Raw genomic sequence first — 922,746 nt, 5'->3', positions numbered from 1 at the left:
TGCTGTCTGCTGCGTGTGGCCCCGGAGCGGGGAGAGTTCTTCGTGGCCAGGGCCGGGCACGTGCCGCTCGTGTGGGGCACCGACTCGGGCGACCGCGGCATCTGCCTGGACGCGGGCGGGATGCCGTTGGGGATACTGCGCGACCAGCCGTACCCGGTGACCCGGCGGGGGCTGACGGAGCCCGGGTACCTGGTCCTGCTGACCGACGGGGTCGTGGAGGGGCCGTCCTGCCCGATCGACGAGGGGCTCGCCGCGGTGGCGGAGCTGGTCGGTGCCGCGGACGGGGCCGACCCCGACGAGCTGGCCGCACGGGTGATCCGGGTGGCGGACCTGACCGGTCACGAGGACGATGCCGCCGTGCTCGTCGTCCGTCACGAGGGCCCGGCGGAGACCGCCGGCTGACGGAACGGGCGGGGTCGGGGCGGACCCGGCGGGCGGACCCGGCGGGCGGGCACGACGAGCGAGCAGGGCGGGCGGACACGGCGGACCGGACCGGGGCACGGCACAGGCGGCGAGGCACGGCGGATGCGGCGCAGGCAGCGGGGCGCGGCGGGTGGTCCAGGGGTGCGCCGGAGGCGCCCCTTCGTCCGTGGCATCGGCGGGACCTCGGCGTGCCCGCCCCTGCGGGATGCCTCGGTGTGGTGTCTGATGCTGCTGTGGTGGACAGAGCGCGGCTCCGGCGGCGGGCGGTCACGGTCCTGACGGTTCTGGGGGTGGCCGCCTGCTACTGCGCGACGGCCTGGCTGGGGCTGCTCCAGCAGCTGGTGCGGGGCCAGGTCACCCCGCTGTGGCCGGCGACCGGGATCGCGATGGCGGCGCTGCTCGTGTTCGGTGTGCGGGTCTGGCCCGGAATCGCGCTCGGGGCGTTCGTCGTCAACGGCGCCATCGATCCCTCGCCGGTGTCCGTGCCGCTGATCACCGCCGGAAACACCCTCGCCCCGGTCTGCTCGTTCCTGATGCTGAGGCGCGCGGGTTTCCACAAGGACCTCGACCGGCTGCGGGATGCGCTGGCGCTGGTCTTCCTCGGCGCCCTGGCCGGTACGCTGATCAGCGCGTCCGCGGGTTCCGGAGCCCTCGTGCTGTCGGGGGCGCTCCCGGCCGCCGAGTTCTGGCCGACCTGGCTGGTCTGGTGGACGGGCGACGCCATGGGCATCATGGTCGTGACGCCGTTGCTGCTGGCCGCCCGCAGGGCCCGGTGGCCGCGCGACATCGGCCCGGCACGATGGATCGAGGCCGCCGCCCTGGTGGCCGCCACCCTGGGCGCCACCCTCCTGGCGACCGTCACGATCCCCTCGCTGCTGTTCCTCGTGTTCCCCTTCCTCATCTGGGCCGCCTTCCGCTTCGAGCGGGCCGGCGCCGCCTGCTGCGCGCTGGGCGTGTCCACGCTCGCGATCCTGGCCGCCGGACGGATGACCGGCCCCTTCGCCGATTACGGTCTGGTCGCCTCCATGATCGTCCTCCAGGCGTTCAACGGGGTCACCGCGCTCACCGCGCTGCTGCTCGGCGCGGCCGTCACCGAACGCAACCGGACCCACCACGAGATCCGACGGCTCTGCGCGCGACTCTCCGAGAAGCTGGCCCGGCAGGACCCGTGATTCACTCCATCGGGCGCGCGACGGGTGCGCGAACCGGTGAACCGGAGCAGGCTGAGGGGCGACGGCACCGCGACAAGGGCAACCGGACGCCGATACCCGGGCGGCCGGGCGCCGTAAGAGGTGGAGCCATGCCCCATGTGTCTGCGAATGTCCATGTGTCCCGCCCCGCCGACGAGGTCTTCTCGTTCCTCCGGGATCCGCGGAATCTGGCCGAGTGGTCGTCGAGCATCGACCGGGTGATCGACGGTCCCCTCGCCGCCGAACTCGGCGACGAGTACATCTGCAAGTTTCCGGGCAGACGACGGACGCACCGCCTCCGGTGCACCGCGAGCGCCCCCGTCGAGTACCTGGTCTTCCGGGGTGCGGGCATGTGGACCCCGCTGGGCCGGCATTCCCCGGAGCTGGAGTTCCGGCTCAGTCCGGGCCTCCGGGGCACGACGGTCACCGTTTCGGTCAGGCCCCATCTGGACGGCGGCATGATCGTGCTCGCGCCGTTCGTGACGATGGCCTGGCGGCGTGACCTGCCGTCGGAGCTCCAGTGCCTGGCCGACCTGCTGGCCGGCGGGAACGGCTCCGGCCCGCGCCCTGACGAAGGCGTGGTCCCGGGCCTCCCCGGAGCGGGGGCCGGCGGGGACGGCACCGGGGAAGCCGTCGACGGAAGCGGTCTGGGAACCGCACCGTCCGTCGGATGACGTGCGGGCGGTGTCCCGGCCGGGGCGCGGGGCGGGCCGGCCCGGATGCCGCCCCGCCCGTCCCGGAGCGCCATGGGCCGGGCGGTCCCGGCGGCCCGGGCCCGTCCGGCGGGGGCGGTCACCGGGCCGTCCGGCCGGCCGGGGGCGGCTACCGGGGCCGCGTCAGGAAGTCGTGCGCGATCGCCTCGGCGGCGCGTTCCAGCAGGGGCCCCGCCTGGGCCATCGAGACCGCCGGGTCCGGTTCCAGGTCCGCCAGGGCGTACGCGCGGCTGATGCCCGCCCCGGTCAGGGCCTCCTGCGACAGCGCCAGCCGGCCGCAGACCGCGACGACCTCGATGCCCGCGGCGCGGGCCGCGGCGGCCACTCCCGCCGGCGCCTTGCCGTGCAGGGTCTGCGCGTCGAGCGAGCCCTCCCCGGTGATCACCAGGTCGGCGCGGGCCAGTGCGGGGGCGAAGCCCAGGACGTCGAGCATGACCTCGATGCCGGGGCGGAACCGGGCACCGAGGGCGACCAGCGCCCCGTAGCCGATACCGCCCGCCGCCCCCGCTCCGGGCAGCCGCGCGTGGTCCGGGCCGAGGACGGAGGCGTAGTGGGCGAGCGCGGCGTCGAGGACCGCGATGTCGTCCTCGGTCGCGCCCTTCTGCCTGCCGTAGACCTCGGGGGCGCCCTTCGGCCCCGTCAGCGGGTTGTCGACGTCGCTGGCGAGGATCAGGTCCACCCCGGCCAGTCGTGGATCGAGGCCGGACAGGTCCGCCTCGGCCAGGGCGGCGAGGCCGCCGCCCCCGGGGCCGACGGGCTTGCCGTCCGCGTCCAGGAACCGGGCGCCGAGCGCGGCCAGCATGCCCGCGCCGCCGTCCGTGGTCGCGCTGCCGCCGACCCCGAACACGATCGTCCGGGCCCCCGCGTCGAGCGCGGCGGCCAGCAGTTCGCCGGACCCGTACGTGGTGGCCGTGAGCGGGGCGAACACCCCCGCGGGCAGGTGCTGGAGCCCCGACGCCTCGGCCATCTCCACCACCGCCGTGGTGTCGCGCAGCGCGTACGCCGCGGTCACCGGGTCGCCGAGGGGGCCGGTCACCCTGGCCTCGCGGCGCTCGAATCCGGCGGCCACCGCCGCCGCCACCGTGCCGTCGCCGCCGTCGGCCACGGGCAGGGTCTCGACCCGTGCGCCGGGGGCGATCCGCCGCAGCCCGGCCGTCACCCGCTCCGCGACCTGCACGGCCGTGAGCGAGCCCTTGAACTTGTCCGCCGCGACGAGCACGCGTGCGGTCTCCATCACTGCTCCGTCCGCCACCTTGCATCCCTTGCTCTCGAACAGGCAGTCGCGCCGCCCCGACCTTATCCGCAGCGGATACCCGCTGCCCAGGGCCACCGTCGCACCGGTCGGGCGGCCTTCGCCCGGGCCGGTGCGCGCCCGGGCTCCGCTACGCTGCCCGCGTGACCACCACCGACTACGCCGCCTACATCACGGGCCTCCCCCGGGTACTGGCCGCCGCGGCCATGCTGTTCCGGGACGACCGGGGGCGGGTGCTGCTCGTCGAGCCGAATTACCGGGAGGGCTGGACCCTGCCCGGCGGAACGATCGAGTCCGACGAGGGCGAGAGCCCGCGCCAGGCCGCACGGCGCGAGACGGCCGAGGAGATCGGACTCGACATCGAGCCGGGGCGGTTGCTCGCCGTCGACTGGTCGCGCAGTCCGCGACGGCCGCCGATCGCCGCGTACCTGTACGACGGCGGAGTGCTCGGCGAGGCCGAGCTGAAGGCGATCCGGCTGCAGGAGGAGGAGCTCCTGTCCTGGAAGCTGGTGGAGCGCGACGCGCTGGACCGGCATCTCCTCGGCACCCTCGGGCCGCGCCTGCGGGCGGCCCTGGACGTCCTCGACTCCGGTGGCGGCACGGTGGAGCTGGTGGACGGCCGCCCGGTGGCCGACTGAGCCGCGGACCGCCCCACCCCCTCTCCGTCCCGTTCGCCCCGTATTCCCCCTGTGTCCCGTTGTCCTGACGGCCTGTCACCGGTATTCCGGACGACGGCTGCCGGGCGCGCGAGTTCAGATGCCATTCGTCCGCAGTCCACGCTCGACCGGCATCATCCGGACTCCACGGATGCGGAGGGATCATGCGTACGCACACAGGGCACCTCGGCGGACCACTGGCCGCGATCGTCGCGGCCGTATTCGCCTGCACGGCAGTCGTCACCACGGCCTCGACGGCGCTCGCGGAGCCGGTGCCGTCCCCGGCCCGCCCCGCGCACGGCGGGCTGCCCTCGTCGGTGGACGGGGGCGCCTGGCGGTCCGGCCACGTCCAGGGCATGGCCATCGACCGCCGCAAGGGCTTCATGTACTTCTCGATGACCAACCTGCTGGTGAAGACCGACCTCGGGGGCAATCCGGTCGGCTCGGTCACCGGCTTCACCGGCCACCTCGGCGACCTGGACTTCGACGAGCGGGACGGCCGGGTCTACGGCTCGCTGGAGTACAAGGAGGCGAAGTCCTTCTACATCGCGATCCTCGACGTGGACCGGATCACCCGGATGGACATGGATGCCCAGACCACGGGGGTCGTCTCGACCGTCCACCTCAAGGAGGTGGTGGAGGACTTCACCGCCGACATGAACGGCGACGGCGTCTTCGACGGCGACACGGGCAGGACGCCCGACCACCGGTACGGCTGCAGCGGCATCGACGGCGTCGCGTTCGGCCCGGCGTTCGGCGACCGGCGCGGCAAGCACGCCCGGAAGAGGCTGACGGTCGCCTACGGCGTGTACGCCAACGCCGACCGCACGGACAACGACCACCAGGTGCTGCTCCAGTACGACGTCACCCGGTGGAAGAAGTACGAGCGCCCGCTGACCGAGTCGGCCCCGCACACCAGCGGCCCCGCCCGGCCCGACGGCAAGTTCTTCGCGTACACCGGGAACACCACGTACGGCGTGCAGAACCTGGAGTACGACGGGCACAGCGGCAACTGGCTGATGGCCGCCTACAAGGGCACCAAGCCGGGCTTCCCCAACTACTCGGTCTTCGCGCTGGACGGGGCGCGGAAGCCGGTGCGCGGTCCGGTCCGCGGCCAGCAGGAACCGGAGCGCGGTCTGCTGCTCCCCCTGCTGCGGGAGGGCGCGCACGACGCGGCGAGCGGCACGTACGGGTGGCCCGCGCCGGGTCAGTACGGGCAGTACGGGCTGGTCTCGCTCGACGACGGGCGGTTCTACGTCGCGCGCAGCGGCACGCTCCAGGACGGCGAGGTCACCAAGCAGACCGCCCGCGCCGAGCTGAACACCTGGACGGGGCTGACCCCCTCGCCGTTCAGTCCCGTGGCCCCCACGGCCTGACCGCGGCGCCGGACCGCCGCCCGTGACGCCCGGCACCGGGCGAAATCGTCTCGCGGGCGGCGCCCGGTGCTGCGTACGCTCGGGGCCATGGCTCTCGTCGCGATCCTCAGCGGCGCCGGTGTGTCCACGGACTCCGGCATTCCCGACTACCGCGGCCCCAACGGCCTCTGGCGCAAGGACCCGGAGGCCGAGAAGCTCGTCACGTACGACTTCTACATGGCCGACCCGGAGATCCGCCGCCGCTCCTGGCAGATGCGCCGCGCCAGTGCGGCCTGGAACGCCGAGCCGAACGCGGCCCACCGCGCGGTGGCGGAGCTGGAGCGGTCCGGCACGCCGGTGCGGGTGATCACGCAGAACGTGGACGGTCTGCACCAGCTCGCCGGGCTCCCCGCCCGCAAGGTCCTGGAGCTGCACGGGACCGCGCGCGAGGTGGTCTGCACCCGCTGCCACGCCCGCTCCGCCATGGCCGACGCACTGGCCCGGGTCGAGGCGGGCGAGGCCGATCCGCCGTGCGAGGTCTGCGGCGGCATCCTGAAGTCGGCGACGGTCATGTTCGGCGAGCGGCTCGATCCGATGGTGCTGGGGCAGGCCATGGCGATCGCCAAGGCCTGCGAGGTGTTCATCGCGGTCGGTACGACGCTCCAGGTGCAGCCCGCCGCCTCGCTGGCCGGTGTCGCGACGGACCACGGCGCCCGGCTGATCGTGGTGAACGCGGAGCCGACGCCGTACGACGAACTGGCCGAGGAAATCGTGCGCGAGCCCATCGGCACGGCTCTTCCCGCGCTGCTGAGGCGGCTGGCGGCGGAAACCGGGACGGCTCAGGGGAGTTGAGGCGGGGGCCGTCAGTCCCCCAGTTCCCGTTGCACCCGGCGCGAGGGGCGGAACACGTACAGGTCGAGGATCTCGGGCGGGTCCGCCAGCCCCGGTCCGCCCGCCCCGGCCCAGGCGGCCACGTCCGTCACGGCGTCCGGGTCGTTGACGAGCCCGAGCCAGACCGGCCGGCCGCCCGCCCTGCGGCCCTCCGCCGACGGCTGCACGACGATCACGTTGGCCTGCTCGCAGGCGTCGAGGCAGTCCACCACGCGCACCGTGGCGGAATCGCCGAGCGAGCTCCGCAGCCCGGCGAGCTGGGCGGCGTGGTCCACGCCCGGGATCTTCGGCGTCCCGCAGCAGCAGCCGCGGCAGACGCTGACGGTGGGCCGGGGCGTGCCCCCGGTGGGTGCGGTCCTGCGTGTGCGGCTCATGCGGGGGCGCTTCCGGTACCGGCTCGGGTGATCACCCCGGGACTGTACCGGCCCGCCGCCGGGTCGAACATCCGCGCTACCCCGGGGGCGGGGTGGGGTAGAGTTGGCGGCTGCGAAGGGGAGTAGCCCCGCAAACCGGTCGTCGACACACTGGAGCCCTCGGGTTCCCGGTGGCCGGGCCCGTGAATCATGGCGGGCGGGCGAGACCTTCGGTCAGGTATGACACGCCCGCGCCCGTGGGCGGTGACGTCATGCCGGGCCGAGTGGTCCTCCGAGAGCCGTCCGGCGCTTCGCGAAGGCCCGGGGCCCGGCTCTCACAGAAAGCCACCCGGAATGCACCTCGACCCCCTGGCGATCCTCACCGCCTTCGGGCTGATCTTCCTCGCGGAACTCCCCGACAAGACGATGTTCGCGTCGCTTGCCATGGGCACCCGCATGCGGCCGCTGTACGTCTGGTTCGGCACCTCGTCCGCGTTCATCGTGCACGTCGCCATCGCGGTGGGGGCGGGCAGTCTGCTCGGGCTGCTGCCCGACTGGATCGTGAAGCTGGTGTCGGCCTCCCTCTTCGCCTTCGGTGCGTTCATGCTGCTGCGCTCCGGTGGCGACGATGACGACGACGAGGCCGGCCCCAGGACGGTGACCGGTTTCTGGCCGGTCTACTCGACCGCGTTCATGGCCGTCTTCATCAGTGAGTGGGGCGACCTCACCCAGATCACCACGGCCAACCTGGCCGCGAGCAACGGCACCTGGTCCACGGCGATCGGGTCGGCGGCGGCCTTGATGTCCGTCTCGGCGCTGGCGCTGCTGGCGGGGCAGTTCATCGCGAAGCGGGTGCCGCTCAAGACGGTCCAGCGGATCGGCGGGCTCTGCATGCTGGGGCTGGCGATCTGGACCCTGGTGGAGATCTTCACCGGCTGACCCCGGTCGGCCCAGTACTTCCCGGTTGCCCGGAGGGCGGTCCCGGACGTTCCCGTCCGGGACCGCCCCCGTGTTTTCTCCGCACGGGGCGGTGTCAGAAGAGCGCCGGGATGGCGTCCTGCGTGCCGCTCTCGAAGGCCAGCAGCCGCTGCTTGCGGTCGAGCCCGCCGCCGTAGCCGGTGAGCCCGCCCGAGGCGCCGATGACGCGGTGGCAGGGGACGATGATGCCCACCGGGTTCTTGCCGTTGGCGAGCCCCACCGCGCGCGAGGCGCCCGGTTTGCCGAGGATCTCGGCCAGTTCGCCGTACGAGCGGGTCTCGCCGTACGGGATCTGCTGGAGCTGCTCCCAGACGCTGCGCTGGAACGGGGTGCCGTCCAGGTGCAGCGGCAGGTCGAACTCGTGCAGTTCACCGGCGAAGTAGGCGTCGAGCTGGCGGACGGTCTCCGTGAAGGGGCGCGGGTCCGGTTCCCCGAAGGTCTCCTCGGGCGGGCGGTGGCGCTGTCCGGTCATGTAGAGGCCGGAGAGGATCCCGTCGGTGGCGACGAGGGTCAGCGGGCCGTACGGACTGTCGACGACCGTGTGCCGCCGGGGCGCCGTGCTCGTGGGTTTCGTGGTCATGACTGGACTTCCCGGCTTTCTGGGGTGGGCAGGTGGTTGATGGGGTGGTCGTCGACGGTCCACAGGTACTGGACCGCGTACGCCCGCCAGGGCCGCCAGGCCGCCGCCCGGGCGGTGAGTGCCGCGGGGGTGGACGGGAGGCCGAGCTTCCCGGCCGCGCGGCGGATGCCGAGGTCGGTGGGGAGGAAGGCGTCGGGGTCGCCGAGCGCCCGCATCGCGATCACTTCCACGGTCCAGGGTCCGAAGCCGGGCAGGGCGGCCAGTTCGGCCCGGGCCCGTTCCCAGTCGGTGCCGGTGCCGAGGCCGAGCGATCCGTCGGCCAGCGCCCCGACGAGCGTGGTGAGGGTGGTGCGGCGGCTGCGCGGCAGGGCGAGCCGTTCGGGGTCGAGCCCGGCGAGCGCCCCGGGGGTCGGGAAGAGATGGGTGAGGCCGCCCTCCGGGTCGTCGACGGGGGTGCCGTGCGCGGTGACCAGACGGGCGGCGTGGGTGCGGGCGGCGGCGGTCGAGACCTGCTGGCCGAGCACCGCCCGGACGGCGAACTCCGCCTCGTCGACGGTGCGCGGGACCCGCCGGCCGGGGGCCTCCTCGACCAGGGGCGCGAGCAGCGGGTCGGCGCGCAGCTGTTCGTCGACGGCCACCGGGTCGGCGTCCAGGTCGAGCAGCCAGCGGCAGCGGCTGATGGCGAGGGTGAGGTCCCGCGGATCGGTGAGGGAGAGGCGGCAGGCGATGTGGCCGGGCTGCGGGGAGAGGGCGACGGTGCCGTGTCCGTACCGCAGGGTGAGCGTGCGACGGTAGGCGCCGTCCCGCCACTCCTCGACGCCGGGGACCGCGGTCGCGGCGAGGTGGCCGAAGAGGTTGCTGGGGTTGAGCGGGGCCCGGTACGGCAACCGCAGCGCTGTCGTACCCGGGGTGGCGGGAGGGCTCGGGGAGCGGGCGGCGCGGCTGCGCAGTTCGCCCGGGGCGAGCGCGAAGACCTCGCGGACGGTCTCGTTGAAGGTGCGGATCGAGGAGAACCCGGCGGCGAACGCGACCTCGGCCATGGGCAGCGCGGTCGTCTCGATGAGGAGCCTCGCGGTCTGGGCGCGCTGGGCGCGGGCCAGGGCGAGCGGGCCCGCACCGAGTTCGGCGAGCAGTTGGCGTTCGATCTGCCGGGCGGAGTAGCCGAGCCGGGCCGCGAGCCCGGGGACGCCCTCGCGGTCGACGACGCCGTCCCGGATGAGGCGCATCGCGCGGGCCACGGAGTCGGCCCGGGCGTTCCACTCCGGGGAGCCGGGGCTGGTGTCGGGCCGGCATCGCTTGCAGGCCCGGAACCCGGCCTGCTGGCAGGCGGCGGCGCTGGGGTAGAAGGTCATGTTCTCGACCTTGGGCGGCACGACGGGGCAGCTGGGGCGGCAGTAGATCCGGGTGGTCAGGACCGCCGTGAAGAACCAGCCGTCGAAGCGGGCGTCCTTGGACCGGACGGCCCGTACGCAGCGCTCGGTGTCGGTGTACATGCCTCAAGCATCCGGTACGGACACCCGGGAGGCTGGCGGAATTCCGACATCGACGCGGCACTGCCAGGCTCCTTCGGATTCGCCTCCCCGCCCGTCGGCGGCGTTTCGCCGCCCGCCCCGTGACACGGTTGATGGCGGGGCTCCGGGCGGTCATGATCCCGGGATGGAGAGGATCGTCGATCTCGATCGGGCCGCCGCCGTGCTCGCCGGTGAGGCAGCGCTCTGGCGCGATCGCGGAGTGGTGTTCGGCCCGGTGACGTGGCGGGACGCGGAGGCGTCCTGGCCCCAGCCGCTGGAAACCGACCGGGCGCGGGTGGGCGACCCCGACTCGCTGGGCGTCGTCGCCCGCGGCCCGGACGACGCCGAGCTGGTCGTGGTGCTGTTCCGGGGCGGCTGGGCCGACGTCGAATTCGCCGCCTCCCTCGACGACTTCGGGATGCTCCCGGCCTCGGACATCGTCTCCGCCGAGGACTTCGGGGCCCGGCTCGCGCAGTGGCTGCGGCGCGCCTTCGACCCGCACCCCGGCGGACTCGCGCGGGCGCCGTCGTGCACACTCGACAGGACGCACGGGAAATGGCCGGAAGTGGGTGGGGAACAGTGAGCGATCCGTACGAACGTTCCGGCTCCGTGGCCGGGGCCGTATGACCTCCTTCCACCACTCCGTCGTCGTCCGCCCCCTGGAGCCCGGCCGAGTCCGCGAACTCATCGGGATACTCTGCGACTTCGCCGAATCCAGCCGGGCCGACGGCGAGCAGGTCCTGTTGGAGAACGGGCAGCCGGTCGTGGGCGTGCGTCTGTTGAAGGGGCGCCATCTGCGGGCCGGCGCCCGGTACGAGATCACGGAGGCCGACTCCACGGAGCGGACCGTCGTCCTCGTGCACGAGTGGCGGCGCACCAAGGCGATCGCCGTGGAGCAGCTGTCGGCCCAGGACGACCTCACGGCGCGCCTGGTTCTCCGGCTGAGCAGCCCGGACCGGCCCCGGTTGCTGGAGGCCGAGGGGGAGCTGCGGGGGCCGGAGGGCTCGGGGACGCTGTACCGGGGCACGGGGAGGGCCAGGCTCGACCTGGCCGCGTAGTGGGCGGCGGCCGGCCTCCTGCCCGGGGCCCCGCCGGTGGCGCGGGCCCCGATGACGGCCCGGCTGAGGCACCGGCTGGGCGAGGCGCGGCTGCGGCCGAGCCGGGCGGACGGCGGGCTGTGGCGGGTGGACGTGTCGGTCACGGTGCGCGGCCGGTGGCTGCTGCGGCCGGTCGTCGCGGTCGCCCTGGCCGTGGCCGGGGGCCGGGTGCGGCAGGGGTTCCGGTCCGCGGGGGAGCGGGCCGCCGAGGGGTGGGACGGGCAGATCGGCGAGCTGCTGGCCCTGGACCCGGAGGAGCTCCGGGCCGAGCTGGTGAAACAGTCCGCCGAACGCCCTCCGCGGTGACCCCGGGCGGCCCGGCTGTTTTCGGGCCGCCCGGCTGTTTTCGGGCCGCCCGGCTGTTTTCGGGCCGCCCGGCTCCCGGGGCGTTCTCAGGACGCCCGGAGCCGTCGCCAGACCGCCTTCGCCGCGTGGTGGCCGGACATCCCGTGCACACCGGGGCCGGGCGGGGTGGCCGAGGAGCACAGGAACACCGCCGGGTGCGCCGTCGCGTACGGGACGCGGGCGAGCTTGGGGCGGAGCACCGTCTGCAGCCCGGCGAACGCACCGCACGCGATGTCGCCGTCGACGTAGTTGGCGTTGCGCGCGGCGAGTTGCGGCGGCCCGGCGACCGCGCGGGCGAGCACCAGGTCGCGGAAGCCGGGGGCGAAGCGCTCCAGCTGGCGTTCGATGACGTCGGTGGCGTCGCCCTCCCAGCCCGCCGGGACGTGCCCGTACGCCCAGAAGACGTGCCGGCCCTCGGGGGCGCGGGACGGGTCGATCAGGCTGGGCTGCGCGGTGATCAGGAACGGCACGCTCGGGTCGTGCCCCTTCACCGCGGCCGTCAGCGCGGAGTCGATCTCACCGGCGGTGGGGCCGATGTGGACCGTTCCGGCACGCCGGGCCTCCTCGGCCGTCCAGGGGGCGGGGCCCGACAGGGCGTAATCGATCTTGAAGCAGGAGGCGCCGTACCGGTAGCCGCGGTAGGCCCGGCCGAGCCCCGCGATGCGGGCGACGGCGGTCGGCGAGGTGTCGAAGACGTAGGCGCGGGCGGGCGGGAGTTCGTCGAGCCGCTTGACCTCCGTACCGGTGTGGATCGTGCCGCCCTGTTCGCGCAGGTACGAGGCGAGGGCGTCGGAGATGGCCTGCGATCCGCCGCGCGGCACGGGCCAGCCCTTCTCGTGCGCCGCCAGGGCGAAGAGCAGGGCGATCCCGCCGGTGGCCAGACCGCTGGTGGGGGCTATGGCGTGGGCGGCGAGCCCGGCGAACAGTCCGCGCGCCTTCTCCCCGCGGAAGCGGCGGGAGAGCAGCGAGGCGGGCTGGAGCGCGTCGAGCCCGAACCGCGCCCAGCGGTACGGGTCACGGGGCAGCCCGTCCCACGGGGTGCGCAGGAAGTCCTCGGCGAGGGTGTCCCAGTGGCCGAGGTACGGGGCGACGAGCCTGCGGTACGCGCCCGCGTCCCGTGCGCCCAGCGACATGGCGCTCTCCCCCACCGAGCCGGTGAGCACGGCGGCCGTGCCGTCCGGGAACGGGTGGGCGAGCGCCAGCTCGGGCTGGATCCACTCCAGGCCGTGCCGGGCGAGCGGCATCGCGTCGAACGCGGGCGAGCCGATGCCCAGCGGGTGGACGGCGGAACAGGGGTCGTGGCGGAAGCCGGGGAGGGTCAGCTCCTCGGTGCGGGCACCGCCCCCGACGGTCCCCTCCGCTTCGAAGACCTCCACGGCGAAGCCGCGGCGGGCCAGTTCGACCGCGGCGGTCAGTCCGTTGGGGCCCGCCCCCACCACGACTGCATCGAGCATCGACGGCACCTTCGGACTCCTTCGTCAGCCGACGGCCAGGACACCCAGGATATTCCGAGGCGTCGGCGCCCCGGCCGGGGGTAGGGTCGCGCGCGATGAAACCGCCGAACTCCCCCGCCGCGTCCGTGCCCGCCCACATCCTCGACATGGCCTCCCGCCTGGCCGGTCTGCCCGGAATCCGGGCCGTCGCCCTGGGCGGCAGCCGGGCCCGCGGCGCCCACCGCCCGGACTCCGACTGGGATCTGGGCCTGTACTACCGCGGCACGCCCGACGTGGCCGCGCTGACCGCGCTGGCGTCCGAGGTGCAGGGCGCCCCGGCCGAGGTCGCCGGTCCCGGCGGCTGGGGCCGCTGGGTCGACGGCGGGGCGTGGCTGCGGGTGGACGGCGTCGCGGTGGACTGGATCCTGCGCGACCTGGACCGGGTGGAGGCGGTCTGGGAGGACTGCCGCGAGGGCCGCTTCGAAGTGGGGGTGCAGCCGGGGCACCCATTGGGTTTCTGGTCCCCCGCGTATCCGGGCGAGGTCGCGGCGGGCCGCGTACTGGCCGACCCCTGGGGCGAGTTGACGGCGCTTCAGGAGCGTACGAGGCACTATCCGGAGCCCTTGCGCACCGCGCTCGTCGAAGCCGCGTGGGAGGCGGACTTCTCGGTGGCGGCCGCCCGCAAGTCGGCGCCCGCCGGCGACACGCTCCATGTCGCCCTGTGCCTGTCGCGGGCGTTCGGTGTCCTGGCCCAGTCCCTGCACGCCCACCATCGTGTCTGGTGCCTCAACGAGAAGGGCGCCACGGCCGCCGCGGCGGCCCTGCCGGACACTCCGGCGGACTACGCCGACCGGGTCGGCGCGGTGCTGCGGGGGCTGGACGGGGCGGCGGTGGAGCAGGCGGCGGAACTGGTGCGCGAGGTGCGGTCGGCGCTCGCCCCGGGCGCCTGATCCCGGGGCCTGCCGTACGCGCCGGGCGTCCGGCATCGGGGCCGGCCGTACCCCGCGGGGGCGCCGCCCCACGCGCTCCTCGGCCGGCCCGGGACGGTACGGCGGCGGTTCCCGGCGGCCGTGGCCGCCGGGAACGGCCGGTCAGGCTCCGGTGCGCAGCGCTTCGAGGACGCGTGCGGCAGTCGCCCCGTCGCGGGCCGCGGTGAACGGCAGGTCGTTGCCGCCCGCTATGCGGAACGGGGCGCCGGAGAGGGTGGCCTGGGCGCCGCCCGCCTCGGTGACCAGCAGCAGGCCCGCCGCGTGGTCCCAGGCGTACTCCCAGCTGAAGGCGATGGCGTCCTTGTCGCCGCGGGCGATGTCGAGGTATTCGAGCCCCGCCGAGCCGCAGGGGCGGGCGTCGATGCCCTCGGTGCGCAGGCCGAGCAGGGCGCGCTTCTGGGCGTCGGTGGTGTAGTCGGGGTGCGACATCGCCACGCGCAGGACGGCGCCGGGGGCGGGTGCCCCCGACCGTATCGGCCTGCCGTTGAGCGTGGCGCCGCGGCCGCGGACCGCGATCGCCATCTCGTCCAGGGCCGGCGCGTACGTCCAGGAGGCGAGGAGCTCGCCGCGGTGGGCGAGGGCCACCAGGGTGCAGAAGCCCTGCTCGCCGCGGACGAACTGGCGGGTGCCGTCGACCGGGTCGACGATCCACACCGGGGCGTCGCCGCCCAGGGCGTCGTACACCCCCGGGTCGGCGTGCACCGCCTCCTCGCCGACGACGACGGAGCCGGGCAGGAGCTTGGTGAGGGCGGCGGTGAGGTGTTCCTCGGCGAGGCGGTCGGCGACGGTGACGAGGTCGTGCGGGCCGTTCTTCTCGACGATCTCGTGCGCGGCCAGCTGCCGGTGGCGGGGCAGGATCTCGGCAGCGGCGGCGGCGCGCACCGCCGCCTCGACCTCGGTCAGGTGTCCGGCGTCCCCGGCGGTCTCGGCGAGAAAGTCATCGATCATGCCCCCAGCCAATCATGTCCCTCCCGGACGCCGACGACCCGGTGGTGACGGGGACGTGACCGGCCGGCGTCAGTACCAGGCGTCGTTCCCCGGCGGGTCGCAGAGTTCGAAGACCACCTCTCCCGTGTCCGGGCCCTCGACGACGGCCGGGCGCACCCGGGCGCCGACCGCCACCCGGTCCGGCGCGGCGCCCACGACCCGGCAGCGGAACACGAAGCCCTCGGGGAACCGGACGAGGGACTCGTTGCGGGCCGCCTCGGTGTAGCGGTGCACCACGCCCGACCTCACCACGACGCCCGGACCGGCGCTGTGTTCGGACTCCAGGTCGCTCGACGCGCACACCGGGCACAGCAGTCTCCGGAAGGAGGCCGTGCCGCACCAGCGGCATCGGTGGTAGGTCAGGCCGGCTTCCTCATGCACCGTCCGCACGGTGCCACTTGACGACTGGGACACGTTCGACCCCCTGCGCTCGGCTCGGAGCGCGCCGCGTCTGCGCGTCGGCACGCGTCCGCACCATAGGGCACTGAGTGTCGAAACGTAAAGACACTCAGTGCCAGATCACGCCGTTCCGGGGCCTCCGTCCTGCCCGATGACCGATTCGATCCGCTGGACGACGCGCCACATCGGGGCACCCTTCGCCGCGACCATCACCACCACGTCGCCGTCGGCGGAGGGCGGCGCGGCGTTTTCGTCCGTCCCGCTCCCCCACACCCGGCGCACCAGTGCGAGCGCGTGGTCGACGGCGGCCTCCGCGTCGCCCTCGCCGCCCGAGCGCAGCCAGCTCCGCAGCCCGTTGTTGTGCGCGGCGACCACGGACGCGGCGATCACCTCCGCCCGCAGCGCGCCGTCGGCCGAGTCGCCGTACCGGCCCCGGAGGTAGCCGGCCAGCGTCTGTTCGTACCGGCGGACCACGGACAGTTCGTAGGTGCGCAGTCCGGGCACCTCCCGGGTGAGCCGGTAGCGCTGGACGGAGAACTCCGGGTTGGCGGCGTACATGCGCAGCACCAGCCGGGCCGCGTCGCTCACCACGTCGACCGGCTCGGCGTCGCCGGCCTCCGCCAGGAAGGCGGTCATGTCGGCGAGGCAGCGCTCGTGGTCCGGGAAGACCGCGTCCTCCTTGGAGGGGAAGTACCGGAAGAACGACCGGCGCCCGACCCCGGCCCGCGCCACGATGTCGTCCACCGTCGTCCGCTCGAAGCCCCGCTCCAGGAAGAGCTGGAAGGCCGCCTGGGCGAGCACCTCCCGCATGGGGGCCTTCTTCGCCGGTCTGCGTGCGTCAGTCATGCCGGGAACGTAGCACCGAAAAGAGCTTTCTGACACCGAGTTCCTTTACAGAGGGTACTGAGTGCCATAATGTCGTTCCTACGAACCACACCCAGGTAGGAGAGCCGGCGTGAGCTTGAGGATCGTTGTCTGTGTGAAGTACGTGCCCGATGCCACGGGTGAGCGGCGTTTTGCCGATGATCTGACGGTGGACCGGGAGGATGTGGACGGTCTGCTGTCGGAGCTCGACGAGTACGCGGTGGAGCAGGCGTTGCAGATCGCGGACGGGGTGGAGGGTGCGGAGGTCACCGTGGTGACGGTGGGTCCGGAGGATGCGCGGGACGCGTTGCGCAAGGCGTTGTCGATGGGTGCGGACAAGGCGGTGCATGTCGAGGACGAGGATCTGCACGGTACGGATGTGATGGGGACGTCGCTGGTGCTGGCGCGGGCGGTGGAGAAGGCCGGGTTCGATCTGGTGGTGTCGGGGATGGCGTCGACGGACGGGGCGATGGGGGTGGTGCCGGCGTTGCTGGCGGAGCGGCTGGGGGTGCCGCAGGTGACGCTGTTGTCGGAGGTGTCGGTCGGGGGCGGTGTGGTGTCGGGGCGCCGGGACGGGGATGTGGCCTCGGAGCGGCTGGAGGCGTCGTTGCCGGCGGTGGTGTCGGTGACCGACCAGTCGGGCGAGGCGCGGTATCCGTCGTTCAAGGGGATCATGGCGGCGAAGAAGAAGCCGGTGCAGTCGTGGGATCTGTCCGATCTGGGGATCGGGGCGGAGGAGGTCGGCCTTCAGGGTGCGTGCACCGTGGTGGAGTCGGTGGCGGAGCGTCCGGCGCGCACGGCGGGCACGGTCGTGAAGGACGAGGGCGAGGGCGGGCGGCAGCTGGCCGGGTTCCTGGCGGGCCAGAAGTTCATCTGACCGGGGTCGTCGGTGACCGCCGCCGCTGGTGGGGTGGTGGGCCGGTGTGGCCGGTGGCTGCTGGTGCGGTGGCCGGTGTGGGTGTTGTCGTTCCGTCTTTGATTCGCAGGAGGTTGGGGTTCCATGGCTGAGGTTCTGGTTTTTGTCGATCACGTGGACGGTGCCGTCCGCAAGCCCACGCTGGAGCTGCTGACGCTGGCGCGGCGTCTGGGTGATCCGGTGGCGGTGGCGGTGGGTGCGGGGGCCGCGGACACGGCTGCGGTGCTGGCCGGGCACGGTGCGGTGCGGGTGCTGGTGTCGCAGGCCGCGGAGTTCGGTGAGTATCTGGTGGTGCCGAAGGTGGAGGCGCTGCAGGCGGCGTGCGAGGTGGTTGCGCCGGTGGCGGTTTTGGTGGTGTCGTCGGCGGAGGGCAAGGAGGTCGCGGCGCGGCTGGCGCTGCGGCTGGGGTCGGGTGTGATCACCGACGCGGTGGACCTGGAGGCGGGTGCGGAGGGCCCGGTGGCGACGCAGTCGGTGTTCGCGGCGTCGTTCACGACGCGTTCGCGGGTGGTGCGGGGGACGCCGGTGATCACGGTGAAGCCGAACAGTGCGGCGGTGGAGGCGGCCGCGGCGGCGGGTGCGGTCGAGGAGCTGGCGGTGGAGTTCTCGGCGGCGGCGACGGGCACGCGGGTGACGGGGCGCACGGCGCGGGAGTCGACGGGGCGTCCGGAGCTGACCGAGGCGGCGATCGTGGTCTCGGGCGGGCGCGGGGTCAACGGGGCGGAGAACTTCGCGGTGATCGAGGCGCTGGCCGACTCGCTGGGGGCGGCGGTGGGCGCCTCGCGCGCCGCGGTGGACGCGGGCTGGTACCCGCACTCCGCGCAGGTCGGGCAGACCGGCAAGAGCGTGTCCCCGCAGCTGTACATCGCCTCGGGCATCTCCGGCGCGATCCAGCACCGGGCCGGGATGCAGACGTCCAAGACGATCGTCGCGGTCAACAAGGACGCCGAGGCCCCGATCTTCGACCTCGTCGACTACGGCGTCGTCGGCGACCTCTTCCAGGTCCTCCCCCAGCTCACCGAGGAAATCAACACCCGCAAGGGCTGACACCCGGCCCGTGGCGCCCCGGTTTCGGGGCCGCGCGGAGATCCACCGACCGGCCCCGCCGACGCTCCCCCGCGTCGGCGGGGCCGGTCGCGTACCGCACGGGCCGGGCTCCGCCCCGACGCGTGCGTGCGTGCGTGCGTGCCACGGTGCGGCGCCGGACAGTACGCTCACCGGGACATGGCAAAAGCACGGCAAAACGCGCTCGTCAAGCAGCTGTCCGGACCTCATGGGCGATCCTTTTCGGACTTTCCCGCCCACCGGGCCCCAGGATTCCTGCACCCCCTCCCAGCAGCCCTATGCTTCTACACACCTGTAGAGTTCGGGCGCTTCCTCCGAATGTGCCCGTGCTCCCCGCACCCCTCGTACGCACATAAGGGAGTGAACGCCGCCATGGTGTTCAAACGACTGCTCGGCTCGCTCGGCGTGGGCGGCCCCACCGTCGACACGGTTCTCGATCCCGGGGCGGTCGCCCCGGGCGGGCCGCTGTCCGGCCAGGTCCATCTCAAGGGCGGCAACGCCGACTTCGACATCGAGCACATCACGCTGGAGCTCATCGCGCGGGTGGAGTCCGAGCACGAGGAGGGCGAGAGCGAGGGCGTCGTGGCCTTCGAGCGCCTCACCGTCGGCGGCGGCTTCCGGCTGGCCGAGGGCGAGCAGCGCAGCGTGCCGTTCACGGTCGCCCTGCCGTGGGAGACCCCGATCACCGAGCTGTACGGGCAGGCCCTGGGCATCGTCCTCGGCGTGCGCACCGAGCTGGCGGTGGCCGGGGCCAAGGACAAGGGCGACCTGGACCAACTCACCGTCCGCCCGCTGCCGGTGCAGGAGGCCGTCCTGGAGGCGTTCGGCCGGCTCGGTTTCGGCTTCAAGTCCGCCGACCTGGAGTACGGGCACATCGGCGGCACCGGGCAGCAGCTCCCCTTCTACCAGGAGATCGAGCTGTCCCCGGCGCCGCAGTACGCGCACGCGGTCAACGAGATCGAGGTCACCTTCCTCGCCTCGCCGGGCGGCATGGAGGTGGTCCTGGAGGCCGACAAGCGCGGCGGTCCCTTCTCCGACGGGCACGACGCGCTCAGCCGGTTCACGGTCCCGCACGACGGCGTGGAGCACCAGGACTGGACGGCCCTCGTGGACGGCTGGCTGCGGCAGCTGGTCGAGCACCGGTCGGCGTACGCGGCGGAGTCCGCGTACGGGCACGACGGCCCGTACCCCGCGCAGCACGGGGACCATTCCCACGGTGGCGGTCACCGTTCGGGACCGGGCATCGGCACGGCCGTCGCGGTGGGTGCCGCCGGGCTCGCGGTCGGGGTCGTCGGCGGCATGGTCGCGGCCGAAGTCGTCGACGAGGTCGGGGACTTCCTCGAAGGCGACGACGAGGACGAGGACGACGACTGATGTTCGGGATCAGCGAACTCGCGATCATCCTGATCGTGGTCATACTCCTCCTGGGCGCCAAGCGGCTCCCCGACCTCGCCCGTTCCGCGGGCAAGTCGGCCCGCATCCTCAAGGCCGAGGCCAAAGCCATGAAGGACGCCCCGAACGGTGACGGGGGGAGCTCGCAGCCCCAGGTCATCCGCGGCGAGGCCGTCGACCGCCGGGACACCGGGGGTCCGGCGCCGGACCCGGGCCGGGCACCGGGGCACGGCTGATCCACCGGGCCACAGGGCCGTCGAACCGCCAAGCCGTCGGGCCGCTCGTGCGAGCGGCCCGACGGCTGTCCGGGGACGTGGTGCTTCCCGGGCGGGGAGGGCGGGTCAGGCGGTGGCCTTCAGGAGTTCGGCCCAAACCTCCACGGCCGGGCGTTCGGCGAGGTCCGCGACGGCGATGTCGATGCCGTGCGCCTCGCGCCAGCGGCCGACCAGGGCCATCAGACGGATGGAGTCGAGTCCGTAGTCGACGAGGTTCTCGTCGTCGGGGATGTCGTCGACGGGTTCGCCGAGGATGTCGGCGATGTCCTCGCGCATCTGCTGCAGGGTGAGTGCCACGGGGTCAGATCCCTTCCAGGACGGTGTCGGCGGTGGTGACGACGGCGCACCGGCCGGCGGCCCAGCGCAGGGCCATGGCGTGTTCCTCGGCCGAGAAGTCCGCCACGGCGTCGGCGACCACGAAGGCCTGGATGTCGCGCATCCAGGCGTCGCAGGCGGTCATCAGCACGCCGATGTGGGCGTAGACGCCGGTGACGACGAGCTGGTCACGGCCGAGGGCGGCCAGCCGGTCCGCCAGGTCGGTGCGGACGAAGCCGCTGTACTTCCACTTGGTCACGACCTCGTCGTCCGGGCCGGGCGCGACGGCTTCGACGATCGCCGCGGCCGTGGGGTCGTCCGGCAGGCCGGAGCCCCAGAAGTCCTGTTGCAGCCCGCGTTCCTCCCGGGTCTGCCCGCCCGGCTGGGCGGTGTAGAGGACGGGGATGCCGAGTTGTCCCGCGCGCTTCTTCAGGGCTGCCACGCCCGCCAGGAGTTCCGGGACGGGGGACGCGCCGACGTCGTAGGCGGAGAGGAAGTGGTTCTGCAGATCGTGCACGAGCAGGACCGCGCGGGCCGGGTCGACCTTCCAGTCGACCCGGTTCGCCGGCAGATCCGCGGCGGCGGGCATGGGGTACGGGGTGATCCTGGGCAGGGCCATGGGGGTGTCTCGTTCAGTCCTGTGCGGGGGTGGACAGCCGGGGAGCGGCCGGTTCGGGGGTGGTGGCGGAGGGCTCGGGGGCGGTGGCGTCCGTGCCCGCCGGGCGGGCGGCGGCCCGGAGGTCCTTCTTGGAGATCTTGCCGACCCCGGTCTGCGGGAACGCGGTCACGAACTCGACGCGGTCGGGCACCTTGTAGGCGGCCAGGCCCCGTTCGCGGACGAAGCGTTTGACGGCCACCGGCTTCAGCGGCTCGGCGCCGGCCCGCAGGATGACGTAGGCGCAGGTGCGTTCGCCGAGGTAGGGGTCCGGTTCCCCGACCACGTTGGCGTCGTGGACGGCGGGGTGGGCGAGGATGTGGTTCTCGACCTCCTCCGCGGCGATCTTCTCGCCGCCCCGGTTGATCTGGTCCTTGGCCCGGCCCTCCACGACCAGGTGGCCGGTTTCGGTGCGGCGGACGATGTCGCCGGTGCGGTAGAAGCCGTCCGGGGTGAAGGCGCGGGCGTTGTGCCGGGGGGCGTTCCAGTAGCCGCGGATGGTGTAGGGCCCGCGGGTCAGCAGGTGGCCGGAGCTGCCCGGGGGCAGGTCCTCGTCCGCGTCGTCGACGATGCGGATCTCGTCGTCCGGGGAGATGGGACGGCCCTGGGTGGTGACGACGGTCTCCTCGGGGTCGTCGAGGCGGGTGTAGTTGACCAGCCCCTCCGCCATGCCGAACACCTGCTGGAGCGTGCAGCCGAGGGCCGGGCGGACCCGCCGCGCGGCCTGCTCGCTGAACTTGGCGCCGCCGACCAGCAGGACGTCCAGGCTGCTCAGGTCGTACGGGGTGGTGGGCGCCGCCTCGGTCCAGATCAGGGCGAGCGGCGGGACGAGGCCGGTGATGGTGACGCGTTCCCGTTCGATCAGCGGGAAGGCGGTCTCGGGGCTGGGGCGCGGGCAGAGCACCACCCGGGCTCCCGCGTACAGCGCGCCGAGCGTGCCCGGCGAGGACAGCGGGAAGTTGTGGGCCGCGGGCAGGGCGCACAGGTAGACGCTGTGCTCGTCCACCGCGCAGATCTCGTTGGAGCCGCGCAGCGAGTAGATGTAGTCGTCGTGGGTGCGCGGGATCAGTTTGGGGATGCCGGTGCTGCCGCCGGAGAGCTGGAGGAAGGCCAGGTCCCCGGGTTCGGGCCCGTCGAGCGGCACGGGGTCGGTGTGCACCGCGTCCAGCGGCTCGAAGGGGCCCGCGTCCGGCCCGGCGACGAACACGTGGCGCAGGGTGGGGACTTCGGCCCGGACCTTCGCCGCCAGCTTCCGGTAGTCGTAGCCGTCGTGCTCCCCGGCGATCACATAGGCGGCGGCCCCGGTGAACTCGCAGAAGTAGCCGATCTCCGACTCGCGGTGCGCGGGCAGCGCGAAGACCGGCAGTGCGCCGATCCGGAAGAGGGCGAAGACCACCTCGAAGAACTCGGCAATGTTGGGGAGTTGCACGACCACCCGGTCGCCCCTGCCGATGCCCCGGGCGAGCAGTCCGGCGGCGAGCCGGTCGGCCCGGACATCGAGTTCGCCGTAGGTCCGGCGCGTGCCGGCGGCCGGGTCGACGATCGCGACGCGGTCGGGGTGGGCGGCGGCGCGTTCGCGCAGCATGGCGCCGAAGGTCTCGCCGCGCCAGTAACCCGCGGCGCGGTAGCGCTCGGCGTACTCGGCGGGCCAGGTCGGGGTGGGGTGGAGGGTCACAGCCGGGCCCCCACGGCGCCGAGGAAGGTGCGGAACTTCGCGGCGGTCTCGGCGGTCTCCGCCTCGGGCTCGGAGGCGGCCACCACTCCGGCGCCGGCGTACAGGCGCAGCGAGGTGGGTTCCGCCTCGGCGCAGCGGAGGGTGACGACCCATTCGCCGTCGCCGTCGGCGTCCCCCCAGCCGACCATGCCGGTGAAGAAGCCCCGGTCGAAGCCCTCGCTCTCCCGGATCACCCGGCGGGCGGTGTCGGTGGGGGTGCCGCAGACGGCGGGGGTCGGGTGCAGCGCGCAGGCCAGTTCGAGGGCGGCGGTGTCCGGGGAGCGGAGCCGGCCCGTGACGGTGGTGGACAGGTGCCACATGGTGGCGGTGCGCACCAGGGTGGGCCGGGCGGGGACCGTCAGGTCGGTGCAGTACCGGGCGAGGCTCTCCTCCACCGCGTTGACCACGACGGCGTGTTCGTGCAGGTCCTTGGCGGATTCCAGGAGGGCCGCGGCGCGTCGTACGTCCTCGGCGAGGTCGTCGCTGCGCGGTACGGAGCCGGCCAGCGGGTTGGCGACCACGCGGGAGCCGCGCCGGGACACCAGCAGTTCGGGGCTGGCGCCGAGCAGGGTGCGGTCGGGTCCGGTGGGCAGGGCGAAGGTGTAGCCGGAGGGGTCGCGGCGGGCCAGTCGCTGGAGCATGGCGGCGACGTCGAACGGGGCGGTGGCGTCGATCCGCAGGGTGCGGGCGAGCACGACCTTGCTGAACTCGCCCTTCCACATGCGTTCGACGGCGGCGGCGACGGATGCCGCGTACTGCTCGGGCGCCGGTTCCTGGTGGACCGTCATGTCGGTCCGGGAGGGCGGGTCCACGGGCAGGGCGACCAGCGGGTCGGCGGTCAGCGGCGGCGCGGTGTGCAGGACGGCCGGCACGGCGAGCGCGGCGGGGGCGTCCTGGTCGAAGGGTATGGCGCCCATGACGAGGGGGGCGGGGTGCCCGGCGGAGCGGGCCGCGGCGAGGGCGGCGGCCACCCGCAGGGCCGGTGGGCGCTCGTCGTGCGGCACCTCGCTGTGCACTCCTTCGCCGAGCAGGGTGCGTGTCGGGGTGCCGAGGAAACGGGCGCCCGGGGCATAGGAGTTGAGCAGGCCGGTGGCCGCGCCCACGGCGGGGTGGTCCGGCTCGGCGAGGGTGTGGGGCGCGGCGACTTGTGGTGCCGTCGGCACGATGGCTCCGTTTCTCGCACGTCCGGCTGCGGGCGCGGGCGCGCGGTGCGGGGGGTTCGGGGGTGTGTTTCGGTGCGCGGGATGGGCGCGGGGAGGACGGTCAGCGAAGGGTCGCGCCGCCGTCGACGTAGAGCTCCTGCATGGTGATGTGCCGGGCCGCGTCCGAGACCAGGAACAGGACCGCCCCGGCGATGTCGGCCGGATCGGCGATGCGGCCGAGCGGGATGCCCGTGCGGTACGCGGCCGGGTCGCCGTCGATGACCCGGCGGGGCGCCTCGGGGTCCTGCCACAGCGCGCGTTGCATTGCGGTGTCGGTGGAGCCGGGGGCGACCACGTTGCAGCGGACGCCGGTGCGGGCGAGTTCCAGGCCGAGGCATTTGGTGTACATCGCCGCGGCGGCCTTGGACGCGGCGTAGGCGCCCATGTGCACTCGGGGCACGCCGGCGGCGTTGGAGCCGACGGTGACGATGCTGCCGCGGCCGCGGGCCGCCATGCCCGGGGCGACGGCCCGGGCGGTGTGGAAGACCCCGGTGGTGTTCACGGCGAAGGTGGCCGTCCAGTCCTCGTCGGACAGTTCGGCCGCCGGGCCGGGGCGCAGGATGCCCGCCACGTTGACCAGGATGTCCAGCGGGCCGTGCCGGGTGGTGACCGTGTCGACCACGGTGTGCACGGCCGCGGCGTCGGTGACGTCCATGGCGTACGGGGTGATGCCGCCGGGTTTCGACGCGCCGTCGGCCACGGCGTGTTCGGCCGCGAGCGCCTCGACGCCCTCGGCGCGGCGGTCGGTCGCCGCCACGTGGGCGCCCTGGGCGGCGAGTGCACGGGCGACGGCCGCGCCGATGCCCTGGCCCGCTCCGGTGACCAGGGCACGGCGGCCGGCGAGAGTTCCGCTCCCGCCCGGGACGCCGTGGTGGCTCCCGGTGTTTCGTTCCGCCATGGACGCGGAAGCGTCGGATATGACTTCGGACACGACTGACCCCCACTTCGTAAGGCAAGCCTAACCTTATTCGAGCAAAGTTGACAGCCGCCCGTCATTCGACCGGCGACCTCGGCTTTCTATGGTTAGGCTAACCTCACTTCATGCACATACGGCATTCCGAGGTCCCCTGCCCCGACGGACAAAAGGGCGGAAACACAGGGACGTTGACGGTGGGGGCCGACCGGCCCTCCCCCACCGCCCCCGTGGCCGGCCCGGAGCGCCGTCCCGCAGCCGAGCCCTCCCGGCGCCGCACCGGACTGGTGATCGCCGGTTTCGCGGCCGTCCTCGTCCTGTTGTGCGGCGTCTCGCTGTGCGTGGGCGCGGGCGAGGTCGGTCCGGGCGGGGCACTGGACTATCTGCTGAACCGTCACGGCGCCCGCTCGGACAGCCGTCTGGCCCTGGTCATCGGCGATCTGCGGCTGCCCCGCACGCTCACCGCCGTCCTGGTCGGGGCGTCCCTGGGCGTGGCGGGCTGCCTGCTCCAGTCCGTGACCCGCAACCCGCTCGCCGAGACCGGGCTGCTGGGCGTCAACGCGGGCGCCTCGCTCGGTGTCGTGGCCGGCATCGCCCTGCTGGGACTGAGTTCCGGTTACGCCTACCTGGTGTGCGCCTTCGTCGGCGCGGTGGTCGCCAGCGGTCTGGTGCTGCTGATAGCGGGCCGGGGCAACGGCAGTTCCCCCATGCGGCTGGTGCTCGCCGGTTCCGCGCTGGGCGCCACCTTCGGCGGGCTGACCAGTGTGATCCTGGTCAACTCCGCCGAGACCTACGACCGGTTCCGGTTCTGGGTGCTGGGCTCCCTGGCCGGGGTCGACGGATACGGGGAGCTCGGCCGGCTGCTGCCCGTGCTCGTGGTCGGCTTCGTGGTGGCGCTGCTGGTGACCCGGCCGCTGTCGGCCCTCGCCCTCGGCGACGACCTCGCCCGCGGCCTCGGCCACCGCCCCTCGGTGATCCGTACGACGGTCGCGGTGGCCGTGACCCTGCTCACCGCCGGTGCGGTCGCGCTGGCCGGGCCCATCTCCTTCCTCGGCCTCCTCGCCGGGTTCCTGGCCCGGGCGCTGGCCGCCACCCGCCCCGCCGCCCGGGTCGTGCTGGCCGGGCTGATCGGCGCCGGGGTGCTGACGGTGGCGGACGTGGCGGCCCGGGTGGTGTCCCGGCCGTTCGAGGCGCCGGTGTCGGTGATCGTGGCGCTGATCGGCGCGCCGGTCCTCATCGGCATCGTGCGCTCGCGGCAGTTGGCCGCGATGGGCATGACCGAACCGGCCGCCGACGGCGCCCCGTCGAAGCCGGGCCGGGCCCTGGTGCCGGCCGGACTCGCCGGCGCCCTGCGGAAGCTGCGGCCCGCCCGGACCGCCCGGACCCCGGGGAAGAACGGGGCGGCCGGGGCGCTCGCCCCGGGCACGGCGGTCCTGCGGCGCGGCCCGCTCTCCCTGCTGGTGCACCGGCGGCCCGCGCTCGCCGTGCTCGTCCTCGCCGCGCTGGCGGTGGTGGCCGTCGTGCTGTCCGCGTACGCGGGCCAGAGCGACATGGGCGTGGGCCGCACCTTCCGCGCGGTGTTCGGGCAGGGCGACCGCTTCGACGTCCTGCTGGTGCAGAAGTTCCGGCTCGGGCGGATCGTCGCCGGGCTGGCCGCCGGCGCGGCCCTGGGGCTCGCCGGCTGCCTGACCCAGACCCTGGCCCGCAACCGGCTCGCCACCCCCGAACTGCTCGGCGTGAACGACGGTGCCACCGCCGCCGTGCTGCTGTCGGTGACGCTCAGCGCCACCGGCACCTTCGGCGACTGGTGGGCCGGTCCGCTCGGGGCGCTGGCCGCCGTGCTCGTCGTCACCGCCGTCTCCGGCGGCCTCGGCACCCGCGGCTACCGGGTGCTCGTGGTCGGCCTCGCGATGTCGGCCCTGGCCTCCGCCGTCACCCAGGTGGTGCTGTCCCGCCGCTCCCTCAACTCGGCCGGTTCGCTGTACATCTGGACCTCCGGCAGCCTCAACGGGCGCGGCTACTCGGTGGCGGTGCCCGTGCTGATCGGGCTCGTCGTCCTCGTCCCGGCGGCCCTCGCGGTGGCGCGGCACCTGGCCGTGCTGCGCTTCGACGACGTGACCGCGACCTCGGTGGGCGTCCACCCGAACCGGGTGCGGCTGGTGTGCATGCTGCTGGCCGTGGCCCTCGCCGGTCTGGCGGTCGGGGTGTGCGGCCCGGTGGCGTTCGTCGCGCTGGCCTCCCCCGTCATCGCCACCCGGCTGGCCGGCCCGCTCCGGGTGCCGCTGGTCGCCTCGATGCTGACCGGGGCGGTGCTGACGGTGGCCGCCGACACCCTGGGGCGGATCGTCTTCTCCGGTTCCGAACTGCCGGTGGGCGTGGTGACCACGGTGCTCGGCGGGCCCTTCCTGCTGTGGGTGCTGCTGGGCCGGTCCGCCGCCACCCGGGTGTGAACCACCGCCACCACCCGGGGATGAACCGCCGTCACCGCCGCCCCCGTCCACGACCTTCGCACCACCCGCACGAAAGGCAGACGAACGTGACCGCTCTCCCCAGCCCCGCCCTGCGGGCCCTGCGCGACGGGGTCCGGGCCCGGGTGCCGGGCGCCGAGGAGGAGTTCTGGCTCCGCGCCGGCCGGACGGGCACCCCGCTGGTCGAGCCCGACCCCGAGGGCGACCCGGCCCACCGCCTGGTCACCTTCGTCTGGCGGGACGACCCGGACCGGCCCGCCACGGACGTCCTGCTCCTGGTGCACACCGTCACCGACCGGGACCGGCACGCCGGTGACCTGACCCGGCACCTGATGCGGCGCGTCGAGGGCACCTCCGTATGGGCGCTCTCCCACCGGCTGCGCGCCGACCACCGCGCCTCGTACCAGTTCCTGCCCGGTCACCGCACCCGCGAGGAACTGCTGCGCACCGACCGGGTGTCCTGGCGGGCCGCGCTGGACCGGGCCCTGCCCGACCCGCTCGGCCCGGCACCCCTCCTGCCGTCCCACGGCGGGCGCCGGCCGGCCTCGGTGCTGTCGCTGCCCGATGCCCCGCCGCAGCCGTACGTCGCCGATGACGGCCCCGTGCCGCGCGGGACGTCGGCGGAGCACGAGGTCGACGGCCGCCGGGTGACCGTGCGCCTCCCGGCGGGGCACGGGGCCCCGCGGGCGGTCGTCGTGCTGCTCGACGGCGAGATGTGGGGACCGGTCCTGGACGCCGGCGGCATGCTGGACCGGATGCACGCCGCCGGATCGCTGCCGCCGACCGCGGCGCTGATGGTGGACACGATGGATGCCCGGATGGACGACCTGAGCTGCAACGGGGCGTTCGTGGACTGGCTGGCGGACACCCTGCTGCCGTGGGCGGAGGCGGAGTTCGGCACTCCGGTGCGCCCGGGGCGGACCGTGCTGGCCGGACAGAGCGCGGGCGGGCTGACCGCCGCGTTCGCCGCGTTCCGGCGCCCCGACCGGTTCGGCCTCGCGGTGTCGCAGTCGGGGTCCTTCTGGTGGCCGGACGACGACCCCGACAAGGGCGCGGAGTGGCTCACCCGGCAGTACGCGTCCGGCCACCGGCGGCCGGTCCGGCTGTGGCTGGAGGTGGGCGTCCAGGAGTGGATGCTCCTCGCGGAGAACCGCCGGCTGCGCAACGTCCTGCGCGCCCGCGGCTACGACGTGACCTACCGGGAGTTCAACGGCGGCCACGACTACGCCTGTTGGCGCGGCGGCCTGGCCGACGCCCTGGTGGACCTGCTGGGGGACGACGCGGAGGCGCCCGCCGGACGGTGAGCCGCGCCGTGTCCGTCGTACGGACGTGCGGAAGGTGCCCCGCGGGAGTCCCGCGGGGCACCTTCCGTGTGTACGGGCCGCTCAGGCCGCCCGGAGACCCTCCGGCGCGTCCTCGCCCGGCAGGTCCTCGTCCGGCGGCGGGGGCTGCGGTGCCGTGCACGGCAGCCGCAGGGCGAACAGGGCCGCCAGGGCCACCAGGGCGGCCGTGGCCCACACCGCCGTACGGAACGGCCCGGCGTCCATCGTGGTCCCCGCGCCGTGGGCGCCGCCGCCGACCAGGGCCGCGCACAGGGCGATGCCGAGGGCGCCGCCCAGGGTGCGGACGATCTGGAAGAGGCCCATCGCCTGGCCCATGTCGGGCGGCGCGATGGTCTCGAACCCGGCGATCTGCACGGTGAGGACGGCCGTTCCGAGCACCAGCCCGATCAGGAACATCAACGCCCGCACGGCCCAGCTGTTCTCCGCCGTGCCCGGCACCGCGAGCGCGCCGAACACCGCGGCGGCCAGCAGCAGCGCGGCCACCGCCAGGCGGCGGGGGCCGAGCCGGGGCAGCAGCCGGTCCACCGCCTGCGAGGCCAGCATCAGGCCGATCGCCTCGGGGAACACGCTCAGCCCGGCGTCCAGCGCGGAGCCGCCCAGGGCGGCCTGGAACAGCAGCGGGACGACGAACAGCACGCCCATCAGCCCGGCCGCGGTCAGGGCAGCCAGTGCGGCGGCCGTCCCGTAGTACCGGTCGCCGAGCAGCCGCAGCCCCAACAGGGGGGCCGGGGCCCGGCGTTGCTGGATGACGGTCGCCACCAGCAGCGCCGTGCCCAGCACCGCGCCCAGCACGACCGGGGGGTCGGACCAGCCGTGCGCCGGGCCGAAGCCGAGCGCGTAGGTGAGCAGGCCGAGGGCAGGCGTGGCGAGCCAGAAGCCCGCCCGGTCGAACGGGCCGGCGGTGCCCTCGACGTGCTCGCGCAGCCCGATCGCCCCGAGCAGTACGGCGGCCACGCCGACCGGCACGTTGACGAAGAACAGCCAGTGCCAGGAGAGGTGTTCGGTGAGCAGGCCGCCGAGCGGCGGGCCGAGGGCGGGCATCAGGGCCGTCGGCACGATCAGCACCTTCGACAGCCCGGCCCGCTCCGACGGGGCGAACGCCCGGAACAACAGCGTCATGCCCACCGGGGTCAGCAGTCCGCCCGCCAGGCCCTGCAACGCGCGCGCCACGACCAGTACCGGCAGGTTCCAGGCCAGCCCGCACAGTGCGGAGGCCGCGGTGAAGACGGCCAGCGAGCCGAGGAAGACCCGTTTGGTGCCGTACCGGTCGCCGAGCCAGCCGGCCACCGGCAGGGCGAGCGCCAGGGCGACCAGGAACGCCGTCTCGACGGTGTTGGCCGCCGAGACGGGCCGGCCGAAGTCCTCGGCGATGGTGTAGAGGGCCGGGTTGACGATGGTCGAGTCCAGGCCGTTCATGCACATCGCGGCCACGTAGACCAGGACCACGGCGAGCCGGGGGCGGATGCGCGGCGTCGGCAGCCGTCCGCCCCGCCCGGTACGGGATTCGGGTGCGGTCACCGGGCCGGCAGCCCGGTGTCGAGCGCGGTGATCCGGTCCAGTGCCTCCTGGCGCGGGCACGGCCCGTGGACCGCCGTCCAGCCGGCCGGTACGTCGGCGAACTCGGGCCACAGCGAGTACTGGCGCTGTTCGTTGACGAGGACGAGGAAGGCCTCGGCCCCGCCGTCGGCGTCGAAGGGATTGACGGGTGCGTCGCTGTTCACGGCCATCGGGGTGTCACTTCTCCAGGTCGGTCAGGCGGTCTGCGACCACGCGGGCGATGTGCGCGATCGGTTCGGGCAGGGTCATGTCCTTGTGCGAGCAGGCGACGTCCGTGTTGTCGATGCGCCCGTTCACGTACGGCGTCCAGGTGTCCGGGGTGAGGGTGTCGTCGATGGTGTCGACGGTCGCGCGGAAGAACAGCACGTCGGCGTCGAGGCGCCGGTGGTCGAAGCCCCGGACGAGGTGGTTGGTGTTGAGGTAGGTCTCGGCCAGCGACTCCAGCGTGCCGGTGGTCAGCGCGGCCAGCGGGCTGCCCTCGCGCTGGAGCACCTCGATCACGTGCTCGGTGGTGAGCGGCTTGCCCTCCAGCGTTTCGGGGCCGTGGCCGCCCATCGCCAGCAGGGACTCCATGGCCTCGGCGTGGTCGGGCACGGGCAGGTCGCGGAAGCCCTCGGCCGGGTAGGCGTCGAGGATCGCGAGCAGTTCGACCTCCTCGCCCAGGTCCTGGAGCCGGGTGGCCATGGCGTGCGCGATGATGCCGCCGGTGGACCAGCCGAGCAGGCGGTACGGCCCCGCGGGCTGCACCTCCCGCATCCGGGTCACGTAGTGCGCGGCCAGTTCCTCCAGGGAGGCGGGCAGCGGCTCGTCGGCGGTGGCGGGGCCGACGCCCTGCGCCTGGAGGCCGTAGATCGGCACGTCGGCGGGCAGGTGCCGGATGAGTCCGGCGTAGCACCAGCTCAGCCCGCCCGCCGGGTGGACGCAGTACAGGGGGGCGCGGTCGCCGTCGCGGGCGGGCCTGAGCGGCAGCAGGACGTCCAGCGGGTCGTCGTGGCTCGCCCCGTCCGGGGCCGCGTCCAGGGCGGCGCCCAGGGCTGCGACCGTGGGCGACCGGAAGACGGTGCCGATGGAGACCTCGGTGCCGAGGGCCGCCGTGACGCGGGCGGCGAGCCGGACGGCGAGCAGCGAATGGCCGCCCAGGTCGAAGAAGTTGTCGTCGACGCCGACCCGGTCCGCGCCGAGCACCTCGGCGAACAGCGCGCACAGCTGCTCCTCGCGCGGGCTGCGCGGGGCGCGGCCGCGGGCGTCGCCAGCCGGGCGGCCGGGCGCGGGCAGCGCCGTGCGGTCCAGCTTGCCGTTGCTGGTCAACGGCAGCCGGGCCAGCTCGATCACGGCGGACGGGACCATGTGCGCGGGCAGTTCGCGGGCCGCGTGCTCGCGCAGCCGCGCCGTCAGCTCCGGGTCGGCCCCGGGGCCGGCGGCGGGTACGGCGTAGGCGACGAGCCGTTTGTCGCCGGGGACGTCCTCGCGGACGACCACGGCCACGTCGGCGACCTCCGGGCGGGCGGCCAGGACGGCCTCGATCTCGCCGAGTTCGATGCGGAAGCCGCGGATCTTGACCTGGTGGTCGGCGCGGCCGAAGTACTCCAGGGTGCCATCGGCGCGCCGGCGGGCCAGGTCCCCGGAGCGGTACATGCGGGTGCCGCTCCCGCCGAACAGGTGGGCGTGCGGGTCGGCGACGAAACGGGTCGCGGTGAGGTCGGGCCGGCCGAGGTAGCCGGCCGCCACGCCCTGTCCGGCGACGTACATCTCCCCCGTGACGCCGGGCGGTACCGGCTGGAGCCGTTCGTCGAGGACGTAGACGCGCAGGTCGGGGATGTTGACGCCGATGGTGGAGGAGGTGGCGGCGGCAGCGGTGGCCCGGTCGAGGGGGAAGTGGGTGACGTGCACGGTGGTCTCGGTGATGCCGTACATGTTCACCAGGACCGGTGCGTCGTCGGCGTGCCGGGCGTACCAGTCGTCGAGGCGGCCCAGTTCCAGCGCCTCCCCGCCGAACACCACGTAGCGCAGGGCGAGTTCGTGTCCGGGGTGTTCCCGGTCGGCGGCGGCGAGCTGGTAGAAGGCGGAGGGCGTCTGGTTGAGGACGGTCACCCGCTGCGCGGCGAGCAGCCGCAGGAAGGCGTGCGGGTCGCGGCTGGTCAGGTGCGGCACGACGACGACCTTGCCGCCGTGCAGCAGGGCGCCCCACAGTTCCCAGACGGAGAAGTCGAAGGCGTAGGAGTGGAACAGCGTCCACACGTCGTCGGGGCCGAAGCCGAACCAGTGGTCGGTGGCGGTGAACAGCCGGGTGACGTTGTGGTGGGTGACCACGACGCCCTTGGGGCGGCCGGTGGACCCGGAGGTGTAGATGATGTACGCCGGGTCGTGGGGGGTGAGCGGGCGGACCCGTTCCGCCTGGGTGAGCGGGCCGGTGGCGTGTGCGGTGGTGTCGCCGTCGACGGTGAGGACCGGCAGGTCGTGGCCGGGCAGCCGGGGCGCGGTGGCGGTGTCGGTGACGACGGCCGCGGGGCGGGCGTCGGCCAGCATGTACGCCAGTCGGTCGGCCGGGTAGTCGGGGTCGAGCGGCAGGTAGGCGGCGCCGGCGAGGGAGACCGCGAGCAGGCCGGTGACCAGTTCGGCGGAGCGCGGCAGGGCGAGGGCGACGACGGAGCCGGGGCCGATGGAGCGGGCGGCGAGCAGCCGGGCCAGGCGGTGGGCGCGGGCGGAGAGTTCGGCGTAGGTGAGGGTGGTGTCCTCGTGGCTGACGGCGATCCGGTCGGGGTGGCGGCGGGCGGCCTCCTCGTAGCGGTCGGCGAGGGTGGCCGGGGCGGTGGGGGCGGTGGGCAGCGGCTGGGCGTTGCCGTCGACCAGGGCGCGGCGGTGCTCGTCCCCGCTCAGCAGCGGCAGCAGGCCGAGGGGGGTGTCGGGGGCCTCGGCGGCGGCGGTGAGCAGCCGGGCGAGGCGGTCGGCGAGGGCCTGGGCGGTGGGGCGGTCGAACAGGTCGGTGCGGAATTCCAGGAAGCCGCCGATGCCGCCGTCGGCCAGTTCGCCGGCGTTGAGGGTGAGGTCGAACTTGGCGGTGCCGGAGGTCATGGTGGACAGCCGGGCGGTGGTGCCGGGGCCCAGCGGGAAGGCCGTGTCCGGGACCGACTGCCAGGCCAGCATGGTCTGGAAGAGGGGGTGGCGGGCGAGGGAGCGGGCCGGGTTGAGCGCCTCGACGAGGTGGTCGAAGGGCAGCGCGTCGTGCTCGAACGCGGCCAGGGTGCCGGTCCGCACCCGCTCCAGCAGTTCCCGGAAGGTGGGGTCGCCGGAGGTGTCGGTGCGGAGCACGACGGTGTTGGTGAAGAAGCCGACGAGGGCGGCGGTGGCGTCGTCGTCGCGTCCGGCGACGGGGGTGCCGAGCGGGATGTCGGTGCCGCAGCCGTGCCGGGTGAGCAGGGCGGCCAGCCCCGCCTGGACGGTCATGAAGACGCTGGCGCCGGTGGTGCGGGCGAGGGCGGCGAGGGCCGTGTGCGCGGCGGTGTCCAGGGCGAACGGGACGGTGTCGCCGTCGGTGGAGGAGACGGGCGGGCGGGGCCGGTCGGTGGGCAGGTCGAGCTGGTCGGGCAGGCCGGCCAGGGCCTGCTTCCAGTGGTCGAGCTGGGCGGTGGCGAGCGGGGTGGGCCGGTCGGGGGTGCCGAGCCGGCGCCGCTGCCATGCGGCGTGGTCGGTGTACTGCACGGTCAGGGGGGCGAACTCCGGTGCGTGTCCGGCGAGTCGGGCCCGGTAGGCGGTGGCGAGGTCGTCGGCCAGCGGGGTGGTGGAGGCGCCGTCGCCGGCGATGTGGTGCAGCACCAGCATCAGGGTGTGCCGGTCGGCGGCCTCGGTGAACAGGGTGGCGCGCAGCGGGATCTCGTGGGCCAGGTCGAAGGCGCGGCGGGCGGCGGCCGTCAGGTCCTCGCCGTCGGCGGCCCGGTGGGGGCGGGGCCGGGCCGCCGGGTCGTCGGGGGCCAGGATGTGCTGCCGGGGCAGGCTGTCCGGGCCGTCCTCGGGGACCGGGTAGACCGTCCGCAGGGTTTCGTGCCGTGCCGTCAGGTCGGCGAGGGCGGCGGTGAGCGCGTCCTCGTCGAGTGCTCCCTCGACGGTGAGGACGAGCGGGATGTTGTACGTCGGGGAGGGCCCCTCCAGCCGGTGCAGGAACCACAGCCGCTGCTGGGCCGGGGACAGCGGCAGTTCGCCGGTGCGGGGCACCGGGGTCAGCGGTACGTCGTCGGCGGGGGCGCCGGTGTGGCGGGCGCGGACCAGGGCGGCGAGGGCGGCCGGGGTGGGCTCGCGGAACACGTCGGCGACGGAGACGGGCACGTCGAAGGTCTCCCGCAGCCGGGCGGCGAGCCGGGCCGCGAGCAGCGAGTGGCCGCCCAGGTCGAAGAAGGAGGCGTCGGGCGCGGCCAGTTCCTCCTGGCCGAGCAGGTCGGCGAAGAGGCCGCGGACGACGTCGGTGTGCGGGGTGGCGGGGTGGGCGCCGGTGGCCGGGGCGGCGGGGACGGCGAGCGGTGCGGGGTCGGGCAGCGCACGGTGGTCGAGCTTGTCGTTGGCGGTGCGCGGCAGCGCGTCGAGCAGGGTGACCGCGGCCGGGACCATGTGGGCGGGCAGTTCGGCGGCGAGGTGGTCGCGCAGGGCGGCCGGGTCGGCAGCGGTGCCGGGGCGCGGGACGGCGTAGGCGAGCAGCCGCTTGCCGCCGGCCGCCTCGCGGGCGATGACGGCGGCCGCGGCGACGGACGGGTGGGCGGCCAGGACGGCCTGGATCTCGCCGAGTTCGATGCGGAAGCCGCGGATCTTGACCTGGTCGTCGGTGCGGCCGAGGAATTCGACGGTGCCGTCGGGGCGGCGGCGCACCAGGTCCCCGGTGCGGTACATCCGGCCGCCGGCGTCGCCGTGCAGGGCGCCGTAGGGGTCGGCGACGAAGCGTTCGGCCGTCAGGTCGGGGCGGCCGAGGTAACCGCGTGCCAGGCAGGCGCCGGCCACGTACAGCTCGCCGGGCACGTCGTCGGGGGCGGGGCGCAGGGCGGTGTCGAGCACGTAGAGGCGGGTCGCGCGCACCGGGCTGCCGTCGGATCCGGGGCCGGTCCAGTGGCAGGCGTCGACGGTGGTCTCGGTGGGGCCGTACAGGTTGAGCGGGTGGACGCCGTCGGTGGTGGCGAGGCGGTGCCACAGCGGGGCGGGGACGGGTTCGCCGCCGACGACGAGGACGGCGGGCCGGTGGTGGCCGTCGCCGAGCAGCCCCTCGGCGAGGAGCGCCTCGGCGTACGAGGGGGTGATGTCCAGGTAGTCGACGAGGTGGGTGTCGACGTGGGCGGTGAGGGCGGCCGGGTCGCGATAGGTGGCGTCGTCGAGCAGGTGCAGTTCGTGGCCGTGGACCATCCACAGCACCGGGTCCCAGGAGGCGTCGAAGGCGAAGGAGGCGCTGTGGGCGACCTTGAGCCGGTTGCGGCCGGTGCGGGCGACGGCGGGGGCGATGTGGTCGGTGCCGTGTCCGGCGTACAGGTTGGCGAGGGAGGCGTGGGTGACGACCACGCCCTTGGGGCGGCCGGTGGAGCCGGAGGTGTGGATGATGTAGGCCGCGTCGTCGGGGGCGGGGGTGGCGGCGGGGCGGTCGGCGGGTGCGTCGCGGAGGGCCCGGACGGTCCCGGGGGCGTCGAGGTCGATGACGGGCAGGCCGTGTTCGGGGAGCCGGGCCAGTGCCTCGGTGGTGCCCAGGACGCAGGCCGGGCGGGCGTCCTCCAGCACGGCGAGGGTGCGGGCGGGCGGGTGGCCGAGGTCGAGCGGCTGGCAGACGCCGCCCGCCTTGAGGACCGCGAGCAGGGCGGTGATCATGCCGGTGGAGCGGGGCAGGGCGAGCGCGACGGGGGTTTCGGGGCCGACGCCGTGCGCGGCGAGGTGGTGGGAGAGCCGGTCGGCGGCGGCGTCCAGTTCGGCGAAGGTGAGGGCGTCCGGGCCGCAGCGGACGGCGGTCTCGTCGGGGGTTCGGGCGGCCTGTGCGGCGAACTCCTCGGGGACAGTGGTGGTGCGGGGCTCCTCGGAGCGGCCCGCGGTCACCCGGCGTATCCCGTCCTCGTCGAGCAGGTCGAGGGTGGCGACGGGCCGGTGCGGGTCGGTGAGCAGCAGCGCGGTCAGGTGGTCGAGGCAGCGCAGGAGCGTGGCGCCGTACCGTTCGGTGTCGGCGGCGGTGTAGCGGTCGGGGGCGGCCTCCAGCACCAGGGTGAGGGTGTCGTCCGGGCCGGGCCAGGCGCCGACGGCGAGGTCCTCGACCGGGCCCGCGGCGAGGTTGCGGACGGTGCCGGACGGCCCGCCGAGGTCGAGCGGGGCGCCGTCGTGCGGCTTGATGTTGACCATCGGCCCGGTCAGCGGCGCGGTGGGGGCGGTCAGGTCCAGGTCGCGGCGCAGGTCGGCCTGCGGGTAGCGCTGGTGGCGGCGGACCTGGCGGATCTCCAGCACCACGCGGCGCAGCAGTTCGGCCGCGGTGTCCTCGGGGCGGACGGCGAGGCGCAGCGGGAGGACGTTCACGGTCATCGCCGGGGTGCGCAGCGCGGCGGGGGTGCGGCGGTTGGTCACGGGCAGGCCGAGGACGACGTCGCGGGTGCCGGTGAGCCGGTGCAGGTGGACGGCGGTGGCGGCGACGACCAGTTCGGCCCAGGTGGCCCGGACGGCCTCGGCGGCGCGGGTGACCGTTGCGGCGGACAGCCGGGTGGCGTACCGGCGCGGCCGGGGGTCCGGGGCGGTGGCCCGGCCGGGTCCGACGGGCGAGGCGGGGCCCCGGTCGGGCTCGGCGGGCGGGGCGAGCGTGACGGGGACGGCGCCGGCCATCCGCCCGGTCCAGAACTCCCGGTCGGCGGCGTACTGTTCACCGCTCAGGTACGCCTGCTCCTCCGCGACGAGTTCGCGCAGCGGGGCGAACCGGCACTCCGGGGCCTCCTGTTCGCCGGCCGCGTACAGTTCGGCGACCCGGTTGCCGAGGAGCGTCAGGGCGTAGGCGTCGACGGCTATGTGGTGGATGCGCTGGTACCAGCGGTACGAGGTGTCGCCGACGCGCAGCAGGGCCTGGGTCATCAGGCCGTCCGGTGCGTCGAGGTCGGCGGGCCGGGACAGGTCGGCGTCGATCCAGCGCCCGGCCTCCTCCTCGGGCGCCCCGTGGCCGCGCAGGTCGATCCGGTGCAGCCGGAGGGCGTGGGCCGGGTCGGGGTACTGGGCGGGGGTGCCGTCCGTCTCGGTGATCCGCAGCCGCAGGGTGTCGGCCTCGGCGACGGTGCGGCGCAGCGCGCGTTCGAAGCGTTCCTCGTCGAGGGCTCCGTCGATCTCCACGACGTCCGCGGTGTGGAACTCGGTGCCGCCCGGGGCGAGCTGTTGGGCGTAGTGGATGCCGCTCTGCGCGGTGAGCAGGGGGAACGGCTCCGGACGCTCGTTCATCTGGGGACAACTCCTCGGTTGTGAAAGCCTTGCCGCGCAGTGGGCCGCCAATGACTTAGGCAAGCCTAAGCTAAATACTTGCACGGCATGCCCGCGGGTGAACTTCGCGACGCGGGACAGTGCGACCGCACCCACCGGAAGAGGAGCCGATGACCGACCCGTACGACGACGCCGCACCCGCCCTCCGGGACGTCAAGTCCCGCATACGCAAGGGGATCGAGCAGGAGGGCGACGCCCTGCTCGACCTCAGCCGCCGCATCCACGGCCACCCGGAGACGGCGTTCGACGAGCACCGGGCGGCCGCCTGGTGCGCCGAACTGCTGGGCGCCCGGGGCTTCGCGGTGACCGCCCCGGCGTACGGGCTGGACACCGCGTTCGAGGCCACCGCGGGCAGCGGCCCGCTCACGGTCGCGGTGGTCTGCGAGTACGACGCCCTGCCGGGCCTCGGGCACGCCTGCGGCCACAACCTCATCGCCGCCGCCGGGGTCGGCGCCGCACTGGGCCTGGCCCCGCTGGCGGACGAACTCGGCCTGCGCGTACGGGTGCTGGGCACCCCGGCGGAGGAACGCGGCGCGGGCAAGGCGCTGATGCTCCGCGAGGGCGCGTTCGACGGCGTCGACGCCGCCATGATGGTGCACCCGTGCCCGTTCGAGGTCGCCGACTTCCGGTCCTTCGCGCTGGGCACCCTGTCGGTGACGTACACCGGCCGGTCCGCACACCCGAGCCTGAATCCGCACGAGGGCCGCAACGCCGCCGACGCGCTGACCGTGGCCCAGGTGGCCATCGGTCTGCTGCGCCAGCAACTGCCGCCGCAGTGGCGGGTGCACGGCATCACCACGGAGGCGGGCAGCTCCCCCAACGCGATCCCGGACCGGACGCGCGCCGAGTACGAACTGCGCGCGCTGGCGGCCGAGGACCTGACGGAGCTGCGCGACCGGGTGGAGGCGTGCTTCCGGGCGGGCGCACTGGCGACCGGGTGCGAGGTGACCCTGGAGCGCCCCGAGCCCGACTACCTGGACTTCCGGGGCGATCCGGAGCTGATCCGGCTGTGGACGGCCAACGCCCGCGCGCTCGGCCGTCCGGAGCCCGTGGAGCGGGCCCCGTTCGCCTGCACGGACATGGGCAACGTCTCGCACGCGGTGCCCGCCATCCATCCGGTGCTCGACATCAGCGGCGGGTCCTGCGGCCCGCACGAGGCCGCCTTCGCCGAGGCCGCGCTCTCGCCCGCGGCCGAACGGGCGCTGCTGGACGGGGCGACGGCGATGGCGTGGACGGCCGCGGACCTCGCCGGGGCGCGCCGGGCCGGCGACCGCACCGCCTGAGGCACGCCGGGTGCGGGCCGGCCGTACGGCGAGTACGGCCGGCCCGCACCGATATGACACGACGTCAGGAGGCGGTCAGGGCCTTGGTGATGTCCTTGATGACCTCGTCGGCGGCGAGCGGGCCGCCTCGGGTCGACCAGACGGAGCCGTTCACCGTCACCACGTGGCCCTCCTTGACCGCGTTCAGCTCCTTGTACGCGGCCTTGGACTGCACCTCCTCGAGCGCCTGCTCGCCGTCGGAGGTGAGGGTCGACAGGAACAGCCAGTCGCCGTCGATCTCGTTGATCTTCTCCAGGCTCAGCGACGGCGTGTGCGCGTTGCCGTCCTTGTTCTGCGACTTGGGCCGCTTCAGGCCCATCTCCAGCGCGATGCCGCTGGCGAACTGCTTGTTCTCCATCCAGCTGGGCCCGTCCGGGTTCCAGCGGACGATGGAGACCTCGGCCCCCTTGTTCCCGCCGAGCTTCTCGCCCGCGGCCTTGGCGGCGCTCTCGTGCTCGGAGATGACCTTGTTGGCCACGTCGAGCTTGTTCAGGGCGTTGCCGATGCCGCGCAGCGACAGCTTCCAGTCGTCGGTCGGCGCCATGGTGACGAGGGTGGCGGGGGTGATCTCGCGCAGCTGCTCGAGGACCTGCTCGTCCTGCATGTCACCGGCGAGGATCAGGTCGGGCTTGGCGGCGACGACCTTGTCCATGACCGGCTGGAGCAGGTTGCCGACGACTTCGATGCCCTCGACCTTGTCGGCGAGGTAGGCCGGCGGCTTGTTCAGACCCTGTCCGTTGGTGATGCCGACCGGCTTCACGCCGAGCGCGAGCACCGCGTCGAGCTCCTCCTGAGTGAGGGTCACGATCCGCTTGGGGTGGGCCGGGACCTCGACGGCGCGGCCGGTGGCGTCCTTCACGGTCCGGGTGGCCGATGCCGCGGAGTCCTTGCCCGAGGACCCCTTGGAGTCCTTGTCGCCGGAGTCCGCACCACAACCGGTCACGAGGAGCGCGGCCGCACCGACCGCGGCGGCGACCCGGGCCGCGCGACGCGGCAGGATCAGGGAGGGACGGCTGGACAGGGTCATGGGAACTCCACGGTTCACGGAAATGTACGAACTGCGCGGAGGGCAGGCCGATGGCTCACAGCCGCCTCAACACCCCCGCCGCAATGACTAAGGTTAGCCTTACCTCAGGCTCATCGAGCAAGGGGTCTCGTCATTCCGAAAGGGCGGTCCAGATGGAACTGCGCACCGAGCAGCTCATTGCCGGATATTCCGGACGTACGGTCGTCGACCGCGTCGACGTGACGGCGCCTTCGGGCCATGTGGTCGCGATCGTCGGGCCGAACGGCTGCGGGAAGTCGACGCTGTTGCGCTCGATGGCCCGGCTGCACGCCCCGGAGTCGGGCCGGGTGCTGGTCGACGGCGAGGACGTGTGGCGGATGCGGCAGCGGGAGGCCGCGCACCGCATCGCCCTGCTCCCCCAGGCCCCGCAGGCGCCGGAGGCGGTCACGGTGGCGGGCCTGGTCCGTTACGGACGCCACCCGCACCAGGGCCTGTTCCGCCAGTGGTCCCGCGACGACGAACGGGCGGTCGAGCGCGCCCTGACCGCCACCGGGACCGCCGCACTGGCCGACTGCCGGGTCGAGGAACTCTCCGGCGGTCAGCGGCAGCGGTGCTGGCTGGCCATGGCGCTGGCCCAGGAGACCCCGGTCCTGCTGCTCGACGAGCCGACCAGCGCGCTCGACATCGGGCACGCCGTCGAGGTCCTGGACCTGGTGCGGCAGATCGCCGCCGACGGCCGCACCGTCGTCATGGTCGTCCACGACCTCGCCGCCGCCGCCCGTTACGCCGACACGCTGATCGCCATGCGGGACGGCCGGGTCGTCGCCTGCGGCACCCCGCGCGAAACCATCGACCCCGCGCTGGTGAGGGAGTTGTACGGCGTGGAGGCCGAGATCCTGACGGCCTCGTCGGACGGATCGCCGGTGGTGGTGCCGGTGGCGACCCCGGCCGCCGTCCCCGCCTGACGGGGCGGCACCGCGGGCCCGCGCCGGCGTCCGCGGCTGCGTGCGCGACCGGCGGCGACCGGCGGCGGGCGGACCGGGTGTGCGGGGCCCCAAAGGCTCCGGGCACACTCTGTGTGTCGCATTACCGCCAGCAAAGGGATGATCCACGCATGATTACGCTCAAGAAGGAAGACGGCCCGGCGGACCTGGACGGAGTGACCCATCTGTCCATAGGGGTGTCCTGGGACCCCACCGCCGGAAGCAGCGGCGGGATGATGGGGATGCTGCGCCGCAAGTCCGGGACGGACCTCGACCTGATCGCCGTCGCGATGCAGGGCGCGGACCCGGTGCGCCTGGCGGGCCTCGACTCCCTCGATCCGATGGGCAACGGCTCGCTGCTCCACAGCGGCGACAACCAGACCGGTCGCGGGGACGGCGACGACGAGACGGTGACGGTCGAGTTCGCGCGCCTGCCGGAGAACATCACGTCGATCGTGTTCATCGCCGCCGCGTACAAGAAGGGCAGCTCCTTCCAGAAGGCGCGCAACATCAGCTTCAAGGTGTACGACGCGACCGGCGGCAGCTCCCAGCAGGTGGCCGACATCTGGCCGAGCCTGCTCACCACCGACAACGGCTGCGCCGTGGCCAAGGCCATGCGGGTCGGCAACGCCTGGAAGCTCGAAGTGATCAACACGACGGGGAAGATCAAGCAGGGCAACGAGCACGCGCTGATGCGCTTCGCCATCAGCAAGTAGCCCCGGCCCGGCTCACGCGACCGGCGGCCGGGGCCGCGTGTCGCGGTTCCCCTGGCGGCGGACGGCAATCGCGAGGGCCGCCGCGTACAGCCCGAGCACCGCCACGAGCAGCGGGTAGTAGAGGGCGGGCAGCGCCGTCATGCCCAGGGGCGGGCCGAGCGGGGAGAGCGGCAGCAGCAGCCCGGTGACGGCGAGTCCGGCCGCCGCCCTGCCGACCGGGCTGCCGCCGCGGGCCCCGGCCGTGCGGCGGCCGGTCCGCAGGAGCACCATCACCAGGGCCTGGGTGAGCAGGTTCTCGGTGAACCAGCCCGAGTGGAACACCGCCTCGTCGTCCGCGCCGCCGGGCCCGTACAGGGCGAGGGCGAGCACCCCGAAGGTGGCCAGGTCGGCGACGGCGTTGAGCGCCCCGAAACCGGTGATGAAGCGGAGCAGGTCCCGCGGGCGCAGCGCCGTCGGGCCCTTGAGCGCGGCGGGCGCGGGCCGGTCGTAGGAGAAGGTGAGCTGGGCGGCGTCGAAGCACAGGTTCTGGACGAGGGCCTGGGCCGGGAGCATCGGCAGGAAGGGCAGCAGGAGCCCGGCGAAGAGCATGGCGATGACGTTGCCGAGGTTCGAGGACAGCGTGATGCGCAGGTACGTGGCGATGGTGACGCCGCTGTGCCGGCCCGCCGTGATCGCGTGGTCGATCGGGGTCAGGTCCTTGCCCCGGCCGGCGAGGATCACGTCGGCGCTCTCGCGGACCATGTCGACGGCGTCGCGCGGGCAGATCCCGACGTCGGCCGCGTGCAGGGCGGGCAGGTCGTTGACGCCGTCCCCGAGGAACCCCGCGGTGCGGCCCGCGGCCCGCAGCGTGGTGACGATGCGGGCCTTGTGCTCGGGGGTGCAGCGGGCGAAGACGGTGGTGCGGTCGGCGAGTTCGGCCAGTTCCGGGCCGGTGAGTCCGTCGATGCGGTCGGCCGTGCACACCTCCCCCGGGTCCAGCCCCAGGTCCCGGCAGGCACGGGCCGCGGTGCCCGGGTGGTCGCCGGTGAGCACCTTGACGGTGACGCCGCGGTCGGCGAGGACGCGCAGGGCGCCGGCCGCGGAGGGGACGAGTTCCTCGCGCAGGGCGACGAAGCCCACGAAGGTCAGGCCGCGTTCGTCGGCGGGGGTGTACGGGCGGTGCCGGGCGGGGCGTTCGGCGGTGGCGACCGCCAGGAGCCGCAGCCCGTCGTCCGCCCGGCCCGCCGCGAGCCGGAGCAGCCGTCGGCGCCGGTCCTCGTCGAGGGCGCACCGTTCCAGCACGCTCTCGACGGCGCCCTTGACGACGAGCGTGTCCGTGCCGAGCCGGCCCGGCACGCGCACCACGGCGATGGAGAGGCGGCGGGCCGGGTCGAAGGGCACGGCCGCGACCCCGTCGTGGGCCTGCGCGTCCTGCGCGTCGGCCGCGTCGAGGATCGCCTCGTCCAGGGCGTCGGGGACGGGCAGGTCGGCGAGTTGGAGCGTCCACCAGGCGTTCACGGCGGCCCAGCGCAGGACCTCGGGGTCGTCCCGCCCCTCGGCGTCCAGGCCGCGCACCACGACGGGGCGGTCCCGGGTGAGCGTGCCCGTCTTGTCCAGGCACAGCACGTCGACCGCGCCCAGGTCGTGCAGCGCGGGCAGCCGTCGGACGATCACGCCGTGGGCGCGGGCGAGGAGCGAGGCGCCGCGGGCCAGGCAGGTGGTGACGACGACCGGCAGCATCTCCGGGGTGAGTCCCACCGCCACCGCCACCGCGAAGGGCAGCGTCTCCAGGCCCCGGCCGCGCAGGGCGGCGTTCGCCATCAGCACCAGCGGCGGCGTCACCAGCATGAACCGGATGAGGGTCCAGGAGATCCCGTGCACGGAACGGTCGAAGGCGCTCGGGCCGCGCGGGTGCACGAAGTCGTGCGCGGCGGCGAACCGGGTGCGCGCCCCGGTCGCCACGACCACCGCGGTGCCGCTGCCCGACATGACGCTGCTGCCCTGGAAGCACGACTGCGGCTCGCCGAACGGCCCCTGCTCCGGCGCCCCGCTCCCGGACCCGCCCGGCGCGTCCGGCCTCCCGCTCCCCGGCCGGCCCGGCGCGTCGACGGGGTACTTGGCGACCGGGGCCGACTCGCCGGTCAGCGCCGCCTGGTTCACGCTCAGGCTGTTCGCGCGCAACAGCCGTACGTCGGCGGGGACGAGGTCCCCGGGCCCGAGCCGGACCACGTCCCCGGGCACCAGTTGGTCGACCGGGATCTCGCGCGGCACCGGGTCCGCGTCCCGCCCCGTGCGGCGCACCACCGTGGCGGTGGTCGCCACCAGTTCCCGCAGTCCCGCCATCGACCGGTCGGCCCGGTACTCCCCGGCCGACCGCAGCGCGCAGCTGACCGCCACGAGCACCGTGATCACACAGGCCGGGCCCCAGGACGCGACGGCCACGGACACCAGTCCGAGGCAGAGCAGCACCGCGGTGAACGGGTCGCGGAGGCTGCGCAGGAACCGGCCGGGCCACGAGACCGTCCGCCGGGCGGGCAGGGTGTTCTCGCCGTACCCGGCCAGGCGTTCCTCGGCCTCCTCGTCCGTCAGACCGTGGGGGCCGCTGTCCAGGGTGCGCAGCACCTGGAGCGAGGTGGGGCCCGCCGGGGTGCCGCCGGTCGCGGGGGCGCCGGCCGGCGCCGGAAGGGTCCGCGACGGGAACGGCACCACCAGGCCCCGCCCCTCGGTCGCGGAGGTCTCAGGCACCGGTCCGGCGGAGGGTGCGCGAGGGGGTGGAGGCGGCACGTGCGGCCAGCCGGGCGACCATCATCCGCACCACGGCCACCACGTCGGGGTCGTCCACGAAGTACACCATCCGCCGGCCGTCGCGGCAGGAGCGGACGAGCCCCGCGAGCTTCAGCTTCGTCAGGTGCTGGCTGACGGCGGGCAGCGCACCGCCCACCCGCTCCGCGAGTCCGGTCACGTCGCTCTCGCCCTGGGCCAGCGCCCACACGATGTGCAGCCGGGCCGGGGACGCCAGCAGTCCGAAGGACGCGGCAGCCTCCGTGAGCACCTCGGCGGGCGGGTCCTCGAAGCCGTCGACGTCCGTCACCACCGTCGTCCCTTCCTCTTCCCGGCTCGCTTGCGGACCCAAGTCTAGGCAGTGCCCGACGGCTGCCGTCCGGCCGCACGGGGACGCGGGGCGGGCGCGGAGCAACCACCCCCGCCCGCCCCGCGTCCTCACCATCGTCCGTACAGTTGCGCAACCATGCAATGCACTCGCCGGCCGGGGCCGTTCCCGCCCCGGTGCGGCCCGATGAGGGGAATGACGAACGTGGGCATCATCAGCTGGATCATCCTCGGCCTCGTCGCCGGAGTCATCGCCAAGATCCTGCTTCCCGGCCGCGATCCCGGCGGCCTGATCGGCACCACCCTCATCGGCGTCGCCGGTGCCTTCGTCGGCGGCTGGCTCTCGGCCCACTTCTTCGACCGGCCGGTGGAGAAGGAGTTCTTCGACCTGACCACCTGGGGAGCGGCGATAGGCGGCTCCCTCGTCCTGCTCATCGGTTACCGCCTCCTCTTCGGCAACTCGCGGAACTGACCGGGAGCACCCTCCCCCGGGCCGGTTCCCCGGCCGGCCCCGCACCCCGTGGACACACCGCCGCCCGGCCCGGCGCGGCGCCCCGGGTGCCGGGTCCTCGAACATCCGATCACGCACTCCGGTGCCGTGACCGACCGCTCGGCCGCCGTCGTTACCTCTGCGGAGTTCCCGCGACGGGCGGCTCCGCCGACGCGACGACGGGTGGTGCGGACGGATGGGTGCAGCAGGTGCGGAGGTCCGGCCGGCGTGCCGGGCCGGGACGCGGCGCGAGGCGGCGTACGCGCCGTGCCACCCGGACGCGCCCGGCGGCCCGGAGCCGGAACGCGCCTGCGACGGGCCCGGCAGGAGCCTCCTCGTCCGGTTCGCGCCGCTCGGCGCGATCGCATGAGCCGGGGCCCGGCCCCGACCGGGTTCCCGCTGTGACCGGCCGGGTCAACAGGGGAGGGGCCGTCCCGCGCGCATGACGCACGGTACGGCCCCGGCCCCGGCCGGATGCGGCCCCCTCCGGCCCCACCGGAAGGAGCCGCGCTTCCCCACAGCCTGCCCACCCGCCGCCTTCCGGTCCTCCCCGCGGGTCCCCGGAGAACGTGACCGCGCCCTCCCCAAGCATCATCGACAACGAGCAATGTGGGCCAGGAGGAGAAGTTCACGGGGCCGGGTTTCCGTTCTCCACCGTCCAGCCGATGTCGGCTCGGCCGTGCCGGCGGCAGTGGTGGGGTTTGGCTCGGTCGTGGCACTGATAGCCGAAGCCGTGCTGGAGGGTAATAGCGCGGCGGTTCGTCCAGTCCTTCAACGACGATGGCACGGTCATTGACCTCGACCTCACCGATCGCGCCGAGCCCGCGCGCCTCCTGCGTGACGGTTTTCAGGTCCGGCCGGTTCCAGGCGGCCTGGCACTTCGCGAGCTGTGCGGGCGGGCAGATGTCACATAGCTCGCGGATGCCGTAGTGCCCGTTGCAGTCGGCCTCCCCGTGCGCGTACGCGACACCGCACGATGTATTGCGGAACAACGCTCCCCAGGGGGGTCCCCCACCTGGGCCTGGCCACCACCGAGGTGCATCCCGCCTCCTGGCCCGCTGCCTCGGACGACTGGCCGCGCCTAGTCCGTGACCGTCCATGAGGTAATCGGCCTGTGCGCCGCCCTCGCGTTCGCAACCGACGCCCTCGACCTCTCGAATCACCTCTCCGGGGTCTGACCGGGAAACCACAGAAGGCCGCCTCGCGCCGATCAGGCAGGGGCGGCCTTGCCGTGCGCCCACCCACGTGTTGCGCCCGCTCGTCTCCGACAACGAGGAGGACACGATGGCCGACGACCAGCAGCTCTGGGGCTACACCGAGGTCGCCGCGCACCTGCGCATCAGCATCGGCGCGGCCCGCAGCTGAAAGAGCCGGGGCAGCCTGCCCGCGCCCGACGACGACAGCGTGCCGGACCGGCCCCGCTGGAGGCCGGCCACGTTCCAGGGGTGGAAGCCGGTCGGCCGAGGGTTCCGCAGCGACCTGCATGGCTCCTCCCAACAGGCGACCACTCCGTCCGGCTGACCGGCACCCGCACGTAAGCCGCGGCCATGACGTCCGATTCGCCGATGCCGTCCCCGCTGTTCCCCTCACCCGACAACGCTGCGCTCAGGGTAGTGGCCGCCAAACCATCGCTTCGGTCCGCAACTGCGAAGCCTTGGCGGAGAAGACGATCTCGCACACGGCGGTCCATGGCTGGTACGAGGCCCATATCCAGGGTGAGGACGAGTGCTCCGGGTGCGACTTCCAGGGAGAGCCGCCCAAGCACAGCAATCGCTGCTGAGCAGGAGCAATGCGCCTGAGGAACTCACGACCGCACGAGCAGTGGTGGTCCGCCTTCTGGACAGACCTCGAAGGCGCCGTACGGCTCGTCTTTGGACGCCGTCTCCCTTCACGTACGCCAAGGCGCGCCCAGCCCCGGATGGAGACGTGGGTGCCCTGGCGTACGGGCTGAGTCAGGCGGCGCCGGGCTCCTCCAGCGCCACCACGACCATCACCGGAAGATCGGCGTCCTGCTGGATCACACCAGCGGTCAGGATCCGGCCGTCGAGGGTCCACTTCTTCAGCGCGATGAACTCGTCCCTGTCCGCCTCCGTCTGCTCGGCCTCGACGAGGTGACCGGCGAGAGAGGACTCCTCGATCTCGGGCAGGAAGCGGGCCAGCGCCTGCTCCCCCTCCTCGTAGACGGCCTCCACGTCGTCGAAGTAGCCCGACTCGTCGACGTCGCGGATCCAGACGTAGAACTTGACACTGACCGCCCCACTGCTGAACACCTGGATCCAGCCCCCGACGTCGCCCTTGTCCCAGGACGTCTCCACGCCGTTGCGAAGCTTGCCCCCGGGCGTCCACTCCTGGGCCGAGAACCGCGCCGCTGCGCCCTCCGCGGTCAGCGGCACGATCCCCCTGAGCTCTTCCAGCATTGCGATCACTTCAGCCATGAACCCATTCCACTCATGCCGTTGCCGGGCACGTGATACGCCTTCAACTGCCCGCGGGCATAGGCCTCGGGGAAGGCCTTGGACAGCACTTCGTTCACATGCATGGCACCCATTCATTGGGCACCATGGAGCGGACGCCCTTGCCTCCGAGATCCTCGTTGAGGGCGAGCAGCTTGTCGGCCTGGGCGATGATCCGGCCCTCGTTGTAATGCTTGAAGTTGGGGTTGTATGGAGACTTCTCCCATTCGGAAAGGTTGTCACCTCCGGTCCACTTGGCCTCTGTGATCCAGCCGTCCCGCGGCCCGCCGTCGAGGTGGACTTCCCTGCCGTCCGGCAGGATCCACTGCTGCTCGTAGCTCTGGTCGGTGACGAGCCGCTGGTACCGGTACGACGGGCGGCCGAGCAGCTTGTCCGTCAGCCAGCCCAGACCTTTGAACTGCGAGTACGGCGACAGGCCGAGGGGGTCGCAGACGGTGAACGGGTTGTGCACATAGGCAACCGGGTTCGGCGCGGGGCCGAGGCCGAGGGGGTCCGGGGAGGTGTAGCGACCGGTCTCCGGGTTGTAGTGGCGGAAGAGGTTGTAGTGGAGCCCGGTCTCCGGGTCGTAGTACTGGCCGGGGAAACGCAGCGGAGTGTAGGCCGTGCTGGAACGGGCCCAGGCGGTGGTGCCCCAGAGGGTGCTCCTGGCGCGCCAGGCGATATCGCCGGACTCGTCGACCAGTTCGGTGGGCGTTCCCACGAGGTCGGTGGCCATGGCGAAGAACCGGCGGTCGATCTCCTCCTGACGGCTGTCCGGGGTGAGGAGGCGTTCCGTCTGGGACAGCGGCACCAGGCCGCGGTGGTCCCAGGTGAGGGCGACCCCATGTGAGAGATCCGGTGTGTGGACCGTCTGTTCGCACAGGGTCGTGCCGTCCCAGGAGAAGCGGACCTCTTCTGCGACCTTCTCGCCGTCGTCGGAGAGGCGCTGCTTTGCGGTGCGGCGGCCCAGGGGGTCGTAGAGATAGCGCCAGCGGGTGCCGTCGGGGGTGACCACGGCGGCGAGGCGGTCCTCCGCGTCCCACTCATAGCGCCAGGTGTCGGGCTTGCGTGACAGGCGGGTTTTCTGGCGTAGGGTCACGCGGCCGAGGGCGTCGTGTTCGAAGCGGACGTTGCCGGCCCTGGTGGGGGAGGTTCCGGTGTAGGAGCGGGGGCCGGTGGCGTCGTGGTCGGGGTGGGAGTCTGGCCAGGAGGCCACCGTCTGGTTGCCGGCGGCGTCGTAGGCGTAGTGCTCGGTCCACCCTTCTGCGTGGACGGCGGTGACCCGGCCGGCGGCGTCCAGATCGAGGGTGCGGGAGCCTGAAAGGTCGCCGGTTATGGAGGTGAGGTGGCCGTCGGCGCGGTGCGCGTAGTGACGGTGGTTGAGGGAACGGCCCCCGATCATCAGGTGCTGGGCGCAGATCCTTCCGGCCTCGTCCCAGGCAGAGGCTGGGGTGAGGGTTCCGCCGAAGACGCGCTCGAGTTCCCGGCCGGCCGCGTCGTGGGTGAAGGCGATCTCGCGGCCTCCGCTGGTCATCCGGGCGGCACGGCCGGCGGCGTCGTAGCCGTACTCGGTGATCGCGCCGGTGGGGGTGATGCGGCGGGCCCGGCGGCCCAGGGTGTCGTAGGCGTAGTTCATGGCGCGGCCGTCGACGATTTCGGTCTTGGTCCGGCCACGCCGGTCGTAGGCGTAGAGGATCTCGCTGTCCGGTCCGGCCGCGTGCAGCAGACGTCCGGCCCGGTCGTACGCGTAGGTGGTCACCTTGCCCGCTACGTCCTTGCGGACGGCTTGGCCGAGTTGGTCGTAGGTGTAGGACACGGTCTGGCCGAGTGCGTCGGACCGGGCGGTGAGCTGCCCGGCGGGGTCGTAGTGGTAGGTGAGGGTGCGGCCGTCGAAGTCCGTCTCGGAGGTGAGTCGGCCGGCGGCGTCGTACGTGTAGGACCAGGTGCCGTGCGGGCCGGTGACCCGGGTCAGCCGCAGGTCCGCGTCGTGTTCGAACGTGTGGCGGGTGCCGTCGGGCTCGGTGCGGGTGGTGAGCAGGTCGAAGTGCGTGTAGTCGAAGCGGGATATGCCGTCGGCCAGGCCGGTATGGGTGAGGGGGTTCCCTTCGCCGTCGTACGTCCACGACTCGGTGGCGCCGTCCGGGGCGACACGGCGGGCGAGGTTGCCGTCCTCGTCCAGGGTGAACCGGGTGACGTTGCCCACCGGGTCGGTGGTACGCCCGATCCGGCCCAGGGCGTCGCGTTCCAGGCGGGTGGTGCCGCCGGCCGGGTCGGTCACTGCCACCGGCAACCCTGCGGCGTCGCAGTGCACGGTGGTGGTGGCGCCGAGGGCGTCGGTGACGGTGGTCAGCCTGCCCCGGTCGTCATAGGCGTACCGGGTGGTGGCCCCGGCCGGGTCGGTGACCGCGGTGCGGTTTCCGTGTTCGTCGAATTCCTGGAGCCAGCGGGCGCCGTCCGGGCCGTGGAACTCCGTGGACAATCCCAACGGGTTGCGCACGGTACGCAGTTCGCTCCCGTCGGGGCGGGTGACGCCGAGCAGGCGGCCGTCCTCGTCGTGGGTGAAGGAGGTGGTGCGCCCCAGAGGATCGGTGTGGGTCAGGGTGTTGCCGCGGGCGTCGTGGGTGAGGCGGGTGGTGTGGCCGAGCGGATCGATGGTGGACACCACCCGGCAGTGACGATCGATCCGGTGCTGGGTCGTGTGTCCGCCGGCCGTGGTGAGGCTGGTGGTGCGAAGACCGGTCTCCGGGTCGGGTTCGGTGTAGGCGAGGATGATCTGGATGTGGCCGGCCTGACCGCCTTCGGCGATGACGCGGTCGCGGTCGTCGTAGACGAAGGTGGTGGTGGCACCGGACGGTTTGACGACGGCGATGAGGTTTCCATCCTCGTAGCCGTAGCGCATCAGATGCAGGTCCGCCCCGTTCTTCCCCGCTCCCACCAGGGACAGAGCCGTGACTCGGCCGTCGTTCACCGCGACGGTCACCCGGCGGCCCGCAGAGCAGTCAGGGCGAGCGGGGTGCCGTTTTCGGTACGCTCCACGCCCCACCAGTTGCCGTGGCGGTCTTCGATCCGGTCCAGCCAGGCTTCGCCGTTGCCGCCCGGTTCGCTGTCTGCCCGGGCTGCCCCGCGTGGCAGTGGCGTCAGTGTGAAGCAGACGAGCTGACGTAGCCGACCATTCCAGGTATGAGACCTGATGCGCCGGAGCTCACTCCGCCTTGGCTCTACCTTCTCACCTGAATCAGCGCGTGAGTTCCGCTTGTACGCCAGGCAGCCCCGGACCGTTCGAGGGCGTCCAGCGTTCCCTGCTCCAGGCCGACGATGACGTCGGACTTCAGGGTCCGGAGCGCCGCGACGGCTCCCGGGAAGTAGGCAGTGAGATCGGCGAAGGGCACCGTGGCATCCCACAGCTGGTCACCCACCAGGCGACGGTAGTTGAGGTCGCCCTTCAGGATGGTGAGCGTGGCGCTCTGGAACTCGCCGCGAAGGTCCTCGGGCATCCCCTCGTACGGCAGCGGAGCGCAGAAGAACGGGTGGGTGCGGACCTCCAGGCTTCCTGCCGCCATGGCCTTCCAGAGTCGGCCGCCGATCCGGCCGGCTTCGCCGGGCGCCTCGGTGAGGCGACGGAGGCAGTCGACGACGTCAGCCGTCATCGCGTCGGAGACGTAGTAGGGGTAAGGCTTGACGTGGAGCACGACCCGTTCGGCGTGCCGATGTTCGAGGAGGTGGTCGATGAGGATCAGATCCGGGATGAGCTCTCGTCCCGCGTTGTCCGCCACCACGGCGACGGTGGAGGACGCTCCGGCGGGCAGGAGCTGCCACAGCACCGCGCTGTCATCGGCCACCAGCGTGGAGGCAGCGGCGTCACCGACCGCCGGCTCCCCCGCCGCAACGCGGAAGCCGAGATCCGCGCGGTTGCCCCAGAGCGAGGCGTGGAGCAGGGCCGTGGCCCGCTCCTCGGTCGGCGCGTCCGCAAGCGCGTCGAGAGCTCGCAGCTCCTCTTCCACCGCGTCACCGCGCAGTTCGGCCTGCTTGAACGGCGCGAACGGATCAACTCCCTGCCATGGGCCGGTGCCGAAGTACTCGATGGCAGCGAGGAGCCTGCGGTAGAAGTAGCTCTCCGCCCACAGGAACGGGGCGTCGTACCACAAGCGTCCGAAGTGCTCCTGCCCCCAGTCCGCCCAGCGCTCGTGGTCGTGTTCCGCAGGGGCGAGCGGCTCGACCACACTGTTGGTGATCTCCTCCAGCAGGGCGTCGAGGGCCTCGTGCTGTCGGCGGCCGTACGGGAAGGCATCTCGTACCTGCTGAATGAGGGCAGGGTGGCGCTTGGCCAGCACACCCCAGGCGAACGAGCCGGACTCGTTGCTCAGGATGACCGGGGCACCGATGGGGCCGGCGTCGCGAACGGCCTCTTCGCCCGAGGCGCGGGAGGTCTTCTCTGTCATGGTCTCCAAGCCCTTCACTTCTCGCTCATGTGTCAATGATCCCCAGGGCTACGACGCCGGCCGCACTCCCCACCAGCACCTCGCCCGTCGTGGGTTCGAAGGCCGCGCAGTGCAGTGAGGCGTCCACCCGGACCTTGGCGATCTGCCGCTGCTCGCCGAGCGACCACACGCGCACCGTCCCGTCCGCCGCAGCGGACACAAGGCGGTCCTCGTCGCTCATGAAGCCCAGCATGAGGATGCGGCCCGTGTGGCCGGAGAGGTGGGAGGTGAACCGGTCCGCCCCCAGGCGACGTACCGCGATGTCGCCGGTTCCCGCCCCGACCGCCACCCGGTTGCCCGGACCGTCCACGGCGACAGCGCGGGCCCAGCCGCTGGGGCTGCTGAACCGGCTCCTGAACTCCCCTGTGGGGGCGTGCCACACGCGTACCGAGCCGTCACCACCGCAGGCTGCCAAGAGGTCCCCGCTGTCGTCGAAGGAGAGCGACCGCAGCCGACCAGCGTGCACGTCCTGGCTCCACAGCAGCGTCCCGGTGGGCAGATCCCAGCACCGGATGTGTCCATCGCCCGTGCTCGCGGCGACACGAGGTGTCGAACGGGCCATCGCCACGGCCCACGTACGCGGGGTGTCCTGGTTCAGGGTGAGCGACCAAGCGGTGTCGAGCAGCGACCAGACCCTGACCGCCCCGTCGCCGCATGCTGCGGCAACGTGTTTCTCGCCGCAGGCCAGGGACCAGACGCGTCCGTGGGCCGCCGGGAGTCTCCGGCTGACTGTCGCGGTCGTGGTGTCGATGACGCCGACGCCGCCGGCCCCGTCGCCGACCACGGCGATGCGTCCACCGGCCGCGAACTGTGTGGACCATACGGTGTTCGAGCCGCTGGCCAGGGTCCTGAGCCTGCTCTTCCCCATGGTCCAGATGCGGACAGCGCCGTCCTCGCATCCGGCGATCACGGTGCCGTCGCCCGTTCTGGCGAGTGAGCGCACCCAGTCCACGCCTGGTGGGAGCTGGGTCTCGCCCACGGGGCTCTCCGCCGAGAACGCCTGGATCCTCGGTTCCTCGGTGGCGGAGACGAGGACATTGTCGTGCGGGGACAGAGCGACGGCGCGCACGCGCGCCTTGAGGTCGGTGATCCGGCGGGTGAGCGTGAGTTTTCCGTCGGTCGCGTCCCACACGGCTACGGAACGGTCGCCGGATCCGGAGGCCAGGAGGGAGGAGCCTGGGGCGAAGGCCACGGAGCGGACCCAGTCCTTGTGTGCCGCGCGTTCGTCCAGGAGGCGACCGGTGCGCAGGTCGAAGAGGCGGACGAACTCGTCCTCGCCGGCCACGGCGACGAGCGAGTCGGAGTCGCCGCCGATCGTCACGGACCAGACGGGGGTGCCGGCCGCCCGCATCGTACGCAGGAGCACAAGGCGCTCCAGGTCCCACACGCATACTGCGCCGTCCTCGGCACCGGAGACCAGGACGCGGTCGACCGAGGAGAAGGCGAGACTGCGGATACGACGATTGTGCCCCGGTAGCACCCCTACAGGTTCGCCGGTGTCCGTGCGCCACAGCCGGATCGCTCCGTCGTCGCCCGCCGAGGCGAGGACCGTCCCGTCCGCGGAGAGCGCGGTGGCGAACACCCACCCGGTATGGGCCTCGTGGGCTCGGAGGAGTCGGCCCGTGCCCAGGTCCCACAGTCTGACCACCCCGTCCTCGCCGCCCGACGCCACGAGGTCGCGGACGGCGGCCACACTGACTACCGCGCCGATGTGACCACGCTCCGCCGCCGCGGGGTTCTCCTCCGGGGGCAACAGCCACTTCGGGGCGAGCACTGTCCCCTCCCCCACGACGTTTCCCAGGAACCGGGTGGCCTCGGGCAAGGGTGCGCGGCGCAGCACGACCGAGAGCGTCGAGGCGATATCGGCGGGGCTCTCCAGCCCGCTCAGCAGATACCCGGCGCCGGTCAGGGCACGGGCGGTCGCCCACACCTGGTGCTGCGGATGGCCCACCTCATGCCGCCCTGGCAGGGCGTCGAGCACGGCGGCGTCCGCGGCCAGCGACTGGTGTCCGACGAGCGCGACCTTACGCATGATGTACGTCGGCGAGGCCAGCAGGCTGACAAGCTCGGCGTCGAGGCCGGCCTCACACAGGTGGTAGGGAAGGTGGCGCCACAGATACCCTTCGGTCTCCTCCAGGGTCTCCCAGGCGCCGTCCGTGCTCTGCCAGTACGCCTCAATCAGGGACCGATGAAGAGTCGCCCATTGATCGCCGATCAGATGGCGCAGGTAGGACCGGAACACGTCGTGCAGCACGATGGCGTTCCGGTCGGCGAGGTAGGCGCTGATCAGGGACCGGTCGGACAGCACCCGGCAGAACTGGCGCACCACGTGGGGAGCCCATCCGTTCGCGGTGCCCCACCAGTGGGTGAGTACCGACATGGGGATCGGCACCGACGGAGGGAACACGGCCAGGGAGAGGTATCGGTCTCGCAGGTCCGTACGCCCGGCGATCGAGACGCTCTCCGCGAGGCTGCGGAGGCTGGACTCGAGCGCCTGCCCGATGGCGTTCTTGCGCTGGTCGGAGTCCCAGACGTCGAAAGCCTGGGGACCGTACGCGCGGATCGTCGCGCTCGTCTCCGTAACGGCGCGTCCGGCCGGGGCGCCGGAGCCGACCTCCTGCGATACGTTCGCCCCGACGATCGAGGCGAGCAGCGGCCATCCCCCGCACACGCCTGCGAGGCGTGCGGCCTCGGCGTCGTCCAGGGCTCCGACGTTGCGGACGAGCAGTTCCCGGATCTCGCCCGGGGCCATGGGCCCGAGGCGAACGACTCGGGCGGAGCTGGGGCTCACGCGCACGTTCCTCGTGGTCACGAGCCGTACACAGTCCTCGCCGCCGAGCAGGAAGGGGCCGAGGTCGGTGGCGGACCAGACGTTGTCGACGACGAGGAGCGCGCGTCGTCCTTGGAGCAGACGCGCGAGGTGGAACCCGGCCTGCTCGGGGTCCGCGAGGGACGGGCGATTGCCGTCGAGGTGGACGCACAGGTCGGAGATCAGCTCGACGACCCTGGCGGCCGTGCAACCCTCGCCGGTCTCCACCCAGAGGATCTCCGAGAAGGAGTCCCGGACGCGGGTGTCGTGACACACCTGGGTGGCCAGCGTCGTCTTACCGAACCCACCAGGGCCGCACAGGGCGACCGTGGCGACGCTGTCGTCCTGCGACGCCTCCCGGAGTACGGAGACGAGCCCTTCGAGATCTTCTGACCTGTGCACCAAGCCGGGCTCCGGAACGGGTATCGGAAGGTAGTGGTCCGGCGCCGGCGAGACCGAGGGCGTTGGAACGCCGACGGAGTCCCAGAAGCGCTGCCGCACCTCCGCGTCGCTCCGTTCCAACGCCGTGTCGAGTAGCGCCTGGGAGTCCGGTGCGACGACGATCTCCTCGCCCCGGGCCTCCCAGTTGGACACCGTCCGGTCGCTGACGCCGAGGTAGGACGCGAAGCCACGCACGCTCCGACGCGTCGCGAGCCGCAGAGCGCGCGCCTCCCGTCCGGTCCAGCGCTGCACTGTGGCCACCTGAGCTCCTTCGACCGACACCGACGACGATAACAGGGTAGGGCGGTCTGACCAGCGGCGTAGAGCCTTCGCTGCGACGGGAGTTCAGCACGGATGCAGCACCCGGCCATTCCGGCCAGGTCTGAGCGAGGTGCACCCGCCGCCTTGGACAGCGGCGGTGCTGCACCGCGAGTGCGACACCACGGCAGCCCGCTGTCCGACGCAGCTCGGCAGTCTGCTCAGCACGGAGCTCCACCGCTCCGCAGGCAGACGAGAGGGGTGGTCACACGATGACCGAAGCGAAGGCACAACAGCACGGTTCGGACGACTGGTCCGAACGGCAAATCGCCTACTACCGCGATCGAGCCGACGAGTACGACGGCACGTACAGCGACCGCATGAGCATGCCGCGGCTCGCGAAGGCCCTTGACGCGCTACCGGTCAGCGGTGACGTCCTGGAGCTCGCCTGCGGCACGGGCCAGTGGACCAAGTTGCTCCTCCCCCAGGCCCACAGCCTGACCGCGCTGGACGCGGCACCGGAGATGCTCCGCCGAGCCCGCGACCGCGTGCGGGGCACCGCGACCCGTTTTATCGAAGCGGACATCTTCGGCTGGGAACCGGACCGCCAGTACGACACGGTGTTCTTCGCCTTCTGGCTCAGCCATGTCCCGCCGGTCGAGATGGAGCCGTTCTGGGACCTGCTTCGGCGGGCGCTGGCGCCGGGCGGCCACGTGGTGTTCCTCGATGACTCGTCGGCGAAGGCGGAGATCGAGGAACAGGTGGACGAGGCGCCGGTACCGACCGTGCGACGCACCCTCTCCGACGGTTCCCGCCACGTCGCCGTGAAGGTGCTCCGAGACCCCGCAGACCTCACCTCCCAGCTGGATGGTCTGGGTTGGGACGCCCGCGTCGAGACGATCGACGCGTTCCACCTGTCCGGTGTGGCCCGCCCCAGGGAGGGCGCGTGATCCCGGTCAACGGATACGCGGCCCGGCCCAGCGTCCGCGCCGGCGAGGTGGTGCGCCTGCACATCGCCACCACCGCTCCCCACGTACACGTTGACTTCTATCGCTGGGGAGCCACACCGCAGCATGCGGGACACAGCGAGTGGCCCGGCCGTGCCGCGTCCTCCGGACGTTTCGACGCCGACTGGCGGTGGCCCGCGTACGAGTTTCTCGTACCCCCGGAGTGGCGGTCCGGCGTCTACATCGCGGTCTTGGGCACGGAGCACGCGTCCGGTACTCCGCCGCTGGATGCCAGGGAGGGGCGCATCCTCTTGGTCGTCACTCCCTCCGCGCCCTCCGGCCGCAGGATCCTGTACAAGATCCCGACGTTCACCTACCAGGCGTACAACACAGCGGGCGGCGGCAGCCTCTACAGCGCCTCCCAGATCACGACGCGCCGTCCCGGGGGCGGTGTCGGCGGACCGGTGAAGGGCCTGCCGGACGCGTACGACCCGTCGTCCCCCCGGCAGACGTTCGCTCATTGGGACGCCCACTTCATCGCCTGGATGGAACGGAACTGGATCGAGGCCGACTACTGCACCGACCTGGATCTCCACGAGGGCCTGTTCCTGCGTGACGGCTACCGTCTCCTGGTCTCCGCCGGTCACGACGAATACTGGAGCACCGACATCCGACGCCACGTGACCGCCTTCCGTGACGCCGGCGGCCACATCGCCAACTTCGGCGCCAACACCTGCTGGTGGCGCGTCGGCGTCACTCCGGACGGGGCAGGGTTGTCCTGTGACAAGTTCCCGCCCGGCGCCCCCGCCGGTACTGATCCGGACAGCTCGTACGGCTGCCCGGACCACTGGTGGGAGTCAGAGCCGGAGAACACGCTCCTGGGCGTGAGCTACCGCAACGGCGGCGGTCACTGGGACGGCACCCGAGCTTGCCGGGGCTTCATCGTCACGGACGCCGGCCACTGGGTGTACTGCGGCACGGGGCTGAATACCGGCGACACTCTCGGACACGACGGGGCCCTGATCGGCTACGAATGCGATGGCGCGGCCTACGAGTACGACGCCGCCGGCCGGCCGCGTCCCACCGGGCAGGACGGAACGCCGAAGGACTTCGAGATCCTCGGCATCGCCGAGCTCCCCCCGGACTGGAACTTCGCCGCCCGTGAGCCGATGTCCAGCCCTCGGGCCGCCACCCTCGGCGTCTTCACAGCTGGCGGCACGGTCTTCACCGCCGCCACCACCGACTGGGCCCGACTCCTGGCCACAGACCCCCAGGTCTCCGCTGTCACCCGCAACGTCATCACCCGGCTCTCCTGACCGAAGAAAAGGAATCCTCATGTCCGGAAACGGCAACGAACAGCCGCTCAACGTGATCATCGGCGTGAACGGCATCGGCATGGGACACACGGTCCGGCAGAGCGCGATCGCCCAGTACCTCCGCGACCGCGGGCACCAGGTTCGGATCATCACCAACGGCTCCGGTCGGATCGCGTACTTCCAGGACCTCGGCTTCCCCGCCTGGGACGGATGGATGCCGACGCTCCTCGCACGCGACGACCGGATCCACGCTCGCGACGCCGTGCGCGCGAACATCCGCCAGGTACCCGGAGGTCTCCGCCGACACCTCCAGCTGCGTCGGCTCGTCCGAAGCAGCGGTGCTCCGGATGTGTTCATCACCGACTACGAGCCCAACACCCCGCGCCTCGCCTACCACTTCGGCCGACCGCTCATCTCCATCGACCAACAGAGCAAGTACCGACACCTGGACCTTCCCGTCGTCGACCGGTACGCCCGTACGGCCGAAGAGCAGCGACTGCGGTACTTCGCCCCCCGCGTCGACCGGTCCTTCATCTGCTCCTACATCCCACTGGACGCCGAGGACCGAAGAGTCGAGTTCATCGCCCCGGTCATTCCCGATCTCATCAGATCGGCACCGGTCACCACCGAGCCCCTCGTCACGGCCTACTTCTCCCGCTACTTCGACCACGGCCCGGAGGAATCCGTCCGCGAACTGGCCTCGATCTTCCGCCAGTCCGTACCGGACCGAACGCTGCGGATCTACACGCAGCCGACGGAGTTGAGGTCCCTGCTCGGGTACGCCGACGCCCGTGTAGAGATCCGCGCCTTCGACCGCGAGGCGTTCATCGCGGACATGGCTCGCTCCGAGGCCGTGGTCTCCAACGCCGGCTTCAACCTGATCAGCGAGGCACTCGTCCTCGGCAAACCGGTCCACCTCATCCCGTTACCCACCTACGACCAGCACTGGTGCGCGAAGGTCACCGAGGAGGCCGGACTGGGAACTGCGGCCCCGCGCATCGAACGGCGGGCTGTCCTCGAATTCCTCGCGCGCGGTCGGGCACTCAGCGACAACGTCGTACGCCACCGGGACCTGTACCTCTCGGCTGACCCCCGGGAGCGGATCGCCTCGTACCTGGAGAGCCTGCCAACGGTCGACCGGCTGATACCCGCTCCGGTCGCGGGGTAGCTGGACATGTCGGCTCCCCTGGCTCCCTCGTACGTGGCGACCGCAACGGTCGTAGCCGCCGTCGTGGCGTGCTACCGCCTCAGGGTCTCCCCGGCTGTACGGGCCCTCGCCCGTCACCCCACGCCCCTGGCCGTGAGCGCGGCCGTCGCGGTCATCGCCCCTCTGACGCTCCGGACGTCGCCCCTTCCCGGGCCGCTGCGTTGGTTCGTCGTCTTCGTGATCGCCTTACTGACCTGGCGCGGCGTGACAAGCGACTACGACGTCACGCTGCCCATCGGTCCCCAGCGTCGGGACAAGCTGCTCCTCTTGTTCCTCGCCGTCGCCTCGGTCGTCTGGGCTGCCGCCCTGTCGGCGTGGATCGCCGTGTTCTGCGGCAGGCTGCGCGGGTGGCAGCACCACGCGATGATGCCGGTGCGCCTGCTGAAGACGTACCTCGCCTGGTTCGTCGTGACCGCGGTCCTCGCCCCTCCTCCCTCCGACTCCACGGCCGGTCTGGTGCTGGTACTCGGCTGCGTCTCGCTGTCGCACTACGTCAAGCCGGCCTGGAGCAAGGCCCGTCTGGGACCGCATCCCTGGTCGTGGGCCCGGGACAACCGCACGCACTACCTCATGGCCTCGGCGCACTCCTGGGGCTGGGCACGCTTCCTCCCGTCCGGGAAGGTGTCTCAGCTCCTGCGCCGGGCGAGGGTCGTGGACCGCCCCGTCAACATCCTCACGATGGTCGTGGAGGCCGCCGGGCTGGTTGCCTTCCTCGACCGCCGGCTGCTGATCGCGATCCTGGTGGCGACCGCACTCTTCAACCTCGCCGTCGCCCTCGCCTCCGGCATCCTCTTCTGGGAGAACATCGCCGCCAACATCGGACTCGCGACGGTCGTCGGGCTGCTCCCCGACACGGGGTACGACACGGCCTTCGGGTGGCCCGCCGCGCTGGTGGCGCTCACCGTGATCCTGCTCAGCACCGCCGACCTGCTGTGGCAGCCCTGGCATCTGGGGTGGTGGGACGCGCCCTTCACCGCCCGCATCCACTGGCAGGTGGAGACCGTCTCCGGCGCGACGAGGGGTCTCTACAACGACTACATGTGCCCGTACGAGCGCGAGTTCGGCCGCGTAGAGGGCTACTTCCTGACGGACGAGCCCATACTCCACGGCCACCTCGGAATCGTCTGGGACCGGCGCATTCGCGATCTGCTCGTCCAGGCCGGCCGAGACCGGGACCAGCTGCACACGCTCAAGCAGACGTACGGCCGAACGCACAGGGACGAGGAACGCTCGGCCGAGCACGTCGCCTTCCTGACCGCCATGTTCACCCGGCTCAACGCCGGTACTCGAAAGAGCCCCCTGCCCCGGTGGCTACGTCGACTCAAGGCGCCCGGGGGCCAGCTCTACCGATGGGGCGATCTGCCCGCCTACCGCGGCAAGGAACCCGTCCGCCGCATCACCATCCGCTACGAGGAGCGCTGCTACCTCCCCGAGACCGGCGACTTCGTCCTGCTCGCCGATCGCGTCGTACGGGAGATCGACCTCAGCGCTCCGATGACCGACCTGGAGGACTGACTCTCATGCGCAAGATCTTCGTCGACTGCGGCGCCAACCTCGGAATCGTGCTGAAGCGCTTTATGCACGAGCTCCCGGACCACGACTTCTACGCCTTCGAGCCCAATGCGACCCTGCTCCCCTCCATCACGGCGAACGTGGAGCAGGCCCAGCACGCCGGCCTGGTCGAGGTCTCCCCCAGTGCGGTGTGGACCGAGGACGGCACAATCGACCTCTTCCTCGGCCACCACGAGAGCTCCACCGTGATGTCCGGCAAGCGGGTACCGCCCGTGTACGACCAGCAGATCGACTACAGCTCCCCCGTCGCCGTCCCGGCGGTGGACTTCAGCGCCTGGCTCCGCCGGACCGCCACGCCGGAGGACCACGTCGTCGTAAAGATGGACATCGAGGGCGCCGAGTACCCCGTGCTCAGGAAGCTGCTCGCCGACGAGACGATCGGCCTCGTCTCCGTCCTCTACGTCGAGTGGCACCACGACCGCTTCCCCGCCATGAGCCAGGCCGAGCACGACGAGGTCGCCACCACCGTCTCCGCACGCGTCGACGTCCGCCACTGGGACTAAGCGGAGTGAGGGGACACGACGCCATGAACACCCAGCACATCTACCTGATCAAGCACGGCGAGACCGAGGAGAACCTCCAGGGCATCCACCAGGGCCGCGCGGTCGGCGGCCGGCTCAGCGAGCGCGGACGCGCCGACATGCGGCTGGTCGGTGCCTGCCTCACGACGGCCGGGGTCGCCATGGACCAGATGCTCGTCAGCCCGATGTCCCGTTGCCGGGAGTCGGCCGAGCTTCTCACCGCCACGCTCGCCCCAGCCCATGTCCGCGTCGACGAGCGTCTGGCCGCCAAGGACAGCGGTCACCTCGGGGGCCGGCCCAGAGAGCTCGCCGCCGCTGAGGCCGCTCGCCACGGTGTGCCGATCCACCGGCTCCGCACGCCGGGCGGCGAGTCGTCGGAGGATGTCCAGGCTCGTTACGTGGATCTGTGGGCCGAGGTCTGCTCCGGGGGGCGGCGAACCACCGTCCTCGTCGGGCACGGCGGGGGCATCGCCTGCCTGCTGCTGTGGCTCACCGGGAACGGCTTCGACCGGTACCTCCAGCACGTGCCCGGGTCCGCCGGGCTCACGTGGGTGGAGATCGGCGGCCCAGCTCCGCGCGTGCGGCTCATGAACGTCTCGCCTGCGGACCTGCCCGTCCTCCTCAACGCCCGCACCGTCCGATGAGAGTCGGGACGGTGCGGGCGCGGGGACGCCCGTCAGGCTTCCGGGGCGCCGCCAAAGCGCTCGCGGTAGGACTCCAGGTCCTCCTCCGTGATCTTCGCGAAGAGCACGGGCGGCACGGTGAACGCGGTGCCAGCCGGGACGGTGTCCAGGGACTTGGCCTGGTCGGCGGTCACCCAGGTCGCGGTGTCGTTCTCCAGGGCGAAGGCCCCGCGCATGGCGGCGGCCGTGGCCGGGATGAACGGCTCGGAGACGACCGCGTACAGGTGGATCAGGTTCATCGCGGTACGGAGCGTCAGCGCGGCGCCGTCGGCGTCGGTCTTGATCTCCAGCCAGGGGGCCTTCTCCTCCAGGTAGGAGTTGCCCGCGGACCACAGCGCGCGCAGGGCAGCGGCGGCCTTGCGGAACTGGAGGGCCTCCATCTGCTCCTCGTACTCGCCGAGCAGCCGTGCGATCTCCTCGCCCAGCTTCGCCTCCGCCTCGCCGACGGCGTGCCCGGCCGGGACCTCGTCGCCGAAACGCTTGCGGGAGAACGACAGCACGCGGTTGACGAAGTTGCCGAGGGTGTCCGCCAGGTCCTTGTTGACCGTGGCTGTGAAGTGCTCCCAGGTGAACGACGAGTCGTCCGACTCGGGGGCGTTAGCGATCAGGAAGTAGCGCCAGTAATCCCCGGGCAGGATCTCCAGGGCCGCATCGGTGAAGACGCCGCGCTTCTGGGAGGTGGAGAACTTGCCGCCGTAGAACGTCAGCCAGTTGAAGCCCTTGACGACATCGACCTTCTTCCAGGGCTCCCGCACACCGAGCTCGGTGGCGGGGAACATCACCGTGTGGAAGGGGACGTTGTCCTTGGCCATGAACTGCGTGTAGCGGACGGTGTCATCGGCCTCGTACCACCACGACTTCCAGTCACGGGACTCGCCATCGCCGACGGCGTTTGCCCACTCCTTGGTCGCGCCGATGTACTCGATCGGGGCGTCGAACCAGACGTAGAAGACCTTGCCCTCAGCCGCGAGTTCCGGCCAGGTGTCGGCCGGCACCGGGACGCCCCAGTCGAGGTCGCGGGTGATGGCGCGGTCGTTCAGGCCCTCGGTCAGCCACTTGCGGGCGATGGACGTGGACAGGTGCGGCCACTCCGCGCTGACGGTGGCGATCCACTCCTCGACGTCGTGCTGGAGCTTGGACTGCAGCAGGAAGAGGTGCTTGGTCTCGCGGACCTCCAGGTCCGTGGAACCGCTGATCGCCGATCGCGGGTCGATCAGGTCGGTCGGGTCGAGGACGCGAGTGCAGTTCTCGCACTGGTCGCCACGGGCCTTGTCGTAGCCGCAGTGCGGGCAGGTGCCCTCGACGTACCGGTCCGGCAGGAAGCGTCCGTCGACCGGCGAGTACACCTGCCGGATCGCACGCTCCTCGATGAAGCCGTTCTCGTTCAGCTTCCGCGCGAAGTGCTGGGTGATCTCGACGTTCTGCTGCGAGGAACTGCGCCCGAAGTAGTCGAAGGCCAGCTCGAACCCGTCGTACACGGCCTTCTGCGCGTCGTGCGCCTGCGCACAGAACTCGGCGACCGAGAGCCCGGCCTCCTTGGCTGCCAGCTCGGCGGGGGTGCCGTGCTCGTCGGTGGCGCAGATGTAAAGGACATCGTGACCACGCTGGCGGAGGTACCGGGAGTACACATCCGCCGGAAGCATCGACCCGACCATGTTGCCCAGGTGCTTGATCCCGTTGATGTAGGGAAGCGCGCTGGTTACCAGGTGTCGAGCCATCCTTGGATGCTCCATTTCATACGTATGGCGCCGGTGGCACTGCCACGGCGGGCCCAGGTCGGGAGGCCGCAGCCGACGCGATCACTCCGATCGCACGCCAGCATCACACACGGTGACAGAACAGGGCTGCAAGCCACCGTCATCGTATCGAACCGGGGGTTTGGCCAGCCCACGGGTTTTCCGGCCTCCCCGCGCTGCCCACGAACAGCACTCGGCCGTCCGAGACAGGCGGCCAAGCGAGTCTCGGACGGCCGAGGCGCTCCCCATCTTACGGCCACCGCCGACCGCGAATCCCGCACCACAAGTGCGTCCCCGCTCCCCCCGAGCCCAGACTTCAGCAAGGTGGACCACATGCTCCGGAATCACGAACCCCATCGACTCCGCGTGGTCGTCGTGGGGCAGGGATACGTCGGCCTCCCGCTGGCCGTGCGAGCCGCCGAGGTAGGGCACCACGTCGTCGGCCTCGACGTGGACGCCGGGCGGATCAAGAGACTCATGCTCGGCGAGTCGTACGTCGAGGACATCTCGGACAGGCGGCTGGCGCCCCTCCTCGCCGCCGGCGTCTACACGCCGACCGTCGACCCGGCCGACTGCGCCGGGTTCGACGTGGCGGTCGTCACCGTCCCGACGCCACTACGCGACGGCGCGCCGGACCTGTCGCACGTTGAGGACGCGGCGCGGACGCTGGGCCTCCACCTGACCCGCGGAGCGACAGTCGTCCTGGAATCGACCACGTACCCCGGGACGACCGAGGAGGTGTTCCGCCCGCTGCTCGAGCGCGGCTCCGGGCTGGCCGCCGGCCGGGACTTCCGCCTCGGCTACAGCCCCGAGCGCATCGACCCCGGGAACCCCAGCTGGAGGCTGGAGAACACGCCCAAGGTCGTCTCGGGCATCACCCCGTCTTCCTTGAAGTCGGTCCGTGACTTCTACGCATCCCTGGTAGACACCGTCGTCCCCGTGGCCAGCTGCAAGGTGGCGGAGCTGACCAAGCTCCTTGAGAACACCTTCCGGCACGTGAACATCGCCCTCGCCAACGAGCTGGCGATCTTCGCCCACGACCTGGGCATCGACGTCTGGGCGGCCATCGACGCAGCGTCCACCAAGCCGTTCGGCTTCATGCGCTTCACCCCCGGCCCCGGGGTCGGAGGCCACTGCCTGCCCGTCGACCCCTCGTACCTGTCGTGGCGGGTTGAGCGAACCCTGGGGCAGAACTTCCGCTTCGTCGAGCTGGCGAACGACGTCAACAACCACATGCCCGACTACGTGGTGCGGCGTCTCGTGGCGGGCCTCAACGAACGTGGGAAGCCACTCAAGGGCTCCCGGATCCTGCTGCTCGGTGTGGCGTACAAGGCCAACACCGGGGACGCCCGTGAGACGCCGGCGGCCCGCATCGCCGAACTCCTCACCGGTATGGGCGCCGAGGTCCAGGCCGCCGACCCCCACGTCCTGGACGACGCCCACCCCCGCGCCGCCGGCCTGGAAGGCCTCCAGCGGGTCGAGGTGACCCCCGGCCTGCTCGCGACAGCCGACGCCGTAGTCCTGCTCGCGGACCACGACGCCTTCGACTACCCCCTGATCAGCGCCCACTCCCCGTACATACTCGACTGCCGCCGCCGGCTCTCCGGTGCCCACGTCGACTCTCTCTGAAGGGAAGCAACGTGAAGATAGTGATCACTGGCGGCGCCGGATTCATCGGCGGCAACCTTGCCCGTGCTCTGACCGAGCTGCCTCAGGTCACCCAGCTCCGGGTCGTCGACAACCTCTCCACCGGAGACAAGGCGAACCTCGTCGGCCTCGATGTGGACTTCTTCGAAGGAGACGTCCAGAACGCCGCTCTCCTCGACCAGGCGTTCCGCGGTGCCGACGCCGTCGTCCACCTAGCCGCCCTCCCCTCTGTGCCACGCTCCCTGCGTGACCCCCTGGCCAGCCATCACGCCAACGCGACCGGCACCCTGCAAGTTCTGGAGGCCGCCCGCCGCGCCGGAGGTCCGCACGTGATCGCCGGGTCCTCGTCCTCCGTCTACGGTGCCAACCCCCAGCTGCCGAAGCACGAGAACCTCGTCTCCGCCCCCATGAGCCCGTACGCGGTCACCAAGCTCACGACGGAGGCGTACCTGGGCGCCTACCACCACAGCTTCGACCTGCCGGTCCTCCCCTTCCGCTTCTTCAACGTCTACGGCCCCGGCCAGCGCGCCGACCACGCCTACGCCGCCGTCATCCCGAAGTGGATCAGCGCCACCCTCGCAGGCAAGCCGGTGACCATCCACGGCGACGGCACCCAGACGCGCGACTTCACGTACGTGAGCACGGTCTGCAACGTCCTCACCGACGCCCTCTTCCGCCGGGTCGTTAGCCCAAGCCCTGTGAACCTGGCCTACGGGACGCGTACCTCGCTGCTGGCCCTGGTCCAGGAGATCGAGACGGCGACGGGCCTCCGCGTGCAACGGGAACACGTGCCGGGCCGCGTCGGCGATGTCCCCCACTCACAGGCTGACGGCACACGCCTGCGAGCTCTGTTCCCGACAGTCGCTCCCGTAGCCCTTCAGGAAGGGGTCCCCGCTGCTGTGGACTGGTTCCGTCAGCGGCTCACCACGTCACGGCTATGAGCCCATTCAGGGAAGATCACGCTGCCGCTCATCATCGACGTGCAGCTGCCTGCCCCCCGTTTCATCCCACGTCCGCCGTGCGGACCGCTTCAAAAATCGCCTCGTCGCCATCGAGCTGTCCGGCGACGACCACAGCTTCAACCCTCGCCTGCATCCCAGGCACTTTTCAGGGACTTTCAGCGCTGTCCGAGGGACTTTTCGCTGCCTGACGCAGCAAGCTCCTGAAGGACCGGAAAGGGCCTCCGATGCAGGTCGGAGGCCCTTTCCAAGGCAGAGCCGCAGGTGGCGGCAGACGGGTCGGGCTGTGCGCCGAGTTCTGTTCAGCCCGCCGACGTATGACAGGCCTGACGGTCGCCCCATACATGCCGCTCCAGCGGTATCGAGGCCGCGTAGTCGCTCGTCACGAGCCAGCACTAAAGTGCGAGGCGAAGCACGTGCGTGTCTATCCATGTCGGAGCAACGGGCTCAGGGGCCACGCCGCGCATTGGAAGGGAACAAAGCCGTGCACGGTGAGTACAAGGTCCCCGGCGGCAAGCTCGTCGTGGTGGATCTGGATGTCGAGGGCGGGGCGCTGCGCAACGTACGGGTGGCCGGGGACTTCTTCCTGGAACCGGACGAGGCGATCCTCGCGATCGACGCGGCGCTGGAGGGCGCCCCGGCCAACACCGACACCGCGGGCCTCGCCGCCCGTATTGACGCGGCGCTCCCCGCCTCGACCGTGATGCTCGGCCTCACCTCCGAGGGCGTCGCCGTCGCCGTGCGCCGGGCCCTCGCGCACGCCACCGAGTGGAGCGACTACGACTGGCAGCTCATCCACGAGGCCCCGCAGTCCCCCGCGCTCCACATGGCGCTCGACGAGGTCATCACCGCCGAGGTCGCCGCGGGCCGCCGCCCGCCCACGCTCCGGGTCTGGGAGTGGGCCTCCCCCGCCGTGATCATCGGCAGCTTCCAGTCCCTGCGCAACGAGGTCGACCCGGAGGGTGCCGAGCGCCACGGCGTCACGGTCGTGCGCCGGGTGTCCGGCGGCGGGGCCATGTTCGTGGAACCCGGCAACACCATCACGTACTCGCTCTCCGTCCCGGAGGCCCTGGTATCCGGGCTCTCGTTCGCCGACAGTTACGCCTACCTCGACGACTGGGTGCTCGGCGCCCTGGCCGACATGGGCATCAAGGCCTGGTACCAGCCGCTCAACGACATCGCCACGGAGGCCGGGAAGATCGCGGGCGCGGCGCAGAAGCGGGTGGTCGGCGGGGAGGGCGCCGTGCTGCACCACGTGACCATGTCGTACGACATCGACGCCGACAAGATGCTCGAAGTCCTGCGCATCGGCAAGGAGAAGCTGTCCGACAAGGGCACCAAGAGCGCCAAGAAGCGGGTGGACCCGCTGCGCCGCCAGACGGGGCTGGCGCGCGAGGCCGTCATCGAGCGGATGATCGACTCCTTCCGAACCCGGCACGGACTCACGCGGGGCAAGGTGACGGACGAGGAGATGGCGCGGGCCGAGGAGCTCGTACGGACGAAGTTCGGCACCGAGGAATGGACCGCCCGGGTGCCGTGACGGAGCGGGCCGGGAGACGGGACGGGTCCGGGGCGGTTCGCCGGCCCGGACCCGTTTGCCGCGTGAGGGGTCCGTCCGTCACATGACTCGTCCGGGTACCGCCGGCGGCCGGGGGGCTCAGTTCTCCGGTCGGGGCGGAGGGAACTCCCGCTCGTCGGCGGGGAGTTGCTCCCCGGCCGGGCCCGGTTCGCCTTCGCCCTCCCCCGGTTCCCCTTCGTCGGGCCGGAGTTCCCCTCCGGGGGGCGGGATCTCCTGCTCGGTCCAGATGACCTTGCCCTCGGGCGTGTAGCGGGTGCCCCAGCGGTGGGTGAGCTGGGCGACGAGGAAGAGGCCGCGACCGCCCTCGTCCGTGGTCCGGGCGTGCCTGAGGCGGGGCGAGGTGCTGCTGGTGTCGGAGACCTCGCAGATCAGGACGGACTGGCGCAGCAGCCGGAGCCGGATGGGGCCGGTGGCGTAGCGCACCGCGTTGGTGACGAGCTCGCTGACGATCAGCTCGGTCGTCATCTGGAGTTCCTCCAGGCCCCAGCCGCTCAGCAGGCGGGCGGTCCGGGCCCGGACACCGGCGACGGCGGCCGGGTCGGCGGGCACCTCCCAGGAGGCGACGTGGTCGGCGCCCAGTTCGTGCGTACGGGCGAGCAGCAGGGCGACGTCGTCCGGCTGGGGCACGGCGACCAGCTGTTCCACGACCATCGCGCACAGCGCGTCGAGGGACAGTCCGCGCTGGGCCAGGGCCCCGCCGAGGCGGGACATGCCGAGTTCGGCGTCCTGGTCCCGGCCCTCGATGAGCCCGTCGGTGTAGAGGCCGATCAGGCTTCCCTCGGGCAGTTCGACCTCCGCCGTCTCGAAGGGCATCCCGCCCAGGCCCAGCGGGGGTCCGGCGGGCAGTTCGAGGAAGGCGACGCGCCCGTCCGGGGAGACGACGACGGGCGGCGGGTGACCGGCGCGTGCCATGGTGCAGAGCTGGGTGACCGGGTCGTAGACGGCGTACAGGCAGGTGGCGCCGAGCACCTGGGTGCCGCGCATTCCGTTCCCGGGTTCCTCCTCGCTGAGGCGGAGCACGAGGTCGTCGAGGTGGGCCAGCAGTTCGTCGGGGGGCAGGTCCATGTCGGCGAGGGTGTGCACCGCGGTGCGCAGCCGGCCCATGGTCGCGGCCGCGGCGATGCCGTGTCCGACGACGTCGCCGACGACCAGGGCGACCCGGGCGCCGGACAGCGGGATGACGTCGAACCAGTCTCCCCCGACACCGTCCTTGGCGTCCGCCGGGAGGTAGGACGAGGCCACGTCCAGTGCCATGCCACCGGGCAGGGTGTGCGGGAGCAGGCTGCGCTGGAGGGTCAGTGCCGCGGCGTGCTCGCGGGTGTAGCGGCGGGCGTTGTCCACGCACACCGCGGCCCGCGCCACCATCTCGCGGGCCGGGAGCACGTCGTCCGGTTCGAAGGAGGCGAGGTTCACCGACCGTACGAAGGTGACCAGGCCGAGCACCGTGTCCCGGGCCCGCATCGGTACGCAGATGAAGGAGTGGAGCCCGAACTCCCGGATGCTCGCCGCCCTCGCGGGCTGTTCGGCCACCCAGATGTGGCTGTCCGGATCGAGGACCGGGACGAGGACGGGCTCACCGTCCATGAGGAACCGGATGTCGTGGGGCGGGGGCATGAAGTCGACCTGGTCCCCGATCCGGCCCACCGCCTCCGGGCAGCCCTCGCGCACCGAACTCATCCCGGCCCGGCGCATCTTCGGCCGGAGCGAGGGGTCGGCGGTGCGGGACCGGGCGAGGTCCGCGCGGGACAGTCCCGGGCCCAGCGGCCACGGGGCCGGCTCCTCGGGGCTGGCGACCGGTTCCAGCAGGTCGACGAGGGCGAAGTCGGCGAAGCGCGGCACCGCGAAGTCGGCCAGTTCCTGGGCCGTGCGCATCACGTCCAGGGTGGAGCCGATCGCGGCCCCGGCGTCGTTGACCAGGGCCAGGCGCTGCTGGGCCTTCCACCGGTCGGTGACGTCCAGGACCATGTAGCACATGCCGGTGACGTTGTCGTCGCCGTCGGTCAGCGGGAAGAACGACGTGGAGTAGGCGCGCTTGCGGTGCGGATCGGCCCAGCTCCAGCCCAGGTACTCGTAGTCGACGACGGGCACGCCGGTGTCCAGCACCCCGCGCATCAGCGTCTCGATGGCGTCGGTCTCCAGTCCCGGCAGCACCTCGCTCAGCCGGCGGCCCAGGCGTTGTTCGCGCGGCACACCGCCGAAGCGTTCCAGGGTGTCGTTCATCCAGAGGTAGCGCAGGCTCGGGTTCAGCACGGCCATGCCGATCGGGGAGCTGGTCAGGAAGGCGTCCAGCACGGACTGGCCGACCGTCCACTCCGGGCGCCGTTCGCGTCCCGAGACCAGGAAGCACTCCCGCCCGTCCAGGTGGAAGGCGGCCGAGACCCGCAGGTCCACCGCGATCCGGCGGCCGTCGCTCCGTCGCACCTGGGCGACGCCGCTCCATCCCACGCCGGCCCGGCACCGCTCGGCGATGCCCGCCACCCGGACCGGGTCCTCGGGCATGGCGAGCAGGAAGCCGGCGGACCGCCCGACCACGTCCACGGCGCGGTATCCCAGCAGTTCCTGCGCGCTGTGCGTCCAGCCGACGATCGTGCCGGTGCCGGCGACCACCGCGGTCGCGTCGTTCGCCGCGTCGTGGGTGTCCCGGGGGGCTCTGGGCGGCAACGGTTCGGGGCAGGGCTCCGGCTGCGGGCCTGCGCGCGCCATACGGTTCACCACCCATCCATTCCACATCCATGGTCCCGGTTTTCACGCTCCGGTGCGAGCGACCGCGACCGGGCGAGCGCCCCGGCCCGGCCCGCGCGGGGCCGGAGCGGGGCCGGGTGGGGCAGGGGGCGCGGCCGGTGCGGAGTGGAGGTGAGGGGGTGCGTGGTCAGCCGGCCGCGGGGGCGGCCGCGGCGGGTGGCCGGAGCTCGTACCACCGCCGGTCCGCCTCCAGCTGCGCGGCGAGGGAGATCAGCCGTTCCTCGCTGCGGGACGGGCCGAGCAGCTGGGCGCCGACCGGCAGCCCGGCACCGGTGAAGCCCGCCGGTACGTTGATGCCGGGCCAGCCCAGCACGTTCCAGGGCCAGGCGTACGGGCACGCCTCGGTCATCGCCAGGTCGGTGCGCCAGGCGCTGAGCCCGTCGAACCGGCCGATCGGGGGCGGCGGCAGCGCGGTCGTCGGGGTGAGCAGCACGTCGTAGCCGGTGCCGGTGCGGGAGGTGCGGAAGAACGCGCCGATCCGGTGGTGCTGGCGCACCTCGCGTTGCCTGGCCGCCCGCACCACCCGGCCGCCGAGCCGGGTGCCGGTGCGCAGCGCGCTGCGGGTGCGCGGGTCGAGGAGCGCGGGGTCGGGGTGGCGGGCGGCGAGTTCGGCGATCCCGACGGTGGCCCGGGGGACGAAGCCGAGGCCGATCAGTCCGTAGCGGGGCCTGGCCTCCTCGACGTCGTGACCGAGCCGGGCGAGGGTTTCGGCCAGTGCGGTGACGGCGCGGCGCACGTCGGGGTGGGGTTCGGAGCCGGTGAAGGTGAACGGGGGGCGCCAGGCGATCGCCACCCGCAGCCTGCCGGGGTCGCGGCGGGCGGCGGCCGAGGCGTCGACGGGCGGCGGCCGGTGCGGGTCGTCGGGGTGGGGCCCGGCGACCGCGTCGAGCAGTAGCGCGGCGTCGGCGACGGTCCTGGCGAGCGGTCCGTTGACGGTCAGGCCCTGGAAGGCGTCGCTGTGCGGGTGGCCGGAGATCCGGCCGCGCTGGGGCTTGATGCCGACGAGATGGGTCCAGGCCGCCGGGATGCGGACGGAGCCGGCGCCGTCCGAGCCGAGCGCGGCGGGCACGAGACCGGCCGCGACGGCCGCCGCCGAGCCGCCGGACGATCCGCCGGGGGTGTGGCCGGTGTGCCAGGGGTTGCGGGTGGCACCGAAGGCGGGCCCCTCGGTGAACGGCCACTGGCCGAGTTCGCAGGAGTTGGTCTTCCCGACGATCACGGCTCCGGCGGCGCGCAGTCTGCGCACGGCCTCGCTGTCGGTGGTGGCGACGGGCAGGTCGCCGTCGCAGCCGAAGTGGGTCGGCATCCCGGCGACGTCGGTGTCGTCCTTGACCGCGACCGGTACGCCGAGCAGGGGCAGCCGCTCCCCCGCCGCGAGCCGGCGGTCGGCCTCGGCGGCCTCGGCGAGCGCGGCTTCGGCGCGCAGGTGCCGGAAGGCGTTGAGGACGGGCTGGCTCGCCCCGATGCGGCGCAGCGCGGCGGACACCTGCTCGGTCGAGGTGGTGGTTCCCTCGGCCAGCTCCCGTGCGCTGTCGGCCAGTCCGGCCGGATAAGCCGGTTCGGCCGGTCCGGTGGTTTCCACGGCTTCCGTTGAGGACATGGGCTGACCGCCTTCCTCGTCTCGGCAGAGGCGCGCGACGCGTCTGTGGTCCCGCTGGGGACGCAATCGAACTTACCGGAGGGTAACGAGTAGTGAGCGGTCCGCTCAACCGTTCGGTGGAAAGTGGCCGGGCGGTGCGCCGGACGGGGGGCCGGGCAATGCGCCGGGTGGTGGGCCCGGCAGCTCCTCGGGGAGGGACCGGGGAGTGTCGGTGCTGCTTGTTACGTTCTGCCGGTGGGAACGGGCCGGGCGCGAGTCGTGGACGGGTCGGGCGCGGATCGTGGAGACGGTCGGGCGCGGATCGTGGGAACGGGCCGGGCGCGAGTGGCGAAGGCACTGCTGGAGGGCGTGTGGAAGCGGAGTTCGAGGGCGAGTTCGAGACGCATCTGACGGTGCGGTTCGATCCCCGTGCCGACGGTGCGGAGGAGGACGCCCGGCTGGCGCGCTGGGCCCGGCGGCACGGTCTGAAGCTCACCCGCATCGTCCTGGACCGCGGCGCGGTGCCGGACCAGCCCATGCTGACCGAGCGGGGCCGGGGCTCGCTCTCCGGGCAGCGGGCCGCCGCGGAGCTCCGCGCGCAGGCGCTGCGCGCGGCGGGGTTCCCGGTCATCAGGGTGAAGATCGAGGCCGCGCCGTGGAACGAGGACGTGCCCCGGACGGCCGACGAGGCCGCCGCGCTGTCCCCCGACTGCCACTTCGAGCACCACGTCAAGCTGCTGCTCTCCGGCGGGTCCGACCTCCTCGCCGCACGGGCCGCGGCCGAGCGCCACGGCGCGCACCTGTCGCGCAACGCCCGCCGCACCGACGGCCCGGGGCGTCACGAGCGGTTCGTCACGCAGCGCTGCCGCGCGGTGGGCCGGCCCGGGGCCCGGGCCCGGCTCGACGCGCTCCTGCGCGCGCTGGACGACGCCGGGCTCGAAGTGCTGGAGACCGAGGAGGAGTTCGTGGTGCACGACGACCATCCGGCGGTGGACGCGGGCTGGATCGACGAGCGGGTCGAGGTGGCGCCGTGAACACGGTCGACCGCCCCGTCCCCGGGGAACCGGCGTTCGACGACCCGGAGCTCCCCCCGCGCTGGCGGGCCGCCCGGCGCGCCGCACAGGACCACCTGCTGCGCGTGATCGCCCGGTCGCCGTGGGGCGGCCAGCTGGTACTGCGCGGCAGTTTCCCGCTCCGGGCGTGGGTGGGCGCGGCGGCGCGGGAGCCGGGCGACCTGGACTGGATCGTGTTCGGGCCGTCGGCGGAGGACTTCGTCGACCCCCTCGATCCCTACCCGTACGTCTCCGGGATCGAGACGGTCCAGCACTGGCCGGAAGCCGCACACGGCGCGGCCGCTCCCGAGCTGTGGACGGACGAGGAGTCCCACGAGACCGCCGGTGCCCGGCCCCGGCTCGCGCCCGAGGGGCTGCGCTGGATCGAGTCCGAGGACCTCGACGACTCCGAGGACTTCGACGGTTCCGGGGAGTGCGCGGACTTCGGGGGCATGTACACGCCTCGTTCCGTCCTCGCCGAGGTCGTCGCCGCCCTGACGGCCGGGCCGCCGCCGCCCGAGGGGATACGCATCGATCCGGCCCGGGTGCGGGCGGACGAGACGTGGATGTACCGGGAGTACGAGACGCCCGGGGTGCGGCTCCTCGTGCCCTGGCAGGCCGACGGGCTGCCGCCGGGCGAGCTGGGGATGGACTTCGCCCGGGACGAGCGGCTGCCCCGGGCCCCGGTGTGGACGGCCTGTCCGCGCGGTGACGGCGGCCCGCCGACGCCGGTGCGCACCGCGGACCCGGGGCTCTCGCTGGCCTGGAAGCTGTTGTGGCTGGCCGAGGACCAGGAGGCGGAGGGCCGGTCGGCCACCAAGGACCTGTACGACGCGGTGCTGCTGGCGGAGCATCCCGGCACCCGGCTCCCGCTGCGCCTGCTGCGCACCGTGCTCGGCCCGCACGCGGAGGGGTTCACGCCCCAAACGGTGCTGGACTGGCCGGTGGACTGGGCCGCGTTCCACGCCGCCCACCCGTGGGTGGACGGCGGGCCCGGCCGGCTGCGGGAGCGGCTCGCGAACGCGCTGCCGCGCCTGCTGGGGGACGACACCGCTTCCGGAACGCGTCCTACGGCTGGACGGTGATCTCCCCGATCCCGGTGCCCAGGCTGCCGCAGTGCGCGGTGGACTGACCGGACTGGCCGGGGTTGAGCGTGACGTGTTCACCGTCCACGTCCGGGGACCAGCCGCAGACCAGGTGCACCCAGAAGACCTGCGTCGTGTTGCCGTTGTTCCGGCACAGCGCGAAGCCGGTGTAGTCGTCGATCTCGTGCTTTCCGGTCTGGCAGGACAGGCCCGGCGGGGTGGCCGGGGGCGCCAGGGCGGTGGCGGCGGTCACGGGCACCGCCAGCGCGGCGGCCGCTCCCACCACGACGGCGCCCCGCAGCATCGCCCTGGACGCGCTTCCCATCGACAGCTTCATGTCTTCCCGTCCCTCCTCGTGGGTGGCGGTCCGGCGTCGCCGGGCCCGCTCCTGGCGGCCCCGGCGACGGCGGGCCGGTACGCCGACAACCGTCCCCGCCCTCCGCGACGCAAAACCGGGCAGAACATCACGCAGCGTGCATGTCCGCGGCGTTCCTCCGCCGCGCGGCCGGTCCGCCCCCGGCGTACTCTCGGAACCGTCGGGTCGCACACCTGAACAGGCCCGACGGGCCCTACGAGGGAGGCGACGTGAGCGGTCGACGCATCCGCACGCGGCGGGCCGTCGGGGCGGCCGTCATCGCGCTGGGGATCACCGGCGGCGTCCTGGGCGGGGGTGTGGCGGGGGCCGACGACGGCATCGACGACCTCTCCGCGCAGCAGATCGCGGACCGCTCCCGCGACGCCCTGCTGAGCGCCCGTTCCCTGCACCTCAGCACGCGCGGCGACCTCGGCGACGGCGGCCCGCCGATGAGGCTGGAACTCACCCTGGACCGGGACGGCAACTGCAACGGCTCGGTGGACCTCGGCCGGGACCGGGGCTCGGTCCGGATCGTGAAGCGCGGCGACGATGTCTGGGTCAAGCCGGACGCGAACTTCTGGAAGAACCAGGTCCCGGGCGGCGGTCCGGCCTTCGCCGCGATCCTCGACGGGCGTTACATGAAGGGCTCGGCCGACGATCCGCGGCTGCGCGGCCTGGCGGACGGCTGCGACCTGGACACGTTCCGGAAGCTGGTCGCCGACAACGCGGACAACGACCGGGGCACGCTGAACAAGGGCCGGAAGACCACCCTCGCCGGAACTCCGGTGATCCCGCTGACCCGGATGCGGGACGACCGGACCCTGACGTTGTACGTCGCGGCCACGGGCAAGCCGTACCCGCTGAGGATCACGGTGCGCGGCGCCGGGGCCGACGCGGTCGTGGGCTTCTCGGCCTTCGACAAGCCGGTGCCCACGACCACGCCGTCCCCGGACGAGACCTACGACATCGGCGCCCTGCTGGGCCGCACGCCCGCGCCGGTGTGACCGGGCCGCACCCGGCCCGCCCGGAGCCCGTGCGACAGGAGTGACAAGAGCGACGGGAGGGGCCGGCCGGTCGGCGCCGTCGGACGCGGTGTCCGTGCTCTCAGCCGCCGTCGGCCGTCCGCCGCCCCGCTCCCGCCGTCAGCGCCACGTACACGACCAGTGAGGCACCGAGGCCGACGGCCCAGCCGTAGTCCGCGAGGGGCTTGAGGAACGGGACGAGGCCGTCGGTGGGGAACGGTCCGGCCTTCTTCCCCTGCGCGTCGAGGGTCGAGTAGGACCCGCCGACGGCGAGCACGCCACCGACCACGAAGGCGACGACGGCCCGCCAGTTCCAGCCGCGCGTGTACCAGTACCGTCCTCCGGCCACGTACAGGTCGGCGAGGTGCAGCACGGTCCGGCGGATGATCCAGTAGTCCGCGATCAGGATGCCGGCCACCGTGCCGAGCAGTCCGCCGACCACGCCCAGCCAGGTGAAGATGTACAGCTCGGGCGTCGACGTCAGTTTCCACGGCATGATCAGCACGCCCACGACACCCGTGATGAGCGCGCCCGTACGGAAGTCGATGAGTTTCGGCGCCAGGTTGGCGAGGTCGTACGCGGGAGAGACCACATTGGCCGCGAGGTTCACGGAGATCGTCGCGACGAGCACGGTGACGAGGGCGAACAGCAGCCCGAAGACGTTGTCCGTCTTGGCCGCGAGCTCGACCGGGTCCCAGACCGCCGCCCCGTACACCTTCTCCGAACCTGCCGTCACCAGCACCGACATGAGCGCGAACGCCGTCATCGTGGTCGGCAGGCCGAGGGTCTGGCCCCACACCTGGGCGCGTTGTCCCTTGCCGAAGCGGGTGAAGTCCGGGATGTTCAGCGACAGCGTCGACCAGAAGCCGATCATGCCCATCAGGCCCGGGAAGAAGACCTTCCAGAAGTCCGCGCCCCAGCCGACCTTCGACGGCTCGTGCAGCAGCGGGCCGAAGCCGCCCGCCTTGTTCGCGATCCAGACCAGCAGCGCCGCCGCGCCGACGAGCACGAACGGCGCCGCCCAGTTCTCGAAGCGGCGCAGGGTCTCCATCCCCCGGTAAATGATGGCGAGTTCGAGTGCCCAGAACAGGAGGAAGCAGAGCCACAGCGTCCACGGGTAGCCGCCGACCTTCCCCGCGTCGGCCCATCCGCCGAAGATCTTCCCCAGCAGCAGGAAGATGCCCTGTCCGCCGATCCAGGTCTGGATGCCGAACCAGCAGCAGGCCACCGCGGCGCGCACCATGGCGGGCAGGTTCGCACCGCGTATCCCGAAGGAGGCGCGGGCCAGGACCGGGAAGGGGATGCCGTACTTCGGCCCGGCGTGCCCGGTCAGCAGCATCGGCAGCAGCACGATCACGTTCGCCAGCGCGATCGTGAGGACCGCCTGTTTCCAGTCCATGCCGAGCGCGACCAGGCCGGAGGCCAGGGTCCAGGACGGGATGCAGTGGGCCATGCCGATCCACAGGGCCACGAAGTTGTACGTGGTCCAGCGCCGCTCGGCGACCGGGACGGGGCGCAGGTCCTCGTTGGCGTAGCGGCTGCCGGAGGGGTAGGCGTCGGCGGGGAGTTCGACGCCCGCCCCTCCGGCCGGTATCGGGGAGGACGGGGGCGGGGGCGGGACGGTGTTGGTCATGGGCAGTCCGTTCGAGGGGATGCCGCGGGCCCGAGGGGCTCACGGGGGACGGGGGTGCATGGCCGTGCGGAGGCCGTGAACTGCCGTGCCCGGTCGGGATGTGACCGGTGAGGGGAACGTGACCGGTGGTCGGGACACCACCGGTGCTCGGAGGGCGAACGGTGGGCGGAGTACGAGGAGTACGAGCGGTGGGCGGGGTAAGCCGCCCGTCATGCGCCGAGTACGGGAATGACGTGCCGGCCGTACTCGTCGATCACCGACTCCTTCGCGTCGTGCATCGCGTACAGCGCGAACTGGTCGACGCCCAGGTCCCGCAGCGCGCGCAGCCTTTCGAGATGGGTCCCGACCGGGCCGATCAGGCAGAAGCGGTCCACGATCTCGTCCGGCACGAACTTCGTGTCGGGGTTCCCGGAGCGGCCGTGGTGGGCGTAGTCGTACCCGTCGCGCGCCTTGATGTAGTCGGTCAGTTCCTGCGGCACCAGGCCCGAGTCCGAGCCGTACTTCGCGACCAGGTCCGCGACGTGGTTGCCGACCATGCCGCCGAACCAGCGGCACTGCTCCCGGGCGTGGGCGAGCGCCTCGGGCGAGTCGTCCGCCGTGACGTACGCGGGCGCGGCGACGCAGATCTTCACCTCCGACGGGTCGCGCCCGACGGCGACGGCCGCGTCGCGCACCGCCTTCACCATGTACTCGGTGAGGAACGGGTCGGCGAGCTGGAGGATGAAGCCGTCGGCCTCCTCGCCGGTCATCTTCAGCGCCTTGGGCCCGTACGCCGCCATCCACACGGGGACCTCGGCGCCCTCCCGCACCCACGGGAACTTGATGACCGTGCCGCCGAGGTCGGCCTCGTCGCCGCGGCCCAGGGCCCGGATCGTCTTCATCGCCCCGCTGATCCGGGCGAGCGTGTTCGGCTTGCGCCCGGCGACGCGCATCGCGGAGTCGCCCCGCCCGATGCCGCAGACGGTGCGGTTGCCGTACATGTCGTTGAGGGTGGCGAAGGTGGAGGCGGTCACCTCCCAGGTGCGGGTGCCCGGGTTGGTGACCATCGGGCCGACGACGAGGTTCTCGGTGTGTTCGAGGATCTGGCTGTAGATGACGAACGGCTCCTGCCACAGCACGGCGGAGTCGAAGGTCCAGCCGTGGCTGAAGCCGTTGCGTTCGGCGCGGCGCATCAGGCCGACGACGGCCGAGGCGGGCGGGTCGGTCTGCAGGACGAGTCCGAAGTCCATGGGAAGCCCCTCACTGGTCGAGTCCGGACCGGCGGTCCGCGGTCGCGCCGCGGGCCGCCGGACGATCCACACGTACTGCTTGTCCGCCGGGGCCGGGTGCCGCGGGCGGCGCACCGCCCGCCGCGGCACCCGGAGTGCCGGACCGGTCAGTCCAGGTACTGGCAGAGACCGCGCGGGGTGTACACGCCGTGCCCGGCACGGCCCGTGAACTCCCGCTCGGTGATGACGGGTTCGCCGCGCGACAGGACCGTTTCCACCCGTCCCGTCAGCCGCTTGCCCTCGTACGCCGAGTAGTCGACGTTCATGTGATGGGTCTCGGCGGAGAGGGTCTGCTCGGCGGCCGGGTCGTAGATGACGATGTCGGCGTCCGCGCCCGGCGCGATGGTGCCCTTCCTCGGGTACAGGCCGAACATCCGGGCCGGTGCCGCGCAGGCGATCTCGATCCAGCGGCGCCGCGAGATGTGCCCGTCCACCACCGCCTGGTGCAGCAGGTCCATCCGGTGCTCCACGCCCGGCATCCCGTTGGGAATCCTGGAGAAGTCGCCGCGGCCCATCTCCTTCTGGCCGGAGAAGCAGAACGGGCAGTGGTCGGTCGACACCACCTGGAGGTCGTCGGTGCGCAGGCCCCGCCAGAGCGCCGCCTGGTGCTCCTTGGGCCGCAGCGGTGTGCTGCACACGTACTTCGCGCCCTCGAAGTCGGGCTCGGCGAGGTTGTCCGTCGACAGGAACAGGTACTGCGGGCACGTCTCCCCGAAGACCGGCAGGCCCTCGTCCCGGGCGCGTGCCAGCTCGGCCACCGCCTCCTGCGCCGACACGTGCACCACGTACAGCGGCGAGCCGGCGACCTGCGCCAGTTTGATCGCGCGGTGCGTCGCCTCCGACTCCAGCAGCGCCCTGCGGACCTCTCCGTGGTAGCGCGGATCGGTCTCGCCGCGGGCCAGCGCCTGTTCCACCAGCACGTCGATCGCGATGCCGTTCTCCGCGTGCATCATGATCAGCCCGCCGTTCCCGCCGGCCCGCTGCATCGCCCGCAGGATCTGCCCGTCGTCCGAGTAGAAGACCCCCGGGTACGCCATGAACAGCTTGAACGAGCTCACGCCCTCCTCGACGAGCCCGTCCATCTCCTTCAGCGTCGACTCGTTCACGTCCGCCACGATCATGTGGAACCCGTAGTCGATCGCGCAGTTGCCGTCGGCCTTCGCGTGCCAGGCGTCCAGCCCCGCCCGCAGCGCCGCTCCCTTGGACTGCACCGCGAAGTCGATGACGGTGGTCGTGCCGCCCCACGCCGCGGCCCGCGTGCCCGTCTCGAACGTGTCCGACGCGAAGGTTCCGCCGAACGGCATCTCCATGTGCGTGTGCGCGTCGATCCCGCCCGGGATCACGTACTTGTGCGACGCGTCGACGACCCGGTCGGCAGTCCACTGCTGGCTGCCCGGGGTCGCCAGCGCCACCACCCGGCCGTGCTCGATCAGCACGTCCGCGCGCAGCTCCTCGGCGGCCGTGATCACAAGGCCACCGGTAATCAGAGTCCGAGTCATACCTCACAAGTCCCTTCACATCGCGTCCGCCGGGGAACACGGCTGCCCCCGGCCGTGCTGCGGCGGACGGCCCGTCCGGTCGGAACACCCGGGCGTCCGAGCGGCGGCCGGTCGGCGGTCCCGCCCGCCCGCGCGCTCACCCGGCCGCCCGGGGGCCGGTGCCGAGGGCGTCGGCGGCGCGGATGCCGTGTGCCGCGGGGGCCACGGCGCGGGCACCCCCGGTGCGTACGCCGGCCCGGCTCCCGTCGGACGCGACGCCGGCGGGACCGCCGTGGAAAACGGCGCGGCTCATGTACCCCTCCTCACTGTGGCGGAATGGGTCTACGCACGTAGATGAGGTGCGTGGTGAAGAACGTAGAAGTGGGTTACCCACTGTGGCAATACCGCTGCCGCCAACCGCTGAAGACGTTTCTGTTTCATCCGCCCGACACTCCACCGGCCCACAGCGCGTCGCGGACCGGCGCCGTTGGCGGGGCGGCGCGGGGGCGGGCGCGGAACAGCCGCGGGCTCGCGGACCCGTCCGTGGGTAACGAATTGATGACGGGTCTGGTCCAGATGTCGAGTACGGTTCATGCGCCCGTCCCGTACCCGGCGTGATCCGCTCACCACCGATGGCCAGCCTCGAACCCACCACCGGACGCCCCCCGTTGTCCGGTGCCCCTCGACCGATCCCGGAGGATCACGTGTCCCTGTCGCGCTCCGTGCGTACGGTGCTGGCCGCCGCAACCGTCGCCGCCGTCGCCCTGCCGCTGGCCACCACCACCGCCCACGCCCAGAGCCCCGCCTCGCCGTCCGCCGCCCCGTACGCGGGTCTGCCGTCCGGCACCAAGCAGGCGAAGACCCTGGTCATCGGCATCGACGGCGCCACCTTCGACGCCTTCTCGCGTGCCGACGTACCGCGCATCGAGCGGTTGATGGCCGAGGGGCTGACCGCCCGGAGCAACCTGTACGCCAACCCGATGGCCCCGACCGTCTCCGGCGCCGGCTGGTCGTCCATCGCCACCGGGGTCTGGCCCGACAAGCACAACGTGAAGGACAACAACTTCACGAATCCGGACTACGAGCGCTACCCGGACTACGCGACCCGGCTGGAGACCGCGGACCCGGCCACGTCCACCCTGGTCGTCGGCACCTGGAACCCGATCCCCCAAACCGTGTTCGGCGCGAGGACCGATCTGCGGACAGCGGGCGGCAACGACGAGGGCACCACCGCCAAGGCCACCGACTACCTCGCGCACGGCAACCCCGACTCCACCTTCGTCCACCTCGACGAGGTCGACGGCGCCGGCCACGGCACCGGCTCCTCCAGCGCCGCCTACCTCAAGGCCCTGAAGACCGCCGACGCCCAGGTCGGCCGGCTGCTCGACGCCGTGACGTCGCGGCCGACGTACGCGCAGGAGGACTGGCTGGTCGTCGTCACCTCCGACCACGGCCACACCCCCACCGGCGGGCACGGCGGCAACACCCCGCTGGAGCGCGGCACGTTCGTGATCGCCAAGGGCAAGGACATCCGGCCCGGCTCGGTCCGCGACGACGTCAAAATCACCGACATCGCGCCCACGGTCCTGCGCCACGAGGGCGTCGCCACCGACCCCGCCTGGGACCTGGACGGCACCTCGCTCGCCGAGCCGGAGGCGGACGCCTTCGACGCGCTGCGCCCCTCGCTGCGCGGGCCCGTCGACGAGACGAAGCTCCCGGCCGACGCCAGGGGGTGGACGAACTCCGCGCCCGGGGGCTGGTCCATCGACAACTCCAGGATGCCGGCCGGCGGCGTCACCGAGTGGCGCGGCTGGGCCTTCGCCACCGACGAGTTCTGGACCAACGCCGAGCGCGGCCAGGGCCGCGAGACGAACGTCCGCGCCCGCGACGTGTTCGCGGTCGCCGACTCCGACGAGTGGGACGACAAGGCGCACGGCGCCGGCCAGTTCGACTCCATCCTGGTCAGCCCCGCGTACGAGCTGAACGGCGCGGCGACGGCGACCGTCTCGTACGCGACGAACTACCGGGTCGACGGCCCGCAGACCGGCGACGTGTACGTCTCGTACGACGGCGGCGCCCCGCAGCCGGTGAAGTCGTACCGGGCGAACAGCAACACCGTGGAGCGCCTGGAGCTGGCCGTTCCGGCGGGTGCGCGGACGGCCCGGCTGAGCTTCCGCTACACCGGCACGAACAGCGCCTTCTGGACGGTGGACCGGGTCGCCCTCGACCAGCCCGCCCCGCCGTCGCAGCTCGCCGTGGCCTCGCTGACGGCCGGCAGCAAGCTGCTCGGCCGGCCCGGCTCCGACGCGCCCTGGAAGGTCACCGCGCACGGCGTCGTGACGACCGCGCAGGGCACGCCGGTGAAGGGGGCGGAGGTCACCGCCGAGCTGACGTCCGGCGGCACGGTGCGGAGGCTGACCGGCACCACGAAGAAGGACGGCTCGGTGCGCTTCAAGGCCACGGTGGACCGGGGCGTCGCCAAGGCGTCGCTGCGGATCACCGAGGTGCGTTACCGGGACCTCGCGTACCACGGCGAGCTCGACCCGGTCCGCAGCCTGGACCTCACCCGTCCCACCGGCAACCGCGGCTGACCGGCCGGGCGGGCCCCGGAGCCACCGGCCGGGGCCCGCCCACCGACCGGCCCGTCCCGCCGCAGTCGGCGGGCCGGTCGGGTGCGCCCCGGCCCGCCCGCGTCGGCCGGCCGGGCCGGGGCGCACCGGCCCGCCCTCACCGGACCGTCCGGACCTGGTCTCAGGCCACCGACCGAAGGGCCTCGGCCAGGATCTCGGCACCCTCCTCCGCTTCCGGGATGGTCAGCGAGAGGGGCGGCGCGATCCGCAGCACGCTGGTGTTGTGGCCGCCGCCCTTGCCGATGAGCAGGCCGCCCTCCCGGGCCGCCTCCAGCACGGCCGCGGCCGCCTGCGGGTCCGCCTCGTCGGTGCCGGGCCGCACCAGCTCGATGCCGATCATCAGGCCCCGGCCGCGCACCTCCCGCACGTGCTCCGAACCCGCACCGATCGCCCGCAGCCGCTCGATCAGCAGCCCGCCGACCCGCCGGGCGTTGCCCTGGAGGTCGTGCTCCAGCAGGTACGAGAGGTTGGCCAGGCCCGCCGCCATGGTGACCGGGGAACCGCCGAAGGTCGAGATGGAGTTGGCGTCCAGGCAATTCATGACGTCGGCGCGGGCCACGACACCGCCGATCGACATGCCGTTCCCGATGCCCTTGGCGAAGGTGAGGATGTCCGGCGGCCCGTTCCGGCCGTGCGCCTGCCAGCCCCAGAAGTGCTCGCCGGAACGGCCCCAGCCGGTCTGCACCTCGTCGGAGATCCACAGGACGCCGTGCCGGTCGAGGACCCGGCGGAACTCCGCGTACAGCCCGTCGGGCGGCGAGGTGAACCCGCCGACGCCCTGGATGGGTTCGGCGATCAGCGCGGCCGGGGTCCGGGTGTGGCCGAGCAGGTCCTCCAGGTCCGCGACACAGGCGGCGACGAACTCCGCGTCACCGAGGTGCGCGTACGGCCCCCGGGTGCGGACGCCACCGTGCACGTACAGCGTCTGCAACGGCGACAGGCTGGTGGGCGACCAGGCGTTGTTGCCGGTGACGGAGACCGCGGAGAAGGACCTGCCGTGGTAGCTGTTGCGCATCGCGAGGATCTGGTTCGACTTGCGGTACGCGGTGGCGAGCAGCAGGGCCGTGTCGTTGGCCTCGGTGCCGGAGGTGGTGAAGAAGACCCGGGCGTCCGGGATGCCGGAGAGCGCGGCGATGCGCTCGGCCAGCTCGACCATCGGCCGGTTGAGGTAGAGCGTGGAGGAGTGGATGATCCGCCCCGCCTGCTCGGCGACCGCCTTGGTCACCTCGGGCAGGGCGTGGGCGGTCATGGTGGTGAGGATGCCGCCGAAGAAGTCGAGGTAGCGCCTGCCGTCGGCGTCCCAGACGTGCCGGCCCTCGCCGTGGGTGATCTCCAGGGGCTTCTTGTAATAGAGCGCCAGCCAGTCGGGACAGACGGCGAGATGGCGGTCGTGCAGGCTGCTCACGGCTCCACCAGTCCCTCGTACGCGTCGGGGCGGCGGTCCCGGTAGAACGCCCACTGCTGCCTGACCTCGTCGATGAGGCCGAAGTCGAGGTCGCGGACGACGAGCTCCTCCTCCTTGTCGCTGGCGACCTCGCCGACGAACTGGCCGCGCGGGTCGACGAAGTAGCTGGTCCCGTAGAAGTCGTTGTCGCCGTACTCCTCCTGGCCCACGCGGTTGATCGCGGCGATGAAGTATTCGTTGGCGACGGCGGAGGCGGGCTGTTCCAGCTGCCAGAGATAACCGGAGAGGCCGCGCGAGGTGGCCGACGGGTTGTACACCAACTGGGCTCCGTTGAGACCGAGTTGACGCCAGCCCTCCGGGAAGTGGCGGTCGTAGCAGATGTAGACGCCGACCTTGCCGACGGCGGTGTCGAAGACCGGCCAGCCGACGTTCCCGGGCTTGAAGTAGTACTTCTCCCAGAAGCCCTTGACCTGCGGGATGTGGTGCTTGCGGTACTTGCCGAGATAGGAGCCGTCGGCATCGATCACGGCGGCGGTGTTGTAGTAGAAGCCCGACTGCTCGACCTCGTAGACCGGCACGACGATCACCATGCCGGTCTCCCGGGCGAGGTCCTGCATCCGGCGGACGGTCGGCCCGTCCGGCACGGCCTCGGCCCAGCGGTAGTGCTCGGGTTCCTGCACCTGGCAGAAGTAGGGGGCGTTGAACACCTCCTGGAAGCCGATGATCTGCGCACCCTGACGGGCGGCCTCGCGTGCGTGTTCCTCATGCTTGGCGATCATGGATTCGGTGTCGCCGGTCCAGGTCGCCTGGACGAGGGCGGCGCGTACGACTTGGGACATGAGCTGCTCCTTCGACGCGGCGTCAGAGAGCCTCAACGCGTTTTCTACGCCCGTAGACACGGACGTAGAGGAGAACGTAAGCCCCGCCACACAGCGGGGCAAGACCATCGCCGTGAACCGACGGAGTCGATCTTGTTTCACACCCGTGCGGTCCACACGCTCCCCCGGCCTCACCCTTGGAAAGCAGATGCTGTTCCGGGGCCGCGGAGGCGGGGCCGGGGCGTACGTGCGGAGCCGGGTGCCGATCCGGTTCCGGGCGGCGGGGGACGCGGTTTGTATTCTCGGCGGGAGCCCTGCCCGTGCGGCACCTGCGAGAGGAAACCCCATGACCACCGAGCTGAGTCCCGAAGCCCTCACCGAGTTCCTCGACCGGGCCCGCCAGGACTACCGGGAGCTGGTGGCACTCGGGCTCTCGCTCGACCTCACCCGGGGCAAGCCGGCTCCCGAGCAGCTCGACCTCTCCGATGACCTGCTGAGCCTGCCCGGTGGACGGCACACCTCCGCCGACGGCACGGACGTGCGCAACTACGGCGGTCTGCAGGGACTGCCCGAGCTGCGGGAGATCTTCGCCGACGTGCTCCAGGTCCCGGTGGGGCAGCTGATCGCGGCCGGCAACTCCAGCCTGGAGCTGATGCACGACTGCCTGGTGCACGCCCTGCTGAGCGTGCTGCCGGGCGCCGAGTCGCGCTGGGTGGAGCAGGAGCGGATCGCGTTCCTGTGTCCGGTGCCCGGTTACGACCGGCACTTCGCGCTCTGCGAGCGGTTCGGGATCGACATGATCCCGGTGCCGATGACCGCCGAGGGGCCGGACATGGAGGCCGTGGAACGGCTCGTCGCCGAGGATCCGACGGTCAAGGGCATCTGGTGCGTGCCGAAGTACAGCAACCCGGACGGCGTCTGCTACAGCGACGCGACCGTGGCCCGGCTCGCCTCGATGGACACCGCCGCCCCCGACTTCCGGATCTTCTGGGACAACGCCTACGCCGCCCACCACCTCACCGACGAGCCCGTCGAGATCGCCGATCTGCTCGCCGCCTGCGCCGGAGCGGGCAACCCCGACCGGGCGTTCGTGTTCGGCTCCACCTCGAAGATCACCGCGGCGGGCGCGGGCGTGGCGTTCTTCGGCTCCTCGCCCGCGAACGTGCAGTGGCTGCTCGGCAACAACTCCAAGCGGTCGATCGGCCCCGACAAGGTGAACCAGCTGCGGCACGTGCTGTTCCTGCGGGACGCCGACGGCGTGCGCCGCCACATGGCGCACCAGCGCGCCCTGCTGCAGCCGAAGTTCGAGGCGGTGGCCCGGATCCTGGACGCCGAGCTCGGCGGCAGCGGACTGGCGTCCTGGACCTCGCCCAAGGGCGGGTACTTCGTCACGCTGGAGGTCCCGGACGGCTGCGCCAAGGAGGTCGTGCGCCGCGCCGCCGAGGCGGGCATCGTGCTGACCCCGGCCGGCGCCACCCACCCGTACGGCGACGACCCGCGCGACGCGGTCATCCGCATCGCCCCCAGCTACCCGGGCCTCCCGGAGCTGGAGCAGGCGATCACGGGGCTCGCCGTCTGCGTCAGGCTCGTGGGCTATGAGCAGCGGGCGGGCCGGGAGTAGTCCCCCACCGTGCGCCCGCGCCGGGAACGGCGCGGGCATGGGCGCACCCCGGGCCGTGACCGTTCCGGCCGGGGCGGCGGAGCACGGTCCGAACCCGTCGTGAGCAGTGCCCGGTCGGAACCGTTCGGCCCGGCACGGGCCCCGGACGTCAACTCTCGCCACTTTTTTTCCCCTTCAGGTGATGTGTGGCATGCCGAGGGGATTTCCGGGTGAGCTGGGCAGGGTCCAGGCGACCGATCCTGGAAGGGGAAGTCGTGGGACTGTCACGCGAGTACGGACGCGCCATCACCGAGGGGCCGACCCCGGCCGATGCCGCGGGCGCCACCGCCCTGCCCTACCCGAGCGGCTGGGCGGCACTGGCCTTCTCGGACGAACTACGGCCGGGCACCGTGCTCACCCGGCCGCTGGCGGGGCAGGACGTGGTGCTGTACCGGCTCGGCACGGGGGCCCTCCGCGCCATCCGCCCGTACTGTCCGCACCTCGGCGCCCATCTCGGCCTGGCGAAGGTCGACGGGGACGATCTCGTGTGCCCGTTCCACTTCTTCGCGTTCGGCCCCGACGGGGCGTGCGTACGGACGGGGTACGACACGTCGCCGCCGAGATCGCCGTTGACCCAACTGCCGGTGCAGGAGGTCAACGGCGCCGTCTTCGTCTGGCGGCACCACGACGGCCGGGCCCCGGACTGGTTCATTCCCCGCTGGCACGAGATCGGCCACCGGCCGGCCCGCACCGCCGCGTGGGAGCTGGCCGGCAACGTCCAGGAGGTGATCGAGAACTCGGTGGACCTCGGACACTTCGCCACCCTGCACGGCTGGGAGAGGGCGGAGATCGGCGGGCCCGTCGCCTACGAGGACGCCACGTTCCACGTGTCCATGCGGGCCCATGAATCGGCCCCCCTGCTGGGCGGTTTCGTCGTCGACGTGGAGGTGGACGGCTACGGACTCGGCTGCCTGCACGCCGACGTGCACACGCCCCGGCTCGGGCTGCGGATGTGCACGATGGTGATGCCGACCGCCATCGCGCCCAACCGGATGCAGTTCCGCCAGCTCAACCGGATCTCCTTCGCGGAGCCCTCCCGGCTGCCGGCACCGCTCGCGCGGGCGGTGAGCCGGACCGCGGCCCGGCTGCTGGACCGCGCGGTCTTCCGTTCCAGCTGCGAGTTCACCGCCGCCGACTTCCCGATCTGGCACCACAAGCAGTACCAGCAACCGCCCCGGCTGGCCCCCGGCGACGGCCCGATCGGACCGTTCCGGCGGTGGGCCCGCAGGTTCTACCCGCCGCTGGAAACCGACCGGAGGACACTGCCCGGCCCCCACGAGCGCGGCGTGCCCGGGAAACTCGGCGATTCCGACGAGCGCGGCGCGGGGGCGGAAGTGATCTGAGAGCCGCCGCTATCCGGCCAGCGGCACCGCGTCCGGTTCCGGGGCGCAGCGTACGAGGATCTCGTCCATCGAGAGCCCGAGCGCCCCGGCCAGTGCCGCGACGGTGAAGAAGGCGGGGGTGGGCGCGCGGCCCGTCTCGATCTTGCGCAGCGTCTCGGCGGAGATTCCGGCGCTCGCCGCGATCTCGACCATGCTGCGCCCGCCGCGCGCCTCGCGCAGCAGCTCTCCGAGGCGTTCGCCGCGGCGGCGCTCTTCCGGGGTCAGGGGAGTTCGAACCATGCCGTCATTCTAATACCGCTCCGACCGGTATATTAATTGGCATGGTGCAACTCAAGACGGACACATCCATGGCAGCGATGCGCGAGACCGGGCGGGTCGTGGCGCGCCTGCTCGACGCCGTACGGAAGGCGGCCACGATCGGCGTCTCCCTGCGCGAACTCGACGAGGTGGCCCGCGGCGTCCTGCGCGGGGCCGGGGCCACGTCGCCGTTCCTGAACTACCGGCCGCGCTTCGCGCCCACCCCGTTCCCCGCCGTGATCTGTGCGTCGGTCAACGACGCGATCGTGCACGGCATCCCGACCGACCAGCGACTGCGCGACGGCGACCTGGTGAGCATCGACGCGGGCGCGATGCTCGACGGCTGGGCGGGCGACTCGGCGATCAGCTTCACCGTCGGAAGCGCCAGGCCCGCGGACACCAGGCTCGTCGAGACGGCCTTCGAGGCACTGGAGGCGGGCATCGCGGCGGCCGTCGTCGGCAATCGGATCGGCGACATCGCACACGCGATCGGCACGGTCTGCCGCACGGCCGGATACGGCATTCCGGAGGGGTTCGGCGGCCACGGCATCGGCCGGTCGATGCACGAGGACCCGGGCGTCCCCAACGAGGGGCGCCCCGGTCGCGGCATGCCGCTGCGGCACGGAATGGTGCTGGCGATCGAACCGATGCTGATCGGCGGCGGCAAGGACGCCTTCCACGCGGACCGGGACGGCTGGACGCTGCGCACGTCCGACGGCAGCCGGGCGGCGCACGCCGAGCACACGGTGGCGATCACGAACGACGGCCCGCGGATCCTGACCGCCCCGTGACCGGCGCCGCCGCCTTCCGCACGCACCCGGCACCGGCCGGACGCACCCGGGCGACGGCCGGGCCGGGCGGGGGTCAGTGCGGGGCACGCAGTCCCGCGACGAGGAGTTCGACCAGCCGACGCGCGTCGTAGCGGGGATCGCTCCGGGGCCCCGGCCCCTCGCCGCGCACGAGAAGAACGACACCCCGCCCCCGCTGCTCGACCCGTCGCTGCGACGCCGCCGACCGCCCGGCCGACGGGACTCGCTCAATAGGCTCCTGCCCCATCCCCTCAAGGCCGCGGGGCTGCTTCCTCGCGAGGTTCCACGAGGAAGCAGCTCCTGCCGTACGGACATCGACGTGACATCAACGTCAGGCATCCGCCTCACGCCCGCCCGGCGGCGGACGGCGGCATCCCGACGGTCACGGGCGTCCGGCCGGTTTCACGACCATCGCCGAGCCGCCGCCCCGGCGCTCCTTCTCGGCGGCGGCCAGCCATCGCCCGTCCGGCAGCCGCTGCACCCCGGTCGCCGCCCCGAGTTCCGAGGACGGCTTGAAGGCGTGCCCCAGGGACTCCAGCTCGGCCCGCACCGGGCTGTCCCACAGCCCCGGTTCGAGCTCCGTCGTCGCCGAGTTGCGCTGGCTGGCGCGCGGCGCCGCGATGGCGTCGACCAGCGGGAGCCCCCGGTCGACGGTGCCGATGAGCGACTGCAGCACGGTCGTGATGATCGTGGCGCCACCGGGCGACCCCAGGGCCAGCACCGGCTCGCCGTGCTTCAGCACGATCGTCGGCGAGATGGACGAGCGCGGACGCTTGCCCGGACCGGGCAGGTTCGGGTCGTGGACCGCGGGGTTGGCGGGCGCGAACGAGAAGTCCGTCAGCTCGTTGTTGAGCAGGAAGCCGCGGCCCGGCACGGTGATGCCGCTGCCGCCGGTCTGCTCGATGGTCAGGGTGTACGCGACGACGTTGCCCCACTTGTCGGCCGTCGTCAGGTGCGTGGTGTTCTCCCCCTCGTACGTCGTCGGGGCGGCCGTACCGGCGGCCGTGCAGTCGGTCGGGTGGCGCGGGTCGGCCGGTGCGAGCGGGCTGGTCAGCACCGCGTCGTCCTTGATCAGGCACGCGCGCGAGTCGGCGAACCGCTGGCTGAGCAGTTCCCGCGTCGGCACGTCCTCGAACGCCGGGTCGCCCACCCAGCGTCCCCGGTCGGCGAAGGCGATCCGGCTCGCCTCGATGTAGCGGTGCAGGTATTCCGCCTCGCTCGCCCTCGAGAGGTCCGTGGACTCCAGGATGTTGAGCGCCTCGCCGACGCTGGTGCCACCGGACGAGGACGGCGCCATGCCGTACACGTCGAGGCCGCGGTAGTCGACCTTCGTCGGGGCCTGTCGCAGCACCCGGTAGGACCTCAGGTCCTTCGCGGTGAGGTCGCCGGGCCGCACCACACGGTCGGCCGCCGGGTCGACGGGCGGCTTGCGGACGGTGCGCACGATGTCCTCGGCCACCTCGCCCCGGTACAGCTCGTCGACGCCCTTGCGGCCCACCCGCTCGTAGGTGCGCGCCAGGTCCGGGTTCCTGAACACGGAACCGACCACCGGGAGTCGACCGCCCGGCAGGAAGAGTTCCCGGGTCGCCGGGAAGTCGGCGAACCTGGCCTGGTTGCTCCTGGTCTGCGCCCGGAACGTCTCGTCGACGACGAAGCCGTCCCGGGCGAGCCGCTCGGCCGGCTCGAGCACCTGCCGCAGCGACTTGCTGCCCCAGGCGTCGAGCGCGGCGTCCCAGGTGGCCGGGGTGCCCGGGGTGCCCACGCCCAGTCCGCTGGTGACGGCGTCCTCGAAGGGGATCGGCTCGCCGTTCTCCAGGAACAGCGAGGCGTCCGCGCTGCGCGGCGCGGTCTCCCGGCCGTCGATCGTCCGGACCGTTTGCTTCCGGGCGTCGTAGTAGACGAAGTAGCCGCCCCCGCCGATGCCCGCCGAGTAGGGCTCGGTCACACCGAGCGCCGCCGCGGTCGCCACGGCGGCGTCCACCGCGTTGCCGCCCTTGCGGAGCACCTCGATGCCCGCGGCCGACGCGTCCGGGTCGACGCTGGACACCGCGCCTCCGTACCCCACCGCGACGGGCGATTTGGGCGGTGGCTCGAGGGCCGGTGCGGACGAGGAAGGACCGGCCGCCCCGACCGTGACCACAGCGGCCAGAACAGCTGATAACGACACATTCCGCGCGACGGAACGTCTCATGCGTGCCTCCAGTACGTGAACGTCCGCGCAGGGTAGCGCCGCTCCGCCCGCCCCGTCAGGACCACCGTGAAACCGGGGCCGAATGCCCGCTACCATGCCCGCCCATGACGGACGACGTACGCAACATCCTGCTGGGCGTGATAGCCGCCGGCATCAGCGCCTCGCTGGGCTGGCTCACCCGCACCTACCTCTGGCGCCGCAAACTCCGCCGCAAGCAGGCCTTCTTCGGGCTCCCGGGCAATTCCGAGTGCCTGCTCGTCGTCAACCGCGACGCGGGCGGTGACGGCTCCGTCCACCGCCACGACGTCTTCGCCCTGCTCGAACTCTCCGCGCTCATCAAGGACTGCTCCGCCCACGCGCAGATCGTGTCCCACGACGTCGCGCAGCAGGGCTTCGGCGAGCGCACCGAATTCTGCGTGGGCGGGCCGGTCTCGAACCGACGGATGGCCGCGCACCTCCATTCCCTGCTGCCCGGCGTGAAGGTGAACACCAGCGCCGAGCCCGGCCCCGACCGGGGTGCCTTCCAGATCGGCACGGAGCGCTACCGGGCCGAGAAGGGGGTAGCCGAGCACGTGCTGCTGGCCCGGCTGACGGTCGGTCAGGACGCGCGCCCCGTCTTCCTGTTCTGCGGTCAGCAGGCGATCACCAACCAGGCGGCCTCCCGCTACCTGGCCCGCAACCACGAGAAGCTGTTCCGCAAGTACGGCGACCACACCTTCTGCCTGTTGCTGAAGGTCGTCAACTCGCAGGCGTACGGCCCCGACGTGGTGGAACTCGTCGCGGACGTGACCCGTGCCGCGCAGGCGCCCGTCCCGGTACCGCGCAACTCCCACCGGGCCACGGGCTGAACGGCATGGGCGGGCGGCGACTCGGTTGGTAGCCTCGGGACGAACGACGCGCAGGGGAGGTTCACTTGGTGCCGCGGTTGGTTTTCGTGCACGGAATAGGCGGGCCCCGGGATGCCGAACGCGAACTGGCCGAATGGGCGGGCGCGCTGGCGGACGGGATGCGGGCAGCCGGGCACACGGCACTCGCCGAGCGGCTGACCACCACGGACGCGGACCGTTGTGTCTTCGCCTCCTACGCCGATCTCTTCTCGCCCCCCGAGGCCCAGGGCGGCGGCGGGACGACGGCCGAGGGCGACGCGGGCGAGATCCTCGAAGACCTCCTCGTCGAGCTGGTGACCACCCTCGCGGCCGAGCACTCCGCCACCGGGGCGCCCCATGACGGTGCCTGGCGCAACCGGGAACGGATCCTGGCCCACGCCCGTGCCGAGGCCGGCACGTCCGGCCAGGCCCAGGGAAGCCTGTCGGCACTGCGCAGGGCACTGAACGTGGCGACCACCCTGATGGCGCTCAAGCCGTGGAGCGGTGTCGCGCGCTGGGCGACTCCCAAGCTGATGGTCAGGGACCTCGCCCAGGTGTCGCGCTATCTGGCGCGCGGGGAGAAGGACGCGTCCGGGCTGACCCTCGACCGCCGCGTACGCAACCGTCTGCACGAGGCGCTCGGGGACGCCCCGGCGGTGGTGGTGGCGCACTCCCTGGGGACCGTCGTCGCACTGGAGGCACTGCACGAGCACCGGGCGGCCACTCCCCTCCTCGTCACGCTCGGGTCACCGCTCTCGACGCGTACGGTCGTCCGGCCCAGGCTCCTGCCGCAGCCGCCGCGCACACCCGAGCGCGTCGAACGATGGCTGAACTTCTGGGACAAGGACGACATCATCGCCATCCGCCCCCTGCTCGAACGCGATGTGGCGGCCAACGCGGCCGGGGTGCTTCCCCGCAGCAGCCGGATCGACTCGGACGGGATCTGGGTCCATTCCGCCGGGAAGTACCTGGCCCAGGCCGCCGTCGCGGGCCCCGTCGCGGAAGCCCTCTTGTCCGCGCCCCATGAGTGAGGAGCCCCCGCGTCACCTTCTCGTCGTGGCACCCCAGTGCGCGTCGATGCGGCATCTCACCCGCCTCGGGGAGGCGGCCTCGGCGTTGCATGCCGCGCTGGCCGACCCGGACATGGGGGACTGTGCTCCGGGGCTCCCCGACGGACGTTCCCTGGTCGTCGACGAGCGGCTGACGAGCAACTGGATCCGGACGCTGATCGGTGCGGCGATCAGCCATGCCGAGGACCGGGGTGCCTCACTCGTCCTCGTCCTGCTGGGGCACGGATTCGTGCCCGGAAGCACGCACACGCTGTACCTGATGGGCGCCGACTCCGTCGAGGACGCGCCCGAACGGGCGGTCAACGTGGGCGAACTCCTCGCCGCTGCCGCGAACAGGCCCGGCATCCCCAGCGTGCTCGGCATCGTCGACACCTGCCACGCCGCCGGTGCGACACCCCCGGGCCAGGACCTCACGGGCGGTGCCGGCAACGGGCGCAGCCGACTCGCCGTGCTGATGTCCGCGTCGCTCACCCAGCAGGCGGTCGACCTCTCGTTCTCCCGGGCGCTCACTGAGCTGATCAGGAAGGGCGTGCCCGGGGCGGGCCCTTTGCTGGGGGTGGACGACGTGCAGCGGGCGCTGCGCGAATCGGTCGTCGGGCAGGATGTGACGGTCTTCCAGCACGACGGCGACCCCTTCGCGACGGGGCGCGTCTGGGTCACCCGCAACACGCAGGACCGCGACGCCGACCCCGGTGGGCTCCTCGGGCGGCTGGCGCACGAGGACCTCACCGAGGCGTTCGGCGCACTGCCCGCCACCGTGTCCGTCCCGCACGTGCCGCACGACGTGCAGTCCGCGCTCGACCTCCTGAAGGCGCTCAGCGCTCTTCCCCCCTCCCCGGCCCGTGACCGGGCCAGGGAGGTTGTGCTCTTCGCCCTCACCGCACTGCGGACCGTCGGGTTCCTCCGCGGCTGGATCGGTGGCGAGCTGACGACGGCCCGGCTGCGTCAGGCCCTGCGGGCCCTGCTGGTATCGGAACACCGCGCGCTGTCCTCCCCGTTGCCCGAGTTCACCGACATCGCGATCCTGGACCGGCTGGTCTTCGACCACGCGGTGACCCGGAGCAACGGCAAACCTTCGGTCGCCGAGTTCGTGGTGCGCCTCGCCCTCGCCTCGGGCAAGGACCTGACCTCTTCGGAACTGCACGCGTGGGCGCGGTCCGTGGACGCCCAGCAGGAACTCAACGACGCCGTGGCGAAGGTCCTCGACGACCGGGAGGACCAGCAGCTGAGGCTCGCCGTCAGCCTCGACTCCTCGCTGACGGGTGGCTGGCCGGAAGCCGTGAGCGCGTGGCTGCTCCGGGACGGGGAACTGCTCGAACGGCAGGACTTCGACTGCCCCACGGTGGACCGGGCGGGTGCGGAGGCCGCGGTCGAGGAGGCGGCCGTCTGGGCGGAGGATCATGCGGAGGCGCTTGGGCTGCGGCTGAGGTGGCTCGATGTCGCGGTGCCGAGCGGTGTACTGCTGGAGTGGCGCCCGGAGGAGGCCGGCCGGGGCCTGCGTTTCGGGGTGCAGTACGACGTCGTGCTGCACTGGAGCCGTCGGCTCGCCCCCGATCCCCTGCTGCGACGGATCCAGGGCGCGGTGAACGAGCGGTGGGAGGAGATCGCCGCCTGCACCGGAGTGCCCGTCGACTGGCTAGACGTCTCCGACACGGCCGAACGGCCGCCGTTGCAGGGCAAGTTGCGGGACGGCCTGTACCGGCGGGCCATCGGCCTGACGCACCACACCGGACTGGACGACCAGTTGATGGAAATCCTCCTCTCCTACACCCCGGTACTGCTGTGGCCCCAGGGAACGGAGGGGTTCCCCGTCGACCGGCACCACTGCCTGGAGCCGCAGTGGCTGACCATGCCGGAAGGGCTCGGCCACGCCTACCAGCGGCGATGGCGCGGCGAGTGCGCCGACCACCTCGCCGATCTGCGCGCGGTCTGGGACGACCGGGCATGGCTGAGGTTCTGCCGGCTCGTGCGAACCACCGTTCCCCCCGTCCAGAACACGATCGAGGAAACCTCATGACGTGGAACCCGTACTACCGAGGCGACGGAGAGGTGCGGCACGACACCCGGCTGCCCGACCCGCCGCCGTGGCGGACCTTCCCCCGGGTGCCGTCCCCAGGGCTGTTCGAACCGCCGGAGGGGCTCGTCCCCGCGGTCAACGCGGCCCTCGCCCTGCGCCGGCCCCTGCTGATCACGGGCAGTCCGGGCACGGGCAAGTCCACCGTGATCGAACAGGTCGCGGCGGAGCTCGCGCTGGGCCCCGTACTGCGCTGGCACGTGACCTCGCGCAGCACGCTCGGGGACGCGCTGTACCACTACGACGCCCTCGGGCGCATCCACGCCCACCGGCTGCAGCAGGAGCGGGCGCGCGCCGGTGAGCGGGACGTCGGCACCGACGACATCGCGGCGTTCATGACCCTGGGGCCGCTGGGAACGGCGCTGCTGCCGTCGGACCGGCCGCGAGCCCTGCTCATCGACGAGATCGACAAGGCCGATCTGGATCTTCCCGGGGACCTGCTCGACGTGCTGGAACGCGGCGAGTTCCGCATCGAGGAACTGCGCCGCGAGGGACAGGACCTCGCCCATCTGCGCATGTTCGGCGGGGACGCCGCGTACCCCGTGCGCAACGGCCATGTGCAGTGCACCGAGTTTCCCTTCATCGTGATGACGAGCAACGGGGAGCAGGAGCTGCCCGCGCCGTTCCTGCGGCGGTGCCTGCGCTACACGATGCCCCGCCCCACACCGGAGCTCGTCCGGGAGATCGTGCGCAGGCACCTGCGGCTCGACGTGCCCGGGTCGGGTCCGCTCGCCGATCTCGTCGACGACTTCGTGCGCCGGGTGGGCGACGGCGAGCGAGTCGCGATCGACCAGTTGCTCAGTACCCTCCATCTGCTGGACGGGCCGGCGAAGGTGGCGGCGTCGGAGCGCGGCGCGCTCATCGGGCTGCTGATGAAGAACCTGTCCGGTGCCTGACCGGACCGACGGGCTGGGTGCCGTCGTCGACTCGCTGCTCGGTCTGGGCAGGGACCTCGACGCGGTGTCGATCGCCGAGCTGCTCTGGCTCGCCGCCCGGGGCGACAGCGACGGTCCGCGGACCCGCGACACCGAGAGCCGGGAGGAGCCGGACGCCCGGACGGCGGACGCCGGGCAGTCGGCGGAGACGGACGGGGCCGCGCGGCGGAGCCCGCTGCACACGCCCTGGAAGGACGGTGCGCCGGGCCCGGGAGCGGTCGGGGTGTCACTGCCCCGCGACAGCACACTGCCGCACGGCCGGGAACTGGCCCGGGCCCTGAAACCATTGAAGCGGCCATGGCCGCGGGGGCGCAGGCAGCGACTGGACATCCCGGCGACGGTGGCCGACTACGCGCGCGCCGGCGAACTCACCCCGGTGTTCTCCGGCGAACCGGAGCGCTGGTTCGACGCGACCGTGGTCATCGACCGTTCCCCCACCATGGCGGTGTGGGCGGGCACGGCCGACGAACTGGTGCGTCTGCTGGCCCGCACCGGTGTGTTCCGCACCCTGCGGGTCCGTGAGCTCCACTTGGACGGGGCGCCGGGGAGCACACCGGCCCTGCACGGCCCGCTGGGGCAGCGCGTCGTGGAGGGTGGCGGAAGGTCCGTCGCGTCGCGGCGGCTGATGCTCGTCCTCTCCGACTGGGCGTCGGCCGCGTGGCGCGACGGCTCCCAGTGGAACCAGCTCCGCACATGGGCCGCCGCCATGCCCACCGTCCTGCTCAACCCGTTGCCGTCGAAGATCTGGCGGCAGACGGGCATGAGCCTGCCGGCCGTCCGCGTGGTCCCGCCCGGGACGCCCGGCGCGCACAACGCCCGGCTGCGGTTCGTCACCACGCTCCTGATGAACCAGGCGTTTCCCGGCACCACCGACCGGGACTGGCTGCCGGTCCCCGTGAGCTCCCTGTCGCCCCACTCGATCGGCGGCTGGGCCCGCTCCCTCATGCTCTCGGACCCCGCCGGCTGCGAAGCCCTGCTCCTGCCCGCGCCGGGTCTCGTCGACCAGCTGGTGGAACAGGACGAGGAGGGACCGCGCAGCGGCCGGTCCCTGACGGACGCCTATCTGCACCGCGCGTCCGCGGCCGCGGTCCGGCTGGCCGTGCTGTGCTCGCTGTACCCGCAGGTGAGCGTCGATGTGCTCCGGGTCGTCCAGCAGAACCTGGTCCCGGAGGCGACGCCCTCCGACCTGGCCGAGTTCGTCGTCGGCGGTCTCGTCACCATCACCGAGGCCGCCCGGGCGGGCGGCCATCCCGTACTGCGCTTCCGGGACGGCACGCGTGAGCAGCTCATGCCCAGGCTCGGCGCCCGGGACGCCCGGCTCCTGCACAGCGCCGTGGTCCGTTTCGTCAGGAGTGAATCCGCCTCTCCCACGCGTTTCCGGGCCGCCGTGTCCGGAGCCGGGGCGGACGGGATCGCGATGGATCCCGAGCCCTTCGGCGAGGTGTCGACCGGTGTCCTGCTGGCGCTGGGCATCCCGGCCCGAACACCGGAGCCGGCCGACCTCACGATGGCCGCCTCCGCCGAACTCCCGCCTGCCGAGCCCCCCTCGGAACCAGTGGGGCCCCCTGTCCGGACGTCGGTGGCCGGTGGGTCGGGGCGCCTCGTCTCCTCCGCCCCGACCGTGCTCGAAGGAAGCACCGCCCGCGCGACGGCCCCGTACTTCTTCCTGAGCTATGCCCACACCCCGGGGTACGGCGGTGGAACGGACCCCGACATGTGGGTCGAACGCCTCTTCAGGGATCTCTGTGACCACGTGGCGGCCATGACGGATCTGCCCGCGGGCGCGCCCGCGGGGTTCATGGACCGGGAAGTACGCTCCGGCGAGGGCTGGTCGGAGCGGCTCGGCGAGGTGCTCGCCACCTGCCGGGTGTTCGTTCCGCTGTTCTCGCCGCGTTACTTCGCCAGTGAGATGTGCGGCAAGGAGTGGTACGCCTTCGCGCAGCGCGCCATCCACCACCGGGCCCGCTCCAACCAGCCGGCCGAGGCGATCGTCCCGGCGCTCTGGGTGCCCGTGCCGCCGAGCCAGCTCCCCGGTCCGGCCGAGCGGTTGCAGTTCGACCACCGCGACTTCGGGGACCGTTACGCCAGCGACGGGCTCTACGGCCTCATCAAGCTCAGGCTCTTCGCCGAGGAGTACGAGCGCGCGGTGTACAAGCTCGCCAGGCGCATCGTCAACGTCGCCGATACGACCAGAATCGGCACCGGGCGCCCGGTCGACTACCGACAGGCCCCCAGTGCCTTCGGCCCGCGCAACAGCGCGTCCGGGCCCCGCCCCATTCGGATCACCGTGGTCGCCCCCACTCGCCGCGACCTGCCCGAGGGGCGCCTGGCCGACTACTACGGCGACAGTGCGCAGGACTGGAACCCCTACCACCCCGCCACCACCCGCCCCCTGGCCTATGTCGCCGAGGACCTGGTGCGCTCCCTCAACTACCAGGCCACCATCACCTCCTTCGACGAGGAGACGGAGCACGGAAACAGCAAGCAGCCGCCCGGCAGCCCCGAGATCCTGCTCGTCGACCGCTGGGCCCTCCAGGACGAGGACCGGCGCAGGAGGCTCGCCGCCTTCGACGCCGAGAACCGCCCCTGGATCGCTCCGGCCGTGCCGTGGAGCCGCGAGGACCGGCAGAGCATGGCGGCCGAGGCCGAACTGACCGGGAAGCTCGAACGGACCATGCCGTCCTTGATGCGCCAGGGGCGCGCCCACTGCCGCCCCGCGGCCAGGGGCGTGCCCAGCATGGAGGCGTTCGGCCAGATCCTGCCGCAGGTGGTCGAGGTGGCGGCCCAGCAGTACCTGAGACACGCGACGGTGTACCCGTCCCCCACCGGTGGTGGCCCCGGCGAACGGCCGAGGTTGCGGGGGCCGGTAACGGACCGCGATGCTCCATGACCGTTCCGGGAGCGCCCCGCGGGGCGTCGCGGGCCGGCGTCACCCGGACCGCCGCAGCCGCCTCCGCCCCGCCGCGAGCGCGGCCTCGACCTCCCGCAGCCGCAGCGGCCGGGCCAGCAGTGCCACCGTGAGCAGCAGGACGCAGGTCCCCGCGCCCAGGGCGGCGAAGTCCCCGTACGACGCGCAGGCGCGGGCCGCCGCGTACCCCAGCAGTCCGGCGGGCACGGCCGCCACCACCAGCCGCGCCTGTGCCGCCGGCGCGGTGGAGCGCACCGGCGGCGCACCGGGTGCGGCGCGGTCCGGGACCCTGCGGCGCAGCACGTACGCGGTGATCCCGAAGCCCACGAACAGGGCCACCGAGTAGGCCCCGGCCATCCCCGTCACGGCCCAGCGGATCGGCAACAACAGGTAGGCGGCGGCCGAGAGACCGGCGTTGAGCGCGGCGATCACCAGGTTGAGGAGGAAGGGGGTCCGGGTGTCGCCCATCGCGTAGAACGCGCGGGAGAGCACGTACTGGCCCGAGTAGGCGATCAGTCCGGGCGCGAACGCCATCAGCATGCCCGCCATCACGGTGATGTCCGCGTCGTCCGTGCGCCCGTACCCGTACACGGCGCCCATCACCCACGGCGCCAGCGCGAACAGCAGGGCCGCCGCGGGCACCACGACCGCCGCCGAGGTGCGCAGGGCGTACGAGACGTCGCGCCGCACCCCCGCCAGGTCGTGGTCGGCCGCGGCGCGGCTCATCCGGGGCATCAGCGCGGTGACGAGCGAGACGGTCACGATGCCGTGCGGCACCACCCACAGCTGATAGGCGTAGCTGTACGCGGTGTAGCCGGGGCCGCCCGCCATGTCCTGGTCCGCGGCGCTCTGCCCGACGGTGGTGGAGAGCCGGGTGACCACCCAGTACGCGATCTGGTTGGTCAGCACGAGCATGACGAGCCAGCCGGCCGCGCGCAGCGGCCGGGTGAGGCCGCTGCCCCGCCAGTCGAACCGGGGCCGCCAGCGGAACTTCGCGGCGCGCAGGGCGGGCACCAGGGCGAGGGTCTGGACGGCGATGCCCGCGGTCGTGCCCCAGCCGAGCCATTGGGCCTGGGCCGGGGTCAGTGTGCCGTCGGAACCGGTGGCGACGCCCAGGAAGATCCCGAACACCGCGATGATCACCAGGTTGTTGAGGACCGGGGTCCACATCATCGCGCCGAACCGGTCGCGGGCGTTGAGCACTTGGCCGAGCAGGGTGAACAGTCCGTAGAAGAGGATCTGCGGCAGGCAGTAGCGGGCCAGGGCCACGGTCAGCTCCGCCTGGGCGCCGTGGTAGCCGGGGGCGTAGACCTCGACGATCCACGGGGCGCCGACGACCGTGAGGCCGGTGAGGGCGAGCAGGGCGACGGTGCAGACGGTGAGCAGCCGGTCGGTGTACGCGGCCCCGCCGTCGGGGTGGTTCCGTGCGGCGCGCACCAGCTCGGGGACGAAGACGGCGTTGAGCGCGCCGCCGATGAGCAGGGTGTAGAGGATGTTGGGCACGGTGTTGGCGACGTTGTACCCGTCGGCCTGGAGCCCGGTGCCGAGTGCGGCGACGACGACCGCCGAGCGTATGAAGCCGGTGGCGCGGGAGACGACGGAGCCGGCGGCCATGACGGCGCCGCTGCGCAGCACCGAGCCGGACCGGCGCTCCGCGGTCCGTTCGGCGGGGGCCTGCGGGGCGGTCGTCACCGGCGCCCCCGTACCGCCGAGGAGGCTCGGGGCCTCCGGGGCTTCCGGTCCGAGGTGTGGTCCATGGCTCCGCCCACCGCGGTCTCCCGTTCCCCCGAGCGTCTTGACGGCCCGATCGCCGTCACTGCTCCGTCCGGCGGAGCGACCGGGCGGGCGTCCGGATCAGGGATGGAGGGTACCCCGTGCGTGGGTGCCCGTCCGAATGGCGGTGGGGCGGCCGGGGGCGGCCTGTGGCACTGCGGTCCATCTCACACCGCGATTTCCCGATTTCCGTCCATTTCGTGGAACCTGTCCCCTCCGGGATCGCCTCTCTCTCGGCGAGAAGCACTGCTTTGGAGGTTTTTCCGTTGTTCGCTGCACGTCGGCCCGTACGCCGTACCGCCGCTCCCGCCCGCCCGGTCCGCTTCGCCCTGACCGCCGGGACCGCGGTGCTCGGTCTCACGCTCACCGCTTGTTCCGGGGCCGCCGCGTCGGACTCGGCCGGGGGTGGTTCGGCCGGGGCGGCGCGCGGGGCCGAGATCTCGGTGAACCTCCGGGGCGACGCCGCCGCCCCGGGGAAGCCGGTGAAGGTGACGCTCGGCAGCGGAAAGCTGAAGTCGGTCGCGGTGAGCGCGGACGGAGGGGACGCGCTCACCGGCCGGATATCCGCCGACGGCCGGACCTGGACGTCGGACCGGGTGGCCGCGCCCGGCACCGCGTACCGCGTCGAGGCGAAGAACACCGAGGGCGGCAGCGGCACGGCCGCCTTCACCACCGCGGCCGCCGACAAGGTCAACAAGCTGACGCTGGCCCCGGGCAAGAACACCACGGTCGGCATCGCCCAGCCGCTGTCGATCGTCTTCGACAACCCGGTGAAGGACCGGGCCGCGGTCGAGAGGGCCCTGAAGGTCTCCACCTCGAACAACACCGAGGGTTCCTGGGGCTGGCTGCAGGACTACTCCGGCAAGGACCGGGTCGACTGGCGGCCCAAGGAGTACTGGAAGTCCGGCACGAAGGTCACGCTCGACGCCGATCTCAACGGTGTCGACTCGGGCCCGTCGGGCGGCTGGTTCGTCCGCGACTACCGGACCACCTTCACGATCGGCGACGAGCAGGTGGTGAAGGTCGACCTGGACCGCCACCGGCTCGCGTTGCAGCGGGGCGGGAAGACCGTGATGGACGTGCCCATGTCGGCCGGCACCCCCGGCGGCGAGAAGGCGTCCTGGCGCGGCACGGCCGTGCTGATGTCCAAGGAGGGCACGATCAACATGCGTTCCGAGACGGTCGGCCTCGGCGACGCCTACGACAAGATGGTCGACTCGTCGATGCGGCTGACCTGGTCGGGGATGTACGCCCACGCGGCGCCGTGGAACGCCGCCTACTTCGGGGCAGCGAACCGCAGCTCGGGCTGCATCGGGATGAGCGACGCCGATGCCGGTGCGCTGTACGGGCAGGTGCGGGTCGGCGACCCGTTCGAGATCACCGGTGCGGACGCCAAGGGCACGGTCGCGGAGGGCAACGGCTACGGGGCGTGGAACGTGTCGTGGGCCGACTGGCAGGCGAAGAGCGCGCTGTAGCAGGAAGAACGGGCCCCTTGCGGGCCCCACGGGTTCGGCGGGAGCGATCCCGGCGGCCCACGGGCACGGCGGGGGTGCGGAGCGCCGGGGCGGGCGCCCGTCGTCGCCCGCCCCGGGGGGACCGCCCCGGGGCGGGCGACGCCGTGGCCGCCCTGCGTCGAGCACGGCCCGGCCGGCACGCAGCTGACCTTCTTCTCGCCCGGAAAGGGCCCGTGGCACGGATCCGTCGTCCCGCGCGAGAAGTGATCACCGGCTGCTGCCGACGGGGCACCGCTCCTCGGGGACCGCCTCGCGGCGGGCCCCCGCTACTGCACTCCCGGCAGCAGCGTTCCTGGTTCGGCCGGGGCGACCTCCACGGCCTTCATCTTCGGATTGCGCCTCTCCCGCTCGGCCACCCAGGTCGCGAACCAGGAGAGCAGCATGCACATCCCGATGTAGATCGGTGAGATCACCATCACCACGGGGATGAAGGGAAGATCGTAGTCGAGGTTGGAGGCGATGAGCTTGCCCGCGTGGAGGAACTCCTCGTAGGTGATCAGGAAGCCGAGCGAGGTGTCCTTCAGCGCCACGACCAGCTGGCTGATGATGGTGGGCAGCATGGCCCGCACCGCCTGCGGGGCCAGGACGTAGGTCATGACGTGCGTCTTGCGCATCCCCAGGGCGTACGCGGCCTCGCGCTGGCCGCGCTCCACCGAGTTGATCCCGGTGCGGAACACCTCGGCGAGCACCGAGCCGTTGTACAGGGTCAGCCCGGTGACCAGGGCGGGCAGCGGCTGCACCTTCAGCGCCACGAAGACGAAGAAGATCATCACCAGTACGGGCATGGCCCGGAAGAACTCGACGAGCAGCGTCGCGATCCACCGCACGACCCGGTGCTCGGAGAGCCGGCCGAGGGCGAGCACCGCGCCGAGCAGCAGGGAGAGCACCGCGGCGTACGCGAACGCCTTGAGGGTGTTGCCCAGTCCGCGCAGCAGCAGTTCCTGGATGCCCTGGTACGTGAAGGGGGTCCACTTGGCGCCGGTGAACTGCCCGGTGTCGATGAGCAGGTGGACGATCCAGCCGAGCAGGGCGAGGATCAGCGCCGTCGAGACGATCCCGTACACCAGGTGACGTCTGCGGGCGGCGGGACCCGGGATGTCGTAGAGCGCGGTGGCGGACGGTGCGGTGCGGGTGGTCATCGGGCGACTCCCCAGCGCTTCTCCATCACGTTGAAGAGCGCACTGATGGACAGGGTGATGATCAGGTAGCCGACGGCGATCCAGATGAAGGTCCAGATGATGCTGTAGCCCAGCTCGTTGAGGGTCTTGTAGGTGCCGAGCAGTTCGGTGACGCTGAACGCGCCGGCGATCGCGGAGTTCTTGGCGAGGGCGATCAGCGTCGAGCCGATCGGCGGGATCACCGACCGGAACGCCTGCGGCAGCACCACCGTGTTCAGTGTCTGGCCGAACGTCATGCCGAGGCTGCGGGCCGCCTCGCCCTGTCCCGTCGGCACGGTGTTGATGCCCGAGCGCAGCACCTCGCAGATGAACGCGGAGGTGTAGCAGCCGAGTGCGAGGACCGCGAAGACCTGGAAGGGGAGCACCAGGCCGAAGCGGGGCAGTCCGAGCAGGACCGCGAAGAAGAGCAGGGTCAGCGGGGTGTTGCGCAGCACCGTCACCCAGACCGTGCCGAGCACCCGGAGCGAGCCGACGGGGGCCACCCGGCAGGAGGCCATGAAGAAGCCGAGGAACAGGGCCAGGATCGAGGAGTAGACGGTCAGTTCGACCGTGCCCAGGAAGCCCTTGCCGTAGAGCGAGAAGTTCTCGGTGAGTACGTCCATAATCGTGGTCCGCCCTCTCAGGTCGCCGGGTAGCGGTCGATGGGCGGCGGTGTGGGCGCGGGGACGCCGGACAGGCCGAGCGTGGCCTCGAACGCCTTCTTCCAGTTGCCGTTCTTCTGGTTGGCCTCCAGGGCGTCGTCGAGCGCGAACCGCAACGCGTTGTCGCTGCGCGGGACCCCGATGCCGTACGGCTCCTCGGAGAACGGCTTGCCGACCACCTTCATCTCGTCGGGGGCCTTGGCCGCGAAGCCCAGCAGGATGGCGTCGTCGGTGGTGACGGCGTCGACCTGGTAGGTCAGCAGGTTGTCCACGCAGATCGAGTACGTGTCGTAGGAAACCAGGACCGCCTTCGGGAAGTCGGCGGCGATGCGCTGGTACGGGGTCGATCCCGCGGCCGAGCAGACCGTCTTCCCGGCCAGGTCCTGCGGTCCGTCGATGTCGTTCTCGTCGGTGCGGACGAGGAGGCCCTGCCCGGCCATGAAGTACGGCCCGGCGAAGCCGACGAGCTTCTTGCGCATGTCGTTGATGGTGTAGGTGCCCACGTAGTAGTCGATCTGTCCGTTCTGCAGCGCCGTCTCGCGGTTGGCGGAGGCGATGGTCCGGAAGCGGATCGTCTTCGGGTCGAAGCCGAGGGAGGCCGCCATCATCTTGGCGATCTCGATGTCGAAGCCCGAGTAGATGCCGGTGGCGGGGTCCTTCTCGCCCAGGTAGGGCTGGTCCTCCTTGGCCCCGACCCGGAGGTATCCGCGCTTCTTCGCCTTCGTCCAGGTCGGCGAGCCGGGGAGCCGGAAGCCGGTGTCGACCTTGTACACCGGCAGTTGTTCGGGCTTGGGCCCCTTCACCGGCGGGCTGCCCTCCCTGCCGCAGCCGGCGGCGGCGAGGGCGGCCAGCAGGAGGCCGGTCAGGGCGCCCAGAACTCTTCTCGTACGCAACACGGAGCCCCCGTCAGTGCTTGAGGATCTTGGACAGGAAGTCCTTGGCGCGGTCGCTCTTCGGAGCGGTGAAGAACTCCTCGGGGGTGCGGTCCTCGACGATGCGCCCGTCGGCCATGAAGACCACGCGGTTGGCCGCGGAGCGGGCGAAGCCCATCTCGTGCGTGACGACGACCATCGTCATGCCGTCCCGGGCGAGCTGCTGCATGACCTCCAGCACCTCGTTGATCATCTCCGGGTCGAGTGCGGAGGTCGGCTCGTCGAAGAGCAGTGCCTTGGGGTCCATGGCGAGGGCGCGGGCGATGGCCACCCGCTGCTGCTGGCCGCCGGAGAGCTGGGCGGGGTACTTGTCGGCGTGCGCGGCCAGCCCGACCCGCTCCAGCAGTTCGCGGGAGCGCCGGTCCGCCTCGTCCTTCTTCCGCTTGCGGACCTTGAGCTGGGCGAGCGAGACGTTGGCCAGCACGGTCTTGTGCGCGAAGAGGTTGAACGACTGGAAGACCATGCCCACTTCGGCCCGGAGCTCGGCCAGCCCCTTGCCCTCCTCGGGGAGGGGTCTGCCGTCGATCGTGATGCTCCCCGACTCGATCGTCTCGAGCCTGTTGATGGTCCTGCAGAGCGTCGATTTCCCGGAGCCGGAGGGGCCGATGACCACCACCACCTCCCCGCGGCCGACGGTGAGACTGATGTCCTGCAGTACGTGCAACTGTCCGTAGAACTTGTTGACGTCCCGCAGCTCGATCAACGGATCGACGGCCATACGCTGCCCTACCCACTTTTCGCTGTGCCGAGGTCAGCGCAAACTAACCAGCCCATAAAGGGACTTCACCACCGACACGCACAAATGGTGCATAAGGCTTCTTATTCGGTTGTAGGGAAAATCCCTATCCCTCGGCCGACTCCGAGTACACCTGCGAAAGCTCGGGGCTGCCGGAGATCGCCCAGTCCAGACCCGCCTCGACCACGTCGATCTCCCGCCCCGAGGCGAGCCGCACGACGGGCTGCCCGCCGGGCCTGATGCTCCAGACCGCGCCGGAGACGTTCCGCACCAGCACCGTCCCCAGGTACAGGCCCGCGTCGTTGCCCAGCCAGGGCAGCTCCTCGGGGTCGTCGCGCCAGCGCGGCGGCAACTGGTCGAGGGCCGCCAACGAGGCCGGGGTGTCGTCGAGCCGGAGCCCGCGCTGCCCCACCCGGACACGCAGCAGCTCGCACTCGGCGAGGAGCTCGGCCACGCCCTCGGCATCGACGGCGGCCGCGGAGGCGAGCCCCGCCCCCCGTGTGCCGTCGTGACGCTTACGCCAGTTGTCCAAGAAAGGGATGTTCATACCGCTCAGGGTCGCATCCCTGGCGTGGCGCGCACCACAGGGCGCGCGGCGCGGCGCCCGAGCACCCGACCGGCCCCGGTGTCCGTCCCTCGCGCAGGCGCTCCGGGCCCCGGCCCGAAAAAGGTGGAGCCCGGTCGTCAGGGCTGGTAGTTTCGCACCCATGTCCAGCCCCGAGTCCGACAGAGGCTAGCCACCGGTCCGCCGGTGGCCGATCCGTCGTCGAATCGATCCCGCGGGGCCGGAGACCGGCCCCGGATCGTCTCCGCCCGGCTGCCGCCGCAGGACCGCCACGGTGTGGGCTGCGCTCTCCCGACGCGCTCGTCATCGCTTCGGTACGCGATACGTCCGTACGGCGTCGTCCCCGTACGCGATACGACGAGGCGCCCGTTCCCCGGCCCCGGCTTCCGCCGTCCCGCCGGTTCACGTCCCGGGTGCTCCCGGACGTTCTTCCGCGTCGCCGCCCGTCATGACGGGCGGGCGCGGCCCGCACCCCCTCTGCCCGGTCCATCCATCAGCCGTCCATGGGGTTCCTTCATGCCATTTGCCGTCTACGCGCTCGGGCTCGCCGTCTTCGCCCAGGGCACATCCGAGTTCATGTTGTCCGGTCTGGTCTCGGACATCGCTTCCGATCTGCAGGTGTCCATCCCGGCCGCGGGCCTGCTCACCTCGGCCTTCGCGATCGGGATGATCGTCGGGGCGCCGTTGATGGCGCTCTTCAGCCGTTCCTGGCCGCGGCGTCGGGCGCTGCTGTTCTTCCTCTGCGTCTTCGGCGCCGCCCATGTGGTCGGTGCGCTCACCCCCGGCTACGGGGTGCTCCTGGCGACCCGGGTCGTCGGGGCGCTGGCCAACGCGGGCTTCTGGGCCGTGGCCCTGGTGACCGCGGTGTCCATGGTCGGGCCCGAGGCCCGCGCCCGCGCCACCTCGGTGGTGGTCGGGGGCGTCACCCTCGCCTGCGTGGCCGGGGTGCCGGCCGGTGCGGCGCTGGGCGGGCACTGGGGGTGGCGGTCCGCGTTCTGGGCCGTGGCCCTGGTCTGCGTACCGGCCGCCGTCGTCATCGCCGGGGCGATCCCGGCGAAGCGGCTGGAGCCGGTCCCCGTCCGGGCGAGTGCCGAGCTGCGGGTCCTGACCGGGCGGCCCCTGCTGCTGACCCTGCTGACGAGCGCCCTGGTGCAGGGGGCGACGTTCTGCGCGTTCTCCTACCTCGAACCGCTGGCCACCCGGGTCACCGGGCTCGGGGACGCCTGGGTGCCGGTGCTGCTGGCGCTGTTCGGGGTGGGTTCGTTCCTCGGCGTCACCGCCACCGGCCGGTACGTCGACGCGCGACCGGTCGTCTGGACCGCCGCCGGGCTGGTGGCGCTGACCGTCGGCTGGGCCGGGTTCGCGCTGACCGCGGGCAGTCCGCTCGCCACGGTCGTGCTCGTACTGGTCCAGGGGACGCTCGCGTTCGGCACCGGGACGGCGCTGATGTCGTGGGTGTTCCGGCTGGCGGCCGACGCGCCGACCCTGTCCGGTTCGTTCGCGACGGCCGCGTTCAATGTGGGCGCTGCGCTCGGGCCGTGGTTCGGCGGGCTGGCAATCGACGCGGGGCTCGGCTTCCGGGCCCCGCTGTGGGTCAGCGCGCTGCTGATGGTCCTGGCGCTGGGCACCGCCGCGGCGCCGGGCATCCGGCGGGTCGCCGGGCCCGGCCGGGACGAGGTCGCCGCGCTCTGACGAGCGGGTCGTGGGCCCCGCCCGGCGCTGAACGGGCGGGGCCGTCCTGTTCTCTGCAAGCAGCCAGCAAGCGGGATAAGGACGGGAACCACGCTAGCGGCGACCACTGACAACGCCGCCCGGGAGCCGCGCCCCGCCCGCCGGACGGGGCGCCACCGGGGCGGCGGGCGGCGTCAGAGGCCGAGGTCCACCACCACCGGCGCGTGGTCGGACGCGCCCTTGCCCTTGCGCTCCTCGCGGTCCACGTAGCTGTCCTCGACGGCCGCGACGAAGGGCGCGTTGCCGTAGACCAGGTCGATCCGCATGCCCTTGTTCTTCGGGAAGCGCAGCTCCCGGTAGTCCCAGAAGGTGTACGGGCGGTCGTACTTGAGCGGGCGCGGCACGACGTCCGACAGCCCCTCCTGGCGCAGGGCCGCGAGGGCGGCGCGCTCGGCGGGGGTGACATGGGTGGCGCCCTCGAACAGCTTCGGGTCCCAGACGTCCTCGTCGGTCGGGGCCACGTTGAAGTCGCCCAGCACGGCGAACGGCTGCGAGCCCGCCGCGTCCGCGGCGACGGCCTTCTGCAGCGCCTCGAACCAGCGCAGCTTGTACGCGTAGTGCGCGTGCTCGACCTCGCGGCCGTTGGGCACGTACACCGACCAGAGGCGGACCGGGCCGCAGGTCGCCGAGACGGCCCGCGGCTCCTGCACGCCCTCGTAGTCGGGTCCGTCCGGCAGGCCCGTGACGACGTCGGACAGGCCGACGCGGGAGACCAGCGCCACGCCGTTCCACCGCCCGGTGGCGTTGACCGCGGACTCGTAGCCGAGTTCGCGGAGCTGGTCCGCCGGGAACTGTTCGGCGGCGCACTTGGTCTCCTGGATGCACAGCACGTCCGTGCCGGTGCTCTCCAGCCAGGCCAGCAGCCTCGGGAGCCGGGCGGTGATCGAATTGACGTTCCAGGTGGCGATGCGCATGGGGGTAAACCTAGCGGCTGCCACCGACAGCCGCCGGTCCGGCGGCGGTCCGGCGGCGGTCACAGGCCGGTCGAGTCCCCCGGGGCCAGCCGCCCGTGGTCGGCGCCGCCGAGGCCACCGATCTGGTTGTCGTAGATCGGGCGGGCGAGATCGGTGAGCAGCGCGTCGTGGATGTCGATGGCGCGCCGCGGTCCGACCTCGCGCACGTAGTCGATGACCTCGGAGATCTTGTTCCAGGGGGCCATCACCGGGAGCATCAGGGTGTCGACCGGCCGGTCGGGGACGGTGAGCGCGTCGCCCGGGTGGAACACCGAACCGTCCACCAGGAAGCCGATGTTGGTGATCCGGGGGATGTCCGGGTGGATCACCGCGTGCAGTTCGCCGTGCACCTGGACGTCGAAGCCCGCGACGGTGAAGGCGTCGCCGTGGCCGACGGTGTGGACGCGGCCGGGGAAGGCGGCGGAGAGCCGCTCGGCGACGCTGCGCAGGGTCCAGACCTCGACGGCCGGATCGGCCTCCAGGCCGGCCCGCAGCCGCCCCTCGTCGAAGTGGTCGGGGTGCTCGTGCGTCACCAGGATCGCGTCGGCACCGACGGCGGCGTCCTGCTCCGAGAAGCCGCCCGGGTCGATGACGAGCGTCCGCCCGTCCTTCTCCAGGCGGATGCAGGAGTGCGTCTTCTTGGTCAGGGTCAGGTGGGTGGGGTTCTCCGCGTTCATGGGCCCCATCCTGCTACGGGCGGGGCGTCGTTTCTTCCCGGATGACGCCCTGGGCGATGGTGAAGGCGGCGTTCGCGGCGGGCACCCCGCAGTAGACGGCGGTCTGCATCAGCACTTCCTTGATCTCGGGCGGGGTGAGGCCGTTGCGCAGGGCGGCCCTGACGTGGGCGGCCAGGCTCTCCATGCGACCGGAGGCGATCAGCGCGGTGAGCGTGACACAGCTGCGGGTTCGGCGGTCCAGCCCCTCCCGGGTCCACACCTCCCCCCAGGCGTAGCGCGTGACCAGTTCCTGGAAGTCGCCGGTGAAGTCGTCGGCGGCGGCCGCGGTCGCGTCCACGTGGGCGTCGCCCAGCACCTCGCGGCGCGTCTTCATGCCGGCGTCGTACGGGTCGGGGCGGCCGGCCGTTCCGGGCTGCGGCTGCGGCTGCGGGGCGGCCGCGGTGATCTCCGCGACGGGCAGCACGGGGGCGGAGAGCCGGGGGACGTCCGGCGGGACGGGGATGGCCGCGAGGGTGTCCTGCCAGGCCGTGGAGAAGTGGGTGAGGAGGAGGTCGGTGACGGCTCCGGGCTGCTCGACCGGCGCGAGGTGGGAGGCGCCGGGGACGAGGGCGAGCCGGGCGTCGGGTATGCCCGCGACCAGGGTGCGGGCGTCGCCCGGTCCGGTGACCCGGTCCTCGGAGCCGACCAGGGCGAGGGTCGGGACGGTGATGCGGCCGAGCTCGCCGCGGATGTCGAAGGCGGCGAGGGCCTCGCAGGCGGCGATGTAGCAGCCGGGGTCGGTGGTGCGGACCATCTGGACGGCCCAGTCGACGATGGCCGCCTGGGCGGCGGCGAACCCGGGGGTGAACCAGCGCTCCGGCGCGCTGCGCGCCATCGGCTCCAGACCGTTGGTGCGGACGACCACCCCGCGCTGACGGAACTCGTCGGCGCTGCCGAACCTGGCCGAGGCGGCGACCAGGGCCAGCGAGGCGATCCGGTTCGGGTGGCGCAGCGCGAGGTCGGCGCCGATCGCGCCGCCGATGGAGCAGCCCGCGTACCCGAAGCGCCGGACGCCGAGGCCGTCGAGGGTGGCGATCAGCCGGTCGGAGAGTTCACCGATGGCGGTGGCGGGGTGCGCGGGGGCGCCGCCGTGGCCCGGGAGGTCGTAGCGGAAGACCCTCCAGTGCCGGGTGAGCTCCGGCACCTGGCGGTCCCACATGTGCCACGAGGTGCCGAGGGAGGGCCCCAGGACCAGGATCGGCGCGTCCTCGGGCCCGTCGAAGCGGTACTGCAGGGTTTCAGTCGTCGTCTCACTCACCCGCCCACGCTCCCATATCTCACGTTTTCCGGTGGGAGAGGGGTCGGGACGCGCGCCGGACCTCCGCATGCGTGTGTTACCGGACGAAAATCCGCCCCATCCGGTTCCGCTCCGCCGTTACTCGGTCGCCCGCCTCCCGGCCGCCCCTGCCGGGAAGAGGGCGGACCAGCACGCTTCCTCCTCGCGCCGTTCCCGGGCCCGCAGCAGCCGGGACCGGACGGCCAGGCACGCCACGGCGGCGGCACCGGCCACCGCCGGGAGCACGGCCAGCCCCGGGGCCACGGGCAGGAGCAGCAGGAACAGGGTGAGGGTGACCGTCGCCCACCCGGTCAGCACGGCGGCCGCGGCGGGCCGTCGGGAGCGCGGCCGGTCCTGGCCCGCCCGCAGGTCGACGTAGGCGGGCAGGTACCAGACGTTGCCGGCGGCGAGGAGCGCGAGGACTCCTGCTGCCAGTACTCCGTGGGACATCGGCGACACTCCTCGGGGAACGGCTCGCGGGGGCGGGCGGGTCAGTGCGACGCGGTGGTTTCGAGTGCGGTGATCTCCGGGTGGTGCAGGTCGAAGGCCGGGGATTCGCTGCGGATGCGGGGCAGGGAGGTGAAGTTGTGCCGGGGCGGCGGGCAGGAGGTGGCCCATTCCAGGGAGCGGCCGTAGCCCCAGGGGTCGTCGACGGTGACCTTCGTGCCGTACTGGCTGGTCTTCCAGACGTTGTAGAAGAAGGGCAGGAAGGACAGTCCGAGCAGGAACGATCCGATGCTGGAGATCGTGTTGAGGGCGGTGAAGCCGTCGGCGGCGAGGTAGTCGGCGTACCGGCGCGGCATTCCCTCGGCCCCCAGCCAGTGCTGGACGAGGAAGGTGAGGTGGAATCCGGCCGTCAGGGTCCAGAACGTGATCTTCCCGAGCCGCTCGTCGAGCATTTTCCCGGTGAACTTCGGCCACCAGAAGTGGAATCCGGCGAACATCGCGTACACGACCGTGCCGAAGAGCGTGTAGTGGAAGTGCGCGACGACGAAGTACGAGTCCGAGACGTGGAAGTCGAGCGGCGGCGACGCCAGGATGACCCCGGTCAGTCCGCCGAAGACGAAGGTGATCAGGAATCCGGTGGTCCACAGCATCGGAGTCTCGAAGGACAGCGAGCCCTTCCACATCGTGCCGATCCAGTTGAAGAACTTCACCCCGGTCGGTACGGCGATCAGGAAGGTCATGAAGGAGAAGAAGGGCAGCAGCACACCGCCGGTCACGTACATGTGGTGGGCCCAGACGGTGACGGAGAGGCCTGCGATGGCGATCGTCGCGCTGATCAGGCCGATGTAGCCGAACATCGGCTTGCGGGAGAAGACCGGGACGATCTCGGAGACGATCCCGAAGAACGGCAGGGCCAGGACGTAGACCTCGGGGTGGCCGAAGAACCAGAAGAGGTGCTGCCACAGCAGCGCACCGCCGTTGGCCGGGTCGAAGATGTGCGAGCCGAATTTCCGGTCCATCTCCAGGGCGAAGAGCGCCGCGGCCAGGACCGGGAAGACCAGGAGGATGAGCAGGGCGGTCAGCAGCACGTTCCAGGTGAAGATCGACATCCGGAACATGGTCATGCCCGGGGCGCGCATGCAGATGATGGTGGTGATGAAGTTGACCGCGCCGAGGATGGACCCGAAGCCGGAGAGCGCCACGCCCATGATCCACATGTCGGCGCCGATGCCCGGTGAGTGCGTGGCGTCGGACAGCGGGGCGTAGGCGAACCAGCCGAAGTCGGCGGCGCCCTGCGGGGTGAGGAATCCCCCGGCGGCGATCAGCGAGCCGAAGAGGAACAGCCAGTACGCCAGCATGTTCAGCCGCGGGAACGCCACGTCGGGCGCGCCGATCTGGAGCGGCATGAGCCAGTTGGCGAATCCGGTGAACAGCGGCATCGCGAACAACAGCAGCATCACCGAGCCGTGCATGGTGAACGCCTGGTTGAACTGCTCGTTGGACATGATCTGCGTGCCGGGGCGGGCGAGTTCGGCACGCATCACGAGCGCCATCGCGCCGCCGACGAGGAAGAACACGAACGCGGTGACGAGGTACAGCGTGCCGATCTGCTTGTGGTCGGTCGTGGTGAGCCACGAGACGACGATCCGCCCGCGGGAGGCACGGCCCGGCAGGCCGGGGCCGGGGGGCAGGGGCCCCTGTGCGGGGGCGGCTCGATTGCCCTGCTTTTCCATTGCGTCCACCGGACCGTGTCCTCCAGCTCTTGCGGTTCCACGAGCGCTCCCCGCCGCGGGGAGGGCGGCGGGGAGCGGCCGGGAAGGTCCGGGGGAGCACGAGGGGGACGGGCCGGACCTTCCCGACCGCACCATGCTGGCCGCGCCTTCCGGGGCCCTCCAGGGACCGACGGGCACCGTCGGCCGGGACGACCGGCCCCACTCGGCGGCCCCGCGGGTGGCCGACCGGCCCCACCGTCCGCCCGCCGGGGCCGGCGGCTGCCGTAGGCTGACGGGCCGTGGACCGGTCCCAGCCCCGCGTTGATCCGGTGAACGACCTACCGGCATACGGCACACGGAACCTGAGAGCGGCACCCCGATGACAGAGACAGCACCCACGGTGCCCGGCCTCCCCTGCGAGACCCCTTCCCCCGGCTCCCCCGCCCCTCACGGGGCGCACTGCCCCGTTCCGGCGGCCTGGCCGCAGCCGAGCCGGCCGGACCGGATGCGCAGCCTGCTGGACGCCGTGATGAGTCTGGGGCGGGGCCTGGAGCTGCCCGAGGTGCTGCGCGGCATCGTGGAGGCCGCGGTGGCCCTGACCGACGCGGAGTACGGGGCGCTCGGCATCGTCGGGGACGGGCAGAAGCTGCTGGAGTTCCTGCCGGTCGGCATATCGGAGCAGCTGGCCGCCGAGATCGGTCAGACGCCGTGCGGGCGCGGCATCCTCGGTGAGCTGATCCACCGGCCGCAACCGCTGCGGCTCACCGATCTCAGCAGCCATCCGCGCAGCTTCGGGTTCCCGCCCCACCACCCGCCGATGCGCACCTTCCTCGGGGTGCCGGTGCGGGTCCGGGACGAGGTCTTCGGCAATCTCTACCTCACCGAGAAGCGGGGCGGGGCGGGCTTCGACGCCGACGACGAGGCGGTGCTGACCACCTTGTCGATCGCGGCCGGGGTGGCCATCGACAACGCCCGCATGTACGACGAGAGCCGCCGCCGGGAGCGGCGTCTGGAGGCGCTCGGCGAGATCACCCGCGCCCTGCTCTCGGGGACGGACACCGACGAGGTGCTGCATCTGATCGCCGAGCGGGCGATGGAGGTGGCGGGGGCCGACCGGGCCGCGATCCTGCTGCCGACACCGTCCGCCACCGGGGCCGCGGACGCGGCCGACGCGCGGCTGACCGTCGCGGTCGCCCACGGCAAGGACGCCGGGCGCGTCACGGGGCTGTCCGTCCCGGCCCGGGGGTCACTGGCCGGGCTCGCGGCCCGTACCGGGACGCCGATGCACTGCGCCGACGTACGGACCGATCCCCGGGCCCATCCGTTCGGCGGCGGCGTCGAGGAGGGGCTGGGGCCGGTGGTGACGGTGCCGCTGCGGGTCGACACGGGGGCGAGCGGCGCGCTGCGGCTGGGGCGGCCGGTGGACCGTCCGCCGTTCGACGACACCGAGATCGCGCTCGTCTCGGGCTTCGCCGACCAGGCTGCCATCGCCCTGGAACTGGCCCGCAGGCGGGCCGAGTCCGAGGAGCTCGCCGTCATGCACGACCGGGACCGGATCGCCCGCGATCTGCACGACCTGGCGATCCAGCGGCTCTTCGCGACCGGGATGACGCTGCAGAGCACCACCCGTGCCATCGCGGACCGGCCGGACGCGGCCGAGCGGGTCAGCCGGGCGGTGGACGATCTGGACACCACGATCCGGATCATCCGGTCCACCATCTTCGACCTGCGGACCGCGGAGCGGGCGGGGCGCGGCGGGCTGCGGCACCGGATGGCGGAGACCGCGCGTACGGCGGCGCACGCCCTGGGGTTCCAGCCCTCGCTGCGGATCGACGGGCCGGTGGACACCACGGTGCCGGACGAACTGGCCGAGCACCTGGTGGCGGTGGCCGCCGAGGCGGTGTCCAACGCCTCCCGCCACGCCCGCGCCACCCGCATCGACATCGAGCTGTCGGCCGACGAGGTGGTGACCCTGACCGTCACCGACAACGGCGTCGGGATCCGGGACGGGGTGGTGGCCGCCGCCGGGGCGGGCCCGGCGGCCGGCGAACCGGCGGCCGGGCGCCCCGGCGGACTGGCCAACATGCGTACGCGGGCACAGCTGTGCGGCGGTTCGCTGGCCGTGGAGCGGCCGGCGGACGGCGGCACCCGGATCGTCTGGCGCGCGCCGCTCCACGACTGAGGGCCCGTCCGGCCCAGGGCCGCGGCGGGCCCTGGGGCGCGGGGGCCCTGGGACGCAGGACCGTCCGGCCGGAGGGCACGGCGGGCCCCTGGAGTTCGCCGGCGCGGGGCCGTCAGCCCTGGCGGTCCTTGACCCGGCCGACGAGCATCGCGGCCTGGATGCGGCGGCCCACGCCCAGTTTGGCGAGGATCGACGAGATGCGGTTCTTGACGGTCTTCTCGGCCAGGAAGAGGCGTTCGGCGATCTCCCGGTTGGTGAGTCCCTCGCCGATGAGGTCCAGGATCTGCCTCTCCCGGGGCGTGAGCCCGTCCAGTTCCGAGGCCTCGGACGGTTCGGCCGGGGGCTGTTCGGCGCCCCGCAGCCGTTCCATCACCCGGGCGGTCGTCCGGGGGTCGAGCATCGAGCTGCCCGAGGCGACCCGGCGCACGGCGGTGATCAGGTCGGCGCCGTTGATCTGCTTGAGCACATAGCCCGCGGCCCCCGCCATGATGGCGTCGAACAGCGCCTCGTCGTCGTCGAACGACGTCAGCATCAGGCAGGCGAGTTCGGGCATCAGGGCGCGCAGTTCCCGGCACACCTCGATCCCGGCGTGGTCGCCGCCCCGGTCGTCGCCGAGGCGTACGTCCAGCACGGCGACCTGCGGCCTGGCGGCCGGTACGCGCACCAGCGCCTCCCGGGCGGTGGAGGCCTCGCCGACCACCTCGATGTCGCCCTCGGCCTCCAGCAGGTCGCGCACTCCGCGCCGTACGACCTCGTGGTCGTCGAGGATGAACACGCGTACGGGGGCCGCCGGCCGTGACGGGTCCGCGTCCGGCGGGGTCATGCCCGAGGGGGCCGTGCCCGAGGGGGAGGCGCTCGGTGGGGTCGTGCTCGGTGGGGTGTTCGCGAACTCACTCACATCAGGCTCTATCGGTTCGGGGAGAGGGCCGGGAACAGTATGTGCCCGGCTCCGAAGGCGCTTCCGGCGGGGTGTCACGGCATGGTGAACGGCATATGAACAGGGCCGAAAGTCCCTGTGCACGGGGGCCGGTCAGCGGGCGGGGCCCGGTGCCATACTGACGCCGCCAAGATCGTCCGGGCGCCACGGACATCTCCCTTCCGGCCACCCCCACTGCGCTGCATCAAGGAGCCCCCGGCCCATGAACACCTCCAGCGAGGACTACCACGCACTGCTCGCCCGGCACGACGCCATGCGGCTGCGACGACGCATCCTGGCCCCGGCCGACAGCCGTACGGACCGGTGGAGCGCCGAGGTCCCCCGGGGCTACGACGGCACGGCCGACCAGTTGCTGATCAGCGACTCGCTGGCGCTGGTGGCCCCGATGGAGGAGCTGATCGCCGAGCTGTACCGGGTCCTGTTCGAGCGGCACCCGTACCTCCGGGCGCTGTTCCCCGAGTCGATGGCGTTCCAGCAGGACCATCTCGCCTCGATCTTCCACTACTTGATCGGCAATCTGCACCGCACGGACGAACTGATCCGCGTCTTCGGCCAGTTGGGGCGCGATCATCGCAAACTCGGGGTCCGTCGAGCACAGTTCGAGGCCTTCGAGGCGGCGCTCATCGAGGCGCTGCGACTGCGTGCCGGGGCCCGGTGGACCGGTGCGCTGGAGGACGCCTGGCTGCGGATGCTGAACCTGGCGGTCTCGGCAATGGTCAGGGGCGCGGACGAGGCGATCGCCGAACCGCCCAGCTGGGAGGCGACGGTGACCTCGCACGAGCTCCGTGCCCCCGGCCTGGCGGTACTGCGGGTCCGCCCGCACCAGCCCTACGCCTTCGAGGCCGGCCAGTACGCGTCCCTGGAGTCGCCGCTGCTGGAGCAGGCCTGGCGCCCGTACTACCTGGCCCGCGCCCCGCACCCGGACGGCGAGCTGGAGTTCCACGTACGGGCCCGGGGCGCCGGCGGGGTGAGCGACGCGCTGGTGCACGGCACGCGGGAGGGCGGCACCGTCCGGCTCAGTGCGCCGCGCGGCGCCCTGGCCCTGCCGGACCACCTGCTCTCCGCGGACCTGCTGCTGCTCGCCTCGGGCACGGGCTGGGCGCCGATGAAGGCGCTGCTCCAGCGGATCGAGGCGGACCGCTCCGGTGTGCACCGGGTGCGGCTGCTGCTGGGGCGCACCGGTCCGGGGGAAGCGGCGAACGAGGAGATGTACGACGCGGCGTGCCTGGAGGTGTTCCGGCGCACCCGGCCCTGGCTGACCGTCGTCGCGGCGGACGCCGCGGGCGCCCGCCTCGGGGACCTCGGGGCACGGGCCCTCGCCCGGCAGCACGCCTTCGTGGCCCTCTCCCCCGAGACCGCCGCGGCCGGGGCGGAGCAGGACATCGTCGCCCGGCTGTCCGCCGCCGGGATACCGGACACGCACATTCACCTCGACACCACCGGCATGGGAACGGTCACAGGAATGTCCGCCAGTACGGCCAGAACCGGACTGCTATCAGCATGACCACGGCCAGGCACCAGGCCACCGGCACCACCAGCGGGAACTCCAGCGCCGCCGCCACCAGCGCGCGCGGTGCGGGCAGCACCCCGTGGCGCAGGTTGTGCACCGTGACGTGCCAGAACATGAAGATCGTGACCGCCCAGACCAGCATGCACCACAGGCACAGGGCGCCGATCTCGTACAGGGCCTGCGTCATCAGCCACATGCAGAAGCCGACGCCGAGCAGTGTGCCGAGGTTCAGTCCCAGCCAGTACCAGCGCCGGTAGCGCGCACCGGCGAGCAGGCCCGCGCCGGTGCACAGCACCACCGCGAAGCCGATCAGCCCGAGGAGCGGGTTGGGGAAGCCGAACACCGACGCCTGGTCGCTGGTCATCACGCTCGTGCAGGACATCACGGGGTTGAGCGAGCAGGCGGGCACGAAGCCGGGGTCGACGAGCAGTTCGATCTTGTCGACCGTGATGACGAACGAGCCGAGCAGCCCGAGCGCGGCGGTGACGATCAGCAGCCAGGCCGTTCCCCGCCCCGCTCCGGCGCGCTCCGGGGCGTGGCCGGTTCCGCTCCCGCCGTCGTCGCCTTCCTCGGTGCCGTCGGCGTCCTCGTGGTCCGCCGCGAGGCGTTCCGACAGCTTCATGCCCGTCCCCGCCCCCGCACCGAACCGTCCGGCCAGACGACCTCCACCCGGATGCCCCGCGCACGTGCGAAGGCGACCAGGTGCGCGGTGGCGTCCCGGCCGTCCGACGGTGATCCGTCCCACACCGCGAGCACGGTCCGGCAGGTCTCCACCAGCCGTTCGTCGGCCCCGACGCACGCGTCCCGGTCGGCCGGGTCGAAGGCCAGCAGCCGTACGTGTTCGGCCAGGACCAGCAGTTCGCCCGCGGCCGACCGGTCCGGCTCGGGCAGGGGGGCGGGAACCGCGCCCTGGGCCGGCAGCAGCACCGTCAGTTTCCGGCCCGCCTCCCGGGCGGCCCGCCCGAAGACCAGCGGCAGCCCCGACCCGGCCCGCACCAGCGCGGCGGCCCCCTCCGCCAACCGGTCCAGCCTCGCCCTCAGTTCGGCCTCCACCAGCTCCAGGGTCGGTTTGCCGAGGTCCCTGTGCCCGACGACTGCGATCACCATGATTCCCTCCCGCGCGCACCAGCGGCGTGCGATGCATCGCAGTGAACCCATCGGCGCCCCGTCGCCACTAGGGCCGATCGGCCCTGGGGCGGCCGAGGGGCGGCGGCCGACGGTCGGCGGTCACGTCCGCGCGGTGCCGCGGTCATGTCCGCGCGGTCACGTCCGCGCGGTCACGTCCGTGCGGTTCTCACGCGGTCGCGGGGAACGGGAAGCGCACTCCGGTCAGCCGTTCCGACAGCTCCCACAGGCGGCGCCCGGTGGCGTCGTCCTTCGCGCGGGGCGCGAGGGGCACCCGGGTGGGCGCGCCGCGCAGCTCGCCCGCGCCGTCGGGGCCGATGAACTCGCCGCCGCGCACGCCCGGTTCGGTCGCCGCGTACAGCGGGGAGAGCGCGCCCTCGGCGGGCTTCCCGGCGAGCGGGGACAGCAGGCGGCCGTACAGCAGCCGCACCGCCCTGACCGGTGTGCCCCTCTGGAGTCCGGTGGCGACGTAGCCGGGGTGGGCGAGCACGCTCCGCACCGGGCTCCCGGCCCCGGTCAGGCGCAGGTGCAGCTGGTGTCCGAAGACGGCGTTGGCCAGCTTGGACTGGTTGTAGTGGCCCATCGGGGAGTACGTCCGCTCCCCGTCCACGTCATCGAAGGCGATCCGGCCCCGGCGGTGGTTGGGCGAGCTCACGGTGACCACCCGGGGATCGACGCCCTCGGCCAGCAGGTCGAGCAGCAGGCCGGTGAGCGCGAAGTGACCGAGATGGTTGGTGGCGAACTGCAGCTCATGGCCCTGCGGGCTCAGGGCACGGGTCGGCGCCATGATGCCGGCGTTGTTGACCAGCACGTCGATGCGCGGATGGTCCGCGCGCAGCGCGTCGGCGAAGCCGCGCACCGACCCGAGGTCGGCCAGGTCGAGGTGGCGCACCTCCAGCCGGGCGCCGGGGGTGTCGGCGGTGATCGCGGCTGCGGCCCGTCGCCCCTTCTCCGTGTCCCGCACCGCGAGGACCACCCGCGCTCCCCGCCGGGCGAGTGCGTGGCCGGTCGCGAGGCCCAGGCCGCTTCCGGCCCCGGTGACGACGAACACCCGGTCGGTCTGGTCCACGATCCGCCCGGCATTCCAGCGTTCCTGTCTCATGCGGCACAGACTGACCCCAATGGCACTTGGTGTCAAGGAGATACCAAGTGCCATTCACGGCACGACATGTACCATGCGGGGGTGAGTACGCGACCCGATCTGAGCCTGGCCGAACGCAAACGTCGGCTCGTCTCGGACGAACTGACCGAGGCGGCCCTGCAGTTGCTGGCGCTCAAGGGCTTCGACGCCGTCACCGTCGATGAGATCGTGGCGGCTGCGGGCGTCTCCAAGCGGACGTTCTTCCGCTACTTCGCGTCCAAGGAGGACGTCGTCGTCCAGTTCCTGGCCGACATGGGGGCGGACATGCGGGCGGCGCTGGCGGAGCGGCCCGCCGAGGAGTCGCCGGCCGAGGCGCTGCGGCACGCCGTGCGGGTGCCCGTGACCACGTGTGCCGCCCACTCGGAGCGGGCCCTGCGCGTGGTGCGGCTGATCCTGCGCACCCCCGCGCTGCTCGCCCGGTTCCTGGAGCGGCAGGACCGGTGGCGCGACGAACTCGCCGAGGAACTCGCCCGCCGCGTCGGCCGGGACGCCGGGAGCGACCTCTACCCGCGACTGGCCGCCGGGACGGCCCTGGCCGCCTTCCACGTGGTCCTGCGGCGCTGGAGCGAGAGCGACACGGCCCCGGACCCGGTGGCCCTCCTGGACGAGGCCTTCGACCTCGTCTCCCCGGCACTCGCTCCGGCCCCGGACGCCTCCTGAGGGCCGCCGGGCCGGGGCGGCGCGGCTTCCCGGTCCTCCGTCAGGGGGCGCCGGGCCGTCAGGGGGCCGGAGTGGCACGGCTTCCCGGTCCTCCGTCAGGGGGTCGCCGCGGACACCACGTAGACGACCGGGTTCATCGGGTCGGTCATGTTCACCATGATGTCCTGGGTGGGCCGGGGGTCCTTGTTGGTGTGCGTGGTGCCCGCCCAGTCGGTCCCGGGGTCGAAGGACCAGCCCGAGACCTGCCGGTCGCGGGCGCCGATGGTCACCTCGCCGGGCCGCAGGTCGCCCCGCCCGCTGCCGAGCCGGCTGAGGAACCGGTCCAGTCCGGCGGACGTGGTGCGGAACTCCACGTACAGCCGGCTGGCCTTCCAGTTGTTGGTCTCGTAGTACTGCACGTCCAGGGAGTTGCCGGGCATCGGGAGCTCGAAGATCCGGCGCTGCATCCGGGACGGCCAGCCCTCCCGGAGCCCCTGGGCGGCCGCCTCGGCCTCCTTGTTCTGGCCGGCCCGGCGGCTCTGGCCGGCGGAGATCAGCAGGTAGCCGGCGGGGATGCCGATGAGCAGCACGATGATGGTCGCCGTGATCAGACGGCGGCGGATCATCCGGCGCCGGTCCTGCGGCGGCCGTTCGTCGTCGGGCGGCGGGGACTGGCGCGGCAGGACGGGGTGCTCGGCTGCGGTCATGTGTCTGCTGGTCCCTAGGAGGTGCGGGTGTTTCGCGTGTTGCGGAGGGTGCTCGCGGCCTGGTCGTAGATCTGGGCGTACCGCTCGTACCGTTCGACGCGGCGGCGGTTGGTGCGGCGGAACCTGCGGGCCACCAGCCGGGCCAGGTCCGCGGCGCCGACCATACCCGCCTCCGGGCCGAGCTGGGCCTTCGCGATCCGGGCCTCGGGGCGGTAGCCGCGGCCGGTGAGGTGGCGCTTGAAGGCGTCCCGGGCGGGGCCGATGAGCAGGTCGTCGGCGGCGCTGACGCCCCCGCCGATGACGAAGCAGGAGGGGTCGAGCGCGGCGGCCAGGTTGGCGATGCCCACGCCGAGCCACTGGCCGATGTCCTGGAGGAGTTCGACGCACATCGCGTCGCCCTCGCGGGCCAGTTCGGTGATGAGGGGGCCGGTGATGTCGGGGATGTTGCCCTTGACCCGCTCGATGATGCCGTGCGCCACCGGGGAGTCGGCCGCGGCCAGCTCCTTGGCCTCGCGGACCAGGGCGTTGCCGGAGCTGTACTGCTCCCAGCAGCCGCGGTTCCCGCAGGGGCAGCGGTGTCCGCCGGGCACCACCTGCATGTGGCCGAACTCACCGGCGACCCCGTACTTGCCGCGCTTGACCTGGCCGTCCTCCAGGATCGCGCCGCCGATGCCGGTGCCGAGCGTGATCATGACGAGGTGGTCCTCGCCGCGGCCCGCGCCGAAGCGCCATTCCGCCCAGGCGGCGGTGTTGGCGTCGTTGTCGACCATGACGGGGACGACGAGCCGGGAGGCGAGGGCGTCGCGCAGCGGTTCGTCCCGCCAGGCGAGGTGCGGGGCGAACAGCACCCGGGAGCGGTCCGCGTCGACCCAGCCGGCCGCCCCGATGCCGACGGCGTGCACGTCGTGCCGGTCGGAGAGGTCCAGGACCAGTTCGACGATGGTGTCCTCGACGACCTTGGGGCTCTTGGACTTGTCCGGCGTCTCGGTGCGCAACTGTTCCAGGATGTTGCCGTCGGCGTCGACGACGCCCGCCATCACCTTCGTGCCGCCGATGTCGATGCCGACGGTGGGGACCCGGGGCGCCGTGAGGTGGGAGCGCCGCTCCCTGGTGCCCACGGTCCGCAGGACGGTGGCGCGGGCGGAGCCGCGGTGTGTGAAGTCGCGGTACGTGCTCATCGTCCCTGCGGGGTCGGGGAGCCGGGAGTGGTGCCCCCGGCGGCGGACTGCGCCCGTCGGGCTCGATTCTGCCACTGCCGGAGGGCCGGGGCGGGCGGACCGGGGCGGGCGGGGCCGGGCACCCGCCGGGGCTACGCGGGCTCGTCGGTGTCCGGGCGGGCCGGGCCGGTGGCCCGTTCCAGCTCGTGGCTGAGCTCCTCCAGCTCGCTGCCGCCCGCCATCTGGCGGGTCAGTTCGTCCAGCGTGACGCTCTCCTTGGTGTGGCTGCCGGCCATGGCGCCCCGCTTGAGCAGGACGAACCGGTCACCGACCAGATACGCGTGGTGAGGGTTGTGCGTGATGAGGACCACGCCGAGACCCGCGTCGCGGGCGGCCGCGACGTACTTGAGCACGACCCCGGACTGCTTGACGCCGAGTGCGGCGGTGGGCTCGTCCAGCACGAGCACCTTGGCGCCGAAGTGGACGGCCCGCGCGATGGCGACGCACTGGCGCTCGCCGCCGGACAGGGTGCCGATCGGCTGGTCGACGTCGCGCAGGTCGATGCCCATGCGCAGCAGTTCGGAGCGGGTCGTCTCGCGCATCAGGCGCACGTCGAGGCGTTTGAAGGGGCCCACGCCCGTGGTCGGCTCCGAGCCGAGGAAGAAGTTGCGCCAGACCGGCATGAGGGGGACGACGGCGAGGTCCTGGTAGACCGTGGCGATGCCCCGGTCCAGGGCGTCGCGCGGATTGACGAGGGTGGTCTCCTCGCCGTCGACGAGGAAGGTGCCGGCGTCGTGCCGGTGCAGCCCCGCGATGATCTTGATCAGGGTGGACTTGCCGGCCCCGTTGTCGCCGAGCACGCAGGAGATCTCCCCCGCGTGGACCTCCAGCGAGACGTCGTCGAGCGCCCGGATGTTGCCGTAGTACTTGCTGACGTGGTCCAGCTCGACGAGCGCCCGGCGGGGCGTCTCCGGGGCGGCCGGTGCCTGGGGGGCCGTCATTTCGTCGCCTCCGCGCGCTTGCGTACCCATGCGTTGAGCAGGGTGGCCAGGAGCAGCATGGCTCCGAGGAAGAACTTGAACCAGTCCGGGTTCCACTCCGCGTACACGATGCCCTTGCTGGTCATGCCGAAGATGAAGGCACCGACCGCGGAGCCGATCGCGGAGCCGTAGCCGCCGGTGATCAGGCAGCCGCCGATGACGGCCGCGATGATGTAGATCAGTTCGTTGCCGACGCCCTCGCCGGACTGGACGACGTCGTACGAGAACAGCAGGTGCTGGCCGGAGACCCAGGCGGCGAAGGCGACGCCGAGGTAGAGCCCGATCCTGGTGCGGATCACCGGGACGCCGACCGCGCGGGCCGCGTCGGCCTCGCCGCCGACCGCGAAGATCCAGTTGCCGAAGCGGGTGCGGAGCAGGATCCAGGTGGCGATCGCGACGAGGGCGGCCCACCACAGGATGGTGACCTTGAGCTCGACGCCGCCGATGGTCCACTGCGAGGCGAACACCTTGCGGGCCGAGTCGAAGCCCTCCATGTCGCCGATGGCCTTCGTCGAGACGGTACCGCTGATCAGCTTGGTGAACCCCAGGTTGAGGCCGGTCAGCATGAGGAACGTGCCGAGCGTGATGATGAAGCTCGGCAGTTTCGTACGGGTCAGCATGAAGCCGTTGAACGCGCCGAAGGCCAGGGTGACCAGCAGCGACACGAGGACGCCGACCCAGACGTTGGCCGTCATCTGGTAGCTGAACATCGACGAGACCAGCGCGGAGCTGGTGACCATCACCCCGGCGGAGAGGTCGAACTCGCCGCCGATCATCAGCAGCGCCACCGGGGCGGCCATGATCCCGATCGTCGAGGCCGCGTAGAGCACCGTGCCGAGGCTGGAGGCGCGCAGGAAGCTGTCGGCGACGATCGAGAAGAAGACGAAGACGGCCGCGGCGCCGACCACCGAGCCGAGCTCGGGGCGGCCGAGGAGCCTGCGCAGCGGTGAGGTGTGCAGCAGCCGCTCGTCCTTCCCCACCGGGGCGGAAGGTCCGGCGATCGTGTTCATCGGGTCCCCCGCTTCGTGTACTGGGCCAGTTCCGCGGCGTCCTTCGAGGTGATGATCTGCGGTCCGGTGAGGACCGGGCGGCCGCCGCCGAGCACGTTGCCGTTGGAGCGGTTGAGCCAGAGCAGATCGACCGCCTCGTAGCCCTGGAGGTAGGGCTGCTGGTCGACGGCGAAGCCGAGGGTTCCGTCCTGGAGGGCCGTGGCGACCTTGGCGTTCAGGTCGAAGGTGTCGATCTCGGCCCTGCTGCCCGCGGTCTTCTTCGCCTTGACGGCGGCGTCCGCGAAGGGCGCGCCGAGGGTGACGACCGCGTCGATGCTCTTGTCGGCCTGGAGCTTCGCCTCGATGGACGCCTGGACGTCGGGCATGTTGGTGCCCTCCACGTACAGGTTCTGCAGCTGTCCGTCGAAGGACTTCTTCGCTCCGGCGCAGCGCTGCTCGTGGCCGACGTTGCCCTGCTCGTGCAGGATGCACAGGGCCTTCTTGCGGCCACGCGCGGTGAGCTCCTCGCCGACCGCCTCGCCCGCGACGGACTCGTCCTGGCCGATGTGGGTGAGAGCGCCGAACCGCTTGGACTCCGCGGAGCCCGAGTTCACCGTGACCACCGGGATTCCGGCCTTCACCGCCTTGGTGACGACGTCCTTCATCGCGTCGGGCTTGGCGAGGGTGACGATCAGCCCGTCGACCTTCTGGTCGATGGCGGCCTGCACGAGCTGGGCCTGCTGCTGCGCCTCGTCGTGGTGCGAGTACAGGAACTTGATGTTGTCCTTGACGGCTGCCTGCTCGGCGCCGCGCTGGACGATGTCCCAGAAGGTGTCGCCATCGCCCGAGTGGGTGACCATGGCGAAGGTCCAGCGGGGTGTGTCCACCGCGGCCCGGCCCTCGGCGGCGGCCCGGGCCGCGCGCTCCTCCGCCCGCTTGCCGCCGGTGCTGCTGCATCCCACGAGGGAGGCCCCGAGCACCGCCGCAAGCACGGCGCCCATCGCACGTACCCCTGTCCGAACCCTTGCCACGACGCCGTGCCCTTCTTGTGCTGCTCGCTGTACTGCTTGGAGCGGCCGGGGGCGGTTCGCGCCCCGACCGGCTGGCCAAGTATCCCCGAGTCGTCCGGGGCGCGGCCCGGCAGGGGCGGGGCGCGGGGGTCGGGGCCGGGTGCCCGCGGCGGGGCGCGGAGGCTTCACCGGGTACCGCGCGCGGTGTACTTCTCCAGCTGCGGCACGTCGTCGGCGGTGACGATCGCCGGGCCGGTGAGCACTGGTTTTCCGCCGCCGACGACGTTGCCGTTGGTCCGGTTCAGCCACAGGGCGTCGATGGCGAGGTAGCCCTGGAGGTAGGGCTGCTGGTCGACGGCGAAGCCGACCTCCCCGGCCTTCAGCCGTCCGACAACCTCGGCGTTCAGGTCGAAGGTGTCGATCTCGGCCCTGCTGCCGGAGCCGTCCTTGGCCTTGACGGAGGCGGCGGCGAAGGGGGCGCCGAGGGTGACGACGGCGTCGATGCCCCGGTCGGCCTGGAGCTTCGCCTCGATCGAGGAGGTGGCGGCCGGCATGTTGGTGCCCTCGACGTTCAGGTTCTCGACGTGGCCCCCGAAGGTCTTCCGCACCCCGGCGCAACGTTCCTCCAGCGATACGTTGCCCTGCTCGTGGATGACGCAGAGGACCCTCTTGCGTCCGCGCGCGGTGAGCTCCTCGCCGACCGCCTCGCCGGCGACGGCCTCGTCCTGGCCGATGTGGGTGAGCGCGCCGAACTCCGCGGAGAACCGTGCGCCCGCGTTGATCGTCACCACGGGTATGCCGGCCTTCACCGCCTTGGTGACGACGGTCCTGAGCGCTTCCGGTTTGGCGAGGGTGACGACGATGCCGTCGGCCTTCTGGTCGATGGCGGCCTGCACGAGCTGGGCCTGTTCCCTGCCCTCCTTGTGCGCCGAGTAGAGGAACTCGACGTCGTCCTTGGCCGCCGCCTGCTTCGCACCGTTCTGCACGATGTCCCAGAAGGTGTCGCCCTCCCCCGAGTGCGTGACCATCGCGATCTTCATCCGGGGGGTGCCGGCCGCCTTCCCGCCGCCGCTTCCCGCGGGCCTCTCCTCGGCGTCCTTGCCGCCGGAGCCGCTGCATCCGGAGACGGCGAGGGCGAGGCCGAGGGCCGTGACGGTGATCAGGGCTGCTGCTCTGCGGGAGGTGCGCATGGGGGTCCGCCTTCTCTCCACGGCCGCCGGAGTGCGGCTGGACGTTTTCTAGCGGCGGTCGTACCGGACGTCAACGGCGCCTAGCAGTAAAGGAGTTGTGATGCCCGGATGTCGTGACAATTGAACAAGTCACACCTTGTAAGGACATATGGTTGACAGGGCAGCCGGTGGGCGGCACGTTGGGTCCATGCGCATCGGACTCATCGGCACCGGCCGGATCGGTTCCTTCCACGCGGGTGTACTGGCCCGCCACCCCGAGGTGGACGCCCTGGTGGTGACGGACACCGACGGGGACCGGGCGGCCGGCGTCGCGCGGCACGTCGGCGCGTCGGCCGTGGGGAGCGCGGCCGAGGTGTTCGGCGCCGGGGTGGACGCCGTGGTGATCGCCTCGGCCACCGCGGCCCACGCGGAGCTGATCGGCCGGGCCGCGCGGGCGGGGCTCCCGGCGTTCTGCGAGAAGCCGATCGCGCTGGACCTGCCGGGGACACTGGGCGCGCTGCGCGAGGTCGACGAGGCAGGCAGCTTGCTCCAGCTGGGCTTCATGCGCAGGTTCGACGCCGGTTACGGGGCGGCCCGCGCCGCCGTGCGGGCCGGGACGCTCGGCAGGCTGCACAGCGTGCGGGCGACGACGATGGATCCGGCACCGCCGCCCGCCGCGTACCTGCCGCTCTCCGGGGGGCTGTTCCGGGACTGCCTGGTCCACGACTTCGACATGCTGCGGTGGGTGACGGGCCGTGAGGTGACCGAGGTGTACGCCACCGGGTCGGACGCCGGGCCCGCGATGTTCCGGGCGGCGGGTGACGTCGACACGGCGGCGGCGCTGCTGACCCTCGACGACGGCACCTTGGCCACGGCGACGGCCACCCGTTGCAACGGCGCGGGTTACGACGTGCGGATGGAGCTGGCGGGCGAGCTGGACCAGATCACGGTCGGCCTGGACGACCGTACGCCGGTCACCTCCGCCGAGCCGCTGGGCCCCGCCGCCCCCGCCCGGCCCTGGCCCGGTTTCCTGGAGCGGTTCGCCCCGGCGTACGAGGCCGAGCTGGACGCGTTCGTACGGGTGGTGCGGGGCGAGCTGGCCAATCCGTGCGACGGCCGGGAGGCGTGGTACGCGCTGCTGGTCGCGGAGGCGTGCGAGGTGTCCCGCCGGGAGCGGCGCCCCGTGACGGTCGCGGAGGTCGCGAAGGCCGCCGAGGGGGGCGGCCGGGTGACGAAGGGCCGGTGACGGAGGACGGGTGATCGGCGGGCCCGTGCCGCCCCGGCGAGAGGGGCGGCGCGGGCCCGGTGGTGTCCGGGCCGTCGGTGTCCGGCCGTCAATGGACCAGCCGTCGGTGGACCGGGGCGTGGTCAGGAGGACGGGGCGCCGGCCGACAGCACGGTTCCCTGCGCGACCGCGCAGAGCGTCTCCGTCCCGCCCTCCCCCGCGGCGAACAGTTCGCAGCGGACCACGGCCTGGCGGCGGCCGGTGTGCACGACCTCGGCCCTGGCCACGAGCGTGCGTCCGGTGGCGGGCCGGACGTACTGGATGGAGAAGCCGCCGGTCAGCACGGCCGGGCCGAGCGTCGTACCGGCGGCGAAGGTGATCGAGTTGTCGGCGGCGTAGGCCAGTACCCCGCCGTGCAGAAAGCCGTTCTGTTGTTGGAGCTCCTGGCGTATGTCCACTTCGAGGGTGGCCGCACCACCCCCGAAGGCGGTGATCCGGGCCCCGACGAGGCCGCTGAACGGCTGGCTGTCGAGAACCTTCTGGGCCATGGGCAGATCGAGTCCGGTCATGACAGAGTTCCTACCTCACCGGGGTCCGTCCCTCATCGGGTTTCCCGCACGGCCGGGTTCCCCGTCTCCGGTCTTCCCGCACCGCGGGGTTCTCCGCCCCCCGGCTTCCCGCACCGTCGGGTTCCCGTCTCACCAGCGGACCGGCAGTCCCCGCCGACCGCGGATCAGCAGCCCGGGAAGCCAGTCGAACTCCGCCGCCTCCGCGTCCGCTTCGAGGCCGGGACACCACTCCAGCAGCGTACGGATCGCGATCCGGCCCTCCATCCTGGCCAGCGGCGCGCCCACGCAGAAGTGCACCCCGTGTCCGAAGGCCAGGTGTCCCTGGGTGTCACGGCGGATGTCGAAGGCGTCCGGTGCCGGGTAGCGGGTGGGGTCGCGGTCGGCGCCGGCCAGCGACACCAGCACCGGATCGCCCGCCGGGACGACCCGCGACCCGATCTCGACCTGCTCGCGGGGGTAGCGGAACGTGGCGGTCTCCACCGGTCCGTCGTAGCGCAGCATCTCCTCGACCGCGCCGTCGAGCAGCTCGGGATCGGCGCGCAGGGCGGCGAGTTGGTCGGGGTGGTCGAGCAGCGCCCGTACCCCGTTGGCGATCAGGTTGACCGTGGTCTCGTGCCCGGCGACGAGCAACAGGAAGGCCATGCCCACCAGTTCGTCGGGCGACAGCCCGTCCCCCTCCTCGTCGCGCGCCCTGACCAGCGCACTCATCAGGTCGTCGCCGGGTGAGCGCCGCTTCTGCTCGATGAGTTCGCCGAGGTACGCGTTCATGGCGCGCACCGCTTCCTGCTCCTGCTCCGGCGAGACGGGGGTGACGATGCCGTTCGACAGCCGGCGGAAGGCTTTGCGGTCCAGGTCGGGGACGCCGATCAGCTCGCAGATGACGGTCATCGGCAGCGGGAAGGCCAGCGCGTCGACGAGGTCGGCGCGCCCGGCGGGCACCATCGCGTCGAGGAGTTCGTCGGTGATCTGCTGGACCCGCGGACGCAGCGCCTCGACCCGGCGGGCGGTGAACTCCCGGGCGACGAGCTTGCGCAGCCGGGTGTGGTGGGGCGCGTCCAGCTCCAGCATGTTGAGGAAGATCGGGTCGCTCTCGGCGGGCGCGCCCGGCATGCCCCGCCAGTCCTTGCCGAACCGCTGGTCGGCCAGGACCGCGCGGGCCTCGTCGTACCCCACCACGAGCCAGATCCGCTCGAACTCGTCGGTACGGACGGTGTGCACGGGACCTGCGGCGCGCAGTTTCTCGTAGTACGGATACGGGTTCGCCGTGAAGTCCTTCACCCCGCGCAGGTCGACGTCGACCTCGACGTCGGCATGGGCACCGGTGTCGGTGTCGGCGGGGCCACTGGCTTCGGACATGGGACCGTCCCTCCCGGTCTGATCGGTTCGATCGTTCGGCCCGATCGTCCCTGATCGCTTCGGATCGACTGGTTCAGCCTACGTCGCCGTTTTCCGCTGCCTCGTCGTCGAGCAGGCCCGAGTCGTGCACCAACAGCGCAATCTGGACACGGTTGTTGAAGTCGAACCTGGTCAGGATCCGGGACACCTGGGTCTTCACGGTCGCCACGCTGAGGTAGAGCGCCGCGGCGATCTCGGCGTTGGAACGGCCGCGGGCGACGGCGATCGCGACCTCGCGTTCCCGCTCGCCGAGGGCGGCGATCCGCCGGCGCGCCCGGTCGGTGCGGTCCATGCGGTCGTCCCGGCCGCCCCGGGGTCCGGTCCCGGCGGCGCGGGCCATCAACTGGCGCGTCACCGCGGGCGACAGCACCGGATCACCGGCCGCCACCCGCCGCACCGAATCGACGATCTGCGCCGGAGGGGTGTCCTTCAGGACGAATCCTGCGGCCCCGGCGCGGATCGCGCGCAGCACCTGTTCGTCGGCGTGGAACGTCGTCAGGACGATGACCTCCGGCGCGTCGGGGCGGGCGCGCAGGGCCTCGGTCGCGGTCAGCCCGTCCACGACCGGCATCCGGATGTCCATCAGCACCACGTCGGGGCGGACCCGGTCGACGAGTTCCGCGACCTCGGCGCCGTCGGCCGCCTCCCCCACGATGTCGATGTCGTCCGCGCCGCCGAGCATGAGGGCGAGCCCGGCCCGTACGAGCGGGTCGTCGTCGACGACGGCGAGCCGGACGGGCGGTGCCGGGTGTTTCTCCGGAGGTGGGGTGGTCATGCCGACCACCGTAGCCAGGCCCGGACACCGGCCGCACCGGGGGCCGTTGCACCCGGCGCCACGAGTACGCAGGAGGCGGCGGGAACGCCCCGCTCCGTACTCGCCGGGACGACTGCGGGAACGATCCACCCTGCGCGTACGGGGGCGACGACGGGAACGATCCGCCCCGTACTCACCCGGGCGACGGCGGAAGGGAAGCACCTCGCCCCGTGCTCACGCGGGCCACGGCAGCGCGGCCCGGAGGCGGAAGCCGCCGTCCGGTCCGGGGCCGTGGTCGAGGTGGCCCCCGGCCAGTGTGGCGCGTTCCGTGAGGCCGATGAGCCCCTGCCCGGAGCCGGGCACCTGCGCGAAGGGTCCGGTGGGGGCCGGGTTGCGCACCTCGATGGCGAGCCCTTCCCCCGGACCGCCGGTGACCGTGACGGTGACCTCGGCGCCGGGTGCGTGCTTGCGGGCGTTGGTCAGGGCCTCCTGGGCGATGCGGTAGACGGTGCGGCCGGTGGCGGCGGGGGCCGCGGCGGGGTCGGCGACCCGGTTGTCGAGGGTGACCTTCATGCCGGCCGACCGGGACTCGGCGATCAACGAGTCCAGGGTGGCGAGGGTGGGCTGCGGCCGGTCGCCGTCGCTCTCGCCGGGACTGCGCAGCACCCCGATGATCTCGCGGAGGTCCTGGAGCGCCTCGTGCGCGCTGTCCCGGATGACGCTGGCGGCCCGCGCCACTTCGGCCGTCGGGGCGTCGGGGCGGAATTCGAGGGCGCCGGCGTGGACGCTGAGGAGGGTCAGCCGGTGGGCCAGGACGTCGTGCATCTCCCGGGCGATGACCTCACGGGCCAGCCGTTGCGCCTGTTCGGCGCGGAGCTCCGCCTCCGCCTCGGCCCGGTGGGCCCGTTCGCGCAGGCTGAGGACGAGCTGGCGCCTGGACCGTACGACCATGCCCAGGCTGAGCACCAGCAGGGACAGCAGGGTGCCGATGGCCACGGACTCGGCGAACGAGGCGTCCGGCTCCGGACGCAGGTACGGCTGCACCGGGCCGACGATCACGGCGAGCGCCCCGACGGCCGCCACCGGCCGGAACGGGCGGTGCACCGCCACGCCGAACAGGGCGACGAGCGTGGCCCCCGCGGCGACCGGTTCGACGGTGGAGACCAGGACCAGGGCCACCGCGACGCCGACCGGCCACCTCCGCCGCACCCACAGGGCACAGCAGGCGGCCGCCCCGACCACGCAGTCGATGAGGACGACGATGTCGGGGGTGGTGCGGTCGGCTTCGACCGTCGCCACCGCGAGTACGCCGATCAGGGCCGCGCAGAGGAAGGCGGTCAGATCGACGGCCCAGTCCCGCACGGTGCGTCGCGAACGGCCGTCCCAGTCTCCCGGCAGCTCGGGACCGGCCATCGCCGAGGGCAGCAGCCAGCGGTACTCCGTACGTGTCATGCGGCAAAACTACCCAGGTCGGGCGGGTGTTCCGGGGGTACGGGACCGGCGGGCGACCAAAGTCGTGGAAGCCGAGACTTTCGGCGGCACCGCCCAGCCCGTCGGCCGACGCGGGGGCCGGGCCGCGCCCGCGAGGCTCTCCGGCATGAAGAAACTCTGCGAGACGGTCGGCTTCCTCGTCTGTGCCCAGGGGATCGCCGGGCTCCTGAACGAATGGATTGGCTGGTTCCGGTTCTGGACGGTGGTGCGGCGGCTGGACTTCATCGGCCCGTACGCGACCTTCGTCAACCTCGTGATGGTCGTGGCGGGGTTCGCGGTGATGGTGGCGGCCGACCGGATCAAGGAGCAGAAGAAGTAGCCGGAGGGGCCGGGGCCCTTCGGGGACAGCCGGGGTCGCCGCCCCTGAACGGCCCGGTGCGGAGGGCGCCGGGCCTCACTCCTCGAGGTCGAAGGAACCGAACCGCGCCGGGCCGGTGGGCCGGTAGGTGCGGATCGAGATGCCGCTCGGGGTCTCCCGCGCCCCGGTCCGCTCGAAGGCGGTCGGCCGCCCGTCCTCGGGGAAGAGCCGACGGCCCCGGCCCAGCACGACCGGGTAGGTGAGGACGTTGTACTCGTCGATCAGCCCGTGCGCCATCAGGAACCGGGCCAGTCCGCCGCTGCCGTGGACCTGGAGCTCGCCGCCCCCGGTGCGCTCCTTGATGCGGGCGACCTCTGCGGCGACGTCCGTGGACACGACGGTCGTGTTCTGCCATCCGGGGTTGCTCAGGGTGGTCGAGACGACGTACTTGGGACGCCTGTTGAGCGGGCCCGCGATCGGGTCCTCGGGGTCGGTCACCTTGGGCCAGTACCCGGCGAAGATGTCGTAGGTGCGGCGGCCCAGCAGGAAGGCCGCGGACCGCCCCATCACCCCGTTCATGAAGTCGATCATGTCCTCGTCCGCGAACGGCACCGTCCAGCCGCCGTACTCGAACCCGCCGTCGGTGTCCTCGTCGGGGCCGCCCGGCGCCTGCATGACGCCGTCGAGCGACAGGAACGTGGTGAGGGTCAGCTTCGCCATGGTTCTTCTCCCGGTGCTTCGGTCGTCCGTCCTCCACTCTTCCGACTCCGGCACCGGCCGCAACTCATCGGTCCGGCCGCACGGGCGGCGTCGGGCGGGCGCCGCGCGGCCCCACCCCGGCGTCCGATTCCCGCCGGTGGCCGCAGGGCAAAAGGACTTTCCTTGTCCTTGTCGAAGCCGCGGCGGGAGCCGTGGCGAAGCCCGCGGCGAAGCAACCGGCGCATCCGGCCGGACTCCGCCCCGACCTGCGAGGAACCACCATGACCAGCACCATCGCCGGCGCGCCCCGGACCGCACTCGTCACCGGCGGCAGCCGCGGCATCGGCGCCGCGACCGCCCTGCGGCTCGCCCGGGACGGCGCCGACGTGGCACTGACCTATGTGTCGGACGAGGCCGGCGCCCGGGCGGTCGTCGAGAAGATCCGGTCGTACGGCCGGCGCGGCACGGCCCTGCGCGTGGACGCCGCCGACCCCGAAGCGGTCCCGGCGGCGGTGACCGGGGCCGCGGACGCGCTCGGCCGGCTCGACGTCCTGGTCAACAACGCGGGCATCGGCGTCCTCGGACCGATCGGCACCCTGAGCACCGCCGACGTGGACCGGGTGCTGGCCGTCAACGTACGGGCGGTGTTCCTGGCCTGCCGTACGGCGGCGGAGCTGATGGAAGCGGGCGGCCGGATCATCTGCGTCGGCACGGCCCTGAGCCGGTACGCGGGCGGACCCGGCTCCACCCTCTACACGATGAGCAAGTCGGCGCTGGCCGGGCTCACCGGACCGCTCGCCCGCGAGCTCGGCCCGCGCGGCATCACCGTCAACCTGGTCCAGCCGGGCCCGGTCGACACGGATCTCAATCCGGCCGACGGCCCGTTCGCCGAGGGCCAGCGCGCCGCGACCGCCCTGGGCCGGTTCGGCACGGCGGACGAGGTGGCGTCCCTGATCGCCTACCTGGCCGGTGAGGAGGCCGGGTACATCACCGGTACGGAGGTGGCGGTGGACGGGGGCCACGCGGCCTGACCGGACCGCGCACCCGGGCCACCGGACCGGACCGCGCGGCCGGGACCCTCCGTCGGAATCCATCGCCGGAATCCGACATCAGGGCCCGTTGGTCGCGCGGCCGGCCGGAATCCGCGACCGGGGACCGGCGGGTGGCCCCGGCCGGGGTCACCCGCCGGTCCCTCAGCCGCCCAGTTCGCGGTGGCGGGCGGCCAGCCGTGCGGCGCCCTCCTCGGTCGGGGTGCCGAACAGGCGCAGCCGGGATATCCCGCCGTCCGGGAAGATGTCGATGCGGACGTGCGTGGCCCGGACCGCCTCCGGCAGCACGAAGCGGTGGTTGGTGTCGGGCTGCAGCCGGGTCCTGGGCAGCACCTCGGTCCAGTCGCCGCTCCCGCCGTCCCGGACGGAGAGGCTCGCCCAGCCCGCCGAGTTGCCCTTCAGATACGCGGTGTCGATCTCGACCGCGCCGATCAGGGCCTGCTCGACGAGCCGGTAGCGGATCCAGTCGTTGCCCCGGTCGCGTCGGCGGCGGGTCTCCCAGCCGTCGTCCATCTTGCGGGACCTGCCCGGCTGGATGGTGTTGGTCGCCGGGGAGTAGAAGCGGTCGGAGGCGTCCTCCACCGTGCCGCCGTTCTCCAGGGCGACCAGGTCGAAGGTGCCGAGGGCGGCCAGCCACTCCGGGTCGGGGACGACCTCGCCGTACACCCGCAGGCGGGCTGTCCCGCCGTCGGGGTGCTGGTTGAGCCGCAGGTGGGTGAAGCGCCGCTCGGCGTCGACGGCGAAGCCGTTGGCCGCGTGTCCGCCGACGGCCGTGCGGGGCACGAGCGTCGTCCACTTCACGTCGGGCGCGAGGAGCTCCTCCGGCGACGGGGAGCCGGGGACGCAGGTCGCCTCGACGGAGACGGCCTGCGGGTAGTTGCCCCGGAAGTGGGCGGTGTCGACGACGATGCCGCGCACGACCCCGGGCGCGCCGAGCCGTACCAGCGCCCAGTCGTGGTCCTCGTCGGCCGGGTGCGGCGCGTCCGCGCCCGGGCCTCGGCGGCGGCGGGTCTCCCAGCCGTCCATGACCTTGCCCTTGTGGCCGAAGCGCTCGGGGTCGAACTCGGCGGGTTCCGGCTTCAGCAGGTTCTCCCGCTCGGCGAAGAACTCGTCGTTGGCCGCGATCACCCCGGCGCCGAGCCGCCGGTCGGCGAGGTCGACGAGGCCGGTGAAGGGGAAGTCGTCGGTGCGGTAGTCGGCGTACGGGTCGCCGCCGCCGTACGGGTTCGCGTCACCGGTGAAGCGGGCTGTCGCCGTCATGGTCAGTGGTTCCTTTCGAGGAGGTGGCCGGTGGGTCCGGCGACGGCGCCGTCGGCCGCGATCCGTACCCCGCGCAGCCAGGTGGACCGCACCACGCCGTACAGGGTCCGGCCCGCGTACGCGGTGACCCGGTTGCGGTGGAGGAGTTCGGCGGGGTCGACGGTGAACGTGTCGTCGGGGGCGAGCACCGCGAAGTCGGCGTCGCGGCCCGCCTCGATGGCGCCCTTGCGGGTCAGCCCGGCGAGTTCGGCGGGGGCGGCCGACATCCAGCGGGCGACGTCGTCGAGCGAGTGGCCGCGCCTGCGGGCCTCGGTCCAGATGGCGGGCAGTCCCAGCTGGAGGGAGGAGATGCCGCCCCAGGCGGAGGCGAAGTCCGGCGTCTTCAGGTCGGTGGTGCAGGGCGAGTGGTCGGAGACGATGCAGTCGATCGTCCCGTCGGCGAGTCCCGCCCACAGCACGTCCTGGTTGGCGGCCTCCCGGATCGGCGGGCAGCACTTGAACTCCGTCGCGCCGTCGGGGACCTCCTCGGCGGTGAGGGTGAGGAAGTGCGGGCAGGACTCCACCGTGATCCGTACGCCCTCGCGCCTGGCGGCGGCGATCATCGGCAGCGCGTCGCCGGAGGAGAGGTGCAGGACGTGGACGCGGGTGTTCAGCCGCCTGGCGTGCGCGATCAGGCCCTCGATCGCGGTGTTCTCGGCGTCGCGGGGCCGGGAGGCGAGGAAGTCCGCGTACGCGGGGCCGCTGCGCTGCGGGGCTGAGGCCAGGTGGCGCGGGTCCTCGGCGTGCACGATCAGCAGCCCGCCGAAGCCGGCGATCTCGGCCATGGAGCGGGCCAGCTGCTCCTGGTCGAGTTCCGGGAACTCGTCGACGCCGGAGGGCGAGAGGAAGCACTTGAAGCCGAACACCCCGGCCTCGTGCAGCGGGCGCAGGTCCTTGAGGTTGGACGGGACCGCGCCGCCCCAGAAACCGGTGTCGACGTGCGCCTTGGCGGCGGCCACCCGCTGCTTGGTGCGCAGGTGCTCGACGGTGGTGGTCGGCGGGAGGGAGTTGAGCGGCATGTCGAGCAGGGTGGTGATGCCGCCCGCCGCCGCGGCGCGGGTGGCGGTGTGGAAGCCCTCCCACTCGGTGCGGCCGGGGTCGTTCACATGGACGTGCGTGTCGACGAGGCCGGGCAGCAGGACGTCCTCGCCGAAGTCCTCCAGCCGGGCGCCGGCCGGCACCTCGGCGTCGTACGGCAGGACGGCGTCGATCCGCCCGTCGGCGACGGCGACCGTCGCGGGCCGCGTCCCGTCCGGGGTGACGACCCGTGTAGAGCGCAGCACCAGATTCACGTCAGCACCGGACACCCGTGCTCCTCACTTCGACTCTCCGCCGCGGCCTCCGCCACCGGAAGATTCAACGAACTGTTGAAGGAGTCTTCACTCGGGACCGGGGCCCGTCAAGACCCCGCCGCCCCTCCCCCGAGCCCCGGCGGGCCGCCCGCGTCCGGACGTGGAGATTTCCACAAAGTAAAAGGACATTTTCGGAGAGCGGAACGTAACATGGGATCGACGTGACCCCGAAGAACTGCTCCGCCGCGCGCCGACACCCGGACAAACGGGCTCTGACCGGCCAGGACGCCCCGCCGGGGCGGTGGGCCGATCGGGCACCGCCCGGTAGGCTGCTGGGTGCCTCGCCGGGCGGGGCGCCCCGCCCTTCCGCCTCGAAAGGACCGTTGACGTGCCGCCGTCCCACGCCAGCACATCCGACTCCAAGCCCGCCGCTTCCGGCGGTGGTGTGCAGTCCCTTGAGCGTGCCTTCGATCTGCTGGAGCGGATGGCCGACGCCGGGGGCGAGGTCGGTCTGAGCGAACTCTCCGCGAGCAGCGGCCTCCCGCTGCCGACCATCCACCGCCTGATGCGGACGCTGGTGCTCTGCGGATACGTGCGCCAGCAGCCCAACCGTCGCTACGCGCTCGGCCCGCGCCTGATCCGGCTCGGCGAGTCCGCATCCCGGCTGCTGGGCACCTGGGCCCGCCCGTACCTCGCGCGGCTGGTCGAGGAGACCGGCGAGACCGCGAACATGGCGCTGCTCGACGGCGACGAGATCGTCTACGTGGCGCAGGTGCCCTCCAAGCACTCGATGCGCATGTTCACCGAGGTGGGCCGTCGCGTCCTGCCCCACTCCACCGGGGTCGGCAAGGCGCTGCTGGCGAACACGCCGCCGGACGAGGTGCGGGCCCTGCTCGCCCGTACCGGGATGCCCGCCGCCACCGAGAAGACGATCACCACCCCGGACGGCTTCCTCGAAGCACTGGAGCAGGTCCGCAGGCTCGGCTACGCGGTGGACGACAACGAGCAGGAGGTCGGGGTCCGCTGCCTGGCGGTCTCCGTCCCCGACTCCCCCACCTCGGCCGCGATCTCGATCTCCGGCCCGGCGGGCCGGGTGACGGAGGCGGCGACGGAGCGGATCGTGCCGATCCTCCAGCAGGCCGCGAAGGAACTCTCCGACGCACTGGCGAGCAGCGGCTCCGCCGGCTGACGCACGGGGAAACCGGCCGACGGAGGCGGGTGAGGGCGGCCCCCGGCCCGCCCCTCACCCGCCTCCGCTCCCCGCCTCAGACCCGTTCGGGCACCGTGAGACGGCCGTCGTCCATCGTGACCGTGCGGTCCGTCCGGTGCAGATGGGCCCGGTCGTGCGTGACCATCACCGTCGCCGTCGACCGCTCCCGGGTCAGGGTGACCAGCAGGTCCAGCACCGCCGCGCCCCGTTCGTGGTCGAGCGCGCTGGTCGGCTCGTCGACGAGCAGCACCGCCGGGTCGTTCATCAGGGCCCGCGCGATGTTGATCCGCTGGCGCTGACCGCCCGACAGCTGGTGCGGCCTGCGGCCCGCCCGGTCCGCGAGGCCGACCGCGTCCAGCAGCTCCAGCGCCCGGCCCCGGGCCCCGCGGGCCGCTCCGCCCGACAGATGGGTCATGACCTGGAGCTGCTCGACCGCGGTGAGGGAGGGCAGCAGATTGGGCTGCTGGAAGACGATGCCGATGCGCTCGCGGCGCAGTGCCGCCTTCTGCGCCCGGTCCAGGCCCCCGGTGTCGGCCCCGTCGACGACGACCCGGCCGGAGCCCGGCGTGACCAGGGTCGCGGCCACCGCGAGCAGGCTGGACTTGCCGGAGCCGGACGGTCCGACGACCGCGGTGAGCGTGCCCGCGGGCACCTCCAGCGAGACCCGGTCCAGGGCGGTGAGCCGGCCGTCGCCGTCGGGGTAGGTGAGGGTGACGTCGGCGAGGGTGAGGGTCATCGGGCACTCCCGAGTGCGGTGAGCGGGTCGACGGCGGTGATCCGCCGGATGGACAGGGCCGCCCCGAGCGCGCCGAGGACGATCATGACGGCGGACGGGACCAGCACGGTCGTCACGTCGAGGACGAACGGCACCGTCCCGCCGCTGATCAGCGCGCCGATGCCGGAGGCGAGCGCGGCGCCCGCGCCCGTACCGATGACGAGCATCACGACGGCCTGCCCGAGCGCGTCGCGCAGCAGGTACGGGGTGGAGGCGCCGAGCGCCTTGAGCACGGCGACGTCACCGCTGCGCTGAATGGTCCAGACGGTGAAGAAGGCGCCGATGACGAGGGCGGAGATGACGAAGAGGAAACCGCGCATGAGCTGGAGCGAGCCGTTCTCCGCCTGGTAGGAGCCGATCGCGGTGAGGGAGTCCGCCAGGGCGAGGGTGCTGGTGCGGGCGGCCCGGTCGCCCGCGGCGAGGTCGGCGCCGTCGTCGGTGGTCAGCGCGATCACCGTGGCGTGCCGCTCCCCGCCCGCGCCGTCCGCCCCGAGGCGCTGCCAGTCGTCGAGCGAGGTCCACACGACGGGGGTGTGGCTGTACGAGGCGTCCCCCGCGACCGACGCGACGGTGACCTCGGTGCCGCCGAGCCGCAGCCGGTCGCCGGGCGCGGCGTCCAGCTCGGCGGCGGCCGACCCGGACAGCGCCACCTCGCCCGCGCCGACCCGCGCGCCCTCGGGCGCGAGGCCGCCGTCCGGTTCCACGCCGAACGCCGACACCGCCGCCGTGCGCCGCCCCTCGTCGGCGGCGGCGTTCAGGGTGCGGATGCCGAGCGGCTGCGCGTCGCGCACCCCGGGCCGGGCCGCCCAGCTCCGCCAGGCGTCCTCCGCGACGACGGAGTCGGTGAAGGACACCGACCGGCCGTCGGGCGGGGCGGCGAACGCCAGGTGGTCGGCGTCCAGCCCCGTGACGGCCGAGGTGTTCTCCCGGGCGAGGCCGGCCGTGAGCCCGGACAACAGACCCACGAGCAGCGTGATCAGCACCACGACCGTGCCCATGAGCGCGAACCGGCCCTTGGCGAACCGAAGATCTCTCCATGCGACGAACATGCTCCCAGCCTCGGCCTCCGAAGCCCCCGGGAACATCGCCCGCCGGTGGGGCCCGACATCAAACTTTCGATTGACCGGCCTCGGACGTTCCTTGTCTACGCTGGACGAATCATGGATTCCCGCGCCCATCCCCCGGTCGCCGCCGCACTGCGGCTGTGTCTGCATGCGCTGCTGGTCGGGCTGCTCGCCCTCGCGGCGCTGCGGGCCGTCGGTACCGGCACCCCGTACTCCGCCGCCGCCGTCGTGGTCTGCGTCCTGACGGTCGCGGTGTACGCGGCGGGCGCGCTCGCCCCCGCCGTGCAGCCGCGCACCCGGGCGGCCGCCCTGTGGCTGGCGGTGCTGGGCGCCGGGTGGCTGGTGCTGCTCGCCCTGTCGCCCGACGCGCTGTGGGTGGCCTTCCCGCTGTACTTCCTCCAGCTGCACCTGTTGCCGACGCGCTGGTCCCTGCCCGCCGTCGCGGTCACCGCGCTCGCCGCCATCGCCGGTTTCACCCTGCACGGCCAGGCCGTCACGCCGGGCGCCTTCATCGGCCCGCTGCTCGGCGCGGCGGTCGCGGTCGCGACGGTCCTGGGGTACGAGGCGCTGTTCCGGGAGAGCGAACGGCGCCGGGAACTCATCGAGGAGCTGGTGTCCACCCGGGCGGAGCTGGCCGAGGCCGAACACACCGCGGGCACCCTCGCCGAACGCGAACGGCTGGCGCGGGAGATCCACGACACCCTGGCGCAGGGCCTGTCCAGCATCCAGCTGCTGCTGCGTGCCGCCGAACGCACCCTGCCCGAGGACGCCCCCGCCACCGCGCACGTCCGCCGGGCCCGCGAGGCCGCCCAGGACAATCTCGCCGAGGCCCGCCGTTTCGTGCGCGCCCTCTCCCCGCCCGACCTGGAGAACGGTTCGCTGGCGGCGGCCCTGGAGCGGCTCTCGTCGCGGACGACGGCTCCCGGTCTCACGGTGCAGTTCGCGGTGAGCGGCGCCCCGGTGGAGCTGCCGACCCCGTACGAGGTGGCGTTGCTGCGCACCGCGCAGTCGGCGCTCGCCAACACGGTGCGGCACGCCGCGGCCCGGCGGGCGGAGATCACCCTCAGCTTCATGGACACCTCGGTGTCGCTGGACGTCGTCGACGACGGCCGCGGCTTCACCCCCGGGGACGCGCCGGCCGCCGCGGACACCGGAACCGGGGGTTTCGGACTGCCCGCGATGCGTTCGCGGGCCCGTTCGCTGGGCGGCACGCTCAGCGTCGAGTCGGCGCCCGGTCAGGGCACCGCCGTCGCCCTCACCCTTCCCCTTCCGCTGCCCGACGGCCGGCCAGGACAGGACGCCGCATGACCTCGCCCACGCCCGATCCCATCAGGCTGCTGCTCGCCGACGACCACCCGGTGGTACGGGCGGGGCTGCGCGCCGTCCTGGACTCCGAGCCCGGCTTCCGGGTGGTGGCCGAGGCGGCCACCGCCGAGCGGGCCGTCGCGCTCGCGGCGGCCAGCGGGATCGACGTCGTCCTCATGGACCTGCAGTTCGGCGCGGGCATGCACGGTTCGCAGGCCACCGCGGCCATCACGGCGGAGCCGGACGCCCCCCGGGTCCTGATCCTGACCACGTACGACTCGGACGCCGACATCCTGGCCGCGGTCGAGGCGGGGGCAGCGGGCTATCTGCTGAAGGACGCCCCGCCGGAGGAGCTGGCGGCGGCGGTGCGCACGGCGGCGGCCGGCCGGTCGGCGCTCGCGCCCTCCGTCGCCCACCGACTCATGGACCGGATGCGGACCCCCGCCCAGGCGCTGACCAAGCGCGAGCTGGAGGTCCTCCAGCTGGTCGGCGAGGGTCTGTCGAACCACCAGATCAGCAAGAAGCTGTTCCTCAGCCAGGCGACGGTGAAGTCCCACCTGGTGCACATCTACGCCAAGCTGGGCGTGGACTCCCGCACCTCGGCGGTCGCGGCGGCCACGGCGCGCCGGCTGATCCGCCGCTGACCCACCGCCTGCCGACAGTCTTCTCCCCGGTCAGCCGCGCGGCGGTTCCCCGAAGAGGTCGACGGCGACCCGTACGTCCCTGAGCGCGGAGGCCAGGGCGCTGACCGAGCCGATCGCACCCGCGATCAGCAGCAGCGAACGGCGCAGGCGCGGGATCTCCGGCACACCGCTGAGCGCCATCGCGTCGAGCGCGGCCAGTTCGTCCTCGGCGATGCCCCGGTCCGGGAATTCCGCGGGGTGCCCGGCCAGTTCGCGGCGGAGCCGGGAGACCGCCGTGCGCAGTTCCGTCACCCTCGGGTCCTCGCCGCTGCCGGCCACCCGCGTCTGCCCCACGCTTCGCAACAAAACACTCCCCCTCGCACAACCTTGTGCCAGTGTTCCGCCTGGTCCGCGCACCGCGGTCAAGTATCCGGGCGTGCGCGCAAGTTAACGCCATGAAAGGTGTCGGGCGCCACTCCGCGGACAGAATTCGGGGGGTCCCGTAAGGGTGATCTCCATGGCGTCCGGTGGACGGCGTTCCCCTTCGCATTCCCTGTCGCTTGCTTCAGCGAAGAGTGCACGCCGGGGAGGCGGTGGGGTATCCAGTCCGCATGACTCGAACGACACGGGCCACCGATCGGACCCCCGCGGTCGCCGGACTGCTGCTCGCCGCGGGCGGCGGGCGGCGGCTCGGCGGACGGCCCAAGGCACTGCTCGAACACCGCGGCCGGCCCCTGGTCGAGCACGCGGTGCGGGTGCTGCGGGACGGCGGCTGCGACCCCGTCCACGTGGTGCTGGGCGCCGCCGCCGACGAGGTGCGGGCCCGCGCCGACCTCTCCGGCTGCGTCGTGACCGTCAACCCCGAATGGGCGCGGGGCATGGGCTCGTCGCTGCGGGCGGGGCTCGGGGCGCTCAGCGACGCGGGGGCCGACGCGGCGCTGGTCCTGCTGGTGGACCAGCCGGGCATCGGCGCCCGGGCGGTGGACCGGGTGCGTTCGGCGTACCGCTCCCGGAAAAGCCTGGCGGCGGCCGCGTACGACGGGGAGCGCGGCCATCCGGTGCTGTTCGGGGCCGACCTGTGGGCGGAGGTGGCGGCGGGCGCGGTGGGCGACCGGGGGGCCCGCGGCTATCTGCGGGAGCGCCGCGATGCGATCACGCTCGTCGAGTGTTCCGATGTGGCCCAGGCGTACGACATCGACACGGTGGAGGATCTCGGGCACCTGGAGTGACCGGGACGGCACGCCGCGCCGACGCCGCCCCGCTTCTGTCGATCCGGAGAATCTCGACATCAACAAACCATTGAACTTCCACCATGAGGAAACTATTATCCACTGACCAGAAGCCCTCTGCACCTCAGACGGCGCCCCACCCGTATGCCGGAGCCCCGGCACGCCGTGCCGTCCCCGGCGGCCCGGCGGCCGCGGGGCGCCGCCCGCACCGCCCGCTGAAGGAGTGACCGCTCATGTCCGCACCAGCGCCGTCCCCGCTGGCCATCGTCGATGCCGAGCCCCTGCCCAGGCAGGACGAGGTCCTGACCGAAGCGGCCCTCGCGTTCGTGGCCGAGCTGCACCGGCGGTTCACGCCCCGCCGTGACGAACTGCTCGCCCGCCGGGGCGAACGCCGCGCCGAGATCGCCCGCACCTCCACGCTGGACTTCCTGCCCGAGACGGCGGCGATCCGCGCGGACGACTCCTGGCGCGTCGCACCGGCCCCGGCCGCGCTGAACGACCGCCGGGTGGAGATCACCGGTCCGACCGACCGCAAGATGACCATCAACGCCCTGAACTCGGGCGCCCGGGTCTGGCTCGCCGACTTCGAGGACGCGTCCGCCCCCACGTGGGAGAACGTCGTCCTCGGCCAGCTCAATCTGATCGACGCCTACACCCGCGCCATCGACTTCACGGACCCCAGGTCCGGCAAGTCGTACGCCCTGAAGCCCGCCGAGGAGCTCGCCACGGTCGTCACCCGCCCGCGCGGCTGGCACCTGAACGAGCGCCACCTCCAGCTGGACGGCGTCCCGGTGCCGGGCGCGCTGGTCGACTTCGGCCTCTACTTCTTCCACAACGCCCAGCGCCTCATCGACCTCGGCAAGGGCCCGTACTTCTACCTCCCGAAGACGGAGTCCCACCTGGAGGCCCGCCTCTGGAACGACATCTTCATCTTCGCCCAGGACTACGTCGGCATCCCGCAGGGCACGGTCCGCGCGACCGTCCTCATCGAGACGATCACCGCCGCGTACGAGATGGAGGAGATCCTCTACGAACTCCGCGACCACGCCTCCGGGCTGAACGCGGGCCGTTGGGACTACCTCTTCTCCATCGTCAAGAACTTCCGCGACGGCGGCGCCAAGTTCGTCCTCCCGGACCGCAACGCGGTGACGATGACCGCCCCGTTCATGCGCGCGTACACCGAACTCCTCGTCCGCACCTGCCACAAGCGCGGCGCGCACGCCATCGGCGGCATGGCGGCCTTCATCCCGTCCCGCCGCGACGCCGAGGTCAACAAGGTCGCCTTCGAGAAGGTCAAGGCCGACAAGGACCGCGAGGCCCGCGACGGCTTCGACGGCTCCTGGGTCGCCCACCCGGACCTGGTGCCGATCGCCATGGCCTCCTTCGACGCGGTCCTCGGCGAGAAGCCGAACCAGAAGGAGCGCCTGCGCGAGGACGTCTCGGTGGCCGCCGGTGACCTGATCGCCATCGACAGCCTGGACGCCCGTCCCACGTACGAGGGCCTGCGCAACGCCGTCGCAGTCGGCATCCGCTACATCGAGGCCTGGCTGCGCGGCCTGGGCGCGGTCGCCATCTTCAACCTGATGGAGGACGCCGCCACCGCGGAGATCTCCCGTTCGCAGATCTGGCAGTGGATCAACGCGGACGTGGTCTTCGAGAACGGCGAGCACGCCACCGCGGACCTGGCCCGCCGGGTCGCGGCCGAGGAACTCGCCGCGATCCGCGCCGAGATCGGCGAGGAGGCCTTCGCTGCCGGCAAGTGGCAGCAGGCCCACGACCTGCTGCTGACGGTCTCCCTGGACCAGGACTACGCGGACTTCCTGACCTTGCCCGCGTACGAGCAGCTGGGCTGACCCGCCGCTTGCGTACCCGACTGCCCCAGGTGCCACCGGCACCTGGGGCAGTCCCGTATCGCGATGAACTCGAAGCCGGAAAACCGTCAGGAAGGTGTCGGGGCGACAAATGCCTACCGGCAGCGGCACCCTTCGGCGAGCGCCGTCGGGGCGAGTGCCCGCATGGCCGCCTGCTCGGCTTCCGAGATGCACGGCAGCCGGCGTGCGAGTACGTCGAAGTGCTGGTGCCGGCGCCATGCGTCGTGGTCACCCACGACGAACAACCGCCGACGAGCGCGACTCACCGCGACGTTCAGCAGGTTCGGGGCGGAGGCCGCCCAGGCTCGCGGTCCTGCCTTGTCCCCGCCCGCGCCGAGGACCAGCAGCACCACGTCGGCTTCCTTCCCCTGGGTCGTATGCACGGTGCCCACCCGGTCGCGGGGGACGACCCGGCACAGGCTGCGACGGAGTCCTGCCACGACGTCCCGGAACGGGCTGATGACGAAGAGCTCGCGCTCCGGGTCCAGGCCCTGGTCGACCAGCCGGTGCACGATGACGTTCGCGCAGTCCCCCTCGTCCGGCGACCACTTGCCCTGCGGTGCGCGCCCGCCGCTCACCGGCCACCACACGCCGCGCCGGGCCACCGCGTAATCGTCGTCCCGGTGCACCCCGTGCACCATGAGCCCGTCGTAGGCGATCTCGTTGCTGATCGTGAACATCGGGTCGTCGCAACGCCGGTGGACGCGCAGGGGCGACCCCACCCACACCCGGTCGTCCTCGGAACCCTGGGGTGCCGGGAGCCAGGTGCCGTAGCTGTTCAGCCGGTCCGCGACGCGCTGTGCCGAGGTGCGGGACGGTTCCCACTCCTCAGCCACACCGAACGTACGGCGAAGGGCCTGCTGACCCGTGTGCGGCAGCGTGACCACCGGCTCCAACTGCAGCGGATCGCCCACGACGACGCCCCGACGCGCCCGCCACAGCGCACCCACCGGCATCTGCGCGGTCGCCTGGCCGGCCTCGTCGATCAGCATCCAACCGAGGGCCCGGGGCCCCAGCCCCGCGAACATCCGGTCCAGTGAGGCGAAGGTCGTGGAGACGACCGGCAGAGCGAGAAAGAGGCTCTGCCAGGCCGCCAGCACCACTTCCGGCTTCAGGGTTCTGGGTGCGTCACCGCAGAGGACGTCCATCGCGGCGTCGAGATTCTTGCGCATCCGGTCGGCCGCGCCTTCGATGAACGCGCGGTGCAGATCCATCGCGGCGAGAAACAGCCGGGTGCGGGCCCGGGTGAACTCCGGGTCGGACCAGGGCGAGGAGAGCTCTCTCGCCTCCTCCTCGGCCCGATTGCCCCGCGTCCCGATGAGCGGCAGATACGCCTCCCAGCGTTCGGCCGCCGTCTCCACGGTGCGCCGGAGTTGTGAGAGGTGCCGCTCCGCCGCGTGAAGGGCCCGCTCGGCCTCGCTCAGAGCCGCCCTGCCCACGCCCTCGGCCCGGTCGTACGCGGCAGCCGTCTGCGCGTGTGCCTCGTACACGGCTCGGGCTGCCTGCTCCGCTTCGGCCAGCAGCTGGTCCTCCGCCTGCCAGTCGCGCTGCGCCGCGCCGAGGGTGAAGATGCCCGCGGTGAGGCCCGGCCGGTGCCGGCGGTGCTCCGCCCTGCGGCCGGCCGGACCCGCGAGGTCCGTCTGCGCTGCGCCACGGGCCGCACGGGCCGCGACAGCCGGTTCTCGAAGCGCCTCCAGGTCCTGTCGGGCCGTCCGAACCGACTGCTGGGCGGTGGCGACGGCCGCCTCGGCACGGCTGAAGCCCATGAGCGCGTCGTCCACGCGTTGTCGCTCGTCCCGCAGGGTGAGCACGGTCTGGCGCGCCTCCCGGAAGCGGGCCACCGCCTCCCGCCATGCTGCCGGGTCGCCGCCGCGAGACGCAGCGGCCCTCAGGACGTCCCGCATGCCTTCGCCACGCTCGGCCCGCTCCTCGCGCGGAGGGCCGAACCAGTAGGTGCTGCGGAAGTTCGAACGGTTGCCCTTGTTGCCGAGCCTCGCGGCAAGGGTTCCCCACGCCGGAACGCCATCGAGCACGAGCCGTCCCTGTTCCGGGAAGAAGGACGCTTCCTCCCGCCATTCCTCGGCAACGGATTCGAGCGCGGGAATCTCGTTGGAAACGTTCTCGACGGCACCGTTGTTCGCCGACGCGATCACCATCTCGAAACCCGCAAGTTCCGGTTTGAGCGACGCCACGGACCGCTGGTACGTGCCGGTGCTCCAGCGGTGCGCCTGCCCGATGAACGCGTCCTCGGGCCGCCGCAGCTCGGACAGCCGCTCCGCCCTCATGACCAGGACGGCTGCGATGAGGTCCCGCAACTGTGTGGTCTTGCCCGTACCCGGCGGGCCGTTGACCGCGTACAACCCGTCGGCGTCGGCCAGTTGCTCCACGATTCGGTTGACCGCGAACTGCTGGCTCAGCACCAGCGGATGCCCTGTCTTCGACGGCCATCGTCCGAGCGGGAAGAGGGCCGGCCGCACCCCGTTGATCACTGCTGCCGGTTCAGCCCTGACGTCGGTGCGCGCACGGCCGTGCAGCGCGGTGGTGGCGGTCAGGTAGTCCCGTAGCGCGGGCCCCGGCTCGTCCTTGCCGAGACCGTCGGCGACGAGGCCGAGGTCCGCCGCGATGAAGCTGTTCAGGAAGTCCGATCCGCCCGACCGGCCGGCCTTCCGCCGGGACACGGACCTGCACTGGACCCGAATCGTCTCCGGCCGCAGGTCGTCGGTGACACCGAACTGTTCCGCGACCCAGCGGGTAACGGCTGACAGGTCCCGCACGGTCAACGGCTTTTCCCCGAGCCGGGGCGGAGCCTCGCCGCCGTCCGCCGCATCGGCCACGTCGCCCTCGTCCAGCGGGCCCTCGTCCAGCGCCCCGTCGTCCCCGCGCCCGGCGGAGCGCCCGGCATCGTCGTCGGCCACCGCACTGACGGCGCCGGACAGGGCGCCGGCCGCCAGATCGCCGAGCACCGGTCCGAGTACGGCATTCAAGGCGCCGCCGACCGCACCGGCCGTGATCTCGCACAGCAACCCCGCGAAGGGACGCCGGCGCCGCCCCGACGCCGTGTCCGCGATCGTCACCTTGCCGTCGCCGACACCCAGCACCACGCCTTCGCACGCGTCGGCTTCCGCCTCGAAACCGTCGAGCCATCCCTGGGCCCCGGGGCCGGGCTTACGGCTGCGCCCCGTCGCCCAGGCACACGCGGAGAAGGTGATGGAGTCCTGGACCAGCAACCCCTCGTCCGTGACCTCGAAGGCCAGCAGGGCACTGTCGCCGTCCACCCGGCCGTCGTGGTCCTCCTCGCTGTCGCCGAAGACATCGAGCAGGACATCACGGACGGACGCCACCGGGTACACCCCGCAGTAGACGGTGTGCTGCCTCACCATGTTCCGGCCCGGGTTCCGCCGCCGTACGGGATGCCCCTCTTCCCACGGCAGCGGGCTCCCGGCTTCCACGAGGTACATGCCCTTCGGCGGCGAGGTCTTCTCCACCTTCTGTGGGCTGAACATCTCCACCGCGCGCCAGTAGCGCACGATGTCCGCCCTGCGCCGCCGCTCACTGCTCGCCGCCATACGGCCCGCCCCCCTCGTTCCGGTCCGCCAGGAACGATCACCTTAGCCAGCTCAGTGAGCGGTGCGGAGCGGGTGGTGGCGCATATGCGACCTCAGGTCCGTGGCCGCTGTGCCGTCGGCGGCGAGCCGTGCCGTGCGCGGCCGGGGCGGTCCGGCCCCGGCGGAGGGCTCGTTCGGGGCGGCTGGTCCCGGTTCGCCGCACGACCGGTCCGCGGGGCCGGTGGGGCTCCGCGGACCGGCGGGCCGGCTACTGCCGCCGCTTCTGCGGGGAGCGGCCCTGCTTCAGGCCGGTGTCCAGGGCGTTCATCAGGGTGCCCTGGGACGTGTCACCCGACATCTCCCAGATCATCACCCCCAGCAGCCCCTCGGACTTCACGTAGTCGGTCTTCTTGCCGAGGGACCAGGTGTCGTCGAAGGACCACCACTGGTTGCCGGTGTAGCCGTACGTGGAGACCGACTGTTCGTCGTGGTGCACCGTCATCGTCGGGTACGCGCCGATGAGGTTGGAGTAGCCGCGGTTGCCGGCCTCCTCGGCGAACTGTCCGGGGGCGGCGCCGCCCGCCCCCTGCCATTCGCCCGCGACCCCGCCGTCGGTGACGTTCTGCCAGCCCCGGCCGTAGAACGGGATGCCGAGGGTCAGTTTGCGGGGTTCGACGCCCGCTTCGGTGTACGCCTTGATGGCGGTGTCGGCGCTGAAGCGGGACTCGTAGGGGTCCTGGTCGTCCGGGTAGAGGTTGGCCTGGTGGCCGGTGCGGTCGGGTTCCCAGGAGTTGTCGCTGCCCGAGCCGTGGAAGTCGTAGCCCTGGACGTTGGCCACGTCGAGCGAGTCGAAGACCTTGGCCAGGTCCCAGCCTTCGCCGATCTTCTGCGGGTCGGCGGGGGTGAAGGCGGTGAGGAGCCGGTGCTCGCCGCCGAGGGCGTCCAGCTGCCTGCGGAACTCGGCGAGCAGCAGGGTCAGGTTGTCCTTGTCGTCGGGCGAGTAGTGGTTGCCGGGGTGTCCGGTGCCGGTACCCGGCCACTCCCAGTCGACGTCGAAGCCGTCGAAGATGCCCGCGGCGACCCCCGGGCCGCCCGCGCCGTTGTATTCGGGCAGGTTGCCCTTGATGTACATGTCGATGCAGGAGGAGACGAACTTCTTGCGGGCGGCGTCGGTGGCCGCCACGTCGGAGAAGTACTTCGAGTACGTCCAGCCGCCGAGCGAGACCACGATCTTGAGGTTCGGGTTGAGCTTCTTCAGCTTCTTCAACTGGTTGAAGTTTCCGCGCAGTTTGGCCCATCCGTCGTCCGCGACGCCGTCGACGGACTGGGCCGCGGCGAACGGGCGGGCGTAGTCGGCGTCGGCGTCCCCGGCACCGGTGCCCTGGTCGGGGTCCTGGGGGTCGGCGGTGGTGCCCTTCGTGACGCCGTTCAGGCAGGTGAGGTTGTTGGGATCGATGTTGGCGAAGGCGTAGTTGATGATGTCGAGCTTGCCGGCGGCCCCGGAGTCCTGGAGGTTCTTGACGAAGTACTGGCGGCCGTAGATGCCCCACTGGACGAAGTAGCCGACCTTGGCGTAGTTGCCCGCGCCGACGATGTCGTCGGTCTTCACCGTGAGCGCGGTGCTGGCCGGGGAGGCGTTGTCCGCCGCGTCCCGCGCCTTGACGGTGAAGGTGTACGAGGTCACGGGCGAGAGTCCGCCGATGGTGGCGGTGGTCGTGGTGCCGGAGACGGTGGTGGCGAGCAGGCCGCCCCGGTAGATGTCGTACGCGGCGACCCGCTGGTCGTCCGTCGCCGGGTTCCAGGCCAGGGTGATGGACGAGGAGTCGGCGGCCGTGGAGCGCAGCGAGCCGGGCGCGGTGGGCGGGGAGGTGTCGGTGGCCGGGTCGACGGTGGTGACGGTCAGCGGGGCGCTCTCGGCCGAGGTGTTGCCGCGGGTGTCCTTGGCGCGGACGGTGAACGAGTAGGCGGTGGCCGGGGTCAGACCGGTGACCGTGGTGGAGGTGGTCGCGGTGGCGGACCCCACCACCTCGCCGTCGGCCAGGACGTCGTACGACGCCACGGGGAAGTCGCCCGCCGTGGCCGCCGTCCAGGACAGGGACGCGGTGCGGGCGGTGACGTCGGTCTGCTTCAGCCCGCCGGGCGCGCCCGGCGGCACGTCGGCGGAGCCGTCGCACTTGTCGCCGTTGATCCGGCAGCCGGTGGGCGCGGTGACGGGCCCCTTGGCGACGAACCAGAAGCTGTACGGCTCGCTGGTGCCGTGGGCGGCGATCGTGCCGTTGTAGTGGGCGTTGACCGCGGTGACGTGGCTGCCCCGGGTGGTGACGGTGCCGTTGTAGGAGGTGTCGATCGTGACCCCGGCAGGCAGGTCGAATTCGAGTTCCCAGCCGGTGACGGCGGTGTCCGTGTCGTTGTGCAGGACGTAAGTGCCCTTCCACCAGGAGCCGTTGTCGGCCGAGGTGAAGGTCGCCGTCAGCTTGCCCGCCGCGTGCGCGGGGGCGGCCTGGAGCGAGAGCAGCGCGAGGAGCAGCCCGAGGACGGCGACGAGCGCGGTCGCCGTCCTCCGTCTGAGGGTCATGAGGTGCTCGAACATGGTGTTCTCCCATGAGGCAGGGACCGGTGAGGCGGTCCTGAGGGGGGAGCCGGATTCCTTGGTGCCATGGAGCACAGGGGAAACTAAAAGGTCTGGACCAACTCGTCAATAGGTACAGACCAATCACGGGTAAAGCATCCGCTCACGCCTACGCCTCCGGCGTCGGCGGCTCCCGCTCCGGGCGCCCCGATCGCCCCGTGGAGCCCTCCCGCCCCACGGAGCCCCATGGCCCCGTACGCCCTGCGTCCCTCGTGCGCCTCACTCGTCTCTCTCGCCCCACTTGCCCCTCTCGCCTCTTTCGCCCCACTCGCCTTACTCGCCGAGGACGACCGTGCGCTGGGCGGAGAAGTCACCCCACTTCCCGTCGGGCAGCTTCGCGCGGATCTTCAGCGAGTAGCGGGTGCCGCGCGGGTCGCTCACGGTGAGCCGGTAGCTCGCCCGCCCCTCGGGCGGGGCCCCGCCCCACACGATCGTGGTGGTCAGCCGGCCGTTCATGAACAGCTGGTACGCGGGGATCTCCCCGCCGGTCTCCGGCTGTTCCCAGTCCAGGTCGATGGCGTACTCCTTGCCCTGGGCACGGTTGTCGACCCGCAGGTCGGTGGGGGCGGTGGCAGGCGGGGCGCCCGGGGCGGACCCGGTCGTGAGGTCGATGGCGTTGCTGTCCGGCGAGGAGGTGTCGGCGGCGTCGCGGGCCCGGACGGTGAAGGTGTAGACGGTGCCCGGACGCAGTCCGGTCAGATGCGCGGTGGTTTGGTCGCCGGGCACGCTGTGGATCCGGGAGTCCTCCTGGTAGATGTCGTACGAAGTGACGCCGACGTCGTCCGTCGAGCCGCCCCAGGAGAGGTTCACCGCCCGGCTGCCGTCCACCGTGCCGCGCAGCTTCACCGGGCGGGTCGGCGGCTCCCGGTCGGCGCGGGTGGCGGCGGGCGTGGTGACGCGCGCGGCGGCGCCGGGTGCGGAGAGGTTGCCGGCGGCGTCGCGGGCCCGGACGGTGAAGGCGTGGGCGGTCGAGGCGGTCAGCCCGTCGACGTCGATCATCAGCTTGGTCGCCGGGACCGACTTCACCCGCTTCCCCTCCCGGTAGACCTCGTAGCCGGTGACCGCCCTGTTGTCCGAGGCCCGTTCCCACATGACGTGCACGGAGGTGGCGCTGCCGGCCTGCGCCGTCACGTGGCCCGGCACCGTCGGCTTCTCGGTGTCGGCCTCGGGGGCGGATTCGCAGGCGGTCAGCGCGGCGAGCAGGACGACGGAGCAGGCCAACGCGGCGGCTGCGTGATGGCGTTGCACAGTTGCGCCTTCCATCCGGGAGCAATGGTCCAGACCTGTATCGCACGGCGCGGGGGGCTCCGACAAGAGGACGGATCGGAACGTTCCGCAATGTGCCGGTGTGACCGTGCGTTCCGCGGGGCGGGACGGTGGCGCTCCGCCGACGGGGCGCCCTCGTGCCGTACGGTCGTCCGATGCTGTGCATACGAGGAGTCGTGCTGCCGGAGCGCGAGGAGCGTGTCTTCCTGATCGACGGCGAGGTGCTCCGCGCGGGCGGCCCGCCGGGCGGCCTCTCGGGCCGGGACGTGGAGAGGGTCGTGGACGGCGGCTGGCTGCTGCCCGGCCTCGTCGACGTGCACACGCACCCCGGCACGACGGACCCCCGCGTGCCCTTCGACGAGGGGTTGCTGCGGCGGCAGTTGGTGGAGCACCGGGATGCCGGGGTGCTCGCGGTGCGCACCCCGGGCACGGCGCGGCGGATGCCCGGCTGGGTGGCGCAGGACCCGGAGCTGCCGCGAGTGACGTCGGCGGGGCGGTGGCTGGCCACGCCCGGCCGGTTCATCCCCGGCTTCGGACGGGACGTGAGCGAGGCGGAGTTGGTGCGGGCCGCCGTGGAGGAGGCGACCGCCTCGTCCGGGTGGTGCAAGGTCGTCGGGGACTGGGCCGCCGACGAACCCGCCGTGCCGCTGCCGCTGTTGACCTCGGTGGTGGAGGCGGTGCACGCGGCCGGCGGCAAGGTGGCGGTGCACTGCCAGACCGCGGAGGGCACCCGCAACGCCGTACTGGCGGGCGCCGACAGCCTGGAGCACGGCATGCATCTCGATCCGGCGCTGCTGGACCGGATGGCCGCGCGAGGCACGGCGTTCGTGCCGACGCTGAGCGTCTTCGCCGCCGGGGTGGACCGGATGCGGGCCCGCGAGCCGAGCGTGCGCCGCGATCTGTGGCTGGCCGGGTGGGACGGCATGCTCGACAATGTGCGCGCGGCCCACGAGGCCGGGGTGACGGTGCTGGCGGGGACGGACTCCTTCCCTTGCGGGACGGTCGCGGGCGAGATGGAATGGCTGGTACGGGCCGGTCTGCCGGCCCGCGCGGCACTCGGTGCCGCGTCCTGGACGGCACGGGCCTGGCTCGGACTGCCGGGCCTCGTGGACGGCGCGCCCGCCGACCTCGTCGCATACGCCACCGATCCGACCGAGGACCCTGCCGTACTGAACCACCCGAGCCGGATCGTGCTCCGTGGACGCGTCGTGCGATGAGCGACGGGTCCGGGGCGCGGGAGAGGTCTGCACCGTATGGACACGCACACCGGGACGATCCCCACCATCGATCTGGAGCCCGCCGCACGCCGGATCGCCGCCCTGCTCGACGGCATCGACGAACAGCGGCTGACCGGCCCGACGCCCTGTCCCGACTACACGGTGCGCGAACTGCTCGCCCATGTGGTCGGACTGGGCAAGGCCTTCCGCGACGCGGCGCGCAAGAAGTTCGGGCCGACGACCGACACCCCACCGGCCGATGCCCCGCCGGTGCTCCCCGACGACTGGCGCGAGACGCTGCCGCAGCTGCTGGACGAGCTGGTGGCGGCCTGGCGCGCCCCCGAGGCCCGGCAGGGGATGACCAGGGCGGGCGGTGTGGACCTGCCGGCCGAGGTGGCGGTGGTGGTCGCGCTGGACGAGCTGGTGATCCACGGCTGGGACCTGGCCCGGGCGACCGGTCAGGAGTACGAGCCGGACGAGGCGAGCCTGCGCGTCTCGCTGGCCCTGCTGACCCCTGACGACGACGCTCCCCGCCCGACGGACGCCTTCGGTCCCCCGGTCCCGGTCCCGGCCGACGCGTCCCTGCTCGACCAGACCGTCGCCATGAGCGGCCGACGCCCGGACTGGCGGCCGGGCGCCTGAACCACACCGCCTCCTCCCGTGCCGGGCCCGGTACGAACCCCGCCCGGCACGGAACGGGAGCGGGACGGGGCAGGACGGAAGGGGAGCGGGACGGGCGGGACGCGGTCCGGCCCGGTCGCGGGCCGGTGCCGACGACGGCGTACCGCTCGGCTCGGTCAGCCCAGACTGCGCGCCGCCTCGCGGGCCTGTTCCCGCAGCTGTTCGTCGGCCGGGCATATCGTCGGCTCCACGCCCGAGGACCGCACCCGGAGGTCCTGCTCGGCCAGGGCCGTCAGCCGGCGCCGGTGGTCCTCGGTGAGGGCGGCGGGGCCGAGGAGGACCAGGGCCTCCAGCGCGAGTTCCGCGTCGGCGTCCGCCTCCGCGGAGTCCAGGAGCAGACCGGCCGTGCGGGGTCCGTCGAGGGTTTCGGGGGTGATCGCGTGCAGGGCGAGCACCGCCGCCGGGGCGTGCAGCCGGTCGGTCAGCAGCTCCTCCAGCGGGGGCACCAGCGGCCGGGCCGCCCCGCCCATCGCGGCGGCCGCCCGCGCCGCCCGGCGGAGCGTCCAGCGCATCCACATCCGCCCGGTCTCCGCCAGCACACCGGCCAGCACCGGCACCGTCTGCGCGGCGTCGCCCGTGATCCGCCACAGGGCCGACGCGACCGCGATGTCGCAGTCCATCCGCGGGGTGACGCGGTCGCTCCCGGGGTCGCTGAGCGCGGCCCGCAGGGCCGGTACCAGCTCCGGCGCCTCCGTGCCCAGCCCGGCGGCGAGCTCCGCGGCCTCCTGCACGTCGTCGCCGTCGAGGAGCCGGGCGGCGACGACTTCCTTCAGCGGGCCGGTCTCCCCCGTCAGTTCGCGCACCGCCCGCGCGGCGGCGAGCCGGCCGTTCTCCGGCCCGGAAACGGCGGCGGCAGTCAGCAGCCGCGCGGTCTCCGCGCGGTGTTCCGGCGGGCAGACCGCGACCAGCGTCCTCGGCACGGCCGCCGGGAAACGCGGCAGCGCGGACCGCAGCTCGGGCAGGGCGGCCGCCGCCCCGGTCCCCCAGGACGCGAGCAGGTACAGCAGAGGAATGGGCTCGTGGTCCTCGATGTCCTCGGCGACCAGCCGGGCGCGGATCGCGGCCAGCAGCGCCTCGTCGCACGGCAGGGACCGGGTACCGACCACCACCCCGAACAGGGGGCCGCCCGCCGCGCGGAGTGCTCGCGGGCGTCGTCCCAGGTCACGGGCGAGGAGCGGCGCCGCGAGATCGGGGGCCACCAGGACGAGCGTCTCCAGGGCGCGGTCCGCCGGATCGCCCTCCCCACCGGCGATCCGGGCCAGCTCCGGGCCGGCCGCGGCGGCGTGCGGGCCCAGCTTCTGGAGCAGCGAGTACGCCGCGGGCAGGGCGTCCGGATCGGCGGCCAGCGCGGGCACGACGCCCGCCAGCCGTTCCGGGGCGCTGCGCGACAGCAGGCAGGCCTGTTCGGCCGCCCACAGCGCCTCCGTACGCGCCTCGGGATCCGTGCTGCGCAGGGCGGCGTCCAGCAGCGCGTGCGCCGCGTCCCGGTCGGCGTCGGTGTCGCGGCGCAGCAGCGCCTCGACGACGTACTGCAGGGGCTCGTTCCGCTCCTGGTCGAGGTGGTCCACGACCAGCCCGTCCGCGGGGAGGAGGGACAGCATCGCCCCGTGGTGCTCGGGGCCCCAGGGCAGGCCGCCGTCCACGCAGGCCAGCAGGGCCACGACGCGCACCTCGTCCGGCTCCGGCCCGCCGATGGCCGCGCCCGCCACGGCGGCGGTGCCCGCCGGGTCCAGACGCGCCACGGCCCCGATCAGCTCGGCCCGCACCCGCGGGTGCTCCTCCGTCTCCCGGAGCCGCCGCAGCACCGGCAGCACCCGATCGGCCGCACCGGTCATCGCGGCGGCCCACACCGCGGCGCACCGGAGCCCCGGCTCCTCGGCGTCGGCCGATGACAGGATCAGCGGCAACTGGTCCACGACGGCCGCCCGGCAGGCGGCCTCGTCCGTGTCCCCGTCGTCCGCGCCGCCCTCCGCTATCCCGCCGATGAGCACCAGCAGGTCCTCCGTGCGGTACCCGGCCCCGGCGAGCCGCGCGAGGTACGGGACGGCGTGGGCCGTCGCCCCGTAGACCGAACCCTGGTGCAGGATGGCGGAGTACAGCTCGGAGACCGCCTCGCTCGCGGCCTCCTCGTCCTCGCCCGCGAGCGCCCGCAGGTGCCCGGGAACGTCGGTGGCGGCACCGTAGGCGTGCCGCAACTCCGCCCAGGGCTGCGCGTCGACGTCGGCGAAGAACAGTTCGAGATCCATGCGACGGATCATGGCACCCGGCACTGACACCGATGCCGGTACCCGGGTTCCGGCGAGGAGTTCGAGCCGGCTCGCCAACTCCTGCGCCACGGGATCAGCCGGTGTCGAGGCCGTCGATCAGGCGGTTGAGGAACCGGGTGAAGGTGGCGTCGGGGGTGAGGGGGCGACCGGGGGCGGAGAGGGCTTCGGCGAGTTCCGGATGGTGGCCGTCGGCGGCGACGGCGGCGAGGTAGCGGGCTTCGGCCGCGGCCCGGCCGGGGGACTGCGAGACCGCGGCCTGCGCGATCTCGTGGGCGACGTGCCCGGCCACGAACGCGGTGAGCTGGGCGAAGACCTCCAGCTTCGCCGTACCGTCCAGCGCGGTGGGCCGCAGGGCGGCGAGCACGTGTTCCAGGAAGGCCAGGGCGTTGGGGCCGGGGACGCGTCGGGTGGACAGCACGGCGGGCAGCCAGCGGTGGCGCAGCATGAGGGCGCGCTGGAGGTGCGCGACGGCCTTCAGGTCGGCGCGCCAGTCGCCGGTGGGCGGATCCGTGGCCGCCAGTTCGCCGCTGACGTGGTCGACCATCAGCTCCAGCAGCGTCTCCTTGTCGGGGGCGTAGCTGTAGAGCGACATGACGCCGGCTCCGGCCCGTGCGGCGACCTTCCGCATGGTGACCGCTTCGAGCCCCTCGGCGTCCGCCAGTTCAACGGCCGCCGCGGTGATCGCCTCCCGGCTGTAGGCGGGCCTGCGGCCCCTGCGCGGCCGGTCGGAGGCCAGCCAGAGCTGTTCGGGACCGACACCCGGGGCGCCCGCTCCTCCGTCCCGGGACATGGTCCACGCTCCTTCCTCGATCGGCGGCAACGGCGGGGACCAGTCAAGCATCCTCTATTCTCGTACATCGTACGTAAATCAATGGAGGGGAACGATGACGTCACGCACGCACGGTTCGGTGCCGAGGTCGGCCTGGGCGCCACCCGCCGGAAAGCCTCCGCTTTCCTCACGGATGATGAGGGCGATGTGGCGCCGCCTCCCGGCGAAACTGCACGAGGTCGGGTGGGAGCCGGGGCTGGCGGTACCGGCCGCCGACGGCAGCCCGCTGATCACGGACCACTACTTCCCGCGCGCCGAGGGCGACTTCCCCACCCTCCTGGTGCGCTCGCCCTACGGCAGGGGCGTGCCGTGGTCCCCCATGTACGGCCTGCTCTTCGCCGAACAGGGCTTCCACGTGGTCCTGCAGAGCTGCCGCGGCACCGGGGGTTCGGGCGGCACGTTCGACCTGTGGCGCAACGAGACCCCGGACGGCCTGGCCACGGTGGCCTGGCTGCGCGAACAGCCCTGGTTCAACGGCACACTGGGCACCATCGGCCCCAGCTATCTGGGCTACGTGCAATGGGCCCTGGCCGTGGAACCGCCCCCGGAACTGAAGGCGATGGTGGTGCAGGTGGGCCTGCACGATCCCTACGCCCTCTTCCACGCGCACGGTGCGCTGCAGCTGGAGACCGCACTCGTCGTCGGCGTGGGCATGACCTACCAGCACCGGGGCATGGCACCGTTCCTCAAGGCGACGCTACGCCTGCAGCGGGGGCTGCGTGAGGCCACCACCGCGCAGCCTCTGCGCGGTGCGTACGCACCGGCCCTCGGGGGCGAAGTGCCCTGGCTGGACGGTGTGATGGCCCACCCGGACGCCGAGGACCCCCACTGGCACGGCGCGTCCCTGGCCGGGGTGGCGGACCGGCTCACCGTACCCACGAGCCTGATCACCGGCTGGCACGACGTGCTGGCCGACCAGACCTTCGAGCAGTACGACCGGCTGCGCCGGGCCGGATGCGAGACCGCCCTGCTCGTCGGCCCCTGGACCCACACCTCCGCCCTGCAGCAGGGCTGGCCCGAGGTGTTCGCCGAGAGCCTCGCCTGGCTGCGCGCCCACCTGGAGGCCGACCCCTCCGGTCTGCGTCCCACGAAGGTGCGGGTGCACAACGGCGGCGAGGACGCCTGGCGGGACCTCGACGACTGGCCGCCGGCCACGGCCGCCGCCCCGTGGTTCCCCGCCCCCGGCGGGCATCTCACCCGGCAGGCGCCCACGGACTCCGCGCCGCTGACGTCCTTCCGTTACGATCCGGCCGACCCCACCCCGTCCGTCGGCGGCCCCGTGCTCTCCCGTGCCGCCGGTCCTCGCGACAACAGCGACCTGGAGGCCCGGGAAGACGTACTGACGTTCACCGGCCCTCCGCTGACCGAGCCCGTGGACGTCCTGGGCCCCGTCTCCGCACGGTTGAGCATCTCCACGGACACCGGGCACGCCGACGTCTTCACCCGCCTGTGCGACGTGGACCCCCAGGGCCGCTCCGTCAACGTCTGCGACGGGCTGGGCCGGCTGCGGACGGACGGGCAGGAGCCGTCGCGGATCACCGTGCCGATGAGCTCGACCGCCCACGGATTCGCCGTGGGTCACCGCATGCGCTGGCAGATCAGCGGAGGCGCCCATCCGCGCTACGCCCGCAGCCCCGGCACCGGGGAGTCGCCGGTGGACGCCACCGCCTTCACACCGGTGCGCATCACGGTCCACACGGACTCGGCGCTGATGCTCCCGACGCAGGCCGAAGGTTCCGGGTCCGGGTCCGGCCCCGCAGTGAACGGCTGACCGGCCGACGGGCGGATTCACGGCGACGGCACCGGCGCGAGCGCGGGACCGGCCTGCCACCCGCGCACGCCGGTGCGCACATCGTGTGAGCTGCGCTTTCACTGCTGCTCGAACGGAGTCCTCGGCCCGTGACCGGACGGTCCGCGCGCGCGTTGGGGTCGACGGACGGCCCGCTCCGACGCGAGCCGGAACACGGAGGAGAGAACCGCATGGTGAAGAAGATGATGCTGGCCGCGACGGTCCTGGCGGCCGGCCTCGGGTTCGTCCTGAGCCCCGCCGCCCAGGCCGCGCAGAGCCCCGTCGCGGCCCGGGCCGCGAAGGCCGCCGCAGCGGTCTGCACCGTCAACGACAACGGGGTGAACTTCCGCGGCGGCCCCGGCAGCAACTTCCCCGTCCTGGGCCAGGTGAACCGGGGGCAGAAGCTCAATGCCCACGGTCAGGAAGGCAGTTGGATCATGGGCGACCTGTGGGGCGGCCGCACCGGCGTCTGGATCCACACCGCCTACCTGGACTGCTGAGACCGGCACACCCCGGTCCGCGCACCGGCCTCGTACCCCGGCCCGGATTCCGGCCCGCCCGGCCCCGCATCGCGCCCTTCGCGCGGTGCGGGGCCGTTCCGCGTTCCGGTGAAAGTTCTCCAACTTCCCCCTGCCGAGGGGTGTACGGCCCTCGCTCCACCCTGATAGGAAAGCTTCCTAACAGACCGACGGAACGAAGAACTCCCTCTGGAGGACTCTGGTGCACGCTCCCCATAAGCGCGCCGCACGTCGTAACGCCCGTCCCGTGCGCATCGCGGTCGTCGCGCTCGGGCTTTCCCTCACGGCGATCCCCGTCGCAGCCCACGCCGGTGCCCCCACGCACCAGGCGGCACAGCAGCCCTCGGCGGCGGTCCGACCGGCCGCCACCGTCGCCGCGGCGACCGGTCTGGACGACCCGGCGAAGAAGGAGATCGCCATGCAACTGGTCTCCAGCGCCGAGAACTCCTCCCTCGACTGGAAGGCCCAGTACAAGTACATCGAGGACATCGACGACGACCGCGGCTACACCGCGGGCATCATCGGTTTCTGCTCCGGCACCGGGGACATGCTCGACCTCGTCGAGCTGTACACCGAGCGCAAGCCCGACAACATCCTCGCGAAGTACCTCCCCGCGCTGCGGAAGGTCGACGGCACCCCCTCGCACGAGGGACTCGACCCGAACTTCACCAAGGACTGGGTGAAGGCCGCGTCCGACTCGGCGTTCAGGAAGGCGCAGGACGACGAGCGCGACCGGGTGTACTTCAACCCGGCCGTGAAGCGGGGCAAGGCCGACGGGGTCGGCACGCTCGGCCAGTTCGCGTACTACGACGCCATCGTCATGCACGGCGACGGCGGCGACAGCACCAGCTTCAGCTCCATCCGCAAGCGCGCCCTCTCGAAGGCGAAGCCGCCGTCCCAGGGCGGCGACGAGGTCACGTACCTCAACGCCTTCCTGGACGCCCGGGTCTGGGCGATGAAGCAGGAGGAGGCCCACGAGGACACCAGCCGGGTGGACACCGCCCAGCGGGTCTTCCTGAAGAAGCGCAACCTGAACCTCGACCCGCCGCTCGACTGGAAGGTGTACGGCGACAGCTTCCACATCGGCTGACGCGTCCGGACCCCGTGACCGCGGCGCGTACGGCGGCACCCGCGGGTGTCGCCGTACGCGCCGCTGCGTCGTACCGGCTCGTGCCGATCGCTCCGGCCCGTACCTGACCGGACCGGAGCGAACCTGATCGGACCGGGCCGGAGCAGACCCGACCGGGCCGGAGCGGACCCGACCAAACCGTCCTGTACCGGATCGGTCAGTGCGCGCCCACCGGGGCCGCCACCGGCCGCTCCCCGTCCTGCTCCGACGGTTCCGGGTCAGGCTTCCGGCCGAGGTGGTTGAAGGCCAGGTTGAGCACGATCGCCACCACGCAGCCGGTCGAGATCCCGGAGTCGAGCACGACGAGCAGGTCCTCGGGGAACGCGTGGTAGAACTCCGGCGCGGCGATCGGGACGAGGCCGACGCCCACGGCCGCGGCCACGATCAGCGCGTTCTCGCCCTTCTCCAGCGCGGCGGCCGCCAGGGTCTGGATGCCGCTCGCGGCGACCGAGCCGAACAGCACGATGCCCGCGCCGCCGAGGACCGGCAGCGGGACGAGCGCGATGACCGAAGCGGCGACCGGGACCAGCCCGAGGACGATCAGGATGCCGCCGCCGGCGGCCACCACGAAGCGGCTGCGCACCTTGGTCATCGCGACGAGGCCGATGTTCTGGGCGAAGGCGCTGCACATGAAGCCGTTGAAGAGCGGGCTGATGGCGCTGCCGAGCGTGTCGGCGCGCAGACCGCCCTCGATGGTCCGCTCGTCCGCCGGCCGGTCGACGATCTTGCCGAGCGCGAGCATGTCGGCGGTGGACTCGGTCATGCAGACCAGCATCACGATGCTCATGGAGACGATCGCGGCGATCTCGAACTGCGGCGCCCCGAAGTGGAACGGGGTGGGGAAGCCGATCGGGTCGGCGTCCCCGAGGGCACCGAAGTCGGTGATGCCGACCGGGATCGCTATCAGTGTGCCGATGACCAGGCCCAGCAGGATGGAGATCTGCTGGAGGAAGCCGCGCAGCAGTTTCCGCAGCGCCAGGACGATCACCAGGGTGACGGCGGCCATGGTGATGTTGGTCGTGGAGCCGTGGTCCGCGGCACTGGCGTTGCCGCCCTGGGACCAGTTGAAGGCGACCGGCAGCAGCGACACGCCGATCAGGGTGATCACGGTGCCGGTGACGACGGGCGGGAAGAAGCGGACCAGTTTGGAGAAGTACGGGGCCAGCAGGAAGCCGAGCAGACTGGCGACGATGATCGCGCCGAAGATGACGGCGATGCCGTCGTGCCCCCGGTCCTTCCCGATCGCCACCATCGGGGTGACCCCGGCGAACGAGACGCCGTTGACGAACGGCAGCCGGGCGCCGATGCGCCAGAAGCCGAGGGTCTGGAGCAGGGTGGCGATGCCCGCGGTGAACAGGCTCGCCCCCATCAGGAAGGCGGTCTCCTTGGCCGTGAGGCCGACGGCGGGCCCCACGATCATCGGCGGGGCGACCACGCCCGCATACATCGCGGCCACGTGCTGGAGGCCGCTGGTGAACATCTTCAGCGGGGGGAGGGTCTCGTCGACCGGGTGTTTCCGGTCCGTCGGGGCCGGCCCGGGGGCGGGGCCGGTGTCGGGTGCTGCGACTGCGTCGTTGTGAAACCTGGGCGTAGCTGCCACGGCGGTTCCTCCGGTCGGTTACACGCCTGGGGCGGCGTGGGTGTCAGGGAGGTGGTGCAAGTGGGGCGTTGATGCAGGTGGAACATGACGTGCAGCTGGTGCGGGCAGCTCGGGTCGACGGTGCGGCGGGCGTGCGCGGGGGCGCGCTCCGCCGCACCGGGTCTGCCGTGGACCCTTCGGGGTCCGCGGAGGCCGGTCGAGGGCCGTCCCCCTCGACCGGCCGGTACGGGGGGTTCCCGGGGCGTCAGGCCCCGGCGGCGACCTGCGCGAGGCGACGGGCCTCGTCGCGGGTGGCGCGGGCGATGGCTTCCTCGTCCGCGGTGATCAGGTGGTTGTCCTCGACGACTGGCCTGCCGTCGACGAGGGAGAGGGTGACGGGGGCCGCGGCGCCGAACACGAGCGCGGTGACCGGGTCGGCGATGGAGGCGTGGGCGAGGGTGTCCAGCTTCCAGAGCACCAGGTCGGCGAGCTTGCCCGGCTCCAGGGAGCCGATCTGGTCGGCGCGGCCGAGGACCTGTGCGCCGCCGTACGTTCCCAGGCGCAGGGCCTGGCGGGCGTTCAGGGCCTTCTCCCGGTGGGCGCCGAGGCGGTTGATGAGGAGGGCGTTGCGCAGTTCGGTGTGGAGTTCGCCGGACTCGTTGGAGGCGGTGCCGTCGACGCCGAGGCCGACCGGGACGCCGGCCGCGAGCATGTCGGGGACCCGGGCGATGCCCGCGGCCAGCCGGGCGTTGGACGAGGGGCAGTGCGCGACACCGGTTCCGGTGCGGGCGAACGCGGCGATGTCGGAGTCGTTCATGTGGACGCAGTGCGCCATCCACACGTCGTCGCCGAGCCAGCCGGTCGACTCGAAGTAGTCGGTCGGGCCCATCCCGAACAGCTCGTGGCAGAACTTCTCCTCCTCCACGGTCTCCGAGCCGTGGGTGTGCATGCGCACCCCCTTGCGCCGGGCCAGTTCGGCGCCCTGGCGCAGCAGTTCGGTGGAGATGGAGAACGGGGAGCAGGGTGCGGCGGCGACCTGGGTCATCGCGTCGAAGGAGGGGTCGTGGTGGGCGTCGATGGTGGCCTCGGTGGCGGCGAGCGCGCCGTCGAGCGTCTCGACGGCGAAGTCCGGCGGCAGTCCGCCGTCCTTCGCGCCGCGGTCCATGGAGCCCCGGGCGAGGGTGAACCGTACGCCCATGTCGCGGGCGGCCCCGATGATGGCGCCGGACAGGTCGCCGGAGCCGCGCGGGTGGACGTAGTGGTGGTCCATGGCGGTGGTGACGCCGCCGCGGGCCATCATGGCGAGCGAGCCCTGTGCGGCGGCGCGGACCATCGGTTCGTCGATGCGCGCCCACGTCGGGTACAGCGCGACCAGCCAGTCGAACAGGTTGTGGTCGGTGGCCAGGCCGCGGGTGATCCACTGGTAGAAGTGGTGGTGCGTGTTGACCAGGCCGGGGGTGGCCAGGTGTCCGGTGCCGTCGACGCGGCGTACGACGTTCTCCAGGCCCTCGGGTGCCCGTCCCGCGCCGACGGATTCGATGCGGTTGCCGGCGACGACGACGTGGCCCGAGGCGTACTCGGTGTCGTCGGCGTCGACGGTCGCGATCGAACAGTTCTCGATGACGACGCGTTCCACGTGCTCGGGGGCCGGCGTTGCTGCCATGGCGCTGCTTCCTTCTCTTTCCGGGGGTGCGGGCACGGCAGGACCCTAGGAGGATTTGAGTGCCACGGCCGGGCGGCCGTGGGTGCCGAGATGGTGGAAGAACAGGTTGAGCAGGACCGCGACGAGCGCTCCGGCGCTGATTCCGGAGCCCAGGACGGTCTGTGCCCAGGAGGGGAATCCCGCGTAGAAGCCGGGTGCGGCGAGCGGGATGATGCCCGCGCCGAGGGCCACGGCGACCAGGATGATGTTGGAGCTGTCGTCGAGGCCGGCCTCGGCGAGGGTCCGGATGCCGCTCACCGCGATCGAGCCGAACAGGACGACGCCGGCGCCGCCGAGCACGGGCATCGGGACGAGGGAGACGACCGCGCCCAGCACCGGGAAGGCGCCCAGGACCAGCAGGGTGCCGCCCGCGGCCGCGACGACGTAGCGGCTGCGCACCTTCGTCAGGGAGACCACGCCGACGTTCTGGGCGAAGGCGCTCGTCGGGAAGCCGCCGAAGACCGGGCCGAGCAGGGTGGCGATGCCGTCGGTGCGCAGTCCGCGGGTGATGGTCCGGCCGTCGGCGGGCCGGTCGCAGATCTCGCCGAGGGCCAGCATTCCGGCGCTGGACTCGGTCATCAGGACGAGCATGACGATGCAGAGCGAGAGGATCGCGGCGGGGTGGAACTCGGGGGTTCCGAAGGCGAAGGGGGTGGGCAGCGCGGCGACCGGCGCGGACCTCAGCGCGGTGAAGTCGGCGAGTCCGAACGGGATCGCGGCCAGCGTGCCGATCAACAGTCCCATCAGCAGGGCGATCTGCCTGAGGAAGCCGCGTCCGAACCGCTGGACGAGCAGGATGACGACGAGGGTGAAGGCGGCCAGCGCCAGGTACTTCATGTCGCCGAAGTCGGCGGCCTCCTTGTCGCCGCCCTGGGCCCAGGAGACCGGTACGGGCATCAGGGTGACGCCGATCAGGGTGATGACGGCGCCGGTGACCAGGGGCGGGAAGAAGCGCAGCAGCCGGCCGAAGAACGGTCCGACGGCCAGGCAGAAGACCCCGGCGACGATCACCGCCCCGTAGATCGCGGGGAGTTGGTGTCCGGGCGCGGTGGTCTCGGCGATGGCGAGCATCGGGGCGATGCCCGCGGAGGAGGCCGCGTTGACGAACGGCAGCCGGTTCCCGGCGAGGCCGCGGATGCCGAGGGTCTGCAGGAGGGTGGCGCAGCCGGCGATCAGCAGACTGGCCGCGATCAGCCGGGTCGTGCCCGCCGGGTCGAGGCCGACGGCCCGGCCGATGATGAGCGGAGGGGTGACGACGCCCGCGTACATGGCGGCGATGTGCTGGAGCGCGGCGGGGACGAGCCGGGCGGGGCGGAGCTTTTCGTCCACCGGGTGGACCGAGGTCGCCGGTGGGGTGGGGTACGGGCCGTCTGCTTCCACCGGTCCGTGTGCGGGCTGTGCCATGAGTGTTCCCTCCGGTCCGGCCGGGCCCCGTCCGGCGGTGCGCTCGGGACGGGGACCGGCTCGGCGCCGCGTCAGAGGTTGGTCATGTCGACCGGGATCTGCGGCTCGGTGCCGTCCCGCAGCACGGTGGCCTCGATCAGGCCGTACGGGCGGTCCGCCGCGAAGTAGACCTCGTTGTCGTTCTTGAGCCCGAACGGCTCCAGGTCCACCAGGAAGTGGTGCTTGTTCGGCAGCGAGAAGCGGATCTCGTCGACTTCGCTGCGGCTGTTGATGATGCGCGAACCCATCTGGTACAGGGTCTGCTGGAGGGAGAGGGAGTACGTCTCGGCGAAGGCCTGGAGCATGTGCTTGCGCACCTGCTCGTAGGACTTCTCCCAGTTCGGCATCCGCGCGTCGTCGCTGGTCCAGTTGTACCGCCACTTGGCGGACACCTCGGTCGCGAGGATGCGGTCGTACGCCTCCTTGAGCGTCGTGTACTTGTCCTTGACGTAGCCCCAGAACTCGGAGTGGGTGGAGTTCATCACCACGAGGTCCTTGAGCCCCGAGACGACCTGCCACTTCTCGCCGTCGAAGGTGATCTGGGTGGTGCGCGTCTCCTGGCCCCTGCGGACGAAGGAGTGCTTGACCTCGTCGGCGCCGATGAACTGCGCGTTGGCGTCGGAGGTGGCGATGCGCTCCCAGGCGTACTCCTCGATCCGGATCCGGGCCGTCCTGATCGGCTCCTGCGAGGTCACGAAGTGGCGGGCGAGGTGGATGCCGAACTGCTCGGCCGACTCGATGCCGTGTTCCTTGGCGAAGGCGTACACCGTGTTCTTGGTGGTGTCGGTCGGCAGGACGTGGGCGTTGGAGCCGGAGTAGTGGACGTCCTCCATGTCGCCGGAGAGCGCGACGGAGACGTTCAGGTCCTTGATGTGGTGGGTGTCGCCGTCCCGCGTGATCCTGACGACGCGGTTCTCGGCCTTGCCGTACTGGTTCTGGCCGAGGACCACCGGGCGGGGCTGGTGGGGATTGGCTGTCATGTCGGTGCTAGCTCCCTCGGTAAACGGAGTAGCCGAACGGGTTGAGCAGCAGCGGTACGTGATAGTGCTCGCCCGGAGTGACGGCGAAGGTGATCGCCACCTCCGGGAAGAACACACCGCTGTCCCTTACGCGGGGGGCGTCCTGCTGCGCCTCGGCTTGCTTCTTGCTGGCGAAGTACGTCCCGGTCTCGAAGTCGAGCCGTACGTGGGTGGTGCCCTCCGGCAGTGCCGGCAGGTCCTTGCAGCGTCCGTCCGCGTCGGTCGCGGAGCCGCCGAGTGCCCTCCACGGTGCGTCGGCGCCGCCGCGGGCGGCGAGCGTGACGGTGACGGCCGCGGCGGGGCGGCCGATGCTGGTGTCCAGGATGTGGGTGGACACCGATGCGGTGGCGGAGGTGCTCAAGACCTTCACTCTCCTTCTGATGCGCGTGCTGCGGTACGTGTCCGGGGTGTTTCCGGGACGCGTCCCGTGTTACGTGTCTTCCGTGACGAGACGGGTGAGGCGGATGCGGTTGATCTTGCCCAGTTCGGTGCGCACCTGCTCGCGCTCCTGCTCGGGCGAGTTCCCGATCCGGGCCTTCACCGCGTCGCGCATCTGCTCCCCGGTGGCCCCGGTGGCGCAGATCAGGAAGACGTGTCCGAACCGCTCCTGGTAGGCCAGGTTCAGTTCGAGCATCTCGGCCTTGAGTTCCTCGGAGGCTCCGGCCATCCCCCGCTGTTCGCGGGAGGAGGTCGGGTCACCGGGCTTCGGGCGGCCTATCGGGGGGTGTCCGGCCATCGCTTCGGCCAGGTCCTCCGGGGTCAGTCCGGCCGTGGCGGCGTCACTGGCGAGAAGCATGTCCGGCAAGGCGGTGTATGGGCGTCGGGAGAGGATCGCTCTTCCCCATGCCGCACTGGCGCACACCTCGTGCAACGTGGTGAGGGCCTCGTCGTCCGCCAGGGTGTTGAACCGGGCGAGGCCCGGCGTGGAGCTCGAAGTCACGGGAGCCTCCGTGGCTGTTTCGCTGTGCGTTTTTTCGCGCCGCGTCGGTCGGGCTGCGGATAGCTAACGCCTTCCACAACACCACGTCAACACTTTGTTGAAATTACTCGAACGCAAAAGGCCGCCGTCCGTTCCTCCGGACGACGGCCCCACGCGATCCCGCACCGTCTTTGTGCGCCCACGGCCTCAACTACTCGGCTTTGGCGGCATTTTCCCTGTTCAGGTAGTTGTAGATGGTGAAGCGGCTGACGCCCAGCGCACTCGCCACGGTCTCCACCCCGTGCCGCACCGAGAAGGCACCGCGTGCCTCCAGGCTCCGCACCGCCTCCTGTTTGGCCCTGCGGTCCAGCTCGGCGAGCGGCTTGCCGTGCCGGCGCTCCATGGCGGCCAGGATGTGGCCGAGCGACTCCGAGAGCTGGGGCAGCCGCACGGCTATGACGTCCTCGCCCTCCCAGGCCAGTACGACGTCGTCGGCCCGGGCCTGCTCCGGTACGAGCAGCTCCGCGCCCATGGCGTCGACGAGCGGTTTGACCGCGGCGACGAGCGGGTGATCGGCCGGTTCGGTCACTTCGCGTCCTCCCCGATCACGTTGACCTGGAGCGACACCCGGGTGGCACCCGATGCCAGGGTTCTGCGCAGCAGGGTGTCCACCGCGGTGAGCACCTCGTCGGCGCCGCCCTCGGCAGTGTTGCCGAAGGGTCCGACGTCCACCGCGTCCAGGTCGGCCGTCCGGAGGACCTCGCGGGCCACGACCGCGTGGGCGGGTGCCTCGTCGAGATCGAAGGGCTCGGTGGTGAACTCCACTCTCAAGCGCACTGTGCCTCCCTCATGCGCGCTCCGCGTCGCTGCGGAGCCCGCGGCTCGGGCCCGACCCTAACGGACCCGCGCCGGGGCCGGGCGACGCCGGTCCGGCCCGGTCAGCCCCGGCCCGGGGCGCCGCCCCCGTACGGCAGGACGCACACGGCGACCGGGGCCGGGAAGGCGCCTCCGGTGCGGGTCAGGCCGCCGGTGCGGGCGTCGACCCGGAAGACCGTGACGGTGCTCGACCTCTGGTTGGCCGCGAAGAGCAGCCGCCCGTCGGGCGAGAGGGCGGTGTGCCGGGGGAAGTCGCCGCCGACCGGCACCGTGTCGAGCAGCCGCAGCACGGCTCCGTCGTCCTCGACCGCGTAGCGCGTCAGGCTGTTGTGCCCCCGGTTGGCGAGGTAGGCGAACCGGCCGTCGGCGGTGACCAGGAACTGCGCGGGGTAACTGGTGCCGGCGCCGGTCCCGGTGGACTGCGGGGCGCCCGGGGACAGGGCGCCGGTGGCCGGGTCGTAGCCGCAGACGACGGCGGTGTCGTCGAGTTCGCAGGCCAGGTAGGCGAAGCGGCCCCCGGGGTGGAAAGCGAGGTGCCGGGGCCCGGCCCCGGGGCGCAGCGAGGCGTGGGAGACCCGGGCGAGCGTGCCGCGTTCCTCGTCCAGCCGGTAGGTGTACACGGTGTCGTTGCCGAGGTCCACGGCGAGGACGTGGCCGCCGTCGGGGGTGGTGATGATCTGGTGGGCGTGCGGCCCGTTCTGGCCGGGGCCGGGCGGCGGCGTGTCGTGGGCGACCAGGTCCGTGCGCTCCCCCAGCGAGCCGTCGGCCCGGACGGGGTGGACCGCGACGCTGCCCGAGGTGTAGTTCGCGGTGAGCAGCCACCTGCCGGTGGGAGGGACGGAGAGGTGGGTGGGCCCCGCCCCGCCCGTGTCGCGCGCGCCCAGCACCCGGTGGGCGCCGTCGGGCGAGAGGGCCACGGCCGTCACCCGACCCCGGTCCTGCTCGTCGACCGCGTAGACGGTGCCGCCCGAGGGGTGCAGGGCCAGGTAGGAGGGGTCGGCCACGCCGGTGATCGCGGGGCCGGCGGTGATCGCCCCGGTGCGGGGGTCGTAGCTCGCGGTCCCGATGCCCGTGCCGCCGCCCTGGGCGGAGGTGTACGTGCCGAGCAGCAGGCGCGGGGTGGTGCGCGGGCGGGCGGCGGCGCGCGCCGGGTCGGGTGCGGGCGCCGGGGGGCCGGCCGGGGCGGGGGCCATCGAGAGGGCGGCGCCGCCGATCAGCGCTCCGAGGACGGTGCGGCGGCTGGTGGCGTGGTTCATGCGGGACACCTCGCGTGGGGGGTCGGTCGGGTCGGACGCACCGGCCACCCTGGCCCGCCCCGCGCCCCCTCGGCAACCGGCCCGATTCCGCCACGCCCGCGCAACCCGCGCGCAGGCGGCCGGCCCGAATTCCGGGCACCCCCTTGACAGCCTCCCCACTGCCGGGCAATCTTCCATCACGTAGAAAGTAACTTCCGCAATACGGAAGGAGCGCCGAACCCTCATGGGCTACCCGGACCAGCGCTTCGATGTGAACCTTTCGATCCTCTTCACCGAGCTCCCCCTCCTGGAGCGCCCTGCGGCCGCCGCCGCGGCCGGCTTCACCGCGGTGGAGCTGTGGTGGCCCTGGGCCGAGACCCCCACTCCGCCGCAGGCCGAGCTCGACGCCCTCAAGAAGGCGCTCGACGACGCCGGCACGCAGCTGGTGGGGCTGAACTTCTACGCCGGCCGGCTGCCCGGCCCCGACCGCGGGGCGCTCTCCGTGCCCGGCACCGAGTCGGAGCGCTTCCGCGCCAACATCGAGGTGGCGGCCGGCTTCGCCGCCTCGGTCGGCTGCAGGGCGCTCAACGCGCTCTACGGCAACCGGGTGGACGGCATGGACCCGGCCGCGCAGGACGAACTCGCCCTGGAGAACCTGGTACTCGCCGCCCGCGCGGCCGACCGGATCGGGGCGGTGCTCCTGATCGAGACCCTCAACGCACCGGAGTCCCCGCACTACCCCCTGGTGAGCGCACCGGCCGGGATCGAGGTCGTCGACCGGGTCAACGCGGCGACCGGCCTCGGCAACGCGAAGTTCCTCCTCGACCTGTACCACCTGTCGATGAACGGCGAGGACCTCGGCCGGGCCATCGCGCGGTACGCCGGGAAGACCGGTCACGTCCAGATCGCCGACAACCCGGGGCGCGGCGCGCCCGGCACCGGCTCCCTCCCGCTGGAGCAGCTCCTCGATCAGCTGACGAAGGCCGGTTACGACGGCTGGGTCGGCCTGGAGTACAAGCCGGGCGACCGGAGGGGCGCCGAGGCCTTCGAGTGGCTCCCGGCCACCGCGCGGGCCGCCCGCTGAGGGCGGCCGCCCCCTCAGGGCTGTCCCGTAATCCCCGGCGGGACAGCCCTTCGTACACACGCTTATTCGGAAGGCACCCTCATGAGCAGCAATCTCCCCAAGGTCGCGTGGATCGGGCTCGGCATCATGGGCTCCCCCATGTCCGAGAACCTGATCAGGGCCGGGTACGACGTCACCGGGTACACCCTGGAGCGGGCGAAGGTCGACCGGCTGGTCGCGGCCGGCGGCACCGGCGCGGGTTCCATCGCCGAGGCGGTCCGGGATGCCGATGTCGTCATCACGATGGTGCCCGCCTCCCCGCAGGTCGAGGCCGTCGCCTACGGCCCCGACGGCATCCTGGAGAACGCGCGGCCCGGCACCCTGCTGATCGACATGTCGTCGATCACGCCGCAGACCTCCGTGGACCTCGCGAAGAACGCGAAGGACAAGGGCATCCGGGTCCTCGACGCCCCGGTCTCCGGCGGCGAGGCCGGCGCGGTCGAGGCGGTGCTGTCGATCATGGTCGGCGGCGAACAGGCCGACTTCGACCGGGCCGGACCGATCCTCCGGGCGCTCGGCAGAACCATCGTGCTGTGCGGTCCGCACGGCTCGGGCCAGACGGTGAAGGCCGCCAACCAGCTGATCGTCGCGGTCAACATCCAGGCGTGCGCCGAGGCCGTGGTCTTCCTGGAGAAGTCCGGGGTGGACCTCACCGCCGCGCTGGACGTCCTCAACGGCGGCCTGGCCGGATCGACCGTCCTGACCCGAAAGAAGGACAACTTCCTCAAGCGGGACTTCGCGCCGGGCTTCCGGATCGACCTGCACCACAAGGACATGGGCATCGTCACGGACGCCGCCCGCAACGTCGGCGCCGCACTGCCCGTCGGCGCCGTGGTCGCCCAGCTCGTCGCCTCGCTGCGCGCGCAGGGCGACGGCGGCCTGGACCACTCGGCGCTGCTGCGCGCGGTCGAGCGCCTGTCGGGGCAGCCCGTCGAGGCCTGACCGGACGGGGCCGCGGGCCGGACACCCCCTCGCGGAACGCCCCGTACCCCTTGACTTCCGGGCGGCGTCGGCGCTGACACCTGTCCTGTCGCGCCCAGGCGCCGGCGCCGTCCGGAACACCTCGCAGCCAGATTCAACAAACTGTTGACGCCGGGTTCGGGGCGTACTTACGCTCCTGGAGCCCCGAGCCGTCGCAGTCCAGCAACTCAGCAGCTCCCGTACGGAAGGTCGCCCCGACACCATGACGCAGCGTGTGCTTACGACCGAGTCAGGCGCCCCGGTCGCCGACAACCAGAACTCCGCCACCGCAGGCGTCGGTGGCCCGATCCTCCTCCAGGACCAGCACCTGCTGGAGAAGCTGGCCCGCTTCAACCGGGAGCGCATCCCGGAGCGCGTGGTCCACGCCCGCGGCTCCGGCGCGTACGGCTACTTCGAGGTGACCGACGACGTCACCGCCTTCACCCGGGCCGACTTCCTCTCCGAGGTCGGCAGGCGCACCGAGACGTTCATCCGCTTCTCGACCGTGGCCGACTCGCTGGGCGGCGCGGACGCGGTGCGCGACCCGCGCGGCTTCGCCCTCAAGTTCTACACGGACGAGGGCAATTACGACCTGGTCGGCAACAACACCCCGGTGTTCTTCATCAAGGACCCGATCAAGTTCCCCGACTTCATCCACTCGCAGAAGCGCGATCCGTTCACGGGTCGTCAGGAGCCGGACAACGTCTGGGACTTCTGGGCCCACGCCCCCGAGGCGACGCACCAGGTCACCTGGCTGATGGGCGACCGCGGCATCCCCGCCTCGTACCGCCACATGAACGGTTACGGCTCGCACACCTACCAGTGGACGAACACCGAGGGCGAGGCCTTCTTCGTCAAGTACCACTTCAAGACGAACCAGGGTGTGCGCTCCCTCTCCAGCGAGCAGGCCGCCGAACTGGTGGGCAAGGACGCCAACTCGCACCAGACCGACCTGCTGCAGGCCATCGAGCGCGGGGTGCACCCGTCCTGGACGCTGTACGTGCAGGTCATGCCGGCCGCCGAGGCCGCGGGCTACCGCTTCAACCCGTTCGACCTGACCAAGGTGTGGCCGCACGCCGACTACCCGCTCCAGCGGGTGGGCCGGCTGGTGCTGGACCGCAACCCGGACAACGTCTTCGCCGAGGTCGAGCAGGCCGCGTTCTCCCCCAACAACTTCGTGCCCGGCATCGGCCCCTCCCCGGACAAGATGCTCCAGGGCCGGCTGTTCGCCTACGCGGACGCGCACCGCTACCGGCTCGGCGTCAACCACACCCAGCTCCCGGTGAACGCGCCGCGCACCGCCGTCGTCGACAACTACGGCCGCGACGGCCTGCACGCCACCCGCAACGGCTCGCGCCACGACAAGAACTACGAGCCCAACTCGTACGCGGGCCCCGTCCAGACCGACGCGGCGCTCTCCGCCCCGCTCGCGATCCACGGCTGGACCGGCACCCACGCGGCGCCCGCCCACACCAAGGACGACGACTTCTTCCAGGCGGGCGAGCTGTACCGGCTCATGTCCGAGGACGAGAAGGGCCGCCTGGTCGCCAACATCGCGGGCGGGCTCTCCCGGGTGACCCGCGACGACGTGATCGAGAAGAACCTCGCCCACTTCCACGCCGCCGACGCCGACTACGGCAGGCGCGTGGAGGAGGCGGTCCGCGCCCTGCGCGAGGACTGACCCCCGAGACCCTGCCCGTGCGCCGTGCACCCGGATGAGGGGTGGCACACAGCACGGGCAGGACGAGGCCGCGGCGGCGCGCGACGTCAGTGCGGTGGCGGAGGCCGGAGCGTCCCCTCGCCCCCTGACCTGAAGGGGGCGCAGACGCCCGGCCCGCTCGCCGCCGCCGCGGTCCCCGAGACTTCCCCGGCCGGGGCGTGCGGCACGGAAACGGTTTCCGTGCCGCAGGCCCCGGCCGTTTTCGCGCGCCCTCCTCTCCCTCTCTCCTTGCGTACGGCCCGGAGCGGCCGACCCGCTCCGGGCCGACCGTGTTCCCGGGCCGCGTACGGACCGTGGTCGGCCGAAGGGGCCGGAGCCCGGTCCGTGCGCGGCCTCGGCCCGGAGCCCCGGCGCCTCCGCGGGACGGATGCGCCGCGGCCCCGTCCCGGGGTTCGGGACGGGGCCGCGGCCGGCCTGAGGGGTGCTCAGGACACCGTGAGCGGGCGGATCGCGGTCGGTGCGTGGGACGGCTCCGTGGCGAGCTCCTCGAACTCGTTGACCGACGCGATGTCCGTACCGCTCATCGCGATGTTCGTCACGCGTTCCAGGATCGCCTCGACCACCACCGGGACCCGGAACTCGGCGGCCAGCTTCTTCGCCTCCTCGAAGGCGGGCAGCAGCCGGTCCGGCTCGGTGACGCGGATCGCCTTGCAGCCCAGCCCCTCGACGACCTTGACGTGGTCGACGCCGTACACGCCGAGCTCCGGCGAGTTGAGGTTCTCGAACTCCAGGTTGACCTGGAAGTCGATGTCGAAGGTGCGCTGCGCCTGGCGGATCAGCCCCAGGTAGGAGTTGTTCACCAGGACGTGGACGTACGGGATGCGGTGCTGCGCGCCGACGGCCAGCTCCTCCAGCATGAACTGGAAGTCGTAGTCGCCCGAGAGCGCGACGACGGAGCCCTCCGGGTCGGCCGTGGCGACGCCGAGCGCGGCCGGGATGGTCCAGCCGAGCGGCCCGGCCTGGCCGCAGTTGATCCAGTGGCGCGGCCGGTGGACGTGCAGCATCTGGGCGCCGGCGATCTGGGAGAGGCCGATCGTGGTGACGTACCGGGTCTCGGGTCCGAACGCCCGGTTCATCTCCTCGTACACCCGCTGCGGTTTCAGCGGCACGTCGTCGAAGTGCGTGCGGCGCTGCAGCGTGGCCCGGCGCTCCTGGGTGGCGGCGGCCCACTGCGAGCGGTCCTTGAGCCGTCCGGCCGCCTTCAGCTCGCGCGCCACCTCGATGAACAGCCTCAGCGCCGCCCCGGCGTCGGAGACGATGCCGAGTTCGGGGGCGAAGATCCTGCCGATCTGGGTGGGCTCGATGTCCACGTGGACGAAGGTGCGGCCCCGGGTGTAGACGTCCAGCCTGCCGGTGTGGCGGTTGGCCCAGCGGTTGCCGATGCCGAGGACGAAGTCGGACTCCAGGAAGTTGGCGTTGCCGTAGCGGTGCGAGGTCTGCAGGCCGACCATGCCCGCGTTCAGCTCGTGGTCGTCGGGGACGGCGCCCCAGCCCATCAGGGTGGGGACGACCGGAACGCCCGTCAGCTCGGCGAATTCCACCAGGAGTCCGGACGCGTCGGCGTTGATGACGCCGCCGCCCGCGACGATCAGCGGGCGCTCGGAGGCGTCGAGCAGCTCCAGCGCGCGTTCGATCTGCTTGCGGGTCGCGGCGGGGGCGTGCACCGGCAGCGGCTCGTACAGCTCGGGATCGAACTCGATCTCGGTGAGCTGGACGTCGATGGGCAGGTCGATGAGGACGGGGCCGGGCCGGCCGGTGCGCATGAGGTGGAAGGCCCGCTGGAAGACGCCGGGCACCTGGGCGGCCTCCAGGACGGTGGTCGCGGCCTTGGTGACGGGCGCCGCGATCGAGGCGATGTCGACCGCCTGGAAGTCCTCCTTGTGGAGCACGGCGGTGGGGGCCTGGCCGGTGATGCAGAGGATCGGGATCGAGTCGGCGACGGCCGAGTAGAGGCCGGTGATCATGTCGGTGCCGGCCGGCCCCGACGTGCCGATGCAGACGCCGATGTTGCCCGGCCGGGCCCGGGTGTACCCCTCCGCCATGTGGGAGGCGCCCTCGACGTGCCGGGCGAGCGTGTGGTGAACCCCGCCGGAGGCCTTGAGGGCCGCGTAGAAGGGGTTGATCGCCGCGCCCGGCACGCCGAACGCATTGCTGACGCCTTCACGCTTGAGGATCTCAACTGCCGCTCGGGCAGCGGTCATTCGAGGCATTGAGTGCTCCTGCTGGGACCTGGCGGATTCGGGCTCTGTCGCGCCACCTGAGAGCACCAATTCCGTATTACGGAAAATTGATTCTGGTATGCGGAAGTAAATTTAAGGTGCGGCCCGACGGCCGTCAAGGGACGGCGCCCACAGGGGCCCGGGCGCCGGGACCGGCACACGAAATGCGCCAAGTCCCTCCCCGGCGCCCCGCTCCTGGTGAACCATGGGTGGGAAACGGAATGGGCCCGCCGCCCGGCACCGGTGCGTCCCGGTGCGCCGGCGCGGCGCCCGTCGCGGGACGGGCCCCGGGCCCGGAGGGAGACCATCGTGGAATCGGTGCCGGTACGCTGCCCGGCCTGTGGCCGCGACCACGCGTACAGCGCCCCGTCCTACCCCTGCCCGTGCGGCACCCCGACCGCCCCGTCCCTGCTGCCCGGAGCCCCGGCCGTACCGGTCACCCACCGCACCTGGAGCGACGACTGGGTGACGGTGCGCTGCCCCGGCTGCGGGCGCCACGACCAGTGGCCGCGACCGGAGCTGTACTGCCTCTGCGGGGCGGTGCTGCGCATCCCGGTCCGGCCGTCGGCGCCCCCCGGCGAAGCGGCCCCGCCGTCCCACATCCCGCTGCCGCGCACGGCGCCGGCGCCCCGGCCGGTGTTCCGGCCCGCGGCCGTCCACGGCGCGGACGACGCGATCGCCACCGCGGCCCGGTACCTGCGGTGGCTGGGCTACCGGGACGTCGCCCGGCCGTCGCACCCCTTCCCCTCACGGATCGCCCTACGGGCCCCCGGGCTGCTCGCCCAGGTCGACGCGTCGGCCCGTACGACCGCACTGCGCGACGTCGAGTGCCTCTGGCTGCACGCCCTCGACGCGTCGGCCACCGGCGTGTTCTTCTCGGTCGCGGGCTACGCGCCGGACGCCCGGACGCGCGCGGACGACCTGGGCGTGCCGCTGTTCACGATGGACGCGGCGGGTACGCCCCGGCCGGTCAACGGCCCCGCCGACGAGCTGCTCGGCACCGGGGCCCGGGCGTTCCCGTCCGAGCGGGACGACCAGGGACGACATACTGGACGCATGCGCATCCGTACCGCCCGCCGCTCCGATCTCCCGCTGCTCCAGGACATCGAGCGCGCCGCCGGCGAGCCGTTCCGCACGCTCGGCATGACCTCCGTCGCGGACGACGACCCGCCACCCCTCGACCTGCTGGACGAATACCGCCGGGCCGGCCGGGCCTGGGTGGCGGTGGACCCCGACGACCACCCGGTCGGCTATCTGATCGCCGACCCGGTCGACGGGGCGGCCCACATCGAGCAGGTCTCCGTGCATCCGTCCGCCGCGCGGCGCGGCCTGGGCGCCGCCCTCATCGCCCATCTCGACGGGTGGGCGGCCGACCGGCGGCTGGACGCGCTCACCCTGACGACCTTCTCGCACGTGCCGTGGAATGCGCCGTATTACGCCCGGCTCGGATTCCGCACGCTCGGCGAAGCGGAACTCACCGACGGGCTGCGGAAGATCAGGGCGGAGGAGGCCGAACACGGCCTGGACCGCTGGCCACGGGTCTGCATGCGGCGCGAAATCCCGCGCACCGCACAGCCGTAGCACCCCACCGGAACCGGACGACGACAGAGAGTGCAATCGGTCACGTTCGGGCCAGGGCACCACAAATGTTCGGCCCGTGTCAGTGGCGGGCCCTAAAGTAGTGCCCATGGTTTTAACTGCACGGCACACCCCATCCACCGACAGACCGCGCGCGACCCGTTCGAGGCCCCGCTCCGCCGCCCAGGCGAACGAGGCGATTCGGGCCTTCGTGGACGCCCGGGCCGGCCAGGACTGGTCCTCCGTGGAGTCCGCCGCCTACGAGGTACTGCTGATCGAATGGGCGGCCGCGACCCGGGGCGGTACCGGCGACATCATCGAGGCCGCCTGACCGCACCCGGGCCGGGCCGGTCCTACCGGCCGTAGCCCTCCCGCAGTTCGATCTTCCGGACCTTCCCGCTGACCGTCATCGGGAAGGTCTCCAGGATCTGCAGCCGCCGCGGGATCTTGTAGTGGGCCAGCTGCTCGCGGCAGTAGTCCGTCACCTCGTCCAGCGTCGGCGGGTCCGCCGGGTCCTTCGGGATGACGCAGGCCAGGACCTCCTCGCCGTAGGTTTCGTCGGGAATCCCCACCACCTGCACGTCCGCGATCTTCGGGTGGCGGTGCAGGAATTCCTCGATCTCCCGCGGATAGATGTTCTCGCCGCCCCGGATGATCATGTCCTTGATCCGGCCGACGATCTGTACGTAGCCGTCCTCCCGCATCACCGCGAGGTCGCCGGTGTGCATCCAGCGGCCCGCGTCGATCGCCTCGGCGGTGCGTTCGGGCTGTTCCCAGTAACCGAGCATCACGCTGTAGCCGCGGGTGCAGAGTTCGCCCGCCCGCCCGCGCTCCAGGGTCACCCCGGTCACCGGGTCGACGACCTTGACCTCGATGTGCGGCATGACACGGCCGGTGGTCCCGGTGCGGCGTTCCAGGTCGTCGTCGCGGCGGGTCTGGGTGGAGACCGGCGAGGTCTCCGTCATGCCGTAGCAGATGGACACCTCCTCCATGTGCATCTCGGCGACGACCCGCTTCATCACCTCGACCGGGCAGGTCGATCCGGCCATGATGCCGGTGCGCAGCGAGGAGAGGTCGTACGAGCCGAAGTCGGGGAGGTTCAGCTCCGCGATGAACATGGTGGGGACGCCGTAGAGCGAGGTGCAGCGCTCCTGCTGCACGGCGGCGAGGACGGCGGCGGCCTCGAAGGCGGGGGCCGGGATCACGATGCAGGCGCCGTGCGAGGTGGCGCCGAGGTTGCCCATGACCATGCCGAAGCAGTGGTAGAAGGGCACCGGCAGGCAGATCCGGTCCTGCTCGGTGTAGGCAATCAACTCCCCGACGAAATAACCGTTGTTGAGGATGTTGTGGTGGGAGAGCGTGGCCCCCTTGGGGAAGCCGGTCGTGCCCGAGGTGTACTGGATGTTGATCGGGTCGTCGCAGGACAGTTCGGCCTCGCGCGCGGCGAGCTGTCCCGGTGTCACGGCCCCGGCGCCGGCCAGCAGTTCGTCCCAGCTCGGGTCGCCGATGTAGTGCACGGCGCGCAGCGCGGGGCAGTCGACGCGGACCTGGCCGACCAGGGCCCGGTAGTCGCTGGTGCGGTGCGAGAGCGAGGCGACCAGGAGCGAGATCCCGGCCTGGTTCAGTACGTACTCCAGCTCGTGCGCCCGGTACGCGGGGTTGATGTTGACCATGACGGCGCCGATGCGGGCGGTGGCGTACTGCACGAGCACCCACTCCGGGCAGTTGACCGCCCAGATCCCGACCCGGTCCCCCTTGGCCACGCCCGACGCCATGAGCGCGCGGGCCAGTTCGTCGACCGCGGCGCCGAACTCGGCGTACGTCCAGCGCCGTCCCGAGGGGACGTCCACCAGCGCCTCGCGCTCGCCGAACGCCTCGACCGCCCGGTCGAGGTTGCGTCCTATGGTGTCGCCGAGCAGCGGTGTGGTGGCGGCGCCGTGCGCGTAGGAGAGCTCACTCATCGCAGGTTCCCCTCGTCGTACTCGGTTCCGGTGCCGGTGCCGCGGGCCGTGCGCTCGCGCAGTTCGATGCGGCGGATCTTGCCGGAGACGGTCTTGGGCAGCTCGGCGAACTCCAGCCTGCGGATCCGCTTGTACGGGGCGAGGACCGACCGGGAGTGCTCGAACAGCAGCTTCGCGGTGTCGGGGCCGGGCTCCCAGCCCTCGGCCAGGACGACGTACGCCTTCGGGACGGCGAGCCGGACCGGGTCGGGGGCGGGGACCACCGCGGCCTCGGCGACCGCCTCGTGCTCCAGCAGCGCGCTCTCCAGCTCGAACGGCGAGATCTTGTAGTCGGAGGCCTTGAAGACGTCGTCGGCGCGGCCGACGTAGGTGATGTAGCCGTCCTCGTCGCGGGAGCCGATGTCGCCGGTGCGGTAGTAGCCGCCGGCCATGGCCTCGGCGGTCCGGTCCGGGTCGCCGTGGTAGCCGGTCATCAGGCCCACCGGGCGGTCCGACAGGTCGAGGGAGATCTCGCCCTCCAGTGCGCCGGGCTCACCGGTGACCGGGTCCAGGAGCTCGACCCTGAAGCCGGGGCTGGGCCGTCCCATCGAGCCGGCCTTGAGGAGCTGGCCGGGGGTGTTGGCGACCTGCACGGCGGTCTCGGTCTGGCCGAAGCCGTCCCGGATGGTGACGCCCCAGACCCGCCGGACCGTCTCGATGACCTCCGGGTTCAGCGGTTCGCCGGCCGCGACGACCTCCCGCGGCGGGGTCTTCAGCTGGGAGAGGTCGGCCTGGATCAGCATCCGCCAGACGGTGGGCGGGGCGCAGAAGCTGGTGACGCCCGAGCGGTCCATCTCGGCCATCAGCCGGCCGGCGTCGAAGCGGGTGTAGTTGAAGATGAAGACGGTCGCCTCGGCGCTCCAGGGCGCGAAGAGGTTGGACCAGGCGTGCTTGGCCCAGCCCGGTGAGGAGATGTTGAGGTGGACGTCCCCGGGCTTGAGGCCGATCCAGTACATCGTCGCCAGGTGGCCCACGGGGTAGGAGACGTGGGTGTGCTCGACGAGCTTGGGGCTGGCGGTCGTGCCGGAGGTGAAGTAGAGCATCAGCGGTTCGTCGGCGTCGGTCTCCCGGTCCGCCTCGAAGGTCTCCGGCTGCTCGTCGGCGCCGGTGTACGACAGCCAGCCGGGCACCTCCGCGCCGACGGAGATCCGGGTGTAGTCGCCGGGCACCTCGTCGAACTTGGCGGTGTCGGCGTCCCGCACCAGGACGTGCCGGACCCGGCCGCGCTCCACCCGGTCGCGCAGGTCGACCGGGCCCAGCAGCGGGGTGGCGGGGATGACGACGGCGCGCAGCTTCATCGCGGCGAGGGCGGTCTCCCACAGTTCGACCTGGTTGCCGAGCATCACGAGGATGCGGTCCCCGGCCCGTACGCCCCGGGCGCGCAGCCAGTTCGCGGCCCGGTTGGAGCGGGCGGACATCCGGGCGAAGGACACCTCGGTGCGGCCGCCGTCCTCCTCCACGATGTGCAGGGCGGTGCGGTCGTTGTTCTCGGCGATGACGTCGAACCAGTCGAGCGCCCAGTTGAAGTGATCGCTGCGGGGCCAGCTGAAGCCCTCGTAGGCGGCGAGGTAGTCCTCGCGATGCCGCAGCAGAAAGTCCCGGGCGGCCCGGAACGTCTCCGTCGCACTGGTTGCCGACATGTGCCCTCCTCATTGCGGACCGGACCGGTCTCTTAACATGATGTAAACAGTGACCCAGGTCTCACCACCCCCGAACGGGGGTGCAGCGAGGGGTGGCCGATCCCCCGGACCGGGCAGGGAGGCGTCAGCGTGCCGGAATCCGTCGATGCGGTCGAGATGCAAGCCGCGCTGCTGCGGCTGCGCCGGACCAGCGGACTGCCCGTGGCCTTCGGCGGACTGCTCGCCGATGCCCGCCATGCCCGCATCGCCGAGCTGAACGGGGCGCAGACCGCCGCCCTGCGCGGTCTCGTCATCTCGGCGGGCAGCGGGCTGGGCGGCAAGGCGATCGCCCTGTCCCGGCCGTGCGCGGTGACCGACTACCCCTCCTCGCGCCACATCAGCCATGAGTACGACCTGGCCGTCGCGGCGGAGGGCCTGCGCTCGGTGGTCGCGGTGCCCGTCGTCGTGCGGCGCAGGGTGCGCGGGGTGCTGTACGGGGCGCTGCGCGAGCCGATCACGCTCGGGGACCGCACGTTCGACGCGGCGGTGGCCGCCGCCCGGGACGTGGAGCAGGCCCTGGTCGTGCGGGACGAGGTGCAGCAGCTGCTGGCCACGACCCGGGAGCAGGTGACGGACCCGAGGGCGGCCCCGGAGGCGTGGGAGGACGTCCGCGAGGCGCACCGCGAGCTGCGTTCCCTGGTCCCGAAGGTCGTCGACCCGGCCCTGCGCGACGAGCTGCTGGCGGTGTGCGGGCGGCTCGCGTCGGCGGCGGGTTCCCGCAGGACGGAGCCCGGCGGGGTGCGGCTGGCGCCGCGCGAGGTGGACGTGCTGGCCTGCGTGGCGTCGGGGGCGACGAACGCGGCGGCGGCGAAGCGGCTCGGGCTGCGGCCGGAGACGGTCAAGGGGTACCTGCGTGCGGCGATGCGCAAGCTGGGGGCGCACACCCGGCTGGAGGCGGTGGTGGCGGCCCGGCGCGCGGGACTGCTGCCGTAGGCGTCTGTTGTGTCGGGCCGCCGTGGCCGGTGGCGGCGGGGCCGCCTCCCGTGACGGCCCCGCCGCTCTCGCCGTCCTCATCCGAAGTCGACGAATGTCGCGAACCTGATGTCGTACGCGTCGGCGTCCGGTGCGGTCAGGGTGGTGAGCATCCGCACGGCCTCCTCGGTGACGGCGTCGCGGTCGGCGTGGCCGAGATCGCCGAGCGGCTGCACGGTGAGGGCCGCGGTTCCGGAGCCGGATTCCGGACCGGTACCGGCGCCCAGTCGCCAGATCGCCGCGAGGAAGCCGTCGACCAGTACCGTGCCGTACGCCTGGTTGCCGTTCCCGTTGCGTCCCCGGTACTGGGGCGGGATCACCCGCGTGCGGTCCGCGTGGCCGAGCAGCACGTTGTCGAACTCGGGCAGGAAGCGGGGCGGGGCGGGGGTGTCCTCGTCCGGGCGCGGGGCGTCCGGCAGGTCGAAGAGTTCGGTCCCGTTCCCGTCCCGGAAGGTGATCAGCCGCGGGCGCAGCCGTTCGAAGACCTCGCGCAGCCGGGTCAGCCCGGCCCAGCTCTGCATGTCCCGGACGGAGGCGGGCCCGAAGGCCCCCAGGTAGCGCAGGACCAGGTCGTCCGGGGAGGGGACCCGTTCCGGGGCGCCGTCGAGCCAGTGCCCGAGGGTGGTGAGCATGACCTGGCCGCTCCTCCCCCGCACTCCGCGCGGGGTGACCTGGACCAGCGGCAGCAGGCAGCGGGCGGCCGTCCCCAGCGCCTTCGGGTCGGCGTCGGGCCACTGCGCCGCCAGCGCCTCGCGGATCTCCTTGGGCGTACGGGGCCGCTCCTCGACGAGTTCCCGGGCGGCCGTCCGGAGCCGGTCCCGGTCCACTCCGACGAGCCCCTTGCGGAACAGCTCGACCTCCCGGTCGCGCGCCGGCTGGACGAACGGGCGCAGGGTGAGCGCGTCGGCGGCGGTGTGCAGATGGATGGTGGACCGCAGGGTGACCATGCGGACCGCCTCGCGGGACTCCAGCAGCGCGGCGAGCTCGGCCGGATCGAAGCCGTCGAGGCGGGCGAGGAGCTGGTGGTAGGGCGGTTTGACGTTCTGCGCCTGGAGGCCGACCAGGTGCTCCACGGCGTCCTTCGCCGGCATCACGGTGCGGCGCAGCAGCAGCTGGCGCTCCAGCGTGGCGCGGTTCAGCGCGCGGGTGGACAGCACGGCGGGTGCGGCGGGGTTCCTCTGGGCGGCCATGAACGGCACGCTACGCACCCTTGCGGACAGCTTCGGTCCTCATCGGGCAACGGGCGGCGATCCGCGCGCCCCGTCGGGCGCTCCGCCGGCGCGGACCGGAGCCGATTGTTGCGATCGGGTCGCGCGACCCGATCGACCAGGGCTATTCTCCGGTCGAGCCATGTGTGGCGAACGGGCAAGGGGCCCGGTTCTTTCTTGGGGGTTGGTGTGGTTTCTGGTCGCGTCGTGCGGTTCGACGGAGCTCGGGGATACGGGTTCATCGCGCCCGATCACGGTGGTGAGGATGTCTTTCTCCATGTGAACGACATGTTGATCCCCGAGTCCTATGTGCATACGGGTACGGCTGTCGAGTTCGAGATCGAGGACGGTGACCGCGGGCTGAAGGCCTCGTCGGTCCGGCTCGCCGAGGGGGCGGACGGGAAGCCCGTGACGCCGCCGAGGCCTGCGGCGGTCTCCGGGGCGTCGGACGACGACGCCCTGTGCGACGTGCTCAGCTCGGCCGAGTTCACGCGGGACGTCACCGATGTCCTGCTGGAGTCGGCACCGACGCTGACGGGGTCTCAGATCCTGCAGATCCGGCGCGGGTTGCTGCAGTTCGCGAAGAACCGCGGCTGGACCGAGGGCTGACCCGGACAGCACACAGCAGGGCCGACGCCCCGCGACCGGACCCCTCGGGTCGTCCCGGTCCGCGGGGCGTCGCGCCGTCCGCGCCGGTTCCGTCCGCGCCGGCCCGCCTACACCGGTCCGTCGCCACCCGGGGGCGCGCCCTGTTGTTCACCCTCCACCTCCCGCACCACGGTCGGGGTGCCGAGCATCTGGTGGCCGCCACTGGCCAGCATGCGGACCTCGCCCCGGTCGTTGATCTCCGCACGCACGATCCCGGTCTCGTCCTCGTAGACCGGGTGTCCGCCCGCCCCCGACTGGGCGGTGCGCCAGACGGTCACCGTGTCGTCCTCCACGGCGGACGCCTGAAACACCAGCTGGTAGCTCTCCGGGTAATCCATGGCGGCCTCCCGTGACAGGTGGGGCAGGGCACTTCCGCCTGTACCTTCCATGGTCTCTCCGTCCGGCCCGTCACGCCCGAGCAGCGGCCTCGCGCCCGGGCCACTTATCCTGAACCCGTACGGGCGGTTCGACGACATTCGGGCACACACCGCACGAAGGCCCCCTTTGTCCCGAGTCGTATGCGTCGCGTGCACGGCATGCACGGCATGTGCGACCGGGATCCCCGAGGATCGGGAAGGGACACACCATGAATGATGCCGACCGGGGAGATGACGTCTACCAGCCCCAGCAGCCGGAGGCCTCGGACCCCATGGAACAACTCGACGTCGAGGACACCCTGGACGACCGGGGTCTGACCGACGCCCTCGACGAGGGCTACTCCCCGCCCGAGCGCCCGTGGGCGGTGGAGGATCTGGGCACCACCGCCGCCGAGCAGCACACCGGCGAGTCGCTGGAGAGCCGGCTGGCCAGGGAACTGCCCGACACCACCGCGATCGACGGCGACGGGGACGGCGTGGGGGATCTCTCCGACGGCGACGGCGAGCCGTGGGACGGCGAGGTGGGCACGGTGCGCGCCGGCCGGCTCACCCGGCAGCTGGACATCGACGAGCCGGACACCCTGGCGGCCGAGGACGTCGGCATCGACGGGGCCGGGGCCTCCGCCGAGGAAGCGGCCATGCACGTGGTGTCGGAAGGTTAGAACCGTCCCGTACCGGTCCGGTTGGCACCCCTCCCCCGTACCGCCCCTCCCCGCCCCCGTACCGACCCGCTGGCCGCCGTGCGCGGCCACGACGGGCTCGCGGCCACCAGCAGCGGTGCCCACCAGCGGTTCCCCGGCTTCGCGTTCCGGCCGACCGGCACCCACCACCGACGGGCCCCACGGCCTCGTGTGCTTCGGCCGGGAACCGGTCTCCGCCGCCCGGTCACCGCGTCACCGCCTCGCCCCGGGCCGCCCGGCCGCCCGCGACGACGCCGCGCGGGTCTGGGCCGGGAGCGTGGCGAGGCCGGGGGCCTGCTCCAGCGGGCGGTCGGTGAAGAAGCGGGCCGCGAGGTCAGCGACGTCGTCCGGCCGCTCCAGGACGACCCAGTGGTCGGACTCCCCGATCGTGACGAAGCGGCTGCCCTCGATCGTGGCCGCGAAGGCGCGCTGCCGTTCGGGCGAGGTCACCGTGTCGTGCTCGCCGGCGAAGACGAGGGTCGGCACGCCCGTCAGTCCGCCGGAGAAGTCCGGCCGGTGCTCCAGCGCCCGGTGCAGGGACCGCACGGCGTGCGGGGAATGGTTCAGGGCGTGCAGGAACGAGCGCCGCACATAGCGTCGCGCCAGTTCGCCCCGGTGGACCCGGCGCTCGGGGTCCTGGCACATCAGCACCCCGGCGGCCAGGTCGGCGAGCCCTTCCAGGTCGCCGGTGTCCAGCCGGCCGACGGCGCGGCTCCACCGGTCGCGCTGGTCGTCGGTGATGTGGGACGGCACCCCGCCGAGGACCAGCCGGGCGACGCGGCCGGGGTCGCGCCGGGCGCAGCCGAAGGCGATCGCCGTGCCGTAGGAGAACCCGAAGAGGTTGACCTTCGGCACCCCGAGGTCGTCGATGATCCCGGCGACGGCGGCGCACAGCACCTCGTTGCCGGTGCCGGCCGGCATGGGGTCGGCGTCCCCCATGCCGGGCAGGTCGGCGGTGACGACGGAGGCGAGCGGCCCCAGGTGCTCGTCCATCTGCGGCCAGCCGTGCATCCCCTGGAGCGCGCCGCCGAGCACGATGACCGGCTCGGTGCGCGGTGTGGGCTGCCGCAGGACCCGGTAGCCGTAGCGCAGTCCGTCCACCGACAGGGTCCGGATGATCTCGTCGGCCATGGTGGCTCCGTGTCTCTGGGGTTTCCGGTCAGGGCCTGGTGAGGACGAGCGCGGCATTGTGTCCGCCGAAGCCGAGCGAGGTCTTGACGGCCGCGTCGAACGTTCCCCGCCGGGCCTCCTTGCTCACCACGTCGACGGGGACGGCGGGGTCGGGGGCGTCGAGGTTCACGGTGGGCGGGACGAGTTGGTGCTGGAGCGCCAGCACGGTCAGTGCGGTCTCGATGCCGCCGGCCGCCCCGAGCGTGTGCCCGGTCATCGCCTTCGTCGAGGTGACCAGGGGGTGTTCGCCGAGGACCCGGTGCAGCATCGTCGCCTCGATGAGGTCGTTGGAGACGGTCGAGGTGCCGTGGGCGTTGACGTGTCCGATGTCCCGGGCGTCGATCCCGGCGTCCGCGAGCGCGGCGCGCAGCGCCCGTTCGACGCCCCGGCCCCCGGGGTCGGGGGCGACGGCGGAGTAGGCGTCGCAGGCGGCCCCGTAACCGGCGATGTGCGCGCGGACGGTGGCGCCGCGGGCCCGGGCGTGCTCCGGCCGCTCCATCACGAGGAGCCCCGCGCCCTCGCCGACGACGAAGCCGTCGCGGTGGAGGTCGAAGGGGCGGCAGGCGGCCCCGGGGTCCTCGCGCCGGGTGGAGACGGCCTTCAGCTGGCAGGCGCTGGCGATCAGCAGCCGGGAGCAGACCGATTCGGCGCCGCCCGCGACGACGACGTCGCAGGCCCCGGTGCGGAGCATCTGGTGGGCGGTGCCGATGGCGACGGTGCCGGAAGAGCACGCGGTGGAGACGGCCTGGCTCGGGCCGAGGGCGCCGAGGTCGGTGGCGACGCTGCTGGCCGCGCCGTTGACGACGGTGAGCGGGGCGAGTTTCGGGGAGACCCGGCGGGCGCCGCGTTCGGCGAGGACCGCGTGCTGTTCGTCGTAGAAGGGCAGTCCGCCGTGGGCGGAGCCGATGACGACGGCGACCCGTCCGCCGTCCCAGAGCAGGGGGTCGAGTCCGGCGTCGGCGACGGCCTCGCGGGCCGCGATGACGGCCAGTTGCGAGAAGCGGTCCATCAGCCGCGCGGTGGCCACCCCGAGCACGGTCCGGGGGTCGAGACCGGTGATGGTGTACATGAAGTCGCAGGGCAGGCCGTCGAGTTCGGGCCGGTGCAGGACCGAGGGCGGGTCCGCCGCCCCGGTGACGGCGCTCCAGGTGGCCCCGGTGCCGGTGCCCGCCGCGGTGACCAGGCCGATTCCGGTGACGGCGGCGGCGAACGGCTCGGGACGGTACGGGCGGCCCGTCACGCGGCGATCCTGCGGTGCACCGCGTCGACGAGCCGTCCGACGGTGTCCCGGGAGGTCAGGTGTACATCGTCCAGGTCGACGCCCAACCGGTCCTCGATGAGCAGCCGGAGCTCCTCCAGCGCGAGGGAGTCGAGCCTGAGGTGACGCAGCGACACCTCGGGGTGGATGGCGAGGGGGTCGGTCCCGAAGTTCGCCACCAGCAAGTCGTTGATCTCTTCTGCCGTGCTCATGCGGCGCTCCTGCGCTCTCGTACGCGGTGACGCCCTGCCGCGTGAGGGGTGAGTGCCATCGAGGGACGCCGGCCGGTCCGGAGGAACCCTTTATACGCCTTCGCGAAGAAGAAACCGGTCCGCGTTCCCCCGTACGACGTTGGGGCGACCGGGTGTACGAATCCGGCGGCCCGCGCCGACCGGCGCGTCGGCACCCGTACCGCCCGGTGTTCCGGTGTCCGCGGCCGCGGACCGGAGGGGCGGGCACCCCCGGGGAAGCGCGGGTCCACACCGTCGGTCCGGTCGCCGGGCAGGTCACCGGGCATCCCTGAACATTGCTCAACTCCGTTGGGGTGAAAGGGAGTTCGACACACCGTCAGATGATTGTCATGCCCTTAACAGATAGATAGTCTGGGCGGGCTTCGCGGCCCCTCGGCCCCACCCCACTCGGGCCCGGGGGCCATTCTTCTCCCCCCACCCACCGAGCAGGAGCAGGTATGCCCAGACGTCCCGCCGCCCTCACCACGGGCCGCGCATCCGTCCTCGCGGCCCTCACCGCCACCGTCCTGACCGTGACCGGTACCCCGGCCCTCGCCGCCCCGGGCGACGAGCACCCGATGAACCGGGCGTTCGCACGGGCCGCCGCGGAGTTCGACGTCCCCCGTGATCTGCTCGCGGCCGTCGGCTACGGCGAGACCCGGCTCGACGGCCACTCGGGACGTCCCAGCCAGGCCAACGGCTACGGCGTGATGCACCTGGTGAGCAACCCCACCAACCGGTCGCTGGAACGGGCCGCCGACCTCACCGGCGAACCCCTCTCCGAGCTGCGCACCGACACCGGGGCCAACATCATGGGCGGCGCGGCGGTGCTGCGCGCCCACGCGGACAAGCTCGGTCTCGACGCCCGGGAGCGCGACGACATCGACGCCTGGTACCCGGTCGTCGCCCGGTACAGCGGCTCGCAGGGGGCCCTCGCCGCCCTGTACGCCGACACCGTCTACACCTTCCTGGCCGACGGGCTCGACGCCGTCGCGCCCGGGGGCGAGCGGATCTCGGTGACAGGCCGTCCGGTCGCCCCGCAGAAGGGCTCGGTCCCCGCCGCCGACCTGAGCACCCGGAGCACCGACTACCCGTCGGCGCTGTGGGCCGCGGCCCACACGAACAACTACACCGAGGGCCGCACGGAGAAGATCGACAAGGTCATCGTCCACGTCACGCAGGGCTCGTACGCGGGCTCGATCAGCTGGTTCCAGAACCCGACGGCGGAGGTGAGCGCCCACTACGTGGTGCGGTCCTCCGACGGCCAGATCACCCAGACCGTGCGCGACGGCGACACCGCGTACCACGCCCGGAGCGCCAACGCCTCGTCGCTCGGCATCGAGCACGAGGGCTTCGTCGACGACCCGTCCTGGTTCACGGACACGATGTACCGCTCGTCGGCGGCCCTGACCAAGTACCTGTGCGACCGGTACGGCATCCCGAAGGACCGGGCGCACATCCTGGGGCACAAGGAGGTGCCGGGCAACGACCACACCGACCCCGGCCCGTACTGGGACTGGAACCGCTACATGGAGCTGGTCGGCGGGGACACCGGCGGCGAGACCGGCGACGGGCTGAGCTTCACCTCGTACGCGACCCAGCAGAGCGGCTCGACGGGCGCCCAGGTCAAGGCCGTCCAGCGGCTGCTGAACGAGCAGGGGCAGAACGCCGGCGCGGTGGACGGCAGCTTCGGGCCCACCACCAAAAGTGCGGTGATCGCCTACCAGAAGGCGCACGGCCTGGTGGCCGACGGTGTGGTGGGGGCCAGGACCTGGACCGCGCTGCTGTCGGCGGGTGCGGCGACCTCCCTCCAGGAGGGCTCGTCGGGCGACGCGGTCAAGCGGCTCCAGCGTTCGCTGACCGCGGCGCTCGGCTCGACGGTCGCCGTCGACGGCAGCTTCGGACCGGCGACGACGACCGCGGTGCGCAGCTACCAGACGAGCCGGGGCCTGGTGGCCGACGGTCTCGTGGGGGCCAAGACCTGGGCGGCGCTGCAGGCCGGGCGCTGACGGACGTCTTCCGGACCTTCCCGGACGCCCCTTGGACACCCCGCGGGCGGGGCGGCGCGGCACGGCCCCGCGGCGCCCCGCCCGTCCCCGTTCGCCCGTCGGCCCGTCACTCGGACGGCGGGCCGGCGGGGCACCGCCCGCCGGGCGTCGGGCGCACGCAATGTCCCGGCAACCTTCCGGAAACCCTTGACGTTTCTCCCGACTCGTTCTTAACCTCACTGCGTAGTTCGTACTTCTTGCAGTTCACGTGCTGCGGCGCTTTCCGCAGTGTTTTGACAGGCACAGACACAGACCACCTGTCGGTGGTTTCGTCATGCCTGTTTTTTTCATGCTCCCCGTGCCGCCGATGGGTCTTCCTCGGAGGCGGATTCATGGCACAACGTCCGAGCGTCAAAGGCGTCGGCGACGTCGTTGCGCTCATCGATGGGCTGGGAAAGATCACCGGCCGGGCGCAGGTCATCTGGTTCCTCGTGTTCGGCGGGCTGTTCCTCGACGCCTACTCGAACGCCGCGCTGAGCGCCGGTCTGGGACCGATGACGACCCAGATGGAGCTGACCAGCACCCAGGTGTCGATCCTCACGGCCACCGCTCCGGCCCTGGCGATCGTCTTCAACCCGGTGGGCGGCTGGCTCGCCACCCGGATCGGCCGCGTCCCCCCGCTGCTCCTCGCCAAGGTGTTCGCCATCGCGGGGGCCCTGCTGGCCGCCTTCGCCGGTGACTTCACCGTCGTCTGGCTCGGCCGGGTCCTGGTGGGCGTCGCGTACGGCATCGACTTCGCCGTCGCCATGGCGCTGCTCGCCGAGTACACCCCCGCGAAGCTGGGCGGCCGGCTGAACCTGTGGCAGGCCGTCTGGTACGTCGCCACCACCAGCAACCTCGCGCTGGCCCTGCTCTTCTTCAACCTGGACGTCGGCGCGGACATCTGGCGCTGGTCGGTCGGCTCGGCCGCGGCCGTCGCCGGTGTCCTGCTGGTGGGCCAGTGGCTGATGCTCAAGGAGAGCCCCACCTGGCTGGCGAGCAAGGGCCGGCTGGACGAGGCCGTCGCCAACCTGGACCGGATCTACGGCATCGAGGCCGTCGCCGGCCGGCCGGACGAGGTGACCCGGGCCGCGGCCGAGGCGCCCGCCATCGGCTTCCGCCAGGCCGGGCTGCTCTTCAAGGGCGACTACCTGCCCCGGACGATCCTCTCCTCGGTCATCTCGCTCGGTCAGTCGATGCAGTACTTCGCGGTCGGCTGGTACCTCCCGCTGATCAGCCTGACGATCTTCGGCGAGAGCTTCGAGAAGGCGACGATCGGCTCGATGGTCTTCAACGCCTTCGGCATCGCGGGCGGCCTCCTCTCCGCGTACTTCGGCCGCCGGCTCGGGCTGCGGCTCAGTTCCGCCGCCGGGTTCGCCGGGGTCTTCGTGGCGCTGCTCGCGATGGGGCTGACCTTCGAGAAGGTGCCCACGGCCGTGGCGTTCCTGCTGCCGGTGCTGTTCATCCTCTGCCACTCCGCGGGCCCCGGCGCCAACGGCAAGTCCATCGCCGCGCTCTCGTACAGCAGTGACGTCCGTGCGCTCGGCACCGGGGTCACCGGGATGGTCGGCAGTTTCGGCAGCGTCGTCGGGCTGTACGTCTTCCCGCAGATCAAGGACTCCCTCGGGCTGGCCGACACCTTCCTGGTGCTCTCCGTGGTGCCGCTGCTCGGCCTGATCACCTGCCTGGCGATCAAGTGGGACCCCACGAAGGCCGCCTCCCCCGACGAGGTCGCCGCACGGGCCGGATCGACGGAATCCGCGGCGCCCGCCACCGCGCGCTGACCGGCCGCCGGACCCGTCGCACCCCACGATGGTCCCCTCCCCTCCGTACCCCTCCGCACGGCTCGCTCGCGATGCCCGCAACGAAAGGGCTGCCATGACGCAGACGTTCCCCGCCGCCCCACGGCGCGGTGTGCTGTCCATCGACGAGGGCACCACGGGCACCCGGGCCGGAGTCGTCCTCGACTCCGGGGCCGCCCACGAGGTGTTCTACCGGTCGATCGAGGTCGGCCATCCGGACGACCTCTCGGTCGAGCAGGACCCGATGGAGATCTGGACCGCCACCGTCGAGGTGGCGCGCCGGGCCGTCGGCCGGGCCCGTGCGGAGGGCATCGGGATCACCTCGGTGGCCCTCTCCACCCAGCGGGCCACCGCGATGCTGTGGGACCGGGTCACCGGCCGGCCGCTGCTGCCCGCGGTGGTGTGGCAGGACCGGCGCCACGCGGCCGAGCTGACCGCGTACGGGACCGAGTGGGACGCCCCCCTGCTGGCCCGCCAGGGCCGGCCGGTCGGCGCCCGTTCCCCCTTCCTCTGGGCCGCCCGGCAGATCGCCGGGCACCCCGAGGTGGCCGCCGCGCACCGCGCGGGCCGGCTGCTCTTCGGCACCGTCGACACCTGGCTGATCTGGCGCCTCACCGGCGGCGCCGTGCACGCCACCACGCCGACGAACGCCGCCTCCACCGGTGGTTACCTGCTGGAACGGCACGCCTGGGACGAGGAGTGGATCGGCCACCTCGGCTTCCCCCTCGACCTGCTGCCGGAGCTCCGCTCCGACGACGCCGGATTCGGCACCACCGACCCGGCCGCCCTCGGCATCGCCGTCCCGCTGGCCGCCTCCATGGGCGACCAGCACGCCGCACTCGTCGCGCTCGGCGGTCTCGCCGCCGGGCAGGGCATGTGCGTGTACGGGACCGGCGCCTTCGTCGACGCGGCGACCGGCACCACGCCCGCCCTGCCCCGGCCGGACATCTCCGGGGTGCTCGCCCAGCCCGGCCGGCGGCAGGGCGGCACCAGCCACTACAGCCTGGAGGCGTACACCTCCACGGCGGGTTCGGCGCTGCGCTGGCTCTGCGACGACCTGGGGCTGTTCGCCTCGCCGAAGGAGCTCGGTGAGGAAGCGGGCCGGGTCCCCACCCGGCCGGGCCGCACCCCGCGTTTCGTCCCGGCGCTCGCCGGGATCCGTACGCCGGTCTGGCACCCGGAGGCCACCGCTTCCCTCACCGGGCTCACCCTCGCCACCACCCGCGCCGACCTCGCGCGCGCCGTCCTCGACGGGATCGCGCACTCGGTGTGCGACCTGATCGACGGCGTCGCCGACACCATGGGCACCCCGTTCACCCGGCTCCGGGTCGGCGGCGGCGTCTCCGGCAGCGACCCGCTCATGCGCATCCAGGCCGACCTGACCGGCCTGCCGCTGGAGCGGGTCTCCGACTCCGCGACCGCGAGCCTGCGCGGCACCGCCTATCTGGCCGGGGTCGCCCAGGGCCTGTGGTCCTCGCTCGAGGAGGTCGTCGAGGCGCAGCCGCAGGGCCGGATCTTCGAACCCTCGATCACCGCGGCCGAACGCGCCGAGCAGCGGCGCGCCTGGCGCGACGTGCTGATCGCCCACCTGGGCGATCCCGCGCTGCTCCCGCTGAAGGCCCCCGAACCCCACACCCCTCGCTGACGGCCCCGGCCGTCGCACCGGCGGCCGACCCGACCACACGGCCGCCGCACCGGAACACCAGGAGTTGATGTTGTGATCACCATGCCCGCCAGGAAACCGCGGCGCTCCGCCGCGGCGACCCGCCGTACGCCCCTGCTGCTCGACCGGGCGGCCCTCAAGCGCCGGCTGGCCGACGACACGTACGACGTGCTCGTCATCGGCGGCGGCATCACCGGGGCGTACGCGGTGCTCGACGCGGTCTCGCGCGGTCTGCGCGCGGCCCTGGTCGAGAAGGACGACTTCGCGTCCGGCACCTCGTCGAAGTCCTCGAAGATGGTGCACGGCGGCCTGCGCTACATCGAGCAGGGCAACGTCAACCTGGTCCGCCACTCGCTCCTGGAGCGGCACCGCTTCCGGAAGAACGCCCCTCATCTGGTGCACCGGCTGCCGTTCCTCTTCCCGATCCTGGAGAAGGAGGGGGTGTTCGACGCCCGGCTGGCCAAGGGCTTCGAGGGTCTGCTGTGGACGTACGACCTGGTCGGGGGGTGGCGGATCGGCAAGCTCCACCAGCGGCTCACCGTGCCCGAGGTCCTCGCCCAGGCGCCGACGCTGCGCTCGGAGAACCTCAAGGGCGGGCTGATGTACTTCGACGCCCGCACCGACGACGCCCGGCTCGTCCTCACCATCGTCCGCACCGCCGCCGCACTCGGCGCGACGGTCCTCAACGGGGCGAAGGCCGAGGGACTGCTGACGCGGGCGGGCAAGGTGTCCGGGGCCCGGGTCTCGGCGGACGGCGACAGCATCGACATCCGCGCCCGCGCGGTCGTCAACGCCACCGGGGTGTGGACCGACGAACTGGACGCGAAGGCGGACGACGGGCACAAGCCGCAGGTGCGGCCCGCCAAGGGCGTCCACATCGTGGTGCCGTGGGACAAGGTGCGGATCAACTGCACGGTCACCGTGCCGATCCCCGGCCGGGCCCGCCGCGCGACCTGCACCCGCTGGGGCAACAGCGTCGTGCTGGGCACCACCGACGAGGACTACCAGGGGTCCCCCGACGACGTGCACTGCACCCGCGAGGAGATGGACTTCCTGCTGGAGGGCGCCAACACCGCCTTCGAGGGGAAGCTCACCCCGGACGACGTGGTCGGATCGATCGGCGGTCTGCGCCCACTGGTCGGCGGCAAGGAGGGCGCGACGCTCGACATGCGCCGCGACCACCACATCACCATCGGCCGCACCGGCATGGTGACGGTGACCGGCGGCAAGCTCACCACCAGCCGGCACATGGGCGAGCTCGTCATCGACAAGGTGATGACGGTCCTCGGCCGCAAGGGCCGCAGCCGCACCACCGACCTCCCGCTGCTCGGCGGCGCCGGGTACGACTCCGAGGCCGTCGCCGCGTCCGGCGGCATCGCCGCGCACCTGGGCGAGCGCTTCGGCACCGAGGCCCGGTTCGTCGGCGACCTGATCCAGGACGACCCGGCGCTGGCCGAGCCGGTCGTCGCGGGACTCCCGTACACGAAGGCGGAGGTCGTGTACGCGGCCCGCGCCGAACTGGCCCGCTCGGTCGACGACGTGCTCTCGCGCCGGCTGCGCGCCCGGCTGTTCGCCCGGGACGCGTCCGTGGACGCCGCCGGGGCCGTCGGCGCGATCCTCGGCCGGGAACTGAACCTCACGGAGGCGGAGGTCGAGCGCTCGGTCGCCGAGTACCTCGCAGCCGTCCGTCACGAAAAGTCCGTACTCCTCGAAGGGGCAGCAGCATGATCAGCCGTCAGACCATCACCCATCCGTTCAACCGGGGCGACTACACCGTCGGCGCCCCCAGCTTCGCGAAGTGGGCGCGCAACACCCCGGTCGGGGACGGGGAGGCCGCCCTCCAGGTGGACCCGGTCGAGGTTCCCGAGGCCGTGGTCGAGGCGCTGCGCGGGGCCGCGCACGCGGTGCACACCGCGCGCGAGGAGGTCGTCACCCGGACCCGTGACTGGTGGGCCGGGTCGATGATCGGCGAGACCGAGGGCCGGCCCGCGACGCCGGACGCCGTGGTCGTCGAGGCGGCCGACGCCGACCAGGTCGCGGCCGTGCTGCGGATCTGCCACGAGGCGGGCGTCCCGGTCACCCCGTCCGCGGGCCGCTCCAACGTCACGGGCGCGGCGCTGCCGGTGTTCGGCGGCGTCGTCCTGGACGTCTGCGGGCTGAACGCGATCACCGGCTTCGACGCCGAGTCGAACATCGTGGACGTCCAGGCCGGCATGTTCGGCGACCTCTTCGAGAAGCAGCTCCAGGAGGAGTACGGCGTCACCACCGGCCACTGGCCGTCCGCCTTCGCCGTCTCCACGGTCGGCGGCTGGATCGCCTGCCGCGGCGCCGGCCAGCTCTCCACCCGGTACGGCAAGATCGAGGACATGGTCGTCGGCGTGGACGTGGTGCACGCCGACGGCACCCGGGCCACGTACGGCGACTACGCCCGCGCCGCGGTCGGCCCGGACCTGCGCCAGCTGTTCGTCGGCTCCGAGGGCACCCTCGGGGTGATCGTGTCGGCCCGGCTGCGGGTGCACCCGCTGCCGGAGTACGCGAACGCCGTCGCGTACGGCTTCGAGACCTTCGCCCAGGGCCTGGACGCCTGCCGCCGGATCATGCAGCGCGGCGCCACCCCGGCCGTCCTGCGGCTGTACGACGCCCTGGAGTCGGGCACCCACTTCGGTCACCCGGAGACCAACCTCCTGCTCGTCGCGGACGAGGGCGACCCGGCGATCGTGGACGCCTCGATCCGGGTGGCGAAGGAGGTCTGCGCGGAGTACGGCCCCGAGCTGGACAGCAGGGCGGTCTTCGAGCGCTGGCTGGACGAGCGGATGCTGGTCGGCAAGTCCGCCGACGGCTTCAAGCCCGGTCCCGGCTTCGTCGCCGACACCCTGGAGATGGCCGCGTCCTGGACCGACCTGCCGGTGATCTACGACGAGGTGGTCGCCGCGATCCAGTCGGTGGACGGCACCCTGGCCGCCTCGGCCCACCAGTCCCACGCGTACACCGACGGCGCCTGCGTCTACTTCTCGCTGCGCGGCGACGTGGCTCCCGAGTCGCGCCGCGACTGGTACCGCTCGGTGTGGGACGCCGCCAACGCCGTGCTGATCAGGCACGCGGCGGCGCTCAGCCACCACCACGGCTGCGGTCTGCTGCGCGGCCCCTACCTGGAGGAATCCCTCGGGGCGGGCTTCGCGACCTTCGTCGCGGTGAAGAAGGCGCTGGACCCGGCCGGCATCCTCAACCCTGGCAAACTGGGCCTTCCCAGCCGATTCGGTACGTCCCCGCTGCACTGACGGCGGCCACGAACCCTCCTCCTCCAGGCAGGCCCTCGCCATGACCCCTTCCCCCTCCCGGTCCGGTGCCGCGCTCGACCCCCGGCTCGTCTCGGCGTTCGCCGAGGTGCCGCTCGTCGCGTCGGTCGTCGGCACCCAGCCGCTGCGGCAGTTCCTGACCGCACCGGTCAGGGTGTGCATCCTCGCCTCGTTCGCGGTGGGGCAGTTGCCCCAGGTCGTGCCGGCGCTGGGCCGGGCGGGGAAGACCGTGTTCGTGAACGTGGACAGCAGCCCCGGTCTGGCACAGGACCGGGGCGCGCTGGAGTTCATCAAGAACATGGGCGCGCACGGCGTGGTCAGCACCCGGCTGTCCCTGATAGAGAAGGGCCGCCCGCTCGGTCTGCTCACGATGATGAAGGTGTTCGTCACCGACCGGTCCAACCTGCGCCGTTCCACGGACGCGATCTCGCGCGGGGCGCCGGACCTGGTCGAGATCATGCCCGCCCCGATCATCGGCCGGATGAGCGCGCAGGCACAGCGCGCGATGTCCCCCTCGATCGCCGCGGGCTTCGTGGAGTCCCCCGCGGACGTGGCGCTGGCGCTGGCCCTCGGTTCGGCCGCCGCCGCCACGTCCGACCCCCGCCTCTGGCACCTGCGCCGGGACCAGCTGCCGCCGGTCCCGCCCACCGCCCTGAAGAGGCCCGCCGCACCACCCCAGGAGTAAGTCCCCATGTCCTACGTCGTCGTCGCCCGCTACCGCACCAAGGAGGGCGAGGAGAACACCGTCCTCCCCCTGCTCGACGCGATGGCCGCCGCCTCCCGGCAGGAGCCGGGCAACCTCGCCTACCGGGTCCACCAGGGCACCGAGGATCCGCGGGCGGTCGTGCTGTACGAGGAGTACGCCTCCGAGGCCGACTTCACCGCGCACTGCGCCACCGAGCACTTCCGGGAGATCGTGCTCGGCCGGGTCGTCCCGCTGCTGGAGAGCCGTGACGTGCTGCGCTGCGCCCCGCGTCCGGAGGTGGCGGCGTGAGGACCCGTGCGGTGGTGCTGCGCGGCGTGTCCACCGCCCGCCCCTACTCCGAAACCCATCCGGTCGAGGTGGAGGAGCTGGAGCTGGGCGCCCCGCGCGAGGGCGAGGTGCTGGTCCGCGTCGCGGCCGCCTCGCTCTGCCACTCCGACCTCTCGGTGGTCAACGGCGACCGGGTCCGTCCGCTGCCGATGGCCCTGGGCCACGAGGCGGTGGGGGTCGTCGAGGACACCGGGCCGGGCGTCGGCCGGGTCTCCCCCGGTGACCACGTGGCCCTGGTCTTCGTACCGAGCTGCGGTTCCTGCGCCGACTGCGCGGCGGGCCGGCCGGCGCTGTGCGCGCGGGCCGCCGCGGCGAACGGTTCGGGCGCGCTGCTGCACGGCCCGTCGCTGCTGACCGACGCGTCCGGCGAAACGGTCCACCACCAGCTGGGCGTCTCCGCGTTCGCCGAGCACGCGGTGCTGGCCCAGGAGTCGGTGGTGCCGATCCCGAAGGACGTCCCGTTCGCCGTGGCGTCGCTGTTCGGCTGCGCGGTGCTGACCGGTGCCGGGGCCGTCATCAACACGGCGGCGCTGCGGCCGGGGCAGTCGGCGGTGGTGTACGGCCTGGGCGGGGTGGGCCTGTCCGCGGTGCTGGGCGCCCGCGCGGCCGGCGCGTACCCGGTCGTCGCGGTCGACCCGGTCCCGGAGAAGCGCGAACTGGCCCTCCGGCTGGGCGCGAGCCACGCGTTCGCCCCCGACGACGCCGTGCGGCAGATCCGTGAACTCACCTCCGGCGGCGCCGAGGTGGCGGTCGAGGCGGTGGGCAGCCCGAAGGTGATGGCCGAGTGCCTGACGGCGGTGGCCCGGGGCGGCAAGGTCGTCTCGGTGGGCCTGCCCGCCCCCGACCGGGTGCTGGAGGTCCCGGCGCTGGCGTTCGCGGGCGAGGGCAAGTCCCTGCTGGGTTCGTACATGGGCGACGCGGTGCCGCGCCGTGACCTGCCGAGGTTCCTGGACCTGTGGCGGGCGGGCCTGATGCCGGTGGAGCTGATGCACACGGGCACGCTGCCGCTGGCCGACATCAACACCGCTCTGGAGGAGCTGGCCTCGGGCCGGGCGATCCGTCAGGTCATCGACACCTCGGGCCTGCTGGACGGCTGACGCCGGAGCCGTGGCCGGCCGACGGCGCCCCTTGCCGGTCCGGGGGCGCCGTCGGCCGGTCAGCCGTCGGCCTTCTCGGTCCGCGCCGCGGCCGCGGGCGTGAAGTGCAGGAAGATCTTGCGCCGGCTGATGCGCCATCCCCGCTCGCCGCGCACGATCACGTCCTCGTAGGTCACGCTTCCGCACTCACCGTCCGGGCCCGCGCCGATCCCCTTGGACCGGGCGTGGACCCGGCCGTCCCCGGCCTCGGTGAGCACGATGTTGGTGACGTGGTGGCCGACGGGCGCGCCCGGCTTGCCCGCCCGCGCCCGCGCCATGTCCCGGAAGGCCGCCAGCCCGCGCACCTCCCCGTGCCCGAGGTTCGAGGTCTCGTAGACGATGTCGTCGGTGAACAGCTCGTCCAGCCGGTCCATTTCGTCGTTGTCGACCAAGTGCCCGTGCAGGGCGAGCAGTTCGGAGATGTCCAGACGGTCCTCGACACTGAGCGTCATCGCCGGTCCTTTCATGAGATCTCGCGATGTGCGGCAGTTATACGAGGAGGGCTCCCCGTGCGACCCGGCACAGCACCGGTCACACACCGTCGTGGCCCGGGGAGTTCATTCCGCTGGAGCAACCTGACGGCGCTCGTGACGGAGCAGCACGACCCCGTTGCCGAATGCCCTGGTCTCGACCAGACGGAGGCCGGTCCGGACCGCCGAGGCGGGGAACAGGGGCTTGCCCCGGCCGATGAGGACCGGATGGACGTAGACGCGGTACTCGTCGACCAGGTCGAGCCGCATGAAGGCCGCGCCGAGGTCGGCGCCCCCGAGACACAGGTCCCCGCCGGGCTGCGCCTTCAGCGCCCTGATCTCCTCCGCATCGACCTCCCGCCTGATCGTGGCGTTCCGGCCGACGTGTTCCAGGGTCCGGGAGAACACGATCTTGGGCGTCTCCCGCCAGATGCCGGCGAACTCCACCGTGGTTTCGGTGGCGGAGGGATCGGAGTCGGCGGTCGGCCAGAAGTCCTCCATGAGCTGATAGGTCACCCGCCCTTCGAGGAAGCCGCCCATGGTCCCGAGCAGCTCGTTGAAGTGCCGGTGCAGTTCGTCGTCGACCACGTGCCAGTCGATCTCGCGGTCCGGCCCCTCCATGAAGCCGTCGAGGGACATCGAGGCCATCAGGACGATCTTCCTCATCACGATCCTCTCCCGCCGGAGGCGTTGTGCCACACGGTTGCCCGGCGTCCCAACAGTTGACGCCTCCGCCGCGCGCCCGGCAACGAGTGACACGCTCCGGCGGGCGCGGTCCGTGCCGGGTACGGCGTACGGTGATGCCCCGGAGGAATCCGGAGGAATGAGGTTCCCGGTGAGAGCAGGTACGGCCCGGTCGGCCGCGGTCCGGTGGGTCGCCGAGCACGCCCGGCCCGCTCCCGGTTTCCGCGGTGCCTGTTTCAGCGGTTCCACGGTGGGCCTGCCGGACGACGCCGAGCTGTCCCCGTTCTCGGACGTGGACGTGATGGTCGTCACCGCCGCACCGGGCCCGCCGGCCGGGCCCGGAAAGTTCCGCTTCCGGGGTGCACTGCTGGAGGTCAGCCATCTGCCGTGGGACGAACTCGCCTCGGCGGACGGGGTGCTCTCCTCGTACCACCTGGCGGGAAGCTTCCGCCGGGACACGGTCATCGACGACCCGACGGGCCGGCTGCGCGAGCTGCGGGCGGACGTGTCGCGCCGGTTCGCCGAGCCGTCGTGGGTGCGCCGCCGGTGTCTGGACGCCGAGCGCCGGATCGAGAGCCGGCTCGCCGCCTTCGACTCCTCGGCGCCGTTCCACGAACAGGTGACGTCCTGGCTGTTCCCCACCGGGGTGACCACCCACGTCCTGCTGGTCGCGGCGCTGCGCAACCCCACGGTCCGGCTGCGGTACCCGGCGGCCAGGGAGGTCCTCGACGCGTACGGGCAGGGGCACCTGTACCCGGAGCTGCTGGAACTCCTGGGCTGTGCGCGGCTGTCGGCCCGCCGGGCGGGGCACCATCTGGACGAGCTCGCCCGGACCTTCGACGCCGCCGCCGCGGTCGCCCGCACCCCGTTCTTCTTCAGCGGCGACATCACCGCCGGGGCGCGGCCGGTCGCCATCGACGGCAGTCGGCACCTCGTCGAGCGGGGCGACCACCGCGAAGCGGTGTTCTGGATCGTCGCGACCTTCGCGCGGTGCCACACCGTGCTGGCCGCGGACGCTCCTGAACTGCACCGTGCGCGTCTCCCGGCCTTCCGGGAGGCGGTCGCCGACCTCGGCATCGTCTCCACCGAGAACATGCTCCGCCGGGGCGAGGAGGTTCTCGCCTTCCTGCCCCGGCTTCGGCGGACCGCCGAGCGGATCCTGGCGGCCGGCCCCGGCGGTATCCCCCGGCCCGGGTGAGGTCCGGCCTTCCCTCCCGCCGGGCCCGTCGCACTGCTACCTTGTCGGCATGTTCCTCCCCCGTGCGTAGGACCCCGTGACTGACCGCACCCCCTCGTTCCACCGGGTGCGGCCCCTCGGTGTCCCCCGCATGCCCGCAGCGCCGTGCGTCGCGCTGCCCTTCACGAGGAACGTCCTCATGCCTTCGTCCTCGGCCGCGCCGTCGCGCGCGCCTTCGTACGCCGCCGTCCTGCGTACCCCGCACGCCGCCCGCACCTTCGGTTCCGCCCTGCTGGGGCGGCTCTCGTACGGGGTGGTCCCGCTCTCCCTGATGCTGGCGGTGAACGACGCCACCGGCTCGTACTCCGTCGCCGGTACCGTCATGGCCCTGTTCGGGGCCACCAGTGTCTTCCTCTCCCCCGCCCGTGCCGCGCTGATCGACCGGCACGGGCCGCGCCGGGCCCTGCCGCCGATGGCCGGGAGCCACGCGGTGCTGCTCGCCGCCCTGGCGTACGTCACCTGGCGGCCGGGGGCCCCGCCGGTCCTGCTGGGGGTGCTCGCCGTGGCGGCGGGTGCCTGTACTCCGCCGCTGGGGCCGGTGATGCGGACCCTGTGGAGCCGCCTCGTCCCGGAACGGGAGCTGCTGCGGCGGGCGTACGGCCTGGACGGTGTCGCCGAGGAACTGCTGTTCGTCACCGGGCCGTTGCTGGTGGGCGTGGTCATCGGGTTCACCGTTCCCGCAGCGGGCGTCGCGATCGGCTCGGCGCTCGTGCTGGGGGGCACCCTGGCCATGGTGTCCTCGCCCGCGCTGCGCGGCGGGGGCGCGGAGGAGACGGCGAAGGAGGCCGGGACCGGGCCGGATGCTCCCCGCCGGCAGCGGCTGCTCGGTGTCGTCGGGGTGCGGCACGCCGCGCTCGTGGCGGCGGCCGTGGGGCTGTGCCTGGGCGGTCTGGATCTACTGGTGGTGGCCTTCGCCGAGCAGCACGGCCGGGGTGCGGCCGTGGCGTGGGTGCTGGCCGCGCTCTCGGCGGGCAGCGCGGTCGGCGGGCTGGCCCACGGCGCCGTTCCCTGGCGTGCGTCGAACCGGGCGCGGCTGCCGTGGCCGACCGTCGGCCTGGGGGTGGCGCTGGCCGGGGCCGGGCTGTCGCCCGATGTGTACGTGCTGGCCGGGGTGGTCGCGGCCGCCGGGGTGTTCGTCGCCCCGGCGCTGACGACCGCCTATCTCGTCGCGGACGAGTCCGTGGCGGAGGGCGCCCGCACCCGGGCGGGGGCGTGGGTCAACACGGCGGTCAACGCCGGGTCGTCGGTGGGCGCCGCCGCCGTGGGGCTGCTGGTGGACCGGTTGCCGCCGGCCGTCTGCTTCGCGGTCGCGGCGGTTCCCGCGCTGCTGTGCGCGGCGGTGGTGTTCCGTGCCCAGGTGGCGCGGGGTGCGGTGGACCGTGCCGGAACGGCCCGGGGCGCGGTCAGCCGTCCGTGACCGGGAGGTCCGGGGCGCGCCAGTCCTCCCAGACCGCGGCGAGCTCCGCCTCGACGGCCGGGGCCACCGTGTCCAGCAGCCGTACCTGTGCTCCCGGCCCCGCCAGTACCGTGCGGTACGGGTGGGGCCGGCCGTCCGGCACCGTGCCGAGGACGGTGACCGAGCCGATGATCCGGTGGGGGCCCAGGATGCCGGGGAGTTCGCGCAGTTCCGGATCGGTGAGGTCCAGGTCCTCGACCAGCAGCTCGTGGCCGTCGTACGTGGCCCGGGTGGTCGCCCGCACGGCGCCGCCGCGTTCGCCGGAGCGGCCCAGGACCAGGGTCTCGCGCCACAGCATCCGGGCCCCGGCCGCCAGCTCGATCTCCATCGAGCGTTCGACCGCGGCTCCGGCCGAGACCACGAACGGCCGGGCGTCCCAGTGCAGTTCGCCGCCCTCCGCGACGTCGACCCGGGCCCGCCACCTGGACGTGCCGCCGCGGTGGTCGTACGCGACCAGGCCGGACGGTTCGACCAGTTCGAGCCGGGCGCCGGGGCCGACCGAGACGTGCAGCAGCAGGTCGTCACCGGCGAGCAGGCCCGCCCGGGTGCCGACCAGGGCGATCCGCAGCCGGTCGGGGGACGGCAGCAGGGGGCGGGGCGCGAGGAACGCCCCGGGGCGCAGTTCGCGGGCGGTGTGGCGGCCCGTGCCGTCGCGTTCGACGCGGACGACGGTGGGGTCGGCGGACTCCGTGGTCATGAGTGGTCGTGGCTGTGCGGGGCCATCGGGCCCGGGTCGGTGGGGACCAGGGTGCCGTCGCGGTGGCGTGCGAGCACCGACCGTACCCAGTCGGCGAGTTCGGCCACGGACACCGGGTCGTGCTTGGAGAGCGCGAGGACCGGCAGGCCGTCGCGGGCGTCCGACGCGTCGGCGACCATCGCGGCCACGTCGACCTCCACATGGGGGGCGAGGTCGGTCTTGTTGATGATCAGGAGGTCGGCCCCGGTGATGCCGGGACCGCCCTTGCGGGCGACGTCGCCGCCGCCCGCGACGTCGATGCAGAAGAGCTGGGCGTCGGCGAGGGCCGGGCTGAAGGTGGCGGTGAGGTTGTCGCCGCCGCTCTCGACGAGCACCAGGTCGAGCGGCCCGTAGGCCTCCTCCAGGTCCTCGACGGCGTCGAGGTTGGCGGTGATGTCGTCGCGGATCGCGGTGTGCGGGCAGGCGCCGGTCTCGACGGCGCGGATGCGTTCGGTGGGCAGGACGCCCGCCGAGCGGAGGAAGCGGGCGTCCTCGTCGGTGTAGATGTCGTTGGTGACGACGGCCATGGCGAGTTCGCCGGCCAGTTCGCGGCACAGGGTGGCGAGGATCGAGCTCTTGCCGGTGCCGACCGGGCCCGCGACGCCGAGGCGCAGGGCGCGCGGCCGGTGCCCGTGCGGGTGGTCCGGGGTGTGGGCGTGCTGGTCGTGGTGCTGGTCAGGCAAGGAAGAGTCTCCGTTCTCGTCGTGCGTGTTCGAGGGCCCACTGTTCGGTGAGCGGGGGTGTACGGGCCGGCAGTCCGGCCGGGGTCCGTACCGCGAGGGCCTCGGCGACCGCCGCCTCGGTGTGCGGTGCGGCGTCGAGGATCCAGGCGACCGTGTCGAGCGGGTCGCCGGGCAGGAGCTTGAGCGCCGCGGAGGCGATGGTCTGGAGTTCGTCGTGGACGACGGCATGCGCCAGTTCCTCGGGGGTCACCTTCATGACCGCCCCGAGGGCGCCGAGCGCGACCGGCCGCAGCGGGCGGGGCCGGAGCGCGGCCAGGGCGGTGACCGCCGGGTGGTCCGGGGCCAGCCGCCGGGCCAGCCGGTGCACCCCGCGGCCGAGCGTCGCCGACGCCTCGCGCAGGGGCGCGGCGGGGGTGCGGGCCGCGAGGGCGTGCTGGACGGGGCCGTAGTCCACCGGGTCCCGCCCCGCGGCCCGCAGGGCGAGCACGGCGGCGGCGGCCTCGGTGACGGCGGCGGTGTGCAGCCGGGCCCGCAGCAGGGCGGGGATGTCGTCGCGGGTGAGTCCGGCCGCGACGGCCGGTTCGAGTCCCGCGCTGTAGGTGTACGCGCCGACCGGGAGCCGTCCGTCGCCGAGCAGGAGGAGTGCCGGGTTCGCCATCAGAACATGGAGTACCGCTGGGCCAGCGGCAGTTCGGTGGCGGGGGCGGGCTCGACGGGCTCTCCGTCGATCCGGATGGCGAAGGTCTCCGGGTCGACGTCGATGTCCGGGAGCGCCGTGTTGTTCGGCAGGTCCGCCTTGGTGAGGTGGCGGGTGGGTTTCACGGCCACCAGTTCCCGTACGATCCCGAGCCGTTCGGCCAGTCCGTCGGCCAGGGCGGCCGGGGCGACGAAGCCGACCGAGAGGTGCGGGGCGGCGTCGGCGGCCGCGGTGGGGCGCAGCAGGACGGGCTGGGTGGTGGGGATCGCGGCGTTGGCGTCGCCGAGCGGGGCGTACACCACCATGCCGCCCTTGACGACGGCGGCGGGGCGGATGCCGAAGAAGGCGGGGTCCCACAGCACCAGGTCGGCCAGTTTGCCCGGTTCGACGGAGCCGACGACGTGGTCGATGCCGTGGGCCACGGCGGGGCAGATCGTGTACTTGGCGACGTAGCGGCGGGCGCGTTCGTTGTCGGCGGGCAGTTCGCTGCCGCGGTCGCCGAAGCGCTGCTTCATGGTGTGGGCGACCTGCCAGGTGCGGCAGACGACCTCGCCGATGCGGCCCATGGCCTGGGCGTCGGAGGAGGTGATGGAGAGGGCGCCGATGTCGTGCAGGACGTCCTCGGCGGCGATGGTGGTGGCGCGGATGCGGGACTCCGCGAAGGCGAGGTCCTCGGGGACGCGCGGGTTGAGGTGGTGGCAGACCATCAGCATGTCGAGGTGTTCGGCGACGGTGTTGACGGTGTGCGGGAGCGTCGGGTTGGTGGAGGCGGGGAGGATGTGGGGGTGGGAGGCGACGGTGATGATGTCGGGCGCGTGGCCGCCGCCCGCGCCCTCGGCGTGGAAGACGTGGATGGAGCGTCCGGCGATGGCGTCGAGGGTGCCTTCGACGTAGCCCGCCTCGTTGAGGCTGTCGGCGTGCAGGGCGACCTGGAGGCCGTAGGTGTCGGCGGCCCTCAGCGCGGCGTCGATGGCGGCGGGGGTGGCGCCCCAGTCCTCGTGGACCTTGTAGCCGCCGGCCCCGGCGAGCGCCGCCTCGCGCAGGGCCTCCTCGCCGACGGTGGAGCCCTTGGCGAAGAGCATGACGTTGAGCGGGACGCGGTCCAGCGACCGGTACATCATCGCCAGGTGCCGGGCGCCGGGGGTGACGGTGGTGGCCTTGGAGCCCTCGGTGGCGCCGGTGCCGCCGCCGATGACGGTGGTGGTGCCGGTGGCGAGGGCCTCGTGCAGGGTCTCCGGCATGAGGAAGTGGACGTGGGTGTCGACGGCCCCGGCGGTGAGGATGCGGCCCTCGCCGGAGATCACGTCGGTGCCGGGGCCGATCACCAGGTCGGGGTGGACGCCGTCGCTGATGTCGGGGTTGCCGGAGCGGCCGAGGGCGACGATCCGCCCGTCCCGTACGCCGACGTCGGTCTTGACGACGCCCCAGTGGTCGAGGACGACGACGTTGGTGATGACGAGGTCGAGGGCGCCGTCGGCGCGCGAGGCGGTGGACTGGGCCATGGATTCGCGGATGGACTTGCCGCCGCCGAACACGGCCTCGTCGCCGCCGAAGCAGCGGTCCTCCTCGATCTCGATCCAGAGGTCGGTGTCGGCGAGGCGGACGCGGTCGCCGGTGGTGGGGCCGTACAGCGCCGCGTAGGCGGCGCGGGTCATGCGTGCCATGTCAGCGCTCCTCCGTTTCCGCGGTCCCCGGGTCGTCCGTTTCCGCGGTCTGGGGGTCGTCCGTTTCTGCGGTCCCCGGGTCGTCCGTGCATGCGGTCCGCGGGGCGTCCGTCCGCGCGGCCCGGTCGCCGGGCACGAGGATGCCGGGCACCTTCCGGAGTCCGCCCAGTTCGACGAGGGCGACCTCGGCGCCGACTCCGGGCTCGAAACGCAGCGAAGTTCCGGACGGAATGTCGAGCCGAAATCCCTGGGCCAGGGAGCGGTCGAAGGAAAGCGCGGGATTCGCGTCGGGGAAATGCAGATGCGAGCCGATCTGAATGGGCCGGTCGCCGTCGTTCACCACGGTCAGGAAAATCTGGGTTCGTGTGTCATTTATTTTCAGTTCACCGGGACCGGTCCGGATCTCGCCGGGGATCATGGGATCGGCGAGGTGATCGTGACGAGCTTGCGCCCGTCCGGGAAGGTCGCTTCGACCTGAACGTCATGCAGCATCTCGGGAACACCTTCGAGCACGTCACCGCGGGTGAGAACGTTTCTTCCCGCGCTCATGAGATCACTGACGCGGGCCCCTTCGCGGGCGCGTTCCATCGCCCAGCAGGAGAGCAGGGCGACCGCCTCGGGGTAATTGAGCCGTACGCCCCGGCCCAGTCGGTCACGGGCGACCATTCCGGCAACACTCAGCAGCAATTTCTCCGTGTCGGACGGAGTGAGAAACATGGGAAACCTCCATGGCGGCATTCCCCGGAATTCCCGGAATCGCCTGGACCACGCTCCTCTTATAAGCCTCCCGGCAGCGTTGTGGCAACTCGCACCGCACCGCGATAAGTCCCTTTCTATCCTTATCGACCACCATATACGGGCAAAGTGGACAAATTTTGATCATCAAGGGAGTGTAAAAAGTGCGGCCGCGCACCCCCGGGCGAGGGGGTGCGCGGCCGCTTCGGGTGCGGTGCTCAGTGGTGCCCAGCGGTGCTCAGCAGGTCACTTCAGACCGAACGCCCGGATGATCTCCTGGTCGACGGCCAGCCCGTCGGCCGCCTCGGCGTGCGCCCTGAGCGAGACGAACCCACCGGCCTTCTTCGGGGTCTTGAACCGGGCGGTCCAGGAACCGGCCGCGTCCTTGCGCAGCTGCGCCGCCTCCCAGGTCCTCCCGTCGTCGTAGCTGACCGACAGCGAGGCCTTCGTGGCCTTCACCGCGCCGTCCAGCCACTCCTGCGTGCCCGAGGAGAGCCCGACCTCGGTCCACCGGCCCGCCTTCACGTCACCGGCGAGGTCGGTGTCGACGGCGTAGTCCAGCTGGAGCATCGGGATGTCGGCCTGGAAGGGGCCGTTCTCGTCCAGGGCGCCCGAGACGAAGTTCCACTCGGTGTGGGTACGGGTGGACGTCTTCCACACCTCGCCGTCCCGGGTGGAGTCGAGCACGAGCCGGTACGGCAGCCGCTCCGGCGCGACGTCCCAGGCGAACCCGGCCCGGCCCGCGACCTTCTTGATCAGGGTGTCGCCCTGGTAGAAGGCGGTGGAGGTGGTGTCGTACTCGTCCTCCGGCATGGCGCCCGAGTGACCGGCGCCCGAGTCCGTCCACGGCGTGAGGTTGAACTGGATGTCGTTGTACACGGACCGGAACGGACCCCAGTAGCCGGTGCCCAGCCGCGGGCGGACGACCGGGGCGAACCACTGGGCGGGGTAGGTGCGGCCCGCCGTGTAGTCCAGCTCGCCGCTGCGCATCTCCTGCGCGAAGCCGTTCTGTTCGGCGTTGAGCACCGAGTGGTTCTCGTACCAGAAGGAGGCGCCGGGCAGCGGGGTGACCCACTCCTCGCGGGTGCCGGGGAACTTCTCGTACTCCTCGAAGCCGATCCCCGGGCCGTAGTCCGGGATGTCGTAGCGGTAGCCGCCGCCGAGCACGTCCTTGTGGCCGTAGAAGGTGTTCTCCACCTTCGCCAGCCGGCGGGCGGCCGGGGCGAACTCCAGCGAGCGGTCCGGGACGACGCCGTCGTGCCGGTCGACCAGGTCGTACACGTAGCGGGCGAACTTCCGCTGCTCGATCGTCAGCTTCGCGCCGTGCCGGGCGGTCTCGATCAGCCTCTCCCCGTCCAGCCGCCGGACCGAGGCGACCGGGATGGCGGCCTCGGTGCCGTAGGGGGTGTAGCTCTCCATCAGGACGCCGTCGCCGTCGTTGACGACGAACAGCGCACCGGCGCCCGCCTCGACGGCGGCCGCGAGCCGGTCGGCGGGGGCGACCGCGTCGCTGCGGCGGACGACGACCGCCCGGCCCCTGACGTCCAGCTCCCGGTAGTCGGCCGCGGCGCCGTTGCCCGCGAAGACCGCCCGCAGCTTCTGCACACCGCTCTCCGCGACGGGCGAACCGCCCTGCACGGCGACCGGCACGTCACGGCCGCCGACCGTCAGGTCGATCAGCTTCTCGCCCTGCCGCCAGCGGGTCAGGAAGGAGAAGCTGCCCTGGGTGACCTTCTTCGTGGGGCTCGCCCACAGCTGGTCGTACGTCAGCGGGATCTGGTACGCGTCGCGCTGGACGGTGCCGTCCGGGGCGGTGCGTGCCATGTCGTACCGCAGCTGCCGGGTCTCGGTCTCCTTGGGCGTGCGCACGCTCACCTTGCGGGCCTTCGAGGCGTCGAGGGTGACGGTGTCCGGCCCGTCGAGGATGATCTCGGGGGCCGCGAGGAAGGCCAGCGCCTTCGAGTCGGCGCGGTCACCGGCGACGTCCGCGGCGGTCCAGGCGGTGTAGTTGCCCGGCGGCAGCCGCAGCGTGGTCTCGCCGGACACCGCGACGGGCTGGATCTGCGGGTCGCCCAGCGCGCCCAGGACGACGGTGCCGTCCATCGGCTTTCCGGCCCGGTCGCGGAGCCTGAGCGTCAGGTCGTACCGCTCCTCCTCCTTGGTCAGGGCGAAGCCGGTGTGGGCGACGACGGTGCCCGCCTCGTCCCTGGCGAGGACCTGGCCGGAGAACTGCGTGTCGTTCGCGACCTTCGACGGGTCCAGCGAGAGCACCGCATCGGCGGTGGAGCCGGCCGGCACGGTCAGCTTCTTCGTGGACAGGGTGTAGGCCTCGGCATCGGTGTCCGTCGCCAGGTCGAGCGTGACGTCCTTCGTACCGGTGTTGCGGTAGGTGATGGTCCGCTCGGCGGCCGGGTCGGACGGGGAGTGCGGCCAGTCGTAGGTGGCGACCGCGACGGAACCGGTGGCCTCGATCGTGGTGTCGATCGCCGCCTTCACGTCGAGCCGTCCGGTGCCCTGCTCGTACGGGCTGTACGCGTCGAGCCGCTTCGACGAGCTCATCAGCGCGTCCTTGATCCGCTGGCCGGACCAGTCGGGGTGACGCTGCTTCAGGATGGCCGCCGCGCCCGCGACATGGGGCGTGGCCATCGACGTGCCGGACATCGACCGGTACATCCCCTCGGCGCCCGGGACCGCCTGCGAGGCCGCGGCCCCGATGTCCACGCCCGGCGCGGAGAGGTCCGGCTTCAGGCCGTGGGAGCGCACCAGGGGGCCCATCGAGGAGAAGTCCGCGCGGTTGTCCCGCTTGTCGACGGCCGCGACGGTGAGCGCCTTCTCCGCCGAGCCGGGCGCGCCGATCGTGCCCGCGCCGTAGGCGTTGCCCGCGGCGATCACGAACAGCGGGCCGCCGTCGGCGGAGAGCGCGTCGACGGCCCGCGACATCGGGTCGGAGCCGTCGTCCGGGACGGGGGAGCCCAGGCTCATGGAGACCACGTCGGCGCCTTCGGCCTTCGCCCACTCCATGGCCTCGATGATGCCGGAGTCCGCGCCGGAGCCCTCGTCGCCCAGCACCTTGCCGACGAGCAGGCCGGCACCCGGGGCCACCCCCTTGTTGGCACCGCCGGAGGCCGCGCCGGAGCCCGCGATCGTGGAGGCGACGTGCGTGCCGTGGCCGTGCTTGTCGACGACCTCCTCGCCCGGGACGAAGCTCCTGGCCTCCAGGACGCGGTCCTTGACGTCCGGGTGGGTGGCGTCGATGCCGGTGTCCAGGACGGCGACCTTGGTGCCCTTGCCGTCGTAGCCGGCGGCCCAGGCCTGCGGGGCGTTCACCTGCGGGACGGAGTCCTTGAGGACGGCCTCCGCCCGGCCGTCGAGCCAGAGTTCGGCGATGCCGTTGTCGAGCGAACGGGCCTTCGGGGTACGGGATATGTCGTTCCAGAAGGACCGGGCGGTGTCCTTGTCCGCCTTCAGCGCGGCGCCGTGGATGCTGGCCAGGGTGCGGGTCCGCTCGGCGCCGCGCGGGGCGGCGGGCAGCGAACGGCTCCGGCTCGCCGGGTAGGTGGCGATGAGCGGGATGCCGTCCGAGCGCCGGTCGTCGTACCCCATCTCGGCGAGGACCCGGACGTTGAACAGCCGGCGGTCCAGCTTGCCCGCCGCGAGCAGCGCCCCGGCCTCGTCGGGCAGGACGTAGAGGTCGTCGCCCGCCTGCTGGACGCGCACGCCGCCGACCGCGCCGTCGGGGCGGTCGACGGTGACGGTGTCCTGGTTGCCGACGCCGTCCGTGTAGTGCACGACGTCGCCCGTGAGCAGGGTGATGTCGTACTCCTTGACGGGGGCGGCGGCCTGGCGGCCGGTCGCCCCGGGCCGGTCCGCGGCGGAGGCGGAGCCCGTCACGGGGAGCAGCGCGCCGCTCACCAGGGCGACCGAGGTCGCCACCAGGAGGGCCCGGCGCCCGGCGCGGACGGGTCTCGCCCGGCCGGATGCGGAGGAGGAAGTGGAAGTCATGCGCAGATCAAATAGCCAAAAGCCCGGCTACTGCGCGGTTCGCTCCTGGCGTGAAGCCGCCTTGGCGGGAACCCGCCCCCAACGATCATGGTTTCGGGGCGGGTTCAGGCCACGGACGTGATCACCGCGGTCGGCGGTTCGCCCGTCTCGTGGTGGATCGGGGTGTGCGCGCCCCTGAGCGGCAGGCCGCTGCCGCCGCGCCGTTCGGCGACGATCTCCGCGACGATCGAGAGCGCCGTCTCCTCCGGGGTGCGGGCGCCCAGGTCGAGGCCGATCGGCGAGTGCAGCCCGGCCAGTTCCAGTTCGGTGACGCCGGCCTCGCGCAGCCGCTCGTTGCGTTCCAGGTGGGTGCGGCGCGACCCCATCGCCCCGACGTAGCCGACCGGCAGCCGCAGGGCCAGTTCCAGCAGGGGGACGTCGAACTTGGCGTCGTGGGTGAGGACGCACAGGACGGTGCGCGCGTCGACGTCGGCCGTGGCGAGGTAGCGGTGCGGCCAGTCGACGACCACCTCGTCGGCCTCGGGGAAGCGGGCCCGCGTGGCGAACACCGGGCGGGCGTCGCACAGGGTGACGTGGTAACCGAGGAACTTCCCGGCCCGCACCAGGGCCGAGGCGAAGTCGATGGCCCCGAAGACGATCATCCGGGGCGGCGGGGCGCTCGACTCGACGAACAGGGTGAGCGGCCGTCCGCAGCGCGAGCCGTCCGCGCCGACGGTGACGGAGCCGGTGCGGCCCGCGTCCAGCATCGCGCGGGCGTCGGCGGCCGCCGTGCGGTCCAGTTCCGGATGGCCGCCGAGCCCGCCCTCGTACGAGCCGTCGGGGCGGACCAGCAGCGGACGGCCGAGGAGTTCCGCGGGCCCGTCGGTGATCCGGGCGACCGCCGCCGCCTCCCCCCGTGCGGCGGCGGCGAACGCGGCGGCGAACACCGGCCGGGCGGGGTCGTCCGCCCGGACCGGCACCACCAGGATGTCGATGACGCCGCCGCAGGTCAGTCCGGCCGCGAAGGCGTCCTCGTCGCTGTAGCCGAACCGTTCGCGCACCGCGACGCCGTCCTCCAGCGCCTGCCCGCACAGCTCGTACACCGCGCCCTCCACGCACCCGCCGGAGACCGACCCGATCGCGGTGCCGTCGCGGTCGACGGCGAGCGCCGCCCCCGGCTGCCGGGGCGCGCTGCCGCCGACCGCCACGACGGTGGCCACGGCGAAGTCGCGTCCCTGCCCGACCCACCGGCCGAGCTCTTCGGCGATGTCCAGCATGGTGCTGCTCCTTCCACGGGTGCGCGGGGACGACGGGGACGACGGGTGCGCGGGGGACGGAGGGGCCCGCGGCCCCTCAGGTTCCGGTGAGGTGCTCGGGGCGTACCGGCGTCCTGTTCAGCTCCAGTCCCGTCGCGTCCCGGATCGCCGCGAGGACGGCCGGGGTCGACGACAGGGTGGGGGCCTCGCCGACGCCGCGCAGCCCGTACGGGGCGTGGTCGTCGGCGAGTTCGAGCACGTCGACCGGGATGCTCGGGGTGTCGAGGATGGTGGGGATCAGGTAGTCCGTGAAGGAGGGGTTGCGCACCTTCGCGGTCCTCGGGTCGACGAGGATCTCCTCCATGACGGCGACGCCCAGGCCCTGGGTGGTGCCGCCCTGGATCTGGCCCTCGACGGAGAGCGGGTTGAGCGCCTTGCCGACGTCCTGGGCACAGGCCAGTTCGACGACCTTGACCAGGCCCAGTTCGGTGTCGACCTCGACGACCGCGCGGTGAGCGGCGAAGGAGTACTGGACGTGGCCGTTGCCCTGTCCGGTGCGCAGGTCGAACGCCTCGGTGGGCCGGTGGCGCCACTCCAGCTCGATGTCGACCGCCTCGTCCTCCAGCACGTCCACCAGGTCGGCCAGGACCTCGCCGCCGTCGGTGACGACCTTGCCGCCCTCCAGGAGCAGTTCGGCGGTGGCCCACGCGGGGTGGTACGTGCCGAACTTGCGGCGGCCCATCTCCAGGACCTTCTCGCGGACGGCCTCGCAGGAGTGCTTCACCGCGCCGCCGGTGACGTAGGTCTGCCGGGAGGCGGAGGTGGAGCCGGCCGAGCCGACCGCGGTGTCGGCCGGGTGGATGGTGACCCGGGCGACGCCGAGTTCGGTGCGGGCGATCTGGGCGTGCACGGTGACGCCGCCCTGCCCGACCTCGGCCATGGCGGTGTGGACGGTCGCGACGGGTTCCCCGTTGATGACCTCCATCCGCACCCGGGCGGTGGAGTAGTCGTCGAAGCCCTCGGAGAAGCCGACGTTCTTCAGGCCGACCGCGTAGCCGACGCCGCGCACGACGCCCTCGCCGTGGGTGGTGTTGGACAGCCCGCCGGGCAGGGCCCGTACGTCGGGCTGCTCGCCGGCCACCTCCCACTGCCGTTCGGGCGGCAGCGGCCTGGCCTTGACCCGGCGCAGCAGTTCGGCGACCGGGGCGGGCGAGTCGACGACCTGTCCGGTCGGCAGGACGGAGCCCTGTTCCATGGCGTTGAGCTGCCTGAACTCGACCGGGTCCATGCCCAGTTCGGCGGCGAGCCGGTCCATCTGGGCCTCGTAGGCGAAGCACGCCTGGACCGCGCCGAAGCCGCGCATGGCGCCGCACGGCGGGTTGTTGGTGTAGAGCGCGATGGCCTCGATGTCCACGTCGTCGACGACGTACGGACCGACGCCGAGCGAGGAGGCGTTGCCGACCACGGCCGGGGACGCGGAGGCGTAGGCCCCGCCGTCCAGCACGATGCGGCACTTCATGTGGGTCAGCTTGCCGTCGCGGGTGGCGCCGTGCTCGTACCAGAGCTTCGCCGGGTGGCGGTGGACGTGTCCGAAGAAGGACTCGAAGCGGTTGTAGACCATCTTGACGGGCTTGCCGGTGCGCAGGGCGAGCAGGCAGGCGTGGATCTGCATCGACAGGTCCTCGCGTCCGCCGAAGGCGCCGCCGACGCCGGAGAGCGTCATGCGGACCTTCTCCTCGGGCAGGCCGAGGACGGGGGCGATCTGGCGCCGGTCGGAGTGCAGCCACTGGGTGGCGATGTACAGGTCGACGCCGCCGTCCTCGGCGGGCACGGCCAGGCCGGACTCGGGGCCGAGGAACGCCTGGTCCTGCATGCCGAAGACGTACTCGCCGCTCACCACGACATCGGCGCGGGCCGCTGCCGCGTCCGCGTCGCCGCGGACGATGGGCTGGCGGTGGACGATGTTGGGGTGGGGCACGTGCCCGATGTGGTGGTCGGTGCGGTTCTCGTGGACGAGGGGGGCGCCGGGGGCGGTCGCCGACGCCTCGTCGGTGACGACGGGCAGCTCGCGGTAGTCGATCCTGATCTTCGCGGCGGCGCGGCGGGCCGTCTCCGGGTGGTCGGCGGCCACGAGCGCCACGGGTTCGCCGTGGTGGCGGACCTTGCCGTGGGCCAGGACGGGGGTGTCCCGGATCTCCAGGCCGTAGTGCTTCACCGACGCCGGCAGGTCGTCGTAGGTGAGGACGGCGTACACGCCGGGCGTGGCGAGCGCCTCCGCGGTGTCGATGGAGACGATCTCGGCGTGCGCGAGCGTGGAGCGCAGCGTGTGGCCCCAGAGCATGTCCTCGTGCCACATGTCGGAGGAGTACGCGAACTCCCCGGTGACCTTCAGGGTGCCGTCGGGGCGGAGGGTGGACTCGCCGATGCCGCCCTTGGCGCGGGTGCCCTGGTTGATGCTGGTGGGGTTTCCGGTGAGGCCCATCGTCAGACCGTTTCTTCCGCGCGGGCGGCCGCGAGGCGGACCGCGTCGAGGATCTTCTCGTAGCCGGTGCAGCGGCAGAGGTTGCCGGAGAGCGCCTCGCGGATGTCCGCGTCGGACGGCTCGGGGTTGCGTTCGAGCAGTTCGTCGGCGGCGACCAGGAGGCCGGGGGTGCAGAAGCCGCACTGGACCGCCCCGGCGTCGATGAACGCCTGCTGGATCGGGGAGAGTTCGTCCGCCGTCCGGCCCTCCTCGCCGGTCGGCCGGGCCTCCCATCGCCGGGCCCGGTCGGGGTCGGTGCCGCAGGCGCCGGAGGCGCAGCCGCTGCCCGGGTGGGCCCGGGAGCGGTGGGCGGCGAAGTCGGCGAGGCCCTCCACCGTGACGACCTCCCGGCCCTCCACCTGTCCCGCGGCGACCAGGCAGGAGCAGACCGGCACCCCGTCCAGGCGGACCGTGCAGGAGCCGCACTCGCCCTGCTCGCAGGCGTTCTTCGAACCGGGCAGGCCCAGCCGTTCGCGCAGCACGTAGAGGAGGGACTCGCCCTCCCAGACGTCGTCCGCCTCGTGCCTGCGGCCGTTGACCGTGAAATTGACGCGCATGATCAGGCGGCTCCTTCGGTGCTGCGGCCCTTGCCGCGGTACGTCTCCCAGGCCCAGCCGAGGGTGCGGCGGGCCATGATCCCGACGGCGTGCCGGCGGTAGCTCGCGGTGCCGCGCACGTCGTCGATCGGGTTGCAGGCCCCGGCGGCGAGTGCGGCGAACTGCGAGGCGATGGACGGGGTGATGATCGTGCGGCTGTCCCAGAAGCCGCCTTCCTCGAGCGCGGCGTTCAGGAATTCCTCCGCCTCCTTGGCCCGTACGGGTGTGGGGGCGGCCGAGCCGATGCCGGTGCGGACGGTGCGGGTCCCGGGGTGCAGGGCCAGGCCGAAGGCGCAGACGGCGATGACCATCGCGTTGCGGGTGCCGACCTTGGAGTACTGCTGCGGCCCGTCGGCCTTCCTGATGTGCACGGCCCGGATCAGCTCGTCCGGTTCGAGGGCGTTGCGCTTGACGCCGGTGTAGAAGGCGTCGATCGGGATCATCCGCGTGCCGCGGACGGATTCCGCCTCGACCTCGGCGCCCGCGGCGAGCAGCGCCGGGTGGGCGTCCCCGGCCGGCGAGGCGGTGCCCAGGTTGCCGCCGACGCCGCCGCGGTTGCGGATCTGCGGCGAGGCGACGGTGTGCGAGGCGAGCGCCAGTCCGGGCAGTTCGGCCCGCAGGTGTTCCATGATGCTGCTGTACGGGACGGAGGCGCCGAGCCGCACGTTCTCCTGGCCCACCTCCCATTCGGACAGCTCCCCGATGCGGTTCAGGTCCAGGAGGTACTCGGGCCGGCGGTGGTCGAAGTTGATCTCGACCATCACGTCGGTGCCCCCCGCGATGGGGACGGCCGTGGGGTGCTCGGCCTTGGCGGCGAGCGCCTCCTCCCAGCTGGCGGGGCGAAGGAAGTCCATGAGTGGCTCTCTTCTTCTCAATCGGGTCGTTCGCTGGGGCTGGGGTACGGCCGGCCCTCGACTGGTCATTCATGTTGTTGACGCAATGTGTGACCCAGTACACAAGTCGTGCTCCACCCGGTGCAGTCACCGAAACCATGAAGGAGTTGGCCGGTCGAACGCCTCGTCTTGTAGATTCGAACGAATGACGGGGGTCGGTGACCTCACCGCAATACCCAGTCTTCACCCGCACCAACGAAAGAGATCGGCGGCGACGAGATGCGGCTGCGCGCACTGCTGGAGACCGACGCGCTGGGCCTGCGGCTGCTCGGCGGCGAGGACGAGCTGGACCGGTCCGTCCGCGGTGTGATGACCACCGACCTGCGGGATCCCAGCCGCTACCTGTCGGGCGGCGAGCTGGTGCTCACGGGCCTGGCCTGGCGCCGGGACGCCTCGGACTCGGAGCCGTTCGTACGGATTCTGGCGGGAGCCGGCGTCACCGGGCTGGCGGCGGGCGAGGCGGAGCTGGGCGACGTCCCCGACGACCTGGTGGAGGCGTGCGCGCGGCACCGGCTGCCGCTCTTCGCCGTCCACGAGACCGTCGCGTTCGCAACGATCACCGAGCACGTGGTGCGCCAGGTGTCCGGCGAGCGGGCGGGCGATCTGGCCGCGGTCGTGGAGCGGCACCGCAGGCTGATGACCTCGGGCCCGGCGGGCGGCGGTCCCGAGGTGGTCCTCGATCTGCTCGGTTCCGACCTCGACCTGCGTGCCTGGGTGCTCTCCCCCACCGGCCGGCAGATCGCGGGCGCCGGTGGGACACCGCTGCCCGGCCCGGTCGGCGCGGCGCTCGCCGGGCATCACCTGGCCGCCGTCCGCACCGGTCGCCGCGCCCCGCACCGGGCCGTGGCCGGGGGCACCACGTATTCGCTCTTCCCGATCCGGAACACCGGCCGGGGCGCCCTGCCCGCCTCCCGGGACGTGCGCGAGTCGGTGCTCTCGGACTGGCTGCTCGCGGTGGAGGCGGACGCGGGCGACTGGCCGGCCGCCCGGCTGGACCTGCTCCAGGGCGTCACCCAGCTGATCGCCGTCGAGCGGGACCGGCGCGACGCGGCCCGCACGGTGCGCCGCAGGCTCGCCCAGGAGGTCCTGGAACTGGTCCAGACGGGGGCCCCGCCGGCCGAGATCGCCGCCCGGCTGCGGGTCGCGGCCCCGGTGCTGCTGCCGGGGCTCGGCACCGCCCCGCACTGGCAGGTCGTGGTGGCGCGGGTCGAGTGGGGCGGGGCGGACGATCCGGCCCCCGGCGCCGCGGACGCCGTCGCGGGCGGCCCGGTCGCCCAGGCGCTGCTGGAGGAGATCCTCGTCGATCCGGCGGTCGCCGGGCCCGACTCGGCGGACCGGATCGCGGTCGCCCACACGGGTGAGGAGGCCGTCGCCCTCGTACCGCTGCCCGCCGGGGCCGCGCCCGGCCGGGACGAGGGCCCTGAGGCCGGGGCCCCGGCGGACGGGCTGGTGGCGCTGCACGCCGACGCGCTGCTCGAAGCCGTCCGCGAGCCGCTCTCGGCCGGCCTCGCCGACGACGGCCGGCTGACCCTGGGGGTCAGCGCGCCCGTGCACTCCCCCGAGGGGCTGCGCGGTGCGCTGGAGGAGGCCCGGCACGCCCGCCGGGTGGCGGCGGCCCGCGAGGGCCGGGTCTGCGCGGCCGGGCACCACGAGCTGGCCTCCCACGTGCTGCTGCTGCCGTTCGTGCCCGACGACGTGCGTCGCGCGTTCACCGCACGGCTGCTCGATCCGCTGCGCGACTACGACCGGCGGCACCGGGCGGAGCTGATCCCGACGCTGGAGGCGTTCTTGGACTGCGACGGTTCGTGGACCCGCTGCGCGGCCCGGCTCCACCTCCACGTCAACACGCTGCGCTACCGCGTCGGGCGAATCGAGCAGTTGACGGGACGTGACCTTTCGCGCCTGGAGGACAAGCTCGATTTCTTCCTGGCCCTGCGTATGAGCTGAATTCCCGGGCCCGCCAAGGGTCCTGGGCGGTGCAAGGGTTTGTGAAATTTTTCACCTGACATTGACCCGACCCCTTGGCCGGGCGTGCCGATCCGTGCTGAGATTCCGCCCAGACCCAACAGCTCGATGGCGCGCTCGGGGAGGGCAATGTGGCGCATACCGTCATGTCTGGTTCCGGAACGACAGCCGATGACGATCCGCCGCTCCAGACCGCGGTATGGCGGCTGCGGTCGCGCGCCTGCTGGACGGACGCCGCAGCACTGCTCGAGCACGACGCCGCCACCGACCCCGGGGCGGCGCTCCAGCGGACCGCGCTGCTGATCGAGCGGTGCCTGTACACCGGCCAGGGCTGGACCGACGCCGAGGACGCCCTGCGCACCGCCGAGGCCCTGGCGCACGACGACGAGGAACGCGGCGCGGCGGCCTGCGAACGCGGCCATCTGGCCTACGCGTCGACGCTGCTGGGGGTACGGGACCGGGCCGACGAGGCCAGTGTCGCCCTGAGCCGCGCCGCGGCCCTGCTCGCCCCGTCCGCGCCGGGCCGCCCGGTGCTGGACTACCGCCGGGGCCTGATCGCGCAGAACATCGCCGACTCCCCGCAGGCCGCGCGCGCCGCGTACCGCCGGGCCCACGCCGGGGCCGCCGCCCGGGGCGACGCGCTGCTGCTCTCCTCGACCTGGCGTCAGCTCGCCCTGCTCGCCCTGCGCGAGGGCGAGCTGGCGGAGGCCCGGCACGGTTTCGCGGAGTGCCTGCGGATAAGGGAGGAGCTGGGCTACCTGGTCGGTACGGCCCCGGCCCTCATCGCGCTGGCGGACGCGGAGCCGGAGCCGGAGGCCGCGACCCGGTTGCGCGCCGAGGCGGGCCGGCTCTTCCGGCTGCTCGGCGGCGTACCGACCTGGCTGGCCCCGTACCTGGACCCGCCCGCGCCGCGGACGGCCGACGCGAACTGAGCCGGAGGGACCGGACCCGGGACCGCACCGCCCGGGGCCGCCCCGGCACCGGGCGCCGGGCCCCGCTCTCCGCTCCGGTCCGTATCCCCGGTCCGTGCCCCCGCGCCGGTTCAGGTCTCCGCGCCGGCGAAGTGCTCGCGGACGAGCGACTGCACGACGGTCAGGTCCTGGGCGATCAGCGCGTCGAGCAGGGCGGTGTGCTCGGCGGCGTCGGCGAGCAGGTCGGCGCGGCGGGTGACGGGATTGCTCACCAGGGGCCACTGGGAACGGCGGTGCAGGTCGTCGGCGACCATCACCAGCTGCTCGTTGCCGCACAGGCCGAGGACCGCACCGTGGAAGGCCCGGTCGGACTCGGCGTAGCCGGCCCGGTCGCCCACCGCCGCGGCGGCCACCGTGGCGTCGGCCAGCGGGCGCAGGGCGCACCAGCTGCCGGGCGGGACGGTGCGGGCCAGCCGCAGCATCACGGGCACCTCGATCAGGGCCCGCACCTCGGCCAGCTCGGCCAGTTCGCGCGGGCCGCGCTCGGACACCCGGAAGCCGCGGTTCGGCACGACCTCGACGGCGCCCTCGATGACCAGTTGCTGCATCGCCTCGCGCACCGGGGTCGCGGAGACCCCGAAGCGGGCGCCGAGGGCCGGGGCCGAGTAGACCTGCCCGGGGGCCAGCCGGCCGTCGACCAGGGCGGTGCGCAACGCGTCCAGGACCTGGCCGCGCACCGAGTGCCGGCGCACCTGGGCCCGCGGGGCGGGCGGTTCGCCGTGGGTGTGCTCGCCCCGGACCTGTTCGGGCACCCGCGCGACCGCCGGCGCGGGCCCGACGGCTCCGCCCGGTGGCCTCACCCGGTCACGCGCTCCGCCCTGCTCCACTGGACCTCCTCGACCTGCCACGGGCACGAGTCGCGTGCACCATGCCCCTCGTGCACGATAGGCGCAGGACCTCGCAGTTCAAACATCGATCCGTTCGGGTAAGGTAAGGCTTACCTGCAAACGGTCGTGATTCGGTGGTCCTGCATGACACTCCCAGCCCTGCTCCCCCACGCCACCGGGTCCGCCGTGACCGGCGCGTACGCGCGTCTGGCCGAGGTCTTCCCCGGGCTGCGCGCACAGGTGCTGACGGACGACGAGCCGACGCCCGACGGTGCGGGCTGGGTCGGCGCGCAGGAGCTCGCGGCGGGGGGCGCGGCGCTCGACGCCTTCCTCGCCTGGGACCACGCGCAGGTGCTGCGGGACTACGGGCAGCAGCCCCGCCCCGACGTGGTCGCCAGCTTCGGGCTGCACCGCTACGCCTGGCCGGCCTGTCTGCTGGTGACGGTGCCGTGGTTCCTGCACCGGCGGGTGCCCCGGATTCCCGTCGAGGACGTGGCGTTCCAGCGGGCGCTGGGTCATCTGACCGTGCGGGTGCGGGAGTTCGCCTGCCTGCCGGACGATCCGGCCGCCGTGCTGCCGGGTGCCCGCGTGGTGCCCGACGAGGCCGCGCTGCGCGCCGAGGTGCTGACGGCCGTGGCCGACCACATCGGTCCGGTGCTCGACGGCTTCGGGCCCCGGATGCGGCGCGGCAGGCGGGCGCTGTGGGGGATGGCGACGGACGAGATCGTCGAGGGCCTCTGGTACATCGCCCATCTGCTCGGCGAGGAGCGCCGGGCGATGGCCGAGCTGGAGGCGCTGCTGCCGGGCACCACGAAGCCGTACGTCGGCTCGGCCGGGTTCCGCGAACTGACCGGGCCGGACGGCGAACCGCTGCCCACCCGCGACCGGGCGAGCTGCTGCCTCTTCTACACCCTGCGCCCCGAGGACACCTGCGTCACCTGCCCGCGCACCTGCGACACCGACCGGGTCCGCAAGCTCGCGGCCACCCGCTGAGTGACACCGCCCGTACGGGTCACCTGATTCGAACGCAACTCGACTGCCGCATACGGGCATTCGAGCAGATCCCGGTCATCCGCGCGTCCCGCCGACCCATTGGCGTTCTCTTGCCCCGAAACCCTCCTGTGCGCGAGGGGGTTTCGGCAATCATGTCGCCCGAAATGCCCTACGCGACACGAGGGACCGCGCATGAGACTGACCGACATATCGCTGAATTGGCTGCTTCCGGGCGCCGTGCTGCTCGTGGGAGTGCTGGCGGCGGTGGCGGTGGTCGCACGCGGCAGGCGCACCGCTGACACGTCCGCGGCCGACGACAGCTGGGAACGCAGCGAGGAGCGCCGCAGACGCAAGGAGGCCCTGTACGCCACCGCCTCGTACGTCCTGCTGTTCTGCTGTGCGGCGGTGGCCGCCGCACTCTCCTTCCACGGGCTCGTCGGCTTCGGCGAGCAGAACCTCGGCCTCTCCGGGGGCTGGGAGTACCTCGTCCCGTTCGGCCTGGACGGGGCCGCCATGTTCTGTTCCGTACTCGCGGTGCGCGAGGCCAGTCACGGTGACGCGGCTCTCGGCTCGCGCCTGCTCGTGTGGACGTTCGCCGGTGCGGCCGCCTGGTTCAACTGGGTGCACGCGCCCCGCGGGATCGACCACGCGGGCGCGCCGCACTTCTTCGCCGGGATGTCGCTCTCGGCGGCCGTGCTCTTCGACCGGGCGCTGAAGCAGACCCGCCGGGCCGCGCTGCGCGAGCAGGGCCTGGTGCCCCGCCCGTTGCCGCAGATCCGGATCGTGCGGTGGCTGCGCGCGCCCCGGGAGACCTTCTGCGCCTGGTCGCTGATGCTCCTGGAAGGCGTGCGCACCCTGGACGAGGCCGTCGAGGAGGTGCGTGAGGACCGGCGGGAGAAGGAGCAGAACCGGCTCCGCCGGAAGGACCAGGAGAAACTGGACCGGGCCCACATCAAGGCGCTGAACCGGCAGAACCGGGCCTGGCACCGGGTGGGCCGGGCCGCTCCCGTGGACGTCCAGGCCATCGCCCCCGCGACGGGCACCGCACAGGCCGTCGTGGAGCCCGCCATATCCGAGCCGGGACAACTGCCCCTGCGCCCCCGGCCGTCCCTGCAAGCCGTGACGGGTCCGAGCCCCGGTACTCCGGACCGGGAGCCGGTTGATCCGGCCACCGTCGACCTCACCACCGAGGACGACACCCAGGCCCTGCCCCGGCTCGACTCGCTGGAACGGAAACTGAAGGACCTGGAGCAGCAGTTCGGCTGATGCCCCGCGGTTCTCCCGGGGTGCCGCCCGGACGGCCGGGCGGCGCTCCTCCTTCGATCGGCGGACGGCCGTCACGGGCCCTGGCACATCGTCACCAACGGTGCGTCAGGGCCCTCAGCCGTCCAGTTCGAACCAGACCACCTTGCCCAGTGCCCGCGTGCTCACCCCCCAGGCGTCCGCCAGGCTCCGTACCAGGATCAGTCCCCGTCCGTGCGTGTCGTCGTCGGCGTCCGGCACGTACGACAGGGGCAGTCCGGAGACGAAGTCCCTCACTTCCACCCGCAGTTTCGCGGGGGCCACGCTCGCCGTGACGACCGCCCCGTGTCCGGTGTGGATCAGTGCGTTGGTCACCAGCTCGCTCAGCAGCAGCTCCGCCACCTCGGCCGGCTCGCCCGGCCACCGGTAGCGCAGGAACTCCCGTAACGCGCAGCGCACTTCGCCCACGGCCGCCAGATCGGCGCGGGCCACCCTGCGACACAGCCGGACCGGCTGCGGCCCCTGCGTCCCCGGCCCGCGCAAGGCCTCGTCCTCCATGGAATCGGTGTCTCCCTGATGGTTCATCATGTCCCCCGCCCACACAGTGGATAGCCCCCTGGTCGTCGTTCCGGTCCCTCGTCCCGTCCGTCCGCTTCCCCGTTTCCGGATGGCCGTCGAACTCCCGCGGAAGACGTTCACGGGATGCATGCCCCACCGGCGGGCCGCCACTCTTGTCGATTCATCAATAAGTGCACAGCGGGAGGAAATACGCCCGCGACCCGTAGGACATACGGAAGTCACGTGTACGCCCATCGGGTTAACTTCCAAAAAATTCACATCGATCGGCGTTGACGCGACCGCATCTACGCGCGTCATCATGGGGGTCATGCGAATCCCCCCACGGATCACCATGCTGGGTGGCGCAGCCGCCCTCCTGTCCGCTCTCCTGATAGGCGGCCCGGTCACCGCGACCGCGACCGCCGCCACCGAATCGGTCGGCAGCATCTGCTACTCGGACCTGCCCTCCCAGGCCCACGACACCCTCGATCTGATCGAGGCGGGCGGCCCGTTCCCCTACTCCCAGGACGGCACCGTCTTCCAGAACCGGGAAGGCGTCCTGCCCAGCCACAGCACCGGCTACTACCACGAGTACACGGTCATCACCCCCGGCTCCCCGACCCGCGGCGCGCGGCGCATCGTCACGGGCGAGCGGGCGCAGGAGGACTACTACACCAGCGACCACTACGCCACCTTCGACCTGATCGACCCGGGCTGCTGAGGCCCGGCCCCTCGGACCGGTCCGCGCCGTAGTCCCCCACCTGCGGCGCGGATCGAGGACCCGGCACCGCGGCCCGCCCGAGCACGGGCCGCGGTCGGTGTCCGCCATCCGGTTCGCACTTGTACGCTCCCTCCCATGACCGTGACCTATGTGATCGAGGGTTCCCGGGTCACCGGCCTGGAACGCTTCTGGGAAGTGATCGGCGAGGCCGTGAACGGCCCCGGCGGGTACTTCGGCCGCAACCTGGACGCCCTCGCGGACTGCCTGGGCGGCGGGATGGGCACCCCGGACGACGGCGACTTCGTCTTCGAATGGCGGGACCACATGCTCTCCGCGCGGGCCCTGGGCCACGAGGAGACGGCCCGTCAGCTGCGGCGGAGCCTGGAGCGGGCGCATCCCACCAACCGGCCCGCGATGCGGAAGCGGCTCGACGAGGCCCTGGCCGGGCGGGGGCCGACGCTCTTCGACCTGATCGTGGAGATCCTGGCGGACGACGCGACGCCCGGCACGCTGCGGTTGTCGTGAGCCCCGGGCCGGAGCCTGCGGGCCCGGCCCGGGGACGGCACCGGCCGGCCGAGCGGACATCACTCGGCCGGCCGATGCCATGGGGGTCGTGAGGATCAGAACTCGGTGGTGACCTTGGCGCCCTCGAACGCCTCGTTGCCGTAGAGGCTGATGAAGTGGTAGCCGGGGGTGGGGTTGTTGATGGTCAGGGTGTGCTCGTTGCCCGCCCCGACGGACTTGTCGGTGTTGACCTGGGTGGTCGCCCACTCCTTGTCGCTGTAGTAGAGGTCGGCGTCACCCGTGCCACCGGTCGAGGTGATCTTCAGCTGGGTGGTGCCGGCCGGGATGACGACGGCCAGGTAGGCGTAGTCGCCCTTGACGGCCTTCAGGTTGCTGCGCATGCAGTTCTTGCCCAGCAGCCGGGTGTCGGCGTCCTTGCACTCGGTGATCTCGCCGGGCGGGTTGGTGGAACCGCCGCCGCAGGCACCGGCCGCGCAGGCCTCCAGCCAGGTGTTCCAGTCGGCGTCGTAGCGGTTGCCGATGGTCGAGGTGAGCAGGGTGCGGGCGCCGTTCCAGTCGCCCTTGCGGTAGAGGCCGAGCAGGGTGTCGACGTCCGAGCGGTGGGATTCGAGCATGTAACGGACGGCCAGATAGCCCCAGTTGTACACGCGGGTCTGGTCGGCGTTGTCGTAGGTGGTGTCGAACAGGGTGCTCAGGGGGTAGGTGCGGTTCGCGGCCTGGGCGATGGCGTCCTCGTAGGCGAGCTTGCGGTACGAGTAGGAGACGAACTCCGCGAAGCCCTCGACCCACCAGACGGTCGGCGTGGTCATGCCGGCGGCGAAGTCGCCGTACATGTTGTAGCGACCGTCGAGGTAGTGCGTGTACTCGTGGTTGAGGTTCCAGATCTGGAAGTCGGGGCGGGCCCACTCGGCCTCGTAGGCGATGAAGCGGGGCTGGTTGCCCTCGGCCTTGGGGTCGCCCTCCAGGTACATGCCACCGTTGTTGGTGTCGATGCCGAAGATCACGCCGGCGTAGGTCTGGTAGTCGGTGCTGGAATCGAAGGCGATGACCTCGATGGTTTTGTTGTTGTCATCGGCGACCGCGCCGTTGTCCCGGGCCACCTCGTGGAAGTAGGCGTCCTGGTTGAGCAGGCTGGTGCAGCTGGCCTCGAGCTCCTTCGTGGCCATCTCCTGCGCCCGAATGGTGATGCTGTCGCTACAGGTGTGCTTCACCGGCAGGACGGTCTTCTCGAGGCGCTCCGCGAGGTTGCAGGCGTCGTACTTCGCGCAGTTGGCCTGGTCGTAGGCGTCGACCATCTTGGCCAGGTTGATCCAGAGCGGAGCGGTGGGGCCGTCGATGGAGCTCTTGCCCATCAGTTCGAGCACCAGCGGGCTCGCCTTGTCGCGCAGCGAGTCCTCCTTGAGGAAGCGGCCGAGTTCGAGTCCCGCGTTGGCGGCCAGGAACGAGTTCTCGGTGCCGAGCAGGTCGAGGTGGTTCGCGGCGAAGTCGCGCAGCGAGGCCAGCACGCTGGGGTCGGCCTCGATGGCGGTGATGAACTCCGGCACCTGGTGGCCGCGGAACATCACCGTGTACACGCTGTTCACGGCGTTGCGCATGTGCCACAAGTCGTTGTACGACTCGTCGTAGTCGGCCAGCATCTTCTTGACGATGTTCAGGTAACGGGCGTTCTGCTCCGAGCTGTCGACCAGGATGATCGCCTCGGACAGGCTCTCGCCGTTGGCGTCGGTGACGTCGAAGGCGTGCGAGGAGCCGAAGAAGCCGTCGAGCGCTCCCTGAATGGCCGTCACCAGCCGCGGTCCGTACTCCCCGACGGTCTCGGGGTCGTAGTACTGGACGTAGTAGCCGGCCCGGAGGAAGAGGATCAGCTGCGGCATGCCGGTGCTGGCGTCACCCGGGTAGGAGGCCGATGCGTCGCGCATCGCGTTGGCGATGGTGACCATCTGGTCCTCGCGGAAGGCGTGGTAGCCGTCCTGGCCCTGGATGCGGAACAGCGAGTTGACGCAGTCGGTGGTGGCCGCTTTGACCTTCTCGACCAGGGCGCTCCCGGTGTTGTTGGTGAAATCGGTGAGGTTGCACTCGGCAGCGGCCGTGCCCGGCTTCTCGGTGCGGCGCTTCTCGGCCTTCATGGAAGGCGCCCGGTGGCTCGGGAGCGCGGCGGCCTGGTCGTCGTAGTCCCGCTCGAGCGCGTCCTTGGAGGCGGACAGCGGAGGCTGGTCGGCGGCCTCGAGCTTTTCGCGCCGGACGTGACCGGCATCGGCGGCGGGCGCCGTCAGCGACTCGGCGGTGGGGCCGCCGGAATCCTCGGCCGGGGCTTCCGCCTTCTTCCGGGCGATGTCCGAGGAGTGAGCCGGAGTCACGGTCGATACGGCGGAGCGCTGTTCGACGGCCTGGCTCGGTGTCGTGAACAGGCTCACGCCCAGGCAGGCCGCCAGGACCGCGGTGGACAATCCGGTTATTTTTTGCCGAACCCTCAGGTTCTTCACGTGCTGCCTCCAAGCGGAGTGATGACCGCGCACCAGGGCGCGGCTGTGGGGGAATGCAAGGGCCCGGGGCCGGACAGGGTCTGAACCGTCCTCACGCGTGACATGAGCACGACTTCCGTTCCCTTGCGCGCTGTACAATGGCACATGTCACATGTTCTTTGGAACCCCTCGCGCACACATTCATCTGCGCGCCAACTTCTCGTCGCAGCGCGGGATGTGGCATCCGGCCCGCACACCCCGGCCGCCACCACCGGTTTCGACCACCGCGTGACCACACCACCGCGCCCCCGGAGAGCCGCAACCCCGGCTCCACCCCCGGTCCCTCAGAGCCCCAGACGGTCCCTCAGAACCCCCGAGCCCCTGAGTCCCCGAGCCCCTGAGCCCAGGAGTCCCCGAGTCCCCCGAGTCCCCCGAGTCCCCCGAGTCCCCCGAGGAGCAACGCCCGTGTCCCGTACCCCCGTCACTCCCCGCACCGGCAGCCACGATCTGCCGGTCTCCCCCGCACTGAACGCCTTCATGGCCACCGGGTGGGCCGAGTCACCGCTGCCGGCGGACCTCCGCGTCCCCTCCTTCGACGCCACCCCCGCCCGCCGCGCCCGGCTGGCCGCCCGTTTCCCCGGCGAGCGCCTGATCATCCCGGCGGGCGCGCCCGCGGTCCGCTCCCACGACACCGACCACCGCTTCCGGCCCCACACCGGCTACGCCTGGCTCACCGGCCTCACCGGCGAGGACCAGGCCGGCCACGTCCTCGTCCTGGAACCCGATGGCGACGAGCGGCACGAAGCGGTGCTGTACCTGCGACCCCGGTCCCCGCGCACCGGTCACGAGTTCTACCGCGACCGCAGGTACGGGGAGTTCTGGGTCGGCCGCAGGCCCGACCTGGAGGAGGCGGCCCGGATCACCGGCATCCGCTGCGCGGACCTGGCCGCCTGGGAGAAGCTGCTCACCGGCCCGCAGCCCCCGGTGCGGGTGCTGGGCGGGGTGGACCCGTCCGTCGACGAACTCCTGCGCTCCCGCCGCGTCCTGCACTCGACGCGTCCGTTGCCCGCCGGTCTCGAAGCGGTGCTCAGCGAGCTGCGGCTCGTCAAGGACCCCTGGGAGACCGGGCAGTTGCAGCACGCCGTGGACGCGACGGTGACGGGGTTCGAGGACGTGGTGCGGAGCCTGCCGCAGGCGCTGCGGCACCCGCGCGGGGAACGCTGGATCGAGGGCGTCTTCGATCTGCGGGCCCGGCTGGAGGGGAACGGGCCGGGCCGCTCCACGATCGCCGCCGCCGGGGCACACGCCTGCGTCCTGCACTGGAGCCGCAACGACGGCCCGCTGGAGCGCGACCGGTTGCTGCTGCTGGACGCGGGCGTGGAGACCGACACCCTCTACACCGCCGACATCACCCGTACCCTGCCGCTGTCCGGCCGGTTCTCCCCCGTGCAGCGCAGCGTGTACGAACTGGTGCTGGCCGCGCAGGAGGCGGGCATCGCCGCCCTGCGCCCGGGGGCCCGCTTCCGCGACTTCCACCTGGCGGCCATGCGGGTCATCGCCGAGGGGCTGCACGAATGGGGCGTGCTGCCGGTGTCCGCCGAGGAGGCGCTCCACCCGGACAACGGCCTCCACCGCCGGTACACGCTCTGCAGCAGCGGCCACATGCTCGGCATGGACGTGCACGACTGCGCGGGGGCGCGTGCCACCGCGTATCCGGACGGGCGGCTGGAGGCCGGTCAGGTGCTGACCGTGGAGCCGGGGCTGTACCTCCAGCCGGACGACGAGACGCTGCCCCGGGCGCTGCGCGGCATCGGGGTGCGGATCGAGGACGACCTCGTGATCACGGACGACGGCGCCCGTCTCATGTCGTCGGCGCTGCCGCGGACCGCCGACGGGATCGAGGAGTGGATGGGCGCCCTGCTGGAGGGGTGAGCGCGGCGGGCCCGTCGGCGGGGGCCCGTGCGGGGCGTCCGCCGGCGGGCCGGGGGGTCAGTCCTGCTCGGCGGTGCCGTCCGGGGCCGCGCCGTCGGCCCGCTCCTCGGCCCACAGCGACCTGACGTGCGACATGTGGGCCAGCATGCAGCTCTCGGCGCCCTGCACGTCACCGGCGACCATGAGGTCGAGCAACTGCACGTGCTCCTCGGCCGACTGGACCAGCTTCCCCGTCTCGGCGAGCCGGTTCAGCCCGAAGAGCCGCGAGCGCTTGCGCAGGTTGCCGATCTCCTCCACCAGCCGGCGGTTGCCCGCCAGGCCGAGCAGTTCGAGGTGGAAGCGGCGGTCGGCCTCCAGGTAGCCGATGATGTCCTGCTCGGCGGCGGCGTCGACGATCGCCCGCGCCAGCGGCCGGAGCGCCTCGAGCTCCTCGACGAGGCCCATCGCGGCGATGCGGCCGATGGTGGGCACCTCGATCATGGCCCGGATCTCGGTGAAGTCGTCGAGGTCCTGCTCGGTCAACTCGGTGACCCGGAAACCCTTGTTGCGGACGGCCTCGACCAGGCCCTCGCGCGCCAGGTCGAGCATGGCCTCGCGGACCGGGGTGGCGGACACCCCGAATTCGGCGGCGAGGGCGGGGGCGGAGTAGACCACGCCCGGACGGAGCTCCCCGGCTATCAGCGCCGCCCTGAGGGCGTTCGCCACCTGGTCGCGCAGGTGCTCCTGCGCGGAGATGGCGTTGAGCGTCGTCAGGCGGGCCATAGTCTGTTCCTCCAGCACCGTGCGGGGCCCCAGAATACAATGTCACGTTCCATGGGAGCCGCCCTCCAAAGCCGCGGGAGGCGTTGTCAGGGCGTCGAGGCGCGGTGCACCGCCTCGGCGACGGCGAGGTCCTCCCATCCAGCCCCGACGCTCTTGAAGAGCCGGGGCCGTCCGGTGCCGTCGGACACCTCGCCGTCGACCCGGCCGGTCACCAGCTCGGCGAGGTTGCCCGCGATGTCCTGGGCCCGGAAGGCCCCTTCGGCGACCGGGATCAGCAGATCGCCCGGTTCCGCCAGGGCCGCCGCCCTCGATTCGACGATCACCCGGGAGCGGGACACCAGAGCGGTGTCGACCTCGCGGGCGTCGGGGGTGTGCGAGCCGACCGCGACGACCGTCGCCCCGTCGGGCACGAGGGTGCCGTCGAACAGCGGGGTGGCGGAGGTGGTGCAGCAGAGCACCAGGTCGGCCGTGGCGACCTCGGCCCCGTCCGCCTTCCCCGCGTGGGCGTCCGGGCCGAGCCGGCGGGCGTGCTGGACGAGTTCGTCGGTCCGGTGCGGGGTGCGGCCGACCACGGTGACCCGTTCCACCCGGCGTTCCGCGAGCACCGCGGCGAGGTGCCCGTATGCCTGGGGCCCCGTGCCGAAGAGCACCAGATGGCGCACGACCGGTCCGGTGAGGTGCCGGATCGCGAGCGCGGAGACCGCCGGGGTGCGCAGCGCGGTGAGCGCGGCCCCGTCCAGCAGGGCGAGCGGCAGCAGGGTGGGGGCGTCGAGCAGCAGGTAGCTTCCGGTGATCCGGGGCAGGCCGGCCGCCGGATTGTCCGGGGCGACCCCGGCGATCTTCACTCCGGTCACCCGGCGGGTGGTGGCCGGCATGATCAGCAACTCCCCGCCGGGTACGGCGAGATGGTGCCGGGCCGGGGCCGTCTCCGGGTCCAGGCCCCCGCGCAGCGCCGCTTCCAGGGCGTCCGCGGCTCCGGTCGGTCCCAGGGCCTCGATGGCGTCGGCGCCGAGCAGGGGGAGGGTCACAGCAGGAATCCTTCGGGGAAGGGGTCGGACGGGTTCAGGAAGTATTGTGCGGTCCCGGTGATCCAGGCGCGCCCGGTGACGGTGGGGACGACGGCCGGCAGCCCGCCGACGGTGGTCTCCTGGACGAGCCGGCCGGTGAACGAGGTGCCGATGAACGACTCGTTCACGAAGTCGGTGTCCAGGGCGAGTTCGCCGCGTGCGTGCAGCTGGGCCATGCGTGCGGAGGTGCCGGTGCCGCAGGGCGAGCGGTCGAACCAGCCGGGGTGGATGGCCATCGCGTGCCGGGAGTGGCGCGCGTCGGATCCGGGGGCGATGAACTGCACGTGCTTGAGCCCGTGGATGTGCGGGGCCTCGGGGTGGACGGGCGGCTCGGTGGCTTCGACCGTCTTCATCAGGGCGAGTCCGGCGGCCAGGATGTCGTCCTTGTGCGCCCGGTCGAAGGGCAGCCCGAGGTCGGCCAGGTCCACCATCGCGTAGAAGTTGCCGCCGTAGGCGAGGTCGTAGCGCACGGTCCCGTGGCCGGGCACGTCCGCCGTCCGGTCGAGCGCGACGCTGAACGCGGGCACGTTGGTGAGCGTCACGGCGGTGGCCTCGCCGTCCTCCACCCGTACGGCGGCCTCGACGAGTCCGGCGGGGGTGTCCAGCCGCACGGTGGTGACGGGTTCGGTGACCTCCACCATCCCGGTCTCCACCAGCACGGTCGCCACCCCGATGGTGCCGTGTCCGCACATCGGCAGGAAGCCGGAGACCTCGATGTAGAGGACCCCGTAGTCCGCGTCCGGCCGGGTGGGCGGCTGGAGGATCGCGCCGCTCATGGCTGCGTGGCCGCGCGGTTCGTACATGAGCAGGGTGCGCACGGCGTCCCGGTGCTTCTCGAAGTGGCTGCGCCGTTCGGCCATCGTGTCGCCGGGGATGGTGCCGATGCCGCCGGTGATCACCCGGGTCGGCATGCCCTCGGTGTGCGAGTCGACGGCGTGGAAGATGTGGCGTGTCCTCAAGGCTTCTCCTGGTTCGTCACGAGGGGGACGGGGCGGCGGCCGGCGGAACGGGGCCGGCCGCCTCCTCCCTGCGACTGCCGGGCGGCCGCCCGGCAGGTTCTCAGCGCAGGCCCCCGGCGAGGACCTTCTCCGTGACGGCGCGCACGGCGGCCGCGTCGTCGGCGGACAGCGGGTTGCGCGGCGGGCGGGTGGGGCCGCCGTGGCGTCCGGCGACGTCCATGGACAGCTTGATGGCCTGGACGAACTCCGGCTTGGAGTCCCACCTCAGCAGCGGGTGCAGCTCCCGGTAGAGCGGCAGGGCGGTCTCCAGGTCGCCGCTCACCGCGGCCCGGTACAGGTCCACGCAACAGGACGGCAGCATGTTCGGGCTGCCGGCGATCCATCCGACGGCCCCGGCGACGCCGAGTTCCAGCAGTACGTCGTCGGCGCCCACCAGGATGTCGAGGCCGGGGGCCCGCTCGGCGATCTCGTACGCCCTGCGGACGTCGCCGGTGAACTCCTTGACGGCCACGATGCTGCCCTCGTTGTGGAGCTCGGCGAGCAGGGCGGGGCTCAGGTCCACCTTGGTGTCGTACGGGTTGTTGTACGCGACGACCGGGACGCCGACCTCGGCCACCTCGGCGTAGTGGGCGCGCACGGCCGCCTCGTCGCAGCGGTATCCGTTGGGCGGCAGGAGCAGCACGGACCCGGCCCCCGCCTCGGCGGCCCGTTCCGCCCAGCGGCGCGACTCGGCGCTGCCGTAGGCGGCGACGCCCGGCATGACGCGGTCGCCGTCCCCGGCCGCCTCGACGGCGACCTGGACCATCCGGGTGCGTTCCTCGTCGGTGAGGGTCTGGTACTCGCCCAGCGACCCGTTGGGCACCACGCCGTCGCAGCCCGCCTCGATGAGGTCCCGCACGTGGGTGGCGTAGGCGTCGTAGTCGATGGTGCGGTCGTCGCGCAGGGGGAGGGGGGTGGCGACCATGATGCCCTGCCAGGGGCGGGTGCGCGCATGGCTGTCGGTCTGCATGTTGGCTCCTTGGGTGTGTGGCCCGTCGTGGGGCGGCATGGCGTGGGGCGGAGGGAACGCGGTGATGCGGGCGGCAGGGCGGGCCCGGTCGCCGGACATTGGGGAGGGAACGGGGGCGGTTTCGCGCCCTACCGGGGGTCGGCCGGGTCGGCGAGGGCGGACAGCTTCACGGGGCAGGCCAGTGGGCGCCGGTCGGGTCCGGCCTGTGCCGGTGCGCCGCCGTGCGCGGCGGCGAGTTCCCGGACGGCGAATCCGCACGTCCGGCCCTGGCACCAGCCCATCCCGGCGCGGGTGAAGAGTTTGACGGTCCTGGGGTCGCGGGCGCCGAGTTCCTCGCACGCCGCACGGATCCGGCCCGCGGGGACCTCCTCGCAGCGGCAGACCTCCGTGTCGTCGGCCGTCCACTCGTGCCAGCCGTCCCCCGGCCGGTGCACGGCGCCCATCAGGTCGGCGAAGGCCCGCAGGCGGCGCCGGGTGCGGCGCAGCGCGGCCACGCCGCGCCCCGTCCCCTCCGGCGAGCCGCCCCGCACCTCGCGGACGATCGAAAGCGCCGCCAACTCTCCTTCACACAGGGCGAGTTCGACCCCGCCCACGCCGCCGGTCTCGCCGGCCGCCCAGATGCCCGGGACCGTCGTCCTGAGCTGTTCGTCGAGGACGACCGCGTGCGTGCCGTCGGTGCCCGGACGCGTTTCGCAGCCGGCCGCCACGGCGAGTTCGAGCTGGGGCACGAGGCCGTGCCCCACGGCGAGCGCGTCGCAGGCGATCCGGCGGCCGGTCCCCGCGACGGGGCGCCAGCGGCGGTCCACCCGGCTGACGGTCACGGCCTCGACCCGTTCGTCGCCGTGCACCTCGGTGACCGCGCGGTGGCTCAGCACCCTGACCCCGGCGCGCATCAGGGCGGTACCGAACCCGACCGCCTCCACCGCCTTGGCGGGGTTGACGGCCAGCACCCGGGGGGAACGCGCGTACGCCCCGTAGCCGGCGGCCTCGACCAGGGCCGGGACGCGTGCGCCGGCCCGGGTCAGCGAGGCGGCGACCGCCTGGAGGAGCGGGCCGCTCCCGGCGACCACGATCCGGCGCCCCGGCAGTACCAGGCCGGACTTGAGCATGGCCTGGGCCCCCGCCGCGCCCACGACGCCCGGGAGCGTCCAGCCGGGGAAGGGGAGTTGGCGTTCGTGGGCGCCGGTCGCCAGCAGCAGTCGGCGGGCCCGCACGGCGGTGCGGGCCGCCTCGTCGGTCCCGGCGACCGCGTGCAGGGTCCAGTCGTCGTCGGCGGTCCGCTCGACCGTCCACACCTGATGACTGGCCAGGTGCCGGATCGTGCCGGTGTCCCGGTGCGCGGCCAGCCGGGCGGACAGGCCGGTGAAGGCGGACCAGCGGTGGTGCAGGACCTGGGGCCGGGCGGCGCCGAGGCCGTCGGCCGGGTTGCGGTAGTACTGCCCGCCGGGCGCGGCGGCGGCGTCCAGCAGGACGACGTCGAGTCCGTGGTCGGCCGCGGTGACGGCCGCGGCCAGACCGGCGGGTCCCGCGCCCACCACGGCGAGTTCGGCGCGGCCGGTGTCGCGCGGGCTGTCCTCAGCCGTCGAGTGCGGCATGCCCGTCCCCCTCCTGCGTGGTGATGGTGTCGTCCGGCCGGGCGGGGACCAGGCAGGCCCGCCGGTTGGGCCGGCCGTTGATGGTGGCCAGGCAGTCGTAGCAGGCGCCGATGCCGCAGAAGGCTCCCCTGGGGCGGCCGTCGACCCGGGTGGTGCGCCAGGTCATGATGCCCGCCGCCCAGAGTGCGGCGGCGACGCTCTGGCCCGGCAGTGCGCGGATCGGGCGGCCGTCGAAGGTGATCCGGAACTCCGGGCCGGGTTCGGCTCCGACGAGTTCGGCCGGCGTGCGTGCGCGGGTGCGTCTCACGGGGTCCTCTCCTGGGGTCCTCTCCCGGGCGGGCGGGTTCCGCTCCGCGCCGTCATGCGGCACGGTCCGGGGCGTCGAACCGGGCGGGCGCGAACGGTTCGAGGTCGAGTGCGGGACGTTCGCCCCGGATCGCGTCGGCGATCAGCCGTCCGGTCACCGGCGCCAGTCCGATGCCCGCCCCTTCGTGCCCGCAGGCGTGGAAGAGGCCGGGCACCCGGGGGTCGGGGCCGATCGCGGGCAGGTGGTCGGGCAGGTAGGGGCGGAACCCGTGGTAGGCGCGCAGCACCCGCACGTCCGCCAGCAGGGGGAAGAGTGCGGTGGCCCCGGCCGCCAGCCGGGCGACCACCGGCACCGACAGCGTCCGGTCGAAGCCGACCCGTTCGCGGCTCGCCCCGATGAGCACCGGGCCCGCCGGGGTGCCCTCCACCACCGGCGAGATCTGCAGGGCCGCGGACCCGCTCGACACGTCGGCCACGTACTCCGCCGCGTAGACCTTGTGGCGGATCAGCCGGGGCAGCGGTTCGGTGACGAGGACGAATCCCCGGCGCGGGAGGACCGGGAGGCTCACCCCGGCCAGCGCGGCCAGCTCGCCGCCCCAGGTCCCGGCGGCGTTGACCACGACGGGGGCGTGCAGTTCGCCCTGCGGGGTACGCACACCGCGCACCGCCCCCGAGCGGTCCCGCAGGATCTCCACCACCTCCTCCCCCGGGTGGAGGCGCGCCCCGGCCCGGACCGCCGACCGCATCAACTCGGCTGCGGCCAGCGCCGGTTGGACCTGTGCGTCCTGCGGGTAGTGGCAGCCGCCCGCCAGGTCCGGCGCGAGGTGGGGCTCCAGGTCGCGGAGCCGGTCGGCCGGGACGTGGTGCGCCTGGACACCGGCCGTCCGCTGCCCGGCGGCCGTCTCGGACAGGGCGGCCAGGGAGCCCTCGGAGGCCGCCACGACCACGCCGCCCTTGCTTTCGTACTCGATGTCCGGGGGCAGCTCGGCGGCCAGCTCCTGCCACAGGGAGGCGGAGAGCAGCGCCAGTTCCAGCTCGGGTCCGGGCACCTTGTCGGAGACCAGCAGGTTCCCCTCGCCGGCTCCGGTGGTGCCGCCGGCCACGGGTCCGCGGTCGACGACGGCCACGGAGAGTCCGGACCGGGAGATGTAGTGGGCACAGGCGGCGCCGACGACTCCGGCGCCGACGATGACGACATCCAGGGAGTGTCTCGTGAGCACGTCAGTAATATGTCACATTGCTTTGTGGTCGCCAAGGGTGCGCACGAGGTCGGCCGATCGACATCGGTCGGTCAACGACCTTGGGGGGCGAGGCGGTTCGGGGCGGGGCGGGGCGGTTCCGCCCCGCGTCCGCGGGCCCTTTCAGGGGCGGGGCACGTTCCGCAGGTTGGAGCGGGCCATCTGGACCATGCGGCCCACCCCGCCGTCCAGCACGATCTTGCTGGCGGAGAGCGCGAAGCCGGTCACCATCTCCGCGCTGATCTTCGGCGGGATGGAGAGGGCGTTGGGGTCGGTGACGACATCGACGAGCGCCGGGCCCTTGTGCCGGAAGGCCTCCTTGAGGGCCCCTTCGAGCTGTTTCGGCTTCTCCACCCGCACCCCGTACGCCCCGGCGGCCCGCGCGACCGCCGCGAAGTCCGGGTTCCGGTTGGTCGTGCCGAACGACGGCAGGCCCGCGACCAGCATCTCCAGCTCGACCATGCCGAGGGAGGAGTTGTTGAACAGCACGACCTTCACCGGCAGGTCGTACTGCACCAGGGTCAGGAAGTCACCCATCAGCATGGTGAATCCGCCGTCGCCGGACATGGACACGACCTGCCGGTTCCGGTCGGTGAACTGGGCGCCGATGGCCTGTGGCAGCGCGTTGGCCATCGACCCGTGGCTGAACGAACCGATCACGCGGCGCCTGCCGTTGGGCGAGAGGTAGCGGGCCGCCCACACGTTGCACATGCCGGTGTCCACGGTGAACACGGCGTCGTCGTCGGCCAGTTCGTCCAGCACCGAGGCGACGTACTCCGGGTGGATCGGGACGTGCTTCTCGACCTTGCGGGTGTACGCCTTGACCACGCCCTCCAGCGCCTCGGCGTGCTTCTTCAGCATCCGGTCGAGGAACTTGCGGTCGGACTTGACCTTCACCTGCGGGGTCAGACAGCGCAGCGTCTCCCGGACGTCGCCCCAGACCGCCAGGTCCAGCTTGGAACGACGGCCGAGGTGCTCGGGCCGCACGTCCACCTGGACGATCTTCACGTCGGACGGGAGGAAGGCGTTGTACGGGAAGTCGGTGCCGAGCAGGATGAGGAGGTCGCACTCGTGGGTCGCCTCGTACGCCGCGCCGTAGCCGAGCAGTCCGCTCATGCCGACGTCGTACGGGTTGTCGTACTGGATCCATTCCTTGCCGCGCAGCGCGTGCCCGACCGGGGCCTTCACCCGTTCGGCGAACTCCATCACCTCGGCGTGGGCGCCGGCCGTGCCGCTGCCGCAGAACAGGGTCACGCGTTTCGCCCCGTCGACCATGCGGCGCAGCTTCTCGATCTCCTCGTCCCCGGGCCGCACCGTGGGCCTGGAGGTGACCAGGGCGTGCTCGATCGTCTTCTCCGGGGCGGGGCGGGCCGCGATGTCGCCCGGCATCGTGACGACGCTGACCCCGCCCCGGCCGATCGCGTGCTGGATGGCCGTCTGGAGCAGCCGCGGCATCTGCTCCGGGTTGGAGATCATCTCGTTGTAGTGGCTGCACTCCTGGAAGAGCAGCTCCGGATGGGTTTCCTGGAAGTAGCCGAGGCCGATCTCGCTCGACGGGATGTGCGAGGCGAGGGCGAGCACGGGGGCCATGGAGCGGTGGGCGTCGTAGAGGCCGTTGATCAGGTGCAGGTTGCCCGGGCCGCACGATCCGGCGCAGGCCGCCAGCGCGCCGGTGACCTGGGCCTCCGCACCGGCGGCGAAGGCGGCCGTCTCCTCGTGCCGCACCTGGATCCAGTCGATGCCGCGATGGCGCCGGACGGCGTCGACGACCGGGTTGAGGCTGTCGCCGACGACGCCGTACATGCGCTTGACGCCCGCCCGGACGAGGATGTCGACGAACTGCTCCGACACGTTCTGCTTGGCCATGGATGCGTACCTTTCCGCGCTTCGGCTTCCGGACTCCGCATCCATCAACCCATGGCACGGGTGGTTACGCCTCCCAGACGCCGACCGCCGTGCGGTCGTCGGAGTACCCCTTCACCCGGAGTTGGGTATCGGCGAGGAAGGGGACGAGCCCGGGTGCCCCGCCGCGGCCCCAGCGCCCGGCCAGCTCCCCGGCCAGGGCCGGTTCGCCGCGCATCGGTTCGGCCAGACCGGCGCTGCACAGCAGCAGCGTGTCCCCCGGCCGGGCCACCGAGGCCCGGAAGCGAAACGGTTCGGCGGCCGGGGCGTCACCGGCCGCGGCCGCCTGCGGTTCGAGGTCCTGCCAGGCGTCGTCGCGCAGCCGGAAGAGTCCGCCGTCTCCGGCGCCGAAGAAGATCCTGGTGCGGCAGTCGGGGTCCGCGGGCAGCAGGAGACAGCGCAGACCCGCCGTGTACTCCGGCGGTTCCAGCCCCTGTTCCGCGGCGCGGGCGCGCAGCCTGCCGTAGGCGCGGCCGGTGAGGCGGTTCAGGCCGGACTTGAGGTCCCCGCGCCTGCCCGCCCTCATGTCCTCGGCGAGCCGGACGTGGCTGCGGCCCACGGCCTCGCCGATCCAGCGGCAGGCATCGGCCGCCGCCAGGTGCGCCGACCGGGTGGCGCGGGCCCCGGTGGCCACGGCGACCAGGAGCAGCGCGCCCTCGTCCTCGCCGAAGCGCGCGGTGAGCAGCGCGTCGCGGCGGGGCTCGCCCCGGAACCGCGCGGAGTCCCCGCGCACGGAGGCGGCGCGCAGGGTGTACGTGCCGTAGCGGGCGCCGTCGAGCACGGTGTCGGCGACGAGGCCGTCCAGCTCCTCCGCGGTGGCGGCGGGCAGGGCCGTGGGCTCGGGATCGTAGGCGGGCGGCCGGTCACCCACATGGCCGATCGCGGGACGGTGGGCGGGCGTGGACCCCGGCTCCGGGACCGGTGCCTCGGCCGGGTCCGGTGCCTCGGCCGGGTCCGGTGCCTCGGCCGGGTCCGGTTTCGTGGCGGGCGGCGGGTAAGGGGCCCGCGGGTCCACGGGCACGCGCGGCGGCGGTGCGGCGAAGGTGCGCGGTCGCGACGGACCGGCCGGGGGATCCGCCGCGGGGGCGTCCGGGGCGCGTACGACCGTGGCCGGCGGCTCCCACGGGGCCCGCTCCGGCCGGAACGTCGGCGGACCGGACGGCACGGGAGGCGCCGGTGGGACGGAAGGTGCGGGCAGTACGGGTGGCGCCAGTGGGACGGGTGGTTCGGACGGCGCGGGTGGTGCGGATGACGCGGGCGGTACCGACGGCGCGGAAGACACGACCGGTTCAGGAACTGCGGCCGCTCCCGAAGACGCCTCCCCCGCGTCCCCCGCCTCCCCCGACTCCTCCGCGTCTGCGCGCCCCGCGCGCCCGGCCTGTCCCACCGCGTCCGACGCCGAGTCGAAACGGTCGTCGAGCGTGTCGGCCGCGTCGCCCGTTCCGGTGTCCCGGGCGTCCTCGTCGTACAGCCTGTGCCACCAGTCGTCCTCACGGGCGGCGGGTCTCTCCCCCTGCTGACTCATTCCCTTATTGTCGGCCGCACGGGCCGTACGAAAACGGGGCAGCCGGAAAACGGCCGCGGACACGGGTCCGCCGGGCGCCCCCACCCCCCACGGGAAGGACGCCCGGCGGACCGGCTCGGTGTGATCAGCGCACGGCGTATGCGTCGGTCACGGTCTGGACGACGGAGTTGCCGTTGGCGTCCGTCAGTTCGGTCTTCAGCGTGACCGGCTTGCCGGGCGCGTCCGCGTGGTTCACGGTCGCGGTCCACCGGCCGTCCTGCTGGGCGGTGGTCGCGGCGGTCCAGGTCTCGCCGCCGTCGTACGAGTACGAGACCTTGGCCCCGGTCAGCTTGCCGGGCGTGTAGCCGGCGTGGCCGGTGACGCTCAGGCCGATCTTCTGGCCGTCCTGCGCCGCGAGGGTCTTGAGCCCGTCCGTGTCCAGGTCGTAGCTCGGGAAGAGCAGCGGGATGCCCTGCGAGTACACGTTCTCGTCCCGCTTCGAACGGAACTTCCAGGTGGTCTCGGTGTGGGTGGACCGCTTCCACACGGCGGCGGGCTGGCCGAACTTGGAGGTCTGCATGGTGAGTTCGTACGCGGCTTCCTCGGCCGGGACGGTGAACGCCCCGAACGCCCAGCCGGTCTCACCGATCACCTTGCCACCGCTGGACAGGCTCAGGTTGCCTATGTCGCCGAAGGAACCCTGGAGACCGACGTGCTCGCTGTCGCTCCAGAAGCCGGGGGCGACACCGATCAGGTTGTCCTGGCGCTCGGCGGCGAGCTGGAGCTTGCCGTCGGCGTCGCGCGGGGCGGCCGGGACCGGGATGCCCCGGTACCAGTTCTCCGTGCGCTTCGAACCGGCCGTGTAGGTGCGCGGCTGGTCGGCCATCAGCTCGCCCCAGGGGAAGCTGGAGGAGAGGTACCGCACCCAGGCGGTGTCGCCCGCCGAGTAGTACTCGGTGCGCTTGCTCGGGGCGGCGACGACGTCACTGGCCGCGGAGAAGACACCGCCGTACGGCCGGTTGATGATCATCGTGTCGACGTAGTCCGCCGCGACGCCCATCGCCTCGTAGGTGGCGGTGACCTTGCCGAGCTTCGTGTCGCGGACCTTGTAGGTGCGGTCCGAGGTGATCGGGCCGGTCTCCGGGAAGGCCAGGTTGTAGACGAACGGGCTGACGGCCGTGCCCTTCCAGCTCAGCTCGACCGGGCCGTCGGCCAGGGCGGCCTTCAGCGCGGCGGCCTCGTCCGCCTCGATGCCGAGCGAGGGCAGCGGCGCCTGGGCGTAGCCGACGGACGGCCTCCAGGGGCCCGCGGCGGGACGGTGGACGATGACGGCCTTTGCGCCCGCGGCCTTGGCGTCACGGGCCTGGACGTACACGTTGTCGCCGTCGTCACCGACCTCGACCAGGGCGATCTTCCCGCTGACGCCCGCGGCCAGCAGCTCCTCGGGGGTGCCCTTTCCGGCGTCGACCAGGGCGGCGCGGCCCGTGCCGTCGAGGTTGGCGGAGCCGGTGCTCGCCACCGTCGGGTGCAGTTCGGCGCCGCCGACGACCGACAGCTTCTCGATCTGCGGGGCGTACGCGCGCCAGAAGCTGGCGAACTCGAAGTCGCCGTCGCTCGCCCGGCCCTGCACGTCGGCCAGGTAGTTCTTGACCGCGGAGTTGCCGATGATGGAGCCCGAGTGCAGCCAGACGTCGTCCCAGCTGCGGCCGAACGCGAGCGTGGTGGACCGGTTCTCGGACGCCCGGTCCGTGGTCTTCACCTGGACCCGGTGGGCCTTGCGGGCGTCCAGGACCACGGTGGTGTCCTTGGTGACGTTCAGCTGCGGCCGCGCGAGGTAGGCGACGGAGTCGGTGGTGCGTCCGGTGGTGTCCTGCGGGTCGCCCGTGGTGACGAAGCCGGACAGGAAGTACGCGCCGGGGCGCACCTGGTAGACCTGGTCGGTGGCGCCGTCGTTGAAGCGGCGCTCACCGCTGGAGGTGTCGGTGCCGATGACGTCCAGCGAGGAGGAGCCGGCGGCGGGCTTGCCCGTGCGGTCGACGAGCTTGACCCGCAGGGTGACGGTCTCGGCCTCCACGTACAGCGAGAACGGGGTGGAGACCTTGACGCCGCCGGGGCCGGTGGCCAGCACGCGTCCGGTGACGTCGCCGTACTGCGCGGCCTTCAGCTTCGCCGTCGGGTCGATCTCCAGCGGGACCTCGACGGTGGCTCCGGCGGGCACGGTGACGGTGCGGGTGCCGAGCTCGGCGACCGCGGAGCGGACGGCCGAGCCGTCGTTGCCGGTGACGTCCTGGACGCTCAGCGAGAGCTTCACCGGCTTGGTGCCGGAGTTGGTGTACGGGACGTCGACCGTGGTGCGGTCGCTCCGGTCCTGCGGCCAGTTGAAGGTGCCGCCCTGGACGGCGGGGGCGCCGACGAGGGTGGTGCCGATGGCGGCCTCGACGTCGAGCCGGCCGGCGCCGGTCTCGCGCACGTCGCCGGGGATGTCGCTCTTCGCGGAGGACACCAGGGCCGCCTTGATCTGCTGGGCGGTCCAGTCCGGGTGACGCTGCTTCACGATGGCCGCGGCGCCCGCCACGTGCGGGGTGGCCATCGACGTACCGGACATCGACTGGTACGCGTAGAGGCCCCGGCCACCGGCCGCGGCGGCCGAGATGGCGACGCCGGGGGCGGCGATCTCGGGCTTGAGGGTGTGCGAGACGATCGCGGGTCCGCGGCTGGAGAACTGGGCCGTGGAGTCGTCGCGGTCGACGGCGCCGACGGTCAGCACGCTCGGGGCGCAGCCGGGCGAGGAGACGGTGTTCGAGGCCGGGCCCGAGTTGCCGGCCGCGATCACGAACAGGGTGCCCTTGCTCTGTGCCAGTTCCTCGGCGGCGACGCTCATCGGGTCGGTGCAGTCGGTCGGTTCCGGACTGCCGAGGCTCATGGAGACGACGTCGGCCTTCTGGTCGACGGCCCACTGCATGCCGGCGATGATCCAGGACTCGGCGCCGGAGCCGGTGTCGTTGAGGACCTTGCCCGAGAGCAGGTCGGCGCCGGGGGCGACGCCCTTCTTCTTCCCGTCGCTGGCGGCTCCGGAGCCGCCGACGGTGGAGATGGTGTGGGTGCCGTGGCCCTGGCGGTCGTCGGCGCTGTTGGAGTCGGTGAAGTTCTCCGAGGCGGCGATCCGGCCCTTGAGGTCGGGGTGTTCGGCGTCGACACCGGTGTCGAGGACGGCGACCTTGGTGCCCTTGCCGTCGTACCCGGCGGCCCAGGCGAGGTCGGCGCCGATCTGCTTGGTCGACTTGTCGAGGGTGGCGTGGACCTTGCGGTCGAGCCAGAGCTTCTTCGGGCCTGCGGCCGAGAAGGACCGGGCACCGCTGGTGATGTCCGCCCAGAAGTCGGCGGCCTTCTTCTTGTCCGCCTTGAGCGCGACGCCGTCGATGGCGTCGAGCGCGAGTCCGCGCTCGGCGCCGCGCGGGATGGCGGACGCGGAGCGGGCCCGGCCCTTGTCGTAGACGGCGATCAACGGCAGCGACTTGCTGTGGGCGTCGTCGTAGCCCTGCCGGATGAGTCCGGTGACGTTGAAGAGTTCCTCGTCGACCCGGCCCGCGGCCAGCGCTTCGGTGGCGGTGTCGGGGTAGACGTAGAGGTCCTTGCCGGACTGCCTGGTCTGGACGAGGGGGACGGAACCGTCCTCGCGGGGCAGCGCGGTGACCGAGGCGGCTCCCGAACCGTCCGTGCTCACCAGGACCTTGTCACCGGTGACCAGGGTCACCGTGACCGGCTCGCCCTTCTTGGCCTCGGCGGCGGCGCTGCCGGTCAGTGCTCTCTTACCCGTCGCGTCGTCCTGCGGCGCTGCCGCGGACGGGGCGATCGCGGTGACGGCCAGGACGGCGGCGGTGGCCGCTCCCAGTGCCGTACGCGATATCGGACGCATCGCTCTCCCCAAGTGAATCCGGAACCAACCTGCGCAAAACCGCAGCTTTCCGGAGGTTGTTGGTACTGCGGTGGCGCCACATTGGCAGAGCGAAGAGCGTTGAAGGGATGATGTGCGCGGCGGGTTTACGCCGTGGCCGCTTTCCGCCACGGCTGGACGCCCGACGGCAACGACATCATGCGGAATCAGCGCGTCCATGAGGGGGCCGGGATGCTGGGAGCCATAGGTCTGGACGAGATACAGGAGTCCGCCTATCGCGCGCTCGTGACGGTGGGAGCTGCGGAGATAGCCGATCTCGCGCACCGGCTGGGGCTTCCCGAGGCGGACACCGAACGGGCCCTGCGCAGGCTGGAGCAGCACGGGCTCGCCGCCCAGTCCTCCGCGTGCGCGGGGCGTTGGGTGGCGGCCCCGCCGGGCGTGGCGCTCGGCGCGCTGCTGACCCAGCAGCGTCATGAGCTGGAGCAGGCGGAGCTGGCGGCCGCACTGCTCGCCGAGGAGTACCGGGCGGAGGCCGCCGAGCCGGCCGTGCACGATCTGGTCGAGGTGGTGACGGGGGCGCGTGCGGTGTCGCACCGCTTCCACCAGTTGCAGCTGGGGGCGACGAGCGAGGTGTGCGCCCTGGTCACCGGGAAGCCGATCGCGGTCAGCGGCATGGAGAACGAGGCCGAGGAGCGGGCCGCCACGCGCGGGGTGTCGTACCGGGTGGTGGTCGAGCGCGAGATCCTCTCGCAGCCGTTCGGGATCATGGAGCTGTCGGCCGCGCTGAGCCGTGACGAGCAGTGCCGGGTCATCGACCGGGTGCCGACCAAGCTGGTCGTCGCCGACGGCGCCCTGGCGATGGTCCCGCTGACCGGGCGCAGCGCCGAGCCCGCGGCCCTGGTGGTCCACGCCTCCGGGCTGCTGGAGTCGCTGATGGGGCTCTTCGAGGCGGTGTGGCGCCAGGCCATGCCGCTCAGGCTGGGCGAGAGCGGCCTGCCGCAGGGGGAATCCGTCGAACCCGACCCGACGGACCTGGAGATCCTGTCGCTGCTGCTGGCCGGGCTGACGGACGCGAGCGTGGCGAAGCAGCTGGACCTGGGGCTGCGGACCGTGCAGCGCCGGGTGAAGGGCCTGATGGAGCTGACCGGGGTGTCGACCCGGTTGCAGCTGGGCTGGCACGCGTACGAACGGGGCTGGGTGGCCCGTACCCCGGGGGCCTGACCGGGGCCGGGTTCCTGACCGGGTCCGGCGGGCAGGGCCCGACCGCGTCCGGTGCCGGGCCGGTGACGGTGTGCCACCGGCCCGGCGCGGTCGCCGACAGGGCTTCGGTACGGTCCTGAGCTGCACGTACGGCCCCGTCCGGGGAGCGCTGACGGGCGGGACCGGCCGGACTCCGGCAGGCTGGTCGAATGAGCGTGTGGCAACTCGTCGCCGTCGGCCTGGTCATGCTCCTCGGCCTGCTCGGTGTGCTGGCGCCGGGGGCGCCGGGGCAGGCGATCGTCTGGGCCGCCGTGCTGTGGTGGGCGCTGACCGACATGACCCCGGTCGCCTGGGGCGTGCTGATCGGCGCCACCGCGCTGCTGCTGTTGAACCAGGCGCTGAAGCCGCTGCTGCCCCCGCGCCGCCCCCGCGAGTCGGGAGCACCGCGCAGGACACTGACGCTCGGCGGGGTCGGCGCGATCGTGGGTTTCTTCGTGCTGCCGGTGATCGGTGCGGTGGTCGGCTACGTGGGAGCCGTCTACGGGGCGGAACGGCTGCGGCTGGGCGGCCACGCGGCGGGCTGGGCGTCGGTCCGCTCGGTGATGCGGGCGACGGGCTACTCGGTGCTCGTGGAGCTCTTCGCGTGCCTGCTGGTGGCGGGAGCCTGGCTGGGCGCGGTGCTCTGGGGCCGGGGAATGCCGGGCACGTGAGCGACAACCCCCTTCAGTTCAAAGCATTCTGACTGGATGTCACTCCGATTCCCCCCGGCTCTCCGGCGCCGGGTCCAGCAGGGCCGTGACGGCCAGGAAGTCCGCCTGGGCCTCGCCGTACCGCTTGGCGGCGAGGAGGAACATGGAACGGTCGGTCAGGGCCCCGGCCAGGGCGGTCCGCCCCTCCACCCCGCCCAGGTCCGCCAGCCTGCGGGCGAGTGCCACGCCCCGGTCGAAGACCGGCCGGAGCGGCTCCAGGATGATGTGGCTGCGCTTCTCCCGGAGCAGCGCCGTGCGGATGGTCACTCTGCGGTGCACGGCGATCAGCTCGGGCAGGTGGGTACGGGGGTCGGCGTCGGCCGCCCCGGCCAGCCGGGCGGCCCGCTCCTCCAGGGCCGGGAGGGCGTCGAAGTAGGCCCGTGCGGTGTCGCCCGACCAGTGGGTCGAACCGAAGGACGGTGCCGGTGAGCCGGGGGACGCCGGAGGCTCCAGTTCCCGGCCCGACAGGGCGAGCAGCATGGTCCACTGGGAAAGGGTGCTGCTCCAGCTCCGGCGCTCCCCGGTCCCGTCCAGCTCGGTGAGGAGGCCGTGTGCCTCCTTCCGGGCCGCCGCGGCCTGGGCCCGGCGCCCGGCGGCGTCCAGCATCTGGGAGTGGCGGACGAGTTCCCAGACCAGGGTGGTCAGCGGCCCGTCCCCGGACGCGCACTTCTCCCGGGCGGTGGCCACGAGGTCCGCGAAGGCGTTCAGGGCCGCCTCGCGGTCCCCGGCGGCGTCCAGTTCGGCGGCCCACTCGACCACGTCCCAGAAGGAATCCCCGCCCGGCTGCTCCGCGGCCCCGGCCTCGACGAACCTCCCGCAGAGCTCCGCGGCCTCCCGGTGGCGCCCCTCCTCGGCCAGGACGACGGCCAGTCGGCCGTGCCCGTGCACGGGGCTTCGCACCTGTCCCGCCTCGAAGCCCTGCCGGCCGGCCCGCGCCATCTCCTCGCACAGTGCGAAGCCCTCCGCCCGCCGCCCGGCCTCGTACAGCTGTCGCTGGTGGGCGTGGAGGGCTTGGACGAGGATTTCCGTACGGTTCGGATCGTCCGCCTCGATCCGCCGGGCGACGGCCACCGCCTCGGCGTACAGGGCCAGTCGTGCGTCCGGCCGCTCCCGCAGCTCCCGCCCGTATCCGGCCGAGATCAGCGCCCGGCCGAGCTTCGGCAGGTAGGCCCGCGGGCTCACCCCGGCCAGTACCCGGTACGCCTCCAGCTCCTGCCGGGCGTTCGGCCTGCCCGAGCCGAGCAGCACCGTCCGCGCCCGCAGCACCGCATCCTGATCGACGTTCTCGGTGGGATTCATGACGGTGATTCTGGGACCCGGGAACGGGCCGGAACAAGGCCGGCCGGGTGTGCTTCCCGTCCTACGAAAAAGGCCGCTGACCTGTCATGATGGATACGTCTTCAGCACTTTCGGGGATGCCCCGGCCGCGTCGCGCGGGCGGAGCGGGCACTCGGCGGGGCTCCAGCAGCTCCAGGTGCCGCACCCCGTACGAGCGCCAGGGCCGCCACCGTTGCGCCCCCGGCCTCCCGTGCGGGTCCACGTCGGGATCGCCGAGCGCACGCGTCCTGATGAGCGCCGCGGTCACCGGGCCGATCCCGGACAGTCGCAGCAGGGCCTGTTCGGCCTCGTCGCGGTCGGCCCCGGCGTCCAGCCGCAGCTCCCCGCCGGCGAGGGCGGACGCCAGGGCCCGCAGGTCCGGGTCGTCGGTCGTCCCGGCCAGCACGGTGGGTTCGGGGAACACCCGGGTCAGCCCGCCGCAGGGCACGTCCAGCGCCGTCCCGTGCCGCTCGACGAGCCGCGCCGCGGCCTCCCGGCCCACCAGGGCCCGGACGGCGAACTCCTCCGGGTCCGCGGCGCCGGGCGACCGCAGCCCCGGCCGGGCGGCGACCCCCGGGGCGAGCCGCGGGTCGGCGCCCAGCCGCTCGTCGACGGCGTACGGGTCGGCGTCCAGGTCGAACAGGCGCCGCAGCCGCTGGACGGCCGTCGTCAGGTCCCTCAGGTCCGTGAGGTGGATACGGGCGTCCAGCCAGGGCCCGGCGGACCGCTCGTCGACGGCCACGACGCCCGTTCCGTACGGGAGCCGCAGGGTGCGCCGGTAGGTGCGGGCGCCCGGCCCGCCGCCGACCTCCTCGATCCCGGCGACCGCCTCAGCGGCCAGCAGGTCGAAGACCTCGCGCGCCGCGTACGGCCCGCGGTGGGCGAGCCGCAACGGGATGCCGGTGGTCCGCCCCACCCGTGCCGTCCCGCCCCGCCCCGTACCGGCCTCGGTCCGCAGCGCGGTCGGGGTGCGGGCGTAGATCTGCCGGATCGTGTCGTTGAACTGGCGCACGCTGGCGAAGCCGGCCGCGAAGGCGATCTCGGTCACGGGCAGCCCGGTCGTCTGGAGCAGCACCCGTGCGGTGTGGGCCCGCTGGGCGCGGGCCAGCGCGACGGGGCCGGCGCCCAGCTCCGCGTTGAGCTGCCGCTGCACCTGGCGCGAGCTGTAGCCGAGCCGGTGGGCGAGACCGGGCACGCCCTCCCGGTCGACCACGCCGTCGCCGATCATCCGCATGGCGCGGCCCACGACGTCGGCCCGGACGTTCCACTCCGCCGAGCCGGGCACCGCGTCCGGACGGCAGCGCCGGCAGGCCCGGAAGCCGTTGCCCTGCGCGGCGGCCGCCGTCGGGTAGAAGCGGACGTTCTTCCGCTTGGGGGTCACGGCGGGGCAGCTCGGCCGGCAGTAGATGCCGGTCGTCTCGACGGCGAAGAAGAACTCCCCGTCGAAACGGGCGTCGCGGCTGCTCACCGCCTCGTACCTGGTCCGTTCGTCCATCACGGAATCCAGTGTGCGGCACCCCCCGGCGCCGCACTGGCGGGTTTCGGACACGACCCTGCGCACGGTCGGCCGATGCGCGGGGCCGTGGGGCCCGGCCGCGACTACCGCAGCCGGCCCCGCTTCGCGTCCATGGCGGCGCGCCCCTCGGCCCCCTTGCGCTTCCAGTCGCGCCGGAGCTCCGACCGCACCCGGGCGTCGGTCTTGGCGACGATGCGCTGGTTCTCGCGCAGCAGCTTGCGGAAGCTGTCGAGGCGCCGTTCGTGCAGCGAACCGTCCTCGATCGCCGCGAGCACCGCGCAGCCCGGCTCGGACTCGTGGGCGCAGTCGTGGAACCGGCACTGCTCGGCCAGTTCCTCGATCTCGGAGAAGACCTGGCCGACGCCCTCCTCCGCGTCCCAGAGACCGACCCCGCGCAGCCCGGGGGTGTCGATCAGCACTCCCCCGCCGGGCAGGACCAGCAGGTTGCGGGTGGTGGTGGTGTGCCGGCCCTTGCCGTCGACGTCACGCGCGGCCTGAACCTCCATCACGTCCTGGCCGAGCAGGGTGTTGGCGAGGGTCGACTTGCCCGCGCCGGACACCCCGAGCAGCACGCTCGTACTGCCCGAGACAAGGGCGGAGAAGACATCGATGCCCTCTCCCGTGGCGGAGCTGACGGGCAGCACCTGCACGCCGGGGGCGACGCCCTCGACGTCCTGGACCAGGTAGGACAGGGTGGCGGTGTCCGGCACGAGGTCGGCCTTGGTCAGCACCACGAGCGGCTGGGCGGCACCGTCCCCGGGGGACCCGTCCTCCCGCAGCAGCGCGTCACCGGAGGAGCTGGACATGGCGAGCGCGAGGAAGCGCTCCACCCGTCCCAGGTCGAGTTCCACGGCGAGCGAGACACAGATGACGATGTGGTCGACGTTGGTGGCGAGCACCTGCCCCTCGGAGCGCTGCGAGGACGTCGAGCGGACGAAGGCGGTGCGCCGCGGCAGCAGCGTGCGGACGAACTGCGGGTCACCGTCGGGATCGACGGCGACCCAGTCGCCCGTGCAGACGATCCGCATCGGATCGCGCGGGACGACGAAGGCGGTGTCGGCCCTGAGCGTGCCGTCCGGGGTGACGACATCGCACTGGCCGCGGTCGACCCGCACCACACGCCCGGGGAGCAGGCCCTGTTCGGCGTACGGCGCGAACTCGGCCTCCCATGCGGCGTCCCAGCCGTACGGGGACAGCGGGTGCGCGGCGGACGATCCCTGGAGGGAGGAGAGGGCGGACGAGAAGGACTGGAGGGACAAGGGAAACCCTTCGAAGGGTGGCCCCGGCAACGCGCTTGCTGGCGCGGAGAGTTACGAAGAGGTCAGCCGGTGACCACGGGGGTGGGAACGGTGTTCTTCCGGTTGTGGGCAACGCCCATCGCAACGACAGTCATCACGGTCCTCACCTCCTGGTTCACACACGAACCCGACACCGGCGGCTCAGCACGCCGTCCGGAACTCCGCACACGATAGCCCGCGCCCGTCGGACGGCTCAACACATTTACCGGTATGCGTACCGTGTCCGCCGCCCCTGCCGGATCGGGGACCATGCGCCGGGCCGTATCCGTCGGAGTTATCCGGTTATCTCGCCCGATCAGGTGATACACATGCACAATCACCGGTCCGGGGCGGTTATGGTGCCGAGCATGACCTCACCCCAGACCGCCAACGGCACGTTCACCCAGGCCCAGTTGGGCACGATCACACTGATCGGGTGGAGTGGCGAACACCCTGACGGCGGCCCCGACGTCGCCTTCCTCCTCGTCTACTCGCTGGGCGACGGCACGGACGGCCCCGCCGCCGGTGAGGCCGCCATGCGCGTGGCCCTGGAGCGCTGCGGGCTGCCGGTCGGCGGCGGACCGGTGTACGCGGCGGATCGCCCCGGCCTCCAGGTGAAGCTGCTCGTCCAGGCGGGCCAGGCCGTTCTGACGCTGCCCCACTTCACCGCGCAGTACCCCGCCCCTCCCGAGTGGCTCGCCGCCGCGAACCAGCGGGGCGAGGTGCACGTGATGTTCGCGACCCGGCCGTGGCCCCAGGGCGTTCCGGGCCGCCCGGTCGGCGAGGAGCTGCTGCGGTCCTTCGCCGGCGACCCGGAGGTCATCGTGTCCTCCGCCCACTGCGTTCTTCCGGTGCGCAGCCTGGGCTGACCCGACCCGGCACAGGACGATGCCCACCGCCCCCGTGGCGCGGTGGGCATCGTCCTGTGCGAAGCCCGGGACGGTTGCCGCCCCCGGCCCTGCCCGGCGACCGGCCGTGCCCCGCTCATCGGTGGGGCACAGCCGTGCGGGCGACCGCGGGAACGCGCCCGGGCCGCCCGCACGTCGGACGCGTCAGTTGTTGGCGATCCCGTTGCCCGACAGCACCGGGATGCCGTTGACCAGGTGCGACAGTGCCTCGTCGCCCTTGGCCTGGGTGGAGTTCTCGGCGCACTGCTGGTTCTGCGGCGAGGCCAGGACATTGACGTCCTGGACCGCGACCGCCGCCAGCAGGCCGACGAGAGAACCGGCGTTGGCCTTGAGCGGCAGACCGACACAGGGCTTGTTCAGCGAGCCCTGGACGAGCTGGGCCTGCGGGCTGCCGTCGCCCGTGGTCACGCTGTTGCCGAACGAGTCCACGGCGCCGTTGCCGTTGACCGACGTCGTGCCACCGTCGTTGCCGATCGCCATGGCCGCCGGGGCCATCGCGGCGGACAGGCCGACCAGGGACACGGCCACTGCTGCGCCGGTCATCATCTTCTTCATCACGCTTCACCTTTCGGAGCGTCCCGTTGTGGAACGTACTGATCAACCCGCTACGGAAGCGTGGGTTCCGCAGCACCACCCGAATGGGTCCGATCCGGCATGAGTTCGACCGCTCCGTTCACTCCTCGACGGCTTCGCCGGAGGTTCGGGCCGCCGGAATCCGGCTTTCCGCGCGGGGCCGGGCGGGTGCCGGGGGCGGGGTCCGTTCCGGGTCGCCGTGGGCGGCGCGCCACTCGGCGAGCAACCGGTCGTAGATGGGGGTGTCGCCCTGTCCGTGCCCCGGTCGGCCGTGGGGGCTCTGACTGTCGTACTGGTCCATGGGGTTGGCCCTACCCGGTGCGGCGGACGGTGTCCGCGGCCACTACGGCAACCGGCCCAGTGCGCCCGCTCCTTCGAGGGGCCCGCGGCCCCGGACGCACGAGGGGCCGGCACGTCCGGGCGGCCGACGAACGGCTGCCGTGCGGATGTGCCGGCCCCACGGGTACGTCATGTGCTGCTGGCAGGCGGGCCCGAAGCGGCCCTCGGTGCGCTTCCCCCGCGTGTACGAGGAGTCGGGAGGAGCGCCCGGGGCGGTACGGCCTTAGTTGTTGCCGGCGCCGTTGCCGGACAGGATCGGGATGTCGTCCAGGATGTGCGAGAGGGCCTCGTCGCCCTTGGCCTGGGTGGAGTTCTCGGTGCACTGCTGGTTCTGCGGCGAGGACAGGACGTTGAGGTCCTGGACGGAGATCGGGACGAGGCCGAGCACCGAACCGACGTTGGCCTTGGCCGGCAGCGCGACGCAGGGCTTGTTGAGCGAGCCCTGGATGAGTGCGAACTGCGGGCTCCAGTTGCCGTGGGTGGCGGAGTTGCCGTACGACTGGACGGCCCCGTTGCCGTTGACCGAGGTCGTGCCGCTGTCGTTGCCGATGGCCATGGCCGTGGGGGCGGCCGCGGCGGAGACGCCGACGATCGAAGCAGCGACGGCTGCCGAGGCCATAATCTTCTTGATCATGAAATAGCCCTTCTGGGGTTTCTCTGTTGTCCGCCTGTCCGGAGCGTGCTGATCAACTCTCGGCGACGGGGATGGTTGTGCCCGTTCACTCGAACGGCGCTCTCGCGTTCAGTTGTTCACCGGCGGCGTGGCACCGGAGAGATGCGAAAGGCTTCGCCGGGCGGGAATCGTCGCGGGGCGACGGATCAACCGCTGACCGGCAGACCGCCCAGGAGCGGGGCCGCGCCCTTGGCCGCGCCGGTGGCCTTGCCCGCCAGGTCGACGACGGTGCCGTTCTTCACCGCGCCCGCGGCGTCGCCGACCGCGCCGACGACCGGGTCGACGGCCTGCGGGGCGCTCTCCACCACCTGGTTGACGCCCCCGTTGAGGCTGAAGTTGGGGGCCGTGGCGGTGGTGACGGCGAAGGCGGGGGCAGCCGTTCCGAGCGCAGCCACGGAACCGGCGATGATTGCGGCGGTCTTCGCGTACTTCACTTTCGGGTTCCCTTCTGCAGCGGCAGCTTCATCGGTCGCGTTGAACCGCGCCGCACGAGCCCTCTGTGGCCGTGCCCTCCTGCCGCTTTCGCAGTGGGTAACGATGCGATTGCGGCCCGGCAACTGGATGGGGGCACTTTTTTCCCGGGGCCACTCGTTCGATTTTCGGAAACCGGAAAAAGGCAGGGAAAGACCCCGGAACGCGGTGAATGCGTTCCGGGGCCTTTCGGTCACGGGCTTTCGGCCCTGTCGACCGGAGGTCAGACGTTGACGCAGGTGTTGCCGAAGGCCGGGTTCAGCACGCCGATCACGTCGATCGTGTTGCCGCAGAGGTTGATCGGAATGTGGATCGGAACCTGGATGTTGTTTCCGGACACCAGACCGGGCGAGTACGCGGCGCCGCCCTCGGCGCCGGAGTCGGCGAAGGCGGGGGCGGCGGCGCCCATCGCCATGAGGGTTCCTGCGGCGATGGCGGCAACCTTGGTGTACTTCACGTTTTTCCCTTTCTTTGACGGAGTCCGAAGCAGCCACGTCTTTCGTGCCACACGAGCGCATCCCGATCACTCGTAACTCCGCCGCTCTCATTCGTAACGATTCGGGGCCACAGGCGAAACCTGAGAGACCAAAAATCCTCAAGAATCGCCCGAAAGATGCAATATCGATCACTTGACGTCGCGGATGGGCCCGTTCGGTCACGCGACGCACCCCGCCCCTCCCAGGCCCGGGTACGGGCCCGGGAGGGCAGCAACAGGCCCGGAACCGTCGGGGGAGGAACGCCGACGGCCCGGGCCTGTCGTCACGGCTGGGTCAGGTGTCGATCAGCCACCGGTCAGCTGTTACCGGCACCGTTGCCGGACAGGATCGGGATGCCGGACAGGATGTGCGACAGCGGCTCGTCGCCCTTGGCCTGGGTGGAGTTCTCGGTGCACTGCTGGTTCTGCGGCGAGGACAGAACGTTGACGTCCTGGACGGCGATCGGGATGGCGCCGAGCACCGAACCGACGTTGGCCTTGGCCGGCAGACCGATGCACAGCTTGTTCAGGCTGCCCTGGACCGCGGAGAACTGCGGGCTGCCGTCACCACGGGTCACCGCGTTGCCGAACGACTGCGAGGCCCCGTTGCCGTTGACCGAGGTCGTGCCGCCGTCGTCACCGATGGCCATGGCCTGCGTCGCGCCCATCCCCAGGATGGAGGCGGCGACGGCGCCCGTAGCCAGAACCTTCTTGATCACGCTTTAACCCTTCTCGTACCGGATGCCCCGTACCGGAGCCCCCTGCCCAACTCGCGACCGGGCTTTTGGTTCTCGTGCTTCCCGCCTTTCACCCGAATGCCCGGAGCGCACGCACAACCGTGCGAAACAATGCCCGAGGGTCGGCCGGGGAAAAACACGCAGCCGGTCGCCACACCGCCATCCCTACCGTATGGGCGCGCCGGTACGGGGCACCCCCGTCATCGTGGGCGGGGTCAACCCGAGACCACTTGCACTACTCCATTCGTGTGGTTACGAAATTTCCACGGCTGTGTGAGTCTCCTGACCAAAATCTTCTCGTTATGAGTGTCACAAGCGTGCGCGCCCGGGCGCTCGACCGGCAGAAGCAGTACTCAGCACATGAAGAACGCGTCTTCGTGGTCTCCGTTTTTTTCCGCGACCGCCGCTTTCCGGTCTCGCGCACGGAGGCCACCGGAGGTGGCGTCCCGACGGTGTCCGCATCGCCTGATGTACGAACAAGCGAGCGTTCCGCTCGCACGGAATGTCCTAGGAAAGGGCACCAATGCGAAAAGCCTTGAGTAAGAGCGTGCTGGTGATGGCCGCGGCGTCAGGCATCCTGGCCGCGTCCGGAGGGTACGCGCTCGCGGACACCTCCGCCGAGGGCGCGGCCGTCGGTTCGCCGGGCGTCGGCTCGGGCAACACCGTGCAGGTGCCGGTGCACGTACCGGTCAACGTGTGTGGCAACACCGTCAATGTGATCGGCCTGCTGAACCCCGCGTTCGGCAACAAGTGCAAGAACGAGAGCGTCGGCAGCGGCAGCGGCACGGGACAGGGTGCGAGCGCCGAGGGCGTCGCGGCCAACTCCCCCGGTGTGCTCTCCGGCAACGTCGTCCAGGCGCCCGTCGACGTCCCGGTCAACGTGTGTGGCAACACCGTCAATGTGATCGGCCTGCTGAACCCCGCGTTCGGCAACAACTGCGAGAACCAGTCGGGCGGCACCAGCACTCCGCCTCCCGTCCACCCGCCGCACAAGCCGCCCGTCCACCCGCCGCACAAGCCGCCCGTCCACCCCCCGCACAAGCCCCCGGTGCACCCGCCGCACAAGCCGCCCGTCCACCCCCCGCACAAGCCCCCGGTGCACCCGCCGCACAAGCCGCCGGTCCACCCGCCGCACAAGCCCCCGCACAAGCCCACCCCGGAGTGCCCTCCGACCACCCCGCCCACCACTCCCCCCACCACACCTCCGACCACCCCGCCCACCACGCCTCCGAACCACCCGGAGCCGGCGCACCACAAGCCGCCGCACCACAAGCCGCCGCAGCTGGCGCACACCGGCTCGGACGCGAAGCTCGGTCTGGCCGGCGGGGCCGCTGCGGTCATGGCGCTCGGTGGGACCCTGCTGGTCCGCCGCGCCCGCGCCGCGCGGGACTGACCGGAGCGGCCCTCGGGCAGCGGTGACGGGCAGGAAGTCACCAGGTAGCAGATAGAGAGAAGGGCGGGGTCCGTCGTCGCAGCCCGAGCTGTGACGACGGACCCCGCCTCTTCGCCGTCGGAGGGGTGCGGCGCCCGAGACCGGCGGGTCTCCGCTCGGGCACGGGACCTCCAGGGACATCGCGGGTGGGCCATGGCCGCGTCGAATGGATCAGTCGAATGGCCAAGGGCTCGTCGGGGCGGGGATCGCGAAGGGGACGAGCTACCGGCAAGACGTCTGATGTCTGATGCCTTGATAGCGTGGGAACGTAGCTTGACGATCGAGAGGGGTCAAGAGGTGGGGAGTTCACGCATGTCCGGTACGAAGCCCGGCCGACCGTTGCTCCGGCAGGAAGTCGTCGAGGGCATCAAGCGCCACATCCTTGAGGAACGGCTCCGTCCCGGGGACCCGCTGCCCCCCGAGCCGGCCCTGTGCGAGGCGCTCGGCGCCAGCCGTTCCAGCGTGCGCGAGGCGGTCAAGATCCTCGACGCGCTGGACATCGTCGAGGTGCGCCACGGGCACGGCACCTACGTGGGGCGGCTTAGTCTGTCCGCCCTGGTGGAGAGCCTGGCCTTCCGCGGACTGCTCTCCCCCGACGACGACTTCCAGGTGCTGGCCGACCTGGTCGACGTGCGCGAGCTGTTCGAGCGCGGAATGGCCGACCGGATCGTCTCGCTGCTCCACGAGGATCAGCTCGACCAGCTGGACGCCCTGGTCACCACCATGCGCGAGACCGGCGCCCGGGACGGCCACGGCTTCGTGGAGGCCGACCGGGCGTTCCACGAGCTGCTGGTGGCCCCGCTCGGCAACGAACTGATCGGCCAGCTCTCGATGGCCTTCTGGGACGTGTACACGATCGTCGCGCCGCATCTCGACGGGTTCACGCAGGCCGACGAGATGGAGACGATCGCGGCGCACCAGAACATCGTGGACGCCGCGCGGGCCGACGACATCGCCGGTTTCATGAAGGCGTTGGGCGAGCACTACGCCCCGGTCAGGCGCCGGATCTCCGAGGCGCGGGCCCGCGACGCCGCCCGGGGCTGACCCCGCGTGTCCCCCGTCCCGTTCCCGGGCAGGTGTGACGATGAGGACGGTCAGCACCTCGCGGGCGTCGGGACGGGCGGTGGATCGGTGGCGGTGACGGGTTTACGCATCGGGGTGGTCGGCGGCAGCATCGCCGGCTGTGCCATGGCGATCGCGGCGGGGCGGGCCGGGGCGGAGGTCACCGTCCACGAGCGCAGCGACGGCGCGTTGCAGGAGCGAGGCTTCGGCATCGTCATGCCGCCCCCGCTCCACCGGGAGCTGGTGGCCGGCGGTTATCTGGGCGCGGACATGCCGACGGTTCCGGTCGCCGACCGCGTCTGGCTCACCCGGACCCCGGGCGGGCGGTCCTCGCGCGAGCTGGCCCGCCAGCGGTCCCCGGTGGCCGCGTGCAACTGGGGCCTGTTGTGGCGGGCGTTGCGCGGGCGGGTCGGAAAGGACGTGTACCGCCGCGGGACGCCCGTCGAGTCCGTCGGCCGGGCGTCCTCGGGCCGTGCCCTGATCCGTACCGGGGACGGGGAGCGGGAGTACGACATCGTGGTGGGGGCGGACGGGCACCGGTCCGTCACCCGCGCCCTGGTGGCCCCGGACGTCCGGCCGGTGCCCGCCGGGTACCTGGCATGGCGGGGCACGATCCCGCTGGACGTGCTCCGCGACCACCCGGGGCCGCTGGAACTGCTGCGGACCTCCTGGGTCACCCTGGGGTTCTCCGGCGGGCACGCCGTCTTCTATCTGATTCCGGGCCCGGTGCCCGGCTCGCGGCTGCTGGCCCATGTGGTCTACGGGTCCGCCCCGCGGCCGGCCGGGGCGCGGGAGCCGGTGCCCGTCGAGTACGTGCGCGACCTGGCCGAGGAGCACTTCCCGGCGGAGTGGGCCGACATCGTCGCGCGCGGTGAGTACGGGACGCGGGCCCTCCATCCGGTCGCCGACTTCGTGACGCCGCGCGTCGCCGAGCCGCCGTTCCTGCTGGCGGGCGACGCGGCGAGCGTCACCAGGCCGCACACGGCCAGCGGCGCGGTCAAGGCGCTGCAGGACGCGCTGTGCCTGGAACGGGCCCTGCGCGCCGGGGGTCCGGTGGCCGAGGCGCTGCGCCGGTACGCCGACGAGCGCACCGCCGAGGGGGCCCGGTTGGTGGAGCTGGGCCGCCGGCTGGGGCGCGCCCTGGTGGAGCGCACGCCCGACTGGCCGACGATGGGGCCCGCCGAGGTGGAGGCGTGGAGCCGGGCCTCGCTGAACGGCGACCGGAGTTACCTGTACGGCAGCGTGCACCGGCCGTGACCGCCCGGCCTCCGGGGCCGATGCCCTGGGCCGCGAGAGGTCGGTGCCTCCACGTCCTCCTGCGCTTCGACTGCCTCTTGACCGCTCGCAGGAGCATCTGTTTAAGGTGAGCCAGACATAGGACATCTTACGTCTCACGTCATGTTCCACGGACTCTCGGTACCGCGGAACGGCGCCCCGACCGAGCTGGAGAACCCTCACCATGTCCCTGACCACACCGTTGCGCGGCGTCGTCCCGCCGGTCTGCACCCCGCTCGACTCCCGAGGGGAGGTCGACACCACTTCCCTCACCCGGCTCGTCGAGCACCTCCTGGACGGCGGGGTGCACGGCCTGTTCGCGCTCGGCTCCACCAGCGAGGTCGCGTACCTCACCGACGAGCAGCGCGCCACGGCACTGCGGACGGTGGTCGAGGCGGCCGCCGGCCGGGTTCCGGTGCTGGCCGGGGTCATCGACACCACCACCGCGCGCGTGATCCACCACGCCGGAGCCGCCGCCGCGCTCGGCGCGGACGCCCTGGTCGCCACCGCGCCGTTCTACACTCGCACCCATCCCGAGGAGATCGCCGGGCACTTCCGGAAGCTGCGCGCGACGGTGGACCTGCCGCTGTTCGCGTACGACATCCCGGTCGCGGTGCACAGCAAGCTGTCCGCCGCGCTGGTGCGCGAACTCGCCGAGGACGGCACCCTGGCCGGTCTCAAGGACAGCAGCGGGGACGAGGGCGGGCTGCGCAGGCTGCTCGTCGAACTGGGCGGCCGGGGTGGCCGCGGCGTGGGCCCGGCGCCGGGGTTCAGTGTGCTCACCGGCTCCGAACTCACGGTGGACGCCGCCCTGTTGGCCGGGGCCGACGGAGTCGTGCCGGGCATCGGCAACGTGGATCCGGCCGGGTACGTCCGGCTGTACGAGGCCACTCTGGCCGGGGACTGGACGCTCGCCGCGCAGGAGCAGGAGCGGCTCGTGGAGCTGTTCGGCATGGTCGACGTCGGGCCGGAGGCGGACATGGGCCGCAGTTCCTCGGCGCTCGGCTCGTTCAAGGCGGCGCTCCATCTGCTCGGCGTCATCGAGTGCGGCGCCACGGCCTTCCCGCAGATCCCGCTGAGCGCCGAGTCGGTCGCCGGGGTCGGCCGGCACCTGCGCGCCGCCGGGCTGTCCCCGGTCCGATGAGCGCCTCCTCCCGGGCCCGGCGCCCGAGGGAGCAGCGCCGGGCTCCGGGGGGGGCGGGAAACGGAGAACGGGACACGGTACGGGCCGGGGCCGGCGCGGTGGGACGCGTCCCGCCGCGCTCGCGGTCGTACGGTCAGTGCGGGATGCGTTCGAAGATCGCGGCGAGGCCCTGCCCGCCGCCGATGCACATCGTCTCCAGGCCGTACCGGGCCTCGCGGCGGTGCAGTTCACGGGTGAGCGTGGCGAGGATGCGGGCGCCGGTGGCGCCGACCGGGTGGCCGAGGGAGACCCCGGAGCCGTTGACGTTGACACGCTGTTCGTGGTCCTTCTCACCGAGGCCCAACTCGCGTGTGCAGGCGAGCACTTGGGCGGCGAAGGCTTCGTTGAGCTCGATCAGGTCGAGGTCGGCGAGGGTGAGCCCGGCGCGTTCGAGCGCGGCCCGGGTCGCGGGGACGGGGCCGAGGCCCATGGTCGCGGCGGGCACCCCGGCGCGGGCGAACGAGACGAGCCGGACCAGGGGGGTGAGGCCGAGGCGTTCGGCGGTGGCCGCGCCGGTCACCAGGCAGGCGGCGGCCGCGTCGTTCTGACCGCTGGCGTTGCCCGCGGTGACGGTCGCCTCCGGGTCGGACTTCGCCATGATCGGGCGCAGCGCGGCAAGTTGTTCCGCGGTGGTGTCGGGGCGGGGGTGCTCGTCGGTGGTGACGACGGTCTCGCCCTTGCGGGTCCGTACGGTGACCGGCACGATCTCCGCGTCGTAGCGGCCCTCCGCCGCCGCCCGCCCGGCGCGCCGCTGCGAGCGCAGGGCGAGGGCGTCCTGCTCGGCGCGGCCGATGCCGTACGCGCGCCGCAGGTTCTCCGCCGTCTCGATCATGCCGCCGGGCACCGGGTGGTTGACACCGCCGGCCGTGACCCGGCCCCGGGCCAGTGCGTCGTGGAGCTGGAGGCCGGGGCCCTTGATGCCCCAGCGACCCTCGTGCGTGTAGTACGGGGCGGCGCTCATCACGTCCACGCCGCCCGCGACGACGACCTCGCTGAAACCGGCCCGGATCTGCATCGCCGCGTCCAGCACGGCCTGGAGGCCGGAGCCGCAGCGGCGGTCCACCTGGGTGCCGGTGACGGTCTGGGGCAGTCCGGCGTCGAGGGCGGCGACCCGGCCGATGGCGGGCGCCTCGGCGGACGGGTAGGAGTGTCCGAGGATCACCTCGTCGACCACGTCGGGATCGATCCCGGTACGGGCGACGACCTCGGCGATGACGCGTGCGGCGAGTGCGGCCGGCGTCTGCTGCGCGAACACTCCGCCGAAACGGCCGATGGGAGTGCGCAGCGGTTCACAGATGACGACATCGAGCTGCTGGTCGGGCACGGCGTGACCTTTCGGTGACGGGGGACGAGTGACGGGCTTCGGCGATGGGTGATGGTGACGGGTGACGGGTGGTGCGGCGGACGGCGCGGGGCGCGGGGTGGGGCGCGTCTCAGTCGTGGGGCGCGGCGGTCCCTTCCCCGGCCGGGCCGGCCGGGGTGGGCAGTGCCTCCTCGGCCACCGCGAGCACCGCCCGCAGGGCGGCGGAGGGGTTGTCGGGCCGCCAGGCCAGCGCGGCCCGGAGCCGGACGGGCGGGCCGGACAGCGGCCGGTGGACGAGGCCGTTCTGCTGGATGTGCTGGACGGAGGTGACGGTGAGCGTGACGCCGACGCCCGCGGCGACCAGGGCGAGGATGGTGTACGAGTCGGGCGCCTCCTGCACCACCCGGGGGTTGAAACCGGCGGCCTCGCAGGCTCCGACCATCGCGTCGCGCACGGTGGAGCCGGTGTTGGCGGGGAAGGCGACGAAGGGCTCGTCGGCGAGCACCTCGACGGGGACGCTCCCCAGCCGGGCGAGCGGGTGGTCGAAGGGCAGCGCGCACACCAGCTCCTCCTCGGCGATCACCCGGTGGGCCACCCCGGGCCGGGTCACCGGCAGCCGGACGAACCCCAGGTCGAGCGAGCCGTCGGCGACCCGGTCGAGGGCGACGTTGGCGTACGTCTGCCCCTTCATGGCCAGTTCGACGGCGGGGTGGGCGGCGCGCACGGCCCGGGTGAGCAGCGGCAGCGTCTCGTGGCTGGAGGCGCCCGCGAAGCCGATCGTGACCCGCCCGTACTCGCCGCGGCCCGCCGCCTTCGCGGCCCGCACCGCGGTGTCGAGGTCGGCGAGGACGGTCCGTACCGGCCGGAGGAAGGACTCCCCCGCCGCAGTGAGCCGCACCGACCGGGTGTTGCGTTCGAAGAGCTGGACGCCCAGTTCCTTCTCCAGTCGGCGGATCTGCTGGCTCAGCGGCGGCTGGGCCATCTGCAGCCGCTTCGCGGCCCGCCCGAAGTGCAACTCCTCGGCCACGGCGACGAACGCGGACAGATGGCGCAGTTCCATGCCGTTCCTCCGGTCCCCGGCCGCACCGGCCGGCCCCATCGCCCCGAGCCCGTCGGCCCGGCCGCCCATTTATTGCCCGGCCGTCTCGATGCGACCTTAATTCGGTATTGGACAGCGATCAATGGCCGCTGACACGGTGGGGCGAAGCGCGGACCGGGAAGCGTACGGAGGGCCGGAGGAGCATCGCTGCCGACCGCCACCAACCGCGGCCGGACTCCGGCTGCTGCGCGAGGACGTGGACCCGGGCCGCGTCTATCTTCGCTGAGACGGATCACATGCCATCCCCGAGAGGACCGCAACCACCATGCGCATCAGGATCGTCGGCGCCGGGGCCATGGGCCGCGGCATCGCCCAGTGGGCGGCGACCGCCGGACACACCGTCGAGCTGTGCGACGTACGTCCCCAGGCGGTGACGGAAGCCCTGGACTTCGTACGGTCCATGCTCGAACGGGCCGTGCAGAAGGGCCGGTTGTCCGCCGAGGACCGGGACGCCACCGTGGCGCGTCTGGTCCCGCTCGACGACCCGTGGGCGGACGGGCCGGACGTCGAGCTGGTCGTCGAGGCCGTGCGGGAGGACCTCGACACCAAGACGGAGGTCTTCGGCAGGCTGGAGGAGGCACTGCCCGCGACGGCCGTCTTCGCGACCAACACCTCGTCCCTGTCGGTCACCCGGATCGCTGCCGGGCTGAAGGACCCGGGCCGCCTGGCCGGGCTGCACTTCTTCAACCCGGTGCCGCTGATGAGGATCGTCGAGATCGTGCCGGGCGCGGCCACCCGCGCGGACATCCCGCCGGCCCTCACCGCGTTCGTCGAGGGCTGCGGCCACCGCGCGGTCACCGTCGCCGACACCCCCGGCTTCCTCGTCAACCACGCCGGGCGCGGGCTGGTGACCGAGGCGCTCGCGCTGCTGGAGGAAGGGGTCGGCACACCGGCGGACATCGACCGGATCGCCCGTGACGTGCTCGGGCTGCGGATGGGCCCGTTCGAGCTGATGGACCTCACCGGGCTGGACGTGACGGCCGCGGTGATCGACTCGATCTGGCAGGGCTTCCGCCACGCGGACCGGCTCCGCCCCTCCTACCTCACCCCGAACCGGGTGGCGGCGGGGCTGCACGGCCGCAAGACCGGGCGCGGCTGGTACGCGTACGGTCCCGGGGCGCCCGCACCCGCCCCGGAGCCGCCGGTCACCGGTGACCCGGACCGCCCGGTGTTCGTGTGGGCCACCGAGGGCCGGGACCGGGACGCGGATGCGTTGCGGGCGGCGCTGACCGCCGCGGGCGCCGCCGTCGAGACCGGCGACGGGCCGTCGGCCGACGCCCTCGTGCTGGTCCCGGTCTGGGGCACCGCGGTGGCCGGGGCGGTGGCCGGGCACGGGCTGCCCGCGGCGCGCACCTTCGGGGTGGACCCGCTGCCCGCGGCGGGCCGGCGCCGGGTGCTGGCCGTGACCCCGGCGGCGGATCCGGCCGCCGCGCGTGACGCCCGCGCGGTGCTGGCCCGGTCGGCGGACGGCGAGGAGCCCCACGCGGTCTCGGTGGTGCGGGACACGGCGGGTTCGGTCGCCCAGCGGCTGCTCGCCTCGATCGTGTCGGTGGCGGCCGGGATCGCGGAGCGTTCCATCGCCTCCCCCGGCGACATCGACCTGGCCGTCACCGCCGGGCTCGGCTACCCCGTCGGCCCGCTGGCCTGGGGCGACCGGGTCGGCGCCGGACGGATGCTGGAGCTGCACCGGGCGCTGCACCGCACGACGGACGACCCGCGCCACCGGCCGAGCCGCTGGGTCACCGAACGCGCCCTGCTCGGCCTGTCGCTGACCGACCCGGGCACGTCGCCCGCCGACTGCGTGGACGGTCCCGCGGCCTCGTGACGCGCGGGGCGGGCCCGGGCCGGAGCATGGCCGGGTCCGCCCCGCCCCGTTCGAGCAGGTGTCCGTTTCTTACAAGACCCGGTCCCGGCCCCTGCCTAGGGTTCGGGGCATGACTCCACGCATGGATGCGATCGGCATCATCACCAAGGACCTGGCCGCCTCGCTCGCCTTCTACCGTCGGCTCGGAATCGACCTCCCCGCCGACGCCCACTCCGCGCCCCATGTCGAGGCGACGCTCCCGGGCGGCATGCGCCTGATGTGGGACACCGAGGACGTCATCCGCTCGTTCGACCCGGAGTGGAGCGAGCCCGCCGACGGGCAACGCCTCGGGCTCGCCTTCCGCTGCGACGACCCGGCGGAGGTGGACGCGGTGTACGACGACCTGACCGGCGCCGGGTACGAGGGGCGGCTGAAGCCGTGGGACGCGGTCTGGGGGCAGCGTTACGCGACGGTCCTCGACCCGGACGGCTGCGAGGTGTCGCTGTTCGCCGCGAACGGCTGAGACCGGGCCGGGCGGGGCGGGACGGGACGGATTCCGGGAAGGGCGCCGTCCGGGCGGACGTCGGAGGCACGGCACCCGCCCGGGCGGGACGGGTCGCGAAAGGAGCGGCATCCCGGCCGGGCGGGGCCCTCACGACGTGCCCCGCGCCAGGTGGGCGGTCAGGGTGGTGCCGGCCAGGGCGCGCATCTCACGGGCGAGGTGGGCCTGGTCGGTGCAGCCCGCCGCGACCGCCGCCTCGGCGTAGGGCGTCCCCGCCCGGGCGAGGGCCAGGGCCCGCTGCAACCGCAGGATCCGGGCAAGCGTCTTGGGCCCGTAGCCGAAGGCCGCGAGCGAGCGCCGGTGCAGCCGGCGGACGCCGAGACCGGTCGTGCGCGCGGTGTCCGCGACGGACCCTCCGGCGCCGAGCCGGGCGGCCACGGCCCGCATCAGCGGGTCCGGCGGCGCGGTGCCGGCCGCCCGGCGCAGGGCGAGGGCCTCCAGCGCGGCGGCGGGGTCGGGGGCCTCGGCGACGCGTTCGGTGAGTTCGCGGACCAGGGCGCCGGGCCACAGGTCCGCGAGAGCGGTCCGCAGATCGCGCAGTTCGTGCGCCGGTACGCCGAGGAGGGCGGGGGCGACGCCGGGCTCGAAGCGGATTCCGGCGTACCGTCCACCGGGCTCCACGTCCGGGACCATGGCCCGGGTGTCGGGGCCCGCGACGAGCAGCCGCCCGCCGATCCAGAGCAGGTCCATGCATCCGTCGGGCAGCACCGGACCGACCCGGCCGCCCGGCGCCTCCAGCGTCCACACGGTCGCCCCGCCGAACCGCGACGCCCGTTCCTCGTACCGGTTGCCCATGCCCACACGCTAGTCTCGTCGGCGGACCGAATCGGCTTCCCGGGGGGCGCTCATGACGGCACTGATGGAGTTCACCACCGACAGCGGTGCGACGGTGACCGTCGAGGTCGACCGTCAGGCGCAGGGCGCGAACCTGGTCGCCCTGGGCGATGACAACACCCTGACCAGAGCGGGTCGTACGTTCGACAGCGCACTCACGGGCATGCGGTCCGCGGCCGAGTCCGCGCTCGCGGTGTTCCGGGACGGCGCCCTGAAACCCGACGGGGTGGAGCTCGAGTTCGGGGTGAAGATCACGGCGGAGGCCGGGGCCGTGATCGCCAAGAGCGCGGTGGAGGGCCACCTCCTGGTCAAGCTGTCCTGGTCCCCCGGGGCCGAGCGGGAGGACGCGGCGCCGCCCGCTCCCGGGGCCACGAACGCCCCGCCGGTGCCCCCGCAGGCCGCATCCGCGCCCCCGGCACCGACCACGCCCCCGGCACCGGCCGCACCTCCCGCGCCACCCGCCGAATGACGTCGGCCGGGCCGGGTGCTCACGCGCCGGGCGGCCGGTCCGTACCGTCGTCCGGCTCCTCGCCCCCGTTTCCGGCCTCGTCCTTCTCGTCGGCCTTGTCCTTGTCCTTCTCCGGTTCCTTGTCGCGGCTCGGCTGCAGCCTGGACTTCACGTCGTCCGGGGGCAGGAACTTCGACCAGCGCTCGGGGAACTCGGAGGGCATGTAGGGGCTGTCATCATCCCCCTCGTCATCGTCCTCGTCATCCTCGTCGTCGTCCTCGTCCCAGTACGCCGACCGGCACTCCGCCTCCGCCCTGGCGACCAGTTCCGCCGCCTGGGCCGCGCGCAGCCGGTCGTTGGCCGCGCGGGCGGCGGCCGTGGCCAGCGAGGGCCACACCCGGTCGATGGCCGCGTTCACCGCGGCTCCCACCAGCACCGCGAACGCGGAGATGCCGATCCACAGCAGCACGGCGATCGGGGCCGCCAACGAGCCGTAGATCGTGGGCCCCTCGACGGTGCTGGTGAGGTAGATCCGCAGCAGGAAGCTGCCCAGCACCCACATGACGAACGCCACCAGCGCGCCCGGCACGTCCTCGATCCACGGCGAACGCACCGGCACGGACACGTGGTAGAGCGTCGTCAGGAACGCGATCGACAGCAGGACCACCAGCGGCCAGTACAGGATGCTTATGAGTTCGGTGCCCCAGGGGACGAACTCCACGACCCGGTCGGGGCCGACGACCAGCAGCGGCAGCACGACGGCCCCGAGCAGCAGCGCGACGACGTACAGCAGGAAGGCGAGCAGGCGCGTCTTGACGATGCCCCGGTGGCCGTCGAGCCCGTACATCACCGTGATCGTGTCGATGAAGACGTTGACCGCGCGGGAGCCGGACCAGAGCGCGATCGCGAAACCGATCGAGATGATGTCGGGCCGGGCGCCGGTGGTGATGTCGGCCAGCAGCGGCTTGGCGAAGTCGTTGACGCCGCGCTCGCTGAGCACGGTGTGCGCGGCGTTGAGGATGTTGCGCTCGATGGAGGCGACCGTGGTGGTGTTGGTCCATTCGTCGACGTAGCCGAGCAGGCCGATCAGGCCGAGGAGCAGGGGCGGCAGGGACAGCAGGGTGAAGAACGCCGCCTCGGCCGCGAGCCCCAGGATGCGGTACTCCATGCACGAGTTGACGGTGTCCTTGAGCAGCTGCCAGACCATCTGCCGCTTGGAGACGTTGCGGTAGAGGACTCGGGCCCGGTGGAGCCGCCCCGATGGCCGCTCGGGTGTTTCGTTTGCTGCCTGCACGTCCTTACCGTATCCGCATGGCAGCCACCACCCACACAGTGTCCAACCAGGCCCCGCCGCTGGTCGGCTACGACGTCTTCGCCGCCGACCGGGTGCTCACCGAGGCCGTACGAAGGCATGTCCCGCCCGCTCTGCTGGCCGAGGTCCGGGGCGAGCTCGGCGAGCTCGGCAGGTCCGCCGGCTCCGCGCAGGCGCAGGAGTGGGGCGAGCAGGCGAACGCGAATCCGCCGGTGCTGCGCACCCATGACCGGTACGGCCACCGCATCGACGAGGTGGACTTCCACCCGGCCTGGCACCGGCTGCTGGGCCACGCCGTCTCGGCGGGCCTCACCGGCGCCTGGAACCGGCCCGCCGGGCACGTGCGGCGGGCGGCCGGATTCCTCGTGTGGACGCAGGCCGAGGCGGGGCACGGCTGTCCGCTGTCGATGACGCACGCGGCGGTGCCCGCGCTGCGGACCGATCCGGCGCTGGCCGCCGAGTGGGAGCCGCTACTGACCTCGCCCGTGTACGAGCAGGAACTGCGGCCCGTCGCGCAGAAGGCCGGGGCGCTCCTCGGGATGGGCATGACGGAGAAGCAGGGCGGCACCGACGTACGGTCGAACACCACCCGGGCCCGGCCGCTGGCCGCGGCGGGCGAGTACCTGCTCACCGGGCACAAGTGGTTCTGCTCGGCGCCGATGTCCGACGGTTTCCTGGTGCTGGCGCAGGCGCCCGGGGGCCTGACGTGCTTCCTCCTGCCCCGGGTGCTGCCCGACGGCACCCGCAACGTCTTCGCCCTCCAGCGGCTCAAGGACAAGCTGGGCAACCGGTCGAACGCCTCGGCCGAGGTCGAGTTCGACGGCACGTGGGCGCGCCGGGTGGGCGAGGAGGGGCGCGGGGTGCGCACCATCATCGAGATGGTCGCGGCGACCCGGCTGGACTGTGTGCTCGGTTCGGCGGCGCTGATGCGGCAGGCGGTCGCGCAGGCGGTCCACCACTGCGCGTACCGCAGCGCGTTCGGCGGGGTGCTGATCGAGAAGCCGCTGATGCGCAACGTGCTGGCCGACCTGGCGCTGGAGTCGGAGGCCGCGACGGTGCTGGCGATGCGGCTGGCGGCGGCGTACGACGCCGGTACGGACAGCGAGCGGGCGTTCCTGCGGATCGCGGTGCCCGCGGCGAAGTACTGGGTGACCAAGCGGTGCACGCCCGTGGTGGGCGAGGCGCTGGAGTGTCTGGGCGGCAACGGCTACGTCGAGGAGTCCGGAATGCCGCGGCTGCTGCGCGAGGCGCCGCTCAACTCGATCTGGGAGGGCTCGGGGAATGTGCAGGCGCTGGACGTGCTGCGGGCCCTGCAGCGCGAGCCGATGGCGCTGAACGCGTTCCTCCAGGAGGTCGGCGGGGCGCGCGGTGCCGACCACCGGCTGGACGGGGCGATCAAAGGCCTGCTGACGGAGCTCGCCGACCTGAACGGGATCGAGGCGCGGGCCCGCAGGCTTGCCGAGCGGATGGCGCTGGTGCTCCAGGGTTCGCTGCTGGTGCGCTGGGCCCCGCCGGAGGTGGCCGACGCGTTCTGCGCGTCCCGGCTGGGCGGGGACCGGGGAGCGGCCTTCGGGACGCTGCCGCACACTCTGGACCTGGCTTCGGTGGTGGAACGGGCCCGGCCCGACCGGTCCGGCGAGGAGGGCTGAGGGGCCGTCCGGGAGAACACGCAGCGACGGAGGGTGGTGCTGCGCCGACACGGCACCACCCTCCTTGCTGTGCACACCGGGCGGGGGGCACAGGCTCCGCCGCGCGGTGTTCCACCACTCTCGTACGAACCCGCGTGTCCTCGCCAGAGTTGCAAAGGGTTGCAACCATTGTGCGGAGAGTGCCGTATCGGGCCCCGCGCGGCGGCAGGATGGGACCGTGGAGTGTCGAGCAGTCCCTGTCGGGCGGGGGGAGTCACGCGTGGAGACCAGTGCTGCCGGGACGAAGCGGTCGGCCGTCCCCCGGTCCGCCCAGGACGTCCGCCTGGTCCACCGGGCCAGGGAGGCCAGGCTCTCCGGTGACCGCCCGGCGGTCGCGCCGCGGGCCGAGATCGGTGCCTCGTGGGACCGGATGGTGCGCGAGGGCGTCGATCCCGACCAGTCGACCGAGAGCGTGCTGCTCGGGGTGGAGGAGATCGAGCACCGGCGCCGGACCTCGACGCTGAACGAGGTGATGCCGCTGCTGAACGACGGTCTGGTCTCCCTGGCCGACACCGCCCAGCAGATCGTGGTGGTCACCGACGTGGAGGGCCGGGTGCTGTGGCGCCAGGGCAACACCCGGGTGCTGCGCCGGGCGGACGGCATCTGTCTGGCGGAGGGCGCCACGTGGGCGGAGACCAGCGCGGGGACGAACGCGATCGGCACGGCGCTGATCTCGCGCACCCCGATCCAGGTGCACTCCACGGAGCACTTCGTGCGGACGCTGCACAACTGGACGTGCGCGGCGGCCCCGATCCGTGACCCGCGGGACGGCAAGATGATGGGCATCGTCGACATGAGCGGCCCCGCGTCCACGTTCCATCCGACGACACTGGGCCTGGTCGGTTCGGTCGCCAGGCTGGCCGAGAGCGAGATCAGGAACCGGCATCTGCAGGCGCTCGACCGGCTGCGTTCGGTGGCGGCGCCGCTGCTGTGCCGGCTGGGCGGGCGGGCTCTGGCGGTGGACACCAACGGCTGGCTCGCGGCGGTGACCGGGATGCCGCCGATGGACCGGCTGCCGCTGCCCAAGTCGTTGCGGCCGGGACGGGTGTGGCTGCCGTCGCTCGGCATGTGCCGGGTCGAGCCGTTGTCCGGCGGCTGGCTGGTGCAGGTCGCGGACGGGCCGGCGGACGGGGCGCCGCAGCGGGTGGTGCTGGACCTGAGCAGGCCGCGCGGGCTCGCGGTCAACGTGGTGGGCGCGGTGGGCACCTGGACGCAGCGGCTCTCGCCCCGCCACGCGGAGCTGCTGTACGCCCTGGCGCTGCACCGCGAGGGGCGTACGGCGTCCGAGCTCGCCCAGGACATATTCGGCGACGCGACCCGGACGGTGACGGTGCGGGCGGAGATCTCACGAATACGCCGCCATCTCGCGGAGGTGCTCGCGCACCGCCCGTACCGGTTCGGCGACGACGTCGAGGTGGAGGTGATCCTTCCGGACCATCCGGCCGATCTGCTGCCGCACTCGACGGCCCCGGTGGTGGTCGGGGCGCGCGCGATCGATTGAGGCCGGGGCGCCGGGTCCGGGGCGCCGGAGCCTGGCGCGTCGGGGTCCGGGCGGCCGGGGCGGTACGGGCCGGGGCCGGCGCCCACCGGCCGGGAGGCCGGGACTCGGGGCCGGCTTGGGGGCGGGCGGCGCGGCGTGGTTCCCTGGCAGCCATGAACAGCCCCGCACGTACCGCACCGCCAGCCACCACCGAGGTGACCGTCTGGTCCCTGGAACAGACCTCCCCCGACGACCTGCGCCCCGCCGCCGTCCCGGAGGGGGACGTACGGATCGTGCGCTCGGAGGTGCCGCTGCCCGAGTTCAGCCGGTTCCTCTACACGGCGGTCGGCGGCGACGTCCGGTGGACGGACCGGCTCGGCATGACGTACGCGCAGTGGGAGGAGGTCCTGGGCAGGCCGGGCGCCGAGACCTGGGTGGCGTACGAGAACGGCACCCCGGCCGGGTACATCGAGCTGGACCCGCAGGACGAGGGGGTGGTCGAGGTCATGTACTTCGGGCTGATCCCCGCCTTCCGGGGCCGCCGGATTGGCGGGCACCTGCTCTCCCAGGGGGTCGCCCGTGCCTGGGACCTGGCGGAGCGCTGGCCGGAGCGGACACCGACGAAGCGGGTGTGGCTGCACACCTGCTCCAAGGACGGGCCGCACGCCATGGACAACTATCTGCGGCGCGGCTTCCGGCTCTTCGACACGAAGGTGGAGCTGGAGCCGGACGTGGCGACCCCCGGGCCCTGGCCGGGCGCCGAGCGATAGCGCCGGCTCGTAGTCGAGCGCCGAGCGACAGCCCCGGGCCGTAGTCGAGCGCCGGGAGGTGGCCCCGGGCCGTAGTCGAGCGCCGGGAGGTGGCCCCGGGCCGTGGCCGGGTACCAGAACGGCAGCCCCGGCCCGGCGCCCCGCCCGTCCCGCACATGGTCCCGGCCCCGGACTTCCACCGGGACCGGGACCGGGCCCTCCGCTTCCGGTGCCATGTGGGGAGATTGCCGCCATTACGGATGGTCCGGGCCGGACACGGCACGTGACGCGCGCCACACCGTCTCGCATTTCAGGACACTCGCGTCCAGATATTGGATAGTGGTGGACTGGTCCAAGACGCGCGTGCCACGCTTCCGTCATGCCCGGAACTGGAATCGCCTTGGTGAGTCGACGTCACGTCGACCTCGGCCGCATGTCCAGCGCCATCTGTCCGGCGGGCTGAGAGTCCCAGCACCGCCGCGTTCCGCTTTTTTCCCCGCTCCTCCCGCACGACCTGCGCACCGCCGCGCCTCCATGCGAGTGTGCAGTTCAGAGCCGCCCTCCTGCAGTCCCGAAGGACGTACCGTCATGGCCGCTACCCCGAAACAGCCTGCGCCCGCGGCGCCCCGCCGCAAGGCCGGACGCCACCGCGGCGAAGGCCAGTGGGCCCTGGGGCACTACACCCCGCTGAACGGCAATGAGCAGTTCAAGAAGGACGACGACAGTCTCAATGTGCGGACACGCATTGAGACGATCTACTCCAAGCGCGGTTTCGACTCCATCGACCCCACCGACCTTCGCGGACGCATGCGCTGGTGGGGCCTGTACACCCAGCGTCGGGCCGGCATCGACGGCGGCAAGACCGCGGTCCTGGAGCCCGAGGAGCTGGAGGACAAGTACTTCATGATGCGGGTCCGCATCGACGGCGGGAAGCTGACCACCGAGCAGCTGCGCGTCATCGGTGAGATCTCGCAGGAGTACGCCCGCGGCAGCGCCGACATCACCGACCGGCAGAACGTCCAGATGCACTGGATCCGCATCGAGGACGTCCCGGCGATCTGGGAGAAGCTGGAGGCCGTCGGGCTCTCCACCACCGAGGCGTGCGGCGACTGCCCCCGCACGATGATCGGCTCCCCCGTGGCGGGCATCGCGGCCGACGAGATCATCGACGGCACCCCGGCACTGGAGGAGATCCACGCCCGCTACATCGGCAGCCCGGAGTTCTCCAACCTGCCGCGCAAGTTCAAGACCGCGATCTCCGGCTCCCCGGTGCAGGACGTGGTGCACGAGATCAACGACATCGCCTTCGTCGGCGTCGAGCACCCCGAGCACGGGCCCGGCTTCGACCTCTGGGTCGGCGGCGGCCTCTCCACCAACCCCCGGCTGGCCGAACGGCTGGGCGCCTGGGTGCCGTTGGACGAGGTCGCGGACGTCTGGGCCGGGGTCGTCGGGATCTTCCGCGACTACGGGTACCGCCGGCTGCGCAACCGCGCCCGGCTGAAGTTCCTGGTCGCCGACTGGGGCGTCGAGAAGTTCCGCCGGGTGCTGGAGGACGAGTACCTGAAGCGCCCGCTGGTGGACGGCCCCGCGCCCGCGGAGCCCAGCAGCCGGTGGCGCGACCACATCGGCGTCCACCCGCAGCAGGACGGCCGGTTCTACATCGGTTTCGCCCCCCGGGTCGGACGCGTCGACGGTTCCACCCTCGCCAAGATCGCCGATCTGGCCGAGGCGCACGGCTCCGGCCGGGTGCGCACCACCGTCGAGCAGAAGATGATCATCCTCGACGTGGCGCAGGACCGGGTCGAGTCGCTGTCCGCGGGGTTGGAGGCGCTCGGTTTCCAGGTGAAGCCCTCGCCGTTCCGCCGCGGCACGATGGCCTGCACCGGCATCGAGTACTGCAAGCTGGCGATCGTCGAGACGAAGGCGCGCGGTGCCTCGCTCATCGACGAACTGGAGCGCCGCCTGCCGGACTTCGACGAGCCGCTCACCATCAACATCAACGGCTGCCCCAACGCCTGCGCCCGCATCCAGACCGCCGACATCGGTCTCAAGGGCCAGCTCGTGCTGGACGACGAGGGCAACCAGGTCGAGGGCTACCAGGTGCACCTGGGCGGCGCCCTCGGGCTGGAGGCCGGCTTCGGCCGCAAGGTCCGCGGCCTGAAGGTCACCTCGGCCGAACTGCCCGACTACGTCGAGCGGGTCCTGGGCCGCTTCCAGGAGGAGCGCGAGGACGGCGAGCGGTTCGCGACCTGGGCGGCGCGCGCCAGTGCGGAGTCGCTGTCATGAGCGGACGCGCCGCACCGTTCTACTGCCCGTACTGCGGGGACGAGGACCTGCGCCCGCACGAGGCCGGTCACGGCGCCTGGGAGTGTGCCTCCTGCAATCGCGCGTTCAAGCTCGGGTTCCTGGGGCTGCTGGCCCGGGGTCTGCGGGGCAACGACGGAGAAGGGGACGGGATATGACGAGCGTTCAGCCGGTCGCCGAGCTCGACGCCGGGGAACTGGGGGAACTGGCCGTCCGGACGGGCCGGGAGCTGGAGGACGCCTCCGCGACCGAGATCCTGCAATGGGCCGTCGACACCTTCGGCCGGAAGTTCTGCGTCACCTCGTCCATGGAGGACGCGGTCGTCGCCCACCTCGCGTCGCGCGTCCTGCCCGGCGTGGACGTGGTCTTCCTCGACACCGGCTACCACTTCCCGGAGACGATCGGCACCCGCGACGCGGTCGAGGCGGTGATGGACGTCAACGTCATCACGCTCACGCCCCGGCAGACCGTGGCCGAGCAGGACGCCGAGTACGGGCCGGCGCTGCACGACCGCGACCCCGACCTGTGCTGCGCGCTGCGGAAGGTCGGGCCGCTCCGGGAGGGCCTGGCCGGGTACACGGCCTGGGCGACCGGGCTGCGCCGCGACGAGTCCCCCACCCGGGCGAACACCCCGGTTGTCGGCTGGGACGCCAAGCGGCAGAAGGTCAAGATCTCGCCGATCGCCCGGTGGACGCAGGACGACGTGGAAGCGTATGTGGCGGAGCACGGCGTGCTCACCAACCCGCTGCTGATGGACGGTTACGCCTCCGTGGGCTGCGCGCCCTGCACCCGCCGGGTGCTGGCGGGCGAGGACGCCCGCGCCGGGCGCTGGGCGGGCCGGGGCAAGACCGAGTGCGGGCTGCACGACTGATGACGACTGATCAGGAGACTTCGATGAGCGTGACGGAGACGGGAGCCACCATCTGGCTGACCGGTCTGCCGAGCGCGGGCAAGACCACCATCGCGTACGAACTCGCCGGGCGGCTGCGCGGCGAGGGCCACCGGGTGGAGGTGCTCGACGGCGACGAGATCCGGGAGTTCCTCTCCGCGGGGCTCGGTTTCTCCCGCGAGGACCGCCACACCAACGTCCAGCGGATCGGCTTCGTCGCCGAGCTGCTGGCGGCCAACGGCGTGAAGGTTCTGGTCCCCGTCATCGCCCCGTACGCGGACAGCCGGGACGCGGTGCGGGGGCGGCACCAGACCGAGGGCACCCCGTACCTGGAGGTGCATGTCGCGACCCCGGTCGAGGTGTGCTCCGAACGCGATGTGAAGGGCCTGTACGCCAAGCAGGCGGCGGGCGAGATCAGCGGGCTGACCGGGGTCGACGACCCGTACGAGGAGCCCGAGTCGCCCGATCTGCGGATCGAGTCGCACCGGCAGACCGTGCAGGAGTCCGCGGCGGAGCTGTACGCGCTGCTGAGCGAGAGGGGTGCGGTATGACGACCGCCGCGACCGTGTCGGAGGGCACCGGCAGTCCGTACGCACTCAGCCACCTGGACTCGCTGGAGTCCGAGGCCGTGCACATCTTCCGCGAGGTGGCGGGCGAGTTCGAGCGGCCGGTGATCCTCTTCTCCGGCGGCAAGGACTCGATCGTGATGCTGCACCTGGCGCTCAAGGCGTTCGCGCCCGCGCCGGTGCCGTTCGCGCTGCTGCACGTGGACACCGGGCACAACTTCCCCGAGGTGCTGGAGTACCGCGACCGCACGGTGGCCCGGCACGGGCTGCGGCTGCACGTCGCCTCCGTGCAGGAGTACATCGACGCCGGGAAGCTGCGCGAACGCCCGGACGGCACCCGCAACCCGCTGCAGACCGTGCCGCTGACCGAGGCGATCCAGCAGCACCGCTTCGACGCCGTGTTCGGCGGCGGACGCCGCGACGAGGAGAAGGCGCGGGCCAAGGAGCGGGTCTTCTCGCTGCGCGACGAGTTCTCCCAGTGGGACCCGCGCCGTCAGCGCCCCGAGCTGTGGCAGCTCTACAACGGCCGGCACGCCCCCGGCGAGCACGTCCGGGTCTTCCCGATCTCCAACTGGACCGAGCTGGACGTCTGGCAGTACATCGCCCGGGAGGGCATCGAACTGCCGGAGATCTACTTCGCCCACGACCGCGAGGTCTTCAACCGCAACGGCATGTGGCTGACCGCCGGCGACTGGGGCGGCCCCAAGGAGCACGAGGACGTCGAGACCCGGCAGGTGCGCTACCGCACCGTCGGCGACATGTCGTGCACCGGCGCGGTCGACTCGGACGCGACGACGCTGGGCGCCGTGATAGCCGAGATCGCCGCCTCCCGGCTCACCGAGCGGGGCGCGACGCGCGCCGACGACAAGATGTCCGAGGCCGCGATGGAGGACCGCAAGCGCGAGGGGTACTTCTAGATGACCACCACAGCCGAGCAGTTGTCGGCCACCACCCTGCTGCGGTTCGCCACTGCGGGGTCCGTCGACGACGGCAAGTCCACCCTCGTGGGGCGTCTGCTGCACGACTCCAAGTCGGTCCTCACCGACCAGCTGGAGGCCGTCGAGCACGCCTCGCGCAGCCGGGGCCAGGAGGCGCCCGACCTGGCGCTGCTGACCGACGGCCTGCGGGCCGAGCGCGAGCAGGGCATCACCATCGACGTCGCCTACCGCTACTTCGCGACGGCGCGCCGCCGCTTCATCCTGGCCGACACGCCGGGCCACGTGCAGTACACCCGGAACATGGTGACCGGTGCATCGACGGCCGAGCTGGCCGTCGTCCTGGTCGACGCCCGCAACGGGGTCGTCGAGCAGACCCGCCGGCACGCCGCCGTCGCCGCGCTGCTGCGGGTGCCGCACGTGGTGCTGGCCGTCAACAAGATGGACCTGGTCGACTACGCGGAGCCGGTGTTCGCCGCCATCGCCGAGGAGTTCACCGCGTACGCCGCCTCGCTCGGCGTCCCGGGCTGGGGGTCTGGGGGGGACCCCCAGGAAAACTGGTGTACCGCGATCCCGATCTCCGCGCTGGCCGGGGACAACGTCGTGGAGCCGTCCGCGCACATGGACTGGTACGGCGGCCCCACCGTCCTGGAGCACCTGGAGACGGTGCCGGTCAGCCACGACCTCACCGCCTGCCACGCCCGTTTCCCCGTCCAGTACGTGATCCGGCCGCAGACCGCCGAGCACCCCGACTACCGCGGCTACGCGGGCCAGATCGCGGCCGGCGCGTTCCGGGTCGGCGAGGCCGTCACCGTACTGCCCTCGGGCCGTACGTCGACCATCGCCGCGATCGACGCGCTCGGCGAGAGCGTGGACATCGCCTGGGCGCCGCAGTCCGTGACGCTCCGGCTGGCCGACGACATCGACATCTCGCGCGGCGACCTGATCGCCCCGTCCGCCGACGCGCCGGCAATCACCCAGGACGTGGAGGCGACCGTCTGCCACGTCGCCGACCAGCCGCTCGAAGTCGGCCGGCGGGTGCTGATCAAGCACACCACCCGCACGGTCAAGGCGATCGTCAAGGACATCCCCTCGCGGCTCACGCTGGACGACCTCTCCCAGCACCCGGCACCCGGGCGGCTCGTCGCCAACGACATCGGCCGGGTCGTCCTGCGGACCGCGGAACCGCTCGCCCTGGACGCGTACGCGGACTCCCGGCGCACCGGCTCGTTCCTCCTGATCGACCCGGCGGACGGCACCACGCTGACGGCCGGCATGGCGGGCGCCTCGTTCGCCGCCGCGGCCGCGGCCGGGGACGACGCGTCCGACGACGCCGAGTGGGACTTCTGATGGACACCGACGTCTACTCCACGTTCGCGAAGGAGGGCGGCCGCGTCGGCAGCGGCGCCCTCGGCAGCGGCCAGGGCGGAGTCGCGCGATGTGCGCGATGACGTACGCGCACCGCCTGCGCGCCCGGTCGTACCACCCATACCGCCAGTTCGGACGAAGACCTGCCGACCGCCCGGCCGCGTCCCCGTAGTTCCGGGGGACCCGAGCACCGGGCCGACGAGAGGAAGACCTCCCGTGCCTGCCCCCCGTACCACGCTGCGCCGAAGCCTCGCCGCCGTCGCCGCACTGCCGCTGCTCGCCGTCGCGCTCACCGCCTGCGGATACGGCTCCGAGGCGAAGAAGGACGACGCGGGGGTGGCGGCCGACGGCAAGAAGCTCTCCGTGGACACCGTGCGGATCGGCTACTTCCCCAACCTCACCCACGCCACCGCCCTGGTCGGCGACCAGGAGGGGATCTTCCAGAAGGAGCTGGGCGGCACCCGGCTGAAGACCGCCCAGTTCAACGCGGGCCCCTCCGAGATCGAGGCGCTCAACGCCGACTCGATCGACATCGGCTTCATCGGCCCGTCGCCCTCCATCAACGGCTTCACCAAGTCCGGCGGCAAGAGCCTGCGGATCATCGGCGGTTCGGCGTCCGGCGGGGTGAAGCTGGTCGTGAACCCGAAGAAGATCAAGACCCTGGACGACCTCAGGGGCAAGCGGATCGCCACCCCGCAGCTCGGCAACACCCAGGACGTGGCCTTCCTCAACTGGATCTCCGAGAAGGGCTGGAAGGTCGACGCCCAGAGCGGCAAGGGCGACGTCTCCGTGGTCCGCACGGACAACAAGGTGACCCCGGGCGCCTACGCGTCCGGTTCCATCGACGGCGCCTGGGTGCCCGAGCCCACCGCGTCCAAGCTGGTCGCCGAGGGCGCGAAGGAGCTGCTCGACGAGTCGAGCCTGTGGCCGGACAACAAGTTCGTGATCACGAACATCATCGTGTCGCAGAAGTTCCTGGACGAGCACCCGGATGTCGTCGAGGCGGTGCTGCGCGGCTCGGTGAGGACCAACGCGTGGATCAACGCCAACCCCGGTAAGGCGAAGGAGTCCGCCAACTCCGCGCTGGAGAAGCTGACCGGCAAGGCGCTGCCCGCCGAGATCGTCGACCCCGCGTGGAAGTCGATCCAGCTCACCGACGACCCGCTGGCCGCCACGCTCGACGCCCAGGCGCAGCACGCGGTGAAGGCCGGGCTGCTGGAGAAGCCGGACCTCGACGGGATCTACGACCTGCGGCTGCTGAACAAGGTCCTCGAGGCCGAGGGCAGGCCCGAGGTCGCCGACGCCGGTCTCGGCGTCAAGTGAGCCGACCGGCAGGCGGGAGGCGGCCGGGGCCGTCCGGACCCGAATCCAGGATTTCCAGGAGGTGACGACCATGGCGACCACTCTCACCGAGGCCGAGGACCGCACGGCGGTCGGGCACGCAGCCCGCATCACGCACGTGTCCAAGTCCTTCGGCGGACCGCAGGGGCAGCAGCTCGTGCTCGACGACATCACGCTCGATGTCGCACCGGGCGAGTTCGTCACCCTCCTGGGGGCCTCCGGGTGCGGGAAGTCGACCCTGCTCAATCTGGTGGCCGGGCTCGACCGCCCGACCTCGGGGTCCATCGAGACCCCGGGCGGGCGGCCGGCCCTGATGTTCCAGGAGCACGCTCTGTTCCCGTGGCTGACCGCGGGCAAGAACATCGAGCTCGCGCTGCGGCTGCGCGGCGTGGCCAGGCCGGAGCGCCGTGCGGAGGCGGAGCGGCTGCTCGAACTCGTACGGCTCGGCGGGGCGTACAGGAAGCGCGTGCACGAACTCTCGGGCGGCATGCGGCAGCGGGTGGCGATGGCCCGCGCCCTCGCCCAGGACAGTCAACTGCTGCTGATGGACGAGCCGTTCGCCGCGCTCGACGCCATCACCCGGGACGTGCTGCACGACGAGCTGACCCGGATCTGGCGCGAGACGAACCTCTCGGTCCTCTTCGTCACCCACAACGTGCGCGAGGCCGTGCGGCTCGCCGAGCGGGTCGTCCTGCTGTCGTCCCGCCCCGGCCGGATCGCCCGCGAGTGGACGGTCGGCATCGAGCAGCCGCGCCGCATCGAGGACAACGCGGTCGCGGAGCTGTCCGTCGAGATCACCGAACAACTGCGTGGGGAGATCCGCCGTCATGGCCGGCACTGACACGAAGCCCGACGACCTGGCCGGTCTGGAGGCGGGGCTCGACGCGCTGGACACCGTGCAGGTGCGCCGCACCCCGGTGCGCGAGGTACTGGTGCGCAAGGTGCTGCCGCCGGTGCTGGCGGTGGCGCTGGTGATCGTCGTCTGGCAGTTGCTCGTCCGGGCCCAGGTCACCGACGACTACAAGCTGCCGTCACCGGCCGCGGTCTGGGACAGCGCGTCGCAGATGTGGCTGCAGGGGACGCTCCTGGACGTCGTCTGGACCAGCGTCTCGCGCGGTCTGCTCGGCTTCCTGCTGGCCGTGGCCATCGGTACGCCGCTGGGTCTGCTGGTCGCCCGGGTGCGGTTCGTGCGGGCCGCGATCGGCCCGATCCTGTCCGGGCTCCAGTCCCTGCCGTCGGTGGCCTGGGTCGCGCCGGCCGTGATCTGGCTCGGGCTGAACGACGGGATGATGTACGCGGTGATCCTGCTGGGCGCCGTCCCCTCGGTCGCCAACGGGCTGGTCTCCGGCGTGGACCAGGTGCCGCCGCTGTTCCTGCGGGCGGGCCGCACGCTCGGCGCGACCGGGCTGCGCGGGACCCGGCACATCGTGCTGCCGGCCGCACTGCCCGGTTACCTGGCGGGGCTCAAGCAGGGCTGGGCGTTCTCCTGGCGTTCGCTGATGGCCGCCGAGATCATCGCGTCCTCCCCCGATCTCGGTCTGGGGCTCGGCCAGTTGCTGGAGAACGGCCGCAACAACGCGGACATGCCCGGCATCTTCCTCGCCATCATCCTGATCCTGTTCGTCGGCATCGCGATCGACCTGCTCGTCTTCAGTCCGCTGGAGCGGTGGGTGCTGCGCAGCCGCGGCCTCCTCGTCAAGAACTGAGCCCGGTCATGACCGCCCCGGTACTTCTCGTCATCGCCCACGGCAGCCGCGATCCGCGGCACGCGGCGACCGTGCACGCGCTCACCGCGCGGGTCCGGTCGTTGCGGCCGGGGCTGCGGGTGGAGACCGGTTTCCTGGACTTCAACGCGCCGTCGGTGCCGCGGGTCCTGGAACGGCTGGCGGCGCAGGGCGCGCGGGAGGTCGTCGCGCTCCCCCTGCTCCTGACCCGGGCCTTCCACGCCAAGTCCGACATCCCCGCGGTGCTGCGCGAAGCCCGGACGAGGCTGCCCCGGCTGCGCGTCCGGCAGGCCGGGGTGCTCGGCCCGTCGCCGCTGCTGGGCGCGGCCCTGGAACGGCGGCTGCGCGAGGCCGGGATCCGTCCCGGCGACCGGGGCTCGACCGGGCTCGTTCTGGCCTCGGCGGGCTCCACGGACCCGGAGGCGATCGCAGTGATCGCTGAAATCGCGCGGGAGCTGCGGCACACCGGTTGGTGTTCCGTGCGGCCTGCGTTCGCCTCCGCCACATCTCCCGCGGGTTTCCCCCGCACCGAGGACGCGGTGCGCGCCCTGCGGGACGAGGGGGTGCGGCGGGTGGCGGTGGCCCCTTACGTCATCGCGCCCGGCCGGCTCCCCGACCGGATCGTCGCGGGCGCGGCCGGCGCGGACGTGCTGGCCGATGTCCTGGGCCCGGCCCCGGAGTTGGCGCGGCTGCTGCTGGCCCGGTACGACGCGGCCCGTCTCCCGGCGGCCCGGACCGCCGCGCTCAGCGCGTGACGCGGTGCCCGGTCACCCCACGTCCAGGCTGCCCGTCCGGGTCCGCTTGAGCTCGAAGAAGTCCGGATTCCCGGCGAGCGTGCGGAAGCTGTCGAAGAACCGTCCCGCCTCCTCGCCGCGCGGCGCGGCCCGCAGGACCGGCCCGAACCAGACCGCGCCGTCGACGTGGAGGGTGGGCGTGCCGACGTAGGCGTCCGCCTCCGGGTCCTTGCCGGCGTCGTGACTGCGCCGCAGCGCCTCGTCGTACGCCTCCGAGTGCGCGGCGTCCGCCAGCGCGGCGGGCAGGCCCAGCTCCGCGAGGGACTCGGCGATCACCTGGTCGAAGTCCTCGTTCTTCTCCTGGTGGATGCGGGTGCCCATCGCGGTGTAGAGGCCGCGCAGGACCCCGTCGCCGTGCCCGGCCGCCGCGGCGACCGCGACCCGCACCGGCCCGATCGACCGGTCGACCAGGTCCCGGTACCAGTCGGGCAGTTCGTTGCCGATGTTGTGCAGGTAAAGGCTCATGACGCGGAAACGGAGCTCGATGTCCCGGTGCCGCTCCACCTCCAGCAGCCAGCGGGAGGTGATCCAGGCGAACGGGCAGGCCGGGTCGAAGTAGAGGTCGACGGCCGTCCGGCCCGGTCCGGAGGTGTGCGGTGTGCTGTTCATGGGCCGAGCGTAGGCATCAAGTGGCAGGTGATCCCGGGCCATTCGCCGTCGATTCCCCTGGGCCAATCGATCCACCGGCGGAAGGCCGGCCGTGGGCGGTGGCATCCGCCGATGCCCACCGTGGAAACCCTGATCCCGCAGGCCGGACAGGCCGACGCCGAGAGCCTGCGCGCGTTCGACGCGGACGGGCCGGCGGACCGGGACTCAGACCGGGGTTCCGGCGGACCGGGACTCAGGCCGGGGTTCCGGCGGACCGGGACTCAGGCCGGGGTCCAGTGCGGGTCCCGGCCGCTGTGGGCCAGCGCGCGTTCGAAGAGCGACGCCGATCCGGGCACGGTGACCTCGTCGGCGAAGCCGTCGTACTGCCGGTAGAGCGCGGCGGTGCTGTCGACGACGCCGAGGACGTACGCGGCCGCCCCGTCGGAGAGCCGGAACTCCTCCCCGACGACCCGGGCCACGTCCCAGCCGTGCAGGGCCGTCTCCTCGATGAGCATCGCGGCGATGTCGGCGGCCGGCGAGGTCGAACCGCCGAGGTCCACCTCCCCCTCCCAGACGGCCGGGTCCGCCCAGGCCGCGACGGCCCGGTCCAGCTGCTCGGCGTACTGCTGCGCCCAGTCGGCGTCGGCGGTGAAGTCCCGGGCGGTGAGCTCGTCGGGGAGGTCCTTGCGCAGGGCCCGGTGCTCCAGGCCGTGGGAGGTGTAGAGCACCCAGTGGTTGATGAGTCCCCGCAGGTCCCAGTCGCCGCAGGGGGTCTTCTCCGCGTCGAGCTGTGCGGCGTCGATGGAGCGGGCGACACGGGCCGCCTCGGCGGCGACTTCGGTCATGTGGGCGTGCTCGTTCTTCATGTCCGCAGCCTATGACCGGCCCGGGAAGGGGGATTGAAGAAAAGCGACAGGACCCGTACGGGCTTCGCCCCGGCCGGTGCGGCTCCCCCGGGCGCCCCGGACGCAGCGGCCGGGGCGTCGCTGAACCGGCTCAGCGGCCGGTGCCTGAGCCGGGACCGGGGTCCTCGGCGGTGAAGGGCGTGGCCTGGTGGAAGTACAGCACCCAGCCGTCACCGGCCGGCCGCCAGAGCGAACTGCGGTGGGACAGGTGGCCCTTCGTCTCGGTGTCGTAGGTGAGGTGGACGAGTTCGTCGCCGAACTGGACCCCGCTCATCCGGGACGCGGTGAGCGGGCCGGGGCGCGGGGCGTCCGCGCCGGTGAGTTCGGCGATGATCGTGTCGCGGTCCCAGATCCGGCCCTCGTGGTCGATCTCGCGGTACTCCGGGTGCAGCACCCGGGAGAGGAGTTCGGCGGAGGCGCGTACGGCCGGGTCCAGGAGGCGCAGCTCGCCCTCGACCGCCGCGGCCACGCCGGGGGACGGTTCGCTCATGCGCGGGCTCCGTCCTGCGCGGCCCCGGTCGCCGATGTCATCTCCACCAGCTTGACCACGGTGTTCCAGTTGCGCGAGGTGGCGACGAGGTCCTTGGTGACGGAGGTGCGGGACAGCGCGGCGCCGAGCTTCGAGGTGCCCAGTCCGCCGGGGGCGTAGAGGTAGAGCGCGCGGTCCCCGAGGCGGAATTCCTCGGGGCGGAAGGCCGCCGGGTCGATCCGGGCGAAGCGGTCGGCGTCGACCGGCCGGTCGTAGTACGTGATGTGCAACTGTTTGCCTTCGAGTCCGGCGGCCGGGAACGGACAGGCCGCCGCGGTCCCCGCCAGGTAGGCGCCGTCCCTGACCAGGCAGGGGACCGGGAAGCCGAACCGTTCCCCGACGGCCTGCTCCAGCTCGGCGGCGAGGGCGTTCTCGTCGTCGGCCGCGCTGCTGAAGACGGCGTTGCCGCTCTGCAGATGGGTACGGACGTCTCCGTGGCCCAGTTCGGTGAGCAGTGTGCGGAGTTCGGCCATCGGAACCCGCTTGTGGCCGCCCACGTTGATCCCGCGCAACAGCGCCGCGTACATCGTCATGGCCACACCATAGGGCGAGCTCTTCGCACCGTGTGGCCGCCGCGCCCCGTGGGGGAGGGCGCGGCGGCCTCCGGTTCCGTCGTGCCGGGCGGCGTTCACCCGCTCACGGCTGCGGTGGGGCGTCGGTTACTCGACGACCTTCAGCAGCTTGTTCGGCGTGCCCTCGGTCGCGTTGGAGATCGCGTCGGGGGTGGCGCCCTCGGTCAGCGCCGTGGCGACCTCCTCCGGGGTGGCGTCCGGGTGACCGGCCAGGTAGACGGCGGCGGCACCGACCACGTGCGGGGTCGCCATGGACGTGCCGGAGATGGTGTTGGACGCGTCGTCGCTGTCGTTCCACGACGAGGTGATGTCCGAGCCCGGCGCGTAGATGTCCACGATCGAGCCGTAGTTGGAGAAGTCCGACTGCTCGTCGTCCACCGTGGACGAGGCGACCGTGATGGCCTCCGGGACGCGGGCCGGGGAGCTGCCGCTCGCGTCGGTGGACTCGTTGCCCGCGGCCACCGCGAAGGTGACGCCGGAGGCGATGGCCCGCTGGACCGCGGCATCGAGCGCCTCGTCCGCGCCGCCGCCGAGGCTCATGTTGGCGACGGAGGGGCCCTCGTGGTTCTCGGTGACCCAGTCGATGCCCGCGACGACCTGCTCGGTGGTGCCCGAGCCGGAGTCGTCGAGCACGCGGACGGCGACGATGTCGGCCTTCTTGGCGACACCGTAGGTGGCACCGGCGATGGTGCCCGCCACGTGGGTGCCGTGGCCGTTGCCGTCGTCGGCGCTGTCGTCGTCGTCCACGGCGTCGTAGCCCGAGGTGGCCCGGCCCTCGAACTCCTCGTGGGTGATGCGAACACCGGTGTCGATGACGTACGCGGTGACGCCCTCGCCGGCGCTGTCCGGGTAGGTGTACGCGTCGTCGCCGGTCGTCTCGGTCTGGTCGATCCGGTCCAGGCCCCAGGACGGCGGGTTCTGCTGGGTCTCGCTGATGTGGAACTTCTTGTTCTGGACGACCTTGGAGACGGCCGGGTCGGCCGCCAGGCGCTTGGCCTCGGCGAGCGAGAGGCCGCTGGCGGAAAAGCCGTTGATGGCGGAGCTGTAGTTGCGCTTCAGCTTGCCGCCGTACTCCTTGGCGAGCTCCGCCTTGTCGGCCTTCCCGTCCAGCATGACGATGTAGCTGCCGGCGACGGCGTCCGCCGCGTTTGCGCCGTAGACGACACCCGTCCTGGGAGCGGGGGCGGCCCCGGCGAGCGAGGTGTTGAGCAGGGTGACACCGGCCGCTGCGGCGACCGCAGTTATCGCCGCGGTCAGCTTGATCCGGCCTGAGCGCTTGTGAGTTGCCATGAAGAGGGGTCTCCTCGTCATTCTTTGTGGGGGGATTGACCCCCGGCCGGAAGATCTCCGGGGGGCTGGCTCGAAACCCTGACCGATTGACGCGCCCAGATCAAGAGCTTCCTGCGGCTGTGACTTACTCAACAAAGTTTCGTAATAAGAAACCGGCCAGTCGCCCCCGAGCCGGGCGACGCCACCGCAACGCCCGCCGCGCGCACCGGACTTGCCGCCCACGTCAGGCACTATCGGCCCGCTTCGCGAGCGGGAAGAAGGGGCCTGACGGAGGGCATCCGTGAAGGCGGGGGCGGCTTGAATCCGCCCCCCATGTTCACAGAGCCCTCACGACGTGATGAAACGGGTTCAGGCCCTCACGACCCGCACCTCGGAGACCCCCATCAGCCCGGCGAGGGGCACCTTCGCGGTGGTCTGCTCCGGACTCGCCGTCAGGCCGTCGGCGCGCAGCCGGTCGAGCAGCATCTCGGCGAGCGGCATCACCATGTGCCGGCCCCAGCAGCGCTCCGAGGCGTGCCCGAAGGGGAGGTAGCCGGGGTGGTCCTCGGGGTCGAGCCCGTCCCAGCGTTCGGGGCGGAACTCGTCGGGGTCCTCCCAGAGCGCGGGGTCGCGGTGGCTCAGCAGCGGCAGGATCAGGACGTCGTCGCCCGCGCCGATCCGGGAGTCGAGGGCGGGGTACTCCGGCGACGCCCTCCGCAGGATGTTCCAGGACGGCGGCAGCAGGCGCATGGCCTCGTACAGGATGTTCCGGTTCGAGGTGTCGTCGTCGAAGGGCGAGCCGAGCCAGAGCGCACTGGCGACGAGCGTCGAGACGGTGAAGCAGACCGGGGCCGCCGCCCGCCGGTACAGCCCCATCGCATAGCGGCGGTCGCCGTACCCCTCAGCCTCGGCGGTCAGGCCCGCGATGGCGGAGACGGGCGCGCCGGGGCGGAGCCGGCCGGGCAGGGCCGCCCCTGCGGCGATGACCGTCCAGGTGAGCTTGGGCGTCAGCTCCAGGGCGCGGTCCATGAGGATGCGCAGCCGGTAGGGGTCGCCCTCCAGGACGAGGTCGCGCAGGAACACGTGGCCGACGTGCGGCCACTCGCCGGAGAGGTCGACCGCCCCGACGGGCTTCTTCAGCGCCGTCCGCACGTCCCGGCCGATGGCCCGCATGACCGTCGACGCCTCGGCGCGCGGAATGGACCGCCCGTGCAGGGGCTTGAACGTGGGGCGTTCGTCCTCGGTGGCCGGTCTGGCGGCGAGGATCCGGTCGGACAGGGCGGCTCCGGCCACGCCGACGGTGCCGGGGTCCAGGCGGAAGACGTCCTCGCCCCGGTGGTCTCGCAGGAGCGCCTGGAGCCTCGGCGCGAAGACGACTTCCCGGGCGCGGCTGCCGGTACCGGACATGTGCATCGATGGTCTCCAAGAAGCGGGAAGGGCCCGCGCCCGGCGGGCCGATGAGGCCTGGCCGGACACGGGCCCGAATCGACTGACCGTGTCCCTCGCGACGAAGGACCGCCCTGCCGGTTTAGTACCAGTGGTACCAGGCGTACGCCTTCAGGCTCTTCTCCGGCGTCATCTTGTCCTTGAGCAAGAAAAGGAACTTCATAACAGCACCTCCACCTTTTACTCTGAATTTGCATTCACAGGGCATGACTCGGCCTGTTCGCGACATCAGCCCCCGCCTCGGGCAGGGAATTCCCTTGCCGCTCACCGCCGAAAAGAGTGAAGCCCAGCGAGAAAGCGCTTGTCAATGACTTCTTTTGCGTCGCGTGCGACTTGCGGCAAATATGGAGAACATGACGGAATGACCGACCGGGGAGGAGGGCCGGAGGGACCGACCCGGAAAAGCGTCCAGGCGTCCAGTTTCTGCACCCCACCCCCGTCACACCGACGGCGCTGAGCAGGGAAGACGAGGGAAGCCACGATCGATTCCCATACCCTTGCGAGCGCGTGCACACAAGGGCCTGAAGAGTCGAATTCACCCACCGAATGTCTGAATCTCTGACAATGCACGATGTTTAGAACCGGGTTTTCGCTTTCCGCGCGACCACGGAAACCGCGAGGCGGAGGAACCAAATAAACGTACCGGTCGGTAATCCCGGATCCATTTGGATAAAAAATTGATTCGCCGATGAAACCGAAACGCCCCGGCATCCGTCCGGGGAACTGCGGGGACCGCCCGGTACACGGTGGCGGGACCGCCGGGAGGGCGGCCTCCCGCCGCCGCGCACCGGGCGGTGGGGCAGTGAGCGGAGAGCGGTGGACGGTGGGGCGGAGAGCGGTGGGCGGTGGCTCAGCGCTGATAACGGGCCAGGACCCGGTTCCCGTCGTCGACCAGACGTTTCCTCAGCTCCTCGGCCCCGATCGCACCGCTGTAGTACTCCTGGAGGGCGGGGGTCGCGACCTTGTCCTTCCATTCCGGGTAGCCGCGCACCGACTGGGCGGGCGCCGGACGCAGTTCCTCCGCGACGGCGACGCCGGTCGCCCAGCCGTTCTCGGCGGTGTGCAGGGACGGGTCCGCGAGCGCCGCGGTGCCGGTCGGGAGCATCCAGTCGCCCTTGGCCAGGCGCACCATGTTCGGCGGCCGGAGCAGGAAGTCGATGAACTGCGCGGCCGCCTTCTTGTGCGGGCTGGCCGCCGAGACGGAGAGGGTCTGCGGACTCACCCCCTGGGCGAGTCCTCCGCTGCCCGCCGGGGCCGGCAGGACCATCCACTCGAAGCCCTCGGGGGCCTGCTCGACGACCTGCTGACGGTACGAGAACCCCAGCGGGACCATCGCGTACTTGCCGCCGAAGAAGCCGGGAAGGGTGTCGGAGCCGCCCATGCCGAGCGCGGTGCGCGAGGCGCTGCGGTCGGTGTTGACCTGGTCGTGGATGACGCCGGGGACGACCCGGTCGCCCTCGTCCGCGCGGATGGTCACCTTGCCGTCGGCGCCCCGGTGGAAGAGCTTGCCCCCGCCGGAGAGGCCGAGGTTCAGCGTGACGGAGACCGGCTCCTTGAGCGGCCAGGCGACGCCGTACCTGCCCTCCTTCGTCAGTTCCCCGGTGATCTGCCGGAACTCGGCCCAGCTCCAGGGGTTCCGGGGCGTCGGGATGCGGACCCCCGATTCCTTCAGGATCCTGGCATTGGCGATCAGGACCCGGGGTTCCTGGAGGAACGGCACCCCGTAGACGCCGTCGCCGAAGGTGGTGGTCTCCCAGCTCTCCCGCGGGATGTCGGCGGTCAGCCGGGCGGGGAGGAGTCCGCGCAGGTCGGCGAGGTGGCCGCCGTACGCGAAGTCGGCCAGGTCGTCGGAGGCATCGTGGATGACGTCCGGCGCCTCGTCGCCCTCGAAGGAGGTGAGCAGCTGGTCGTGGACGGTGTCCCAGCTGCCCTGGACGTAGCTGACATGGATGTCCGGGTGGGTCTCGTTCCACTCCTTCACCAGTTGCTTGTTGGCGTCGACGGACTCCTTCTGCCAGGCGAGCGACTGGAAGGTGAGCTCGATCCTCCCGTCGTCGCCCCCGTTGTCCGGTCCCGCGCAGCCGGTGAGCAGCAGGGCCAGCACCGCGGTCGCGGCGGCGGCCGTCCTCGTCAGGGACGCGCGCATCAGCTCTTCACCGCCCCGGCCGTCATGCCGCCGGTGATCCGCCGCTGGATGACCGCGAAGATGACCAGCGAGGGCAGGGTGGCGAGGAACGCGGCGGCGGCCAGCGGTCCGAGGTCGGCCGCCCCCTCCGCCCCGATGAAGTGGGTCAGCACGACCGGCAGGGTCTGTTTCTCCGGCGTCTTGAGCAGGACGAGCGCGAAGAAGAGCTCGTTCCACGCGGTGATGAAGGCGAAGAGCGCGGTGGCGACGATGCCGGGGGCCAGCAGCGGGGCGGTGACCGAGACGAGCGTGCGCAGCCGACCCGCGCCGTCCACCGAGGCGGCCTCCTCCAGTTCGACGGGCACGGCCCGGACGTATCCGGTCAGCATCCAGAGCGCGAACGGCAGCGCCCAGACGACGTACACCATGATCAGCCCCCACCGGGTGTTGATCAGATGCAGGTGCTTCAGGATCAGGAAGAGCGGAATGATCATCAGGACGATCGGGAACGCCTGGCTGACCACGACCCATCCGGTGGCGGCCGTCGAGAGCCTGGAGCGGTGACGGGCCATCACATAGGCCATGGGGGTGGCGACGAGGACCGCGAGGAACGCGGCGCAGGCCGCGGCGAGCAGGGAGTTGGCGGCGGCCTGGAGCAGCGGCTGTTCGTCGAAGGCCGTGCGGAAGTTGTCGAGCGTCGGGTTCTCGGGGATCCAGGTGGGGTGCAGGGACCCCAGTTCGCGTGCCGGTTTGAAGGCGGTGGAGATCAGCCACAGGAACGGAAACGCCAGGAAGACGAGGTACCCGAGGAGCACGAGGTACTGCGCGGCGCGTGCCGGTCCGCCGGTGCGCGGGTTCATCGGTCCTCGCCCCCTCCGAGCCGGCCGGCCAGGTACACCGCGAGGATCACGGAGATCACCGCGACCATCACGCAGCCCATGGCGGCGGCGTAGCCGAACTGTCCGTAGTGGAACGCCTCTTCGTAGGCGAAGAGCATGGGCAGCCGGGTGCGGCCGCCGGGTTCGCCGTTGGTCAGTACGTAGACCAGGGCGAAGGAGTTGAAGTTCCAGATGAAGTTGAGGGCGGTGATGGCGAGCGCGACCGGTTTGAGCGCCGGCCAGGTGACGGTCCGGAAGCGGCGCCAGGCACCGGCCCCGTCCAGGGCCGCCGCCTCGTGGAGTTCGTGCGGGGTGTTCTGCAGTCCGGCGAGCAGGGCGACGGTGGTCTGGGGCATGCCGGCCCAGACGCCCACGACGATCACGGCGGGCAGGGCGGTGGCCAGTCCGGTGAGCCAGTCCCGGCCGTCGCCCAGGCCGAGGTCGCGGATGGTCTCGTTGAGGACACCCGCGTCGGGGTGGTAGACGAGGCGCCACATGATGCCGACGACCACCTCGGGCATCGCCCACGGGATGATCGCCAGGGCCCGCGCCAGCCAGCGCAGCCGCAGCTTCTGGTTGAGCAGCAGGGCGAGGCCGAGGGCCAGTACGAACTGCGGGACCGTGACGCCGACCGCCCACAGCAGCCCGATCCGGAAAGAGTCCCAGAAGAGGGTGTCGTGGAGCAGGTCCTGGAAGTTGAGCCCGCCCACCCACTGGGTGGCGCGGGTGCGGCCGGACTGGGCGTCGGTGAAGGCCAGCGCGATGCCGTAGAGGAGGGGGCCGACGCTGAGGACCAGGATCGGGATCAGCGCGGGCAGGACCAGGAACCAGGCGCCGACGTTCCGATGGACCGGCCGGGACTGTCCGCCGGGCGGGCCACCGGGTGGGCCCTTCTTCCCGGAATCCACGGCTGCATCCGCCAATACCATTGATTCGCCCCCTTGCGTCATTCGATCGGTTTCATACCGTTCTGGCCGCTCAGGTGGCCCCCGTCATCGTGCTGAGGGCCCGTGGGTTCGTCAAGGCGACCTGCACGGATGCGAAAATCGGATCCATGAACGAGATGCGTGCGCGCGAGGTGCTGGCCGCTGCCGGACTGTCCGGTGGTGCGGAGCTGCTCGCGCTCGGCGAGAACGCGGTGTTCGCCGTCGGCGACCTGGTGGTCAAGGTCGGCCGGGACGCCGTGCGCCACCCGGAACTGCGGGAGCGGGCCGAACGCGAGGTGGCCGTCGCCCGCTGGCTGGCCGACTCGGGGGTCCCCGCCGTGCGCGCCGCCGAGGCGGGGGCGCGCCTGGTCGAGGGCCACCCGGTGACGCTCTGGCACCGGCTTCCCGAGGCCGTGCGCCCCGCCGAGCCGCGGGATCTGGCCGGGCTGCTCGCCCTGGTGCACGCGCTGCCCGCCCCGGAGGGAATCTCCCTGCCGCGCCGTGAGCTGCTGGGCGGGGTTGAGCGCTGGCTGCGGCTCGCCGGTGACGCCATCGACCCGGCCGACGCCGACTACCTGCGCAAGCGGCGCGACGGCTTCGCGGCGGCCTCGGCGGCGCTGGTGCCCCATCTGCCGCCGGGGCCGATCCACGGGGACGCCCTTACCCGTAATGTCCACGTCGGCCCGGACGGGCCGGTACTGGTCGACCTGGAGACCTTCTCCGCGGATCTGCGCGAGCACGACCTGGTCGTCCTGGCGCTGTCCCGGGACCGGTACGGCCTGGCGCCCGAGGCGTACGACGCCTTCACCGCCGGCTACGGCTGGGACGTCCGCGAGTGGGACGGCTGCGCGGTGCTGCGCGGGGCGCGGGAGACGGCCAGCTGCGCGTGGGTCTCCCAGCACGCCCCGGCCAATCCGCGGGCGCTCGCGGAGTTCCGCCGCCGGGTGGCGTCGTTGCGGGACGGCGACCCGGCGGTGCGGTGGTACCCGTTCTGAGCACCGGTCACGGGGCGCCTCCGGCCGCCCGGAGCGCGTCCCGGAGCGGGCGGCGTCTTCGGGCGGGCCCGCACCGTCCGGCATCCCTGCCCGTGCCCGGTCCTCGGACCGGGCGGGCCCGGGAGGCTCAGCCCGGGACGCCGGCCGGCTCCCGCAGGGGCCAGTGGCCGTCGATCACCGCGTCCGCCGTGCCCTTGCGGCGCAGGAACTGCTGGAAGTCCGCCGCCCACTGCGCGTACCACTCCACCTGGCGCTCGTGCAGCTCGGCGGCGGTCAGTGCGGCCACCGAGCCGTGCCGCTCGGCTATCGCGTACGCCACCCGGACCGCGGCCAGCGCGTCCGCCCCCGCGTCGTGGGCGCCGCCGTGCACCACGCCGTACTCGACGCAGACCGCTTCGAGGTTGCGCTTGCCCTTGCGGTAGCGGTCGACGGCCCGGTCGATGGTGTACGGGTCGATGACCGGGCCGATCCCCGCCCCGTCGAGCCGGTCGCTCAGCGAGGGCAGCCCGTGGCGCCGCAGCTCCGCCGTGAGCAGGGTCAGGTCGAAGGCCGCGTTGTACGCCACGACCGGCACTCCGCGGCGCCAGTACTCCGTGAGCGTCCCGGCGACCTCGTCGGCGACCTCGCGCGCCGGCCGGCCCTCCGCCGCCGCCCGCTCGTTGCTGATGCCGTGGATCGCGGAGGCCGGCTCGGGGATCGGAACGCCCGGATCCGCCAGCCAGGTGCGCTGGCGCACCGGCTCCCCGTCCCGGCCGTCGACGCCGATGACCGCCGCCGTGACGATCCGGGCCTCCAGCGGTTCCGTACCCGTCGTCTCCAGGTCGAAGCCGACCAGCGCCTCCCGGTGCCAGCTCATCCCGTAACCTCCTTCGTGGTGCTCTCCCCCATGTGCGTCCACCCTCGCACGCACCACTGACAACGCCGCCGCGGCCCCTCAGGAGACGGGTCGCCCTCAGGAAACGGGGCGGGAGTCCGTCCACACGGATTCGAACTCCTCGCGGTACGTCTCGAACAGTCCGTGCTCGTTGTCCTGCCCGGCCCGGACCACGGCGCGCCCGCCGCCGCGCAGCACCAGCACGGGCGCCTCCATGCCGCGTGCGCGCCTCAGATAGGGCTGGACGACCCCGACCGCGTCCGTTCCGTCGCCGTCCACCAGATAGGCCGTGAAGCGCGGCGTCTCGTCGAAGACGTGGATCTCGAAGGCGCCCGGGTCGCGGAGCTTGGAGCGGACCCGGCGCATGTGGAGGATGTTCATCTCCACCGACCGGCTCAGCTCGCCCTTCTTGATCCCCAGCTCCCGCTCGCGGCGCTTGACCGCGCTGCTGGCCGGGTTGATGAAGAGCAGCCGCACCCGGCAGCCCGACTCGGCGAGCCGGATCAGCCTGCGGCCGGAGAAGTTCTGCACCAGCAGGTTGAGCCCGATGCCGATCGCGTCCAGCCGGCGCGCCCCGCCGAAGAGGTCCTCGGCGGGCAACTGGCGCTGGAGCCGCACCCGGTCGGCGTGGACGGAGACCACGTCCGCGTACCGGTCGCCGACCAGTTCCTCGACGGCGTCGACCGGGAGCCGGTCGGCCGACGGGACGGCGGCGCCGCTGCCCAGGATCTCCAGCAGCCGGGCGGAGGCCCGCTCGGCCTGGGCGAGGACCGCCTTGTTCAGGGCCCGGTTGCGGGAGACCACGTTGCGGGCGACCTCCAGCTCGTCGAGCGCCAGCTCCACCTCGCGCCGGTCGTCGAAGTACGGCTCGAAGCACGGCCAGTGCTGGACCATCAGCTCGCGCAGCTGCGGGAGCGTGAGGAAACTGAGGACGTTGTCGTCGGCGGGGTCCAGCAGGTAGCCCTTGCGGCGGGAGACCTCGCGCACGGCGACGGCGCGCTGCACCCACTCCTGCCCGGCGGGGCCGGCGGCGGCCACCACCCAGTCCTCGCCGTGGACCGGTTCGTAGATGGGCCGGAGCACGGCGGCGACCACCGCGCGCAGCCGCTGTTCCACCAGGTTGAGCCAGATGTAGGCGCGTCCGGCCCGCTGGGCGCGCGTGCGCACCTCGCTCCAGGCCTCCGCCCCCCAGTCCAGTTCCGCGCCGATCTCCATGGGCCGCGCAAGTGACACCGCCCCTGGTGGGACGTCGCTGGAATCCCCCTCGTGACCCGTGTCACCCGGGGGTAGCTCGATCCCTCCCGAGCTCACCCGCGCACCGCCTTCCACTCCCCCACCAACGATCAAGGAAGGGTACTCCGCGAGCGGGAGCCGGTGCAGCCCGATCCGCATGCTGCTTCACCAACTCCCCATCGGAGCGGGCCGGTTCCCGACGGTGAGATCTGCCGTAGTGAGGGGATTCATAGTGATTGGGGCCCCTTCCCGGTCCGGGCGCCGGATGTGCGATCCGGCCGGGTGCGCTTCGCGGTTCCGGGCGACACGGAGGGGTTCGATGTTGACCGGACCGCGTGACGTCCTAGGCAGCCGCACGTCTTTCGGGGAAGATTTCGGGAGAGATACGGAACAAACGCCCCCAAAGCCCCAGAGCCCCGAATCACCCGGATCCGAAGGGGAAGAGTCGATTCCATGCAGGTCTGGCCGGGACAGGCATACCCCCTCGGCGCCACGTACGACGGCGCCGGGACCAACTTCGCGGTCTTCTCGGAGGCCGCCCACCGAATCGAGTTGTGCCTGCTGCACGACGACGGTTCCGAGACGGCGGTGGAACTCAGGGAGACCGACGCCTTCGTCCGCCACGCCTACCTGCCCGGGGTGATGCCGGGACAGCGGTACGGATTCCGGGTCCACGGGCCCTACGAACCGCAGCGCGGCGTCCGGTGCAATTCGGCGAAGCTGCTGCTCGACCCGTACGCCCGTGCGGTCGCCGGGCAGATCCGGTGGGGCGAGGAGGTGTACGGCTACCCCTTCGGCCGGCCCGACGCGCGCAACGACCTCGACTCCGCGCCGCACACCATGACCTCGGTGGTGGTCAACCCGTACTTCGACTGGGGGGACGACCGGCGGCCCCGTACGGACTACCACCGCACGGTGATCTACGAGGCCCATGTGAAGGGTCTGACGATGCTCCATCCGGGGCTGCCGAAGGAGCTGCGCGGCACCTACGCGGGGCTGGCCCACCCGGAGGTGATCGCCCATCTGACGGAACTGGGGGTCACGGCCATCGAACTGATGCCGGTGCACCAGTTCGTCCAGGACCACCGGCTGGCCGACGCCGGGCTGGCCAACTACTGGGGCTACAACACCATCGGCTTCTTCGCCCCGCACAACGCGTACGCCTCCTGGGGCGACCGGGGCGAGCAGGTGCTGGAGTTCAAGCAGGCCGTGCGGGCACTGCACCAGGCGGGCATCGAGGTGATCCTCGACGTGGTCTACAACCACACCGCCGAGGGCAACCACCTGGGCCCGACGCTCTCCTTCCGGGGCCTGGACAACGCCTCGTACTACCGGCTGGCGGACGACCAGCGGTACTACATGGACACCACGGGCACCGGGAACTCCCTGCTGATGCGGTCGCCGCACGTGCTCCAGCTGATCATGGACTCGCTGCGGTACTGGGTCACGGACATGCACGTGGACGGGTTCCGCTTCGATCTGGCGGCGACCCTGGCCCGGCAGTTCCACGAGGTGGACCGGCTGTCGTCGTTCTTCGACCTGGTGCAGCAGGACCCGGTGGTCAGCCAGGTGAAGCTGATCGCCGAGCCGTGGGACGTGGGCGAGGGCGGCTACCAGGTGGGGAACTTCCCGCCGCTGTGGACCGAGTGGAACGGCAAGTACCGGGACACGGTGCGGGACCTGTGGCGGGGTGAGCCGAGGACCCTCGCCGAGTTCGCCGGCCGGCTGACCGGGTCGTCGGACCTGTACCAGGACGACGGGCGGCGTCCGCTCGCCTCCATCAACTTCACCACCTGCCACGACGGGTTCACCCTGCACGACCTGGTCTCGTACAACGACAAGCACAACGAGGCGAACGGGGAGGGCAACCGGGACGGCGAGAGCCACAACCGGTCCTGGAACTGCGGTGTCGAGGGCGAGACCGACCGGCCCGAGGTGCTGGACCTGCGGATGCGGCAGATGCGGAACTTCATCGCCACGCTGATGCTGTCGCAGGGCGTGCCGATGCTGAGCCACGGCGACGAGTTCGCGCGGACGCAGCGGGGCAACAACAACGCCTACTGCCAGGACAACGAGCTGTCCTGGGTGCACTGGCCCGACCCCGTGGACGCCGCGCGGGCCGGCGCCGACGGGGCGGAGGGGGACGGCGGGGGCACGGGGGCCGGCAGTCTGCTGGAGTTCACCCGGGCGATGGTGTGGCTGCGCCGCGACCATCCGGTCTTCCGGCGCCGCCGGTTCTTCCACGGCCGCCCGGTGGAGGGCACCCACGACGAGCTCTCGGACATCGCGTGGTTCACGCCGGAGGGCCACGAGATGACGCAGCGGGACTGGCAGGCCGCGCACGCCAAGGCGTTGACGGTGTTCCTGAACGGGCACGCGATCTCGGAGCCGGGACCGCGCGGCGAGCGGATCTCCGACGACTCGTTCCTGCTGATGTTCAACGCGAGCGCCGAGACGCTGGAGTTCTCCGTCCCGGTCAACCACGGCCGGCAGTGGCTGGTGGTCGTCGACACGGCCCGCCCGGCCGGGGTGCTGCCCGGTGCGGGGCCGAAGGTGGCGGCGGGCGATCGGGTGACGCTGGTCGGGCGGAGCATGGTGGTGCTGCAACGGCCCGCGTGACGCCGCGCGCCGGGCCGGGGGCGATGGTCCCGGTGGCGGGCCGGGCCGCCACCGGGACACCGCCGGTCGAGCCCTTTGCGGCGTCCGGTGACACGGAAGCCGTCCGGCCGGGTACGAACGTCCGCATGACGCCCACCGCCACCTACCGCCTCCAGCTCCAGCCCGGCTTCCCGTTCTCGGCGGCGGGACGCGCCGTGCCGTACCTCGCCGGGCTCGGTGTCTCCCACCTCCATCTGTCCCCCGTCCTGGAGGCCGTGCCGGGCTCCCGGCACGGCTACGACGTCGTCGACCACGGCCGGGTGCGGGCCGAACTCGGCGGCGAGGAAGGGCTGCGGGAGCTGGCCCGCACGGCGCGGGCGCACGGTCTCGGGCTGGTCCTGGACATCGTGCCGAACCACATGGCCGCCCACCCCCGGCACAACCACGCCCTGCGGGAGGTGCTGCGCGAGGGCCCCGGATCCCCGTACGCCCGCTGGTTCGACATCGACTGGGCGGCGGGCGGCGGCAAGGTGCTGCTGCCGGTGCTCGGCGGCCGGCTCGGCGAGGAGATCGGCCGGTTGCGGGTGGACGGGGACGTGCTGCGCCACGGCGAGCAGGAGTTCCCGCTGCGGGCCGGCACCGCGGGGCTGCCGCTGCCCGAGCTGCTGGACGCCCAGCACTACCGGCTCGCCTGGTGGCGGCTGGCCCGTACCGAGCTGAACTACCGGCGGTTCTTCACGGTCTCGGACCTCATCGGGGTGCGGGTGGAGGACCCCGAGGTCTTCGCCGCCACCCACGGCAAGATCCTCGAACTGGTCCGGGACGGCGTCGTCGACGGGCTGCGCGTCGACCACCCCGACGGGCTCGCCGATCCGGCGGCCTACCTGGACCGGCTCGCGGCGGCGACCGGCGGGCGGTGGACGGTGGTGGAGAAGATCCTCGGCCCCGCCGAGCGGCTGCCCGCGGGCTGGGCCGTCGCCGGGACGACGGGGTACGAGGCGCTGCACCGGGTCGACGGGCTGTTCGTCGACCCGATGGGCGCGGCGGAGCTGGTCGGCCGCTACCGGGAGTACGCCGGGCCGGCGGACGGGCTCGGCGGCGACTGGACCTCGACCGTCCGCCGGGCCGCGTACCGGGTCGTGACGCACGAGCTGGCCGCGGAGACCGGGGTGCTGACCCGGCTCGCCGTACGGATCTGTGCCGCCGACCCGGCGCTGCGCGACCACGCCCCGTGGGCCCTGCGCGCCGCCGTGCGCGAACTGCTCGTGCGGGTGCCCGTCTACCGCCCGTACGTGACGGCCGGCGGGCCCTGTTCGCAGGAGGCCGCGGCGACGCTCCCGGAATCGGCCGTGCGGGACGCGCGGGCGACGTTCGCCGTCCCGGAGGAGGCCTCGGCGGTCGACGTGGTGCGGGAGCTGGCTCTGGGGCGGCTGGGGGCGGGGCCGGAGCGGGAGGCGTTCTGCGTCCGGTTCGCCCAGACCGCGTCCGCGCTGCGCGCCAAGTCGGTCGAGGACGCCGCGTTCTACCGGTACCTGCCGCTGATCGCGGCGAACGAGGTGGGCGGGAACCCCGGGCGGCCCGCGGTGATGCCGGAGGAGTTCCACGCCTTCTGCGCCCGGTCGGCCGCCGACCGGTCGGCCGGCGGCACGGTGCTGACCACCCACGACACCAAGCGGAGCGCCGATGTCCGGGCCCGGATCGCGGTGCTGACGGAGTGTCCGGAGAAGTGGTCCGGGCTGCTCACGGAACTGGGGCGGGCGGTGCCGGTCGCCGCTCCCGACGCGCAGTTCGCCTGGCAGGCCTGGCAGACCGCGGTGGGCTGCGCGGGGCTGCCGGCCGGCGAGGTGGCGGGCCGGCTGGAGCCGGCGCTGCTGAAGGCGGTCCGCGAGGCGGGGCTGCGCACCGGCTGGACCGAGCCCGATCCGGCGTACGAGCGGGCGGTGGTCGACTTCGTGGCGGCCGGTCCGGCCGCCGGCACCGGGCCGGTGCGCGAGACGCTGGACCGGTTCACGGCCGCGCTCGCCCCGTACGCGCGGGCCAATGTGCTGGGGGCGGCCCTGGTGCACCTCACGATGCCGGGCGTGCCGGACCTGTACCAGGGCACGGAACGGGAGTACGTGGCGCTGGTCGACCCGGACAACCGCCGCCCCTTCCGCGCCCCGTCCGCCGACGCCCCGGCCTGCGAGAAGAGCCGGCTGACCGCGACGGTGCTGCGGCTGCGGCGCGAGCGGCCGGAGGTGTTCGGCGCGGCGGGCGCGTACACCCCGCTGGGCGCGCGGGGTCCGGCGGCCGCGCACTGCCTGGCGTTCTGCCGCGGGGGCCAGGTGGTCACCGCGGTGACCAGGCTGTCGCTGCGGCTGGCCGAGTCGGGGGGCTGGCACGATACGGAGCTGGTGCTGCCGGACGACGGGCCGTGGGCCGATCTGCTGGCGCCCGGCCGGGAGTTCGGCGGGGCGTCGGTCGCGCTCGCCGAGCTCTTCGCCGACCGGCCGGTGGCGCTGCTCGGCCGGGTCTGACGACGGGGCTCCGCCGGTCACGGGCGGCCCCGGCGGCGCGGCTCGGCCGGGTCTGGGGCCGAGGCTCCGCGGGCCGTGCGGCCGGGAGCCGTACGGGGTCCGCGCGCCGTGCGGGCGCGGGCCGCCGGTCCGGCGTGCCGGTGCTCAGGCGGGCGGGCCGGGGACGGGTACGGAGAGGCGGAAGCTCATCTGCCCGAAGCTCACCTGGTCCCCCTCGCGGACCGGGACCGTGCCGATGACCCGCTGCCCGTTGACGCAGGTGCCGTTGGTCGAGCCGAGGTCGCGCAGCAGCCACCGGCCGTCCCGCACGGTGAGTTCCGCGTGGAACCGGGAGACGGTCTCGTGGCTGAGCCGCAGGCCGTTGCCCGGGTCGCGGCCGATGAGCAGGGGGCTCGGGCTCGGGCCGGGCAGCAGGAGCTTCGGGAGCCGTTCGGTCTGCCAGACCCGGCGCACCCGGCCGGGGAAGCCGGACACCCCGCCCACCACCCGGAGTATCCGTCGCGACCAGCGGCCCCCGCCCTCCAGGTCGGCGGTGAGCGGCTCCAGGTCCTCGGGGCGCCGGGCGGTGAGGGCCAGTTCCATGCGCCGCATGAAGGTGTCGTGGGACAGCTTGCCCTGTGCGGCGCCGTCTCTGAGTACGCCGAGGACACGGTCGCGCTGGGCGTCGGACAGCCGCACGGGATACGTGTGGGACTCGAAGGGGGACGTCACGGGCCAATTGTCGGCCCGACCGCCCCGGAGTGTCCAGAACGGTCCCGGCTTCCCCGCCTTGGCCCACGTGTCACGCACGCGCACCGGGGCGGGAGGAGCCGCGCCGGAATTCCCGCGCGGAACCCGGGGCGATTGGCTAATGTCTGCCGCCGCAAGCCGTCGGCGCCCGCCGGACGGCCTTTCGCCCTTCGAGGAGACCGTGTGCCCCATGCCCCGCGGGAACTGACCGTCCGCCCGCTCGCCGGTCCGCAGGAGCTCGGACTCTTCCGGCAGCAGCTCTCCTACGTGCTCGACCACGAGCTCGCCGACGACCTGGCGAGCGGGCGCCGTCGCCCCGGGTGGATGTGGGTGGCGCTGCGCGGCGACCGCGTGGTGGCGCGGCTCGCGTGGTGGGGCCGGGCCGGGGGCCCTCCGCTGCTGCTCGACTACTTCGACCTCGACGACACCCTGCCCGGGCCCGAGCGCGACGAGGTGGGCCTGCGGCTGCTGGAGACGGCGACGGCGGTGGTCGTCCCGGCCGGGACGAAGCGGCCCGAGTACGGGCGGTTCGTCCCGCCGGACTGGCGCGAGGACCCGGCGGTGCGCGAGGCCGTCGAGGCACGGATACGGGTGATGGAACGTTCCGGCGCACGGCTGCTGGTCGAGCGGCTGCGCCTGGAGTGGCGGGCCGGTACGCCGGTCCCGGCCGACGGCGGCCGGCTGCGGTTCCGCCCGGTGGAGGGGCGCGAGGACCTCCTCGCGCTGATGGCCCCGGTCATGGAGGGCACCCTCGACGCCCATGGACAGGCCGACCTGGCGTCCGGGCTCAGCGCCCGCGAGGCGGCCGAGAAGCACTACGACGAGGAGCTGGCGGGGTACTCGACACCGCGGGAGTGGTGGCGCGTCGCCGAACTCCCGGACGGTGAACCGGTCGGGTTCGTGATTCCGGCGCGCAACGACTACAACCCGATCATCGCCTATATCGGTGTGCTGCCCGCCCGGCGCGGCCACGGCTACATCGACGACATCCTCGCCGAGGGCACCAGGGTGCTGGCCGCGCAGGACGGCGTGGCACGCATCCGGGCCGCCACCGACCTCGGCAACGTCCCGATGGCGAGGTCCTTCGCCCGTCTGGGGTACGTGAACTTCGAGCGCTCCTTCGACATGGTCTGGGACTGAGGACCGGCCGGGGCGAGGCGTCCCGGCTCACTTCCCCGGCGTCCCGGCTCACTCCCCCGTCGTCGCGGCGGCCCCGGAGCGCCCGGCGCGCTCCGCCAGCCAATCCAGGCGGAGCCGCTGTTCGGCGGGGATCGTCGCGTCCTCGCCGCGCGGGCCCACGGTGAGCAGCAGGTTGCCGCCGGTGGCGGCGGTGTCGCGGACCAGCGTCTCCAGTTCCGCCCGGCGGAGGAACGCCCCGGGCGGCGCGGCCCGGTTGTAGCCGGCGCCGGGGCCGAGGTCGCGGGTGACCTCGTACGGGCCGGTGCCGGGCCGGAAGCCGCGGTTCCCGGGCCCGTGCGCGGTGCGTCCCCCGTCCCCGGCTCCGGCGCGGCGCGCCCACCGCTCGTACAGCGTCCCGGCACCGGGCAGCCGCAGTGCGTGCCGGACCGGCGGGGCCGGTACCGGGTGGTCGGCGACGCCGTGGGGGACGGTGAACCGGTGGTAGTCGACGAGGCGCCGGGCGTCGATGCGGGTGCCGGGCCAGAAGAGGTCGGTGCGCAGCACGTCGGGACGGTAACGGCGGGTCAGTTCGCGCAGCTGGGCACTCGCGTAGTCGGGGTAGCCGCCGCGCGGAACCGCCCGGACGAGGTCGGCCGGGCCTGCCACGGGGCGGCCGTCGAAGGTCCGGTCGAGCCCGCCGGAGTAGTGGACGCCGAAGCGCATCCCCTCGGCCCGTACCGCTTCGGCGAACTCCCCGGCCACGTCGCGCCGGGTGTGCCAGCCGGCCCGGTGCGGGTTGCGGATCGCGGAGGGCCAGAGGCAGAAGCCGTCGTGGTGCTTGACGACGAGGACCGCGTAACGGGCCCCCGCCGCCCGGAAGGCGCGGGCCCAGCCGGTGGGGTCCCAGGCGTGCAGCGCGTCGTTGAAGTCGCCCCCGAACGCGGCGTAGGGGCGGGTGCCGTAGGTCGCGCGGTGGTGGGCCGAGACGGGGCTGCCGGGGAAGCGGAGCGCGTTCTCGTACCACTCGGCGCGCGACGTCCAGCCGAGCGGCGCGCGGCGTCCAGCCAGGGGGAGTTCGTCCGCCGGTACGTGCTGCGGGGCCCAGCCCGGCACGGAGGCGGGCGTCCAGTGCACGAGGATGCCCAGTCCGGCCCGGGACCACCAGGAAGCGACCATGGCGCGAAGTATTGATCATTCCGGGGCCGTTCGTAAGCCCCCGGTCCGGCCCCGGGACGGGTGGGCCGGACCGGGTCGGGTCAGCGTGCCGGGCCGGCCGCCTTCTGCGCGTGGATCAGGTCGCGGTACCAGGCGTACGAGTCCTTGGGGGTCCGGCGCAGCGTCTCGTAGTCGATGTGGACCAGGCCGAACCGCTTGCTGGCGCCCTCGATCCACTCGACGTTGTCGGTGAGCGACCAGGTGAAGTAGCCGCGCACGTCCACGCCGGCGTCGATGGCCGTGCGCAGGGCCCGCAGGTGCCCCTCCAGGTAGGCGATGCGGCGGGTGTCCGCGGCGGGCTCGTCGACGGCGCAGCCGTTCTCGGTGATGTAGAGCGGCGGGAGCCGGTCACCGAAGCGGTCGTGGAGCTGGACGAGGGTCTCGCGCAGTCCGTCGGGCACGACGGGCCAGCCGAAGTCGGTCTTCTCGTAACCCTCTATCTCCCGGATGCCGAAGGGGAGTTCGGCGGGCATCCGGAAGCCGGAGAATTCCTCCGGGGCGTCCGCGACGGGGGCGCCGACGAGCGTGGGGTTGTAGTAGTTGACGCCGTACCAGTCGAGCCGGGTGGAGATGGTGGACAGGTCGTCCTCGACCGGGCCCGGCATCAGCGCGGCGATGTTCTCGTCGGGGTAGCGGCCGGTGAGGATCGGGTCGGCGAACGTCCAGTTGGTGAGCGTGTCGTACAGCTCCGCGCCCAGCCTGTCCTCGTCGGAGTCCCCCGCGGTCCAGACGGGGGTGTGCGAGACGGCGACGCCGATGTTGTCCGCGCCCTCGCCGCGCAGGGCGCGCACGGCCAGGCCGTGGGCGAGGAGCTGGTGGTGGGCGGCGGGCAGGGCGTCGAAGAGGAGGGTGCGGCCCGGTGCGTGCTCGCCGAGGGCGTAGCCGAGCAGCGTCACCTCGGCCGGTTCGTTGATGGTGATCCACATCGGTACGCGGTCGGCGAGGCGTTCGGCGACGATTCCGGCGTACTCGGCGAAGCGGTAGGCGGTGTCCCGGTTGAGCCAGCCGCCCTCCTCGTCCAGCGGGAGCGGGGTGTCCCAGTGGTAGAGGGTGGGGACCGGGGCGACGCCCTGGGCGCAGAGCTCGTCGACGAGGCGGTCGTAGAAGTCGAGCCCCTGCGGGTTGACCGCGCCGCTGCCGCCGGGCACCACGCGCGGCCAGCTGACGGAGAACCGGAAGGCGTCGGCGCCCAGGCCCGCCAGCAGGGCGACGTCCTCGCGGTAGTGCTGGTGGAAGCCGGTGCCGCGGGCGGTGTCGGTGCCGTCCTTGATCCGTCCGGGCTGGGCGGCGAAGGCGTCCCAGCCGGAGGGGCCCTTCCCGTCGGTGTCGGCCGCGCCCTCGGTCTGGAACGCGGACGCGGAGGCTCCCCAGAGGAAACCGGGCGGGAACGGCGGCACATTCATCTCGGCCTCCACAGCCGTAAGAGCGAGTGCGTATTGAGCGGAATCCGACGGGGCAATGATCAGAACCAGACCTTAACCGCCGGTAACGGGCTCGATCCAGTGTCATGGGCCGGTGATCGCGACCGCGCGCCCCGGGCCGGGGCGCGGAACGCGAGGACGGCGACGAGACGAGGAGCGTTGCATGCTGTTCGAGGTGTGGGCACCGGATGCGGGCTCGGTCGGGCTGCGGCTGGCGGGCCGGCTGCGGGCGATGGAGCGGGACGCCGCGCGGGCCGGCTGGTGGACGGTCGAGGCACCGGCGGCGGACGGGGACCGCTACGGCTTCGTCCTGGACGGGAACGGGGGCGGGGACGGGGACGCGAGCAGGGACGGGGACGGGGGCGCCGTACGGGTGCTTCCCGATCCGCGTTCGCGCCGTCAGCCGGACGGGCCGGACGGCGAGAGCGCCGTCGTCGACCACTCCCTGTTCGAGTGGCGCGACGGCTGGACGGGCCGGGGCCTGCCGGGCGCCGTGCTGTACGAGTTGCACATCGGCACGTACACCCCCGAGGGCACCTTCGACGCCGCGGCCGAACGGCTCGGGCACCTGGCCGAGCTGGGCGTCACCCATGTGTCGCTGATGCCGGTCTGTCCGTTCCCCGGCACCCACGGATGGGGGTACGAGGGCGTGTCGCTCTGGGCGGTGCACGAGCCGTACGGCGGGCCGGAGGGGCTCAAGCGCTTCGTCGACACCGCGCACGGTCTCGGGCTCGCGGTCGTGCTGGACGTGGTCCACAACCACCTCGGCCCGTCCGGCAACCACCTCCCCGCCTTCGGCCCGTACTTCACCGAGACCCATCACACGCCGTGGGGCGCGGCGGTCAACCTCGACGCCCCCGGCTCGGACGAGGTGCGGGCGTACCTGCTGGGCAGCGCCCTCGCCTGGCTGCGGGACTACCGGCTCGACGGGCTGCGGCTGGACGCGGTCCACGCCCTGGCCGACGACCGGGCGCTGACCTTCCTGGAGGAGCTGTCCGCGGCGACGGACGCGCTGGCGGCCGAGCTCGGCCGACCGCTCTCGCTGATCGCCGAGTCCGACCGCTGCGACCCGCGCACCACGACCCCGCGCGAGGCCGGCGGCCTCGGCCTGCACGCCCAGTGGAACGACGACTTCCACCACGCGCTGCACACCGCGCTCACCGGCGAGTCCCAGGGCTACTACGCGGACTTCGCCGCCGCCCCGCTGGCCGCCGTCGCCAAGACCGTGACCCGCGTGTTCTTCCACGACGGGACGTACTCCGGTTTCCGCGGCCGGACCCACGGCCGCCCCGTCGACGTCGTCAGCACCCCGGCCCACCGCTTCGTCGGCTACGCCCAGACCCACGACCAGATCGGCAACCGGGCCCTGGGCGACCGGCTCTCCGCCACGCTCTCCCCCGGGCTGCTGGCCTGCGCCGCGGCGCTCGTGCTGACCGGGCCCTTCACACCGATGCTGTTCATGGGCGAGGAGTGGGGCGCCCGCACCCCCTGGCAGTTCTTCACCGACCACACCGACCCGGCCCTAGCCGAGGCCGTCCGCGCCGGCAGGCGGCGGGAGTTCGCGGCGCACGGCTGGGCGACGGACGAGGTGCCGGACCCGCAGGACCCGGCCACCCGGAACCGCTCCTGCCTGGACTGGGACGAGCCGGCGGAGGAACCGCACGCCCGGCTGCACGCCTGGTACCGGGAACTGATCACCCTGCGCCGCGCCCTGCCCGACCTCTCCGATCCGGACCTGGCCGCGGTGCGCACCGCCCACGACGAGCGGGCGCGCTGGCTGGCGTACCGGCGGGGCGATCTGCGCGTCGTGGTCAACCTCGCCGGGGAGCCGGCCACGATCCCGCTGGGCGGGGGCCGGCGGTGGAGCGGGGCGGGCCGGGTGGTGGCGGCCTGGGACCCGGTGGCGGCCCCGGGCCACGACGGGCTGCTGCACCTGCCGCCGGAGTCGTGCGTCGTCCTGGCGGACGGCTGAACCGCCCCGTGCCCCGGCCGATCGGGTGGTCGGCCGGGCGGGTGGTCGGCCGGGCGGGTGGTCGGCCGGGCGGGGGGTCGGCTACTCGACGATCGCCATGTCGCGCGCGGTGGTGTTGAGGCGGCGGCCGCCGTCCTCGGTCACGGTGACGATGTCCTCGATCCGGACCCCGAACCGGCCCGGCAGATAGATGCCGGGCTCCACGGAGAAGCACATCCCGGGCACCAGCGGCCGTTCCTCGCCCTCGATCATGTACGGCGGTTCGTGGGTGGTGACCCCGATGCCGTGGCCGGTGCGGTGGATGAAGCGCTCGCCGTAGCCGAACTCGGTGATGACGGCGCGGGCCGCCCGGTCGATCTCCTGGCAGGCGACGCCCGGCCGGACCGCCCCGCAGCCCGCCTCCTGCGCCTCCCGCACGATGTCGTGGACCCGCTGCTCCTCGGCGGTGGGTTCGCCGACGTGGACGGTGCGGGAGGTGTCCGAGCCGTAGCCGTGCTTGAGGCCGCCGAAGTCGAGCACGACCATGTCGCCCGGCTCGATGGTGCGGTCGCCCGCCTCGTGGTGCGGGTTGGCGCCGTTCGGCCCCGAGCCGACGACGGTGAAGTCGACCTGGGAGTGCCCGAACCGCTTGAGCAGATCGGCCAGATCGGCGGCGATGTCGGTCTCCTTGCGGCCCGAGAACCGCACCTTGAGGATCTCCTCGTACGTGGCGTCGGCGGCGGCCCCGGCGGCGGCGAGCCGCTCCAGCTCGGGGGCGTCCTTCACCGCGCGCAGCATCGGCAGGGCCTCGGTGAGGGAGACGTACGAGGTGTCCGGCAGCGCCCGCTGCAGCCCGAGCAGGTGCATGGCCCAGGTGTTGTCGCTGACCCCGAACCGGCCCCGGCCGTCGAGCAGCGGGGCGGTGACGGCGTACGGGTCCTTGCCGTCGGTCCAGTCCCGCAGGGTGAGGGCCGGGGCGCCGACGGCGCCCTCGGCGTCCGGGGCCTCCAGCGTCGGGACGACGAGGACCGGGTCCTGACCGGGGGTGAGGACGAGGACGGTGAGGCGTTCGGTGTTCACCGGCTGGTAGCCGGTGAGGTGCACGAGGTCGGGGCCGGGTGCGACCAGCACGCCCGCGAGCCCGGCCTCGGCGGCGGCGTCGGCCGCCCGTGTCATACGGGCCCGGTAGTCGTCGGCGGTGAACGGCGCGGGCTGGTTCGGACTGGACATGCGGGGGCCTCCTGACGGCGCGACACTGCGTACAGCATCCTGCCCGTCCGCACCGGTCGACGCGAGTGGGCCCCGGGACGCCCGGCGGGGTGCTGCGGGGGTTCGTCCGCGGGGGCCGTCGTGTCCGGCGAGTGGGGCGTCAGCGGGCTCCCTTGCCCTCCAGGTAGGCGAGCACCGCCAGCACCCGCCGGTGCACCGTGCCGTCGTCGGGTTCCAGGCCGAGCTTGAGGAAGATCGATCCGATGTGCTTGCTCACCGCCCGCTCCGTCACCACCAGTTCGGCGGCGATGGTGCCGTTCGCCTTGCCCTGCGCCATCAGTTCCAGGACCTGGCGCTCGCGCGGGGTGAGGCTCTGCAGGGGTTCGGCGGACGCCTTGCGGGTCAGCAGCTGGGTCACGACCTCCGGGTCGAGCGCCGTGCCGCCGGCCGCCACCCGGTCGAGCGCCTGGAGGAACTGGTCGACCCGGCCCACCCGGTCCTTCAGCAGGTAGCCGATGCCCTGGGCGCCCCCGGCGAGCAGCTCGGCGGCGTACGTCTCCTCGACGTACTGCGACAGGACCAGGATGGGCAGCTCGGGCAGCTGCTCCCGGGCGGCGATCGCGGCGCGCAGCCCCTCGTCGCGGAAGGTGGGCGGGAGCCGCACGTCGAGCACGGCCGCGTCCGGCCGGTGCTCCAGCAGGGCGGGCAGCACCTCGGGCCCGGTCGCCGCGTCGGCCACCACCTCGTGGCCCGAGCTGGTGAGCAGCAGGATCAGCCCCTCCCGCAGCAACGCGTTGTCCTCCGCGATCACGATCCGCACGGCAACTCCACCTCGATCTCCGTCGGCCCCCCGGCGGGGCTGTCGATGCGGGTGGTGCCGTCCAGCGCCGCGACGCGCCGCCTGATCCCGACCAGTCCGCTGCCGGCGCGTTCGTCCGCGCCGCCGTGGCCATCGTCGCCGATGGCCACGCGCAGCGTCCCGGCGGGTCGGTCGATGCGCACGGTCGCGGCCGTGGCGCCGCTGTGCTTGCTGATGTTGGTGAGGGCCTCGGCGATCACGAAGTAGGCGGCGGCCTCGATCGCGGCCGGGAGCCGGCGCCCGTCCTCGACGCCGTCGAGTTCGACGGTCACGGGCACGGCGACGTCGCCGGCCAACGCACGCACGGCGCCCGCCAGTCCGCGGTCGGTCAGCACGGGCGGGTGGATGCCGCGCACCACGTGCCGCAGCTCCGCGAGGGCCGCGTCCGCGCCGTCCTGCGCCTCGTCGAGCCGGACCCGTGCGGCGGCCGGGTCGCGGTCGAGGAGCTGCTTGGCGAGGCCGATGCGCATCGACAGGGCGACGATCCTGGCCTGGGCCCCGTCGTGCAGGTCCCGTTCGATGCGGCGCAGTTCGGCGCCGTGCGCCTCCACCGCCCCGGCCCGGCTCTCGGTCAGCTGGGCGATCCGCTCGGTGAGCTCGGCGGACGGTGCCGGGGTGAGCAGCGCCCTGGACCAGCTCGCCGACAGATCGGCGAGCACCCCGTGCAGGGGCAGCACCCAGCCCCGCCGCACCGGCAGCTCCGTGCCGTACTCGTCGGCCCTCCGGCGGTCCAGCAGATGGAGGACGGACAGCCCCGCCCCGTCCACCAGGAGTCCCACCGGCCACAGCACCATCGTGAAGTAGCCGAGCACGTTCCCGGCGAGGGCCTGGGCCGGCAGCCAGAGCGCGTCGCGCCGGGCCGTCGGATCGGCGAGCACCCGTCGCACCCGCTCGGTGACCTCACCGCTGTCCAGCGGCGGGTACGGGGTGGGCGTGAACGGCACGCCGAGCCGGGCCGCCGCCCTGCGGCGTTCGAACTCCGCGACCCTGCGCAGCGCTTTGGCGGCCTCGGGCAGCGCGGGCAGCCCGATGACGACCGCGGCGAACAGCAGGACCGCCACCACCAGGAACGTGCCCACGTAGGTGGCCAGCCCGATCCCGAGCCCGATGAACAGATAGCGCGAGGCATCCCACGAACGTCGGACGGCGACGGCCAGCGGGGCGGGACCAGTACTCATGGCACCCCACGTTACGGCGGTCCGCCCGCGGTCGGAGTGGAGCCCTCCCCCACGCCCGTGGTGGAGCCCGCTGTACCCCCTTCCGGGCCCGTCCCCCCTCGTCCGGCCCTCGCCCGGCTCATAGCGTTTTCGCAGGTCAAGAGGTACGAACAAGGAGAGAACGGTGGAGTCCACGGTGGGCACGATCACGACGGGGCGGGCGACCGCGCTGAGTCTGGAGTCGGTGAGCCGCCGCCACGGGCGGCGCGGCGGCGGGGAGGTCGTCGCGCTCGACGACGTGAGCTGTACGGTCCCGGCCGGGAGCTTCACGGCGGTGGTGGGCCCCTCGGGGTCGGGGAAGAGCACCTTCCTCCAGTGCGCGGCGGGCCTGGACCGTCCGACGTCGGGGACGGTACGGGTGGCGGGCACCGACCTCGGGTCGTTGTCCGAGGCGGCGCTGACCAGGCTGCGCCGGGACCGGATCGGTTTCGTCTTCCAGTCGCACGCCCTGAATCTGGTGCCGTCGCTGACCATCGAGGAGAACGTGGTGCTGCCGCTGGTGCTGGGCGGCGCCGATCCTGCGGACGGGCGGGTGCTGGGCCGGGGCCGGGGGCTGCTGGACCGGGTCGGTCTGGCGGGCCAGGGCGGCCGGGGGCCCGCGACGCTCTCCGGCGGCCAGCAGCAACGGGTCGCGGTGGCACGGGCGTTGGTCACCGAACCCGATGTGATCTTCGCGGACGAGGCGACCGCTTCCCTGGACCCGGAGTCGGTGGTGCTGGTGCTGGATCTGCTGCGGGACGCGGTACGGACCGAGGGCCGCACGGTCGTCATGGTCACCCACGACCCGGTCGCGGCGGGCCGGGCGGACACCGTGCTGACGATGGACGGCGGTCGGCTGCGATGAACAGGGGAACGAAGAGATCCCGCACGGAAACGAGCAGGTCCCGCACGGGTGGGCGGAGGGACCGGGCCGACGCGCGCGGGTCCCGTGCGAAGACCCGGAGGCCCGGAGCCGGGGAGCAGAGGCCCGGCGCGGAGGTGCGGCACGGGATGCGGCGGGCCTCGGCGTTCCTGGCCCGCCGCTCGCTGCGGGCCCACCGCCGGGCCTGGACCGCGGTGTTCGTCGCGACGGCCGCTGCGGCGGCGCTGATCGGCGCGTTCGCCCTCGTGCTCGGTTCGCTGCTGCTGGCCCGGCCGCCGGTGGAACGGTACGCCGGGGCCGACGCCGTGGTGGCGGCCGACCAGCGGGTGACGTACACGGCGAAGCCGTGGGGCAGCGAGCCGCGGACCGTGAGCGCGTACCTGTCCGAACGGGTGCGCCTGGATCGCTCCGTGGTGGCGAAGGTCGCCGCGGCCGACGGGGTCGCGAAGGCCGTCGCGGACGACTCGGTCCCCCTGGCCGTGGCCGGCGGCGGCACCGGCGGGATCCCGGCCGTCGGCCGGTCCTGGGCGTCCGCCGCGCTCACCCCGTACCGGCTGACGGCCGGGCGCGCGCCGAGGACCGGGGGCGAGGTGGTGGTCGACCGGGCCGTGGCCGCCGCCACCGGGAGCGGTCCCGGCAGCCGGGTGACCCTGCGGGCGGACGGGGCTTCCCGGCCGTACACCGTCAGCGGGGTCGCCGACCCCGGTCGCCGGGGCGGCGCCCCCGCCGTCTTCCTCACCGAACGGCGGCTCACCGGCCTGGCCGGCCACCCCGGCACGGTCGACGCCGTCGGGGTCGTCGCCGAGAAGGGCGTGCCGGCCGCGGCGCTGCGGTCGTCCCTGGCCCGGGTGCTGCCCGACCGCGCCCGCGACGACCGCGGGATCCTGGTCCTCACCGGCCCGGAGCGCGGCCGGGCCGAGCACCTCGACGCGCTCGGCGCACGCGCCGCGCTGCTCCCCCTGCTCGCCTCCGTCGCGGGCACCGTCCTCATGGTGGCGCTCCTGGTGATCGCCACCACCATCGCCCAGGCCGTGCACCAGCGGTCCGGCGAACTGGCGCTGCTGCGCGCGGTCGGGGCGACCCCCCGGCAGCTCAGGTCGGCGGTCGGCCGGGAGGCGGGCCGGGTGGCCGGTGCCGCCGCGCTGTTGGGCGGCGCCGGTGCCCTGCCGCTGGGGCTGGTGATGCGGTCGCTGCTGACCACGGACGCGCTGCCGCTGCCCGTGCCGGTGTGGCTGCCGGTCGCGGCGGCCGCCACGGGCGCGGCGCTCATCGCCCTGGCCGCCCGGCCGGTGGCGCTGCTCGCGGCCGGGTCCGTCACCCGGGCGCGGCCCGCCGATGCGCTGGGCGCGGCCCGGGCGCCCGAGCCGGGCGAGCCGGGCCGGTTCCGCACGATCGCGGGGGCGGTGCTGGCGGTCGCCGGGGTCGGTTCGGCCGGTGCGGCGACGGCGCAGGGCGGTCAGGCGGCTGCGGTGGCCGCCTCGGGCGCGGCGACCTCGCTGATCATCGCGGTGGCCCTGCTCGGGCCGTGGATCGCCCGGGGTGCGACGCGGGTGCTCGGCGCGCCGCTGCGGCGGACGGGCGGGGCGTCCGGTTTCCTCGCCGCCAGGTCTGCCGCCGCGCACCACCGGCGTCTCGGGGCGGCGATCACCCCGGTGGTGCTGGTCGTCGCCTTCGTCTGCGTGCAGTTGGCGGCGGGTTCGACGCTGGAGCGGGCCGCCGGCCGGGAGGCCGCCGCCGCGCTCCGGGCCGACCTGGTGGCGACCGGGCCGGGCGGGCTGCCCGCCGACGCGGTACGCACGGTGCGCGGTGTGCCCGGGGTGGCCGCGGCGACCGGGGTGCTGCGGTCCACCGTCGTCCTCGCCCGTCGCGAGCTGGGCGAGCCGGTGCTGGACCGGCTGCCCGTGCTGGGCGTGACGGCGGACCGGCTGTCCGGCGCCCTGGACCCGGGCGTCACGGCGGGCGATCTGGCGGAGCTGCGGGGCCGTGGCACGGTCGCGGTCGGCGAGGACCGGGCCGCCGATCTGGACATCGGCACCGGCGACACGGTGGAGCTCCGCCTCGGCGACGGCACACCGGTCCGGCTGCGGGTGGTGGCGCTCTACGAACGGGCCCTGGGGCTCGGTGAGTTCATGCTGCCGCGCGAGGTCCTGGCCGGGCACGTCCGGGCCCCGTACGACCAGCAGGTCCTGATCCGCTCGGCGGACGGCGACGCGGCCGCGGCCCCGGCGGTGCGGCGGGCGCTCGCCCCGTACGGGGAAGTGCGGGTCCGGGCCGCGACGGCGGACGACGTACGGATCGCCCCGCCGACGTCGGACGGGGACGACGCCCTGGTCGTCATCGGTGTCGGGGTGATCGGCGGCTTCGCGCTGCTCTCCGTGGTCAGCACCCTGTCCCTGATCTCGGTGGGCCGCCGTCCGGAGCTGCGCCTGCTGCGCGTGATCGGCGCGGGCCGTCGCCAGGTGCGGCGGATGCTGGTCCTGGAGACCGGTCTGGTGGCGGTGGTGGGCCTGGCCGTCGGCACGCTGGTCGCGGCGGTCCCGCTGATGGCGTTCGCGGTGTCGACGACCGGTTCGGTGCCGTATCTGCCGCCGGCGCACTACGGGGTGCTGGCCCTGGCCGTGACGGTGGCGGCGGGGCTGGGCACGATGTGGCCGGGCACCGCCGGGGGCCGGTCCGCCCTGCGCCGCCGGGGGTGAGCGCCTGCCGCCCGGCCGCCCGTGGGGGCCCGCCGGGCGGTGGTGGCCCGATGCCCGCCCGCGGCATCGGGCCACCACCGCTCAGGTGTTCCGCCTCGGGGCGGCGGGGCCGATGGCCCGGGGGGTCAGCTCTGCTCGCCCTGGTCCTGCTCGGATCCCTCGACCTCGAGGGTGAAGGGGCTCTCGTTCAGCAGCCCCTTCACCCAGGTGCTGATGTCACCCGTGGTGACGCTCTTGTCGTTCGTGTTCTGCAGGACGTGGTGCGAGTCCTTCACCTGGCTGACCCCGGCATCGCCCGGCCCGCTCTCCTTGACGATGATGATGTCCGATGCCGTCGCCGCAGGCGCGGCAAGCGTGCACAGGCCTGCGGCCAGGCCGAATACGGTCGCTGCGCAGGCAAGAATCCTCTTCATGAATCAGTCTCCCATGGGTGGGGCAGCGGGTGCCGCGGATGCGGCAGCGGTTGCTGCGGGTACGGACGTCGATGTACCCGCACCGTGACCGGACCGATCACTCTTCGCAGTCATTCACCTCACCAGTGGGCCGCCGATGAGCCGAAGGACGGTCCGGGCCGGGGGCCGGAGTCCAGCCGCGAGGGCCCCGGCCGCCGACAGGTGGTCCCGGGCCGGTCCCGGTCAGGAGGACGCCGGCCGCGGCAGCGCGGCCTCCCGGCCCGCTGCCGCGGCCAGCGCGTCGAGCACCGGGGCGATCAGCGGATGCCCCTCCGCCCCGTGCCGCACCGCGGCGAAGACCCGGCGGGTCGGCGCACTGCCCTGCACCGGCCGCACCACCACCCCCGTCAGCTCCATCCCCCGCAGCGCCGACCGCGGTACCAGCGCCACCCCGGCCCCCGCCCCGGCCAGCGCGACCACCGCCCGGAAGTCGTCCGAGGAGTGCTCCATCCTCGGCTGGAACCCGGCGAACTCGCAGGACAGCACCACCACGTCATGGCAGGGGTTGCCCGGGTACGGGCCGATCCACGGGTCCTTCTCCAGGTCGGCGATCGCCACCTGCTCCCGGCCGGCCAGCCGGTGCCCCACCGGCAGCACCGCGTCGAACGGCTCGGAGTACAGCGGCACCCGGGTCAGCCGCAGGTCGTCCTCGCCCGGTGCGCCCCGGTACTCCACGGCGACCGCCACGTCGACCTGCCGGTCGAGCACCATCGGCACGCTCGCGTCGCCCTCCGCGTCCTGGACCCGGACCCGGATGCCGGGTGCGGTGAGCGCCAGTTCGGCGATCGCGGGGGCGAGGACCAGGCCGATGCCGGTGGCGAACGCGGCGACGGTGACCGTGCCGGCGTCCCCCGAGCCGTACGCGGCGAGTTCCGCCTCGGCCCGCTCCAGCTGGGCCAGCACCGCGTTGGTGTGGGTCAGCAGGATGTCCCCGGCGGGGGTGAGCCGGGCACCGCGCGCGCCGCGCTCGACCAGCCGGTGCCCGGTCTCCTGTTCCAGCGCGGCGAGCTGCTGGGAGACCGCGGAGGGGGTGAGGTACAGCGCGGCGGCTGCGGCCGTCACCGTGCGATGGTCCGCCACCGCACGCAGGACGCGCAGCCGCCGTGAATCGATCATGCCCCCATTGTCCCAGGTCACGGAGGTGACCCGGCCGCCCGGCCAAGGCCCCGGGCGGATGGGCGGACGGGGCGCCCGGACAGCGTCCCCGTCCGCCCCGTCACTGTTCCCCGAGTGCCGCGCGCGCGTCGACGAACGCGTCCACGGCCCGGTTCACGTCCTCGGTGGAGTGGGCGGCGGAGAGCTGGACGCGGATGCGGGCCGCGCCCTGCGGGACGACCGGGTACGAGAACCCGATCACGTACACCCCGCGCTCCAGGAGCAGTTCCGCCATCCGGCCCGCCTTCGCCGCGTCCCCGATCATGACGGGGGCGATGGCGTGGTCGCCGGGCAGGATGTCGAAGCCCTCCGCGGTCATCCGGGTGCGGAAGAGCTCGGTGTTGGCGTTGAGCCGCTCGCGCAGGTCGCCGGCCGCCTCCAGCAGGTCGAGGACCTTGAGCGAGGCCGCCGCGATGACCGGGGCGAGGGAGTTGGAGAAGAGGTACGGGCGGGAGCGCTGGCGCAACAGCGCGACGATCTCGGCGCGGGCCGCGACGTAGCCGCCGGACGCGCCGCCGAGCGCCTTGCCGAGGGTGCCGGTGATGATGTCGACGCGGTCCATCACGTCGTGCAGTTCCGGGGTGCCGCGCCCGCCGGGGCCGACGAAGCCGACCGCGTGCGAGTCGTCGACCATGACCATGGCGTCGTGGCGCTCGGCGAGGTCGCAGATCTCGCGCAGCGGGGCGACGTAGCCGTCCATGGAGAAGACGCCGTCGGTGACGACGAGCCGGCGCCGGGCGCCGGACGCCTCCTTGAGCTGCTTCTCCAGGTCCGCCATGTCGCGGTTGGCGTAGCGGAAGCGCTGGGCCTTGGACAGGCGGATGCCGTCGATGATGGAGGCGTGGTTGAGGGCGTCGGAGATCACCGCGTCCTCCGGGCCGAGAAGGGTCTCGAAGACCCCGCCGTTGGCGTCGAAGCAGGAGGAGTAGAGGATCGTGTCCTCCTGGCCGAGGAACGTGGAGAGCCGCTGCTCCAGCTCCTTGTGGACCTCCTGGGTGCCGCAGATGAAGCGGACCGAGGCCATGCCGTAGCCCCAGCGGTCCAGCGCCTCGTGGGCGGCGGCGATCACCTCGGGGTGGTCGGCCAGGCCCAGGTAGTTGTTGGCGCAGAAGTTGAGCACCTCACCGGGGCGTCCGCCCGCGGTGACGGCGACGGACGCGGACTGCGGGGTGCCGATCACCCGCTCGGGCTTGTGCAGTCCGGCGGCCTCGATCTCCTCGAGGGTGGTGCGCAGGTCGTCGCGTACGGAGTCGAACATGAGGGGTGTCTCCCAGCTGTCTACGGTGGCGGCGTCCGTCTGCGGTGGCGTCGCCCGAGGGGGTCGGTCAGGAGGTCCAGTCGAGGATGATCTTGCCGCCGCGGCCGCTCGCCGCGTCGTCGAAGGCCGCGTCGAAGTCGCGGTAGTCGTAGCGGCCGGTGATCACGGGGGCGAGGTCGAGGCCGCCCTCCAGGAGCACGGACATGGCGTACCAGGTCTCGTACATCTCGCGGCCGTAGATGCCCTTGATGGTGATCATCGAGGTCACGATCCTGGACCAGTCCACCGCGAACTCCTCGGACGGCAGTCCGAGCATGGCGATGCGTCCGCCGTGCGTCATGTTGGCGATCATGTCGCGCATCGCCTCGGGCCGGCCGGACATCTCCAGGCCGACGTCGAAGCCCTCGCGCAGGCCGAGGCGCCGCTGTCCCTCGGCGATGGTCTCCTCGGCGACGTTCAGGGCGAGGTTGGCCCCGACCTTCCGGGCCAGTTCCAGCCGGGCCTCGCTGACGTCGGTGATGACGACGTTGCGGGCGCCCGCGTGCCGGGCGACGGCGGCGGCCATGATGCCGATCGGCCCGGCGCCGGTGATCAGCACGTCCTCGCCGACCAGCGGGAACGACAGGGCGGTGTGGACGGCGTTGCCGAACGGGTCGAAGATCGCGGCGACGTCGAGGTCGACGGGGGTGCGGTGCACCCAGACGTTGGACGCGGGCAGCGCGACGTACTCGGCGAACGCCCCGTCCCGGCCGACGCCGAGGCCGAGCGTGGCGCGGCACAGGTGGCGCCGGCCGGCCAGGCAGTTGCGGCACTTCCCGCACACCAGGTGACCCTCGCCGCTGACCAGGTCGCCGACGTTGATGTCGACGACGTCGGCGCCGGTCGCCGCGACCTCGCCGACGAACTCGTGTCCGAGGACGAGCGGGGTGCGCACGGTCTGCTGCGCCCAGCCGTCGTAGTTGCGGATGTGCAGGTCGGTGCCGCAGATGCCGGTGCGGAGCACCTTGATCAGCACGTCCGAGGGGCCGATCTCCGGCTCGGGCACGTCCATGAGCCAGAGTCCCGGCTCGGCCTTCTGCTTCACGAGTGCCTTCACGGCGGTGGCTCCCTGCGCTGGTACGGCATTGAGTGCCCCGGGCCGGAGGCGGCCTTGCGCGAGCCCGCGGCCCGGGGAGGAATGAGAGGGACGGGTTCCATGGCGGCGCGCGTCGATCGGCTGCCGCGCACCATCCTCTGCCGTCACGGAGAAATCTGCCGCACCCCGCGCCACAGGTCCATCGAGGTTTTCTTAAACGCGCCCGCAGCTCCACTTCATGCCGCTGCCGCACGTCCACTGGGGGATGGCGGCTCACACCTTCAGGTAGGGCCCCAGGAAACGGGCCCGGCCGTCCTCGACCCGGTAGAGGAATATCCCCTCCTCGAACCGCAGCTGGCGGCTGGAGCGGAAGGAAATGGTCCGGGTGATGCCCTTGTGGGTGGTCAGGAAGAGGCGTTGCGTAATGCCTTCGCGTTCCGCCCCGGTGGCGCTGGTGGCACTGGTGGCGCGGGCGATCAGGCCGACCGCGTCGTACGCCTCGGCGGCCCAGCGGGCGGGCGGTCCCCCGAACCTTTTCCGGTGCGCGGCGGTGAACGCCTTCGCGGCCGGGAGCACCGTCGGGTCGCTGTACGCCTGGGCGAACACCCATCCCTCGGCGGCCTTTCCCGCGCCGTCGAGGAAGGCGGGGGCCAGGACGGGCCCGGTGGAGACCCGGCTGCCGGTGAACCCGGCGGCGGCCAGGGCCACCGCGCAGCGGGCGCCCCGGGTCGGGGACGTCGAGGCGAGGACGACGGCGTCCGCGCCCTCGGCGACCACCGCGCGGGCCACCGTGCCGAAGTCGTCGGTGCCCGCGGCGACCTGGTGCACGGTCATCCTCGTGGCCTTGGGCAGGGCGCCCCGGAACATGTCCGTGATGGCCCAGGCGCCCTCGGGGTCGGCGCCGTCCTCGACGATCGCCAGACGGTCGGCCGGGCGGACCCGGATCAGGTAGTGGTGGATGCCGAAGGAGAGTTTGTCGTCGAAGGGGCGGAGCACGCAGAGGGTCTTGACCGCCCCCAGCTTGGCGGTGGTGGACCGGGCCGAGACGACGGCCTGGGCGAGGTCGGTCCGCTCGTAGCGTTCGACGACGTCTTCGGCGACGACGTTCCCGGTGGGGCCGACGACGGCCAGCACCTTCGGGTCGGCGGCCAGCCGGTCGGCGACGCGCAGGGCGCGGGCGGGGTCCCCGGCGTCGTCCTCGGCGCGCAGGGCGAGCCGGAAGGTGATGCCGGCGCGGGCGTTGTGGTCGTCGACGGCGAGCTGCATGCCGCGCCGGTGCGCCAGGCCGACCGCCCGGCCGGGGCCGGTCAGGTCGGCGTGCAGGCCGATGGTGTGGACGGGGAGGGCGCGATGGGGTTCCGTCTTCCCCCCGGTCCCTCGCCCCGCCAGCCAGACCGCCGTTCCGCCGCCCGCCAGCAGGACCGCGCCGGCGGCCGACGCGGTGAGCAGGCGGCGCCGTGAGGGGCGGGGCTGTTCGGGGTCCTCGACGACCATCGGGGGTTCGGGGACGGGGAGCGCGAGGGCGGTGGCGGAGCGTTCGGCGATCAGGGCGGACAGCCCCGGCAGCGCCCAGGAGGGGGCGGGCCCGGTGCCGCCGAGCCGTTCCTCGACCTGGCGTGCGGTGGGCCGGTCCGCCGGGTCCTTGGCGAGGCAGGCCTCGACGAGCGGGAGCAGTTCGGGCGGCAGGCCGCGCAGGTCCGGTGGTTCGTTCACGGTGCGGAACAGCACGGCCGCGGCCCCGTCGTCGCCGAAGGGGCGCCGCCCGGTCGCCGCGTACACGAGCACGCAGCCCAGCGAGAAGATGTCGCAGGCCGGTCCGAGCGGTCCCGCCGACGCCTGCTCGGGGGCGAGGTAGCCGGGGGTGCCGATCACGGCGTCGGTGGCGGTGAGGGCGGTGGCGCCCTCGTGGCGCGCGATGCCGAAGTCGATGAGCCGGGGCCCGTCGAGCGCGAGGAGGATGTTGCCGGGCTTGACGTCGCGGTGGACGAGACCGGCCCCGTGCACGGCGACGAGGGCGCCGGCCAGCCGGGCGCCGAGGGCCCGGACGGTCGTGACCGGCAACGGCCCCTCGGCGGCGACGACCTCGGCCAGCGAGGGGCCGGGGACGAACCCGGTGGCGAGCCAGGGTTCGCGGGCCTCGGCGTCGGCGCCCGTCACCGGGACCACCCACGGCCCGGTGACCCGGCGGGCGGCCTCGGCCTCGCGCCGGAACCTGGCCCGGAAGCCGGGGTCGGTGGCGTGCTCGGCCCGGATCACCTTCACGGCGGCCAGCGCCCCGCCGGGGGAACGGGCCAGGTAGACCACGCCCATGCCGCCCGCGCCGAGCCGTACCAGGGTCCGGTACTCGCCGACGGTCCGGGGGTCGTCCGGGGTGAGTGGTCGCATGCCCGGTCAGTTCTCGGTCTGGGGGGCCGGGCCGAGGTAGCGGAACGCGCCGTCGCGCACTCCGTAGAGGTGGGCGGTCAGCCCCTTGAGCCGGTAGCCCTCGCCGAAGGCGTAGTCGCGGGAGACGCCCTGGTACGAGGAGGCGGCGATCTTTTTGACGAGGGCGGACCGAGCGGGGGGCCGGTTCTTCCGGGCGAGGGCGGTGACGGCGGCGAGGACCAGCCCGGCCGCGTCGTAGGCCTCGGCGGCCCAGGGGGCGGGGGTACCGCCGTACTTCTTGCGGTGCGCTGCGGTGAACTCCTTCGCGGCGGGAGCCGTCGCGCCGACGCAGGGCGAGACGAACTCCCAGCCCTCGGCGGCGGCCCCGGCGTCCTCCAGGAAGCGGGCGCCCATGGTCGTGTGCATGGCCATGCGGGGGCCCTTGTAGGGGGTGGCGGCGAGCGCCCGCGCGGCGCGGGCGGCCCCGGCCTGGTCCCCGGCGTGGAAGAAGGCGTCGCTGCGGTGCGCGAGCAGGTCGGCGACGACCGGGGCGAGCTCGCGGGTGCCGGCGGGCACCACGCGCGGGTAGGTGGTCCCGTCGGTGGTGGTGACGACGATCTGGTTGAGGAAGTAGCCCGCCTGGTACGCCTGCTGGCCCCCGGCCCGGTCGAGGAGCACCCCGAGCCGTTGCACGTCGGGCCGGAGGACCAGCCGGTTGCGGATCGGGTACGCCAGCACGGCGTCGGAGGGGACCGCCTGGAAGAAGGACCTCATGGACCGTGCGGCAAAGGCGAGTTGCTGGGACGACACGGTGACGAGCGGCAGCATCGCCTCGTCGTAGGTTCCGAGCACCGCGGTGGTGACGGGGTCGTCGGTGGGGCCGACGACGGCGAGCACGTCGCGGTCCCGGGCGAACCGTTCGGCGGCGCGCTTGCCCCCGGCGGTCGCGCCCCGGTCGTCGATCGCCTTCACCCGCAGCGTGAACGGCTTGTCCGTACGGGAGTTGAACCGGTCGACCGCGAGCCGCACCCCGCGTTCCTGGGCCCGTCCGACAGCCGCCCGGGGCCCGGACAGGTCGGCCTGTACGCCGATGGTCCAGGTCCGGGGGCCGGTCCCGCCGGAGCCGGCGGCGTCGTCGTCGCGCAGCCATTCGCGTACGGCGAAGGCGCCGCCGCCCGCGACGGCCACCGCGCCGGCGCCCGCGAGGAGGAGCAGCCTGCGCCGGGCCGGGGCGGGGGCGCGGGTCCCGGGGTCGTCGGCAACCGTGGCGTCGATGCCGGGCAGGGCCAGGGGCGCGGCGGACCGCTCGGCGATCAGCCGTACGACGTCCTCGGGCAGCCAGTCGACCGAGCCGTCCGGGGCGTCCTCGGCGATCCGTTCGTCGAGTGCGGCGGCGGTGGGGCGGGCGGCCGGTTCCTTGTCGAGCATGGCGCCGATCAGGGCGCGCAGTTCGGGGTCGTCGATGCCGCCGAGATCCGGTGCCTCGTGGACGGTGCGGTAGAGCAGGGCGTCCACGGCGCCGCTGCCGAAGGGCAGCCGCCCGGTCGCGGCGTACGCGAGGAGGCAGCCCAGCGAGAAGACGTCACCGGCCGGTCCGACGGCGGCGGCGCCCTCGGTGGCCTGTTCGGGGGCGAGGAAGCCGGGGGTTCCCACCACCAGGTCCGTCGCGGTCAGCGCGGTGGCGTCGGTGACCCGTGCGACGCCGAAGTCGATCAGCCGCGGCCCGTCGGCGCCGAGCAGGACGTTGCCGGGCTTGACGTCGCGGTGGACGAGCCCGGCCGCGTGCACCGCCGCCAGGGCGCGGGCCAGCAGCCGGCCGAGGACCCGGATGCTCCGGGCGGGCAGCGGGCCGCATCGGGCGACCGCCTCGGACAGTGCGGGGCCGGGCACGAACTCGGTGGCCAGCCAGGGGCGTTCGTCCTCCGTGCCGGAGCCGGTCACCCGCACCGCCCAGGGGCTGTCCACCCGGCGGGCGGCCTCGGCCTCGCGGCGGAAGCGGACCCGGAAGTCGGCGTCCCCGGCGTGTTCGGGCAGGATCACCTTGACGGCGGCCAGTGCGCCTTCGGCGGTCCGGCCGAGGTAGACGGCGCCCATGCCCCCGGCACCGAGGCGTCCCAGCAGCCGGTGTCCGCCGATCCAGGACGGATCCGAGGGCCGCAGCTCTTCCATGCGTCTCAGCCCTTCTTCCTGATGTTCTCGCTCAGCCGGACGAGCATGGCGCTCTGGGCCTGGAAGGCGACGGAGTCGATCTCACCGCTCGCCCATCCCTTGGCACCCTTGGCGGTCACGGCGAAGGTGAACCGGAGAATCCGGTCCTGGGACCAGAAGTACGGGTGGGGGCCACCGAGTTCGTCACTGCGGTACTCGCCGGACTCCATCAGTGAGTCGTCCGAGTTGGTCTGGTTGGCCTCGCCCCGGTCCAAGGCTCCCGCGCCGAGTCCGCCGATGAACTCGCCCCGGCGCAACTGCTGGGTCGGGCAGCGCATCGACTCCTCCAGCGATCCGGCCATCTCCCACCGCGCGCCGTCGTCCGTGCGGTGGACGGTCACGATCGCGGCCAGCCGCAGCGGTCCCTTGCCCTTGGCGGCGGGCACCTCGAAGGAGCGGGTGAGGGTGGCGAGGATCCCGCGGCCCGGATCGCCCTGCTGCCACACACAGTTGCTGTCGAGCACCGGCCAGGTGTCCGGGCCGCTCTCGTACGGGGTGCGCGCGACGACCCCGGGGCCGAAGTCCTCGGGGTTCGCGATGACCTGCCCGATGAGGCCGAGGGCGGCTTTCCGCGTGGTGGGCAGCCGCGCCGGGTCGGCGTCGACGACGGGCCCGGCCGTGGCGTCGGGGTTCTCTCCTCCGGTGGCGGTGGCCTTCGGGGCGCTCGGCCGTTTCTTCGCCGCGTCCCCGTCCCCTCCGTGGCCCCCGCCGCACGCGGTCGCCAGCAGCAGCGGTACCGCCACCAGGGCTCCGTACCCGCGCCACCCGCGTATCGGCCCGCCGCGCACCACGATCGACCACCTCCGTATCCCCGAAGTCGCGTCGATCCTATGAGTACGGAAGAGGGGCTGCCGGTTCCCGGGAAAACTGTTGCGCCGGCAAGACGTCCGGGACTCCCGGACGAACGCCGCCATCGGTGATGCATCGACAAGTCAGTTGACTCCCAACCGAGTTGTCTTCACCGATAGCGGCGTACGGAGGTGTTGTCCGGGCTACTTCCCCTCGGCCCCGTCGGGTTCCGGGTCGGTGGACAGCCGGGCGTGCAGGTGCTCGTCGTGGTACTTGCCGTCGCCGAAGCGGTGGGAGTCGCGCAGGGTGCCCTCGGGGAGGTAGCCGCAGCGGTCGGCCACCCGGCAGGAGGCCTCGTTGCCGACGGCGTGGGCGATCTCGATGCGGCGGGCGTCGGCCGTCGCGAAGCCCCAGCTCGTCACCGCCCTGGTCCCCCGGGTCGCCAGGCCCCGCCCGCGGGCGGCCGGCAGCAGCCAGTAGCCGATCATCGCCAGCCCGTCCTCGCGGTCGACCCAGCGCAGGTTGACCCCGCCCAGCAGGGTGCCGTCGGTGGCGTCCAGGGCGGCGAAGGGGGCGGCCGCGCCGCGGTCCCACACTCCGTCGCGCGCCTCCACCCATGCGCGGGCCGCGTCACGGTCGGCGATCGCGATGGGGTTCCAGAGGGCGATGTCCGGGTCCGTCCCGGCGGCCACCAGGCCGTCCAGCACGGCTGCTGACTCGGCGTCCTCCCGGGCCCAGGGGCGCAGCACCACGTCTCCCAGATCGAGGGTGGTGCGGACAAAGGTCTTGCGGTCGACGGGGCCGGGGTTCTGGGCGGCCTGCGGAGAGGAGGAAGTGCTCATGGCCCCCTTTATAAGGGGGACAGTAAAGCTCTGGCCAGCGATTTTCTCCGGACCGGCGGTGCGACCCGGGCGGCACCGCGCCGCACACCGGAGTCGGCACCGGGGCGCGGCGCGGCGGGCCTCCCGGGTCACATGCCGGACGGCGGGGTCAGGAAAGCGCCAACTCCGTTACGTTGACCGCCTCCAGGACCCAGGCCGCACTGAGACCGCCCTCCTTCACCCGGGCGTTGCCGTTGCCCTTGAGGACGCCGATGCGCTTGCCGGACAGCGCGATCTGGACGGCCTGGTCGTCCTCGTGCACCCAGGTCGCGCCGAGGCCGCCCTCCTTGACGTGAACCTTGCCGTCGTCCTTCAGGATGCCGATGCGGTCGCCGGACAGTTCGAGCTGGATGACATCGTCGGCCTCCCGCACCCAGGAGGCGCTGAGGCCGCCCTCCTTCACCCAGGCGACGCCGTTTCCGGCGAGGACGCCGATGCGCTTCCCGGCCAGGTCGATGCCGATGGCGTTGTCGGACTCCCTGATCCAGGAGGCACCGAGACCGCCCTCCTTCACCCACGCCACCCCGTCACCGGTGATGACACCGATGCGGTTGCCGGACAGCTCCAGATCCTTGACCTTGACGGACTCCTTGACCCAGGCGGCGCCGAGGCCGCCCTCCTTCACATAGGCGTCGCCGTTGTCCTTGAGGACGCCGATGCGGTCGCCCGACAGCGCGATCTGCTTGACGTCCGTGGCCTCCTTGACCCAGGCCGCGTTGAGACCGCCCTCCTTCACCCAGGCCACTCCGTCACCGGTGATGACCCCGATGCGCTTGCCGGACAGGGCGATCTGCTTGACGTTCCCGGACTCCTCGACCCAGGGCGCGTCGAGACCGCCCTCCTTCACATGGGCGTCACCGTTGGCGCGCAGGGTGCCGATGCGGTTGCCGCCGTCGCCGGAGACCGTGCCGGGCGCCGCGCCGGCCGTGGCCGCGCCGGTGAGACCGGCCAGGACCAGGACGGCTGTCGCCGCGGAGAGAGTCTTGAGGTTCAACGGAGTAACTCCTCTGCTCGGATGACCCCTTGGGCCCGTCGAGCGGCGCCCTCGGGGGGAATCGATCGATCCGCAGACGACCAACGACCGATGGGGCGGCCGGTGCCTGAGCCATTGAGGTGAGCCCGGCGCACTGAACAAACGTGCCGCGCCCCCGAAGTGCGCTGTCAGGACACGTCGTTGAGGAGGTGATGACCTGCGGGAGTGATGGTGTGGAGGGCCGTGCTGTGATGCCGGGTGGTACGGGTGAGGCCGACCGGCGAAGTCCGCCCGCGATGCGTGGCGTACTGGTGAGCCCGACTGATCACCGAATCGACCGAGACGGCCCGGTCGACTGTGACAGTCCAGTTGACCGAGACGGTCCAGTCGATCTCGTCGATCGAATCCGCCTGAACCGTCAGTTGCCCACCATCGTCATACCGTCGTGACCTGCACATCCGAGAGATCGCCACGACTTGGCAATCGCCCTGGCAACAACCCCACCCCAAGCGGAACGTCGAGCGTGTGCAAGCACGAAACAGACGAAGCCCCCGACCGTCGGTGTGTTGAGTGAGATCTCTACCGAACCCGGGGCGGTTCATTCCCGGCTTCGAGGAGCGCTCCGCTGACCTTTTCGATCTTGCCTGCGCGGGTGCCGGCCACAAGGCCTTGACACTGACTCCGGCTTCCTCAAGGGCCTTGAGGAAGCCGATGGGGACGTCGCCGCATCTCCGGCGACGTCCCCACATGACGCTCTTCCCTGCCCCTGCTCGCGCCCGAGAGCGCGCAGGGAGGTCTACAAGGAGTGATACTGGGCGTACATGGAGGCGAGCGCTCGGGGATCGTCACGCACGTCCAGGAACTCAAGAACGAGCGAGAACAGACGGTCCACAGCCTGTCGCTCCTGTTTCTGCTCCAGACGTAGATTCTCAAAGCCTCGGAATCTGAGATCTGGCAGCGCCTCGGCAAGAACCCTTCCCAGCCAGTGCTGACTGGAGAGTTCCCCATTGCGTACGGCCAGCCACTCATGGAACCCGCGGAGCAGGCCTCCAGCACGCGCCTGGTCGAATCCCATGATGAACATGGCAGTTGGGTGGTAGGTGCCGCTCAACCCGTACATTTCCTGCCTGTCGCGGACGTGCTCAATGAACTCCTTGTCATTCATTGACCCTCCTAGAATCCGAAGTCGATTTCGTTGGCCCGTGCCCATCTGGCCTTATACTCGGGAATGGTTTCTCCTCCTCGCGCTGTCCAGGCATCGTAGACCCTTCCGTTGAGTACCACGACAACGTGGTTGTACCAACCCGAATCCCTGCCGCGGTAATTGGGAAGAAGCAGCGAGGTGTTCGGCCGGGGCTTGATGGTTCTCAGCTCGCCCTCCCCAAGGCTGTCACGGATCCGCCGGGCGCAAGCCTCGCAGCCAAAGGAGTCGGGTATATCCTCTACGTCCTGGGGAAGTCCTCGGACGTCGTGCTCGAAGCACGGAATATCACCGGACGATGCTAGTGCGACCCGAGTTACACCTGCGGTCCTGCTGGCAATCTTGCAGCCGCGCTTCAGCAATTTCAGGGCATCGAATGCCTTTTCCAGCGCCTTGAGTTTGGCACCGACTAGGACGTCTGCTGCGAGTGGCCAGCAGTTTTCGAAGTCTTTGTTTTGCATGCATGCTTCGAACTCGCCGAGGCCGGCGAATTCCTTGGCGACCTCCAGCGAATGCTCCAGGGCGTCGCCGATTTCTTTGCCATGTTCGAGGATTTGGCAATCGATCGGGCTTTGCGTGCACCAGCGGATGTAGTCCTGCGGATCGCAGGGAACGATCGCCTGCCCGCAGCGGTACAGCTCTGCGGCCCGTTGGCCGGCTTCGTTCTTCTCCTTGTTTTCGACGGCGGCCTTGCGCCGTGCTTCTTCCTCCTCCCGCTTCTTCGTGACTGCGATGGTGAACGCTTCGGTGGCTGCAGTGAGTGCGTCCTCCGCGTCCTTGCCGGCGGCGATCGCCGAGTTCCGGGCCTGGTCGGCGGAGTACCAGGCGCTGGACGCGTGGACCTGGGCCATCTCCGAGGAGAGCGTGGCGTCGGCTGCCGAATTCGCTGCGTCGGACGCGGCAATGTTGGCGCTGTTCGCGGCGTCGCGGGCTGTCTTGGCGGATGAGGCCGCACTGGCTGCGGAGGCTTCGGCGTCCTTGGCGTGCTGTGCTGCCTCGTCGGCGTAGCCCTGGGCCTGGGTCGCGAACGCGTTGGCTTTCGCTGCCCAGTCGTTGGCTTCGGAGGCCGCCTTGCGGGCGAGGGCGGCGACCTTCTGGGCGGTCGCGGCGTTCTGCTGCGCGGTGGCCGCGATCTTCGCCGCGTCCGCGATCAGCTTCTGGACCTGCGCCTTGTGGGTGGCGTTGAGGAGGTCCTGGCGCTGGGCCTTGTACTGGCCGGTGGCGATGAAGGCATGGAGGGTCTGCGGGGAGCCCTCCAGCGCGATCCGGGCCGCGGACTTCACCTCCGGGCCGCCGGAGGAGACCAGCTGCGCAGCCCGGACTCGCTCGTCCTGGGTCCGGGCGGTGTGCTGCGTGTCGGTCAGGAAGGCGCTGTACTTCTTCGGGTCGCCTGTGGCGAGAGCCTTCTGACCGGCTTCGGTAAGAATCGGTCCGGCACCGTCGACGGTCTGGGCGATGGCAACGCGCATGCCCTGGGCGGCAGCCTGGTACTGACCGTTGTCGATGAACTCGGTGATGGCGGCGGCGTCGCCGTCCAGTGCGGTCTCGGCCGCCTCCCGTACTTCCCTGGCCGAGCTCTCCTCGGCGAGCCGCTCGACGTAGGAGCGGTCGTCCTGCTCCTTGGCCGTGGTCCAGCCGTTGCGCAGGTAGTCGATGACCACGTCGTCGGGGCCGGCGAGTGCGGCCTCGGCGGCGGCCCGGCCCCACGCCGTGCCGTTCTTCATCACGAGCACGGCCAGCTTGCGCCCTTGGCCGGCGACAGCCTTCAAGTCGGCCCCGGGCTCGGCTGCCACAGCGACCAGCCGGTCCCGCTCGGTATCCCGGTCCTTCACCGCCTGCTGGAACTCCGCCAGTTTGGCGATCCGGGCGTCGTCGGCCGCTTTGTGGTCCCTGGCAAGCTCAATGCCCTCGTTGGTACGGCCGAGCAGTTCCTCGGTCTCCACCTCACGCGCAATCGCGTATATCTCCTGCGCCTTGAGCACGGCGCTACTTGCGGCGTTCGCGGCCTCCGTGGCCGCGTTGGCGTGTGTTGTGGACTTCGTGGCTGCCTGTGCCGCGTCGCCGGCGTGATCGGCGGCGTCATCAGCTGCCGCGGCCGCGTTGTTCGCGTGTGTGGCCGCCGATTTAGCCGCGTCGCGGGCTTCGCGTGCGGCGGTGGCGGCCTTGCGGGCCAGATCCCTGGCGGCAGCCGCGGCACGGTTGGCCTCAGCGGCGTGGCGCTTGGTGGCCGCGGCCGCGGCGCGCGCCTCGGCGGCAGCCGCGCTGGACTGGCCGGCGTAACTGCTCGCCTCGATCGCGGCATCGGCCGCAAGGTTGGCATTGGCGCCCGCGCCGATGGCCGAGTCTGCGGCATCACCGGCCGCGTCGGCGGCGATCGCTGCCTGATCCGCGGCATCGGCGGCCAAGGCGGCGCCCTTGCCTGCATTACGGGCGTTCTCCGCGGCCGTACGGGCGGCAGCAGCGTTGCCCGCGTCCACCGCGGCGTCAGCGGCCGCGTTCCGCGCACGCGATGCTGCCTGCGACGCGCCTGCCGCCGCAGCCGCAGCCTGAGACGCGGCGTTCGCCGCGACACGTGCGGAATTGTTCGCAGCCCGAGACGCGTTGATCGCCGTCTGCGCGGCACTGGCGGCCTGGGAGGCGGCCTTGGCGGCGCGGCTCGCGGCACGGGCCGCCTTGTCCGTGTCGTCCTTCGCGGCCTCCGCCTCGGACGCCGCCCTCAGCGCAGCTTCCTTCGCCAGCTTTGCGGCCTCCACCGCCTTGGCCGACTCAGCCTTGGAAGCCGCGGTCTCCACAGCGGCCTGCCTGCCCGCTTCCTTCGCCTGCGCAGCCAACTGCGCGACAGTGGCCTGCTCCTGGTCCTTGTCCCGGGCGACGAACTGCCCGACCGTCAAGAACTCCCTGATGTCCTCGGCCCCACCGTCCAACGCCAGCCGGCCGGCGGCCCGCACATTTGTGCCGCCCACACTGATGACCTGGACGAGCTGCACCCGCTCGTCCTGCTCACGCTGAACGAACTGTCCCTCCTTCAGGAACGCGGCAACATCCTCCGGCGAACCGTTCAGAGCAGCCCGACCCGCGTCCTGCACGTTCGGCCCGCCCGCATCGATGACCTGCGCCACCTGAACCCGCTGATCCTGCTGCATCGGAGCTTCCCAGCCCCAGCTGAGGAAGATCTCGAGGTCCTCTTGCGACCCTGCGAGGGCCGTCCGTGCGGCAGTCAACAGCTCGGGGCCGCCTACTGATGCGATCTGGGCGGCGCTGACACGCTCGTCCTGAAAGGACAGCTCGTCCACGGCCGTCAGGAATGCCTCAAGTTCGGCATCACTTCCGGTCAAGGCAGCTTCGGCGGCCGCTCTGACCCCGGGGCCTCCTTCCCGCCAGTAGTCGACCACACGACCACGGTCGGTCGGCGTCGCCTCCGCCAGGGCCGCGACCCCTTCTGTGCCGGACGCGAGGGCGGGTGGGGAGCTGAGGAGGCCGAATGTGAGGGCCAGGGGCAGCAGGCCCAGGACCAGGGCCCGTATCGCGCGACGTATGCCCCTTTTGTGGCCAGGTTTGGTGAATCTTCGTTTCACGGATTCTCCGCCTCTGATTTCGGCAACTCCCGTTGCCGGTTTTCGAATATCGGCCCGGTGATCATAGGGGAAACCCGTGCACGTCACGCCCTGACTGCCCTTTTTCTAAACCGTGAGAGCGCACAAGAAGTATCACTTTTCGGCCTGTTTCTTGGCTTGCCGCGTTCACAGACCTTCACCCAGGACTCCCCCGCCGGACGGCTGTGCACCAGCCGCAGGCAGGCAGGAACGGCAGAACGAAATACACCATTGCACGCAATCGTGCGCACTTGACCAAACGGACATAAGCGAAGACAGTTACCCGAAACGGCAACATTGCGTGCAGCGCGACCGTTTGACGCCCCGTCACCGAGCAGCTAAGTTACCCGTACATCTTTACTTTTCCTACACACGACCAGGGCGGGGGCCTCCGAATTTGCAGGCGTCACGCCTGAAAGGAATACCGGTGGCTTTCCGTAAACGTACGTTGTTTATTTCAGGGGCAATAGGCGCCTTGGCGGCACTGGTCGGAGTGCCTTTCGCCTTCGCCTCCGAGACCACCGCGTCCGCAGTAAGTGAAGAGGCTCCGCCGTCAGCGGTCGAGGACTTCTCCTATCCCGGTGCCGCCGACATCCTGGCGACCAAGGGCATCGAGCTGAAGAAGGGCGACGGCCACGTCCTTCTCGCTGACTGCGACCCGGCAGCCGAGCAGATCAGGGTCCTGACCGTCAAGGACGACACTGTCGGCCGCGCCGGTACCTACTGCTTCCGGGCCACCGGCAAGACGGGGTACGTCACCCTCTCGCTCCCCCGGGTCTTCGCACTGGAAGCCGCCGACCACCCCTTCAGCGCCGACCTCACCGCCAATGGCGAGACGACAACGGTCGATGTCGCCCAGAACGGCTTCGAGTCCGTCGGCGAAGGCACCGTCGGCGGCGCCCGCTCCGTGCTGGTCGAGATCCGCGTCACCGGATAACCCGGCGTCAGCCCTCCCCGTCCTCCGACATCTCCCGGTGCGCAACACCTGAAGGACCTTCGCATGCCTGTCAGACCTACTCGCAAAGTGCGAGCCATATCGCTACTGGCCGCTGCAGCCGCAGCCGGCGCCCTCACCCTCACCACACCTGCCCAAGCCGTCATCGGTGACGCGGTCGCCGACAACACCTATACCTTCACTGCGAGGATCGATGTCGGCGGGGTGCGGGCCTGCTCGGGCACGCTCCTGAACAACCAGTGGATGGTCACTGCGGCAAGTTGCTTCACCGAGGACCCGGCTCAGTTCGCCACGCTGCCCTCCGGGGCGCCCGCACTGAAGTCGACCGCGACGATCGGTCGTACCGACCTGACCGGCACCACGGGCGAGGTCCGGCAGATCACTCAGCTGATCCCGCGTACGGACCGGGACCTGGTCCTGGCCAAGCTCGACTCCCCCGTCTACGGGGTGAGTTTCCTGCACCCCGCAACCACCGCCCCTACCGCAGGCGAGGCGCTCAGGGGCACGGGTTACGGGCGCACCAAGGACATCTGGGTGCCCGACCGGTTGCACATGGGGTCGTTCACGGCCGGCGTGGTGGAAGCCACTGCTCTGGGTATCGATGGCGCCCCCGTCTGCAAGGGGGATACCGGCGCGCCGGTCTTCCGGGAGAAGGATGGCCGCCCCGAGCTTGCCGCTGTCGCTTCCAGGTCCTGGCAGGGCGGTTGCCTGGGCTCCGTTGAGACCAGGACCGGCGCTGTAGCGAGTCGTGTTGATGACATCCGTGCCTGGCTCACGGAGAACACTGCCTCTACTCTGAACAACTGGAACTTGCAGATGCTTGCCAGGACGAGCACGGGGCTGTACCACGCCATGCGTAACAGCAATGGCGACTGGACCGGGTTCGGCGACGTCCAGAAGGTCGCCGGCAGTATCGAGGATCTCGCCTACGCCGCCGACGCCGCGATCAAGGGCAAGAACTACGTCTTCGCCGTCAGCGGCGACGGACACCTCTACGAAACCAACCGCCGCCCCACCGGAGGCTGGGAAGCCTTCCGCGACATCACCGACGAAGTCGGCTCCAAGCCCGGACTGACCAGCGTCGCGGTCACCTCCACCGGGTCCGGCCTGGCACTCATCGGCCTCGCATCCGGCCGCATCTACCACGCCACACAGGACGCGGACGAGAACTGGTCCAAGTGGGGTGACGTCAGCGCCAAACTCGGTGTGCTCGGCAACGCCACCCAGGTGACCACCGCTCAGACCTCTGGCGGAGACACGCAGATCGGTGTCGTCGCGGACAAGAAGGCCTACCACGCCACCCGTCGCTCCGACGGCACCTGGAGCGCATGGGGGCACATCAGCAATCTGCCCACAGGCCTGGCCGTGATCAACGGGATGGCCTTCGCCGGCACCGGCAGCGACCTCCAGATCATCCTCACCAGCCCCACCGGCGGCAAGAAGCACGCGATCCGGGCCGACGCCACCGGCAGCTGGAGTTCCTTCGGCGACCTCGGCAGCAGGCTCGGCACAGAGGCGACCATCAGCGTCGATGCCGCTAGTGTCACCCGCGAATTCCAGGCCGCTGTCGTCACCGCCGATGGGAAGATCAAGCACATCCTGCGCCACGACAACGGCAAGTGGGACGCCGTGGACCAGGTCGCCGGCTACCCCGGCACACCTGCCGGCGTCGCCCTGACCGGCAGCGCCGACTGACCACACGCTCCCACAGCGCCCGCACGAGCCTCTGGGAAATCCCTCCGGCCTTGGCAACGAGGCCGGAGGACAGAGCCCACTGCTCACAACATCATCCGCACCCTGTCGAATGCGCTCCGATCACCTCCGGCACATTCTCCGGACAAAGCCTCTTCGGTACACCACCCGAGCAAAGGAACGCCACGTGCCCATCAGACCACCCCGTCGTGTGCAGGCCACCGCACTACTGGCCGCAACTGCCGCGGTCGGTGCGTTGACCATCGTTACGCCGGCGCAGGCCGTCGTCGGTGACACCGTCGCTGACAACATCTATACGTTCGCCGCGAAAATCGATGTCGGCGGTGAGCGTGCCTGCACCGGCTCCCTTGTCGACGCCCAGTGGGTCCTCACCGCCAGCAGTTGCTTCGCCGCCGCCGGACAGCCGGCCTTCCCTGTACCCGCCGGCGCACCGGCCGAGAAGACCATGGCGACCATTGGCCGCACCGACCTGACGGGCACAGCCGGCAAGGTCGTCGAGATCACCGAGCTGGTGTCCCGGACGGACCGCGATCTGGTGATGGCCAAGCTCGCCGAACCTGTCACCGACATCGCCCCCGTGGTACTGGCCACCAACGGGCCGGTGGCAGGTGAGACATTGCAGGCCGTGGGTTACGGTCGCACCGCGAACTCCTGGGTTCCCGACCGCCTGCATGCCGGGGCCTTCGCCGTGACCCAGACCGACGCCACCACCGTCGCCGTCACCAGGGACGGCGGCAGCATCTGCAAGGGTGACGCAGGCGGTCCCGCGCTGCGAGAGAAGGACGGCAGGGCCGAGCTCGTCGCCGTCCACAGCATGTCCTGGCAGGCCGGCTGCCTGGGATCGAACGAAACCCGCAATGGCGCCGTGGAGACCCGCCTGGACGACCTCGGCGAATGGATCCAGCAGATCCGCGCCTTGCCTCAGGAGAGCCAGGTCACTTCCGGGGACTTCAACGCCGACGGCAAGGAGGACGTAGCCGCCTTCTACGACAACGGCACGTCGCCTGAGGGCAAGAACAGGTCATCGCTCTTCGCCTTCTACAGCACAGGCACCGGCTTCGGCGCACCCAAGAAGGTCTGGAGCACTCCCGGCGGCTTCACCTACGCCTTCAGCAAGCTGGCTTCGGGCGATTTCAACGGAGACGGCAAGGACGACATCGCCGTCCTCTACGACGGAGGTACCTCGGACACCGGCCGGGTGTCCTCGCTCTACACCTTCACCAGCACCGGCACCGGATTCAGCAGCCCGCGCAAGACGTGGACCAGCTCGGGCTCGTTCAACTGGGACGCCTCGAAGGTCACCTCCGGCGACTACAACGGAGACGGCAAGGACGACATCGCCGTCCTCTACAACACCGGGAAGTCGGCCGACGACAAGTTCATCACCTCGCTCTACACCTTCAACGGCAACAGCACAGGCTTCGACGACCCGCGCAAGACGTGGACCAGCTCGGGCTCGTTCAACTGGGATGCCTCGAAGGTCACCTCCGGCGACTACAACGGAGACGGCAAGGACGACATCGCCGTCCTCTACAACACCGGGAAGTCGGCCGACGACAAGTTCATCACGTCGCTCTACACCTTCGCGAGCAACGGCACCGGCTTCAACTCGCCCAACAAGACCTGGACCAGCAGCGGGTCCTTCAACTGGAACGCGTCGAAGGCGACCTCCGGCGACTACAGCGGGGACGGCAAGGACGACATCGCCATCCTCTACAACCGAGGCACGGCAGCTGACGGCAAAGCCGCCACGTCACTCTTCACCCTCACCAGCAACGGCACCGACCTCGCCGCCCCCCGCGAAGTCTGGGCCAGCACCGGCGCGTTCAACTGGAACAACAGCGGACTGACATCCGGCGACTACGACAAGGACGGCAAGGACGACATCGGCGTCCTCTACCGCGCCGGAACCACTGCCGACGGCCGCCGGATCGACTCCCTGTTCACCTTCACCAGTACCGGCACCGACATCAAGGCACCGGCCAAGCACTGGACCGGCAGCGTCATCTAACCGACAGAGCCTGCCGCCAGACATCAAGCCCACGCCCGTGCCGGCAGCGCGAGCACCCCGTTCGTCCACCTGTAGGGGCAAGGACTTCTGTCCGCCCACATCTGCTGCGGCCCCCAACCCCGGGCGCTGCTCAACGATGTGGGCATCCCCATTCTTGTGCTACATGCCCGTCCGGAATCCACGGAGCGACAACCTCGTCACCGAACCGCCGGATATCGGCCGCATCCATCGGCGGTCCTGGCGACACTGTTGGGCTGCACCGCAAAGCAACTCGCCCAGATCCTTGTCCGACACGGCTACGACCTCGCCCCGCTCACGGGGCCGCGGAAACGTAGCGTCAGTGCGACACGTCCAGCACCACACGGCGTCAGTACGACACGTCCAACTCGGCCCGGACCGTCTTGCCCGGGGGATTCCGGTCCAGCACCGCCCATCGGTCGGCCAGCGCGTCGACCAGGACGAGTCCGCGCCCACCGTCCGAGCCGGGCGGCGGCACCACCAGCTCTCCCGGACCCGGGGGCCGCCGCTCGCCCCGGGTGTCGCTGACCTCGATCCGCAGTACGCCCCGGGCGCCTCCGACGCCCGGCGAGTGGCCGAGCCGCAGCTCGAAGTCCCGCCCCGGCACCAGGCCGTGCGTCGCCGCGTTGGTGACCAGCTCGGCGACAATCAGCTCCGCCGTCTCCGAAGCGTCACTGCCGTACGGGATGCCCCAGTCGTGCAGCACGTGCAGGGCGAGATGGCGGGCGAGCCTGGCGCCGCGCGGTGTGGAGCTGAAGCGCTGCACGAACACACGTACGGTGACCGGCGGTTGAGGGGTAGCGGGTGCTTCCATGCCCTCACCATGACGACCGGAGCCCCCCTGGACCAGCAGCAGAACCCGTACGCTCGGTCAGCGTACGGGTACGGACGGTGGACAGTAGGGGTAACGGTCCGTGACGATGGACGCGTTGTCTGCCGGTAGAGGCACGGAGCGCGGCGAGTACGGAGGTGGCCGGACATGACGGACGGCGTGGGCACGACGGGCGGGGCGGTGAGGTCGGGCGGGGAGCCCGAACCCACGGAGAGCCTGAGGACGTTCGGGGAGATCGTCAAGGTCTTCCGCAAACGGGCGCTGCTGACGCAGGAGCAGTTCGCGCCGCTGGTGCAGTACTCGGTGCCGACCGTCGCCTCGATCGAACAGGGCCGCAGGTTCCCGCCGTTGCCCTTCGTCGAGCGCTCCGAGACCGTGCTGGACGCGTTCGGGGCCATCAGGGCGGCGGCGAAGCACCTGTCCCGGCGGCCGGGCATCGCGAGCTGGTTCCAGCAGTGGGCGAAGCTGGAAACCGAGGCGATCAGCCTGTTCACGTACGAGTGCCGGTTGGTCCCGGGGCTGTTGCAGTCGGAGGCGTACGCGCGGACGCTGTTCCTCAACCAGCTCCCGATGCTCGAGGACGAGCAGATCGAGAAGCAGCTCACGGCCCGGATGGACCGCCAGCAACTGCTGCGGGAGCGGACCCACACCAACTACAGCTTCATCCTCGAAGAACATCTCTTTCTGCGGCGCACCGGCGGCACCCGGATCACCCGGGAGGCCATCGACCGCGTTCTCGAACTCGCCGAGCTCCGCAACGTCGAGCTTCAAATCATGCCGCAGGTCCGCGAGAACCACGCCGGGCTGGACGGCCCGATCCAGTTGTTGGAGACACCGGAGCACAAATGGCTCGGCTACAGCGAGGGGCAGAAGTCCGGCCAGCTCCAAGTCGACCCGGCTGTGGTCAGTGTGCTCCAGATGCGGTATGCCAGGATGCGTTCGCAGGCTCACACCCCCGAGGACTCCGTGGGCCTGTTGCAGCGGATGCGAGGAGCGCTATGAACACCACAACAGACCTGACCTGGTTCAAGAGCAGCTACAGCGGCGGCGACGGCGACTCCTGCGTCGAAGTCGCCCTCTCCTGGCACAAATCCAGCTACAGCAGTGGGTCCGGCGACGACTGCGTGGAGGTCGCCACCTGCCCCACCACCGTCCACGTCCGGGACTCCAAGGTCGAGCAGGGCCCGCAGCTCGCCCTCTCCCCCACCGCCTGGACCGGCTTCGTCACGTACGCGGTGGGCACCGCGCACGTCTGACGCACCGTGCCGCGTACCGGAGCGATTCCGGTACGCGGTACGGCCGTTCGGCAGGGCGCGCGGGGAGGCGCGCGCCTTGATAGCGTCGCTCCCGCGATCGCGGTTCCCGCCTCCCGCCGGGGTCGTCGCCGTGCGTCGTGCGGCCCGCCCCGAGGGGCACGGGGAGTTCCGCGGCAAGGACGAAGAGGGCCCGACGCATGAGTTTCGCGCAGTTGCACTACACCTCTGCCGCTGCCACCTCCGCGGACGACGACGGGGGCGGCAGCGGCGCGCGTTTCACCGCGGTCAGTGCCGGGCTGCCCACGCAGGTGCTGGCCGAGGCCGAGCAGCTCCTTCGCTACGAGCCGCCCGCCGACGCCCCGCACCGGCCGACGCCCGACCAACTCCGTTCGCTGCCCGAGGCGTTCAGCTTCGGGGACCTGCCGGACGGCGGGCACCTGTTGTCCCGCGCGGTGGCGTTCGCCGGGCACGGCGCCCTCGGGTTCCACGCGCACGCGGTGCACCTGCCGGCCGGTGCGCGGCTGCCGGGCGGCGTTCTGCCGATCACCGCCTGGCGGTCGCCGAGCTGGGCCTCCACCCCGCCGGAGGGCGGCACCCCCGACCGGATATCCGCGCTGCCCGCCTCCGCCGCCTCCGGTCCCGAGGCGCTGAACGACTTCGCGGTCTCCCGGAGCCCCTGGCTGGCGGCGGTCTTCGCCGATCTGCGCCGGGTGTGCGAGGACCCGGCGGCGGGACGCCTGGTGCTGGTGGAGCGGCACAGCGCCGATGTGGCCAGGTGGATCGCCCTCGCCTCGGCGGTGCTCCCGCCGGACGACGCGCACCGGCTGACGTTCACGACGTACACCCGCCGTCCGGCGCGTTCCCCGTACCGGATCGTCGGTGTGCTCCCGCAGGACGCCCCGCCGGCGGACGGCCCCGACGCGCTGCGGGTGCACGACTGCACGGGCGCCCGGCCCGGGGAGCCGGTGGACGACGCCTGGGCCGAGACCTGCGCCCGGATCTGGCGGAACCGGTCCCCCGAGCTGTTCCGGGCGGCGGCCGAACTGCCCGGCGGGCCGTTCGCCGCCGGTCCGCTCGCCGTGACGGCGCTCTGCGCGGACGTTCCGCTCGGGCCCGGGGAGCGGGCCGCGGCGGCCGAGTGGGCCGCCGAGCGGCCGTACGCCCTGGACGAGGAGCACACGCACCGGCTCACCGACGCGCTGAGCGACCCGGACATCGACCGCACGCCCCGCGAACTCGCCGCCGTGGCACGCCTGTTGACCGCGCTCGACGGACGGGCCCCGGCCGCCGTGACGGGTTCCCTCGGTGCCCTGCTGGTGACGGAGGCGGTCTACGGGGGCGACGTCCTCGTGACTCCCCCGGGGCGCTCGGTCTTCGCCGGTCCGGGCGGGGAACGCGTCGCCGCGGCGCTGGTCGGGGCCGTCGGCGGCGATCTGCGCACCGAACTGGCCACCGGCGGGCCGGCGGCCGTCCCGGACGCCGCCCCCGGCCGGAGCGTGGGGCGCACCGTTCAGCTGCTGCGCATCGCGCGGCTGCTCGACGTGGACTGCGCGGACCTGCTACCCGCCGTCGTGGGCCGGATGGCCCGGTCCCTGCTGGAGGAGGGGGCGGGCGACTTCGGTCCGGTGCTGCTCGACCTCCTGGACGAGCAGTTCGACGTGCGGACGGCACTGCTCGGCGAGCTGGACCGGCTCGCCCCGTACGACCCGTCGGGGACGGAGCGGCTGCTGTCCGGGGTGGCGCTGCCGTTCACCGGGGCGCAGGCGCTGCCGCACCTGCGGATGTGCGCGGCGGCCCCGGACGCCAAGGCGGGCGGCGGTGACGACCGGGTGGGGGCGCTGCACGCGGTGCTGCGGGCCGGCGGGATGTCGCCCTTCACCGAGCCGCTGGTGCTGCGTACGGCGATGGGGCTGGTCTGGGGCGACGGCACGCCCACGGCGGGCGAGGCCCGGCAACTGCTGGCCGCGAGCACCTCCGACGCGCACCGGGCGGCCGGTACGTGGTCCGTGCTCGTCGCGGCGGCGCTCGGTGCGCCCGGTGACGACGTGGAGGCCGCCGAGCTGGCCCATGACCTGTTGCGCGGTTTCCCCGGGGAGATCGACGCTCGGGGGCGCGGCGCCCTGTTGCTCCTGGAGTTCGCGCGGGAGCTGCGGTCGGGCGCGGCGGAGCCGGACTGGGCACAACGGGCCCGGCGGCTGTGCGCGGCGGCCGAGCCGGTGGAGCCGGGCGTCCGCGAGCAGGCGCTGGGGGCGCTGGCGCAGCGGCTGCTGTCCCCGGACCGCCCGGAGGCGGAGCTGTACGCGTTCGTCCACAGCGACGACGCGGATCTCCTCGCGGCCTACGGCAGGGCCGCCCGGCAGGACGCGGTGCTCGCCCGGCTGCGTTCGGAGCCTGCCTACGTCGCCGACTGCTTCGCGGTCTGGAGCGCCCATCCGCACGCGGGCCCCGCCTGGGGCGAGGTCCGGACGGCGCTGCTGGAGGAGGTGCTGCGCCCGGTGGTCCGCGCGCTGCCCGCCGACGGGGCCGCGGCGGCCGAGGAGGCGGCCGGGCGCATCGGCAGCAGCCGTACGGCGGAGGCGTTCCGGGCGTGGAGCCGGCCGGGGGGTTTCGGCAGGCGGCTCGGCAGCCGGCTGACGGCCCGGGTGCGGCGTTCGTAGCGTCGTTCGTAGCGGTATGCGCGGCGGGCCGGGGCCGTTCCCGCCGGGTGCGGCATTCGTAGCGGCTCCTGGAGCAGTGCGCGGCCACGCTCCGGGGCCGTTCCCCGGCGGGTCCCCGGGGCTCCCCCGGGAGTCCGCCGGATGCCCGGGAGGGGTGGTCCGGAGTTGCCGGTACCGTGGGGCGTACCGATCTCGTGTGCTCCTGGCGGGCTGCGTGACATGCCTCAGGAGGAGCAGATGACGACGAACCGCGGACGCAAGGACGTCATCCGCGACCGGATGGCCGCGACCGGCGAGTCGTACAACGTCGCCGCACGGCATCTGAAGGCGATGAAGGACATGGGCGCCACCCGTGAGGCCGTCCTCACCCAGCGCTGGCACCCCGCCGAATCGCCGGACCTGCCGTGCCCCTGCGGCAGCACCTGCGAGCCCGGGGAGCGGTGCGGGCGCTGCCACGCCCTGCACCGGCACGTCGCGCGGTATCCCGGCAGCGTCACCGACGTGGAGACCTGGGCGGACCGTTACGACTGCACGGGCTGCGCGTCCTCGTACGTCCTGACCGTGGTGCTGCCGGGCCGCCCGTGGGGCATTCCCGGGGCGGCCCCGGCCGGGCCCGGGGAGCGGGCCGCGCGGGCCGTGGTCTTCCCCGGCGTCGCCCATCCGCTGCTGCGGCCGGTGGCCACCGGGGACGAGGACCCGAACGGGGGCGAGGGCTGACCGCCCGGCCCCGCCCGGGGCGTGGCGGCCGTCAGTCCCCGGTGGGCGTCAGGCGCAGCGAGATCGAGTTGATGCAGTACCGCTGGTCCGTCGGGGTGGGGTAGCCCTCACCCTCGAAGACGTGACCGAGGTGCGATCCGCAGCGGGCGCAGCGGACCTCGGTGCGGACCATGCCGTGACTGCGGTCCTGGACCAGCTCGACCGCGTCCGTGTCCTTCGGGTCGTAGAAGGACGGCCAGCCGCAGTGCGACTCGAACTTGGTGTCCGAGCGGAACAGCTCGGCGCCACAGGCGCGGCAGGAGTAGACGCCCTCGGTCCTGGTGTCGGTGTATTCACCGACGAAGGCGGGCTCGGTGCCGGCCTGGCGCAGGACCGCGTACTCGGCCGGGGTCAGCTCCTCGCGCCATTGCTCGTCCGGCTTCTCGATGTCGTACGACACGTCGCTCCCTCAGCTCGACAGGTGGTCCAGGATCTGCGGGCCGAGGTCCGTGACGTCGCCCGCCCCCATGGTGAGAACGAGGTCGCCGGGCTTCGCCATTCCCGCGATGACGCCGGGGACGGCCGTCTTGTCGCTGAGGGGGGTGACGTCGGCGCCCGCGGCCCGTGCGGCGTCGATGATCAGCTCGCTGGTGACGCCGGGGACCGGGTCCTCGCGGGCCGGGTAGATGTCCAGGACCACGGAGGCGTCGGCCAGCGCGAGGGCCTGCCCCATCTCGGTGCCGAGTTCCTGGGTGCGGGAGAAGAGGTGGGGCTGGAAGACGACCAGGATCCGGGCGTCGGCCGCGGCTCCGCGCATCGCCTCCAGGTCGGCGGTCATCTCGGTGGGGTGGTGCGCGTAGGAGTCGATGACCTGGACGCCCGCCGCCTCGCCCTTGAGCTGGAGGCGGCGCTTGACCCCGGTGTACTTGCCGAGGGCGGAGGCCAGGTTGTGGGCCGGGATGCCGAGGGCGACGCCGGCGGCGAGGGCCGCGACCGCGTTGAGCGCGTAGTGCCGGCCGGGCACGGAGACGGTGAAGGTGAGGTACTTCCCGCCCAGGAGGACCGTGACCTCGCTGGTCAGGCCGCGCGGGGTGATCCGGTGGACGCGCACGTCGGCGGAGTCGGCCTCGCCGTAGGTGACCACGTTCGCCCCCGCGCGCTCGCGCACGCGGGCGGTCAGCTCGACGGCACCCGCCTGGTCGGCGGAGATCACCAGCGTGCCGCCGGGGACGATCTTGTCCGTGAAGGCCTCGAAGGACTCGTGGATCTCGTCCATCGAGGCGTAGTTCGCGTGGTGGTCGAGTTCGACGTTGAGGACGATCGCGACCTCGGGGTCGTACTTCTGGAAGCTGCGGTCGCTCTCGTCCGCCTCGGCGACGAAGATCTCGCCCTCGCCGTGCGTGGCGTTGGTGCCGGGACCGGCGAGGTCGCCGCCGATGGCGTACGAGGGGTCGAGGTTCAGCTCGGTCAGGGCGACGGCCAGCATCGAGGTGGTGGTCGTCTTGCCGTGCGTACCGGCCACCGCGATGGCGCGCAGGCCGCCCATGAGGGAGGCCAGGGCGTCGGAGCGGTGCACCACGGGGACCGACAGTTCGGCGGCGCGCACCAGCTCCGGGTTGTCGGGGCGGATGGCGCTGGAGACGACCACGCACGAGGCGTCGTCCGCCAGGTTCCCGGCGGCGTGCCCGATGTGGACGGTCGCCCCCAGCGCCCGCAGCGCCTCGGCGGTGTCCGACTCCTTGGCGTCACTGCCCGCGACCTTGGCACCGCGCTGGGCGAGGATCTTCGCGATGCCCGACATTCCGGCGCCGCCGATGCCGATGAAGTGCGGCCGTTCCATGGCGGCAGGAATACCGGGTGTCATGTGGGGTCCTCCGGGGGCTGGGCGTGCTTTCGGTCGCGGACGGGTGCCACGCCCGGCCGCCCGCCCAGCCTATTCGCTGTGCGCGAAGAGTTTGAGCACCGGTACGCCGACCTTGTGACGGGCCCGGGACGCCCAGTCCCGGTGGAAGAACTCCTCCACGTAGTGCGGTGCGGTCAGCACGATGACCTCGTCCGCCCCCGCCTCGTCGACCACGGACTTCAACTTGTCCAGGGGGTGGTCCTCGATCACCTGTCCCACCGCTTCGGAACCTGCCTGGCGCAACGCCTCCAGCGACACCTCGAGCGCGAGTTCGGCGGACTGTCTGGCGTTCTTGCCCTCGGGCTCCCCGGCCTCGCGGATGGCTTCCTTCAGTTCGCCCATCGCCAGGTCGTCGATCGCCCGCAGCAGCACATCGGCCTGGTCACCGCGGGGCTGCATGAGCACGACGAAGGAGGTCCGCTCCTCGCCGTGCAGGGTGGTGACGAAATCGACGTCCTCGGAAGTGAGGGGCTTCTCGATCATCAAAACGCTGGTGAACACCACAGGTGCCCTTCTGCTTCAGTAACCTCACCGGTCTCTGCTGAAACCATCCTTCCCCGTGCTCGCACGGGGTCTGCGAGAGTCATTGTGCCCACCCGAAGCTAACCGGAACGGGGAATTCCGCTCTTTTCAGCCCTGACGGTACCGAGTGAAGAGAAACCCTGCCTCCTCCAGCAGGGAAGCCAGGACGAATCGTTCCGGCACGGCCACCGAGGGGCCCCCGGCGATCCGCTGGGCGTCCCCGGCGGTCAGCATCGGCGAGAGGGTCAGGCAGATCTCGTCCAGCACCCCGGCCGCCACGAACTGGCCCAGCAGCCTCGGACCGCCCTCGGTCAGCAGTCGCCGGAACCCGCGGGCCGCCAGTTCCCGCACGGCCCTGGGCGGGTCCACCCGGGACCCCTCCCCCGCGATCACCACCTGGGCGCCGACCGCGCACGCCTCCGTGATCCGGCCGGGCGGGGCCCCGGCGCCGGTCAGCACGAGGGTCGGCACGAGCGGTGCGGTGAACAGCGGGAGCGAGAAGTCGAGATCCAGGCTGCCGCTCACCACGGCGATCGCCGGTGCGGGCGCCTGCCCGGCCGCGGCCCGGCGGGCGGCGAACGCCTCACGCGCCCGGGCGGGCCGGTAGCCCTCCATCCGCACCGTCTCCGCCCCCACCACGATCACATCGGCCAGTGCGCGCAGGGTGCCGAAGATCCGCATGTCGTTCTCGCAGGAGATCGGCTGCGAACGGCCGTCGTGCTGGGCGGCCCCGTCGAGGGTCGAGACCATGTTGGCGCGGAGCCAGGGGCCGTCCTGTTCGGGGTAGGCGTAGGCGTCGGCCAGGGCGTCCAGGGACCACTCCCCCTCGTCGTCGGCCGGTGTCAGGTCGGTCACAGGGAAGAGGCGTCGCATGTCCTGCAGTCTGGCACGGCGCTTAAGGTGGAGAGTTGTGTCGTCCTCCACAGCCCCCTCGGGGCAGAGCCCCATAGCCGAAACGGCTCCCCTGTCCCTGTGCGCACGCGAGCCCCACGTACCGGCCGAGCGGCTGGTCGCCGAGATGGTGCCGCCGCCGCGCTTCGACTCCGTACGCTTCGATACCTATGTGCCGGACCCCCATCAGCGCAGCCAGATGGAGGCGGTCAAGGTCCTGGGCGACTTCGCGGCCGGGCTCGGCGGGGCGCACGCCAGCGGTTCGGGCAGGCGCAAGTGGTTCGGAAGGAAGCCGTCGGCGCCCTCGGCCCCGCTGGGGGTCTACCTGGACGGCGGTTACGGGGTCGGCAAGACCCACCTGCTGGCTTCCCTCTGGCACGCCACGCCCGCCGAGCCCTCGCTGAAGGCGTTCGGCACCTTCGTCGAGCTGACGAACCTGGTGGGCGCGCTGGGCTTCCAGCAGACCGTGAAGACGCTGAGCGGGCACCGGCTCCTGTGCATCGACGAGTTCGAACTGGACGACCCGGGCGACACCGTGCTGGTGTCGTCGCTGCTCAGCAGGCTGGTGGAGGCGGGGGTCGCGCTCGCCGCCACCTCCAACACGCTGCCCGGCAAGCTCGGCGAGGGCCGGTTCGCCGCCGCCGACTTCCTGCGGGAGATCCAGGGGCTGTCCTCGCACTTCCGCCCACTGCGGATCGACGGCGAGGACTACCGCCACCGGGGGCTGCCCGAGGCGCCTCCCCCGTACTCCGACGAGCAGGTCACCCGGGCCGCGTACGCCACCGAGGGGGCCAGCCTGGACGACTTCTCCTCGCTGCTCGACCATCTGGCCCGCGTCCATCCGAGCCGTTACGGCGCGCTGACGGACGGCCTGCGGGCGGTCTGCCTCACCGAGGTCCGGCCGGTGCCCGACCAGTCGACCGCGCTGCGGCTCGTCGTCCTCGCGGACCGGCTGTACGACCGGGAGGTCCCGGTGCTCGCCTCGGGGCTGCCGTTCGACCGGCTGTTCAGTGAGGAGATGCTGAACGGCGGGTACCGGAAGAAGTACTTCCGGGCGATCTCACGGCTGACCGCGCTGGCGCGCGACGCGAAGGGACTGGTGGCGAAGTAGGTTCGGGGCGTACCACCCGGGGCGTTCGAGTGCGCCCCGGTTCTCCCGTATCAACCGCGCACACCGCTCGAAGGGATTCGGCATGGCAACCACGCGTCAGGCGCACACGGTCTGGGACGGCAACCTGATCGAGGGCAAGGGGGTCGTCACCTTCGACTCCTCCGGCATCGGCGATTTCGACGTCTCCTGGCCGTCGCGCGCCGAGAAGGCGAACGGCAAGACCTCTCCCGAGGAGCTCATCGCGGCGGCCCACTCCAGCTGCTTCTCGATGGCGCTGGCGCACGGTCTGGCCTCGGCGGGCACCCCGTCGACCCAGCTGACCACCACGGCCGACGTCACCTTCCAGCCCGGCACCGGCATCACCGGCATCCACCTCACCGTCCAGGGCACGGTCCCCGGGCTCGACGAGGCGGGCTTCGTCGCCGCCGCCGAGAACGCCAAGACGAACTGCCCGGTCAGCCAGGCACTGACCGGGACGACGATCACCCTCTCCGCCTCGCTGGTCTGAGGCACGTCTTCCGAGGCACGTCCTCCGAGGCAGATCCTCTGATGTGCATCTGATGCACAGGGGCCGCTCCCGGCCCGAGAGGCCACGGGACACGCACGGGGCTCAGTGGCCCGCATGGTTCCCGCGCGGCGATGCGCGTGGTACACACATGCGGGTCACTTCTCCTGTCCGCCAGCAGGGAGTTGCCTCATGTCATCAGAAACCTCACGTCCGACCGACGAGACGTCGCGTCCGACCGCCACCCGTCGCCAGGTCCTGGCCGGCAGCGGCGCGGCCGTCGCCTCCATCGCCTTCACGGGGGCCTTCTCCGAACTCTTCGCGGGCACCGCCGCCGCCCGGGGACACAGCGGCTACGGCCCGCTCGTGCCCGACCCCGACGGCCTGCTCGACCTGCCGAGGGGCTTCCGCTACCGGGTCCTGTCCCGGGAGGGCGAGCAGCTCCGTTCCGGCGAGGGCCGGGTGCCCAGCAACCACGACGGCATGGCCGCCTTCGCGGGCCGCCGCGGCCGCGTCCACCTGGTGCGCAACCACGAGAACCGGGCCACGGGGAGAATCCCGGTGCCGGTCGTCGAGGGCCTCACCTACGACCCGACGGGCAAGGGCGGCTGTACCGCCCTGGAACTGGACGGCCGCAACAACGTCCTCGGCGAGCGTGTCGCCATCGCCGGTACCGCGGTGAACTGCGCGGGTGGCCGCACCCCCTGGAACACCTGGCTGACCTGCGAGGAGACCGAGGACAAGGCCGGCACCAACGGCTACACCAAGGACCACGGCTTCATCTTCGAGGTGGACGGCGCCGACCCGCGCCGCACCGGGGCCGTGCCGCTCACCGCGATGGGCCGCTTCCAGCACGAGGCCATCGCGATCGATCCGAGGAACGGGATCGTCTACGAGACCGAGGACGCGTTCGAGAAGCCGTTCGGGCTCTTCTACCGCTTCCTGCCGGAAAGGCCGCTCGGCGGTACCGGCTCGCTGCGGGCAGGCGGCCGGCTGGAGGCCATGCGCGTGCCGGGCGTCCCCGACCTCTCGGCGATCCAGGAGACCGGCGCGCGCTTCGAGGGCGTGGAGTGGGTGCCCGTACCGGACCCGCTGGCGGCCGAAACGCCGATCCGGTTCCAGGACTTCGGCCCGAAGGGCATCACGCACGCGCAGAAGCTGGAGGGCTGCTACTGGGGCGGGTCCTCGGTCTACTTCGTCTCCAGTTTCGCGCGCAGCGCGGAGGGGGCGGCCGCCGACCACCACGGCCAGGTGTGGCGGTACGAGCCGAAGCGGCGCCGCCTCACGCTGGTGATCGTCTTCGGCCCCGGCAAGGACGTCCAGCTGCCCGGCGAGTCCCCCGACAACATCTGTCTCGCCGCCGACGGCGGTCTGATGGTGTGCGAGGACGGCGACGGCGCCCAGCACGTGTTCGGACTGACCCGGCGCGGCGAGGTGTACGCCATGGCGCGGGGCCGGCAGAACATCGGGACGCCGGAGGAGCCCGAGTGGGGCGAGTTCGCCGGGGTCACGTTCTCCCCGGACGGCGGGACGATGTTCGTGAACTGCTACACGCCGGGGACGACGTTCGCGGTGACGGGGCCCTGGCGCTGAGGGGCCCCGCGGACTGACGGACCGGGCGGGCCGCCGGGCCCGCCCGGAGCGCGGCCCGGCAGGCACTGGGCCGGTCGGGGGTAGCGGTACGTCCGTCCGCCCCCGGCCGGAGCGCCGTCCGCGATCACGCCCCGGGTGATCGTCTACGTTCCGCGAGTGACCAACTCTGCACGAAGACTTACGGTGACGGCGGTTCTGGGGGCCGTACTGGGCACTGTTCTGACCGGTTGTGGAATGAACGGTGCCGCGCCGGGAAGCGGTGCGGCGGAGGCCGGAGCCCATGCCCCGCAGCGCGCCTCTCTCCCGGTCACGCCGTCACCGTCCCCGCCCGTGAAGGCGGCCCCGACCCCGGCCCCGCCGAAGCCGCCCGTCCCGGCCCCGGGGCCGGCCGGTCCGATGCCGGTCTTCGAACGGGGCCCGAGGACTGCGGACAAGGTGGTGGCCCTCACCTTCGACGCCGACATGACGGCCGACGAGGGCCCCCGCGCGGAGGCGGGCGAGCACTTCGACAATCCCGGGCTGATCGCGCTGCTGCGCAGGCTGAAGGTGCCCTCGACCGTGTTCATGACGGGGCGATGGGCCGACCAGTACCCGGAGCAGGCCAGGTCGATCGGCACCGATCCGCTGTTCGAGGTCGCCAACCACTCGTACAGTCACTACGCCTTCGCGTCCCCCTGCTACGGGCTGCCGACCGTGGCGGAGGACGACATGCGCGCCGACGTGGAGCGGGCCTTCGCCGCGTTCCGGCGGGCCGGGGTGCGCAACACGGTGCCGTACTTCCGCTTCCCCGGCGGCTGCCACGACGACGTGTCGCTGCGCGCCCTCGCCCCCGCGGGGGTGACGGCGGTGCAGTGGGACGTGGTCAGCGGCGACGCCTTCGCGACGGACGCGGACGCGGTGGCCGAGCAGGTGCTGGCCGGGGTGGAGCCGGGGTCGCTGGTCGTCATGCACTGCACCCGCAGCGCGGCGCCGGTCACGGCCGAGGCGGTGCGCCGGGTGATCCCCGAACTCCGCGAGCGCGGCTACCGCTTCGTCAAGGTCTCCGACCTGATGCGGGCCCGGCCCTCCTGACGGCCCGGCCCTTCTGACGGCCCGGCCCGCCCCTTCCGACGGAGGCTCAGCCCGAGCACGCCGTGCGCTGGGCCTCCTGCCACTCGCAGACCGGGCAGAGCGTGATGCCCTTGACGGACTCCGGGTACTCGGTCGGCTTCCGGCAGAGCACGCACGCGGCGTACGGGGGTCCGGCGGGCTCCGTACCGTCGGACACGGGAGGCGTGGGCGGCGCACCGCAATACGCCCCGTCCGGAATCCCGCCGACGCCCTCTTCCACACGCTCGTCCATGCGTACGAGCCTACTCAGCCGCGCAGCGGGACGAGCCGGCACGTGAGCGCCGCCGTCGCGGCGGCGAGGGCGAGGGCGAGGACGACCGCCAGGACCGGCATCTGCACCGTGCCCGTCCGCGAGCCGGTGACCAGGCCCGCCACTGCGGAGTTCGCGGGCGAGCCGTCGACCACCAGGGCCGGCAGCACGGCCGAGACGGTGGCGGCGAGGGACCAGCCGCGCCGGTGCAGCAGCGGCCGGGTGCACAGCGCGCCGACGGCCGCGCCCAGCAGTACGCAGCAGGCGGCGGCGAGCAGTCCGGCGATCCCGGCGGGCAGCAGCGGCACCCGGACGGCGTGGTCGGCACCGGTCGGCCTGCTGATCACCAGCACGATCACGGTGCCGGCCGTGCCGAGCAGTCCGGCGCAGCCGAGCGCGGCGAGCAGCGCCGCCAGATGGGCCCGCGCCGGTCCGGCCGCGGCGGCGGTGACGGTCCGGGCGGCGGGCGGTTCCTGGTTGACGCAGAGCCGCACGAGCCAGGCGGTGACGGGCAGGAGCCCGGCGGCGGCGTAGCCGAGCGAGTCCAGGACGGGCTGCCCCCACTGCACGCCGACGGCGAGGAAGGCCGCGTACAGCAGCACGGGGGCGAGCCAGTGCTGGGAACGGACCAGCAGCGCGGTCTGGTAGCGCAGGAGCGCGGTCATGATGCCTCGGAGGTCGAACGGTCCCGGGTGCGCGGTCCGGTGCCGGAGGCCGGTGCAATGCCGGGCGCCGGGGCGGTGCCGGAGGTGTCCGGGCCGGGGGCTGTGTCGTCGGGCCCGGCGGGGGTGGGGGCGGTGGCCACCCGGCGGATGTGCCAGGGCGGGCGGGCCGTGAGCAGGGCACGCAGCAGCGCGTCGGAGTGGGCCGCCGCGACGGTGAGCCGTACGCCGTCGGCCAGGGGGTCCTGTTCCGGTGCGCCCGGCAGCCCGGCGGGCAGTGCGGCCCCCGCCGGGCCCGAGGCCTCGATCCGTACCCGTGGCCCCGTCCGCGCCGCTCCCGCCACGGGTACGGGGAAGAGGCCCCGCCCCTCCACCCGGTAGCCGGCGTCGACCGATCCGGCGAGCCTGAGCGGGTCGTGGTCGACGTGGACAACGGTGGCACCCGCCGCGACCCGCTCGGCCACGGCCCGGTCCAGCTCCTCGCGGGCCGCCGCGTCCAGTCCGGTCCACGCCTCGTCCAGGACCAGCAGCTCCGGATCGGCCAGGAACGCCTGGGCGACGGCAATCTTCTGACTGGTGCCCTTGGAGAGTTCCGGAAGCGGGGTACGGGCGTGGCCGGCGGCCCCGAAGCGGTCGAGCCACGCCCCTGCCCGGTCCGCGGCCTCGGCCGACCGCAGGCCGTGGACGCGGCCGAGGTGGACGAGGTATCCGGCCGCGGTGAACGGCAGCGCCACCGAGAAGCGCTCGGGCACGTATGCCGTACGGGGCCGGCGGCCGGTGATCCGGCCCTCCGTCGGGGTGTCGATCCCGGCGACCAGCCGTAACAGGGTCGACTTGCCGGTGCCGTTGGCCCCCTCGATCCGGATCAGGGTGTGTGGTGGCAGATCGAGTTCGATCCCGCGCAGTACCCAGGAACCGCGAAGGCCGTAGCGACGACCGACCGCGTTCAGCCTCAGTTGGCCGTCGCCTTCTCGGGCTTGGCCTCGCTGGGCCGCACGATCACGAATCCCTCGCCGTCCAGCCGCAGCTGGACGGCCTCGCCGGAACCGCCGCGGATCATCGAGCCGAAGCTCTGCGACCGGTTCAGCGAGGTGGTCAGGTTGGCGCTCCAGCCGACCACCGCGTCCGTGTCGACGAACACCGGCTGATGCGGCGTCACGGGGATCACGATGGGGTGGCCCTCACACATCAGGCCGAGCTTGCCGTAGCCGGTGAAGACGCTGTTGAAGAGGCCGCCGCCGGTCATCCCGGCGCCCTTCACGGTCTTTATCTCGTAGGAGATCGTGGGGTCGAAGCAGAGCACGTTGCGGCCGTTGATCGTGAGGACGTCGCCGTGCTCCAGCTCCACGATGAAGCAGTTGGCGGCCTCGTGCGCGAACCACGCCTCGCCCTGGCCGCGGACCGCCATCAGCGGCAGCCCCTCGCCGGTGACGGCGCGCTTCAGCATGCCTCCTATGCCCTGGCCCTTGCGCTCGAACTGCAGCTCGCCGCGGAAGGCGATCATCGCTCCCTGCCGGGCGTGCATCTCGCCGTTGACGGCGTACTTGATGGATTTGGCGTTCTGCAGGGTCATTCCGGGGACCGTCGCCTGCTGCGCCAGGTGCTCGCTGGAAAAGAGATCGCTCTTCATGGGGTGCATCCTCACCCGGAGTATCCCGTTCTGCCAAGAAACGCGGCCCCGGCGGCTGGCAGACTGGGCGGGTGAGCAGCGAAGACATCTCCGAGTCCCCGGCCGTTTCCCGGCCGTCCGCGGCGGACGGCCCGTTCGGGTCGCGGCGGACGGACCGCGACGAGGCCCCGCAGTACGTCCTGCCGCTGGTCGTGCGCATCGAGAAGGCGGCTCCCCCGGCCCGTACCGACGCGCTGCGGACCGCCGCCCGCGCGGTGCTCGTGATGCTCTCCGACGAGCGTTCGACCGGCGAGGGCGAGTGGGCGCGGGCGATGCGGGACTGGCAGGACGCCCGGATCCGCAAGGTGGTGCGGCGGGCGCGCGGTGCGGAGTGGCGCAGGGCGTCCGGGCTGCCGGGCATCACGGTGACCGGCGAGAGCGCCGAGGTGCGGGTCTTCCCGCCGGTGCCCCTGGACGGCTGGCCGAAGGAGCTGGCGAAGCTCCAGGTGTCGGGCACGGAGCTGGACGACCCCGGACCGCCGCCCGCGCCCGTCCCCGGGGAGCCGGTGCTGTGGCTGAACCCGGAGCTGGACATGTCGGCGGGCAAGGCGATGGCGCAGGCCGGGCACGGCGCACAGCTCGCCTGGTGGGAGCTCTCGGAGACGGACCGCAAGGCGTGGCGCGAGGCGGGCTTCCCGCTCTCCGTGGCCGCCGCGGACCGGGACCGCTGGCGCGAACTGACGGCGGGCGGGCTGCCGGTGGTGCGCGACGCCGGGTTCACCGAGATCGCCCCGGGGTCGTGCACGGTGGTCGCCGAGCACCCCGCCCTGCGCGGCTGAGCGCCGCCCGTTGTCACAGGCGGCGCCTATGGTTCCGCGCATGACCGTTCCCGGGATCATTCCGATCAAGCACGAGGCCGACTACCGCACGGACACCATCGGGCGGTGGCGGGACGGCCAGTTCTTCGCCTCCGTCACCGGGGCCTTCCCCGAGGGCTGGAGCGGCGGCGACGACTGGCAGGCGCAGAAGCGCTGGTGTGCCGTGCTCCATCGGTTCGACGCGGCCGGCCGGCACCTGGATTCGCGGATCCGGGTCACCGGCACCGCGGCGGGCGGCGAGCGGGAGGCGATCGCCGCCGCCCGGCTCCTGCTCGACGAGTGGCTGGAGGAGCTGCCGGAGCGACGCCACGAGGACATCGCGATCGCCCCCTTCGCCGTCCGGTCCGAGGGCATCCTGTTCGGCCTGGTCGTCGAGGAGGGCGACGGGACGGAGGCCGCACGGGCGGAGTTCCTCCCCGACTCCCTGGGATTCTTCGCCCCCTGGGACGGTTACTACGACACCTGAGCCCGGCCGGGCCGGGCGGCCGGTAGCGTCCGGCCGCATGCCCGAACTGATCGCGCCCACCGTCCTCCTGCGCTCCGCCTGGATCGAGGCACATGAGGAATGGGGTCCGGGTTCCCACGAGGACGGGTTCGGGCTGGCGCCGTCCGACGAGGTCGGCTCACCGGCCGGGTTCGCGGCCTGGGTGGCGCGGCTGACCGGGGAATCGGACCCGGCGGGGACGGGCCGGGCGGGGTGCACGTACCGGTGGATCGTCGAGGACGGCCGGGTGCTCGGCGGGATCGCGCTGCGGCACGGACACGACGGCCTCGTACCGCGGTTCGGGCACATCGGGTACGGCATCCGGCCGTCCGCGCGGCGGCGCGGGCTGGCGACCTGGGCGCTGGGGCGGATGCTCGACGAGGCGCGGGCGCTGGGCCGGGACCGGCTGCTGATCGTCTGCGCGGCCGACAACCTGGCGTCGGCGAGGACCATCGAGCGCCACGGCGGCGTCCTCGAAGGCGTGCGGGACACCGGGTACGGCCCCGCACGGCACTACTGGATCACCCTCCGGCCGGCCCCCGAAGTCCGGTAGGCGGTCCGGGGTGTACGCGGCGGGCTTCGGCCGTCCCGCACCGCACGGCCGCAGCAGCGCCCCGGCGGTGGTCCCGGGCCCGCCGGTCCGGAACCTCAAATCATCCTCTGAACGTCCTCCTTTCCGGATTCACCACCGCCCGCGAGGGCCATCAGCCCTGCACGGAGCGGAGGAGGGGGACGACATGAGGCTGGGGATCGGCATCGGATGGCGGCCGGAGATCGCGGACGCCGTCGAGGCCCTGCCCGGGATCGACTGGGTGGAGGCGGTCGCGGAGAACATCTGCGTCGGCCACCTGCCCGATTCGCTGGTACGGCTCCGGGAACGCGGCGTCACCGTCGTCCCGCACGGCGTCTCGCTGGGGCTCGGCGGGGCCGACCGCCCCGCCCCGGACCGGCTCGCCGCTCTCGCCGCCAGGGCCGAACTGCTCGCCGCCCCGCTGGTGACCGAGCACATCGCGTTCGTACGGGCCGGGGGGCCGCGCACCGCTTCAACCGCCCTGGAGGCCGGCCACCTGCTGCCCGTGCCGCGCACCCGGGACGCCCTGGACGTGCTGTGCGAGAACGTGCGCATCGCGCAGGACTCGCTGCCGGTGCCGCTGGCCCTGGAGAACATCGCGGCGCTGATCTCCTGGCCCGACGAGGAGCTGACCGAGGGGCAGTTCCTCGCCGAGCTGGTCGAACGCACCGGGGTCCGGCTGCTGATCGACGTCGCCAATCTGCACACCAACCACGTCAACCGGGGCGAGGACCCGGCCACCGCGCTCGACGAGCTGCCGGTGGAGGCGATCGCGTACGTCCATGTGGCGGGCGGGATCGAGAAGGACGGCGTCTGGCACGACACCCACGCCCACCCGGTCACCCCGCCGGTCCTCGACGTCCTCGCCGAACTCCGCTCCCGGGTCGACCCGCCGGGCGTCCTGCTGGAGCGCGACGACGACTTCCCGCCGGCCGGCGAGCTGGCGGCCGAACTGGCCACGATCCGCACCACGCTGGACCGGGCGGCGCCCGGGGCGACACCCCCGGCAGCGGCCACCGGCACCGTGCACCGGCCGCCCTCCGGCACCACCGCCGTCGCGGACGGCGTGCGGGACCGGATCGCGGGCGCCCAGGCCGCGTTGCTCCGCGCGCTCGTCGCCGGGGCCCCCGCCCCGCCCGGCTTCGACGCGCACCGGCTCGGCGTCCAGAGCCGCGCCCTGGCCGCCAAACGGGCCGGGGTCGTCGCCAAGGTGGCACCCGAGCTGCCGGAGATCCTGGGCGCCGGTTACCGGCCCGCCTTCCTCGCGTACGCCGGGAACCGTCCCATGTCCGCCGGTTACCGGCGCGACGCGCTGGACTTCGCCGAGTCGCTGCTGATCGCGGGGCGACCCGCCGACGACGCGGCCCGGCGCGAACTGACCCACTGGTGGCAGGACCGGGCCGCCGCGCGACCGCCGCGCCGCGCCACCCGGCTGATACGAGCGGCCCGCGCGGCCCTGATCGGAAGGTGACCGGCATGAACGTCGTCGCGGGTCTGATCGACCTCTCGGTCGTGGTCTCCTCGGTCCTCTTGATCGTGGGGCTCACGCGCGCCCGCCGCGGCCCCGGCGGCCCCGTCCACGACCTCCACGAGGTCGCCTTCCTGAACGGCGGCCCCGGCAGGGTGGTGGACACCGCGCTCACCGCGATGCACGCGGACGGACGGATCGCCGTCGGCGGCCCCGGGATCGTCGCCGTCCACCGGGCCGAGGCCCATGACCCGGTGGAACGCGCGGTGCTCCAGGAACACGCCGCCGCCTCCAGCGGCGCGCTGCACACCCTGCGCGAGGCGGTGATGCGGCACCCCGTCGTGCAGGAGATCGGCGACGGACTCGCCGCCCGCGGCCTGCTGACCCCACCCGCCGCCGGCCGGACGTGGCGCCGCTGGGGCATCGCCCAGGGGCTGGTCTGCGTGCTGGCCGTCCCGGTCTCCATCGCGGTGACGGTCTCCCAGTACGTGTCCGCCGATCCGGCCGTCGAGTCCCCCGAGCCCTTCGTCCTGAAGGTGCTCCTGGTCCTGCTCGTCGGCGTCCTCGTCGGTTTCGTCTGCGCCCGCGTCGCCCGGCGACGCGTCACCGGGGCCGGGCGGCTGGCCGCCGCGGCGTACGGACCCGACCGGTCCCAGGAAACGCACCCGGCTCATCTGGTGGCCACGCGCGGGCTGCGGTACCTGCCCGACGCCGACTTCCACGCGCAGCTGGTCGCGGCGGCGCGGGTGCGCCCGGCCGGGCGGTCGGCGAGCCCGGTGCCGTCGTCGTCCCGGGACTCCTCCGCGCCGTCCCTCACGCTGGTGGTGTGGTGCGCCGGTACGGATCCGGGGCACGGCAGTTGCGGAAGCGCCGGGGACGGGAGCGGCGGGGGCGGCGGTTGCGGTTCGGCGTCCGGGTCGAGCTGTGGCGGGTCGAGCGGCTCCAGTTGCTCCGGCGGGGGTTCCAGCTGCGGGGGCGGGTCCAGTTGCGGGGGCGGGTCCAGTTGCGGCGGCGGTTCCTGAGCCCGGGCGGCGCCCCGCCGGCGCCGCCGAATCGTCCGCATGGTGAACAGGCCATGGTCATCCACGTCCGCCTCGCATAGGAATCTGCCATGTTCTGGGTACTGTTCCTGCTGGTCGCCTGGGGGGCGGCAGCCTTCTCGTGCATCCGGCTCTGTCTTGTCGCGGCCCGTACGGGACTGTTGCCGGACTCCGACGAGGCCGCGCGGGACCTCGGTACCGGTCATGAACTGACCCTGTACGAGACCGCGTTCCTGGCCGGTGGCCCGCACCGGGTGATAGATCTGGCGCTGGTCACCATGCATCTGCGCCGACGGCTGCTGCTCGCCCACACCGGCTGGGCGACGGTGGTCGATCCGGAGGGCCGGGACGAGGTGGAACGCACGGTGATCCGTGCCATAGGGCCGCACGGCCAGTCGCCGATACCGCCGGTGCGGGCCGCGGCGGCTGCCGCCGACAGTGTGCGCGCCCTGGCCGACCGGCTCGTCGCCGCCGGGCTGGCGCGCCCGGTCGGCGCCGGGAGCGACGTGGCCGCCGCGGTGCGCGGGGTGCGCGGCGCGGCGCTGCTGGTGGTCGCGATGGCGGCCGTCGTGCTACTGGTTCCCGGCCAGGATCACGGCCCCGGTGGTCCGGTGGTGGCGCTGCTCGCCTGGTTCGGGCTGCCGCTCGCGCTGACGCTGGGCTGCCTGGCGATCGCCCGGCTGGAGGTCCACCCGTACAGTTCCTGGGCCTCGCCCGCCGGTCAGCGGCTGCTGGCCGCGAACGGGGTGCCGTCCGGGGCGGCGGCGGACCACGACGTCCTGTCGGCGCTCGCGGTACGGGGGGTGAGCGCCGTGGACGATCCGGCGCTGCGGTCCGCGCTCGGCGGCGGCAGCGGTGGTGGCGGTCCGGCGGGGCACGACCGGTAGCGCGGCGGGGGCCGTCGGCACGGGGTAAAAAAAACACCGGTGCGGCGCGCGGGACGCGCGCCGCACCGGAAGCCGAACCCGGTGTCGCTGGAACGACGGGCGGCGCAGAACGCGCCGTTGCCCGCCCTCTGATCTTCCGGGCTGGGGTGGTCGGAACCCGCTCGCTACGCGAGCCCGGCCACCAGGTCTGCGACGGACTTCCTGCGCCCGGTGAAGAACGGGATCTCCTCACGGACGTGCAGTCGCGCCTCGGAGCCCCGCAGGTGACGCATCAGGTCGACGATGCGGTGCAGCTCGTCGGCCTCGAAGGCGAGGATCCACTCGTAGTCGCCGAGCGAGAACGAGGCGACGGTGTTGGCGCGGACGTCGGGGTAGCCGCGGGCCATCTTGCCGTGGTCCGCGAGCATGCGGCGACGGTCCTCGTCGGGCAGCAGGTACCAGTCGTAGGAGCGCACGAAGGGGTAGACGCTGATGTAGTTGCGCGGCGTCTCGTCGGCCAGGAAGGCCGGGATGTGCGACTTGTTGAACTCGGCGGGGCGGTGCAGCGCCATGTTCGACCAGACCGGTTCGAGCGCCAGGCCCAGCTTGGTGCGCCGGAAGAGGTTGTACGCCTCCTGCAGCTCGTCCGCGGTCTCGGCGTGCCACCAGATCATGATGTCGGCGTCGGCACGCAGACCGGAGAGGTCGTAGGTGCCGCGGATGGTGATGTCCTTGGCTTCGAGCTGGTCGAACAGCTCCTGGACCTCGTCGGCGTAACCGGCCCGGTCGGCGGGCAGGACGTCGCGCAGCTTGAAGACGGACCACAGCGTGTAGCGGATGACCTCGTTGAGGTCCTTGGCCTTCTTGCCCGCGTTGGGACCCTTGCTTGATTTCACAGTCTCAGGCGCACTCATACGGCTATTGTCCCGCCTCGCTCCGAGTGCCCTGAACCAGGGTCGGCGTGGCGATGATCTCTTCCGCCGGGCGGCCCGTGAGGTCGTGGACGATCTCGTCCGCCGCGCGGTGGGCGCTCGCGACGCAGGCGGGGATGCCGACGCCGTCGTAGACCGCCCCGCAGACCCGCAGCGCGGGCAGTTTGGCGACCTCGGCCCGGATCCGCTCGACCCGCGGGAGGTGGCCCACGGGGTACTGGGGCAGCCCGCCGAGCCACCGGGTGACCTCGGTGTCCACGGGCTTCGCGGTCAGCCCCGTGGCCTCGGCGAGGTCGCGCAGCGACACGTCGACGAGTTCGGTGTCCTCGCGGTGGATGTGGTCCTCCTCGCCGTAGCGGCCGACGGAGGTGCGCAGGACGAAGAGGTCGGGGGCGGATCCGGCGACCCAGTCCCACTTGTGGGTGGAGAAGGTGGACGCCTTGATGGTGCGGCCGTCGACCGGGGGGACGAGGAAGCCGGAGCGTCCGGCGAGCGCGGTCGTGGCGTCCGTGTCGGAGCGGCGGAACGCCATCGTGACCAGGGCCATCGACGCGTACTCGACCCCGGCCAGCTCGGCGGAGGCCGCCGGGGACTCGGCGGCGAGCAGGGTGGAGGCGGACCAGGCGGGTGCGGCCAGCACGATGCCGTCGGCGGGGATCACCCGGGCGTCGGTGCGGACGTCCCAGCCGGTGGTGGTGCGGGTCAGGCCGAGGACGGGGGTGCCGGTCAGGATCTCCCCGCCGGCCGCGCGCACCGCGTCGGCGACCGCTCCGGGCAGGGTGCCGATGCCTCCGTCGATGCCCTGGAAGACGGGGCCGGTCCGCTGCAGGGTCGCGGCGCGGTCCTGGACGCGGCGGACGGCGTCGAGGAGCGGGCCGCCCTCCCGCACCGCCTCGAAGAGCTGGGGCACGGCGGCGCGCATCGAGATCCGGTACGCGTCGCCCGCGTACACGCCGCCGAGCAGCGGTTCCACGAGCCGGTCGACGACCTCCCGGCCCAGCCGGTCGGCGACGTACGCGCCGACGGCGACGTCGTCGCCGACGGTGGTCGGGGTGAGGTCGCGCTCCTGCGCGATGCGGGCGAGGCCCTCCGGGGAGAGGACCTCGGCGAGCGCCGCCGGATCGCCCGGCACGCCCATCACGTGGCCCTTGGGCATGGGCCGCAGGGCGTCGCGGGTCCAGACGGACGCGGCGGTGGTGGCGGGCGGCTGCAGGCGGTCGCCGAGCCCGACGGCGCGGGCCAGGTCGACGGCCTCCGGCCGACGGGCGAGCATCGACTCGGCGCCCAGGTCGACCCGGGTGCCGGCGATCTCGCCGGTCATGAGCTTGCCGCCGAGCCGCTCGGTGGCCTCCAGCAGGGTGACCCGGAGGCCGGCGCCGAGGAGCCGGTGTGCGGCGGTGAGCCCGGCGATGCCGCCGCCGATGACGACGACGTGTCCCGGGCCGGTGTCCGCGCTGTTGCTTGAACGCTGCATGCCCCTACTCTCTCAAACCCGTCCGGGCGCCCGTCCGCTTCCCCCACGTCGTAGCGTGGGCCCCTCGGACCAGGATTTTCCGTCGGGGTCGTGCCGGATCCGGACGGGTGTCCCGGGCGTCGGAAGGACGGGCATGGCGGCGGAGCGACTGGTGGTCATCGGCGGTGACGCGGCGGGCATGTCCGCCGCGTCCCGGGCCCGTCGGCTGAGGGGCCCCGGCGAACTGGAGATCGTCGCCTTCGAGCGGGGCCGCTTCACCTCCTACTCCGCGTGCGGGATCCCGTACTGGGTCGGCGGTGACGTGGCGGAGCGGGACGACCTCGTGGCCCGTACGCCCGAGGAGCACCGGGCCCGCGACATCGACCTCAGGACGCGCACCGAGGTCACGGAGATCGATGTGGCCGGGCGGCGGGTGCGGGCCCAGGACCTGGGGACCGGCGAGTCGTACTGGACGGGCTTCGACAAGCTGGTGATCGCGACGGGGGCCCGTCCGGTGCGTCCGGCGCTGCCCGGCATGGACGCGCCCGGGGTGCACGGGGTGCAGACGCTGGACGACGGGCAGGCGCTGCTGGACTCGCTGGACCGGGCGCCGGGGCGGCGGGCGGTGGTCGTCGGGGCGGGCTACATCGGCGTGGAGATGGCGGAGGCGCTGCTGAAGCGCGGCTTCGAGGTGACCGTCCTCAACCGCGGCGAGCAGCCGATGGCGACGCTCGACCCCGACATGGGCCGGCTGGTGCACGAGGCGATGGACGGCCTGGGCATCACCACGGTCGGCCGGGCCGAGGTCACCGCGATCCTCACCGGCCCGGACGGCCGGGTCCGGGCGGTCGCGGCGGGCGACACCTCCTACCCGGCGGACGTGGTGGTGCTCGGCATCGGGGTGGAGCCGGAGACGACGCTGGCGCGCGCCGCGGGCCTGCCGCTGGGCCCGCACGGCGGTCTGCTGACCGATCTGTCGATGCGGGTCGTCGGGCACGACAACATCTGGGCGGGCGGCGACTGCGTGGAGGTGCTCGACCTGGTGGCGGGCCGGACCCGGCACGTCGCGCTGGGCACCCACGCCAACAAGCACGGCCAGGTCATCGGGTCCAACGTCGGCGGGGGCTACGGGACGTTCCCGGGGGTGGTGGGGACGGCGGTGAGCAAGGTGTGCGACCTGGAGATCGCCCGCACCGGCCTGCGCGAGAAGGACGCCCGTGCGGCGGGCCTGCGGTTCGTCACGGCGACGATCGAGTCGACGGGGCGGGCGGGCTACTACCCGGGGGCGCTGCCCATGACGGTGAAGATGCTGGCGGAGTACCGCACGGGCCGGCTGCTGGGGGTGCAGATCGTGGGCCGGGACGGGGCCGCCAAGCGGGTGGACGTCGCGGCCGTGGCGCTCACGGCGGGGATGACGGTGGAGCAGATGACCGCCCTGGACCTCGGGTACGCCCCGCCGTTCTCACCGGTCTGGGACCCGGTCCTGGTGGCGGCCCGCAAGGCGGTGGCGGCGGTGCTGCGGGCGGGTACCGCCTGAGGGCCTGCCGGGGGCCGGGGGCCGCCCGGCAGGCTCCGCGCGTGGTGCCCGCCCGCGCCGTGCTCAGCGCTCGGTGCTGGTGTGCACGTACTCGACGAGCCGGGTCAGCGCGTCCGGGTCCATCGACGGCATCACGCCGTGGCCCAGGTTGAAGACGTGGCCCTCCAGGCCGGCGGCGGCGTCCAGCACTTCCTGGGCCTTCTCCTCGACCGTGGCCGTCGGCGCGAACAGCACCGCGGGGTCGAGGTTGCCCTGGAGCGCCTTGCCGGGGCCGACCCGGCGGGCGGCCTCGTCCAGCGGGACGCGCCAGTCGACGCCGACGACGTCCGCGCCGGCCTCGCCCATCAGGCCGAGGAGTTCGCCGGTGCCGACGCCGAAGTGGATGCGCGGGACGCCGTAGGGGGCGACGGCCTCGAAGACCTTCGACGACGCGGGGAGCACCGAACGCCGGTAGTCGGCGGGGGCGAGGGCGCCCACCCAGGAGTCGAAGAGCTGGACGGCCGAGGCCCCGGCCTCGATCTGCACCTTGAGGAAGGCGCCGGTGATCTCGGCGAGCCGGTCGAGCAGGTCCGCCCAGAGCTCCGGGTCGCCGTGCATCAGGGCCTTGGTGTGTTCGTGGTTGCGGGACGGGCCGCCCTCCACGAGGTAGCTGGCGAGGGTGAAGGGCGCCCCGGCGAAGCCGATGAGCGGGGTGGCGCCCAGCTCGGCGGTGAGCAGGCCGATCGCCTCGGTGACGTAGGAGACGTCCTCGGGCGTGAGGTCGCGCAGCCGGGCCAGGTCGGCGCGGGTGCGGACGGGCTCGGCGATGACCGGGCCCACGCCGGGCTTGATGTCGAGGTCGATCCCGATGGCCTTGAGCGGTACGACGATGTCGCTGAAGTAGATCGCGGCGTCGACCTCGTGGCGGCGGACGGGCTGCATCGTGATCTCCGCGACCAGCTCCGGCATCATGCAGGAGTCGAGCATCGGGATGCCCTCGCGGACCTTCAGGTACTCGGGCAGCGAACGTCCGGCCTGGCGCATGAACCAGACCGGGGTGTGCGGCACGGGCTCCCGGCGGCACGCCTTCAGGAACGCCGACTCATGGGTGGCGGAGGTCTTCGTCTGCTGGCCCATGGGGCGATCGTTGGCACTCACACCAGGAATCTTCGCACGAAGCCGCAAGCAGCCGGGCCCGCCCGGGTGTCCCTCCCTGCGCGAAGCCCCGGTTCCGCCTACTCTTCCCCGCATGGCTCCGGCTCAGGGACAGTTCTCCGATCAGACCGATGGCGCCGACACCAGTGACGGCGAGGAGGGCGGTTTCGTCCCGCCCGCGTTCCGTTCGGCGGTGGACGCGTTGCGCTCGGCGCGGCTCCGACCCGAGCTGGAGGTGGAGCCGACACGGCCGCCCAGGCGGCTCGCCCCGCACGCGTACGCCCTGGAGGCCGCGGTCGTCGACGGCGAGGAGGATCTCGCCGACGGCCGTCTCGTGCTGCTCCACGACCCGGCCGGGCAGGACGCCTGGCGGGGCACCTTCCGCCTGGTGACGCTGGTGCGGGCCGAGCTGGAGCCGGAGATGGCGTCCGATCCGCTGCTGCCGGAGGTGTGCTGGTCCTGGCTGACCGGCGCGCTGGAGGCGCGCGGCCTGTCGTACGGGGAGGCGGGCGGCACGGTGACCCGGGCGGGGTCGCACTACTTCGGGGCGCTGGGCGCGAGACGGCCGGCGACCCAGATCGAGATCCGGGCGTCCTGGACGCCGCGCGAGGGGCGCGGCGGGGTCCCGGACGCCTCGGCGCATCTCATGGCGTGGGGCGACCTGCTGTGCCAGGTCGCCGGTCTGCCGCCGTCGGACCCGGTGGACGCGACGGTGGTGACGCTTCCTCAGCGCCGCGGCCCCCAGCCCCACTGAGGCGCGGGACCCGCCGAGCTCCCAGCCCCACTGAGGCACCGGACCCGCTGGGTTCCCAGCCCCGCTGAGCCGTCGGGCCCGCTGCGGCGTCGCGGCGTCCGCCGGGGCTTCGCGGCCGGGGTCACTGAATCCATTTCTGGCCGAAAACCATTCTCATGCCGGTAACCGTGCGTCACATAAGATGCCCCGTTACCGGCATTCTTTTCGTACAATCAATCGAATGTCCGGTTTGCCAGGAATTGTTACCCACTAAATCGCGATCTTCCCCTAAAGGAGGACGGGCCCCCTGCCGAAGAGGTCAATGACCCTTCAAGCACGGTTCGCCCCGGCTTCATCCCCGAGCCGGCCCGTCCCGCCACTCCCCCAGGAGGCCTGGTGTCCGTTCTCCTAGAGCAGCCCGCAAGCCTGGTCGCCTACCGCCCGAACAAGCCGACGGCCATGGTCGTCGTGGCCGACCCGCGCGTCCGTTCCACCGTTACCCGCCATCTGTGGGCTCTCGGAGTACGTGACGTCATCGAGGCGTCGTCCATCGCGGAGGCTCGTCCCCGCGTCGGCAACCCGCGCGACATCTGCGTTGCCGACGTCCACCTGCCCGACGGTTCCGGGCTGACCCTGTTGTCCGAGACCCGGGCGGCCGGCTGGCCGAACGGTCTCGCCCTCTCCGCCGCCGACGACATCGGCGCCGTGCGCAACGCCCTCGCGGGCGGTGTGAAGGGCTATGTCGTCACCGGCACCCGAACCAATATCGGCCATCCCGCCCGCCCCGGCGTCGCCCCCATCGGCGCCAACGCCGCCCGTATGCACCGCCGGCCCCCCGGCACCCCGAGCCATCCGGGCGGCTACCGCGAACTGTCCGGCCGCGAGGTCGAGGTCCTCCGGCTGGTCGCCGAGGGCCAGTCCAACAAGGCCATCGGCGTCTCCATGGGCCTGTCCGCCCTGACCGTCAAGAGCCACCTCGCCCGCATCGCCCGCAAGCTCGGCACCGGGGACCGCGCCGGAATGGTCGCCGTCGCCCTGCGCACGGGAATCATCCACTGACGCCCCCGACCCGGCAGGTCCGCGCGGCCCCGCCCCGGGGACCGGCCGGTTTGCATGCATCGGCGCCCGTCGACGGAACGTTCCGTCGACGGGCGCCGCACATACACGGATACCCTTGACACGTGACCGACGCCCAAGAGACCGCAGCAGACACATCACTGCGAACCACCGGGGGCGCTCCCCCGGACGACGTCGCCCCGGCGCCGATCCCCTTGCTCGAACCTCGCGAGGGCATCCCCCCGGTGGTGGCATCCGACGACGCCCTCGCCCGGGTGATCTCCGCCTTCGCCGCCGGCTCCGGCCCGGTGGCCGTGGACGCCGAGCGCGCCTCCGGCTACCGCTACGGCCAGCGCGCCTACCTCGTGCAGCTGCGCCGGGACGGCGCGGGCAGCGCGCTGATCGACCCGGTCGGCTGCCCCGACCTGTCGGGGCTCGGGAGCGCCCTGAGCGGCAGCGAGTGGATTCTGCACGCCGCCACCCAGGACCTGCCCTGCCTGCGCGAGATAGGGATGACCCCCACCGGCCTCTTCGACACGGAGCTGGCCGGACGGCTCGCGGGCTTCCCGCGCGTCGGCCTCGGCGCCATGGTCGAGAACGTGCTCGGGTACTCCCTGGAGAAGGGCCACTCCGCCGTCGACTGGTCCACCCGCCCGCTGCCCGACCCCTGGCTGCGCTACGCGGCGCTCGACGTCGAGCTGCTGATCGACCTGCGCAACGCCCTGGAGGAGGAGCTCGACCGGCAGGGCAAGCTGGAGTGGGCCCGCGAGGAGTTCGACGCGATCGCCTCCGCGCCGCCCGCCCCGCCGCGCAAGGACCCCTGGCGCCGCACGTCCGGCATGCACAAGGTCCGCCGCCGCCGGCAGATGGCCGTGGTCCGGGAGCTGTGGACCACCCGCGACCAGGTCGCCCGGCGCCGCGACATCTCGCCGGGCAAGGTGCTGAGCGACGCCGCGATCGTCGAGGCGGCGCTCGCGCTCCCGCCGAACACGCAGGCCCTGACCGCGCTGCCCGGCTTCGGCCACCGCATGGGACGGCGTCAGCTGGAGCAGTGGCAGGCCGCCGTCGACCGCGCCAAGGCGCTGCCCGACTCCGAGCTCCCCCAGCCCGGCCAGGCCCTCGCCGGTCCGCCGCCGCCCCGCGCCTGGGCGGACAAGGACCCGGCCGCGGCGGCCCGGCTCTCGGCCGCGCGCGCCGCGGTGTCGGAGCTCGCCGCGCGGCTGAACATGCCGCAGGAGAACCTGATCACCCCCGACACGGTGCGCCGGGTCTGCTGGGAGCCGCCCCAGCACCCGACGCCGGACACGGTCGGGACCGCGCTCGCCGAGTACGGGGCGCGGCACTGGCAGATCGAGCAGGTGGCCCCGCTGTTGGTCCGCGCGCTGGCCGCCACGGCCTGACGAGCCGTCACCGGGGCCCCGCCGGACGCGTACCGGGGTCGTATTCGCGCCAGGTTCCACGGCGGCGCATCCGCCGTGCCACGAGCGCCGGACGGGCTGATTCCGCCCCGTTCGGCGCTTGTCGTCGTATCCGCGCCTCCTCCGCCTCCGCGACCCGTTCCGCGCGCACGGCCGTACGGGGTCGCGCGGCCACTGGCCGGAACGGGCCGGACGGGCGCCTTTCCCGCATGTGACCTTCACCGCTCCCGGTGTCAGGGGTGGGCAGTCTGGTTACCCGCAAGTAGCATGAGGGTGCGGCGCGCTCGGGCGCGCCCGCAGCAGTGCCATCCCGCACCCTGGAGGAGAGCCACCGTGCCTCGTACCATCCGGGACGTCGTCTTCGTCGACGGCGTCCGCACCCCGTTCGGCAAAGCGGGCCCGAAGGGCATCTACCACGAGACCCGCGCCGACGATCTCGTCGTGAAGGCCATCCGGGAGCTGCTGCGCCGCAACCCGGCCCTGGACCCCGCGAAGATCGACGAGGTCGCCATCGCCGCGACGACCCAGATCGGCGACCAGGGGCTGACGCTGGGCCGCACCGCCGGAATCCTGGCCGGTCTGCCGCAGTCCGTCCCCGGTTACTCCATCGACCGCATGTGCGCGGGCGCCCTGACCGCCGTCACCTCGACGGCCGGTTCCATCGCCTTCGGCGCGTACGACGCCGTCATCGCCGGTGGCGTCGAGCACATGGGCCGTCACCCGATGGGCGAGGGCGTGGACCCGAACCCGCGCTTCGTCTCGGAGAAGCTGGTCGACGAGTCCGCCCTGTTCATGGGCATGACCGCGGAGAACCTGCACGACCGGTACCCGCAGATCACCAAGGTCCGCGCCGACGAGTACGCGGTCCGCTCGCAGGAGAAGGCCGCCAAGGCGTACGCCGACGGCAAGATCCAGCAGGACCTGGTGCCGATCTCCGTGCGCCGCACCAACCCGGAGGGCGGCGAGACCGGCTGGGGCCTGGTCACCGCCGACGAGCCGATGCGGCCGGGCACGACCCTGGAGTCGCTGGCGGGTCTGAAGACCCCGTTCCGCGCGCACGGCCGGGTCACCGCCGGCAACGCCGCCGGTCTCAACGACGGCGCGACGGCCTCGATCATCGCCTCCGAGGACTTCGCCCGCGAGAACGGCCTCCCGGTCAGGATGCGCCTGGTCTCCTACGCCTTCGCGGGCGTGGAGCCGGAGGTCATGGGCTACGGTCCGATCCCGGCGACCGAGAAGGCCCTGGCCAAGGCCGGGCTGACGATCGGCGACATCGGCCTGTTCGAGATCAACGAGGCCTTCGCCGTCCAGGTACTGGCCTTCCTCGACCACTACGGCATCGCCGACGACGACGCCCGGGTCAACCAGTACGGCGGCGCCATCGCCTACGGCCACCCGCTGGCCTCCTCCGGCGTGCGTCTGATGACGCAGCTGGCCCGCCAGTTCGAGGAGCAGCCGCAGGTCCGCTACGGCCTCACCACCATGTGCGTCGGCTTCGGCATGGGCGCCACGGTCATCTGGGAGAACCCGCACCACAAGGACGCCGGAGGCAACAAGTGAGCACCACCACCGAGCTTCTGAAGGGTGCGGCCGAGCTGTTCCCCGACGAGGTCGTCACCCAGGCGCACGTACGCCACCTCGACCTCCCGGCCGGTGCGGGCCGCTTCGCCCTCATCACCCTGGACAACGGCCTGGACCACACCAAGCCGACCACCTTCGGACCGCAGTCGCTGGCGAATCTGAACGCCGCGATCGACCAGGTCGAGAAGGAGGCCGCCGAGGGGGCGATCACCGGCGTCGGCATCACCGGCAAGCCGTTCATCTTCGCGGTCGGCGCCGACCTCAAGGGCGTCGAGCTGCTGAAGAGCCACGACGACGCGCTGGCCATCGGCAAGGGCGGCCACGACGTCTTCCGCCGGCTGTCCGGCCTCGCGGTCCCGACGTTCGCGTACTACAACGGCGCGGCGATGGGCGGCGGCGTCGAGGTCGGTCTGCACTGCTCGTACCGCACCGTCTCCAAGGCGGTGCCCGCGTTCTCGCTGCCCGAGGTCTTCCTCGGTCTGGTCCCGGGCTGGGGCGGCTGCGCGCTGCTGCCCAACCTGATCGGTGCCGACCGCGCGGTCTCCGTCATCATCGAGAACTCGCTGAACCAGAACCGCCAGCTCAAGGGCGAGCAGGTCTTCGAGCTCGGCATCGCCGACGCGATCTTCGAGGGCGCCGACTTCCTGGAGCAGTCGCTGGTCTGGACGGCGAACGTGCTGAACGGCACGGTCGCGGTGGAGCGTCCCGAGGTCGACCGCGGGGAGGCCTGGGACCAGGCCGTCGCGCGCGGCCGGGCCGTCGCCGACTCCAAGGTGCACGGGGCGGCCCCGGCCGCGTACCGCGCGCTGGAGATCATCGCCGCGGCGAAGGACGGCGACCTGGGTGCCGGCTTCGACGCCGAGGACCAGGCCCTCGCGGACCTGATCATGGGTGGCGAGCTGCGCTCGGGCATCTACTCCTTCAACCTGGTCCAGAAGCGCGCCAAGCGCCCGGCCGGTGCCCCGGACAAGAACCTGGCCCGTCCGGTCACCAAGGTCGGTGTGGTGGGCGCCGGTCTGATGGCCTCGCAGCTGGCGCTGCTGTTCCTGCGCCGCCTGGAGGTGCCGGTCGTGCTGACCGACATCGACCAGGAGCGGGTCGACAAGGGTGTGGGCTACGTCCACGCCGAGATCGAGAAGCTGCTCGGCAAGGGCCGGATCAACCAGGACAAGGCCAACCGCCTCAAGGCCCTGGTCTCCGGTGTGCTGGACAAGGCCGAGGGCTTCTCCGACGCCGACTTCGTCATCGAGGCCGTCTTCGAGGAGATCGGCGTCAAGCAGCAGGTGTTCGCGGAGGTCGAGGCGGTCGCCCCGGCGCACGCGATCCTCGCCACCAACACCTCGTCCCTCTCGGTCACCGAGATGGCGTCGAAGCTGAAGCACCCCGAACGGGTCGTCGGCTTCCACTTCTTCAACCCGGTCGCGATCCTGCCGCTGCTGGAGATCGTCCGCGGCGAGCGGACCGACGACGCCTCGCTGGCCACGGCGTTCGGTGTGGCGCGGAAGCTGAAGAAGACCGCGGTGCTGGTGAAGGACGCCCCGGCGTTCGTCGTCAACCGCATCCTCACCCGCTTCATGGGCGAGATCCAGAACGTCATCGACGAGGGCACCCCGGTCGACGTCGCCGAGCGGGCCGTCGAGCCGCTCGGTCTGCCGATGTCGCCGCTGGTGCTGCTGGAGCTGGTCGGCCCGGCGATCGGTCTGCACGTCTCCGAGACCCTGAACCGCGCCTTCCCGGACCGGTTCACCGTCTCGGAGAACCTGGCCGCGGTCGTGAAGGCCGGCAAGCGCGGCTTCTATGTTTACGACTCCGGCAAGCCGGAGCTGGACCCGGAGGTCGCCGCGCTCCTGAAGCAGGGCGACGTCGTCCTGACCGAGGAGCAGGTCCGCGACCGGGTCCTGGACGCGGTGGCGCAGGAGATCGGTCTGATGCTGGACGAGGGCGTCGTCGCCGAGGCCCAGGACATCGACCTCTGCCTGATCACCGGCGCGGGCTGGCCCTTCCACCTGGGCGGCATCACGCCGTACCTGGACCGTGAGGGCGTCTCGGAGCGGGTGAACGGCAAGAGGTTCCTCGCGCAGGGCGTGGCGAGCGTTCCGGCGTAACGCCCCTTCGCCGACGCGACGGCGGGCCGTACGGAGACCACTCCGTACGGCCCGTTCCGCGTTCCGGGGGCGGCGGCGCCCGGTCCTCACGGACGGCCGGGGACGGGTCCGTTCCGCGTTCCGGGGCGGTGCGGCGGGGCGGGTGCCCCGCCGTGCCGTCACCAGGCGGGCAGTGCCGGGTAGTGTTCGCAGCCCGGGCCGCAGGGCACCCGTGCGGACATCGACGTGTGCAGCCAGCTGTCCTCGGGAACCCCGTGCACCTTCAGCTCCAGCCGGGTCGGGGGCGAGTGGATGGCGCTGAACACCGCGACGAACTCCACCGTGCAGGTGCCCGGCCGCCAGTCGTGGGGGTGGGTGACCCGCCAGCTCCCGTCGTCCTGGACCGGGGCCTCGGCGATCAGCCGGCCCTGCTCCAGCACCATGACCTTCCGGACGCCGCGCCCGGCGGTGCCCGAGAACCGGGGGCGGGGGCCGCTCCACGCCCCCTTGCGCGGCCCGATCACCTCGGGCGCCTCCAGCCGGTCGAGTACCTCGAACTCCGTCTCCGTCGCCGTGGACACCGTGTTGCCCGCGAGGGCGACCGCGGTCACCTTGTGCCGGCCCCCGGGCCACTGCACGGCGCGCCGCCACTGCCACGTCCCGTCCTCGGCGGTGCGGGTCCCGCCGAGGTACTCCCCCTCCTCGAAGAAGATCACGTAATCGGCGCCCGCCGGCGCCGTTCCCGTCAGTTTGCGTCCGGCGCCGACCGGTTCGGCGAAGGCGGGCGACGTCACGGTCGGGGCGACGGCCACCTCGGGCGGCGTGGTCAGCGCGAGCTGCGGCTGCTGCACGGTGAACTCGGTCTGCACCGGCGGCGCCTGTCCCGGCACCAGCCGCTGGACGTCCACCAGCCCGGGCGGCAGTCCCGGTACGCCGGCCAGGCCGCTCGCCACCAGCCGCGCCGCTTCCCGGGCCCCGGCGTGGTTGAAGTGGGAGGCGTCGACGATGCCCTGCGGGTGCGCCGGGTGCTCGCCCGGATCCAGCCACCGGAAGAGGCCGCGGGCGCGCATGGGGCCCAGCTCGGCGAGGAGCCGGGTGGTGGAGGCGTTCATGTCGACGACCGGGCAGCCGAGTTCCGCGGCGGCCTCCAGGGTCAGCCGCGGGTATTCGTCATGGGTGTTCACCGGGTTTCCCGAGGTGTCGAAGACGCAGCGGGCCGCCGGGGTCACGAGGACCGGCACGGCGCCCTCGGCCCGGAGCGCCTCGACGTACAGCCGCAGGTACTCCTTGTACTCCCGCGGGCCGTGGTACCGGTTGAGCTGGTTGATGCGCTGCTCGACGTGGCCGAAGGCGATGAGCACGAGGTCGCCGGGACCGACGAGGGTGAGCAGCGCCGCGAACCGCCCCGTGTAGTAGTCCCGCAGCGTCATGGCGTCGCGCGCGTAGTTGCGCACGTCGCAGTCGGGCCCCAGGAACTCCTCCAGGTACTGGCCCCAGCCCGCGAGCGGCGCCTCCGCCTCGGTGCGGGAGGCGGCCACCGAGTTGCCGATGACGCAGATCTTTCGCATGTCTTCTTCTCGTCTCCGTTGTCGCGTGGCCCCGGCTCGGGGGTCAGCACGCCTGCCAGGGGCCGAGGGCGGCGCCCGGCCGGGCTTCTTCCTGCCGTGCCCAGTGCAGCCGGCCGTCCGTGCCGAGGGCGGCGACGACCGCCCGGCCGCGGGCGTCGGCGGCGATGGCCGGGGCCCCGGCCATCTGGATCTCGTGGCGTGCCCAGTCGGGCCGCGCCGCGTCGTGGCCGTCCGCGGACAGCACGGTCACCGCGGGCCTGCTCCGCTCGTCCCTGCGGGCGAGGACCAGGAGGTCGTGGTCGGGTGCGAGCAGCCGGAGCGCGGCGACCGCCCCGGTGCCGCCGTCGTCGCTGAGCCGTTCCACCCGCTGTTCCCACGTTCCGTTGGGGCGCTGCCGGTGGCACATCACCGCCCCGGAGTCCTCCTCCCGGTAGAACAGCGCCATGCGGTTGCGGCCCACCTGCACGGGGGTGAGGCCGGAGGCCGGCCGCCAGCTCTCCGGGACGCCGGTGACCAGCTGGTCCTCCAGCTTGAACGGCCCGTACACGGCTTCCTGCCGCCACCGCACCCCGCCGGTGCGGTTCGTGGCGTACATGTCGATGCGGCCCGTGGAGCGCAGCACGGTGGTCAGGGAGTCCTGCATCCAGCGCCCGCCGAGCGCCTCCCAGGCGGTGAACCCCTCCGGCGTCTCGCGCCGCGTGCTGACGCCCACCGAGAAGTTCCGCACGAAGACGTGGAGGTGGCCGGCCGGGTCCACCACCGCCGCGGGCACCCCGACCTCGCGGCAGCGCCGCCAGTCGCGGGTGGCCTCGTCGGGGTTGCCGAGGGACTCCCAGGGCAGCACGGAGCCGGTGTGCGCCTGGCGCCACATGCGCACCACTTCGACGTCGGCCCGGCCCTCGGCGCCCTGGAGACGGCGCAGCCCGACCAGGTGGACGCCGCCGGTGCGGTCGGGGGCGACGTCGAGGTACGGCAGGAGGTCGCCGCCGGGCAGCAGGAGCGGTCCCTCGAAGCGTCCGGCGCCGGCTTCGGTCTCCGTCCACACCGCGGCCTGGTCGCCGAGGACCGCGTAGGCGGCGAGCCGGCCGTCGGCCTGCCGGTGCAGCCACCGGGTGCCCTGCGGGTAGCGGCTGCGGGTGCTCCAGCCGTAGCGGCGGATGTCGGCGCCGTCGCCGAGCTGGAGGTCGCCGCAGTGGCGGTGGGCGCAGGCGTGGCCGTCGGCCCCCGCGTACACGTCGACCAGGGACTTCTTCAGCGCGTGGGAGCGTTCGCTCAGATTGCTCGGCCAGCTCTTGTTGCCGTAGCCGGTGAAGTGCTCGACCAGCGGCGGGCGGCCTCCGGCGCGCAGGTGGCGGCGGAGCGCCTCGCGGGCGAACTGGGCGGTGGCGGTGTGGTCGGCGTGGTCGCTGGAGGTGATGCCGCGTGCCTCGTCGTACGACTCGTGCAGCGGATCGGGGTCCATGGTCCACAGCGCCGTGGGCTGCGCGTAGGAGAGCAGTTGCACGAGGGCGGTGATGACGTCCTCGCGGCCCAGGGCCTGCGGCCGGTGCAGCTCGGACCCGGCGGCCAGCAGGGTGGGCTGGCGGGCGGCGCGGCCGTCCCACAGGCTGGTCAGCCGGGCCTGCGGCTGATCCGCGGGGAAGCCGTGCGCGGCGTCCGCCATCCGCAGGCCCAGGAAGAAGAGCTGCACGTGCGGTGCCTGTTCCAGGTAGAACCGCTCCGCGGCCACGCCGGGGACGAGTTCGACCGGCTCCCGGGTCCAGGGGGCCTCCCGGTCGCCGAGGACCATGGTGGCGTAGGCGGCGCACAGGCCGTTCTGGCGTGCCTCCATGTATCCGGCGAAGTCGACCGGGGCCTGGTCCCGCAGCGGGTCGCGGGTGTCCACGTTGCGCCCGTCGGCCTCACCGGCGGTGAGGTAGACGCTGGTGACGCGGTGGCCCGCGGTCAGCAGCCGGTACAGGTCGGGGTTGACGAAGTAGAGGTCGTCGTCGGCGTGGGCGAACACCTGGAACAGCGAGGTGGTGTTCGCCCCGGCGGGCTGGGTCATGGGCGGTGGATGCTCCGATCGGGCACGGCGGGCGAACGGCGGACGGCGCGGGAGGTGCTCACAGCGGCCACTGCGGCAGTTGTCCGGCGTGGAAGCGCTGGTTGCGCGGGGAACCCGCCTCGAACTGGCTGGCCACCGGGAAGTACGAGGGCAGGAAGGCCGCCAGGACGGCGTCCTGCTCGTCCTCGGTGACATCGCCGTCGTGGTAGTCGTTCAGGCAGAAGACGTCGTGCGGGCGGTTGAGCTGGAGGCGGGAGAGCCGCTGCTTGTGCTCGCTCAGTCCCACGTTGACGAAACCGCAGTTGATGCTGCCCGGGGCCGAGCGCTGGGTGTGGAAGCCGAAGTAGTGGTGCAGCGACGAGGCGATCGCGAGGTCGGAGTGGCTGCGGAAGCGGCTGGCGGCGGTCGCCGCGACCGCGTCCGGGTAGTGGCGTTCGATGTCCGCGAGGACGCTGCGCCGCAGCGGGTGCGGTGCGTGCAGGAACGAGTGGGCGAGAACCTGTCCGAAGGTGTCGGCTATCAGGGCGCGGTTGTTCTTGGCCGCGCTGACGTTGAACTCGTCGCCGGTGGTGGCCGGTCCCATGGGCACGGTCGTCGGGGACATGAAGTGCTTGGCGACGCCGTTGCTGTGGAAGAACATGCCCGGCTGGAGCACCCGGCCGATGAACACGTCGTCGTTGAAGTACAGGAAGTGCTCGGACAGCCCGTCTATCCGGTGCAGCTGGCTCTCGATGGCGTGCGAGTTGTACGTCGGCAGCACCGACGGGTCGGCGAAGATCTCCCGGTGGTCGACCACCCTGACCCGGGGGTGGCTCAGATCGAGCCATTCCGGCACCTGTTGGTCGGTGACCAGGTAGATGGTGCGGATCCACGGGGTGTACATGTCGATGGAGCGCAGCGAGTAGCGCAGCTCGTCCCGGTTGCGGAAGCGGGCGGCGCTGCTCGCGGAGTCCTCGGTCTGCATGCCGAGGGCGTGCATCACCGCGTTCTTCCGCTCCAGCCAGGAGATGTCACCGCCGTTGACCCAGGTGTACACGGCGTCGACGGGGAAGCCGATGTCCCCGTGGACGGGGTGGGCGTACGGCTCGATGGTGGGGTAGGCGCGTCCGCCGAGCACGGTCTCGTGCATCTGCATGGTCCGGGTGGGGACCCGGTCGCCCACCACGGTGCGGACCGGGGAGACCATCATGTACGGGTCCTCCGCGTCCTCCTCCCAGAAGTTGATGGTGCAGCCGTAGACGCCGGCGAGGCGGAGGGTGCGGGCGGGTGTGACGGCGTTCTGGTAGACGCGCACGGCCGGGCAGGCGGTCCGGGCGTACTTCTCGGCGAAGGCGGCGAGGACGGTGGCGGTGGGGCTCTGGCGTTCGTTGAGCAGCGCCACGTAGACCGCGCTGCCGCCGTGCGCGGCGGTGAGCGCCTTGAGCACGGCCTCCCGGTTGGAGGTGTGGACGGCGACCGCGTGCCGGACGTTGGTGTCCCGGGTGACGAAGTACGGGATCTGTGCGTGCTCCAGGGCCGTGGCGACCAGGGCCAGGTTGTTCTGGACCACGTCCCAGGGGGATTCGCTCCCCAGCCGGCGGCACAGTTGTCCGCCGTCGCGCACGAGACCGCGGTCGGAGCGGAGCAGCCGTTCCTCCAGGGCCCGCTGTTCCTTGGTGTCGACGGAGGTGGCGGGGGCGGGGGCGGCCGGGCGGAGGATTCCCTCCTGGCCGCTCATCAGGGAGTGCAGGGCCTGCCGCTCCGCCTTGCGAGCCTCGCGCTGCCCCGACGCCCGCTCGTTTGCCAGCTCGGCGAAGACGTTCTCCCACATCGCGGTCACCACGGGCGGGGCGAGCCGGGAGACCGACTCGGCGGCCGCGCGGCCCATGTCGTGGCGCAGGGGGGCGTCCTCGATGAGCCGGATGAGTGCCCGGGCCGCGGCGTCGGTGTCGTTCGCCGGGACGAGGATGCCGGTCCGCCCGTCCAGGATGACCTCGCGCGGGCCGTTGGGGCAGTCGTAGGAGACCACGGGCACGCCGGCGGCCTGGGCCTCGGTCAGTACCAGGGGGAAGGCCTCGTTGCGGGAGGTCATGAGGGCGATGCTGGCCTTGGCCCATTCCTCGGCCAGGTGGGGGGAGTTGCCGTTGAGCTGGACGCTGTCGTGCAGGCCGAGCACGTCGATCTGCCGCCGCAGGGCGCCGGAGAGCGGTCCGTCGCCGAAGACGCGCAGGGTCCACGTGGGGTGTCGGCGGACCACGGTGTCCCAGATCGTGATGGCGTGGTCGATCTGCTTCTCGCCGACCAGGCGGCCGGCGATGACGACGGTGCGGGTCTCCAGGGTGGAGCGGGGCCGGAATCCGCGCGGCAGGGCGTTGGGGACGACGTCGATGCGCGGTGCGCTGTGGCCGAGGGTCTCGGCGAACCAGTCGCGCGTGCGGTTGCTGAGCACGGCGAGCGCGTCCAGGCGGGAGGCGTAGCGCAGCAGCGGTTCGGCGCTGGGGCCGCGCAGTTCGGAGACGCGGTGCTCCTGGTGGAGCGTCATCACGTGCGGGGGCGCCAGCTGGACCGCCAGGGCCATGAGCGCCGGTGTGGTGGTGATCAGCAGGTCCGTGTCGGTGTGCTGGAGGGCGTACTCCAGTTCCAGGTCGGTCAGCCGGTTGAACGCCGCTTCCCAGGAAGGGTCCACCAGGGCGCTCGGCCGGTCGGCCACCTGGGCCCATGCCTCGGCGGCCAGGCCGGTGCGGCGGATCGGGACGGGGGCGGGGCCGGTCCGGTCGATCAGGTAGTCGACGCGGATGCGCTCGTCGATCGGGAAGAACAGCTGCGGCTGGGTCTTGAGGATGCTCAGCACGCGGACGTCGTGGTTGCCCACGAGTTCGGCGGCCTGGTTGAACACCGCTCGTTCGGTGCCTCCGACGGCGTCCGCGGTGAGCAGGAGAAAGGTGATCTTCATGGTGTGCGGTTACGCGGCTTCCGTCATCGGGCTGCACTGGATGCGGAAGTTACCCGCGGGCGTGTAGCGGGGCAGTACGAGCATGGGGGATCCGCCGACCGGTGTCACGGTGGTCTGCCGGACGGCGAAGACCCGGCCGGGGTTGCGGACGTCGTGCAGGCGCCGTCCCAGGCGCATGTCGCGCAGGTTGTCCGAGCACAGGACCAGGTCCCACTGCTCGGCGCGGTCGCGGCGCGGCGCCATGAGGTGCAGGGGTGCGGACACCTGCCACAGCCCCTCGTCCAGCCGGGCGGCCTCGGCCTTCAGGCGGCGTCCGGAGGCGACGAACTCGACCCGGGGGGCCTCGGGCTCCTCGCCCCCGACCACGCGGAAGGCGACCTCGGCCTGGCTGTGGGTCACGTGCACCCGTACGACCTCCACCGAGGGCTGGGACGGGCTGAACGTCACCCGGGCGTTTCCGGTGACGCTGCGGCCCAGCCGGTAGCGGGCCCCGGTCGCCGCGGACGCCTCCATGGGCCGCGTGGGGCCGCCGTACGGCACGGGGAGGTCCACGAGGAGCAGGGGCAGCGTGCGGCGGCGCAGTCCCCGGGACAGGCGCAGCCGGATCTTCCAGCGGCCGGGGGTCAGGGGCAGGCCGTTCACGTCCTGCCCGAGGAGGATCGCGGCGTCCATCGCGACGCTTCCGTCGTGGTCGGTGTAGACCCTGGCGGCCGTGGCGAGCCGGCGGCCCCGGCGCCTCAGCTCGATCCGGGCGTCCTCGTCCGGCCGGACCCAGTGCGGCATCCGGGCGTGCAGGTTGACGGTCTGCCCGTCGAGCACGGCGGCGTAGCGGAGTACGGCCGCCCGGCCCTTGCGCCGGGGCAGGAAGAACCGGCGCAGCAGGACGGATCGGACGCGGGTGGTCTGACGGCGCGTCCTGCGGCGCAGGGCGCGCAGAGGTCGTCGGCGTTTCATCGGGGGGCTCCGTCGGCGGGACCGTGGTGGGTGGGAACCGCGTCCAGGCCCAGGGGCAGGACGCGGCGATCGTTGAGCCGGGTGGGGCCGGTGATCCCGTCGGGCAGCTCGTACCGGCTGGGGACGGGGAAGTAGCTCTCCAGGAACGACCGGACCATGCGGTCCTGCGCCTCGGGGTCGGGGTGCACGACCGTGTCGTTGAGGCAGAACGTGTCGAAGTCGCGGCGGGCGAGCAGCGAGTTCAGGCGGTGCTGGGCCTGTTCGGCGGCGAGGTCCACGTAGACGTAGCGCAGGTTGCCGACGGTCGCGCGGCCGGTGTGGAAGCCGTAGTAGTGGTGCAGGGACGAGGTGATCGGTACGTCGTCGGGTGAGCGGAAGCGCGAGTGCTGGGTGCGGTGGTGCTCCTCGTCGTACACCGACTCGATGTCGGCGAGGACGCTGCGGCGCAGGGCGTGCGGGGTGTGCTTCATCTTCTGCGCGATCCGGGTGCCGAAGGAGCGCTCGATCAGGGCCCTGCTGTTCTTGCCCGCGGCGTTCACCGGCAGGTCGTCCCGGAGCGAGGAGCCGGTCGGCACGAGCGCCTTGGACTGGAAGAACTTGCTCAGCCCGTTGGCGTGGAAGAAGTGTCCGGGGGTGAGCGGGCGGCCGAGGAACACGTCGTCGTTGAGGTACAGGAAGTGCTCGGACAGCCCGTCTATCCGGTGCAGCTGGCTCTCGATGGCGTGCGAGTTGAAGGTCGGCAGGGCCGTGGGGTCGGAGAAGATCTCGTGGTGGTCGACGACCTGCAGGCCCGGTACGTCGGTGTCGAGCCAGGCGGGCACCTGGCCGGCGGTGACCAGGTAGATGTTGCGCACCCAGGGCGCGTACTGGTGCAGGGAGCGCAGCGAGTAGCGCAGTTCGTCGCGGCTGGTGAACCGGGCGTCGTTGGCGGCCTGGGCGTGCAGGGCCGGGGCGGGCGAGCCGGGGCGCCCGGAGCGGGCGGCGTCCCGTTCCGCGGCCCATACCGGATCCGAGTCGTCGACCCAGGTGTAGACGACGTCGATGGGGAAGAGGTGGTCGTCCGGCAGGGGCTGGGTGAACTCCGGCAGGGTGCGGGTGACGCCGGTGGCGTAGGCGCCGGGCACCAGGGCGAACAGGGCCTGCGGGGCGGTCGGCCGGGGGGTGTCGGCGGGGACCAGGTCGACCACGCGGTTGGGGCGGGGGGCCTCGTACTGGCCGTCCCGTTCCGTCCAGAACTCCAGGTCGCATCCCTGGTCGGCGCCGAAGACGAGGCTCTGCGTGGGGTCGGTGACGTACCAGGCGACCCGGAGGGCGTCGTGCTTGCGCAGCTGGCGCCAGGACCTGCCGTCCTCGCCCGGTCGCATGTCCGACTCCGCGGCGGTGGCCGTGCCGATGTAGCCGGGGGTCTGTTCGAAGGCGATCTGGAGCATCTCCTCCGCCGCTTCGCGCAGCGCGGCGGGCACCGCGACCGTGGGTACGTCCTTCGTGGTGCCGCGGACGCAGAAGTACTCGATGCCCCCGGCCTCCAGTGCGGAGACGAGGATGTGCAGGTTGCGGGCGCGGGCCGCCCACGCCGTGGCGCCGTCCACGAGCAGGGCGCGCATGTGCCGGCCCTTGACCCGGACCACCCGGTGCGTGGCGGCGGCGCTGTGCCGGGGCACCTTGCGGCGGCCGCCCATCGCCCAGACGACGGTCGCCGACCGCACGGCCTCGACGGAGGTGAGCGAGGACTTGACGGCGGAACGCAGCGGCAGCGGCACCTTGCGGACGATGCCCCGTCGCGCACCCGCGGGCACCACGGACCGGTAGGCCGAGACCAGCGATCCCGCCTCCGGATTGTCGGAACCGACCACGAGGCATCCACCACCCACGCCACTGCGGTCCAGCGCCTATCCCGTCCGGACACCACTTCGTGCCCGGACATCGAGCGGTATGAGACCGAAACCTGTCATTCGCCATGCGGACCGCCCCGCCGGGGGTCCGCCCTGCTCACCGACGAGCAAGTCACAGAACTTTCACATAAAGAACCGATCAACGTCCAACCAAAAAGGTGGACATATACGACATATGGTCGTGAGGAATCCCACCAAACACTCGTACAACCTTTTACAACTTCACGGGAAGGTCACATGGAATCGAGGTGACGCACCGGTAACGCACAGGTGGCGCACCGGTGTTGCCGCACGCCGGTGCCGCCCGCGCCCCGGAAGCCGTCCGGGGCGCCTCCTCATCGGGTCACAGCCGGTTCCAGTGCGGCGAGAGCGTGAGCCCGGGCCCCGTCTCCTGGCGGACGACGGACACGCCCCCGTCCCGCCCGCAGACCGCGACGACGACGCGGCCGTGCCCGTCGAGGGCGAGGGCGGGGTCGCCGACGCACTGCTCGGCGGTGTCCGACCACCAGACGCCGTGCTGCTCCCCCTCGGTGCCGCAGACCCCGATCAGCAGGGTGCCGCCCGCCCCGCGCTGCGCGAGGACCGTGCAGTCGTAGCCGTCCAGCGGGGCGCGCAGCGCCACGACGGCACCGTCCCCCGGCTCCCCGCCCACCGGCACCGGCCAGGCGCCCGCCCGATGGGCGACGACCCCCGCCGTGTTCGCGTCGACCCAGTAGTGGGTGAGGCGGTCCGGCGCCGTCTCCAGCGCCGTGACGGTTCCCGCCGTCGCGTGGAACTGGAGGGGCGGCAGGCTCCGCAACGGGCCGTCCGGACGCTCCTGGCCCCACTGCTGCACCCCGCGGTCACTGGGCGCGAAGACCTCCACGAGCCCGCCCGACGTCGCCGACGCCACGAGTTCGGCGGCGAGCCCGGCCCCTTCGAGATCCCGCCAGGCCTCCCACCTGCCCCCCTTGCCCTCGCGGCGGAGCTGCAGTCCGTGGCCCGCGTTGCGCACGAAGACGAAGACGGTCCCCTGCGCGTCGACGGCCCCGGCCGGCGCACCGATCCTCCGGCCCGTTTCCGGGTCGCGGTAGAAGTTGCCGAGGGAGCGCCACGCGGTGAGGGGACGACCGGTCTGGTACTGGACGGCGTGCACGATGTCCACGCGCGGCCCGTCGGCACCAGGGCGCTCGCGCCGCCCGAGGAAGTGCACGTACGCGTCGGCCCCCTGCACGACGGTCAGGTCCGTCAGGTTCGCGACCGGCATGAACTCCGGCCCGTCCCACCGGTCCCCGCCCGCACCGCGCTGCGTCCAGCGCAGCAGACCGCCGTCCGTGCGGGTGTAGAGCGTGAGCCTGCCGTCCTTGCCGAGCGTCATCCAGCGACCGCGCGGCGTCCCGGAGACCCGGTGGCGCCCGGACGGCGGGGCGGAGGCGCGGGCGCTGCTCGCGGAGTCCGGTCCTCTTCTCCGCATGACCCGCAACACCCTCTCCGTTTCACCGGTTCTTCATCCCGCCCACACGGGGCCGACACATCATATGCTCGGCACCCATCCGCCCTGCGGACCGGCCGCACCCGGTTCAGCGACGCGCTCCGGGATTCCTCAGACACCATCCCTCCCACGCCGAGACGACCATCGCGCGGGCGTCGTGCCGGGCGGACCAGCCCAGCTCGGAGCGGATCCGGTCCGCCGAGGCGACGACCCTGGCCGGGTCGCCCGCCCGGCGCGGGGCGCTCACCGGCTCGGCGGCGGCCCCGTACCCCGTCACGTCGCCGATCAGCCCGATCATCTCGCGCACCGAGACGCCCTCGCCGCGGCCGATGTTGAGAGTCAGGTCCGTGCCCGGGCCGCGGTCGAGCAGCGCGCGGGCCGCGGCGAGGTGCGCCGAGGCGATGTCGTCGACGTGGATGAAGTCACGGACGCAGGTGCCGTCGTCGGTGTCGTAGTCGTCGCCGAAGACCACCGGGGCCTCCCCCCGCGTCAGCCGCTCGAAGACCATGGGCACCAGGTTGGACACACCGGTGTCGGCGAGGTCCGGGGCGGCGGCGCCGGCAACGTTGAAGTACCGCAGCGAGGCGGTGGCGATGCCGTGCGCCCTCCCGGCGGCGCGCACCATCCACTCGCCGGCCAGCTTCGTCTCGCCGTAGGGGTTGATCGGGGCGCACGGGGTGTTCTCCGTCACCAGCCGCACGTCCGGCATGCCGTAGACGGCCGCCGAGGACGAGAAGAGGAACGCCCGCACCTCTCCCCCGGCCGCCGCCTCCAGCAGCGTCTGCAGGCCCTGCACGTTCTCCCGGTAGTAGTGCAGCGGGCGCTCGACGGACTCCCCCACCTGCTTCTTCGCCGCGAGGTGGACCACCCCGCGCACCGACAGCTCGGCCAGGGTGCGCCGCAGCAGCTCCGCGTCGAGCGTCGATCCCCGGACGAACGGCACGTCCCGGGGCACGCGCGCGGGGTCACCGGTGGAGAGGTCGTCGTACACCGCGACCCGCTCGCCGGCCGCCCGCATGGCGCGGACGACGTGCGCCCCGATGAAACCCGCTCCGCCCGTGATCAACCAAGTCATGGGCGAATAGTAGTTCGAGGTGCACACATCACGATTCCGGGGACCAAAACACCTATTCGCACGATCCTCTGTTCTATAGTGCACGGTCAGTCATGCACGCACGGACCGGCCACACCCCCCACCCGAGTCCCACGCACTTCACCGTCCGCTCCGGGCACTGAGATTTGAGGACTCGACCACGATGAGCCACGACGCCACGCCCCCGGGCCGCTCGGCCCCCCAGGACGGCGGCCGGAAGCGCAGGGGCGCCCCCCGCAAACGCCGCCGCGGCCTGCGGATCGCGCTCGTCTCGGTGCTCGTCCTGCTGCTCGCCGCCGGCGGCACCCTGTACTGGCTGTACAGCCGTCTGGACGGGAACATCAAGGGCGTCGACATCGACAAGGCCCTCGGCGAGGACCGCCCCGAGAAGCTGCCCACCAGCGGCCAGAACCTGCTGGTCCTGGGCTCCGACTCACGGGCCGGCGCGGAGAACAAAGAGCTGGGCGGGGGCGGCGACGTCGGCGGCGCCCGCTCGGACACCGCGCTGGTGGTGCACATACCCGAGGGCCGGGCGAAGGCCGTCGCGGTCTCCATACCGCGCGACACCCTGGTCACCCGGCCCGAGTGCACCAAAACCGACGGCACGTCGGTGCCCTCGGCGGACCGTGTGATGTTCAACTCCGTCTACTCGCAGGTCGGACCGGCCTGCGTGGTCAAGACCGTCGAGAAGATGTCCGGGGTCCGCATGGACCACTACCTCGAGATCAACTTCGCCGGGTTCAAGGACCTGGTGGACGCCATCGGCGGCGTCACGATCGACGTCCCGAAGGACATCCACGACAAGTCCTCCGGCCTCGACCTCACGGCGGGCCGGCACAAGCTCGACGGTACCCAGTCCCTGGCGTACGTCCGCACCCGGCACGGCATCGGCGACGGCAGCGACCTCGGCCGGATCGGGCTCCAGCAGCAGTTCCTGCTCGCGCTGCTGAGCGAGGTGAAGTCGCAGGACCTGCTGGGCAGCCCGGCCAAGTCGTACAAGATCGCCAGTTCGGCCACCCGCTCGCTGACCACCGACTCGGGGCTCGCCTCGCTGAAGTCCCTCGCCGAGTTCGCCCGGTCGATGAACGGCGTGGACCCGGACACCATGGAGACGATCATGCTTCCGGTGGCGTACGACAAACAGGACCCCAACCGGGTGGTGGCGGCCCGGCCGCAGGCCGACCAGCTCTGGAAGGCCGTCCGGGAGGACGGCGCGATCCCCGAGTCCGCCAAGAAGTCCCCCGCGACCGGCGGCTGACGCGACGCGGGGCGCGGCCCCGTGACACCCTTTCGGCATGCCGAGCGAACGGACCCTGGTGATCGTGGACGCGGCCAACGTGGTCGGCTCCGTGCCCGACGGGTGGTGGCGGGACCGTCGCGCCGCCACCGAGCGGCTCCGGGACGCCCTGGTCCCGCTGGCCTCGGCGGGGCTGCCGGGACACCCCGGCCCCGTCGAGCTGGTGCTGGTCGTCGAGGGCCGGGCCCGCGGCGTCGCGTCGGTGCCCGGCGTCCTGGTGGACCCGGCGCCGGCCGGCGGCGACGACCGGATCGCCGAACTCGCCGGGGCGGCGGCGGACCGGGTCTGCGTGGTGGTCACCGCCGACCGGGAGCTGAGGCGGCGGGTCGAGGAACACGGGGCCCGGTGCGTGGGGCCGCGCACGGTACGGCCGGCCCCGCCCGCCGGTACGCCCTGACGACACGTCACCTCTCGGCGGTCGGCCGGGCGTTGAGGCGGCTGCGCCCGCGCCCGTACGCGAAGTAGATGATCACGCCGAGGGCCATCCAGACCGCGAACCGCAGCCAGGTCTCCGCCGGCAGATTGAGCATCAGCCACACCGAGGCGGCCACCGAGAGCAGCGGGACCAGCGGCACCCACGGGGTGCGGAAGGCGCGGTGCAGATCGGGGCGGGTGCGGCGCAGCACCAGGACGCCCAGCGCGACGACGACGAACGCGAAGAGCGTGCCGATGTTCACCAGGGTCGCCAGCTCGTTGATGCTGGTGAAACCGGCGACGATCGCGATGACCACACCGAGCAGGACGGTCGGGCGGTACGGGGTGCCGAACTTGGGGTGCGTCTTGGAGAAGAACCGCGGAAGCAGCCCGTCGCGGCTCATCGCGAAGAACACCCGGGTCTGCCCCAGCAGCAGGATCAGACAGACCGTGGTGAGACCGATCGCGGCGCCGAAGCTGATGAGTCCGGCGTAGACGGGATGGCCGACGGACTTGAAGGCGTCGGCCAGCGGCGCCTCGACCGACAGTTCGCTGTAGTGCTCCATGCCGGTGACCACCAGGGACACGGCGACGTAGAGCACGGTGCAGATGAAGAGCGAGGCGAGGATGCCGCGCGGCATGTCCCGCTGCGGGAGCTTCGTCTCCTCGGCCGCGGTGGCCACCACGTCGAATCCGATGAAGGCGAAGAAGACGATGGAGGCGGCGGTGAAGATGCCCATGACGCCGAAGTTGGTGGGGGCGTAACCGAACATCAGCTGGACCAGCGGCGCGGTCAGCCCGGTGCCCGATTCCTGCGGCTCCGCCTCCGGGATGAAGGGCGAGTAGTTGGCGGCCTTCACGAAGAACAGCCCCGCGACGATCACGATCAGGACCACCGCGAGCTTGATGGCGACCACCACGCTCGTGACCCGGGCCGAGAGCTTCATCCCGAGCACCAGCACCACGGTCAGGACGAGCACCAGCGCGAAGGCCAGGATGTCGAAGCCGAAACCTTCCGCCACGTCCGGTCCCGAGAGCACTTCGGGCATGTGCCAGCCGAAGTTGTCCATCAGCGAGCGCACATAGCCGGACCAGCCGACCGCCACCACCGCCGTGCCCAGCGCGAACTCCAGCACCAGGTCCCAGCCGATGATCCAGGCGACCAGCTCGCCGAGGGAGGCGTAGGCGAACGTGTACGCGGACCCGGCGACCGGCACGGTGGAGGCGAACTCGGCGTAGCAGAGCGCCGCCAGGGCGCAGACGATGCCCGCGGCCACGAAGGCGAGGGCGGTGGCGGGGCCGGCCGTCTCCTTGGCCACCTTGCCGGTGAGCACGAAGATGCCGGTGCCGATGATGACCCCCACGCCGAAAACCGTGAGGTCCAGGGCGGAGAGGGACTTCCTGAGCGCGTGCTCCGGCTCCTCGGTGTCGCGGATGGACTGCTCGACCGTCTTGGTCCGGAACAGTCCGTCGCTGCTGGGTGGTGTGTCCTGCTGGGCCGTCACCGGCGTACCTCCACGCACTCGTCGTGTACGCCATGTTCAGGACCGCCCCGGCCCCGAAGGGTTCCACGGGGTTCCACCGCAGGTGATTTCACGCGAATGGGCCGGGCCGACCACTCGTGCGGAGTGGCCCGCCCGGCCCATTCGCCGTAGGGCCTCTCGTCCGGATCGGGCCGGATCCGAACGAGAGGCCCAGGTGGTGCGAACTGCCGGCCGCGGGGTGTCAGTCGCGGACGGGCTCGATCACGGAGCGGGGGTCGGCGTCCCCGAAGCGGCCGTCCAGCCTGGCGACCAGGCCGGTGACCTGGCGGGCGATGTCCGGCGCGGTCAGCCCGATCTCGGCCAGGACCTCCTTGCGGGAGGCGTGGTCGAGGAAGCGCGGCGGGATGCCGAAGTCGCGCAGCGGTACGTCGACCCCGGCGTCGCGCAGCGCCTGGGAGACGGCCGAGCCGACACCGCCGGCCCTGCTGTTGTCCTCGACGGTGACGACGACCCGGTGCCGCTCGGCGAGCGGGGCCATCGCCTCGTCGACCGGCTTGACCCAGCGCGGGTCGACCACGGTCGTCGAAATGCCCTGGGCCTCCAGCAGGTCCGCGATCTCCAGGCACATCGGGGCCAGCGCGCCGACCGAGACCAGCAGGACGTCCGGCCGGTCGGTGCCGGGCTCGCGCAGCACGTCCATGCCGCCGGCCTTCCCGACGGCCTTGACCGCCGGGCCGACCGCGCCCTTGGAGAAGCGGACCACGGTCGGGGCGTCGTCGACCTCGACGGCCTCGCGCAGCTGGGCGCGGACCTGGTCGGCGTCGCGCGGGGCGGCGATCCGCAGCGTGGGCACGCACTGCAGGATCGACATGTCCCACATGCCGTTGTGCGAGGCGCCGTCCGTGCCGGTGATCCCGGCCCGGTCCAGGACGAAGGTCACACCGCACTTGTGCAGTGCGACGTCCATCAGGACCTGGTCGAAGGCACGGTTGAGGAAGGTGGCGTACACCGCGAAGACCGGGTGCAGTCCGCCGGTGGCGAGCCCGGCCGCGGAGACCGCGCCGTGCTGCTCGGCGATGCCGACGTCGTAGATCCGGTCCGGGAACTCCTTCTCGAACCCGGCCAGGCCGACCGGCTGGAGCATGGCCGCGGTGATCGCGACGATGTCCTCGCGCTCCTTGCCGAGCTTGACCATCTCCTCGCCGAAGACCGAGGTCCAGTCCAGGCCGGAGGTGGCGATGGGCAGCCCGGTGTCCGGGTGGATCTTGCCGACGGCGTGGAAGCGGTCCGCCTCGTCCTGGAGGGCCGGGGTGTAGCCGCGGCCCTTCTCCGTGATGCAGTGCACGATGACGGGGCCGCCGAAGCGCTTGGCGCGCTGGAGCGCCGACTCCAGGGCCTCGATGTCGTGGCCGTCGATCGGTCCGACGTACTTCAGGCCGAGGTCCTCGAACATGCCCTGCGGGGCGATGAAGTCCTTCAGCCCCTTCTTGGCGCCGTGCAGCGTCTCGTACAGCGGCCGGCCGACGACGGGGGTGCGCTCCAGGATGTCCTTGCCGCGGGCCAGGAAGCGCTCGTAGCCGTCGGTGGTGCGCAGCGTGGCGAGGTGGTTGGCGAGACCGCCGATGGTCGGCGCGTAGGAGCGCTCGTTGTCGTTGACGACGATGACGAGCGGGCGGTCCTTGGCGGCGGCGATGTTGTTCAGCGCTTCCCAGGCCATGCCGCCGGTGAGAGCTCCGTCACCGATGACCGCGACGACGTGGTCGTCCTTGCCCAGCACCTCGTTGGCCTTGGCGAGGCCGTCGGCCCAGCCGAGCACCGTGGAGGCGTGCGAATTCTCGATGACGTCGTGCTCGGACTCCGCGCGGGAGGGGTAGCCGGAGAGGCCGCCCTTGCTCTTGAGCTTCGAGAAGTCCTGCCGGCCGGTGAGCAGCTTGTGCACGTAGCTCTGGTGGCCGGTGTCGAACAGCACCTTGTCCTTCGGCGAGTCGAAGACCCGGTGCAGGGCGATGGTCAGCTCGACCACGCCCAGGTTGGGGCCGAGGTGGCCACCGGTCTTCGACACGGCCTCGACGAGGAAGGTCCGGATCTCCCCGGCGAGCCGGTCCAGCTGCTCGGGTGTGAGCCGGTCCAGGTCACGCGGTCCACCGATGCGGGTCAGCAGGGCCACCCGTGCCTCCTTGCGTTTTGAGCTGGTCGAGCATGCCGATCCGACGAGTCTAATGTTCCGGTCGCGCGCGGGGTCATCGGGCGGTGTGTTCGGGACGTATTCCGTACACGTGGTCGCGCCCCGTGCACATGACCGTGTCCTGTCGGTCACATCCCGCACCGCCGGGGCGGGGACACGGCTGTGCCCGGCGTCCGTGCGGGGACGCCGGGCACCGGGCCGGGCGGGCCTCGTCATGGCGTTACGCGCCGCCCGCTGTCCTCATCGTTGCGTTACGCGCGGCCCGCCGTCTTCTGGGTGCGGCGCGAGACCGAGTCGATGACCACGGCGGCCAGCAGGACGGCGCCCGTGATCATGTACTGGATGGCGTTGGCCATACCGATCATGTTCAGGCCCTGCTGGATCGACTGGATCACGATCATGCCGAGCAGCGCGGACCAGACCTTGCCCCGGCCGCCGAAGAGGCTGGTGCCGCCGATGACGGTCGCCGCGATGACCAGCATCAGCGTGTTGCCGCCGCCGAGGCCCTTGGTGGCGCCGCCGGAGAGGCTGGCGATGAAGAGGCCGCCGAAGGCGCCCAGCATGCCGGAGAGCGCGAAGACGGTGATCCGGATGCGGTCGACGCCGATGCCGGCGCGGCGGGCCGCCTCCGGGTTGCCGCCCACCGCGAAGACCTGGCGGCCGAAGGCGGTCCGGCGGGCCACGAAGTCCGCGAGGACCAGCACGGCGAGGAAGAGCACCAGGGCCAGCGGCATTCCGCGGGCGCCGGAGGGCTCGTTCAGCACGTACGCGACGGCGAAGCACAGGACGGCGATGACGCCCGTACGGAGCAGGATCTCGCTGGTCGGACGGGCCGGCAGGCCCGCGGCCCCGCGGCGCCGGCTGTCCACCAGGAGCGAGAAGGCGTACGCGAGGACGGCGACCAGGGCAACACCGTACGCGACAGCCTTGTCCTCGAAGAAGTAGTTGGTGAGGTTCTCGACGATGCCACCGGACGGCGTGTTGATCGAGCCCTCACCACCGATCACCCACTCCTGCAGACCGCTCCAGCCGAGGAAGCCGGCCAGGGTGACGACGAAGGCCGGCATCCCGATCTTGGCGAAAAAGAAGCCGTGCAGTGCGCCGATCACCATGCCGCAGAACACCGCGGCGAGCACCGCCGCCCAGTCGTTCCAGCCGTGGCGCACGTTGAGCACGACGCAGACGGCCGCGCCGACGCCGGCGAGCGAGCCGACGGACAGGTCGATCTCGCCGAGCAGCAGCACGAAGACGATGCCGACCGCCATGATGCCGAGGCCGGAGCTGTAGACGGCGATGTTGGCGACGGAACTGGCGGAGAGGAAGTTGCTGTTCTGGAGCTGGAAGACGATCGCGATGACGATCAGTCCGACGAGGACCGGCAGGGAGCCGAGTTCGCCGCCGCGCACCTTGCGGGTGAACTCGGACCAGTAGCCCTTGAGTCCCTCCTCGCGGACCAGCAGGCGCGGGTCCACCGCGGGAAGGGGGGCCGCCGGGGCCTCGGCGGTCTTCCCGGTGGAGACTTGGGGAGTTTCGGCAGAGGCCCCGGGGGTCTTGGCAGAAGTCCCGGAGGTCTCGGGAGTCCCGGCAGAGGTCCCGGGGGTCTTGGCGAGGTCGCTCACTTCGCTCCCTCCTTCGTGGCGGTGCGTGCCTGGCGGCGCGTGACGGCGTTGTCCGTGGCGCCGGTGATCGCGGAGATGATCTCCTCGTGGGACGTGGTCGCCACGTCGAAGACTCCGTTGTTGCGGCCCAGCCGCAGCACCGCCACCTTGTCGGCGACCGCGCGCACGTCGGCCATGTTGTGGCTGATGAGGATGACGCCGTGACCGCGCTCGCGCAGTCGCTCGACGAGGTCGAGGACCTGGGCGGTCTGCTCGACGCCGAGGGCGGCGGTCGGCTCGTCGAGGATGACGACCTCGGGATCACCGATCAGGGCGCGGGCAATGGCCACGACCTGGCGCTGACCGCCGGAGAGCGAGGCGACCGGGATACGGACGCTGGGGATCCGGATGGACAGGGTGTCCAGCAGTTCCTTGGCGCGCTTCTCCATCGCGATCTCGTCGAGGACCGAGGCCCTGCGCAGTTCGCGGCCGAGGAAGAGGTTGGCGACCACGTCGAGGTTGTCGCAGAGGGCCAAGTCCTGGTAGACGGTGGCGACTCCGAGCTCCTGGGCGTCGTGGGGCCGGTTGATCCGGACCGTCCCGCCCTTCCACTCGATGGCGCCTTCGTCGATCGGGTGGACCCCCGAAATGGTCTTGACGAGGGTCGACTTGCCGGCGCCGTTGTCGCCGACCAGGGCGACCACTTCGCCGGCACGAATCTCCAGGTCCACATCGGTGAGCGCCTGGACGGCGCCGAACCGCTTGGAGATTCCGCGCAACGCCAGCACGGGCGCAGCGGACACGTGAATCATCTCCTTCACCGCCTGACCGGCGGGAACGGTGCTGAGTTCGAGGGGACGGTGCCGGTCACCGGACCGCGGGGGCGGCCGGGAGGTCTTCGGGCACGGGGCCGGAAGGACTCCGGACGGGCTCCGGAAGGGTCCGCCTCGGAACGTCGTCGCCGGGGGACGACCACGCGCCGAGGGCCGGACCCGGTGGGGAGGCCCCGCCCGGCCGGGCCCGTGGTGCGCCCCGGAGGAGGGCCGCACGCGGGTGACCGGAACCGGTGGGAAGTCCGGCGCCCGCCCCTGCTGCGGGGCATGTGACGGGGCGGGTGCCGGACCGGACCGGGGAACGCTTGCCGGCGGGTGTTACTTGATGCCGGCGGCGTCGCAGGCCGCCTTGTACTGGGCGGTGCAGATCTCCTCGACCTTGTACACCTTGTCCGCGATGATCGTGGAGGCGATGTTCTCCTTGGTCACCACCGAGGCGTCGTACAGCTTCGAGGGGATGCCCTTGAACTCGCCGGAGAGGCTGTCGACCTCGACCGGGGCCAGGTCGTCGATCTTCTCGCCCTTGAGGAGCCTGACGGCGATCTCGGCGGTGGTCTCGGCCTCCGGCTTGATCTGCTTGTAGATCGAGAAGGCCTGCTCGCCCGCGATGATGCGCTGCAGACCGGCGAGTTCGGAGTCCTGGCCGCCGACCGGGACCTTCACGGCCTGCTTCTTCAGGGCGGTGATGATGCCGCCGGCCATGCCGTCGTTGGCCGAGTAGACGGCCTGGAAGCCGTCCTTGCCCAGGGAGTCGATGGCCGCGCCCATCTTCTTGTTGGCCTCGTCCGCCGACCAGTCCGGGATGTCCTGCTCGTAGACGACCTTCTTGACCTGCTTGTCGAGGACGCTGTGCGCGCCCTTCTTGAAGAAGGGGGCGTTGGGGTCGGTCGGCGAACCGTTGATCATGACGACATTGCTGTCCTCGGCCTTGGCGCCCAGCGCCTTCACCAGCGCCTCGCCCTGGAGTTGACCGATCTTCTCGTTGTCGTACGACACGTAGGCGGAGATCGGGCCCTCGGCGAGACGGTCGTACGCGACGACCTTGACGTCCTTCTTCGCGGCCTGCTGGACCCAGGACTTGGCGGCCTTGTAGTCGACGGTGTCCAGGATGATGACCTTCACACCCTGCGTGACGAGCGCGTCGAACTGCTTCTTCTGGGTCTCGGTGTCCTGCGCGGCGTTGTTGTACTTGATCTCGCAGTCGCCGCACAGCGACTTGATCTTGTCCTCGATGATCGGGCGGTCGAACGTCTCGTAACGCGTGGTCTTGTTCTCCGGCAGGAGCAGACCGATGGTCCTGCCGTCGCCACCGCTGCCGGAGTCCTTGTCGTCACCCGCCTTGCCGCAGGCGGTGAGGGAGAGGGCCATCGAGATCGCAGCCGTTCCCATGACCAGGCGTCGCGTCGTTGCGTTCATTACGGGTTGCCTCCCTGACGAGGCCGCAACGTTGCGGCCGAGGTGGCTGGCAGTCAACTCGGCTGTCACGTCAGCGTCAAGGAGTAAATCCTTAACGAGATGACAACGGTGCCATTCATTATCTAAGTGAAGGCAGGAGCGCCCGCCGACAGGGCGCTCTCCAAAAGGGGTGAATCCCCCATCTCGCTGAGCACCAGGGCCAGTGCGCCCAGCACCTCGGCCCGGCCGCCCAACGCGCCCGGCAGCACCGACAGTTGACGGGCCGCGCTGGGAATGGCGTACCGGGAGACCGAGTCGCGGATCGGCGCGAGCACCAGCTCGCCCGCCTCGGCGAGCGAGCCCCCGAGGACCACCCGGCTGGGGTTGAGCAGGTTGCAGAGGCTGGCCACCCCGCTGCCGATGTGCCGCCCGACGTCCCCGATCACCCGGCGGCAGCCCGGGTCGCCCCCGCGGGCCAGCTGGACCACCCGCTCCATGGTGAGATCGGGGCCGTGGCCGGGCGTGAGCAGCGGCAGGACGTACCGGGCCGCCGCGAAGGTCTCCAGGCACCCCCGGTTCCCGCAGCGGCACACCGGCCCCGACTCGTCGAGCGTGATGTGCCCGATCTCGCCGGCCGTGCCGCCCGGTCCCCGGTAGATCCGTCCGTCGATCACCAGGCCGGCGCCGACGCCGTCGGCGACCTTGATGTAGGCGAGGTCCTTGACGCCGCGGCCGCTCCCCCAGACCAGCTCGCCGAGCGCCCCGAGGTTGGCGTCGTTGTCGACGTGCACCGGCACGCCGAGCCGGCCCGCGAGCTCCTTGCCGGGGTTGATGCCCGTCCAGCCCGGCAGGATCGACGTGGAGCCCAGCGTGCCGGACTCCACGTCGATCGGGCCGGGAACGCCGAGGCCCACCCCGATCACCTTGTCCCGGCTGATCCCGGTCGTTTCGATCAGCCGCTTCACGAGTCGTTCCGCCCGCCCGAACCCCTGCGCGGACGAGGCGTCCACGTCCAGCGGCTCGGCCTCCTCTGCCAGTACCTGGTGGGCGAGGTTGCCGACCGCCACCCGCAGGTGCGTGTGCCCGAAGTCGACGCCGATCACGACGCCCGCATCGCCGCTGAGCGAGACGCTGCGGGCCCGGCGGCCGCCCGCCGAGGTGGGGGTCACCTCGACCGTGCCGCCTTCCTTCAGTTCACGAACGATGTTGGAGACGGTGGCCGCCGACAAGCCGGTGCTCCGGGCGATCTCGGCCTGGGTGAGCGAACCCGCCATGCGCACCGCCCGCACGACCCGCTCCAGGTTGGCGCGATGCAGCGACGTCTGCGACCCCGGAGTCTCCATTGACTCTCACTCCTAGCGTTCTCTCCAACATGTGAACTCCAAGCTGAGCGTTTTGAGGCGGTCCCCGTCAAGACCTTGAGCGATCGAAGCCCCGGATGAGCGCCCCGTCCGCCCCCGGGCGGCCACCCGCCGCCCGCGCACGCGAACGCGAACCGCCCGCCGGCGGGAAGCCGGCGGGCGGTTCGTACGGGTGGTGCGTATGGAGGGTGCGTACGGGCGAGGGAGCGGGGGCCGAGGGGCGGACCGTTACTTCACGGCGCCCGCGGTGAGTCCCGCGACGACCTGGCGCTGGAAGACGATGTAGGCCCCGAGGACCGGCAGCATCGCCATCACCAGACCGGCGAACAGACCCGACCAGTCACCCTTGTACCCCTGGCTGTTGGCCAGTTCGACCAGCCCCTGGGAGAGCACCCGCTGGTTCGGGTCGGTGTTGAGCACCGTCGGCAGCATGTACTGGTTCCACTGCCCGAGGAAGTTGAAGATGCCGACGCTGATCAGGCCGGGCTTCGCCATGGGCAGCATCACCTGGAAGAACGTCCGGGTGTGCGAGGCCCCGTCGAGCATCGCCGCCTCCGCCACCGAGGTCGGCAGCGTCCGGAAGAACGAGGTGAGGAAGAAGACGGTGAACGGCAACGAGTACGCGATGTACACCAGGATCAGTCCGTGCTGCGTGTTCAGCAGGGACATGTTGTTCATCACGAAGAACAGCGGGACCAGCGCCAGAATGATCGGGAAGCTCATCCCGCCGATGAACAGGAAGTACAGGAAGCGGTTGCCCGGGAAGTCGAACCGCGCCAGCACGTAGGCCGCCATCGACCCCAGCAGCAGCGTACCGACGAGCGAGCCGCCCACCACCACGATCGTGTTGAAGAAGTAGTCGCTCATGTGCGCCTGGTTCCAGGCGCGCGACCAGTTCTCGAAGTGCAGCTTGTCGGGCAGCTCCCACGGCGTCGACAGGATCGAGTCGTCCGTCTTGAACGACGACATCACCGCCCAGAGCAGCGGCATGACGACCAGGATCGCCCAGATGATCAGCACACCGTGCGAGAAGACGTTGAGGACCTTGCCCTCGCTGCTCTTCTCCTCGACGGCCGGGGCGGGGCGCTTGGCCGCGGGGGCCGGGCCCGCCGCCGGGGGCGCGGGCGGGGTGTCAGTCGTCTTCACGTGTACTCACCTCGTACTGTCGAGCCGGAGACGGAGGCCGACCTGTGGTACCTGCTGGGGGTCCGGGGGCCGTCGCCCCTCATTCGCGGCATCAGAACTCCAGCCGTTCGCGCCGGCCCAGTCGCATCACGACGGCGGCGAAGAGCATGGTGACGATCAGCAGTCCGACACCGATCGTCGTCGCGTAGCCGGCCTGCCCGTCGCGGAAGGCCGTCTGGTAGACGTACAGCGGCAGGACCGTGGTCGAGTAGTCGGGGCCGCCGGGGCCCACGGTCATGACCTGTACGGCGGTGAACGCCTCCACGCCGAGGGCCAGGATGCCCATGTACACCCAGCCCGACTGCACCGTGTCCCAGAGCAGCGGCAGCGTGATCTTGAAGAACGTGGTGAACCGGTTGGCCCCGTCGAGGAGCGCCGCCTCGTAGAAGTCCTTGGGGATGGACGCCATTCCGGCCGAGAAGAGGACGACGAAGAATCCGACCGTCGACCAGACCAGTACCGTCATGACGCAGATGAGCGCCAGGTTCGGATCGCCGAGCCATTCGGGCTGGAAGGAATCCAGACCGATTCCCTCCAGCGTCGAGTTGATCATCCCGCCGCGCGGATTGAACGCGAACTGGAAGAGCAGGGCGACGATGACGATCGAGAGCACCTGCGGGAAGAAGTAGGCGATCTTGTAGAAACCCGACCCGCGCACACCGGAGACCGTGGCGTTCTTCCGCCGTCGGCCCCCGACATTGAGCATGAAGGCGAAGAACAGCGCCAGACCCAACGTCACCAGCGGCAGCAGCAGCACGAGCAGCACACTGTGCTGCAGCGACTTCCAGAAGATGTCGTCCTTGAACATCCTCGTGTAGTTGTCGAACCCGACCATCTTGAAGTCCGGACTCAGACCCGTCCAGTCCGTGAACGAGTAGTAGATGGACTGGATGAACGGCCAGATGACGAAGACCGCGTACAACGCCAGTGGGGCCACCAAGAACCCCACGATGAAACGGTACCTGCCGTGCTGCATCGTTTACCGACCCCGATCTTTCCGCGGGTGCCGCCGCTGGTGACGGTTGCTCACTGGTGCTTGTAGTGCTTGATGGACTGGTCCTTGGCCGCCGCGTCGGCGAAGGCCTGGATCTTCTTGATGGCCTCGGCGGGGGTCAGGCGGCCGGCCATCATCTCGCCGATGCCCGCGGTGCCGATCTGCTCCTTCTGGAGCTTCACGTACCAGTCCTGCATGCGCGGGTTCACCACGTTGTCGCCGGCCTTCTTCAGCGCGTCGACGCCGGACTGCAGCGCGGTCGACAGGGTCAGGCCGTCGGTGCCGCCGTTGAAGGCACTGAGCGACTTGACCTGCTTGGTGAAGTTCTTCGAGGACTCCTCGGAGAGCATGATGCGCAGCTGCTCCATGCCGCCCTCGGGGTTGTTCGCCTTGGCCGGGACGATGAAGGGCTCACCGCCGGATGCCCAGATGGTGCCGAACGGCATCTTGTCGGACGAGTCCAGGCCGGACGGGGCCGCGACCATCATTTTGAAGTCGTCGGGCGTGGTCGCCGCGGCCTCGTTCTCCACCCACGAGCCGTTGGGGATGAAGAGCGCCTTGCCCTTGGTCCACTCGGTCTGCGACTGGATGTGGGTGAGGGCGGGCGTGCCGTCGAGGATGTACCCCTTCTTGTACAGCTCGTAGTACGCCTCGAACGCCGTCTTGACCGCGGGGTCCTTCCAGGCGTTCGGCTCCAGGTTGTCGATCTTGTCGAGAACCTCCCGGCCGCCGATCTTGGCGATGAACGGGTAGAGCGAGAACGGCAGGTAGTAGGGGTACTTGCCGGGGTACGTCCAGCCGGCGATGCCCTGCTTCTTCGCCTTCTTGCAGAGGGCGAGCATGTCGTCCCAGGTCTCCGGGTACTCCGCGTCGAGCTTCTCGAGCGCGGTCTGCGAGTACCAGACGCCGTAGACCGTGTACGCGTAGTACATGATCCAGACCGGGTCGCCGTCGAACTGGCCCATCTCCAGGACGCCGGGGCGCAGCGTGTCGCGGACCTTCTTGCTCGGGTCGTCGATGGAGGGGGCGTCCATCAGCGGCGTCAGGTCCATCAGCTGCTTCTTGCCGACCAGGACACCCATGTCCATCTGCTCGGCACCGGAGTTGTCGATCAGGTCCGGCGGGGTGCCCCCGTTGAAGCGCGGCTGCAGCTGCGACTGGATCTTCTGGGTCGCGGCGTGCTTGACCTTCGGGGCCTTCGGGAACGCCTCGTTGTACTTCTTCTCCGCGTCGATCGCGTACTGCTCGCCGAAGCCGCCGTTGAAGATGACGACTTCGAGCGGGGCCGTCTCGTTGACGCCGAGCGGGTTGTCCTTGGTGACCTTGCCCTTCTCGACCTTCTTGTCGCTGCCGCCGTCGCTGCTCGCGCACGCCGACAGGAAGCCCATCGCCGGAACGCTGATCAGGCCGAGTGCGGCAGATCGCTTGATCACATCGCGACGGCCGGGGCCCTCATTCTTGTGGGCGGAGGTGGATCCCATGCTCAAGTCCTCGCCTTCTCCAGGACTCAGGCGGTGTGTACCGGTCGCCCGTCGAAATTCGCCTCAGGCGAAGGGCCCCGCCACCGCGGTCAGTTGCGCTTGGGTAGTGCTGAGTTCAAAGCTATCCACGTGCATCAGGGGTGGAGAAAGCCGGACATCGGGTGCATTTTTCGCACCACTCCCGTCCGTTCCCCCCGCGTCCCCCTCGTCCGCACCGATGAAACATCGGTGCGGACGCCGACAGGTATAGTCCACTCACGGTCAACTGAGCAAGATCGAACACAAGGTTGAACAGCAGTCTTTCCCGAGTTGAGACCTCGCGGATATCCGGAACCCCCACCTCCTGATCCGGCTGTAACGTTTTCCGCATTACGGTCGATACTGTCAGCCATTACCTCCCAACTCCCTTGACACACCATGGCACTTGACTCCCTACTGAACCTTGCGTACCTATTGACAACGTTTTCCCTGTATGTGCCCCGGGGAGGCAGGGCGCGGCATGCGGCCCGTTCACAGAACGCCCGCCGTCGGCCCGTTCACAGCACGTCGACCGCCGGCCCACTCACAGGGCCCGGTGCCGCTCCGTCCACCGGGCCCGGGCGCCGGTACGCTCATAGGGCCCGGTCCTGCTCCGGGCTCTCCGGGACGGCCCGGGAGAACAGGCTCTCGGGCAGGGTCACGTTCCACGCCGTGATCACCGGCTGGCCGTGTTCGGTGCCCAGCCGCGAGACGGCTCCCGTGGCGAGCTGGAACAACGTGCCATCGGCCGGGGTCAGTCCGAGGTAGCGGGCGGTGAGCACCCGCAGGAAGTGGGAGTGGGCGACGAGCGCGACGTCCTCGCTCTCGTCCCGGGCCGCGGCCCTCATGACCTCGGCCAGCACCCGGTCGGCGCGGGCCCCGACCTCGGCGGGCGTCTCCCCGGGGTGCGCCTCGGGGCCGGGGGCGACCCCGTCGGTCCACAGGTTCCAGCCGGGGCGGGTGCGGTGGATCTCGTCGGTGGTGAGCCCCTCGTAGCCGCCGTAGTCCCACTCGCGCAGTTCCGGCGTGATGCGGGGAGCGGCGAGCCCGGCGAGTTCCGCGGTGCGCCGGGCGCGTACCGCGGGGCTGACCAGGGTGAGTGTGATCGGCCGGTCGGCGAGCAGGGGTGCCAGGGCGTGGGCCTGGCGTTCGCCGAGGGGGGTCAGGGGCAGATCGGTGTGACTCGTGTGCTGTCCGGACCGCGACCACTCCGTCTCGCCGTGCCGGATCAGGATCAGCTCGCCCATGATGTTTCCGCTCTTTCCTTCTGTTGCCGTACCGCTGTTTCCGTACCGCTGTCGCTGTCGCTGTCTTTGGTCTTTGTCGCTGTCGCTGTCGCTGTCGCTGTCGCTGTCGCTGTCGCTGTCGCTGTCGCTGTCGCTGCGAGAACCCGCAGGCCCACGATCGCATTCCCGCCGGGCCGAAGGCGGGTGCGGCTCGCCCTCGGGCGTACGAGCGGTGACGGGCCGTCCGGGTCCGGGGGGCAGGCACGGGAAAGGGCCGCCCCCCTTCGTCCTGCGAAGGGGGGCGGCCCGTTGTCTCCTGCCGGATCGGCTACTTGCGGATCAGGCTGCGGAGCACGTACTGCAGGATGCCGCCGTTGCGGTAGTAGTCCGCCTCACCGGGGGTGTCGATGCGGACGACGCCGTCGAACTCCACACCGGTGTCGGTGGTGACCTTGACGGTGCGCGGCGTGGTGCCGTCGTTCAGCTCGGTCACACCGGTGATGGAGAAGGTCTCCTCACCGGTCAGGCCGAGGGACTCGGCCGTCTGCCCCTCCGGGAACTGGAGCGGGAGGACGCCCATGCCGATGAGGTTCGAGCGGTGGATGCGCTCGTAGGACTCGGCGATGACGGCCTTGACGCCGAGGAGCGCGGTGCCCTTGGCGGCCCAGTCGCGGGACGAGCCGGAGCCGTACTCCTTGCCCGCCAGGATCACCAGCGGGGTGCCCGCGGCCTGGTAGTTCTGCGAGGCGTCGTAGATGAACGACACCGGCCCGCCGTCCTGGGTGAAGTCGCGGGTGAAGCCGCCCTCGGTGCCCGGCGCGATCTGGTTGCGCAGGCGGATGTTGGCGAAGGTGCCGCGGATCATGACCTCGTGGTTGCCACGGCGTGAGCCGTAGGAGTTGAAGTCACGACGCTCGATGCCGTGCTCCGTGAGGTACTTGCCGGCCGGGGTGTCGGCCTTGATGGCACCGGCCGGGGAGATGTGGTCGGTGGTGACCGAGTCGCCGAGCTTGGCCAGGACACGGGCGCCGGCGATGTCCTCGACCGGGGTCGTCTCCATGGTCATGCCCTCGAAGTACGGGGGCTTGCGCACGTAGGTGGACTCGGAGTCCCACTCGAAGGTGTTGCCGGTCGGGATCGGCAGCGCCTGCCACTGGGCGTCGCCCGCGAAGACGTCCTGGTAGGACTTGTTGAACATGTCCTCGCCGATGGCGTTCGCCACGACGTCGTTGACCTCGGCCTCGGTCGGCCAGATGTCCGCGAGGTGGACGGGCTTGCCGTCCTGGTCGACGCCGAGGGCGTCCTTGGTGATGTCGACCTTCATCGAACCGGCGATGGCGTACGCGACGACCAGCGGCGGGGACGCCAGGTAGTTCATCTTGACGTCGGGGTTGATCCGGCCCTCGAAGTTGCGGTTGCCGGAGAGCACCGAGGTCACGGCCAGGTCGTGCTCGTTGACCGCCTTGGAGACCTCCTCCGGCAGCGGGCCGGAGTTGCCGATGCAGGTGGTGCAGCCGTAGCCGACGAGGTTGAAGCCGACCTTGTCGAGGTACGGGGTCAGGCCCGCCTTGTCGAAGTAGTCGGTGACGACCTTGGAGCCCGGGGCGAGGGTGGTCTTGACCCACGGCTTGCGGGTCAGGCCCTTCTCGACCGCCTTCTTCGCCACGAGCGCCGCGGCGACCATGACGTACGGGTTCGAGGTGTTGGTGCAGGAGGTGATCGCGGCGACGGTGACGGCGCCGTGGTCCAGCTCGTACGTCGAACCGTCGGGGGCGGTCACGGTGACCGGGTTGGACGGGCCGCCGTTGGGGGAGACCGCCGGGGCGTCGGAGGCCGGGAAGGACTCCTTGCCCGCCTCGTCGACCTCGTCCACGTAGTTGCGCACGTCCTGCGCGAACTGCTGGGCGGCGTTGGCCAGGACGATGCGGTCCTGCGGGCGCTTCGGGCCGGCGATGGAGGGGACGACCGTGGCGAGGTCCAGCTCCAGCTTCTCGGAGAAGTCCGGCTCGGCGGCCGGGTCCAGCCAGAGGCCCTGCTCCTTGGCGTACGCCTCGACGAGCGCGACCTGCTGCTCGTCACGGCCGGTCAGGCGCAGGTACTTCAGCGTCTCGTCGTCGATCGGGAAGATCGCGGCGGTGGAGCCGAACTCCGGCGACATGTTGCCGATGGTGGCGCGGTTCGCGAGGGAGGTGGCGGCGACGCCCTCGCCGTAGAACTCGACGAACTTGCCGACGACACCGTGCTTGCGGAGCATCTCGGTGATGGTCAGCACGAGGTCGGTGGCGGTGGTGCCGGTCGGGAGCTCACCGGTCAGCTTGAAGCCGACGACGCGCGGGATGAGCATCGAGACCGGCTGGCCGAGCATCGCGGCCTCGGCCTCGATGCCGCCGACGCCCCAGCCCAGGACACCGAGGCCGTTGACCATGGTGGTGTGCGAGTCGGTGCCGACGAGGGTGTCGGGGTAGGCCTGGCCGCCCCGGACCATGACCGTGCGGGCCAGGTGCTCGATGTTGACCTGGTGGACGATGCCGGTGCCCGGGGGGACGACCTTGAACTCGTCGAAGGCGGTCTGGCCCCAGCGCAGGAACTGGTAGCGCTCCTTGTTGCGGCCGTACTCCAGCTCGACGTTCTGCGAGAACGCGTCGTTGGTGCCGAACTTGTCGGCGATGACGGAGTGGTCGATGACCAGCTCGGCCGGGGCGAGGGGGTTGATCTTCGCCGGGTCGCCGCCCAGCTCCTTGACGGCCTCGCGCATGGTGGCGAGGTCCACGACGCACGGCACACCGGTGAAGTCCTGCATGATCACGCGGGCCGGCGTGAACTGGATCTCCTGGCTGGGCTGGGCCTGGGAGTCCCAGCCGCCGAGGGCCCGGATGTGGTCGGCGGTGATGTTCGCGCCGTCCTCGGTGCGGAGCAGGTTCTCCAGCAGCACCTTCAGGCTGTAGGGGAGGCGCGCGGAGCCCTCGACCTTGTCCAGCCTGAAGATCTCGTACGACTCGTCGCCCACGCGCAGCGTGCTGCGGGCGTCGAAGCTGTTCGCCGACACGACAGTCTCCTTCATCAATGTGCGCGTACTCCGCGCCGCGCCTCCCTTACGGCGGGCGCCGCGTGGTGCCGCCTATGGCCCCGGCCATCCGCTAAGGTAAGGCTTGGTTAGGTAACCCTTACCAACTGGCTGACGCGTGCGCCTTCGGCATATATCTCGATGTCGAGATAACTCTAGTACATCACCGTGGCGCGGTCATGCCCGGCCGGGCCCCCCGGCGCCCGCCTGCGGCCATGTGGGTCACGGACCGGGTCCGGTCCTCGTCACCCGGTGGCCCCGGCGCGGGAGCCGGCGGGAGATAATCGCCGGTGCGCCGGGCCGGCGGGGGCTAGCCTCCGTGCGATGGGAGTATGCATCGAGGTCCTGATCGTGGACTGGGAACGGCTCGGAACCGTCCCGGCGGACAAGCAGTCCGCCCTCCTCTGGGACATCTTCGACGACGACGATCTCGCCCGGGACTCCCCCCTTCCGGTGGGATGGGCCCGGCCGAGGGAGGAGGACGCCGACTGGTGCCGCCGATACGACTTCCACGGCACGCTCGGCTCCTACAAGCCCCACTTCTGGGCGGGCGAGCGGTGGGAGGACGTCCGCGACCACGCCGCTCCCGGTCTGCGCACCGCCCTGGACCACTACCTGTCGGCGCTGTTCTGGGGCGGCCTCCCGTTCATGGACGGCGGCGACGGCGAGGAGGGACCCGAGCCGGAATGCCCCTGGAACGTACGGACGTTGATGTGGTCCGCGCCGGACGAGGTGCCGGGGATCAAGCGGCTCTGGGAACGGGCCGCGCCCGAACTCGACACGCTGCGAGAGCCGTTCGCGGAGCACGCCGCGTCCCCGGGGAGCTGGATCGCGGACTTCGACGCGTTCGTCCTGCTGTTGGAGGACTGGGGCGAGGTGATGGCCGAGGCCGACCGGCGCGGCTGGGGCGTCCTCGGGCTCCACTGCTGAACGTCCGCCAGCCCAAAGCCCGTTACCCACGGGAACGCGCCTCCGCGCAGGCACGAACCCCCGAACCACCGAACCACCGATCGACGAAGGAGAAACCGGAAACGTGAACGACATCAGTGGGTTCAAGGACATCTCGCCGACCACCCTCGCCGACCTCCTGGGACGCGCACAGGTCATGGACATCGGCATCCGTCCGTTGTGGTCCCCGATGCCGCGCATAGCCGGACCGGCGTTCACCGTGCGGTGCCCCCCGGGCGACAACCTCATGCTCCACGCGGCCATCCATCGCGCGGAGCCCGGCTCCGTCATCGTCGTCGAGTCGGGCGACGTGGACCACGCCCTCGCCGGCGGGAACGTCTGCGCCGTCGCCCGGCGCCGGGGCATCGCGGCGTTCGTGGCCGACGGGGTGATCCGCGACCTCGCCGAGGTGCGCGAGATGGACTTCCCCGTCTTCGCCAGGGGCGTCATCCCCATCCCGGGCACGAAGAAGGCCGTCGAGCCGCTGGGCGGGCCCGTGCGGTGCGGCGGCGTACTGGTGAACGCCGGTGACATCGTGGTGGCCGACGAGGAGGGCATCGTGGTCACGCCCCGGGACCGGCAGGAGCAGGTGCTCACCGATGCCCGGAAGAAGGCGGCCAAGGAGGCCGGCGAGTCCCTCGACGCGTGGGAGGCGGCACATCGCGCCCGCATCGACGACATCCTGCGCGCGAACGGCTTCGAGGGCTGACAACAAGAAGTCCCACCCTCCCCCGCCCTGCCCCGGACGGACGCACAGGGGGTGCCGTCGCGACGGCCCGGGGGAACCATGGAACCCGCGGTGAGCGCCGGGCCCGTACCACCCGTACGGGCCCGGAAGCGCGACCGCCACGCGGTCATGCGCACCCGTTCACCCGAACGGCATACCCCGACGCAGGTCTCATCTCATATCTGAGATAACCTTTCGCCATGTCAGACGATTACCTCGTACGCATCGGCAAGCTCATACGTGACGCCCGTCAGCACCGGGGCTGGACACAGAGTCAGCTCGCCGAGGCGCTCGCCACCAGCCAGAGCGCCGTGAACCGCATCGAGCGCGGCAACCAGAACATCAGCCTTGAGATGATCGCGCGCATCGGTGAGGCGCTCGACAGCGAGATCGTGTCGCTCGGCTACGCCGGGCCCATGCACCTGCGGGTGGTCGGCGGGCGCCGGCTCTCGGGCTCCATCGACGTCAAGACGAGCAAGAACGCGTGCGTGGCACTGCTCTGCGCCTCGCTGCTCAACAAGGGCCGCACGGTGCTGCGCCGGGTGGCCCGGATCGAGGAGGTCTACCGCCTCCTGGAGGTGCTCAACTCCATCGGCGTGCGCACCCGGTGGATCAACGAGGGAACCGATCTGGAGATCGTCCCGCCGGCCCGGCTCGACATGGACGCCATCGACGCGGACGCCGCGCGCCGGACCCGTTCCATCATCATGTTCCTCGGCCCGCTGCTGCACCGCATGGACCGGTTCAAGCTCCCGTACGCGGGCGGCTGCGACCTCGGTACGCGGACCATCGAACCGCACATGATCGCGCTGCGCCGTTTCGGCCTGGAGATCGCCGCGACCGAGGGCATCTACCACGCCCAGGTCGACCACACGGTCACCCCCGGCCGCCCCATCGTCCTGACCGAGCGCGGCGACACCGTGACCGAGAACGCGCTGCTGGCCGCCGCCCGGCACGACGGCACCACCGTCATCCGCAACGCGTCCTCCAACTACATGGTCCAGGACCTCTGCTTCTTCCTGGAGGCGCTCGGCATACGCGTGGACGGCATCGGCACGACCACACTGACCGTGCACGGCGTCCCGCACATAGACGTGGACGTCGACTACTCCCCCTCCGAGGACCCGGTCGAGGCGATGAGCCTCCTCGCCGCCGCCGTGGTGACGGAGTCCGAGCTGACGATCCGCCGGGTGCCGATCGAGTTCCTGGAGATCGAGCTCGCGGTGCTGGAGGAGATGGGCGTCGACTGCGGCCGCACGACGGAGTACACCGCCGACAACGGACGCACCCGCCTGGTCGACCTCACGGTCCGGCCCTCCAAGCTGGAGGCGCCGATCGACAAGATCCACCCCATGCCGTTCCCCGGGCTCAACATCGACAACGTGCCCTTCTTCGCGGCGATCGCCGCCTCGGCCCACGGCCAGACCCTCATCCACGACTGGGTCTACGACAACCGGGCCATCTACCTCACCGACCTGAACCGCCTCGGCGGCAGGCTCCAACTCCTCGACCCGCACCGTGTGTTGGTCGAGGGCCCGACCCGCTGGCGCGCCGCCGAGATGATGTGCCCGCCCGCCCTGCGCCCCGCGGTGGTGGTGCTGCTCGCCATGATGGCGGCGGAGGGCACGTCCGTCCTGCGCAACGTGTACGTCATCAACCGGGGTTACGAAGAGCTGGCGGAACGGCTCAACTCGGTGGGCGCGCAGATCGAGATCTTCCGCGACATCTGAGCCGCGAACACCGCCCCCCTCCACCCCTTCTTCACCGCGAACGCCGCCGCGCCCTTCCCGCCCCGCATCGCTGCCGGGCCGGGGAGGGCGCGGCGGCATTTCCGTTGCGCGTCCGGGGAGTTGGGCCGGGAGGATCAGGTTTTCCGGCCGCTCGGGGCCATCACGCATTACCGCATCGCCGGAGCCGAATCGGCCACCTGACAGGCGCATCGCCGATTGCGGCTGAATCACGCCGGTCCCCGGGCAAACATCGTGCGGACATGATCAGCGTATCGAGTTAACGTCGGCGGCTTTCCTTGTTCCGGAGAGCGAAACGGCTACTAGGGTTCCCCTGGATCTGGACGGATTCCCGTCACATCCCCCTTTCCCCCCTGTTGCCCGATGACGTCCGCATACGCGTGTCGCCGCCCTGCCCAAGGAGCGCTTGTCCGATGACTGTTGACTCGAGCCCGGAAGTACGACCGGAGCTGCCCCGGCAATCCAGCCTGGGCACGGCGGCTGCCCGCAACCTGGCCACCACGACCAAATCGGCCCCGCAGATGCAGGAGATCACCTCCCGCTGGCTGCTGCGGATGCTTCCCTGGGTGGAGGCCCGGGGCGGGGCCTACCGGGTGAACCGCCGCCTGTCCTACACCATCGGCGACGGGACCGTGGAGTTCGTCCAGGACGGCGCCAACGTCAAGGTGATCCCCCGGGAACTCGGCGAACTGGCCATGCTGCGCGGCTTCGACGACCTGGAGGTGCTGACCGCGCTCGCCGGCCGCTGCGTCCAGCAGGACTTCCGGGCGGGCGAGACGCTGGTCGAGCGCGGGACGCCCGCGGACAAGCTCCACCTCATCGCCCACGGCCGCGTCAACCAGACCTCCGTCGGCAACTACGGTGACGAGGTCGCCCTGGACGTACTCGCTGACGGCGACCAGTTCGGGGAGCACGCCCTCCTGGACGGGGACGGCCGGTGGGAGCACACCGTCACCGCCGAGACCTCGGGCACGCTGCTCACGTTGTCACGCGCCGACTTCGCGGCCGTGCTGTCCACGGCGCCGGGTCTCCGGACCCACCTCGAAGAGTTCTCGTCGTTCACCAACCGGCGGCAGAACCACCGCGGCGAGGCGGAGATCGCGATGTCGGCCGGCCACGTCGGGGAGCACGAGCTGCCCGGCGCGTTCGTCGACTACGAACTGCATCCGCGCGAGTACGAACTCTCGGTGGCCCAGACCGTTCTGCGGGTCCACACGAGGGTCGCCGACCTCTACAACGAGCCGATGAACCAGACCAAGGAGCAACTCCGGCTCACCATCGAGGCGTTGCGCGAACGCCAGGAGCACGAGCTGATCAACAACCGGGAGTTCGGGCTGCTCCACAACTCCGACTTCAAGCAGCGCATCCAGACGCACTCCGGCCCGCCGACCCCGGACGACCTGGACGAGCTGCTCTGCCGGCGCCGCGGTTCCAAGTTCTTCCTCGCGCACCCCCGGACGATCGCGGCGATCGGGCGCGAATTCAACGCGCGCGGGCTCTACCCCGACCACACCGATCTCGGGGGCCAGCAGGTCCCGGCCTGGCGCGGGGTGCCGATCCTCCCCTGCAACAAGATCCCCATCACGCCGGAGAAGACCAGCTCGATCCTGGTCATGCGTACCGGCGAGGACGACCAGGGCGTCATCGGCCTGCACCAGACCGGGCTGCCGGACGAGTACGAACCGGGTCTGTCGGTCCGCTTCATGGGCATCGACGAGAAGGCGATCATCTCCTACCTCGTCAGCACCTACTACTCCGCCGCGATCCTCGTGCCGGACGCGGTCGGCGTGCTGGAGAACGTGCAGATCGCCCGCCGCCCCGCGTAACGGACCCGGCCCGGAGGGCAGACGCGCGACGCCCCGGCCCCGCCGGGGAGGTCGCGCGTGCCCGAGGGCCCCCGGGACAGCCGCCCACCACCGAGGAGCCATGGATGCCCGTGCCCGAGCTGCCACCGCCGCAGTCGAGCCTGCCCGAGGCCGCTTCCCGCTTCGGGACACACGTACTGGCTGCCGCCGCGGCCCGCGCCCACGACGTCGGGGCCGCCTTCGGCGGCCCGCCCGCCACGCCTTCCCTGCCCGCCGCGCCCTTCCCCGGCCCCCCTGCGGCCGGGACACCCGCACCGGCCCCCGCCGCCGCACCCGCACCGGCACCGGCCGCCGACCTTGACCGGCTCCTGCGCGGCCCCAACGGGCTGGGCACGGCGGACCTGCGCCTGGTCCCGCGGGAGGAGCCGCCGACGCCTCCGGTCCCCTCCGCCGCAACGACGGAAGGCGTACCGGTCCCGGGCCTCTACCACCACCCGGTGCCCGAGCCCGACCCGGTGCGGGTCGAGGAGGTCAGCCGGAGGATCAAGGCCTGGGCGCTGGACGAGGTCTCCCTGTACCCCGAGGAGTGGGAGGAGCAGTTCGACGGCTTCTCCGTGGGCCGCTACATGGTCGGCTGCCATCCGGACGCGCCCACCGTCGACCACCTGATGCTCGCCACGCGCCTGATGGTGGCCGAGAACGCGGTGGACGACTGCTACTGCGAGGACCACGGGGGCTCGCCCGTCGGCCTCGGCGAACGCCTTCTGCTGGCGCACACCGCCCTCGACCCCCTGTACACGACGGAGGAGTACCAGCCGCAGTGGGCAAAGTCGCTCCACTCGGACGCGCCCCGGCGTGCCTACCGCTCCGCCATGGAGTACTTCGTCCGTGCGGCCAGCCCCTCCCAGGCGGACCGGTTCCGGCACGACATGGCCCGGTTGCACATGGGGTACCTCGCCGAGGCGGCCTGGGCCCAGCTGGGGCGCGTCCCGGAGGTGTGGGAGTACCTGGCGATGCGTCAGTTCAACAACTTCCGCCCCTGCCCGACCATCACCGACACCGTCGGCGGCTACGAACTGCCGGCGGACCTGCACGCCCAGGCCGCCATGCAGAAGGTCATCGCCCTCGCGGGAAACGCGACGACCATCGTGAACGACCTGTACTCGTACACCAAGGAACTCGACGCTCCCGGGCAGCACCTGAACCTGCCCGTCGTGATCGCCGAGCGCGAGGGCCTCTCCGAGCGGGACGCCTATCTGAAGTCGATCGAGGTCCACAACGACCTGATGCACGACTTCGAGACCGAGGCCGCGGCCCTGGCCGCCGCCTGCCCCGTACCGAACGTGCAGCGCTTCCTGCGGGGAGTGGCCGCGTGGGTCGACGGCAACCACCACTGGCACCAGTCCAACACCTATCGCTACAGCCTGCCCGATTTCTGGTAAGAGAATGGATTCATCCGTGCCCAACACCGAACTCACCGCCACCACCGCAGCCCCGCTCATCCCTCGCCCGGCGACGCCCTACCAGGGGGACATCGCCCGCTACTGGGACGGGGAGGCCAGGCCCGTGAACCTGCGTCTCGGCGCTGTCGACGGCCTCTACCACCACCACTACGGCATCGGTGAGGTCGACCACGCCGCGCTCGGCGACCCCGAGGACAGCGAGCGCGAGAAGAAGCTGATCACCGAGCTCCACCGACTGGAGTCGGCGCAGGCCGAGTTCCTCCTGGGGCAGCTCGGCGACATCGGGCGCGACGACACCCTGGTGGACGCCGGTTGCGGCCGCGGCGGCACGATGATGATGGCGCACCAGCGCTTCGGGTGCAAGGTCGAAGGCGTCACGCTGTCGGCCAAGCAGGCCGACTTCGCCAACGGGCGGGCCCGTGAGCTCGGTCTCGAGGACCACGTCCGCGCCCGCGTCTGCAACATGCTCGCCACTCCCTTCGAGACCGGGTCGGCCGCGGCCTCGTGGAACAACGAGTCGAGCATGTACGTCGACCTGCACGACCTCTTCGCCGAGCACTCCCGCGTCCTCTCGGTCGGCGGCCGCTACGTGACCATCACCGGCTGCTGGAACCCGCGGTACGGCCAGCCCTCGAAGTGGGTCTCGCAGATCAACGCGCACTTCGAGTGCAACATCCACTCGCGCCGGGAGTACCTGCGCGCCATGGCCGACAACCGCCTCGTGCCGCAGGCCGTCATCGACCTCACCCCCGACACCCTGCCCTACTGGGAGCTGCGGGCCACGTCCTCGCTGGTCACGGGGATCGAGGACGCGTTCATCAACTCCTACAAGGACGGCTCCTTCCAGTACCTCCTGATCGCGGCCGACCGCGTCTGACCGCGTCCGGCCTCCCGCCGACCGGGCACAGGGGGCCGGCGCCCCGACACCGGAATCCATGAGGGCTCCCCTCCGCAGGCCGAACTCCTGCGGAGGGGAGCCCTCGGCGCAGTTGCCCGCTCGCGACCGGAGCCGCAAGCCGCCGTATCGCCGCACGCGTTCACCGACCGCCTCTCACAGCACCGCCCGTCCGATCCGCCATACCGCCGAAGCCACCTTCGCGAACCACGACACCGAGCGTGTTGACGATGTCAACACATCAATCCGACTTGGGTCAACAGAGCGTTGGTGTACACTCCCCACGGGATGTACGCGACAAGTGGAACGGGGAGGGGCATGAGCCCGGAGACGGTCGGCGCACGGTTCCGGATCAAGGGAATCGTGGGGCGCGGAAACATGGGCGAAGTCCACCGGGCCGAAGACCTCCAGGCCGCCCCGGACTCCCCGCACAGGGAGGTCGCGGTCAAGACCGTGCTGCGCGGCCGGACCGGGATCGCCGTCGACACCTCGGGGTCCAACCAGGAGGTCGACCGCTTCCGCCGCGAAGTGCGGATCATGCGCATGCTCTCCCAGGGCCACCCGAACCTCACCCGGCTGATCGACGGCGGCATCGACGGGGCGCCGGGCGGCAGTGGCCTGCCCTACCTCGCCATGGAGCTGCTGGACGGTCATCCGCTCGCGGACCTCATTGACGAAGAGCCTCAGCTCCCGGTCTCCTGGGCCGCCGCCGCCGGTGCGCAGATCGCCTCCGGTCTCGCCGCCGCGCACACGGCCGGGGTCGTCCACCGCGACCTGAAGCCCGCCAACGTGATGCTGACCGGGGACGGCACGGTCAAGATCCTCGACTTCGGCATGGGCACGATCGTCGACGATCCCGACCAGACCCGCCTGACCAGCACGGGCGTCAGCGTCGGCACGGCCCGCTACATGGCCCCCGAGCAGTTCCGCGCCGAACGCGTCTCCGCACTCGCCGACCTCTACGCACTCGGCTGCATCCTGTACGAACTGCTGGTCGGGCAGCCGCCGTTCTCCGCCAGAACCCCGTTCGAGCTCTCCGAGCAGCACCAGCACGAGCAGCCGCCGTCGCTGACCCTGGTCCGCCCGGACCTGCCCGCCGGACTGGTCCGGCTCGTGGACCGGCTCCTGGAGAAGGACGCCGAGCTCCGGCCCGAGAACGCCGCGCTGGTCCATGACGCGTTGGTCCCGCTCGCACTCGCCCCGGACGACACCGCCGCCCTGCTGGCTCCGCACTGGCAGGTGATGGACCCGGTGGCGCGGCTGCGGGCCCTGCTGCCGGAGCGTACCCCCGCCGTGCCCGCACCCGTGCCGCGCCGGCAGCCGCGCCTGCCCGAGACGATGGACGTCTTCGGCATCCATGCCGACCTGATCCGCGAGTACGAGGACTTCACCCGGAGCGCGACCGTGTTCCGGGACGCCCGGATCGACGGCTTCGTCAAGGACGACCTGGCGGCAAAGTCGCAGTGGCCCGACCCGTGGCTGTCGCTGAACCCGTTCTTCGCCGATGGCGGCAAGGTCACCGAGCTCGTGCGCGACGGCGTGCTGCACCCCCGGTGCGCGGAGATCTTCCAGGCGGACAAGAAGGAGGCCTCGCCGCGCCCGGACGGCCGTCCGCTCACCTTCCACCTCCACCAGCGGCAGGCGATCGAGGCCGCGCAGGCGGGCGACTCCTACGTGCTGACCACCGGCACCGGTTCCGGGAAGTCCCTGTCGTACATCGTCCCGATCGTGGACCACGTCCTGAAGGAACGCGAGGCGGCCGGTCCGGGCGCGGGGGGCCGGGTCCGCGCGATCGTCGTGTACCCGATGAACGCCCTGGCCAACTCCCAGCTGAAGGAGCTGGAGAAGTACCTGCACCACGGTTTCGGGGCCGGGCGCGAGCCGGTCACCTTCGCCCGTTACACCGGCCAGGAGTCCGAGGAGCAGCGTCGGGAGCTGCGCAAGAACCCGCCGGACATCCTGCTGACGAACTACGTGATGCTGGAGCTGATGCTGACCCGGCCGGACGACCGGTCCAGCCTGATCCGGATGGCCGACGGTCTGCAGTTCCTCGTCTTCGACGAGTTGCACACCTACCGGGGCAGGCAGGGCGCGGACGTGGCGTTCCTGATCCGCCGGGTCCGTGAGGCCTGCCGGGCCTCGACGACCCTGCAGTGCATCGGCACCTCGGCGACCATGTCCACCGAGGGCTCCTGGGAGGACCAGCAGCGCGAGGTCGCCAGGGTGGCCGGCCGGCTGTTCGGTACGACGGTGCTGCCGAAGCGGGTCATCGGCGAGACCCTCGTCCGGGCGACCGGGGAGGCCCCGGCGACCGTGCCCGCCGAGCGGCTGCGGTCGTCCGCGGCGCCCCGTTCGTACGAGGCGCTGACGAAGGACTCGCTGGCCCGCTGGGTGGAGTCCCGGTTCGGTCTGGAGCACGAGGAGGGCACGGGACGGCTCCGCCGCTGCGCACCGGGCACCGTCGAGAGTGCGGCGGCCGAGCTGGCCGCGGAGTCCGGGGTGTCCGACGAGAGGGTGCGCGAGGCGATCCGCGCCACTCTGGAGGCGGGCTCGCAGGCGAAGCACCCGGTGACGGAGCGGCCGTTGTTCGCCTTCCGGCTGCACCAGTTCCTCTCCAAGGGCGACACCGTCTACACCACGCTGGAGGACCCGCTCACCCGGCCGCTCACCCGCACCTACCAGCTGGAGCAGCCGGACAGTGACGGCAAGCCGCTGTTCCCGCTGGCGTTCTGCCGTGAGTGCGGCCAGGAGTACCTGACCGTCTGGCGCTCCGAGGAGAACGGCGCGTACCAGTACGAGCCGCGCCGCAACACCTCCGCCTCGGGCGGCCGCGACGGCGAGGGCTACCTGTACCTGGGCATGCCCGGGGAGGATTACGAGTGGCCGGCCGATCCGCAGAGCGCCGTGGACGACAGGCGGCTGCCGGAGTCGTGGCTGGAGCCGGACGCGCAGGGCGTGACAGTCGTCAAGAAGTCCTACCGGCCCCGGGTGCCCAGGCGCGTCGTCGTGGACGCGTTCGGGAACGAGTCGGGCGAGGGGCTGGTGGCGGCGTTCGTCCCGGCGCCGTTCCTGTTCTGCGTGCACTGCCAGGTCTCCTACGAGCAGACCCGCGGCCGGGACTTCGCCAAGCTGGCCACCCTGGACCAGGAGGGGCGTTCGTCGGCCACCTCCCTGATCTCCGCGTCGATCGTGAAGTCCCTGCGCGCGGTGCCCGAGGAGAGCCTGGGCAAGGAGGCGCGCAAGCTCCTCACCTTCGTCGACAACCGGCAGGACGCCTCGCTCCAGGCCGGCCACTTCAACGACTTCGCGCAGGTGACCCAGTTGCGCGGTGCGCTGTACCGGGCCGCGGCGCAGGCGGGCGAGGAGGGGCTGCGCCACGACGACCTCGCCGAGGCGGTGACCGGGGTGATGGGGTTGTCGCCCCGTGAGTACGCCGGAGCCGCCTCCCTCGCTCCCTCCATGGAACGCCGTGCGGCGAAGGCCTTCCGCGATGTGGTGGGGTACCGGCTCTACCGGGACCTGGAGCGCGGCTGGCGCATCACGATGCCCAACCTCGAACAGACGGGACTGCTGCGGATCGACTACGAGGACCTGGACTGGATCGCGGCCCGGCCGGAGCGCTGGCAGTCCGCGCACGCCGTGCTGCGCGACGCCGACCCCGCCCTGCGCGAGGAGGTCGCCCGCACGCTGCTCGACCACATGCGGCGGGCCCTCGCCATCGACGTCCAGTACTTCCGCGACGACTTCGACACCTTGCAGCGGGCGAGCGAGGAACGCCTCGTCGGGCCGTGGGTCCTGAGCGAGAGCGACAAGCCCACCGTCGGCACCGCGTACCCGTACGGTTCGCGGCCGGGCATGGAGCGCTCCGCGCTGTTCCTGTCGGCCCGCGGCAAGTTCGGCAAGTACCTCCGGCGGAACGTGCCCGAGCTGCGCGCCCTGTCACTGGACGATGTCCAGAGCGTCATCGGCGACCTGCTGAAGGTGCTGCTCCAGGCGGAGTTGGTGCGCGAGGTGGAGGCGGCCCCCGAGTACTCCGGCCCCGCCTTCCGCCGCCGGGCGGCCGAGAAGCGCACCGGTTACCGGGTGTCGGCCGCCGCCCTGGTCTGGCGGGCCGGGGACGGCGAGCGGGGTGCGGTCGATCCGCTGGCACGCACGTACAGCAGCGGTGAGGGCCCGCGCGTCAACCCGTTCTTCCGCGACCTGTACCGGACGGCGGCGGCCGAACTGGCCGGGCTGTTCGCCCGGGAACACACCGCGCAGGTTCCCCCGGAGGACCGGCTGGAGCGCGAGGAGGAGTTCCGGAAGGCCGAACTGCCGCTGCTGTACTGCTCCCCGACGATGGAGCTGGGCGTGGACATCTCCTCGCTCAACGCCGTGCTGATGCGCAATGTGCCGCCGACCCCGGCGAACTACGCGCAGCGCTCGGGCCGGGCCGGCCGTTCCGGTCAGCCCGCGCTGGTTACCACGTACTGCGCCACGGGCAACAGCCACGACCAGTACTACTTCCGGCGTTCCCAGGACATGGTGTCCGGGCAGGTGGCGCCCCCGCGTCTGGATCTCGCCAACGAGGATCTGGTCCGCTCCCACCTCCAGGGCATCTGGCTGGCGGAGACCGGGATGAGGCTGGGCACCGCGATCCCGGACGTCATCGACGTGGCCTACGACCCCGAGGGCAGCGACCGACCCGATCCGCAGATGCCGCTGCCGCTCCTCCCCCACATCCGCGACCTGTCCCTGGACGAGGGCGCGCGGCGGCGCGCGGTCGCCGCCGCCCGTACCGTCCTCGCCCCGCTGATCGCCGACTTCGCGGCCACCACCTGGTGGTACGACGAGTGGATCGAGGACCGGATCGACCGGGCGCCGCACTGGTTCGACGAGTCCTTCGAGCGGTGGCGCGAGCTGTTCCGGGCGGCCGTCGTCGATCAGTACGAGCAGAACAAGCGGGTCGTCGACCACACGCTCTCGCAGGGCGAGCAGAGCCGGGCCCGCAGCCGGCGCCGCGAGGCCGAGACCCAGACGAACCTGCTGCTGAACCGCTCGTCCGACAGCAAGTCGGTGATGAGCGACTTCAACCCGTACCGCTATCTGGCGTCCGAGGGGTTCCTGCCCGGCTACAGCTTCCCGCGGCTCCCGCTGGCCGCGTACATCCCGCGTTCCGGCAACCGCCGCAACGCCGACGGGGACTACCTCCAGCGTCCCCGGTTCCTCGCGATCCGGGAGTTCGGCCCCGGCGCGCTCATCTACCACGAGGGCGCCCGCTACCAGGTCACCCGCGTGCAACTGCCGCCGGACGCCTCGGGCGACCTGCCGACGGCGGAGACGCAGCGCTGCGACAACTGCGGTTACCACCACGTCGTCAAGCCCGGCGTGGACCTGTGCACGATGTGCGGGGAGAACCTGCGGAACAAGCGCACCGGCCTGCTCCACCTGCACACCGTGTACACCACCCCGCGCGAGCGGATCTCCTCCGACGAGGAGGAGCGCCGCCGGGCCGGTTTCCGTCTGGAGACCTCGTACGCGTTCCAGGGCCACGGCGCCCGCAAGGGACGCCTCACCTCGCACGTCACCGACACCGACGGTGCGCCGGTCCTCGATCTGGACTACGGCGACTCGGCGACCGTCCGCATCACCAACCTCGGCCGGGTCCACGACAAGGAGAACGAGCCGGACGGTTACTGGCTCGATCTCGGCGACGGCCGCTGGCTCAACGACCGGGCCGCGGCGGACGCCATCGAGGGCACCGGCATGCCGGTGGTCGACCAGGACGGCAACGAGAAGCGCCGCAAGAAGCGTGTCCTGCCCTATGTGGAGGACCGCCGCAATATCCTCGTGCTCACCCTGGACGAGCCGCAGCCCGAGCCGGTGGCCCTGTCGTTCCTGTACGCGCTGGAGCGGGGCATCGAGGCCGCGTTCGAGCTGGAGGACTCCGAGCTGACCGCCGAACTGCTGCCTCCGGACGACGGCCCGCGGCATCGCGTCCTGTTCACGGAGGCGGCCGAGGGCGGCGCCGGTGTGCTGCGGCGCATCCAGCACGAGAAGGACGCCCTCGCCAGGGCCGCCCGGACAGCCCTGGAGATCTGCCACTTCGACCCGGAGACGGGCGAGGACGAGGGCGGCCCGGGAGAGGGCGAGAAGTGCGCCCGCGGCTGCTACGCCTGCCTGTTGACCTACGCCAACCAGACGCACCACCGCGAGCTGAGCCGGTACAGCGCGCAACCGCTGCTCGCCCGGCTGGCCACCGCCCGTACCGAACGGGAGGACCGCGGCGAGTCCCGCAGCGAACGCTTCCGCAGGCTGGCCCCGGCGGCGAACGGCACCTCCGGCACGCCCTCCGGGGCCCCGGAGCCCTCGGCGCCCGCGCCGACCCCGCTGGAGACGGATCTGGGCGCCCTCGTCGCGAGCGGCGACCTGCTCGGCTGGCTCAGGGCGAAGGGTTTCCGGCTGCCGGACAAGGCCAAGGTCCTCGTCCCGGAGGCGGGGGCCTGCCCGGATCTGGTCTTCCTCCTGGACGGTGCCAACCTCGCCGTGTTCGTCGACGTTCCCGGCCGGGCGGCCGACTCGACCCGCGACGTCGAGGCCGGTTACCGCCTGGAGGACGCCGGCTGGGACGTCCTGCGCTTCCCGACGGACGCGGACTGGGACGCCATCGCCGAGCACAACGCCGCCTACTTCCACCTGCGTTGACCGCACCGCCTCTTCTCGATCCAAGGAACTGGGACATCTCATGAGCCTCACGTACACAGCCGGCTCCCTGGTCGCCGCCCGTGGCCGGGAATGGGTGGTGCTGCCCGAGAGCGCCCCCGACATGCTGGTGCTGCGCCCCCTGGGCGGGAGCGAGGACGACATCGCGGCCGTCTTCCCCTCCTTCGAGGAGGTGCGTCCGGCCGAATTCGCGGCACCGGGCCCGGACGACCTGGGTGACCAGCGGTCCGCCGGTCTGCTGCGCACGGCGCTCCGCATCGGCTTCCGTTCGGGGGCGGGCCCGTTCCGTTCGCTGGCCTCGATCGCCGTGGAGCCGAGGGCCTATCAGCTGGTCCCGCTGCTGATGGCGCTGCGGCAGCGCACCGTGCGGCTGCTGATCTCGGACGACGTCGGCATCGGCAAGACGGTCGAGGCCGGTCTGATCGCCAAGGAGCTGCTCGCGCAGGGCGAGGCGGCCCGGCTGGCGGTGCTGTGCTCCCCGGCGCTGGCCGAGCAGTGGCAGTCCGAGCTGCGGGAGAAGTTCGCCATCGACGCCGAACTGGTCCTGGCCTCCACGGTGTCGCGCCTGGAGCGCGGCCTGGAGCTGGGCCAGTCCCTGTTCGACAAGCACCCGTACACGATCATCTCGACGGACTTCATCAAGTCGACCCGGCACCGCGAGGACTTCGTACGGCACTGTCCCGACCTGGTGATCGTCGACGAGGCCCACTCCTGCGTGGCCGCCGACGACGCCGCGCAGGGCTCCGCGTCCACGTCGAACCAGCTCCGTCACGAGTTGCTGCGCAAGATCTCCGCCGACCCGGGCCGGCATCTGCTGCTGCTGACCGCGACCCCGCACTCCGGCAAGGAGTCCGCGTTCCGCAACCTGCTCGGCCTGGTGCGCCCCGAACTCTCGACCCTGGACCTGGAGTCGCCCGCGGGACGGGCGAAGCTCGCCGAGCACTTCGTGGCCCGCAAGCGTGCCGACGTCCGCGACTACCTCACCAAGGAGGACGGGCTCGCCGACGACTCCCTGGCCGAGCGGACCGCCTTCCCGTCCGACCGCTGGACGAAGGACGAGCCGTACAAGCTGACGCCCGCCTACCGGGCGCTGCTCGACGACGCCATCGCGTACGCCCGCGACCGGGTCGCGACCGCGGGCGAGCAGGGCAAGCGGGAGGCGCGGATCGCCTGGTGGTCGGTGATCGCGCTGCTGCGCTCGATGGTGTCCTCGCCCGCGGCCGCCGCGCAGACCCTGAGGACCCGCTCCGAGTCCGCCGCCGCCCGCACCGCGCAGGAGGCGGACGCGCTGGGCTTCCCGGTGGCCGCCGATTCCGCCGACAACGACCGGCTCGAAGGCATGGACGTCGCACCCGGCGCGGCCGAGTCGGAGGAGGCCGGTGCCCGGCTGCTCGAACTGTCGCAGCGGGCCGCCGAACTCGTCGGCCCGGCCGGGGACGCGAAGCTGAAGGCGCTCACCCGGCATCTGAAGAGCCTGATCGCCGACGGCTACCACCCGATCGTCTTCTGCCGCTACATCCCCACCGCCGAGTACCTCGCCACCCAGCTGGAGGGCAAGCTCGGCAAGAAGACGAAGATCGCCGCGGTGACCGGCACCCTGTCCCCGCAGCAGCGCCTGGAGCGCATCGAGCAGCTCGCCGCCGAAACCGCCGAGGAGGCCGGCGACCCGGCCGTCCGCCGCGTCCTGATCGCCACCGACTGCCTCTCCGAGGGCGTCAACCTCCAGCACCACTTCGACGCCGTCGTCCACTACGACCTGGCCTGGAACCCCACCCGGCACGACCAGCGCGAGGGCCGGGTCGACCGCTACGGGCAGAAGCGCGACCAGGTCCGTGTCATCACCATGTTCGGCGAGGACAACGGCATCGACGGCAAGGTCCTGGAGGTGCTGTTCATGAAGCACCGTCAGATCATGAAGGACCTGGGCATCTCCGTCTCCGTCCCCGACGAGACCGCCTCCGGCGTCACCGACGCGGTGGTGGAGTGGCTGCTGCTGCACGGGCGGCAGGGCAGCCAGGAGAGCCTGTTCGAACTGGACGGCCACCAGGAGTCGTTCGACCGCATCGAGCGCGAGTGGAACTCGGCCGCCGAACGCGAGAAGACGTCCCGCTCCAAGTACGCCCAGCGCGCGATCCACCCGGAGGAGGTGGCGCGCGAGGTCGCCGCCGTACGAGCGGCGCTCGGCGGCGCGGAGGAGGTCCGCGATTTCGCCCTGGAGGCGCTGGGCGGCCTGGACACGCTGGTACGCGACCCGCGTGACGGCAGCGGCGACTTCACGGCCCAGCCCGGCGGCGCCCCGGCCGGACTGCGCGACGCGCTCGCCGCCACGCTCGGCGGACGGATCGTCGAGGAGGACCGGGAGATCCCCTTCCGCTCCACGCCCGCGGTCGCGCGCGGCGAGGCCGCCCTGGTCCGCACCGACCCGGTGATCGGTGCCATCGCCTCGTACGTCCTGGACTCGGCCCTCGACGCGAACACCCCCGGCCCCCGGCCGGCCCGCCGCTGCGGCGTCGTCACCACGGACGCGGTCACCGTCCGCACCACGCTCCTGCTGGTCCGTTACCGCTTCCACCTCACGCTCCCGTCCCGCAACGGCGAACGGCAGCTGGTCGCCGAGGACGCCCGTCTGCTCGCCTACCAGGGGATGCCGTCGCGCGCCCGCTGGCTGGACGACGACGCGTCCGCCGCCCTCCTCGCGGCCCGCGCCACCGCCAACACCCACGAGCAGCTGGTCCGCAACCAGATCGCCAAGGACCTGAACGGCCTGCCGGACCTCGCCGCGCACCTCACCGAGTACGGCACCCGCCTGGCCGCCGAACTCGACGCCTCGCACCGCCGGGTCCGCAAGGCCAACGAGGAGATCGTCCGCGGCCTGAAGGTCGTCCCGCAGGAGCCCGCCGACGTCCTCGGCGTCTACGTCTACCTGCCCCAGCAGCCCGCCCCCGTCGCGTCCGCCGCCTCTACCGTGTCCGGAGCCGAAGCCTGATGTCCGCCGCCACCCGCACCGCCCTGGCCTTCACCGCCGTCACCCCGGTCGGCGGCCTGCTCCCCTCCGACATGCTGCTGCGCATCGCGGAGTCCCGGAACCTGCCGGGCACCAAGCCCGCCGACTACGGCCTGCCCGCCTCGGTGCCCGTACGCAACGAGGCCGAGCGCGCCTGGGAGTACCTCAAGCCCCTCTGGCGCGACCTGCGCGCCGCGCTCCCCTCCGACCCGGCGACCGGCGCTCCCGCCGCCGACCCCACGGGCCGCGCGGGCACCGACTGGCTGGCCCAGCTCTTCCGCAAGCTGGACTTCGGCGCGCTGACGGAGGTCGGCGCGGCGGGGATTCCGGCGGACTCCGACCCGGAGAAGCGCTTCCCGGTCTCCCACCGCCACGGCCCGGCCCTCATCCACCAGGTCCCGTGGAACCAGGACCTCGACAAACGCCCGGCCGCCGGCCAGGTCCCGCCCCAGTCGATGGTGCAGGACTGCCTCAACCGCACCGAGGCCCACCTATGGGCGATCGTCACCAACGGCCGTCGGCTGCGCCTGCTGCGCGACTCGTCGTCCTTCTCCACGGCGGCCTACGTCGACTTCGACCTGGAAGCCCTCTTCGACGGCGAGCTGTTCAGCGAGTTCGTGCTGCTGTACAGCCTGTTGCACGCGTCGCGGTTCGCGGTGGCGGAGAGCGCGGCTGCTTCGGGGTGCTGGCTGGAGAAGTGGCGTGCCGAGGCCGTCACCTCCGGCACCCGCGCCCTGGACCAGCTCCGCCTGGGTGTGCAGAACGCCCTGACCGTCCTCGGCACCGGCTTCCTGCGCCACCCGGACAACGGCGCGCTGCGGGAGAACACCGACCCCAAGGTCCTCCGCGACGCCCTGCTGCGCCTGGTCTACCGGCTGCTGTTCGTCTTCGTCGCCGAGGACCGCAACGCCCTGCTCGACCCGGAGGCCGACGACTCCCGGCGGGAGGCGTACGAGCGGTACTTCTCCTCCGCCCGGCTGCGCGAACGGGCCCGCCGCCGCCAGGGCACGGCCCACGGCGACCAGTACGAGGCCCTGCGCATCGTCCTCGAAGCCCTCGGGAAGGAAGGTGGCCGCCCCGAACTGGCCCTGCCCGGCCTCGGCGGCCTGTTCTCCCCCACCGAGACCGATGCCCCGCTCGACGGCCTGAAGCTGTCCAACGAGTCGCTGCTCTCCGCCGTCCGCCACCTCGCCCAGGTCCGCGACCCGGGCGCCCGCCGCTGGCGGCCCGTCGACTACCGCCACCTGGACGCGGAGGAGCTCGGCTCGGTCTACGAGTCCCTGCTTGAGCTTGAACCCAAGCACTCCGCGGCGGACCGCTCCTTCGAGCTGGTGGAAGTGGCGGGCAACAGCCGTAAGACGACCGGCAGTTACTACACCCCGTCCTCGCTCATCGAGTGCCTGCTCGACACGACCCTGGACCCGGTGCTGGACGAAGCCTTCAAGCGGGGTGACCAGCGGGCCACCGCCGCCGGCCGCCCCGACCCGGCCGACGACATCGTCGCCGAGCTCCTGTCCCTGACGGTCTGCGACCCGGCGTGCGGCTCCGGCCACTTCCTCGTCGCGTCGGCACGACGTATCGCCAAGCGGGTGGCCTCGGTCCGCGAGCACAACCCGGAACCGACGGACGACGCCGTGCGCCACGCCCTGCGCGAGGTCGTCGCCCGCTGCATCTACGGCGTCGACCTCAACCCGATGGCCGTGGAACTGGCCAAGGTCTCCCTGTGGCTGGAGGCCATGGAACCGGGCAAGGCGCTCGGCTTCCTCGACGCCCACGTCAAGCACGGCAACGGCCTCATCGGCGCAACACCGAAGCTGCTGGCGGACGGCGTCCCCGACGACGCCTTCAAGCCCATCGAGGGCGACGACAAGAAGCACGCCTCCGGCCTCGTCAAGCGCAACAAGGCCCAGCGGGGCGGCCAGGACGAACTCCTCTTCGACACGGAGCCACTGCCGGGCAACGAGCGGTACGCCGTCGAGCTCGCCGCGATCACCACCGCCCCCGCCGATTCTCTGGAGGACGTGCACGCCCAGGAGGCTGCGTACCGGGTGTACGTGGAGTCGTCGGCGTACGTCCAGGACCTCCACGCCGCCGACGCCTGGTGCGCGGCGTTCGTGTGGCCCAAGCACGCGGGTGCGCCGGAGGCCCCGACGGACCAGGTGTTCCGGGCACTGCGGGGCCGGGACCAGTCCTCGGTGTCGGACGCGACGCACGAGCAGATCCTGGAGCTGCGGGACCAGTACCGGTTCTTCCACTGGCACCTGGAGTTCCCGGAGGTGTTCGCCGTCCCGGAGTCGGGTGCGGGGGTCCAGCCGGGGACGGGGTGGGCGGGTGGGTTCGACGCGGTGGTGGGGAATCCGCCGTGGGACAGCGTGAACTTCCCCGAGACAGAGTTCTTCGCCGTGCGCGCACCCGAAATCGCGGCGACCAACAATACAGCCGCCCGCAAGAAGAAAATTCAAGCACTCAAGGGAGACCCCGACACCGACCAGCTGTACAGCGAGTATGAGGCCGCGAAGCGCAAGGTTTATGGAGAGAGCCACTTCTGGCGCGCTTCCAACCGCTTCCCCTTGACCGGGCAAGGAAATCTTAATCTCTATGCGCTCTTCGCCGAGGGCGACCGCACCCTCACCTCTAATCACGGGCGCACAGGCATCATCGTCCCAACTGGCATTGCGACGGACTCCCGCACACAGTATTTCTTCAAGGACCTCATCGCTCAAAATTCATTGGCAGCGCTCCTGGACTTCGAGAACCGCAATGGTCTATTCCCAGCCGTAGACTCCCGAATGAAGTTCTGCGTCCTTTCCCTGACAGGGAGTTCACTCCCCACGCGAGCAGCCCAGTTCGGCTTCTTCCTTCTGGACCCCGCCGAGTTCTACAACCCCAACAAAACGTTCCCGCTCACCCCCGAAGCGATCACCCTCCTCAACCCGAACACCGGCACGTGCCCAATCTTCCGCAGCCGCCGGGACGCCGAGATCACGCTGGGGATCTACCGTCGCATGCCGGTGCTGATCAACGAGACGAAGAAGGCGAGCGGGAACCCCTGGGATATCTCGTTCATGACCACGTTCCACACGTCACACGAATCGCACCTGTTCCGCCCCGAAATCCAGAACGGCGAGACCTTCGACGACCTCCTCGCTGCAGGATGGAGTCTTGACGGCAACGTCCTAGTGCGAGGAAAGGAGCGCCTGCTTCCTCTGTACGAGGCCAAGATGCTCCACCATTATGACCATCGCTGGGCTACTTACACCCAGGACGGATCCGTACGCGACTTCACCCTCTCAGAAAAACAGGACCCCGAGGAGGTACCCCTTCCACACTACTGGGTACAAGAACGCGATATCTCCATCGGAAAGTTCAACAAGGACGGTCAAGAAGTTAAAGCTTCCGGCGTTCGGAGCCGCCTGGCAGCCAAGGGATGGCACCGGGAGTGGTTGCTGGGCTGGCGCGACATTTGCCGGGCGAACGACGAACGCACGCTGATTGCGGCACCTGCCCCTGCCTACGGCTTTGGTCACAAGTACCTGCTGGCCCTCGCCCCGCAGGCGGCACTGCTTACGGCAGTCTGGTCTTCGTTCGTCGTTGACTATGTGGCCCGGCAGGCCATCGGAGGCACTTCGATGAGCTACTTCATCGTGCGGCAGCTGGCTATCCCCACCCCCGACCAGCTCGCACCCCACGCGGCGTTCATCACCCCTCGCGTCCTCGAACTCACCTACACCGCAACCGACATGACCCCCTTCGCCCGCGACCTCGGCGACACCGGCGCCCCCTTCATCTGGGACACCGACCGCCGAGCCGTCATCCGGGCCGAGCTGGACGCTCTCTTCTTCCACCTCTACGGCATCACCCGCGACGACACCGCCTACGTCCTGGACACCTTCAACGTCACACGCGACAACGACATCAAGGCCCACGGCGAGTACCGCACCAAAAACCTGATCCTCGCCGAGTACGACCGGATGGCCACCGCCGGCCTCACCCTGGAGACCCCGCTCGTCGAGGGCGAGTCCGGCACCTACCGCTCCACCCTCACCCCGCCCCCTGGCCACGGCCCTCGCCACACCTGACCACGCCAAGGAGCCGAGCACCCCGTGGTATGCCGAAGCCAGACCAGTAACCCACGCACGTCCGTCGTTCTGACCTCGGGCGCGGGCTGGGGAACGCGTGCTGCCGGGCAGCGACGGGACGGAGTCCCCGATACCCTGGCGACAGGCGGGGAAGACCAAGGGCATTACAGCAGTGCCTCGATGCGATTCGTACGGCGATCAGCGTCAAGCGTTGGGCCCTGTACCGGATATGGCTGGTCAGGGGGATCGAGGCGTCTGATTCATCCAGCACCGCACCCACATCCCTGACCCCGCGCGGGTTCGCTCTGTCCTGCGCTTCGTCGATCACACGATCAGCCACGTTCCCAACGGCGGCATCACCGCGCAGATCTTCTGCGTGACATACGAGTGCGGGGCCGACTCCGGCCCCCAGTGCGTCTCGGACGACGCCCAGGGCTGGGCGCTGAAGCACGCTGGCAGGACCGGGCACGACCTACATCGACGTGAGTACACCGACCACGCCCGAGTGACCAGGAGAGAATAGGGCCTGACCTGCGAAGATGAGGCTCGAGACGGAGACGCTGGAGGGATTCCGCGCCGATGTCCTCGGCGCCAAGGGCGTCGACGTGAGCTCGAAAAGCGTCTTCGGCTTCATCGCAACGTTCTGGGGTCGTCCATCGACCGCGACCACGCGAGTAGTTCCGGGTGATCATCGGCCCACTGCTCGAGTGGTGCGACGTCGAGCTGCAGGTAGGCAACGACGTGATGAGCGGCTCTGTACACGCTGCCGCTGGCCACTGCGATCTGCCACCGGATCACGTCGGGGTGCGCGGTGAATGCGTAGTGGACCTGGTCCTCCAACTGCGTGACGGTCGTCTGGGCGTGGAGCCGGTACAACGAGGGGTGGGTGAAAGTCGACAGCATGTCGTACAGGCCACGCGTGTTCAGGTGGTCCCGGCCCAAGCCGTTGACCGCCTTGCCAAGGCCCGCGTATGTCTCCCCGCCGACCGCCCAGTCGTTGAGCTTCTCGACCTTGAACAGCTTGATGTCGGGGAAGACCTGTCTGGCCTGGCTCAGCAGCGCCTCTCGGTCCCGCTTCAGCTTCTTTGCTCGCTTCCGGTTGCCGACTTGCTCTGCGGCCAACCTGGCCATGTGCAGGCTAACGATTCGCTCCATGTAGAACCGGGCGACGCGACCAGTCGGTGTCACGTCGAGCCCCAGCAGCCAGGTCGCCCGGCTGCAGTGCTCCACCAGGGCCCGAGTGAGCGACCAACCCGTGAGGACGGCCTCAGGGCCGAGCAGACCAGCGAGCGCGCGGACGTGCTGCGATGCTGCGGTGACGTAGGTAGCTGCGTCCTGTGCGATCGTCCGGGTCAGCTTCTCCGGAGCCTCGACTCCGGAGGGGAGCACCGCGGCTTCCTGCGCGCACCGGCTCAACGGCGGCGTCTCGCCCCCGAGGCGATACGCCACGCCGTCCCAGGTCGATGCGAGATCAAGCGCGCCGGCCTTCAGCACCTCGTAGGAGGTGCGCTGGCTCTCATTCACTCCCGCCTCCTTTGTCCTCCCACACGGGCACGTCACTGCCGAAGACCGGCTCCTCGTCGAAGATCAGCGGCACCCAAAAAGGCGGCGCCGAGGCCGGACCCCGACCTCGGCGACCGCTTCATCAACCGTGCCGCGCTCGGTTACACCTCCGAGGCACCCGACACGAACCTCACGAAGGGCGCCCACTCCGCGCGCCCCACGGCGAAGGCCGGGCGGGCCAGGTCCTTCGAGTCCCGTACGTGAACAGCCTCTTCGGCGACCGCAATCTCCACGCAGCTGTCGCCCTGGCTGCCGCTGTAGCTGGACTTGAACCAGGCGAGTTCCGTCATACCGCTGCTCATAGCTCTCCTCGCAGTCGCTTCAGCAGGGCCCGGGTTTCCTTGGGGCTCAGGGCCTGCGAGCGCAGTCTTTCATAGCGTTGGCAGAGCAGGCTCACCTCTTTCCAGTCCGAGATGAGCCGACCGTTCTGCTGCCCCTCCGAGTAGCCGAGCCGCTTGCCGTCTGGAGTTTCCAGCAACTGAACCGGGCCATCCAGACACGGATGCAACTCTGCCTCCAGCGGCACCACCTGGAGCGTCACATTGCGCGGTGCGGTGAGCTCCAGCACGTGGTCCACCAACCCGCGCATCGCCTCCGCATCCCCGAATCGCCGCCGGAACACGTGCTCCTCGATGATGAAGCTGAACGGCACCGTGGGCCGTTCCCGCATCATCCGCTGCCGTTCCATCCGCGCGGCGAGCTGGTCCTCCAACTCACCGTCGGTCCGCAGCGGAATCGTGCCCTCGAACACCGCCCGCGCGTACGCCTCCGACTGCAACAGCCCCGGCACCAGTCGGCACTCGTACGTGTGCAGGCTCACCGCCTTCCGCTCCAGCCGGGCCCAGCGCCTGAACCACGCCGCGAGGCCGACCTCGCCCCGGCTGAGGTGGCCGGCCGCTTTCCGCAGCGCACCCGTGTTGCCGAGCGCCCCCTCCGCGCGCTCGACGAACTCCTCGTCCGGCATGCGGCGGCCCAACTCGACGGACTCCACGGTGTGTTTGGAGTACTGGACGAGGTCGCCGAGCTCGGTCCGGCTGAGCCCCGCGTGTTCGCGCAGGGCCTGGACGACCGCGCCGAACGTACGCAGACTGTCCGACGGATGGGGCTCCCGCTCCCCCTCCCCCGCCGTAACCACCCGGGCCTCGGCGCCCCCGGCCGCCCCCGTCTCCTCTTCAACCATTTCCATCCGCCGCTCCTCTTCTCCGTACCGCACCCGCGGCGGCTCCTCGCCACCGTTCGCGTTCACCACCCAGCGTGACAGCTGACCTCGCGTACCGCCTACTCCATGTGCCCGTACGCTGACTCCGCGTACGTGGTGTGGCGCTCGCATCCGGCCATATCCGGCCGCCACGATGGCGCCATGAACCAACCTCTCCCCCAACTGGTCGTTTCGCAGCACGTCTTCACCCAGTTGCTGTCGTCCACGCGGCGCGGCGCCCGGCTCGCCCGGCTTCTCGGCGTGACTCAACTGCGGACCTGGGGCGCTCCGCAGGACCTCACGGAGCGTGCCGAAATCGTGATCGCCGAGCTTGCCGCCAATGCCGTCCTCCACGGCCTCGTGCCCGGTCGCTGCTTCCGGCTCACGCTCGTCCTCGCCCCGGAGGCCGGCCGCCTCCGCGTCGAAGTCACCGACGCCCGCGGGGAGGTGTTCCCTCAGCCCCCTCCGGCAGACACCGAACCTGAGGCGCTGCACTCCGGCGGCCGCGGCCTGCTGCTCGTCGCCGTCCTCGCCGACCACTGGGACTACGTTCCCCACCCACCCGGCGGCAAGACCGTCCGGGCCGAGCTGTCGACTCCTTGACCAGCAGGTGTTCGTCACCGTACGCGCCGCCGCCCTCGACGTTCAAGACATTCACGAGCAGGTCGACGCCGCGGCTCTCATCATGCTGCCGGACGCTGTGAGGAGCACCGTGATTCGGTGCGTCATCAGGTGACCCCGCATGGTGAGTTCGACTCATGGGGAGGCTACGATCCGACTCAACGCGAACCGCACACTTAGTGGTCACGCGGATAGGCGCGGTTGGGGAAACTGGCAGCAGGAACGGGCGCAGGCCCGGTGATCATGGAGTTGCGACGCTCTGTGATTTCTGAGGAGACCTGTGCGCGTTCTGCCGTCGTGGCTCGCTGAACCGCTCTGGGATCAGTTCGCGGCCCTGTTGCCTGTGCGGCCGGGGTATCACCCGGACCATCCGCTCGGCTGCCACCGCAGGCGTATCAGCGGCCGGGTCGTCTTCGGCACGGTGCTGCAACTGCTGCGTTTCGGCTGTTCCTACGAGGCGACAGCGGATACGACGTGCTCGGCCACCACGATCCGCAGCCGCCGCTATGAGTGGGTACGGCTGGACGTTTTCGCCGAGTTCAAGAGGATCGCGCTGGAGTCGTACGACCGGATCGTCGGCCTCGTCCTGGACCGGATCGCTGTCGACGGCGCTATCACCAAGGCTCCCGGATGCGGCGAAGCAGCCGGGCGTTCGCCGGTCGACCGAGGCAAACAGGGCCTGAAACGCTCCGGCATGACGGGCGGTTACGGTATTCCACTGGGCCGCGTCCTGGCCGGAGCCAATCGCCACGACTCCCGGCTGCTCGCCCCGACCCTGGACCTGCTGGACGACCTCGGCCCCCTGCCTGACGACATCACCGTGCACCTGGACGTCGGCTACGACTCCGACAGGACCCGCGCCCTGCTCGCCGAACGCGGCCTTCACGGCCGACTCGCTCACAAGGGCGAGAAGGCGCCGATCCAGGCAGGTCAGAGGTGGCACGTGGAGCGTACCCATGCCTGGCAGAACGCCTTCCAGCGCCTCGCCCGCTGCCACGAACGCCGGACCACCGTGATCAACGTGTTCTTCGATCTCGCCGACACCGTCATCACCGTACGCAGCCTGATCCGCCGGGCATGGACAACCCACCGCTGGGACGAACGCCCGCACCGCCGCTTATGAGATCACTGTGTGGGACACCCCCGGGGTGCACCGCGCGGGACCGCCTGGTCAGCGGCGGGCCAGCACCGCCACCTCATGACCGAACCCCACTACCAGCCGGCCATCCGAAGTGACGGCCACCGCGAACACCTCCGCGGGGAACACCAACTCCGGCCCAGAAGGCCGGCCGGTGGTCAGGTCCCACACCCGCACCGTCCCGTCCCCACTGCCGGTGACGGCGACCGGACGGCCCTCCACCACCCCCGTCGCCACCCCATACACCCAGCCGGTATGACCGGTCAGGGGCTCGCCGACCGGCTTGCCGGTGGTCAGGTCCCACACCCGCACCGTCTCATCCATGCTGCCGGTGACGGCGAACAGGCGGCCCTCCACCACCCCCGTCGCCACCCCATACACCCCGTCGGTGTGACCGGTCAGGGGTTCGCCGACCGGCTTGCCGGTGGTCAGGTCCCACACCCGCACCCTCCTGTCCTGGCCACTGGAGACGGCGACCGGGCGGCCGTCCAGCACCCCCGTCGCCACCGCATCCACCGTGCTGCGGACGTGGTCCTGCAGGGGTTCGCAGAACTGCTGGCGGGTGGTCAAGTCCCACACCTGCACCGATCCGTCACGGCTGCCAATAACGGCGACCGGGCAGCCGTCCACCACCCCCATCGCTACTCCAGACACCATGTGGGTGTCACCGATGAGGGGCCGGCCAACCTGCCGACCGGCGGCCAGATCCCACACCCGCACCGTCTCATCGTCGCCGCTGACCGCGACGGGGCAGCCGTCCACCACCCCCATCGCCACCCCAGACACCATGTGGGTGTCACCGATGAGGGGCCGGCCAACCTGCCGACCGGCGGCCAGATCCCACACCCGCACCGTCCCGTCCCTGCTGCTGGTGACGGCGACCGGACGGCCCTCCACCACCCCCGTCGCCACTCCACTCACCGTGCTGGTGTGACCGGCGAGGGTCTGCCAGAGGCTGCGATCGACCATGCTGCCAGTCGCCCACTCCACCCCCCACGGCGCGGCGGGTTCGCCCTCCACCAGTACGGCGGTGATCCGCGCCGCCAGTCCCCGATCCCCGAACCGGACGGCATCCAACGCCAGCAACTGCCTCCGTACCCCCGCACCAGCCTCACGGTGCAGGTGCGCCGACGCCCGGTACACCGCCCCCGCCAGCCGCCCAGCAGGCCCCGAAGCCGCATCCACCAGCCCCAGCACCTCCGTTGGGTCGGCATTCACCAGAAACCCCGGATCCGCCAACCGCCCATCCGCGCCCGCAAGCACGGCCTCAACCCCGTCAACGTTCAGATCATCGGACATACCCGCACCCAACCAGCCCACCACGCGACTGCGTAGCCAATTACGCAACGTTACTGACGAACCGTCCAGCAGCCTCAGCAAACAAGACCCGCCCCAGACCCGCAGTCCGCCCCTGCCTCACCAATTCGCGCGGGTTCTCAGAGCTTGTCTCACGTGGCGTGAGGTTGATGCGGCATGATGCAGTGCCATGGGTGTTGGCCTGTCGCAGCGGTTGGTTCCTGACGAACTCTGGTCGCTGGTTGCTCCGTTGCTGCCGTCGTTTGCATCTCGTCCACAAGGCGGTGGGACGGCTCCGGTGGATGAACGGGCCGTATTCACGACCGTGGTGTATGTGCTGACCAGTGGCTGCGCCTGGCGGCATCTGCCGGAGACGTTCGGAGTCTCGCCGGCGACCGCGCATCGCAGGTTCTCCGCGTGGACCGGGGCAGGGCTGTGGCGGCGGCTGCATCACAGGGTCCTGGATGAGCCCGGGGCCCGCGGTGAGCTGGACTGGACTTCGGTCATCGTGGACGCGGCCTCGGTCCGTGCGAAAAAAAGGGGGGCCGCTGACCGGGCGCAATCCGGTCGACCGGGGCAAGAAGGGCAGCAAGCTCCACACCCTCTCCGATGCACAGGGCCTGCCTCTCGCCCCCGGTGTCTCCGGTGCGAACGTCCACGACAGCCAGGCCCTCGTGCCGCTGATCCTGGGCATACCCGCCATCCGCTCCCGCCGTGGACCCCGACGCCGCCGTCCCGGCAGGTTCCCGCGCCGACAAGGCGTACTACTCCACCGACCGGCCGGCCTGGCTGCGCAGCCGCGGCATCGTCCCCCGCATCGCCCGCCCCGGCGTCGAGTCCGGCGAGCGTCTCGGCCGTCACCGCTGGAGGATCGAGCGGTCGATCTCCTGGCTTTTCGGCTACCGCAGACTGACCGTCCGATACGAGCGAAAGGGCAGCCACTTCCTGGCCCTCCTCGGACTCGCGGCGGCACCGACCTGCTACAAGAAGCTCGCGAAACTCGCCACATGAGACAAGCTCTTAGGTAAGGATGGTCATGTGTCGGACGCTGCCGTCGCCCGAAGACCCGGAGGCGTTGAGCCGGTCCTCCCCCCGTCGAAGGACCGGCTCAACCCCACGTGAGGCAGAGGGCTCACACAAAGCCCCGGAGGCGCCCTACGAATCCAGGTTCACCCAGAGGTGCCAGTTGCTGGTGGTGCTGCTCTTCTTGCAGTACCAGTCGGAGTAGGTGCCGGCCGACCCGAACGACAGGCATGCGCTCTGGGACGAGAAGGTACCGATGTCGACGTACGTCCGCGCCTCGGAGGGGGCAGATGCCGCCTGCGCGGTGGCGACCGTACCCCCCGTCAGCAGGGCGGCTCCCAGCGCAGCGCCGGTGAGCAGGACTCGTGCACGCATACTTTCTCCTTCTCTGCGGACCTTTTCACCCAATGCGGGCGCGGTCACGCATTGGACAATGCCTCGCGCGAGGCTTACTTTCTCCTGCCACGAAGCAGATGAATTTCTCGGTGGCCGTCTCCCGACCGAGCGCTTACTCGATGCTCGGCCTTGAATCGGGCCTGAACACATCGTCTTTGGCCGGGCGTGTTCTCGACAAAAACCGTCGGCTGTAGCCGAATGTTCCTGGTCAGCACGTACCAGGAACAGAAATTCGGACATGGGGGCCTTATGTTGCGAATCCACTTCACTTCGGAAGATCTGGCGCGGGTGACGATCGGCTACAACAGCTCGCTACCGGTGAGTGAGGCCGTGATGAGTCTGCAAGCACTCCGCCGCAGCTCGGGCCCACGGTTCTCGGCGTGGCGGCACCTCGTCGGAAAGCAGCTGCCCGCTCGGGCGTCGCTGCTCGGTTCCCTGGTACCGGCCTCCGGCTGGGCTCCGGACTTCCTCACCCCGGGCCCCGACCACGCAACCCCCACCGCAGGGGCGTTCGACGCGATACGAGGCACGCCGCGACGACGTCTCAAGGCAGAACTGCACCGTCTGTCGAGCCACCACCGCCTGCCCGCCTGGGCACAGCTTCTGGCCCATGGTGACCGTGAGGCACTGGATGCGGTGACCGACACCCTGTCCGCCTACTACGACGTCGCGGTAACCCCGTTCGTCGACCACATGCGGGCCGTACTCGACGCGGACCGCGCCTGGCGGGTACACACCACGGCGCGCCTCGGTGTCGGTGCGTTACTGGCCGGCCTGCACCCGCAGGTGCGCTGGGAGGAACCCGTCCTGGAGCTTCCCGGTCCACCTGGACAAGGACAGGTCGACTTCCACCTGGAGGGGCGAGGACTTCTCCTGTCCGCCCACATCTTCTGCGGCTCCCGCCCCCGGGCCCTGCTCAACGAGGTGGGCACCCCCATCCTCGTATACGCACCCGTCTGGAACCTCCAGAGCGACAGCCTCGTCGCCGCACCACCGAATGCCCGGCCAGGCGCATCGAAAGCCCTGGCGATCCTGCTGGGCCGCACCCGCGCAGCCGTCCTGGAGGCCCTGGCCTCCCCCGCCGGCTGCAGCACCAAACAACTCGCCCAGAGCCTCGCCATCTCACCGGCCTCAGCCTCGGAACACGTCACCGCACTACGAGACGCCGGCCTGGTCACCAGCCTCCGGCAAGCCAACACGGTCCGACACACCACCACCGCCCTGGGCACCCAACTCATCTCGACCGCTACCAGAACCACGGGGATCCGCCTGCCCTGAGTGGGCGGTTTGTGAAGCGATGTCAACCTTCGAAGGATTTCCGAAGCCACCCCCTAAGCGGGCAGCGCGGGAAACACGACCACCGAGCCGTCCCTGTTGCGGGCGATCTCAATCGCCACGTCCGTAGGGCGTCTGTTGACCGTGACGCCGTTGCCCAGCTGGTGAATCCGGTGTGTCGCGCGCATCAGGCGATCGACTTCACCAGGCGTGAAGACGGGCCGCAAACCGTTCGGGCGTGCCAGCTCCAGCGCCGACAGGCGTAGCAGGACACCGGCGATGCCCGACTCCAGTTCATCGAGGCGCTGGTGGTCGCGCTTGAGTGCGCGGGTGAAGTTCCCGAACAGGTTGCCAGGGTCGTTCTGGGCATGCTCGACGGCTTGCAGGACGATGACCCGCTGCTTCAGCGCAATGGCCAGGGCGGCGAGTTCGAGGTGGGCGCGGAACCTGCCGCCTTGGTCGTCGACGCCGGGGAACAACTTGGTCAGCGTGCCGATCTCGACGGCCTCGCCGTCGGGCAGCTTGTCGAGTGCGCTCTGCCACCGGGCAAGGCGACGGTCAGCGGCGCCCAGCGCCGTGTTGATGGCATGCACCGCCGAGTCCAGTCCCAGCGAGACACCGAGCTTGCCCTGGTCGAGCAGAATGGCGGTGGCTTTGTCGATGGCATCGCGGCAGCCGTCGAGTTCGCTGTGCTCGTCATCGAGCTTCTCTTCGTGCAGTTGCTCCAGCAGTTCCGTGATGTGCTCGATGGCCTGCCGGCGCTTGTGGTCGGCATGCGCACTCACCCCCACCGCTACGGCCATGAGCACGAGCGGCGCGGCCAAGGTGAGCGCCGCGCTGCCGGTGGCCGCGACGCCGGCCGTTGCACCGGCCCCACCGGCTGCGCCTGCTGCTGCCGCTTTACCGACCGGCATGAACGTCGCGCCGGCAACGATGCGGCCCATTGGGTCCACGAGTGGGCCGCGGATGCCACCGGCCACCGCCTTCGACGCCATCGGGCGAACGATCCCCTGACCGAACTGGGCGGCAACCTTCGCCGGAACGACCATGCGATACAGGTTTTCGCCGGCGGCGGTCGCCCTGGCCGCCGTGGAGGAAGTCCGCGCTGATTGCGTGACGAGCTGCGACAAGTGCTGTGCCAGGGGACTCACGGCATCGAGCGGGATGCCTCGGCTGCGGTCGAGCCCGTCGGGCAGCGGATGCACCTCAAGCGTGGCGATCGGCTCGTCGGCAAGGATGGCCAGCACGCTGCGCAGTTCCCCAGGCGCTCAGCCGTCATCGGCCCGTCTCCGGCCAATGCAGGCACCCGGACGTCACCGGTCACAAGCGTCCACACCGGAACGGTTGCCTTGCGGTAGTCAATCATCGTCTCCCCTTGTTTTCCCACAGCAGCCTACGGCTGACCGGAATGATCCGTTTACCTGAAGAATTTGAATCAATTGACAGTGTCAACAGGTAGGCTGTTCGAAATTCGCGCAGGCCTCACCCCGCACGGAAGGTCACCCATGTCACAGCCCGACCGTCTCCCCGGTGCGCCCGACTTCCGGCTCAAGCTCCCCAATGACGGTGGAGAGGCGCACGGGCACCTGCTCACCGAGTTCGGCGGGAACGGCACGAACAAGTTCCTCCTGCACGAGGGATCGTTCGTGGTGGCGGAGGCATCGCCCAGTCTCCACGCACACCGACGCCAAATCCGTGCGGAACTGCGGGCGAGCGGCGCGCTGGTCGACGTCCCGGTGGACCCCGACCGGGCCGGGACGCCGCCGCGCTGGGTGGCGACGCGTGACATCCCGTGCAACTCCTCCTCCTCCGCGGCCGCGCTGGTGTACGGCTACCACGCCTCCGGGCCGGAGTCCTGGCGGACCGCCGAGGGCCATCCGCTCGCCGACTACCTGTCCACCGCCTGGCGTGCTCCGCGCAAGGCATGGCTTGTGCGCGGCAACAACGTCTCGGGGCACAACCTGGTGCGGCAGCTGTGGCTGAAGGAGGGGATCGTCTCGCTCGCCGGTGCGCATCTGCCGCCCCTGGAGGAGAGCGATCCGACCAAGAGCACGCTTCGTCGCTTCGTCGAGGACGGGTACGAAGGTGCGGCCTCGTACAACCAGAAGCGCGGGCTCGTCGACGAGTTGCACGGTTTCCTGACGCAGATGCGTGTCGGCGACACGGTGGTCACCATAGGCGACGGCCGGCTCCATCTCGGACGGATCACCGGGGAGGCCGTGCAGACCGGCTCCCCCGGCGGCCTGTCCAACCTGCGGCGGGCGGTCGCCTGGGAGTCCGGCAGCCACCCGTACGAGGAACTGCCGGAGGCCGTGCAGCAGAAGCTGTCCGTGCAGCATGACGTCGTCGACCTGACCGGTGTCCTGGAGGCGCTGGACGGACTCGCCGGGCCTGTTGGCCCCGCCGCGTCCGCCGACCCCGCCGTGGACCCCGTCATCGAGCGGCCCGTGTCCCGGGAGCTGGTCCTGCCGGAGGTGACCGACGCGCTCGCCGCCGACCTCCTCGTGCACAAGAAGGAATGGCTCGACGACGTGCGTGAACTGATCGTCGACGAGCGGCAGTTGGTCTTCTACGGCCCGCCCGGCACGGGCAAGACCTATCTGGCGATGAAGCTGGCCGAGCACTTCGGCGGCGGTCCCGAGCAGGTCAAGATCGTGCAGTTCCACCCGTCGTACGCCTACGAGGACTTCTTCGAGGGTTTTCGTCCCGTGGAGGACGACGAGACCCGGGAGGTCGCCTTCCGGCTGACGGCGGGGCCGCTGCGGGAACTCGCCGATCTCGCCTCCCGCGAGGGCAACCGGCACGTCCCGCACTTCCTGATCATCGACGAGATCAACCGGGCCAATCTCGCGAAGGTCTTCGGTGAGCTGTACTTCCTGCTGGAGTACCGGACGCGGTCCGTCCGGCTCACCTACTCCGGGGACGATTTCGCGCTGCCTCCCAACCTGTTCGTGATCGGCACCATGAACACCGCCGACCGCTCGATCGCGTTGGTGGACGCGGCGATGCGGCGCCGTTTCGCGTTCGTGGAGCTGTCGCCCCGTACCGAGCCGACCGCCGGGCTGCTCGCGCGGTGGCTGGAGAGCGAGGGCCGGGACGGGGAACCCGCTCGTCTTCTCGACGCCCTCAACTCCCGTATCGACGACCCGGACTTCGCCATCGGGCCCTCCTACTTGATGAAGCCGGGCGTGTACCGCGAGGGCGGTCTCGACCGCACCTGGCGCACGAAGATCCTCCCGCTGCTGGCGGAACACCACTACGGCGAGGGGCTCGACGTCGCCGCCCGCTACGGACTCGACTCGCTGCGCGAGCAGCACCCGTGACCGCGTCCGCAACCGCGACCGCCGTGCCGGATGTGACGCTGCGCGAGTACGGGCCCGCGCTCTCCGTCCCCCTGACTTCTGAGGCCGGGCGGGCCCTCGCCGCCGCCGGAATCCTGCAGAGCGCGACCCCGGACCCCCGCCGGGAGGGGCACTGGCTGCTGCGGGCGGGCAGCCGGGTCGGTGCCGTGCGCACTCCCGGCGGTCCGGTCCTGCGGATCATGCCCAAGACGCCGGTGAGCCGGCTGTTCTTCCTCCTCGGCTTCAGCCTCGACCCGGCACGTGCCTGGCGCGACAGCCGGGAGGGCACCATCGACACCGGTGCCCACGACGACGTCGTCCCCGCGCTCGCGCACGCCGTGGAGCGGCAGATCGACGCGGCTCTGCGGCAGGGGGTGCTCCAGGGCTACCGCGAGGTGGAGGAGTCCGCGCTGGTCGTGCGCGGGCGGCTGCGCGAGGCCGAGCAGATCCGGCGGCACTTCGGCCGGACGCCGCCCGTGGAGATCGCGTATGACGCGTTCACGACCGACACCGCCGAGAACCGCATACTGCGCGCCGCCGTCGAGCAGTTGCTGCGGCTGCCCGGAGTGCCCGGCCCGGTCCGTCGGCGACTGGCCCATCAGCGCCTGCGCCTCGCCGACGTCCGGCCGCTGGTGCGGGGGCAGGAGCTGCCGCCCTGGCAGCCGTCGCGTCTCAACTCCCGCTATCAGCCCGCGCTGCGGCTCGCCGAGGCCGTCCTGCGCGGCGCCTCGCCCGAGCACCGGCCGGCCACCGGGGTCGAACCACTTGTCATGGACGGCTTCCTGTTCGACATGAACAAGCTGTTCGAGGACTTCGTCACGGTCGCGCTGCGCGAGGCTCTTCGTGAGCACGGTCTGACCGCGCGGCTCCAGGACCCCCACCACCTCGATGTCGCGGGTCTGGTGGGAATGCGTCCCGATCTCGTCGTCCGCACCGGGGACGGTCGCACTCCGGTCGCCGTGGCCGACGCCAAGTACAAGGTCGAGAAGGCCGACGGGCTGCTCAACGCCGACCTGTACCAGGCCCTCGCGTACGCCACGGTGCTCGGTCTGCGCGAGGCCCACCTCGTGTACGCGGCCGGGCGACAACCGGAGCGCTTCCACGAGGTGCGCGGCACGGCCGCCGGGGGCCGGGCCGGGGTGCGCCTGTACCAGCACAGCCTCGACCTCTCCCGTACGCCCGAACAGCTCCTGTCGACGATCCGGGAACTCGCCGGAAAGCTGGCCCCGGCGGCGTCACGCCCTCGTTCGTCGGCCGCCATCACCCGGTAAGGAAGGGACTCATGCCCCGGCTCGCCTTCGCCCAGAGCTTCTGGGACGGCTACGACACTCTGGAGAAGCCGGTGCGAGCCGGCGTGCGCAAGGCCATGGGCAAGTTCCACGCCCTGACCGCCGCCGAGCTCAACGCGGACAAGGGCCTGCACCTGGAGTCGGTGCACAACGCCCGCGACCCGCGGATGCGGACCATCCGCATCACCGACTTCTGGCGGGGTGTCGTTCTCGCGCCCGATGACGGCAGTGATGTGTTCCTGCTGGTCAACGTCCTGCCGCATGACGCCGCCTATACGTGGGCCGCGAAGCGGCTGTACAGCGCGAACACGGCGACCAGGGCCCTGGAGGTGCGCGACGCCGTCGCCCTGGACGAGCTGACCCCGCTGTACGAGACGGCTGCCGCGGGTGCGCCCAGGCTGCTGTTCGCGGAGGTCTCCGACGGTGTCCTGCGCGAACTGGGTCTCGACGACCAGGTGTTGCGCGCCGCGCGTTCCCTGGTCGACAAGGCCCAGTTGGAGGCGTTCTCCACTCTTCTGCCGGAGGACCAGCTGGAGGTGCTCCAGTACCTCGCCGAGGGCTTCGGTCCGGAGGAGGTCCACCGGGACGTCGTGGCCGTCCGCCGGCCCGCCGACGCACCCGCCGAACCGGTCGAGGACCTGGCCACGGTGATCGCCAACACCTCGGCGCGCATCCGGCTGGTCACCGGGCCCCAGGAACTGGAGGAGGTGTTGCAGAAGCCGTTCGAAGCCTGGCGGGTCTTTCTCCACCCCTCACAGCGGCGCGCCGCCTACCGCACCTCGTACGGGGGTCCGGTCCAGGTCACGGGCGGGCCGGGAACCGGCAAGACGGTCGCCGCCCTGCACCGGGTCAAACATCTGCTGGGGCGCGGCGAGGACGGCCGGATTCTCCTGACCACGTACACGAACGCGCTCGCCGCCGGATTGCGCGAGATGCTCGGCCTCCTCCTCGACGAGGACGAGGGGCTGCTGGCCCGGGTCGATGTGACGACGGTCGACGCCTGCGCCAACGGGGTCGTGCGCGCGAGGTCCGGGGCGGCGCCGCAGCCGATCGGGGACAGGGAACAGCGGCAGCTGTGGGAGAAGACCGTCAAGCAGCTCGATCTGCCGTTCACCGCCCAGTTCCTCGCCCAGGAGTACCGGCACGTCGTGCTCGGCCAGGATCTCCGCGATCTCGACTCCTACCTCGGTGCGAGCCGCCGGGGCCGCGGCACCGGCATGGGGGCCGCGCGCCGCCGGGAGGTGTGGAGCGGCGTCGAACGGTTCGAGCAGCTCCTGCGCGAGCGCGGTGGGACCACCCACCTGCGGGTCTGCATCCGGGCGGCGGACTTCCTGGCCGACGGGCCGGCCCCCTACGCCCATGTCGTCGTGGACGAGGCGCAGGACCTGCACCCCGCGCAGTGGCGGGTACTGCGTGCCGCCGTGGCTCCCGGTCCCGATGACCTGTTCATCACCGGCGACCCGCACCAGCGGATCTACGACTCCCGGGTGTCGCTCGGTTCCCTGGGCATGGCCACCGCCGGCCGCAGCTTCCGGTTGCGCGTCAACTACCGGTCCACCGAGGAGATCCTCGCCTGGTCGGCGCGGCTTCTCGCGCCGGTCACCGTCGATGCGCTGGAGGGCGAGGGGACGGACTCGTTGACCGGCTACCGTTCTCTTCTCCATGGGCGCCGCCCCCAGGTCCAGGGGTACGGAACCCGGCAGGAGGAGACCGAGGCCCTGGTGGAGCGCGTCCGGGCACTGCTCGCCGACGGTCTCGCACCGCACGAGATCGGCGTGTGTGCGCGTTTCAACCTCGCCCTGGACGCGGCCGAGGACAAGCTCAGGGCCTCCGGCATTCCGGTGCTCCGGGTCAAGGGGCAGTCCGCCCCGGGGGCGCAGGGCGTACGGCTGGCGACCATGCACGCGATGAAGGGGCTGGAGTTCCGGGCGGTGTCCGTCCTCGCCGTCAACGAGGGCTCCGTGCCGTTCAGCCGCGCGGTGACCCCGCGCGAGGCGGACCCGCTCCAGCACGACGCCGACCTGCTCCGGGAACGCTGCCTGCTCTTCGTCGCGTGCACGCGTGCACGCGAGTGGCTGAGCGTGACGTGGAGCGGGGCCCCGAGCCCGTTCCTGCCACGCCCGGCCTGACCGGGGCGGGCCCGGGCCGGTCCGGGCACGGGTCGGTGCGGGGCACCCGCTGCGGAGTGCCCCGCGCCGTGCTTCATTCCTCCGGGGTCAGGGCGCCCGTGGTGAGGCCGTCACGGGCGACTTCGGCAAGCCGTCTGCTCAGCTCGTCGGCCTTGCGCATGCCTTCCTCGAACTCGGACACGGCCCGGAAGACCGCCCCGTAGCGACGCTGCTCGTCGATGCCCATCCGGGGGATGCGCGAGCCCCGGCCGTCGAGACGGTACGTCCCGCTGGCGCTCGTGGACCGGCGGGTGTTGGCGGAGCTCCGCAGGAACCCCCGGAGGTAGTCGGTGTCGAGCTGGTCGCCGGCCGAGACCGGCTCCGAGCCCTCGTACGCGACGAGTCCGGCAGCGGCGAGATCCGCGACGCCGGTGGTCGCACCGCCCACCGGTCCCGGTCCTTCCCCGGCCGCCAGGTCGGGAAGGAGGGCGGCGAGTCGGCGGATCTGCTCCTCCAGCTCCCGGCGCAGGGCCGTGTACTCGCCGGAGTGGTCGCGGTGCCGGGAACGGAGGTGATGGGCGGGGGTGAGATCGACGGTGTCGTCGAGGAGTTCGATCGGCGACACGTCGGCGACCTGGTCGGGGCGCGGCTCCAGATCGCCGTCGGGGCCGTTGCCGGTCAGGTCGATCATGCGCACGGTGCGGTTCGGGTCCGCGCCCTCCGTGCGGCGGGGGCGCCGCAGGCACCACAGGTGAACGGGCAGGGCGTGGGAGGTCGCCGTTCCCGGCGGCAGCGCGATCACCTGGCGCAGGATGCCCCGGCGTACGAGTTCCGCCCGGATGCGGCGGCCCGCCTTGCGGTAGGCGACCGAGGCCGGCATGACCATGAGGACCTGACCGCCCGGTCCGGTGTGCGCGTACGCGTGCTGGAGCCAGGCGAGCTCGCCCTCGGCCTTGGAGGGGGTGCCGAGCTCCCAGCGCGAGTCGAGCAGCAGTTCCTCCCGTCCCCACTCGGTCACCCCGGCCGGGGGGTCGCAGACGACGAGATCCGCCCGGAGATCCGTCCAGGCGTCCGCGCGCAGGGAATCCCCCGCCACGATGCGGGCTTCCGACCGGCCCAGCAGGTCGGCGCGGAGCTGCGCGAAGCGGGCGCTGTCGGCGTCCGCCTCCTGACCGCGGCAGCGCGTGCCCGGCCGGGAGCCGACGGACAGGAGCAGCACCCCGATTCCGCAGGCGGGGTCGAAGACCGTGGCGCCGGGAGGGAGTTCGGGGGCGAAATGGCGGACGGCACGCACCACGCGCTCGGGAGTCACCTGCTCCGACCCCGCGCGCCGGGCCGAGTCCACGAACCGTTCGGCCAGTCCGTTCACGAGGTCGGCAGGGGCGGCGGTCCGGGCGAGTTTCCGTACCCGGGGGGCGATGTCGTCCGGCAGCCCCGGCGCGGGTCTCCCGGCCAGTGCCGCGGCCACCTCCGCCAGGCCCGTGACCATCTGTTCCCCGTACGCGGCCCGCAGGGCCTGCCACAACTCGACCTCGGGTGAGATCTCCTGGCCCTTGCGCTGCCGGTCCAGCCATTCCTGGACCTCGGCGAGCGCGAAGAGCGGACTGTTCGCGGCGCCCCCCGCCGGCGCCGGGAAGTCGTCGTGGCGCCGACGCCAGTTGGAGACGGCAGCCCGGGTGACGCCGGCCAGTCGAGCGATCTCGGCACCGGTGACCAGGGGGCCGCCCGGTGAAGCTGCGTTGTCCGTCATGCACCCAGCGTACACGGAGCGCCATTCCACCTCCAGAGTGAAGTCTGTTGACAGTGCGCACAGACTGGTGTCAATGTCACCGTGTACTCGATCCGTCCCGGATGGGTATGCCGTGCGGTGCGCCCTTGTCGCAGCCGCCTCGTCCCGTCGTTCCCCACGGCGCGGGGCTTGCCCGCCCGGCCCCGCCCGTGACGCCCCTGCCCTCACCCCCGTGGCCCTCGTACGGCCACTACGGCGAAGGGCACCGGCGCGTCTCCCCCGCCCACCTCTCAGACCTTTCGCCCACAGCTCCACGGAGGCTCGCCATGGCGTCGAACACCGCAGTACGCACCGTCTACCGGCTGACCGGTGTCGCACCCACCCCGGAGGCCATGCTGGACGCCCTCGACCCGGGGCTTCTGGACAGGCTCGATGCCGATCTGCACTTCCCCGACGCGCTCGGCGTTCCGGCTGTGTACCTCACCTGCGCAATGGAGCAGGTCGAGGCCCCGTGGTGCGAATCCATGGCGCGCACCACCGGCATCGCCGTTGCCGAGGGCGTCCGTCGCACCGCCGCCGTCCTGCTGCTCGCCGTCGACGGCACGGTGTACGCCATCGGCTGCGACCAGGGATACCGGCTGATCCCCGACCACCTCAAGGACAAGCGCTTCGGGCTCTCCTTCGCCGTCCGGCAGATGGATCCGAACCTGATCCGCGGGGCGGTCTCGAGGTCGCTCGGGCAGGCACGCACGGACATCTCCCTGGTTCCGGGCGGTGCCCCGGCCCCGCTGCTCGGCCTCCGTGACCACTCGCGTGTCATTCGCAGCCTGGGTGGTTACCTCGACGACCTGCCGCTCACCCGCTCGCGGTACACACGCGGAAAGGCGGTCAGCGCCCAGGGCGGATGCGGGTTGAAGATCGCGCTGGGGATCGAACCCGAGGCTCTGCTCTCCGATTTACGGACCATCGCCAGGATCTGCCGCGAGGACATCCCGCACCAGGAGCTGGAGTTCGTCGACCACATCGTCCCGGTCACCGATCCGGCGGTTCTCGAGGCCCTCGAGCAGCGGCTGGACGACTGCCTCGGCCGGCCCGCCGACGGGCGGATCTCGTCCGCCGTCCCCTCCGACCACCACCTGGCCCACGCGGAGGCCACCGTGTACATGACGCGGATCAACAGCACCGAGGCCCGGCGCTCCGACGACTTCGACCTCGACTACGTGCTCACGCGGGCCCGGCTCGCACCGCCCGGACGACGCCTCGAAGTGCTGCGCGAAGGGACGGTGATCCTTGCCAAGGACCGCCGGGCACGTACCGTCGACACCCTCGCCGAGACCCGCGCGCTGGCCTGGCTGGAGGTCGAATCCTCCCTGGGCTCCAGGCGGTTCTTCCTCCTGGAGGGCGAGTGGTACGAGGGCGGGGCCGCCTACGTCGCGGAGAGCCGGGCCACCGTGGCGGCCCTGTTCCCTCCCACCCCCTCCGTCTCGATGCCCGCCTGGCTCAAGGGTGAGTCCGAGAACGCCTACAACAACAGGGTGGCCGACGAGGAACGGCCGGGCTGGCTCTGCCTCGACACCAAGAACGTCACCAATCCCCTCCGGCCCCGGGACCAGGTCGAGATCTGCGACCTGCTCACGCCCGACGGCGCCCTGGTCCTCGTCAAGCGCGCAGGCGGTTCCGGTCCGCTGAGCCACCTGTTCAACCAGGCCAGGGTGGCCGTGGAGCTGCTCCAGGAGTCCGCTCGGGTCCGTGCGGAATTCGTCGCGAAGGTCGCCCGGCTCAGTGGGGGCGGCCGGGTGCTTCCCGACGACTTCACCCCCAGGCGGATCGTCCTCGCCATGCTGCTCAAGAACCGCGAGAGCCTGACTCCGGATTCCGTCTTCGGCTTCTCCCAGATCACCATCGCCCAGACCGCGAAGGCCCTGGCAGCGCGTGGGGTGGCCGTCGAGGTCGTCGGCATCCCGGAAGGCAATGCCGGCGCGCTGTCCCTGCCTCCGAGCCGTGTGGAGGTCGGTGCGGGGGTTCCCGGCTGATTCGGCCCCGGGAAACATCGGTACAGCGGTCATCGGCGAGACACGGTCATGGTCCGGGTGGCGCGAGTGCGCCGGCCCGGTCGACGACGCGGCCACGGCCCGTCACCTCAGACGCCATTTCGGCGAGCCGTCGCGTGCTGCCCCTCCGGCCCCCTCACAGTGTCCGCTGCGCCCCTGGTCACCCGTGTCTCCCGTCATATATCCAGGAAGCCCGCACCGTCGCACGTGAAGGAGCCGACCTTGCGCGACCACGAGAGCGCCCGGAAGACCAGGGCCGCCGCGGGCAGGGCCGCGTTCGTCGTGGCTCCGGCCCCGGCCCTCCAGCAGGAGGGTCTCCTCGGCCTGCAGGCCGGGGTCGGAAACGCGGTCGTCGTCCAGATGCTCCGCCAGGCGGGCTTGCTCCGGGACCAGGACGAGCACCGCCACGGTCCCGGGTGCGGCCAGGAGGAGACCGGGCAGGCACCCCGTCCGGTGCAGCGGTCCACGGTCCACGACGTGCTCCGCGGCCCCGGGCAGCCCCTGGACGAGGTGACCCGCACCGACATGGAGGCCCGCCTCGGCGCCGACTTCTCCGATGTGCGCATCCACAGCGGCGCAGCCGCCAGGGCCTCCGCGGACGAGGTCGGGGCCCGCGCGTACACCTCGGGCTCCCATGTGGTCGTCGGCGCGGGCGGGATCGACCGCCACACCCTCGCGCACGAACTGACCCATGTCATCCAGCAGCGCCAGGGCCCGGTGGCGGGCACCGACAACGGTGGCGGCCTGCGGATCTCCGACCCCTCCGACCGCTTCGAACGCGAGGCGGAGGCGAACGCGCGGCGCGTGCTCAAGGGCTCCGCGCCCCCTCGAAACGCGGAAGCGTCCGGTGCCGCGCCCGCCCCGGGCAGCCACATCCAACGCATGCTTTCCAACACGAAGGGGCAGGACCTCCACGACGCCGAGACCCCTCCGGGTTACAGCCGCACGCCGGCAGCGGCCAAGAAGGTCGCCGATTCCTCCGGGCGCGAGGACGGGAAATGGCGCTACGCCGAGCACGACATCCCCGGACTGGGCTCAAAGACCACGGCGACCACCAATATCTCGCTCGTGTCGGAGCAGCAAAAAGCGGGGAACTGGCAGCAGATACTGAATTCCTTCTACCAGGTGTGCCCGGGGTGCGGAGACGCGGCGAACGTCGAATCCTTCGAGGTCGACCATCAGGAGGCATTCAATGAAATCCGGGACAACCTGCGCAAACTCGCCGCCGATTACACGGATGCGGGGGTCGACCCGAACAGGATCCCTTCTCAGTACCAGTCGTTCTTCGTGGTCTCCCAGGACGCCAGTGCTCCTGGAGGATTCCGCTTCGAGGCCAGCAGGGCAGCCGTCAACGAGTACTCCAACGACTTGGGCAACCTCATGCGCATCTGCAGGAACTGCAACGGTGCGACGGGGAAGAGCGACATGGACTTCCTCAAGTGGTTCGAGCAGAACAAATTCTTCGGAAGGTCCTTCCTCGCCCAGCACCTCAGTCTCCAAGGCGGCAAGAACCCCGACTACATCCTCGCCAGGACCAGTTCCGGCGGCGGCTGGGGGAAAGCCGCCCGCGACTGGTTCACGCAGCACCACCTGAGCACGCTCAGGAAGCAACTTCCCGCTGTCAAACTGAACAAAATCATCACGAGTGGTCTGGCGAACGAGACCACCGCCCGTACCGACGGCCTCTACGCCCGGGACCCGCAGATGCTGCAGTACGCGGACGTCATGAACCGCCGCAATGATGCCCACGTCGGGGTCACCCACACCCTCGCCGATTACGCCGAGGGCGCCACCGACTACGCGCCGGGCTCGCCCGCCCGGCTCACCGCCCAGGTCGCGAACGTGTTCAACACCCGGGAGGCGAGGAAGGCGCAGGAGGCCGCGGGCCTGCTACAGGCCGGAGTCACCGCCGATTCCGGCGCGGCCCACGACCTGGGCCGGCAGGCCGGGCTCGCCGGCCAGATGCCGGACCACCGCGTGATCGCCGTGGGCCGGCCCGATTCCGAAGCGGCCCTGCGCGCCTACATGGAGGGGTACGCGGCGGGAATGCAGCAGAGGTTCATGCAGCAGCAAGGCTTCGGGGGACATTGACCCCGCCCTCCTCCGTCGTCCTCGTGCGGCTCCGGCGCGTCCGTATCACGCAGAGGGTCCAGGGCCCCGTCGGCCGGGGCAGCAGAACCCGATGACGGCGCAGCCGGCCCACCGCATGGTCGAACAGCGGCTTCGGGCCGACGATTACTCGCGCTAATCGTCGCTTTCGCAGAACGTCATTGTTCGCCCGGCGCACGGCGAAGTTCCATGAGCGGCATGGAAACATTCACGCCCGCTTCGAGCGGCGACAAGGCCAGAACCCGTTCCCTCCTCCCGGTCGTCGCGATCGCGCTGTGCACCTTCCTCGTGGTGAGCTCCGAGATGATGCCGGTGGGAGTGCTGACCCCCATGGCCGGCTCGCTCGGCATCAGCGAGGGCGTCGCCGGGCTGTCCCTGACCATCACCGGGCTGGTCGCGGCCGTGGTCGCCACCGTGGCGCCCGCGCTGGTCGGGCGTGCCGACCGGCGCGGTGTGCTGGTCCTGTTCATGTGCGTGCTCACGGCCGCGAACGCGCTGACGGCGCTGGCTCCGGATTTCCTCGTCCTGGCCGGGGCCCGGGTGCTGTTGGGGGTGTCGATGGGGATGGTGTGGGGTCTGGCGGCCGGTCTGGGGTCGCGGTTGGCCGAGCCGGGGCGTGCCGCCCTCGCGACGACGCTGATCTTCTCCGGGGTGTCGATCGCCTCCGTGCTGGGAGTGCCGCTGGGGACCTTCGTCGCGGATTCGTTCGGGTGGCGATCGGCGTTCTGGGCGCTGAGCGCGGCCGGGGCCTTCGCGAGCGTTCTGCTGTTGGTCGTGCTGCCGCCCGTGCCGGTGGCCGGGCGGGTGCGTTTGGGGGCCGGGTTCGGGGTCCTGAGGAACCCCGGTGTGTCGGCGGGGATCGCGATCTCGGTGCTCGTCGTGCTCGGGCATTTCGCCGGCTACACCTACGTCCGGCCCTTCCTGGAGTCGGAGGCGGGGCTGAGCCCGGCGCTGGTCGCGGCGGCGCTGCTCGCCTACGGAGTGGCGGGGGTCCTCGGCAACTTCGTCGTCGGGTCGCTCGCCGGGAAGTCGGCCCGTGCCGCCGTCATGGTGGCGGTCGGCGGTGTCGTGGCCGCGACGTCCGCCCTGGCGTTCGGCGGGGGTGCCGCGGCGCTGTCGGCGTCGGTGCTGCTCGTCGTGTGGGGGCTCGGGTACGGCGGTGTCTCCGTCTCGACGCAGACCTGGACGGCCGCCGCCGACCCGGAACGTGTCGAGGCCTCCTCGGCGTTGTGGGCGGGGGCGTTCAACGCGAGCATCGCGGTCGGCTCGGTCGCCGGAGGGGCGGTGATCGACGGTGCCGGGGAAACGGCGGTCATGCGGGTCGCGGCGTTCGGCGCCCTCTGCGCGTTCGTCGTCGCTGTCGTGGCGCGTCCTCGCAGGTGAACGCGGCGCTTCCGGGGGCCCGTGGTCAGGCCGCGCGTGTCCTGAGGTCCAGTTCCTCGGCGAACCGCGCGATCAGCGGGTGCTTCGCGTCGTGGCGGGCCAGCGCGATCAGCGAGGTGTCGGGCAGCGACGGGGCGGGGACGAAGCGCACGTCCGGGCGCGAGAAATAGGCCGCCCCCGCCCGGCACAACAGCACCCCGTGCCGGTTGCCCGCGACGAGCGACAGCGCTTCCTGGAGCGTGGTCGCGGTGGCGGTGTAGTGCAGTTCGTACCCGTCCTCCGTGCGGCGCGGGGCGTTCGCCTCGCGCCAGTACGCCGGTGCCCGCGGTACGGGGGCCACCATGCCCACACCCGCGAGATCGGCCGAGGTGACACGCTCCTTCGCGGCGAGCGGGTGCGCGCGGGAGACCGCGAGGTACTGCGGCTGGCGCGAGAACTCGACCAGGTGCCGGAAGTCGTGTTCCGTACTGGGGGCGAGGACGACGGCCACGTCGACGGTGCCGTTGCCCAACCCCGTGAACGGGTCCGCCCACGGCAGTTCGACCAGGCGCGTGAGTTCCGCGGGGAGCGCCGCGACCGTCCGGCCCAGCGACTCGTACACCGCGCCCTGGAAGCCGATCCGCAGGGGACGGTCCGGGGAGAGGGCCCTGGCCTGGGCGTCGGCGAACCCCTGTCGCAGGCGGTCGATCGCGGGCGTCGTCCCGGCGGCCAGCGCCGCGCCCACGGCGGTCAGCGCGACGCGCCTGCTCGTGCGCTCGAACAGCGCCCCGCCGACCCGCCCCTCCAGCCGTTTGATCATCTGCGAGACGCGCCCCTGGGAGACCCCGAGGCGCTCGGCGGTGCGGCCGAAATGGAGCTCCCCGGCCAGTACCGAGAAACATTCGAGCTCCCGCAGGGGCAGGTCCGGCAGCGGTGGGGAGGTCGTCACGGGCCGCGGGGACGTGCGGGGACCGGACGTGCCGCGGCGATCGTTCCCGGCTGCCCGGCCCGGGGCTCCGGGCGCCGCGGCGTCCGGAGTCTGCGCACGGGTCCTGTGCTCCACGGCCCCTCCTTCTCCCGGTGTCCCCCAACGTATTCGGCGTACGTGGCACACACCAAACGGTGTGCTGGACATGGCCGGTGCACGGGGCGGTCGCTCGGCGCGGGACGCGGTTCAGTGGCCGATGTCGCGGGCGAGGTCCAGGCCGAGGACGCGGTCGAGGTGGGCGAAGGTCTCGAACTTGGCGCCCGGGGGGACGTCGGAGCGGTCGGCGAGGGCGGTGAGCAGGTCGAGGACGGCGGCGGCGTCGATGTTCTCGGCGAGCGCCGCGTACGACCGGCGCAGCAGGTCGGCGGGGATCGGCCTGGAGGGGTGCCGTGCCCAGTCGGCCACCCGGGTCCGCCACTGCCGCAGGGTCCGGCGGGCCGCGGCGAGGGCGGGGCCGGTGATCGTGAGGGGTTCGGTGTGGGGGTGGCCGAGGAGCAGCAGGCGTACGGCCAGGGGGTCGGCGGTGTCCGAGGGGTCGGGGGCGCCCAGGAGTTCCCGGGTGGAGGCGTTCTGCTCCGGCGGGGCCGTGTCGACCCGGCCCACTTCGATCCGGAGCCCGGTCGTGTCGCCGTCGTCGCCCGGGGCGAGTACGTGCACGTCGGCGGGGCCGCCGAGCGCCGCGTCCGGGCGGTGCGGGGTGAGGGCGGTCGGGGGGTGGATGCCGAGCACCGCCATGATCCGGTCCAGGGCGCCGGTCCGGTCGGGCGTCAGTTCCCCGGTGGTGAGGACCGTGACGACCTGGAGGCCGTTCAGCTCCGCGGTGCGCGCCAGGACGTCGCCGACCAGGAGCACGCGCAGGTGCCACGGGCCGATTCCGGTGCCGGTGTCCTCCGTCGTGCCGGTGCCGGTGCCCGTGCCCGTGTCGGTGCCGAGGGGCGGCAGGTGGACGCTGCTGCGCAGCAGGCGGCGCGGTGCGGCGGGGACGTCCACGAGGTGGCCGGTGCGGGGGTCGGTGATACGCAGCATGGTGCGGAGGCTAGTCGCGGGGGCCTCCCGGGTGGGGGAACCCGTGCGGGGGTGGTCAGAAGTAATGGCCGGTTCCGGGGTCACTCCTCCTCGGTCAACTGCTCGTCCAGTTCGTCGAAGAGCAGCTCGGCGTGGTCGATCTGGCCGGTCCGGTAGGCGGAGCGGGCCACCAGGTGGGCGGCCACGGGGCTGGTCATCAGCTGGAAGAAGCCGATCAGGGCGAGGGTCGCCAGGTCCATGCCGCTGCGCAGGCGCAGGGCGACCCCGGCGAGGGTCAGGAGCATGCCGAGGGTCTGCGGTTTGGTGGCGGCGTGGCTGCGGGAGAGGACGTCGGGGAGGCGGAGCATGCCGATCACGCCGAGCAGGCAGACGGCCGCGCCGACGAGGACGAGTACGGCGCCGGCCATGTCGAGGACCTGGAGCCAGGCGTTCATCGGGATTCCTCCTCGCCGCCGTCGTCCGGGGTCCGGCGCGGCGGCCGGTCGCGGACGGCGATGAAGCGGGCGATGCCGACCGATCCCGTGAACCCGAGGACGGCCAGCACCAGCATGATCGGGAAGTAGAACGAGTCGCGCGCGAAGGCCGACTTGGCGGCCAGGCCCGCGATGATGAGGGCGGCGCACACGTCCAGTGAGAGCGCCCGGTCCAGCATGGACGGGCCCCACCAGATCCGGGCGAGCAGTCCCGCCCCGGCGACGACGATCAGTACGACGGCCGCGACGAGCAGCGCCCGTTCGACGGTCTCCGGTGTGCTCATGCCCCGACTCCCTTGCCGGACGCGACCGGTGGCGGCGGGCCGGCGACCCGGGCGATCTCGTCGGGGGTGCCGAAGGCCCGTACCGTCAGTGCCTCCAGGCGCCACACCGAGCGCCGTGCCGCGTCGAGCGCGGCGGGCCGGTCCGCGTCGAGGACGTGCAGGAAGACGGTGGCCGTGGCGCGGCGCACCTCGACGACCGATCCGCCGGGGACGTTCGACACGGCGACGGCGGTGGCCGCGAGCATCAGGTCGGAGCGGCAGCGCAGCGGTACGGCGATGACGGCGGCCCGGTGCGGGTGGTCGACGAAGATCTGCCGGGTGACGCGTACGCCCGAGGTGTACATGTCGTAGAGCAGACAGCCGACGAGCACCAGGATGCCCCAGGGGTGCAGGCGGAGTCCGAGGTCGACCCGGGGCAGCGGGAAGGCCAGGCAGACGACCACCGCGACGACCGCGCCGGTCAGCAGGTTGATCCAGTGGAGGCCGGACCAGAGGAACACCCAGATGAAGGTGAGCCAGGCGATCAGCGGGAGGTCGAGCACGCGTCGTCGGCGCCCGATGAACTCGCAGCTGAAGGGCGGCAGGTCCTTGTTCCGGAAGGACAGTTTGATCAGGCGTTTCACGGGCCGAGTACCGCCTGTGTGTAGGGCGTGCGCGCGATGAGTTCGGCGGCGGCGCGGTCGGTGTAGGAGGTCAGCGGTCCGGCGAACACGGTGAAGGCGAGGCCGAGTGCGACGGCCGCCGCGGTCGCCCCGGTCATCGGGTGCGGCAGTTTCGTCGTGGTGGTGACGGCGTGGCCGTGCAGGGTGGCCGCGACCGCCCGTCCGGCGGGCTGGTGGCGGGGGCGCACCGGTTCGTCGCCGCTGCCGGGGATGCGGTCGGGGCCCTCGTCGGTGTCGGTGTCGTCCTCGTCGGAGCCGGACTCCAGGACGGTGCCGTACGCGGCCTGTCCGGGCGGCGCGGCCCGCCAGAAGGCCAGGTTCCAGACCTTGGCCGTCACGTAGAGGGTGAGGAGGCTGGTCACCGCCGACCCGGCGACGAGGATCCACGCCCAGACGCCGCCGTCGGCGACCCCGGCCCGCATCAGCACGAGCTTGCCGATGAAGCCGGACAGCGGTGGGGTGCCGGCCAGGTTCATGGCGGGGACGAAGAACAGCGTGGCGAGCAGCGGGGCCGCCTTGGCGAGGCCGCCGATCCGGGTGAGTTCGGTGGTGCCGCCCCGGCGTTCGATCAGCCCCGCCACCAGGAAGAGGGTGGTCTGGACGGTGATGTGGTGGACGACGTAGACGATCGCGCCGCCGTACGCGTCCCGGGTGGCGAGGCCGATGCCGAAGACCATGTAGCCGATGTGGCTGACGAGGGTGAAGGAGAGCAGCCGTTTCAGGTCGGTCTGGGCCACGGCTCCGAGGATGCCGACGACCATCGAGGCGAGCGCGGCGGCCATCAGCAGGTCGCCGAGCCGGTTGCCGGGGAAGAGCAGGGTCTCGGTGCGGAGCATGCAGTAGACGCCGACCTTGGTGAGCAGGCCCGCGAAGACCGCGGTGACCGGGGCGGGTGCGGTCGGGTAGGAGTCGGGGAGCCAGGCGGCGAGCGGGAAGACGGCGGCCTTGACGGCGAAGACGGTGAGCAGCATCCCCTGGATCAGGGTCTGCACCCCGAGCGGCAGTTCGCCGATCCGTCCGGCCAGTTGCGCGAAGTTGGCGGTGCCGGTCGCCGCGTACGTCATGGCGATGGCGGTGAGGAACAGCATCGACGAGAACAGCGAGATGATCACGTAGGTGGAGCCGGCCCGGACCCGGGGGCCGGTGCCGCCGAGGGTGAGCAGGACGAAGCTGGCGACCAGCATGATCTCGAAGCCGACGTAGAGGTTGACCAGGTCACCGGCGAGGAAGGTGCAGGAGACCCCGGCGACCAGGATCAGGTACGCGGGGTGGAAGACCGCGACGGGGGTCTCCTCGTCGCGGTCGGCCATGCCCTGGCCGAGGGAGTAGACCAGCACGCAGAGCGTGACGGCGGAGGACACCGTCAGCATCAGCCCGGAGAGCCGGTCGGCGACCAGGGTGATGCCGAGCGGCGGGGCGAAGTCGCCGAGGTCGACGGTGAGCGGGCCGCGGAGGTCGGCGACGATCATCAGGGTGACGGAGAGTCCGAGCACGGTGCCGAGCACGACGACGCTGACGAGGCGCTGGACCTGTTTGAGTCTGGTGCCGAAGGCGAGGCTGAGGCCGGTCGCGCAGAGCGGCAGCAGCACCGGCAGGGGGACGAGGGCGTTCATCCGGTGGCTCCTGGATCGGCGTCGTGGGGGTGGGGGGCTTCCGGAGGGCGCTCCCGCGGGGTGTCCTCGGAGTGGGGGGCGTCCTCGGGGCGGGGACCGTTCCTGGGGCGTGGGGCGTCCTCGGGGCGCGGGGCGTTCCCGGAGTGGAGGTCGTTCCCGGGGCGCGGGGCGTTCCCGGAGCGGGGGTCCTCCGGCGGGTCGGTCCCGGTGCGTCGGGGCCCCGGGCCGGTGTCCGCTGTGGACGGCTGTGGGTAGTCCTCGGGGTCGGCGCCCAGGACGTCGTGCCAGAGGTTGCCGGTGGCGTACCGGCCGCGTGCCTGCAGGGCCCGGTCGGCGCGCAGCCGGGCCCGGAGCCGGCGGCGTTCCTCGCGGTAGCGGGCGCGCTGCTCGTCCGTGACGTCGTCGGCGGCGCGGTACCGCTCGCGCAGTTCGTCGCGCTCCCCCAGCACTTCGGCGCGCAGCGCGATGCGCCGGTCCTCCAGGTCGTCGTGGACCTCGTCCGTGCCGGTCAGCTGGTGGCCGCGGTACGCCATGGCGAGGAGGAACGCCGTGGTGGCGAGGGTGATGACGATCGCGGTGAGGGCGATGGCCTGCGGCAGCGGGTCGGTGACCCGCCCCAGCTGGACGCCGTAGAGGAGCGGTTCCTCGCCGGCCGAGCCGGTGGCGGCGAGGATGAGCAGGTTGATGCCGTTGCTCGCGATCACCGCACCGAGCAGGATGCGGGTGAGCGGTCGGGTGAGCATGAGGATGCCGCCGACCGCGCAGAGCACCACGGCGGTGGCCAGGAGCGAGACGCTGACCGTCATTCGGCGACGCCTTCCGTCCCGGAGGCCGTTCCCGGGGGTGTCCCGGGGGCCGTTCCCGGGGCTGTGCCGGAGGCAGGTCCCGGCGGTGCGCCGGGGTCGGCCGCCGCGGCCCTCGCGGCCGCCTTCTCGATCACCGCCCGCTCGATCTGCCGGTCGATCTTGGCGCCGAGCGCCCGCACGATGTCCAGCACCACGCCCAGGACCAGCAGGTAGACCCCGAAGTCGAAGAGGACCGGCGTGCCGATGTGGTACTCGCCGATCAGGGGCAGCCGGCCGTGGTGGGTCCAGGCGTGCAGGACCGTTCCGTCGGCGAGGCCGAGCAGGGCGACCCCGGTGGAGACGAACAGTCCGAGGCCGGTGAAGAGTCCGGGCTGGAGCGGTGCGGCCTCGGCGAGTTCGAAGCGTCCGCCCGCCAGGTAACGGGTGATCAGCGCGAGTCCGGCGACGAGTCCGGCGACGAAGCCTCCGCCCGGCATGTTCTCGGCGCAGAACAGCAGGTACACCGAGAGCACCAGGACCGGGTGGAACAGCAGCCGGGCCACGACCTCGAAGACGATGGAGCGGTGTTCGGGCGCCAGCGTCGAACCGGCCGCGAGCCAGCCGCGTTCCGGTGCCCCCTCGTCGCCGCGCGGAAGCCCCGTCAGGCCGGTGGACGTCACCGACCAGGCGGTCCGTCCCCGGGTCTCCTCGCGCGGCGGTTCCTCGGTGCGCCGGTGCAGGTAGAGCAGGCTCGTCACCCCGATCGCCGCCGCGGCGAGGACGGCGGACTCCCCCATCGTGTCCCAGGCGCGCAGGTCGACCAGGATGGTGGCCACGACGTCCTTGAGCCCGTGCCGGGAGACCTCCTCGACCATGGCCGCGCCCGCCGGGTCCGCCGTACGGGCCGCCGCCGCGACCCACACCACCACGCCGAGCGTCGCCGCCGCGGCCAGGGCCACCGGGATGCGCACCGCGCGCCGCCAGCTGCTGACCGACTCCTGGAAGTGCACCGGCAGCCGCCGCAGCACCAGCACGAACACGATCATCGCCACGGTCTCGACGCAGAACTGGGTGAGCGCCAGGTCGGGGCCGCCCTGGACGACGAAGAGCAGCGCCGCGCCGTATCCGGTCAGTCCGGCCAGTACCACCGCCTTCATCCGGCGCCTGACGGCGAGGCACAGGAGGGCGGCCGCGCAGGTCAGTGCGGCGACGGCGCCCTGCAGGGGGACGTCCCAGAGCCGCGGGGGCGCGGCCCCGTGCCACGGCCGGTCCACACCGAGGACGGTGAGCTGGCCGACCAGCATCACGAGCAGGGTGGTGGCGAGGTAGCCGGAGAGCGAGCCGCGCTGGACGAAGCCGGTGAGCTGGAGCGAGAGCCGTTCCAGGCCGAGCAGCAGGTGCCCGAAGACGCTGTCGGCGGTCGGCCAGGCGATCCGGCGGGAGATCCGGGTCACGGTGGTGCGGCCCAGGAAGAGCACCGCGCCGGCCGCCGTGGCGACGGCGGAGAGCAGCAGGGCGGTCCCGAAGCCGTGCCAGAGCGCGAGGTGGTACGGGTACGGGGTCGGCGGGAACGCGTCCGCGTACGCGCCCAGCAGTCGATCGGTCCATCCGACTCCCGGCCCCAGCACCAGCCCGCAGAGCGCGAGCAGCGCGGGCGGTGCGAGGAAGGCCGGGCCCACCCGGTGCACCGGGGTGTCCTCGACGCCGGGCTTGCGGGCGAAGGCCCCCCAGACGAACCGCGCGGTGTACGCGACGGTCAGGGCCGAGCCGGCGACGGTGAGGCCCAGCGCCCAGTGGTCGGCGGTGGAGCCGTGCAGCAGTGCCTCGAACGCGGCTTCCTTGGCGGCGAATCCGAGCAGCGGCGGCAGGGCCGCCATGGACGCGGCGGCGAGCACCGCGACCGCGCCGACGTGCGGCAGCGCCCGGCCGACGCCGGAGAGTCTGCGCAGGTCACGGGTGCCGGCCGCGTGGTCGACGATGCCGGTGACGAGGAACAGCGGGGCCTTGAAGCAGGCGTGGCCCAGGATCATGACGACCGCGGCCAGTGCCGTGTCCCGGGTGCCGGCCCCGGCGAGCAGGGTGAGGAAGCCGAGCTGGCCGACGGTGCCGTAGGCGAGGACCAGTTTGAGGTCGTTCAGGCGCAGGGCCCGCCAGCCGCCGAGCAGCATGGTCGCGGCTCCGAGGACGATCACGACGGGGCGCCAGACCGGCACGTCGGCGAAGGCGGGCGCGAGCCGGGCGACCAGGTACACCCCGGCCTTCACCATCGCGGCGGCGTGCAGATAGGCGCTGACGGGCGTCGGTGCGGCCATGGCGTTGGGCAGCCAGAGGCTGAACGGCCAGATCGCCGACTTCGACAGGGCCCCGCACAGGATCAGCAGCACCGCGATCGAGACGGCGGGGCCCGTCGGGGGCGGGTCGGCGAGGAGGGTGGAGATGCGGTACGTGCCCGCCGTGCGGCCGAGGAGCAGGAAGCCGACGAACATCGCGAGGCCGCCGAGCGTGGTGACGGTGAGCGCCTGGAGTGCGGAGCGGCGGCTGTGCTTCTGCTCGCTGTCGTATCCGATCAGCAGGTAGGAGAAGACCGTGGTCAGCTCCCAGAACACGTAGAGCGAGATCAGGTCGTCGGCGAGGACGAGGGCGAGCATGGCCCCCGCGAACGCGAGCAGGTTCCCGGCGAATCCGGCCAGTTGCGGGGTGCGGCCGGTGAAGTACGAGGCGCAGTAGAGCAGGACGAGCGTGCCGATCCCGGCCGCGAGCAGCACCATCAGTTCGGCGAGCGCGTCGAGCCTGAGGTCGACGGTGACGCCGTAGGCGGGCATCCACGGCCACGACCAGGTGACGGAGCCGCCGGACGCGGTGGTGTTCCACTGCGTGGCCGCCCACACCGTGGTGGCGGCCGGGGGCAGTGCGAGGAGGACGAAGGCGCGGCTGCCCAGCGCCCGCACCAGCGGGCGCGCGCAGGCGGCCAGGACGAAGTGGCAGACGACGAGCGCGGTCATGCGGTGCCGGTGGACGTCCCGCGCCCGCGCTCGCCGGAGATCCGGGAACCGGACAAAGCATCAGGGATAAAAGCCACTCAATACAGATATATCTCCGACCGCATCTCACTCCCACGGCGCGCCGCGCCCCTCCCTGCGCACCGCGTCCGCCACCGATGGGCGCGAGCGCCCGGAGGTCCCGCCCGGCCCGTCCGTATCCTTGGCGCACCCCGCCGCGAGGGGGCGGCACGGCGCGCGGGCGCCTCGCGTGTCCGTGTGCCCATCGCCCCCTGCTCGAACTGGCATGGAACGGGCGCTTCCGGGCGTCGTGGCGGCACCGGTCATGATCAGTGATGCATTCGTGACCCCTTTCTTTTCATTTTTAACGGTGTGCCTACTATCTTCCTGTCGAAGTTCTCAACGAATTTGCCCAGTCCTGAAACTGGCACCATCGTCTAGGAGCACGTCCTGCGCACGCGCGTCTCACGGCGGACCAAATCGACCACTATGTCGCTGCGGACAGCCCTTCTCGTACTGGCCATCGTTCCGGGAGTCGCACTTGCCTCTCTCTGGGCCGTCACCAGTGTTCAGACCCTGACGGGCTACCAGCGGCAGGCCGCCCAGGGCGAGTCGGCCACGAACGCCGGTCAGCCGTCCGTCATCATGTACTACAGCCTCCAGGAGGAGCGTCGGCTCAGCGCCGACGTACTGGGCGGGAACAAGGACGCCGAGGAACCGCTGCGGCGGCAGCGCGCGCTGACCGACGACGCCATCGAGAGCTTCCAGACGTTCTCCGACGTGGTGGCCGACGACGACCGGTCCGAGGTCCGGGAAGCCGTTCGTACGGCACACGCCGCGATCGCCCAACTTCCCTCCCAGCGCGCCCTGGTGGACAAGAGCGGGGCCGGGCAGCAGCAGGCCGTGTACACCTACTACTCGGACCTGATCGGGGCGGACCTCGGGCTCTTCGGGGCGCTCAGCCACGTCGACGACGGCCCGACCACCTCCCTCTCCCAGACGCTCGTGGACCTCTTCTACGCCAAGGAGATGGTTTCCCGCTCGGACGCCCTGCTGACGCGCGGCTGGGCCGCCGGGAAGCTTGGCGTCGAGGAGTTCGCCGGAGTCGAAGAGGCCATCATGGGCCAGCCGCTCCTGTACACCACCCAGGTCGTCCCGTACCTGTCGCCGGACGAGAAGGCCACGTGGGACAAGCTCGTCGGCAGCTCGGACTGGAAGACCAAGACCCGGCTGGAGAACCGGATACTGCGTTCCACGCAGGCCGAGGGCTCCGACTTCTTCGTCCTCGACCCCGACGACGAGAAGGCCTGGCGCGGCGCGATCGACGGCGTGGACGCCCAGCTCGAGGAGCTGCTGGAGCTGCGCCTCACCTCCACGGTCGAGAAGGGCAACAGCAGTGTGCGGTCCCTGCTGCTCACGGTGACGCTGACCACGGCGGTCGGGCTGCTCGCCGTGATCGCGGTCATCTGGACCACCTGGCGCCTGACCCGCAACCTCCGACGCCGGATCAGCAGCCTCCAGGAACGGGCCGAGGAGCTGGAGAAGGCACTGCCCGACGTGGTCGACCGGCTGGCCCTGGGCGAGCGCATCGACGTCGAGACCGAGGCCCGCGCCATCGAGCACGACGCCGGGAACGGTGGCGACGAGCTGACCCGGCTCGGCGACGCGCTCAACCTGGCGCGCACCAGTGCGCTGAGCGCGGCCGTCAAGCAGGCCGACCAGCACCGCGGGTTCGAGCGGCTCCTCCAGCGGATCGCCCGCCGCACCCAGCAGTTGATCGGCCAGCAGCTGAGGAAGCTGGACGACCTGGAGCGCAAGCACGAGGACCCCGAGATCCTGGAGGATCTCTTCGACCTCGACCACCTCACCGCGCGTCTGCGCCGGTACGAGGAGAATCTCGTCATCCTCGCCGGCGGCACCCCGCACCGGCGCTGGCGCAAGCCGGTCCCGCTGCTGGACGTGATGCGTTCCGCCCAGGGCGAGGTGCAGGACTACCGGCGGGTGGCGCTGGACCTGAACGACAGCCCCTGGCTGGCGGAACGGGCCGTCGGCCCGGTCACGCACGTGCTGGCCGAGCTGATCGAGAACGCGCTCAGCTTCTCCCGGCCGCCGAACCCGGTCGAGGTCCGTGCGGCCAAGGTGAGCCGCGGTCTGGCCATCGAGGTCGAGGACCGGGGCCTGGGGATGGACGACGAGCAGCTGGCCGCGGCCAACGAACTGATGGCCCGGCCGCCCCGGATGGACGTGCTGGCCCACTCGGAGGACATCCGGCTCGGCCTGTACGTGATCGCACGGCTCGCGAACCAGCACGGGCTGCGGGTGGAGTTCCGCTCCTCGGCGTACGGCGGCACCCGGGTGGTCCTGCTCGTCCCCGACGAACTCATCGTCCCCGGACCGAACTCCGGCCCGGTGGTCATGGAGCCCCCGGCCGCCGCACCCGCCCCCGCCCCCGCGTCGGCCCCGGCGCCGGCCCCGGAGACGGCCGACGGGCAGCCGCTGCCCACCCGTGTCCAGGGCCGCGCCCTGGCCGACGTCACCGCGATCAAGGCGGCGGGCACCCCCTACGCCGAGCAGCCGCACCAGTCCGCCGAACAGCCCCGGCAGCCGGGCCCGACCCCCTACCCCGCCGCTCAGGATCAGCCCTACGCCGCCCCGGAGAACGTCGCTCCCGCAGCACCGCACGACCCGGCGCCGCAGGAGCGGTACGGGGCACCCGCGCCCGGCGGCGACCCGTACGCCGCCCCGCCCGTCGAGCCGTTCGCCCCGCAGCCGCACCCGTCCCCGTACGGCACGGACGAACAGCCCTACATGACGGCCGCCGGGCAGTACCCGGTGGACCCGCCGCCGTCCTGCTCCACCCCCGCCGGGACGTACCAGGGGCCGGAGCAGCCCTACCCCGCCCCGTACTCCGCCGGGGCCGAGCACGGACGCCCGGCGCGGCTGCCGGTCTCCGAGCCGGACCACCCGGCACCGCCGGACCCGGAAGCCGTCCGCACGGGGAACGGCTCCGGCCGGCCCGCCCCGGGCACCCCGCCCACGCCCGGCACGGAACCGCCGCTGCCGCGCCGCGTCCGGCAGGCCAGCCTGGTGGACGAACTGCGGGTCGGCCCGGCCGCCCGGAACACCGTGCCCCGCCCGCCGGGCCCGGAAGAGAACCCGCAGGCGCGACCGGCCCCGCACCGGGCCGGAGCGGCGATCGGCGCCTTCCAGCGCCGGTCGCGCGCGGCCCGCGCGACCTCCGAGACGACACCGCGGCCCGCGCCGCCCGCCACCCCGCATCCCACGAGAGAAGAACCGTCATGACACGCACAACCGCCACCCACCAGGACCTCGACTGGCTGCTCGACGGCCTGGTGGATTCGGTGGCCGAAACCCGCAACGCCGTCCTGCTCTCCGACGACGGTCTCGTGGTGAGCCATTCGCGCAGCATCGAGCGCGCCGACGCCGAACGGCTGGCCGCCATCTGCACCGGCCAGCAGAGCCTGGCCCGCGGCGTCGGGCAGCTCTTCGACGGCGGCAGCGTCCACCAGGTGATCGTGGAACTCGCGGACCTGTGGCTGTTCATCATCTCGGCCGGGCAGGGCACCCACCTGGCCGTGATCGCCTCCCAGGAGGTGGACGCCGAGATCATGTCCCTCGCCATGCACAACCTCGTCCAGCAGGTCGGCCAGAAGCTCTCCACCCCGACCCGCGGCGAGTTCGACGCCTTCGGTCCCGGGGACGGGCCGCGCGCGTGACCGAGTACTGGGATGAGGATGCCGGGGAGGACGGGGCGGGCACGATGGTGCGCCCGTACACGATCACCCGGGGCCGGACCGCTCCCGAGCGGGACGACTTCAGCCTCATCACCGTGCTGACGACCGCGCTGGACCCGCGGGACGAGCACGGTGCGCCGATCCTGCCGGGGCGGCTCCAGCCGGAGCACCGGCTGATCCTCGAGCGCTGCCGTCGGCCGTCCGCGGTGGCCGAGGTCTCGTCCGACCTCGGCCTCCCGGTTTCGGTGACCAAGATCCTGCTGGCCGACCTCGTCGCCCAGGGCCTGCTGACGGCTCGCGCGCCGCTCTCGGTGGCGCGGGCGGCCGGTGGCGCCGACATGGGCCTGCTGGCCGCCGTTCGTGACGGACTCCGGAGACTCTGAACCAACATGACAAGCAGTCAGGCGGCTCCCGCCGCCGTCAAGATCCTCATCGCCGGAGGCTTCGGCGTCGGCAAGACCACCATGGTCGGTGCCGTCAGCGAGGTCACCCCGCTGAGCACGGAGGAGTATCTGACCCAGGCCAGTGTCGGCGTCGACGACCTGGCCGGAGTCGACCAGAAGGACACCACCACCGTGGCCCTGGACTTCGGCCGGATCACGGTCAGTGACGAGCTGGTGGTCTACCTCTTCGGCACCCCCGGCCAGGAACGCTTCTGGTTCATGTGGAACGACCTGGTCAACGGGGCGCTGGGCGGGGTGGTGATCGCCGACACCCGCAGGCTGGACACAAGTTTCGCCTCGATCGACTTCTACGAGAGCCGGAACATCCCGTTCGTCGTGGCGATCAACTGCTTCCACGGCCACAACACCCGTACGCCGGACGAGATCAGGGCCGCGCTCGACCTCGATCCGCAGGTGCCGCTGATGATCGGTGACGTCCGCGAGCGGCCGTTCTCCCGGGACGTGCTGCTGGCGCTGGTGGACCATCTGATGGGGCTGCCCGCGGCGGTCGGCTGACGCCCGGCACGGGCCGCACTCCCCCAAGTCCCGTCCCACCCTCCGTACTTCACGCCGCCGTGTGTCGTACGGGCCCGGATCCCGGGCCCGTACGACCTTCCTCCGCAACGTTCCTGACGAAGGATCAGGGAAGTACCGCGATCCCGTCGAGCTCGACGAGGGCCTGCTCGTCCCAGAGCCTGGCCACCCCGACGACCGCCATCGCCGGATAGTCGCGGCCCGCCAGCCGCCGCCAGACGGCGCCCAGTTCGGCGACCCTCTTGCGGTAGTCGGCCACATCGGTGGCGTACACGGTGACCCTGGCCAGGTCCGCCGGGACGCCGCCCGCCGCGCGCAGGGCGGTGAGCAGGTTGGTGAGCGCCGTCGCGAACTGCTCGGTCAGGTCGTCGCCGACCACCTTGCCGTCCTGGTCGAGCGCCGTCTGCCCGGCCAGGAAAACCAGTTGGCCGCCGGTGGCCGTGACGGCGTGCGAGAAGCCCGTGGGCGGGGACAGTTCGACGGGGTTGATCCGGTGGACCGGACTCATGCGGACGCCTCCCGGTTCGCGTACAGCTCCTTGGCGATGATGGTGCGCTGGACCTCGCTTGCGCCCTCGTAGATCCGTGGCGCGCGGACCTCCCGGTAGAGGTGCTCGAGGAGGTGGCCGCGGCGCAGGGCGCGGGCGCCGTGCAGTTGGACGGCGGTGTCGACGACGTACTGGGCGGTCTCGGTGGCGTACAGCTTGGCCATGGCTGCGCGGCGCGGCACGCCGGGTTCCCCCGCGTCGTACGCGGCGGCGGCCGCGTGCACCAGGAGCCGGGCGGCCTCGATGCGGGTGGCCATCTCGGCGACCTGGTGGGAGACGGCCTGGAGGTCCTTCAGCGGGCCGCCGAACGCCGTGCGGTGCGCGGTGTGTGCCACGGTGGCGTCGAGGGCGGCGCGGGCCATGCCGACGGCGAAGGCGCCGACGCTGGGCCGGAACAGGTTGAGGGTGTCCATGGCGACGCGGAAGCCCCGGTCCGGTTCGCCGAGCACGTCGTCGGGGGTGACCGGGACCCCGTCGAAGGCCAGGGCCCCGATGGGGTGCGGCGAGAGCATGTCGAGGGCGGTGCCGGTGAGCCCGGGGCGGTCGGCGGGGACCAGGAACGCAGTAATGCCGCGCGATCCGGCGCCGGGGGTCGTGCGCGCGAACACGGTGTAGAAGTCGGCCTCGGGCGCGTTGGAGATCCAGCACTTCTCGCCGGTCAGCCGCCAGCCGTCGCCGTCGCGTCCGGCCGCCAGGGCGAGGGCCGCCGCGTCGGAACCGGCTCCCGGCTCGCTGAGCGCGAAGGCGGCCACGGTGCGCCCGGCCCGTACGCCGGGGAGCCAGCGGTCGTGGTGGGCGGGGGTGCCCGCCCGGACCACGGGGTGGGTGCCGAGCCCCTGGAGGGCCAGCGCGGTCTCGGCCTCCGTGCAGCCCCGGGCCAGGGACTCGCGGAGCAGGCAGAGGTCGAGGGCGCCGGAGTCCAGCAGCCGGTCGATGAGGCCCGCCGCGCCGAGTGCGGCGATCAGGGGGCGGTTGACGTGGCCCGGTTCGCCCTTCTCGGCGAGGGGGCGCAGTTGTCGTTCGGCGAGGGTTTCGAGCTCCTCGCACCAGGCGGTCTGTTCCGGATCGAGTGAGAATGCCGTCATACGGCCGCCTCTCCTGTCGCGTCTCGTCTGCTTGCTTCCCGTTCCCGTCCGCTCGTTCTCCCGTACCCGTCCGCGCCCGTCCTTCCCACCTTTCGCTCTCCCGGCCTTCCGTCCTCCCGGCCTTCCGGTCTTCCGTCACCCGATCGGTCGTTCCCCGTCGGTTCGGGCCCGTCGGTTCAGGCCCCGTCGGCTCGCTCTATCGCGGACCGTTGACTACCGTCACACAAACGATACGCTCCAAGGGCGACAAGGGGGCGATCCGTCATGGACCCGAAGACCTCAGCGCACCTCGACACCTTCGCCAGGGACCACCTGCCACCTCCGGACCAGTGGCCGCACCTGCTCTTCGACCTTCCCGAACTGCGTTATCCCGACCGCCTCAACTGCGCGACGGAGCTGCTGGACCGCACGATCGACCGCCTCGGCCCCGACCGGCCCGCCTTCCGCACCGCCGACGGCGCGGTCTGGAGCTACGGGGAGCTGCGGGAGCGGGTGGACCGGATCGCCCACGTCCTCACCTCCCGGCTCGGAGTCGTCCCCGGCAACCGCGTCCTGCTGCGCGGCCCCACCACCCCCCGGCTGGCCGCCTGTTGGCTGGCGGTGCTGAAGGCGGGGGCGATCGCCGTCACCGTGCTGGACCGGCAGCGGCCCGCGGAGCTGTCCGCCCTCTGCTCGATCGCCCGGGTGAGCCATGCGCTGTGCGCCGCCGGGGCGGTCGACGACCTGGTGCGGGCCGAGGTGCCGGGGCTGCGGATCACGGTGTACGGGGGCGGGGGCGAGGACGATCTGCTGCGCCTGGCCGAGACCGTGACGGGTCCGTACCGGGCCGTGGACACGGCCGCGGACGACGTCGCGCTGATCGCGTTCACCTCGGGGACCACCGGACGCCCCAAGGGCTGCGTGCACTTCCACCGGGACGTGCTGGCGATCGCGGACACCTTCTCGCGCCATGTGCTGCGGCCCACGCCCGACGACGTGTTCGCGGGCAGCCCGCCGCTCGGCTTCACCTTCGGGCTCGGCGGCCTGGTGGTCTTCCCGCTGCGGGCCGGTGCCAGTGCCCTGCTGCTCGAACAGTCCGGCCCGGACCGGCTGCTGCCCGCGCTCGCCGCCCACCGGGTCTCGGTGCTGTTCACCGCGCCGACCGCCTACCGTCTGATGCTCGACCACGTCGACGCGCACGACCTGGGCGCGCTGCGGCGCTGTGTGTCGGCCGGGGAGAACCTCCCGGTGTCCACCTGGCGCTCCTGGTACGAGCGGACGGGGCTGCGCATCATCAACGGCATCGGCGCCACCGAGCTGCTGCACATCTTCATCTCGGCCGCCGACGACGCGATCCGCCCCGGCACCACCGGGATTCCCGTGCCGGGCTGGCAGGCCCGCGTCCTGGACCGCGACGGCGGACAGGTGCCGGACGGCGAGCCGGGACTCCTCGCGGTACGCGGCCCGGTGGGCTGCCGCTATCTCGCCGACGGGCGCCAGCGGGAGTACGTGGCGCACGGCTGGAACTTCACCGGGGACACCTATGTGCGCGAGCCGGACGGCTACTTCCGGTACGTCGCCCGCGCCGACGACATGATCATCTCCTCCGGGTACAACATCGCGGGCCCCGAGGTCGAGGAGGCCCTGCTGCGCCATCCCGCGGTGGCCGAGGCCGCGGTGGTGGGCCGGGCGGACGAGCTGCGCGGCCAGATCGTGGTGGCGTACGTGGTGCTGCGCGAGGGCGCGGACGTCCCGGCCGACGCGTTGCGCGCCCACGTGAAGAACGAGCTGGCCCCGCACAAGTGCCCGCGCGTCGTCGAGTTCCTGCCCGCGCTCCCCCGTACCGCCACCGGGAAGCTGCAACGCTTCCGGCTGCGGGACGGCTGAGCCGGAAATACGTGTGCCTCGCGCCACGCACACCCGGCAGGATGAGGCATGACCTGGACCTTCACCGATGACGTCGACACTTTTCTCGACGCGGCCGGCGTCTCGCTGGCCGCCCGGCCCGCCGAGAACACCCTGATCCTGACGGTCACCGACACCCTGCGGCGGCGCGGCCCGCACGCCTACGGGGACGCTGCCCCGTTGCTCGGCTGGTGGCGCGGGGCGGACGGCGAGGTCGCGGGGACGCTGGTGCAGACCCCGCCGTTTCCGCCGGTGCTGGGATCCGTCGCCCCGGAGGCGGTCGGGCCGCTGGCCGCGGCGCTCCCCCTGACCCGGATCAACGCCGACCGGGCCACCGCCGAGGTGCTCGCCGCCCGCTGGCCCGGCCACCGGGTCGACCAGGAGCAGCGGCTCTACCGGCTGGCGACGCTGATCCCGCCCTCCCCGTCCCCCTCGGGCCGGCCCAGGACCGCCACCACCACCGACCGGCAACTGCTGGTGCGCTGGCATCTCGCCTTCGCCGATCAGGTCGGCCAGTCCGGCTCCCTCGCCGAGCGGCAGGTGGACGAGCGCACGGCGTCCGGCGCACTGACGCTCTGGGAGGACGACGGTGTCCCGGTGTCGATGGCGGGGATCTTGCCACGGATCGCGGGCACGGTCCGGGTCACGGCGGTCTACACCCCGCCCGAGCACCGCCGCCGGGGCTACGCGGCCGCGGTGACGGCGGAGGCCGCCCGGTCGGCGCGGGAGGCGGGCGCGCGGGAGGTGCTGCTCTTCACCGACCTGGCGAACCCGACCAGCAACGGCGTGTACCGGCGCATCGGCTTCCGGGCGGTCTCGGACCGGCTGCTGATCAGCGCGGAGGAGCGGTGAGCGGCCCGCCGGAACCCGCCTGGCTGGTCGTGGCGAACGTGGTGCTGTGGCGGCGGTACGGGGACCTCGGGCAGGAGCTGCGTCCCGGCACGAAGGCGTACCGGGGCGGGGCGAAGGTGTACGTCGTCGACACCTACGCCGGGATGGGGCACCAGCAGCTGACCACCGTCGGGCACGGGCGGCACAACGGCCGCTGGATCACCATCGACACGGGGACCCGTCATCTCCACACCTTCCGGGCCCGGCTGGTGTACACCCCGGCCGTGCTGAAGCGGTGCCCCGGCCCGCTCACGGCCGGCCGGGAGGAGGCCGAGGCGCTGGCCGCGCTGCTGGAGCGGGTCGCCCGGGAGGAGCGGCACGCCCACCACGGGGGCCCGCACCCCGACCCGTGCCTCTGCCACGAGTGCCTGCCGGTCACCCCAGGGTGAGCCGTGGTTTCGGCGCGTCCGTGCGGCCCGTCGGCGGGCGGCGGCTGCCCGCACGGTACGGGGCAGGCCAGGGCGCGCCGGGGCCGGCGTAGCCCTGCTCGGCCGCCGCGTGCAGGGTCCAGTGCGGGTCGTAGAGGTGGGGGCGGGCCAGGGCGCAGAGGTCGGCCCGGCCCGCGAGGAGCAGCGAGTTGACGTCGTCCCAGGAGGAGATCGCGCCGACCGCGACGACGGGCACACACAGGGCGTTGCGGATCCGGTCGGCGTACGGGGTCTGGTAGGAGCGGCCGTACTCGGGGTGTTCGTCGGAGACGACCTGGCCGGTGGAGACGTCGATGGCGTCGGCCCCGTGGGCGACGAAGGCGCGGGCGATCTCGACGGCGTCGTCGGCCGTCGTGCCGCCCCCGGCCCAGTCGGTCGCCGAGATCCGGACGGTCATGGGCCGGGCGTCCGGCCACTGTTCGCGGATGGTGTCGAAGACTTCGAGGGGGAACCGGAGCCGGTTGGCCAGGCAGCCGCCGTACTCGTCGGTGCGGTGGTTGGTGAGCGGCGAGAGAAACCCGGACAGCAGGTAGCCGTGGGCGCAGTGGAGTTCGAGCAGGTCGAAGCCGCAGCGGTCGGCGCGGCGGGCGGCTGCCACGAACTGCTCGCGCACGGCGTCGAGTCCGGCCCGGTCCAGGACGTGCGGGACCTGGCTGACGCCGTCCCGGTAAGGGATCGGGGAGGCGGCGACGAGCGGCCAGTTGCCGTGGTCGAGCGGCTGGTCGATGCCCTCCCACATCCGGCGGGTGGAGCCCTTGCGGCCCGAGTGGCCGAGCTGGACGCCGATGGCGGTGCCGGGGGCGTTCGCGTGGACGAAGTCCGTGACGCGGCTCCAGGCGGCGACCTGCTCGTCGGTGTAGAGGCCGGCGCAGCCGGGCGTGATGCGGCCCTCGGCGCTGACGCACACCATTTCCGTCATGACGAGTCCGGCGCCACCGAGCGCGCGGGCGCCCAGATGGACGAGGTGGAAGTCGCCGGGGACGCCGTCGACGGCCGAGTACATGTCCATGGGTGACACGACCACGCGGTTGCGGAGTTCGAGGCCGCGCAGCCGCAGCGGGGCGAACATCGGCGGGGTGCCGGGGAGGCCGCCGAACTCCTCCTCGACGGCGGCGGTGAAGGAGGGGTCGCGCAGGCGCAGGTTGTCGTGGGTGACGCGGCGGCTGCGGGTGAGGAGGTTGAAGGCGAACTGGCGGGGCGGCTGGTCGACGTAGGTGCCCAGTTCCTCGAACCAGCGCAGGCTGGCCGCCGCGGCCCGCTGGGTGGATTCGACGACCGGCCGGCGCTCGGCCTCGTACGCGGACAGCGCGCCGGGCAGGTCGGGCCGTTCCTCGATGCAGGCGGCGAGGGCGAGGGCGTCCTCGACGGCGAGTTTGGTGCCGGAGCCGATGGAGAAGTGCGCCGTGTGGGCGGCGTCACCGATGAGGACGGTGTTGCCGTGCGACCAGCGGGCGTTGACGACGGTGCGGAAGGCGGTCCAGGCGGACTTGTTGGAACGCAGCGGCCGGCCGCCGAGCGCCTCGGTGAAGATCTTGGCGCAGCGCAGGGTCGAGTGCTCGACGGAGCAGGTGTCGAATCCGGCGGCCCGCCAGACCTCCTCGCGCATCTCGACGATGACGGTGGAGGCGTCGGACGAGAAGGGGTAGCCGTGCAGCTGCATCACCCCGTACGCGGTCTCGGCGGTCTCGAAGCGGAAGGCGTCGAGGGCGAAGTCGGCGGCGAGCCAGATGTAGCGGCAGCGGTGGGTGGTGAGGTGGGGGCCGAAGACGTCGGCGTGGGCGGTGCGGGTGGGGCTGTGCACGCCGTCGGCGGCGATCACCAGGTCGTGCGCGGCGGCCAGCTCGGCGGCCGGCGGTGCGGCGGTGCGGAAGTGGAGGCGTACGCCGAGGGACGCGCAGCGCTCGCGCAGGATCTCCAGGAGTCTGCGCCTGCCCAGGGCCGCGAAGCCGTGGCCGCCGGAGGTCTGGGTGACGCCCCGGTGGACGATGTCGATGTCGTCCCACCGGACGAATTCGTCCTTGAGTGCCCGGTACACGACGGGGTCGGCGTGTTCGATGCCGCCGAGGGTCTCGTCGGAGAGGACGACGCCGAAGCCGAAGGTGTCGTCGGGGGCGTTGCGCTCCCAGACGGTGATGTCGCGGGCCGGGTCGAGCCGTTTGAGCAGGGCCGCGGCGTAGAGCCCGCCGGGGCCGCCGCCGATGACCGCGATCCGCCGCGCGCCGGTCCGGGGCGCGGTCGCGGGGGCCCGGGCGGGGGCCTGGACCCGGACGGGAGCCTGGGCCGGGGCGGGAGCCTGGGCCGGGGCGGGAGCCTGGGCCTGTGCCGAGGCCTGGGCCTGTGCCAGGGTCGGTCGGGAGGGCATCGTTACCGGCCCCGCCACTTCGGGGGCCGCTTCTCGGTGAAGGCGGCGTGGAATTCCGCGTAGTCCTCGCCGTGCATCAGCAGGGCCTGGGTGGCGGCGTCCATCTCGACGGCGGCGGCGAGCGGCATGTCGAGTTCGGCGGTGAGCAGCGCCTTGGTCTGGGCGAGGGCGAGGGCCGGTCCGTCGGCGAGACGGCGGGCGAGCGCCGCCGCCCGTTCGTCCGCCCGGCCCTCCTCGGCCAGCTCGCTGATCAGCCCGATCCGTTCCGCCTCGGGTGCGCGGACCGGGTCACCGAGCATCAGCAGCCGGGTGGCGTGGCCGAGGCCGACGACGCGCGGCAGCAGGTAGGCGGCGCCCATGTCGCCGCCGGAGAGGCCGACCCGGGTGAACAGGAAGGCGAACCGGGCGGACGGATCGGCGACCCGGAAATCGGCGGCCAGCGCGAGAACGGCGCCCGCGCCCGCGGCCACGCCGTGTACGGCGGCCACAACGGGGAAGGGGGTCTCACGCAGGGCCCGCACGACTTGTCCGGTCATCCGGTTGAAGTCGAGGAGCTGGGCGGTGTCCATGGCGAGCGTCGCGCCGATGATGTCGTCGACGTCCCCGCCGGAGCAGAAGCCGCGGCCCTCGCCCGCGAGCACCAGGGCCCGCACGGCGCGTTCGCGGGACAGTTCGGCGAGCAGGTCGCGCAGGTCGGCGTAGGCGCCGAAGGTGAGCGCGTTGAGTTTCTCGGGCCGGGCGAGGGTGACGGTGGCGACCCCGTCGTCCACGGTCAGCCGCAGATGGCGCCACTCGTCCGTGCGGGGGGCGGAGCTGGGAAACGGGCTCATGGAGGGGGCTCCCCTTCAGCCGTCGGCTGCTACCTGCGATCGAACTTATCACCCGTGCGTGACTTCCGTCACGAGAACGCAATACAGGGAGGACGGGAAAAGTGTCCAACGTCCCTTGCATGCCTGCCGGTGGTCCCTTGTCCGGTTTCTTTCGGTTCGTAAGGTTGAAGAGGAGAAGTCTTGATCCGCAGAGAACACTCTCGTCGCGGAGAACCCTCTCGTCCCGGAAGGGAAGCCATGCTGTGTCGCCCGAGACCCCCTTTCCCGCCTCGTGGCGGATCGACCTGCCGCACTCGACGGCGGCCGTGCCCCTCGCCCGCGCCCTGATCCGCACCGCGCTCGCGGCCACCGACGTGTCGGCCTACGCCGACACCGCCGAGCTGCTCACCGCGGAACTGGTCGCCAACGCGGTCGAGCACACCGGGAGCGACGAGCCCATCGAGCTGGTGGTGGAGCTCCTGCCGACCGGCTGCCAGGTGGAGGTGCGCGACCGCGCCCCCGCCCCGCCCGCCGGCCTCGTCTTTCCGCGGCCGGGCGAGGAGCCGGACCCCTGGCAGGAGCACGGCCGGGGGCTGCTGCTGATCCGCGCGCTCAGCTCGTCCTGCGGCCACCGTGCGACGGAGCACGGCAAGGCGGTGTGGTTCACCCTGCCCGCCCTCCTCCCCGAGAACTGACCCGGCCCCGCCCCGGCGACCCGCCCCGACAGCGGGCCGGACGCCCTCGGCGGCCCGGCAGCCCGGTCATACGCCCTCGGCGGCCCGTCAGCCGGCCGCACACCCTCGGCGCCCGGCAGCCGACCGGACGCTCAGCACGCCGGGAACCGGCCGTACGCCCTCAGCGGCCCGGGTCCGCGACGGCCAGCCGGGAGCGGCTGCGGCCGTAGCAGGCGTACACCACCGCGCCGACGACCAGGAACACCGCGAACTGCAGCCAGGTCGCCCATCCCGTCCCGTACATCAGATAGAGGCAGAAGCCGACGCCCAGGAGCGGGCTCAGCGGATAGAGCGGCACCCGGAACGATCCCCGCACCTCCGGGTTGCGGCGGCGCAGCACGATCACCGCGAGGTTCACCACGACCATGGTGGCCAGCGTGCCGATGGTGGTCAGGTTCACCACCACGTCGAGCGAGGAGAAGGCCGCCGGGACCGCGAAGACCACCGCCACGATCCAGGTGTTGGCGACCGGGGTGGCGGTGCGCGGCGAGACCCGTTCGAAGACCCGCGGGATCAGGCCGTCCCGGGACATCGACATCAGGATGCGGGTCTGCCCGTACATCACCGCGAGCACGACGGACGCGATCGCGACGACCGCCCCGAAGGCGATGATCCCGCCGCCGATCGTCGATCCGGTGACCTGGTCGACGACGATGGAGAGCGCCGCGGGTTTGTCGGCGACGGCGTCCGGGCCCAGGGCGCCGATCGCGGCGAGCCCCACCGCGCAGTAGAGCAGGGTGACCAGGCCGATGCAGATCATGATCGCGACCGGGATGTTCCGCCGCGGGTTCCTGACCTCCTCGCCGGCCGTGGTGATGGCGTCGAAGCCGATGTACGAGAAGAACGCCAGCGAGGCCCCGGCGGTGACCCCGGCCGGGCCGTGGGCGAAGAAGGGGGTGAGGTTGCCGCGCTCGAAGGCCGTGAAGGCGATGGCGCAGAACAGGAGCAGGATGGTGATCTTGAGGATCGCCATGGCGGCGGTGGCCCCGGCGCTCTCCCGGACGCCGCGCACCAGCAGGGTGGCGGCCATCATGACCACCAGGACGGCGGGCAGGTTGACCACTCCGCCGTCGCCGGGCCCCGCCGAGAGCGCGGCGGGCAGTTGCGCGCCGAAGAGGCTGTCCAGCAGTTCGTTGACGTACTGGCTCCAGCCGACGGCGACCGCGGAGACCGAGACGCCGTACTCCAGCAGCAGGCACCAGCCGACGAGGAAGGCGACGCGCTCGCCGAGGGTCGCGTAGGCGAAGGAGTACGAGCTGCCGGAGACCGGGATGGCGCTGCCCAGCTCGGCGAAGGAGAAGGCGGTGAAGACGCAGGTGATCGCGGCGAGCACGAAGGACAGCACGACCGCCGGACCCGCCTCGGCGACGCTGTCGGAGAGGCCCACGAAGATGCCGGTGCCGACGACGGCGCCGATGCCGAAGCACACGAGCTGGAAGAGGCCCATGGTGCGCTTGAGTCCGTGCCCCTCCAGGTCGGCGCCGGACTCGGCGATCAGCTGGTGGGGGCTCTTGACGCGCGCCCCGGACGGGCGCGCGGGGCTCGATGGGCGCAGCGGACTCACGGGGATGATCTCTTCTCTGGTGGAACGCGTGGGGGGACGCGCGCGCCGGAGCCGTGGGGACTCCGGGCTCCGTCACCGGTCCCGGCGTCGGCACCGGCCCTGGGGGCCGTGCCGGTTCCGGAACCGGTGGCGCGCACGGAAATGGGGTTCGAGCGTGCGAGCCCGAACCCCACCAAGAGGCAACATATTAGTCACCTGTCCGCATGTTCACCCAATCAGACGCATTTCCATGCATACGTCAGCCGCGGTCGGCGGCCAGGGTCGCCACCAGGACGGCCTTGATCGTGTGCATCCGGTTCTCGGCCTCGTCGAAGACGATCGAGTGCGCGGACTCGAAGACCTCGTCGGTGACCTCCAGCTCCGCCAGCCCGTGCACGGCCTCGATCTGCCGCCCCGTCTCGGTGCCGAGGTCGTGGAAGGCCGGGAGGCAGTGCATGAACTTCACGTCGGCGTTGCCGGTGGCGCGCAGCACGTCCATGGTCACGGCGTACGGCGCGAGGGCGGCGATGCGCTCGGCCCAGACCTCCTTGGGCTCCCCCATCGAGACCCAGACGTCCGTGACGACGAAGTCGGCTCCCCGGACGCCCGTGGCGATGTCCTCGGTGAGCGTGATGGTCGCACCGCTCCCCGCGGCCAGCCGGCGGGCCTGGGCGACGACCGCCTCCGCGGGCCAGTACGCCTCGGGGGCGACGATCCGGACGTCCATGCCCAGCAGGGCTCCGGTGATCAGGTACGAGTTGCCCATGTTGAAGCGGGCGTCCCCGAGGTAGGCGAAGGCGATCCGCTCCAGCGGCTTGTCGCTGTGCTCGGTCATGGTGAGGACGTCGGCGAGCATCTGGGTCGGGTGCCAGTCGTCGGTGAGCCCGTTGAAGACGGGTACGCCGCCGTATGCCGCCAGCTCCTCGACGGCGGCCTGGCTGTCCCCGCGGTACTCGATGCCGTCGAACATCCGGCCGAGTACCCGGGCGGTGTCCTTCACCGACTCCTTGTGCCCCAGCTGCGAGCCGGAGGGGTCCAGATACGTGGTGGACGCGCCCTGGTCGGCGGCGGCCACCTCGAAGGCGCAGCGGGTGCGGGTCGAGGTCTTCTCGAAGATCAGCGCGATGTTCCTGCCGCGCAGTCGCTGCACCTCGGTTCCCGACTTCTTGGCGGCCTTGAGCTCGGCCGCGAGGTCGACCAGGCCGCGGAACTCCTCGGCCGTGAAGTCCAGCTCCTTGAGGAAGTGGCGGCCTGCGAGGTCTATGGCCATGGGGCGGCTCCTGGGTCGGGCGGGATGCGCACATGCATTGACACTGGAAGTCTATACGACACCATGCATCGCTATACGGGCTGGTGTGTCCGTGCTCCCCTCCATCGCTCCCGCGTCGGCCCGCCTACACCGGGTCGCGCACCACCGGACAGCTCATGCAGCGCGGGCCGCCCCGCCCCCGGCCGAGTTCGCTGCCCCGGATCTCGATGACCTCGATGCCCTCCTTGCGCAGGTGGGTGTTGGTGGTGGCGTTGCGCTCGTACGCGACGACCACGCCCGGTTCGACGGCCAGGACGTTGCAGCCGTCGTCCCACTGCTCGCGCTCGGCGGCGTGCACGTCCTGGGTGGCCGTGAGGACCCGGATCGAGTCCAGCCCCAGGGCGTGCGCGATCGCCCGGTGCATGTGCTCGGGCGGGTGGTCGGTGACCTTCAGGTCCCTGGGCCCGTCCCCCGGCTCGATGGTGTACGAGCGGAGCATGCCCAGCCCCGCGTACTTGGTGAAGGTGTCGCCGTCGACCATCGTCATCACCGTGTCGAGGTGCATGAACGCACGGCGCTTGGGCATGTCGAGCGCCACGATCGTGCGCGCCGAACCGGCGTCGAACAGTCCGCGGGCCAACATCTCCACCGCCTGCGGCGTGGTGCGTTCGCTCATCCCGATGAGGACCGCGCCGTGGCCGATGACCAGCACGTCGCCGCCCTCGATGGTGGAGGGGTAGTCGTCCTGCCCCTCCGACCAGTGGTGGAAGGCACCGGCCTCGGACCCGGTGAACAGGGGGTGGTGACGGTAGATCGCCTCGAAGTGGACGGTCTCGCGCTGCCGGGCCGGCCAGCGCATCGCGTTGATCGACACCCCGTCGTATATCCAGGCCGAGGTGTCCCGGGTGAAGAGGTGGTTCGGCAGCGGGTCCAGCAGGAAGTCGTCCTGGTCCATGACGTGGAAGCGGACGGACGTCGGCTCGCCGTTCCGTTCCAGGAACTCCCGCTTGGTCATCCCGCCGACGAGCGCCTCGGCCAGTTCGGTACTGGACAACTCCTCGAAGGCGGTGCGCAGATGCTCGGTGGCGAGCGGGCCGTACTCCTTCTCGTCGAAGACCCGGTCCAGGACGAGCCGCCTGGCCACCGGGATGTCCAGCGACTCACGGAGCAGATCGCCGAAGAGGTGCACCTCCACCCCGCGGTCGCGCAGCACGTCCGCGAAGCCGTCGTGCTCCTCCCGGGCACGGCGCACCCAGAGCACGTCGTCGAACAGGAGCGTGTCCTTGTTGCTCGGGGTGAGCCGTTTCAGTTCCAGATCCGGGCGGTGCAGGATGACGCGGCGCAGCCGCCCGGTCTCGGAGTCGACGTGGAATCCCATGTCTTCATCCTCACCGTGCGGAGCGCCGTTCACCCGATGAATCGCCAGCGGGTTTCCGTCGGTCCCACCGACGCACCCGCCGACGGTCCGCGCCGACCACCTCCGCAGAGCCCGCCGGATCGACCTCCGTAGAGCCCGCGGGTCGACTGGCTCAGAGCCCGCAGGCCACCTCCGCAGAGCCCGCGGCCGACCGGTTCAGAACCTGCCGACCACCTCCGCAGAACCTGCCGACCACCTCCGCAGAGCCTGCCGACCACCTCCGCAGAGCCTGCCGGATCGACCTCCTCAGAGCCCGCGGACCAACCGGCTCAGAGCCGCGGGTCGACCGGTTCCGATTCCAGGGCCAGCACCGCGAACACCGCCTCGTGGACCCGCCACAGCGGCTCCCCCTCGGCCAGCCGGTCCAGCGCTTCGAGCCCCAGCGCGTACTCCCGCAACGCCAGCGACCGCTTGTGCCCGAGGAACCGGCCGCGCAGCCGTTCCAGGTTCTCCGGGCGGGTGTACTCGGGCCCGTAGATGATCCGCAGGTACTCCCGGCCGCGCACCTTGATGCCCGGCTGGACCAGTCTGCCCTTGCCGTCCCGGACCAGGGCGGCGAGCGGCTTGACGACCATTCCCTCGCCGCCGCCGCCGGTCATCTCCAGCCACCAGTCGACACCGGCGCGCACCGATGCCTCGTCCCCGGTGTCGACGACGAGCCGACGGGTGACCTGGAGCAGCCCGGTCGGGTCGTGCTCGACCAGCCGGTCGAGCCAAGCCAGTTGCTCGTCGTGCGGCACGGAGGCCAGCGAGCGTCCCTGGACGGCGAGGATCTGGAACGGCGCGAGCCGCACCCCGTCCAGGCCCTGGGTGCTCCAGCAGTAACGCCGGTACGCCTCGGTGAACGCGGCGGCGTCCTCGGCCCGCCCCTGCTGGCGCCCGGCGAGCTCGCCCACGTCCACCCCGCGCGCCGCCGCTGCCGCGAGGGCCGCGTCGGCCACCGGGAGGACGGCGCCGGACGAGGCGCCGACCGCGGCGTACTGCGAGCGCAGCAACCCGCCGGCCTTGAGGGACCACGGCATCAGCTCGGCGTCGAGCAGCACCCAGTCGGTGCCCCACTCCTCCCAGAGCCCGGCGGCGGTGACGGCCGCGCGCAGCCGGCCGAGGATCACCTCGGTGAGCGCGGCGTCGTCGAGGAACGGCCGCCCGGTGCGGGTGTACAGCGCCCCGGTCGGACCGCCCGCGGCGCCGGCGTCCTCGGATTCGGCCCCGACGCCGAACCGTTCGCGGGCGGCAACCGCGTCCCGGCAGACGAGCGCCACCGCGCGCGAGCCCATGTGCTTCTCCTCGCACACGACCCGGGCGACCCCGTCCGCCCGGTACTGGGCGAAGGCTTCGGCCGGGTGCTCCAGGTAGCCCTCCTCGTGCGAGGTCGCGGTGGGCGCCATGGTCGGCGGGAGGTAGCCGAGCAGCCGGGGGTCGACGGCGAACCGGCTCATGACCTCGAGCGCGGCGGCGGCGTTCTCCTCCCGGACCGCGATGCGGCCCATGTGCCGGGTCTCGACGATCCGGCGGCCCTGCACGTCGTCGAGGTCCAGCGGCCGTCCTTCCCGGCCGCCGGGCGCCTCCGTGGCCAGCGGCTTGACCGGCTCGTACCAGACCTTCTCGGCCGGTACGTCCACGAGTTCGCGCTCCGGCCAGCGCAGCGCGGTCATCTTCCCGCCGAAGACCGCGCCGGTGTCCAGGCAGATGGTGTTGTTCACCCAGGAGGTGTTGGGCACCGGGGTGTGGCCGTAGACCACGGTGGCCCGGCCCCGGTACTCCTCCGCCCACGGGTAGCGCACGGGCAGGCCGAACTCGTCGGTCTCGCCGGTGGTGTCCCCGTAGAGCGCGTGCGAGCGGACCCGCCCGGAGGTGCGTCCGTGGTACTTCTCCGGCAGACCGGCGTGGCAGACGACGAGCTTGCCCCCGTCGAGCACGTAGTGGCTGACGAGCCCCTCGATGAACTCCCGCACCTGTCCGCGGAAGGCCGGGTCCTTCTCGTCCTCCCGGTCCAGCTGCTCGATGGTCTCGGCGAGGCCGTGGGTGTGCTGGACCTTGCGGCCCTTGAGGTAACGGCCGAGCTTGTTCTCGTGGTTGCCCGGTACGCACAGGGCGTTGCCCGCCGCGACCATGGCCATGACGCGGCGCAGCACTCCGGGGCTGTCGGGGCCGCGGTCCACGAGGTCGCCGACGAAGACCGCCGTACGCCCTTCGGGATGCGCGCCGTCGACGTATCCGAGCTTGCCGAGCAGGGTCTCCAGCTCGGAACTGCAGCCGTGGATGTCGCCGATGATGTCGAAGGGGCCCGTGAGGTGGCGCAGGTCGTTGTAGCGGCGCTCCAGCACCACTTCGGCGTTCTCCGTCTCCTCCTCGGTGCGCAGGACGTGCACCTTGCGGAAGCCCTCGCGCTCCAGGCCGCGCAGCGAACGACGCAGTTCGCGACGGTGGCGCTGGACGACGTGGCGCGGCATGTCGGCACGGTCGGGGCGGGAGGCGTTGCGCGCGACGCAGACCTCCTCGGGCAGGTCGAGGACGATCGCGATGGGCAGCACGTCGTGGCTGCGGGCCAGCTGGACCAGCTGCTTGCGGCTCTCGGACTGCACGCTGGTCGCATCCACGACGGTCAGCCGTCCGGCGGCGAGGCGCTTGCCCACGATGTAGTGCAGGACGTCGAAGGCGTCACCGCTGGCGCTCTGGTCGTTCTCGTCGTCGGCGACCAGCCCGCGGCAGAAGTCCGAGGAAACGATCTCCGTGGGCTTGAAGTGCTTGCGGGCGAAGGTGGACTTGCCGGAGCCACTGGCCCCGATGAGGACCACGAGGGAGAGGTCGGTCACCGGCAGTGTGCGCGAGGTACTGGTCATGCGGCTTCCGCCTCCTTCTCGTTCTCGTTCTTGCTGTCGTTCTTGCTGTCGTTCTTGCTGTCGTTCTTGCTGTCGTTCTTGCTGTCGTTCTTGCTGTCGGCCATCGTGAACACGGCCATCTGGGTGGGCGGTCCCACCTCCGGCTCGTCGTGCCCCACGGGGACGAAGACAACCTCGTACCCGTGTCGCCGCGCCACCTTCCCGGCCCAGTCGCGGAATTCGGCCCTGGTCCACTCGAACCGGTGGTCGCCGTGGCGCACGTGCCCGGCGGGCAGCGTCTCCCAGCGGACGTTGTACTCGACGTTCGGCGTCGTCACCAGCACCGTGCGGGGGCGGGCCGACCCGAACACGGCGTACTCCAGCGCGGGCAGTCTCGGCAGGTCGAGGTGTTCGACGACCTCGCTGAGCACCGCGGCGTCATATCCCTTGAGCCGCTTGTCGGTGTAGGTGAGCGAGCCCTGCCGAAGCGTGACCCGGCCGGCCTGCCGCTCCCCCATCCGCTCCAGCTTCAGCCGCCGCGAGGCGATGGCCAGGGCGCGCATGGAGACGTCGACTCCGACGATCTCCGTGAAGCCCACGTCCTTCAGGAGCGCCTGCACCAACTGGCCCTGACCGCAGCCCAGGTCGAGCACCCGGCTCGCACCGGCGGTGCGCAGCGCCCCGAGGATCGCGGCGCGCCGCTGCTCGGCGAGCGGCACCGGCTTCTCCTCGGTGTCGGTCGTCTCGTCCACGGCGTTGTCGATGCTCTCGACGTCGAGGTCGTCCGATTCCGCGAGCCGTACCATTTCGAGCTGCTGCATCGCCTGCCGGGTCAGACCCCAGCGCCGGGACAGGTAGCGGCTGGTGATCAGCTTCTGCTCGGGGTGGCCGGCGAGCCATCCCTCGCCCGCCCGCAGCAGCTTGTCCACCTCGTCCGGCGCGACCCAGTAGTGCTTGGCGTCGTCGAGCACCGGGAGCAGGACGTACAGCTGCCGCAACGCGTCCGCCAGCCGCAGCTCGCCCTCCAGCACCAGCCGTACGTACCGGGAGTCCCCCCATTCCGGGAACCGCTCGTCCAGCGGTACGGCCACCGCGTCCACGCTCGTCCAGCCGAGCGGCCCGAAGAGCTTGCGCACCAGCTCCGCGCCGCCCCGGGCGGGCAGTGCGGGGACTTCGATCCGCAACGGCATCGGCGCCGCCGCGCGCTCCGGCAGGGCCCGGCACACCCCTCGCAGCGCGGACTTGAAGACCGTGCTCATCGCGACGGAGAGCAGCGAGGAGGCCGCGTACGGGCGGTCGTTGACGTACTGCGCGAGCGCCGCGTCGGGGGCGCCGCCCCGGCCCTTGCCCTTGCCGCGCCGCACCAGCGCCACGGCGTCCACCTCCAGCAGCAGCGCCGCGGTGCAGCGCTCGACGGACGCCTCCGGGTAGAAGACATGCGCGGTGCCGTGGGAGGTGGAGAACGCCTGCGCCTTGTCGGGATGCTTGTGCAGCAGGAAACCGAGGTCGGTCGCGGGACGTTCCGGGATGCCGGTCGTACTGATCGTCAGGAACACACGTCCGATTATGGTCCGGTTCACTTCTCCCCCACCAGGTAATTTCACTCGTCCGGGCGCGTCTTCGCCCCTTCTTCCGCCGGGCCCGCCACCGGCCGGCCGAGCATCCCGGCCAGCTCCGCGACGAGGTCCGGGCCGACCCGGCAGCAGCCGCCGATCAGCCGGGCGCCGGCGCTTCGCCACGCGCTCGTCCGCCCCGGATCGAAGGTGGGGGCACCGGCCCAGGCCCGTCTCCCGGCATCCCAGCGCTCACCGCTGTTGGGGTAGACGACGACCGGCTTGTCCGCCACCTCGGCGGCCACCCGCACCGCCCGGTCCGCGTCCTGCGGGTCGCAGCAGTTCACCCCCACGGCCATCACCTGGTCCCGGCCCGCGGCCAGGGCGAAGGCCGCCTCCAGCGGCTGCCCGGCCCTGGTCCGGTCGCCCGCCACGCTGTACGAGAGCCAGACGGGCAGCCCGCACCCCTCCACCGCCCGCAGCAACGCCTCGGCCTCGTCGATGTCCGGCACCGTCTCCAGCGCCAGCACATCGGGCCCGGCGGCGGTCAGCGCCTCGATCCGGGGCCGGTGGAACCGCTCCAGCTCCCGCACGGAGAGCCCGTAGCGGCCGCGGTACTCGCTGCCGTCCGCCAGCATCGCCCCGTACGGGCCGACCGAGGCGGCGACCCAGACGTCCCGCTCCACCGCGCCGGCGGCCCGCCGCGCCAGCCGCACACTGCGGGCGAACAGCTCCTCGGCCTCCGCCCGTCCGATGCCGCGCCGCGCGAACCCCTCGAAGGTCGCCTGGTACCCGGAGGTGATGAGCACCTGCGCGCCCGCCCGCACATAGGCCGCGTGCGCCGCCTCGATCTGTTCGGGCCCGTCTGCCAGCAACCGGGCCGACCACAGGGCGTCGGACAGATCGCAGCCCTGCGCCTCCAGCTGGTTGGAGAGTCCTCCGTCCAGCAGGACCGGCCCCTGCGCAAGGGCACGTTCGAGCGTGCGGCCGGACGGGCGCCCGGCCCGCGCCCCGGCCCCGGGGGCAGAACCGGAGGCGGAACCGGACAGGGGCCCGGGGACTTCGGGGACGGTCGGGCCATCGGCTGCACGGGCGGGTCGCACGGTGACTCCCTCGGTCCTTCACACATCGGAACAAACGGGGCGGGGAAACGGGACAGGGAAACGGGACGGGGACTCGGCGGGGCCGAGCGAGCCGTGGGCCGGGAGCCGGGGCCGAGCGGACCGGGTGCCGGGGCCGAGCGGACCGGGTGCCGGGGCCGAGCGGGCGGGGGAGCCGGAGCCGAGCGGACCGGGGCCGGGTGCCGGGTGCCGAGCGGACCGGGCGGGGCAGTCGGGGCGGAGGCCGCTCCGGCCGGCCTCGCCTTGTCTCCCGGTCGGCAGGCCCCGGCCCGCCCGGTCCCAGCTTCCCGGCCCGCCCGGCTCCCCGACCCACCCAGCTCCCCGGCTTCAGACGAACCGGGGCCGCACCCCGGCTCAGCCGAGCTGGGGCTGCACCTGGGAGGCGATCAGCTCCAGGTGGTCCAGATCGTCCAGGTCCAGGACCTGGAGGTAGATCCGGGACGAGCCGATCGCGCCGTACCGGCCGATCTTGTCGACCACCTCGGCGGGCGAGCCCGCGAGCCCGTTCGCCTTCAGCTCCGCCACCTCACGACCGATGACGGCGGCACGGCGCGCCACCTCGGCGTCGTCCTTCCCGACACAGACCACCAGGGCGTTGGAGTACACCAGGGCGTCGGGATCGCGGCCGATCGCCCCGGCCGCATCCCGGACCCGACCGAACTGCTTCTCGCTGTCCTCCAGGGAGGCGAAGGGGATGTTGAACTCGTCCGCGTACCGGGCTGCGAGCCGCGGCGTGCGCGTCGCGCCGTGGCCGCCGATCAGGACCGGCACCTTGGCCTGCGCCGGTTTGGGCAGCGCGGGCGAATCGGTGAGCTGGTAGTAGGTGCCGTCGAAGCTGAACGTCTTGCCGACCTCGGTGGCCCACAGCCCGGTGACGATCTCCAGCTGCTCCTCCAGCCGGCCGAACTTCTCCTTGGGGAACGGGATGCCGTACGCCTTGTGCTCCTCCTCGAACCAGCCCGCTCCGAGGCCGAGCTCCACGCGCCCGCCGGACATCTGGTCGACCTGCGCGACCTGGATGGCGAGGACGCCGGGCAGCCGGAACGTGCCCGCGGTCATCAGGGTGCCGAGCCGGATCCGCTCGGTCTCGCGCGCCAGCCCGGCCAGCGTGATCCATGCGTCGGTCGGACCGGGCAGTCCGTCCCCCGGGCCCATGCGGAGATAGTGGTCGGAGCGGTAGAAGGCGTCGAAGCCGAGGTCCTCGGCCGCCTTGGCGACGGTGAGCAGGGTGTCGTAGCTCGCCCCTTGCTGGGGCTCGGTGAAGATTCGAAGATCCATGCATCCATCCTGCACCTCCGGGCGCCGGGCCTCCCTCCTCGCCTCCCTCCCCCGCGCCGTTGCCGCCGAAGTCCGGTAGGGTCGCCGCCCCGCATCCCCGTCGCTGGAATCCGGCACCCCCGCCCCCGCTGTCCGGGCTCCGGCGGCCCGGCGCGCTCACGGCCGGCCACGACCGGCCGCCGCCGGGCCCGCCGGGCCGCGCGCCGCACCGTACGGGCCGTCCCGCTCCCTGCCGCGCTCCAGATCCTGTTGTCGTTCCCGGTCCTGCTCATCGAGGCGGCGGAGCATCCCGTGCACCCGGTCCATGGACTCGTCGGCCGCGTCGATCGCCTCCATGCACTGCCAGTAGAGGCTCTGTTCGTCGGTCTCGCAGGCCACCCCCACCAAGGCCATCCCCACCTCGCCCAGCAGCGCGCCCAGGCCCGTCAGCGTCGCTCTCGGCTCGGCCAGCTCCGAGAGCTGTGCGGCCCGCGCCACCCCCGCCCGCGCCGCCGGGTGGTCCAGCGTCCCGCCGCTGCGGCCGCCGATCTCGCTGAGGCCGCGCGCCTCGGCCCGTAACACCTTGGGGCCGTCGGCCGCCAGCCGGCTGCCGATCGCCTGGGCCAGCGCCTGGGCCTGCCATGCCTCCGCGATGATGTCCGGCGTCCCCCTGCTCTGAGCCAGCGCACGACGACTGACCCCGACAAGCCGCTCCGCTTCCATGCGTTCCCCCGTCCGTACGAAAGGCCGTCCCCTCGTCCATTACCCACAGTGAGGTCATCAGCACCGAAAAGCCAGAGGAATTCGGAAATCTGTGGACACAAAATCGATTGTGGGCAAGTCGATCACTCCGAAGAGTGACGGTCGGGTGTTTCGGAGGCGGCCGGGAGCCCCGGCACCGGGAATCGGGCCTCGTTCCGGTCGATCTTCTCGGCCAGCGCCTCCAGCGGATCGATCCCCAGCACCTCGCAGAACTGCAGCAGGTACGCGAGGACGTCCGCCACCTCGTCCGCGACCCGGTGCGCCGTCCCGGGGCTCTCCATCACCCGCGCCGACTCCTCCGGCGTCAGCCACTGGAAGATCTCGACCAGTTCGGACGCCTCGACGCTCAGCGCCGCCGCCAGGTTCTTCGGGGTGTGGTACCGACCCCAGTCCCGCGCGGCCGCGAACGCGGCGAGCCGTCGCTGAAGGGTCCGTACATCGAGTTCTGTCACGGCCCCAGGTCTACCACCGACACCCCGGGGACCTCCCGGGCCCGTACCGCCCCGGACTCCGTGACCGTGCCCAGCAGCCGGAGGTGTCCGGCCCCGCCGATCGACACCGCCAGGGACAGGAGTTCGCGCAACTGCCGCCCGTCCAGGTCCCGGTCGAACCCGTCGGTCAGCACGGTGAGGGTCTGCACGGCCGACGGCACCTCGCCCGCGGGGTCCACCGCCTGCACGCCGGGGCCGGTGAGCAGCACCAGGGCCAGCGCGAGATACCTCAGCTCGCCGTCGCCGAGCCGCCCGATCGGCGTGGCACGCCCCTCGCCGCGGGCGACTGTCGCGCTCAGCGATCCGTCCCCGAGCCGTTCGACGTCCAGTCCGGTCACCGGCCCCGCGCAGCCGGCGCGCACCGCCGCGACCAGCCGGGTGCGGCGCCGGGCGGACCGCGCGTGCACCCGTTCCAGCACCGCCGCGATGTTCTCGCAGCTCCGGCGCAGCCCGTCGGCGCCGGGCGGCGCGGGGGCCCGCATCCGCCGCGGCTGCGGCTCGCACCGGAAGACCGACCGCAGGGCCACGACCATCTGCTCGGCCGCGGCCAGGACCTGTAACTGGCCCGCGGTCCGGCCCGCGACCCGCAGCGGCAGCAGGGCCGTCCCGAGCCGGTCGCCCGGCAGCGGAGCCCGGGTCACCGGGACCACGTCGGCGGTGTGCCAGGCCGCCTGGACCGTCGAGCGCCCCGGGTCGCGCAGCGCGGTGGTGAGCAGGGTCTCGCCGCCGCCGGTGAGCCGTTCGCCGACGATCCGGAGGGTGGGCTCCGCCTGGACCGCGACGTCGAGCCGCACCTGGCCCGCCGGGCCGTCCGCCGTGCAGCCGATCCGGAACCCGCGCCGTCCCTGGTCGTCGGGCACGGCGCCCTCCGGCACGCAGCCGCCCGGGTCCGGGAACGCCGCCTCCAGCGGTTCCCCGTCGGCCAGCCGCGCCAGCGCGCCGTACGCCCGCAGCACGTTCGTCTTGCCGCTGCCGCCGGGCCCGCCGAAGAGCGTGACCGGGCGGATGGGGAAGGTCGCGCCCCGGTGCGAGGCGAAGGCGGACAGCCGCAGTTCGGTGACGACCGGGCCGGTCGGGCGGACCGTACGCACGGCACGGCCCCGCCCGCCGGACGGTCCCGTGTCGGCAACCGCCGGTACGGGACCGGGCTCGGGCAGGTCGGCGGGGGACGGCGGGATGGCATCCGGGCGGAGAGCAGTCATGGGCGGACCGTACGCACGGCACGAACTGCCGAACCGTTCCGCCTGAACGACCTTCCTACGATCGGGCTACCCGGTGAACCGCCGTGCCCCGCCGGGCCGGGAGGTACGACCCGCACGGGCCGTGCGGGTCGTACCTCCCGGCCCGGCGGCCCCGCCGCCCGACGGCGCCCGTGCTCCGGCGGGGCCCGCGGGGCCCGCTACGAACCGGGGATTCCCGCCGCTGCCGCGACCCCCTCGACCTCCATGCCGAGCGGCGACAGCAGGAAGACGTTCCGGTCCACCCGGTGCATGCCGCTCTCCAGGCCGAAGACGACCCCGCTGGTGAAGTCCAGGATCCGCTTGGCCACGTCCGTCTCGGCGCTGGTCAGGTCGAGGAGCACCGGAATCTGCGCGACCAGGTACTCGGCCACCTCCCGGGCGTCCGCGAAGACCTGGACCCGCAGGACGACAAGTCGTCGCTGTTCGCTCGCCGTGCTCTCCTCGGGGACCGCGCGATGGTCCACTCTGGACGGCCACTCGTTGCGGCTGCGCAGAGGCACGACCTGGGCAAGCCCCTCCCACTGCTCGTCCGTGACGTCGTACCTGTCGTACCTGCTCACCGGACCACCCCGTCTGTGCTTCGGTCCGCGTTGCGCCCGCTGCGCTCGCTGTTCATCGTGCAATTCTCTCGCCACTCACCCGTTCGGCGTACCACCGACACGGTTCACCGGCCGATCGACACCGCCGGGGGCTCCTCGGGCCCGTGCCCGGAAGGCCGCTGCCGGTCGGTTTCCGCCATCATGTCGACGGGGGTGAACCGTACCGGAAGCCGGACCAGCGCACGGTGGAAGGGTCCCGGACGCCATTTCAGCGCACTGACCGGAACCGCGAGTTCCGCGTCGCACAGCTGGCTGGTGAGCTGTTCGATCGCGGTCATGGCGATGAGCAGCGCCGGTTGTTTCGCCGGGCAGCGGTGCGGGCCCGCGGACCAGGCCAGGTGGGCGCTGGAGCCGGAACGGGGCACGGGGTTCTTGAGGTCGGGCGCGGACTGGGCGTTGGCCGCGGCGTAGGAGACCAGGATCAGCTGCCCCGCGCGCAGCCGCACGCCGTGGAACTCCGTGTCGTGCCGGGGGTAGTGGGCCGACAGGTTGGCCAGGGGCGGGTCCTGCCAGAGGACCTCGTCGATCGCCTCGTGCGCCGTCTTCGCACCGCCGTGCAGCGAGCCCGCGTAGCGGGTGTCGGTGAGCATGTGCAGCAGCGCGTTGCCGATCAGATTGGTCGTCGGATCGTGGCCCGCGCTCATGATCAGGGTGATCTGACGCACGGTCTCGTCGTTGTCGAGACCGGCCGGATGGCCGAGGAGGTACGAGGTGAGGTCGCGGCGCGGGCGGGCGCGCCGGTCGGCGACCAGGGCGGTGACGACCTCGACCAGGTCGGCGTAGGCGGTGGCGGCGTCCTCGGCGGAGTTGAACATTCTGGTGGCGGCCTCGACGACGCGTTCGCTGTCCTTCGGCGCCGTGCCGAACCAGGTGACGAAGACGTGCACGGGGAGCCGCCGGGCGTACTGGGCGATGAGGTCGGCGCTCCCGGTGGCGGCGAATTCGCCGATGAGCCGCTTCGCGACCCGGGTGACCTCGGCCCGCAGGACGTGCGGTTCGATCAGGGCGAGGCCGTCGTTGATGGCGGCGCGGTAGCGGGCGTGCGCCTCGCCGTCGCTGAAGAGCGCGGTGGGGCGGTGGCCGAGCATGGGCAGGATCGGCGAGTCCTCGGGGACGGTGGCCTGCCAGGCGCGCGGGTCCTTGGTGAAGGTGTGGGTGTCGCGCAGCAGGTCGACGGCGGCCTGGTAGTCGGTGACCAGCAGGGCGTCGATGCCGGGGGCGAGCCGGACCGGGGCGAGGGGCCCGTGCTCGCGCAGGCGCCGGTAGTGGCTCCGCGGGTCGGCGGCGAAGTCCGGGCCGTACAGGGCGAGGGGCTGCGGCGGCTGTGCGTACGGTGTCATGACGGGTCCTCGGGCCGGGGCATCCGGGTCAGCACGTGTTCGGCCAGGGCGATCAGGGCGTCGATGCCGCCGCGGCGCTCGCGGGCGTCGCACTGCACCAGCGGGGTCTCGGGCGCGAGGTCGAGGTGTCCCCGCAGGACCTCGTCGGGGTGGACGGGGGCGTCCGGGAAGCGGTTGACGGCGACCGCGTACGGCAGCCCCTGCTCCTCGACCATGTCCATGACCGCGAAGGAGTCGGCGAGCCTGCGGGTGTCGACCAGGACGAGGGCGCCGAGCGCACCGCGCGCGATGTCCTCCCAGAGCGGGAGGAACCGCTGCTGACCCGGGGTGCCGAACATGTAGAGCACCAGGTCGTCCAGGACGGTGAGCCGGCCGAAGTCGATCGCGACCGTGGTCGTGGTCTTGTCCGGCAGTCCCGCGGTGTCGTCGAGCCGGGTGCTGGACTGGGTCATCGCCTCTTCGGTGTGCAGCGTGGCGATCTCCGACAGCGTACGGATCAAGGTGGTCTTGCCCACGCCGAACGGCCCCGTGACGACGAGCTTCATCAGGGTCCTGGCGGCGGGCGGCAGATAGCCGACGCCGGTGTGTTCAGTGGAGGGAGCGGAGTCCAACGAGCAGCCTCTCGACGAGCGACCGGTCGATCTCCCCGGCGCTGGGGATGGGCGGTCGGGTGTGCAGGTGTCCGGCGGCGGCGAGGTCCGTGGCCAGGAAGACGGTGGCGCTGACCGGCAGGTCCAGGTGGGCCGCGCATTCGACGACGGTGAGCGCGCCCGGTTCGAGCAGCTCGCACAGCCTGCGCTGTTCCGAGCCGAGGTCCGGGGGCAGGCCGGTGCCGGTGCGCACGAGTACGTCGAGCCGGTCCAGCGCGGGACCGGCGGGCCTGGTCCGGCCGCCGGTGACCAGATAGGCGGGGATCAGGCGGCGACCCGGTCCGGCGGTCATGGCCGGGCGGTGGTGTCCGGCTTGCGGGCGGGTGCGTTCATCGCCCGGGTGAGGGCGGTGACCTGCACCTGCATCTGGTAGGCGATGTCGCCGAGCTTGGCCCCCGGTTCCGCGAACAGGGCGAGCGTGGTGTTGTTCCCGGCCGGTACGACGATGGCGAAGCCCAGATCGGACTCGACGACCGTCTGGGCCAGGCGCGGTGCCTCGGCGTCGGTGAAGGCCGTGGTGAACGCGCGGGCCGCGGCGTGCAGGGTGGCGGTCATGGCGGCGACCCGCTCGCCGGAGGCACGGTCCAGGCCGGGCGAGGCGCCCTCGACGAGTCCGTCGCCGGTGGCGACCACCGCGTGCTGGACACCGGGCAGTTCCAGCAGCGGGGTCAGCACCCATGCGAGGTCACCGGTGGTGGGGGTGGGAGCGCTCACGGCTTGTCGTCTCCTTGGTCGTTCTGGTGGTCGTGGTCGTCCTGGCGGTCGCGGTCCGGAGCCGGTGCGGATGACCGGTCCGCGAGGCTCCTGCCGTTGAGGGTGCCCTGCTGGAGCGCCGCCCAGGAGGCCCCGGCCTGCTCGGGCGTACGGGGCGCCTGTTCGCGGCCCTGTTCGGCGGGCGCGGGCCGGGCCGGGGCCGGGCGCGGGGCGCGACGGCGGCGGCTGGGCAGTCCGGTGGCGGGCCCGGCGGCGGGTTGCGACACGGGTACGGGCTCCTGCTCGGCCGGGACGGGAACGGCGGGGGTGACCGCGGGGGCGGCGGGCACGGCGGGCGCCGGTGCGCGCACCGGTTCGGGGGCGAGGATGGAGAGGGTGCGGTCGTTCTCCAGCACGGTCAGCAGGTGGGCGGGGACGCGCAGCATCGTGCGCATCCCGCCGAACGGCGACGCCTCGATGTGGCAGTCGAAGCCGTACTGCGCCACCAGTCGGCCGACGACGGCGAAGCCGGTCTGCGGCGGGTCGCCCAGCTCGGTCAGGAGGACCTCGTCCGGCCCCGCCAGCAGGGTGCGGGCCCGGTCGAGCGCGTCGTCGTCCATGCCGATGCCCGCATCGTCGACCATCAGGAAGGCGCCGCGGCCGCCGCTCTGCTGGAGGGTGACCTGGACGTCGGTGTCGGGGTGCGAGTAGGCGGTGGCGTTGGCCAGGAGTTCCGCGAGCGCGATGGCGAGGGGTTCGGCGGCGCGGGCGACCAGGGCGAGCCGTTCGTCGCGCAGGTGGTTGGCGACCTTCACGCGTTCGTAGCCGGCGACCCGTGACTGGGCTCCGAGGACGATCTCGACGAGCGGCGAGTTCTGGCGGGCGAGGCCCGGCCAGGCGTCGCAGAGCACGGCGGTGGCCTGGGTGCGCCGCAGGGCCAGTTCGTTGCGGAAGTCCAGTTGCAGGATGCGCGGGTCGTCGTACTCGTGCTGGAGCTCGTGCAGCAGTTGCTGGGACTGGTTGAGCAGGGACTGGATCTTGGCGGAGGTGCCGCGCATCGCCGCGCGGGCGGCGGCGTCGACGCGTCCGCGCTCCTCCAGGACGGCCGCGCGGGCCGCCTGCACCGACTCGGCGAGCAGCCGGGCCGCCTCGCCGTCGATCTCGGCCGCCTCCCGCAGTCCGGGGACCTGGGCGGTGGGGTGGGAGAGGGAGAGCGCGACGGCGGGTATCCGCTTGCGGGCCAGTTGGCGGATCTCCTCGGTGAGGGCCGCGGTGCGGGCCTCGGCCGCCTTCGCCTGGCGCTCGGCCACCTCGACCCGGCCCAGGGCCGTGTACTCGGCGCGGGCCGCGTTCTGCGCCCGCGCCATCGCCGCCACGGCAGCGGCGACGGCGATCACCGCCACTATCCATCCCATGCCGTCACCGCATTCCTGTCGTCGGATCGGTCGTCCGGCCCGAGCGACGGCCGAAGCTCCGCCTGCTGCCTACTGTTGCGCCGGGGCCGCCCGCCGCGGGGTCCGCTCCGTCTCCCGGGCCACCACGGCGACATCGGTCATCACTTCGAGCACGCCGGGCAGTCCGGAGCCGTCCAGGTGCCGGTACTCGCTGCCGACGGTCACCACCAGCCGCTCGGGAAGGCCGAGTTCCGGGTGGCGGCCCTCGCCGATGATCCGGCGGGCCGCCTCGACGGAGGGGACACCGGCTGCGTGGAAGGCGTGGGCGCGCTCGCGCACGTACTCCAGGTACACGATGTGGTCGCGCACCCCGGGCCGGTCGAGGACCGGGCCGTGGCCGGGAACGATGGTTCCGGCGCCGGTGGCCAGCACCTGCTCGCAGGCCGAGATCACGTTGTCGATCGGGCCCGCCCAGTGCACCGGGTGGTCGCCGGGCCGCTCCGGGGTGGACGAGAAGATGACGTCGCCGCTGAACACGGTGTCCTGCACCGGCAGATGGACGATCAGGTCACCGGCGGTGTGCGCGGGCGGCAGCGAGGAGATCCGGACGGGGTAGTCGCCCAGGGTCAGTTCGAGTTCCCCGGTGAAGTACGTGGTCGGCACGACCGGTTCGGTGTCCGACCAGTCGAAGACGCCGAAGTGGCGGGCGAGGTAGTCCCCGAGCGGCGTGTTCCGGTCGCCCGCGGTGACGAGGGCGTGCTGCTGCTTCGGCGTGGGGTCGTAGTGGATGTGCTCCCGGGCCTCGCGGGTCACGATGATCTCCGCGTCCGGGAGCACCCCCGCGCCCCAGAAGTGGTCGCCGTTCGCATGGGTGACGATCACCCGGTCGACGTGGACACCCTCGGGCAGCCGCTTCGTGGACTCGGCCAGGAACTGCCCGGCCAGCGCGGGGTCGTACGGGGTGTCGATCCAGAGCGCGCCGCAGGGCGAGACGAGGAGGCCGCAGTTCGCCAGCCCCCAGCCCCGTTTCGGCGGTAGCCATGCGTACAGGCCCTGCCCCAGGTCAACGACGTCCCCGCCCGTGATCGACATGCACGCGATTATGCCCACCCCGATCCGGCCACGCGTTCGAACTCGGCCACTGACCTATTCCGTTGGCCTGAAATCACCCTTCATTTCGCCCATCGGTACGGCGGTGGTAACCCTGCGGAATCGACACCCCGCATCCCTGCATGCCACATTTCAGTCAATTCATGTCATTTAACCCGACGATGTCACGCGCTGAGACGGACATCCCTCACGGAGCCACCAAACCGGAACAAGCCGATTACCCACCGAGCATGGCCGAAAACGACTGTCCGAAGATCTTCGTGGCGGCAGATTCTCGCGGTGGCGCCGGAAGGCTCCGGGCCGGAGGCACCGGCCCGGAGGCGCCGGCCCGGAGGCGCCGCTCCAAAACGTCCCCGCACGGAGCGGCGCACGGACCGGCGCGCCATCGGACCGGTGCACGGCCGGACCGGCGCACCAGCGGACCGGCGCGGGTGCTACGCCGTCCGGCGGACCTGGCCGCCCTCGAAGTAGGCAATCAGCTCCGGGTCGAGGGCGGGCACCTCGTACGGCACACCGCCCTCGCGCAGGGAGCGGGTCGCGAGCACACCGGCCGCGACGCTCATCCGGGCGGCGACCGGCGAGGTGTCGGTGACGCCGCCCTCGCGCACGAACCGGCAGAACTCCCGCATGATCCGGGTGTCCCCGCCGCCGTGCGAACCGCCCGCGTCCGGCACCCGGTAGGTGATGTCGGCGTCGCGGCGGTATCCGCTGGGGCCGGAGTTCCAGACCCTGACCTCGTCGCCGGGGCCGTCGCCGAAGTTCTCCAGCCGGCCCTCGGTGCCGATGACCGTGTAGTTGCGCCAGTAGTCGGGGGTGAAGTGGCACTGCTGGTAGGCGGCCACGACGCCGTTGTCGAGCTGCATGTTCATCACCGAGACGTCCTCGACGTCCACGACGTGGTGCAGGTCCTTGCGGGCCGTCGGCGGCCAGTCGAACTCGCGCAGCCAGTTCTCCGGGCGCGGGGTGTCCGGCTCGCGGCGCGGCAGGTCGCCGTAGACGAGGAGGTCGCCGAGCGCGTTGACGCGACGGGTGTAGCCGCCGGCCAGCCAGTGCAGGACGTCGATGTCGTGGGCGGCCTTCTGGAGCAGCAGGCCGGTGGTGCGGGTCCGGTCGGCGTGCCAGTCCTTGAAGTAGTAGTCGCCGCCGTAGCCGACGAAGTGGCGCACCCAGACCGTCCGGGGCTCGCCGATGTCGCCGCGGGCGATGATGTCGCGCATCAGCCGCACCACGCCCATGTGGCGCATGTTGTGTCCGACGTACAGCCTGGTCCCGGTCTCGTACGCGGCGCGCAGGATGTTGTCGCAGCTCTCGACGGTGATGCCGAGCGGCTTCTCGACGAAGACCGGCTTGCCGGCCCGCAACGCGTCGACGGCGATGGTCTCGTGGGTGTCGTCGGGGGTGGCGACAATGATCGCGTCGAGGTCGTCCCGGTCGAGGAGCAGCCTGTAGTCCTCGACCGCGACGTCGGTGCCGAACTGCTCGGCCTCGCGCCGCCGCACCTCGGGGTCGAGGTCGCAGACGGCGGTGATCGCCGACCCCTGTCCGGGGTGGTGGGCGGAGGTCGCGATGGAACGGCGCAGGCCGAGCCCGATGACGCCGAGTCGCAGGTCTGACACGGTGGTCCCTTCTCTGTCTGTACTGGTGGTGCGAGGTCCGCGCCGTGGGGCGGGCGGGTCCGTACGGGACGGGTTCATAGTTCACGACGGCGCACACCGATGGCAAGAGTTGCTCATTTCTCGGTCTTATCAAACACGAATGGGCAACGATGTGCTGTTCAATGCGCACAGCACGCGCAGCACGGACCATGCGGCGCAGACCGTGCGGCACGGGCCCGTACGGCGCAGACCGTGCGGCACGGGCCCGTACGGCGCAGACCCTGCAGCACGGGCCGTGCGCGCGAAAAAACGGTGGGCGGGCACCCCGGGCCCCGGGATGTCCGCCCACCGCCGGACGGCCGTCGTTTCAGACCGCGACGACCGTGACCCCGGCCTCCGTGAAGCGGGCGGCCGCCTCGGGCGCGATCCCCTTGTCGGTGACCAGGAAATCGACCTGCCCCAGGTCGCAGACCCGGGCGAAGGCCCGCTTGCCGATCTTCGAGGAGTCGGCGGCCACGACCACCCGTTGCGCCTGCTGGGCGAGCAGCCGGTTGATGCTGGCCTCGCCCTCGTGGTGCACGTACGCGCCGCGCTCGGTGTCGATCGCGTTGACGCCCAGCACGGCGACGTCCAGGGTGATCTCGCCCAGCACCCCGCTGGCCAGCGGGCCCGTCAGTTCGTACGACTGCGGCCTGGCCACCCCGCCGGTCACCACGATCTTGATCTGCGGGCGGATCACCAGCTCGTTGGCGATGTTGAGTGCGTTGGTGACGACGGTCAGCGTCGGCTGGCCGCCCGCCCCCATGGCGCCCTCGCCCACGATGTCGGAGCGCATCGCCAGCGAACGGGCCACCTCGGTCAGCGTCGTGCCGCCGGTCAGCCCCACCACTTCGCCGACCGCCACCAGTTCGGAGACCGCGCGGCCGATGGCCTGCTTCTCCGGGGCGTGGCGGCCGGTCTTGTAGCGCAGGGCGAGCTCGTAGCTGACGCCGTGCGCCACCGCGCCGCCGCGGGTACGGGTGAGCAGTTGCTGCTCGGCGAGCTGGTCCAGGTCGCGGCGGATGGTCGCGGCCGAGACGTCCAGGGTGGCGGCCGCGTCCTCGACCTCCACCCGGCCGTTCTTGCCGACGAGTTCCAGCAGCGCGTTCCACCGGGCATCCCTGGACAAGAGAACTCTCCTCACCGGCCCGGCCTTCAGGCACCCATCCCCTTGGATACGGTCGCCGGACACGCGCAAGCGTCGCACAAGGCCCCGTCCAGTCAAGCATCCTGCACACTGTTTGCTTGAAGATGTTCGTACAGCGCGTGTAACGTGCGCAAACGAGCATCCACTACAAGTACGGAGTGCAGACGTGTCTTTTGTCGAGACCGAGACCGCCAGTCAGCCGGAGTGCTGGCGCCGTGCCGCCGAGCTGGCCCGGACCGACGCGGGCGCGCTGCCCGCCACCGGCGAGCGCATCGCGGTCGTCGGCTGCGGCACCTCGTTCTACATGGCCCAGGCGTACGCCGCGCTCCGCGAGGGGTCCGGGCAGGGCGAGTCCGACGCCTTCGCCGCCTCGGAGTTCCCGTTCGGCCGCGGCTACGACCGGGTCGTCGCCCTCACCCGTTCGGGGACCACGACCGAGGTGCTGGAACTGCTCGGCCGGCTCCGGGGCGCCACCCGCACGGTGGCCATCACCGCCGACCCGGACACCCCGGTCATGACGGCCGCCGACGACGTCGTCGTGCTCGACTTCGCCGACGAGCGGTCCGTCGTGCAGACCCGGTTCGCCACCACGCTGCTGACCCTGCTCCGCGCCCACCTCGGCCTGCACACCGACGACGTGGTCCGGGACGCGGAGACCGCCCTGGCCGAGCCGCTGCCCGAGGGCCTGCTGGAGTGCACCCAGTTCACCTTCCTCGGCCGCGGCTGGACGGCGGGGCTCGCCAACGAGGCGGCGCTCAAGATGAAGGAGGCGTCGCTGTCCTGGACGGAGTCGTACCCCGCGATGGAGTACCGCCACGGCCCGATCAGCATCGCCACCACCGGCACCGCGACCTGGATGTTCGGCACCGCCCCCGAGGGGCTCGCGGAGCAGGTGCGGGCGACCGGCGCCCTGTGGGTGGAGAGCGGCCTGGACCCGCTGGCCGAGCTGGTGCGCGTCCAGCGCCTGGCGATCGCCCGCGCCGCCGCCCGCGGCCTGGACCCGGACAGCCCGCGTCACCTGACCCGCTCGGTGGTGCTCGCCGAGTCCTGACCCGCACGGCTCTCCTGCTCCCGGAGGGGCCGGGCCACCGGCCCCTCCGGACGCGCGTCGGGCTCAGGACTCCTCGAAGTAGGCGTCCAGGACCTCGTCGAGTTCCTCCGCCCACTTCTTGAGGTGGCTCCTGGCCGGTGCCTCGACCTCGGCGTTGAACCACCGCCGGGTCGACATGTGGACCGTGACGGTGAACCGGCGGCCGAACCGGGAGGTCTTCACCTCGACGGCCCCGATCTCGTCCCACCGGAAGTCGGCCTCCTGGTCGTCCAGGCGGAACCGGACGCCGGTGCGGTCCACGGTGATCGACCCGCGCCGGTCGCTCACCTCGAACGCCGGGCCGTCCGCCTTCTCCCCTTCCTCCGCCGCCGGTTCGGTGGCGGCCCCGGAGCCGGCCTCCGCGACGGGACCGGCCTCGTCCTGCGGATCCGTCCGTTCCGGGTCCGTCCTTTCCGGCTCCGCCACCGGTTCCTTCCCCGGGGCCGTTTCCTGGCTCGTGTCCGGCTTCACGGCGGTGGCGGGGGCCGTGAGGCCAGGGATGTACGCCGGGTCTGTCCCTGCGGCGTACCCGGGCTGAGTCTTCGGATCTATGCGCTGCTCCACGGCGGGCAGTATGGCCGACGAACCTGTACGGAGCCAGCGCCCCTGCCGTGCGGGGGCCGCAGCACCCCCCGCCGGGCCCGTGCCACCGGGTCAGCGGCCGTGAGCCGCCAGGATTTCGGCGGTCCGGTCCAGCGGGAGCGCCGGAACGTGGTGACCGGCCCGGCCGGTCATCGCCCGGGCCCCGGTGAGCACGTTGAGCACCGCCTCCTCCACCGACTCGACCACCGCCTCGTAGAAGGGGTCCATCCGGCCCCAGGGCACGAAGCGCATCGACTCGTACGGCGCGCTGCCGTCGTTCTCGGGGAACGTACTGGTCAACGCGGACGGGTTGGCCGTGGAGAAGGCCAGGAAGAGGTCGCCGGAGAAATGGCTGCCGGTGGTGCCGGTGCGGGCGAGGCCCAGCGTCACCCGGCGGGCCAGCGCCTTGCACTGTCCGGGCAGCAGCGGGGCGTCGGTGGCCACCACGACGATCACCGAGCCCGCGCCGGGCGGCACCGGGCGTTCCCCGCCGGGCTCCGCGAGGGGCGGCTCCGCCACCGGTGGGGACAGTTCGCGCCCCACCGGCACGCCGGCCACGACCAGTTCGCGCCGCGCGCCGAAGTTGGCCTGGACGAAGGCGCCGACGGTGTACCGGTCCTCCCCGTACCGCACCACCCGCGAGGCGGTGCCCGAGCCGCCCTTGTAGCCGTAGCAGCGCATGCCCGTGCCGCCGCCGACGCACCCCTCCTCGACCGGGCCGGAGGCCGCCGCCCCGATCGCCGCCGCCGCGTGGTCGGGCCGCACGGCCGCGCCGTGGATGTCGTTGAGGTGGCCGTCCCAGGTCTCCGTGACCACCGGCAGCAGCCATTCCGGCGCCATGCCGCCGCAGTTGGCGCGCACCCACTCCACGACGCCCCGGTGCACGGGGCCGACCGCGTACGTGTTGGTGATGACCACCGGCACGGCGAGCGAGCCGCTCTCCTCGATCCAGGCGGTGCCGGTCATCTCGCCGTTGCCGTTGAACGAGTGCCAGCCGGCCGCGCAGGGCGTGCCCACGCCGTCCCGGCCGCGCGGCAGGAGCGCGGTCACCCCCGTCCGCACGTCGTCCCCCTCGACGAGGGTGACGTACCCGACCTCGACGCCCGGCACGTCCGTGATCGCGTTCCACGGACCGGGCTCGCCCGGCAGCGGGATGCCCGCCTCGCGTGCGCGCATGCGGCCCTCGCCGCGGTGATCTGCGTTCATGCGGGGAGAGGTTACGGGACCGGGGCGCGCCCGACGAGAGGGCCCGAGGTTCCTCCCGGGCCTCTCCCGCGGGCGTCCGACGGCGGTTCTCAGGCGGCCGGCTCCGCCACGACGATCGCGGTCACCAGAAGGCCGTCCGCGGCCAGCCACCGGCCGCGGAACTCCGAGGGGTCCTCCGCCGGTCCGGCCGACGGCTCCGGGACCTCGCCGAAGGGCGCCCGGGGGTTCGTACCGCTCCTCGCCGCCGTCCGGGAGGCCAGGATCTCGGCGGTGAAGCCGCCGTCCGGGTGGAGCACGATGTCGGCCTCCTCGAAACCCAGCCAACGGCGGGTCAGCGGGAACCACGCCTTGTAGACGCTCTCCTTCGCGCTGAACAGCAACCGGTCCCAGTGGATGCCCGGGTTCCGTCGGCGCAGCTCGTGCTCGCGCTCCTGTTCCGTCGTCAGCGCGATGTTGTCGTGCACGTCGTCGGGGAGCGGCGCGTTGTGCTCGGCGTCGATGCCGATGGTGAGCACGTCCGCGTCGCGCGCCACGACGGCGGCACGGTAGCCCACGCAGTGGGTCATGCTGCCGACCACGCCCTGCGGCCAGACCGGGGCGCCGCGTTCGCCCTTGAGGATGGGGACGGGCGCGATGCCCAGCTCCCCGAGCGCGCGGCGCGCGCAGTGGCGCGTCGTGGTGAACTCCAGCCTCCGCTTCTCCACGTAGCGGTGGACCAGTTCCTCCTCGGCGGGCATCAGCACGGCGTCGGGCAGATCGGAGAACACCTCTGCCACTGCCACCCCCGACGGCAGAATCTTCTCGATCACGGTCTCCCCTTGCCTGCTGACTGCCCACACCCCGCACCGGTCCCGGAGCCGGTCCGTCCGGGCATCGGACGGCCGACGCGCGGGACGCCCCGCCGAGGCTCCCCGGCCGCGCCCGGCGCGGTCGGGTGCCGTCGGACCCGGCGTGCACGACGGTATCTCGTGTTCCGTGCCGTCACGCACGAAGGGGGCCGCGCGAAGAGGGCCGCGCGGGCAGTCACCGGCCTGCGCGGCCGGTCTACCGGTCTTGTGCGGGGCGGTCTCACCGGTCCCGCGCGGGCGGTTCGGCGCCCGGGGAACGGACCAGGGGCAAGGGGCTGTTCCCGGCGCCCGGGGAACGGACCAGGGGCAAGGGGCTGTTCCCGGCGCCCGGGGAACGGACCAGGGGCAAGGGGCTGTTCCCGGCGCCCGGGGAACGGCCCCGGGCGCAGGGCGGTGTCAGGACTCGGCGGGCTGCGGCCAGCGGATCCGGGTGGCGCACAGGGAGACCAGGATCGCCGAGGCGGCCACCGCCCCCATGCCCCAGACGAGGCTGCCGGCTTCCGCTATGAAGCCGATCAGCGCGGGCCCGGCCAGCAGACCGGTCGTCCCCATGGCGGCGACCAGGGCCAGCGCGTCCGTGCCCTGCCCCGCCGCCGCCACGTAGATGCACGGGGTGACGGCCGCGACGCCCAGTCCGACGCAGGCGAACCCGATCAGCGTCGGCACGACGCCACCGGCCAGCAGGGCGAGCGCCAGCCCGGTACCGGCCACCGCGCTGCCGACGCGGACGATCCGTCCGTCGCCCCAGCGGCTGCGCCAGCCGTCGGCGAAGAGGCGGGCCAGCACCATCATCCCCGAGACGACCGCGATGCCCAGGGGCGCCAGTTCCGACGCCGCTCCGACCACGTCCTCCATGTAGAGCGCCGACCAGTCGTTCATGGCGCCCTCGGTCACGGTGCCGAAGACCATCGCGCAGCCCATCCAGATCGTCACGCGGGACGGCACGGTGAGCCTGCGGCGGCTCTTCTTCGGGGCCTGCTGCTCCGGGGCCGGCGGGTCCTCCACCAGCAGGCCCTTCCAGGTCAGTCCGACCAGCAGCAGAAGAAGGACGGCGGCCACCGCGAAGTGCACCGCGACCTTTGGGGTCAGCGCGTTCACCCCGGAGGCGAGCAGGGCCGCGAGCAGGGAACCGGCGCTGAACACGGCGTGCAGCCTGGCCATGGCGGTGCGCTCGTGGGCGGCTTCGAGCGCCGCCCCCTGAGCGTTCATCGCGACGTTCAGACTCCCGACGGCGACGCCGTCGCAGCAGATGACCAGGAGTGCGACCGGGTAGTTGGGCGCCACGGCGAGCGCCGGCAGGAGCAGGCTCAGGAAGCCGACCGACACGAGTGCGAGCCGGCGCGATCCCATCCGCCTCATCAGGACCGCGACGAGGGGGAACGAGGCCGCCGCACCCGCCCCGCAAGCCATCAGCAGCAGGCCCAGTTCCGCTTCGGTCAGGTCGAGTTCCGCCTTGATCGCGGGGAGCCGGGAGGCCCAGGTCGCGTACTGGAACCCGAGGAAGCAGAACAGCGCCCCGATCGCCAGTTGCGCGCGGTGGAATTCGTCACGAACGCCAGACATGTGCAATCAGCCCACTTCGTCTTTCGGAGGTACCCCGTGTGCCGGCAGGTCGGCGAGGTTCGTTCTTCCGGCCCGGACTCCCGGTACCGCCCTGGACATGTACACCGCGCCCGGTCCGTAGCTCGCCGGCGGCTCGACCTCCCGGTGGGCCCGGTATCCGTGGGCCGCCCAGAAGGTGTCGCTGCCGCGGACGGCGACCAGGGACACCTCCTCGTACCCCTTCGCTCCCGCCGTCGCCGTGAAGTGGCGCAGGAGGTTCTTCGCGAGTCCCCCGCCGCGGAACTCCGGGGCCACGACGAGGTCGTGCAGGTGCAGGTTGCGCGAGTGGAAGACGAGGCCCTCCTTCCGGTCCAGGTCGGGGTACTCGAACTTCGGGTAGGGCAGGGCCAGCAGGTATCCCGCGACCCGGCCGGCGTGGTCCAGGACGAAGCAGGTGGCCGGTGAGGCGTGGGCCCGGGACCGCAGCGCGGCCCGGCCCTCCGACAGTCCGTCGGCGGTGTACTCCTCGGCCTCCAGTGCGGTGATGCCGTCCCAGTCGTCATTGGATATGTGCCGTATGCGCACGTGGTGGTCCCTCTAGTCGCCGCGCGTCCACGCGTACGGAAGCGGATCGAAGCCGTTGAATCCCCGCGTCATGTATCCGGTCGCGTAGGCGCCGCTGGAGAGGATCCATACCGGGTCCCCCGAGGCGACTTCCCGGGGCACCGGAACGCGGTTGTGCTCGTGGGCGAAGGCGTCGTCGCTGTCGCAGGTGGGGCCCGCGACAACGGCCGGTACGTGGTCGCCGTCGTCGTGCGAGGGGAACAGCAGCCGGTACTGCAACTGGTCCATCTCGTAGAGGCCGTTGAACTTCCCGCAGCTCAGGTACAGCCAGTTCTCGCGTGCGCCGTCGATCTGCTGCCGGGACGACAGCCGGGCCACGTGCGCCCTGATCGCGCCGTGATCGGCCACCAGGTGGCGGCCCGGTTCCATGAGGAAGTCCAGCGGCGCCTCCGACACCGCCGCGAGGTGTTGTGTTCCCTCGCGGATCACGGCGAAGATCTTGTCCACCGGCGGGTCCAGGGGCCGGCCCCTGCTGTCCAGGTAGCCCAGTGCGGGCAGTCCGCCGCCGAGGTTGAGGTGGTCCGGGAGGATGCCCCGCCGGTTCAGCACCGCGAGCAGGTCGGCGAGGGACTCGAAGACCTCCTGCCACGCCTGCGAGGTCATCTGCTGGGAGCCGACGTGGACGGACAGGCCGGCCGGGGTCAGACCGGCCGCCCGCGCCGCCTCCATCACCAGCACCGCGTCGGCGGCCGAGCAGCCGAACTTCCGGCTGAGGCCCCAGAGTGCCCCGGCCCCGCTGGTGGCCAGTCTGCAGAAGACCCGGGCGCCGGGGGCGTGGGCCGCGATCGCCGCCACGTCCTCCAGGCTGTCGGTCGCGAAGGTCGTGATCCCCATGCGGTGGGCGTCGGCGATGTTCCGGTCGGACTTGATGGTGTTGCCGTAGTGGATCCGGTCGGCCGGCACCCCGGTGCGCAGGGCCTGTGCCACCTCGTTGGGGCTCGCCGCGTCGAAGCCGGAGCCCCGCGCCGCCAGACAGGCCAGGACCTCGTCCACCGGGCAGGCCTTCATGGCGAAGCGGACGGAGACTCCCGGCAGTTCGCGCAGCAGTGCTTCGTACTGCGCCGCTATGCCGGTGAGGTCGAAGATGATCCGGTCGTCGTCGGCCGCCGTCAGCGCGGCGCGCATGTGTGCGTTCAGGTGCATGATGGTCCGGTTCCGCCTACCGGTCCGACGGGTGGGGGTCGGTGGACCCGTCCGACGGATGGGGGTCGGTGGACCCGTCCGAGGGGTGGAGGCCGGTGGCTCCGTCCGAGGGGTGGAGGCCGGTGGAGCCGCTCGCCCGTACCAGGGATGACCAGGACTCGGTCAGCAGCGCGAAGTCCTCGATGTCCGCACGGGCCTCTTCGAGCAGCTGTCGGCCGCCTGCCGCCAGGACCTCGGCGAACTCGGCGTACCTGCCGCCCAGTTTCCGGTAGGAGCGGTCGAGGACGTCCAGTCGGTGCACGTTCTCCGCCCGGTCCACCAGGGCGCTCCGTCTGGCCAGCTCGGCCACCGCCGCCGGCCGGACGCGGTGCCGGTCGTTGAGCAGTGCGGGACCGGCCTCCGCCATCTTCTCGTAGATGAAGTTGAAGTAGAGCATGGAGAGGAAGAACTTCGCGAACCGCAGCTGGTAGGCCATGAACCCGGCGTCGGTCCGGCGTTCCGCGGTGTAGAAGTTCACGATGTTGCGGTTGTGCAGGACCCCGGGCAGCGTGCTGTCGTGCACCAGGTGCATGAGGAAGTAGTCGCTGCCGATGGTGTCGGTCGCGGGCGGCAGCGGCACCCGTTCGTACACCTCGTCCAGGAAGCTGATGTTGCACATGTCGACCCGCATCGGATCGACATGGGTGAGGACCGAGTGGTCGCGGACGAACGGGTCGGTGCCGGCGCCCTTGAAGGACTCCTCGACGAGTTCCCTCTTCTGCTCGTCCGACCAGTGTCCGGGGGCCCACAGACCGACGACGTCGTGGTAGACGTCCTGGTCCAGCTCGGCGATCTCGCCGATGTCCACCGACAGCTCGCCGACGAAGGAACTGCCCACCATCACCACCGGTTTGTGCGCGTGCCCGGGGTCGAGCACGGTCTCGGACACCCCGGCCGCCGCGTCGGCCGCGGCCTTGCCGAGCGAGGCGAGTTCGTGGTGGATGGGGAAGACGGTCTCGCCGTCCAGGACCTGGTAGGTGCTGTCGGAGTCCCGGCGGTGCACCGACCGGCAGCCGAGCGCGGCGGCGATCAGGAACGCCCGGTTGGTGCAGGCGCCGTAGGAGACGCCGTCCGGGAGCATGAGGCCGAGCATCAGGTCGGGCTTGGCGACGCCGGAGCGCCGGATCACCCGCCGCAGGAAGTCACGCTGCTCCGCCTCGCCGAGGTGGTGCACGACCACGTGCGGGGCCCGGCGCGCCCCGGCGACGACCCGGGCGTGCTCCGCGAATTCCTGTTCGTTCGAGGAGTCCAGGATCAGCAGGTGCACCTCGACGCCGAAGTGTTCGGCCGCGTGGTCCGCCTCCTCGCCGACGGCCGAGATCGTCGCGGCGCAGGCCCTGTTCGTCGGAAGGGTCAGACAGATTCGGCGCATGCCAGCTCTCCGGTCGACCGCTCGTCGTCCTGCCCGTGCCAGGACTTCAGTCCCAGCAGCTTCTCGCCGAGGTCGTTCAGCGTGGCAGTGCCGTACCTGAGGGATTCGTGCTTCGTGATGTCGCCGACGAGCGTCCTGTTCCATTCCGGGGTGGCGAGGTTGCGCCACGAATCGATCCGGGAGCGCCGCAGTTCGTCGTGCGACTCCAGCGCGGGCATCATCGAGAGGTACTGGACGGCGCGGACCTCGTCCCGCGAGGTGTTGCGGGCCACCCCGTGCGCGAGCAGGCCGTTCCAGATCAGCAGGTCCCCGGCCCGCAGCTCCGGGCGGATGACCGGGAACTCCGCGCGGTCGGTGTCCGGCCTGATCGGGTCCCGGTCCGCGGGCTGCCCGGTCTTCCACTCCTCGAACCGGCGGAAGAGTTCCGGCGAGCACTGGAAGCCGCCCGCCTCCGGCCGGGTGTCGTTCAGCGCGATGATGCCCTGGACCCGCTGGGGCAGGACGCCGAGCGTGGTGTCGACGTCCCAGTGGAGCTCGATGTCGAAGCCCTTGTCGGTGGGCGCGATGAGCGCCCGGTCCCGGTTCTTGACGTTGGGCGGGTTGAGGTTGAGCCGGTCCAGGGTCACCCACAGCTCTTCGCAGTCCCACACGTCGACGAAGGCGTCGTAGACGCGCTGCGCCTGCCGGCTGTCCCAGATGAGCTGGTGGTGGTACGCCTCGACGAATCCGTAGACGTGCAGTTCCCGGTCCAGGTCGTCCCGGAAGGGGCGGTCCTCGTACCAGGTCTCGGGCCGGGCCGGGTCGAGACCCTGGAAGTCCCAGGTGAAGTCGAGCAGGCGGCGCGCCGCGGCGGCCGGGATCGCCTCCCGCACGATGACGTAGCCGTAGGTCTGCCAGAACTCGAAGTCCGCCTCGGAGAGCACCCGCAGTTCCCGCGACTTCCGGATGTCCCTCAGCGGTGTCTGTGCCAGGTAGGACTCGCCGTCCGAGCTGAAGTACGGGCGTTGCGAGGGGGATCGGTACAGGTAGGAGTCGGGCGTCGTCATGCGTTCACTCCAGGGCTCGGTTCTTCGTGGCTGGGCGGACCGACCGCTCCCCCTGCGGTACGGGTCCGGGCGCTCCACCTCGGTGGGTGCCGGTGACGGCCTCGGCGCCGTCGTCGTCGAACGGCGCCGGTACGGCGCTTCGGGCCGCGGGACGGGTGTGGTGCGGGTTGTCCGGGCGACGGGCCGGCCCGGTCACCGGCCTCGTGCGTCCGGTGCGGCGGACGGGTCGTGAGGCGGTGGAGCGGGTGGCGTCGCGTTGTGCTTCAAGGGCGGTGGCCGACGGTCCTGCCAGTCCGATGGGTCGGGGCGGTGCCGTCGGTTCTGTCGGTGTGGTGGTTCGCGCTCGGTCCTGCGGGCGGGTCGGATTCCAGGAAACGAACGTTTCCCAGTGCCTTGCTCACGTCTTCGCGGCCCTCCGGTCGAGCAGTTCCCGCCTCGACTCTTGTCGAGTCCCGGGCACCCGACAAGCCTTTCGGCGTACGCCGAATCGCCTCGGCGGCATGCCGGACCGGTTCCTCGTTTTCCGGCGTAATCGCTGGTGGGAGAGGTGACATCACACTTCTGGGCACCAGGCGGCGCAGTGTTTCGGTCATGCTCGTCCCCGGGTCGGCGGGCGTCGCGAAAAACACAACACCGGGCGCGGCGCCAAGCGCCGGCCCGGTGTGCGGTCGTGATGGACCCGTCGGCCCGTCGGCCCGGTGTGCGGTTGTGGTGTTGCGGGGGCCGGTCGGCCCCGGCGGTCAGCCCTGTGATGCCTGGTGGCTCATCAGACACTGTGTCAGCGTCACGCCCGAACGGTTCAGCTCGTACAGGACGCGCGTACCGGCCCGGTGGCGTTGCACCACACCGGCCGAGACGAGTGCCGAGAGGTGCTGGGAGACCGTGCTCGCGGCGAGCCCCAGGTGGTCGGCGAGCGCGGAGGTGGTGATCGGTTCGGCCAGTTCCCGTACGACCGAGGCGCGCCCCCGGCCCAGCAGGATCGCCAGGCGGTCCTCGCGCCGGTCCTGCGCGGCACCCTCCCGCTTCGGACCGGTGTGCAGGAGCCCCGCTCCCCGCGCCGCGAAGGAGACCACGGTCCGGCCGCCGGCGACCGACCACCAGTGGGTGCCGTCCGCGAACATCATCGGTACGGCGGTCAAGCGGCCCGTGCCGTCGGTGCGTTCGAGCGGCAGCCCCAGTTCGCGGAGGAGCGCCGCTCCCCCGCTCATCGCCAGGGTGCGCGAGCGGAAGAGGATCTCCTCCTCCAGACAGCGCGCCAGGCCTGCCTCGCGCGGCTCGACCGCGACCCGCCAGAAGTTCGCTAAATCGGCTGCCAGGTAACGGAGTTGACTCTCCGGGTCACGGATCAGCGCGGCGATCGGGGGATCCTCGACGGCCGCCGGGTACTCCCGGGCGATCTCGTCGCGGACCGGGGCGGCCGGGGTGCGCGCCAGGTCGTCCAGCCCCTCGGTGATCCCCGCCCGCCGCGAGGCGATGCCCGTCCCCAGGAACGAGGGGACACGCCCCCGCCGCCGGGCCAGGGCGACCACGGACCTCAGGCGCGGCGTCAGCATCCCGTGCGCCTCGCGGGCCCAGGAGCGATGGGGCCAGGGGGCGTCGGGGCCATAGCGGGTCAACAGCGCGACGGCGCCGAATGCCTGCCACAGATCGCACAACGCCAGTCTTACGTCGGGCTGCTGTCGGTCCATCAGCCCTCCAGGCCCGCACGCCGACGCACCGGGACACACACTTCGGCAAAGAATTGATGATGTGTCAATTCCCATGCTCTGAAGCTGAGTTCACTCCTGATGAGTGAAGTTTCAGCACCAGAAGCCCATGGCGAATCGAACATGAACCCCGCCCACCCATCGTGGTCCAGACCAATGATGCATGAGCTTTCGACACCCGCCCGACGACTGTCAAGAACGTTGTGACCCAGGCCACACGATCATCGCTCGGAGCGAGTGCGCAGGCACGGAAGGTAGCTCCCTCCGGTCCGGTTATATTGCCTGAAAGTGTGTTGACTTCATGTCGGAAGGCACCCTCGAAAGGGCCCTCACCAGGTCAACCGTCCTCCGGAAGACACCTGTCGGCCACTCTCCCGTCACTCCACCGCAACCCTCGTCCGATCCGCGAGGCGCCCTCGTCGGCACAGTCGCGACGGAACCGAAACCGGAACCGGAATCGGGACCAGGGCCGGAACCAGGACCGGGACCCGGTTCACCCCGTCCGGGTACCGGCGGGCGCCTCGCCCAGGGCCGCGGCGACGGCTTCCAGGACCTCGACCGGACGCAGCAGGTCCTCGTGCCCGATGGGCTGCCTGCCCGTACGGACCATCTCCAGGAACACTTCGAGGCCCGGGACGCAGTAGTCCGCGCCGGGGACGATCGTCCGCTGGACCATGGCCTCGCGGGTGAAGGCCATCGCGTGGAACGGGATCTGCTCCGTACTGCCCGGCCGGACGAGGTTCACGACGACCCGGGTGCCGCCCGCCGTGAACGAGGCGGTGACGGTGGTGTCGGTGAGGTCCGTGCGGATGCCGGAGACCGCTCCGGGTGCGAGCCGGAGGGCGAGGTCCGCCGCGTGGATCCCGTAGAAGAAGATCCCGTCGTACTCGCTGTCGGGGTCGGCCGGCCCGGACACGACGACCAGGTGCGGTGCGCCGTTCGCCGCCGCCCGGGCCGCCAGCTCCTCGGTGTCGGGGATCCAGCGGAGCGCCGAGGACGAGGTGAGCGGCGCGCCGTGGGCGAGCGCGGTGTCGATCATCGCCCGGGCGTCCTCGACGGTGCGGGCGAGCGGCTTGTCGACGAACACCGCGAGGCCCTCGGACAGGAAGGGAATCGCCAGGTCGCGGTGGCGCGTGCCGTACCGGTCCGCGACGACGACGGCGTCGACCAGTCCGAGCAGCCCGGCGGGCTCGTCGACGATCCTCGTGATCCCGCCGGTGGCCGCCAGGGCGTCGTTGCGCGGGCCGTGCCCGCCGCTGAGCGCCACGACGCGGGCGTCGCCGCCCGCCCCGTCGATGTTGAGGTGGCGGACGATCTGGTCGACGTGGCTGCTGTCGGTGCCGACGATCCCGATGCGCATCCGGAGACGTTCCCTTCATCGGTGGCGGCGACCCGCCCGCCCGTGGTGCGGCATCGAGTCTCGCACAGGGGGTGGACGGCCCCGCCGCCCGGTACCGCGCTCCGCCCACCGGGACGGCGACGTGCCGGAACCGGGCACCCCGGGCCCGCCCGAATCGGGCGTCCAGGGGCCCATCGGAGCCGGGCCTTCAAGCAGTGCCGGGCATTCAGGCGGTGCCGGGCATTCAGGCGGTGTCGGCCGTCGCCTTCGTCGCTGCGGCCAGATACGCCAGTACCAGAGGGCGTTCGTCGTCCCGGCGGGCGGCCACCGCCAGCCGGGACGGGGAGATGCCGCGGACCGGTACGGCGGTCACCTCGTCCCGGACGACCAGCGGGGCGTTCCCGGCGGCCAGCAGGACCACCCCCTGACCGTTGACGACCGCCGCGTGGGTCTCCTCGGCGCTGCTCACCACCCCGCCCACCCGCCCCGGGCGTCCAGGGCCAGCCAGTAGTCCCGCAGCGGACCGGCCTCCGGTGGAAGGGCGAGGAACGGCTCGTCGAGGAGGTCCGCGAAATCGACCGCCCCCTCGTGGTCGGCCGCGGCCCGCACCGCCAGGGGGTGCCCCTGCGGCAGCGCCACCAGGCGGACGGTGCAAGGCGGCGACGGCACCCAGCCCGGGGACCCGGCGAAGGCCGCGGCGGCGATCCGGCTGGCCCTGGACGCCGAGCGGACCCCGCTGCGACTCGTCCTCGGCGGCGACGCGGTGGACGCCGTCGTCAGGCACCTGGACTCGGTGCGGGCCGAGCTCGCCGAGTGGGAGAAGGTCTCCCGGGGAACGGACTTCGACCCGCGGTGACGGCAGGCACGGTACGGGGGTGACGGCAGGGGCCGCCCGCGGTGACGGCAGGGGCGGTACGGGGCGTACGGGGCCGTCCGCGCAGGTGGCCGGCACCGCGCGCCGGCCCCTGCACGCGCGGGCGCGCGGGCGGGCGCGCGGGCGCGCGGTGCGTCCCGCCCCCTCCGGGCGTGCTTGTCACCACCCCGGGTCGGGCATTACTGTCGCCACGCCTTGGTGAACGGGAAATCCGGTGTGATACCGGTGCGGCCCTCGCCACTGTGATCGGGAAGTCCGGCTCCAGCCCCCTGCGGGCAGCCACTGGGTCCTCGGACCCGGGAAGGCGGAGCACGGGCGGTGGTACCCGTCAGCCAGGAGACCGGCCAAGGCGCGTCAACCATCCACGAGGTGCTGGAGAGGGTCTACTGAGCCATGCACATAGCCGAGGGCTTTCTGCCTCCGGCGCACGCGATCGCCTGGGGCGTCGCGTCCGCGCCGTTCGTCGTACACGGAGTACGGTCACTCACCCGTGAGGTCAAGGAGCACCCGGAGAGCACCCTGCTCCTCGGCGCCTCCGGGGCCTTCACCTTCGTCCTGTCGGCCCTGAAACTCCCTTCGGTGACCGGGAGTTGCTCGCACCCCACGGGCACCGGGCTGGGCGCCATCCTCTTCCGGCCGCCGATCATGGCGGTGCTCGGCACCATCACCCTGCTCTTCCAGGCGCTGCTGCTGGCCCACGGCGGCCTGACCACGCTCGGCGCCAACGTCTTCTCGATGGCGGTCGTCGGCCCCTGGGCCGGGTACGGGCTGTACCGGCTGCTGCGGCGGTTCGACGTGCCGCTGATGGTGGCGGTGTTCTTCGCCGCGTTCGTCGCCGACCTCTCCACCTACTGCGTCACCAGTGTGCAGCTGGCGCTGGCCTTCCCCGACCCGAGCAGCGGTTTCCTGGGCGCGCTCGGCAAGTTCGGCTCCATCTTCGCCGTCACCCAGATCCCGCTCGCGGTGAGCGAGGGGCTGCTGACGGTGGTCGTGATGCGGCTGCTGGCGCAGTCCAGCAAGGGGGAACTGACCCGGCTGGGCGTGTTCCCGGCCGTCCGGGCGGACCGGACCGGCACGCCCGAGGGAGTGGCCCGATGAGCCGTAACGCGAAGATCAACGCCCTGTTGCTGCTCGTCGTGGCCGCGCTCGCGGTCCTGCCGCTGGCGCTCGGCCTCGGCGACCACAAGGAGGAGCCGTTCGCGGGCGCCGACGCCGAGGCGGAGACGGCGATCACCGAGCTCGAACCGGACTACGAACCCTGGTTCTCGCCCCTGTACGAACCGCCGTCCGGCGAGATCGAGTCGGCGCTCTTCGCCCTCCAGGCGGCGCTCGGCGCGGGTGTCCTCGCCTACTACTTCGGGCTGCGCCGGGGCCGCCGCCAGGGCTCGGAACTCGCAGGGGCGCAGGGGCAGGCACGGCGGGATCCCGAAAGCGCGCCCGTCGGTACCGGGGACTCCCCCGCCGAGGGAGCCTGAACCCGCGGTGCTGCCGATCGACGAGGCGGCGCACGGCAACCGCTGGCGCCGCCGTCACCCCGTGGACAAGGCCGTGCTCGGACTCGGGCTCACCGTGCTCGCGATCTCGCTGCCGCCCTGGCCCGGCGCGGCGCTCGTCCTGGTGACGGCGCTCGTGCTGCTGACCGGTCCGGCGGGCGTGCCGGGCCGGCGGCTGTGGCGGGCGTACCGGGTGCCGTTGGGTTTCTGCGTGACCGGGGCGGCCACCCTGCTGGTGCGGGTCGGCGGCCCCGACGGGTTCGTGGCCCTCGCCGACGACGGGCCGGTCCGGGCGGGGGAACTCCTGCTGCGCACCTCGGCCGCCTCCCTGGGGGTGCTGCTGTTCGCCTTCACCACGCCCATGTCCGACCTGTTGCCGCGCCTGGTGCGGGCCGGGGTGCCCGCGCCGGTCGTGGACGTCGCCCTGGTGACGTACCGCATGAGTTTCCTGCTGCTCGACTCCGTGCGCCTGATCCGTCAGGCGCAGGCGGCCCGGCTCGGGCACACCACGCGGGCCGCCGCCTGGCGTTCCCTCGGCGGGCTCGGCGCCACCGCGTTCGTCCGGGCCTTCGACCGGGCGGCGCGGCTCCAGGCCGGGCTCGCCGGCCGGGGCTACGACGGCACCCTGCGCGTCCTGGTGCCCGAGGCCCGGGTCTCCGTCCCCTTCACCGCGGCGAGCCTCGCGCTGCTCGCGGCACTGACCGTCCTCACCTTCGTACTGGAAAGGCCGCTGTCATGAGCGAGCCCGCCGCCCTGGTCGCCCTGCGGGGCGCGTCCTTCTCGTACGAGGACGGGCCGACCGTGCTCGACGGGCTCGACTTCGAGGTGCGCGAGGGGCGCGCGCTCGCGCTGCTGGGCCGCAACGGCAGCGGCAAGACCACCCTGATGCGGCTGCTCAGCGGCGGGCTGCGGCCGCGCACCGGGCGACTGACCGTCGAGGGGAGCCCCGTCTCGTACGACCGCAAGGGGCTGACCCGGCTGCGCACGACCGTGCAGTTGGTGGTGCAGGACCCCGACGACCAGCTCTTCGCCGCGTCCGTCCTCCAGGACGTGTCCTTCGGCCCGCTCAACCTGGGCCTGTCCGACGCCGAGGTGCGGGCGCGCGTCGACGAGGCGCTCACCGCCCTGGACATCGGCGCGCTGGCCGACCGGCCCACCCATCTGCTGTCCTACGGGCAGCGCAAGCGGGCCGCGATCGCCGGTGCCGTCGCCATGCGGCCCCGGGTGCTGATCCTCGACGAGCCGACCGCCGGGCTCGACCCGGACGGCCAGGAGCGGCTGCTCGCCACCCTCGACCGGCTCCGTGCGAACGGCACCACCGTCGTCATGGCCACCCATGACGTCGATCTCGCCCTGCGCTGGGCCGACGACGCCGCACTCCTCACCCCGTCCGGCGCACACCTCGCCCCGGCACCCGCCGCCCTCGCCCGCACCGACCTGCTCCAGCAGGCGGGGCTGCGCCTGCCGTGGGGCATCGCGGCGGCCGAACTGCTGCGCACGCACGGGCTGTTGGCCGAAGGCACCACCGGTCCGCGCACCCCGGAGGAACTGGCCGCCCTGGTGCCCGAGGCCCCGGCCGACCGCTGATCCGGCGCGGCACGAGCCCCCGGCTCATCCGCCGCGGCGGGCCTGTTCCCCCAGGTCCGAGAGCAGATCGTCGAGCACGGCCTCCTCCTCGACCCGGATTCCGTGCTCGGCGAGGGCGCCGGCCAGGTCCGGGTCCCACGGGGTGGCGACGGGTGCGCCGGTCAGCCGCTGCGGCTCCGTCACCCGGGCCAGGGCGGCCAGGTAGTCGGCCGCCCCGAAGCGCCAGGGCCGCCACGCGACACCGCGCCCCAGCGTCGCGGCGATGCGCATCCCGCCCCAGTCGAAGTCGCCGTGGTGGAGGAACCCGGCTCCCCTCCCGGACAGGCCGCGCAGCAGGGCGAGCGCGGCGGCCGAGGGCTGCCCCTGGAGGCACACCATGGGCGGGCACGCCGGGCCGAAGGCGTCGGCGGCGGCGGACAGGACGGCCGGGTTCTCGCAGACGTACACGGTCCCCGTTCCCGGGAGGGCGCCGCTCGGGGCGTGCCGGGCGAGCGAACGCAGCGTCAGGACGGCGGGCTCCCCCTCGTCGGCCGCCCAGTCGAGGGCCGGTGTCCCCCGCAGGTTGAGGGTCAGGACGGTCGACGACACGTCGTCCCTGAGCAGCCCCGCCGACGCCCAGGCCTCCCGCTGCCACTCGGCGCCGGAGCCGTCCGGGAAACCCGTGAGGGCCCGCAGCCCCGACAGGACCAGGGCGGCGAGCGGGGTTCCCTCGTCCAGGGCGTGCGCGCCGGAGAGGTGGCGGGCCGCGAACGTCGCCCGTGACACCGGCGGAACCGCGGGCAGTGCGCGCAGCGCCCGTACGGCGGCGCCCACCAGCGGGCCGGCGGCTTCCGGGGTACGTGCGAGCCGCCGTACGAGACCGTCCCCGCGGGCCCGTTCCGCCCAGTCGGCCAGCCCGAAGGCCAGGGTGTCGAACGGTGCGTACGCGTCCTCCCAGGCCCGTTCCTCCCGGTCGCGCACCTCCGTGCGCACGGCGACGGGCCCGGTCAGGGCCACCACCGCGGCCTCCAGCCCGTCGGGGCCGGCCCCGGACCGGCGCAGCACCGCGTCCACCGCGTCGAGGCGTACCGTCAGGGAGCGACCCGCGCCGGGCGCCCGCCCCAGCAGGCGTTCGGCGGCCTCCCGTTGGAGTTCGTCGGGGCGGGCCAGGGTGACCGTGCCGGTGAGGGGCCGGCCGGCGGCCATCCGGCGGCGGGCACGTTCCAGGAGCCAGGCGAGGCCGGGGTCGCCGAGCAGCCGGCCGAGACGGTCGGCGTCGGGCTGACCGGGGTGGTCGGCGTCGGAGCGGCCGGGGTGGTCGGCGTCGGAGCGATCCGTGTCGGTCCGGCCGGGAGGGTTCACCCCCACAGGGACTCCTGCTCTCCCTCGTCCTGCGCGGCGGTGGTTCCGCCCGGTTCCTGCGTGCCGGTGGCTCCCGTGCCCCGCGCGGCGCCGGACTCGCTCGGCCCCTGCGTGCCACCAGTCCGCGCCGTCCCGGGGGCCGTTCCCTCGGCGTCCCGGCCCCTCCGGTCGCGGCCGTCGGACTGGAGGGGCACCGTCGTCGTGCGCGATGCGGTTCCCGGCTCGGGGCCGCGCCGCCGGTCGAAGCCGTCCCATTCCCAACGGGTCACCAGGACGGCGTCGATGTCGTCGACGCGGGAGAGCTGCGCGATGGCGATGCCGGGCACCTGCGGGTAGCAGGCCCATTCCCGTTCGCTGGTCATGACGACGTCGAGGTCGAAGGCGCGCAGCAGGCCGAGGCACTTGGCGCGGGAGTCGTCGTCCACCCCCGCGAACGCCTCGTCCAGGGTGACCAGTCGCGGGGCGTGCGCGCCGCCCGCGCTCGCGTAGTGGGAGGACGCGGCGGCGAAGAGCGGTACGGACGCCGCCAGGACGCGTTCGCCGCCGGAGGCGGGCCCGGTGGCGGGCACCCACTTGCCGTGCTGGTGCCGTTCGACGCCGAACTCGTGCCACGCCCGGTAGTCGAGGGCGGCGGTGAGGTCCTCCTGCCAGCTGCCCGTGCTGTCGTCGGCCTGGCGGCGGGCGATCTGCTCCTGGAGGAACACCCCGACCGCCGCCCGGTCCTGCGGCGACCAGGCGTCGGCCGACTGACGCAGCCGTTCCCGGGCCTGGGCCAGCCCCTGCGGGGCCCGGCGGGAGGCCCGCCACACCAGGCGCAGCTTCATGCCCGTCGAGGTCGGGCGTTCCTCCAGCTCCCGGTTCATGGCGCGCACCCGGCGTTCGGCGGCCCCGATCAGTTCCTGGAGCGTCCCGGCGACCTCGGTGATCAGATGGGTCTCCAGGATCTCGCGTTCGTGCGCCGACAGGAGGCGGGTCAGTTCGGTGACCTCGGCGGCCAGGGCCTCGGCGAGTTCGGGCACGGCGCGCCGCCGGCCCTGGTAGACGATGTCGACCCGCATGCCGTCCTCGCCCGGACGGGCCGTCGCGGTGTGTCCGTGCCGGGAGAGTGCGTCCTGGAGCCGGCCCAACTCCTCGCTCAGCCGCTTCTGGACGCGTTCCCAGGCCGCGTCCGAATCGTCGACGGAGGAAAGCCGGGACTCGACGGCACGGGCGAGGTTCACCGCGGGGGTCGCCGCCCACGTGCCGCCGTCGTCGTCCGGTACGGCGACGTCGGGGAGGGCGACGGCGAGCAGCCCGGTCGAGACGAACCGCTGGAGCGCCTCGACGGCGCGTCCGCGCGCGGCGGTGGCGTCCGTGACGTCCTCCTCGAGCCGTTCGATGCGTCCCTCGGCGTGCCCGGCCCGCCGGTCCGCGTCGCGGATGTCCGCCTGGGCCCGCTGCTGTTCGGCCGCGCAGGCGCGGGCGGCGGTCGCGGTCTCCTCCAGCCGCCGCTGGAGTTCGGCGACGGCGGCGCCGACGGTGGAGCGGAGCGTGCGCAGGTGTTCGTCCGCGGAGGCGGCCAGGCGGGCCGCCTCCGCCGCGCGTTCCGCGAGTTCGAGGGCGCGGAGTTCGGCCCGCTCGGTCTCGGCCCGGTCGCCGGTGACCGCGTGCTCGGCGTCCGTGCGCTCGCGCAGGGCCGGCCACAGCTCCGCGAGGTGGGCGGTGTGATCGGCGAGTGCCTGGCGCACGACGGCCAGTGCCTCCCGGTCGGCGGGGAGGTGCAGGGCGGTGGCCGTCTCGTCGAGTTCGGCCGCTCTGCGCTCGGCTTCCCCGGCCGCCCCGTCGAGTTCGGCGGCCCGCTCCCGCTGCCGGGCACGGGCCCGCCGGACCGCGTCGGTCGCGGCGGTGACCCGGGCGTGCGCGTGGCGCAGCTCGTCGTCGCCGGGTACGGCCGCGAGTTCGGCGTCGAGCACCTCGCGGCGCCCCGCCACCGCGCGCAGCTCCCCGGCCAGCCGCTCCCGCTCCGCCTCCAACTTCTCCCGTTCGACGTGCAGTTCGGCGATCCGGGTGCGGCGCGCCTGTTCCCGCGCGCCCTCCCCCACGTACTGGGCGCTGTCCTTGGCCCAGCTCCCGGTCAGCGCGCCGACGCGGAAGCTCCCGTCCGTGGCGACCCAGGTGCCGTGGGCCCCGGCCCACCGGGCGTCCTCCGCCGGCCCGACCCCGTTCCCGCCCGCCGACCCGATGCCCGCCGGCCCGACCCCGTTCCCGCCCGCCGACCCGATGCCCGCCAGCCCGATCGAGGCCAGCAGGTGCTGGACCGTCCGTTCCCCCACGGCTGCGGCCCCCGCGTCGGCGTGGTCGACCGCCGGGCACAGCACCTGGTCGAGGCCGTTCCCGCCGGGCGCGTCCACGGGCGAGAGGAGCACGTCGTGCCCGTTCGCCGCGACCGCGGAACCGTCCGGCCGCACCCAGGCGTCGAGGAGCCCCGACGCCTCCAGGGCGGCCTCCAGTCCGGCGCGTTCGGCCCCGGTGACGTGCGGGCGGAAGTCGACCAGTCGCCACAGCGGGGCCCCGGCGCCTTGGGTCCGGACATCGGGGGTGCGGGTGTACGGGGCGGAGGGGCCCCGCTGTCCGCCCGCTTCGAGCGCGGTCAGTTCCTGGGCCACCAGCCGCTGCCGTTCCGCCGTCGCCGTTTCGCGGTGGGTCAGGGCGGCGGCCCGGTCGGCCAGGCCGGCGGCGAGGGAACGGTGGGTTCCGGCCGCGGCGACGAGCGCCGGATGGGGGCCGTTCAGATGGCCCGCCCACTCCTGCACCGCGTCGAGCACTCCCGGCAGCCCGGCCGGCCGCAGCTCCGCGCACCCGGACAGGTGCTCCCGGACGGCGGCGACGAGCGCCCGCCCGGCCTGGGCGGTTTCCTCCTCGGCCCGGGCCAGCAGTTCTCCGGCGTGCACCACCTCCTCGTCGGCCTCGTCGGCGCGCAGCCGGGCGGCGTTGTGCGCCTCCCCGGCCCGTTCGGCGCGCTCGGCGAGGGCCTCCACATGGGCGACGGCACGCCGTCGGCTCGCCGTCGCCTCGTCCGCCGCGCGGCGCAGCGCGGTGACGGGGGCGCCCTCGGTGCGCGGGGCGTCGAGCCGGGCCGCCGCGGCGCTCCCGGTCACCCGGCCCAGGACGTCGTCCAGGGCCTCCTGCGCGGCGGTCAGCCGGTTCGTCGCGGTGTCGAGCCGGCCCAGGGCCCGGGTGTGCGCCTGGTCGGCCGTCCGCCGGTCCGCCTCGGCGCGCGTCAGGTCGGCCGCCGTGCGGGAGGCGTCGACCGCCGCCTGGTCGAGCGCGCGGGCGTCGCGCATCCCGGGCCCGGTCCGCAGGGCCGCGTCCTGCGCGCCCAGCCGCGCCGCGTGCTCGTCGAGGGACGCCGCCCGTTCCTGCGCCTTCGCCCGGTCCGCCACGGCCTGTTCGCGGGCGTCCTGCGCCTTGAGGAGTTCCCGCTGGATGTGCTCGTAGCGGGCGTGTTCGGTGCGGGGCAGCCGGGCCCGGCGCCGGGAGGCGATGCGGGCGTAGCGCCGGTAGTGGTCGAGGAACCCCGACGACGCCTCCTCCGCCTCGCGCGCCGCCCGCAGCTGCTCCTTCTCCTCGTCCAGCGACCGGAACGCCTCCGCCGCGTCGGCGACGACCGCCTGGTCCATCGGCGGCAGCGCCTCCGTCAGCGCCCGGGACAGAGCCGCCTCGTTGGGGCGCTTGGACAACTGGGGCTGGCGCAGCTGGATGAGGAGGTCGACGAGTGCGCCGTAGCGCTGCTCCCCCAGTCCGAAAAGGGCCTCGTCGACCGCCCGGCGGTACGTCTTCGCGGTGTCGTACACCATGCCGTGGCTGCCGACGGCCTCCGCGAGCCGGTCCCGGGACAGAGCCGTGCCGGTCGCGTCGAGCAGGTCGAGTCCGGCGCCGATCCGCTGGTCGGTCACCGCGAACCAGTGGCGGGCGATCCCGCGTCCGGTGACGGCCTTCAGCCCGCAGAGCAGGGTGCGGAAATGGGGTTCGCCGGTGGTCCCGTCGAGCCGTCCGAACTCGATCCAGGTGTAGCCGAGCCGTTCGGGATGCGGGTGCTCACCGCCCAGCAGGAGGTTCCACTCCATCCGCTTGCCCGGGTCGCCGTCGGGCTCGACCCGGCGGGCGGAGAGGTCCCCGTCCAGCAGGAACGGCAGGGTGAGGGCGAGCACCTTGGACTTCCCGGTGCCGTTGTTGCCGCGCAGCAGCAGCCGGCCGTCGCGGAACCAGAACTCCTCGACGTCGTAGTGGAACAGGTCGACGAGCCCGATGCGCAGGGGCCGCCACCGGCCGGGGGCGGGGCTGGGGAGGGCGGGGGCCGGGAGCCCGGTCGAGGCGCGGTTCACCTTTCGTCCTTCACGTTCGTGTGCGGTGCGGTGGGAGGGTGCGGACGGTTCGGTGGTGCGGCCGGTTCCCTGACGACTGCTTCGCCGACCGCGTACCGCGCGAGGGCCGGCCGCGGCACGACGCCCTGCTCGGTGTGCTCGGCGAGCCCCAGGGCCACCAGTTTCTCCAGGGCCTGTGCCACCAGTACGGGTTCGGCGCCCGGCTCCCTGGCCGACTTCGCCCAGAACCCGCCGTGTTCGGCGGCGAGTTCGCGCACCCGCCGCGCCAGCTCCGCCGGTGCGACGGGCCGCCCGGCTGCCGCCAGGTACTGGGCGAGCAGGAGGGTGACGTGCCCGTGCGTGCCCTGTTCCGGCATGCGTACGTCGGTGAGGTCGTCCAGGGGGTCCACCATGGCGACGCCCTCGGCGCGCACCTCGGGTACCAGCCCGGTCAGTTCGCCGATCCGCGCGGTGATGAAGCCGCGCTGCCGGGTGAGGTAGGCCAGTTCGTCGTCGGTGAGGTCGTCGTAGTAGAGCACCGGGTCGTCGAGGAGGAGGCGGGTCAGCTTCCACCGGATCGCACGGAACCTCAGCTCGTCGCTGTCGAGGGCGGTCCGCGCCGTCATCTCCACCAGCCGTTCCTCGAACTCCTCGGCCTCGACGAGGGAGGGGCCGCGCAGGGACGCCGGCATCCCGGCCAGCACCCGCCGCCGTACGTCGTACAGCGCGTCCCCGGACCCGCTGATGTACGCCTCCTCGTCGCCCGCCACCCGCCGCAGCACCCCGGCCCGCAGCAGCAGTCGTACGACGGCCGCGAGGTCGAGGCGTTCGTCGCGCCGCTCCAGGGTGAACACGATCCCGGCGGCGACGAGTTCGGGATCGGCGGCGGCCAGCACGATCTGTTCGGCGAGCCGGCCGAGCGCCACCTGGGCCTCGCCCCGTTCCAGCGCGGCCAGCGCCAGGCAGAGCAGGACGTAACGGCGCCTGGTGAAGGGCAGGGCGGTCCGGGTGGCCTCCCGGGCCGGATGCGTGGGATCGGTGAGGGTGCCCGGCGCCTTGCGCAGCCGCGCCGCGTCGGCGTCCGTGCGCAGCGTCCAGCCGACGTTGCGCTCGAACCACTCGCGCAGTTCGGCCTGGTGCCGTCGCACCAGCCGGAACTCGTCGGCGTACGGCCCGTCGGCGGTGAGCAGCGGCTCCTTCAGCAGGGCACGCGCGGCGCGTTGCAGGTCGGCCCGGCGCTGGCCGTCGAGGACCTCGGCGAGCGGCCCGGTCACCGCCCCTCCCCCGGCCCCGCGACCGTCCCGGCTCCGACGGAGGCGGATGCGGGTTCGGCTTCGGCTTCGGCTTCGGCCGACGCGGACGCGACGGGTGCGGCCGACTCGGCTTCGGTGGATGTGGCTTCGGCCGACGCCGGTGTGAGCCCGGCGGGCGGCCCGAACCGGATCTCCTCCGTGAGGTCGATGATGTCGATCAGGTGGTCGGGCCCGCTGAACACCCCGTCGGGGGTGCGCACCTCGGCCGTCGAACCGTCGTCGAGCGCGGTCAGCCGGATCTCCATGGAGCCGTCCCCACTGGTGGCCGCGGTGGCCGTCGTCTCCGGCCGCCAGGTGGCGAGGGCGTCGCCGAGCAGCCGCAGGAACAGCTGGAAGGCGACCGGATCGAGTTCCCCCAGCCGGGACAGCCGCACCGGCCCGCCCGTCGCGAGCCGCTCCCGGGCCGCCCTGACCTCCTCGGCCTGTTGGGCGGCGATCTCGGCGAGCCTGCGCTTCGCCTCTCCCCGGTCGGCCACCCGGCGCGGTTTGCCACGCCGCTCGTAGCTGCCGGTGCGGCGCAGCTGGGGGCTGACCCGCAGCGGTCGCGCCCCGGCCCACGGCGTCGAGGGCGGCTCGGGCGCGGCCGTCCGCTCGGCGAGGGTGTCGCCGTCGACGGTGAGGTGCCGGGACGGATACAGCCCGAACGCCACCCGCCACAGCCGGTGCCGCGCCGCGTCGTCCGGCGCCTGGGCGAACCACCGGGCCAGCGTGCGGAAGTCGGCCGAACGGTCGGACCGCCCGGCCCGTCGCTCGTTCAACTGCCGTACGACGGCGAGGAGTTGTGGAATCGATCCGAGTGCGCGCCCCCGCAGCAGCCGGGCCTGCGACTCCCGCCCCTCCCCCGAGACGAACCACTGCGCGAGCCCGGACCACCGGTCCGCCCACCGCTCGTACGCCACCGCCTCCGCGTGCTCGGCGTCGTCGGGAGAGGCGTCGACGGCCTCCCGGGCGGCGGCGATCCGCAGCAGCGGCCCCACCCGCCCCTGGTCCTCCAGCTCCCCGATCAGCAGGGCGATCCGTCCGCCGAGGGTGATCAGGTCCTGGATGAACCGCTCCAGGTACTGGATCAGCCGGTCCTTGTACGCGAGGAACGCCTCGACCTCGATGTCGTGCAGATCGATGGTGCGCTGGAGCGATCCCATGAAGGCACGGGCGTTGTCGGCGAGGTCGGTGAAACGCGTGGTCAGCACGGACAGGGCGAGGTACGCCTTCGCCGGGTCCGGTTCGTCCTGCGCCGCGATCACCAGCAGCGCCCGCAGCTGCGTGACAATGTCGTGCAGCGCGACCGCCTGGAGCTCCCCGCGCCGCCCCAGCACCTCGTCGTACGCCCCCAGCGCCGCCTCGGCCGCCTCACCGGCCCGTGTGAGCTGGTAGATGAACCGCCGGCGGTAGAAGTCCTCGACCGCCGTCACCCGCGCGTGGTCCGGATCGGCCCGCAGGTTCCCCCAGCCGACGAGACTGTCCAGCGCCTTCGTCACCGCCTCGACATCGGCGGGCCGGCTCTCCGCCTCCAGGGCGGCGTGCACGTCCTCCGGCCGCAGGTGCACGGCGAACCGTTCCTTGGCGGCGAGGAAGGTGCGCATCACCTGCCGGTAGAGGGGAGCGTTGGGGGCGGTGAGGTGGGCGAAGGGGCTGTAGCCGACGGAGGACGAAGCGGGGGCCCGGCCGGCCGCCTCCCGGTTCCGCTCGTGGACCGGCTGCCGGTCCCGTGCGCTCCCCCGGTCGCCGTCCTCCAGCATGACCATGCGATTCGTCGCCCCCACCCTCGCGCTTGCGTCGTTCCGGATCGTTCCGAGTCGTTCCGGATCGTTTCGGCCTTCCCGACCTCCTCACCCTACCGACCGTGATTCCGCCGTGACGATCGCGTGACGCTCAGGGCAGGGCGACCTCGCACCAGACGGTTTTGGTGCACGGGTCGCCGCCGGTGGTCCCCCAGCGGGTGGACAGGGCTTCGACGAGGAGGAGGTGGAACGGCTTGTCGCCGCACGGCCGGCACGTCAGGGGATCTTCGACCGGCAGCCCGCTCCGTCTTCGCTTTCATTCAGGTTCATTCAGGGAGAGGGGACGTTGCGGCGCCCTATCGGGGGCACCATGGCGATGCGGAAGCAGCTCGAACACCTGTTGGAGGTCGGCCATCGGCGGAACGTGGCGATCCAAGGGATGCCCACGGACCGCGAGGACCACGCCGGTCTCGCAGGGTCGCTCCAGCTGCTCCGGCTCAAGGGCGGGGACACCGTGGGACACAACGAGGTTCAGCTCGCCGGTCGGCTGATCTCCTATCCCGAGGAAGTCCAGATCCACGAGATCCGCTCGCCCCTCGCACTTCCCAGCCGCATGGCCGTCGGAAGCTCCGATCCCTGCCCGTCCGGCGGCACCGGCGCCATCAGTCAGTGGCCCGGTGCCCGCAGCGGAACAGCGGTTCGGCAGTGTCGAAAGGCACGTCTTCGCGGGAGTTCTCGATGGCCTGCATCGAGGAGGGGAGGTCGAAGGGGAGGGAGCCCCGGGCCACCGAGCGGCCGAGGGCGAGATCGAGGACGAGGTCGTCGTCGGCGCCGAAGCTGCCCACGAGCAGGGCCGCTGCCGTGTCGAGCCCGGTGAGAACGGCCGGCCGGTCGAGGTGGACGTCGAGAACGGTGGGAACGGTCTCGCACAGCGCCTGCAACCGGGACAGCTCTGCGGCCGGGAACTCCAGGGAACCGGCGTGGAAGTGCTGCTCCAGGAACCCTTCCCTGGCCTCGTACGGTGCGGTCAGCCGCAGCACCGCGAGGTCGGCCTCTTCCGGTCGCGCGACGGGGCGGCCGTACCGGGCGGCGACCTCGGGGACGACGTTCTCGACGTAGAGGGCGGGCTGCGAAGGCAGTTCCGCCAGGACCTGTGCGCGTTCGGTGAGCTGGACGAGGGAGCGTTGCTGTGCGTGGCGGCCCAGTCGGCGGGTCTCGGGTGCGCCGACCAGGGCGCGTGCGGCATCGACGTCGACGTAGGGGTCGTCGAAGAGACCGAGACGGAACTTGTCCCGCAGGATGCGGCGCACGGAGGTGTCGATGCGGGCTTCGTCGACGGCGCCGGAGCGGACGGCTTCGACGATCCAGTCGGGGCGGGTCTCGCCACCGAGCTGGTCGACACCGGCGTCGAGCTGCAGGAGGACCTGGTCGGCGAGGGAGAGGTGCTCGACGCCCCAGTTGCGCGGCGGGAGCTGGACGATGCCGGGGATCTCCATTCCGCTGAGGGAGTTGAAGTCGGTGCACACCACGCCGTCGAATCCATAGCGGCCGCGGAGGAGCCCGGTGATGACCTCACGGTTGAAGTTCGCGGCGACTTCCGGGAGGCCGCTGCCGGCGGGGATGGAGTAGCAGGGCATGACCTGGGCGGTGCCGGCGGCGAAGGCGGCTTCCCAGGGCTTGAGGTGGTATTCGAGGTTGTCGCCGGGGAAGGCCTGGTACTTGCCGTAGGCGAAGTGCGAGTCCTCGCCGCCGGCCTGGGGGCCGTGGCCGGGGAAGTGCTTGGTCATGCAGGCCACGCTGTCCGGCCCCAGGGTGTCGCCCTGCATGCCCCGGATGTAGGCGGAGAGCATCCGCGCGGCGCGGTCGGCGTCCTCGCCGAAGGTGCCGCTGATGCGGGCCCAGCGGGGTTCGGTGGCGAGGTCGGCCATCGGGTGGAGGGCCACGCGGATTCCCACGGCGCGCAGTTCCCGGGCGATGGCCCCGGCGAATTCCTCGACGAGGGCGGGGTCGTCGGTGGCGGCCAGGCCGATCGGTTCGGGGCCGGGGCTGAAGCCGCCGTCGGTGTGGGCGGTCATGGGGTTGGCGGTGAAGCCGTGGCGGGGGTCCGAGGAGAGGGTTACGGGGATGCCGAGGCGGGTGGCGGCGGCGAGGTCCTGGACGTGGTTGTTCCACGTGGCCATGGCGTCGGCGGAAGGCACCTGGACCATGGCGAAGTGGGTGATGTGGCGGTCGGCGATGAGGTCGGCGCCGGACGGCATGAAGCCGTTGTCGCCGGCCGCCATCCGGCCGTGGCACATCTGGCCGGCCTTCTCATCGAGGGTCATCCTGGCCAGGAGATCCTCGACGCGTTCGTCGACGGGCAGACGGGGGTCCTCGTAGGGCTCCATGGTGCCGTTGTGGTTGAGGTCGCGGAACGGTGTGCCGTCGTGGTGGCGGAGGCGGGAGGTCATCAGGGGGCCTTTCTTGGAGGTGCGGGGGTGGAAGCCGGGTGTCAGTCGCGGGCGAGGCCGGGGTGCCGGATGAGCGGGGTGAGGGCCACGGCCGCGAGTGCGGCGAGGGTTCCGCCGAGGTAGAGGGCGAAGTAGTTCTTGTCGCCGGCCGCCGGTCCGATGGGATCCGTGCCCAGGGCGAGGAGGACGGGAGCGAGCAGGGGGGCGATGGACTGGGGCAGGGCTTTGGCGATGTTGAACACCCCCAGCCAGCGGGCGGCGTCGGCGCTGGTGGGCATGACGCGCAGGACGAGGGCCATGTCGACGGCGTAGAAGGCTCCGAGCCCGATGGCCGCGATGGCGGTGGAGAAGTAGATCGGCCATACGGACGCGGACAGCATCTTGATGGCCATCGAGAGAGCCATCAGCAGGCCGGAGGCGACGACGAAGGCCCGGTAGGCACCGGTGCGTGAGGCCAGTTTCCCGAACACCGCCGCGGAGACGACGTTGCCGACGACGGCGAGCATGCCGGTGGCCGAGACGAGGGCAGCGGCCTCGGCGGTCGACATCTGCAGCCGGGACATCAGGTAGTAGAGGCCGAAGGTGCCGATCAGGGCGTTGGCGCCCTGGAGCAGGAAGCGCTGCAGCCACACCGCCGTGAACGCCGGGGAGGTACGGGGGTCGAACAGCAGGCTGGTGAAGACCGAGCGCAGGCTCACCGGGCGCCGTTCGCTCGCGGGGACGGCCTCGTCGCCCCGCAGAAGTGCCCATGAGACGAAGGCGCCCGCGGCACCGGCCACGCCGGGGATGATCAGCAGGAGGGTGGTGTTGTGGGGGATGAGGCCGATGAGGAGGAAGGCGGGGAAGACGGAGGCGAACTGTGCGGCTCCGAACAGGCCGGACACCGTGGCCTGTTGTGATGCCGGTATGCGGTCGGCGATCACGGCCGCGAGCGCGGCCAGTGCCGCGTTGTAGGCGGCCTGGGCGAGGACCCAGCCCAGCCCCAGCTGGACGGCGGAGGTCGCCGTGGCCATCACCGCGGCGGCGGGAAGCCCGGCGACGAGACCGCCGAGAATCCATGGCCGGCGCCTGCCGAAGCGCCCGGTCGTGCGGTCGGACAGGTGGCCGAAGACCGGGTTGAGGATGAAGGAGGCGACGGCCCCGGCGGCGATGACGGAGGCCAGCACACTCTCTCTGGCGTGCGGGGCGACCTCGTTGACCTTCAGGCTGAGGGAGGCCACCAGGGGCATGGCGAACCCGATTCCGATCAGCAGCTCGGTGAAGACCAGCCCGGCCACGACCCGCCGCGGAGCGTGCTGCTCGTCCGCGGCAGGACGGACGGGGGCAGCGGATCCGGTGGCTGGTGCGGGAGGAGGAGTCTTGCGCAGTGTGCCGGTCATGGGGGAAGTGCTCCTGTCGGGAGAGACAGCGGCGAGGAGGGCGCGGTGGAGCGTCAGCCGACGGTGACGGACGAGGACAGGGCGGCCTTGGCCCGGAAGGCGTCGATGACCGCGGACTCCACTCCGCAGCTCAGCAGGAAGCCTTCGGCGTTGCCGTGGCGCGAGCGCACGGTCTGCAGGAAGACCTCGATCGCCTCGCGCGGGGCCTGGAGCAGCGGAGCGGGGACGACACCCCTGGCCGCGGCCCGTCGCGCATCCCGACTGCCGTCGGCGACGGCGGTGTCGGCGTCATCGGCGGTGTTCAGGGCGATGGGATGCCGGGCGGCGAGAGCCGCGAAGATCTCGGGAAGCGCCTCGGAGGTACGGACGTAGTCGTCGGCGATCTTGTCGTCGGGCGCCCCCACGAGTTCCAGGAGCAGCGCCGTCAGCAGACCGGTGCGGTCCTTGCCGGCGGCGCAGTGGATGAGTGCCGCGCCCGGCCCCGCTGCCGCCCGTACCGCGGCGGCGACGGCGTCGGGGGCGGATGCGGCGAGGTCGGCATAGAACCTTCCGAGGTCCGCGGAGGTGCGCAGAGCGGAGATGCCGGGCCCGGCGATCGCGTCGTCGTCATCGGGGGCGATGGGGGCGGCGACGACGGTGATGCCGGCGGCTTCCACGGCCGCCCATTCCTCCTGGCACTCCTCGGGGCTGCGCAGGTCGATGACGACACGGATACCGTGGGACTGGAGTTCCCGGACGGTCCGGGCGTCCGCCGCGGGATGGGGCTGCGCGGAACGGTAGAGGACCCCGCGGCGCATCAGGACGCCCTCGGGGTCGGCGATGCGGGCAGGGTCACGGAAGTTGAGCAGGGGCATGGAGGGTTCCTCGGGAATCGCTTCACACAACGAGCTGGACATCTAGATGTCTACCTGTCGCACTCCGGCGCCGAGGTCTCCCGCAGTGGACGGCCCGCTGAACCTTGGGTGAACAGACACTCCCCGGCCCCGGTCTTCGGCCGGGGCCGGGGAGCCGGTCCGTGGCGACCTCGTAGGATCCCGGTGTGTCGAACCGCAGAAGAGCCGCCCCGATCTACCTGCAGCTCGCCCGGCGGATCCAGGACCGGATCGACTGCGGCGACCTCCCCGCCGGTTCCAGACTGCCCAGCGAACCTGAGCTGTGCGCCCAGTTCGGCGTCAACCGGCTGACCGTCCGCCAGGCCATGGCCGAACTCGAGCGCGCCGCCTCCGTCGAGATCCGCCGGGGAGTGGGAACGTTCGTCCGCGGGCCCGTGGTACGCATGTCGATCACTGTCGATCCGCGGAGCCAGCGCTTCGACCTGGGCAGCCTGACCACTGCCGTACCCCACCGGACGGCCGCCACCGACGACACCGGTGCCGCGAGCACCAACGCCACCGTGGAGGGAAGCGAGCGGATCGTCGCGGTCACTCCTGCCCCGGAAGCACCGGTCGACCTGGACGCCGCGGTCCAGCTGCGACGCGAGGCGGGCGAACTCACCCGCCTGGACAGTCTGATCGCCCTCGGGAGCGAGCCCTGGGGCGTCAGCAGCTACTGGATCGACTCACGTCTTCTGCCCCAGGAGCTGTCCGCCCCGGGGTATGTCGAGAACGTCGTCCGCGTCCTGGCCTCCAGCACAGGAATCGTCCTGGAATACGACTGGCGGGCGTTCAGCGCCGTCGGAGCCGACATCGGGGACGCGGACCTTCTGGGCGTCCCCGCAGGCAGCCCGCTGCTCGTCCGCGAAGGCGTCAGCTGCACCCCTGAGGGAGAGCCCGTGCTCTACGTACGACGCCGGATCAACGGCGAGCGCGCCCGTTTCGTGCTCAACTTCCGTGGAACGGATACGAGCTGATGCGCAGGCGGCAACCCGTTGCCACGGTCACGCCGCAGCCACTTCGTCCCAGCAGGCGGAGGCCGCCGCCAGCGGATACCCCTCCGAAGAAAGCGGCCTCCCCGGCCCCAAAGAGCCATCGGCACGGCCTCGGCGCCGACAAGACAGCCCGCCCGCTCCGGGGGCAAGGGCCGGGCTTTCCTCATTCCCGCGCCGGGAGTCCGTCCTCGTACCGGGCAAGCATTTCGGTCAGTGTGCGCCGCATCTTCTCCCGCAATGCCGACGGCCCCACCACCTCCGCCCCCGCGCCCAGTGACAGCAGTGCGGGGAGCGCCCGTTCGGCGGACTCGATGGGGACGACCACCTGTGTCCAACCGTCCGCACCGAGTTCCGCCGACTCCGTGGCGGCACGGGCCGCCGCCGGTTCGAGTACCTGCCCGATGCCCGCGAACGCCTCGGCCGACAGGCGCAGCACCGCCTCGTCCAGGAAGCGGCGCGCGTCGAAGGTCGCCAGGTACTCGTGCCAGTGGGCCGCCAGGTCGAATCCGGCAGGCCGGGTGAACGTCTCGGTCAGGGGCTCCAGTTCGTTGATCCGGGACACCCGGTAGGTTCGCACGCCGCGTGCGGACCCGGCCACCAGGTACCAGCGGCCGGCCTTGAGGACCACTCCGTAGGGGTCGATGGTCCTGATCGCCTCGTGCGGGGTGGCCCAACGTTCGTACCGGATCCGCACGCGCCGCCGGCCCCACACCGCACTCACCACCGCGGCCAGCCGAGGGGTCTCCTCGGCGTCCTGGTACCAGCCGGGGATGTCGACATGGATCCGTTGCCGGGACTGTTCGGCACGCTCGCGCAGCTCGGGCGACAGTGCCGCGGACAGCTTCAGCCGCGCCTCCGCCGCCACGGCACCGAGGCCGAGATCGGCCGCCGCGTCGGGCAGACCGGTCAGAAACAGGGCCCCGGCCTCGTCCGTGGTGAGTCCGGTGAGCCGGGTCCGGTACCCCTCCAGCAGCCGGTATCCGCCGTCCGGCCCGGATTCGCCGTACAGCGGGATGCCGGAGGCGCCGAGTGCCTCCATGTCCCGGTAGACGGTGCGTACCGACACCTCCAGGGCGTCCGCCAGTTCCCGCGCGGTCATCCGGCCGCGCGTCTGCAGGAGCAACAGGGCACTCACCAACCGGCTCGCTCGCACGGAAAAACAGTACTCGGATCCCTGACAGCAGATGTCAGTGATCCGGTCCTAGCCTCCCCTCGTTCACCTGACGAAGGACGAAAGGCCACCTCATGACCAGTGCGCAGACTGCCGCACGCACAGCCGATCGCCCGTCCTGGGCGCCCTTGGCCATCGTTCTGATCGGCGGGTTCATCGCGTTCCTGGACTTCTTCATCGCCAATGTGGCCATCCCATCGATCCAGCGCGACCTGGGCGCCGGCGCGCCCGAGACGCAACTCGTCATGGTGGGCTACGGCGCGGCCCTGTGCGTGGGGCTCATCACCGGTGGGCGGATGGGCGACATCTTCGGACCCCGCCGGATGTTCCTGGTCGGCCTCGCGCTCTTCACCGTCTCGTCGGCGGCGTGCGGCCTCGCGCCCAACATCTGGTTCCTGATCGTCGCCCGCATCGTCCAGGGGCTCTCCTCGGCGATGCTGGCCCCGCAGGTGCTCGCCATCGTGAGCCACGTCTACACCGATGAGGCGCGGGGCCATGCCTTCAGTGCCTATGGGCTGATGCTGGGGCTGTCCGGACTGTGCGGGCAGCTCATCGGCGGCGTGCTGATCGCTCTCGATGTCGCCGGGCTCGGCTGGCGGAGCGTCTTCCTGGTCAACATCCCGATCGGTCTGGTGATCCTGGTCCTGACGCCGCGGTCCGTGCCCGACATCCGCACCGGGGCCGGTGCCGAACTGGACTTGGTGGGCGCCGCCCTGGCCACGGTGGGCCTCACCGCGGTGGTGCTGCCGCTGCTGGAGGGCAGGGAGCAGGGCTGGCCGCTGTGGGCGTGGCTGTCGCTGGTCGTGGCCGTGCCGCTGATCGCCCTGTTCGTCACCCACCAGCGGCGACTGGCCGCACGGGGCGGGGCGCCGCTGATCGACCCGGGGCTGTTCCGTTCGCGGGGATTCACCATCGGTGTCACCGCCTACTTCGTGTACTTCATGTCAATGGGTTCCTTCTTCCTGCTGTTCGCGATCTACCTGCAGGAAGGCCGTGGTTGGGCTCCCCTGGCGTCCGGTCTGCTCTTCACCACGATGAGTGCCGGCTTCTTCGGCTCGTCCTTCCTCGCGGGAAGGATCGCCGCGCGCATCGGGAACCAGGTCATCGCCCTGGGCGCCGGGCTGGTGGCCGTCGGCTACGGGACGGTCGGCGTGATCGTCTCGCAGCTCGGCACGGACGGCACGGCCGGCTGGGTGGCACCCGGACTGCTGGTGGCCGGTTTCGGCATGGGCCTGGTCGCCGCGCCGCTACCCGCCGCGGCCATGGCGGGCGTCGACCCGAAGCACGCCTCCTCGGCCTCCGGCGTGCTGTCCACCGCGATGGAGGGCGGCGCGGCGCTCGGTGTCTCGCTCGTCGGCCTGGTCTTCTTCGGCACGCTCGGCAACCCGCCGGCACCGGAGAGCTACCCCAAGGCCTTCTACCTCGGCATCGCAGTCATCGTGGCGTTCCCCCTCGTCGTCACGCTCCTCGTCCAGGCACTGCCCGAGCCGGCTCCGGCCACGGCGGGCACGGGCCGGGAAGAGGACGAAGAGACCGGCGCGGCGGAACAGCCGGTGCGCTGAGGACACTGGATCTCCTCCGCGATCCCGGACACCCAATGCCCCGTGTCAAGGGGCTGAGTTGGCGCCGATGTCCGATCTCCGTTCCGGGCCGGGGCAGGACGAGCCAGTAGCCGGCGACCTCACGGGGAGTGGCTCCCACGCACTCGGAACTTCATTCGGGCATCGCAGCCGATAACGGGGACCGCTCGGCCGGTCAGGCAGCCAAGGACTTCGGCCTGACCCGTACCCGAAAAACCGCAGATCAGGCGCCCTACTTCACCGGCTCCAAAATAGCCACGCACTCCACATGATGCGTCATCGGAAACAGGTCGAACGCCCGCAGCGTCCGCACCCGGTAGCCGCCGTCCCGGAAGTACGCCAGGTCGCGGGCCAGGGCGGCCGGGTCGCAGGCGACGTAGGCGATGCGGCGGGCGCCCAGGGAGGCCAGGTGCTTGACCGTCGCCTTGCCGGCGCCCGCGCGGGGCGGGTCGAGGACGATCAGGTCGCATTCGGTGATGCCCGTGCGCGGGAGGACCTGGTCGACCTTGCCGTGTTCGATGCGGACCCGGTCCAGGTCCTTCAGGTTGTGCCGGGCGTCCTCGACGGCGCGCTTGCTGGATTCGATGCCGAGGACGGCGCCCTTCTCGCCGATGCGCTGGCCGATGGCGCCGGCGAACAGGCCGACGCCGCAGTACAGGTCGAGGGCGGTGTCGTTCTTGCGGGGCAGCAGGCCCTGCATGACGGCGCGGACGAGGGTGTTGGCGGCCTGCGGGTGGACCTGCCAGAAGCCGCCTGAGCCGACCCGGTAGGTGCGGTCGTCGGCGCGTTCGCGGACGAAGGCGCGGCCGTGCACCCGGTGGACGCCGCCGTCGCGTTCGTCGACGCGCATCACGGAGACCGGCTTGTCCAGTTCGACGAGCGGGAGCCGGGCGCCCGGGCGCGGGGTGAGGATGACCTGGCGGTCATGGGAGCCGGTGGCGGCGATGGCCTCCACCGAGGCCATCCCCGGCCAGTCCCGCTTCTCGACGCCGAGCTCCGTGACGCCGGGGGCCGCGATCAGGCAGCGGTCGACGGGCTCCACGTCGTGGGAGCGGTGCTTGCGCAGGCCGGCCCGGCCGTTCTCGTCGACGGCGTACTGGACACGGGTGCGCCAGGCCGGTACCTCGCCCGCCGGGAGCTTGTCGCCCTCGGCCGGCATGACGGTGCCGTCCCAGCCCGCCTCCTCGGGGCTGAGGCCCGCGAGGCGCTGGAGCTGTTCGGCGATGACCTCGCCCTTGAGGCGGCGCTGGGCGCCCGGCTTGGCGTGCTGCCAGTCGCAGCCGCCGCACTTGCCGGGACCGGCGTACGGGCAGGGCGCCTCGACCCGGTCCTTGGACGCCTCGATGATCCGGACCGCGTCGGCGCGCAGGAAGCGGGAGTCGCTCCCGCCCTCGGTGACCCTGGCGACGACCTTCTCGCCGGGGAGCGTGTGCCGTACGAACAGGACCCGGCCCTCGGAGGTACGGGCGATGCAGTGCCCGCCGTGCGCGACGGGCCCGACCTCGACCTCGTACTCCTCCCCGACCAGCGACGACGTGGGTTCGTTCTGCATGAGGGGGTGGCTCCAGAGCTCAAGAGGAAACGGCGGGAGAAACGGCAGGGGAAACGGTGGGACGGGACGCGAAGGGGAACGGCCGGACAACAACCTACGATTCTACGTGGGTGTCGTCCGGCCGTTTACCACGCGCGGAACAGGGGCGGAACACGCGCGGAGGCGGGAAGGGGCGGTCAGACCTTGCTGCCGGGTTCCTTGGGCCTGCGTTCCACGGGGCCGCGGCGCACCGAGCCCGGCGCGTTCCACTCGGCGCGCTTCCTGGCACGCCTCTTGGCGGCCTCGGAGGACTCCAGCTGGTACGGCACGGAGGTCACCATCACGCCCGGGGTGAACAGCAGCCGCCCCTTGAGGCGCAGGGCGCTCTGGTTGTGCAGGAGGTGCTCGTACCAGTGGCCGACCACGTACTCCGGGATGTACACGCTCACGACGTCGCGCGGGCTCTCCCGGCGCAGGCCCTTCACGTAGTCGATGACCGGGCGGGTCACCTCGCGGTACGGGGAGTCGAGGATCTTCAGCGGGATGTCGATGCCGCGCCGCTCCCAGTCGTCCTTGAGCGCCTTGGTCTCGGACGGGTCGACGCTGATGGAGAGGGCCTCCAGCCGGTCGGAGCGGATCAGCTTGGCGTAGGCGAGGGCGCGCAGCGTGGGCCGGTGGAGCTTGGACACCAGGACGATCGAGTGGACCCGGGAGGGCCGGATCGTCTCGTCGGACGGGGTCTCGTCGGCGGCGATCTCCTCGGCTACCCGGTCGTAGTGCCGACGGATCGCGGTCATCGTCCCGTAGAAGATCACCATGCCGAGCAGGGCGACCCAGGCGCCGTGGGTGAACTTGGTGGCGAGCACGACGACGAGGACCAGGCCGGTGAAGAACGCCCCGAAGGCATTGATCGCGCGGGACCGGACCATGTGGCGGCGCTTGGCCGGGGCCTTCTCCGTCGCCAGGTGGCGGTTCCAGTGCCGGACCATGCCGGTCTGGCTGAGGGTGAAGGAGACGAACACGCCGACGATGTAGAGCTGGATGAGGCGGGTGGAGTCCGCTTCGTAGATCCAGGTCAGCAGGATCGCCGCGCCGGCCAGCAGCACGATGCCGTTGGAGAAGGCGAGCCGGTCGCCGCGGGTGTGGAGCTGCCGGGGCAGGTAGCGGTCCTGCGCGAGGATCGAGCCGAGCAGCGGGAAGCCGTTGTACGCGGTGTTGGCGGCCAGGAAGAGGACGAGTGCGGTGGCGGCCGCGAGGATGACGAAGAGGAACGTTCCCTCGCCGAAGACGGCGGCCGCGACCTGGGAGATCACCGGGTCCTGGACGAAGCCGGAACCGACCGGGACACCGTGGTCGATCAGGTCCTCGGCCGGGTTCTCCGCCATCTTCACATCGGTGGCCATGGCCAGGCCGATGATGCCGCAGAACATGGTGACGGCCAGCAGGCCCATCATCGCGAGGGTGGTCGCGGCGTTCTTGCTCTTCGGCTTGCGGAAGGCGGGCACGCCGTTGCTGATCGCCTCGACGCCGGTGAGGGCGGCACAGCCGGAGGAGAAGGCCCGCAGCAGCAGGAAGACCAGCGCGAAGCCGGCCAGCCCCTGATGCTCCGGCTTGATCTCGTAGGCCGAGGTCGGGGCGTGCATGGTCTCGTCGAGGACCAGGCCCCGGAACGCTCCCCAGGCGATCATGATGAAGACGCCGGCCACGAAGAGGTACGTGGGAACGGCGAAGAGCTTGCCGGACTCCTTGACGCCGCGCAGGTTCATCAGCGTCAGCAGCACGATGGCCGCGATCGCGCACATCGTCTTGTGTTCGACGACGAACGGGATCGCCGATCCGAGGTTCTCCACTCCGGAGGAGATCGACACGGCGACGGTCAGCACGTAGTCGACCAGCAGCGCGCTGGCCACGGTCAGCCCGGCCCTGGGGCCGAGGTTGGTGGTGGCGACCTCGTAGTCGCCACCACCGCTCGGGTAGGCGTGCACGTTCTGCCGGTACGAGGCCACGACCGTGAACATCAGCACCACGACGGCGAGCGCGATCCAGGGGCTGAAGCTGTAGGCCGACACGCCCGCGATGGAGAGCACCAGGAGGACTTCTCCGGGCGCGTACGCCACCGAGGACAGCGGGTCGGATGCGAAGACGGGCAGTGCGATGCGCTTGGGAAGGAGCGTTTCTCCCAGCTTGTCGCTGCGCAGCGCCCGCCCGATCAGGATCCGTTTGGGCACGTCGGTCAGTTTGGACACGCTGAGGATCGTAAGCGTTCCGTATGGGCCTCACGGGGCCTGTCGGGCGCGTGGCCTCGCAATCTCCTGCGCTCGGCGGAAGAAGCCGCGCAATCCTTAACGAAATCCTTGCGCCGGGGGCAAGCCCTCACTGACGGGATCCTTGCACCCGGAATGCGCCCGGGACGTGCCCTGGACGGCCCCTCTCAGGCGTCCGCGAACAGGGCGCTGTAGCCGTTGAGCGCGGGCTGACCGCCGAGGTGGGCGTAGAGGACGGTGGAATCGCGGGCGATCTCGCCGCGCGCCACCAGGTCGACGGTCCCGGCCATCGACTTCCCCTCGTACACGGGGTCGGTGACCATGCCCTCGGTGCGGGCGGCGAGGCGCATCGCGTCGAGGGTGGTGTCGTCGGGGATGCCGTACGTGCCCGCGTGGTAGCGCTCGTCCAGTTCGACGTCGTCGAGGGTGATCTCCCGGCGCACCCCGATGAGCCGGGCGGTGCCGGCCGCGATCCGGGCGATCTGCTCGCGGGTACGAGCGGGTTCGGCGGAGGCGTCGATGCCCAGGACGCGCCGCGGACGGCCGCCCTCCTCCTCGATCGCGGCGAAGCCCGCGACCATGCCGGCCTGGGTGGAGCCGGTCACCGAGCAGACCACCACCGTGTCGAAGAACACGCCGAGCGCACGCTCCTGCTCGGCGACCTCGTACGCCCAGTTGGCGAAGCCGAGCCCGCCCAGGGGGTGGTCGGAGGCGCCCGCAGGGATGGCGTACGGCCGGCCGCCGCCCTCCTCGACCTCGCGCAGTGCCTGTTCCCAGCTCTCCTTGACGCCGATGCCGAACCCGGCACGCACCAGACGGACGTCGGCGCCGGCGAGACGGCTGATGAGGATGTTGCCGACCTTGTCGTAGACGGCGTCGGGCCACTCGACCCAGCTCTCCTGGATCAGTACGCACTTGAGGCCTGCGCGGGCGGCCACCGCCGCGACCTGGCGCGTGTGGTTGGACTGGACCCCGCCGATGGAGACGAGGGTGTCGCAGCCCTTGGCCAGGGCGTCGGCGACGAGGTATTCGAGCTTGCGGGTCTTGTTGCCGCCGTAGGCGATGCCGGAGTTGCAGTCCTCCCGCTTGGCCCAGACCGCGGCACCGCCGAGGTGGTCGGTGAGCCGGTCGAGGCGGTGCACCGGCGAGGGGCCGAAGAGCAGGGGGTAGCGGTCGTACGAGGAGAGGGAGGCGGGCGCGGGCGTGGACGTGGGTGTGGACGTGGGCGAGGCGGCGTTCACGGGGCTCCTTCGGTCGGGAGGGGAAGGGGGTGGGGGGCCGGCTGCGGGGACGGGGATGGGGCGCGGAGGTACGGGGGCGACGTCGGGACGGCCGGCTGGGGCCGGTCGAATCACTCGGGCAGTCAGGCCGGTTCGGGCAGTCAGCCCTGTTCGGATGGTTCAGCCGGCTCGGTCGGTTCAACCGACTCGGACAGTTCAGTCAGCTCGACGGCTCGTCGGCGAGTTCTTCCAGCGCCCGCCAGATCTCGGCCGTGATCCGGGCCGCGCCCTCGGCGTCCCGCTCCGCGCACGCCTCGATCAGCCGGTCGTGCAGTTCGGCCGAGCCGTGCGCCGCGCTCGCCGTGCCGAACTGTCGCCACTCCAGGCGCCGGATCAAAGGGGTGTACCGCTCGACGGTGGCGGCCACGGCACGGTTGTCGCAGGCGGTGACCAGGACGTCGTGGAGCCGGTCGTCGGCGCGCAGCGCCTCCACGACGTCACCGCGCCCGGCCGCGTCCCGGAAGCGGTCGTTGGCCTCGCGCATCGCGGTGACGTCCGCGTCCGTGAGGCGGGGCACCGCGGTCCTGGCGGCCAGTTCCTGCATGGCCCGTACGACCGCCGCCGCGTCCCGGACGTCACGCGGCACCAGTCGGGTCACCCGGGTGTAGCTCTGCGGCTTGGACTCGACGAGGCCCTCGCCGGAGAGCCGGGACAGCGCGTCGCGGACCGGGGCCCGGGAGAGACCGAGGCGTTCGGCAAGATCCGCGTCGCGGACGGGGGCGCCGGGCGGGAGGTCGCCCCGGACGATGGCGTCGCGGATCGCCTCGTACGCGGTGTCCCGCAGCAGGGTCCGTCGGACGGGTCGCAGAGTCTCCATGAACTGACATGTTAGATGTCTGTGCTCGCCGCGCTCAAGACCTCCGCATGGACGGAAGTCCATCGCGCCCCCCTGGACTGCCGCTGCACTGCCCCTGGACTGCCGCGCGGCGAAAGCGCACTCGGATAAGGCCTCGCACTCCGGGCCGCATAAGCTCATCCTGGGCAACGGGACAGACCGTTGCCCCGTTGTTTGCCCGGCAAACTGAGAAAGAAGTGTGAGCAGGGTGTTTTCGCAGGTCAGCCGGACGACCAGGAGTGCGAGGTAGGCGCAAGGTGCACATCGTCATCATGGGCTGCGGGCGAGTGGGAGCCGCTCTCGCGCAGACCCTGGAGCAGCAGGGGCACACGGTCGCCGTCGTCGATCGGGACCCCACGGCCTTCCGTCGCCTCGGCTCCGGGTTCGGCGGACGACGCGTCACGGGTGTCGGCTTCGACCAGGACACCCTCCGCGAGGCGGGTATCGAGGAGGCCGGTGCGTTCGCCGCGGTGAGCAGCGGCGACAACTCGAACATCATCGCCGCCCGGGTGGCCCGCGAGATGTTCGGCATCGAGAACGTCGCGGCGCGGATCTACGACCCCCGGCGCGCCGAGGTCTACCAGCGGCTGGGCATCCCCACGGTCGCCACCGTGCGCTGGACCGCCGACCAGATGCTGCGCAGGCTGCTGCCGTCGGGCGCCGAGCCGCTGTGGCGGGACCCGAGCGGCGGCGTGCAGCTCGCGGAGGTGCACACCACGCCCTCCTGGATCGGCCACAAGATCAGCACGCTGCAGGAGGAGACGGGCGTCCGCGTCGCGTTCCTCACCCGGCTGGGCGAGGCCATCCTGCCCACCTCGCAGACGGTTCTGCAGGAGGGCGACCTGGTCCACGTGATGATGCGTACGGACGAGATCGCGAAGGTCGAGGAGGCCTTCGCCGAGGGGCCTGAGGAGGGCGGTCACTGATGCGTGTCGCGATTGCCGGGGCCGGTGCGGTGGGTCGTTCCATCGCGGGCGAGCTGCTGGAGAACGGGCACGAGGTGCTGCTCGTCGACAAGGCGCCGACCGCCATCTCGGTGGAGCGGGTGCCGATGGCCGAGTGGCTGCTGGCCGACGCCTGTGAGATCACCTCGCTCGACGAGGCGGCGTTGCAGCGCTGCAACGTCGTGATCGCCGCGACCGGCGACGACAAGGTGAACCTGGTCGTCTCGCTGCTCGCCAAGACCGAGTACGGCGTGCCGAGGGTGGTCGCCCGGGTCAACAACCCGAAGAACGAGTGGCTGTTCAACGAGGCCTGGGGCGTCGACGTGGCGGTCTCCACGCCGCGTCTGATGTCGGCACTGGTCGAGGAGGCGGTGAGCGTCGGCGACCTGGTCCGGCTGCTGCGCTTCAGCCACGGCGACGCCAACCTGGTCGAGCTGACGCTGCCACCGGAGTCGGCGCTGGCCGGCACCCGGGTCGGGCAGGTGGCCTGGCCGGAAGACACCTCGCTGGTCACCATCATCCGCGGGCAGCGCGTGCTGACGCCGAACACCGAGGAAGCCCTGGAGGCCGGTGACGAGCTGCTGTTCGTGGCCGCGCAGGCGCGCGAGGAGCAGTTGGAGGACCTGCTGTCGGTGCGCCGGGGCGAGGGTTCGGACGACTGACCGCGTACGAAGGATGAACGGGAGGGCCCGGACCGTGTGACACGGTCCGGGCCCTCCCGTCAGTCGTACGGCACGCGCGGCGTCCCGGTGTGTCTCAGTACTCCCGGTACTCCCTGTCGCGCACCGCGGCGGTCTCCTGCTCGCGGGCCGCGGCGGCCTCACGTTCCCTCTCGGCCTTGCGCTCCTTCTCGGCCTGCTCCGCTGCCTCCATTTCGGCGAAGACGTCGATGGGCGGCGGCGCCTTGGCGAGGAAGACCCAGGTCAGATAGACCGCGAGAAGGAACGGCGGGATCTTCAGGGCGACCAGGACCCAGCCGAACTGGGTCGTGTCGGCCCACCAGTACAGCGGGAAGAGGATCGCGCACTTGGCGAGCAGGATCAGTCCCCAGGCGTAGCTGGCCTTGGCGTACGCCTTCTTGCGCCCGGGGTTCCTGGTGCGCCAGGAGAGGTTCTCCTTGAAGACCGGGCCCAGGATCAGGCCGATCAGCGGCACCCCGGCAAGGGTGGTGATCAAGTAGGCGAGCGCCAGGCCGAGCGTGTAGAGCATGCCCGGCAGGTAGAAGTCCTTGGCGTTGCCGGTCATCATCGCGAAGACCACGCCGAAGGCCACCCCGAAGACACCGCTGAAGGCGTGCTTGACGGTGTCCCGGCGGACCAGCCGCACGACGACGAGGACCAGGGACACGACCAGGGCCGCGATGGCCGAGACGTGCAGGTCCTTGTTGATCGTGAAGATGGTGACGAACAGCAGTCCGGGAACGACCGTCTCCACCATGCCCCGGACGCCGCCGAACGCCTCGAAGAGCGCGGCCTCCGTGACCGCCTGCGTATCGGCGACCGGCTTCGTCCCGGTGTCCTGCGGGTCGGGGCGGGTGGTGGGGTCCGTGTCGGACGACGGCTTGTCGGAAGACGTCACCGGCTACTCCTTGCCGAGCGGTCGGAGTTCGTATTTGGGGTTGAACAGCACCCGGCGCCCGTGGCTCATGGCGATCCGGCCCGAGGCGATGAGCCTGCGGCCCGGTTCTATGCCCACGATGGAGCGCCGGCCCAGCCAGACGACGTCCAGCGGTGCGGTGCCGTCGAAGAGCTCCGCCTCCAGGGCGGGCACTCCGGCGCGCGGCCGCAGGGTGACGGTCCGCAAGGTACCGGTCACCTTCACGATCTGCCGGTCGGTGCATTCGGAGATCCGCGTGCAGCCCGAGGCCTGCGCGTCCTCCTGGAGCTCCTCGGACTCCAGGTCCTCCTGGGAGCTGGACAACCGGTCGAGCATCCGACGGAAGCGGCTCGACGGCTTGTCCGCCTTGCCCTGCTTCTCGGATCGGGGAACAGCACTCATACCCGAAGGGTACCGGTCCGGGCTGCTCCGAGCGGGTATCCCGGATCTCACCCGACCGGGTGAAACGCCCTGGTGCACCGAACCGCCGCGGAAGGGACACCGACCGGGCACGGAACGAACACCGACCGGGTACGGAACGGGCACGGAACGACCCCGGAACGGGCCCGGCCCCCGGTCAGCCGCGCTCGAAGCGGTAGCCCATGCCCGGCTCGGTGACGAAGTGCCGGGGGTGCGAGGGGTCGGCCTCCAGCTTGCGCCTCAGCTGGGCCATGTAGACCCGCAGGTAGTTGGTCTCGGTGCCGTACGAGGGCCCCCAGACTTCCTGGAGCAGTTGCTTCTGGCTGACCAGCCGGCCGCTGTTGCGGACCAGGACCTCCAGCAGGTGCCACTCGGTGGGGGTGAGCCGCACGTCGCGTCCCTCGCGGTGGACCTTCTTCGCCGCGAGGTCGACGGTGAACCCCTCGGTCTCGACGAGCACCACGTCGTCGGAGTCGTGCTGCCCGACGGGTTCGGCCCGGCGGACGGAGGCGCGCAGCCGGGCGAGCAGCTCGTCCATCCCGAACGGCTTGGTGACGTAGTCGTCGGCGCCCGCGTCCAGGGCCTCGACCTTCTCGTCGGAGGTGTGGCGGGCGGAGAGCACCAGGATCGGGACCCGGGTCCAGCCGCGCAGCCCCTTGATCACCTCGACGCCGTCCATGTCGGGCAGTCCGAGATCGAGGACGACCACGTCGGGGTGGCGGGTGGCGGCGAGCTGGAGGGCGGTCGCGCCGTCGGGCGCCGCGTCCACCTCGTACTTGCGCGCCTTCAGGTTGATCACGAGGGCGCGTACGATCTGCGGCTCGTCGTCGACCACGAGCACCCTGGTCATGGGGGCCCTGCCTTTCTGCTGTACGGCGGTCTCCCCGGGCCTCGTGGGGGCCGGGGACTTCGTCGCGGGGATCATGGGGTCGGGGATCATGGGGCGGAGTGCGCGGGCGCGGCGCGGGGTGTGCGGCACGGAGTGGGGCCGTGCGGTCACGGAACGGCCCGCGCGGGCAGGCCGGGGCCGGCCGGGGCGTGTCCCGGTGCCGCCTTCAGGGTCAGCACCATCGTGAGGCCGCCGCCGGGAGTGTCCTCGGCGTCCAGGGTGCCGCCCATGGACTCGACGAAGCCGCGGGCCACGGCGAGGCCCAGTCCGACGCCGACGCCGCGCGGGGCGTCGCCGTAGCGCTGGAACGCCTCGAAGATACGCTCCTTGGCCTCGTCGGGGACGCCGGATCCGCGGTCCACCACCCGCAGCTCGACGCGTTCGCCGAGCGCGCTGGCGGCCACCGTGACGCGCTGCCCGGGAGGGCTGTACTTGACGGCGTTCTCCACGATGTTGGCGACGGCCCGCTCCAGCAGGCCGGGGTCCACCGCGACCATGGGCAGGCTCTCGGGGACGTCCAGGTCGGCGCTGTCCTCCGGTACGCCGCCGAGCGCCATCGGGACCACCTCGTCGAGGTCGATCTCGCGGATCAGCGGGGTGACGGTGCCGGTCTGGAGCCGGGACATGTCCAGGAGGTTGCCGACCAGGTGGTCGAGGCGGTCGGCGCCGTTCTCGATGCCCTCCAGCAGCTCGGCCTCGTCCTCGTCGGACCAGGCGACGTCGTCGGAGCGCAGCGAGCTGACGGCGGCCTTGATGGCGGCGAGCGGGGTGCGCAGGTCGTGGCTGACGGCGGCCAGGAGCGCGGTCCTGATCCGGTTGCCCTCGGCGAGCCGCCGGGCCTCCTCCGCCTCGTCGACCAGCCGCTGCCGGTCCAGTACGACGGCGGCCTGGGCGGCGAACGCGCCGAGCACCCTGCGGTCCTCGGCGGGCAGCACCCGCCCGGAGAGTGCGAGTGCCATGTGGTCGCCGACGGGCATGTCCGCGTCGGCGTCCTCCGGCCGGGCCACCGGGCCCGGTCCGACGCTCCCGGCGCACGTCCAGGGATCGACGTCGCTCGTGCGCTCCAGCAGGGCGACGGACTCCATGCCGAAGGTCTCGCGGACCCGTTCCAGCAGCGCGTCCAGCGTCGTCTCGCCGCGCAGCACGCTGCCGGCCAGGAAGGAGAGGATCTCCGACTCTGCGCGCAGCCGGGCCGCCTGGTGCGTGCGGCGCGCCGCCAGGTCGACGACCGAGGCGACCGCGACCGCCACCGCGAAGAAGATCACGATGGCGACGAAGTTCTCCGGGTCCTGGACGGTCAGGGTGTGGGTGGGCGGGGTGAACCAGTAGTTCAGCAGCATCGAGCCCACGGCGGCCGACGCGAGGGCGGGCAGCAGTCCGCCGATCAGCGCGGCGCCCACGGTCAGGAAGAGGAAGAGCAGGACGTCGTTGGCGAGTCCGGGTCCGCTGTCCAGACTGGCCAGGAGCAGCGTGAGGAGGGCCGGGCCACCCACGCCGACCAGCCAGCCCCAGATGATCCGGGCCCGGCCCAGCCGGGCCCCGCGGGCGATGGGCAGGCCGCGCCCCTTGGCGGCCTCCTCGTGGGTGACGATGTGGACGTCGAGGTCGGGTCCGGACTCGCGGGCCACGGTGGCGCCCACGCCCGGTCCGAAGACGTACTGCCACGCCTTGCGGCGGCTGGAGCCGAGGACGATCTGCGTGGCGTTCACCCCGCGTGCGAATTCCAGGAGCGCCGACGGTATGTCGTCGCCGATGACGTGGTGGAAGGTGCCGCCGAGGTCCTCCACGAGGGTTCGCTGGACGGTGAGCTCCTTGGGCGAGGCCGAGGTCAGTCCGTCGCTGCGGGCGATGTAGACGGCGAGGATCTCGCTGCCCGATCCCTTGGCCGCCATCCGGGAGGCGCGACGGATGAGGGTGCGGCCCTCGGGTCCGCCGGTCAGGCCGACGACTATGCGTTCGCGGGCCTGCCAGGTGGTGCGGATGTTGTGCTCGCCGCGGTACTGCTGGAGGTACTCGTCGACCCGGTCGGCGACCCAGAGCAGGGCCAGCTCGCGCAGGGCGGTGAGGTTGCCGGGGCGGAAGTAGTTGGACAGGGAGGCGTCGATCCGGTCCGGCTTGTAGATGTTGCCGTGGGCCATGCGGCGGCGCAGCGCCTGGGGCGACATGTCGACGAGTTCCAGCTGGTCGGCCCTGCGGACGACCTCGTCGGGGACGGTCTCGCGCTGCCGTACGCCGGTTATCGACTCGACGACGTCACCGAGCGACTCCAGGTGCTGGATGTTGACCGTGGAGATCACGTCGATGCCGGCCTGGAGGAGCTCCTCGACGTCCTGCCAGCGTTTGGCGTTGCGGGAGCCCGGCACATTGGTGTGCGCCAGTTCGTCCACCAGGGCGACGGCCGGGGCGCGTTCCAGGACGGCGTCGACGTCCATCTCGGTGAAGACGGCGGAGCGGTACTCGATCTCGCGCCGCCGGATCTGCTCCAGGCCGTGCAGCATGACCTCGGTGCGCGGCCGGTCGTGGTGCTCCACGAAGGCGACGACGCAGTCGGTGCCCCGTTCCACCCGTCGATGGGCCTCGGAGAGCATCGCGTACGTCTTGCCGACGCCGGGTGCCGCACCCAGGTAGATCCGAAGCTTGCCGCGTCCCATGGCCCCATTGTCTTCTGCGCGAGCGACTGCGTCCGGTCAGGCAGTCGCTTCGACGCTACCCCGAGGATTCCCGGCGAAGGGGACGCGGGGGCGGGGCGGGGGACCGAATTGACAGGATTCTGACGCCCTGGCCCGGCCGACGGGGTCGTCCCGCCGTGCCGGGAACGCCCCGTCCCTGCCGTACCGTCCTCGTCCCTCCGTACCCACCCCGTCGGGCGCACTCGATGACGGGCCCGTCGCTCAGTTCTCGACGATGTGCCCGTCGCTCAGCTCCAGCACCCGGTCCGCCAGCCCCAGCAGCTGGGTGTCGTGGGTCGCCACCAGGGCGCTGACGCCCTCGCTCCGCACCACCGCACGCAGCAGCTCCATCACCGCGAGTCCGGTCTCCGCGTCGAGCTGGCCGGTCGGCTCGTCCGCGATCAGCAGCGCGGGCCGGTTGGCGAGTGCCCGCGCGATCGCGACGCGCTGGCGCTGGCCGCCGGAGAGCTCGCCGGGGCGCTGGGCCGTGTGGTCGGCGAGGCCGACCAGGGAGAGGAGCAGCGCCACCCGCTCCTCGCGCTCGCGCGGGTCCGCCTTGCGCAGCCGCAGGGGCACGCCGACGTTCTCCGCCGCGGTCAGGATCGGGATCAGGCCGAACGACTGGAAGACGAAGCCGATCCGGTCCCGGCGCAGTTCCAGCAGCCCGTCCTCGCCGAGTTCGGCGAGGTCCGTGCCGTCGATGGTGATCCGGCCGCTGTCCGGGCGGTCGAGCCCGCCGAGCAGGTTGAGCAGGGTGGTCTTGCCGGAGCCCGAGCGTCCCTTGAGCGCGACGAGTTCCCCGCGCGGCACCTCGAAGGAGACTCCGCGCAACGCATGGACGGCCGCGGCGCCGGAGCCGTACGAGCGGTGCAGGTCCTCGACCCGGATCATGGGCCCGCCGGCCGGCCCCTCGGCGAGGGCGGTGCCGCCCTGTCCGTCCGTACCCGTCCGGCCGTTGGTCTCGGTCATGTCTCTCCCGGTGCGTGCGAGATCCCGTGGGCCGCCAGTATGTGCAATGGGCGCGGGCCGGACAATCGCCGGGGCGGTGAACGGCACGGTCCGCCGCCGGTTTCCCGGCCGGCCGGCCCGGTACGGGCGGGTACCGCGTGGGTCGGTGAACGGGCGGACAGGGCGCGGGCGTTCGTCTCCGCGCCCCGCTGCGTACGCGTCCTCAGCCCCCGTTCACCAGCTGTTCGAGGGCGATGTTGAGCCGGAGGACATTGACCCTCGGCTCCCCGACGAAGCCGAGAATCCGGCCGTCGGTGTGCTGCTCGACGAGCTTCTCCACCCGTTCGACGGGCAGATGGTTGCGCTCGGCCACCCGGCGCACCTGGAGCCGTGCGTACTGCGGGGAGATGTCCGGGTCGAGGCCGGAGCCCGAGGAGGTGACGGCGTCGGCCGGCACATCGGCGGGGTCGACCGGGTGGCCGGGTACGGAGTTGTCCTTCACGACGGCGGCCTTGGCGGCGGTGACCTGGTCGACGAGCTCCTCGCTGTCGCCGGAACGGTTGGTCGCGCCGGAGAGGATCAGCTCGTACCGGGTGTTGACGCTGTTGGTGCCCAGGCCGTTGGAGGGGCGCGGCTGGAACCACCTGAGGTCGGGGGCCGCGGTCTCCTGTCCCTTCTTCAGCGGCAGGTCGTAACGCTGGCCGATGAGCTCGGAGCCGACGACCTTGCCGTTCGCGGTGATCTCGGAGCCGTTGGCCCTCTCGGGGAAGACGCCCTGGGCGACGCCCGTCACGACGAGCGGGTAGAGCACGCCGCAGACGACGGTGAGGACGAGCAGGGCGCGCAGCCCGGCCCACAGCAACCGGGCGGTGTTCGCTACGGAGTTGTTCATGGCGGTCAGCCGATTCCTCAGTTCAGTTCAGCCCGGGTACGAGCGAGATGACCATGTCGATGATCTTGATCCCGATGAACGGGGCGACCAGGCCGCCGAGTCCGTAGATCCCCAGGTTGCGCCGGAGCATCGAGTCGGCACCGCTGGGCCGGTAGCGCACGCCCTTCAGGGCGAGCGGCACCAGGGCGACGATGATCAGCGCGTTGAAGATCACCGCCGAGAGGATCGCGGACTGGGGCGAGGACAGCTGCATGATGTTGAGCTTGTCCAGGCCCGGGTACACCACGGCGAACATCGCGGGGATGATCGCGAAGTACTTCGCGACGTCGTTGGCGATGGAGAAGGTCGTCAGCGCGCCCCGGGTGATGAGCAGTTGCTTGCCGATCTCGACGATCTCGATCAGCTTGGTGGGGTTGGAGTCCAGGTCCACCATGTTCCCGGCCTCCTTGGCGGCCGAGGTGCCGGTGTTCATGGCCACCCCGACGTCCGCCTGGGCGAGCGCGGGGGCGTCGTTGGTGCCGTCGCCGGTCATGGCGACGAGCTTGCCGCCCGCCTGTTCACGCTTGATGAGGGCCATCTTGTCCTCGGGCGTGGCCTCGGCGAGGAAGTCGTCGACGCCGGCCTCCTCGGCGATGGCCTTGGCGGTCAGCGGGTTGTCACCCGTGATCATGACCGTCCTGATGCCCATCCGGCGCAGCTCGGCGAATCGTTCCCGCATGCCCTCCTTGACGACGTCCTTGAGGTGGATGACGCCGAGGACCCGGGCGCCGTGCTCGTCCTCCACGGCCACCAGCAGCGGTGTGCCGCCCGCTGCGGAGATCGTGTCGGTGAGCGCCTGCGCCTCCCGCGTGACGGTGCCGCCGCGTTCCCCGACCCAGGCGACGACCGAGCCGGTCGCTCCCTTGCGGACCCTGCGTCCGTCCACGTCGACGCCGGACATCCGGGTCTGGGCGGTGAAGGCCACCCATTCGGCGCCGGACAGTTCGCCCTGGTGACGTTCGCGCAGTCCGTACTTCTCCTTGGCGAGCACGACGATCGAGCGGCCCTCCGGCGTCTCGTCGGCGAGCGACGACAGTTGGGCGGCGTCGGCCAGTTCGGCCGCGGTCGTGCCCTTCACGGGTACGAACTCGGCGGCCTGCCGGTTGCCGAGCGTGATGGTGCCGGTCTTGTCGAGCAGCAGCGTCGACACGTCCCCGGCGGCCTCGACGGCACGCCCCGACATGGCGAGGACGTTGCGCTGCACGAGGCGGTCCATGCCGGCGATGCCGATGGCGGAGAGCAGCGCGCCGATGGTGGTCGGGATCAGGCAGACCAGCAGCGCGGTCAGCACGATCATCGACTGTTCCTGCCCGGCGTACACCGCGAAGGGCTGGAGGGTGACGACGGCGAGCAGGAAGACGACGGTGAGGGACGCGAGAAGGATGTTCAGCGCGATCTCGTTGGGCGTCTTCTGCCGGGCGGCGCCCTCGACCAGGGCGATCATCCGGTCGATGAAGGTCTCGCCGGGCCTGGTGGTGATCCTGACGACGATGCGGTCGGAGAGCACCTTCGTGCCCCCGGTGACGGCGCTGCGGTCGCCGCCGGACTCCCGGATGACCGGGGCGGACTCGCCGGTGATCGCCGACTCGTCCACGCTCGCGACGCCCTCGACGACGTCTCCGTCGCCCGGGATGATGTCACCGGCCTCGCAGACCACCAGGTCACCGATGCGCAGCTCGGTGCCGGGCACCCGCTCCTCGTTCCCGCCGGTCAGCCGCCGTGCGACGGTGTCGGTCCTGGCCCTGCGCAGCGTGTCGGCCTGCGCCTTGCCGCGTCCCTCGGCGACCGCCTCCGCCAGGTTGGCGAAGATCGTGGTCAGCCACAGCCAGACCGCGATCGCCCAGCCGAACCACTCCCCCGGCTCCAGGCACGCCAGTACGGTCGTGAACACCGAACCGACCAGCACCACGAACATCACCGGGGACTTGGCCATCACCCGGGGGTCGAGCTTGCGCACGGCGTCGGGCAGGGACCGGACCAGCTGCGCGGGGTCGAACAGGCCCCCGCCGACGCGTCCTTCGCCCCGCTGCTCCGCGGGCGCTTCCCGGTGCGGTGCCCGGGTGGGGGTGACGGTGGACACCGGGTCCTCCTGTTCCGTACGAGTGGTCATGACGCCAGCCCTTCGGCGAGCGGTCCCAGTGCGAGCGCCGGGAAGTAGGTGAGACCGGTGATGATCAGGATCGTTCCGGCCAGCAGGCCGCTGAACAGCGGCCGGTGCGTGCCCAGGGTTCCCGGGGTGACCGGCACGGGCTTCTGCTCGGCGAGCGAGCCGGCCAGCGCGAGGACGAACACCATCGGCAGGAACCGGCCGAGCAGCATCGCGAGGCCGATCGAGGTGTTGAACCACTGCGTGTCCGCGTTCAGCCCGGCGAACGCGGAACCGTTGTTGTTCGCGCCCGAGGTGTAGGCGTAGAGCACCTCGGAGAACCCGTGCGCGCCGGAGTTCAGCATCGAGTGGGGCGGGGTGGGCAGCGCCATCGCCGCGGCGGTGAAGCAGAGCACCAGTGCCGGGGTGATCAGGAGGTAGCAGGCGGCGAGCTTGATCTCGCGGGTGCCGATCTTCTTGCCGAGGTACTCGGGCGTGCGGCCGACCATCAGTCCGGCGATGAACACGGCGATGACCGCCATGACCAGCATTCCGTAGAGGCCGGAGCCGACCCCGCCGGGCGCGATCTCGCCCAGCTGCATCCCGAGCATGGTGATGCCGCCGCCGAGGCCGGTGTACGAGGAGTGGAAGGAGTTCACCGCGCCGGTGGAGGTGAGTGTGGTGGTCACGGCGAAGATCGACGAGCCGGCGATCCCGAACCGGGTCTCCTTGCCCTCCATCGCCCCGCCGGCGATATCGAACGCGGGCCCGTTGTGGGAGAACTCCGTCCACATCATCAGCGCCGTGAAACCGACCCAGATGGTGGCCATGGTGCCGAGGATCGCGTAGCCCTGCTTGAGCGAGCCGACCATCCGGCCGAAGGTGCGGGTCAGCGCGAAGGGGATGACCAGGATCAGGAAGATCTCGAAGAGGTTGGACAGGCCGTTGGGGTTCTCGAACGGGTGGGACGAGTTGGCGTTGAAGTAGCCGCCACCGTTCGTGCCCAGCTCCTTGATGACCTCCTGGGAGGCCACCGCGCCGCCGTTCCACTGCTGCGAACCGCCGGTGAACTGCCCGACCTCGTGGATGCCGGAGAAGTTCTGGATCACGCCGCAGGCGACGAGCACCAGGGCGCCGACCACGGCGATCGGCAGCAGGATCCGCACGGTGCCGCGCACCAGGTCGGCCCAGAAGTTGCCGAGTTCACCGGTGCGGGACCCGGCGAAGCCCCGTACCAGGGACACCGCGACGGCTGTGCCGACAGCGGCCGAGACGAAGTTCTGCACGGCCAGGCCGCCGGTCTGCACGACGTGGCCCATGGCCTGTTCGCCGGAGTACGACTGCCAGTTGGTGTTCGCGACGAACGAAGCCGCCGTGTTGAACGCCTGGTCCGGGTCGATCGAGACGAAGCCGAGCGAGCCGGGCAGGCTGCCCTGGAGCCGCTGGAGCAGGTACAGGAAGAGGACGCTCACCACGGAGAAGGCGAGCACACCCCGCAGATACGCGGGCCAGCGCATCCGGGTGTTCGGGTCGACGCCGACGGTCCGGTAGATCCACTTCTCGACGCGGAGGTGCTTCTCCGAGGAGTAGACGCGGGCCATGTGGTCGCCGAGCGGGCGGTACGCCAGTCCCAGCGCCACGACGAGCGCGAGGACCTGGAGCACACCGGCGAGGACGGGGCTCATATCGTGCTCAGAACCTCTCCGGGTACAGAAGGGCGAGGACGAGGTAGCCCAGCAGGGCGGCGGCCACGACGAGGCCGACGACGTTTTCGACGGTCACAGCCTGGCCACCCCCTTGGCGACCAGAGCCACCAGCGCGAACACCGCGATCGTGGTGACGACGAAGGCCACATCGGCCATCGTGTGCTCCTAGATGAGGTACGGATTTCTCGGACCTCTTGAGCAAACCTCCCGCCACAGCCGTCCTGGCCTGCGTTGATGGCTTCCTTACGGGGAACGGCGGGCCTTTGACGGCGCGCATACGTGGCCGATACGCGCCCCATACGCGCGCCTCCCGTACGCCTTCCGTCCGTACGCCTTCCGTGCGCCGCCGGACTCCGCTCCCGGACGCAGAACGGCCGGTGGGCCGCACCCCTCGGAAGGGGTGCGGCCCACCGGCCGAAGCCGTGCCGGGCGGTTGCCCGGCCCTGCTCAGCGCACCTCGGTGATCTCGGGGCCGCGCTGGAGCCGGCCCATGTCACCGGAGAACCTGGAGCCCTCCTGGTTCTCCTGCTGGACGCCCTCGGGCACCATCTGGGCGTCGTTGGGCAGCTTGAGGACGATCGGGTCGCGCGGCGCCATGGGGCCCTCGCCACGGACGACCACGGTGTCCCGGAAGATCGTCTCCAGCAGCCCGGCGGCCTCCGGCTGGACGGCGCCCTGGCCGGAGATCACCCCGCGCAGGAACCAGCGGGGTCCGTCGACACCGACGAACCGCACCAGCTGCACGCCGTTCGTGCCGTCCGGGAGCTGCACGGGCACCTGGGCACGCAGCTCCCAGCCCAGCGGACCCTCGACCTCGTCGATGATCCCGCCCTGCTGGGTGATGCCGGTGGCGATCTCCTCACGGACCTCGCCCCAGATGCCCTCCTTCTTGGGGGCGGCGAAGGCCTGCAGCTGAATGGCGCTGTCGCGCAGCACCACGGTCGCGGCGACGATCGCGTCACCGGCCACCTCGACGCGCAGCTCCATGCCCTCGACGCCGGGCACGAAGATGCCGCCCAGGTCCACCCGGCCCTCGCCGGGCTGGGAGACCTCGGAGACGTCCCACGGCCCGTCCGGCCGCGGTGCCGGCGGGAGATTCACCCGCCGCGGGCCGCTGTCGGCCCCGTCCGCGTCATCGAGCTCGTCGACGACCTGCTCGGCCCCGCGCGCTTCGTCCGCCACGTCCTCGGCGGAACCACTCTTCTTGCGACGTCCGAACACGTCACTGTCCTTCCCGGTCGGGTACGACCGAAGCGTAGCTGTTCCCGCCCTGGGTGATCCCGTCCCTGACACCACCGACATCACCGGAAGCATGTCCTCCGGTGGATCCGAAGCCCCCGTCGCCGCGAGCCGAGCCGGGCAGCTCCGCCACCTCGTGGAAGCGCACCTTCTCGACCTGCTGGACAACCAGTTGGGCAATCCGGTCGAACCGGTCGAACCGCACGGGCTCACGCGGGTCGAGATTGATGACGATCACCCTGATCTCTCCACGGTACCCGGCGTCAACCGTCCCCGGGGCATTCACCAGGGCGACTCCGCAGCGGGCGGCGAGGCCGGAGCGCGGGTGCACGAACGCGGCGTACCCGTCGGGCAGCGCGATCGCCACACCGGTGGGCAGCACCGCCCGCTCGCCCGGAGCGAGCTCGACGGCCTCGGTGGTCACCAGATCGACCCCGGCGTCGCCCGGGTGGCCGTAGGCCGGAATCGGCACCTCCGGGTCGATCCGGCGGATCAGTACGTCCACGGGGTGGCGCATCAGGGGTTCACCTCGAACGCACGGGCGCGCTTGACCTGGTCGGGGTCGGCCATCGCGGCCCGGATCTCCTCCGGGCGGCCGTTCTCGATGAAGTGGTCGACCTTGACCTCGATGAAGAGGGCCTGGGCCCGGACCGCCACGGGCCCGTCCGGGCCGCCGATCCGGCCGGTCGCCCGCGAGTAGATCTTCCGGCCGTGCACCGCGACGACCTCGGCGTCGAGGTGCAGCACGGTGTCCACCGGCACCGGGCTCACGAAGTCGGTCTCCAGCCGGCCGGTCACGGCGATCACCCGGAGCAGCCAGTTCAGCGAGCCGAGCGTCTCGTCCAGCGCGGTGGCCAGGATGCCGCCGTGCGCCAGGCCCGGGGCGCCCTGGTGGGCGGCCCGGACGGTGAACTCGGCGGTGACGCGGACGCCGTCACCGGCCCGCGTCTGGAGGTGCAGCCCGTGCGGCTGCCCTTCCCCGCAGCCGAAACAGTGTTCGTAGTGCGCGCCGAGAAGCTCGCCCGGGGCCGGGGCTTCGGGGTGCCGGACCGGTTTCACCGCGTCGGCCGGGGGCTTCAGGGCCTCAGATGTTCCACTCACAGGCGCAGACCTTACCCGCGCGGCTACCCGCGGGTCGCACCGTGCCAAGCTTGGGTCCATGCAGCCTTCCACGCCGCCTTTCGACGAACGACTGACCGCGCCCCGCTCCTGGTGGCTCATCGCCTTCCTGGTCGGCATCGCCTGCGCCCTGATGCTGCTGCCGCTGGGCACGGTGCCGCTGCTGGCCGGTCTGGTGGGCGGCACGGCCCTGACGGCGGTCGCGGTCAGCTCCTACGGCTCGGCCAGGGTCCGGGTGGTGGGGGGCGCCCTGGTGGCGGGCGACGCGCGGATCCCGGTGACGGCGCTCGGCGAGGCCGAGGTGCTGGAGGGGGAGGAGGCGCGCGCGTGGCGCTCGTACAAGGCGGACACCCGCGCGTTCATGCTGCTGCGCAGCTACATCCCGACGGCGGTCCGGATCGAGGTCACCGACCCGCAGGACCCGACTCCGTACGTCTATCTGTCCACCCGTGAGCCGCAGGCCCTGGTGGCGGCGCTCACGGCCGTACGGGCGTAGCCGCCGGGCGTAACCCGCCGGGCCCTTCCGGGGCCCGGTCTCGGCCCTCGCACGCCCTTCCCGGCGCGCCCGGGCCGGCCCCGTGGGGCCCTCAGCCCTCCAGTTCGCCCCGGATCACCTCGTGCGGGTTCTCCGGCTGTTCCAGTGGGGGCAGTGCCGGCAGCCGGTCCCAGGGGACCTGGCGCTCGCGCAGGTCCTTCCTGACCCGTTCGGCGAGCTTTCTGGTGTCACGCCGGTTCATCATCGCGCCGACGGCGGCGCCGATCATGAAGGGCATCAGGTTGGGCAGGTCGCGCACCATGCGTTTCATGATCTGCTGGCGCAGCTCGCGCTTCATCTGGCCGCCCAGCGCCGCGTTCACCGTCGTGGGGCGGCTGACGTCGATGCCGCGCTCCTCCGTCCAGGAGGTGAGGTAGGCGCCGGAACGCTGGACGAGTCCGCCCGGCGGGCGCAGCCCGTAGACCTCGTGCAGCTCGGCGACGAGTTTCATCTCCACCGCAGCCACCCCGGTGATCTCCGCCGTCAGCTCGGCGAGCATGGCGGGGGGTACGGGCATCATGGCCGCCGCGCCGATACCGGCGCCGACGGCGGCGGTGCCCTTGCACGCGCCCGCGATGAGCCGGTCCGCGAGCTCCTCCGGCCCCAGGCCGGGGAACTGCTTGCGCAGGGTGGCGAGGTCGCGCACGGGGACGCGGGGGGCGGTCTCGATGATCAGGTCGGCGATACGGCCGATCGCCGCCCTGGCGCTCCCTCCGATCGCCGCCTTGGCGCTCTTCCCGCTCCTGCTCACACCCCGTTTCACCGCATCCAGACGGCCTGGCCCGGTCACGGGCTCCGGCCCGCCGATCCGTTCGACTCCTTCGGTCCGGCCGGTCCCTTCGACCGCCGTGACCGCCGGGGCCGCTTCGAGCGAGGCCGGCCGGCCTCGCCCGTCGTCCCACCCGTCCGGGGAGTGCGGCAGGGCGGACCGCTCGGCGGGCGCTGTCGCGCCCCGTGCCGGGCCTGTGCCGCCCTGATGCGTCTCCGACGACCTCTTGCGCCGCAAGTGTCGTTTCCGGAAGGGTGTGTCGCCTGCCACGGTCGGCTCGACCTAGTCGCAGTCGCGGCAGATCGGCTGGCCGTTCTTCTCGCGCGCGAGCTGGCTCCTGTGGTGCACGAGGAAGCAGCTCATGCAGGTGAACTCGTCGGCCTGCTTGGGCAGGACCCGGACGGCGAGCTCCTCGTTGGACAGGTCCGCGCCGGGCAGCTCCAGTCCTTCGGCCGCGTCGAACTCGTCGACGTCGACGGCGGAGGCGGTCTTGTCGCTCCGGCGTGCCTTGAGCTCCTCCAGGCTGTCCTGATCGACGTCGTCGTCGGTCTTGCGTGGGGTGTCGTAATCCGTTGCCATGTCGCTCTCCCCCTCTGGGTGTCTGCGGTGTCTCAGCGCTCGTAACGCGTGAGAGGCCGGACTTGTGCCCGACCCGAGGCGGAGATTTTGCCTCACATCAAGGTCTGTTACTCAATCGACACCCAAAAGGACCGCTCGGGAGCGATCGGCTTGGGTGGCGAAGGGGACCGTACACGGTCCCCGTGTGGTGCTCCACGGGCGCCACCCCGTGTACTTCCCGTGACCTCAAGCCTCGAAAACCCCGACTTTTACGGGTTTTCGGGCAAGGTTCCTGATCACGGAGCGTTGACGCAAAGAAATTCGTTTCTGTGATCGATCACACACGGCACTCCCGGGGACAGGTCCCGAAAATTCCGCTCAAAGCGAACAAACTGCTTCGCCCACGGATCGGCCCGACTGACCGGTCAGACCGGCAGTGAGACACGCATCACAAGGCCGCCGCCCTCGCGGGGCTCCGCGATGATACGGCCGCCGTGGGCGCGCGCCACGGATCTCGCGATCGACAGGCCGAGCCCCACCCCCTTGTCGCTGCCCGTGCGCTCCGTACGCAGCCGTCTGAAGGGCTCGAAGAGGTTGTCGATCTCGTACGCGGGCACCACCGGGCCCGTGTTCGAGACCGTGAGCAGGGCCTGTCCGTTCCGCAGCTCGGTGGTGACCTCCACCCAGCCGTCCTCGGGGACGTTGTAGCGCACGGCGTTCTGCACGAGGTTCAGCGCGATCCGCTCCAGCAGGACGCCGTTGCCCTGGACGACGGCGGGGGCCCGCTCGCCGCGGATCTCCACCCGCCGCTCCTCGGCCTCGCCCCGCGTCTGGTCGATCGCGCGCGAGGCCACCTCGGCGAGGTCGACCGGCTTGCGCTCGACGATCTGGTTGTCGCTGCGGGCCAGCAGCAGCAACCCCTCCACGAGCTGCTCGCTGCGCTCGTTGGTGGCCAGCAGCGTCTTGCCCAGCTGTTTCAGCTCCGGTGGGGCCTGGGGGTCGGAGAGATGGACCTCCAGCAGCGTGCGATTGATCGCGAGCGGGGTGCGCAGCTCGTGCGAGGCGTTCCCGACGAACCGCTGCTGGGCCGTGAAGGCCCGCTCCAGCCGGTCGAGCATCTCGTCGAAGGTGTCGGCGAGCTCCTTCAGCTCGTCGTCCGGGCCGTCCAGCTCGATCCGGCGGGACAGGTCGGTCCCGGCCACCTGGCGGGCGGTCCGGGTGATCCGGCCCAGCGGCGAGAGCACCCGGCCCGCCATGGCGTAGCCGAAGGCGAAGGCGATGACGCTGAGGCCGACCAGGGCCAGCAGCGAGCGGTTCAGGAGGGTGTCCAGCGCCTGCTGGCGCTGGTGGTTGACGCACGAGTTCATCGCCGCGTTGAAGGTCTCCGGGGACGCCTTCTCGGGCAGGTTGCAGACCTCGCTGGTGACCTGACCGTTGACGATCCTGAACGGCAGCTCGCTGCCCACGTGCAGGGCCTGCGCGGCCAGCATGTAGATGATCGAGAGCAGCAGGATGCCCGCGATCAGGAACATGCCGCCGTAGAGCAGCGTGAGCCGTATCCGGATGGTCGGGCGCAGCCAGTAGGGCGGCTCCTGGGGTTTGGGCTCCCAGGTGGGCTTCGGGGGCGCCGTCGGCGGTGCGGGGACGGAGGGCACGGGCGATCAGATCCGATAACCGGAACCGGGCACGGTGACGATCACCGGTGGCTCGCCGAGCTTGCGGCGCAGCGTCATGACCGTCACCCGGACGACATTGGTGAACGGGTCGGTGTTCTCGTCCCAGGCCTTCTCCAGCAGCTGCTCGGCCGAGACGACGGCGCCCTCGCTGCGCATCAGGACCTCCAGCACGGCGAACTCCTTCGGCGCGAGCTGGATCTCCACGTCGTTGCGGAAGACCTCGCGCCGGTTGGGGTCGAGCTTGATGCCGGCGCGCTCCAGGACGGGCGGCAGCGCCACCGTCGTACGCCTGCCCAGGGCCCGGACCCGGGCGGTGAGCTCGGTGAAGGCGAACGGCTTGGGCAGGTAGTCGTCGGCCCCCAGCTCCAGGCCCTCGACCCGGTCGCTGACGTCCCCGGAGGCCGTGAGCATCAGCACCCGGGTGGGGATGCCGAGCTCGACCACCCGGCGGCAGACGTCGTCGCCGTGCACCAGGGGGAGGTCCCGGTCCAGCACCACGACGTCGTAGTCGTTGACCTCGATGCGCTCCAGGGCCGCGGCACCGTCGTACACGACATCGACGGCCATGGCCTCCCGGCGCAGTCCGGTGGCCACCGCATCGGCGAGCAGCTGCTCGTCCTCCACGACGAGTACGCGCACGGCGCTGTCCTTCCTAGGAAAACTCAGTGAGTATCGAAGCGAACACGGTCCGCGACATGGACGGTGATCGGCACGGGTCCGTGCGGCTCCATCCTGCCCGCAACGTGCATAAACCGGCGGTAAGGCAACTCCGGCCCGACCGGGCCCCAGGGGAATTCACCGGATTTTCGGGCCAGTTGAGGTTTCCCTGAGCTTTGGCCCGGGGAGGACGCATTCACACCCGCGATCGCGCCTTGAATGTGGCGTGCCACAGGCCACTCCGTCCCCGGAGAGCGCGTGATCACCCGCCCTACCGCCTGCGCGCGGAGGGAAACCCGGGCACACCCCCGTGCCACCGACCCACGATGAGGGGGCGCACTATGGACGCTTTCACCGCAGGTCTGCTGCAACGCATCAGGACCACCGAGTCCGACCTCACGAAAGCCCGCGAGACGGGCGACGACTTCCTCGCGGACGTCGAGCAGAGCGAGCTGGACGACCTGCACCGCCTCGCCGCCGAACACGGCGTGGAGATCGGCGCCACGCGCGCCTGAGCAGCGCGTGAGAAAGGGCCCCCGACGGCCGTCGGGGGCCCTTTCTCACGTCCTAGTCGTGCCAGGCCCCGTACTCCTCCAGAAGGGCCTGCAGCGGCTCGAAGACGCCGGGGGACGCGGCGATCGCCAGGTCGCCGTCGGCGGGCAGCCCGGGGCGGCCCCCGGTGAGCGCCCCGGCCTCCCGGGCGATGAGGTCGCCCGCGGCCAGGTCCCAGGGGTGCAGGCCGCGCTCGTAGTAGCCGTCGAGCCGGCCCGCCGCCACGTCGCAGAGGTCCACGGCGGCCGAGCCGCCGCGCCGGATGTCGCGCAGCCGCGGGATCAGCCTCCGGGCCACGTCCGCCTGGTGGGCGCGGACGTGGCCGACGTAGTTGAACCCGGTCGAGACGAGGGCCTGGTCGAGCGGCGGCGCGGGGCGGTGGCGCAGCGCGATGTCCTCGCCGTGCGCGTCGCCGCGTACGTACGCCCCGCCGCCGAGGACCGCGTGGTAGGTCTCGCGGCGCATCGGGACCTCCACCACGCCCACGATCCGCTCGCCGTCGTGTTCGGCGGCGATGGAGACGGCCCAGGTCGGCAGCCCGTACAGGTAGTTCACGGTGCCGTCGAGCGGGTCGACGACCCAGCGGATCCCGCTGCTGCCCTCCGTGCCGCCCCCTTCCTCGCCGAGGAGGCCGTCCTGCGGGCGGTGCCCGGTGAGGAAGTCGACGATCAGCTTCTCGGCGGCGAGGTCCATCTCGGTGACGACATCGATCGGGCTGGACTTGGTCGCGGCCACTCCCAGGTCGGCCGGGCGGCCGTCGCGGAGCAGCGCCCCCGCGCGGCGGGCGGCCTCCAGGGCGAGGTCGAGCAGTTCGGTCGGGTTCGGGTCGGTCACGGCGCTCCCGGGGTCGTGGGCGTACGGCGGTCTCTCGGCGCGGCGGGCGGTGGGGCGGCGTCCCGGGCCCCACCGCCGGCCGGACTCACGCGTAGGGGCTGTCCGCGCCCGCCGCGGCGGGCTTGGGGGCCCTGGCCGGGCAGCAGCCGACCGGGCACAGGTCGTGGCCGGGGCCGAGCGTGCCCAGGGCGCAGCGCTCCCGCGCCCGCCCCCGCTCGGTGGCGGCCCGTTCCAGCACCAGGTCGCGCACCGCCGCGGCGAACCGCGGGTCGGCGCCCACGGTCGCCGACCGGCGCACCGGCAGGCCCAGCTCGGCGGCCTTGGCGGTGGCCTCCGTGTCGAGGTCGTAGAGCACTTCCATGTGGTCGGAGACGAAGCCGATGGGGGCCATCACCGCGGCGGGCACGCCGTCCGCGTGCAGCGCCTCCAGGTGGTCGCAGATGTCGGGTTCCAGCCACGGGATGTGCGGGGCGCCGCTGCGCGACTGGTAGACGAGCTTCCAGGAGTACTCGACGCCGGTCTCCTCGCGCACCGCGTCGACGATCAGCCGGGCCACGTCGAGGTGCTCGGCCACGTAGGCGCCGCCGTCGCCGTGCGCGTCCGCGGGGCCGGAGGTGTCGGCGGCGGAGACGGGGATGGAGTGCGTGGTGAAGGCGAGGTGCGCCCCGGCCCGCACGTCCTCGGGCAGGTCGGCCAGGGCGGCGAGGACACCGTCCACCATGGGGGCCACGAACCCGGGGTGGTTGAAGTAGTGCCGGAGCTTGTCGACCCGCGGCACGGGCAGTCCCTCGGCCTCCAGGGCGGCCAGTGACTCGGCGAGGTTCTCCCGGTACTGCCGGCAGCCGGAGTAGGAGGCGTAGGCGCTGGTGGCGAGGACGGCGACGCGGCGGTGCCCGTCCCGGACCAGCTCGCGCAGGGTGTCGGTGAGGTACGGCGCCCAGTTGCGGTTGCCCCAGTACACCGGCAGGTCCAGGCCGTGCCCGGCGAAGTCCTCGCGCAGGGCGTCCAGCAGGGCCCGGTTCTGGCCGTTGATCGGGCTGACGCCGCCGAACAGGAAGTAGTGCTTGCCGACTTCCTTCAGCCGCTCCTCGGGGATACCGCGGCCACGGGTCACGTTCGCCAGGAACGGGACCACGTCGTCCGGGCCTTCGGGGCCGCCGAAGGAGAGCAGCAGCAGGGCGTCGTAGGGAGCGGGATCGCGCAGATCGGACATGACATCGATCCTGCCACCCGCCCCGGACGGCGCTCTCACCGACATCGCTCCCGGGTGTCCGTCCCCGCCCCGGAGCGGAAGGTTCCGGTGGCCCCCCTCGCCCCGCTGTCCGCTTCGGGCGAGCCGTAGGCTGTACCGGCCACATACCTGCATGACGGGCGCGGACGGCCGCGCTGTTCCGGAGCTCCCCTTGCCCAGTCCCTATCGCGCGATATTCGCCGCCCCCGGCACCAAGGCGTTCTCGGCGGCCGGATTCCTCGGCCGGATGCCGCTGTCCATGATGGGCATCGGTGTGGTCACCATGATTTCCCAGCTCACCGGCCGTTACGGACTCGCCGGCGCGCTCTCCGCGACGCTGGCGATGTCCGCGGCGGTGCTCGGGCCGCAGATCTCCCGGCTCGTCGACCGGCACGGCCAGCGGCGCGTCCTGCGCCCCGCCACCCTCGTCGCGCTGGCGGCGGTGGCCGGGCTCCTGGTCTGCGCACAGCAGCGCCTGCCGGACTGGACGCTCTTCGTCTTCGCGGCGGGCGCGGGCTGCGTGCCCAGTGTGGGCTCGATGGTCCGGGCCCGCTGGGCGGAGATCCACCGGGGGTCGTCGCAGCTGCACACCGCGTACGCGTGGGAGTCGATCGTCGACGAGGTGTGCTTCATCTTCGGGCCGATCATCTCGATCGGTCTGTCCACCGCCTGGTTCCCGGAGGCGGGACCGCTCCTGGCGGCCGGGTTCCTGCTGGTGGGCGTCTTCTGGCTGACCGCCCAGCACGCCACCGAACCGGCCCCGCATCCGCGTGCCGCGCACACCGGCGGCTCCGCGATGCGCTCCCGGGGCCTCCAGGTCCTCGTGGTGACGTTCGTGGCCACCGGCGCGATCTTCGGGGCGATCGACGTGGTCACGGTGGCCTTCGCCGAGGAGCGGGGCCACAAGGCCGCGGCGAGCCTCGTGCTGGCCGTGTACGCCCTGGGGTCCTGCCTGGCCGGGGCGGTCTTCGGGCTGCTCCGGCTGAAGGGGAGGGCGCCCACCAGGTGGCTGGTGGGGGTGTGTGCGATGGCCGTGAGTATGATCCCCCTCCAACTGGCCGGGAACCTGCCGTTCCTGGCCGTGGCGCTCTTTGTCGCGGGCCTCGCCATCGCACCGACGATGGTCACCACCATGGCCCTCGTCGAGCAGCACGTACCGCGCACCGAACTGACCGAGGGCATGACCTGGACCAGCACCGGGCTCGCCGTCGGTGTGGCGCTCGGCTCCTCGGCCGCCGGCTGGGTGGTCGACGCGTCGGGTGCCGAGGCGGGGTACGTGGTACCCGTCGTGTCGGGAGCGCTCGCGGCCGCGGTGGCGTTCCTGGGGTATCGCCGGCTCAGCGGGCCGGTCCTCACGGAAGGTCACGCGGAACATGATCGAGACCGACAAAGCACGGACGACGACGAACGCGTGGCGTAACTGGGCGGGGAACGTCAGTGCCCGGCCGTCCCGGACCGTGTCCCCCGCCTCCGTCCCCGAGCTCGCCGAGGTGCTGCGCCGGGCGTCCGAGGACGGGCTGCGGGTGAAGCCGGTCGGCACCGGGCACTCCTTCACCGCGACGGCGGCCACCGACGGCGTGCTGATCCGCCCGGACCTGCTCGGCGGCATCCGGGAGATCGACCGCGAGGCGATGACGGTGACCGTCGCGGCCGGCACCCCGCTGAAGCGGCTCAACGCCGCCCTGGCCCGCGAGGGCCTCTCGCTCACCAACATGGGCGACATCATGGAGCAGACGGTCGCCGGCGCCACCTCGACCGGCACCCACGGCACCGGCCGCGACTCGGCGTCCATATCCGCGCAGATCCGCGCCCTCGAACTGGTCACGGCCGACGGCACCGTGCTGACCTGCTCGGAGACGGAGAACGCCGATGTCTTCGCCGTGGCCCGGATCGGGCTCGGCGCCCTGGGGGTCGTCACGGCGATCACCTTCGCCGTGGAGCCGATCTTCCTGCTGACCGCCCGCGAGGAGCCGATGGGCTTCGACCGGATCATGAGCGACTTCGACGAGCTGGTCGCCGAGAACGAGCACTTCGAGTTCTACTGGTTCCCGCACACCGGCAACTGCAACACCAAGCGCAACAACCGCAGCGCGGGCCCCGCCGCCCCGCCCGGAAAGGTCAGCGGCTGGATCGAGGACGAGCTGCTCTCCAACGGGATCTTCCAGGTGGCCTGTTCGCTCGGCCGGGCGGTACCCGCCACCATCCCGTCGATCGCCAAGCTCTCCAGCCGTGCCCTGTCGGCCCGTACGTACACCGACATCCCGTACAAGGTCTTCACCAGCCCGCGCCGGGTTCGCTTCGTGGAGATGGAGTACGCGGTGCCCCGCGAGGCCGCCGTGGAGGCGCTGCGCGAGGTCAGGGCGATGATCGAGCGGTCGCCGCTGCGGATCAGCTTCCCGGTGGAGGTCCGCACCGCCCCCGCGGACGACATCGCGCTCTCCACGGCCTCGGGCCGCGAGAGCGCGTACATCGCCGTCCACCTCTACAAGGGCACGCCCTACCAGGCGTACTTCACGGCGGTCGAGCGGATCATGACCGCTCATGAGGGCCGTCCGCACTGGGGCAAGGTCAGCACCCGGGACGCCGAGTACCTGGCCGGGGTGTATCCCCGGTTCGGTGAGTTCACCGCCGTGCGCGACCGGCTGGACCCGGACCGCCTCTTCGGCAACGACTACCTGCGCCGGGTGCTGGGCGACTGAGCGCCCGTCGGGTGGTCTCCGGGGCCGGTCACTGACCGGTCTCCGCGCCGGTGACGCCCCGGTCGCCCTGCGCCGGGGCGTCGTCCGTGCCCGCGGGCGCCGGGTCGGTGGGCGCCCCGCCGTCGCCGGACGCCGCCGGGGAGGGCGTGGTCTCCGGGGCCTGGCTCGTGCGGTCGCCGGTGTCGCCGGACGGTGTGGGACCGGTCGTCGGAGCGGTGGACGGGCCGCCGCCCCGGCCGGTCTCCGGGGCTCCGCTCCGGCCGTCCTGCGGGGTCGTGCCGGGCGTCGCCGTGCCATCGCCCTGTTCCGGCGTCCGTTCCCGGCCAGGGCCGGTGTCCGTCTGCGGTGCCGGGTCGTCCGTGCCGGAGTTCCGCTCCCCGCCGCGCACCACGGAGCCCACGGTCGTGCCCTTGCCGCCGCTCAGGTCGGAGCCGGAGATCAGCTCGTAGGTGGTGATCCCGGCCATGGTCAGGGCGAAGACCACGGCCGCCCCGAGCGCGGACCGCTTCCAGCCCCGGACCCGGGTGCCGTGGGTGGTGGCCTCGGAGAACTCCTCGTCCACCGCCGGGCGGCCGGTGGCGGGCGCCCCGGAACCGTCGTACGCCGGCAGCATCCGGGTGCGTTCCGCGTCCCCGGCGACGTTGCGGTCCCCGGCGACGTGGCGCAGGAGCATCGTGCCGTCCGGGTCGCGGGGGACCGGCGCACCGTCCGCACCGCGCAGCAGCATCGTTTCGTCCGCTTCGCGCGGCCCCGCCGCGGCGTCCACGGCGCGCATCACCGCGGTGGCGTCCAGGGTGCCGGGCGGGGTCCCGTCCGGCGACCTGCGCGCCCCCTTCGGGGCCCGCCCGGCGACCGACTCGGCCGCGTGCACGGACACTTCGCGGTCCGGATGCTTCACCTGGACGGTGACCTCGCGGATCTGCTCCCCCGTACGGCGGAAGAAGTGCTGGAAGACCGAGCCGCCGCAGGTGGCCACGACGCTCATCACACCGGCGCCGAGAACCGTTCCGTACACGCCCAGCTGAGAGGCCGCCACCGCTGCCGCGACCGCCGCCACGGCACTGCCCGCCACCTGCGGCACGCTCAGATCTATGCGCCTTTCCTTGGGTTCCGTGTCGCTTTCCGGCTTCTGCACCATTCCCAGCCCTTGATTGACATCTCTCCCACCATGCAACAGGAAGGGACAAATGAGCGAAGTGGATAGTTCCGCTTCCGGGGATTGTGTGAAGGAGGACACGGTCGAGGAGTAGCCCGCGCACGACGGGCTGACCCGAGTCCCCCTCCGGCGAGAACTCGGGCGGCGCGGCGCTCCACCCTCGTGGCCCGAATGGAGTACTGTTGCGAGCCCTGGGGCAGGATTCCCTCACGGGTGTCCGGGATCTTCGGGAGGGGGCCGAAGGAGGCACTCGATCCGGCGGCGCCACGGCATCGCACGGGGACTGGCCACACGAAGTGACCGACGGTCACTTTCTGTTGCAGAATGGGTCACCGTGTCATACCGGCGATCAAGGGCTCACGCCCGACACGCCGGGTACCACGGCAATGTTGTGGCAGGCTGCAGCCGGGCAGGCCACACTCGACTAGCGGAAGCAGCGACGCACGTGACGTCGGCAGGCACCACCCGGGAGGTCCCCATGCCCGAACTGCGTGTCGTGGCCGTCTCCAACGACGGCACACGACTGGTGCTCAAGGCTGCGGACAGCACGGAGTACACGCTTCCGATCGACGAGCGGCTGCGGGCCGCCGTGCGCAACGACCGCGCGCGCCTCGGCCAGATCGAGATCGAGGTGGAGAGCCACCTCCGTCCCCGCGACATCCAGGCCCGGATACGAGCCGGCGCCTCCGCGGAGGAGGTCGCCCAGTTCGCCGGCATTCCGGTCGATCGTGTCCGCCGATTCGAGGGCCCCGTGCTCGCGGAGCGCGCCTTCATGGCCGAGCGGGCCCGGAAGACCCCCGTGCGCCGTCCCGGCGAGAACACCGGCCCCCAGCTCGGCGAGGCGGTGCAGGAGCGGCTGCTGCTGCGCGGCGCCGACAAGGAGACCGTCCAGTGGGACTCCTGGCGCCGGGACGACGGCACCTGGGAGGTCCTCCTGGTCTACCGGGTCGCGAGCGAGCCGCACTCGGCGAGCTGGACGTACGACCCGCCCCGCCGTCTGGTCCAGGCCGTGGACGACGAGGCGCGTTCGCTGATCGGCGAGACCGACGACGTCGCCGCGCCCGAGCCGAGCTTCCCGTTCGTGCCCCGGATCGCCCGGCTGCCGCGCGACCGGCCGCTGGACCGCGCCCTGGACCGCCAGATGGAACGCCCCACGGCCCCGGTGCCCGCACCCGAGCCCGAGGAACACGTCGCGGGCATCTCCGCCAGTGAGCGCGATTCGCTGACCAGCCTGCTGGAAGCGGTGCCGAGCTTCCGCGGCGACATGGTGGTGCCGGAACGGCCCGCGCCGCCCGAGCCGCCCGCGATCGAGCCCGCCGTGCAGGAGCCGGAGGCCGGCGAACCGCCGGCCGCCGCGGCCTCCGCGGGTGCCGGTTCCGCCTATGCCGACGTGCTGATGCCGCGGGCGGTGGCCGGTCACCGCGACCGGCTGACCGGGACGACGGACCGCCAGGCCGAGGCGGACGGGGTCCGTCCGGGCCGCCGGGCCGCCGTGCCGAGCTGGGACGAGATCGTCTTCGGCACCCGCCGGAAGAAGCAGGACTGAGCCGGGGTGACCACAGCGTGACGGGGGCCCGTACGCCGCTGCGTACGGGCCCCCGTGCCGTGTGCGCCTTCCGCGCCGCGCGATTACCGGGCCAGGGCTTCCGGCGGCCCGGGCCGGCGCACGTTCCGTTACCGGGGTTCGGGTCCCGTGGCGACCGGGCGGGACTCGTCGGCGGACCACTCGGACCAGGAGCCCGCGTACAGCGCCGCGGGGATCCCGGCGACGGCCAGGGCCAGCACCTCATGGGCGCCCGACACACCGGAGCCGCAGTAGACACCGACCGCCTCCGCCCGGTCCGCGCCGAGTTCCCCGAACCGGGCGGCGAGTGCCTCCGGGGCCAGGAACCGGCCGTCGTCGCCGGTGTTCTCCGAGGTCGGGGCCGATACGGCGCCCGGGATGTGGCCGCCCACCCGGTCGATCGGCTCCACATCGCCCCGGTAGCGCTCGACGGCCCGGGCGTCGAGCAGCAGCCCCGAGTCGGCCAGCGCCGCCGCCCCGTCCGCGTCCAGCAGCGGCAGTCCGCCGGGGACGGGCCGGAAGTCGCCCTCGGCCGGGGCGGGGATCTCCTTCTGGAGTTCGCCCGGCCACGCGGCGAGCCCGCCGTCCAGGACCCGGACGTCCTGGTGTCCGGTCCAGCGCAGCAGCCACCAGGCCCGCGCCGCCGCCCAGCCCTGGCCGCCGTCGTACACCACGACAGGGGTGTCCCCGGAAACCCCGGCCCGGCGCATCACCGCACCGAATTCCTCCGGGTCGGGCAGTGGATGGCGGCCCCCGGTGCCCGCCGGACCGGCCAGTTCCGCGTCCAGGTCGACGAAGACCGCGCCGGGGATGTGCCCGGCCTCGTAGTCGGGCCGGCCGTGCGGCCCGCCCAGCTGCCAACGTACGTCCAGGAGCACCGGCGGACGTGGCCCCGCCGACTCGCTCGCGTATTCGGATGCGGTGATGATGGGCTTCATGAAAGCCATCCTCGCTCAGGAGCCACCCCGCCCGTAGCACCTTCGAGGTGGCCGTACCACGGCGAATCGATCCTCCCGGGCCGGGATTCCTGGAATCCCGGGGTGTGCGGCGCGGCCGGACGCATCGCGCGCCGGGTGGTGCAACCATCTCCACGGGGCGTACACATGCCGTGCCGCATGACGGCACGCGGGCCCCGTTCCCCCGTACGGCCACACAATGGTCCGAGGAGAGAATGACGATGACCGAGGCTGCCACCGCTCGTACCCCCGGAACGCCCTGCTGGGTGAGCCTGATCGTGCACGGGCTGAGCACGACCCGGAGCTTCTACGCCGATCTGTTCGGCTGGGAGTTCGTGCCGGGTCCGGATCAGCTGGGTCCGTACGTCCGTGCGCTGGTCGACGGGAAAGTGGTGGCGGGGCTCGGGCAGCTGCCGCCGGATCGGCACCTGCCCGTCGCCTGGACGACCTATCTGGCCACCGACGACGCGGACGCCACCGCGGAGACCATCCGGTCCTGCGGCGGGACCGTCGCCGTCGGACCGCTCGACGCGGGCGAGGCGGGCCGGATGGCCATCGCCTCCGACCCCGGCGGCGCGGTCTTCGGGATCTGGCAGGCGGCCGCGCACATCGGCACGGCACTCGCCGGGGCGCCCGGCACACCCGTCTGGAACGAGCTGGTGACCCGCGAGACCTCGACGGTCTGCAAGTTCTACCAGACGGTCTTCGGTTACGAGGCCGAGGCGGTCGTCTCGGCCGACTTCGACTACCAGACCCTGTACCTGGAAGGCCGCCCGGTGGCCTCGCTGCACGGCGTCGGCCACGCCCTGCCGCGCGACCGGGGGCCGCACTGGATGACGTACTTCGAGGTCCTCGACACCGACGAGGCCGCCCGGCGCGTGGTGGAGCTCGGCGGATCCGTCCTGCAACCGCCCCGGGAGGGGTCGGGCGGACGGGTGGCGACCGTGGCGGACCCGGAGGGCGCGGCGTTCACGATCATCCGGTCCGCCAAGAGCTGAGAACCCACCGGGCGGCCTCCGGGCGGGCGGCGGACCGGGTCCGCCGCCCGCCCGGGCTCGGCCTCAGCCGGTCCTGACCCGTTCGACGTGCCGGCGGGCGGGGCCGGCCAGCCGGGCGTGCAACTCGCCGAAGAGCTCGACCGCCTCCGTCCCGCTCCATTCGGCCGGCAGCAGCTCGCGCGCGACACCGGGATCGAGGTAGACGAGCCGGCGCCAGTCGGTGAGCACCCTGATGTACGTCGTGAACGCCTCGCGGTCCGTCACCGTCGCGCCGTTCGCGATCCGTTCGGCGAACGGGCGGTGCGCGTCGAGGAATTCGACGTACAGCCGCTGCAGCCGGGCGGTGTCCCACCAGGAACCGACCTTCTCCGCGAGCTCCTCGCCCCCGCCGGCCGGGAGGTGGTCGGCCCGGAAGAGGTCGGCGTACGCACGCAGTCCGTGCCTGGCCAGCACGGCCTCGACCTCGTCGTGCACATGTCCCGGTGCGATCCACACCCCGGCGGAGACGGAGCCGAAACCGAGCCGGGTCAGCTGGGTGCGCAGGGTGTGCCGCCGGGCGCGCTCCGATTCGGGCACCGAGAAGACCACGAGCACCCAGCCCTCGTCCAGGGTGGCCCGCCGGGTCGCGAAGATGCGCGGATCGCCGTCACTCAGCATCCGCTCGGTCCCGGACGAGATCCGGTATCCGGCCGCCCCGGAGACCGTCCGGGCCTCCAGCAGTCCGACGCGCTTCAGCCGGGAGACGGAGGAGCGCACGGTCGGTGCCTCGACGCCGAGGTCGGCGAGCAGCCGGATCAGCGAGGCCACCGACATCCAGCCCCCGGTGTCGCGTGCGTACAGCCCGTAGACCGTCACGATCAGTTGTCTCGGCTGCACCTTGCCCGACGGGCCCGGCCCGGACTCGACCTCTTTCCCGCTCACCGTGTTCACGGCGTCATCCTAAGCATCCCCGCCGGACCACGGCGGGGACGGTTCAGACGGAGGTGACGGGCAGTACGTCCGGCGAGAGGGCGGCGGCGCGGGCGGTCGCGCTGGTGGTCCTGCGCTGGTGGTGGCGTCGGCACAGCACCTCGTAACCGACCTCGCCCGCCTGCTGGTTGACGTCCCCCACGACCACCTGGGCGCCTTCGACGACCATCTCGCCGCCGACCGTCCGCGCGTTGTGCGTGGCCCGCGCGCCGCACCAGCAGAGCGCTTCGACCTGGAGCGTCTCGACCCGGTCGGCCAGCTCGATCAGCCGCTGGGAGCCGGGGAACAGCTTGGTCCGGAAGTCGGTGGTGATGCCGAACGCGAAGACGTCCAGGTCGAGGTCGTCGACGATACGGGCGAGCTGGTCGATCTGTGCGGGGGCCAGGAACTGCGCCTCGTCCACGATCACGTAGTCCGCCCGGCCGCCGCGGCTTATCCGGTCGACGAGATGGGCGAACAGGTTCATGCCCTCGTCGGCCTCGACGGCCTCGGTGACCAGCCCCAGGCGCGAGGAGAGCTTGCCCTCCCCCGCCCGGTCGTCGCGGGTGAAGATCACGCCTTGCAGGCCGCGTGCCGAACGGTTGTGGCCGATCTGGAGCGCCAGCGTGCTCTTTCCGCAGTCCATCGTTCCGGAGAAGAACACAAGCTCGGGCATGAGGAACTGAGCACCTTTCGGGCGGGCCGGGGCGGGGTCGGAACGGCGGTGACGACGACGGTGGAGGAAAAACGCGGTTACGAGCGTACTTCGAGGAGAGGTACGAGCTGCTCGACGGGGGTCATCGAGCCGTGCATGCCCACCATCACGGACTCGTGCGGCTCGTTGACGGACGCGGTGATCACCACGTCGTCACGGGCCGCCGCGACGACGTCCCCGATCCTGCCGTGGACCCGTTCGTCGACCCTCGGGCCGAACCAGCCGGCCGCGATCGCCTCGTCCCGGCTCGCCACCCAGAACTGCTCGCCCAGCACTTCCCGCCAGACGGTCAGGACGTCCGCCTCGGCGCCCGGGACCGCGTAGACGTGCCGGGCCCGGCCCTCGCCGCCGAGCAGGGCCACGCCCGCGCGCAGCTCCCAGTCCTCGTCGAAGTCGATCCGGGACTGCTCGTCGAAGGGGACGTCGATCATGCCGTGGTCGGCGGTGATGTACAGCGCCGAGCGAGCCGGGAGCTGTTCGGCCAGGCGCCGGGCGAGGCCGTCCACGTACATCAGCTGGCCGCGCCAGGCGTCGGAGTCGATGCCGAAGCGGTGCCCCATGCCGTCGACCTCGCTGTAATACGTGTAGACCAGCGACCGGTCGCCCGCGGCGAGCCGTTCGGCCGCCGTGTCCATCCGTTCCTCGCCGGACAGCCGGCCCAGGAACGATCCCCCGCTCAGCGCGACCTTGGTGAGCGGGGTCTGCTCGAAGGCCGGGGCGGAGACCTGGGCGGTGCGCACGCCCGCGGCGTCGGCGAGCCCGAAGACGGTGGGGTGGGGCTGCCACGCCTTCGGCGGGGTCCAGGGCTTCCAGCGAAGCTGGTTCATCAGCTCGCCGGTCCCGGGGTTGCGCACGGTGTAGCCGGGCAGGCCGTGCTCGCCGGGCGGGAGGCCGGTGCCGACCGAGGCGAGCGAGGTCGCGGTGGTGGCCGGGAAGCCCGCGGTGATCGGGCGGCCGGTGCCGCCGCGCGAGGTGGGGAGCAGGGAGTGCAGGAACGGCGCCTCGTCGGGGTGGGCCCCGATCTGCTCCCAGCCGAGGCCGTCGATCAGGAACACGCAGTTCCGGTCGGCGGGGGTGAGTTCGGGGATCCTCGCGGTGAAGCCGGGCACCTCCTGTCCGGCGACGAGCGTGGGCAGCAGGTCGCAGAGCGATCCGCTGCCGTACTCCGGGACGGGGGCGGTGTCGACAGGGAGCAGCACGGGCTCCTGCCAGGCCGGCTGCGCCATCAGCGGCCGGTCGCGGCGGTCGCGGCCGTGGCCTCGGAGAGCGACTGGGCGAAGGCGAGGGTCTGGCGCACGGTGTCCGGGCCGTCGCCGGCCTCGCTGACCCGCAGGCTCAGGTCGTCGGCGGTGGAGCTGCCGGTGTAGCCGTGGTCGGCCTCGCAGTTGGGGTCGCCGCAGGCGGCGGGCTCCAGGTCGATCCGGGAGACCGCGCCCCAGCCGATGGTGAGGACGACCTCGCGGGGCAGGGTGCCCGGTACGTACTTCTCGGGGTTGGCCACCACCCGGCTGACCACGACCGACGAGATCCGGTCGAGCTTGACCGACTCGGTGGAGGTGGTGGCGTACGGCGTCGGGGAGCTGGTGTCGGCGTTCTGCTCGTCGGTGTGGCTGACGATGAAACGGTTGTCCGTCAGGACCAGGACCGTGACGTGGCGGCGCACCTCGTTGGAGTCGAAGGTGGTCTCCTGGTGCACCAGGTACGAAACGACCGGCTCACCGCCCACGGCGGCCTCCACCGCCTCGGCCACGAGGGCCGGGTAGTAGCCGCTGCGCTCGATCGCCGCGCGCAGCCCCTGGGTCGTCGTACCGGTCTTAGCCATGGGCACCATCCTACGGGGGGCGGATGGCTGCCGGGGACGTCGTACCGGGGCGGGGCCTGAACCTGCAGCGCACGGCCTCCGCCCCGCGGCCGGAGCCGCCCGGCGCGTGGCGGAGGCGGGGCGGCGCGTGGCGGAGGCGGGGCGGCGCCGCGGGGGTCAGTAGTTGGGGAGGCGGCGGGGGCCGAGGTCGGTGCGGGGCGGGGGCGGCGAGAGGCGGACGCTCGCGCCGAGCACGGTCAGCCCCTGCGGGGCGACCACGACGGGTTCCAGGGCGACGGAGACCACCTCGGGGTGGTCGTCGACCAGTCGGGAGACCCGCAGCAGCAGTTCCTCCAGCGACGCGGTGTCCACGGGCGCCGCGCCCCGCCAGCCGAAGAGCACCGGGGCCGCCCGGATGGACCGGATCAGCTCGGCGGCGTCGCGGTCGGTGGCCGGGACGAGGCGGTGGGCGGTGTCGCCGAGGAGCTCGGAGGGCGCGCCCGCGAGGCCGAAGGAGAGGACGGCTCCCGCCGCCGGGTCGATCGTGGCCCGCACCACGGTGTCGACGCCGCGCGGCGCCATGGCCTGGACGACGGGCTGGAGCTCGACCGGCTTGCCGAGCAGCTCGGTCAGCTCGCCGTACGCCCGGCGCAGCGCGGCCTCGTTGGCGAGGTCCAGCCGGACGCCGCCGAGGTCGGCGCGGTGGCGCAGATGGGGCGCGGTCGTCTTGAGCGCCACGGGGTAGCCGAGCCGGGCCGCCGCGGCGACGGCGGCGTCCGGGTCGGGCGCGGGGAGCGTCGGCCGTACGGTGATGCCGTAGTGGCCCAGGAGTTCGCGGGCCTCGGCGTGCGTGAGCGATCTGCCCCGGGGGTCGGGGTCGGGGCCGAGGAAGGTGTCGATGAGGCCGGCCGCGCCCGGCCCGTCGATGGTCTCGTCGAGGAACTCGGGCACCTTGCCGGGCAGGGCCGCCTGCCGCCGCCACTGCGCGTACCGCACCGCTTCGGCCAGGGCCCGGACGGCCCGTTCGGCGGCGGGGTAGGCGGGGATCCGGCCGGGCCCGGTGCCGGGGGCGGAGCCGTCCTCGCGGTCCGCGCCCGCGGGGGCGGCGGGGTCCGGGGCCGGGGCCGGTGTGGCGGTGGGGCCGGGGGGCATGGCCGAGGGGGGTCCGGCCGCGGTGCCCGGCTGGGTGACGGTGCTGGTGGCCGCTGCGAGGGCCTCCGCCAGCCCGCCGATCTCCACGTGCACCACGGCCACGGGCTTGGCCGGGCCCGCGGCGGCGGCCGTGTGCAGCGCAGCGGCGAGCACCTCGCCGTCGCCCGCCTCCGCCTCGCCGTCCTCGCCCACCCACGGAATCGCCGTCACGATCACCGAGTCGCAGCCCTCGTCGGCCAGCGCCCGGCCCAGGGCCTCCCGGAAGTCCTGCGGGGTGGCCGCGGTGGTCAGGTCGAGGGGCGGGCGCGGGCGCAGCCCCTCCGCGAGACAGGCGTCGTACGTGAGGAGACCGAGCGATTCCGAGTTGCCGAGGATCGCGACCCGGGGGCCGGCCGGGAGCGGCTGGTCGGCGAGGAGGAGGCCGGCGTCGACCATCTCCGTCACGGTGTCGACCCGGATCACGCCCGCCTGCCGCATGAGCGCCGAGACCGTCGCGTCCGGGATCCGGCTGACCGGCACCGCGTGTCCGGGCGGGGTGGAGCCGCTGTGCCTGGCGCCCTTCACCACGACCACCGGCTTCACGGCCGCGGTGCGCCGCGCGAGGCGGGTGAACTTGCGGGGGTTGCCGATCGATTCGAGGTACAGCAGGGCGACGTCGGTGTTCGGGTCCTCGTACCAGTACTGCAGGAAGTCGTTGCCCGAGATGTCGGCGCGGTTGCCCGCGGAGATGAAGGTGGACAGGCCCGCGCCGCGCCGGTACAGCCCGGAGAGCAGGGCGATGCCGATCGCTCCGGACTGGGTGAAGAGCCCGATGCGTCCGGGGGCGGGCGGCTCGGGGGCCAAGGAGGCGTTCAGCCGGACGGTTTCGGCGTTGTTGATGATGCCGAAGGCGTTCGGGCCGATGATCCGCATGCCGTACGAGCGGGCCTGGCGGACCAGTTCCCGTTGCCGTTCCCTGCCCTCGGCGCCCCATTCGGCGTATCCGGCGGAGAGGACGACCAGGCCCTGGACGCCGTGCTCGCCGCAGTCCTCGACGGCTTCGGGTACCCGGTCGGCGGGCACGGCCACGACCGCGAGGTCGACCGGTTCCCCGATCTCGCCGATCGAACGGTGGGCCGGGACGCCGTCGACCGTGTCCCGGTCGTCGGCGAAGGCGTGGTTCACGGCGTACGTGCGGCCGGTGAAGCCGGCCCCGAGGAGGTTGCGCAGCACCGTGCGGCCGACGCCGCCGGGGGTGCGGCCGACGCCGATGACGGCGACGGAGCCCGGGGCCAGCAGGCGCTGCACGGACCGTGCCTCGGCGCGCTGCTCGCGGCCGCGCTGGACGGCGAGGGACTCGGCGGTCGGTTCGAGGTCCAGGGTCAGGTGGACGGAGCCGTCCTCGAAGCTGCGCTGCTGGGTGTACCCGGCGTCCCGGAACACCTTGATCATCTTGGTGTTGGCGGGCAGCACCTCGGCGGCGAAGCGCCGGATGCCGCGCTCGCGGGCGACGGCCGCGATGTGTTCGAGGAGGGCCGAGGCCACTCCCCGGCCCTGGTGCGCGTCCTGGACGAGGAAGGCGACCTCGGCCTCGTCGGCGGGGGCGGAGGCGGGCCTGCCCCGCTCGTCGATCCGGTCGTAGCGGACGGTCGCGATGAACTCGCCGCCGACCGTGACGGCGAGGCCCACCCGGTCGACGTAGTCGTGATGGGTGAAGCGGTGCACGTCCCGGTCGGAGAGCCGGGGGTACGGGGCGAAGAACCGGTAGTACTTCGACTCGTCGGAGACGTGCTCGTAGAAGCTGACCAGCCGTTCGGCGTCGTCCGTGGTGATGGGCCTGATCCGTGCGGTTCCCCCGTCGCGGAGCACCACGTCGGCCTCCCAGTGGTCGGGATAGGCGTGGGGCGGACTCTGCTCCGGCGCGGGCTGCATGGGCAAAGACTACGGCGCCGCCACCGGTCGCGTGGGGGTCGGGGCCGGGGCAGGCTGGGGGGGCGATCGGCACCGCCGCGGGCGTCGTGGGCACGTTCCGGGCCGATCGGAGCACCGCGCACCGCGTGAGAGAATGGTCTAGACAACTGTTGATCCATGAAGGGCAGAACCATGGCTGAGCGCCGCGTCAACGTCGGTTGGGCCGAGGGCCTGCACGCCCGCCCCGCTTCCATCTTCGTCCGTGCCGCCACGGCTTCCGGCATCCCCATGACGATCGCCAAGGTCGACGGCACCCCGGTGAACGCCGCCTCCATGCTCGCGGTGCTCGGTCTCGGCGCGCAGGGGGGCGAGGAGATCGTGCTCGCGTCCGAGGCCGACGACGCCGAGGTCGCCCTGGACCGCCTGGCGAAGCTGGTCGCCGAGGGGCTCGAGGAGCTTCCGGAGACCGTCTGAAACATTTTCTGCGAGAGAGTCGCGGCACCCTGAACCGGAGCCGCGGCTCTTTTGTTTCCCGCCCCTCGGGCTTCCCCCTGCTTCTTGGGCTTCCTCTGCTTCTCGGAGCTTCCCCTCGTCTTCCCCGGCGTTTCCCCTGTGCCCCCGCCGAAATATTACGGAGCAGCCCGAGCAGATCCGGACCGTGGAATCCTCGAGCGGATCCGGACCGGGGAATCAAAGCCCACAGGATCAGGACGGAATGAATTCAGGCCGGTGAAATCAATGCGGGAAGGGCCCGCCTTCACGGAATCACGCTTCACCCCTTTGTATACGGCGTGATCGTTAATGCCGCGCACCCGCGGTGTGCACGGAATGTTTCGAAGTCCTCACCCGGCCGGTGCGCGGAGCGGGCCGGCGGGCCGTGCGGTCCCCCGGCCGGTCGGTCCGGCGCAGCCGGTGCGCGGCCGCGGCCCGTTCGACGTGCTGGGCGGCCAGCGCCCTGGCCCGGTCCGCGTCGCGGCGCGCCACCGCGTCCACGATGGCCCCGCGCTCGGCCCAGGAGTCCATCGGCCGGGCGGGCGGCTCGACCGTGTACATCCAGGCGATCTTGTACCTGAGCTGAGTGAGCAGGGCGGTCAGGCCGGGGCTGCCCGATGCCTGCACCAGCGTCTCGTGGAACCAGCCGTCCAGCGGGCGCAGCTCCTCCACTTCGCCCCGCCCGGCCCGGTCCCGGCCGAGTCCGACCAGGCCGCGCAGCACCTTGAGGTGCGCCTCGGTGCGGCGCCGGGCGGCCCGCGCGGCGCCCAGTGGCTCCAGCAGCATCCGGACCTCCAGGAGGTCGGCCGCCTCCAGCTCGGTGGGCTCGGCGACCCAGGCGCCCGCGTGGCGGCGGGTGACCACGAACCCCTCCGCCTCCAGGGTCCGCAGCGCCTCTCTCACCGGGACCCGGGAAACCCCGTACCGGCGCGCCAGCAAATCCTCGGTGAGCCGGCTGCCCCGCTCGAAGACGCCCGAGACGATGTCGTCACGAATTGCCTTGCATGCCGAATGCGCCGGAATGTGCATGCCCGAACCTCCGCCTCAATACCCGCACACCGCGGCCGACCGGTGTCTGCCCCGTGACTCTATTGCAATGCGGCCGAATTTCCGATGCCGGACGGAAATTCATGAATATCTTTTGGCCACGGGGCGGTTCGGCGAACGGGTGCCCGCGCCGGAGTGCCGGGCGGACACGCCGATGGCCCCGGCGAACTGCCGGGGCCATCGGAAGGGCGGGGAGGGGTGCCGCGGAGTGCGCGGGTCAGACGTTGACGCCGTGCGCGCGCAGGTACGCGACGGGGTCCACGTCGGAGCCGTACGCCGGGCTCGTGCGGGCCTCGAAGTGGAGGTGGGGGCCGGTGGAGTTGCCGGTCGAGCCGGAGAGGCCGATCTGCTGGCCCGCGCCGACGCTCTGGCCGACGGAGACGCCGATCGAGGAGAGGTGGCCGTACTGCGTGTACGTCCCGTCCGTCATCCGGAGCACGATGTTGTTGCCGTACGCGCCGCCCCAGCCGGCCTCGACGACCGTACCGGCGCCGACGGCGACGACGGAGCTGCCGGAGGCAGCGTGGAAGTCGATGCCCGAGTGGCTGCCGGAGGACCAGAGCGAACCGTTGGACTTGTAGCCGGTGCTGACGTACGAACCGGCGACCGGCAGCCGGAAGGCGCCCAGCCGGGCACGCTCGGCGGACCGGGCGGCGCGCACCTCCTCGGCACGCGCCTCGGCCGCCCGCTTCGCCTCGGCCTTCTTCCTGGCTTCGGCCTTCCTCTTGGCCTCCGCCTCCGCCTTCGCCGCGGCCGCGGCCTCGGCCTGGTGCTGCTGTGCGTCGGCCTGGGCCTCGATCTGGCCGGCGAGGGTCGCGTCGATGGCGATGATTTGGTTCAGGCCGGCCCCGCTCGTGGCGGGGGCGTCGGAGCCCGCCGCGAGGGCCGGGGAGGCCAGGCCGCCGATGGCTCCGGTGGTGGCCAGGGTCGCGACGCCGACGGCCTTCACGCTCCCGCGCGTCAGGCGGCTCGGGGCACGGTGCTTCCCGGTGGCACGGGTGAACGCCATGAAGTGGCTGGTCCTTTCCTTCCTTCTCGCCTACCGGGTTAGCTGACGGGTTCGGAGCAGGAAGGTCTCCTACGGACCCCCGGCCGTCGCGGCTCGGGCGTCCGATTCACCCCAGGGACTTCATGGGTCCCCGGCTCCCCTGGCTCGCGCCGGACGGGGACTCGGCGATGACTGCCCGGTACGTCGCGGTTGCGGCATACGAGTGGCGGACAGCCGAGCCGACGCTAGGCGGGGCCGCTTTCATTCGCCAAACGGGCAGGCCTTTTTGTAGCGCATCCCACAGGGCAGACAGGCAACCTCCCCCACAAGAGCGGACAAAAGGGAGAATCGCGGCGAAATCCCTCTCGCTGCGATCCTCCCTTTGTCCGGGTGTGCGCATGTCCGGCCTTCCGCCTTCCGGCGGGGCCGTTCGTCAGCCGGAGACCACCGAGACCTCTCCGATGCCCAGTGCGCGGACCGGCTCCGCGATCCGGGCCGCGTCACCGACGAGGATCGTGACCAGCCGGTCCTCGGGGAACGCGTTGACGACCGCCGCGGTCGCCTCGACCGTGCCGGTCTCCGCGAGCCTGGCGTACAGCTGTGCCTGGTAGTCGTCGGGGAGGTGCTGCTCCACCTGGTCGGCGAGGGTGCCCGCGACGGAGGCCGCGGTCTCGAACTTCAGGGGCGCCACGCCCACGAGGTTCTGCACGGCCGTCTCGCGCTCCTCGTCGGTCAGGCCCTCCGCCGCCAGGGTCCGCAGGACCGTCCACAGGTCCCTGAGCGCCGGCTCGGTGGACTCCGTGTCCACGGACCCGCTGATGGCGATCATCGAGGCGCCGGTCGCGCCCGATTCGGAGTCCGGGGCCGAGGACCGCAGTACCTGGGCGAAGGCCCGGACACCGTAGGTGTAGCCCTTCTCCTCGCGCAGCACCCGGTCCAGCCGGGAGGTGAGCGTGCCGCCCAGGCAGTACGTGCCGAGCATCTGGGCCGGCCACACGCTGTCGTGCCGGTCGGCGCCGATCCGGCCGATCAGCAGCTGCGTCTGCACCGCGCCCGGACGGTCGACGATCACCACCCGCCCGGTGTCGTCGGCGGTGATCGGCGGGGCGGGCCGGGGTGCGGCGGGCTCGCCCGACCAGTCGCCGAGCGTGTCGGCGAGCAGGGCGTCCAGGTCGATACCGGTGAGGTCGCCGACGACCACGGCGGTCGCGGTGGACGGCCTGACGTGGGCGTCGAAGAACGCGCGCACCGCCGCCGAGTCGATCCGCTCCACCGTCTCCTCGGTGCCCTGACGCGGGCGCGACATCCGCGCCTCGGCCGGGAACAGTTCCTTGGAGAGCTGCTTGGCGGCGCGCCTGGCCGGGTTGGCCTGCTCGTGCGGGATCTCGTCGAGCCGGTTGCGCACCAGCCGCTCGATCTCGCCGTCCGGGAAGGCGGGCGCCCGGAGGGCCTCGGCGACCAGGGCCAGGGCCTTGGCGAGCCGGGAGGCCGGGACCTCCAGGGAAACCCGGACGCCGGGGTGGTCGGCATGGGTGTCGAGCGTGGCGCCGCAGCGCTCCAGCTCGGCGGCGAACTCCTCCGCGGTGTGCTTGTCGGTGCCCTCGGAGAGCGCCCGCGACATGATCGTGGCCACGCCGTCGAAACCCTCGGGCTCGGCGTCCAGCGGGGCGTCGAGGAAGACCTCCACCGCGACGACCTGCTGGCCGGGGCGGTGGCAACGCAGCACCGTCAGGCCGTTGGGCAGGGACCCCCGCTCCGGGGCGGGAAAGGCCCAGGGCCGGGCCACGCCGGGGGCCGGCTGGGGGTGGTACTGCATCGAAACTCCAGTCGCGGCGTCGGTCACTTGCCCGCTCCTTCGTGCGCGTCGGTGTCGTCGGCGTCGGTCTCGTCGGCGGTCTCGGCCGACTCGACCGGCTCGTAGACCAGCACCGCCCGGTTGTCGGGGCGCAGCTGGGCCCTGGCCGCGGCCTGGACCTCCTCCGCGGTCACGTCGAGCACCCGCTGCACGGCGGTCAGGGCCAGCTGCGGGTCACCGAACAGGACGGCGAAGCGGCACAGTTCGTCCGCGCGGCCCGCGACCGTGCCGAGCCGGTCCAGCCACTCGCGCTCCAACTGGGCCTGCGCCCGCTCCATTTCCTCGGGCGTGGGGCCCTCGGCGGCGAACCGGGCGAGCTCCTCGTCGACCGCGGTCTCGACCTCCGGCACCTCGACCCCGCCGGACATTTTGACGTCCAGCCAGCCGAGCGAGGGTGCTCCGGCCAGGCGCAGCAGCCCGAACCCGGCCGCCACGGCCGTACGGTCGCGGCGGACGAGCCGGTTGTACAGCCGTGACGACTCGCCGCCGCCGAGCACGGTCAGCGCGAGGTCCGCCGCATCGCACTCCCGGGTGCCGTCGTGCGGCAGGCGGTAGGCGGCCATCAGGGCGCGCGCCGGAACCTCCTCGCGCACCTCCTCGCGCAGCTGCTCACCGATGATCTCGGGGAGCGTGCCGTCGCGCGGCGGCTGCTTGCCGTCGTGGGACGGGATGGAGCCGAAGTACTTCTCGATCCAGGCCAGGGTCTGCTCGGGGTCGATGTCGCCGACGACCGAGAGCACCGCGTTGTTGGGGGCGTAGTACGTACGGAAGAAGGTGCGCGCGTCCTCCAGGGTCGCGGCGTCCAGGTCGGCCATCGAGCCGATCGGCGTGTGGTGGTACGGGTGGCCCTCGGGGTAGGCCAGGGCTGTCAGCCTCTCGAACGCCGTGCCGTAGGGGACGTTGTCGTAGCGCTGGCGGCGCTCGTTCTTGACGACGTCCCGCTGGTTCTCCATGGACTCCTCGTCGAGCGCGGCGAGCAGCGAGCCCATGCGGTCGGCTTCGAGCCAGAGGGCCAGCTCCAGCTGGTGGGCGGGCATGGTCTCGAAGTAGTTGGTGCGCTCGAAGCTGGTGGTCCCGTTGAGCGAGCCGCCGGCCCCCTGCACCAGCTCGAAGTGGCCGTTCCCCTTGACCTGGCCGGAGCCCTGGAACATCAGGTGCTCGAAAAGGTGAGCCAGGCCGGTGCGTCCCTTGACCTCGTGGCGCGAGCCGACGTCGTACCAGAGGCAGACTGCGGCGACCGGGGTCAGATGGTCCTCGGAGAGCACCACGCGCAGGCCGTTGGCCAGGCGGTGCTCGGTCGCTGTCAAGCCGCCGGAGCCGGCCTGAGCTGTGGCCGTGTGACCCATGGGCATGTACGTCCCTTCGATCGCGATACTGGATTTCCTGCGAGACCTGCCACTGTAAGCAAGCGCACACGTGCCTGGCGAAGTTCCCGTACCGCGGAAGTTCGCATGAAAGGGGGGCGCACCCCCGCGCGAAGGGGCGGGAAACCCCGTCGGCGGGCGCCCCGAACGTCCTTTGGGCCGGGTCGAGGTCGGGGATGTCAGTGCGGCGGTCCACAATGGTCCGCGTCAGAACCTGAGGTTGCCCGAACAGAATCCGTGAAGGAGTCGCAGCAGCGATGGCCCGCCGCAGCACGAAGACCCCGCCGCCGGACGACTTCGAGGAGAAGATCCTCGACATCGACGTCGTCGACGAAATGCAGGGCTCCTTCCTCGAGTACGCGTACTCGGTGATCTACTCCCGGGCCCTGCCCGACGCCCGGGACGGCATGAAGCCGGTGCACCGCCGCATCGTCTACCAGATGAACGAGATGGGCCTGCGCCCCGACCGCGGCTTCGTGAAGTGCGCCCGGGTGGTCGGCGAGGTCATGGGCAAGCTGCACCCGCACGGCGACGCGTCGATCTACGACGCGCTGGTCCGTCTGGCGCAGCCGTTCTCCATGCGGCTCCCCCTGGTCGACGGTCACGGAAACTTCGGCTCGCTCGGGAACGACGACCCGCCGGCCGCCATGCGGTACACCGAGTGCCGGATGGCCGACGCGACGTCGCTGATGACGGAGTCGATCGACGAGGACACCGTCGCGTTCCAGTCGAACTACGACGGTCAGGAGATGGAGCCGACCGTCCTCCCCGCCGCGTACCCGAACCTGCTGGTCAACGGCTCGTCCGGGATCGCGGTCGGTATGGCGACCAACATGCCGCCGCACAACCTGGGCGAGGTCGTGGCCGCCGCCCGGCATCTGATCAAGCACCCGGGCGCGGACCTGGAGACCCTGATGCGGTTCGTGCCCGGTCCCGATCTGCCCACGGGCGGCCGGATCGTGGGCCTGAGCGGCATCAAGGACGCGTATGCCCGGGGGCGCGGCACGTTCAAGATCCGCGCGACCGCTTCCGTGGAGAACGTGACCGCCCGTCGCAAGGGTCTGGTCGTCACGGAACTCCCCTTCACCGTCGGGCCGGAGAAGGTGATCGCCAAGATCAAGGACCTGGTCTCGGCGAAGAAGCTCCAGGGCATCGCGGACGTGAAGGACCTGACGGACCGCGAGCACGGCCTGCGCCTGGTCATCGAGGTGAAGAACGGCTTCGTGCCGGAGGCCGTGCTGGAGCAGCTCTACAAGCTGACGCCGATGGAGGACTCCTTCGGCATCAACAACGTGGCACTGGTCGACGGGCAGCCGCTCACGCTGGGGCTCAAGGAGCTGCTGGAGGTCTACCTCGACCACCGTTTCGACGTGGTGCGCCGGCGCAGCGAGTTCCGCCGGGGCAAGCGCCGCGACCGGCTGCACCTGGTCGAGGGCCTGCTGGTCGCGCTGGTCGACATCGACGAGGTCATCCGGCTCATCCGTTCCAGCGACAACTCGGCGCAGGCGAAGGAGCGGCTCATCGAGCGGTTCTCGCTGAGCGAGGTCCAGACGCAGTACATCCTGGACACCCCGCTGCGCCGGCTGACCCGGTTCGACCGGATCGAGCTGGAGAGCGAGCGGGACCGGCTCAACGACGAGATCGCCAAGCTGACGGCCATCCTCGAATCGGACACCGAGCTGCGCAAGCTCGTCTCCACGGAGCTGGCCGCGGTCGCCAAGAAGTTCGGCACCGCCCGGCGCACGGTGCTGCTGGAGTCGGCCGGTACGCAGGTCGCCGCGGTGCCGCTGGAGGTCGCGGACGACCCGTGCCGGGTGCTGCTCTCCTCGACCGGTCTGCTGGCCCGTACCGCCAATGACGAGCCGATCGTCCTCACCGAGGACGCCAAGCGCGCCAAGCACGACGTGATCGTGTCGGCCGTGCCCGCGACGGCACGGGGCGATGTGGGCGTGGTGACGTCGACGGGCCGGCTGCTGCGGCTCCCGGTGATCGATCTGCCCCAGCTGCCGGACACCCACGCGGCGCCCAACCTGTCGGGCGGGGCGATGGTCTCCGAGTTCCTCACGCTGGAGAACGACGAGACGGTCGTCTGTCTGACGACGCTCGACGAGGCCTCCCCCGGTCTGGCGATCGGCACCCTCCAGGGCGTCGTCAAGCGGGTGGTGCCGGACTATCCGGCCAACAAGGACGAGCTGGAGGTCATCACCCTCAAGTCCGGTGACCGGATCGTCGGTGCCGCCGAGCTGCGGACCGGCGAGGAGGACCTGGTGTTCATCACCTCCGACGCGCAGCTGCTGCGTTACCCGGCGGCGCAGGTGCGGCCGCAGGGCCGGCCCGCCGGGGGCATGGCGGGGGTCAAGCTGGCGGCGGACGCCGAGGTGATCTCCTTCACCGCGGTGGATCCGGCGGCGGACGCGATGGTGTTCACCGTCGCGGGCTCGCACGGCACGCTGGACGACTCGGCGCAGACGTGCAAGCTCACCCCGTTCGACCAGTACCCGCGCAAGGGCCGGGCCACCGGCGGGGTGCGCTGTCAGCGGTTCCTCAAGGGCGAGGACGTCCTGGTGTTCGCCTGGGCGGGTGCGGTGCCCGCCCGGGCCGCGCAGTCCAACGGCACGCCGGTCGAGCTGCCGGAGCCGGACCCGCGGCGCGACGGTTCGGGGACACCGCTGGTCAAGCCGGTCGCGGTGGTCGCGGGCCCGGTGTAGCCGACCGGTCCGACGGCGCGGGGCCGGGCACGGCCTACGCGTCGTCGGGTCGCCGCACGTACCGCAGGACGCCCCACATGCTCCGTTCGTGTGCGGCGTCCTGCGTCGTGTCCGGGCCCGGCGCGGCGCTCTCGCGGCAGGCGTCCAGCTCCTTGCCCAGGGCCCCCGGGTCGATGCCGGAACCGATCAGCACCAGCTGGGTGAGGCGCGGCTCGTCGCGCGTCCACGGCCGCGGGTCGAACCGCAGGAACCTGCCGACCGTGTGCAGGGCGTACTTGTTGGCCCGGTCGCCCACGCCGAAGTCGACGAATCCCTTGATCCGGTAGAGGCCCTGCGGCCGGGAGTCGAGGAAGTCCATCAGGCGGCGGGGGTTCATGGGCACGTCCGCGGTGAAGGACACGCTCTCGTAGGCGGCGTGGAGGTGGTGCCCGTGCCCGTCGTGGCCCTCCTGCTCGGCCCGCTCCGCCAGGAGCAGGTCCTCGAAGGTGAGCTGGCGGGCCTTCTCCGCGCCGTCCGGTCGCAGCGCCGGGTCGAAGAGGAGTTCCGGATCGATGCGTCCGTAGGTGGCCCGGATGACCGCGGGCCCGCCGACGGCCGGCTGGCCGTCGGCTGCCGGGGCACCGGCCCCGGCGACGGCCTTCCCGACCCGGTCCAGCTCTTCGCTCCCGACCAGGTCGGTCTTGTTCAGCACGACGAGATCGGCGACGGCGAGGTGGCGGTCGATCTCCGGGTGGCGCTCCCGGGTGGCGTCGAACCCGGCGGCGTCGACGACCTCCACCAGTCCCCCGTAGACGATGTCCGGGTTGTCGCTGGCCAGGAGCATCCGTACGAGTTCCTGCGGCTCGGCCAGTCCGCTGGCCTCGATGACGATCACGTCGAGGCGGGCGGAGGGCCGGGTCAGCATGTCGAGGAAGGTGTCGAGTTCGCTCGCGTCGACCGCGCAGCACAGGCACCCGTTGCCCAGCGAGACAGTGGATCCGACCTGTCCCGAGACGGTCATGGCGTCGATCTCGATGGAGCCGAAATCGTTGACGATCACGCCGATCCGGTTTCCCGCGCGGTTGGCGAGGAGGTGGTTGAGCAGTGTCGTCTTGCCCGATCCCAGGAACCCCGCGAGAACGATGACCGGAATCTGCTGTTTGCGGGGCGGGGACGACGGGTTCAACGGAAACCTTCCTCGATGGCCTCAGGGCGCCGGGACCGGCTGCGGCGGGGGCGTGCCCACGTAACGGGCCGCCGGACGGATGATCTTCGAGTCCTCCGCCTGTTCCAGGATATTGGCGCTCCAGCCGACCACCCTCGCCGCGCAGAAGGTCGGTGTGAACATCTCGCGCGGCAGTCCGCACAGCTCCATGACGACCCCGGCGTAGAACTCCACGTTGGTGTGCAGTTCGCGGCCCGGCTTGAGTTCGGCGAGGATCGCCTCGACCTGTCGCTCCACCTCGACGGCGAAGTCGACGAGCGGGCCGCCGAAGCCCTGGGCGATGCCTCGCAGCATGCGTGAACGGGGGTCCTCGGTGCGGTAGACGGGGTGTCCGAAGCCCATGATCCGCCCGCCCGCGAGCACCTGCTCGCGGATCCAGCCGTCGATGCGGTCGGGGGTGCCGATGGCGTCCAGGGTGTCGAGGGCGCGGCTGGGCGCCCCGCCGTGCAGCGGTCCGGAGAGCGCGCCGACGGCGGCCACCAGACAGGCCGCGACATCGGCGCCGGTGGAGGCGACCACGCGGCCGGTGAAGGTCGAGGCGTTGAAGCCGTGGTCGATGGTGGAGATCAGGTACTGCTCGACGGCCCTGACCCTTGCGGCGTCCGGTACGGAGCCGGTGAGCATGTAGAGGTAGTTGGCGGCATGGGGCAGGTCGTCGCGCGGCTCGACCGGTTCGAGACCCCGGCCGAGCCGGTGCAGGGCGGTGAGCACGGTGGGGACGGCCGCACAGACGGCCAGGGCGTCGTCGCGGCGCCGGCCTGCGTCGATGTCGTACACCGGCCGGAATCCGGCCGCCGCGCCGAGGAGCGAGAGGGCGGTGCGCAGCCCGGCCAGGGGGTTGGAGGCGGCTCCCGCGCGCGCTATGGCGGGCAGTGCCTCGCGCACCTGGGAGGGGAGCCGGCGCAGGGCGGCGGTACGGGCGGCGAACTCGGCGCGGGCCCCGGCATCGGGCAGCGAGCCCTCGAGCATCAGGTACCAGACGTCCTCGAAGCTGCGGGTTCCCGCCAGCTCGATCGCCGAGTACTGCCGGTAGTGGTAGAAGCCCTCGCGTCCGCGGACGTCGCCGAGGGCCGTGCCGGTGACGACGACGCCCGCCAGTCCTCGGGGTACGTCGAGCGGGGTGCCGCTGGTCGTGGTCGGCATCGTTTCCTCCGTGGAGTTCGGGTTCATCAATATTGATTCGACCATCCAAGATTGACTCGATCTCTGTCAATATTGATTGAATCAATGTGTATACGGTTGGCGACATGACGGATCGAGCAGCACCCGACGACGCTTCCGGGGCGACGGCCCCACGACGGCTCAGCACCCGGGAGACGGCCGAGCGTCTCGGGGTGAAGCCGGAGACGGTGTACGCCTACGTCAGCCGGGGCCAGCTGAGCAGCACCCGCGCCCCCGGCGGGCGCGGCAGCACGTTCGACGCGGCGGAGGTCGACGCGCTGGCCCGGCGCACGGGCCGTCGGGAGCCCCCACCCGCCCCCGGCGACCTTGTCTTCCGCACCGGCATCACCCTGATCGAGAACGACCGCTACTACTTCCGCGGCGTCGACGCGACCGAACTGGCCCGGGAGTACGCCTACGAGGAGGTCGCCGAGTGGCTCTGGAGCGGTGAGCTGCGCCCCGGCGTCCGCTTCACGGCACCCGATGAGGCGTTGGCCGCGGCGCGCGGGGCGGTCGACGCGCTGCCCGCGCACAGCAGTCCGACGGACCGGCTGCGGGTCGCGGTGATCGCCGCGGCGAGCGCCGATCCGTTCCGCTTCGACCTCTCGCGCGAGTCCGTGCTCGCCGGTGCGCGAAGTCTCGTGCCGACCCTGGTCGGGGCGCTGCCCCCGGCGGCCGGAGGGGCCGTGGAGGGGGCACGGGAGCGGCCGGAGGAGAGGGAGGTCGGGCTGGCCCGGCAGCTGTGGTCGAAGCTCACCGCCCGGCCCGCCGACGCGCCGTTCGTCACCGCGCTGGACGGCGCCCTCGCCCTGCTGATCGACCATGACCTCGCGGCCTCGACCTTGGCCGCCAGGGTCGCCGCGTCCGCCCACGCCCATCCGTACGCGGTGGTCTCCGCGGGTCTCGGGGTGCTGGAGGGCCCGCTGCACGGGGCGGCGAGCGGGCTGGCCCACCGGATGCTGGCCGAGGTCCTGGAGCGGGGCAGTGCGGTCCCGGTGGTCGCCGACCACCTCCGGGCCGGGCGCAGGGTTCCGGGACTCGGCCACCGGCTCTACAAGTCCGAGGATCCCCGGGCGCAGGCGCTGTTCGCCCTGCTCGCGAGGGTGCCGCAGGCCGCCGGGGCGCTCGCCGCGGCGCGCGACGTGGTCGCCACGACCGCACGGCACACGCCCCTGCCCGCCAATGTGGACCTGGCACTCGCCGTGCTCTCGGTCTCCTCCGGCATGGCCGCGGAGGCCGGCGAGACGGTGTTCGCGGTGTCCCGCACGGCCGGATGGATCGCGCACGCGCTGGAGGAGTACGGGGAACGGCCCCTGCGCATGCGCCCCAGTGGCCAGTACTGCGGTCCCCGCCCTCCTCAGCCACTGCCCGCCGCCGCGGACGACCTGTCACGCCGGTCCGCGCCGTGAACGCGGTGGCCGCCGCAGGACAGCAGCACGGGAAGAATTGAAGCGGGAAAGATTTCGGAAAGGGTCATAACGCCGCTTACCGCTCATACGAGTAGCACCCCACCGCTCGTTTCCGGAAGAGCACGCCGTTTCGGCTGGCCTCAGCGGGTCTTCTCCCAGGTCCTGCTGATGCAGTTGGCCATCGTCACCGGTGTGACCACGCCGGCCACCGGCCTCTTCCCGGCACCGCTCAGCGCCCAGCTCGACGACCAGGCGATGCGCCGGGCCCCGGTCATCGCGCAGGGCACGGCGGCCCATCCGCAGACCGACGTGATCATGGTGACGGCCGCACGCGATGTCGCCACCGTGCAGGACGCCATGCGGCACGGCGCGCTGCAGTACCTGGTGAAGCCGTTCACGTACGCGGGGCTGCGCACCAAGCTGGAGGGTTACGCAGCGCTGCGCCACACCCTCGAACGCGGCGGCGAGGCCGAGCAGGGCGAGGTGGACCGGCTCTTCGGCGCGCTGTGGGCCGCGAGCGAGACCGACCTGCCCAAGGGGCACTCGCCGACCACGACGGAGCTGGCCAGGCAGGCACTCCGCAACGCCGACGGGCCGCTCTCCGCGCAGGAGCTCGCGGAGAGCTCCGGCATGAGCCGTCAGACCGCCCAGCGCTCTCTGAAGCTGCTGGAGAAGTCCGGCAGAGTGCGGCTGACCCTGCGGTACGGCGAAACGGGCCGCCCGGAGCACCGCTACACCTGGTCCCCCGGCGGACGGGCCTGACCGCCCCGGTCCCGGTGTGCGCCCCCGACGGCCCGTGCGGTGCCTATACCGCTCCCGCTCCGGTCAGTGCGCGGACCTCGGTCTCCGCATGCTTGGCCTCGTCGGGCGGCTCGGAGGACGTGACCGTCCCGATCCAGCCGGCCAGAAAGCCCAGCGGGATGGAGACCAGTCCGGGGTTCTCCAACGGGAAGAGCTGGAAGTCCACGCCGGGGAACAACGAGGTGGGACTGCCGGAGACGACCGGTGAAAGCAGTACGAGCAGCACGGCGGGAATCAGTCCGCCGTAGACGGACCAGACCGCTCCCCGGGTAGTGAAGTTCCGCCAGAACAGGGAGTACAGGAGCACGGGGAGGTTGGCCGAGGCGGCGACGGCGAAGGCGAGCCCCACCAGAAACGCCACGTTCAGGTTCTGGGCGATCAGGCCGAGCCCGATGGCGGCGACCCCGATCCCGGTCGCCGCCACCCTGGCGACGGCGACCTCGCTGTACTGCTTGGCGCCCGGCCGTCTGAGCGAGGCGTAGAGGTCGTGGGCCACGGAGGCGGACGAGGCGAGGGTGATGCCCGCGACGACCGCGAGAATGGTCGCGAAGGCGACGGCGCCGACCACGGCGAACAGGATCGCGCCCCCGGTGGATCCTTCACCACCGCCGAGTTCCATGGCCAGCAGCGGGATCGCCGTGTTGCCCGCGGCGTTGGATGCCCGCACCTCGGCCGAGCCGACCAGGGCGGCCGCCCCGAATCCGAGCACGATCGTCATCAGGTAGAAGCCGCCGATGAGCCCGATCGACCAGACGACGGAGCGACGGGCCGCACGGGCGGTGGGCACGGTGTAGAACCGCGACAGGATGTGCGGCAGCCCCGCCGTGCCGAGCACCAGGGCCAGGCCCAGGCTGATGAAGTCGATGCGCGCGGTCCAGCTCCCGCCGTACCGGAGGCCGGGCAGGAGGAACCTGCTGCCGTGCCCGCTCCGTTCGGCGGCGGAGTTGAGCAGGGCGTTGAAGTTGCCGTGGAAGTGGATCAGGACGAGCACGGTCAGCGCGATCGCCCCCACCATCAGCAGTACGGCCTTGACGATCTGGATCCAGGTGGTGGCGCGCATCCCGCCGAGCGACACGTAGACGATCATGAGCGCGCCGACGCCGATGACGGTCCAGGAGCGGGCCGCACCACTCGTACCGCCGAGCAGCAGGGCGACCAGGCTGCCCGCACCCACCATCTGCGCCACGAGGTAGAGGACGGACACGGTGACGGAGGAGGTGCCCGCCGCGATCCGGACCGGTCGTTCCGCCATCCGCGCGGCCACCACGTCGGCGAGCGTGAACCGGCCGCAGTTGCGGACCAGTTCGGCGACCAGGAACAGGACGACGAGCCAGGCGACGAGGAAGCCGACCGAGTAGAGCATGCCGTCGTAACCGAAGAGTGCGATGAGGCCGGAGATGCCGAGGAAGGACGCGGCCGACATGTAGTCGCCCGCGATGGCGAACCCGTTCTCCATCGGGGAGAACAGCCTGCCGCCCGCGTAGAACTCCTCGGCCGAGCCGTGGCGGTTGCGGCTCACCCAGGCGGTGATGGCGAGCGTCACCGCGATGAAGGTGCTGAACAGCAGAAGCGCCAGCGTCTGATGGTTCCCGTTCAACGCTCGACTCCCCGTGTCATCTCCTGGGTCTCCCACCGCAGTTCGAGCGCGGCCCGGTCCCGGCGCAGGCGCGCGTGCCGCGCATACACCCCGGTGAGCAGGAAGGTCGTGAGGAACTGCCCGATCCCCGCGACCATCGCGACGTTGACCGCTCCGGCCACCGGTCTGGCCATCAGCCCGGGAGCGGTGATCGCGGCGACGACATAGACCAAGTACCAGACGAGGAAGGCGAGGGTGGCGGGGATGACGAAACGCCGGTACCTGCGGCGCACCTCCTGGAAGGCCCCGCTGCGCTGCACCTCCAGGTAGATGTCGGCCGCGCGGTAACCGCGCTGCGGCTCCGCGGGCGCGGACCGCCCGGCGGGGACGAAGCTCCCCGTGTCTCCCGGCCCGCCCGACCCGGAGGCCGACTCGTCGTGCCACGGGTCGTCGAGGCGCATCGCTGCGGCCTCACGCCCTGCTTCCTTCTCCACGGAACAACTCCCCTTGTCCACGGACCACTTCGGCCGTGTACCCAAGAATGGGCAGATCAGGAAGACCCCGGGTGGGCCATTCGCCGGTCTTCACCTCTTCAGGTGAAGACCGATCCGGGCGGCTGTGCGAGGCCCCGAACGTACGCGTAGCGAACGGCCTGGGCCCGGTCGCGTACCCCGGCCTTGGCGAAGAGGTTGTTGATGTGGCTTTTCACGGTGGCCTGCGAAATGTGCAGCTGCCGGGCGATCTCCGTATTGGACAGCCCCTCCGCGATCAGGATCAGCACCTCCAGCTCACGCGGCGTCAGGCCGTCGGGCAACTCCGGCTCGGATGACAGGGCCGGCAACAGGGGACTCGTGGTGACCCGCTCCAGCAGACGGCGCTGCACTCTCGGGGAGAGCCCGGCCTCGCCCGACAGCACGGCCTGGACGGCCCGCACGATCTCGTCGCCCCCGGCGTCCTTGGTGAGGTAGCCGCGGGCCCCCGCCCGCAGCGCGGGGAAGAGCGAGTCGTCGTCCGCGAACGTCGTGAGCACCACCACCTGGGTACCGGGATGGTCCTTGCGGATCCGTCTCGTCGCCTCGACCCCGTCGCACCGGGGCATCCGCAGGTCCATCAGGACCACGTCGGGGGCCAGTTCGGCCACGAGCGCGACGGCCTCGTCGCCGTCCTTCGCCGATCCGACCACCTCGATGCCGGGCAGCAGCCCCAGCAGCATCACGATTCCTTCGCGCACCACCGACTGGTCGTCGGCGACCACGACCCGCGCGTTCACACGGGCACCCGCAGACTCACCACGAATCCCTCCTCGGCGGGGCCCGCCTCCAGCGTCCCGCCCATCAGCTCGGCCCGCTCCCTCATCCCCAGCAGACCGTATCCGGAGCCGCTGCCCGCGAGTTCGTTCCCGGGAACGCTCCCGCCCGAGTCCCTGACCTCCAGGGAGACTTCGTCCGGCAGGTACTCCAGCCGGACGAGCACCCTGGCCCCCGGTGCGTGTTTGCGCACATTGGTCAGGGCCTCCTGCGCCACTCGCCGGACCGTCTGCGACGCCTCGGCCGTCAGCACCCGATGCTCCCCTTCCACGCTGACCTCCGCGGGCTCGGCGGCCACCAGTTGTCTCAGGAAGTCCTCCACCGGAGACACCTCTCCCCTGAGCGCGGAGAGCGCCTGCCGGGTCTCCGCGAGTCCCTCACGTGCCATGGAACGCGCCGCCACCACCCGCTCCAGCACCCCGTCCCGGAACTCCCCCCCGGGTTCCCGCTCGATCAGCAGCCGCGCCGCCTCCAGGTGTACCAGCTGCGCCGAGAGGCTGTGGGCGAGCACGTCGTGGATCTCCCTGGCGATCCTGGCCCGCTCCCCCAGGGCCGCCGTCTCGGCTTCCGCCGCGCGGGCCGCCCGCTCCTGCATGAGCAGTCTCTGGGCGTTGCCGCGGGCCTCGGCGTCCAGCCTGAGCACATAACCGGCCAGCGAAAGGCCGACGGTGGTCGTGGCCGTGGAGAACCAGCCGTCGGTGTTGACGACGGCGTACACGCCGAGGGTGAGGGCCGTCACGGGAAGGGCCGCCGCGAGAGGCAGCCGCTCCAGCGCGGTGACCGCACAACCGCACCACAGGAGCGTCGCCAGCAGAACAGCGTCGGCCTCACGCGCGCCGAAGGCCGCCAACAGCAGCAATGTCATCAGACCGAGTGACGGCCAGAGCCGGTGTTTCAGGCTGGTCCGGAAGAAGGCCCACGCGACGACCGCGCAGCCCAGCACTCCCACCATTCCGGCCGCGATCGCCCAGGGGCCGAAGCGCCCGCCGCCGAACGTCCCCCACAGCATGGCGGCGATCAGCACCCCCCGGACCGACCAGGTGATCACCTTCCGCGGACGGGTGCGGTTCGCCTCCGAGAGCGCCTCGCGGGAGGGCCAGCTCGTCCAGGTAGCGCGCATCACCCTCGGTCCTTCCCTGCCGGCTGCGATGTCGCCCCGACGGCGAGGACTGCGTATGCCGGACCCATCCGCCCGCCCCGCCGCGACAGCACATCCCCGCGCGCCCCAGGCACCACCGCGAGGAGGACTCTCGGCAGGCTCCACCGACGCCGGTCGCCCGTGATCTTCTGCGCCCGGGGCTGACGGGCCACTACGGCGACGGCGACCGCACCGATCACCAGGACATCGACGATCTCCGACATGGCTGCCTCCGATTCGCGGAAAGGTTGAACGCCTTCGACGCTACGGAAACGGCCGGGCCGGGGAATCGGCTCAGGGGTGGATCGTGGGTGGAGTTGCCGTCTCCACCCACGGGTGGAGACGGCGACGCTCAGACATCGATGCGTGAAGCGCTCAGACGTCGATGCGTGAGCGGTCCAGGGTGGCGGCAGAGCTGGTGATGAACTCCTTGCGCGGAGCCACCTCGTTGCCCATCAGCAGGTCGAAGACCTGCTCGGCCGACTCCAGATCGCCGATGTTGATCCGCCGCAGGGTACGGTGACGCGGGTCCATCGTGGTCTCCGCCAGCTGATCCGCGTCCATCTCGCCCAGGCCCTTGTACCGCTGGATCGAGTCCTTGTACCGGATGTTCTTCCGCTGGAGCTCCAGCAGCCGCTGACGCAGCTCGTTGTCGGAGTACGTGTAGATGTACTTGTCCTGGCCCTTCTTCGGCTGGACCAGCTCGATGCGGTGGAGCGGGGGCACGGCGGCGAAGACCCGGCCGGCCTCGACCATCGGCCGCATGTACCGCTGGAAGAGCGTCAGCAGCAGGATGCGGATGTGCGCGCCATCGACATCGGCGTCCACCAGCAGGACGATCTTCCCGTAGCGCGCGGCGTCGATGTCGAAGGTCCGGCCGGACCCTGCTCCTATGACCTGGATGATCGCACCGCACTCGGCGTTCTTCAGCATGTCCGAGACGGATGCCTTCTGGACATTGAGGATCTTGCCCCGGATCGGCAGCAGCGCCTGGAACTCACTGTTCCGGGCGAGCTTGGCCGTGCCGAGCGCGGAGTCCCCCTCGACGATGAACAGCTCGCTGCGGTCGACGTCGTCGCTGCGGCAGTCGGCGAGCTTCGCCGGCAGCGAGGAGGACTCCAGCGCCGTCTTACGACGCTGCGCGTCCTTGTGCTGACGGGCCGCAATGCGGGTCCGGGCAGCAGCCACGGCCTTGTCCAGGACCGCCCTGGCCTGGGCCTTCGCATCGCGTTTCGTCGAGGTCAGGAACGCCTTGAGTTCCTTCGCCACGACGTTGGCGACGATCCGGTTCGCTGCCGAGGTGCCGAGCACCTCCTTGGTCTGGCCCTCGAACTGCGGCTCCGCCAGGCGCACGGTGACGACCGCGGTCAGCCCCTCCAGTGCGTCGTCCTTGACGATGTCGTCCTCGGCCACGCGGAGCAGCTTGGCGGAGCGAAGCACCTCGTTGACCGTCTTGGTCACGGAGCGTTCGAATCCGGTCACGTGCGTGCCGCCCTTGGGGGTGGCAATGATGTTGACGAAGGACTTGAGGGTGGTGTCGTAGCCGGTGCCCCAACGCAGGGCGATGTCCACCGCGAGTTCCCGGGTGACCTCGGTCGCCGTCATGTGGCCGCGCTCGTCCAGCACCGGCACGGTCTCCTTGAACGTGCCCTGCCCGCTCAGGCGCAGGACGTCGCAGACGGCCTTGTCCTGTGCGAGGTACTCGCAGAATTCGCTGATGCCGCCGTCGAAATGGAAGGTCTCCTCGGTCTTGCCCGCCCCGTCGAGACCCCGTTCGTCGCGGACGACGATCGTGAGGCCGGGGACGAGGAAGGCCGTCTGCCGCGCCCGCTGGTGGAGCGTCTCCAGGCTGAGCTTGGCGTCCTTGAGGAAGATCTGCCGGTCCGCCCAGTAGCGAACCCGGGTGCCGGTGCGCGTCTTCGGCACCCGCTTGCCCTTGCGCAGGCCGTTGGCCGGATCGAACGGGCTGTCCGGCCCCTGCTCGGTGAAGATTCCCGGAACCCCGCGACGGAAGCTGATCGAGTGGGTCGCGCTGTTGCGGTCGACCTCCACGTCGAGCCGGGCGGAGAGTGCGTTCACCACGGAGGCGCCGACGCCGTGCAGACCGCCCGACGCGGCGTACGAGCCGCCGCCGAACTTTCCGCCGGCGTGGAGCTTGGTCATCACGACCTCGACACCGGACAGACCGGTCTTGGGCTCGACATCGACGGGGATGCCCCGCCCGTTGTCCCGGACCTCTACGGAGTTGTCGTCGTGGAGGATGACCTCGATGTGGTCGCAGAAGCCACCCAGGGCCTCGTCGACGGAGTTGTCGATGATCTCCCAGAGGCAGTGCATGAGACCGCGGCTGTCGGTGGACCCGATGTACATGCCGGGGCGCTTGCGAACCGCTTCGAGCCCCTCGAGTACGAGCAGATGCCGCGCGGTGTAGTTGGAACCGTCTCGGTCTGCTCCGGTCAGCAGCGCAGTGGACGGCACGGACGTATCGGCGGTCACGCGGTTCGCTCCTCGCTGAATTTCATTTGGGGCCCAGTGGGTATCGGGCTCGGCTTCGGTAGCCGCTGAGAGCGTACCGAGGCCTGGTAGAGCGGTTGTAACGCCACCCTCCGACAACCCTCACATCAATCCATCCTCGCACATACGTTCGGTCACCCGTGGGAGTGACGCGCACGTCACGTTCCCTTCCAGGCATGAACCATTTAGGCTCCGGGCACGTCCTCATGAACGAACCGGCAAGCCAGCCGGGAGGATCCACCAAGACAAGCAACGCGAAACCGTAGCGCTACGCAATACGGCACATTCGCCGCCAATCGTCAATAGACAGCCATCTCGAGAAGAAGTTTCGAAGAAAAGCCACGAGCGGGAACGTTTTCGGCCTGGTTGGATGTTGACCCTGGTACGACAGCTCGTCGAGCTAGAGAAGAGGCGACGTGACTACTGTTCTGACCCCCGCGAGCCCGCTGACCGCAGCAGACCGCTGTGACCGTTGCGGCGCCCAGGCATATCTGCGCGTCGTCCTGATCAGCGGCGGTGAACTGCTCTTCTGCGCCCACCACGGTCGCAAGTTCGAGCCGGAACTCAAGAAGATCGCCGCGGAAATACAGGATGAGACGGACCGGCTCACGGCCGTACAGGCCCAAGCCACCGAAGAGGAACACTGACACCTCGCATTCACGACGAGCTCGGGCCAGGTCCCGGACCTGCCGACGGGCGGCTCCCCATGTGGGGAGCCGCCCGTTCTCGTACGCCCGTACCCCGACCGCTCAGCCCCCTTCCGGCATCCAGCCGATCGCTGCGGAGATCCGCGTGTACACGCCGGGATTTCCTGCCCTCGCGCAGCCGTTCCCCCAGGACACCAGTCCGATAAGCCTTCCACGGGCCACCAGAGGCCCTCCGCTGTCTCCCTGGCACGCGTCATACCCGCCCAGCAGTTCGCCCGCACAGAGCATCGCTGAGGGGTCGTACGTGCCGTTCCTGCCGCCCTGGTACACCTGCGCGCACGCGCTGTCCGGCAGGACGCTCACTTTCGCAGAGCGGAGCGACGAGGCGTAGTCGCCGTTGCCGCTCATGTCACCCCACCCGTAGACGACGGCCCCGGTGCCCGGCGCGTACGCCGCGTCCCCCGACCCGGCCATCTGGATCGCGCTCTTCTCCGGCAGCGCGTCGGCCAGTGCGAGTACCGCCAGGTCCCCCGCGTTCGTGGCGGGGTCGAACGCGGGATTGATCCACGTCGACCGCACCGGGATCTCCTGCCCCCCGGCCTCGCGCAGGGTGTCGCGGCCCGCGATGACCCGCAGGTCCCGCACCGCGCCAACCTCGACGCCGAGCGCCTCACGGCTCAAGCAGTGCGCGGCGGTCAGCACCTTCTTCGGGGCCACCACGACACCGCCGCAGAACTGTCCGGCACGAGCCTCTCCGAACCGGTCGCGGCTGGACAGCGCCACCACCCAGGGACTGTCCTTGACGTGCGCGGGCTGACCACCGACGACTATGCCGTCCTCGGCCGCCCGGGCAGGGGACGCGAGAGGTATCGCGGCTGCGGCGGCAACCAGGGCGAACGCCCCGGTCAGGGCACGGAAGGCGATACGGGACATGCGTACTCCTGACTCTGTGTCGAACCGTTCCCACCCAGAGTCGTCCCACCACTCGTCCGACGCACCCATTGATAGGCCGAGGGCCCGGAACCCAGGGGGTTCCGGGCCCTCGCACGCTCCTGCTACTAGTCGAGGTAGTCCCGCAGCACCTGCGAACGCGACGGGTGACGCAACTTCGACATGGTCTTCGACTCGATCTGACGGATGCGCTCACGCGTCACGCCGTAGACCTTGCCGATCTCGTCCAGCGTCTTCGGCTGGCCGTCGGTGAGGCCGAAACGCATCGAGACCACGCCCGCCTCGCGCTCGGAGAGCGTGTCGAGCACCGAGTGCAGCTGCTCCTGGAGGAGCGTGAAGCTGACCGCGTCGGCCGGCACGACCGCCTCGGAATCCTCGATGAGGTCACCGAACTCGCTGTCCCCGTCCTCACCCAGCGGGGTGTGGAGGGAGATCGGCTCACGACCGTACTTCTGGACCTCGATGACCTTCTCGGGGGTCATGTCGAGTTCCTTGGCCAGCTCCTCCGGCGTGGGCTCGCGGCCCAGGTCCTGGAGCATCTGGCGCTGCACACGGGCGAGCTTGTTGATGACCTCGACCATGTGCACCGGGATGCGGATGGTGCGGGCCTGGTCGGCCATGGCGCGGGTGATCGCCTGGCGGATCCACCAGGTGGCGTACGTGGAGAACTTGTAGCCCTTGGTGTAGTCGAACTTCTCGACCGCGCGGATCAGACCGAGGTTGCCTTCCTGGATGAGGTCCAGGAAGAGCATGCCGCGGCCGGTGTAACGCTTGGCCAGCGACACCACGAGACGGAGGTTGGCCTCCAGCAGGTGATTCTTGGCGCGGCGGCCGTCCTCGGCGATGATCTCCAGCTCGCGCTTGAGCTTCGGGGCGAGCTTGTCGGAGTTCGCCAGCTTGTCCTCGGCGAACAGGCCGGCCTCGATGCGCTTGGCGAGCTCGACCTCCTGCTCGGCGTTGAGGAGGGGAACCTTGCCGATCTGCTTCAGGTAGTCCTTGACCGGGTCGGCGGTGGCACCGGCGACGGCGACCTGCTGCGCGGGCGCGTCGTCCTCGTCGTCGTCGGAGAGGACGAAGCCCTTGTTCTCGCCCTCGCCCTCCTCTTCCTCGCCGCCCTTGCCGACCTTTACTTCCTCGATCGCCTCGTCGCCATCGAGAAGCTCGTCGTCCTGCTTTCCGGACTTCTTCGCTGTTGTCTTCTTGGCCGCCGTCTTCTTCGCAGCGGTCTTCTTGGCAGCCGTCTTCTTGGCTGCCGCCTTCTTCGCAGGAGCGGCCGCGACGGCGTCGCCGGCCGCCGTGTCCACGGTCTCTGCCGACGGAGCGGCGGTGGCCGCGACAGTCCTCGTCACGGTCGTCTTGGCCGCGACGGTCTTGGTGGCGGTGCGCTTGACCGGGCTCTTCGCTGCGACGCTCTTGCGGGCACGTTTGGACGGCTCCGCGGCACTGACCATCAGCGTCACACCCTCTTCCTCGAGGATCTGATTGAGGCTGCGCAGAACATTCTTCCACTGGGTTGGCGGAATCTGGTCAGCCTCGAAGGCCCGACGCACGTCATCGCCGGCGATCTGCCCATCAGCCTTTCCCCGCTCGATGAGCGCCATCACAGACTCGGACTCGGCGATCTCCGGCGGGAGCGTACGGGATGTGCTGGCCGACACGAACAACCTCTCGGAACGATGGAAACGGCTTCCGGCCCGGCCCCCGTGAGGGCTGGAGCCGACGACCGCCGGGCTGGGAAGTACCGACGGCGCGGGGTTTGGCCTCAGAACTGCACAGCGCACTCAATGGCTGCTGTATTCCTTCCGTGGCGCTCACCTCTTAAGTCATCGCACTGCTTCGAGGAGTGTTACGCCCAATCCACGTGGCCCGAGTCACACCTCATTTGCGACGAACGAGACCAAGAGTGCATTCCTCACCACAATTGTGCCGCCGGACCATGACGGACCCGGCGACACATGGTTCGCACCCCGGTCGTACCGCGCTCAGTGCTCGCGGGGCGCGGGCACCACCCGCTCCACCTCGGGGTGGATGACGAGCAGTTGGCGCATGGCCGTTTCGGCACCTGCCGCGTCGCCGGACGCGAGGGCATCGACGATCCGGGTGTGATGACCGAGAGAGGCGTCGGTGGGGCGGTCACAGCCCGTGACCGGGCCGCCCGAGACCTGCAGCGCCGCAGCGACGATGCCGGAGAGGTGCTCGAGCATCCGGTTGCCCGCCGCCTGGATGAGCAGGGAGTGGAACTCCGCATCCGCCCGGGAACAGGTGATCGCGTCGCCCTGCCCGACCGCGTGCCTCATGATCTCGACCATGTCACCGAGACGCTGCTGAATGTCCTCACGGCCATGGCCCGCGGCGAGGCGAGCGGCGAGCGGCTCGATCGTCCAGCGGAGTTCCCCCAGCTCGCGGCGCTGGTCCTCGCGCTGGGGGCCGAAGGCGCGCCATTCGATGATGTCGGGGTCCAGCAGGTTCCAGTCGCTGACAGGACGGACCCTGGTACCCACATTGGGCCGGGCACTGACCAGCCCCTTGGCCTCGAGGACACGCAGCGATTCGCGCACGACGGTACGGGAGACCTCGAAGCGCTGACCGATCTCCTCCGGAACGAGGGGGCGGTCGGCGCCCAGGTCACCGGAAACGATCATCTGACCCAGCTGCTGAACGAGTTGGCCATGGAGGCCGCGGCCCCGGCTGGCCGAACCCCGCCGGCCCACCCGACCGAGCTCGGCGTCGGGACCGTCCCAGGTACGAAGGGCGGCACGCTCGCCGGCCGGCGCCTCCGCATACGGGTAGCGATCGAGTTCACCCGGGCCGGCGAGGCCGGAATCGGCGGAGCGGGCGGCGGTCATCATGGTGTGCGCAAGGGTACTCACGCATCCTTTGTCGGCGCAGCTCACTCAGCTCTTGAGGTCTTTGGTGAAAAGCACACGAAAGGGTGATCGGCACCCACCCCCCAATTGACGTCTAACCTGCATAAACCGGTCATCCTCTTGGGAGTTACGGGCCCCGACTCGGCCCGACACCGTTCTACGACCGCCAACGGACCCTGCGGTGAAGGCCGGTGAACAGATACGCGCAGACCAGGACCGACAACGACAACGACAACGCGGCCCCCACCGGATGGGCCACGAGCCGCACGGCCGCCGCCACCCATCGGTCCGTTTCGTGGGGCCAGCTCGGCCACACCAGTTCGCGGAGCCTGCCCGGCAGTCCGACGACCGACCGGGGGTCCGGCCCCGTCGACAGCACCTTCCGGACAAGCGGAGCCACAAGCACCGGTACGGCCAGCACCGCGGCGACACCGGCCGCGGTCACCCGGAAGATCCCGGCAGCCAGGAGCCCCGCCCACGCGCAGCCCACGACCAACCCGACCCAACCGACGTACAGCGGAACCGAGTTCGGGAAAATACCGATCAGCTCGGGGCCGTACACGACCCGCAGGGCTTCGGCGGAAACCAGGACGACGGCCAGGGCCAGCGCCACGGCGGCACCCGCGGACACCACCAGCTTGGCAATGAGCAGCCCCGGTCGGCGGGGGATCGCGCCTCGCCCTGCAGCGAGGGCGGGGTAACGGAATTCGTCGCCGAACGACAGCGCACCGAGAATCCCGGCACCGACCGCCGCGGGCGGCAGTGGCAGCAGCGACGGCCAGGCCGCCAGCGTCTTCGGCAGCGGCGCATGACCGGTACGGGCCAACAGTACGGAGAGCCCGGCCGAGAGCACCATGACCACGGCCATGATCAAGGGCGTTGTCCTGACTCCGAACATACGACGCAGCTCGTACCGCAGCGGATGGAGCGGACCGCGGGCCGGACGACGCCGGATGGGGGGCGGCAGCTTTGGGCTCGACGACCGCACGACCGGTCGAGGAAGGCCCGGCCTCTCGCTGTCGTCAGGCACCGCAAGGGCTGCCGGTCCCCCTGGGGATGCGGAAGCCGCAGGGAGGGCGGGGCCCGTGGTGTCCCCGTGACCTGTCGGATTCGCCCGAGCCGTGAGGTCCGCGTGGCCCACGAGGTCCGCATGGCTGGTGGAATGCGCGGGATCGATGGGGCGCTCCCGTCCCGTCGGCCCCGCAATTCCCCCCGACGCGGCGGGCTCCACCGCTCCTGCCGGTTGCGGCGACGCAACGGGGCCGGTGTCACCGATCTCGTCGGCGAGTTGGTGCACCGGCAGCCCGTGCCGGAACGCCGTGTCGCCGATCTCCGCGCACGTGGAGCCGTACACCGAGAGCCGACCACCCGCTTCGGTGACCACCTCGACCGATCGCCGGGCCACCCGGGCTTCCCGGCTGACGACCGCGGCAAGGCGGGCCGCGTGCGGGGTCCGGACCGCGACTCTGGGGCGCAGCCGGGTCCGGGAGAAGTCGCCGGCGCCCTGGTCGGCGACGAGACGGCCACCGTCGATGGTGATCACGCGGTGGGCGTTGCGTGCGGCCTCCCGGGTGTCGGTCGTGGTGTACAGAACGGTTCCGCCCCGCGCCGCGTGGGCCCGCAACAGCTCGTGCAGCCAGCCGGCGTCGCGCGGCGAAAGGCCCTCCGCCGGATCATCGAGGACGAGCGCGTGCGGGTCGCCGAGCAGTGCCGAGGCGAGTGCGAGCCGACGGTCCATGCCGAGTGAGAGTGCGCCGATGCGCCGGTCCCCGAGTCCGGCCAGCCCTACGGCGTCGAGCACTTCGTCGGCCCGCGCCACTGGCACCCCTGCAGCGGCGCAGAGCATCCGGAGCTGCCCGCGGGCGGTGCGGGCAGGGTGCCCCGGTACGTCCCCGAGGAGCACTCCCACCTCGCGGGCCGGGTGCGGGATCCGGTGCAGCGGTCTGCCCCGGAAGTAGGTGATGCCCCGCCCCGGGTCGAGTTCGAGCATGAGGCGGAGGGCTGCGGTCTTCCCGGAGCCGGGAGGGCCCAGAAGTGCGGTGACATGGCCGGGCCGGGCTTCGAGAGTGAGGTCGTCCACAGCGGCCGGAAGGCCGCGGCGGGGGGCGCTGGTGAGTCCGATGGCCTGGAGCATCGCTTCTCTCGCGGAAGGTGAGACCGCTCGGCGGCAGAGTGGGTACCACAGCAAGATAACGCGACAAATCAGACTTTTTGCGTAGCTTCGATATCGCGGGCGTTCCGCGGGCTCAGACCTCCGGCCTCAGCATCGGGGGGTTGAGCAGCGTGGCGGCGCCGGCCCGGAACAGCTGGGCCGGACGCCCGCCCTGACGGGTGGTCGTACCGCCCGAGGGCACCAGGAAGCCGGGGGTGCCGGTCACCTTGCGATGGAAGTTCCGCGGATCGAGGACCACGCCCCATACCGCCTCGTACACCCTCCGGAGCTCGCCGACCGTGAACTCTGGAGGACAGAAGGCGGTGGCCAGGGAGGAGTACTCGATCTTAGATCGAGCCCGTTCGACGCCGTCGGCGAGGATTCGCGCGTGGTCGAAGGCCAGCGGCGCCTGGCTCTCGTCCTCCTGGCCGAAGCCTCCTTCCGGCCCGAGCAGGTCCTCGACGGGCGCCCACCTCGCGCTGTTCGCGTCACCGCCCGCCCGCGGGGCCGGAAGATCGGGGGCCAGTGCGAGATGGGCGACGCTGACGACTCTCATCCGCGGGTCGCGACCGGGGTCGCCGTAGGTGGCGAGCTGTTCGAGGTGGGCACCGTTGCCAACCGCCGGAGCCGCCGGGTCCTGGGCGCACAGGCCGGTCTCCTCCCCGAGCTCCCGCCCCGCCGCCGCACCGAGATCCTCATCGGCTCTCACGAAGCCGCCGGGCAACGCCCATCGTCCTTGGAAAGGCGGCTCACCACGGCGTACGACCAGTGCGCAGAGCGCATGACGGCGCACCGTGAGCACGACCAGGTCGACAGTGACGGCGAAGGGCGGGAAAGTCGACGGGTCGTAGGGCGGCATGCCGCGATCATAGTCGTCTGCCTGACGATAAGCACTCCCTTCGAAGATCTCTTCTCGATCCCTTTCGCATCACCCCTTCCTTGGCTCCGCGATCCACCCCGCTCCCCCGTCGGGTCACCGCCGCTCACGGACCGCGCTCCCTCGGCACCGGCTTCCACCCCTGTGGGCTGCTCCTTGCCCGAGCCGATGCCGTGCGAAGCGTCGCGGTCCGTGCCCCTCCCCCACGTCTCAGCGGCAGGGTCTGTTCAGTGACGAGATCCCCGGGTCATCCATCGCTCCTGTGGGTGCGTCGATTCGGAGCGGCTCGCCCGGACCTGCGTCGGGCAGCCGTTTCGGGGCGGGAGGGGCCGGACGGCGCCTTCCGTCGGGGTGCGGTGGCCGGGCGTGTGGTGCGAGGCCGGGCGCCCGGGGCCGTCCGATGGCTCCGCCGCCCCAGTCGGGCGTTGCGCTCCCCGCGCAGGCAACGACGCAGTGTCTCCGGGTCGAGGCCCTGGTTGCACGCTTCGTGGAGAAGCTGGGCGAAGGTGTAATGGGGGTCCATCCGCAGCGCGAGTCCCAACGCGACCCGCGCGGCCGGCTCGTCCCCCGTCGACCAGGAGACCCAGCCGGCCAGGGCCAGGGGAGCCGCGGCGTGCTCCTCGTACGGTGGGACGCAACGGCGGGACAGCGCCCGCCAGAGCCGGAGCGCGGAATCGGCCTCCGGGCCCTCCATCCATTCCGCCGCCCTGTCACGGGTTTCCCGGTCCTGCAGGCCGAGGATCATCGCGGCCGCCTCGTCATGGCTGATCAGCCGGTCGTCGTTGATGTCCGCAAGGGAGGGAGTCGTCGGTGGTGCCTCCCCGAGCCGCTTCATGAGCCTCCTGGCGAGGTCCAGGGTCTCCCGGCCAACGGCCTTGCGGCCCGCTTCGTCGAGGAGCCTGGGCACCATTTCGACCCCCATCGAATCGAGCGCTTGTTGCTGATCCGCCTCGGCGGCTGTGCCCAGGGGCATGAGCCTGGACTCCATCTCCCGCAACGATCCGCGCACTTGGATGCCCGCGTACGCGGCGGCGGCCGCCATCACCGAGGTGCCGGGCATGGCCATCCGGTTGCCCTCAGCCGGGCAGCAACGCCCGTCCGGGCAGCAGTAGGACCAGTACCGGCCGTCGGAGATGCAGAGCGCTTCGAGTACCGGCACGTCGAGCGCGCCGCAGGCCGTACGCAGGCTCTGGGCCAGGGGCCGCAGCCGCTCCATGACCCGGCCGGGGGGCTCGCCCTCGGCGGGATCCTGGCAGAGGAAGACCACGATCGCGTCGGGACGGCTGCCGCGCCGCTCGCTCCCCTTGATCAAGCACTCGGCAAGCTGCTCCGCTACGGACGGCCATTCCTCGGGCGTCTGCGGGATGCCGAGCCTGAGCCGCCCGCCGAAGCGGCCCCTGCCGCCGTGCAGGGCGACCATGACCACGCTGTCGTTCGGATGGAATCCCATGAGGTAGGGAAGGGCGTCTGCGAGCTCGGCGGGGCCTCGCAGAGTGATCTGCTGCTCGTCGACCGGACCGTTGGATTCGTGGCGCTGGTTCATGGCATGACCGTCCCGCGAACGGAAAAATTCCGCGACCCCTGTGGATAACTTTTTCCACAGGCCGGGCGACCGTTCGCGGTTTGTCATAGCCATCGGGTTGCATGGGGGCATGACCCAAGCAACCCGCGCAGACCTCAGGGCCTCGGCCGACTCCGTACTCGCCCGACTCGTCGGTGACCCCACAGGCACTGCGCGGTTGCGGGAGGACCAGTGGCTGGCCATCGAGGCACTCGTCGCCGACAAGCGCCGGGCCCTGGTCGTCCAGCGGACCGGTTGGGGCAAGTCCGCCGTGTACTTCGTCGCGACATCGCTGATCCGCGCGCAGGGCGGCGGGCCGACCGTGATCGTCTCGCCGCTGCTCGCGCTGATGCGCAACCAGGTCGCGGCGGCGGCCCGAGCCGGAATCAGCGCCCGCACGATCAACTCCTCCAACACCGAGGAGTGGGAGACCGTGCAGGCCGAGGTGGCAGCCGGTGAAGTGGACGTGTTGCTGGTCAGCCCCGAGCGGCTCAACAATCCCGATTTCCGGGACCAGGTCCTGCCCCGGCTCGCCGCCGCCACGGGGCTGCTCGTGGTCGACGAGGCGCACTGCATTTCCGACTGGGGTCACGATTTCCGGCCCGACTACCGGCGCCTGCGGACCATGCTGGCCGACCTGCCCGCCGGTGTGCCCGTCCTGGCGACCACCGCGACGGCGAACGCCCGGGTGACCGCGGATGTCGCGGAACAGCTGGGTACCGGCGCGGGTACCGACGCGCTCGTGCTCCGCGGCTCCCTGGACCGGGAGAGCCTCAGCCTCGGTGTTCTGCAACTTCCGAACGCCGCGCACCGATTGGCCTGGCTGGGCGATCACCTCAAGGAACTCCCCGGTTCGGGAATCATCTACACCCTGACGGTCGCCGCCGCCGAGGAGGTCACCGCGTATCTGCGTCAGTGCGGGCACACGGTGGCGTCCTACACCGGTCGCACCGAGAACGCCGACCGCCAGCAGGCGGAGGACGACCTCCTCGCCAACCGGGTCAAGGCCCTCGTGGCGACGTCCGCGCTGGGCATGGGGTTCGACAAGCCCGACCTCGGATTCGTGGTCCACCTCGGCTCGCCCTCCTCCCCCATCGCCTACTACCAGCAGGTGGGGCGTGCGGGGCGTGGTGTCGAACACGCGGAGGTGCTGCTCCTGCCGGGCAAGGAGGACGAAGCGATCTGGGAGTACTTCGCTTCGGTCGCCTTTCCTCCCGAGGAGCAGGTGCGGCGGACGATCGATGCCCTCGCCCACGCCGGCCGGCCGCTCTCGCTGCCCGCCCTGGAACCACTGGTCGACCTGCGGCGCACCCGGCTGGAAACCATGCTCAAGGTGCTGGACGTCGACGGCGCCGTCAGACGCGTCAAGGGCGGCTGGATCGCCACCGGTGAGCCCTGGGTGTACGACGCGGAGCGCTACGCGTGGGTGGCCCGCCAGCGGACTGCCGAGCAGCAGGCGATGCGTGAGTACGCGACGACGACGGGCTGTCGGATGGAGTTCCTGCGACGCCGGCTGGACGACGAGGAGGCGACCTCCTGCGGGCGCTGCGACAACTGTGCGGGAGCCCGCTTCGACGACCAGGTGTCCAGCGTGGCCCTCGACGGTGCACGGGGCGAACTGAGCAGACCCGGTGTGGAGATGGAGCCCCGCAAGATGTGGCCGACCGGCCTCGCGGCCGTGGGCGTCGACCTCAAGGGCCGCATCCCCGCGGGAGAGGTGTCGTTCACCGGCCGCGCCCTGGGGCGGCTCTCCGACATCGGCTGGGGCAACCGGCTGCGCCCGATGCTGGCCCCCCAGGCGCCGGACGCCCCCGTGCCGGATGACGTGGCGAACGCCGTGGTGAGCGTGCTGGCCGACTGGGCCAAGGGGCCCGGGGGCTGGGCCTCGGGGGCCGAGGACGCCGCGCCCAGACCGGTCGGGGTGGTCACGGTCGCCTCGCAGAGCAAGCCTCGGCTCATCCAGTCCCTGGGCGGCCGTATCGCCGAGATCGGCCGGATGCCGCTGCTCGGCAGCGTCACTTACGCGCCGGGCGCGATGGACCTGCGGATCTCGCGGACCAACAGCGCACAGCGGGTCCGGGCCCTGCACGAAGCACTGGTGGTGGAGCCCGGCCTGGCCGACGCGCTGGCCTCGGGGGGCGGTCCCGTACTGCTCGTGGACGATCTCGCGGACACCGGCTGGACTCTGGCGGTGGCGGCGCGGCTGCTCCGGCGGGCCGGGGCCCAGGGCGTGTTTCCGCTGGTCCTCGCTGTTCAGGCGTGACGGGAGGCATTGTTCGAGCAAGGCGTGGGCAGGGATATCAGAGTCATTCCGGCTGATTACCGTCACCTGCGCCAATTGCTCGTTGCCGCCCGCCGATACGCCAGGAAGAATTGGACTCGCTCCCCGCACAGTCCCTTTCGCGGCCCGGAAGGGTTGTGTCGCGGTGCGCCCTCACTCGACCCTGCCCGCATCATGGGCGCGTATGCGAAGGGAGGACCGTGACCTTCGGATTCGCTCCGTCCGCAGCCACTTCGATGTCGGCATCCGCCGACTCCGCCAACCGCCTTGCCAGGATGCTCGAACCGGCCGAGTGGGCCGAAGCGGGAATACCGTTGCTGCGCAGCCCCCGCGAGGTTGTCAGCGGCTTGCACGCCCGGCACAGTCCGACCCCGACGACCGCCGTCGTGGCCGTGCTCGATCACGAGGAACGCCTCACGGCCAGCGCTTCGTTCACCCGTCGCCCGACGGCCGCGGACGGCTGGGAGTTCCGCAACGCGTTGCTGGCGCATCTGCGCCGGGTGATCCCGCACGACCTCCGCCGCCGCACGCCCGTCCGGACCGCGGTGCTGCTCTACTGCCGTGAGGGCGACGAGCGCTGGACGGAGGAGGACGGGGCCTGGATGTGGGGTCTGCGCGACGCCTGCACCCTGCACGGGCTGCGCTGCGGCGCGTACATCACGCTGACCAGTAGCGGTTGGCAGGTGCTGGGCAAGGGCCGGGGCGGTCGCCGCCCCACCTCCACGTCCAGGCCGACCACGCTCGCCGACACGTCGCTCGGTCCCGACCCGGCCCCGCTGCGCACCGGTGGTGGCGCGGCGCAGGCCCTTCGGCACACCGCCGCCCGCTGATCACGGACACGGGCCCGACCGCCCCGTCGGGCAGCCGGGCCGTCGTGGTTCCGGGTGTCCTGCGGATCAGACCCCGGCCCCGAGCACCGCGTTGATCCGCTGCGGGTCCCCGCACACGATCAGCAGTGCTCCGGCACGTTCCCGTGCGTCGGTCAGCGCAGCCGCGACCTCACCCTCCCCGTTGACGGCGACGATCACCACGGGGCGGGGCTTCACCCGGTCCGCAGCCGCGGCCCCGGCGAAGAAGACGTCGTCGCCGGCCTTGTGCTGCGCCCAGTAGGCGGCCTCGCCGAAGGAGAGCTCGTGCGCGGCCCACGGGTGCTGCTCACCGGTGGTGAGCACCAGGATCTCGCCCGGCGCACGGCCGGATTCGAGCAGCAGGTCCACCGCTTCGTCGGCGGCGTCGAGAGCGCCACCCACCGAGGCGGGGATCAGCTGGATCTGCGGTGCGGAACGATTCTCCTGCCGACCCGACTGGGGCCGACCGGGAGTGGGGTGCGGGCGCTGCGCCGGGGGCGCGGGCTTCGCGGGGCCGGGCCCGGGACGACCGGGGCGCGGCGTGGCCGCTGAACGCGGGCCGGGTACGGGACGGGGGGTCGACGCGGTACGGCCGGAGGCCGGAGTGGCGCGGGGACCCTGGGCGCTCTCGTGAATCTGAGGCTCCTCGGGGATGAGAGGCATGAGTGGTTGTCTATCAAACGCCGTTGCTCGGGGCGACGGCGGGTGGGTACAGGTGCGCGATCAGAAGTCGAAGCCGAGCTGGCCCCCGCTTTCCAGTGCAGCCGCCTCGGCGGAGATACGGACTTTCTTGAGGTGCTGCCACCTGGGCAACGCGTCGAGGTAGGACCACGAGAGGCGGTGGTGGGGCGTGGGCCCCCGCTCCTCCAGCGCGGCCCTGTGTACGGGCGACGGGTAACCGGCGTTGGCGTCGAAGGCGAAGTCGGCGTACTCGCCGGATTCCGCGCCCAGTTCGGCCATCATCGTGTCCCGGCGGACCTTCGCGATCACCGAAGCAGCCGCGACCGCGATGCAGGACTGGTCGCCCTTGATCACGGTGCGGACCTGCCAGGGCGCTCCCAGGTAGTCGTGCTTGCCGTCGAGGATCACCGCGTCCGGCCGGACCGGCAGGGCATCGAGGGCACGTACAGCGGCCAGACGCAGCGCGGCGGTCATCCCGAGCTCGTCGATCTCCTGGGGAGAGGCGTCGCCGAGACCGAAGGCGGTGACCCAGCGCTCCAGCAACGGCGCCAGCTCCGCGCGGCGCCTGGGGCTGATCAACTTGGAGTCGGTGAGCCCGGCGGGAGGTCTGCGGAGGCCGGTGACGGCCGCGCAGACAGTGACCGGTCCCGCCCACGCTCCGCGTCCGACCTCATCGACACCGGCGACGATCTTGGCACCGGTGGTGGCGCGCAACGAGCGCTCGACGGTGTGCGTGGGTGGTTCGTACGGCATGGCGCCTGTCAGCGTACGCCGATGGCGACGCCGACAAAACCCCGGGGTTCCCGTCGTTCGCCGGAACCTCTCGGCGGATCGAGGAGCGAGTGACGGCACGTCCGCGGGAGCCCGGCCTGCGCGTCCGGGCCGTACCCGTACGGTGCGGTGCCGCCACCTCGGGATATTCGGCCGGTACGGTCCGAACGCGTGGGCCGGGCCGGTCAGTACGGGTCGTAGGGATCGTACTGGTCGACGCCCGTTTCACCGTCGTTGCCGCCCGTGCGTGAAGCCATGCAGGACTGCACCGGATCGCTGGAGATCGGCTTCTTCCGCAGGATGTCCCGGGCCCGTGCCTCGCCCAGGTCGGTGGCGTACCAGGACGCGTCGTCGGAGCGCAGCGACTGCTCGATGTCCATGAGGGCGCAGGAACGCAGCGGTTCGGGCAGTGTGTTCAGGGCCGGCACGGCGTCGGCCGACAGGCCCCTGAGGTAGGAGATGTCGATGGAACGGTCATCGCGGTAGCGCTGGACATTCTGCTCCGCGATCAGTCCGTCCGGCGAGACGAGTCCGAACGTGAGGACGGCGACGGCGGCGCTGACCGCGACGGCTCGCGGCAACAGGCGGGCGCCGAACACTCCCGCGACCAGGATCAGGACGATCACCACGCCGAGCCAGAGTTCGACGGCGGCCACGGATATTCGCAGCCGTGTCAGCCCGTACTCGTCGACGTAGAGATCCATCCTCCTCAGCGCGGAGGCCACCACGGTGAGGGTGAGCAGGCACAGCACGCCGAGCACGCTCCGGACGAGCGTGCGGTCGCCTTCCCGTCCGCGCGGTGCCCAGCGCAGGGCGAGTGCGATGACCAGCAGGGTGAGCAGTGTCGCCCAGAGGAGCTGCCAGAAACCCTGGCGGGCGTACTGGGCGTGGCTGAGGCTCGTCTCGGCCATCACCTTGTCGTATCCGCCGAGCAGGACGGTGAGCTGGATGGCGATGAAGCCGGCGAACAGCAGGTTCAGCACGATGAGGGGCAGGGCCCATTCCACTCGCCCGCGTGCTTTGCCCGGGCGGATGGTGATGCCGTCCCAGCGCACCGGGGCAGCCGCGGCGTATGCGGCGGCGAGTGCACCGATCAGGCCGGTGACGAAGAGGAGGACCCGCCAGGGGCTGTCCTTCATCGACGCATCGGGCATCAGATCGCCGAGCACGTCGGCGAAGGCCGCATCGGCGCTGGCGAACAGCGCCCCGAACACGACGAGCAGAACGATCGCCACGCCGCCGCTGCGCAGGATGACGCCCAGGCGGCCCCGGGAATCCGCAACCCGGGCGTGCACGCCCCGTCCGCCCCAGGCCAGCCCGTCGGCGATGGAGCTGAACAGACCCAGTGAGCCGAGGAACACCCCGAGCCAGCTGCGGCTTCCGTGCAGGGCGAGCGAGCCGAGTGCGATGGCCGAAATGACGGCGAGGAAAACCGGCCATCCGGCATCCCTGAGGGCGGGCAGCGCGAGGAGTGCCAGGCCGCCGACCGCCCAGCAGGCGGTCCACGGGCGGAGGCGGCGGCCGGCCGCCCGCGCGGCGTAGAAGGCCCCGAGCGAGGCGGGAACGGCGACGATCAGCAGATTCGGCCCGAGGCCGTCCCCCAGCAGCAGGGCGCTCAGCAGCGCCGTGACAAGGACGCAGCAGAGCGTCGCGCCGCGGATGGGGGCCGGCGCGGCCGGGCGCAGTCGCGTCAGCACGGGCTCCTGGGGTCTCCGTGGCTGCCAATGGCTGGGCGGCGGTTGCCGTCTGCCCTGCTGTTGTGCGTACTTCGGTGTCCTCGGTGGCTCGGGGATGCCGTCCCCGGGCTCCGGCGGCGCCTTCGCCGATGCGGCCTGCGCGGACGTTCCGACCCGTTCTGTTGGTCCGGACGGCTCGGGGGCTTCTTCCGGCCCGGTGGTTCCTGGCGTGTGATCGGACATGGGACCCCTCCCCTGCCGGGGCCCGCACGCACCACCCGCAGGGCAGCTGCTGGGGCACCCCGGCGTCTCGATTCGGCGCACGCGCGTCAAATGATCATCGACGGCGGCGTGGCCGAAAGAGTAGCCCCTCCCCTTGCCGCTTCCGGCAGAGAGGGAGGGGCTGTGGCAGTACCGTGACAGACGGACGGCACCGGGCGGCGCCTCACGCGTCGGCGGTTCAGGCGGTGTCGCCGTTCCGGCGCGGGAGCCAGTCCGGCAGTTCCTCCGTCTGGGCCGACCAGTCGGCGGGTGGCGCGCCGTTCCTGCCCGCCGCGACGATCCCGCCGACGATCGCGCAGGTGGTGTCGACGTCTCCGCCCGCCTGGGCCGTCGCCCAGAAAGCCTGCTCGAAGTCGCCGAGGCCCCGTGCCGCCGACCAGAGGGCGAACGGGACGGTGTCGTGCGCGCTGGTGCGCCGGCCGTTGCCGAGGACCGCCGCGACGGTGCCGGCATCGTCGTAGTCGAGCATGTCGCGGGCCCGGCGCAGTCCGGCACCCACCGCGCTGCGCGGTACGAGGGCGATCACGCCGTCGAGCAGGTCTGTCGGGGTGGGTGGGCCGGTGTCCGCCGCCGCCAGGGAGGCCGCGGCCGCGACCGCCATGGCGCCCACGACCGCCTCGCGGTGCTGGTGCGTGGTGTAGGAGGAGATCTCGGCCTGGTGGGTGGCCTGCTCCGGGTCGTCCGCGTACCAGGCGCCGAGCGGCGCGATGCGCATGGCCGAGCCGTTGCCCCAGGAGCCCTGGCCCTGGAACAGCGCGGAGGCCAGCTCCCGCCAGTCGCCGCCTTCACGGACCAGCCTGAGCATGCGGTTCACGGCGGGGCCGTATCCCCGGTCGAAGTCATGGTGCTCGGCAAAGGACCGGGCCAGTGCGTCCTGGTCGATCCGCTGGTGCTCCCCCAGCACGGCCAGCACCGAGACGGCCATCTCGGTGTCGTCCGTCCATTGCCAGGGACCGGACGGGAGTTCGCGCCGCTTCAGCAGCGGATAGTTGACGGGGACAAAGAACTGGGAGCCCAGTGCGTCTCCCACGGACAGTCCGTGCAGGCTGGCGAGGGCTCGTGCGAAACGTTGGTCGGAAGCAGAGTCAGCGGTTGTCATCGCCCATCCACTCTATCCGGTGATGCCGTAGGGCTCAGGGGTTCTCCAGCGTTCGAAGGGCCGGTCGAGGGTGTACCGCCCGTCCTCGCCGAGTATCAGCGTCCTGGTCTCCCCGTTGCCCGGATTGGACAGTGACTCGAACTCGGCCACCGACCAATGGAACCAGCGCATGCAGAACAAACGCATGGTCAGCCCATGCGTGACGAGCAGGACGTTCTCCGGGTGGTCGGGGGCTTCGAAGCTCCTGTACAGGCTCTCCAGGAAAGCCCCGACCCGGTCGTACACATCGGCTCCGGACTCCCCCTGCGCGAAGCGGTAGAAGAAGTGGCCGTACGCGTCGCGGTACGCCTTCTGCAGGCGCACGTCGTCCCGGTCCTGCCAGTTCCCCCAGTCCTGTTCCCGCAGTCGTGGTTCCTCCCGGACCCGGACCCGTTCGAGATCGAGGCCGAAGGACCGGAAGGTGTCGTGGGTGCGGCGGTAGGGCGAGATGTACACGCTGACGCGCTCCCGCCCGAACATCTCTCGCAGCCGCAGCCCCGTCTCCCTGGCCTGCCTCAGCCCTGTCGCGGTGAGCCTCAGCGCGTGGTCCGGCACGCGCTCGTACACCGTGTCGTCTGCGTTGCCCTCGGACTCCCCGTGCCGGACGAGGACGATGCGTTGCGGTCGTGCCATGTACCGACCCTAGATCGAGCACGGCTCATTCGAGCAGTTGTCCGGACCCCATCCGACGGATCTCACCGGTGAAGCGGTGGCGCAGCAGCCGGTCGTGGGAGACGACGACCAGCGCGCCCCGCCAGTGGGCCAGTGCCTCTTCCAGCTCCTGCACGAGACCGAGTGCCAGATGGTTCGCGGGCTCGTCGAGCAGCAGCAGGTCCGCGGGCCGGGCCAGCAGGCGGGCGAGAGCGAGCCGTCTGCGCTGCCCGGCGGAGAGCGATCCGGCCGGCACCCGAAGGTCCCGGGGGCGGAACAGTCCGTATGAGAGCAGCAGTTCCACCTGCTCGTCCTCGGTGAGGGGCAGCCCTCGGCCGAATGTCGCGAGTACGCGCTCCGTCGGGCGGTTCACCGGCACCTCCTGGGCGAGGTAGCCGATCCGACCCCGCCGGACCACGCGCCCCGCGTCCGGTTCGAGCACGCCCGCCATGACGCGGAGCAGGGTGGACTTCCCCGCGCCGTTGCCCCCGTGGATCAGGATCCTGTCGGTCGCCGCCACGGAGAGCCGGTCGATCGCGAGCCGGTCGCCGACGCGTATGCCGGTCAGCGAGACGAGCTCGCCCCCGGTCGTACCGGCGGCGGGCAGGGCGGCGAAGCGCAGTGGGTCGGGCGGCCGGGGGACCGGCTGCTCCCTCAGCCGCTCCAGGCGCTTCTCGGCATTGCGGATCCGGCCGGACACCGAGGCCTGGACCCGGCCCCCGGCCCGGTCGTAGGCCATCTTGTTGTTGTCCTTGATGGCGTGGCCGGCCGCGACGCCGTGGGCAGTGGTCGTCGTGTACTCCTCCAGCCGCGCGGTTTCCTCGCACCACTGGGCGTAGGACTGTTCCCAGCGTCGTCGTGCGGCGTCCTGCTCGGTCCGGAATCCCGAGTAGCCGCCCCCGTAGCGCACGACCGTGCGCCGGTCGGCGTCGACCTCCAGCACCGCCGTGGCCACCCGTTCCAGGAAGACCCGGTCGTGGGAGACCGCGACCACCGTGCCGGTGTGTGTCAGCAGGGCGCTCTCCAGCCAGTCGAGAGCCGCCCCGTCCAAGTGGTTGGTGGGTTCGTCGAGCAGCATCACCTCGGGGCTCGCCGCGATCAGGCAGGCGATGCCGAGCCGTGCCTGCTCGCCGCCGGAAAGGCTGCCCAGTCCCCTGTCCGGTCCTATGTGGGCGAGACCGAGACCGTGCATCGCCTTGTCGACCCGCGCGTCCGCCTCGTATCCGCCGCGTGCCTCGAACTCGGTGAGCAGGTCACCGTAGGAGGCGAGCGCGGCCCGGTCGGCCGTACCGAGCTTCGCCTCGGCTTCGCGCAACCGCTGTTCCATCGTGCGCAGTTCGGCGAGCGCGTCGTCGATCACGTCCTGGACCGTGCTGTCGGGCGGCAGTCGCGGGGTCTGGGCCAGCAGGCCCGTACCGCCGTCCGCGGCCGTGAACGCGCTTCCGGAATCGGGGCGTTCGAGGCCCGCGAGCAGGCGGAGCAGGGTCGTCTTCCCCGCGCCGTTCTCCCCCACGATGCCGATCCGTTCACCGGGGCGCACGGTCAGTGAGACATCGTCGAGCAACAGCCTTTCACCTCGGGACACGGACACATCGCGCAATGAGATCTGCGTGGGCAAGAGCGCCTCCGGACTGAGTCGTTCGGGAAACAGGTCGATCTGGGGACAGGGGCGACAGCGGCCGGCGGCCGGGCCGCCGACGAACGGACCCGGCGAGCTCAATCAAATGCCACCGTTGTCGCATTAAGGCGAGTGTGGCACACTGAAATCCACTAACGCAACTGGAGTGGCAATTGAATGAGCAAGAAAACACCTCGCCAGCCGGGACACCGACGGCCCCGCTCGCGCCCGGCACCCGCCGTCCCGGCGGTCGCACCGCCCGGACCCGGGCGGCGGTCCGGGACGCCGTGCTCACCGGGCTGGTGGAACACGGCTACCCGGGCCTCACCGTCGAATACGTCGCGGAGCACGCCGGCATCCACAAGACGACCCTCTACCGGCGCTGGGGGAACATCGAGGGGCTGGTCGCGGACGCCCTCGACCTGGCCGGAGAGGACAGTTGGGCGCCGCCCGACACCGGAAGTCTGGAGGGGGACCTGCGCGCGCTGGCGCACACGACGGCCGAGTCCTTCACCACCCCCGCCACGGCGGCCGCGCCGACCGCCTTCATCGCCGCGGCGTTCCAGTCCAGACGCGCCGCGGAGGCGCTGAACGCCTTCTATGCGGAGCGGTTCGCACGCTGCGAGGCCATCGTCGCGCGCGCCGTGGCCCGACACGAGCTGGACCGGAGAACAGATGCGGGGGCGCTCGTCAGAGCCGTCGTGTCACCGCTGTTCCTCAGACTGTTCATCACCCGCGAGCCCGTCGACGGGGAGTTGGCCGACCAGTGCGCCGCCGCTGCGCTGACGGCCGCCCGAGCCGGGGTCTTCGACACCGCGACCGCCCCGGAAGGCACCGACGCCCCGGCCGGGCCCGCCTGATCGGCGGCTCGCAGCATCCGCGGCCGGCCGTCCGTCCCCACCACCGGCGCGGCCGGATCCGCCGCGCCGAGCCGTCACACCGTCCAGGAGGGTTCCAGTTGCACGACGTCTCCCGCCAGCGCCGTCACGTCGTCCTCGGTCTGCGCCCGTTGCGACAGTCGCTCGATGCTCCCCGCCCGGTACTTGCCCCGCTCGGCGCTCGACTGCCACATGGACAGCACCAGGAACTCGTGCCCCGGCGCCTCGCCGAACACTCCTCGCAGCATGCCGGGCGATCCGGCCATCGCCGGGTTCCACACCCGTTCCTGCATCAGCGCGAAGTGCTCCACCCGGTCTTCGCGCACCTTGCTGTGCGCCACCCTGATGACGTCCGCGTCGGTGAAGCGCGGCTCAAAACCGGTCTTCACATCGAAGCGGTACTCGAACAGTTTGACCTGAATGCCACTGTACGTACCGGACTGCGCGGCTGCCAGATCGTCGTGTATCCGCGCCATGAACGAGTCGTAGAAGACACGGTTCTCCCAGAAGGCGAAGACATGCGCCACGTCCGGGCGTTCCCGGCTCCACCCGCCGCCCTGCCCCCTGAATCCGGGCTCGCCCAGCAGCTCCGCCCACTTCCGCTGCCCCCGTTCAAAGCCTCGACGGTCCACCACGGTGCAACGAATCCACTTGACCAGCACCGCGCCATCGTACGGCGCCGGGCGTGGCGCGGGTCACCCTCCGGCGGGGCCGCAGTGGCCCGATTCCGCCATCGAGGGCCAAGTCGGTTGGATCCGCGGTCCGTTACGGACATGATCGGGTGGAACGAACGGCCCGAGGGCCCGGCGGCAAGCCAGGGAGGCAAGTCCGATGAGCACGCCCAACAAGGACATCGAGAAGGTCGAAGTCAGGCTCAAATGGGATCCCAGTCCTTCTGGCACTCCCGACCATGACCTCGACATCATCGCGGCGACGTACCTCGCGGACGCGCCGTACGGCGCCCCCGCGTATCTGGTGCACTTCGACAGCCGTTCGCCGGACGGCACCATCAACCTCAACCGCGACAGCAGGACCGGTCAGGGCTTCGGTTTCGACGAGGTGATGACGCTGGAGCTGAGCCGGCTGGCATCCACGTACGCCCGGGTCGTCGTCGGGGTCGCCATCCAGCAGCGCGACGGCCGCAAGGCGTTCGCCGACATACCGAACACCGGCGTCCAGATCCGGGAGGGCTACACGAACCTGGCGGAGGACGACTTCTCCGCGGTCGGCACCGCCACCGCGGCGACCGTCGCCGAGTTCGTCCGCGGCGCCTCCGGTGCCTGGGAGTTCCGCAGCATGGTTCGCGGCTTCGACGGGGACCCCGACTCGTTCGCCGGTGAAATGGGAAACCGTACGCCCGGGGCGTGACGGGTCACGGCACGCCGAGGAGGTCGGCGGGCAAGGCGCCGACCGGTATGCCGAAGGGGACCGGCCACCGAGCGGTCCCCTTCGTGCCGCGGACCACTGTCCGGCCGCTCCCCCGCCCGGAGCGTCCCGCACTCAGTCGCGTTCGAAGCAGTGCGTGCGGCCGATCGCGGAGAAGCCTCGGCGCTCGTACCAGTGGCGCGGCCAGTCCTCCTCGGCGGCCGACAGGAAGCGGGTGCCACAACCCTCGGCGGCGGCCGAGCGCAGAGCGGTGGCCAGGACGGCGTCGGCGTGACCGCCCCCGAGGTGGGCCTTCGAGGTGACCAGGTCCTCTATCTGGGCCGTACCGGTCCTCGGGTCCAGATAGAGGTCGGCCCATGAGGCGACCTCGCCCTCCTCCGTGCGGGCGCCGATGAAGCGCACGATGTCGGCCCCGCGCCGACGGGCCTCGCGCCGGTCGACGAGGTGGCGCACTGCCTCGTCGTCCACGTCCGGGAGGAATTCCCGCCACTGCCGGGCGAGTGGAGCGCGCAGCGCGTCGAGGTCCACCTCCTCCGCGGACCCGCCGGTCGGCACCGGCCCGGCGTGCAGCATGAGCAGATAGGTGGAGTGTGTGTATCCGGCCCGGATCAGCGGCTCCGCGCACGCCGCCGCGATGCCGTCGTCGAGCACGGAGATCATCCGGTGGTTCAGATGTCCCAGCGTCTCCTCCGCGACGGCGGGCAGCGCCCCGGGATCCACGGCCGCGCCGATGAAGATCTGGTTGTTCGCGCGGGAACGGGCGAATGTGTCGTCGAGTACGGCGAATCCGCCCGGGAGTTCGACGACTCGCTCGGCCTGGCGGCGGGCGAAGTCGGTCAAGAAGGCGGTGATCCGCTGGAGTTCCGGGCTCGGCATGGGGGGACTCTACGCAGCCGTGAGCCACGGGCACCTTCGAATTGTTCCGCGGGGAGGACAAGTCCCCGGTGTCCCGGAGTGCTTCACCGTCGGAGGCCGGTAACGCGCTCCGTGCGGCTTCGACGCGCGAAGGACACGGAATTTCCGAACCTTCGCCGTCCCGGCACGCCGGAAAGGGTGCCGGCCCATGGCCGACACCCTTCCTCATGCGCGGTCCGGTGTCCTCAGCGGCGGACGCTCAACGCCGCGTCGGACTCGATCGCACCCGGTATCAGCTGCAACCGCTGGTCGAGCCGCAGCCCTCGCAGATGTAGCAGGATCCGGCGCGCTGCATCTTCGTGCCGCAGGAGAAGCAGAGCGGCGCGTCCGCGCTGATGCCCAGCTGCATCTCGACGAGTTCCGCCGAGGTGTGCGCGGTCTTCGGCGCGGGCTTCTCGGCCTCCTGCACCGCGGCCACCGCCTTCAGCGGCTCCGTCCGCAGCGGTGCGGACTGGGCCAGGCCCTCGACGTCCAGTTCCTCGTCCTCCAGGGAGGGTTCGTACGAACCGGTGTCGAGGTGGCGCTGACGCTCCTCGGCCGAGTGGATGCCCAGGGCGGAGCGGGTCTCGAAGGGCAGGAAGTCCAGCGCGAGGCGGCGGAAGATGTAGTCGACGATCGACTGTGCCATCCGCACGTCCGGGTCGTCCGTCATGCCGGCCGGCTCGAAGCGCATGTTGGTGAACTTCGAGACGTACGTCTCCAGCGGGACGCCGTACTGCAGACCGACCGAGACGGCGATGGAGAAGGCGTCCATCATGCCCGCGAGAGTCGAACCCTGCTTGGACATCTTCAGGAAGACCTCGCCGAGACCGTCGTCCGGGTAGGAGTTGGCGGTCATGTAGCCCTCCGCGCCGCCCACCGTGAAGGAGGTGGTGATGCCGGGGCGGCCCTTGGGGAGACGCTTGCGGACCGGGCGGTACTCGACGACCTTCTCGACCGCGGTACGGATGGTCTCCTCGGCCTTGGCCGTGACCTCCGCCTTCTCCTTCTCCTTGGTCTTCGCGGAGAGGGGCTGGCCGACCTTGCAGTTGTCGCGGTAGATGGCGAGCGCCTTGACGCCCATCTTCCACGCCTCGAAGTAGACCTCCTCGACGTCCTCGACGGTGGCCGTCTCCGGCAGGTTCACCGTCTTGGACAGGGCGCCGGAGATCCACGGCTGGATCGCGGCCATCATGCGGACGTGGCCCATCGCGGAGATGGAGCGCTCGCCCATGGCGCAGTCGAAGACCTCGTAGTGCTCGGTCTTCAGACCGGGGGCGTCGATCACGTTGCCGTGCTCGGCGATGTGGGCGACGATCGCCTCGATCTGCTCCTCCTGGTAGCCCAGGCGGCGCAGGGCCTGCGGGACGGTGCCGTTCACGATCTGCATCGAGCCGCCGCCGACCAGCTTCTTGAACTTGACCAGGGCGAGGTCGGGCTCGAGACCGGTGGTGTCACAGGACATCGCGAGACCGATGGTGCCGGTGGGCGCGATGACCGAGGCCTGCGAGTTGCGGAAACCGTTCTTCGCGCCGAGGCGGATCACGTCCTGCCAGGCCTCCGTGGCGGCGGCCCAGATCGGGCTGTCCAGGTCGTCCATGCGGACGGCCGCGGCGTTGGCGTCGGCGTGCTGCTTCATGACGCGCTGGTGCGGCTCGGCGTTGCGGGCGTAGCCGTCGTACGGGCCGACGACCGCGGCGAGTTCGGCGGAGCGCTTGTACGAGGTGCCGGTCATCAGCGAGGTGATGGCCCCCGCGAGGGCGCGGCCGCCGTCGCTGTCGTAGGCGTGGCCGGTCGCCATCAGCAGGGCGCCGAGGTTGGCGTAACCGATGCCCAGCTGACGGAAGGCGCGGGTGTTCTCACCGATCTTCTGGGTCGGGAAGTCCGCGAAGCAGATGGAGATGTCCATCGCGGTGATGACCAGCTCGACGACCTTGGCGAAGCGCTCGGACTCGAAGGACTGGTTGCCCTTGCCGTCGTCCTTGAGGAACTTCATGAGGTTCAGCGAGGCGAGGTTGCACGAGGTGTTGTCCAGGTGCATGTACTCGCTGCAGGGGTTCGAGCCGTTGATCCGGCCGGACTCCGGGCAGGTGTGCCACTGGTTGATCGTGTCGTCGTACTGGATGCCCGGGTCGGCGCACGCCCAGGCCGCCTCCGCCATCTTGCGGAAGAGGGACTTGGCCTCGACCTCCTCGATGACCTCGCCGGTCATCCGGGCGCGCAGCCCGAACTTGCCGCCGGCCTCCACGGCCTTCATGAACTCGTCGTTCACCCGGACCGAGTTGTTGGCGTTCTGGTACTGGACCGACGTGATGTCGTCGCCGCCCAGGTCCATGTCGAAGCCCGCGTCGCGCAGGGCGCGGATCTTCTCCTCCTCCTTGACCTTGGTCTCGATGAAGTTCTCGATGTCGGGGTGGTCGACGTCGAGAATGACCATTTTGGCCGCGCGTCGGGTGGCGCCGCCGGACTTGATCGTTCCGGCGGAGGCGTCGGCGCCGCGCATGAAGGAGACCGGACCGGAGGCGTTGCCGCCGGAGGACAGCAGCTCCTTGGAGGAGCGGATGCGGGAGAGGTTCAGGCCGGCACCGGAGCCGCCCTTGAAGATCATGCCCTCTTCCTTGTACCAGTCGAGGATCGACTCCATGGAGTCGTCGACGGACAGGATGAAGCAGGCGGAGACCTGCTGCGGCTGGGGCGTGCCGACGTTGAACCAGACCGGCGAGTTGAAGCTGAAGATCTGGTGCAGGAGGGCGTACGCCAGCTCGTGCTCGAAGATCTCGGCGTCCGCGGGAGAGGCGAAGTAGCCGTGGTCCTCGCCGGCCTTGCGGTACGTCTTCACGATCCGGTCGATGAGCTGCTTCAGACCGGTCTCGCGCTGCGGGGTGCCGACGGCCCCGCGGAAGTACTTGCTGGTGACGATGTTGACCGCGTTCACCGACCAGAAGTCGGGGAACTCGACGCCACGCTGCTCGAAGTTGATCGAGCCGTCGCGCCAGTTGGTCATGACGACGTCACGGCGCTCCCACGTCACCTCGTCGTACGGATGCACGCCGGGGGTGGTGTGGATGCGCTCGATGCGCAGACCCTTGCTCGCCTTGGATCCCTTGGTACGGGAACCTCGTGCCGGGCCGCTCGCCGTCTCTGTCATGCCGCCTCCCATATGTGGGCAAAAACGCCCTGAAGTGCCCAGAACTTCCCGGGGCACAGTCTGTCTCTGATGCTTCGGGCACCACACAGCGCCCGAAGCAGGTTCATGAAGCCGCCCCACCGCCGGTCCACGGACCCGTGGCGGCAGGCCGGTGCCGCTCTAGTCGGCGGCGACGGCGGGAACGGGGACCGCGGGGGTCTCGCCCTTCCCGCGTTCTTTCGCGGGAGGCCGCTCCTCACGGAGTTCCGCGATGGCGGCCTCGAAGTCTTCGAGTGTGTCGAACGCCCGGTACACGGACGCGAAGCGCAGGTACGCGACGAGGTCGAGTTCCTGCAGGGGGCCGAGGATGGCCAGGCCCACGTCGTGCGTGGTCAGCTCGGCGCTGCCGGTGGCACGCACCGCCTCCTCGACCCGCTGGCCGAGCTTGGCGAGGGCGTCCTCGGTGACCGGCCGGCCCTGGCACGCCTTGCGCACGCCGGAGATGACCTTGGTGCGGCTGAAGGGCTCGGTCACGCCGCTGCGCTTCACCACCATCAGCGAACAGGTCTCCACCGTGGTGAAACGGCGGGAGCAGTCGGGGCACTGGCGGCGGCGTCGGATGGACGTGCCGTCATCGGTGGTGCGACTGTCGACGACCCGGCTGTCGGGGTGCCTGCAGAAGGGGCAGTGCATGGCTCCCAACCCTCCTTCACAGCACGACTGAATAGCCTCTGCAGGGCCCGCAGGGGCCCCTCGAAGCAGTGACAAGCATAGGCGATGGCCACACCCCCGGCCGACCGGGGACCACAACTTCTGGGCGGCCGAGGCAATCCAACCACTAGATCTTGGGTTTGGTTGCACATCCAGCCCTACCGCGTGTCGTGCATCACGAGCGATCGGCAGGCAGCGTACGGCCGTGGAAGAGGGTACGGGAACGGCGGGGCGGCCAGGATCGCGGGGCTCCCGCTGTCGGACCCCGACAACACCCCGGAGCCCTCCCGCGCGACCGCCCCGGTCCGTCCGCCCCGCGCGCCGGCGACGCCCCGGCGGCCGCTACCGTGAACCGCCCGGATCACCGGCCGGCCCGGCGGTGGATCATGACACCCGGCCACCGCCCATACACCCAGCGGTCAGCACTGGACAGACTTTTATTCGTTTTTCACTCGAACGTGTGTTTGGCGCAACCTTTCGAAAGCTACTACCGTTGTCCAGCCAGGGAGACCATTCGAGAGGGGCCGACGTGACCACCACCGCAGACAGCGCCACCATCACCGTCCAGGACCGCTCCCAGAGCCGATTCGAGCCGGTGCATGCCATGAATGACTCAGTCACGAACATGGAGGGGCCGGAGCCCGCGCGCCCAGCGCGCTCCTTGCCCGGTCGACCTCCCGGCATCCGGGCGGACAGCTCGGGGCTCACGGACCGGCAGCGGCGGGTGATCGAGGTGATCCGGGACTCCGTGCAGCGGCGCGGCTACCCGCCCTCGATGCGCGAGATCGGCCAGGCGGTGGGCCTGTCCAGTACGTCCTCCGTCGCCCATCAGCTGATGGCCCTGGAGCGCAAGGGGTTCCTGCGCCGCGACCCGCACCGCCCCCGGGCGTACGAGGTCCGCGGCTCGGACCAGCCCAGCTCGCAGCCCACCGACACGACCGGCAAGCCCGCGGCGTCGTACGTACCGCTGGTCGGCCGGATCGCGGCCGGTGGTCCGATCCTCGCCGAGGAGTCGGTCGAGGACGTCTTCCCCCTCCCCCGCCAACTGGTCGGTGACGGAGAGCTGTTCGTCCTCAAGGTCGTCGGCGACTCGATGATCGAGGCGGCGATCTGCGACGGCGACTGGGTCACCGTGCGCCGCCAGCCCGTCGCGGAGAACGGTGACATCGTGGCCGCCATGCTCGACGGCGAGGCCACGGTCAAGCGCTTCAAGCGGGAGGACGGCCATGTGTGGCTGCTCCCGCACAACTCCGCGTACCAGCCGATCCCCGGCGACGAGGCGACGATCCTCGGCAAGGTGGTGGCGGTACTGCGGCGGGTGTGACGACCCGCCCGCTCGGACCGGGCCCCGGGATCCACTGCGCCGATCCCGGGGTCTGCCCATGCCCCGGTTCCCTCGCGCACGGGCACCCTTACGCCGGGACACCCGCGCCCGCGTACGGGTGCCCGTGCTTGAGCGTCCCGGTCCGGCCTACTTGCCGTCGGCCTTGGCCGCCGCGTCGATCGCCGCGAGCGAGCGGCGCGCCTGGTTGCGGTCGGTGGTGTACCAGAAGTCGGGCAACGAGGCGCGCAGATAGCTCCCGTACCGGGCGTTGGCCAGGCGCGGGTCGAGTACCGCGACCACTCCCTTGTCCCCCGTGGCCCGTACGAGCCGACCGGCGCCCTGGGCCATCAGAAGCGCCGCGTGTGTCGCCGCGACCGCCATGAACCCGTTGCCCCCCGCCTCCTCGACCGCCTTCTGGCGGGCGCTCATCAGCGGATCGTCGGGGCGCGGGAACGGGATCCGGTCCATGACCACCAGCTGGCAGCTGGCCCCCGGCACATCGACGCCCTGCCAGAGCGACAGCGTGCCGAAGAGGCAGGTCTCCGGATCGGCCGCGAAATTCTTGATCAGCTCGCCAAGCGTCTCCTCGCCCTGCAGCAGGATCGGCTTGTCAAGTCGGCCCCGCAGCTCCTCGGCGGCGGCCTGGGCCGCCCGCATGGAGGAGAACAGCCCGAGGGTGCGCCCCCCGGCCGCCTCCACCAGCTCGGCGAGCTCCTCCAGCATGTCGGTGCGGGACGCCTCCCGCCCCGGGGTGGCCAGGTGCCGGGCGACGTACAGGATGCCCTGCCTCGGGTAGTCGAACGGGGAGCCGACGTCCAGCCCCTTCCACTGCGGGAGGTCGTCGCCCGTGGTGCCCTCGGGGGCGAGACCCAGCGAGGCCCCCACCCCGTTGAAATCCCCGCCGAGCTTGAGCGTGGCCGAGGTGAGGACGACGGACCGCTCGGTGAAGAGCTTCTCGCGCAGCAGCCCCGAGACGGAGAGCGGGGCGACCCGCAGCGAAGCGCCGAAGCGGTCGTGGCGCTCGTACCAGACGACGTCGTACTCCGAGCCCTGGGTGATGCGCTCGGCGACGCCGTGGATCGTCTCCACCGACGCCAGGGCCTGCTTGCGGACGGCGTCCTCGTCCTGGACGGACTTGTCCCGGGTGGCCCCCAGCGCCGAGATCACCGTACGCGCGGCGTCGCGGAGCGCCAGCAGCGCGTAGTTGAGGTCCTCGGGAACCTCCTCCAGACGGCCGGGGAGCGCCAGCTCCATCACCCGCTCGAACCCCTCCGACGCGGTCTGCAGGGCGTCGGCCGCCTTCTCGTTGACCAGCTTCGCCGCCCGGCGCACGGCGCGGTTGACCTGGCTCGGGGTGAGCTCGCCGGTGGCCACTCCGGTGACCCGGGAGACCAGCTCGTGGGCCTCGTCGACAATCAGCACCTCGTGCTGCGGGAGGACCGGGGCGCCCTCGATGGCGTCGATGGCGAGCAGGGCGTGGTTGGTGACGACGACATCGGCGAGCTTGGCCTGCTCCCGGGCCAGCTCGGCGAAGCACTCCGCACCGTACGCGCATTTGCTCGCGCCGAGACATTCGCGGGAGGAGACCGAGACCTGCGCCCAGGCGCGGTCGGAGACCCCGGGGGTCAGGTCGTCGCGGTCGCCGGACTCGGTCTCGTCGGACCAGTCCCGCAGTCGCAGCAGGTCCTGACCGAGCTTGCTCGACGGGGCCGCGGCCTCGAACTGGTCGAAGAGCCCCTCCTCCTCGTCCTGCGGCACCCCTTCGTGGAGCCGGTGCAGACAGAGGTAGTTCGAGCGGCCCTTGAGCATGGCGAACTGGGGGCGCCGGCGCAGCAACGGGTGGAGGGCGTCGACCGTGCGCGGAAGATCCCGCTCCACGAGCTGCCGCTGCAGCGCCAGGGTCGCCGTGGCCACCACGACGCGCTCCCCGTGCGCCAGCGCGGGCACCAGGTAGCCGAGGGACTTGCCGGTGCCGGTGCCGGCCTGGACGAGCAGATGGGAATTGTCGTCGACGGCCTCGGCGACGGCCTCGGCCATGGCGGCCTGGCCCGGCCTTTCCGTACCGCCGACGGCGGTCACGGCGGCGTGCAGGAGATCGGGGAGGGATGGCTTCGTCATAGCCCGACCACCCTACGGGGCGCCACTGACAACGGCGATCACTCCCGGCCTCAGGAGGAGGGGTGCAGCGGATTGGGAATGGTCCCGTGGATGGCGGCGTGCGGGCGTTCGGGGCGGTCCCGGTATCCGTCGACGTGCAGACGGTTGCGGTTGAGACAGAGCCGCTCGATCCGGGGTGCGAGCAGGTCGAACGTCTCGAACCGCTCCTTCAGCTCGGGGAAGCGTGCGTGGTACCGCAGGATCTCGGCGCGGACAAGTGACCAGAAATCGGCCTCCGGGACCCCCAGCTGTTCCTCGCACAGCGGGGAGAGGAAGCGGAACACCCCGACGAACAGTCCGGCCTGGATGAACTGGGTGAGGAAGGAGGGCTCCTCGGTGAGCAGGGTGCGGCGCACGTCCTCGGGCATCGACTCGTGCTCCGGCAGCGGCCGGGCGCTGACGTTCACGTCGTCCACGAAGTCCTTGATCGCCAGGCGCACCGGCACGTCCTGCTCGTCGAAGACCACGATGGCGTTCTCGCCGTGCGGGGAGAAGACCGTGCCGTAGCGGTAGAGGAAGTGCAGCAGCGGCGGGAGCAGCGCGGCGAACAGCCGGGTCAGCCAGGCGGTGGGGGCGAGTCCGGAGCGGGCGACGAGCTCGGCGGTGAAGGCACGTCCCTGCGGGTCGGCGTGGAGCAGCGAGGCGAGGGTCCGGGCCCGCTCGCCCGGTGCGAGCCGGGGCTGGAGGGGTTCGCGCCAGATCGCGCCGAGGATCTCCTTGAACTGGTACGGGGCCTCGGGGAGGCGGTCGTAGAGCGGGTGCTCGACCGTGACCGAGGCGACCTCGCCGAGCAGGATGACCCCGCAGGTGTCGCGGAGGAAGGCGTCCTGGTCGCGCAGGCCCTGGACCCAGGTGGTGACGGCGGGGGCCGCGAGGGTGCGCTCGGTCGGCAGTCCCCGCCAGACCAGCGTGTTGAGGATCGACAGGGGCAGCTTGACGGTGTGCCGGTCGGTGCGGGTCACGTTGGAGAAGGTGCGGATGGACTGCTGCGGTAGCCGGAGGTCCGGGTCGGCGGGGAGCGGCACGATGTCGTCGGTGGCGATGGCGGGGGCGAAGACCGGGACGATCCATTCGTCCCACTGCCAGGGGTGCACGGGGAGGAAGAGGTAGTCGTCCGGGTCGAGGCCGCGGCCGCGGAGCTCGGCGGCGAAGGAGTCGCGGACCGCCGGATCGAGTTCCCGGGTGTACAGCCGCTCGGGGTCGGCCAGGCCGCCCGCCCCGCGGTAGGCGGCGATCTTCGTGGAGACCGCGATCCACGGCAGCCTGACCGGGTGGCGGGCCTCGGGGGTGTGGCGGGAGGTGTCGGCGGCGGAGAGACCGAGGCGGCCCTTGTTGGCGACGAGCCAGGGGTGGCCGGTCTGGTGTCCTTCCAGCTCGGCGTAGTCGAGTTCGGCCAGCCGGGCCGCCGGGAGCGCGGTGTGGTCGAGCCGGGCGTCGGCGGCGAGGGTGGTGGTGATCTCGCGGATGAGGTGGCCGAGGGTGGCGCCGTCGATGTCCAGGAGGTGGCGGGCCCGTACGAGGAACCGCAGCGGGTCCCGGAAGGGGACGGGGCCGGTCTTCTCGTCGCCGGGGGGTGCGCCGGGCGTGTTCGGGGCGTGGTCCGCGCCCGCCGGGTCCTTCGGTGCGCTCCCCCGTGTCTCGACGATCGAGTCGGGGTCGACCCGCCAGCTGTCGTACACGCCCCGGCGGGCCCGGAAGCCGAGGACGGCGCCGTCGTCGAGCCCGAGGGTGTAGGTGTCGCCGTCCCCGCCCTCCTGGGCGACCGGCTCGACGAGTTCCTCGTAGGCGAATTCGGCGAGCATCTTCGCGAGCAGTCGGGCGGCGGCCCGGTCCCAGACCGTCCGGTTCAGTTCCGGCGCGCTGAGCAGCTCGACGGGCTCCGCCAAATCATGGCTCGTGGGATATTTCGGCACGGTGACTCCTCGGGACGGAACCGATGGGGTTCGGACGATATGAGTTGCACGGCAGTTCGTTCACAGGTGGGCACGGTCGTTCGCAGGTGGGCACGGGCGTTCACAGGTGGACGCGGTGGGCGCGGTCGCGGACCATCAGGGCGGCTCGCTTGTCGGGAAGTTCGAGTTCGGCGGAGAAGCGGAATCCTGCGCTCAGGAAGGCGGAGACCGACGGGGTGTTGCGGAGGTCGGGCTCGGCGACGACCCGGGCGCATCGCGGGCGGTTGTCGAGCACGAGGTCGGAGACGGCCCGCAGCAGGGTGGTGCCGATGCCGCGGCCGCGGTTGTTCACGCCGCCGATGAGCAGGTGGATTCCGGTGTCGTGCGGTCGGGCGGGGTAGTGGCGCGCCAGCGGGTCGAGATCCGCGCGGTAGATCTCCCAGTAGCTCATGGGAACGCCCGCCAGGACGCCCAGGCACGGGACGCTGCGTCCGTCGCCCTCGATCTGGGGGCGGAGGTGGTCGGCCGTGACGGTCTCCGGTCCGGCGAGTTCCCAGAAGGCCGCGACGGCGGGGTCGTTCATCCAGCGGCTCAGCACGGCGAGGTCGCGCTCCAGTCGTACCGGGACGAGCTGGAACACTCCGGCCGGGGTGGTGACCGGTCGCCAGTCGGCCGGGTGGTCGAGCAGATCGGACGGGGGCGCCCCGCCCGTGACCGGGCGGGAAACGGCCGCGCCCGCGCCGTCCGTGCGGGACGACGCGGGCGCGGCCGGTGCCGGGGTGGCCGCCGGGTCCTCCCCGAACAGGGCGAGGATTTCTCCGGAGAGCGGCAGGTCCAGGGTGTCCTCGGCGCCCGTGTCGGCCTGTGCGGCGGAAACGGGGCCCGCGTCGGCGTGCGCATCGGCGGGAGCCATGGTGTCGCTCTCCTCTCGGCGGACCAGGCGGGGGTCGTGTCCCCTCAGGCACACAGGGGGTTGGCAATGGTGACGTAGACGGACTGGGTGTCCACCGGACCGACGAGTTCGTCGAGACCGTGCAGCCTGGTCAGCAGGTTGGCCTTGCACCGCAGCCGGGTCTTCTCCAGCAGCTGCGCGGGCAGCGGGGAGCCCAGGGCGGCGACCGAGCCGAGGAATCTGCGGAAGGCCGCGACGAGTACCCGTTCGTCGGCGAGCTGCTGGGCGCCGAACGCCCCGATCAGGCCGAACACGTTGTTGATGCCGAGGTAGTAGGCGAAGCGCTCGTCGGTCACCTCGTCGGAGACGAAGGTGTCGCTGTCCGATCCGATGCCGGGGAGCCGGTGCTCCAGCACCGTGCGGTGGGACTCGCGGAAGTAGTAGCCCTGGTTGTCGCGGTAGCGGCCGCCGATGGGCCAGCCCTCCGGGTCGAGCAGCACCAGGGTGTTCTGCTGGTGGGCTTCGAGGGCCACGCCCGCGTGCGCGTCGAGCCAGAGCACCGGGCGCACGACGCGGTCCAGGTAGCGCAGGAACCACTCGGCCGCGACCTCCGGCACGGCCCTCCCGGTGGCGGCAGCCAGGGAGCGGACGATCTCGGCGAGGCGCGAGCGCATTCCCGTCCTGCCCGGCCACGGGCGGGGGGCGGTCAGCGCGGCGATGCAGACCGCGTCGTCGTGCCGTCCGAAGGGGTTGTGGCGGATCATCACGTCGAACCCGGCGATGGGATTGCCGTCCACGTAGTCGACGGCGATCCAGGCGGGGTCGCGGACGATGTCGAAGCCCGGGTGGGCCGCGTGCCACTGGGTGGCGAGGCCGGTGCGGAGCAGTCGGTGCACCTCCACGCCGCGGTGGAGTTCCTTGCGGAGGTTCTCGCGGCGGGAGTTGGTGATGCGTACGCCGAGGGAGAGCTTGAGCATGAACTGGGCGCCGGGGCGGTGCACGGTGCGGACGGAGGAGGTGGGGTGCCAGCGCTGCCCGTGGGGCCCCAGGTCGTAGAGGATTCCGGCGTCGAGCAGGGCGGCCACTTCGGGGCGGTGGCGGAGTTCCCGGGCCTGCCAGGGGTGGAGCGGGATCGGCTCGGTGGCGACGGGGAGGCGCAGTCCCTCGGCGTACGGGGCGATCAGTTCCATGGCCTGCACGGGGCGGCCTCTCTCGGTCCAGGCGGAGTCGTCGTCCAGCACGGACCGGTCGGCGGCCATCCAGTGCAGCTGGAAGGACCCGTGCGACTCGGGCGAGTAGCGGCGGGATTCGGAGTCGGAAAGTCCCTCACGGCTCTTGGGGGTGGGGTGGAGCGGGTGGCCGAGGAGCAGCGACTGCTCGGCGGTGAGGAAGAGGTCCGCTCCGGCGGGGGCCTCGGGGGCCCGGCGCCGTTCCTCGATGAAGCCGGCGGTCCGCCGTACCGAGTCGGCCACCCGGGCCACCATGTCGGCGCCCTCGTCCCGGTCGGCCTCGCGGCCCAGGAGGGCGGCGATCGTGACGGCGTCGGCGGCCGGGGCTCCTTCGGGCGCCCCTTCCAGGGCCGGTGTCCCGAAGCGGTGCCAGCCGGTGGCCGACCAGTAGTGGACGGGGACGAGCAGGGCCGTTCCGCTGGCGGGGAGGGGGATGCGGAGGGTGTCCCCGTCCGGCCGGGACAGGTCGCACTCCCGGGCCCAGCAACGCAGCAGGTTCTCGACGCCCGCGGCGTCGGCGGCCCGTCGTGGGTCGGGGTGGTCGAGGAGGTCGGTGGGCACCGAACCGTCGGCCGTCGCCTCGGGGAGGTACCACTCGTCGTACGGTGCCGCTTTCTGGCACGGCACGACGGACTGTTCGATGGACTGCTCGAGGGACTGCTCGAGGGACTGCTCGATGACGAGGTTCCCGGCGGGGCCGACCGGCCCTCGTTGCTGGGTGGGGGAAGGGCCGTCGGTGTGGGGGGCGGAGGTGGGGTTCACGGCGGTCTTTCTCGTGAGGGTGTCCGGGGTCAGCGGACCGACCCGGTCGTGGTCCGGCGGAACGACAGCCGCTCGGCGGCTGCCAGGGCGTCGGCGAGGCGGTCCACGACCGCTGTTGCCTGTTCGTCGGTGAGGGTGAGGGGTGGCAGGAGGCGTACGACGGAACTGTGGCGTCCGCCGAGTTCGACGATGAGTCCCCGGTGCAGGCACTCCTGCTGGACGGCTGCGGCGAGGACCGGGGCGGGCGGGGGTTCGGGGCCGTCGCCGGGCGCGGCGCCCCCGGGGTCGACCAGTTCGAGCCCGAGCATCAGGCCGCGCCCCCGTACGTCGCCGACGGTGGGGTGGTCGGCGGCCAGCGCCCGGAGGGCGGCGAGCATGCGGGCCCCGAGCGTGGCGGCCCGCTCGTCCAGGCGGTTCTCCCGTACGAAGGCCAGGGTGGCCGTGCCCGCCGCCATCGCGAGCTGGTTGCCCCGGAAGGTGCCGGCGTGGGCGCCCGGTTGCCAGGTGTCGAGCTCGGAGCGGTAGACGATCACGGCGAGCGGGAGGGAACCGCCGATGGCCTTGGAGAGCACCATCACGTCGGGCACGATCCCGCTGTGCTCGACGGCCCAGAAGGCACCGGTGCGGCCGACGCCCGTCTGGACCTCGTCGACGACGAGCGGGACGGACCGGGCCGCGGTGATCTCCCGCATCCGGCGCATCCAGCCGTCGGGGGCGGGGTTCACTCCCCCTTCGCCCTGTACCGGTTCGAGGATCATTCCGGCCGACGGGGGCGTGCCCCCCTTGGGATCGTCCAGGAGGTTCTCGGTCCACCGGGCGGCGATCTCCGCGCCGCGCTCGCCGCCGATGCCGAAGGGGCAGCGGTAGTCCTGTGGGAAGGGCAGCCGGGTGACCCGTACGTCCTCGGCGCCGCCCGAGGCGGCGAGGGCACCCGCCGTCATCCCGTGGTAGGCGCCGGTGAAGGCGAGGAGTCCGCTGCGGCCGGTCGCCCCGCGGACCAGTTTGAACGCCGCCTCGACCGCGTCCGTCCCGGCCGGCCCGCAGAACTGGATGCGGGCGTCGTCGGCGAACTCCTTCGGCAGCGTGGCGAAGAGTTCCGTGGTGAAGGCGTCCTTGACCGGGGTGGCCAGATCGAGGACGTGCAGCGGGGCGCCCGAGTCGAGGACCTTCTTGATCGCCTCCAGGACGACCGGATGGTTGTGCCCCAGGGCCAGGGTGCCCGCTCCGGAGAGACAGTCGAGGTAACGCCGTCCGTCCGCGCCCTCGATGGTCAGTCCCCGCGCCCTCACCGGCACGATCGGCAGTGAGCGCGCATAGGTACGGGCGGCGGATTCGCGCAGCGACTGGCGGCGCAGGATCCCCTCGTGCACCGCCGGTGCTGCCACCGGAGCTGGTTCGGTCACGGCCACTGCTGTCGGTCCTCCCGCGGTAACGGTTGCGTTGCACATCCGGGCGTCGGCGCACGGACGGACTGCGGGGGTGAACCCCGTCCCGGGCTCCCCCGCCCGTACCAACGACGCCGGGCACGCCGGATCACGGGTAAATCGGAAGATCCTTGTGGCCGCGGAACCACGGCCCTGCCGCACGCCGTCCCCATCGGCACCGGCATAGTGGGGGCCGCACAGGATCCCGAACAGCCTTCCGGCGATCCGTCGGACGTTCGGGCCGGGCGGCTCGGAGCAGTACCGCAGTGCAGTACAGAAGTGTTGAGTTACGAAGAAGTCCCAGGGGGATCACCACATGCGACTCATACGACCGGCCCGCGCCGCACGCCGGGGAACGGCACTCCGCCGGTCCTCCTCGGTGCTCGCCGCGGCCGCGGCCGCCACCGTCCTCGCGCTCACCGCCACCGCCTGCGGGCCGGAGGAGGACAACGCGGGCGGCGAGCCGAGTGCCTCCACCGGCCAGTCCTCGGGCGGCGGGATCACCATCCCGGACGACCTCAAGAACCGGCTCAAGGAGCACGGGATCGATCCGGACAAGTGGCGGAACGGCGAGTGGAAGAACTGGGACAAGGACAAGTGGCTGCGCGAGGCCAAGGACTTCGTCAACCCGATCATCGAGGACCTCTGGGACCCGGACCGGATGCGGGACGCGGACAAGGCGCCGCAGAAGCCGGTCGACAACGACATCTCGGGTGACAAGGGCGTCACCGACCCGACGCCCGCCCCGGTCCGGGCCGCCGGGGTGGAGACCCCGTACCACGCCAACGCCCCGGAATCCGGGAAGCTGCTCTTCGACGGTCCGAAGGGCTCCATGGTCTGTTCCGCGACCGTGGTGAAGGACCCGGCGCACCCGGGGAAGTCCAACATGGTGTGGACCGCCGGGCACTGCGTGCACGCGGGCAAGCAGGGCGGCTGGTACCGCAACATCGCCTTCGTGCCCTCGTACAACAACGAGGGCCTCTCCCTGGCCGAGCTGAAGAAGGCGACCAAGCAGCAGATCGCGCCCTACGGCGTGTGGTGGGGCGTCTGGGCCCAGACCTCCGAGCAGTGGATCTCGCAGGGCGCCTCGACCGGCGGGCTGGGCGCTCCGTACGACTTCGCCGTGCTGCAGGTCGCGCCGGAGAAGGGCTCGACGGGCAAGTCCCTGGAGGAGACGGTGGGCTCCGCGCTGCCCGTGGAGTTCAACGCCCCGGCCGTGCCGAAGATCGAGAGCATGACGGCAACCGGCTACCCGGCCGCCCCGCCCTACGACGGCCAGAAGGCGTTCCAGTGCGCGGACAAGCCGGGCCGGCTCTCGCTGGTCGAGCAGGATCCCACGATGTACCGCATCGGCTGCAGCATGACCGGCGGTTCCTCCGGCGGCGGCTGGGTGGCCGCGGGCCAGGACGGCAAGCCCGCGCTGGTGTCCAACACCTCCATCGGTCCGGTCACGGCCGGCTGGCTCGCCGGGCCGCGGTTCGGCAAGGAGGCCAAGGGCATCTACGAGGCGGTCAGCAAGAAGTACGCGGGACAGTGACGACGCGCCGTCGCCCGGACCGGTCCGGGCGACGGTGACGGCATCTCGGGGCCCCGGCGCGGGAGTTGTGCGCCGGGGCCCCGGCACGTGCGCCGCCCCTCCCCGCCGGTTCCGGTGGCGAAAAGCGCCTCCGGAACCGTCATAGGGTGGGGCTGCGTCCTGGGCGGCCATCGGATCCGACCGCCCTTCCACGTGACAAGTTCATGGCAATTTCAGTGATTTCAGGGGGAATTCCTTCCATGCGATCCATACGTTCGCTGCTCGCCGCGACCGGCATCGCCGCCGCGCTCGCGCTGACGGCCACGGCCTGCGGGCCGGAGGAGGACAACGCGGCCGACAAGCCGGCCGCCGCCGAATCCGCCGGTGGCGAGAACAGCGGCGGTTCCCTCTCCGACGAGCTGGCCGAACAGCTGAAGAAGCACGGCGTCGACCCGGACAAGTGGCGGAACGGCGAGTGGAAGAACTGGGACAAGGACACGTGGCTGCGCGAGGCCAAGGACTTCGTCAACCCGGTCATCGAGGGGCTGTGGAAGCCCGAGCGGATGAAGTCCGCCAAGGACCCGGCGAAGACCCTGGCGGCCGGTGACGTCTCCGGCGGCCAGGGCGTCAGCGACCCGGAGCCCGCCCCGGTGACGGCCGTGCGCGAGAAGACCCCCTACCACGACTACGCGGCCCCGGTCGGCAAGGTGTTCTTCGACTCCCCCGAGGGTTCGATGGTCTGCTCCGGCACGGTCGTCAAGGACCCGGAGAACCCGGGGAAGTCCAACCTGGTGTGGACCGCCGGGCACTGCGTGCACGCCGGTTCGAAGGGCGGCTGGTACCGCAACATCGTCTTCGTGCCCGCCTACAACGACGAGGGCAAGTCCGCCGCCGCGCTGAAGAACGCGCAGCCGCAGGAGGTCGCCCCGTACGGCGCGTACTGGGCGGACTGGGCGACCACGTCCGGGGAGTGGATCACCGGCGGCGGACCCACCGGGGGCGAGGGCGCCCCCTACGACTACGCGGTGCTGCACGTGAAGCCGGAGCGCGGCACCAAGTCGCTGGAGGAGACCGTCGGCAACGCCCTGGCAGTCGAGTTCGACGCCCCCGAGATCTCGCGGATCAGCGGCATGGGCGCCTGGGGCTACCCGGCCGCTCCCCCGTACGACGGCCTGATCATGCACAAGTGCGTGGACCGTCCCGGGCGGCTCTCCATCAGCCCGAGCACTCCGGCGATGTACCGCATCGGCTGCACCATGACCGGCGGTTCCTCCGGCGGCGGCTGGTTCGTGAAGGGCCGTGACGGAAAGTCCGTGCTGGTCTCCAACACCTCCATCGGGCCGGTGACCTCGGGCTGGCTGGCCGGTCCCCAGCTGGGAGCGGGCGCCGAGGAGGTCTTCACCACGATGACCGACAAGTTCGCCGGCCGGTAACGGGACGGCGGCCGTACGCCCGAAGGCCCGCCCCCTCGGGGCGGGCCTTCGGTTTTCTGCGAAGCGGTGCGGTCGTGCGGTCAGTGCGCCACGGGGATGAACGAGGAGAGCTCCGCGGCCAGTTCCTCGTGCACCCGCGCCTTGAGCAGGGTGCCGTCCGAGGTGTGTTCCTCGGAGATCACCTCGCCCTCGGCGTGCACCCGGGAGACGAGTCCGCCCTGGATGTACGGCACGAGCGCCTCGATCTCGACCGACGGCCGGGGCAGTTCGGTGTCGATGAGCTCCAGCAGCTCCTCGATACCGGCACCGGTGCGCGCCGAGACGGCGATCGCGTGCTTCTCGATGCGCAGCAGCCGCTGCAGCACCAGCGGATCGGCCGCGTCCGCCTTGTTGATCACCACGATCTCGGGCACGTCGAGCGCGCCCACTTCGCGGATCACCTCGCGCACCGCGGCGAGCTGCTCCTCCGGCGCCGGGTGGGCGCCGTCCACCACGTGCAGGATCAGGTCGGACTCGCCGACCTCCTCCATCGTGGAGCGGAACGCCTCGACGAGGTGGTGCGGCAGATGCCGTACGAACCCGACGGTGTCGGCCAGGGTGTAGACCCGGCCGCTCGGCGTCTCGGCCCGGCGGACGGTCGGGTCCAGGGTGGCGAACAGTGCGTTCTCCACCAGGACGCCCGCACCGGTCAGCCGGTTGAGCAGCGAGGACTTGCCCGCGTTGGTGTAGCCGGCGATGGCGACCGAGGGCACCTTGTTGCGCTTGCGCTCCTGGCGCTTGATCTCGCGGCCGGTCTTCATCTCCGCGATCTCCCGGCGCATCTTCGCCATCTTCTCGCGGATCCGACGCCGGTCGGTCTCGATCTTGGTCTCACCGGGACCACGGGTGGCCATGCCGCCACCGCCGCTGGAACCGCCACCGCCCATCTGACGGGACAGCGACTGGCCCCAGCCGCGCAGCCGCGGCAGCATGTACTGCATCTGGGCCAGCGAGACCTGTGCCTTGCCCTCTCGGGACTTGGCGTGCTGGGCGAAGATGTCGAGGATCAGGGCGGTCCGGTCGACCACCTTCACCTTGACGACGTCTTCCAGATGGATCAGCTGGCCGGGGCTGAGCTCACCGTCGCACACGACGGTGTCGGCCCCCGATTCGAGGACGATGTCGCGCAGCTCCAGCGCCTTGCCCGAACCGATGTAGGTGGCCGGGTCCGGCTTGTCGCGGCGCTGGAAGACGGCGTCGAGCACCTGGGCGCCCGCCGTCTCTGCGAGCGCGGCCAGCTCCGCGAGGGAGTTCTCCGCGTCGTGCACGGTCCCCGAGGTCCAGACGCCGACCAGCACCACGCGCTCCAGGCGCAGCTGCCGGTACTCGACCTCGGTGACGTCCTCGAGCTCGGTGGAGAGGCCGGCCACCCGTCGGAGCGCGGCGCGCTCCGAGCGGTCGAACTGCTCGCCGTCCCGCTCTCCGTCGATCTCGTGGCTCCAGGCGACGTCCTCTTCCATCAGGGCGTCGGCCCGAAGGCTCTCGGTGAGGCTTTCGGTGACATTCTCCGTAGCACTCTGCGCGTTCTGCGCGTCCTGGGGAAGGGAAGAAGAGGAGGTCATTGGATCCTTACGTCGTTGGAAATCCGGGGAGTCCGGTACATCAGTCACAACGCGTGACCTCTCCCGATGATTCCCGCTGCGGGAATCCCGTTCCGGCCGCCGCGGCGACTCCTCGATAGTGGCACGCGCCACCTCGCGCGTCACTGGATTTATCGCCGTGCGGCGGGCTCGGCACTGCGCCAGTCGGGGTGTCCCGGCATCGGCGGCGTCTTCTCGCCGTACAGCCAGCCGTCTAGGAACGGGGTCATGTCCCGTCCCACGGTCCGTGACGCCAGCCGGACGAAGTCCTCGGTGGTGGCGTTGGAGTCCCGGTGCTCGTGCACCCAGCTCCGCTCCAGCCGGTCGAACGCGTCCTCGCCGATCTCCTGGCGCAGCGCGTACAGGATCAGTGCGCTGCCGTCGTACACGACCGGCCGGAACAGGCTGATCTTCTGGCCGGGCTCCGGGGGGTACGGGCGGGCCGGCGGGCCGCCCGCGGCGCGCCAGCCGTCGGACCTGGTGTATGCCGCACGCATCCGGTCCTCCAGCGGCCGGTCGGCGTACTCCTCGGCGTAGCGGGCCTCGTACCAGGTGGCGTGTCCCTCGTTGAGCCACAGGTCGGACCACATCTGCGGGGAGACGCTGTCGCCGAACCACTGGTGGGCGAGCTCGTGCACCATCACCGAGTCGACGTACCACTCGGGGTGGCCGGGCCCGGTGAACAGGGAGCGCTCGAAGAGCGAGAGCGTCTGGGTCTCCAGCTGGAAGCCGGTCTCGGTGTCGGCGATCAGCAGCCCGTACGTCTCGAAGGGGTAGCGGCCGACCTGCCGCTCCATCCATTCCAGGTGGGCGGGCGTCTTGCGGAGCCAGGGTTCGAGCCGCTCGCGGTCGGCGGCCGGCACCACGTCGCGCACCGGGAGCCCGTGCGGTCCGGTCCTGTGCAGGACGGCGGAACGCCCGATCGTGACCTGGGCCAGTTCGGTGGCCATGGGGTGTTCGGTCCGGTAGGTCCGGGTGGTGTCGTCGCCGCGGCGGACCGTGCCGGCGGGCAGTCCGTTGGCCACCGCGGTGAGGTCGGCGGGGGTGGTGATCCGGAAGGTGAAGTACGCCTTGTCGGAGGGGTGGTCGTTGCTCGGGAAGACCCGGTGCCCGGCGTCGGCCTGGTTCGCCATGGCCAGACCGTCGGCGGTGCGCACCCAGCCCCCGGCGCCCTTGTCGTCGTCGGGGACGCTGGTGTGCCGGACGGTGATGCGCAGCGGCACCCCGGCCGGGAGCCGGCCCAGGGGCTGGATGACCAGGTCCTCCTCCTCGACGGCGAAGTCGGCGCGCAGGCCGTTCACTTCGACCGCGCGGACGGTCCCCCTGGCGAAGTCGAGGTTGATCCGGTCCAGTTGTTCGGTGGTCCGCGCGTCGATCCTGGTGACGGCGTCCAGCGGCTTGCTGTTGTCGCCGTGGTATGTCAGTCCGATGTCGTAGGCGAGGACGTCGTACCCGGGGTTGCCCAGGGTCGGGAAGAGCGGATCCCCGATGCCGAGCGGCCGGGGCGAGGGGAGGGCGGCGGCGACGAGGGCGGCCGATGTGGTGACCAGCAGAGCGGCCCGCAGGCGGCGGGAGATGAACGGCATGGACTACCGCTACCAGCGACTTCCTGCCCGGCAGGCGCGGCGCGCGCCGCGCCACCCGAACGGGGCCCCGGGCCGGGTCCTCGCGCTGCCGTCTGCCGCACGGGAACGGTCCGAAGGGGGCAGTCCGCACGGGAACAGGCCGGGCGGACGGCCCGGTGGCGGACACGGGAACGGTCCGGGCGGACGGCCCGGTGGCGGACACGGGAACGGTCCGGGCGGACGGCCCGGTGGCGGACACGGGAACGGTCCGGGCGGACGGCCCGGTGGCGGACACGGGAACGGTCCGGTGGCGGACGGCGCCGCGCCGCGGGTCAGACGGTGGCCGCGGGGTGCTGGGCGCGGCTCACGTCGTACACCCCCGGGACGTCACGCATCGCGCGCATCAGGGCCGGCAGTCCGGCGGCGTCGGGGAGTTGCAGGGTGTAGGTGTGCCGGACGCGCTGTTCGCTGGGCGGTTCGACGGTGGCCGAGACGATCGCCGCGTCCGCCGTCGCGATCGCCTCGGTGAGGTCGGCGAGCAGCCGGGGGCGGCCGAAGGACTCGGCGACCAGCGTGACCCGGCATTCGGCGGCGTCGCCCCAGCTCACCTCGACCGGCACCCGGCCGACGGACCGCATCCGGACCGCGGCCGGGCACTCCAGCCGGTGCACGGTGACGGCGCCGCCGCGCACGACGAAGCCGGTGACGGCGTCGGGGGGTACGGGGGTGCAGCAGCCCGCGAGGCGCACGGTGGCGTCCGGCCGGTCCACCACGGCGTTCGCCGTGCGGCCGTCGGCCTCCCGGGGGCGGGGGCCGTGCCCGGGTTCCACGGCTTTGCCGGGGGGTACGGCCCGGGGTCGCGGCTCGGGGCCGGAACCTGCGGCCCGGTCGTGGTGCGAGTCCTCGGCGCTCTCGGGGTGGGCGTCGAACCAGCCGGTGATCGCGATGCGGGCGGCGGGGGTCCGGGCGTGGTCCAGCCAGTCGGGCGAGGGGCCGGAGGCGGCGTCCTCGGCGAGCAGCAGCTGCACGGTGTCGCCGTCGCTCAGCACGGTGCCCAGGGTGGCCAGCCTGCCGTTGACCCGGGCGCCGATGCAGTTGTGCGCGTCGTCCCCGTACTGCGCGTAGGCGGCGTCGACGCAGCTGGCCCCGGCGGGCAGTCCGAGCGTGCCGCCGTCGGTCCGGAAGACCGTGATCTCCCGGTCCTGGGCCAGGTCGGCGCGGAGCGTGGTCCAGAAGGTGTCGGGGTCCGGGGCGGACTGCTGCCATGCGAGGAGCCGGGAGAGCCAGCCGGGACGGGTGGGGTCGGCGCGCTCCCCGTCCGCCGGTTCGGCGGCCTGGGCGCCGGTGCCGTTCTCCGCGGCGTACGGATTGCCCAGGGCGATGACTCCGGCCTCGGCGACCTTGTGCATCCGGTGGGTTCGGATGAGGACTTCGGCGACCGCGCCGTCCGGGCCCACGACGGCGGTGTGCAGCGACTGGTACAGGTTGAACTTGGGTGCGGCGATGAAGTCCTTGAACTCGGAGATCACCGGGGTGAAGCAGGTGTGCAGCTCGCCGAGCACGGCGTAGCAGTCGGCGTCCTCGCCGACGAGCACCAGCAGTCGGCCGAAGTCGGTGCCGCGCAGTTCGCCGCGCTTGATGCCGACCCGGTGCACGGAGACGAAGTGGCGCGGCCTGATGAGGACTTCCGCGGCGATGTCCGCTTCCCTCAGCACCGTCGCGACGTTCTCGGCGATGGCCGCGAGCGGGTCCTGGGGGGACGCTCCATCGGGGCCGGCCGCCCGCTCGGAGGCGGCGGCGATCAGCGCGCGGGTGTGCTCGTACTCCTCGGGGTGGAGGATCGCGAAGACGAGGTCCTCCAGCTCGGTCTTGAGCGCCTGCACACCGAGCCGTTCGGCGAGCGGGATCAGTACGTCGCGGGTGACCCTGGCGGTCCTGGCCTGTTTCTCGGGGCGCATCACGCCGAGGGTGCGCATGTTGTGCAGCCGGTCGGCGAGTTTGATCGACATGACCCGGACGTCGTCGCCGGTGGCGACCAGCATCTTGCGGAAGGTCTCGGGTTCGGCGGCCGCCCCGTAGTCGACCTTCTCGAGTTTGGTGACGCCGTCGACGAGGTAGCAGACCTCCTTGCCGAACTGCTCCCGCACCTGATCGAGTGTCACATCGGTGTCCTCGACGGTGTCGTGGAGCAGCGAGGCGGTGAGGGTCGTGGTCTCGGCGCCGAGCTGGGCGAGGATCAGTGTGACGGCGAGCGGGTGCGTGATGTACGGCTCGCCGCTCTTGCGCGTCTGTCCGCGGTGCGAGGACTCCGCGAGCACATAGGCCCGGTGCAGGATGGAGAGGTCCGCGTCCGGGTGGTGGGCGCGGTGGGCCTCCGCGACGTGACTGATCGCGTCGGGCAGCCGGTCGCGGGACGTGGGGCCGAGCAGCGCGACCCGGCCCAGCCTGCGCAGATCGATCCGGGGGCGGCCCCGTCTGCGGATGGGAGCATCTGGTGGGCTGGTGGCCTCTGCACTCATGGGGCACCTCCGGCGACGTCGACCGGCGGTGGGGAAGCACGGTCGTGCCTCCGGGCCGGTGCTTGATGCTACCGAGCCCACCACGTGGCGGAGACCCGCTCTCGCCCAGCGTGAAACGGATCACCCATTCGAGCGAAGCTCCCAGGGCTTCCGTTTGGGGACCCGGAGTGCTTTTGACCGGGTTCGGCCACTACTCCGGGCCCTTCGTGCGGGGCGGGGCGGGCCGGGGCCGACCGAAAGACCCTAGCCGAGTGCCGCTTCGAGCCAGGCGGGGTCGATGAGGCCCTCGGCGACGATCGTGGCCGGTCCGGTCATCTCGACCTCGCCGTCCGGCCGTTCGGTGATCACGAGGGTGCCGCCGGGCAGATCGACCGTGTACGTGACGGGGGTGCCGGTCTCCGCGGGGTCCGTGCCGTCCCGGCGGGCGGTGGCGACGGCCACGGCGCAGGCGCCGGTGCCGCAGGAGCGGGTCTCGCCCGAGCCGCGCTCGTGGACCCGCATCGCGACGTGGCGCGGGCCGCGGTCCACGACGAACTCGATGTTGACGCCGTCGGGGTAGACGGCGGCGGGGCTGTAGGGCGGCACCGAGGACAGCGGGCCGGCGTGGGCCAGGTCCTCGACGAAGGCCACCGCGTGCGGGTTGCCCATGTTCACGTTGCGGGCGGGCCAGCTGCGGCCGTCCAGGCTGACCGTCACCCCTTCCGCGGGAAGGCGGGCGCGCCCCATGGAGACCGTGATGTCGCCGTTCTTGGCGATGTGCACCCGCTTCACGCCGCCCCGGGTCGCGATGGCGAGGTCGCCCTCCTCGACGTGTCCGGCACGCTGCAGGAAGCGGGCGAAGACCCGCACCCCGTTGCCGCACATCTCGGCGACCGAACCGTCGGCGTTGCGGTAGTCCATGAACCACTCGGCCTCGGCCGCCATGGCCCGCGCCTCGGGGTGCGCGGAGGACCGTACGACGTGCAGCAGGCCGTCGCCGCCGATGCCGGCCCGGCGGTCGCAGAGACGTGCGACGAGGCCCGGGGACAGGTCGATGGCGTTGTCCGGGTCGGGAACGATCACGAAGTCGTTCTCGGTGCCGTGGCCCTTGAGGAAGGCGATCTGGGAGGTGCTCACGGATCAACTGTACGAAACGGTCCGGTCGGCCGCCGGGGCCGTCCGTCCCCCGGACGACCCGGCCGGGGACGGTGTCCCGGTGGGATCCGGGGGCCGGTCCGCACCCCCGGCCTCAGTGACGGAGCCGCGCCACGCGCCAGACGGCCAGGGCGACCAGTGAGACGCCCACGAGCACGTACAGCGCGATCATCCGCCAGTCGGCCCGCTCGCCCGAGCCCTTCTTGGGCAGGCCGGGCCAGGTGTACCCCACCCGGCGGGCGGCCATCATGCCCCAGCCCGCGGCGCAGCAGCTGATCAGCAGGCCGAGCATGGCCACCACCGCCCCGCCGCCGCCGAACTCGAAGGCCAGCGGGAAGGCGAACATCAGCGACCCCACCGCGGCGAGCATGACGATCGGTGCGAGCTGCCAGATCCGCAGCCGTCGCACGGGGCGCAGCTCGACCTCGACCTCGGGGGTCGGCTCGAGCTCGTCGGGCCCGTCGGGGCTCAGCCCCGACGCCCCGTGCAGGGTGCCCGGTGTGTTCTGTCCAGTGTCGCGAGGGCCGGCCTCCATCGCCACGCGCCCTCCCAACTCGGACCTCACTGTCGATCGATGCTCGATGATGGCACGCTCCGGGGCGCCGAAATGACGGGCAGGGCTTCCCGATGCCATCACGTGATCAGGCTGTAACCGCTCGTTCGATCAACGCCAGCGCCAGGTGCGGGAGTTCCCCACGGTCCCGGGCGGCTCCGCTCAGCCACCGGACCCGCGGATCCCGGCGGAACCACGAGTCCTGGCGGCGGGCGAACCGCTTGGTGGCGCGGACGGTCTCGGCGCGCGCCTCGCCCTCGGTGCATTCCCCGGCCAGGGCGGCGAGCACCTGCTGGTAGCCCAGCGCCCGGGCCGCGGTCCGGCCCTCGCGCAGCCCCCGCGCCTCCAGGGTGCGCACCTCGTCCACGAGCCCGGCCTCCCACATCCGGTCGACCCGCCGGGCGATGCGTTCGTCGAGTTCGGGGCGGGCCACGTCGACGCCGATCTGGACGGTGTCGTACACCGCGTCGTCGCCGGGAAGGTTGGCGGTGAAGGGCTTGCCCGTGATCTCGATGACCTCGAGGGCCCGGACGATCCGGCGGCCGTTGCTCGGCAGGATGGCCCGGCCCGCTTCGGGGTCGGCGGCGGCGAGCCGGGCGTGCAGGGCCCCGGAGCCGCGCTCCACCAGCTCCTCCTCCAGCCTGGCCCGCACCTCGGGGTCGGTGCCGGGGAACTCCAGGGCGTCGATGGCGCCCTTCACGTAGAGCCCGGAGCCGCCGACCAGGACGGGGGTGCGGCCCGCGGCGAGCAGCCGGTCGATCTCGGCGCGCGCCAGCCGCTGGTACTCGGCCACGCTCGCGGTCTCGGTGACGTCCCAGATGTCCAGGAGGTGGTGCGGGACGGATCCGCGTTCCGGAAGCGTCAGCTTCGCGGTGCCGATGTCCATCCCCCGGTAGAGCTGCATGGAGTCGGCGTTGACCACCTCGCCGTCGAGCTGCTGAGCCAGGAATACTCCCAGATCGGATTTTCCGGCCGCAGTGGGACCGACGACGGTGATGACCCGCGGTGCGGGAGCTGAGCTACTCACCGCCCCAGTCTCGCAAACCCCGGCGACTGCTCCCAACGAGTGAGGGAGGAGCGACACCGCGCGACGGCCCGACCCCCACCGGACCGAACACTTCCACTTCCATCCCAGTAGAATTCGAAGTGAATGTGGGCGTTTCTCCCCTTTGGGGAAGCGTCCGATCCCAGTCCCCCAGCAGGGAAGGTGCCCGATGGGCTTCCTGGACAATCTGAAGGCCAAGCTGAGCCCCGCCAAGGACAAGGTCGGCGAACTCGCGCATCAGCACGGGGGCAAGATCGACCAAGGGCTCGACAAGGCCGCACGGGCGGTCGATCAAAAGACCAAGGGCAAGTACAGCGACAAGATCGAGTCCGGCACGCGGAAGGCCAAGGACGCGGTCGAGCGCCTGTCCCACAAGAACGAGGGTGGTGCGCCGCCCGCTCCCTGACCCTGTGCTGAATCAGGTCCGGGGGCGGCCGTACGGCGAGACCGTGCGGCCGCCCCCGTGGTCCGGGGCCGACGGCTCAGGGCCACGCCCGTCCGGGACGTCTGCTCAGGGCCACGCCCCTTCGTGACCGACTGCTCGGGGCCACGCCCGTCCGGGACGTCTGCTCAGGGCCCCGCCCGTTCCGGCCGACTGTTCAGGACCATGCGGCGACGAGGTACCCCACGCCGTACGGGGCGTCGTCGTACAGCAGGCGCCCGTCCAGGCCCGCGCCTCGCGCCGCCCCCGCGAGCACCTGCCAGGGGGCCCGGCCCGCCGCCTTCAGCTCGTACGCCAGCTCCTCGTCCAGTGCGAGCAGCGCGTCGGGGTCCACGGCGCCCAGTGCGCGGGCGGCGGCCGCGTCGAACGCCTCGGCCCGTTCGTCCAGGTAGCCCGGGGCCTTGAGCGTGCGGCAGGCGCTGCCGTCGCCCAGCACGAGCAGCGCCACCCGCTCCGCCCGGCCGGCCAGCTTCCGCCCGGTGTCCGCACAACGGCCGGTTTCGAGCGGTTCCCCCACCCCCAGCCCCTCGACCGGCACCCCGCTCCATTCCGCGCGGGCGAGCAGCCAGGCACCGACGGAGAGGGACGGCGGGAGCGGGCCCGCCCCCGCCGGCGCGAGGTCGCGCCCGAGCCGTACGCCGAGGTCGACGCCGAAGCCCCCGAAGGTGCCGGTGGCGCCCTCCGGATGCGGGCCGCGTCCCGTTTGGTCCGCCGGGCCGATCACGACCAGCAGTTCGGGGCGTGCCGCGGCGAGCACGCCGACGGCCTCGGCGCAGGCGTCCCGCAGGGCGTCGAGCTCGGGAGCGGCACCCGCGGCGACCTCGGGTACCAGCAGGGGCGGGCAGGGGCAGACAGCGGCGGCGACAAGCATGGTGGGCAGCGTACTGCTTGGGCCCGGCGCACCGGTCGGCCACCGTCGTCCGCCGGACGGCCGACGGCCCGGGGTCAGTCGCAGCCGCAGCCGGGGGCCGCCGCGGCGGGCAGCGGCGCCGGGGCCCCGATGCCGGGCAGGCCCAGCATCACCCCGGCCGGCTTGGCGGCCTCGGCCGCGTTGCGCTTCTCCCAGGCGTCCCCGGCCCGGGTCCGCCGCACGGCCACCGGAGCCCCCTCGGCAAGGAGGTGGTGCGGGGCCGCGTAGGTGATCTCGACGGTCACCACGTCGCCCGGCCGCACGTCCTCGTCCGGCTTGGTGAAGTGGACCAGCCGGTTGTCGGGGGCACGGCCGGAGAGGCGGTGGGTCGCGCCGTCCTTTCGGCCCTCGCCCTCCGCGACCATGATCTCCAGCGTCCGGCCGACCTGCTTCTTGTTCTCCTCCCAGGAGATCTCCTCCTGGAGGGCGGACAGGCGCATGTACCGCTCCTGGACGACCTCCTTGGGGATCTGGTCCGCCATCTCGGCGGCCGGCGTCCCGGGGCGCTTGGAGTACTGGAAGGTGAAGGCGTTGGCGAAGCGCGCCTCGCGGACCGCGTGCATGGTCTGCTCGAAGTCCTCCTCGGTCTCGCCGGGGAAGCCCACGATGATGTCGGTGGAGATCGCGGCGTCCGGCATCGCGGCGCGCACCTTCTCGATGATGCCGAGGAAACGCTCCTGCCGGTACGAACGCCGCATCGCCTTGAGGATCGCGTCCGAGCCCGACTGCATCGGCATGTGGAGCTGGGGCATCACGTTGGGCGTCTCGGCCATGGCCGCGATCACGTCGTCCGTGAAGTCGCGGGGGTGCGGGGAGGTGAAGCGGACCCGCTCCAGTCCCTCGATCTTCCCGCAGGCGCGCAGCAGCTTGGAGAACGCCTCGCGGTCGCCGATGTCGGAGCCGTACGCGTTCACGTTCTGGCCGAGCAGGGTGATCTCCGAGACGCCCTCGGCGACCAGGGCCTCGATCTCGGCGAGGATGTCGCCGGTGCGGCGGTCCTTCTCCTTGCCGCGGAGCGCCGGGACGATACAGAAGGTGCAGGTGTTGTTGCAGCCGACCGAGATGGAGACCCACGCCGCGTAGGCGGACTCGCGGCGGGTGGGGAGGGTGGAGGGGAACGCCTCCAGGGATTCGGCGATCTCGATCTGCGCCTCCTCCTGGACCCGGGCGCGCTCCAGCAGCACCGGCAGCTTGCCGATGTTGTGCGTGCCGAAGACGACGTCGACCCACGGGGCCCGCTCGACGATGGTGTCGCGGTCCTTCTGCGCCAGACAGCCACCGACGGCGATCTGCATGCCGGGGCGCTTCGTCTTCATCGGGGCGAGCCGGCCGAGGTTGCCGTAGAGCTTGTTGTCGGCGTTCTCCCGCACCGCGCAGGTGTTGAAGACCACGACGTCGGCGTCGCCGTCGGAACCCTCGTCCGCACGGACGTAACCCGCGCCCTCCAGCAGCCCCGAGAGCCGCTCGGAGTCGTGGACGTTCATCTGGCACCCGTAGGTGCGGACTTCGTAGGTCTTGGGTCCCTCGACGCTCACTGCGGGGCTCCGGTCGCTGCTGCTGGTCATGCCCACAAGGGTAGGCGGTCCGGGGAGGGCCCCCGCCGCCTCGGGCCGGGACGCCGTCGGTGCCCGTGCGGCGGGGCACGGAGGGGAGGGGCGGCACTCCCTCCCCCGGCCCGATGTCAGCGGAACTCGTGGATCACCTGGATCTCACCGACGATGTGGGCGTTGAACTCGTCGAGCTCCTCGGCCGGAACCCAGAGTTCGAGGATCGTGCGTCCACCCGCCTGCCGGACGGGATAACGGCTCAGGAAGTCCGACTCGACCTCGAACCGGGTGACGAAGCCTGCGCCGTCGTGCTTCACGTTCCAGTCCCGCGCGATCATGATCGCGTACTCCTCGTCGAGGACCGGGTAGAAGATCGGCTGCTCGGGAAGCCGGGGCGGCCACGCCCGCCAGTCCAGCTCGCGGACCAGCTCCAGCTCCTTGGGGCCGGTGGGGCGCCACAGGGTCGTCGTCGCTCGTCCGCTGGTCATGGTCATCGCTTTCGGAACGCGGGAAGCCGTCGGTACGGCGGGCCGGGAACCGGACGATACCGGCCCCGCGAACGCGACGGCCACGAGGTTTCCCGGCCCGGACCGGACCGCCCAACCGCCCACCGCCCGCGCGAAGCCGCCCCCTGGTGCACGGCCGTCACGTCAGGCGCCCGCCTCCCGTGCCCGCGCCTCTTCCTTCTTCTTCTCCGATTCCGTGCCTTCTTCCGCTTCCGCGCGTTCCTCGGCGCCCGCGCGTTCCTCGGCGCCCGCGCGTTCCTCGGCGCCCGCGCGTTCCTCGGCGTCCGCGAGCAGGAGGAGCAACGGCGCCAGCACCAGTTCGACGACCGCCAGCGCCACCTGGAACCAGTGCGGCCACCCGTGCACGGCCAGCGAAAGCACCCGCCCGATCGCCCCGAGCAGGAAGACCCCGGCCAGCCACCGGACCGCCGTCGCGGGAATCGGCGACTGCCGGGCCGCCCAGAGCCAGGCGAGACCGTACCCGGCGAAGGCCGCGCCGAAGAACCGTCCGAGGCTGTCGATCGTCGGACCGGCCGAGCCCTCGCCCGGGATCGCGGCGTTCCCGAGCAGGACGTGGAAGAGCCCGATCGCCACGCAGACGTACCCCATTGCCGTCACGAGCCCCCGGAGCACCTTGCCTCTGGACACGATCCACCATCCCCCTCTGGTCGACTCTGTTCGACGGACGCCTTACTGGACACGCGTCTACCAAGCTACGGCCATCTAGTAGACATGTGTCAAGTAGCATGGGCGGGTGTCTCCCCGTCAGCGCCTCAGTCCCGCCGAACGACGCGCCCAGCTCCTCGCCGTCGCCGCGCAGCTCTTCGCCGCGCGCCCGTACGACGACGTCCTGATGGAAGGGGTCGCCGAGCGGGCCGGCGTCTCCCGCGCGCTGCTCTACCAGCACTTCCCCAGCAAGCGCGATCTCTTCGCCGCGCTCTACCAGCAGGTGGCCGCGGAGCTGCTCGCCAGGAGCCGGTTCGACCCCGCCGACACCCTCGTCGAGCAGCTCACCGAGGGGCTGGACGCCCACATCGGGTACTTCGCGGAGAACCGCAACACCGTCCTGGCGGCGAACCGGGTGCTGGCGGGCGACCGGCTGATCCAGACGATCATGAACGACGAGCTCGACGCCCTGCGCGAGCGGCTGCTCGACGTCCTCCCACTCGCCGACGAGGGCACCCGGAAGGCCGTGTCGGGCGTCCTGAAAAGCTGGCTGGTATTCGTCCAGGTGCTTTGCGTGGACTGGCTCACCGAGGAGACCTGCACCCGCGCCGAACTGCGTGACGTGTGCATCGGCGCCGTGCTGGGCGCCATCCGGCCGCTTCTCGACGAGGACCCCGCCCCCGACTGGCCCCGCTGACGGCCGGCCCCGGCGGAAACGGGGAAGCCGACGGCCGGCCCCGGCGGAAACAGTGAGATCGGCCCTGGTCATCGCCGGGACGGGCTGGCAGGATCGCCGCCATGCTCCAGGCTCTTTCCCGCATCGGCAGGCGCCGTGCCCTCCGGGCGTGCGCCGCCCTCGTCGTCGTGCTCGGGCTGCTGCTGTGGTGGCTGCTCCCGCTCGGGCCGTCGGAGCCGACGGGAACCCTGACCTTCAGCACCGGTGTGCGCAGCGGGGTCTACCAGCGCTACGGCGAACGGCTCAGGGGGGACCTGGCCAAGGATCTGCCCCAGGTGTCGATACGGCTGCAGACCAGCGAGGGGTCGCAGCAGAACATCGCCCGGGTGGCCTCCGGGAAGGCCGACTTCACCATCGCCACCACCGACGCCCTCGCCACCTATCTGAGCAGCGGCAAGCCCGGCGCCGACCTGCTGCGGGGCTGCGTGCGGCTGTACGACGACTACATCCAGCTGGTCGTGCCCCGGGACTCGGGGATACGGAAGGTCTCGGACCTGCGCGGCAAGCGCGTCGGGGTGGGGCAGCCGGGTTCGGGGGTGCGTCTGGTCGCCGACCGGGTGCTGGCGGCGGCCGGTCTCGATCCCGAGGACGACGTGACACCGGTTCCCGTCGGCATCGACACCATGCCCGAGCAGCTGGAGGACGAACGGCTCGACGCCTTCTTCTGGTCCGGCGGACTGCCCACCACCGCCGTGCAGGAGCTGGCGGGCCGGTTCCCGATCCGGCTGGTGCCGCTGGAGGCCCGGCTGGTCGAGAGGCTCCAGGCCGCGGGCGGGTCCGCCCGTTACTACCGCTCGGCCGTGATGCCCGCCGACGCCTACCGCAACGCACAGCAGGGGCAGGCGGTGCCGACGGTCGCGGTCTCCAATGTGCTGGTGACCACGAAGCACTCGGACCCGGCGCTGACGGAGGCGTTCACCCGGACCGTGATCGACAGCCGGGACCGGATCGGGAGGGAGGTGCACGCGGCGCAGCTGGTGGATCTGCGCACGGCGATCTACACCGATCCGCTGCCGCTGCACGAAGGGGCCAGCCGCTACTACCGCTCGGTCAAGCCCTGACCCCGTTCCCGCAGCGTCGCCCGCTTCCCGCCCACCGCCTGCTCCCGCACACCACCCGGCCCCGCACATCGCCCGGCCCGGCACCTCACCCGTTACCGCACCATCGCGCTCGGCCTCGCGCCTCGCCCGCCCCGGCGCATCCGCCGGCCCCGCACACCGCCCCTTCCCCCACGTCGCCCCGCCCACGACGACCCGTTTCCGCGCACCGGGCCCGGTTCAGCCCTGGGGGCCGTTGCGCGGCACCGAAACCGTCACGCACAGCCCGTGCGGTTCATGGGCCGCGTAACCGATCGAACCGCCACCCGCGGCCAGCAGCGCCTGCGAGATGGACAGTCCCAGACCTGATCCCTGGATGTTCTGGTGCTGGGTGCTGCGCCAGAACCGGTCCCCGACGCGCTCCATCTCCTGCTCGGTGAGGCCGGGTCCGCGGTCGGCGACGACGACCCTCACGTCGTCGCGGCCGGAGGCGACCGTGACGAGGACTTCTTCTCCCGCGGGGGTGAACTTCAGCGCGTTGTCGATGATGGCGTCGAGGGCGCTCGACAGCGCGATCGGATCCGCCCAGGCGGTCACCGCGGACGAACCGTCCGCCCTGAGCCGTACCCCCTTCTCCTCGGCGACCGGCCGCCAGGACGCGACGCGTTCCGCGGTGAGCGCGCCTATGTCCGTGAGCTGCAGATCGGCCGCGGCGTGTTCGGCCAGCGCGAGGTCGAGCAGGTCGTCGAGGACCTGCCCGAGGCGTTTGCCCTCCGTGCGCACGGAGGCGATCTCCTCGTTGCCCTCGGGGAGTTCGAGCGCGAGGAGTTCGATCCGCAGCAGCAGCGCGGCGAGGGGGTTGCGCAGCTGGTGCGAGGCGTCGGCGACGAAGGCGCGCTGCTGCTCCAGCACGTTCTCGACGTTGTCGGCCATCTCGTTGAACGAGCGGGCCAGGCGCCTGAGTTCCGGTGGCCCGCCGGAGGCCGCGACCCTCGACCGCATGCGTCCGCTGGCGATGTCGTGGGTGGCCGCGTCCAGGGTCCGTACCGGCAGCAGGACCCAGCCGGTGAGGCGGATCGCGGCCCCGACGGCCACCAGCATCGCGACCGCTTCGCCGGCCGCGATCAACAGCCAGCCGCGGAGCGTGCGCGAACGCATCCCGTCGGTGGGCGAGTCGAGGACCACGACGGCGACGACGTCACCGTCCCGCACGACGGGCGAGGCGACGACGATCCTGCCGTCCTGCCACGGCCAGACCTGCGGCGGATCGTGGCTGCGCCGCCCCAGGAGGGCTTCCTTGAACGCCTCGCGGCCCGCGCCGTCGATGGGGAGGTGCCAGGTCGCCGGGGCCTTCGCCATGGCCCGGTCGTCCCGGTAGAAGACGCCGGCGCGGATGCCGTACACCGATGCGTAGGTGTCGAGTTCGTTGCGCAGGGTGCGCCGGCGCTCGTCGTACCCGGCCGTCGGCTCGGTGATGAACTGCGCGAGCGCGGCGAAGCGCGCCGTGTCGTCGATGCGGTCGATGACGACGTGCTGCTGCTGGGCGGCGGCCACGCTGACGGCCAGCGGGAAACCGAGGGCGAGCAGCACGCTCGCCATGAGGATGATGAGCAGGGGAAGGAGCCGGGTGCGCACCTGGGACGTACGCCCTTACGGGGTCGGGGCGACGAGGCGGTAGCCGACCCCGCGCACCGTCTCGATCAGTGCGGGCAGCCGCAGTTTGGAACGCAGGGACGCGACGTGCACCTCGAGTGTGCGCCCCGTGCCCTCCCAGCTGGTGCGCCACACCTCGCTGATGATCTGCTCCCGGCGGAAGACCACCCCGGGGCGCTGCGCGAGCAGCGCGAGCAGGTCGAACTCCTTGCGGGTGAGCTGGACCTCCGCCCCGTCGACGCTGACCCGGCGGGTCGGGAGCTCGATGTGCACGTGTCCGAGGCGCAGCGCGGCGACGGGCGTGGGCGCGGTGTCCTCGCCCACCGTGTTGCGCCGGCTGACCGCGTGGATGCGGGCGAGGAGCTCGCCGGTGTCGTACGGCTTGACCACGTAGTCGTCGGCGCCGAGGTTGAGACCGTGGATCCGCGACCGGACGTCGGAGCGCGCGGTCACCATGATCACCGGGGTGGAGGTGCGCTTGCGGATCTTCCCGCACACCTCGTAACCGTCCTGGTCGGGCAGGCCGAGGTCGAGGAGCACGACGCCGAACGGCTCCGTGTCCGCGGGCAGCAGCGCCTGGAGTGCCTCCTCGCCGCTGCGCGCGTGCACGACCCGGAAGCCGTGCCGGGCGAGGATCGCGGAGAGGGCGGCCGCGACATGGTTGTCGTCCTCGACGAGCAGCAGTCTCATGGCCTCCCTTTCCGGGGTCGCGAGGGTGCGGGGTCGATGCGTGCCCACGGGTCGCGGGCGGGTGGATGCGTGGTGGCGGTACATGTCGGTGCGTTCTCCCGTACGCTCCCCGTCGCTTCCCCGTACCGAGGCGTTTCACGTCATGGCGTACCAGGGCATCCACTCCGATGAGCGGTGTGTCAGTCAAGAGCCCGCCCCTCGCATCCGGCCATCCGTTATGCACCCGGTACGCCCCGGGTCGGACGGCCCCCTCCCCGTTCACGCGGTGTGTCCGGCCGCCACCGGATCGTTATCCTCAATTTCCGCTCAGATGTAATGACGGTGGTAGCACCGCGTCCCTATGGTCCTTCCAACCGAGGAGGACGGAGCAAGAAGCCGATGAGCGGAGTTTCAGTGACCAAGGGCGCCGAGGACGCCACGCCCGGGGCGAGCGACCTTGTCGTACTGAGCAACGTCAACAAGCACTTCGGCGCACTGCATGTGCTCCAGGACATCGACCTGACCATCGCCCGTGGCGAGGTCGTGGTCGTCATCGGGCCCTCCGGGTCCGGGAAGTCCACGCTGTGCCGCACGATCAACCGCTTGGAGACGATCGACTCGGGCGCCATCTCGATCGACGGCAAGCCGTTGCCCCAGGAGGGCAAGGAGCTGGCCAGGCTGCGCGCCGATGTCGGCATGGTCTTCCAGTCGTTCAATCTCTTCGCGCACAAGACGGTGCTCGAGAACGTGATGCTGGGCCAGATCAAGGTCCGCAAGACGGACAAGAAGGCCGCCGAGGACAAGGCCCGTTCGCTGCTGGACCGGGTGGGCGTGGCGACGCAGGCCGACAAGTACCCCGCCCAGCTCTCCGGGGGCCAGCAGCAGCGCGTGGCCATCGCACGGGCGTTGGCGATGGACCCCAAGGTGATCCTCTTCGACGAGCCGACCTCCGCGCTCGACCCGGAGATGATCAACGAGGTGCTGGAGGTCATGCAGCAGCTCGCCCGGGACGGCATGACGATGGTCGTGGTCACGCACGAGATGGGCTTCGCCCGCTCGGCCGCGAACCGGGTCGTCTTCATGGCGGACGGAAAGATCGTCGAAGAGGCCACGCCCGACCAGTTCTTCAGCAACCCGCGCAGTGACCGGGCCAAGGACTTCCTCTCGAAGATCCTTCACCACTGATCGCTCCGCACCGCCGACTCCATCACTGATCGATCCGCCCGCCGGTTCCATCACTGATCGATCCGCACCGCCGGTTCCCGGGCCGGCCGATCGCTCGTATCGCGTCAACTCTAGGGAAAATCACCATGCAGCTTCGTAAGGTCACCGCCACCTCGGCCGCCGTGCTCGCCCTCGCCCTCACCGCCACCGCCTGCGGCTCCGACAAGGAGGACGGCGGCTCGGGCGACGGCAAGAAGATCACGATCGGCATCAAGATCGACCAGCCCGGCATCGGTCTGAAGACCCCCGACGGCAAGTACGTCGGCTTCGACGTCGACGTCGCCACGTACGTCGCCAAGGAGCTCGGCTACAAGGCCGAGGACATCGTCTTCAAGGAGACCAAGAGCCAGGACCGTGAGACCGCGATCGACCGCGGCGACGTGAAGTTCATCGCCGCCTCCTACTCGATCAACGACGAGCGTCTGCAGAAGGTCGACTTCGCGGGCCCGTACCTGCTGGCCCACCAGGACATCCTGGTCCGCGCCGACGACGACTCGATCAAGTCGCCTGAGGACCTGAACTCGAAGAAGCTGTGTTCGGTCACCGGCTCCACCTCGGCGCAGAACGTCAAGAAGAAGCTGGCCCCGAAGGCCGACCTCCAGGAGTACGGCGGCTACTCGGAGTGCCTGACCGGCCTGGAGAACAAGGTCATCGACGCGCTGACCACCGACGACAGCATCCTGGCGGGCTACGCCTCGCAGAAGAACTTCCAGGGCAAGTTCAAGCTGGCCGGCTTCAAGATGACCAACGAGAACTACGGCATCGGCCTGAAGAAGGGCGACGCCGACCTGAAGAAGAAGATCAACGACGCGCTCACCAAGATGGTCTCGGACGGTTCCTGGGACAAGGCCGTGAAGGACAACTTCGGCCCGGCGAACTACAAGAACGAGCCCGCCCCGAAGATCGGCGACGTCGTCAAGTGATGCAGGGCTGACCGGGCGCGCCGTCCTCGAGCGACGGCGCGCCGTGCCCTCCGACACGCGGAAGCGCGGGAGATCGTGTTCGACTTTCTTGAAGGTTACGACCTGCTGGGGGCCTTCTGGGTGACGGTGCAACTCACCGTCTACTCCGCCCTCGGCTCCCTGATATGGGGAACGCTACTGGCCGGAATGAAGGTCAGCCCGGTCCCCCTGATGCGTGGCTTCGCCACCGTGTACGTGAACGTGGTCCGGAACATTCCGCTGACCGTGATCATCGTGTTCTCATCGCTCGGCCTGTACCAGACCCTGAGCGTCGCGCTCGGCGGCGACGACACCGAGACCGTCAACTTCCGGCTGGCCGTGCTCGCCCTGGTCGCCTACACGGCCGCCTTCGTCTGCGAGGCACTGCGCTCCGGCATCAACACGGTGCCGCTCGGCCAGGCCGAGGCGGCCCGCGCGCTCGGGCTGAGTTTCACCCAGGTACTGCGGCTGATCATCCTTCCCCAGGCGTTCCGTGCGGTGGTCAACCCCCTGTCCAACGTACTGATCGCGCTGACGAAGAACACCACGGTCGCCTCCGCGATCGGTGTCGCCGAGGCCTCGTACCTGATGAAGGGCATGATCGAGAACGAGGCCCAGCTGATCCTGATCTCGCTGGTCTTCGCGTTCGGCTTCGTCGTCCTGACCCTCCCGACCGGCCTGATCCTCGGCTGGGTGAGCAAGAAGGTGGCGGTGAAGCGATGAGTTCCGTCCTCTACGACGCCCAGGGACCGCGCGCCAAGCAGCGCAACATCCTCTACACGGTGCTGTTCGTACTGGCCGCCGCGGGCGTGCTGTGGTGGGTCTACACCAGCCTGGACGAGAAGAACCAGCTCGACTGGATCAAGTGGGAGCCCTTCTTCACCAGCATCCAGCCGTGGGAGACCTACATCTGGCCGGGCCTCCAGAACACGCTCAAGGCGGCGTTCTTCGCCCTGATCATCGCGTTGCCCCTGGGTGCCCTGTTCGGCATCGGCCGGCTGTCCGACCACCGCTGGGTGCGGATGCCGTCCGGGATCCTCGTGGAGTTCTTCCGCGCCATCCCGGTGCTCATCCTGATGATCGTCGCGAACGCGGTGTACTCGGAGTACACCACCATCGACACCGATGTGCGTCCGCTGTACGCCGTGGTGACCGGTTTGGTGCTGTACAACGCCTCCGTGCTCGCCGAGATCGTGCGGGCGGGGATCGGCTCCCTGCCGAAGGGCCAGGGCGAGGCCGCCAAGGCACTCGGCATGCGCAAGAGCCAGGTCATGGTGTTCGTACTGCTGCCGCAGGCGGTGACGGCCATGCTGCCGGCGATCGTCAGCCAGCTCGTCGTCATCGTGAAGGACACCGCGCTCGGCGGCGCCGTGCTGACCTTCCCCGAGCTGCTGGCCTCGGTCCGCCCGATGAGCGCGAACTACGGTGCCAACACCATCGCGTGCTTCACCATCGTCGCTCTGATCTACCTCCTGGTGAACTTCGCGCTCACCTCCTTCGCGAGCTGGCTGGAGCGGTGGCTCCGGCGCGCGAAGAAGAGCAAGGGCACTGCTTCGGGGGGCGTACAGAAGACCACCGGTGAGCCGTCGCTCGTCGTCGATGACGGACACGCCGTCTGACGGCTCGTCGAAATGCGTCCTGAGGGGCGGTGGCGACCTGCCACCGCCCCTCAGCGCCGTCCGGTGTCGCTTGACGCAAGCACGGGCAGTAGGTTGCATACGATCTGTGATCGCGCCCCCAGCACCCGCCGCCGCCACACCCCTTCCGCCGTCCGCCTGCCTGCCGGACCGTGGGGCACCTTCGCCCATGTCACCGGCTTCTTCCCCGGCCGTGGTGCCGGTGTCGTCCGCACGGATCCGAGGAGCCGTCCCGTGGACCCGGTGATCGTCGTCGGTGCCGGACCCGTCGGCCTGGCCCTGTCACTCGCCCTAGCGGCGCAGGGTGTGCCCACCGTCCTGCTCGACGAGGACCCGGACAAGGACGAGACGCGCCCCGCCCGTACCGTGGTGCTGCGCGAGGACACCCTGGCCCTGGTCGAACGCCTCGGCTGCAAGGCGCTGCGGCACGAGGGCGTCCAGTGGTCCGGCTGGCGCTCCGTGCGGCGCAAGCAGCTGGTGCGGGAACTACCGCTCGGCTCGGGTTCCGCCGAGGGCGGCCCGCCGGCCTCGCCCATCCATCTGCCGCAGCACGCCCTGACGCGTGCGCTGCGCGAGGCGGTGGCCGGGCAGGAGCTGGTACAGGCCGCCGCGCACAGCCGGATCGACACCCTGGAGCAGGACCCGAAGGGGGTCACGGTACACACCAGGGAGCCCAACGCGACCTGGTGGCGCGGGAGTTACGTGGTGGGCTGCGACGGCGCCCGGTCCACCGTGCGCAAGCTCCTCGACATCCGGTTCCCGGGGCGTACGGCGGTGGAGCGGCACGCCGTCGCCGCGCTGCGCACCGAGCTGCCCTGGCCGGGTCAGGCCGTGCTGCACCGGCTGCCGCCGTGGCGCACGGGCGGCGCCGAGGTGACCGCACGCCCGCTGCCGGACGGTGCCTGGCGGCTGGACTGGCTGCTGCCGCCGCAGGGCGAACTCGTCACTCCGGACGCGCTGATCACCCGGGTCCGGGACACCCTGGCGGGCTGGTGCGGCGAGACACCGCCGTACGAACTGCTGGACACCGGGGTGTACACGCTGCACCACCGGCTCGCCCTGCGCTGGCGGGTCGACCGGGCCTTCCTGGCTGGGGACGCCGCGCATCTGCTGGGCGCACTGGGCACCCAGGGACTCGACGAGGGGCTGCGGGACGTCGAGAACCTGGCCTGGAAACTGGCCCAGGCATGGCATCACGGCGCCTCCGACGTACTGCTCGACAGCTATCAGGCCGAGCGCCGGGCCGCGGTCGCCTCGCGGCTGCGCGCCGCGGACCAGTCGCTGCCGATACTGCGCGGCGGCGGAGGGCTGCGGGCCCTGGTACCGGGGAGCGCACGGGGGCACGACTCGCTGCTCACCGACGGGCATCTGGGATGCGGCCCCCTCGGCGCACCTCCCTCGTACTCGCATTCGCCCCTTGCGCCCGCGCATGCCGAGGCGCACACCTCCGTGGGTACGCCCCCCGGTGCGCCGGTGGTCGATGTGCGGGTGACCGCGCCCGACGGCACGACCGTGCGGCTGCGCGAACGACTGGGGCAGGGGCAGCTGCTGGTGGTCCTGGTGGCGCCCGGCACCGGTGTGTGGGACCGGCGCCACTGGATGACCGCCGGTGTCATGCCGCGCCTCGCCGCCGCCGTCGACGCACTGCCCATGAAGGGCGAACTGCTGGTGACCGAGAGTTACCCGGGGGCTTCGGCCCACACCGTGCTGCTGATCAGGCCGGACGGCCATCTCGTGGCGTCGTTCGGCGGGGTGCGGCCCGGGGAGCTCTTCGCGGCGGCGGACGCGGTACGGGGCGGCGCGGCGCATGACGCCGCACGTTCCGACCGGACCGCGGACGTCAATTGACCACCGCGGACGTCCATGGTGTACTCCGGAACATGACCGACACCGATGTGCGCCTGTGGCGGAGGGTCCATATGGACCTCGTCCGCTACGCGGGCTGCGTGTGTCGACCGTCCTGCTGACTCGCCCTTCCCTGCCCCGCCGCGCGCTCCGCCGTGCGGACGGGCTCTCGCGCGAACCCTCAGGACGGTCCCAGTGTCTGCCTCTCCCTCACCCTCTGTACGCACGTCCGCACCCGCTCCAGCGTCTGTTGTGCCCGCCGCTCCCGCGCCCGCCGGTTCCGGGGTGCCCCCGCCCGCCGAATCCGGTCCGACGGCTGCGGAACTGCTCGATTTCGTCCGCCGTACGGCCGCCGACGCCGAGGTCGTCGCCTCGCTCCCCCTCGATCCGGAGGGCCGCACCTGGAGCCGGCTCGAGGGCCCCGGCGGCAGCGAGGCGTGGCTGATCGGCTGGCCGCCGGGCACCGGTACGGGCTGGCACGACCACGCCGACTCGATCGGCGCCTTCACCACCGCAGTCGGCACCCTCAAGGAACTGTCGCTCGCCGCCCGGCTGCCCACCGACGGCTGGAAGACCCTCGAACTCACCGAAGGGATCGACCGTTACAGGGAGTTGGCCACGGGTCAGGGCAGGGCCTTCGGCCGTCATCACGTCCACGAGGTGCTGAACGAGTCCGCGACGGAGCACGCCGTCTCCGTCCACGCGTACTACCCGCCGCTGCCACGGATCCGGCGTTACAGCCGCACCGGCGACCTGCTTCGCCTGGAGCAGGTCGAGCGACCGGAGGACTGGCAGTGAGTGACGGTCTTCGGGACGGTGCGGAACCGGTCGGCATCGATGAGCTGTTGGAACGGGTCAGGGCCGGGTTCGTCAGGGTCGGTCCGCAGGAGGCGGCGGCCGCTGCCTCGGACGGTGCGCTGCTCGTGGACATCCGTTACGCGGAGCTGCGGGAGCGGGACGGGCTGATCCCGGGAGCGCTGGTCGTCGAACGCAACGAACTGGAGTGGCGGCTCGACCCGTTGGGAAGCCACCGGGCCCCGCAGGCCGTGAGTCACGACCTGCGGATCGTGATCGTATGCAACGAGGGCTACGCATCGAGCCTCGCCGTCGCGTCCCTGCGGCAGTTGGGACTGCACCGGGCGACGGACCTGATCGGCGGCTTCCAGGCATGGCTCGCCGCAGGCCTCCCGGTCGAGCAGTAACGAGCCCGGCAAGAGAGACGCGACGGACGAAAAACCGGGAGCCAAGAGCCGGGAATCGGGCGCTGGTGGCCGAGAGCCGGGAACCGGGAGGCAGAAGGAGCGAGAGGCGGGAGGGGACGGAGGCCGGAAGGAGACGGAGAGGCAGGACGAAAAGGCGTCGCGCCGACCTCCGGAAGCCTCAGCCCCTCCCCGGTGACTCACCACCACGGCCGCGACACCACGCCAACCTCCTCCCCTCTCTCCCTCCTCACCTCTCCCCTGCGGCACCCCTACCGCGCGGGCCCCAGTCGAGCAGTCTGGCCAGGCGCCGGGGCCCTGCCTGCGGCCCCCTACCGCGCGGGCCCCATGCCTCGCGGTCTGCCCGGCGGTTCCCCCGGATCCGCGCCGACACACCCGAATGCCACGCTCCGGTGGAGCGATCCCCGTATACGACCGACATTCACCTCAGCCTCAAAGGACCGACGTGACGGAGACTCCGCGCCCATGCCGACCCCCGCCCCCGCCCTCACCCCTGACCAGTTCGATGCCCAGGTCGCCCGCCTCCACGACACCGAGGCATGGCAGCGGATCGTCGCCGGCTGGGACCTCACCGCCCTCGCCCCCGTACGGCCTTCCGGCGCTGACCTCGCAGAACAACCGGAGGCCCGCGAACCGGCCGATTGGCGTGCGCTGCTGTCCGTACCGGTCGACCAGCTCATCGCCGACTCCGTACGTTCCCTGCCGGCGCCTCCGCCCCACGAACGCCCCCTGCCCGGCCGACTGGGCGCGATCCTCCCCGACCGGCTGCACGCCTGGCGGCGCATCGGCCGGGCCGATGTGCGGCCTTCCGTCCATCTCGCCCACGCGAGGCGGATCCTGACCGAGTGGGGCTGGCAGAACGCCCCTTACCGGCTCCGCAACGCCCGTGGCGCACGGTGCATCTGCGGCGCCCTCCTCACCGCGCACCGTCTGGGCCACGGCTCCCTCGACACCGTGGACCGCGCCGGTGCCTGGCTCGTCGCCGAGCTCCGCTCCCAGGGCTGGACCGGGCTGATCGGCCCCTGGAACCGTTGTCCCGGCCGTACCGCCGCGGACGCGCTCGCCCTGATCGACGCCACCATCGCCCGAGCCGCCCGCGCCGGACAGTGACCCCTCCCCCTGGGCACCGTCGCGTCACCACCACGAGTCGCCCCCCGACGCCTCGGGGTTCCCCGCACGCCACTGCACGGTGCCGATCCGATCCAGTCCGGCCCGGCCCGATCCAGTCCGGCCCGGTTCGAACCGATCCGGTCAGAACGGCTCGTCCAGCCCTTCGGTGTCCTCCTCCTCCTCCTCCAGTGCCTGCCGCACCACGCGCAGTGCCATGCCCTCCCCGTAACCCTTGCGGGCGAGCATGCCCGCGAGGCGGCGCAGCCTCTTGTCCCGGTCGAGGCCACGGGTCGAGCGCAGCTTGCGCGCGACCAGTTCCCTGGCGGTGGCCTCCTCCTGCTCGGAGTCGAGCTGCCCGATGGCCTCGTCGATCACCTCGGAGGACACCCCCTTGGTCCGCAGCTCCCGGACGAGAGCGCGCCGGGCCAGCCCTCGGCCGTGATGCCGGGACTCCACCCAGGCGTCCGCGAACGCGGCATCGTCGATCAGCCCGACGTCCTCGAAGCGCGAGAGCACTTCCTCGGCCGCCTCATCCGGGATCTCCCGTTTGCGCAGGGCGTCGGCAAGCTGCTTCCGCGTGCGCGGGGTCCCGGTGAGCAGTCGCAGACAGATGTTGCGCGCCTGCTCGACCGGGTCGCGCGACTCCCCCTTCTCGGCCCTCGACGAGGAGGGGGAGCCGCTGCTCCTGGTGCGGGAGCGGGTACGGCGACCCGCCCCCTCGCCGGATCCGGGGCCCGGATCGGTGCCGTGACCGTGATCGGTCTCCGGCCCGTACGTGCCCCCGGACCCGGCCGTGTGCCCCGCGGCGAATCCGCGGCCGGGATCGGCGCCGTGGTCAGGGACGCTGGCCGGCCACTCCGTACGACGCGTCACGGTCTAGCTCTTGGCCGCCGCGGTCTTGGCCGACTTGGCCTTGCTCGCCGGAGCCGGCACCGTCTTCGCGCTCTCGGCCGGAGCCGCAGCGCCGCCCGCCGCGTCCGCACCGGCCGCGTTGTCCTCCGGCTTGACCCCGACACCCAGCTTCGTGAGGATCTTCTTCTCGATCTCGTTGGCGAGATCGGGGTTGTCCTTGAGGAAGTTGCGGGCGTTCTCCTTGCCCTGGCCGAGCTGGTCGCCCTCGTAGGTGTACCAGGCTCCCGCCTTGCGGACGAAGCCGTGCTCCACGCCCATGTCGATCAGCCCGCCCTCGCGGCTGATGCCCTGGCCGTAGAGGATGTCGAACTCGGCCTGCTTGAAGGGCGGCGCGACCTTGTTCTTGACGACCTTGACGCGGGTGCGGTTGCCGACCGCGTCGGTGCCGTCCTTCAGCGTCTCGATCCGGCGGATGTCGAGGCGCACCGAGGCGTAGAACTTGAGCGCCCGGCCACCCGTCGTGGTCTCCGGCGAACCGAACATCACGCCGATCTTCTCGCGGAGCTGGTTGATGAAGATCGCGGTGGTCTTGGACTGGTTGAGCGCGCTGGTGATCTTGCGGAGCGCCTGGCTCATCAGGCGGGCCTGCAGACCCACGTGCGAGTCGCCCATCTCGCCCTCGATCTCGGCCTTCGGCACGAGCGCCGCGACGGAGTCGATGACGATCAGGTCGAGCGCGCCGGAGCGGACCAGCATGTCCACGATCTCGAGGGCCTGCTCGCCGTTGTCCGGCTGGGACAGGATGAGGCTGTCGATGTCGACGCCGAGCTTCTTCGCGTACTCGGGGTCGAGGGCGTGCTCCGCGTCGATGAAGGCGACCGAGCCGCCGAGCTTCTGCGCGTTCGCCACCGCGTGCAGCGTCAGCGTCGTCTTGCCGGAGGACTCCGGTCCGTACACCTCCACCACGCGGCCGCGCGGCAGGCCGCCGACCCCGAGGGCCACGTCGAGGGCGGTCGACCCGGTGGGGATCACTTCCACGGGCTCGTTCGGCCGCTCACCGAGGCGCATCACCGCGCCCTTGCCGAATTGCCGTTCAATCTGTGCGAGTGCGGCGTCCAGCGCCTTCTCGCGGTCGGTTCCTGCCATGGGTTCCACCCGATTTGCTTGAGTCGATCGCTTCACGTCAAAGACGCTAACCCCTGCCACTGACAATGGGCCTCGACGTCCTCCCGGCCTGTGGACAACTCCACGGTCGGGCCCGGGAAAACCCGGCCGGAATCCCATGAGAATGGATGTTCGATTTTAGTGTCAAGCGCACCGCGTCGCCCCTGTCCCCGCCCGGACCGGCCGCCCGACGCCGCCCGCGCCCCTGGCCTCCACCCCCGCACCCGCGCCCGCCCGGCGGAGGGTCGAAGGACCGGATGTCAGACCCGTGTGCGAGCTTGTGGGAGTGGGGAAGCCGGGCGGATCGACGTCGGAGGGGGATCGGTGACGGCAGGGAGCAGCGGCTGGGCCGGCATGGGCTGGCACTGGACGGACCACGACCGCGTTCGTCGGTGTCTCGACGAAGGCGCCGATCCTGAGGAGTGGAGCGGGGGCCGACCGCTGCATCATGCGGCTGTGTTCGGCTCTCCGGAGGTCGTCGCCGACCTGGCCGGACGGGTCGCGGACGTGGACGCGCCGGAGCACGGGGTGACGGCGCTGTGGGAGGCCGTCGTGTCCGGGAAGCCGGAGAACGCGCGGGCCCTCGTCGCTGCCGGGGCCGATCCCTGGCGGCCGTCGCTCGGCGGTTGGTCACCGGGGCGGCTGAGCCTCGCGGGGCCGACGCCCGGCCTTTTCCCGGTACCGGCCGGGGTGCGGCTGAGCGGCACGGAGCGCGCGGCGGTGCGGGAGGCCCGTCGGCTCATCGCGGCGCTGGACGAGTTCCACCACGACGGCTTCGGGCTCGCCTGCGTGGCCGGGATCGACGCGGCCGAAGCGGTCCGCCGCCTGGGGGCGGCGCCGGTGCGGGACAAGGTCACCGGCGAGATACTCGACGACCCGTACGGGTGCGAAAGGGGCGAGAGCCTGCGGATCATCGGTGTGACGTCCGTACCGGGCGGCTGCGTCGTGACACAGCCATGGGGGTACGCGCCGCAGATGCCGGGCGTGCTGACCCGGCTGTCCGCCGGAACCGTCTGCTACGGCCTGTACGCCAATCCCAAGAGCGGCAACCAGGGCAGCATCGCCCGCAACGGGGTCATCGAGGGCTGGGACCTGCATCCGGGCGGCGGCCCGTACGAGGACGGCACCTCCGAGGAAGTCCTGAGCGCCTACCTCTACCGGCACAGCGCCGTGGCCTACTGCTGCGCCTTCGCGGGGCTGCGTCCGACCGGCCCCCGTGCCGTGGCCGGACCTCCCGATCTGTGGGTCGCGCTGCCGGACCGCGACCACTGGAGTCACTGACCCGGAGGGAAACACCCCCGTCCGCACCGCAGGAAGGTCAGGCCCGTTGCGGGCTCTCCCCGCCCTCGGCGTCGGCCCCCCGACCGTTCCCCTCCCCGTCCCCGTTCCCCTCGGGCGCACGCCAGATCCGGCGCAGCCGGGCGAGCAACGGCTCGCCGCGCCGCAGGCTCCGCCCGTGCATCCGCGGGTCGTCCGTCACGTCGTACCGCTTCACGTACGCGCCGAGGAACGCCTGGAGCGTGGCGACGGCCGGGATCGCGATCAGCGCGCCCACGGCGCCCATCAGTGCCGTGCCCGCGATGACCGACCCGAAGGCGACCGCCGGGTGGATGTCGACGGTCTTGGAGGTGAGCTTGGGCTGGAGCGCGTAGTTCTCGAACTGCTGGTAGATCACGACGAAGCCGAGCACCCACACCGCGTACCACGGGTCGACGGTGAACGCGATCAGCATCGGCAGCGCGCCCGCCAGGTACGTACCGATCGTGGGGATGAACTGGGAGACCAGCCCGACCCAGACGGCGAGCGCGGGCGCGTACGGAACCCCGAGGATCACCAGCAGGATGTAGTGCGCGATCCCGGAGATGAGTGCCATCAGACCGCGCGAGTAGAGGTAGCCGCCGGTCTTGTCCACCGCGATCTCCCAGGCCCGCAGGACCTCGGCCTGCTTGGCGGGCGGCAGCACGGAGCACAGGGCCCGCCGCAGCCTGGGCCCGTCGGCCGCGAAGTAGAACGAGAACAGGAAGATCGTCAGGAGCCGGAACAGCCCGCCGAGGACGGTGGTGGAGATGTCGAGCACTCCGGTCGCACTGTTCTGCACGTACTTCTGCAGCCAGTCGGAATGGAGCACGCTGTCCTGGATCTCGACCCGGGAGAGGTCGGTGCGGAAGGTCTGGTTGATCCAGTTGATCACCGAGTCCAGGTACTTCGGGAACTCCTCGACCATGTCGGCGATCTGGCCCGCGAGCATGGATCCGAGCAGGACGACGAAGCCCACTCCGGCGATCAGCACGGCGAGGAAGACCAGGAAGGTGGCGAAGCCCCGGCGTATGCCGCGTGCCGACATCCTGCCCACCGCCGGTTCGATGGCGAGCGCCAGGAAGAACGCGATCAGCACATTGATCAGCAGTCCGATGAGCTGGTCGAACGCCCAACTGCCGAGCTGGAAACAGGCGTAGAGCGCCAGGGCGAGCACCATGGCACGCGGCAGCCACGAGGGCATGCGGGTCGATCCGGCGCCGGAGGGCGGTGTCCGTGGAGGGACTGGAGGGGTGGAAAGCGGCTGGTTCTGTGCTGTCTCGTCTGTCGGTGCCACGGCTCCAGTTTCACCTACGGCGGTGACGGGACGCTGTCCGCCCCGGGCACCAGGGCCGGTCCGGCCGCCGACGGGCCGGGAAAGACCTCTTGTCGATCATGGCCGGAAGCCGCTGCCCGTCGACGGCGGCTCGGGAACCGGCCGGCGGGCGGCGGGTCGGAGTCAGCGTTTGTCCTCGGGGATGCCGACCGCCGCGCAGACGCCGCGCCAGACGTCCTTCGTCTCCCAGCCCGAGGCCAGCGCCTGGTGCACCGTCTGCCCGCCGAGCTCGGCCATCACATGATCGCGCGCGAAGGAGTCGGCGTAGGCCGCGCCGAAGTGGTCCGCCATCCGTTCCCAGAAAATCGTCAACCGCATGACCTCAGTATCCCGCTCCTGAGAGTGCAGCCCGGCCGCTACGTCTTGCCGAGAGCGCTTACCGCCCTACGGTCGGTCCATGGCTGGAACCGGAACAAGTCCCCTCAAGCGTGCCGAGCAGTTCATCTGGCTCACGGCCCGCGTCCTGGAACAACGGCGGTTCGCCCATCACTTCCTGAAAGGAAGTGCGGACGCCGTGGAGACCGCGCTCGCCGCCTATCTGAACGAGGACGGCGGCTACGGGCACGCGCTCGAACCCGATCTGCGCGGCCCCGTGAGTCAGCCGCTGCACACCGCGCACGCGCTCAGCGTGCTCGACTCCATCGACCGCTGCGACGGTCCCCGGGTGGAGCGGATCTGCCGCTTCCTCAGCGAGGTGTCGACCAGGGAGGGCGCACTGCCCGCCCTCCTGCCGACGCAGCGCGGCTATCCCGTCGCGCCGTTCATCCCGATCGTCGACGACCCGCCCCCGGAGCTGCTGACGACCGGCCCCGTCGTCGGGCTCCTGCACCGCAACGCGGTGTGGCACGCCTGGCTCTTCCGGGCGACCGACTTCTGCTGGGCTGCGGTCGAGTCCCTGGACCGGTCGCATCCGTACGAGATCGAGGCGGCGGTCGCCTTCCTGGACGGCGCCCCGGACCGGGCCAGGGCGGAGGCGGCCGCCGACCGGCTGGGACGGCTGGTGCGCGACCAGCGGCTCGCCGTGCTCGATCCGGAGCAGCGCGACGAGTACCCCGTGGCGGCCGGGTACGCACCGGGTGAGCAGCACTTCCCGTACGACTACGCCCGTACGCCCGGGTCGCTCGCCCGTCGCTGGTTCACCGACGAGGAGCTGTCCCGCTCCCTGGACCATCTCGCGGCCGAGCAGCAGGCGGACGGCGGCTGGCCGGTCAACTGGCGGCAGTGGGCTCCGGGCACCGCCCTGGAGGGGCGGCCCATCGTGACCCTCAAGGCGCTTCTGACGCTGCGCGCCCATGGGCGCAGCCTCGACTGAGTCCGGTGGCCGGGGTGGGCACCGGTCGGCGTGCCCGGCCGCTGCCGGGTGGTCGGGGCCTTTCGCCGGTCGCTGCCGGGCCATCACCGGTGATCGTGGTCTTCCGCCCGGTCGGTCCCGCCCCGCAGGGCCCGGATCAGGCCCAGCCGAGGGCACGCACCCCTGCCGTGACGGCCACGGCGGAGCCCACGACCACGAGGAAGGGCGCGCGCAGGACCAGGGCGAGCGCCGCCGCGGCAAGACCCACGCCCCTGGCGTCCAGGGTCAGGTGCCGGCCGTCGCCGAACGTCTGCTGCGCGGTGAGTGCCGCCAGGAGCGCCACGGGCAGCAGCGCCGCGAGGCGCCGGGTGAGCGGACGTTCCAGCACTCCCGCGGGCACCAGCAGCCCCAGCAGTTTGGCGAGGTAGCAGCCGACCGCGGTCAGCACGATGGCGATCCAGACGTTCATCGGTTCTCCTCCGTGCTGGTCTCCGCCGTGCCGGGCGCGGACCGGTCCGGCTCCCGGTGCTTCTCCGCCGTGGCCGCCGCGCGCGCCGTGCCGTTGCGGCGCCCGTTCAGGAAGAGGACGGCGGGTGCGGCGAGCGCGGACAGCAGGACGGGGACGCCCGCGGGCAGCACCGGCAGCAGGCCGAGCGCGAGCAGGACCGCGACGGCGGCGGTGACGCGTTCGGTGGTGGTCCTCAGCATCGGTGCCAGCAGGGCGAGGAAGACCGCGGGCGATGCCGCGTCCAGCCCCCAGGCCTCGGTGTCGCCGAGGGCCTTCGCTCCGAGTGCGCCCAGCAGCGTGGTCAGGTTCCACAGCACGTAGAGGGTGAGCCCGGTGACGACGAAGCCGATCCGGGCCGCCCGCCGGGTCGGCTGCGGCAGGGTCACCGCGGTCGTCTCGTCGATGACCCACTGGGCGGCGAGGGGACGGAGCGCTCGCGGAAGCGCCAGCAGCTGCGACAGCCGCAGTCCGTAGAACGAGTTGCGCACGCCGAGGAAGAAGGCCCCGGCGGCCGCGGTGTACGGGTTGCCGCCCGCGGCAAGGGCGCCGACGAGGGCGAACTGCGAGGCGCCGGTGAAGACGGCGAGGCTGAGCACGCAGGTCTGCAGGAGGCTCAGCCCCGATCCGGCCGAGGTCACGCCGAAGGCGAAGCCGGAGAGGCCGACGGCTATGCCGACGCCGAGCGCGTCGCGCACGACGGCCGCGTCCGGCTTCGTGCCGGGCGTCTCCGACCGCTTGCCGGGGTCGGGCGTGCCACCGTCGGGCGCCCCCGTCGGGTCGCCGGCGCCGGCGGGAAGTGTTGTCTGTTCTGCCACGACCAGCACGCTACGTGGATCGTTCGGGACCGGTCTTGTACGTTCCTGCGCGTTCGCGCTGGTATGCGCCGGGTGGCACTCCCACGATCCGGGTGAAATGACGGTTGAGATGCGGCTGGTCGGTGAAACCGACCCGGACGGCGGCCTCCGCAGGTGCCGTTCCCACGTCGAGCATCCGGCGCGCGGCGCGCACCCGGGCGTCGGTGAGCCAGGCGTGCGGCGGCATCCCGTATTCCTTCTTGAAGGCCCTCAGCAGCGCGAAGGGGCTGGTTCCCAGCTCTGCGGCCAGCGCGTCGAGCCCGGGCGGCTTCGTCATCCGGCCCTCCAGCACCGCGCGGGCCCGGGCGGCGTCGCGCGCGCCCGCCGACCGGGGTGTGCGGGCCGGCAGCGCGCTGCCGTGCCGGCCGAGCAGCCGGGTGACCATGACCCGCAGCACCGTGTCGGCGGCCAGCGCGTTGCCCTCCTCGGCAGCCCGGTGGACCGCGCCGATCAGCCGGGCCGCGTACGGGTCCACGACGCTGGTCTCGGTGAAGCCGACCGTGCCGCGCAGGCTCGTCGTGTCGGCGGCGATGTCGTTGACCACCTGCGCCGACGGGTAGAGCGTGGCGTACACCCAGCCCTCGGGAACGCCCGCGCGGGCGGTGTGCGGAACCTCCGGGTTGATCATGACCACGGTGCCGGGGCCGGCGTGGACGGTGCCGTCCGGCAGCCCGACGTCCTCCACGCCGTGGGTGATGGTGCCGAAGACGTAGCCCTCGTGGCTGTGGCGCGGGAAGGTGTGGCGCACGTATCGGGCACGCAGCAGGTCGAGGTCGGGCAGTTCCGCGTACTGCCAGTGCCTCGCCCACTCCCCCGATCCGGGCTCCGGTGCGCTCGCCATGGGGAAATTCTCGCAGGTCCCGGGCCTGGGCCTCATGTCGGCGGGCAGGACGCCCCGGCCGTTGTCAGTGCCGGGGTGCACGATGGGGGGCATGGCCGGCTCCGTGCTCGACTCGTTCTCCCCCGCGACCCGCGGTTGGTTCTCGGGCGCCTTCAGCGCGCCCACGGCGGCGCAGGAGGGTACCTGGCGCGCGATCGGCGAGGGTTCGGACGTGCTGGTCGTCGCCCCGACCGGTTCCGGCAAGACCCTCGCCGCGTTCCTTGCCGCGCTGGACGGGCTGGCGTCCGTCCCGCCGCCCGCCGAGGCGAAGAAGCGCTGCCGGGTGCTGTACGTGTCGCCGCTCAAGGCGCTCGCGGTCGACGTCGAGCGCAATCTCCGCTCGCCGCTGACCGGGATCCGCCAGGAGTCGGTGCGGCTGGGGCTGCCGGAGCCCGAGGTGCGGGTGGGCATCCGCTCCGGCGACACCCCGGCCGCCGAGCGCCGTTCGATGGCGACCCGGCCGCCGGACATCCTGATCACCACGCCCGAATCGCTGTTCCTGATGCTGACCTCGTCCGCCCGGGAGGCGCTGTCCGGCGTCGAGACGGTGATCCTGGACGAGGTGCACGCCGTGGCGGGTACGAAGCGGGGCGCCCATCTCGCGGTGTCGCTGGAGCGGCTGGACGAGCTGCTGCCGCGGCCCGCGCGGCGGATCGGTCTGTCGGCGACGGTCCGTCCCGTCGACGAGGTGGCGCGTTATCTGTCGCCCCGGCGCAGGGTGGAGATCGTCCAGCCGCCGTCCACCAAGCGGTTCGACCTGTCGGTGGTCGTGCCGGTCGAGGACCTCGGGGAGCTCGGCGGCTCCCCCGCCACCGACACCGACTGGCCCGGCCGGGCGGAGAAGCCGTCGATCTGGCCCCATGTCGAGGAACGGATCGCCGATCTCGTCCAGCAGCACCGCTCCACCATCGTCTTCGCCAATTCCCGCCGCCTCGCGGAGCGGCTGTGCAACCGGCTCAACGAGATCGCGTACGAGCGGCTCACCGGTGAGACGCTCTCCGAGTCCCACTCCCCCGCCGAGATCATGGCCGAGTCGGGTGCGGCGAAGGGCGCCCCCGCGCTGCTCGCCCGCGCCCACCACGGTTCGGTGTCCAAGGAGCAGCGGGCCCAGGTCGAGGAGGACCTCAAGGCGGGCCGACTGCCCGCCGTGGTCGCCACCTCCAGCCTGGAGCTGGGCATCGACATGGGGGCGGTCGACCTCGTGATCCAGGTGGAGTCGCCGCCCTCGGTCGCCTCCGGCCTGCAACGGGTCGGCCGGGCCGGGCACCAGGTGGGGGCGGTCTCCACCGGTGTGGTCTTCCCGAAGTACCGGGGCGATCTGGTGCAGGCTGCCGTGGTCACCGAGCGGATGCGCGAGGGCGCCATCGAAGCGCTCCGGATCCCGGCCAACCCGTTGGACGTGCTGGCCCAGCAGCTGGTCGCCATGGTCGCCATGGACAGCCGGCAGGTGGACGCCCTGTTGGCCGTGTTCCGCCGCGCCGCGCCCTTCGCCGCCCTGCCCGAGTCGGCGTTCACCGCCGTGCTGGACATGCTCGCCGGCCGCTACCCGTCCGACGCCTTCGCCGAGCTGCGGCCGCGCGTGGTCTGGGACCGGGTGGCGGGGACGGTCACGGGCCGCCCCGGTGCCCAGCGGCTCGCCGTCACCTCCGGCGGGACCATTCCCGACCGCGGGCTCTTCGGGGTCTTCCTCGCGGGCGCCGATCCCAAGAAGGGCGGCGGCCGGGTCGGTGAGCTCGACGAGGAGATGGTGTACGAGTCGCGGGTCGGCGACGTCTTCACGCTGGGCACCACGTCCTGGCGGATCGAGGACATCACCCGGGACCGGGTCCTGGTGTCGCCCGCCCCGGGCGTTCCCGGCCGGCTGCCGTTCTGGAAGGGCGACCAGCTGGGCCGTCCGCTGGAGCTGGGGCGGGCGCTGGGAGCGTTCCTCCGCGAGATCGGCGGGCTCCCGCAGGAGGACGCCCGCGCGCGGCTGCTGGCCGCCGGTCTCGACGCCCGGGCCGCCGACAACACCCTGTCGTACCTCGACGAGCAGCGCCGCGCCTGTGGTCATGTGCCGGACGACCGGACCATCCTCGTGGAGCGGTTCCGCGACGAGCTGGGCGACTGGCGGGTGGTCGTCCACTCCCCGTTCGGCGCGCAGGTGCACGCCCCGTGGGCGCTGGCACTGAGCGCCCGTCTCGCCGAGCGGTACGGCATGGACGCCCAGGTGATGCACGCCGACGACGGCATCGTGCTGCGGCTGCCCGATGCCGACCTGATGGGCCTGGACCTGCTGGACTTCGATCCCGCGCAGGACCCCGCCCGGGGCCCGGTACCGCCCCCCGGCCTCTCGTACGACAGCGAACAACCGCCCGTCGGCGCGGCGGACGTGACGTTCGACCGGGGCGAGATCGGGCAGATCGTCACCGACCAGGTCGGCGGTTCGGCGTTGTTCGCCTCCCGGTTCCGCGAGTGCGCGGCCCGCGCCCTGCTGCTGCCGCGCCGCAGCCCCGGCAAACGGACCCCGCTCTGGCAGCAGCGGCAGCGGGCCGCGCAACTCCTCCAGGTCGCCTCCGAGTTCGGCTCCTTCCCGATCGTTCTGGAAGCGGTCCGCGAATGCCTCCAGGACGTCTTCGACGTGCCCGGGCTCACGGAACTCATGGGCGACCTCGAAGCACGCCGTGTCCGGCTGGTCGAGGTGACCACCCCGGAGCCCTCGCCCTTCGCCCGTTCCCTCCTGTTCGGCTACGTCGCCCAGTTCCTGTACGAGGGCGACTCGCCCCTGGCCGAACGGCGGGCCGCCGCCCTCTCCCTCGACTCCCAGCTGCTGGCGGAGCTCCTCGGCCGGGCGGAGCTGCGCGAACTGCTCGACGCGGACGTCCTGACCGAGCTGGAGCAGGAACTCCAGTGGCTGACGGAGGACCGCAGGGTCAAGGACGCGGAGGGCGTTGCCGATCTTCTCCGGGTCCTCGGCCCGCTCACCGACGCGGAGCTGGCCGGGCGCGGCGCCCACCCGGCCTGGGCGCCGGAGCTGGCCGCCGCCCGCCGGGCCATCCGGGTCCGGATCGCCGGGGCGGACCACTGGGCCGCGATCGAGGACGCGGGACGCCTGCGGGACGCGCTGGGCACCGCCCTCCCGGTCGGTGTCCCCGAGGCGTTCACCGAACCGGTGAAGGACCCCCTCGGCGACCTCCTCTCCCGGTACGCCCGTACGCACGGTCCGTTCACCTCCGCCGGGGCCGCCACCCGGTTCGGTCTGGGCACGGCCGTCACGGACGGGGCGCTGCAACGGCTCTCGGCGTCCGGCAGGCTCGTCCAGGGCGAGTTCCACCCGGCCGGCATCGGCCAGGAGTGGTGCGACGCCACCGTGCTGCGCCGACTGCGCCGCCGCTCGCTCGCCGCCCTCCGGCACGAGCTGGAGCCCGTCCCGGCCGCCGCCCTCGCCGGCTTCCTTCCGCAGTGGCAGCACCTGGGCAGCAACAGCCTGCGCGGAATCGACGGGCTGGCCCGCGCCGTCGAGCAGTTGCAGGGGGCGCCCGTCCCGGCATCGGCGCTGGAGAAGCTGATCCTGCCGGGCCGGGTGACGGACTACACCCCGGCGCTGCTCGACGAACTGACCACCACCGGCGAGATCGTCTGGGCCGGTGCGGGCGCCCTGCCGGGCAAGGACGGCTGGCTGTCCCTCTACCCCGCCGACAGCGCGCCGTTGCTGCTCCCGCCCCCGCACCCGCTCGAACTCGGCGCGTTGCACGAATCCGTCCTGACCGCCCTGGCCGGCGGGTACGGGCTGTTCTTCCGGCAGATCGCCGACCAGGCCCGCGCCACCACGCACCCGGACTGCACCGATCCGCAACTGGCCGACGCCATCTGGGACCTGGCCTGGTCGGGCCGGCTCACCAACGACACGCTGGCGCCGCTGCGTTCGCTCCTGGGTTCCGGCCGCACCGCCGGGTCGACGGCCCACCGCGCCAGGCGGAACGTCCCGCGCGGACGCTACGGATCGCTCACCGCCGCCACCCGGCCCGCTTCCCGGACGGGTCCGCCGACCGTCTCGGGCCGCTGGTCCCTGCTGCCCTCGGCCGAGCCCGATCCCACCCACCGCGCGCATGCCCTGGCCCGTACGCTCCTGGACCGCCACGGGGTGGTCACCCGCGGCGCGGTCCAGGCCGAAGGGGTCGAGGGCGGTTTCTCCGCGGCGTACCGCGTCCTCTCCGCCTTCGAGGACAACGGGCAGGCCCGGCGCGGCTATGTCGTCGAGGGGCTGGGGGCGGCCCAGTTCGCGATGGACGGCGCGGTCGACCGGCTGCGCGCCACGTCCACCGCCCTCGACCGTGCGGAGCCCGGCGTCGCGCCCCGCGCCCTGGTCCTCGCGGCGGCGGATCCGGCCAATGCCTACGGCGCGGCGCTGCCCTGGCCCGAACCGCCGGACGGCGCCGGGCACAAACCGGGCCGCAAGGCCGGTGCCCTGGTGGTCCTGGTCGACGGCGAGCTGACGCTGTACATGGAGCGCGGCGGCAAGACACTGCTCGCCTGGCCCACCGATCCGGACGACCCCGCCCTCCTCGCGGCGGCCGGGGCGCTGGCGGCGGCAGCCCGGGCGGGGGCCCTCGGCACGGTCACCGTGGAGCGCGCCAACGGCGCCCCGGCCCTGACCTCCCCGCTCGGCCGCACGCTGGAGGCGGCCGGCTTCCTCGCGACCCCGAGAGGACTCCGTCTGCGCGCCTGAACCACCGACGGCCGAGCCCCGCGTCCCGGCAGACGCGAAGACGTGCCCCGCAGCGTGGCGGAGGCATGCCCCGCATCATGGAGGCATGCCCGAAGGAGACACCGTCCTGCAGACCGCCCAGCGGCTGCGGGCCGCGCTCGCCGGCCGGACCCTGACCCGTTTCGACCTGCGTGTGCCCCGATTCGCCACCGCCGACCTCACCGGCCGGACGGTGCTGGACGTCGTTCCGCGCGGCAAGCACATCCTCATCCGCGTCGAGGGCGGGCTCACCCTGCACAGCCACCTCCGGATGGACGGGGCCTGGCGCGTCCACGCCGCGGGCGAGCGTTGGCGCGGCGGCCCCGCCCACCAGATCCGCGCCGTCCTCGCCAACGCGCAGCACACCGCGGTCGGTTACCGGCTGCCCGTGCTCGAACTCCTCCGCACCCGGGACGAGGGGAAGGCCGTCGGTCGTCTCGGTCCCGATCTGCTGGGGCCCGACTGGGACCCCGAGAAGGCTCTGCGCAATCTGCTCGCCGACCCCGGCCGCCCCCTCGGCGAAGCCCTGCTGGACCAGCGCAACCTGGCCGGAATCGGAAACGTCTACAAGGCCGAGCTCTGTTTCCTCGCCCGCGTCACCCCCTGGCTCCCGGCCGGAGAACTGCCCGCCCCTGTCGCCGCCCGCCTGGTCACCACGGCCAAACAGCTCCTCGAAGCCAACCGGGACCGCCCCGTGCGCACCACCACGACCACACGGACCGCGCCACGCGGACAGGGCCCGAAGGACCGGCTCTGGGTCTACGGCAGGGCCCACCGCCCCTGTCTGCGCTGCGGCACCCCCGTGCGCGTCGCGGATCAGGGCACCCGCCCCACCTACTGGTGTCCGCACTGCCAGTCGGGCCCCACGGGTTGAGACGCCCCACGGGTGGAGGCGCACCCAAGACCCCCGCACCATTGGTTGACGGACCGTCAGATCTGGTCGTACCGTCCGGACATGCCCCGCATCGCGTACGACCTCACGGACCGCACCGCGTTCGTCACCGGCGCGGCGAGCGGCATCGGCCGCGCCTGCGCCCTTCTGCTCGCGACCGCGGGTGCCACCGTGCACTGCGCCGACCGCGACGAGGAGCGCCTGGCGGAGACCGGGGACCTGATCACCGCGGCGGGCGGCACGTCCCGCACCCATGTCCTCGACGTCACCGACAGCGACCGCGTCCGGGCGACGGTGGCCGCCGCGGGCGACCTGGACATCCTGGTCGCCGTCGCCGGGGTCATGCACACGAGCAGCGTCCTCGACACCGCGGACGAGGACCTCGATCGCGTGCTCGCGGTCAACTTCAAGGGGGTTCTGTACACCTGCCGGGAAGTGGCGCGCGGCATGATCGCGCGCGGCGCACCGGGCTCCCTGGTCACCATGGCCTCGGGGGCGGTCGACGCCGCCGCTCCGGGACTGCTCTGCTACAGCGCGGCCAAGGCGGCGGTCGTCCAGCTGACCAGGACCCTGGCGACCGAGCTGGGGCCGCACGGCATCCGGGTCAACGCCGTCGCCCCGGGCTGGATCCGTACGCCCATGACGGCCCGCCACGACATGGAGCAGCAGCACCGGACGGAGGCCGCGATGGCGCGGCTCCCACCGCTGGGAAGGGTCGGCGAACCCGAGGACGTCGCCCACACCGTGCTTCATCTCGCCTCCGCCGCGTCGGCCTTCATGACCGGCCAGATCCTCCGCCCGAACGGCGGCGTAGCCATGCCCTGGTGATGCGCCCGCCGCGCACCACGCACCGCACCCCCACGAAGTGCCAATGCCGCACCCACCGCACCGCGGCGGCCGGCCACCGCCCCATGCCCTCGCCCGCGTCCTCGACGCCGGGGAAGCCCGGGACCACCCGCCCGCCGGCCCTGCGCATCCCCGCCGACCGGGCGGCCGCAGCCACGTGCACGGGCAGCAGGCTCAGCCCCCATCCGCCCGCCGCCACCACACCCTCGACAAGCCCCGCATGGGCCGGTTCCAGCACGAGCCGCAGCACGGCCCACCACCACACCCCGCCGAGAACGAGCGCCGGCACCCATCGCCGTACCATGGCTGCCTCCTCCGGCCGAACCTAGTGCGGCGCGTTCATCGACGGGAGGGCGCATCGGGGCGTACCACCGGCGCCCCGTTCGCAACCACGGACCACTGCGCGCTCTCGCCCGGAGAACCCCGGGAAGCCTCAGAGAGTGCCGACGAGCCCCGGAGAGCCCTGAAATCCCGAAGCGCACCGCGCCCGCCCGGTCGCGACCTGGGCCCGCCCGGACCCGTACGGCCCGCAACCGTCCCGTTCTCCGCAGTCTCACCCGACACCGCCCGCCCCGCATCCGCTCCGGAACGGAGCGGAGCGGATGCGGGGCGGGCGGGGCGGATGCGGGGCGAACCGCGCCGCTCCCGCCCAGACCCCGCGCAGAACGGCCCCGACCATCCGCACCGGAGCCGTGCGGGAGCCCCGCCCCGGCATCACCGAGCCCCCACCGCATCGGGTGGGGGCTCGGCAAGAGTGCGGTCAGCGGTCAGCGCTCGTCGTCGCGACGCGAGCTCCCCATGTCCTTCGCCCGCTTCTCGGCGTCACTCATGGCGCTCCTGGCCCGACCCTTGGCCTGGTCCATCTTGCCCTCGGCTTCCTTGCGCCGGTCGCCGGTCATCTTGCCCATGGCTTCCTTGGCCTTGCCCTTGATCTTGCCCTTGGCGCCTTCGTCGACCATTGCGACTCCTTCGGGAGGTAGCGGCAGCGCTCCGCACCGTTCCTGACGGAGCGGGGCGCGGCGGGACGGGTGCAGGATCCTGCACCCGGACGAGGTGGAGCCGATGCAGATTCCTGCACGCGAGCGGACGGCACGGGCCGCCCCGGGCTCAGCAGGCTCCCTCGTCCCGAACATTCACCCACGAGGGGACGAGTGCCACAAATCGACCACCCTGGAATCGCCCCGCCCCGGCCCCACCCACGCCTCGGAAAGAACCCGCCCGAAAGAGCCCCGCCCCACCGGCCGTCGCCTCTCCCCCGGCCCCGTCGAGCCACGGAAAAGGCCCGACGGACAGGGCGGAGAAGGCCCGGCCGGGCCGACGAAGAAGGCCGGGAGGCATACGGAGAACATGCAGAAGCCCCGGCCGCCCCTCCAGGGGACGACCGGGGCCACGACACCAGGCCCGACCGGGTGGATCAGGCGGCGACGACATCCACCGCTTCCGCGGGCGCCTTGATGGTCACCCGGCCCGTCGGCACACCTGCCACCGACGTCACGGAGACGGAATTGAGCATGGGCCGCACCGGCACGGGGACCGGATCAGTGGCTGCTGCCGACTCGGCCAGTTCGGCCAGTGCCAGCTCATCGCTCACTTCACGCATGAGCTCGGACATCCGTACATCAAGCGCGTCGCAAATGGCGGAGAGCAGTTCGGAGGACGCCTCCTTCTGCCCCCGCTCCACCTCGGAGAGATAGCCGAGCGAGACTCGGGCGGACGAGGAGACTTCGCGCAGAGTACGGCCTTGGCGCTGGCGCTGCCGACGCAGCACGTCACCAAGCAGGCGACGGAGCAGAATCATCGGTGGCTCCCTCCTCGGACCGCGTAGCCGCATCCTTCACGCCCCACCGTACCGCCTTGCGCCGCGGCCGTGCGGGGAGCGATGTCGTGTTCACTCAGGGCTGCAAACATCAAGTCCCCCCGTTCTGTTCCGTATCCTGTGCCCTTGCGTTCTTGCCGAGTTCGGCGGACAGCAATGCGAGCACGCTGCGCACGCTCTCTTTACGAATGTCCGCCCGCCCGCCGTTCAATCGCAGCGCGGCCGTTTTCTCCGCGCCGTCCGGCCCGGCCACCGCAACATAGACCGTGCCGACGGGCTTGCCGTCCTGCGGATCGGGGCCCGCGACCCCGGTGGTCGCCATCCCCCAGTCCGTCCCCAGAGCGCGGCGTACCCCGACCGCCATCTGCCGTGCCACCTCCGGGTCGACCGCCCCGCGCTCCGCCAGCAGGGCGCCGTCGACGCCCAGCAGGTCCCGCTTCAGGGGCGTCGCGTACGCCGTCACGGACCCGCGGAAGGAACGCGAGGCCCCGGGTACGGACGTCAGCTCCGCCGCCACCAGACCGCCGGTCAGTGACTCGGCGACGGCAAGTGTCTCGCCCCGCTCCGTGAGCAGTTCCAGCACCCGGGCCGCGGCAGTCACCGCTCGGCCTCCGCCGAGTCGCGGTCGCTCCGGGCCCCGGCGGCCCGTGCGGCTTCCGCCCGCTCGGCCGCGAGTCCCCGACGGCGCAGCACGACGGCCTGACGCACGTAGTCGAGTCCGGTGACGACCGTCAGGACGACGGCCACCGCCATCACCCAGAAGCGCAGAGTGGCGAGCGGACCGGTCAGCGCCAGAACATACATCCCGACGGCCGTTCCCTGCGCCAGGGTTTTCATCTTCCCGCCGCGACTGGCCGGAATCACCGCATGCCGTATCACCCAGAAACGCATCAGCGTGATGCCGAGCTCGCGGAAGAGGATGACCCCCGTGACCCACCAGGGCAGATCCCCGAGGTACGACAGACAGATCAGCGCCGCGCCCATGATCGCCTTGTCCGCGATCGGATCGGCGATCTTCCCGAAGTCGGTGACCAGGTTGTATGTGCGTGCCAGGTGGCCGTCGAACAGATCGGTGATCATGGCGATGGCGAAGGCCGCCCAGGCGAAGGACCGCCAGGCCGGGTCGTACCCGCCGTTGTGCAGCAGTAGCATGACGAAGCCGGGCACCAGCACCAGCCGCAGCATGGTGAGCAGATTGGCGATGTTCCACAGGCTGGCCTGATTTACGGCCGCCGCGCCCAGCTTGCCGCCGCGGACCGGCTTCGCGCCGGATCCACCTGCCGCGGATGCCGGGGCTCCCGTCATCTGGCCGCCTCCACGAGTCCGGAACACTCGGCCACCAGATCCACTCCTTCGGTGCCCACGACCTTTGCCTCGACCATAAGGCCGGGAACGAGGCCCTCGCGTGTGGTGAAGAGCACCTGGCCGTCCGTCTCGGGAGCCTGGTGCGCCGCGCGCCCCACCGCTCCGTCCTCGTCGTCCACGGACTCGACCAGCACGTGGAGCGACTCCCCGAGGCGCTCCTCGGCGCGCTGCGAGGTCAGCTCGTCGGCCAGCTGCGAGATGTGCGCGAGCCGTTCCGCGATGACGTCGGCGTCCAGCTTGTTGTCGTAGCCGACCGCCTCGGTGCCCTCCTCGTCGGAGTAGCCGAACACGCCGATGGCGTCGAGCCTGGCGCCGGTGAGGAAGCGTTCCAGCTCCGCGAGGTCCGCCTCGGTCTCGCCGGGGAAGCCCACGATGAAGTTGGAGCGGGCACCGGCCTGCGGGGCCTTGCTCCGGATGGTGTCCAGGAGCTCCAGGAAGCGGTCGGTGTCCCCGAAGCGCCGCATCGCCCGCAGCACGCCGGGCGCCGAGTGCTGGAACGACAGGTCGAAGTAGGGCGCGACCTTGGGCGTCGAGGTCAGCACGTCGATGAGGCCGGGCCGCATCTCGGCCGGCTGCAGGTAGCTGACCCGGATCCGCTCGATGCCCTCGACGTCGGCGAGCTCCGGCAGCAGCGTCTCCAGCAGCCGGATGTCGCCGAGGTCCTTGCCGTAGGAGGTGTTGTTCTCGGAGACCAGCATCACCTCCTTGACGCCCTGCTCGGCCAGCCAGCGGGTCTCCTGGAGCACGTCCGAGGGGCGCCGCGAGATGAAGGACCCGCGGAAGGACGGAATCGCGCAGAAGGAGCAGCGGCGGTCGCAGCCGGACGCGAGCTTCACGGAGGCGACGGGGCTGGTGCCCAGCCGTCGGCGCAGGGGCGCCCGGGGGCCGGAGACCGGGGCCACGCCCTCGGGGAGGTCCTCGGGGGCCGGGGCGGCCTCCTGGGCGTGCCCCGGCAGCGCCACGGCTGCGTCCTGTCGCTCGGCCGGGCTGATCGGCAGCAGCTTGCGGCGGTCGCGCGGGGTGTGCGAGGCGTGGATGCCGCCGTTGAGGATGGTCTGGAGGCGGTCCGAGATATCGGCGTAGTCGTCGAAGCCGAGCACTCCGTCCGCTTCGGGCAGGGCCTCGGCGAGGTCCTTGCCGTAGCGCTCGGCCATGCAGCCGACGGCGACCACGGCCTGAGTTCTGCCGTGATCCTTCAGATCGTTCGCTTCGAGCAGGGCGTCGACGGAGTCCTTCTTGGCGGCTTCGACGAATCCACACGTGTTGACGACGGCGACATCGGCGTCGGAGGCGTCCTGGACGAGCTCCCAGCCGTCCGCTGCCAAGCGGCCTGCAAGCTCCTCCGAGTCCACCTCGTTACGGGCGCAGCCAAGGGTGACAAGGGCGACGGTACGGCGTTCGGGCATGGGCTCAAGACTACTTTGTCCCGGCACTGGCCCTGCCGCGCAGGGTTGCGCCGTCGCTCCGGGTGGAGAAAGCGGTGGGCACCCGGCCGTCGGCCGGGTGCCCACCGGGTACGGACGGCGCCCGAAATGCGATCGTGTACGCGTCAGCCGACCGCGGGGTCGCCCTTCGTGTACGAGAGCCGTTCGACCTGGCCGGGCTGGAACTCGTCCTCGATCTTCTTGCCGTTCACGAAGAGCTCGATCGAACCGGCGTTCCCGAGAACGAGGTCGACCCGCTCCTGGTCCTGGAAGGTCTTGGACTGGCCCTGGAGCAGCAGACCGTCGAAGAGGAGCCGGCCGTTGTGGTCCTTGGCCGAGATCCAGCTCTTGCCCTGGGTGGCGTCGAGCCGCACGGTCACCTTGTCCCTGGGGGCCGCGGCGATGGCACTGTCGGACGGTTCCGGCTTGGGGTCGACGGGCTTGCCGGTCTTCGGGGCGGGGGTCTTCTTGGCGGGCGCCGGGCCCTCGGCGACCCGGGTGGCCGGGGTGTCGTCGTCGCCCTTGAAGGCGGTGAAACCGACGAAGCCGACGACGGCGACGATCGCCGCGACCATGGCCGCCGTCCAGTTGGGCCGACGGGGTTCGGAACGGATGCGTTCGGCTTCGAACAGCGGTGCCGCGGGCGTGGGCGCGGGACGGCCGCCGTGCTCGGCGTCGTACTGCGAGACCAGCGGTTCCGGATCGAGCCGGACGGCACGGGCCAACGTACGGATATGGCCGCGGGCGTACACGTCGCCGCCGCAGCGGGAGAAGTCGTCCGCTTCGATCGCGTGCACGATGGGGATGCGCACCCGGGTGGACGAACTGATCTCTTCGACCGTGAGACCTGCGGCGATGCGAGCCTGCTGAAGCACTCGACCGATCGAAGGCCGGTCGTCTTCGGGGGAGTTGCCGATGGACACGGGGGCGCCTTTCGAGCGTGAGCCACCTGCTGGGTGTTCAGTCTAGGGGGGGTACGAAAGGGTGGGGCAACCGGGAGGAAGGACTTTGTCCTCCATCGGAATCGAACATCGCCCCGAATCCGCCGCACCGCCCGGGGAAGGACAATTCTGCCGCCCTTCCCCCCAAGTTGACGTACGACCCGGCGAAACGGTTGCCCGTACTTCCCTTACGGGGCGGATTCCCCGCGGATCAGCGCCAACACCCCGTCCAGCTCGTCCGGTTTCACCATGACGTCGCGCGCCTTGGACCCCTCGCTCGGTCCGACGATGTTCCGCGACTCCATCAGGTCCATCAGCCGGCCGGCCTTGGCGAAGCCGACCCGCAGCTTGCGCTGGAGCATCGAGGTGGAGCCGAACTGGGTGGAGACGACCAGTTCGGCGGCCTGGCAGAGCAGATCGAGGTCGTCGCCGATGTCCTCGTCGATCTCCTTCTTCTGCTTCGTGCCCACCACGACGTCGTCGCGGAAGACCGGGGCCATCTGGTCCTTGCAGTGCTGGACGATGGCCGCGACCTCGTCCTCGGTGACGAAGGCGCCCTGCATGCGGGTGGGCTTGTTGGCCCCCATGGGCAGGAACAGGCCGTCGCCCTTGCCGATGAGCTTCTCCGCGCCGGGCTGGTCCAGGATGACCCGGCTGTCGGCCAGCGAGGAGGTGGCGAAGGCGAGCCGGGAGGGCACGTTCGCCTTGATCAGGCCGGTGACCACGTCGACCGACGGCCGCTGGGTCGCCAGCACCAGATGGATGCCGGCGGCGCGGGCCAGCTGGGTGATGCGGACGATGGCGTCCTCCACGTCGCGCGGGGCGACCATCATCAGGTCGGCGAGCTCGTCGACGATCACCAGCAGGTACGGGTAGGGCGAGAGCTCGCGCTCGCTGCCCTCCGGCGGCTTGACCTTGCCGCTGCGGACGGCCTGGTTGAAGTCGTCGATGTGCCGGTACCCGAACGCGGCGAGGTCGTCGTACCGCAGGTCCATCTCCCGCACCACCCACTGGAGCGCCTCGGCGGCGCGCTTCGGGTTGGTGATGATCGGCGTGATCAGGTGCGGGATGCCCTCGTACGCGGTCAGCTCGACGCGCTTGGGGTCGACCAGGACCATGCGGACGTCGTCCGGGGTCGCCCGCACCATGATCGAGGTGATCAGGCAGTTGATGCAGGACGACTTGCCGGAACCGGTCGCACCGGCCACCAGCACGTGCGGCATCTTCGCCAGGTTCGCCATCACGTAGCCGCCCTCGACGTCCTTGCCGAGCGCGACGAGCATCGGGTGGTCGTCCTCGGCGGCGTCCGCCAGGCGCAGCACGTCACCGAGGTTGACCATCTCCCGGTCGGTGTTGGGGATCTCGATGCCGACCGCGGACTTGCCCGGGATCGGGGAGATGATCCGCACGTCGGGGCTGGCGACGGCGTACGCGATGTTCTTGGCGAGCGCGGTGATCCGCTCGACCTTCACCGCGGGGCCGAGCTCCACCTCGTATCGCGTGACCGTCGGGCCGCGGGTGAAGCCGGTGACGGCGGCGTCGACCTTGAACTCGGTGAAGACGTTCGTCAGCGCGGCGACGATCGCGTCGTTGGCGGCGCTGCGGGTCTTGCCGGGGCCGCCGCGTTCCAGCAGGTCGAGCGAGGGCAGTGAGTAGGTGATGTCGCCGGAGAGCTGGAGCTGCTCGGCACGGGCCGGCAGCGGCTGGGACTGCGAGTCGGGGACGGCCTTCGTCAGGTCGGGCACGCCGCCCGGGGGTGTCGGCCGCTTCTCCCGCTTCCCCCCTCCGAAGGAGGGCTCGCCCTCCCTGGCGCCGGGCACCGGTGTGCCCGGACGTTCGCGCTCGACGGAGACGCCCTGCGTGAGATCGGCGACGAGCGGCGACGGCGGCATTCCGTTGAGCACGGCCCCGTCGAGCGCGGCGGCCGCGGCGGCGGCCACGTCCACCGCGTCCATGGTGCGGTTCGTCGCGGGCTGCGCGACGGCCTTGCGCGGCTTGCGGCGCTTGGAGAGCGCCTCGGCCTCGGCCTGCTCGGGGTCGTACTCGGCGGAGTCCTCGGAGCGGCGTGCCGTGGAGCGGCGGGAGCGGGCGGGCAGTGCCTCGCGCCACTGCTCGTCGTAGCGCTCGTCGTCGTTCTCCTCGTCCTCCTCGGGATCGGGGTGAATGAGGCCGAGCCTGGTGCCGAGCAGCCGGAGGCGCTGCGGGATGGCGTTCACCGGGGTGGCGGTGACGACCAGCAGCCCGAAGACGGTGAGCAGGAACAGCAGGGGGACCGCGAGGACTTCGCCCATCGTGTGGACCAGCGGTTTGGAGGCCGCCCAGCCGATGAGCCCCCCGGCGTCCTGCATCGCGGTGGTGCCGTCGTTCCGGCCGGGCGAGCCGCACGCGATGTGCACCTGTCCGAGCACCCCGACGACCAGGGCGGACAGTCCGATGACGATACGGCCGTTGGCCTCGGGCTTCTGCGGATAGCGGATCAGCCGTACGGCGATGGCGCCGAGCAGTATCGGCACGAGCAGGTCGAGCCTGCCGAAGGCGCCGGTGACGAGCATCTCGACGAGGTCGCCGACGGGGCCGCGCAGGTTCGACCAGGTGCCCGCGGCGACGATGAGGGCGAGGCCGAGCAGCAGCAGCGCGACGCCGTCCTTGCGGTGCGCGGGGTCGAGCCCCTTGGCGCCGCGTCCCACGCCGCGGAACATCGCGCCGACGGCGTGGGCCGCACCGAGCCAGACGGCGCGCGCCACGCGGTACACACCGGCGGTGGGCGACGGCGCGGGTTTGGGAGCGGCGGCTTTCTTGGCCACCGTCTTCTTGGCGGGGGCCTTCTTCGCGGGCGCGGTCTTCTTCGCGGCGGGTTTCTTCGCGGGCGCGGCTTTCTTCGCCGGAGCGGCTTTTCTGGCCGGCCCCGGGGTACGGCCGGCGCGCTTCGCGGTGCCCGCCGTGCCCTGGGAACCCTTGCCGGACGTACGTGAGGCCATGGTGCCGAGGTTACCTGTGTCGACGGCCGTGAACACGTGTGCCTGCTGCTTCACCCGTCCGTGTCGCTGTACGGAGGACGCGAACTGACGCGGCCTCACTGCCGGAGGCTCGGATTCCGCACTTTTCCGCGCGAGGGGCCGGTGGAACGGCCGAGCGGGAAGGAGAGTTGGGCCGGAGTCCCGGCAACCGCCCTTCCCCGGCCGGAAGTCGTGCCGCACGACCGCGTCACGTTCCCGAACCGTCCGGCGGCCGCAGTCGTCGGCGAGCGGGCCGTACGGCCTCGCACGACGCGCTCGACCCGCTCGCCGACGGTCCCGGTCAGGGCCCCGTGCGTACGGCGTCAGGAGGGAAGGGGGCTGCCGCTTCCCGTGCCGGGCTCCAGGGCGTCGAGCGCCCGGCGCAGCCCGGTCAGCTTGCGCTCCAGATGGGCGGCGGTGGCCACCGCCGCGGCGTCCGCGGACTCGTCGTCCAGTTGCTTGGAGAGCGCCTCGGCCTGTTCCTCGACGGCCGCGAGCCGCGCCGAGAGTTCGGCCAGCAGCCCGGCGGGCTCCCTGTCCTGGTCGTCCGCGCCGGTGTCGCCCTCCAACTGGAGCCGCAGCAGCGCCGCCTGTTCGCGCAGCTTGCAGTTCTTCGTGTACAGCTCGACGAAGACCGAGACCTTGGCCCGCAGCACCCACGGGTCGAACGGCTTCGAGATGTAGTCCACCGCGCCCGCCGCGTAACCCCGGAAGGTGTGGTGCGGGCCGTGGTTGATCGCGGTGAGAAAGATGATCGGGATGTCCCGGGTCCGCTCCCGCCGCTTGATGTGCGCGGCGGTCTCGAAACCGTCCATGCCCGGCATCTGGACGTCCAGCAGAATGACCGCGAAGTCGTCCGTGAGCAGCGCTTTGAGCGCTTCCTCCCCTGACGATGCCCGTACCAGTGTCTGATCGAGCGCAGAGAGGATGGCCTCCAGCGCCAGCAGATTCTCCGGCCGGTCATCGACCAGGAGGATCTTGGCCTTCTGCACCATGGCCCGTCCTCCTCGCCCCGGAATTGCACCGGGCGCCGCCCCAGGGGACGACTCCCTTGCGCCGTCCGTCCTTGTGCCGGTCATGGTAGCCGCACCCCGACCGTCGCCACACCCTGTCACCGCGATGTCACTGTGCACGCAGAAGAAACGCGGCGGGAGACCAGAAGGTTCCCCGCATGCCGCGTCCTCACACCCCTACGAGCACAACCGATCAACAACTCATCACATTTCTCTCCATCAACGATCACTCTTCTCGCATCCACTGCTCCATGACGGAAAGAAGATGATCGGGATCGACAGGCTTGGTGACGTAGTCGGAAGCACCGGATTCGATCGCCTTCTCCCGGTCCCCCTTCATCGCCTTCGCGGTCAGCGCGACGATCGGCAGCCCGGCGAACTGCGGCATCCGGCGGATCGCCGTTGTCGTGGCGTAACCGTCCATCTCCGGCATCATGATGTCCATCAGTACGACCGTCACATCGTCGTGCTGCTCCAGGACTTCGATGCCCACCCGCCCGTTCTCCGCGTAGAGCACCGTGAGGCCGTGCTGCTCCAGCACGCTGGTGAGCGCGAAGACGTTGCGGATGTCGTCGTCGACGATCAGCACCTTCTCGCCGCGGAACCGGAACGTCCTGCGGACCTCCGGCTCCTCCTGCCCGACGAGCGCCCACGGCTCCGGCTCGGCCGCCGGCGCGGCGGTCCGCGGCGGCAGGGCGGGGCGGCGCTCCCCGCCGCCCGCGCTCCTGCGGCGGTACGGCGCCACCCCGGCCGCGCCGGACGGCTCCGGCGCCGTGGTGGTCCGGTCCGGCCCGGAACCGATCTGCGGAAGCGCGCCCTCCGCGGCCTCGCCACCGGCCTCCCCGGCGTCTCCGGGACCGATCTGCGGGTATCCCTGCGACGGCAGCTCGGCCGGGTGCAGCGGCAGGTAGAGCGTGAACGTCGAACCGCGGCCCGGCTCGCTCGCCGCGTGGATCTCACCGCCCAGCAGCCGGGCGATCTCCCGGCTGATGGACAGCCCGAGCCCCGTACCGCCGTACTTGCGACTGGTCGTGCCGTCCGCCTGCTTGAACGCCTCGAAGATCACCAGCATCTTGCTGGCGGCGATCCCGATGCCCGTGTCGGTGACCGAGAAGGCGATCAGCCCGGCGTCCGCCTCGGTCAGCGAACCGGCTTCCAGGAGCTGCTCCCGGATCGCGTTGGGAACGTCCTGGTCGGCACGCCGGATCACCAGCTCGACCGCCCCGCTGTCGGTGAACTTCACCGCGTTGGACAGCAGGTTGCGCAGCACCTGCAACAGCCGCTGCTCGTCCGTGTTCAGCGTCGCGGGGAGCTCCGGCGAGACCCGTACGGAGAAGTCGAGCCCCTTCTCCGCGGTGAGCGGCCGGAAGGTCGCCTCCACATAGTCGACCAGCTGGACCAGCGCGATCCTGGTCGGGCTGACGTCCATCTTGCCCGCCTCGACCTTCGTCAGGTCGAGGATGTCGTTGATCAGCTGGAGCAGGTCCGAACCGGCCCCGTGGATCGTCTCGGCGAACTCCACCTGCTTCGGGGAGAGGTTCCCCTCGGCGTTGTCCGCGAGCAGCTTGGCCAGGATGAGCAGCGAGTTGAGCGGCGTGCGCAGTTCGTGCGACATGTTCGCCAGGAACTCGGACTTGTAGCGCATCGAGACGGCGAGCTGCTCGGCGCGCTCCTCCAGAACCTGCCGGGCCTCTTCGATCTCGGTGTTCTTGACCTCGATGTCGCGGTTCTGCCGGGCCAGCAGCTCGGCCTTCTCCTCCAGCTCGGCGTTGGACTCCTGGAGCGCCTTCTGCCGGTTCTCCAGCTCCTTCGACCGGTCCCGGAGCTGCTCGGCCAGCTTCTGCGACTGTTCGAGGAGCTTCTCGGTCTTCGTGTTGACGCTGATGGTGTTGACGCTCGTCGCGATCATCTCGGCGAGCTGGTTGAGGAAGTCCCGCTGGATGTGGGTGAACGGCTGGAACGACGCCAGCTCGATCACGCCGAGGACCTTCCCCTCGAAGAGCACCGGAAGCACGATCACATGGGCGGGCGGCGCCTCGCCGAGGCCGGAGGAGATCTTCAGGTACCCCGGCGGGACGTTGTCCACCTGGATGGTCCGCTTCTCCTCCGCGGCCGTGCCGATGAGCGTCTCACCGGGCCGGAAGGACGTCGGCATCGAGCCCGCCGAGTACCCGTAACTGCCCCTCATCCGCAGCTCGTACGCGTTGTCCTCGTCGCTGTCGACGCCCACCGCGTCGGTGTCGCCGGTGGGCATCGCCAGGAAGAACGCGCCGTGCTGCGCGGAGACGACCGGGGTCAGCTCGCTCATGATCAGCGAGGCCACGTCGTCGAGGTCGCGGCGCCCCTGCATCAGGCCGGAGATCCGGGCCAGGTTGCCCTTGAGCCAGTCCTGTTCCTTGTTGGTCGCCGTGGTGTCGCGCAGGTTGGCGATCATCGTGTTGATGTTGTCCTGCAGGGCCTGGATCTCGCCCGCCGAGTCCACGTCGATCTTCAGGTTGAGATCGCCCCGGGTCACCGCCGTGGCGACGGCCGCGATGGCCCGCACCTGACGGGTGAGGTTGCCGGCCATCTCGTTCACCGACTCGGTCAGGTCGCGCCAGGTGCCGTCGACGTCCCGGACCCGGGCCTGGCCGCCCAGCTGCCCCTCCGTGCCCACCTCACGGGCCACCCTGGTCACCTGCTCCGCGAACGAGGACAGCTGGTCGACCATCGTGTTGATGGTGTTCTTCAGCTCCAGGATCTCGCCGCGCGCATCGATGTCGATCTTCTTGGTGAGGTCGCCCTTGGCGATCGCCGTGGTGACCGCGGCGATCTGGCGCACCTGACCGGTCAGGTTGGACGCCATCGAGTTCACCGACTCGGTGAGGTCCTTCCACGTGCCGAAGACGCCCGACACCTGCGCCTGGCCGCCCAGCTCCCCCTCCGTTCCCACCTCACGGGCGACCCGCGTCACCTCGTCGGCGAACGAGGACAGCGTCTTCACCATCGTGTTGACGGTCTCGGCCAGTTCGGCGACCTCGCCGCGCGCCTCGACGGTGACCTTCTTCGTCAGGTCGCCGTTGGCCACCGCGGACGAGACCCGGGAGATGTTGCGCACCTGACTGGTCAGGTTGTTGGCCATCAGGTTGACGTTGTCGCTGAGGTCCTTCCAGATGCCGGTCGCGCCGCGCACCCGGGCCTGGCCGCCGAGGATGCCCTCCGTGCCCACCTCGCGGGCCACCCTGGTCACCTCGTCGGCGAAGTTGAGCAGCTGGTCGACCATCGTGTTGACGGTCGTGACCAGTTCGAGGATCTCGCCCTTGGCATCGACGGTGATCTTCTTGGAGAGGTCTCCGTTGGCGACCGCGGTGGTGACCTCGGCGATGTTGCGGACCTGAAGGGTCAGGTTGTTCGCCATGCCATTGACGGACTGGGTGAGGTCCTTCCACGTACCGGACACGCCCTGCACCTCGGCCTGGCCGCCGAGAATGCCCTCCGTGCCCACCTCGCGGGCCACCCTGGTGACCTGCTCGGCGAAGTTCGAGAGCTGGTCCACCATCGTGTTGAGGACGTTCTTGAGCTCCAGGATCTCGCCCCGGGCGTCCACGTCGATCTTCTGCGACAGGTCGCCCCGCGCCACCGCCGTGGCGACCTGCGCGATGTTGCGAACCTGGGCGGTGAGGTTGCCGGCCATGCCGTTCACGGAGTCGGTCAGATCGCGCCACACACCGGCCACGCCGGGCACCTGCGCCTGACCGCCGAGCCGCCCGTCGGTGCCCACCTCGCGGGCCACCCGGGTCACCTGCTCGGCGAAGGCGGACAGCTGGTCGACCATCGTGTTGATGGTGTTCTTGAGCTCCAGGATCTCGCCGCGCGCGTCCACGTCGATCTTCTGCGACAGGTCACCCTGCGCCACCGCCGTGGTCACCTGGGCGATCTGGCGCACCTGGGAGGTCAGGTTCCCCGCCATGAAGTTGACGGAGTCGGTGAGGTCCTTCCACGTACCGGAGACGCCGTCCACCTCGGCCTGACCGCCGAGCCGGCCCTCCGTGCCCACGTCGCGTGCCATCCGCGTCACCTGGTCGGCGAACGAGGACAGCTGCGCCACCATCGTGTTGACGGTGTTCTTCAGCTCCAGCATCTCGCCCGCGACATCGACGGTGACCTTCCGCGACAGATCGCCGTTGGCCACCGCGGTCGTCACCTGCGCGATGTCGCGCACCTGCCCGGTGAGGTTGCGGAACGCCGCGTTCACCGAGTCGGTGAGGTCCTTCCAGGTACCCGCCGCACCCGGCACCTCCGCCTGGCCCCCGAGCCGCCCCTCGATGCCGACCTCACGGGCCACCCGGGTCACTTCCGAACCGAAGGCCTGGAGCTGGTCGACCATCGTGTTGACGGTGTTCTTCAACTGGAGCATCTCGCCGGCCACGTCGACGGTGACCTTCCGCGACAGATCTCCGTTGGCCACCGCCGTGGTCACCTGCGCGATGTCGCGCACCTGGGTCGTCAGGTTCCGGAAGACCGTGTTCACCGAGTCGGTGAGGTCCTTCCAGGTGCCCGCCGCACCCGGCACCTTCGCCTGGCCCCCGAGCAGGCCCTCGCCGCCGACCTCGCTGGCCACCCGGGTCACCTCGTCGGCGAAGATCCGCAGCGTATCGGTCATCTGGTTGATGGTCTCGGCCAGCTGCGCGACCTCGCCGCGGGCACTCACCGTGACCTTCTGGGTCAGGTCGCCGTTGGCCACGGCCGTGGTGACCTCGGCGATCCCGCGCACCTGGGAGGTGAGGTTCCCGGCCATCGTGTTGACGGAGTCGGTGAGGTCCTTCCACACCCCGGCCACCCCGGGCACGGTCGCCTGCCCGCCCAGTTCGCCCTCCGTGCCCACCTCACGGGCGACCCGCGTCACCTCGGAGGAGAACGAGGACAGCTGGTCGACCATCGTGTTGACGGTGTTCTTCAGCTGGAGCATCTCGCCGGCCACATGGACGGTGACCTTCCGCGACAGGTCGCCCTTGGCCACCGCCGTCGTCACGAGAGCGATGTCCCGCACCTGCGCGGTCAGCCGGTACGCCATGGTGTTCACGGAGTCCGTGAGGTCCTTCCACGACCCGGACATCCCCCGCACCTGGGCCTGCCCGCCCAGCTTGCCCTCGGTGCCGACCTCGACCGCGACCCGCGTCACCTGCTCGGTGAACGCCGACAGCTGGTCGACCAGGCTGTTGACCGTACGGGCGACCTTGAGGAACTCGCCCCGCAGCGGCCGCACCGTCTCGTCGGCCGTGTGCGACCGCAGTTCCATCCGCTGCTCGAGATCACCGTCGGCCACCGCCGACAGCACCCGCCCGACCTCCGAGACCGGGCGGGCCAGATCGTCGACCAGGGCGTTGGAGGCGTCGATCGCGGCGGCCCAGGAGCCCTCGCAGGCACCGGTCTCCAGCCGTTCGGTGAGCTTCCCCTCGCGCCCCACCACCCGCCGCACCCGGGCCAGCTCGTTGGTGAGGTGGAGATTGCGGTCGGCGACCTCGTTGAAGACCGCCGCGATCTCCGCCATCGTGCCGTCGCCCGCTACGGTCAGACGCCTGCGGAAATTGCCGTCGCGCATCGCCACCAGGCCCGCCAACAGCCTGTTGAGCGCCGCCGCGTCGACGTCGATGGTTCCATTGCGCTGCTTCTTCACGGACTGTCCGCCTTTTGTGCGCGTGTTCGTTCCCCGCGCCGCCACGCCAGACTCCACCGTGTCCCTCCCGCAGGGGTTGACCGTATAGCTCGGGTCCTGTCTGGGAACTTGCCCAGTTCTTCTTCGGCTCATCGCCACTGCCCACCGTCGACGGGTGACCATGCGGACGTCAAATCGTTGAAACGTACCAGGCGCGATACGGGCGGGGGGCAACCTCCGGAGGCTGTCCCCCGTCCCTCTGGCCGAAAGCCCGCACTTGTCCGGTCACCTGTCCGTTCCTGCCCGGTCCTGTCCGAAGTCGGCCCTCGTGTACCCGGCACCGAGGCCGAGCGTCTAGCCTGGCAGGCGAATCGAAGCGGCAAGAAACGGGCACAGGACTCGGGGAAGCGACGAGACACCATATGGGGAGTGCTGTGATCACCGCGCGTGCGGCCGCCACCTTCGACCCGGTCGGGCGCTCCGTCGCGACCGCCCGTGCCTTCGTCCGGGACACCCTCCAGGGGTGGGGCTACGCGGATGTCGTCGACGACGCGGTCGTCCTCACCAGCGAGCTGGTGACCAACGCCGTGATCCACGCGGGCACCGCCGCGGACGTGCTGTGCCTGCGCACCGAGGACGGTGTCCGGATCGAGGTCTCCGACCACTATCCGGAACGCGAGATCCCGCTCCAGAGCACGGGGCCCTCCTTCGCCGGCCCGGACCGGGAGAATGGCCGCGGTCTGCTGCTCTGCGCGGCGCTCGCCACCCGGTGGGGCGTGGAGTACTCGCCCGCCCGCAAGCACGTCTGGTTCCAGCTCGACCTTCCCGAACGCCCGGTGGGCATCCGCTCCGCCGGTCCCCTGCTCCCCGTGGGCCTGCTCCCGGTCGCCGACGAGCGGGTCCGGGTCGCCGTCATCCAGATCGACAGCTCCGGCTCCATCGCGGCGTGGAACGAGGACGCCACGTTCCTCTTCGGCCACTCCGCGGACCAGGTCACCGGGAAGCAGCTCACCGACTTCACGGCCTGGCCCCAAACGCCCGGCACCAACACGGGCATCGTCGACGCCCTCCAGCTCTCGCGCTGGGAGGGCAGCTACGGGATCCGGGGCGCCGACGGACGTGTCGTCCCCGTCTACGCCTCGCACCTGCGGGTCCGCGACACCCACGGCGAGCCCTCCACCGTCTGTCTCCTGGTCCGCGACTACGAGCGCGCCGTGCTCCAGTCCCCGGCCCGCACGCCGGTGTCGGACGTGAACGTCGAGAGCGGAAAGACCGACCCGTTCGAGATCTTCATCGGCTCCCCCGCCCCGGACGACCTCGACGGCCTGCTCCAGCGCACGGTCGAGCGGGCGCGCGACATGCTGGACGCCGATTCGGCCTTCCTGCTGCTGGCCACGGACGACGAGACGGAGCTGGAGGTACGGGCCACCACGGGGCTGCCCTCGGCCCGCCAGCGTTTCGCCCGGGTGCCGGTGGAGGCCGGAACGGGCCGGTACGGCTCCGCCCGGATGCCCGCCGTCCACGAGGACCTCGACAACGTCCCGGGCGCGGTCCCCCTGCTCGACGCCACCGGAATGCGTTCCGTCGTCACCGTGCCGCTGAAGGTCGAGGGCCGGCTCACGGGCTCCCTGGGGGTCGCCGCCGAGGCCGCCGGCCGCTACTCGAACGAGGAGGCGCTGCGCCTCCAGTTCGCCGCCGACCGCATCGCGCTGGCCGTCGAGTCGGCCCGCCTGGGCGAGTTGGAACGTCTCCGCCGCGGTTCCCTGTCCTTCCTCGTCGAGGCGTCCGATCTGCTCGCCGGCACCCTCGACCGGGACCAGACCCTGGCACTGATGGCCCAGATGACGGTTCCCACACTGGCCACCTGGTGCGCTGTCTACACGATCGCCGACCAGGCGTCGGAGCCCCACCTCTCCTATGTGCTGCACGAAGACGAGGAACGCATCGACGGCCTCAAGGCCCTGCTCTCCAGGATCGCTCCCCCGGACCCCGTGCCGACTCCCGGCGCCCGCGTCTGGACGGCCCCCTCCGAGGCCGCCCACCAGGCGGCCATGCGCAGCTCGATGCGCACGCTGGGGCTCGGCGAGACCGGCAGGCTGGGCGAGCCGGGCGGGCTCGGTTCCGGCATCCGCATGACGCTGGCCACCGCGGCCGCGGTGGGCGGGGAGACGGTGGTCCTGCCCCTCGTCGCCCGCAACCGCGTCATCGGCATGCTCACGCTCGGGAAGCCCTCCGACGACCATTTCCGCCAGGAGATCCTGGAACTGGCCGAGGACCTGTCCCGGCGGGCCGCCCTCGCCCTCGACAACGCCCGCCTGTACTCGGAGCGCATGGCGATCAGCCAGTCCCTGCAGCGCAGCCTGCTGCCGCCGGGGCTGCCCGAGGTCCCCAACGTCGAGATCGAGGTCATCTACCGCGCGGCGGGCGAGGGCAACGAGGTCGGCGGCGACTTCTACGACGTCTTCCCGATCCGTGACGGCGCCTACGGCTTCGCCATCGGCGACGTCTGCGGCACGGGTCCGGAGGCCGCGGCCGTGACGGGCCTCGCCCGCCACGCCCTGCGCCTCCTCGCCCGCGAGGGCTTCGGCGGCCCCGCCGTCCTGGAGCGGCTGAACGCCGCCATCCTGGACGAGGGTTCCCGCAGCCGTTTCCTCACCCTTCTGTACGGCGAGTTGTGGCCCCAGGAGGACGGCAGCGCCCTCCTGAAGGTGGTCTGCGCGGGGCACCCGCTGCCGCTGCGCCTGCGCCAGGACGGCTCGGTCGAGTCGGCCGCCGAACCGCAGCCCCTGCTGGGCGTCATCGAGGATCTCGAACTGTACGAGCAGACGGTCACCCTCGCCCCGGGCGATGTCCTGCTGTGTGTGACGGACGGGGTCACGGAACGCCGCGAGGGTTCCCGCATGCTGGGCGACGACGGCCTGGCGGACGTCCTGGCCACGTGCACCGGTCTGACGGCGGGTGCGGTGGCGGCACGCATCCTGCGGGCGGTCGAGCGCTTCGCCGCCGAACCGGCCTCGGACGACATGGCCATCCTCGCCATGCGCGTCCCCGAACCCCCCACCGCCTGACTCCTCCCACCGGAAGGTCCCCCGTGGCTCGGCTCCTTGTCCGTACCGGCGTCAATCCCGACGAGCCCGACGTGTCCGTGGTGACGCTCCTCGTCGACCCTGCGGGCTCGCCCGGGGAACGTGCCGTCGCCCTGCTCGGCGGCCACTGCGTGGAGGGCGACGGCGCGTTCTTCCTGATGCGGACCGACGGCTGGGCGGAACACGCCCTGGACGGCGACCGCCTGACGGTCGCCGTCGCCGTGTATCCCTCCGTGCTGGGCCGGGCGGGGGCGGACGCTGCGGGCTTCGCGGAACGTTCGTCCGTGGACTCCGAGGCGGTTGTCGTGCTGCGCGAGGAGACCGTGGTCGCCCCGGAGCTCTTCGCCCGGCTGGCGCCCATGATGGCCGTGTACACCGCGGACCGGGACCGTACGCACGAGACCGTGCCGGCCTCCGACGACGACTGGCCGGTCCTGCTGGGGCTTTTCCCTCAATGAGTCATTCCATGCGAAAGGCCCCCGCCTGATGGCGGGGGCCTTTCGTTTTCCAGAGCCCCAATGCGGAATCGAACCGCAGACCTTCTCCTTACCATGGAGACGCTCTACCGACTGAGCTATTGGGGCCTGCTGCGCTGTGCAACGAGATAAAGCATACCCCGAACTCGGGGATGCTCAAAACCACTGACCGCAGTCGCCTCTGACGGGTTCTCAACGGGCGTCACCACGGCCTCGCACCGCTCCGTACGACACGGGCTCCGCAGCCCAGGCAGCCCAGCGGCCGGCCCCAAACCGGGCCCAACCGCACGGGTGATGACGCGAGGTAAGCCCTGGTATCTGGATGGTGAACGCAGGAAGGCCCCGCACCATCAGGTGCGGGGCCTTCCCGGAAAAACTGTTCGGCGGCGTCCTACTCTCCCACAGGGTCCCCCCTGCAGTACCATCGGCGCTGAAAGGCTTAGCTTCCGGGTTCGGAATGTAACCGGGCGTTTCCCTAACGCAATGACCACCGAAACACTATGGAATTACTGAACCACCGGTGACAACACAGCCGTTCGTTATTCCAGAACAACACAGTGGACGCGAGCAACTGAGGACAAGCCCTCGGCCTATTAGTACCAGTCAGCTCCACCCGTCACCGGGCTTCCACATCTGGCCTATCAACCCAGTCGTCTGCTGGGAGCCTTAACCCCTCAAGAGGGCGGGAATACTCATCTCGAAGCAGGCTTCCCGCTTAGATGCTTTCAGCGGTTATCCCTCCCGAACGTAGCCAACCAGCCATGCCCTTGGCAGGACAACTGGCACACCAGAGGTTCGTCCGTCCCGGTCCTCTCGTACTAGGGACAGCCCTTCTCAATATTCCTACGCGCACAGCGGATAGGGACCGAACTGTCTCACGACGTTCTAAACCCAGCTCGCGTACCGCTTTAATGGGCGAACAGCCCAACCCTTGGGACCGACTCCAGCCCCAGGATGCGACGAGCCGACATCGAGGTGCCAAACCATCCCGTCGATATGGACTCTTGGGGAAGATCAGCCTGTTATCCCCGGGGTACCTTTTATCCGTTGAGCGACAGCGCTTCCACAAGCCACTGCCGGATCACTAGTCCCGACTTTCGTCCCTGCTCGACCCGTCGGTCTCACAGTCAAGCTCCCTTGTGCACTTACACTCAACACCTGATTGCCAACCAGGCTGAGGGAACCTTTGGGCGCCTCCGTTACCCTTTAGGAGGCAACCGCCCCAGTTAAACTACCCATCAGACACTGTCCCTGATCCGGATCACGGACCCAGGTTAGACATCCAGCACGACCAGAGTGGTATTTCAACGACGACTCCACAACCACTGGCGTGGCCGCTTCACAGTCTCCCACCTATCCTACACAAGCCGAACCGAACACCAATATCAAACTGTAGTAAAGGTCCCGGGGTCTTTCCGTCCTGCTGCGCGAAACGAGCATCTTTACTCGTAGTGCAATTTCACCGGGCCTATGGTTGAGACAGTCGAGAAGTCGTTACGCCATTCGTGCAGGTCGGAACTTACCCGACAAGGAATTTCGCTACCTTAGGATGGTTATAGTTACCACCGCCGTTTACTGGCGCTTAAGTTCTCAGCTTCGCCGACCCGAAAGTCGGCTAACCGGTCCCCTTAACGTTCCAGCACCGGGCAGGCGTCAGTCCGTATACATCGCCTTACGGCTTCGCACGGACCTGTGTTTTTAGTAAACAGTCGCTTCTCGCTGGTCTCTGCGGCCACCCCCAGCTCACGGAGCAAGTCCGGTCACCGGGCGCGGCCCCCCTTCTCCCGAAGTTACGGGGGCATTTTGCCGAGTTCCTTAACCATAGTTCACCCGAACGCCTCGGTATTCTCTACCTGACCACCTGAGTCGGTTTAGGGTACGGGCCGCCATGAAACTCGCTAGAGGCTTTTCTCGACAGCATAGGATCATCCACTTCACCACAATCGGCTCGGCATCAGGTCTCAGACTGTGTGCACGACGGATTTGCCTACCGTGCGTCCTACACCCTTACCCCGGGACAACCACCGCCCGGGCTGGACTACCTTCCTGCGTCACCCCATCGCTTACCTACTACAAGTCTGGTTCGTCGGCTCCACCACTACCCTCAACTCCGAAGAGATCGGGCCGGCTTCACGGACTTAGCATCGCCTGATTCAGTACTGGGCGTTTCAAAGCGGGTACCGGAATATCAACCGGTTGTCCATCGACTACGCCTGTCGGCCTCGCCTTAGGTCCCGACTTACCCTGGGCAGATCAGCTTGACCCAGGAACCCTTAGTCAATCGGCGCACACGTTTCTCACGTGTGTATCGCTACTCATGCCTGCATTCTCACTCGTGAACCGTCCACAACTACCTTCCGGTGCTGCTTCACCCGGCACACGACGCTCCCCTACCCATCCCGGCGCCCGTTGGGGCTTCATGCCGGAATGACACGACTTCGGCGGTACGCTTGAGCCCCGCTACATTGTCGGCGCGGAATCACTTGACCAGTGAGCTATTACGCACTCTTTCAAGGATGGCTGCTTCTAAGCCAACCTCCTGGTTGTCTCTGCGACTCCACATCCTTTCCCACTTAGCGTACGCTTAGGGGCCTTAGTCGATGCTCTGGGCTGTTTCCCTCTCGACCATGGAGCTTATCCCCCACAGTCTCACTGCCGCGCTCTCACTTACCGGCATTCGGAGTTTGGCTAAGGTCAGTAACCCGGTAGGGCCCATCGCCTATCCAGTGCTCTACCTCCGGCAAGAAACACACGACGCTGCACCTAAATGCATTTCGGGGAGAACCAGCTATCACGGAGTTTGATTGGCCTTTCACCCCTAACCACAGGTCATCCCCCAGGTTTTCAACCCTGGTGGGTTCGGTCCTCCACGAAGTCTTACCTCCGCTTCAACCTGCCCATGGCTAGATCACTCCGCTTCGGGTCTTGAGCGTGCTACTGAACCGCCCTGTTCGGACTCGCTTTCGCTACGGCTTCCCCACACGGGTTAACCTCGCAACACACCGCAAACTCGCAGGCTCATTCTTCAAAAGGCACGCAGTCACGACTGCATGTGCAAGCACACACAGCGACGCTCCCACGGCTTGTAGGCACACGGTTTCAGGTACTATTTCACTCCGCTCCCGCGGTACTTTTCACCATTCCCTCACGGTACTATCCGCTATCGGTCACCAGGGAATATTTAGGCTTGACGGGTGGTCCCGCCAGATTCACACGGGATTTCTCGGGCCCCGTGCTACTTGGGTGTCTCTCAGGCAAGCCGCTGACATTTCGGCTACGGGGGTCTTACCCTCTGCGCCGGACCTTTCGCATGTCCTTCGCCTACATCAACGGTTTCTGACTCACCTCACGGCCGGCAGACCGTGAAAGAGAGATCCCACAACCCCGCATGCGCAACCCCTGCCGGGTATCACACGCATACGGTTTGGCCTCATCCGGTTTCGCTCGCCACTACTCCCGGAATCACGGTTGTTTTCTCTTCCTGAGGGTACTGAGATGTTTCACTTCCCCTCGTTCCCTCCACACTGCCTATGTGTTCAGCAGCGGGTGACAGCCCATGACGACTGCCGGGTTTCCCCATTCGGACACCCCCGGATCACAGCTCGGTTGACAGCTCCCCGGGGCCTATCGCGGCCTCCCACGTCCTTCATCGGTTCCTGGTGCCAAGGCATCCACCGTGCGCCCTTAAAAACTTGGCCACAGATGCTCGCGTCCACTGTGCAGTTCTCAAACAACGACCAGCCACCCACCACCCCGCTCCGAAGAAGCAGGTTCACTGGGGCCGGCGACTGAGGCGACCAAACGGCCGTACCCTCAGACACCCAACAACGTGCCCGACACGACCGATCACTGACTCACGTTCCACGCCGAAGCAGTACTGATGAACAACAAACCGTCGTGCCGAATAGTCAACGTTCCACCCATGAGCAACCAGCACCGGACACTCGCCGGTGTACTGGCCCCTGACCGGACCGAAGCCCGGTGAGAAGTGCTCCTTAGAAAGGAGGTGATCCAGCCGCACCTTCCGGTACGGCTACCTTGTTACGACTTCGTCCCAATCGCCAGTCCCACCTTCGACAGCTCCCTCCCACAAGGGGTTGGGCCACCGGCTTCGGGTGTTACCGACTTTCGTGACGTGACGGGCGGTGTGTACAAGGCCCGGGAACGTATTCACCGCAGCAATGCTGATCTGCGATTACTAGCAACTCCGACTTCATGGGGTCGAGTTGCAGACCCCAATCCGAACTGAGACCGGCTTTTTGAGATTCGCTCCGCCTCGCGGCATCGCAGCTCATTGTACCGGCCATTGTAGCACGTGTGCAGCCCAAGACATAAGGGGCATGATGACTTGACGTCGTCCCCACCTTCCTCCGAGTTGACCCCGGCAGTCTCCTGTGAGTCCCCATCACCCCGAAGGGCATGCTGGCAACACAGAACAAGGGTTGCGCTCGTTGCGGGACTTAACCCAACATCTCACGACACGAGCTGACGACAGCCATGCACCACCTGTACACCGACCACAAGGGGGGCACCATCTCTGGCGCTTTCCGGTGTATGTCAAGCCTTGGTAAGGTTCTTCGCGTTGCGTCGAATTAAGCCACATGCTCCGCTGCTTGTGCGGGCCCCCGTCAATTCCTTTGAGTTTTAGCCTTGCGGCCGTACTCCCCAGGCGGGGAACTTAATGCGTTAGCTGCGGCACCGACGACGTGGAATGTCGCCAACACCTAGTTCCCAACGTTTACGGCGTGGACTACCAGGGTATCTAATCCTGTTCGCTCCCCACGCTTTCGCTCCTCAGCGTCAGTAATGGCCCAGAGATCCGCCTTCGCCACCGGTGTTCCTCCTGATATCTGCGCATTTCACCGCTACACCAGGAATTCCGATCTCCCCTACCACACTCTAGCCTGCCCGTATCGACTGCAGACCCGGGGTTAAGCCCCGGGCTTTCACAACCGACGCGACAAGCCGCCTACGAGCTCTTTACGCCCAATAATTCCGGACAACGCTTGCGCCCTACGTATTACCGCGGCTGCTGGCACGTAGTTAGCCGGCGCTTCTTCTGCAGGTACCGTCACTTGCGCTTCTTCCCTGCTGAAAGAGGTTTACAACCCGAAGGCCGTCATCCCTCACGCGGCGTCGCTGCATCAGGCTTGCGCCCATTGTGCAATATTCCCCACTGCTGCCTCCCGTAGGAGTCTGGGCCGTGTCTCAGTCCCAGTGTGGCCGGTCGCCCTCTCAGGCCGGCTACCCGTCGTCGCCTTGGTGGGCCATCACCCCACCAACAAGCTGATAGGCCGCGGGCTCATCCTTCACCGCCGGAGCTTTCAACCCCGTCCCATGCGGGACGGAGTGGTATCCGGTATTAGACCCCGTTTCCAGGGCTTGTCCCGGAGTGAAGGGCAGATTGCCCACGTGTTACTCACCCGTTCGCCACTAATCCACCGCCGAAGCGGCTTCATCGTTCGACTTGCATGTGTTAAGCACGCCGCCAGCGTTCGTCCTGAGCCAGGATCAAACTCTCCGTGAATGTTTTCCCGTGATCGGGACAACACGACACGAGAGCGGGACCACCGGTCGGAATAGGACCGGTCGTCCACAGCGTCCTCGCTGTGCAATTGCCCGCCGGAACCCGAAGGATCCCGCAGGACTTTCAAAGGAACCTCCAACCTGCTAGGCAGGCCGGGGTATCAACATATCTGGCGTTGACTTTTGGCACGCTGTTGAGTTCTCAAGGAACGGACGCTTCCTTCGTACTCACCCTCGCAGGCTTTCCTCCGGGCTTTTCCCTCCGGTCTTGCGTCTCCGACTCTACCAGACCCTTCCGGACCCGATTCCCAGTCAGCGGGATTCGCCTTCCGGGATTCCCGCTTCCGCGTTCTCCCTTTCCGGCGGTTCCGACTCTACCAGAACTCTTTTTCCGTTCCGTTCCCGGACCGGATTCCGAATTCCTGGCGACCGCCGGAGTGGTCTTTTTGCCTTTCGGCGGGCCCGACTTTATCAGAAGTTCTGAGTCGGATTTTCCGCCCCTCCGGCACGCCCGCAGCACATGGCTGTGCGCGGCGTTTCCCGGTCAGGTGGAGCCGTAAACGTACTGGAGCGGGGCCCCCGATGCAAATCGGGGGCCCCGCTCCGGAGTTCACGCTGCCCGGGTCGGGCGGTGGGTCAGACCTCGACGACGACCGGAAGGATCATCGGGCGTCGACGGTAGGTGTCGGAAACCCACTTGCCCACCGTGCGGCGGACCAACTGCTGGACCTGGTGGGGCTCCAGCACACCGTCCTGGGCGGACTTGTTGATCGCCTCCTCGATCTTCGGCACGACGGAGACGAACGCCGAGTCGTCGATGCCGGAACCGCGGGCGTGGATGTCCGGGCCGCCCGTGATCTTGCCGGAGGTGCTGTCGACCACGATGAAGACGGAGATGATGCCCTCTTCGCCGAGGATGCGGCGGTCCTTGAGCGAGGTCTCGGTGACATCGCCGACCGAGAGGCCGTCGACGTAGACGTAACCCGCCTGGACCTTGCCGACGATCTTGGCCCGGCCGTCGACGAGGTCGACGACGACGCCGTCCTCGGCGATGACGATGTGGTCCTTCGGCACACCGGTGAGCGCGCCCAGTTCGGCGTTGGCCCGCAGGTGGCGCCACTCGCCGTGGACCGGCATCAGGTTCTTCGGCTTGCAGATGTTGTAGAAGTACAGCAGCTCGCCGGCCGAGGCGTGGCCCGAGACGTGGACCTTGGCGTTGCCCTTGTGGACGACGTTGGCGCCCCAGCGGGTCAGGCCGTTGATCACGCGGTAGACCGCGTTCTCGTTGCCCGGGATCAGGGACGACGCCAGGATCACCGTGTCGCCCTGGACGATCCGGATCTGGTGGTCACGGTTGGCCATGCGGGACAGGGCCGCCATCGGCTCGCCCTGGGAGCCCGTGCAGACCAGCACGACCTCGTCGTCCGGCAGGTCGTCGAGGGTCCTGACATCGACGATCAGTCCCGCGGGAACGTTCAGATAGCCGAGATCGCGGGCGATGCCCATGTTCCGGACCATCGACCGGCCGACGAAGGCCACCCGGCGGCCGTACTCGTGCGCCGCGTCGAGGATCTGCTGGATGCGGTGCACATGGCTGGCGAAGCTCGCCACGATGATGCGCTTCTGCGCATGGGCGAAGACCGTGCGCAGGACGTTGGAGATGTCCCGCTCGGGCGGTACGAAGCCGGGAACCTCCGCGTTCGTCGAGTCGGCGAGAAGAAGGTCGATGCCCTCCTCGCTCAGCCGGGCGAAAGCGTGCAGGTCGGTGAGGCGGCCGTCCAGCGGGAGCTGGTCCATCTTGAAGTCGCCGGTGGCGACGGCCAGGCCCGCGGGGGTGCGGATGGCGACCGCGAGGGCGTCCGGGATGGAGTGGTTGACCGCGATGAATTCGCAGTCGAAGACGCCGATGCGCTCGCGCTGCCCCTCCTCGACCTCGAGGGTGTACGGGCGGATGCGGTGCTCCTGGAGCTTCGCCTCGATCAGCGCGAGGGTCAGCTTGGAGCCGATGAGAGGGATGTCCGGCTTCAGGCGCAGCAGGTACGGGACGCCACCGATGTGGTCCTCGTGGCCGTGCGTGAGGACGATGCCCTCGATGTCGTCGAGACGGTCCCGGATCGTGGTGAAGTCCGGCAGGATCAGGTCGATCCCGGGCTGCTCCTCCTCGGGGAAGAGGACTCCGCAGTCGACGACGAGCAGGCGGCCGCCGTATTCGAAGACCGTCATGTTGCGGCCGATTTCGCCGAGGCCGCCGAGCGGGGTGACGCGGAGGCCGCCCTTCGGGAGCTTCGGCGGGGTGCCGAGTTCGGGGTGCGGATGACTCAAAAGACTCTCCTTACCACGCGCGCCACGTACCGCTTGGGCACGTGGCGCGCATGTCATTCGTGCACTTGCTGTTGTCTGTTTTTCGCTCTTGTTTTTTCGCTCTTGCGAGTGTTCTTCGCGTATTCAGTTGTGAAGTCTGTGTTTAGAGCTCTACCCCGCCGGCTGCGAGATCGATCTTGAGCTGGGCCGTTTCCTGCTCGGTGAGCTCGACCAGGGGGAGGCGCAGCGGACCGGCGGGGAGGCCCTGGAGGGCCAGCGCGGCCTTGGTCGTGATCACGCCCTGGGTGCGGAACATGCCGGTGAAGACGGGCAGGAGCTTCTGGTGGATCTCCGTGGCCTTCTGGACGTCGCCGCCGAGGTACGCCTCGATGAGGGCGCGCAGGTCGGGGGTGACGACGTGGCCGACGACGGAGACGAAGCCGACGGCGCCGACCGAGAGCAGCGGCAGGTTCAGCATGTCGTCGCCGGAGTACCAGGCGAGGCCGGAGCGGGAGATCGCCCAGCTCGCGCGGCCGAGGTCGCCCTTGGCGTCCTTGTTGGCGACGATGCGCGGGTGCTCGGCGAGGCGGACCATCGTCTCGGTGTTGATCGGCACACCGCTGCGGCCGGGGATGTCGTAGAGCATCACCGGCAGGCCAGTGGCGTCCGCGATGGCCGTGAAGTGGCGGAAGAGGCCCTCCTGCGGCGGCTTGTTGTAGTACGGCGTCACCGCGAGGAGGCCGTGGGCGCCGGCGCGTTCGGCCGCGCGGGCGAGTTCGACGCTGTGCCGGGTGTCATTGGTGCCGATGCCGGCGACGATGTGGGCCCGGTCGCCCACGGCTTCCAGTACCGCTCGTACGAGCTGGTCTTTCTCCGCGTCGCTGGTGGTCGGGGACTCGCCGGTGGTGCCGTTGATGATCAGGCCGTCATTGCCTGCGTCCACCAGATGGGCGGCGAGCCGCTGGGCGCCGTCGAGGTCGAGTGCGCCGTCCGCCGTGAAGGGCGTGACCATGGCGGTGAGGACCCTCCCGAAGGGGGTCTGCGGAGTGGAGATCGGAGCCATGGGTAACACGCTACTCGCTGCTCAGCGCCCAATGCCCCCTCGGGGGGACAAGCGATAGGAGCCCGGCACTGCCTGCTCGGGGGTTCAGGCAGTGCCGGGTCCGTTTGATCAGCCTAGATGAACTTCACGAAACGTCGCAATACGGACACCGCTTACGGGGCGACGCGTCCGTTCTTGTTGAAGGCTGCATGGGTGAGCGGCATCAGCCGGGCCCAGTGCTCCTCCATCTGCTGGCCGACCATCTCGATCTCCCGCTGCGGGAAGGACGGCACCTTCGCCAGCTCGTGCTGGGTGCGCAGGCCGAGGAAGTGCATCAGCGAGCGGGCGTTGCACGTGGCGTACATCGAGGAGAAGAGGCCGACGGGAAGCACCGAGCGGGCCACCTCACGGGCCACTCCCGCGTCGAGCATTTCCTGGTACGCCTCGTACGCCCGGCGGTACGAGTCCTCCATGACGCGGCCGGTGAGCTCCTGCTGGGCCGGGGTGCCCTCGACGAACTCGTACTTGCCGGGGCGGCCCTGCTGGACCAGCTTGCGGGACGCGTCCGGGACGTAGAAGACCGGCTGGAGCTCCCGGTAGCGGCCCGACTCCTCGTTGTACGACCAGCCGACGCGGTGCCGCATGAACTCGCGGAACACGAAGATCGGGGCGCTGATGAAGAAGGTCATCGAGTTGTGCTCGAACGGGCTGCCGTGCCGGTCGCGCATCAGGAAGTTGATGAGGCCCTTGGAACGCTCGGGGTCCTTGGCGACCTCCTCCAGGGACTGCTCGCCGGCCGTGGACACGCGGGCGGCGAACAGGACGTCGGAGTCGCCCGCCGCGTGTTTCACCAGCTCGACGGTGACATCGCTGCGGAAGCTGGGCTTTGCGGGCTCGGGGGTCTCGGTCACCGGCGGGGTCCTTCCAGTTGCGTCGCTCGGGCGGCGCCCACTCTACGGGCCGCCACCGACAACCAGGACCGGAAGGTCCGTCCGGGGATTTCTTCGACGAATTCGGCGATTCGGGGCACCGATCGAGCCCTTCGCACGTCTGACTCAATAGCAGCATCCGAAACAGAGTTCAAGGAGAGCTTCCTCATGTTCCGCCGGCGTGAATCCGTCCCGTTCTCGTTCGTGGCCGAGGCCGACCGATTCCGCAGCAACGTCACCCCGCCCCCGCGGGAGCGCGCCAGCGTCTCCCAGCTGGCCGGCCGGTCCCTCGTCGGGCTGACGGTCGTCGCCGGTCTCGTGGGCTCGCTGATCCTCGGCCTGCCCGCGCTCAGCCCCACCCAGAGCCCCTCGCACGCCGAGCAGACCGAGGCCTCCCAGGGGCGCTGACCCGTACAGGCCCCCTGAAGTGGTCGGGGCACGGCCTCCTCGGTAGCCTCACCGGGCACAGCAATCGAGCGTGCTTGTGAGTGAGGATCAGTCGTGCCCCTGCCCTTCCTGACGGCCGACCGCGCGTTTGACGCGAGCGCTGAGGACACCGCGCTTCCGTTCGACGACCACGACAGTTGGCGGCGCCCGTACCGTCCCGGCCCCTGGCGGGTCGCGGCCGGAGCGGGCCTGTTGCTGCTCGCGTCCTTCGTGCTGTTCGCCGGGATGATCATCGCGTTCGCCGGGGCCCTGTCGGGCACCGTCGTGTGCCTGGGGGTGGCTCTCGCGATCATCGCCTGTGCCCTGCGGTTGCTCCGGATGGGCGCCTGGGTCAGTCGGCACGGCGTGCGTCGGGTGGGTTTCCTCTCGACCACGACCGTGCCGTGGAACCGGATCGACGAGATCCGCACGGTGCAGCAGCCGGTGCGGTGGCTCGGGTTCCCGCGCACGGTGCAGGGCCAGGCGCTGGTCCTCGTGCGTCAGGGGGGCGAGCCGATGGAGCCGCTGCTCACCGACAACAACGCGGACTTCCTGAGCCGGGGCGAGGCGTTCGACCGGGCGGCGGACACCCTGGAGGCGTGGGGGGACGAGTACCGCCGGGTCTGACACGAGGGTGTGTCGACGCCGAAGCCGTCCGGGAGCTGTTCGCCGGACGGCTTCGGTCTTTTCCGCGGCTGCTCGCCACGTCCGCTCTCCGGGTGCCCGGCCCGGACGGGCCCGGGGCCGTCCCGACCGGCCCCGGAGCCCCGGTCAGGACGTACCGGACCCGGCGGATCCGGCGTGCAGGGCGATCGCCCGCTGCATGGCCTTCCGGGCCCGAGGGGTGTCCCTGGCGTCCTGGTACGCGACGGCCAGGCGGAACCAGCAGCGCCAGTCGTCCGGGGAGTCCTCGGTCTCCTCGCGGCGGCGGGTGAAGACGGCGTCGGCCGAGTCGCGGTCGATCCGGCCGGACGGCGTACGGACCAGTTCGTCGACCGGCAGGCCGCCCTCCGCGTCGAGTTCCGCCGCCAGCGCGTTGGCCCGTGCCACGAACTGGGTGTTCTTCCAGAGGAACCAGACCCCGATCACCGGCAGGATCAGCACCGCGACCCCGAAGGCGACCGTCAGCAGGGTGCCGTGCTCGATGAGCATCACGCCGCGGCTGCCGACCAGGACGAAGTAGAAGACCAGGACGGCGGCGGTGACGAAGTAAGTGATCTTTGCGCGCATGGCAGGACTCAGTCAGTTCAGGTCGAGGAAGTTCTCCAGGCCGAACGTGAGGCCGGGAGTGGTCACCACACGGCGGACGCCGAGCAGGATGCCCGGCATGAAGCTGCTGTGGTGCAGCGAGTCGTGGCGGATGGTGAGCGTCTCGCCCTCGCCTCCGAGCAGCACCTCCTGGTGGGCGAGCAGGCCCCGGAGCCGTACCGCGTGCACCGGGACGCCGTCGACGTCCGCGCCGCGGGCGCCGTCCAGGGCCGTGGTGGTGGCGTCCGGCTGATCGCCCAGGCCGGCCTTCCGGCGGGCCTCGGCGATCAGCTGCGCGGTGCGGGTGGCGGTGCCCGAGGGGGCGTCGACCTTGTTGGGGTGGTGCAGTTCGACGACCTCGACGGACTCGAAGTAGCGGGCGGCCCGCTCTGCGAACTTCATCGTGAGGACGGCGCCGATGGAGAAGTTCGGCGCGATGAGCACACCGGTCTCCGGGGAGCCGGAGAGCCAGGTGTTCAGCTGTGCGAGCCGTTCGTCGGTCCAGCCGGTGGTGCCGACGACGGCGTGGATGCCGTGCCGGATACAGAAGTCGAGGTTGCCCATCACCGATGCGGGGGTGGTGAGCTCGACGGCGACCTGGGCGCCGGTTTCCGCGAGGGTCTCCAGCTTGTCCCCGCGGCCGAGGGCGGCCACCAGCTCCATGTCGTCGGCGGTCTCGACGGCTCGTACCGCCTCGGACCCGATGCGGCCCTGGGCGCCGAGAACGGCCACGCGCAGCTTGCTCATTGCTCTGCTTCCTTACGGGTGGGGGTCAGGAGACCGCTTCGTCGAGGCGGTCGGCCTGCTTGTCCTTGAGCGGGCCGATGACGGAGAGCGAGGGGCGGTGTCCGAGGACCTCGCCCGCGACCTCGCGGACGTCATCGGGGGTGACCTGCGCCATCCGGGCCAGCATGTCGTCGACCGACATCTGGTCGCCCCAGCACAGTTCGCTCTTGCCGATGCGGTTCATCAGCGCTCCGGTGTCCTCCAGGCCGAGGACCGTGGAGCCGGAGAGCTGCCCGATGGCGCGGCCGATCTCCTCGTCGCTCAGTCCTTCGGACGCTACCCGGTCGAGTTCGTCCCGGCAGATCTTGAGGACGTCGTGTACCTGGCTGGGCCGGCAGCCCGCGTACACGCCGAACAGGCCGCAGTCGGCGAAGCCCGAGGTGTACGAGTAGACGCTGTAGGCGAGGCCGCGCTTCTCCCGTACCTCCTGGAAGAGGCGGGAGCTCATGCCGCCGCCGAGGGCCGTGCTGAGCACCCCGAGGGCCCAGCGCCGGTCGTCGGTGCGGGCCAGGCCGGGCACGCCGAGGACGACGTGGGCCTGTTCGGTCTTGCGGTTCAGCAGCTCCACCCGGCCCGCGGTGCGCAGGGAGCGGGAACCGGCGCGCGGGGCGACCGGGACGGCGTCGGTGCGAGACAGCGCGCCCGCCCGCTCGAACGCCTTGCGGACCTGGCGCACGACCGTGGCGTGGTCGATGTTGCCCGCGGCCGCGACGACCAGGTGGGTGGGGTCGTAGTGCTTCTTGTAGAAGCGGGCGATCCGGCCGCGGTCGAGCGCGTTGATGGTGTCGACGGTGCCGAGGACGGGGCGGCCGAGGGGGGTGTCGCCGAGCATGGTGTGGGCGAACAGGTCGTGCACGCAGTCGCCCGGGTCGTCCTCCGTCATCGCGATCTCCTCGAGGATGACGCCGCGCTCGGCGTCCACGTCCTCGGGGGTGATCAGCGAGCCGGTCAGCATGTCGCAGACGACGTCGATGGCCAGCGGCAGGTCGGTGTCCAGGACCCGCGCGTAGTAGCAGGTGTACTCCTTCGCCGTGAAGGCGTTCATCTCGCCGCCGACCGCGTCGATCGCGGCGGAGATGTCGAGGGCGCTCCGCCTGGCGGTGCCCTTGAAGAGGAGGTGTTCGAGGTAGTGCGTCGCACCGTTCAGGGTCGGGGTCTCGTCGCGCGAGCCGACGTTGACCCAGATGCCGAAGGTGGCGGAGCGTACGGAGGGCAGGGTCTCGGTGACGACCCGCAGACCGCCGGGCAGGACGGTGCGGCGAACCGTGCCGATGCCGTTGCTGCCCTTGAGAAGCGTTTGGGTACGGGCGACGGCCCGCGCCTTCGAGGAGGCACGGGCCGTCGTCACGGAACTACGGGACGTCACTTGGCGGCGTCGTCCTTCTTCTCGTCCTCTTCACCCTCGATGACCGGGATCAGGGAGAGCTTGCCGCGGGAGTCGATCTCGGCGATCTCGACCTGGACCTTGGTGCCGACACCGAGCACGTCCTCGACGTTCTCCACGCGCTTGCCACCGGCGAGCTTGCGGATCTGCGAGATGTGCAGCAGGCCGTCCTTGCCCGGCATGAGGGAGACGAAGGCACCGAAGGTGGTGGTCTTGACGACCGTACCCAGGTAGCGCTCGCCGACCTCGGGCATGGTCGGGTTGGCGATCGAGTTGATCGTGGCGCGGGCGGCCTCGGCGGCCGGTCCGTCGGCGGCACCGATGTAGATGGTGCCGTCGTCCTCGATCGTGATGTCGGCGCCGGTGTCCTCCTGGATCTGGTTGATCATCTTGCCCTTGGGGCCGATGACCTCACCGATCTTGTCCACCGGGATCTTGACGGTGATGATCCGCGGGGCGTTCGGGGACATCTCGTCCGGGACGTCGATGGCCTCGTTCATCACGTCGAGGATGTGGAGGCGGGCGTCGCGGGCCTGCTTCAGCGCGGCGGCCAGGACCGAGGCGGGGATGCCGTCGAGCTTGGTGTCGAGCTGGAGCGCGGTGACGAACTGCTTGGTGCCGGCGACCTTGAAGTCCATGTCGCCGAAGGCGTCCTCCGCACCGAGGATGTCGGTGAGGGCGACGTAGTGGGTCTTGCCGTCGATCTCCTGGGAGATCAGGCCCATGGCGATACCGGCGACGGCGGCCTTGAGGGGCACACCGGCGTTCAGCAGCGACATGGTGGAGGCGCAGACCGAGCCCATGGACGTCGAGCCGTTGGAGCCCAGCGCCTCGGAGACCTGGCGGATCGCGTAGGGGAACTCCTCGCGCGTCGGCAGCACCGGCACGATGGCGCGCTCGGCGAGCGCGCCGTGGCCGATCTCGCGGCGCTTGGGCGAGCCCACGCGGCCGGTCTCACCGACGGAGTACGGCGGGAAGTTGTAGTTGTGCATGTAGCGCTTGCGGGTCACCGGGGAGAGGGTGTCCAGCTGCTGCTCCATGCGGAGCATGTTGAGGGTGGTGACGCCCAGGATCTGGGTCTCGCCACGCTCGAACAGCGCCGAGCCGTGCACCCGCGGGATGGCCTCGACCTCGGCGGCGAGCGTACGGATGTCCGTGACGCCGCGGCCGTCGATGCGGACCTTGTCCTTGATGACGCGCTCGCGGACCAGCTTCTTGGTCAGCGCGCGGTACGCGGCGGAGATCTCCTTCTCGCGGCCCTCGAAGGCCGGGAGGAGCTTCTCGGCGGCGATCTCCTTGACGCGGTCGAGCTCGGTCTCGCGCTCCTGCTTGCCGGCGATGGTGAGCGCCTGGGCCAGCTCGGGGGTGATGGCGTCGGCGAGCGCCTCCAGCACGTCGTCCTGGTAGTCCAGGAAGACCGGGAACTCACCGGTGGGCTTGGCGGCCTTGGCGGCGAGGTCCGACTGGGCCTTGCAGAGGACCTTGATGAACGGCTTCGCGGCCTCCAGGCCGGCGGCGACGACCTCTTCGGTCGGGGCCTCGGCGCCGTCCTTGACGAGCTGGATGGTCCGCTCGGTGGCCTCGGCCTCGACCATCATGATCGCGACGTCGCCGTCCTCCAGGACGCGACCGGCGACGACCATGTCGAAGACGGCGTCCTCGAGCTCGGTGTGCGTCGGGAAGGCGACCCACTGGCCCTTGATCAGGGCGACACGGGTGCCGCCGACGGGGCCGGAGAAGGGCAGGCCGGCCAGCTGCGTGGAGCAGGAGGCGGCGTTGATCGCGACCACGTCGTACAGGTGGTCGGGGTTGAGCGCCATGACCGTCTCGACGATCTGGATCTCGTTGCGCAGGCCCTTCTTGAAGGAGGGGCGCAGCGGGCGGTCGATCAGGCGGCAGGTGAGGATCGCGTCCTCGGAGGGCCGGCCCTCACGACGGAAGAAGGAGCCGGGGATCTTGCCGGCGGCGTACTGCCGCTCCTCGACGTCCACCGTGAGGGGGAAGAAGTCGAGCTGGTCCTTGGGCTTCTTGGAAGCGGTGGTGGCCGACAGCACCATGGTGTCGTCGTCCAGGTACGCGACGGCGGAGCCGGCGGCCTGCTTGGCCAGGCGGCCCGTTTCGAAGCGGATGGTGCGGGTGCCGAAGGTCCCGTTGTCGATGACGGCCTCGGCGTAGTGGGTCTCGTTCTCCACCAGTGTTTTCTCCGATACATATCGTCTTCGCGCCCCCACGCCCGTGTGGCGGGGGACGGTGGCGGAGAAGCCCTCCATCGGCGGGCCGGTCTTCGATCGAAGCACCCGGGTCGATGAGTCCGGGGGCCACTACCGAGGACCGGCGGCGGGGAGGTCTGCTTCTCGCTCGTCTGTCAGGTCGTTCTCCGACCAGGTTACTGAGATTCGGTTCAGCTTGGCATGCCGGTCGTACGGAGACCCGTCACTTCCCGTGCATGCGCGCATACGCACAATCGTACGTACAGCAAAGGGAGCGGCCCCCCTCAGTGGTGGGAACCGCTCCCTTCACGGCGTCTTACTTGGCGCCGCCGGCCGCACCGCGGCGGATGCCGAGGCGGTCGACCAGGGCACGGAAGCGCTGGATGTCCTTCTTGGCCAGGTACTGCAGCAGGCGGCGACGCTGGCCGACCAGGATCAGCAGACCACGACGGGAGTGGTGGTCGTGCTTGTGGACCTTGAGGTGCTCGGTCAGGTCCGAGATGCGACGGGAGAGCATCGCGACCTGGACCTCGGGGGAGCCGGTGTCGCCTTCCTTCTGGGCGAACTCGGACATGATCTGCTTCTTCGTAGCGGCGTCGAGCGGCACGCGTACTCCTCTTTGATGTTCGATGCGCCCACGAGTGCCTCTGATCCTGATCGCAGAGGAGCTTCCATGACTCGGGGGCGAAGGTCCGATGAGCGCAGATCCCAGGATGATCCGGAAGCGCGTACACAAACGGCCGTCACACAGCGTACCAGCCCCGCGGAGCCGGTCCGGTCGGCGGGTCTGCCTGGGCCGATCGGCCGGTGGCCCGGGCGGATCGGCGGGTCGGCCGGGGCGGATCGGCCGGTGACCCGGGCGGATCAGCCGGTGAGGGACCGGATCGAGCGGTAGAGGTCGAAGACGGCGAGGCTCAGCGGGATCAGGGTCAGCAGCACGAACGTCTCGGCGATCTCCAGGAAGCGTCCCCAGAAGGGGGTGACTCCCTTGCGCGGCACGATCAGCCCGATGGCGGTGATCAGCGCGGCGCCGCCCGCGACGGCGGCGGCGAGCCAGATCGTACGGATGCCGAGCGCGGAGCCGTCTCCCGCGGCGGCCTCGCGCAGCAGGTCGGCCGGGGGGTCGAGGGACAGGCCGAGGCCCAGGAGGACGAGCGAGCCGAGGCCGGCCGCCAGGGCGCAGCCGACCTGGGCCGTGTAACGGAACAGGTGGGAGCGCATCAGCATGGCGACCCCGGTGGCGAGTGCCAGCAGCCGGGCCCAGGTGTTGTCCGAGAATCCCAGGACGGCCGCGGCGCCCACGGCCACCAGGGCGCAGCCGCCGACCAGGCCGACGAGCAGTTCGTGGCCGCGCCGCGCGCGGGCGGCGATGCGCTCGGCGTCGACCGGGCCCGATGCCGCCGGTTCGGACGTCCCGTAGTCGCCGACGGTGGTGCGGGGCGGTTCGAAGCCGATGGGGAGGCGGGCGAAACGGGTGGAGAGGCCGGGCAGGAAGGCGAGGACGCCCACGGAGAGCGGGGCGCACACCGCCGCGGCCTCGGCGGGCTCCATGCCGGTCGTGATCGCGACGAAGGTGACCAGCAGGCCGATGGCGGGGGCGAACACGAACGCGACGAAGACGCCGTCCCCGCCGGGGGCGGCGATCATGAGGATCACCGCCGCCACCAGTACGGCGGCGCAGGCGAGCAGGAACTGGAGCCTGCCGATGCCCTGGCCCGCGGCGGGCGGGAGCAGTCCGGCACCGGCGACCGCCGCGTTCGCGAGCGCGCCGATCCCCAGGGCCGTGCACGATCCCGGGTCGTCGTAGATCCGTGCGCGTACGCAGGCCAGGGCAAGGGCGAGCAGGGCGACGACGGCGGCGAGGACGCCGGGCAGGCCGTGCATGTCGTGCCGGGCGTCGGAGGTCCACAGCACGAAGCCCAGCAGGACCAGCAGGACCGACCCGCCGAGGAGCCCGGCCGCGCGGGTGAGGCCGTCGCCCCAGAGCGTGCGGTCCCGGGCGACGGCGGTGGCGACGGCGTCGGAGACGTCGTCGAAGACGGCGGGCGGCAGGGACTCGGAGAAGGGGCGCAGGGCAAGCAGTTCCCCGTCGAGGATCCGCTGCCCGGCCAGGGTGCGGCCGCTGTCGAGGACGGTGCCGTCGCGGCGCACCAGGTGGTAGCCGACCGGGGCGCCCCGGTCGGGGCTCTGTCCCGACAGCCGGAGGATCTCCGGGTACAGGTCGGCGACGGCGATGTCCTCGGGCAGTGCCACGTCGACGCGGCCGTCGGGTGCGACGACCGTGATCCGGCAGAAACCGGTTCCGTTGCCGACCGGGGCTCCGGGTCCCGGCCCGCCGTGTCCGGTGGTTGCCGTTCGGGCCGTCATGGTCACCTGTTGCTCCCCCTCGTGGTTCCGCGGAACGGTCCCGGGTGCGCGGTCCCGCGCTCTCGCCGGAACTGGCCGTTTCCTTGCCGTCGTTAGCGAATGCTTACACGCGTCGCGCCACCCTACCGCCCTCCGGTGATCCCGTACGCCAGTAGGATCCTCCCTCGGACAGGGCCCGTCGCCACGGGGGCGGCGATACGAACAGCTCTTTCCGGCAAGGGAATTGGTGATCCGTGAGTCAGATCGTCGTCAAGCGCCCACCGCGAGCCCTGCCCTCCGAGGTTCCGGATGAGCAGGTGCAGTTGCAACCCCCGCCCGAGCTGCCGCGCGGTCAGCAGGAGGGGATGCTGATGCAGCTGCTGCCCATGCTCGGCATGGGTGGCTCCGTCGTGTTCTTCTTCATGACCCCGAACCCGATCATGCGCATCATGGGCATGATCATGATCGCGTCGACGGTCGCCATGGCCATCGCGATGATCGTCCGGCTCCGGCGGGGCACCCAGGGTCAACTCGCGGACTTACGGCGCGACTACCTGAAATATCTGACTCAAACCAGACGGTCCGTGCTGGAGACGGCGCGCAAGCAGCGCGACGCGCAGTTCTATCTCCACCCGTCCCCGGACCAGTTGTGGGCGCTCGTCGCCGAGGGCAGCCGGGTGTGGGAACGCCGCGTCGGTGACGCCGACTTCGCGCAGGTGCGCATCGGCCTGGGCAGTCAGGAACTCGCCACCCCGCTCATCGCTCCCGAGACCGCGCCGGTGGACGAGCTGGAGCCGCTGACCGCCGGGGCGATGAAGCGGTTCCTGAGCGCCCACAGCACGCTGGACGGCCTGCCCATGGCGGTCTCGCTGCGCGCCTTCTACCACCTGACCGTCAGCGGCGAGGCGGAGTCCGTCCGTTCCACGGCCCGTGCGATGGTCGGCGCCCTCGCCTCCCTGCACTCCCCCGAGGACCTGGTCCTCGCCGTCGCCACGGGGCAGGACGCCGCCCCGCACTGGGACTGGGCGAAGTGGCTTCCGCACGTCCAGGCGCCGGGCCTCGTCGACGGGGCCGGCAGCCGTCGGCTGATCACCACCGATGTCGCGGAGCTGGAGGAACTGCTCGCGGGCCCGCTGGAGGGCCGGCCGCGTTTCCAGCCCGACGGCCAGCCGCTCATGGACCGACCCCATGTCGTCGTCGTGCTCGACGGCCGCTCCGTGTCGCCGGTGTCGGCCCTCGCCGCGGCCGAGGGGCTCCAGGGCGTCACGGTCATCGAGCTGGTGCCGGGTGAGATCGACGGGGGGCGCGGCGGCCTGTCCGTCGTGGTGCACCCCCGTTCGCTGCGGCTGGAGTCCGGGCACGGGCTGGTCTACGAGGGCCTTCCCGACCTGCTCGGCCCGGAGGCCGCCGAGGCGCTGGCCCGGCAGCTGGCGCCGCTGCGCGCGGCCTCGGGCGGGGACGACGACGAACCACTGCTCGCCGACCTGGAGTTCACCGATCTGCTGAACCTCGGTGACGCGGCCTCGATCGACGTCGGCAGGACCTGGCGGGCCCGTTCCCGTACGGAGCGGCTGCGCGTCCCGATCGGCGTCGGCGAGGACGGCGGCCCGGTGATGCTGGACCTGAAGGAAGCGGCGCAGGAGGGCATGGGGCCGCACGGCCTGTGCGTCGGCGCCACCGGTTCCGGCAAGTCCGAGCTGCTGCGCACGCTCGTGCTCGGCCTCGCCGTCACCCACACTTCGGAGACGCTCAACTTCGTCCTCGCGGACTTCAAGGGCGGTGCCACCTTCGCCGGCATGGCGCGGATGCCCCATGTCGCGGCGGTGATCACCAACCTCGCGGACGACCTGACGCTGGTCGACCGGATGGGCGACTCCATCGGCGGCGAGCTCAACCGCCGTCAGGAGATGCTGCGCGACGCGGGCAACTACGCCAACATCCACGACTACGAGAAGGCGCGCGCGGCGGGCGCCCCGTTGCAGCCGATCCCCTCCCTCGTCCTGGTCATCGACGAGTTCAGCGAACTCCTCACGGCCAAGCCCGACTTCATCGAGATGTTCGTGCAGATCGGACGCATCGGCCGTTCGCTGGGCGTCCATCTGCTGCTGGCCTCGCAGCGTCTGGAGGAGGGGCGGCTGCGCGGTCTGGAGACCTATCTGTCGTACCGGGTCGGGCTGCGCACCTTCTCGGCGGGCGAGTCCCGGGCGGCGCTGGGCGTGCCCGACGCCTACCACCTGCCCAACGTGCCCGGTTCCGGCTATCTGAAGTACGGCACGGACGAGATGGTGCGTTTCAAGGCCGCGTACGTCTCCGGGGTGTACCGCTCGGGTGCCCGATCGACCGCGCCCTCCGGGCCGCTGCCGGTGGACCGCAGGCCGGTGGTGTTCACGGCGGCTCCGGTGCCGGTGCGGTACGTGCAGCCGGATCCGGCGGGCGGGGCCGGTGTGCCCGATGCGCGCAGCCCGGAGGACGACGCCCTGGCGGACACGGTGCTCGACGTGATCGTGGGCCGGCTGGAGGGCCGGGGCGCCTCCGCGCACCAGGTGTGGCTCCCGCCGCTGGACAACCCGCCGTCGCTGGACGAGCTCCTGCCGGGGCTCGCCCCGGTCGAGGGCCGCGGGCTGACCCGGCCCGGCTTCGAGGGGGCGGGGCGTCTCGTCGTGCCCCTCGGTGTGGTCGACAAGCCGTACGAGCAGCGGCGCGACACGCTCTACCGGGACTTCTCCGGGGCGGCGGGCCACATGCAGATCACCGGTGGTCCGCAGTCCGGCAAGTCCACGCTGCTGCGCACCCTCGTCGCGGGCTTCGCGCTCACCCACACGCCCCAGGAGGTCCAGTTCTACGGGCTGGACTTCGGCGGCGGTGGCATGGCCTCGGTCTCCGGGCTGCCGCACGTCGGTGGGATCGCCTCCCGGCTCGATCCGGAGCGGGTGCGGCGCACGGTCTCCGAGGTGTACGGGATCATGGCGCGGCGCGAGGAGTACTTCCGCAGCGCGGGCATCGACTCCATCGCCACCTTCCGCAGGCTGCGGGCGCGCGGCGACATCCCGGTCACGGACCAGCCGTGGGGCGACGTCTTCCTGCTCGTCGACGGCTGGGGCAGCTTCCGTACGGACTACGAGGGGCTGGAGGCCGCCGTCGTGGACATCGCGGCGCGCGGTCTCGGGTACGGCATCCACCTGGTCGTCACGGCGTCGCGTTCCATGGAGGTCCGGGCCAACCTCAAGGACCACCTGATGAACCGGCTCGAACTGCGGCTCGGTGACGTCATGGACTCCGAGCTGGACCGCAGGGCGGCGGCCAACGTGCCGGCCGGTGTGCCCGGTCGTGGTCTCACGCCGGAGAAGCTGCACTTCATGGCCGCGGTACCGCGGATCGACGGCATCAACTCCGACAGCGACCTCTCCGAGGCCACGGCGGCCATGAACCGGGAGGTCGCCCGGCACTGGACCGCGGCGCCCGCCCCGGCGGTCCGGCTGCTGCCCCGCGAGCTCCCGGTGCGCGAGCTGCCCCCGGGCCACGCGCATCCGGAGCGGGGCATCGCGTTCGGCATCGACGAGAACAACCTGGAGCCGGTCTTCCTCGACTTCGAGCGCGACCCGTTCTTCCTGGTGTTCGGGGAGAGCGAGTCCGGCAAGTCCAACCTGCTGCGCCTGCTCATCAAGCAGCTGAGCGAGAGGTACGACGGGAACGTCTGCAAGTTCTTCGTCATCGACAACCGGCGGACGCTCCTGGACGCCACCCCCGCGACGCACCTTGCGGAGTACGTGCCCATGTCCAACAACATGGAGCACCACGTGGACGCGCTGTACAACCTGATGGAACGCCGCACGCCGTCGCCCGATGTCACGGCGCAGGAGCTGCGCGAACGCAGCTGGTGGAGCGGGCCGACGGTGTACGTCGTCATCGACGACTACGACCTGGTCTCCACGGCCGCCGGGAACCCGCTGGCCAGGCTGACGGAGATGCTGCCGTTCTCGCGTGACGTCGGGGTCCGGTTCATCATCGCCCGCAGCACGGCGGGGGCCGGCCGGGCCCTGTACGAGTCGTTCATGCAGCGCGTCATGGAGTTGGGCGCGCAGGGCCTGATGCTCTCGGGCGACCCCGCCGAGGGGGACGTCCTCGGCAACGTGCGACCGCGCCCGATGCCCCCGGGGCGCGGGGTGTTCGTCACGCGACGGCGGGGGAATCCGCTGGTGCAGTCGGGGCTCATGGACGGGGACCGGTAGCGCGGGGCGGGGTTGCTGGGCGGGGCACGGTTACGGTCGGAACGACTGGCCGTGCCCATCCCCACCCCCACGCTTCCTGCCTCTGGCGCCGGCACGCAGCCGCCGTTGCGGCTGCCGCTCACAGGACAGAAGAGATTCCCGAAGCCCGGTGCTCCGGGCATACACCGAAGGGTTCCGCGCATGGCATGGGCCGAGTGGGAGCAACTGAAGGCCGACGCAGCCGACAGAGGCAGCACGCAGATGCAGCTCAACAAAGCCGGACCTGCGGGCAGCGGAAGAAAACAGGGCGACCTCGTGGTCAACCACACCGACCTGTCGGCCGTCCGTGAAGAGGCCTCCAAGTTGCATGGCCGGTTATGGAAAGAGGCCCGTGTCGCGGTTCCCATCAGCGAGACAGCGGCCAGCGACCTCACCACTCAGGGCCTCGAACTCGGCCGCGCCCTCCAGCACGTGGCGGATCGGTGGGACAAACAACTCAAGTCCCTCAGCGACGCCTGCGGGCACATATCGAACCACATGGACTTCACCAAGTACGTACACGACGGAGACGATCAATACGTAAGGAGCAGTGTCAGCAGTATCGCCACCCTCGACCAGGGATTCGACGACGACTACGCACCCAAAGGCAAGCGGAACAAGGCGGACAACTGATGGATCTCGAGACCCTGCGCTTCGCCAAGTTCGGGCTGCTGGACGAGGCCATCAGTGACTGGTCAACCACGGTGACCAACCTTGCCACTCTGGAGAAGGACGCCCGAGAAGGCCTCAAGGCCAAGGCCGACAAGGCGAACTGGGCAGGCGGAAACGCCACTGTCACCAGGGAGTTCGTCGGCAAGACGGTGCACGAGTTCAATGACGCCCACAAACAGGCCAAGTCCTTGTGGAACATCCTCAAGGACGTACGTGACGAGCTGAAGGACTACCGCAGCCAGCTCGACCAGGCCCTGGAACGCGCGCGGGGAAAGAACCTGACGGTCACCACCACCAGCGGTGGAGGGTTCACGGTCACGATGAACATCATCCACCCGGACCGCGCGGCCAAGGGAACCACCGTCCCCGACCACAGCCAAAGTGACGTCACCGCTCTCCGGGACGAGATCCAGAAGATCCTCGACAAAGCGACCGAGAGCGATCACACAGCTGCAGTCGCCCTCAAGGCACTCGCGGACCAGGCGGACCTCGGGTTCACTGGCGCGGAGTACAAAGACCGGGACTCTGCGGCCGAGGCGATCAAGAAGGCCGACCAGTTGTCCGCGATCGCGAAGAAGGACCCGGAAGATCTCACCGTCAAGGAATTCGACCAGCTGAATGCTGGACTCAAGAAGATGGCTGGCGACGAGTTGTTCACCGCCCGCTTCGCGGAAAAGCTGGGAGCCAGGGGGACGTTGGATTTCTGGGCAGGGTTGAACGATCCCCGCGGCTCCTATGACCTGCGGCAGGAGAGGGGCAACCAGTACGACGAGCTGCAAAAGAATCTGAGCCTCACGCTGGCTACCGCCACCCAGAGCGACAGTCGGGGAATGATGGACTGGAAGCGCGAGATGGTAGATCTCGGCAGCCAGCCTATTTCGAAGACCTCCGGCACCCTGGGCTTCCAAGTGATGAGCAACCTCATGCGCTGGGGGAACTATGACGACAAGTTCCTCACCAGCTATGGAAGCGAGCTGATCAAGACCGAGAAGAAGCTCACCGACAACGGGAGCCACGGCGCCTGGGCACGCATGGGAGCGGATCCCCTTCTCAATCGCACCGGCTCTGACTCCGGATCAGACCCGATGACCGGGTTCATGAAAGCTCTTTCGAACAATCCCGACGCTGCCACCGAATTCTTCAACGACACCTTCGTGACGAAGGATGAGGATCACGACTTCGAAGAAGACGCTGACAAGAACGGGAAGAACGAGAAGAGGGAACTCAGCAACTTCGACTACCTCTTCGGTGAGCGGGACTGGCCAAAGGACCAGAATGACAAAGGCGACGAAAGCGTCACTGGCCGAAACTCCATGGCCTTGGCTCTGGAAGCGGCGACGACCGGCCACCCGGCGGGCGAAATGCCTACGGCGTTTACGCCTGCGCACAACGCGGACCAGGCGGCACTGACGAAGAGCGTGATCGAGGCCGTCTCGGAAAAGCCTGAGCTTCTGAGCGACCACGGTTACATGTCCGACAGCCTCGGACAGATCGCAGCAGAATATATGCCGGATATTCACCGGTCACTGAATGCGAACCGGGAGGGCCAGGAGAATCTCTTCCCAATCGCAGGATCTGCGGCCTCGATCAAGGAGAGCGACACGACACGCTTCCTCTACATGCTGGGCAGAAACCCCGAAGGATACGCGGCGGTAAATGTTGGACAGCACAGCTATACGACGCACCTGATGGAGTACCACTTCCGTAACCCGGACGCATTTATCAATGATCCGGAATTCTCCAAGATGGACAATCTGAAGCAAACAATCATATCGACTGCCGAAGTGGCCGGAGAGATCCAGGGAACCATTGGCGCAGGTCGCTCATATGAGGGAGAAATGGAGGGAGGCGCCAAGGACACCGATTACAACGAGGCGATCAAGACCACGAGTACCTGGCTCGGCAGCACTGTCGGCATCGGCGTCGGGATCGGCACGGCCCCGATGATCGGTCCGGGAGGAATTATCACAGGAGGCATGGCCGGGACTGCTGCGGATGAAATCATCGGAGCATTCACGGAAGGCATGATGAAAGATAGTTCCGGGGAGGTAATCTACAGCAACGGCCAAGAGATGGATGCAACGAAGGAATCGACTTACAAGCTGGTCGAGAAGGCTGCGGAGAAAGCCGGCGAGCGGTCAGGGAACCCCTCGCCGCACATTGTTGCTTCCGTGGCACCCGCAGCAGAGGAGGGGTTCAACAACGCAAGCACCAACATTCGTTCCTCCCTCGATGGCGAAGGGATGCCAAGGAAGCTCGAGGAGAAGAAGTAATGAACAAAAGCAAGGTGCGTATTCTCGCAGCAAGCCTAGCTGCGGCTACAGCTTTGGGGGTCGGCACCGCCTACCTACTTGAAATCCCGCCATTCGAAGGCATCGGGACCATCGAGGCAGGGAAGGTGTGCAAGAATCTCGGCTCGTCGGATAAAGTCATTCCCGCTCTCAGAAAAATAGCCCCACGCAAACCTGATTACTCGTTCATCGAACAGCAAAACCAGGGGCTAGCCACCTATTTTTCCGGCTGTCATGGCGGGGCGGAAGACACGGAATTCCTCGTTACCCGAACCGAGTACACGGCGCTGGGTGGCACCTTCGAGAGTTGGGTCAATGGACCGGCAAGCAAAATGGTCGATACAGAGGACCCGAAGAATTTCGACAGGTTCGATACCGCCACGGACACATGGGGAGTCGTGTCGAAAAGCAAGGCAGCAGTATCCGTCCCCTGCTTCCCTGACAAGAAGCAAAGTCTCACCACCATTGTTCTATTGTGGTATTCGGCGGAGCCGGACAGAATCAAAGACCGGTATCGCCAAGAACTGGTCGACCTGGCCACCAGTACGGTCGAATTCGCCCACAAGGATGCCGGCTGCACCGCCCCTTTCAAAACGAACTAAGGGGATGTCCAATTTTCCGGAGAAGAGTGGAAAGAGCTGTAGCTTTCACAGCTTTTGCGAGCCTCGCGCTCGTGAGCTGTTCAGACGAGGCAGAGCGCGAGTACAGCGTACCGAACTCCCTGTGCAGCACATCAGTATCGACCAAATTATTGTCCCCCTTTCTCCCTCCCGAGAAAAAGGTGTCAGAGAAATCCTTGACACCCGCAGACGGGGTCGTGCGCTGTCAAGTTCTGGTGGATGGCAAGGTCGCGTTGGTAGTCAGCCAGGAATGGTGGAGCGACAAACCCAGCCTCACAGAAATCGCACAGGGGCAAGCTTACGTAGAGCTCGAGCATTTCTCGGATGACGGAAGGTACATCCATTCTGAGCGGGGCGCGGTCGGGAAGGCGGAGTGCGCGAAACCGATAAAACCCGGAAGCGAGCTATTCACAGTAGTGCAAGTACCCGAACCTGGTAGAGCGAATGCCGACGCGATCAAGAACCTCATCACGGCATACACGCAGGCCATGAGCTCATCGGATCAGTGCACGCGCAATGATTGAGCTGATTCAACCCACGAGGTCCGTCCGGGCTCCAGGGCCGCAACGAAGGAATACGGCCAGCCCGGGATCATCTGGGCCGATCCCTTGCCACGGCCGTAGGTGTGGCAGAACAGCCGGTCCGGACTGGTGGCAGCATCCGGCCGCAGCCAGTTGCTGACATCGACGGCCAGAACGATCCGCCCGTCCGCCGCCCGCGACAGCGGCAGACCTGCCACCGTCCTGCGCAACCGCGCCACATCCAGCCGCCCGCAGTTCAACCCGCCGTACGAAGCCCCATGCCCGCGCCGGTGCTCAGGAGCGAGTGTCAGCTCGACCAGCGACTTCACCGGACCATCCGTGCACAGCAGAGCATCGACCAGTTCGAACAGCTCGTCGCCCCGCATGTCCAAACAGTCGTAGAGGCCCCGGCGAAACCCGGACGACACACTCAACGGGTCGACGCGAGCGACCCTATCCAGCACACTCATCCTCACGGCCGTTCTGTGACACTTCGAAGCTCGACACTCCAAAGAATCACGGGCGGCCGTACCCGTTGTCAGGTAAACACCGAACCCCGACAAGAAACGATCTTGCTGGGATTAAACGCCAAGCTGAGGAATGTCCACCCAGCCAGCTTTGATCGACGCAAGCAGCGCGGACAGGCCGACGCTGCTGGTGGTGAGTATGACGTTTGGCCCGTCACTCTCTCGCAGCCGGAACGTGCCATCAGACGCTCTGGCGACATTGACGCAGTTCGCACCCTCGGTGCTGTATGAGGACTTCTGCCAGTTGTACTCGGACATGAAATGGCCTCTCAGAGACTTCTCGCAATTTTATGGACGAAGTCACGGCTTTGCGCAGGGCTGAGCGCACAGCTCTCCATGCGGTCCAGGACTGATCTGTAGCGCGCGAGCTGCGCCTCGGCTTCGAGGAAATCACAGCCGTGATCGGAATCCAGCACAACAGTGTCCAGCTGTGGCACCTGCCCCGCGACGTAGGTGATCGGCTGCCCAGCAGCAGGGAAATCCTGGCGCTCAAAGGGAATCACTCGGACTGTCACGTTGTCCTGCTCCATCATCGCGGCCATGTGAAGCAACTGCGCCCGAGTGACCTCGGATCCACCGAAGCGCATACGCAGCGCTGCTTCATGAACGATGGCGGTGTAGGGCAGTGCAACCTCCCGGAAGAGCACCGCTTGGCGCTTGACTCGGAAAGAAGCGCGATGCTCGATTTCATCGGGTCGCAGCTGAGGAACACTCTGCCTGAAAACTGCTCGCGCGTGCTCCAGCGTCTGTACCAGTCCTGGCATGGAGACGACTACCCCCACACGCATCGAGGTCGCCCAGTGCTCACACTCAGCCACCTCGATCAGTCCCGCAGGCAACAGCTCGCGGTACTCGTCCCACCAGCCGCGCTCTCGGCCGCCTGTCATCTCTGCCATGGCATCCACCAGAGCGACGTCATCGCATGAGTAGCTGTTCGCCATGGCACGCACTCGCTCAGCGCTCACCGCGTAACGCCCGGCTTCGATCATGCTCATTCTCGCCTGTTGTACGCCGACGCGCGCCGCAGCCATCGTCGATGTGAGACCAGCCCGCTCTCGCAGCTTGCGCAGTTCGGCTGCCAGGCGCCGCTGCCGCAGCGTCGGAGGCATCACCCGAGCCACCCGAACCCACCTCCATTCACACTGGCGTTCCATCCGTCACTCACACGACGGGACGTCTAAACTCTCCCCGCAACCCGTACCTGCTGGGCCCCCGGGACGGGGCTGGCTCTGCTCCAGGGTGCAACGACAGCGCCCCTGCCTCGCGGCAGGGGCGCTGTGGTGTGCTCGGCTCGGTGTACGGGACACAGCTCGGGGTGGGCACCTCCCGTGCGTGCCCACCCTGAGCTGTTTTCGCCGAGTTCTACTCGAAGTTGGCCCTCGCCCGCTTGTCGCCGGCTTGGTACGCGGCACCGGCTTCGCGCACCTTGCGGGAGATCTCGCTCAGGGCGCTGTGAATCGCCGTGGCGTCGTTGTCCCAGCCGCGCTGAGCGGCGTCGTAGGCGCTCTTGGCCTCGCCCACCCAGAGCTCGGACACGTTGGTGATCATCCGCTTGATGGACGCGAGGTCCTCCTGGAGCTGCTTGCTCTGCCGCTCGATGGCGCCGGCCGCGAGATCCAGGCTCGAATAAGTGACAACCATCGTGCCGTCGGGGTTGCTCGACATGCGGTCCTCCCGTGTTATCTAGTGATCCAGGTTTGGCGTGAAGACGTCGTACGTGGTTCAGGTGTCGTACGTGATGCGGGCGTCGTGCGGGATGCAGACGCCGTGTGCGGTCCAGGTGCTGTCTGTGGTGCGGGCACTATGTGTGGTGCAGAGGTTGTACGTGGTGTGGGCGTGACCGGGTCAGAACTTGTTGAGGTTCGAGGTCCTGGCCTCGGCGGTCGCGTCGCCCGAGTAACCGCCGACGACGTCGACGCCTTGCAGGGCCTGCCGGACCTCGTCCTCGGTGTTGCCCGAAATGGTGCGCGCCGCCTTGATGGCCTCCTGGAAGTTGAGGAGCCGGTGGGCGATGCTGACCATCTTCCGGTTGACCTCTTCCTGCTTGGTGTTGAAGGCACCGGCACCGATGCCCTTCCAAGCGCCCTCCAGGCTGTCGATCGTCGCCTGAAGCGTCTTCAACTGCCCCTTCACGGAGTCGAACCGCGTGGAGAGCTCGCCCTCCAGCTTGAGGAGAGCGGCATCCGAGAGCTTCTGATCAGCCATGTTTCGGCTTCCTTTCTGGTCTGGTGGTCTTGCTCGGTCGTCCGGTCCGGCTCACTCGCCGGCAAGTAGTACGGGTGAAGGGCCTGCGGCCGGTCAGACGGCGCGGCGCCTGCGGACGAGGACGAAGGCCCCGCCGCCCAGCACGACGACCGCCGCCACTCCGCCGAGGATCAGCCCGAGTCGGCTGTCGTCGCCCTTCTCGGCACCGGCAGTGGAACCCGCCATGGCGGTGTCGCCGGCCTTCTCGTTCTTCTCACTCTTCTCCGGCTGCGACGAGGCCGATGCGGAGGAGCCCGGGACCCCGGACGTCCGCTCCTTGGTGAGGGGACTGATGTCGGGGTCGCCGGGGTCACCCTTGCCCCTGAGGAGGTTGACGGCCGGTCGGATGATGCCGTGGCCGAGGTAATTGCTGAGGGTGCCCTTTTTCCAGTCTCCTCGCCCAGCCGTGTCGAAGAGGACATTGAGGACTTGGTTGGCCGTCCATTCGGGGTGGGCGGACCAGATCAGGGCGGCTGCGGCGGATGTGATGGCGGTAGCTGCACTTGTTCCACCATTTCCCTGGCAATACCGCTCAAACTTCTGGTCGCACCAGAACGGCACATCATTCCCGGGTGCGGCAATATCCACAAAATTGCCGTGCTGGGAAGTATCAGACACCTTACCCGTTCGATCGGTTGCGGCAACACCAACAACTTCTGGATACGCGGCAGGGTACTCTTCCTTGTTTCCCTTCTTGGCTTCATTGCCAACGGCCGCGAAGAAAAGTTTCCCTTTACTTTGCGCGTACGTTACTGCTGCTCGCTCTTCCCTTCCCGGGAAATCACTGCCGAACGACATACTGATGATCTGCGCATCACTGTCCGCTGCGGCACGAATCGCATCCGCAGTATCATTAGCGTTCACTGAATGCGTATTTTGGAACTCTGTATCAGTGATTCGCATAGGGACGATCTTCGCGCCTGGAGCAAGGCCTTGCAGTCCTCCGCCCTTACCCGTCCCCGCAATCAGCTCAGCCATGGTCGTGCCATGCCCGTCATAGTCGTCGTACTCATCGCCGTCAGCTCCTGTGGCGTCAAGCCCTTTCAGAACCTGCCCCTGCAAGGATGGCGTCGATGGGTTGACACCGGAGTCGATAACAACGACCTTGATGCCTTCGCCCGTGGCAACCTTCCACATCTCCTCCGCACGCATGGCGCTGAGGTACCACTGCTTCGACTGCACGTCTGCAGCGGCCGCGGGGGGAGCGAAACCTGAGAACCCCCCGCTCCAGGCAGCGGCTGCAACCATTGTGCCAAGCAGGCAACCTGAGACTCCGAAAGGCGCGCGACGCTTCCGGGTCTGACTCATCTCCGCTGTCATCCTGACTTCCGAGCCTTCCCTGTACCTACTCGATCACCAGCGGTGCGACTTCGCGCCGTCCGGCCCCTATGCATCCCGGTTCTCCGTCAGGTGGTCAGGACGCGAGATACCGGCGCTCTGGTCCTCGCCCTCGAAATCCCGTCGGCCTGCAGGCTCTCGCACAAGGCCTTCACCTCCGGTGGTGAAGCCCTTTGCGCCCGAGCCTGCTCCTGGAGCGCCCCTGCGGGGTGTACCCACGACACCGTTCGAGCTGGGAGCGCCACTCCCGCTGGGACGAGGTGCTCTGTTCGTTTCGCCGACTCCGATAACCGCACCTCGTGGAACACCACGAGTCTTTCCAGACACGCCTGCACCCGAAGGGGTGCGCTGCGGGGTTCCGCCCACGATGCCGCTTGCCCGACCAACAGGCGGACCAGGAGGTCTGGGGGTACCTGCTGCAGATCCGCCTCCGATCACGCCGGGCCGACCAACAAAAGGTGACTGACTTCCGTTCCCACCAGGACGTTCGGGCGTGCTTGCAGTCGGGCCACCCCCCAGCATGGGTGGACGCCCGACCGGAGTTCCGGTGCGCCCATTCGCCACAGGTCTGCTGTTCGCAGGACCACTGTTTCCGGGATGCCCAATTGTTCTGGGCAAGCCAGTTGACGTCGGAGATCGTCGCGAACTATCTGCCACAGGGTTCACGAAGCTATCCGCTATGGGCAGAGCCGGGCCTGTACTCGGGGCCGTAGGGTTTATGGTCAGCGGTGCAGGGGCCGTGTCGGGAACTACCACAGGAGCTTTCGGCACGGTCACACTGTCGATCTCTGTCGAGGTGCTTTTGTCCGGCACGGGTACAGTGCCGAATATCCCAGCGGGAGCTTGACCGTCAGGAGCACCGACACTGACCGAGCTACCTGCAGGGGCGTACTCCAGACTGCTGGATGTCACGCCTTCCCTCAAAGCGTCGACACCTGCCTGCGGTGAGGTCCCTGCATCATCTTGCCCACGCCTCCGACCCCTTGGCCTCGGCATCGCAACATCGAGCTTCTTCTCGAATCGCGGCGGCTCCTGCGCCGCCAGCGTCTCCGCCGAGACCGCGTAGTACGAAGCCAGCCTGTTCGCCTGGTTGATGGCCTCCTGGCGGTCCTTCTCGACCTTCACCGCCTCGGCGTATTCCGGGTTGCCGTCGATCCGCTTCGGGGTCTCGATCTCCTCGACGCTCTTTCGCACCAGGCGGCTGTCGCGCGGGGGCAGGGATTTGCGTACCGATGCGAGGCCCGTGCCCGCGACCGTGATCTGGGTTCCTGCCGCCTCGGCGAAATCTCCCAGCTTCATCGCGTGGGCGACCAGGCCGTTGCCCCAGTCGCGGAAGGCGGTTCCGGACTCGCCCTCCCAGTCGACGCCCTTGATGAAGTCGCCCAGTTCCTTCGCGGCGCTCTTGATGGCCGTCCTTGCCTTCAGGAGCGCCGTGCCGGCTTCTTCGAGGTGCTCGGGATCGGAGCTCTCGATCAGGTCGATCATCGCGTTGAGCTCGTGTCCCTCGAACGAGGTACGTCCCGAGGGGCCCGAACGCCCGGGGCTGAAAGCCTCCATGATGTTCTGGGCCTGCCGGTTGATGTCAGTGGCGATCAACTGGCCCTGGATGTGTTGCTGGTCCTGTGCCCGCTGTTCCTTCGAGGGCAGTTCCGGTTGCCTGGTGTCACTCATCAGTCATCTCCAGGTCGTCGTAGGCGGAGCCGACCTTGCCGTCGGAACGCGGCTGCTCGACCTTGCCATCCCTCTCCGCCCCCGTCTTCGCCTGCGCCTCCCGCTCCTTGTCCAGGCGCACCTGGATCTCGTAGAACCGGCGCCGCGTGTCGTCGTCCACGTTGTCGAAGCCGACCGCCGCCGCGTGCACGCCCAGGCTCAGGTACTCGATCTGATCGCCGAGCGACTTGGAGAGCGAGACGAGCGCGTCGTGGACGCGGTTGTACTGCGCGTACAAGCCGTCTGCTTCCGCAAAGCAGGTGTTCTGGCCACTCAGGGCGGCGCGCGACACCGTCTGTGCCGCGATCTTCGTCCTGCCGCCCGCCGAGCCCTCGAGTTCCGCAAGGAGCGTGTTGACCCGCCCCCTGAATTTTTCCAGCGCGCCGACACCGCGCCGGAGGTCACCTGGACCGGTCACGATCCCGCCCTCCCCGTTACCCCGTTGCCCCGTTTGCTCAGACCGCCACTCGTTGCTATCGCACCTTCGTGAACGGATCTGACGCCATGCCACGAACTCTAACCACTGGCTATGACAGGACCAACTCTCTTCTTTTCTCCGCGAGTTGCACCGATCAATTTGCGCCTGACTCCAGGTCAGGAATTGTCCGAGCCGCCCGCACCCGCCACACCGGCCGCTCCGACCCGGCGTGCGGACCGTCGTCGGGCATCGCGTACGGCCACGGCGGTGCCCGCGATCGCGGCGACCAGTACCGCGCCGCCCACCACCACGTAGGTGGCCAGGCGGGCGTTGCGTTCGTCCGCCGTTTCGCCCAGCTGGAATTCGGCCGGTGTCGGTGCCTCGCCCCGGCTCATGCCCTCGTTCGCCACCGGCTGTTCGATGGGTTTGTCGTCCTCGGTCAGGGCCCGTACCGGGTCCACGACGCCCCAGCCCACCAGGCGGTCGCGGCCGGCGATCGAGCGTTCCGCCGTCTGCTGGATCTGGGCGACGATCTGCTTTCCCGTCCAGTCCGGGTGCTTGGCCTTGATGAGGGCGGCTACTCCCGCGACGTAGGGGGCCGAGAAGCTGGTGCCGTTGTCGGAGCAGTGTCCGCCGTCGGGGACCGTCGAGATCATGTCCACGCCGGGGGCGGCCACGCCCACGGACTCGCTGGACTGGGAGAAGGCCGCCCGTTCGTTGTTGCGGTCCGACGCGGCCACGGCCAGGACGCCGGGGTACGAGGCCGGGTAGGTCTCCTTGACGTTGCCGTCCAGTCCGTCGTTGCCCGCGGAGGCGACGATCACGACGCCCTTGGCCAGGGCGGCGTCCACGGCCTGTCTCAGGGAGTCCGCGGGTTTCACCGCGTCGGCCGTGTCCTGGGAGATGTTGATGATGTCCGCGCGGGCGGCGCCGGCCGCGTAGTGGATGGCGGTGGCCAGGGTTTCGGCCGTTCCGTTGCCCTCGGCGTCGTTCTGCTGGATCGGGATGATCGTCGCGTCCGGGGCCAGGCCGGTGAAGCCGGTGCCCTTCGCTTCTCGCGCGGCGATGATTCCGGCGACCTTGGTGCCGTGGCCGACCGAGTCGCTGGTGCCGTTCTCCTTGCCGCGCGCGATCTTGTTGCCGTTGTCGTCCTTGAGGTCCTTCTTCAGGAAATTGCGGCCGCTCCTGGTGTCCACGGCGTCCTTGAGCTGGGGGTTCTTGATGTCCACGCCGGTGTCGATGACGGCCACCCGCACCCCCTTGCCGGTGGACTGCTTCCACAGCTCGTCCAGCAGGACGCGTTGCAGCGACCAGGGGCGGCCCGCGTACTTCTCCGAGGGGAAGCCGCACTGTGCCGAGCCGTCCGCGGCGGCGGGCGGGACGGGCAGTGTGACGAGGAGGACGGCGGTGGCGGCTGCGGCCGTCGGCCAACGCCGGTACGGGGAGGAGAGCTGCGTCTTCATGGGGCGGCGCTCCTCAGGAACCCTGCGGCTGGCGGGCCGCGCCGGTCGACAGGCGGGGGCCCGTGGGCAGGAACGAGGACCAGGCGGCCGGGACGGGCGCGGGCACGACGCCCTTGTACCCGAGCCGGTCCTGCGCCTGCTGTGCCTCCTGCCGCCGCCGCTCCCGCTCCTTCTTCGAGCCCGATTCGCCGATGCCGGAATCGTCCCGGGCGCTGTCGCCGTTGGACTGCATGGCGTAGCGCAGGCCGGTGTCGGTGACCAGGAAGAGCGGGCCGGAGTCGACGTCGGCCCCCTTGAACTGGCGGAACAGTTGTCCGGATCCGGGGGTGACGTAGGCGCTGCTGGAACCGGTGGGGAGCGTCGCGGGGAAGCCCGTGCCCGCCCAGGTGCTGAGCGTGCCGGCGCCGTCCTTCGTGGCGACGTCGCGCAGAACGTTGCACACGGTGTCGCGGCTGCCGGGCGCGTCGCTCGTGGAGTTGACGACCTTCGGCGCGTGCGTGGGCCAGTCACGGTCCTGCCCGAAGGCCTCGCCGGGTTCGAACGCTCCGGCGCTGACGTGCCTCGCCCTGCCGTCCTGGCCGAGGTCGACCAGGGAGCGGCTGCTGAGCAGGAGGTTCGCGACGAAGTCCGACACGGGGGCGACCCGGCCGGGCAGGACCACGTACTGCTGGGTCCTGGTGCCGGATTTCGCCGCGAGGACCATGCCCACCTTGTCGGCCCCGGGCGGCAGCCGCCCCGGGACGCCCGCGTCGACGCCGGGGGTATCAGGGAGGGCCGGGAAGTCGATCGCGTCCCCCTTGTGCAGGGTGTCCAGCCAGGCGGCGGAGACCCGCTGGGGGGCGCGGTCGCGGTCGATCAGGGTGCGGAGCAGGAGTTCGTCCTTCTTCACTTCGTACGCCTTGCCCGCGGCGTCCACGATGTAGCGGGTGCGGTCCGGCCCCGGGCCCTCGACGTACAGGAGCTCGCCGCCGTGCAGCCGGTTCGTGCCCTCGACCTTCCGCTGATCGCGCTCCGCGAGGACGAACGCCGCCTTCTGGATGGCCCTGCCGCCCTGGCCGGGCTGCTCGCAGACGGCCCACCGCTTCTTCGAGCCGGCTTCCTTCCTGTCCGGCAGCCGGTCGGGGGCGTACGGGATGCCCAGGGTGGCGCCGTGCGGGATCTTCCCGTTGTCGAGGACCGCTTCCTCGACCTTGATGACCTTGTCCTTGCCCGGGGCGAGGAGGAGCCTGGCGGAGGACATGTTCAGCACCGGGTGGAGCTGCTTCTTGCCGTCGGTCTTCAGCACCACGTAGCGCGTGGTGGACTTGCTGGCGATGATGACGTTCTCGTAGGGGGTGTCCCACTTCGGGGGTGCCACGGGTTTGAACATTCCCCAGGCCCCGAACCCCGCGAGGATCACGACGCCGACGATCGCCCCGGGCACCACCGCGCGCAGGGGGCGCGGCGCACCCTCCTCCGAACCGGTGGAGTTGGGTTGCAGGAACTGTGCGACCAGCCTCCGTTTCGCGAAGGTGTAGGCGTTGAGTTCGTCCCGCCGTGATGCCATCTGTACCGCTGCCCCTTTTCCCCCGGTGGGCGACCAAGGTTGCCACACACTCCGTCAGCAAACGTCCTCGGCCGGGCTCCCCACTATGCCCGTAGGCGTTCGCCCGCCATCGCTCGGGTTAGGGTGATCGCCCGGTCAACTCCCGTGAAGAGAAACGGTAACCGGGGACACGAGGGGGCAATGCGGCGATGGTTTCGGCGACGCGCGAGCGTACGGGGCGGTCCGCCCACCGATCACCTTCCTCTTCCCGATGGCAACGCAGCAACGAACCGGCCATCCCGGTGCCCGTCCCGCCGGTGGATCCCCCCGCGGCGACCACTCCGCGCCCGGCTTCCCGGACCGGCCGTCCCGGCCCCGCACTGCGGCGGCTGGTGCTCGTCGAGGCGGCTCTGGCGTTCGCCGCGGTGGGTGCCGTGCTCGGCGGTTTCTGGCTGGTTCCCGCCGGTGTGATCGCCTGTCTGCTGGTGCTGGTCGCGGTGGTGCGCCGACGGGGCCGCGCCGTGCCGGAGTGGGTGTCGATGACGCTCGCGCTCCGCGGGCGCGGACGGGCGGCCGCGGCGCCCGCCGCGGACACGGATCCGCAGCTGGCCCCGGTGGCGGAGGGCGTGCCGGGCCTCGCCCCGTACCCCCATGTCGACCGGAACCGCCGCACGGTGGGCATGGTCGGGGACGGCACGTTCCTGACCGCCGTCGTACGCGTCGAGGCCGGTGGCGAGTCGCTGCGCAGGGCGCACGGCGAACGGGCTTTCCCGCTGGCCCTGCTGGGCGACGCCCTCGCGGTGGACGACATCGTGCTGGAGTCCGCGCAGCTCGTGCAGCAGGTGCGCCCCGCTCCGGCGCCGCATCTGCCGGAACGGTCGGCGGCCCGGCTCTCCTACGTTCCCCTCCAGGAGCGGACCGGGGCGCCCGCGTTGCGGATGACGTGGGTGGCGGTGAAGCTGGACCCGGAACTGTGCCGGGAGGCGGTCGAGGCGCGCGGGGGCGGGATCGGCGGTGCGCAGCGCTGCCTGGTCCGGGTCGCGGACCATGTGGCGAGCCGGATCACCGGTGCCGGGTTCCGGGCCGTGGTGCTGGACCAGGAGGAGTTACACTCGGCCCTGGCCACGTCCTTGTGCGCCAATCCCGTCCTGTCGGCCCGCGCCGGGCAGCAGGGGGCCGCGCCACAGCGGCGGACGGCGGAGACGTCGCGGGTGTGGCGGTGCGACGACCGTTGGCACACCGCCTACGCGGTGGACCGTTGGCCGGAGTTGGGCCGGGGGGCGACTCCGCTGCCGCGCCTCGTCTCGTTGCTGACCCAGGTGCCCGCGCACGCGACGGCCTTCAGCCTGACGGTGCGGCCCGGTGCGCGCCGGGGTGATGTGTCGGTGTCCGGTCACGTACGGGTCACCGGTGGTTCCGACACCGAACTGGTCGGGGTACGAAGGGTGTTGGAGCAGACCGCCCGGCACGCGAAGGTCGGTCTGGTGCGGCTGGACCGGGAGCAGCTGCCCGGTGTGCTGGCGACGCTCCCGCTGGGAGGCGCACGATGACGATCCGGACCGGAGCGGGGCGCGGGCTGCGCGGTCCCCGGCACGCGGGGCACACCCTGGCCGCGGCGGACCTGGGCGCGTTGTCGTTGCCGGTCGGGGACGACGGTGTGATCCTCGGTACCGATGCCGAGGGGCACACGCGGATGATCGGCTTCCATCGTCCGGTGCCGTACGACGTCCTGTTGATCGGGGGGTTGTGGACCGCGCAGGTGCTGGCGCTGCGGGCGGCGGCCACGGGGGCGCGGGTGGCGGTGGAGACCGGGCGCCCGGGGGTGTGGACCTCGCTGGCGCAGGCCGCGGGGGCCGGTCTGGAGTGCGTGTCCCTGCATGACGTGGGGCGGGTTCCGCCGACCGGGGCGGCCGTGGGCAGTCCGGTGGTGGTGGTGCGGGACTGCGGCATGCGTCCGCCCCGGGGCCGGGTGGTGTCCTCGCCGTGGCAGTCGGTGCTGACGCTGCTGCCCTATCTGAGCCCGGTGGCACCGCGGTTGATGCGGACGTCGGCGCTCGTGGGCGTCCAGCGGGTCTCGCCCGACGAGGCGGAGCGGATCGGCGGGATCCTGGGGCTCGCCCGGATCGAGAGCGAGGCCCTGCCCACCCTGGCGGACGGCGTCACGCTCTGGGTGGCGGGCCGGGAGCACCACTGGGTGGTGACGGGCGCGACGGAGGTCGAGAGCGGTCTGCTGGGCGCCGCTCGCCGGATGGACTGATTACTGTGCCGTTCGTGGCCCCGGAGCCACCGCTTCCGGGGAAGATGTGCGGGGAATGACACGGCTCGATCGAAAGGGACGCCGACATGGGCACCCAGCAGGAAAAGGAAGAGCTCTACGCTCTCGACATCTCGGACGTGACGTGGCTGAGCGCGCCGGGGACCGAGGACGTCGAGGAGCGGGTCGAGATCGCGCATCTGCCCGGTGGTGCGGTCGCCATGCGCTCGTCGCTGGACCCGGAGACCGTGTTGCGGTACACCGAGGCCGAGTGGCGCGCCTTCGTACTGGGCGCCCGGGACGGTGAGTTCGACCTCGCGTAGGCGATGACCTGGTGGAAGGGGTGGCCGTCGGCACATGTCGGCCGCCCCTTTCCTCATGTGCGGAACATGCGGAATGTACGGATACGGCTTGACGCGATACGCGTCGACCGGCCATGTCCTGCCCGGCACATCGCGTTCAGATGCACTCCACCCCGGTATGCAACACATTGACCGCTTCGCTCCATGGGCTCCGTCGCACCCTGGGGGCTTGCGGGCGGGCCCGTGACCTACTGGACAGTTTCTGCCCGGCGGTACGGCCTGCCGCAGGGGGCCCCATGACGATTAGGGTGGGTCCGGGCGCGGCAGAAGAACCTGCGGGCAGGCGATGCGTGTCCCAGGGGGAGAGCCGGGCGGTCGGACAGACGGAAACGGTCGCCCCCCACCCACGACCGCACAAGGGTGCTCGACCACACCAGGAGGCAAAGTGAACGGCGATCGGGACGAGATGCGCGGGGGCTGGAACAAGCCCGTCGACGAGTCGTCCGACGCGGAGCCCGTCGAGATGACGGGTGAGTTCACCATCGACTACACCCCGCCCGCCTGGTACACGCAGAACTCGCCGGGGGACTCGTCGGGCGGTGCCGGAGCGCACCTGGCCCCGCCGCCGCCCACCGGCGCACCGCTGTCCGTGCCCGCGCCGCCGGCCGGGAACGGGGCCGACTCCGACTGGTCTCCGGCGCCGCCCGCCCCGGCTCCGGTCCGGGCCCCGGCGGACGACCCGGTCGCGGACAACCCGGCCGCTGGCAGCGGTCCCGCGCCCTCCTCCGCCCCGGAGGCGGTGGCGCCCGCCAGTACGTCGGCCCCGTTCGGGGTCGGGAACGGCGATGTGGAGGACGGCTCCGCGGGGTTCTCGGCGGCTGCGCTGAAGCAGCAGATCGCGGAGATCGAGGGGAACTTCGGGGCAGGCATCGCGAATGCGGACCGGGCCGGGGAGACGGACGGTCCGGGACACGCTCACGGTGCCGGGGCCGGATTCACGGGCGCGGGGTCCGCGGAGGCCGGCGCCGGTGGCGACCGTACGGGTACGGACGAGGCCCCCGCCCCCGTTTCCGCCCCGAGCGCGCCCGAGGGCGCCGCCCCGACCGGTCCCGCGGCCGATGCCCCGGCGTCCGCCGGTGCTCCGGGCGTCCCGGCCCGGGGTACGCAGGAGAGCTCCGACGGAGCGGCGGGTTCCGCCCCCTCGGACGCGGTGCCCGCCGCCGCACCGCAGGACACCCCGCCGCCGCCCGCCGCGCCGCAGCCCTGGGCCCCGGCGCCGCCGCCGCAGGGCGCCCTGCCGCCGCTGCCGCCCGCCTTCCAGCCCGCCGCGCCGCAGCCCGCCCAGCAGTGGCCCGCCTCGCCCCCTGCCCCGGCACCGACGCCGGCCCCCGCTCCGGCTCCGGCCGGACAGGCGGCCGGTGGTTACGGGTTCCCCGGGGCCGGGACGCCCCAGCCCCCGCAGGGTGGCTACGGGTTCCCGCAGCAGACCCCTCCCGCCGCGCAGCAGACGCCGCAGGGTGGTTACGGGTTCCCGCAGACACCGCCGCAGGGTGGCTACGGGTTCCCGCAGGCGTCCCAGGCACCGACGCCGCAGGCTCCCCAGCAGTCCCAGGCACCTCAGCAGCCCCAGGCGCCTCAGTGGCCCGCGCAGCAGGGCGTTCCCCTCCCGCCTCAGGTGCCCCAGCCTCCTCAGGCACCCCTCCCGCCCCAGGCGCCTCAGGCAGCCCAGAGCGCGCAGGCACCCCAGCCGCCGGCCCAGGCCGCGCCGCACCTGCCCGCGCAGGCCGCCCCTCCACAGCAGCCCACCCCGCAACAGCCGGAACAGCAGCTCCAGGGCCAGCAGCCCCAGGGCCAGCCCGTCGACCCGCGCACCGGGGCCGCCTGGCCGAGCCCGGTCACCCACGACCAGCGCGAGCGTTCCGTGCCCGGCGCCCCGCTCGGGTACACGGCGGCCGTGGAGCTCTCCTCCGACCGGCTCGTCCGGGGCAAGCAGAAGGCGAAGAGCAGCCGCAACCCGTCCGGGGTGTCCCGCTTCAAGCTGGGCGGCAAGAAGGAGGAGGCCGAGCGGCAGCGCAAGCTCGACCTGATCCGTACGCCGGTGCTGTCCTGCTACCGGATCGCGGTCATCAGCCTCAAGGGCGGCGTCGGCAAGACCACGACGACCACCGCCCTCGGCGCGACCCTGGCCACCGAGCGGCAGGACAAGATCCTGGCCATCGACGCCAACCCGGACGCGGGCACGCTCGGGCGCCGGGTGCGCCGGGAGACCGGGGCCACCATCCGCGACCTGGTCCAGGCGATCCCGTACCTCAACTCGTACATGGACATCCGCCGCTTCACCTCGCAGGCGCCCTCCGGACTGGAGATCATCGCCAACGACGTGGACCCGGCGGTCTCCACGACGTTCAACGACGAGGACTACCGGCGCGCCATCGACGTGCTGGGCAAGCAGTACCCGATCATCCTCACCGACTCGGGCACCGGCCTGCTCTACAGCGCGATGCGCGGGGTGCTGGACCTCGCCGACCAGCTGATCATCATCTCGACCCCGTCGGTCGACGGCGCTTCCAGTGCCTCCACCACCCTGGACTGGCTCTCGGCGCACGGCTACGCGGAGCTGGTGCAGCGCTCCCTCACGGTCATCTCCGGGGTCCGCGAGACCGGCAAGATGATCAAGGTCGACGACATCGTGCAGCACTTCGAGACGCGTTGCCGCGGTGTGGTCGTCGTGCCGTTCGACGAGCACCTGGCGGCGGGCGCCGAGGTCGACCTCGACATGATGCGGCCCAAGACCCGCGAGGCGTACTTCAACCTCTCCGCGCTGGTCGCCGAGGACTTCGCGCGCGCCCAGCAGCAGCAGGGGCTGTGGACCTCGGACGGCTCCGCGCCGCCCCCGCAGTACGCCCCGCCGATGCCCGGCCAGCAGTACGCCCCGCAACAGCCGTACCAGCAGCAGCCGTACGGCGGTCAGCAGCCCCCGCAGCCGTACCCGCCGCACGCCGGTCCCGGAGCGCAGCAGAACGGCTGGCAGCAGTCGCCGCCCCCGCAGGCCCAGCCCCCGGCGAACCCGGCCGGGCTTCCTCCGATGCCCCATCAGCAGCAGCCCGGCCAGGGCGCGCAGCCCGGCCCCGCATCGCCCGGCGGATGGCAGCAGCAGCCACCGTCAGCGCCTCAGCAGTAAGGCTTCAGAGGTCTGAACCAATGAGGGCCCGCACCGTCTCCACGGTGCGGGCCCTTTTGGGCATTCCCGCAGACCACACGCCATTTCGATGACCGTTGACGGGGCTCGACCCCCGCTGATAAACCTTCGCTTCACCAGCTGGCGAACCACAGATCAACCCGCCTTCTCCGTGCGAGTCATGACGCGAGGTCCCCGACCATGGTCGAAAGAGTTCCACCGCTCACTGTCCAGCCACGCGCACGCCTGCGCGTCCTCCTGGCCTCCGGTGCCGCCGCCCTGGCCCTGACCGCCGCTTCCGTCGTACCCGGTGTGCCCCTCGGCGCCGCGCCCCAGCAGGCGCAGGCCGCCGACAGCGGCAAGTCGACCCTGACCGTCGCCGTCGCGCAGAGCGTCGACTCGCTGAGCCCGTTCCTCGCTCAGCGGCTCATGAGCACCAGCATCAGCCGGCTCATGTACGACTTCCTCACCAACTACGACCCCGAGGACAACCACGCGATCCCCGGTCTCGCCACCAAGTGGGAGCCGTCCGCGGACAAGTTGACCTGGACGTACACCATCCGCTCCGACTCCAAGTGGTCGGACGGGCAGCAGGCCACCGCCGAGGACGCGGCCTGGACGTTCAACAAGATGATGACCGACGAGGCCGCCGCGCAGGCCAACGGCAGCTTCGTCGCGAACTTCAAGAAGGTGACGGCGCCCAGCCCGACGCAGCTGGTCATCGAGCTCAAGGAGCCGCAGGCCACCATGGCCGCGCTCGACGTGCCGATCGTCCCGAAGCACGTCTGGGAGAAGGTGGGTGACTTCTCCAAGTTCAACAACGACCAGACCTTCCCGATCGTCGGGAACGGGCCGTTCATCGTGACCGACTACAAGGTCGACCAGTATGTGAAGCTCAAGGCCAACAAGGACTTCTGGCGCGGCAGTCCGAAGTTCGACGAGCTGGTCTTCAAGACGTACAAGGACCAGGACACCGCGGTCGCCGCGCTGCGCAAGGGCGAGGTCTCCTTCGTCGCCGGCTCCCCCGCGCTGACGCCCGCCCAGGCCAACTCCCTCAAGGGCGACAAGAACATCAAGGTCAACGAGGGGCCTGGCCGCCGCTTCTTCGCGCTGGCCACCAACCCGGGCGCGCAGACCAGGGACGGCAAGAAGTTCGGCAACGGCCACAAGGCCCTTCTCGACCAGAAGGTGCGCCAGGCCCTCTTCCTGTCCGTGGACCGCAAGACCATCATCGACAAGGTCTTCCAGGGCCACGCCGTCGAGGGCCAGGGCTACATCCCGCCGCGCTTCACGGCGTACCAGTGGAAGCCGACCGCCGAGCAGAGCCTCGCGTACGACCCGGCCAGGGCGGCGAAGCTGCTCGACGAGGCGGGCTACCCGCTCAAGGGCGACCAGCGGGTCGGCAAGGACGGCAAGCCGCTCGACCTGCGCATCCTCTGCCACGCCACGGACCCGAACGACAAGGCGATCGGCAAGTACCTCAAGGAGTGGTGGGGCAAGCTCGGTATCGGTCTGAAGGTCGACTGCCTCGACAACGTCTCCGTGCCCTGGTACGCGGGCGAGTACGACCTCGCCTTCGACGGCTGGTCCGTCAACCCCGACCCGGACTTCGTCCTCGGCATCCACACCTGCGCCGCGCTGCCCTCCAAGGCCAAGGACAGCGCCTCCACGGACAACTTCATCTGCGACAAGAAGTACGACGAGCTGTACAAGAAGCAGCTCGCCGAGTACGACCCGGCCAAGCGCGCGGACCTCGTCAACCAGATGCAGTCGTGGCTGTACGACTCCGGGTACATGAACGTCATCGCGTACCCGAACGCGGTCGAGGCATACCGCACCGACCAGATCAAGTCGATCACCACGATGCCGAAGTCGGCGGGCAACATCTACGGCCAGGACGGTTACTGGAGCTGGTGGTCGGCCGTTCCGGCGGACGGCGAGGGCTCGGACGGTTCCGGCGGTTCGGGCTCCAGCGGCGTCGTCATCGGCCTCATCGCGGTGGTCGTGGTGCTCGCCGGTGGCGGGCTGTTCGTCGCGATGCGCCGCCGCAACACGGCGGACGACCGCGAGTAATCACCCGAACGGGTGAGGAGGGGCCGGCCGGGGAACACTCGCTCCACCGGTCGGCCCCTCCTCATTGCGGCACGAGTCAACGAGAGTTCCCCATGACAGCTGACAGCACTCCGGCGCTCGTGCAGAACGCGGACGCGGACACCGACGGGCCAGCCCCGGCCGGTCCGTCGGCCGACCGCGGTCCACGGGCGCGCAACACCAAGGCATATCTCCAGTACGTCGCGGCCAAGATCGCGGGTGCCGCGGTCTCCCTGTTCGCGGTCCTGGTCACCAGTTTCTTCCTCTTCCGGCTCATCCCCAGCGACCCGGTCAAGCAGATGACCGGCGGCCGGCCCGTGTCCGCCGAGCAACTCCAGTCGCTGCGTCGCCAGTTCGGGCTCGACCAGCCGATGTGGCAGCAGTTCACGTCCTATGTGGGCGACGCGCTCACCGGTGACTTCGGGCTGTCGTTCCAGTTCCACGCACCGGTCATCGACAAGATCACCGAGGCGCTGCCGGCGACCCTGTTCCTCACCGGCACGTCGTACGTCCTGTACACCGCGCTCGGCATCTGGCTCGGCACCCGTACCGCCTGGCGCAACGGCTCTCTCAGCGACCGCTTCAACACCGCGTTCGCCCTCACGCTCTACTCGGTGCCGGCGTTCTGGCTGGGCCTGCTCCTGATCATCGTCTTCGCGGTGGGCATCGGTCCGTTCCCCGGCCTGTTCCCGACCGGCGGGCTGGACTCCGGCACCGGTGAGACCGGCTTCGCCCACGTCCTCGACGTGGCGCACCACCTGGTCCTGCCGGTGATCACACTGGTGTCCGTCGGGTACGCGCAGACGCTCCTGGTGATGCGTTCCTCGCTGCTCGACGAGATGGGCAGCGACTATCTGACGACGGCCCGCGCGAAGGGGCTGCGGGACGACGTCGTGCGCCGCAAGCACGCCGTGCCCAACGCGATGCTGCCGACCTTCACCCTGATGTTCGTGAACCTCGGGCACGTGGTCGCCGGGCAGATCCTGGTCGAGACGGTGTTCTCCTGGCCGGGCCTGGGCGGGCTGTTCTACGAGGCGCTCAGCGTGCCCGACCTCCCGCTCGTGCAGGGGTTGTTCTTCGTCTTCGCCACCGCGGTGATCCTGGCGAACACCCTTGCCGACGTGCTCTATCCGCTGCTCGATCCCCGGGTGGGCCGATGACGACCGAATCCATGCCCACGCCCACGCCCGCGGAGGCCGGGGCCGCCCCGGATCCGCGTGCCCTGGCACGGGCCCGCAAGCGCCAATCCGCCGCCCGCTTCTGGCGGGAGTACCGCAACCACCGGGGCGGACTGTGGGGGCTGGCCGCCCTCGTCCTGATCGCGCTGATCGCCGTGTTCGCGCCGCAGCTCGTCGGTGCGGACTCGCAGTCCGTCACGAACGCCCCCGGCGGGGCGCTGGAGTCCCCCAGCGGCGCATTCCCGCTCGGCACCGACCAGTTCGGCCGCAACGTGCTGGCGCTGCTGGTGTGGGGCACCCGGGTCTCGCTGACGGTCGGCCTGCTCGCGGCGTTCCTGTGCGTCGCCATCGGCACGGTCGTCGGCATCGTCGCGGGTCACTTCCACGGCTGGTACTCGACGGTCCTGATGCGGGTCACCGACTGGTTCCTGGTGATGCCGACCCTGGTCCTCGCGATCGCGCTCGCCACGGTGATGGACCGTTCGATGTGGACGGTCATCATCGCGATCGGGGTCACGACCTGGCCGACCACGGCCCGGCTGGTCCGGGCCCAGACCCTCGCGGTGGAGTCCCGCCCGTACATCGAGCGGGCCCGCGCGCTGGGCGGCGGCCACGGGCACATCATGGTCCGGCACGTGCTGCCGAACGTGATGCCGCTGGTGCTCGCCCAGACGACGCTGGTGATCTCCAGCGCGATCCTCACCGAGGCCACGCTGGCCTTCCTCGGCCTCAGCGACCCGACCACCACCTCCTGGGGCGGCATGCTCCAGGACGCCCGCGAGGCGGGTGCGGTGAGCGCGGGCCACTGGTGGTACCTGGCACCGCCCGGCATCGCCATCGCGGTGGTGGCGCTGGCCTTCACACTCTGCGGGCGCGCGATCGAGTCCGTCCTCAATCCCAAGCTGGGGGTGGCCCGTTGAGCACCACGAACATCCACCGGCCGCCGCTCCTCGACGTGCGGGACCTCACGGTGACGTACGCCGGCGGGGCACGGGCCGTGCGCGGCGTGAACCTCACCGTCGACGCCGGGCAGAAGCTCGGCATCGCCGGTGAGTCGGGCTGCGGGAAGTCGACGCTGGCCCTCGCGCTGCTGCGGCTGCTGCCCGCGGGCACGAAGGTCACCGGTGAGATCCTGCTGAACGGCGAGGACGTCCTCGCCATGAAGTGGGGCCAGGTCCGGGCGGTGCGCTGGGCGGGGGCGTCGATCGTCTTCCAGGGGGCGATGCACTCGCTCAACGCGGTGCACCGCATCGGCGACCAGATTGCCGAACCGATCCTGCTGCACCGGAAGGCGTCCCGGGCCGGGGCGGCGAAGAAGGTCGGGGAGCTGCTGGAGCAGGTGGGCCTGCCGGCCGCCCGCGCCGCCGCCTATCCGCACGAGCTGTCCGGCGGGCAGCGCCAGCGCGTGATGATCGCGATGGCGCTGGCCTGCGATCCGGGGCTGATCGTCGCGGACGAGCCGACCACGGCGCTCGACGTGATGATCCAGGCCCAGATCCTGCGGCTGATCGAGCAGCTGGTGTCCGAGCAGGACCTCGGCCTCGTCATGATCAGCCACGACCTCGCGGTGCTCTCGGACACCTGCGACCGGCTCGCGGTGATGTACGCGGGCCGGGTCGTGGAGGAGGGCCCGGCGTCCGAGGTCTACGAGAACGCGCACCACCCGTACGGCAAGGCCCTGTCCGGCGCCTTTCCGCGCATCGGCGACCCGGCCTCCCGGTTCGCGCCCCGCGGACTGCCCGGCGACCCGCCGGACCCGTCGGCGCTGCCCGGCGGCTGCACCTTCCACCCGCGCTGTCCGGTGGCCCTGGACTCCTGCGCGACCGAGGACCAGGAGCTGCGGGTGGCGGGACCGGAGCGGCGGGCCGCCTGTGTGCTGGTGGAGCCGGGAGCGGCCGCGGCCCTGCCGGACACCGAGGAAGCGAGGAGCACCCCATGAGCACCACCCCTCCCCTGCTGAGCGCCCAGGGGCTGAAGGTCACCTTCCCCGGCCGGCGCGGGGCCGAACCGGCGCGGGCCGTGGACGGCGTGGACCTGGACATCCGGCCCGGTGAGATCGTGGCGCTGGTCGGCGAGTCGGGCTGCGGCAAGACGACGCTGGCGCGTTCGCTGCTGGGCCTGGTCCCGCCGACGTCCGGGCAGGTCACCTTCGGCGGCAGGCCGCTCGACTACGGGAGCCGGGCGCTGAAGGCGTACCGCAAGCGGGTCCAGCTGGTGCTCCAGGACCCCAGCGGCTCGCTCAACCCCCGGCACACGGTCTACGACGCCGTCGCCGAGGGCCTGCGCATCCACGGGTACGCGGGGGACGAGCGGGCGGCGGTGTCCGAGGCGTTGTCGCGGGCCGGGCTCCGTCCGCCGGAACGATTCTTCCTGCGCTATCCGCACGAGCTGTCCGGCGGGCAGCGCCAGCGCGTCGTGATCGCGGGCGCGCTGGTCCTGGAGCCCGAGCTGATCGTGGCCGACGAGCCGGTGGCCTCGCTGGACGCCTCGGTGCGCGGCGAGATCCTGGCCCTGATGCTGCGGCTGCGGGACGAACTGGGCCTGTCCGCGCTGGTGGTCACGCACGACCTGGGTCTGGCGTGGAACATCGCGGACCGGGTCGCGGTGATGTACCTCGGGCGGATCGTGGAGACCGGCGAGGTGGAGCGGATACTCACCGCCCCGCGCCATCCGTACACCCGGGCGCTGCTGTCGGTGCTGCCGGAGGCCGGGGGCGAGCCGGTGGTCCTGACCGGTGAGCCGCCGGACCCGTCCAAGGTGCCGTCCGGGTGCCGCTTCCACGCCCGCTGCCAGGTGCTGGCCTCGGGCGAGGCGGAGCGGGCGGGCGTCGCGGACGCCTGCCGCGCGGAGGACCTGCCGGTGCTCGCGGGCGGTGGCCGGACCCAGGTGGCGTGCCACTGGGCGGCCGCCGCCCCCGCCGCGGCCGGGCGGACGAAGAAGGCGTAGGAAGCGCGACCGGGCCGGGCCCGTGCGGGGATCACCCCCCGGACGGGCCCGGCCCGGTTCGTCCGTTCACTCGTTCGTTCGAGGGGGCCGCGGGCACGCCGGGAGGCGGGCACGGCCCGAGGGGGGTCAGCCCCGCTCGTACGCGGCGACCAGTTCGGAGCACCGCTTCACATCGGCGGCCATCGCCACGAGCAGGTCGTCGACCGAGTCGAACCTCAGCATCCCGCGCACGTACGCGAGGAAGTCCACCGCGACGTGCAGCCCGTACAGGTCGAGGTCCACGCGGTCGATCGCGTACGCCTCCACCGTCCGCTCCGTGGCGTCGAACTGCAGATTCGTGCCGACCGAGATCGCGGCGGGCATCGCCTCGCCCGCCACGACCAGCCAACCCGCGTAGACGCCGTCGGCGGGGATCGCGGTGTGCACCAGGGTCTCCACGTTGGCCGTGGGGAAGCCGAGCCCACGGCCGCGCTGCGCGCCGCGCACGACGACGCCCTCGACCCGGTGCGGGCGGCCCAGGATCTCGGCGGCGCCCGCGACGTCGCCCTCGGCGATCAGCCGCCGGGTGAGGGTGGAGGAGAACGGCTCGCCGCCGCCCGCCTCGCCGCTCACGTACAGGTCGACGACCTCGACGCGGTAGTCGTGGGTCGTGCCGACCTCGGCGAGCAGCTCGACGTTCCCGGCCGCCCTGTGGCCGAAGCGGAAGTTCGGGCCCTCGATGACCAGCTGCGCGTGCAGCTTGTCGACGAGCACCTTCACGATGAAGTCGGCCGGGGCCAGCTGCGAGAACTCGGTGGTGAACGGCAGGATCAGCATCGCGTCCACGCCCAGCTCGGCCATCAGCTCGGCACGCCGGTGGTGCGGGGCGAGCAGCGGCGGGTGGCTGCCGGGCCGCACGACCTCGCTGGGGTGCGGGTCGAAGGTCACCACGACGGACGGCACGCCCAGCTCGCGGGCCCGCTCCACGGCGCGCCCGATGATCAGCTGGTGTCCGCGGTGCACCCCGTCGTAGGAACCGATGGTGACGACGCTGCGTCCCCAGTCCTGGGGGATGTCCTCCAAGCCACGCCAGCGCTGCACTCTGACCGCTCCTCGCCCGAACCTGTGTACGTGGATATGCCTCTTACGCAGGTCTAAGACTGCCATGCTCACGCCCTGCGGCCTGCATCGGCATCGCCTTGGGGCCGCCCAGCTCCCGAACCGTCCGTCGGGCGTCCGGGCCGATGAGCGGTGTCCATTCCTGCGGGGCCTCGGTCAGCCAGCCGGTGACCAGGGCTGCGAACCCCGGTACGTCACGGGCGAGTTCGACCAGCAGCCGGTCGAATCGGTCCGCGCCGCCGGGGGTGCGGAGCAGCAGCGTTCCGGTGCGGTGGACCAGGGCGCGGGTACGGGCCGGAGCGCGTCCTCCGGAGCCGGTTCCGGCGGCCCGCAGCAGCGCGGCGAGCACGTCCGGGTCCTGTCGGGTGTCCTGTTCGAAGTCGAGCAGGACCTCCAGGAGCTCCCCCCGCAGCTGGGCGGAGGCCGGGCTGCCGGGCGCGGCGAACACCGCGGCGAGCGACCCGCGCACGGGCGGCGGTACGGGGCGGTCCCGCAGCAGCCCGGTCACCAGCGGCAGCAGCAGCGCGCGGGCGGCGGGCCCGTGCTCCAGCCTCCGGTGGATGTACGAGGCGGCGTGCGCGGTGTCGTCCGGGTGGCTCTCGACGTAGGCGCGCACCAGTCCGGCGGTGTGCAGGGCCAGTGCGGGGGCGTCGATCGCGGCCAGGGCGCACAGCACCTCGCCCGCGCCCTCGTCCGGCCGGGTCAGCCGCTCCCGGAACGCGGCGAGCACCGGCTCCGGGTGGGACGGCAGGGCCGCTGCGAGCACGTCCGGGGACAGTCGCGGCTCGCCCTCGACGAAGGCCCGCAGGGCCTGCGGGAGGCAGCCGTCCCGGCTCTGCGGGTCCCGTACGAGGAGGGCGAGCGCGGCCCCGTGCAGGGCGGCGTCGCCGGGGCGGGCCAGCAGGGCGCGGGCGGCTCCGCGCAGCAGCTCGCGGTCGGTGTCGAGGACGGCGTGGGGCGCGGCGACCGCCGCGTACGTGGCGGCGGCGGTGCGGCGGGCGGGCCGGTCCCCGTCGTGGGCCCAGCGGTGCACGGCCCGGCACAGGGCGGCGGGCTCGTCCTCGGCCAGCGCGGTGAGCAGTTCCCCGGCCCGGGGGTGGTGGGCCGCGACGAGCGCGTCGGTCAGGTCGTCGACGGCCAGGCCCCGGTGGGTGTGGAGCAGCGCCTGCGCGGCGGTGGCCACGGTCGGCCGCAGCGCGTCCCCGTCACCGTCACCGGCAGGGAGCGGACGCTCGTCGGTGAGCCAGCCGCAGAGCAGGGGCTGCACGGTCCGGGGCCGGGCGGCGAGCCGCCGGGCCACGGCGTCCAGGAACCGCTCGCCATCACCGCAGGGCGGCCCGTCGGCGGGGACCAGGCGCCGGAACAGGTCGATCCGGTCCGCCTCGGGCAGCGTCAGCCGCTGCCAGAACCACGGGCCGAACTCGGCGTACGTGCCGGGGCCCGTCGGTCCGCCCCGCGCGGCACCGCGCACGACCCGGCCGGCGAGGAGCCGCAGCACCCCGAGGTACGGCCGGGCGTCGGGCACCTGGATCAGGGTCTCGGAGAGCAGGTGGACGGCCCACCACCGGGCGTCGCGGCACGGGGTGTCCCGGTCCCCGCCGGAGGAGGTGGTGGGGGTGGTGCTGGCGGTGGTGTCGGTGTCGGCCCGTTCCGGGGCCCCAGGTCCGGGCAGCAGCCGGTCCAGGGCCTCGATGAGGTCGGCCAGCTGGTGGGAGAGGGCCACGGGGCCCTGTCGGCGGCCCAGCCGGAGCAGTGCCTGGACCACCGGACCGATCCGGTGGCGCGGTACGGGCAGGGTGCGCGGGCCCGACGAGGGGCCCGGGGAGGGGCCCGGGGAGCCGGGCCCCTCCCCGGGGACCGTTCCCGCGTCCGGTGCGGGCGCCCCGTCGCTCCCGCCGCCCGGCCGGCCCGCGACGGGGCTCCGGCCGCTTCCCGCGGGCCGCCTCGGCTGCGGCACCCGGCGGGCGGCTGCCACACCCCGCGCCACACCCGCCCCCGGTGCCGCACCCGCCCCGGGTGTCACGCCCACCCCCGGTGCCGTGCCCCTGCCCGGGCCCGCCCCATCCGGCGGCGCCCCGTGGTCCGGCTCCTTCCGCGCGTGCCATCGGTGGACGAGCGCGTGCAGGGCCGCGTCCACGTCCAGATGGGCGCCCTGGACCCAGTCCCCCAGCTCCTCGTGCGCGAAGCGGTAACCGGCCCCCGCCGGGACGAGCAGGCCCTCGGTGAGGACGGCCGACGCCCAGCCGGGGCGCCAGGGGAAGACCTCCTCGAACGCCGCCCGGTCCAGCTCTCCCTGTCCCGGGCCCAGGCAGCGCCGTGCCGCCTCGTGCACCTGCCCCGCCACCCGGGCGGCCAGTCTGCGGACCGCGCCCCCGCCCGGCGCCCGGCCCGAGGCGGCCGCGACCCGGACCGCGACGCGCAGGCACATCAGGTCCAGGTGGGCGGCGAACACCTCCTCCGTGTCGGGCTGCCCGGCGACCTCTCCGGGCATGGCGGCGCGCACCTCCGCGAGGAGGCGCAGGGTGAGCGGGTGCCGGTCGTGCCCGGGGGCGAGCGCACCGGGCGGGATGGCGTACCGCTGCCGGGCCTGTTCGGCCTGGTCCGCGGTGAGGTCGCCCAGCCGGATCGCGGACGGCAGCCGCCCGGCCGGGCGGGCGGGGCGGTGCAGCGCGCCGGGCGGGCAGAGCGCACCGGCCGTCTCCCAGTACTCGGGCCGGCAGGCGATCACGAGCCGTGCGCCGTTGGTCCGCAGCCAGTCGACGGTGGCGGCGGTCCACCGGGCGGTCTCGTGGGCCAGTGCGGGAGGCATCTCCTCGGGGCCGTCCAGCAGCACGAGCAGCGGGATTCCGGACTCCCGGGCCAGCCGGGCCACCCGTTCGGGAGTGGCGGTGGTCATGTCGCCCCGGGCCCCGGCGGCGGTGACGATCCGGCCGGCCCTGCTCAGCGCGCGGGTGACGGCGTCGGCGACCGAGGTGTCGCCGGCCAGCAGGTCGGCGCCGCGCAGCCAGAGGGTGGGCGCGGGGACCGGGCCGCGTGCCCGGCGGGTGGTGAGCGCCGTCAGTTCGGTGGTGCGCCCGGTGCCCGGGGCCCCGACCAGGCCGAGGACGACCGCGGTGCCGCCCGCCGCGGACGAGGCCCCGGCCGGTCCCGCGAAGGCCATGAACTCCGCGCTGACGTCCGGGCGCTCGACCGGGTCGGGCCCGTCGCCCGGACCGCCCGCCGAACCGAGCGAGGTCGCCGTCAGGTGCAGGGCGCCCGCGAGGTTCAGGTCGTGTCCGTAACCGGGGACGCTCGTCGCGTTGCGTCGCAGCAGTACGTCGAGCGGGCCCTCGGTGCCCGTGTCCCGCAGCGGTACGGCGAGGCCGCCCGCGGGGTGCTCCGCCCGCAGCGCGGTGCCCAGTACGGCGATGACCGCGCCGCTCTCCGGATCGAGGACGGGTCCGCCCACGGCCGCGCCGCGCAGTTGCAGCGCGTCCCTGCCGTTGGTGCCGAGCGCCAGCTCCAGCGCCGCGCCGATCCGGTGGCAACGGCCGCGCGCGGTGTAGGTCACGGAGGTGGTGCCGAGCACCCGGGCCTCGCGCCAGCCGTGGGCGGCGATCGTCACGTACGTCCCGGCGTCGATCCGTTCCCGCAGGGTGATCGGCACCGGTTCCACGCCCAGCGCCCCGGGGCCCGGGGTGCGCAGCAGGGCGAGCCCGAGTTCGGGCAGCGCGGTGATGTCGTCGGCCCCGAGGGTGCGACTGTGGCCGTCCGCTCCGTGCAGGACCGGTCCGTCGAGGCCGTCGATCGCCTCGTGGCTGGTCAGTACCGTGCCCCGGTCGTCCGCGACGAATCCGGTCCCCCGCGGCCGACCGGCCTGATCGCAGATACGTACCAGCGCTGCCCGGTCCCCGCTTCCCATGGTCGGAACGTTAGGACCGATGATCAGCACGTGTACCACTTGGAGCAAAAGCGCCCCCTGATGCACCCCCGTTTCACTCCGAGCGCCTGCTCGTTGGGGTGAATTATGGGCGTCCGGTGGACAGCAATCGCGGGGAACCGTGGAGCGGGCGGGGTTGTCCCGCCCGCTCCACGTCGAGTCCGTCCCGGTGACGGCACCGGGCCGCCGTCCGGAGCCTGCCGGACGGCGGCCGGAGGGACGGCCCCCGGAAGTCCGGCTGCCGGGCCCCGGCAGCCGCTCAGGCGAAGACCGCGAGGCTCTTGGCCTTGCCCTTCTGCTCCTCGACGAGAACCAGGAACCGTCCGTCGGGTCCGAAGACCCCGACCGGTTCCGACGGGAAGGCCGGCATGTCCAGCCGTACGCCGTTCAGCAGCAGCCTGGCACGCTTCTCGTCCACGTCCCAGCGGGGGAACGCGGCTGCGGCGGCCTCGGCCACCGGCATCACGGTCAGCTCCTCCTGGTGCTGGTCGAGCGTCCGCGCCGCGTCGAGGCCGTACGGTCCGACCCGGGTGCGCCGCAGCGCGGTCAGGTGCCCGCCGACGCCGAGCCCGGCACCGAGGTCCCGGGCGATGGCGCGGATGTACGTGCCCGAGGAGCAGACGACCGAGACGACCAGGTCCACGACCGGCGTCCCGTCCTCGGCGACCTCGTGGCGGACGTCGTAGACGTTGAAGGACGAGATCGTCACCGGGCGGGCCGGGATCTCGAACTCCTCGCCGCCCCGCACCCGTGCGTAGGACCGCTTGCCGTCGATCTTGATGGCGCTGACCTTGGACGGCACCTGCATGATCGCGCCGGTCAGGGCCGCGACACCCGCGTCGATGCCCTCCCGGGTCACCCCGGACGCGTCGGTGGACGAGGTGATCTCGCCCTCCGCGTCGTCCGTGATGGTGTTCTGGCCGAGCCTGATCGTGCCGAGGTACTCCTTCTCGGTCAGCGCGAGGTGACCGAGAAGCTTGGTGGCCTTCTGGACGCCGAGCACGAGCACGCCGGTCGCCATCGGGTCCAGCGTGCCGGCGTGTCCGACCCGGCGGGTCCGGGCGATGCCGCGCATCTTGGCGACGACGTCGTGCGAAGTGAAGCCGGACGGCTTGTCGACGATGACAAGGCCGTCCGGCGTGTTCTGCGATGTCATTCGGAGGCGGTGTCCTCGTCGTTCTCGTCCTCCGGCTTGCGGTACGGGTCCGCGTCACCGGCGTACGTGGCGCCCGAGGACGCCTCGCGCACCTTGGCGTCCGAGGCCCGCGCGCGGTCGAGGAGGTCCTCGATCGCCCGCGCGTTCTCCGGAAGCGCGTCCGCCACGAAGGCGAGGGTCGGGGTGAACTTCGTCCCCGCCGCCGCACCGACCGCCGACCGCAGGATGCCCTTGGCGCTCTGCAGACCGGCCGCGGCGCTCGCCCGCTCCTCGTCGTCGCCGTAGACCGTGTAGAAGACCGTGGCCTCCCGCAGGTCGCCGGTGACCCGGACGTCCGTGATGGTCACGTGCGTACCCAGGCGCGGGTCCTTGATACCGCGCTGAAGTTTCTGGGCGACCACCTCCTGGATGAGGTCCGCCAGCTTCTTAGCCCGCGCGTTGTCGGCCACTGGTCCGTCTCCCTCTTGCTCAATCGTCTTCGTCGCTGTGGACCCGCCGTCGTACGGACAGCAGTTCCACTTCCGGCCGGGCGGCCACCAGCCGCTCGCACCGGTCCAGAACATCTGTGAGGTGTCCGGTGTCCCCGGAGACCACGGCAAGGCCGATCTCGGCCCTGCGATGGAGATCCTGACCGCCGGTCTCCGCCGCGCTCACCGCGAATTTTCGTTGGAGTTCGGCGACTATCGGACGGACGACGGAGCGCTTCTCCTTCAACGACCGTACGTCGCCGAGAAGCAGATCGAAGGACAGTGTCCCCACATACATGAATGTCCGGATGTCCCGCCGGTTCGGGTTCGTGTCCTGCCAGCGCTTGGCAGGAACACGAGAACCGTACACGGAACGGCCGGGGCCGATCGACGGAAATTACGCCCCGTCGACCGGCCCCGACTGTGAAGGAGGGGTCCGGGGGTGTTCCCCCGGATTCCCCGCGGATCAGCCTCGCGGCTTCTCGCGCATCTCGTACGTCGCGATGACGTCGTCGATCTTGATGTCGTTGAAGTTTCCGAGGTTGATACCACCCTCGAAGCCTTCGCGGATCTCGGTGACGTCGTCCTTGAAGCGGCGCAGACCGGAGATGTTGAGGTTCTCCGCGATGACCTTGCCATCGCGCAGCAGGCGCGCCTTGGTGTTGCGCTTGACCTCGCCGGAGCGGACCAGCACACCGGCGATGTTGCCCAGCTTGGACGAGCGGAAGATCTCGCGGATCTCCGCCGTGCCGAGCTCGACCTCTTCGTACTCCGGCTTGAGCATGCCCTTGAGGGCCGCCTCGATCTCCTCGATGGCCTGGTAGATCACCGAGTAGTAGCGGACGTCGACGCCCTCGCGCTCCGCCATCTGCTGGGCACGCCCGGCAGCGCGGACGTTGAAGCCGATGACGATGGCGTCGGAGCCGGTCGCCAGGTCGATGTCCGACTCGGTGACCGCACCCACACCGCGGTGCAGGACCCGGATGTCGACCTCGTCGCCGACGTCGAGCTGGAGCAGGGAGGACTCGAGGGCCTCCACCGAACCGGACGCGTCGCCCTTGATGATGAGGTTGAGTTCCTGGACCAGACCGGCCTTGAGCGCCTCGTCCAGGTTCTCCAGGGAGAACCGGACGCCCTTGCGGGCGAAGTTGGCGTTGCGCTCGCGGGCGGCACGCTTCTCGGCGATCTGACGGGCCGTACGGTCCTCGTCGACCACCAGGAAGTTGTCGCCGGCGCCCGGGACGTTGGTGAGACCCAGCACGAGGACGGGGGTCGAGGGACCCGCTTCCTCGACGTTGTTGCCGTTGTCGTCGAGCATCGCCCGGACCCGGCCGTACGCGTCGCCGACCACCATCGTGTCACCGATGCGCAGCGTGCCGCGCTGGACCAGGACGGTCGAGACGGCGCCGCGGCCGCGGTCGAGGTGGGACTCGATCGCGATGCCCTGCGCGTCCTGCTCCGGGTTGGCCCGCAGGTCGAGCGAGGCGTCGGCGGTGAGGACGACGGCCTCCAGCAGCTGGTCGATGTGCAGACCCTGCTTGGCGGAGATGTCGACGAACATCGTGTCGCCGCCGTACTCCTCGGCCACCAGACCGAACTCGGTGAGCTGACCGCGCACCTTGGTCGGGTCGGCGCCCTCGACGTCGATCTTGTTGACCGCGACCACGATCGGCACGTCGGCCGCCTTGGCGTGGTTCAGCGCCTCGATCGTCTGGGGCATCACACCGTCGTTCGCCGCCACCACGAGGATCGCGATGTCGGTGGACTTCGCACCACGGGCACGCATGGCGGTGAACGCCTCGTGACCCGGGGTGTCGATGAAGGTGATCTTCCGGTCCTCGCCGTTGACCTCGGCGGAGACCTGGTACGCACCGATGTGCTGCGTGATGCCGCCGGCCTCGCCCGCAATGACGTTCGTCTTGCGGATCGCGTCCAGCAGTCGGGTCTTTCCGTGGTCGACGTGACCCATGACGGTCACGACCGGCGGACGCGGGATGAGCGCCTCTTCGCCGCCCTCGTCCTCGCCGAACTCGATGTCGAAGGACTCGAGCAGCTCGCGGTCCTCCTCCTCCGGGCTGACGATCTCGAGAACGTAGTTCATCTCCTCGGCGAGCAGCTTGAGCGTGTCGTCGGAGACGGACTGCGTCGCCGTGACCATCTCGCCGAGGTTCATCATCACGGCGACGAGCGACGCCGGGTTGGCGTTGATCTTCTCCGCGAAGTCGGTGAGGGAGGCACCGCGCGACAGACGGACGGACTGTCCGTTGCCGCGAGGCAGCATGACGCCGCCCACCGACGGGGCCTGCATGGCCTCGTACTCCTGGCGCCTCTGCCGCTTCGACTTGCGGCCACGACGGGCCGGACCGCCGGGACGGCCGAACGCGCCCTGCGTGCCACCACGGCCGCCGGGACCGCCGGGACGGCCACCGAAGCCGGGACGGCCGCCGAAGCCACCGCCGCCGCCACCGGGACGACCCGCACCGCCGCCACCGCCACCGGGACGGCCGGCGAAGCCGCCACCACCGCCGCCGGGACCGGCCGGACGACCCGCGAAGCCGCCGCCGGGACGACCCGCGCCGCCCGGACGACCGCCGCCGCCGGGACCACGGCCGCCGGGGCCGCCACCGGGACGCGGGCCCGCGGCGGGACGCTGCGGCATCATGCCCGGGTTCGGACGGTTGCCACCGGGGGCACCGCCCGGACGGGGAGCCTGCGGACGCGGCATGCCGCCGGGGGTCGGACGGGGACCGCCCTGGCCCTGCGGACGCGGCGCGCCACCGGGACCACCCTGCGGACGCGGGGCACCCGGACGCTCCTGACCGCCACCGGGACGCGGGGCGCCGCCGGGACGCGGCGCCTGCGGACGGGCCATGCCCGTCGAGCCGCCGGAGGTGAAGGGGTTGTTGCCCGGCCGGGGGCCGGACGGACGGGCACCGGGGCGCGGCGCGCCCTGACCCGCGGGACGCGCGGGACGGTCGCCACCGCGGCCGCCGTCGCGCTGACCGCCGTCACGCTGGCCGCCGGACGGAGCCGGGCGGGCGGGACGGGGGCCGGGGGTGGCGCCGGTGGGACGCGGGGCCTGCTGCGGGGCCGGGGCCGGCGCCGAGAACTCGGCGGCGGGGACCGGGGTCACCGGAGCGGGCTTGGGCGCGGGCCGCGGACCCGGACGCGGGCCCGGGGCCGGCGCCGAAGGCGTTGCGGGGTGCTGCTCGCCGGGGCGGCGGGGGCCGGCTTGGGGGCCGGGGCGCCGGGCTTCGGGGCAGCGGGACGTGCCGCGGCGGCCGGGGAGGGCGCCGTGGGCTTCGCGGGCGTCGCCTTGCGGGGCGCGCCAGGCTTGGCAGCGGGCTTGCCGGCGTTGCCGCCGGGCCCCTGCAGTGCGTCAGTCAACTTGCGTACAACCGGCGCCTCGATCGTCGAGGACGCCGAACGGACGAATTCACCGAGTTCTTGGAGCTTGGCCATGACGACCTTGCTCTCGACGCCGAACTCCTTGGCGAGTTCGTATACCCGGACCTTAGCCACTTCGCTCCTTTTAGGTCCGGGTTACCGCCGGACCGTCGCTACTTCATGGGCGTACTCATCGCGTACTCATCGAGTGCTCATCGCAATCTCGACCTACTTCCAACTCGCGAGGTACCTGACCGCACGGGGTCCCGTGCCGTTCATTTCTTACGGTGTCACCCGCTCGACGAACCGCTGCAGCGCGGCGGGGTCGAACGGCCCCTTGGCCTTGAAGGCCCGGGGGAATGCCCGGCGGCGAACCGCCAGGTCCAGACATGCGGGGACGGGGTGTACATAGGCACCCCGGCCGGGCAGCGTACCGCGAGGATCGGGAACGCAGGCGTTCCCTTCCGCGACGATGCGCAGCAGTTCGCTCTTGGCCGCCCGCTCCCGGCATCCCACACAGGTTCGCTCAGGGCAAGCGCGGGCATGCGTCCGGCCAGACACGGCTAAGTCTACCTCCCCGCACCGACCTCACCCCTTTGGGGCAAAAATCGAACGGATGTTGTCGTGATCTCAGCGGCATGCCGCTGAGATTTATTCCCGGCCCCCCGCGGCCTGCACCGGGCGCCCCTCCAGGAGCGGCGCCCGGTGTCCCGCGCGCGGGTCCGTCCTTCCGGCGGGCGTCCGGCCGGAGCCGGCCGCCCGACCGGTTCTCAGCGCCGCTCGGACCGCTCGCGGGCGCGCTCCGCGCGCTCCCGGTCGGCGACGTCGCGCTCGGCGTCGGTCTCGGTGTCCGGGCGGATGTCGATGCGCCAGCCGGTGAGGCGGGCGGCGAGGCGGGCGTTCTGCCCCTCCTTGCCGATCGCGAGTGAGAGCTGGTAGTCCGGGACGGTGACGCGGGCGGACCGGGCGCCGAGATCCACGACCTCGACCTGGCTCACCCGTGCGGGCGACAGCGCGTTGGCGACCATCTCGGCCGGGTCGTCCGACCAGTCCACGATGTCGATCTTCTCGCCGTGCAGCTCGGACATCACGTTGCGCACCCGGCCGCCCATCGGCCCGATGCAGGCGCCCTTGGCGTTCAGTCCGGAGCGGGTCGAACGGACCGCGATCTTGGTGCGGTGGCCGGCCTCCCGGGCGATCGCGCAGATCTCCACGGAACCGTCCGCGATCTCCGGGACCTCCAGCGCGAAGAGCTTCTTCACCAGGTTGGGGTGGGTCCGCGACAGCGTGACGGACGGGCCGCGCACACCCTTGGCGACGCGCACCACGTACGTGCGCAGTCGCATGCCGTGGGTGTACTCCTCGCCCGGCACCTGCTCCTGCACCGGCAGGATGGCCTCCAGCTTGCCGATGTCGACCAGGACGTTCTTGGGGTCCTTGCCCTGCTGGACCACGCCGGTGACGATGTCGCCCTCGTGGCCCGCGTACTCGCCGAACGTCCGGTCGTCCTCGGCGTCGCGCAGCCGCTGCAGGATGACCTGCTTGGCCGTGGTCGCGGCGATCCGGCCGAAGCCGGACGGGGTGTCGTCGAACTCCTTGGGCTCCTGCCCCGGCTCCAGGTCGGCCGGGTCCTCCTTCGCCCACACCGTCACGTGGCCGCGCTCGTCGAGCTCCACCCGCGCGCGGCGGTGGCTTCCGTCGGTACGGTGGTAGGCGATGAGGAGGGCCGACTCGATCGCCTCGACGAGCACGTCGAAGGGGATCTCCTTGTCCTGTGCCAAGCCCTTCAAGAGCTTCACGTCGATGTCCACGGCTACGCCTCCTCTTCCTTCTTGTCCTTGCGGCTGAATTCGATCTCCACGCGCGCCTTGGCGATCTCGTCGAAGGCGACCCGGCGGGACGTGGGCCTGCGGCCCTTGACGCCCGGCACCTCGAGGTCGAGCCCTTCTTCGTCCACGGCGAGGATGCGGGCCACCAGTTCGCCGCCCTCGCGCAGGTGCAGCTTGGCCAGGCGGCCCGTGGCGCGTACGTAGTGGCGGTGCTCCGTCAGCGGACGGTCGGCACCGGGGGAACTGACTTCGAGGACGTACTCGCCGTCGCCCATCGCGTCGGTCTCGTCGAGCTTCTCGGAGATCGCGCGGCTCAGCTCGGCGCAGGCGTCCAGCTCCACGCCCTCGTCGGAATCCACGATGATCCGCAGCACCCGGCGGCGGCCGGCCCGGGAAATCTCGATCTCCTCGAGATCCAGCTGCTCGGCGCTGACGAGCGGTTCGAGCAGTCCGCGCAGCCTCTCGCTCTGGGTGGTGCTCATCCGGGTGACTCCTCGGCCGCGTGTGCTGTTGTGGGATCTCGCGTGTCAGGTCAAAGGGTATCCGGTCCCGAGGGGTGTTGCCGTCCCTCCTCTCCTCCGCCGCGGGTACGCTCGCCTGCGGTGATCACTTCAGGACAGATCCAGTCAAGACAGGTCCAGCCCGAAGGAGAAAAGTGCAGCGCACCGGAACGACGCGCAGGGGTGCGCTCACCGCGACGGGAGCGATCGCCCTGGGGGCGGTGCTGGCCGGCTGCGGCGACGGCTCCGGGCGCCCGGAGCGATCCGGGCGGGACGGGGCCCCGACCGCGGCCGAACAGGTCGCCGCGGCGCGGGCGGAGAAGAAGATCCGGGCGGGCGCCGCGCGGAGCAGCATGGAGCTGCTCGGCCACTACGAGCAGGTGATCGGAGCCCATCCGGCCACCGCCGCCGCGCTCTCGCCGTTGCGGGACATCGTGCGGGCCCACGCCGGGGCGCTGGTGCCCGGCGGGAAGCCGCTCGCGCCCCCACGGTCGCGCGCTACCGGTGCGAGGGCGGCGGTCGAGGAGCTGGCCGCGGCGGAGCGCCGCACCTCCGACGCGCATCTGGCGGCCCTCCTGGAGGCCCCGCCGGAGCTGGCCCGGCTGCTGGCCTCGACGGCGGCGGCGGGCGCGGCCCACGCCTATCTGCTGACCGAACTGGCCAAGGAGACCTCGTCATGAGCGCCGGAGAGCTGAAGGCCGTACAGGCGGCCCTGGCCGCCGAACACGCGGCGGTGTACGGGTACGGGGTGGTCGGCGCCCGGGTCGACGGGAAGCGCCGGGCCGAGGCCCGCTCGGCCCACCACGCGCACCGGGCCCGGCGCGACGTGCTGGCCCGGACCGTGCGCGACCTGGGCGGCGAGCCGGTGGCGGCGCGGGCCGCGTACGCCCTGCCGTTCACGGTCGCGGACCCGGCCGCTGCGGTGCGGCTGGCGGCCCTGCTGGAGGACCGGGTCGCGAACGTGTACTCCGACCTGGTGCGGGCCGCCGAGGGGCCGCTCAGGCGGGAGGCCGCCGACGCGCTGCGGGAGGCCGCGGTGCGCGCGGTCCGCTGGCGGGGCAGCGGCGTACCCTTTCCCGGTCTCGCCGAGCGGGCCGCCGGGAGGACCACCGCGGCGGGGGCCGGTGCGAAGACCGCCGACGGGGAGGGGGCCGCCCCGGCGCGCTGAGAAAGCCGCGACACGGGCCACGAGGCACCGAGGCACCGAGGCACCGAGGAAATTCTGAAAGGGAACACAGCACGTATGGGTTTTGAACCGCCGCAGCGTCTGGTGCGAGCGCTGGGCGAGTCGTGCGGGGAAGCAGCCGCCGCCGACTGGCTCGCACGGCTTCCCGCGCTGATCGAGGAGGCGCTGTCCTCCACCGGGCGGCGGGTGACCGTGGAGCGGGTCGCCGCCCCGGGGGGCCGCAGCAGTCTGGTGCTGCTGGTGACGTGCTCCGACGGCACCCCGGCCGCGTTGAAGCTGGCCCCGGCCGGGGCCGCGCCCGGCCCCGAGCGGGCGGCGCTGGCCCACTGGAACGGCTGGGGCGCGGTGCGGCTGCTCGGTGACGGGCCCGGCGCGCTCCTGCTGGAGCGGCTGCACCCCGAGGTGTCGCTGCGTTCGCTGCCGGAGGCCAAGGCGCTGCTGGAGGCGGCGGGCACGGTGCGCCGGCTGTGGGTCGAGCCGCCGGCCGGGCACGGCTTCGAGACGGTCGCCGAACGGACCGGTCGCCGGGTCGGGCCGATGCGCGCCGCCGCGGCTGCCGATCCCGCCCTGGAGCCGATGGTCTCCGCGGCGCTCGCGGCCCGTGCGGAGCTGGTCGCCCACTCCCCCGAACTCCTGCTGCTGCACGGCAACTTCCGCCAGAGCAAGGTGCTCGCCGGGGAACGGGTGCCCTGGCTGACGGTCGGTCCCGAGCCGCTGGTCGGTGAGCGGGCCTACGACCTGGCGCGCCTGGTGCGCGACCGGGTCGAGGACCTGATCGCGTCCTCCGGCGGTGCGGTGACGGCCCGCCGGCGGGTGCGCAGGCTCGCCGACTCGCTGGACGTGGACCAGGAGCGGCTGCACGCCTGGACGCTGTTCCGCGCGGTGGAGTCGGGAACCCGGGCGATGGCCGCGGGCCGCCGCCAGGAGGGCGAACTGACCCTGGAGTTCGCGAGCTGGCTGTAGGGAATCCAGGAGGACGCGAGGAGGCCCCGCGCGGTGCGCGTGGGCCTCCTGCCGTGTTCCGGATCAGCCCTCGGTGGTGAGGCGGGCGATCGCCTCGTCGACCGTGAGCTCCTCGCGCTCGCCGGTGCGGCGGTCCTTGAGTTCCAGGACGCCCTCGGCCGAGCGGCGGCCGGCGACCAGGATCTTCGGGACGCCGATCAGTTCGGCGTCGGTGAACTTCACGCCGGGCGAGACGCCCGCGCGGTCGTCGACCATGACCCGCACGCCCGCGGCGCCGAGCCGCTCGGCGACGTCGAGGGCCAGCTCCGTCTGGAGCGCCTTGCCCGCCGCGACGACGTGGACGTCGGCCGGGGCGATCTCGCGGGGCCAGCACAGCCCCTGCTCGTCGGCGGTCTGCTCGGCGAGCGCGGCGACGGCGCGGGAGACGCCGATGCCGTAGGAGCCCATGGTGACCCGGACCGGCTTGCCGTTCTGGCCGAGCACGTCGAGCTGGAAGGTGTCCGCGTACTTGCGGCCCAGCTGGAAGATGTGGCCGATCTCGATGGCGCGGTCCAGCTTGAGGCCGGTGCCGCACTTGGGGCAGGGGTCGCCCGCCTCGACGACGACGACGTCGAGGTAGTCGTCGACCTCGAAGTCGCGGCCGACGACGACGTTCTTCGCGTGCACCCCGTCCTTGTTGGCGCCGGTGATCCAGGCGGTGCCGGGGGCGACGCGCGGGTCGGCGATGTAGCGGACCTTGTCCAGGCCCTGCGGGCCGACGTAGCCGCGCACCAGGTCGGGGCGGCCATCGAAGTCCTCCGCGGTGACCAGCTCGACGACGGCGGGCGCCAGGTGCTCGCCCAGCTTGCCGAGGTCCACCTCGCGGTCGCCGGGCACGCCCACCGCGACGATCTCGCCGTCGATCTTGACCAGCAGGTTCTTCAGGGTCGCGGAGGCGGGGACGCCCAGGTGCGCGGCGAGGGTCTCGATGGTCGGGGTGTCGGGGGTGTCCAGCTCCTCGACGGGGCCGTGCGCGGAACCGTCCGCCGGGGCGGCCTCGAAGGTCACCGCCTCGGTGTTGGCGGCGTAGTCGCAGGCGGGGCAGTCGACGAAGGTGTCCTCGCCGGCCGGGGCGGGGGCCAGGAACTCCTCGGAGGCCGAGCCGCCCATGGCGCCGGAGACGGCGGAGACGACGCGGTAGTCGAGGCCGAGCCGTTCGAAGATCCGGATGTAGGCGGCGCGGTGCAGCCCGTACGCCTCGGCCAGCCCTTCGTCCGTGGTGTCGAAGGAGTACGAGTCCTTCATCTGGAACTCGCGGCCGCGCAGCACACCGGCGCGCGGGCGGGCCTCGTCGCGGTACTTGGTCTGGATCTGGTACAGGATCACGGGCAGGTCCTTGTAGGACGTGATCTGATCCTTGACGACCTGGGTGAAGATCTCCTCGTGGGTGGGGCCGAGGAGGTACTCGGCGCCCTTGCGGTCGCGGAGCCGGAAGAGCAGGTCGCCGTACTCGTCGTAGCGGCCGCTGGCCTCGTACGACTCCTTGGGCAGCAGTGCGGGCAGCAGGACCTCCTGGCCGCCGATGGCGTCCATCTCCTCGCGCACGACGCGGGTGATGTTCTCCAGGACCTTCTTGCCCAGCGGCAGCCAGGTCCAGATGCCGGCCGCGGTGCGACGTACGTATCCGGCCCGGACGAGCAGCTTGTGGTTGAGCGTCTCGGCGTCCGCCGGGTCGTCGCGCAGTGTCTTGATCATCAATCGGGACATGCGCTGGACCTGGGCCATGGTGAACTCCTGCTAGGAAGGGTGATGTGCAGGAGGTTAGCCGGGCAGCACGGGTGGGCGGAAATCCATTGGCCCCGGCTCAGTGTGCACGGCGCAGCGGGAGCGGGGCTCCCATCACCGCGTACGGCTTGGGAGCGCTGGGAAAGAGCACCTGCCGGGCCAGGTCCTGGTAGCCGAGACTGCGGTACAGGCTGCGGGCCGGGCTCTCCGTGTCGATCGCGGAGAGGATGGATCGGGGCTGGTCGACGGCGTCCGTGATGGTGGTGATCAGCGTGCGGCCGATGCCGAGGTTCTGGAACTCCGGCAGGACGTGCAGTTCGGTGATGACGAAGGAGTCGTCGAGCCAGTGCGCGGAGCCGGTGGCGCGGAGGTAGGGCTCGACGACGGTGGACCACCACTGGCCGCGCTCGTTGGGCATGCCGTAGACGAAGCCGACGAGCCGGTCGCCGGGGGTGGTGGCGCCGAGGGCGCGGGCCTCGGGGTGGTCGAGGTGCCTGAGGACGATGTGGCGTCGTACCTCGACCTCTTCCGGGCCCAGTCCGAAGGCGACGGCCTGCACGGCGAGCGCCTCGTCCACGCGCGCGGCGAGATCGATCGGCCCGATCCGGACGCTGGGAATGCGGGGGGCGCCCCCGGGGACTGCTGCCATGGGCCGACCCTACTGGCCCGGGCGGGGTGTGCGGTACGGGGCGGCGGGGCCGGTCAGAACAGCACGCTCATGAACGCGCCGGTCTCGCGGAAGCCGACCTTGGCGTACGCGCGGCGGGCGGGGGTGTTGTAGTCGTTCACGTAGAGGCTGACGACGGGGGCGACGTCGGCCAGGGCGTAGCGCAGGACGGCCGCCATGCCGGTTTCGGAGAGGCCCTTGCCGCGGTGTTCGGGGGCGACCCAGACGCCCTGGATCTGGCAGGCCTGCGGGGTGGCCGCGCCGATCTCGGCCTTGAAGACGACCTTGCCGTCCTCGATGCGGGCGAAGGAGCGTCCGGAGCCGATGAGTTCGGCGACGCGTGCCTGGTAGAGGAGTCCGCCGTCGCCCGCGAGCGGGGAGATGCCGACCTCCTCGGTGAACATCGCGATGCAGGCGGGCATCAGGACGTCCATCTCGTCCTTGCGGATGCGGCGGACGAGGGGGTCGGGGGCGACCTCGGTGGAGGGGCTCTCGGTGACCATCAGCGGCTGGTTGGCGCGGACCTCGCGGGCCGGGCCCCAGCCGGGTTCGAGCAACCGCCACAGCTGGGCGGTGGGTTCCGCGGGGCCGACGATGGAGGAGCAGCGGCGGCCGGCCCGGCGGGCCCGGTCGGCGAAGGCCCGGACGGCCTCGGGTCCGGCGCAGATGGGGACGAGGTTGGCGCCCGAGTAGCAGAGCGAGCGCAGCTGTCCGTCGGCGTACCAGCCCCACATCTCGCCGCCCAGGCGCCAGGGGTCGAGACCCGCGATCTGGACCCGGGACGTCACGAAGGCGTTGGCGACGGGCTCGCTCTCCAGGACGGCCAGAGCGGCACCGAGGTCGCTGGGTTCGAGGACCCGGGTGGTGGTCTGCGTCAACACGAGGGGGCCTCACCATATGGTCTGCTGATTTCCGCACTGTACCCAAAGAGGCTCATCTGCGCCGCTCGTGCTCGTGATCGGCTTTCCGGGCGCACCGTGAGGTCGCTCACGGCGGTGCCCGGTGCGGTCACTCATGACGGCGCCCCGCCGGACGGGGGTCGTCCGGCGGGGCGCCGTGGTGTCGTCGTGCGGTCCGGCCGGGGCCGGAGGCCGGTTCAGCTGACGGAGACCTCGGGCTCGCCCGAGGCGATGCCGTCCTTCTCCATCTGTTCGGCGATCTTCAGGGCTTCTTCGATCAGTGTCTCGACGATCTTCGACTCGGGCACGGTCTTGATGACCTCGCCCTTCACGAAGATCTGTCCCTTGCCGTTGCCCGAGGCCACCCCGAGGTCCGCCTCGCGGGCCTCGCCCGGACCGTTGACGACGCAGCCCATCACGGCCACCCGCAGCGGGACCTCCATGCCCTCCAGACCCGCCGTCACCTGGTCGGCCAGCTTGTACACGTCCACCTGGGCCCGCCCGCACGACGGGCACGAGACGATCTCCAGCCGCCGCTGGCGCAGGTTCAGCGATTCCAGGATCTGGATGCCGACCTTGACCTCCTCGGCCGGCGGGGCGGACAGCGAGACCCGGATGGTGTCCCCGATGCCCTCCGACAGCAGCGCGCCGAAGGCCACCGCCGACTTGATCGTGCCCTGGAAGGCCGGCCCGGCCTCCGTCACGCCCAGGTGCAGGGGGTAGTCGCAGCGGGCGGCGAGCTGCCGGTAGGCGTTGACCATCACGACCGGGTCGTTGTGCTTGACGGAGATCTTGATGTCGCGGAAGCCGTGCTCCTCGAACAGCGACGCCTCCCACAGCGCCGACTCCACCAGCGCCTCGGGGGTCGCCTTGCCGTACTTCGCCAGCAGCCGCGCGTCCAGCGAGCCCGCGTTGACGCCGATCCGGATCGGCGTGCCGGCCTCCCCGGCCGCCCGCGCGATCTCCTTGACCTTGTCGTCGAACTGCTTGATGTTCCCGGGGTTCACCCGCACCGCCGCGCAGCCCGCGTCGATCGCCGCGAAGACGTACTTCGGCTGGAAGTGGATGTCCGCGATCACCGGGATCTGCGACTTCCTCGCGATCGTCGCCAGCGCGTCCGCGTCGTCCTGCGTCGGACACGCCACCCGCACGATCTGACAGCCCGACGCCGTCAGCTCCGCGATCTGCTGCAGCGTCGCACCGACGTCGGAGGTGCGCGTCGTGGTCATCGACTGCACCGACACCGGCGCGTCCCCGCCCACCGCAACCGACCCGACCTGGATCTTGCGGCTGACCCTCCGGTCGGCGAGCTTGGTCGGAACGGACGGAATTCCGAGAGAAATCGCAGTCATGCGCTGAGCATCCCCAAGGTGTGGATCGAGGTCCCGAGATCGGCGGGCTCCGGCCTTCGAGGTTACGGCACCGGCGGCGGCCCCGAGCACACCCTGCCCCGGGGGCGCGGCACGAAGGGAACGGCCCGGCACACGCTGTGTGCCGGGCCGTCACCCGCCGTACACGGAACGGGTGGTGGATCAGGAGATCTTGACCGGGTTCACGATGTCGGCCACCAGCACCAGCAGCGTGAAGCAGATGAAGACGCCGGCGACGACATAGGCGACCGGCATCAGCCTGGCCACGTCGAACGGGCCCGGGTCGGGTCGCCGGAAGACCCTGGCCACGTTGCGGCGCAGGGATTCCCAGAGCGCCCCGGCGATGTGCCCGCCGTCGAGCGGCAGCAGGGGCAGCATGTTGAAGAGGAACAGTGAGAGGTTGAAACCGGCCAGCAGGAACAGCATCATCGCGATCTGGTTCTGCGCCGGTACGTCCAGCGTCATCACCTCGCCGCCGATCCTGGCCGCGCCGACCACGCCGACCGGGGAGTCCGCCGCCCGTTCGCCGTCGCCGAAGGCGGCGTCCCACAGGCCCGGGATCTTGGAGGGGAGGGCGATGATCGAGTCGACGCCGTTCTCGATCATGTCTCCCATGCGGACCACCGAGTCGCCGAAGGAGAGCGGGACGATCTCTGTCTGGGCGGCGAAGCCGAGGTAGCCGGCCTTCACGTACTCGTCGGGGATCACCTCGCCCCTGGAGTCCTTCTTCGCCACCGCGTTCTCCTTGAGCACGGCGTGGAGGGTCTTCTCCTGGCCGTCGCGCAGGACGGTGATGGTGGCGGGGCCGATGGTGTCGCGGATCCTGCCGGAGAGCGTGTCCCAGTCGTCGACCTTCTGGCCGTTGAAGGCGACGATCTTGTCGCCCTCCTCCAGTCCCGCCGCCTTCGCGGGCGAGACCGGGTCGGACTTCTTGCAGGTGTCGCGGTTCTCGCTCTGGGCGATCACGCACTTCTGGACGCCCGCCACCTCGGTGGTCTGGGTCTGGAAGCCGAAGGTCATCGCCACGCCGAGGAAGATCGCGACGGCGAGGACCAGGTTCATGAACGGTCCGGCGAACATCACGATGACGCGCTTCCACGGCTTGCGCGTATAGAAGAGGCGCTTCTCGTCACCGGGTTCGAGTTCTTCGTAGGCGGCGGACCTGGCGTCCTCGATCATGCCGCGCCACGGCGACGTGGAGCGTGCCTCCAGGCGCCCGTCCTCGCCCGGCGGGAACATGCCGATCATGCGGATGTAGCCGCCGGCCGGGATGGCCTTGATGCCGTACTCGGTGTCGCCCTTCTTCCGGGACCAGATCGTCGGTCCGAAACCGACCATGTACTGGGGGACGCGGATGCCGAAGAGTTTCGCGGTCGACAGGTGCCCGAGTTCGTGCCACGCGATCGAGAACAGCAGACCGACGACGAAGACGGCGATGCCCAGAATCGTCAACAGGACCGTCGTCATGCTCATGCGCGCGCCTCCACTGTCGCTTTCGCCGAGAGTTCACGGGCCCGGACGCGGGCCCAGGTCTCCGCTTCGAGGACGTCTGCGACCGTGAGCGAAGTTCCCGTGGCGGGGGTGCCGTGTTCGGCCACCACCGCCGTGACCGTATCGATGATTCCGTTGAACGGCAGCCGTCCCGCGAGAAAGGCATCGACGCATTCCTCGTTCGCGGCGTTGAAGACGGCCGGGGCGGTGGCGCCGAGCGTGCCGACGTGCCTGGCCAGTCCCACGGAGGGGAAGGCCTCGTCGTCCAGGGGGAAGAACTCCCACGTGGACGCCTTCGACCAGTCGAAGGCGGGGGCGGCGTCCGGGATCCGGGAGGGCCAGCCGAGACCGATGGCGATCGGGCCGCACATGTCGGGGGGCGTGGCCTGGGCGAGGGTGGAGCCGTCGGTGAACTCCACCATGGAGTGGACGTACGACTGGGGGTGGACGACGACCTCGATCCGGTCGAACGGGATGTCGTAGAGGAGGTGGGCCTCGATGACCTCCAGCCCCTTGTTGACGAGGGTGGCGGAGTTGATCGTGATGACCGGTCCCATGGCCCAGGTCGGGTGAGCGAGGGCCTGTTCGCGGGTGACGTCGGCCAGTTCGTCCCGGGTCCGGCCGCGGAAGGGGCCGCCGGACGCGGTGACGACGAGCTTGCGGACGTCGGCGCGGGTGCCGGCGCGCAGGGCCTGGAAGAGCGCGGCGTGCTCGGAGTCGACCGGGATGATCTGTCCGGGCTTCGCCAGTGCCTTGACCAGGGGGCCGCCGACGATCAGCGACTCCTTGTTGGCCAGGGCGAGGGTGCGGCCGGCTTCCAGCGCGGCGAGGGTGGGGGCGAGCCCGATCGAGCCGGTGATGCCGTTGAGCACGGTGTGGCAGTCGCTCGCGGCGAGCTGGGCGGCGGCCTCGGGGCCCGCCAGGATCTCGGGGAGCGGTTCGCCCGGCCCGTACTGCTCGCGCAGTGCGTCGCGGAGGGCCGGTACGGCGTCCGCGTCGGCGACGGCCACGGTGCGCACCCGCAGTTGCCGCGCCTGCTCCGCGAGGAGGGCGACCCGCCCGCCGGCGGCGGAGAGTCCGGTGACGCGGAAGCGGTCGGGGTTGCGCAGCACCAGGTCGATGGCCTGGGTGCCGATGGAACCGGTGGAGCCGAGGATGACGAGATCCCGGCGGCCTTCCGCTACGTCGAAGACGAGGTGCGGGTCGGCGAGGGGGGCAGGGCTGTCGCTCATGCCCCCCATTCTTGCCGCATCCTCGGCGGGCGTGGACAGTGCGTCCCGGTCGCCCGGTCCCGGCCCCGCCGGGCGGTGACCGCACGGGGCCTCCCGTACCGGGACGTTCACGGTCATCCGGCCGCTCGGCCCGCCGGGACCGGGGGACGGTCATCGGTGGTTCATGAGTCCGACGAACTCGGCGAAGGCCTCGTGGAACCCCGGGAACGTCTTCCGGACGCATCCGGGGTCGTCGAACGTGATGCCCGGCACCCGCAGTCCGGCGACGGCGAACGACATGACGATGCGGTGGTCGCCGTGGGTGGCGATCTCGGTGGGGCGGGGGGTGCCCGGCCGGATCTCGATCCAGTCCGGGCCGGTCTCGACCGTGATGTCCATCCGCCGGAGGTTCTGGGCGCAGGCCTCCAGCCGGTCGCACTCCTTCACCCGGGTGTTGCCCACGTCCTCGATGCGCACCGGTCCCGAGGCGAAGGGGGCGAGTGCGGCCAGGGTCGGCATGGTGTCGGAGATGTCGCGCATGTTGACCGTGACGCCCGAGAGCCTGCCCTCGGAGCGGACGGTGGTGGAATCCTTCGTGACGCGCACCTCGGCGCCCATGCGGCGCAGCACGTCGACGAACCGCAGGTCGCCCTGGAGCGCGTCGGTTCCGAGTCCGGGGACGGTGACCTCGCGGCCGGTGAGGGCCGCCGCGGCGAAGAAGTAACTGGCGGTGGAGGCGTCGGGTTCGACGGTGTACGTGGTGGCCCGGTAGCCGCCGGGCGGCACGGTGAAGACGTCGCCGTCCCGGACGACCTCGACGCCGAAGGCGCGCATCATCGCGAGGGTGATCTCGACATACGGGGCGGAGACCAGGTCGGTGACGGTGATCCGCAGCCCGTTCCCGGTCAGCGGGCCGAGCATCAGCAGCGCGGTGAGGTACTGCGAGGACTCCCCCGCGTCCAGGGTGATTTCGCCGCCCTCGATGCCGTGTGCCTCGATCCGCAGCGGGTGGTGTCCCTCGGCCCCGCCGTGGCGCAGGTCGACGCCGAGTGCGCGCAACGCCCCGGTGAGCGGGGCGAGGGGGCGGCGGCGCATCTGGGCGGAGGCGTCGAAGCGGTAGCTGCCGCGGGCCGCGGCGGCGGCGAGGGTGGGCAGGAAGCGGGCCGTGGTGGCGCCGTCGCGGCAGTGGACGTCGGCGTCGGTGACGGCGGGGCCGGCCGGGCGGCCCTCGACGTGCCAGCGGTCCGCCTCCTGCGTGATCCGGTAGCCGAGGCGGGTGAGCCCTTCGGCGAAGCCCTCGGTGTCGTCCGAGCGCAGGGGCCGTACGAGGGTGCTGGTGCCGTCCGCGGCGGCGGCCAGGAAGAGGGCGCGCGCGGTGACGGACTTGGAGCCGGGGAGGTGAATGACGGTCACGGTCGGCCATCCTGCCGCACCGTGCGCGCCCGTACGGGGCCCGTCCGGTGCGTGGACGGGCCCCGTACGGCGGGCGGGTTCAGCGGATGGTGCGGCGGACGTCGTCCCGGACGCTCGGCCCCGGGGCGGTGTCGGCGATCCAGGGTCCTTCGCCGCTGGGGTCGACGACGCCTTCCTCCAGCCAGGTGTACGCACCGGACAGGACGCCGTCGACCAGGCGCCGGTCGAGGTCGTCGGTGTTGGACCACAGGCGGGTGAAGAGCTCCTCGGTCCGGACGCGGGACTGGTGGCAGAACACGTCGGCCAGCCGGTACGCCTCGCGGCCGTGTTCGCCCGAGGAGCGCAGCAGTTCGGCGCGGACGCACGCGGCGCTCATCGCGAAGAGTTCCGCGCCGATGTCGACGATCCGGCCGAGGAAGCCCTGTTTGGTCTCCATCCGGCCCTGCCAGCGCGACATGGCGTAGAAGGTGGAGCGGGCCAGCTTGCGGGCGGAGCGTTCCACATAGCGCAGGTGGGCGGACAGGTCCGGGTGACCGGCCGGGTTGAACTCGGCGTACGTGCCCGGGAGTTGGCCGGGTCCGGTGACGAGGCCCGGCAGCCAGCGGGCGTAGAAGCCGGCCGCGTTCGCTCCGGCCCGTGCCTTCGCCGAGAGGGGTTTGTCGGGGTCGATGATGTCCCCGGCGACCTTCAGGTGGGCGTCGACGGCCTCCCGGGCGATCAGCAGGTGCATGATCTCGGTCGAGCCCTCGAAGATCCGGTTGATCCGCAGGTCGCGCAGCAACTGCTCGGCGGGTACGGCCCGTTCGCCGCGGGCGGCGAGGGAGTCGGCGGTCTCGAAGCCGCGTCCGCCCCGGATCTGGACCAGTTCGTCGGCCATCAGGCAGCCCATCTCGGAGCCGTACAGCTTGGCGAGGGCCGCCTCGATGCGGATGTCGTTGCGGTCCTCGTCCGCCATCTGGGAGGCGAGGTCCACCACCGCTTCGAGCGCGAAGGTGGTCGCGGCGATGAAGGAGATCTTGGCGCCGACCGCCTCGTGCCGGGCGACCGGTCTGCCCCACTGCTCGCGCCGCGAGGACCACTGGCGGGCGATCCGCAGGCACCATTTGCCGGCGCCGACGCACATGGCGGGCAGGGAGAGCCGGCCGGTGTTGAGCGTGGTGAGGGCGATCCGCAGGCCGGCGCCCTCGGGGCCGATGCGGTTCGCGGCGGGGACTCGGACCCGGTGGAAGCGGGTGACGCCGTTCTCCAGGCCGCGCAGGCCCATGAAGGCGTTGCGGTTCTCGACGGTGATGCCCGGGGAGTCCGCCTCGACGACGAAGGCCGTGATGCCGCCCTTGTGGCCCTCCGACTCCGGTACCCGGGCCATCACGACGAGCAGGTCGGCGACGACGCCGTTGGTGGTCCAGAGCTTCACCCCGTCCAGGACGTAGTGGTCGGGTCCGTCCGGGACGGCCGTGGTGGCGAGCCGGGCCGGGTCGGAGCCGACGTCCGGCTCGGTGAGGAGGAACGCCGAGATGGCGCTGCGGGCCAGCCGGGGCAGGAAGGTGTCCTTCTGCTCCTGGCTGCCGAAGAGTTTCAGCGGCTGGGGCACGCCGATGGACTGGTGGGCGGAGAGCAGCGCGCCGATCGCCGGGTTCGCGGAGCCGACCAGGGCGAGGGCCTTGTTGTAGTACACCTGGGTCAGGCCGAGCCCGCCGTACTTCGGGTCGATCTTCATCCCGAGCGCGCCGAGTTCCTTGAGGCCGTTGATCACCTCGTCCGGGATGCGGGCCTCGCGCTCGATCCGGGCGCCGTCGATCCGGGTCTCGCAGAACTCGCGCAGCCGGGCGAGGAACGCCTCGCCTCGCCGGACGTCGTCCGGGGGCGGCATCGGGTGCGGGTGGATCAGGTCGAGCCGGAAGCGGCCGAGGAACAGTTCCTTGGCGAAGCTGGGCTTGTGCCAGTCCTGTTCGCGCGCCGCCTCGGCCACCCGGCGCGCTTCGCGTTCGGTGACGCCGGGCGCGTCCTTCGACGCCGACGATGAGGATGATGCGGATGGTGCGGACATGAGGAGCTCACCTCGCCGCTTCGCGGATGGGGGACGGGGCCGGTGCGCGCGGGGCGCGTCCGTGCGCCCGTCCGCGTCACCGGCCGGCTCTACTCGTCCGTATGTATCCGACTCCGGGTGGGCCCGCCATCTCCCGGGCGCCGATCGGGTCGGGGGCCACTCCACTGACCCGCCCCCGGTGGCGGCCGCGGCGGGACGGTGGAGCGGGAGAGGACCGGAACGGCCGGAGCCCCCGCACAGTGGGCTCCGGCCGTTCCGTGGTCGCCCGCGTGCTGTCCAGGCGGACGCGGGCGACGTCGGTGGATCGGCTCGCCGCCGATCGTGGACTACAGGGCGAGGCCGGTGAGGACCAGCACCCGCTCGTAGGTGTAGTCGTCCATGGCGTAGCGGACGCCCTCGCGGCCGACGCCGGACTGCTTGGCACCGCCGTACGGCATCTGGTCCGCGCGGTAGGAGGGGACGTCGCCGATGATCACGCCGCCGACCTCCAGGGCCCGGTGGGCGCGGAAGGCGGTCTGCAGGTCGTGCGTGAACACCCCTGCCTGCAGGCCGTACTTGGAGGAGTTGACGGCCTCGAACGCCTCGGCCTCGCCGTTGACCTTCTGCACGGACAGCACCGGTCCGAAGACCTCCTCGCAGGAGAGGGTGACGCCGTCCGGGAGCTCGGTGAGCACGGTGGGCGCGTAGGTGGCGCCGTCCCGCTTGCCGCCGGTGAGCAGCTGGGCGCCGGCCTGCACGGCCTCGTCGACCCAGGACTCGACGCGCTTGGCGGCGTCCTCGCTGACCAGCGGGCCGACCTCGGTGGTGGGGTCCGACGGGTCACCGGTGACCTGGGCCTCGACGGCGGCGACGATCTTCGGGAGCAGCCGGTCGTGGACCGCGGCGTCCACGATGACCCGCTGCACCGAGATGCAGGACTGGCCGCCCTGGTAGTTGGAGAAGGTCGCGATGCGGGTCGCGGCCCAGTCCAGGTCCTCCTCGGAGGCGTAGTCGCCGAGGACGACCGCGGCGGCGTTGCCACCGAGCTCCAGGGTGCAGTGCTTGCGCGGCACCGACTCCATGATCGAGTAGCCGACCGGGCCGGAGCCGGTGAAGGAGATGACGGGCAGCCGCTCGTCCTGGACCAGGGCGGGCATCCGGTCGTTGGGGACCGTCAGCACGGACCACGAACCGGCCGGCAGGTCGGTCTCGGCCAGCAGCTCGCCCAGGATCAGCGAGGAGATCGGGGTGGCCGGGGCGGGCTTCAGGATGATCGGGGCGCCGACGGCGATGGCCGGGGCCACCTTGTGGGCGCTCAGGTTCAGCGGGAAGTTGAACGGCGCGATGCCGAGGACCGTGCCGCGCGGGAAGCGTCGGGTCAGGCCGAGGCGGCCGGTGCCGCCGGCGTCGGTGTCCAGGCGCTGGGCGTCGCCGCCGTTGAAGCGGCGGGCCTCCTCGGCGGCGAACCGGAACACGGAGACGGCGCGGCCGACCTCGCCGCGGGCCCACTTGATGGGCTTGCCGTTCTCGGCCGAGATCAGCTGGGCGATCTCCTCGGTGCGCTCCACCAGGCGCCGTACGACGTGGTCCAGCGCGGCGGCCCGGACGTGGGCCGGCGTCGCGGCGAACTCCTCGCGCACGGCGTGCGCGGCCGCGACGGCCTCCTCGACCTGGGCGTCGGTCGGCACGCTGACGGTGCCGACGAGACGGCCGTCCCAGGGGTTGGTGACGTCGAAGCTGTCCTCACCGGTGGCCTGGCGGCCGGCGAGCCAGAAGGCGTGGGTGGAAGTCATGGAGGTCCGGCCCTTCGGAGTCGTGGGGGTGTGCTGTCCCACCGTAGGGCCGGAGGGCGCGCCTGGCGTTTGTCCGGCGTGGAGCAGTACGCGTCGGGGGTACGCCGCTTTGTCCGATGCGGCGGGGTCGGACGCGGAGGTGGCGAGGCCGAGCTCGGACGCGACGGGGCCGGAAGCGGAGGTTGCAGGGCCGGAAGTGGACGCGACGGGGCCGGAAGCGGAACGTCCCGCTCCGGCCGGGGCCGCCCGCACGTGCCCTCCGGCTCCGGCGCGGCTACGACTCCGGCGGCGGGTTGCTCGTGGCCTTCAGGGCCAGCCACAACTCCATCCGGACGTCCGCGTCGTCCAGCGAACGGCCCAGGATCTCCTCCACCCGGCGCATCCGGTAACGCAGGGTGTGCCGGTGCACGCCCAGGTCCACCGCCGCCGCGTCCCACTGGCCGTGGTGGGCGAGCCAGGCGCGCAGCGAGGCCACCAGGTCGCCGCGCCCCTTGGCGTCGTGCTCGCGCAGGGCCCGGAGCATCCCGTCGGCGAAGGCCCGTACCGCGTCGTCGGCGAGCAGCGGGAGCACCGAGCCGGCCGCCAGCTCCTCGTGCTCGACCAGTGCCCTGCCCCGGCGCCGGGCCACCGAAAGGGCCTGCTCGGCCTGCTTGTACGCGGCGGAGACGGCGATCGGGCCGGCCGGTGCGGAGAGGCCCACGACCACCCGGCCCTCCTCCGCGCCCCCTTCGGCGGGGGTGCGCGCCTCCTGGGCCGCCGCGTGGGCGGCGCAGGCCGCGACCGCGGCGCCGCCGTCCGCGGCGAGGACGACGAGCCGGCCGCCCTCGGGAACGGCCAGCAGGGCCTCGCCGGTCCGGAAGGCCGCTGCCTCCATCGCCTCGCCGAGCGCCGCCGGGGCCGCGGGGTCGGACGCCTCCGCGATGAGCAGCCGGAAGGGGGCGTCGAGGAGGTCCCCGTACAGGTCCCCCGCGACTGCCCGCGCGTGGTCGGGTTGGCCGGCCAGCAGCATGCGCAGCACCGCGGCGCCCAGGCGCTGTTCGGCGCCCTGAAGGGAGCGGGAGCGGGCGGTGGTCAGGGTCAGCAGGGCGACGGCGGAGTGCACGGCGTACCGTCCGGCGGTGCCGAGCGCCGCGTCGGTGCCGACGGCCAGCGCTCCCCCGACCCGGCGGCCGGTACCCAGGGACTGGAGCTCGACCCGGTCCTCGGCGCCGCCGACGACCATGCTGGCCGGGGCGGGGCGGTCCCGCAGGCGTTTCACGTCGGGAGTGAGCCGGGCGGCGCGGCGGGCGGCCCATTCGGGGGCCGCGGCGACGACCCGGCCCGCCGCGTCGTACAGCGCGGCCCAGCCGTCGAGGTGGGCGGCGAGACGGCCGAGGAGTTCCCCGGGTCCGTCGCCCGAGAGCGCGGCCCTGGTCAGTTCCCGCTGGACCTCGAACCCGGCCGTCACGGCCCGGTACTGCTCCTCGGCGATCGTCGAGGAGACCGCCTTGGCGATGGCGATGAACGGGGTGCGGCGGGGCACTTCGAGCAGCGGGAACCCGGCCTCCCCGGCGGCGTCGATCAGCGCGCGCGGCACCTCGTCGTAGTTGACGCCGACGGCGAAGCCCAGGCCGACGACCCCGGCCCCGGCCAGCCGCCGTACGTACCGTCGCATCGCCTCGGGGTTCTCGGCGTCGAGGTTGGTGGCGGTGACGAGCAGGAACTCGCCGCCCTCCATGTACGGGACGGGGTCGGTCAGCTCGCTGGCGTGCGCCCAGCGGACGGGCACGTCGAGCCGGTCCGCACCCGCGCGCACCGTGAGCCTGAGCGCGGAGTGCTGGACGAGCGAGGCGAGAGTGAGGGGCATGGGAAGCGCGGGACCTCGGGGAGTCGGTTTTCGCCGTCCCGTATGAACGACTCCCGTCAATTCTGCCAGAGCGGCAGGGTCCGTCATGACCGTGTCCGACGGACCCCGCGCCCTGCGTTCCCTCAGCCGTTCAGGTCCACCAGCAGCGGCGGCGCGTGCTCGTTGTCGACCGTCGTCAGGGAGAGGACCGCGTGTCCGGCGGGCACCTGGTGGGCCAGTTCGGAGGCCGACCAGCGCTCCCGCTCGACCTGGCGGACGGTGACCGCGTCGGTGGTCACCGCCTTGCCGGTGACGAGCTTGCGCAGGGCGTGCACGGCCCGGGTGAGCGGCTGGTCGGCGAAGACCGTGTGCTTGGCGACCTCGGTGGTCTCCACCCACTCGGTGCCCCACGCCTGTGCGAAGAGCCGCCCGTCCCAGGTGGTGACGCCGGAGAAGGCCATGTGGCAGCCGAAGGAGCCCAGCAGCGTCGTGTGCAGGCCCTCGGGGACGTCGTCCAGTCCGCGCAGGGTGAGCAGTACCCCCGCGTTGCGGCTCCGCAGCCGCTGCACGGCCCGTACGGACTCGGCGGTGACGGTGTGGGTGGCGTCGTCCAGGGCCAGGAAGGCGAACAGGGAGCGGTCCGTGCGGGCCGCGGCGCCGGTGGTGAACTGGGCGAGCACCAGGCGGGTGAGGAGGCGGGCGGCCTCCGGGTGGGCGCGCTCGGGGAGGTCGATGCGGACCCGCAGCGGGTGTTCGAGGGTGCGCGCCGAGAAGGCGCGGGTGGCGGGCCCGGGGTCGAAGAACCCGGCGAAGGCCGGCCGGTCCAGGGACGCGAGCCGTTCGGCGAGCCGGAGGCCGGGGTCGCCGGGGATGGCCGTCTGCCGGGCCCGGCCGTCGAGTTCGCGGATGTAGGAGCGGTGCGTGTCGGCGTCGAGCCGGGCCCGCAGCTCCGCCAGGGCCCCGGGCGAGCCCTCGAGGAGTTCGCGGAGCACCGGGACGGTGGGGAAGCGTCCGTGGGCCGCCCGGTACGGGCCGAGGAGCTGGGCCAGTGCCGTGGTGGCCCGCCGTGCGTCGACGTCGGGCAGGTCCCCGGCGAGGGCCTCGGCGAGCAGGGCGGCGGCTTCGTCGGCGTCGTCCGTTCCGCTGTACAGGTCCAGGTCGTGGGCGGAGGACGGGTCGCCCGGCTTGATCACCACGTCGTAGCCCTCGTCGGCCCCGAGCGGGGTGCCGGCCGCGCAGACGGCCACGACCACCGCCTTCCCGGCGAGGGCCTGGAGGGCGAGCGACTCCACGACCGGGCGCACCAGGTGCCCGGTCTTGCCGGCGCCGAAAGGTCCGACGGCCAGCAGGGACGCGCCCAGCACCGCCGGATCGAGGGCGGCGCCCGCGCCCCGCCGGGCGGCCGGGCTGCGGTCGCGGTCCGGGTAGCGGCCGAGCCGGACCTGCGAGGTGAGCAGGTCGTGGGTGGCGGAACGGGCCGGCAGATCCCGGGCCTTCGAGGGGTGCGGGCAGGCCGCCGCGCCCTGGCCGAGCACGGCGTCGACGAACGGGCGGAGCCGTGCGGGGTCGGCCTCCACGCCGCTCCAGGCGCGCCGGATGCGTACGCAGTCGACATCGTTCATGCGGCCGGTGCGCTGTTCCGCGGCCAGCCGGTCGGCGGCCTCCTGCTGGCCCGCGGCGCGCAGCAGCGGCCAGTCGGCCGGGTCCTCCGCCGGTGCCTTCTCCGGCTCCGGGCCGCTCCTGCGTCCCCCGCGCAGCTCGCGGACGGTCCCGGGCCAGTCGGCGGCCCGCCCGATCAGCAGCAGGATCACGGCGGCCCCCGTCAGGTGGAAGACCGTCGTGAAGGTCTCCACCTGCGCCGCGACCTCTTCGGCGGTACCGCTGAAGAGCCAGGAGTGCGGCGTCAGTCCCAGCGCCAGGTTGTCGAAGGGCAGCACGTCGTCGGCGTTCACGAAGCACCAGATGAGCACGGCGGCGGTCAGCGCGGTGCGCAGCATCCGGCTCGGCAGGGGGTGGTCGACGGCGTAGCGGCGGAACACCTCGCGCCAGTTGCCGAGACGGCCGAAGCCCCAGATCACCAGGACGGCGACCAGACTGTTGTAGACGGAGAGCGCGGTCACGGCCGACATGGGGCGTTCGAGCCCCCACCAGTCGGAGGGGGTGACCAGTTCCAGCAGGATGCGGCTGTGGGGCACGTAGCCGTTGCGCCAGAGCGACCAGACCAGCAGGGCGGCGAGCAGCGCCACCACGGCGCCGCCGATCAGGGAGCGGTCGGGCACCCGGTCGGGGTCGGCCTCGGGGCGGGGCCGGTGGCCGAACCGCCACAGGCCGGGCTCGGCCGCCGCGCGCGGGGTGCGGAGCCAGTCGCCGAGGGAGGGGCCGACCGTGGGCGCGTGGCCGGGCCTCGGCGGCAGTTCGGGCGGTGGCGGGCCTGCCGGGCGCGGCACCGGATGACCGGAGCGGGTGTCGCGCGAGCCGTACGTGCCCTCGGTGTCCATCTGCTGTCCCTCGTCCCCTGACCAGCTCCGACCGGTAACTCCGGGCGCGGGCGCCCGAAGTCATCAATCTAGTGCCCCGCGCCACCCCGTCGGACGCGGTCCGCCGGGATGTTCCGGGCCGCGCTCCGGGGCCCTTCGTCCGGCTCCGCGCGCCGTGGCGGCCGCCGTCCCGGCGCCCCCGCTATGTCCGTGGCGGACAACGGCGCGCCGGCACCACTCCCGAACGGAACATGCCGGACCCCGGGCCTCGCCCCTAGCCTGCTGGGGAAGCGTCCGAAACATCCCCCCAGGAGCCCCCCATGACCGAAATTCCGCAGGAGCGACGCGTCGTCACCGCCATTCCCGGCCCGAAGTCGGTGGAGCTGCAGGCCCGTCGGCTGAACACGGTGGCGGCGGGCGTGGGCTCCACCCTGCCGGTGTTCACCGCCCGCGCCGGCGGCGGAATCATCGAGGACGTGGACGGCAACCGCCTGATCGACCTCGGCTCCGGCATCGCCGTGACGTCGGTCGGCGCCTCCGCCGAGGCCGTCGTGCGCCGCGCGTCCGCGCAGCTCGCCGACTTCACCCACACCTGTTTCATGGTCACGCCGTACGAGGGCTACGTCGAGGTCTGCGAGCAGCTCGCCGAGCTGACGCCGGGCGACCACCCCAAGAAGTCGGCGCTGTTCAACTCGGGCGCCGAGGCCGTCGAGAACGCGGTGAAGATCGCCCGCATCCACACCAAGCGCACCGCGGTCGTCGTCTTCGACCACGGCTACCACGGCCGCACCAACCTCACGATGGCGCTGACCGCCAAGAACATGCCGTACAAGCAGGGCTTCGGCCCGTTCGCGCCCGAGGTGTACCGGGTGCCGGTGGCGTACGGCTACCGCTGGCCGACCGGTGCCGAGAACGCCGGTGCCGAGGCGTCCGCCCAGGCCATCGACCAGATCAACAAGCAGATCGGCGCGGAGAACGTCGCCGCGATCATCATCGAGCCGGTGCTCGGCGAGGGCGGCTTCATCGAGCCGGCCAAGGGCTTCCTCCCGGCGATCGCCCAGTTCGCCAAGGACAACGGCATCGTCTTCGTCGCCGACGAGATCCAGTCCGGCTTCTGCCGCACCGGCCAGTGGTTCGCCTGCGAGGACGAGGGCATCGTCCCGGACCTGATCACCACCGCCAAGGGCATCGCGGGCGGTCTCCCGCTCTCCGCCGTGACCGGCCGCGCCGAGATCATGGACTCCGCCCACGCCGGTGGCCTCGGCGGCACCTACGGCGGCAACCCGGTCGCCTGCGCGGGTGCCCTCGGCGCCATCGAGACGATGCGCGAGCTGGACCTGAACGGGAAGGCCAAGCGCATCGAGGAGGTCATGAAGGGCCGCCTCGCCGAGATGCAGGCGAAGCTCGACAACGGCGACATCATCGGTGACATCCGCGGCCGCGGCGCGATGATCGCGATCGAGCTGGTGAAGTCCGGCACGAAGGACCCGCACCCGGAGGCCGCCGCGAAGCTCGCCAAGGCGTGCCACGCCCAGGGCGTGCTGGTCCTCACCTGCGGCACGTACGGCAACGTCCTGCGCTTCCTGCCGCCGCTGGTGATCGGCGAGGACCTGCTGAACGAGGCGCTCGACGTCATCGAGCAGGCGTTCGCCGGGATCTGACCCGTGCGGACCCCGGCGGCGGAGGGCCGCTCCCCCGCCGGGGATGCAGGCGTCGCGTGTGGGCCTGTGAAGAAGGTGTGCGGGGCCGATGGCGGGATACGTTTCCGGCTGTCGGTCCCCCATCGGCTGTCGTACGGTTTTCGCAGATGAGAGAAACACCTCGCCCGCAGGGGACTGCGGGCGATGCCGGACCGGAGCTTCCCCGGCGCCGTTTCGGTCGTGCCCCCGGGCACAGCGCCGGAGCCTTCGGTTCCGGAACTTCTCACCGATCGGACGGCCGCCCGCCCCAGACCCCCCGGGGCGCGCGGCGGACCGATCCGACCGGCCGTCCCGGAACCACCCCCCCTGTTCCCGGGCGGCCGGCCCTTTTCCTTCTCCTGGCGCCGCTCCTGCCGGTGCTGTTCGCGCTCACCACCTGGCAGGTCGCGGCCGGGGGCCCGGTGCGTGGTCTCGACGAGCGGATCGGGCGGGCGGTCGTGGGGCGCGGCCCCCTCCGGTTGACGGAGTTCCTCGCCGATCTCGGCAACATGCAGGTCGCGCTCCCGGTGCTGGGCCTCGCGGTCGTGCGGTCCCTGGTGCGCGGCGAGCGCCGCGCGCCGTTGTGCGCGGTCCTGGCGATGGTCGCGGTGCCGCTCCTCGTCGTGCCGCTGAAGGCCTGGATCGCCCGTCCGGGGCCGCTGACGGAGGTCACCGGCTACTACCCGTCCGGGCACGCGGCGACGGCCGTGGTGGCGTACGGGGCCGCGGCGCTGCTGCTCGCGCCGCACGCGCGGCGGCCGTGGTCGTGGATGATGCCCGTCGCCGCTGCCTTGCTGGCCACGGCGACGGGCATCGGTCTGGTGCTGCGCGGCTACCACTGGCCGCTGGACGTGCTGGGCAGCTGGTGGTTGTGCGGGGCGCTGCTGGTCGGTTTCCGGCTCCGTGGCCGGGGCGGGCGTTCCCGGTCGCCCGGATCCCAGGGGGTCCGGGCTTCCGGAGCGGGGGGTCAGTCGCCGAAGTAGGCGTCGAAGTTCTTCGCGAACTCCCCGTTGTTGAAGCGGTCCCAGTTGATCGACCACGACATCAGCCCGCGCAGCTGGGGCCAGGTGCCGTGGGTGGTGTACGAGCCGCAGTCGGTCTTCTTGGTCAGGCAGTTCAGCGCCTTGGTGACCTCGGCGGGCGAGGTGTGGCCGTTGCCCGCCTGGGTGGAGGCCGGCAGGCCGATGGCGACCTGGTCGGGCCGCAGCGGGGGGAAGACCTTGGTCTGGTCGCCGGCCACCGGGAACCCGGTGAGCAGCATGTCGGTCATGGCGATGTGGAAGTCCGCGCCGCCCATCGAGTGGTACTGGTTGTCCAGGCCCATGATGGAGCCCGAGTTGTAGTCCTGGACGTGCAGCAGGGTCAGGTCGTCGCGCAGGGCGTGGATGACCGGCAGGTAGGCGCCGGCCCGGGGGTCCTGGCCGCCCCAGGGGCCCGAGCCGTAGAACTGGTAGCCGAGCTGCACGAAGAAGGTCTCGGGCGCCATGGTGAGGACGAACTTCTCGCCGTACTTGGCCTTGAGGGTCTTCACCGCGGAGATCAGGTTGACGACGACCGGGGTCGTGGGGTTCCGGAAGTCGGTGTCGCCGGTGTTCAGCGAGAGCGAGTGGCCCTCGAAGTCGATGTCGAGGCCGTCCAGGCCGTACTCGTCGATGATCTTGCTGACGGAGGAGACGAAGGTGTCCCGGGCGGCGGTGGTGGTGAGCTGCACCTGGCCGTTCTGGCCGCCGATGGAGATCAGGACCTTCTTGCCCTTGGCCTGCTTGGCCTTGATGGCGGCCTTGAACTCGTCGACGGACTCGACGTTCGGGCACTCGGTGACCGGGCAGAGCGAGAAGCGGATGTCGCCGGAGGTGACCGAGGTGGGCTCGCCGAAGGCCAGGTCGATGACGTCCCAGGAGTCGGGGACGTCCGCCATGCGCGTGTAGCCGGAGCCGTTGGCGAAGCTGGCGTGCAGGTAGCCGACGAGGGCGTGGGCGGGCAGGTCGCCACCGTTCCCGTCCCCGCCGCCCGCCGTGGTGGTGGCGGACACGGCGGCGGACTTGGCGGACTCGCCCGCGGAGTTGGTGGCGGCGACCCGGAAGCTGTACGCGGTCGAGGCGGTCAGCCCGGTGACGGTGGCGGAGGTGCCGGTGACGGAGAGGACCTTGGTGTCGCCCCGGTAGACGTTGTAGCCGGTGGCTCCGGTGGAGCCGGTCCAGGACAGGCCGACCGAGGACGCGGTGACCGTGCCGGTCTTCAGTCCGGTGGGGGCGGCGGGCAGTTCGACGGGGGCGCCGCCGGGTCCGACGAGGGTGAGGTCGTCGGCGTAGTAGGCCGGGGTGCCGTACCAGCCGTGGGTGTAGACGGTCACCGAGGTGGTGGACGGCCCGGTTTTGAAGGTGGTGGTGAGCTGCTTCCAGTCGGCGGACGACTGGGTCCAGGTGCGGACGTCGGTGGTGCCGGTGCCCTCGGCTCCGAGGTAGACGTACGAGCCCTGCACCCAGCTGCTCAGCGTGTACGTGGAGTCCGGCTGCACCGTCACGGTCTGGAAGCACTTGGCGTTGTCGCCGCCGGCCGGGGTCGCCTTCAGCGCCGAAGTGCCGCTGTGGGCCGGGGTGCTGACGACGGCTCCGCTGCCGCCGGTGCAGCTCCAGCCGTCCAGGCCGGACTCGAAGCCGCCGTTGCGCGCCAGGTCGACGTCGGCGGCCGCGGCGGACGGGGCGAGGGCGGTCAGGCCGCCCGCGGCGAGCAGCGCCGCCGAGAAGGCGGCCACAAGTCCGGTGAATCGGGCGGGTGGTCCCGTGCGTTCCACAACGACCTCCGTGCATGGGGGAATTGAGTGCGGCGGGCACAACATGGTCCAGACCAATCAGGTTGTCAAGACCTCTGGCAGTACCCCGCCATATCCGGTGCCGACATGTCCCGTTTCCCGGCTCCTGTCCCCCCTCTCCCCCTGCCTCTTCCCGCCGCTCCTCCTCGTCTCTCCCCCTCCTCCGCGGATCCGTCCGTCCCTTCCGCTCCGGGTACGGAACGGGCCGGCCACTCCGAGGAGTGACCGGCCCGGTGTCGCGGCGGCTGCCCGGCGGGCTCTCAGCTGTCGAAGCCGAGCCCGAGCCGGTCCATCGTCCGCAGCCAGAGGTTGCGGTGCCCGCCGTTGAGGTCGGCCCTGGCCAGGGACCGCTTGGTGAGCTCGATCCCGGCCCAGGCGAAGGGCTCCGGCGGGAACGGCATCGGCTTGCTGCGGACCATCTCCAGCTCGGTCCGCACGGTCCGCTCGCCCGCCAGCAGGTCGAGCATCACATCGGCCCCGAACCGGGTGGCGCCGACGCCGAGTCCGGTGTACCCGGCGGCGTAGGCGACCCGGCCGCGGTAGGCCGTGCCGAAGAACGCGGAGAAGCGGGAGCAGGTGTCGATCGCCCCGCCCCAGGCGTGGCTGAAGCGGACACCCTCCAGCTGCGGGAAGCACTCGAAGAACTGGCCCGCGAGCTTGAGGAAGGTCTCCGGCCGCTGGTCGAGGTCGGCGTTCAGCCGGCCGCCGTACGGGTAGATCGCGTCGTAGCCGCCCCACAGGATCCGGTTGTCGGCCGACAGCCGGAAGTAGTGGAACTGGTTGGCGCTGTCGCCCAGCCCCTGCCGGTTCCGCCAGCCGATGGAGGCCAGCTGGTCCGCGGTGAGCGGCTCGGTCATCAGCGCGTAGTCGTAGACCGGCACGGTGTACGGGCGCACCCGCTTGACCAGCGACGGGAAGATGTTCGTGCCGAGCGCCACCCGGTGCGCGAAGATCCTTCCGTAGGGCGTGCGGACGGCCATTCCGGCGGTGGTGCCGGCCAGTTCGAGGCCCCGGGTGTGCTCGTGGATCCGCACTCCCAGGCCGAGGCAGGCCCGCTTCAGGCCCCAGGCCAGTTTGGCGGGGTGCAGCATGGCGACGCCCCGCCGGTCCCAGAGCCCGCCCAGGAAGGTCGGCGAGTCGACCTCGGCGCGCAGCGCGTCCCGGTCCAGGAACTCCGTCCCGGTGAAGCCGAGCTTCTCGGCCTGCCGGTGCCATTCCATGAGCTCTTCGAGCTGGTGGGGCTCGGTGGCGACGTCGATCTCGCCGGTGCGCTCGAACTCGCAGTCGATGGAGTAGCGGGCGACGGCGGCCTCGATGGCGTCGAGGTTCTGCTCGCCGAGCTCCTCCAGCTTCTTGATCTCGTCCGGCCAGCGGTCCAGTCCGTTGGGCAGGCCGTGGGTGAGGGAGGCGGCGCAGAACCCGCCGTTGCGGCCCGAGGCGGCCCAGCCCACCTCGTGCCCCTCGATCAGTACGACGTCCCGTTCCGGGTCGCGCTCCTTGGCGAGCAGCGCGGTCCACAGTCCGCTGTAGCCGCCGCCGATGACGAGCAGGTCGCAGCGCTCGTCACCGGTGAGCGCCGGCAGCGCCGCGGGCTTTTCCGGGTCGTCCAGCCAGAACGACACCGGTTGTGCGTCGGAGAGTGATTGTGCAGCGGTACGCATGGCAACTGGGGCCATGGTTTCCAACTCCTTCAGGGCTTTCTATCGTGTGCTTTTCTTGCGCCGGTTCGCGATCAGCTGGCCGACGAGGACCACCGCCACGGCGATGACGAACATCGCCGTTCCGATGACGTTGATCTGTACAGGTGTGCCCCGCTGTGCCGAACCCCAGACGAACATGGGGAAGGTCACGGTGGAGCCCGCGTTGAAGTTGGTGATGATGAAGTCGTCGAAGGAGAGCGCGAAGGCGAGCAGCGCTCCCGCGGCGATTCCGGGGGCGGCGATCGGCAGCGTCACCCGCAGGAAGGTCTGCACGGGTCCGGCGTACAGGTCGCGGGCGGCCTCCTCCAGCCGCGGGTCCATGGACATCACGCGCGCCTTGACGGCCGTCACGACGAAGCTCAGGCAGAACATGATGTGCGCGATGAGGATCGTCCAGAAGCCCAGCTGCGCGCCCATGTTGAGGAAGAGGGTGAGCAGCGAGGCGGCCATGACCACCTCGGGCATCGCCATCGGCAGGAAGATCAGCGAGTTGATCGCGCCGCGCGCCCGGAAGCGGTAGCGGACCAGCGCGAAGGCGATCATCGTGCCGAGCGCGGTCGCGCCGACGGTGGCCCAGAAGGCGATCTGGAGGGACAGCGAGAGCGAGCCGCACATGTCGGCGACGCCGCAGGGGTCCTTCCAGGCGTCCAGGGAGAAGTGCTGCCAGGAGTAGTTGAAGCGCCCCTTCGGCTTGTTGAACGAGAACACCATGACGACGATGTTCGGCAGGATCATGTACGCGAGGGTCAGCAGACCCACGAGGACGACCAGGTTGCGGCGGATCCAGCGCAGTGCGGGCATCAGACCAGGTCCTCCGTCCCGGAGCGGCGGATGTAGACGGTGACCATGAGCAGGACGACCGCCATGAGGATGAAGGAGAGCGCGGCGGCCGTCGGATAGTCCAGGACCCGCAGGAACTGGGTCTGGATGACGCTGCCGACCATCTTGGTGTCGGTGGAGCCGAGGAGTTCGGCGTTGACGTAGTCGCCGCTGGCCGGGATGAAGGTGAGCAGCGTCCCGGAGACGACGCCCGGCATGGAGAGCGGGAGGGTCACCTTGCGGAAGGTGGTGGCGGGGGTGGCGTACAGGTCGCCGGCCGCCTCGTGCAGTCTGCCGTCGATCCGCTCCAGCGAGGTGTAGAGCGGCAGGATCATGAACGGCAGGAAGTTGTACGTGAGGCCGCAGACCACCGCGAGCGGGGTGGCCAGCACCCGGTTGGACTCGGTCCAGCCGAGCCAGCTGGTGACGTCCAGGACGTGCAGGGTGTTGAGCACCTCGACGACCGTGCCGCCGTCCGCGAGGATCGTCTTCCAGGCGAGGGTGCGGATCAGGAAGCTGGTGAAGAACGGGGCGATGACCAGGACCAGGACGAGGTTGCGCCAGCGGCCGGCCTTGAACGCGATGAGGTAGGCGAGCGGGTAGCCGAGCAGCAGGCACAGGATGGTGGCGGTGCCCGCGTACAGCAGGGACCGGATGAACTGCGGGTAGTAGTCCTGCAGCGCCTCCCAGTACGTCGCGAAGTGCCAGGTGACCTCGAAGCCCTTCTCCAGGGAGCCGGTCTGCACGGAGGTCGAGGCCTGGTAGACGAGCGGCAGCGCGAAGAAGACGAGCAGCCACAGGATGCCGGGGAGCAGCAGCCAGTAGGGGACGAGGCGCTTGCGGGTGGCGGGCCTGCGGACCTTCGGTCCGGTGACGGGCGCCGGTGGCGCCTCCTGGGTGACGGTCACGCCGCGTCCTCCACCGTCTCCACACCGGCGGCGATGTCCTGGGCGGCGTCCAGGCCGAAGGTGTGCGCCGGGTTCCAGTGCAGGACGACCTCGGTGCCGGGGGTGAGTCCCGCGCGCCGGTCGATGTTCTGCTCGTACACCTGGAGTTCCTTGCCGGCCGGGCTCTCCACCACGTACTGCGTGGAGACCCCGATGAAGCTGGAGTCGACGATCCGGCCGGTGACCCGGTTGCGGCCCTCGGCGATCGCGTCCGTGTCGTCGGCGGGCGCGAGGGATATCTTCTCGGGTCGTACGCCGAGCAGCAGCTTGCCGCCCTCGGTGGCCCGGCCCGTGCACCGGTCGGTGGGCAGTCGCAGCTTCCCGCCTCCCGCGGACACGACGATGTCGGTGCCCGTGGAGACGACCTCGGACTCGATGAGGTTGGAGGTGCCGAGGAAGTTGGCGACGAAGGTCGTCCGCGGGTTCTCGTACAGGTCGGCGGGGGCGCCGAGCTGCTCGACCCGGCCCGCGTTCATCACCGCGACGGTGTCGGCCATGGTCATGGCCTCCTCCTGGTCGTGGGTGACGTGGATGAAGGTGATGCCGACCTCGGTCTGGATGCGCTTGAGCTCCAACTGCATCTGGCGGCGCAGCTTGAGGTCGAGGGCGCCGAGCGGTTCGTCGAGCAGGAGCACCTGCGGGTGGTTGATCAGGGCGCGGGCGACGGCGACGCGCTGCTGCTGGCCGCCGGAGAGCTGGTGCGGCTTGCGCTTGGCGAAGTCGCCGAGCTGGACGAGATCCAGCATCTCGTCGACCTGCTTCTTCACCGACTTGATGCCGCGCCGGCGCAGGCCGAAGGCGACGTTCTCTGCGATGTCGAGGTGCGGGAAGAGCGCGTAGCTCTGGAAGACCGTGTTGACGGGCCGCTTGTAGGGGGGCAGATCGGTGATGTCCCGGTCACCGAGCGAGATGGTGCCGGTGGTCGCCTCCTCCAGGCCCGCGATCATCCGCAGGGTGGTGGTCTTGCCGCAGCCGGACGCGCCGAGCAGTGCGAAGAAGGTGCCCTGCGGGACGGTCAGGTCGAGGGGTTCGACGGCGGTGAAGGAGCCGTACGTCTTGGTGATCCCGGTGAGGCGGACGTCGCCGCCGGTCTGCTGCTGTGTCATGGATCGCGGTCCCGGTGGTGTCGGAGGGAGATCGGGGAGAAAGGGGCGCGGGGTCAGGCGCCGATGAGCTTGGCGAACTTCTCTTCGTACGCCGTCTCTTCCTCGGTGGTCAGGGAGCGGAAGGCATGCGACCGGGACGCCATCTCCTTGTCCGGGAGGATCAGGACGTTGTCGGCCATCGCCCGGTCGATCTTCGCCAGCTCCTCGCGGACCCCGTCGACCGGGCAGACGAAGTTGATGTAGGCGGCGAGCTGCGCGGCGACCGACGGCTCGTAGTAGTAGTCGATGAGCTTCTCGGCGTTGGTCCTGTGCCGGGCCTCCACCGGGACCATCAGGTTGTCGCTGGATATGACGTACCCCGCGGCCGGGATCGCGTACTTGATGTCCGGGTTCCCGGCCCGGAGCTGGATGACGTCGCCGGCCCAGGCCACGCAGGCGGCGATGTCGCCCTTGTCGAGGTCGGCGGTGTAGTCGTTGCCGGTGAAGCGGCGGATCTGGTTCCTGTCGACGCCCTTCTGGAGCCGGCCGATCGCGGCGTCGTAGTCCGCGTCGGTGAAGGAGCCGGGGTCCTTGCCCATGTCGAGCAGGGTCATGCCGATGGTGTCGCGCATCTCGGAGAGGAAGGAGACCCGGCCCTTGAGCTTCGGATCGTCGAGGAGCTGCGTGACCGAGTCGACCTTGCGTCCGCCGGTCGCCCTGGAGTTGTAGGCGATGACGGCCGGGATGCCCGCCCAGGGGTACGAGTGGGCGCGGCCCGGGTCCCAGTCCGGGGAACGGAACTGGGCCGAGAGGTTGGCGTAGGCGTGCGGCAGGTTCGCGGGGTCGAGCTTCTGCGCCCAGCCGAGGCGGACGATGCGGGCGGCCAGCCAGTCGGTGACGCAGATGATGTCGCGTCCGGTGTCCTGGCCGGCCGCGAGCTGCGGTTTTATCTTGCCGAAGAACTCGACGTTGTCGTTGATGTCCTCGGTGTACTTGACCCTGATGCCGGTGCGCTTCGTGAACGCCTCCAGGGTGGGCCGGTGCTTGCCGTCCTCGGTGACGTCCATGTACTCGGTCCAGTTGGAGAAGTTGATCTGCTTCTCCCGGGCCGAGTGGTCGTCGGAGGCCGCCGCGGTGCCGTCCGGGCGCTTCGCCGGGGGGATGCCGCAGGCGCTCAGCGTGCCCAGCCCGCCGATCGCCAGCGCCCCCAGGCCGGAGGCGCGGATCAGCGATCGACGGGTGAGGGCGCCCCGGCCGCTGGTCAGGCTGCGCCGCATCGCGGCGATCTGGGCCGCGGAGAGGCGCTCGGGCTCGTACTGCTCCATGCCGTTGCCCTTTCGGGTGTGTGGGGCCGGGGTCGGCCGGTTTATCGGTCCCCGAAGATCGTGCGGTGCCAGTCCTTGCGGACGACCGCGGTGTTGTCGTACATGACGTGCTTGACCTGCGTGTACTCCTCGAAGGAGTACGAGGACATGTCCTTGCCGAAGCCACTGGCCTTGTATCCGCCGTGCGGCATCTCGCTGATGATCGGGATGTGGTCGTTGACCCAGACGCAGCCCGCCTTGATCTCGCGGGTGGCGCGGTTGGCGCGGTACAGGTCGCGGCTCCAGGCGGAGGCGGCGAGCCCGTAGGGGGTGTCGTTGGCGAGGCGGATGCCCTCGTCGTCGCTGTCGAAGGGCAGCACGACCAGGACCGGGCCGAAGATCTCCGACTGGACGATCTCGCTGTCCTGGGCGGCGTCGGCGACGAGGGTGGGCCGGTAGTAGGCGCCGTCGGCCAGTTCGCCGCCGGGGGCCTCGCCGCCGGTGACGACGGTGGCGTACGCGCGGGCGCGCTCGACGAATCCGGCGACCCGGTCCCGCTGGGCGTGGCTGATCAGCGGGCCGAGGTCGGTGTGCGGGTCGAAGGGGTCGCCGAGCCGGACGGTCTCCATCAGCTCGGCGACGCCCCGCACGAAGGCGTCGTACAGCGGGCGCTGGACGTAGGCACGGGTGGCGGCGGTGCAGTCCTGGCCGGTGTTGATGAGCGCTCCGGCGACGGCGCCGTTGACCGCGGCGTCGAGGTCGGCGTCGTCGAAGACCACGAAGGGGGCCTTGCCGCCGAGTTCGAGGTGGAGGCGCTTGACGGTGGAGGTGGCGATCTCCGCGACCCGCTTGCCGACGGCGGTGGAGCCGGTGAAGGAAGTCATGACCACGTCCGGGTGGCCGACCAGGTGCTCGCCGGCCTCCTTGCCCGTACCGGTGACGATGTTGATCACGCCGTCGGGGATGCCCGCCTCCGTGGCCGCCCGGGCGAACATCAGCGAGGTCAGCGGGGTGATCTCGGCGGGCTTCAGCACGATGGTGTTGCCCGCGGCGATGGCCGGGAGGATCTTCCAGGCGGCCATCTGGAGCGGGTAGTTCCAGGGGGCGATGGAGCCGACGACACCGATCGCCTCGCGGCGTACGTACGAGGTGTGGTCGCCGTCGTACTCGGCAGCCGACTTGCCCTCCAGGTGGCGGGCGGCGCCGGCGAAGAAGGCGGTGTTGTCGACGGTGCCGGGCACGTCGAACTCGGTGGAGAGCTTGATCGGCTTGCCGCACTGGAGCGACTCCACGTACGCGAAGTCGTCGGCCTGCTCGGCGAGTACGGCGGCGAAGCGGTGCATCGCCTCGGCCCGCTCGGCGGGCGTCGCGCCCGACCAGCCGGGGAACGCATCGCGCGCGGCGGCCACGGCGGCGTCCACGTCCGCGGTGCCCGCCAACTCGTAGCTGTACACGGTCTCGCCCGTCGCGGGGTTCACCACGTCGTGCCGGCGCCCCGATGTTCCGGACCGCAGCTTTCCGCCGATGTACTGTGCGCCGTCCGCGAAGCGGTCCCGCACCTGGATGCCGTTGCCCATGACGCTCTCCTCCGCCGCATGCCCCGGAAACACGGGGGCGGCGTAGCCTCTGCTCGATTTGAGTGCCGATCCTGGCAGAGGCCTTCCACCCCAACAAGTGATTCCGTTGTTGCCTTTTGGTTACGCGACGGAATCTGTCGACCATGTGTCGCGTCAGTGCGGAATTCCCCGTACGGAGTGTCAGTGGCGGATGCCAGAATCGCGTGTCATGGAACACATGGACGCTCTTCTGGCGCGGGTCGCGCGCGGGGAGAAGGTGAAGTACCTGCACTTCTGGGGACACCGCCCGCGCCCCGATGGCCGTATCGGCGCGAGCTGCCTCAGCCAGTGGTGGCCGTCGCCGTTCACGGTCGAGGGCGTGACGTACGCGTCGGCCGAGCACTGGATGATGGCGGGCAAGGCGCGCCTGTTCGGTGACGCGGAGTCGCAGGCCGCGGCGGTGGCGGCGAAGAGCCCGGCGGTGGCGAAGAAGGTGGGCCGGCTGGTCCGCGGTTTCGACGACGCGGTGTGGGAGCGCGAGCGGTACGGGCTGGTGGTGGCCGGCAGCGTGCACAAGTTCGGCGGCGACCCGGAGCTGCGGGAGTTCCTGCTGAACACCGGGGACCGGGTCCTGGTCGAGGCGAGCCCGATGGACCGGATATGGGGCATCGGCCTGGCGGCGGACGACCCGCGGGCGGCCGCCCCGGCGACCTGGCGGGGGCTGAACCTGCTGGGATTCGCGCTGATGGACGCCCGGGCGCAGCTGCGGGCGGGCTGAGAGGGCCGGGAACGGGGGCGGCCGGGGAATCGGAAGGCCGTTGTGGAGAACGGCCGGGCGGGTCGGGACCGCTGGGCGCGCGCGGGGCCGACGGCCCTCGCCCGGGGAGGAGGTCGACGAACGCGGCGTTGACGTCCAGGTCCACCAGGTCGGCGGCCCTCGCCCGGGGACGGGTCTCCCGGTCCCGGTACGGCACGACGGCCGTACGGGAAGGGCCGGGGCCCGGCCCGCACGGCCGTCGGGAAGGGGTGCGCCGTCGGTCCGGTGCCGGCGGGGCACTACCGCGTGACGTCGACGACCAGGGACGTGGCGTACGGATCGTCCTCGTAGACGGTGTTGTCGTCGAGTTCGTCGGCGTGGGTGGCGAACAGCCAGATGAAGAAGCTGATGATCGCCACGCCGAGGGCGATGCCGATGGACCCCATGATGATCCCGGCGAGCGCCTGACCGCTGTTGGTCGCCTCACCGCGCTGCACCCGCTTGCGGCCCAGGATGCCGAAGATCAGGGCCAGTACGCCCAGGATCAGGCTCGGGATCCCGTAGACGCAGAACATGCAGACGGCCAGGATGCCGAGCACCATGGCCGCCGTGCCCATCCCGTTGGCGGGCGGCGGGCCCCACGGCGCCTGGGGGTATCCGGGGTACCCCGCGTACCCCGGATACCCGTACTGCGGCTGTGCGGGTGCGGCCGGGTAGCCGTACTGGCCCGCGGGCGGCGGGAACTGCTGCCCCGGCCCGTTGGGGCCGACCGGGGGCGGCGGCACCTCACCGGGGACCGGCCCCGTCCCGCCGGGCGAGCCGAACCCCGGCGGCGGCGCGTCGGCCGGCGCGGGGCCGTCCCCGACGCCCGGCATCGAGGCGATCGTCGGTTGGTTGTGGACGGCGGGCGGACGGGTGTCGCCGGCCGGCTTGTCCAGCGGGACCTTGCTGTCGGGCGCGGCCCACGGGTCCCGCGGCGCGCCCCCGCCCCCGGGCTGCTCTGTGTTGTCTGACATGTGCCTCCCCCATCGTGGTCCCGTCATGCTACGGCCCGCCTTCCCACCTGCGGACCCGGCCTACGATGATGCCCGTCCCCTGCCCGGCCGACCGCGCCCGGCAGCCCGTCGTCCCACGCCCCGGAGAGTCCGATGTCCGAACTGCGCCCCTTCATCGCGGGGCTGCCCAAGGCGGAACTGCACGTCCACCACGTCGGGTCCGCCTCCCCCCGCATCGTCGCGGAGCTGGCCGCGCACCACCCCGACTCCAAGGTCCCCACCGATCCCGAGGCGCTGGCCGACTACTTCACCTTCACGGACTTCGGGCACTTCATCGAGGTGTACCTCTCCGTCGTGGACCTGATCCGCACCCCGGAGGACGTCCGGCTGCTGACCTTCGAGGTCGCCCGCGACATGGCGCGACAGAACATCCGGTACGCGGAGCTGACGGTGACGCCGTACTCCTCGACCCGGCGCGGCATCCCGGAGCAGGCGTTCATGGAGGCGATAGAGGACGCCCGCAAGGCCGCCGAGGCCGAGCTGGGCGTCGTGCTGCGCTGGTGCTTCGACATCCCCGGCGAGGCCGGACTCCAGTCCGCCGAGGAGACCGCCCGGCTCGCCGTGGACCTGCGGCCCGAAGGACTCGTCTCCTTCGGGCTCGGCGGTCCGGAGGTCGGGGTGGGGCGCCCGCAGTTCAAGCCCTACTTCGACCGCGCGATCGCCGCGGGTCTGCACTCCGTGCCGCACGCCGGGGAGACCACCGGGCCGCAGACCGTCTGGGACGCGCTGACCCATCTGCGCGCCGAGCGCATCGGCCACGGCACCAACTCCGTCCAGGACCCGAAGCTGCTGGCCCACCTCGCCGAACACCGCATCCCGCTGGAGGTCTGCCCGACCTCGAACGTCGCGACCCGCGCCGTGGCCGACATCGACCAGCACCCGATCCGGGAGATGGTGCGGGCGGGTGTCCTGGTCACCATCAACAGCGACGACCCGCCGATGTTCGGCACCGACCTCAACAACGAGTACGCGGTGGCCGCCCGGCTGCTCGACCTGGACGAGCGCGGGCTCGCCGAGCTGGCGAAGAACGCGGTCGAGGCCTCGTACCTCGACCCGGCCGGCAAGCGGACGCTGGCCGCCGAGATCGACACGTACACGGCGAGCTGGCTGGAGCGTGCCGGCCGGTGAGCCCGGTGGGACGCGCCGGCCGGTGAGCCCGGTGGGACGCGCCAGCCGGTGAGCCCGGCGGGGCGTGCCGGCCGGGGAGCGGCCGGCACGCTCCGGTCGACGGGCCCGGTGGATCGCGTCGGCCGGTGAGCCCGGTGGTCACAATGACCCCATGACCCCCACAGTCACCGCCGTGGCGCACCGCGGCGACCCCTACCGGGTCCGCGAGAACACGCTCCCCTCGATCCGCTCCGCCCTCGCACAGGGGGCGGACGCGGTCGAGATCGACGTACGGCTCACCCGCGACGGGGTGCCGGTCCTGCTGCACGACCCCACGCTGAAGCGGTTGTGGGGTCATGATCTGCGGCTCGACCGGCTGACCCGGGCCGAGCTCACCGGGCTGACCCGCGGTGGTGTGCCCACGCTGCGCGAGGCGCTGCTCGCCGCCGGGGCGCACCGCGTCATGATCGACCTGCCCGGCTCCACCGACGGCTCCGTGGCGCGGACCGTCGCCGCGGTGCACGCGTGCGGGGCCGCGGAGCGGGTCTACTACTGCGCGGGCCCCGAGGCGATGCTGCGGGTGCGCGCCGCCGATCCCGCCGCCGAGATCGCCCTGACCTGGACATCGTCCGAGCCGCCGGGCCCGGCGCTGCTCGACGCGGTGCGGCCGCGCTGGCTGAACTACCGGTTCGGCCTGGTGCGGCGGGATCTGACGGACCGTCTGCACCGGGAGGGGCTGCTGGTGTCCGCCTGGACGGTGGACACCGGCCCCGTCATGCGCCGCCTCGTCCGGCGGGGCGTCGACTCGATCACCACCAACCGGGTGGACGTCCTGCGCCGCGTTCTCGCCAACTCCTCGGCCACCGGACCCGCTTGATCGTCCGGCATCATGGACGGCGTCCCCTCTCCCCACTCTTCCTCTCCCCCACTCTGAATCACCGGCCGGCCCGAGGAGCAGAACCGTGAGCGACGCCCGCACCGATCACTTTTCCAACCGTGTCCGTCCCGACGTCGCCCACAACGCGCGGGTCTGGAACCACTGGCTGGGCGGCCGGGACAACTACCCCGTGGACCGCGAGGTCGGCGACCGGGTCACCGCCATGTACCCGAGCATCGGCGAAGTGGCGCGCGCCGACCGGGAGTTCCTGGGGCGTGCAGTCCGCCATCTGGCCGGTGACGTGGGGATCGAGCAGTTCCTGGACATCGGCACCGGTCTGCCGACCGCCGGGAACACCCACGAGGTCGCCCAGCACACCGCCCCCGGCTCCCGGGTCGTGTACGTCGACAACGACCCGGTCGTGCTGGCGCACGCCCGTGCGCTGCTCACCAGCTCCCCGGAGGGCGCGACCGCGTACGTCGAAGCGGACGCCCGCCGTCCGGAGGAGATCCTGCGGGCGGCCGAGCCGACGCTGGACCTGGGGAAACCGGTCGCGGTCATGCTGCTCGGCATCCTCAACTTCGTCCTGGACACGGACGAGGCCCGGCACATCGTGCGCACGCTGATGGACGCGGTGCCGTCCGGCAGCCATCTGGTCCTGACCCATCCGACGCTGGAGCTGGGCGGCGAGGGCAACGAGGCGGCGATGCGGTTCTGGAACGAGAACGCCACCCCGCCGATCACCGCCCGCAGTCGCGCCGAGTTCGCCACGTTCCTGACCGGACTGGACCTCGTGGAGCCGGGCATCGTGTCGTGCGCGCGCTGGCGCGCGGAGCCGTGGGCGCCGCTGGTCGCCCAGTTCGGCGCGGTGGCCCGGAAGCCGTAGTGGATCCGTGGGGGGTGTGGGCGCGCGCCCGGGTGGTGCTGCCGCCGGTGACCCGCCGCCGGACGCCGGTCGCGGTTCTCGTCGCGGTACTGGTCGCCGGGGCCTGTGGACCATCGCCGTCGACGGGCCGGGGCAGCCGCTGCCGTGCACCGGTCTCGTGACGGTCCGCACCGCGCCGGACGCGCCGCAGGAGCCCCGGCCCGCGCCGACGGCGGCCTTCGGCACCCCGTCAACCGGCTGACTCAGCCCGCCGGGGCGGCCGTCGGCGCGGGCTCCGGCTGCGGGGTTTGCTCCAGCGCCTCCAGCCGCTTGATCATGCGGCGCACCACGAGCAGCGGGATCACCCCGAAGACCCCGAACGACATGTCGATGACGGACCACCAGAAGGGGATGCCCCGGATGGGCCCGCAGATCAGCGCGAGCGGGATGATCCCGGCGCAGGCGATCATGCCGAATTCGATGACCCAGATGTTGCGGACCGGGTCGCGGTAGGGGCCGTAGAAGGCGACCGCGATGACGAGGTGCGCGAAGGCCAGCCAGTCGGTGCCGTACAGGACGAAGGGGTACTTCGCGTCGGTCTGGTCCAGGCCGGTGCGGACCTTGGTGATCCACTCCATCAGTGCCGGGAAATGCTCCGGAACGGGAGAGGCCGAGGACCTCAACAGGTCCTCGGCCCAACGGAGTTCATGGACGAGCGGAAAGGCAGTCAGTCCACTCAGCACCAGACAGACGATGAAGAGGATCAACCACATGCGTATGCGCCTCAGCAGGGCTCTTCGCTCACTCATGTCCGCAGCGTACGCCCGGGTCCACCGGCCCCTCGCACCGCCTGCCGGGGTTCTCGCGCCGTGCCTTCACGCCCCTGTGCGGGGGCGGCCGGCGGGGTTGTCGGGGTCGGTTTCCTCGTCGAAGTCCCCCAGGTGGACGGGGCCGTCGGCCGGCCGGGGCGCCGTGAGCGCACCGGTCAGGAGCCGGGCCAGGTCCTTCGGCCGGATGGTCTCCTTCGTGACGGCCAGTTCCCGCACCGACCACCAACGGTATCCGTGGCGGGCCTCGACCGGGTCGATCCTCACGCGGTGCGCCTCGTCGTCCGTGACGCGGGCGAGGCGGTACTCCTCGTGCTGGTCGAAGCTCCGGCCGTCGACGGTGAAGGCGGTCCGCCGGGTCCACAGGAGCGGGCCCAGCCGGTGGGCGGGGAGGGACAGCCCCGTCTCCTCCCGGATCTCGCGGACCGCCGCCCCGATGTGGTCCTCACCGTCCTCGACGCCCCCGCCGACGGTGAACCACCATCTCGCCCCCGGCCCGCGCGGGTCGCGTCCGCAGAGCAGCAGGAGCCGGTCGTGCCCGTCGACCAGGAGCACCCTGGAGGTCCAACGCTCCGTCCTGTGCCCGTTCTTCCGCCCGTTCCCCTGCCCGCTCTTCTGTCCGTTCTTCTGTCCGTTCTTCTGTCCGTCCTCGGCCGTCATGGGCGCCGATGCTATCCGGGGGCTCCCCCGCAGCGGCCCCGTACCGCATCTCCCCGTACCGCACCGGCCTCGGACCGCCGCCGCTCACAGACCGGCGATGGCGTTCCACTTCTTCGCGAAGCCGGCGCGCTCCTCGGACGTGATGTCGCGGGCGATCGTCAGCCGCTCGCGCATCTCGTCGTCGGGGAAGATCAGCGGGTCCTCGGCGAGTTCGGCGGTCTCCTTGTCCTCGGACGTGATGTCGCGGGCGATCGTCAGCCGCTCGCGCATCTCGTCGTCGGGGAAGATCAGCGGGTCCTCGGCGAGTTCGGCGGTCTCCTTGTCCTTGGCCGCGGCCAGCACCTCGCGGGCGGCCGGGACGGGGCAGACGTAGTTGACCCAGGCGGCCAGCTCGGCGGCCACCTCCGGCTCGTAGTAGTAGTCGACGAGCTTCTCGGCGTTGCGCTTGTGGCGGGCGAGGTTGGGGATCATCAGCGATTCCGACCAGAGTTCGGCACCCTCCTCGGGAACCACGAACTCGATCTCCGGGTTGTCGGCCTGGAGCTGGATGACGTCACCGGAGTACGCCTGGCAGGCGAGCACGTCGCCGGTCGACAGGTCCTTGATGTAGTCGTTGCCGGTGAAGCGGCGGATGTGCTTCCTGCGCACCAGTTTCTCGATCTGTTCGCACATCTCGTGGAAGTCGTCCGGCACCCAGCGGGTGATGTCGACGCCGTTGCCCAGCATCAGGAGGGCGAAGGCCTCGTCGAGCCCGGACAGCAGTGTCATCCTGCCGCGCAGGTCGTCCGCCCACAGATCGCTCACGTTCCTGATCTCGCGGCCGAGCTTCTTGCGGTTGTACGCGATGCCGGTGATCCCCGACTGCCAGGGAACGCTGTGCGTACGGCCCTTGTCGAAGGCGGGCGAGAGCAGTTGCGGGTCGAGGTACCGGGCGACGTTGGGCTGCTTGGCCCGGTCCATCTCCTGCACCCAGCCCAGCCGGACGAACCTGGCGGACATCCAGTCGCTGACGACGATCAGGTCCCGGCCGGTCTCCTGGTGGTTCATCAGCGCCGGGCTGATCTTCCCGAAGAACTCGTCGTTGTCGTTGATCTCCTCGGTGTACGTGACGGAGATGCCGGTGCGCCTGCCGAACGCGTCGAGGGTGGGCCGTTTCGACTCGTCCTCGTCGTCGGTGTCGATGTAGAGGGGCCAGTTGGCGAAGTGCAGGGAGCGGTCGCTCGCCGAGGTGTCGCGTCCGGCGCGGTCACCGGGCTCCACGTAGGCGGCGGGCACGCCGCAGCCGGCCAGCGCGGCGCCGGCCGCCGTGGCTCCGAGGGCGCGCAGCAGGGACCGGCGGGACATGGGGTTCTTCGGGGTTGCTCGCACCCGCGCAGGATGCCGGTCGGCCGGACGGAGGGGCAATGGACCAACCGTCCAGCTTCGCGCACCCGGTCCGCACACCCTGTCGATGCCCGGGTACGGCGGCGGCCCCGGGCTGGTGCCCGGGGCCGCGACCCTGCCTCCGACCGGGAATCAGTCGTCGAGCGAGGTCATGACGTGCTTGATGCGGGTGTAGTCCTCGAAGCCGTACGCGGAGAGGTCCTTGCCGTAGCCGGACTTCTTGAACCCGCCGTGCGGCATCTCGGCGACGAGCGGGATGTGGGTGTTGATCCACACGCAGCCGAAGTCGAGGTTCTTGGACATCCGCATGGCGCGGGCGTGGTCCTTGGTCCACACCGAGGAGGCCAGGGCGTACTCGACGCCGTTGGCGTACTCCACGGCCTGGGCCTCGTCCGTGAACTTCTGGACGGTGATGACCGGGCCGAAGACCTCGTTCTGGATGATCTCGTCGTCCTGCTTGAGGCCGGAGACGACGGTCGCGGCGTAGAAGTAGCCCTTGTCGCCGACCCGGTGGCCGCCCGCCTCGACCCTGGCGTGGGCGGGGAGCCGCTCGATGAAGCCGCTGACCTGCTTCAGCTGGTTGGCGTTGTTGAGCGGGCCGTACGCCACGTCCTCGTCGTCCGGCAGGCCGGTCTTCGTGTCGGCGGCGGCCTTGGCGAGCTCGGTGACGAACTCGTCGTGGATGGACTCGTGGACCAGGACGCGGGTCGCGGCCGTACAGTCCTGACCGGCGTTGAAGTAGCCCGCGCCGGCGATGCCCTCGACGGCCTTGGCGATGTCGGTGTCCTCGAACACGACGACCGGGGCCTTGCCGCCGAGCTCCAGGTGGACCCGCTTGACGTCCTTGGCGGCGGACTCGGCGACCTGCATGCCGGCCCGTACCGAACCGGTGATGGAGGCCATCGCCGGGGTCGGGTGCTCGACCATCGCGCGGCCGGTCTCGCGGTCGCCGCAGACGACGTTGAAGACGCCCTTGGGCAGGATCTTGCCGATGATCTCGGCGATCAGCACGGTCGACGCCGGGGTGGTGTCGGACGGCTTGATGACGACGGTGTTGCCCGCGGCCAGCGCCGGGGCGAACTTCCAGACGGCCATCATCATCGGGTAGTTCCACGGCGCGACCTGCGCGCAGACGCCGACCGGCTCGCGCCGGACGATGGAGGTGAGGCCCTCCATGTACTCACCGGCCGAGCGGCCCTCGAGCATCCGCGCCGCGCCCGCGAAGAAGCGGATCTGGTCCACCATCGGCGGGACCTCTTCGTCCCGGGTGAGCCCGATCGGCTTGCCCGTGTTCTCCGACTCGGCGGCGACGAGGTCCTCGGCGCGCTCCTCGAAGGCGTCCGCGATCTTCAGCAGGGCCTTCTGGCGCTCGGCGGGCGTGATGTCGCGCCAGGCGGGGAAGGCGGCCGCGGCGGCCTCCATGGCGGCGTCGACATCGGCCTGTCCGGAGAGCGGCGAGGTCGCGTAGACCTCCTCCGTCACCGGGTTGACCACATCGATGGTCCGCCCGTCAGCGGCGTCCCGGAACTCTCCGTTGATGTAGTTGCGCAGACGGCGCACCTCGGTGGTCACAACCACCCCTCCTGTCGACACGGCCAATGGGTGAGGTACCCAGCCTAGTCTCTCGGGTGTCGCTTTCGACATGCCCAACCGCCGTGAACTTCGGATTCAGTGAGATCGAGGCCCCAGGACAACGAATTTCATCGATCTAGGGTTGCCAGACGGACGAGTCCCGTGCACAGTGGATGTGTGGCCAGTCGCAGCGCAGACTCCAGGACCGGGAACGGATCGTCACCAGCGGTCGATGCCGTCTCCCTCGCAATCATCGAGCAGCTCCAGGAGGACGGACGCCGTCCGTACGCCGCGATAGGCAAGGCCGTCGGCCTTTCCGAGGCGGCCGTGCGGCAGCGCGTCCAGAAGCTGCTCGATCAGGGCGTGATGCAGATCGTCGCCGTCACCGACCCCCTCACCGTGGGGTTCCGGCGGCAGGCGATGGTCGGCATCAATGTCGAGGGGGACCTCGACCCCGTCGCCGAGGCGCTGTCGGCCATGGACGAGTGCGAGTACGTGGTGATGACCGCGGGCTCGTTCGACCTGATGGTGGAGATCGTCTGCGAGGACGACGACCACCTGCTGGACACGATCAACAAACGCATCCGGGCCCTCCCCGGTGTGCGCTCCACCGAGAGCTTCGTCTACCTGAAGCTCAAGAAGCAGACCTATATGTGGGGAACCCGATAGCCGTGAGCAAGGACCTCAGCCGAACCGCGTACGACCACCTGTGGATGCACTTCACCCGCATGTCGGACTACGAGACCGCGCCCGTTCCCACCATCGTGCGGGGCGAGGGCACCTACATCTACGACGACCAGGGCAAGCGCTACTTGGACGGCCTGTCCGGCCTGTTCGTGGTCAACGCCGGTCACGGTCGTCACGAGCTCGCCGAGGCGGCCTACAAGCAGGGCCAGGAGCTGGGCTTCTTCCCGGTGTGGTCCTACGCCCACCCGAAGGCCGTCGAGCTGGCCGAGCGCCTGGCCGACTACGCCCCGGGCGACCTCAACAAGGTCTTCTTCACCACCGGTGGCGGCGAGGCCGTGGAGACCGCCTGGAAGCTGGCCAAGCAGTACTTCAAGCTCAAGGGCAAGCCGACCAAGTACAAGGTCATCTCGCGTGCGGTCGCCTACCACGGCACCCCGCAGGGCGCCCTGTCGATCACCGGCCTGCCGGCCCTGAAGGCCCCCTTCGAGCCGCTGGTCCCCGGCGCGCACAAGGTCCCGAACACCAACATCTACCGCGCCCCGATCCACGGCGACGACCCCGAGGCCTTCGGCCGCTGGGCCGCCGACCAGATCGAGCAGCAGATCCTCTTCGAGGGCCCGGACACCGTCGCCGCGGTCTTCCTGGAGCCGGTGCAGAACGCCGGCGGCTGCTTCCCGCCGCCGCCCGGGTACTTCCAGCGGGTGCGCGAGATCTGCGACCAGTACGACGTGCTGCTCGTCTCCGACGAGGTCATCTGCGCCTTCGGCCGCCTCGGCACGATGTTCGCCTGTGACAAGTTCGGCTACGTGCCGGACATGATCACCTGCGCCAAGGGCATGACCTCGGGCTACTCCCCGATCGGCGCCTGCATCGTCTCGGACCGCATCGCCGCGCCGTTCTACGAGGGTGGAAACACCTTCCTGCACGGCTACACCTTCGGTGGTCACCCGGTCTCCGCGGCGGTCGGCCTCGCCAACCTCGACATCTTCGAGCGCGAGGGCCTCAACCAGCACGTCCTGGACAACGAGAACGCCTTCTTCACGACGCTGCAGAAGCTGCTCGACCTGCCGATCGTCGGCGACGTCCGCGGCAACGGCTTCTTCTACGGCATCGAGCTGGTGAAGGACAAGGCCACCAAGGAGACCTTCACCGACGAGGAGACCGAGCGCGTCCTGTACGGCTTCCTCTCCAAGGCGCTGTACGACAACGGCCTGTACTGCCGGGCCGACGACCGCGGCGACCCGGTCGTCCAGCTCGCGCCGCCGCTGGTCTCCGACCAGTCGACGTTCGACGAGATCGAGGGCACTCTGCGCACCGTCCTCACGGAGGCGTGGACCAAGCTCTGACCTGCGGCACCGGTGGGAGGACCGGCCACGGACCGACCCTCCCGCCGGCCGCCCCGGCACACCGGGAGCCACCGCGGCCCCGGCCCGCCGAACGGGCCAGCCGCCCGACCGCCGTCCGGCCTGTTCCGGACGGCCGTCCTCCACGGTCCGCACGGCCCGGATGCGCCCATTCGAGTGGGAAGGGACGCGTCCGGGCCGTGTGCTGTGCCCTCACCGCGGTTCGGATCCTTACGGTGCCGAGTGACCGATCGGCCCTTTCTTCGTTCCCCCGTACGGGGGAACGGGAATTACGATCTGAACCGAGGTGTACGCCATGGTGGCCCCGCCGGACAACGACGTGATCTGGGCGCGTTCCCTGCACCACTCCCACAACGGCTCGCCCGCGCTCGGCGGCGTCTCCCTGGGAGTCCGCGACGGCGAGATCCTCGCCGTGACCGGCCCCCGGGGCTGCGGCAAGACGACCCTGCTGCACTGTCTGTCCGGCCAGCTGGTGCCCGAACAGGGCGAGGTGTGGTTCAACAGCGTCCCCGTCCACACCATGGGACCCCGGCTGCGCGAACGACTGCGCCGCGACAGGTTCGGCTGGATCGCCCCCGAACCCCAGCTGGTGCCCGAGCTGAACGCCTGGGAGAACACCGCGCTCCCCCTGCTGCTGCGCGGCACCTCGCACCGGACGGCCCGGAAGACCGCCGTGGAATGGCTGGAGCGGCTCGACATCGGCCCCTGCGCCAAGCAGCGGCCGCACACCCTGCTCCAGGGGCAGCGCCAGCGGATCGCCGTGGCCCGCGCCCTGGCCGCCGCCCCCGCAGTGATCTTCGCGGACGAGCCGACCGCGACCCTGCACCGGAGCGACCGCACGCACGTGCTGCGCACCCTGACCAGCGCGGCCCGCTCGCACGGCATCACGATCGTGCTCGCCACCCACGACGTGGAGGTCGCCGCCCTCGCCGACCGCACGGTCCCGCTGCTGGACGGCCGCCGCGTCGCCACCGTCGCCCTGCCCGCCGGGACCGACGCGGAGGGCAGGGCGGCGTGCTCGCTCTCCGTCTAGCCCGGGGTTCCCACCCGCTGGTCCTGCTGCGAAGGCTGCTGGTCGCCGCCGCCTCCGCCGGGGTCGGCTTCCTCCTGCTGTGCACCCTGAGCTACGCCTCGGGGCACCCGACGCACTCCACCGGGGCCCTGCTGCGGCTGCTGTGGTGCTTCGCCCCGCTCGCCGCCACCGTGCAGTTCGCGGTCGCGGTGGCACGTACGGACCCGAGCGCCCGGCCGCGTTCCGCGCTGTCCGCCGTGGGCCTGGGACCGGTCCGGCTGGCCGCCCTCGCGGCGGTCTCCACCGCCGTGTCCTGCACCCTCGGGTCGGCGGTGGCGCTGCTGTTCTTCCTGCATCTGCGCGGTGACCTGTCCGGGCTGCCGTTCGACGGCGCGGCGGCCGGGCTGCTCGGTGCGGACGCCCCGCTGCCGCTCGGCGCCGCGCTCGTGCTGCTGGCCCTGGTCCCGGTGGCGGCGGCCACCGCGAGCGGGCTGTCGCTGCGCACCGGGCCGGTCCCGACGGCGCCCCCGGCCGCCACCTCCTCGGAGGTCCGGACGGAACCGGAGCCGCCCGGCCCCGCCGATCCCCCGACGGGGCTGCCCTGGGGCGTGGCGCTGATCGCGGCCGGTCTGGCCGTCGAGGCGTACCTGAGCCGGGGCGACGGGCAGAGCCTGCTCCCGCTCCCCGGCCGGATCGACGCCACCCCGGCCGGGGTGCTGACGGGGTGGACCCTGGCGGCGATCGGCCTGGCCCTGGCCGGCCCCGGGCTGACGTACTTCTGCGGACGGCTGCTGCAGTCGGTGCGCCCGGGGGCCGTACGCCTGCTGGCGGGCCGGGTGCTGATGGACGAGGCGCGCCGGATCGGCCGGCCGCTGGGCGTGATCTGCGCGGTGCTCTCCGCCGCCGTCGCCGCCCATGCCCTGTACGGGGCGGGGGAACACTCCTTCGGTCCGCTCACCGCGCTGGGCGCGGTGCTCGTCCTCGGCTGCACGACGGCGACGCTGCTGACCTCGGCGCTGGAGACGCGGCAGGCCCGCTCCGAGGTGTCGGGAACCTTGTTGCGGCTCGGTGCCCCGGCCTCGGCCCTGCGGGTCTCGGCCGCGCTGCGCGCCGCCGTCCTGGTGCTCGTCTTCGCCCCGCTGACCTGGCTGATCGCGGAACTGGCCGCGCTGCCGCTGACGATCTGAGACCCCGGCCGCTATCAGCGCCACGCCCCAGGGCAGCCCCGTCGGGGAGCTGCGGGGCCGACTCAGGAGGAGGACGCGAGCCGGGCCGCGAGCGCGTCGAAGAACGCCTCCCAGCCGTCCTCGGCCGCCGCGTACTGCTCAGCCGTGAGGTTGCCCCCGCGCTGCCGGAAGACCATCTCGGTGGTCCCGTCGCCGCGGTCGGCGAAGGTGGCGGTGACGGTCTCGCCCTCGATGTCGTCGGGCGCGGTGGCGTCCTTGAGCGTGAACACCAGGCGCTCGGGCGCGACCACCTCGCGGTAGACCCCGTGGAAGGGCATCTCCGTGCCCGGCACCACGATGACCAGGCTCCAGGAGCCGCCCGGCCGGACGTCCATCGCCACCCGGTCGAGCGGCACCTCGGCCTCGCCGCCGTACCAGGCCGCGAAGTGCTCGGGCGTCGTCCACGCCTCGAAGACGCGGTTTCGCGGGGCGGCGAGGACGCGGGTGATGTCGATGCCCTCGCGTGTTGACTCGGTCATGGTCGCCATCCTTCCCGCTTCCGGGTGCGCTCCGGGGCGGCCGGTTCCGCGCCACGGGAGCATCCGGCCATCGTCCGGCCCCCGGGCGAAGTCCGCCACCCGGGCCCGCCGGAGCCGCACGGACGGCGGACAGGACACGCACGCCTCAGGGGGCAGCGGGCACGGCCCCGCGCACCGTCAGGGGGCGGCGGGCAGGACGACGGTCTCCGCCGCGTCGAAGCCGACCCCGACCGCCGACCCCTCCTCGGGGGCGTCCCGCAGCGCGCACTCCGCCTCCAGGGCCGGGCCGGTCTCCGGCAGCAGCCGTACGGCGACGTGGTTGCCCCGGAACGTACGCGTCCCGACCACGCAGCGCAGCCCCTCGCCCGGGGCGCCGATCCGGACCCCGGCGGGGCGCACCAGCAGATCGCCCGCCCCCTGCGGCGCCCCCTCGGCCACCGGCACCTCGCCCCACACCGTGGCGGCGACGGTTCCGTCCACCTTCGCCGGCACCACGTTGTCGAAGCCGAGGAACCGGGCGACGAAGGCGGAGGCCGGGCGCTGCCAGACCTCCAGCGGCGTACCGGTCTGGGCGATCCGTCCGTCGCGCATCACCACCACCCGGTCGGCCAGGGCGAACGCCTCGCCCTGGTCGTGGGTGACGGCCAGCACCGTCGTGCCCAGCCGCCCGAAGAGCGTGCGCAGTTCGACGACGAGCCGTTCCCGCAGGCCGCGGTCGAGCTGGCCGAGCGGCTCGTCCAGCATCAGCAGCTTGGGGCTCGGGGCGAGGGCCCGCGCGAGGGCGACCCGTTGCTGTTCCCCGCCGGACAGCGCGGCGACGGCGCGCCGCTCGGCACCGGGCAGGCCCACCAGGTCGAGGAGTTCGCCGACCCTGCGTTCCCGGTCGCGGCGCGGCATCCCGCGCATCCGCAGCCCGAAGGCGACGTTGGCGCCGACGTCCCGGGTCGGGAAGAGCTGGTGGTCCTGGAACATCAGGCCGAGCCCGCGCCGGTGCACCGGCACCCCGGCCTGGTCCGCGCCGTCCAGCAGCACCCGGCCGCCGTCCGGCGGCCGGAGTCCCGCGACCACCCGCAGCAGGGTGGACTTGCCGCTGCCGCTCGGCCCGAGCACGCACACGATCTCGTGCTCGGCGACCTCCAGGTCCACCGCGTCGAGCGCCGCCCGCTCGCCGAAGCGCACCGTGGCCGATTCCAGTGTCAGCATCCCCAGAACTCCCCGGACATCTCAGAACTCCCCGACATCTCTAGAACCCCGGACATCTCTAGAACTCCCCGGACCGGTCCGTGCGGATACGTTCGAGCAGCAGCAGCGAGAGGGCGCAGACCACCATCAGGATGGTGCTGAGAGCCATCGCCTGGCCGTAGTTGAGCTCCCCGGCCCGCCCCAGCATCCGGGCCACGGCGACCGGCAGCGTCGGCCGGTCCGGCCGTGCGATGAACACCGTCGCGCCGAACTCGCCGAGCGACACGGCGAACGCGAAACCGGCCGCGACCAGCAGCGCCCGCCGCACCAGCGGCAGATCGACCTCCCGCCAGGCCCGCAGCGGCGAGGCCCCGAGCACCGCCGCCGCCTCCCGCAGCCGCCCGTCCACCGCCCGCAGGACGGGCAGCATGGTCCGTACGACGAAGGGCACGCCGACCAGTGCCTGGGCGAGCGGCACCAGGATCCAGGACGTCCGCAGATCCAGCGGCGGTTCGTCCAGGGTGATCAGGAAACCGAAGCCGACGGTGACCGCGGACACCCCGAGCGGCAGCATCAGCAACGCGTCGAAGCCGCGGACGAGCCTCCCCGCGCGCCGGGTCAGCGCGGCGGCCGCGAGCCCGCCGACGACCAGGGCGATGGCCGTGGCGACCAGCGCGTACTGCACGGAGTTCCAGATCGCTTCGAGCGGCGCGACCAGGAACGTCCCGCCACCGGCGTCCGCGGAGCCCAGGGCCCGGTAGAAGTCGAGGCCGTGGCCGCCGGGGGCGTCCAGCGAACGCTCCACCAGCACGCCGAGCGGCAGCAGGATCAGCAGCAGCACGGTCAGCAGCACGCCGGCGAGCAACGCCCACTGCCCGGCTCCGCGCGGTCTGCGGGCGGTCCGTTCCGGGTCGACCAGCTTCAGCGCGGTCTCCCTGCGCCGTACGGTCCACGCGTGCACGGCGAGGATCGCGCCGACCGCGGCGAACTGCACCAGCGTCAGCACGGCGGCCGTCGGCAGGGCGAGCAGCTGGGCGGTCTGCCGGTAGATCTCCACCTCGAGCGTGGAATAGCCGGGACCCCCGAGGATCTGCACGACCCCGAAGGAGGTGAAGGTGAAGAGGAAGACCATCAGCGCGGCGGCGGCCACGGCGGGGGCGAGGGCCGGCAGCGTCACCCGTCGCCAGGCGGCGAACCGCCCGGCGCCCAGGACCCGGGCGGCCTCCTCCTGCCGGGGGTCGAGCTGGGACCACAGTCCGCCGACGGTCCGTACGACCACCGCGTAGTTGAAGAAGACATGGGCGAGCAAGATAGCCCAGACGGTGGTGTCGAGCCGTATGCCCCAGAGTTCGTCGAGGAAGCCGCCGCGCCCCAGCAGCGCCAGGAAGGCCGTCCCGACGACGACGGTCGGCAGGACGAACGGCACCGTGACGACGGCCCGCAGCAGTTGTTTGCCGGGGAAGTCGAGGCGGGCGAAGACATAGGCGCCGGGCAGCGCGATCAGCAGGGTCAGCGCGGTCGAGGCGAGCGCCTGCCAGCCGGTGAACCAGAGGACGTCGCGGATGTCCGGCCGGGCCAGCACCTCGCCGACCCGGCCGAACTGCCAGACGCCGTCCGCCTTCAGCCCGCGGCCGACGATCGCGGCGACCGGGTAGGCGAAGAACAGCGCGAAGAACGCCACGGGCACGGCCATCAGACCGAGCCGCACCGCGCTCCCCCGCCGGGCCGCGGCACGGGCGCCGCGCGGACGCCCGGGACCGGGCCCGTGCGCGTCGTCCCCGTGCGGGCCCTTCCCGTGACCGCCCGTCCCGGCCGCGTCCGTCGCGCGTTCGGGGGACTTCGTTACTTCACTACGAGCGAGGACCACGACTGGACCCACTGCTCACGGTTCTTGGCGATGCTGTCCGGGGCGACGGTCTCCGGCTTCTCCACGGTGGCGCCGAACTTCGTGAAGACCTCCGGCAGTTCGGCGTCCTCGACGACCGGGTTCACGAACATGTTGAGCGGCATGTCCTCCTGGAACTTCTTGCTGATCAGGAAGTCCAGCAGGGCCTTGCCGCCCGCCTCGTTCTTCGCGCCGTCCAGCAGACCGGCGAACTCGATCTGGCGGAAGCAGGTCCCGGTGGCGACCCCGGTCGGGGCCTCGGCCGGCGGCTGCTTCGCGTACAGCACCTCGACGGGCGGGCTGGAGGCGTACGAGACGACGAGCGGCCGGTCGGCCTTGGCCTTCTTGCCGCCCGCCGAGCCGGAGAACTCCTCGTTGTACGCCTCCTCCCAGCCGTCGACGACCTTGACGCCGTTCTTCTCCAGCTTCTTCCAGTAGTCCTGGTAGCCCTTCTCGCCGTAGGCGGCGACGGTGCCGAGGAGGAAGCCGAGGCCGGGCGAGGAGGTCGCGGCGTTCTCGGTGACGAGGAGGTCCTTGTACGCGGGCTTCGCCAGGTCGGCGAAGGTGCTCGGCGGCGCGAGCTTCTTGTCGGCGAAGTACTTCTTGTCGTAGTTGACGCAGATGTCGCCGGTGTCGACCGGGGTGACCCGGTGCTCGGCGTCGAGCCGGGTGGCCTCGGCGACCCGGTCCAGGCCCTTGGCCTCGTACGGGGTGAAGAGCCCGCTGTCGAGGGCGCGGGAGAGCAGCGTGTTGTCGACGCCGAAGAACACGTCGCCGCGCGGGGAGCCCTTGGTGAGGATCTCCTGGTTGAGCGCGACACCCGCGTCGCCGCTCTTCAGCACCTTGACGGTGTAGCCGGTCTCCTTCGTGAACTCCTTCAGCACCGCCTCGGAGGCGTTGAAGGAGTCGTGGCTGACGAGGGTCACGGTCTTGGAACCGGAGCCCTTGGAGCCGTCGGACGCCTGGTCGTCGGAGCTCCCGCATCCGGCGAGCGCGGTGACGCCCAGCGCGGCGGCGGCCGCCGCCGCCGCGAGCCGACCGGTTCTGTGGGTGGTGCTCATTGTGGATTCCTCCTGGGTTTTGACCAGGAAGAGACGCGGCCCCGCCCGCAGAAAGCGGGCAGGGCGCAACAGCATGAGTTGATGACCGAACTTCCTACCCGGAATGACCCGGGCGAGGTTCAGAGGGTCTGCGGCCGACCTGTCCTCGGTGCCGCACTCTCAGCGCTGTGGCGCTCCCCTGTCGGAATGTGAAGTTGATTTCGGGCCCAGGTTACACGTGCCTCGAACAGGCCCCTCCGGCAGTCCGGAAGACGCTCAGCGCTCAGCCGCCGCCAGCTGTCCGCAGGCCCCGTCGATCTCCTGGCCGCGGGTGTCCCGCACGGTCACCGGAACGCCGTGGGCGGCGATCGCCTCGACGAACGCCTTCTCGTCCTCGGGGCGGGAAGCGGTCCACTTGGAACCGGGCGTGGGATTCAGCGGGATCAGGTTGACGTGCACCCGCTTGCCCTTGAGGAGCCTGCCGAGCAGGTCGCCGCGCCACGCCTGGTCGTTGATGTCGCGGATCAGGGCGTACTCGATGGAGATGCGGCGGCCGGACTTCTCCGCGTACTCCCACGCCGCGTCCAGCACCTCGCGCACCTTCCAGCGCGTGTTCACCGGGACGAGGGTGTCGCGCAGCTCGTCGTCCGGTGCGTGCAGCGAGACGGCGAGGCGGCACTTGAAGCCCTCGTCGGCGAAGCGGAGCATGGCGGGCACCAGGCCCACGGTGGAGACGGTGATCCCGCGCTGCGAGAGCCCCAGCCCGTCCGGCTCCGGGTCGGTGAGCCGGCGGATCGCGCCGACCACCCGGTTGTAGTTGGCGAGCGGCTCGCCCATGCCCATGAAGACGATGTTGGAGAGCCGGGCCGGCCCGCCGGGGACCTCGCCGTCGCGCAGCGCCCGCATGCCGTCCACGATCTGGTGGACGATCTCGGCGGTGGACAGGTTGCGGTCGAGCCCGGCCTGTCCCGTCGCGCAGAACGGGCAGTTCATCCCGCATCCCGCCTGGGACGAGATGCACATCGTCACCCGCTCCGGGTAGCGCATCAGGACGGACTCGACGAGCGTCCCGTCGTGGAGCTTCCACAGCGTCTTGCGGGTGGTGTCGTCGTCGCAGCTGATGTGGCGGACCACGGACATCAGGTCGGGGAACATCGCCTCGGCGAGCTTGTCCCGCGATCCGGCCGGGATGTTGGTCCACTCGGCCGGGTCGTGCGCGTACCGCGCGAAGTAGTGCTGCGAGAGCTGCTGGGCGCGGAACGGCTTCTCGCCGATCGCGGCGACGGCCTCCCTGCGCTCGGCGGGCGTGAGGTCGGCGAGGTGTCGCGGCGGCTTCTTGGCTCCGCGGGGCGCGACGAAAGTGAGTTCTCCGGGCTTAGGCATGGTTCCTCCAGTGTCGCAGACGCGACGGCAAGGGCCCGCCGTCCTGTGGACGACGGGCCCTGACCCGTGGGAATCCCCGGTCGGAGGCCGGTTTCAGCCGGAGCCGACGAACACCACCAGCAGCAGCCAGACCACGGGGGCGGTCGGCAGCAGCGAGTCCAGCCGGTCCATGATCCCGCCGTGCCCCGGCAGCAGCGTGCCCATGTCCTTGATGCCGAGGTCCCGCTTGATCATCGACTCCCCGAGGTCGCCGAGGGTGGCGCTGACCGCGACCGCGAGTCCGAGCAGCAGCCCCTGCCACCAGGAACCGCCGTCGATCAGGAACTGCATGCACAGCGCACCGGCGACCATCGCGAAGGCGATGGCCCCGAACAGTCCCTCGCGGGTCTTCCCGGGGCTGATGCGCGGTGCGAGCTTGTGCTTCCCGAAGCGCCAGCCGACGGCGTACGCGCCCGTGTCGCTGACCACGGTCAGCAGCAGGAAGGTGAGCACCCGCTGCGGCCCGTCGTCGGCGGTCAGGAGCATGGCGACGAAGGTGGCGAGGAACGGCACGTAGAACGTGGCGAACACCCCGGCCGTGACGTCCTTGAGGTAGCCCTCCGGCGGTGCGGTCATCCGCCAGACGAGGACGGCGAGCGCGGTCAGCGCCGTCGCCACCCAGGCGCCCTCGGCGCCCCGTACGTAACCGGCCACCACCATCGCCGCGCCACCGACGGCCAGCGGGACGAGCGGCACCTTGAGGCCCTTGCGCTCCTCCAGCCGGGAGGTGAGCTCCCACAGGCCGACGACGACGGCGACGACGACCACGCCGACGAAGACGTCCTTCACGATGAACAGCGAAGAGACGATGACGGCGCCGAGCCCCACACCGACCCCTATGGCGGCTCGCAGGTCACGACCCGCACGTTTCTTCTGCGGGGGCGGCGCGGCGGTGGACATGGGCTCCTGCGGCTTCTCGTCACGGAACAGGGGGCCGCCGCTCGGGCGTCCGGCCCCCTGGTCCCGGTCATCACGGTCGTCAGCGTCTCTACCAGCGTCGGGAACGTCCGGCGCGATGGGCATGGGCCGAGTCTGCTGGGCGCCGTGCACATCGTATGCAGGACCCGCCGGGACGGCCTGCAACTCGGGCACGCCCCAGCCGCCGGCTCCCGGCGGGGCGCCCCGGGAGGAGTCGTTCATCAGACTTCGAGCAGCTCGGCTTCCTTGTGCTTGAGCAGCTCGTCGACCTGCGCGACGTACTTCGCGGTGGTGTCGTCGAGCTCCTTCTCGGCGCGGCGCACCTCGTCCTCGCCCGACTCCTTGTCCTTGACCAGCTTGTCGAGGATTTCCTTGGCCTTGCGCCGCACGGCGCGGATGGAGATCTTGGCGTCCTCGGCCTTCGACTTGGCGACCTTGATGTAGTCGCGGCGCCGCTCCTCGGTCAGCTCCGGGAAGGTGACCCGGATGATGTTGCCGTCGTTGCTCGGGTTGACCCCGAGGTCCGAGTCGCGGATGGCCTGCTCGATGTTGCGCAGCGCGCTCTTGTCGAACGGCGTCACGACGGCCATGCGGGGCTCGGGCACCGAGAACGAGGCGAGCTGGTTGATCGGGGTCAGCGCGCCGTAGTAGTCGGCGACGATCTTGTTGAACATCGCCGGGTGCGCACGGCCGGTCCGGATCGCGGCGAAGTCCTCTTTCGCGACGACGACGGCCTTCTCCATCTTCTCCTCGGCCTCGAGGAGGGTTTCTTCGATCACCACGTGCTCCTGCGTGTCTTGAGCGGGCCCGGCGTGCTCGGGCCCTGCGGGTCCTGCGTCGCGTCCTCACCTGCACGGTGTCCGACCGGCAGGCCGTTGTCCATCCTTCGGGGCCTGTCCCGGGACGTCGCCCGGGCCCCGGCCCTTCCCGTCGTGCCCGGGAAGGCCCCCGGTTCTCAGACCCGGGTGCTCCGGTCACTCACGAGCGTGCCGATCTTCTCACCCTTGACCGCGCGGGCGATATTGCCCATGGCGGTCAGTTCGAAGACGAGGATCGGGAGGTCGTTGTCACGGCAGAGCGTGATGGCGGTGGCGTCGGCGACCTTGAGGTCGCGGGCGAGTACCTCGCCGTACTCGAGCGCGTCGAACTTCACCGCGTCGGGGTTGGTCTTCGGGTCGGAGTCGTAGACCCCGTCCACCCCGTTCTTGCCCATCAGAAGGGCCTCTGCGTCGATCTCCAGGGCGCGCTGGGCGGCAGTGGTGTCGGTGGAGAAGTACGGCATCCCCATACCGGCGCCGAAGATGACGACGCGGCCCTTCTCCAGGTGGCGCACGGCGCGCAGCGGGATGTACGGCTCCGCGACCTGCCCCATGGTGATGGCGGTCTGGACGCGCGAGTCGATGCCCTCCTTCTCCAGGAAGTCCTGGAGCGCCAGGCAGTTCATGACCGTGCCGAGCATGCCCATGTAGTCGGACCGGGCCCGGTCCATGCCGCGTTGCTGGAGCTCGGCGCCGCGGAAGAAGTTGCCGCCACCGATGACGACGGCGATTTCCGCACCGTCACGGACCACGGCCGCGATTTCCCGGGCGATGGCGTGTACGACGTCGGGGTCGACGCCGAGACCCCCGCCACCGGCGAACGCCTCTCCGGACAGCTTCAGCATGAAGCGTCCGGCCGCCTTGCCGTCGTCGCGCTTGTGGTCACCTTGTGCGGCGTCCGCGCCCTTGTTCATGGAGATTCTCCTCGTGCACATACGAAGAAGGCCATTGCCGGTGGGTCTGGTGTCCCTCAGCGGCAATGGCCTCCTCGTCAGATCTGCGGTCGTACGGCGTGAGTGCGGCCGACGACTGCACTAGACCCTATAGGGGTCCACCGTTGTTCGCGGACGGGCTCAGATGCCGACCTTGATGCGCGTGAAGCGCTTCAGGGTGACACCGGCCTCGTCCAGGACCTTCTGAACGGACTTCTTGTTGTCCAGCGCGTACGGCTGGCCGAGGAGGGTGGCCTCCTTGAAGAAGCCGTTGACGCGACCCTCGACGATCTTCGGGAGGGCGGCCTCGGGCTTGCCCTCGGCGCGGGTGGTCTCCTCGGCGACGCGGCGCTCGGCCTCGACGACCTCGGCCGGGACGTCCTCGCGGGACAGGTACTTCGGGGCGAACGCGGCGATGTGCTGCGCGATGCCCTTGGCCAGCTCGGCGTCGGCCTTGTCCAGCTCGACCAGGACACCGATCTGCGGGGGCAGGTCGGGCATGGTGCGGTGCATGTACGCGGAGACGTACGCGCCGGTGAACTGCGCGAAGCGGTCCAGGACGATCTTCTCGCCGAGGTTGGCGTTGGCCTCGTCGACGTACGCCTGGACGGTCTTGCCGGCCTCGATCTCGGAGGCGAGCAGCGCCTCCAGGTCGGCCGGGGAGGTGGCGGCGACGTGCGCGGCGAGGGTGTTCGCGACGCTCTGGAACTTCTCGCCCTTGGCGACGAAGTCCGTCTCGCACTTCAGCTCCAGCAGAACGCCGGACGTCTGGTCCTCGGAGATGAGGGAGACGACGGCGCCGTTCTCGGCAGAGCGGCCCTCGCGCTTGGCGACGCCCTTCTGGCCCTTGATACGGAGCGCCTCGACGGCCTTGTCGACGTTGCCGTCGGCCTCGTCGAGCGCCTTCTTGCAGTCCATCATGCCGGCGCCGGTCAGCTCGCGGAGCTTCTTGACGTCAGCGGCGGTGTAGTTCGCCATGAGTCTGTGTTTCTCTCTCGAAGTCTGAAAGATCTACGGGTGGACGGCGGGGGCGGTGCTCGTGGCACCCACCCCCGCCGTCGTCAGCCATGACGGATGTCAGGCCTGCTCGGCGTCCGCGGCCGGGGCCTCGGCAGCGGCCTCGGCCGGCTTCTCGGCGTCGGCGGCCTTCTCGGTCTCGGCGGAGGGCTGCGCCTCGGCGTCGGCCTTCTTGTCGCCCTCGAGCAGGTCGCGCTCCCACTCGGCGAGCGGCTCGCCGGCGGCCTTCTCGCCCGGCTTCGAGTCACCGGTGGCGGCACCGGAACGGGCGATGAGACCCTCGGCGACGGCGTCGGCGATCACGCGGGTGAGCAGGGTGACGGAGCGGATCGCGTCGTCGTTGCCCGGAATCTTGTAGTCGACCTCGTCGGGGTCGCAGTTGGTGTCGAGGATCGCGACGACCGGGATGTGGAGCTTGCGCGCCTCACCGACGGCGATGTGCTCCTTCTTGGTGTCGACGATCCAGACGGCGCTGGGCACCTTCTGCATCTCGCGGATACCACCGAGGGTCTTCTCCAGCTTGGCCTTCTCGCGGGAGAGGACCAGGAGCTCCTTCTTGGTGAGGCCGGAGGCGGCCACGTCCTCGAAGTCGATGAGCTCGAGCTCCTTCAGACGCTGAAGGCGCTTGTAGACGGTGGAGAAGTTGGTGAGCATGCCACCGAGCCAACGCTGGTTGACGTACGGCATGCCGACGCGCGTCGCCTGCTCGGCGATGGCCTCCTGGGCCTGCTTCTTCGTACCCACGAACATGATGGAGCCGCCGTGGGCGACGGTCTCCTTGACGAACTCGTAGGCGCGGTCGATGTACGACAGCGACTGGAGCAGGTCGATGATGTAGATGCCGTTGCGCTCGGTGAAGATGAAGCGCTTCATCTTCGGGTTCCAGCGACGGGTCTGGTGACCGAAGTGGACGCCGCTTTCCAGCAGCTCCCGCATCGTGACGACGGCCATGGCCGTACTCCTTGAGGTACTCGGTTTGTCGCGACCGCAGGATTGCTGTCGCGCCTGACGCCCCACGCGCCGTGCCACGAGGGACCGAGGAGCGCGGCCACCGTCCGCTGAGAGGGAGGTGGCGGGGCGTGCGAAGTCGACCCGGTGACCCGGATCGCCATAGGAAGTGTACGGGACGGCCCGGGTGCCGGGTGACGGCGTTGTCCACAACCGGTCGGTAGTCCACAGATCCGGTTCATGATCCCTGCGGGTCGGGGCGTTGCGGGACGGTTCCGTCATGCGATGCACACCTGATCCGACCGCCTCCCGTCCCCCGCGCGCACCCCGCGGGGCCTTCCCGGATGGGGGGCGCGCGTCCGTTCCCGATGCGGCCCGCCCGCCGCGCGTGGCGTTCGCGGCCCGCGCCCGGGGCGTGTTCGTGGTGGGGCTGGTGGCGCTGCTCGTGGTGCTGTGCGGCCCGCCGGCCGGGGCGGCCGAAGCCCCCACACCATCGACGGCACCGGCCCGGCCGTCACCCGCTCCCCCGGTTCCTTTGCCGACTCCGGCCCCGGGACCGGGCGGCGAACGGGGGTGGCCGCTCGCGGGGCGGCCCGCGGTCGTACGGGGGTGGGAGCCGCCGGCCGGTCCCTACGGGCGGGGGCACCGCGGGGTCGACCTCGCGGCGGAACCGGGGGCGGCGGTGCTCGCCGCGGCCCCGGGCCGGGTGTCGTTCGCCGGGCGGGTGGCAGGGCGCGGGGTGGTCGCGATCGAGGTGGCGGGGAGCGGTGATCCGCCGCTGCGCACCACGTACGAGCCGGTGCGCGCCGTGGTCGCGGAGGGCGAGGAGGTGACGGCGGGGCAGGTGGTCGCCACCCTGGAGGCGGGGCCCTTCCACTGCGCATCGGGGTGTCTGCACTGGGGGCTGCGGCGCGGGGACGCGTACCTGGATCCGCTGTCGTTGCTGCCGCCGTCACTGCTGCGGCGGGGGCCGTCCAGGCTGCTGCCGGTCCTCGGGGTGCCGGAGCCGCCGGCCCCGGCCGGAGGGACCGGGGACGGGCTCGCCGCCCCCGGCGTTCTGCTCGCCGCCGCGATGGGGCGGCGGCTTCGGGGTCAGCCCCGTACGCCCTGCACGCCCTGCACGCCCCGGAGGATCATGGCCACGGCGGTGTCCGCGATCACCTCCGGCTCCTCGGCCACGCCCAGTTCGATGCGTCGCACCGCGGCGTCCACCGAACCCTGGAGCAGCATCGCCGCCAGTCGCGGCTGTTCGTGGCCCAGATCGCCGAGCGCCTCGACGATCATGGCGATCAGCCCGCCGTGCGCGGCCCTGATCTTCTCGCGCGCCCCGGCGTCCAGCTCGCTCGCCGAAATGGCGACGACCGCCCGGTGGCGACGGTCCCCGACGAGGTCGAGCTGTCGGCGTACGTAGGCCTCGATCCTGCCCTCGGGCGTGGTGGCCTGCTCCATCGCGCTCTCGACCTCGGCCGCCCAGACGGGGAAGTCGACGGCGCAGAGCTCCTCGACGACGGCCGCGCGGGAGCGGAAGTACTCGTAGACAGAGGACCGGGCGAGGCCCGTGCGTTCGGCGAGGGCGGGGAAGGTCAATGCCTCCGTACCTCCCTCGGACAGCAGGGAGCGGGCGGCGTCCAGGAGGGCGCCGCGCTGCATGGTCCGGTGCTCGGCCACCGAGGCCGCTCGAATCCTGGGCACGCGTCCACTCTACGGCGACCTGTGTTCGAGAGGGTGCGTACGGTCCCGATCGGTGGCCGAAGCAGTCACGGCCGGCCGTCGGCCGCGAGGGGCTCAGCGTCCGGCGTCGGCCAGCTTCGCGCGCAGTTGCAGCACGGATTTGGTGTGGATCTGGCTGACCCGGCTCTCGGTGACCCCGAGCACGTTGCCGATCTCGGCGAGGGTGAGGCCCTCGTAGTAGTAAAGCGTGACGACTGTCTTCTCCCGCTCCGGGAGCGTGTTGATGGCCCGGGCGAGCAGTCGTCTGAGCTCGCGGTCCTCGGCAACCTCCACCGGGTCGTCGGCGGCGGTGTCCTCCAGCGTGTCCATCAGGCTCAGCCGGTCGCCGCCCTCGCCGCCGACGTGCAGCAACTCCTCCAGGGCGACCACGTTGGCCAATGACAACTGGCTGAAAACCGCGTGCAGTTCCTCGAGCGCGATACCCATCTCCGAGGCGACCTCCGCCTCGGAGGGAGTGCGTCTCAACTGCGCTTCCAGCGTGGCGTAGGCGCGTTCCACGGCCCGCGCCTTCTGGCGCACCGAGCGCGGGATCCAGTCCAGCGCCCGGAGTTCGTCGATCATCGCGCCGCGGATGCGGGTGATCGCGTACGTCTCGAACTTGATCGCGCGCTCGATGTCGAACTTCTCGATCGCGTCGATCAGTCCGAAGACCCCCGAGGAGACGAAGTCCGCCTGCTCGACGTTGGAAGGCAGGCCCACGCTCACCCGGCCCGCGACGTACTTCACCAGCGGCGAGTAGTGCAGGATCAGCTGCTCCCGCAGGCGCTCGTCACCCGTGGACTTGTACGAACGCCACAACTCGTCGAGCGAGGAGGGGGCGGGAGGGCGCACAGTGCCACGCGCAGCCGGTGGTACTGCCGCACGGTCAGACCCGGAGGTGTGCTGGGGCATGTGGTGCCTTGAGCCGTTCTGCTGTGAAGCGCTGGGGGACGTGTGTCTGAGTCGGAATCCTTGTGAGCGTAGCGTGACCGCGAGGTCGCGGTCCGCGCAGGATAGGGGATCGGAGGCCCGCGAATCCGGCCGGTCCGACAGGACTGCGGTCCGGGGCCGTCGCCGCGTGCGTCGGCCCCGGAGGCGTCCCTGAAGGATCCGCCGGAGTCATCGGCATCACCTTTTCACCCGAATGCTCCAGGTCAAGTACCGCCTCGCCGTGCGTCGCCGTCGCGGGTCGGCCACGGCGTCAACTGCCATCCGTCGCCATGTCGTTCGACGAACCCCAGTGAGTGCAGTTCGTACAGTCTGCCGAGTGCTTCGTCGGTGCTGGTTCCGGCCACCCGGGCCACGTCGCGCCCGCTGGTGGCGCCCCGGAACGGCAGTGCGTCGAGGACCCTGGCGGAGACCTCGTCCAGCCGGTCCCTGGGATGCACGGGACCGTGCCGGACGGGGGCGAGTTCGCCGATGTCACCCACCAGTTCGGCGACTTCCGAGGCGTCGGTCACCAGGACGCCCTCCCCGCGCAGGAGTTCATGGACCCCGGCGGACAACGCACTGGTGGCCGGGCCGGGCACACCCATCGTGAAACGGCCGAGACGCTGCGCGTTGCGCGCGGTGACCAGTGAGCCACTGCGGTATTCGGCCTCGACCACGACCGTCCCCCGCGTCAACGCGGCGATGACCCGGTTCCGCTGGATGAACCTGCTGCGGGTGGGATGATCGGACGGCGGCAATTCGCCGATGACGAGACCCTGTTGCGCCATCCGCCCGATCAGTTCGGCGTGTCCCCGGGGGTAGGCGACGTCCACTCCGCAGGCGAGGACCGCCATCGTCGCCCCGCCGACGGACAGCGCCCCGCGATGCGCCGCGCCGTCCACCCCGAAGGCCGCGCCCGACACGACCACCCACCCCAGCTCCGCGAGCCCCGCGCCGAGGCTCGCGGCCATGTGCGATCCGTACGGCGTGCAGGCCCGGGCACCGACCACGGCGACCGAGCGCAGCGCCCAGAGCCGCAGGTCGCGGGGCCCCCGCACCCACAGACCGGTCGGCCGCGTGTCCCCGAGGTCGTCGAGCTGGGTGGGCCATTCCCGGTCGCCGGGGCAGACGAACCGTCCCCCCGCGCCGGCCACCGCCGAGAGGTCCCGCTCCGGTTCCACTCCCTCGGCCCGCAGCCGGTATCCGGCCAGCCGTTTCGGGGTCATCCCGCTCAATCGCTCTGCGGTGCCGTCCCCGGCGGTGATCCGCCGGAGCAGTTCGACGGCACCGCACTCGCGCAGCCACCGGCCGCCCCGCTCGTCTCCCGGCTCCAGAATTCGGGTCAGGGCGGCCCGCGCCAGCCGCTCCGAATCGCTCACCCCCGCGCCCGCCCCCGGCCCTGGCCCTGGCGCCACCTCTGTCTCCGTGAAGAGCTCCGCCTCCGTGACCGGCCCCGGCCCGTCGGCCGTCCGCGGGCTCATGACGCCCCGGCCCGGGCCAGGGAACCCCGCGGCACCCCGGTGCGCAGCTCCAGGGCCACCGCGACGTCGGACGCGTCCGGCCGGTCGGCGCCCCGCAGGTCGGCGACCGTCCACGCCACCCTGAGCACCCGGTCCAGCCCCCGGGCGGTGAGCATGCCCCGCTCCATGTCCCGCTCGGCCTCCAGGAGCGCGCCGGGTGCCGCGGCCAGCCTGGTCCGCAGCTCGTGGCCGGGCACCTCGCTGTTGGTGGACCATCCCGTGCCCGCCAGCCGCTCCGCCGCGCGTGCCCTGGCCTCCTGGACCCGGACGGCGACGGAGGCCGACGACTCGCCCCTGTCGCCCCCCGCCAGCAGGTCCTCGCGCTTGACCGGATCGACGACCACCTTCAGGTCCACCCGGTCCAGCAGGGGTCCGGAGAGTCTCGCCTGGTACCGCCTGACCGACGACGGCGGGCACTCGCAACCGGCACCGCCGACCCCGTGCCGGCCGCACGGGCAGGGGTTGGCGGCCAGCACCATCAGGAACTTCGCGGGCAGCCGCACCACCCCGGCGCTGCGCGCCACCACCACGTGCCCCGACTCCAGCGGCTGGCGCAACGCGTCCAGTGCCCGCACGGAAAACTCCGGCGCCTCGTCCAGGAAGAGGATTCCCCGGTGGGCCAACGAGACCGCGCCGGGCCGCGGCATCCCGTTGCCGCCGCCGACGAGGGACTGCATCGTCGCCGAGTGGTGCGGTGCGCAGTACGGCGGGCGGGAGACCAGCGGCTCCCCCGGCGGCAGGATGCCCGCCACCGAGTGCACCGCGGTCACCTCCAGGGACTCCTTCCTGGTCAGCGTGGGCAGGATCGCCGGAAGCCGCTCGGCCAGCATGGTCTTGCCCGCGCCGGGCGGCCCCGAGAGCAGCAGATGGTGCCCGCCCGCCGCGGCCACCTCCAGGGCCTTGCGGGGCCTCTCCTGTCCCGCCACGTCCGCCAGGTCCGGCGCGTGTCCCTCGCCCGCTCCGGCCCTCCGGGCGAGCCCGGTGCCGATGCCCGCGCCCGGCACCATCAGCCCGGCCAGCATGGTGTCGGGGCGTCCCTCCTCGTGCCCCTCCCGCTCGTCGGGCACCGGCTCGTCGCAGAGCACGGCGATCAGCTGCCGCAGACTCCGCACCCCGAGGACGGCGACGCCGGGAACCAGCGCCGCCTCCCCCGCGGTCTGCTCGGGCACGACCACCTGGCGGTATCCGGCCTCCGCCGCGGCCAGCACGGAGGGCAGCACGCCCCGCACCGGCCGCACCCGGCCGTCCAGTCCCAGCTCTCCGATCATCACCACATCGGCGATGGACGCCGGGTCGATCCGCTCCGCCGCCCCCAGCACCGCACAGGCCACGGCGATGTCGAACCCCGAACCGCCCTTGGGCACGGAGGCCGGCGACAGGCCCACCGTGAGTTTCTTCTGCGGCCACTCGGCCCCGGAGTTCACGACCGCGGCCCTGACCCGGTCCCGGCTCTCCACCAGGCTCTTGTCCGGCAACCCCACCAGGGTGAACGCCGCCACCCCCGCCTCCAGGTCCGCCTGGACCTCCACCACCACGCCCTCGACGCCGACCAGCGCCACCGAACAGGCCCGTGCGAACCCCATCAGGCCACCCCCCGCGCGTGCTCGGCCACGGGGGCTCCGCGCCTGGGCAGCACCACTCCGACCAGGTCGATCCGGACCCCGCCGGGCGGCGGGCCGCCGTGCCGGTCGAGCCAGATTCCGGCCAGCCTCCGCAGCCGCCCCGCCTTGACCGGGGTCACGGCCGCCATCGGGTGTTCGAAGGCCCCGGCCCTGCGGGTCTTCACCTCGCAGACCACGAGGACGTCGCCGTCCATCGCGACGATGTCGATCTCACCGGCGCGACAACGCCAGTTCCGTTCCAGTACGGACATGCCGGCCCCGGCCAGCAGCCGTGCCGCCAGATCCTCGCCGTACCGCCCGAGTGCCCCCCGTGCGTTCATTCGGCACCACCTCCGGGACCGACTCTGACGCCTTCGGTCCCGGCTTGTGGATCTTGGTGGACAACCCCGGAGTTGTGGATATCCCGGCCACCCGGGAGGGGGAATCAGCCCCCCGGAAGTTCGAGGTCGCTCTTGTTGAGCTCCTCGATGTTGACATCCTTGAACGTCAGCACCCGTACCTGCTTGACGAAGCGGGCGGGCCGGTACATGTCCCAGACCCAGGCGTCCGCCATCGACACTTCGAAGAACACCTCGCCCTGAACCGAGTGCACCTGCATCTCGTAGTCATTGGTGAGGTAGAAGCGCCGTTCGGTCTCGATCACGTATTTGAACAGACCGACGACGTCTCGGTACTCCCGGTAGAGCTTCAGCTCCATCTCGGTCTCGTACTTCTCGAGGTCCTCGGCGCTCATTGGCATGTTCCCCTTCAGCCGTGCGTGCCCCCATTGTGCGCCAGGGACCGGCCCCCCGGGTGCTCAGGCGATTTCGGGGTCCAGAACCAGCGGCGCACTCGGGGGCCCCTCGTCGAGCAGCGTGCGCAGCAACTCGGCGAGCCTGGTCGGGTACACCGTCTCACGCGCCACCGACAGTTCGTCGGAGGTCCACCACCTCAGCCCCACGACGCTGCGCCGTTCCAGTCCGGTCTGGCCGCTGGTGTCCGTGGCGGTCTGCTTCGTACGGGCCAGGAAGTACCACTCGTCCTGCTCCCAGCGTCGGCCGTCGAACGGGAACGAGCACATCCGTCGCCAGAGCAGCGGGCCCAGTTCCACGTCGGTGATCCCGGTCTCCTCCACGAGTTCGCGCAACGCGGCGGCCTCCCGCGTCTCGTCGCCCTCCAGACCGCCGCCGGGGGTGAACCACCAGGTGTTCTGCGGATCGTCCGGTTCGAAGCCGTGCATCAGCAGGATCCGGTCGTCGGGGTCCAGGAGCACCACCCGGGCGGCCTTCCGTCTCTCAATGCGCACCGGCGGCCGTCCTCTCGCGTTCCCTGCGCGCCGCACGCGCCGCGACCGGGCCGTACGCCGCACCTCCCAGGATGAGCACCACGCCCACCCCGACGGCGGTGAGCTGGAGCTTCAGCGGGCCGGGCGAGGACACCCCGCCGGGGAAGGCGGCGAATGCCCGCGGGCGCTCGATCATGCCGTCCATCGGCCAGGCGATGGCGTCCACCCTGGCCTGCACCGAGCCGCGCGGGACGGAGCCGTGCCCGGGGTCGGTCAGATGGACCCTGGAGTCCAGCGAGGACCTGCGCTCGTCCCCCAGCAGGAAGAGCTGTCCCTGGGGCACCTCCGCCGTGAAGTTCTCGCCCGAGGCCGGGTCCTTCGCCCGCAGATACGATTCCTCAACGGGCTTGCCGTTGATCGTGAGCCGGCCGTCCCTGCCGCAGCAGGCGATCCTGTCGCCGCCGATCCCCACCACCCGCTTCACCATGGGCATGTTGCCCCAGGCCGGGTCGGTGAAGATCACCACGTCGCCGCGGCGCACCTCGCCGCCGTCGATCCGCTGCGCGAGCACCCGGTCGCCGGCCTGCACCGTCGGGCTCATCGAGTCGGTCGGCACCGTGTACGGCTTGTACACCACCGCCGCCCACGCGAACCCGCCGAGAAAGAGCACACAGCCGACGGCCACGGCCAGCCCGGACAACATGCTGCCGAGCCGGCCGCGGCCGTCTCCCGTACGTCCTGTTCCACTCATCCCAGCGCCCCCGCATCGGAGATCGACAATCGCTGATCCGAGTCGGCACCCTACCCGGCGGTACGCCCGCTGGTCAGCCTCCTGCGACGCCACAGCACGAGCGGCACCGCCCCGGCCAGGCCCAGTGCACCCGGGGCCAGGCCCATCGCCGCGTTGATCCCCGGCTGCTCGAAGGTCTCCGGGATCGGCAGGGTCGCCCAGCGGTTGACCGGCCACGCCACGACGACGGCCCGGCCGACCACCTCGTCGTTGGAGACCGTGCCGTTGCCCGGCAGCTCCTGGTGGTAGCGGGAGTCGAGGGAGTTCTGCCGGTGGTCACCCATCACCCAGATCCGGCCCTCGGGCACCTTGATCGGCCCGAACGGCTCGTCGTTGCAGGAGCTGTTCCCCTCGAAGATGTACGACTGGTCGTCCAGGGCCTTGCCGTTGACCGTGACCGGGCCGTCCTTCTTGCACTCCACGACGTCGCCGCCGACCCCGATGACCCGCTTGATCAGGTCCTTCTCCTCGGCGGACGGCATCAGCCCGATGAAGCTCAGGAACTTCTGCACGGCGTTCGGCTCGGGGGTCTCGGTGTTCTCCAGCCAGCCCCCCGGGTCGTGGAAGACCACGACCTCGCCGCGCTCGGGCTCCGCGCCGAACCACGGGGTCAGCTTGTCGACCAGCACCCGGTCGCCCCGCTGGAGCGTGTTCTGCATCGAGTCCGAGGGAATCGAGAACGCCTGCACCAGGAACGTCTTGATCAGCAGCGCGAGAACCAGCGCGATGCCGATGAGCAGGGGCAGCTCCTTCCAGAAGGAGCGCGGCTTCTTCTGGGCCCTGCCGCCGTCCGGAGCGTCCGCGTCACTCTGCGCGCGGTCCGCCGCTCCGGCGGACTCGACATTGTCCGTATTGCCCGACCGGTCCTCGGGTTCGTCGTGTCCGGATCGTGCGCCGACCGCCAAATCCCCCACATCCACTCCTTACTCCGTGCCACCGCCCGCGACCCAGCCGGTGCAGGCCCACCACTCCCATAACGAGCGGGAGTTCCGCAGGGGTCGGGAGAGGGATCATTCCATTGAGATTCCGGGACGACACACTATGCGACGGGCCCGACGCGGCGGCCGTCCCGGCGCGCGCGTCCGGGATCGAGCCGAATGCGTCCGGTCTCTCCAGTCTCCGCCAGTGGGAGAAGGGCCAGGCGATCACCACGGCCCGCCCCACGACCTCGTCCTCGGAGACCGTGCCGTGTCCGGGCTCGTCCAGGTGGTAGCGCGAATCGGCCGAATCGGACCGGTGGTCGCCCATCACGAAGATCCGGCCGGGCGGAACCTTTACTTCGAATTTGATGAGGGAGGGCTGGTTGCCGGGATGCAGATAGGGCTCGTCCAACGGTACGCCGTTGACACTGATCCGGCCGTCCTCGCCGCAGCACTTCACCGTGTCGCCGCCCACCGCGATCACCCGTTTGATCAGGTCCTGCTCGTCGTCGGAGGGCAGCAGGCCGACAAAGGTCAGTGCCTGTTTCACCTGTTTGACGACGACGGGCGGGTCTCCCTTGTCGGCGTTCTCCTGCAGCAGCCAGTCGCCCGGGTCCTTGAAGACCACGACGTCGCCGCGCTGGGGCCGGGAGCCGAACCAGGGCGTCAGTTTGTCCACCAGCACCCGGTCGCCGATCCGGATGGTCTGCTCCATCGATCCCGAAGGGATCACGAACGCCTGCACCAGGAAGGTCTTGAGCACCAGCGCGATCAGCAGCGCCACGGTGACGAGCAGCGGTATCTCGCGCAGGGCCGACCTGCGCCGCCGTCGCTTGACCCGGCGGGCCAGCTTGCGCCGCTCCGCCCTGGTGGGCAGGGAGCGCGCGGTCCTCGGCCCGTCGCCGTCCGCCGGCGGTGTTCCGGCGTCGGGTTCGGGGCCGCCCCGGTCGCGGCCGCGGTTACCCATGGCCCCTGCCCGGCGCGCGTACGGCGCCGAAGGCGGCACTGTCCGGCAGCGAACCCAGCCGGCTCGGCGGCCAGCCGATCCAGTCCACCCGGCCGATCACCATGTCCACGGGGACCATGCCACCGCCCGGCTCCCCCAGATGGTCGCGCGAGTCGCGGGAATTGCTCCGGTGGTCGCCCATCATCCACAGCGTGCCGTCGGGGACGACGATGTCGAAGGGGGCCCGGGAGGGGATGTCCCCCGGGTACAGGTAGTCCTCGGCGACCGCCCGGCCGTTCACCTCGAGCCTGCCCCGGCTGTCGCAGCACACCACCCGGTCGCCGCCCACCCCCACCACCCGCTTCACGTAGTCGGTCTCGGCTGACTGCACCAGCCCCAGGGACGAGGCCACCGAGTGCGCCACGCCGGCGACGGGATTCTCCTGCGGGGCCTCCTGCACGAAGGACCCCGTGCCGTCGAAGACCACCACGTCACCGCGGTGCGGCACCGCGCCGAAACGGTACGCCAGTTTGTTCACCAGCACCCGGTCCCCGATCCGCAGCGTGGGCTCCATCGAGCCGCTCGGGATCAGGAAGGGCTGCACCACGAAGTGGCTGAGAAGCAGCACAAACCCCGTGCAGAGGGCCCCGAGCACGGCGGTCCGCCGCCATGTCATCCAGCCACCCGGCCCGCCCGGAACACGCAAGGAGCGCGACCGCTCCTCCGTACCCGGGTCGGGTTCGCAGGCGGGGTCGCGCTCCGAGGGCTTTGTTTCCGTGTCCATCGAGGCCAGAGCCTATCCGGCGGACCTGTGGACCAGGGAGTCAGCTCAGTTGTCGCGCTTCTCCTTGATCTTCGCGGCCTTGCCGCGCAGCTCACGGAGGTAGTACAGCTTGGCGCGGCGGACGTCACCGCGGGTGACGAGCTCGATCTTCTCGAAGATCGGGCTGTGCACCGGGAAGGTGCGCTCGACGCCGACGCTGAAGGAGACCTTGCGGACCGTGAAGGTCTCGCTGACGCCCGCGCCCTGGCGGCGGATGACGACGCCCTTGAACTGCTGGATACGGGAGCGGTTGCCCTCGATCACTCGGACGTGGACGTTGACGGTGTCACCGGGGCGGAACGCCGGGATGTCGGTGCGCAGCGACGCGGCGTTGACGTCATCGAGCAGGGAAGCCATGTTGTCCGCTTTCTTCGCCGATGCCACAGGTCATCGACGGGAGATCGTGATGAATGGAGGTGCTGACCGCGTCGGGCGGGCGTCGGGCCGTCCCCCGCGGGCGGGGAACCGGATCAGCCGCTTTCCCCCTGTGGCAGGGGCGCGCGCCGGACGGACAGCAGCGGCCTATTCTTCCACGGCTCCGGGCCTGCGCCAAAATCGGCCGTCGGGTTCCGGTGCCCAGCCGAGGATGGAGAGCATCTCGCGGTCCTTCTTGTCGAACCCCGCGGCGTCGCAGCGCTCGATCAGGTCGGGCCGGTTGAGGGCGGTGCGGCGGAACGCCTCGTCCCGCCGCCAGCGGGCGATCTTCCCGTGGTGGCCGCTGAGCAGCACCTCGGGGATCTCCCTGCCGCGCCACACCGGCGGCTTGGTGTACACGGGGCCCTCCAGCAGATTGGCCATCGCGCCGGGGGCGAAGGAGTCGTCCCGGTGCGATTCCGCGTTGCCGAGCACGCCGGGCAGCAGCCGGGCCACCGCCTCCGTGATCACCAGGACCGCGGCTTCCCCGCCGGCCAGCACGTAGTCGCCGATGGAGACCTCGACGACCGGCATCCGGGTCGCGTACTCGTCCATCACCCGCCGGTCGATGCCCTCGTAGCGGGCCGGCGTGAAGATCAGCCACGGCTGTTCGGAGAGTTCGACGGCGAGTTCCTGGGTGAACGGGCGGCCGCTGGGCGTGGGCACCACCAGCACCGGGGAGTGCGCCCCGGTCTCGTACCCGCCCCCCAGGACGTCGTCCAGCGCCTCGCCCCACGGCTCGGTCTTCATGACCATGCCCGGACCGCCGCCGTACGGGGTGTCGTCGACCGTGTGGTGCCGGTCGTGGGTCCAGTGGCGCAGGTCGTGCACGTGGACGTCGAGCCGGCCGCGCGCGCGGGCCTTGCCGACGAGCGAGACGTTCAGCGGTTCCAGGTACTCCGGGAAGATCGTGACGACGTCGAGGCGCATCAGGCGTCCTTCCCCGGGCCGGGCTCTCCGTCGCCCGCTTCGTCCTCGCCGCGCGAGGAGGCGATCACGGCCTGGCTCTCGTCGATCAGCCCCGGCGGCGGGACGATCACCGCGCGCTGCTCCTCCAGGTCGATCTCGGTGACGATCTCCTCGACGAACGGGATCATCACCTCGCTGCCGTCCGGCCGCTCGACGATGAAGAGGTCCTGGGACGGCAGATGCGTGATCTCGGAGATCCGGCCGACGAGGGTGCCGTCGGCCAGGACCACGTCGAGGTCCATGAGCTGGTGGTCGTAGAACTCCTCGGGGTCCTCGGGGAGTTCGTCCGGGTCGACCTCGGCGATCAGCAGCGTGTTGCGCAGGGCCTCGGCAGCCGTACGGTCGCGCACGCCCTCGAAGCGCAGCAGCAGCCGTCCGCTGTGCACCCGCCCGGTCTCGATCGTCAGCGGTCCGGCCCCGGCCGGTTCGGTGGCGAGCACGGCTCCGGGCGCGAGCCGCAGTTCCGGCTCGTCCGTACGGACCTCGACGGTGACCTCGCCCTTGATGCCGTGGGCACGGCCGATCCGCGCGACTACCAACTGCACCTTGTGTCTCTCCTGTCATACGACGACGGGCCGGGGCGGGCCGATGGCCCTCCCCGGCCCGTGCCGGTGTTCAACTCTGTCAGCGAACCTGGTCCACATCGACGAGGTCGACGCGGATGCCGCGGCCGCCGATGGCGCCCACGACGGTACGCAGCGCACGCGCGGTGCGGCCGTTGCGACCGATCACCTTACCGAGGTCGTCGGGGTGGACCCGGACCTCCAGCACGCGGCCGCGGCGCAGGTTGCGCGAGGCGACCTGCACATCGTCGGGGTTGTCGACGATGCCCTTCACGAGGTGCTCGAGAGCCTCCTCGAGCATGCTCAGGCCTCGGTCGACTCGGCGGAAGCAGCCGCGTCAGCAGCCTCGTCCGCCTTCTTGTCGGACTTCTTCGCCTTCTGCGTGATGGCCTCGCCCTTGGACTCTTCGCCGTCCTTGGTCAGGGCCTCGAACAGGGCGCGCTTGTCCGCCTTGGGCTCCGGCTGCAGCAGCGGCGCGGGGGCCGGAAGACCCTTGTGGGCCTGCCAGTCACCGGTGAGCTTCAGGATCGCGAGAACCGGCTCGGTCGGCTGGGCGCCGACGGACAGCCAGTACTGCGCACGCTCCGAGTTGACCTCGATGCGCGAGGGGTTCTGCACCGGGTGGTACAGGCCGATCTCCTCGATGGCCCGGCCGTCACGGCGGGTACGGGAGTCGGCGACGACGATGCGGTAGTGAGGCGAACGGATCTTGCCCAGACGCTTCAGCTTGATCTTGACTGCCACGGGAGTGGTGTCTCCTGGTCTATGACGTGGTTGGGCACAACGAAGATGCCACGTGGGGTTGCGGTACTCGGGTGCCCGATGGACGCGTCAGCCGGAGGAGAGAGGGGTCCTGTGCGACTGTCGAGTACAGCTAGCCATTGTGCCACACCACATCGGGTCACCCCACCGCGACCGCCGCTTCCGGGATGCGGAACGGCTTTCCGCATCCTCCGCAGACGATCGGCGCCTGTGCCAGGACCGACGGGACGACGCGCACGTTGCGTCCGCAGTCGCAGACGGCCTTGACGCGGACGCCGCCGCCGGAGGAGCCGTGCCGGGCGGCCGGCCCCCGGAAGGAGCGCTTGGTGTCGGCGGCGGTGGCGACCGTGTGCGCCTTGAGGGCGCGCTGCAGCCGCTCGATCGTCGGCCGGTACCGGCGCTTGGCCTCGGGGTTGAGCGTGACCAGTGAGAAACCGCTGCTGGGATGCGGCTCCTCGGCGTGGTCCAGGCCCAACTCCTCGGCGATCGCGAGGAATCTGCGGTTGTGGTAGCGGCCGGCGCGGGAGGTGTCGCGTACACCTCGGGCGGCGGCGATGCCGTGGACTGCTTCGTGGAGCAGTCGTTCGAAGGAGAGCTCGGCGCCGCAGGCGGACGAGGACTCTCCGATCAGGGACTCGGGCGCGGCCAGATCCGGCAGCTCGGGGTGGTACCGCTGAATGTCGGCCCACGCCTGCGCCAGCTCTGCGGCAAGTACAGGTGGTGTCGTGCTCACGTCGTGACAACGAGCACGAGTGCCCCGGTGTTCCGATTCCGGGCCATCCCAAATAATTTGCACGTACCAGTCAGTTGCCGTTCATGCGTCCCGACGAGGGCGGGTGCGCCGATCTGCGGAGAAGCCGCACAGCTCGCACCAAGGTGGTACGTAGTGACGCGTACGTCCGGACGCGTGGGCGACCGCCGCGCACCGGGGCACCGCACGCTCCCCGGGACGGGTGGGGCGTCGGTGGACACGGGCCGCCGGAGCGACCCTACCGGGCGCATGGTCCGAATCGGGCACCGCCCCCCGCCCCGGCGCACGGCGCTCGACGTGCCCGCCCGGACGTGTCGGGTGAGACTGGGGCGAGGAGCGGGGGACGGGCGTCCGGCGCCCGCCCGTTCGACACGGGCTCCCCTCCGGTCCCCGGGGCGCACCACCGCGGCAGGCGGTTCCCGCCCGCGGCTCCCCGGGCACGACGGCCGCCGCACCGCACTCCCGCACCCGGGGAAGCGGGCACACCCGTGCACGGCGGCATCCACTCGGGGACGACCGATCGGACACGACCGACTTCTCGGCGGATTGGGGCGCTTCCATGACACCTACGCTCGTCCGGCACCACGGCCACCCGCGGACGCTCACCCGGACGGCCCCCGAAAGCCGGGCCCGGGACTGGGCCGAGATCCAGGAGCGGATGCTGGCACCGCTGTACGAAGCGGTGTACGAGCGGCTGGAGGTGGGGCCCGGTACCCGGCTGCTCTCCCTGGACTGCGGCTCCGGTCTCGCGCCGCTGATGGCCGCCGGCCGGGGCGCGCGGGTCACCGGGGTGGACACCGATTCCGAACGGCTGGCGCTCGCCCGGGCCCGGCTGCCGCGCGGGGCCGGTGACGGCTCCGGTTCCCCGGCCGGGGGGCCGCGGTTCCTGGAGGGCGGTCCGGCCGCGGCCCCGCCGCCCGACGGGGCGACGTACAACCTGCTCACCGCCTTCACCCCGATCGGCTGCTCGTTCGACGACGGCGAGGGGCTGGTGGCCGCGCTGCGGTCCGCGGTGCCGCTGGCCGGGCGGGGCGCCGTCGTGGTGCTGACCGGGTGGGGGCCTCCGGAGCGGTGCGCGGCGGCCCCCGTGCTGCGGGTGGCCGCGCGGCTGGCGGACGGGGGCCGGGCATCCCGGGCGGGCGGCTGGCGGACGGCGGGGCGGGACGACCTGGAGGACGTGGCGTTCCGGGCCGGTCTGCATCCCGACGGCTCGGGCCGGGTGGCGTGCCCGTTCGGGTACGCGGACCTGGACAGCGCGGTGCGGGGGCTGCTATCCACCCGGCTCTTCGACGCGGCGGCACGGGTGACGGACCGGTCCCGGGTGGAGCGGGAGGTGGCGAAGGCCCTCCGTCCGCACCGGAGGCGGGACGGGACGGTCTGGCTGCCGAACGTCTTCCGCTACCTCGTGTGCACCATCTGAGCGCGCCGCCCCGTGCGCACCACGTCATGCAAGCCGCCCCGTGCGCACCACGTGATGCAAGCCGCCCCGTGCGCATCGCCGGGGCGGGGGCCGCTACTTGGCGAGGCGGGGGATGCCCGCCGCCCGGTACGCCTCGGCCTCCTCCAGCGTCTCCTTCTCCAGCAGCGCCGCGGCCAGCGCGTCCAGCCGTTCCCGGTTCTCGCGCAGGAGCCGGCAGGCCGCCTCGTAGCACTCGTCGACGATGCGCCGCATCTCGTCGTCCACCGCGTCGAGCGTGGCGGGGGCCGCCGACAGCCCGTACGCCTGCTGGGCGTCGCCGGGGATCGCCGTCAGCCTGCCCACCCTGGGGCTCATGCCCCAGCGGCCGACCATGCCCCGGGCCAGGTTGGTGACCTGTTCCAGGTCGCTCTCCGCACCGGTGGTGATCACTCCGAAGACCACCTGCTCGGCCGCCATGCCGCCGAGCGCCCCGATGACGCGGCCGCGCAGATACTCCTCGGTGTACGCGTACTTGTCGGCGTCCGGCGTCGAGAGGGTGACCCCCAGGGCCCGGCCGCGCGGCACGATGGTGACCTTGCGGACCGGGTCGGCACCCGGCTGGAGCATGCCGAGCAGCGCGTGCCCGCTCTCGTGGTACGCGGTCCTGCGGCGTTCCTCGTCGGACATGACCAGTGAGCGTTCCGCCCCCAGCTGGACCTTCTCCAGGGCGTTGGAGAAGTCGGACCCGCCGACCTCGTTCTGCCGGCGCTTGACCGCGAGCAGCGCGGCCTCGTTGGCCAGGTTGGCGAGGTCGGCGCCGGTCATGCCGGGGGTGGTGGCGGCGACCTGGGCGAGGTCCACGTCGGCGGCCAGCGGGATCTGCCGGGTGTGGATCTCCAGGATCGCCTCCCGGCCGTTCCGGTCCGGCGGGCTGACCTGGACGATCCGGTCGAAGCGGCCGGGCCGGGTGAGGGCGGGGTCGAGGACGTCGGCGCGGTTGGTGGCGGCGAGCACGACGACGCCCTCCGAACCGGAGAAGCCGTCCATCTCGGTGAGGATCTGGTTGAGCGTCTGCTCGCGCTCGTCGTGGCCGCCCATGCCGGAGCCGCCGCCGCGGGCCCGGCCGATGGTGTCGATCTCGTCGATGAAGACGATGGCGGGGGCGACCTTGCGGGCCTCCGCGAAGAGTTCCCGCACCCGGCTCGCGCCGACGCCGACGATCATCTCGATGAACTCGGAGGCCGACGCGGAGAAGAACGGCACCCCGGCCTCCCCGGCGACGGCCCGCGCCAGCAGCGTCTTGCCGGTGCCGGGCGGCCCCGCGAGCAGCACGCCGCCGGGCATCCGGGCGCCCATCCTCCGGTACGCCTGCGGGTTCTTCAGGAAGTCCACGACGTCGTTGAGTTCGCCCTCGACCTCGTCGATCCCGGCCACGTCCTCGAAGGTGGTGCGCCTGGCGCCCTCCAGTTCGACGGGCTTGGGCGGGGTCTTGCGTCCGAGGCCGCCCATCCCGCCCATGCCCCGGGCCATCCGCCGGGCGATGAACACCCAGAGCAGGACGAGCAGCAGCATGGGCGCGAGCGAGATCAGCAGGTTGGCGAGGAAGCTACGCTGCTGGACGACCGGTTCGGCGGTGACGGTGACGTCGTCCTTGACCAGTTCGGCCCAGAGGTCGTCGTCGGCGAAGGCCGGCCGCTGGGTGACGAACTTGGTGTACTTCTCGTCGGTCCCCGGGGCCTTCGTCTCCTTCTTGAGCTGCCCCTGGATGGCGTCGCCCTTGGAGTAGATCTTGGCGACGTTGCCTGCGGTGACCTGCTTGCTGAACTCCGTGTACGCGATCGTCCGCTGCTCCTCCCCGTTGAAGAAGGACAGCACCAGATTGGTGATCAGGTAGACGGCGAGCGCGGTCAGCAGCAGTCCGCCCCAGCCTCCCGGCATCTTCCGGCCGGGCTGCGGGGGCGGCGGCGCGCCCTCGGATCGCCAGGGCTGGTCGGTTCGGTCGCGGGGAGGTACGGAATTGGTCACGCGCGCTCCTCTGCCGACAGCCGTTGGAAGCGACGTTAAGGGAGGAGTGCGGGCAAAGCCCTTCCAGGGGCCGCGCGCTGGGCCCTTGGAGGGATGGGCGTCGTCCGGCCGGGGAGCCGGGCCACGCCCGAGGGGGCGCCCGCCGGGAAGCGGGCGCCCCCTCGGGGACGTCATCGGGCCGGTGCGGCCGATGGGACGGGCGAAGCCGGTGGGGCCGACGGGACCGATGAGGCCGGTGCGGCCCGTAGGACCCGTGCAGCCCAGGTGACTGATGGGCCCGGTGCGGCCCGCGGAGGCCGTGCGGTCGGTGGGACCGGCTCAGCCCATGAACTTCTTGAACTCGTCGGGCAGCTCGAAGTTCTTGTCGTCCTGCGCCGGCAGACCGAGCGCGCCGCCCTGCGCCGCCTGCGCCCGGCGGGCCGCCGCGGCCTGCTCCTCGGCCTTGCGCTTCATCGGGTTGCCGCTCTTGCGCTTGCCCTTGGCCTGCTTGGCCTGCTTCTTCTGCCGGCCGGGGCCGCCACCCATGCCCGGCATCCCGGGCATTCCCGGCATGCCGCCGCCCTGGGCCATCTTCGACATCATCTTGCGGGCCTCGAAGAACCGCTCGACGAGGTTCTTCACCGCGGAGACCTCGACCCCGGAGCCCTTGGCGATACGGGCCCGGCGCGAGCCGTTGATGATCGTCGGCTCGGCGCGCTCCTTCGGGGTCATCGACTTGATGATCGCGGCGGTGCGGTCCACGTCGCGCTCGTCGATGTTGTTGATCTGGTCCTTGATCTGCCCCATGCCGGGCAGCATCCCGAGCAACTTGGAGATGGAGCCCATCTTCCTGACCTGCTCCATCTGGGCCAGGAAGTCGTCGAGCGTGAAGTCCTTGCCCTTGCTGGACGCCAGCTTGGAGGCCATCTTGGCGGCCTCTTCCTGGCTGAAGGTCTTCTCCGCCTGCTCGATCAGGGTGAGCAGGTCACCCATGTCGAGGATGCGGGACGCCATGCGGTCGGGGTGGAAGGCGTCGAAGTCGTCGAGCTTCTCACCGTTCGACGCGAACATGATCTGCTTGCCCGTGACGTGGGCGATCGACAGGGCCGCACCACCGCGGGCGTCGCCGTCGAGCTTGGAGAGCACCACGCCGTCGAAGCCGACGCCGTCGCGGAACGCCTCGGCGGTGTTGACCGCGTCCTGACCGATCATCGCGTCGACGACGAAGAGGATCTCGTCGGGGCTGACGGCGTCGCGGATGTCCGCGGCCTGCTGCATCAGCTCCTGGTCGATGCCGAGGCGGCCCGCGGTGTCGACGATCACGACGTCGAACTGCTTGGACCTGGCGTGCTCGATCGAGTCCTTGGCGACCTGGACCGGGTCGCCGACGCCGTTGCCCGGCTCGGGGGCGTACACCGCCACACCGGCCCGCTCGGCGACGACGCTGAGCTGGTTGACGGCGTTGGGGCGCTGGAGGTCGCAGGCGACGAGCAGCGGGGAGTGGCCCTGGCCCTTGAGCCAGCGGCCGAGCTTTCCGGCGAGGGTGGTCTTACCGGCACCCTGGAGACCGGCGAGCATGATCACGGTCGGCGGGGTCTTGGCGAACCGCAGCCGCCGGGTCTCGCCGCCGAGGATGCCCACGAGCTCCTCGTTGACGATCTTGACGACCTGCTGGGCCGGGTTGAGCGCCTGGGAGACCTCGGCGCCGCGCGCCCGCTCCTTGACGTTGGCGATGAAGGCGCGCACGACGGGCAGCGCGACATCCGCTTCGAGCAGGGCGATACGGATCTCGCGAGCCGTGGCGTCGATGTCCGCCTCGGACAAGCGGCCCTTGCCCCGGAGGTTCTTGAAAGTCGCGCTAAGGCGGTCGGAGAGAGTATCGAACACGGCGCTCGTCGGTCCTCGGGGTCGGGGGCGGTATGGATCGCTCCCTAGGGTATCCGGCTCGGGCGGGGGGCCGTCCTCGCCGGTGCCCGCCGGCCGGGCCGGGAGGCGCTGCCCGGGCAGCGGGAGCACCAGGCCCCGGCGCCGCTCCTCACCGCAGCGCGTCCTCGATGGCCCTCGCCAGCGCGGCCGCCTCGGCGTCCGGCAGCGGTGTGCCGTCCCGGCGCGTGACGTAGACCGTGTCCACCGCGTCGGCGCCCAGCGTCGACACGTGCGCGCTGCGCACCCGTACCCCGCCGCGCTCCAGCGCCCGGCCGATCCGGTGCAGCAGGCCCGGGGCGTCCTGGGCCCGCACCTCGATCACCGTCGCCCGCTGCGATCCGGCCGCCGCGACGGTCACCCTCGGCGGCGGGGCCTTCGTCCCGCGGCGGCGCGGTCGGGCCGCCTCGCGCTCGGCGAGGCGGGCCCGGATGTCCAGGGAGCCGTCCAGGGCCCGTACGAGGTCGGCGCGGAGCCGGTCGGCCCGCGGCAGGGAGCCGTACTCGGCCGCGACCCGCCAGCTGAGCAGCAGCAGGTCCGCCGGGTCGTCGCCCGGTCCGGTGGGGAGTTCCACGGTGCGCAGCTCGGCGGAGCGCACGGTGAGGCGGTGCAGGGCGAGGACGCCCGCCGCGGCGGGCAGCACGCCGGGGCGGTCGGGCAGGGCGATGTGGAGTTCGACGCCGACGGGTTCCGGTGCGCCGTTCTCGTCGCGGGTCCCGGCCCGGGCGTGCAGGGCGAGGACGGGGCCGCCGGTGCGGAGGGCCTCGGCGGCGAGGCGTTCCTGCCCGGCCCCGGCCCCGGCGGGTTCCGGTTCCTCCGGGGTCCGTCCGGCGAGCACCGCGGCGACGCGTCCGACGAGGTCGGCGACGAGGGAGGCGCGCCAGGTCGACCAGGCGGCGGGGCCGGTGGCGAGGGCGTCGGCCTCGGTGAGCGCGTGCAGCAGCTCCAGGGTGCTGGTCGTGCCGACGGCGGCGGCGACGGCATGGACGGTCGCCGGGTCGTCGAGGTCGCGGCGGGTCGCGGTCTCGACGAGCAGCAGGTGGTGGCGCACGAGGGTGGCGACGACGTCCGTGTCGTGCCGGTCGAAGCCGATCCGGGCGGCCGTGTCCCGGGCGATGACCTCACCGGCCTCGGCGTGGTCGCCGGGCCATCCCTTGCCGATGTCGTGCAGCAGTGCGGCGACCAGGAGCAGGTCGGGGCGGCCGACGCGGCGGGTGAGCGAGGAGGCGCGGACGGCCGTCTCGATGAGGTGGCGGTCGACGGTCCAGGTGTGGACGGGGTTGCGCTGGGGGCGGCAGTGGACGCGTTCCCAGTCGGGGAGCAGCCGGGTGATCAGTCCTTCGGCTTCGAGCGCCTCCCAGACGGGCACGGTGCCCTCGCCCGCGCCGAGGAGGGTGACGAGTTCCTCGCGGGCCTCGGCGGGCCAGGGCACCGGCAGCGGGCCGGAGGCGGTGGCCAGCCGGCGTACGACGTGGCGGGAGAGCGGGAGTCCGGACCGGGCGGCCGCGGCGGCCGCGCGCAGGACGAGCACGGGGTCGCGCTCGGGGCGGGCGGTGCGGGCGAGGACGGCCTCGCCGTCGGCCTCGACGACGCCGTCGGCGAGCGGGCGGCGCTCCGGGGCGGTGGCCCTGCCGTCGCCCGGCACGGCGCGCAGCCGGGGGCGGGGGCGGGGGCGTGCGGAGCGGGCGCGCAGGACGCGGAAGACCTCGCGCCAGGTGACGTCGGTGGCGTACGAGACGGTCCGGGCGGCCTCGTAGACCTGGCGGAGCAGGGCGTCCGCGTCGAGGAGGCCGAGGGCTTCCGCGACCTGGTCCTGCTCCTGGAGGGCGAGGCGGTCGGTGGCGCGGCCGGTGGTGAGGTGGAGGGCGTCGCGGGTGTCGAGGAGGGTGCGACGGGCCTCGGCGAGGCCCTCGCGGGGGGCGTCGGCGACCCAGGAGGCGGCGATCGCGCGCAGGGCGGTGAGGTCGCGCAGTCCGCCGCGGGCCTCCTTGAGGTCGGGTTCGAGGAGGAAGCGGAGTTCGCCCCGGCGCTCGGCCCGTTCGCGGCAGAGTTCGGCGAGGGCGGGGAGGCGGGCGGGGGCCCGGTCGCGCCAGTCGGCGAGGGTCGCGGTGCGCAGGGCGGCGACCGGGCCGCGGTCCCCGGCGACGGGCCGGGCGTCGAGCAGTCCGAGCTGGACCTTGAGGTCCTCGTCCGCCGCCCTGCGGACCTCGGCGGGGGTGCGGACGGAGTGGTCGAGGGCGAGGCCGAGGTCCCAGACGGGGTACCAGAGGCGGTCGGCGAGGGCGGCGACGGCCGCGGGCTCGGCCCTGCCGTCGTGCAGGAGCAGCAGGTCGAGGTCGCTGCGCGGGGAGAGTTCGCCGCGCCCGTAACCGCCGACGGCGACGAGGGCGGCGCCGCGGACGCCGGTCTGTCGGGCGGCGGTGTCGAACAGCCCGGTGAGCCAGTGGTCGGTGAGCGTCGCGAGGGCGGCGCGGCGCGACGGCCCGGACCGCGCCTTCCCTCGGAGGAGGCGCAGCCGGGCCGCCGGGTAGCCGCCGGGTTCCGAGGTGGTGGGTTCGGGGGTGGTTCCGGTGCTCGTCACCCGGTTGCCCTTCGTCTCGGGACCGTCGGTCGTTCCGGTGCTCGTCACCCGGTTGCCCTTCGTCTCGGGACCGTCGGTCGTTCCGGTGCTCGTCACCCGGTTGCCCTTCGTCTCGGGACCGTCGGTCGTTCCGGTGCTCGTCACCCGGTTGCCCTTCGTCTCGGGACCGTCGGTCAGAGTGCGTCCGGGCCGCGTTCGCCGGTGCGGACGCGGACCGCGGTCTCGACGGGCACGCTCCAGACCTTGCCGTCGCCGATCTTTCCGGTGCGGGCGGCCTTCACGACCACGTCGATGAGCTGCTCGGCGTCCTCGTCCTCGACGAGCACCTCGATCCGGATCTTGGGCACGAGGTCGACGGTGTACTCGGCGCCCCGGTAGACCTCGGTGTGGCCGCGCTGGCGTCCGTATCCGCCGGCCTCGGTGACCGTGAGGCCGTGGATCCCGAAGGACTGGAGGGCTTCCTTGATCTCGTCCAGCCGGTGGGGCTTCACGACTGCGGTGATGAGCTTCATGCGTCCACCTTCTGGTTCTTCGTCCTCGCCGCTGCCGTGCCGCCCGGGGCGGGGCCCGTGGTGCGGGGGGCGGTGCCGCCGCCCGCGCCGCTGAAGTCGTACGCGGTCTCGGCGTGCTCGACCCGGTCGATGCCGGAGACCTCGTCGTCCTCGGTGACCCGCATGCCGATCGTCCGGTCCAGGAGGAGGGCGAGGAGCGCGGAGGCCACCAGGGAGTAGGCGAGGACGGCGAGGACGCCGACGGTCTGCTTGCCGAGCTGTTCGAGGCCGCCGCCGTAGAAGAGGCCCTTGGCCTCGGACTGGACGCCGCCGGTGGCGAAGAGGCCGACGAGCAGGGAGCCGGCGATGCCGCCGACGAGGTGGACGCCGACCACGTCCAGGGAGTCGTCGTAGCCGAACCGGTACTTCAGTCCGACGGCCATGGCGCAGAGCACCCCGGCGATCGCGCCGACCGCGATGGCGCCCAGCGGGCTGACCGCGCCGCCGGACGGGGTGATGGCGACGAGTCCGGCGACCGCGCCGGAGGCGGCGCCGAGGGTGGTGCAGGAGCCGTGCCGGAGCTTCTCGTAGCCGAGCCAGGCGAGCATCGCGGCGCCGGTGGCGACCTGGGTGTTCACGAACATGACCGCGCCGACGCCGTCGTCGTTGCCGAGCCAGGAGCCGGCGTTGAAGCCGAACCAGCCGAACCAGAGCAGGCCGGCGCCGAGCATGACGAGGGGCAGGCTGTGCGGCCGCATCGGGTCCTTCTTGAAGCCGACGCGCTTGCCGATGACGAGGATCACGCCGAGCGCCGCGGCACCCGCGTTGATGTGGACGGCGGTGCCGCCCGCGAAGTCGATGACGCCCATCTCGAAGAGCCAGCCGCCCGGGCCCCAGACCCAGTGGGCGACGGGGAAGTAGACGGCGGTGACCCAGAGCGCGACGAACAGGGCCCAGGAGGTGAACTTGACCCGGTCGGCGAGGGCGCCGCTGATCAGGGCCGGGGTGAGGACGGCGAACATGAGCTGGAAGACGGCGAAGACGTAAACCGGGATGGTGGAGCCGTCCCAGAGCTGGGTGACGCCGATGCCGCCGAGGCCGAGGAAGTCCGGGTTCCAGCCGACGACGGAGCCGATGTCGGTGCCGAAGGCGACGCCGAATCCGTAGAGCACCCACAGGACCGTGACGATCCCGAGGCCGATGAAGCTCATCATCAGCATGTTGAGGGTGCTCTTGACGCGGACCATGCCTCCGTAGAAGAAGGCCAGGGCCGGGGTCATGAGCATCACCAGGGCGGAGCAGATGAGCATGAAGCCGGTGTTGGCTGCGGACAGCGTCGGCGTGTCCGCCGCAAGCGTCGTGATGCCTGGGGGCATCGGCGTCTCCTCGTCGTCGGGGCGGCCGCGTACGGGCGTTCGGAGCGGCGCCACGTGCGGGACCACTGGGAGGACCACCGAGGGAAAGGTGTGGGCCGGTGGTGATTCCGAGATTCGCCCGGCGCGGTTTCCATCGATGCCGCACGGTGTTTCGCGGGGGTGACGAAGAGGTCCGGCGTGTTACGGCCCCATGAACCGGTGGTGGCCCGCGCCGGGGCCTGAGGGGTCCGGCCGCCCCGGGCCGGGGTTGAGGCGCTGCTTCAAGGCCTGTACCGGGGCCGGGGGCGTCCGGTGCTCCGGGCCGCATACGGTGCGCCCGCGGCCCCGCGGTACGTGGCGGGGACGCGAACCGGCCACGCCGACCACCCGCTGACCTGGCCATGGGGGGAGCCGAAGTCGGTCTTGTGCGGGGTGGTCGTCGTGGCCGGGGTCCGGGGTGCCGGTCAGACCGCTTCCGCGGTCTCCGGCAGCTTTTCGGTGAGGAGTTCGGTGATCCTGGCGACCTCGGGGATGTCCCCGAAGTCCCTGGCCGCGGTGTCGACGGTCTTGCGCAGCCGGGTGTTGACCCGTTCGGAGCGGACCTTCTTCGCGACGTGCAGGGCCTGTTCGGCCAGCAGCGTGGACTGCTCGGGTTCGCGCTTGAGGAGGTGGACGGTGGCGAGGCCGATCAGGTTGAGCGCGTACGACCGCTGGTGCTCGTCGTCCTCGCCGAAGAGCTGGACGGCCTTCTCCATCAGGGGCTCGGCGAGGGTGGCGTACGTGGGGCTGCGGCCCGCCACGTAGGCGAGGTCGCGGTAGGAGTGGGAGTTCTCGCCGTTGAGCTCGGCCTCCGAGAAGAAGCGGATCCAGTCGGGCTCGGGCTCGCCGTCGATGCCCACGTCGAGGAAGGTGTCCTCGGCCATCCGGACGGCCCGTTTGCACTTGCTGGGCTGGCCCATGTTGGCGTAGGCGCGGGCCTCCATCGCGTACAGCATGGCCTGGGTGCGCGGGGTGGCGCAGTCCCGGCTGCCGTACTGGGCGAGGTGGATCAGTTCGAGGGCGTCGTCGGGCCGGCCCAGGTGGATCATCTGGCGGCTCATGCTGGACAGGATGTACGAGCCCAGCGGTTTGTCACCGGCCTCCTTGGCGGCGTGGAGCGCGAGGACGAAGTACTTCTGGGCGGTGGGCTGGAGGCCGACGTCGTAGCTCATCCAGCCCGCCAGCTCGGCCAGTTCGGCGGCGCACCGGAAGAGGCGTTTGGCGGTGGCGGCGGGCTGGGGTTCCTGGAGCAGGTCGGTGACCTCGTGGAGCTGGCCGACGACGGCCTTGCGGCGTAACCCGCCGCCGCACTGCGCGTCCCACTGGCGGAACATCGCGGTGGTGGACTCCAGCAGGTCGAGCTCGGGCCCGGAGAGCCGGGAGGGGCGGCGGGCCGCGGCGGCCGGCTCGGGTTCCGCGGCGGGGGCGCCGGCGACGGGCACCAGCCAGCGCTGCATGGGCTCGATCAGGGCGGGTCCGGCGGCCAGGGCGAGCGAGGAGCCGAGGAAGCCCCGGCGGGCGAGCATGAGGTCGCTGCGGGAGAACTCGCTGAGCAGGGCGACCGTCTGCGGGCCCGCCCAGGGGAGGTCGACGCCGGACACGGACGGTGACTGGTGCGCGGAGCGCAGCCCGAGGTCCTCGACGGCGACGACGGAGCCGAAGCGCTCGGAGAAGAGCTCGGAGAGGATGCGCGGGATCGGCTCGCGCGGCTGCTCCCCGTCCAGCCAGCGGCGCACCCGGGAGGTGTCGGTGCTGATGTGGTGGGCGCCCATCTGGCGGGCCCGGCGGTTCACCTGCCGCGCCAACTCGCCCTTGGACCAGCCGCTGCGCACGAACCACGAGGTCAACTGCGCGTTGGGGCGCTTACCGGTAGGCGTACCGCCTGCGCCGCTGCCACTCACTTGGAACGCCCCCATCCCGCTGGAAACTGTCGCGCGAACCTTTACCAGAATGCCCTGAGCCGATGCCGCCCATGCGGAGGTCGCGCACCGTCGAACAGGGAGTCGGGTTGCCTCCGGCATACCCGTGGGTGCACATACTTCCACGGTTCGTGTACCGACGGTAATCCTACGATCACCCCTGGGCGAGGGCGCTCACGGAAACGCCACCATTCGCCACCCCTTCGGATGAACACCGTCCCCGGCGGGCGCGATTCACTTGACACACCACGATCAGCAGTGGGTGCAGTGAAGCACGGCGAGGCGCGTGAACGATCTCGCGCGCCCCTCGATGCCACCGGCGCGCTCCGGATCGACGGCGACGGCGGAGCGTCCCGACTGCGCCCCGGGTCGTAACCACCGGCGAGCCGGACCCGTTGGAGGGGGCATGGGCTTCACGATCGGCGGCATCCGCGAGATGCGCACCGGCTCACGGCGTCGCGGCCGTGCGGCCGAGTACACGGCGGTGGCCGAGTACACGGGGCTGTGGGGCTGGGCCGTCGTGCCGGGCGCGCGGGCGGCGGGCGGCCGCTGCTCCTGCGGGGACGCGGGCTGCCCCTCCCCCGGCGCCCATCCGCTGGGCCTCGCCCAGGAGGTCCCCGCGGGCGCCACGCTCGACGCGGCGGCGCGGGCGTGGGCCCGGGTGCCGGGCGCCTCGATGCTGCTGCCGGTGGGCCGCGCCTTCGACGTCCTCGATGTCGCCGAGGCGGCCGGGCGCCGGGCGCTGGTGCGGCTGGAGCGGATGGGGCTGCCGTTGGGGCCGGTGGCGGTGACCCCCGCCGGGCGGGCGCAGTTCTTCGTGGCCCCGGGGGCCGCCGTCGAGCTCCCGCAGCTGCTCTACCGGATGGGCTGGGACGACGCCGGGCTCGACCTGCGGGCGCTGGGAACCGGCTGCCACATCACCGCCCCGCCGTCCGACGAGGGCGGGCTGGGCCCGGTCCGGTGGCTGCGTCCGCCGGTGCTGGACACGGCGTCCGCGCCCCCGCAGGCGCGGCTGCTGCTGGGCACGCTGGCGTACAGCTGTCATCGCGCGCCGCTGCGCGGCTGAGCCGCCCCGTCCGCCGATCGCCGCGGACCCCATGACATGAAGGGGCCCGGACCGCCTCCTTGGATGTCCGGCTTGGACGTCCATGCGGTCCGGGCCCCTTCGCGCGGGCGGGCGGAGTCAGTCCCCGATCAGGGCGTCGACGAACGCCTCCGGTTCGAACGGCGCCAGGTCGTCCGGCCCCTCGCCGAGGCCGACCAGCTTGACCGGGACGCCCAGTTCGCGCTGGACGGCGACGACGATGCCGCCCTTGGCGGTGCCGTCCAGCTTGGTGAGCACGATGCCGGTGATGTCGACGACCTCGGCGAACACCCGGGCCTGCACCAGGCCGTTCTGCCCGGTCGTGGCGTCGAGCACGAGCAGGACCTCGTCGAGCGGCCCGTGCTTCTCGACGACCCGCTTGACCTTGCCGAGCTCGTCCATGAGCCCGGTCTTGGTGTGCAGCCGTCCGGCGGTGTCGATGAGCACCACGTCGGCGCCCTCGGCGATGCCCTCCTTCACCGCGTCGAAGGCGATCGAGGCGGGGTCGCCGCCCTCGGGGCCGCGCACGGTGCGGGCGCCGACGCGCTCGCCCCAGGTCTGGAGCTGGTCGGCGGCGGCCGCCCGGAAGGTGTCGGCCGCGCCGAGCACGACGCTGCGGCCGTCGGCGACCAGCACCCGGGCCAGCTTGCCGGTGGTGGTGGTCTTGCCGGTTCCGTTGACGCCGACGACCATCACGACGCCGGGCGTGTCGAGGCCGCTCTCCGTCTTGACCGCACGGTCGAAGTCGGTGCCGACCAGGGTGACGAGCTCCTCGCGCAGCAGCGCGCGCAGCCCTTCGGGGGTACGGGTGCCGAGGACCCGGACGCGTTCGCGCAGCCGCTCCACCAGCTCCTGGGTGGGGGTGACGCCGACATCGGCGGTGAGGAGGGTCTCCTCGATCTCCTCCCAGGTGTCCTCGTCGAGGTTGTCCCGGGACAGGAGCGTGAGCAGCCCCTTGCCCAGGGAGTTCTGCGAGCGGGCGAGCCGGGCGCGCAGCCGCACCAGACGGCCGGCCGTGGGCTCGGGCACTTCGAGCTCGGGGGCGGCGGGCGCCTCCGGCTCGAGGACCTCGACGGCCTCGGGGGCCTCCTCGGCGGGAGCCTCGGCGGGGGGCGGGCCGACCTCCTCGACGGTGCGGCGCGGTTCCTCGCGCGGCGTCTCGGCTTCCTCGCCGACATGGGGCTCGGCGGGGGGAGTGATGGTCGGCGTGCTCGACGGCGCCGGGGGCAGCTGCTTCTTCTTGCGGCCGCTGACCACGAGCCCGCTGATCACGCCGACCGCGACCAGGGCGATGACTACAGCAAGGATGACGAATTCCATAACCCACCCAGTATCAGTCACATCGGCCCGCCGGGGCCGCCCCGAAGGATCACTCCCACACCCCTCGGGACGTTATGCACCTTTTGGAGGTAAATGTACGATCCTGCCCGTGGAGACCCGCGGCCTGGAACCCGTCCCCGACAGCGAACGCACCGGCCGCGTCCGGGCCCTCGTCCCCACCTGGATGGGCGCGAACCTGACCATGCTGCTCGTCACCGTCGGCGCGGGGCTCGCCGTCCTCAACGGGCTGAACCTCTGGCAGGTGCTGGCCGTCGCGGTCACGGCCTCGGCCATCGGCTTCGGACTGGTCGGCCTGGTCTCGATCGCGGGCAGGGAGGGCGGGGCGCCGGGCATGGCGCTCTCCCGGGCGGTCTTCGGCCAGCGCGGCAATCTGCTGCCCGGCGCCCTGACCTGGGTGGCCCGCTGGGGGTGGGAGACCGTGAACGCGGTCACCGGGACCTACGCCGTGCTCGCCGTGCTGGACCGGCTCCTCGGGATCACGAGCACCCACAGCCTGACCGTGCTGGCCCTGCTCGCCTTCGTGGGGTGCAGCTATCTGATGTCGGGCCTCGGCCTGGGCACGTTACGGCTGTGCTGCGTCTGGTCCTCGTACCTCTTCGGCGGCGTCAGCCTGCTCGTGCTGATCCACCTGGCCGGGGCGACCGACTGGCGGGAGGTGCTGGGCCGGCCGGCCGGACCGGCCTCGATGATGGTCGCCGGGGTGGGCACGCTGGTCGCCGGCGGCCTCAGCTGGGCCCCGTCCGGGCCGGACTTCGCCCGCTACCTGCCGCGCACCGCCTCCGGCCCGGCGATGGTCGGCGCGACCGTGGGCGGCGCCGGGATCGTGTACGTGCCGATGGTCCTGACCGGAACCGTGATGGCGGTCGCCTCGCCGGGGCTGGCGACCGCCCCCGACCCGGTCGCGTTCATCGGCCCGCTGCTGCCCGGCTGGCTCTCCGTCCCGTACCTGCTGACCGCGGTGACCGGGATGGTGCTGATCAACGCGATGTCGCTGTACTCGGCGGGGTTCACCGCGCAGACGCTGGGGTTCACCGTGCCCCGCGCCTGGGCGGTCGGGCTGAACGCCGCCATCAGCCTGTTCCTGGGCTCGCTGCTGATGATGTCGGCCACCGGCTTTCTGGACTCCTTCGTCTCCTTCCTCGCGCTCCTGTCAGTGACGTTCTCGGCCTGGGTGGGGGTCTTCGCCGTGGACCTGCTTCGCGGGCGCGCGTACGACCCGGCGGCGCTGCTGGACACCACCCCGGCCGGCGCCTACTGGTACACCTGCGGCTTCTGCGTACCGGCCGTGGCCGCGTGGGGCGCGGGCCTGGTGACGGGGCTGCTCTTCACGCGCGTGGAGTGGTTCGCGGGGCCGTTCTCCACCACCTGGATCGGACACCAGGGGCTGGGCTGGGCGGCCACGATCACCGTCTCCGCGACCCTGTACACGGCCCTGCCGCGCCCCGCCGCCCGGACCCGGCGGTGATCGCGCCCTACACTTCTGACGCAGCATCAGCTAATCTCCGCCCTCGCCGAGTCCGCCCGACGACTACGGGGGCAAGTGTCATGACCTACACAGTGGTCCGGTTCAACCTCGTCGCTCCCGGCGCCACCCCCGAGTCGCTCTCGGCCCGGTACCGCGCCGCGCTGGAGATGGCCGCGTACGCCGACGGGCACGGCATCGACACCGTGCAGACCGAGGAGCACCACGGCGCCGCCGACTCCTGGCTGCCCTCCCCCTTCGTCTTCGCCGGCGCGGTCCTCGGCGCCACCCGCCGCATCGCGGTCACCGTCTCGGCGGCCATCGGTCCGCTGCACGACCCGCTGCGGCTGGCCGAGGACATCGCGGTCCTGGACCTGCTGAGCGCCGGCCGGCTGGTGACGGTGGCGGGGATCGGCTACCGGCCCGAGGAGTACGAGCGGGCGGGCGTCGACTGGGCCGGGCGCGGCAGGCTCCAGGACGAGCTGCTGGAGACCCTGGTGCGGGCGTGGACCGGCGAACCGTTCCCGTACCGGGGCCGCACGGTCCGGGTCACGCCCCGCCCGTACACCCGGCCGCATCCGCCGCTGCTGGTGGGCGGCAGTTCGCGGGCGGCGGCCCGGCGGGCGGCCAGGTTCGGGCTGCCGTTCTTCCCGAGCGCGCACCTGCCGGAGCTGGCGGCGTACTACGAGGAGCGGCGCGCCGCGTCCGGGACGGCGGGCTTCTGCATGATGCCCGCCGCCGAGACGCCCCTGCTGCACGTCTCCGAGGACCCGGACCGGACGTGGGCGCGGTACGGCGAGCACTTCCTGCACGAGGCGCGCGCGTACGCCTCCTGGCAGTCCGGGAACGTCCGCTCGGCCGTGCGCTCCGCGGCCACGACGGTGGCGGAGCTGCGCGAGGAGGGGGTCTACCGGGTCGTCACCCCGGACCGGTGCGCCCGGTGGGCGGGGGAGGCGGAGGGTCTGGTGCTGCATCCGCTGTGCGGCGGGATGCCGGTGGAGGAGGGGTGGCGGAGCCTGCGGCTGTTCTGCGAGGCGGTGGCACGCTGACCGGCGGCCGCCACGACTGTGCGACCGCACGACCGCACGGCCCCGGACCGGCGGGGCAGCGGGGCCTGCGGGGCCCTCTGGGCCTGTGAGGACAGCGGGGGTCAGCCCATCTCCTCCAGCGCCTTGCCCTTGGTCTCCTTCACGAACTTGAGCACGAAGGGGATCGAGAGCGTGGCGAAGCACGCGTAGATGATGTACGTGCCCGAGAGGTTCCAGTCGGACAGACTCGGGAAGCTCGCGGTGATCGCCCAGTTGGCGAGCCACTGCGCGGACGCGGCGACCCCGAGGGCGGCGGCGCGGATCCGGTTGGGGAACATCTCGCCGAGGAAGACCCAGACGACGACGCCCCACGACAGGGCGAAGAACAGTACGAACACATGGGCCGCGACGAGCGCCACGGGGCCCTGGGGGCTGGGCAGTTTGCCGTCGATCAGGTCGGCGGAGAAGGCCCATGCCTCGCAGGCGAGGGCGAGGGCCATGCCGGTGGAACCCACCAGGGCGAGCGGTTTGCGGCCCACCCGGTCCACCAGGACCATCGCGATGACGGTACCGACGATGTTGATGATGGAGGTGGTGAACGAGTAGAAGAAGGAGGCGGTCGGGTCGATGCCGACGGACTGCCAGAGCGTCGCCGAGTAGTAGAACGCCACGTTGATGCCGACGAGTTGCTGGAAGACCGAGAGCCCGATGCCGATCCAGACGATCGGCAGGAAGCCGAAGCGGCCGCCGAGCAGGTCCTTGAACGTGGACTTGTGCTCACGGTGCATGGCGGTCTCGATCTCGGCCACCCGGGCGTCGAGGTCGACGGTGTGCCCCTCGACCTCCTCCAGGATCCGCCGGGCCCGGTCCTTCCTGCCGACCGAGATCAAAAACCGCGGCGACTCGGGGATCGCGAACGACAGCAGCCCGTACAGGAGGGCCGGGACGACCATCACGCCGAGCATCCACTGCCAGGCCTCCAGGCCGCCGATCCGGCCGCGCTGGTCGCCGTCGGCGAGTTGCAGGATGCCGTAGTTGACCAGCTGGGAGATGGCGATGCCGATGACGATCGCCGCCTGCTGGAAGGAGCCGAGCCGGCCGCGGTAGGCGGGCGGCGAGACCTCGGCGATGTACGCCGGTCCGATCACCGAGGCCATGCCGATGGCGAAACCGCCGATGATGCGCCACATCGCCAGGTCCCAGAGCGCGAACGGGAGCGCGGAGCCGACGGCGCTGACGGTGAAGAGCAGGGCGGCGATCTGCATGCAACGGATGCGGCCGATGCGGTCGGCGATGCGCCCCGCGGTGGCCGCGCCGATCGCGCAGCCGATCAGGGCGATGGCGATGACCTGGGCGAGCGTTCCGGAGCCGATGGCGTAGCGGCTGCGGATCGCCTCGACCGCGCCGTTGATGACGGAGCTGTCGTAACCGAACAGGAAACCGCCCATCGCGGCGGCCGCGGTGATGAAGATGACATGGCCCAGGTGGTCCGGGTGGGCAGCTCGGGCTCCGGACGCCGGTCCCTGCGAGGTGTTGGTCACATGAACTCCTGATGCCTGGCCGCGTCGTCAGGTGGGGGGCGAACCCCTCCAAGTGGCGCACAACTTCCCGGCCAACACCACTTGAAAACAGACACCGCACCACAGGCATCCAGACATCAGGGCTTGAACTCCAACTCAGGAGTCACCCCCGGAAGGCCCGGAAGCACCCGAAGGACTCATCGATGCCTTGAAGGCGGGGTGAGGGCTCAGCGCAGCCGCTGGCTGATCACCTTCGAGACGCCGTCGCCCTGCATCGAGACGCCGTACAGCGCGTCGGCGACCTCCATCGTCCGCTTCTGGTGCGTGATCACGATGAGCTGCGAGCTCTCCTGGAGCTCCTCCATGATCCGGATCAGCCGCTGCAGGTTGGTGTCGTCCAGCGCCGCCTCGACCTCGTCCATCACGTAGAAGGGGCTCGGCCTGGCCTTGAAGATCGAGACCAGCAACGCCACGGCCGTGAGCGAGCGTTCGCCGCCGGAGAGCAGCGAGAGCCGCTTGACCTTCTTGCCGGGCGGCCGGGCCTCGACGTCCACACCGGTGGCGAGCATGTTGTCCGGGTCGGTCAGCACGAGCCGCCCCTCGCCGCCCGGGAAGAGCCGCGAGAACACGCCCTCGAACTCCCGGGCCGTGTCCCGGTACGCCTCCGTGAACACCTGCTCGACCCGCTCGTCGACCTCCTTGACGACCTGCATCAGATCGGCCCTGGTCTTCTTCAGGTCCTCCAGCTGCTCGGAGAGGAACTTGTGCCGCTCCTCCAGGGCGGCGAACTCCTCCAGGGCGAGCGGATTCACCTTCCCGAGTTGCTGATACGCCCGTTCGGCCGACTTCAGCCGCTTCTCCTGCTCGGCCCTGACGAACGGCTTCGGCTGGTTGCGCGGATGCTCCGGGTCCTGCGGCAGTTCCTCGCCCTCGGCGGCCGGCGAGGGCGGTACGAGCTGGTCGGGGCCGTACTCGGCGACCAGCCCGGCCGGTTCGACGCCCAGCTCCTCCAGCGCCTTCGTCTCCAGTTGCTCTATCCGCAGCCGCTTCTCGGCACCGAGCACCTCGCCCCGGTGGACGGAGTCGGTGAGCTTGTCCAGCTCGGCCTTGAGGTCGCGGCCCCGCTCGCGCCCGGCCGCCAGGTCCCGTTCCCGTTCCGCCTTCGCCGCCTCGGCCGCGGTCCGCTCCCGCTCGGCCCGTACGACGGAGACCTCGACGTGGGCGAGCAGTTGACGGGCGCCGGACGCGACGGCGGAGGCGACCTCGGTCTCGTGGCGCAGCCGGGCGCGGCGCCGCTCGGCACGGGCGCGGGCCTCCCGTTCGGCGCGGGCGCCCCGGTCGAGGGAGTCCGCCCGGCCCGCGAGGCCCTTGACCCGCTCCTCGTGGGTGCGCACCTGGAGGCGGGCCTCCATCTCGGTCTGGCGGGCGTTGGCGCCGTCGGCGGCGAGCCGGTCGCGCACGGAGGTGTCCGGCTCCTCCTCCACCGGCGTCTCCTCGGCGACGAGCAGCCGCTCGGCCAGTTCCTCGGCCTCCGCCGTCGCCCGTTCCAGCGCCTCCTGGGCGCGGGCGGCCGCCGCGGTCATCCGCTCGGCCTCGCCCGCCGCCCCGCGCGCCTGCCCGGCCAGCCGCCCCAGCTGCTGGGCCACCCCGGACTTCTCCCGCTCGGCGGCCCGGCGCCGCTCCCCGATCTCCTCGACCAGTCCGGCGCTCGCCCTGCGCCGCTCCCCCGCGATCCGCTGCGCCTCGGCCGACTCCACGCACCGGACGGCCAGTTCCTCCAGCCGGGCGGCGGCCTCGTCGACCGATGCCTGTACTTCGAGCAGGCTCGGCGCCCCGGCGGAGCCCCCGTGCGCGAACCGGGCAGAGAGAACGTCCCCCTCGGTGGTCACGGCCGTCAGCTCCGGGTGCACGGAGACGAGCTTCTCGGCGTCCTCCAGCGTGTCGACGACCACCACGTCCCGCACCAGCGCGCGGACGGCGTCCATCAGTCCGGCGGGCCCGCGGACGAGACCGGCCACGGCGTGCGCTCCGCCCACGGCGACGGCGACCGCCTGCCCGGCCGTACGGGGCCCGGCCGTGTCGTCCGCCCCCTGGGCCTGCCCGGGCACCCGCCCGGCCGCCCCGCCCTCCCCTCCGGGGGAACGGTCGGCGGAGGAACGGTCTGGGGCACCGGCGTCGGGGGCGCCGCCCTGGTCGGGAACCCCGGCGCGCACCCCGCCCAGCAGCAGCGCCGCCCGCCCCGCGTCCTCCTTGCGCAGCAGCCGGATCGCCTCCGCCGCCGCGGCCGGGTCCGTCACCGCGACCGCGTCCGCCGCCGCGCCCAGGGCCGAGGCCACGGCGACCTCGTACCCGGGTTCCACCGTCAGGAGTTCCGCGGCCGGCCCGAGCAGTCCCGACAGCCGGTCCCGCGCGCCGAGCAGCGCGCCCGTGCCGTCCTTGCGCCGCAGGCCGAGCGCCAGCGCCTCGTGGCGGGCCGCGACCGCCGCCCGTTCCCGCTCGGCGGCGGAGGCCGCTTCCCGGCTCGCGGAGAGCGCCGCCTCGGCCTCCGCGAGTTCCCGCTTGGCGGCCTCGTGCCGTTCGGCGAGCTCCGCGTCACCGGCGTCCAGGCCCTCGACCTCGGCCTTGAGCTGTTCGTACTCCTCCTGGGCGGCGACCGCCCGGTCCCGCGCCTCGTCCCGGGAGGCGGCCAGCCGGTCGATCTCGGCCTGGGCCGAACCGGCGCGGCTGCGGGCCGCGTTGACCTGGCCGTTCAGCCGGGCGAGCCCTTCGCGGCGGTCCGCGATGGCGCGGGCCGCGTCCTTGAGCCTGCGCTCCTCGGCCGCCAGTTCCCGCTCCAGCTCGGCGCGGTGGGCCGCGGTGTCCTCCAGCGCGTGTTCAGCCGCCGTCAGCGCGGCCTCCAGCTCCGCCTCCTGCTCACGGATCCGGGCGGCCTCCCGCTCCATGTCCTCCGGGTCGCGACCGCGCCGCTCCTCCACGGCGGGGGCGGTGGCGCTCTTCACCCGGGCGTCGGCCAGCGAGATCGTGCCGCGCACCCGCTCCGCCAGCTGCGACAGTTCGTACCAGGTCTGCTGGGCCCGCTGGAGCCGCGGCGTCAGCCGCCGCACCTCGTCCTCCAGCTCCGCCTCGCGCGCCAGGGCCGCCTTGAGCTCCCGCTCCGCCGCCTCCCGGCGCTGCTTGAGCGCGGCCTCGTCGGCGATCTCGCTGCGCAGCGCGGTGCGCAGCCGCACCAGGTCGTCGGCGAGCAGCCGCAGTCTGGCGTCGCGCAGATCGGCCTGGATGACGGCGGCCCGGCGCGCCACGGCCGCCTGCCGGCCGAGCGGCTTCAGCTGTCGCCGCAGTTCGTCGGTCAGGTCCTGGACGCGGGCCAGGTTGGCCCCCATCGCGTCCAGTTTCCGCAGCGCCTTCTCCTTCCGCTTGCGGTGCTTGAGCACGCCCGCGGCTTCCTCGATGAACGCGCGACGGCCCATCGGATCGGCGTGGAGCACGGAGTCCAGCTGGCCCTGGCCCACGATGACGTGCATCTCGCGGCCGATGCCCGAGTCGGAGAGGAGTTCCTGGATGTCCAGCAGCCGGCAGGTGTCGCCGTTGATCTGGTACTCGCTGCCGCCGTTGCGGAACATGATCCGGGTGATCGTCACCTCGGCGTACTCGATGGGCAGTGCGCCGTCGGAGTTGTCGATGGTCAGCGACACCTCGGCCCGGCCGAGCGGCGGCCGCCCGGTGGTGCCGGCGAAGATCACGTCCTCCATCTTGCCGCCGCGCAGGGACTTGGCCCCCTGTTCCCCCATGACCCAGGAGAGCGCGTCCACCACATTGGACTTGCCCGATCCGTTGGGGCCGACGACGCACGTGATGCCGGGTTCGAACCGCAGCGTCGTGGCGGAGGCGAACGACTTGAAACCACGCAGGGTGAGGGCCTTGAGGTGCACGCCGCCGGACTCTACCTTTCGCTCTCGGTTTCGCTGATGAAGGTGCAGGGCACATCAGACGTTAAGGGAAGGGGTGTACGCCGGGGCGGGGCCCCGCGCGGGTCCGGACGGAAAAGAAAATTCCGGCGGAAAAAGAAAGAAGGGACGCCGAAGCGCCCCTTGCAAATCTTTTTCGTGTTGCAGCGCGCGCGGTGGTGCCGGTGCGCGGTTTCGTTGCTGCGGCTGCGCATGACGGATCCAGGACATGTCACGGGCGTGACAGATCAAGAGCAGCGATCTCCGATGATCCGGCGACGATCCGGGTGATGGTCTCGGACGGCTGGCGTGGACGGCCCGACCGGCCCCTGGGGGCCGTCGGTCAGGTCAGCGCCGGCTCCGCCTGAGGGACGTCGATGTCGATGCTGTCGAGCAGCGACTCTTGGTGCTGTGCGGCGGCGTTCAGCGCGTCGTTCTCGCCCTGGATCCGTACGAGCTCGGATTCGAGGTCCTGGACGCGCTGCTGGAGCCGTCGCATCTCGGCGAGGAGTCGCGGGTCGGAACCGCCGACGTAACCGAGAAGCGCCTTTGCCATGATGGATGGTCCTCCACACTGAGTGACCGACCGATGCGGTGTGGGTCGTGAGGGAATCGCACCCGCGGTGCTCGGCAGTGCATCTGTCATCACTGCTGTTCTGCTGCCAAACAGCCCTGCCGAACAGCTGAGGTGCGCGGGGATTTCAGAGTCTCACCAAAAAGTTTGACGGTCAACACGATCACGCCCCGTGGAGGCGGGCATCCCGGGGGCGCGCGGCTCGACGATCATGCGGCGCGTCTCTCCTGCGGGGCCCTGGAGGGCGTGGAGATCATCCTTACCGTGGCAGCCTGGCACGCCGGACGAAACTTGGCAACCACCCGGTCAATCCGCAGGTCATTTCATGTGTGCGGGGGTGCGAGCCCCGTCACACCACCCCCCGCCACAGCTCGAACACGGCCCGAACACGGCGGCGTCCGCAGCCCCGGAACGGGGCCGCGTCAGCGGATCTCGAAGCCCTCGTAACCACCGCGCGGGGTGTCCCATATCTCAGTGACGCCGTCCACGCGGCCGGGTGTGTCGTCCGAACGCAGCCACTCCAGCAGGCGGTGGCAGTCCTCCCGCCGTCCCTCGGCGACGACCTGCACCCTGCCGTCGTCGAGGTTGAGGGCGAAGCCGGTGAGGCCGCCGATCTCCAGTGCGTTCGCTCTGGTGAACCAACGGAACCCCACCCGCTGCACGCGGCCGCGCACCCACGCGGTGAGTCGTACGTCTTCGTTCATGCCCGAACGGTCTTCGTCCATGCCCGAACGCTAACCGGCCGGTTGGCCCCGGAGCACATCCCGGTCCCAGGCCATGGCGTACAGTCCCGTCGCAACGACCTCACCCGTTCGGGTGAAGCACCTCGGCGTCGGAAGCGGCGTCCAGACCCTCGGAAGGGCTCAGCAGATGGGACGCCACAGCCGCTCCGCCGCAGCTCCTGCCACCGGGAGCGGCGAGGCCCGGCCCCGCGGCCACCGCAGGAAGCGTTCCGCGGGCCCCATCCGTACCGGGGTGGTCGGCGTCTCCGCGGCGCTCGCCGTGGGAGCCGTGGCGATGAGCTCGGGCCTGCTGCCCGGCGGGGGCGACACCTACACGATCGGCGGCGGCGCCTCCGACCAGGTGCGCCCGGAGGGGGAATCGGACCTGCCGGGCCAGGACGGCACCGCCTCCGCCCCGGACGAACGCGGCACCTCCTCCGCCCGGGCCGGCCGCGGCAGCGACCGCGCGGAGGACCTGAAGAAGGCGGGATCCTCCACCCCGTCCACCTTCTCCTCCAAGACACCCAGGACGCCCGAGGCGTCCGAGCGGTCCGGCGGGGCCGAGCCGTCCCGGTCGTCCGAGGCCGCCGGGTCCAAGGCCGCGCGAAGTTCCGCACCCGCCGCCGGGAAGTCGTCGGCCGCGCCGGGGAACTCCGCCTCCGCCCCGGCCCCCCGCAGGTCCGTGACCTCGGCCCCGGCCTCCTCCGCGCAGGCCGCCGTGCTCGCACTGGTCAACCAGGAGCGCTCGAAGGTCGGCTGCAGCCCGCTGACCGCCAGCTCCCCGCTCGCCTCCCTCGCCCAGGACTTCAGCGAGGACATGGCCGCCCGGGGCTTCTTCGACCACACGGACCCCGACGGCCGCTCCCCCTGGGACCGGGCCTCGAAGGCCGGCGTGAAGGGCCTCGCCGCCGAGAACATAGCCCGCGGCCAGGCCGACGCGCAGGCCGTGATGGACGCCTGGATGGACAGCCCGGGTCACCGGGCGAACATCCTCAACTGCGACTACAAGACCCTCGGCGTCGGCGTGCACCAGGGTTCCGGCGGCCCCTGGTGGACCCAGGAATTCGGCTTCTGACCGCCGCCCCTCCCCCGGCCCCGCACACCGCCCGCCCGCTGCCCCGGCCCGGCACTCACCGGAGGAAGGCGCACTCCGGTGGTGAGCGCCGTACGGGCCTACGCTGGCCGGCATGGATCAGGACGCCCCGCAGGCCGAGTCGGCTTTCGACGTGTTCTCCCGGCAGTGCCCCTCCCGCGGCACGCTGGAGCACGTCACCGGACGCTGGGGCGGTCTGACCCTGGGAGCGCTGTACGAGAGCGGCTTCCGTTTCAACGAGCTCCGGCGCCGCGTCGACGGGGTGAGCGAGAAGATGCTCTCCCAGACCTTGCAGGCCCTGGAGCGGGACGGTCTGGTGCGCCGCGAGGCCCCGTCGGCCAATCCGCCGCGCGCCGACTACGAACTGACGCCCCTGGGCCGGCAGGTGGCCGAGCGGCTGCTCGGGCTGATCCGGTTCGTCGAGGACCGGATGCCCGAGGTGCTCCGGGCCCGCGACCACTACGACGGGGCGCACCCCGACAAGGTCTGAGCCGGGTCAGGCCCGGCGCGGCGGACGCTGGCAGCGCGGGCAGAAGTAGCTGGAGCGGTTCATCCACGGGCGGCGGCGGATCGGCGTGCCGCAGCGGCGGCAGGGCTCGTCCTCCCGTCCGTAGGCGTCCAGCGAGCGGTCGAAGTAGCCGGACTCGCCGTTCACGTTGACGTAGAGGCTGTCGAAGCTGGTGCCGCCCTGGTCGAGCGCCGCGTTCATCACGTCGCGGGCGTGGCCCAGCAGTTCGGCCGCCTTGGGCCGGGTGAGGGTGGCCGTCGGCCGGTCGTAGTGCAGCGCGGTGCGCCAGAGCGCCTCGTCCGCGTAGATGTTGCCGACGCCGCTGATCAGCGTCTGGTCGAGCAGGGCGCGCTTGACGGTCGTCCGGCGCGCGCGCAGGGCCAGGTGGAAGGCCGCGTCGTCGAAGGCCGGGTCCAGCGGGTCGCGGGCGATGTGCGCGATGGTGTCGGGCAGCCCGTCGGGGGTGTTCTCGTGGAGCGAGAGCCCGCCGAAGGTCCGCTGGTCGACGAAGCGGAGCTCGGTGCCGAGGGCGTCGTCGAAGCGGATCCGGACGCGCAGGTGCTTCTCGTCGGGTGCGTCCTGGGGCTGTACGAGGAGCTGGCCGCTCATGCCGAGGTGGCCGAGGAGCGAGCCGGCCCCTTCGTCCAGCGGCACCCAGAGGTACTTGCCGCGGCGCATGGCCGTCCCGAGGCGGGCGCCGCCGAGCCGGGCCGCGAAATCCGCGCCGCCCGCGAGGTGGCGCCGGACCGCACGCGGGTGCAGCACCTCGACGTCGGCGATGGTGCGGCCGGTCACCCAGCGCTCCAGACCGCGCCGTACGACTTCGACCTCGGGCAGCTCGGGCACGGTGGCGCTCCTGGAGGGACGGCGGAAGGAAGGAGAAGAAAAGGGGATGCCCGGAAAGGCAGGGGTTCCTGAGGAAAGCGTACGTTTCCGGGCAGGGAGAGCCCCCCGGTGCACGGGGCACCGAGGGGTTTCCGGGTCAGGCCGGAGTGGCGTCCGTGGACGGCGACGGGTCGGCAGAGGTGTCGGCGGCCTCTCCGTCGGCAGCGGTCTTCGCCGCGTCCTCCCGTGCCTGTGCGGCGGCGCTGATCTCGCGCCAGGCGGACTCCGCCGCCTGCTGCTCCGCTTCCTTCTTGCTACGGCCGGTGCCGGTGCCGTACGAGACACCACCGACGCGGGCAGCAGCAGTAAAGGTCTTCTCGTGGTCCGGGCCGGTCTCCGTGACGAGGTACTCGGGGACTCCGAGGCTCTCGCTCGCGGTGAGCTCCTGGAGGCTGGTCTTCCAGTCCAGGCCGGCGCCGAGGTTGGAGGACCTGTCGATCAGCGGGTCGAAGAGCCGGTGGACCAGCTCCGAGGCCGCGCTGAGGCCCTGATCGAGATAGACCGCGCCGATCACCGCTTCGAGGGTGTCGGCGAGGATGGATGCCTTGTCCCTGCCGCCCGTGCCCTCTTCACCGCGGCCGAGCCGGATGAAGGAGCCGAGTTCGAGGCCGCGGCCCACTTCCGCAAGCGCACGCGAATTGACCACCGCGGCCCGCAGCTTGGCCAGCTGGCCTTCTGGCAGGTCGGGGTGGGTGCGGTACAGCGTGTCCGTGACCACCAGGCCGAGCACCGAGTCCCCGAGGAACTCCAGCCGCTCGTTGGTGGGCAGACCGCCGTTCTCGTACGCGTAAGAACGATGGGTCAGCGCACGCACCAGAAGGGCGGTCTCGAGTCGATACCCGAGCCGCCCTTCCAGAAGCGTGTGGGACGAGGCTGTGTTGACGTTGTCTGCCTTCTTCTTGGCGTTGGACAACTCAGACATCGGGCCTCTCACCAGCCGCTCAGACCTCGAGGACCTGGCGCTTGTTGTACGTGCCGCAGCTGGGGCACGCGATGTGCTGCAGCTTCGGCTCCTGGCAACGCTCGCACGAAACCAGGGTGGGGACCGCAGCCTTCCACTGCGACCGGCGGTGGCGCGTGTTGCTGCGCGACATCTTCCGCTTCGGAACAGCCACGGCTACTTCTCCTGCTTCTCGTCGACGCCCGCATCGGCGCCGCCCATGTTGTCCTTCTCGCCGTCCTGAACGGTGTCGGCGAGTCCTTGCAATGCCGCCCAACGAATGTCGACGGCGTCGTGGTGATGACCGGGGTTCTCGTCCAGCCTGATTCCGCATTCGGAACACAGACCGGCACAGGACTCCCGGCACACCGGCTGCATCGGCAGTGCGAGCACCACCGCATCACGCAGCACTGGTTCGAGGTCGAACAGGCCGTCCTCGACGAAGAGCCTGTCCTCGTCGTCCTCGGCGTCGTCGGCCGGTTCCGCCTTGGCGCGGCCCCGGTCATCGGCGTCAGGGTACGAGAACATCTCCTGGAAGTCCGCGGCGACCTCTTGGCGCAGCGGCTCCAGACACCTTACGCACTCCCCCTCGGCGGTCGCACGGGCGGTGCCCGTGACGAGCACCCCTTCCATGACCGATTCGAGTCGGAGGTCCAGCTCCACGGGTGCGCCTTCCGGCACCCCGATGACCCCGTCGAGGCCGAGGTCCGCGGGAGCGTCCACCGAGCGGGTCAGCCGCTGGAGGGCACCGGGACGCCGACCCAGCTCGTGCGTGTCGAACACGAGGGGGTTTCGGTGGTCGAGGTGGCCGTTCAGGGCTTTTCCTGCTTTCGAGATCATGTGCAACACACGTCGTGGGAAGGCCGACCGGATTCGGAGTCGAAACGGGCAGCCGGGATCGCGGACATACGCGCGACCGAAGAGCCAGGATACTGGACGTGTCGCCCAGCTCCCAATCGGGCCGCCGGACCCGACCGGGCCGGACCGGCGGGCGGCAGGCGGCGGGCCCCCGGGCCCGCGCCGCCGGTCAGCGTTCCTGCTCGTACCTGCGGAGCTGGTCCAGGTCGATCATGCTGGTGTCGAACAGGCTGGTCTCCTCGAGGGCGCTCTCGCCCTGCTGGAGCGCCTGCTGGGGCGGTACCGGCTGCTGCTGCCAGTCCCCGTACCCCTGCACCGGCACCTGGGCCTGGCCGTAGCCCTGCTGCTGATAGGCGGCGTACGGGTCCGGCTGCTGCTGGTAGCCGTAGACGTCCTGCTGCGGCTGGTCCTGGTACGCGTACGTCTCCGCGTAGCCGGGCTGCTGCGCGGGCACCTGCGGCGCCTGCGCCGGTGCCGGGAAGTGCGACGGGGCCTGCTGGTGCACCGGCTGCGGCTCGGGGGTGGCGAGTTCGGCGAGGCCGGCCCAGTGGTCCTCGTCGCTCACGTGCGCCCGGCCGCCCGCCGCGTCCTGGGCCGCCACGTGCGCGCCGAGGTCATCGGTGGGGATCCGGCCGTGCAGCTTCTGCCGGCCGCGGCCGACCGCCTCCAGGGTCTTGGCGAGCACGGCCTCGAAGGCGCCGAGCTTGGTGTCCACGTACTCGTCGGCCCGGCTCCGCAGTATGTCCGGGTCGGTGCTGCGCTCGGGGGCCTCGGCGAAGTCCGGGTCCTCGCGGCCCTGCTCGTCGAAGGGGTGGCCGCGGCCGAGGAGCTTCTCGCGGCCCCGGTCGACGGAGCCGATGGTCTTGGTGAGGACGACCTCGAAGTTGGCGAGCTTGCTGTCGACGTACTCGTCCGCCTCGGAGCGGACCTCGGCGGCCTCCCGGCGGGCCTCGTCGAGGATGCGGTCGGCCTCGCCCTGGGCCTGCCTGGCGATCTCGGTCCCGGTGATCAGCGAGGTGCGTTCGGCGTGCGCGGCCTCGATGATCCGCTCCGCCTCGCGGCGGGCCTGCTCGGCCAGCTGCTCCTGGCCGCCGATGAGCTCCTGGGCCTGGGCGAGCGAGCCCGGCAGGGCCTGGCGCACCTCCTCCAGCATCGCGAGCAGTTCGGCGCGGTTGACCACGCACGAAGCCGACATGGGCATCGACCGGGCACTCCCGACCGCCTCGACGATCTCGTCGAGCTTCTTCTGCACGTCCACCGTGTGCTCGCCACTCTCTACAGCCGATTGGAGACGGACGGGACGACTGTACGGCCAGTCGGCGCCCGCCCGACACCTGCTGACGGACCGTCAGATCAGCGCCCCTGGGCGAGGCGCTCGACAAGAGCCTCGTGGACCACCGGGGGGAGCAGGTGGGAGACGTCGCCGCCCCAGGTGGCGACCTCCTTGACCAGGGAGGACGACAGGAAGCTGTAGGTGGGATTGGTGGGCACGAAGAGGGTCTCGACGCCCGAGAGGCCGTTGTTCATCTGGGCCATCTGGAGCTCGTAGTCGAAGTCGCTGACGGCCCGCAGTCCCTTGACGATCGCCGGGATGTCGCGCTGCTTGCAGAAGTCGACCAGGAGGCCGTGGAAGGACTCGACCTGGACGTTGCCGAACTCCGAGGTGACGCTGCGGATCAGGTCGATCCGCTCGTCGACCGTGAACAGGCCCTTCTTGGACTGGTTGATCATCACCGCGACGTGTACGACGTCGTACAGCTTCGAGGCGCGGCCAATGATGTCGAGGTGTCCATTGGTGATGGGGTCGAATGACCCCGGACAGACGGCGCGGCGCAACTTGATTCCCTCGCTCTCCGGTCCGGTCATCGTGCGTCTTCGCACGTAGAGGCGGCGCGACCGTACCAAAGCGTTCCCTCGCCGTAGCGCCGGGCCCGCAACGCTTCGAATCCCTCGGGCCAGCCGAATTCTCCGCCCCTGGTGCTGCGTTCCACGGTGACGAGCGCGTCGTCCGTGAGCCACCCCTGAGTACGGAGTGTGAGCAGTATCTCGCCAAGATCGTCGTCCGTGACGGCGTACGGCGGGTCGAGGAACACCACGTCGTACGGCTCGGCGGGCGCCGGGCCCGCGGCCACCTGTTCGGCCCGGCCGGTACGGACCTCGGCGCCGGGCAGGCCGAGGGTGCGGACGTTGTCCCGGACGGTGCGGACGGCCTTGGGGTCGGCCTCGACGAGCAGGGCGTGCGCCGCGCCCCGGGAGAGCGCCTCCAGGCCGACGGCGCCGGAGCCCGCGTACAGGTCGGCGATCCTGGCTCCCGCCAGGCTGCCGAGGAGGGCCTCCCAGGTGGAGAAGAGCCCCTCGCGCGCACGGTCGGAGGTGGGGCGGGTGCCGGTGCCGGGCGGAACGGCCAGGCGGCGGCCGCCGGCCGAGCCGGCGATCACGCGGGTCATGGGTGTCTGGTCCTCGGTTCGTGGGTGGCCCGCAGGGTGCCGCGGTGTGGTGCCACCCACGATATGGCGTCGGGCCGGATCGGGCCCGCGCACCCGGGCGTCCCCCGGCGGTGCCGGTCAGCCCTTGTCGAGGTACTGCTCGCGCTCCTTGTCGAGCAGGGCGTCCAGCGCGGTTCGCAGCTCGGGCAGGTGCTCCAGCCCCGGGTCGGCGGCGACGACCGCGACGGCCTCCTCGCGGGCGGCGGCGATGACCTCCTCGTCGTCGATGACGGTGAGCATCCGCAGCGAGGAGCGGACCCCGGACTGGGCCTGGCCCAGGACGTCGCCCTCGCGGCGCTGTTCGAGGTCGATCCGGGAGAGCTCGAAGCCGTCGAGGGTGGCGGCGACCGCGGACAGCCGGGCCCGGGCCGGACTCGCCTCGTGCGCCTCGCTGACCAGGAGGCAGAGGCCGGGCGCGGAGCCCCGGCCGACCCGGCCGCGCAACTGGTGCAGCTGGGAGACGCCGAACCGGTCGGCGTCCATGATCACCATGGCGGTGGCGTTGGGGACGTTGACCCCGACCTCGATGACGGTGGTGGCGACGAGGACGTCGACCTCGCCCGCGGCGAAGCGGCGCATCACGTCGTCCTTGTCCTCGGGCGCCATCCTGCCGTGCAGCACCTCGATGCGCAGACCGGCGAGGGGCCCTCCGGAGAGCTGTTCGGCGATCTCCAGGACGGCGAGCGGCGGGCGCTTCTCGCCGTCGCCCTCGGGCGCCTTCTTCCCCTTGCCGCCCGGTTCGTCCTCGTCGTCGCCGATGCGGGGGCAGACCACGTACGCCTGGTGCCCGTTCTCCACCTCCTCCCGCACCCGCTCCCAGGCGCGGGCGAGGAAGTGCGGCTTGTCCTTGGCGGGCACGACATGGCTGGCGATCGGCGAGCGGCCGGCCGGGAGCTGGTCCAGCACGGAGGTCTCCAGGTCCCCGAAGACGGTCATGGCGACCGTGCGGGGAATGGGGGTGGCGGTCATCACCAGCAGGTGCGGCGGCTGCTTCCCCTTGGACCGCAGGGCGTCGCGCTGCTCCACGCCGAAGCGGTGCTGTTCGTCGACGACGACCAGGCCCAGGTCGTGGAACTTCACCTTGTCCTCGATCAGGGCGTGGGTGCCGATCACGATCCCCGCCTCGCCCGTGACCAGGTCGAGCAGCGCCTGACGGCGGGCCGCGGCGCCCATGGAACCGGTGAGCAGCACCACCTTCGTCGCCTGCTCGGAGCCGCCGAGCATGCCGCCCTCGGCCAGCTCGCCCATCATCTCGGTGATGGATCTGTGGTGCTGCTGGGCGAGCACCTCGGTGGGCGCGAGCATGGCGGCCTGTCCGCCCGCGTCGACGACGCCGAGCATCGCCCGCAGCGCGACCATGGTGTTGTGCGTGACCGTGAAGTGATCCGTGATGTACGCGTGGCTCGGGTGGGCCACGCTGATGCACTGGACCGGTTTGCGGCCGACGTACTCGACCGCACGGATCCCTCGCCGGAACGTGTTGTACTTCGGCCTGGGCCGGAGCCGGGCGGCCTTGCGGGTGAGCTGAAACGGCACGTACTCGTCAGGCAGGGCGATCGACACGTTGAAGGCCGATTTCCTGGACAGCACCCTGGCGCGCCCACCGAGGGAGCGAACGAGCCACGCCACGTCCTCGGCCAGTCTTCGGGACGCAGAACAGAACGAAATGCTCATCCCCTGAGCGTCCAAAGTCCCGTCCGTGTCCATGAGCCCCTGCAGTACAGCGAGCCGGTTCTTGATCGACGTGTTCTTGAACACAGGTGGGATGAACTTGTCGTGCGACGTGGCGCCCCACAGCCCCAGCGCACGCAGTGCACTGATCACCGGGTTCCTTTGTGATCCGGACTTCGGCCTCGTCATCCTGATCGTGTAGTCGCAGCGGGAACCCGGCACGGGGACGAGTTCACAGTCGGGCGCCACCGCGGTCCGGACGGCAGCCAGGATCTCGTCGTCGACCGTGGACAGCCGAAGATTGTGCCGGAATGATCCGTCTCCCAGCAGCAATCCGAGAACGTAGGGGTCGAAGGGTGGTTCGGAACCGCAGCTGAGATCCACTGGTACGGCCGATGGCACATACCATTTCGACGAACCATTGGCCTTGAAAAGGTCTTTCCTGATCTCGTGGGTCGTCATCACCTTGGGTGATTGGCCCCGGTTCCAGGCGCAACTGGTCCCGACGATCCACAGATGTTCGTCATCGCATTCGACAGTCGTGTCGTCGGACAGGACGAGTCGCCACACATCTCGCACTCCCTGGGGGAAGACCCCGTCCACCACGGCGACTTCCCCCTCGGGAACCACTACCTCGTCGCCTTGCCGGATTTCGCCCATGGGCTTGTAGCCCCGAGGAGTCAGTACCAGCGAATCGAGCGGCTGTGCCTTCCCCGATCCGACTTCTCCCTGGAGCAGCCGGTGCATCGGGTGTTCGGTCGCGAGGTCGTCGAAGATCTCCTTGGAGACCTTCTGCTGCCCGTCGGTGAGGGTGAAGGGCAGTTTGGCGTCGAAGGCGTCGAGCAGTCCGCCGGGCGCGGGTCTGCGGGCCACGGCCGGGAGCTGGGTGTCGGCGTACCTGCGGCGGGCCAGCGCGACCTGGAGGACGAATGCCTCGTCCCACTTGAGCCGGTCCCTGGCCAGGGCGATGTCCGCCTTGGTCTGCGGGCGGTGGACCTTCAGCAGCGCCTCCGGGAGCGGGGCGAAGCCGCGGCCCTCGCGCAGCGCGGCCGGCAACGGGTCGACGGCCTCGCGCGCGCTGGGCAGGACCGTGTCGACGGCCTTGGCGATCCGCCACGAGTCCAGCTGCTTGCAGGCCGGGTAGATCGGCAGCAGCCGCCCGGCGAAGGCGTCCACCGCCTCCCGGTCCCCGTCCCCGGTCCCCTCGCCGGGCCCGGTGTCCAGCAGTTGGTACGTGGGGTGGGCCAGCTGCATCTTCCGGTTGAAGACGGAGACCTTGCCGGCGAACATCGCCCGGCGGCCGGGCAGCAGCTCCTTGTGCGGCTTGTGGACGCCGTGGCCGAAGAAGACCAGCTGGAGGCGGCCGCTGCCGTCGGTGAGGGTCACCTCCAGGCGTCTGCCGCGGCCGTTGTTGAACGTCAGGACGCGGGCCTCGGCGACCTGGGCGACCACCGTCACGTGCTCGTCGAGCGGGAGGTCGGTGAGCGCCGTGAGCCGGCCGCGCTCCTCGTAGCGCCGGGGGTAGTGGTGGAGCAGATCGCCGACCGTGTGCAGGTCGAGGTGGTCGGCCATCACCTTCGCGGTGGCTCCGCCGAGCAGCTTCTTGAGGGGTTCGTCGAACGCGGACACGCGATCCATTGCACACCACGCCACTGACAGTCGGCCGCCGGGCACGGCCCGGCGCCGGGTCTACTCCACCCCGATGAGCAGCGGGGCGCTCTGGTGGCCGCCCCGGTAGACCACCGTGTCCACCGCGAGATGGCCCTCGCGCACGTGCTCCTCCAACTCGTCGGCGAGGCTGTCGGGGACATCCTCGCCCAGGACCAGGGTGACCAGTTCGCCGCCCGCCGCGAGCATCCGGTCCAGCACGGTGCGGGCGGTGTGCGGGACGTCCTCGCCGATGACCGCGACGTCGCCGTCGATCAGTCCCAGGACGTCCCCGGCCTGGCAGATGCCCGCCATGGTCCAGGACTGCCGTTCGGCGACGGCCAGTTCGGCGTAGCGGGTGGCACCGGCGGCGGCGGTCATCGCCACCACGTCCTCGTCGAAACTGCGGCCCGGTTCGTGGACGGCGAGGGCGGCGAGGCCCTGGACGGCGGCCCGGGTCGGGACCAGGGCGACCCGGACGCCTTCCGCGCGGGCCTGGTCGGCGGCCGCGGCGGCGGTGTGGCGCAGCTCCGCGTCGTTGGGCAGCAGGACCACCTCGCGGGCGTGCGCCCGGCGGATCGCGTCGACCAGTTCGCCGCTGGCGGGCGGTTCGCCGGGGCGGGCCAGGACCGTCGTGGCCCCGGCCTCCTTGCACAGGCCGCGCAGCCCGTCGCCGGGGACCACCACGACGACGGCGCGCTGCACGGGCTCGACGTGGGGGTGGGCCCGGTCCGCGCCGAAGTGGGTGATCCGGATGCGGTACGGGCGGCCCGCCTCGACGCCGGCCTCCACGGCGGCGCCCGCGTCGTCGACGTGCACATGGACGTTCCACAGCCCGTCGCCGCCCACCACCACGAGCGAGTCGCCGAGCGGGTCGAGCCGGGCCCGCAGCCGGTCCACCGCCTCGTCGGTGGCCTCCAGCAGGTAGATGACCTCGAAGGCGGGTCCGCCCGCGGAGCCGGCCGCCGCGCAGTCGTCCGGCACCGGGAGGGCGGGGGCGGGAAGCGCGGGTCCGGTGGCGGGTGCCCGGCCGCAGACCGCCTCGACGAGCGCCCCGAGCACCGTCACCAGTCCCCGTCCGCCGGCGTCCACGACGCCCGCCCGGCCGAGCACGGCGAGCTGTCCGGGGGTGGCGGCCAGGGCCGTCCGCGCCCCTTCGTACGCCGCCTGCGCGACCTCGGCGGTGGTGGCGTCGGCGGCGGTGCGCACGGCGGCCGCCGCGGCCTCGGCGGCCACCGTCAGGACGGTGCCCTCGACGGGGTGGGCGACGGCCTGCCGGGCGGCGTCGGCCGCGGTGGCGAGCGCCCGGCGCAGATGGTCCGCGTCGTGCCCGACGGCCAGCACCTGCGCCGTCCCGCGCAGCAACTGGGCCAGGATCGTGCCGGAGTTCCCGCGGGCGCCGATCAGGGCGCCGTGGGCCATGGCCCGTACCGCGTCGGCGGTGAGGGGGGTGGTGGCGCCGGTCTCGTGGGCGGCGAAGACGGCTTCGAGGGCCTGGTTCGCGGACTCCACGGTCAGGTAGAGGTTGGTGCCGGTGTCCCCGTCGGCGACGGGGTAGACGTTGATCGCGTCGATCGCCGCGCGCTCCCGGCCCAGTGCCTCCAGGGCCAGGGCGCACCAGGCGCGCACCGCGACGGCGTCCAGGTCGTCGGCGGTCTGCGGCACCTGTCGCTCCTCCTCGGATTCGGCCGTGGGCGGCCGGCTGCATCGCAGAGTAGTCCCGTGCGCGGGCTCCGGCGGGGACAGGGGCGGGACGGGGGCGGTGGAACCCATGGTAGTTTCGTTCCACCGACGCGGTCGTTGTATGCTGCTTCGGTTGCCCGACGAGAGTCGGGACATTTCCCCGGCACCGCCACTTCAGTCACCTGATTCCGGCGCGCCGGAATTCACTGTAAGTGCATCTGAAGTCTTTGGAGTGACCCGTGGCTGCCAACTGCGACGTCTGCGGCAAGGGGCCGGGCTTCGGCAACAACATTTCGCACTCGCACCGCCGTACGTCCCGTCGCTGGAACCCCAACATCCAGCGCGTGCGTGCCGTGGTCGGTCGGACGCCGAAGCGGCTCAACGTCTGCACCTCGTGCATCAAGGCCGGCAAGGTCGCGCGCTGACGTTCCCGTCGTAGCGCAGCCTTCCGGTTGCCCGAGAAGCCGGTCCACCTGGGTGGACCGGCTTCTTGTTGTGCGCCGGGACTCCCCCACCCGGTGACGCCGGGCCCCCGCCCGGCGCCTCCGGTGCGGTTCAGCCGGTACGGGTCCGCCAGCCGTGGTCGACGGGGCCGATGCCCGCGCCCAGCGGGAAGCCCGCCGCGATCGCGCCGCTGACGTACGCCTTCGCGCCCCGTACCGCCGTGGGCACGTCCTGGCCCAGGGCCAGCCCGCAGGCGATCGCGGAGGCGAGGGTGCAGCCGGTGCCGTGGGTGTGCCGGTTGTCGTGTCTCGGGGCGCGCAGCCAGTGTTCCCCGGTGCCGTCCGTGAGCAGGTCGACGGGGTCGCCGGGCAGGTGACCGCCCTTGACGACGACCCAGCGCGGCCCGAAGTCCAGCACTGCGGCGGCTGCCTCGCGCATTCCCGCCTCGTCCCGGACGCGGATGCCGGTGAGTTGTGCGACCTCGTCCAGGTTCGGGGTGGCGACCGTGGCGGTCGGCAGCAGTTTCGTGCGTACGGAGTCGAGCGCCTCGGCCGCCAGCAGCGGGTCGCCGTGCTTGGAGACGCCGACCGGGTCGACGACGACCGGGGCGTCGGTGCCGGCGAGGAGTTCGGCCACGGTCTCCACGAGGACGGCCGAGGACAGCATGCCGGTCTTGACCGCCTGTACGCCGATGTCGTCCACCACGCTGCGGTACTGGGCGCGCACGGCCTCGGGGGGCAGTTCCCAGGCGCCCCGCACCCCCAGCGAGTTCTGGGCGGTGACGGCGGTGAGCACGCTCATCCCGTGCGTCCCGAGCGCCAGCATCGTCTTCAGGTCGGCCTGGATGCCCGCACCGCCGCCGGAGTCGGATCCGGCGACGGTGAGTACTCGGGCGGGTGCGGCAGCAGATAGGGGCATGTGCCGAAATCTACTGGGCGTCCTCTATGCCCCCGAAGTGGTCCCAGCCGCTCTTGCTGGTCCAGGGCGCCCCGTCGACCGTCACCTGGGGCAGCGCGGAGGGGTTGAGCACCTCGCCGATGACCTTCCAGCGGGCGGGCAGCTTCACGTCCGGCGGGAAGGTGGCGACGATCGCGTGGTCCTCTCCCCCGGTCAGCACCCACTGGAGCGGGTCGACGCCGACGGCCTGCCCGATGTCGGACATCTGGGAGGGGATGTCGATGAGGCCGGAGCGCAGGTCGATGCGGACCTTGCTGGCCTCGGCGATGTGCCCGAGGTCGGCGACGAGGCCGTCGCTCACGTCCGTCATCGCGGTGGCGCCGAGCCCGGCCGCCGCGGGGCCCGCGTGGTACGGGGGTTCGGGGCGGCGGTGGGCCTCGACGAAGGCGCGGGGCGAGCGGAAGCCCCGGGAGAGCACGGCGTACCCGGCGGCGGACCAGCCGAGCCAGCCGGTGACGGCGACGACGTCGCCGGGCTGGGCGCCGCCCCGGGTGACCGGTTCGTGGTTGCGCAGGTCGCCGAGCGCGGTGATCGAGATGGTGATCGTCTCGCCGCGCACCACGTCGCCGCCGACCACCGCGGCGCCCGCGACCTGGCATTCGTCACGCAGACCGTCCATCAGCTCGCCGGCCCAGGTGACCGGGAGTTCGGCGGGGACGACCAGGCCGAGCAGCAGCGCGGTGGGCACCGCGCCCATGGCGGCGATGTCGGCGAGGTTCTGGGCGGCCGCCTTGCGGCCGACGTCGTACGCCGTCGACCAGTCGCGGCGGAAGTGCTGTCCCTCCAGCAGGATGTCCATACTGGCCACGACCCTGCGGTCGGGGGCGGTCACGACCGCGGCGTCGTCGCCGGGACCGAGCCGTACCGCCGGAGTGGTGGTGAGCCGGGCGGTGAGCTCCCTGATGAGCCCGAACTCCCCCAACTCGCCCACGGTTCCCTTCACCGAGTCTCACCTCTCATCTATCGCGCCGGACCGTCGTCCGGGCTGCTTCGACGGCCGGCGGTCCCGATCACGGACCGGCCGACATGGCGGGGAGCAGTCTGCACCGCTCGTCACCGGCATGCCTGTTCCCCCTTCCGGCCCGCCGTGCTCTCGGTCGCGGGCCGTCACTGCTGTCGGTACTGTCAAGAGATACGTCAATCTGTGTCCTGCGCACGCCACGCGGTGGGCGTCAACCGCCCACAGGTCTCCCCGCGGCACACGGCAACGCGATAACGTGGCGTCCCTTTCCCCCACATGATCCTCGTGGCCGCCCTGGAGGTTCCGTGGTACAGGCGTACATCCTCATTCAGACCGAGGTGGGCAAGGCGTCGACCGTCGCCGAGACCATCTCCGCGATTCCGGGAGTGATCCAGGCGGAGGACGTGACAGGCCCCTACGACGTGATCGTCCGCGCGCAGGCCGACACGGTCGACGAGCTGGGCCGCATGGTGGTCGCCAAGGTCCAGCAGGTGGAAGGCATCACCCGAACCCTGACCTGCCCGGTCGTTCATCTGTAGTCCCCGTCTACGCTGGGCCGGTGACATCATCGCGCCGGCTCCGCCACCCCGTGTTCCTCGGTCCGTCCGTCGCCGCGCTGCTGCTGGCCGCGGCGGGCTGTTCCTCCTCGGACGCGGTGTCGGTCACGGTGCCCTCCCCGTCCCCGGAAGCCGCAGCCTACTGCCGCGCGCTGCAGGGGGAACTGCCGGAGACCGTCGCCGGGCACGACCGCGGGGACACCGGGCCGAAATCCGAACTGACCGCCGTGTGGGGGGACGGAGCGATCGTACTGCGCTGCGGGGTCCCCCGGCCCGCGAAGATGGACGACCCCATGGCCAAGGGGACCGAGGCGAACGGCGTCAACTGGCTGCTGGAGCAGTCGGAGGACGCCGGTCCCCGTTTCACGACGACCTACCGCAAGGCGTACGTCGAGGTGAGCCTGTCCGCCGAGTACGCGCACGACGCGAGTCCGCTGGCCGCGTTCGGTCCGGCCGTCGAGAAGACGGTGCCCGGCCTGTAGGGCGGGTTCCGGAAGTACCCGTACCGACCGGCGCTCCGGAAGTCCCGGCCGGCCGGGGACGTCCGGCATGCCCGCCCTCGGGGCGGACGGCGCCGCTTCCGGAACACGCCCTGGCGTGCGCCGCCGTCGCGGGGCGCACGCCCTGGGGCGCGGTCCGGCTCAGCGCAGGCCGGTGGACCGGCTCAGCGCGGCCTGGATCAGCCGGTCCACCAGCTCCTGGTAGCTCACACCGCTCTCCTGCCACATCCGCGGGTACATGGAGATCGGCGTGAAGCCGGGCAGGGTGTTGACCTCGTTGATCACGAAGGTGCCGTCCTCGGTGAGGAAGAAGTCGGCACGGACCAGTCCCTCGCAGGACACCGCGTCGAAGGCCTCGATCGCGAGGCGCTGGACCTCGGCCGTCTGCTCCTCGGTGAGCGGGGCGGGCACGATCCCGGAGGCCGAGTCGATGTACTTGGCCTCGAAGTCGTAGAAGTCGTGCGCGGTCACCGGCGGGATCTCGGCGGGCACGCTGGCGCGCGGCCCGTCCTCGAACTCCAGCACCCCGCACTCGATCTCGCGGCCCCGCAGCAGCGACTCGACCAGGAACTTGGGGTCGTGGCGGCGGGCCTCCTCGATGGCCCCGTCGAGCCCGGACGGGTCGTCGACCTTGGTGATGCCGATGGAGGAGCCGGCCCGGGCGGGCTTGATGAAGAGCGGCCAGCCGTGCTCGCCGGCGAAGTCCACGATGCGCGCGCGGGCCCCGGCGGGGTCCTTGTCCCATTCCCGGGGGCGCACCACGAGGTAGGGGCCGACCGGCAGGCCGAAGGAGATGAAGACCCGCTTCATGTACTCCTTGTCCTGGCCGACCGCCGAGGCGAGGACCCCGGCGCCGACGTAGGGCACGCCGGACAGCTCCAGGAGCCCCTGGAGGGTGCCGTCCTCGCCGTACGGGCCGTGCAGCACGGGGAAGACGACGTCCACCTCGCCGAGCGCCTTGGGGACCGAGCCGGGCTCGCTGTACACCACTTCACGGCTGCCGGGGTCGACGGAGAGCACCACGGCGCCCTCGGCGGACTCGGCCAGCTGGGCCACTTCCGGCATCTTCCGGTCCGTGATGGCCATGCGTTCGGGTTCGTCGGCGGTGAGCGCCCAGCGGCCGTCGGTCGTGATGCCGATCGGCAGGACGTCGTACTTGGTCCGGTCGATGGCGTTCAGGACGGCGCCGGCCGTGACGACCGAGATGCCGTGTTCGGAGCTGCGGCCGCCGAACACGACGGCCACGCGCGGCTTGCGGAGCTGCCGCTCCGGGCTCTGGGGGAGGTTCTCGCTGCTCATATCGAGTTGAGCGTACCTGCTGGTACCCCATGCGTCAGCGCGGCCGGGTCCGCCGGAACGGTGACCGCGTACGTTCACCGTGGTGGCCCTCCGCGGCCCGTTCCGGGGCCCGTCGGACGGCCGTCCGGTGGAGGACCGCCCGACGGCATCTCAGCGTCGCTCGGGCTTCGCGCTGCGCGACATCAGTTCGGCCAGCGCGACCATCGGCGGCTTGCCCTCGTGGACGATGCCGACGACCGTCTCGGTGATGGGCATGTCGACGCCGTGCCGGCGCGCCAGATCGAGCACCGACTCGCAGGACTTGACGCCCTCGGCGGTCTGCCTGGTGACGGCGATGGTCTCCTGGAGCGTCATGCCGCGGCCGAGGTTGGTGCCGAAGGTGTGGTTGCGCGACAGCGGCGAGGAGCAGGTCGCCACCAGGTCGCCCAGGCCCGCGAGTCCGGAGAAGGTCAACGGGTCGGCGCCCATGGCGAGGCCGAGGCGGGTCGTCTCGGCGAGGCCCCGGGTGATGAGCGAGCCCTTGGCGTTGTCGCCGAGGCCCATGCCGTCGGCGATGCCGACCGCGAGGCCGATGACGTTCTTGACCGCGCCGCCGAGTTCGCAGCCGACCACGTCGGTGTTGGTGTACGGGCGGAAGTACGGGGTGTGGCAGGCGGCCTGGAGGCGCCGGGCCACGGACTCGTCCTGGCAGGCGACGACGGCCGCCGCGGGGCGGCGTTCGGCGATCTCCTTGGCCAGGTTGGGTCCGGTGATGACGGCGATCCGGTCCGCGGAGACCTTGGCGACGTCCTCGATGACCTCGCTCATCCGCTTCGCCGTGCCGAGTTCGACGCCCTTCATCATCGAGACGAGGACGGTGTCGGGGCCCAGGTGCGGGGCCCAGTCGGCGAGGTTGGCGCGCAGCGTCTGCGAAGGCACCACGAGCACGGCGAAGTCGGCGCCGTCCAGCGCCTCGGCGGCGTCGGTGGTGGCCCGGACCTTCGCGGGGAGTTCGATGCCCGGCAGGTAGTCCGGGTTGGTACGGGTGGTGTTGACGGCCTCGGCGACCTCGGCGCGGCGGCCCCAGAGGGTGACCTCGCAGCCGGCGTCGGCGAGGACCACGCCGAAGGCCGTGCCCCATGAGCCCGTTCCGAAGACGGCCGCCTTCGCGGGGTGCGTCACTTGGTTCCCTTCCCTTCGGCCCTGCGCCGTTGCTCCGCGCGGGCCCTGCGGTGATCGTACGGCTGTGCCGGGGCCTTCTCGCCCCGCACGATCTCCAGCTGCTCGGTCACCGCGGCCATGATGACCTCGGTCGCCTCGCGCAGTACCTCGGGCGTCGGCTGCAGGTCGTAGAACCGGGAGAGGTCGACGGGCGGCCCCGCCTGCACCTGGAGGGTCTTGCGGGGGAAGAACCGGAACTTGTCCGTCTTGGCGTACGGCGGCATCGCCAGGTTGGCGCCCCACTGGGCGACCGGGATGACCGGGACCTTCGTCAGCAGCGCGACGCGGGCCGCGCCGGTCTTGCCGGCCATCGGCCACATGTCGGGGTCGCGGGTGAGGGTGCCCTCCGGGTAGAAGGCGACGCATTCGCCCCGCTCGATGGCGTCGACGGCGGCCCGGAAGGCGTCCAGCGCGTTGGTCGTCTCGCGGTACACGGGGATCTGTCCGGTGCCGCGCAGCATCATTCCGACGAAGGGGGTCTTGAAGAGGGCCGCCTTGGCCAGGAGCCGGGGCACCCGCCCGGTGTTGTACTGGAAATGGGCGTAGGAGAGCGGGTCCAGGTAAGAGTTGTGGTTGACCGCCGTGATGAATCCGCCGTCGGCCGGAATGTGCTCCATTCCCCGCCAGTCACGCTTGAACAGAACCACCAGCGGCGGTTTTGCGATGACCGCCGCCAGGCGGTACCAGAAGCCGATTCTGCGGCGGGACACTCGGACACCTTCCTCTAAGGACCTGAACTCTGCCTGGCTACCGACGGTCAAGTCTCGCCCCAGGCCCCTGCTCTGTCGAGAACACCGTACGCCCCGCTTTCGGGACCGTCCCTCCGGGTTCTCGCGCAGGCAGGCGAGAATAGGCGGTGAAGCGCACCGAGGGGGAGATCGCCACGAACACCGACCCGACCGGTTCCTGGTCCCTGGTCGTCCCGTTGAAGCCCTTGGCGCGGGCCAAGAGCAGGCTGGCGCCCGCCACCGGGGACGCGCTGCGTCCGCGGCTCGCCCTCGCCTTCGCCCGGGACACCGTGGCCGCGGCCCTGTCCTGCCCGGCGGTGCTGGATGTGGTGGTGGTCACGGACGACGCGAGGGCCGGCGCCGCGCTCACCGCGCTCGGCGCGCGTGTCGTGCCCGACGAGCCCGAGAGCGGACTCAACGCCGCGCTGGCGCACGGCGCGCGCACCGTGCGGGCCCGGCGGCCCCGAGCCGCCCTCGCCGCGCTCAACGCCGATCTCCCGGCACTTCGTCCCGGGGAATTGGCCCGGGTACTCAATTACTCCGCCGAATTCCCGCGCACATTTGTGACGGATGCGGCGGGAATCGGCACGACATTTCTCTCGGCCGCGCCCGGGGTGGAATTGCGCCCGTCTTTCGGCGGCCCTTCCCGGGCCCGGCATCTGGACTCCGGGGCGGTGGAGGCCGACCTGACCGGTATCGATTCGGTCCGCCAGGACGTGGACACCGGCGCGGATCTGCGGGCCGCGCTGGCCCTGGGGGTCGGCCCGCACACGGCGGAACACACCGCGCAGCACCCGGGCGCGGGAATCCTCCGGGCCGTGCCGCGGCGGTAGCGCCGCCCGGGCACACGGCCGGGGCACCCGCCCCCACCGGACCGGCCGTCCCCGTACCGGGCCGCTAGGCTGCCGTTCATGCAGGCGACCTCGTACACGTACGACCCCGAGACCCGCACCGGCAGTGTGCTGCTCGACGACGGCACCCCGGTGGAGTTCGACGCCCGGGCCTTCGACGCCGGCGGGCTGCTGCTGCTGCGGCCGGGGCAGCGGGTGCGGATCGAGGGCAGCGGCGAGGGCGCGGACCTGCGGATCACCCTGGTGACCCTGCAGACGTTCTGACGGCCGCGCGCACGCGCCCACGACAGCCCGCGGGCCGGGCTCCCCCGAGGGGAGCCCGGCCCGGTGCGTGTGAGCGGTCCGTGCTGCTCGTTCTCACTTCTTCCGTGCGGTGGCCTTCTTGGCCGTGGTCTTGCGCGCCGTGGTCTTCTTCGCGGGCGCCTTCTTCGCCGTGGCCTTCTTGGCGGGCGCGGTCTTGCCGGCGGTGGCCTTCTTCGCCGTCGTCTTCTTCGCCGCGGCGGTGGTCTTCTTCGCGGGCGTGGCCTTCTTGGCCGCGGCCGTGGTCTTCTTCGCCGTGGTCTTCTTCGCGGGCGTGGTCTTCTTCGCCGCGGTCACGGTCTTCTTGGCGGTGGCCTTCTTCGCCGTGGCCTTCTTGGCGGCGGCCTTCTTTGCCGCGGCCTTGGTCGTCGTACGGGTGGAAGCACCGCCCGAGAGGCTGCCCTTGGGCGCCTTCTTCACAGCCACCTCGCCGCCCTTGGGGAGCTTCTTCGAGCCGCTCACCAGGTCCTTGAAGCCCTGGCCCGCGCGGAAGCGGGGAACCGAGGTCTTCTTGACCCGTACGCGCTCACCCGTCTGCGGGTTGCGGGCGTACCGGGCGGGGCGGTCGACCTTCTCGAACGAGCCGAAGCCCGTGACCGAGACACGGTCCCCCGCGACAACCGCACGGACGATCGCGTCGAGCACCGCGTCGACGGCGTCGGCCGCCTGCTGACGGCCGCCGAGCTTGTCGGCAATCGCTTCTACGAGCTGCGCCTTGTTCACGTCTTCCCCTTCGGAGACATTGCCAGAACGAAAGTGTTCAAGCGTTTTCGCACGTTAGGCAGATATATACCGCAAATCAAACACGAAACGGGCTAATCACCCTAGTGCCGCAACGAAGTCGACCGCTGCGTCGTTCCGCAGAGTCACTCACCTTCGGGGAATCGGCCCTCGTCGAGGTCCTTCATCAACCGGTCCAGACGCCTTGCCGCGTCCGGGAGATCGTGCTTAGCCGCGGCCGTGATGACCAACAGCTTCCGGGACAGCGCCATCCTTACGCCCTCCGGGACTTGCAGTGCGCGCACTCTTGTGTGCGCTTCCTTCAATCGGTCGGCGACTTGGCCGTAAAGCTCGAGTTGGCTGTCGCGTTCCATGCACCGATTGTGCCATCTGGGGCGAGTTGTCGCCCGACGGGGTCTCAACAAGCGACTGCGCCCCCTACCAGAAGGTAGGGGGCGCAGTCCTGGAAACGCGCTGCTCAGGCGTTAATTGTACGGGGCTTGAAGGCCGGCCTGGCCGCCTCGTAAGTCGCGATGTCCGCTTCGTTCTGAAGGGTGAGACCGATGTCATCCAGCCCGTTCAGCAGGCGCCAGCGGGCGTTCTCGTCGAGCTCGAAGCCGACGGTGATCCCCTCGGCGCGCACCTGGCGCTCCTCCAGGTCGACGGTGATCTCCGCCGTCGGGTCGGCCTCGGCCAGCTCCCAGAGCGCTTCGACGGTCTTCTGGTCGAGCACGACGGTCAACAGGCCGTTCTTCAGCGAGTTGCCGCGGAAGATGTCGGCGAAGCGGGAGGAGATCACGGCCTTGAAGCCGTAGTTCTGCAGGGCCCACACGGCGTGCTCGCGGGACGAGCCGGTGCCGAAGTCGGGGCCGGCCACCAGCACCGTGGCGCCTTTGCGCTCCGGGCGGTTGAGGACGAAGTCCTCGTCCTTGCGCCAGGCCTCGAAGAGGCCGTCCTCGAAGCCGTCGCGGGTGACCTTCTTCAGCCAGTGGGCGGGGATGATCTGGTCGGTGTCGACGTTGCTGCGGCGCAGCGGGACGGCCCGGCCGGTGTGTGTGGTGAAAGCTTCCATGATTTCTCAGACTCCGGCGGGCGTACGGGCGTCGGACAGGTCGGCGGGCGAGGCCAGGTGACCCAGCACGGCGGTGGCGGCGGCGACCTGGGGGGAGACCAGGTGCGTACGGCCGCCCTTGCCCTGGCGGCCCTCGAAGTTGCGGTTCGAGGTGGAGGCGGAGCGCTCGCCGGGGGCCAGCTGGTCGGGATTCATGCCGAGGCACATCGAGCAACCCGCGTGCCGCCATTCGGCGCCTGCAGCGGTGAAGACCTTGTCCAGGCCCTCCTCGACGGCCTGCAGGGCGACCCGGACGGAACCGGGAACGACCAGCATCCGTACGCCGTCGGCGACCTTGCGGCCGTCCAGGACCGCGGCCGCGTTGCGCAGGTCCTCGATCCGGCCGTTGGTGCAGGAGCCTACGAAGACGGTGTCCACATTGATCTCGCGCAGCGGCTGCCCCGCGGTCAACCCCATGTACTCCAGGGCCTTTTCGGCGGCGTTCCGCTCCGAGGCGTCCTCGTACGAAGCGGGATCGGGGACGTTCGCCGACAGGGGCGCACCCTGGCCGGGGTTGGTGCCCCAGGTGACGAACGGCGCCAGTTCGGCGGCGTCGATGACGACCTCGGCGTCGAAGACCGCGTCGTCGTCGGTGCGCAGCGTCTTCCAGTACGCGACGGCAGCGTCCCAGTCCTCGCCCTGCGGAGCGTGGTCGCGGCCCTTCAGGTAGTCGAAGGTGGTCTCGTCCGGGGCGATCATGCCCGCCCGGGCGCCGGCCTCGATCGACATGTTGCAGATGGTCATCCGGGCCTCCATCGAGAGCTTCTCGATGGCCGGGCCGCGGTACTCGAGGACGTAGCCCTGGCCGCCGCCGGTGCCGATGCGGGCGATGATCGCGAGGATCAGGTCCTTGGCCGTGACGCCGTCGGGCAGTTCGCCCTCGACGGTGATCGCCATGGTCTTCGGGCGGGCCATCGGCAGGGTCTGGGTGGCCAGGACGTGCTCGACCTGGCTGGTGCCGATGCCGAACGCCAGCGCGCCGAAGGCTCCGTGCGTGGAGGTGTGGGAGTCGCCGCAGACCACCGTGGTGCCCGGCTGGGTCAGCCCCAGCTGCGGACCGACCACGTGCACGACGCCCTGCTCCACGTCGCCCAGCGGGTGCAGCCGTACGCCGAACTCCGCGCAGTTCTTGCGCAGGGTCTCCAACTGGGCACGGGAGACCGGGTCGGCGATCGGCTTGTCGATGTCGAGGGTCGGGGTGTTGTGGTCCTCGGTGGCGATGGTGAGATCGAGGCGCCGCACCGGGCGTCCGGCCTGCCGGAGGCCGTCGAAGGCCTGGGGGCTGGTCACCTCGTGCAGCAGGTGCAGATCGATGAAGAGGAGGTCGGGCTCGCCCTCGGCGCGCCGGACGACATGGTCGTCCCAGACCTTCTCCGCGAGTGTCCTACCCATCGCTTTCCCTCCGGCCGGCGTCTTCGCCGGCCCAACTAGAGATTCGGTGCGCCGCCGCCCTGACCCCCGTACGGGGCGGTGGCAGACGGGCCGTCGTGCGGCCGCTCGTACAGGTTCGCAACTTCCGCCGAAAATTGAACTTGCGTTTCACAGAGTGAGACGGGAGTATCGTCGTATGGACAACTCTAGCGGCGTCGGCGTTCTCGACAAGGCGGCTCTCGTATTGAGCGCTCTGGAGTCCGGTCCGGCCACCCTCGCCGGGCTGGTCGCGGCGACCGGGCTCGCACGGCCCACGGCCCATCGACTGGCCGTGGCACTGGAACACCACCGCATGGTGGCGAGGGACATGCAGGGCCGTTTCATTCTCGGCCCCCGGCTGGCGGAGCTCGCGGCCGCGGCCGGCGAGGACCGTCTGCTGGCCACGGCCGGACCGGTGCTCACCCACCTGCGCGACATCACCGGCGAGAGCGCGCAGCTCTACCGCCGGCAGGGCGACATGCGGATCTGCGTGGCGGCGGCGGAGCGGCTGTCCGGCCTGCGGGACACCGTTCCGGTCGGCTCCACGCTCACCATGAAGGCCGGCTCGTCGGCCCAGATCCTGATGGCCTGGGAGGAGCCGGAGCGCCTGCACCGCGGTCTCCAGGGCGCCCGGTTCACGGCGACGGCGCTCTCGGGCGTACGGCGCAGGGGCTGGGCCCAGTCGATCGGCGAGCGCGAGCCGGGCGTCGCCTCGGTCTCGGCCCCGGTGCGCGGTCCGTCGAACCGGGTGGTCGCCGCCGTCTCGGTCTCGGGACCGATCGAGCGGCTGACCCGGCACCCTGGCCGGATGCACGCCCAGGCGGTCATCGATTCGGCCGCCAGGCTCAGCGAGGCCCTGCGCCGCAACGGCTGACGCGTCCGGCAACCTCCCGGCCGCCCCAGCGTCGTGGCGGCCTCCGTCAAAACCTCGCCCCGCGGACGAGCGGTGCGCGGGACGGTCCGCCGCCCGGCGGCCGCGCCCCTCGATCGGCAGCGCCCCGGTGACCCCGGCCAGTCCGCGGACCGGCATGTCCGCGCAGATCGCCGCGCATCCGCCCCCGGGCACCATGTACGTCCCGTGCCACAGCCCCACGTGCTGCCGGGACTTCTTCTCCTTGCGCTTCATGATCACCCAGGCCCTGCGGCGGGAGGTGTCAAGAGCGCTCGCGTACGCGTAGAGCTTCTCCTTCGACTCCCCGTACCGGCCGACCCGGTACGACCACGGAGCATGGGGCTCCCGGAACCGAGTGGGAAGAGCGGCGTCGAACCCGCGACGATCAAGTACTACCTGCGGGAGGGGCTGCTGCGTCCCGGCCACCGGGTCAGCGCCACGCAGGCCGAGTACGACGAGAGCCATCTACGCCGGCTGCGCCTGGTGCGGGCCCTGATCCAGGCCGGCCGCCCGCCCGCGGCCACGGTCCGCGAGGCCTCCCCCACGTGGAGGACGAGTCCCCGGGACGGACGATCCGGCTGGGCGCCGCCCTCCGGCGCTCCCGCACGGCCGGGGCCCCGACGGAGGAGGCGCCGGGGGTGGCGGCCGCCGAGGAGGCCGTCGAGCGGCTCCTGGAGCACCTCGGCCGGGCGGACGGCGCAGCAGGTCGGCTTCCTGTCTCCCAGCCATCGCTCGCCGGCCTCCCCGGTGGCCATGCCGATCCGCCTCGGCCGCCCCCGCTCGCGACATCGGGTACCTGGCCGCGCAGGCCCGGCTGATGCATCAAGTCGCCGTCCAGAACCTGGACATGAGGGAGACGTACCCCACCGAGGAGCAGGTGGAGGCGGCCATCACCTCGGCGGTGCTCCACGAGCGCTGACGATGTCCCTGCACCGGATGGCACAGGAGGAGTCGGTACGGCGGTACGGGCTCCGGGAACGAGCGGAAGGGCCCTTCACCGGAGTGAAGGGCCCTTCCGTTTCCTGCTGTTGTACCCCCGACCGGATTCGAACCGGCGCTACTGCCGTGAGAGGGCAGCGTGCTAGGCCGCTACACAACGGGGGCTTGTTACTGCTGTTGCATTTCTGCGCTGGGCTACCAGGACTCGAACCTAGAATGACGGTACCAGAAACCGTAGTGTTGCCAATTACACCATAGCCCATGGTGTTACAAGTACCCCCGACCGGATTCGAACCGGCGCTACTGCCGTGAGAGGGCAGCGTGCTAGGCCGCTACACAACGGGGGCCCTGGCGATCCTGCATCGAGACCGTGGGAGCGACCCAGATGATCTCGCGGGAAGGATCTGTACCCCCGACCGGATTCGAACCGGCGCTACTGCCGTGAGAGGGCAGCGTGCTAGGCCGCTACACAACGGGGGCTTGTTACTGCTGTTGCATTTCTGCGCTGGGCTACCAGGACTCGAACCTAGAATGACGGTACCAGAAACCGTAGTGTTGCCAATTACACCATAGCCCACCAAAACTCAACCCCTGAAAGGGGTTTTGTTCGGCGTGCGCTTCCCGTTCGGTTCTTCCGTTCCTCTCGGGCGGCGCAGGAAGAACATTACCCGAAGGTGTCCGGCGCTCCAAAACGGGTATCGGCGAGCAGCAGTCCAGGCAGCTGGTCGAGCCTCTCGATGCGGAGGAGTTCGGGCCGTCCGCCCCGCTCCTTGCGGTCCAGCCAGATCCCCTTCAGCCCGGCGGCGACCGCCCCCGCGGCGTCGATGTCGGGCTCGTCCCCCACGTACGCGACCTCCCGCGGCTCCAGGGCCATCACCTCGCACGCGGCGTGGAAGGCACCGGCCTCGGGCTTGGAGACGCCCAGCTCCACGGCGCACACCACGGCCTCGAACCGGTCCCGCACCCCGAGCGTGCGCAGCTTCCGGCCCTGGTTGTGGATGCTGGCGTTCGACAGGATCGCGTGCCGGAACCCGCCCGCCAGTTCGTCCAGGACGGGCAGCACGTCGGGAAAGAGCCGCCAAGCGGCCTCGTAGTGGGTCGCGTGCCGGCCGAACCAGTCGTCGGCCTCCTCGTCCGTCAGCGGTCGCGAGAGGAACTCCCGCACCCGGTCCCGGCGCTGCCCCTGGAAGTCGGTCTCACCGGCCGCGAACCGCGCCCAGTGGGCGGCGGTGAGTTCCTGCCATGCGGCGAGGGCCTGCCCGACGGAGCCGTGCCCCTCGGGCAGGCCCTCCTGTTCGAGGTGCTCGCGCATGCCGATGTGGTCGGCGCCGCTGTGGTCGAAGATCGTGTCGTCGATGTCCCAGAGGACCGCGCGGATCGTCATGCGGCCCAGCGTATGGGCCCGCCCCCGGGGCGAGGAGGGCGCAGAAACGGCGGGAGGGGGCGGACGGCCGTGCCGGCCGTCCGCCCCTCCCGCGGGCGCGTTCCGGGTGCTCCGGTTACGCGGCTGCCAGCTTCGCCAGGGCCGCGTCGACGCGGGCCAGGGTCTTCTCGCGGCCCAGGATCTCCAGGGACTCGAAGAGCGGCAGGCCGATCGTGCGGCCGGTGACCGCGACGCGGACCGGCGCCTGGGCCTTGCCGAGCTTGAGGCCGTGCTCCTCGCCGGCGGCGAGGATGGCGTTCTTCAGGGCCTCGGCGTTCCACTCGGCGTTGATCAGGTTGGCGCGGGCCGTGGTGAGCAGGGCGGCGGAGCCCTCCTTCATCGCCTTGTTCCAGGACGTCTCGTCCTCCACCGGCTCGTCGAGGAAGAGGAAGTCGACGTTGGCCGTGATGTCCGAGAGGACCGTGACGCGGGTCTGCGCGTGCGGGGCGATCTCCGCGAACTGCGCCGCGTCGAAGGACTCCGGGGCCCAGGGGGCGAACGGGGCCTTCAGCCAGGGGCCGCAGGCCTCGGTGAACGCCTTCACGTCCATCCTGCGGATGTGCTCGGCGTTGATGTGCTCGCACTTCTTCAAGTCGAAGCGCGCCGGGTTGGCGTTGACGTCCTTGATGTCGAACGCGGCCACCATCTCGTCGACGGAGAAGATGTCCCGGTCCTCGGCGATGGACCAGCCCAGCAGGGAGAGGTAGTTGAGCAGCCCCTCCGGCAGGAAGCCGCGCTCGCGGTAGAGGTTGAGCGAGGCCTGCGGGTCGCGCTTGGAGAGCTTCTTGTTGCCCTCGCCCATGACGTAGGGCAGGTGGCCGAAGGCGGGGGTGTCCTGGGCGATGCCCAGCTCGATGAGCGCCTTGTAGAGGGCGATCTGGCGCGGGGTGGAGGAGAGCAGGTCCTCGCCGCGCAGGACGTGCGTGATCTCCATCAGCGCGTCGTCGACCGGGTTGACCAGCGTGTAGAGCGGGGCGCCGTTGGCGCGGACGATGCCGTAGTCGGGGACGTTCTCAGGCTGGAAGGTCAGCTCGCCGCGGACCAGGTCGGTGAAGGTGATCGGCTCGTCGGGCATCCGGAAGCGGACGATGGAGGTGCGGCCCTCGGCCTCGTACGCGGCGATCTGCTCGGCGCTCAGCTCGCGGCAGTGGCCGTCGTAGCCGGAGGGCTTCCCGGCGGCGCGGGCGGCGTCGCGGCGGGTGTCGAGCTCCTCGGTGGTGCAGTAGCAGTGGTACGCGTACCCGCCGGCCAGGAGCTTGTCGGCGACGTCCCGGTAGATGTCCATGCGCTGCGACTGCCGGTACGGGGCGTGCGGGCCGCCGACCTCGGGGCCCTCGTCCCAGTCGAAGCCGAGCCAGCGCATGGAGTCCAGGAGCTGCTCGTAGGACTCCTCGGAGTCACGGGCGGCGTCCGTGTCCTCGATGCGGAAGACCATGGTGCCGCCGTGGTGCCGGGCGAAGGCCCAGTTGAACAGGGCGGTGCGGACCAGGCCCACATGGGGGTTGCCGGTCGGCGAGGGACAGAAACGGACGCGTACAGGTGCGTTAGCCACGCTTGATCACCTTGTTGGTGAGAGTGCCGATGCCTTCGATGGTGACGGCGACCTCGTCGCCGACGTGGAGGGGTCCGACCCCTGCGGGGGTGCCGGTGAGGATCACGTCGCCCGGGAGCAGCGTCATGGCTTCCGTGATGTGGACGACCAGGTCCTCGATCGAGCGGATCATCTCGCTCGTACGGCCCAGTTGGCGTTGTTCGCCGTTGACCGTCGCCTGGATGGTCAGGTCGCCGGGGTCGAGGTCGGTCTCCACCCAGGGGCCGAGCGGGCAGGACGTGTCGAAGCCCTTGGCCCGCGCCCACTGCTTCTCCCGCTCCTGGACGTCGCGGGCGGTGACGTCGTTGGCACAGGTGTAGCCGAAGACGACGTCCTTCACGCGTTCGCGCGGCACTTCCCGGCACATGCGGCCGATGACCACGGCCAGTTCGGCCTCGTGGTGCAGCTCGTTCGAGAAGGAGGGGTACTCGATGGCGTCGCCGGAGCCGATCACCGAGGTGGTGGGCTTGAAGAAGGCGACGGGGACGTCCGGTACCTCGTTGCCCAGTTCCTTGGCGTGTTCCGCGTAGTTGCGGCCGATGGCCACGACCTTGTTGGGGAGCACGGGCGGCAGGAGGCGGACCTTGCTCAGCGGGACCTTGGTGCCGGAGAGCTCGAATTCGGCGTACGGGATGCCCTTGATGATGTCGAGGACGAGACCGTCGGGCCCGTCGCCCTCCACGGCGCCGAAGGCGACATTGCCGTCGATGGAGAATCTGGCGATGCGCACGGGATGCTGTCGCCCCTCACTTGCTGGCTGGCTGAAGACTGACACTCCAGGCTATCGCCTCGCCCCGCGGAGTCCGCCCGGTGACGGGCGCCGCCCGGCGCACACGGGCGCAGGCGCGAGGAACCCCGGGGCGGACGCGCCAGGGGCTCCCGGGACGGCGCCGCGGGTACGGGGCGGCACCGGGAGGGAGGGGCGGGCGGCGCGGGGTGCGGGAGGGGTGGCAGCGGGGGCGCGGGTCCGCCCGGAAGGGGTCCCGCGCGTCCGCGCCGGGTCGGCCTATTCCTGGACGGCGGCGGGGGCCGGGGCCTTCATGAGGATGGTGCGGCGGGGGTTGGCCGTCTGGTTCGGCAGGGTGACGGCGTGCTCCCGCAGTTCCGGCGTTCCCAGGCCCTCGGCGTCCTTGAGGTGCGCCAGCGTGGTGCGGCGGGGGTTGGCAATGTTGCGGAACATCGTCGTCTTCTTCATCTGCCGTTCGGACCCTGTCGGTACGGGCGCCGCCCGGAGGGGCGCCGGTTGTCGGATTTGCCATCCCTGTAAAGCGTCAGGCTAAACACCCAATTCCCTCCGCAAGCCCGGAAAAGACGGCGATCATTGTGTGAGTTTGCTCACGACCGCTCCGAAAAATGCCCCATTTCGGACGCCTGATCGCCATGTTCGAAACGGACATTACGTCACTGAATGATCCATTCCGCTCCTGATCATGCCGACTGGGACACCTGTCACCACTTGCCGTTCTGTCCGCAATCAAGGCATTCATCCATGATCACGCTCCACTGCTCGTTACTCATTCGTCACAATGTGTCACCCAGGTCCCGGGCGGGCACGGGGCCCTTGTTGGAGATCCGGCACTGTGCTGGAATTCCACGCACCGCCGCAGGTTTCAAACCGGCGCGCAGGGGGCGCAACACAGCGCCGAGTGGCGGCGGAAAGGGGAAGGACGCCGGCCACTCATGACCACCATGGGGCGGGTACGACGCTCCACGACGCCGACACCGTTCCACCGCATTCGTGCGACGGAACGCCTGGTCCAGAGGTTGCGACGCTAGTGCAGGGACGTTTCAAGAGGGATGGCAGCGCTGCGGCGGAGCAGGAGCCGCACGGCGGGACCGACCGCGGCTCCTCGCCCCAGCACGCCCAGAACCCCGGACCGGCCGCAGCCGGTGACAGCGGCGACCGCGCCCAGAACCCCGGTGCCACGACGGCCGAGGGAGGTGCCGATCCCGCCCCCTCGCCCAAGTCCCCGGGTTCCGCCGGCAGCGGCTCGCGCATGGCCCTTCGCAACTGGCGCATCAGCACCCGTCTGGTCTCCCTGCTCGCCCTCCCCGTGGTCGCCGCGACCACGCTCGGCGGTCTGCGGATCAACGACTCGATGAACGACATCCAGCAGCTGGACCACATGCAGCTGCTGACCAGGATGACCAAGCAGGCGACCTCGCTCGCCCAGGCGCTCCAGGAGGAGCGCGACCGGTCGGCCGGTCCGCTGGCCAACGGCGTGAAGGCCGACGACTTCAAGGTCACCGACCCCCGCAAGAAGACCGACCGGGCCAAGACCGCCTTCCTCGACGCGACGACCTCGATCGGCGACCCCTCCGGTGACGACGCCCTGGAGGGCATCTACGCCAGCGTCAACCAGATCGCGGGCCAGCTGGCCGAGATCCGGGAGATCCGCAAGACGGCCTACGCCAAGGGCGCCCCGAGCCTCTCGACCGTCGACAAGTACAGCCAGCTGATCGGTTCGCTGCTGAGCCTCTCGCAGGACATGGCGCAGGCGACCAGCAACTCGGAGATGATCAAGCGGACCCGGGCGCTGGCGGCCTTCTCCTCCGCCAAGGAGTACGCCTCCGTCCAGCGGGCGATCATCGCCGCGGCCCTGCCCGGCGGCAACGACAAGCAGCCGCACCTCGACCCGAACGACCGGCAGTTCGGCGAATCCGCGCAGGGCAAGGAGGCCGCGGCGCTCCGCTCCTTCAAGGCGGTGTACGCGGCGACCGGCAACAACGCCGAGGAACTGACCGCCACGCTGGACGAGGGCAACCCGGAGATCAAGGCCGCCAGCGCCTACGCCAGGAAGGTGCTGACCAGCTCCACTGGCATGGAAGGCACCGCACGGCGCTCCTACCTGGACTGGTACGACCAGAGCTCGACCAAGATCCAGGCGATGAAGACCATCGAGGAGACCCTCCTCAGCGACATGGAGGGCAAGGCCCGCGAGCTCCGCGACGAGTCGAAGCGCGAAGCGATCATCAGCGGTGCGCTCATCCTGCTCGTGCTCGGTGTCTCGCTGGTCGGCGCCTTCGTCGTCGCCCGGTCGATGATCCGCTCGCTGCGGCGGCTCCAGGACACGGCCACCCGCGTCGCCCAGGACCGGCTGCCCGAGCTCGTCAAGCAGCTCTCCGAGGCCGACCCGCAGGACGTGGACACCTCGGTCGAGTCGGTCGGCGTGCACTCCCGGGACGAGATCGGCAAGGTGGCCGCGGCCTTCGACGACGTGCACCGCGAGGCCGTCCGCCTCGCCGCCGAGCAGGCCCTGCTCCGGGGCAACGTCAACGCGATGTTCACCAACCTCTCGCGCCGCAGCCAGGGCCTCATCCAGCGCCAGCTCTCGCTCATCTCCGAGCTGGAGTCGCGCGAGGCCGACCCGGACCAGCTCTCCTCGCTGTTCAAGCTCGACCACCTCGCGACCCGCATGCGCCGGAACGGCGAGAACCTCCTCGTCCTCGCGGGCGAGGAGCCGGGCCGCCGGTGGACCCGGCCCGTCCCGCTGGTCGACGTGCTCCGTGCCGCCGCCTCCGAGGTGGAGCAGTACGAGCGCATCGAACTGGCGGCGGTGCCCGCCACCGAGGTCGCCGGCCGCGTCGTCAACGACCTCGTGCACCTGCTCGCCGAGCTGCTGGAGAACGCCACGTCGTTCTCCTCGCCGCAGACGAAGGTCCGGGTCACCGGTCACGCGCTGCCCGACGGGCGGGTGCTCGTCGAGATTCACGACACCGGCATCGGCCTCTCCCCCGAGGACCTCGCCGCGATCAACGAGCGGCTCGCCTCGCCGCCCACCGTGGACGTCTCGGTCTCCCGCCGCATGGGTCTGTTCGTGGTCGGCCGGCTGTCCCTGCGTCACGGCATCCGGATCCAGCTGCGGCCCTCCGACTCCGGTGGTACGACCGCGCTGGTCATGCTGCCGGTCGACGTCGCGCACGGCGGCAAGCAGCCGCTTCCCAAGCAGGGCCCCGGGCAGCAGTCCGGCGCTCCCGCCGGTCTGCTCGGCGGTGCCCCGGATGCGAACGCCGGTTCGCGTCCCGGCATCGGCGGTGCCCCCTCGGGCCGGGCCGCTTCGGGGCCGGGTGCCTCGCGCGGCCAGGTCGGTTCGGGCTCCACGCCGCGGGCCGCGCTGCCCTCGCGCGAGGTCGGCGGCGGTCGGCAGCAGGGCCGGCAGAACCCCGGCACAGGTCCGCAGGACGTCTTCCGGCAGGGGCAGCCGCAGCGTCAGGGCGGCGGTCTCGCCGGTGCCTTCGGCGGTGCCAGGGCCGGTGGCCGCGGCCAGGGCGACGGCGCGGGCCTCGCGGAGCCGGGCCGTCCCGACCTGTTCGGCCAGAACCGCCAGGGCCAGGACCGTCAGGGTCCGGGCCACCAGGACCGCAACGCACCCGCTCCGTGGCAGCAGCCGCAGCAGCCCCGGCCCCAGCAGGCCCCGGCCGGTCCGGGTGGCTTCCAGCGTCCCGCCGGCCAGGACGAGTCCGGCCTCCGGCTGCCCCCGGCCGGCGGTCCGCGCGCCGAGCTGCCCGGTGGCAACCCCGCCCCGCAGCGCCCGCAGACCACCAGCTGGGGTGCCGAGGAGCCGTCCGCGTCGCGGCTCGGCCGGCCCGACACCCCGCGCGGTCACGAGGAGCCCGAGTCCACCGGCCAGTTCCAGCGGCAGATGGGCCCGCCGCTGCCTTCGCGGCCTGCCATGGACGACCGGGAGGGCCCCGGCTCCACCGCCGAGTTCGCCCGGCCGGACTTCTCCGCCCCGGCCCCGCAGGACCTGTCCGCACAGGACCCGACGGGCACCGGCCAGTTCGCGCGCCCCGACTTCTCGGCCCAGGCGCCGCAGGACCCGGCAAGCACCGCGCAGTTCGCCCGTCCGGACTTCTCCGCCCAGACGCCGCAGGACCCGGCCGGCACCGGGCAGTTCGCCCGCCCCGACTTCTCGGCCCAGACGCCGCAGGACCCGACGGGAACCGGGCAGTTCGCCCGTCCGGACTTCTCGGCCCAGGCGCCGCAGGACCCGGCCGGCACCGGCCAGTTCGCCCGCCCCGACTTCGGACAGCCCCAGCCCGCCCAGCCGCAGGGCCTGGACGCCCCGCTCCGGCCCGGTCCGGAGGGCGCGTCGGACTTCGGCGCCCCGCGCCCGGCCGCGGACAACGCGCAGTACCGTCCGGTCCTGCCGCAGCAGCCGCAGTCCGACGCGCTGCCTCCGGCGGCCGGTCCCGGGGACGGTCGTACGCCGCTGTACGACACCCTGGAGACCAACTGGTTCCACAGCCCGCAGCAGGCTCCCGAGCCGCAGCAGGCCCCCGGACCCCAGGCGTCCGCCTCCCTCCCGCAGCAGCCGGCCCCGGAGCGGTCCGCTCCCGAGGCGCCGCGCTCCGGCGGGGAGGACACCGGATCCACGCCCACCTGGCGCCCCTCGCCGAACGACGAACTCGTGCGGCAGGCGGAGCGGGTCAAGAAGCCCGCGGCAGGCGGAGTGACCACCTCCGGACTTCCGCGCCGGGTGCCCCGTGCCAACCTGGTACCGGGTACCGCCCAGCAGCAGAACCACCAGTCCGGCCCCCAGGTCTCCCGCGCGCCCGACGACGTGCGCGGGCGGTTGACCAATCTCCGCCGGGGCATCCAGCAGGGTCGACAGGCCAACAGCAACAATCAGTCGACCGGCAGTTTCCCACTCGGCCCCACTCACCAGCAGGAGCGTTAGTTGAGCCCGATGAGTCAGGCCGCGCAGAATCTGAACTGGCTGATCACCAACTTCGTGGACAACACCCCCGGGGTGTCCCACACGGTGGTGGTCTCCGCCGACGGACTCCTGCTGGCCATGTCCGAAGGATTCCCCCGCGACCGCGCCGACCAGCTGGCGGCCGTCGCCTCCGGCCTGACCTCGCTGACCGCGGGCGCCTCCCGCATCTTCGAGGGCGGCGCCGTCAGTCAGACCGTGGTGGAGATGGAGCGCGGCTTCCTCTTCCTCATGTCCATCTCGGACGGCTCCTCGCTGGCCGTCCTCGCCCACCCGGACGCCGACATCGGCCTGGTCGGGTACGAGATGGCCCTGCTGGTCGACCGCGCGGGCACCGTCCTCACCCCCGACCTCCGCGCAGAACTCCAGGGCAGCCTGCTCCATTAGGCGGTCGTGGACCGATGACAGATTCGATCGACCCAGCCCATACCCTCATCCCTCGCCCGTCCGGCCGCTCAGAGCCCCCCACCGGCCCCTTCAGACGGCACGACGAACTGCTGTCACGCCCGGAGGATTCATGACCCCGCCACCCGCCTCACCCGACCCGTACGGCGCGCTGAACCACGCGTCGTACGACGGTGAAGGCGACCAGCCACTGGTCCGCCCGTACGCCATGACCGGTGGCCGGACCCGGCCGCGCTACCAACTCGCCATAGAGGCGCTGGTATCCACCACGGCCGACCCCGCGCACCTGGGGACACTGCTCCCCGAGCACCAGCGGATCTGCCACCTCTGCCGTGAGGTCAAGTCGGTGGCGGAGGTCTCGGCCCTGCTGTCGATGCCGCTCGGGGTGGCCCGGATCCTCGTCGCGGACCTGGCGGAAGCCGGCATGGTGGCCATTCACCAGCCGGGCAACGGAGAGGCCGGCGGCGCGCCGGACGTGACACTGCTCGAAAGGGTGCTCAGTGGACTTCGCAAGCTCTAGCGGCGGTGCGGCCCGCGCCACCACCTCGGCGAAGATCGTGGTGGCCGGGGGCTTCGGCGTGGGCAAGACCACGTTCGTCGGTGCCGTCTCGGAGATCAATCCGTTGCGCACCGAGGCCGTGATGACGTCCGCCTCCGCGGGCATCGACGACCTGACGCACACCGGTGGCAAAACGACGACGACCGTCGCGATGGACTTCGGTCGCATCACCCTGGACCAGGACCTGATCCTGTACCTCTTCGGTACGCCCGGACAGGACCGCTTCTGGTTCATGTGGGACGACCTGGTCCGCGGCGCCATCGGCGCCGTCGTCCTCGTCGACACCCGCCGCCTCGCCGACTGCTTCCCCGCCGTCGACTACTTCGAGAACAGCGGGCTCCCCTTCGTCATCGCCCTCAACGGCTTCGACGGACACCAGCCCTACACCCCCGACGAGGTCCGCGAAGCACTCCAGATCGGCCCCGACACGCCGATCATCACGACGGACGCACGGCACCGCGCGGACGCCAAGAGCGGTCTGATCACGCTCGTGGAACACGCCCTCATGGCACGACTCAAGTAGGCGCAAGTCGGTATTCCCGTACGGCAGTTGCCGTAATCAAACGGGGGTGGACTGTGTCCTTTGACACGATCCGCCCCCGTATTCATAACGTTTCGACAGAGAATTGCTCCGCGTTCGACACCGGACGCATCCGAGTGGTGTCACTGTGCTCACATGAGCCCCGCCTTTTGACGGGGCTCATTGCTTATGTCCGTTTTATCTGAGGTCTCTGCCACTCGGAATGGCAGGTTCCGACTGTTTGGAACGCGACCGGTCCCCGTGCTGGAATTCGTCGGACTCCGGAGTAGTACGACCCTGAACGAAACACGGCACAGCGTAGGTGCCGACGCCGAGAGGTTGTTGGTCGAGTGAGGCGAAGCAACGAGGGCGCCGCGGCGCGGCGGGAGCGGGGCAATTTCACTCCGCCGACGCCCGCCGCGACGCCGTCCGCCGATGCGGCGGTGTCCGGCGGCAGCACCAGCCGCCTGGCGCCCCGCAACTGGCGGGTGCCCACCCGGCTGAACGCCATTCTCCTGATCCCGGTCCTGGTCGGCCTGGTCATGGGCGGTTTCCAGGTGAAGGACTCGATCGACACCTGGCGCGAGGCCGAGGACGCCGAGAAGACCGCCCTGGCCGTGCGTGCCGCCGCCGAATACGGTCAGGCCCTGCTCAACGAGCGCGACCTCACCGCGCAGCCGCTGCTGTCGAACAAGCGCGATGCCGCCGTCGTCTCGAAGGCCCGGGCCACCACGGACGAGGCGGCGGACAAGTTCGACGAGGCCGTCAAGAACATGCCGAGGACGGAGCGCCTGGAGCGTCGGCTGCGGCTCTTCCGGCTGGAGGAACCCACCCTTCCCGACCTGCGCAAGACCGCCTTCACCGGGGCCATGGACCCGGTGAGGACGGAGGAGGGCTACGTCAAGGTCCAGCACTCGCTGATGGAGTTCAGCAACGAACTGGGGCTGGGCACCGGCAACATCACCAGCTACGGCCGTTCGGTCTACGCGCTGGAGCTCGCCAAGGCTGCAGAATCGCTTCAGCGCTCCATCGGCATGCACCTTCTGGTACGGCCGAGCCAGCAGCGCGCCACCTTCGACGCCCAGGTCAAGGCCTTCGGTTCGTACAACTACCTGGAGGAGGTCGCCCTCGGCGAGTTCACCTCCGGTGCCAAGGAGGAGGACGCCGCCCGGCTGAAGCAGGTGCTGGCCGCCAAGGCCGACGAGGGCAACGCGAAGCTGAAGAAGGCCAAGGAGCAGGCCGAGGCCGCCGGTGTGCCGTTCGTGGAGCCGCCCGGCATCGACGGTTCCGTCTTCGACGGCATGGCCGAGCAGATCTCCCTGGGCAAGTCGCCCGAGAAGCTGGCCGCGAAGGGCATCACGCCGGAGACCTGGATGGCCGCCGCCACGGCCAAGTTCGACGGCTACACCACGGTCGAGAACGAGCTCGTCGACAAGGCCGTGACCGAGGCGGCGGAGATCTCCTCCGACGCCAGGAAGGACGCCTTCCTGAACGCCGCAGTCGTGCTCGTCTCCCTGCTGGCCGCCTTCGTCCTGGCCGGTCTCATGGCCCGGCAGATGAGCCGCTCGATGCTCCGGCTGCGCACCGCCGCCTTCGGCATCGCCGAGCAGCGGCTGCCGGCCCTGGTCGACCAGCTCTCCAGGGCCGATCCGGGCCGGGTGGACACCCGCGTCCAGCCGATCCCGATCAACAGCCACGACGAGATCGGCGAGGTCGCCCGCGCCTTCGACCAGGTGCACCGCGAGGCCGTCCGGCTCGCCTCCGAGCAGGCCATGCTGCGGGGCAACGTCAACGCGATCTTCACCAACCTGTCGCGCCGCAACCAGTCGCTGATCGAGGGCCAGCTGACCCTCATCACCGACCTGGAGAACAACGAGGCCGACCCGGACCAGCTGGAGAACCTCTTCCGCCTGGACCACCTGGCCACCCGCATGCGCCGCAACGGCGAGAACCTCCTGATCCTCGCCGGGGAGGAGCCGGGGCGCCGCTGGAACCAGCCGGTCCCGCTGGTCGACGTGCTCCGTGCCGCCGCCTCCGAGGTGGAGCAGTACGAGCGCATCGAACTCTCCGGGGTGCCGGATACCGAGATCCACGGCCAGTCCGTCACCGACCTCGTGCACCTGCTGGCCGAGCTGCTGGAGAACGCCACCACCTTCTCCTCGCCGCAGACCAAGGTGCGGGTCACCGCGACCCGGCTGCCCGACGGCCGGGTGATGATCGAGATCCACGACAAGGGCATCGGTCTCACCGGCGAGGACTTCGCCGACATCAACCACAAGCTGGCCAACCCGCCGACCGTGGACGTCGCGGTGTCGCAGCGGATGGGTCTGTTCGTGGTCGGCCGGCTCGCCGACCGGCACGGCATCCGGGTCCAGCTGCGCCCCTCGGGCGAGCAGGCCGGGACCACGTCGCTGGTCATGCTGCCGGACGCCATCACCCACGGCGGCGGTGGCGAACCGGACCCCGCCTCGGACGACTTCACGGTCTCCTCCATCATTCCGGAGCAGCAGGACTTCGAGCAGCAGCCCCGGTCCGGGATGCGCACGGCGGCGGAGCTCGGCTTCGACGACTCGCGCTACGAGCAGCATCCGGCGGGGGCGACGCAGCTGGACCCGGTGGGCCGTTCCCTGAGGCGCGAGGAGCGCCGGGCGGCGCTGGGGGCGCAGACGGCCGACGAGCACCCGCAGTTCCCTCAGTTCCCGCAGGGGCAGTACGCCGAGGGCCCGTACCCGGCGAACGGCTACGGCCAGGAGCCCCGGCAGGAGCAGTACGAGCAGGAGCGGTACGAACAGGCTCCGTACGAACAGCAGGAGCAGTACGGTCGGGCCCAGCAGCCGGAGCAGTACGGCCAGGCGCCGTACGGGGGCGGCTACGACCCCTACCGCGGTGAGGCGGGCTTCGCCGAGCAGCCCGGTCAGGATCTGCCCGACGGTCATACGGAAGCCGCATATGCCGCTGGCGAAACCGCCCAGCCGTCCCCCGGAGAACCGTTCACGCCTCGGCCCCACCAGGAGGGCTGGTCGGACCAGGATGCCCACCAGGGTTCGTACGAGCCGTCGGCCCAGGTGGAAACGGAATCTGCGCCGAGCCTCCCCGCCGAGTCGCCGCAGAGCGTAGGCTTCGACCGTCCGGGGCCCACCCCGAACTCCGGCCCCGAGCTGACCGATACCGGTCTGCCGCGCCGGGGCGGCCAGCAGCACTGGCAGCCCACCGGCCGCGGCAACAACCGGCCCGCCGCGCAGCAGCAGCCGCGACAGCAGGAGGAACTGCCGCCGCAGCCGTCGCCCGCGCAGCAGAACGGTGATGGTGCCGACGACTGGCGCTCGGCGAACGACGAGCGCCGGGAGCGTGCCGAGAAGCTCCGGGAGCCGAAGGCGGGCGGGATCACCCCGTCCGGTCTCCCCCGGCGGGTGCCCAAGGCCAATCTGGTCGAGGGCACGGCTGAGCAGACCCAGCAGGGCGGCCCTCAGGTTTCCCGCGCCCCCGAGGACGTCCGCGGCAGGTTGAGCAACCTGCGGCGGGGCGTGCTCCGGGGACGCAGCGCGGGTTCGGACGACAGTAATACCTACGACCAGGAGCGTTAGTGTGAGCCCGATGAGCCAGGCGGCGCAGAATCTGAACTGGTTGATCACCAACTTCGTGGACAACACCCCCGGGGTGTCCCACACGGTGGTGGTCTCCGCCGACGGACTCCTGCTGGCCATGTCCGAAGGATTCCCCCGCGACCGCGCCGACCAGCTGGCGGCCGTCGCCTCCGGCCTGACCTCGCTGACCGCGGGCGCCTCCCGCATCTTCGAGGGCGGCGCCGTGAATCAGACGGTCGTGGAGATGGAGCGGGGATTCCTCTTCATCATGTCCATCTCGGACGGCTCCTCGCTGGCCGTCCTCGCCCACCCGGACGCCGACATCGGCCTGGTCGGGTACGAAATGGCCCTTCTTGTCGACCGTGCGGGCAACGTCCTGACCCCGGACCTCCGCGCCGAACTCCAAGGAAGTCTTCTTAACTAACAGACAGACAGTGCGTTTCGCGCCACCGCGCCATAAAGTGCGGTGGCGCGGACCCACCGGGATCGGGACCGGCAGGCGGAGGAGGGAATCGTGACAACACCCCCAGGCGGACACCAGTACGACGGTGGCCGGAACGCATCGGGTGAGCACGGGGACAACCGGTTCAACTTCCCCTCCACCCCCAGCAGACGGGGCGCCCAGCAGCCCTACCGGCAGCCGCAGCAGCCCCAGCAGCCGCCGCAGGGCACCCAGCAGGCCCCCGGGTGGCCCTCGCAGCGCCCCCACCGCTACGACGCGCCCCAGGCCCCCCGCATTCAGCCCGTGCAGCCGCGGCAGGCACCCGAACCGGCCATGCCCGCCGCGCACAACCCTCTGGTCCGTCCGTACGCCATGACAGGTGGCCGGACCCGACCGCGCTACCAACTCGCCATTGAGGCGTTGGTCAGTACCACGGCTGATCCGTCCCGGCTGCAAGGGCAGTTGCCCGAGCACCAGCGGATCTGCCGGCTGTGCTTCGAGATCAAGTCGGTCGCCGAGATTTCGGCACTGCTCTCGATCCCGCTCGGCGTTGCCCGGATCCTCGTGGCCGATTTGGCCGAGGCCGGACTCGTCGCCATCCATCAGCCCGGCGGCAACGAGTCCGCCGGCGGCCAGCCAGATGTGACACTGCTCGAAAGGGTGCTCAGTGGACTTCGCAAGCTCTAGCGGCGGAGCAGCCCGCTCCACTACCTCGGCGAAGATCGTGGTGGCAGGGGGCTTCGGCGTGGGTAAGACCACGTTCGTCGGTGCCGTCTCGGAGATCAATCCGCTGCGTACCGAAGCCGTGATGACGTCCGCCTCCGCGGGCATCGACGACCTGACGCACACCGGGGACAAGACCACCACCACGGTGGCGATGGACTTCGGTCGCATCACTCTGGACCAGGACCTGATCCTGTACCTCTTCGGTACGCCCGGACAGGACCGCTTCTGGTTCATGTGGGACGACCTGGTCCGCGGCGCCATCGGCGCCGTCGTCCTCGTCGACACCCGCCGCCTCGCCGACTGCTTCCCCGCCGTCGACTACTTCGAGAACAGCGGGCTCCCCTTCGTCATCGCCCTCAACGGCTTCGACGGACACCAGCCCTACACCCCCGACGAGGTCCGCGAAGCACTCCAGATCGGCCCCGACACGCCGATTCTGACGACGGACGCACGGCACCGTGCGGACGCCAAGAGTGCGCTGATCACGCTCGTGGAGCACGCGCTCATGGCGCGCCTCCGCTAGCCGGTCGGCAAGACCTCCCCAAGCCGTCCCCGGTCCGGGGCGGGCCCGCTTCCGCGCCCGTCCCGGACCGGGGACGGAACCGTTTCGAGGACCGTGCGCACGCGTGGGGCCCCGCACTCCCGAGGAGTGCGGGGCCCCACGCGTGGAAGCGTCCTGTCAGCCCTGCCAGGAGTGCGGGGCCCGGAAGCCCGGCGTGCGCTCCAGACGGCGCCATCCGGCGGTGCTGCGGCCCCGGTGGGCGGGGGCCGCGGTGGGCTGGGCGGCTGCGCGGGCGAGCAGGACCGCGGTTATCGCGGCCAGCTCCTCGGGGTCGGCAAGACCCTTCTCGACGCGCAGCACGGACTCGGCAGCAGTGCTCATGGGTGGTTTCTCCGTCTTCTCGGCAGGTCTTCGCGGGCTCGGCAGCGGTGCTGTGCGCTCCGCGGACTACTGCGGGGGGTTGCCGTGCTTGCGGGACGGCAGGTCGGCGTGCTTGTTGCGGAGCATGGCGAGTGAGGCGATCAGGACCTCGCGGGTCTCGGCGGGGTCGATGACGTCGTCGACCAGGCCGCGTTCGGCCGCGTAGTAGGGGTGCATCAGCTCGGCCCTGTACTCCTTGACCATGCGCCGGCGCATGGCCTCGGGGTCCTCGGCGTCGGCGATCTGCCGACGGAAGATGACGTTCGCCGCACCCTCCGCGCCCATCACCGCGATCTCGTTGGTCGGCCAGGCGTACGTCAGGTCCGCACCGATGGACTGGCTGTCCATCACGATGTACGCACCGCCGTACGCCTTGCGCAGGATCAGCGAGATCCTCGGCACGGTGGCGTTGCAGTACGCGTACAGCAGCTTCGCCCCGTGCCGGATGATTCCACCGTGCTCCTGGTCCACGCCGGGCAGGAAGCCGGGTACGTCCAAAAGAGTGATGATGGGGATGTTGAACGCGTCGCACATCTGGACGAAGCGGGCGGCCTTCTCGGACGCCTCGATGTCCAGGACCCCGGCCAGGGACTGCGGCTGGTTGGCCACGATCCCCACGACCTGGCCGTCCATCCGGGCCAGGGCGCACACGATGTTGCGGGCCCAGCGTTCGTGGACCTCGAGGTGGTCGCCGTCGTCGACGATCTCCTCGATGACCTTGTGCATGTCGTAGGGGCGGTTGCCGTCGGCCGGGACCAGGTCCAGGAGGGTGTCGCCGCGCCGGTCGGCCGGGTCGGTGCCGGGGACGGCGGGCGGGTTCTCGCGGTTGTTGGAGGGGAGCAGGCCCAGGAGGTAGCGGACCTCGGCGATGCAGGTCTCCTCGTCGTCGTAGGCGAAGTGCGCCACCCCCGACGTCTCGGCGTGGACGTCGGCGCCGCCCAGGCCGTTCTGGGTGATCTCCTCGCCGGTGACGGCCTTGACGACGTCCGGGCCGGTGATGAACATCTGCGAGGTCTCGCGGACCATGAACACGAAGTCCGTCAGCGCGGGGCTGTAGGCGGCGCCGCCGGCGCACGGGCCGAGCATCACGCTGATCTGCGGGATCACGCCCGAGGCCCTCGTGTTGCGCTGGAAGATCCCGCCGTAGCCGGCCAGCGCCGAGACACCCTCCTGGATCCGGGCCCCGGCCCCGTCGTTCAGCGACACCAGCGGCGCACCCGCCGCGATCGCCATGTCCATGATCTTATGGATCTTCGTCGCGTGCGCCTCCCCCAGCGCACCCCCGAAGATCCGGAAATCATGCGCGTACACGAAGACCGTGCGGCCCTCCACCGTCCCCCACCCGGTGACCACCCCGTCGGTGTACGGCTTCTTCTCCTCCAGACCGAACCCCGACGCCCGGTGCCGCCGCAACTGCTCGACCTCACGGAACGAACCCTCGTCCAGCAGCAGACCGATCCGCTCACGCGCCGTCAGCTTCCCCTTCGCATGCTGCGCCTCGGTCGCCCGGTCACTCGGTCCACGACGGGCCTGCTCACGCAGCGCCAGCAGCTCGGCCACCCGGCCACGGGTGTCGGTCGGCTCGCCCGGGATTTCGTCCACAACGGTCATGCACCGACCCTACGGATCCGGACAAGCAAATCCTGCCGTTGACTCCGTACAGTCTCCTGACCCGTTTACTGGTGGGGCCTGACATAAGCAGAGCCGCGTGCAGGCGAAGTACCAGCCAGTACGGGTAAGTCTTTGTGCGGGTCCGACAAAGTCTCACTGTGGTCTGCTGCACACCCCCGTCAGTCTCGGGACGCCGTCGGGCTGGGCGTCCTGGACCCGCTGCACGTCCTTCAGCCGTGGCTTCACCGGCCCGTCGGGGTCGGCCATGGTGAGCAGCACCGCCTCGTAGAACGCCTCCCGGACGGCGGCGGGCATCACGTCGGAGGCGTCCAGGCAGAGCGGCAGCCGGTGGTCGACGAGGCGGCTGCTGATCCGCTTCTCGACCGTACCGCTCCGGGCGCGCACGTCGGGGTGGGGCGAGAACACCCCGGCCCTGCGGCCCCATTCCTCCTGGGCCCGGCGGGAGGTGAGTCGGGCGAGCAGGTCGCGGGCCTGCGGGGAGTCGCTGAAGAGCGCGGCGAAGTCGGCGGAGACCTCGCGGCCCTTCGCCCTCGGCCCCCCGGGCAGCAGCCGTGCGGAGTCCGTGAAGGAGACCTGTTCCTGGTGGTCCCCGTAGAAGGAGCGGGCGAAGGAGCCCTGGTGCTCCAGCGTGCAGTCGCCCTGGAAGAGCAGGCCGTGCCTGCCGGGCGGGCCCCGGTGGTCCTTGCTCAGGGCGTCCCGGGCGGCCGCCGGGTCCTGGGCCAGCAGTCCGGCCCACAGGCGCCAGGCGCGGGCCACCGGCCCCTTGTGCCATTCCAGCTTGCCGGTCGCCCAGCGCCCGTACAGCACCGGGCCCGCCGTCTGCAGGACCAGGTCCTCGATCCAGTCGCTGCCGGGCCAGCCGGACGCCCCGTCGTCGCCCATGCCGATGCACCAGGAGCGCAGCGGCGCCGGGGCGGAGGGCGGCGGTCGGTCCGTGCGGTACCAGACGATGCTCTTGAGGTCGGCCTTGAGCGGCACCCAGAGGTCCGCGTCCATGCCCTCGGCCTCGGGCTGCCAGGGCCTGCCGTACGCCGGGGCACCGGCCGGGCGCCCCACCGGTTTCAGCCGCTTCTCCGCCGCGTACTCGACGAGGTCCCCGATGCCCGGCAGGATCGCGATGTCGGGGGGGTCGCCCGCCTGCACCCCGGCGAGCAGGACCTCCCGGGTGGCGGCGGTGCCCTGGTAGGTGTACGGGGTGTCGAGGGTGTCCAGGACCTCCTTGAACTGTTTCTCCTGGTCGCCGGTCCACGGGCCGAGGATCGTCACCTTCGGCCGGCCGTCGTCGCCGCCGGGCACGGCGAGTCCGCAGCCCGCCGCGGTCAGCGCCAGGCACAGGACGAACAGGACGGCACGGAGGCGTCCGGTCGTCCCGGTCCCCGGCGGCCGGTGTCGCGGGCGGCCGGTCATCCCTGCCTCCGGTAGTCGGCGTTGAGGTGCCGGCCGAGGCCGATGGCGGGCAGCAGCAGGATCGTCACGCCGGCGGCGAGCGCCCCGTAGTAGGTGCCGCTCTGCCAGTCCCGGGCGGCCAGCCCGGCGCGCACCTGGGCCGACTCCTCGGTGACCTTCTGCTGGGACCGGGCCAGGTCGGTGTGGTCCTGGGCCAGCCGTTCGATCCGGACCAGGCCGTCGCGGGCGGTGTCCAGCCGGTCCAGGGTGACGACGGTCGCGGTCAGCGGGACCACGGCCAGGAAGACCGTGGCGGCCAGCGAGACCAGCAGGCAGAGGTCGAGGCTGTGTCCGCAGCGGGTGCGCAGCACCCACAGCGCGGAGAGGGTGATCAGGGCCATGGCCAGCAGGCCGGTCTCGGCCACCACCCAGGCGCCCCGCTGGAAGGGGCCGGCCGAGCTGAGCCGGTCGATGCGTTCCAGCTGGTGGCCCTGGAGGACGTCCAGCCGCGGCACCACCCCGGTGCCTTCCCGGGTGAGGAGGGTGTCGGCCTCGGCGAACTTCTCCTCCCGCATCGGCTCGTTCGACACGTACTTCGTCACGGCCGGGGTGATGGAGGCGCTGTAGGAGGTGAGCAGGCCGTTCACGGTCTCCAGCGCCCCGCGGCCCCGTTCCCCGTCGATCTGCACGTCGGCGAGCCGGGTCAGTCCCTGGTCGGCGGCGGCCAGTTGGGTCTCGTACCGGGCTCCGGCGCCGACCACGTCGGCGATGCCGTCCGCCACCGAGTCCTCGGCCTCCTTGTGGGCGCGCAGCAGGGCGAGCTGGGTGGCGGCCACGCCCTGCACGGCGGGGGCGCCGCGGGTGCGCATCTCGCTCGCGGCGGACTGCACCTGACGGTACGGGAGGAGCAGGGCGCTCAGTGAGACCAGGGCGACCAGCAGCAGCGCGGCGCGGTGCCGCTCCAGCAGGCGGCGGGTCCGGGAGCGGTAGGGGGCACTGCCCGAGGCCACGGCCGGGGCCCTCTTCCCGCCCCGGGCTCCGGCCCTCGCTCCGGCCCGGTTCTTCTCCCCCGCGCGGTTGTTCATGACGGTCCGGATGTTCACAGCCGCCTCCCGCAGGCGATGCAGAACAGGGCCGAGGTTCCGGCCGGGTGGTCGCAGTGCGGGCAGCGGCCCGCCGGTCCGTCCGGGGGCCCGGGCAGGCGCACGGGGTGTCCGGAGGCGATGCTGAGCAGTCCCTGGCGGACGGTGCCGGGGTCGACGGTCGGCCCGATCCGCACCTGCCCCTGCGGGCCGTCCACGATGCGGGCGACCCGGCGTACCTCGTCCAGGACCCAGTCGGCGGCGATCTCGGTGGCGAGCCGGACCGCGAGCCCGAGCTGTGCCTCGGCCCGATCGCGGCGTTCCAGGTCGAGGGCCGCGTAGCCGTGGTGGAGGGCGGTGCGCATCTGGGTGGAGACGTTCATGGTGTGGACGGTCCGGTCCGCGACGCCGGGCGGGCTCGCGGTGGCGGCCGCGTCCCCGGACGGCAGCCAGCGGACCACGACCGGTTCGGTGACGCCGCCGGCGGAGACGGCGGCCAGTTGGAGGGGCACGTCCAGCGGGTCGCCGCTCGCGTCGGCCCGCAGGCCCAGGAGGTAGTCGCGGGACTCCGGTTCCCAGCGGTGGGTCCGGAACTCCAGCCGGCGCGGCCCGCCCCCGCCCCCCATCGGGACCGGTTCCAGCCGTTGCTGGTGGGGGGCGGTCTCGGTCAGGGTCACCTCGTGCACCACCGGGCGGACGGTCACCTCGATGGGCAGTTCGGGGCTGCGGACCCGGCGCAGCCGGTCCAGGGCCCCGGTGACGGCGGGGGCGAAGTCGTCGGGCGCGCCGGTGGCGGTGCCGTGCAGCCCTTCCGCGACGGCGAGCAGCGGGGCGGGGTCCCAGTCGGCGCCGGGAGCGATGACGTCGGCGGTGAAGGCGTCCTCGCAGCGGGCGAGTTCGAGGTTCAGCGCGCTGTCCGGGCGGGCGGGGTCGTCCCCGTCGGCGCGGTCGCCGCCGTCGGTGACGAGGATCAGGTGGCGTACGGGCAGGGCGCGTTCGGCGAACAGTTCGCGCGCGGTGGCGAGCCGGTGCGCGTAGCCGGTCGGCGGCCCGTCCGCGGCGGCGATCCGGCCGACGCTGAAGGCGGCGCGGCGGCGGTCGGCGGGACCGGCCAGGGCCCATCGGCCGGTCAGCGGGTAGCACCGGGAGTCGCCGCCGCCCAGCACGGTGTACGAGATCCCCTCGGGCAGGGCGTCCATGACGGCGGCCAGGGCGGCGGCGGCCGCGTCGCGGCGCCGGGGGGCGACGTCCACCGCGAGGACCAGGGCGATGTCGACGGCGGGGACGCGGTCGCGCGGGCCGGTGGCGACCGCCGTGACCCGCACGTGGGCGTCGATCCGGGCGTCCCGGTCCGGCCGGTGCTTCTCCGCGACCCGGACGGACAGCTCGACCCCGAGTCCGGTCGGCGTTGCGCTGCGGCCCATCTCAACTCCCTCGGGCGGGACGGGTACGGGGCGAGTGCCAGAAGCGGCCCTGCGGGCGGACGGCGTGCGAGAGGTCGATGAGCTTCTCGTAGTCGGCGCTTTGTTTGCACTGCCGGGCCATCCAGCGGTAGCACCGGGCCAGGTCCTGCCGTACGGCGAGCTCGCCGGGCCCCGGTACCGGGGGCAGGCCCCGCCGCCACCAGCGCCCGTCGGGCCGGCTGCCGCCGGCTGCGGCCCGGACGGCGTCGAGCTTCCACTCGTACAGTTCGGTGCGCAGCAGCCGGGCCGGTTCGTCGCCCGTCACGACGGACGGCGGCCGCGGTCCGGTGCGGGCCCCGCGCAGGGGGACGGCGGCGAGCACGGCGTCGATCCGGGCCACCCCGGGCAGGGGGTGTTCCCCGGCGGCGAGCCGGGCCGCTCGGATGCGCAGGGCGGCGATCCGGGCGACGCCGTGGTCCCGCGACTCGTCGGGCACCAGGTCCAGGACGGCGGTCGCCGCGTCCCGGTCGCCGCGGGCCAGGGCCAGCCGGGCCAGGCCGAGCGCCGCCCCGACGTGGGAGGGGTTGCGGGCGTGCACGGCCCGGAAGAGTTCGTACGCCGAGGGGGCCGGGCCGGGCGGGTGGTCGGGGCCGAGCTGTTCCACGACGTAGGCGAGGGCCAGTTTCGTGGCGTACTCGCCGGGCAGGGCGCGGTGCACGGCGGTGAAGTGGTCCAGGGCCTGGGCCAGCAGCCGCTGCCGGTCGGCCGGGTCCTGTGCGCCGCGCAGGGCGACGAGTCCCCGGTGCCAGCTGAGCCGCCACTGCCGCACCGGGCCGGGGCCCGGTATGGCGTCGGCCGCCGCCACCTGTTCGCGGGCGGCGGCCAGGGCCTCGCCGTCCTCCCTGGCGAGGAGCAGGCGGACGTTGTGCAGGCAGATCTCCACCGACCGCTCCCCCGTGGCGGGCTGGGGCAGTAATCGTCCGGGGTCGTAGCTGCTCACCAGGAACCGGGCGGCCTCCGGGTCCCCGGGGTAGGGCCGGGGCACCGGCAGCCGCCGGGCGATCTCGGCGGGGGTGGGGAGCCCGGAGTCCAGGGCGGGCGCCTCGCGGATCTCGTCGCGGCGGTGCAGGGGGCGGGCCAGCCAGTGCGCGTAGTCGGGGACGGTGCCCAGCCGCGCGCCGAGCAGTCCGGTGGACGGGGTGAAGTGGGTGGACGGTTCGGTCCGGTCGCGTTTCCCGCGCAGTGCCCTGATCTCCCGCAGCACCCCGCGCAGTTGGCCCGCCATCTCGTCGGCGTCGGCGAACCGGCGTTCCGGGTCCGGGTCGGTGGCCCGCTCCACCACCAGCCGGAACGAGCTGGTGCCGAGGCCGGGCACGTCGTCGCCGACGGCCCAGCCGGCCAGCTCGGCCAGGGTCGCGCCGACGGTGTGGATGTCGTGGGCGACGGTCAGCGGGCTGCCGCTGACCATCTCGGGCGCGGCGTAGCGGGGGGTGATGACGGGCGGCGGTTCGGTGGAGCCGATCGCCCGCACCCCGCCGAGGTCGATGACCTTGACGCCGTCGTGCTGGTGGACGACGTTGGACGGCTTCATGTCCCCGTACAGGAATCCCATGCCGTGCAGGTGGGCGAGGGCTTCGAGGATCTGGCAGCCGTAGGTGAGGACGTGTTCGATGTCGAGGACGAAGGTGCCCTGCCGGGTCGCCTCGACGACCGCGGAGAGGGTGCGGTCGCCGACGTCCTGCATCACGATGTAGCCGCCGGAGACCGTGCCGTCCTCGTTGCTGGTGCTGACGAAGTCCCGGATCTGGACGATGCGTTCGTGCCGGATGGCGACCAGGCTGCGGCGTTCCTCGCCGGCCTGGGCGGCGCCCCGTTCCGCGTACCGGTTGAGCAGGCCCTTCACGGCGACGAGGTCTTCGAGGTGGGTGTCGTGGGCGAGGTAGACCCAGCCCTGACCGCCGTGGGCGATGGGGCCGAGGATGCGGTACTGGTCCTGGAGCAGCGGCCCGTCGCTGGTGAGTTCGGGGCGGTAGGAGTAGGGGGCGCCGCACCGGGGGCAGTAGCCCTCGTCGGGGGGCGGGGCGGCGGTGTACGGGGGGATGAAGTAGGCGGCGCAGGACTTGGCCGAGCAGCTCATCCGGATGTGGGCCCGGGTGACGGCGGCGCTCAGCCGCCGGTCGGGGGGGTTGGGCCGGAGCCGGGGCAGTTCCAGCAGGTTCCCGGGGCCGTGCGCGGCGGGGTCGGCGGGCAGCGGCGGGAGGCCCGGCCCGTCCTCGGCGCGTCCGCAGGTGTCGCAGTGGCCGGTGCTCTGCACGGCGCCGTCGCACGGGCCCCCGGTGAAGCGGCGGTGCGGGCAGGGGATCCTCATCGCTGCTCCGCCCGGTCCTGTTCGCCGCGTGGTGCGGGCAGGTCCGTCCCGGTGCGCCGGTCGTGCCGGTCCAGGTCTGTCCGCAGTTCGCGCAGCAGGGCGCGCAGGGCGGCGAGTCGTCGGTGCGGGTCCTCGACGGTGCGCAGTTCGGCCAGCCGGCGGCGGTGGCGGGCCGCGTCGGTGCGCGGCAGGGGGGCCATGGAGGCCGATTCCAGCAGGCCGTTCAGCGCGGCCCATTCCCGCTCGATGTCCTCGGCGCGGCGGATCAGCAGGGCGGCCCGGTCGTCGAGGGCGGGTAACAGCAGGTGCCGCGCGACCTCGGTCACTCCGGGGCCCCCGCTCTCCCGGACGACGACGAGCACCCGGAAGCCGAGTGCCCGGACCCGTACGAGCAGGGGGACCAGCCGGTGCGGCTGCCGGTCCTCGTCGAGCCCGATCACGGCGAGGGTGGGGCCCGCACCTCCGGGCACCGCGCCCCTGGATACCGCGCCCCCAGGCCCCGCGCCTCCGGACACCGCGCCCCCGGGCCCCGCGCCTCCGGACACCGCGCCCCCTGCACCCGCTCCCCCCGGCCCCGTGCCCGGCGGCCGTTCCGGCGGGGTGCCGCCCGTGAGGAGCCAGTCGCAGTACGCCGCGGCCTGGTGGCGGGGCGGGCGGAGCCGGGTCACCAGCTCGTCGACGAAGTCCTCGGGGGTGGTGCGCCCGGCCCGGTAGACGAGGTGGGCGCGGTGCAGTTGGTGGCGCAGGGTGCGGTCGCGTCCGCCGCCGTGCGGGACGACGCTGAGCCGCACCTCGGGCTCGTCGCCGCCGGCGAACCATCTCCGCAGCCGCCGCGCCAGCCCGTGGTCCCAGCCGTCCGGGCCGCTCAACTCGGCGACCAATGGCACGAGTTCGGCGATCCTGTCGATCGGGACCATGTACGAGAACGCCAGGTCGTTGTCGGCGGGCAGGGCCAGGTCGCGGTCGCCGCGCCAGCTGACGACCATGCCGACCACCCGTTCGGGCGGTCCGGCGGGGCCGCCGCGCACCTGCACGGCGGCCCCGCTGAACCCGGGGCGCACCACCTGTTCGTTGCGTCCGGCGTCGAGCTGGATCCACGCCCCGTGCGCCCCGCCGATCCGCCCGGTCAGCCACATGCCGTCGGCGAAGGCCCGCGCGTATCCGCCTATCCACACCTCACGGCCGCGTTCCAGGCTCCGGTCGAGGGAGGCGGGGGTGGCGTGCGGGCGGGGGCTGTCCAGGGCGAGCAGCGCGATGTCCTCGCGGGTCGCGCCGAGTCCGGGCAGCCAGCCGCCCTCGGCAACGCGTGCCCCCACCGGGGCGATGCCGGGGTTCTCCGCGAACTCCACCCACATCCGGGCGTCCGGCTCCCCCACGACGTGCGCGCAGGTGAGGGCCCGGTCCTGGGTGAGCAGCACCCCTGCGCCGCAGACGGGCCCGTCCGCGGCGCCGCGTCGCAGCCGCAGCCGCCAGTCCGCTCTCAACTCCCCCATGGCGCATGAGAATACGCGCGCGAGGGGTGCCGATCCCAGTACTCGGACACACTCCGGTCACCTTTCGGCTACCGGATGTCACACCGGAGGGTGACGCCCGCGGTGCCCGGGTCGATCCGGAGGACCAGGCTCCGGCCGGTGGCGCGCACCTCGATGCCCGGGTCCGCGGAGACGACCTCGCGCACCGGCCGGTCCCACACCAGTTCCACCGGGGTGCCGCTGCGGTCCGGTCCGCTGACGCACAGCGTCGTCGTGCCGCGCCGCCGCCGTACGAGCACGCTCGCCGGGGCCGTGACCGAGAGCGGTCCGGCGGTGCCCGCGCGCCAGAAGTTGGCGGCGGTCAGCCCGAGCGCGCGCACCGCGACCGCCTGGACGGTGGCGGTGTTGGCGAGCACGGTCAGCCATCCCCGGTCGGCGGCGCGCTCGGTGACGGCGCGCCGGGAGGCGCCGGGCATCAGCAGGTAGACGTGCTCGGCTCCGGCCGGGTCGGTGCCGTGGTCGAGCCAGAGGGTCTGGTAGCGGCGGGTGCGGCGCTCGGTGGAGCTGGTGGTGTTGATGTCGGACCAGGCGCCGGTGCGGTCCTCGCGCAGGGTGCGCAGGTCCGCCCCGCCGGGGAGGACCCAGCCGCCGTGACCCTCCAGATGGGCCCAGCGGGGCCGGGGGCGGCTGTCGACGGTGAGCGCCTCGGTGCCGTTCTCGCCGAGCATGCGGTTGTCGACGATCGTCTCGACGGGCACCCCGTCGGTGGCGGTGATGCCGGCGCCGAGGCAGATGACGGTGTCGGCGGCGCAGAACCACGACTTGCGGGCGTCCAGGGTGGAGCCGAGGCCCTTGAGGTGCTGGCCGACCGCGCCGTACTCGCCGTCGGTGGCGCCGCCGACCCAGTGCGCGGCGGGTTTGGCCGCGCCCCATTCGCCGCCGGCCCGGTCGGCGAGCCGCTTGGTCGACACGGTCGTGCCGGGCAGCCGGTAGGGGTCGACGGTGGGCCAGAACCAGTCGGTGTACTGGTCGTTGTGCGCCGCGCCCGGCCACCAGTAGAGCATTCCGGCGCCGGTGTGCCAGCCGCGCGGGTTCTCGCCGTTGCCGCATTCGTAGTACGAGATCCGCGCGGAGGCCATGGAGATGCCGGCGGCCCAGTCCGGGCGCCGGTGGACGGCGCGGGCCATCTGGGCGAAGAGGTGGTGGCCCACCCGTTCCGGCGCGGCCGGGACGGCGGTGGCCTGCACGGCGTGCAGCCGGGCCAGGTCGGCGACGGGGAACTGGCGGGCGGTGAGGACGGGGCTGGTCCGGTCCCGGGCGATCCAGCCCTTGATCATGCCGTGCCACCGGTCGCGTTCGGCCGGTGAGGCGCCCGCGGCGAGGAGGGCGATCCCGGCGATGATGCCCTGGCCGTGGAAGTGGTCGCTGCGCATCACCTGGAGGTCGTCGTTCTTCAGCAGGCCGCGGCTGACGGCCCGGCCGTTGACGCTGTCCATGACCAGGCCGTTGTGGATCAGCGGGGCGTAGGCGCGTTCGACGCTGTCCAGGATGATCTGCCGGTTCGGGTCGGTGACGGCCCAGGTCGATCCGGCGAGCAGGGCGAAGAGCCGGCCGAGGCCGTCGAGCATGACCTGGCCGTAGGTGCCGGAGTAGGCGACGGTGGTGTGCTGGACGAACGACCCGTCCGCGTACAGGCCGTCCCCCTGGGTGACGTACGGGAAGACCGGCGACAGGGCGTCCCTGGCGAGGGCGACCTCGGCGGGTGCCCGGCCGAGGACGCCGCGCAGGGCGACGGAGCGGCACAGGTCGACGCGGTTGGCTCCGGTGGAGGTGCCGCTGTAGTCGCGCAGGACGGCGTCGGGGATGAAGTGGTCGACGGCCGCGCAGGCGGCCTCGATCCGGGCCGGGCCCAGGTGTTCGTACAGCACGGCCGCGATGTCCATGAGGAGGCGGGGACTGCCGATCTGCCACTCCCACCAGTTGCCGTACGGGGTGACGGAGGCGTGGTAGGCGGTGGCGGCCAGGTGGTCCCAGCCGCGCAGGATGTCGGCGAGGAGGGCGGCGTCGCCGGTCGAGCCGGTGCCGGGCTGCGCGTACGCCTGGGTCATCGTCCACAGCCGGCTGTAGCTCTGGGTGATGCCGGACGGCGGGTCGAACCTGGTGCCGGGCCACAGCGAGTCGGCGGCCGGGCTCATCGTCGACCGGAAGCCGCGGGCGCGGGTGCCCGTCCCGGCCAGGCGGGAGGCGAAGGGTTCGGCGCCCGGGTCGTAGCCGGTGCCGAGCGCGATGTCGGTCCAGCGACGGCGGAGGGTGTCGAACTCGTCGGCGTCCGGTGCGGTGCCCGGGGCGGTGTTCGTCGCGGGACCGGCGGCGGTGGCGGAGCCGGGGAGGGCGACCGTCAGGGCGGTGGCGGCGGAGAGGGTCAGCAGGGTGCGGCGGGACCAGCCGGGCTGGTTCGGCATGTGCGGCTCCATGTCGTCGGAGGACGGCCGTGGGAGGGATGGGGAGGCGGGGACGGGGAAGCGGGGACGGGGGCGTGTACAGGGGGGTGGGAGTGGCCTTGCGTGCACGACGCGGGACGGGCGCGTCCGGTGGGCGCCCGTCCCGCATCATGGGGTATCAGTCACCGCACCGGAAGCGGGCGTCGCCCCAGTCCGCGTGGTCGTTGCCGTTGCCGTCGCCGCCGTCGCCGACGACCAGGTCGACGTACTTGGCGCCGGTGACGTCGGCCGTGAGCGGCCAGGCGCTGTCGGCCGCCTTCAGCACCGGCGACTTCACCTTCTCGGTGCCGTCGGCCAGGACGGAGAACCGCACGCTGCCGGCGCTCTTCTGCACGTCGTCCACGCCGACCTGTGCGGTGAACGAGGTGCACTTCCCGCCCAGGTAGTAGCGGATCCTGGCCGGGGCGTGGGTGCCCAGGCCCTTGGTGTAGACGGTGCCGCCGATGGTCAGCGGGGTGCCGTCGCCGGTGCCGGTCTCGCCGTTGGAGAGGTTGCGTTCGACGGGGCCCCAGCCGTTCTCGGCGGCCGTCCAGTCCAGGTCGCCGGCCCAGCTGTCGGTGGTGGGCGGCGGGGGCAGGGTCCGTACGGAGGTCCGCGCGCCGAGCGTGCGCCGGGCGTCGCCGGCCGCGTACGTCACCTCGGAGCCCAAGTCGTACGTCCGGTACTCGGCGTCCGCCGGCGGGGTGACCCGCCAGGTGGCGGTGGCCTCGGCGCCCGGCGCGACGGAGTCGAAGGAGACGGCGCCCGCCGGTTCGGCCGCCCAGCCCTCGGGGACGGTCAGGGTCAGGGCGACGCCGGTGGCCGCCGTCGCCTCGTGGTTGGTGAACGTGGCCCTGACGGTGTGGGCCGTGCCCGGTTCCAGGGTCTCGGCGCCCGGGTCGATGCCGAGCGTGCCGCAGGCGGCCCGCTCGGAGGCCGGGGCCGGGCCGAGGTCGGTCACGGTGAAGGAGTCGAGGACGAAGTCGGCGCCCTCGGGGGCGTCGCCGCGCTTGCGCAGCCCGGTCCAGGTGTCGCCGCAGCCCGCGGTGACGGTCTCGGTGAAGTGGCCGGTGGTGCGCTGCTGCCCGACGGGCGTGGCCCGGGTCTCCACGGAGTCGGGCTTGCCGTCCGCGGTGATCCGGTCGTAGCCGTCGACCCATTCGTAGGCGCCGGCGTGGCTGGACTGGTAGTCGTACTCGACCTTGTAGCGGTGGCCGTCGGTCATCGGCACGGTCCAGGGGGCGGTGCGGTAGACGAGACCGGAGTTCTCCTCGTGGGACTTGAGGGACTTGAGGGATTTGCTGGACTCGCGGGACTCACGGGACTCACGGGACTCCTTGCCGCCGATGACGTCGTCGACGAGCTTCCCGTTCCAGCCGGCCTGGGTGTACGGGGCGTGCAGCCGGGTGATGACGGTGCGGGGGTCGGTGGAGCCGCCCGCGTTCCCCTTGATGAAGGGGCCCCAGCCCTGGTCGACGTCCTCGAAGTCCTCGTGCACGACGGTGTTCGCCCTGGTGCTCGGGGCGTTGGCGACGATCCGCACGTCATCGGCCCGGACCTTCGCCGTGCTGCCCCCGGCCGCTGCGAGGCGCAGGGTGGCGCGGCCGTTCGCGGGGGCGGTGAAGTTGACCTTGGCGCGCTGGAAGTAGGTGCCGTGCCAGTCGGACGCGGCGACCTGGTCCTTGACGGTGGAGCGGTCCACGGCGACGGACTTCCCGCCGATCGAGAGGGTCGTGTGCCGGGTCTTCCCGGGCTGGACCTCGATCAGCGCGGAGGCGGTGTAGCGCTTGCCGGGGACGAGGCCGTCGATGCGCTGGGCGAGCGCGGCCGGGGCCCCGCCGGAGAGTTCGGCGCTGTTGCGGCCCCGGTCGTCGGTGTCGCGGGTGACGGTTCCGGTCCTCGACCAGTCGCTCAGGGCGGCGTCGTTGAAGCCGGGGTCGTCGACCGGGGTGCCCGCGCCCCACCGGGGGTCGGCGGCCTTCGGCGCACGGTCCGGGTAGAGGACGTAGGGCTGTCCGGCCTCGGCGGTCAGCGTGATCCGCCCGTCGACCGGCTTGACGGTGCCGGTCTTGATCCGCCCGTTGTCGGTGAGCCGGTGGACGGTGTAGGCGCCCTTCGACGGGACCTCCCAGCTGCTGGTGCCGCCGGACTCGCTGTAGTGGTACAGCTTCTTGCCGCCGTCCCAGGGCAGCAGGTAGTCGGTGCCGCTCAGCACCTTGCGGCCCTGGTCGTAGAAGGTCCGCCTGCCGTCCTCGACGGTGCCCCGGACGCCGCCGGTGAAGGTGATGTCGTTGCCGTCCCAGCGGGTGATCCGCTGCTGCTGGAGGTACTTGGCGGGCAGGTTGCGCTGCCAGATGTTGTCGTAGAAGGCGTTCCAGTCGGTCTCGCCGGTCCAGCCCTCGAACTCCTCGATGGCGCTCTGGCCGAGGACCGGGGCGTTGTTCCAGACGTCCTTCTCGCCGTTGCGGATGAACCGGATGATCTTCGAGTTGAGGCCCTTGTTGGTGGCGCCGCCGTAGTCGAGGTCGTTGGCCCAGTGCGACCAGAGCGAGGCGCGCTCGAACTTGTCGGCCCATTCGGTGGCGACGTTCCAGCCCTGCTTCCCCACGGCCTGAAGGGTCTTGTCGGCGATCCAGCCGTGGGTGTAGTAGACGTCGATGTAGAGGAGGCTCAGATTGCGGTCGGTCTCGTCGCGCAGCCGCTGGAAGCGCTCGGCCAGGTCGCCGCTGTTGATGTCGCGGCGCTGGTCGATGTAGTAGCTCTGGCCGAGCCAGTTCCAGCCGGGCTTCGTCTTGTCGACGAGCTTCTCGTCGAAGGCGTCGGCCTCCGGGTACGCCTCGGTGGCGTTGACGTGGACGCCGAAGGTGGCACCCCACTTCTTCCCGTCCTTCAGGAGCTTGTTGAGGTCCTTCAGCCCGCCGGCGCGTTCGTTGTAGTTGCCGCCGTAGTCGGGGTGGGCGGAGTCGTGGCCCTCGGAGGCGTAGCCCTTGAGGACGGCGAGCTGTCCGAGGCCGTCGGTGGCGAGCGAGATCCGTTTGACGTCGTCGAGGGTGCGCAGGAAGGGGTGGGTGGCCTGGCTGGCGAAGTTGAACGGGATGTGGGTGACGACCCGGTCCGGGGTGTCCTTGCCGCCGGGCGCCTCGATCCCGATGGAGCGGAACGCGACGGCGCCGTCCTGCCAGTCCACGGCCTTGTCGCCGTTGGCGTCGGGGGTGACGACGACCTTCGCCCAGGGCAGGGCGTCGCCGCTCTCCGGCTTCGGCGCGCCGTCGCCGCGGTAGGTCCACTGGCCGGACCAGACGCCGACCCGGACGCCGCCGTCGTCCGCGGTGCGGGCCTGGTGCCAGAACCGGGCGTCGTCGCCGCCGGTGGCGCCGGACGGCTTGTCGTACGAGGAGTTGGACTCGACGGCCGCGGCGAGCGAACCGGTATTGACGATCGCGTACGAGGCACCGACCGGCGCCTTGTCGGCGGCGGTGTCCGCGGTGACCCTGCCGAAGACGTCGGCGGTCCTCGTGGAGTCGTTGTCCAGCCGGGTGAAGGCGGTGGCGGCGCCGGGTTCCGTGGAGCCGACGGAGACCAGGTCGTGGCCGGGGATGTCGATGGTGCCCACCCGGAACGCCTCGGTGTCGCGCACGGCGGTCACCTTGAACGTGGTGGCGCGTCCGGAGACGGAGAGCGAGGCGTCGATCTCTACGCCGGGCAGGTCGGGGAAGGCCAGCGTGTAGCGGGCGGCCGAGGCGCTGACCCGGAGCGCGCCCTTGAGCTTCACCGGGTGCGCGGTGCCGTTGAGGGTCACGGCGGTGACCGGCCGCGTACTGCCGAACAGCCGGTTGCCGCCGGCCCTGTCGGTGTACGCCAGGACGCGCGGGAAGTCGTCGGCGACGGCCACCGAGAGCTGCGCGGAGCCGATGACGGTGGCACCCGCGGGCACGGCCGGCCCGGCTGTTGCGGACGGGGGAGCTGCGGCGGTGGCGGGGAGCGCGGTCCCCACCAGCGCCAGCACGGCGGCTGATGCGGCGGCTACGGCGCCCGCCGAAGTGAATCTTGGCGACATGTGCTCTGCGTAGTCCCCGTGACCGAACACCGTCAACGACCTGCTACGACTCGGGGCGCTCCAGTCCAACAACCCTGTCGCGTAAGTCCAAGTGGGCGGTGCGTGTCCCGCCGGGGCGCGATTTCGGGTACGGCGTCCGTCGGGCACCCCCGGTCCGGCTCAGTCCTGTTCCGCGCCGCCGACCGCGGCCTCGTACGCGAGCAACGTGTCGACGAACAGCTGCCGCTGATCCGGCGTCAGGGGGGCCAGCGCCTTGCGCCAGGCGGCCGCTCCCGGGGCCAGCCAGGCGGTGATCGCGGGCTCCTGGTCGGGTGCGATGCGGATGATGCGGCGGCGCCGGTCCGCCTCGTCCGCGCGCCGCTCCAGGATTCCCTTCCGGTTCAGGTCGCCGACCAGCAGGCTCACCGTCGTCGGCGCGACCTGGAGCCGGGCCGCCAGTTCGTTCACGGTCATCGGCCCGTCGAAGAGCAGGTAGGAGAGCAGCGAGAGGTGGCGCGGCGCCAGCGCGAAGGACCGCAGCGCCTCGGGCACGGGGATCTTCTTGACCCGGCCCACCATCCGGGGCATGAGCAGCAGCAGGGCCCTGACGGCGTCGTCGGCGTCCTTCCCGTTCCCGCAGCCCTCCACGGCGGCGCGCTCCCCGGACCTTGACATCGCACACCCTTCCCCATTTACCTTTGCCATCAAAGACATTTGACTTTGTCTGCAAAGCGAACTGCTCCTCAGCGTACCCACCGACCCGAACGGAGTCGCTCCATGCCCCACTTCAATGTGCACATCCGCGAAGAAACCCTCGACGGAACGGTGGAACCGAAGCTGATCGCCGCCCTGGCCGACGTGGTCGGCGCCGTCTACGGCGAGGGGTTCCGCCGCCTCGTCGGGGTGGACCTGATCGGCGTCCCGCAGCACCGCCGGGGCATCGGCGGCACCCCGGTCGACATCGACGCGCCCCTCGTCACCCTCAGCATGCGCGAGGCCGCGTACCACCTGGCCGAGGTCCCGGACGCCCCCGCCCGCCTGGTCGCCGCCACCACCGACGCACTGGCCGGCGTGCTCGGCGAGGCCGTGCGCGAGCAGGTCGTCGTCACGATCGTCGGCGTCCCCGACGGCCGCACCGGGGTCGCCGGCGCGGTGGCCTGACACCATGCGCGCGGGCCGGTGCAGGGCTGCCCCGCCGCCCCATGTCCAGGGGTCCCGGTAGTAACGGCCGCGGAAACAACGGATATCGCCGGCCAGCGGGGATGGGGGCTGGGTGGCGATCAGCCTTCCTGTCCGACTTGTGCGGTGACGCTCTCGCGGTGTTTGCGTAGTTCCCGGTACAGGGTGGAGGAGCGGCTCACCCCGAGCTCGGCGGCGACCTGCTCGGGGATCGCGCCGTCCTTGATCCGTTGAGCGGCTCCAGCGCGGGTGGTCGCGTTCAGCTTCGCCGGGCGCCCGGTCGGCAGGCCGCGGGCCTGCTTGGCGGTGCGGGCGCCGGCGGCGCGCTCCAGCATGTAGATCCGTTCCATCTGGGCGAACATCGCCAGCAGGGCGATAGCCATCTCGGAGCCGGGGCCGGGCTCGCTGGTGTCGACGGCGAGTTTGTCGCCGAGGGTACGCAGGTGGATGCCGCGCTGGGTGAGGTCGTGCACGAGGTTGAGGGTCTCGCGCATGTTGCGGCCGAGCCGGTCCAGGGTGAGCACGTAGATCCGGTCGCCGGGCCGGGCGAAGGCAAGCAGCACGGTCAGGCCCTCGCGGTCCAAGTTCGCGCCGGTGCGCATCGCCTCGTATGGCACTAAATTGCACTCGGTCCTACTCGACCCAGATCCGACTCCGCCGGCCCGGCCGCCGCATCCGCCCGATGGACCTACGCAAGCCGCACCCAGGCGCGGAACCTGGGGGTTCGACTATCCGGGTACCCCAGGACCCGCTCCAACTGCTCGGCGACCCAGGTCAGCGGCGGGTGTAGTTCGTCGACGCCGACCCGAAGGAGGGAGGCTTCCTCGGTCTCGGCGACGCCCAGCATGAGGCGCGTCGCTGGGCGGCTTCGATGTACTCGCGGACGCCCGGGGTGTAGGTCAGCCATGTGGAGACGCCGGCGGCGAGGGCGACAGCAGTGAATGTGATCCTCGTCCTGTCGTGTTCGAGGGCGGCGAGGGCGCTCAACGTGTGCGGTCGTTTGTCGAGGCTGGCCCTGCGGCGGGCTTGGGCGAGGATGGCAGGGTTTCCTGATCGGTTCACAGCCGGTCCTGGTGTCGACGGCGGTGAGCGGCAGGAGGCGACCCACTCGCCAACGCCTCCCGCAACAGCATCAGATACGGCGACCTGCCAGAGGAAGCCCCTACCGCACCCGCACCCGCGGCTGCAGCCGCGGCGAGACCACCACCCACGACTTCATCCCCGGCCACGAACTGCGCGCCATCCCGGCCCGCGTCCGCGAGCACTTCGGCGGCTCCGCCCTGAACTTCATCACCTGGCTCGACACCGAACTCCCGCCCCAGACGCCCGCCGCGTGATGTGACCGCGCCCCCAGGATCCACACCCATAGCCGATCGTCGAATTCGCCAACGGTGTCCTCGGCGGGACACCACCCCTCAGCGCCGCGCCCTACAGTCTTTGGGCTGTTCGCTGCTGGGCCTGGTGGAGGCGGGCGTACCAACCCCCAATACCCATCAGCGTCTCGTGCCCTCCCCGCTCAACCACCCGTCCCCCCTTCATCACCAGGATCGTGTCCGCGTCCCGGATGGTACTGAGCCGGTGCGCGATGATGATGCAGGTACGGTCCCGTAGGAACGGGCCCATGGTTTCCATGATCCCGCGCTCGGTGATGGGGTCGGAGTGAGAGGTCGCCTCGTCCAGGACGGCGATGGGCGGGTTCTTCAGTAGCAGCCGGGCGAGCGCCAGCCGCTGGCGCTCGCCCCCCGACAGACGTAGCCCGCGATCGCCGACGGCCGTGTCCAGACCTGCCGGAAGCTTGTCGATCGCGGGCCAGATCTGGGCTGCCCGGCAGGCTTCCACGAGTTCCTCGGTGGTCGCCTCCGGGCGTGCCAGCTGAAGGTTGACACGGATGGTGTCGTTGAAGAGGAACGTATCCTGACTGACCACGCCGATCACGGACCGCAGGTCGTCGAGCCGTAGGCGCCGTACATCCACGCCGCCGACCAGCACCTGGCCCGAGTCCGCTTCCCAGGAACGGGTCAGCAGTCGGGCGAGGGTGGACTTTCCCGCCCCCGACAGGCCCACGATGCCGATCGTCGCCCCTGGCTCGGCGGTGAAGTCCATGCCCGTCAGCACCCGTCGGGGAGCGCCACCCCGAAACCGTTGCTCGTCGCCGCCGAGCGAAGGCAGGACCATGCCGCCGTTCGGCGGGTAGGTGAAGTGGACGCCGCGGAAGGCCACCTGCAGCGATGTGCCGCTCTGGCGCGGGAGTTCGTGAGGGTCAGGGACGTCCACGATCGCTGGTACGAAGTCCATGACCTCTCGTACCCGGTCGAAGGAGACCAACCCTTCGGTCAATTCCCCCCTCAAGGCGGGCAGTGCGACCAGGGGCGAGTACAGTCGGGTCAGCAGCGCGACGAGAGCGACCATGGTGCCGACGCTGAGGGCTCCGGAGATGGCCAGTTGTCCGGCGATCACGTAGATCGTCGCGGTCACCAGACTCATGGCGAGAGTGATCGACGCACCGAGCGCGGAGGACAGCACGGACGCGCGCACCGTGAGGTCCCGGATCCGGCTCACCCGCTGCCGGAACTCGGGCAGATCCCGCTTGGGATGGCTGTAGTGACGCATCACCTCCGCCCCGCCGGGGCCGAGCCGCTCGGCGACCATGGAGTCCAGGTTGGCCTGGGCCGTCAGTTGGTCCTGGCTGACCTGACGTATCGCCGTTGTGAACCTGGACGTCAGCACATACAGCGCCGGGGCGAGAACGAGCGCTCCCAGGGTGAGCCGCCACTCCATGGTTACCACTGCCACGCCCCCGGTGAGCAGCAGAACCACGGATCCGACAGCGGCGGGAAAGCTGGAGGCGATCATGTTCTGGACGCCGGTCACGTCGCCCTGTACACGGGACACGATGGCGCCCGTCCTGGCAGAGGCGAGGAAGCCGATCGACTGGCGCTGCAGATGCGCGAAGAGGTCAATGCGCAGTTGCAGCACGATGTCCCCGGCCAGCCGCGTGGCGTATCGCCGTTCCACCACGGACAGCGCCGCTTGGGCCACACCCACAACCACCATGAGGGCGCCCAGTGTTGCCACCACGGTGGTGTCGCGGCGTAGCACGCCGTTGTCGATGAGCTGCTGCCCGATCAGGGCCGGGATCACGGTCGCCGCCGAGTGCACGACGATCAGCGCCGCCAGAATGAGCATTCTGGCCGAAAAGGGGTAAAGGTAGCGCAGCAAGGCACGGTGTGTCATGAATGCACCTGCTTTCGGGTCGGGACGGCAGGGCGGGGCGACACAGCGCAGTGCTGTGCCGCCCCCGAACAGTCGGTTCCGATCAGGCGTAGCTGTGACCGCAGCCGATGGACCAGGCGCTGGAGACCGGGGAGGGGTTGCAGCAGCCGAAGCTGAGTTCGCTAGCCAGCGGCTCGTATCCGGTTTCGTCCTTCAGGCCCTGGAGGTCGTAAATGGACATGAGTGATCCTTCCTGTGTGGGTTGGTTGCCGTGCCGGCTCAGGTGCTACCCCCAAGGGGGTGCCCTGAGGTCTTGGGGTGGAGGAGGAACGGGAGGGACAGCCGTCGCTCCGGCTCTGTGGCCGACGTGTGGGCGGCAGCCAGGGCGAGCAGAATGCCGGCGCCCCCTGTCGCCAGGTCCATGGAGATGCGCAGGAGCTGTGTGCCAGGGAAAGCGAGGTGACCGTGCCAGTCCAAGGTGTGCCAGTCGAGGCCGGTCACCTGCATTGCGGTGTGCTCCAGGTTGGCCGGCTGGTGGCTTGCGGTGGCAAGGATCATGCCTGCTCGCCCGTTGAAGAGGCCGGGGTAAAGGTAGAACGGCTTACGCGCCGCTCGCTGGATCGCCGCGAGCTCCTTCTCCAACTCGGGGAGCGGGCGGTTCATCAGGTACCGGTCGAGTGCGATACCGATGCCCGTGCTGCCGGACGCGAGGTAGGGCATGAGCCGGAATCCCTCGTTGACCTGCACTATCCCCATGCCGTCACGCCGGCAGCGGCGCAGATCCTGACGCAGGGCGCGTTCCGCCGCATCCAGGTACGTGGTGTCCCCGGTCTCCTCGAACACCGTGGTCAGGAACAGTGCGGGCCCGGAGCGGCCCTGCATCAGCCCGGCTTGAGGGTACGCTCCCCCGCTGACCTCGGGAACATCCTCGATGTCGCCGAGGCGGCTGCGCACCAGGTCGGCGGTGTCGAGCGCCCGTTGCAAGTACCGGTCGTCACCGCACTCGCGGGCGAAGTGAAGCCAGCTCAGCCCTGATCCGGCCAGACCGTCGGCGAGACTGAGGTCCGTATCACGGGGCTCGGCAACCGGTGATCGGGCCAGCAGGTCCACGGCCGCGTCGTGAAGGCCCAGCTCCCACAGTGCGTAGGCGACGCCGTGCCAGCCGTTGTAAAAGCCCGGCGGGATATCGGGGAGGTCGGAGCCGTCGCGGAACACCCGGTCCAGCAACCATTGTTCTCCCTCCGGGACGCTGCCGACACCTGCGGTCTGGAGAGCCCACAGCACACCAGCCGCACCGTGCGCCATGCCAAGCTCCGCCCCGGCAACGAAGAACTGGGCGATGTCGCCGGGAAAGAGTCGGTCAGCGTGCTCCAATGTGGCGCTGGCGCGAATGCCGTCGGCTACCGATGAGGCGAGTGCCGACCACGCCTCGGGGCTCGAACTGACGGCAGCTGGGCGGGCGGAAGGGGCCGAGGCCTCTTGAAGGACCCCGACTGCGTCGGCGAACCAGGAGCGGGGCACCCCGAACCGGTCGACGATGATGTCGGCTACCTGCCCCGGTAACGCGTTGCTCAACTGGAACATCGCGGTCAGCGGCGCGAACACCGCGAATTTGAGGGCAGCCAGGGCATGCTCGTCGACAGCGACGCCGGTGGTCCCGCGTGGCGCGATGAACCCCGGATTCGCGACCACCTGCCGTCCACCCTCCTCGAGGAACCAGCCTCCCTCGAAGTCGATGAGACAGATCCTCGCGTCGTCCTCCCCTTGAGGCGGACAGAGGACGTTGTGCGGGTGCAGGTCTCCAAAGACCACCCCCCGCTCGTGCATCGCACGCACGGCATCAGCGACGTCTTGCCACATCCCCATGGCCCAGTCGCGGTACTCGGCCAACTCCCGCTCGTCCACCGTGCCGTCGGTCAGCAGAGGGTTACGTCGCCCGCAGGCGGCGTAGAGACTCTCCCCCTCGATGAACTCCTCGACCAGGAACTCGTGGCCGACGGCCTCGTAATAGCCTTTGAGCTGCGGTACCCTCGGCAGCCCGCTCAGCCTGCTGAGGGCATCCCGCTCGCGACGCAGCCGGAACACCGCGTCGTTGCCCGAAACGTCCAGACCGGCATGGGGTCGCGCCTCCTTCACGATTACCTTCGTACCCGTGCTCTTCTCGCGTGCCTCGTAGACGCCGCCGCCGTTCGAGTAGTGGAGAGCCGCCGTTATCTCGTACGGAAGGTCGTCGATCCGGGAGGCATTGCGGCGCTCCAGTGCAGGCCGCAGGAAGTCGGGCAGCGTCACCCACTCCGGTATCGAAAAGACCGGCCCCCTGTGGTCGGGCACGAGGTTGCCGTCGGCGTCCTCGATCGCCATGACCTCGCGGCCGTTCGCCGACTTCACCCGGCGCATACTGAAAGCCCCGTAGCGGACGTAGACCGGGGTGTCCATCCAGCGTAGATCGCTGAGAATGTACGGCCCCTGGACATCATGGAGCAGTTCCCCAAGCTCGGTGACGAGCGACTCCAACTGCGCTTCGTTCAGCGGATAGATGGTGGCGAGCTTTCCGCTTCCCGCTCGCTCCGCGTACTTCCTGTTGCGCCGGTGGTACTCCCAGGGGCTGGGCACCAGCTTGAACGGGACAGCACGGCGGACGCAGTAGTCGAAGACCAACTGAACGACTTCCTCGGCCCGTCCGACCGACGAGGAGACATGGATCTTCCAGCCCTGCATCGGAGTGTGGGCACCGCGCGGCTGGTAGTTGACCCAGCCCCATACGGTGATCCGCTGCCAGCCCACCGGGGTCGCGCTCTCGCTGAGAGGTGCGAAGAGCCGTTCCTCCGCACCGTCGTCGATCTTGTCGTAGAAGTGCGGGTCCTTGGCGCAGAAGGCCTCGTACTCGGCTTCCATCCCGTTTCCTCTCTGCCCGGTGGTGTACCGCAATGTCAGTCCAGCAAGTGGGGGATGTTGGTCTCTCTTTCTTGACAGGAACTAATGTGTGTCACTTGTTGAGCTCGGTTGAGCGGCAAGGTCGCGGCTGCGGCCTGACCGTGCCGTCTTGGCTGCGGAGACGGACGAGTCCGCCCCCCGCCCCCCTGAGTTCCCACAACAAGCGAGCAGTACGTGCTCAGCGCCCAGCACCGTCGACCCGGTTCCTTCAGGTCCCGGGCGGGTGTTGTGTTCTCACCGTGCCGGGGCGGCCTGCGGGAAACCTTCGGGAAGTCTGGAACCGGGCTGTACCAGGTGGTCAGCGGCGGATAGGCGTAGTGACGTGGCCATGACTGGAGAGAATGTCGCGGTGCAGTTCGGGGTCCTGGGCGCCATCGCGGTGTGGCGGGACGGGGTGCCGGTGGATGTGGGGCATGCTCGGCAGCGGTGGGTGCTGGGGCGTTCCTCGCCGATGCCGAGGGTGTGGTGTCGGCGGATGTCCTGGTGGATCGGGCGTGGGGTGCGGAAACAGCAGGTCGTGACCGGGAAGCGCTGTACGGGTATGTGTCCCGGTTGCGGCGGGTGCTGTCCGGGGTCGGGGTGGACATCGTGCGGGACCAGGGCGGTTACCGGCTGATGGTGCAGGCCGGGGCGGTGGATGTGCATCGGTTCCGTGACCTGGTCGATCAGGCCCGCGCGGTTCCCGACGAGGAGCAAGCGGCCTCGTTATGGGAAGAGGCGCTGGGGCTGTGGCGCGGGCAGACGTACGCCGGGGTGGACACCCCATGGTTCAACGCGCAGCGAGACTTCCTCAATCGGGAGCGGCTGTCCGCTCAGTTGGACCTGGCCGACATCCGGCTGTGCCGGGGACAGCATGACCGGATACCAGCCGAATTGTTCACTCGGGCTGAGGCCCATCCGCTGGATGAGCGGATGACCGGTCAACTCATGCTGGCGCTACCCTGGGCCCATGAGAATCTCGATCGGTTTCCCGATGGACAGCTCTATGCCCCTCTAAGTGGTTTCGACCCATCCACCGGGCCGATGCCGCCTGACATGGTGTTACGCGGCTTCCTCGACGCACTCGGCACCGAGCCCGAGAACATGCCAGCCGACCCTGAGACCCAGGCCGGGCTGTTTCGGTCCCTGGTCGCCGATCGGCGCATGCTGATCGTGCTGGACAACGCCCGCAACGCCGACCATGTCCGCCCGCTGCTGCCCGGCAGTGCCACGTGCACGGTTATCGTCACCAGCCGCAGCCACCTGGGCGGCCTGACCGCTACGCACGGCTGCCAATACTTGGCCCTTGACACGCTCCGTGATGAAGAGGCCCGCCAGATCCTGGTCCGCGCCGTCGGTCACGACCGGGTGTCGGCCGAACCCGGGGCGGTTCAGGGTCAGTCGCATGCTCCGCAGGACCGGCCCTAGTCTCCTGAGAATCCGAAGATTCCCAGGTGAGTCGGCCTGTCACCGGAGTAGAGGACAACGTAGTAACCGGTCCACCGCATCTGACACTCGCCGAGCAGGCTTTGCTCGTGCTCCTCATGGCTCGCAGCCTCATTGGCAGCAGCAGCAAGTTCCTCGTACTGCTCGACCGACGGGCGGTTCGTGCCGAAGTGGTGCATCACACGGTTGAGAGCCAGAGGGCGCAGGGTGCCGTGGTCAGCGATACCGGAGCCCGTCGGCGGGTCATCCGTGGCAACAACCCTGTCGATGTCGAGGATCGTATGGGTGCCCTCGGCCCCCATGAACTCCTCGTCCTCGTAGAGGTCCTCCAGACTTCGGTATCGGGCATCATCGCCGTACTCCTCCTGGAACACCCTGGCCTGCAATGTCGCCAAGGCCGCCTCGACGTCGCCGTCGTACCTGGTGACGTAGTCCCATCCGCTGGCACCCACCGAACCACCCCTCCCTGAAGATCATGAACGGGCGAACGGTAGCGGCGGGGACTGACAACGTCGTGGCCTGGCGCCGGGCTCTGCCCGATGTCCCGGATTGAGGTGTCCAGACGGTCGACCGCATCACGGAGATCGCCCGGACAGGCCCTAGCCGCGCGCCGCCCCCGTGTCCCGGCGGGCCAGCACCAGCACGCTCAGGCCGAACATCAGGACGCCCAGCGGGACATGGACCGACGGGACGTGCGCGATGCCGAGCACGACCTGCACCGATGCGAGGACGAGGAAGCCGGCCGCGTACCCGATGGGGCGGGGCGAACCGCCGCCCGGCCGCCAGGCCAGTACCGCCGCGAGCAGGTACAGCATCGACGCCCCGTACATCACGCGCGCCCCGACGTCGTGCAGGAGGCCGCTGTGCGAGGAGGACAGCAGCACACCGGCGCTGACCGCCTGGAGGAAGAGGGTCAGGGTCTGGAGAACGACCGACGTCCGCAGGAACACGGCGATGCGCCGCGCCGCGATTGTCGTTTCCGTCGTACTCGTAGTGCTCGTCGCGTCCGTCGCGCTCGTCGTCCGAGTCGTCATGATGCCGTCCCCTCGGTGGATCGATAAGGTCTCACCGGTCCGACGACGCAGGCCCACGAAATGCAAGGTGGGAGAACGACGGGCCAGGGGGGAACGGTCATGACCAGGGGTGTACCTGAGCGGGGCACGGCGGACGTCGCAGGCGAGCCGGGCGCGGTGGATGTCGCGGGCGAGCGGCACCAACTGATCGGTATCGCCTACCGGTTGCTCGGTTCGGTGGCCGAGGCCGAGGACGCCGTACAGGAGGCGTACGCCCGTTGGTACGCGCAGCCGCGGGGCAGGCGCGAGGCCGTCGCGTCCCCCGGCGCCTGGCTGACGACGGTGACCGGGCGCATCTGCCTGGACGTGCTCGGCTCGGCACGGGTCCGGCGCGAGCGCTACGTCGGCCCGTGGCTGCCCGAGCCGCTGCCCGACCACGGGCAGTGGGCCGGCGGCGGGCTCGGCACCGACACCGCCGACCCCGCCGACCGGATCGCCCTGGACGAGTCGGTGACCATGGCCTTCCTCGTCGTGCTGGAGTCGATGACGCCCGCCGAGCGGGTCGCTTTCGTGCTGCACGACGTGTTCCGCTACTCCTTCGCCGAGATCGCCGGGATCGTCGGCCGCACCCCCGGGGCCTGCCGGGAGCTGGCGAGTTCGGCCCGGCGGCGGATGCGTGCCGAGCGCGCCCCCGCGACTTCGACGGCGGGGCGGGCCGAGGTGGTGCGGCACGTCAAGGAGGCGTGGGAGGCCAAGGACATCACGGCCCTCGTCAACCTCCTCGACCCCGACGCCGTGATGACCGCCGACGGCGGCGGCCTGGTCGGCACCGTGCTGCGCCCGGTCGAGGGCGGCGCGCGCATCGCCCAGTACATGATCACGATCGCCGACAAGGCGCCGGGGCTGCGGCTCCTGGAGCGTTCGGTGGCCGGTGCGCCCGGCCTGGTCGCCCAGTACGGGGGTGTCACCGCGACCGTGGCCGCGTTCGACGCCTCCGACGGCCGGGCGCACCGGATCTGGGTGGTCCGCAATCCGGAGAAGCTCCGTCTGTGGAGGCCGAGTTGAGCGCTCCGGCGCGCGCGGCCGGGATGAACGCTCCGGGGCGCGTACCCCGCTGAGGTGAACGCGCCGGGGCACATCGCTCACCAGCGGAGGGCAGTGAAGTCGATCGGCCGGGGCTCCAGCAGCGCCGTGCGTTCCGCCAGCGCGTGCAGCCGCCGGGACATCTCGTCGGCGTCCAGGCGCCGCCGGTCGCCGTGGCCGGGCAGCACCCACTCGAACCGCAACTGCCCCGCCGTCCTCGCCAGGGAGGCGGCCAGCTCCTCGATGGAGTACCAGGTCACGCTCTCCGCGACCTCGAGGTCCTCGGTCGTGCGTGACCAGTAGAAGCTGTCGCCGGTGAAGCAGTACCGGTCGTCCGCGAGGTAGAGCACACTGCCCCGGGTGTGACCGGGCAGCGGGTGGGCGGTGACGCCCTCGCCGACCTCCACCGGGTCGAGTCCCTTGATCACCCGGTCCGCGTCCGGTGCCGCGTCGAGGTCGCCCTCGTGGATCCACAGCCGGGCGCCGAAGTGGTCGGCGTAACGGCGGCCGTGCGCGGCGTGGTCGCGGTGGGTGAGCAGTACGTCGGTGACGGGGCCCGTGGCCGCCACGTACCGCTCGGCGAGCTTGGGGCTCCAGCGCGGGGTGTCGATCATCATGGCCGTGCCGGAGGGCCGTCGCAGCAGGTAGGAGTTGGCACCGGCGGTGTGCGGGGAGTTGTGCCCGCACACCAGCACACCGTCGTCCAGCGCCATCGGGAACGGGTCGAGTGCCGGGTCCGGCTGCCCGGACGCGGGGCGGATCGAGCGGGTGTGGCAGGCGAAGACGGCGGCGTGTAAGCGCCGGCTCTCCGCCTCGTCCTCCGGCTGCCGCAGGATGCGCGACGCCCCGCCCTCCTCGCCGATCAGCTCGGGTGCGAACTGCCGGGCGACATCGCAGTTGGTGCAGCGGTCGTCCACGTACCAGCTGTCCATCACAGGGGTCCTTCCACTTCACGTCCATGGGGAACGGCCCGGCCGGGGCCGCCGCTCCAGGGGTATCCCACCCGCGACCGGAACCGGTAGACCCCGCCGATCTTGTGTCTCGCCCCCCGACCAGCTCCGATGCCCCGAGCACATCGTGGGGGTATGCAGCACTTCATCCGCTTGCGTCCCCCGCCCCGAACTCGCACCACACCACCTTTCCCGGGTTCCGCTCCCCCACCCCCCACTTGTCGGCGAGCGCCGCGACCAGCAGCAGCCCGCGCCCGCCCTCCTCGTCGGGCGTCGCCCAGGAATCACGGGCACGGGCCTCCCCGTCACCGCTGTCGTGGACCTCGACGCGCAGAAGACCACCGACCTCCTCCCAGGAGAGGTGCACACGAAAACCACGGCCGGGCGGGACTCCGTGCAGCACGGCGTTGGTGACGAGTTCGCTCACGCAGAGCAGCACGTCGTCGGCCCGGACATCGCACGCCCAGTCGACGAGAGCCTCGCGCACGAACTGCCGTACGAGCGGCACGGCGCGAAGCTCCCGGCGGTGGAACGTCTCACGAAAACAGGGGAGTTGAGTTGTTTCGTTCACGCACACAACGTCACACAAAGTCACTAGCGTTGAGCACCGAGTGGGGCCGTACAACGCATTCGTACGGCTTCTGACGGGTCATTCGGGGTTCGCAACGGGGAGAGGCAGCTCATGCAAACGGCAGAGAAGAAGAGCAAGCAGATCACCTCCTGGCACCTGATCGGCGCCCAGTTGGCAATGTTCCGCAAGGCGGCCCGGATGACGCAGGTGTCACTGGCCGACCGGTGCTCCGTGGGCGAGGACACGATCGCGTCGATCGAACAGGGCCGCAGGACGCTCCAGCTGGACTTCGCGATCCAGCTGGACGAACTGCTGGAGACAAAGGGGGCGTTGCGGGTCGCGGTGGAGAAGGTGCCGCTGAAGGAGCGGTTCCCGGCGTTCGTGCAGAACTTCGTGGAGTACGAGCAGAACGCGGTGTCGCTGTTCTGGTACGAGAACCAGGTGGTGCCGGGACTGCTCCAGACCGAGGAGTACGCCCGCTTCCTCTTCTCCTGCCTCTACCCGCCCCTCGAAGAGGACGAGCGGGAGGAGTGGGTGACGGACCGGCTCGACCGGCAGAAGCTGCTCAGCCGCAAGCCCCGCCCCATGCTCCACTTCCTGCTGGAGGAGAGCATTCTGCGCAGCGAGATCGGCGACCCCGCCGTGCTGCGGAACCAGATCCGGCATCTGCGTCAATGCATGGAACTCCCGTTCCTGGACCTCCAGATCATGCCGATGAAACTGCCGAAGCATGCCGGGCTGGCGGGCCCGATGGTGCTGCTGGAAACCCCCAACCACGACCACCTCGTCTACGTGGAGGGTCAGTTGACCAGCTACCTGCACGAGGATCCAGATGACGTCAGTGTGCTCCAGCAGAAATGTGGGATGCTGCGTTCGCAGGCGCTCTCCGTCGGGGCGAGCGCACGCCTACTGGACGAACTGCTTGGAGAGACATGACCCGCGCAGCACACCCGGCCCCTCGTACCGCCGTCCTCGCCTGGTTCAAGTCCAGCTACAGCAGCGACCAAGGCGGCGCCTGCCTCGAAGTCGCCTACAACTGGCGCAAGTCGAGCTACAGCAGCGACCAGGGCGGCGACTGCGTGGAGGTGGCCCCCCACCCCGCCGCCGTCCACATCCGCGACTCCAAGGTAACCGACGGCCCCGTCCTTACCGTTCCCCCCGCCGCCTGGACCGCCTTCCTGAACGCCACGGTCTGAGAAGCCCCGCAACCACCCCCGCCCCGCCCCGCCGCCCCTCGGGCCGGCCCCGGCGGGGCATTGTGCTTCCCGGATACGGGCTCAGGAAAGGGAACAGGCCCCTCTGCTCTTGCCTTCAGGTGATCAGGGTGGCGATGCCTCCGGTGAGTAGCCCCACGACAACGATCAGCGGGCTGCCCTTGAGGGCGGCACCGAGGTGGAACCGGAGGTCACGGTACTCGGCCATGCCCTCCGTACCGGGAAGAACCAGCAGGCGCGGGCGCAGTCCGGCGAAGATGATCCAGTCGAGGACGACAAGGTCCCAGACCGTCAACGTGGCGAAGACGAGGGCCGCACAAACAGCCGCGGACAAGAAATCCAGGCCCTCGTGCAGTGCGCCGTCGAGACCGACCATCGCCCCGATCATCAGGGGAAGGCCGCAGACGGCCCAGATGAACACGCCGAAGAGCAACGCCACCCGGCGGCCGCGGGCGCTCTTGGGTCTGCCGTACCGACGCTGGATCGCGGGGGGATAGTCGTCCAGCAGGAAGTCCCTGCTCATGGCGGCTCCGGCGAACACCGCCGCAGTGAACAGCACGCTCAGCACCAGCCCGTGGCCCAGGCCGTACCCGAGGACTGCCGACCACTGCATGCCAACCTCCCGGAGCATTCCCGAAATCTCGGTGAGCGTGACCCAACCTTCTCCCCCTCCTTGAAGTCAACACCCTGTGAAGTTCAAGGCTCGTCAGGATGCCGCCGGGGCAGGAGCAGACGAGGCCGGGACACTCGCGGCACCCCCGGGCAAGCGTGCGGCCGGGGTCCGGAGGCGCCCGGAGTTCCGCAAGGGTCGACCCACTCCGACCAGGGAAAGGATCGCTCGGGGAGATCGTTGCCGTTTGTCGGAGCGACCGGCCACAGTCCCGGCTGGACACCGACCGTCGGCAGGAAAGCCTGCGGGGCCATTGCCCGGCCCGCACCTTCGCGAGGGGCGAGGGGCGAGGGGCGAGCGCCGGCGCTCGGGCCGCCGGGCAGGCTCCGGTCAGCGCACCAGTTCGGCAGCCAGAAGGTCCATCAGGAGGCCGTCGTGCCAAGTGCCGTCCATGTCACGCTCGTACTGCCGCATGACGCCGACCGGCCGGAAACCCACCTTGCTGTAGCAGCGGATCGCCACCGCGTTGTCGGCTGCCGGATCGATGACCAGTCGGTGGTAGTCGTGGTCGTCGACAAGATGGCGGGCCAACGTCCGCACGGCGTCGGTGCCCAACCCCCTGCCGTGCACGGCGGGATCGAGAAAGAGGTCGATGCCGGCGTGCCGGTAGTCGGGCTCTTCCTCGGCGTGCCACTGAATCATGCCGACGATCCGCTGCTGGTACTCGATGGTCAGATGCCGGCTGTCGGAGTCTTCGAGGTCGGCCGAGATCTCCGCCTCGAGATCGTCCCCACCCCTCCATCGCGCCCGCACCTCGGGAGTGGCCCGAATGGCGGCCAGGGCGGGAACGTCCTCGCGAACAGTGGGCCGAAGGGAGACGGAAGCACCACGCAGCACAGTCATGGCCAGGAACTCTACGTCCCCGCGCCATCGAGCCACACTCCCATATCGCCATGCACGGGACCGGGGCAGCCGATCACCGGATTCAGTGGCGGGGCCGCCCTGGAAGGCGGCCCCGCCACTTCCGGTCAGGTGTGGGACAGCGAGGTCAGGTACCGACGATGTCGCTCACTTGGCCTGCGTCGCTCAGCGCTCCTGCCCAGATCCGGATGTCGCCGATCCGCCCGGGCAGGTAGTTGCCCCAGGATCCGAGGTATCCCTTGCCGACGGAGAACTCACCGCTGCCGACCTGTGCGGTGTAGGGCGTGTTCCCGCCGCTTTGAGGATTCGCAGCGAGATAGAGCTCAATGGTTCCGTCTTGCGCGTCGTAGACACCGGTGAGACGGACCTCGGAGTCCAGGGCGGCTTCATCCTTGCTGACGACCGATGTCCCTGTGCCGTCTGCGGTCAGGCGGCCGAAGTGCCAACGCCCGACCGGCACCGGCTTGGTCACGGGATTGCCGTTCTCGTCGAGGACCAGTTCGCCGTCCTCGTCGAGCTCCGGTTCCTGAACGATGCCGGTCTTCTCGAACCACAGACTCCAAGAAGATCCGGTGGCCGTGCGCTGTCCGAGGATCTGGGCCTTGTAGCCGTTCGGCTTCTCCATGATCGCTGCCCCGTCGACGAGCGCCTGCGCCGTCACCGTGAACGAACCCGAGTCATCGATCACAGGACCCGGTGTGCTCCCGGCACCCGACCTGCCGTCCAGCACCAGCTTGCCGTCGACCAGCGAGGCGCCCGAGGAGAGCGACAGGGCGCCGTCGTAAGCCGGTGCGTTGTTGGGCAGCGAGGTACCAGTGGCTTGAGCGGGGTTCCATGAGGCGACGAGTTCCGCGGACGGCTTTCCGTCCGCGCCGAGGAGCTTGCTCTCCTGCTTCACCTGTACCTCGGTCAGTGCCTCCTGCCACACCGCCACTTCATCGATCACGCCCGGGAAGTAATCCGTGTACATACCGGCCGACTGAACGCGGCCGATCTGCAGCGGACCGGTCGCCGCCCAGGCCGTCGTGAACGGGGTGGTGCCCTGGAGCTCGCCGTTGACGTACAGGCTGATCGTGTTGTCGACGGAGTTGAACACGCCCGCCAGATGGGTCCACACCTTCGGAACGGCCTGGTTCTTGGAGGTGACCCGCTGGTAGGACACCGCATCTCCGGTGGGTGCGTCGCTGTCCGCCTCGCGGAACGACCACTTCTTGGTGCTCTGCTCGTAGCCCAGGAGGAACGGACTGCGGTTCGCACCGTTCTGCCCCATCACGGTGGCGTCCCGCGAATCCGTGCCCAGGCGGACCCATGCGGCCACCGTGTACGAGGCACGGGTGTCGACGACGGGGCCGGCTGTCGCGGCGTGGCCGGTGGTGCCGTCGAGGGCGAGGCCGCTGTCCGTCACCTTCTCCACCGGAGTGGTGTCCGTGGCCGGGGTGACCGTGATCTCACCACGGCGCCCCTGGCCGGTTCGGGCCGCGCCGCCGGCCAGGGTGGCGTTGTCCTGGAGCTGCGGGTCGGTGGTGGAGGAGTCGATCGCCTCGTCGCCCGCGTCGTGGAAGTTCCATCGTCCGACCGGTCCGTCGCCCTCCTTGACGGCGAAGTCGACGGAGTTGGCGGCGCCGGGACCGTGCGCGTCCTTCGCTTCCACCTGCAGGGTTATCAGACCCGATCTCGGGGGTACCGGAGCGATCTTCACGGTCGCCCCGGGGATGTAGGGCGACCACGAGTCATCGGTGGAGAGCTTGTACCGGTACGCGGTGTTGACGTCCCCCGCCGCCGGGCCGAGAGTGAAGGACCCCGCCTGGCCGGGCTTGCCTCCCGGGACACAGGAGTTCGCCGTGCACGGGGTGTACGGGCCGGTGGGGTCGAACGTGATGGTCGGGGGCTTGGGCGCCGCCTCCCGCTCGGTGCGCTCCTCCACAACTCCCCCGGGAGACGGGGGTGATGCCACGGCTTGCGAGGCCAGAGCAGGAAGCGAGCCCGCCACCGTGACGGTGACAGCCAGCGCGCACACACCGTGACGCGCTCGACGCCACAACCAATCGTTCACAGATCCCACCCCAACCCCACACGGATTCCACAAAAGTCAGCCAAATATCGAGGCATGATCAGAACCGGTCAAGAGTGATCCGGGTCACTTCATGGGCGAGTTGCGGCAGCGAAGGAGCCTCGCCCGCAAGCGGGACGAGATCCCCCGGGCGCAAAAAAACAGACCGTGAAGTCTAAAAATCCTTGGGGGTTTTCGCCCCCGACAGGGCGCCTCGCCTCCCGACGCCCCGCACCCCAACCACCGAAGCCCCCGCCCCACGCCGCCCCGTGTTCCGCAACGCGAATCCCGTTCACCCCGCATCAAGCTCCACCGGATAGCGCACACGGGCACCTCTTGGACCGATGGCCACCAGAACAGAGAGGGGCGACCGACTCCATCCCTTGTCGAGTGAAGTCACAAAAAGCAACTCTGTGTAACCATCAGGGAATTGGCGACTGAGGCAGCATCAGACCGGAGGTCAGGTACTCAACGCTTCTCACCCGTAGGTTTTATGACGACTCAACAGCTTTGCTGTTTTGTATGTGAGTTGTTCCTGTATCCGCAGAATGCGCCGCGTCCTGGCCGGGTCCCGGGCCGGTGCTCCCCTACGGTCGTTGTGAGGGCAAGGGGCGGAGTCCGGGCCATCGGGTGAGCATGCGTTGCCGGAGGGCCTCGGCAAGTCGTCCCAGCTCTTCGAGAGCGCTGCCGCCGCCGTCGGTCATCCGGCTGACGGTTCCGAGGCGGTGGACGAGTCGTTGCCGGGCCGTTGCCGGGCCCCATTTCCAGTCCCTGTGCGGGAGCCGGGCCAGGTGGTCGGTGGTTCCCCGGTGGGCCCGCTGGACCAGGGCGTCGCCCCGCAGGAGCCAGCCGGCGCAGGCGTCGGTGAGGTCGTCCGGGGCGTCGGTACCCGTGACGTCGCGCCATGTCGTGCGGTAGGCGGTCTCCGCCTCGGCCAGCAGGGGTGGGGGCGGGGCGGTGGAGCACCAGCAGGTCGGGAAGCCGATGCGGAGGTAGGCGAGTTCCACGAGGCCGTCGCCCAGGGCGGCCTGCTCGAAGTCGATGAACCGGACGCCGTCGCCGGTGTGCATGTCGTTGCCGGGGCAGGGGTCGCCGTGCAGCAGGGCCTGGCCCCGGGGGCGGGTCAGACGATCCAGGAGCCCTTCGAGTTCGGTCCGTACGCCGGACGGCACCGCGACGTCGAGCGTCGCGGCGAGGGCGAGGAAGGAGTCGATGTCCTTCCGGGTCGGGCCGGACCAGGCGGGCAGCTTGCCCGCGTCGTCGGCGTTTGTGGCCGCGTGGAGCCGGGCCAGTGCCGTGGCGTAGTCGATCACCCAGTCCTCGCGGGGCGGCCGGTGCTCCACGTGTTCGAGGACCAGGACCCGTGCCTCCGGGTCGGTGCCGAGGAGCGTCGGGACCACGGGCGGATCGACCCGGGACGCGAGGCGCAGCGCGGCCACCTCGCGCGCGTACCTCTCGGTGGCCTCCGGGCCGTCGATCAGCTGCTTGACCACCACGGGCGTACCGGACAGCTCGGCCCGCCACACTCGTGACCGGGGGCTGCTGTCCAGCCGGACTGCCCTGCTCGGCACGCCGAGTTCGGCCCGCAGTTCCTCCCCGAAGGGCATTCTCGACCGCATGGGCCCATCCTCGCACGCGCGTCGTCGCCGCCGGCCGTCGCGCGAGTCGCAGGAGGCCCGTGGGTGTCGCAGGAGGCGCGTGCGCGTCGTTCGCCTGCAAATGGCTGGCGGGTCCGGGCCCCGCGGACGAACATGGCACGCATGAACGATCAACCCGCGCGATGGACCCAGGCGACCGTCTACCCCGACATGTGGGCCGACCCCGATGACGATCCCCGTGACAACGACGGGGCGAGCCCGGAAGGCGAACTCGCCACGCTGGACGACTTCCTGTCGGGGTATCGGATGACCCTGCGGATGAAGTGCGAGGGCCTGGACCCCGAGCAGTTGGCCCGGCGGTCGGTTCCGCCGTCGACGATGTCGCTGCTCGGCCTGGTCCGGCACCTGGCCGAGGTGGAGCGGGACTGGCGCAACTGGATCAGTGACGGCGATCCGCTGCCGAAGCTGTACGGCAGGCGCGACGCGGACTTCGACGAGGCCGTCGCCGACCAGGCCGTGGTGGACGCCGCGTACGCGGACCTGGAACGCGAACAGGCCGCGACCGACGCCGCGTTGGCCGCGCATCCGGATCTGGGCGAGCGGCTGGGGAAGGACCGGACCTCGGTCCGGGAGCTGATGGTGCACCGGATCGAGGAGTACGCCCGCCACTGCGGGCACGCCGACCTGTTGCGCGAGTGCGTCGACGGCAGGGTGGGGCAGTAGCGGGAACGGTACGGGGAGGGGCGGTGCGAAGGCCCCGGCCCGAGGGCCGGGGCCTGAGGGGTGCCGACCCGCCCGCCCCGTGCGCACGGGCCGCCGCAGGAGCGGACCGGGCGCACGGGCCGGGGCGGGGTCAGCCCGAGGTCGGCGGGGTCCGGCCGTCCGCCTCGTACTGGCCGACTTCCAGGAAGTGACGCAGTTCCTCCGGGGTGCCGTCGATGGCCTCCTCGGCCGCCGCGCGCAGGGCGTCGCTGATGCCGGGGTCGGCCAGGATGCGCGCGATCGCCACCCGGTCGTCCTCCGCCTGGGCAAGCCGGAGTCCGGTCTCCAGGAAGTAGCGCACGTCCTCGGCCGTGCCGTCCAAGGCCTTCTGCGCCTCCCGGTACACCGCCTTCCCGATGTTCGGGTCCGCGAGAATCCGCGCGACCGCCACCCGGTCATCCTCCGCCTGAGCAATCGCCCAGCCGGTCTCCAGGAAGTAGCGCACGTCCTCGGCCGTGCCGTCCAAGGCCTTCTGCGCCTCCCGGTACACCGCCTTCCCGATGTTCGGGTCCGCGAGAATCCGCGCGACCGCCACCCGGTCATCCTCCGCCTGAGCAATCGCCCAGCCGGTCTCCAGGAAGTAGCGCACGTCCTCGGCCGTGCCGTCCAAGGCCTTCTGCGCCTCCCGGTACACCGCCTTCCCGATGTTCGGGTCCGCGAGAATCCGCGCGACCGCCACCCGGTCATCCTCCGCCTGAGCAATCGCCCAGCCGGTCTCCAGGAAGTACCGCATGTCGTCGATCGTGCCGTCCATGGCCTCCTGGGCCTCACGGAGCACGCCCCTGCCGCTCTCGGGGTCGGCCAGGATGCGGGCGATCTCGGCGCGGAGTTCCTCCTCCGTCATCGAGTCGTAGGGGGAGTCCTCGGCCGGGCCCGCGTCGGGGGCCGTCGTGGTGGCGGCCGGGGAAGGGGCCGGCTGTGCGGCGGCAAAGGACGGGGTGGAGAGCAGCAGGGCCGGGGCCAGGGTGCCTGCGGCCACGGCCAGCGCCGCACGGGTCAGTCTCACGTGGGTACCTACCTCTGTTCGGGAACGGCCGGACGCCTCGTGCACCGGTCGGTCGCACGGGAGTTGGCGGCGCGTCCGATCCCGCACCGCCGCATGCTGTCCGGCGGCGAGGGATCATGCCAGGAGGCGGCGCCCGGCGCACTGCCCGGACCGGGCAGACTTCACCCCCGACTCATTGCCGACATGATCATGACCATGCACGAGTGCCCCCGTCCCGGCGGAACGGGGGCACTCGTGCGGGCGTGCGCGGTGCGGAGGTCAGCAGCCGCCGCAGTTGTAGTACGTCACGTCCCAGTGGTTGCCCTCGTCGGCGTAGATGTTGCCGGAGCCCGCCTTGTACTGGGGAGCCCCGTCGCCGCGCACCCCGATGTAGGTGAAGGTGTTGTGGACGTAGTTCGTGAGGCAGCTCGACTTGCCGAAGTCGAGCTTGTAGCCGTTCCAGTGCGAGTACGTGCCACTGGCGTGCCCGGTCTCGGTGCCGCCGGTGATGTTCAGCGCGCAGCCCGTGGCGCTCCTGAGGGTCTGGGCGCCCTGGGCGGTGGCCAGGTTGAGCTGGTCGAACGAAGTGCAGGTCGCGACGTTGCGGTTGGAGCAGCCGCCGGACGAGGACCAGGTGATCCCGGAGGAACTGAACCGGGCGGTGGCCTGGGAGTGGGTGAGCTTGGTGACGGCGTGGGCCTGGGTGGCACCGCTGCCGAGGACGCCGACGCCCGGGGCGAAGAGCACGCCGAGGACGAGGGCGAGGGCAGTCAGGGCGGGGCGCAGTGTCATACGGGACACCATGGGGGGACTCCTCCTGCTCATGACAAACAAAGACATGCAGATACTGCCCGAGCTCTACGCGCGTCCGCCAGAGGGGAGCAGGGATCGGGCGGGAGTTGTCCCGCCGTTCCGGCGCCGTTCACCACCCCCGACGCATGACCCACATCCGCCCCCGGTGCGCGGCCCGCACTCGCCCCTGATGCAGGGGCCCACGGTCGCCCCGGACGCACGGCCCGCAGCCACCCCGGACACCTCGATCCGGAATCACTCGTTCCTAGATGTTGAACATTGAACTAGATATCGCTACAGTCAATCTCGTTGAAGAATAAACAATGACTTCGACCCCCGCTCGATCGCGCTCCCCCAGCTCGATCATGTTTCCCGAGGAGGAGCCATGGCTCTGTTCAACCGCAAGAACAACAACAACGTCCCGGCCGCCACCGCCACCCCCGCCGTGGACCCGGCGCTGGCCGCCCTCACCGGTGACTACACGATCGACCCGGCCCACAGCAGCATCGGCTTCATCGTGCGCCACGCCATGGTCACCAACGTGCGCGGCACCTTCGGCGACCACGAGGGCACCCTGAAGCTGGACGGCTCCGACCCGGCGAACTCCACCGCCTCGATCGACATCCGGATCGCCAGCGTCGACACCGGCATCGCCGACCGCGACGCCCACCTGGTCAGCGGCGACTTCTTCGACGCCGAGAAGTTCCCCCTCATGACGTTCCGCTCCACCAAGGCCGAGCAGCTCGGCGGCGACGACTACCGCGTCACCGGCGACCTCACGATCAAGGACATCACGCGCCCGCTCTCCATCGACCTGGAGTTCAACGGCTCCGCCACCGACGTCTACGGCAACGAGCGCGTCGGCTTCGAGGGCAGCGCGACCATCCTGCGCTCCGACTGGGGCCTGACCTGGAACGCGGCGCTGGAGACCGGCGGCGTGATGGTCAGCGACAAGGTCAAGCTCACCTTCGACATCTCCGCCATCAAGGCCGCCGCCCCGCAGGCCTGACGACCCCCGTCGCACCGCGCCGTACGGGACGACGCACCGCACCGTACGGAACGCACCACGCCGTACAGCACGCGCACCGACCCGAGCATCCCCGCCCGCCCTTCCCTCCCCCACCGGGGGGCGGGAGGTGCGCCGGCGCCGGCGCGGACGGGACGCACCCCAGCGGGTGCGGATCACCGAGGATCCGGACGGCCCGAGGACCCGCCGCTGAACACACCTCCGCCGAGCGCACCATCACCACGCGCGCCCTCACCACGCACGTCCTCACCACGCGCACCGTCACCACGCGCGCCCTCGTCCGGCGCCCCGCCGTCCGCCTCGTCCACGCCGTCCGCCTCGTCGTCGCCGAACAGGTCGTCGCCGAACAGGCCCGCCCCCACCGGGCCCTCCCCGTCCGACTCGCCGACCGTCTGCTCCGACCAGATGACCTTGCCGGTCTCCGTGTAGCGGGTGCCCCAGCGTGCGGCGAACTGGGCGACGAGGAACAGGCCCCGGCCGCCCTCGTCCGTCGTCGCCGCGTACCGCAGGTGCGGGGCGGTGCTGCTGGTGTCGGAGACCTCGCAGATCAGGTTGCGGTCGTACAGCAGGCGCACCTCGATGGGGCCCTCGCCATAGCGCACCGCGTTGGTGACCAGTTCGCTGAGGATCAGTTCGGTGGTGAACGCCTCCTCGTAAAGACCCCGGGCGGTGAGCCACTGGGCGACCTTCTTGCGCACCCCGGCGACGGCCGCCGGGTCGGTGGCCACCGGCCAGCGCGCGACCTGATCCGGGTCGAGGACGTGGGTACGGGCCACGAGCAGGGCGACGTCGTCGCCCGGCTGCTCGGGCAGCATCGCGGCCAGCACGTCGTCGCAGGTCTGCTCGGGCGTCCGGTCACGGCCGACGAGGCAGTCGCGCAGCAGCTCCAGGCCGGTCTCGATGTCCCGGGCCCGCCCCTCGACCAGACCGTCCGTGTAGAGCACCAGACGGCTGCCCTCCGGTACGTGGAACTCGGTCGCCTCGAAGGGCATGCTGCCGACGCCGAGCGGGAGTCCGGCCGGGACGTCGGGGCACTCGACGGTGCCGTCGGGCAGCACCAGCAGCGGCGCGGGATGGCCCGCCCTGGCCACCGCGCAGTTCCCGGACACGCCGTCGTAGATCGCGTACAGGCAGGTGGCCCCGGCGATCTCGACGCCGCCGTCGGCGGCGGCCTCCTCCCGGTCGATCCGGGCGACCAGTTCGTCGAGGTGGCCGAGCAGCTCGTCGGGGGCGAGGTCCAGCGCGGAGAAGTTGTGGATGCCGGTGCGCAGCCGCCCCATGGTGGCCGCGGCGTGCACCCCGTGGCCGACCACGTCGCCGACGACCAGCGCGACCCGGGCGCCGGACAGCGGGATCACGTCGTACCAGTCGCCGCCCACCCCGGCCCGCGCCGGGAGGTAGCGGTGGGCGACGTCGAGGGCACTCTGGTCGGGCACCCCGCGCGGCAGCAGGTTGCGCTGCAGGGTCACGGCCATCTCGTGCTCGCGGGTGTAGCGGCGGGCGTTGTCCAGGCTGACGGCCGCGCGGGCCACCAGTTCCTCGGCGAAGGACAGGTCGTCGTCGTCGAACCGTTCCGAGTCGTCCATCCGCCAGAAGTTCACCAGTCCCAGGATGACTCCGCGGGCGTGCAGCGGTACGGAGATCATCGAGTGGAACCCGTGGTCCATGAGGTTCCGGACCCGCTCGGGGTCCCAGTACCGCCGCCCTATCCGGGCGACGACCTCGTGCTCCAGGTCCTCCGCGTCGAGCCGCACGTGCACGGCCCTGGTCCGGGAGGGCACGAAGCCGACCTTCCGGCCGAGCGGGTACAGGGGTTGGCCCCTCTCCGGGGCCGCGATGGCGGTGCGCCGCATCTCCAGCCCCCCGTCGGCCGACACGGCCGGGTCCTCGCCCTGCGGCAACGGGCCGACCAGGTCCACGGTCGTGGCGTCGGCGAAGCCGGGCGTGGCCACGTCCGCCAGCTCCTGGGCCGTCCGGGTCACGTCCAGGGTGGTGCCGATCCGGGCGCTCGCCTCGTAGAGGAGCAGCAGCCGTTCGGTCACGGACTCCGCCTGCCCGGTCACGGCGCGCAGTTCCGTGGTGTCGCGCAGGGTCACCACCGTGCCGGGCGGTCCGCCGCGCTCGTCGGTCGGGCGCAGGTTCACGGCCAGCAGCCGGTTGCCGGAGCGCAGCACCTCGTCGCTGACGCTCCCGCCGGAGGCGAGCAGGGCCGCCGTGCCGGGGGCGAGGCCGAGCTCCGTGACCGCCCGGCCCTCGGCGTCCGGGGGAAGGTCGAGCAGGCGGCGGGCCTCGTCGTTGGCGAGGGTCAGCCGGTGGTCGGCGTCGAGGATGAGGACGCCCTCGCGGACCGCGTGCAGCACCGCGTCGTGGTGCTCGTACATGCGGGTCATCTCGGCCGGTTCGAGCCCGTGGGTCTGACGGCGCAGTCGCCTGGTGACCAGGGCGGCGGCGCCCGTGGTGAGGGCGAGGGCGATCGCCGCGACCGCCAGGCTCGGCGGGATGGAGCGGTCCGCCGCGCTGTTCACCGTCTCGACGCTGATCCCCACGGAGACCAGGCCGATGACCGTGCCGTCGGACCGTTCGATGGGCACCACGGAGTTGACGGAGGGGCCGTGGATTCCGGCGAAGGTCCGAGTGAAGCCCTCCCCGTCCAGCGCCTCCTTGTACGGGCCCACGAAGTGCTTGCCGATCCGTTCGGGGTCGGGATGGGTGTAGCGGATGCCGCGCGTGTTGGCGACGACGACGTACTCCACCCGGGTCTGCTCACGGACCTGCTCGGCGTGCGGCTGCAGGATCGCGGTGGGGTTCGCGCTCTCCAGCGCGGGCACGACGCCCGGCGAGTGGGCGAAGGTCTCGGCCACGCTCAGGGTACGGGCGCGGGCCTCGTCCATGCTGTCCTGGCGGCCCTGCACGAACAGGGCGACCATGCCCGCCGTGACGAGCAGCAGGACGAGGAGGAGCACGAGGCAGAAGACCTGGCCGGCCACGGTGCGCACGGTGAACAGCGATCGCAGGCCACCGCCCCGGGGGCGGCGGTCCGGGGCCCGGCCGGCCGGCGTGGAAGCGGCTCGGGCCGGGCGATCCCCCTCATGCCGATGCGATGGCCGGACGGACCGTCCCAGCCGCGCCCGGAATCGGCCGATACCAGACATAACTTCAGGTCTAGCACGAATCGCACCCGCACGAGAGGCCGCCACCGGGGGCTCAGAACCCGCCGCCGTCGAAGCCTCCGCCCCCTCCGAAGTCGCCGCCGCCGAAGCCGCCGCCGTCGAAGCCCGAGGAATCGAAGTCCGCTCCGGAGAAGTCCCCGCCGCTCCATTCGCCGGGGCCGAAGTCGCCGCCGCCGTACTCCGCCGCGTACGCCGGGGTCGACAGCATGGAGCCGAGCATCGTGCCGGCGAGCAGTCCGGGGAGCAGCCCGCCGCCGAAGTAGCCGCCCGCCCAGGGGCCGTACGCCGGGCCCGCCTCCCAGTACGGGCGGCGTCCGTCCCCGGTGTCGACGGTGCGGCCGAGGGGTTCCTCGCCCGCGCGCAGCCTGGTCCCGTCCACCGCGCAGACCGGGATCTCGCGGGCCGTGCCGCCGGCCGGGGACCACCGGACGTCGGTGACCGAGGGGCCGTGGCGCGGGTCGAAGAAGCACGGCGGGCGGCGGGCGGGCGGCTCGCGGCCGGCCCGGCGGGCCTCCAGGACGGCCAGGGAGAACCGGCCGTCCTCCAGGGCCCGGGTGACCTCGCGCACGTCGGACGGGTGGCGGGCGGCGGCCATGCGGGACTTCGCGGTCTCGTAGGAGTCCAGTGCCCGTTCGTAGTCCGCGCGCATGAGGTCGTCGGCGCCCGGTTCCGCGGGGTGGAAGTCGAGCCGGTCCAGGGTCTCGCCGTACGCGGTGATGTCCTCGTCCACGACGACCCGGAGCTTGTCGAGGGCGGCTCGTTCCTCTTCCTCCTTGCGCCTGCGGTTGCGGCGGACGACGCCGTAGGCCGTGCCGCCGCCCAGTACCAGGATGCCGCCGACCACGATCAGCGCGGTGATGGACGACGGGTCTCCGCCGGGCGGGGCGCCCCAGGAGGCGGGGGCGCTGCCGCGGGCCTGTTCGAGCGCCCGGTCGACGAAAGCGTTCAGCTGGGTCGCGGCGTCGGTGGCCGTGCCGGGCGCCTTCACCGCGGTGGTGAGGTTGTCGACCGCCCGGGTGGGCATCACCTGCGGGTCGGCGCCCGCGTCGAACGCGTCGCCGAGACGGACGGCGTAGACACCGGTGATTCCGGTGCCGGTGCGCAGGGTGGGCAGCAGGTCCTGTTCGGGGAACGCCTCGGTCCGGGGCAGTACCGCCACGAACACGGGTTTGTCGGCGTCCTTGATCTTCTTCGTGAGCGCGGCGGCCTGCGCCGGGGAGAGCTGCTCGGCCGCGGCCGGGTCGACGTACACCGGGCTCCTGCGCAGCGCCTGCGCGACCTCGTCGATCGTGGCGGCGCGGACGGTGGCGGAGCCGACGACGGACGTACCGGCCGCGGCGGAGCCGGCCTCGGCGGCACCGGTCGTCGCGGGCGTACCGGGTGCCGTGCCGAGGACGGCCGCCGCGAGGGTCAGCAGCAGACCGGCCGACAGGGACGGGAACCTTCTGTTCCGCATACTTCGAAGCTAACCCGGACGGGACGCTCGTGCGCTGTCGTCCGGGCCTCCTGTTCCGCGACCTGCCCGCCGGGCCTCCCCCTCGGCCGGTGTCGTCCGTAACCAGCCGGGCGGCGGGCGGCGCCGGCCGGCCGACCGACCGACGGAAGTGTCCGGAGGGCCCGGACCGGGAACCGGACTGTGGAACGATGACCGCCATGGCAGGTCAAGTCTGGGTGTCACTCATATCGTTGGGCGGCGTCGCCCTCGGCGGCGTGCTGTCCTACCTCGTCCAGCACCGGACCCAGCAGTCGGCGGAACGCACCGAGCAGGAGCGGCAGCGGATCGCGCTGTCGGAGACCCGGCGCGCGGAACGGCTGGCGCTGCTGGAGCGGTTCATCGAGGTCTCGGCGGAGGCCGAGCGCTGCGCCTACACCCGGCCGTCCGCGTGGGAGGACACCGACGACTGGTACCTCACGGCCCGGGACGTCATGTCCCGGTTCTGGGTCGCGGACCGCCTCCTGCGCGTCCAGTTCCCCGCGTCCGTGCACGAGGTCGCGCACGCGCACTTCCTCGACCTCAACCGGACCGTGTGGCACGGACTGCCCGACGGCGACAACGAGAGCCTGCGGGACCTCCTGGAGATCAACCGGTCGGCGTTCCTCGACGCGACCCGCGAGGTCATGGGGTAGTCCCGCGTCCCGTCCGTTCCCAGCAGGCCCCGCGCGGCGCCCGCTCCCGACGGGCCCCGCGCCCCGCCCGCTCCCGACGGGCCCCGTCCCCCGTTGTTCCCGACGGGCCCCGTCCCCCGTTGTTCCCGGCAGGCCCCGCGCGGCGCCGGGCGACGCGCGGGGCCCGTCCGCCCGGTGGTTATTCCGTGGGCTCGACGCCGGCCCGCAGGAGGCCGTAGGTGTACGCGTCCTCCAGCGCCTGCCAGGACGCGGCGATGACGTTGTCGGCGACGCCGACCGTGGACCATTCGCCGGTGCCGTCGGCCGTGGTGATGAGGACGCGGGTGGTGGACTCGGTGCCGGTGCGGCCCTCCAGGATGCGGACCTTGTAGTCGGTCAGCTCCAGCTTGGCGAGCTGCGGGTGGAGCCGTTCGAGGGCGACCCGCAGCGCCCGGTCGAGGGCGTTGACCGGGCCGTTGCCCTCGGCGGTGGCGACGATCCGCTCGCCCTTGGCCCAGAGCTTCACGGTCGCCTCGTTGGCGTGCGTGCCGTCGGGGCGGTTCTCGACGATGGCGCGCCAGGACTCGGTGCGGAAGTAGCGGCGGGGGCGGCCCTCGGCCTCGGCGCGCAGCAGCAGTTCGAAGGAGGCGTCGGCGGCCTCGTAGCTGTAGCCCTTGAGCTCGCGCTCCTTGACCCGCTCCACGACCCGGCCGACGAGCTCGCGGTCGCCGCCGAGGTCGATGCCGAGCTCCTTGCCCTTGAGCTCGATGGAGGCGCGGCCCGCCATGTCGGAGACGAGCATCCGCATCGTGTTGCCGACCAGGGCGGGGTCGATGTGCTGGTACAGATCGGGGTCGACCTTGATCGCGGAGGCGTGCAGTCCGGCCTTGTGGGCGAAGGCGGATACACCCACATAGGGCTGGTGGGTGGAGGGCGTCAGATTGACGACCTCGGCGATGGCGTGCGAGACGCGGGTCATGTCGGCGAGGGCGCCCTCGGGGAGGACGCTCTTGCCGTACTTGAGTTCCAGCGCGGCGACGACGGGGAAGAGGTTGGCGTTGCCGACCCGTTCGCCGTAGCCGTTGGCGGTGCACTGGACGTGGGTGGCGCCCGCGTCGACGGCGGCGAGGGTGTTGGCGACGGCGCAGCCGGTGTCGTCCTGGGCGTGGATGCCGAGCCGGGCGCCGGTGTCTGCGAGGACGGTGGAGACGACCGCGTGGACCTGGGCGGGGAGCATGCCGCCGTTGGTGTCGCAGAGGATGACGACGTCGGCGCCCGCCTCGGCGGCGGCGCGGACGACGGACTTGGCGTACTCGGGGTTGGCGCGGTAGCCGTCGAAGAAGTGCTCGCAGTCGACGAAGACCCGGCGGCCCTGCTCCCGGAGGAAGGAGACGGTGTCGCGGACCATCTCCAGGTTCTCCTCCAGCGTGGTGCGCAGTGCGAGTTCCACGTGGCGGTCGTGGGACTTGGCGACCAGCGTGATCACCGGGGCGCCGGATTCCAGCAGGGCCTTGACCTGGGGGTCCTCGGCGGCCCTGCCGCCGGCCCTGCGGGTGGCGCCGAAGGCGACCAGTTCGGCGTTCTCGAACTCGATCTCCTGCCGCGCGCGGGCGAAGAACTCGGTGTCGCGGGGGTTGGCGCCGGGCCAGCCGCCCTCGATGAAGCCGACGCCGAAGTCGTCCAGGTGCCGGGCGATGGTCAGCTTGTCCGCGACCGTCAGGTTGATGCCTTCACGCTGGGCTCCGTCGCGCAGTGTGGTGTCGAAGACGTGGAAGCTGTCGTCGGTGGCCTTGGCCTTGGTGGTCATGCTGGTCTGACTCCTGTCGGATGAGCGGATCCGGACGTTCTGGCTCCACTTGCCCCCATCATTCCGCGTGCGCCTCGCCCGGCCGAGGTGAGGGCCGGAAAACGAAAAAACCCCTCGCGGGTGCGAGAGGTCTGCGCGCGGGTCTGGGGCACGGTGGCCGCGTCGCACGTGATGGTGCGGGGCGGTCACTGCGGACCGGCGCGCCTGCTGCCGATAATCATGACGGACGAAGGCACGGAGGCAGTCTTGCACAGGGCCGCCTCCGTGCCCCTCCCCGTCTCAGGATGCGGGCGGGCGCCGGTCGCCCCCGCCAGGGCGCAGGATGTGACGCCGATCGCCCCTGGTCAGGACGCGGGGGTGATGCCGGTCGCCCCCGTCAGGGCGCGGGGGTGACGCTGGTCGCCCCGGGCCGGTGCGCACCGGCCCGGTCCGCGTCCTTGCTGCCGATCCGGCCCAGGTCGATGTCCCGGGTCTCGCGCATGGTCAGGTAGACCACCAGGGAGACCGCGGCGCAGCCCGCCACGTACCAGTAGAAGCCGGACTCGACGCCCGCCTTCTTGAACCAGAGCGCCACGTACTCGGCGGTGCCGCCGAAGAGCGCGTTGGCCAGGGCGTACGGGAGGGCGACGCCCAGGGCGCGGATGCCGGTCGGGAACAGCTCCGCCTTCACGCAGGCGTTGATCGAGGTGTAGCCGGTGACGATCACCAGGGCGAGCAGCGCCAGTCCGAAGGCGGGCCAGAACGTGCCCGCGTGCTTGAGCATGGTCATGATCGGCACGGTCAGGAAGGTGGAGCCGATGGCGAAGCCGATCAGCAGCGGGCGGCGGCCGACCCGGTCGGAGAGCATCCCGGCCAGCGGCTGGAGGCACATGAAGACGAACAGGGCGCAGAAGCTGACGAGCGAGGCGGTGGACTTCTCCATGCCGGCGCTCTTGGAGAGGAACTTGGTGAGGTAGGTCGTGTACGTGTAGTAGGCGACGGTCCCGCCCATGGTCAGCGCCATCACGAGGAGCGCCTCGCGCCGGTGCCGCCACAGCGCCTTCAGGGTGCCCCGGTCCTCCTGACCGGCGGCGCCGGACTCCGCGTAGACCTCGGTCTCCAGCATGTTGCGGCGCAGGTAGAAGACGATTCCGGCGCCGAGCGCGCCGACGACGAACGGGATGCGCCAGCCCCAGTCGTGCAGGGCCGCCTCGGACATGTTGCGTTGCAGGACGATCTGGAGGCCGAGGCCGACCAGCTGTCCCGCGGTCATGGACACGTACTGGAAGCTGGAGGCGAAGCCGCGCCGTTCGGGGGCGGACGCCTCGGTGAGGTAGGTGGCGCTGGCGGCGTACTCGCCCCCGACGGACAGGCCCTGGAGCAGCCGGGCCACCAGCAGGACGGCGACGCCGCCGTATCCCGCGACGTCGTACGTCGGTGCGACGGCGATGAGGATCGCGGAGGCCGACATGAGGGTGACGGTGAGGGTGAGCGCGGCCTTGCGTCCTCTGCGGTCACCGATCCGGCCGAGCAGCCAGCCGCCGACCGGCCGCATGAAGAAGCCGACGGCGAAGATGCCCATGGTGTTCATCAGGTTGGCGGTCTCGTTGCCCTCGGGGAAGAACGAATCCGCGAAGTAGACCGCGAAGGTGGCGTACACGAACCAGTCGAACCACTCGACCATGTTGCCGGCCGAGCCGACCCAGATCTTCTTCCACTGCTCTCGTCCCATGGTCCGCCACCGTGCCCGACGGGCGAGGGCCTGAACAAGGGCGCCGTGCGCAACGATCGCGCGTACTTATGTGCGTTTCGTTCACGGGCCGGTGCGCGTCAGCGGGCGGCGAGCGATTCCTCGACGAACTCCCCCGCCTCGGCGAGGACCCGGGAACGTCCCGTGCCGGGGATGCCGACCGCGACGTGGACGCTGAAGCCGTCGAGCAGGGCGCGCAGCCGGGTCGCGAACCGTTCGGCGTCGACGGCGCGGAACTCGCCGCCCGCGATGCCCTCCCGCACCAGGGCCACCAGGTCGCGGTGCCAGGCGTCCTCGATGGCGGCCTGCCGGGCGCGCGCGTCGTCGTCCGCGGCCCGCGAGCGGTTCCACACCTCCAGCCAGAGCGTCCAGTGCGGGTCGCGGTCGCCGTCGGGGAGGTACAGGTCGATGTATCCGTGGAGCCGTTCGCGGGCCGTCGCCCGCCCCGCGAGCAGGGCGCGCCGCCGCGTGCCGAGCCGTCCCTCGCTCCACTCCAGGGTCTGGAGCAGCAGCTCGTCCTTGGTGTGGAAGTAGTAGAGGAGGTGTCCGCTGCTCATGCCGACCTCGCGGCCGAGCCCGGCCATGGTGAGGCCGTCGAGCCCCCGTTCGGCGATGGTGGCCATGGCTGCGGCCAGCAGTTCCTCACGGGGCGGGGCGGTGTTGCGACGGCGTGGCGCGGGGGACACGTTTCAGACCTTCGGCTGCTGCTGGGTGATGCAGTGGATGCCTCCACCGCCGGCAAAGATGGTACGGGCGTCGACGAGCGTCACCGTACGGTCGGGGAAGAGTTCGCCGAAGATCTCCGCCGCCTCCTGGTCGCGCGGGTCGTCGAAGGCGCACAGGACGACGCCGCCGTTGCAGAGGTAGTGGTTGATGTAGGAGTAGTCGACCCACTCCCCGTCGGCCTTCAGCACGGTGGGTGCCTCGACCTCGACGACCTCCAGGGAGCGGCCCCGGGCGTCGGTGGCCCCGCGCAGGATGCGGACGGTCTCGCGGGTGATCTCGTGGTCGGGGTGGGCCGGGTCGGGCTGGACGTGGACGACGACGGTGCCGGGGCGGGCGAAGGCGGCGACGATGTCGACGTGGCCGAGGGTGCCGTACGTGCCGTAGTCGCCGGACAGTCCGCGCGGCAGCCAGATGGCCTTCTCGGTGCCGAGCCGGGCGTGGATCTCGGCCTCGACCTGCTCGCGGGTCCAGTCGGGGTTGCGTTCCTTGCCGAGCTGGACGGTCTCGGTGAGCAGGACGGTGCCCTCGCCGTCGACGTGGAGGGCGCCGCCCTCGTTGACCAGGCGGGAGCCGTGCACGGGTACGTCGGCGAGTTCGGCGACGGAGCGGGCGATGTGCCGGTCGTGCTCCCAGCGGGCCCAGCCCTGGGCGCCCCAGCCGTTGAACGTCCAGTCCACGGCGGCCAGTTGCCGTCCGTCGGTGACGAAGGTGGGGCCGATGTCCCGCATCCAGGCGTCGTCCAGGGGGCGGACGGCGAGCTCGATGTCCGGGCCGAGGAGGGCGCGGGCGCCGTCCTCCTGGCCGGGGCCGACGACCATCGTGACGGGTTCGAAGCGGCGGACGGCGCGGGCCACGGTGGCCCAGGCGTCGCGGGCCGCGGCCAGTTCGGCGCCGGTGCCGAAGGTGGGGTTGGGGCCGGGCCAGGCCATCCAGGTGCGTTCGTGCGGGGCCCACTCGGGCGGCATGCGGAAGGTCATGAGGTGTCCTGGAGGGGTGTCAGAGGAAGTAGAGGCGGTTGAGGGAGACGGAGTCGGCGGGCTCGGAGCGCAGCGGGTCGCCGTCCAGGGTGACCAGGCCGCTGCGGGCGTCCACGGCGACCTCTCCGGTGCGGGAGTTGTGCACGAGGTCGCCGGGGCCGATGCCCCGGGTGCCGTGCACCCCGACGCGGCGCCGGCGGGTGGGCATCGAGTCCGCCCCGAGCTGGGTCGCGGCCCGGGAGACGAAGGCGACGGAGAGGTCGGCGGCGGTCGCCCCGTACGCCCCGAACTGCGGTCCGAGCACGAGCGGTTCGCAGGTGTCGGTGGCGGCGTTCGGGTCGCCGGTGACGCCGTACGCGGGGAAGCCGGCCTTGAGCACCAGTTGCGGCTTGGCGCCGAAGAACTCGGGCCGCCACAGCACGATGTCGGCGAGCTTGCCGGTCTCGATGGAGCCGACCTCGTGCGCGAGGCCGTGGGCGATGGCGGGGTTGATGGTGAGCTTGGCGATGTAGCGCAGCACCCGGGCGTTGTCGTCGTCGGGGCCGTCGCCGTCCATCGGGCCGAACTCGGCCTTCATCTTCCCGGCCATGGCGAAGGTGCGGCGCACCGTCTCGCCGGCCCGGCCCATGCCCTGGGCGTCGGAGGAGGTGATGCCGATGGCGCCCAGGTCGTGCAGCACGTCCTCGGCGCCCATCGTCCCGGCCCGGATGCGGTCACGGGCCATGGCGGCGTCGCCCGGCAGGTCCGTCTTGAGGTCGTGGACGGAGACGATCATCCCGTAGTGCTCGGCGACGGCGTCCCGGCCGAAGGGCAGGGTCGGGTTGGTGGACGAGCCGATGACGTTCGGCACACCGGCCATCTTCAGGACGTTGGGGACGTGTCCGCCGCCGCAGCCCTCGATGTGGAAGGCGTGGATCGTGCGGCCCTCCAGGACGCGCAGGGTGTCCTCGACCGACAGGCACTCGTTCAGCCCGTCGCTGTGCAGGGCGACCTGGACGTCGTGTTCCTCGGCGACCCGCAGCGCGGTGTCCAGGGCGCGGGTGTGGGCGCCCATGTCCTCGTGGACCTTGAATCCGCAGGCCCCGCCCTCCGCGAGCGCCTCGACCAGCGGCGCCCCGTGGGAGGAGGAACCGCGGCCCAGGAAGCCGATGTTGACCGGCCAGGCGTCGAAGGCGTTGAAGGCGTGGCGCAGCGCCCAGGGCGAGTTGACGCCGACGCCCCAGACCGGGCCGAACTCCTGGCCGATGATCGTGGTGACGCCGGAGGCGAGGGACGCCTCCATGATCCGCGGCGAGAGCAGGTGGACGTGGGTGTCGACGGCGCCCGCCGTCGCGATCATGCCCTCGCCGGAGACGATCGTCGTGCCCGTGCCGACGACGACGTCCACGCCGTCGAGGGTGTCGGGGTTGCCGGCCCGGCCGATCGCCGAGATCCGGCCCTCGCGGATGCCGATCGAGACCTTGCGGATGCCCTGCACGGCGTCGATGACCAGCACGTTGCTGATGACGACGTCGCAGGTGTCGCGGACGGCGGCGGCCTTGAGGTGCAGCCCGTCGCGGGCGGTCTTGCCGAATCCGGCGAGGAACTCCTCGCCGTACGCCTGCGCGTCGGACTCGACGCGGACGGTCAGCCCGCTGTCGCCGAGCCTGACCCGGTCCCCGGCGCGCGGGCCGTGCACGGAGGCGTACTCGTACGGGTCGATGCTCATCGTCCTGCTCCCAGGTATCCGCAGGCCGCGGCGCGCCGCAGGGCCTCTTCCCGCGCGCCGGGCGCGTCGAGCGGGCCGTCGACCAGCCCGGCGAAGCCGATCGCGATCCGGTCCCCGCCGATGGGCACGAGCCCCACCTCGACCGACTCCCCCGGCCCGAAGCGGACGGAGGACCCGGCAGGGACGCACAGCCGCATCCCGTACGCGGCCGAGCGGTCGAAGTCGAGCCGCGGGTTGGCCTCGAAGAAGTGGTAGTGCGAGGTCACGGAGACCGGCACGGTCGCGGTGTTGCGGACCTCCAGCCGTACGGCGGGTTCCGGCCCGGGCCCGGCGGGTCCGGGGAGGACGGCCCCGGGCGCCCGGTCGCCGAGGCTCCCGCCCAGCGGGGCGGGGACCACGGCGAGCCGCGAGCCGTCGTCGAAGACGGCCTCCACGTGGACCTCGGTGACGACGTCGGCCACGCCGGGCAGCACGTCGTCGGGGCCGAGCACCGAGCGGGCGGCCTCGATGGCCTCCGCCAGCCGGAGCCCGTCCCGGGCGGCCTCGCAGACCGTGTCCGCGATCAGCGCGGTCGCCTCGGGGACATTGAGTCTCAGCCCCCGGGCGCGGCGGGCCCGGGCCAGTTCGGCCGCGCCGAAGAGCAGCAGCCGGTCGCGTTCCGTAGGGGTCAGTCGCACGTCTCCGTACCTCCCGGTTTTGAGCAGCACTCTAACCTGGGGTTAGAGTGATGCTCAAACAAGGACGGGTGTCGCCCCCGTCACAGCCGGACGCCGCCCGCCCCGGCCACGGGGCCGCCGCTCCCGGCCCTCCGGCGCCCCAGGAGCCCCGGGAACGCGCAGGGCCGCGCCCGGCGACGGCCGGGCGCGGCCCTGTGCGTGTGTGTCGTGCGCGGCTCCGCGCGCGGGCGTCGTACGCGGCCCTGCGCAGGTGCGTCGCGCGGCTCCGGCCGGACGGCCGGGCCCTCGGGCTTCCTCAGCCGAGCGGGTGCATCCAGCCGTGGGTGTCCTCGACGACCCCGCGCTGGATGTCCAGCAGCCGCTCGCGCAGCTTCATCGTGACCTCGCCGGGCTCGCCCCCGCTCTGGGTCCACTCGCCGCCCTCGGACTTGACGGTGCCGACGGGGGTGATGACGGCCGCGGTGCCGCAGGCGAAGACCTCGGTGAGGGTGCCGTTCTCGGTGTCGGCGCGCCACTGGTCGATGGAGACGCGGCCCTCCTCGGACTCGTAGCCGAGGTCGCGGGCGACCTGGAGCAGCGAGTCACGGGTGACGCCGGCGAGCAGGGAGCCGGTCAGCGCCGGGGTGACGATCCTGTTCCCGTACACGAAGTACAGGTTCATGCCGCCGAGCTCCTCGACCCACTTGTGCTCGACCGCGTCGAGGTAGGCGACCTGGTCGCAGCCCTTGGCACTGGCCTCGGCCTGGGCGAGGAGGGACGCGGCGTAGTTGCCGCCGGTCTTGGCGTCGCCCACGCCGCCGGGGACGGCGCGCACCCGGTTCTCGGAGAGCCAGATGGAGACCGGCTTCACACCGCCGGGGAAGTACGCGCCGGCGGGCGAGGCGATCACCACGAACAGGTACTCGTTGGCGGGCTTCACCCCGAGGCCGACCTCGGTCGCGATCATGAACGGGCGCAGGTAGAGGGACTCCTCGCCGCCGTGCGGGGGAACCCAGGCGTTGTCCTGCCGGACCAGCAGGTCGCACGCCTCGATGAAGGTCTCGACGGGCAGCTCCGGCATGGCCAGGCGGCGTGCCGAGGCCTGGAAGCGCCGGGCGTTGGCCTCGGGGCGGAACGTGGCGACACTGCCGTCGGGCCGGCGGTAGGCCTTGAGGCCCTCGAAGATCTCCTGCGCGTAGTGGAACACGGTGGTCGCGGGGTCGAGCGAGAGCGGGCCGTAGGGGATGAGCTGGCCGTCGTGCCAGCCGCGGCCCTCGGTCCACCGGATCGTCACCATGTGGTCGGTGAAGCGGCGACCGAATCCGGGGTTGGCCATGTGCGCCTCGCGCTCCGCGTCGGACAACGGGTTCGCGGAGGGCTTGAGCTCGATCGTGGGCGTCGTCATGAGTGCGTGTCCTTCACCTGTCGTGTGTGGGGGACCGCCCTCACGCCTCTCCTGCCGGGCAGGTACTAGGACGTCCGAGCTTCAGCACGAGTCGCGGCCCCGTTCGATTATCGCTCCGGGGCAGCCTGGCACGAAATGACGCGAATGCGGTCCAGTGGTCGATGGTGGCACCCGGCGCCGCACAGGAGAAGCCGCCGGGTGCTGTCGCCACCCGGCGGCCTCGTGAGGGAAGTCGTCGGGTCAGCCCGCTACGCGTACCGCCAGCGCGTCGCCGATCTGTTCGGTCGTGCGGGCCGTACCGTCGCGCTCCGCGAGGTCGGCGGAGACGGCGTCCTCGATGCGCACGGCCTCGGCCTCGTGACCGAGGTGGCGCAGCAGGAGGGCGACGGAGAGGATCGTGGCGGTCGGGTCGGCCTTGCCCTGCCCCGCGATGTCGGGGGCGGAGCCGTGGACCGGTTCGAACATCGACGGGAAGGCGCCCGTCGGGTTGATGTTGCCGGAGGCGGCCAGGCCGATGCCACCGGTCACGGCGGCGGCGAGGTCGGTGAGGATGTCGCCGAAGAGGTTGTCGGTGACGATGACGTCGAAGCGCTCCGGCTGGGTGACGAAGAAGATCGTCGCCGCGTCGACGTGCAGGTAGTCCGTGGTGACCTCGGGGTATTCGGTCGCGACGCGGTCGAAGATGTTCTTCCACATGTGGCCCGCGTACACCAGGACGTTGTTCTTGTGCACCAGCGTCAGCTTCTTGCGGGGGCGGGCGTTCGCCCGCTCGAACGCGTCCCGGACGACGCGCTCGACGCCGTACGCGGTGTTGACGCTGACCTCGGTGGCGATCTCGGCCGGGGTGCCGGTGCGCAGCGAGCCGCCGTTGCCCGTGTAGGGGCCCTCGGTGCCCTCGCGGACGACGACGAAGTCGATGTCCGGGCGGCCGGCCAGCGGGGTCGCGGTGTTCGGGAAGAGCTTCGACGGCCTCAGGTTGATGAAGTGGTCGAAGGCGAACCGCAGCTTCAGCAGGAGCCCGCGCTCCAGGACCCCGGACGGCACGGAGGGGTCACCGATCGCGCCGAGCAGGATGGCGTCGTGCTCCTTGAGGGCTTCGAGCTCCGCGTCCGGGAGGGTTTCGCCGGTGCGGTGCCAGCGCCGGGCACCAAGGTCGTACTCCTTGGTCTCCAGCTTCACATCCTGCGGAAGCACGGCCCTGAGGACCTTGAGGCCCTGGGCCACGACCTCCTGGCCGATTCCGTCACCGGGGATCACTGCGAGATTGATGCTGCGAGACATGTCCGCACCTTACTGCTCGTCCCACCTCATGACATACGGCGTCCGCCATATGGACGCACGGAGAGCCGTACGTGCACTGCTCAGCCATTCCACAGGGGCGTCGGCCCGGTCGGCACCTGACGTCCGTAGGCCGGCCCGCAAACGCGGCCGGCCTCGGGAGCCGACCGGCCCCCGAGGCCGGTCGGTCGGTGGTGGCGCTCGACGGCCGGTCCTGCCGGACCGGCGCCGGAAGGCGGTGTCAGTGCCCCGTGGAACCGCCGTTGTCCCGGCGGTCGAGGGCGCGCTGCAGGGCGGCGGCGGCGTTCCGGCGCTCCGACTCGGTCGGGCGGTGGGTACGGCGGACGCGGCGGACGGTCGTCTCGGCCATGGTGGATCGACTCCTTGAGATCGCGAGGATTTCGAGATCGAAAAATCGTGAGGGTGATGTCGAGATCAGGATTTCGAGGTGCCGGAAGGGGCGGAGGCGGGCGCCGCAGGGATTGCCTGCACGGGGCGCGAGCTCAGGACCGCCAGTCGCTGGTTCCAGCGAGACGTTCGGCTCCTACAAAGCTAGGGCAGCCCGGCCGGTCTGTCTCCACAATTACTCGGACTTCCTACTATCTGAGACGGAGGTGTGCGCCGAACCGCCCCCGATCGCCCGGCCAGAGGCCGTACGTCAGCCCATCGCCCCTGGTCGGAGGGGGTGAGGCGGTCGACCAGGACACAGGTGCGAGGAGGGTCACACCCTCCGCCCGAATGCCCGGGCGCACGCCCCCAGGTACTCAGTCGTATTTGAGTACTCACCACGTGTCGAACGATTGTGCTTCGCACGAGGGTTGAAGCCATGAACGGCCTCTACGCTCTCAAGCCCTGGTACGCGGACCGGCTCTCCGGTGCCCGCGCCTCGCTTGCCCGTCGGGGGGTGTCGCCCGACGCCCTCACCGCGGCCGGGGTGGTCTCGGCCGCCGGTGCCGCCGCCGCGCTGGCCCTGCTGCCCGCCGGCCCCGCGGCCCTGCCGGTCGCCGTGCTCCTCGCGGCCCGGCTCGCCTTCGCCAACCTGGACGGCGCGCTGGCCCGCGACACGGGCCGGACGACCAGGCGCGGCGCGGTGCTCAACGAGCTCGGGGACCGGGTGGCGGACCTGGTCGTGCTGGCCGGGTTCCTGACGCTCGCCCCGCTGTGGCTGGTGGCGGTGGCCGGGCTCGCGGCGACGCTGCCGTCCTGGGTGTCGCTGGCCGGTGCCGCGGCGGGCACGCCCCGGCGCAACGGCGGCCCGGTCGGCAAGACCGAGCGCTGTCTGCTGGTGGTGGTCGCCGCGGCGAGCGGCTGGGCCGTGCCCGTCCTGATCGTGATCGCCGCCGGTTCGCTGCTGACCGCGGTGCTCCGGCTGGCAGGTCTGTGGCGGGAGTTGGCATGAGCGCCGTACTGATCGCCGAGGAGGCGGCGGCGCGGGCCGTGCCGCTGGTCGCGGGGGTGCTGGGGGCGGGCGGGGTCGCCGTCGCGGTACTGCCGTCGAAGGTCCGGATGCGGGCCGAGCTGCGCAAGCGGTGGCGCACCTGGGCCCTGGTGGCGCCGGTCTTCCTGGGGGCGTACTTCCTGGGCGGTGGCGGCACGTTCGTGCTGGCCGCCGGGCTCGGGGTGGTCGCGGCGGGCGAGTTCGCCCGGATGGCGGGGCTGCGGCGCGGCGACCTCGCGGTGCTGGTGGCGGCCTCGGTGGTGCTTCCCGCGCTGGCGTGGCTGGGGCCGGAGGTCCTCGACGTGCGGGCGGCGGCGCTGCTGCTGGTCGCGGCCGCGCTTCCGCCGGTGCTGGCCGGGGACGACCGGACCGGCTTCACCCGCACCGCCCGCACCGCCTTCGGGCTGCTGTGGATCCCGGTCGCCCTGACCGGTCTGGTGACGCTCGGCGAGACCGGTGTCGCGGTGGGGCTCGCGGTGGCGCTCGGCGACGTCGGCGCCTGGTGCGGCGGCACGGCGCTGGGACGCCGCGGTCCGCTCGCCCGGCCGCTCTCGCCGCTCTCCCCCAACAAGACCTGGGCGGGCGTGCTCGGCGCGGCGGTGGCCACGGCCCTGCCGCTGCTCGTGCTCGGCGCGTTCACGTTCCCGCTGTGGGCCGCGGTGCTCGGCGGCTGCGTCCTCGGCGACCTCCTCGAATCGATGGTCAAGCGCGAGTCGGGGGTGAAGGACGCGGGCGACTGGCTGCCCGGCTTCGGCGGCCTCCTCGACCGGATCGACTCCCTGCTGGTGGCTCTCCTCCTGGCGATGGTGATGACATGACCTCCACCCTTCCCCGCGTCCGCGACCGGATCGCGCCGCCCGTCCGTGGCCGGTTCTCCGCCGCGCTCCGGCGCGGACTGTGGTGGGGCGTCCTCAGCCTCACCGGTGGGGTGGAGCGGCGCGGCCGGCTGCCCCGCGGCGGCTGTGTCGTCGTCGCCAACCACTCCTCGCACGCCGACACGGCGGCGCTCCTCGCCGCGCTCGACGCCCGGCACACCCCGGCGATCGGGGCGGCGGCGGACTACTGGTTCGCCTCGCCGTGGCGGCGCCGGATCTGCCGCAGGCTCGCCGCCGGGTTCCCGGTCCGGCGCCGCGGCGGCGGCATGGACGACCTGCTGGCCATGGCGGACGAGCTCCGCGCGGGCCGGGCGGTCGTCCTGTTCCCGGAAGGCACCCGGGGCCGGGACGGCGAGCCGGGCTCCTTCCACCGGGGCGCGCTGGTGCTGGCCGAGCGGGCGGGCGTCCCGGTGGTGCCGGTGGGGATCGCGGGCACGGACCGGCTGCTGCCGAAGCACGGCAGGCTGCGCCCGGCGCTGGTGCGGGTGGCGATCGGTGATCCGCTGCCGCCGGCGGCCGGCCCGCGGGAGGCCCGCGAGGCGGTGGTGGCGCTGCACCGGCGTACGGTCGCCGAGCCGCTGCGGGACTCCGCGACGCGGCGCCGGGTGGCGGCGGTCGCCGCCTCGCGGTGGGGCGTCCCGCTGGCGTTCCTGTGGGCGCTGGCGGAGGCGCTGAGCTGGCCGCTGATGCCGGAGCTGCTGCTGGGCGCGGTCTGCGTGGCGGTGCCGGGGGCGGCGCTCAGGCTGTCGCTGGGCGCCCTGGCCGGGAGCCTGGCCGGTGGCCTGCTCGCCCTCCAACTGGCCTCGGCCGGTGTGCAGTTGCCCGCGCCGCTGACCACGGACCGGATGCGGGCCGAGGTGCGTCACGCACTCGCCCTGGAGGGCGCGTCCGCGGTGCGCCACCAGCCGTGGAACGGCATTCCGTTCAAGGTGTACGGGGCGGAGGCGGGGCGCGCGGGGGTGCCGACGGCCGACTGGCTCGCCGCGTCGGCGACGGCCCGCGGCTCCCGGACCCTGACGGTCGGCCTCGGTTTCGCGGCCTTCGGCCTGCTGATGCGCCGCCACCGCCGCCACTACGGCCGCTACCTGGTCCTGCTGGGCGGCGGCTTCACGACGGGGCTCTCGCTGATCGTCACGGGCTGGGGCTGAGCGGACACTGACCGACGGCCGCGCCGGTTCTGTCCGGCGAAACCCTGGTCCGGACCTGCCTCCGCCCGGCACACTGCCCGCATGTCCGACACCACAGCCACACCCGTACCCGTGCCCCCGCGGTGGACGCCCGTCCACGGCGAGCCCTACCGGCCGGTCCCCTACCGCCCCG

General features: G+C 71.8%; 749 protein-coding genes, 6 tRNA genes, 3 rRNA genes, 15 pseudogenes and 2 riboswitches (2 of these 775 running past the window's edge). Of the genes and pseudogenes, 283 read left to right on the top strand and 490 right to left on the bottom strand.

The annotated features are described in order from the left end of the window. The 3 genes from OCT49_RS29700 to OCT49_RS29690 all read left to right on the top strand — a co-directional run. Positions 1-402 carry the 3' portion of a PP2C family protein-serine/threonine phosphatase gene (locus OCT49_RS29700; protein WP_283854875.1) on the top strand. 429 nt of this gene lie to the left of the window's left edge, so 402 of the gene's 831 nt are visible here — the last part of the coding sequence; its start codon lies beyond the left edge, outside the window; it ends in the stop codon at positions 400-402. Between the two features lie 254 nt (positions 403-656). Further along, a complete protein-coding gene (locus OCT49_RS29695) occupies positions 657-1,595 on the top strand; it encodes an MASE1 domain-containing protein (RefSeq protein ID WP_283854874.1) in 939 nt (312 codons plus the stop codon). A 128-nt stretch (positions 1,596-1,723) separates the two neighbouring features. Further along, positions 1,724-2,287 (top strand): SRPBCC family protein, encoded by a 564-nt coding sequence (locus tag OCT49_RS29690; protein WP_283854873.1) that lies wholly within the window; start codon positions 1,724-1,726, stop codon positions 2,285-2,287. Between the two features lie 148 nt (positions 2,288-2,435). Here the strand turns inward: OCT49_RS29690 and OCT49_RS29685 are convergent, their stop codons facing one another. Then, positions 2,436-3,560, bottom strand: coding sequence for a glycerate kinase (locus OCT49_RS29685; RefSeq protein ID WP_283854872.1), 1,125 nt, complete (start codon positions 3,558-3,560; stop codon positions 2,436-2,438). Between the two features lie 161 nt (positions 3,561-3,721). Between OCT49_RS29685 and OCT49_RS29680 the strand changes: the two genes are divergently transcribed. The 3 genes from OCT49_RS29680 to OCT49_RS29670 all read left to right on the top strand — a co-directional run bounded on the left by OCT49_RS29680 (position 3,722) and on the right by OCT49_RS29670 (position 6,441). Then, complete coding sequence (locus OCT49_RS29680) at positions 3,722-4,216, top strand: NUDIX domain-containing protein (RefSeq protein ID WP_283854871.1); 495 nt, start codon at positions 3,722-3,724, stop codon at positions 4,214-4,216. 182 nt (positions 4,217-4,398) lie between these two features. Continuing rightward, positions 4,399-5,610: a hypothetical protein gene (locus tag OCT49_RS29675; RefSeq protein WP_283854870.1), complete on the top strand. Its 1,212-nt coding sequence runs from the start codon at positions 4,399-4,401 to the stop codon at positions 5,608-5,610. Positions 5,611-5,697: 87 nt separating this feature from the next. After that, entirely contained in the window at positions 5,698-6,441 is a 744-nt protein-coding gene (locus OCT49_RS29670; protein ID WP_283854869.1) for an SIR2 family NAD-dependent protein deacylase, read from the top strand. A gap of 11 nt (positions 6,442-6,452) precedes the next feature. On the opposite strand, the gene OCT49_RS29665 is transcribed toward OCT49_RS29670, so the two are convergent. Continuing rightward, positions 6,453-6,854: a (2Fe-2S) ferredoxin domain-containing protein gene (locus OCT49_RS29665; protein WP_283854868.1), complete on the bottom strand. Its 402-nt coding sequence runs from the start codon at positions 6,852-6,854 to the stop codon at positions 6,453-6,455. Positions 6,855-7,187: 333 nt separating this feature from the next. Here OCT49_RS29665 and OCT49_RS29660 point away from each other — a divergent pair, with 333 nt between their 5' ends. Then, the gene (locus OCT49_RS29660; RefSeq protein WP_283854867.1) at positions 7,188-7,772 is read left to right on the top strand and encodes a TMEM165/GDT1 family protein; all 585 of its coding nucleotides are present in this window, start codon (positions 7,188-7,190) and stop codon (positions 7,770-7,772) included. Positions 7,773-7,866: 94 nt separating this feature from the next. Here the strand turns inward: OCT49_RS29660 and OCT49_RS29655 are convergent, their stop codons facing one another. Further along, positions 7,867-8,391 carry a methylated-DNA--[protein]-cysteine S-methyltransferase gene (locus OCT49_RS29655; protein WP_283854866.1) on the bottom strand — a complete coding sequence of 175 codons (525 nt, stop codon included), beginning with the start codon at positions 8,389-8,391 and terminating at the stop codon, positions 7,867-7,869. Further along, positions 8,388-9,884 carry an AlkA N-terminal domain-containing protein gene (locus OCT49_RS29650; protein ID WP_283854865.1) on the bottom strand — a complete coding sequence of 499 codons (1,497 nt, stop codon included), beginning with the start codon at positions 9,882-9,884 and terminating at the stop codon, positions 8,388-8,390. The genes OCT49_RS29655 and OCT49_RS29650 overlap by 4 nt, the downstream gene beginning before the upstream one ends. A 163-nt stretch (positions 9,885-10,047) precedes the next feature. Between OCT49_RS29650 and OCT49_RS29645 the strand changes: the two genes are divergently transcribed. Genes OCT49_RS29645 through OCT49_RS29635 form a run of 3 tightly spaced genes read left to right on the top strand, consistent with a single transcriptional unit; the run spans position 10,048 to position 11,305 of the window. Then, positions 10,048-10,485, top strand: coding sequence for a hypothetical protein (locus tag OCT49_RS29645; protein WP_283854864.1), 438 nt, complete (start codon positions 10,048-10,050; stop codon positions 10,483-10,485). A gap of 40 nt (positions 10,486-10,525) precedes the next feature. Further along, positions 10,526-10,960 carry a hypothetical protein gene (locus OCT49_RS29640; RefSeq protein WP_283854863.1) on the top strand — a complete coding sequence of 145 codons (435 nt, stop codon included), beginning with the start codon at positions 10,526-10,528 and terminating at the stop codon, positions 10,958-10,960. Positions 10,961-11,011: 51 nt separating this feature from the next. After that, positions 11,012-11,305, top strand: coding sequence for a hypothetical protein (locus OCT49_RS29635; RefSeq protein WP_283854862.1), 294 nt, complete (start codon positions 11,012-11,014; stop codon positions 11,303-11,305). Between the two features lie 86 nt (positions 11,306-11,391). Here OCT49_RS29635 and OCT49_RS29630 read toward each other — a convergent pair whose 3' ends face one another. Then, positions 11,392-12,807 carry a phytoene desaturase family protein gene (locus OCT49_RS29630; RefSeq protein WP_283854861.1) on the bottom strand — a complete coding sequence of 472 codons (1,416 nt, stop codon included), beginning with the start codon at positions 12,805-12,807 and terminating at the stop codon, positions 11,392-11,394. Positions 12,808-12,893: 86 nt separating this feature from the next. Here OCT49_RS29630 and OCT49_RS29625 point away from each other — a divergent pair, with 86 nt between their 5' ends. Beyond that, a complete protein-coding gene (locus OCT49_RS29625; protein ID WP_283854860.1) occupies positions 12,894-13,727 on the top strand; it encodes a DUF4037 domain-containing protein in 834 nt (277 codons plus the stop codon). 141 nt (positions 13,728-13,868) lie between these two features. Here the strand turns inward: OCT49_RS29625 and OCT49_RS29620 are convergent, their stop codons facing one another. From OCT49_RS29620 to OCT49_RS29610, 3 genes are all read right to left on the bottom strand, one after another. Beyond that, the gene (locus OCT49_RS29620; protein ID WP_283854859.1) at positions 13,869-14,714 is read right to left on the bottom strand and encodes an inositol monophosphatase family protein; all 846 of its coding nucleotides are present in this window, start codon (positions 14,712-14,714) and stop codon (positions 13,869-13,871) included. Positions 14,715-14,783: 69 nt separating this feature from the next. Next, positions 14,784-15,134 (bottom strand): Zn-ribbon domain-containing OB-fold protein, encoded by a 351-nt coding sequence (locus tag OCT49_RS29615; RefSeq protein ID WP_283854858.1) that lies wholly within the window; start codon positions 15,132-15,134, stop codon positions 14,784-14,786. Between the two features lie 138 nt (positions 15,135-15,272). Continuing rightward, complete coding sequence (locus OCT49_RS29610) at positions 15,273-15,962, bottom strand: TetR family transcriptional regulator (RefSeq protein WP_283855988.1); 690 nt, start codon at positions 15,960-15,962, stop codon at positions 15,273-15,275. A 145-nt stretch (positions 15,963-16,107) separates the two neighbouring features. On the opposite strand from OCT49_RS29610, the gene OCT49_RS29605 reads away from it, so the two are divergent. The 4 genes from OCT49_RS29605 (at position 16,108) to OCT49_RS29590 (ending at position 19,625) form a co-directional block, all read left to right on the top strand. Further along, positions 16,108-16,893, top strand: a complete 786-nt coding sequence (locus OCT49_RS29605; protein ID WP_283850309.1) for an electron transfer flavoprotein subunit beta/FixA family protein — start codon at positions 16,108-16,110, stop codon at positions 16,891-16,893. A 123-nt stretch (positions 16,894-17,016) separates the two neighbouring features. Next, positions 17,017-17,979, top strand: a complete 963-nt coding sequence (locus tag OCT49_RS29600) for an electron transfer flavoprotein subunit alpha/FixB family protein (protein ID WP_283854857.1) — start codon at positions 17,017-17,019, stop codon at positions 17,977-17,979. Positions 17,980-18,369: 390 nt separating this feature from the next. Then, on the top strand, positions 18,370-19,371 hold the full coding sequence (locus OCT49_RS29595; protein WP_283854856.1) for a sporulation protein: 1,002 nt from the start codon (positions 18,370-18,372) through the stop codon (positions 19,369-19,371). After that, entirely contained in the window at positions 19,371-19,625 is a 255-nt protein-coding gene (locus OCT49_RS29590; protein WP_283854855.1) for a twin-arginine translocase TatA/TatE family subunit, read from the top strand. Before OCT49_RS29595 ends, OCT49_RS29590 begins: the two co-directional genes overlap by 1 nt. A 105-nt stretch (positions 19,626-19,730) precedes the next feature. Here OCT49_RS29590 and OCT49_RS29585 read toward each other — a convergent pair whose 3' ends face one another. The 5 genes from OCT49_RS29585 to OCT49_RS29565 form a co-directional block, all read right to left on the bottom strand. After that, entirely contained in the window at positions 19,731-19,961 is a 231-nt protein-coding gene (locus OCT49_RS29585) for a phosphopantetheine-binding protein (RefSeq protein ID WP_283854854.1), read from the bottom strand. A gap of 4 nt (positions 19,962-19,965) precedes the next feature. Next, on the bottom strand, positions 19,966-20,598 hold the full coding sequence (locus OCT49_RS29580) for an isochorismatase family protein (protein ID WP_283854853.1): 633 nt from the start codon (positions 20,596-20,598) through the stop codon (positions 19,966-19,968). 13 nt (positions 20,599-20,611) lie between these two features. Further along, positions 20,612-22,309 (bottom strand): (2,3-dihydroxybenzoyl)adenylate synthase, encoded by a 1,698-nt coding sequence (locus OCT49_RS29575; RefSeq protein WP_283854852.1) that lies wholly within the window; start codon positions 22,307-22,309, stop codon positions 20,612-20,614. Then, complete coding sequence (locus OCT49_RS29570) at positions 22,306-23,511, bottom strand: isochorismate synthase (protein WP_283854851.1); 1,206 nt, start codon at positions 23,509-23,511, stop codon at positions 22,306-22,308. The genes OCT49_RS29575 and OCT49_RS29570 overlap by 4 nt, the downstream gene beginning before the upstream one ends. Positions 23,512-23,611: 100 nt before the next feature. Beyond that, complete coding sequence (locus OCT49_RS29565; protein WP_283854850.1) at positions 23,612-24,448, bottom strand: 2,3-dihydro-2,3-dihydroxybenzoate dehydrogenase; 837 nt, start codon at positions 24,446-24,448, stop codon at positions 23,612-23,614. 143 nt (positions 24,449-24,591) lie between these two features. Between OCT49_RS29565 and fhuB the strand changes: the two genes are divergently transcribed. Further along, positions 24,592-26,913, top strand: a complete 2,322-nt coding sequence (gene fhuB, locus OCT49_RS29560) for a Fe(3+)-hydroxamate ABC transporter permease FhuB (RefSeq protein ID WP_283854849.1) — start codon at positions 24,592-24,594, stop codon at positions 26,911-26,913. An 86-nt stretch (positions 26,914-26,999) separates the two neighbouring features. Next, positions 27,000-28,235: an enterochelin esterase gene (gene fes / locus OCT49_RS29555; RefSeq protein WP_283854848.1), complete on the top strand. Its 1,236-nt coding sequence runs from the start codon at positions 27,000-27,002 to the stop codon at positions 28,233-28,235. Between the two features lie 81 nt (positions 28,236-28,316). Here fes and OCT49_RS29550 read toward each other — a convergent pair whose 3' ends face one another. Genes OCT49_RS29550 through OCT49_RS29540 form a run of 3 tightly spaced genes read right to left on the bottom strand, consistent with a single transcriptional unit; the run spans position 28,317 to position 37,253 of the window. Beyond that, positions 28,317-29,792, bottom strand: a complete 1,476-nt coding sequence (locus OCT49_RS29550; RefSeq protein WP_283854847.1) for a DHA2 family efflux MFS transporter permease subunit — start codon at positions 29,790-29,792, stop codon at positions 28,317-28,319. Continuing rightward, the gene (locus OCT49_RS29545; protein ID WP_283854846.1) at positions 29,789-30,001 is read right to left on the bottom strand and encodes an MbtH family protein; all 213 of its coding nucleotides are present in this window, start codon (positions 29,999-30,001) and stop codon (positions 29,789-29,791) included. Before OCT49_RS29545 ends, OCT49_RS29550 begins: the two co-directional genes overlap by 4 nt. A 7-nt stretch (positions 30,002-30,008) precedes the next feature. Next, positions 30,009-37,253 (bottom strand): non-ribosomal peptide synthetase, encoded by a 7,245-nt coding sequence (locus tag OCT49_RS29540; protein WP_283854845.1) that lies wholly within the window; start codon positions 37,251-37,253, stop codon positions 30,009-30,011. A gap of 149 nt (positions 37,254-37,402) precedes the next feature. Here OCT49_RS29540 and OCT49_RS29535 point away from each other — a divergent pair, with 149 nt between their 5' ends. Further along, positions 37,403-38,575, top strand: coding sequence for a M20 family metallopeptidase (locus tag OCT49_RS29535; RefSeq protein WP_283854844.1), 1,173 nt, complete (start codon positions 37,403-37,405; stop codon positions 38,573-38,575). A gap of 64 nt (positions 38,576-38,639) precedes the next feature. Here the strand turns inward: OCT49_RS29535 and OCT49_RS29530 are convergent, their stop codons facing one another. After that, on the bottom strand, positions 38,640-39,641 hold the full coding sequence (locus OCT49_RS29530) for an ABC transporter substrate-binding protein (protein ID WP_283854843.1): 1,002 nt from the start codon (positions 39,639-39,641) through the stop codon (positions 38,640-38,642). A gap of 152 nt (positions 39,642-39,793) precedes the next feature. Here OCT49_RS29530 and OCT49_RS29525 point away from each other — a divergent pair, with 152 nt between their 5' ends. Both OCT49_RS29525 and OCT49_RS29520 read left to right on the top strand, forming a co-directional pair. Next, positions 39,794-40,585, top strand: coding sequence for an ABC transporter ATP-binding protein (locus OCT49_RS29525; RefSeq protein WP_283854842.1), 792 nt, complete (start codon positions 39,794-39,796; stop codon positions 40,583-40,585). A gap of 149 nt (positions 40,586-40,734) precedes the next feature. Beyond that, positions 40,735-41,319: a TerD family protein gene (locus OCT49_RS29520; RefSeq protein WP_283854841.1), complete on the top strand. Its 585-nt coding sequence runs from the start codon at positions 40,735-40,737 to the stop codon at positions 41,317-41,319. Positions 41,320-41,331: 12 nt separating this feature from the next. On the opposite strand, the gene mgtA is transcribed toward OCT49_RS29520, so the two are convergent. Further along, the gene (gene mgtA / locus OCT49_RS29515; RefSeq protein ID WP_283854840.1) at positions 41,332-44,043 is read right to left on the bottom strand and encodes a magnesium-translocating P-type ATPase; all 2,712 of its coding nucleotides are present in this window, start codon (positions 44,041-44,043) and stop codon (positions 41,332-41,334) included. Beyond that, on the bottom strand, positions 44,036-44,392 hold the full coding sequence (locus tag OCT49_RS29510) for an ArsR/SmtB family transcription factor (RefSeq protein ID WP_283854839.1): 357 nt from the start codon (positions 44,390-44,392) through the stop codon (positions 44,036-44,038). Before OCT49_RS29510 ends, mgtA begins: the two co-directional genes overlap by 8 nt. A gap of 219 nt (positions 44,393-44,611) precedes the next feature. Between OCT49_RS29510 and OCT49_RS29505 the strand changes: the two genes are divergently transcribed. Then, a complete protein-coding gene (locus OCT49_RS29505) occupies positions 44,612-44,878 on the top strand; it encodes a GlsB/YeaQ/YmgE family stress response membrane protein (RefSeq protein ID WP_283855987.1) in 267 nt (88 codons plus the stop codon). 214 nt (positions 44,879-45,092) lie between these two features. Further along, positions 45,093-45,266, top strand: a complete 174-nt coding sequence (locus tag OCT49_RS29500) for a hypothetical protein (RefSeq protein ID WP_283854838.1) — start codon at positions 45,093-45,095, stop codon at positions 45,264-45,266. 258 nt (positions 45,267-45,524) lie between these two features. Here OCT49_RS29500 and OCT49_RS29495 read toward each other — a convergent pair whose 3' ends face one another. The 5 genes and pseudogenes from OCT49_RS29495 to OCT49_RS29475 form a co-directional block, all read right to left on the bottom strand. After that, positions 45,525-45,689, bottom strand: coding sequence for a hypothetical protein (locus OCT49_RS29495; RefSeq protein WP_283854837.1), 165 nt, complete (start codon positions 45,687-45,689; stop codon positions 45,525-45,527). 1,159 nt (positions 45,690-46,848) lie between these two features. Further along, positions 46,849-47,331, bottom strand: a complete 483-nt coding sequence (locus OCT49_RS29490; protein WP_283854836.1) for a hypothetical protein — start codon at positions 47,329-47,331, stop codon at positions 46,849-46,851. Positions 47,332-47,773: 442 nt separating this feature from the next. After that, positions 47,774-50,469, bottom strand: a pseudogene (locus OCT49_RS29485) (RHS repeat-associated core domain-containing protein); the annotation flags it as partial. A 98-nt stretch (positions 50,470-50,567) separates the two neighbouring features. Next, a complete protein-coding gene (locus tag OCT49_RS29480; protein ID WP_283854835.1) occupies positions 50,568-51,788 on the bottom strand; it encodes a damage-control phosphatase ARMT1 family protein in 1,221 nt (406 codons plus the stop codon). 25 nt (positions 51,789-51,813) lie between these two features. Further along, entirely contained in the window at positions 51,814-55,338 is a 3,525-nt protein-coding gene (locus tag OCT49_RS29475) for an NB-ARC domain-containing protein (protein WP_283854834.1), read from the bottom strand. A gap of 269 nt (positions 55,339-55,607) precedes the next feature. Between OCT49_RS29475 and OCT49_RS29470 the strand changes: the two genes are divergently transcribed. From OCT49_RS29470 to OCT49_RS29445, 6 genes are read left to right on the top strand one after another with little or no spacing between them, the layout of a single operon-like run. After that, positions 55,608-56,285: a class I SAM-dependent methyltransferase gene (locus tag OCT49_RS29470; RefSeq protein ID WP_283854833.1), complete on the top strand. Its 678-nt coding sequence runs from the start codon at positions 55,608-55,610 to the stop codon at positions 56,283-56,285. Further along, the gene (locus OCT49_RS29465) at positions 56,282-57,598 is read left to right on the top strand and encodes a N,N-dimethylformamidase beta subunit family domain-containing protein (protein ID WP_283854832.1); all 1,317 of its coding nucleotides are present in this window, start codon (positions 56,282-56,284) and stop codon (positions 57,596-57,598) included. Before OCT49_RS29470 ends, OCT49_RS29465 begins: the two co-directional genes overlap by 4 nt. A gap of 19 nt (positions 57,599-57,617) precedes the next feature. After that, on the top strand, positions 57,618-58,766 hold the full coding sequence (locus OCT49_RS29460; RefSeq protein WP_283854831.1) for a glycosyltransferase family protein: 1,149 nt from the start codon (positions 57,618-57,620) through the stop codon (positions 58,764-58,766). 6 nt (positions 58,767-58,772) lie between these two features. Continuing rightward, positions 58,773-60,320, top strand: coding sequence for a hypothetical protein (locus OCT49_RS29455; RefSeq protein WP_283854830.1), 1,548 nt, complete (start codon positions 58,773-58,775; stop codon positions 60,318-60,320). Between the two features lie 5 nt (positions 60,321-60,325). Further along, positions 60,326-60,880 (top strand): FkbM family methyltransferase, encoded by a 555-nt coding sequence (locus OCT49_RS29450; protein WP_283854829.1) that lies wholly within the window; start codon positions 60,326-60,328, stop codon positions 60,878-60,880. Positions 60,881-60,903: 23 nt separating this feature from the next. Beyond that, on the top strand, positions 60,904-61,542 hold the full coding sequence (locus tag OCT49_RS29445; RefSeq protein ID WP_283854828.1) for a histidine phosphatase family protein: 639 nt from the start codon (positions 60,904-60,906) through the stop codon (positions 61,540-61,542). Between the two features lie 32 nt (positions 61,543-61,574). On the opposite strand, the gene metG is transcribed toward OCT49_RS29445, so the two are convergent. Beyond that, positions 61,575-63,299 carry a methionine--tRNA ligase gene (gene metG / locus OCT49_RS29440; protein WP_283854827.1) on the bottom strand — a complete coding sequence of 575 codons (1,725 nt, stop codon included), beginning with the start codon at positions 63,297-63,299 and terminating at the stop codon, positions 61,575-61,577. Positions 63,300-63,650: 351 nt separating this feature from the next. Between metG and OCT49_RS29435 the strand changes: the two genes are divergently transcribed. From OCT49_RS29435 to lplAB, 3 genes are all read left to right on the top strand, one after another. Then, positions 63,651-64,946: a nucleotide sugar dehydrogenase gene (locus OCT49_RS29435; protein ID WP_283854826.1), complete on the top strand. Its 1,296-nt coding sequence runs from the start codon at positions 63,651-63,653 to the stop codon at positions 64,944-64,946. Positions 64,947-64,957: 11 nt separating this feature from the next. Next, the gene (locus OCT49_RS29430; RefSeq protein WP_283854825.1) at positions 64,958-65,905 is read left to right on the top strand and encodes an NAD-dependent epimerase/dehydratase family protein; all 948 of its coding nucleotides are present in this window, start codon (positions 64,958-64,960) and stop codon (positions 65,903-65,905) included. 502 nt (positions 65,906-66,407) lie between these two features. Then, a complete protein-coding gene (gene lplAB, locus OCT49_RS29425) occupies positions 66,408-67,463 on the top strand; it encodes a lipoate-protein ligase LplAB (protein WP_283854824.1) in 1,056 nt (351 codons plus the stop codon). A gap of 117 nt (positions 67,464-67,580) precedes the next feature. Here lplAB and OCT49_RS29420 read toward each other — a convergent pair whose 3' ends face one another. Together OCT49_RS29420 and OCT49_RS29415 are read right to left on the bottom strand one after the other, a co-directional pair. Further along, the gene (locus tag OCT49_RS29420) at positions 67,581-70,205 is read right to left on the bottom strand and encodes a SpoIIE family protein phosphatase (RefSeq protein WP_283854823.1); all 2,625 of its coding nucleotides are present in this window, start codon (positions 70,203-70,205) and stop codon (positions 67,581-67,583) included. 166 nt (positions 70,206-70,371) lie between these two features. Continuing rightward, complete coding sequence (locus tag OCT49_RS29415) at positions 70,372-71,844, bottom strand: amidase (protein WP_283854822.1); 1,473 nt, start codon at positions 71,842-71,844, stop codon at positions 70,372-70,374. Positions 71,845-72,194: 350 nt separating this feature from the next. Between OCT49_RS29415 and OCT49_RS29410 the strand changes: the two genes are divergently transcribed. After that, positions 72,195-72,857 (top strand): hypothetical protein, encoded by a 663-nt coding sequence (locus OCT49_RS29410; RefSeq protein WP_283854821.1) that lies wholly within the window; start codon positions 72,195-72,197, stop codon positions 72,855-72,857. Further along, on the top strand, positions 72,854-73,960 hold the full coding sequence (locus OCT49_RS29405; protein ID WP_283854820.1) for a nucleotidyl transferase AbiEii/AbiGii toxin family protein: 1,107 nt from the start codon (positions 72,854-72,856) through the stop codon (positions 73,958-73,960). Before OCT49_RS29410 ends, OCT49_RS29405 begins: the two co-directional genes overlap by 4 nt. Here the strand turns inward: OCT49_RS29405 and OCT49_RS29400 are convergent. Beyond that, a complete protein-coding gene (locus tag OCT49_RS29400) occupies positions 73,944-74,297 on the bottom strand; it encodes a hypothetical protein (protein WP_283854819.1) in 354 nt (117 codons plus the stop codon). The genes OCT49_RS29405 and OCT49_RS29400 overlap by 17 nt on opposite strands. A gap of 248 nt (positions 74,298-74,545) precedes the next feature. On the opposite strand from OCT49_RS29400, the gene OCT49_RS29395 reads away from it, so the two are divergent. Further along, positions 74,546-75,319 carry a hypothetical protein gene (locus OCT49_RS29395; protein WP_283854818.1) on the top strand — a complete coding sequence of 258 codons (774 nt, stop codon included), beginning with the start codon at positions 74,546-74,548 and terminating at the stop codon, positions 75,317-75,319. Positions 75,320-75,419: 100 nt separating this feature from the next. Here the strand turns inward: OCT49_RS29395 and OCT49_RS29390 are convergent, their stop codons facing one another. The 4 genes from OCT49_RS29390 to OCT49_RS29375 form a co-directional block, all read right to left on the bottom strand. Further along, a complete protein-coding gene (locus OCT49_RS29390) occupies positions 75,420-76,970 on the bottom strand; it encodes an NCS1 family nucleobase:cation symporter-1 (RefSeq protein WP_283854817.1) in 1,551 nt (516 codons plus the stop codon). Between the two features lie 209 nt (positions 76,971-77,179). Further along, positions 77,180-78,199: a TIGR03842 family LLM class F420-dependent oxidoreductase gene (locus OCT49_RS29385; protein ID WP_283854816.1), complete on the bottom strand. Its 1,020-nt coding sequence runs from the start codon at positions 78,197-78,199 to the stop codon at positions 77,180-77,182. A 146-nt stretch (positions 78,200-78,345) separates the two neighbouring features. Further along, positions 78,346-79,737, bottom strand: coding sequence for a dihydropyrimidinase (gene hydA, locus OCT49_RS29380; protein WP_283854815.1), 1,392 nt, complete (start codon positions 79,735-79,737; stop codon positions 78,346-78,348). A 136-nt stretch (positions 79,738-79,873) separates the two neighbouring features. Beyond that, positions 79,874-80,029, bottom strand: coding sequence for a hypothetical protein (locus tag OCT49_RS29375; RefSeq protein WP_283854814.1), 156 nt, complete (start codon positions 80,027-80,029; stop codon positions 79,874-79,876). 391 nt (positions 80,030-80,420) lie between these two features. Here OCT49_RS29375 and OCT49_RS29370 point away from each other — a divergent pair, with 391 nt between their 5' ends. After that, positions 80,421-82,307 carry an alkaline phosphatase family protein gene (locus OCT49_RS29370; protein WP_283854813.1) on the top strand — a complete coding sequence of 629 codons (1,887 nt, stop codon included), beginning with the start codon at positions 80,421-80,423 and terminating at the stop codon, positions 82,305-82,307. Positions 82,308-82,467: 160 nt separating this feature from the next. On the opposite strand, the gene OCT49_RS29365 is transcribed toward OCT49_RS29370, so the two are convergent. Together OCT49_RS29365 and OCT49_RS29360 are read right to left on the bottom strand one after the other, a co-directional pair. Further along, the gene (locus tag OCT49_RS29365) at positions 82,468-83,751 is read right to left on the bottom strand and encodes an aspartate aminotransferase family protein (RefSeq protein WP_283854812.1); all 1,284 of its coding nucleotides are present in this window, start codon (positions 83,749-83,751) and stop codon (positions 82,468-82,470) included. Beyond that, the gene (locus tag OCT49_RS29360) at positions 83,748-84,590 is read right to left on the bottom strand and encodes a nitrilase-related carbon-nitrogen hydrolase (protein WP_148840210.1); all 843 of its coding nucleotides are present in this window, start codon (positions 84,588-84,590) and stop codon (positions 83,748-83,750) included. Before OCT49_RS29360 ends, OCT49_RS29365 begins: the two co-directional genes overlap by 4 nt. 325 nt (positions 84,591-84,915) lie before the next feature. Here OCT49_RS29360 and OCT49_RS29355 point away from each other — a divergent pair, with 325 nt between their 5' ends. Both OCT49_RS29355 and OCT49_RS29350 read left to right on the top strand, forming a co-directional pair. Beyond that, entirely contained in the window at positions 84,916-86,190 is a 1,275-nt protein-coding gene (locus OCT49_RS29355) for an aspartate aminotransferase type Ic (protein ID WP_283854811.1), read from the top strand. Positions 86,191-86,444: 254 nt separating this feature from the next. After that, on the top strand, positions 86,445-87,572 hold the full coding sequence (locus OCT49_RS29350) for a Rieske 2Fe-2S domain-containing protein (protein ID WP_283854810.1): 1,128 nt from the start codon (positions 86,445-86,447) through the stop codon (positions 87,570-87,572). 9 nt (positions 87,573-87,581) lie between these two features. Here the strand turns inward: OCT49_RS29350 and OCT49_RS29345 are convergent, their stop codons facing one another. Next, complete coding sequence (locus OCT49_RS29345) at positions 87,582-87,851, bottom strand: helix-turn-helix domain-containing protein (RefSeq protein ID WP_283854809.1); 270 nt, start codon at positions 87,849-87,851, stop codon at positions 87,582-87,584. Positions 87,852-87,892: 41 nt separating this feature from the next. On the opposite strand from OCT49_RS29345, the gene map reads away from it, so the two are divergent. Next, positions 87,893-88,660 (top strand): type I methionyl aminopeptidase, encoded by a 768-nt coding sequence (map, locus tag OCT49_RS29340; RefSeq protein ID WP_283854808.1) that lies wholly within the window; start codon positions 87,893-87,895, stop codon positions 88,658-88,660. Positions 88,661-89,060: 400 nt separating this feature from the next. Here the strand turns inward: map and ggt are convergent, their stop codons facing one another. Beyond that, positions 89,061-90,869 carry a gamma-glutamyltransferase gene (gene ggt / locus OCT49_RS29335; protein WP_283854807.1) on the bottom strand — a complete coding sequence of 603 codons (1,809 nt, stop codon included), beginning with the start codon at positions 90,867-90,869 and terminating at the stop codon, positions 89,061-89,063. 104 nt (positions 90,870-90,973) lie between these two features. Between ggt and OCT49_RS29330 the strand changes: the two genes are divergently transcribed. The 6 genes and pseudogenes from OCT49_RS29330 (at position 90,974) to OCT49_RS29305 (ending at position 98,704) form a co-directional block, all read left to right on the top strand. After that, positions 90,974-91,717, top strand: coding sequence for a hypothetical protein (locus OCT49_RS29330; protein WP_283854806.1), 744 nt, complete (start codon positions 90,974-90,976; stop codon positions 91,715-91,717). A 68-nt stretch (positions 91,718-91,785) separates the two neighbouring features. Further along, positions 91,786-92,766, top strand: a complete 981-nt coding sequence (locus OCT49_RS29325; RefSeq protein WP_349632809.1) for an alpha/beta hydrolase family protein — start codon at positions 91,786-91,788, stop codon at positions 92,764-92,766. 25 nt (positions 92,767-92,791) lie between these two features. Further along, positions 92,792-94,822 (top strand): vWA-MoxR associated conflict system protein, encoded by a 2,031-nt coding sequence (locus OCT49_RS29320; protein WP_283854804.1) that lies wholly within the window; start codon positions 92,792-92,794, stop codon positions 94,820-94,822. Then, positions 94,819-95,775 carry an AAA family ATPase gene (locus OCT49_RS29315; protein WP_283854803.1) on the top strand — a complete coding sequence of 319 codons (957 nt, stop codon included), beginning with the start codon at positions 94,819-94,821 and terminating at the stop codon, positions 95,773-95,775. Before OCT49_RS29320 ends, OCT49_RS29315 begins: the two co-directional genes overlap by 4 nt. Beyond that, positions 95,768-97,159 (top strand): annotated as a pseudogene (locus OCT49_RS29310) (SAV_2336 N-terminal domain-related protein); the annotation flags it as partial. The gene OCT49_RS29315 and the pseudogene OCT49_RS29310, both read left to right, overlap by 8 nt. 276 nt (positions 97,160-97,435) lie before the next feature. Continuing rightward, positions 97,436-98,704 carry a TIR-like protein FxsC gene (locus OCT49_RS29305; protein WP_283855986.1) on the top strand — a complete coding sequence of 423 codons (1,269 nt, stop codon included), beginning with the start codon at positions 97,436-97,438 and terminating at the stop codon, positions 98,702-98,704. Between the two features lie 39 nt (positions 98,705-98,743). Here OCT49_RS29305 and murJ read toward each other — a convergent pair whose 3' ends face one another. After that, entirely contained in the window at positions 98,744-100,414 is a 1,671-nt protein-coding gene (murJ, locus tag OCT49_RS29300) for a murein biosynthesis integral membrane protein MurJ (RefSeq protein ID WP_283854802.1), read from the bottom strand. A gap of 347 nt (positions 100,415-100,761) precedes the next feature. Here murJ and OCT49_RS29295 point away from each other — a divergent pair, with 347 nt between their 5' ends. Then, positions 100,762-101,970 (top strand): L,D-transpeptidase, encoded by a 1,209-nt coding sequence (locus OCT49_RS29295; protein ID WP_283854801.1) that lies wholly within the window; start codon positions 100,762-100,764, stop codon positions 101,968-101,970. 305 nt (positions 101,971-102,275) lie between these two features. Here OCT49_RS29295 and OCT49_RS29290 read toward each other — a convergent pair whose 3' ends face one another. The 5 genes from OCT49_RS29290 to OCT49_RS29270 form a co-directional block, all read right to left on the bottom strand. Beyond that, positions 102,276-103,148, bottom strand: a complete 873-nt coding sequence (locus OCT49_RS29290; protein WP_283854800.1) for an amino acid ABC transporter permease — start codon at positions 103,146-103,148, stop codon at positions 102,276-102,278. Continuing rightward, positions 103,145-103,789, bottom strand: coding sequence for an amino acid ABC transporter permease (locus OCT49_RS29285; RefSeq protein ID WP_283854799.1), 645 nt, complete (start codon positions 103,787-103,789; stop codon positions 103,145-103,147). Before OCT49_RS29285 ends, OCT49_RS29290 begins: the two co-directional genes overlap by 4 nt. Positions 103,790-103,806: 17 nt before the next feature. Beyond that, positions 103,807-104,724 (bottom strand): glutamate ABC transporter substrate-binding protein, encoded by a 918-nt coding sequence (locus tag OCT49_RS29280; protein ID WP_391723258.1) that lies wholly within the window; start codon positions 104,722-104,724, stop codon positions 103,807-103,809. Between the two features lie 10 nt (positions 104,725-104,734). Further along, positions 104,735-105,478 (bottom strand): amino acid ABC transporter ATP-binding protein, encoded by a 744-nt coding sequence (locus tag OCT49_RS29275; RefSeq protein WP_283854798.1) that lies wholly within the window; start codon positions 105,476-105,478, stop codon positions 104,735-104,737. A 124-nt stretch (positions 105,479-105,602) separates the two neighbouring features. Next, the gene (locus OCT49_RS29270; protein ID WP_283854797.1) at positions 105,603-106,043 is read right to left on the bottom strand and encodes a DUF6278 family protein; all 441 of its coding nucleotides are present in this window, start codon (positions 106,041-106,043) and stop codon (positions 105,603-105,605) included. 534 nt (positions 106,044-106,577) lie between these two features. Between OCT49_RS29270 and OCT49_RS29265 the strand changes: the two genes are divergently transcribed. Then, positions 106,578-107,753, top strand: a complete 1,176-nt coding sequence (locus tag OCT49_RS29265; protein ID WP_283854796.1) for a Cmx/CmrA family chloramphenicol efflux MFS transporter — start codon at positions 106,578-106,580, stop codon at positions 107,751-107,753. Positions 107,754-107,926: 173 nt separating this feature from the next. Here OCT49_RS29265 and OCT49_RS29260 read toward each other — a convergent pair whose 3' ends face one another. The 5 genes from OCT49_RS29260 to ctaD form a co-directional block, all read right to left on the bottom strand. After that, the gene (locus OCT49_RS29260) at positions 107,927-108,706 is read right to left on the bottom strand and encodes an exodeoxyribonuclease III (protein ID WP_283854795.1); all 780 of its coding nucleotides are present in this window, start codon (positions 108,704-108,706) and stop codon (positions 107,927-107,929) included. Between the two features lie 59 nt (positions 108,707-108,765). Continuing rightward, complete coding sequence (locus OCT49_RS29255) at positions 108,766-109,422, bottom strand: MBL fold metallo-hydrolase (protein ID WP_283854794.1); 657 nt, start codon at positions 109,420-109,422, stop codon at positions 108,766-108,768. A 13-nt stretch (positions 109,423-109,435) separates the two neighbouring features. Beyond that, positions 109,436-110,719 (bottom strand): bifunctional 3-oxoadipate enol-lactonase/4-carboxymuconolactone decarboxylase PcaDC, encoded by a 1,284-nt coding sequence (gene pcaDC, locus OCT49_RS29250; protein WP_283854793.1) that lies wholly within the window; start codon positions 110,717-110,719, stop codon positions 109,436-109,438. 117 nt (positions 110,720-110,836) lie between these two features. Beyond that, positions 110,837-111,187, bottom strand: coding sequence for a hypothetical protein (locus OCT49_RS29245; RefSeq protein ID WP_283854792.1), 351 nt, complete (start codon positions 111,185-111,187; stop codon positions 110,837-110,839). Between the two features lie 41 nt (positions 111,188-111,228). After that, positions 111,229-112,917 (bottom strand): aa3-type cytochrome oxidase subunit I, encoded by a 1,689-nt coding sequence (gene ctaD / locus OCT49_RS29240; RefSeq protein WP_283855984.1) that lies wholly within the window; start codon positions 112,915-112,917, stop codon positions 111,229-111,231. Positions 112,918-113,401: 484 nt separating this feature from the next. On the opposite strand from ctaD, the gene OCT49_RS29235 reads away from it, so the two are divergent. Next, complete coding sequence (locus OCT49_RS29235) at positions 113,402-115,078, top strand: sensor histidine kinase (protein WP_283855983.1); 1,677 nt, start codon at positions 113,402-113,404, stop codon at positions 115,076-115,078. Between the two features lie 112 nt (positions 115,079-115,190). On the opposite strand, the gene OCT49_RS29230 is transcribed toward OCT49_RS29235, so the two are convergent. Beyond that, on the bottom strand, positions 115,191-115,901 hold the full coding sequence (locus tag OCT49_RS29230) for a response regulator transcription factor (protein WP_283855982.1): 711 nt from the start codon (positions 115,899-115,901) through the stop codon (positions 115,191-115,193). A 316-nt stretch (positions 115,902-116,217) separates the two neighbouring features. Between OCT49_RS29230 and OCT49_RS29225 the strand changes: the two genes are divergently transcribed. Further along, positions 116,218-117,519, top strand: coding sequence for a globin domain-containing protein (locus tag OCT49_RS29225; RefSeq protein WP_283854791.1), 1,302 nt, complete (start codon positions 116,218-116,220; stop codon positions 117,517-117,519). On the opposite strand, the gene OCT49_RS29220 is transcribed toward OCT49_RS29225, so the two are convergent. The 3 genes from OCT49_RS29220 to OCT49_RS29210 form a co-directional block, all read right to left on the bottom strand. Further along, on the bottom strand, positions 117,470-118,147 hold the full coding sequence (locus OCT49_RS29220; RefSeq protein ID WP_283854790.1) for a vitamin K epoxide reductase family protein: 678 nt from the start codon (positions 118,145-118,147) through the stop codon (positions 117,470-117,472). The two genes, OCT49_RS29225 and OCT49_RS29220, sit on opposite strands and share 50 nt — an antisense overlap. Next, positions 118,144-118,629 carry a hypothetical protein gene (locus OCT49_RS29215; protein ID WP_283855981.1) on the bottom strand — a complete coding sequence of 162 codons (486 nt, stop codon included), beginning with the start codon at positions 118,627-118,629 and terminating at the stop codon, positions 118,144-118,146. The genes OCT49_RS29220 and OCT49_RS29215 overlap by 4 nt, the downstream gene beginning before the upstream one ends. 190 nt (positions 118,630-118,819) lie before the next feature. Beyond that, positions 118,820-119,752, bottom strand: coding sequence for an oxidoreductase (locus tag OCT49_RS29210; RefSeq protein WP_283854789.1), 933 nt, complete (start codon positions 119,750-119,752; stop codon positions 118,820-118,822). Positions 119,753-119,818: 66 nt separating this feature from the next. Between OCT49_RS29210 and OCT49_RS29205 the strand changes: the two genes are divergently transcribed. Beyond that, on the top strand, positions 119,819-120,451 hold the full coding sequence (locus OCT49_RS29205) for an acyl-CoA-like ligand-binding transcription factor (RefSeq protein WP_283854788.1): 633 nt from the start codon (positions 119,819-119,821) through the stop codon (positions 120,449-120,451). Positions 120,452-120,546: 95 nt separating this feature from the next. Here the strand turns inward: OCT49_RS29205 and OCT49_RS29200 are convergent, their stop codons facing one another. The 6 genes from OCT49_RS29200 to OCT49_RS29175 form a co-directional block, all read right to left on the bottom strand. Further along, the gene (locus tag OCT49_RS29200; protein WP_283854787.1) at positions 120,547-121,137 is read right to left on the bottom strand and encodes a hypothetical protein; all 591 of its coding nucleotides are present in this window, start codon (positions 121,135-121,137) and stop codon (positions 120,547-120,549) included. A gap of 14 nt (positions 121,138-121,151) precedes the next feature. Then, on the bottom strand, positions 121,152-122,315 hold the full coding sequence (locus OCT49_RS29195) for an ROK family glucokinase (RefSeq protein WP_283854786.1): 1,164 nt from the start codon (positions 122,313-122,315) through the stop codon (positions 121,152-121,154). Between the two features lie 131 nt (positions 122,316-122,446). Continuing rightward, positions 122,447-123,295, bottom strand: coding sequence for an ATP-binding cassette domain-containing protein (locus tag OCT49_RS29190; protein WP_283854785.1), 849 nt, complete (start codon positions 123,293-123,295; stop codon positions 122,447-122,449). Next, positions 123,292-124,344 carry an ABC transporter permease gene (locus tag OCT49_RS29185; RefSeq protein ID WP_283854784.1) on the bottom strand — a complete coding sequence of 351 codons (1,053 nt, stop codon included), beginning with the start codon at positions 124,342-124,344 and terminating at the stop codon, positions 123,292-123,294. Before OCT49_RS29185 ends, OCT49_RS29190 begins: the two co-directional genes overlap by 4 nt. Further along, positions 124,341-125,354 carry a sugar ABC transporter substrate-binding protein gene (locus OCT49_RS29180; RefSeq protein ID WP_502963429.1) on the bottom strand — a complete coding sequence of 338 codons (1,014 nt, stop codon included), beginning with the start codon at positions 125,352-125,354 and terminating at the stop codon, positions 124,341-124,343. Before OCT49_RS29180 ends, OCT49_RS29185 begins: the two co-directional genes overlap by 4 nt. Before the next feature lie 164 nt (positions 125,355-125,518). Next, a complete protein-coding gene (locus OCT49_RS29175; RefSeq protein ID WP_283854782.1) occupies positions 125,519-126,523 on the bottom strand; it encodes a sugar ABC transporter substrate-binding protein in 1,005 nt (334 codons plus the stop codon). Positions 126,524-126,710: 187 nt separating this feature from the next. Here OCT49_RS29175 and OCT49_RS29170 point away from each other — a divergent pair, with 187 nt between their 5' ends. Then, positions 126,711-127,748, top strand: coding sequence for a Gfo/Idh/MocA family protein (locus tag OCT49_RS29170; protein WP_283854781.1), 1,038 nt, complete (start codon positions 126,711-126,713; stop codon positions 127,746-127,748). Positions 127,749-127,870: 122 nt separating this feature from the next. Here the strand turns inward: OCT49_RS29170 and OCT49_RS29165 are convergent, their stop codons facing one another. The 4 genes from OCT49_RS29165 to OCT49_RS29150 form a co-directional block, all read right to left on the bottom strand. After that, on the bottom strand, positions 127,871-128,296 hold the full coding sequence (locus tag OCT49_RS29165; protein WP_283854780.1) for a PaaI family thioesterase: 426 nt from the start codon (positions 128,294-128,296) through the stop codon (positions 127,871-127,873). A gap of 129 nt (positions 128,297-128,425) precedes the next feature. Further along, entirely contained in the window at positions 128,426-129,574 is a 1,149-nt protein-coding gene (locus OCT49_RS29160; protein WP_502963490.1) for a cytochrome P450 family protein, read from the bottom strand. A gap of 151 nt (positions 129,575-129,725) precedes the next feature. Continuing rightward, the gene (locus OCT49_RS29155) at positions 129,726-130,466 is read right to left on the bottom strand and encodes a response regulator transcription factor (protein WP_283854778.1); all 741 of its coding nucleotides are present in this window, start codon (positions 130,464-130,466) and stop codon (positions 129,726-129,728) included. A 213-nt stretch (positions 130,467-130,679) separates the two neighbouring features. Then, the gene (locus tag OCT49_RS29150; RefSeq protein ID WP_283854777.1) at positions 130,680-131,897 is read right to left on the bottom strand and encodes a sensor histidine kinase; all 1,218 of its coding nucleotides are present in this window, start codon (positions 131,895-131,897) and stop codon (positions 130,680-130,682) included. 145 nt (positions 131,898-132,042) lie between these two features. On the opposite strand from OCT49_RS29150, the gene OCT49_RS29145 reads away from it, so the two are divergent. After that, positions 132,043-132,255, top strand: a complete 213-nt coding sequence (locus OCT49_RS29145) for a hypothetical protein (RefSeq protein WP_283855980.1) — start codon at positions 132,043-132,045, stop codon at positions 132,253-132,255. Between the two features lie 75 nt (positions 132,256-132,330). On the opposite strand, the gene OCT49_RS29140 is transcribed toward OCT49_RS29145, so the two are convergent. Then, on the bottom strand, positions 132,331-132,954 hold the full coding sequence (locus tag OCT49_RS29140) for a dihydrofolate reductase family protein (RefSeq protein WP_283854776.1): 624 nt from the start codon (positions 132,952-132,954) through the stop codon (positions 132,331-132,333). 260 nt (positions 132,955-133,214) lie between these two features. Between OCT49_RS29140 and OCT49_RS29135 the strand changes: the two genes are divergently transcribed. Continuing rightward, positions 133,215-133,964 carry an SDR family NAD(P)-dependent oxidoreductase gene (locus OCT49_RS29135; RefSeq protein WP_283854775.1) on the top strand — a complete coding sequence of 250 codons (750 nt, stop codon included), beginning with the start codon at positions 133,215-133,217 and terminating at the stop codon, positions 133,962-133,964. A 162-nt stretch (positions 133,965-134,126) separates the two neighbouring features. Here OCT49_RS29135 and alc read toward each other — a convergent pair whose 3' ends face one another. Both alc and allB read right to left on the bottom strand, forming a co-directional pair. After that, complete coding sequence (gene alc, locus OCT49_RS29130) at positions 134,127-135,242, bottom strand: allantoicase (RefSeq protein WP_283854774.1); 1,116 nt, start codon at positions 135,240-135,242, stop codon at positions 134,127-134,129. A 2-nt stretch (positions 135,243-135,244) separates the two neighbouring features. Beyond that, complete coding sequence (allB, locus tag OCT49_RS29125; RefSeq protein ID WP_283854773.1) at positions 135,245-136,588, bottom strand: allantoinase AllB; 1,344 nt, start codon at positions 136,586-136,588, stop codon at positions 135,245-135,247. Positions 136,589-136,961: 373 nt separating this feature from the next. On the opposite strand from allB, the gene OCT49_RS29120 reads away from it, so the two are divergent. After that, positions 136,962-137,762: an IclR family transcriptional regulator gene (locus OCT49_RS29120; RefSeq protein ID WP_283854772.1), complete on the top strand. Its 801-nt coding sequence runs from the start codon at positions 136,962-136,964 to the stop codon at positions 137,760-137,762. Positions 137,763-137,838: 76 nt separating this feature from the next. Here OCT49_RS29120 and OCT49_RS29115 read toward each other — a convergent pair whose 3' ends face one another. Both OCT49_RS29115 and OCT49_RS29110 read right to left on the bottom strand, forming a co-directional pair. After that, positions 137,839-138,519, bottom strand: coding sequence for an ABC transporter ATP-binding protein (locus OCT49_RS29115; RefSeq protein ID WP_283854771.1), 681 nt, complete (start codon positions 138,517-138,519; stop codon positions 137,839-137,841). Then, complete coding sequence (locus tag OCT49_RS29110; RefSeq protein WP_283854770.1) at positions 138,516-139,607, bottom strand: ABC transporter permease; 1,092 nt, start codon at positions 139,605-139,607, stop codon at positions 138,516-138,518. Before OCT49_RS29110 ends, OCT49_RS29115 begins: the two co-directional genes overlap by 4 nt. 111 nt (positions 139,608-139,718) lie before the next feature. Between OCT49_RS29110 and OCT49_RS29105 the strand changes: the two genes are divergently transcribed. Both OCT49_RS29105 and OCT49_RS29100 read left to right on the top strand, forming a co-directional pair. Continuing rightward, positions 139,719-140,930, top strand: coding sequence for a sensor histidine kinase (locus OCT49_RS29105; RefSeq protein WP_283854769.1), 1,212 nt, complete (start codon positions 139,719-139,721; stop codon positions 140,928-140,930). Next, positions 140,927-141,571, top strand: coding sequence for a response regulator (locus OCT49_RS29100; protein WP_283854768.1), 645 nt, complete (start codon positions 140,927-140,929; stop codon positions 141,569-141,571). The genes OCT49_RS29105 and OCT49_RS29100 overlap by 4 nt, the downstream gene beginning before the upstream one ends. A gap of 30 nt (positions 141,572-141,601) precedes the next feature. Here OCT49_RS29100 and OCT49_RS29095 read toward each other — a convergent pair whose 3' ends face one another. Next, entirely contained in the window at positions 141,602-141,904 is a 303-nt protein-coding gene (locus tag OCT49_RS29095) for a DUF5955 family protein (protein ID WP_283854767.1), read from the bottom strand. A 257-nt stretch (positions 141,905-142,161) separates the two neighbouring features. Between OCT49_RS29095 and OCT49_RS29090 the strand changes: the two genes are divergently transcribed. Together OCT49_RS29090 and aceB are read left to right on the top strand one after the other, a co-directional pair. Further along, positions 142,162-142,779, top strand: coding sequence for a nucleotidyltransferase family protein (locus OCT49_RS29090; protein WP_283854766.1), 618 nt, complete (start codon positions 142,162-142,164; stop codon positions 142,777-142,779). A 233-nt stretch (positions 142,780-143,012) separates the two neighbouring features. After that, positions 143,013-144,632, top strand: a complete 1,620-nt coding sequence (gene aceB, locus OCT49_RS29085) for a malate synthase A (protein WP_283854765.1) — start codon at positions 143,013-143,015, stop codon at positions 144,630-144,632. A 113-nt stretch (positions 144,633-144,745) separates the two neighbouring features. Here aceB and OCT49_RS29080 read toward each other — a convergent pair whose 3' ends face one another. The 3 genes from OCT49_RS29080 to OCT49_RS29070 all read right to left on the bottom strand — a co-directional run bounded on the left by OCT49_RS29080 (position 144,746) and on the right by OCT49_RS29070 (position 152,087). Beyond that, positions 144,746-148,216, bottom strand: a complete 3,471-nt coding sequence (locus OCT49_RS29080) for a DEAD/DEAH box helicase (RefSeq protein WP_283854764.1) — start codon at positions 148,214-148,216, stop codon at positions 144,746-144,748. 247 nt (positions 148,217-148,463) lie between these two features. Next, positions 148,464-150,785 carry a glycosyl hydrolase family 18 protein gene (locus OCT49_RS29075; RefSeq protein WP_283854763.1) on the bottom strand — a complete coding sequence of 774 codons (2,322 nt, stop codon included), beginning with the start codon at positions 150,783-150,785 and terminating at the stop codon, positions 148,464-148,466. A 312-nt stretch (positions 150,786-151,097) separates the two neighbouring features. Beyond that, positions 151,098-152,087: a fibronectin type III domain-containing protein gene (locus OCT49_RS29070; protein ID WP_283854762.1), complete on the bottom strand. Its 990-nt coding sequence runs from the start codon at positions 152,085-152,087 to the stop codon at positions 151,098-151,100. Positions 152,088-152,245: 158 nt separating this feature from the next. Here OCT49_RS29070 and OCT49_RS29065 point away from each other — a divergent pair, with 158 nt between their 5' ends. Both OCT49_RS29065 and OCT49_RS29060 read left to right on the top strand, forming a co-directional pair. Next, the gene (locus OCT49_RS29065) at positions 152,246-153,307 is read left to right on the top strand and encodes an amidohydrolase family protein (RefSeq protein ID WP_283854761.1); all 1,062 of its coding nucleotides are present in this window, start codon (positions 152,246-152,248) and stop codon (positions 153,305-153,307) included. Between the two features lie 36 nt (positions 153,308-153,343). Continuing rightward, positions 153,344-153,949 (top strand): TIGR03086 family metal-binding protein, encoded by a 606-nt coding sequence (locus OCT49_RS29060; RefSeq protein ID WP_283854760.1) that lies wholly within the window; start codon positions 153,344-153,346, stop codon positions 153,947-153,949. A gap of 155 nt (positions 153,950-154,104) precedes the next feature. Here the strand turns inward: OCT49_RS29060 and OCT49_RS29055 are convergent, their stop codons facing one another. Both OCT49_RS29055 and OCT49_RS29050 read right to left on the bottom strand, forming a co-directional pair. Then, entirely contained in the window at positions 154,105-156,234 is a 2,130-nt protein-coding gene (locus OCT49_RS29055; RefSeq protein WP_283854759.1) for a hypothetical protein, read from the bottom strand. 94 nt (positions 156,235-156,328) lie between these two features. Then, positions 156,329-157,045: a TetR/AcrR family transcriptional regulator gene (locus OCT49_RS29050; protein WP_283854758.1), complete on the bottom strand. Its 717-nt coding sequence runs from the start codon at positions 157,043-157,045 to the stop codon at positions 156,329-156,331. Positions 157,046-157,220: 175 nt separating this feature from the next. Between OCT49_RS29050 and OCT49_RS29045 the strand changes: the two genes are divergently transcribed. From OCT49_RS29045 to OCT49_RS29035, 3 genes are all read left to right on the top strand, one after another. Further along, on the top strand, positions 157,221-158,855 hold the full coding sequence (locus tag OCT49_RS29045; protein WP_283855979.1) for a CocE/NonD family hydrolase: 1,635 nt from the start codon (positions 157,221-157,223) through the stop codon (positions 158,853-158,855). Positions 158,856-159,064: 209 nt separating this feature from the next. Further along, positions 159,065-159,373, top strand: a complete 309-nt coding sequence (locus OCT49_RS29040) for an SH3 domain-containing protein (RefSeq protein ID WP_283854757.1) — start codon at positions 159,065-159,067, stop codon at positions 159,371-159,373. Between the two features lie 220 nt (positions 159,374-159,593). After that, positions 159,594-160,481, top strand: coding sequence for a chitosanase (locus tag OCT49_RS29035; RefSeq protein WP_283854756.1), 888 nt, complete (start codon positions 159,594-159,596; stop codon positions 160,479-160,481). A 196-nt stretch (positions 160,482-160,677) separates the two neighbouring features. Here OCT49_RS29035 and OCT49_RS29030 read toward each other — a convergent pair whose 3' ends face one another. The 9 genes from OCT49_RS29030 to OCT49_RS28990 all read right to left on the bottom strand — a co-directional run bounded on the left by OCT49_RS29030 (position 160,678) and on the right by OCT49_RS28990 (position 169,314). Further along, positions 160,678-162,120, bottom strand: coding sequence for a nucleobase:cation symporter-2 family protein (locus OCT49_RS29030; RefSeq protein ID WP_283854755.1), 1,443 nt, complete (start codon positions 162,118-162,120; stop codon positions 160,678-160,680). A gap of 244 nt (positions 162,121-162,364) precedes the next feature. Next, positions 162,365-163,762 carry an 8-oxoguanine deaminase gene (locus OCT49_RS29025; protein WP_283854754.1) on the bottom strand — a complete coding sequence of 466 codons (1,398 nt, stop codon included), beginning with the start codon at positions 163,760-163,762 and terminating at the stop codon, positions 162,365-162,367. A 45-nt stretch (positions 163,763-163,807) separates the two neighbouring features. Further along, positions 163,808-165,205: a nucleobase:cation symporter-2 family protein gene (locus tag OCT49_RS29020; RefSeq protein WP_283854753.1), complete on the bottom strand. Its 1,398-nt coding sequence runs from the start codon at positions 165,203-165,205 to the stop codon at positions 163,808-163,810. 71 nt (positions 165,206-165,276) lie between these two features. Beyond that, entirely contained in the window at positions 165,277-166,224 is a 948-nt protein-coding gene (pucL, locus tag OCT49_RS29015) for a factor-independent urate hydroxylase (RefSeq protein ID WP_283854752.1), read from the bottom strand. A gap of 7 nt (positions 166,225-166,231) precedes the next feature. Then, complete coding sequence (uraH, locus tag OCT49_RS29010; protein ID WP_283854751.1) at positions 166,232-166,624, bottom strand: hydroxyisourate hydrolase; 393 nt, start codon at positions 166,622-166,624, stop codon at positions 166,232-166,234. A 69-nt stretch (positions 166,625-166,693) separates the two neighbouring features. Continuing rightward, complete coding sequence (gene uraD / locus OCT49_RS29005; RefSeq protein ID WP_283854750.1) at positions 166,694-167,203, bottom strand: 2-oxo-4-hydroxy-4-carboxy-5-ureidoimidazoline decarboxylase; 510 nt, start codon at positions 167,201-167,203, stop codon at positions 166,694-166,696. A 190-nt stretch (positions 167,204-167,393) separates the two neighbouring features. Then, positions 167,394-167,771 carry a helix-turn-helix domain-containing protein gene (locus tag OCT49_RS29000; RefSeq protein ID WP_283854749.1) on the bottom strand — a complete coding sequence of 126 codons (378 nt, stop codon included), beginning with the start codon at positions 167,769-167,771 and terminating at the stop codon, positions 167,394-167,396. Next, positions 167,768-168,019, bottom strand: coding sequence for a YkoF family thiamine-binding protein (locus OCT49_RS28995; RefSeq protein WP_283854748.1), 252 nt, complete (start codon positions 168,017-168,019; stop codon positions 167,768-167,770). Before OCT49_RS28995 ends, OCT49_RS29000 begins: the two co-directional genes overlap by 4 nt. Positions 168,020-168,120: 101 nt before the next feature. Next, positions 168,121-169,314 carry a lactonase family protein gene (locus tag OCT49_RS28990; RefSeq protein WP_283854747.1) on the bottom strand — a complete coding sequence of 398 codons (1,194 nt, stop codon included), beginning with the start codon at positions 169,312-169,314 and terminating at the stop codon, positions 168,121-168,123. Between the two features lie 223 nt (positions 169,315-169,537). On the opposite strand from OCT49_RS28990, the gene OCT49_RS28985 reads away from it, so the two are divergent. From OCT49_RS28985 to OCT49_RS28975, 3 genes are all read left to right on the top strand, one after another. Further along, positions 169,538-170,377 (top strand): TIM barrel protein, encoded by an 840-nt coding sequence (locus OCT49_RS28985; protein WP_283854746.1) that lies wholly within the window; start codon positions 169,538-169,540, stop codon positions 170,375-170,377. 81 nt (positions 170,378-170,458) lie between these two features. Further along, positions 170,459-171,358 carry a 2-hydroxy-3-oxopropionate reductase gene (locus OCT49_RS28980; protein WP_283854745.1) on the top strand — a complete coding sequence of 300 codons (900 nt, stop codon included), beginning with the start codon at positions 170,459-170,461 and terminating at the stop codon, positions 171,356-171,358. A 241-nt stretch (positions 171,359-171,599) separates the two neighbouring features. Then, entirely contained in the window at positions 171,600-173,057 is a 1,458-nt protein-coding gene (locus OCT49_RS28975) for a catalase (protein ID WP_283854744.1), read from the top strand. A 464-nt stretch (positions 173,058-173,521) separates the two neighbouring features. Here OCT49_RS28975 and gcl read toward each other — a convergent pair whose 3' ends face one another. Next, a complete protein-coding gene (gene gcl / locus OCT49_RS28970; protein ID WP_283854743.1) occupies positions 173,522-175,297 on the bottom strand; it encodes a glyoxylate carboligase in 1,776 nt (591 codons plus the stop codon). A 327-nt stretch (positions 175,298-175,624) separates the two neighbouring features. On the opposite strand from gcl, the pseudogene OCT49_RS28965 reads away from it, so the two are divergent. The 3 genes and pseudogenes from OCT49_RS28965 to OCT49_RS28955 form a co-directional block, all read left to right on the top strand. Continuing rightward, positions 175,625-176,323 (top strand): annotated as a pseudogene (locus OCT49_RS28965) (hypothetical protein); the annotation flags it as partial. A gap of 48 nt (positions 176,324-176,371) precedes the next feature. Then, positions 176,372-176,896 carry a GNAT family N-acetyltransferase gene (locus OCT49_RS28960; RefSeq protein WP_283855978.1) on the top strand — a complete coding sequence of 175 codons (525 nt, stop codon included), beginning with the start codon at positions 176,372-176,374 and terminating at the stop codon, positions 176,894-176,896. Positions 176,897-177,002: 106 nt separating this feature from the next. Then, on the top strand, positions 177,003-177,224 hold the full coding sequence (locus OCT49_RS28955; protein WP_283854742.1) for a hypothetical protein: 222 nt from the start codon (positions 177,003-177,005) through the stop codon (positions 177,222-177,224). 22 nt (positions 177,225-177,246) lie between these two features. On the opposite strand, the gene OCT49_RS28950 is transcribed toward OCT49_RS28955, so the two are convergent. Continuing rightward, positions 177,247-178,854 (bottom strand): AMP-binding protein, encoded by a 1,608-nt coding sequence (locus tag OCT49_RS28950; RefSeq protein WP_283854741.1) that lies wholly within the window; start codon positions 178,852-178,854, stop codon positions 177,247-177,249. Continuing rightward, complete coding sequence (locus OCT49_RS28945; protein ID WP_283854740.1) at positions 178,851-180,533, bottom strand: AMP-binding protein; 1,683 nt, start codon at positions 180,531-180,533, stop codon at positions 178,851-178,853. Before OCT49_RS28945 ends, OCT49_RS28950 begins: the two co-directional genes overlap by 4 nt. A gap of 129 nt (positions 180,534-180,662) precedes the next feature. Between OCT49_RS28945 and OCT49_RS28940 the strand changes: the two genes are divergently transcribed. Continuing rightward, a complete protein-coding gene (locus OCT49_RS28940; RefSeq protein ID WP_283854739.1) occupies positions 180,663-181,505 on the top strand; it encodes a response regulator transcription factor in 843 nt (280 codons plus the stop codon). Positions 181,506-181,582: 77 nt separating this feature from the next. On the opposite strand, the gene OCT49_RS28935 is transcribed toward OCT49_RS28940, so the two are convergent. Continuing rightward, positions 181,583-182,734: a winged helix DNA-binding domain-containing protein gene (locus tag OCT49_RS28935; RefSeq protein WP_283854738.1), complete on the bottom strand. Its 1,152-nt coding sequence runs from the start codon at positions 182,732-182,734 to the stop codon at positions 181,583-181,585. A gap of 207 nt (positions 182,735-182,941) precedes the next feature. On the opposite strand from OCT49_RS28935, the gene OCT49_RS28930 reads away from it, so the two are divergent. Next, on the top strand, positions 182,942-183,361 hold the full coding sequence (locus OCT49_RS28930) for a cold-shock protein (protein ID WP_283855977.1): 420 nt from the start codon (positions 182,942-182,944) through the stop codon (positions 183,359-183,361). Between the two features lie 107 nt (positions 183,362-183,468). Here OCT49_RS28930 and OCT49_RS28925 read toward each other — a convergent pair whose 3' ends face one another. After that, entirely contained in the window at positions 183,469-183,738 is a 270-nt protein-coding gene (locus OCT49_RS28925) for a DUF6296 family protein (RefSeq protein ID WP_283855976.1), read from the bottom strand. 248 nt (positions 183,739-183,986) lie between these two features. Between OCT49_RS28925 and OCT49_RS28920 the strand changes: the two genes are divergently transcribed. Then, positions 183,987-184,439, top strand: coding sequence for a DUF5709 domain-containing protein (locus tag OCT49_RS28920; protein ID WP_283854737.1), 453 nt, complete (start codon positions 183,987-183,989; stop codon positions 184,437-184,439). Between the two features lie 231 nt (positions 184,440-184,670). Here OCT49_RS28920 and OCT49_RS28910 read toward each other — a convergent pair whose 3' ends face one another. The 3 genes from OCT49_RS28910 to OCT49_RS28900 are packed head-to-tail and all read right to left on the bottom strand — an operon-like array spanning position 184,671 to position 187,097. Continuing rightward, positions 184,671-185,588, bottom strand: a complete 918-nt coding sequence (locus tag OCT49_RS28910; protein WP_283854736.1) for an alpha/beta fold hydrolase — start codon at positions 185,586-185,588, stop codon at positions 184,671-184,673. 28 nt (positions 185,589-185,616) lie between these two features. Continuing rightward, entirely contained in the window at positions 185,617-186,867 is a 1,251-nt protein-coding gene (locus OCT49_RS28905; RefSeq protein ID WP_283854735.1) for a beta-ketoacyl-[acyl-carrier-protein] synthase family protein, read from the bottom strand. Continuing rightward, positions 186,864-187,097, bottom strand: a complete 234-nt coding sequence (locus tag OCT49_RS28900) for an acyl carrier protein (protein ID WP_283854734.1) — start codon at positions 187,095-187,097, stop codon at positions 186,864-186,866. The genes OCT49_RS28905 and OCT49_RS28900 overlap by 4 nt, the downstream gene beginning before the upstream one ends. A gap of 476 nt (positions 187,098-187,573) precedes the next feature. Between OCT49_RS28900 and OCT49_RS28895 the strand changes: the two genes are divergently transcribed. The 8 genes from OCT49_RS28895 to OCT49_RS28860 all read left to right on the top strand — a co-directional run bounded on the left by OCT49_RS28895 (position 187,574) and on the right by OCT49_RS28860 (position 198,033). Then, the gene (locus OCT49_RS28895; RefSeq protein ID WP_283854733.1) at positions 187,574-189,124 is read left to right on the top strand and encodes a peptidoglycan-binding protein; all 1,551 of its coding nucleotides are present in this window, start codon (positions 187,574-187,576) and stop codon (positions 189,122-189,124) included. Positions 189,125-189,495: 371 nt separating this feature from the next. Beyond that, on the top strand, positions 189,496-190,926 hold the full coding sequence (locus OCT49_RS28890) for an MFS transporter (protein WP_283854732.1): 1,431 nt from the start codon (positions 189,496-189,498) through the stop codon (positions 190,924-190,926). Between the two features lie 94 nt (positions 190,927-191,020). Next, the gene (locus OCT49_RS28885; protein WP_283854731.1) at positions 191,021-192,589 is read left to right on the top strand and encodes an FGGY family carbohydrate kinase; all 1,569 of its coding nucleotides are present in this window, start codon (positions 191,021-191,023) and stop codon (positions 192,587-192,589) included. A gap of 72 nt (positions 192,590-192,661) precedes the next feature. Then, the gene (locus OCT49_RS28880) at positions 192,662-194,335 is read left to right on the top strand and encodes a glycerol-3-phosphate dehydrogenase/oxidase (protein ID WP_349632808.1); all 1,674 of its coding nucleotides are present in this window, start codon (positions 192,662-192,664) and stop codon (positions 194,333-194,335) included. Continuing rightward, on the top strand, positions 194,332-195,885 hold the full coding sequence (locus OCT49_RS28875) for an FAD-binding oxidoreductase (protein WP_283854730.1): 1,554 nt from the start codon (positions 194,332-194,334) through the stop codon (positions 195,883-195,885). Before OCT49_RS28880 ends, OCT49_RS28875 begins: the two co-directional genes overlap by 4 nt. 40 nt (positions 195,886-195,925) lie before the next feature. Next, on the top strand, positions 195,926-196,588 hold the full coding sequence (locus tag OCT49_RS28870) for a glycerol-3-phosphate responsive antiterminator (RefSeq protein WP_283854729.1): 663 nt from the start codon (positions 195,926-195,928) through the stop codon (positions 196,586-196,588). A gap of 6 nt (positions 196,589-196,594) precedes the next feature. Continuing rightward, positions 196,595-196,897 (top strand): putative quinol monooxygenase, encoded by a 303-nt coding sequence (locus tag OCT49_RS28865; protein ID WP_283854728.1) that lies wholly within the window; start codon positions 196,595-196,597, stop codon positions 196,895-196,897. Then, positions 196,894-198,033 carry a zinc-binding dehydrogenase gene (locus OCT49_RS28860; RefSeq protein ID WP_283854727.1) on the top strand — a complete coding sequence of 380 codons (1,140 nt, stop codon included), beginning with the start codon at positions 196,894-196,896 and terminating at the stop codon, positions 198,031-198,033. The genes OCT49_RS28865 and OCT49_RS28860 overlap by 4 nt, the downstream gene beginning before the upstream one ends. 59 nt (positions 198,034-198,092) lie before the next feature. Here OCT49_RS28860 and OCT49_RS28855 read toward each other — a convergent pair whose 3' ends face one another. Both OCT49_RS28855 and OCT49_RS28850 read right to left on the bottom strand, forming a co-directional pair. Next, a complete protein-coding gene (locus OCT49_RS28855) occupies positions 198,093-198,524 on the bottom strand; it encodes a nuclear transport factor 2 family protein (protein WP_283854726.1) in 432 nt (143 codons plus the stop codon). Between the two features lie 105 nt (positions 198,525-198,629). Then, on the bottom strand, positions 198,630-199,208 hold the full coding sequence (locus tag OCT49_RS28850) for a dihydrofolate reductase family protein (protein ID WP_283854725.1): 579 nt from the start codon (positions 199,206-199,208) through the stop codon (positions 198,630-198,632). A gap of 169 nt (positions 199,209-199,377) precedes the next feature. Here OCT49_RS28850 and OCT49_RS28845 point away from each other — a divergent pair, with 169 nt between their 5' ends. Both OCT49_RS28845 and OCT49_RS28840 read left to right on the top strand, forming a co-directional pair. Continuing rightward, positions 199,378-200,424 (top strand): hypothetical protein, encoded by a 1,047-nt coding sequence (locus OCT49_RS28845; RefSeq protein WP_283854724.1) that lies wholly within the window; start codon positions 199,378-199,380, stop codon positions 200,422-200,424. 178 nt (positions 200,425-200,602) lie between these two features. Next, positions 200,603-201,880, top strand: coding sequence for an MFS transporter (locus OCT49_RS28840; protein WP_283854723.1), 1,278 nt, complete (start codon positions 200,603-200,605; stop codon positions 201,878-201,880). Here the strand turns inward: OCT49_RS28840 and OCT49_RS28835 are convergent. The 11 genes from OCT49_RS28835 to OCT49_RS28785 form a co-directional block, all read right to left on the bottom strand. After that, entirely contained in the window at positions 201,867-202,616 is a 750-nt protein-coding gene (locus tag OCT49_RS28835; protein ID WP_283854722.1) for an urease accessory protein UreD, read from the bottom strand. The two genes, OCT49_RS28840 and OCT49_RS28835, sit on opposite strands and share 14 nt — an antisense overlap. Continuing rightward, entirely contained in the window at positions 202,613-203,338 is a 726-nt protein-coding gene (gene ureG, locus OCT49_RS28830; RefSeq protein ID WP_283854721.1) for an urease accessory protein UreG, read from the bottom strand. The genes OCT49_RS28835 and ureG overlap by 4 nt, the downstream gene beginning before the upstream one ends. Then, the gene (locus OCT49_RS28825) at positions 203,331-203,996 is read right to left on the bottom strand and encodes an urease accessory protein UreF (RefSeq protein WP_283854720.1); all 666 of its coding nucleotides are present in this window, start codon (positions 203,994-203,996) and stop codon (positions 203,331-203,333) included. The genes ureG and OCT49_RS28825 overlap by 8 nt, the downstream gene beginning before the upstream one ends. Next, positions 203,996-205,699 carry an urease subunit alpha gene (locus OCT49_RS28820; protein ID WP_283854719.1) on the bottom strand — a complete coding sequence of 568 codons (1,704 nt, stop codon included), beginning with the start codon at positions 205,697-205,699 and terminating at the stop codon, positions 203,996-203,998. The genes OCT49_RS28825 and OCT49_RS28820 overlap by 1 nt, the downstream gene beginning before the upstream one ends. A 1-nt stretch (position 205,700) precedes the next feature. Then, on the bottom strand, positions 205,701-206,117 hold the full coding sequence (gene ureB, locus OCT49_RS28815; protein ID WP_283854718.1) for an urease subunit beta: 417 nt from the start codon (positions 206,115-206,117) through the stop codon (positions 205,701-205,703). Continuing rightward, complete coding sequence (locus tag OCT49_RS28810) at positions 206,114-206,416, bottom strand: urease subunit gamma (protein WP_283854717.1); 303 nt, start codon at positions 206,414-206,416, stop codon at positions 206,114-206,116. The genes ureB and OCT49_RS28810 overlap by 4 nt, the downstream gene beginning before the upstream one ends. Positions 206,417-206,680: 264 nt before the next feature. Next, positions 206,681-210,436: a S8 family serine peptidase gene (locus OCT49_RS28805; RefSeq protein ID WP_283854716.1), complete on the bottom strand. Its 3,756-nt coding sequence runs from the start codon at positions 210,434-210,436 to the stop codon at positions 206,681-206,683. A gap of 104 nt (positions 210,437-210,540) precedes the next feature. Continuing rightward, complete coding sequence (locus tag OCT49_RS28800; protein ID WP_283854715.1) at positions 210,541-211,692, bottom strand: XdhC family protein; 1,152 nt, start codon at positions 211,690-211,692, stop codon at positions 210,541-210,543. Positions 211,693-211,768: 76 nt separating this feature from the next. Beyond that, positions 211,769-214,153 carry a xanthine dehydrogenase subunit D gene (pucD, locus tag OCT49_RS28795; RefSeq protein WP_283854714.1) on the bottom strand — a complete coding sequence of 795 codons (2,385 nt, stop codon included), beginning with the start codon at positions 214,151-214,153 and terminating at the stop codon, positions 211,769-211,771. A gap of 2 nt (positions 214,154-214,155) precedes the next feature. Beyond that, a complete protein-coding gene (locus OCT49_RS28790; protein ID WP_283854713.1) occupies positions 214,156-214,749 on the bottom strand; it encodes a (2Fe-2S)-binding protein in 594 nt (197 codons plus the stop codon). 2 nt (positions 214,750-214,751) lie between these two features. After that, positions 214,752-215,642: an FAD binding domain-containing protein gene (locus OCT49_RS28785; protein ID WP_283854712.1), complete on the bottom strand. Its 891-nt coding sequence runs from the start codon at positions 215,640-215,642 to the stop codon at positions 214,752-214,754. Between the two features lie 258 nt (positions 215,643-215,900). Between OCT49_RS28785 and OCT49_RS28780 the strand changes: the two genes are divergently transcribed. Beyond that, on the top strand, positions 215,901-217,628 hold the full coding sequence (locus OCT49_RS28780; protein ID WP_283854711.1) for a PucR family transcriptional regulator: 1,728 nt from the start codon (positions 215,901-215,903) through the stop codon (positions 217,626-217,628). 164 nt (positions 217,629-217,792) lie between these two features. Next, positions 217,793-218,578 carry a hypothetical protein gene (locus OCT49_RS28775; RefSeq protein WP_283854710.1) on the top strand — a complete coding sequence of 262 codons (786 nt, stop codon included), beginning with the start codon at positions 217,793-217,795 and terminating at the stop codon, positions 218,576-218,578. A 110-nt stretch (positions 218,579-218,688) separates the two neighbouring features. Here the strand turns inward: OCT49_RS28775 and OCT49_RS28770 are convergent, their stop codons facing one another. Continuing rightward, positions 218,689-219,444, bottom strand: a complete 756-nt coding sequence (locus OCT49_RS28770) for a GntR family transcriptional regulator (RefSeq protein ID WP_283854709.1) — start codon at positions 219,442-219,444, stop codon at positions 218,689-218,691. Between the two features lie 144 nt (positions 219,445-219,588). On the opposite strand from OCT49_RS28770, the gene OCT49_RS28765 reads away from it, so the two are divergent. Both OCT49_RS28765 and OCT49_RS28760 read left to right on the top strand, forming a co-directional pair. After that, positions 219,589-220,437 carry a (2Fe-2S)-binding protein gene (locus OCT49_RS28765; protein ID WP_283854708.1) on the top strand — a complete coding sequence of 283 codons (849 nt, stop codon included), beginning with the start codon at positions 219,589-219,591 and terminating at the stop codon, positions 220,435-220,437. Between the two features lie 192 nt (positions 220,438-220,629). Further along, complete coding sequence (locus OCT49_RS28760; protein ID WP_283854707.1) at positions 220,630-221,703, top strand: DUF2637 domain-containing protein; 1,074 nt, start codon at positions 220,630-220,632, stop codon at positions 221,701-221,703. A 114-nt stretch (positions 221,704-221,817) separates the two neighbouring features. On the opposite strand, the gene OCT49_RS28755 is transcribed toward OCT49_RS28760, so the two are convergent. Next, positions 221,818-222,171, bottom strand: coding sequence for an ATP-binding protein (locus OCT49_RS28755; protein ID WP_349632835.1), 354 nt, complete (start codon positions 222,169-222,171; stop codon positions 221,818-221,820). A 394-nt stretch (positions 222,172-222,565) separates the two neighbouring features. Between OCT49_RS28755 and OCT49_RS28750 the strand changes: the two genes are divergently transcribed. After that, positions 222,566-222,958, top strand: coding sequence for a ribonuclease (locus OCT49_RS28750; RefSeq protein WP_283854705.1), 393 nt, complete (start codon positions 222,566-222,568; stop codon positions 222,956-222,958). Between the two features lie 135 nt (positions 222,959-223,093). Continuing rightward, positions 223,094-223,483 carry a barstar family protein gene (locus tag OCT49_RS28745; RefSeq protein WP_283854704.1) on the top strand — a complete coding sequence of 130 codons (390 nt, stop codon included), beginning with the start codon at positions 223,094-223,096 and terminating at the stop codon, positions 223,481-223,483. Between the two features lie 95 nt (positions 223,484-223,578). Here the strand turns inward: OCT49_RS28745 and OCT49_RS28740 are convergent, their stop codons facing one another. Further along, positions 223,579-225,966 carry a M9 family metallopeptidase gene (locus OCT49_RS28740; RefSeq protein WP_502963428.1) on the bottom strand — a complete coding sequence of 796 codons (2,388 nt, stop codon included), beginning with the start codon at positions 225,964-225,966 and terminating at the stop codon, positions 223,579-223,581. Positions 225,967-226,410: 444 nt separating this feature from the next. Between OCT49_RS28740 and OCT49_RS28735 the strand changes: the two genes are divergently transcribed. Continuing rightward, complete coding sequence (locus tag OCT49_RS28735; protein ID WP_283854702.1) at positions 226,411-227,877, top strand: aminopeptidase P family protein; 1,467 nt, start codon at positions 226,411-226,413, stop codon at positions 227,875-227,877. Between the two features lie 57 nt (positions 227,878-227,934). Here the strand turns inward: OCT49_RS28735 and OCT49_RS28730 are convergent, their stop codons facing one another. From OCT49_RS28730 to OCT49_RS28685, 10 genes are all read right to left on the bottom strand, one after another. Continuing rightward, positions 227,935-228,639: a GntR family transcriptional regulator gene (locus OCT49_RS28730; protein WP_283854701.1), complete on the bottom strand. Its 705-nt coding sequence runs from the start codon at positions 228,637-228,639 to the stop codon at positions 227,935-227,937. 86 nt (positions 228,640-228,725) lie between these two features. Continuing rightward, on the bottom strand, positions 228,726-229,667 hold the full coding sequence (locus OCT49_RS28725) for an ornithine cyclodeaminase family protein (RefSeq protein ID WP_283854700.1): 942 nt from the start codon (positions 229,665-229,667) through the stop codon (positions 228,726-228,728). Beyond that, entirely contained in the window at positions 229,664-230,665 is a 1,002-nt protein-coding gene (locus OCT49_RS28720) for a proline racemase family protein (RefSeq protein ID WP_283854699.1), read from the bottom strand. The genes OCT49_RS28725 and OCT49_RS28720 overlap by 4 nt, the downstream gene beginning before the upstream one ends. A gap of 100 nt (positions 230,666-230,765) precedes the next feature. Next, positions 230,766-231,674: a dihydrodipicolinate synthase family protein gene (locus OCT49_RS28715; RefSeq protein ID WP_283854698.1), complete on the bottom strand. Its 909-nt coding sequence runs from the start codon at positions 231,672-231,674 to the stop codon at positions 230,766-230,768. Between the two features lie 128 nt (positions 231,675-231,802). Continuing rightward, positions 231,803-233,269 carry an FAD/NAD(P)-dependent oxidoreductase gene (locus OCT49_RS28710; RefSeq protein WP_283854697.1) on the bottom strand — a complete coding sequence of 489 codons (1,467 nt, stop codon included), beginning with the start codon at positions 233,267-233,269 and terminating at the stop codon, positions 231,803-231,805. After that, on the bottom strand, positions 233,250-233,576 hold the full coding sequence (locus OCT49_RS28705; RefSeq protein WP_283854696.1) for a (2Fe-2S)-binding protein: 327 nt from the start codon (positions 233,574-233,576) through the stop codon (positions 233,250-233,252). Before OCT49_RS28705 ends, OCT49_RS28710 begins: the two co-directional genes overlap by 20 nt. A gap of 52 nt (positions 233,577-233,628) precedes the next feature. Then, positions 233,629-234,795 (bottom strand): NAD(P)/FAD-dependent oxidoreductase, encoded by a 1,167-nt coding sequence (locus tag OCT49_RS28700; RefSeq protein ID WP_283854695.1) that lies wholly within the window; start codon positions 234,793-234,795, stop codon positions 233,629-233,631. A gap of 141 nt (positions 234,796-234,936) precedes the next feature. Next, positions 234,937-236,679: a pyruvate dehydrogenase gene (locus OCT49_RS28695; protein ID WP_283854694.1), complete on the bottom strand. Its 1,743-nt coding sequence runs from the start codon at positions 236,677-236,679 to the stop codon at positions 234,937-234,939. 64 nt (positions 236,680-236,743) lie between these two features. Further along, the gene (locus tag OCT49_RS28690) at positions 236,744-238,240 is read right to left on the bottom strand and encodes a protein phosphatase 2C domain-containing protein (RefSeq protein WP_283854693.1); all 1,497 of its coding nucleotides are present in this window, start codon (positions 238,238-238,240) and stop codon (positions 236,744-236,746) included. Between the two features lie 124 nt (positions 238,241-238,364). Then, on the bottom strand, positions 238,365-242,135 hold the full coding sequence (locus OCT49_RS28685) for a S8 family peptidase (RefSeq protein WP_283854692.1): 3,771 nt from the start codon (positions 242,133-242,135) through the stop codon (positions 238,365-238,367). Between the two features lie 210 nt (positions 242,136-242,345). On the opposite strand from OCT49_RS28685, the gene OCT49_RS28680 reads away from it, so the two are divergent. Both OCT49_RS28680 and OCT49_RS28675 read left to right on the top strand, forming a co-directional pair. Further along, positions 242,346-243,335 carry a helix-turn-helix transcriptional regulator gene (locus OCT49_RS28680; RefSeq protein WP_283855974.1) on the top strand — a complete coding sequence of 330 codons (990 nt, stop codon included), beginning with the start codon at positions 242,346-242,348 and terminating at the stop codon, positions 243,333-243,335. Positions 243,336-243,523: 188 nt separating this feature from the next. Beyond that, entirely contained in the window at positions 243,524-244,024 is a 501-nt protein-coding gene (locus OCT49_RS28675; protein WP_283854691.1) for a DUF456 domain-containing protein, read from the top strand. Between the two features lie 39 nt (positions 244,025-244,063). On the opposite strand, the gene OCT49_RS28670 is transcribed toward OCT49_RS28675, so the two are convergent. The 3 genes from OCT49_RS28670 to rsgA form a co-directional block, all read right to left on the bottom strand. Next, the gene (locus tag OCT49_RS28670) at positions 244,064-245,362 is read right to left on the bottom strand and encodes a hypothetical protein (RefSeq protein WP_283854690.1); all 1,299 of its coding nucleotides are present in this window, start codon (positions 245,360-245,362) and stop codon (positions 244,064-244,066) included. 61 nt (positions 245,363-245,423) lie between these two features. Continuing rightward, positions 245,424-246,875 (bottom strand): DNA-3-methyladenine glycosylase 2 family protein, encoded by a 1,452-nt coding sequence (locus tag OCT49_RS28665; RefSeq protein ID WP_283855973.1) that lies wholly within the window; start codon positions 246,873-246,875, stop codon positions 245,424-245,426. Positions 246,876-246,979: 104 nt separating this feature from the next. Then, the gene (gene rsgA / locus OCT49_RS28660; RefSeq protein ID WP_283854689.1) at positions 246,980-248,155 is read right to left on the bottom strand and encodes a ribosome small subunit-dependent GTPase A; all 1,176 of its coding nucleotides are present in this window, start codon (positions 248,153-248,155) and stop codon (positions 246,980-246,982) included. 386 nt (positions 248,156-248,541) lie between these two features. Between rsgA and OCT49_RS28655 the strand changes: the two genes are divergently transcribed. After that, the gene (locus OCT49_RS28655; RefSeq protein WP_283854688.1) at positions 248,542-249,042 is read left to right on the top strand and encodes a DUF5949 family protein; all 501 of its coding nucleotides are present in this window, start codon (positions 248,542-248,544) and stop codon (positions 249,040-249,042) included. 183 nt (positions 249,043-249,225) lie between these two features. On the opposite strand, the gene OCT49_RS28650 is transcribed toward OCT49_RS28655, so the two are convergent. From OCT49_RS28650 to OCT49_RS28625, 6 genes are all read right to left on the bottom strand, one after another. Continuing rightward, positions 249,226-249,636, bottom strand: a complete 411-nt coding sequence (locus tag OCT49_RS28650) for a rodlin (RefSeq protein WP_283854687.1) — start codon at positions 249,634-249,636, stop codon at positions 249,226-249,228. A 118-nt stretch (positions 249,637-249,754) separates the two neighbouring features. After that, positions 249,755-249,955: a hypothetical protein gene (locus OCT49_RS28645; RefSeq protein ID WP_283854686.1), complete on the bottom strand. Its 201-nt coding sequence runs from the start codon at positions 249,953-249,955 to the stop codon at positions 249,755-249,757. A 261-nt stretch (positions 249,956-250,216) separates the two neighbouring features. Next, the gene (locus tag OCT49_RS28640; protein WP_283854685.1) at positions 250,217-250,627 is read right to left on the bottom strand and encodes a rodlin; all 411 of its coding nucleotides are present in this window, start codon (positions 250,625-250,627) and stop codon (positions 250,217-250,219) included. 185 nt (positions 250,628-250,812) lie between these two features. Further along, on the bottom strand, positions 250,813-251,100 hold the full coding sequence (locus OCT49_RS28635) for a hypothetical protein (protein ID WP_283854684.1): 288 nt from the start codon (positions 251,098-251,100) through the stop codon (positions 250,813-250,815). Between the two features lie 260 nt (positions 251,101-251,360). Continuing rightward, positions 251,361-251,594, bottom strand: a complete 234-nt coding sequence (locus OCT49_RS28630) for a chaplin (RefSeq protein WP_283854683.1) — start codon at positions 251,592-251,594, stop codon at positions 251,361-251,363. Positions 251,595-251,929: 335 nt separating this feature from the next. Further along, positions 251,930-252,331 carry a rodlin gene (locus OCT49_RS28625; RefSeq protein ID WP_283854682.1) on the bottom strand — a complete coding sequence of 134 codons (402 nt, stop codon included), beginning with the start codon at positions 252,329-252,331 and terminating at the stop codon, positions 251,930-251,932. Positions 252,332-252,872: 541 nt separating this feature from the next. On the opposite strand from OCT49_RS28625, the gene OCT49_RS28620 reads away from it, so the two are divergent. The 4 genes from OCT49_RS28620 to OCT49_RS28605 all read left to right on the top strand — a co-directional run bounded on the left by OCT49_RS28620 (position 252,873) and on the right by OCT49_RS28605 (position 257,262). Next, positions 252,873-253,742, top strand: coding sequence for a chaplin (locus tag OCT49_RS28620; RefSeq protein ID WP_283854681.1), 870 nt, complete (start codon positions 252,873-252,875; stop codon positions 253,740-253,742). A 351-nt stretch (positions 253,743-254,093) separates the two neighbouring features. Continuing rightward, positions 254,094-254,825 carry a FadR/GntR family transcriptional regulator gene (locus OCT49_RS28615; RefSeq protein WP_283854680.1) on the top strand — a complete coding sequence of 244 codons (732 nt, stop codon included), beginning with the start codon at positions 254,094-254,096 and terminating at the stop codon, positions 254,823-254,825. Positions 254,826-254,918: 93 nt separating this feature from the next. Then, positions 254,919-256,100: an FAD-dependent monooxygenase gene (locus tag OCT49_RS28610; protein WP_283854679.1), complete on the top strand. Its 1,182-nt coding sequence runs from the start codon at positions 254,919-254,921 to the stop codon at positions 256,098-256,100. Between the two features lie 202 nt (positions 256,101-256,302). Then, positions 256,303-257,262, top strand: coding sequence for a dihydrodipicolinate synthase family protein (locus OCT49_RS28605; protein ID WP_283854678.1), 960 nt, complete (start codon positions 256,303-256,305; stop codon positions 257,260-257,262). Between the two features lie 133 nt (positions 257,263-257,395). On the opposite strand, the gene OCT49_RS28600 is transcribed toward OCT49_RS28605, so the two are convergent. Both OCT49_RS28600 and OCT49_RS28595 read right to left on the bottom strand, forming a co-directional pair. After that, positions 257,396-258,625 carry an acetyl-CoA C-acetyltransferase gene (locus tag OCT49_RS28600; protein ID WP_283854677.1) on the bottom strand — a complete coding sequence of 410 codons (1,230 nt, stop codon included), beginning with the start codon at positions 258,623-258,625 and terminating at the stop codon, positions 257,396-257,398. 109 nt (positions 258,626-258,734) lie between these two features. After that, positions 258,735-259,664 carry a LysR family transcriptional regulator gene (locus OCT49_RS28595; protein WP_283854676.1) on the bottom strand — a complete coding sequence of 310 codons (930 nt, stop codon included), beginning with the start codon at positions 259,662-259,664 and terminating at the stop codon, positions 258,735-258,737. A 304-nt stretch (positions 259,665-259,968) separates the two neighbouring features. Between OCT49_RS28595 and OCT49_RS28590 the strand changes: the two genes are divergently transcribed. Then, on the top strand, positions 259,969-261,528 hold the full coding sequence (locus OCT49_RS28590; RefSeq protein WP_283854675.1) for a 3-hydroxyacyl-CoA dehydrogenase: 1,560 nt from the start codon (positions 259,969-259,971) through the stop codon (positions 261,526-261,528). Positions 261,529-261,637: 109 nt separating this feature from the next. Next, positions 261,638-262,030 (top strand): VOC family protein, encoded by a 393-nt coding sequence (locus tag OCT49_RS28585; RefSeq protein ID WP_283854674.1) that lies wholly within the window; start codon positions 261,638-261,640, stop codon positions 262,028-262,030. A gap of 129 nt (positions 262,031-262,159) precedes the next feature. Here OCT49_RS28585 and OCT49_RS28580 read toward each other — a convergent pair whose 3' ends face one another. Continuing rightward, positions 262,160-262,864 carry a helix-turn-helix domain-containing protein gene (locus OCT49_RS28580; RefSeq protein WP_283854673.1) on the bottom strand — a complete coding sequence of 235 codons (705 nt, stop codon included), beginning with the start codon at positions 262,862-262,864 and terminating at the stop codon, positions 262,160-262,162. 52 nt (positions 262,865-262,916) lie between these two features. Here OCT49_RS28580 and OCT49_RS28575 point away from each other — a divergent pair, with 52 nt between their 5' ends. Continuing rightward, entirely contained in the window at positions 262,917-263,372 is a 456-nt protein-coding gene (locus OCT49_RS28575) for a CU044_2847 family protein (protein ID WP_283854672.1), read from the top strand. Between the two features lie 19 nt (positions 263,373-263,391). Here the strand turns inward: OCT49_RS28575 and OCT49_RS28570 are convergent, their stop codons facing one another. After that, a complete protein-coding gene (locus tag OCT49_RS28570) occupies positions 263,392-264,645 on the bottom strand; it encodes a YihY/virulence factor BrkB family protein (protein ID WP_283854671.1) in 1,254 nt (417 codons plus the stop codon). A 17-nt stretch (positions 264,646-264,662) separates the two neighbouring features. Here OCT49_RS28570 and OCT49_RS28565 point away from each other — a divergent pair, with 17 nt between their 5' ends. The 14 genes from OCT49_RS28565 (at position 264,663) to OCT49_RS28505 (ending at position 278,462) form a co-directional block, all read left to right on the top strand. Continuing rightward, entirely contained in the window at positions 264,663-266,312 is a 1,650-nt protein-coding gene (locus OCT49_RS28565; RefSeq protein WP_283854670.1) for an acyl-CoA dehydrogenase family protein, read from the top strand. Between the two features lie 259 nt (positions 266,313-266,571). After that, positions 266,572-267,852, top strand: coding sequence for a helix-turn-helix domain-containing protein (locus OCT49_RS28560; RefSeq protein ID WP_283854669.1), 1,281 nt, complete (start codon positions 266,572-266,574; stop codon positions 267,850-267,852). 152 nt (positions 267,853-268,004) lie between these two features. Beyond that, positions 268,005-268,601: a GNAT family N-acetyltransferase gene (locus OCT49_RS28555; protein ID WP_283854668.1), complete on the top strand. Its 597-nt coding sequence runs from the start codon at positions 268,005-268,007 to the stop codon at positions 268,599-268,601. A gap of 358 nt (positions 268,602-268,959) precedes the next feature. Then, complete coding sequence (locus OCT49_RS39890; RefSeq protein ID WP_316248393.1) at positions 268,960-269,043, top strand: putative leader peptide; 84 nt, start codon at positions 268,960-268,962, stop codon at positions 269,041-269,043. 125 nt (positions 269,044-269,168) lie between these two features. Further along, positions 269,169-270,866 carry a nitrite/sulfite reductase gene (locus OCT49_RS28550; RefSeq protein ID WP_283854667.1) on the top strand — a complete coding sequence of 566 codons (1,698 nt, stop codon included), beginning with the start codon at positions 269,169-269,171 and terminating at the stop codon, positions 270,864-270,866. Next, a complete protein-coding gene (locus OCT49_RS28545) occupies positions 270,863-271,042 on the top strand; it encodes a hypothetical protein (RefSeq protein ID WP_283854666.1) in 180 nt (59 codons plus the stop codon). The genes OCT49_RS28550 and OCT49_RS28545 overlap by 4 nt, the downstream gene beginning before the upstream one ends. Continuing rightward, positions 271,039-271,755, top strand: coding sequence for a phosphoadenylyl-sulfate reductase (locus OCT49_RS28540; protein ID WP_283854665.1), 717 nt, complete (start codon positions 271,039-271,041; stop codon positions 271,753-271,755). Before OCT49_RS28545 ends, OCT49_RS28540 begins: the two co-directional genes overlap by 4 nt. 23 nt (positions 271,756-271,778) lie before the next feature. Continuing rightward, complete coding sequence (gene cysC / locus OCT49_RS28535) at positions 271,779-272,324, top strand: adenylyl-sulfate kinase (RefSeq protein ID WP_391722941.1); 546 nt, start codon at positions 271,779-271,781, stop codon at positions 272,322-272,324. Continuing rightward, entirely contained in the window at positions 272,321-273,256 is a 936-nt protein-coding gene (gene cysD, locus OCT49_RS28530; protein ID WP_283854663.1) for a sulfate adenylyltransferase subunit CysD, read from the top strand. Before cysC ends, cysD begins: the two co-directional genes overlap by 4 nt. Continuing rightward, complete coding sequence (locus OCT49_RS28525; protein ID WP_283854662.1) at positions 273,257-274,624, top strand: sulfate adenylyltransferase subunit 1; 1,368 nt, start codon at positions 273,257-273,259, stop codon at positions 274,622-274,624. A 234-nt stretch (positions 274,625-274,858) separates the two neighbouring features. Then, the gene (locus OCT49_RS28520; RefSeq protein WP_283854661.1) at positions 274,859-275,965 is read left to right on the top strand and encodes an aliphatic sulfonate ABC transporter substrate-binding protein; all 1,107 of its coding nucleotides are present in this window, start codon (positions 274,859-274,861) and stop codon (positions 275,963-275,965) included. Positions 275,966-276,035: 70 nt separating this feature from the next. Further along, positions 276,036-276,824 (top strand): ABC transporter ATP-binding protein, encoded by a 789-nt coding sequence (locus tag OCT49_RS28515; protein ID WP_283854660.1) that lies wholly within the window; start codon positions 276,036-276,038, stop codon positions 276,822-276,824. Continuing rightward, complete coding sequence (locus OCT49_RS28510; protein WP_283854659.1) at positions 276,811-277,689, top strand: ABC transporter permease; 879 nt, start codon at positions 276,811-276,813, stop codon at positions 277,687-277,689. The genes OCT49_RS28515 and OCT49_RS28510 overlap by 14 nt, the downstream gene beginning before the upstream one ends. Positions 277,690-277,697: 8 nt before the next feature. Further along, positions 277,698-278,462 carry a sirohydrochlorin chelatase gene (locus tag OCT49_RS28505; protein WP_283854658.1) on the top strand — a complete coding sequence of 255 codons (765 nt, stop codon included), beginning with the start codon at positions 277,698-277,700 and terminating at the stop codon, positions 278,460-278,462. Between the two features lie 12 nt (positions 278,463-278,474). Here the strand turns inward: OCT49_RS28505 and OCT49_RS28500 are convergent, their stop codons facing one another. The 10 genes from OCT49_RS28500 to OCT49_RS28460 all read right to left on the bottom strand — a co-directional run bounded on the left by OCT49_RS28500 (position 278,475) and on the right by OCT49_RS28460 (position 287,742). Next, positions 278,475-279,110 (bottom strand): mycothiol-dependent nitroreductase Rv2466c family protein, encoded by a 636-nt coding sequence (locus OCT49_RS28500; RefSeq protein WP_283854657.1) that lies wholly within the window; start codon positions 279,108-279,110, stop codon positions 278,475-278,477. A 260-nt stretch (positions 279,111-279,370) separates the two neighbouring features. Next, positions 279,371-279,955: a TIGR03086 family metal-binding protein gene (locus OCT49_RS28495; protein ID WP_283854656.1), complete on the bottom strand. Its 585-nt coding sequence runs from the start codon at positions 279,953-279,955 to the stop codon at positions 279,371-279,373. 130 nt (positions 279,956-280,085) lie between these two features. After that, positions 280,086-280,484, bottom strand: coding sequence for a nuclear transport factor 2 family protein (locus OCT49_RS28490; protein WP_283854655.1), 399 nt, complete (start codon positions 280,482-280,484; stop codon positions 280,086-280,088). Further along, entirely contained in the window at positions 280,481-281,056 is a 576-nt protein-coding gene (locus OCT49_RS28485; protein ID WP_283854654.1) for a DUF1697 domain-containing protein, read from the bottom strand. The genes OCT49_RS28490 and OCT49_RS28485 overlap by 4 nt, the downstream gene beginning before the upstream one ends. Positions 281,057-281,182: 126 nt before the next feature. Then, positions 281,183-282,385 (bottom strand): S8 family peptidase, encoded by a 1,203-nt coding sequence (locus tag OCT49_RS28480; protein WP_283854653.1) that lies wholly within the window; start codon positions 282,383-282,385, stop codon positions 281,183-281,185. A gap of 348 nt (positions 282,386-282,733) precedes the next feature. Next, positions 282,734-283,777 (bottom strand): cytochrome P450, encoded by a 1,044-nt coding sequence (locus tag OCT49_RS28475; RefSeq protein ID WP_283854652.1) that lies wholly within the window; start codon positions 283,775-283,777, stop codon positions 282,734-282,736. A 115-nt stretch (positions 283,778-283,892) separates the two neighbouring features. Beyond that, positions 283,893-283,973 (bottom strand): tryptorubin family RiPP precursor, encoded by an 81-nt coding sequence (locus OCT49_RS40175; protein ID WP_350985409.1) that lies wholly within the window; start codon positions 283,971-283,973, stop codon positions 283,893-283,895. A gap of 687 nt (positions 283,974-284,660) precedes the next feature. Next, the gene (locus OCT49_RS28470; RefSeq protein WP_283854651.1) at positions 284,661-285,956 is read right to left on the bottom strand and encodes an ABC transporter substrate-binding protein; all 1,296 of its coding nucleotides are present in this window, start codon (positions 285,954-285,956) and stop codon (positions 284,661-284,663) included. Then, positions 285,956-286,795: a carbohydrate ABC transporter permease gene (locus OCT49_RS28465; protein ID WP_283854650.1), complete on the bottom strand. Its 840-nt coding sequence runs from the start codon at positions 286,793-286,795 to the stop codon at positions 285,956-285,958. The genes OCT49_RS28470 and OCT49_RS28465 overlap by 1 nt, the downstream gene beginning before the upstream one ends. After that, entirely contained in the window at positions 286,792-287,742 is a 951-nt protein-coding gene (locus OCT49_RS28460; RefSeq protein ID WP_502963427.1) for a carbohydrate ABC transporter permease, read from the bottom strand. The genes OCT49_RS28465 and OCT49_RS28460 overlap by 4 nt, the downstream gene beginning before the upstream one ends. A gap of 125 nt (positions 287,743-287,867) precedes the next feature. Here OCT49_RS28460 and OCT49_RS28455 point away from each other — a divergent pair, with 125 nt between their 5' ends. After that, positions 287,868-288,734, top strand: coding sequence for a phosphotransferase enzyme family protein (locus tag OCT49_RS28455; protein WP_283854648.1), 867 nt, complete (start codon positions 287,868-287,870; stop codon positions 288,732-288,734). Between the two features lie 127 nt (positions 288,735-288,861). Here the strand turns inward: OCT49_RS28455 and OCT49_RS28450 are convergent, their stop codons facing one another. Both OCT49_RS28450 and OCT49_RS28445 read right to left on the bottom strand, forming a co-directional pair. Further along, the gene (locus tag OCT49_RS28450; RefSeq protein ID WP_283854647.1) at positions 288,862-289,590 is read right to left on the bottom strand and encodes a 3'-5' exonuclease; all 729 of its coding nucleotides are present in this window, start codon (positions 289,588-289,590) and stop codon (positions 288,862-288,864) included. A 96-nt stretch (positions 289,591-289,686) separates the two neighbouring features. Then, positions 289,687-290,919: a DUF5919 domain-containing protein gene (locus OCT49_RS28445; protein ID WP_283854646.1), complete on the bottom strand. Its 1,233-nt coding sequence runs from the start codon at positions 290,917-290,919 to the stop codon at positions 289,687-289,689. A gap of 375 nt (positions 290,920-291,294) precedes the next feature. Here OCT49_RS28445 and glgX point away from each other — a divergent pair, with 375 nt between their 5' ends. Both glgX and treY read left to right on the top strand, forming a co-directional pair. Next, positions 291,295-293,460 carry a glycogen debranching protein GlgX gene (gene glgX / locus OCT49_RS28440; RefSeq protein ID WP_283854645.1) on the top strand — a complete coding sequence of 722 codons (2,166 nt, stop codon included), beginning with the start codon at positions 291,295-291,297 and terminating at the stop codon, positions 293,458-293,460. Positions 293,461-293,585: 125 nt separating this feature from the next. Beyond that, a complete protein-coding gene (treY, locus tag OCT49_RS28435) occupies positions 293,586-295,955 on the top strand; it encodes a malto-oligosyltrehalose synthase (protein ID WP_283854644.1) in 2,370 nt (789 codons plus the stop codon). A gap of 144 nt (positions 295,956-296,099) precedes the next feature. Here treY and OCT49_RS28430 read toward each other — a convergent pair whose 3' ends face one another. Next, a complete protein-coding gene (locus OCT49_RS28430; protein WP_283854643.1) occupies positions 296,100-296,666 on the bottom strand; it encodes a DUF1707 and FHA domain-containing protein in 567 nt (188 codons plus the stop codon). 201 nt (positions 296,667-296,867) lie between these two features. On the opposite strand from OCT49_RS28430, the gene OCT49_RS28425 reads away from it, so the two are divergent. Further along, the gene (locus tag OCT49_RS28425) at positions 296,868-297,824 is read left to right on the top strand and encodes a GNAT family N-acetyltransferase (protein ID WP_283854642.1); all 957 of its coding nucleotides are present in this window, start codon (positions 296,868-296,870) and stop codon (positions 297,822-297,824) included. A 48-nt stretch (positions 297,825-297,872) separates the two neighbouring features. On the opposite strand, the gene OCT49_RS28420 is transcribed toward OCT49_RS28425, so the two are convergent. Together OCT49_RS28420 and OCT49_RS28415 are read right to left on the bottom strand one after the other, a co-directional pair. Continuing rightward, positions 297,873-298,979 carry an alpha-L-fucosidase gene (locus tag OCT49_RS28420; protein ID WP_283854641.1) on the bottom strand — a complete coding sequence of 369 codons (1,107 nt, stop codon included), beginning with the start codon at positions 298,977-298,979 and terminating at the stop codon, positions 297,873-297,875. An 80-nt stretch (positions 298,980-299,059) separates the two neighbouring features. Beyond that, on the bottom strand, positions 299,060-300,421 hold the full coding sequence (locus tag OCT49_RS28415; RefSeq protein WP_283854640.1) for a GH1 family beta-glucosidase: 1,362 nt from the start codon (positions 300,419-300,421) through the stop codon (positions 299,060-299,062). 181 nt (positions 300,422-300,602) lie between these two features. Between OCT49_RS28415 and treZ the strand changes: the two genes are divergently transcribed. After that, positions 300,603-302,411, top strand: coding sequence for a malto-oligosyltrehalose trehalohydrolase (gene treZ / locus OCT49_RS28410; protein WP_283854639.1), 1,809 nt, complete (start codon positions 300,603-300,605; stop codon positions 302,409-302,411). Between the two features lie 81 nt (positions 302,412-302,492). Here the strand turns inward: treZ and OCT49_RS28405 are convergent, their stop codons facing one another. The 3 genes from OCT49_RS28405 to OCT49_RS28395 all read right to left on the bottom strand — a co-directional run bounded on the left by OCT49_RS28405 (position 302,493) and on the right by OCT49_RS28395 (position 305,636). Then, a complete protein-coding gene (locus tag OCT49_RS28405) occupies positions 302,493-303,620 on the bottom strand; it encodes an aminopeptidase P family protein (RefSeq protein ID WP_283854638.1) in 1,128 nt (375 codons plus the stop codon). Between the two features lie 139 nt (positions 303,621-303,759). After that, positions 303,760-304,419 (bottom strand): LuxR C-terminal-related transcriptional regulator, encoded by a 660-nt coding sequence (locus tag OCT49_RS28400; RefSeq protein ID WP_283854637.1) that lies wholly within the window; start codon positions 304,417-304,419, stop codon positions 303,760-303,762. Next, complete coding sequence (locus tag OCT49_RS28395) at positions 304,407-305,636, bottom strand: sensor histidine kinase (RefSeq protein ID WP_283854636.1); 1,230 nt, start codon at positions 305,634-305,636, stop codon at positions 304,407-304,409. Before OCT49_RS28395 ends, OCT49_RS28400 begins: the two co-directional genes overlap by 13 nt. Positions 305,637-305,799: 163 nt before the next feature. On the opposite strand from OCT49_RS28395, the gene OCT49_RS28390 reads away from it, so the two are divergent. After that, positions 305,800-306,519 carry an ABC transporter ATP-binding protein gene (locus OCT49_RS28390; RefSeq protein ID WP_283854635.1) on the top strand — a complete coding sequence of 240 codons (720 nt, stop codon included), beginning with the start codon at positions 305,800-305,802 and terminating at the stop codon, positions 306,517-306,519. A gap of 146 nt (positions 306,520-306,665) precedes the next feature. Beyond that, positions 306,666-309,233: an FtsX-like permease family protein gene (locus tag OCT49_RS28385; protein WP_283854634.1), complete on the top strand. Its 2,568-nt coding sequence runs from the start codon at positions 306,666-306,668 to the stop codon at positions 309,231-309,233. A 125-nt stretch (positions 309,234-309,358) separates the two neighbouring features. On the opposite strand, the gene OCT49_RS28380 is transcribed toward OCT49_RS28385, so the two are convergent. The 11 genes from OCT49_RS28380 to OCT49_RS28330 form a co-directional block, all read right to left on the bottom strand. After that, the gene (locus OCT49_RS28380) at positions 309,359-309,646 is read right to left on the bottom strand and encodes a hypothetical protein (protein WP_283854633.1); all 288 of its coding nucleotides are present in this window, start codon (positions 309,644-309,646) and stop codon (positions 309,359-309,361) included. A 222-nt stretch (positions 309,647-309,868) separates the two neighbouring features. Next, positions 309,869-310,801: a LysR family transcriptional regulator gene (locus tag OCT49_RS28375; RefSeq protein ID WP_283854632.1), complete on the bottom strand. Its 933-nt coding sequence runs from the start codon at positions 310,799-310,801 to the stop codon at positions 309,869-309,871. A 100-nt stretch (positions 310,802-310,901) separates the two neighbouring features. Beyond that, positions 310,902-312,098 carry a glycine C-acetyltransferase gene (locus OCT49_RS28370; protein ID WP_283854631.1) on the bottom strand — a complete coding sequence of 399 codons (1,197 nt, stop codon included), beginning with the start codon at positions 312,096-312,098 and terminating at the stop codon, positions 310,902-310,904. Positions 312,099-312,165: 67 nt separating this feature from the next. Then, positions 312,166-313,194, bottom strand: coding sequence for an L-threonine 3-dehydrogenase (gene tdh, locus OCT49_RS28365; protein ID WP_283854630.1), 1,029 nt, complete (start codon positions 313,192-313,194; stop codon positions 312,166-312,168). A 252-nt stretch (positions 313,195-313,446) separates the two neighbouring features. After that, a complete protein-coding gene (locus tag OCT49_RS28360; RefSeq protein ID WP_283854629.1) occupies positions 313,447-315,558 on the bottom strand; it encodes a bifunctional serine/threonine-protein kinase/ABC transporter substrate-binding protein in 2,112 nt (703 codons plus the stop codon). A gap of 6 nt (positions 315,559-315,564) precedes the next feature. Then, the gene (locus tag OCT49_RS28355; protein ID WP_283854628.1) at positions 315,565-317,706 is read right to left on the bottom strand and encodes a bifunctional serine/threonine-protein kinase/ABC transporter substrate-binding protein; all 2,142 of its coding nucleotides are present in this window, start codon (positions 317,704-317,706) and stop codon (positions 315,565-315,567) included. Positions 317,707-317,711: 5 nt separating this feature from the next. Then, a complete protein-coding gene (locus OCT49_RS28350; protein WP_283854627.1) occupies positions 317,712-318,488 on the bottom strand; it encodes a hypothetical protein in 777 nt (258 codons plus the stop codon). A 249-nt stretch (positions 318,489-318,737) separates the two neighbouring features. After that, complete coding sequence (locus tag OCT49_RS28345; protein WP_283854626.1) at positions 318,738-319,376, bottom strand: GNAT family N-acetyltransferase; 639 nt, start codon at positions 319,374-319,376, stop codon at positions 318,738-318,740. A 148-nt stretch (positions 319,377-319,524) separates the two neighbouring features. Next, positions 319,525-320,409 carry a peptidase S1 gene (locus OCT49_RS28340; protein ID WP_283854625.1) on the bottom strand — a complete coding sequence of 295 codons (885 nt, stop codon included), beginning with the start codon at positions 320,407-320,409 and terminating at the stop codon, positions 319,525-319,527. A 775-nt stretch (positions 320,410-321,184) separates the two neighbouring features. Then, entirely contained in the window at positions 321,185-321,553 is a 369-nt protein-coding gene (locus tag OCT49_RS28335; protein WP_283854624.1) for a hypothetical protein, read from the bottom strand. Between the two features lie 8 nt (positions 321,554-321,561). Then, positions 321,562-324,981 carry an ALF repeat-containing protein gene (locus OCT49_RS28330; RefSeq protein WP_283854623.1) on the bottom strand — a complete coding sequence of 1,140 codons (3,420 nt, stop codon included), beginning with the start codon at positions 324,979-324,981 and terminating at the stop codon, positions 321,562-321,564. A gap of 694 nt (positions 324,982-325,675) precedes the next feature. On the opposite strand from OCT49_RS28330, the gene OCT49_RS28325 reads away from it, so the two are divergent. The 3 genes from OCT49_RS28325 (at position 325,676) to OCT49_RS28315 (ending at position 329,861) form a co-directional block, all read left to right on the top strand. Next, positions 325,676-326,119, top strand: a complete 444-nt coding sequence (locus tag OCT49_RS28325; RefSeq protein WP_283854622.1) for a hypothetical protein — start codon at positions 325,676-325,678, stop codon at positions 326,117-326,119. An 87-nt stretch (positions 326,120-326,206) separates the two neighbouring features. After that, on the top strand, positions 326,207-327,832 hold the full coding sequence (locus OCT49_RS28320; RefSeq protein WP_283854621.1) for a trypsin-like serine protease: 1,626 nt from the start codon (positions 326,207-326,209) through the stop codon (positions 327,830-327,832). 184 nt (positions 327,833-328,016) lie between these two features. Next, a complete protein-coding gene (locus OCT49_RS28315; protein WP_283854620.1) occupies positions 328,017-329,861 on the top strand; it encodes an FG-GAP-like repeat-containing protein in 1,845 nt (614 codons plus the stop codon). 367 nt (positions 329,862-330,228) lie between these two features. Here the strand turns inward: OCT49_RS28315 and OCT49_RS28310 are convergent, their stop codons facing one another. Beyond that, positions 330,229-330,693: an ATP-binding protein gene (locus tag OCT49_RS28310; protein ID WP_283854619.1), complete on the bottom strand. Its 465-nt coding sequence runs from the start codon at positions 330,691-330,693 to the stop codon at positions 330,229-330,231. A 165-nt stretch (positions 330,694-330,858) separates the two neighbouring features. On the opposite strand from OCT49_RS28310, the gene OCT49_RS28305 reads away from it, so the two are divergent. From OCT49_RS28305 to OCT49_RS28290, 4 genes are all read left to right on the top strand, one after another. Continuing rightward, positions 330,859-331,713 carry a helix-turn-helix domain-containing protein gene (locus tag OCT49_RS28305; RefSeq protein WP_283854618.1) on the top strand — a complete coding sequence of 285 codons (855 nt, stop codon included), beginning with the start codon at positions 330,859-330,861 and terminating at the stop codon, positions 331,711-331,713. Further along, positions 331,710-331,967: a DUF397 domain-containing protein gene (locus tag OCT49_RS28300; RefSeq protein ID WP_283854617.1), complete on the top strand. Its 258-nt coding sequence runs from the start codon at positions 331,710-331,712 to the stop codon at positions 331,965-331,967. The genes OCT49_RS28305 and OCT49_RS28300 overlap by 4 nt, the downstream gene beginning before the upstream one ends. 197 nt (positions 331,968-332,164) lie before the next feature. Further along, positions 332,165-334,624, top strand: coding sequence for a GTPase-associated protein 1-related protein (locus OCT49_RS28295; RefSeq protein ID WP_283854616.1), 2,460 nt, complete (start codon positions 332,165-332,167; stop codon positions 334,622-334,624). A gap of 237 nt (positions 334,625-334,861) precedes the next feature. Next, positions 334,862-335,341, top strand: coding sequence for a hypothetical protein (locus tag OCT49_RS28290; protein ID WP_283854615.1), 480 nt, complete (start codon positions 334,862-334,864; stop codon positions 335,339-335,341). A 31-nt stretch (positions 335,342-335,372) separates the two neighbouring features. Here OCT49_RS28290 and msrB read toward each other — a convergent pair whose 3' ends face one another. From msrB to OCT49_RS28270, 4 genes are all read right to left on the bottom strand, one after another. Further along, complete coding sequence (gene msrB, locus OCT49_RS28285; RefSeq protein ID WP_148840022.1) at positions 335,373-335,780, bottom strand: peptide-methionine (R)-S-oxide reductase MsrB; 408 nt, start codon at positions 335,778-335,780, stop codon at positions 335,373-335,375. Positions 335,781-335,789: 9 nt separating this feature from the next. Next, the gene (gene murC / locus OCT49_RS28280; RefSeq protein WP_283854614.1) at positions 335,790-337,184 is read right to left on the bottom strand and encodes a UDP-N-acetylmuramate--L-alanine ligase; all 1,395 of its coding nucleotides are present in this window, start codon (positions 337,182-337,184) and stop codon (positions 335,790-335,792) included. Positions 337,185-337,253: 69 nt separating this feature from the next. Continuing rightward, on the bottom strand, positions 337,254-337,706 hold the full coding sequence (locus OCT49_RS28275) for an indole-3-glycerol phosphate synthase (protein WP_283854613.1): 453 nt from the start codon (positions 337,704-337,706) through the stop codon (positions 337,254-337,256). Between the two features lie 147 nt (positions 337,707-337,853). Next, positions 337,854-338,618 (bottom strand): pyrimidine reductase family protein, encoded by a 765-nt coding sequence (locus OCT49_RS28270; RefSeq protein ID WP_283854612.1) that lies wholly within the window; start codon positions 338,616-338,618, stop codon positions 337,854-337,856. Between the two features lie 37 nt (positions 338,619-338,655). Here OCT49_RS28270 and zapE point away from each other — a divergent pair, with 37 nt between their 5' ends. From zapE to OCT49_RS28250, 4 genes are all read left to right on the top strand, one after another. Then, on the top strand, positions 338,656-339,747 hold the full coding sequence (gene zapE / locus OCT49_RS28265; RefSeq protein ID WP_283854611.1) for a cell division protein ZapE: 1,092 nt from the start codon (positions 338,656-338,658) through the stop codon (positions 339,745-339,747). Positions 339,748-339,829: 82 nt separating this feature from the next. Continuing rightward, positions 339,830-340,255 carry an OsmC family protein gene (locus tag OCT49_RS28260; RefSeq protein ID WP_283854610.1) on the top strand — a complete coding sequence of 142 codons (426 nt, stop codon included), beginning with the start codon at positions 339,830-339,832 and terminating at the stop codon, positions 340,253-340,255. Between the two features lie 189 nt (positions 340,256-340,444). Further along, positions 340,445-341,845, top strand: coding sequence for an alkaline phosphatase PhoX (locus OCT49_RS28255; protein WP_283854609.1), 1,401 nt, complete (start codon positions 340,445-340,447; stop codon positions 341,843-341,845). 234 nt (positions 341,846-342,079) lie between these two features. Continuing rightward, complete coding sequence (locus OCT49_RS28250; RefSeq protein WP_283855972.1) at positions 342,080-342,916, top strand: polysaccharide deacetylase family protein; 837 nt, start codon at positions 342,080-342,082, stop codon at positions 342,914-342,916. Between the two features lie 46 nt (positions 342,917-342,962). Here the strand turns inward: OCT49_RS28250 and OCT49_RS28245 are convergent, their stop codons facing one another. The 4 genes from OCT49_RS28245 to OCT49_RS28230 all read right to left on the bottom strand — a co-directional run bounded on the left by OCT49_RS28245 (position 342,963) and on the right by OCT49_RS28230 (position 345,497). Beyond that, positions 342,963-343,187 (bottom strand): hypothetical protein, encoded by a 225-nt coding sequence (locus OCT49_RS28245; RefSeq protein ID WP_283854608.1) that lies wholly within the window; start codon positions 343,185-343,187, stop codon positions 342,963-342,965. A gap of 14 nt (positions 343,188-343,201) precedes the next feature. Continuing rightward, the gene (locus tag OCT49_RS28240; RefSeq protein WP_283854607.1) at positions 343,202-343,870 is read right to left on the bottom strand and encodes an ABC transporter; all 669 of its coding nucleotides are present in this window, start codon (positions 343,868-343,870) and stop codon (positions 343,202-343,204) included. Then, the gene (locus tag OCT49_RS28235) at positions 343,867-344,727 is read right to left on the bottom strand and encodes an ATP-binding cassette domain-containing protein (RefSeq protein WP_349632834.1); all 861 of its coding nucleotides are present in this window, start codon (positions 344,725-344,727) and stop codon (positions 343,867-343,869) included. The genes OCT49_RS28240 and OCT49_RS28235 overlap by 4 nt, the downstream gene beginning before the upstream one ends. A gap of 92 nt (positions 344,728-344,819) precedes the next feature. Next, on the bottom strand, positions 344,820-345,497 hold the full coding sequence (locus OCT49_RS28230) for an AIM24 family protein (protein ID WP_283854606.1): 678 nt from the start codon (positions 345,495-345,497) through the stop codon (positions 344,820-344,822). A 71-nt stretch (positions 345,498-345,568) separates the two neighbouring features. On the opposite strand from OCT49_RS28230, the gene OCT49_RS28225 reads away from it, so the two are divergent. The 6 genes from OCT49_RS28225 to OCT49_RS28200 all read left to right on the top strand — a co-directional run bounded on the left by OCT49_RS28225 (position 345,569) and on the right by OCT49_RS28200 (position 350,804). Further along, positions 345,569-346,315, top strand: a complete 747-nt coding sequence (locus OCT49_RS28225; protein ID WP_283854605.1) for a peptidyl-tRNA hydrolase — start codon at positions 345,569-345,571, stop codon at positions 346,313-346,315. A 40-nt stretch (positions 346,316-346,355) separates the two neighbouring features. Then, positions 346,356-346,820, top strand: a complete 465-nt coding sequence (locus OCT49_RS28220; RefSeq protein ID WP_283854604.1) for a hypothetical protein — start codon at positions 346,356-346,358, stop codon at positions 346,818-346,820. 37 nt (positions 346,821-346,857) lie between these two features. Further along, complete coding sequence (locus OCT49_RS28215) at positions 346,858-347,391, top strand: GNAT family N-acetyltransferase (protein WP_283854603.1); 534 nt, start codon at positions 346,858-346,860, stop codon at positions 347,389-347,391. A 184-nt stretch (positions 347,392-347,575) separates the two neighbouring features. Continuing rightward, positions 347,576-348,880 (top strand): MbnB/TglH/ChrH family RiPP precursor modification enzyme, encoded by a 1,305-nt coding sequence (locus OCT49_RS28210; protein WP_283854602.1) that lies wholly within the window; start codon positions 347,576-347,578, stop codon positions 348,878-348,880. A 5-nt stretch (positions 348,881-348,885) separates the two neighbouring features. Continuing rightward, positions 348,886-349,899 (top strand): TIGR04222 domain-containing membrane protein, encoded by a 1,014-nt coding sequence (locus OCT49_RS28205; protein WP_283854601.1) that lies wholly within the window; start codon positions 348,886-348,888, stop codon positions 349,897-349,899. A gap of 89 nt (positions 349,900-349,988) precedes the next feature. After that, the gene (locus OCT49_RS28200) at positions 349,989-350,804 is read left to right on the top strand and encodes a TIGR04222 domain-containing membrane protein (RefSeq protein WP_283854600.1); all 816 of its coding nucleotides are present in this window, start codon (positions 349,989-349,991) and stop codon (positions 350,802-350,804) included. A 164-nt stretch (positions 350,805-350,968) separates the two neighbouring features. Here OCT49_RS28200 and hemQ read toward each other — a convergent pair whose 3' ends face one another. Further along, positions 350,969-351,697 carry a hydrogen peroxide-dependent heme synthase gene (gene hemQ / locus OCT49_RS28195; protein ID WP_148840006.1) on the bottom strand — a complete coding sequence of 243 codons (729 nt, stop codon included), beginning with the start codon at positions 351,695-351,697 and terminating at the stop codon, positions 350,969-350,971. A 4-nt stretch (positions 351,698-351,701) separates the two neighbouring features. Further along, positions 351,702-353,189, bottom strand: coding sequence for a protoporphyrinogen oxidase (gene hemG / locus OCT49_RS28190; RefSeq protein ID WP_283854599.1), 1,488 nt, complete (start codon positions 353,187-353,189; stop codon positions 351,702-351,704). 133 nt (positions 353,190-353,322) lie between these two features. Between hemG and OCT49_RS28185 the strand changes: the two genes are divergently transcribed. Then, positions 353,323-354,705, top strand: coding sequence for an FAD-dependent oxidoreductase (locus OCT49_RS28185; RefSeq protein WP_283854598.1), 1,383 nt, complete (start codon positions 353,323-353,325; stop codon positions 354,703-354,705). A gap of 63 nt (positions 354,706-354,768) precedes the next feature. Here OCT49_RS28185 and hemE read toward each other — a convergent pair whose 3' ends face one another. Then, complete coding sequence (gene hemE, locus OCT49_RS28180) at positions 354,769-355,842, bottom strand: uroporphyrinogen decarboxylase (RefSeq protein ID WP_391722782.1); 1,074 nt, start codon at positions 355,840-355,842, stop codon at positions 354,769-354,771. Positions 355,843-355,933: 91 nt separating this feature from the next. Here hemE and OCT49_RS28175 point away from each other — a divergent pair, with 91 nt between their 5' ends. The 5 genes from OCT49_RS28175 (at position 355,934) to OCT49_RS28155 (ending at position 362,732) form a co-directional block, all read left to right on the top strand. Next, complete coding sequence (locus tag OCT49_RS28175; protein WP_283854597.1) at positions 355,934-356,593, top strand: DUF3000 domain-containing protein; 660 nt, start codon at positions 355,934-355,936, stop codon at positions 356,591-356,593. Positions 356,594-356,968: 375 nt separating this feature from the next. Continuing rightward, positions 356,969-357,631 carry a helix-turn-helix transcriptional regulator gene (locus OCT49_RS28170; RefSeq protein WP_148840003.1) on the top strand — a complete coding sequence of 221 codons (663 nt, stop codon included), beginning with the start codon at positions 356,969-356,971 and terminating at the stop codon, positions 357,629-357,631. Positions 357,632-357,753: 122 nt separating this feature from the next. Beyond that, positions 357,754-359,028 carry an HRDC domain-containing protein gene (locus tag OCT49_RS28165; RefSeq protein WP_283854596.1) on the top strand — a complete coding sequence of 425 codons (1,275 nt, stop codon included), beginning with the start codon at positions 357,754-357,756 and terminating at the stop codon, positions 359,026-359,028. A gap of 351 nt (positions 359,029-359,379) precedes the next feature. Beyond that, complete coding sequence (locus tag OCT49_RS28160; RefSeq protein WP_283854595.1) at positions 359,380-360,606, top strand: thiolase family protein; 1,227 nt, start codon at positions 359,380-359,382, stop codon at positions 360,604-360,606. Next, positions 360,603-362,732: a 3-hydroxyacyl-CoA dehydrogenase NAD-binding domain-containing protein gene (locus OCT49_RS28155; RefSeq protein ID WP_283854594.1), complete on the top strand. Its 2,130-nt coding sequence runs from the start codon at positions 360,603-360,605 to the stop codon at positions 362,730-362,732. The genes OCT49_RS28160 and OCT49_RS28155 overlap by 4 nt, the downstream gene beginning before the upstream one ends. A 158-nt stretch (positions 362,733-362,890) precedes the next feature. Here the strand turns inward: OCT49_RS28155 and OCT49_RS28150 are convergent, their stop codons facing one another. The 7 genes from OCT49_RS28150 to galE all read right to left on the bottom strand — a co-directional run bounded on the left by OCT49_RS28150 (position 362,891) and on the right by galE (position 374,650). Beyond that, on the bottom strand, positions 362,891-364,279 hold the full coding sequence (locus tag OCT49_RS28150) for a GDSL-type esterase/lipase family protein (protein WP_283854593.1): 1,389 nt from the start codon (positions 364,277-364,279) through the stop codon (positions 362,891-362,893). Between the two features lie 43 nt (positions 364,280-364,322). Next, entirely contained in the window at positions 364,323-366,326 is a 2,004-nt protein-coding gene (locus OCT49_RS28145) for a PIG-L family deacetylase (RefSeq protein ID WP_283854592.1), read from the bottom strand. 58 nt (positions 366,327-366,384) lie between these two features. After that, on the bottom strand, positions 366,385-369,258 hold the full coding sequence (locus OCT49_RS28140) for a stealth family protein (protein WP_283854591.1): 2,874 nt from the start codon (positions 369,256-369,258) through the stop codon (positions 366,385-366,387). Between the two features lie 9 nt (positions 369,259-369,267). Beyond that, positions 369,268-370,212 (bottom strand): hypothetical protein, encoded by a 945-nt coding sequence (locus OCT49_RS28135; RefSeq protein WP_283854590.1) that lies wholly within the window; start codon positions 370,210-370,212, stop codon positions 369,268-369,270. Then, a complete protein-coding gene (locus OCT49_RS28130; RefSeq protein WP_283854589.1) occupies positions 370,209-372,065 on the bottom strand; it encodes a stealth family protein in 1,857 nt (618 codons plus the stop codon). Before OCT49_RS28130 ends, OCT49_RS28135 begins: the two co-directional genes overlap by 4 nt. A gap of 382 nt (positions 372,066-372,447) precedes the next feature. Next, on the bottom strand, positions 372,448-373,557 hold the full coding sequence (locus OCT49_RS28125) for a PLL family lectin (RefSeq protein ID WP_283854588.1): 1,110 nt from the start codon (positions 373,555-373,557) through the stop codon (positions 372,448-372,450). Between the two features lie 106 nt (positions 373,558-373,663). After that, positions 373,664-374,650: a UDP-glucose 4-epimerase GalE gene (galE, locus tag OCT49_RS28120; RefSeq protein ID WP_283854587.1), complete on the bottom strand. Its 987-nt coding sequence runs from the start codon at positions 374,648-374,650 to the stop codon at positions 373,664-373,666. 181 nt (positions 374,651-374,831) lie between these two features. Here galE and OCT49_RS28115 point away from each other — a divergent pair, with 181 nt between their 5' ends. Beyond that, a complete protein-coding gene (locus OCT49_RS28115; RefSeq protein ID WP_283854586.1) occupies positions 374,832-375,926 on the top strand; it encodes an LCP family protein in 1,095 nt (364 codons plus the stop codon). A 37-nt stretch (positions 375,927-375,963) separates the two neighbouring features. Beyond that, a complete protein-coding gene (locus OCT49_RS28110) occupies positions 375,964-376,362 on the top strand; it encodes a PIN domain-containing protein (RefSeq protein WP_283854585.1) in 399 nt (132 codons plus the stop codon). A 7-nt stretch (positions 376,363-376,369) separates the two neighbouring features. Here OCT49_RS28110 and OCT49_RS28105 read toward each other — a convergent pair whose 3' ends face one another. The 11 genes from OCT49_RS28105 to acnA all read right to left on the bottom strand — a co-directional run bounded on the left by OCT49_RS28105 (position 376,370) and on the right by acnA (position 393,185). Further along, positions 376,370-377,884 carry an amino acid permease gene (locus tag OCT49_RS28105; protein ID WP_283854584.1) on the bottom strand — a complete coding sequence of 505 codons (1,515 nt, stop codon included), beginning with the start codon at positions 377,882-377,884 and terminating at the stop codon, positions 376,370-376,372. A gap of 220 nt (positions 377,885-378,104) precedes the next feature. After that, the gene (gene dxs, locus OCT49_RS28100; protein ID WP_283854583.1) at positions 378,105-380,030 is read right to left on the bottom strand and encodes a 1-deoxy-D-xylulose-5-phosphate synthase; all 1,926 of its coding nucleotides are present in this window, start codon (positions 380,028-380,030) and stop codon (positions 378,105-378,107) included. A 269-nt stretch (positions 380,031-380,299) separates the two neighbouring features. Next, positions 380,300-381,667: a sugar ABC transporter permease gene (locus OCT49_RS28095; RefSeq protein ID WP_502963426.1), complete on the bottom strand. Its 1,368-nt coding sequence runs from the start codon at positions 381,665-381,667 to the stop codon at positions 380,300-380,302. Continuing rightward, positions 381,664-382,458 (bottom strand): ATP-binding cassette domain-containing protein, encoded by a 795-nt coding sequence (locus OCT49_RS28090; RefSeq protein ID WP_283854582.1) that lies wholly within the window; start codon positions 382,456-382,458, stop codon positions 381,664-381,666. Before OCT49_RS28090 ends, OCT49_RS28095 begins: the two co-directional genes overlap by 4 nt. Positions 382,459-382,797: 339 nt before the next feature. Beyond that, entirely contained in the window at positions 382,798-383,895 is a 1,098-nt protein-coding gene (locus OCT49_RS28085) for a substrate-binding domain-containing protein (protein WP_283854581.1), read from the bottom strand. Between the two features lie 122 nt (positions 383,896-384,017). After that, the gene (locus tag OCT49_RS28080) at positions 384,018-385,217 is read right to left on the bottom strand and encodes an ROK family transcriptional regulator (RefSeq protein ID WP_283854580.1); all 1,200 of its coding nucleotides are present in this window, start codon (positions 385,215-385,217) and stop codon (positions 384,018-384,020) included. Positions 385,218-385,463: 246 nt separating this feature from the next. Then, positions 385,464-386,381, bottom strand: coding sequence for a carbohydrate ABC transporter permease (locus tag OCT49_RS28075; RefSeq protein WP_283854579.1), 918 nt, complete (start codon positions 386,379-386,381; stop codon positions 385,464-385,466). Between the two features lie 91 nt (positions 386,382-386,472). Beyond that, complete coding sequence (locus OCT49_RS28070) at positions 386,473-387,396, bottom strand: carbohydrate ABC transporter permease (RefSeq protein ID WP_283854578.1); 924 nt, start codon at positions 387,394-387,396, stop codon at positions 386,473-386,475. 50 nt (positions 387,397-387,446) lie between these two features. Next, positions 387,447-388,895 carry an N-acetylglucosamine/diacetylchitobiose ABC transporter substrate-binding protein gene (gene ngcE / locus OCT49_RS28065; protein ID WP_283854577.1) on the bottom strand — a complete coding sequence of 483 codons (1,449 nt, stop codon included), beginning with the start codon at positions 388,893-388,895 and terminating at the stop codon, positions 387,447-387,449. Positions 388,896-389,506: 611 nt separating this feature from the next. Then, entirely contained in the window at positions 389,507-390,160 is a 654-nt protein-coding gene (locus OCT49_RS28060) for a histidine phosphatase family protein (RefSeq protein ID WP_283854576.1), read from the bottom strand. Positions 390,161-390,467: 307 nt separating this feature from the next. Then, positions 390,468-393,185, bottom strand: a complete 2,718-nt coding sequence (acnA, locus tag OCT49_RS28055; protein ID WP_283854575.1) for an aconitate hydratase AcnA — start codon at positions 393,183-393,185, stop codon at positions 390,468-390,470. Between the two features lie 342 nt (positions 393,186-393,527). On the opposite strand from acnA, the gene OCT49_RS28050 reads away from it, so the two are divergent. From OCT49_RS28050 to OCT49_RS40170, 10 genes are all read left to right on the top strand, one after another. Next, positions 393,528-394,133: a hypothetical protein gene (locus OCT49_RS28050; RefSeq protein WP_283854574.1), complete on the top strand. Its 606-nt coding sequence runs from the start codon at positions 393,528-393,530 to the stop codon at positions 394,131-394,133. A gap of 103 nt (positions 394,134-394,236) precedes the next feature. Next, the gene (locus tag OCT49_RS28045) at positions 394,237-394,860 is read left to right on the top strand and encodes an RraA family protein (protein WP_283854573.1); all 624 of its coding nucleotides are present in this window, start codon (positions 394,237-394,239) and stop codon (positions 394,858-394,860) included. 218 nt (positions 394,861-395,078) lie between these two features. Continuing rightward, the gene (locus tag OCT49_RS28040) at positions 395,079-396,608 is read left to right on the top strand and encodes a helix-turn-helix domain-containing protein (RefSeq protein ID WP_283854572.1); all 1,530 of its coding nucleotides are present in this window, start codon (positions 395,079-395,081) and stop codon (positions 396,606-396,608) included. A 431-nt stretch (positions 396,609-397,039) separates the two neighbouring features. Beyond that, on the top strand, positions 397,040-398,452 hold the full coding sequence (locus OCT49_RS28035; RefSeq protein ID WP_283854571.1) for a family 2B encapsulin nanocompartment shell protein: 1,413 nt from the start codon (positions 397,040-397,042) through the stop codon (positions 398,450-398,452). Between the two features lie 104 nt (positions 398,453-398,556). Beyond that, positions 398,557-399,873: a family 2 encapsulin nanocompartment cargo protein terpene cyclase gene (locus OCT49_RS28030; protein ID WP_283854570.1), complete on the top strand. Its 1,317-nt coding sequence runs from the start codon at positions 398,557-398,559 to the stop codon at positions 399,871-399,873. 16 nt (positions 399,874-399,889) lie between these two features. Then, on the top strand, positions 399,890-400,771 hold the full coding sequence (locus OCT49_RS28025) for a geranyl diphosphate 2-C-methyltransferase (protein WP_502963425.1): 882 nt from the start codon (positions 399,890-399,892) through the stop codon (positions 400,769-400,771). A gap of 336 nt (positions 400,772-401,107) precedes the next feature. Further along, on the top strand, positions 401,108-407,473 hold the full coding sequence (locus OCT49_RS28020; protein ID WP_283854568.1) for a protein kinase domain-containing protein: 6,366 nt from the start codon (positions 401,108-401,110) through the stop codon (positions 407,471-407,473). 40 nt (positions 407,474-407,513) lie between these two features. Further along, on the top strand, positions 407,514-410,477 hold the full coding sequence (locus tag OCT49_RS28015) for a DEAD/DEAH box helicase (protein ID WP_283854567.1): 2,964 nt from the start codon (positions 407,514-407,516) through the stop codon (positions 410,475-410,477). Next, complete coding sequence (locus tag OCT49_RS28010; RefSeq protein ID WP_283854566.1) at positions 410,477-414,574, top strand: Eco57I restriction-modification methylase domain-containing protein; 4,098 nt, start codon at positions 410,477-410,479, stop codon at positions 414,572-414,574. Before OCT49_RS28015 ends, OCT49_RS28010 begins: the two co-directional genes overlap by 1 nt. A 262-nt stretch (positions 414,575-414,836) precedes the next feature. Further along, entirely contained in the window at positions 414,837-415,097 is a 261-nt protein-coding gene (locus OCT49_RS40170; RefSeq protein ID WP_502963489.1) for a DUF7848 domain-containing protein, read from the top strand. Between the two features lie 107 nt (positions 415,098-415,204). On the opposite strand, the gene OCT49_RS28005 is transcribed toward OCT49_RS40170, so the two are convergent. The 3 genes from OCT49_RS28005 to OCT49_RS27995 form a co-directional block, all read right to left on the bottom strand. Then, entirely contained in the window at positions 415,205-416,098 is an 894-nt protein-coding gene (locus tag OCT49_RS28005) for a hypothetical protein (RefSeq protein ID WP_283854565.1), read from the bottom strand. Positions 416,099-416,238: 140 nt separating this feature from the next. Next, positions 416,239-416,439: a DUF397 domain-containing protein gene (locus OCT49_RS28000; RefSeq protein ID WP_283854564.1), complete on the bottom strand. Its 201-nt coding sequence runs from the start codon at positions 416,437-416,439 to the stop codon at positions 416,239-416,241. After that, positions 416,436-417,323, bottom strand: a complete 888-nt coding sequence (locus OCT49_RS27995; RefSeq protein WP_283854563.1) for a helix-turn-helix domain-containing protein — start codon at positions 417,321-417,323, stop codon at positions 416,436-416,438. The genes OCT49_RS28000 and OCT49_RS27995 overlap by 4 nt, the downstream gene beginning before the upstream one ends. A gap of 174 nt (positions 417,324-417,497) precedes the next feature. Between OCT49_RS27995 and OCT49_RS27990 the strand changes: the two genes are divergently transcribed. Together OCT49_RS27990 and OCT49_RS27985 are read left to right on the top strand one after the other, a co-directional pair. Beyond that, a complete protein-coding gene (locus OCT49_RS27990; protein WP_283854562.1) occupies positions 417,498-417,938 on the top strand; it encodes an ATP-binding protein in 441 nt (146 codons plus the stop codon). Positions 417,939-418,236: 298 nt separating this feature from the next. Then, entirely contained in the window at positions 418,237-419,079 is an 843-nt protein-coding gene (locus tag OCT49_RS27985; RefSeq protein ID WP_283854561.1) for an IS5 family transposase, read from the top strand. 48 nt (positions 419,080-419,127) lie between these two features. Here the strand turns inward: OCT49_RS27985 and OCT49_RS27980 are convergent, their stop codons facing one another. Then, positions 419,128-420,393 (bottom strand): WD40 repeat domain-containing protein, encoded by a 1,266-nt coding sequence (locus OCT49_RS27980; protein WP_283854560.1) that lies wholly within the window; start codon positions 420,391-420,393, stop codon positions 419,128-419,130. Positions 420,394-420,580: 187 nt separating this feature from the next. Between OCT49_RS27980 and OCT49_RS27975 the strand changes: the two are divergent. Then, positions 420,581-421,401: pseudogene (locus tag OCT49_RS27975) on the top strand (IS5 family transposase). A 144-nt stretch (positions 421,402-421,545) separates the two neighbouring features. Here OCT49_RS27975 and OCT49_RS27970 read toward each other — a convergent pair. After that, positions 421,546-421,788 (bottom strand): hypothetical protein, encoded by a 243-nt coding sequence (locus tag OCT49_RS27970; RefSeq protein ID WP_283854559.1) that lies wholly within the window; start codon positions 421,786-421,788, stop codon positions 421,546-421,548. A 354-nt stretch (positions 421,789-422,142) separates the two neighbouring features. On the opposite strand from OCT49_RS27970, the gene OCT49_RS27965 reads away from it, so the two are divergent. Further along, on the top strand, positions 422,143-423,087 hold the full coding sequence (locus OCT49_RS27965) for an ArsR/SmtB family transcription factor (protein WP_283854558.1): 945 nt from the start codon (positions 422,143-422,145) through the stop codon (positions 423,085-423,087). Between the two features lie 53 nt (positions 423,088-423,140). Here the strand turns inward: OCT49_RS27965 and OCT49_RS27960 are convergent. Further along, positions 423,141-424,450 (bottom strand): annotated as a pseudogene (locus OCT49_RS27960) (hypothetical protein). Between the two features lie 139 nt (positions 424,451-424,589). On the opposite strand from OCT49_RS27960, the gene OCT49_RS27955 reads away from it, so the two are divergent. From OCT49_RS27955 to OCT49_RS27945, 3 genes are read left to right on the top strand one after another with little or no spacing between them, the layout of a single operon-like run. Continuing rightward, the gene (locus OCT49_RS27955; protein ID WP_283854557.1) at positions 424,590-426,407 is read left to right on the top strand and encodes a DUF4357 domain-containing protein; all 1,818 of its coding nucleotides are present in this window, start codon (positions 424,590-424,592) and stop codon (positions 426,405-426,407) included. Continuing rightward, positions 426,404-427,696 carry an McrC family protein gene (locus OCT49_RS27950; RefSeq protein ID WP_283854556.1) on the top strand — a complete coding sequence of 431 codons (1,293 nt, stop codon included), beginning with the start codon at positions 426,404-426,406 and terminating at the stop codon, positions 427,694-427,696. Before OCT49_RS27955 ends, OCT49_RS27950 begins: the two co-directional genes overlap by 4 nt. Before the next feature lie 11 nt (positions 427,697-427,707). Continuing rightward, complete coding sequence (locus OCT49_RS27945; RefSeq protein ID WP_283854555.1) at positions 427,708-429,843, top strand: UvrD-helicase domain-containing protein; 2,136 nt, start codon at positions 427,708-427,710, stop codon at positions 429,841-429,843. A 73-nt stretch (positions 429,844-429,916) separates the two neighbouring features. Here the strand turns inward: OCT49_RS27945 and OCT49_RS27940 are convergent, their stop codons facing one another. Further along, on the bottom strand, positions 429,917-431,572 hold the full coding sequence (locus OCT49_RS27940; protein WP_283854554.1) for an N-6 DNA methylase: 1,656 nt from the start codon (positions 431,570-431,572) through the stop codon (positions 429,917-429,919). A 305-nt stretch (positions 431,573-431,877) separates the two neighbouring features. On the opposite strand from OCT49_RS27940, the gene OCT49_RS27935 reads away from it, so the two are divergent. The 3 genes from OCT49_RS27935 to OCT49_RS27925 all read left to right on the top strand — a co-directional run bounded on the left by OCT49_RS27935 (position 431,878) and on the right by OCT49_RS27925 (position 437,094). Then, positions 431,878-433,584 carry a TIGR04141 family sporadically distributed protein gene (locus tag OCT49_RS27935; protein WP_283854553.1) on the top strand — a complete coding sequence of 569 codons (1,707 nt, stop codon included), beginning with the start codon at positions 431,878-431,880 and terminating at the stop codon, positions 433,582-433,584. A 378-nt stretch (positions 433,585-433,962) separates the two neighbouring features. Further along, complete coding sequence (locus tag OCT49_RS27930; protein ID WP_283855968.1) at positions 433,963-435,693, top strand: eCIS core domain-containing protein; 1,731 nt, start codon at positions 433,963-433,965, stop codon at positions 435,691-435,693. A gap of 216 nt (positions 435,694-435,909) precedes the next feature. Beyond that, positions 435,910-437,094 (top strand): MFS transporter, encoded by a 1,185-nt coding sequence (locus OCT49_RS27925; protein WP_283854552.1) that lies wholly within the window; start codon positions 435,910-435,912, stop codon positions 437,092-437,094. A gap of 25 nt (positions 437,095-437,119) precedes the next feature. Here the strand turns inward: OCT49_RS27925 and OCT49_RS27920 are convergent, their stop codons facing one another. The 8 genes and pseudogenes from OCT49_RS27920 to OCT49_RS27885 form a co-directional block, all read right to left on the bottom strand. Beyond that, a complete protein-coding gene (locus OCT49_RS27920) occupies positions 437,120-438,022 on the bottom strand; it encodes a LysR family transcriptional regulator (RefSeq protein WP_283854551.1) in 903 nt (300 codons plus the stop codon). 225 nt (positions 438,023-438,247) lie between these two features. Continuing rightward, on the bottom strand, positions 438,248-439,087 hold the full coding sequence (locus OCT49_RS27915) for a hypothetical protein (protein WP_283854550.1): 840 nt from the start codon (positions 439,085-439,087) through the stop codon (positions 438,248-438,250). Between the two features lie 80 nt (positions 439,088-439,167). Then, positions 439,168-439,521 carry a monovalent cation/H(+) antiporter subunit G gene (mnhG, locus tag OCT49_RS27910; protein WP_283854549.1) on the bottom strand — a complete coding sequence of 118 codons (354 nt, stop codon included), beginning with the start codon at positions 439,519-439,521 and terminating at the stop codon, positions 439,168-439,170. After that, positions 439,518-439,844, bottom strand: coding sequence for an MrpF/PhaF family protein (locus tag OCT49_RS27905; protein ID WP_283854548.1), 327 nt, complete (start codon positions 439,842-439,844; stop codon positions 439,518-439,520). Before OCT49_RS27905 ends, mnhG begins: the two co-directional genes overlap by 4 nt. Next, positions 439,841-440,467, bottom strand: a complete 627-nt coding sequence (locus OCT49_RS27900; RefSeq protein ID WP_283854547.1) for a Na+/H+ antiporter subunit E — start codon at positions 440,465-440,467, stop codon at positions 439,841-439,843. The genes OCT49_RS27905 and OCT49_RS27900 overlap by 4 nt, the downstream gene beginning before the upstream one ends. Continuing rightward, the gene (locus OCT49_RS27895; protein WP_283854546.1) at positions 440,464-442,119 is read right to left on the bottom strand and encodes a Na+/H+ antiporter subunit D; all 1,656 of its coding nucleotides are present in this window, start codon (positions 442,117-442,119) and stop codon (positions 440,464-440,466) included. The genes OCT49_RS27900 and OCT49_RS27895 overlap by 4 nt, the downstream gene beginning before the upstream one ends. Before the next feature lie 218 nt (positions 442,120-442,337). After that, positions 442,338-442,925: pseudogene (locus OCT49_RS27890) on the bottom strand (Na(+)/H(+) antiporter subunit C); the annotation flags it as partial. Next, on the bottom strand, positions 442,922-445,906 hold the full coding sequence (locus OCT49_RS27885) for a Na+/H+ antiporter subunit A (RefSeq protein ID WP_283854544.1): 2,985 nt from the start codon (positions 445,904-445,906) through the stop codon (positions 442,922-442,924). The gene OCT49_RS27885 and the pseudogene OCT49_RS27890, both read right to left, overlap by 4 nt. 486 nt (positions 445,907-446,392) lie before the next feature. Here OCT49_RS27885 and OCT49_RS27880 point away from each other — a divergent pair, with 486 nt between their 5' ends. From OCT49_RS27880 to OCT49_RS27865, 4 genes are read left to right on the top strand one after another with little or no spacing between them, the layout of a single operon-like run. Next, positions 446,393-449,206: a sensor histidine kinase gene (locus tag OCT49_RS27880; protein ID WP_283854543.1), complete on the top strand. Its 2,814-nt coding sequence runs from the start codon at positions 446,393-446,395 to the stop codon at positions 449,204-449,206. After that, positions 449,203-449,640 carry a roadblock/LC7 domain-containing protein gene (locus OCT49_RS27875; protein WP_283854542.1) on the top strand — a complete coding sequence of 146 codons (438 nt, stop codon included), beginning with the start codon at positions 449,203-449,205 and terminating at the stop codon, positions 449,638-449,640. Before OCT49_RS27880 ends, OCT49_RS27875 begins: the two co-directional genes overlap by 4 nt. Then, complete coding sequence (locus OCT49_RS27870) at positions 449,637-450,041, top strand: DUF742 domain-containing protein (protein ID WP_391722645.1); 405 nt, start codon at positions 449,637-449,639, stop codon at positions 450,039-450,041. Before OCT49_RS27875 ends, OCT49_RS27870 begins: the two co-directional genes overlap by 4 nt. 6 nt (positions 450,042-450,047) lie before the next feature. Next, entirely contained in the window at positions 450,048-450,617 is a 570-nt protein-coding gene (locus OCT49_RS27865) for a GTP-binding protein (protein WP_283854541.1), read from the top strand. A 124-nt stretch (positions 450,618-450,741) separates the two neighbouring features. Here the strand turns inward: OCT49_RS27865 and OCT49_RS27860 are convergent, their stop codons facing one another. Both OCT49_RS27860 and OCT49_RS27855 read right to left on the bottom strand, forming a co-directional pair. Next, on the bottom strand, positions 450,742-451,143 hold the full coding sequence (locus OCT49_RS27860) for a RidA family protein (RefSeq protein ID WP_283854540.1): 402 nt from the start codon (positions 451,141-451,143) through the stop codon (positions 450,742-450,744). After that, positions 451,140-452,267, bottom strand: a complete 1,128-nt coding sequence (locus OCT49_RS27855) for an acyl-CoA dehydrogenase family protein (RefSeq protein ID WP_283854539.1) — start codon at positions 452,265-452,267, stop codon at positions 451,140-451,142. The genes OCT49_RS27860 and OCT49_RS27855 overlap by 4 nt, the downstream gene beginning before the upstream one ends. Before the next feature lie 264 nt (positions 452,268-452,531). On the opposite strand from OCT49_RS27855, the gene OCT49_RS27850 reads away from it, so the two are divergent. Genes OCT49_RS27850 through OCT49_RS27840 form a run of 3 tightly spaced genes read left to right on the top strand, consistent with a single transcriptional unit; the run spans position 452,532 to position 455,431 of the window. Then, on the top strand, positions 452,532-454,133 hold the full coding sequence (locus OCT49_RS27850; protein ID WP_283854538.1) for an AMP-binding protein: 1,602 nt from the start codon (positions 452,532-452,534) through the stop codon (positions 454,131-454,133). Positions 454,134-454,181: 48 nt separating this feature from the next. After that, a complete protein-coding gene (locus tag OCT49_RS27845) occupies positions 454,182-455,003 on the top strand; it encodes a GNAT family N-acetyltransferase (RefSeq protein WP_283854537.1) in 822 nt (273 codons plus the stop codon). Next, positions 455,000-455,431, top strand: a complete 432-nt coding sequence (locus OCT49_RS27840; protein WP_283854536.1) for a hypothetical protein — start codon at positions 455,000-455,002, stop codon at positions 455,429-455,431. The genes OCT49_RS27845 and OCT49_RS27840 overlap by 4 nt, the downstream gene beginning before the upstream one ends. Here the strand turns inward: OCT49_RS27840 and OCT49_RS27835 are convergent. Together OCT49_RS27835 and OCT49_RS27830 are read right to left on the bottom strand one after the other, a co-directional pair. Continuing rightward, the gene (locus OCT49_RS27835) at positions 455,418-457,832 is read right to left on the bottom strand and encodes a bifunctional salicylyl-CoA 5-hydroxylase/oxidoreductase (RefSeq protein ID WP_283854535.1); all 2,415 of its coding nucleotides are present in this window, start codon (positions 457,830-457,832) and stop codon (positions 455,418-455,420) included. The two genes, OCT49_RS27840 and OCT49_RS27835, sit on opposite strands and share 14 nt — an antisense overlap. A gap of 2 nt (positions 457,833-457,834) precedes the next feature. Next, on the bottom strand, positions 457,835-458,662 hold the full coding sequence (locus OCT49_RS27830) for an enoyl-CoA hydratase family protein (protein WP_283854534.1): 828 nt from the start codon (positions 458,660-458,662) through the stop codon (positions 457,835-457,837). A 242-nt stretch (positions 458,663-458,904) separates the two neighbouring features. Between OCT49_RS27830 and OCT49_RS27825 the strand changes: the two genes are divergently transcribed. Next, positions 458,905-459,336: an ATP-binding protein gene (locus tag OCT49_RS27825; RefSeq protein ID WP_283854533.1), complete on the top strand. Its 432-nt coding sequence runs from the start codon at positions 458,905-458,907 to the stop codon at positions 459,334-459,336. 160 nt (positions 459,337-459,496) lie between these two features. Here the strand turns inward: OCT49_RS27825 and OCT49_RS27820 are convergent, their stop codons facing one another. The 19 genes from OCT49_RS27820 to OCT49_RS27730 all read right to left on the bottom strand — a co-directional run bounded on the left by OCT49_RS27820 (position 459,497) and on the right by OCT49_RS27730 (position 481,380). Continuing rightward, positions 459,497-460,939 (bottom strand): amino acid permease, encoded by a 1,443-nt coding sequence (locus OCT49_RS27820; RefSeq protein WP_391722619.1) that lies wholly within the window; start codon positions 460,937-460,939, stop codon positions 459,497-459,499. A 238-nt stretch (positions 460,940-461,177) separates the two neighbouring features. Then, positions 461,178-462,188 (bottom strand): ornithine carbamoyltransferase, encoded by a 1,011-nt coding sequence (argF, locus tag OCT49_RS27815; RefSeq protein ID WP_283854532.1) that lies wholly within the window; start codon positions 462,186-462,188, stop codon positions 461,178-461,180. A gap of 124 nt (positions 462,189-462,312) precedes the next feature. Continuing rightward, a complete protein-coding gene (locus OCT49_RS27810) occupies positions 462,313-463,545 on the bottom strand; it encodes an arginine deiminase (protein WP_283854531.1) in 1,233 nt (410 codons plus the stop codon). Positions 463,546-463,853: 308 nt separating this feature from the next. Beyond that, positions 463,854-466,427, bottom strand: a complete 2,574-nt coding sequence (locus OCT49_RS27805; protein ID WP_283854530.1) for a polynucleotide kinase-phosphatase — start codon at positions 466,425-466,427, stop codon at positions 463,854-463,856. After that, the gene (locus OCT49_RS27800) at positions 466,424-467,962 is read right to left on the bottom strand and encodes a 3' terminal RNA ribose 2'-O-methyltransferase Hen1 (RefSeq protein ID WP_283854529.1); all 1,539 of its coding nucleotides are present in this window, start codon (positions 467,960-467,962) and stop codon (positions 466,424-466,426) included. Before OCT49_RS27800 ends, OCT49_RS27805 begins: the two co-directional genes overlap by 4 nt. Before the next feature lie 44 nt (positions 467,963-468,006). Then, positions 468,007-469,008, bottom strand: a complete 1,002-nt coding sequence (gene mmuM / locus OCT49_RS27795; RefSeq protein ID WP_502963488.1) for a homocysteine S-methyltransferase — start codon at positions 469,006-469,008, stop codon at positions 468,007-468,009. A gap of 426 nt (positions 469,009-469,434) precedes the next feature. Then, positions 469,435-470,358 (bottom strand): LLM class F420-dependent oxidoreductase, encoded by a 924-nt coding sequence (locus tag OCT49_RS27790; protein WP_283854528.1) that lies wholly within the window; start codon positions 470,356-470,358, stop codon positions 469,435-469,437. A gap of 156 nt (positions 470,359-470,514) precedes the next feature. Continuing rightward, positions 470,515-471,060, bottom strand: a complete 546-nt coding sequence (locus OCT49_RS27785; protein WP_283854527.1) for a DUF6099 family protein — start codon at positions 471,058-471,060, stop codon at positions 470,515-470,517. Positions 471,061-471,182: 122 nt separating this feature from the next. Then, on the bottom strand, positions 471,183-471,551 hold the full coding sequence (locus OCT49_RS27780; RefSeq protein WP_283854526.1) for a nucleotide pyrophosphohydrolase: 369 nt from the start codon (positions 471,549-471,551) through the stop codon (positions 471,183-471,185). Then, positions 471,548-472,792, bottom strand: a complete 1,245-nt coding sequence (locus tag OCT49_RS27775) for an AAA family ATPase (protein ID WP_283854525.1) — start codon at positions 472,790-472,792, stop codon at positions 471,548-471,550. The genes OCT49_RS27780 and OCT49_RS27775 overlap by 4 nt, the downstream gene beginning before the upstream one ends. A gap of 197 nt (positions 472,793-472,989) precedes the next feature. Beyond that, positions 472,990-473,391: a cell division protein SepF gene (locus tag OCT49_RS27770; protein WP_283854524.1), complete on the bottom strand. Its 402-nt coding sequence runs from the start codon at positions 473,389-473,391 to the stop codon at positions 472,990-472,992. Between the two features lie 104 nt (positions 473,392-473,495). Further along, positions 473,496-474,770: a cytochrome P450 family protein gene (locus OCT49_RS27765; protein ID WP_283854523.1), complete on the bottom strand. Its 1,275-nt coding sequence runs from the start codon at positions 474,768-474,770 to the stop codon at positions 473,496-473,498. Next, on the bottom strand, positions 474,767-475,381 hold the full coding sequence (locus tag OCT49_RS27760) for a GTP-binding protein (protein ID WP_283854522.1): 615 nt from the start codon (positions 475,379-475,381) through the stop codon (positions 474,767-474,769). The genes OCT49_RS27765 and OCT49_RS27760 overlap by 4 nt, the downstream gene beginning before the upstream one ends. After that, on the bottom strand, positions 475,359-475,712 hold the full coding sequence (locus tag OCT49_RS27755) for a DUF742 domain-containing protein (RefSeq protein WP_148839950.1): 354 nt from the start codon (positions 475,710-475,712) through the stop codon (positions 475,359-475,361). The genes OCT49_RS27760 and OCT49_RS27755 overlap by 23 nt, the downstream gene beginning before the upstream one ends. Then, positions 475,709-476,134 carry a roadblock/LC7 domain-containing protein gene (locus tag OCT49_RS27750; protein WP_283854521.1) on the bottom strand — a complete coding sequence of 142 codons (426 nt, stop codon included), beginning with the start codon at positions 476,132-476,134 and terminating at the stop codon, positions 475,709-475,711. The genes OCT49_RS27755 and OCT49_RS27750 overlap by 4 nt, the downstream gene beginning before the upstream one ends. Then, on the bottom strand, positions 476,131-477,528 hold the full coding sequence (locus tag OCT49_RS27745; RefSeq protein WP_283854520.1) for an ATP-binding protein: 1,398 nt from the start codon (positions 477,526-477,528) through the stop codon (positions 476,131-476,133). The genes OCT49_RS27750 and OCT49_RS27745 overlap by 4 nt, the downstream gene beginning before the upstream one ends. 69 nt (positions 477,529-477,597) lie before the next feature. Further along, on the bottom strand, positions 477,598-478,599 hold the full coding sequence (locus OCT49_RS27740) for an MBL fold metallo-hydrolase (RefSeq protein WP_283854519.1): 1,002 nt from the start codon (positions 478,597-478,599) through the stop codon (positions 477,598-477,600). A 452-nt stretch (positions 478,600-479,051) separates the two neighbouring features. Beyond that, entirely contained in the window at positions 479,052-480,233 is a 1,182-nt protein-coding gene (locus OCT49_RS27735) for a Gfo/Idh/MocA family protein (protein ID WP_283854518.1), read from the bottom strand. A 346-nt stretch (positions 480,234-480,579) separates the two neighbouring features. Next, the gene (locus tag OCT49_RS27730) at positions 480,580-481,380 is read right to left on the bottom strand and encodes a DeoR/GlpR family DNA-binding transcription regulator (RefSeq protein ID WP_283854517.1); all 801 of its coding nucleotides are present in this window, start codon (positions 481,378-481,380) and stop codon (positions 480,580-480,582) included. Between the two features lie 184 nt (positions 481,381-481,564). On the opposite strand from OCT49_RS27730, the gene OCT49_RS27725 reads away from it, so the two are divergent. After that, on the top strand, positions 481,565-482,449 hold the full coding sequence (locus OCT49_RS27725; protein ID WP_283854516.1) for an SIS domain-containing protein: 885 nt from the start codon (positions 481,565-481,567) through the stop codon (positions 482,447-482,449). A 63-nt stretch (positions 482,450-482,512) separates the two neighbouring features. Here OCT49_RS27725 and OCT49_RS27720 read toward each other — a convergent pair whose 3' ends face one another. The 11 genes and pseudogenes from OCT49_RS27720 to OCT49_RS27670 form a co-directional block, all read right to left on the bottom strand. Further along, positions 482,513-483,052 (bottom strand): hypothetical protein, encoded by a 540-nt coding sequence (locus OCT49_RS27720; protein WP_283854515.1) that lies wholly within the window; start codon positions 483,050-483,052, stop codon positions 482,513-482,515. Positions 483,053-483,142: 90 nt separating this feature from the next. Beyond that, entirely contained in the window at positions 483,143-484,276 is a 1,134-nt protein-coding gene (locus OCT49_RS27715; protein WP_283854514.1) for a DmpA family aminopeptidase, read from the bottom strand. 89 nt (positions 484,277-484,365) lie between these two features. After that, entirely contained in the window at positions 484,366-485,085 is a 720-nt protein-coding gene (locus OCT49_RS27710; protein WP_283854513.1) for a 4'-phosphopantetheinyl transferase family protein, read from the bottom strand. A gap of 435 nt (positions 485,086-485,520) precedes the next feature. Further along, a complete protein-coding gene (locus OCT49_RS27705; protein ID WP_283854512.1) occupies positions 485,521-486,687 on the bottom strand; it encodes an MFS transporter in 1,167 nt (388 codons plus the stop codon). Positions 486,688-486,693: 6 nt separating this feature from the next. After that, entirely contained in the window at positions 486,694-487,251 is a 558-nt protein-coding gene (locus OCT49_RS27700; protein WP_391722569.1) for a GNAT family N-acetyltransferase, read from the bottom strand. Positions 487,252-487,263: 12 nt separating this feature from the next. Next, on the bottom strand, positions 487,264-488,433 hold the full coding sequence (locus OCT49_RS27695; RefSeq protein ID WP_283854511.1) for a type III PLP-dependent enzyme domain-containing protein: 1,170 nt from the start codon (positions 488,431-488,433) through the stop codon (positions 487,264-487,266). A gap of 16 nt (positions 488,434-488,449) precedes the next feature. After that, positions 488,450-489,844, bottom strand: a complete 1,395-nt coding sequence (locus tag OCT49_RS27690; protein ID WP_283854510.1) for a DUF6271 family protein — start codon at positions 489,842-489,844, stop codon at positions 488,450-488,452. Then, positions 489,826-490,890 carry a phytanoyl-CoA dioxygenase family protein gene (locus tag OCT49_RS27685; RefSeq protein ID WP_283854509.1) on the bottom strand — a complete coding sequence of 355 codons (1,065 nt, stop codon included), beginning with the start codon at positions 490,888-490,890 and terminating at the stop codon, positions 489,826-489,828. The genes OCT49_RS27690 and OCT49_RS27685 overlap by 19 nt, the downstream gene beginning before the upstream one ends. Positions 490,891-491,630: 740 nt before the next feature. After that, on the bottom strand, positions 491,631-492,578 hold the full coding sequence (locus OCT49_RS27680) for an ArsR/SmtB family transcription factor (protein ID WP_283854508.1): 948 nt from the start codon (positions 492,576-492,578) through the stop codon (positions 491,631-491,633). Between the two features lie 511 nt (positions 492,579-493,089). Continuing rightward, positions 493,090-493,956 carry a Gfo/Idh/MocA family protein gene (locus OCT49_RS27675; RefSeq protein WP_283854507.1) on the bottom strand — a complete coding sequence of 289 codons (867 nt, stop codon included), beginning with the start codon at positions 493,954-493,956 and terminating at the stop codon, positions 493,090-493,092. Between the two features lie 223 nt (positions 493,957-494,179). Beyond that, positions 494,180-494,580 (bottom strand): annotated as a pseudogene (locus tag OCT49_RS27670) (LysR substrate-binding domain-containing protein); the annotation flags it as partial. Between OCT49_RS27670 and OCT49_RS27665 the strand changes: the two are divergent. From OCT49_RS27665 to OCT49_RS27645, 5 genes and pseudogenes are all read left to right on the top strand, one after another. Next, positions 494,570-494,791, top strand: a pseudogene (locus OCT49_RS27665) (short-chain dehydrogenase/reductase); the annotation flags it as partial. The pseudogenes OCT49_RS27670 and OCT49_RS27665 sit on opposite strands and share 11 nt — an antisense overlap. Before the next feature lie 197 nt (positions 494,792-494,988). Beyond that, positions 494,989-495,172: riboswitch (cobalamin riboswitch) on the top strand. Positions 495,173-495,202: 30 nt separating this feature from the next. Further along, complete coding sequence (locus OCT49_RS27660; RefSeq protein ID WP_283854506.1) at positions 495,203-495,907, top strand: energy-coupling factor ABC transporter permease; 705 nt, start codon at positions 495,203-495,205, stop codon at positions 495,905-495,907. Beyond that, complete coding sequence (locus tag OCT49_RS27655; RefSeq protein WP_283854505.1) at positions 495,904-496,284, top strand: energy-coupling factor ABC transporter substrate-binding protein; 381 nt, start codon at positions 495,904-495,906, stop codon at positions 496,282-496,284. The genes OCT49_RS27660 and OCT49_RS27655 overlap by 4 nt, the downstream gene beginning before the upstream one ends. Positions 496,285-496,291: 7 nt before the next feature. Continuing rightward, positions 496,292-497,041 (top strand): cobalt ECF transporter T component CbiQ, encoded by a 750-nt coding sequence (gene cbiQ, locus OCT49_RS27650; RefSeq protein WP_283854504.1) that lies wholly within the window; start codon positions 496,292-496,294, stop codon positions 497,039-497,041. Then, positions 497,038-497,889 (top strand): energy-coupling factor ABC transporter ATP-binding protein, encoded by an 852-nt coding sequence (locus OCT49_RS27645; RefSeq protein WP_283854503.1) that lies wholly within the window; start codon positions 497,038-497,040, stop codon positions 497,887-497,889. The genes cbiQ and OCT49_RS27645 overlap by 4 nt, the downstream gene beginning before the upstream one ends. Positions 497,890-497,913: 24 nt before the next feature. On the opposite strand, the gene OCT49_RS27640 is transcribed toward OCT49_RS27645, so the two are convergent. From OCT49_RS27640 to OCT49_RS27625, 4 genes are read right to left on the bottom strand one after another with little or no spacing between them, the layout of a single operon-like run. Beyond that, positions 497,914-499,236 (bottom strand): TIGR02679 family protein, encoded by a 1,323-nt coding sequence (locus tag OCT49_RS27640; protein WP_283854502.1) that lies wholly within the window; start codon positions 499,234-499,236, stop codon positions 497,914-497,916. Next, positions 499,227-503,594: a TIGR02680 family protein gene (locus OCT49_RS27635; protein ID WP_283854501.1), complete on the bottom strand. Its 4,368-nt coding sequence runs from the start codon at positions 503,592-503,594 to the stop codon at positions 499,227-499,229. Before OCT49_RS27635 ends, OCT49_RS27640 begins: the two co-directional genes overlap by 10 nt. Further along, positions 503,591-504,847, bottom strand: a complete 1,257-nt coding sequence (locus OCT49_RS27630) for a TIGR02678 family protein (protein WP_283854500.1) — start codon at positions 504,845-504,847, stop codon at positions 503,591-503,593. The genes OCT49_RS27635 and OCT49_RS27630 overlap by 4 nt, the downstream gene beginning before the upstream one ends. Then, on the bottom strand, positions 504,844-506,631 hold the full coding sequence (locus OCT49_RS27625) for a TIGR02677 family protein (protein WP_283854499.1): 1,788 nt from the start codon (positions 506,629-506,631) through the stop codon (positions 504,844-504,846). Before OCT49_RS27625 ends, OCT49_RS27630 begins: the two co-directional genes overlap by 4 nt. Positions 506,632-506,851: 220 nt before the next feature. Between OCT49_RS27625 and OCT49_RS27620 the strand changes: the two are divergent. Then, positions 506,852-507,130, top strand: a pseudogene (locus OCT49_RS27620) (Scr1 family TA system antitoxin-like transcriptional regulator); the annotation flags it as partial. A gap of 139 nt (positions 507,131-507,269) precedes the next feature. On the opposite strand, the gene OCT49_RS27615 reads toward OCT49_RS27620, so the two are convergent. Genes OCT49_RS27615 through OCT49_RS27605 form a run of 3 tightly spaced genes read right to left on the bottom strand, consistent with a single transcriptional unit; the run spans position 507,270 to position 511,290 of the window. Beyond that, positions 507,270-509,057, bottom strand: a complete 1,788-nt coding sequence (locus tag OCT49_RS27615; RefSeq protein WP_283854498.1) for a glycoside hydrolase family 3 protein — start codon at positions 509,055-509,057, stop codon at positions 507,270-507,272. A 41-nt stretch (positions 509,058-509,098) separates the two neighbouring features. Further along, entirely contained in the window at positions 509,099-510,436 is a 1,338-nt protein-coding gene (locus OCT49_RS27610) for an MFS transporter (protein WP_283854497.1), read from the bottom strand. A gap of 53 nt (positions 510,437-510,489) precedes the next feature. Then, complete coding sequence (locus tag OCT49_RS27605; RefSeq protein ID WP_283854496.1) at positions 510,490-511,290, bottom strand: tyrosine-protein phosphatase; 801 nt, start codon at positions 511,288-511,290, stop codon at positions 510,490-510,492. Positions 511,291-511,475: 185 nt separating this feature from the next. On the opposite strand from OCT49_RS27605, the gene OCT49_RS27600 reads away from it, so the two are divergent. After that, complete coding sequence (locus OCT49_RS27600) at positions 511,476-512,285, top strand: GntR family transcriptional regulator (RefSeq protein ID WP_283854495.1); 810 nt, start codon at positions 511,476-511,478, stop codon at positions 512,283-512,285. Between the two features lie 181 nt (positions 512,286-512,466). Here OCT49_RS27600 and OCT49_RS27595 read toward each other — a convergent pair whose 3' ends face one another. Next, entirely contained in the window at positions 512,467-513,456 is a 990-nt protein-coding gene (locus OCT49_RS27595) for a helix-turn-helix transcriptional regulator (RefSeq protein ID WP_283854494.1), read from the bottom strand. A gap of 146 nt (positions 513,457-513,602) precedes the next feature. Here OCT49_RS27595 and OCT49_RS27590 point away from each other — a divergent pair, with 146 nt between their 5' ends. Continuing rightward, entirely contained in the window at positions 513,603-515,036 is a 1,434-nt protein-coding gene (locus OCT49_RS27590) for an MFS transporter (protein ID WP_283854493.1), read from the top strand. Positions 515,037-515,286: 250 nt separating this feature from the next. On the opposite strand, the gene OCT49_RS27585 is transcribed toward OCT49_RS27590, so the two are convergent. From OCT49_RS27585 to OCT49_RS27570, 4 genes are all read right to left on the bottom strand, one after another. After that, a complete protein-coding gene (locus OCT49_RS27585; RefSeq protein WP_283854492.1) occupies positions 515,287-516,606 on the bottom strand; it encodes a class I SAM-dependent RNA methyltransferase in 1,320 nt (439 codons plus the stop codon). A 176-nt stretch (positions 516,607-516,782) separates the two neighbouring features. Next, the gene (locus OCT49_RS27580; RefSeq protein WP_283854491.1) at positions 516,783-518,831 is read right to left on the bottom strand and encodes an APC family permease; all 2,049 of its coding nucleotides are present in this window, start codon (positions 518,829-518,831) and stop codon (positions 516,783-516,785) included. A 185-nt stretch (positions 518,832-519,016) separates the two neighbouring features. Continuing rightward, entirely contained in the window at positions 519,017-520,090 is a 1,074-nt protein-coding gene (locus OCT49_RS27575; RefSeq protein WP_283854490.1) for a 1-aminocyclopropane-1-carboxylate deaminase, read from the bottom strand. A gap of 199 nt (positions 520,091-520,289) precedes the next feature. Next, positions 520,290-520,946 (bottom strand): GntR family transcriptional regulator, encoded by a 657-nt coding sequence (locus OCT49_RS27570; protein WP_283854489.1) that lies wholly within the window; start codon positions 520,944-520,946, stop codon positions 520,290-520,292. Between the two features lie 275 nt (positions 520,947-521,221). Here OCT49_RS27570 and OCT49_RS27565 point away from each other — a divergent pair, with 275 nt between their 5' ends. Together OCT49_RS27565 and OCT49_RS27560 are read left to right on the top strand one after the other, a co-directional pair. Beyond that, positions 521,222-521,890 carry a potassium channel family protein gene (locus tag OCT49_RS27565; protein WP_283854488.1) on the top strand — a complete coding sequence of 223 codons (669 nt, stop codon included), beginning with the start codon at positions 521,222-521,224 and terminating at the stop codon, positions 521,888-521,890. Beyond that, the gene (locus tag OCT49_RS27560) at positions 521,890-522,570 is read left to right on the top strand and encodes a potassium channel family protein (protein WP_283854487.1); all 681 of its coding nucleotides are present in this window, start codon (positions 521,890-521,892) and stop codon (positions 522,568-522,570) included. The genes OCT49_RS27565 and OCT49_RS27560 overlap by 1 nt, the downstream gene beginning before the upstream one ends. Before the next feature lie 94 nt (positions 522,571-522,664). On the opposite strand, the gene OCT49_RS27555 is transcribed toward OCT49_RS27560, so the two are convergent. The 12 genes from OCT49_RS27555 to OCT49_RS27500 all read right to left on the bottom strand — a co-directional run bounded on the left by OCT49_RS27555 (position 522,665) and on the right by OCT49_RS27500 (position 535,493). Beyond that, positions 522,665-523,486 carry a DUF3159 domain-containing protein gene (locus tag OCT49_RS27555; RefSeq protein ID WP_283854486.1) on the bottom strand — a complete coding sequence of 274 codons (822 nt, stop codon included), beginning with the start codon at positions 523,484-523,486 and terminating at the stop codon, positions 522,665-522,667. Positions 523,487-523,489: 3 nt separating this feature from the next. Further along, positions 523,490-523,906 (bottom strand): OB-fold nucleic acid binding domain-containing protein, encoded by a 417-nt coding sequence (locus OCT49_RS27550; RefSeq protein WP_187438874.1) that lies wholly within the window; start codon positions 523,904-523,906, stop codon positions 523,490-523,492. 175 nt (positions 523,907-524,081) lie between these two features. After that, entirely contained in the window at positions 524,082-524,774 is a 693-nt protein-coding gene (locus OCT49_RS27545; RefSeq protein WP_283854485.1) for a response regulator, read from the bottom strand. 146 nt (positions 524,775-524,920) lie between these two features. Then, entirely contained in the window at positions 524,921-527,464 is a 2,544-nt protein-coding gene (locus OCT49_RS27540; RefSeq protein ID WP_283854484.1) for a DUF4118 domain-containing protein, read from the bottom strand. 240 nt (positions 527,465-527,704) lie between these two features. Continuing rightward, positions 527,705-528,451: an ABC transporter ATP-binding protein gene (locus OCT49_RS27535; RefSeq protein WP_283854483.1), complete on the bottom strand. Its 747-nt coding sequence runs from the start codon at positions 528,449-528,451 to the stop codon at positions 527,705-527,707. Positions 528,452-528,653: 202 nt separating this feature from the next. Further along, positions 528,654-529,322, bottom strand: a complete 669-nt coding sequence (locus tag OCT49_RS27530; protein ID WP_283854482.1) for a potassium-transporting ATPase subunit C — start codon at positions 529,320-529,322, stop codon at positions 528,654-528,656. 22 nt (positions 529,323-529,344) lie between these two features. Continuing rightward, positions 529,345-531,471 carry a potassium-transporting ATPase subunit KdpB gene (gene kdpB, locus OCT49_RS27525; protein WP_283854481.1) on the bottom strand — a complete coding sequence of 709 codons (2,127 nt, stop codon included), beginning with the start codon at positions 531,469-531,471 and terminating at the stop codon, positions 529,345-529,347. After that, entirely contained in the window at positions 531,468-533,132 is a 1,665-nt protein-coding gene (kdpA, locus tag OCT49_RS27520; protein WP_283854480.1) for a potassium-transporting ATPase subunit KdpA, read from the bottom strand. Before kdpA ends, kdpB begins: the two co-directional genes overlap by 4 nt. A gap of 7 nt (positions 533,133-533,139) precedes the next feature. Continuing rightward, on the bottom strand, positions 533,140-533,229 hold the full coding sequence (gene kdpF, locus OCT49_RS27515; protein ID WP_148837648.1) for a K(+)-transporting ATPase subunit F: 90 nt from the start codon (positions 533,227-533,229) through the stop codon (positions 533,140-533,142). A 371-nt stretch (positions 533,230-533,600) separates the two neighbouring features. Further along, positions 533,601-534,374 carry a DUF3710 domain-containing protein gene (locus OCT49_RS27510; RefSeq protein WP_283854479.1) on the bottom strand — a complete coding sequence of 258 codons (774 nt, stop codon included), beginning with the start codon at positions 534,372-534,374 and terminating at the stop codon, positions 533,601-533,603. Position 534,375: 1 nt separating this feature from the next. Beyond that, a complete protein-coding gene (gene dut, locus OCT49_RS27505; protein ID WP_148837650.1) occupies positions 534,376-534,909 on the bottom strand; it encodes a dUTP diphosphatase in 534 nt (177 codons plus the stop codon). Then, complete coding sequence (locus tag OCT49_RS27500; RefSeq protein WP_283854478.1) at positions 534,909-535,493, bottom strand: PaaI family thioesterase; 585 nt, start codon at positions 535,491-535,493, stop codon at positions 534,909-534,911. The genes dut and OCT49_RS27500 overlap by 1 nt, the downstream gene beginning before the upstream one ends. A 58-nt stretch (positions 535,494-535,551) precedes the next feature. Here OCT49_RS27500 and OCT49_RS27495 point away from each other — a divergent pair, with 58 nt between their 5' ends. Then, on the top strand, positions 535,552-536,007 hold the full coding sequence (locus OCT49_RS27495; RefSeq protein ID WP_283854477.1) for a DUF3093 domain-containing protein: 456 nt from the start codon (positions 535,552-535,554) through the stop codon (positions 536,005-536,007). Between the two features lie 91 nt (positions 536,008-536,098). Here OCT49_RS27495 and OCT49_RS27490 read toward each other — a convergent pair whose 3' ends face one another. The 4 genes from OCT49_RS27490 to OCT49_RS27475 form a co-directional block, all read right to left on the bottom strand. Next, a complete protein-coding gene (locus OCT49_RS27490) occupies positions 536,099-537,085 on the bottom strand; it encodes a hypothetical protein (RefSeq protein WP_283854476.1) in 987 nt (328 codons plus the stop codon). A gap of 12 nt (positions 537,086-537,097) precedes the next feature. After that, entirely contained in the window at positions 537,098-537,394 is a 297-nt protein-coding gene (locus tag OCT49_RS27485; protein WP_003965732.1) for a DUF4193 domain-containing protein, read from the bottom strand. A gap of 404 nt (positions 537,395-537,798) precedes the next feature. Further along, a complete protein-coding gene (locus OCT49_RS27480; RefSeq protein ID WP_283854475.1) occupies positions 537,799-539,028 on the bottom strand; it encodes a sensor histidine kinase in 1,230 nt (409 codons plus the stop codon). A gap of 6 nt (positions 539,029-539,034) precedes the next feature. Then, positions 539,035-539,688, bottom strand: coding sequence for a response regulator transcription factor (locus OCT49_RS27475; protein WP_148839883.1), 654 nt, complete (start codon positions 539,686-539,688; stop codon positions 539,035-539,037). Positions 539,689-540,047: 359 nt separating this feature from the next. On the opposite strand from OCT49_RS27475, the gene OCT49_RS27470 reads away from it, so the two are divergent. Next, positions 540,048-540,221: a hypothetical protein gene (locus tag OCT49_RS27470; protein WP_283854474.1), complete on the top strand. Its 174-nt coding sequence runs from the start codon at positions 540,048-540,050 to the stop codon at positions 540,219-540,221. A 52-nt stretch (positions 540,222-540,273) separates the two neighbouring features. Here the strand turns inward: OCT49_RS27470 and OCT49_RS27465 are convergent, their stop codons facing one another. Both OCT49_RS27465 and OCT49_RS27460 read right to left on the bottom strand, forming a co-directional pair. Beyond that, positions 540,274-541,092, bottom strand: coding sequence for an inositol monophosphatase family protein (locus OCT49_RS27465; RefSeq protein WP_283854473.1), 819 nt, complete (start codon positions 541,090-541,092; stop codon positions 540,274-540,276). Between the two features lie 85 nt (positions 541,093-541,177). After that, complete coding sequence (locus tag OCT49_RS27460; protein WP_283854472.1) at positions 541,178-542,305, bottom strand: ferrochelatase; 1,128 nt, start codon at positions 542,303-542,305, stop codon at positions 541,178-541,180. A gap of 190 nt (positions 542,306-542,495) precedes the next feature. On the opposite strand from OCT49_RS27460, the gene OCT49_RS27455 reads away from it, so the two are divergent. After that, positions 542,496-543,743: an MFS transporter gene (locus OCT49_RS27455; protein WP_283854471.1), complete on the top strand. Its 1,248-nt coding sequence runs from the start codon at positions 542,496-542,498 to the stop codon at positions 543,741-543,743. Further along, positions 543,697-545,022: a D-arabinono-1,4-lactone oxidase gene (locus OCT49_RS27450; protein WP_283854470.1), complete on the top strand. Its 1,326-nt coding sequence runs from the start codon at positions 543,697-543,699 to the stop codon at positions 545,020-545,022. Before OCT49_RS27455 ends, OCT49_RS27450 begins: the two co-directional genes overlap by 47 nt. A gap of 28 nt (positions 545,023-545,050) precedes the next feature. Here the strand turns inward: OCT49_RS27450 and OCT49_RS27445 are convergent, their stop codons facing one another. After that, on the bottom strand, positions 545,051-546,160 hold the full coding sequence (locus OCT49_RS27445) for a hypothetical protein (RefSeq protein ID WP_283854469.1): 1,110 nt from the start codon (positions 546,158-546,160) through the stop codon (positions 545,051-545,053). Positions 546,161-546,656: 496 nt separating this feature from the next. Here OCT49_RS27445 and sepH point away from each other — a divergent pair, with 496 nt between their 5' ends. Beyond that, a complete protein-coding gene (sepH, locus tag OCT49_RS27440; RefSeq protein WP_283854468.1) occupies positions 546,657-547,724 on the top strand; it encodes a septation protein SepH in 1,068 nt (355 codons plus the stop codon). A gap of 128 nt (positions 547,725-547,852) precedes the next feature. Here sepH and OCT49_RS27435 read toward each other — a convergent pair whose 3' ends face one another. Continuing rightward, positions 547,853-548,680: a sulfurtransferase gene (locus tag OCT49_RS27435; RefSeq protein ID WP_283854467.1), complete on the bottom strand. Its 828-nt coding sequence runs from the start codon at positions 548,678-548,680 to the stop codon at positions 547,853-547,855. A 239-nt stretch (positions 548,681-548,919) separates the two neighbouring features. On the opposite strand from OCT49_RS27435, the gene OCT49_RS27430 reads away from it, so the two are divergent. Then, positions 548,920-549,696, top strand: a complete 777-nt coding sequence (locus OCT49_RS27430) for a VOC family protein (protein WP_283854466.1) — start codon at positions 548,920-548,922, stop codon at positions 549,694-549,696. 63 nt (positions 549,697-549,759) lie between these two features. Here OCT49_RS27430 and OCT49_RS27425 read toward each other — a convergent pair whose 3' ends face one another. The 5 genes from OCT49_RS27425 to OCT49_RS27405 form a co-directional block, all read right to left on the bottom strand. Next, positions 549,760-550,626, bottom strand: coding sequence for a PaaX family transcriptional regulator (locus tag OCT49_RS27425; protein ID WP_283854465.1), 867 nt, complete (start codon positions 550,624-550,626; stop codon positions 549,760-549,762). Between the two features lie 43 nt (positions 550,627-550,669). Then, positions 550,670-551,320, bottom strand: coding sequence for a thymidine kinase (locus OCT49_RS27420; protein ID WP_283854464.1), 651 nt, complete (start codon positions 551,318-551,320; stop codon positions 550,670-550,672). Between the two features lie 77 nt (positions 551,321-551,397). After that, positions 551,398-552,585 (bottom strand): alkaline phosphatase family protein, encoded by a 1,188-nt coding sequence (locus OCT49_RS27415; RefSeq protein ID WP_283854463.1) that lies wholly within the window; start codon positions 552,583-552,585, stop codon positions 551,398-551,400. Next, entirely contained in the window at positions 552,585-553,181 is a 597-nt protein-coding gene (locus OCT49_RS27410; RefSeq protein ID WP_148839862.1) for a DUF5998 family protein, read from the bottom strand. Before OCT49_RS27410 ends, OCT49_RS27415 begins: the two co-directional genes overlap by 1 nt. 156 nt (positions 553,182-553,337) lie before the next feature. Continuing rightward, positions 553,338-556,223, bottom strand: a complete 2,886-nt coding sequence (locus OCT49_RS27405) for a bifunctional acetate--CoA ligase family protein/GNAT family N-acetyltransferase (protein WP_283854462.1) — start codon at positions 556,221-556,223, stop codon at positions 553,338-553,340. Positions 556,224-556,394: 171 nt separating this feature from the next. On the opposite strand from OCT49_RS27405, the gene OCT49_RS27400 reads away from it, so the two are divergent. After that, positions 556,395-556,676, top strand: coding sequence for an HPr family phosphocarrier protein (locus OCT49_RS27400; RefSeq protein ID WP_283854461.1), 282 nt, complete (start codon positions 556,395-556,397; stop codon positions 556,674-556,676). Between the two features lie 324 nt (positions 556,677-557,000). On the opposite strand, the gene OCT49_RS27395 is transcribed toward OCT49_RS27400, so the two are convergent. The 4 genes from OCT49_RS27395 to OCT49_RS27380 form a co-directional block, all read right to left on the bottom strand. Then, positions 557,001-557,723 carry a GntR family transcriptional regulator gene (locus OCT49_RS27395; protein WP_283854460.1) on the bottom strand — a complete coding sequence of 241 codons (723 nt, stop codon included), beginning with the start codon at positions 557,721-557,723 and terminating at the stop codon, positions 557,001-557,003. Positions 557,724-557,958: 235 nt separating this feature from the next. Then, the gene (locus OCT49_RS27390; protein WP_283854459.1) at positions 557,959-558,750 is read right to left on the bottom strand and encodes a M23 family metallopeptidase; all 792 of its coding nucleotides are present in this window, start codon (positions 558,748-558,750) and stop codon (positions 557,959-557,961) included. A 13-nt stretch (positions 558,751-558,763) separates the two neighbouring features. Continuing rightward, a riboswitch (cyclic di-AMP (ydaO/yuaA leader) is annotated at positions 558,764-558,927 on the bottom strand. Between the two features lie 235 nt (positions 558,928-559,162). Beyond that, positions 559,163-560,545 (bottom strand): M16 family metallopeptidase, encoded by a 1,383-nt coding sequence (locus OCT49_RS27385; RefSeq protein ID WP_283855963.1) that lies wholly within the window; start codon positions 560,543-560,545, stop codon positions 559,163-559,165. A gap of 23 nt (positions 560,546-560,568) precedes the next feature. Continuing rightward, the gene (locus OCT49_RS27380; RefSeq protein ID WP_283854458.1) at positions 560,569-561,936 is read right to left on the bottom strand and encodes a M16 family metallopeptidase; all 1,368 of its coding nucleotides are present in this window, start codon (positions 561,934-561,936) and stop codon (positions 560,569-560,571) included. Positions 561,937-562,205: 269 nt separating this feature from the next. Between OCT49_RS27380 and OCT49_RS27375 the strand changes: the two genes are divergently transcribed. Beyond that, the gene (locus tag OCT49_RS27375) at positions 562,206-564,656 is read left to right on the top strand and encodes a DNA gyrase/topoisomerase IV subunit A (RefSeq protein ID WP_283854457.1); all 2,451 of its coding nucleotides are present in this window, start codon (positions 562,206-562,208) and stop codon (positions 564,654-564,656) included. 34 nt (positions 564,657-564,690) lie between these two features. Here OCT49_RS27375 and OCT49_RS27370 read toward each other — a convergent pair whose 3' ends face one another. Continuing rightward, complete coding sequence (locus tag OCT49_RS27370) at positions 564,691-565,821, bottom strand: CobW family GTP-binding protein (RefSeq protein ID WP_283854456.1); 1,131 nt, start codon at positions 565,819-565,821, stop codon at positions 564,691-564,693. A 21-nt stretch (positions 565,822-565,842) separates the two neighbouring features. Then, a complete protein-coding gene (locus OCT49_RS27365) occupies positions 565,843-567,003 on the bottom strand; it encodes a citrate synthase/methylcitrate synthase (RefSeq protein WP_283854455.1) in 1,161 nt (386 codons plus the stop codon). A gap of 104 nt (positions 567,004-567,107) precedes the next feature. Here OCT49_RS27365 and OCT49_RS27360 point away from each other — a divergent pair, with 104 nt between their 5' ends. Continuing rightward, positions 567,108-568,430 carry a citrate synthase gene (locus OCT49_RS27360; protein WP_283854454.1) on the top strand — a complete coding sequence of 441 codons (1,323 nt, stop codon included), beginning with the start codon at positions 567,108-567,110 and terminating at the stop codon, positions 568,428-568,430. A gap of 300 nt (positions 568,431-568,730) precedes the next feature. Continuing rightward, positions 568,731-569,192 (top strand): annotated as a pseudogene (locus OCT49_RS27355) (HTH domain-containing protein); the annotation flags it as partial. Between the two features lie 43 nt (positions 569,193-569,235). Here OCT49_RS27355 and OCT49_RS27350 read toward each other — a convergent pair. The 5 genes from OCT49_RS27350 to OCT49_RS27330 form a co-directional block, all read right to left on the bottom strand. Next, on the bottom strand, positions 569,236-570,828 hold the full coding sequence (locus OCT49_RS27350) for a monocarboxylic acid transporter (RefSeq protein WP_283854453.1): 1,593 nt from the start codon (positions 570,826-570,828) through the stop codon (positions 569,236-569,238). After that, positions 570,825-571,268 (bottom strand): DUF485 domain-containing protein, encoded by a 444-nt coding sequence (locus OCT49_RS27345; protein ID WP_283855962.1) that lies wholly within the window; start codon positions 571,266-571,268, stop codon positions 570,825-570,827. The genes OCT49_RS27350 and OCT49_RS27345 overlap by 4 nt, the downstream gene beginning before the upstream one ends. Positions 571,269-571,399: 131 nt before the next feature. Next, positions 571,400-572,077, bottom strand: coding sequence for a response regulator transcription factor (locus tag OCT49_RS27340; protein ID WP_283854452.1), 678 nt, complete (start codon positions 572,075-572,077; stop codon positions 571,400-571,402). After that, complete coding sequence (locus tag OCT49_RS27335; RefSeq protein ID WP_502963424.1) at positions 572,074-573,237, bottom strand: sensor histidine kinase; 1,164 nt, start codon at positions 573,235-573,237, stop codon at positions 572,074-572,076. The genes OCT49_RS27340 and OCT49_RS27335 overlap by 4 nt, the downstream gene beginning before the upstream one ends. Before the next feature lie 390 nt (positions 573,238-573,627). Further along, the gene (locus OCT49_RS27330; protein WP_283854450.1) at positions 573,628-575,748 is read right to left on the bottom strand and encodes a DNA gyrase/topoisomerase IV subunit B; all 2,121 of its coding nucleotides are present in this window, start codon (positions 575,746-575,748) and stop codon (positions 573,628-573,630) included. 434 nt (positions 575,749-576,182) lie between these two features. On the opposite strand from OCT49_RS27330, the gene OCT49_RS27325 reads away from it, so the two are divergent. Beyond that, positions 576,183-576,413: a DUF7455 domain-containing protein gene (locus tag OCT49_RS27325; protein ID WP_283854449.1), complete on the top strand. Its 231-nt coding sequence runs from the start codon at positions 576,183-576,185 to the stop codon at positions 576,411-576,413. 102 nt (positions 576,414-576,515) lie between these two features. On the opposite strand, the gene OCT49_RS27320 is transcribed toward OCT49_RS27325, so the two are convergent. The 6 genes from OCT49_RS27320 to OCT49_RS27295 all read right to left on the bottom strand — a co-directional run bounded on the left by OCT49_RS27320 (position 576,516) and on the right by OCT49_RS27295 (position 584,803). Beyond that, a complete protein-coding gene (locus OCT49_RS27320) occupies positions 576,516-577,346 on the bottom strand; it encodes a serine protease (RefSeq protein WP_283854448.1) in 831 nt (276 codons plus the stop codon). Positions 577,347-577,471: 125 nt separating this feature from the next. Further along, positions 577,472-579,022, bottom strand: coding sequence for an RNA polymerase sigma factor (locus OCT49_RS27315; protein ID WP_283854447.1), 1,551 nt, complete (start codon positions 579,020-579,022; stop codon positions 577,472-577,474). Between the two features lie 324 nt (positions 579,023-579,346). Next, positions 579,347-580,234 (bottom strand): FadR/GntR family transcriptional regulator, encoded by an 888-nt coding sequence (locus OCT49_RS27310; RefSeq protein WP_283854446.1) that lies wholly within the window; start codon positions 580,232-580,234, stop codon positions 579,347-579,349. A gap of 154 nt (positions 580,235-580,388) precedes the next feature. Then, a complete protein-coding gene (locus OCT49_RS27305; RefSeq protein ID WP_283854445.1) occupies positions 580,389-582,365 on the bottom strand; it encodes an ATP-binding cassette domain-containing protein in 1,977 nt (658 codons plus the stop codon). 112 nt (positions 582,366-582,477) lie between these two features. Beyond that, on the bottom strand, positions 582,478-583,242 hold the full coding sequence (locus OCT49_RS27300) for an NUDIX hydrolase (RefSeq protein ID WP_283854444.1): 765 nt from the start codon (positions 583,240-583,242) through the stop codon (positions 582,478-582,480). A 265-nt stretch (positions 583,243-583,507) separates the two neighbouring features. Further along, positions 583,508-584,803, bottom strand: a complete 1,296-nt coding sequence (locus OCT49_RS27295; RefSeq protein WP_283854443.1) for a DUF4192 domain-containing protein — start codon at positions 584,801-584,803, stop codon at positions 583,508-583,510. A 109-nt stretch (positions 584,804-584,912) separates the two neighbouring features. On the opposite strand from OCT49_RS27295, the gene OCT49_RS27290 reads away from it, so the two are divergent. Both OCT49_RS27290 and OCT49_RS27285 read left to right on the top strand, forming a co-directional pair. Further along, positions 584,913-587,084 carry a RecQ family ATP-dependent DNA helicase gene (locus tag OCT49_RS27290; protein ID WP_283854442.1) on the top strand — a complete coding sequence of 724 codons (2,172 nt, stop codon included), beginning with the start codon at positions 584,913-584,915 and terminating at the stop codon, positions 587,082-587,084. A 218-nt stretch (positions 587,085-587,302) separates the two neighbouring features. After that, positions 587,303-587,932: a hypothetical protein gene (locus OCT49_RS27285; RefSeq protein ID WP_283854441.1), complete on the top strand. Its 630-nt coding sequence runs from the start codon at positions 587,303-587,305 to the stop codon at positions 587,930-587,932. Positions 587,933-587,998: 66 nt separating this feature from the next. Here OCT49_RS27285 and OCT49_RS27280 read toward each other — a convergent pair whose 3' ends face one another. From OCT49_RS27280 to OCT49_RS27255, 6 genes are all read right to left on the bottom strand, one after another. After that, entirely contained in the window at positions 587,999-588,613 is a 615-nt protein-coding gene (locus OCT49_RS27280) for a hypothetical protein (protein ID WP_283854440.1), read from the bottom strand. Between the two features lie 60 nt (positions 588,614-588,673). Beyond that, positions 588,674-589,384 (bottom strand): ribonuclease HII, encoded by a 711-nt coding sequence (gene rnhB, locus OCT49_RS27275; RefSeq protein ID WP_283854439.1) that lies wholly within the window; start codon positions 589,382-589,384, stop codon positions 588,674-588,676. Between the two features lie 203 nt (positions 589,385-589,587). Further along, positions 589,588-591,321 (bottom strand): DUF4153 domain-containing protein, encoded by a 1,734-nt coding sequence (locus OCT49_RS27270; protein WP_283854438.1) that lies wholly within the window; start codon positions 591,319-591,321, stop codon positions 589,588-589,590. Between the two features lie 217 nt (positions 591,322-591,538). After that, on the bottom strand, positions 591,539-592,459 hold the full coding sequence (locus OCT49_RS27265) for an ADP-ribosylglycohydrolase family protein (protein ID WP_283854437.1): 921 nt from the start codon (positions 592,457-592,459) through the stop codon (positions 591,539-591,541). Positions 592,460-592,471: 12 nt separating this feature from the next. Next, on the bottom strand, positions 592,472-593,131 hold the full coding sequence (locus OCT49_RS27260) for a histidine phosphatase family protein (RefSeq protein WP_283854436.1): 660 nt from the start codon (positions 593,129-593,131) through the stop codon (positions 592,472-592,474). A gap of 25 nt (positions 593,132-593,156) precedes the next feature. After that, positions 593,157-594,767 carry an ABC-F family ATP-binding cassette domain-containing protein gene (locus OCT49_RS27255; RefSeq protein WP_283854435.1) on the bottom strand — a complete coding sequence of 537 codons (1,611 nt, stop codon included), beginning with the start codon at positions 594,765-594,767 and terminating at the stop codon, positions 593,157-593,159. Positions 594,768-594,940: 173 nt separating this feature from the next. Between OCT49_RS27255 and OCT49_RS27250 the strand changes: the two genes are divergently transcribed. Continuing rightward, positions 594,941-595,627 carry a TetR/AcrR family transcriptional regulator gene (locus tag OCT49_RS27250; protein WP_283854434.1) on the top strand — a complete coding sequence of 229 codons (687 nt, stop codon included), beginning with the start codon at positions 594,941-594,943 and terminating at the stop codon, positions 595,625-595,627. Between the two features lie 74 nt (positions 595,628-595,701). Here the strand turns inward: OCT49_RS27250 and OCT49_RS27245 are convergent, their stop codons facing one another. Next, positions 595,702-596,307: a YdbC family protein gene (locus tag OCT49_RS27245; RefSeq protein WP_283854433.1), complete on the bottom strand. Its 606-nt coding sequence runs from the start codon at positions 596,305-596,307 to the stop codon at positions 595,702-595,704. Between the two features lie 169 nt (positions 596,308-596,476). On the opposite strand from OCT49_RS27245, the gene OCT49_RS27240 reads away from it, so the two are divergent. Then, complete coding sequence (locus OCT49_RS27240) at positions 596,477-597,013, top strand: TerD family protein (RefSeq protein WP_283854432.1); 537 nt, start codon at positions 596,477-596,479, stop codon at positions 597,011-597,013. A gap of 132 nt (positions 597,014-597,145) precedes the next feature. On the opposite strand, the gene OCT49_RS27235 is transcribed toward OCT49_RS27240, so the two are convergent. The 3 genes from OCT49_RS27235 to nrdR form a co-directional block, all read right to left on the bottom strand. Further along, a complete protein-coding gene (locus tag OCT49_RS27235; protein ID WP_283854431.1) occupies positions 597,146-597,907 on the bottom strand; it encodes a GNAT family N-acetyltransferase in 762 nt (253 codons plus the stop codon). Positions 597,908-598,178: 271 nt separating this feature from the next. After that, positions 598,179-601,073, bottom strand: a complete 2,895-nt coding sequence (locus OCT49_RS27230) for a vitamin B12-dependent ribonucleotide reductase (RefSeq protein ID WP_283854430.1) — start codon at positions 601,071-601,073, stop codon at positions 598,179-598,181. A 159-nt stretch (positions 601,074-601,232) separates the two neighbouring features. After that, entirely contained in the window at positions 601,233-601,745 is a 513-nt protein-coding gene (gene nrdR, locus OCT49_RS27225) for a transcriptional regulator NrdR (RefSeq protein ID WP_283854429.1), read from the bottom strand. 547 nt (positions 601,746-602,292) lie between these two features. On the opposite strand from nrdR, the gene lexA reads away from it, so the two are divergent. Continuing rightward, a complete protein-coding gene (gene lexA / locus OCT49_RS27220) occupies positions 602,293-603,087 on the top strand; it encodes a transcriptional repressor LexA (RefSeq protein ID WP_283854428.1) in 795 nt (264 codons plus the stop codon). A gap of 147 nt (positions 603,088-603,234) precedes the next feature. Here lexA and OCT49_RS27215 read toward each other — a convergent pair whose 3' ends face one another. The 5 genes from OCT49_RS27215 to OCT49_RS27195 form a co-directional block, all read right to left on the bottom strand. Continuing rightward, positions 603,235-605,205 (bottom strand): ATP-dependent DNA helicase, encoded by a 1,971-nt coding sequence (locus OCT49_RS27215; RefSeq protein ID WP_283854427.1) that lies wholly within the window; start codon positions 605,203-605,205, stop codon positions 603,235-603,237. Between the two features lie 50 nt (positions 605,206-605,255). Then, positions 605,256-607,157: an IucA/IucC family protein gene (locus OCT49_RS27210; protein WP_283854426.1), complete on the bottom strand. Its 1,902-nt coding sequence runs from the start codon at positions 607,155-607,157 to the stop codon at positions 605,256-605,258. 100 nt (positions 607,158-607,257) lie between these two features. Further along, entirely contained in the window at positions 607,258-608,049 is a 792-nt protein-coding gene (locus OCT49_RS27205) for a GNAT family N-acetyltransferase (protein ID WP_283854425.1), read from the bottom strand. A gap of 44 nt (positions 608,050-608,093) precedes the next feature. Next, the gene (locus tag OCT49_RS27200; protein ID WP_283854424.1) at positions 608,094-610,019 is read right to left on the bottom strand and encodes an IucA/IucC family protein; all 1,926 of its coding nucleotides are present in this window, start codon (positions 610,017-610,019) and stop codon (positions 608,094-608,096) included. Between the two features lie 29 nt (positions 610,020-610,048). Further along, positions 610,049-611,428, bottom strand: coding sequence for a diaminobutyrate--2-oxoglutarate transaminase family protein (locus tag OCT49_RS27195; protein ID WP_283854423.1), 1,380 nt, complete (start codon positions 611,426-611,428; stop codon positions 610,049-610,051). Between the two features lie 331 nt (positions 611,429-611,759). Between OCT49_RS27195 and OCT49_RS27190 the strand changes: the two genes are divergently transcribed. Continuing rightward, positions 611,760-612,980 carry a trypsin-like serine peptidase gene (locus tag OCT49_RS27190; RefSeq protein ID WP_283854422.1) on the top strand — a complete coding sequence of 407 codons (1,221 nt, stop codon included), beginning with the start codon at positions 611,760-611,762 and terminating at the stop codon, positions 612,978-612,980. A 239-nt stretch (positions 612,981-613,219) separates the two neighbouring features. Further along, positions 613,220-614,392, top strand: coding sequence for a trypsin-like serine peptidase (locus tag OCT49_RS27185; protein ID WP_283854421.1), 1,173 nt, complete (start codon positions 613,220-613,222; stop codon positions 614,390-614,392). An 80-nt stretch (positions 614,393-614,472) separates the two neighbouring features. Here OCT49_RS27185 and hflX read toward each other — a convergent pair whose 3' ends face one another. The 6 genes from hflX to miaA all read right to left on the bottom strand — a co-directional run bounded on the left by hflX (position 614,473) and on the right by miaA (position 622,809). Next, a complete protein-coding gene (gene hflX / locus OCT49_RS27180) occupies positions 614,473-615,993 on the bottom strand; it encodes a GTPase HflX (protein ID WP_283854420.1) in 1,521 nt (506 codons plus the stop codon). Between the two features lie 149 nt (positions 615,994-616,142). Next, a complete protein-coding gene (locus tag OCT49_RS27175; RefSeq protein ID WP_283854419.1) occupies positions 616,143-617,597 on the bottom strand; it encodes a M1 family metallopeptidase in 1,455 nt (484 codons plus the stop codon). Between the two features lie 311 nt (positions 617,598-617,908). After that, entirely contained in the window at positions 617,909-620,095 is a 2,187-nt protein-coding gene (locus tag OCT49_RS27170; protein ID WP_283854418.1) for a RelA/SpoT family protein, read from the bottom strand. A 243-nt stretch (positions 620,096-620,338) separates the two neighbouring features. Beyond that, the gene (gene dapF / locus OCT49_RS27165; protein WP_283854417.1) at positions 620,339-621,211 is read right to left on the bottom strand and encodes a diaminopimelate epimerase; all 873 of its coding nucleotides are present in this window, start codon (positions 621,209-621,211) and stop codon (positions 620,339-620,341) included. Positions 621,212-621,323: 112 nt separating this feature from the next. After that, on the bottom strand, positions 621,324-621,764 hold the full coding sequence (locus OCT49_RS27160) for a hypothetical protein (protein WP_283855961.1): 441 nt from the start codon (positions 621,762-621,764) through the stop codon (positions 621,324-621,326). A 106-nt stretch (positions 621,765-621,870) separates the two neighbouring features. Continuing rightward, positions 621,871-622,809 carry a tRNA (adenosine(37)-N6)-dimethylallyltransferase MiaA gene (gene miaA / locus OCT49_RS27155; protein WP_283854416.1) on the bottom strand — a complete coding sequence of 313 codons (939 nt, stop codon included), beginning with the start codon at positions 622,807-622,809 and terminating at the stop codon, positions 621,871-621,873. A 187-nt stretch (positions 622,810-622,996) separates the two neighbouring features. On the opposite strand from miaA, the gene OCT49_RS27150 reads away from it, so the two are divergent. Beyond that, entirely contained in the window at positions 622,997-623,233 is a 237-nt protein-coding gene (locus tag OCT49_RS27150; protein WP_283854415.1) for an antitoxin, read from the top strand. Positions 623,234-623,426: 193 nt separating this feature from the next. On the opposite strand, the gene OCT49_RS27145 is transcribed toward OCT49_RS27150, so the two are convergent. From OCT49_RS27145 to OCT49_RS27130, 4 genes are all read right to left on the bottom strand, one after another. Then, the gene (locus tag OCT49_RS27145) at positions 623,427-624,140 is read right to left on the bottom strand and encodes a class III extradiol dioxygenase subunit B-like domain-containing protein (RefSeq protein WP_283854414.1); all 714 of its coding nucleotides are present in this window, start codon (positions 624,138-624,140) and stop codon (positions 623,427-623,429) included. 74 nt (positions 624,141-624,214) lie between these two features. After that, a complete protein-coding gene (gene miaB / locus OCT49_RS27140; RefSeq protein ID WP_283854413.1) occupies positions 624,215-625,744 on the bottom strand; it encodes a tRNA (N6-isopentenyl adenosine(37)-C2)-methylthiotransferase MiaB in 1,530 nt (509 codons plus the stop codon). Positions 625,745-625,860: 116 nt separating this feature from the next. Next, complete coding sequence (locus OCT49_RS27135; protein ID WP_283854412.1) at positions 625,861-626,214, bottom strand: hypothetical protein; 354 nt, start codon at positions 626,212-626,214, stop codon at positions 625,861-625,863. 162 nt (positions 626,215-626,376) lie between these two features. After that, positions 626,377-626,880: a DUF4345 domain-containing protein gene (locus OCT49_RS27130; protein ID WP_283854411.1), complete on the bottom strand. Its 504-nt coding sequence runs from the start codon at positions 626,878-626,880 to the stop codon at positions 626,377-626,379. Positions 626,881-626,986: 106 nt separating this feature from the next. Here OCT49_RS27130 and OCT49_RS27125 point away from each other — a divergent pair, with 106 nt between their 5' ends. Together OCT49_RS27125 and OCT49_RS27120 are read left to right on the top strand one after the other, a co-directional pair. Beyond that, the gene (locus tag OCT49_RS27125; protein ID WP_283854410.1) at positions 626,987-627,595 is read left to right on the top strand and encodes a TetR/AcrR family transcriptional regulator; all 609 of its coding nucleotides are present in this window, start codon (positions 626,987-626,989) and stop codon (positions 627,593-627,595) included. A gap of 101 nt (positions 627,596-627,696) precedes the next feature. Next, on the top strand, positions 627,697-628,695 hold the full coding sequence (locus OCT49_RS27120; protein ID WP_283854409.1) for a TAXI family TRAP transporter solute-binding subunit: 999 nt from the start codon (positions 627,697-627,699) through the stop codon (positions 628,693-628,695). Positions 628,696-628,911: 216 nt separating this feature from the next. On the opposite strand, the gene OCT49_RS27115 is transcribed toward OCT49_RS27120, so the two are convergent. Together OCT49_RS27115 and OCT49_RS27110 are read right to left on the bottom strand one after the other, a co-directional pair. After that, a complete protein-coding gene (locus OCT49_RS27115; protein ID WP_283854408.1) occupies positions 628,912-630,306 on the bottom strand; it encodes a sensor histidine kinase in 1,395 nt (464 codons plus the stop codon). Positions 630,307-630,321: 15 nt separating this feature from the next. Then, a complete protein-coding gene (locus tag OCT49_RS27110) occupies positions 630,322-631,014 on the bottom strand; it encodes a response regulator transcription factor (RefSeq protein ID WP_283854407.1) in 693 nt (230 codons plus the stop codon). A 378-nt stretch (positions 631,015-631,392) separates the two neighbouring features. On the opposite strand from OCT49_RS27110, the gene OCT49_RS27105 reads away from it, so the two are divergent. The 9 genes from OCT49_RS27105 (at position 631,393) to OCT49_RS27070 (ending at position 638,970) form a co-directional block, all read left to right on the top strand. Then, on the top strand, positions 631,393-632,178 hold the full coding sequence (locus OCT49_RS27105; RefSeq protein ID WP_148839770.1) for an amino acid ABC transporter ATP-binding protein: 786 nt from the start codon (positions 631,393-631,395) through the stop codon (positions 632,176-632,178). A 125-nt stretch (positions 632,179-632,303) separates the two neighbouring features. After that, on the top strand, positions 632,304-633,140 hold the full coding sequence (locus OCT49_RS27100; RefSeq protein WP_283854406.1) for a glutamate ABC transporter substrate-binding protein: 837 nt from the start codon (positions 632,304-632,306) through the stop codon (positions 633,138-633,140). Positions 633,141-633,215: 75 nt separating this feature from the next. Continuing rightward, on the top strand, positions 633,216-633,881 hold the full coding sequence (locus OCT49_RS27095) for an amino acid ABC transporter permease (RefSeq protein WP_283854405.1): 666 nt from the start codon (positions 633,216-633,218) through the stop codon (positions 633,879-633,881). Next, positions 633,878-634,777, top strand: coding sequence for an amino acid ABC transporter permease (locus OCT49_RS27090; RefSeq protein ID WP_283854404.1), 900 nt, complete (start codon positions 633,878-633,880; stop codon positions 634,775-634,777). The genes OCT49_RS27095 and OCT49_RS27090 overlap by 4 nt, the downstream gene beginning before the upstream one ends. 252 nt (positions 634,778-635,029) lie before the next feature. Next, positions 635,030-636,643: an FAD-dependent monooxygenase gene (locus tag OCT49_RS27085; protein ID WP_283854403.1), complete on the top strand. Its 1,614-nt coding sequence runs from the start codon at positions 635,030-635,032 to the stop codon at positions 636,641-636,643. A 32-nt stretch (positions 636,644-636,675) separates the two neighbouring features. Further along, on the top strand, positions 636,676-636,762 hold the full coding sequence (locus OCT49_RS39880; protein WP_311605579.1) for a putative leader peptide: 87 nt from the start codon (positions 636,676-636,678) through the stop codon (positions 636,760-636,762). Positions 636,763-636,892: 130 nt separating this feature from the next. Next, positions 636,893-637,438, top strand: a complete 546-nt coding sequence (locus OCT49_RS27080) for a cupin domain-containing protein (RefSeq protein WP_283854402.1) — start codon at positions 636,893-636,895, stop codon at positions 637,436-637,438. Further along, the gene (locus OCT49_RS27075) at positions 637,435-637,842 is read left to right on the top strand and encodes a rhodanese-like domain-containing protein (RefSeq protein ID WP_283854401.1); all 408 of its coding nucleotides are present in this window, start codon (positions 637,435-637,437) and stop codon (positions 637,840-637,842) included. Before OCT49_RS27080 ends, OCT49_RS27075 begins: the two co-directional genes overlap by 4 nt. A gap of 483 nt (positions 637,843-638,325) precedes the next feature. After that, on the top strand, positions 638,326-638,970 hold the full coding sequence (locus OCT49_RS27070; RefSeq protein WP_283854400.1) for a DUF6197 family protein: 645 nt from the start codon (positions 638,326-638,328) through the stop codon (positions 638,968-638,970). A gap of 141 nt (positions 638,971-639,111) precedes the next feature. Here OCT49_RS27070 and recX read toward each other — a convergent pair whose 3' ends face one another. Both recX and recA read right to left on the bottom strand, forming a co-directional pair. Beyond that, on the bottom strand, positions 639,112-639,843 hold the full coding sequence (recX, locus tag OCT49_RS27065) for a recombination regulator RecX (RefSeq protein WP_283854399.1): 732 nt from the start codon (positions 639,841-639,843) through the stop codon (positions 639,112-639,114). 3 nt (positions 639,844-639,846) lie between these two features. Further along, a complete protein-coding gene (recA, locus tag OCT49_RS27060; protein WP_283854398.1) occupies positions 639,847-640,968 on the bottom strand; it encodes a recombinase RecA in 1,122 nt (373 codons plus the stop codon). Between the two features lie 372 nt (positions 640,969-641,340). Between recA and OCT49_RS27055 the strand changes: the two genes are divergently transcribed. Further along, positions 641,341-642,267: an ankyrin repeat domain-containing protein gene (locus OCT49_RS27055; RefSeq protein WP_283855960.1), complete on the top strand. Its 927-nt coding sequence runs from the start codon at positions 641,341-641,343 to the stop codon at positions 642,265-642,267. Positions 642,268-642,304: 37 nt separating this feature from the next. Here the strand turns inward: OCT49_RS27055 and OCT49_RS27050 are convergent, their stop codons facing one another. Together OCT49_RS27050 and OCT49_RS27045 are read right to left on the bottom strand one after the other, a co-directional pair. Further along, positions 642,305-643,486: an AI-2E family transporter gene (locus OCT49_RS27050; RefSeq protein WP_283854397.1), complete on the bottom strand. Its 1,182-nt coding sequence runs from the start codon at positions 643,484-643,486 to the stop codon at positions 642,305-642,307. Between the two features lie 255 nt (positions 643,487-643,741). After that, entirely contained in the window at positions 643,742-643,936 is a 195-nt protein-coding gene (locus tag OCT49_RS27045) for a DUF3046 domain-containing protein (protein WP_148839752.1), read from the bottom strand. A 79-nt stretch (positions 643,937-644,015) separates the two neighbouring features. On the opposite strand from OCT49_RS27045, the gene OCT49_RS27040 reads away from it, so the two are divergent. Next, entirely contained in the window at positions 644,016-644,930 is a 915-nt protein-coding gene (locus OCT49_RS27040; RefSeq protein ID WP_283854396.1) for a hypothetical protein, read from the top strand. Positions 644,931-645,066: 136 nt separating this feature from the next. Here OCT49_RS27040 and OCT49_RS27035 read toward each other — a convergent pair whose 3' ends face one another. Genes OCT49_RS27035 through OCT49_RS27025 form a run of 3 tightly spaced genes read right to left on the bottom strand, consistent with a single transcriptional unit; the run spans position 645,067 to position 647,112 of the window. Then, positions 645,067-645,378: an AzlD domain-containing protein gene (locus OCT49_RS27035; RefSeq protein WP_283854395.1), complete on the bottom strand. Its 312-nt coding sequence runs from the start codon at positions 645,376-645,378 to the stop codon at positions 645,067-645,069. Then, the gene (locus OCT49_RS27030) at positions 645,375-646,232 is read right to left on the bottom strand and encodes an AzlC family ABC transporter permease (protein WP_283854394.1); all 858 of its coding nucleotides are present in this window, start codon (positions 646,230-646,232) and stop codon (positions 645,375-645,377) included. Before OCT49_RS27030 ends, OCT49_RS27035 begins: the two co-directional genes overlap by 4 nt. 10 nt (positions 646,233-646,242) lie before the next feature. Beyond that, positions 646,243-647,112 (bottom strand): helix-turn-helix transcriptional regulator, encoded by an 870-nt coding sequence (locus OCT49_RS27025; RefSeq protein WP_283854393.1) that lies wholly within the window; start codon positions 647,110-647,112, stop codon positions 646,243-646,245. 91 nt (positions 647,113-647,203) lie between these two features. Between OCT49_RS27025 and OCT49_RS27020 the strand changes: the two genes are divergently transcribed. The 3 genes from OCT49_RS27020 (at position 647,204) to OCT49_RS27010 (ending at position 653,597) form a co-directional block, all read left to right on the top strand. Next, on the top strand, positions 647,204-651,859 hold the full coding sequence (locus OCT49_RS27020) for an Lhr family helicase (RefSeq protein ID WP_283854392.1): 4,656 nt from the start codon (positions 647,204-647,206) through the stop codon (positions 651,857-651,859). A gap of 85 nt (positions 651,860-651,944) precedes the next feature. Further along, positions 651,945-652,751, top strand: a complete 807-nt coding sequence (locus tag OCT49_RS27015) for a DNA-formamidopyrimidine glycosylase family protein (protein WP_283854391.1) — start codon at positions 651,945-651,947, stop codon at positions 652,749-652,751. Positions 652,752-652,832: 81 nt separating this feature from the next. Beyond that, positions 652,833-653,597, top strand: a complete 765-nt coding sequence (locus tag OCT49_RS27010) for an SDR family NAD(P)-dependent oxidoreductase (protein WP_283854390.1) — start codon at positions 652,833-652,835, stop codon at positions 653,595-653,597. Here the strand turns inward: OCT49_RS27010 and OCT49_RS27005 are convergent. From OCT49_RS27005 to OCT49_RS26960, 10 genes are all read right to left on the bottom strand, one after another. After that, on the bottom strand, positions 653,545-653,919 hold the full coding sequence (locus OCT49_RS27005) for a hypothetical protein (protein ID WP_283856039.1): 375 nt from the start codon (positions 653,917-653,919) through the stop codon (positions 653,545-653,547). The two genes, OCT49_RS27010 and OCT49_RS27005, sit on opposite strands and share 53 nt — an antisense overlap. Positions 653,920-654,382: 463 nt before the next feature. After that, positions 654,383-654,574, bottom strand: a complete 192-nt coding sequence (locus tag OCT49_RS27000) for a CsbD family protein (protein ID WP_283854389.1) — start codon at positions 654,572-654,574, stop codon at positions 654,383-654,385. 455 nt (positions 654,575-655,029) lie between these two features. Beyond that, positions 655,030-655,413, bottom strand: a complete 384-nt coding sequence (locus OCT49_RS26995; RefSeq protein WP_283854388.1) for a helix-turn-helix domain-containing protein — start codon at positions 655,411-655,413, stop codon at positions 655,030-655,032. 109 nt (positions 655,414-655,522) lie between these two features. Next, a complete protein-coding gene (locus OCT49_RS26990) occupies positions 655,523-656,032 on the bottom strand; it encodes a CinA family protein (protein WP_283854387.1) in 510 nt (169 codons plus the stop codon). After that, positions 656,029-656,736, bottom strand: a complete 708-nt coding sequence (pgsA, locus tag OCT49_RS26985; protein WP_283854386.1) for a CDP-diacylglycerol--glycerol-3-phosphate 3-phosphatidyltransferase — start codon at positions 656,734-656,736, stop codon at positions 656,029-656,031. Before pgsA ends, OCT49_RS26990 begins: the two co-directional genes overlap by 4 nt. Beyond that, positions 656,733-658,202 carry a 30S ribosomal protein S12 methylthiotransferase RimO gene (gene rimO / locus OCT49_RS26980; protein ID WP_283854385.1) on the bottom strand — a complete coding sequence of 490 codons (1,470 nt, stop codon included), beginning with the start codon at positions 658,200-658,202 and terminating at the stop codon, positions 656,733-656,735. The genes pgsA and rimO overlap by 4 nt, the downstream gene beginning before the upstream one ends. Before the next feature lie 143 nt (positions 658,203-658,345). After that, complete coding sequence (locus tag OCT49_RS26975; RefSeq protein WP_283854384.1) at positions 658,346-659,143, bottom strand: helix-turn-helix domain-containing protein; 798 nt, start codon at positions 659,141-659,143, stop codon at positions 658,346-658,348. Positions 659,144-659,349: 206 nt separating this feature from the next. Then, positions 659,350-662,139: a DNA translocase FtsK gene (locus OCT49_RS26970; protein ID WP_283854383.1), complete on the bottom strand. Its 2,790-nt coding sequence runs from the start codon at positions 662,137-662,139 to the stop codon at positions 659,350-659,352. Positions 662,140-662,480: 341 nt separating this feature from the next. Next, the gene (locus OCT49_RS26965; protein ID WP_148839729.1) at positions 662,481-663,152 is read right to left on the bottom strand and encodes a response regulator; all 672 of its coding nucleotides are present in this window, start codon (positions 663,150-663,152) and stop codon (positions 662,481-662,483) included. Positions 663,153-663,396: 244 nt separating this feature from the next. Next, positions 663,397-668,826 carry a HAMP domain-containing hybrid sensor histidine kinase/response regulator gene (locus OCT49_RS26960; protein WP_283854382.1) on the bottom strand — a complete coding sequence of 1,810 codons (5,430 nt, stop codon included), beginning with the start codon at positions 668,824-668,826 and terminating at the stop codon, positions 663,397-663,399. Between the two features lie 413 nt (positions 668,827-669,239). Between OCT49_RS26960 and OCT49_RS26955 the strand changes: the two genes are divergently transcribed. Together OCT49_RS26955 and OCT49_RS26950 are read left to right on the top strand one after the other, a co-directional pair. After that, positions 669,240-671,873: a SpoIIE family protein phosphatase gene (locus OCT49_RS26955; RefSeq protein WP_283854381.1), complete on the top strand. Its 2,634-nt coding sequence runs from the start codon at positions 669,240-669,242 to the stop codon at positions 671,871-671,873. Between the two features lie 23 nt (positions 671,874-671,896). Further along, on the top strand, positions 671,897-672,349 hold the full coding sequence (locus OCT49_RS26950) for a hypothetical protein (RefSeq protein WP_283854380.1): 453 nt from the start codon (positions 671,897-671,899) through the stop codon (positions 672,347-672,349). Between the two features lie 53 nt (positions 672,350-672,402). On the opposite strand, the gene OCT49_RS26945 is transcribed toward OCT49_RS26950, so the two are convergent. The 7 genes from OCT49_RS26945 to thyX all read right to left on the bottom strand — a co-directional run bounded on the left by OCT49_RS26945 (position 672,403) and on the right by thyX (position 682,147). Then, positions 672,403-672,475 (bottom strand) — tRNA-Thr (locus tag OCT49_RS26945). Between the two features lie 270 nt (positions 672,476-672,745). Then, a 5S ribosomal RNA gene (gene rrf, locus OCT49_RS26940) occupies positions 672,746-672,862 on the bottom strand. A gap of 78 nt (positions 672,863-672,940) precedes the next feature. After that, positions 672,941-676,065, bottom strand: a 23S ribosomal RNA gene (locus OCT49_RS26935). A 301-nt stretch (positions 676,066-676,366) separates the two neighbouring features. Beyond that, positions 676,367-677,894, bottom strand: a 16S ribosomal RNA gene (locus tag OCT49_RS26930). The 16S, 23S and 5S rRNA genes sit together here with 1 tRNA gene alongside, the layout of an rRNA operon. Before the next feature lie 635 nt (positions 677,895-678,529). Beyond that, positions 678,530-680,215: a ribonuclease J gene (locus OCT49_RS26925; RefSeq protein ID WP_283854379.1), complete on the bottom strand. Its 1,686-nt coding sequence runs from the start codon at positions 680,213-680,215 to the stop codon at positions 678,530-678,532. 142 nt (positions 680,216-680,357) lie between these two features. Next, entirely contained in the window at positions 680,358-681,257 is a 900-nt protein-coding gene (gene dapA, locus OCT49_RS26920) for a 4-hydroxy-tetrahydrodipicolinate synthase (RefSeq protein WP_283854378.1), read from the bottom strand. A gap of 152 nt (positions 681,258-681,409) precedes the next feature. Next, positions 681,410-682,147 carry an FAD-dependent thymidylate synthase gene (thyX, locus tag OCT49_RS26915; protein WP_283854377.1) on the bottom strand — a complete coding sequence of 246 codons (738 nt, stop codon included), beginning with the start codon at positions 682,145-682,147 and terminating at the stop codon, positions 681,410-681,412. A 186-nt stretch (positions 682,148-682,333) separates the two neighbouring features. Here thyX and OCT49_RS26910 point away from each other — a divergent pair, with 186 nt between their 5' ends. Next, positions 682,334-682,573 carry a hypothetical protein gene (locus tag OCT49_RS26910; RefSeq protein WP_283854376.1) on the top strand — a complete coding sequence of 80 codons (240 nt, stop codon included), beginning with the start codon at positions 682,334-682,336 and terminating at the stop codon, positions 682,571-682,573. A 93-nt stretch (positions 682,574-682,666) separates the two neighbouring features. Beyond that, entirely contained in the window at positions 682,667-683,218 is a 552-nt protein-coding gene (locus OCT49_RS26905) for an SCO5741 family PH domain-containing membrane protein (protein ID WP_283854375.1), read from the top strand. A 144-nt stretch (positions 683,219-683,362) separates the two neighbouring features. On the opposite strand, the gene OCT49_RS26900 is transcribed toward OCT49_RS26905, so the two are convergent. The 6 genes from OCT49_RS26900 to eccD all read right to left on the bottom strand — a co-directional run bounded on the left by OCT49_RS26900 (position 683,363) and on the right by eccD (position 690,586). Continuing rightward, on the bottom strand, positions 683,363-683,821 hold the full coding sequence (locus OCT49_RS26900; protein ID WP_283854374.1) for a tetratricopeptide repeat protein: 459 nt from the start codon (positions 683,819-683,821) through the stop codon (positions 683,363-683,365). A gap of 12 nt (positions 683,822-683,833) precedes the next feature. Then, positions 683,834-684,586, bottom strand: coding sequence for a 4-hydroxy-tetrahydrodipicolinate reductase (gene dapB, locus OCT49_RS26895; RefSeq protein WP_283854373.1), 753 nt, complete (start codon positions 684,584-684,586; stop codon positions 683,834-683,836). A 25-nt stretch (positions 684,587-684,611) separates the two neighbouring features. After that, positions 684,612-685,991 (bottom strand): M16 family metallopeptidase, encoded by a 1,380-nt coding sequence (locus OCT49_RS26890; protein WP_283854372.1) that lies wholly within the window; start codon positions 685,989-685,991, stop codon positions 684,612-684,614. Further along, the gene (locus tag OCT49_RS26885; protein WP_283854371.1) at positions 685,988-688,201 is read right to left on the bottom strand and encodes a polyribonucleotide nucleotidyltransferase; all 2,214 of its coding nucleotides are present in this window, start codon (positions 688,199-688,201) and stop codon (positions 685,988-685,990) included. The genes OCT49_RS26890 and OCT49_RS26885 overlap by 4 nt, the downstream gene beginning before the upstream one ends. 334 nt (positions 688,202-688,535) lie before the next feature. Beyond that, complete coding sequence (rpsO, locus tag OCT49_RS26880; RefSeq protein ID WP_093548425.1) at positions 688,536-688,826, bottom strand: 30S ribosomal protein S15; 291 nt, start codon at positions 688,824-688,826, stop codon at positions 688,536-688,538. A 257-nt stretch (positions 688,827-689,083) separates the two neighbouring features. Beyond that, positions 689,084-690,586 carry a type VII secretion integral membrane protein EccD gene (eccD, locus tag OCT49_RS26875; protein WP_283854370.1) on the bottom strand — a complete coding sequence of 501 codons (1,503 nt, stop codon included), beginning with the start codon at positions 690,584-690,586 and terminating at the stop codon, positions 689,084-689,086. Between the two features lie 233 nt (positions 690,587-690,819). Here eccD and eccCa point away from each other — a divergent pair, with 233 nt between their 5' ends. From eccCa to OCT49_RS26855, 4 genes are all read left to right on the top strand, one after another. Continuing rightward, positions 690,820-694,794 carry a type VII secretion protein EccCa gene (gene eccCa / locus OCT49_RS26870; protein WP_283854369.1) on the top strand — a complete coding sequence of 1,325 codons (3,975 nt, stop codon included), beginning with the start codon at positions 690,820-690,822 and terminating at the stop codon, positions 694,792-694,794. A 180-nt stretch (positions 694,795-694,974) separates the two neighbouring features. Next, on the top strand, positions 694,975-695,445 hold the full coding sequence (locus OCT49_RS26865; RefSeq protein ID WP_283854368.1) for a hypothetical protein: 471 nt from the start codon (positions 694,975-694,977) through the stop codon (positions 695,443-695,445). Then, positions 695,445-697,757, top strand: coding sequence for a DUF6571 family protein (locus OCT49_RS26860; protein WP_283854367.1), 2,313 nt, complete (start codon positions 695,445-695,447; stop codon positions 697,755-697,757). The genes OCT49_RS26865 and OCT49_RS26860 overlap by 1 nt, the downstream gene beginning before the upstream one ends. Next, positions 697,757-698,377 carry a hypothetical protein gene (locus OCT49_RS26855; protein ID WP_283854366.1) on the top strand — a complete coding sequence of 207 codons (621 nt, stop codon included), beginning with the start codon at positions 697,757-697,759 and terminating at the stop codon, positions 698,375-698,377. Before OCT49_RS26860 ends, OCT49_RS26855 begins: the two co-directional genes overlap by 1 nt. 526 nt (positions 698,378-698,903) lie before the next feature. Here the strand turns inward: OCT49_RS26855 and OCT49_RS26850 are convergent. The 10 genes and pseudogenes from OCT49_RS26850 to eccB form a co-directional block, all read right to left on the bottom strand. Next, positions 698,904-699,386, bottom strand: a pseudogene (locus OCT49_RS26850) (transposase); the annotation flags it as partial. Positions 699,387-699,497: 111 nt separating this feature from the next. Beyond that, entirely contained in the window at positions 699,498-699,701 is a 204-nt protein-coding gene (locus OCT49_RS26845; RefSeq protein WP_283854365.1) for a DUF397 domain-containing protein, read from the bottom strand. An 11-nt stretch (positions 699,702-699,712) separates the two neighbouring features. Continuing rightward, a complete protein-coding gene (locus OCT49_RS26840; RefSeq protein ID WP_283855959.1) occupies positions 699,713-700,552 on the bottom strand; it encodes a helix-turn-helix domain-containing protein in 840 nt (279 codons plus the stop codon). Between the two features lie 253 nt (positions 700,553-700,805). Then, a complete protein-coding gene (locus OCT49_RS26835) occupies positions 700,806-701,108 on the bottom strand; it encodes a WXG100 family type VII secretion target (RefSeq protein WP_283854364.1) in 303 nt (100 codons plus the stop codon). Between the two features lie 180 nt (positions 701,109-701,288). Further along, positions 701,289-701,648, bottom strand: coding sequence for a WXG100 family type VII secretion target (locus OCT49_RS26830; protein WP_283854363.1), 360 nt, complete (start codon positions 701,646-701,648; stop codon positions 701,289-701,291). A gap of 93 nt (positions 701,649-701,741) precedes the next feature. Next, positions 701,742-703,007 (bottom strand): S8 family serine peptidase, encoded by a 1,266-nt coding sequence (locus OCT49_RS26825; protein WP_283854362.1) that lies wholly within the window; start codon positions 703,005-703,007, stop codon positions 701,742-701,744. A gap of 66 nt (positions 703,008-703,073) precedes the next feature. Then, positions 703,074-704,696 carry a hypothetical protein gene (locus OCT49_RS26820; RefSeq protein WP_349632807.1) on the bottom strand — a complete coding sequence of 541 codons (1,623 nt, stop codon included), beginning with the start codon at positions 704,694-704,696 and terminating at the stop codon, positions 703,074-703,076. Then, positions 704,689-705,156, bottom strand: coding sequence for a DUF2563 family protein (locus tag OCT49_RS26815; protein ID WP_283855958.1), 468 nt, complete (start codon positions 705,154-705,156; stop codon positions 704,689-704,691). The genes OCT49_RS26820 and OCT49_RS26815 overlap by 8 nt, the downstream gene beginning before the upstream one ends. A gap of 173 nt (positions 705,157-705,329) precedes the next feature. Continuing rightward, positions 705,330-706,616, bottom strand: coding sequence for a type VII secretion-associated serine protease mycosin (mycP, locus tag OCT49_RS26810; protein WP_283854361.1), 1,287 nt, complete (start codon positions 706,614-706,616; stop codon positions 705,330-705,332). A 13-nt stretch (positions 706,617-706,629) separates the two neighbouring features. Next, positions 706,630-708,162, bottom strand: a complete 1,533-nt coding sequence (gene eccB, locus OCT49_RS26805; protein WP_283854360.1) for a type VII secretion protein EccB — start codon at positions 708,160-708,162, stop codon at positions 706,630-706,632. Between the two features lie 188 nt (positions 708,163-708,350). Here eccB and eccE point away from each other — a divergent pair, with 188 nt between their 5' ends. From eccE to OCT49_RS26760, 9 genes are all read left to right on the top strand, one after another. Then, the gene (gene eccE, locus OCT49_RS26800) at positions 708,351-709,691 is read left to right on the top strand and encodes a type VII secretion protein EccE (RefSeq protein ID WP_283854359.1); all 1,341 of its coding nucleotides are present in this window, start codon (positions 708,351-708,353) and stop codon (positions 709,689-709,691) included. Further along, positions 709,688-710,398 (top strand): hypothetical protein, encoded by a 711-nt coding sequence (locus tag OCT49_RS26795; RefSeq protein WP_283854358.1) that lies wholly within the window; start codon positions 709,688-709,690, stop codon positions 710,396-710,398. The genes eccE and OCT49_RS26795 overlap by 4 nt, the downstream gene beginning before the upstream one ends. Before the next feature lie 86 nt (positions 710,399-710,484). Then, entirely contained in the window at positions 710,485-710,718 is a 234-nt protein-coding gene (locus tag OCT49_RS26790; RefSeq protein ID WP_148840450.1) for a DUF397 domain-containing protein, read from the top strand. 424 nt (positions 710,719-711,142) lie between these two features. Continuing rightward, the gene (locus OCT49_RS26785; RefSeq protein WP_283854357.1) at positions 711,143-713,878 is read left to right on the top strand and encodes an SCO5717 family growth-regulating ATPase; all 2,736 of its coding nucleotides are present in this window, start codon (positions 711,143-711,145) and stop codon (positions 713,876-713,878) included. A 198-nt stretch (positions 713,879-714,076) separates the two neighbouring features. Continuing rightward, positions 714,077-715,948: an ABC transporter substrate-binding protein gene (locus tag OCT49_RS26780; protein WP_283854356.1), complete on the top strand. Its 1,872-nt coding sequence runs from the start codon at positions 714,077-714,079 to the stop codon at positions 715,946-715,948. Between the two features lie 92 nt (positions 715,949-716,040). Further along, positions 716,041-717,126 (top strand): ABC transporter permease, encoded by a 1,086-nt coding sequence (locus OCT49_RS26775; RefSeq protein WP_283854355.1) that lies wholly within the window; start codon positions 716,041-716,043, stop codon positions 717,124-717,126. Further along, a complete protein-coding gene (locus OCT49_RS26770; protein ID WP_283854354.1) occupies positions 717,123-718,064 on the top strand; it encodes an ABC transporter permease in 942 nt (313 codons plus the stop codon). Before OCT49_RS26775 ends, OCT49_RS26770 begins: the two co-directional genes overlap by 4 nt. Further along, entirely contained in the window at positions 718,061-719,083 is a 1,023-nt protein-coding gene (locus tag OCT49_RS26765) for an ABC transporter ATP-binding protein (protein ID WP_283854353.1), read from the top strand. Before OCT49_RS26770 ends, OCT49_RS26765 begins: the two co-directional genes overlap by 4 nt. After that, positions 719,080-720,090: an oligopeptide/dipeptide ABC transporter ATP-binding protein gene (locus tag OCT49_RS26760; RefSeq protein WP_283854352.1), complete on the top strand. Its 1,011-nt coding sequence runs from the start codon at positions 719,080-719,082 to the stop codon at positions 720,088-720,090. Before OCT49_RS26765 ends, OCT49_RS26760 begins: the two co-directional genes overlap by 4 nt. 126 nt (positions 720,091-720,216) lie before the next feature. Here OCT49_RS26760 and OCT49_RS26755 read toward each other — a convergent pair whose 3' ends face one another. The 9 genes and pseudogenes from OCT49_RS26755 to rimP form a co-directional block, all read right to left on the bottom strand. Next, positions 720,217-721,170, bottom strand: coding sequence for a bifunctional riboflavin kinase/FAD synthetase (locus OCT49_RS26755; RefSeq protein ID WP_283854351.1), 954 nt, complete (start codon positions 721,168-721,170; stop codon positions 720,217-720,219). 43 nt (positions 721,171-721,213) lie between these two features. Then, a complete protein-coding gene (locus OCT49_RS26750; RefSeq protein ID WP_283854350.1) occupies positions 721,214-725,089 on the bottom strand; it encodes a S1 family peptidase in 3,876 nt (1,291 codons plus the stop codon). Between the two features lie 277 nt (positions 725,090-725,366). Next, a complete protein-coding gene (gene truB, locus OCT49_RS26745; RefSeq protein WP_283854349.1) occupies positions 725,367-726,263 on the bottom strand; it encodes a tRNA pseudouridine(55) synthase TruB in 897 nt (298 codons plus the stop codon). Next, positions 726,260-726,712, bottom strand: coding sequence for a 30S ribosome-binding factor RbfA (gene rbfA, locus OCT49_RS26740; protein ID WP_283854348.1), 453 nt, complete (start codon positions 726,710-726,712; stop codon positions 726,260-726,262). Before rbfA ends, truB begins: the two co-directional genes overlap by 4 nt. Before the next feature lie 19 nt (positions 726,713-726,731). After that, a complete protein-coding gene (locus OCT49_RS26735) occupies positions 726,732-727,028 on the bottom strand; it encodes a DUF503 domain-containing protein (RefSeq protein ID WP_148839675.1) in 297 nt (98 codons plus the stop codon). Between the two features lie 168 nt (positions 727,029-727,196). Then, positions 727,197-730,252, bottom strand: a pseudogene (gene infB / locus OCT49_RS26730) (translation initiation factor IF-2). 147 nt (positions 730,253-730,399) lie between these two features. Beyond that, on the bottom strand, positions 730,400-730,678 hold the full coding sequence (locus OCT49_RS26725) for a YlxR family protein (protein ID WP_283854347.1): 279 nt from the start codon (positions 730,676-730,678) through the stop codon (positions 730,400-730,402). A 209-nt stretch (positions 730,679-730,887) separates the two neighbouring features. Continuing rightward, entirely contained in the window at positions 730,888-731,928 is a 1,041-nt protein-coding gene (nusA, locus tag OCT49_RS26720; RefSeq protein ID WP_283854346.1) for a transcription termination factor NusA, read from the bottom strand. A 2-nt stretch (positions 731,929-731,930) separates the two neighbouring features. Further along, positions 731,931-732,428, bottom strand: a complete 498-nt coding sequence (gene rimP / locus OCT49_RS26715; RefSeq protein ID WP_283854345.1) for a ribosome maturation factor RimP — start codon at positions 732,426-732,428, stop codon at positions 731,931-731,933. 173 nt (positions 732,429-732,601) lie between these two features. Here rimP and OCT49_RS26710 point away from each other — a divergent pair, with 173 nt between their 5' ends. From OCT49_RS26710 to OCT49_RS26700, 3 genes are all read left to right on the top strand, one after another. Then, the gene (locus OCT49_RS26710; RefSeq protein WP_283854344.1) at positions 732,602-733,126 is read left to right on the top strand and encodes a hypothetical protein; all 525 of its coding nucleotides are present in this window, start codon (positions 732,602-732,604) and stop codon (positions 733,124-733,126) included. Further along, positions 733,123-733,614, top strand: coding sequence for a ferritin-like domain-containing protein (locus OCT49_RS26705; RefSeq protein ID WP_283854343.1), 492 nt, complete (start codon positions 733,123-733,125; stop codon positions 733,612-733,614). Before OCT49_RS26710 ends, OCT49_RS26705 begins: the two co-directional genes overlap by 4 nt. 75 nt (positions 733,615-733,689) lie before the next feature. After that, complete coding sequence (locus OCT49_RS26700; protein ID WP_283854342.1) at positions 733,690-734,595, top strand: aminoglycoside phosphotransferase family protein; 906 nt, start codon at positions 733,690-733,692, stop codon at positions 734,593-734,595. Between the two features lie 63 nt (positions 734,596-734,658). Here OCT49_RS26700 and OCT49_RS26695 read toward each other — a convergent pair whose 3' ends face one another. The 11 genes from OCT49_RS26695 to OCT49_RS26645 all read right to left on the bottom strand — a co-directional run bounded on the left by OCT49_RS26695 (position 734,659) and on the right by OCT49_RS26645 (position 751,552). After that, a complete protein-coding gene (locus OCT49_RS26695; protein ID WP_283854341.1) occupies positions 734,659-736,359 on the bottom strand; it encodes a proline--tRNA ligase in 1,701 nt (566 codons plus the stop codon). 79 nt (positions 736,360-736,438) lie between these two features. Continuing rightward, a complete protein-coding gene (locus tag OCT49_RS26690; protein WP_283854340.1) occupies positions 736,439-737,008 on the bottom strand; it encodes a GNAT family N-acetyltransferase in 570 nt (189 codons plus the stop codon). A 53-nt stretch (positions 737,009-737,061) separates the two neighbouring features. Next, entirely contained in the window at positions 737,062-737,907 is an 846-nt protein-coding gene (locus OCT49_RS26685) for a GNAT family N-acetyltransferase (RefSeq protein ID WP_283854339.1), read from the bottom strand. Between the two features lie 215 nt (positions 737,908-738,122). After that, positions 738,123-739,277 carry a flavodoxin-dependent (E)-4-hydroxy-3-methylbut-2-enyl-diphosphate synthase gene (gene ispG, locus OCT49_RS26680; RefSeq protein ID WP_283854338.1) on the bottom strand — a complete coding sequence of 385 codons (1,155 nt, stop codon included), beginning with the start codon at positions 739,275-739,277 and terminating at the stop codon, positions 738,123-738,125. 180 nt (positions 739,278-739,457) lie between these two features. Next, a complete protein-coding gene (locus OCT49_RS26675; RefSeq protein ID WP_283854337.1) occupies positions 739,458-740,768 on the bottom strand; it encodes a M50 family metallopeptidase in 1,311 nt (436 codons plus the stop codon). Beyond that, positions 740,765-742,018, bottom strand: coding sequence for a 1-deoxy-D-xylulose-5-phosphate reductoisomerase (dxr, locus tag OCT49_RS26670; RefSeq protein ID WP_283854336.1), 1,254 nt, complete (start codon positions 742,016-742,018; stop codon positions 740,765-740,767). The genes OCT49_RS26675 and dxr overlap by 4 nt, the downstream gene beginning before the upstream one ends. 150 nt (positions 742,019-742,168) lie before the next feature. Next, positions 742,169-743,410 carry a 3-phosphoshikimate 1-carboxyvinyltransferase gene (aroA, locus tag OCT49_RS26665; protein WP_283854335.1) on the bottom strand — a complete coding sequence of 414 codons (1,242 nt, stop codon included), beginning with the start codon at positions 743,408-743,410 and terminating at the stop codon, positions 742,169-742,171. Positions 743,411-743,489: 79 nt separating this feature from the next. Then, positions 743,490-745,457: an acyl-CoA dehydrogenase family protein gene (locus tag OCT49_RS26660; protein WP_283854334.1), complete on the bottom strand. Its 1,968-nt coding sequence runs from the start codon at positions 745,455-745,457 to the stop codon at positions 743,490-743,492. Positions 745,458-745,783: 326 nt separating this feature from the next. Continuing rightward, positions 745,784-747,229, bottom strand: coding sequence for an aldehyde dehydrogenase family protein (locus OCT49_RS26655; protein WP_283854333.1), 1,446 nt, complete (start codon positions 747,227-747,229; stop codon positions 745,784-745,786). Positions 747,230-747,503: 274 nt separating this feature from the next. Then, positions 747,504-749,075 carry a PucR family transcriptional regulator gene (locus OCT49_RS26650; protein WP_283854332.1) on the bottom strand — a complete coding sequence of 524 codons (1,572 nt, stop codon included), beginning with the start codon at positions 749,073-749,075 and terminating at the stop codon, positions 747,504-747,506. Positions 749,076-749,197: 122 nt separating this feature from the next. Then, a complete protein-coding gene (locus OCT49_RS26645) occupies positions 749,198-751,552 on the bottom strand; it encodes an ATP/GTP-binding protein (RefSeq protein ID WP_283854331.1) in 2,355 nt (784 codons plus the stop codon). A gap of 299 nt (positions 751,553-751,851) precedes the next feature. Here OCT49_RS26645 and gabT point away from each other — a divergent pair, with 299 nt between their 5' ends. Continuing rightward, positions 751,852-753,192 carry a 4-aminobutyrate--2-oxoglutarate transaminase gene (gene gabT / locus OCT49_RS26640; protein ID WP_283854330.1) on the top strand — a complete coding sequence of 447 codons (1,341 nt, stop codon included), beginning with the start codon at positions 751,852-751,854 and terminating at the stop codon, positions 753,190-753,192. A gap of 395 nt (positions 753,193-753,587) precedes the next feature. Next, on the top strand, positions 753,588-754,193 hold the full coding sequence (locus tag OCT49_RS26635; protein WP_349632806.1) for a phosphatase PAP2 family protein: 606 nt from the start codon (positions 753,588-753,590) through the stop codon (positions 754,191-754,193). On the opposite strand, the gene OCT49_RS26630 is transcribed toward OCT49_RS26635, so the two are convergent. The 7 genes from OCT49_RS26630 to OCT49_RS26600 all read right to left on the bottom strand — a co-directional run bounded on the left by OCT49_RS26630 (position 754,178) and on the right by OCT49_RS26600 (position 763,454). Further along, complete coding sequence (locus tag OCT49_RS26630; protein WP_283854328.1) at positions 754,178-756,004, bottom strand: chitinase; 1,827 nt, start codon at positions 756,002-756,004, stop codon at positions 754,178-754,180. The genes OCT49_RS26635 and OCT49_RS26630 overlap by 16 nt on opposite strands. Positions 756,005-756,282: 278 nt before the next feature. Further along, a complete protein-coding gene (locus OCT49_RS26625; RefSeq protein WP_283854327.1) occupies positions 756,283-757,698 on the bottom strand; it encodes an NAD(P)/FAD-dependent oxidoreductase in 1,416 nt (471 codons plus the stop codon). Positions 757,699-757,722: 24 nt separating this feature from the next. After that, entirely contained in the window at positions 757,723-758,523 is an 801-nt protein-coding gene (locus OCT49_RS26620) for an ABC transporter permease (protein ID WP_283854326.1), read from the bottom strand. Continuing rightward, a complete protein-coding gene (locus OCT49_RS26615) occupies positions 758,523-759,449 on the bottom strand; it encodes an ABC transporter permease (protein WP_283854325.1) in 927 nt (308 codons plus the stop codon). Before OCT49_RS26615 ends, OCT49_RS26620 begins: the two co-directional genes overlap by 1 nt. After that, entirely contained in the window at positions 759,446-760,594 is a 1,149-nt protein-coding gene (locus OCT49_RS26610) for an ABC transporter ATP-binding protein (RefSeq protein WP_283854324.1), read from the bottom strand. Before OCT49_RS26610 ends, OCT49_RS26615 begins: the two co-directional genes overlap by 4 nt. 53 nt (positions 760,595-760,647) lie before the next feature. Then, on the bottom strand, positions 760,648-761,898 hold the full coding sequence (locus tag OCT49_RS26605; RefSeq protein WP_283854323.1) for an ABC transporter substrate-binding protein: 1,251 nt from the start codon (positions 761,896-761,898) through the stop codon (positions 760,648-760,650). Between the two features lie 41 nt (positions 761,899-761,939). Beyond that, positions 761,940-763,454 carry a gamma-aminobutyraldehyde dehydrogenase gene (locus OCT49_RS26600; RefSeq protein WP_283854322.1) on the bottom strand — a complete coding sequence of 505 codons (1,515 nt, stop codon included), beginning with the start codon at positions 763,452-763,454 and terminating at the stop codon, positions 761,940-761,942. Between the two features lie 217 nt (positions 763,455-763,671). Here OCT49_RS26600 and ybiA point away from each other — a divergent pair, with 217 nt between their 5' ends. Continuing rightward, complete coding sequence (gene ybiA, locus OCT49_RS26595) at positions 763,672-764,211, top strand: riboflavin biosynthesis intermediates N-glycosidase (protein WP_283854321.1); 540 nt, start codon at positions 763,672-763,674, stop codon at positions 764,209-764,211. A 278-nt stretch (positions 764,212-764,489) separates the two neighbouring features. Here the strand turns inward: ybiA and OCT49_RS26590 are convergent, their stop codons facing one another. After that, the gene (locus OCT49_RS26590) at positions 764,490-765,206 is read right to left on the bottom strand and encodes a DUF4190 domain-containing protein (RefSeq protein WP_283854320.1); all 717 of its coding nucleotides are present in this window, start codon (positions 765,204-765,206) and stop codon (positions 764,490-764,492) included. Positions 765,207-765,338: 132 nt separating this feature from the next. Here OCT49_RS26590 and OCT49_RS26585 point away from each other — a divergent pair, with 132 nt between their 5' ends. The 3 genes from OCT49_RS26585 to OCT49_RS26575 all read left to right on the top strand — a co-directional run bounded on the left by OCT49_RS26585 (position 765,339) and on the right by OCT49_RS26575 (position 768,115). Continuing rightward, positions 765,339-766,373, top strand: coding sequence for an adenosine deaminase (locus OCT49_RS26585; protein ID WP_283854319.1), 1,035 nt, complete (start codon positions 765,339-765,341; stop codon positions 766,371-766,373). Between the two features lie 151 nt (positions 766,374-766,524). After that, complete coding sequence (locus OCT49_RS26580; RefSeq protein ID WP_283854318.1) at positions 766,525-767,229, top strand: glycerophosphodiester phosphodiesterase; 705 nt, start codon at positions 766,525-766,527, stop codon at positions 767,227-767,229. Between the two features lie 85 nt (positions 767,230-767,314). Then, positions 767,315-768,115: an SAM-dependent methyltransferase gene (locus OCT49_RS26575; protein ID WP_283854317.1), complete on the top strand. Its 801-nt coding sequence runs from the start codon at positions 767,315-767,317 to the stop codon at positions 768,113-768,115. Between the two features lie 242 nt (positions 768,116-768,357). Here OCT49_RS26575 and OCT49_RS26570 read toward each other — a convergent pair whose 3' ends face one another. The 4 genes from OCT49_RS26570 to OCT49_RS26555 form a co-directional block, all read right to left on the bottom strand. Next, entirely contained in the window at positions 768,358-768,903 is a 546-nt protein-coding gene (locus OCT49_RS26570; protein ID WP_283854316.1) for a hypothetical protein, read from the bottom strand. Positions 768,904-768,969: 66 nt separating this feature from the next. Next, positions 768,970-769,581, bottom strand: coding sequence for an NUDIX hydrolase (locus OCT49_RS26565; protein WP_283854315.1), 612 nt, complete (start codon positions 769,579-769,581; stop codon positions 768,970-768,972). An 84-nt stretch (positions 769,582-769,665) separates the two neighbouring features. Further along, positions 769,666-770,925: a polyamine ABC transporter substrate-binding protein gene (locus OCT49_RS26560; RefSeq protein WP_283855957.1), complete on the bottom strand. Its 1,260-nt coding sequence runs from the start codon at positions 770,923-770,925 to the stop codon at positions 769,666-769,668. A 171-nt stretch (positions 770,926-771,096) separates the two neighbouring features. Continuing rightward, positions 771,097-772,536: a gamma-aminobutyraldehyde dehydrogenase gene (locus OCT49_RS26555; protein WP_283854314.1), complete on the bottom strand. Its 1,440-nt coding sequence runs from the start codon at positions 772,534-772,536 to the stop codon at positions 771,097-771,099. Positions 772,537-772,698: 162 nt separating this feature from the next. Here OCT49_RS26555 and OCT49_RS26550 point away from each other — a divergent pair, with 162 nt between their 5' ends. The 4 genes from OCT49_RS26550 (at position 772,699) to OCT49_RS26535 (ending at position 776,786) form a co-directional block, all read left to right on the top strand. Then, on the top strand, positions 772,699-773,205 hold the full coding sequence (locus OCT49_RS26550; protein ID WP_148839616.1) for an Lrp/AsnC family transcriptional regulator: 507 nt from the start codon (positions 772,699-772,701) through the stop codon (positions 773,203-773,205). After that, entirely contained in the window at positions 773,190-774,569 is a 1,380-nt protein-coding gene (locus OCT49_RS26545; RefSeq protein ID WP_283854313.1) for an aspartate aminotransferase family protein, read from the top strand. The genes OCT49_RS26550 and OCT49_RS26545 overlap by 16 nt, the downstream gene beginning before the upstream one ends. Before the next feature lie 313 nt (positions 774,570-774,882). Then, complete coding sequence (locus OCT49_RS26540) at positions 774,883-775,620, top strand: ABC transporter ATP-binding protein (protein WP_283854312.1); 738 nt, start codon at positions 774,883-774,885, stop codon at positions 775,618-775,620. Further along, a complete protein-coding gene (locus tag OCT49_RS26535) occupies positions 775,602-776,786 on the top strand; it encodes a hypothetical protein (RefSeq protein WP_283854311.1) in 1,185 nt (394 codons plus the stop codon). Before OCT49_RS26540 ends, OCT49_RS26535 begins: the two co-directional genes overlap by 19 nt. Positions 776,787-776,848: 62 nt before the next feature. On the opposite strand, the gene OCT49_RS26530 is transcribed toward OCT49_RS26535, so the two are convergent. The 10 genes from OCT49_RS26530 to rpsB form a co-directional block, all read right to left on the bottom strand. Further along, entirely contained in the window at positions 776,849-777,304 is a 456-nt protein-coding gene (locus OCT49_RS26530) for an SRPBCC family protein (RefSeq protein WP_283854310.1), read from the bottom strand. Positions 777,305-777,481: 177 nt separating this feature from the next. Beyond that, positions 777,482-778,507, bottom strand: coding sequence for an ABC transporter ATP-binding protein (locus tag OCT49_RS26525; RefSeq protein WP_283854309.1), 1,026 nt, complete (start codon positions 778,505-778,507; stop codon positions 777,482-777,484). Between the two features lie 58 nt (positions 778,508-778,565). Further along, the gene (locus tag OCT49_RS26520; RefSeq protein WP_283855956.1) at positions 778,566-780,179 is read right to left on the bottom strand and encodes an ABC transporter permease; all 1,614 of its coding nucleotides are present in this window, start codon (positions 780,177-780,179) and stop codon (positions 778,566-778,568) included. 149 nt (positions 780,180-780,328) lie between these two features. Continuing rightward, positions 780,329-781,432 (bottom strand): thiamine ABC transporter substrate-binding protein, encoded by a 1,104-nt coding sequence (locus OCT49_RS26515; RefSeq protein ID WP_283854308.1) that lies wholly within the window; start codon positions 781,430-781,432, stop codon positions 780,329-780,331. A gap of 255 nt (positions 781,433-781,687) precedes the next feature. Then, positions 781,688-782,794 (bottom strand): dual-specificity RNA methyltransferase RlmN, encoded by a 1,107-nt coding sequence (rlmN, locus tag OCT49_RS26510; RefSeq protein WP_148839604.1) that lies wholly within the window; start codon positions 782,792-782,794, stop codon positions 781,688-781,690. 93 nt (positions 782,795-782,887) lie between these two features. Next, complete coding sequence (locus OCT49_RS26505) at positions 782,888-783,973, bottom strand: phosphatidate cytidylyltransferase (RefSeq protein WP_283854307.1); 1,086 nt, start codon at positions 783,971-783,973, stop codon at positions 782,888-782,890. Further along, positions 783,973-784,530, bottom strand: coding sequence for a ribosome recycling factor (gene frr / locus OCT49_RS26500; RefSeq protein WP_283854306.1), 558 nt, complete (start codon positions 784,528-784,530; stop codon positions 783,973-783,975). Before frr ends, OCT49_RS26505 begins: the two co-directional genes overlap by 1 nt. 176 nt (positions 784,531-784,706) lie before the next feature. Further along, the gene (gene pyrH, locus OCT49_RS26495; protein WP_283854305.1) at positions 784,707-785,483 is read right to left on the bottom strand and encodes a UMP kinase; all 777 of its coding nucleotides are present in this window, start codon (positions 785,481-785,483) and stop codon (positions 784,707-784,709) included. A gap of 159 nt (positions 785,484-785,642) precedes the next feature. Then, positions 785,643-786,479, bottom strand: coding sequence for a translation elongation factor Ts (tsf, locus tag OCT49_RS26490; RefSeq protein ID WP_283854304.1), 837 nt, complete (start codon positions 786,477-786,479; stop codon positions 785,643-785,645). A 99-nt stretch (positions 786,480-786,578) separates the two neighbouring features. After that, a complete protein-coding gene (gene rpsB / locus OCT49_RS26485; RefSeq protein ID WP_283854303.1) occupies positions 786,579-787,469 on the bottom strand; it encodes a 30S ribosomal protein S2 in 891 nt (296 codons plus the stop codon). A 448-nt stretch (positions 787,470-787,917) separates the two neighbouring features. On the opposite strand from rpsB, the pseudogene OCT49_RS26480 reads away from it, so the two are divergent. Beyond that, a pseudogene (locus OCT49_RS26480) lies at positions 787,918-788,481 on the top strand (murein hydrolase activator EnvC family protein); the annotation flags it as partial. A 77-nt stretch (positions 788,482-788,558) separates the two neighbouring features. Here the strand turns inward: OCT49_RS26480 and OCT49_RS26475 are convergent. From OCT49_RS26475 to OCT49_RS26395, 17 genes are all read right to left on the bottom strand, one after another. Further along, entirely contained in the window at positions 788,559-789,134 is a 576-nt protein-coding gene (locus OCT49_RS26475) for a TetR/AcrR family transcriptional regulator (RefSeq protein ID WP_283855955.1), read from the bottom strand. Positions 789,135-789,251: 117 nt separating this feature from the next. After that, entirely contained in the window at positions 789,252-790,088 is an 837-nt protein-coding gene (gene whiG / locus OCT49_RS26470; RefSeq protein ID WP_283854302.1) for an RNA polymerase sigma factor WhiG, read from the bottom strand. 242 nt (positions 790,089-790,330) lie between these two features. Beyond that, positions 790,331-791,485 carry a DNA-processing protein DprA gene (gene dprA, locus OCT49_RS26465; protein ID WP_502963423.1) on the bottom strand — a complete coding sequence of 385 codons (1,155 nt, stop codon included), beginning with the start codon at positions 791,483-791,485 and terminating at the stop codon, positions 790,331-790,333. A gap of 98 nt (positions 791,486-791,583) precedes the next feature. Next, positions 791,584-793,209: a YifB family Mg chelatase-like AAA ATPase gene (locus OCT49_RS26460; protein ID WP_283854300.1), complete on the bottom strand. Its 1,626-nt coding sequence runs from the start codon at positions 793,207-793,209 to the stop codon at positions 791,584-791,586. Then, the gene (locus OCT49_RS26455) at positions 793,209-793,568 is read right to left on the bottom strand and encodes a YraN family protein (protein ID WP_283854299.1); all 360 of its coding nucleotides are present in this window, start codon (positions 793,566-793,568) and stop codon (positions 793,209-793,211) included. Before OCT49_RS26455 ends, OCT49_RS26460 begins: the two co-directional genes overlap by 1 nt. Positions 793,569-793,672: 104 nt before the next feature. Then, positions 793,673-793,981, bottom strand: a complete 309-nt coding sequence (locus OCT49_RS26450) for a DUF2469 domain-containing protein (RefSeq protein WP_003965949.1) — start codon at positions 793,979-793,981, stop codon at positions 793,673-793,675. A gap of 63 nt (positions 793,982-794,044) precedes the next feature. Continuing rightward, a complete protein-coding gene (locus OCT49_RS26445; RefSeq protein WP_283854298.1) occupies positions 794,045-794,533 on the bottom strand; it encodes an NUDIX hydrolase in 489 nt (162 codons plus the stop codon). Beyond that, positions 794,523-795,263, bottom strand: coding sequence for a signal peptidase I (gene lepB / locus OCT49_RS26440; RefSeq protein WP_283854297.1), 741 nt, complete (start codon positions 795,261-795,263; stop codon positions 794,523-794,525). The genes OCT49_RS26445 and lepB (OCT49_RS26440) overlap by 11 nt, the downstream gene beginning before the upstream one ends. A 50-nt stretch (positions 795,264-795,313) precedes the next feature. Then, positions 795,314-796,207, bottom strand: a complete 894-nt coding sequence (gene lepB, locus OCT49_RS26435; RefSeq protein WP_283855954.1) for a signal peptidase I — start codon at positions 796,205-796,207, stop codon at positions 795,314-795,316. After that, on the bottom strand, positions 796,107-797,189 hold the full coding sequence (gene lepB, locus OCT49_RS26430) for a signal peptidase I (RefSeq protein ID WP_283854296.1): 1,083 nt from the start codon (positions 797,187-797,189) through the stop codon (positions 796,107-796,109). The genes lepB (OCT49_RS26435) and lepB (OCT49_RS26430) overlap by 101 nt, the downstream gene beginning before the upstream one ends. Continuing rightward, complete coding sequence (gene lepB, locus OCT49_RS26425; RefSeq protein ID WP_283854295.1) at positions 797,182-797,952, bottom strand: signal peptidase I; 771 nt, start codon at positions 797,950-797,952, stop codon at positions 797,182-797,184. The genes lepB (OCT49_RS26430) and lepB (OCT49_RS26425) overlap by 8 nt, the downstream gene beginning before the upstream one ends. A 45-nt stretch (positions 797,953-797,997) precedes the next feature. After that, complete coding sequence (gene rplS / locus OCT49_RS26420; RefSeq protein WP_148839582.1) at positions 797,998-798,348, bottom strand: 50S ribosomal protein L19; 351 nt, start codon at positions 798,346-798,348, stop codon at positions 797,998-798,000. Positions 798,349-798,513: 165 nt separating this feature from the next. Further along, a complete protein-coding gene (trmD, locus tag OCT49_RS26415; protein WP_283854294.1) occupies positions 798,514-799,335 on the bottom strand; it encodes a tRNA (guanosine(37)-N1)-methyltransferase TrmD in 822 nt (273 codons plus the stop codon). Next, complete coding sequence (gene rimM, locus OCT49_RS26410) at positions 799,335-799,919, bottom strand: ribosome maturation factor RimM (protein WP_283854293.1); 585 nt, start codon at positions 799,917-799,919, stop codon at positions 799,335-799,337. Before rimM ends, trmD begins: the two co-directional genes overlap by 1 nt. A 79-nt stretch (positions 799,920-799,998) precedes the next feature. Continuing rightward, positions 799,999-800,238 carry an RNA-binding protein gene (locus OCT49_RS26405; RefSeq protein WP_005311361.1) on the bottom strand — a complete coding sequence of 80 codons (240 nt, stop codon included), beginning with the start codon at positions 800,236-800,238 and terminating at the stop codon, positions 799,999-800,001. Positions 800,239-800,240: 2 nt separating this feature from the next. Next, positions 800,241-800,681: a 30S ribosomal protein S16 gene (gene rpsP, locus OCT49_RS26400; RefSeq protein WP_283854292.1), complete on the bottom strand. Its 441-nt coding sequence runs from the start codon at positions 800,679-800,681 to the stop codon at positions 800,241-800,243. Between the two features lie 157 nt (positions 800,682-800,838). Further along, the gene (locus OCT49_RS26395) at positions 800,839-801,432 is read right to left on the bottom strand and encodes a hypothetical protein (protein ID WP_030928573.1); all 594 of its coding nucleotides are present in this window, start codon (positions 801,430-801,432) and stop codon (positions 800,839-800,841) included. Positions 801,433-802,009: 577 nt separating this feature from the next. On the opposite strand from OCT49_RS26395, the gene OCT49_RS26390 reads away from it, so the two are divergent. Further along, on the top strand, positions 802,010-802,870 hold the full coding sequence (locus OCT49_RS26390) for a class I SAM-dependent methyltransferase (protein ID WP_283854291.1): 861 nt from the start codon (positions 802,010-802,012) through the stop codon (positions 802,868-802,870). A 93-nt stretch (positions 802,871-802,963) separates the two neighbouring features. Here OCT49_RS26390 and ftsH read toward each other — a convergent pair whose 3' ends face one another. The 6 genes from ftsH to nsdA all read right to left on the bottom strand — a co-directional run bounded on the left by ftsH (position 802,964) and on the right by nsdA (position 813,143). Further along, entirely contained in the window at positions 802,964-804,874 is a 1,911-nt protein-coding gene (ftsH, locus tag OCT49_RS26385) for an ATP-dependent zinc metalloprotease FtsH (RefSeq protein WP_283854290.1), read from the bottom strand. Positions 804,875-805,192: 318 nt separating this feature from the next. Beyond that, positions 805,193-806,740: a signal recognition particle protein gene (ffh, locus tag OCT49_RS26380; RefSeq protein WP_283854289.1), complete on the bottom strand. Its 1,548-nt coding sequence runs from the start codon at positions 806,738-806,740 to the stop codon at positions 805,193-805,195. Between the two features lie 148 nt (positions 806,741-806,888). After that, the gene (locus OCT49_RS26375; RefSeq protein ID WP_283855953.1) at positions 806,889-809,357 is read right to left on the bottom strand and encodes a [protein-PII] uridylyltransferase; all 2,469 of its coding nucleotides are present in this window, start codon (positions 809,355-809,357) and stop codon (positions 806,889-806,891) included. Between the two features lie 173 nt (positions 809,358-809,530). Beyond that, entirely contained in the window at positions 809,531-809,869 is a 339-nt protein-coding gene (locus OCT49_RS26370) for a P-II family nitrogen regulator (protein WP_283854288.1), read from the bottom strand. Further along, on the bottom strand, positions 809,866-811,224 hold the full coding sequence (locus OCT49_RS26365; protein ID WP_283854287.1) for an ammonium transporter: 1,359 nt from the start codon (positions 811,222-811,224) through the stop codon (positions 809,866-809,868). The genes OCT49_RS26370 and OCT49_RS26365 overlap by 4 nt, the downstream gene beginning before the upstream one ends. Positions 811,225-811,667: 443 nt before the next feature. Beyond that, positions 811,668-813,143, bottom strand: a complete 1,476-nt coding sequence (gene nsdA, locus OCT49_RS26360; RefSeq protein WP_283854286.1) for a transcriptional repressor NsdA — start codon at positions 813,141-813,143, stop codon at positions 811,668-811,670. Positions 813,144-813,567: 424 nt separating this feature from the next. Here nsdA and OCT49_RS26355 point away from each other — a divergent pair, with 424 nt between their 5' ends. Further along, positions 813,568-814,227, top strand: coding sequence for a bifunctional DNA primase/polymerase (locus tag OCT49_RS26355; RefSeq protein ID WP_283854285.1), 660 nt, complete (start codon positions 813,568-813,570; stop codon positions 814,225-814,227). A gap of 117 nt (positions 814,228-814,344) precedes the next feature. Here the strand turns inward: OCT49_RS26355 and ftsY are convergent, their stop codons facing one another. Beyond that, positions 814,345-815,565: a signal recognition particle-docking protein FtsY gene (gene ftsY / locus OCT49_RS26350; protein WP_283854284.1), complete on the bottom strand. Its 1,221-nt coding sequence runs from the start codon at positions 815,563-815,565 to the stop codon at positions 814,345-814,347. Between the two features lie 109 nt (positions 815,566-815,674). Between ftsY and OCT49_RS26345 the strand changes: the two genes are divergently transcribed. Together OCT49_RS26345 and OCT49_RS26340 are read left to right on the top strand one after the other, a co-directional pair. After that, complete coding sequence (locus OCT49_RS26345) at positions 815,675-817,051, top strand: purine-cytosine permease family protein (RefSeq protein WP_283854283.1); 1,377 nt, start codon at positions 815,675-815,677, stop codon at positions 817,049-817,051. Positions 817,052-817,131: 80 nt separating this feature from the next. Further along, positions 817,132-818,097: an LLM class flavin-dependent oxidoreductase gene (locus OCT49_RS26340; RefSeq protein WP_283854282.1), complete on the top strand. Its 966-nt coding sequence runs from the start codon at positions 817,132-817,134 to the stop codon at positions 818,095-818,097. Positions 818,098-818,198: 101 nt separating this feature from the next. On the opposite strand, the gene OCT49_RS26335 is transcribed toward OCT49_RS26340, so the two are convergent. From OCT49_RS26335 to OCT49_RS26320, 4 genes are all read right to left on the bottom strand, one after another. After that, entirely contained in the window at positions 818,199-819,617 is a 1,419-nt protein-coding gene (locus tag OCT49_RS26335) for a sugar porter family MFS transporter (protein WP_283854281.1), read from the bottom strand. 206 nt (positions 819,618-819,823) lie between these two features. After that, positions 819,824-823,525, bottom strand: coding sequence for an SMC hinge domain-related protein (locus OCT49_RS26330; RefSeq protein WP_283854280.1), 3,702 nt, complete (start codon positions 823,523-823,525; stop codon positions 819,824-819,826). A 358-nt stretch (positions 823,526-823,883) separates the two neighbouring features. After that, entirely contained in the window at positions 823,884-824,096 is a 213-nt protein-coding gene (locus OCT49_RS26325) for a hypothetical protein (protein WP_148839554.1), read from the bottom strand. Between the two features lie 440 nt (positions 824,097-824,536). Beyond that, positions 824,537-824,818, bottom strand: coding sequence for an acylphosphatase (locus OCT49_RS26320; RefSeq protein ID WP_283855952.1), 282 nt, complete (start codon positions 824,816-824,818; stop codon positions 824,537-824,539). Positions 824,819-824,984: 166 nt separating this feature from the next. On the opposite strand from OCT49_RS26320, the gene OCT49_RS26315 reads away from it, so the two are divergent. Beyond that, entirely contained in the window at positions 824,985-825,911 is a 927-nt protein-coding gene (locus OCT49_RS26315) for a CAP domain-containing protein (RefSeq protein ID WP_283854279.1), read from the top strand. 112 nt (positions 825,912-826,023) lie between these two features. Next, the gene (locus tag OCT49_RS26310; protein WP_283854278.1) at positions 826,024-826,419 is read left to right on the top strand and encodes a winged helix-turn-helix transcriptional regulator; all 396 of its coding nucleotides are present in this window, start codon (positions 826,024-826,026) and stop codon (positions 826,417-826,419) included. Positions 826,420-826,425: 6 nt separating this feature from the next. Here the strand turns inward: OCT49_RS26310 and mutM are convergent, their stop codons facing one another. The 9 genes from mutM to OCT49_RS26265 all read right to left on the bottom strand — a co-directional run bounded on the left by mutM (position 826,426) and on the right by OCT49_RS26265 (position 836,589). Then, complete coding sequence (gene mutM / locus OCT49_RS26305) at positions 826,426-827,283, bottom strand: bifunctional DNA-formamidopyrimidine glycosylase/DNA-(apurinic or apyrimidinic site) lyase (protein ID WP_283854277.1); 858 nt, start codon at positions 827,281-827,283, stop codon at positions 826,426-826,428. 136 nt (positions 827,284-827,419) lie between these two features. Continuing rightward, positions 827,420-828,244, bottom strand: a complete 825-nt coding sequence (gene rnc, locus OCT49_RS26300) for a ribonuclease III (protein ID WP_283854276.1) — start codon at positions 828,242-828,244, stop codon at positions 827,420-827,422. Positions 828,245-828,263: 19 nt separating this feature from the next. Beyond that, positions 828,264-828,437 carry a 50S ribosomal protein L32 gene (gene rpmF, locus OCT49_RS26295; protein WP_003965982.1) on the bottom strand — a complete coding sequence of 58 codons (174 nt, stop codon included), beginning with the start codon at positions 828,435-828,437 and terminating at the stop codon, positions 828,264-828,266. Between the two features lie 2 nt (positions 828,438-828,439). Then, positions 828,440-829,102, bottom strand: coding sequence for a YceD family protein (locus OCT49_RS26290; protein WP_283854275.1), 663 nt, complete (start codon positions 829,100-829,102; stop codon positions 828,440-828,442). Between the two features lie 187 nt (positions 829,103-829,289). Next, positions 829,290-830,378, bottom strand: a complete 1,089-nt coding sequence (locus OCT49_RS26285) for an ATP synthase F0 subunit B (protein ID WP_283854274.1) — start codon at positions 830,376-830,378, stop codon at positions 829,290-829,292. 95 nt (positions 830,379-830,473) lie between these two features. Continuing rightward, a complete protein-coding gene (coaD, locus tag OCT49_RS26280) occupies positions 830,474-830,956 on the bottom strand; it encodes a pantetheine-phosphate adenylyltransferase (protein WP_283855951.1) in 483 nt (160 codons plus the stop codon). A 26-nt stretch (positions 830,957-830,982) separates the two neighbouring features. Further along, the gene (gene rsmD / locus OCT49_RS26275) at positions 830,983-831,567 is read right to left on the bottom strand and encodes a 16S rRNA (guanine(966)-N(2))-methyltransferase RsmD (RefSeq protein WP_283854273.1); all 585 of its coding nucleotides are present in this window, start codon (positions 831,565-831,567) and stop codon (positions 830,983-830,985) included. A gap of 117 nt (positions 831,568-831,684) precedes the next feature. Next, positions 831,685-834,915, bottom strand: coding sequence for a helicase-related protein (locus tag OCT49_RS26270; protein WP_283854272.1), 3,231 nt, complete (start codon positions 834,913-834,915; stop codon positions 831,685-831,687). Between the two features lie 51 nt (positions 834,916-834,966). Beyond that, positions 834,967-836,589: a DAK2 domain-containing protein gene (locus OCT49_RS26265; RefSeq protein WP_283854271.1), complete on the bottom strand. Its 1,623-nt coding sequence runs from the start codon at positions 836,587-836,589 to the stop codon at positions 834,967-834,969. Positions 836,590-836,846: 257 nt separating this feature from the next. Here OCT49_RS26265 and rpmB point away from each other — a divergent pair, with 257 nt between their 5' ends. Beyond that, positions 836,847-837,032, top strand: a complete 186-nt coding sequence (gene rpmB, locus OCT49_RS26260) for a 50S ribosomal protein L28 (protein ID WP_030928661.1) — start codon at positions 836,847-836,849, stop codon at positions 837,030-837,032. Between the two features lie 130 nt (positions 837,033-837,162). Here the strand turns inward: rpmB and thiD are convergent, their stop codons facing one another. Together thiD and OCT49_RS26250 are read right to left on the bottom strand one after the other, a co-directional pair. After that, positions 837,163-837,969: a bifunctional hydroxymethylpyrimidine kinase/phosphomethylpyrimidine kinase gene (gene thiD / locus OCT49_RS26255; protein WP_283854270.1), complete on the bottom strand. Its 807-nt coding sequence runs from the start codon at positions 837,967-837,969 to the stop codon at positions 837,163-837,165. A 10-nt stretch (positions 837,970-837,979) separates the two neighbouring features. Beyond that, complete coding sequence (locus tag OCT49_RS26250; protein ID WP_283854269.1) at positions 837,980-838,951, bottom strand: thiamine-phosphate kinase; 972 nt, start codon at positions 838,949-838,951, stop codon at positions 837,980-837,982. A gap of 323 nt (positions 838,952-839,274) precedes the next feature. On the opposite strand from OCT49_RS26250, the gene OCT49_RS26245 reads away from it, so the two are divergent. Together OCT49_RS26245 and OCT49_RS26240 are read left to right on the top strand one after the other, a co-directional pair. Continuing rightward, entirely contained in the window at positions 839,275-839,508 is a 234-nt protein-coding gene (locus OCT49_RS26245; RefSeq protein ID WP_148839534.1) for an Lrp/AsnC family transcriptional regulator, read from the top strand. 20 nt (positions 839,509-839,528) lie between these two features. Beyond that, positions 839,529-840,008: a DUF3515 domain-containing protein gene (locus tag OCT49_RS26240; RefSeq protein ID WP_502963422.1), complete on the top strand. Its 480-nt coding sequence runs from the start codon at positions 839,529-839,531 to the stop codon at positions 840,006-840,008. A 159-nt stretch (positions 840,009-840,167) separates the two neighbouring features. Here OCT49_RS26240 and OCT49_RS26235 read toward each other — a convergent pair whose 3' ends face one another. The 3 genes from OCT49_RS26235 to OCT49_RS26225 form a co-directional block, all read right to left on the bottom strand. Next, positions 840,168-841,325: a D-alanine--D-alanine ligase family protein gene (locus tag OCT49_RS26235; RefSeq protein ID WP_283854268.1), complete on the bottom strand. Its 1,158-nt coding sequence runs from the start codon at positions 841,323-841,325 to the stop codon at positions 840,168-840,170. Between the two features lie 150 nt (positions 841,326-841,475). After that, positions 841,476-842,486 carry an NAD(P)H-dependent glycerol-3-phosphate dehydrogenase gene (locus tag OCT49_RS26230; protein ID WP_283854267.1) on the bottom strand — a complete coding sequence of 337 codons (1,011 nt, stop codon included), beginning with the start codon at positions 842,484-842,486 and terminating at the stop codon, positions 841,476-841,478. Beyond that, positions 842,483-843,235 (bottom strand): lysophospholipid acyltransferase family protein, encoded by a 753-nt coding sequence (locus tag OCT49_RS26225; RefSeq protein WP_283854266.1) that lies wholly within the window; start codon positions 843,233-843,235, stop codon positions 842,483-842,485. Before OCT49_RS26225 ends, OCT49_RS26230 begins: the two co-directional genes overlap by 4 nt. A 146-nt stretch (positions 843,236-843,381) precedes the next feature. On the opposite strand from OCT49_RS26225, the gene cofC reads away from it, so the two are divergent. Further along, the gene (cofC, locus tag OCT49_RS26220; protein WP_283854265.1) at positions 843,382-844,086 is read left to right on the top strand and encodes a 2-phospho-L-lactate guanylyltransferase; all 705 of its coding nucleotides are present in this window, start codon (positions 843,382-843,384) and stop codon (positions 844,084-844,086) included. 78 nt (positions 844,087-844,164) lie between these two features. Further along, complete coding sequence (locus OCT49_RS26215; RefSeq protein ID WP_283854264.1) at positions 844,165-844,368, top strand: hypothetical protein; 204 nt, start codon at positions 844,165-844,167, stop codon at positions 844,366-844,368. Positions 844,369-844,461: 93 nt separating this feature from the next. On the opposite strand, the gene OCT49_RS26210 is transcribed toward OCT49_RS26215, so the two are convergent. The 4 genes from OCT49_RS26210 to leuC form a co-directional block, all read right to left on the bottom strand. Beyond that, positions 844,462-845,127 (bottom strand): HU family DNA-binding protein, encoded by a 666-nt coding sequence (locus OCT49_RS26210; protein WP_283854263.1) that lies wholly within the window; start codon positions 845,125-845,127, stop codon positions 844,462-844,464. A gap of 143 nt (positions 845,128-845,270) precedes the next feature. Then, positions 845,271-845,498 (bottom strand): SCO5555 family protein, encoded by a 228-nt coding sequence (locus OCT49_RS26205; RefSeq protein ID WP_148839522.1) that lies wholly within the window; start codon positions 845,496-845,498, stop codon positions 845,271-845,273. Between the two features lie 104 nt (positions 845,499-845,602). After that, a complete protein-coding gene (gene leuD / locus OCT49_RS26200; RefSeq protein ID WP_283854262.1) occupies positions 845,603-846,196 on the bottom strand; it encodes a 3-isopropylmalate dehydratase small subunit in 594 nt (197 codons plus the stop codon). Positions 846,197-846,202: 6 nt separating this feature from the next. Next, positions 846,203-847,627, bottom strand: a complete 1,425-nt coding sequence (gene leuC, locus OCT49_RS26195; RefSeq protein WP_283854261.1) for a 3-isopropylmalate dehydratase large subunit — start codon at positions 847,625-847,627, stop codon at positions 846,203-846,205. Between the two features lie 175 nt (positions 847,628-847,802). On the opposite strand from leuC, the gene ndgR reads away from it, so the two are divergent. Further along, the gene (ndgR, locus tag OCT49_RS26190; RefSeq protein WP_030928691.1) at positions 847,803-848,519 is read left to right on the top strand and encodes an IclR family transcriptional regulator NdgR; all 717 of its coding nucleotides are present in this window, start codon (positions 847,803-847,805) and stop codon (positions 848,517-848,519) included. A 198-nt stretch (positions 848,520-848,717) separates the two neighbouring features. Here ndgR and OCT49_RS39875 read toward each other — a convergent pair. Then, positions 848,718-848,963 (bottom strand): annotated as a pseudogene (locus tag OCT49_RS39875) (hypothetical protein); the annotation flags it as partial. Between OCT49_RS39875 and OCT49_RS26180 the strand changes: the two are divergent. Continuing rightward, a pseudogene (locus OCT49_RS26180) lies at positions 848,874-849,512 on the top strand (MerR family transcriptional regulator); the annotation flags it as partial. The pseudogenes OCT49_RS39875 and OCT49_RS26180 sit on opposite strands and share 90 nt — an antisense overlap. 56 nt (positions 849,513-849,568) lie before the next feature. On the opposite strand, the gene OCT49_RS26175 reads toward OCT49_RS26180, so the two are convergent. The 9 genes from OCT49_RS26175 to OCT49_RS26135 all read right to left on the bottom strand — a co-directional run bounded on the left by OCT49_RS26175 (position 849,569) and on the right by OCT49_RS26135 (position 853,685). Continuing rightward, positions 849,569-849,641 (bottom strand) — tRNA-Glu (locus tag OCT49_RS26175). Positions 849,642-849,666: 25 nt separating this feature from the next. Further along, a tRNA-Gln gene (locus OCT49_RS26170) sits at positions 849,667-849,738 on the bottom strand. 12 nt (positions 849,739-849,750) lie between these two features. Further along, a tRNA-Glu gene (locus OCT49_RS26165) sits at positions 849,751-849,823 on the bottom strand. A 60-nt stretch (positions 849,824-849,883) separates the two neighbouring features. Then, positions 849,884-849,956: transfer RNA gene (locus OCT49_RS26160), tRNA-Glu, on the bottom strand. Positions 849,957-849,981: 25 nt separating this feature from the next. Continuing rightward, a tRNA-Gln gene (locus tag OCT49_RS26155) sits at positions 849,982-850,053 on the bottom strand. Positions 850,054-850,140: 87 nt separating this feature from the next. Next, positions 850,141-850,860 carry an HAD family hydrolase gene (locus OCT49_RS26150; protein ID WP_283854260.1) on the bottom strand — a complete coding sequence of 240 codons (720 nt, stop codon included), beginning with the start codon at positions 850,858-850,860 and terminating at the stop codon, positions 850,141-850,143. A 115-nt stretch (positions 850,861-850,975) separates the two neighbouring features. Next, a complete protein-coding gene (gene gltX, locus OCT49_RS26145; protein ID WP_283854259.1) occupies positions 850,976-852,451 on the bottom strand; it encodes a glutamate--tRNA ligase in 1,476 nt (491 codons plus the stop codon). After that, the gene (locus tag OCT49_RS26140; protein ID WP_283854258.1) at positions 852,444-853,220 is read right to left on the bottom strand and encodes a fumarylacetoacetate hydrolase family protein; all 777 of its coding nucleotides are present in this window, start codon (positions 853,218-853,220) and stop codon (positions 852,444-852,446) included. The genes gltX and OCT49_RS26140 overlap by 8 nt, the downstream gene beginning before the upstream one ends. Positions 853,221-853,496: 276 nt before the next feature. After that, positions 853,497-853,685 (bottom strand): hypothetical protein, encoded by a 189-nt coding sequence (locus tag OCT49_RS26135; RefSeq protein ID WP_283854257.1) that lies wholly within the window; start codon positions 853,683-853,685, stop codon positions 853,497-853,499. Positions 853,686-854,265: 580 nt separating this feature from the next. On the opposite strand from OCT49_RS26135, the gene OCT49_RS26130 reads away from it, so the two are divergent. The 8 genes from OCT49_RS26130 (at position 854,266) to OCT49_RS26095 (ending at position 864,966) form a co-directional block, all read left to right on the top strand. Beyond that, complete coding sequence (locus OCT49_RS26130; RefSeq protein WP_283854256.1) at positions 854,266-858,171, top strand: sensor histidine kinase; 3,906 nt, start codon at positions 854,266-854,268, stop codon at positions 858,169-858,171. Next, complete coding sequence (locus OCT49_RS26125; RefSeq protein WP_003966009.1) at positions 858,172-858,594, top strand: roadblock/LC7 domain-containing protein; 423 nt, start codon at positions 858,172-858,174, stop codon at positions 858,592-858,594. It abuts the gene before it with no gap. Positions 858,595-858,724: 130 nt separating this feature from the next. Then, the gene (locus OCT49_RS26120; protein WP_148839506.1) at positions 858,725-859,132 is read left to right on the top strand and encodes a DUF742 domain-containing protein; all 408 of its coding nucleotides are present in this window, start codon (positions 858,725-858,727) and stop codon (positions 859,130-859,132) included. Then, entirely contained in the window at positions 859,113-859,694 is a 582-nt protein-coding gene (locus tag OCT49_RS26115) for a GTP-binding protein (protein WP_072487286.1), read from the top strand. The genes OCT49_RS26120 and OCT49_RS26115 overlap by 20 nt, the downstream gene beginning before the upstream one ends. 347 nt (positions 859,695-860,041) lie before the next feature. Continuing rightward, a complete protein-coding gene (locus tag OCT49_RS26110) occupies positions 860,042-863,275 on the top strand; it encodes a sensor histidine kinase (protein WP_283854255.1) in 3,234 nt (1,077 codons plus the stop codon). Positions 863,276-863,285: 10 nt separating this feature from the next. Beyond that, a complete protein-coding gene (locus OCT49_RS26105) occupies positions 863,286-863,699 on the top strand; it encodes a roadblock/LC7 domain-containing protein (protein WP_266365203.1) in 414 nt (137 codons plus the stop codon). Between the two features lie 90 nt (positions 863,700-863,789). Continuing rightward, positions 863,790-864,404, top strand: a complete 615-nt coding sequence (locus tag OCT49_RS26100) for a DUF742 domain-containing protein (RefSeq protein ID WP_283854254.1) — start codon at positions 863,790-863,792, stop codon at positions 864,402-864,404. Then, positions 864,385-864,966, top strand: a complete 582-nt coding sequence (locus tag OCT49_RS26095; RefSeq protein ID WP_014048542.1) for a GTP-binding protein — start codon at positions 864,385-864,387, stop codon at positions 864,964-864,966. The genes OCT49_RS26100 and OCT49_RS26095 overlap by 20 nt, the downstream gene beginning before the upstream one ends. A gap of 156 nt (positions 864,967-865,122) precedes the next feature. Here OCT49_RS26095 and OCT49_RS26090 read toward each other — a convergent pair whose 3' ends face one another. From OCT49_RS26090 to OCT49_RS26045, 10 genes are all read right to left on the bottom strand, one after another. Beyond that, a complete protein-coding gene (locus tag OCT49_RS26090) occupies positions 865,123-865,326 on the bottom strand; it encodes an acyl-CoA carboxylase subunit epsilon (RefSeq protein WP_283854253.1) in 204 nt (67 codons plus the stop codon). A 66-nt stretch (positions 865,327-865,392) separates the two neighbouring features. Then, positions 865,393-866,976: an acyl-CoA carboxylase subunit beta gene (locus tag OCT49_RS26085; RefSeq protein WP_283854252.1), complete on the bottom strand. Its 1,584-nt coding sequence runs from the start codon at positions 866,974-866,976 to the stop codon at positions 865,393-865,395. A gap of 153 nt (positions 866,977-867,129) precedes the next feature. After that, positions 867,130-868,404 (bottom strand): carbohydrate ABC transporter substrate-binding protein, encoded by a 1,275-nt coding sequence (locus OCT49_RS26080; RefSeq protein WP_283854251.1) that lies wholly within the window; start codon positions 868,402-868,404, stop codon positions 867,130-867,132. Then, positions 868,401-869,486 carry a GlnX family signal transduction membrane protein gene (locus OCT49_RS26075; RefSeq protein WP_283854250.1) on the bottom strand — a complete coding sequence of 362 codons (1,086 nt, stop codon included), beginning with the start codon at positions 869,484-869,486 and terminating at the stop codon, positions 868,401-868,403. The genes OCT49_RS26080 and OCT49_RS26075 overlap by 4 nt, the downstream gene beginning before the upstream one ends. Continuing rightward, positions 869,483-870,889: a vWA domain-containing protein gene (locus tag OCT49_RS26070; RefSeq protein WP_283854249.1), complete on the bottom strand. Its 1,407-nt coding sequence runs from the start codon at positions 870,887-870,889 to the stop codon at positions 869,483-869,485. The genes OCT49_RS26075 and OCT49_RS26070 overlap by 4 nt, the downstream gene beginning before the upstream one ends. 1 nt (position 870,890) lies before the next feature. After that, complete coding sequence (locus OCT49_RS26065; RefSeq protein ID WP_283854248.1) at positions 870,891-873,236, bottom strand: serine/threonine protein kinase; 2,346 nt, start codon at positions 873,234-873,236, stop codon at positions 870,891-870,893. Continuing rightward, complete coding sequence (locus tag OCT49_RS26060) at positions 873,233-874,729, bottom strand: S1 family peptidase (RefSeq protein ID WP_283854247.1); 1,497 nt, start codon at positions 874,727-874,729, stop codon at positions 873,233-873,235. The genes OCT49_RS26065 and OCT49_RS26060 overlap by 4 nt, the downstream gene beginning before the upstream one ends. Before the next feature lie 68 nt (positions 874,730-874,797). Beyond that, entirely contained in the window at positions 874,798-877,182 is a 2,385-nt protein-coding gene (locus OCT49_RS26055; RefSeq protein WP_502963421.1) for a polysaccharide lyase 8 family protein, read from the bottom strand. A 145-nt stretch (positions 877,183-877,327) separates the two neighbouring features. Further along, positions 877,328-881,245 (bottom strand): endo-alpha-N-acetylgalactosaminidase family protein, encoded by a 3,918-nt coding sequence (locus tag OCT49_RS26050; RefSeq protein ID WP_283854245.1) that lies wholly within the window; start codon positions 881,243-881,245, stop codon positions 877,328-877,330. A 159-nt stretch (positions 881,246-881,404) separates the two neighbouring features. Beyond that, positions 881,405-881,899, bottom strand: coding sequence for a MarR family transcriptional regulator (locus tag OCT49_RS26045; RefSeq protein WP_283854244.1), 495 nt, complete (start codon positions 881,897-881,899; stop codon positions 881,405-881,407). 102 nt (positions 881,900-882,001) lie between these two features. Here OCT49_RS26045 and OCT49_RS26040 point away from each other — a divergent pair, with 102 nt between their 5' ends. After that, complete coding sequence (locus OCT49_RS26040) at positions 882,002-882,385, top strand: hypothetical protein (protein ID WP_283854243.1); 384 nt, start codon at positions 882,002-882,004, stop codon at positions 882,383-882,385. 119 nt (positions 882,386-882,504) lie between these two features. Here the strand turns inward: OCT49_RS26040 and OCT49_RS26035 are convergent, their stop codons facing one another. Then, positions 882,505-883,005 (bottom strand): recombinase family protein, encoded by a 501-nt coding sequence (locus OCT49_RS26035; protein WP_283854242.1) that lies wholly within the window; start codon positions 883,003-883,005, stop codon positions 882,505-882,507. 483 nt (positions 883,006-883,488) lie between these two features. On the opposite strand from OCT49_RS26035, the gene OCT49_RS26030 reads away from it, so the two are divergent. Further along, complete coding sequence (locus OCT49_RS26030; RefSeq protein WP_283854241.1) at positions 883,489-883,740, top strand: hypothetical protein; 252 nt, start codon at positions 883,489-883,491, stop codon at positions 883,738-883,740. Between the two features lie 91 nt (positions 883,741-883,831). Here OCT49_RS26030 and OCT49_RS26025 read toward each other — a convergent pair whose 3' ends face one another. The 3 genes from OCT49_RS26025 to lanKC all read right to left on the bottom strand — a co-directional run bounded on the left by OCT49_RS26025 (position 883,832) and on the right by lanKC (position 888,511). Further along, positions 883,832-885,637 (bottom strand): ABC transporter ATP-binding protein, encoded by a 1,806-nt coding sequence (locus OCT49_RS26025; RefSeq protein ID WP_283854240.1) that lies wholly within the window; start codon positions 885,635-885,637, stop codon positions 883,832-883,834. Between the two features lie 82 nt (positions 885,638-885,719). Then, positions 885,720-885,857 carry a hypothetical protein gene (locus OCT49_RS26020; protein WP_283854239.1) on the bottom strand — a complete coding sequence of 46 codons (138 nt, stop codon included), beginning with the start codon at positions 885,855-885,857 and terminating at the stop codon, positions 885,720-885,722. A 38-nt stretch (positions 885,858-885,895) separates the two neighbouring features. Next, positions 885,896-888,511 (bottom strand): class III lanthionine synthetase LanKC, encoded by a 2,616-nt coding sequence (gene lanKC, locus OCT49_RS26015; protein ID WP_283854238.1) that lies wholly within the window; start codon positions 888,509-888,511, stop codon positions 885,896-885,898. A 465-nt stretch (positions 888,512-888,976) separates the two neighbouring features. Here lanKC and OCT49_RS26010 point away from each other — a divergent pair, with 465 nt between their 5' ends. Further along, entirely contained in the window at positions 888,977-889,957 is a 981-nt protein-coding gene (locus OCT49_RS26010) for an AfsR/SARP family transcriptional regulator (RefSeq protein ID WP_283854237.1), read from the top strand. On the opposite strand, the gene OCT49_RS26005 is transcribed toward OCT49_RS26010, so the two are convergent. After that, entirely contained in the window at positions 889,954-890,427 is a 474-nt protein-coding gene (locus tag OCT49_RS26005) for a hypothetical protein (protein ID WP_283854236.1), read from the bottom strand. The genes OCT49_RS26010 and OCT49_RS26005 overlap by 4 nt on opposite strands. A gap of 147 nt (positions 890,428-890,574) precedes the next feature. Then, positions 890,575-891,009, bottom strand: a complete 435-nt coding sequence (locus OCT49_RS26000) for a hypothetical protein (protein WP_283854235.1) — start codon at positions 891,007-891,009, stop codon at positions 890,575-890,577. Positions 891,010-891,108: 99 nt separating this feature from the next. Here OCT49_RS26000 and sigJ point away from each other — a divergent pair, with 99 nt between their 5' ends. After that, complete coding sequence (gene sigJ / locus OCT49_RS25995) at positions 891,109-892,053, top strand: RNA polymerase sigma factor SigJ (RefSeq protein ID WP_283854234.1); 945 nt, start codon at positions 891,109-891,111, stop codon at positions 892,051-892,053. A 77-nt stretch (positions 892,054-892,130) separates the two neighbouring features. Here the strand turns inward: sigJ and OCT49_RS25990 are convergent, their stop codons facing one another. Together OCT49_RS25990 and OCT49_RS25985 are read right to left on the bottom strand one after the other, a co-directional pair. Then, positions 892,131-893,003 (bottom strand): MBL fold metallo-hydrolase, encoded by an 873-nt coding sequence (locus tag OCT49_RS25990; RefSeq protein ID WP_283854233.1) that lies wholly within the window; start codon positions 893,001-893,003, stop codon positions 892,131-892,133. A 163-nt stretch (positions 893,004-893,166) separates the two neighbouring features. Continuing rightward, a complete protein-coding gene (locus OCT49_RS25985) occupies positions 893,167-893,592 on the bottom strand; it encodes an ATP-binding protein (RefSeq protein ID WP_283854232.1) in 426 nt (141 codons plus the stop codon). 111 nt (positions 893,593-893,703) lie between these two features. On the opposite strand from OCT49_RS25985, the gene OCT49_RS25980 reads away from it, so the two are divergent. Continuing rightward, complete coding sequence (locus OCT49_RS25980; protein WP_283854231.1) at positions 893,704-894,528, top strand: helix-turn-helix domain-containing protein; 825 nt, start codon at positions 893,704-893,706, stop codon at positions 894,526-894,528. Beyond that, on the top strand, positions 894,525-894,788 hold the full coding sequence (locus OCT49_RS25975; RefSeq protein ID WP_283854230.1) for a DUF397 domain-containing protein: 264 nt from the start codon (positions 894,525-894,527) through the stop codon (positions 894,786-894,788). Before OCT49_RS25980 ends, OCT49_RS25975 begins: the two co-directional genes overlap by 4 nt. A gap of 115 nt (positions 894,789-894,903) precedes the next feature. Here OCT49_RS25975 and OCT49_RS25970 read toward each other — a convergent pair whose 3' ends face one another. The 4 genes from OCT49_RS25970 to OCT49_RS25955 all read right to left on the bottom strand — a co-directional run bounded on the left by OCT49_RS25970 (position 894,904) and on the right by OCT49_RS25955 (position 900,006). Further along, on the bottom strand, positions 894,904-895,419 hold the full coding sequence (locus OCT49_RS25970; RefSeq protein WP_283854229.1) for a hypothetical protein: 516 nt from the start codon (positions 895,417-895,419) through the stop codon (positions 894,904-894,906). A 387-nt stretch (positions 895,420-895,806) separates the two neighbouring features. After that, positions 895,807-896,319 (bottom strand): GNAT family N-acetyltransferase, encoded by a 513-nt coding sequence (locus OCT49_RS25965; RefSeq protein ID WP_283854228.1) that lies wholly within the window; start codon positions 896,317-896,319, stop codon positions 895,807-895,809. A 145-nt stretch (positions 896,320-896,464) separates the two neighbouring features. Further along, on the bottom strand, positions 896,465-898,261 hold the full coding sequence (locus OCT49_RS25960; protein WP_283854227.1) for a laminin G domain-containing protein: 1,797 nt from the start codon (positions 898,259-898,261) through the stop codon (positions 896,465-896,467). 713 nt (positions 898,262-898,974) lie between these two features. Continuing rightward, positions 898,975-900,006, bottom strand: a complete 1,032-nt coding sequence (locus OCT49_RS25955; RefSeq protein WP_283854226.1) for a phosphotransferase family protein — start codon at positions 900,004-900,006, stop codon at positions 898,975-898,977. A 132-nt stretch (positions 900,007-900,138) separates the two neighbouring features. Here OCT49_RS25955 and OCT49_RS25950 point away from each other — a divergent pair, with 132 nt between their 5' ends. Beyond that, positions 900,139-900,708 carry a DinB family protein gene (locus OCT49_RS25950; protein WP_283854225.1) on the top strand — a complete coding sequence of 190 codons (570 nt, stop codon included), beginning with the start codon at positions 900,139-900,141 and terminating at the stop codon, positions 900,706-900,708. Between the two features lie 130 nt (positions 900,709-900,838). Here the strand turns inward: OCT49_RS25950 and OCT49_RS39870 are convergent, their stop codons facing one another. Further along, positions 900,839-901,753 (bottom strand): ALF repeat-containing protein, encoded by a 915-nt coding sequence (locus tag OCT49_RS39870; protein ID WP_349632805.1) that lies wholly within the window; start codon positions 901,751-901,753, stop codon positions 900,839-900,841. Between the two features lie 258 nt (positions 901,754-902,011). Then, positions 902,012-902,536 carry a hypothetical protein gene (locus OCT49_RS25935; protein ID WP_283854224.1) on the bottom strand — a complete coding sequence of 175 codons (525 nt, stop codon included), beginning with the start codon at positions 902,534-902,536 and terminating at the stop codon, positions 902,012-902,014. A gap of 373 nt (positions 902,537-902,909) precedes the next feature. Here OCT49_RS25935 and OCT49_RS25930 point away from each other — a divergent pair, with 373 nt between their 5' ends. Further along, positions 902,910-903,533 (top strand): YceI family protein, encoded by a 624-nt coding sequence (locus tag OCT49_RS25930; protein ID WP_283854223.1) that lies wholly within the window; start codon positions 902,910-902,912, stop codon positions 903,531-903,533. A 173-nt stretch (positions 903,534-903,706) separates the two neighbouring features. On the opposite strand, the gene OCT49_RS25925 is transcribed toward OCT49_RS25930, so the two are convergent. Together OCT49_RS25925 and OCT49_RS25920 are read right to left on the bottom strand one after the other, a co-directional pair. Then, entirely contained in the window at positions 903,707-906,703 is a 2,997-nt protein-coding gene (locus tag OCT49_RS25925) for a SpoIIE family protein phosphatase (protein WP_502963420.1), read from the bottom strand. A 52-nt stretch (positions 906,704-906,755) separates the two neighbouring features. Continuing rightward, entirely contained in the window at positions 906,756-908,177 is a 1,422-nt protein-coding gene (locus OCT49_RS25920) for a hypothetical protein (RefSeq protein ID WP_283854221.1), read from the bottom strand. A gap of 188 nt (positions 908,178-908,365) precedes the next feature. Here OCT49_RS25920 and OCT49_RS25915 point away from each other — a divergent pair, with 188 nt between their 5' ends. Next, a complete protein-coding gene (locus OCT49_RS25915; protein WP_283854220.1) occupies positions 908,366-908,848 on the top strand; it encodes a hypothetical protein in 483 nt (160 codons plus the stop codon). A gap of 178 nt (positions 908,849-909,026) precedes the next feature. Here OCT49_RS25915 and cimA read toward each other — a convergent pair whose 3' ends face one another. The 9 genes from cimA to OCT49_RS25870 form a co-directional block, all read right to left on the bottom strand. After that, on the bottom strand, positions 909,027-910,634 hold the full coding sequence (cimA, locus tag OCT49_RS25910) for a citramalate synthase (protein WP_283854219.1): 1,608 nt from the start codon (positions 910,632-910,634) through the stop codon (positions 909,027-909,029). 376 nt (positions 910,635-911,010) lie between these two features. Continuing rightward, positions 911,011-912,345: an MFS transporter gene (locus OCT49_RS25905; protein WP_283854218.1), complete on the bottom strand. Its 1,335-nt coding sequence runs from the start codon at positions 912,343-912,345 to the stop codon at positions 911,011-911,013. 98 nt (positions 912,346-912,443) lie between these two features. Next, complete coding sequence (locus OCT49_RS25900) at positions 912,444-913,049, bottom strand: TetR/AcrR family transcriptional regulator (RefSeq protein ID WP_283854217.1); 606 nt, start codon at positions 913,047-913,049, stop codon at positions 912,444-912,446. 3 nt (positions 913,050-913,052) lie between these two features. Further along, the gene (locus OCT49_RS25895) at positions 913,053-914,066 is read right to left on the bottom strand and encodes an agmatine deiminase family protein (RefSeq protein ID WP_283854216.1); all 1,014 of its coding nucleotides are present in this window, start codon (positions 914,064-914,066) and stop codon (positions 913,053-913,055) included. 19 nt (positions 914,067-914,085) lie between these two features. Continuing rightward, a complete protein-coding gene (locus OCT49_RS25890; protein WP_283854215.1) occupies positions 914,086-915,774 on the bottom strand; it encodes an urease subunit alpha in 1,689 nt (562 codons plus the stop codon). Continuing rightward, the gene (ureA, locus tag OCT49_RS25885; protein ID WP_283854214.1) at positions 915,771-916,451 is read right to left on the bottom strand and encodes an urease subunit gamma; all 681 of its coding nucleotides are present in this window, start codon (positions 916,449-916,451) and stop codon (positions 915,771-915,773) included. The genes OCT49_RS25890 and ureA overlap by 4 nt, the downstream gene beginning before the upstream one ends. Before the next feature lie 295 nt (positions 916,452-916,746). Further along, complete coding sequence (locus tag OCT49_RS25880) at positions 916,747-917,835, bottom strand: branched-chain amino acid aminotransferase (RefSeq protein WP_283854213.1); 1,089 nt, start codon at positions 917,833-917,835, stop codon at positions 916,747-916,749. 240 nt (positions 917,836-918,075) lie between these two features. Beyond that, positions 918,076-919,116 carry a 3-isopropylmalate dehydrogenase gene (locus OCT49_RS25875; protein WP_283854212.1) on the bottom strand — a complete coding sequence of 347 codons (1,041 nt, stop codon included), beginning with the start codon at positions 919,114-919,116 and terminating at the stop codon, positions 918,076-918,078. A gap of 238 nt (positions 919,117-919,354) precedes the next feature. Continuing rightward, positions 919,355-919,483: a hypothetical protein gene (locus OCT49_RS25870; protein WP_258049799.1), complete on the bottom strand. Its 129-nt coding sequence runs from the start codon at positions 919,481-919,483 to the stop codon at positions 919,355-919,357. 456 nt (positions 919,484-919,939) lie between these two features. Here OCT49_RS25870 and OCT49_RS25865 point away from each other — a divergent pair, with 456 nt between their 5' ends. From OCT49_RS25865 to OCT49_RS25850, 4 genes are all read left to right on the top strand, one after another. After that, positions 919,940-920,512: a CDP-alcohol phosphatidyltransferase family protein gene (locus tag OCT49_RS25865; RefSeq protein ID WP_283854211.1), complete on the top strand. Its 573-nt coding sequence runs from the start codon at positions 919,940-919,942 to the stop codon at positions 920,510-920,512. Further along, the gene (locus OCT49_RS25860; protein ID WP_283854210.1) at positions 920,509-921,369 is read left to right on the top strand and encodes a phosphatidate cytidylyltransferase; all 861 of its coding nucleotides are present in this window, start codon (positions 920,509-920,511) and stop codon (positions 921,367-921,369) included. Before OCT49_RS25865 ends, OCT49_RS25860 begins: the two co-directional genes overlap by 4 nt. Beyond that, positions 921,366-922,574, top strand: a complete 1,209-nt coding sequence (locus OCT49_RS25855; RefSeq protein ID WP_283854209.1) for a lysophospholipid acyltransferase family protein — start codon at positions 921,366-921,368, stop codon at positions 922,572-922,574. Before OCT49_RS25860 ends, OCT49_RS25855 begins: the two co-directional genes overlap by 4 nt. A gap of 81 nt (positions 922,575-922,655) precedes the next feature. Further along, positions 922,656-922,746, top strand: the 5' portion of a protein-coding gene (locus OCT49_RS25850; protein ID WP_283854208.1) for a nitroreductase family protein. It continues 632 nt past the right edge of the window; the window shows 91 of its 723 coding nt (coding positions 1-91); its start codon is at positions 922,656-922,658; its stop codon lies off the right edge, out of view.

Source organism: Streptomyces sp. ML-6, assembly GCF_030116705.1.
In the GTDB taxonomy this organism is placed as follows: domain Bacteria; phylum Actinomycetota; class Actinomycetes; order Streptomycetales; family Streptomycetaceae; genus Streptomyces.
This window is presented reverse-complemented; position numbering and strand designations above follow the sequence as displayed.

Coding starts and splice junctions, on each gene's coding strand:
- OCT49_RS28245 (WP_283854608.1), bottom strand. CDS start 343,187: ATGGACGAGCGTGTGGAAGAGGGCGTCGGCGGGATTCCGGACGGGGCG.
- OCT49_RS29665 (WP_283854868.1), bottom strand. CDS start 6,854: ATGAGCCGCACACGCAGGACCGCACCCACCGGGGGCACGCCCCGGCCC.
- OCT49_RS29470 (WP_283854833.1), top strand. CDS start 55,608: ATGACCGAAGCGAAGGCACAACAGCACGGTTCGGACGACTGGTCCGAA.
- OCT49_RS26565 (WP_283854315.1), bottom strand. CDS start 769,581: ATGACGGCCGAGGACGGACAGAAGAACGGACAGAAGAACGGACAGAAG.
- hemG (WP_283854599.1), bottom strand. CDS start 353,189: ATGCAGCGTTCAAGCAACAGCGCGGACACCGGCCCGGGACACGTCGTC.
- OCT49_RS27445 (WP_283854469.1), bottom strand. CDS start 546,160: ATGGTGCAGAAGCCGGAAAGCGACACGGAACCCAAGGAAAGGCGCATA.
- OCT49_RS26775 (WP_283854355.1), top strand. CDS start 716,041: ATGACAGCTGACAGCACTCCGGCGCTCGTGCAGAACGCGGACGCGGAC.
- OCT49_RS26645 (WP_283854331.1), bottom strand. CDS start 751,552: ATGGACACCGAGGGCACGTACGGCTCGCGCGACACCCGCTCCGGTCAT.
- OCT49_RS28975 (WP_283854744.1), top strand. CDS start 171,600: ATGACGCAGCGTGTGCTTACGACCGAGTCAGGCGCCCCGGTCGCCGAC.
- OCT49_RS28525 (WP_283854662.1), top strand. CDS start 273,257: ATGACCACCACAGCCGAGCAGTTGTCGGCCACCACCCTGCTGCGGTTC.
- OCT49_RS28900 (WP_283854734.1), bottom strand. CDS start 187,097: ATGAGCACGGCAGAAGAGATCAACGACTTGCTGGTGGCGAACTTCGGG.
- OCT49_RS27460 (WP_283854472.1), bottom strand. CDS start 542,305: ATGTCCGATCTGCGCGATCCCGCTCCCTACGACGCCCTGCTGCTGCTC.
- dapB (WP_283854373.1), bottom strand. CDS start 684,586: ATGAGCAAGCTGCGCGTGGCCGTTCTCGGCGCCCAGGGCCGCATCGGG.
- OCT49_RS27680 (WP_283854508.1), bottom strand. CDS start 492,578: ATGGACCGACAGCAGCCCGACGTAAGACTGGCGTTGTGCGATCTGTGG.
- OCT49_RS28080 (WP_283854580.1), bottom strand. CDS start 385,217: ATGGAGACTCCGGGGTCGCAGACGTCGCTGCATCGCGCCAACCTGGAG.
- OCT49_RS28960 (WP_283855978.1), top strand. CDS start 176,372: ATGCGCATCCGTACCGCCCGCCGCTCCGATCTCCCGCTGCTCCAGGAC.
- OCT49_RS25980 (WP_283854231.1), top strand. CDS start 893,704: ATGCAAACGGCAGAGAAGAAGAGCAAGCAGATCACCTCCTGGCACCTG.
- OCT49_RS28585 (WP_283854674.1), top strand. CDS start 261,638: ATGACTCCACGCATGGATGCGATCGGCATCATCACCAAGGACCTGGCC.
- OCT49_RS26860 (WP_283854367.1), top strand. CDS start 695,445: ATGGATCTCGAGACCCTGCGCTTCGCCAAGTTCGGGCTGCTGGACGAG.
- OCT49_RS29100 (WP_283854768.1), top strand. CDS start 140,927: ATGACCTCGCCCACGCCCGATCCCATCAGGCTGCTGCTCGCCGACGAC.
- OCT49_RS26090 (WP_283854253.1), bottom strand. CDS start 865,326: ATGAGCACTGCTGCCGAGTCCGTGCTGCGCGTCGAGAAGGGTCTTGCC.
- OCT49_RS29150 (WP_283854777.1), bottom strand. CDS start 131,897: ATGACACGTACGGAGTACCGCTGGCTGCTGCCCTCGGCGATGGCCGGT.
- OCT49_RS27045 (WP_148839752.1), bottom strand. CDS start 643,936: ATGCGGTTGACGATTTTCTGGGAACGGATGGCGGACCACTTCGGCGCG.
- OCT49_RS29265 (WP_283854796.1), top strand. CDS start 106,578: ATGCCATTTGCCGTCTACGCGCTCGGGCTCGCCGTCTTCGCCCAGGGC.
- OCT49_RS25970 (WP_283854229.1), bottom strand. CDS start 895,419: ATGCAGTGGTCGGCAGTCCTCGGGTACGGCCTGGGCCACGGGCTGGTG.
- OCT49_RS27000 (WP_283854389.1), bottom strand. CDS start 654,574: ATGGTCGACGAAGGCGCCAAGGGCAAGATCAAGGGCAAGGCCAAGGAA.
- OCT49_RS25975 (WP_283854230.1), top strand. CDS start 894,525: ATGACCCGCGCAGCACACCCGGCCCCTCGTACCGCCGTCCTCGCCTGG.
- OCT49_RS29545 (WP_283854846.1), bottom strand. CDS start 30,001: ATGGCCGTGAACAGCGACGCACCCGTCAATCCCTTCGACGCCGACGGC.
- OCT49_RS28920 (WP_283854737.1), top strand. CDS start 183,987: ATGAATGATGCCGACCGGGGAGATGACGTCTACCAGCCCCAGCAGCCG.
- OCT49_RS29600 (WP_283854857.1), top strand. CDS start 17,017: ATGGCTGAGGTTCTGGTTTTTGTCGATCACGTGGACGGTGCCGTCCGC.
- rnhB (WP_283854439.1), bottom strand. CDS start 589,384: ATGCCGTACGAACCACCCACGCACACCGTCGAGCGCTCGTTGCGCGCC.
- OCT49_RS29690 (WP_283854873.1), top strand. CDS start 1,724: ATGCCCCATGTGTCTGCGAATGTCCATGTGTCCCGCCCCGCCGACGAG.
- OCT49_RS28835 (WP_283854722.1), bottom strand. CDS start 202,616: ATGACCACGGAGTCCGCCGACCCCACCGTCGTCCGCGTCGAACGCGAC.
- OCT49_RS27605 (WP_283854496.1), bottom strand. CDS start 511,290: ATGCCCCTGCTCAACTTCCGTGACCCTGCCCGCATCGCCGACCCCGAG.
- OCT49_RS27660 (WP_283854506.1), top strand. CDS start 495,203: ATGCACATAGCCGAGGGCTTTCTGCCTCCGGCGCACGCGATCGCCTGG.
- OCT49_RS27010 (WP_283854390.1), top strand. CDS start 652,833: ATGCCCCGCATCGCGTACGACCTCACGGACCGCACCGCGTTCGTCACC.
- OCT49_RS29040 (WP_283854757.1), top strand. CDS start 159,065: ATGGTGAAGAAGATGATGCTGGCCGCGACGGTCCTGGCGGCCGGCCTC.
- OCT49_RS29075 (WP_283854763.1), bottom strand. CDS start 150,785: ATGTTCGAGCACCTCATGACCCTCAGACGGAGGACGGCGACCGCGCTC.
- OCT49_RS25855 (WP_283854209.1), top strand. CDS start 921,366: ATGACCTCCACCCTTCCCCGCGTCCGCGACCGGATCGCGCCGCCCGTC.
- OCT49_RS27055 (WP_283855960.1), top strand. CDS start 641,341: ATGGGCTGGCACTGGACGGACCACGACCGCGTTCGTCGGTGTCTCGAC.
- OCT49_RS27970 (WP_283854559.1), bottom strand. CDS start 421,788: ATGCGTGCACGAGTCCTGCTCACCGGCGCTGCGCTGGGAGCCGCCCTG.
- OCT49_RS27110 (WP_283854407.1), bottom strand. CDS start 631,014: ATGAGACTGCTGCTCGTCGAGGACGACAACCATGTCGCGGCCGCCCTC.
- OCT49_RS26605 (WP_283854323.1), bottom strand. CDS start 761,898: ATGGAGCAGTACGAGCCCGAGCGCCTCTCCGCGGCCCAGATCGCCGCG.
- OCT49_RS28040 (WP_283854572.1), top strand. CDS start 395,079: ATGTCAGACGATTACCTCGTACGCATCGGCAAGCTCATACGTGACGCC.
- OCT49_RS26135 (WP_283854257.1), bottom strand. CDS start 853,685: ATGAAGAAGACGACGATGTTCCGCAACATTGCCAACCCCCGCCGCACC.
- OCT49_RS29145 (WP_283855980.1), top strand. CDS start 132,043: ATGAAGAAACTCTGCGAGACGGTCGGCTTCCTCGTCTGTGCCCAGGGG.
- OCT49_RS28135 (WP_283854590.1), bottom strand. CDS start 370,212: ATGAAACGCCGACGACCTCTGCGCGCCCTGCGCCGCAGGACGCGCCGT.
- mnhG (WP_283854549.1), bottom strand. CDS start 439,521: ATGAACGCCTGGCTCCAGGTCCTCGACATGGCCGGCGCCGTACTCGTC.
- OCT49_RS27570 (WP_283854489.1), bottom strand. CDS start 520,946: ATGGAGACTCTGCGACCCGTCCGACGGACCCTGCTGCGGGACACCGCG.
- sepH (WP_283854468.1), top strand. CDS start 546,657: ATGCCCGAACTGCGTGTCGTGGCCGTCTCCAACGACGGCACACGACTG.
- OCT49_RS26855 (WP_283854366.1), top strand. CDS start 697,757: ATGAACAAAAGCAAGGTGCGTATTCTCGCAGCAAGCCTAGCTGCGGCT.
- OCT49_RS27995 (WP_283854563.1), bottom strand. CDS start 417,323: ATGGAAATGGTTGAAGAGGAGACGGGGGCGGCCGGGGGCGCCGAGGCC.
- OCT49_RS28825 (WP_283854720.1), bottom strand. CDS start 203,996: ATGGCGAACCCGGCACTCCTCCTGCTCGGCGACGGACGGCTCCCGGTC.
- OCT49_RS27410 (WP_148839862.1), bottom strand. CDS start 553,181: ATGGCTAAGACCGGTACGACGACCCAGGGGCTGCGCGCGGCGATCGAG.
- OCT49_RS27405 (WP_283854462.1), bottom strand. CDS start 556,223: ATGCAGCCCGCGCCGGAGCAGAGTCCGCCCCACGCCTATCCCGACCAC.
- cimA (WP_283854219.1), bottom strand. CDS start 910,634: ATGACCACCAAGGCCAAGGCCACCGACGACAGCTTCCACGTCTTCGAC.
- OCT49_RS27945 (WP_283854555.1), top strand. CDS start 427,708: ATGCCCCGGCTCGCCTTCGCCCAGAGCTTCTGGGACGGCTACGACACT.
- OCT49_RS29070 (WP_283854762.1), bottom strand. CDS start 152,087: ATGGAAGGCGCAACTGTGCAACGCCATCACGCAGCCGCCGCGTTGGCC.
- OCT49_RS27655 (WP_283854505.1), top strand. CDS start 495,904: ATGAGCCGTAACGCGAAGATCAACGCCCTGTTGCTGCTCGTCGTGGCC.
- OCT49_RS29090 (WP_283854766.1), top strand. CDS start 142,162: ATGACTCGAACGACACGGGCCACCGATCGGACCCCCGCGGTCGCCGGA.
- OCT49_RS26705 (WP_283854343.1), top strand. CDS start 733,123: ATGAGCGCCGGAGAGCTGAAGGCCGTACAGGCGGCCCTGGCCGCCGAA.
- lepB (WP_283854295.1), bottom strand. CDS start 797,952: ATGGACACGGAAACAAAGCCCTCGGAGCGCGACCCCGCCTGCGAACCC.
- OCT49_RS29140 (WP_283854776.1), bottom strand. CDS start 132,954: ATGGCGAAGCTGACCCTCACCACGTTCCTGTCGCTCGACGGCGTCATG.
- OCT49_RS27135 (WP_283854412.1), bottom strand. CDS start 626,214: ATGACCAGCGGACGAGCGACGACGACCCTGTGGCGCCCCACCGGCCCC.
- OCT49_RS27360 (WP_283854454.1), top strand. CDS start 567,108: ATGACGGATCGAGCAGCACCCGACGACGCTTCCGGGGCGACGGCCCCA.
- OCT49_RS28605 (WP_283854678.1), top strand. CDS start 256,303: ATGTCCCTGACCACACCGTTGCGCGGCGTCGTCCCGCCGGTCTGCACC.
- OCT49_RS29455 (WP_283854830.1), top strand. CDS start 58,773: ATGTCGGCTCCCCTGGCTCCCTCGTACGTGGCGACCGCAACGGTCGTA.
- OCT49_RS29050 (WP_283854758.1), bottom strand. CDS start 157,045: ATGTCCCGGGACGGAGGAGCGGGCGCCCCGGGTGTCGGTCCCGAACAG.
- OCT49_RS28145 (WP_283854592.1), bottom strand. CDS start 366,326: ATGACCCAGCCCGCCGGGGCGAACACCACCTCGCTGTTCCAGGTGTTC.
- rimO (WP_283854385.1), bottom strand. CDS start 658,202: ATGCCCGAACGCCGTACCGTCGCCCTTGTCACCCTTGGCTGCGCCCGT.
- OCT49_RS28800 (WP_283854715.1), bottom strand. CDS start 211,692: ATGCTGGACATCGCCGAAGAGCTCGGCCGGTGGGTCGGGCAGGGACGC.
- OCT49_RS28885 (WP_283854731.1), top strand. CDS start 191,021: ATGACGCAGACGTTCCCCGCCGCCCCACGGCGCGGTGTGCTGTCCATC.
- OCT49_RS27345 (WP_283855962.1), bottom strand. CDS start 571,268: ATGCGCCTCGACGACCCGTGGCACGACGAGTCGGCCTCCGGGTCGGGC.
- OCT49_RS27755 (WP_148839950.1), bottom strand. CDS start 475,712: ATGACCGCCGGACCGGGTCGCCGCCTGATCCCCGCCTATCTGGTCACC.
- OCT49_RS28540 (WP_283854665.1), top strand. CDS start 271,039: ATGACGAGCGTTCAGCCGGTCGCCGAGCTCGACGCCGGGGAACTGGGG.
- rlmN (WP_148839604.1), bottom strand. CDS start 782,794: ATGCCTAAGCCCGGAGAACTCACTTTCGTCGCGCCCCGCGGAGCCAAG.
- ctaD (WP_283855984.1), bottom strand. CDS start 112,917: ATGGAAAAGCAGGGCAATCGAGCCGCCCCCGCACAGGGGCCCCTGCCC.
- OCT49_RS27545 (WP_283854485.1), bottom strand. CDS start 524,774: ATGACCAGGGTGCTCGTGGTCGACGACGAGCCGCAGATCGTACGCGCC.
- OCT49_RS27190 (WP_283854422.1), top strand. CDS start 611,760: ATGCGACTCATACGACCGGCCCGCGCCGCACGCCGGGGAACGGCACTC.
- OCT49_RS28840 (WP_283854723.1), top strand. CDS start 200,603: ATGCCTTCGTCCTCGGCCGCGCCGTCGCGCGCGCCTTCGTACGCCGCC.
- OCT49_RS40175 (WP_350985409.1), bottom strand. CDS start 283,973: ATGAAGTTCCTTTTCTTGCTCAAGGACAAGATGACGCCGGAGAAGAGC.
- OCT49_RS29210 (WP_283854789.1), bottom strand. CDS start 119,752: ATGAGACAGGAACGCTGGAATGCCGGGCGGATCGTGGACCAGACCGAC.
- OCT49_RS26650 (WP_283854332.1), bottom strand. CDS start 749,075: ATGCCCCTCACTCTCGCCTCGCTCGTCCAGCACTCCGCGCTCAGGCTC.
- OCT49_RS27715 (WP_283854514.1), bottom strand. CDS start 484,276: ATGAACGCAGATCACCGCGGCGAGGGCCGCATGCGCGCACGCGAGGCG.
- OCT49_RS29245 (WP_283854792.1), bottom strand. CDS start 111,187: ATGTCCCACGGAGTACTGGCAGCAGGAGTCCTCGCGCTCCTCGCCGCC.
- OCT49_RS29635 (WP_283854862.1), top strand. CDS start 11,012: ATGACGGCCCGGCTGAGGCACCGGCTGGGCGAGGCGCGGCTGCGGCCG.
- OCT49_RS27105 (WP_148839770.1), top strand. CDS start 631,393: ATGAGCGGAGTTTCAGTGACCAAGGGCGCCGAGGACGCCACGCCCGGG.
- OCT49_RS28090 (WP_283854582.1), bottom strand. CDS start 382,458: ATGATTCACGTGTCCGCTGCGCCCGTGCTGGCGTTGCGCGGAATCTCC.
- OCT49_RS28345 (WP_283854626.1), bottom strand. CDS start 319,376: ATGAGCACTTCCTCCTCTCCGCAGGCCGCCCAGAACCCCGGCCCCGTC.
- OCT49_RS29450 (WP_283854829.1), top strand. CDS start 60,326: ATGCGCAAGATCTTCGTCGACTGCGGCGCCAACCTCGGAATCGTGCTG.
- OCT49_RS26540 (WP_283854312.1), top strand. CDS start 774,883: ATGGTGGCCCCGCCGGACAACGACGTGATCTGGGCGCGTTCCCTGCAC.
- OCT49_RS28805 (WP_283854716.1), bottom strand. CDS start 210,436: ATGACTTCCACTTCCTCCTCCGCATCCGGCCGGGCGAGACCCGTCCGC.
- OCT49_RS29195 (WP_283854786.1), bottom strand. CDS start 122,315: ATGAGCACGTACCGCGACTTCACACACCGCGGCTCCGCCCGCGCCACC.
- OCT49_RS28695 (WP_283854694.1), bottom strand. CDS start 236,679: ATGGCCAAGCAGAACGTGTCGGAGCAGTTCGTCGACATCCTCGTCCGG.
- OCT49_RS26215 (WP_283854264.1), top strand. CDS start 844,165: ATGCAGGCGACCTCGTACACGTACGACCCCGAGACCCGCACCGGCAGT.
- OCT49_RS29360 (WP_148840210.1), bottom strand. CDS start 84,590: ATGTCCCAAGTCGTACGCGCCGCCCTCGTCCAGGCGACCTGGACCGGC.
- tsf (WP_283854304.1), bottom strand. CDS start 786,479: ATGGCGAACTACACCGCCGCTGACGTCAAGAAGCTCCGCGAGCTGACC.
- OCT49_RS28955 (WP_283854742.1), top strand. CDS start 177,003: ATGGTTTTAACTGCACGGCACACCCCATCCACCGACAGACCGCGCGCG.
- OCT49_RS27860 (WP_283854540.1), bottom strand. CDS start 451,143: ATGAGTCCGGTCCACCGGATCAACCCCGTCGAACTGTCCCCGCCCACG.
- OCT49_RS27005 (WP_283856039.1), bottom strand. CDS start 653,919: ATGGTACGGCGATGGGTGCCGGCGCTCGTTCTCGGCGGGGTGTGGTGG.
- OCT49_RS29390 (WP_283854817.1), bottom strand. CDS start 76,970: ATGACCAACACCGTCCCGCCCCCGCCCCCGTCCTCCCCGATACCGGCC.
- OCT49_RS29535 (WP_283854844.1), top strand. CDS start 37,403: ATGACCGACCCGTACGACGACGCCGCACCCGCCCTCCGGGACGTCAAG.
- OCT49_RS28785 (WP_283854712.1), bottom strand. CDS start 215,642: ATGGACTTCCTTCGCCCCGCCAGCTGGGAGGAGGCGCTCGCCGCCAAG.
- ftsY (WP_283854284.1), bottom strand. CDS start 815,565: ATGGAATTCGTCATCCTTGCTGTAGTCATCGCCCTGGTCGCGGTCGGC.
- OCT49_RS29345 (WP_283854809.1), bottom strand. CDS start 87,851: ATGGTTCGAACTCCCCTGACCCCGGAAGAGCGCCGCCGCGGCGAACGC.
- OCT49_RS28310 (WP_283854619.1), bottom strand. CDS start 330,693: ATGGAAGCACCCGCTACCCCTCAACCGCCGGTCACCGTACGTGTGTTC.
- OCT49_RS26845 (WP_283854365.1), bottom strand. CDS start 699,701: ATGTCCGAGTACAACTGGCAGAAGTCCTCATACAGCACCGAGGGTGCG.
- OCT49_RS26585 (WP_283854319.1), top strand. CDS start 765,339: ATGTCCGAACTGCGCCCCTTCATCGCGGGGCTGCCCAAGGCGGAACTG.
- OCT49_RS27435 (WP_283854467.1), bottom strand. CDS start 548,680: ATGAAGCCCATCATCACCGCATCCGAATACGCGAGCGAGTCGGCGGGG.
- OCT49_RS27560 (WP_283854487.1), top strand. CDS start 521,890: ATGCGTGTCGCGATTGCCGGGGCCGGTGCGGTGGGTCGTTCCATCGCG.
- OCT49_RS29290 (WP_283854800.1), bottom strand. CDS start 103,148: ATGACCACCCGCACCGCACCGTCCGCCACCGCGCTCTACGACATCCCG.
- OCT49_RS29270 (WP_283854797.1), bottom strand. CDS start 106,043: ATGAACATCCCTTTCTTGGACAACTGGCGTAAGCGTCACGACGGCACA.
- OCT49_RS27745 (WP_283854520.1), bottom strand. CDS start 477,528: ATGGGATGGATAGTGGCGGTGATCGCCGTCGCCGCTGCCGTGGCGGCG.
- OCT49_RS27775 (WP_283854525.1), bottom strand. CDS start 472,792: ATGACTGCTCTCCGCCCGGATGCCATCCCGCCGTCCCCCGCCGACCTG.
- OCT49_RS27965 (WP_283854558.1), top strand. CDS start 422,143: ATGAGTCTGCAAGCACTCCGCCGCAGCTCGGGCCCACGGTTCTCGGCG.
- OCT49_RS26690 (WP_283854340.1), bottom strand. CDS start 737,008: ATGGCAGCAGTCCCCGGGGGCGCCCCCCGCATTCCCAGCGTCCGGATC.
- OCT49_RS26580 (WP_283854318.1), top strand. CDS start 766,525: ATGACCCCCACAGTCACCGCCGTGGCGCACCGCGGCGACCCCTACCGG.
- OCT49_RS27320 (WP_283854448.1), bottom strand. CDS start 577,346: ATGTCCCGTATCGCCTTCCGTGCCCTGACCGGGGCGTTCGCCCTGGTT.
- OCT49_RS27040 (WP_283854396.1), top strand. CDS start 644,016: ATGGCTGGAACCGGAACAAGTCCCCTCAAGCGTGCCGAGCAGTTCATC.
- truB (WP_283854349.1), bottom strand. CDS start 726,263: ATGACATCGCAGAACACGCCGGACGGCCTTGTCATCGTCGACAAGCCG.
- OCT49_RS29650 (WP_283854865.1), bottom strand. CDS start 9,884: ATGTACACCGACACCGAGCGCTGCGTACGGGCCGTCCGGTCCAAGGAC.
- treY (WP_283854644.1), top strand. CDS start 293,586: ATGACGCCCACCGCCACCTACCGCCTCCAGCTCCAGCCCGGCTTCCCG.
- OCT49_RS28220 (WP_283854604.1), top strand. CDS start 346,356: ATGACCGTTCCCGGGATCATTCCGATCAAGCACGAGGCCGACTACCGC.
- dxr (WP_283854336.1), bottom strand. CDS start 742,018: ATGAGCGACAGCCCTGCCCCCCTCGCCGACCCGCACCTCGTCTTCGAC.
- sigJ (WP_283854234.1), top strand. CDS start 891,109: ATGACCAGGGGTGTACCTGAGCGGGGCACGGCGGACGTCGCAGGCGAG.
- OCT49_RS29190 (WP_283854785.1), bottom strand. CDS start 123,295: ATGACGGCCCCCCAGGCACCGGCCGCCCCGGAGACGCCCCGCCGGGCG.
- OCT49_RS27850 (WP_283854538.1), top strand. CDS start 452,532: ATGGACCCGAAGACCTCAGCGCACCTCGACACCTTCGCCAGGGACCAC.
- OCT49_RS28650 (WP_283854687.1), bottom strand. CDS start 249,636: ATGAAGAAGATGATGACCGGCGCAGCAGTGGCCGTGTCCCTGGTCGGC.
- OCT49_RS27380 (WP_283854458.1), bottom strand. CDS start 561,936: ATGCCCATGGGTCACACGGCCACAGCTCAGGCCGGCTCCGGCGGCTTG.
- OCT49_RS28385 (WP_283854634.1), top strand. CDS start 306,666: ATGCGGCGGGCCTCGGCGTTCCTGGCCCGCCGCTCGCTGCGGGCCCAC.
- OCT49_RS25905 (WP_283854218.1), bottom strand. CDS start 912,345: ATGGGACGAGAGCAGTGGAAGAAGATCTGGGTCGGCTCGGCCGGCAAC.
- OCT49_RS27485 (WP_003965732.1), bottom strand. CDS start 537,394: ATGGCAACGGATTACGACACCCCACGCAAGACCGACGACGACGTCGAT.
- OCT49_RS29385 (WP_283854816.1), bottom strand. CDS start 78,199: ATGGACTTCGGACTCGTCCTGCAGACCGACCCGCCCGCCTCGGCCGTC.
- OCT49_RS26505 (WP_283854307.1), bottom strand. CDS start 783,973: ATGAACGACTCCTCCCGGGGCGCCCCGCCGGGAGCCGGCGGCTGGGGC.
- OCT49_RS26790 (WP_148840450.1), top strand. CDS start 710,485: ATGGGCACCCAGCAGGAAAAGGAAGAGCTCTACGCTCTCGACATCTCG.
- OCT49_RS28665 (WP_283855973.1), bottom strand. CDS start 246,875: ATGGACGAACGGACCAGGTACGAGGCGGTGAGCAGCCGCGACGCCCGT.
- OCT49_RS28870 (WP_283854729.1), top strand. CDS start 195,926: ATGACCCCTTCCCCCTCCCGGTCCGGTGCCGCGCTCGACCCCCGGCTC.
- OCT49_RS26150 (WP_283854260.1), bottom strand. CDS start 850,860: ATGACGATCCGCGCGGTCCTCTGGGACATCGACGACACGATCTTCGAC.
- OCT49_RS28210 (WP_283854602.1), top strand. CDS start 347,576: ATGAGGCTGGGGATCGGCATCGGATGGCGGCCGGAGATCGCGGACGCC.
- OCT49_RS28645 (WP_283854686.1), bottom strand. CDS start 249,955: ATGGACCAGTACGACAGTCAGAGCCCCCACGGCCGACCGGGGCACGGA.
- OCT49_RS29105 (WP_283854769.1), top strand. CDS start 139,719: ATGGATTCCCGCGCCCATCCCCCGGTCGCCGCCGCACTGCGGCTGTGT.
- OCT49_RS25935 (WP_283854224.1), bottom strand. CDS start 902,536: ATGGTGTCCCGTATGACACTGCGCCCCGCCCTGACTGCCCTCGCCCTC.
- OCT49_RS28935 (WP_283854738.1), bottom strand. CDS start 182,734: ATGGCCGCCCAGAGGAACCCCGCCGCACCCGCCGTGCTGTCCACCCGC.
- OCT49_RS29660 (WP_283854867.1), top strand. CDS start 7,188: ATGCACCTCGACCCCCTGGCGATCCTCACCGCCTTCGGGCTGATCTTC.
- OCT49_RS28555 (WP_283854668.1), top strand. CDS start 268,005: ATGAACAGCCCCGCACGTACCGCACCGCCAGCCACCACCGAGGTGACC.
- OCT49_RS27940 (WP_283854554.1), bottom strand. CDS start 431,572: ATGACGGACAACGCAGCTTCACCGGGCGGCCCCCTGGTCACCGGTGCC.
- OCT49_RS29670 (WP_283854869.1), top strand. CDS start 5,698: ATGGCTCTCGTCGCGATCCTCAGCGGCGCCGGTGTGTCCACGGACTCC.
- OCT49_RS28355 (WP_283854628.1), bottom strand. CDS start 317,706: ATGGAAGAGCTGCGGCCCTCGGATCCGTCCTGGATCGGCGGACACCGG.
- OCT49_RS29205 (WP_283854788.1), top strand. CDS start 119,819: ATGTACCATGCGGGGGTGAGTACGCGACCCGATCTGAGCCTGGCCGAA.
- OCT49_RS28925 (WP_283855976.1), bottom strand. CDS start 183,738: ATGGATTACCCGGAGAGCTACCAGCTGGTGTTTCAGGCGTCCGCCGTG.
- OCT49_RS27980 (WP_283854560.1), bottom strand. CDS start 420,393: ATGTCCGATGATCTGAACGTTGACGGGGTTGAGGCCGTGCTTGCGGGC.
- OCT49_RS26620 (WP_283854326.1), bottom strand. CDS start 758,523: ATGCCCGCACTGCGCTGGATCCGCCGCAACCTGGTCGTCCTCGTGGGT.
- OCT49_RS29525 (WP_283854842.1), top strand. CDS start 39,794: ATGGAACTGCGCACCGAGCAGCTCATTGCCGGATATTCCGGACGTACG.
- OCT49_RS28110 (WP_283854585.1), top strand. CDS start 375,964: ATGCCGAGCGAACGGACCCTGGTGATCGTGGACGCGGCCAACGTGGTC.
- OCT49_RS28865 (WP_283854728.1), top strand. CDS start 196,595: ATGTCCTACGTCGTCGTCGCCCGCTACCGCACCAAGGAGGGCGAGGAG.
- OCT49_RS28305 (WP_283854618.1), top strand. CDS start 330,859: ATGACGGACGGCGTGGGCACGACGGGCGGGGCGGTGAGGTCGGGCGGG.
- OCT49_RS28745 (WP_283854704.1), top strand. CDS start 223,094: ATGACCGTGACCTATGTGATCGAGGGTTCCCGGGTCACCGGCCTGGAA.
- leuD (WP_283854262.1), bottom strand. CDS start 846,196: ATGGAAGCTTTCACCACACACACCGGCCGGGCCGTCCCGCTGCGCCGC.
- OCT49_RS28450 (WP_283854647.1), bottom strand. CDS start 289,590: ATGAGCTGGCACCGGGAGGCGCTGGTCGGCTTCGACCTGGAGACGACG.
- OCT49_RS29355 (WP_283854811.1), top strand. CDS start 84,916: ATGACCACCGAGCTGAGTCCCGAAGCCCTCACCGAGTTCCTCGACCGG.
- OCT49_RS28115 (WP_283854586.1), top strand. CDS start 374,832: ATGAGCCACGACGCCACGCCCCCGGGCCGCTCGGCCCCCCAGGACGGC.
- ureB (WP_283854718.1), bottom strand. CDS start 206,117: ATGATCCCCGGCGAGATCCGGACCGGTCCCGGTGAACTGAAAATAAAT.
- OCT49_RS29590 (WP_283854855.1), top strand. CDS start 19,371: ATGTTCGGGATCAGCGAACTCGCGATCATCCTGATCGTGGTCATACTC.
- OCT49_RS28685 (WP_283854692.1), bottom strand. CDS start 242,135: ATGCGTCCGATATCGCGTACGGCACTGGGAGCGGCCACCGCCGCCGTC.
- OCT49_RS27400 (WP_283854461.1), top strand. CDS start 556,395: ATGGCTGAGCGCCGCGTCAACGTCGGTTGGGCCGAGGGCCTGCACGCC.
- OCT49_RS28260 (WP_283854610.1), top strand. CDS start 339,830: ATGGCAACCACGCGTCAGGCGCACACGGTCTGGGACGGCAACCTGATC.
- OCT49_RS26995 (WP_283854388.1), bottom strand. CDS start 655,413: ATGATTCTGCTCCGTCGCCTGCTTGGTGACGTGCTGCGTCGGCAGCGC.
- OCT49_RS26835 (WP_283854364.1), bottom strand. CDS start 701,108: ATGTCGAGCAACCCCGACGGCACGATGGTTGTCACTTATTCGAGCCTG.
- OCT49_RS28760 (WP_283854707.1), top strand. CDS start 220,630: ATGAGACTGACCGACATATCGCTGAATTGGCTGCTTCCGGGCGCCGTG.
- treZ (WP_283854639.1), top strand. CDS start 300,603: ATGCTGTTCGAGGTGTGGGCACCGGATGCGGGCTCGGTCGGGCTGCGG.
- OCT49_RS27050 (WP_283854397.1), bottom strand. CDS start 643,486: ATGCCCTCGTGGCTGCCGCGTGCCATGGTGCTCGCCCTGGCGCTCTAC.
- OCT49_RS28850 (WP_283854725.1), bottom strand. CDS start 199,208: ATGAGGAAGATCGTCCTGATGGCCTCGATGTCCCTCGACGGCTTCATG.
- OCT49_RS26970 (WP_283854383.1), bottom strand. CDS start 662,139: ATGGCCTCACGTACGTCCGGCAAGGGTTCCCAGGGCACGGCGGGCACC.
- OCT49_RS26070 (WP_283854249.1), bottom strand. CDS start 870,889: ATGGGCCGCAGCGCAACGCCGACCGGACTCGGGGTCGAGCTGTCCGTC.
- OCT49_RS27305 (WP_283854445.1), bottom strand. CDS start 582,365: ATGCTCCAGGCCATCGGACTCACCAGCGCCCCCCGCCGCGGCCTTCCG.
- OCT49_RS28495 (WP_283854656.1), bottom strand. CDS start 279,955: ATGAAGAACGAGCACGCCCACATGACCGAAGTCGCCGCCGAGGCGGCC.
- OCT49_RS27885 (WP_283854544.1), bottom strand. CDS start 445,906: ATGACCGCGCTCGTCGTCTGCCACTTCGTCCTGGCCGCCTGCGCGCGC.
- OCT49_RS27765 (WP_283854523.1), bottom strand. CDS start 474,770: ATGACACCGTACGCACAGCCGCCGCAGCCCCTCGCCCTGTACGGCCCG.
- OCT49_RS25865 (WP_283854211.1), top strand. CDS start 919,940: ATGAACGGCCTCTACGCTCTCAAGCCCTGGTACGCGGACCGGCTCTCC.
- OCT49_RS29580 (WP_283854853.1), bottom strand. CDS start 20,598: ATGGCCCTGCCCAGGATCACCCCGTACCCCATGCCCGCCGCCGCGGAT.
- OCT49_RS26780 (WP_283854356.1), top strand. CDS start 714,077: ATGGTCGAAAGAGTTCCACCGCTCACTGTCCAGCCACGCGCACGCCTG.
- miaB (WP_283854413.1), bottom strand. CDS start 625,744: ATGACCAGCAGCAGCGACCGGAGCCCCGCAGTGAGCGTCGAGGGACCC.
- cysC (WP_391722941.1), top strand. CDS start 271,779: ATGAGCGTGACGGAGACGGGAGCCACCATCTGGCTGACCGGTCTGCCG.
- OCT49_RS27955 (WP_283854557.1), top strand. CDS start 424,590: ATGTCACAGCCCGACCGTCTCCCCGGTGCGCCCGACTTCCGGCTCAAG.
- OCT49_RS25895 (WP_283854216.1), bottom strand. CDS start 914,066: ATGACCTTCCGCATGCCGCCCGAGTGGGCCCCGCACGAACGCACCTGG.
- OCT49_RS28230 (WP_283854606.1), bottom strand. CDS start 345,497: ATGAAGAGCGATCTCTTTTCCAGCGAGCACCTGGCGCAGCAGGCGACG.
- OCT49_RS27300 (WP_283854444.1), bottom strand. CDS start 583,242: ATGCCGCCCTACGACCCGTCGACTTTCCCGCCCTTCGCCGTCACTGTC.
- OCT49_RS29400 (WP_283854819.1), bottom strand. CDS start 74,297: ATGAAGCTGTCGATGGGAAGCGCGTCCAGGGCGATGCTGCGGGGCGCC.
- OCT49_RS27535 (WP_283854483.1), bottom strand. CDS start 528,451: ATGACCGAGACCAACGGCCGGACGGGTACGGACGGACAGGGCGGCACC.
- OCT49_RS28985 (WP_283854746.1), top strand. CDS start 169,538: ATGGGCTACCCGGACCAGCGCTTCGATGTGAACCTTTCGATCCTCTTC.
- map (WP_283854808.1), top strand. CDS start 87,893: ATGGTGCAACTCAAGACGGACACATCCATGGCAGCGATGCGCGAGACC.
- OCT49_RS28370 (WP_283854631.1), bottom strand. CDS start 312,098: ATGTTCGACTCCGTACGCGACGACCTGCGCACCACCCTCGAGGAGATC.
- OCT49_RS26035 (WP_283854242.1), bottom strand. CDS start 883,005: ATGCGCACCGGCGCGAACTTGGACCGCGAGGGCCTGACCGTGCTGCTT.
- OCT49_RS27295 (WP_283854443.1), bottom strand. CDS start 584,803: ATGAACCAGCGCCACGAATCCAACGGTCCGGTCGACGAGCAGCAGATC.
- OCT49_RS29025 (WP_283854754.1), bottom strand. CDS start 163,762: ATGGCAGCAACGCCGGCCCCCGAGCACGTGGAACGCGTCGTCATCGAG.
- OCT49_RS26760 (WP_283854352.1), top strand. CDS start 719,080: ATGAGCACCACCCCTCCCCTGCTGAGCGCCCAGGGGCTGAAGGTCACC.
- trmD (WP_283854294.1), bottom strand. CDS start 799,335: ATGCGCCTCGACGTCGTCACGATCTTCCCGGAGTACCTGGAACCGCTG.
- OCT49_RS26040 (WP_283854243.1), top strand. CDS start 882,002: ATGCCCCACTTCAATGTGCACATCCGCGAAGAAACCCTCGACGGAACG.
- OCT49_RS25920 (WP_283854221.1), bottom strand. CDS start 908,177: ATGCGGAACAGAAGGTTCCCGTCCCTGTCGGCCGGTCTGCTGCTGACC.
- OCT49_RS28240 (WP_283854607.1), bottom strand. CDS start 343,870: ATGACCGCGCTCCTGCGCTACCAGACCGCGCTGCTGGTCCGTTCCCAG.
- OCT49_RS26060 (WP_283854247.1), bottom strand. CDS start 874,729: ATGGGGGAGTTGAGAGCGGACTGGCGGCTGCGGCTGCGACGCGGCGCC.
- OCT49_RS27810 (WP_283854531.1), bottom strand. CDS start 463,545: ATGGGATTCCACGTCGACTCCGAGACCGGGCGGCTGCGCCGCGTCATC.
- hemQ (WP_148840006.1), bottom strand. CDS start 351,697: ATGAGTGCGCCTGAGACTGTGAAATCAAGCAAGGGTCCCAACGCGGGC.
- OCT49_RS28780 (WP_283854711.1), top strand. CDS start 215,901: ATGCGGCTGCGCGCACTGCTGGAGACCGACGCGCTGGGCCTGCGGCTG.
- OCT49_RS27830 (WP_283854534.1), bottom strand. CDS start 458,662: ATGAGCCCGTTTCCCAGCTCCGCCCCCCGCACGGACGAGTGGCGCCAT.
- OCT49_RS28675 (WP_283854691.1), top strand. CDS start 243,524: ATGAGCGTGTGGCAACTCGTCGCCGTCGGCCTGGTCATGCTCCTCGGC.
- OCT49_RS28060 (WP_283854576.1), bottom strand. CDS start 390,160: ATGGGCGAGCTGATCCTGATCCGGCACGGCGAGACGGAGTGGTCGCGG.
- OCT49_RS27790 (WP_283854528.1), bottom strand. CDS start 470,358: ATGGATCTTCGAATCTTCACCGAGCCCCAGCAAGGGGCGAGCTACGAC.
- OCT49_RS29260 (WP_283854795.1), bottom strand. CDS start 108,706: ATGCGCATCGCCACCTGGAACGTCAATTCGATCACCGCCCGGCTCCCG.
- OCT49_RS27915 (WP_283854550.1), bottom strand. CDS start 439,087: ATGCTGCGTATCACCGACCCCCGCACCGGCCACCTCGTGGACGTCCCC.
- OCT49_RS27235 (WP_283854431.1), bottom strand. CDS start 597,907: ATGCCGAGCCCGGAACTCCAGCGGATCACCGCCTTCTTGACCGACTTC.
- argF (WP_283854532.1), bottom strand. CDS start 462,188: ATGGCCATAGACCTCGCAGGCCGCCACTTCCTCAAGGAGCTGGACTTC.
- OCT49_RS27265 (WP_283854437.1), bottom strand. CDS start 592,459: ATGACAACCGCTGACTCTGCTTCCGACCAACGTTTCGCACGAGCCCTC.
- OCT49_RS27230 (WP_283854430.1), bottom strand. CDS start 601,073: ATGACAGAGACGGCGAGCGGCCCGGCACGAGGTTCCCGTACCAAGGGA.
- OCT49_RS26460 (WP_283854300.1), bottom strand. CDS start 793,209: ATGGGGTTCGCACGGGCCTGTTCGGTGGCGCTGGTCGGCGTCGAGGGC.
- OCT49_RS26235 (WP_283854268.1), bottom strand. CDS start 841,325: ATGAGCAGCGAGAACCTCCCCCAGAGCCCGGAGCGGCAGCTCCGCAAG.
- OCT49_RS28460 (WP_502963427.1), bottom strand. CDS start 287,742: ATGGTATTGGCGGATGCAGCCGTGGATTCCGGGAAGAAGGGCCCACCC.
- OCT49_RS28050 (WP_283854574.1), top strand. CDS start 393,528: ATGGGAGTATGCATCGAGGTCCTGATCGTGGACTGGGAACGGCTCGGA.
- OCT49_RS26355 (WP_283854285.1), top strand. CDS start 813,568: ATGGGCTTCACGATCGGCGGCATCCGCGAGATGCGCACCGGCTCACGG.
- OCT49_RS25890 (WP_283854215.1), bottom strand. CDS start 915,774: ATGAGCATCGACCCGTACGAGTACGCCTCCGTGCACGGCCCGCGCGCC.
- OCT49_RS29225 (WP_283854791.1), top strand. CDS start 116,218: ATGAACACCTCCAGCGAGGACTACCACGCACTGCTCGCCCGGCACGAC.
- OCT49_RS26910 (WP_283854376.1), top strand. CDS start 682,334: ATGTTCCGCCGGCGTGAATCCGTCCCGTTCTCGTTCGTGGCCGAGGCC.
- OCT49_RS27385 (WP_283855963.1), bottom strand. CDS start 560,545: ATGCAGTACCACCCCCAGCCGGCCCCCGGCGTGGCCCGGCCCTGGGCC.
- OCT49_RS26290 (WP_283854275.1), bottom strand. CDS start 829,102: ATGATCTCGAAAGCAGGAAAAGCCCTGAACGGCCACCTCGACCACCGA.
- OCT49_RS28890 (WP_283854732.1), top strand. CDS start 189,496: ATGGCACAACGTCCGAGCGTCAAAGGCGTCGGCGACGTCGTTGCGCTC.
- OCT49_RS26700 (WP_283854342.1), top strand. CDS start 733,690: ATGGGTTTTGAACCGCCGCAGCGTCTGGTGCGAGCGCTGGGCGAGTCG.
- OCT49_RS27845 (WP_283854537.1), top strand. CDS start 454,182: ATGACCTGGACCTTCACCGATGACGTCGACACTTTTCTCGACGCGGCC.
- OCT49_RS26055 (WP_502963421.1), bottom strand. CDS start 877,182: ATGGAGCCGCACATGCCGAACCAGCCCGGCTGGTCCCGCCGCACCCTG.
- OCT49_RS27160 (WP_283855961.1), bottom strand. CDS start 621,764: ATGGAGGCCGGCCCTCGCGACACTGGACAGAACACACCGGGCACCCTG.
- OCT49_RS27035 (WP_283854395.1), bottom strand. CDS start 645,378: ATGAACGTCTGGATCGCCATCGTGCTGACCGCGGTCGGCTGCTACCTC.
- OCT49_RS27540 (WP_283854484.1), bottom strand. CDS start 527,464: ATGGGACGCGGCAAGCTTCGGATCTACCTGGGTGCGGCACCCGGCGTC.
- OCT49_RS29640 (WP_283854863.1), top strand. CDS start 10,526: ATGACCTCCTTCCACCACTCCGTCGTCGTCCGCCCCCTGGAGCCCGGC.
- galE (WP_283854587.1), bottom strand. CDS start 374,650: ATGACTTGGTTGATCACGGGCGGAGCGGGTTTCATCGGGGCGCACGTC.
- OCT49_RS26080 (WP_283854251.1), bottom strand. CDS start 868,404: ATGACCGGCCGCCCGCGACACCGGCCGCCGGGGACCGGGACGACCGGA.
- OCT49_RS28150 (WP_283854593.1), bottom strand. CDS start 364,279: ATGCGAAAGATCTGCGTCATCGGCAACTCGGTGGCCGCCTCCCGCACC.
- OCT49_RS26530 (WP_283854310.1), bottom strand. CDS start 777,304: ATGACCGAGTCAACACGCGAGGGCATCGACATCACCCGCGTCCTCGCC.
- OCT49_RS28270 (WP_283854612.1), bottom strand. CDS start 338,618: ATGCGACGCCTCTTCCCTGTGACCGACCTGACACCGGCCGACGACGAG.
- OCT49_RS28615 (WP_283854680.1), top strand. CDS start 254,094: ATGTCCGGTACGAAGCCCGGCCGACCGTTGCTCCGGCAGGAAGTCGTC.
- lepB (WP_283854296.1), bottom strand. CDS start 797,189: ATGGGTAACCGCGGCCGCGACCGGGGCGGCCCCGAACCCGACGCCGGA.
- OCT49_RS29275 (WP_283854798.1), bottom strand. CDS start 105,478: ATGGCCGTCGATCCGTTGATCGAGCTGCGGGACGTCAACAAGTTCTAC.
- OCT49_RS28485 (WP_283854654.1), bottom strand. CDS start 281,056: ATGACGATGTACGCGGCGCTGTTGCGCGGGATCAACGTGGGCGGCCAC.
- OCT49_RS29620 (WP_283854859.1), bottom strand. CDS start 14,714: ATGATCGATGACTTTCTCGCCGAGACCGCCGGGGACGCCGGACACCTG.
- ngcE (WP_283854577.1), bottom strand. CDS start 388,895: ATGGGATCCACCTCCGCCCACAAGAATGAGGGCCCCGGCCGTCGCGAT.
- OCT49_RS39890 (WP_316248393.1), top strand. CDS start 268,960: ATGCCCGGAACTGGAATCGCCTTGGTGAGTCGACGTCACGTCGACCTC.
- hflX (WP_283854420.1), bottom strand. CDS start 615,993: ATGACCTCCTCTTCTTCCCTTCCCCAGGACGCGCAGAACGCGCAGAGT.
- OCT49_RS28710 (WP_283854697.1), bottom strand. CDS start 233,269: ATGCCGCACTCGACGGCTGAGGACAGCCCGCGCGACACCGGCCGCGCC.
- OCT49_RS28715 (WP_283854698.1), bottom strand. CDS start 231,674: ATGCAGACCGACAGCCATGCGCGCACCCGCCCCTGGCAGGGCATCATG.
- OCT49_RS27675 (WP_283854507.1), bottom strand. CDS start 493,956: ATGCGCATCGGGATCGTCGGCACCGACAGCAGCCACGTCGACCAGATC.
- OCT49_RS28590 (WP_283854675.1), top strand. CDS start 259,969: ATGCGCATCAGGATCGTCGGCGCCGGGGCCATGGGCCGCGGCATCGCC.
- OCT49_RS26310 (WP_283854278.1), top strand. CDS start 826,024: ATGGATCAGGACGCCCCGCAGGCCGAGTCGGCTTTCGACGTGTTCTCC.
- OCT49_RS27990 (WP_283854562.1), top strand. CDS start 417,498: ATGAACCAACCTCTCCCCCAACTGGTCGTTTCGCAGCACGTCTTCACC.
- OCT49_RS28680 (WP_283855974.1), top strand. CDS start 242,346: ATGCTGGGAGCCATAGGTCTGGACGAGATACAGGAGTCCGCCTATCGC.
- OCT49_RS27170 (WP_283854418.1), bottom strand. CDS start 620,095: ATGAGTGCAGAGGCCACCAGCCCACCAGATGCTCCCATCCGCAGACGG.
- glgX (WP_283854645.1), top strand. CDS start 291,295: ATGCAGGTCTGGCCGGGACAGGCATACCCCCTCGGCGCCACGTACGAC.
- OCT49_RS29460 (WP_283854831.1), top strand. CDS start 57,618: ATGTCCGGAAACGGCAACGAACAGCCGCTCAACGTGATCATCGGCGTG.
- OCT49_RS28470 (WP_283854651.1), bottom strand. CDS start 285,956: ATGCGCGCGTCCCTGACGAGGACGGCCGCCGCCGCGACCGCGGTGCTG.
- OCT49_RS28035 (WP_283854571.1), top strand. CDS start 397,040: ATGACTGTTGACTCGAGCCCGGAAGTACGACCGGAGCTGCCCCGGCAA.
- OCT49_RS28575 (WP_283854672.1), top strand. CDS start 262,917: ATGACGGCACTGATGGAGTTCACCACCGACAGCGGTGCGACGGTGACC.
- OCT49_RS28750 (WP_283854705.1), top strand. CDS start 222,566: ATGCGAATCCCCCCACGGATCACCATGCTGGGTGGCGCAGCCGCCCTC.
- OCT49_RS29170 (WP_283854781.1), top strand. CDS start 126,711: ATGCGCATCGGACTCATCGGCACCGGCCGGATCGGTTCCTTCCACGCG.
- OCT49_RS29500 (WP_283854838.1), top strand. CDS start 45,093: ATGGGTGCAGCAGGTGCGGAGGTCCGGCCGGCGTGCCGGGCCGGGACG.
- OCT49_RS29490 (WP_283854836.1), bottom strand. CDS start 47,331: ATGGCTGAAGTGATCGCAATGCTGGAAGAGCTCAGGGGGATCGTGCCG.
- OCT49_RS27070 (WP_283854400.1), top strand. CDS start 638,326: ATGCCGACCCCCGCCCCCGCCCTCACCCCTGACCAGTTCGATGCCCAG.
- OCT49_RS27855 (WP_283854539.1), bottom strand. CDS start 452,267: ATGACGGCATTCTCACTCGATCCGGAACAGACCGCCTGGTGCGAGGAG.
- OCT49_RS29675 (WP_283854870.1), top strand. CDS start 4,399: ATGCGTACGCACACAGGGCACCTCGGCGGACCACTGGCCGCGATCGTC.
- OCT49_RS28515 (WP_283854660.1), top strand. CDS start 276,036: ATGGCGACCACTCTCACCGAGGCCGAGGACCGCACGGCGGTCGGGCAC.
- OCT49_RS27690 (WP_283854510.1), bottom strand. CDS start 489,844: ATGCGCCGAATCTGTCTGACCCTTCCGACGAACAGGGCCTGCGCCGCG.
- OCT49_RS28565 (WP_283854670.1), top strand. CDS start 264,663: ATGGCAGCCACCACCCACACAGTGTCCAACCAGGCCCCGCCGCTGGTC.
- OCT49_RS28125 (WP_283854588.1), bottom strand. CDS start 373,557: ATGCGGAGAAGAGGACCGGACTCCGCGAGCAGCGCCCGCGCCTCCGCC.
- OCT49_RS28175 (WP_283854597.1), top strand. CDS start 355,934: ATGGCTCCGGCTCAGGGACAGTTCTCCGATCAGACCGATGGCGCCGAC.
- OCT49_RS29415 (WP_283854822.1), bottom strand. CDS start 71,844: ATGTCCTCAACGGAAGCCGTGGAAACCACCGGACCGGCCGAACCGGCT.
- OCT49_RS29315 (WP_283854803.1), top strand. CDS start 94,819: ATGACGTGGAACCCGTACTACCGAGGCGACGGAGAGGTGCGGCACGAC.
- OCT49_RS27145 (WP_283854414.1), bottom strand. CDS start 624,140: ATGCTTGTCGCCGCCGCTGTCTGCCCCTGCCCGCCCCTGCTGGTACCC.
- OCT49_RS28875 (WP_283854730.1), top strand. CDS start 194,332: ATGATCAGCCGTCAGACCATCACCCATCCGTTCAACCGGGGCGACTAC.
- metG (WP_283854827.1), bottom strand. CDS start 63,299: ATGGCTCGACACCTGGTAACCAGCGCGCTTCCCTACATCAACGGGATC.
- OCT49_RS29655 (WP_283854866.1), bottom strand. CDS start 8,391: ATGACCACGAAACCCACGAGCACGGCGCCCCGGCGGCACACGGTCGTC.
- OCT49_RS26750 (WP_283854350.1), bottom strand. CDS start 725,089: ATGGGAAGCGGGGACCGGGCAGCGCTGGTACGTATCTGCGATCAGGCC.
- OCT49_RS27705 (WP_283854512.1), bottom strand. CDS start 486,687: ATGTCTGGCGTTCGTGACGAATTCCACCGCGCGCAACTGGCGATCGGG.
- OCT49_RS27365 (WP_283854455.1), bottom strand. CDS start 567,003: ATGCCGACCACGACCAGCGGCACCCCGCTCGACGTACCCCGAGGACTG.
- eccD (WP_283854370.1), bottom strand. CDS start 690,586: ATGACGGCCCGAACGGCAACCACCGGACACGGCGGGCCGGGACCCGGA.
- OCT49_RS28295 (WP_283854616.1), top strand. CDS start 332,165: ATGAGTTTCGCGCAGTTGCACTACACCTCTGCCGCTGCCACCTCCGCG.
- OCT49_RS29080 (WP_283854764.1), bottom strand. CDS start 148,216: ATGGCGGCGAGCAGTGAGCGGCGGCGCAGGGCGGACATCGTGCGCTAC.
- OCT49_RS25915 (WP_283854220.1), top strand. CDS start 908,366: ATGACCGCCATGGCAGGTCAAGTCTGGGTGTCACTCATATCGTTGGGC.
- OCT49_RS27395 (WP_283854460.1), bottom strand. CDS start 557,723: ATGCACATTCCGGCGCATTCGGCATGCAAGGCAATTCGTGACGACATC.
- OCT49_RS27930 (WP_283855968.1), top strand. CDS start 433,963: ATGCTCCGCCAGGCGGGCTTGCTCCGGGACCAGGACGAGCACCGCCAC.
- OCT49_RS26820 (WP_349632807.1), bottom strand. CDS start 704,696: ATGAGTGACACCAGGCAACCGGAACTGCCCTCGAAGGAACAGCGGGCA.
- OCT49_RS28255 (WP_283854609.1), top strand. CDS start 340,445: ATGTCATCAGAAACCTCACGTCCGACCGACGAGACGTCGCGTCCGACC.
- OCT49_RS28580 (WP_283854673.1), bottom strand. CDS start 262,864: ATGGGCAACCGGTACGAGGAACGGGCGTCGCGGTTCGGCGGGGCGACC.
- OCT49_RS27375 (WP_283854457.1), top strand. CDS start 562,206: ATGGCCCGCCGCAGCACGAAGACCCCGCCGCCGGACGACTTCGAGGAG.
- ggt (WP_283854807.1), bottom strand. CDS start 90,869: ATGAGACGTTCCGTCGCGCGGAATGTGTCGTTATCAGCTGTTCTGGCC.
- recA (WP_283854398.1), bottom strand. CDS start 640,968: ATGGCAGGAACCGACCGCGAGAAGGCGCTGGACGCCGCACTCGCACAG.
- OCT49_RS28980 (WP_283854745.1), top strand. CDS start 170,459: ATGAGCAGCAATCTCCCCAAGGTCGCGTGGATCGGGCTCGGCATCATG.
- OCT49_RS28730 (WP_283854701.1), bottom strand. CDS start 228,639: ATGGCCCGCCTGACGACGCTCAACGCCATCTCCGCGCAGGAGCACCTG.
- OCT49_RS26570 (WP_283854316.1), bottom strand. CDS start 768,903: ATGAGTGAGCGAAGAGCCCTGCTGAGGCGCATACGCATGTGGTTGATC.
- OCT49_RS29200 (WP_283854787.1), bottom strand. CDS start 121,137: ATGACCGCAGCCGAGCACCCCGTCCTGCCGCGCCAGTCCCCGCCGCCC.
- kdpA (WP_283854480.1), bottom strand. CDS start 533,132: ATGAGCCCCGTCCTCGCCGGTGTGCTCCAGGTCCTCGCGCTCGTCGTG.
- OCT49_RS26320 (WP_283855952.1), bottom strand. CDS start 824,818: ATGAACGAAGACGTACGACTCACCGCGTGGGTGCGCGGCCGCGTGCAG.
- OCT49_RS26520 (WP_283855956.1), bottom strand. CDS start 780,179: ATGGCCGTGCCCGTGGCGTTCTTCGCGCTGTTCTTCGCCTACCCGGTC.
- pucD (WP_283854714.1), bottom strand. CDS start 214,153: ATGGGCCTCACCGGAAACCCCACCAGCATCAACCAGGGCACCCGCGCC.
- OCT49_RS26515 (WP_283854308.1), bottom strand. CDS start 781,432: ATGAGCACCACCCACAGAACCGGTCGGCTCGCGGCGGCGGCGGCCGCC.
- lanKC (WP_283854238.1), bottom strand. CDS start 888,511: ATGGAAGCCGAGTACGAGGCCTTCTGCGCCAAGGACCCGCACTTCTAC.
- OCT49_RS29255 (WP_283854794.1), bottom strand. CDS start 109,422: ATGAACGCGGAGAACCCCACCCACCTGACCCTGACCAAGAAGACGCAC.
- aceB (WP_283854765.1), top strand. CDS start 143,013: ATGTCCGCACCAGCGCCGTCCCCGCTGGCCATCGTCGATGCCGAGCCC.
- thiD (WP_283854270.1), bottom strand. CDS start 837,969: ATGCCCCTATCTGCTGCCGCACCCGCCCGAGTACTCACCGTCGCCGGA.
- gabT (WP_283854330.1), top strand. CDS start 751,852: ATGACCGAAATTCCGCAGGAGCGACGCGTCGTCACCGCCATTCCCGGC.
- OCT49_RS28030 (WP_283854570.1), top strand. CDS start 398,557: ATGCCCGTGCCCGAGCTGCCACCGCCGCAGTCGAGCCTGCCCGAGGCC.
- OCT49_RS29220 (WP_283854790.1), bottom strand. CDS start 118,147: ATGAAGCTGTCGGAACGCCTCGCGGCGGACCACGAGGACGCCGACGGC.
- OCT49_RS27695 (WP_283854511.1), bottom strand. CDS start 488,433: ATGCACCTGAACGCACACATGCGCGCCGCGCTGACGGCGGCCGACGAC.
- OCT49_RS28185 (WP_283854598.1), top strand. CDS start 353,323: ATGGCGGCGGAGCGACTGGTGGTCATCGGCGGTGACGCGGCGGGCATG.
- OCT49_RS29375 (WP_283854814.1), bottom strand. CDS start 80,029: ATGAGCCGCGCCGTTTTCCACGGCGGTCCCGCCGGCGTCGCGTCCGAC.
- OCT49_RS28510 (WP_283854659.1), top strand. CDS start 276,811: ATGGCCGGCACTGACACGAAGCCCGACGACCTGGCCGGTCTGGAGGCG.
- OCT49_RS27430 (WP_283854466.1), top strand. CDS start 548,920: ATGACCGAGGCTGCCACCGCTCGTACCCCCGGAACGCCCTGCTGGGTG.
- OCT49_RS25990 (WP_283854233.1), bottom strand. CDS start 893,003: ATGGACAGCTGGTACGTGGACGACCGCTGCACCAACTGCGATGTCGCC.
- OCT49_RS29065 (WP_283854761.1), top strand. CDS start 152,246: ATGCTGTGCATACGAGGAGTCGTGCTGCCGGAGCGCGAGGAGCGTGTC.
- OCT49_RS25860 (WP_283854210.1), top strand. CDS start 920,509: ATGAGCGCCGTACTGATCGCCGAGGAGGCGGCGGCGCGGGCCGTGCCG.
- OCT49_RS28455 (WP_283854648.1), top strand. CDS start 287,868: ATGAACGAGATGCGTGCGCGCGAGGTGCTGGCCGCTGCCGGACTGTCC.
- OCT49_RS28290 (WP_283854615.1), top strand. CDS start 334,862: ATGACGACGAACCGCGGACGCAAGGACGTCATCCGCGACCGGATGGCC.
- OCT49_RS27240 (WP_283854432.1), top strand. CDS start 596,477: ATGAGCACGCCCAACAAGGACATCGAGAAGGTCGAAGTCAGGCTCAAA.
- OCT49_RS26525 (WP_283854309.1), bottom strand. CDS start 778,507: ATGCTGACACTGGAATCGGCCACGGTGCGCTTCGGCGAGCGGGCGGCG.
- OCT49_RS26270 (WP_283854272.1), bottom strand. CDS start 834,915: ATGGATCGCGTGTCCGCGTTCGACGAACCCCTCAAGAAGCTGCTCGGC.
- OCT49_RS26325 (WP_148839554.1), bottom strand. CDS start 824,096: ATGGCAAAGGCGCTTCTCGGTTACGTCGGCGGTTCCGACCCGCGACTC.
- OCT49_RS28300 (WP_283854617.1), top strand. CDS start 331,710: ATGAACACCACAACAGACCTGACCTGGTTCAAGAGCAGCTACAGCGGC.
- OCT49_RS27420 (WP_283854464.1), bottom strand. CDS start 551,320: ATGCCCGAGCTTGTGTTCTTCTCCGGAACGATGGACTGCGGAAAGAGC.
- OCT49_RS27585 (WP_283854492.1), bottom strand. CDS start 516,606: ATGCAGAACGAACCCACGTCGTCGCTGGTCGGGGAGGAGTACGAGGTC.
- OCT49_RS27470 (WP_283854474.1), top strand. CDS start 540,048: ATGGACGCTTTCACCGCAGGTCTGCTGCAACGCATCAGGACCACCGAG.
- dut (WP_148837650.1), bottom strand. CDS start 534,909: ATGCGCCACCCCGTGGACGTACTGATCCGCCGGATCGACCCGGAGGTG.
- OCT49_RS26045 (WP_283854244.1), bottom strand. CDS start 881,899: ATGTCAAGGTCCGGGGAGCGCGCCGCCGTGGAGGGCTGCGGGAACGGG.
- OCT49_RS28910 (WP_283854736.1), bottom strand. CDS start 185,588: ATGGCCGACGAGATCATCCGGACCCTGTCGGTGGACGGACTGCGCTAC.
- OCT49_RS26590 (WP_283854320.1), bottom strand. CDS start 765,206: ATGTCAGACAACACAGAGCAGCCCGGGGGCGGGGGCGCGCCGCGGGAC.
- OCT49_RS27925 (WP_283854552.1), top strand. CDS start 435,910: ATGGAAACATTCACGCCCGCTTCGAGCGGCGACAAGGCCAGAACCCGT.
- OCT49_RS26085 (WP_283854252.1), bottom strand. CDS start 866,976: ATGACCGTTGTGGACGAAATCCCGGGCGAGCCGACCGACACCCGTGGC.
- OCT49_RS28405 (WP_283854638.1), bottom strand. CDS start 303,620: ATGTCCAGTCCGAACCAGCCCGCGCCGTTCACCGCCGACGACTACCGG.
- nrdR (WP_283854429.1), bottom strand. CDS start 601,745: ATGCACTGCCCCTTCTGCAGGCACCCCGACAGCCGGGTCGTCGACAGT.
- OCT49_RS29530 (WP_283854843.1), bottom strand. CDS start 39,641: ATGACCCTGTCCAGCCGTCCCTCCCTGATCCTGCCGCGTCGCGCGGCC.
- OCT49_RS27020 (WP_283854392.1), top strand. CDS start 647,204: ATGGCCGGCTCCGTGCTCGACTCGTTCTCCCCCGCGACCCGCGGTTGG.
- OCT49_RS28200 (WP_283854600.1), top strand. CDS start 349,989: ATGTTCTGGGTACTGTTCCTGCTGGTCGCCTGGGGGGCGGCAGCCTTC.
- OCT49_RS26205 (WP_148839522.1), bottom strand. CDS start 845,498: ATGGAACGCGACAGCCAACTCGAGCTTTACGGCCAAGTCGCCGACCGA.
- OCT49_RS28810 (WP_283854717.1), bottom strand. CDS start 206,416: ATGTTTCTCACTCCGTCCGACACGGAGAAATTGCTGCTGAGTGTTGCC.
- OCT49_RS27090 (WP_283854404.1), top strand. CDS start 633,878: ATGAGTTCCGTCCTCTACGACGCCCAGGGACCGCGCGCCAAGCAGCGC.
- OCT49_RS26340 (WP_283854282.1), top strand. CDS start 817,132: ATGACCTACACAGTGGTCCGGTTCAACCTCGTCGCTCCCGGCGCCACC.
- OCT49_RS29235 (WP_283855983.1), top strand. CDS start 113,402: ATGCGCAGCCTGCTGGACGCCGTGATGAGTCTGGGGCGGGGCCTGGAG.
- OCT49_RS29420 (WP_283854823.1), bottom strand. CDS start 70,205: ATGGCGCGCGCAGGCCCGCAGCCGGAGCCCTGCCCCGAACCGTTGCCG.
- OCT49_RS28010 (WP_283854566.1), top strand. CDS start 410,477: ATGTCCGCCGCCACCCGCACCGCCCTGGCCTTCACCGCCGTCACCCCG.
- OCT49_RS29155 (WP_283854778.1), bottom strand. CDS start 130,466: ATGACCACCCCACCTCCGGAGAAACACCCGGCACCGCCCGTCCGGCTC.
- OCT49_RS28275 (WP_283854613.1), bottom strand. CDS start 337,706: ATGATCGAGAAGCCCCTCACTTCCGAGGACGTCGATTTCGTCACCACC.
- OCT49_RS28480 (WP_283854653.1), bottom strand. CDS start 282,385: ATGGCAACTCACAAGCGCTCAGGCCGGATCAAGCTGACCGCGGCGATA.
- OCT49_RS27895 (WP_283854546.1), bottom strand. CDS start 442,119: ATGAACGCCCTCGTCCCCCTGCCGGTGCTGCTGCCGCTCTGCGCGACC.
- OCT49_RS28415 (WP_283854640.1), bottom strand. CDS start 300,421: ATGAATGTGCCGCCGTTCCCGCCCGGTTTCCTCTGGGGAGCCTCCGCG.
- OCT49_RS27205 (WP_283854425.1), bottom strand. CDS start 608,049: ATGGCTCCCGCCGATGCGCACGCCGACGCGGGCCCCGTTTCCGCCGCA.
- OCT49_RS28395 (WP_283854636.1), bottom strand. CDS start 305,636: ATGAGTACTGGTCCCGCCCCGCTGGCCGTCGCCGTCCGACGTTCGTGG.
- OCT49_RS28595 (WP_283854676.1), bottom strand. CDS start 259,664: ATGGAACTGCGCCATCTGTCCGCGTTCGTCGCCGTGGCCGAGGAGTTG.
- OCT49_RS27015 (WP_283854391.1), top strand. CDS start 651,945: ATGCCCGAAGGAGACACCGTCCTGCAGACCGCCCAGCGGCTGCGGGCC.
- rsmD (WP_283854273.1), bottom strand. CDS start 831,567: ATGACCCGCGTGATCGCCGGCTCGGCCGGCGGCCGCCGCCTGGCCGTT.
- OCT49_RS26660 (WP_283854334.1), bottom strand. CDS start 745,457: ATGTCCGCACCATCCGCATCATCCTCATCGTCGGCGTCGAAGGACGCG.
- OCT49_RS29135 (WP_283854775.1), top strand. CDS start 133,215: ATGACCAGCACCATCGCCGGCGCGCCCCGGACCGCACTCGTCACCGGC.
- OCT49_RS26315 (WP_283854279.1), top strand. CDS start 824,985: ATGGGACGCCACAGCCGCTCCGCCGCAGCTCCTGCCACCGGGAGCGGC.
- OCT49_RS29110 (WP_283854770.1), bottom strand. CDS start 139,607: ATGTTCGTCGCATGGAGAGATCTTCGGTTCGCCAAGGGCCGGTTCGCG.
- OCT49_RS28655 (WP_283854688.1), top strand. CDS start 248,542: ATGACCTCACCCCAGACCGCCAACGGCACGTTCACCCAGGCCCAGTTG.
- OCT49_RS26025 (WP_283854240.1), bottom strand. CDS start 885,637: ATGACACACCGTGCCTTGCTGCGCTACCTTTACCCCTTTTCGGCCAGA.
- OCT49_RS27025 (WP_283854393.1), bottom strand. CDS start 647,112: ATGGCGAGCGCACCGGAGCCCGGATCGGGGGAGTGGGCGAGGCACTGG.
- OCT49_RS27270 (WP_283854438.1), bottom strand. CDS start 591,321: ATGTCCGATCACACGCCAGGAACCACCGGGCCGGAAGAAGCCCCCGAG.
- OCT49_RS28085 (WP_283854581.1), bottom strand. CDS start 383,895: ATGAACGCAACGACGCGACGCCTGGTCATGGGAACGGCTGCGATCTCG.
- OCT49_RS29185 (WP_283854784.1), bottom strand. CDS start 124,344: ATGAACACGATCGCCGGACCTTCCGCCCCGGTGGGGAAGGACGAGCGG.
- OCT49_RS28790 (WP_283854713.1), bottom strand. CDS start 214,749: ATGCGCGTCAATTTCACGGTCAACGGCCGCAGGCACGAGGCGGACGAC.
- OCT49_RS28475 (WP_283854652.1), bottom strand. CDS start 283,777: ATGCACATGTCCGGTACCGGCAGCCGCGCCCGGGAAGTCGTCTTCGCG.
- OCT49_RS28550 (WP_283854667.1), top strand. CDS start 269,169: ATGGCCGCTACCCCGAAACAGCCTGCGCCCGCGGCGCCCCGCCGCAAG.
- OCT49_RS27290 (WP_283854442.1), top strand. CDS start 584,913: ATGACCCAAGCAACCCGCGCAGACCTCAGGGCCTCGGCCGACTCCGTA.
- OCT49_RS27415 (WP_283854463.1), bottom strand. CDS start 552,585: ATGGCGCAGCCGGCCTGGCAGGAGCCCGTGCTGCTCCCTGTCGACACC.
- murC (WP_283854614.1), bottom strand. CDS start 337,184: ATGACACCCGGTATTCCTGCCGCCATGGAACGGCCGCACTTCATCGGC.
- OCT49_RS28380 (WP_283854633.1), bottom strand. CDS start 309,646: ATGAAGAGGATTCTTGCCTGCGCAGCGACCGTATTCGGCCTGGCCGCA.
- hydA (WP_283854815.1), bottom strand. CDS start 79,737: ATGACTCGGACTCTGATTACCGGTGGCCTTGTGATCACGGCCGCCGAG.
- OCT49_RS26825 (WP_283854362.1), bottom strand. CDS start 703,007: ATGACAGCGGAGATGAGTCAGACCCGGAAGCGTCGCGCGCCTTTCGGA.
- OCT49_RS29565 (WP_283854850.1), bottom strand. CDS start 24,448: ATGGCGGAACGAAACACCGGGAGCCACCACGGCGTCCCGGGCGGGAGC.
- OCT49_RS29435 (WP_283854826.1), top strand. CDS start 63,651: ATGCTCCGGAATCACGAACCCCATCGACTCCGCGTGGTCGTCGTGGGG.
- leuC (WP_283854261.1), bottom strand. CDS start 847,627: ATGGGTAGGACACTCGCGGAGAAGGTCTGGGACGACCATGTCGTCCGG.
- rplS (WP_148839582.1), bottom strand. CDS start 798,348: ATGGCTTCCCTGCTCGATGACGTCAACGCCGCGTCGCTGCGCACCGAC.
- OCT49_RS28420 (WP_283854641.1), bottom strand. CDS start 298,979: ATGGTCGCTTCCTGGTGGTCCCGGGCCGGACTGGGCATCCTCGTGCAC.
- OCT49_RS25870 (WP_258049799.1), bottom strand. CDS start 919,483: ATGGCCGAGACGACCGTCCGCCGCGTCCGCCGTACCCACCGCCCGACC.
- OCT49_RS27495 (WP_283854477.1), top strand. CDS start 535,552: ATGCAGCCTTCCACGCCGCCTTTCGACGAACGACTGACCGCGCCCCGC.
- OCT49_RS26655 (WP_283854333.1), bottom strand. CDS start 747,229: ATGACTTCCACCCACGCCTTCTGGCTCGCCGGCCGCCAGGCCACCGGT.
- OCT49_RS27175 (WP_283854419.1), bottom strand. CDS start 617,597: ATGCCGTTCATCTCCCGCCGCCTGCGGGCCGCTCTGCTGGTCACCACA.
- lepB (WP_283854297.1), bottom strand. CDS start 795,263: ATGAGTGGAACAGGACGTACGGGAGACGGCCGCGGCCGGCTCGGCAGC.
- OCT49_RS26675 (WP_283854337.1), bottom strand. CDS start 740,768: ATGAGCATGACGACGGTCCTGTTGACGATTCTGGGCATCGCCGTCTTC.
- OCT49_RS26065 (WP_283854248.1), bottom strand. CDS start 873,236: ATGAGGATCCCCTGCCCGCACCGCCGCTTCACCGGGGGCCCGTGCGAC.
- OCT49_RS29645 (WP_283854864.1), top strand. CDS start 10,048: ATGGAGAGGATCGTCGATCTCGATCGGGCCGCCGCCGTGCTCGCCGGT.
- OCT49_RS26965 (WP_148839729.1), bottom strand. CDS start 663,152: ATGGTGCAGAAGGCCAAGATCCTCCTGGTCGATGACCGGCCGGAGAAT.
- OCT49_RS27185 (WP_283854421.1), top strand. CDS start 613,220: ATGCGATCCATACGTTCGCTGCTCGCCGCGACCGGCATCGCCGCCGCG.
- OCT49_RS29595 (WP_283854856.1), top strand. CDS start 18,370: ATGGTGTTCAAACGACTGCTCGGCTCGCTCGGCGTGGGCGGCCCCACC.
- OCT49_RS28775 (WP_283854710.1), top strand. CDS start 217,793: ATGTCTGGTTCCGGAACGACAGCCGATGACGATCCGCCGCTCCAGACC.
- OCT49_RS26405 (WP_005311361.1), bottom strand. CDS start 800,238: ATGCTCGAGGAGGCTCTCGAGCACCTCGTGAAGGGCATCGTCGACAAC.
- OCT49_RS28500 (WP_283854657.1), bottom strand. CDS start 279,110: ATGAACAGCACACCGCACACCTCCGGACCGGGCCGGACGGCCGTCGAC.
- OCT49_RS28950 (WP_283854741.1), bottom strand. CDS start 178,854: ATGAGTGAGCTCTCCTACGCGCACGGCGCCGCCACCACACCGCTGCTC.
- OCT49_RS29520 (WP_283854841.1), top strand. CDS start 40,735: ATGATTACGCTCAAGAAGGAAGACGGCCCGGCGGACCTGGACGGAGTG.
- OCT49_RS27260 (WP_283854436.1), bottom strand. CDS start 593,131: ATGGCACGACCGCAACGCATCGTCCTCGTCCGGCACGGGGAGTCCGAG.
- OCT49_RS29285 (WP_283854799.1), bottom strand. CDS start 103,789: ATGGACGTACTCACCGAGAACTTCTCGCTCTACGGCAAGGGCTTCCTG.
- OCT49_RS27835 (WP_283854535.1), bottom strand. CDS start 457,832: ATGCCCTCCCGACCGACCCTGGCACAGGCCCAGGCCTCGGCACAGGCC.
- OCT49_RS27685 (WP_283854509.1), bottom strand. CDS start 490,890: ATGACGACGCCCGACTCCTACCTGTACCGATCCCCCTCGCAACGCCCG.
- OCT49_RS26795 (WP_283854358.1), top strand. CDS start 709,688: ATGACGATCCGGACCGGAGCGGGGCGCGGGCTGCGCGGTCCCCGGCAC.
- OCT49_RS27785 (WP_283854527.1), bottom strand. CDS start 471,060: ATGGAAGCGGAGCGGCTTGTCGGGGTCAGTCGTCGTGCGCTGGCTCAG.
- ybiA (WP_283854321.1), top strand. CDS start 763,672: ATGGACGCTCTTCTGGCGCGGGTCGCGCGCGGGGAGAAGGTGAAGTAC.
- OCT49_RS27120 (WP_283854409.1), top strand. CDS start 627,697: ATGCTCCAGGCTCTTTCCCGCATCGGCAGGCGCCGTGCCCTCCGGGCG.
- OCT49_RS29115 (WP_283854771.1), bottom strand. CDS start 138,519: ATGACCCTCACCCTCGCCGACGTCACCCTCACCTACCCCGACGGCGAC.
- OCT49_RS27450 (WP_283854470.1), top strand. CDS start 543,697: ATGATCGAGACCGACAAAGCACGGACGACGACGAACGCGTGGCGTAAC.
- OCT49_RS28490 (WP_283854655.1), bottom strand. CDS start 280,484: ATGAGCGAACCGTCCCCCGGCGTGGCCGCGGCGGTCGAGGGCGAGCTG.
- OCT49_RS26610 (WP_283854324.1), bottom strand. CDS start 760,594: ATGACACAGCAGCAGACCGGCGGCGACGTCCGCCTCACCGGGATCACC.
- OCT49_RS28000 (WP_283854564.1), bottom strand. CDS start 416,439: ATGAGCAGCGGTATGACGGAACTCGCCTGGTTCAAGTCCAGCTACAGC.
- OCT49_RS29175 (WP_283854782.1), bottom strand. CDS start 126,523: ATGCGCACCTCCCGCAGAGCAGCAGCCCTGATCACCGTCACGGCCCTC.
- OCT49_RS28140 (WP_283854591.1), bottom strand. CDS start 369,258: ATGAAGATCACCTTTCTCCTGCTCACCGCGGACGCCGTCGGAGGCACC.
- OCT49_RS27935 (WP_283854553.1), top strand. CDS start 431,878: ATGGCGTCGAACACCGCAGTACGCACCGTCTACCGGCTGACCGGTGTC.
- OCT49_RS29685 (WP_283854872.1), bottom strand. CDS start 3,560: ATGGAGACCGCACGCGTGCTCGTCGCGGCGGACAAGTTCAAGGGCTCG.
- OCT49_RS28855 (WP_283854726.1), bottom strand. CDS start 198,524: ATGACGCTCAGTGTCGAGGACCGTCTGGACATCTCCGAACTGCTCGCC.
- OCT49_RS27215 (WP_283854427.1), bottom strand. CDS start 605,205: ATGACGAAGCCATCCCTCCCCGATCTCCTGCACGCCGCCGTGACCGCC.
- OCT49_RS28215 (WP_283854603.1), top strand. CDS start 346,858: ATGCCCGAACTGATCGCGCCCACCGTCCTCCTGCGCTCCGCCTGGATC.
- OCT49_RS26120 (WP_148839506.1), top strand. CDS start 858,725: ATGACCCCGCCACCCGCCTCACCCGACCCGTACGGCGCGCTGAACCAC.
- OCT49_RS28545 (WP_283854666.1), top strand. CDS start 270,863: ATGAGCGGACGCGCCGCACCGTTCTACTGCCCGTACTGCGGGGACGAG.
- OCT49_RS25925 (WP_502963420.1), bottom strand. CDS start 906,703: ATGTCTGGTATCGGCCGATTCCGGGCGCGGCTGGGACGGTCCGTCCGG.
- OCT49_RS29625 (WP_283854860.1), top strand. CDS start 12,894: ATGAAACCGCCGAACTCCCCCGCCGCGTCCGTGCCCGCCCACATCCTC.
- OCT49_RS28690 (WP_283854693.1), bottom strand. CDS start 238,240: ATGAGTCAGCAGGGGGAGAGACCCGCCGCCCGTGAGGACGACTGGTGG.
- OCT49_RS26840 (WP_283855959.1), bottom strand. CDS start 700,552: ATGCCTCCGACGCTGCGGCAGCGGCGCCTGGCAGCCGAACTGCGCAAG.
- OCT49_RS27390 (WP_283854459.1), bottom strand. CDS start 558,750: ATGGCGTTCACCCGTGCCACCGGGAAGCACCGTGCCCCGAGCCGCCTG.
- OCT49_RS27550 (WP_187438874.1), bottom strand. CDS start 523,906: ATGAGTGCTGTTCCCCGATCCGAGAAGCAGGGCAAGGCGGACAAGCCG.
- OCT49_RS26390 (WP_283854291.1), top strand. CDS start 802,010: ATGACACCTACGCTCGTCCGGCACCACGGCCACCCGCGGACGCTCACC.
- OCT49_RS27280 (WP_283854440.1), bottom strand. CDS start 588,613: ATGCCTCTCATCCCCGAGGAGCCTCAGATTCACGAGAGCGCCCAGGGT.
- eccB (WP_283854360.1), bottom strand. CDS start 708,162: ATGGCATCACGGCGGGACGAACTCAACGCCTACACCTTCGCGAAACGG.
- OCT49_RS26695 (WP_283854341.1), bottom strand. CDS start 736,359: ATGGCCCAGGTCCAGCGCATGTCCCGATTGATGATCAAGACACTGCGC.
- OCT49_RS25955 (WP_283854226.1), bottom strand. CDS start 900,006: ATGCGGTCGAGAATGCCCTTCGGGGAGGAACTGCGGGCCGAACTCGGC.
- OCT49_RS28990 (WP_283854747.1), bottom strand. CDS start 169,314: ATGAACCACGCCACCAGCCGCCGCACCGTCCTCGGAGCGCTGATCGGC.
- OCT49_RS29045 (WP_283855979.1), top strand. CDS start 157,221: ATGAGGGCGATGTGGCGCCGCCTCCCGGCGAAACTGCACGAGGTCGGG.
- OCT49_RS27865 (WP_283854541.1), top strand. CDS start 450,048: ATGACAAGCAGTCAGGCGGCTCCCGCCGCCGTCAAGATCCTCATCGCC.
- pucL (WP_283854752.1), bottom strand. CDS start 166,224: ATGACAGCCAATCCCCACCAGCCCCGCCCGGTGGTCCTCGGCCAGAAC.
- OCT49_RS26865 (WP_283854368.1), top strand. CDS start 694,975: ATGGCATGGGCCGAGTGGGAGCAACTGAAGGCCGACGCAGCCGACAGA.
- OCT49_RS26900 (WP_283854374.1), bottom strand. CDS start 683,821: ATGCGCGCAAAGATCACTTACTTCGTCACCGCCGCCGTCCTGGTCTTC.
- OCT49_RS25930 (WP_283854223.1), top strand. CDS start 902,910: ATGGCTCTGTTCAACCGCAAGAACAACAACAACGTCCCGGCCGCCACC.
- OCT49_RS28205 (WP_283854601.1), top strand. CDS start 348,886: ATGAACGTCGTCGCGGGTCTGATCGACCTCTCGGTCGTGGTCTCCTCG.
- pyrH (WP_283854305.1), bottom strand. CDS start 785,483: ATGAACAAGGGCGCGGACGCCGCACAAGGTGACCACAAGCGCGACGAC.
- OCT49_RS26050 (WP_283854245.1), bottom strand. CDS start 881,245: ATGTCGCCAAGATTCACTTCGGCGGGCGCCGTAGCCGCCGCATCAGCC.
- kdpB (WP_283854481.1), bottom strand. CDS start 531,471: ATGACCACTCGTACGGAACAGGAGGACCCGGTGTCCACCGTCACCCCC.
- eccE (WP_283854359.1), top strand. CDS start 708,351: ATGGTTTCGGCGACGCGCGAGCGTACGGGGCGGTCCGCCCACCGATCA.
- OCT49_RS39880 (WP_311605579.1), top strand. CDS start 636,676: ATGACCGACACCGATGTGCGCCTGTGGCGGAGGGTCCATATGGACCTC.
- OCT49_RS26625 (WP_283854327.1), bottom strand. CDS start 757,698: ATGGCCCCAGTTGCCATGCGTACCGCTGCACAATCACTCTCCGACGCA.
- OCT49_RS27805 (WP_283854530.1), bottom strand. CDS start 466,427: ATGACCAGTACCTCGCGCACACTGCCGGTGACCGACCTCTCCCTCGTG.
- OCT49_RS28765 (WP_283854708.1), top strand. CDS start 219,589: ATGACACTCCCAGCCCTGCTCCCCCACGCCACCGGGTCCGCCGTGACC.
- OCT49_RS26365 (WP_283854287.1), bottom strand. CDS start 811,224: ATGCCCCCAGGCATCACGACGCTTGCGGCGGACACGCCGACGCTGTCC.
- cysD (WP_283854663.1), top strand. CDS start 272,321: ATGACGACCGCCGCGACCGTGTCGGAGGGCACCGGCAGTCCGTACGCA.
- OCT49_RS26105 (WP_266365203.1), top strand. CDS start 863,286: ATGAGCCAGGCGGCGCAGAATCTGAACTGGTTGATCACCAACTTCGTG.
- ispG (WP_283854338.1), bottom strand. CDS start 739,277: ATGACTGCGATTTCTCTCGGAATTCCGTCCGTTCCGACCAAGCTCGCC.
- OCT49_RS29020 (WP_283854753.1), bottom strand. CDS start 165,205: ATGGCACAGCCCGCACACGGACCGGTGGAAGCAGACGGCCCGTACCCC.
- OCT49_RS28670 (WP_283854690.1), bottom strand. CDS start 245,362: ATGAATCCCACCGAGAACGTCGATCAGGATGCGGTGCTGCGGGCGCGG.
- OCT49_RS27740 (WP_283854519.1), bottom strand. CDS start 478,599: ATGTCGATCACGGGCGGGGACGTCGTTGACCTGGGGCAGGGCCTGTAC.
- OCT49_RS27615 (WP_283854498.1), bottom strand. CDS start 509,057: ATGACCTCCCGCCTCCGCCACCACGACGGCACACCGTTCCGCGACCTC.
- ndgR (WP_030928691.1), top strand. CDS start 847,803: ATGGACAACTCTAGCGGCGTCGGCGTTCTCGACAAGGCGGCTCTCGTA.
- OCT49_RS26000 (WP_283854235.1), bottom strand. CDS start 891,009: ATGACGACTCGGACGACGAGCGCGACGGACGCGACGAGCACTACGAGT.
- rnc (WP_283854276.1), bottom strand. CDS start 828,244: ATGTCTGAGTTGTCCAACGCCAAGAAGAAGGCAGACAACGTCAACACA.
- OCT49_RS28640 (WP_283854685.1), bottom strand. CDS start 250,627: ATGATCAAGAAGATTATGGCCTCGGCAGCCGTCGCTGCTTCGATCGTC.
- alc (WP_283854774.1), bottom strand. CDS start 135,242: ATGACGGCGACAGCCCGCTTCACCGGTGACGCGAACCCGTACGGCGGC.
- OCT49_RS28620 (WP_283854681.1), top strand. CDS start 252,873: ATGCGAAAAGCCTTGAGTAAGAGCGTGCTGGTGATGGCCGCGGCGTCA.
- OCT49_RS26735 (WP_148839675.1), bottom strand. CDS start 727,028: ATGTATGTGGGGACACTGTCCTTCGATCTGCTTCTCGGCGACGTACGG.
- fhuB (WP_283854849.1), top strand. CDS start 24,592: ATGCACATACGGCATTCCGAGGTCCCCTGCCCCGACGGACAAAAGGGC.
- gcl (WP_283854743.1), bottom strand. CDS start 175,297: ATGACCGCTGCCCGAGCGGCAGTTGAGATCCTCAAGCGTGAAGGCGTC.
- OCT49_RS27880 (WP_283854543.1), top strand. CDS start 446,393: ATGTCGCTGCGGACAGCCCTTCTCGTACTGGCCATCGTTCCGGGAGTC.
- OCT49_RS27100 (WP_283854406.1), top strand. CDS start 632,304: ATGCAGCTTCGTAAGGTCACCGCCACCTCGGCCGCCGTGCTCGCCCTC.
- OCT49_RS28465 (WP_283854650.1), bottom strand. CDS start 286,795: ATGAACCCGCGCACCGGCGGACCGGCACGCGCCGCGCAGTACCTCGTG.
- OCT49_RS25950 (WP_283854225.1), top strand. CDS start 900,139: ATGGCACGCATGAACGATCAACCCGCGCGATGGACCCAGGCGACCGTC.
- OCT49_RS26830 (WP_283854363.1), bottom strand. CDS start 701,648: ATGGCTGATCAGAAGCTCTCGGATGCCGCTCTCCTCAAGCTGGAGGGC.
- OCT49_RS29495 (WP_283854837.1), bottom strand. CDS start 45,689: ATGACCGTGCCATCGTCGTTGAAGGACTGGACGAACCGCCGCGCTATT.
- OCT49_RS28895 (WP_283854733.1), top strand. CDS start 187,574: ATGCCCAGACGTCCCGCCGCCCTCACCACGGGCCGCGCATCCGTCCTC.
- dapA (WP_283854378.1), bottom strand. CDS start 681,257: ATGGCTCCGATCTCCACTCCGCAGACCCCCTTCGGGAGGGTCCTCACC.
- OCT49_RS29480 (WP_283854835.1), bottom strand. CDS start 51,788: ATGACAGAGAAGACCTCCCGCGCCTCGGGCGAAGAGGCCGTTCGCGAC.
- OCT49_RS26450 (WP_003965949.1), bottom strand. CDS start 793,981: ATGAGCGCCGAGGACCTCGAGAAGTACGAGACCGAGATGGAGCTGAAG.
- OCT49_RS29610 (WP_283855988.1), bottom strand. CDS start 15,962: ATGCGGGAGGTGCTCGCCCAGGCGGCCTTCCAGCTCTTCCTGGAGCGG.
- OCT49_RS27905 (WP_283854548.1), bottom strand. CDS start 439,844: ATGAGCACACCGGAGACCGTCGAACGGGCGCTGCTCGTCGCGGCCGTC.
- OCT49_RS26770 (WP_283854354.1), top strand. CDS start 717,123: ATGACGACCGAATCCATGCCCACGCCCACGCCCGCGGAGGCCGGGGCC.
- OCT49_RS26370 (WP_283854288.1), bottom strand. CDS start 809,869: ATGAAGCTCATCACCGCAGTCGTGAAGCCCCACCGGCTGGACGAGATC.
- OCT49_RS25880 (WP_283854213.1), bottom strand. CDS start 917,835: ATGACGACGCCCACGATCGAGCTCAAGCCCTCCGCGAACCCGTTGTCC.
- OCT49_RS28335 (WP_283854624.1), bottom strand. CDS start 321,553: ATGAATGACAAGGAGTTCATTGAGCACGTCCGCGACAGGCAGGAAATG.
- rimP (WP_283854345.1), bottom strand. CDS start 732,428: ATGAGCACCACCCAGAGCGAGAGGCTGCGCGGACTGCTCGAACCGCTC.
- rpsB (WP_283854303.1), bottom strand. CDS start 787,469: ATGGCCGTCGTCACGATGCGGGAGCTGCTGGAAAGCGGCGTCCACTTC.
- OCT49_RS26560 (WP_283855957.1), bottom strand. CDS start 770,925: ATGTCCCGCCGGTCCCTGCTGCGCGCCCTCGGAGCCACGGCGGCCGGC.
- pgsA (WP_283854386.1), bottom strand. CDS start 656,736: ATGACGGGAGCCCCGGCATCCGCGGCAGGTGGATCCGGCGCGAAGCCG.
- OCT49_RS27645 (WP_283854503.1), top strand. CDS start 497,038: ATGAGCGAGCCCGCCGCCCTGGTCGCCCTGCGGGGCGCGTCCTTCTCG.
- OCT49_RS27875 (WP_283854542.1), top strand. CDS start 449,203: ATGACACGCACAACCGCCACCCACCAGGACCTCGACTGGCTGCTCGAC.
- OCT49_RS26020 (WP_283854239.1), bottom strand. CDS start 885,857: ATGTCCATTTACGACCTCCAGGGCCTGAAGGACGAAACCGGATACGAG.
- OCT49_RS28820 (WP_283854719.1), bottom strand. CDS start 205,699: ATGGCACGCATGACCCGCGCCGCCTACGCGGCGCTGTACGGCCCCACC.
- OCT49_RS28250 (WP_283855972.1), top strand. CDS start 342,080: ATGAACGGTGCCGCGCCGGGAAGCGGTGCGGCGGAGGCCGGAGCCCAT.
- OCT49_RS27530 (WP_283854482.1), bottom strand. CDS start 529,322: ATGAACAACTCCGTAGCGAACACCGCCCGGTTGCTGTGGGCCGGGCTG.
- OCT49_RS27610 (WP_283854497.1), bottom strand. CDS start 510,436: ATGACCGGCACACTGCGCAAGACTCCTCCTCCCGCACCAGCCACCGGA.
- OCT49_RS28360 (WP_283854629.1), bottom strand. CDS start 315,558: ATGCGACCACTCACCCCGGACGACCCCCGGACCGTCGGCGAGTACCGG.
- mycP (WP_283854361.1), bottom strand. CDS start 706,616: ATGAAGACGCAGCTCTCCTCCCCGTACCGGCGTTGGCCGACGGCCGCA.
- OCT49_RS26600 (WP_283854322.1), bottom strand. CDS start 763,454: ATGGGCAACGGCATCCAGGTGCGGGACCGCTTCGCGGACGGCGCACAG.
- OCT49_RS28945 (WP_283854740.1), bottom strand. CDS start 180,533: ATGTCGGCAACCAGTGCGACGGAGACGTTCCGGGCCGCCCGGGACTTT.
- OCT49_RS29540 (WP_283854845.1), bottom strand. CDS start 37,253: ATGAACGAGCGTCCGGAGCCGTTCCCCCTGCTCACCGCGCAGAGCGGC.
- OCT49_RS28070 (WP_283854578.1), bottom strand. CDS start 387,396: ATGCAGCACGGCAGGTACCGTTTCATCGTGGGGTTCTTGGTGGCCCCA.
- OCT49_RS28020 (WP_283854568.1), top strand. CDS start 401,108: ATGAGCCCGGAGACGGTCGGCGCACGGTTCCGGATCAAGGGAATCGTG.
- OCT49_RS29230 (WP_283855982.1), bottom strand. CDS start 115,901: ATGACCCCGCCGGACGCGGACCCGTCACGGCCGGCGGCCCCCGTACGC.
- OCT49_RS25965 (WP_283854228.1), bottom strand. CDS start 896,319: ATGACTGTGCTGCGTGGTGCTTCCGTCTCCCTTCGGCCCACTGTTCGC.
- OCT49_RS29060 (WP_283854760.1), top strand. CDS start 153,344: ATGGACACGCACACCGGGACGATCCCCACCATCGATCTGGAGCCCGCC.
- OCT49_RS25875 (WP_283854212.1), bottom strand. CDS start 919,116: ATGTCTCGCAGCATCAATCTCGCAGTGATCCCCGGTGACGGAATCGGC.
- OCT49_RS28505 (WP_283854658.1), top strand. CDS start 277,698: ATGACCGCCCCGGTACTTCTCGTCATCGCCCACGGCAGCCGCGATCCG.
- OCT49_RS28015 (WP_283854567.1), top strand. CDS start 407,514: ATGAGCCTCACGTACACAGCCGGCTCCCTGGTCGCCGCCCGTGGCCGG.
- whiG (WP_283854302.1), bottom strand. CDS start 790,088: ATGCCCCAGCACACCTCCGGGTCTGACCGTGCGGCAGTACCACCGGCT.
- OCT49_RS27625 (WP_283854499.1), bottom strand. CDS start 506,631: ATGGTCATGCTGGAGGACGGCGACCGGGGGAGCGCACGGGACCGGCAG.
- OCT49_RS26455 (WP_283854299.1), bottom strand. CDS start 793,568: ATGAACGCACGGGGGGCACTCGGGCGGTACGGCGAGGATCTGGCGGCA.
- OCT49_RS29445 (WP_283854828.1), top strand. CDS start 60,904: ATGAACACCCAGCACATCTACCTGATCAAGCACGGCGAGACCGAGGAG.
- OCT49_RS29055 (WP_283854759.1), bottom strand. CDS start 156,234: ATGGATCTCGAACTGTTCTTCGCCGACGTCGACGCGCAGCCCTGGGCG.
- OCT49_RS29330 (WP_283854806.1), top strand. CDS start 90,974: ATGACGGACGACGTACGCAACATCCTGCTGGGCGTGATAGCCGCCGGC.
- OCT49_RS29165 (WP_283854780.1), bottom strand. CDS start 128,296: ATGACCGGACTCGATCTGCCCATGGCCCAGAAGGTTCTCGACAGCCAG.
- OCT49_RS28375 (WP_283854632.1), bottom strand. CDS start 310,801: ATGATCGATTCACGGCGGCTGCGCGTCCTGCGTGCGGTGGCGGACCAT.
- OCT49_RS27150 (WP_283854415.1), top strand. CDS start 622,997: ATGGGCTTCCTGGACAATCTGAAGGCCAAGCTGAGCCCCGCCAAGGAC.